Here is a 901,297-nt window from a genome sequence, read left to right as displayed (position 1 = left end):
GGGCCTGATCCGCGAGGGGCGGAGCGCCGACCTCGACGCGGCGCAGAAGGCCGTCCGGGCGGATCTCGCCCAGATCCTGGCGGTGTTCGAGGGCCTCGACAACCATTTCGACGCCGTCGACGCCGTGGTGGCGCGCCTGGAGCGCCGGATCGCCTCCGCGCTGCACGTGATGGACCGCCCGGACCCGAGCGGCGTCGAGCGCGTCGCCGCGATGCTGCGCGCCGTCGGGGAAGCGGAGATCGCCCCCGAGGTGCCGGGCGACGTCTCGCTGCTGCGGCCGCCGATCGGGCACGCGCATCTCCAGGCGCCGCGCGCCCGCAAGTCGGCCATCGACATGGAGCCCCTGCCCGACATCGAGGACGACCCCGTGGTCGACGCCTTCGCGGCCGCCAAGGCGGAGTTCCGCCGCCGCACCACCGTGACGCCCGAGAGCATGAGCGCCTTCGTGGAGGCCCGGCTCGGCAAGGCGGTGCGGCTGCGCGGGTCGCAGATCGTCATCGCGGGCGTCGACGACTTCATCGTGTTCCAGCGCCTGCGCGAGATCGACGTGCTGTTCGACGCCAAGCTCGGCGCGCGCTACGCCCTGACCCGGCTGCCCGAGCGGGTAGTCAACGGCTGGCTGGACTGCCCGGATTTCCTGCTGGAGCGCCGTCCCCGTGCTTGAGGGCTTCCGCGCGATCATCGACGGCGACGAGCCGCCGCCGCCCGGCGCCCGGGCGCCGGACGCCGAGGAGCTGTGCCGCGCCCTCCAGGTGCTGCTTAAGGGGCAGGTGATCTACGCCGAGACGCAGGGCATCGGCCGCTCCTACGAACTCGCCCGGCACTACGCGCCGTTCTTCACCGACTACTTCGCCTGCCTCGGCTACGCGCTGACGGTCTCGCACCGCGACCAGATGGTCTCGCTGAGCCCGGCCGCCGACGCCCCGCGCCACGACATCGTCTCGGAGCGCCTGCGCAAGGACGAGACCCTGGTGCTGCTGGCGCTCCGGCTCCTCTACGAGGAGGGCCTGCGCGACCACCGGGCCGGAACGGACGGGATCGTCGACTGCACCACCGACGAGATCGTCGAGAAGATCCGCGCCGTGGCGCGCAACGAGCCCCCCGAGGAGGGCCGGCTCGCCGACATCCTGCGCCTCTACGCCAAGCGCGGCGGGCTGCGGCTCGGCGAGCGCGACCGGGTCGAGCGGGTCACGCCGCTGTCGCTCCTGCCGGGGCTGACGGTGCTGGCCTCCGACGCCTGGATGGAGCGCCTGCGGGCGTGGTCCGAGGCCGGCGAGGCGTGATTCCGTCGTGCGGTCGACCAACTCGGCGCCGTCTTTGCGAGCGGAGCGACGCAATCCCGCCGGCGCCACGATTGCCGGCGTCGCGCTGCCCTGGGTCACTTCGCTGCGCTCGCGATGACGGGGTGAGATACGTCAACCGCGACGTGCGGCCGAAACCACGTGACCGCGCTCAGGCCGCCCGGACCGTCGCCAGGAAGTGCTCGACCTCGCTGCCGAGATGGGCCGCCTGGCGGGCCATCTCGGAGGCCGAGGCCAGGACCTGCGCCGCGGCCGCGCCGGTCTCCTCGGCGGCGCCGGCGACGCCGCTGACATTGACGGTCACCGACTCGGTCCCGGTCGCGGCCTCGGCGACGTTGCGGACGATCTCCTGCGTGGCCGCGCCCTGCTCCTCCACCGCCGCCGCGATGGAGTTGGCCATGCCGCTGATCTCGCGGATGCGGCCGGCAATGCCGTCGATGGCCTGGACGGCCTGGCCGGTCGAGCCCTGGATCTGCGCGATCTGGGCCGAGATCTCGGCCGTCGCCTTGGCGGTCTGGTCGGCCAGGGCCTTCACCTCGGTGGCCACCACCGCGAAGCCGCGGCCGGCGACGCCCGCGCGCGCGGCCTCGATCGTGGCGTTCAGCGCCAGCAGGTTGGTCTGGCTGGCGATCGCCGAGATCAGGTCGACCACCTCGCCGACCCGGCGCGCGCCGGTGCTCAGGGCCTGGACGAGGTCGGCCGTGGCGGCCGCCTCGCGGACGGCGGCCTGTGCCAGGTCCGCCGAGGAGCCGACCTGGCGTCCGATCTCGTTCACCGAGGAGCCGAGCTCCTCGGCCGCCGCCGCGACCGTGGTCACGTTGGAGGAGGCCTCCTCGGCGGCCGCCGCCGCGCTGGTGGACTGGCCGGCCGTCTGCGTCGCCGTCGCGGTGAGGCTCTGGGCCGTGGACTGGAGCTGCGTCGCCGCCGACGTCACCGAGCCGACGATGCCGCCGATGGCGGATTCGAACCGGTCGGCGAGTTCGCGCGTCGCCTGCCGGCGCTGCGCCTCGGCGCCGGCCCGGGCCTGCGCGGTCTCGGCCTCGAGGGCGCGGGCGTGCAGCAGGTTCTCCCGGAACACCGCGACGGTCGCCGACATGGCGCCGATCTCGTCCCGCCGCGCCGCGTAGGGGATCTCGGCCTGGGTGTCGCCGTCGGCGAGGCGCCGCATCGACAGCGTCATCCCGGCGAGCGGCCGCGACACGCCCGTGAAGGCGTACAGCATGGCGCCGAGCGCGATGACGAGGCTGACGAGCAGGCTCACGACGGTCGTCCGGACCGCGTCGGCTTGGCTGTCGCGGGCCGCGCGCCCGGCCGCCTCGCCGTTCCTGATGTTGAGGTCGGCCAGGGCGCGGGTCGCGGTGGAGGCCGCGAGATAGTTGGCGTTCATCGGCCCGCGGAAATAGGCGAGCGCCTGATCGTGCTGGTCGGCCGGGAAGGCGCGCAGACGGGTCCAGTCGGCCTGCTGCACCGCCAGCTTGGCGAGCAGGTCGTCGTAGATCCCCTGCTCTTCCTTCGACGCCACCAGGCTGCGGTACGCCTCGGCCTTCGCCTGGCGGTTCCGCATCATCTCGTCGGCGTTCTTCAGGCTGGTCTCGCGCTCGGCATCGGTATCTGCCGTCACGTAGCGGAACTGCCACAGTCGCGAGCGCATCACGAGCGCGTTGATCGCCTGGGCCTCGTTGATCGACGGCACGGCGTTGTCGATCAGCTCCGCGAGCCGCTGGTCGACCGCCTGCATCTTGTAGAGGGTCACGCCGCCCTGGACGATCGCCGCCAGGAGCAGGAGGGCGAAGAGGCCGCTGAGTTTTGCTTTGAGACTGAGACGCATCGGTCGGTTCCGGTCGTGCGGGCGAGACCCGCAGGACATGAACGGGTTGTGCTAACAGGGTTATAACCTGAGGTAGGATCAGGCTTCACGGGTTCGCCTGTGTCGGCTTGCATACGCGGCCGAGTCCGGCCAACTGGGCCGTTCATTCCTCGCCACCGGCCCGACCCACCGACACCGTGTACGTCCTCACCGACATCGCCATCTCGAACTGGTACCTGATCCGCCGCGAGCAGATCCGCCTGCGCGGCGCCGCGGCGCTGGTCGGGCCGACCGGGGCCGGGAAGTCGACGATCTTCGACGCGGTCGGCACGGTGCTGGCCGGCAACAACGCCAGCCGCCTCGCCCTCAACGCCTCGGCCTCCGGCCGCAGCGCCCGCACCGTGCGCGACTACTGCCTGGGCTGGATCAGCGACCCGGCGGAGGGCGGCCGCCCGACGCGGGAATCCTGCGAGACCGTGCTGGTGCTGGTCTTCGAGAACCCCGATTCCGGCCGCGTGGTCTCGGTCGGCCTCGCCCTGGCGGCCCGGGCCGCCGAGCCGAAGGAGACCGTGCTGTCGCGCTTCATCGCGGTCGGGCACCGGTTCGAGGTCTCCGACTATGCCCGCACCGCCCCCGGCGGCACCTACACGGCGCCCTGGAGCGAGATCGCCGCGGAGCTGCGCGCCCGCGCGTCGAGCTTCACCGAGTACCGCACCTCCGGCGAGCGCTTCACGGCCGACGTGCTGGCGACCCTGCGCGAGGGCGCGCCGGCGCCGGAGCCGCGCCATTTCCTGCGCAGCTTCGCCAACGCGGTGGCGTTCAAGCCGATCTTCGACACCAGCGCCTTCGTCCGCGCCTTCGTGCTCGAGCCGGAGCCCCTCGACGTCGAGCGCGTGCGCCACTCCATCGCCAACTGGCGGCGCCTCCGGGAAACCATCGCCGAGCTGGAGACCCGGCTCGGACGCCTGCGGCGCCTGCGCGACCGCTACGAGGCCTGGGGCGAGGCGGTCCTCGCGGCCGCGACGCACGAGCTGCGGGCGGCCAGCGCCGATCTGCGCCGCCGCAGCCTCGACCTCATCGCCGTCCGGGGCCGCCTCCGCGAGGGTGCCGACACCCTGCGCATCGCCCGCGAGCGCGTCGCGGCGAGCCGCGGCTACGTCCGCGAGATCGACGGCGAGATCGCCGAGAAGAAGGCGCTGGCCGCCGCGAGCGCCGCCGAAGGCCGGCTCGCGGCCTCGACGCTCGGCCTGTCCATGCTGGAGCGCGACCGCAAGGAACTGATCGGCCGGATCGGCGACCTCGTCGCCCTCGTCGGGCAGATGGCCAAGCTCCAGCCGGTCGCCCCGATCCTGCGCCAGAGCTGCCCGCCGGCGGCCCGCCTCGCCGAGGCCTGCGCCCGGGCGGGCCTGCGCCGGGAATCCTCCCCCGAGGAGATCCTGCGCCCCGACGTGCCGCTGGCCGAGCTGGCCGACGGGCTGGCGCGCCTGCCCGACTTCGACGAGGCCCTGGAGCGGGCCGCCGAGGACGCGGCGCTCAAGGCCCGCGCGCAGGAGAGCGAGGCCGAGCGGTCGGCGCCGCGCACCGGCGGCGGCCCGGCGGCGCGGCTGTCCTCCGACACGGTGGCGTTCCGCGGCGAGCTGGAGCGGCGCGGCATCGACGCGCTGCCGATCTGCGAATTGGCCGAGATCGTCGACCCGACCTGGGGGCCGGCCCTCGAAGGGCTGCTCGGGCGCGCCCGCGAGGCCCTCGTGGTCGCCCCCGACCGGCTGAGCGAGGCCCTCGGCGTGCTGCAATCCGGCCGCGACCGCTTCAGCCGCTGCATCCTGGTCAAGACCACCGACACCGCCAAGCAGCGGTCGCGCCGCTACGACGACGGGCCGCTGACCGTGATCGAGACCAGCGATCCCCACGCGGAGGCCTTCCTCGGCGTGCGGCTCGGCGGCTACGACCTCGCCCGGGACGATGCCGAACTGGCGCGCCTGTCCCGGGCCGTGGCGCCGAGCGGCCGGACCACGGCCGGCATGGCCTATACGGTGACCCGCAGCGTCGACCTGCTGATGACCCGCGGCCATCGCGGGCCGACCGCCGACAGCCGCCGCGCCCACGAGATCGCCGCCGCGGAGGCGCGGCGCCTGCGCGGCGAGGCCGCGGTCCTGCGCGAGGCCGCCCGGACGGCGGCCGCGATCCGGGCCCGCGTCGCCCGGGGCCTCGACGACGTGGAGGCCCTGCGGGCCGAGCTCGACGGGCTCGAGGGGCGACGGCGCACGCTCCAGACCGAGCGGGAGGGCATCGAGAAGCGCGACACGGCCGGACTCACCGCCGAGATCGCCGCGCTCACCACCGAGCGGGTCGGTTACCTGCGGGAATTGTCGGAGGAGCTGGAGCCGAAGCTCGACCGCCTGCTCGCCGACGAGGCGGCCCTGCGCGCCCGGATGGGGCCTATGCGCGAGGCCGTCCGCGCCGCCCTGTCGGCCCGCCGCGCGGCCCTGCGCCAGCTGAGCGCGGGCGACGCGGCGCGGGTTCGCCTCGCCCGCGCCGAGCCCTTCGACCTCGGCGCGGTCGCCGAGGCGCGGCGGGCGCTCGCCGGCCTCGACGCCAAGGCGGCCGGGGCGCGGGTGAGCGCCGAGCGCGGCCTCGCCCGGGATTCCGCCGAGGCCGCCCGCTCGCACGGGCGGATCGCCGAGCGCGAGCTGGCGGAGGCCTGCGCCGCCTGGCGGGTGGAGAACCCGCTCGCTTCCGGGGATGCGCCGGCGATCGACGGCTTCGCCTGGGTGCGCCGGGAGTACGAGGCGGTCGAGGGGCACGAGCTGCGCCGCTACCGGGCGCAGGCCGAGCGCGCCGAGTCCGAGATGCGCCGCCTGATGACCGAGGACCTGCTGACGCGCCTCGCCGACCGGTTCGAGCGGGTCCATGCCCGGCTCGCGGCCCTGAACGAGCGGCTCTCGGCGCGCAGCTTCACCGGCCAGACCTACGCGTTCGAGGCGGCGGTGGACCGCCGCTACGCCGCCGTCCACGCGCTGGCCACCGAGACCGCGCGCTCGCCCGAGGCCGCTCAGGCGCTGCTCGCCGGCGAGGCCGAGGGGCCGATGGCGGCCGCGCTCGAGGAGATCACCGCGCTGATCGGCGGCGCGGAGGACGCGGCGCGGCTCGCCGATTACCGCAACTACTTCGTCTACGAGATCGGCATGCGCGACCGGGCGGGCAACCGCACCACGATGTCGGCCCGGGCGCTGCGCGGCTCCGGCGGCGAGGCGCAGGCGCCGTTCTACGTGGCGATCGCCGCGTCGCTCGCCAGCGCTTACTATCCGGGCGACCGGCCGGGCGACGAGAATCCGGGGCTCGGCCTGTGCCTGCTCGACGAGGCGTTCTCGAAGCTCGACGTGCGCAACAGCCAGGCGCTGGTCGATCTCTACCGCGCCTGGGGGTTGCAGCTCCTGATCGCCGCCCCCGAGGACAAGCGCACGACGCTGACCGAGGTGATGGACACGATCGTGACGGTCTACAAGAGCCCGGATCTGACCTCGGTCCGGATCGAGGCCGAGCACCCCCTCGAGGCGGCGCGGCGGGCGCTGCACGCGATCAACCCCGACCAGGTCGGGATCGAGGGCTTCCGCCAGTCGGACGCCGCGGAGTGAGCCCGCGGGGTACCGGAGCGGGGCTTCGCGCCGCCGTCCCCGGTATCCCCGTTCTCCGGGTGATCGATCGTCAGTTCAGGTAGGTGCGGATCCAGTTCGGCGAGAGGATCTCGCCCTCTTCGGTGATGATCCAGGGCTGCTTGGCCGGGTCGGCCAGGGCGCCGGCCGCGGCGGCGATCGCCTCCCGCAGAGTCCGGTAGCGCTCGGGCTGCGCGAGCGGGGCGCTCGCCGGGGCCGTGCGCCAGATCGTCAGATCCGCGGGCCGTTCCAGAGCTTCGGTTTCCATGGGTACTCGTCCTTCCGAACCGTTTTGGACCGTTCAGACCGCCGCCGCCGGGCTCTGCCGAGGGGCTGCGGCGATCGGTGGTCTGGGCGTCAATGCAAGCATCTCTGCGGCAGCTTTGCGATCAATTCGGGCGGTTTCCGAAACCAGCATCCGGTGCCGAGGCACGAGCCCGGGCGCGGTTCGGTGTTCCATGTCCGTATTGAGCGCGACTGAGCTGACTTGGACTTGCGAGAATTGTGGCTCCTGAATGATGACCATTCCGTTAGCCAGTTTGCGCCGGTCGCCGCCGTGCGCCAGAACACGTCAGGAGCCCGTCGGCGGCGGTGCCCCTCTGTGTTGACGCCCCGATCCTGAACGCGCACTTAAGGCTCCGCCCGCCGCGGGCCTGCCCGCGCGCTTCTCTCTCGGAGCCACCCGTGCCGGATCGTACCGTGCGCCTCGTCCTCGCCGCGGTCCTGGTCCTGCTGGCGCTCTACGTCGCCCAGCCCTACCTGCAGCTTCTGCTCTACGCGGCCGACACGCCCCGGGCGGTCACGGCCCGCGGCGATCTGGCGCCGGCCGAGGCCTCGACGGTGGCGCTGTTCGAGCGCGCGAGCCCGTCCGTCGTTCACGTTTTCGCGCAGGGCGCTGCGCAGAACCGCGACCTCCTCGACCTCGACGACCAGGGCGGCGAGCAGGGCGGGACGCAGACCGGCACCGGCTTCGTCTGGGACGGCGCCGGCCACATCGTCACCAACACCCACGTCGTGCAGAACGCCGCGCAGAGCGGCGGCTCGGTCTCGGTCCGGATGAGCGACGGCGAGGTCGTGCCCGCGACCCTCGTCGGGATGGCGCCGTCCTACGACCTCGCGGTCCTGCAGCTCGGGCGGGTGCGCCGCATGCCGCCGCCGCTGGCGATCGGTACCTCGGCCGATCTCAAGGTCGGTCAGGCGGCCTTCGCCATCGGCAACCCGTTCGGCCTCGACCACACGCTGACGACCGGGGTCATCAGCGCGGTGCGGCGGCGCATGCCGACGAGCGAGGGCCGCGAAGTGTCCGGCGTCATCCAGACGGACGCGGCGATCAACCCCGGCAATTCCGGCGGCCCGCTCCTCGATTCCGCGGGCCGGCTGATCGGCGTCAACACCGCCATCGTGTCGCCGTCCGGCGCCAGCGCCGGTATCGGCTTCGCGATCCCCGTCGACGTGGTGAACCGGATCGTGCCGGAGCTGATCAAGGCCGGCCGGGTGCGCAATCCCGGCATCGGCATCATCGCCGCCCAGGAGGCCGCCACCGCGCGGCTCGGCATCGACGGCGTGGTGATCGTCCGGGTGCTGCCCGGCTCCCCGGCCGCGCAGGCCGGGCTGCGCGGCGTCGACCCGCAGACGGGCGACATCGGCGACGTGATCGTCGAGGCCAACGATCGCCCGGTCCACCGCCTCGCGGACCTGACCGCGGCCATCGAGGAAGCCGGCCTCGGCGCCGGCGTGACCCTCAAGGTCGAGCGCGACGGCCGGATCCGGCAGGTGCGCGTCACCACCGCCGAGGTCGCGGAGAACCGGCGATGACGCGCCCGACCCTCCTCCTGCCTCTGCTCCTGCCCCTGATCCTTCTCGCCGGCGCCGCGCGGGCCGGCGAGGCGCCCACGCGCGCGCGCCTCTGCCCGGAGAACCTCCCCGAGGGCGTGCGCCTGCCGCCGCAGCCCGGCTGCGACGCCGCGACCCGCCCGCCGAGGCCGCCTCGGCCGGGCCACATCGATCTCGGCGACGGGACGAGCATCCAGATCGGCGGGAGCGCGTCGGCCCTCTACGGCGCGCGGCGCTGAGCGATGGCGCTGTTCGCCGGCCTGCTCGCCTGCCTGACCCTGTGGTGGCTCTCGAAGAACTCGGGCGGCCTCGGCCGCCGGCTCCGGCGCGGTTTCCGGGCAGCCCTCGGCGCCGCCCTCGGGCGCGCGCGGCTGCCGACCTTCGGCGCCTTCGCGCTGCTCGCCGCGGGGTTCCTGCTCCTGCGCGGGAATTTCGTCCTCGCGGCCCTGCTCGGACTCAGCGGCGTCTGGATGATCGAGGGTCAGGCCGCCATGACCGCGCGGCTGCGCCGCCTGATCCGGCCGGGATCCGGCGAGCGCCCGCGCGACCCGCAGGATCACCGCTTCCGCACGGTCCTGATCGACGCCCTCCTGCGCCCGGACGGCAGCCTGCGCACCGGCCGCGTCATCGCGGGGCCGGGCGCCGGCGCGTGGCTCGACGCCATGCCCACCGGGGCCGTGGTCGAGCTGCTCCGGCTCTGCCGCATCCGCGACGCCGCGGGCGCCGCCCTGCTAGAGCCGTATCTCGACCGCCGGGCGCCCGGATGGCGTGTAGACGCTGAGGGCGATCGCGACCCGCGGCCGCGCCGTCCGCCGCACCCAGGGACGATGACGCAGGAGGAGGCGTACGAGGTCCTGGGGCTTCAGCGCGGGGCGACCGCTGAGGAGATCCGGTCGGCCCACCGGTCTCTCATGAAGCGCGCCCACCCCGACCAGGGGGGCAGCGCCGAGGGAGCGGCGCGCGTCAACGCGGCCCGGGACAGGCTTCTGAACCGACATCGCTGAACTCCACGCGCGTTGTCAGAGAGATACCGATCGTCGGCCGCGGGCGAACTCGGTCGCGGCCGTTCCGTATCCGGCGCGCGGGCGCGCCGGTGGGTCTCGAAACTCGGCGCGCGGGCGCGCCGGCGGGTCTCGCGGGCCTCAGCTCCGGGTGGCGAAGCAGCTGAAGCCGCTGCGCTTCAGGGCCGTGCAGGCCTCCTGGGCGGAATCCTGCTCGGCGAAGCCCGAGAAGCGGGCGCGGAACAGCGTGGTGCCGCCGTGCTCGACCTTGACCGTGTAGGGGGCGGCCTTCGACAGGCTGCCGCCGACCTTGGCGCGCGCCTCCGAGAGCATCGAGCGGGCCTTGGCCTCGTCGTCCATGGCGCCGAGCTGGATGACCCAGGCGGTCGGGACGACGCGGGCGCCCGAGACCGCCTTCGGCGGCTCGTCGCGCTCGAGGGAGGCCACCCGGGCCGTGGACTTGGACGCGCCCGGGAAGGGCGGCTGGGCGTTGCCGCCGCCGGCATAGGCCTGGGCCGCCTTCGGGATCCCCTGCGGGCCCGGCTTCCAGGTGCCGCCCGGCGTCGTCGTCTTGGACGGGGACAGGTCGAGGGGCTCGCCGGTGGTGCCGGTGGTCTCGACGTCCTCGTCGTCCGCGGAGGCGACCTGCGTGCGGGTCCGCGAGACCGCGTCGGCGACCACCGCCGGGCGGGCACGCTCGGCGACCTCGGTGACCGGCGCCGAGATCCGGGCGCCGGCATAGGCGCGCGGCAGGCTGGAGCGGACGAGGTCGGCCATGATGCGGTCGCGGCCCGCGCCGGACTTGCCGCCCAGCACGATCGCCACGATCTGGCGGCCCTCGGACTTCGCGGCGGTCATCAGGTTGAAGCCGGAATCGCGGGTGTAGCCGGTCTTGATCCCGTCCACGCCCTGCACGTTGCCCAGCAGGTGGTTGTGGTTGCCGATCACCCGGCCGCGGAACGCGAAGGACCGGGTCTGGAAATAGCGGTAATAGTGGGGGAAGCGGTCCTGCACCGCCCGGGCGAGCACGGTCAGGTCGCGGGCGGTGGTCAGCTGCTCAGGGTCGGGAAGGCCCGAGGCGTTGGCGTAGTGCGTCCGGCTCATGCCGAGGGCGTGGGCCTTCGCGGTCATCATCTGGGCGAAGCGCTCCTCGGAGCCGGCGATGTTCTCGCCGATGGCGCAGGCGACGTCGTTCGCCGACTTCGTCACGATCGCCTTGATGGCGTCCTCGACCGTGATGGTCTGGCCGGGGCGCAGGCCGAGCTTCGACGGCGCCTGGGCGGCGGCGTGGGCCGAGATGGTCAGGTCGGAATCGAGGGCGAACTTGCCCCGCTCCATCTGCTCGAACAGCAGGTAGAGCGTCATCACCTTGGTGATCGAGGCCGGATGCCGCAGGGCGTCCTCGTTCACCGCGTGCAGGGTCTTGCCGCTCTTCACGTCCACGACCATCGCCGCGTAGGGCGGGTTGTAGCCGCCGCCGGCGCGGGCGTGGTGGTGCCGGCCGCGCCGGGCCTCGGCCGGTGAGGCCAGGGCCGTCAGGACGGCGGCGGCCAGGATCGCGGCCGGGAGCGCTGGAATCGTCCGGGAGCGGCCTACTACGCTACGCATCACGCCTGATTGCCTCGCGAGACCGGTACTGGCCGGTCGTATCCCCTGCGGAGCCTCCCGCCGATCGCGTGGCCCCGCTGCATCAGTGGAGAGTTAGGCAAGTGCAGTTACAGGCCCGTTAATGCGATCGCGGCGGATGCCGGATCGTGTCGTCCCCGCCATCGTTTACCGGCCGCCCTCGCCCCGTTGTCGCCGGCCGGCCATCCCTTGCCGGCTACGGTCGGCGCTCTTACCGACCCGAGCTTGACGCTGGCTGTCGTGCCGCACACTCTCGCGGCGATCCGAAACGGCCGGTCGCGGACGGCCGGCCGGTTCGGCGGCGGTCCGGAGATCGGCAATGCAGAGACCCCCTGCCCTCCCCCTGAGCCCGGCCGTGTCCGGGTTCGGCACGCCCCTGCGGCGGTTCGGGATCGCGAGCCGGGCGGCCCAGACCCTCGGCATCGAGTATCTCGACACGTGCAAGAAGGCCCTCGACGATCTCGGTGCCACCTGGGGCGCGCTGGCGGCGGCCCGCAGTCCGACCGAGATCCTGGCGGTGCAGACCGCGTACCTGCACCGGGCCGGGGAGCGCGCCGCGGCCCGCTCCGCCGCCGCCGGCGACGCGATGCTGGGCCTGACCGGCGCGCTGCTGCGGCCGAAGGCGGAACCGCTGGCCGCCCCGGCCCCGGCCCCGGCCCGACCCGGCCCGGCGCGCTAGCGGGCCGGCGGTCATGCGCCGGGGACGCGTCGTGCAGGGCGGACAAGTGCGCACAGGCGTCTGGCGAAGTCGGCTCACCGTCTGTAGATTAACCGCCGCGGAGCTGAGCGCTGCTCCCGGCAGGCCAGGATCAGGATCGGCCGTCAGGGCCGGCGGCGCCCGCTCCGAGCAAGGGATCGGTTCGACGCACATGACACAGGTCCCCATGCAGGGCACCGCGAGTTCGACGAGGGAGCACCGGCCGGCGCGTGTCGCGGTCACGGCATCCGGTTCGCGCGCGCCGGGGGGCGACGACCGGTCCAACACCGCGATCATCACGCGCACGAAGCCGCGAACGAAACGGCCGAGCCTGTACCGGGTACTCCTTCTGAACGACGACTATACGCCGATGGAGTTCGTGGTCCTGGTGGTCGAGCGGTTCTTCAACAAGAGCCACGAGGACGCCTACCAGATCATGATGCACGTGCATCAGAACGGGGTCGGCGAGTGCGGGGTCTTCACCTACGAGGTGGCCGAGACCAAGGTGACGCAGGTCATGGACTTCGCACGCAAACACCAACATCCTCTCCAGTGCGTTATGGAAAAGAAATAGGCGCCGCTCGCGGTAGGCACGAAGGACAGAGGCCAGCTTTGCCAAGCTTCTCACGCAGCCTAGAACAAGCCCTCCACCGCGCCCTGGCGCTCGCCGGGGAGCGCCGGCACGAATACGCGACGCTGGAGCATCTCCTGCTCGCCCTGGTGGACGACCAAGATGCGGCCGCGGTCATGCGCGCCTGCAACGTCGAGATCGACACGCTCAAGCGCAGCCTCGTCGATTACGTCGACACCGAGCTCTCCAACCTCACCGGCGACGGCCGGCAGGACGCCAAGCCCACGGCCGGGTTCCAGCGCGTGATCCAGCGCGCCGTGATCCACGTCCAGTCGTCGGGCCGCGAGGAGGTGACCGGCGCCAACGTGCTGGTGGCGATCTTCGCCGAGCGCGAGAGCCACGCCGCCTACTTCCTGCAGGAGCAGGACATGACCCGCTACGACGCGGTCAACTACATCAGCCACGGCATCGCCAAGCGCCCCGGCGCGTCCGAGGCGAAGCCCGTGCGCGGCGCCGAGGAGGAAGGCGCCTCCGAGCGGCCGAGCGACGACGGCGATCCGCGCGGCGCCAAGAAGAAGGGCGACGCGCTCGACGCCTACTGCGTCAACCTCAATAAGAAGGCGCGCGACGGCAAGATCGACCCGCTGATCGGCCGCGAGAGCGAGGTCCAGCGGACGATCCAGGTCCTCTGCCGCCGGCAGAAGAACAACCCGCTGCTCGTGGGCGATCCCGGCGTCGGCAAGACCGCGATCGCGGAGGGGTTGGCGCGCAAGATCATCCAGCACGAGGTGCCGGAGGTCCTGGCCGACGCGACCGTCTTCTCCCTCGACATGGGCACGCTGCTCGCCGGCACCCGCTACCGGGGCGACTTCGAGGAGCGTCTCAAGCAGGTGATGAAGGAGATCGAGGCGCACCCGAACGCCATCATGTTCATCGACGAGATCCACACGGTGATCGGCGCCGGTGCGACCTCGGGCGGCGCCATGGACGCGTCGAACCTGCTGAAGCCCGCGCTGGCTTCCGGCACCCTGCGCTGCATCGGCTCGACCACCTACAAGGAGTACCGCCAGTACTTCGAGAAGGACCGCGCCCTGGTGCGCCGGTTCCAGAAGATCGACGTCAACGAGCCGTCGATCCCCGACACGATCGAGATCGTGAAGGGCCTGCGCCCGTACTTCGAGGAATTCCACAAGCTCAAGTACACGACCGAGGCCGTGAAGGCCGCGGTGGAGCTGTCGGCCCGCTACATCAACGACCGCAAGCTGCCCGACAAGGCGATCGACGTGATCGACGAGACCGGCGCCTCGCAGATGCTGGTGCCGGAGGCGCGCCGCAAGCGCACCATCGGCATCAAGGAGATCGAGGCGACCATCGCCACGATGGCCCGGATCCCGCCGAAGACCGTCTCCAAGGACGACGCGGTGGTGCTCCAGCACCTGACCGAGAACCTGAAGCGCGTGGTCTACGGTCAGCCGAACGCGATCGAGGCCCTGACCTCGGCGATCAAGCTGGCCCGGGCCGGCCTGCGAGACCCGGACAAGCCGATCGGCTCGTACCTGTTCGCGGGCCCGACCGGCGTCGGCAAGACCGAGGCCGCCAAGCAGCTCGCCTCGTCGCTCGGCGTCGAGATGCTGCGCTTCGACATGTCGGAGTACATGGAGCGCCACACGGTGAGCCGCCTGATCGGCGCGCCCCCCGGCTACGTGGGCTTCGACCAGGGCGGCCTGCTGACGGACGGGATCGACCAGCACCCGCACTGCGTGCTCCTCCTCGACGAGATCGAGAAGGCGCATCCGGACCTGTTCAACATCCTGCTGCAGGTGATGGACCACGGGAAGCTGACCGACCACAACGGCAAGCAGGTCGATTTCCGCAACGTCATCATCATCATGACCACCAACGCGGGCGCCTCGGACCTGGCGAAGTCGGCCTACGGCTTCACCCAGTCGAAGCGCACGGGCGACGACGTGGAGGCGATCAACAAGCTGTTCGCGCCGGAATTCCGGAACCGTCTCGACGCGATCATCTCGTTCGGCCACCTGCCGAAGGAGGTGGTGGCGAAGGTGGTGGACAAGTTCGTGCTCCAGCTCGAGGCGCAGCTCGCCGACCGCAACGTCACGATCGAGCTCTCGGACGAGGCCCGCGAGTGGCTGGTCGAGCACGGCTACGACGACGCGATGGGCGCCCGCCCGATGGCCCGGCTGATCCAGTCGACCATCAAGACGCCGCTCGCCGACGAGGTGCTGTTCGGCAAGCTCAAGGACGGCGGTGCGGTCCGCGTGGTCGTCCGCAAGCCGGAGGACGGCGAGGCCAAGACCGGCGCGAAGGACGGCCTGACCTTCGAGTTCCCGGCCGGCCCGGTCACGCCCAAGCCCGAGAAGGACGTGACCAACGCCGCCAAGCGCCACAAGCGCGCCAAGCCCCGCACCGCGTCCCGGAAGAAGACGCCGAAGGACAACAAGGGCGGCGGCGGCAGCTCGGGCGGCGGCGTCCGGACCGTGCCGAAGGTGCCACTCGTGCGCGCCTAATGGTGTGCATGGCGGCCGGCGGCCTTCCGCACGCGGGGGGCGCCGGTCTATGACCGCCGCGACGCGCATGCGCCGCGGCGAGGAGGCGCCCGATGACTGACAATCTGCACGAGGGACCCCTGTCCCCCGTCGGGCAGCCGGCGCCCCCCAAGAAGCTCACCCGGCGGGAGGAGCGGCGCCGGCGTCGCCAGCGGCGCCGCCGCGGCGAGGAGGTGCTCGCCTGGGTGCTCGTGCCGTTCATCTGCTTCGGCATCTACTGGGGCATCGCCGCCGGCTTCGACTTCTTCGGCACCTCGCCGGGCCAGGTCTGGGACCAGCTGATGCAGGTCAAGGCCATGATGGAGAAGCGTTCGGGCCCCCAGGGCGCGCGCGGCTAGCGCGCCGCCCCGGCCCGGGCGCGGGAGGCGACGCCTCCGGACGGTTCCGAGCGGGCGCGCCCATGACACCGACCCGTCGATCGCTTCTCGCCGCCCCCCTCCTGGCGATGCCGGCCGTCCGGACCCGGGCGGGCGGCGGACCCGTGGTCGTCGTCGGCGCCGGGGCCGCCGGCCTCGCGGCCGCCGCGCTGCTGCGGGCGGCCGGTCAGAGCGTCACTCTCGTCGAGTCCCGGGACCGGATCGGCGGCCGCGCCTTCACCGACCGGGCGCTCGGCGCCGCGTGCCGGTTCGACGCCGGCGCCGAGTACATCCACTGGGCCGAGCGCAATCCCTGGGCGCCCATCGCCCGGGCGGCCGAGGCGCACGTCGCCCGCGAGGACGGCTGGGCGCGCCGGCTCGTCGTCGACGGCCGTCCGGCCACCGCCGCGGAGGCGTCGCAGCGGCGCGCGGGCTTCTCCGGCCTCGACGCGCTGCTCGCCCCGAAGGACGGCGACCCGTCCCTGGCGGAGGCGGCCCGGGCCGGCGGCCCCGACGCCGCCCTGGCGGCGGCCGGCCTGAGCCGGCTCTCCCTCGGCGAGGATCCCGAGCGGGTCTCGGCCGTGGACTACGACCGGCTCTGGTCCGGCTCCGACCTGTGGATCGACGGCTACGGCGACCTCGTGGCGCGGCACTTCGCCGACCTGCCGGTCAGCCTCGGCTGCCCCGTGCGGGCGATCGACTGGTCGGGTCGCGGGGTCCGGGTCGAGACGGCGCGGGGCACGATCGCGGCCGCCGCCGCCATCGTCACGGTACCGGTCGGCGTGCTGAAGGCCGGGGCCGTGGGGTTCACGCCGGACCTGCCGGACGCCGCCCGGACGGCGCTCGACGGCCTGTCGATGGGCGCCTACACCAAGATCGGCCTGCGCCTCGACCCGGCGCGCCTCGACGGGGCCGACCTCGGCGACGCGGTCTCGGTGGCGACGGGCGGCCCGACGATCTACTTCGAGATGCAGCCCTTCGGCCGGTCCCTGGCGGTGGCCAATCTCGGCGGCGACCTCGCGCGGGACCTGTGCCGGGCCGGCGAGGCGGAGGCGGTGGCGCTGGCCACCGAGCGCCTCGTCGCGGTCCTCGGCGGGGGCGCCCGCAGCGCCGTCGAGGCGGGCCGCCTCGCCGGCTGGTGGACCGACCCGCACGCCCGGGGCTCCTACTCCATCGCCGCCCCCGGCCACGCCGCGGCCCGCGACCGCCTGCGCGAGCCGGTGGCCGGGCGCGTGTTCTTCGCCGGCGAGGCGCTGGCCGGCGGCGGCGCCATGACGGTCGGCGGGGCGACGCTCGACGGCGAGCGCGCCGCCCGGGCGGTGCTGAAGGCGCTGGGCGCCTGAGCGGCCCTCTGCCGAACTCGGGTCAGGCGGTCGCGGCGCGGCTCGGCAGCGGCCGCGCGGGCGCCGCGACGGCGGCCCGGTGCCGGATCGCCGCCACTGCCAGGGGCTCGGCGCGGCCGCGCAGGGCGTGGGCGCCGAGATCCTCCGCCACGAGGTCGTCCGGCAACGGGCCGAGCCGGGCGAGGAGGTCGGCCGAGATGAGGACGTCGACCCCCAGGGTCTTCGACAGGGCCTCCAGCCGGGCCGTGGTGTTCACGACGTCGCCGAAATACGCGATCTTGTGCCGTTCCAGCCCGATCTCGGCGGTCACGACCGGGCCGCAATGCAGCGCGGCGCGGAATTGCGGCACCTGCCCAAAGCGGTCGCGCCAACTCCCCGCCTCGGCGGCGAGCCGTTCCTGGAACGCGAAGACGCAGCGCAGGCAGGCGGCGTCGCGCAGGCCCCGCTCCATCGTCCAGGTCACCAGCGCCAGGTCGCCGACGTAGTCGTCGATCGAGCCGCGGGCGCGCGCCACCGGCAGCGCCAGCGCGTTGAAAACCTGCCCGAGATAGGCCTGCGCCGCCCGGTCGCCGTAGCGGTCGGCGAAGCGCGTCGACCCGGTCACGTCGAGGAAGAGGAAGATCCGCTCCTCGCTGATCGGCCGGTGGTAGCGCCCGATCAGCAGGTTGGCGAAGACGCCGGGGCCGATCAGGTCGCGGACCCGGAACACGAACACCACCAGGGCCGAGATGCCCAGCGCGTAGAGCAGGCCGGATTGCGACATCAGCATCGCGTTCCGCTCGCTGTACATGAAGCGGAACAGCTGGTTCAGCACCGTGCTGGCGACCGCGTTCCCGGCCACGATCAGCCCGATGTAGAGCGCCACCGTGGCGAGCAGGAACAGCGGCGTCGCGAGACCGCGGATGCGGTCGCGCAGGTGCGGCGCCAGCAGCCGGCGCTCGTAGAGCAGGATCGGCGTGCCGATGATCGCGCCGCGGACCGCCGTGCCGGTCAGCGGGGCGATCCCGAAGATCACCCCGTAGAGCAGCCCCGCCAGGGCGCCGAGGCACGGCGCCACCAGCAGGAACCAGCGCGGGCTGAAGCGCATGGCTCGCGTGCCCCGCCCGGCCCCCGCTCAGTCCAGCCGCAGCGCGTGGACCGAGAACAGCTTCTCCGGGTCCGTCCAGACCGTCAGCCACGTCCAGCCCGCCCGCTCGGTGAGCGCCCGGAACGTCGCCGGCGTGTACTTGTAGCTGCTCTCGGTGTGGATCGTCTCGCCCGCCGCGAACGCGAAGGTGTCGGCGCCGACCCGCACGGCCTGGGCGTCGCGGGCGACGAGATGCATCTCGATCCGCGAGGCGTCGGTGTTGAACACCGCCCGGTGGCTGAACGCGCCGGGCTCAAAGCGGCCGGCCAGCTCCCGGTTGATCCGGGTCAGGAGGTTGAGGTTGAAGGCCGCCGTCACGCCCTGCGCGTCGTCGTAGGCGGTCTCCAGCACCGCCGCGTCCTTCACGAGGTCGACGCCCACGATCATGTGGGCGCCCGGCCCCAGGATCCGCCCGAACCGGCGCAGCAGCGCCTCGGCCTCGTGCGGGTCGAAGTTGCCGATGGTCGAGCCCGGGAAGAACCCGGCGCGCGGCAGGCCGTTCAGGCTCTCCGGCAGGTCGAAGTCGCGGGTGAAGTCGGCCACGACCGGCTCGACCCGCAGGTCCGGGAAGTCGCCCCGCAGGACTTCCGCCTGCCCGCGCAGGAACTCGCCCGAGACGTCCACCGGCACGTAGGCCGCGAGGGTGTCGAGGTGGCGCAGGAGACGGCGCAGCTTCACGGTCGAGCCGCTGCCGAACTCCACCAGCGCCGCGTGCGCCGGCAGCAGCGCGGCGATCTCGGGCCCGCAGGCGTCGAGGATGCCGATCTCCGTCCGGGTCGGGTAGTATTCCGGCAGCCGCGTGATCGCCTCGAACAGCGCGGACCCGGCCTCGTCGTAGAAGTATTTCGGCGAGAGCGCCTTCTGGGGCTTGGACAGGCCCGCGCGGACGTCGTCGAGGAAGCTCAGCGGCGGCGCGTCCAGCGTGACCGGCGTCGCGTCGGCGAAGGTGGGCTTGATGGTCAAGGGCGGCTCCGGGGCACGTCAGGCGGCATCGGCGAGGCGCAGGCCCGTGAACTGCCAGCGCTGGTGCGGATAGAAGAAGTTGCGGTACGGCAGCCGGGCATGGCCCTCGGGGGTCGCCAGCGACGAGCCCCGCAGCACGAACTGGTTGGCCATGAACTTGCCGTTGTACTCGCCGAGCGCCCCCGGGAGCGGCCGGTAGCCCGGGTAGGGGACGTAGGCGCTGCGGGTCCATTGCCAGACGAGGCCGAAGGCGTCCGGCAGGCCGCCGTCGCGGGCCGCGACCTCCCACTCGAACTCGGTCGGAAGGAAGCGGCCGGCCCAGCGGGCGTAGGCGTCGGCCTCGTAGTAGCTGACGTGGGTGACCGGCGCGTCGAGGTCCACCGGGCGCTCGCCGCCCAGCGTCATGGTCGCCCACCCCTCCCCGTCACGGCGCCAGTAGCCGGGCGCCTCCCAACCCTCCGCCGGCCCGGCGTACCAGCCGTCGGAGAGCCACAGCTCGGGCTTGGCGTAGCCGCCATCCTCCATGAAGGCGAGCCACTGGCGGTTGGTCACCAGCGCCCGGTCGAGGCGGCCGGCCGGGATCAGCGTCTCGTGACGCGGCGACTCGTTGTCGAACGAGAACCCCTCCCCCGCGTGCCCGATCCACGCGACGGCGCGGTCGAGGGTGACCTGGCCGGCCTGCGCGGCCGCCGGCGGGAAGCGCCAGTCCGGGTCATAGGTCGGGTTGAGCGGGTTCTGCGCGAAGGCGTGCAGGATGTCGGTGAGGAGGAGCTCCTGATGCTGCTGCTCGTGGTAGAGGCCGATCTCCAGGATCGGCAGCACCGCCTCCAGCGCGCGCTCGGAGGCCTGGCCCAGCAGGGCCTCGACCGCCCGGTCGATATGGGCGCGGTAGGCCGCGACCTCCGCCATGGTCGGGCGGGTGATCATGCCGCGCTGGATGCGCGGCTGACGGGGACCCGCCGCCACGTAGTACGAGTTGAACAGGTAGTGCAGCCGCGCATCGTAGATCGCGTAGCCCGGCAGGTGCTCCCGGAGCAGGAACTGCTCGAAGAACCACGTGACGTGCGCCCGGTGCCACTTGGTCGGGCTGGCATCGGCCATGGACTGGACCTGCTGGTCCTCCGGGGAGAGCGGCGCGGCGCGGCGCTCGGTCTCGCCGCGGACCTGCCGGTAGGCGGCGATCCAGGCGGCCCGGTCGATTGGCCGGGCGGTGACGTGCGGCGGCGGGAAGGCCGGTGCCGCAGGGTCGCGTGTCTCGTCCGGGCGCAGTGCGGCTGTCGCTGCCATGACGATGGTCCCTTTTCTCGGGCCTGACCGAGAACTGTCTTCTCGACCCCGGCCGGCGCGCAGAAGATATGTTCCGGCCGTGCTCCGACAACCTCTGCAAGAGCAGTCTCGCGCGCGGTGCCCGGCGAGCGCGGTCGGCGCTCGCCTGACCGGGCCTCTTCGCCGCCGCGGCGCGGCGGTTAACGGAACGGGTTGGGGATCACGGATCTTTCTCTCGCCGCAGTGAGATCGCCTTAACCCTCGCTGCCGAGATTTTGGGACGCTCTTCGAGGAGTCCGGGGTTCTCATGCGGATCGATCTGATGGCCGGGGCCAGCCTGTCCGCCGCCGCTCTGCGCTGTGCCGCCGAGCCGACCATTCTGGTGTTCGATTCCGGCCTCGGCGGCCTGACCGTCCTCGACGCGGTGCGGCGCGCCCGTCCGGATGCCCGCTACGTCTACGTCGGCGACGACGCCGCCTTCCCGTACGGCCGGCTCTCGGAGGCGACCCTCGTCGCCCGCGTCCTCACCGTGATGGAGCGGCTGGTCGCGACCCACCGGCCCGACCTCGTGGTCATCGCCTGCAACACCGCCTCGACGCTGGTGCTCCCGGCGCTGCGCCAGCGCTTCACGACGCCCTTCGTGGGAGTGGTCCCGCCGATCAAGCCGGCCGCCGAGGCGACGCGCTCGCGGCTCGTGACGCTGCTGGCGACGCCCGGCACGGTGGCGCGCTCCTACACCCACGACCTGATCGCGACCTACGCCGGGTCCTGCGCGGTGACGCTGGTCGGCTCGCAGAACCTCGCCGGCTTCGCGGAGGCCGAACTCGCGGGCGCGCCGGTGGACGACGCCACCCTCGCCGCCGAGATCGCCCCCTGCTTCGTCACCGAGGCGGACGGGCGTCGCACCGACGTGGTCTGCCTCGCCTGCACCCATTATCCCCTGCTGCTGCCGCGCCTCCAGGCGGTCGCGCCCTGGCCGGTGGCCTGGATCGACCCGGCGCCCGCCATCGCCCGGCGCGTCGTGCAGCTGATCGGCCCCCTCCCCCGCGAGGCGGACCGGCACGGCTCGGCGCTGGGCGCTTTCACGGCCGGCACCTGCCTGACCGACGCCCTGCGCACGGCCCTCGCGGCCCGGGGGATCGGCGACGTCGCCGTGGAGGCGGTCCCGCTGCCGATGCAGTGACGCGACGCGGTGCCTCCCCCCATGTCAAGACGTGTTCGGGTGATGACCCGTCCAGGCTGACAGGGCTCTCATTCCGCCGATTCGACACGTCATGTTGAATGCGGGAGAGGCCGATGGCGTCCGGAGCTTCGAGACTGGCGATCCTCGCGCTGCTGGGACTGGGGCCGGTGGCGCCGGCCGGGGCCTGCGGTGACGGTGAGGCGCCCGTCGCCTGCGACGATCCGAGCCCCAGCGGATTCGCCTCCTGGATGCTCGGGCGCGTCGACCGGGCCCTGAAGGCCGACAGGGCCCGGGCGCTCCAGGACTTCACCGCCGGCACGCGCGGGTTCAGGACCGCCGACACCTACGTGTTCTGTATCGGTCCGGACGGCGTGATGACCGCCCATCCGAACCCGATCCTGAAGGGGCACGACGTCCGCGACCTGCACGACAGGACCGGCCACCGCTTCATCCGCACGATGCTGGACACAGCCAGGCCCGGCCAGATCTCGGTGATCCGCTACCTGTTCCCGAAGCCGGGCAGCACCGTCGAGGAGCCCAAGACCGCCTACTACACCCGGGCCGAGGATCAGACCTGCGCGGTCGGCGTCTACGATGTCGACGCCGCGGCCCCGGCGGCCGCGACGCAGGAGGGGCGCGTCGCGCTGCTGCGCCGGAAGCTCGACGGCCAGATCCCGAGCAGCGCCCGCGCGGACTGGACCGCCTTCCTGGAGGCCCTGAACGCGCAGGGGGACGAGGAGGCCGCCGCGATCGCCGCGGCCCGGCGCGAGCTGAGGGCGGCGGCGAGCGCCCTGGATCAGGCCGGGCTCGGCGCGGCGCGCGGCGATTAGGCGGCGCGCCGCCGGGGGCGGCTCAGGCGCCGCGTCCGACGTGCTTCGGGAGAGCGCTGCTCACCGCAGGGTGTGGCTGCCCGCGCTCTGGTCTGTCGCGATCGGGGGAGCGGCCGCGTCGGCCTCGGCGGGAACGACGAGATGGACGAACAGCATGCCGGCCGCGACGATCAGCGCGAGGGCGAAAATGCGCCACAGCTCCAGGATCGGCTCCTGCGCCGGGGCATCCTGAGTCACTCGGTTCGTCTCGCTCGGCATCGCTTCCGCTTTCCCGCCTCTGACCTCCCGGATCGGACACCCGGAGGATGAACGCTTCGTAAAACCCGTCCCGATCGGCCCGGCCCGCGACGGCGGGCGCGGCGGGGGTGCGGGGTCCGGCGTCGGGATCGGCGCCGCCACCGCGAGGCACCGGCAGCGGACGCTGGCGATCGCCACGCCGGCCCGGGCGGTGTCGCAGCGGAATGGGGCCGCAGCGGGACGAGCCCGGTTCCGCGGCGTGCGGTGCCGCACCGGCCGAGGCCCGGGCCACGGTTCCCGCCAGGAGGAAGGCGTGTCGGGCCGACCTGTCCCTGTCTCGAGGCCGATGGGCCGCCTCACCCCATCATCCCGGCGCCGCGATCCGCGGCCGCCCGTCAACGGGTGCCAGAGCCGCTCCCGATCGCATTCGGACGGGGGCGATTACCGGGCCCGTGCCGCGGGAGGCGCGGGTCCCCTCTCCCATCCGGGAGAGGGACAGGGTGAGGGGTGCGACCGCGCCGGAAGGACTTGATCCCTCACCCCAGCCCTCTCCCGCACGGGAGAGGGAGCGTCGCGCAATTGTCCGGGCCGGCGACGCGGTCCTTCCAGACCAATGCAACGCGACCGGGCGCGGCCCTAGTGACAGGGCCGACCGCCGTTCACGATCCCGACCCGGTACCGTTCGGGATTGAGCGCGCCGCCCGACGGGTCGGTGATCCGCACGGCCTCGTGCCCTGCCGCGATCCAGGATCGCGCCGGTACCGCGGCGCTGGCGGCCCGTTTCCAGGTCTGACGAAGGTCGCCGTGCTGGGCCGAGGCTGCGACGACGTATTGCGACGGTTGCGGGGTCACATCTGTCATCGCGTCATCTTGGGCCGATGGCGTCTCGGTGCGATGTGGCGCATCAGAGAACGGGAACGATGTGACGATCACAAGATGAGAGCCGGGCGGGCGAGGATCCGGCCCGATTCCGCCGCCCGCGCGGCCGGTCCGGCAGACCTACGCGGCGGCCGGCAGGGCCGCGACCTCGCAGCTGTCCGCGCGCAGGCGCCAGTCGACGACTTGGGCGCCCGCGCAGAGAAGCGCCTTGGCCTGCCAGACGGCCGACACCTCCGACGGCGCCCGGACCAGGATCGCGCGCTGCCGCACCCGGTGCTCGTGGCCGGTATCGTCCGCGACGGTCTTGTAGAAGGTGACGCGATAGAGGCGCATGGTTCGGGCTCCGGTTCGGCGCCAGATCGTCGGAGACCGGGGCGGGGCGCGCATTGATCCTGCGCAAGGACGGGGTGCCAGCGGCGGCCGGGGCGCGTCGAGGCGACGCAATCAGTTGTCGACAGTTGAATACCGGACGATACAGGCCGTTGATTACATTCGCGGGAATGGTCTAGCTTCCTCCGCAATCGACCGCAGTCCGGAACGGTCTGCGGCCGGGCTCCTGTCCGGGAGTGCCTGATGTTCGAGAACGTGTTCTGGGGCGCGGTACTCGTCGCGCTGATCGGGTCGGCCGCGCTGGTGGCGATCGGCGCCAGCGTCCAGCCGCGGCTGGGTCGCAGGATGGAGGTGGACGCGCGCCTCTCCGATCCGCGCCGGACCTTCGGGCGCAAGCGGCGCTGGGCGCGGCCGCCGCGGGCGATGCGGCGCCTCCGCCTGCTCGCCCTGCGGTGACGGTCTCTGCACGAAAGACGTACATCCGCCGCCGCCGGCGCGCGTGATAGCCTCCGATCGACTGCGGAAATGCAGTGTTCATGCCGGGCTGGAGGGATCGGTACTGATGAGCGTGCGTCAGATTTGTGATCAGGTTCGGATCGCCGAGCAGGCGTTCACCGCCGCGCTCGGCAACATGAAGGCCGCAGGCCTGCGCGAGGCGCTGACCCGCGAGCTCCAGGAGATGGAGAGCGCCGAGATCGACGCCGGGCAGGACGCGGCCTCGGCGCGGTCGGCCTCGTGGAAGCGGGTGAAGATGCTGCACGGGCTCGGCTACCCGGTGGATTTCGGCTGGCTCCACGCCGCCGCCAGCCCGGCCCGCTGAGCGGCGCCGGCCGGCGGCGGCCCGCCGGCAGATTGTTTGCCGGCTCCCGGATCGGGTCGGCGCTCTCGCCCGTTGTGCCTGCCGGGTGTCGTCGCACCCGGCCGCCGCGCCGACCTCTCGATCCGGACACGCCATGCTGGCTTGGTTTCGCGCCCTGATGCCGCGGGAGGACCGGTTCTTCGATCTCTTCGAGCGTCACGCGCGAACGCTCGAGGACGGCGCCGCCGCCCTTCGAGCCCTTCTCGACGGGACTCAGGCCGTCCCGGCGGCCTACGCGGCGCTCGCGGCCCACGAGGACGCGGCGGACGGGATCACCCGGGAGGCGCTGCTGGCGGTCCGCCGAACCTTCATCACGCCGTTCGACCGCGGCGACATCCAGGCCCTGGTCGGCTCCCTCGACGACGCCATCGACCAGATGCTCAAGACCGCCAAGGCGGTCCAGCTCTTCGAGGTGACCACCTTCGAGCCGGCGATGCGCGAGATGGGCGCGGTCATCCAGGAGGCCGCGCAGGTCACCGCCGAGGCGCTGCCGAAGCTGCGGGCCCTCGGCGAGAACGCCGCCGCGCTGAACAGCCTGACCGAGCGCGTCATCGAGCTGGAGGGGCGGGCCGACGACCTGCACAATGACGGGCTGAAGGCCCTGTTCAAGGCCTCGGGGCGGGACCCCATGGCCTTCCTCGTCGGGTCCGAACTGTACGGCCATCTGGAGAAGGTCATGGACCGATTTGAGGACGTGGCGAACCAGATCAGCAGCATCGTCGTCGAACACGTCTGAGCCGCAGGTCGCCGCGTGACGCTCCTCGTCGTCCTCATCGTCCTCGCCCTGGTGTTCGACTTCCTGAACGGGCTGCACGACGCCGCGAACTCCATCGCCACCATCGTGTCGACGCGGGTGCTGGCGCCCCGCTACGCCGTGTTCTGGGCGGCGTTCTTCAACTTCGTGGCCTTCCTGGTCTTCGGCCTGCACGTCGCCGGGACGGTGGGCTCCGGCATCATCGACGTCGCCACCGTGGACGACCGGGTGATCATGGGCGCGCTCGGCGGCGCCATCACGTGGAACCTGGTCACGTGGTACGCCGGCATCCCGTCCTCCAGCTCCCACGCGCTGATCGGCGGCCTGCTCGGCGCCGGCATCGCCAAGGCCGGGGTCGGCGTGATCGTCTGGCCCGGCGTCGTCGCCACCAGCGCCGCCATCGTCCTCTCGCCGGCCCTCGGCTTCGCCCTCGGGCTGCTCCTGATGCTGGCCGTCTCGTGGATATTCGTCCGCTCGACGCCGCACGCCGTGGACCGCCTGTTCCGCGGCCTGCAATTCGTCTCGGCCTCGCTCTACTCCCTCGGCCACGGCGGCAACGACGCCCAGAAGACCATGGGCATCATCGCGGCCCTGCTCTACGCCCACGGCGAGAGCGGGGCCTTCCACGTGCCGCTGTGGGTGGTGCTGTCCTGCCAGACCGCCATGGCCCTCGGCACCCTCCTGGGCGGCTGGCGCATCGTCCACACGATGGGGTCGAAGATCACGCGGCTGTCGCCCATGCAGGGATTCTGCGCCGAGACCGGCGGCGCCGCGACGCTGTTCGCCGCGACGGCCTTCGGCATCCCGGTCTCGACCACCCACACGATCACGGGCGCCATCGTCGGCGTCGGCGCCGCGCGCCGGGTCTCGGCGGTCCGCTGGAACGTCGCGCAGGGCATCGTGATCGCCTGGGTGATCACGATGCCGGCCGCCGCCCTGGTCGCGGCCCTGACCTACGCGGCCTCGGGCCTGGTCCTGCCGTAGCGGCCGGGCGCGGCCGTATCCGGCGCGGGCTCACCAGCGATGGTGCCAGCCGCCGTGGTGCCAGCCGCCGCGCCATCCCCCATGCCAGCCGGCATGGCGGAAGCCGCCCCAGCCATAGCCGCCCCACGCGAACCGCCGGTGCCAATGGTAGCGGTAGCCGGAGTGCCACCGATAGCCGACCCGCGGATAGATAGGGACGTAGACGAGCGGCCGATAGCCGAGATTCGGCCGGCACCAGCCGTAGACGTTGCGGTGAAAGCCGGGCCCGCAGCCGTCGCGCGCCTCGGCGCTCGAACCGGCCATCAGAACCCCCGCGGCGAGCGCCACGGGCATGACGAGGGTGCGGATCATGACTCAACTCCAGCGGAGTCTCCACGGGAGTCCGGCCGCGGGGCCGGACCGGGAAGGGGTGACGCGATCGGGTGCCGCGGCGTCTCAGTTCGGCCAGCAGCGGCGACCGTAGGGTCCGATGTGGAAGCCTGCCGGGCACGAGCGGCCGCGAACGTAGCCGCCCCACTGGCCGCCGGTGCGGCAGCCGCCGTACGGGCCGCGATGCCCGTAGGGACCGCAGCCGCCGTAGACCTGGATGATCCGCGCGCCGTCGGAGCCGTCGGAGACCGCGTCCTGCACCAGCGGCAGCGCCGTGGCGGGGACCGCGAGGCCGACGAGGAGTGCGGCCGGGGCGAGAACCTTCAACATCGATGATCTCCTTCTGCTCGGTCCGGCAGTCCGGCCTGGGGTCGTCCGCCGCCGCCGGGGCGGAGGATCCGCCGCGGCGTGTGAGCGAAGGTTCGTCCGTGCGCGCTTCCCCGATGTGACCGCGGAGCGCCGTCCTGTAACGATGTGTAACGGCCGGTTGCGTGCCCGTTGCCGCCCGCGTTCAGGACAGGCTCGGCAGGGTCACGACGAGCCGCGCGCCGCCGCCCGCGCCGGTCTCCGCCACCACCGTTCCGCCGTGGGCCTCGGCGATTTGCCGGCTGATGGCGAGGCCCAGGCCGGTCCCGCCGGTCTGCCGGCTGCGCGAGCGCTCGACGCGGTAGTACGGGCTGAACACCGCCGTCCGCTCCGCCTCGGGAATGCCCGGCCCGTCATCCTCGACGACGATCCGGCAGACCGTCCCGGCCCGGCTCACCGCCACCGCCACCGAGGAGCGTCCGAACTTGACGGCGTTCCCGATCAGGTTGGCCACGACGCGGCGCAGGGCGACCGCGTCGCCGGCCACCGTGGCGTCCCGCACCTCCTCGCCGGTGAGGCTGATCGTGGCACCCTGAGCGGCGTGCTCGGCCACCTCGACGGCGACGAGATCGGCGAGATCCACCGGTGCCTGGGTCGCCTCGACGGCGGTGCCGCGGGCGAATCCCAGGGACGCGTCGATCAGCGCGGTCATGGCGTCGAGATCCGCCACCAGCTTGTCCCGGAGCATCGGCTCCGCCACCACCTCCGCGCGCAGGCGCAGCCGGGTCAGGTAGGTCCTGAGGTCGTGCGAGATGGCGCCGATCAGGAGCGAGCGCTCGGCCATGAGGCCGGCGATCCGCTCCTGCATGCCCTGCACCGCCTGGGCGAGGCGCCGGATCTCGGGCGCCCCCCGGGGGGCGCTCACCCGCTCGGGGGCGCGGCCGTCGAACCGGGAGACCGCGTCGGTCAGGCGCCGCAGCGGCGCGAGTTCGTGGCGCGTGCCGACCAGGACGAGACCCGCCGCCGCGGCGCCGAGCACCGCCACCCAGAGGCTCAGCGGCTGGCCGAACAGCCACGGCATGAGCGAGCGGTGGTGCTGGGCCGCCGTGATCACCGCGTACCGGCCGTCGGGCAGCCGGTAGGTCGCCACGGCGAGGCGCCCGACCGGTCCGGTGCGCTCCGCCTGGTCGATGTTGGCCGGATCGACGCCGCGGCGCAGCAGGGCGGCGTCGGTGAAGGCTTGGACGCGGTCGGCCGGCTCGGCCGTCATCCGGCGCAGCCGGGTTTCGAGGCGGGGCTCGCGGATCAGGTCGGCCGTCTCCGGCGGCGCGTCGACGATCTCCGCCCGCAGCACCTCGCCGCTCACCGCCCTCAGGATGGCCGGCCTCTGGGCGGGATCCGCGTCGCGCAGCAGCGTCATGATGCTGGCGGCCTGGTCGACGCGCGGGAAGCGCGAGCCGGAGGGCCACCGCTCCTCCCGGCGCTGCCAGTGATCCAGGGCGACCGTGGCGAGGACGAGCAGGGAGAGGGCGCCCAGCAGGAGCAGCATGATGCGCCCGAGGAGCCCGACACGGCCCATCACGGCGTTCCGGGGCGGACCGGGGCGGCCAGGATGTAGCCGGCGTTGCGCACGGTCTTGAGCAGGGCCGCGGCCTGGCTGCCCGAGGCGTCGAGCTTGTGCCGCAGGCGGCTGACCTGAACGTCGATGGTGCGGTCGAAGGCGTCGGCGGTCCGGCCGCGGGTCCAGTCGAGGAGCTGGTCGCGCGAGAGCACCCGCTGCGGCCGGGTGACGAAGCAGTGGAGCAGGTCGTACTCGGCGCTCGTCAGCGGGATCTCGGCGGCGGGATCGCCGGTGAGCACCGTGCGGGCCGCGAGATCGACGACGAGGTCGGCGACGCTCAGCCGCTCGCTCGCGGCCTCGGCGGGCTGGCCGCCGGCGCCGTGGACCCGTCGCAGAACCGCGCGGATCCGGGCCAGCAGGACCCGCGGGTTGAACGGCTTCGAGACGTAGTCGTCGGCGCCCATCTCCAGCCCGAGGACCCGGTCGATGTCCTCGTCCTTGGCGGTCAGCATCACGATGGGCGGGCCGCCCGATTCGCGCAGGCGGCGGCAGATGGAGAGGCCGTCCTCGCCGGGCAGCATCCAGTCGAGGACGACGAGGTCCGGCGCGGGGCCCGCCGCGAGCAGGCGGTCGAGGGCCGCCCCCCCGTCGAGGGCGACGGCGCGGAACCCCTCGCCCTCCAGGTAGCCGGCGAGCAGGGCGCGGATGTCGGGATCGTCCTCGACGATGGCGATGGTGGTGCCCTCGTGCATGGGGCGAGCATAGGGGCGGCCGACGGCACGGCAACGCGAAACTGCACGGTGTCACAAAACGTTACACGACCGGAGCCGGACCCCGAGCCAGACACCGAGCCGGACCCCGAGCCGGATGGCTCGCCGGTTCTACAGGTGCTTGAGGCCGTAGCTGCTCAGGAGCGGCAGCAGCGCGTCCCGTGCCCGGATGCGATGCTGGCGGGCGGCGTCGAGGGCCCCGGCGGCGTCGCCCGCGCGGACGGCCTCGGCGATCCGCCGATGCTCGGCGATCGAGGCATCCAGCCCCCGGCGGAGGTTGAGCGTCAGCATCCGGGCCCGATGCGACTGGTCGTTGATGGCCTGCACGATCCGGCTCATGCGCCCGTTCCGGGCATGCTCGATCAGCGCGGCGTGGAACGCGCCGTCCGCCTGTCCCCAGGCCTGCAGGTCGCCGCCCGCGTGCGCCTCCGCCATCGCGTCGGTCTGGGTCTCCAGCGCCTGCGCGGCGGCCAGCCGCGCGCTGTCCGGCAGCGCGGCCACCAGTTCGGCCGCGCGTCCCTCCATGGCGATGATGACGTCGTAGATCTCCCGCATGTCGTCGGGCGCGAGCGCGAGGATCAGGATGCCCTTCCGCGGCAGGACGCGGACCAGCCCGTCCTCCTGCAGGCGGATCGCCGCCTCGTGGACGGGGGTCCGGCTCATGCCGAGGCGCAGCGCGATCTCCTGCTCGGAGGCCTGATAGCCCGGGGCGAAGCTGGCGTCGCGGATCGCGGCCCGCATCGCCGCGTAGGCGTCGTCGACGAGGGAGGTGCGCTTCTCGTCCCCGCCCGCCTGCCCGTCCCGGTCCTTGCTGGCCTGCGCCCGCGCCATCGCCGTCCTCCCCGACCTCCCAGCCCTACCACCGACGGTGGCCGGTGCGGAACGGGCGTTGACACGCCGCTCCGTCGGATTTAGCCGTATTCAAGCTTGCATGGAAGATGGCGCGCAAGATACGGGACGCGCCCGGCAGCGGGAGGATCCGATGGACGGCTCACTCGAGCAGGTCACCATGCGCCGCGTGGCGTGGCGGCTGGTTCCCTTCATCTGTCTCCTGTACTTCGTCGCCTTCATCGACCGCGTGAACATCGGCTTCGCGGCTCTGACGATGAACAAGGATCTCGGGTTCTCGTCGACAGTCTTCGGCTTCGGGGCCGGCGTCTTCTTCTTCGGATACTTCCTGTTCGAGGTCCCCTCGAACATCATCCTCGACAAGGTCGGCGCGCGTCTCTGGATCGCCCGGGTGATGATCACCTGGGGCTTCATCTCCGGGGCCTTCGCCTTCATCGCGGGCGAGACGAGCTTCTACGTCCTGCGCTTCCTGCTCGGGGCCGCCGAGGCGGGCTTCTTTCCCGGGATCATCCTCTACCTGAGCTACTGGTTCCCGGCCCGCTACCGCGCCGCGGTGGTGTCGCTGTTCATGGCGGCCGCCCCGATCTCGGTGCTGCTCGGCTCACCGCTGTCGAGCCTTCTGCTGGAACTGGAAGGCCTCCTCGGCCTGCACGGTTGGCAGTGGATGTTCCTCATCGAGGCCGTGCCCGCCGTGATCCTCGGGATCGCCGTCCTGTACTACCTGACCGACCGGCCCGAGAAGGCGGCTTGGCTCGCCGACGACCAGCGGGCCTGGCTCGTCGCCGAGATGGAGACGGAGCGCGCCCGCAAGCAGGCGACCGCCCGCCACAACCTGCTGAGCGGCCTCGCGGACGCGCGCGTCCTGGCGCTGGCGCTCATCTACTTCGGCACCTCGGCGGGCCTCTACACGCTGGGCATCTGGGCGCCGCAGATCATCAAGGGGCTCGGCCTCTCGACGATGACGGTCGGCCTGCTCAACGCGGTGCCGCCCACAGTCGCGGTCGTCGCGATGGTCCTGTGGGCGCGCCATTCCGACCGGACGGGCGAGCGCACGTGGCACGTCGTCATCGCCTGCCTCGCGGCGGCCCTGGGCCTGGTGCTGGCCGGGGGCGCGGCCTCGGTCCTCGCGGTCGTCGCCGCGCTCAGCCTCGTCAATGTCGGGATCAGCGCCGCCAAGCCGCCGCTCTGGGCGATGCCGACCCTGTTCCTGTCCGGGCCGGCCGCCGCGGTGGGCATCGCGACGATCAACGCGATCGGCAATCTCGGCGGCTTCGTCGGCCCCTGGGTGATCGGCTGGATCAAGGACCGCACCGGCAGCTTCGCGGGCGGCCTGATGTTCGTGGCCGGCCTGCTGGTCCTGTCGGCGATCCTGACGCTGGCGGTCGCCCGGGCCGGGCGGCGCGCCGAGCCCGCGACCGCCGTCACGCGCTAGACTTCCCGCAGACCCTCACGGTCCCTCGAAGACCCTCACGGAGACATCCCATGACGAAGACCTACACCATCGCGGCCATTCCGGCGGACGGCATCGGCGTCGAGGTCATCGCCGCCGGCATCGAGGTGCTCGACGCGCTGGCCGAGAAGACCGGCTCCTTCGCCTTCCGGTTCGACCATTTCGACTGGGGCTCGGACTACTACAAGACGCACGGCGTGATGATGCCGGCCGACGGCCGCGAGCAGATCCGGAACCACGACGCGATCTTCTTCGGCGCTGTGGGCGCGCCGGACGTGCCCGACCACATCACCCTCTGGGGCCTGCGCCTCGCGATCTGCCAGCCCTTCGACCAGTACGCCAATGTCCGCCCGACCCGGATCCTGCCGGGCATCACCAGCCCGCTGCGCGGCGTCTCGGGTCCGGAGCTCGACTGGGTGATCGTGCGCGAGAACTCGGAGGGCGAGTACGCGGGCGTCGGCGGCCGGGTCCACCAGGGCCATCCCAACGAGGTCGCCACCGACGTCTCGATGATGACTCGCTCGGGCGTCGACCGGATCATCCGCTACGCCTTCGAGCTCGCCCGATCCCGCCCGCGCAAGCTGCTCACCGTCGTCACCAAGTCGAACGCCCAGCGCCACGCCATGGTGATGTGGGACGAGATCGCCGCCGCGGTCGCGAAGGACTTCCCGGACGTGACCTGGGACAAGATGCTGGTCGACGCCATGACGATGCGCATGGTGACGAAGCCCGAGACCCTCGACACGATCGTGGCGACGAACCTGCACGCCGACATCCTGTCGGACCTCGCGGCGGCGCTCGCCGGGTCGCTCGGCATCGCGCCGACCGCCAACATCAACCCGGAGCGGACGTTCCCGTCGATGTTCGAGCCGATCCACGGCTCGGCGTTCGACATCACCGGAAAGGGCATCGCCAACCCGGTCGCGACCTTCTGGACCGCGTGCCAGATGCTGGAGCACCTCGGCGAGAAGCCGGCGGCCGACCGGCTGATGCGCGCGGTCGAGCGGGTCACCGCGGATCCGAACCTGCACACGCCGGACCTCGGCGGCAAGGCGACGACCCGTCAGGTCACCGACGCGGTCATCGCGGCGATCCGGGGCGACAACGCCTGAGGGGTCCCGGGCCGGAGCCGTCGGGCTCCGGCCCGGCCCGAAGGCCGGGGCGGCCTCAGGGCACCTCGCTCGCGAGATCCGGGCTCCGGGTGCCGCAGGCCCGGCAGAAGCGCTCGAAGGTGCTCTTGCGCTGCGCGCAGGACGGGCAGTGCGCGAAGATGCCGAGGCCGCAATGGGGGCAGAAGTTCGTGCTCGCGTCGTCGAGGGCGATCGGCCGCTCGCAGCCGGGGCACGCCTTCTTGGCGAGGCGCGCCAGCGCCTGGTCGGTGGCGATCTCGGTCCGCCGCTCGGCGTCCGGGCGCGCCTCCACCAGGGCCTGCCGGGCACGGTAGGCGTGCAGCGCGTTGATCGCCGCGCGGCCCGCGACCAGCGTGACGATCACGCCGACGCCGTACTGCACGTAGCCGCCGTAGCTCGGCATGTAGGGCACGAGCTCGACGAAGAACGCGAAGGCCGCCGCGAAGGCGAAGCCCCACACGAACGGCCAGTTGCGGGTGCGGCGGCGCTTGAGCAGGAGCCATCCGGCGAGGGCCAGCAGCGGCAGGGTCAGGGCGAGGCGGTAGCCGAAGACGCGCAGTTCCTGGCCGCGCTCGGCCGCGTCGAGGCGCGTCTGGGCCGCGGCCCGCAGATCGGTGTCCACGCGCAGCTGCGCGGCCTCGCGCTCCGACAGGTCGAGCCCCGTCCGCGCCAGGGCCGCGAGCCGCTCCTCGATGGCGCGCTCGGCGGCCTTGAGCGCGTCGAGCTGCTGGGTGCGCGCGATGAGCCCGGGATCCTGGTCGACCCGCTGGGTGGCGTCCCGGGTCTTCAGCCAGTTGGCGAAGGTCTCGCGCGCGCCCTCGGAGGCGGACTGCGCCGCCTCGAGGGCGAGCTGATCCTGCTCGACCTGCCGGCGATTGTCGTCCTGCTCGCGGCGGATCTGCTTCAGGGCCTCGGCCGACGCCGTGCCCTGGTCGGTGTCGAGGAACTGGTCGAGGGTGTAGCGGTGCTCCACCTGCGGCAGATCGCCGACGACCAGCGATCCCAACCCGATCAGGAACCACGCGAAGACCAGCGCGACGAGCCAGAGCGCCAGCGTGAACCAGCGTTCGGAGAGCCTTGAACCGGACCGCACGTGAATCGACCTCCCCGAGAACCGAAGCGGGTCCTTATACCCCGCGCCGCGTTCGGGGATATGCCGGCTGATCCGGCGGCAGGGTCACCGCGCCCGCGGGCGCGGGCAGCATCGCGTCGCGGCCGGGGTCGTTCGCATCTGCGCGGGTGCGGCGTTGCGCCCGGGAACGTCGCCGGCCGCACCGCCTTTCCCGGCGGAGTGCGCGGCGGCGTGCGCCGACCTCCAGGCCGACCTCCAACCGGGACTGACTCCACATGCTGACACTCGCGCGCGGATCGGCGACGCTCCTGGCTCTCCTGGCCGCAGGACCGGCTCTCGCTCAGGGCAAGCCCCTGCCGCCGCCTGCCACAGACGCGATGCCGCCCGTGGAACTGACGATCAGCCTCAAGGACGGCAAGCCGGTCTGCGCCCCGGCCGAGCTCAAGCTTCCGGCCGACACCAACGTCGCGCTGAACATCGTGAGCAGCGCCGACGCGCCGGTGACGATCACTGCGCCGGGGCAGTTCGAGAACGGCCTCGTGCTGCACGCCGACGGCGACCTCGTGCATGTCGCCAGCGAGAAGGGCTACACGGTCAAGCAGAACGGCAAGGGGACGCTGCGCCTGCGAACGATGAAGGCCGGGCAGGAGGAGTACGCCTGCACCAGCACGCGCAACGCCGACGCGCCCTTCAAGGGCAAGCTGGTCCTGAGCCCGCCCGCGAACTGAGGCCGTGCGCACCGGCGCGCCCATGGCCGACGATCGCTCCGACGGGCCGCTCAGCGTCTACTACGACGGCGGCTGCCCGCTGTGCCGCGCCGAGATCGACCATTATCGCCGGTGCGCCGGCGCGGACCGGCTCGCGTTTGTCGATGTCGGGCGCGGGGCGCCCGAGCCGGCGCTCGGCGCGGATCTCGACCGGGACCAAGCCCTGCGCCGCTTCCATGTCCGGACCGCGGACGGGCGGCTGATCTCCGGCGCGGCCGCGTTCGCCCGCCTCTGGCGGACCCTGCCCGGCTGGCACTGGCTCGGCCGCTTGGTCGACCTGCGCGTCCTGGGCGCGCGGCCGGTGCTCGCGCTCGCCGAGCTGGCCTATCGCCTGTCGCTGCCGCTGCGGCCGCGCCTGGCCCGGCTGATGGCACGCCAGCGGTGAGCCGATGGCGACCCGCTGCGTCCATTACGTCGGCTTCCGGGACGACCGGTACTGGAACGCGTACCGGATCTTCGGCGGCCCGCGCGTGATCCACCGGCGCTGGGACTTCTACGCGACCCGCGATGTCGGACCCGGCGACGTGGTGGTGTTCGCCGAGGGTGACGAGACCCAGCCCGTCGCGGACCGAAACGCCACCGACCTCGACGAGCGCTGGCTGTAGCGCTCACGCGCGGCTCGCCCGGGCGGGTGCTCGCTCCGATCGCGCCTCGAGGCGGCGGGCGGGGTGACGGCATGCCGGTGTCCGCGGGCAGGCGAGAGCTCTAGGGTCTGTCAGCCCATGAGCACGGATCGCACCTTCGCCAGCGCGGGAGCGGTGAGGAACCGGGAGTACGGAGAGGAATGACGAGCGAACCGACCGTTCAGGAAGGAGGGTGCCGGTGCGGTCGGGTTCGCTTCCGGATCAGCGCCAAGGCCCTGATCACGAGCGCCTGCCATTGCACCGGCTGCCAACGCATGACCGCCAGCGCCTTCTCGCTCAGCACGTTCTATCCCACGAACGGCTTCGAGGTGACGATGGGCGAGCCCGCCATCGGCGGCCTCCACGGGGCGCTGCGCCACTTCTTCTGCCCACACTGCATGAGTTGGATGTTCACCCGCCCGCCGGCAATGGACGAGATGGTCAACGTGCGCTCGACGCTGCTGGACGACGTACGCTCCTATCATCCCTTCATCGAGACCTACACGAGCGAGAGGCTGCCTTGGGCGCGGACGCCCGCCGTTCATAGCTTCGAGAGGTTTCCGGTCCCGGAGCAATTCCCGGCGTTGCTCGCGGAATTCGCGAGCCGAAGCGACTGATCTCTCTCAGCTGCGAGAGCCGTTCCCGATCGTGTTGCAACGGTCGGGAAGGACGGCGTCCTCGGTCTCGGCAGCCGCGCCGAGCCCCTCTCCCGTGCGGGAGAGGGCTGAGGTCAGGATCGGGAAGGATCCGGTGAAGGCGCGCCCTCGGGGTCCCGACAGGGCACGCCTCGTCCGGATGAACCCGATCCCTCACCCGGCCCTCTGCGAGAGCCAACCTCTCCCGCATGGGAGTGGGGACCCGTGCCCCGTTCGGTACGGGCTCGGCGATCACCCCCGTCCCGATCCGATCGGGAACGGCTCTACGGCCCGGATCGATGTGCCGGCGATGGTCTAGGATCGGACGATAGGCGCGAGCCTGAATTTCCCTGTGTCAGCTATCCGCGCACGAAACGGCCCGTGCCATCGGACGGAGTCGGCATGGAGCGCAGGCGCGAGCCGGCATGTGAAGCTCAGGGGCCAAGCCGAGGCCCGGGGAACAGTCGCGGCCTCGAACTCGGAAGGTCACGCGCCGCACCGCCGGGGGCGCACGCTCTCAGCAGCGTCTTTCGAGGCGCGACACCTGTCGCTTAGTCGTCGGAAGACATCGGCGCCTCTTCGCAGAGGCACGCAAACTCGACGAAGCCGGCAAGTAAGGCAGCAGCGAAGATGGCTTCGACGTGCATCGATCTCTCCGGTCTCCGACTCGAATATTGAGACGCTGCGGGGTCGAGCGACAAGCTCGTCGCGTCCTGCAGGTTCCAGCTAGGCCGAAGAAAAGCCCGCCAGTGCGCCGAACCGGGCGGGCGTCTTCGGATCCGGGCCGTGGGAGCCGAAAGGACTAGATCCGCCCGGATCGTATCGTGCCGGCAGGCAAAGAGAAGCCCGGCTCGCTGAGCCGGGCTGTCTGAGTCATCGCTGATGGCGACTGACTTCCAAATCGCCAGCGCCGTCTTTAGCGCAGTGCTGCCCCAATGAAACCTGCGAATGAGGTATACACAGCGTAAATCTGAGGGTCTGACTGCGTAGACACTGACTTCGGCCCGATCGGTCCGCCGCCATGCGCTCCGACCCCGTGCTCGCCGTGCCGCGCGTTTCGGATGGAAATGCGCCGTGCCGGCAGGACCACGGTATGGTCTGGCTGAGAGGCTGGACGTCGCGCGAGCAGCTGACCGTGACCCACACGGGCTCAGGCGAGCGCATGTGATGCGGCGAGGACGAGGCGGAGGCCGCGGGCTGGCGAGCTGCTCGCGGGTGATGGACGCGCCCATCGCAGAACTTGGCTCGGTCCCAGCCATTCCGGTGCGACAGCAATCGCAGGGACGACTTCATGACGCGCACGCTCGCGGCGCTCGCCGGTGCCTTATCGGTTGCCCTCGCCGGGCCAGTCTCGGCGCAGACGGTGACGGGCGGCGCAGGAAATACCGGGGTCGCACCGCCGGCGACGACCGGAGGCGCGGGCCCCGTGGGGATCGGGATCTCGGGCCGAGCCCGATCAACTCAGGGTATGAGGCCAATCCGAGTAACTCGCCGATCCCAGGCACAACGCCGGGCGTCAACATCGGCGGCACCCCAACCAGCGGGCCGCCCGGCACCGGCGGCTCGTCGGGCGGCCCGTCACTCGGCCGGTAGGCCCGCTCGGCCCCGCCCCGATCTGCTCACGGGGCGGGGGAGCGCCTGATCTCACCAGCGAGTGAGCCGAGCCGATACGCAACTTGGCTCGCGGACAGAATAGCCGGCGGCGGTTACCGCGCCGTGCCCATGCCGGTGACCGGCGGTCCCGCTCGGGGATTCCGGGCGAGAGGAGGCCCGCGCCGACGGACTGCGGCTATCCGCGGATGCCGCCACGCGCCTCCGCACCGGGGCCCCGAGCGCCAGCAACTTAAGAGGTATTGATCCCGCGCAAGAATTCGTCAGTCTCATCACGAGCTTCTACTCGCAATCGAGGAGGTCCGCGGTGGTCGAGATCCGGATGTCGGAGGACAACGACGGCCGCTGGACGGTCTACGCGCCGGGGCTGGTGGTCACCGATCTGACGCACGAGGAGGCCGAGGCATTCGCGGCGAGCTACCGTCGCGTCACCGCAGCCTGATCGAGAGAGCTCCGCGCGGGGCGAGGTCGGCGGAGCTGAGTGGATCCCTGGACGGACGTCGCGTCGTCGCGAGCACTGCGCCAGCGAGGCGCCGGGCACGAAAAAACCGCCGCGGCCGGGGCCGGGCGGTTCGAGGTGATCTCGCTGGGGGAATGTCGAGGCTCGGTCTACGCGCGGGATGGCGGCGCGGTTCCAGTCTCCGGGTCGGACGGCGGCCCGCCCGAGCCCGAGACGGCCTGTCGGATCGGCCGGGTCCCCTCGCCGCTCCGCCCGTCCGACCGTCGCCAGCACGATTCGCGCGCAGGCCGGCAGGCCACGCCCTCGAGCGTCTCGTTCGACGGACAACTGCTTCCCCGCGCCCGATCCTCGGCACGCGCGCGTCAGGTAAGCATCCAGCGCCCGCGCGCGCGCCGCCAACGGAACGGATGAGTTTTATGGCACGTCGAGTCGAAGTCCGGCACGAGCGGGGCAACTCCGTGTGGCCGATCGCGCCGAAGGGAACGGTCCGGGATTCTCGGCCCCTAGAAACAACAAAGCCCGCCAATGCGTTGGCGGGCTGCTGTCAGGCATTTGGTGCCCAGGAAAGGACTCGAACCTTCACCTCTCGCGAGACTGGTACCTGAAACCAGCGCGTCTACCAATTCCGCCACCTGGGCTCGCCGCCGGCCATCGGCCGGCGACGGCTCCGTTTAGGCAACGGAGCCGCCGGCGTCAATCGGGATTTCAGCCCTGCGGCCACTCCCGGATGTCGACGAAGTGTCCGGCCACCGCCGCGGCGGCCGCCATGGCCGGGGACACGAGGTGCGTGCGCCCGCGCGGACCCTGGCGGCCCTCGAAGTTGCGGTTCGACGTCGACGCGCAGCGCTCGCCCGGACGCAGCTTGTCCGGGTTCATGCCGAGGCACATCGAGCAGCCCGGCTCGCGCCAGTCGAAGCCCGCCGCCTTCAGGATCTTGTCGAGACCCTCGGCCTCCGCCTGCGCCTTCACGAGGCCGGAGCCCGGCACGATCATCGCCGAGACGCCGTCGTGGACCTTCCGGTCCCCGACGACCCGGGCGACCTCGCGCAGGTCCTCGATGCGGCCGTTGGTGCAGGAGCCGATGAAGATCCGGTCCAGGGTGATGTCGGTGATCCGGGTCCCCGGAGTCAGGCCCATATAGGCGAGCGCCTTCTCCTTCGACTGCCGCTTGTTCTCGTCGGCGATCTCGGACGGGTCCGGGATGCGGCCCTGGATCGAGATCACATCCTCGGGACTCGTACCCCAGCTGACGATCGGCGGCAGGTTGGCGGCGTCGAGGCGCACCTCGCGGTCGAAGTAGGCGCCTTCATCGGTGACGAGGCTCTCCCAGTAGCGGCGGGCCGCGTCGTAGGCCGCGCCCTTCGGCGCCTTCGGGCGGTCCTTCACGTAGGCGAAGGTCGTCGCGTCGGGGGCGACCATGCCGGCGCGGGCACCGCCCTCGATCGACATGTTGCAGATCGTCATCCGGCCCTCCATTGAGAGCGCGCGGATCGCCTCGCCGGCATACTCGATGACGTGGCCGGTGCCGCCGGCGGTCCCGATCTCGCCGATGATCGCCAGGATGATGTCCTTCGCGGTCACGCCGGGCGGCAGCGTGCCGTCGACGGAGACGCGCATGTTCCGGGCCTTGCGCTGCACCAGCGTCTGGGTGGCGAGCACGTGCTCCACCTCAGAGGTTCCGATGCCGTGGGCCAGCGCCCCGAAGGCGCCGTGCGTCGAGGTGTGCGAATCGCCGCACACGATCGTCTGGCCGGGCAGCGTGAAGCCCTGCTCGGGGCCGATGATGTGGACGATGCCCTGGCGCCGGTCGAGGGCGTCGTAGAACTCGATGCCGAAGTCGCGCACGTTCTCGGCGAGCGCCTCGAGCTGCGTGCGGCTCTCCGGATCCTCGATGCCCTGCGAGCGGTCCGAGGTCTGGACGTTGTGGTCGACGACGGCGAGCGTCTTCTCCGGGTGGCGCACCTTGCGGCCGGCCACGCGGAGACCCTCGAACGCCTGCGGGCTCGTCACTTCGTGGACGAGGTGCCGGTCGATGTAGAGGAGGCTGGAGCCGTCCGGCTGGACATCGACGACGTGGTCGTCCCAGATCTTGTCGTAGAGGGTGCGCGGGCTGGTCATCGGTCTTCGTCTTCGGCGAATGGGGTCGGTGCAGAACTCTCGCGATGATGCGTGGTCCTTAGTAGGCATCGCGCGCGGTTTTCGAAAGAGGCGAGCCCTGTGCCGGTCGATTGGCCGCCCGGCTGATCCGCGCGGTTGTCACCGCCGGCGGCTCCGGCGCGCTGGCGCGCCACCCCGCACAGGCTCTATGCCCAGATGGGGAAGGCGGCCGGCACCGACGGGCGGCCGAACGTGGGAGTGAACGATGGCTGAGGCCCCGGTCGAGATCCTGTTGCTCCGGAAGATGCACCCGCTGGTGGAGAAGGCCTTCGCGGGACGCTACGGGGTCCACCGGCTGGCGGAGGCCGCGGACCCGGAGGCGCTGCTCGCCGAGGTCGGCCCGCGGATCCGCGCGCTGTGCGTCGGCGGCGCGGTGGACGGGGCGCTGATGGACCGGCTGCCGAACCTCGAGCTGATCGCGAATTTCGGCGTGGGCTACGACGCCGTCGACGCCGCCGGGGCGCAGCGGCGCGGGATCGTCGTCACCAACACGCCGGACGTCCTCACCGACGAGGTCGCCGACCTCGCCCTCGGCCTCGTCCTCGCCACCCTTCGGCGGATCCCCCAGGCCGACCGATACCTGCGGGACGGCCACTGGCCCAAGGCGCCCTTCCCGCTCACGGCGTCCCTGCGCGGGCGGCGGGTCGGCATCCTCGGTCTCGGCCGGATCGGGCGGGCGATCGCCCACCGCCTGGAGAGCTTCGGCGTCGCGATCGACTATCACGGCCGCAGCCGGCAGGCGGACGTTCCCTACACGTATCACGACACGCTGATCGGCCTCGCCCGCGCGGTCCACATCCTGATCGTGGTGGCGCCCGGCGGTGCCGACACGCGCAACCTCGTGGACGCGGCCGTGCTGGAGGCGCTCGGCCCCGAGGGCATCCTGATCAACGTTGCCCGGGGCACCCTCGTCGACGAGGCGGCGCTGACCGCGGCGCTGAAGGCGGGCACGATCCTGGGCGCCGGTCTCGACGTGTTCGAGAACGAGCCGCACGTGCCCGCGGATCTCGCCGCCCTCGACAACACGGTGCTGCTGCCGCATGTCGGGTCGGCCTCCGAGCACACCCGCGCGGCGATGGCCCAGCTCGTCGTCGACAACGTCGTCTCGTGGTTCGAGGGACGGGGTCCGCTGACGCCCGTCGCCGAGACCCCCTGGAGACCGACCGCGTGAGACAGGCTCAGGCCGCCCTGCTGGCCGCATCGGCGCTGATCGCGACCGCCGCGATCGTCCGACCGGCCGCCGCCCAGGACGTGCCCGCCGCCACCGACGAGGCCGCACCCCCGCCGCCGGCCGCGGAGACGCTCGCGGCGCCTCCGGCCCCGACCGCGCCGCCGAGCCTGCCCGAGAAGCTCGGGCAGGTGCCGGGAACCTGGGACCTGTCCCGCGACGGCACCAACCGCCGCTGCGTCATGACCCTGGTGCTCGACAGCGGCGAGGCGGGGCAGCGGCTGCGCTTCCCGGCCGGATGCCGGCGGGCCCTGCCGGTGCTGAACGGGGTCGCCGGCTGGCTCTTCGTCGACGGCGCCGTCCGCCTCGTCGACCGCAACGTCCGCCCGGTCCTCGACTTCGCCAAGCGGCCGGACCAGCGCAGCCTCGTGGCGCAGGCCGAGGGCGGCGAGCACTACAGTCTCGTCCCCCTCGACATCGTCGCGATGCGGCCGGCCGACGCTGCGGCCGCGCCCGAGGCCGCTCCCGCGGATCCGGCGAGCCCGGCCCCCGCCCCGCTCCAGACCGCGGCCCGGGTCCCGGCCGAGCTGCAGCCGGCGGCGACCGCCTCGGCGGGGCCGGCGCCGGGACTCTACGCCCTCGACCGCTTCCAGCAGCGCGACACCTGCCGGATCAACCTCGACGGGACCGGCGGCGCCGTGCACATCGTCCCCGGCTGCCACGACAGCGGCCTGGAGGTGTTCGACCCGGTGCGCTGGCGCTACACGAACGGCCGGATGACGCTGACCGCGAAGCGCGGCCACAGCATCGACCTCGTGCCGAACGGCGACGGTCGCTGGCGGCGCGATCCCGAGGTCGGCACCACCTTCGTCCTGCGCCGCGTCGATTGAGCGCACCGCGCGGCCGCGGCCGCGCTTCCGACGACGGGCGGCGTCAGCGGGACGAGCCGCGCCCGTCCTGGACCGGCAGCATCCGCTCTAGCAGCCCGTCGCGCCGGATGATCAGGTGCCACGCCGTGCCGGCGATGTGCAGCAGGACCAGGGCGTAGACGAGCCACTGGCCGAAGACGTGGACCGACTCGAAGACCTTCTGGGTCGTCTCGTCCTTCGGCAGGCCCGGGATCGTGAACAGCCAGAAGTACGGCGTGTCGCGCCCCGACAGCGCGCTCAGCAGGTAGCCGCTGATCGGCATGATCAGGAAGATCGCGTAGAGCAGGTAGTGGTTGACGCGCCCGATCAGCGTCAGGAGCCGGGGCGCCTGCGGATCCGGCGGCGCCGGCCGGATCATCCGCCAGAGGATCCGCAGGACCACGATCGCCAGGATCGTCAGGCCGACCGACTTGTGCAGCACGAACATGCTGCCCTTGGCCGGTGTCGGCGGCAGGCTGATGGCGACCCAGGCGAGCGGCAGCACCGCCAGGACCAGGGCGGCGTTCAGCCAGTGCAGCGCCTGCGACACCGGATGGTAGCGCGGCAATCCGGATGCCGTGACGTAGGTGGCGGGCAGCGCGGTCGGCGCCTTGCCGGCCGTGAGCGGAGAGCCTGACATGATCCCTCGCGGATGAGCGTGGTCCCTGTCCGATCTAGGGCCCGCCCCAGGCCGGGGGAGGTCCCCCGTCAGCCGTTCGGGCCGCTCGCGGCCGTCCGCGACACGTCGAGCAGGGCGTCGAGCTCCGCGGCCGCGGCGCGCAGCCGGACCGCCACGGTCTCGTCGACGATGCGGCCGTCCACCAGATCGTCGGAGCCGGCATAGACCGAGGTCGGTGCGACGTGGGCCGCGAAGAAGCCGAACAGGGGCCGGAGCCCGTGCTCGACCACCAGGGCGTGGCGCAGGCCCCCGCCCGTCGCGGTCAGCGCCACCGGCATGCCGATCATTCGGGCCGGATCGACGAAGTCGAAGACGTGCTTGAACAGCCCGGCATAGCCGCCCTGATACACGGGCGTCCCGACGATCAGCGCGTCCGCCGCCTCGATCGCCTCGATGAGGCGGGCGGCGGGTGCCGACAGGTCGTCCCGCTGCGTCGCGCCGAGGCCCGGACCGGCATCCATCAGGTCGTATACGGCGAGGTCGATGCCGCGCAGGCGCCCGAGTTCGGCGCCGAGGGCCTCGACCAGGATGCGGGTGCGCGAGGGCCGCTTGGCGCTGCCCGAGAAGGCGACGACGCGGGCACGGCTGGGCTTCACACTCGACTCGACACTCACCACGAAACCTTCCGCCGCAGCACGCCCCGATCCGGGCCTTCAGACACTCTGGCGCATGCGCGGCACGCGACACGCGTCGATTCGACGGTAACGCATTCCCGCGTCGGATAAAGCCTCGGCGCGGCCGCGCGGGCGGCGGTCCGGCGCGACCGTCTCGACGGGGCCGTCACCCGCGGAGCCGCCAGACATGGCTGCGCTTGATCTCGGAATCCTCCAGCGCGCGCGAGACCGGCACCGCGTAGGTCGCGAGGCAGTCGAGGCGGTCCCGCGGCAGGTAGGTGCGGCCCGGGTCGCCGATCAGCACGGTGACGCCCCGCGCCTGCAACCGGACGAGCCATGCGGTCACGGCCTCGGCCAGGTCGCGCTCGTAGAACACATCGGCCGCCAGGACGAGATCGGCCCGGGGATCCGTGGCGAGGAGATCGTCGGAGGTTGCCGCGACGCGGTCGCCGACGCCGTTCGCCGCGGCGTTCAGCCGGATCGCCGCCATGGCGAAAGGGTCGAGGTCGCTGGCGACGACGTGGCGCGCCCCGGCGCGGGCCGCCGCGATCGCCACCAGGCCGGACCCCGAGGCGAAATCCACCACGCGTGCCCCGTCCGCGACGTCCGGATTGTCGAGGACGTAGCGGGCGAGCGCCTGGCCGCCCGCCCAGGCGAACGCCCAGAACGGCGGCGGCAGCCCGATCGCCTGCAACTCCTCCTCGGTCCGCTGCCAGAGATCCGTCGCCTCGTCGGCGACGTGCAGGCGGATTTCGGGCGCGTGGGGGACGGGCAGCAGGCGGGTGTTGGCGCGGATGAAGCCGGCGGGATCGTCCGGTGCGCGCACGGTCAGGCCTCCAGCAGGTCGCGCCAGACGGCGCGGACCTGGTCGGTCACCGCGTCCTCGGTGAAGCCCCCGGTCTCGATCCGGACACGCGCGGCCGCGCCCAGGCCGGCGACGAGACCGGCATCGCCGCTCAGGCGTACCAGGGCGGCGGCCAGGGCCGGCGCGTCGTCGGGGGGAACCAGCAGGCCCTCGACGCCGTCGCGCACGAGGCTGCGGCAGCCCGGGACGTCGGACGCGACCAGCGCCCGGCCGCAGGCGGCGGCCTCCAGCAGCGTCCGCGGCAGGCCCTCCCCGCCGCGGGAGGGCAGGCAGGCGACGTGGTGGCCGGCCCAGACCGCCGCCACGGCGGTCGTCGGCCCGTGCCAGACGATGCCGTCGCGGCTCCAGGCGCGCAGGGTGTCGGCGTCGATCGCCCGCCGGTTCGACGGGTCCGGCGCGCCGTACAGCGCCAGCTCCACGGTCGCGCCCTGGGTCCGGGCGAGGCGGACCGCCTCGACGGCGACGTCGATCCCCTTCGACCAGAGCATCCGGGCGACGACCGCCACCCGCAGCGGCGGCATCGGCGGCAGCGGCTGCGGGACGAAGATCGTCGGATCGACGCCCGCGCCGCCCACCACGGTCACCGATCGGTCGAGCGGGTCGAGGCCCAGGGCCAGGGCGTCGTCGGGGTTCTCGAACAGGAAGCGCGTCCAGGACGAGGCGAGCGGTCCCCGGATCAGCGCGCGCAGGGCGAGGCGCGCCGCCCGACCGAGCCGGTCGCTCCGGGCACCGACGAGGCCGAGGCCGGTCAGGGCGAAGACGCGGGACGGGATACCCGCCATGGCGGCGGCAGTGCCGCCGACCAGGATGCCGCGCAGGGCGATGCAGTGGACGATGTCGGCCTTCAGCGCCTTGAGGATCGCCGCGAGCTGCCCGGCCGCGTAGCCCGCAGCCATGGGGTTGAGGCTCGCCCGCTCGGCCTCCAGGGGAACGACCTGCGCGCCGGTCGCCTCGATGGCGGCCCGGTGCGCGCGGACCCGCGTCACCACCGCGACCGAGAGGCCCATGTCGACGGCGGCGCGGGCCATCGGCAGGAAATGGGAGGCGAAGAACCAGTCCTCGGTCACCACGAAGACCAGGCGGCGCATCGGAACGGGCAGATTCCCGGGGGCGGCATCGGACTGCATCCGCCCCCTCTAGCACGGCGGCGGGGCACGTCCTGCGGCGGATGTGCAGGCCCGGAACGGCGGTCCCGTACCGCCGGTTGTCCAAGGCCTTCTCGCCGGGCTGGGCAGCCGGGCGGCGTCGATGGGAGGGGCTGTTCATGGCATGTGTCGAGACGGCGGAGAGCGGCGGAGACCTCCGCGCCGCGGCCGAGGAGGCCGGGCTCGTCTACGTCGATGACGGCCGGCCCGGACTGACCCGCCGCCGCAGCGGCACCGGCTTCCGCTACCTCGACGCGAAGGGCGCGCCGGTGCGCGACCAGGCGGTGCTGGCCCGCATCCGCAGCCTCGCGATCCCGCCCGCCTACACGGATGTCTGGATCTGCCCCCGCCGCAACGGCCACATCCAGGCGACGGGCCGCGACGCCAAGGGGCGCAAGCAGTACCGCTATCACCCCGACTTCCGGCAGGCGCGGGAGGCCAACAAGTTCTCGCGGATCATGGCCTTCGCGGACGCGCTGCCGGGCATCCGCCGGCGCGTCGACGCCGACATGAAGCGGCCGGGCCTCTCGCGCGACAAGGTGCTGGCCACCGTGGTCCACCTGCTCGAGACCACGCTGATCCGGGTCGGCAACGACGACTACGCGCGGACCAACAAGAGCTACGGCCTGACGACTCTGCGCGATCCCCACGTCCGGATCGAGGGGTCGGCCCTGTCGTTCCGCTTCAAGGGCAAGAGCGGCAAGACCTGGGACGTGTCGCTGAAGGACCGGCGGGTCGCCCGGATCGTCAAGGCCTGCCAGGACCTGCCGGGCCAGGAGCTGTTCCAGTATCTGGACCCGGACGGCACCCAGCGCGACGTCACCTCCTCGGACGTGAACGCGTACCTGCGCGAGATCACCGGCGAGGACTTCACCGCGAAGGATTTCCGCACCTGGGCCGGCACGGTTCTGGCGGCGCTGGCGCTGCGGGAGTTCGAGACCTTCGACAGCGAGGCGGGGGCCAAGCGCAACATCCGCGCGGCCATCGAGAACGTCGCGGGCCGCCTCGGCAACACGCCGACGGTCTGCCGCAAGTGCTACATCCACCCGCAGATCCTCGACTGCTACCTGGAGGGCGGCCTGCTCCTGCAAGTGAAGGATGCGGTCGAGTCGGAGCTCAGCGAGGACCTCTCCAGCCTCCGGCCCGAGGAGGCGGCGGTGCTGGGCCTGCTGCAGGCGCGCCTCTCCGCCGTCGAGGACACCGCCAAGGCCGGCGGGCGGATCAAGCCGGCGGGCGCGCGGGGCCGGGGGACGAAGGCGCCCGAGCGGTCGAAGAGCGGAGCGGCAGCGGCCAAGCGGGCGTCCGGAGCCGGGAAGGCGGCCGCGGCCGCTTAGGGGGGCGGTCTCCGCGAGACCGCCCGATCCCTCCTCTCAGTGCCGGGACTGGTTGTCGTTGCCCGAGGAGCGGTTGTCGGTGGCGCGCCGGACCTGGTCGCCGGAGTCGACCACGGGGGCCAGGCCGAGCTGGCGGGCCAGCGAGACCAGGTCCTTCAGCCGGCCGGTCTGGGTCTTGCGCCGCAGGTTGAGCCGGTGGGTCTCCACCGTGCGCACGCTGAGCGCCAGCCGCCGCGCGACCTCCTTGTTGCTGAACCCGGAGCTGAGGAAGCGCAGGACCTCCGCCTCGCGGGGCGTCAGCCCGAGGCTCTCGCCCGCCTCCGGCGGCATCGCCACCGGCTGCTCCGGCGGGACAAGGACGTCGGAGCCCTCCGCCAGGGCGAGCAGCGCCGCGCCGAGTTCGCGCGGCGACTTGGAGCGCGCCACGAAGGCGTCGGCGCCCGCGGCCAGCAGGGCGCGCAGATCGTCCGCCGTGAGGGCGCCGAAGGCGACCAGCGTGCGGAGCGCCGGCTGGCGCTCCTTCAGGGCGACGATGCGGGCGATCCCGTCGGCCAGCCGGATCTCGTCGAGGAAGACCAGGGCGACGCTGCTGCCGGCGTCGGCGCGGTCGAGATCGGCTTCGCCGATGGTGTGGAATTCGGGCATGTGCTCGAGGGTGGCGCGAACCGTCGCGCTCAGGTCCTCCGGCTCATCCAGGATCAGGACGCCAACGGCCGTACTCATGACCTCGCACCTCTCTCTCCCGGCTTGATACAGGCGGCCGGGATCGAAGGCGAAGTTCCAAGATCCGTTCCAGCAACAACTCGCGAATATTAAGCTTTATATTGGCAGAATCGATGCCCGGAAACGGATACTCGGCGAATCAATGCGCCGATCCGGGACGACCGTGGGACACCGCTCGACGGACTGTGCCGATCTGGGACGGGCGGTCCGTGTCAGCGCGCGACAGCGCGGACGCCCTCGCCCTGATCCGCCACCACCCGGTTCCGGCCGCCGCCCTTGGCCGCGTAGAGCGCGACATCCGCCCGCTTGACCAGGGCCTCGACGCTGTCGCCGTCACGCCACGTGCTGACGCCGAAGCTGCAGCTCAGCGCGATCGGACCCTTGGCCCCGCGGATCTGCAGGGCCTGGACGTCGCCGCGCAGGCGCTCGGCATGCGCCACGGCCTCCCCGAGGCCGCGTCCCGGGAGGATGACGGCGAATTCCTCGCCGCCGAGGCGTCCCGCGATCCCGGAGCCGGAGATCGACTCGGCCACGGCCTTGATCGCCACGTCGCCGACATCGTGCCCGTGCGCGTCGTTGATGCGCTTGAAGTGGTCGATGTCGAGGAGGATCGCCGAGACGGCGCCCGGCCTCGGGTCCCGCGCCGCGGCGGCGCGCGCGCGGTTGAAGAAGGCGCGCCGGTTGTAGGAGCCGGTCAGCGGATCCGTCTCGGCGAGGCGGATCAGTTCCTCCTGCATGGTGGTCAGGCGCTCGGCCGCGCGCAGGCGCGCGTTCAGCTCCTCGGCGCTCGGCGGCTTCTCGATGAAGTCGTCGGCGCCGCTGTCGAGGGCCTCGGCGAGGCTGCGGACGTTGCGGGCCGACGACATGGTGATGACGTGCAGCGGCCCGCGGGATTCCGCCAGCAGCCGGGCCGACCAGCAGAGCTCGAGCCCGCAGAGCGGCCGCACCTCCAGGCTGGTGATCAGGACCCGGACCGTGGGCGTCGCCGCCAGGAATTCCAGCGCCCGCTCCGAATCCGTGAAGGGGTGCACCGCGTGGCCCCGCGGCTCGATCAGGGAGGCGATGATCTGCAGCACGACGCGGCTCGAGTCGACGATAACGATCTGCATGGCGTGACCCGCAACTGATATCCGCGGTGTAAGCTGGAAGGCTTAACCTCCCCCCAACGGAGCTGAACCCCGGTATGAGCGCGGCCATTACCACTCCGGATCAGCGCTATATCGTTGTCCGGGAACGTCTGTGGCGCCGCGCGAACCCCGACCTGTCGGAAGCCTGCCGGGCGGCGCTGGTGAAGCGCCTGATGGCGGCGCGTCGGGGCGTGAAGGAGGCCAAGCGGGCCGAGCGGGCGGGCGAGCCGGACGCCGCGGGCGCGCTGGCTTCCGCCAGGGCCGAGGTCGACGCGGCCAAGATCGCGCTCGGCGAGCGCGGGCCGGTCTGGTGGACGGACGGTGCCCCCGACCTGAACCGGCACCTCGTCCGCAACACGCCCTACGCGGCGTGGTTCGCGGCGCTCAGCGCCGGGGAACCTGAACCGCGATGACCCGGGCCCCCGCGACCGGTTCGGCGCCGGCGGCGCGCTCGCCGCGGCGCCCGCGGGGGGCGGCGTTGATCACCGTCAGCGTCGGCTGGGCCGCCGGAGCGGCCGGGATGCCGGTCACCGTCGGGACGCCGTAGGTGCCGTAGCTCCAGGGACTGGGCACGATCTGGGTCGGGCGCGGCACCCGCGTCAGCGGGGCGCCGATATAGGTCCCGCGCACGAACTCGCCGGCGAAACCCGGATCGGCGGCGTATCCGGGCGCGTAGGCGACCGGCGCGTAGGGATCGGCGTTCCGGAAGGTCTGCGCCGAGGCGGGTGCCGCCGCCGCGAGGGCGAGCAGGGTCAGGATCATCCGGTTCGCCATGAGGCCGGCTCCGATGGGTGTCGGCGCGCGCGGTCCGCGCCGGATGCGGGGCCAACAGACCGGATCACCGGCCGTTCCGCGCCTCCAGTCGCGCAGAGTGCGTAACGGCCCCGTCATGCCCAACCGATCGGCCCCGACGCGGACCGGTCAGCGGCAGGTCGTGATCCGCCGGACCACCCAGCCCTCGCCCTCGATCCACAGGCGGCGGCGGGCCCGGCTGCAGGTGACGTCGTCGTCTCGCTCCGCCGAGACGGGATGAACCTGCGGATTGGCCTCGGCGACCTTGGTCTCGGCCGGGCCGTTGGCGGCCTGGGCCGCGAGCGGCCAGGCGAGCATGACGGTGCCGGCTGCGGCGGCAGCGATTGTACGGAGTTTCATGAGGAAATGCGCCCTGCGGCCGTGCTTGGGGGTTTGGTCCAGGAATGCGCGGGCCGACGGTTCGGTTGCATCGCGTCAGCATCGACGGCGGCGGCCCGTGCGCTCGCTCACACCGCCGGTGACGGCACCCGGCCACGCGCCGGGTCGTGACGCCCGGCCGCGGCGCTTAGACTTCCCGGCTTTCACGGGTAAGGAAGAACAAAACCGGACGCGCCGGTGCCCAGCCGTCCTGCGAGACCGCCCATCGCGGGCCGCGGCACGGTCCACGAAGCAGGGTTCATGAGCAAGCCGAAGCCTCCGACCAACGCGCTCCTGACGCCGGAGAAGCGCACCGACGACGCGGACCAGACGATCCGTCCTCTGAGCCTGTCCGAGTTCATCGGTCAGCGTGCGGCGCGGGCGAACATGCAGGTGTTCATCGAGGCGGCGAAGAAGACCGGGCAGGCGCTCGACCACGTGCTGTTCGTCGGCCCGCCGGGCCTGGGCAAGACCACGCTCGCGCAGATCGTGGCGCGCGAGCTCGGCGTGAACTTCCGCTCGACCTCCGGGCCGGTCATCGCCAAGGCCGGGGATCTGGCCGCCCAGCTCACCAACCTGGAGGAGCGCGACGTCCTGTTCATCGACGAGATCCACCGGCTCAACCCGGCGGTCGAGGAGATCCTCTACCCGGCCATGGAGGATTACCAGCTCGACCTGATCATCGGCGAGGGCCCGGCGGCGCGCTCGGTCAAGATCGAGCTGCCGAAGTTCACCCTGGTCGGCGCCACGACGCGCGCCGGCCTGCTGACGACGCCGCTGCGCGACCGGTTCGGGATCCCGATCCGCCTGGAGTTCTACGAGATCGACGAGCTGGAGCAGATCGTGGCGCGCGGCGCGCGGGTGCTGGGCCTCGGCATGTCGGCGGAGGGCGCCAACGAGATCGCCCGGCGGGCGCGGGGCACGCCGCGGATCGCGGGGCGGCTTCTGCGGCGGGTGCGGGACTTCGCGATCGTGGCGGAGGCCGAGACGGTGACGCGGGCGATCGCCGACCGGGCGCTGCAGCTGCTCGACGTGGACGGGGCGGGTCTCGACGTGATGGACCGCAAGTACCTGAGCCTGATCGCGCGCTCGTTCGGGGGCGGGCCTGTGGGCATCGAGACGATCGGGGCGGCGCTGTCGGAGCCGCGGGACGCGATCGAGGACATCATCGAGCCCTACCTGATCCAGCGCGGCTTCGTGCAGCGCACCCCCCGCGGCCGCGTCCTCACCCGGCACGCCTACCGGCACATGCAGATGCCGGAACCGACGCGCGAGACGCCCGGGCAATTCGGCTTCTTCGGTGACGAGGAGCCGTGAGGACCGGCGCTCGCTCCTCCATGCATTGAGTTCGGATCAGCATTTCCCTCGGCACATGCGCGGCCCGCTCCGTGATCCGCGCCGCGCCCGGCGCGGTTTCGCGTCGCGATATCGGCAAGTCGCTGCGACGAATGCCTTTTTCCCTGACGATCTTGGATCAATATTGTCAAGCTTAGGCGCGGGCGTCGAAGGTCCTCGCAGTGTAGAAAAGTGTTGGAGCGCGTGGAACAGCGCTGAAACGCGACAGTTGTGGAGGCGACCGCGCCGGGTCCGCCCGGCGCCGGCAAGGCTGTCTCGATCGGGGTCCTGTCTCTCCGATCGCGGCAGATCTTCGCGACCTCAAGAACAACGTCAGGGATAAACTTCCGCCATGAAGAAGCTTACGCTCGCCGTGCTCGGCCTGTCCGTCGCCGCCATCTCGGCGCCCGCCTTCGCGCAGGACGCCCTGCCGATCCGCGTTCTGCCCTTCGCCAACCAGGACGGCGTCGGCGCCGCCGCGACCGAGACCCCCGCCTTCCGGGCCGAGGCGCTGCGTTCGGACGCCGCCAGCATCGAGGCGAGCCGCATCGCCCTTCAGCGGTCGCGCAACCCGCAGGTCCGCAACTACGCCAACCGCGTCCTCGTCGAGCGCAAGGCGACCACGGACGCGCTGCTGCCGCCGAACACCTCCCTGACCCGCAACGGCTCGGTGGTCTCCGACAACCAGGGCATCCGCACCGACCTGAGCAACCCGGTCGGCCTCGTGCTCGCGCCGGTCACGATCGCGGCCAACATCGGCACCGGGATCGTCGGCGGCGCCCTCGGCGCGGTCGGCATCGTCGACAACAGCCCGGCCGAGCCGGGCCGCCGGGTGGCCCTCGGCGAGCGCGGCCAGGCGCGGCTGGCGCAGCTCCAGGCGGCCCCGAACGGCCGGTCCTTCGACCGGACCTACATCGATCAGCAGGCCCGCTCGGATGCCCGCACCCTGGCGCTCTACGACGCCTACGCCAAGCAGGGCGACAACGCCCAGGGCCGCAAGTTCGCCACCGAGGCCCTGCCGTACATCGCCGACGAGCACGCCCACTCGGCGACCATCGCGGCCCGCATCGGCGGCTGAACCGCGCGCAACGCGTGATCCGCGCGAGGGCCGCCCCAGGGCGGCCCTCGCCGTGTTGCGCCCCCGCGCCACCCGTCGCTAAAGGGGCGCATGAGCGCGATCGAGCCCGGCACCGACGAGTCCGCGGAGGACGACACCCCGCCGCACCGGCTGGGCGTGCGCGTCTACTACGAGGACACCGATTTCTCGGGCTTCGTCTACCACGCCAGCTACCTGCGCTTCCTCGAGCGCGGCCGCACGGAACTGCTGCGGGACCTCGCCGGCGACCAGTCGGACCTGCACCGCGACGCGCGCGGCCTCGTCTTCGTGGTGCGGCGCATGAGCCTCGATTTCCTCCGACCGGCCCGGATGGACGACCTGCTGACCGTCGTCACCCGCACCCGCGCCCTGCTCGGCGCGTCGATGCAGCTCGCGCAGGACGTTCGGCGCGGCGACACGGTGCTGGTCTCCGCGGAGGTCACGGTCGCCTGCGTGCGCAACGGCCGCGCCGTCCGCCTGCCCGACGCGCTGCGGCGGCGGCTCGCACCGGGCGACCCCGCCTAGAGCTCGGCCCGGCGTCAGCCGGCCCGCGACGGGTCGGCCTCGCACAGGACCCGCGCGAAGGCGTTGACGATGGTCAGCGCGTCGTACTCGACCGAGACCAGCTGGTAGCCCATCCCGACCATCTCCCGGGCCCGCGCCGGCGACGGCGCGAACGCGCAGGGGATCTTGCCCGCTGCCCGGGTCTTGCGCGCGATCTCTCCGAGGGCCGCCGTGACCGCCGATCCCAGCGGGTCGATGGTCGCCCCCTTGGACAGGGCGATCGACAGGTCCGCGGGGCCGACCAGGACTCCGTCGATGCCCGGCACGGCGAGGATCGCCTCCAAGTCGGCGATCCCCGCCTCGGTCTCGCACATGGCGATCGTGAGCGCCCGGTCGTTGGCGCCCGCGAGGTAGTCCGCGCCGTTCCGGAGTCCCGACAGCCACATGGCCCGGTCCGGACCCCAGCTCCGCTGGCCGACCGGCGGGAATTTCGCGGCGGCGGCCAGGGCCTCGGCATCCGCGACGGTGTTGATCATCGGCGCCACGACGCCGGCGGCGCCCGCGTCGAGCATCCGCGAGACCATGGCGAAGTCGCCCACCGGCACGCGCACCAGGGTCGACTTGCCCGCGAGGGCGACCTCGGTGATCGCCGCGCAGGACGATTTGTAGTCGTAGGTGCCGTGCTGCTGATCCAGCAGGACGGCGTCGAACCCCGCGCGTGCCAGGAAGCCGGCCAGCATCGGGTCGGCGATCATGGACCAGCCCAGGAACCGGGCCGGGCCGGTGGGCAGCAGATCGGGCAGGCTGGGAACGGGGAGGGTCATGCGCGTCCTGCGAATCTCAGGGCTGTCGACTCGGCGCCGCGGGCCGCGACCATACGGGAGGCACTTTCGGCAGGTCCAGCCCGAACGGCCCGGCGGACGACGGCGCATGCCTCAGGATCGCCCGGATCGAAACCGATCCTTAACCCTGCCGCGCCCTTAACGGGGGCGATGCCACGGCGGGGCGCGGGGCCGCCGACGGCCCTTACTTTCGACAGATTCGCGGGCGACAGCGTTGATATCGCTCACGGATCCGGCGGACGCGGGCCTCGCCCGGCGCATCGCGATCCGGAGCAGGAGACCTCGACGGATGAACCCAGCCGACGCGATGCAGGCCGCGCCTGTCGCCGACATGACGCTGCTCGGCCTGTTCCTGCAGGCCCACTTCGTCGTGAAGATCGTGATGATCGGGCTGCTGAGCGCCTCGATCTGGTGCTGGTCGATCATCGTCGACAAGACGCTGCTGTTCCGCCGGACCAAGGCCGAGATGGACGCGTTCGAGGACGCGTTCTGGTCCGGCCGCTCCCTGGAGGAGCTGTTCCGCTCGTTCAACGACCGCCCGGCCACCGGCCTCGCGGCCGTCTTCGTGGCCGCCATGCGCGAGTGGAAGCGCAGCTTCGAGGGCTCGGGCCGGCAGATCCAGTCGCTGTCGCAGCGCATCGAGAAGCAGCTCGACGTCACCATCCACCGGGAGGTCGAGCGGCTGGAATCCCGCCTGCTGTTCCTGGCCTCGATCGGCTCGGCCGGCCCGTATATCGGCCTGTTCGGCACGGTGTGGGGCATCATGACCGCCTTCACGTCGATCGCGGCCTCGAAGAACACCTCGCTGGCGGTCGTCGCCCCCGGCATCGCCGAGGCGCTGTTCGCCACCGCGATCGGCCTGTTCGCCGCGATCCCGGCGGTGCTCGCCTACAACAAGCTCCAGGCCGAGGTCTCCAAGGCGCAGTCGCGGCTGGAGAGCTTCGCCGACGAGTTCTCCGCCATCCTCTCCCGCCAGATCGACGAGCGGCTGCCGCTCGCCGCCTGAACCGGCTGATCCAGAGGAGACTGATCCATGGGCATGGCAGCGGGCGCATCGCAGGTCGGCAAGCGCCGCCGGCGCCGGGGCCGCCGCGGCGGACCCATCAACGAGATCAACATGACGCCGTTCATCGACGTCGTGCTCGTGCTCCTGATCATCTTCATGGTCGCGGCGCCGATGATGACCGTCGGCGTGCCCCTGGACCTGCCGCAGTCCAAGGCCTCGCCGCTCAATTCCGACGTGAAGCCGATCACCCTGTCGATCCGCCAGACCGGCCAGGTCTTCCTCGGCGAGGACGAGCTCACCGACGACACGATCGTGCCGAAGCTCATGGAGACGGCCAAGACCGGCACCGAGGAGCGCGTCTTCGTGCGCGGCGACAAGCGGGTCGATTACGGCCGCGTGGCGCAGGTGATGGCGATCGTGACCGGCGGCGGCTTCAAGAAGGTCGCCCTCGTCACCGAGCCTGAGCATCAGTAGGGCTGTCCCGTGGAGTTCCGCTTCGACCGCAAGGAACCGGGTGTCTGGATCTCCGCCGGCACCCACGTCGCGCTGCTCGCGCTGGCGCTGGTCAGCGTCGCGGCCCCGGCCCTGCCGGAGGCCCAGGAGGGCGTGCCCGTCGAGGTGATCACCGAGAACCAGTTCTCCGAGATCACCAAGGGCGAGCGTCAGGCCGACAAGCCGATGCCGAACGCCACGTCGCGGGCTGACCGCCAGGCCGAGAAGTTCGAGGAGCGCGAGCCCGAGAATTCCAAGCAGGACGCGCCGACCGCGCCGACCCGCACGGCCGAGATGAAGCTCGCCAACGCGGACGAGATGCCGCTGCGCGGCGAGCCCGACCCGCAGGAGGCGGCCCAGGCCGCGAAGGCCGCGCAGGAGAAGCGCGACGCCGAGAAAGCCGCCGAGAAAGCCGCCGCCAAGGCGGCCGAGAAAGCGGCCGAGAAGGCGGCGGCCGAGAAGGCTGCCGCCGCCAAGGCCGAGGCGAAGGCCAAGGCGGAGGCGGTCGCGAAGGCCGACGCCGAGAAGCGCGAGCAGCTCGAGAAGCTGATCGAGAAGCAGGAGGCCGAGGCCGCGGCGGCCGCCCAGAAGGCCGCCGCCGCGAAGAAGGCCGAGGCCGCCAAGGAGGCGGCCAAGAAGGCCGCCGACGCGAAGGCCAAGGCCGAGGCGGAAGCCGAGCGCCAGAAGGAGATCGCGGAGGCCAAAGCCGAGGCCGAGCGCGAGAAGGCGGAGGCCGCCGCCAAGGCGAGAGCCGAGGCCGCCAAAGCCGAGGCGGCCGCGAAGGCGAAGGCCAAGGCCATGGCGGACGCGAAGGCCAAAGCCGACGCCGAGGCCAAGGCGCGCAAGCAGGCCGAGCTCGCCGACAAGTTCAACGCGGGCGACATCCGCTCGGTGCTCGCCTCGAAGGCGCCGTCGCAGTCGACCGGCGCCACCGGCCACGCGGTGCAGAAGGTGGCGGCGCTCGGCGCCGCGACCGGCAACGCGCAGCGCCTGTCGCCGTCGCTGCGCGACGCCCTGGTCGGCCTGCTCCAGCAGCAGATCGAGCGCTGCTACTCGGCGCCGCCCGGCGCGGCCCAGGGCGTGGTCCTGCCGGTGCTCGACATCCGTCTGAACCCGAACGGCTCGCTCAGCACCGAGCCGCGGATCATGCGCGGCGGGTCGAGTTCGGTGGACCAGTCGATCGCGCAGGCCGCGCTCCGGGCGGTCCGCCGCTGCGCGCCGTACAACATTCCGGCCACCTACGCGCCGTACTACAACGACTGGAAGGCCATCAACGCGGAGTTCGAGTTCACGGCGACTTGAGGGTTTCCAGCCCTTCTTCCGCCCTGATCCGGCCGCCCCGTCAGATCGTCACTCGGATCCGACCCACCATGCTGCACCTGCCCTCCGTCGGGCGCCTCCCGACGTCCTTCGCCGCGCGCCTGATCGCGGTCTTCACCCTGCTGACGGCCGTCCTGGCCGGGCCGGCCCAGGCGCAGCTGCAGCTGCGCATCGGCGGCGGCAACTTCCAGCCGATGCCCATCGCCATCGCGGATTTCGGCGGCGACCCGAGCCTCGCCGGCCTCGTCTCCGGCGTGGTCACCAACGACCTGCGCCGCTCCGGCTACTTCACGCCGCTCGATCACGCCCGCTTCCCCGAGCAGCCGAACTTCGACGCCGCGCCGAACTTCGAGAAGTGGCGCGCCACCGGCGTCCAGGGCCTCGTCACCGGCCGCGTCGTCCGCGACGGCGGCCGGGTCAAGGTCGAGTTCCGGCTCTGGGACGTGACCAACGGTCAGCAGATGACCGGCCAGCAATACAGCACCGACTCCGCCAACATCCGGCGCACCGGCCACCTGATCTCCGACGGGGTCTACACCAAGATCACCGGTCTCGGCCCCTGGTTCGACAGCCGCATCGCCTTCGTGGACGAGACCGGCCCCAAGGAGAACCGCCGCAAGCGCCTCATGGTCATGGACCAGGACGGCGCCAATGTCCGGGCGATCACCACCGGCGAGATGTCGATCGTGGCGCCGCGCTACTCGCCGGCCACGCAGGACATCGCCTTCATGGCCCAGGCCACCGGCCACCAGCCGCGGGTGCAGATGATCAACCTGGAGACCGGCTCCCGCCAGGCGCTCGGCAACGTCGATTCGATGAGCGCGAGCCCGCGCTTCTCGCCGGACGGCCGCAAGATCGTGATGAGCGTCCAGCAGGGCGGCAACGCCGACATCGTGACGATGGACCTCGCCTCGAAGGCCCAGCGCTCGATCACCAACGGCATGGCGATCGACACCTCGCCGACCTACTCGCCGGACGGCTCGCAGATCGCCTTCGAGTCCGACCGCGGAGGCTCCCAGCAGGTCTACGTCATGGGAGCGGACGGCTCGAACCCGCACCGGATCACCTTCGGCGCCGGCTCGGCCTCGCAGCCGGCCTTCTCGCCCCGCGGCGACCTGATCGCCTACACCCGCCAGCGCAACGGCGGCTTCGCCATCTGCGTCTCGAAGCCCGACGGCTCCGGCGAGCGCGTGCTCACCGAGGGCTTCCACAACGAGGGCCCGACCTTCGCGCCGAACGGCCAGTACGTGCTGTTCTTCCGCGATCCCGGCGGCCAGGGCGGCGGCAAGCTGTTCATGGTCGACATCACCGGCAAGGTGGAGCAGCCGGTCCCGACGCCCGCCTACGCGTCGGACCCGACCTGGTCGCCGCTGCTGTCGGGCCGCTGAGGCCGTCGAGCCCGGCTCACAAGCCGGGCTGCGGGGCCGTTCCCGATCGTGCTGCAACGGTCTGGAAGGACGTGCGGCTCCGGTTGAGACAGCCGCGCCGCGCCCCTCTCGCACGGGAGAGGCGACCCGCGCTGCGTGCGGCGCGGGCTCGGCGATCGCTCCCGCCCTGACGCATTCAGGAACGGCTCTGGGATCTCGTACGTGCCCGGCCGGGGTCCGGGACGCGCGGAATCGCCCCGTACCGTCATCCCGAGGCCGGCCCGCGGGGAACCCGGGCTGCCGGCGCGCCGAGCGTGTCCACCCGCGCCGCGGTTCCGGAGCCCGGGCCCGCCTCCGGCGGCCAGGACCGAGGCGGCGCGAGCCGGCGCAGCGATGCACACCGCCGATCGGCGCGCGTCGCATCCCGCTCCTGTTCGTCGTCTTAACACCCGCGGGCGTCGCGGCCGGGCTCGCGGAGCGGCGATCGACACCGCGGTCACCTGAGGCGCAACACGTCCGCAGCCGCGTGACGGCGCGCTATTCCTGCACCATCAGCCGGTCGCGGGCCTTCAGTGCCGGAAAGAGCTTGCCCCAGAGCAGCGCGACCCCGACCGTCGCGGCGCCGCCGACCACCACCGCCGGGACCGCCCCGATCGCGGCGGCCAGCAGCCCCGATTCGAACTCCCCGAGCTCGTTCGACGCGCCGATGAACACCGTGTTCACCGCCGAGACGCGGCCGCGCATCGCGTCCGGCGTCTCGCCCTGCACGAAGGTCTGGCGCACGTAGACCGAGATCATGTCGGCGGCGCCCGTGACGAACAGGCAGGCCATCGACAGCGGCAGCGACGTCGACAGCCCGAACGCGACGGTGGCGGCGCCGAACACCGCGGCGGCGCGGAGCATGCGCACGCCCGCGTGGCGCCGCAGGGGGTAGTTCGCCAGCAGCACCGCCATGGCGACCGCCCCGAAGGCCGGCATGCTCCGGAGCGCGCCGAGGCCGAGGGGGCCGACATGCAGCACCTCCCCGGCGTAGATCGGCAGGAGCGCCGTGGCGCCGCCGAGCAGCACCGTGAACAGGTCGAGGCTGATCGCCCCGAGCACCACAGGCTGCGAGCGGATGTAGTCGATGCCGGCCGACAGCGCGGCCCAGGTGATCGGCGGCCGCTCGCTCACCGCTGCCGGCCGGAAACGGATCAGCAGGGTCAGGAAGCTGGCCAGGGCGAAGCTGCCCCCCGCGAGGCCGAACACGACGGCGGGACCGAGGGCGTAGAGGAAGCCGCCGAGCGCCGGCCCCATCACGGACGCGCTCTGCCAGAGGGACGCGTTCCACGCGATCGCCGAGCTGAAGTGCGGGCCGGGCACCAGGGTCGGCAGCAGCGCCTGCAGGGCCGGATTGGCGAAGGCCCGGGCCGTGCCCACGACGATGACGAGGGCGTAGATCGGCCAGACGGAGTGCACGCCCGCGAGGGCGCAGGCCAGGAGGCCGAGGCTCGCCGCGCTCTGGAGGGCGAAGGCGGCGGCGCCGACGAGGCGCCGGTCGTAGGCGTCGGCGACGTGGCCGGTGATCAGCGCGCACAGCACCGCCGGCAGGAAGCCCGCGAGGCCCACGAGGCCCAGCGCCAGGGCGGAATGGGTCAGGTCGTAGACGAACCAGCCGATCGCCACCGCCTGCATCTGGTAGGCGAGGCCCGTGAGGAACCGGGCCGAGCCGAACAGGCGGAAGTCGCCGATGCCGAAGACGGCCCAGCCGGAACGATCATGCGCGGACATGCCCCCTGCTGCGCGGGACCGGCCGAAGAATCAAGCGCTACGGTGAGGTTCGCCGGTCCGATGTCGGCGGCTCGGGCCGGCTCGACTGCAGCGTCAGGGTGGGCTTGCGCGGCAGTGGTGGCGGTAGAGGCGGCAGGACGGGCGGCCTGAGTTCGGGCGATTCGCGCCGGGCCTCGCCCTCGGTCTCGGTCGGGAACGTGCAGGTGACGCGGGTGCCCGTGCCCGGCGCCGTCTCCAGCAGGACCCGGCCGCCGTGCAGCTCGACGAAGGAGCGCACGATCGACAGGCCCAGGCCGACGCCCCGGTGGCGCGTGCCGAGGGTGTGGCTCTCGAACCGGTTGAAGACGGAATCGGCGATCTCGGGCGGCATGCCGCGGCCGTGATCCCGCACGCTCAAGACAAGCTCCTGCGCGGTCCGGCGGGCATGGACCTCCACGCGCTGGCCGGCATCCGAGAAGCCGACGGCGTTCGAGAGCAGGTTGAACAGGATCTGGCGGACCCGCTTCCCGTCGGCGTGGACGCTGCCGATATCCTCCGGCACGTCGAGGGCGAGGGTGATGTGCGATTCCGCGAGCCGGTCCTCGATGCCGCGGACCGCGGCCTCGACCGTCGCCTGGACGTCGACCTCCTCCCGCTGCAGCTCGAGCGAGCCGGCGTCGATCGAGGCGAGGTCGAGGATGTCGTTGATGATCACCAGCAGCGCCGCCGAGGAGCGCATGATGTGGTCGGCATATTCCCGCTGCCGCTCGTTCAGCGCGCCGACGGTCTCGTCGCCGAGGAGCTGGGTGAAGCCGATGATGTTGGTGAGCGGGGAGCGCAGCTCGTAGGACACGTGGTGCACGAAGGTGTCGCGCAGCTGCGCGGCCTTCTCCAGGGCGTCGTTCTTCTCGGTGAGCGCCCGCTCGACGTTCACGCTCGCCGTGACGTCGATCAGGGTCAGGAGCGTCGCGCCCTCCGGGAGCGGCTGCGCGGCGCAGTCGAGGACCGTGCCGTCGACCACCTCCAGGCGGCACGTCCGGGCGGTGCGCGATTCGAGGCCGACCACCGCGTCGCGGATGTCGAGCCACGGCTCCTCGGCGGGGGCGAGCGCGCGGCAGGCGGCGATCACCGCGTCCACGTGCGGGCGCTCCTCGACCATCTCCGGATCGAGCCGCCACACGGTGAAGAAGGCGCGGTTGGCGACGGACAGGCGCCCGTCCGCGCCGAACACGGCCACCGGCTCGGCCAGCGTGTCCAGGGTCTCGGCCTGCAGGCGGCGCAGGGCGTTGTAGCGCGACTCGGCGTTCAGGCGGTCGGAGACGTCGTCGAACAGGTAGGTCAGGCCGCCCTGCGGGTTCGGATCAGCCACCACGCGCAGGGTCCGTCCGTCGGGCAGGTACCACCAGGTCTGGTTCGCCTCGGCGGCCCGGTAGGCGGACAGCACGCCCTGCTTCCAGCCGCGGAAATCCGCGTGCTCCTCGAGCTTCCGCTCCGCCCGCAGGTGGTCGAGGATCTCGCCGTCGGAGGGCCGGCCATCGAGGAAGGCCTGGTCGAGGTCCCAGAGCTGCCGGTAGGCGGCGTTGTGGAAGATCAGCCGCTGCGAGACGTCGAACATCGCGACCGCGGTCGGCAGCTGGTCGAGGGTCCGGACGTTGGCGTTCATCTGCCGCTGCAGGTCGGCGCGCACACTCTCGAGTTCCGAGACGTCGATGGCGATGCCGACGCGGCCGGTCTCGAGCCCGGTCTCGAACACGTCGAGCATCCGGCGGTTGCCGGCCACGATGGCCGAGAGGCGCGGGACGCTCCGGGTCAGGCCGGCGAACCGGGCCGCCTCCTCGCGGGCGATCGTCTCCCGGGCCGGCCGGTCGAACAGCTCCAGGCCGGCGTCGAGGGCGGCCTCGCGGCTCTCCGCCTCGACCGCCGTCACGTAGGCGGCGTTGACCCAGCTCAGCCCGCCCTCGCGGTTGCGTCGCCAGACCGGCTGGGGGATCGCGTCGAGGAGCCCCGACAGGGCCGAGAGCCCGCGGCGGGTCTCGTCCAGGGTCGCGCGCAAGTCGGCGATCTCGCAGCGCTCCTGGCTGGTCTCACGCAGGCGCAGGAGCGCCCGCCCCGCCACGGCCTGCCCGTGGGCCTCGATGTTGCGGCCGGTCTGGGTCCGCAGGCTCAGCGCGAAGCTGGTGCCGCGTGCCCGCAGGGTCTCCACGGCGGCCTCCACGGCGGTCGCGTCCGCGGCCACGAGCCACGTGCCGAAGGCCAGCACGCGGCGGGCGTAGCCGGAGGTCGGCCTCTCGCCGTGGATGGCGAGGCTGATGTCGCCCTCGACCACCGGCTCGCTGCGCTGATCCCAGGTGACGATGATCTGCCGCTCGGCGTTGAGCAGCATCTCGGCCCGGTCATGGGCCCCGCGCAGGACGTCGAGGGTCGCGGCGAGCTCGCGCTCGCGGCGGGTCCACCGGCCGCGCTCGTAGAGGTGGAGGAGCGACAGGATCACCGCGAAGGCCACGAGGCCGCCGAAGATCGCCAGGGCGGCCACGCTGTGGATCTCCCGCGCGGGATGCGCGGCGGCGGCCTCCGGCAGCTCGGCGAAGGCCGCGCTCGCCGTCGTCAGGGCGAGCGCGCCCACGCCGATCCGAACGTGTGTCGCACGACCGACACCCATGGTTTGCCCCGCCCCCGTACCCGATGGCTGTCCGACCGGCGCGCGTCGCCGCGCGGCGCAGAAGGCACCGTTCCCGCGGCGATTCTCCCGAACCGCCGCAGCCCCATCGATCTAAGATTCGCCCGCACTCTACAGTGCGGCGGAATCGCCCCGGAAGGGGAACGAAGCGTGGCTTTGGGCAAAGTCGGCATAATCAGTCGTTAACGACACACAGAAGACACAGTTCGATTCGGCGCTCGGTGCTTGACAAACGAGAGGGCCCGGCGCAGCGCGCCGGGCCCTCGGATCTTCCGATCGGACCACCTCGCCGGGTCGCGGCGGCGCGGTGCAGGCCCCGGGTCCGGGACCGTCCGCCCCGCCGGCGACGCGGGCTCAGTAGCGGTAGTGCTCTGGCTTGAACGGCCCGCTCTCGGAGACGCCGATATAGGCGGCCTGATCGGGGCGGAGCTTCGAGAGCTTCACGCCGATCTTCTCCAGGTGCAGGGCCGCGACCTTCTCGTCGAGGCTCTTCGGCAGGGTGTAGACCTGCTTCTGGTACTTGCCCGGGTTGGACCAGAGCTCGATCTGGGCCAGCGTCTGGTTGGTGAACGAGGCCGACATCACGAAGGACGGGTGACCGGTGGCGTTGCCGAGGTTCACCAGGCGGCCCTCCGACAGGAGGATGATGCGGTGGCCGTCCGCGAAGGTGATCTCGTCCACCTGCGGCTTGATGTTCGACCACTTGAGGTTCTTCAGGCCGGCCACCTGAATCTCGTTGTCGAAATGGCCGATGTTGCAGACGATCGCCCGGTCCTTCATCGCCCGCATGTGGTCGATGGTGATGATGTCCTTGTTGCCCGTGGCGGTGACGAAGATGTCGGCGCGCGGCGCCGCATCCTCCATGGTCACGACCTCGTAGCCCTCCATGGCGGCCTGGAGCGCACAGATCGGGTCGATCTCCGACACGAGCACGCGGCAGCCGGCGTTGCGCAGGGACGCGGCCGAGCCCTTGCCCACGTCGCCGAAGCCCGCGACCATCGCGACCTTGCCGGCCATCATCACGTCGGTGCCGCGGCGGATGCCGTCGACCAGCGACTCCTTGCAGCCGTACAGGTTGTCGAACTTCGACTTGGTGACCGAGTCGTTCACGTTGATCGCCGGGAAGAGCAGCTTGCCCTCCTTGGCCAGCACGTAGAGGCGGTGGACGCCCGTGGTGGTCTCCTCGGAGACGCCCTTGATGCTGTCGGCGAGGCCGGCGAACCAGCCCTTCGGCTTCTCGGCGAGCTTCTTCTTGAGCAGCGCGAAGAAGACCTCCTCCTCCTCGCTCTCGGGCTTGTCGAGGAAGGCGGTGTCGCCGTTCTCGGCGCGCAGGCCGAGATGGACGAACATCGTGGCGTCGCCGCCGTCGTCGAGGATCATGTTCGGCATGCCGCCGTCGTGCCAGTCGAACAGGCGCGAGGTGTAGTCCCAGTACTCCTCGAGGGTCTCGCCCTTCACGGCGAAGACCGGGATGCCGGCGGCCGCGATGGCGGCGGCGGCGTGGTCCTGGGTCGAGTAGATGTTGCAGGAGACCCAGCGGATGTCGGCGCCGAGCGCCTTCAGGGACTCGATCAGCACAGCGGTCTGGATCGTCATGTGCAGCGAGCCGGCAATCTTCGCGCCCTTCAGGGGCTGCGCCGCGCCGTACTCCTCACGGACCGCCATCAGGCCCGGCATCTCCGTCTCGGCGATCGAGATCTCCTTCCGGCCGTAATCGGCCAGCCCGATATCCTTGACGATGTAATCCTTGGCCATGAGTCGATGGCTCCGTGTTCGCGTTGCGGGTCGGTGCAACCCCCTACCACCGCGCGGCGTACGAAGCAATCAAGACATAAAGATGTCTTTATGCGTTCTAACCGGCGGGGCGGCCGCGCGAGCGCCCGCCCCACTCCGGATCGGGGCCCGCCCGCCGCTCAGCGGGTCGGCCGCGCCAGCCACCCGAGGCCGAACGCGACGGCGGCCACGAGGGCGAGGGTCGTGCCGCGGTTCTCGTCCGCGCGCGCCGCGAGGGTGCGACCGTGGCGCACCGCGCGCTCGCGGTAATGCTGGCCGCGCTCGAGCGCCTCGTCCGCCAGGGCGTGCCCGCGCTCGCTGACGTCGCGGAACCGGGCGCGGCCCTCCTCGACGAGGTGCTCGCCGCCGTGGCGCAGGTCGCGGACCGTGTCCCGGGCCTCGCCGTAGGCGTACTGGGCGGCTCCGGCTGCCTGATCGTAGGCGCCGTCGAGCTGGTCGCCCGCCCGGCCGCGGACCGCGCCCGCCGCCGTCTTGATCCGGCCGCGCAGGTGGCGGACGCCGCCCTCGAGATGATCCCTGTTCATGCTGTCTCTCCGATTCGGCGCGCGCCCCGGGGGCGCGACGCCTGCGTCGGGGCGGAACGATGGCGGAAGGCCACGGTTCCCCGCGGTGCCGCGGAGCGGCCTCAAGTTTCCGTGCGTCGACGCGTCCGTTCCGGAAACAGGTCCGGATCGGCGCGACGTCCACGGCCGCCGGGGAGCCAATCGCGGGGTACTGATCGAGGCGCATCGCGGCAGGGCCGGCGCCCCGATCTCTCGGCACGACTCGGCCTGTTCTGGAGCGCGTCCCGGCGGTGACTTGTCGGATGGCTGGAACGTCTCCGGCGGGGCCTAGATCTCGATCTCTGTGCCGACCTCCACGACCTGCCGGGTCGGCACGCCGAAGAAGGCGCCGGTGCGCTCGGCGTTGCGCTGCATGAAGGCGAACAGGTTCTCCCGCCAGGGCGCCATACCCCGCTTGTCCCGTCGCGGGATGATCGTCTCGTGCCCGACGAAGACGGTCATGTCGTCGAGGACGTGCGGCGGCAGGTGGCGCGATTCGACCGCGCAGGCCAGCCCCTCGGGGATCGAGGCCTCCTCCATGAAGCCGTAGCGCAGGATCACCCGGTAGAAATCCGGCGCCAGGATCGTCACGTGGGCGCGTCGGTCGCGCGGGACGGTGGGCGTCTCCTCGTAGAGCGCGGTGATGATCAGGATGCGCTCCATCAGGGCGTGGTTACGCTCCACGAAGCGCGAGAGATGCAGCGGGACGCCGTGCTCGGCCGCCGAGAGGAACGCGGCCGTACCCGGCAGCCGCAGCAGGTCGCGGTGCTGGAGACCGCCGAGGAAGACATCCTCCGGCAGCCGCAGCGCGGCCCGAGCCTCCTCGAGGAGTTCGTTGCCCTTCTTCCAGGTCAGCATCATCGCGGCGACGAGCCCGGCGAGCACCAGGGGAAACCAGCCGCCTTCCAGGATCTTCACGCTGTTGGCGGCGAAGAACACGAGGTCGATGCCGAGGAAGAAGCCGTTGACCGCGAGGACCAGGACCGGGTTGTAGCCCCAGCGGAGCGCGATCAGCGCGGCGAGCAAGGTGGTGATGCCCATCAGCATCGAGACCGCGATGCCGTAGGCGCCGGCCAGGGCGTCGGAGGAGCCGAACACGATGACGGCCGTCAGGGTCGCCACGGCGAGCAGCCAGTTCACCGCCGGCACGTAGATCTGGCCGCGCTCCTCGTGCGCCGTCTGGACGATGCGCATGGCCGGCAGGAAGCCGAGCTGGACCGATTGCTGGGTCAGCGAGAACACGCCCGAGATGATCGCCTGCGAGGCGATGATGGTCGCCATCGTGGCGAGCGCGACGAGGGGCAGATGGCCCCAGTCGGGGCTGAGGCGGAAGAACGGGTTCTCCAGGGCGTCGGGTGCGGCGATCAGCAGGGCGCCCTGGCCGAAATAGTTGAGCACCAGCGCCGGGAGGACCAGCGCGAACCACGCGATCCGGATCGGAAGGGCGCCGAAATGGCCGAGATCGGCGTACATCGCCTCGCCGCCGGTCACCGCCAGGAAGGCCGCGCCCAGCATCGCGAAGCTGACGTGCCAGCCGGCATGGAGCATGAAATCGACGGCCCGGAGCGGGTTGGCCGCCGCCAGGATCTCGGGCTTGGCGACGATCCCGGCGATCCCGAGAAGCCCCAGGACGACGAACCAGACCAGCATGACCGGTCCGAACACCCGCCCGATGGCGGCGACACCCTTGTGCTGGACCAGGAACAGCCCGACCAGGATCACCAGCGTGATCGGCACCACGTACGGGCCGAGCCCGGGCGCGTCGACCTTCAGGCCCTCGATCGCCGAGAGCACCGAGATGGCCGGCGTGATCGCGCCGTCGCCGTACAGCAGGGCTGCGCCGACCAGCCCGACCACCAGCAGCAGTGCCTTCCACGTCCCCGGCCGGGCCTGACGGGCGCCGAGCAGCGCCAGCATGGCGACGATGCCGCCCTCGCCGCGGTTGTCGGCGCGCAGGATCAGCACCGCGTACTTCAGCGACACGATCAGGATCAGCGACCACAGGATCAGCGAGACCGCGCCCGTGGCCGCCGCCGGCACTGACGCGCCGCCCGCGGTCGCGGCCTTCACCGCCTCCTTGAACGCGTAGAGCGGGCTCGTGCCGATGTCGCCGTAAACGACACCCAGCGCGCCGAAAACGAGGGCCGGTCGGAGCCTGCCGCGCGCAGCTTCCGCGTCGACCGTGCCGGTGTCGGATCGGGGACTCGCCGCGGGCGCAAGAGTCTGACTCACCGCAGGGCTCCCCAGGGCTCATCCGGCCCCGACGATTCGGGCGCCGGGCTCGACGCCGCAGCGGTAAAGCTAGGGGCAGCGGCCGCGCCGTCCAGCAACGGCGCGGCGGCGCTCATCCGATCAGGGCGGCCAGGGCATCCGGGCAGGCGTCGCCGCGACGCAGGCAGATAACGGGTGCCCCGGCGTGCCGGGCGATCGCGGCGGCCACGGTCGCGGCGGGCGCCGGTGCCCCCGGGCTCTCGCTGACCGCCACGGCGCGCAGCGCCACGCCGTGGAGGCGCAGGGTCTCGCAGGCGGTGAGCGCGTGGCTGATCGCCCCGAGATAGCTCCCGGATACGAGCAGCGCCGGGAGGCCGAGGGCCCGGAGCCAGTCGAGCCCGGTGGCGGCTTCGGTGACCGGGCTCATGAGGCCGCCGACGCCCTCGATCAGCAGCGTGCCCTCCGCGCGGGCGATCTCGTCCCGGCACCAGCCGACGAGGTCGGCCAGGTCCAGCGATCGCCCCTCCAGCACGGCGGCCTGATCGGGCGAGAGCGGTGCCGCGTATCGCCAGGGCGAGCAGGCCTCCACGGCCTCCTCGTCCAGGGGGAGGCCCTGCGCGTCCAGCAGCCGGGCGGTGTCGCTCTCGATGAAGCCGGGATCGCTGAGCGGCGGGACACCGCTGGCGAGGGGCTTCACCGTCCGGACCGCCCGGCCCTGCGCCCGCAGGCGGCGGGTCAGGGCGGCGGTGACGTAGGTCTTGCCGATCTCGGTCCCGGCCCCGGCGATGAACAGCGCCCGCGCGGGCATCCCCGCCTCAGGCCTGGAGGCTGCCGTGGCAGTGCTTGTACTTCTTGCCCGAGCCGCAGGGGCACGGCTCGTTGCGGCCGACGCGGCCCCAGGTGGCGGCGTCGGTCGGGTCGCGCTCCAGCACGGCGCCGTCCGCCGCGAGGCCCTGCGCCGCGAAGCCGTAGGCCGGGCCCCCGCCGCCGTCGCTGCCCGAGCCGAGGCCGGCATAATCCATCTCGTTCTCGCCGGTGACCGGGTCGAGATGCTGGGCGAACATCGGCGGCAGCGCCGGACCGCCGGGCGGGTACTCCTCCTGCGGCTCCTGCATCATGATCTCGACCCGCGAGAGCTGCGCGGTGACCTGCTCGCGCAGGGCGGTCACGAGCCCGTTGAACAGGTCGAAGGCCTCGGACTTGTACTCGTTCAGCGGGTCCCGCTGGGCGAAGCCGCGCCAGCCGATCACCTGCCGGAGGTGGTCCAGCGTCACGAGGTGCTCGCGCCAGAGATGGTCGAGCGTCTGCAGCAGGACCTGCTTCTCGATGTAGGCCGTGACCTCGGCGCCGTTCTTCTCGGTCCGCTCGGCGTAGGCCGTCTCGGCCGCCTTGAGCAGGCGCTCGCGCATCTCCTCGTCGGCGATGCCCTCCTCCTTGGCCCAGTCCTCGACCGGCACGTCGAGATTGAGGATCTCTTTCACCTGCTCGCGCAGGCCGGCGACGTCCCACTGCTCCGCGTAGGCGTTCTCCGGGATGTGCCGGGCGACCAAGTCGTCGATCACGCCCTCGCGCATCTCGTCCACGGTCTCGCGGACGCTGTCCTGGCCCATGAAGTCGCGGCGCTGCTCGAACACGACCTTGCGCTGGTCGTTCATGACGTTGTCGTACTTGAGCACGTTCTTGCGCATGTCGAAGTTGCGCGCCTCGACCTTCTGCTGCGCCTTCTCGATCGCCTTGTTGATCCAGGGGTGGATGATCGCCTCGCCCTGCTCCAGGCCGAGCTTCTGCAGCATCCCGTCCATCCGGTCGGAGCCGAAGATCCGCATCAGGTCGTCCTGAAGCGACAGGTAGAACTTCGAGCGGCCGGGATCGCCCTGACGGCCGGAGCGGCCGCGGAGCTGGTTGTCGATGCGCCGCGATTCGTGCCGCTCGGTGCCGATGATGTAGAGGCCGCCGGGCAAGGCCTTCTTGCGGCCCGCCTCCGGATCGGCCGGCTCGCCGGAGGCCAGCACCTTGGCGCGGTTCTCGGCGATCTCCGCCTTGATCGCCTCGATCGCGGCGTCGCGCTCCGGACCGTCGGCGAGGTGGCCGAGTTCCTTCTCGATCCGCATCTCGAGGTTGCCGCCGAGTTTGATGTCGGTGCCGCGGCCGGCCATGTTGGTGGCGATGGTGATCGCGCCGGGGACACCCGCCTCGGCCACGATGTAGGCCTCCTGCTCGTGGAAGCGGGCGTTCAGCACGGCGAAGCGCTTGGTCACCCGGCCCTCGCGGGCGGCGGCGTAGACGTCGGTCAGCGCGTTCGGATCGGAGTAGTCGAGCAGGGTGTAGCCGGCCTTCTTGAGCATCTCGGCGAGGTGCTCCGACTTCTCGATCGAGCCGGTGCCGACCAGGATCGGCTGGTGGCGCGCGTGCGCCTTGTCGATCTCGGCGATGATGCCCTCGTACTTCTCGCCGACGGTCCGGTAGACCTCGTCGTCCTCGTCGACGCGCTCGACCTCCTTGTTGGTCGGGATGTCGACCACGTCGAGCTTGTAGATCTCGGCGAACTCGTCGGCCTCGGTGGAGGCGGTGCCGGTCATGCCGGCGAGCTTCTTGTAGAGGCGGAAGTAGTTCTGGAAGGTGATCGAGGCGAGGGTCTGGTTCTCGGGCTGGATCGTGACCCGCTCCTTGGCCTCCAGCGCCTGGTGGAGCCCCTCCGAGTAGCGTCGGCCCTGCATCATGCGGCCGGTGAACTCGTCGATGATCACCACCTCGTCGTTCTTGACGATGTAGTCCTTGTCCCGGGTGAACAGCGTGTGGGCGCGCAGCGCCTGGTTCACGTGGTGGACGAGGCTGACGTTGTGCGCGTCGTAGAGGTCGCCGTCCTTGAGCAGGCCGACCTCGCGCAGGGTCTCCTCCACGAACTCGTTGCCGGCTTCCGTGAGCGAGACCGTGCGCTGCTTCTCGTCGAGGTCGTAGTGCTCGCGCACCAGCCGCGGCATGATCGCGTCGACCGACACGTAGAGCTCCGAGCGGTCGTCCACCGGGCCCGAGATGATCAGCGGCGTGCGCGCCTCGTCGATCAGGATCGAATCGACCTCGTCGACGATCGCGAAGTTGTGCCCGCGCTGCGCCAGCTGGGACAGCTCGTACTTCATGTTGTCGCGCAGGTAGTCGAACCCGTACTCGTTGTTGGTGCCGTAGGTGATGTCGCAGGCATAGGCGTCCTTGCGCTGCGCATCGTCGAGGCCGTGCACGATCGTGCCGACGGAGAGACCCAGGAACCGGTAGAGCTGGCCCATCCACTCGGCGTCGCGGGCGGCGAGGTAGTCGTTGACGGTGACGACGTGGACGCCCTTGCCCTCCAGCGCGTTGAGGTAGACCGGCAGCGTCGCCACCAGGGTCTTGCCCTCGCCGGTCTTCATCTCGGCGATGCCGCCCTCGTGGAGCACCATGCCGCCGATGAGCTGCACGTCGAAGTGGCGCTGGCCGAAAACGCGCTTGGCCGCCTCGCGCACCGTGGCGAAGGCCGGCACGAGGATGTCGTCGAGGCTCTTGCCGTTGGCGAGTTCGGCCTTCAGCATGTCGGTGCGGGCGCGCAGGGCCTCGTCCGAGAGGGCCTGGATCTCCGGTTCCAGCGCGTTGATCTGCGCGACGCGCGGGCGGTAGCCCTTGACGCGGCGGTCGTTTGAGGAGCCGAAAATCTTCTTGGCGATGGAGCCGAGCATCATAGACCTGCGGACGCGCGAGCCCGCCCACGGGTGAGCGTGGCGGGCCGGCCTGGACGGAGTTGGCCGGGCTTATAGAGGTAAACATCGCCCGGCGCACCTGGAAGGGGCAGCCCTCAACGCGAGCCGGTACGGTCACGGTTCCGGCATCCGCGAAATGGCCGCGCTTGCCTTCTCGCCCGACGCGGGCCACCTGTGCCGCGGCGCGACGCCCGGCCGATCCGGCGCGACGCCGAGACGTGAGCCGAGGACTTCGCCCGTATGCCGAACACCGCCCTTCTCCGGCGCGTCAGCGCGCTCGCCGTCATGATCGCGATGCCGGGACTGGCGCTGGCCCAGGCACCCCAGAAGGCCCCGACGCCGGCCGCCAACACGCCGGCGGCCCCCGCCGCGACGCCGGCCGCCGCGCCGAGCGCGGACGCGGTCGTGGCGAGCGTGAACGGCAAGCCGATCACGCAGGGCGACCTCGCCATCGCGGCCGATGACCCGGCCCTGTCGCTGCCCGGGGTCGACGAGGCCCAGAAGAAGAACCTGCTCGTCGACTACATGGTCGACCTCCGCGTCGGCGCGCAGGCCGCCGAGGCCGCCAAGATCGGCGACACGCCGGAGTTCAAGCGCAAGCTCGCCTATTTCCGCGACAAGCTCCTGCTCGACGACTACCTGGAGCAGGAGGCCAAGCGCGCGGTCACGCCCGAGGCGGAGCACGCGATCTACGACCAGACCGTCAAGCTGATGAAGCCCGAGGAGGAGGTGCACGCGCGCCACATCCTGGTGGACAACGAGGCCGAGGCCAAGAAGATCGCCGCGCGCATCAAGGGCGGCGAGGATTTCGCCAAGGTCGCCGCCGAGGCGTCGAAGGACCCGGGCTCGAAGGCCGAGGGCGGCGATCTCGGCTGGTTCACCAAGGAGCGGATGGTGCCCGACTTCGCCAACGCCGCCTTCGCGATGAAGCCCGGCCAGATCTCCGACCCGATCAAGACCCAGTTCGGCTGGCACGTGATCAAGGTCGAGGAGAAGCGGACCAAACCGCAGCCGACCTTCGACGAGCTCAAGGAGCAGATCGACCAGCACCTGATCCGCAAGGCGCAGCAGGACATGATCCTGAAGCTCCGCTCGGAGGCCAAGATCGAGCGCACCGACGCGCCGCCGGCCGCTCAGGCCGCGCCCGAGCCGAAGAAGTGACGGTTCGAGACTGACCGGCGCGGCCCCGTGGGGCCGCGCCCCGTCGTCAGTACGGCCGATCGGGGACGAGGTAGCTGGACTGCGCCGGCGCCGGCTGCGGCGTGATGCCGAGTGCCGCGAGTTCGGCGCCGCGGCGCCCCTCGGCGATCCTGTCGAGCACCGCGATCAGCAGCCACGGACACGCGATGCCGATGAAGAACGCCATGTGATCCTCCCGCGCCGAACCGACGGGCCCGTTCAGCTTAGGAAAATAATAGGCGGGCCGGGCCGCGCCGCAAGCGGCATCCGGCCCGGATCTCAGATCCAGCCCTGCAACTCGCGGCGCACGACGTGCTCGATCACCCGCATGCCGAGGTCGCTGTCGTTCAGGCAGGGGATGTAGGCGAAGCGCTCGCCGCCGTTCTCCTCGAAGTAGTGGCGGTTCTCGCCGTCGAGTTCCTCGAGGGTCTCCAGGCAATCCGCCGTGAAGCCCGGGGCGACGATCGCCATCCGCTTCACGCCCGACTTCGCGAGGTCCATCACCGTCTCGTCGGTGTAGGGCTTCAGCCATTCCTCGTTGCCGAAGCGCGACTGGAAGGTCACCCGCATCTTCTCCGGCGACAGGCCCAGCGCCTCGCGGATCAGCCGCCCGGTCTTGTGGCACTGGCAGTGGTACGGGTCGCCCTTGAGCAGGTAGCTCCGCGGCACGCCGTGGAACGAGGTGAGGATCACCTCCGGCTCGAAGTCGAGCTTGGCCAGGCCCTCGCGGATCGAATCGGCCATGGCGGCGATGTAGACCGGGTCGTCGTGATAGGGCGGCGAGACGCGCACCGAGGGCTGCCAGCGCATGTCCATCAGCGCCCGGAAGGCCTGGTCGCAGGCCGTGGCCGAGGTCGCGGCGGCGTATTGCGGGTAGAGCGGCACCAGCAGGATGCGGTCGCAGCCCTGGTCGAGCAGCGCCTGGATCCGGCCGGCAACCTCGGGCTTGCCGTAGCGCATCGCCCAGTCGACCACCACGGACTCGCCCATGGCCGCCTGAAGGCGCTCGCTCTGGCCGCGCGTGATGGTCTTCAGCGGCCCCTCGTTCAGCGCGTTGTTCCAGACGCTGGCGTAGTCGCGGCCCTTCGGGCCGGGGCGCTTCGTCAGGATGATCAGGTTGAGGAGCGGCCACCAGATCAGCCGCGGCACCTCGATCACCCGGCGGTCCGACAGGAACTCCTTGAGGTACCGGCGCATCGGCCAGTAGGACGTGCCCTCGGGCGTCCCGAGATTCATCAGGAGCACGCCGACGCGGCCCCAGGCCACCTTCGGGTGGTCGCCCGGCAGGGTGTCCGCCGCGGGCTTGAGCGGTGCGAGGGGCCGGCCATTCGCCAGCGCGGCGGGTTCGACGCGTTCGTTCATGGCAGCGTTCCGGCGCCGCGCGCCGAGATCCTTCCTCTGGTTTCCGATATCCGGCCGCCGGCGCGTACGCCTGAACCGGGCCGGAGGCTTAAAACCCCGTCGGGTGCGCTTCCATGTAGGGTGCGAAGCCGCCCGGCGAAGACCGGACGCGCCATGCCGCACCGCGATCGGCGGCACGCTCGACCCTAGTCCCTAAACACGGGCGGCTCGCAGCCGCAACCGCCGCGCCCGTGACGGCGCTCGCCAGCCCCCTATCTGCGCCGGGGATCCGAGCGCGAGAGACCATGACCGACACGCCCGTCGCCGACGCCCTCACCGCTTTCCGCGCCTCCGGCTCGTCGTGGCTGAGCCTGCCCTTCTTCGCCGCTGGGGTGGCCGACGCCGTGGCCCGGCGGGTCGACGCGCGAATCGCCGCGGGTGCCCGCGTGCTGCCGGCCCCCGACCGGATCTTCCGCGCCCTGACCGAGACCCCGCTGCAGGACGTGCGGGCCGTGATCCTCGGGCAGGACCCGTACCCGACCCCGGGCGACGCCAACGGCCTCGCCTTCTCGTTCGTGGGATCCGGTCGCCTGCCCGCCTCGCTGAAGGTGATCCTGGCGGAGGCGGGATCCGACCGCGCCGCCGGCGGCGACCTGACGCCCTGGGCGCGGCAGGGCGTGCTCCTGCTCAACAGCGCGCTCACCGTGGAGGCCGGCAAGGCCGGCGCGCACCTGCGCTACGGCTGGGCCGCGCTGACCGACGAGGCGGTGAGCGCCGTTTCGGCGCGTCCGGAGCCCGCGGTGTTCCTGCTCTGGGGCGCCCAGGCACGGGCCAGGGCCGCGCTGATCGACGCGGGCCGCCACGGCGTCTTCGAGAGCGGACACCCCTCGCCGCTCAACCGGGCCCGGGATTTTCCCGGGTCCGACCCGTTCGGCCGGGCCAACCGGTGGCTCGCCGCGCACGGCCGCCCGGCGATCGACTGGCGCCTCGGCTGAGGCCGGCGCCGATCCGGCGCGTGCCCTATTGCGGCTTGGCGGGCTCAGCGGGCTCAGCGGGCTTGGCGGGCTTCGCCGGCACGGCGGGCTCCTGGCCCGCGGGCAGGAGCACGTTCTTGGCCACCGTGCCCTCGGGTCCGTACTCGCCGGCCACCGCGAGGCAGGCCTGGTCGCGGTTCTGCGCCATCTGGTTCGACATCAGCGTGAACATGGTCTGCACCCGGTTGCCGAACGGCCCCCGCGGCTGGACGTCGCCGATCCGCACGTTCTGCTTCGCCAGCAATGCCTCGAACTGGTCGCTGCCGATCCGGTATCCGCAGACGTTCGAGGCCGCGAAGATGTAGGCGGCGAATTCCAGGGCCCGCGGGGCCGGGGCGTTCCGGATCTGCGCCTGCGCCGGCAGGGCCGCGAGCGTGGCGGCGGCGACGAGTGAGATCCGGGTCGTTGTGGAGCGCATGCGCGGCGGTTCCTCGATCGGGGGCGGCCTCTGGCGGGCAGCCTCTGGCGGCCGGGACATAGGCCGGACCCGCGCGCGCGCCAATGCGACCGAAGATGCGGCCCGGGATGCCGGCAATTCGCCCGTCTCGGTTCACGGCCCGTTGGCCATAGGCCCAATCTGCGGCCCGCGCGCCGACGAAAATGCGGTCGTTTTTCGACGGAACGCCGGCGCGTGAGAGAGTGTTAACCTGCTCGCGTCACGCCAGGACCTGCAGTGTGTCCAGATTCAGGCGGTCCGCATCGCATGTACGGCGTCCATTCCCCGGCGGCCTCCACTTCTCTCCCGACTCGAGACGCCGACCGGCGCGCCCGGCCGGGCGCGCAAGGCGCCGCCAACGCGGAGCGGCGTGCGGGGCCGGCCGTGCCGGCCGCCGCGATCTGTCCGCACCGCTTCTCGCGCTGGGCCTGGGGCGAGGGCCTTCGCGTCGGGCAGGCGGTGGCGCTCATGGTGCAGGATCTCGGGCAGGCGGAGGCCATGCGCCTCGGCCTCACCCGCCTCGGACTGCGCGTCGTCTGCCTCGACTGCGCCGGCCGCGACCAGGCGCTAGCCGACAGCCTCTCCGAGTCGGGCGCCGTGCTGGCGGTCGTCGATACCGCGCTCGCCGACGCCTACGCCGGCGTGCTGGGCCGGCTCGCCGCCTATCCCGCGCTGTGGTGGAACGGTCCCGGCGCCGACTACGCGAGCCTCGACCTCGCCCTGGCCGAGCAGGGCTGACAGCCGGCTCATCGCGAACGGCAAGCCGCGGCGTCGCGAACCTGAACCCCGCGTGCTACCGTCCGGCGACGCGACCGGCCCCGCGCCAGGGAGGCCGGCGCCGGGAGACGCCGCCATGACCGCAGCCCTTGCCACGGCCGCCGCCCCGGAGGCGCCGGTGCTGCTGCGCAGCGACGCCGACGGGGTCGCGACGCTGACGCTGAATCGGCCGCAGGCCCGCAACGCCCTGTCGATGGCCCTGATGGGCGCTCTCCAGGAGCAGCTCGACGCGATCCGAGCGGATCCGTCCGTGCGGGTGGTGATCCTGCAGGGGGCCGGCCCCGCCTTCTGCGCCGGGCACGACCTCAAGGAGATGCGCGCCGATCCGTCCCGGGAGGCGACGGAGGCGGTGTTCCGCACCTGCGCCCGGCTGATGCTGAGCCTCACGCGCCTGCCGCAGCCGGTGATCGCCCGGGTGCACGGGATCGCCACCGCCGCCGGGTGCCAGCTCGTCGCCACTTGCGACCTCGCCGTCTGCGCCGAGACAGCGCGCTTCGCCACGCCGGGGGTGCAGATCGGCCTGTTCTGCTCGACCCCGATGGTCGCCCTGTCGCGGGCCGTGTCGCGCAAGGCCGCCCTGGAGATGCTGCTGGTCGGCGAGCCGATCGACGCCGCGGAGGCTCTGCGGATCGGGCTCGTCAACCGCGCCGTGCCGGAGGCGGATCTGGACGCCGCGGTGGGCGCCCTCGCGGGCCGGATCGCCGGGAAGGCCCGCCGCGTCCTGGCGATCGGCAAGGAGGCGTTCGGCCGGCAGATCGAGATGGGCCTGGAGGACGCCTACGGCTACACGGCCGAGGTGATGACCCGGAACATGATGATGGCCGACGCGCAGGAGGGGATCGACGCCTTCCTGGGCAAGCGGCCGCCCCGCTGGGAGCCGTGAGCCGGTCTCCTGGCGCGATACGACGCAGGCCGTTCGGCGCGCGGCGCGTAGGTGATGGCGCCGCCCTGCCCTAGGATGAGGGCCTGTCCGATCCTGCCGGGCTCGGCGCCGCAACGCGGAACGGCTGATGAGCACCATCGACCTGCTCGGTCTGACGCTGTCCTTCTACGGCACGATGCCGCCGCCGCGGCCCCCGCGGCCGAACCGCAACGGCGCGACCTGGGCCGCCGCCGTGATCTTCGGAGCCGTCTGCATCGCGACGATCGGGCCGATGATCACCATCTGGAGCTTTCACCGGCCCTACGCCGAGGCCAAGGCGCGCTGCATCGCCTCCGGCGGCCGGGTCCTGTACGGGGCCCTCGACGGCAGCGGACCCTATCGCTGCGAGCGGCCTGCGGCCGCCGCGGCCGCCGCGGCCATTGCGCATCCGGCCAAGCCGGCGGATTGATCCGCCCGCCGCATGGGCTTTAGGTCGATCCGGCGCCTCCCGACGCGAACCCGGATAGCCTCACCTTGGAAAACGCGATCACCCGCTGGGTCCAGTCGACCGCCCTGATGCGGTCGGACGTCGAGGCCCTGATCGGCTTCGCGCTGGCGATCGGCGTCACCCTGCACGCCCTGCTGCGCAAGCGCCGGGTCAGCGTGGCGGTGGGCTGGATCGGGCTCGCGTGGCTGTCCCCGATCTTCGGCACGGCCCTGTACCTGACCTTCGGCATCAACCGGGTCTCGCGCCGCGCGCGGCGGCTGCGGACCAAGCCCTCCGACGCGACGCAGCTGCCCGACACCGACGACGCCGTGGTGCCGGAGGCGCTCTGGCCCCTCGACCGGGCCATCCGGCGGATCACGAGCCTGCCGGCCTTCGCGGGCAACACCGTGCAGATGTTCCGCAACGGCGACACCGGCTATCCGCAGATGCTGGCGGCGATCCGCGAGGCGCGGTCCAGCATCGGCCTGTCGAGCTACATCTTCCGGGACGACGCCACCGGCCGCGAGTTCTGCGAGGCCCTCGTGGAGGCGAAGGCCCGGGGCGTGCAGGTTCGCGTCATCATCGACGGGATCGGCGGCGGCTATTTCCGGGCGCCGGTCTACCGCCGCCTGACGGCCGCAGGGGTGCCGGCGGCCCTGTTCATGCACTCCGCCCTCCCCTGGCGGATGCCGTTCCTCAACCTGCGCTCGCACAAGAAGCTGCTGGTCATCGACGGGCGGACCGCCTTCACCGGCGGCCTCAACATCTCCCACCCGAACCGCGTCGCCCTGAAGCCCGAGCACCCGATCCGCGACACCCATTTCCGGATGACCGGTCCGGTGGTCGAGCAGCTCGCCGCCGCCTTCGCGGCCGACTGGGCCTTCGTGGACGGCGAGAACCTCGACGGCCCCCCGTGGTTCGTCGACCTCGAGCCGTGCGGACCGAGCGTCGCCCGGGCCGTCACCTCCGGCCCCGACGCGGACGTCGAGAAGATCGAGCAGGTCATCCTGCAGGCCCTCGCCTGCGCGCGCCGGTCGGTGCGGTTCGTGACGCCCTACTTCCTGCCCGACGAGCTGGTGACCGGCGCGCTCGCCCAGGCCGCGACCCGGGGCATCACCGTCGACGTGATCATCCCGCGGGTCAGCGACCACCCCTACATCGACTGGGCGACCCGGGCGCATCTCGATCCGCTGCTGCGGGCCGGCGTGAACGTCTGGCTCGACGAGCCGCCCTTCGACCATTCCAAGGCGATGGTGGTCGACGACGTCTGGTGCTTCGTCGGCAGCGCCAACTGGGACATGCGCAGCTTCCGGCTCAATTTCGAGCTGAACGTCGAGATCATCGACGCGGAGCTCGCGGCCGATCTCGACCGGTTCATGCGCGGCAAGATGCAGGCGCGGCTCAGCCGGGAGGATCTCGCCGCGCGCGGCCTGCCGATCCGTCTGCGCGACGCAGGCGTGCGACTGCTGCTGCCATACCTTTGAACCGGGCGGGGGCGTGCGCCTCCGGCGCCGGGCCGAGATGGACGACGATCGGCCGGTGATCGGAGCGCCCCCGCGGCAGCACCGCGTGCGCGTGGCAGACGAGCCCGCGGGCGAGGCAGCGGTCGAGCCGCAGCGGCAGGACCTCGACCATCGCGTGGGTCGGTTGCCGCGGTCCGACGTCGCGGAAGCCCGGGATCAGCGCCGGGCCGACGATGTTGTAGTCGCCGAGCACGGCCGCCCGCGGCGGCAGCTCGCTGACGATGCGCCGCAGCTGGCGCCGGTTCAGCATCTGCCCGTGCGACAGGTGGACGTTGGCCACGCCGAACTCGCCGAGATCGAGGATCTGGCAGACCCGGTGCACGAGGGCGCCGGACGGAAGCGCGATGACCCGGGGCGGGGCCGCCCAGGGCTTCGGGCTCCACATGGCGAGCCCGTGGATCCGGCCCGGCAGGGGCGCCCAGGCGTAGTGGCCGCCGATCCGGTCCAGCAGGAAGCCGATGGCCCGGGTCGCCTCCTGCATCAGCAGCAGGTCGGGCTTCTCCTGCGCCACGAGGGCGGCGACGTCGTCCACCGCCGCGCCGGTGCGCCGCAGCAGGTTCCAGCTCACGATCTTGAAGGGCTGGTGCGGCCGCTCGGCGGGGCGGATCGGCGTGACGGGCGACGGTGCGGGGTTGGAGCGGGCCGGGCGTGCAGCAGGATTCATCGGGCCGGTCTCGTACCTCAGCGCGCGGCGCTCCCGCCACCGCCACGCTCTAACGCGCCCGGAGCCGGGACGTTCGACCGCTTTCGCGCCGGGCACGGGCGTGCCGTCGGCGGCGGGGGGCCGCCCGGTCCGACCTGCCCGCCCCACAGCCCATCGCCGGGCGCCGCTTGAGGCGGACCCGGTCGGCGGCCTAAGAGCCGGCAGGGCGACGCCGGCCGCTCCGCGGACTGCCGCGCGCCGCCATCCCACCGATCCCGTCCGGAGGCCATGACGGCGTTCAGCTTCATCCATGCCGCCGACCTGCACCTCGGCAGCCCGCTGTCGGGCCTCGCCGCGCGCGACGCGGATCTGGCCCGGCGCCTCGCCTCGGCGAGTCGGCAGGCCTTCGAGGATCTGGTGAGCCAGGCGATCGAGCGGTCGGTCGCCTTCGTGGTGGTGGCGGGCGACGTCTACGACGGCGACTGGGCCGACACCACGATCGGCCTGTTCTTCGCCCGGCAGGTGGCGCGCCTCGACCGCGCCGGCATCCCGACGATCCTCGTGCGCGGCAACCACGACGCCGAGAGCGTCATCACGCGCTCGATCACGCTGCCGGGATCCGTGCACGTCTTCCCGACCGCGCGCGCCGGCACCCTGCGCCTCGACGCGCTCCGCGTCGCGGTCCACGGCCGCAGCTTCCAGGGCCGAGCCGTGGAGGAGAACCTCTCGCTGACCTACCCGGCCGCCGTTCCGGGCTGGTTCAACCTCGGGGTCCTGCACACCTCCTGCACCGGCCACGCCGCCCACGAGACCTACGCCCCCTGCTCGGTCGCCGACCTCGCGGCCCGGGGCTACGAGTACTGGGCGCTCGGTCACATCCACGAGTACGCGGAGCTGTCCCGGGATCCCTGGATCGTGTTCCCCGGCAATCTCCAGGGCCGGAGCGTGCGCGAGTGCGGCGAGAAGGGCGCCGTCGTGGTCGACGTCGCCGACGGGCGGGTGGCCGGCGTCAGCCGCCTGCCCCTGGACCGGGCGCGGTTCGAGCGGGTCACGGTCGACCTCGCGGCGGTGGCCGACGCGCGCGGCGCCGTCGAGGCCGTCGAGGCGGCGCTGAGGCCCCTGGCCGCCGTCGCGGCGCGCCGGCTGCTCCTGGTCCGCGTCCACCTCGCCGGGACGACCCAGGCCCACGACGCCCTCGCGGCCGATCGCGAGTCCCTGACGGCCGAGATCCAGGCGGCCGCGCACCGGCTGCACGAGGACATCTGGCTGGAGCGCCTGAAGATCGAGACCCGCCGGCCGCGCGCCGCGGCGGAGCCGACCGGTGCCGCCATCGACCCCGCGGCGCTGCTCGCCGACCTCGACCGCGACCCGGAGTTCCGCGCCCGGGCGAAGGCGGCGCTGGCCGAGATCGGCGGCCGGATGCCGGGGACCGCCGCCGCGGAGGCCGACCTCGACGCGGAGTTCGACGCCCTCTGCGCCGAGGCCGAGGCGCTCGTCCTCGGGCGCCTCGGCGGCCGGCACTGCTGAGGCGCGCGCCCATGGATCCCCGATGCGCCTGATCCGCCTCGCCCTCGAGCGCTACGGCGCCTTCACGGACCGCACCGTCGCGTTCCAGCCGGACGCGCGCCTGCACGTCGTGCTGGGCGCCAACGAGGCCGGCAAGAGCACCGCGCTGGCGGCGGTCACCGACCTGCTGTTCGGCTTCGGGAAGTCCACGCCCTACGCCTTCCTGCACGACATGCCGCAGCTGCGGCTCGGCGCGGAGATCGCCGCCGCCGACGGGCGCCGGCTGTCCTTCCGCCGCCGGAAGGGCAACAGCCGCACCCTCATCGACGCCGCCGACGCGCCGCTCGCCGACGACGCGCTCGCCCCGTTCCTCGGCGGCCTGTCCCGGACGGTGTTCTGCCGGGCCTTCGGACTCGACGCGGCGAGCCTCCGGGCCGGGGGCCGCGAGATGGTCGACGTCGAGGGCGAGGTCGGCGCGAGCCTGTTCGCGGCGGGCTCGGGCCTGCGCGGGCTCACGGAGCTGCAGACGACACTGGACGCGGAGGCCGAGGCCATCTTCGCCCCGCGCCAGGCCAAGCACCGGACCTTCTACCAGGCGCTGGAGCGCCACGAGACGGCCCGGCGGGCGATCCGCGAGCGGGGCCTGCGCGCCGGCGACTGGCGCGCCCTGAACGACGAGATCGCCGCGGCGGCCGCGCAGCTCGAGGCGCTCCGGTCCGAGCAGAAGGCCGGCGCGGTCGCGCGCGCCCGGCTGGAGCGGTTCAAGCGCGTCCGCCCGATCATCGCCGAGATCGACGCGCTGGAGCAGCGCATCGCCGCCGAGACCGACCTCGTCGACGCGGATCCGGCCTGGATCGCGCGTCTCGGGGCCGCGCTGGACGCGTGCCGCGCCGCGGATTCCGAGGCGGAGCGGGCCGAGGCCGGACGCGACCGGGCCCGCGGCGAGGCCGAATCCGTCCCGGTCGAGCCGGGGCTGACCCACCGGGCGGACGAGATCCTGGCGGCGTTCAGCGGCACCCGGGAGTTCGAGAAGGGCGGCACCGACCTGCCCCGCATCGAGGGCGACGCCCACAAGGTCGGGCTGGAGCTGGAGCGGCTGCGCGCCCGGATCGGCGTGCCCGACCTCGCCGCGCTGGAGGCCCGCCAGCCCCCGGACGCCGCGCGGGCGCGGACCGAGCGGCTGATCCGCGACGGCCGGACCCTGGCGGCCGCCGAGGAGCAGATCGCCCGCGACCTCGCCGCCGCCCGCGCCGAGCGGGAGCGCCTCGCCCGCGAGGTGGAGGCGGCCGACGCGGCCCGGGACCCGACCCCGCTCCGGGAGGCGCTGAAGCCCCTCGCCCGGCTCCACGAGCGGATCGCCGCCCGCGACACCCTCGACGGCGCGGTCCGCCGGGAGGCGGCGCTGCTGCGCAACCAGGCCGAGCGGCTGTCGCCCCCGGTCCCCGACCTCGCCGCCCTCGTCCGGACGCCCCTGCCCGCCCCCGACACGGTGGCGCGCTACCGTCAGCGCCTCGAGGCCAAGACCCGCGAGCACGAGCGGGCCGCCGACCGGTGCGACGCGGCCCGCCGGCAGGTCGCGGTCACCCGGGCGCGGCTGCGGGAGCGCGAGGCCGGCCGACCCGTCGCCACCCGGGAGCGGCTCGACGCCCTGCGGGCGACCCGCGACGCGGCGTTCGCGCCGCTGCGCGACGCCCTCGCGGCCGGCCGCGCGGCCGCCGTCGCCGAGATCGCGGCCTTCGAGCGCGCGCTCCTCGAGGCCGACCGCGTCGCGGACGAGCGGGCCTCGGACGCAGCCCGGGTCGCCGCCCACGCGGCCGACCTGGAGCGGCTCGCCGCCGAGGAGGCGGAGGCCGCGCGGGCCGACGACGTGCTCGCCGGTCTCGCCGCGGAGCTCGCGGCGGGCGAGGCGGCGTGGCGCGAGGCTTGGCGGCCCGCCGGCCTCGTGCCCGGACCGCCGGCCGAGATGGCGGCCTGGCTCGCCGAGGTGGAGAGCCTGATCGAGGCCGAGCAGCGCCTCGCCGCGCAGCGGATCGAGGCGGACCGCCTCCTGGCGCGGATCGAGTCCGCGCGCGCGCCGTTGTCCGACCTGCGCGCCCGCGCCGGGCTCGACGCCGCGCCGGACCTCGAGATCGCCGCCGCGCTGGACGGTCTCGAGGCGCGCATCGCCGCCCTGGCCGGCCGGTGGGAGGCCAATCTGCAGACCGGCGGCCTGCTGCGCGCGGCCGGACTGTCGGTCGAGCGGCTGGAGGCGAGCCTCGCCGAGACCGCCGCCCGCCGCGCCGCGTGGCGCGCCGACTGGGCGGCGGCGCTCCTGCCCCTCGGCCTCGACGGCTCGGCCGCTCCCGAGGAGGCGGAGGGCGCGCTGGAGGCGTGGCGGAGCGTGCCGGACCGGCTGGCGGAACGGGCCGCCCTGCAGCGCCGCTCCGCCGGGATCCGCCGGGACATGGAGGCGTTCCGGGCCACCGCGACCACGCTGGTCGAGGCCCTGGCGCCCGACCTCGCGGAGGTGTCGCCCGCCGGCGCGATCCGATCGCTGCACGGCCGCCTCGTGGCCGCGCAGGCCCGCGAGGCGCGGCGCGCCGAGCTGGACCGCCGCCGCGACGAGGCCGACGCGGCCCATCGCGCCGCCGCCGAAGCGCGCGACGCGGCGCGGGCGACGCTCGCCCGGCAGGTCGCCGAGGTGATGCCGGACCTCGCCGCGGCGCCGACGCCGGAGATCGACCGGCTGTTCGGCCGCCTCAGCGCGCGGGAGGCGCTGCGCGCCGAGCGCCTGCGGCTCCGCGGCACGCTCGCGGGCGCGGCCGACGGGCTCCCCGAGGCCGAGCTGCGCGCCGGCCTGGAGACCCTGTCCCCGGAGGCGATCGAGGCGGAGCTGGCCCGGCTCTCTCTCGAGGCCGAGGAGCAGGCCGAGCGCGGCCAGGTCATCTTCGCGGACCGCGACCGGGCGGAGCGGCGGCGGGCGGAGCTCGAGGGCGGCACCGGCGCCGAGCTGGCGCTCGCGGAGCGCAAGGCCGCGGAGGCGGATCTCCAGGCGGCTTCCCGGTCCTGGGCCGTGCTGCGGCTCGCCGGGCTGATGCTCGGGCAGGCCGTGGCCCGCCACCGCGCGGGGCAGCAGGACCCGCTCGTCACCCGTGCGGGCGCGCTGTTCGGCGCGCTGACCGGCGGCGCGTTCTCCGGTCTGGCGCAGATCTACGACGAGGCCGACACCCCGAAGCTCGCCGGGCAGCGCGCCGGCGGCGGGACGGTCGCGATCGAGGGCATGAGCGAGGGCACCCGCGACCAGCTCTATCTCGCCCTGCGGCTGGCCTATCTGGAGGATTACGCCGGCCGCGCCGAGCCGGCGCCCTTCATCGGCGACGACCTGTTCTCGACCTTCGACGAGACCCGGACCGGCCACGGCCTGGACGCGCTGGCGGCGATCGGCACCCGGGTCCAGCCGATCCTGTTCACGCACCACCGCCACGTCGCGGACATCGCCCGCGACCGGCTCGGCACGGATGTCGACGTGGTGACGCTCTAGGCGAGGCCGGCGGAGGGGGCCGTTCCGTACCCTCCCCGGCCACCGCGTCTCAGGCGCCCGCGCCCCCGAGGTAGCGCGCCTCCAGATGGGCCCGGAACGCCGCCGTGCCGAGCTTCGTCCCGGTGGCGCGGGTGAGCAGGTCGTCGGTGTCGAGCAGGCTCCCCACCGCGTGCACGTGCGTGCGGAGCCAGTCCCGCAGGGGACCGAAGTCGCCCTGCGCCAGGCAGCCCGGCAGCGCCGGCTCGGCCGCGCGGGCGGCCCGGAACAGCTGCGCGGCCGCCATGGCGCCGAGGGTGTAGGTCGGGAAATAGCCGAACGCACCGCTCGGCCAGTGGATGTCCTGGAGGCAGCCGACCCGGTCGTCCGGCACGGTCAGGCCGAGGAGGTCGCGCAGGCCGTCGTTGAACGCCCCCGGCAGGTCGCGCACCGCGAGGTCGCCCGCGATCATCGCGGTCTCCAGCCGGTAGCGCAGGAGGATGTGGGCCGGGTAGGTCGCCTCGTCGGCATCCACCCGGATGAAGCCCGGCGCGACCCGGGTGTTGAGCGCGTGCAGGTTCTCCGGCGACCATTCGGGCCCGGATCGCCCGAACGCCGCCTGCAGGAGCGGCGCCAGGAAGGTGAAGAACTCCCGGCTCCGGCAGGCCTGCATCTCGACGATGAGCGACTGGCTCTCGTGCAGGCTCATCCCCCGCGCCGCGCCGACCGGCTGGTTCCGCCACGCCGCCGGCCGGCCCTGCTCGTAGAGGGCGTGCCCGGTCTCGTGGAGAACGCCCATCAGGGCCCGGCCGAAATCGGCCGCGTCGTACCGGGTCGTGATCCGCACGTCGTCGGTGGCGCCGCCGCAGAACGGGTGCAGGCTGATGTCGAGCCGACCGCGGGTGAAATCGAAGCCGACCGCCTCCATCAGCTTCAGGCCGAGGCCGCGCTGCACCGTCACGTCGAACGGGCCGGCGAGCGGGAGCGGTGCCGGCCGGGACGCCTGGATCTCCCGGGCGCGGGCGATCAGGGCCGGCAGCCAGTCGGTCAGGTCCGCGAAGAGCGGGTCGATCGTCGCCCGGCGCATGCCGGGATCGTAGCTGTCGAGGAGCGCGTCGTAGGGGTCGAGGCCGAGGGCCGCGCCCTTCGCCTGGCCGATCTCCCGCTGGAGCCGCAGCACCTCGGCGAGGTGGGGTTCCAGGCGGCCGAAGTCTGCGTCGCGCCGCGCCTCGCGCCAGACCATCTCCGAGCGGGACACGGCGCGGGAGCTGGCCTCGACGAGGTCGCGCGGGACCGCGGTGGCGTGGGCCTGGGCGCGGCGCATCTCCCGCAGGTTGGCGGCGGGCCAGGGTTCGAGGCCCCCGCCCTGCTCCGCCGCCGCCAGCTCCTCGGCGGCCTCGGGGGCGGTGAGCATCCCGTGGGCGAGCCCGCGCAGGATCGCGAGCTGGTCTCCGCGGGCCTCGGCGGCGCCGTCGGGCATCAGGGTCTGCGCGTCCCAGCCGAGGATCCCGGCCGCGCCCTCGAGGGCGGCGAGCCGGGCGAAACGCTGTTCGAGGGTCTGATAGGCGGTCATGCGGTCTCCGGTCCGGTACGTCTCGCGGCGCGATGCGGCGGCGGTCACCCCGCCTGAAGCATCTCCAGTTCCAGCCAGCGGTCCTCGGCCAGCGACAGCTCGGTCTCGGCCTGGGCCAGCATGGTCGAGGCCTTGTCGAACCGGGCCGGGTCGCGGGCGTAGAGCTCGGGGTCGGCCAGGATCGTCCGGAGCTGGGCGATCGCCGCCTCCAGCTTCTCGATGCGGGCCGGCAGGGTCTTCAATTCGTGCTGGTCCTTGAAGCCGAGCTTGGGCTTGCCCGACGGCGGGGCGGCCGGCGCGGCGGCGCGCTCGCGCGGCTCCTTCGTCTTCTGAGCGACGGTCCGCGCCTCGACGCCCTGGCCGCGCTGGACCAGCATGTCGCTGTAGCCGCCGGCATACTCGACCCAGCGGCCGGCGCCCTCCGAGACCAGCACGCTGCCGGCCACGCGGTCGAGGAAGTCGCGGTCGTGGCTCACCAGGATCAGCGTGCCCTGGTAGTCGCCCAGCATCTCCTGGAGCAGGTCGAGCGTCTCGAGGTCGAGGTCGTTCGTGGGCTCGTCGAGGACGAGGAGGTTGGCCGGCTGGGCCAGGGCCCGGGCGATCAGCAGCCGGTTGCGCTCGCCGCCGGACAGCACCGAGACCGGCGTGCGCGCCTGCTCGGGCGTGAACAGGAAGTCCTTGAGGTAGCCGATCACGTGGCGGCTCTGGCCGTTCACCGTGACGCTGTCGCCGCGGCCGCCGGTCAGGACGTCGGTGACGGTCATCCCGGGCTCCAGCACGGCGCGGGCCTGATCGAGCACCACCGGCAGCAGGTTGGTGCCGAGCACGACCTGCCCGGCATCCGGCGCGAGCCGGCCCATCAGCAGGTTGATCAGGGTACTCTTGCCCGCGCCGTTCGCCCCGACGATGCCGAGCCGGTCCCCCCGCATGACCCGCAGGGACAGCCCGTCGACGATCTTGCGCTCACCGTAGCTCTTCGCGATGTCGCGGGCCTCGACGACGAGGCTCCCGGAGGATTCCGCGTCGGAGGCCTGCATGCTGACGCTGCCCACCGGGCGACGCACCTCGCGGCGGTTCTGGCGCAGCTCGTGCAGGTTGCCGAGCCGGCGGACGTTGCGCTTGCGCCGCGCCGTGACCCCGTAGCGCAGCCAGTGCTCCTCGGCGGCGATCTTGCGGTCGAGCTTGTGCTGGTCCCGCTCCTCCTCCTCGAAGAAGGCGTCGCGCCACGCCTCGAAGCTGGAGAAGCCCTGGTCGATCCGGCGGGTCTCGCCGCGGTCGAGCCAGATCGTGGCCCGCGACAGGGCCGAGAGGAAGCGGCGGTCGTGGCTGATGAGCACGAGGGCCGCGCGGGTACCCTTCAGCTCCGTCTCGAGCCACTCGATCGCCGGCAGGTCGAGATGGTTGGTCGGCTCGTCGAGGAGCAGCACGTCGGGCTCCGGCGCGAGCGCCTGCGCCAGCGCGGTGCGGCGTCCCTCGCCGCCGGAGAGCTTGCTCGGATCCTCCGCGCCGGTCAGGCCGAGGCTCTCCAGCAGGTAGTGGGCGCGGTGGGTCGATTCGCCCGGTGGCAGGCCGGCTTCGACGAAATCCAGGGTGGTGGCGAAGCCCGTGAAATCGGGCTCCTGCGCGAGATAGCGGATCGTCGTGCCGGGCTGGACGAAGCGCCGGCCCCGGTCGGGCTCCGCGAGGCCCGCGGCGATCTTCATGAGCGTCGACTTCCCCGACCCGTTCCGGCCGACGAGGCAGGTGCGCTCGCCCGGCGCGATGGCGAGGCTCGCGCTCGTGATCAGCGGCGTGCCGCCGAAGGTGAGAGCGACGTCCTGGAGGGTGAGGAGCGGGGGAGCGGCCATGGGCCGGCTTATGGCAGCGTGGGGCGGCCTGTTCAAACGGCGCCGCCCCTGTCGATCGACGCGCGGTCAGGCGATCGGATTGGCCGGTCCCGTCGGCGGGCTGATCTCCGGCGCGCCCGGATCGTTGACCGGGATCTCGGGCGGGTGGACGCCCGGCGCCTCGGCCGGGGTGTTGCCGGGGATCTCCGGTCCGGGCGGCTGCGTCGGCGCCTGCGGCGGATCGTAGGGCCGGTCCGGCACGGGAGTCGGCTGCGGCGGTACTTCGGGGACCTGCCCCGGGTCGGCGAGGGTGTTGTCGGGCACCGTTATCCTCCGCGAGACCGACGGTGCTCAGCGGCACCGGTCCGGCGGAAACAGAGTGCGGCCGATCCGGTTCCGGAGCGCTACTTCTTCGTCAGCAGGAGGTTGCCCTCCTTGCTCGCCACCTTCTGGATCTTCTCGGCGAACAGGGCGAGCAGGAACGGCAGCTTCACTTCGAGGCGGACGCTCTCCGCGCCCACGTCGATCGTGCCGGCGATCTTCTGTGCCACCGCGGACACGCCGAAATCGAGGCGGTCCCCCGTCCAGGCGAGCTGGTCCACCGAGATGCCGCTCTTGGCCAGGAAGGCCCGCGCCTGATCCGTGCCGTGCTCGAGGCGCCGCTTGGCCTCGTCGCGGCCGAGGTCGTGCGGGATGTCGACGATGAGGGGCTTGGGCATGGGCGGGTGATCCGAGCTGAACCCGGCAGCAGATGGTGCGTCCGGGTCCGGCAGACAACGCCCCGGGAGCCGCCCCGCCCGCGCGGGGTTGAGGCGGGCCAGGGCCTCTAATCCGCGTGAGGGCTCAGTGCACCACCTGCAGCGACACGTAGGACGTGCCGCCCATGCCGAGAGCGCGGGCGGAGCCGCGCGACAGATCGATGATGCGGCCGCGCACGAAGGGGCCGCGGTCGTTGATGCGAACCACGACCGTGCGGCCGGTCCGCTTGTTCTCGACGCGGACGCGGGTTCCGAACGGCAGGCTACGATGGGCGGCGGTCAGTCCGTTGGGGTTGAAACGCTCGCCGTTGGCGGTGCGATGACCGCTCCCGTACCAGGAGGCCGCTCCGCTCTGCGCGGCGGCCGGGAGGCTTGTTCCGACGACGGTGGACAGCATTCCGAGTGAGACAACGAGCTTACCGAAACCGAACGACATTCTCGACGCATTCCCTTTGTTGTTGTCGGGGCGGCGCCAGTCGTGTCCGAAATCGGCCGGAATATGGCAGGCTTTTTCGGGCTGTCGGGGTCACATTTTGGCCGATTTCGTGCTGGTCATGCTGATTACATAGGGGCTTATTTCAGTTTGTTTCCGCTCTTGTTGTGGGTGATGCATTGCCGTGTCGTTCCGCGTATTCGCCAAGAACTGTCCGTGCCGGGCAGCGGAGCCGGGAAATAGGATATCTTTCTCAAGCCCTGCGCCGGGTGTGACCCTGCGTCCCGCTGAGGTGGAAGCGGGCGCGCCGGACCGCCTGTTCGCGACGATGATTGTCGTGGCGGCTGTTCACCAAGGACAGGCCATCCCGGCCGCGCGCCAACCGCCGCGATAGAGTGTTGTCGCCGCGCCCTGGAGACGCGGTGCACCGAAGTAACGATCGCTTAATCTGTCGGAGCATTGTCCGGGCGGCCGGTCGGCAAAAACTGCAGCCCCAGAACGGGACGCACCGGACGCGAATTCGACAACGCGACCTTTACCGTACCCGGCGCATGGTCTGCCGGTCAGTCGCGTAACCGGTGTTTGCCATGGCTTCCCCGCGTACCGTGGCTGCCGACGCCGTCGCCCGGAAACAGGTCTCGCGTGCCGGGCGGCCCGCGTCGGCGCCACGGATGGGTCTCGTACCCGCCCAGCGTTCCCTTCCCCTCGACCAGGTTCTCGTCGGGGACTGCATCGCGGCCATGAACGCCCTGCCGGCGTCGAGCGTCGACTGCGTGTTCGCCGATCCGCCCTACAATCTTCAGCTCGGCGACGCCGGCCTCCTGCGCCCGGACCAGAGCCGCGTCGACGCGGTCGACGACGACTGGGACAAGTTCGCGACCTTCGAGGCCTACGACACCTTCACCCGGGACTGGCTCGCCGCCTGCCGCCGCGTGATGAAGCCGAACGCGACCCTCTGGGTGATCGGTTCGTACCACAACATCTTCCGGGTCGGGAGCGCGTTGCAGGATCTCGGTTACTGGATCCTCAACGACATCGTCTGGCGCAAGGCCAACCCGATGCCGAACTTCCGCGGCAAGCGCTTCACCAACGCCCACGAGACCCTGATCTGGGCCTCGCGCTCGGCCGACTCGAAGGGCTACACGTTCCATTACGAGGCGCTGAAAGGGGGCAACGAGGACCTCCAGATGCGCTCGGACTGGTTCATCCCCCTCTGCACCGGCGAGGAAAGGCTGAAGGATGCGGAGGGCCGCAAGGTCCACCCGACCCAGAAGCCCGAGGCCCTGCTCGCCCGGACGCTGCTCGCGGCGACCAATCCCGGCGACGTGGTGCTCGACCCGTTCTTCGGCACCGGCACCACCGGCGCCGTCGCCAAGCGCCTCGGCCGCCGCTTCATCGGCATCGAGCGCGAGGCCACCTACGCCGAGGCGGCCCGGGACCGGATCGCCGCCGTGGAGACCCTGTCGAAGGCCGCCCTCATGGTGGCGCCGACCAAGCGCGCCGAGCCGCGGGTGCCGTTCCTATCGGTGATCGAGGCGGGCCACATCCGCCCCGGCGAGACCGTCACCGACGAGCGCCGCCGGTTCCGCGCCACGGTGCGGCCGGACGGCCAGCTCGACAACGGCCTCGTCATCGGCTCGATCCACAAGATCGGCGCGCTGGTGCAGGGCCTTCCGGCCTGCAACGGCTGGACCTTCTGGCACGTGGAGCGCGGCGGCAAGCCGGTGGTGATCGACACCTACCGGGCCGGGCTTCGCCAGGCGATGGCCAACGGCTGACACACCGCCGTCTTCGCGAGCGCGGCGAAGCAATCCAGCAGCGCCACGCAAACAGTGTCGCGCTGCCCCGGGTCGCGTCGCTGCGCTCGCGGTGACGGTCGACTACCGCTTCCGGGCCGGCCCCGACCGCCGGGCCGATGATCGGGCACGCGCCGGCGCGGGCGGGGGCTCGACCTCCCCGTCGAACAGTTCGTCCGCCTCTGGCGGCGGCGTCGGCGGCGCCTTCGGCTGGGGCTTCGGAACGGCGCGCACCCGCGGGCGCGGCTCGGGATCCGGCATCGAGAGCGGTGCCTCCATCGCCGCGAGCAGCGGCATCGGCGGCGGCTCCTTCCTGGGGCGCCCGCGCGGCTTCTTCTCGGGCTCCGGCTTCGGGTCGAAGGCGTGGGCCAGGACCTTGCGCATGAGGCCGGGCAGCGGCTCGTCGTCGAGGGCGCTGCGCGGCGTGAAGCGCGTGCCGGCCGGCGCCGGGGTCGCCAGCGCGACGCGGGCCACGAAGACCGTCAGCTCCAGGGGGAAATGCGTGAACCCGTGGCGGACGAGCCCCGGGAGACGCTTCCAGCGCGCGTCGAGGGGCGCGTCCAGCAGGGCGGCGGCGACGTCGTAATCCGGCTCCCAGGCGCTCCCCGGCGGCTCGGCCATGTTGCCGAGCAGCCCCTCGGGCGCGCGCGTCCGCAGGAGCACCGCCTCGTCGCCGCTGCGGATCGCCACGAAGGCGGCGCCGCGGCGGAGCGCGCCCTTGGCGACCTTGATCTTGCGCGGGAAGGTCTCCTGCGTGCCGAGCGACCGGGCACGGCAGGGCCGCATCCACGGGCAGAGCGCGCAGGCGGGGCGCCTGGGCGTGCAGATCGTCGCGCCGAGATCCATGAGCGCCTGGGCGAAGTCGCCCGGCCGGTCCTGCGGCACGAGCGCCTGCGTCAGGCGGCGGATCTCCGGCCGGCTGCCCGGGAGCGGCGTCTCCACCGCGTAGGCCCGGCTCAGGACCCGCTCGACATTGCCGTCGACGGCGGCCTCCGGCCGTTCGAACGCGATCGCGGCGATGGCGCCGGCCGTGTAGGCGCCGATTCCCGGGAGCTTGCGGAGGCCCTCGGCGGTGTCGGGGAAGCGCCCGCCGGCCGCCGCCACCGCCTTGGCACAGGCGTGGAGATTGCGGGCGCGGGAGTAGTAGCCGAGGCCGGCCCAGGCCGACATCACCGCCTCCTCGGGGGCGTCGGCCAGGGCGAAGATGTCGGGGAAGCGCGTCAGGAAGCGCTCGAAATACGGCCGCACCGCCGCGATGGTGGTCTGCTGCAGCATCACCTCGGACAGCCAGACCCGGTAGGGATCGGGCACCGCGCCGGCGAGCGCGCGCCAGGGCAGCACCCGCCGATGCCGGTCGTACCAGGCGAGCAGGTCGTCGGCGCGCGGTCCGGGACCGGCTTCAGGATCCGTGGCTGTGCGAGGCGGCATGGGCAGGTCGTCAGGGGTCGCGCTGCATAGCCGGAGCCCCGCGGCGATCATAGGGCGGCGAAAGCGCCGGCGCGTGCTCCCTTCGTCAACCATCCTGCGCTAACCTTCGCGGATCCACAGGGTCGGAACCACCATGGCGCGCGTCAAACCGCTGGCCGAGCTGATCGAGAGTTGCATCGGGCCGGCCTTCGCGGCGCAGGGTTTCGCGTCGACCGACATCCTGGCCGCCTGGCCGGAGATCGTCGGCGAGCGGCTGGCCCGCTACTGCCGGCCGTCCAAGCTGGAATGGCCGAAGCGCCGCCGGAGCGAGGCCGGCCCGCCCGAATCCGGCACGCTGGTCGTGCGTGTCGAGGGCGTCTTCGCGCTCGAGTTGCAGCATCTCGCGCCGGTGGTGATCCAGCGGATCAACGCCCATTACGGCTGGGCCTGCGTCTCCCGGATCGTGCTGCAGCAGGACCGGGTCGGGCGCGGGGGTCGGGCGCCCGCGCGCCCCCGCGTCGATCCGGCCGCCGCCGTCGAGGTCCAGCGCGCCGTGGCGGGAATCGCCGATGACGGCCTGCGCGCGGCCCTCGACCGCCTCGGCACCGCCGCCGTGGCGACGCGTCCCGAGCGGTGAACGGTCGATTCGGTCACCTTGCCAGGACGGTCGCGCCCGAGTACCGGCATCCGGACGCCACGACTGATCAATCCGGCGGAGCCTGCCCGATGACGACGCGACGCGACGCTCTCAAGTTCTCCGGCCTCGCCCTCGGCGCCGGCCTCGCCCTGCCCTATCTCGGGCGGCCCGCCCGGGCGCAGAATTCCGAGATGGCGGCCCTCCTGCAGCCGGGCCCCCTCGGCGATGTCTGGCTCGGCCCGGCGGACGCCAAGTGCACGATCATCGAGTACGCCTCGATGACCTGCTCGCACTGCGCGGCTTTCCACCGGACCACGTGGCCGACCCTCAAGGAGCGCTACATCGACACCGGCAAGGTGCGGTTCACGCTCCGCGAATTCCCCCTCGACCCGCTGGCCACCGCGGCCTTCATGCTGGCGCGCTGCCAGGGCGATTCCAAGTATTACCCGATCACCGACCTGCTGTTCGACCAGCAGTCCGCCTGGGCCTTCACGCCGAAGCCCGTGGACGCGCTGGAGCAGATGCTGCGGCAGGCGGGCTACAACAAGCAGACCTTCGAGGCCTGCCTGAAGGACCAGAAAATCTACAGCGCGGTCAACGCCGTGAAGCAGCGCGGCCTCGACGTCTTCAAGGTGGATTCGACCCCGACCTTCTTCATCAACGGTGAGCGCTACACCGGCGAGATGACGGTCGAGGGCATGGAGAAGGTGATCAAGCCGATCATCGGCGCCTGATCGAGCGGCCGGGGCCTCGCACGCAGCGCGGTTCCGGCGCGTCGCTCCGAGTTGGAATACCAAACTAAAATCAATTACTTACGGCGTATGGGGTTCGCCTTGACACTCAAGATAGGCGAAACTATGGTGCGCCCCGCTTGCTGGGGGTGTCCAGCCGGTTCCACAGCCTCCCGCCCGATGAGTTTTGAGCCGTGAACGGCGACGATCCGAGGGACGGGAGAGGGGCCGAGCAGACGCCGACGGACAGCGAACTCTCCGCGAGGCTCAGACGTCTCGAGACGCAGATCGAACGGAAGCGGCCGCAGGCTGCTCCCGGTCATTCCACGCGCCCTCGGAACGGCGGGCCATCCTCGCTGGGCCAGGCCATGACGCTCTCCACGGAGTTCGTCGCGGGCGTGATCGCGGGGGGCATACTCGGCTGGATCGTCGATCATGTCTTCGGGACGAAGCCCTGGGGCCTGATCGTCCTCCTGATGCTGGGGTTCGTCGCGGGGGTCTACAACGTGATGCGGGTGTCGGGTTTCGCCGGCGCGCGTCCGGAACGGCGCGATCGGCAGGAGCCATAAGGCGCGCCGGTCACTGGGGAATGTGGGGCGGCCGACACCCGTCGGCGCGCCGGACAAGAAGGGCGGAAGCGGGAATGGCGGTCACGATCGACCCGATCCATCAGTTCGAGCTGAAGCCGCTCGTTTCGCTGGGCCATATCGGCCACCAGCAGCTCGCGTTCACGCAGTCGGCCCTCTACATGTTCGCCGCCGTCGGCGTGATCGCGCTCATCACCATCGTGGCGACCGCGTCCCGCTCGGTCGTTCCGGGCCGCATGCAGTCGCTGGCCGAGATCTTCTACGAATTCATCGCCGACACCGTGCACCAGGCGACGGGCGACGGCGGCAAGCGGTTCATGCCGCTCGTGTTCTCGCTGTTCATGTTCGTGCTCGTCCTGAACCTGTTCGGGATGATCCCCTACGCCTTCGCGGTGACCAGCCACCTGATCATCACGTTCGGCCTCGCCGCGCTGGTGATCTGCACCGTGGTGATCTTCGGCGTGATGAAGCACGGCACCCACTTCTTCGGCCTGTTCGTGCCGTCGGGCGTGCCGAAGCCGCTTCTCGCGATCCTGGTGCCGATCGAGGTGATCTCGTTCATCTCGCGCCCGATCAGCCTGTCGGTCCGTCTGTTCGCCAACATGCTGGCCGGCCACATCGCGATGAAGATCTTCGCGTTCTTCGTGGTTCAGCTGCTTCTCGCGGGCGCCTGGAGCGTGCTATCGCCGCTCCCGCTGTTCCTGACGATCGCGCTGACCGCTCTCGAGTTCCTCGTTGCGGCGCTTCAGGCCTACGTCTTCGCGACGCTGACGGCGATCTACCTCAACGACGCCCTTCACCCCGGCCACTGATCGGCCGGCTCCACCCGCCGCAAACGTCACTGCACGTTTCGATCTGAAGAGACCTCAGGAGTTACCATGGATCCCGTCGCTGCGAAGTACATCGGCGCCGGCCTCGCCTGCCTCGGCATGGCGGGTGCGGGCATCGGCCTCGGCAACCTGTTCGGTCAGTTCCTTGCCGGCGCCCTTCGCAACCCGTCCGCGGCCGACGGCCAGCGCGCCACCCTTCTCCTGGGCTTCGCCCTCACCGAGGCGCTCGGCATCTTCTCGCTGCTGATCGCGCTGCTGCTGCTCTTCGCCGTCTGATCGGCGCCGGAGCCCGCGGTCCCCGCGGTCTCCTCCCGGGCTCCCGCCCGATGAACGGGTGGACGCTCCCGCGACGGGGCGTCCGCCTTCGTCCGTCACCGCGTCGGCGGTGGCCTCTGCGAACGGTGTCAGTGTAGCGGTCTCATGGCGCAGCCCAATCCCCTCACCACGCCGCCCCCGGGCGCCGACACGCAGGTCGTGCCGGGCCATTTCGAGCATACGGAAGCGCATTCGGGCGCCTTCCCGCCCTTCGAGACCTCGGGCTTCCTGGCGCAGCTGATCTGGCTCGCCCTGGCCTTCGGCCTCCTCTACTACCTGATGGACAAGATCGCGCTGCCGCGGATCCAGTCGATCCTGCACGCCCGCGCCGAGCGCCTGCGTGCCGATCTGGACCAGGCGCAGGCGATGAAGGCCGAGGCGGATGCCGCCGGCGTGGCCTTCGAGACCGCCCTCCGGGATGCCCAGGGCAAGGCGCGCGACATCGCGCAGACCACCCGGAACGAGCTGGCCGCCGAGGCCGAGACGAAGCGCAAGGCGCTGGAGGACGAGCTGAACGTCAAGCTCTCCGCCTCCGAGGCGACGATCCGCACGCGGACCGAGGCAGCCATGGGCAACGTCCGCTCGATCGCCGGCGAGGCCGCGTCGGCCATCGTCGAGCGTCTGACCGGGCAGGCCCCGGACCGGACCAGCCTCGACCGCGCGCTCGACGCCACCGCACACTGACGGGATCCCACGATGCTGCTCGAAGCCGAATTCTGGGTCGCCGTCGCGTTCTTCATCTTCATGGGCATCGCCTGGAAGGCCGGCGCCTTCTCGACGATGCTCAAGGGCCTGGACGGGCGCGCCAACCGCGTCCGCCACGAGCTCGACGAGGCCAAGCGCCTGCGCGAGGAGGCGGCCGCCGTGCTGGCCGACTACAAGCGCCGCCGCGCCGAGGCCGAGAAGGAGGCCGAGTCGATCGTCGCCGGTGCCCGCGAGGAGGCCAAGCGCGCCGCCGAGGAAGGCCACCGCAAGCTGGACGACTTCCTGGCCCGCCGTACCAAGGCCGCCGAGACCAAGATCGCCCAGGCCGAGGCCCAGGCCGAGGCTCAGGTCCGCGCCGCCGCCGCGGAGGCCGCCGTGAAGGTCTCGGAGACGATCCTGCGCGAGCGGATGCAGGGCGACGCCGCCCAGAACCTGATCCGCGCGAGCCTCGGCGAGGTGCGGACCCGCATGCGCTCCTGATCCGGACGCAGCACCGCGACGTTCACGAAAGCCGCCTTCGGGCGGCTTTTTTCATGGTCGCGAGGTCCCGATGGCCGTCAGGCCCCTGTCGGCCCGCGCGCAGCGACGCGATCCCGGCCGGCGCGCGATCGGGGGACGGGCCGCGCGAGGCGGGCTTCCGACGACGGATCCGATCGGTGCTCGCCGCGGCGAACATCGAGGCCGCGACCGGCGTTCCCGACCGGTGAGGATGCGGAGACGTCATGGCGGAGAGACCACGGATCGTGATCGTCGGCGGCGGCGTCGCCGGGATCGAGGTGGCCACGAGCCTCGGACGCGGCGGACGGGCCGACGTGACCCTCGCCGATCGCAGCCTCTCGCACGTCTGGAAGCCGATGCTGCACACCTTCGCGGCCGGCACCGCCCGGGCCGACCGTCAGAAGGTGGACTTCTTCGCCCAGGCGCGCCGCAACGGCTTCCGCTTCCAGCCCGGCGCCCTCGTCGGCATCGACCGGCAGGCCAGGCGCGTCCGGCTCGCGGTCGAGGCCGCGGAGGGTCTCCCGGAGGTGGAGCGCGCCTACGACCTGCTGGTGCTCGCCGTCGGCAGCCGCGCCAACGATTTCGGCACGCCGGGCGTGGCCGATCATTGCCTGACGATCGACGACCTGACCGAGGCCGAGCTTTTCCACGAACAGCTGCGGTGCCATCTCCTGGCGCGGCTCGACGGCGGCGGTTTGCTGGAGATCGCCATCGTGGGCGGCGGTGCGACCGGCGTCGAGCTGGCCGCCGAGCTCAAGCACGCCATCAACCTCCTCGCGGCCTACGGCTCGCCCGACCTGCCGGGGCGCCTGCGCCTGACACTCATCGAGAGCGGGCCGCGCCTGCTGCCGGCATTTCCCGACAAGGTCTCCCGCGCCGCCGCCCGCACGCTGTCGGACCTCGACGTGGAGGTCCGGACCGGCGCCACGGTGACGGCGGCGGACGCGGACGGCTTCGTCCTGAGGGATGGCAGCCGCATCCCGGCCGGTCTGAAGGTCTGGGCCGCCGGCGTGAAGGCGCCGGACGTGCTCGCCGGCCTCGACGGCCTGGAGCGCTCGCGGACCGGGCAGCTCGTCGTCCGCCCGGACCTGCGCACCACCCGGGATCCGGCCATCGTCGCCCTCGGCGACTGTTCCAGCCTCACCGATCCCCGGACCGGCCGGCCCGTTCCGGCAACCGCGCAGGCCGCCCGCCAGGAGGCGCAGCATCTCGCACGGCATCTCGGCCGCGCGCTGGCCCGCGGGGACACGCCGGCCTCGGACCTGCCGCCGTTCCACTACGTCGAGAAGGGCGCGATCGTCTCGCTGGCGGACTTCAACGGCTGGGGCACCTTGGGCCGCTACACGTTCGGCGGCGGGCGCCTGAACGGGCTCTCGGCGCGGCTGACGCACGACCTCCTGTACCGTCAGCACCAGATCGGGCTCTACGGGCCGCTGCGCGGGACGCTGACGTGGGTCCTCGACGATCTCGACCACCTGATCAGCCCGCCGGTGCGGCTCGACTGAGACCGCCGGCGCGGATCCGTCCTCGGGACGCCGCTCGTTGCCGCCGGCGGCTCCGTGCCGGCGACCAGCGTCCGCGGCCTCAGTCCGGCCGTTCGCCCTCCACCGCCTTGGTCTCCTCGACCTCGGGGGCGACCTGCCCGTAGTTCAGCACCGCCACCAGCGTCACGCCGCCGAAGGTGTTGCCCAGGAGGGTCGGCAGGAAGAACTTCACCGCGTAATCGTGCAGCGACGCGGCGCCCGTGACCACGAGGTAGAAGGCCTCGACCGAGCCGGCCACGATGTGGGCGAGGCTGCAGAGCGCGACCAGCCACGTCATCAGGAGGATCACGAACGGCGCCGCGCTGGCGGTCGCCGGCAGGAACCAGACCATCAGGGCGATCATCCATCCGGCGAAGACGGCCTTGATGAAAGTCGCCCAGAAGCCGTGCGCGATGGCGTCGTGGCTGATCTCCGCGAAGGCCTTGAGGACCGGCGGCTCGAAGGCGCCCGAGTAGGCCAGCAGCGCCGCGATCGCGAGCGTGCCCAGGATGTTGCCCGACAGCACGATCATCCAGAGCCTGACGACGCGGAGCGCCGTCTTCACGGAGCGGTCGTGCAGGAGCGGCAGGATCGGCGTGATGGTGTTCTCGGTGAAGAGCTGCTGGCGCCCGAGGACGACGACCAGGAACCCGACCGCGTAGCCCATCGAGCTGACGATCTTGGCCCAGTCGGTTTCCGGCAGGTGGCTCCGCAGGACGCCCGGCACGATCAGCGACAGGGCGATGCTGAGCCCGGCCGCGAAGGCCGAGAGGAACAGCGCGAGGCCGTGGCGCCGCAGCTCCTCGTCGCCCTCGAGCCGGATGACCTCGTGCAGGACGTAGGCGTCGGGCCGGCCGATCTCGGAGACTTCCTTCAACAGCTCGTCCCGGCGCGCCTCGGGATCGGTCCGCTTGTCCTTCTCCCGCACCATCCGACAGCTCCGCTACGCAACACGATCGATCGGATTGAAGGAGTCAGGCCGAGAGCCGCGCCAGCAGGGCCTCGACGGCGCCGCGCGCCTCGGCGAGGGCCTCGGCGTCCCGGCTGCGCACGACGATCCGGTTGCGGAAGCCCTCCGGCGTGATCGCCGGGTACGAGCCGATCGAGACGGCGGGCCGCGCCTTCGCGATCTCCCCGAGTCCGCCCGCGTAGGTGCCCTCCGGGAGGCCGGCCGCCTCGATCGTCTCGGAGATCATCGCGGCGCCGCCCGTCAGCGTCGGGGCGATCGAGTCCAGCATGGCCTGCATGATGCTGGGCACGCCGGCCATCACGTGGACGTTGCCGATGCGGAAGCCCGGCGCCTTCGAGACGGGATTGGCGATCAGGTCGGCCCCGAACGGGATCCGCGCCATGCGCAGGCGGGCCGCGTTGAGGTCCTCGGGCTTGTGCCGCTCCAGCAGCATCGCCCGGGCGCGCTCGTCGACGTCGATGCCGACCCCGAAGGCCTCGGCCACGCAGTCGGCGGTGATGTCGTCGTGGGTCGGGCCGATCCCGCCGGTGGTGAACAGGTAGGTGTAGCGGGTGCGCAGGGCGTTGACCGCCTCGACGATCATGGCGGCCTCGTCGGGCACGACCCGCACCTCGCGCAGGTCGATCCCGGCGGCGGTGAGGAAGTCGGCGATGGTGCCGATGTTCTTGTCCTTGGTGCGACCCGAGAGGATCTCATCGCCGATCACGAGGATCGCGGCGGTGACGGATTCGGAAGGCTGGCTCATGGAACTCTGGCGTCGGGCGGGTCCTGCGGGCAGATAGCGCGACCGCGGCCCGCGACTACGTGAACCCCGAGGACCCCATGCAGTTCGCCGCGCCGCTGATGCCGGGACGGCTCGTGCAGCGCTACAAGCGCTTCCTCGCCGACATCGACACCGACGACGGCCGCGTCACCGTCCACTGCCCGAATCCCGGAGCCATGCTCGGGCTGAACGCGCCGGGCGCCCGCGTGCTGCTGTCGCGCTCGTCCAACCCGGCGCGCAAGCTGCCGCTCACCTGGGAGCTGGTGGAGGCCGACCTCCCCGGCGGGGCGCAGTGGGTCGGCATCAACACGATGCGGCCGAACGCGCTCGTCGCCGAGGCCTTCCGGTCGGGCGCGATCGTGGCGCTGGCCGGCCACGACGCGCTGAGGCCCGAGGTGCGCTACGCCGAGGCCAGCCGGGTCGACTTCCTGGCGAGCGGCGCGGAGGCCGGGCCCTGCCACGTCGAGGTCAAGAACTGCCACCTGATGCGGCGGGCGGGCCTGGCCGAGTTTCCGGACTGCAGGGCGGCTCGCAGCGCCCGGCACATGCGCGACCTGGCCCAGGTCGTGGCCGAGGGCGGCCGGGCGCTGGTGGTCATCGTCGTGCAGATGCGGGCCGAGGCCTTCGACGTCGCCCGGGACATCGATCCCGCCTTCGACCGGGCGTTCCGGGAGGCGCGCGCGGCGGGCGTGGCGGTCCGCGCCTACCGCTGCGCCGTCGGACCGGAGGGCGTTACCGTCGCCGCGGAGATCCCGGTGATCACGCCGCCCTGACGGCGTCGCGCTCGAACATCAGGTTGAGCCGCGAGCGCGCGATCTCGCGGTAGCCGTGGCCGGCCAGGTGCTGCAGCAGGTCGAGCTGCCACTGGCCGGTACCGTTCTCCACCAGCAGGATCCGCGGCAGCAGCGCGTCCGGCGCCTCGCGGAGGAACGGCTCCAGGATCAGGTCCTCGGCGCCCTCGACGTCGAGCTTGATGGCGTCGACCCGGGTCAGGCCCTCGCTGCGCAGCAGGTCGAGCAGCGTCACCGCCGGCACCGTGATCCGCGCCCCCTCGTTGGTGCCGACGATGCGCAGGCTCGACTCGCCGCGGTTGCGCGGATCGATGAACAGGGTCAGCTCGCCGGCCTTGTCGGCCACCGCGCAGGCGACCGCCTTGACGGTGTGGAACGGGTTCTGGGCGATGTTGTAGGTCAGGCGGTCGAACACGTCGGGCTGCGGCTCGACCGCGACGATCCGCGCGCCCGGGCCCGAGAAGGCGGCCACGCAGAGGGCGTAGGCGCCGACATTGGCGCCGATGTCGAGGAACACGCAGTCGTGCGGCAGGCGCTCCTGGAGCAGCGCCCGCTCCTCCGGATCGAAGAACTGCGGGGTGAAGAGCACCTTCTTCTCGCAGTTGTTGTTGTACGGGTGCAGCCGCATCCGCGCGCCGTAGCGCGTCACGTCGAGGGGCTTGCCCCCGAGCCGCGCGATGGCGATCCGGCGCAGGAACAGCGCGAGGCGCCGCCCGTACCAGGACTCGGCCGGGATCCGGTTCGTGCGGCGGGTGATCGCCGCTACGAGACCGGACGGTTCATAGGTGCCGTAGGGCTGCGTGTCCGTCATGACCGGGGCGGTTTGCCAGCCGGCGCCGCGACCCGCAAGCGGATCGATCCGCATTGCTCCGGCGCGCCCGGGTGGTCTAAGCCGTCGCCGAGCTTGATGAACACGGGTTGCGCGGCATGGAGTCCTTCAGTTCCGACGGCGTGCGGATCGCCTACATCGACGTCCCGCCGGCTGACGGGGGCGGCACGCCGATCCTGCTGATCCACGGTTTCGCGTCGAACCACGCGGTCAACTGGGTCAACACCCAGTGGGTGAAGGCCCTGACCCAGGCCGGGTACCGCGCGATCGCGCTGGACAATCGCGGCCACGGCGAGAGCGAGAAACTCTACGACCCGGCCGCCTACAGCTCCGAGGCGATGGCCGGCGACGCGATCCGGCTCCTCGACCATCTCGGCATCGCGCGCGCCCACGTCATGGGCTACTCGATGGGCGGGCGGATCACCGCCCACATCGCGCTGGACCACGCGGACCGGGTGCGCTCGGCCCTGATCGGCGGCCTCGGGATGCACCTGATCGAGGGCAAGGGCCTGCCGTCCGGCATCGCCGAGGCGCTGGAGGCGCCGGCCGGGACGCCCGCGCCGAATCCGACGGCCGCGGCCTTCCGCATGTTCGCCGAGCAGACCCGGAGCGACCTGCGGGCGCTCGCCGCCTGCATGCGCGGCTCGCGCCAGACGCTCAGCCGGGGCGAGCTCGCGCAGATCGAGGTGCCGGTCCTGGTCTCGGTCGGGACCCTCGACACGGTCGCGGGCTCGGGCCCCGGCCTCGCCGCCCTGATCCCGGACGCCCGGGCGCTCGAGATCGAGGGCAAGGACCACTCCACGGCAGTCGGCGCCAAGCCGCACCGGGACGGGGTGCTGGCCTTCCTGGCCGCGCAGCCCTGAGGCCTCAGCTCTTCAGCCGGTAGCCCGTGCGGAAGATGTAGGTCACGAGGCCGAGGCAGATCACCAGGAACAGCGCGGTCATGCCGAGGCTGATCGCGATGTTCACGTCCGCCTTGCCGAAGAACGCCCAGCGGAACCCGCTGATCAGGTACACGACCGGGTTCAGCAGGCTCACCGCGTGCCAGAACGGCGGCAGCATGCCGATCGCGTAGAAGCTGCCGCCCAGGAAGGTCAGCGGGGTCACCACGAGGAGCGGCACGAGCTGCAGCTTCTCGAACCCGTCCGCCCACAGGCCGATGACGAAGCCGAACAGGCTGAACGTCACCGCGGTGAGCAGCAGGAAGCCGATCATCCAGAGCGGATGGTCGATCCGCAGCGGCACGAACAGGGCCGAGGTCGCCAGGATGATCAGCCCGATCAGGATCGACTTCGAGGCCGCCGCCCCGACGAAGCCCAGCACCACCTCCAGCGGCGAGATCGGCGCCGACAGGATCTCGTAGATCGTGCCGGCGAAGCGCGGGAAGTAGATGCCGAACGAGGCGTTCGAGATGCTCTGCGTCAGCAGCGAGAGCATGATCAGGCCGGGCACGATGAACAGCCCGTAGGGCACGTCGTCGACCGCCGAGACCCGGGAGCCGATCGCCGCGCCGAAGACCACGAAGTACAGGGTGGTCGAGATGACGGGGGCCAGGATGCTCTGCCCGGCGGTGCGCCAGAAGCGGCCCATCTCGAACAGGTAGATGGCCCGGACCGCCGGCCAGTTCATGCTGAACGCCGCGCTCATGCCTGTGCCCTCTCCTCGCGCACGAGGCCCACGAAGATGTCCTCCAGCGAACTCTGTTCGGTGTGGAGGTCCTTGAAGCGGATGCCCGCCGCCGCCAGGCCGGTCAGGAGCCCGGTGATGCCGGTGCGCTCGGCGCGGGTGTCGTAGGTGTAGACCAGCTCGGTCCCCTCCCCGGCGAGCGCCAGGCCGTAATCGGCGAGTTCCGGCGGCACCGCGGCGATCGGCTGCTGGAGGTGGAGGGTCAGCTGCTTGCGCCCGAGCTTGCGCATCAGCGCGGCCTTCTCCTCCACCAGGATGATCGCGCCCCGGCGGATCACGCCGATGCGGTCGGCCATCTCCTCGGCCTCCTCGATGTAGTGGGTGGTGAGGATGACGGTGACGCCCTGCTGGCGCAGGTCGCGCACCAGGCGCCACATGTCCTGGCGCAGCTCGACGTCGACGCCCGCCGTGGGCTCGTCCAGGAACAGCACCCGGGGCTCGTGCGACAGCGCCTTGGCGATGAGCACCCGCCGCTTCATGCCGCCCGACAGGGTCATCAGCCGGCTGTCGCGCTTGTCCCAGAGGGACAGCGCCCGGAGGATCCGCTCGATATGCCCGGGATCCGGCCGCAGCCCGAACAGGCCGCGGGAGAAGCTCACGGTGTTCAGCACCGTCTCGAAGGCGTCGGTGGTGAGTTCCTGCGGCACGAGCCCGATCGCCCGGCGCGCGGCGCGGTAATCCGCCGCGATATCGTGGCCGTCGACCAGGACGGTCCCCGAGCTCGCGGTGACGATGCCGCAGACGATGTTGATGAGCGTCGACTTGCCCGCCCCGTTCGGACCGAGCAGCGCGAAGATCTCCCCGCGCTCGATGGACAGGTCGATGTCGCGCAGGGCGGTTAAGCCGGACGTGTAGGTCTTCGACAGCTTCGAGATGGAGATGATCGGCATCAGGGCCTGGCGCGAGCGGGGGCATGCACGGGGCCGGCAGCCATGATCCCGGCACCGGACACGCGGGGGGCCGACCGGGCGGGACGCCTCCGGCGGCGGGCGCCCCTATAGCACGCGGACTGACCGGCGCTGACCGAGCCCGTGTGTGCCACCGCACCGCGAGGACGCCCGCCGCTCACGTGCGGCTGAAGCGCTCCGCCAGCGCGAGGCATTCCTTTCGGAGATCCGGGTCACCGATGCGCGAGAAGGCGGTCAGCAGGGCGGCGCACTCCGCGGCGCTCGGGCCGCGGGTCGCCGAGGACCCCGACGGCCTCCGGAAGATCGTGACCGGGATGTTCAGCGCGTCGGCGATCTGGCGAAGCAGCACGTCCCGCTCGTGAGCAGATTTCGCCGCGCCGTCGAGATCGAATCCGCCCGCGTCCGTCATGATCTCTTCGAAACCAATCCTTCAGCCGAGCTCGGATGCACGGGATGCCCAACAGACGCCGATCGCGCGGCGCGCGGCACGACCATTCACACTTTCTCGGCGGGTGCAACCTACCGTTATGGGTTCGCCTTGGCAGAGCCGCTTCGAACAGAACACTCCGCCGGCCATCTGGAAGCGGAATGTTGTGCCGCTCATCTGCGATCGGCTCGGTCGATGCAGTTTCCGTGCTGAGTTTCTGTAAAGCAATACAATTGCCGGTAGCAGAGTTCCGGCGCTAGGCCGCTCGCCGAAGCGTGATCAGCGCGGCCAGACCGACAAGGGTCGCTGCACCGAGGATCCGGCGCCAGGGATTCACGCCGCGCACGAGCTCGTCGACCGCCCACCACGTCAGCGCGATGTCGGCCCCGAACGATAGCGAGGAGGTCGGCAGCCAGGAGGCCAGCGGTTCCCTGTCCTGGGCCAGCCAGGCCGCGAGGCTGAGGCCCGCGAACAGCCAGAGCGGCAGGTTCGGCCACTGCGCGACGGTGATCGCGCCGGTGGTCCGGTCCCGAAACATCCAGTCGACGGCCCGCCCGAAGGGTGTGCGCGGACGTGGGGACATGGCTCGAACCTTCGTGAGTTCCGGCCGGCCCGTGTCGTGCCGCGCCGCCGGATCAGAATGAGCCGACGGCTCCGGGGCGCGCCTTAACACATCGGTAACGTTAGCGAAGGGAAACCGTCGGTAAATCCCTAACGGATCCTGAAAGGACTCGCGAAAGATTCGTTAATCTGGTGATCATCGATCATCGGAACAGCGGCCAGTCAGCCGAACAACGAGGATCGATCATGAGCGCCCGCCTCGAAGACCTGAAGTTCATGCTGACGCTCAGCGCCGTGGTCCTGTTCGGCAGCGGCCTCGACGTCATCCTGCGCTGATCGCGCCGGTCAGCCCGGCCCGCGGCGCCGCGCCGCCGGACATGAAGGCGCGTCCGAGCGCCGCGCGGGCGGGCGACGGCCGGGCCGCCGAACCGTCGTCGCGGCCGGATGTGTACGGGACGGCTACCGCGCGCGCGGCGGTGTCCGCGGGACGGCGCGTCCCGGCGGTGTCGACGGTCGGGATCTGGCCGGAACGAAGGAAGCTCCGCAATTCCGCGGCCCGCGCCTGCCGCTCCGTCCGCATCTTGAGCACGGCGATCACGAGGCCGACCAGCCCGGCCGCCTCCAAGAACGCCGCGACCACGTAGCCCGCAGCCATCCGCTTCCACCAACCATATCGAGGGAGTGGCCGCACTCGCGGCGGCCGCCCTCCGATCTGCGGGGTCATGGTTAGCGGGACCTTAACGGCTGCGTAGATGGCCGCAGGCGCGCCGGGATCGATGTGCGACACCTGCACCGAACAGGCGGCGCAAGCGTCTCCCGTCAAACGACAATCGGGCGCCGTGCCGCGAGGTGCACCGGGCCCGGGAACGACCTCGGGACGCCGTTAGGCTCCGCCCGAGGCGCTACCACATGTCGAGGGCGACGCGGGCCTCGTCCGACATGCGGCTCTGGTCCCACGGCGGATCGAACACCATCGTCACCGCGCAGGACTGAACGCCCGGCACGGCGGATACCGCGTTCTCGACCCAGCCGGGCATCTCGCCGGCGACCGGGCAGCCGGGCGCGGTGAGGGTCATGTCGATCGCGACCTTCCGATCGTCTCCGATATCGACCTTGTAGATCAGGCCGAGCTCGTAGATGTCGGCCGGGATCTCCGGATCGTAGACGCTCTTCAGCGCCGCGACGATGTCGTCGGTCAGGCGATCCAGTTCCGCCGGCGGGATCGCGGAATCGCCGGCGACGGCGGGGGCGTTCATGCCGCCCGTGATGGTGGCGTCGGTGCTCATCGCTTCACTCTCCCCGGACCCGCGCGGGCGGGACCAGCCTCATCCCAGTATCAGGTGAACAGCATCTCTGCTCTGCCGAGCGCCTCGGCAAGGGCATCGATCTCGGCGGTGGTGTTGTAAAGCCCGAACGACGCGCGGCAGGTCGAGGTGACGCCGAACCGCTTGAGCAGCGGCATCGCGCAGTGGGTCCCGGCCCGCACCGCGACGCCCTGCCGGTCGATCACCGTGGCGATGTCGTGGGCGTGCGCTCCCTTCATCTCGAAGGCGATCACGCCGCCCTTGCCCGGGGCGGTGCCGATCAGTCGCAGGGAATTCATCGCGCCGAGCCGCTCCTGCGCGTAGGCGGTGAGCTTCGCCTCGTGGGCGGCGATCGCGTCGCGCCCGAGCGTCATCATGTACTCGAGCGCGGCGCCGAGACCGACCGCCTCGATGATGGCCGGGGTGCCGGCCTCGAACCGGTGGGGCGGATCGTTGTAGGTGATCGCGTCCTCGCTCACCGTCCGGATCATCTCGCCGCCGCCCTGGTAGGGCGGCAGGCGCTCCAGCCATTCCTTCTTGCCGTACAGCACGCCGATCCCGGTCGGGCCGTAGACCTTGTGGCCGGTGAAGACGAAGAAGTCGCAGTCGAGCGCCCGCACGTCGACGGGCTGGTGCACCGCGCTCTGCGCGCCGTCGAGCAGGACCGGCACGCCGTGGGCGTGGGCGATGCGCACGATCTCGGCGGCGGGCGTCACGGTGCCGAGCACGTTCGACATGTGGGTGATCGCCACCATCTTGGTCCGCGGCGAGAACAGCTTCTCGTACTCCTCGACCAGGAAATTGCCCTGGTCGTCCACCGGCGCCCACTTGATCACGGCGCCCCGGCGCTCGCGCAGGAAGTGCCAGGGCACGATGTTGGAGTGGTGCTCCATGATCGAGAGGATGATCTCGTCCCCCTCCCCGATCAGGCCGGCCCAGCCCATCGACGAGGCCACGAGGTTGTAGGCCTCGGTGGCGTTGCGGGTGAAGATGATCTCGTCGGTCGAGGCGGCGTTGAGGAACTGGCGCGTCGTCTCGCGCGCGCCCTCGAAGCCCTCCGTGGCGGCGTTCGCCATGTAGTGGAGGCCGCGGTGGACGTTGGCGTAGCCGGTCTCCATGCAGGAGACCATCGCGTCGATCACCTGCCGGGGCTTCTGCGCCGAGGCGGCGTTGTCGAGGTAGACGAGCGGCTTGCCGTAGACCTGCTGCGCCAGGATCGGGAAATCCTTCCGGATCGCCGCGACGTCGTAGGTGGGGGTGAGGACGGGTGCGTTCATGGTCGCGACCTTCCGAAGACTTCGCCGATCCCGGGAACAGCCCTCATCCTGAGGTGCCGGAGCGAAGCGGAGGCCTCGACGGAGGCCTCCAGCTGGCGTTGCGATCCCTGGATCCCTCGTTCGAGGTCCGCCGACGCGGTAGCCTCGGAACGGGATCAGGTTTCGAGAAGGGCCGGTCCGCGGAGCGGGACCGGCCGGGACGATCAAGCGCGCGCTGTCAGCCAGGCCTCGATCTCGCCGATCAGCGCCGCGCGGGCGCCCTCGTGCGTGACCGCCTCCACGGCCTCGCCCACGAAGGCCTGCACGAGCAGGCTCTCGGCGGTCGCGCGCGGCAGGCCGCGGGCCATCAGGTAGAACAGCAGGTCCTCGTCCGGCGCGCCGCAGGTGGCCCCGTGGCCGCAGGCCACGTCGTCGGCGAAGATCTCCAGCTCCGGCTTGTTCATCATCTGCCCCTCGTCGGTGAGGAGGAGGCAGTCGGACTTCATCTTGCCGTCGGTCTGCTGGGCAGCCTGACGGACGATGATCTTGCCCTGGAACACGCCGGTGGCGTCACCGTCGATGATCCACTTGAACTGCTCGCGGCCGACGCCGCCCACCGCGGCATGGTCGGCGAGCAGCGTCGAGTCGGCGAGCTGGCCCTTGCGCAGCATGGCGGCGCCGTTGACCACGACGTTCGTGTCGTCGCCCGCGACGTGGACGTAGATCTGGTGGCGCGACAGCACCGCCCCGGTCACGAGGTTCACGGTCTCGACCTGACCCTCGGCCTCGACCTTCAGCGACAGGGTCGAGAGCGCGACGGTGGCATCGCCCTCCGTGTTCAGGCGCGTGTGGCGGAAGGCCGCCTTCGGGCCGACCACCACGTCGAGGGCGTCGTTCGGCTGGCAGGTGAGCCCGTCCGGACCCTCGTGGCTCTCCAGCAGGCTGAACTCCGCGCCCTCGCCCAGCTGGACGAGCACGCGCGTCGCCGTCGAGAACGGCGTGTTCCCGGCGCCCACGAAGCGCAGGTGCAGCGGCCGCGCCGGCTTCGCGCCGGGCGCCACCGTGATCAGCGCGCCGTCCGCCAGGAAGGCGGTGTTGAGCTGGTAGACCGGGTTCTCCCGGGCCTGCGGCACCGGGGCGAGCTGCTTCAGGTCGACATGGGCCCGGGTCAGCGCCTCGGACATCGTGACGACCGTGACGCCCTCGGGGATCCGGTCGAGATCCGACAGCTCGCGGACGAGATGGCCGTTCACGAAGGTCAGGCGCGCGGCCTCGATGCCGGAGAAGCCCTTCGCCCCGGCGACGGCCGCCCGGGCGACGTCGAGGCTCGGCGCCTCCGCCGGGGGCGCGGCCTCCGAGATCGCGGCGCGCAGGTCCGTGTACTTGAACGCCTCGACCCGCCGGCTCGGCAAGCCGGTCGCCTCGAAGAAGCGGAAGGCCTCCTCGCGGGCGATCGCCTTCTCACTGGCGAAGCTCTGGCGGGCGGTCTCGAACAACTTCGACAGGCCGGCCTCGGCGGGGGAGCGGAGGTTGGTGACGTCGGCCATGGCTCAGGCGGCCTCCCCGGTGCGGTACTCGGCGTAGCCGGAGGCCTCGAGCTCGAGGGCCAGCTCCTTGCCGCCGGTCTTCACGATCTGACCCTTCGACATGACGTGCACGGTGTCGGGCACGATGTGGTTGAGCAGCCGCTGGTAGTGGGTGATCACCAGGAACGAGCGGCCCTGGTCGCGGAGCGCGTTCACGCCCTCGGAGACGATGCGCAGGGCGTCGATGTCGAGGCCGGAATCGGTCTCGTCGAGCACGCAGAACTTCGGCTGCAGCAGCGCCATCTGGAGGATCTCCATGCGCTTCTTCTCGCCGCCGGAGAAGCCGACGTTGAGGGCGCGCTTGAGCATCTCCTTGTTGATCTCGAGCTTGTCGGCCGCGCCGTTCACCGCGCGGATGAAGTCCGGGGTCGACAGCTCGGCCTCGCCGCGCGCCTTGCGCTGCGCGTTCAGGCAGGCCTTGAGGAAGGTCATGGTGCCGACGCCGGGGATCTCCAGCGGGTACTGGAAGGCCAGGAAGATGCCGGCCGCGGCGCGCTCGTCGGCGGCCATCTCCAGCACGTTCTGCCCGTCGAGCAGGATCTCGCCGTCGAGGACCTCGTAGTCCTCCTTGCCGGCGATCACGTAGGAGAGCGTCGACTTGCCCGAGCCGTTCGGGCCCATGATCGCCGCGACCTCGCCGTCGTTCACGGTCAGGTTCAGGCCGTTCAGGATGCGGTTGTCCTCGATCTGCACGACGAGGTTCTTGATTTCCAGCATGTCAGTCCAAGTCCTTCAAAACCATTCGTCCCGCATCGCCCGCAGGAACGCGGCGCTCCCGGCCGGGTAGCCGGAGAGGTCGCCGATCACCGCGTCGATGCCGCACCGGGGACAGAGGGCGGTGCCGTCATCGGCGATCCAGCCCGCGATCTCGTCCGGCGCGAAAACCTCGAGCCAGAAGAAGCATCCGCACAGGACGCTACTCCTGACCTCGTCGGCGTGCCGCGCGCTGTGCCGATGGGCCGCCCGCAGCACGCCGTCGTCGTAGCTGCCCAGGCGGTCAGCCCACCGAGCCTTCCAGGCTGATCGAGATCAGCTTCTGGGCCTCGACGGCGAACTCCATGGGCAGCTGCTGCAGCACGTCCCGGACGAAGCCGTTGACGATGAGCGCGGTCGCCTCCTCCTCGGAGAGGCCGCGCTGCTGGCAGTAGAACTTCTGCTCCTCGGAGATCTTCGAGGTGGTGGCCTCGTGCTCGAAGACGGCCGAGGCGTTCTTCGACTCGATGTACGGCACGGTGTGCGCGCCGCACTGATCGCCGATCAGCAGGGAGTCGCAGTTCGTGAAGTTGCGCGCGCCCTTGGCCTTCCGGTGCGCCGAGACGAGGCCCCGGTAGGTGTTCTGCGACCGGCCGGCCGAGATGCCCTTCGAGATGATCCGGCTCGTCGTGTTCTTGCCGAGGTGGATCATCTTGGTGCCGGAATCGACCTGCTGCATGCCGTTCGACACCGCGATCGAGTAGAACTCGCCGCGCGAATCGTCGCCGCGCAGGATGCAGGACGGGTACTTCCAGGTGATCGCCGAGCCGGTCTCGACCTGGGTCCACGAGATCTTCGAGCGGGCGCCGCGGCAATCGCCGCGCTTCGTCACGAAGTTGTAGATGCCACCCTTGCCCTCGTTGTCGCCCGGGTACCAATTCTGAACGGTCGAGTACTTGATCTCGGCATCATCCAGGGCGACCAACTCGACCACCGCGGCGTGGAGCTGATTGTCGTCGCGCTTCGGGGCGGTGCAACCCTCGAGATACGAGACGTAACTGCCCTTGTCGGCGATGATCAGCGTGCGCTCGAACTGGCCGGTGTCGCGCTCGTTGATGCGGAAATAGGTCGACAGCTCCATCGGGCAGCGGACGCCCGGCGGGATGTAGACGAACGACCCGTCGGAGAAGACGGCCGAGTTCAGCGTCGCGAAGAAGTTGTCGGTCACCGGCACCACCGAGCCCAGGTACTTCTGCACCAGCTCGGGATATTCCTGCACGGCCTCGGAGATCGGCATGAAGATCACGCCGGCCTTCGACAGCTCCTTCTTGAAGGTGGTGGCCACCGAGACCGAGTCGAACACGGCGTCGACCGCGACGCGGCGCTCGGGCGCGATGCCTTCCAGCACCTCGACCTCGCGCAGCGGGATGCCGAGCTTCTCGTAGGTCTTCAGGATCTCGGGATCGATCTCGTCGAGCGACATCGCCGCCGGGCGCTTGGGTGCCGCGTAGTAATAGATGTCGTTGTAGTCGACCTTGTCGTAGGAGACCCGGGCCCACTCCGGCTCCTTCATGGTCAGCCAGCGCCGATAGGCGTCGAGGCGCCACTCCAGCAGCCACGCGGGCTCGTTCTTCTTGGCCGAGATGAAGCGGACGACGTCCTCGGAGATGCCCTTCTCGGACTTCTCCATCTCGATCGTGGTCTCGAACCCGTACTTGTACTGGTCGAGGTCGATCGAGCGGACCCGGTCGATGGTTTCCTGCACAGCAGGCATCAGCGTCTCCTAGGCATCTCCGGCGTCAAGGACCGGGAAGCGTCTGTCGGAAAGCGGGGTGCGGCGCTCAGGCCGCCTGGCCTCGCCGTCTATATAGGGTCTCCAAGACCCGTTCGAAGGCGTCGAGGAAGCATGCCACCTCCTCGTCCACCGTGTTCCAGCCGAGGCTGACGCGCAGCGCCCCCCCGGCGAGGTCAGGACCGACACCCATCGCGGCGAGGGTCGCCGAGCGCGCGACCTTGCCGGAGGAGCAGGCCGAGCCCGACGACACCGCCACGCCGGCGAGGTCGAGGGCGATCAGGGCCGCGGGCGCGTCGAGGCCCGGGACCGAGAAACTCAGGGTGTTGGGCAGGCGCGGCGCCCCGGCGGCGAACACCGCCGCGTCGGGCGCCATGGCCCGCACGCCGGCCTCGATCCGGTCCCGAAGTGCCGAGAGGCGCGCGGCCTCCGGGTCGAGGGCTTCCCGGGCGATCCGGGCGGCCTCGCCCATCCCGACGAGGGCCGGCAGGCACTCGGTGCCGCAGCGCAGGCGCCGCTCCTGGCCGCCGCCGCGGAGGAAGGCGGTCTCCAGGGTGACGCCCTCGGCCAGCACGAACGCGCCGACGCCCTTGGGCGCCGCGAACTTGTGGCCCGACAGCGTCAGCGCGTCGAGGCCGAGCGCCGCCATGTCGAGGGGGATCTTGCCGGCTGCCTGCACCGCGTCGCTGTGGACCAGGGTCCGGCCGTGCGCCCGCGCCAAGCCGACGATCTCGGCCAGCGGCTGCACCGCGCCGGTCTCGTTGTTGGCGGCATGGACCGAGAGGAGCAGGGTCTCGTCCGTGAGAGCGGCGAGTCGCGCCTCCAGGGCGGCGAGATCGACCACGCCGTCGGCGGTGACCGGCACTTCCTGCACGGCCGCGTCCGGGAATCGGTGACCGGCCGCGACACAGGGATGCTCCGTGGCCGAGTGGAGCAACCGCGTCGGTGCCGCGTCGCCGCGGCGACGGAGGGCACCCGACAGGACCGCGTTCGCCGCCTCGGTCCCGCCGCTGGTGAAGACGACCTGCTCGGCTCGGGCATTCACGAGACCCGCGACCTCGGTCCGCGCCGCTTCTAGGGCTGCCCGGGCGGCCCTCCCCTCCGCGTGGATCGAGGACGGGTTGCCGGGGAGCGTGAGCGCGCGCGCGACCGACTCCGCGACGGCCGGCCGGACCGGGGCGGTGGCGTTGTAGTCGAGATAGGCGCGTGCCCGGCTCATCCGCGTTCCGTTAGGCCCCCTGCTGCGGCGCGTCACAATTCCTTGCCCGCGCACCGGCTCGCCGTGCTAAGGCGCGCCGAGAAAATGAGATCCCGCCGACCCAGCACGGTCGGCGTGGCAGCCTGCGCGGTGCTTCGGACGGCTTGTTTAGAACAGTTCTAATCGACTAGAACTGTTCTAAGACTGCTTTTATGGTGCGTGCGCGACGAGTCAAGGCTGCTGCGCCGCCGCGCCGATCGCCCGGCGGGCGATCTCCAGAGCGAGAGACGAGCGATGCCCGAAGTGATCTTCACCGGCCCGGCCGGCCGCCTGGAAGGCCGTTACCAAGCCCCCAAGAAGCGCGGCGCGCCGATCGCCATCATCCTGCACCCGCACCCCCAGTTCGGGGGTACGATGAACAATCAAATTGTGTACAACCTTTTCTACACTTTCGCCAACCGCGGTTTCGCTGCCCTGCGCTTCAATTTCCGCGGGGTCGGGCGCAGCCAGGGATCGTTCGACCACGGTTCGGGCGAGCTGTCGGACGCCGCGGCCGCCCTCGATTGGGTGCAGTCGGTCAACCCGGAGGCGAAGTCCTGCTGGATCGCGGGCGTGTCCTTCGGCTCGTGGATCGGCATGCAGCTCCTGATGCGCCGCCCCGAGATCGAGGGCTTCATCTCCATCGCCGCCATGGCAAACCGCTACGACTTCACCTTCCTGGCCCCCTGCCCCTCCTCCGGCCTGTTCGTGCACGGATCCGAGGACCGGGTGGCGCCCGCCCGCGAGGTCATGCCGGTGATCGAGAAGGTGAAGACCCAGAAGGGCGTCATCATCGAGCACCAGATGGTCGAGGGCGCCAACCATTTCTTCGACGGGAAGGTCGAGGAACTGACCCAGACGGTCGACACCTACCTCGACAAGCGCCTCGGCAAGCGCGAGGAGGCCGCCTGACGGATCCGGCCCCGCGCCTTGACGGGGGGAGCCCAGGAGGAATAGGGCGCGGGTTTCGGAATTAAGACTCACCTTCGCAGGTCTGATGTCAGATAGCCCGTCCGACCAACCCGTCGTTCTCCTGGTGGAAGATGACGGCCTCCTGCTGATGGAGGCCTCGGATACCCTCGCGGATGCGGGCTTCACCGTCGTCGAGGCGTCGCACGCCGACAAGGCGCTGAAGGTCCTGGAGAACCGCGACGACGTCGGCGTCCTGATGACCGACGTCGACATGCCGCAGGGGTCGATGGACGGCTTCGCCCTGGCGCGCCTCGTCGCGCATCGCTGGCCGTTGATTCCCGTGCTGGTCGTGTCGGGCATGGGTACGCCCGGCCCCAACGACATGCCGGAGGGCGCCCGGTTCATCCCGAAGCCCTACGAGCCGACCACCCTGGTCCGGACCCTGCAGGCCTTCATCCGCCGCGCGGCTTGACGCGGGGATCGGCTCGGGCTGACACCCGGTCCGGGCCCCGAACACCCGACCGAGAGCCATGACGGACCAGAACCGACCGCACCGCTTCGCGACCCGGGCGATCCACGCCGGCGCGGCGCCGGATCCCGCAACGGGCGCGCGGGTCCAGCCGATCTACTTCACCAACGGCTTCGTCTTCGACTCGACCGAGCAGGCCGCCGACATCTTCGCCGGCCGCCGGACCGGCTTCTCGTACTCGCGCGGTTCCAACCCGACGGTCGCCGCGCTGGAGCGCCGGATCGCCGACCTGGAGGGCGCGAAGGCCGGGGTGGCGGTGTCCTCCGGACAGTCGGCTATGCAGCTGGTCCTGATGACGCTGCTGAAGAGCGGCGACGCCTATGTCGCGTCCCCGCGCCTGTTCGGCGGGTCGCTCGGCCTGATGCGCCGCCTCGACGGGCGCTACGACCTGAAGCCCCGCTTCGCGCGCGGCATGGCCCCGGAGGATTTCGAGGCGGCCATCACGCCGGACTGCCGGGCCATCTTCTGCGAGTCGATCGTGAACCCCTGCGCGTCGGTGGTGGATCTCGACGGGATCGCCGCGGTGGCCCGCCGCCACAACCTGCCGCTCGTCGTGGACAACACCCTGGCCTCACCGGCCCTGATCCGGCCGATCGAGCACGGCGCCGACATCGTCTGGCACTCCACCTCGAAGTTCCTCAGCGGCTCCGGCCAGACCATCGGCGGCGTGATCTGCGACGCCGGCCGCTTCGACTGGGCGAAGGCGGGCGGCTACAATCTGATCACCGAGCCCTGGCCGGACTACGACGGGCTGGTGCTCACCGAGGCCTTCCCGGAGACGCCCTTCGCGGCGGCGTGCCGGTTCTTCGGCCTGCGCGACCTCGGGCCCGGCCTGTCGCCGATGAACGCGTTCCTGACGCTCATGGGGATCGAGACCCTGCCGCTTCGCATGGAGCGGCACTGCGCCAACGCGCGGACGGTGGCGGCCTTCCTGAAGGATCACCCGGCGGTGGCCTGGGTGAGCTACCCGATGCTGCCGGGCCAGCCCGGCGAGGACCTCGCCCGCCGCTACACCCCGGACGGGCCGGGCTCGATCTTCACCTTCGCGCTGAAGGGCGGCGAGCCGGCGGCCTTGGAATTCATCGCCGGTCTGGAGCTGATCTCGCACTTGGTGAACATCGGCGAGATCAAGTCGCTGGCGATCCACCCGTCCTCGACCACGCACCGGCAGCTGCCGGAGCACGAGAAGGCCGCCGCGCAGGTCGGGCCCGAGACCGTCCGGCTCTCGATCGGTCTGGAGAGCGAGGCCGACTTGATCGCCGATCTCCAGCAGGCGCTGGATCGGCTGGGCTGAGCGGGGCGACAGGCCCCCCTCTCCCGAGCGGGAGAGGGGACCTGCGCTCGCCCCCAGCCGATGTCACCGGACCCGAAGCTCGTTCGACAAGCCCGCAGGGGTTCGGGAAACGCGAGAGCCGACAGCGTTATCCCGCGACCGGCGAAGCGTGCCGCCGGAACGCGCCCGGAGTCGTCTCAGCGACGCCGCTCCAGGATCGACACGTAGTTGGCCACCGCCGCGCCGCCCATGTTGAAGATCCCGGCGAGCTCCGCCCTGGGCACCTGCATCTCGCCGGCCTCGCCCATGAGCTGGAGGCAGGCCATGACGTGCATGGACACGCCGGTGGCGCCGACGGGATGGCCCTTGGCCTTGAGCCCGCCGGACGGGTTGATCGGCAGCCGGCCGCCCTTCTCTGCGAGCCCCTCGCGCACCACGCGAAAACCCTCGCCCGGCGCGGCGAGGCCCATCGCCTCGTACTCGATCAGCTCGGCGATCGTGAAGCAGTCGTGGGTCTCCACGAAGGAGAGGTCCTCGTTGGCGATCCCGGCCTGGGCCCGCGCCCTCTCCCAAGCCATCCGCGCGCCCTTGAACTCCGCCGGGTCGCGGCGGGACAGGGGCAGGATGTCGTTGACGTGGGCCCGGGCGCGGAAGCCGATCGCCCGCTCCAGGCCCTCGGCCGTCTCGGCATCGGCCACCACCAGGGCCGCCGCGCCGTCCGAGATCAGCGAGCAGTCCGTGCGCCGCAGGGGGGCGGCCACGTAGGGGTTCTTCTCCGAGACCCGGTTGCAGAAGTCGAAGCCGAGATCCTTGCGCAGCTGCGCGTAGGGATTGCCGACGCCGTTGCGGTGGTTCTTGGCGGCGATGCGGGCCAGCTCCTCGCTGCGGTCGCCGTAGCGCTGGAAGTAGCCCGCCGCGATCCGCCCGAACACGCCCGCGAACCCGCCCTCGATGTCGGCCTCCTCCTTCCGGTAGGAGGCGCCCAGCAGGATGTCGCCGGTCTCGGCGACGCTCTTGGCCGTCATCTTCTCGGCGCCGATCACCAGGGCGACCCGGCCGCGGCCGCTGTCGACGAAGTCGAGGGCCGCGTAGAGGGCCGCCGACCCGGTGGCGCAGGCGTTCTCCAGGTGGGTCGCCGGGGCGTGGGCGAGGCCCGGCCGGTTCACCGCCACCAGCGAGCCCTCGAAGCCCTGCTTCGAGAAGCCGGTGTTCATCGAGCCCACGTAGATGCCGTCGACCTGCGCGTCCTCGACGCCGGCATGGGCCAGCGCCTCGCCCGAGACCCGGGCGATCAGCCCCTCGACATCGGGCTCCTCGAGCTTGCCGAAGGGGGTGTGGGCCCAGCCCACGATGCAGGCGCGCGTCATCCGGTGACCTCCCGTGTCCGACCCGGACGATGGGCCTGCGGCGGCTGGCGATCAAGACATGCGCGGATTGTTCGATGCGCCGGACACGCCGGACGAAACCCGCCCGGGCCCGGCTCAGCGCAGGTGGAAGGCCACCCACGCGACGCCGACGAGCACCAGCGCGGTCAGCAGCCCCCGGGCGAGCGCGCGTCGGCGGTGTCTCACGGGGCGAACAGCTCCGGGTGGCGTGCGCGGAGCGCCAGGACCAGGGTGAGCGTCTTGAGGTCGGTGATCTCGGCGCGGTCGGCGCGGGCGGCGAGCTCGGCCAGCGGCATCTCGACCACCCGGATGTTCTCGTGCTCGCCCTCGGCCCCGCCGCCCGCCTCCGCGCGATCCGCCCGGCCGTAGGGCGCGAGGTAGAGGTGGATCTTCTCGGTGGTCAGGCTGGCGCAGGAATAGGTGGCGCCGACGAATTCGAGCGCCCGCAGGCGCAGGCCCACCTCCTCCAGCGCCTCCCGGCGGGCATTCTCCTCGGGGCTGCCGGCGTCGATCAGTCCGGCCGGGGCCTCCAGCTGGACCTGCTCGCCGGCCGCGAACAGCGGCGGCACCCGCAATTCGCGCACGAGCGTCGCGACCTTCCGCTCCGGGTCGTAGGGCAGGATCCCGACCGAGTTGCCGTGGTCCTCGATCTCGCGCTCGACGACGGCGCCGTCGGCGAGGCGCACCCGCGCGATCCCGAAGCGGCTCCAGCCCTCGTGGACGAAGCGGATATTGAGGATCTCAGCTTTCATGAGCGCGCCCACCCTTCATCGCCCTACACGGAAGCGTGTCTCCGGGTTCCGGGAACGCCGACGCCCGCGGCCACGTTTGGTCGGACATGCGCATGGTCACGCTTCCGCGGGGCGCGCCGGTCAGGATCGATGCGGGCAGGATCGACGCAGGCAGGGCCGATCGGCGGGATCCGGACGCGTTCGCGGCGTGACGCCGCCGCGATCTGGGTCGTCCTGGCGCTCAGCTACATGGTCTTCGCCGGCTCGGTCAGCCTGAACGAGGGGATGGCCGCCGTCGGCTGCGCCAGTCTCGGCACGCTCTGGTGGTGGGGCGTCGGACGGCGCGGCGGGCTGCGCTTCCGCTTCGACCGGGCGTCGCTCCACCCGCTCGGTCCGGCCGTCCTCGCCGTGCCGCGCCAGACCGCCCGCGTCGGGCTGCACCTCATGCGCGCGATCCTCGGTCGCGCCGGCGGCGGCGCGACCCGCGAGCGGAGTGCCGCCGAGATCGCCTGGGCCAGGCCGGAGGGCGACGCGGCGCCGGCGGCGCGGGCGGTCGGACTGCTGGCCGCGTCGCTCGCCCCCGACAGCTACGTGCTCACCCTCGACCGCGCGCACGGAACCGTGGTGACGCACGGCCTGGAAGAGGCGCGATGAGCGTCTGGACGGTCGCCATCCTGGCGCTGCTGCCGCCGCTCGCGGTGGCCGCGGTGCTCGCGTGGCGGGGCCGGCCGGGCCAGCGTTTCGCCGCCTACCAGCTCGCCGGCAGCGTCACGGTCCTGATCCTGACGCTCATGGCCTTCGCCACCGACCAGGCGTCGATCACCGATCTCGCCCTCACCCTGGTCCTGCTCAACCTGCCCGGCACGATGCTGCTCGCGGTCTTCCTGGAGCGCTGGATATGAGCGTCGTGATCGGCTCGGTCCTGGCCCTCGCCGTCGCGGCCGCGTGGCTCGCGGCGCTCGCCCTCTGGCGTCTGCCCCGCGCGCTCGACCGGATGCACGCCCTCGCGTTCCTGAACGTCGCGGCCTCGATCCTTGTCACGGTGGCGGCCTTCCTGGCCGACGGAGTCTCCGGGCGGTCGCTCAAGATCCTGGTGATGATGGTCGTGTTCCTCGCCTGGGCGGCGGTGCTGTCGCACGTGTCCGGCCGGGCCGTGCTGATGCGCGAGGGCCGCTCGGCATGACGGTGATCCTGCCGCTGCTCTTCCTGCTCACCGCGATCTCCGGGACCGCCGTGGTCCTGGTGCGCGATCCCGCCCGGCAGGTCTTCGCCATCGCGGTCAACGGGCTCGTCCTGGCGATCCTGTTCGACGCCCTCCAGGCCCCCGACGTCGCGCTCTCGGAACTGGCGGTGGGCTCGGCGGCGGTGCCGCTCCTCTTCCTCGTGGCCCTGATGGCCGTCCGGGCGCAGCCGCCCGAGGAGGAATCGTGAGCCCGCGCGTCCGCGTCGCGCTCCTGGCCCTCGCGGGCCTCGTCCTCCTCCCCGGCGCGGCCGAGGTCATCGCCGGCCTGCCGCCCTTCGGATCGACGATCGCCCAGTACGGCGCGCGCATCAACGCGATCACGCCGGAGGCCCGGCACGTCGCCAACATGGTCAGCGCGATCAACTTCGACCTCCGGGGCCTCGACACCCTCGGCGAGGAGTTCATGCTGCTCGCCGCCATCACCGGGACGGTGGTGCTGCTGCGCGGGCGGCGCGGCGAGGGAACGACCGGGCGCGCCATGCGCAGGCCCGGCCGGGCCGTCATCCCGCGCTCCGAGGCCGTGGTGCTCGCCTGCCGCATCGCCGGCCCGCTCACCGCGCTGTTCGGCCTCTACGTCGTGCTGCACGCAACCGTCACGCCGGGCGGCGGCTTCCAGGGCGGCGTCATCCTCGCCTCGGGGACCCTGCTGATCTACCTCGGCGAGGGCTATGCGGGCTGGCGCGACGCCATCCGCAGCCACTGGCTCGACGCCCTGGAGGGCGGCGGCGCGCTGCTCTTCGCCCTGTGCGGGCTGGTGCCGATGCTCACCGGCGCCGCCTTCATGCAGAACATCCTGCCGCTCGGCACCTTCCGCGACCTGTTCTCGGGCGGCCTGATGCTCGTCGAGAACCTCGGGGTCGCCCTCGCGGTGACGGGCGGCTTCACGCAGCTCTTCCTGGAATTCATGGAGGAGACCCGCGAGGCCGACGCGCCCGAGGAGCCGGGGGAGGAATCTGCGTGAATGCGGTCACCAGTTTCCTGCCCTACGCGGTCGCCGCGTGGCTGTTCGGGATCGGCCTCTACGGCATCGCCACGAGCCGCAACTTCATCCACCTCGTGGGCTGCCTCGGCGTCTGCCAGTCGGCGACCTACGTGCTCCTGCTCGGCCTCGGCTATCGCTGGGGCAGCATCGCGCCGATCTTCTACGACCACCCGCCGGGAACGCCCGCCGTCGACCCGGTGATGCAGGCGCTGGTGCTCACCGACATCGTGGTCGGCGCGACGCTCACCGCCCTCCTCCTCGTCCTCACCATCCAGGCCTACAAGCGCGGCGGCAGTCTGGACCCGGAGAAACTCCGGCCGATGCGCGCGGGCGGCAAGTCGGGGCGCGATCCGGGATCGAGCCGGGTGCGCGACCCGGAGCGGAGCGCCCCGTGACCGCCTTCCCGGCCGCCCTCCTGCCCCTGCCGGTCGCCATCCCGCTCGTGGTCTGCGCGGCGATGCTGGCGACCGCGCACGTCCTGCCCGGCCGTCTGCCGGATATCCTGGCGACGCTGGCCGCCCTCACCGTCGCGGTGCTCTGCGGCGTCATCGCCACCCACGCCGCCGACGGGCCGCTGATCTACTGGTTCGGTGGCTGGGAGCCGCGCGACGGAGTCCATCTCGGCATCGGCTTCTCGGTGGACGAGGCCAGCGGCTGGGTCGCGGCCTTCATCGGGCTGCTCTACGCGCTGACCTTCGTGTTCGCCTGGGGCTTCTTCGACCGCACCCACGGCCACTTCCACATCCTGATGCTGCTGTTCCTGGCCGCCATGGTCGGGTTCTGCTTCACCCGCGACATGTTCAACCTGTTCGTGTGGTTCGAGGTGATGAGTGTCGCGGCCTTCGCGCTCACGGCCTACCATCTGGCGGAATCGGCGCTGGCGGGCGCCATCAACTTCACGGTGGTGAACAGCCTCGCGGGTTTCCTGATGCTCGGCGGCATCGGGCTGATCTACGCTCAGACCGGCACGCTCGACTTCGAGGGCATCGCGGCCGCGGTGGCGCGGGGTGGCCGGGATCCGGTGGTGGCCGGGGCGTTCTGCCTCGTGGCGGCGGCCCTGATGATCAAGGGCGCCATCGTGCCGTTCCAGTTCTGGCTCGCCGACGCCCACGCGGTGGCGCCGAGCCCGGTCTCGGTGATCTTCTCCGGATCGATGGTCTCGCTCGGGCTGTTCGGCCTCGCGAAGGTGAGCGCCGTCGTGTTCGGCGGCTCCGATCAGGTCCAGCACGCCCTGCCGGCGCTCCTCGTCGGCCTGGGCAGCTTCACCGCCCTCCTGGGCGGCTGGATGGCCCTGCTGCAGCGGCACCTCAAGCGGATGCTCGCCTTCTCGACGATCTCGCATGCCGGGATCATGCTCACCGGCCTCGGCGCCCTCTCGGTGGACGGGACCGGCGGGATGCTCGTCTACGTGGTGGGCCACGGGCTGGTGAAGGGCGCCCTGTTCATGATCGCCGGCATCCTGCTCGCCACCCAGGCCAGCATCGACGAGATCGCCCTGCGCGGCCTCGGGCGGGGAATCTGGCCCGCCGGGGTCGCCATGGCTCTGGCCGGGCTGCTGCTCTGCGGCCTGCCCCTCGGCGCGCTCGACCAGGGTACGCGCCTGGTCCAGGGCGCGCTGGCGCAGCAGGGGCACGGGCACGCGCTGGCGGCCGGCGCCATCGGCGCGGCGCTGACAGGAGCCGCGGTGCTGCGGGCCGCCGGTCGCATCTTCCTCGGGCTCGGGCCCGATCCCGGCGACGAGGCCGGCGCCCCGAGCGAGGACGAGCGCGAGAAGGCCAACCGGCCGCTATGGCTGATGCTGGCGCCGTGCTGCCTTCTCCTGGCCCTCGATATCGGTCTGCCGGCGGCCGTGATCGAGCACGCCCTTCCGCGGGCGGCGTCGGCCTTCATGCACCGGCCGGCCGTGCACGCGCTGGCGGAGGGACCGGGCTGGCTTCCCTGGGCCTCAGTCGCCGCCGCCCTGGCCGGCGCGGGCTACGGCCTGTTCCGGAGGCACCTGCCGGCGCTGGTGGTCCGCCCGGTCAGCGCCTCGCAATCGGCGCCGACCCGCGCGCTGGAAGTGCTCCACAGCGGCTTGATCGGCGATTACGCGGCGTGGCTCGCGGTCGGCGTGGCGGTGATCGCGGCCGTGCTGGCCATGGCATGAGCGAGCCCCCCGACGCACGACCCTGAGAACAAGCCTTCGAGGGGCCGGGCCGTCGCACGGAAACGCGGCCTGGACGAGGCTCTCCGGAGGAGGACAACGTCTTCGAGAAGAGTGGTGCCGCAAGAGGGATTCGAACCCCCGACCCCCTCATTACGAATGAGGTGCTCTACCAGCTGAGCTATTGCGGCCCTGGCCCCGACGGGACCGTCAGCGACGCGCGGTGTCCGGCGCCGGACGTGGCAGGCTCATAGCGGCCTGGCCTGCGTTAGGCAAGGCGGCAGCCGGCCTTCGCGGGCGTCAGACGGTCCGGTCCGATGCCAATTCATCCCGCAGGAACGCCGCCACCTCCGCCCGGTCCACGCCGGGGGCGATGAAGCTCTGGCCGATCCCCCGGGCGAGGATGAAGGTCAGCGCGCCGTCGCGGACCTTCTTGTCCTGGGTCATCGCGTCGAGAAGAGCTTCGACGTCGCCGCATCCGCCGGGGACGGCCTGCAGGCGGGTCGGCAGGCCGGCGAGCGCGAGGTGGTTCGCGACGCGGCCGGCATCCTGGCCGGCGCAGAGCCCGAGTCGGGCCGAGAAGCGGAAGGCCAGGGCCATCCCGATCGCCACGCCCTCGCCGTGGACCAACCGGGCGGAATCGTAGCCCGTCAGACGCTCCAGGGCGTGACCGAAGGTGTGGCCGAGGTTGAGCAGCGCCCGCTCGCCGTCCTCGCGCTCGTCGCGGGTGACCACCGCGGCCTTGGCCCCGCAGCAGGACGCGACGGCCCGCTCGCGCTCCGGACCGCCAAGGAAGATCCCGCGCCAGTTCGCCTCGCACCAGTCGAAGAAGCCCGGATCGGCGATCAACCCGTACTTTGCGACCTCGGCGTAACCGGCGCGCATCTCGCGCTCGGACAGGGTGTCGAGGGCGGCCGTGTCGGCCAGGACGAGGCGCGGCTGGTGGAAGGCGCCGATCAGGTTCTTGCCCAACGGCGCGTTGATGCCGGTCTTGCCGCCGACCGACGAGTCGACCTGCGCGAGCAGACTCGTCGGCACCTGCACGAAGCGCACGCCGCGCCGCAGGGTGGCGGCCGCGAAGCCCGCGAGGTCGCCGACCACGCCGCCGCCCAGCGCCACGACGAGGTCGCCGCGCTCGACCTTCAGGGCCAGCAGCCCGTCGCAGACCTCCGCGTAGCCCGCGTAGGATTTGGAGGCCTCGCCCGGCGCCACCGTCACCACGCCCGCCTGAAGGCCGGCGCGCTCCAGGCTGGTCCGCAGCCGCGCGGCGTAGAGCGCGCCCACCGTCGCGTCCGTCACGATCGCCGCCCGGCGGCCCCCGAGCGCGGCGACGGCGGCGCCGGCCGTGTCGATCAGCCCGCGCCCGATCTGGATGTCGTAGGCGCGGCCGGCGTCGAGGGGCACGTGGACGGTCAGGAGGGCCGGACGGGGCTCGGTCATGGGTCGGTTCGCTCGGGTCTCACTGGGCGGCCACGGGGATGGATCCTTCGCCGCTGAGATGGGCGTCCAGCGCCTCCAGCACGTCCTGGACGACCCGGTCGTGCGACACCTCGCGCGAGATGACCATCACGTCGGCGGCGGCGTAGACCGGGTGGCGCACGGCCATCAGGTCCCGCATCGTCGCCTCCGGATCCTCGGTCTGCAGCAGCGGGCGGTTGCCGCGCTTGCGCACGCGCCGCATCAGCACGTCCAGATCGGCCTTCAACCAGACGGAGACCGCCGATTCCGCGATGCGCGCGCGGGTCGCCTCGCGCAGGTAGGCGCCGCCGCCCGTCGCCAGGACGAGGGGGCCGGCCCGCAGCAGGCGCGAGATCACCCGCTCCTCGCCGTCGCGGAAGCTCGGCTCGCCGTAGATCGCGAAGATGTCGGGGATCGTCAGGCCGGCCGCGGCCTCGATCTCGATGTCGGCATCCTTGAAGATCAGGCCGAGGCGGCTCGCCAGACGCCGGCCGACGGTGCTCTTGCCCGCTCCCATGAGGCCGACGAGCACGATCGAGCGCAGGCCGAGCGCGCGGCGCAGACGCGCCTCGATCGGTTCCCCCGCCTCCTCCCCGCTCACGGCCTCCTGCATCGACTCCTGCATCGCATCCGTGCGGCGTCCCCGCCTCTCCACCGGCCCCCGCGCGCCGGTCGCGCGGGCAGCCTCACATCCTGCGGCAGGCTCTTAGCGCGATTCAAGCGGCCTGCGAAACGCATCGCTGTGTCGTCGTGGGCCTTGTCAGCGCCTTGTTCACGTGATCGAACCCGGGCAACGGCGGCGGCTCGGAGAAGGCCTTCGCCCGCCCCCTCCCCGCCGCCAGCGCCCGTCTGCCCGAGGTTCGACCGACGTGCCGACCCTGTTCCGTTTCTTTGCCACCCTCGCGATCCTGGCGGGTCTGGTCTACGCGGCCATGTTCGCGCTCGCGCATTTCGTCCAACCGACGCCGCGGGAGATGAGCGTGACCATCCCCGCCTCGAAGCTGCAGCCGGGCAGCCGTTGAGCGGGTCGGAGGGCGGCGGCGACGCCGCCCGGATGCCCCGTCCCGAGGTCGCCGAGTACCTCGACATGCTGGCCGCCGAGCGCGGTGCCGGCCTCAACACCCTGAGCGCCTACCGACGGGACCTGGACGACTACCTCGACTATCTCGCGCGCTCGGGCACGGCCCTCGGCGACGTCGGGGCCGGCACGCTGCGGGCCTTCCTGATCGATCTCGAGACGCGGGGCCTCAAGGCGTCCTCGGCGGCGCGGCGCCTGTCCTGCGTGCGCGGTTTCCACAAATTCCTGTACGCCGAGGGCGGTGCCGAGAGCGATCCGAGCGTCGCGGTGTCCGGGCCGCGCCGGGCGCGCGCGCTCCCCAAGGTGCTGTCCATCGCGGAGGTCGACCGGCTGCTCGCCACGGCGCAGGCCGCCGCCAGCGCCGCTCAACCGCCGGGACCGGCCCGACGGGCGCGCCGGATGGTGTGCCTGCTCGAGCTGCTCTACGCCACGGGCCTGCGCGTCTCGGAGCTGGTCGCCCTGCCCCGCACGGCCGGCGCGAGTCGCGAGCGCTACCTCATCGTCAAGGGCAAGGGCGGACGCGAGCGCCTGGTGCCCCTGACCGAGGCGGCCCGCGCCGCCATGGCGACACATCTTCCGGCCGTGCCGGAGGAGTCCCCGTGGCTGTTTCCGGCCGACAGCGACACCGGCTATCTCACCCGGCAGGCCTTCGCCCGCGATCTCAAGGTGCTGGCCGCGTCGGCGGGCCTTCACTCGGACCGCGTGAGCCCCCACGTGCTCCGCCACGCCTTCGCCAGTCACCTCCTGCAGAACGGCGCCGACCTGCGCATCGTCCAAGAGCTCCTCGGCCATGCCGACATCTCGACGACGCAGATCTACACGCACGTGCTGGACGAGCGCCTGAAGGCGATGGTCCGCGATCTGCATCCGCTGATGGATCGTTGAGCGGTACCGCGCGGAACGTGTGGCAACTCCTCGTGGGTCGCCCCAATTGTATAGGTTTAGCGAACTGCCTAAGAGTAGCCCCTCGCCATACCGGTACGCGAGCCCGCCTTTACCAGAGAGAGTTTTCCTATGTCAGGCCCCACGGCCTCGCAGGTCGGCATCGAGCCGGATCGGGCGGGGCACTCGCGTGCCGACCAGCTTTCCCAGCAGGAACGGCAGCGCCTCGACAACCAGCTGTGCTTCGCGGTCTACGCCGCCGCGCACGCCTTCGGTCGCGCCTACCGCAACCTCCTCGGGCGTCACGAGCTGACCTACCCGCAATACCTCGTCCTGCTGGTTTTGTGGGAGCAGGACGGCTTGTCGGTCAAGGAGATCGGGAACCGCCTGTTCCTAGATTCGGGGACGCTGACACCGCTCCTGAAGCGTCTCGAAGCGTCCGGGCGGGTGCGCCGCGCCCGCGACCGGGTCGACGAGCGTCAGGTCAGCATCTTCCTCACCGCCGCCGGCGAGGCCCTGCGCGACGAACTCGCCTGCTTGCCGGACGAGGCGGGCGGCATGACCGGTCTCGATATCCAGGGCCGCAAGGACCTGCTTCACGACCTCGTCACCCTCAGGCTGAGCCTGCAGGCCGGACTTATGCCCGAATAGGGTCGGCGCGCCCGGGCCGGGAGCGGCCGGGTGGCCGCTCCCGTCTGTTCGCGCAGGTGGGCGTCTCAGGACTGCGTCTTGAGGTAGGCGATGACGTCGTTGATCTTCTTGTCGTCGGGGTAACCCTGGAAGATCATCTTGGTGCCCGGCACCTTCGTCTTCGGGTTCTTCAGCCACTCGTGCAGGTTGGCCTCGTCCCAGGTGATGCCGGAGTTCTTCAGGGCGGCGGAGTAGTTGTAGCCCTCGTAGGTGCCCGCCTTGCGGCCGACGACGCCCTTCAGGTCGGGACCCACGCCGTTCTTCTGGAAGTTGTGGCACGCCTTGCAGGGGGCGAACGCCTTCTCGCCGGCGGCGGCGTCGCCGGCCTCCTGGGCCTGCGCGGCGAGAGGCATGACAACGGCAAGGACGGCGCCGAAAACGAGTGAACGCATGGATTTCCTCCTGTTGGCCGCCGCTGCGGCAGCGATGCGGGCAGAGCTCGCCTGCCTGGAACAGCTCTAAATGAATCCGCCCGGCGCGCGCAACGGCCTAGTCTGGGCTAGCCGCGCCGCGCGGGCGGATCTGCGCCCGTTCTAGGTCGCCGCCTCACTCAACACCGCGTGATCGGATTGGCTCCGTGGGACGGCCGCGGCGAAGTCCCCTCAGACGCCGTGATAGGTCCGATACCAGTCGACGAAGTGCCCGATCCCCGTCTTCAACGGTGTGGCGGGCCGGAAGCCGGCGTCCCGCACGAGGTCGTCGATGTCGGCGTAGGTCGCAGGGACGTCGCCGGGCTGCATCGGCAGGAGGATCTTCTCCGCCTTGCGGCCCAGCGCGTCCTCGAGGAGTGCGATCATCTCGAGGAGAGCCACCGGTTCGTTGTTGCCGATGTTGTAGATCCGGTAGGGCGCGGAACTCGTGCCGGGATCCGGCGCCGCGCCGCTCCACGCGGGGTCCGGCGCGGCCGGCCGCTCGGCCAGGGCCCGGATCCCCGCGACAATGTCGTCGATGTAGGTGAAGTCCCGGAGCATCCGCCCCTCGTTGAACACGCGGATCGGCTCGCCCGCCAGGATGGCGCGGGTGAACAGGTACAGCGCCATGTCGGGCCGGCCCCAGGGGCCGTAGACGGTGAAGAAGCGCAGGCCCGTGGTCGGCAGGCCGTAGAGGTGGCTGTAGCTGTGCGCCATCAGCTCGTTCGCCTTCTTGGTCGCGGCGTACAGGCTGAGCGGATGGTCGACGTTCTGATGCACCGAGAACGGCATTGCCGTGACGCCGCCGTAGACGGAACTGGATGAGGCGTAGAGCAAGTGCCCCACACCGCCGTGGCGGCAGGCCTCGAGGATGTTCAGGAAGCCGACGAGGTTGCTCGCCGCGTAGGCGTGCGGATCGGTGAGCGAGTAGCGCACGCCGGCCTGGGCGGCGAGGTGGATCACCGTGCGGAACGCGTGGCGGCGGAACAGCCCGTCGAGCCCGTCCCGGTCGGCGAGGTCGAGGCGCGCGAAGCTGTAGCCCGGAAAGCCCGCGAGGCGCCGCAGCCGGGCTTCCTTGAGCCGCACGTCGTAGTAGGCGTTGACGCTGTCCAGGCCGACGACCTGCTGGCCGGCCTCGAGGAGGCGCAGGGCGAGCTGGTTCCCGATGAAGCCGGCGACGCCGGTGATCAGAACAGGTGGCAGGGACATGCGCGCGGACCGACGGGCTGACTGGCCGCCCCGAGGTCGAGCTGTAGCATGGGGTCAGTGCGCGACAAATCGGTCCGCTGCCGCGAGCCCGCTCATGCCCCGCGCGGCTTGCCGCGCGGGCGCGCGACCCGCTAGGCTCGCGGCTGCCGTGCAGCCCGACCCGAGACCGCTCCCCGACAGCCTGACGCGCCTGCTCGCCGTGCCGGAGCAGCGCCCGGTCCGGGCGCGTCCGGCGTTCTCGCGGACGGCCGGCGCGCCACGGGCGCCGAAGCCGCGCTCCGCGCACGCCGCGCTCGAGACGGCGATCCTCCGCGGGTTCGTGTTCGGTCTCGCGGGGCTCGTCTGGCTCGTCGTGCTGGCACTGTCGGTCCGGCACATCGCGCACTGAGCGCATCCCGGGGCCTTCGCGAGGCTTGTGGATATCGGTGGTGCGCCGGAAACCCCGCGTCTTCAATCAGTACGCGAACGGCCAAGTTCGCTATTGAGGCGGCCAGACCGGGGGCGGCTGACGGCGAGGATGGGACGATGTCTCTGACAGGGCGTTTCTGGTTCCGGAAGACCTGGACGGGGCGGCTGGTGCTCCTGGTCGAGGAGGAGCGCCCCCGCTGGTTCGGCCGCGGCTCCGGCAAGCCGCGCTGGCGCAACGCCAAGCTCCTGGATTTCGCCGAGCCCGAGCTGCGGCCGCTCATGGCGATGGAGAAGCAGCATCGCGCCGGCGGTGTGACCGGCCAAGTCCGGACGCTCCGCCCGGTCCCGTCCGCGCCGGACGCACGGGCCGCGAACGGCTGAGGGGCGACGCCACGGGGCCGATCGCGCCGCGGTCTGGTCCGACGCGCGGCCGTCACCACCTGTAACGGGCTGCTCCGCCCCGGGTGGCGCCCCCCGCAACGGTGAAGGCCATGCCGCGCTACTTCTTCCACACGCAGATCGGCGAGGACGTCATCTCCGACCCGACCGGGATCGAGCTGCGGGATCCGGACGCGGCCTGGGAGGCGGCGCGGGAGACGATCCGCGCCGCCCTGCGCCAGCCCCAGGATCAGGCCCGTCTGATGACCGCGTGCCTCGTGGTCACGGATGACGCCGGCGAGATCGTGCTGGAATTCCCGTTCAGCGAGGCCGTGGCGCTGCCCGCGGACGAGAACTCGACGCGTCACTGAGATCGGCGACGGGCGCGTTCCGCGCCCTACATCGCGCCGCAGCCCACCGGAACGGAGCTGCGCCCGAATGGATACGCCACCGAACGACCTCGATGCCCGCGCCCTCGGCCGAGCCGCGCCCGCCAAGGGGCTGGCCCGGGAAGCCTGCCCCTACGCGGAGGGGACGGAAGCGCGCACGCTCTGGTTGTCCGGCTATGACGAGGCCCTGGCATCGGGCGAGACGCCCGTGACCGGCGGTCTCGCCAAGCACCCGGTCGACGGATCGGCCCGCTGATGGACGCCCGGACCGCACCGCATCCCGGCGCGCATCATCCCGCCCTCGACCGCAAGTCGGTCGGGGCCGTCGTTCTCGGCAACGCCCTCGAATTCTACGACTTCACCGTCTACGCCTTCTTCGCCAAGCCGATCGGCGAGGCCTTCTTCCCGGCGAACGACCCGACCCACAGCCTGCTGGCATCCCTGGCTTTGTTCGGCATCGGCTACGTCATGCGGCCCATCGGCGGCGTGTTGATCGGCGCCTTCGCGGACCGGGCCGGCCGAAAACCCGCGATGCTGATCACCATCGCGCTGATGGCCGTCGGCATGCTCATGCTGGCCGCCTGCCCCTCCTACGCGACGATCGGCGGCTGGGCGCAGGTCATCGTCATCGCCGGCCGCCTCGTGCAGGGCCTCGCCCTCGGCGGCGAGGTCGGTCCCTCGACGGCCTTCCTGCTGGAAGCCGCCCCCCCCGACCGGCGCGGCTTCGTGACGAGCTGGCAGATCGCCAGTCAAGGCTGCGCGGCCCTGTTCGCCGGGATCATCGCGACCGCTCTGGCGCTCGCGGTCGGCGAACAGGCGATGGCGCAGTGGGGCTGGCGGCTGATGTTCGCCCTCGGCCTGTGCGTGGTGCCGGTCGGCCTCGTCATCCGCAGTCACCTGCCCGAGACGGCCGGCGCCGAGGAGGATCCGCACGCGGCGGCCTCGACGATGGCGGTGGTCGGCCGGCTCCTGCGCGAGCACGGCCGCCTGCTGGGCCTGACCTTCCTGGTCATCGCGGCCTCCACCGTGTCGAACGCGGTCGGCACCAACATGCCCGTCTTCGCCGGCGCGACCCTCGGCCTGAGCGAGACCGCCGCCACGGCGGTGCCGATCGCCCTCGGGCTCGCCTCGGTGATCTTCCCGCTGCTCGGCGGCTGGCTGGCCGACCGGTACGGACGGCGACCCGTGATGATCTGGCCGCGGGCGCTGATCTTGATCCTGGCGGTCCCGGCCTTCGCCTGGGTGGTGCAAGCGCCGAGCGCCGCCAGCGTCTACGCGGTCACCTTCCTGCTCTCGGCGCTGTCCTCCATCAACGCGGCGGCCGTGATCGTCGGCATCCCCGAGGCCCTGCCCCGGGCGGTGCGCAGCGCCGGGTTGTCGATCGTCTACGCGGTCTCCGTCTCGGTGTTCGGCGGCAGCACCAACTACGTGGTGAACTGGCTGATCGCCGCCACCGGCGACCGGCTCGCGCCGGCCTACTACCTCGCCGCGTTCAGCCTCGTCGGGACGATCGCCGCGTTCCTGCTGCCCGAGACGCGCGGGCGCGACCTCGACGCCGATAGGGAGGCGTAGCGGCGGCCGAGACCCGTGGGTCTGCCGGTCGAGGCCGGCGCGTCGCTCCCGGGAGACGCGACGCTCTCGCAACAGATCGGTCATCCCGGGCTCCGCTCCGCGGCCCCGGTATGACGCGGCCAGAAGCTCGACGCCCGATCGGCCGCGCCGGGAGGGAGCTCATGGCGAGCGCCGATATCGACTGGCCGGTCATGTGCGTTCTCGCACGGCTCTCGCGCTCGCGGACGGATCGCGCGCGTTTCATCGCTAGGTTGAGACGTTCGCGGGGATTAAACCGCGTCCATGCCGATACCCGCTGAGACGCGCCGCCCGCTGGTCCTCGCCGCGGTGATGGCGGCGATGTTCATGATCGCCATAGAGGCGACCATCGTGTCGACGGCGATGCCGCAGATCGCCGGCCAACTCGGCGACCTCCACCTCTACGCCTGGGTGTTCGCCTCCTTCCTGCTGACTCAGACGGCCACCACGGTGGTGTTCGGAAAGCTCTCGGACCTCTACGGGCGCCGGCCGGTGCTGCTGTTCGGCATCGCGGTGTTCCTGGCGGGCTCCCTCCTGTGCGGGCTCGCGTGGTCGATGCCCTCGCTGATCCTGTTCCGCCTCATCCAAGGCGTCGGCGCCGGGGCGATCCAGCCGGTGAGCCTGACCGTCGTCGGCGACCTGTACGCCGCGCGGGAACGCGGCCGGGTCCAAGGCTACCTCGCCAGCGTCTGGGGCATCTCGTCGGTGGCCGGACCGCTGGTCGGCGGCCTGATCATCGGCCACCTGAGCTGGCCCTGGATCTTCTGGATCAACCTGCCGATCGGCGTGATCGCGGCCGGCCTGTTCCTGCGCTTCCTCCACGAGGGCGTCGAGCGCCGACCCCGCCAGATCGACGCGATCGGCGCGGCCCTGTTCACCGCCGCCATCGCGGCGCTGATGATCGCGCTGACCGAGGCGGGCGAGTCCGCCGAGGCCGCCCTGTGGCCGGCGCTGGCCTTCGTGGTGGCCGCGATCCTGTTCGTCGTCCAGGAGCGGCGCGCGCCGGACCCGATGCTCGACATCCGCCTGTGGATGCAGCGCCCGATCGCGACCGCCAACACCGCGACGCTGCTCTCCGGCATGACGGTGATCGGGCTCACGGCGTTCCTGCCGATGTACGTGCAGGGCGTGCTGCGGCAATCGCCCCTGATCGCCGGCCTGACCCTGACCCTGATGGTGCTCGGCTGGCCGATCGGCGCCACCACGGCGGCGCGCAGCTTCGTGCGGTTCGGCCTCCGCCCCATCCTGCTGGTCGGCGCGACGCTCCTGCCCCTCGGCGCGGTCGCTTTCGTGACGCTCGGATCGGACACCTCCCCGGTCGTGGCGGCCTGCGGCTCGGTCGTGATGGGGCTCGGCATGGGCTTCCTGTCCACCGCCGCCATCGTGATCATCCAGGACAGCGTCGCCTGGGCGCAGCGCGGGGCGGCGACGGCCTCGAACATCTTTTCGCGCAACCTCGGCTCGACCCTCGGCGCGACCGTCCTCGGGGCCGTGCTGAATTACCGGCTCGCGAACCCGTCGAGCGGCCCGGCTGTGAACTCCGATCAGCTCCGTCGCCTGCTCGACGATCCGGCGAGCCTCGGGACCGGCGAGGAGGCGATCCGCGGCGGCCTGCAGCACGCGCTGCACGGCACGTTCTGGACGGTGTTCGCCGTGGCGGTGCTGACCCTGCTCCTGTCGCTGCTGGTTCCGCCGGTGGCGATCTCCGACCGACCGCGCGAGCTCGCCGTGGAGTAGGCGGCGGACGCTGCCGATGGGACAGGCGGCGCCGCTGTCGCGGGCGGCTCGGCACGGGACGTGCCGCCGGAGCGGCGCCTGCCGAACGGGCCCGTCTCCACGGCGGCCCTTTGACTGTCTCGCCGGAGCCCCCTAGCGTCCGGCCATGCCCCTCGTGCCGCCCCCGCGCCCCGCAGCCCAGCCCGCGGTGGACATCCCGCCGACCAGCGTGCTCAACGCCAACCAGCCGGAATGGTCGGTGGGCGAGCTCGCGGGCGCCCTGAAGCGCACTCTCGAGGACGCCTTCGGACACGTCCGGCTGCGCGGCGAGATCTCGGGGTATCGCGGCCAGCACGGCTCGGGCCACGCCTATTTCTCCCTGAAGGACGGGCAGGCACGGATCGACGCGGTGGTCTGGAAGGGCGTGTTCGGACGCCTGCGCCAGCGGCCTCAGGAAGGTCTGGAGGTCGTCGCCACCGGCCGCATCACGACCTTCGCGGGCAAGTCCTCGTACCAGATCGTCATCGAGAGCCTGGAGCCCGCGGGGCTCGGCGCCTGGATGGCGCTCCTGGAGGAGCGCAAGAAGCAGCTCGCCGCCGAGGGCCTCTTCGCCCCGGACCACAAGCGGCCGATCCCCTACCTGCCGCGGGTGGTCGGCGTCGTCACCTCGCCGACCGGCGCGGTGATCCGCGACATCCTCCACCGGCTGGAGGACCGCTTTCCCCGGCCGGTTCTGGTCTGGCCGGTGCGGGTCCAGGGCGACGGCGCGGCCGAGGAGGTCGCGGCCGCGATCCGCGGCTTCAACGCCCTCCCGGCCGAAGGCCCGATCCCGCGCCCGGACGTGCTCATCGTGGCCCGCGGCGGCGGCTCGATCGAGGACCTCTGGGCCTTCAACGAGGAGTGCGTCGTCCGCGCCGCCTTCGCGAGCGCGATCCCGCTGATCTCGGCGGTCGGTCACGAGACCGACACCACGCTGATCGACTACGTCTCCGATCGCCGTGCGCCGACGCCGACGGGGGCCGCCGAGATGGCGGTGCCGGTCCGCGCCGACCTGATCGCCACGGTGGCGGACCTGTCGGCCCGCGGCAGGGGGGCGGTCGGGCGCCGGATCGACCGCGACCGCTCGGACCTGCGCGCCCTCGGACGCGCCCTTCCGAGCGCCGACGCCCTGCTGGCGGCCAAGCGCCAGCGGCTCGACCTCGCCGAGGCGCGCCTCGCCCCGGCGCTGGCGGCGGGCGCGAGCCGCCACCGGGCGCGGCTCCAGCTCCTGCTCGACCGGATGGCCCGTCGCTCGCCCGACGTGGCCCTCGCCAACGCCCGCGCGCGGCTGGCGCGGATCGACCACCGGCCCCTCCACGCCCTGCGCAACGACGTCCAGCGCAAGGGCGAGGCCCTGATCCAGCTCGGGCGCCGCCTCGTCGTCGCGCGCGAGGCCAGCCTGGAACGGGCCCGGGCGCTGCAGGCGCGTCGCACCGACCGGCTTCTCGCCCTGTCGGAGCGCCTCGGCCAGGCCGGCGCGCGCAGCATCGAGCGGCGGCGCGACCGGCTCGACGGTCTGGCGGGCCTGCTCGGCTCGCTCAGCTACCGCGCGGTGCTCGACCGCGGCTACGTGCTGGTGCGCGATGCGGCCGGTCTGCCCGTCCGTCGCGCCGCGGAGGCGGCGGCCGCGCAGCGGCTCAGCCTGCAATTCGCCGACGGGACCGTGACGGCCGTGCCCGACGGGACGGCCGACCCGTCCCTGCCCGCCGATCCGTCACCGACGGCGAGGTCCGGACGTCGCGGCGGCGCGGCCCCGTCGGCGACGCCGGGCAAGCGGGCCGGCACGCGCCCTGCCCCGACGCGGCAGGGCTCGCTGTTCGACGCCTGAGACGACGGCCGTCGGCCGGGACTGGGCGCAGTTGCGGGCCGCGACCCGCCCCGAGTCTCAGCCCGGCTCCGGACCGACCCGGTAGTGATAGCGGTACAGTTCGCGCTCGAAGCCGAGGGCGCGGTAGAGCCCTCGCGCCGGCATGTTCGCGGCGACGACCTGCAGGCAGGCGGCCCGGGCGCCCTCCGCCCGGCCCCAGCGCAGCAGCGCGCCGACCGCGCGCCGGGCATGGCCGCGGCCGCGCAGGGGTTCGGGCGTCGCCACCGCCTCGATGACCATCAGCTCCCGGTCGAGCACCCCGAAGGCGATGGCGCCGATGCCGCCCTCGGCCGCGGCCGCCGCGAAGGCCCGCGGCAGGGCCAGGGCGGCGACGGTGTCGCGGAACACCCGCGCGGCCGCTTCATCCGCGCGGTTCACCGCGTCGCGCAGGGCCAGCCAGTCCGGCCCCGGCGCCGCGGCGACCGCCACGGCCGGATCGGGCGCGCTCGTGAGGTCGTCGAGCGCGCGGATCAGCGTGCAGGTCTCGTCGACCACGGTGTAATCGCCGCCGGCGAGGAGCGGCTCCATCTGCGGGGCGATCGCCGGCACGCGGAAGATCGGGCGCTGGCCCAGGCGGCCGTAGATCGCGCGCGCGGCCGCGATGGCCGGTCCGGGCGCACCGCTCCCGCGCATGGGGTTCACGGAATTCTGTCGCTTCGAGCGGCCCCCGGCGGCGCGCAGCAGGTAGCCGTGCACCAGGAGCTCGCGCGGGCTCGGCCAGGCGTTGAGGCAGGCCTCCTCCACGCGCCAGGCCTGTTCCAGATCGGTCATCACCGCCTCCTCCGGTCTCCCTGATCGCACGCGGTCACGACTGGGCCAACGGCACCGGGCCAAGACTTCGGCCGTGCGGCGTCGCGTACGCTTGAAGCATTCTGGCGCCGCGCGATGTCTCGCCGATGTCCGAACCCGAAGTCCTGTTCTGCCTGCACTTTCTGGGCGGAAGTGCCCGAAGCTGGGAGCGACTCGCGCGCGCCCTCGACGGGACGCCGTTGACTTGCGTTCCGGTAGACTTGCCGGGCTTCGGCGATGCCGCCGGCACGCCGGGCTATTCCGTCGCCGCGATGGCCGATCACGTGGCCGAGGCCATCCGCGCGCGGGCTCCGGCGCGCTTCGGGATCGCCGGGCACAGCATGGGGGCCAAGGTGGCCCTGGCGCTGGCGCGCCGGGCCGAGGATGGCGAGATCGGGTTGACGGGCCTGACCGACCTCGTCCTGGTCTCCGGCTCGCCGCCGAGCCCGGAGCCGATCCCGGAGGATCGGCGCGCCAAGATGCTCGCCTGGATCGACGCGGATCCCGAGACACGGCGCCGCGAGGCCGCGGCCTTCGTGCGCGCCAACGTGGGCGACGGCCTGGATCCCGAGACCGAGGCGCGGGCGGTGGCCGACGTCCTGCGGGCCGCGCCGGCCGCCTGGAAGGCCTGGCTCAAGGAAGGTGCGAACGACGATTGGTGCCGCCGCGTCGGGATCCTGCGCACCCCGGCGCTGATCCTGGCCGGGTCCGAGGATGCCGACCTCGGGCCGGACGCGCAGCGGGCCCTCACGGCGCCCCACCTCGCGCACCACCGTCTCGTCACGTTCGACGGCGTCGGCCACCTCCTGCCGCTGGAGCGGCCCGCCGCCCTTGCTGACCACCTGCGCGACCATCTCGGCGAACGGCCCCGGCCGACCGTCGAGGCCGGCCCGGAGGTCCCGCCGGACTACGCGGCGCTGATCGCCTCCGAGCGGGTGAACAGCCGCCTGCGCGGCGCCCTCGCGGAGCGCGCCGCGCCGGACGATCCCGCCTATCGACCGGCGGCCCTCGACCCGGTGGAGCTCGCGATCCTGCGGGCCGCCCTCGCCCGCGTGATGCCCGTGCCGCATCTCGATCTGGCCGCCCGCCTCGACCGGCGGCTGGCCTCCGGAGACGGCGATGGCTGGCGCTTCGCCGCCCTGCCACCGGACGCGGAGGCCTACCGCGCCGCCCTGCGCACCCTCGACGCCGCCGCCCGCATCGCCCGCGACCGCCCGTTCGTGGCCCTCGACGCGGCCGGACAGGACGGGCTGCTCACCCTGTGCGCGCGCGCCGCGCTGAAGGTCCCGGAGAGCCTCGGCGGCCGCCTCGATTCTGACCGGATGCGGTTCTGGTTCGAGGATCTCCGCGCCGACGCGGTCCGCCTCTGGCTCGGCCACCCGGCGGCCCTGGCGCGGATCGGCTTCTCGGGCATCGGCGCCGGCGGCGACAGGCCGGGCGAGATCGCCGACGACCTGCCGGGTTTCCACGCCGTCGGGCTCGACGCGCCGGAATCCTGGGAGCCGCCGGCGCTGCGGACGGAGGCGGGACGATGAACCTCGCGGGGATGCGGACCTACCGCGCGGACGAGGTCGTCGACGCGGTCGTGGTGGGGACCGGCGCGGGCGGCGCGCCGCTCCTCGCGCGCCTCGCCGCCGCGGGGCTGAAGGTCGTGGCCCTGGAGGCCGGACCGAACTTCACGCCCGAGCGCTTCGCCTTCGACGAGACCCTCGCGGACGAGATCTACTGGACCGAGGAGCGGCTGAGCGGCGGCTCGACCCCGGAAGCCTTCGGGGCGAACAACAGCGGCACCGGCGTCGGCGGCTCGACACTGCACTGGGGCGCCTTCGTGCCGAGGGCCGACGCCCGCGACCTCCGACTCCACACGGAGAGCGGCGAAGGGGTCGACTGGCCGCTGTCCTACGAGGACCTGCTCCCGTTCTACGAGCGGGTCGAGCGCTTCCTCGGCGTCTCGGGCGCGCAGAGCTATCCGTGGGATGCGGACCGCCGCTATCCCCTGCCCCCGGTCCCGCGGAACGGGCCGGCGCAGATCATGGCGCGGGCCTGCGAGGCCCGCGGCATCCGGTGGGCGGACGCGCCCGCCGCCGTGGTCTCGCGGGACTTCCAGTCCGAGGACGGGCCCCGCCGCAACGCCTGCATCAATTGCGGCTTCTGCCACCAGGGCTGCCGCACGGGCGCCAAGGCCAGCATGGACGTGACCTACCTGCCCTACGCGGTCGCCCGCGGCGCCGAGATCCGGGCCGAAGCCTTCGTCCACGGTCTGGAGCGGGGCGCCGACGGTCGGATCACCGGCGTGGTCTACCGGCAGGACGGCGCCGAGCGGCGGCAGCGCTGCGGCGCCGTCTTCCTCTGCGCCGGGGCGGTCGAGACGCCGCGCCTGCTGCTCCATCTCGGGCTCGCCAATTCCAGCGGCCAGATCGGGCGCAACTACATGGGGCACGTGGCGACCCAGGTCTGGGGCACCTTCGACCACGAGGTGCGCATGAACCGGGGCTACCCGTCCTCGCTGATCACCGAGGACTTCATCCGCGCCGGCGCCGACTTCGCCGGCGGCTACCTGATCCAGAGCCTCGGCGTGGTGCCGTTGACCTTCGGCAACTCGGCGGCGCGGGGGCGCGGCCTGTGGGGGCAGCCGCTCCTCGACTACCTCGACCGCTACAACCACTTCGCCGGCATCGGCATCAACGGCGAGACGCTGCCCTGCGACGCCAACGTGCTGACCCTCGCCGACGAGACCGACGCGCACGGGATGCGCAAGGCCCATATCAGCTTCGGCTACAGCACCAACGAGAACCGCCTCAACACGCACGCCACGAAGGTCATGCGCGATCTCTGGGAGGAAGCGGGGGCCGACGACGTCTGGGTGCTGGAGCGCGTCGCCCACACGCTCGGGACCTGCCGGATGGGCCGCGACGGAACGAGCGCCGTCGTCGACCCGCACGGCCGAAGCTTCGACATCGACAACCTGTGGATCTGCGACGGCTCGACCTTTCCGAGCTCGCTCGCGGCGAACCCGGCCCTGACAATCATGGCGCTCAGCCTGCGCAGCGCGGAGGCTTTCCTGGCCGGCGGCCCCTGAGCCGGCTCAGCCCGCGGCGGCGCGCAGGTCCGCGAGCCCGCGCCGCTGGCGGCCCGCCCCGTCGAAGTTCGACGTGTCCAGCCACGCCGCGAAGCCGGCGCGGACCCGCGGCCACTCGGAATCGGTGACGGAGAACCACGCCGTGTCGCGGGAGCGGCCCTTCACCACCACGGCGTTGCGGAAGATGCCCTCAAAGGTGAAGCCGAGCCGCAGCGCCGCCGCCCGGGACGGGGCGTTGAGGCTGTCGCATTTCCACTCGTAGCGCCGGTAGCCGAGCTCGTCGAAGGCCCGGGCCATCATCAGCGCCATGGCCTCCGTGGCGGCGGGCGCCCGCTGCAGCCGCGGGCCGAAGTGGAGGTGGCCGACCTCGATCACGCCGTTGGCGGGATCGATCCGGAGATACGAGGCGATCCCGAGGGCGTCGCCGCTCGCGGGATCCAGGATCGCGTGGAACAGCGGGTCCTCGCTCGCCTGCTGCGTCGCCAGGCGCGCCCGGTAGGCCTCCGCGCTCTCCGGCATCTCGTCGCCGAGATAGGTCCAGCCGCGCGTGTCGGGAGCGGCGCTGTAGGTGGCGTAGAGCGCGTCCGCGTGCGCCGCCGCGTCGAGCGGTACGAGCCGGCAGAAGCGGCCCTCCAGGGGCGTGCGCGGCGGCCGCGGGCGCGGGCTCCAGTCCGGCAGCGCCGGGCCGACGGGCTGGCCGAAGCCGTTGAGGCGCGCGCTCACAGACCGCTCCGCTCGGCGACCAGCCCGGCGAGACCCGCCTCGCCCTCGGCGCGCAGCCCCGCGATGACCCCGTGCCGGTCGGCCTCGGGCCTGTTCTGGCTCATCTTCCACTTCCCCTCGATCCGCGTGATCGGAACCTCGATGCCGATGATCCCCCGGACCTGCGCGGCCACGAAGGGCGCCGGCGCGTCGGCGACCGCCCACGGCTCGGCCCGGGGCGCCTCGCGCAGGGCGGTGAGGTCGGCGATCTGGCGCCCGAGCCAGTCCGCATCCTCGATCACCCGGGGCCGGCCCCAGGCGTGGACCGTGGCGTAGTTCCAGGTCGGGACCACCCGGCCGTGCTCGCGCTTGCTCGCGTACCAGCTCGGCGTGACGTAGCCCTGCGGCCCCTGGAACACGATCAGGCACTCCTCCGCCGCGGTGAGATCCTCCCCCTGCGGGTTGGCGCGGGCGAGGTGCGCCCGCAGCACCCCGTGGGGGCCGTCGTCGTCCAGCAGGAACGGGATCGGGTTGGCGATCAGGCCACCCGCGCCGACGGTCACCAGCAGGCCGAGGGGATTGGCGCGGATCAGCGCGTGCTGCGCGGCGCGGGAATCGTCCCGGAAATGGGGCGGCTGGTACATGGGCCTGTCCTGCGGCGGTCTTGCGGATCCGTGCTTGACCGTTCGGCGGTCCAGGCGAAAGGTCCAATTCTCGAACTGCGACTGGACCAGTCTGCCTCATGGCCCGGGCTCCCCTGCCCCTGACGCTCACCCTCGACGCCGCGGGCGCGGCGCCGCTGCACGCGCAGCTCCGGGAGGGCCTGCGCGCGGCGATCCTCGATCGCCGGCTGCCGCGCGGGGCCCGGCTCCCGGCCTCGCGGATCCTGGCCGCCGACCTCGGCTGCGCGCGCGGGACCGTCGTCCTGGCGCTGGAGCAGCTCACCGCCGAGGGCTACCTCACGGCGCGGCCGGGCTCCGCGACGCGCGTCGCCGCGACCCTGCCGGACGACGCGCTGCCGGCGCCGGGCCCGCTCCGCCGCCCGGGCATTGTGCCCGCCCCGAACCTGTCCCGCCGGGGCGCCCGCCTCGTGGCCGCCCCGTCGCGGCGCTACATGGCGGGTCCGGGCGTGCCCGACGCCTTCGCCCTGGGCCGGCCGGCCCCGGACGCCTTCCCGTTCGAGGTCTGGGGTCGCCTGCTCCAAGCCGAGTGGCGCCACGGCCCGACCGAGCAGCCGGACCCGCGCGGCTCGCCGGCCCTGCGCGCCGCCGTCGCCGCCTATCTGGCGCAGGCGCGCGGCGTGGCCTGCGAGGCCGACGACGTCATCGTCACCGCGGGCATCCGCCAGAGCCTGCGCCTGCTCGCCGAGCTGCTCCTCGATCCCGGCGAGACCGCCCTGGTCGAGGAGCCCGGCTTCCCAGGAATCGCGCAGGCCCTCGCCAGCGCCGGACTGAACCCGGTCCCCGTCCCGGTGGGGCCCGGTGGCCTGTCGGTGGCCCCGGCAGCTGCGCGGACGCCCGGAGCGCGGCTCGCGGTGGTGACGCCGGCCCACCATTACCCCCTCGGGCACGCCATGAGCCTGGAGAACCGCCTCGACCTGCTGGCCTGGGCCGAGGCGGTCTCGGGCTGGATCGTGGAGGACGATTACGACGGCGCCTACCGCTACGCCGGGCGCCCGCTCGCGCCGCTGCGCGCCCTCGATCGCGGCGGCCGGGTGATCTACGTCGGCAGCTTCTCGAAGCTGCTGCTGCCGGCCCTCGGTTTGAGCTACCTCGTGCTGCCCCGCGGTCTCGTCGCGCCGGTCAATCAGGCGCTGGCCGAGACCGGCCCCGCCCCACCCGGGATCGGCCAGTGGGCGCTGGCGCGCTTCATCGAGGACGGCCATCTCGCCGGCCATCTTCGCCGGACCCGCCGCCTCTACGCCCTGCGCCAGGAGGCGCTGATCGAGGCCGCGCGCCGCCACGCCGGGGACGTCGCGGCGATCGCCGCCATGGAGGGCGGGATGCACCTCATCGCCCTGCCGGGGCCGGCCTGGGGCCCGGCCCTGACCGACGTGGCCGCCGCGGCGGCGCTCGGGCGCGCGGGGATCTCGGCGGTCGCGCTCTCGGCCTATCACGTCGGGCCGGCGCATCCGGGCCTGCTCCTCGGCTACGCCGCCGTGCCCGAGCGGGCGATCGAGCCGGCCGTGCGGCGCATGGCGGAGGTCCTGCGGGCCGCGCCGGATTCCCGCCCGGACGTTCACGGCCGCGACGCGGTCAGTGCACGATCGCGCCCGTCTCCATGAACCGGTTCAGCCGCTCGATCAGCGGCGCGACCATCACCCGGTCGAGCTGCGGCAGCAATCCGCGCCGCGCGTGGGCCACGTTGGCCTCGGCCTGCTCCCGGGCCAGGCGGTGCCAGCCCGCCCGATCGTCCCGGCACGCGGTCCAGGCCCGCTCGATCGACCGGAACACGAGCGGCAGCCGCTCGGCCGGGTCTGACACGAGGTCGTAATGGTGGTCGATCAAGCCGCCGAAGGTCTGGAAGCCCAGCTCGGACAGCCGCTCGACGGCGCGCGGCGCGCCCACCATCACGAAGGGCAGGCCCGTGGCCGCCGCCTTGATCGACTTCTCGGTGATCCGCTCGACGCCCGGCTCGAAGAAGTCGGTCTCCGAGATGACGGTCAGGTCGCACTCCGCGTAGGTGCGGGTATCCAGGGTCATGACCATGTCGGTGCCCTGATCGGCATCGATCCGCCGCGCCCGGCGCGGGATCCAGCTGCCGACATCGGCGAGCAGCGGCCCGAAGGCCGCCTCGATCTCCGGCGGCGCGTGGAAGACGTTGATGCCGCCCGCCTTCGGGTTGTCCTCGCCGATGCCGTGGAAGGAGATCAGCCCGTCGCGGTCCAGCCCGCCGAGCTGGAACCAGCGGTAGAGCAGCACCCGGTGCCAGCGCAGGGCCGCGTTCTGGCAGAGGAAGCGGGCCGGGCCGCTGGTGCGGGCGAAGGGCGCGTAGCCGGCGCGGTCGAGGGGATGCTGGGGGAAGAGCCGCGGGCCCTCGGCGTCGTCCAGCCAGAGGGCGACCTGGAGCGGGAAGAACTCGAAGGTCCAGAACCGCAGGCCCTCGCCGTAGAGGCGCTCGTAGTCGAGCCGCAGCAGCCGGTTCTGCGTGACCAGGATCACCCGCTCGCGCGGGATCCCAAGTTCCTCGAGGTTCCGGTGCAGCGCCTCGAAGGTCGGGGCGTGCAGGCCCGGCCCCTCGTTCGAGAGGTCGAGGAGCAGCGCGGCGCGCCCGGCGCGGAGGTTCTCGGCATCCCCCGGTTCGAGGAGGTCGAGGCGCCCGTTCGCCTCCGGGAAGCCGAGACGCACGAAATCGAGGACCGGCAGGCAGAGGATGTGGTTCGCCGGGCCGGGCCGGGCCGTGACGGTGACCCGCTTGCCCAGCCAGCCGAGGGCCGCCGGCAGGAAGTGCCCGGCCTCGCCCCGGGGGACGAGCAGGATCTCGGACGGGACTGGCCCGGATAGGACTGGTCCGGATTGGACTTGGCTCATCGTGACGCCCGCGCGGCCGGTTCGGACGCGGTCCGCCGCCGCGGGCCCGCGCCGAGCCGGATAAAGCCTCGGCGCGGGGGCGTCGAGGTCAGGCCGGGACCGGCTCGGCGGCGCGGACGGGTGTCGGGCCGGCCCGGTAGGCCGCCGAGGCCTCCTCGGTCCGCCAGCAGGCGACGCGGTGGCCGGGGGCGATCTCGGCGACCGGCGGCATCTCGCGGCGGCAGCGCTCCTCGGCCAGGAAGCAGCGCGGCGCGAACGGGCAGCCCGGCGGGCGGTTCGCGAGATCCGGCGGGCTGCCCGGGATGGTCTGGAGCCGGGAGCCCTTGGCGAGCGCCCCTTCCGCCCGGCTGCGCAGCAGGCCGATCGTGTAGGGATGGTGCGGGTTCAGGACCACCTGATGCGCCGTGCCGGTCTCGACGATCTTGCCCGCGTACATCACGGCGATCCGGTCGGCGACCTCCACGGCCGCGCCGAGATCGTGGGTGACGATCACGATCGACAGGCCGAGGTCGCGCTGCAGCTCGCGGAGCAGCAGCAGGACCTGGATCTGCACGGTGGCGTCGAGCGCCGTGGTCGGCTCGTCGGCGAGCAGGACCTGCGGCCGGCAGGCCAGCGCCAGCGCGATCATGGCCCGCTGGCGCATGCCGCCCGACATCTCGTGCGGGTAGTTGTCGAGCCGCCGCTCCGGGCTCGGGATCCGCACCCGCTCGAACAGGGCGAGCGCCCGCTTGCGGGCCTCGTCCTTGGAGATCCGCTCGTGGCGCAGGATCGCCTCGGTGATCTGCCGGCCGACCGTGTAGACCGGGTCGAAGGCGAGCAGCGGCTCCTGGAAGATCATCGAGACGTCGCCGCCGCGGAAATCCGCGAGCTGGCGCCGGGTCAGCGCCTGCACGTCCTTGCCGGCGGCCCGGATGCCGCCCTCGATCCGGCTGCGCCCCTCGGGGAACAGCCGCAGAATCGCCCGCAGGGTCACGCTCTTGCCCGACCCCGACTCGCCGATGAGCGCCAGCGCCTGACCGCGCTCCAGGCTCAGGTCGACGCCGTCGACGACCTGGACCTTGCCGAAGGCGACGCGCAGGTCCTTCAGGGCGACCGCGGGTTCTGAACCGGACATCGGGGTGCTCATGCTGCCAGCGCGCCCGCGGGGGCCGCGGAGTGGCCCGAGCCGGGCTGCCGGGCGAGGCAGGCGACGCGGTGCAGCGGCCGGACCGTGTCGAGGGGCGGCTCCGTCCGGCCGCAGACGTCCTCCGCCAGGGCGCAGCGCGGGTGGAAGCGGCAGCCCGTTGGCGGGTCGATCGGGTTCGGCGGGTCGCCCGCGAGCAGCGCCGCCTGAGTGCGGTTGTCCGGATCGAGAGACGGCATCGAGGCGAGCAGCGCCTCGGTGTAGGGGTGCGCCGGCGCGTCGAGCACCGTGTCGGACGGGCCGATCTCGGAGACCCGGCCGAGATACATCACCATCACCCGGTCGGAGATGAAGCGCACGACGTTCAGGTCGTGGCTGATGAAGATGTAGGTCAGGCCGAACTCGGCCTTGAGGTCGAGGAGCAGGTTCAGGACCTGCGCCTCCACCGACTTGTCGAGCGCCGAGACCGCCTCGTCGAGGAGCACCAGCCGCGGCTCCAGGGCGAGCGAGCGGGCGATGTTCACCCGCTGGCGCTGGCCGCCGGAGATCTCGTGCGGGTAGCGGCCGGCGAAGCGCTTCGGCTCCAGCCCGACCCGGGCGAGCAGCCCGCGGGCGCGCTCCACCGCCTCGCGGGCGGGCACGCCGTTCACCTTCGGGCCGAAGGCGATCGACTGCTCGACGGTCATGCGCGGGTTGAGCGACGCGTAGCTGTCCTGGAACACCATCTGGGCCTGGCGGCGGTAGGACCGCCAGGGCATGGCCCGCTCGCCGACCGGCTGGCCGTCGTACAGCATCGTGCCGGAATCGCGCTCAATCAGGCCCATCAGCAGCTTGGCGGTCGTCGACTTCCCGCAGCCGGACTCGCCGACGATGCCGAGGGTCTCGCCCTTCAGGACGTCGAAGTCGACGCCGTCGACCGCCCGGACCACCTGCTTCTTGCCGCCGGCCTTGCGGACCGGGAAGTGCTTGACGAGGCCCGAGACCGACAGCAGCGGCTGGGCCGGTCCGCCGCGGTCGCGGGCGAACGGGTCGGGGGCGTCCGGGATGACGCTCACTGGCGAATCTCCATGGCGGACCGGAGGCCGTCCGAGAACAGGTTGAAGGCGATCGAGACGACGAAGATGCAGACGCCCGGGAGGGCGGCCACGACCGGGTTGACGTAGATCGCGGTGCGCAGGGTGTTGAGCATCAGGCCCCATTCGGGCTCGGGCGGGCGCACGCCGAGGCCGAGGAACGACAGGCCGGAGGCCAGGATCATCGAGACCGAGATCAGGCTGGTCGCGTAGACGAAGATCGGCCCGACGACGTTGCCGAGCACCTGCACGCGCATGATCGTCAGGGCCGAGGCGCCCGACAGCTTGGCGGCGTCGATGTAGTCGCGCCTGCGGATGCCCGTCGTGACGCTCTCGGCCACGCGGGCGATCTGGGGCACGAACACGCAGGTCAGCGACACGATCGAGTTGAAGATGCCGGCGCCGAGCGCGCCGGACAGCGCGATCGCCAGCAGCACCGACGGGAAGGCGAAGAAGACGTCGATGGTGCGCATCAGGATCGTGTTGGTCCAGCCGCCGACGTAGCCGGCCAGGATCCCGATCGCGGAGCCGATCACGAAGGCGATCAGCACCGGGGTCACGCCGATGAACAGCGAGAGCCGCGAGCCCAGCATCAGCCGGCTGATCATGTCGCGGCCGAGCTCGTCCGAGCCCAGCCAGTAGGTGGCGTCGCCGACGTGCCTGAGGCGGCGCAGCATGGAGCCCTTGTAGGGGTCCATGGGAGTGATCCAGGGCGCGAGGATCGCGATCAGCACCACGATCAGGATCACGGCGCCCGCGCCCATGGCGACGGGGTCGCGCACGAGCCGGTGGCCGACATGGCCCCAGAAACCGCGCGACGGGGCGAAGGCGGCCTCGGGCCCGTGGGTCACGTCCTCGGCGGCGAGGACGCCGCCGTCGAGGGCCACGGAGGCCGCGGTGACGGGAACGGTCATCGTCGGGCTCCGGCTCAAGCGCGCTCGATGCGCGGGTCGAGGGCGGTCTGCATCACGTCCACCAGCAGGTTGAGGAGCACGAAGAACATCGCCAGCACGAGGATCGAGCCCTGCAGCAGGGGCAGGTCGCGCTGGAAGATCGCGGCGTTGAGCAGGAAGCCGGTGCCCGGCCACGCGAACACGGTCTCGACCAGGATCGAGCCGCCCAGCAGGTAGCCGAGCTGCAGGCCCATGATGGCGAGCGCCGTCGGGGCGGCGTTGCGCACGACGTGGCGGAACACGCCGCGCTCGTCCATGCCCTTGGCACGCAGGGCCTCGACGAAGTCCTGGGACAGGATGTCGGCCACCAGCGCCCGGACCGTGCGGGCGATGATGCCCATCGGGATCACCGACATCGTGATCGCCGGCAGGATCAGGTAGCGCAGGTGCTCGAAGTCGGGCCGCCAATTGCCGGAGCCGTCGGGCCCGGCCCCGGTCGGCGGCAGCCAGCCGAGATTGGCCGAGAACACGATCACCAAGACCATGCCGAGCCAGTAGTGCGGAACGCTCACGCCGAAGACCGACACGGCGGAGGCCGCCCGGTCGGCCAGGGAGTTGCGGTGATAGCCCGCCACGAAGCCGAACAGGGTGCCGAAGGTGAAGCCGATCACGGTCGCCACCGAGGCGAGGATCAGCGAGTTCACCACGGCGCGGCTGACCTCGCCGAGCACCGGGCGGCCGGTGGCGATGGAGGTGCCGAGATCGCCGTGCAGCACGTGCCACAGCCAGATCAGGTACTGGACCGGCAGGGGCTTATCGAAGCCGTAGGCGGCCCGCATCTCGTCGATGGTGGCCTGGGTGGCGTCCGCGGGCAGAACCGCGCTCAGGGGATCGCCCGGCGCGAGGTGGACGAGGAGGAAGCAGACGACGCTGACCCCGAACGCCACGGGCGTCACGTAGACCAGCCGTTTGAGGATGTAGAGCAGCATTACTCGCCTTCTGGCCCATCGGTATTTTGTCGCCGCCGACGCGGCGAGACTTCGAAGATCGCGCTTCGGTCCTCGCGAGACGCAACAAGCCCCCTCTCCCGTGCGGGAGAGGGTTGCGGTGAGGGATCAGGTCGTTCCGGCGCGGTCGCACCCCTCACCCTGTCCCTCTCCCGCACGGGAGAGGGGACCCGCGCCTCCTGCAGATCTGTCTTCGCGAACCCGATCCGTGCCTCCGATCGCTCGCGGGCGCGACGGCGGCGCTACCGCCCCGCCGTCGCCATCGTAATCTTCGAGAAGTCCTGGAACCAGTTCTGCGCCTGGACGAAGCCCTTCACCTTGGGGCTCATCGCGCGCGGGTTGACGTCGTGCGTGATCATGACGAACAGCGCGTCGTCGACGTACTTCTCGTGGACCTTCTCCAGGACCTTCGTCTGCTCGGCCTTGTCGAAGGTGTTGCGGACCTGGTCGAACAGCTTGTCCATCGCCGGGTCGCAGTAGTAGCCCCAATTCGTGCCGTTCGGCGGGGCGAAGTTGCACTGCAGGTGGCGGATGAACCCGGTGAAGGGGTCCTGGATGAAGTACGAGTAGTTGATCGCCGAGACGCCGCGGGAGATGTCGGCCTTGGCCCCGGCCCGCCAGATGTTGATCAGCGTGTTCCACTCCACGACCTCGTAGTCGACCTGGATGCCGACGTCGGCGAGGTTCTGCTGCACGAACTCGTTCATCGGCAGGGGCTGCATCTGGCCCGAGCCGGAGGCCGAGATCGCGACCTTCAGCTTCAGGGGCTTGGCCGGGCTGTAGCCCGCCTCGGCCAGCAGCTTCTTGGCGGCGTCCGGGTCGTACTTGATGTCGAAGGTCGGGTGGCCGAACCACTGGTGGCCGGGCGGCATGAAGCCCTTCGCGGGGATCGCGAGGCCGCCGAGCAGCTCCTTCAGGCCCTCGCGGTCGATGGCGAGGTTCGCCGCCTTGCGCACGCGGATGTCGTTCCAGGGCGAGCCCTCGACGCGCGACAGGTGCCACGTCCAGTTATGCGGGTAGGCGTTGGTGACGATGGTGAAGCCGGCGCTCTTCAGCGAGGCCACGGAATCCGGCGCGGGCGCCTCGATCCAGTCCACCTGTCCGGAGCGGAGGGCGGCGGTCCGGGCGTTGGCCTCCGGCAGCGGGATCAGCACGAGCTTGTCGAGCTTCGGCACGCGGTTCGCGTCCCAGTACTCCTTGAACGGGACCATCTCGGCGCGCTCGCGCGGGGCGAACAGGGTCAGCTTCCACGGGCCGGTGCCGGAGGGCTGCTTGGCGAAGGCGTCCCAGGACTTGCCGAGCTTCTCCCACTGGGCCGGCGACGACATCATGATCCAGGCGATCTGGTAGGGCAGCGTCGCGTCGGGGGCCTTGGTGGTGATCTCGACCGTCAGCGGGTCGACCACCCGGTAGCTCGCGACCGCCGGGATGCGGGTCTTGCCCTGCGCGGACTGGCGCGGGTCGTACTGCGGCGCGTCGGCCTTCAGGAGCTTGTCGAGGTTCCAGACCACCGCGTCGGCGGTGAAGTCGGAGCCGTCGTGGAATTTGACGCCGGGCCGGAGCTTGAAGGTCCACTTGGTCTTGTCGGCGGCGTCGACGCCCCAGCTGGTCGCGAGTCCCGGCACGAGGTCGGAGGCCAGCTCGGCGCTCGACAGGTCCCAATTGATGAGGCCGTCGTAGACCGTGTAGCCCATGAACCGCATGCCCTCGCCGCCGTTGTCGGTCTGGCCGGTGGTCAGCGGGATGTCGGAGGCGGTCATGCCGATCCGCAGCGTCCCCTGCGCGAGGGCCGCGGTGCTCGCGGAGAGCGCCAGGGCGCCGGCCAGCGCCGCGCGGGCGCCGAGTTTTCTCAGACGGGACAGCATCTCGGGTCGGGTACTCGCGTTGGTCCGCGCCAGACGGCGCGGAATACGCTCGACCGTATGCAAGCCCGCGGCCACACGCCCCGGGCGGAGCGCGGGCCGCTCCGCAGCTAGTCCGCGTCGATCAGGCTCACGTGGGCGGCCACCACCCGCCAGCCCTCTGGGAAGCGCGCCCAGGTCTGGCTCTGGCGGCCGATCTTGCCCGGCGCGCTGGCGCGGGTGAACAGCGTCATCGCGGTGGCGAAGTCTCGCCCGTAGGTGGTGATCTGCGTCCGCGCCAGGGTCCGCTCCAGGCCCACCGGGGAGCGGGCCCGGCGGAAGGCGCGGATCGCGTCCATGCCGTAGAGGTTCTCGCCGATCCCGTAGCGGATGGTCAGCGGATCGTCCCGGAACAGCGCCTCCAGGGTCGGGACGTCGTTGGTGGTGAGCGCCGTCTCGTAGGCCCGGAACGCGGCCTCGACCTCGGCCTTCACGGCGGGATCGTCGATGATCATCGGGCAAGCTCCGCGATGGGCGCCGCGCTGACGCCGGTCCGTTCGAGGTGGCGCGCCGCGCGCAGGACGAGATCCTCGCGCCAGGGCGCGGCGATGATCTGGACGCCGAGCGGCAGACCGGCGTCGAGCCGGACCGGCGCCGCCACGACCGGGAGGCCGATGAAGGAGATCGGCTGCGTGAACACCCCGATATTGGCGCGCACCGGCAGCGTCACGCCGTCGAGGACGAAGTGGGTCTGGCCGCCCCGCGGCGCGCGGCAGGGCGTAGCCGGGGCCAGGATGACGTCGACGGTCTCGAACAGCTCCAGCACCCGCGCCCGGTACCAGCGGCGGAACCGCTGCGCCCGCTCCACGTGGGGTGCCGGGATCATCGCCCCGGCGATCAGCCGGTCGCGCACCGCCGGGTCGAAATCCTGAGGCCGGGTCCGCAGACGGTCGAGGTGGAGCGTCGCCCCCTCGGCCGCGGTGATCAGGTAGGCGGCCGCGCGGGCGCGGTGGGCCTCCGGCAGCTCGACGGTGCGCCGCGCGCCGAGCGTCTCGGCGGCGCGTGCCACCGCCGCGAAGGCGTCCGGATCGCCGTTGCGGGCGAAATGGCCGCCGGCCACCGCGACGCGCAGGCCGTCGATCCCCGCCTCGAGCCGCGGCAGGACCGGCTCCGCCGGGCGGAGCGTCGCGACCGGATCGTCCGGATCGGGGCCCTGCATGGCGTCGTAGGCGAGCGCGAGGTCGGTGACGCTCCGGGCCATCGGGCCGAGATGGTCCAGGCTGCCCACGAAGGGGAAGCTCCCCGCGCGGGTCAGCCGGCCGTAGGTCGGCTTGAGGCCGAAGCAGCCGCAGAAGGCGGCGGGGACGCGGATCGAGCCGTTCGTGTCCGAGCCCAGCGTGAGCGGCACCATCCCGGCGGCGATGGCCGCGCCCGAGCCGCCCGACGAGCCGCCGGTCATGTGATCCAGGGCGTGGGGGTTGTGGGCGTCGCCGTCGTGGATGTTCTCGCCGGTGAAGTCGTAGGCGTACTCGCCCATGTTGAGGGCGCCCACGAGGATCGCCCCCGCCGCCTCAAGGCGCCGCACCAGGGCGCCGTCCCGCTCGGCCGGCGGCCGCTCCCGGTTGATCTTCGAGCCGGCGCGGGTGGGCAGGCCTTCGACGTCGATCAGGTTCTTCACCGCGAACGGCACGCCGGCCAGCGGGCCCGGCGACGCCCCGTCGCGGCGCGCCGCGTCCTGCGCGTCGGCCCGGGCCAGGGCGCGGGTGGACAGCACGTCGGTGAAGGCGCCGACCCGGTCGTCCAGTCGCCCGATCCGGTCGAGCGTCGCCGTGACGGCCTGGCGCGCGGTGGTTCGGCCCTCCGCGATCGCCGCCGCGATCGTGGCCGCCGTCGAGGGACTGCTCGCGCTCACGCCTCGAACCTCGGCGCCGAGTCGATCTCGTCCGCGAGCGGGAAGGCCTCCACCAGCTCGGCCGCCGCGGCCAGGACGCGCAGGTTCGCGGTGACCGGCGCGATCCAGGCGGGATCGAGGGTGAGGCCGAGGAGGGCCGCCGCGGCCGCGGCGTAGCTCTCGGGTTCGAACGGGGGGCATGTCTCGGGCATGGCGTTCCTCAGGCCGGCCGCGCGGGGCGCGATCGAGCACGGCTAGCAGACCCCGTGCCGCGAATACCCTCGCGGCTCCGCCGACCGTCGGCCCTCGCTGCCCATATACTAGGCATTTTCCGACCTGCTGGCGATCGGTTCGGAGCGCCGCGTGGGCGTGCATAGAAATTAGGCCGTAGAGGCTAGGCAGATCCTGAACACGGCCCCTGCTGGGAGCGGAAGCGGACCGCCGCCGAGCGTCGAGGGCTTCGCGCCGAATACTCTGCCAATTTTGCAGACCTGCTTTGTGAGAGCAGTATAGGTCTACCGGGAGGACATCTGCGCGGCGCTCGCCTGGCCACGGCCGGCTTCGCTGAGTCAGCATACACTGCTCGCCGACCCGCCCGCGAATCTTGTCCTCGCCCCGAGCGCGACCTATCTGTCATCGGCAGCGAGATCCGAGGGGCGGATGCATCTCGATCCCCGAGCGCCGGGCCCCGGCGGAGCGTCGGTCTGAGGTTTTTCCGCATCGCCGGTCGGAACTCTTACAGAGATGGCCGGGATTGTCGCTGCGCCGGCCACCTGCGCAGGTCTCGCCGATTGCATCTCGCGCGAAGCTCTGATTAAGGGCTCTGCGATCTTCGAACAGTGGTCCGACCCGAGCGCTCAGACGCAGGCGAACGCTCGGGTCGGACCATCGGTACAGCCGGTGGATCGGTGCGGTTCCGGGGCGCGGGGATGGCGTCGGGACCTGCAGACTCAGTACGTGCCCGGCCCCGCCGGATGTCCCCGCGACACGCGAGACGTACCCAACTGAGAAAGGTCAGATGAGCGCATTCGACTACAGGAATTTCGACGACCGTCGCCAGAACTCGCAGAACGCCAAGGCCGCCCTGCTGGCCAAGTTCAAGGCGCGCCCCGCGGCCGATGACCCCGAGGTGATCGCCAAGGCCAAGGCCCGCGCCGAAGTGGCCAAGGCCCGCGACGAGCGCTCTCGCGAGCGCGAGGCCGCCCGGATCGCCGCCGAGCGGAAGGCCGCCGAGGAGAAGCGTCAGCGGGAGGAGGCGGAACTCGCCGCCCAGATCGCCCGCGAGGCCGCCGAGTTGGCCGCCGCGCAGGAGCGCAAGTCGGCCGACCTGGTCGCCAAGAAGGCCCAGCGCGACGCGCGCTACGCGGCCCGCAAGGCGAAGGTCAAGACCAAGCGCTGAGCGCCGGTCCTCGGCTCATCCGAGCTTCGGACGCCCCCGACGCCCGCCCGCAAGGCGGGCGTCGTCGCGTTCGGGGCTGATGTCCGCCTCCGGCAACCAACGCGCGCGGCGGCGCGTTGAGGGCGGCCGAACCGCGACGCGCCCACGCGGCGCGGGCAGTTGAGGCCGCGATGCGATCCCGATCCCCACTGGCGCCCGTCGCGGCGCTCGTCCTCGTCACGCTCACCGTCGCGCCGCGGAACGCCCGCGCCCAGGGGGCGGACTCGGTGATCGCCTGCGAGACGCTGATCGCCGCCCGCCGGATCGACGCCGCCTCGGGCGGGGGTGGCTCCGCCCCCTCGGAGGCCGGCTGCCGGCGGATACCGCGCAGCGCGATCGGCACCGTGGAGCAGCGGGCCCTGATCGGCGGCGCGCCCTACGAATGCCTGTCCATCGCCGGCGGGGGGCGGTGCCTCTGGATCGTGCCCTGAGGCGCGGGCCCTCGATTTTTGCCGGAGCCAGCACTCTGACCAAGCTTCACGGGTGATCGCGACGCTCTATCTCGGTCCTGAGTGAGTGAGGTCCGAACGTCCGTATGCCGAGTACCCTGGCAAGCACACGAGTATCGATGATCGCAGCGACCTGGCTCGTCTCGGCCCTGGCCTGCGGGGCCGCGCGCGCCGAGCCGCCGATCCGGAGCCCGGAGGACGCGGCCTGCCGCAACGAGGCCCGCGCGAAGGTGTTCTCGGCGCCCAATCCGCAGGGTCTCGAACTGGAGGAGATCGGGCGCCGGATCTACTTCGCCTGCATGGACCGCGTCGCGAAGGCGGCCGCACCGGCGGCGAAGCGTGGTGGCCGGCGCCATCGGCACCGGCGGCACTGATCCGCGACGCCGCGGTCAGGCGTCGAGCGGCGCGCCGATCCGGGCGCGGAGCCGCAGCCGCAGGGACTCGTGCCCGCCTTCGGCGTCGAGGGCGGCCATCAGGCGGAGCAGCTGGCTGAGCGGGGTCGACCGGCTCTCGACGGCATCGGCGATCTGCTCCGGCAGCGTCTTGGCGGCCGGTACGAAGCGCGGTGCCGGGCCGGCCTGGTGAGTCTGGGGCATGCGAGGCGCTCGTCCTTCGAAAGAGTCCAGATTGGCGGGCGGGTCGCTACGCCTTTCGATCGACGGACACCAGTCCCTTTCGCGTGAATACGTAGCCGGCATCGCTCCGCGTCACCGCGCGGCAACAGCGTGGCGGGAAAGTGTGGACGACGTCGGGCCGATCGCGGAATCCGCTTGCCGGTCCGCCGCTCAGCTCTCCGCCAGCGGCGACTGCGCGAATCGGTCGAGCAGGTCCGCCGGGTCCCGGTAGATCGCCACGCAGCCGGCCGCCCTCAGGTCCGCTTCCGGGAAGCCGCCGCACAGGAGGCCGACGGTGCGCAGGCCCGCCTTCGCGGCGGCCTCGGCATCGTAGGGGGTGTCGCCGACGACGATGATCGCGTCGCGCGGCACACCGTCGAGCTTCTCTAGAGCGGCTTCGAAGATGTCGGGATGCGGCTTCGACCGGTCCGCGTCGTCCGAGCTGGTGGAGACATCGACGAGATCGCCGATCTCCAGGACATCGGTGTAGTGCTCGACCTCGGGGCGCTTGCCCGAGGAGGCGAGCGCGATCTCGAGGCCGGCGGAGCGGATGTGCTCGAACAGCGACCGGACGCCGGGGAAAGGCCGGACTTCGGACAGGTAGCGCCGCTTGAACAGGTCCGAGCGGTAGGCCTCGATCGTCTCGCCCTCCCGCGCGACCCGCTCCTCCGGCAGGAAGACCGGCATCAGCTCGTCGCCGCCCTTGCCGATCTGCCGGCGGACGTCGGCGAAGTCGGTCGTCACGCCGAAATGCGCGAAGGCCTCCACCCAGGCGCGGGCATGCAGGTCGACGCTGTCGAGCAGGGTCCCGTCGATGTCGAAGATCACCGCGCGCATCGCTGCCCCGTCGCGGAGCCCGGCGCCCGCATCAGGGCGGACAACCGATCGGCGCCCGGCCTGTTCCGTCCGGGCCCGATGAACGACAGAAGCCCGCCCCTGCGCGAGGGGCGGGCTTCGGAGAGGGCCCTGGTGGCGCCGGGGCGCCGGCCGTCAGTGCATCGAGGCCGGGGTCCGGGCGGGCTTCGCCTTGGCGGCGAGGCCGGCGGTCACCGCCGCCTTCGAGGCGCGGGCGGGCTTCGGGGCCGCCGGCTTCGCGGCGGCCTTCACGGTCGCGGGCTTGGCGGTCGCGACCTTGGCGGCCGCAGGCTTGGCGGCGGCCTTCGACGCGGCGGGCTTGGCGCTGGCGGGCTTGGCGCTGGCGGGCTTGGCGGCGGCCTGCTCGGCGGTCTTCGCCGGCGCGGCCTTCGCGGCGGCCTTGGCGGGCTTGGCGGCCTCGACCGTCGCGGTGGCGGCGGCAGCGAGCATCGCGTTGGCGCGCAGCTCGGACTCGGCGCGGATCCAGTGGGCGGCGGCCTGCCCGTGAATCCGGCCCTCGTTCTCCCAGATGTAATAGGCGCACTCGCGCACGTGGTGCTCGCTGATCAGCATGCGGTCGATCTCCTGTCCGTCCCGGGACGACGATGGGAGAGGTGGGTTAAGCGTCGGTTAACCCTGCCGCCGGCGGCCGGTCGCGGCGCGTCCGTGCCTTCGGGCGGCCTACTCGGCGATCCCCAGCACCCGCCGCGCCTCGGTCAGCAGCACCGCGTGCCGGGCCGCGCCCGGACCCTGATCCGGCGCCTCGCGGCCGGCGCGGGCGATCAGCTCCTGGAACCGGCGCCGGTCGAGGGCGCGGTGCCCGATGCTGGCGAGGACCGCGCCGAGGACGGTCCGGACCGCCTCGGTGCGCTCGTCGGCCATCGCTGCGGCCTCGGAGGAGGCCGCGCTCACCTGAGCCTCTGCCCGGGTGACGGTCGCCGCCTCCGCGCGGGCCTGCGCATCCGCGAGCGCCGCGGCGAGGCGCTGCCCCTCCTGCCAGGCCTGATCGTGCTGGTGCGTGCGCAGCGCGAGAAGCACCTTGAGCGAGGCCGCTTCCGCCCGCGCCGCGTCCAGCCTGCTCTGGGCCTCCCGCAGATCCTTCAGCAAGTCCTGCGCGAGGGTCTGGTCCGCGGTCACGTCCACTGCCGGCTCCTCTGGCATGCGATGGCGCTCGTCCTGTCGCGCCGCCGGCCGAATGTCCACTCTCGCGGGCCGGCGGGACCGGGCGACAGGTTGAGAAAATCCGCTTGCCGGTCCACATGGAAGGCGGCGCCTCGGGCGCCTGTCCCGGCCGGCCTTGAACCGGCGCAGCGGAGTGATGCCACCATGTTCATCCAGACCGAAGCCACGCCGAACCCGGCCACCCTGAAGTTCCTGCCCGGCCGCGTCGTGCTGGCGGAATTGACCTTCGAGGCGCGGGACGCCGAGGCCGCCGCCCGGTCGCCCCTGGCCGCGGCGCTGTTCACCGTCCCGGGCGTGGCGGGCGTCTATTTCGGGCACGATTTCATCTCGGTGACCAAGGCCGAGGACGGATCGGAATGGGCGCAGGTCAAGCCGGCGGTGCTCGGCGCGATCATGGAGCACTTCCAGTCCGGGGCGCCCGTGATGGCCGAGGGCGGCCACGGCGAGATCGAGCCGGGCGACGAGTTCTACGACGAGGCGGACCACGACACCGTCGTGACGATCAAGGACCTGCTCGAGACCCGTGTGCGCCCGGCGGTGGCCGGCGACGGCGGCGACATCACCTTCCGCGGCTACAAGGAGGGTGTGGTCTACCTGGAGATGAAGGGGGCCTGCTCGGGCTGCCCGTCCTCCACCGCGACCCTGCGGCACGGCGTGCAGAACCTGTTCCGGCACTTCCTGCCGGAGATCCGCGAGGTCCAGGCGATCTGAGGATCCACGTCCGCCGAGCGGCGTGAGGGGCCATGCCGACCGGCTTGGCGGCTCGCGCCGCGCAGGTCTCCGTCTGCGGGACGGAGATTCGTGGCCGCGACGGAGCTTCGGGCCCGCGCGTCGGGCCGGTCTGAGGCGGTATGAGGCGGCCGGTGGAGCCGGTGTGGCGCGCCGCCCGCGCGGGTGCCGGCTGCGGCCCCGCCTGTCGCGGCGACCCGACCGGCTGACCGAGGGCGGCCGCTGCCTCCTCGAGACAGCGCGCGCACCGGCGCAAGCCGGCAACACTCCACCGGTGATCGGCGCGGCGCGGCCGCCCCGACGCTGACGCGGCGGCGGCTTTGTTCTAACACTCGAGGCTCTTGGCGCCCGTCGCGGCGCAGCGAGGCAATGGCCGGTGCGGACCGGCTTGTGGGAGCGAGCGTGCGTATCCTGGCCATCGACACAGCGCTGGACACCTGCGCCGCCTGCGTCATGGCGGAGGAGGTCGACGCGCCCCTCGCCGCCGAGTCGCTGCCGATGGCGCGCGGCCACGCGGAATCCCTGCTGCCGCTGATCGAGCGGGTGATCGCCCGGGTCGAGGGTGGATTCGAGGCGATCGACCGGGTCGCCGTGACGGTCGGGCCGGGCAGCTACACCGGCCTGCGGGTCGGCCTGTCGGCGGCCCGCGCCATCGGCCTCTCGACCGGCAAGCCGGTCGTCGGCGTCGGCACCCTCTCGGCGCTCCTCGCGCCGCTCCTGGCCGAGACCGTCGAGGGGACGATCGCCGCGGTAGTCGACGCCCGCCACGGCGCCGTCTACGTGCAGGCCCTGGGACCGGGCGACGGCCTCGCGCCCGCGCACCTCGCCGTCGAGGCCGCGGCCGAGCGGCTGGGCGCCGGCCCGGTGGTGCTGACCGGCTCCGGCGCGCCGATGCTGGCCGCCGCGCTCGCCGCGCGCGGCGTCGCGGCGCGCGTCGCCCATGTCGGCGGTCCCGATATCGCGTCGGTGGCCTCCCTCGGTCTCGTGGCCGACCCGGCGCAGGCGCTGGCCCGCCCCCTCTACCTGCGGGGGCCGGATGCCCGGCCGCAGGACCACGCAAGGATCGCGCGGCGATGACGCGCCCCCTGCCCTTCTGGCCGTTCGACTGGTGGTTCGCGTGGTGGGACGCGCTGACCCCGGAGCCCTACGTCGCGCCGCTCCGCGACGCCGCGCAGGCCCCTGCCCTCGCCCGCCTCCACGCGACCGCCTTCGCGCGGCCCTGGGACGCGCACGAGTTCGAGCGGATGCTCTGCGAGCGCTCGACCCACGCGCACGCCCTCTGGCGCGCCGGCGTGCTCCAGGGCTTCGTGCTCTCGCGCCGGGCCGCCGACGTGGCCGAGATCCTGACGGTCGTGCTGTCGCCGGCTCTGCGCGGCGGCGGCCACAGCCGCAAGCTGCTCCGCGAGCACCTGGCGAGCCTCGCCCTGGACGGCGTCGCCCGGGTGCATCTGGAGGTCGACGAGGGCAACGCCCCCGCCCTGCGGCTCTACGCCCGGCACGGCTTCCGGCAGGTCGGTTCGCGCACCGGCTACTATCTCAAGGCCGACGGCAGCCGGGCGACCGCGCTGACGATGAGCGCCGACCTGTGACGCCGTGAGCCGCCTCGGCATCGCCTGGCGCGTCGCGGCCCTCGCCCTCGCCTTCGCGGTGCTGGGACCGCCCCACTGGATCGCCCTGCGGCTCCTGGGCCGCCGCGCCACCCTGGCGCCCATCCTGTTCCACCGCGTCTTCCTGCGCCTGTTCGGGGTGCGGGTCACGCAGAGCGGGACGCCGCCGGCCCCCGGCGAGGCGGCGCTGGTGCTCGCCAACCACGTCTCGTGGCTCGACATCGTCGCGGTCGGCTCGCTGCGGCCGCTCTCCTTCGTGGCGAAGTCGGAGATCGCCGGCTGGCCGCTGATCGGCACCCTCGCGGGGCTGCAGCGGACGATCTACATCGATCGGCAGCGGCGCGGCGCGACCGCCACCGTCAGCACCGCCGTTGGCCATCGCCTCGCCGAGGGCGAGCTGGTCGTCCTGTTCGCGGAGGGGACCACCGGCGACGGCACCCGGCTCCTGCCGTTCCGCTCCTCCCTCGTCGGCGCGGCCCGCGCGGCGCTGCAGGCCGAGGCCGGGCGCGGCCGGGTGCGCCTCCAGCCGCTCGCCATCGCCTATCCCCGGCGCAACGGCCTGCCGGTGACGCGCGCCGAGCGCGCGGAGATCGCGTGGTACGGCGACATGGAGCTGGTGCCGCACCTCGCGACCTTCGTGCAGGGCGGCCCCATCGACGTGCACGTGGTCTGGGGCGCGCCGATCGCCTTCGAGGCGACCACCGACCGGAAAGTCGCCACGGCGGCCGCCGAAGCCGAGGTGCGCGCGGCCCTGCGGGGTGCCGGCGCCGGCGTCGGGACCGTGCCGGCACCGGACGCCAGGCCGGCGGCCCCGGGGATCGGCCTTCAGGAGCCGGAGATCGCGACGGTCTGAACGTCCGGCACCGCGCTCAGGTCCCGTCCGGGACTCGGGGTGGGCGCATCCACAGACCTAAGGCGGCGGCAGGCGTGCCCCCTTGCTCTCCTCGAGGGCTAAGTTCCTGAGCCAGCGCGGAATCCGGTCTCAGGCCTTGAATGTATACCTGCGCTGGACGGGTCAGTTCCGCTCTCGCGCGGAGGGACGCTGTTGCGCCGGGTGAATCCGGCGATCCGCGCAAGAGTAATGTGTAGAGATCACCGCCAGAATACATGATGCAACGCATTGAGCGGTCGGAACGCCTCTGCTAGCTAGGCCGCAACCCGGAACAGACGGGACTTTTTGGAGGACGCCCGGTGCAAACCTGGAACCAGGTTTACGATCCGTTCGGGAGCCCGTGGCTCTCGACGCTCGCCGCTTCAGTGCCGGTCATCGCACTGCTCGCCATGATCGCCAGCGGGCGCGTGAAGGCCCATATCGCGGCCGTCATCGCCCTCGGCCTCGCCATGCTGGTGGCCATCGTCGGCTTCGGCATGCCGACCGATCTCGCCGCCCGCGCCGCCATCCTCGGGATGGTCACGGGCTTCTTCCCGATCGGCTGGATCATCCTCAACGTCATCTTCCTCTACCGGCTCACGGTGGAGAAGGGCTGGTTCGCCATCCTGCAGCAGTCGGTGGCCGGCATCACGGCCGACCGGCGGTTGCAGCTGCTCCTGGTCGCCTTCGCGTTCGGCGCCTTCTTCGAGGGCGCGGGCGGCTTCGGCACCCCGGTCGCCGTCACGGGCGCGATCCTGATCGGGCTGGGCTTCTCGCCGCTCGCCGCCTCCGGCCTGTCGCTGATCGCCAACACCGCGCCGGTGGCCTTCGGGGCGCTCGGCGCGCCGATCCAGGGCCTCGCCTCGGTCACCGGCTACCCGCCGGAGATCCTCGGCGCGATGATCGGCCGGCAGCTGCCGCTGTTCTCGCTGATCGTGCCGTTCTGGCTGATCTGGGTGTTCGCGGGTTTCCGCGGCATGATCCGGGTGTGGCCGCCGATCCTGGTCTGCGGCGCCTCCTTCGCGGTCGCGCAGTTCCTGATCTCGAACTACGTCAACCCGTGGATCGTCGATATCGGCGCCTCGCTGGCCTCGATGCTCGCCCTCGTGCTGTTCCTGAAGGTCTGGCAGCCCAAGGAGATCTGGTCGTCGCCGGCTCTGCGCGGCCACGATCCGTCGCTCGCCGTCGCCGGCCCGCGGCCCGTGGCGCTCGGCGCCGGCGTGCCCGGCACGCCGCCGGTCCATACCGGCGCCCGCACCGCCTCGCAGAGCGAGATCCTGATGGCCTGGGTGCCGTGGATCGTCCTCTCGATCATCGTCGCGGTCTGGGGAACCGGCTGGTTCAAGGGCATCGTCAACCCGCTCTTCACCTGGAAGTACGAGGTGCCGGGCCTGCACAACGTGATCATGAAGGTGCCGCCCGTGGTGGCCAAGCCGGTCCCCGAGGGCGCGGTCTTCCTGTTCACCTACATGTCGTACACCGGCACGGGCGTGCTGATCGCGGCGATCATCTCCGGCCTGATCATGCGGTTCTCGCCGCTGCGCCTCGTCACGGCCTACTTCGAGACGATCTGGGCCCTGCGCTACTCGCTGATCACCATCGCGGCGATGCTCGCGCTCGGCGTCCTCACCCGCTACGCGGGCGTCGACGCCACGCTCGGCCTCGCCTTCGCGGGCACCGGCATCCTCTACCCGTTCTTCGGGACGCTGCTCGGCTGGCTCGGCGTGGCGCTCACGGGATCGGACACGGCCTCGAACGTGCTGTTCGGCGGCCTGCAGCGGATCACCTCCGAGCAGCTCGGCCTCTCGGGCGTGCTGATGGCGGCGGCGAACTCGTCGGGCGGCGTGATGGGCAAGATGGTCGACGCCCAGTCGATCGTCGTCGCCTCCACGGCCACCGGCTATTTCGGTCAGGAAGGCAAGATCCTGCGCTTCGTGTTCTGGCACTCGATCGCGCTCGCCTGCCTCGTCGGCCTGTTCGTGATGCTGCAGGCCTACGTGCCGTTCTTCCAGCAGATGGTCATCGACCTGCCCGCGGCGGCGCCGGCGGCCCACTGAGGCGGCTCGGGGAGTCTCCTCCCCGGAAGCCGCCACGCGCCGAGCCATCCGCCGAGCCATGCACCGGCCGCCCACGGGCGGCCGGTCGCGTTTCGGGGGCGCCGCGACGGCCCGCGCGAAGCGTGCTACAGGCGACCCGCCGGCCCCGTCCCCGCGGGCCCGGCGCGGAGTTGGGCGGATTGGTTCGGGACGGCGCGCGTTGAAGAAGGCCTACGTCAAATCCTACGGTTGCCAGATGAACGCCTACGACGCGGCCCGCATGGCCGACGTCCTCGGCGCTGAGGGCTACGCGGCGACCGACACGGTCGAGGACGCGGACGTCGTGATCCTCAACACCTGCCACATCCGCGAGAAGGCCGCCGAGAAGGTCTATTCCGAGCTCGGCCGCCTGCGCGTGCTCAAGGGCGAGCGCAAGGCGCAGGGTCTCGACACGCGCATCGTGGTGGCCGGCTGCGTCGCCCAGGCCGAGGGCGCCGAGATCCAGGCGCGCCAGCCCGCCGTCGACGTGGTGGTCGGTCCGCAGAGCTATCACCGCCTGCCGGATCTGCTGGCCCGCTCCCGCGAGCGCCGCGTCGTCGACACCGAATTCCCGGTCGAGGACAAGTTCGACCACCTGCCCCGCCGCCGGACCCTCGGGGCGTCGGCCTTCCTGACCGTGCAGGAGGGCTGCGACAAGTTCTGCGCCTTCTGCGTGGTGCCCTACACGCGCGGCGCCGAGGTCTCGCGCTCCGTGGTGGCGGTGCTCGCCGAGGCCGAGAAGCTCGCCGACGGGGGCGTCCGCGAGATCACGCTCATCGGGCAGAACGTCAACGCCTATCACGGCGACGGCCCCGACGGCGCGCCCGCGGGTCTCGCCGAGCTGGTGCGCGCGGTGGCGGCGATCCCCGGCATCGCGCGGATCCGCTACACGACGAGCCACCCCAACGATTTCGACGACGCCCTGATCCGGGCGCACGCCGAGGTGCCGGCCCTGATGCCCTACCTGCACCTGCCGGTGCAGGCGGGCTCCGACCGGATCCTCGCCGCGATGAACCGCAAGCACACCGGCGACCAGTACCGCCGGCTGATCGACCGGGTCCGCGCCGCGCGGCCCGACATCGCCCTGTCGTCCGACTTCATCGTCGGCTTCCCGGGCGAGACCGACGCGGATTTCGCCGAGACCCTGCGGCTCGTGCGCGACGTCGGGTTCGAGAGCGCCTTCTCGTTCAAGTACAGCACGCGCCCCGGTACGCCGGCCGCCGACCGCACCGATCAGGTGCCGGAGGCCGTGATGGCGGCCCGGCTCGCCGAGCTGCAGGCGCTCCTCGACAGCCAGCGCTACGCCTATCAGCGCGCGGCCGCCGGCCGGGTCTTCGACGTGCTGGTCGAGAAGCCCGGGCGGCATCCCGGTCAGGTCGCGGGCAAGACGCCGCACCTGCTGGCCGTCCAGTTCGACGCCCCGCCACACCATATCGGGCAGGTCGTGCCGGTGCGGATCACCGCGGCGGGGTCCAACAGCCTGTTCGGGGAACTCGTCTCCGAGGCTGCGGCGGCGTGAGGAGCGGAGCGTTCCGGATGGTGGCGAGGATGGCGGCGAGGATGGCGGCTTGAGCGCGTCGGACGGTGCGGGCGCGCGCGGCGCGCTCCGGGGTCGCGGACCGGCGGCGCGGCCGACCGGATCGGACGAGGCGGTCGAGGTGCCGCTGACCTTCGACGACAACCGCCTCGCGAGCCTCGTCTTCGGCCAGTACGACCAGAACGTCGCCCATATCGAGCGCCGGCTGGAAGTCACCGCCACGGCGCTCGGGAACCACCTCGTCATCAAGGGGCCGGCCGACGCCGCCGAGACGGCGCGGCGGGTCTTCCAGAAGCTGTACGCCCGGGTCCGGACCGGCGGCAGCACGCTGACCCTCGGCGACGTGGACGGCGCCATCCGCGAGGCCACCGCGCAGGCGACCCTGTTCCCCGCCGAGGCGATCGCCGCCGAGGCCGACAGGCCGCATTTCGAGCAGATCGCCACCCGCAAGCGTGGGGCCGTGCGGGCGCGCAACCCGGCGCAGGACGAATACATCAAGCTCCTGCGCACCAACGAGCTGGTCTTCGCCGAGGGCCCGGCCGGGACCGGCAAGACCTGGCTCGCGGTCGGCCACGCCGTGTCGCTCCTGGAGCAGGGCCATGCCGAGCGGCTGATCCTGTCGCGTCCCGCCGTCGAGGCGGGGGAGCGCCTCGGCTTCCTGCCGGGCGACATGCGCGAGAAGGTCGATCCCTACCTGCGCCCGATCTACGACGCCCTCTACGATTTCATGGAGGCCCGCCACGTCGATCGCGGCCTCCAGACCGGCCAGATCGAGATCGCGCCGCTCGCCTTCATGCGCGGCCGGACCCTCACCAACGCGGTGGTGCTCCTCGACGAGGCGCAGAACACGACCTCCATGCAGATGAAGATGTTCCTCACCCGCCTGGGCGAGAACTCGCGCATGATCATCACCGGCGATCCCAGCCAGATCGACCTGCCGCCGGGTCAGAAATCCGGACTCGTGGAAGCGGTCCGCGTGCTGGAGGACGTCGAGGGAATCGGGCACGTGCGGTTCAAGGACGTCGACGTGGTCCGCCACGACCTCGTCCGCCGGATCGTCACCGCCTACGAGCGCGCCGCCCACGGCAACGAGGAGGCCGACCGCAACCCGAATCCCCGCCGCCGGCCGCTGGCGTGACCGTGCCGCACGAGATCGACCTCGCCGTCGAGGACGCGCGCTGGGAGACGGCGGTTCCGGACCTCGAAGCCCTCGTCACCCGCGCCGTCGAGGCCGGACTCGCCGTCGCCCTCGAGAGGCCGGACGGCCCCGTCGAGGTCAGCGTCCTGCTGACGGACGATGCCGCCGTCCAGGAACTCAACCGGACCTGGCGCGGAAAGGACAAGCCCACCAACGTCCTGTCCTTCCCAGCCGCCCCGCAGCCGCGGCATCCCGGGACCGCCGCGCCCCTCGGCGACGTGGTCCTTGCGTACGAGACCCTGGTGCGCGAGAGTGCGGAGCAGTCGAAGCCGCTCCAGAATCACCTCGCCCACCTCCTCGTCCATGGCACCTTGCATTGTCTCGGTCAGGACCACGAGATCGGCGAGACCGAGGCCGATGCCATGGAAGCCCTCGAGGTCGCGGCACTCGCGACCCTCGGCATCCCGGATCCCTATGCCTGAGCGCGCGACGTCCGAGCGACCCCAGACCCGAGAGACATGAGCAACGATCGAAGTCGCGGCGCGGCCCTGGCCGCGCCCAGTTCCAACGAGGGCGAATCCCAGCACCGGGATCCCTGGTACGACCGCCTGCTCCAGGCGCTCCATCTCAAGCCGCGCGATTCGCTGCGCGAGGGCCTTGAGGAGGCGCTGGCGGAGCCGGATGCCGGCGAGAGCGGCCTCACCCCGCTCGAGCGCGTCATGCTCAAGAACGTTCTCGGCCTGCACAAGGTGCGCGTCGACGACGTGATGGTCCCCCGGGCCGACATCGTCGCCGTCTCGAACGACACGAGCCTCGGCGACCTGCTCAAGCTGTTCCGCACGGCCGGCCATTCCCGGCTGCCGGTCTACGGCGAGACCCTCGACGATCCCCGCGGCATGGTCCACATCCGCGACCTCGTCGACCACATCGCCGCCAAGGCCGAGCCGGCCCGGCGCAGCGCGCCCGCCGTCGTGAAGCCCGTCGAGGTCGCGGTCGGCGGCGCCGCGGACGCGCCGGCCGCGGCGCGCCCGCGCCGGCCCGCGGCCCGCCTGCCGCGCGGGCTGGACCTCGGCAAGGTCGACCTGACGACGACGCTGGCGGCCGCGCGCATCCAGCGGCCGGTCCTGTTCGTGCCGCCGTCCATGCCGGCGATCGATCTGCTGGTGCGGATGCAGGCCACCCGCACCCACATGGCGCTGGTCATCGACGAGTATGGCGGCACCGACGGGCTGATCTCCATCGAGGATCTGATCGAGGTCGTGGTCGGCGACATCGAGGACGAGCACGACGTCGCCGAGGACAAGTACGTCCAGCGCGTCGACGGCGAGGGCGAAGTCTTCGTGGCCGACGCGCGCACGCCGTTGGCCGAGGTCTCGGAGGTGACGGGCGTCGACCTCGTCGCGGCCGTCGGCGAGATGGCCGAGGAGATCGACACGCTGGGCGGCATGATCGTGACCCTGGCGGGCCGCGTTCCCTCGCGCGGCGAGCTGATCGCCGGTCCGGGCGACCTCGAGTTCGAGGTTCTCGACGCCGATCCGCGGCGCCTGAAGCGCCTGCGGTTCCACAAGGGCGCGGCGCGGATCGGCACCGTCGTGCCGCTCGCTCTGCCGCCGCCCGCGAACGCTCCGGTCTCCGAGACGCCGCACCCGTGACGAGTCTGGCGGACGGTTTCGCCCGGTCGCCCGCGGCGGCCGGCGCACCGATGCGCGGGCCGATGCCGGGTCCCATGTCCGATCCGGAGCGGGCGCGCGTGCCCGGCACGGTGCTGGCGATCGCGCGCCTGACCGGCTGGCGCCGGCTCGGGCTGGCGTGGCTGGCGGGCGCCCTCGGCGCGGTGGCCATGCCGCCCTACGGCCTCCTGCCGGCCCTCGCGGTCTCCCTGACGGTCGCGGTCTGGCTGCAGGACGGGGCCGCCGCCGAACGGACCACCCTCCGGCGATTCGGGCCCTGCTTCCTGGTCGGCTGGGCCTGGGGCTTCGGCTATCTCACCGCCGGACTCTGGTGGCTGGGCCAGGCCTTCCTGGTGGAGGCCGACGAGTTCCTCTGGGCCCTGCCGCTGGGCGTGATCGGCCTACCGCTCGTCCTCGGCCTGTTCTACGGCGCCGGTTTCGGCGCCGCGGGCCTGCTGTGGAGCCGCGGCGCGGCGCGCCTCGCCGCCCTCGCCTTCGGGCTCGGCGCGGCCGACTGGCTGCGCGGCCACCTGTTCACGGGATTTCCCTGGAACACCCTCGGGATGGCGCTGGCCCAGAACCTCTGGCTGATGCAGTGGGCCGCGGTGATCGGGCTCTACGGCCTGTGCATCCTGGCCGCGCTGGTCTGCGCGGCGCCCGCGACGCTCGCCACCGGCGCGAGCCCGCGCGCCCGGTTCGGACCGAGCGCCGCCGCCGCGATCGTGCTCGCCGGCATGGCCCTCTACGGGGCCGAGCGTCTCGGGCCGCCCGACCCGGCGGTGGCCGGCGTGCGGCTGCGGCTCGTCCAGCCCAACCTGCCCCAGGACGCCAAGTTCAGGCCCGAGAACCGGGCCGACATCGTCGACCGCTACATCGAGCTGAGCCAGCGCCCGACGGAGGCCGGCGCGCCGGAGCCGACCCACATCGTCTGGCCGGAATCCGCCTTCCCGTTCCTGATCCAGCGCGATCCCGACGCGCTGGCCAAGGTGGCGGCCGGCCTGAAGCCCGGGCAGCACCTGATCACCGGGGCGGCCCGCGCCGAGGAGCCGCTGCCGGGCGAGCGCCTGCGCTTCTACAACGCCGTCATGGTGATCGGCCCGGACGGCCGGATCTCCGACAGCTACGACAAGGTTCACCTCGTCCCGTTCGGGGAATACCTGCCGGCCCCCCTCGACGCCGCCCTGCGGGCCGTGGGGTTGCGCCAGTTCGTGGCGATCCCCGGCGGGTTCTCGGCCGGGACGCTCGCCGGCCAGCGGATCCTGACGGTCCCGGGCCTGCCGCCGGTCGCGGCGACCATCTGCTACGAGGCGATCTTCCCGGGCGCGATCCTGCCCGCGGGCCACGCCGCCCCGGCGCCGCGGCCGCCGGGGATGATCCTGAACGTCACCAACGACGCGTGGTTCGGCGACACGCCGGGGCCGCGCCAGCACCTGGCCCAGGCGCGCCTGCGCGCCGTCGAGGAGGGGCTGCCCCTCGTGCGCGACGCCAATACCGGGATCTCCGCGGTGATCGACCCGCACGGCCGCATCGTCGCCCGCACCGCGCTCGACACCGAGACCTGGCTCGACGCGGACCTGCCCGCCCGCATCGTCGGCGGCACGCTCTACGGCCAGTTCGGCGACGCCGCCTTCGCGCTGATGCTCGCCGCCTGCCTCGGCGGGGCCGTGATCGCGCGGCGGCGGCCGTGAGCGCGGACCGGGCCACCGCGAACCGGTTCCTGCTCGGCCTCGCGCTGATGCTGGTCGCGTTCAACCTGCGGCCGGCGCTCAGCACCGTCGGGCCCCTGCTGGCGACGATCCGGGACGGCACCGGCCTCGGCGCCGGCGGCGCCGCCATCCTCACGACGCTGCCGGTCCTGTGCCTCGGCATCGCCTGCGCGCTGGCGGCGCCCTTGATCCGCCGGATCGGGCCCGACCTCGCCGTGCTCGCCGGCTCGACGATCCTCGTCGCCGGCCTGACGCTCCGCGGTCTCGGCGGGCTCGTGCCGCTCTTCGCCGGGTCGGCGCTGGCGGCCATCGGGATCGGGATCGACAATGTCCTGCTGCCGGCGCTGGTGAAGCGCGATTTCGCCGGCAACGGCGGCCTGATGACCGGCCTCTACACGATGACCCTGTGCCTCGGCGCGGCCGCGGGCGCCGGGGCCTCGGTACCGGTCGAGCACGCCCTCGGGGGCGGCTGGCCCTCCGCCCTGGCGATCTGGTCGCTGCCCGCGCTGGTGGCGGCCTTCGTGTGGATCCCGTTCGCCCGCCGGACCGCCTCGACCGCGGCGCCGTCCGCCGGGCGGCTGCTCCGCAACCCGCTGGCGTGGTGGGTGACGGGCTTCATGGGCCTGCAATCGTCGCTCGCCTACATCCTGTTCGGCTGGCTGCCGCTGCTGCTGCAGGGCCGCGGCCTGACACCGCTGAATGCCGGGCTCTACGCCTCGCTGGCGACGCTGGTGCAGGCGCCGGGCGCGCTGCTGGTCGCCATGCTGGCGGCCCGCGCCCGCGACCAGCGCGCCTGGATCGTCGTGATTCCCGGCCTCACCGCCGCGGCCTTCGTGGTCCTCGCCTTCGGTGCGGACTCCCTCCGGATCCCCGCCGCCTGCGCGCTGGGCTTCGGGATCGGCGGCTGCTTCGGGCTGGGCCTGACGTTGATCGTGCTGCGCGCGGCGGACGCGGCGAGCGCCGCCGGCCTCTCGGCCATGGCGCAGGGCATCGGCTACACCTGCGCCGCGCTCGGGCCGCTGATCTTCGGTCTCGCCCACGAGGCGACCGGCGGCTGGGGCGTGCCCGGGACCCTGTTCGTCGGCATCACCGTCGCGGCGATCCTGATCGGCCTGGCCGCCGGACGCGACCGGAAGGTCAGCGCGGCCGAGCCCGAGCCGCGGGATACGGCCGCTCAGCCGCTGCTCAGCCGCTGACCGCGCTCCAGCCGGCGAACCCGGCCAGCGGTTCCTGATCGTAGCGCGCCATCAGGTCGGCCATCGCGGCCGCGTCGCCGAGGCGTCCCTCCGCGGCCAGCCGCGCCAGACCCTCGAAGAAGCCCTCGCGGCCGAGAGCCGGCGCGAAGCTCAGCGTGAAGCGCACCGGCCGCTCGCCGCGGTTGGCGAAGGCGTGCGCGACGCCGGGCGGAATCAGCGCGAAGTCGCCCGGTCCGAGGTCGTGGTCCGCACCGTCGACGTGGAGGGCGAGCCGGCCCGCCTCGACCGAGAACGTCTCGGTCAACCGGGCGTGGCGGTGCAATCCGGCACCCGGCGTCCGCGGATCCATCGCGACCCGGTAGATGCCGAGGCCGTCGGCCGTCTCGTCGCTGCGCGCCAGGTAGGAGACCCGCATGCCGCCGATGACGGCGTTCGGGCCGGGCCCGCGCTGCACGACACTCGCCATCGCCGCCCCCGTCCGATCCCCAAACAAGAACCCCGCGCGGCCGGGTGACCGCGCGGGGCTGTGTCGATGAGCGCGCGCGAGGCTTACTCGGCGGCGACCCGGTGCGCCTGCGAGCCGTCGGTCAGGGTCTCGGACTGCAGGCGCTTGCCCGGCGCGGCGCGACCCGGCAGCGGCGGCAGGGCCTTGGCCTTCTCCAGATCGATCCCGGCGCCCTCGGCGACGCGGCGGCCGTAATCCTCGTCGGCGTGCCAGAAGTGCCAGACCATCCGCAGCTGGATCGGCTCCGGGCACTGCTTCATGTCGCCCACGAGGTTGGCGATCAGGTCGTCACGCTCCCAATCCTGGAACGAGCGGTACCGGACGCCGGCCTGGGTGTAGTCGTCCTCGGTGCGCGAGGTCTGGTAGCGGCCGAGACGGCCCTCCACCGGCTGGTGGTAGTCCTTGGCGGGCTTGGGCGCCTCGCGCAGGCCCTCGGCCAGGGTCGAGGGCTCGTAGTTGATGTGCTTGTTCGGGCCGGTGCCGTCGACACCGTAGGTCATCTGACCGTCGCGCTGGTTCGAGTAGACCTTCACGCCGGGCTGCGGCGCGTTGATCGGCAACTGGAGGTAGTTGGCGCCGACGCGGTAGCGCTGCGTGTCCGAGTAGGACAGCGTCCGCCCCTGCAGCATCTTGTCGTCCGAGAAGTCGATGCCGTCGACCAGCACGCCGGTGCCGAAGGCGGACTGCTCGACCTCGGCGAAGAAGTTGTCCGGCACGCGGTCCAGCACCATGCGGCCCACCGGCAGCAGCGGGAACTGGTCGACCGGCCACAGCTTCGTGTCGTCCAGCGGGTCGAACGACAGGTGGTCGTTCGGGCCGTCCGGCATGATCTGGACGCAGAATTCCCACTCGGGGAAATTGCCGGCCTTGATGTTGTCGTAGAGGTCGCGGGTCGCGTGGCCGACGTCCTTGGCCTGGATCTCGGAGGCCTGCTGGGAGGTCAGGTTGCGGACGCCCTGCTTCGGCTCCCAGTGGAACTTGCAGAGCACGGCCTCACCCTGGTCGTTGACCAGCTTGTAGGTGTTGACGCCCGAGCCTTCCATCTCGCGGTAATTGGCCGGGATGCCCCACGGCGACTTGAGGTGCGTCACCATGTGGATGGCTTCGGGGTGCTGGGCCACGAAGTCGAAGAAGCGCCACGCCTCCTGGCGGTTCGTCACCGGATCCGGCTTGAACGCGTGGATCATGTCGGGGAACTTGATCGCGTCGCGGATGAAGAAGACCTTGAGGTTGTTGCCCACGAGGTCCCAGTTGCCGTCGACGGTCTTGAACTTGACCGCGAAGCCGCGCGGGTCCCGCTCCGTCTCCGGGCTCTCCTTGGCGCCGGCGACCGTCGAGAAGCGCACGAACATCGGCGTCTTCACGCCGGTCTCGTTCAGCACGCGGGCGCGGGTGTACTTGGAGGCCGGCTCGTCGCCGATCTTGCCGTAGGCCTCGAACCAGCCGTGGGCGCCGGCGCCGCGGGCGTGGACGACGCGCTCCGGGATCCGCTCGCGGTCGAAGTGCGTGATCTTCTCGATGAACTGGTAGTTCTCGAGCGTGGCCGGGCCCCGCTCACCGACCGTGCGGGTGCTCTGGTTGTCGCGGACCGGATGGCCCTGGCGGGTGGTCAGGATCGGGCGTTGATCGCTCATGCGTACCGTCTCTCCGTTCTGCGAAGGCTCTCGGTCGACGAAGGAGTCAGCCTGGAACCGTTCTGGTGAAGGGTTATGACCGCGGCATGACCCCGAGGCAAATGCATCGTCACAAAGGTTCTGATAGACGCAGCCTATGAACCTGGCCGGTCTCTCGCTCCGCGATCTCGAATACGTCGTCGCCGTCGCCGACGAGGGGCATTTCGGCCGGGCCGCCGAGCGGTGCAACGTCAGCCAGCCGACGCTGAGCGTGCAGGTCCGCAAGCTGGAAACCGCGCTCGGCCTGACTTTGTTCGAGCGGTCGAACCGGCGGATCCTGCTCACCGAGGCGGGGCAGGCCATCGTCCGGCAGGCGCGGGTCGTCCTGGCGGAGGCGCAGCGGCTCCTGGCGCTCGCCAGCGAGGGCCGCGGCTCGCCGCTCACCGGACGGCTCGTGCTGGCGGCGATCCAGACGCTCGGCCCCTACTTCTTCCCGCTCGTGCTGCGGCCCCTGCGCGAACAGTACCCGCTGCTGATGCTCTCGCTGTCCGAATCGCGGACGGCCGATATCGTCGAGGGCCTGCGCGACGGCCGCATCGACGCGGCCCTGGTCTCGCTGCCGCTGCCGCTGCACGGGCTCGCGGTCTCGCCGCTGTTCGTCGAGCCGTTCTGGCTCGCCTGCCCGGCCGAGCACACCCTCGCCCGGGGCGGCGCGCTCTCCGCCAACGAGATCGCGGGGCCGGACCTGCTGCTCCTCGACGAGGGCAACTGCCTGCGCGACCAGACGATCGCCGCCTGCGGCGCCGGCTCCTCGGTCGGCCGCCACGCCACCAGCCTGGAGACGCTCCGCTCGATGGTGGCGGCGGGCGCCGGCTACACGCTGCTCCCGGCACTGGCGGTGCCGTCGAACCCCGATCCCAGCGGCCTGACGGTCACCCGCGCCTTCGACGTCGACGGCCCCGGGCGGACCATCGCGCTGGTCTGGCGGGCGAGCGATCCGCGGGCCGCCGGGCTCGCGAGCCTGGCCGCCTTCTTCCGGGCGCACGCGCCCGCGGGCACGGCCGCCTGCCGCGACGGCGAGGCCGTCGCCTGAGCCGCCGGGGACGCCCACCTTGAGCGGTTGTGAATAGAAAGGCGGACCGCAACAGGTCTATCAGGGCCGTGACGACAGGGAGCGGCTCGATGCGGCGCACGATGGTCTGGGTCGCACTGGCGCTGCTGGTGCCCGCGGGGGCACGCGCCGAGCCGAAGGACAGCTTCGCCCGGATCGACCAGATCGACCGTGCCTCCCTGGTGATGACGGTCGAGACCGGCATCGTGCCGCGGGCGCTCGGCGCGACCGTCGCCCGCGCCCTCGATCAGGTCGCCGCCGACGCCGCCAAGCCGGGCGCGGAGCGGCCGGACGACTACCTGCGGATCGAGCCGCTGATCACCGCCATCGCGGGCGCCGACGCCACCCGGATGCATTCCGGGCGCAGCCGCCAGGACATCATTCCGACCGTGCTGAAGCTCGAGCAGCGCGACCGTCTCCTGAACCTCGCCGAGGCCCTCGACGAGACCCGGGCGGCCCTGCTGGCGGTGGCCGAGCGCGAGGCCGACACGATCGTTCCGGCCTACACCAACGGGGTCCAGGCCCAGCCGACGACGCTCGGCCACGTCTACCTGGGCTACGCGGCCGTCCTCGCCCGCGACGCCGACCGCCTCCGGGAGAGCTGGGCGCGGCTGAACCTGTCGCCCCTGGGCGCGGCCGCCCTGGGCACGTCGAGCTTCCCGGTGGACCGCGAGAGGCTGGCGGCGCTGCTCGGCTTCGACGCGCCGGTGGAGAACAGCTACGACGCCGGTCAGCTCGCGCCGATGGACATGGGGCTCGAGCTGACCGGGCTCGCGGCGAACCTCGCCACCACGGCCGGCAGCTTCGCGCAGGACCTCTACGCGCAGTATCACCAGACCCGGCCCTGGATCCTGCTGCGGGAGGGCGCGCTCACCGGCCCGAGCAGCATCATGCCGCAGAAGCGCAACCCGGTCGCGCTCTACAGCCTGCGCATGAAGGCCAGCGACGTCGTGGGGGCCGCGCAGGCCTTCGTCATCATGGCGCACAACGTCGATTCCGGCATGCCGGACTACAAGCGCAACCAGGCCGAGCCGCCCGGGCGCACCCTGGCCGAGGCCGCCGAGATGTGCCGGCGCTGGACGCGCGTCCTCGACGGGCTGGTCGTGGACCGGGCGCGCGCCGCCGACGAGGTCGCGGCGGACTATTCCACCACCACCGAGCTCGCCGACACGCTCCAGCGCGAGGCCGACGTGCCGTTCCGGCTCGGCCACCACTTCGCGTCCGAGCTCGTGAGCTACGGCCGCAGCCACGACCTGCGCCCGGCCGACCTGCCCTTCCCGGAGGTGCGGCGCATCTACGCCGAGGCCGCGGCCGCGTCGGGGCTGAAGCCGGACCTGCCCCTCGACGAGGCCCGCTTCCGGGCGGCGCTGTCGGCCCGCGGCATGATCGACGCCGCGAAGGGGCTCGGCGGCCCGCAGCCCGCGGAGGTCCGGCGGATGCTGGGCGCCGCGCAGGCGCGGCTGCGGACCGACCGCGACTGGCTCGACGCCCGCCGCAAGGGCCTGGCCGAGGCCCGGGCGCGCCTCGACGCCGCCTTCGCGGCCCTGACGCGCGAGCCCTGACTTCGACGCGGGGGCGCCGTGCCGAAACGCTGCCGTGACAGGGCCAATATTGCGGTATAGCGCGCGCCTGACGCCTGCCGGCTGAAGCGGGCCTCTCCCGATCGGTCGCCTTGCCCCCTCTCCGCACCCTCGGCCTCTGGGCCGCCCTCGCCGCCGCGTCCGCGGCCGTGTCGTACGGCCTGATGCAGGCGCAGTTCCCGGCCGCGCTGCTGCTCGGGCCGATGATCGCGGCCATCGCCTTCGGCGTCGGCGGCTCGCGCCTGCGCGTCCCGCGGGCCGCCTTCCAGGCCTCGCAGGCGGCGATCGGCTGCCTGGTCGCGCACGCCGTCACCGGGCAGATCGCCCAGACCCTGCTGGAGGATGGGCCGCTCATCGTCGCGGTCGTGCTGGTCACCGTCGCGGTCAGCGGCCTCGTCGGCTGGATCCTGACCCGCCTGCGCGTGCTCCCCGGCACCACCGCGGCCTGGGGCTCGTCCCCCGGCGGCGCCTCCGCCATGGTCGCGATGGCCGAGGATTTCGGCGCCGACCCGCGCCTCGTCGCCTTCATGCAGTACGTGCGCGTCGCCGCCGTGGTGTTCTCGGCCTCGCTGGCCGCCCGCTTCCTGATGGAGACGCCGGTCCCGGGGGCGTCGGCCGGCGTCGGCGAGGTCACCGGCCCGCTCTCGCTGCTCGCGACGCTCGCGGTCGCTGTCGTGGGCGCGGGCGCGGCGCTCGCCCTGCGGGTCCCGGCCGGCGCGCAGATCGGGCCGATGGTGCTGGGCAGCCTGCTCCACGCCACCGGTCTCGTGCGCATGGCGCTGCCGGTGCCGCTCCTCGAACTCGCCTACGCCTGCATCGGCATCTACGTGGGCCTGCGCTTCACCCGGGAGACGCTGCGCCTGACCTTCACCGCCCTGCCGGGCATCCTGGCGGCGACCTTCTCGGTCATCGCCCTCTGCGCGGCCTGGGGCTGGGGACTGACCCTCCTGCTGCCCATCGACCTGCTGACCGCGGTGCTCGCCACCAGTCCCGGCGGCCTCGACTCGGTGGCAATCATCGCGGTCGGCTCGAAGGCGGACGTCTCCTTCGTGCTGGCCGTCCAGACCCTGCGCCTGTTCGTGGTGCTGCTCACCGGCCCGCTGCTCGCCAAGTGGATCAGCCGGTCCGTGCCGGAGGCCGCCATCCGATGAACGCCCTGGTCCTCGCCTTCCTCAATTCCTGGCGCGGCCTGCGCCACGGCGCCCGCACCGAGCGGGCCGTGCGCCAGGAACTGGTGCTCCTGGCGCTGGGAATCCCGGTCGCGCTGTTCCTCGGCGCGACGCTGTGGGTGCGCGTCGCCCTGATGGTCAGCCTCCTGCTGATGCTGGCCGCGGAGTTCCTGAACACCGCCGTCGAGAAGCTCTGCGACCACGTCCATCCGGGTCACCACCCGATGATCGGGACCGTGAAGGACCTCGCCTCCGCCGGCACCTTCATGGCGCAGATGGCGGCGCTGCTGGTCTGGGTGGCGGCGCTGGTGGAACGTCTCGGCTGACCTGCCGCGCGCGGGGTGCGCTCGCATCCGCGGACCGGAGGGTCTATCTGGCCGGCATCGCCCCCCGCGCATCGGCCGAGACCCCACACCGTGACGGACTACATCCGCAAGATCCTCACCGCCCGCGTCTACGACGTCGCGATCGAGAGCCCCCTCGACCCGATGCCGCGCCTGACGCAGCGGCTCGGCCGGCCGGTCCTGCTCAAGCGCGAGGATCTCCAGCCGGTCTTCTCGTTCAAGCTGCGCGGCGCCTACAACAAGATGTCGGGCCTGCACCCCGACCAGATCGCCCGCGGTGTCGTCTGCGCCTCGGCGGGCAACCACGCGCAGGGCGTCGCGCTGGCGGCCGCCAAGCTCGGCGCGCGGGCCGTGATCGTGATGCCGCGCACCACCCCCTCCATAAAGGTCGATGCCTGCCGGGCCCGCGGCGCCGAGGTCGTGCTGCACGGCGACGCCTTCGACGAGGCGCTGGCGCAGGCCAAGATCCTCGAGGCCGAGCAGGGCCTGACCTTCCTGCACCCCTTCGACGATCCGGACGTGATCGCCGGCCAAGGCACCATCGGCAAGGAGATCCTGGAGCAGCACACCGGCCCGATCGAGGCGATCTTCGTGCCGGTGGGCGGCGGCGGGCTGGCCGCCGGGATCGCCACCTTCGTGAAGTACCTGCGGCCCGGCACCAAGGTGATCGGTGTCGAGCCCGAGGACGCCGCCTGCATGGCCGCGGCGCTCGCGGCCGACACCCGGGTCAGCCTGCCCAGCGTCGGCCTGTTCGCCGACGGCGTCGCCGTGCGGCAGGCCGGCGAGGAGACCTTCCGGCTCTGCCGCGAGCACCTCGACGAGGTGATCACCGTGGACACCGACGCCATGTGCGCCGCGGTCAAGGACATCTTCGACGACACCCGCGCGGTGTCCGAGCCCTCCGGGGCGCTGAGCCTCGCCGGCGCCAAGCTCTACGCCGAGCGCGAGGGCGGCGACGGCACGCTGATCGCCATCTCGTCGGGGGCGAACCTGAACTTCGACCGCCTGCGCCACATCGCCGAGCGCGCCGAGATCGGTGAGCAGCGCGAGGTCCTGATCGGCGTGACCATCCCGGAACGTCCGGGCGCCTACCGGGCCTTCATCCAGGCGCTCGGCCCGCGCGCCGTCACCGAGTTCAACTACCGCCACGCCCCGGGCTCCGAGGCGCAGATCTTCGTGGGCATCAACGTCGGCGGCGGCAAGCGCGAGAAGCAGGAGTTGATCGGCTCTCTGCGCGAGGCCGGCTACCGCGTCCTCGACATGAGCGACAACGAGATGGCCAAGGTCCACGTCCGCTACATGGTCGGCGGCCGGGCCGTCGGGGTGGCGCACGAGCGCCTGTTCCGCTTCCAGTTCCCGGAGCGGCCGGGCGCGCTGATGAAGTTCCTGGAGGCGCTGGGCCCGGACTTCGACATCACGCTGTTCCACTACCGCAACCACGGTGCCGATTACGGCCGGGTGCTCGCCGGGATCGCGGTGCCGCCGGCCGAGCGCGCCCGGTTCGACGCCGTCATCGAGGCGCTCGGCTACCCGGCCACCGACGAGACCGAGAACCCGGCCTACCGCCTGTTCCTCGACGGCGAGGGCGCCGGAACGCTCTGAGCGCCGGCGGCGGCTCGCCCCGCGTCACATCCCGTCAGCTCTCCGCCACGTCGACGGAGGTGACGTCCGGCATCGCCCGCAGCTTCGCCGCGATCGTCTCGAAACTCGTCCGCGACAGGCGCACGAAGGTGACGGTGACCTCGTCGTGGTCGGGGTCGGGCCCCGGATGGACCGTGAAGGTCCGGACGCGCGAGGCGCGCTCGCCGGTCGCCGCCTGGAGGGTATCGATCGACATGGTGCCCCGACGGGCGGTCAGCCGCAGCGTCTGGGCGCGCATCCGGTCGCGCCAGCGCTCCTCGAAGGGCTTCACGCCGGCCAGGATGCCGACGATGAGCGCCGTCGCGGCCAGGGCCGGAACGTAGAGGCCGCTGCCGATCGCCAGCCCGATCGCCGCCACGCCCCACAGGCTCGCGGCCGTGGTGAGCCCCTTCACCACCTCGCCCCGCAGCAGGATCGTCCCCGCGCCGAGGAAGCCGATGCCGGAGACCACCTGCGCGGCGATCCGGGACGGGTCGAGGACGACGTGCTCGGCGCCCAGCACGTCCGCGAAGCCGAAGGCCGAGACCAGCATGATCAGGCAGGAGCCGACGCAGACCAGCATGTGGGTCCGCAGGCCGGCCGCCCAGAGCAGGCGCTCGCGTTCGAGGCCGACCACGCTGCCGAACAGGGCCGCCAGCGCCAGCCGGGCCACCATCTCGCCGTTGCCGATCAGAGCCGCCTCCGTGCCTCCGCCCCGTGCGGATGGCGCGGATCCTTGCGGCTTTACCGCGGGCGGATCAAGCGATCCCCAGCGCCGCCTTCTCGACCTCGTAGGCGGCCCGCACGGCGGCGGCCCCGTAGGCCCGCTCCAGGCGCCGCACGGTGAAATGCGCCCGCGCGGTCGTCTGGAAATGGTTCATGAAGGCGGTGTTGACCGCCGCGCCGCCGAAGGCGCCGAGGATCGGCACCGCCTGGGCGGCGACCTTCTGGGAGACCACCAGACCGAAGCGCGCCGCGATCTGGGCGGTGAAGCGGATCAGCGCCGGCGCCGACTGGTCGAGGAGCGTCTTGCTCCCGGCGTAGCGGGCCGCCTCGGAGAGCGTCTTGGCCAGGGCGGCCCGGACCGCGAAGTAGCCGCTCTCGGTGAGCGCCGAGCCCGCCTCGGTCTCGGCCATGGCCCGGCCGCCGAGGGCGAAGACCTGCACGCAGGCGAGCGCGCCTTCGGGAGTCTCCAGATCCTCCCCCTCCTCCCGGGCGATCTCGGCGATCGAGCGCAGCATCAGCGTGGTCGAGACCGGCAGCTCGACTGCCACCGTGGCGAGCCCGAACGCGCCGCCGACCGCGCCCGAGAGCGCCGCCATCGCCTTGTGCTTGGCGTCGCCCGAGCCGAGCAGCCGGGCGAGACGACCCTCGGCTTTCGCGGCGACGGCGCCGAGACCCTCACCCTCGGCCGGGACGAGATCCTTGCGCGGCAGCGTCGCCAGGGCGACGCGCAGCGCCCCCCGCATGGCCACCTCGGTGCTGCGGCTGACCGCCTCGGTGACCGGGGCCGGCAGCGACCGGCCGATCATGTCGAGGGGCGCGCCGGCCGCCGCGGAGAGCCGCGCCGCGAGGCTCGGTCGCTCCAGCACCTCCACGGCACGGCGCAGGGCGGCGAGGTCCGCGTCGCTCAGCACCGTCTCGGGCGTCTCCGCCGGCAGCGTCTCGCCGGCGAGGGTGAGGTCGCTCGTGCTCATCCGTCGATCCCTGGATCTGTCCCGCTTACGCGGCCCCGGGGGCGCGCGCCGTGGTAGGAAGTTCGGCCCCCGGGATGCGGTTCCCCGGCTCCTGGGCGTCGCGCGCCGGGGCCGCGGCCTCCGCCCGACCGCTCCGCCGGCCGACCGCGAGGCAGAGCACCAGGACGGGGATTCCCACGAGGGAGGTCATGACGAAGAAGGCCGGGTAGCCGATCGCCGCGACCACGAAGCCCGACGAGCCCGCGATCAGCTTGCCCGGCAGCGCGTAGAGCGAGGAGAACAGCGCGTACTGCGTCGCCGCGTAGGCCGGGCTGGTCAGGCTCGACATGTAGGCGATCAGCACGATCCCCGCGAAGGAGCCGCAGAAATTCTCGATCGAGATGGCCACCGTCAGGCGCCAGATCTCGGGCGCGCCGGCCGCCAGCCACGCGAAGGCGAGGTGCGAGGCGGCGGCCAGGAAGGCGCCCAGCAGCAGCGTCGGGAACAGGCCGAGCCGGGCCAGCGCCCAGCCGCCCGCGAAGCCGCCCGCGATGCCGACCCAGATGCCGTAGAGCTTGGTGACGGTGGCGATCTCCTTCAGGTCGAAGCCCAGCGTCCGGTAGAGCGGACTCGCCATCACGCCGGATAGAAAGTCGGGCAGCCGGAACAGCGCAACGAGCAGGAGGATGCCCCAGAGCGCGCCGCCGAACCGGCCGTGCAGCTCGGTCAGCGGCTCCAGGATAGCGCGGCGCATCGACCAGAACCGGGACCGGCCGGGCGTCTCGGCCCGGGCCGCGCGCGGCGTGTCGAAGGCCGGGGCCAAAAGGGCGGCGATCATCCCGACCAGCATGAGCGCGGCCATGATCAGGTAGGCGAGCGTCCAGCCCCCCGCCGAGGCGATGAACAGCGCGCCCGCGCCGGCGGTGATCAGGCCGAGGCGGTAGCCGAGGTTCGAGGTCGCCGCCAGGATGCCCTGGAAGTCGCTGCCGGCAGCGTCGATGCGCCAGCCGTCGATCACGACGTCCTGGCTGGCCGCGCAGAACGCCACCAGGAAGGCCCCGAGGCCCAGGAGCGCGAGGTTCGTCTTCGGGTCCGAGAAGGCCATCAGGATCAGGCAGAGGGCGACCGCGGCCTGCGTCGTCACCATCCAGGCGCGGCGGCGCCCGAGCCGGGCGCTCAGCACCGGCACGTTCAGCCGGTCGATCGCCGGGGCCCAGAGAAACTTCAGCGAGTAGGGCAGCGCGACGTAGCTGAACAGGCCGATCGCCCGCACGTCGATGTCCGAGAAGGCGAGGCGGAGCGTGAAGGTCCCCAGCACCAGGAGCAGCGGCAGGCCGGACGAGAATCCGAGCGCCAGCATGAGCACGATCCGCGGGTCCTCGACGATGTCGCGGAGCCGGAAGCGACGCATCGCCTGTGGCTGGTTCGCCATGGCATGGAACTCCTGAGCCTTCGTGGCCTTGATCCCGCGAAATCGTGGCAGCCTTACGCCGCACCTGTCTTCGCTGGATCGTGCTGTCTTGCGCCCCAATCTTGGTAGAAGCTTGCTTAACGCGGTGTCCACGTCCCGCGATCGGAGCGCGCTGGTGGCGCCGCCGGACGAACGGGGCCACCGCCTGACTGTGGAATGATGCGTTGAGTGCCCGATCTGAGACCGGTCCGCCCCTCGCGACGCTCGTCGACGCGTTCGCGTCCAGCCCCTCGCCGATGGTCATCACCGACGCCCGCGCCCCCGACAACCCGATCGCCTGGGCGAACGACGCGTTCCTGAGCGCCACCGGCTACGCCGCCGACGAGATCGTCGGGCGCAACTGCCGCATGCTGCAGGGGCCGGCCACGGACCAGTCGACGGTGCAGCGCATCCGCTCGGCCGTCGAGTCCGCCGAGCCGATCTCGGTTGAGCTGCTCAACTACCGCAAGGACGGGTCGTCGTTTTGGAACGCGATGACCATCACCCCGGTGCGCGACGCCGAGGGGCTCGCCTACTTCTACGCCGCCCAGGCCGACATGACCCACATCCACCAGATGGAAGTGGCGATGCGCGGCACCAACGACCAGCTGGAGCGCCTCGTCGCGGCGCGGACCCAGGACCTGACTTCGGCGCTGGAGCAGAAGACCGCCCTGCTGCACGAGGTCGATCACCGGGTGAAGAACAACCTTCAGGTGATCTCCTCGCTGATGCTCCTGAAGGCCCGGCGCACGCCCGAGGGCGAGGCGCGGGACGCGCTCCAGGGCATGGCGGAGCGGATCGGCGCCCTCTCGACGGCGCACCGGATGCTCTACTCCGAGGGCGACTGTACGCACTTCAACCTCGGCGACTTCGCGGCCGAGTTCCTGGCCGACATGAATGCCGGCCTGGACCCGGAGCGGCGCCGGGTGGAGGCCGATGTCGAGCCGATCGCGGTGGCCGCCGCGATGGCGGCACCCCTCGCGCTGATGATCCACGAACTGACGGCCAACGCCCTGCGCCACGCCTTCCCGGACGAGCGGGAGGGACGGGTTTCGATCGTCGCCCGCCGCACCGATGGCGGGATGCACATGACGATCCGCGACGACGGCGTCGGCGTCGCGGCGGCGGCGCCGAACCCGGCCGGGTTCGGGCGCAATCTCGTGGAGATGGTGGTCCGGCAGATGCGCGGGACCATCGCCTGGGCGGATGCCGGTCCGGGCACGACCGTCGAGATCGACATCCCGCTCCAGCAGCTGGCTTGAGAAATCGACGTGGAGGCATCAAGCTCGTCGGCCGCCGGGCCGGAGGACGAAGAGCGCATGGGGACCGGGAACGCCGCCGCGGACGCCGCGCTCCGCATCCTCGTGGTGGAGGACGAGGCCCTGATCGCCCTCGAGCTCGAATGCCTGCTGGACGATCTCGGGCACATCACGGTCGGCGTCGCCGGCAACGCCACGGAGGCCATCGCGATGGGCCGGTCCACGGCGCCCGACGTCGCCCTCGTGGACATCCACCTCGTCGACGGCCCGACCGGGATCGACGTGGCCCGGGCGCTGTCGGCCGACCGGCGCACCACGGTGGTGTTCATGACCGCCAACGCCAAGCGCATCCCGGCCGATTTCGCCGGCGCGATTGGCGTGATCGCCAAGCCCTATTCCGAGCGCGTCGTGGCCAGCACCCTCGACTACGTGGCCGATCGCCGGGCCGGCCGGGACGGGCCCGCCTGCCCGGACGGGTTCTCGCCCGCGCCGGGATGATTTCTCGGAGTCCGCAACTCGCCCGCCCCCGCAGAAGGGCTATGGATCACACAGGTTCGATGTCTCGGACGGCTCGTCTGCCCGCTCGGAGGGTCGCAGGTCCCCTCTCCCGCGCGGGAGAGGGACAGGGTGAGGGGGCGGATCTGTCCGGACGCGGCACGCCGTGAACGTGCGTCGATGGCGTGCCCTATTCAGAGCGTTCTCGTCCCTCACCCCAACCCTCTCCCGCACGGGAGAGGGAGCCTGTCGCGCTGCGCCATCACCTGCCTGCCTGAAACCGGTAGAGCCCGTCGCCTCCAGAGCGCGCGAGACGCGGCGGAGTCCGAGCCCCCGAAATCCGAGCCTCACCCCCGCCCCGCCCGCTCGCGCTTCAGCCGGTAGAGCGCGTCCAGCGCCTCCCGCGGGGTCAGCGCGTCCGGGTCGATGGCGTCGAGCAGCGCGCCCAGCGGATCCTCCGGCGGCGGCTCCGGCGGTGGCGGGGGAGCAAGGGCTGCGAAGAGCGGCAGGTCGTCGATCCTGGCACGGGCCGGGCGGCCGCGCTCGGCCTTCTCCAGGCTCTTGAGGATCGCCCCGGCCCGGGTCACGACCCCGGCGGGCAGGCCGGCGAGCCGTGCCACCTGCAGCCCGTAGCTGCGCTCGGCGACCCCCGGCACGACCTCGTGCAGGAACACGACGCCGTCCCGGTGCTCGGCCACCTTCAGGGTCGCGTTCTCGAGCCGTGCCAGCCGGTCGCCGAGGGCGGTCAGCTCGTGGAAGTGCGTGGCGAAGAGCGCCCGGCAGGCATTCACCTCGTGGAGGTGCTCCAGGCAGGCCCAGGCGATCGACAGGCCGTCGAAGGTCGCGGTGCCGCGGCCGATCTCGTCCAGGATCACCAGGGAGCGCCGGGTCGCCTGATTGAGGATCGCCGCCGTCTCGACCATCTCGACCATGAAGGTCGACTGTCCCCGGGCGAGGTCGTCGGCGGCGCCGACGCGGGAGAACAGCCGGTCGACCCGGCCGATCCGCGCCTCCGCGGCCGGGACGAACGCGCCCATCTGGGCGAGCACCGCGATCAGCGCGTTCTGGCGCAGGAAGGTCGATTTGCCGCCCATGTTGGGGCCGGTGATCAGGCGGATCCGGCCGCGCGTATCGCCGGACAGGTCGCAATCGTTGGCGATGAACGGCTCGCCGGCCCGGCGCAGGGCCGCCTCGACCACCGGGTGGCGGCCGCCGACCACGACGAAGCTGAGGGACTCGTCGACCACGGGACGCCGCCAGTCGAGTTCGACCGCGAGCTCCGCGTGGCTCGCCGCCACGTCGAGCCCGGCCAGCGCCTCGGCCACCTCGGCGATGGGCTCGGCCTGGGCGAGCACGCGGGCCGCGAGGTCGTCGAAGACGGCGGCTTCCAGGGCCAGTGCCCGGTCGGAGGCACCCGAGATCTTCGACTCCAGCTCGCCCAGCTCGACGCTGGTGAAGCGCATCGCGTCCACCATGGTCTGGCGGTGGACGAACTCGCTCTGGAGCCCCTTCAGGCAGGCCTCGCCGACGGATTGCGGGACCTCGATGAAATAGCCCAGCAGGTTGTTGTGCTTGATCCGCAGAGTCCGGCAGCCGGTCTGCTCGGCGTAGCGCGCCTGCAGGGCCGCGATCACCTTGCGGGAATCCTGGCCGAGGGTCCGCGCCTCGTCGATCTCCGGGTGGTAGCCCGCGCGCACGAAGCCGCCGTCGCGCCGGCTCAGGGGCAGCTCGTCGGCCAGCGCCACCGCCAGGGTCGCGATCAGCTCCGGGTCGGCCTCGGCCAGGTGCTCGGCCAGCCGGGCGAGATCCACCGGGAGGCCGGGAACGCCGGCGAGGCGGGCGCCGAGATCCGCCGCCACCGCGAGGCCTTCGCGGATGGCCGCGAGGTCGCGCGGACCCGCACGGCCGAGTCCGGTCCGCGAGAGCGCCCGCGCGAGGTCGGGGGCCCGGGCCAGGGCGTCGCGCAGGCCGCCGCGCAGGCGCGCGTCGTCCACCAGATACGCCACCGCCGCGTGCCGCCGGGCGATGGCGTCGAGGTGGGTGAGCGGGCCCGCGAGCTGCTCGGCGAGCAGCCGCGCCCCGTTCGCCGTCACGGTCCGGTCGATCGTGGCGAGGAGGCTCCCGGCGCGCTCCCCCGACAGGGTGCGAGTCAGTTCGAGGTTGGCCCGCGTCGCCGCGTCGATCGCCAGGGTCGCGCCGCCATCCTCGCGGGTCGGAACGGCCAGGGGCGGACGGGCCGCGAGCTGCGTGCGGGCGATGTAGAGCAGCGCCGCGCCGGCCGCCGCGATCTCGGCCCGGGTGAACTGGCCGAACCCGTCCAGGGTCGAGACACCGTACTGCTCGCGCAGGCGCCGCTCGGCGGCGGCGGGCTCGAGCTCGGCCTGCGCCAGCGGCACGACGGCGGCGCGGCTGTCCTGCCAGATCCGCGCGAGCGCCGGATCGGCGTGGATCGCCTCCGACAGGACGATCTCCCGCGGGTCGTGCCGGGCGATGGCGCCGGACAGGTCGCCGCCCGCGACCTCGCTCAGGGAGAAGCGGCCGGTGGAGATGTCCACCGCGGCGAGGCCGTAGGCGACCGCCCCCTCCCCGGTCTTCCGGCGTCCGATGGCGAGGAGGAGGTTGGCGCGGGCCGGGTCGAGGAGCCGGTCTTCGGTGATCGTGCCGGGGGTGACGAGCCGCACGACCTCGCGGCGGACCACGGATTTCGGCCCGCGCTTCTTGGCCTCGGCCGGATCCTCGGTCTGCTCGCACACGGCCACCCGATGGCCGAGGGCGATGAGGCGGTTGAGGTAGTCGTCGGACCGCTCGACCGGCACGCCGCACATCGGGATCTCGCTGCCCGCGTGCTTGCCGCGCTTCGTCAGCACGATGCCGAGCGCGCGGGACGCGATCTCCGCGTCCTCGAAGAACAGCTCGTAGAAGTCGCCCATCCGGTAGAACAGGAGGCAATCCGGATTGGCGGCCTTGATCTCGATGTACTGCGCCATCATCGGCGTCGCGCCGGCCGGGTCCAGGCCGGGCGGGAGCGTCGTGTCGGTGGCGGGGCGGACGGCGGTTCGGGCCATGCCGCCTCTTAGCAGAGCCATGCGGGCGAATCAGGCCGCGCGAACCGACGCGCCTGGGGAGAAGGCGCATCGGCGGTGGATACGGTGCCGGAGGGCGAGCCTCGACCCGGCGCGTCGCCGCGCGGGCCGGGGCGTGGCCGACCTCAGTAGCGCGGGCCGTTCGTGGTGCCACCTAGGTTCTGCTGGTAGCCGCGCAACGCGGGGTTCTTCGCGTTGGGGTTGCCGTGGCGCATCGTGTTCATGCGCCGCATGCGCCGCTCGTGACGGGTGGTGTGGTGGCGATGCATCCGGTGATGATGCATGCGGTGGTGGCGGTGCATCACCACGTTCTCGACCATGTCGGATCCGGTCAGGCCGGATTGCGGCATCGCCGGGGCGGCCTGCGACGCGGCGGTGCCGGCAAGCAGGCCGCCGAAGACCACGCCGGCGGTCAGAAGAGTACGAAAAGACATCGTGGAACAGCTCCGATCAGCATTTATGAGCCACCACGTAAGAAACTGACGCTCGTGATGTTCCGGATGTGAGAGTGAAAAATATTACCGAGCTCTCGGAAGACGCGTGGATTAGCGATGCGCCCCGCGCGTGCCGGGCAGACCCGACGTCGAGACTGTCGGAGCCGATCTGTGTCTTGAATTCCTTTCTGCAACTTGTCCGCGTAGAGCGGGCTCGGTGGCCGGCCTGAAACCGCGGGCGCTCGGCGGCTCAGCGCAGGAACTCGCGGAGCTCGGCGTTGACCGCCTCGGGTTCCTCGTGGGTGAGCCAGTGGCTGGCCTCCTCGTACCAGCGGATCCGGCCGGCGTCGCAGAACGCGAGGCTCGCCTCCGCCAAGCCGGGTTGCAGCGCGGTGTCCCGCCGCCCCCAGAGGATCAGCACCGGCACGCGCACCCGCGGCGGCCGCGCCCGGGGCAGCTGCACCAGGGCCCGGTACCAGTTCAGCATGCCGGTCATCGCGCCGGGCTGGAGCCACGCCGCGACGTAATGGTCGAGATCGGCCTCCGCGAAGGCGCCCGGGCGGCTGGAGGTCGTCAGCGCGCGCCGCAGGGCCCGGCCGCGATCCGCCGTGAGCAGCCGCTCGGGCAGGCGCGGTAGCTGGAAGAGGGCCACGTAGGTGCTGCGCAGCCACTGGCCCGGATGGTGCCGCATGTAGGCGCCGACGACGGCCGGATGCGGCGCGTTGAGGATCGCCAGCCGGTCGATCCGCTCGGGGTAGCGGCTCGCCACCCACCAGGCGACGAGACCGCCCCAGTCGTGGCCGACCAGCCGCACCGTCGGAGCGTCGTAGGCGTCGGCCAGCGCGAGGACGTCGCCGGCCAGCCGGTCCAGGTGGTAGGCGGCGATCCCCGCCGGCTTGTCGCTGAGGCCGTAACCGCGCTGGTCCGGCGCGATGATCCGCAGCCCCACCTCGGCGAGGGCCCAGATCTGGTGGCGCCAGCCGTACCAGGATTCCGGGAAGCCGTGCAGCAGGATGGTCGGCGGACCCGTCTCGGGGCCCGCCTCGGCCACGTGCAGACCGACCTCCGGCAGGGCGATCCGGCGAAACCTTACTCCCGCGACGGTCATCCTCGCGCGCTCCGTCATGCCCGGCTTCCCCCGCGGCGGGAACGCGCGCGCCCGCCGGTCCGATCCGCTCAGAAGCCGAGCGTGGCGCCGTCGCCGGCTTCCGGGGCGAGCTGGTCGCGCAGGCGTTCCGGCGCGGTCCGCGTCCAGAGGCACAGCAGCACGAAGGCGGCGCCCTGCAGGAGGGATTGCGGTGCGGAATGGTCCGCCGCGGTCCGTTGAGCCCGCGCGGAACCGCGCACGGTGCCGGTCAGGGGCGTGGCAAGGTGGGTCATGGCTCCGGTCTCCGAACGACGTCTTGCAGCGGAGATCGTTGCCGGACGCCCCGGGTTACAGGGCCACGGGCGCCGCGCGTGCGCCCCCGCACGCGGACATCTCAGCGCACCGGGTCCAGCCAGCGCGCGAGGGTGCCGGTCGCGATGCCCGCGCGGGTTTCCCGGTAGCCGAGCTCCGCCGATTCCCGGAAGCGCGACCACGCCCGCAGGTCGATGCCGGAGAGCTGCGGCTTGAGCACGGCGGTCGCGTGGGCCGCCGCCATCAGGCTCTGCGCGTCGCTCGACACGGTGGCGGCGCGCAGCAGCAGCGGTGCCAGTCCCGGCATCGCCAGCGGCGAGCCGATCAGCTTGCGCATGAGCCGGCCGCTCCAGCCGCGCCGCGGCATGTCCTGGAATGCCCGGTCGGTCCCGACATCGACGGCCAGGACCGGGCCGCGCTCCAGCCCGGCGGCGACGTCGGCTGGGAGGTTGTTCATCATGCCGCCGTCGACCAGCACGCCCTCGTCGCAGAGCACCGGCGGCAGGAGGCCGGGGATCGCGATGCTGGCGCGCAGGGCCTTCGGCAGGTCGCCCGAGCGGTGCACCATGGTGTCGCCCGTCGTCAGGTTGGACGAGACGCAGAAGAACGGCAGCCAGAGATCCTCGATGCGGACGCCGCCGTAGCGCGCGGCGAGGCCGGCATCGACCTTGGCGCCGCGGGTTAGCGCGTGCAACGGCAGCGTGTAGTCGTTGATCGGGTTGCTGGTGGCGAAGAACGCCTCGATCTGGGCCTGGATCTCCGCGACGCTCCAGCCCATGGCGAGGCTCGCCGCGATGATCGCCCCCATGCTGGTGCCGCCCACGAAGTCGGGCGCGCAGGAGACCTCGTCGAGGGCCTTGAGCACCCCGAGATGGGCGAGCCCCCGCGCGCCCCCGCCGCCGAGGACGAGGCCGCGCGCCGACCCGCTGGCGAGCCGCGCGAGGCGATGCAGGTCCCCCCGCTCGCCGTCCCGGACCTGGATGCGCAGCGCCGCGGGCAGCGCGGCGACCTCCGGATGGAGGGCCTTCGGGCGCCGGGCCGCGGGATCCTGGCGCACGACGAGATCCATGCGGATCCAGTCGGAGCGCACCCGGTCGAGATAGGCGGTCGCGCCCGGCCGCGGCGGCGCGCCGGGCTCGGCCAGGAGCAGGACGTGGTCGCCCCGCCGCTGGCTCTGCCGGCACCAGGGGCAGTCGATGTCGTGCGCCGCGAAGATCGTGCGCGCGTGGTCGCCCTCGAAGGCCTGGAACCACGCCTCGTCGGCGCCCTCCGGCCAGTCGGTGAGGCAGCCGGTCTTTCCGGGCAGCAGGGCGTCGAAGGCGGAGGCGAGCTGCCGCGCCACCCGCGCCGGATCGGGCCCCTCGGTCACGGCCAGGATCGTGAAGATCCGCGGCGCGTGGTGGACCGAGTGGCCGTCGTAGATCGCCCGCAGGCGGTCGGCGAGCATCCGGGCGAAGTAGAGGAGCGTGTGCGGGTGCTCGGCAATCACCGCCTCGAAGGCGTCGCGGGTGAGTTGCAGGAGGTGCGAATCGCGCAGCGCCATGACGGTCGCCGCCCGCGGGGCGTCCGACAGCAGGGCCATCTCGCCGAAGGTCTCGGGCGGCCGCAGGCGCGCGATCCGGGTCGGCCGCCCGGCATGGTCGCGGGCCGAGACGCCGACCGCGCCGGAGACCAGCGTGTACAGCGCGTCCCCGGTCTCGCCCTGCTCGAACAGGGTCCGGCCGCCCGGCACCGCCACCGGCACCATCCGGGCCCGCACGGCCGCGACCGCCGGCGCGTCGAGCCCGGCGAGGAACGGGATCTCGGGTGCGCTCACGCCGGAACCGCCGCGTCGATCGTCCCGCGCAGGCCTGCCGACGAACCCTGCCCCATCGTTCCGTTCCCGTCCCCGTGTCTTTGAACCACCATAGCGCATGGCGGCCGCCGGTACGCCCCGTGACCGCGGCCCGCATCTGAAACGCCGACGCCTTCGCGCGGCGGCGGCCATCCGCTACAGGCGGTGCAACACCGGAACCGGGAGGAACGCATGTCGGGGCTTGAGCGGATCGCGATCGTGACCGGGGCCGGGACGGGTGTCGGCAAGGCCGCCGCCCTGGCGCTCGCCGACGCCGGATGGCGCGTCGTCCTCTCGGGGCGGCGTCAGGCCCCCCTCGACGAGGTCGCGGCGCAGATCGGTCACGGGGCCCTGGCGGTCCCCACCGACGTGACCGATCCCGACTCGATCGCCGCCCTGTTCGCGCGCACGAAGGCGGAGTTCGGCCGGCTCGACCTGCTGTTCAACAATGCCGGGATCGGCGCTCCGGCGGTCCCCCTGGAGGACCTGCCCCTCGAGACCTGGCGGCAGGTGGTCGATACCAACCTGACGGCCCTGTTCCTGTGCACGCAGCACGCCTTCCGGATCATGCGCGACCAGGATCCCCGCGGCGGCCGGATCATCAACAACGGCTCGATCTCGGCCCACGCGCCCCGCCCGAACTCCATCGCCTACACGGCGACCAAGCACGCCGTGACCGGGCTGACCAGGGCGACCTCCCTCGACGGGCGGGCCTACGACATCGCCTGCGGCCAGATCGACATCGGCAACGCCGACACGCCCATGGGCGGGAAGATGAAGGCCGGCGTGCCGCAGGCCGACGGGTCCCTGCGGGCCGAGGCGGTGATGGATCCGGACCATGTCGGTCAGGCCGTGCTCTCCATGGCGAGCCTGCCGCTGGAGGCCAACGTGCAGTTCATGACCATCATGGCCACCAAGATGCCGTTCGTCGGCCGCGGCTGAACCGCCCCGGTCTCCGGGCCCGCGCGGCGACGCCGCGCTGAACGGGCCCGGCGGTGCGGACACGCGATCCGGCCTGCCCCGATGCGATCGAGCGGAAAGGTCATCGCCGCCGCGCCGATCGGACAGCCGCGCGCCGCGGCGGACGCGACTCCATCGCACCAACAGGCGATCGAACCCGGGCCTGAATCCGCGGCGCGCTCCACTCGCGCCCGAGGCCGCGCTTCGCGACAGCGCCCCGCGCCAGCCGATTGACGGCCCGGTATATAACTCATACAAATCAAGCGCCCGAGCTTAGCGGGGTGCGGACTCGGCCCTCGAAGCGGCTGCCGGCGGCGCCTGAATCGCGCCGCCGCCCGCCGACTCGGCCAAGTTTGTCGGATCGGTTCCCGCAGGAATCGACGGGCGGGCAGTGGATGGGGATCGGCCACAGATTCGGCCAGTCGAGGATCAGTTCTCAAATATAAAAACAATCATACGACAATCACAGACGCACGGACTCGCTCCAATTTAAGTCGAAGTCTGGCTGTGAATGGATAGGGGGGATTATGTTCGCCAAGCAGACGGTTCTCACATACATCCTGGGTCTGTCGCTCTTCGGCGCGTCCGCCACGACATCGGCGCAGGCGGCCGGTGGGGATCCGATCGGGGTCGCCATGCCGACCAAGTCGTCGCAGCGCTGGATCGACGACGGCAACAACATCGTCAGGCTTCTCAAGGCCAAGGGCTACAAGCCGGACCTGCAATACGCGGACGACGACATCCCGACCCAGCTCGCCCAGATCGAGAACATGCTCACCACCGGCGTGAAGATCCTGGTGATCGCCTCCATCGACGGCACGACCCTCAGCGATGTTCTCTCGAAGGCGAGCGAGCGCGGCGTCAGGGTCATCGCCTACGACCGGCTCATTCGGGGGACGCCGAACGTCGATTACTACGCCACCTTCGACAACTACAAGGTCGGTGTTCAGCAGGCGACATCCATCGTCGACGCCCTCGGCCTGAAGGACGGCAAGGGCCCCTTCAACATCGAGCTGTTCGGCGGTTCGCCCGACGACAATAACGCATACTTTTTCTACGACGGCGCCCTGTCGGTGCTGAAGCCCTACATCGACGCGAGGAAGCTCGTGGTGCGCTCGGGCCAGTTCGGCATGGACAAGGTCTCCACCCTGCGCTGGGACGCCGCGACCGCCCAGGCCCGGATGGATAACCTGCTCTCGGCCTATTACGGCAACGCCCACCTCGACGCCGTGCTCTCGCCGTACGACGGCATCTCGACGGCAATCCTCTCGTCGGTGAAGAGCGTGGGCTACGGCTCGGGCGGCGTGCGGCTGCCGGTGATCAGCGGCCAGGACGCCGAGCTGCAATCCGTCAAGTCGATCATCGCCGGAGAGCAGACGGCGACCGTCTTCAAGGACACCCGGGAGCTGGCCAAGGTGACGGTGGCGATGATCGACGCCATCGAGGCCGGCCGGCAGCCCGAGGTCAACGATGTGAAGACCTACGACAACGGCAAGAAGATCGTCCCCTCTTACCTGCTCACGCCGGTGATCGTCACCAAGGCCAACTGGAAGCCTGCCCTGGTCGACACTGGATACTACACGCTCGACCAGCTCAAGTGATCGAAGCCGGGACGGAGCCCGGCGGCTCCACCCGATCCCGTCCCCGCGCCGCGACGGCTATCGCGCGGGCCGAACGTGCAGTCCGAGCTGGTAGGCGCCGCATGAAGCCGGTTCTCGAAATGCGGGAAATCTCCAAGACCTTCCCCGGCGTGAAGGCCCTCGCCGACGTGAATCTCACCGTCGAGCCCGCCGAGATCCTCGCCCTGGTCGGCGAGAACGGCGCGGGGAAATCGACGCTGATGAAGGTGCTGAGCGGCGTTTATCCGCACGGGTCCTACACGGGCGACATCACCTACGAAGGGCGGCCGGGCCACTTCCGGGACATCACGGACAGCGAGCGCCTCGGCATCGTGATCATTCACCAGGAGCTCGCCCTGGTGCCATACCTGTCGATCGCCGAGAACATCTTCCTCGGCAACGAGCCGGCCCGGTTCGGGATCATCGACCGGGACCGTGTCCACGCCCGCGCCCGCGCGCTGATGGCGACGGTGGGGCTCGACGAGAACCCCGACACCCTCGTCACGCATCTCGGCGTCGGCCAGCAGCAGCTCGTGGAGATCGCCAAGGCGCTCTCCAAGGAGGTCAAGCTGCTGATCCTCGACGAGCCGACCGCGTCGTTGAGCGAGACGGACAGCGAGGCCCTGCTGCAGCTGCTGCTGCGCTTCAAGGCGCAGGGCATCGCGTCGATCCTGATCTCCCACAAGCTCAACGAGATCGCCAGGGTGGCCGACCGGATCACGGTCCTGCGCGACGGCACCACCGTCGAGACCCTCGACTGCCGCGGCGGCGCGATTGACGAGGACCGCATCATCCGCGCGATGGTCGGCCGCACGCTCGAGAACCGCTACCCGGTCCGCGCGCCGCGGATCGGCGCCGTGCTGATGGAGGTGCGGGACTGGACGGTCCATCACCCCATCCACGCCGACCGGGCGATGGTGCGCGACGTCGGCCTCAGCCTGCGCCGGGGCGAGATCGTCGGGATCGCGGGCCTGATGGGCTCTGGCCGGACCGAGCTCGCCATGAGCCTCTTCGGCCGGTCCTACGGCCAGGACATCCGGGGCACCGTCCGGATCGACGGTGTCGAGGTCGACGTCTCGACGATCGACCGGGCGATCGCGGCCGGCCTCGCCTACGTCACCGAGGACCGCAAGCAGCTCGGGCTCGTGCTCGGCGAGGACCTCGCCCGGAACACGACCCTGGCGAACCTGCCCGGAATCTCCACCGCCGCGGTGATCGACGAGGCGGCCGAGCACCGAGTCGCGACCGGCTACCGCACCAAGATGCGCATCCGCTCCTCCGGGGTGACGCAGCAGACCGTGAACCTGTCGGGCGGCAATCAGCAGAAGGTCGTGCTGAGCAAGTGGCTGTTCACCCGGCCCAGGGTGCTGATCCTCGACGAGCCGACCCGCGGCATCGATGTCGGCGCGAAGTACGAGATCTACAGCATCATCAACGAACTGGCCGAGGACGGCCGCGGCGTCCTCATGATCTCCTCGGAGATGCCGGAACTGCTCGGCCTCTGCGACCGCATCTACGTGATGAACGAGGGGCGCTTCGTGGCCGAGTTCGACCGCGCCGAGGCCAGCCAGGAAGCGATCATGCGCGCGATCATGCGCTCCAGGGGCCTGAACGGATGACCGACGTCACAGCGAGCAAGTCCATGAGCCCCGATCGCGACATCGTCCCGGCCGCCGCGAGCGCGGTTGGGGCCCGGCGCGGCCGCCTGCCGATGGCGCAGCTGCGCGCCTACGGGCTCGTCGTCGCGCTGGCGGTGATCACATTGTTCTTCGAGGTCGCGACGGGCGGCGTCCTGTTCCAGCCACTGAACCTGACCAACCTGATCCTCCAGAACAGCTACGTCGTCGTGATGGCGCTCGGGATGCTGCTGGTCATCGTGGCCGGTCATATCGACCTGTCGATCGGCTCGGTGGTCGGTTTCGTGGGGGCGCTCGCCGCCCTGCTGATGGTCCGCTTCCACGTCGACCCGTTCTCGGCCGCTCTCCTGTGCCTCGCGGTGGGAGCGGTCATCGGCGGTCTGCAGGGCTACTTCGTGGCCTACCTCGCCATACCGAGCTTCATCGTCACCCTGGCCGGCATGATGGTGTTCCGCGGCCTGACGCAGGTGCTGCTCCAGGGCGCCTCCATCGGACCCTTCCCGGAGGTGTTCCAGCTCCTCGCCAAGGGCTTCCTCGTCAACGGCGCCGGACCCTGGACCGCCGTCCTGATCGCCGTCGCGCTGGTCGCGACGCTGACCGGGCTGAGCTGGCGACGGCGGCAGGCGCGGCTGCGGAACGGCAGTGCGGCCGAATCTCCGGCGGCGTTCATCGGCCGCAACGGCGTGACCGCCATCCTGATCCTGGCCTTCGCCTGGCAGATGAGCGCCTACCGGGGGCTGCCCAACGTCCTGCTCGTGCTGCTGGTGCTGGTGACGCTCTACGACTTCGTGACAACGCGGACGACGATCGGGCGCCGGATCTACGCGCTGGGCGGGAACATCAAGGCCGCGCGCCTCTCGGGCATCAAGACCGAGCGGCTGACCTTCCTGACCTTCGCCAACATGGGCGCGCTGGCGGGCCTCGCCGGCATGATCTTCGTCGCCCGGCTCAACACCGCGAACTCCAAGGCCGGCGTCGGGATGGAGCTCGACGTGATCGCCGCTTGCTTCATCGGCGGCGCCTCGGCGGCCGGCGGCATCGGCAAGGTCTCGGGCGTCGTGATCGGCGCCTTCATCATCGGCATCATGAACAACGGCATGTCGATCCTGGGGATCGGCGTCGACTGGCAGCAGGTGATCAAGGGCGTCGTCCTGCTCGCCGCCGTTTGCCTCGACGTCCACAACAAGAACAACCGGCTCTGACGGGCGCCGCGCGCTCCGTGGCCCCGCGTCCGGTTCGGATCGCCTCGTTCGGGACGGCGCGGGTCCGCCTCGCGGAGCGTGTCGATCCGGTGGCGCCGCGATCGCCCGTGGCGCGCCGACCGCTTTCGGGTCGCGGCGCGCGCGCTGGTCGGGCCGCCGGGGCCGGCCCGGCCGCCCGAGGCGGCAGGCGGGTTTCCCCGCCCGGCGCGATCAGGTCTTGCGGGCGACCGTGAAGCGAGCGGCGTCGCGCAGGACGCGGGCGCCCTCCCCCCAGGACGACACCGCGTCCTCGCAGACGCCGACGAGGCGGTCGCACTCGGCGCGGGCGCCGTCGATGCCGAGACGGTCGACGAGCGTCGCCTTGCCGGCATCCTTGTCCTTGCCGGTGGCCTTGCCCATGGCCTCGGGCGAGGCCTCCCGGTCGAGGATGTCGTCGGCGATCTGGAAGGCCTGCCCCAGGGCGAGGCCGTAGCGCAGGAGCGCGGCCTGCTGGTCCTTGTCGGCACCGCCGACGATCGCGCCGGCCTCCACCGAGAAGGCCAGGATCGCCCCGGTCTTCATCGCCTGCATCCGAAGGGTGTCGTCCACGTCCATGTTGGCCGCGCCGAACCGGCCCTCGGCGGTGAGGTCGAGGAGCTGGCCGCCGACCATGCCGCCCAGGCCCGAGGCGCGGGCGAGGCCGAGCACGAGATCGGCGCGGATGCACGCGTCCGGCTGCCAGGTCGGGTCGGCGACGATCTCGAAGGCCAGCGTCTGCAGCGCGTCGCCGACCAGGATGGCGGTGGCCTCGTCGTAGGCCTTGTGGACCGTGGGCTTGCCGCGGCGCATGTCGTCGTCGTCCATCGCCGGCAGGTCGTCGTGGACGAGGCTGTAGCAGTGGACCAGCTCGACGCCGGCGCCGGCCGCCAGCGCGGCGGCCTCGGAGCCGCCGAGCATCCGGGCGGTCTCGATGGCCAGGAACGGCCGGAGGCGCTTGCCGCCGCCGAGCACGGCGTGGCGCATCGCCTCCATCAGGCGCGGCGGCCGGGCGATCTCGCCGGGGCCGACCGCGGGGCCGAGGCGCTCGACCAGGAAGGTCTCGACCGTGCCGGCGACCTCCGTCAACCTGTGGGTAAAATCGGCGGCCGGCGTGACTGCCTTGACCGAACCGGTCGGTGCCTGCGTTGAGGGGGTCGGGGTCATCGGGCTTACGTCCGGTCCTGGCCTTGCGGAAATCTATCGGGTGTCAGTTGGGCGGGGACGGACTCACGGTGGATGGGGCTCGACGCAGGCGGGAGACGGCAGGTCGCGACCTTCCGCTCGCGCGCCCGCGCCGTTCCGGCCGCGTCCGCCGGGTCGTGGGAGCGCTGCTGCTGCTCCCCGCCGTCGGGTTCGTCCTCGCGCTGACGTTGGCGCTCGTCTATAGCGCGGTGATGCCGCCGTCGACCCTGATGCTGGGACGGTGGTTGACGCTTCAGCCGGTGAGCCGCGATCCGGTCCCGCTCTCCGCCATCGCGCCGGCCCTGCCCCAGGCCGTGATCGCCTCGGAGGATCAGCGCTTCTGCCTGGATCACGGCGTCGATTTCGGCGCGATCCGCGACGTGGTCGAGGACGAGGATTCCCCGAGTCGCGGCGCCTCCACGATCGCCATGCAGACGGTCAAGAACGTCTTCCTGTGGCCCGGCCGCTCCTACGTCCGCAAGGCGATCGAGATCCCGCTGGCGCTGGCGCTCGACACGCTCTGGGGCAAGCGCCGCATGATGGAGATCTACCTCAACGTCGCCGAGTGGGGCGACGGGATCTACGGCGCGCAGGCCGCGAGCCGGCACTGGTTCGGCAAGGACGCGAGCCGGCTAACCCGCAACGAGGCCGCCCTCCTCGCCGCCGTCCTGCCGAACCCGATCACCCGCAGCGCCGGCCGGCCCTCGCCCGGCGTGCGCCGCCGGGCCGCGCGGATCCAGGCCATGATGGGGCAGATCGACGGGCTGACGGGCTGCCTGCGGCGGTAGCAGGGGGCGGTTCGCCTCTGTAAGACGGGCCTTCCAAGCGTGAGACCCGGGACCGACCCACGATGAGCGATGCCGTTTACGACCTGAGCCTGGAGCGCATCGCCCTGATCCGCCGGATGGTCGTCGCCTGGGGCGGCACCGCGCCGGGCGCGCCGACCGTCCACCCCACGGCGCCGTACGGCAGCCTGGATCGCGACGGCGACATCGCCAACGTCACCGGCGACGATGAGGGCGCCGAGGAGGAGCACCGGGCGCTGGAGGACGGCCTCGCGATCTTCGTCCAGAACGCGCAGCTGAAGCCGGGACGGTACCAGTACCACAACGGTCTGGCGAAGCTCGACCCGGACGCGGTCGGCGACGTCTTCCGGGACGCGGCGACCGGCGAGACGCCGGACGTCATCACCTTCGCGGTGACACCCGAGCACCTCGCGCTGATCCCGCGCCTCGCGATCGGTTGGAACGCCGAGCAGGGCGTGCCGCGCGTCGACCCGGAGCGGCCCTACGGCGGGGACGGCGCCTACACCGTGGCGATGAAGCGTCTTCTCGCCGCCGTGCCGGGCGCGGCCGCGAACGACGACGAGGACGCGGAGACGCGCCTCGTGCGTCTCCACCGCGAGCTGCAGCCCGCCCTGCAGATCTTCCTCCGCTACGCCGATCTCGGGCCCGGCGATTTCCGGCGGGGCGCCGAGCGCTGGCTTCCCGCCTGACGGGTGCGGCCGGTCGCTGCCGCGCGGCGGCGACCGGAAGCGGGCTCAGCCCTCGCGCTTCTTGCGCTGGGCCAGCGTGCGCAGCCGCAGGGCGTTGAGCTTGATGAAGCCCGCCGCGTCGCGGTGATCGTAGGCGACGGCGCCCTCCTCGAAGGTCACCAGATCCTGGTCGTAGAGCGAGTGCGGGCTCTCGCGGCCGATCACGTGGACGCCGCCCTTGTAGAGCTTCAGCCGCACCGTGCCGGTCACCTTCTCCTGGCTCTTGTCGATCAGGGCCTGGATCATCTCGCGCTCCGGCGAGAACCAGAAGCCGTTGTAGATCAGCTCGGCGTATTGCGGCATGAGCTGGTCCTTGAGGTGGGCGGCGCCCCGGTCCAGCGTGATCGACTCGATGGCCCGGTGCGCCGGCAGCAGGATCGTGCCGCCGGGCGTCTCGTACATGCCGCGGCTCTTCATGCCGACGAAGCGGTTCTCCACCAGGTCGAGCCGGCCGATGCCGTTGGCGCGGCCGAGCTCGTTGAGCTTGGCCAGCAGGCTCGCGGGCGACAGAGCCTCGCCGTCGATCGAGACCGCGTCGCCGCGCTCGAATCCGATCGTGATGATCGTCGGCTGGTCGGGCGCCTCCTCGGGGGACAGCGTGCGCGAGTAGACGTAGTCCGGCACCTCGACGGCCGGATCCTCCAGCACCTTTCCCTCCGAGGAGGCGTGCAGGAGGTTGGCGTCCACCGAGAACGGGCTCTCGCCGCGCTTGTCCTTGGCGATCGGGATCTGGTGCTGCTCGGCGAAGGCGATGAGCTGCTCGCGCGAGCGCAGGTCCCACTCGCGCCAGGGCGCGATCACCGTGACGTCGGGCTTGAGCGCGTAGTAGCCGAGCTCGAACCGGACCTGGTCGTTCCCCTTGCCGGTGGCGCCGTGGCAGACCGCGTCGGCGCCGACGCGTTCGGCGATCTCGATCTGCTTCTTGGCGATCAGCGGCCGGGCGATCGATGTGCCGAGCAGGTAGACGCCCTCGTAGACGGCGTTCGCCCGGAACATCGGGAAGACGTAGTCGCGGACGAATTCCTCGCGCAGGTCCTCGATGTAGATGTTCTCGGGCTTGATGCCGAGCAGCTCCGCCTTGCGGCGGGCGGGCTCCAGCTCCTCGCCCTGCCCGAGATCGGCCGTGAAGGTCACGACCTCGCAGCCGTAGGTGGTCTGCAGCCACTTCAGGATGATCGATGTGTCGAGGCCGCCGGAATAGGCCAGCACGACCTTCTTCACAGGGCTCTTCGCGGGGACGGACATGCGGCTTCCGGAACTGGGCGAGGGATCTGGCTCGGCGTCTGCGGCTTATCGCGGGTGTCACCGGCCTGCAACCGGCGCGCCGTCTCGCGCGTAGCCCAGATGCCGGAGGATCGGCCGCGTTTCGCCTCACGGCGGCCTTGCGGCTGTGTCAGAAACGGCGCGGGCGTTGCAAGCCGTCATCGCCGCGAGAGTGCATCGGAGAAGCGAAGTCTATGGCGCGCCAGCCAATTCTGGAGTTCTGGTACGAATTCGCCTCCACCTACTCCTACCTCGCGGCCATGCGCGTCGAGGCCGCCGCCGCCGAGGCGGACGTGGCGATCCGGTGGCGCCCCTTCCTGGTCGGGCCGCTCTTCGCCGCGCAGGGCTGGACCACCTCGCCGTTCAACCTCTACGCGGCCAAGGGCAAGAACATGTGGCGCGACGTCGAGCGCGAGGCCGCGCGCCTCGGCCTGCCGCCGGTGACGCGCCCGGCCCAGTTTCCGCAGAACAGTCTCAGCGCGGTGCGGGTCGCGATCCTCGGCCAGGACCAGCCGTGGCTGGTGCCGTTCTCGAAGGCGGTGTTCACCGCGAGCTTCGCCGAGGGCCGCTCGATCGCGGAGCCGGCGGCCGTGGCGGAGATCCTCGATTCGCTCGGGCTCGACGGCACGCAGACCGTGCGGGCCGCCGCCGCCGAGGCCAACAAGACGAAGCTGCGGGTCAGCGTCGAGGAGGCGCGCTCCCGCGGAATCTACGGGGCGCCGACCTTCCTGGCCGACGACGGCGAGCTGTTCTGGGGCAACGACCGGCTGGAGCAGGCCCTGGCCTGGGCGACCGGCGACCGGCCGAAGGGGCTGCGCTAGCCCTGCGGTAGGGCCACGTTCACGCCGCGCGGCCATCAAACCGACTCGACACCCTGGTTCTGGTCCGGCTCCGCTTCGGCGCGGCCGGAGCGGGACAGCGATGCCCCGGACGAGTCCCATGCCTGTTTCGAAGCCCGTTTCGCGCCGCCTCCTCCTCGCCGCAGCCGCCAGCCTCGGTGCCGGCCTGACCGCCGCCTCCGCGCAATCCTACGGCCAGCGGGTCGCTGTCACGGGCGACGACGGGCGCGCGGTGGCGAACTCGATCCTTCCGGGCGAGATCACCGGCCAGATCCCGGGCCTGCGCGGCGTGACCTATGTCGGGCCGCGGGACGCCGGCACCACGCTCTACGAGTTCTTCGATTTCAACTGCCCGTACTGCCGGAAGGCCGCCGCCGACGTGGTCGCGCTGCACGACAGCGACCCGGAGCTGCGGATCGGTCTTGTCCACAACCCGATCCTGTCGCCGCAATCCGCCCAGGCCGCCAAGGTGATGCTGGCGGTGCAGCGCAAGCTCGGCTCCGAGGCCGCGTGGCGCTTCTACCAGACGCTGCTGGGCAAGCCCGGCCGCATCGACGGACCCGGGGCGCTCACGGCAGCGGCCGCGCTGGGCATCCCGCAGGCGGAGGTGGAGGAGATCGCCGACAGCGAGGAGGTGCGCGCGGCGCTCAAGAGCCAGATGCGGATGGCCGCGGATCTCGGCCTCTACGCGACGCCGTCCTACGTGCTCGGCAACAGCGGGATCCTCGGTCATCCCGGCGCCGGCGCCATGGCCAAGATGATCGCGAGCGTCCGGCGCTGCGACCGGCTCGCCTGCTGAAGCGGGACCCGCGTCACACTTCCGCCGTCCTGACGCGCAGCGACGCGCGCCTGCCGTGTTGCGCGCGGCCATGCTGGCATGCTAGGCGGTCGCCGCGCCGCGAGGACAGTTCTCGACCTGTCCGCTGCCGGCGCGATCCCACGTCCCGAACGGTCACGCACCGCGCTCCAGCCGGAGCGCGCGGAGCGGGCGGGCAACCAGAGAAGAGAGCGACGGGTGGCGCAGAACGGTTCCGAGGCTGGTCCCCTGGTCGCAGGCGTGGCGGGCCGGTACGCTTCCGCCCTGTTCGAGCTCGCGCGCGACGAGCGCCAGGTCGACGCGGTCGCCGAGTCCCTCAATCAATTCGACACGCTGCTGAAGGAGAGCGCGGATCTCCGCCGCCTCGTCCGCAGCCCGGTCTTCAGCGCCGAGGAGCAGGCGGCCGCCATCGGCGCCGTGCTCGACAAGGCGGGCATCGGCGGCCTCGCCGGCAACTTCATCCGCCTCGCGGCCTCGAACCGCCGGCTCTTCGCGCTGCCCGACATGATCGACGCGTTCCGGACCCTGGTCCAGGACTCGAAGGGCATCGTGCGCGCCCAGGTCCGTGTGGCCGAGAAGCCCTCCGACGCGGTGATCGAGGAGATCAAGGCGTCGCTGCGCGACATCGCCAAGGCCGATGTCGCCGTCGACCTCGTGGTCGACCCCAGCCTGATCGGCGGCCTCGTCGTGAAGATGGGCTCGCGCATGGTCGACGCCTCCCTCAAGACCAAGCTCAACGGTATCCGCCTCGCGATGCGGGCCGCGCGGTAAGCGCCCCCATCCGACCCGAACACGCATAGACGCATCAGCGACAGAGGCCCGAGTATGGACATCCGCGCCGCCGAGATCTCCGCGATCCTGAAAGAGCAGATCAAGAACTTCGGCGAGGAGGCCGAGGTCTCCGAGGTCGGACAGGTCCTGTCCGTCGGCGACGGCATCGCCCGCGCCTACGGCCTCGACAACGTCCAGGCCGGCGAGATGGTCGAGTTCGAGTCGGGCGTGCGCGGCATGGCCCTGAACCTCGAGCAGGACAACGTCGGCATCGTGATCTTCGGCTCCGACCGCGAGATCAAGGAAGGCCAGACCGTCAAGCGGACCGGCGCCATCGTGGACGTGCCGGTCGGCAAGGGCCTGCTCGGCCGCGTCGTCGACGCCCTCGGCAACCCGATCGACGGCAAGGGCCCGATCCAGTCGACCGAGCGTCGCCGCGTCGACGTGAAGGCCCCGGGCATCATCCCGCGCAAGTCGGTGCACGAGCCGATGGCGACGGGCCTCAAGGCGATCGACGCCCTGATCCCGGTCGGCCGCGGCCAGCGCGAGCTGATCATCGGCGACCGCCAGACCGGCAAGACCGCCATCGCCCTCGACACCATCCTGAACCAGAAGCCGGGCCACGCCGCCGGCGGTGACGAGAAGGCCAAGCTCTACTGCATCTACGTCGCCATCGGCCAGAAGCGCTCGACGGTGGCCCAGTTCGTGAAGGTCCTGGAGGACCAGGGCGCGCTGGAATACTCCATCGTCATCGCCGCCACGGCGTCCGACGCGGCCCCGATGCAGTTCATCGCGCCGTTCGCCGGCTGCGCCATGGGCGAGTACTTCCGCGACAACGGCATGCACGCCGTGATCGTGTACGACGATCTCTCCAAGCAGGCGGTGGCCTACCGCCAGATGTCGCTGCTGCTGCGCCGCCCGCCGGGCCGCGAGGCGTATCCGGGCGACGTGTTCTACCTCCACAGCCGCCTGCTCGAGCGCGCCGCCAAGATGGGCGACGCCGCCGGCAACGGCTCGCTGACCGCGCTCCCGGTGATCGAGACCCAGGCCAACGACGTCTCGGCCTACATCCCGACCAACGTGATCTCGATCACCGACGGTCAGATCTTCCTCGAGACCGACCTGTTCTACCAGGGCATCCGCCCGGCGGTGAACGTCGGCCTCTCGGTGTCGCGGGTGGGCTCCTCGGCCCAGACCAAGGCGATGAAGAAGGTCGCCGGCAAGATCAAGGGCGAGCTCGCGCAGTACCGTGAGATGGCCGCCTTCGCGCAGTTCGGCTCGGATCTCGACGCCTCCACCCAGGCGCTCCTGAACCGCGGCTCGCGGCTCACCGAGCTCCTGAAGCAGCCGCAGTTCTCGCCGCTGAAGATGGAAGAGCAGGTCGCGGTGATCTACGCCGGCGTGAACGGCTACCTGGACAAGATGCCGGTCAGCAAGGTCCGTCCCTTCGAGGACGCGCTGCTCAGCACCCTGCGCACCAAGCACAAGGACCTGCTCGACTCGATCGCCGCCTCCAAGGACCTGTCGGACGAGAACGCCGGCAAGCTGAAGAGCGTCGTCGAGAGCGTCGCCAAGTCGATCGGCTGATGTGAGGCCCCTCCCCCCGGGGAGGGATCTTGGATGGTGCGGGGGGATCCCGGTCCCCGCCGCACTGCCCGAACTTCCGGCTCCTTCCCGCCGAGGGAAGGAGAGGCCCATAGAACGGACCTGGACCTCACCCGATGGCGAGTTTGAAGGACCTGCGCAACCGCATCACCTCGGTGAAGGCGACGCAGAAGATCACCAAGGCCATGCAGATGGTCGCCGCCGCCAAGCTGCGCCGGGCGCAGATGGCCGCCGAGGCGGGCCGTCCCTACGCCGAGAAGATGTCGGCTGTGCTCGGCAACCTCGCGGGCAACCTCGTCGGCGGCGTCGGCGCGCCGCGGCTCCTGTCCGGGACCGGCTCCGAGCAGACGCACCTTCTCGTGGTCTGCACGGGCGACCGCGGCCTCGCCGGCGCGTTCAACTCGTCGATCGTCCGCCTCGCGGTGCGGGAGCACGCCCAGAAGCTCGCCGCCGAGGGCAAGACCGTCAAGATCATGACGGTCGGCAAGAAGGGCCTCGACGCGCTTCGGCGGCAGTACCGCGACCAGATCGTCGAGAGCATGGATATCCGCGGCAACCGCCCGGTGGATTACGAGTTCGCGGCCTCGATCGCCGACAAGATCCTGACCCGCTTCGAGAACGGCGAGTTCGACGTCGCGACCCTGTTCTACTCCGAGTTCCGCTCGGTCATCTCGCAGATCCCGACCGCGCAGCGCCTGATCCCCGCGGAGCTGCCGGCGGTCGATACGACCGCGAAGGCGGCGGCCGGCAACGCCGCCCTGGAATTCGAGCCCTCCGAGGAGGCGATCCTCGAGACGCTGCTGCCGAAGAACCTGACGGTGCAGATCTACCGGGCGCTCCTGGAGAACGCCGCCTCCGAGCAGGGCGCGCGCATGAGCGCCATGGACTCGGCGACCCGCAACGCGGGCGAGATGATCAAGAAGCAGACGCTGATCTACAACCGGACGCGTCAGGCCATGATCACCAAGGAACTCATCGAGATCATCTCGGGTGCGGAAGCCCTCTGAGGCACCGCGACCCGACCGCACAGCTTGAAGGGTAGGTTTACGATGGCGAACACCGCAATCCCCGGCACCGGCTCGAACAAGTCCGGCAAGATCACCCAGGTCATCGGCCCCGTGGTCGACGTGCAGTTCGAGGGCCACCTGCCCGAGATCCTGAACGCGCTCGAGACCAAGAACAACGGCGCCCGCCTCGTCCTCGAGGTTGCCCAGCAGCTCGGCGAGAACACCGTCCGCTGCATCGCCATGGACACGTCCGAGGGCCTGACCCGCGGCCAGGAGTGCGTCGACACCGGGGAGCCGATCAAGGTTCCGGTGGGGATGAACACGCTCGGCCGCATCATGAACGTCATCGGCGAGCCGATCGACGAGGCCGGCCCGGTCCAGGCCACCACCTACCGCGCCATCCACCAGCCGGCCCCGTCCTACGCGGAGCAGTCGACCGAGGCGCAGATCCTCGTCACCGGCATCAAGGTGGTGGACCTGCTCGCCCCGTACGCCAAGGGTGGCAAGATCGGCCTGTTCGGCGGCGCCGGCGTCGGCAAGACCGTGCTGATCATGGAGCTGATCAACAACATCGCCAAGGTGCACTCTGGCTACTCGGTGTTCGCCGGCGTGGGTGAGCGCACCCGCGAGGGCAACGATCTCTACCACGAGATGATCGAGTCCAAGGTGAACGTCGACCCGAAGGAGCACGGCTCCGCCGAGGGCTCGAAGTGCGCCCTGGTCTACGGCCAGATGAACGAGTCGCCCGGTGCCCGCTCGCGCGTCGCCCTGACCGGCCTGACCATCGCCGAGCAGTTCCGCGACGACGGCCAGGACGTGCTGTTCTTCGTCGACAACATCTTCCGCTTCACCCAGGCGGGCTCCGAGGTGTCGGCGCTCCTCGGCCGCATCCCGTCGGCGGTGGGCTACCAGCCGACGCTGGCCACCGACATGGGCGCCCTCCAGGAGCGCATCACCACCACCAACAAGGGCTCGATCACCTCGGTGCAGGCGATCTACGTGCCGGCCGACGATCTGACCGACCCGGCGCCCGCCGCCTCGTTCGCCCACCTCGACGCCACGACCGTGCTGTCGCGCTCGATAGCCGAGAAGGGCATCTACCCGGCGGTGGACCCGCTGGACTCGACCTCGCGCATGCTGTCGCCGGCGATCCTCGGCGAGGAGCACTACGACGTCGCCCGCCGTGTCCAGCAGACCCTGCAGCGCTACAAGGCGCTCCAGGACATCATCGCGATCCTGGGCATGGACGAGCTGTCCGAGGAGGACAAGCTGACCGTGGCCCGCGCCCGCAAGATCGAGCGCTTCTTCTCGCAGCCCTTCTCGGTGGCCGAGGTGTTCACCGGCTCGCCGGGCAAGCAGGTCGCCCTCGAGGACACCATCAAGGGCTTCAAGGGCCTGGTGAACGGCGACTACGACGACCTCCCGGAGGCCGCCTTCTACATGGTCGGCACCATCGAGGAGGCCCAGGAGAAGGCCAAGAAGCTCAAGGCCGCGTAAGACGACACCCCCTTCCCCGCGCGGGGAGGGGACAGAGGCCGCGCGGACGACCCTGACCGGTGCCGTCCGCGCAGCCTTTTTCCGAGACGCTCCGCCCGCGAGGCGGGGCGCGCGCCGCCGATCCGGGAACACGTCAGGCCATGGCCACCTTCCACTTCGATTTCGTCGGCCCCGAGCGGACGCTGTATTCCGGCGAGGTGACCGCCGTTCAGCTGCCCGGCACCGAGGGCGAGATGACCGTGATGCCGGGCCACGCGCCCGTGCTGACCTCCCTGCGGGTCGGCGTCATCGTGATCACCGAGAGCCAGGGCAGCGGCAAGCGGATCTACGTCCGTGGCGGCTTCGCCGATATCGGTCCGACGGCCGTGACCGTGCTGGCCGAGCGCGCCGCCCCGATCGAGGAGCTGACGCACGAATCCCTCGACCGCGACATCGAGGCGATCGAGATGCAGCGCGACGCCACCGAGGACCTGCAGAAGCGCGAGGAGCTGAACGGCCAGATCGTCCAGCTCCAGGAGACCAAGGCGCTCCTGAAGCTCTGAGCCGCGCTCAGCGGGCGCTCTCCAGCGCCCGCGCCAGCAGGTCGGCCCGCGCCGCCGCGTCGGTCGGGCACCCACGCTTCAACCAGATCGCCCGCGCCGCGGCCAGGCCGCGCCCGATGCCGGGACCCGGCGTCACCCCGGCCGCCACCAGATCCGCCCCCGCCAGGGGAAAGGCCGGCGACGCCCCCTCCCCCTCCAGGGCCCGCAGGGCCGCCCGCGCCGCTTCCGTCACGACAGGCCGCGGCTCGCCGGCCAGGATCGCCAGCGCGTCGGCCAGGCACGGCAGGCCGTGCTCCGCCGCCAGGGCCCGCGCCGCGACCGCGTCCAGAACCGCGCATCCGTGGAGTTCGGCCAGCGCCCCGGCGTAGCCGAGCAGCTGCCCGTGCTCGGTCTTCGACAGGCGCAGCCGCTCGCGCAGCCGGTCGGCGTCGTGTCGGGCGCCGACCGCGAGGGCCGCGAGGCGCGTCACCGGGGGCAGGCCCGCGGCGGCGGCGCGCTCCAGCCGCCCGAGTTCCCCGACGCAGCCGGTGATCCGCGGCAGCAGCCCGGTCGCGCTCAGCGTCGTCACCATGGCAGGGCCACCGGGAGCCGCCAGCAGCTTCAGGAACTCCGCGCGCACGCGCTCGCGGGAGAGCCGGTCCAGGCTGTCCCGCGCGGCCACGCAGGCCGCCAGGGCCGCGGCGTCGGGCGCGCCTGTGCCGAACCGGGCGTGGAAGCGGAAGAAGCGCAGGATCCGCAGCGCGTCCTCGCGGATCCGGGTCGCCGGGTCGCCGATGAAGCGCACCCGCCCGGCCGCGAGGTCGGGCCGGCCGCCCACCGGGTCGTGCAGGCTCCCGTCGGCGCCGAGGGAGAGCGCGTTGACGGTGAAATCGCGGCGCTCGGCGTCGCGGAGGAAGTCGCTGCCGAAGCGGACGACGGCGTGACGCCCGTCGGTCTCGACGTCCTCGCGCAGGGTCGTGACCTCGATCGGCCCGTCCTCGGTCACCAGGGTGATCGTGCCGTGCTCGATGCCGGTCGGCACCGCCTTGAGGCCGGGCGCCCGCTGCGCCGCCCGCATCACCGCCTCGGGCCGGTGCGTGGTCGCCATGTCGATGTCCGCGGTCTGCGCGCCCAGGAGCGCGTCGCGGACGCAGCCGCCGATCAGGCGGGTCTCCGCGCCCGGCGAGTCCAGGGCCGCGAAGACGCGGCGCACGCCCGGCCGTTCGAGCAGGGCCGCCAACCCCGCCGGGTCGAGGGCGCGGCTCACCGGAAGCCCCCGGGCACGAGGCGGCCGTTCTCCATGTGGGTCGGCACGTAGCCCCCGGGGCGGCGCTCCGAGAACAGGCCCTCGTAGACGAGGGTGCCAATCACCACCGCGAGCCCGGCGACGACGAGGCGGAACAGGTGCGCGTCCCAGTGCACCCGGCGCAGAGGATTGCGGCCGGACAGCAGCAGGTAGACCACGAAGAGCGCGAAGGGGATGAGGAAGAGGCCGAACTCTTCGAGGACGCGACGGAGCATGGGACCAGCCTAACGCGCCGGGCGGCCGGCGTCGCCCGGCTCCGCCTCCGGGTAGAGCCGTTCCCGCAGATTGTTCAGGATCCCGGCGGTGACGCCCCAGATCAGCCGCTCGCCGAAGGTCAGGGCGTAGAACCAGCGCTCGCGGCCCTGCCACGCGCGGGAACGCAGGCGGTAGCGCTCCGAGTCCATGAGGAACGGGAGCGGCACCTCGAAGACGTCGGCGACCTCGTTCGGGTTCGGCGTCAGGACCGCCCCGGGATCGACCAGGCCGATGACCGGCGTCACGAGGAAGCCGGTGCCCGAGAGGTACGAGTCGAGATAGCCGAGCAGCCGCACCGCCTCGGGCGGCAGCCCGATCTCCTCGAAGGCCTCCCGCAGGGCCGCGTCCGCAGGCCCGGGATCGGAGGGGTCGATCTTGCCGCCCGGCAGCGCCACCTGCCCGGAATGGTCGCGCAGGTTGGCGGCCCGCATCGTCAGGATCAGGGTCGGACCGTCCGCGCGCGGCACGACCGGCACGAGGACGGCGGCCCGGCGGTGCGGCGGCGGCGGGATCACGGCCGTCCCGTCCGGATCGAGGCTGTGGTCGCCCCGGGGATTGGAGGTCGGATCGTCCGGTCCGGGTGGGTCCGGCGACAGGCCGGCGGCGGCGCGGGCGAGGAAGTCGGCGAGCGGGTCGCTCACGCGGCGGCGACCGGCGCGATCGTGTGGAAGGCGCCCCCGGCCCACAGGCCGAGCCACGGCTTCCCGTCGACGACGCGCTCCTCGGCGAGGTCCACGAGGTCGTAGGTGAGCGCCCGGGTCACGAGCGCCCACAGCCCGCGGCGGACATGGAGATAGGGCTTCAGCGCCCCGTCCGGCGCCTCCTCGAAGCGGAGGGCGTGCTCGGCGTCGACGCTCACCAGATCGTCGACGTTGGTCCGGAAGGAGACGCGCCGGTCCACGCCGCTCCCGTCCACTGCCATCTCGACGGCCACGAAGGCCGCGTCGTCCACGGTGATGCCGACGCTCTCCACCGGCGTGACCAGGACGGTCCGGCCGTCCGGCTCGCGCCGCAGGATGGTGGCGAAGAGCTTGACCAGCTTCTCCCGGCGGATCGGCGAGCCGTTGTGGAACCACGTCCCGTCCGCGGCGATGCGGATGTCGATGGCGCCGCAATAGGGCGGGTCCCACCGCTCCACCGGCGGCAGCCCGCGCTTCGGCAGGTCCCCCAGGGCCGCGCTGAGGCGGTTCAAGGTCGGGTCGGGGGCGGCATCCTCGCTCATGCCCGGACAGATAGCGTCGCGATGCCCGGTCAGCCATGGCCAACCGAGGGATCGCTCCGGTTCCGTCCCGGATCGCGGGATCCGCGACCCTAGGCCGGCCCGGCACCCTGGGTGTTCACCGTCAGGGCGTAGAGCGATTGGCTCGCCGCCATGAACAGGCGGTTGCGCTTGGGGCCGCCGAAGGTGAGATTCCCGCACACTTCCGGCAGGCGGATCCGCCCGATGAGCTTGCCCTGGGGCGTCCAGACGGTGACGCCGTTGTAGCCCACGGCCCGGCCGGCATTGCTCGACACCCAGAGATTGCCGTCGACGTCGGCCCGCAGGCCGTCGGGCCCGCATTTCACCCCGTCCACGACGCAGTCCGTGAAGAGCCGCTTGTTCGACAGCGCCGCCCCGGCCCCGACGTCGAAGGCGTAGATCTCGCCCTTGCCGCCGGGCCCGGTATCCCCCGGCCCTTTCCCGGTGGAGCAGACGTAGAGCGTCCGGTGATCGGGCGAGAAGCACAGGCCATTGGGGTCGGGCACCTCGTCGTCGGTGAGAACCCGGTCGACCCGGCCCGAAGGGTCGATGCGGTAGACCGCGTTCGGGAGCACGCGTCGCCGTACCACGGTCCCGGCCGGCTGGCCGAGCCGCGGATCGAGATGGCCCTGCGGGTTGCTCGGACCGCCCGCCGCGTCGGGCAGGCCCTCGTAGAGCAGCGCGCCGTAGGGCGGATCGGAGAACCAGTACGCGCCGTCCGGGTGCTGGACGACGTCGTTGGGCGAGTTGAGCGGCTTGCCCTCGAACGAATCCGCCAGGACCGTCGCCGAGCCGTCGAGCTCGTAGCGGACGACGCGCCCGGTGGCGTGCTCGCAGCTGAGCTGCCGCCCCTGGCGATCGAAGCTGTTGCCGTTCGAATTGTTGCTCGGCGTCCGGAAGGTGGAGACGTGCCCGTCCTCCTCCAGCCAACGCATCTGCCGGTTGTTCGGGATGTCGCTCCAGACGAGATAGCGGCCAACGGCGTTCCACGCCGGTCCCTCCGCCCAGAGGGCGCCGGTCCAGAGCCGGCGGATGGCGCTGTTCGGCACGATGTAGGGCTCGAAGGCCGGGTCGACCGTGACGATGTCCGGATCCGTGAAGTAGGTGGTCGGGACGGCGCCCGGCCGGAAGTCGCGTGGCGGGTTCGTCACCGTGCTGGGCGGCTCGGGCCGCGCCGCCGCGTCGCCGGCCGTGACAACGCAGGCTCCCAGGGCCGCGAGGATCGTGCGCCGGGACGGCAGGACATGCCCGCGCTCGGCCGCGATTCCGGATGCATCGATCTGCGACAGTCGCATACGATCCTCCCTCCGCGCATCCTGCGTCGAACCGCGAGGCGCGACGGCAGGCTAGGACATCTATCCTGATCGGGTCAACTCGGCCGTCGCCGCAGGATCTTCCAGACACCGTCTGCCGAGGCCAGGAGACGGCTGCCGTCGCGGACGTCGCCGCGCATGAAAACCAGGGAGCCCGTGCGCTTGACCACCTGCGGCCGGATCTCGATCCAGTCGCCGAGGCGGCCGACATCGATGAACTTCATCTCCAGCTGGATGGTCACGCAGTTGGCGCCATCGGCGGCGCGCATCGCGGTCTCGCCGAGGGCGCGGTCGGCGAAGCTCATCAGCATGCCGCCGTGGACCACGCCGATCAGGTTGGCGTGCTTTTGATCGGCCCGGAACGCGTAGGCGCCGTCCGCGTCCCGGACATGCAGCGGCCCGACATGGGCGATGAACCCCTTGTCCTCCACCAGCCTCCAGCCGTCGGCGGCGGGGTCGAAATCATCCGTGTCGGTGGTCATCGCGGCGGGTCCGTCTGTGTCGAGGTTTCGGAGGGCGGCTCAGGTTCCCCGGGGCTTGGCCCGGCGGGTCGGTGCCTCGCTGAGCGGGTCCTCCGGCCAGGGATGGCGCGGGTAGCGTCCGCGCATCTCGGACCGCACCGCCGCCCAGGATCCGCGCCAGAAACCCGGCAGGTCCCGCGTGATCTGGATCGGCCGCTGCGCCGGCGACAGCAGGTGCAGGACCAGCGGGCGGCCGCCGGCCCGCGGATGCCGGTCGAGGCCGAACAGCTCCTGGACCCGGACCGCCAGCGCCGGCTCCTCGGCCGTGTAATCGACCGGAATGCGGGAGCCTGTCGGCACCTCGACATGGGTCGGCGCCTCCGCGTCGAGCCGGGCGCGCAGGTCCCAGGGCAGCAGGGCCTGGAGGGCGTCCGCGAGGTCGCTCGCGGTGACCGAAGCCAGGGCGGCGCGACCCTCGAGAGACGGCGCCAGCCACGTCTCCGCCGTCCGGGCCAGCGCGGCGTCCGACAGGTCGGGCCACGCGGCGCCCTCGGCGGCGTGGAGGAAGGTCACCCGGGCCCGCCACTGCGCCAGGGCCGGCGTCCACGGCAGGCGGTCGATCCCGAGATCGGCGATGCCGCGCGCCAGGATCGCGGCGCTGTCCGGGTCGGACGGCACCGGCAGCGGCCGCGCCCCGAGACTGACCGCGCCGAGCCGCCGGACCGCGCGCGCCCGCAGCGCGGCCGCCTGCGGATCGAAGGCGATCTCGGTGCGCGACTCGATCCGGTCGGCGAAGAGGCGCTCGATCGCCTCGGCCCCGATCGCCGCCGCGGCCAGGATCCGGGCGTTCCCGGCCGATCCGGCGAGATCGGCGATCACCAGATGGGTCTCCCGGGCGAGCGGGCTCGCCGGGTCGAGGCGCCCGGCCCGACCGCTCGCCATCACGAACTCGCCCTCGCGGCCGCGCGCCCGGGCCACCCGGTCGGGGTAGGCGAGCGCCAGGAGCGGCCCTGCGGGGACGGGGCCGGCATCCGGGCTCGCGGAACCACCGGCCCCGGCGATCCGGGCCCAGCCGTCGGCGAGCCGGCGCATGTCGGCGGCGCGCCCGCCCCGGTCGCGGCGGTAGCGCTCGACCCGCTCGTCGAGGTCGGCCCCGTCGCCGCCGAGGCCTCGCTCCACCAGCACGGCGGCGAGGTCGGCCGCGGGCCGCGCCTGCCCGCTGCCGGCCGCGACCGTAACCATCCGGGCGAGCCGCGGCGGCAGCGGCAGCGCCCGCAGCCGCCCGCCGACCGGCGTCAGGCGGCCGTCGGCGTCGAGGGCACCCAGCTCGCTCAGCAGGGCGCGGGCCTCCGTGAGGGCCGGCGCGGGCGGCGGGTCGAGGAATGCGAGCGCGCCCGGGTCGGTCACGCCCCAGGCGGCGCAGTCGAGGAGCAGCCCGGCGAGGTCGGCCGACAGGATCTCGGGCCGCGTGAACGGTTCCAGGGCGTTGGTGCCGGCCTCGGACCAGAGCCGCCAGCACAGGCCGGGCTCGGTGCGGCCGGCGCGGCCTCGGCGCTGGTCCACCGAGGCCCGGGAGGCGCGGGCCGTGACCAGCCGGGTCAGGCCGAGGCCCGGCTCGTAGACCGGGACCCGCGCCAGCCCCGAATCGACCACGATCCGGACGCCCTCGATGGTGAGGGAGGTCTCGGCGATGCTGGTCGCGAGGACGACCTTCCGGGTGCCGGCGGAGGCCGGCGCGACGGCGCGGTCCTGCTCGGCGGGCGTCAGCGCGCCGTAGAGGGGCGCGAGCTGCACGTCGGCGCCGACCTTCTCGGCCAGCAGGTCGGCGGTCCGGCGGATCTCGGCCTGCCCGGGCAGGAACACCAGGATCGAGCCCGGATCCGCCCGGAGGGCGCGCAAAGTGACCTCGGCGACCGAGTCCTCGATCCGCCGGTTCGGATCGCGCTCCGCGTACCGGGTCTCCACCGGGAAGGCGCGACCCTCGGAGGCCACCACCGGGGCGTCGCCCATCAGCCGCGCGACCCGGGCGCCGTCGAGGGTGGCCGACATGACGAGGATCCGCAGGTCTTCCCGCAGGCCGCCCTGCGCGTCGAGCGCCAGCGCGAGGCCGAGATCGGCGTCGAGGGAGCGCTCGTGGAACTCGTCGAACAGGACGGCGCCGATCCCGGACAGCTCCGGATCGTCCAGGATCATCCGGGTGAAGACGCCCTCGGTGACCACCTCGATCCGCGTGCGGCCCGAGATCTTCGAGCCGAGACGGACGCGCAGGCCCACCGTCCCGCCGACCGGCTCGCCCAGTGTCTGGGCCATCCGCGCGGCCGCCGCCCGGGCCGCGAGGCGGCGGGGCTCCAGCAGGATGATCTTGCGCCCGTCGAGCCAGGGCGACTCGAGGAGATCGAGGGGTACCCGGGTCGTCTTGCCGGCGCCGGGGGGCGCCACCAGGACGGCGGCGTTCCGCGCGGCGAGCGCGCGGCGCAGATCGGGGAGCGCCGCCTCGATCGGCAGCGCGGGTGCGGGACCGGCCATCGCGGCCGCTGATGACGCGGCGCGGCGCCGAGCGCAACCGGTCCGAACCCGGGGCCGCGACGCGTCCGGCGTTCCCGTGACGCCGCGCGACATTCGACACGGGCTTCCCGATCCGGGCCCTGGCGGCCGCGCGGCGGCGCCGCGATCGTGCGGCGCGACTGCACAGATCCAACGGGAGCGAAACGATGACCCTCCGCCGCCGCGCGCTGACCCTTGCCGCCCTCTCCGTGGCCCTGCCGCTGGCGACCCCACTGGCGACCGTGGCGGCGCGGGCGCAGGACCGGCTGCCGACTATCCCGCCCCAGGACTACACGCCCGAGCAGAAGCAGGCGGCCGAGGCCTTCGCGCAGGCGCGCGGCAAGCCGCCCTTCGGGCCGTTCGAGCCGCTCATGTACTCGCCGGAGGTGATGACGCTCGCCCGGTCGATGGGCGACTACCTCCGCTTCAAGCCGAAGATCGGCACCACGCTCTCGGAGCTGGTGATCCTGATGACTGCCCGCCGCTGGACGCAGGACTACGAGTGGTACGTCCACGCGCCGATCGCCGAGAAGGCCGGCATCTCGGCCGAGATCATCGCGGCGATCCGCGACGGCCGCCGGCCGGCCAAGATGAGCGACGACGAGACCCTCGTGTACGATTTCACCGCCGAGCTTCAGGACACGAGGCGGGTCTCCGACGCGACCTTCGCGCGGGCCGAGGCCCGGTTCGGCAAGCCCGGCGTCGTCGATCTGGCGGCGATCTCGGGCTACTACACGTTCCTGGCGATGGAGCTGAACGCGGCCCGATACCCGATTCCTGCCGACGGCAAGCCGCTGCCGCGCATGCCCGAGTGAGCCGGCTTATCCACAGTCGCCCGGCACCGGAAACGGCGTTGTCCACAGGGTTTGGCCGGCCGCGCGCGGCCGGCCCGGCCGCCGTTGACGGAACGTTAACCCTTATGGCTTGTTCTCTTTTCGTTCCCGGACGCGACGAAGGAGAACCCGATGCTGACCCAGGTCCTGGCCCAGCGCGACGATCACGTATGCCCCGTCGAGGCGATCAGCACCGCGTATCTCGGCTTCGCGGGCGGCGATGCCGGGATCGCCCTGCGCTGCGCGATCGCCGACGCGCTGTCCGACCTAATGGAGGCCGAGCGGCGCACGCGCGAGCGGAGTCGCCTGATCTCCCGCGGCTACATCCGGACCGCCCCCGACACGGAGGCCGGACCGGCAAGCTGAACCGTGGCTGCAGGCCGGCTTCAGCATCGGTGCAGCGCGGGCGCGGCATTGTCCCTCGTGTGATCCGGGGCGCCGCAGGCGCTCCCCGCATCTACCGGAGACAGGTCATGACGCGCATCGCTCTGCTCTCGGCCGCCGCGCTGATCGGCGCGGGCACCCTGGCCTCCACCACCGCTGAGGCCCGCGGCGGCGGCGCAATCGCGGCCGGCATCATCGGCGGCCTCGCGGCCGGCGCCCTGATCGGCGCCGCGACCCAGGCTCACGCGGCGCCCGGCTACGGTTACGGCTACGAGGATTACGGCTACGCCCCGGCTCCCGTGGTCGTGCGGCCGGCCCCCGCCTACCGCGTCTACGAGGAGGACGCGCCGGTTTACGCCACCCGCCGGACCGTGACCTACGAGCGGGTGCCGGTCGGCTACGGCCCGGCCCGCCACTGGGGCGGGGATTACGAGGGTCGCTACGGCTATCGCGGCTGGTGAGCCCGGGGTTGCGCCGGGCGCCGTGACGGCGCCCGGGCGCGTGGCTTAAGACGGTGGCGGCGCCGGCCGAATCCGGCGTTCCGCGCCCACCGACGGGTCATCCACGGGTCCATGCTGGTCCACGAAGGCGAGACGCGCACCCCGGAGGCCGACAGGGCACTCGCCCTCTCCCTCGCCGGGGTGGCAGGCGCGTTGAATACCGCCGGCTTCTACGCGGTCGGCCTCTACGCCTCGAACATGACCGGGAACGTCTCGGCCATCTCCGACCGGACCGGCACGGGCGACCTGCTCCTGGCCCTGCAGGCCGGCCTGCTCGTCGTCCTGTTCGTGCTCGGCGCCGCCACCGCGACGCTGCTGATCCGCCGGCGCCGTCGTGGGCACCGTCCGGGCGCCTACGCCTACGGGGTCTGCGCGGAGGCGATCCTCCTCGTCGCCGTGGGCCTGCTCGTGCTGCTGCTCCGCGAGCCGGCGCGGAGCCACGCCCTCGTGCTCGGTCTGAGCTTCGTCCTCGGCCTCCAGAACGCGGCCGTGACCAAGATCTCCGAGTCGCGGGTCCGGACCACGCACGTCACCGGCATGATCACCGATATCGGGATCGAGCTCGCGCGCTGGCTCGATCGCGGCGCGCCGGGCGCCGACCCGCTGAGGGCCCACGATCCCGTGCGGCTGCGGCTGTACCTCTCGACCGTGGGCGCCTTCCTGGCGGGCGGGGTGGTGGGGGTCGTCGCCTACCGCCTCGTCGGCGTGGCGCTGCTCTTCGCGGCGGCCGCGATCCTGGCCGGCCTCGCGCTCCCCGCCCTCAGGCGGTGACGTCGAGCAGTTGACCCATCATGCGGTCGGCGGAGCGCGCCACAGCGGCGTTCAGCGCGAAGGCCGACCGCGACCCGATCAGGTCCAGCGCGGCCCCCGACAGGTCCACCTGCGCGGCCGGCGGCAGGGCGGTGTCGCCGACGGGCGCGCCGCTCGCCGCGACGGTCTCGGCGGCTTTCCCGAGCCGGTCGGTGGCCCTGGTCATGCCGGTCGCGGCGGTCTGAAGGGCGTCGATCATGCCGGAATCTCCCGGCGCCTTTCTGGCAGGGACACGACTAGGGCCGGTTTCAGCGATCGCTCAAATGTGATCCATCCCAAGCGACGGCGGCCGCGTCCGCCTCACCCCTTCGGCGCGCACACGGTCACCGGGGAGGCCCCGCCATAGGGCCGTTCCGCCTCGGCGATCTGCTTCGCGGCGGCTAGGCAGGCCTGTTGCGTGTTGAACTCGACCGATCCGATCGCGGAGCCCGAGCCGGCGAGCATGATGATCAGCACGTAGACCACGCCATATCCTCCGGCGCCCGGTTCGACGGGCGGTGCGCGCTCTGGATCCTGAGGGAGGGCGCGTCGCGATGCGTGCTGGTGCGGACGGCGGGACTCGAACCCGCACGGCCTTGCGGCCGCAAGATTTTAAGTCTCGTGCGTCTACCGGTTCCGCCACGTCCGCATGCGCCCTCGGTAGCGGGGGCGGCGGGTGCGATCAAGCGGGGGGCGTCCAGCCGTACAGCCACGCGTAGCGGTCGCGCATGCCGTCCGGGCCGAGGCGGGCCATCACGGCGTTGCGCACGAACGCCACCACGCCGCCGGCGTGGTAGGTCCGGCCGTTGCGCCGCGCCGCCGTCTGGACCTTTCGCACCCTCGCGATCCGCGCGCCAGAGAACGCAGCGAGCGCGGCCGGCACGTCCGCGTGGTCCGCGAGGGCGCGGGTCAGGACCGCGGCGTCCTCGATCGCCAGCGCGGCCCCCTGCGCGAGGTAGGGCAGCACCGGGTGGCCGGCATCGCCGATCAGCGCGAGCCGGTCGCGGGCGAGCGGGCGCGCCACGGCCCGGTCGGCGAGCGACCAGACCAGCCAGGAATCCGGCAGGCTCATGAGATCGCGCAGCGGCGCGGCGCAGCCGCGCAGATGCCCGCGCAGCACGGCCGGCTCGCCGAGCCGGCCCCAGCCCTCGTCGCCCACCGCCTCAGGCACGACCGCCACCACGTTGAGAAACTGGCCGTCCCGCACCGGGTAATGCACCACGTGCCGACCGCGGCCGAGCCACAGGCCGGTGGCGCCGCCGCGCAGGTCCTGCGGGACCGCCTCCACGGGGATGAGCGCACGCCACGCCGCGGCCTGACCCGGCCGGAGCGGGGCCGCATCGAGATGCGCGCGCAGCCGGGACCGCAGCCCGTCCGCGCCGATCGCGAGGTCGAAGGCGACGGGCTGGGCCCCGCTCGCGCCCTCGACGGTGAGGACGGCCTCGGACGCCGTCTGGGACACGGCTGTCACGGTGCGCCCCATCATCAGGCGGATCGTCGAGCGGCTCCGGAGCGCGTCGAGCAGCAGCGTCTGCAGGTCGGCGCGGTGGATCACGTAGTAGGGCGCGCCGAAGCGGCTCTGCGCCTGCGCGCCGAGCGCCACGCCGCCGATGCGGCGCCCGCTGTCGAGGGCGCGCACCTCCACGCCGGGCGGCTCGCTCGCCGCGCGGCGCAGGGCCACCGAGAGCCCGAGGCCGGCCAGGATCCGGCTGGCGTTGGGCGAGATCTGGATTCCGGCTCCGACCTCGCTGAAACCGGTCCGGCGCTCGATCACCGTGACGGCGTGGCCGGAATCCGACAGCGCCAGCGCCGCCGTCAGACCGCCGATCCCGGCTCCGACGATCCCGATCCGCAGAGATGGACTGCCAGAGGGCACGGTGGGCGGCGCCTACTCCGCCGCGACCTTGGCGTCGTCCCGCCACACGCAGGCCTGCGGCTCCGCCTGGTCGGCCTTCAGGCCGGCCCGGTAGCGGTAGAGCGTCGAGCAGTACTGGCAGATGATCTCGCTGTCGGCGCCCATGTCGAGGAACACGTGCGGGTGGTCGAACGGCGGCAGCGCGCCGATGCACATGAACTCCTTCACGCCCACGGTGATCACCGGCACGCCCGGCTCGTTGTGGAAGTGCGGTACCGCCTTGCCTGCCATCCGGCCCTCGCCTGCCCCGCGACCGAGCGCGCGGCGAATCTGCCTGCGCGCTCCCGGGCGTCTCGCGGCCGCTTATGCCGCCAGCCCCGCGACCGGCGCAAGCCTCGTCCGACCCGTGACCGATGCGGCTTGGACTCCCGCGCCCCGCGCCGTACATAGGGCGAAGCCCGATTGACGCCGCCGCGAAAAAAGTCCCGATCATGCAGCAGGAACAGGCCAGTGCGCAGGGTGCGCGCCGCGCCCCGGAACCGCCGATCCACGGTCCCGAGGGATTCGAGGGCATGCGCCGCGCGGGGCGCCTCACCGCCGAGGCCCTCGACCTGCTGATGGAGGCGACGCAGCCCGGCGTCACCACCGAGGAACTCGACAAGCTCGCCTACACCTTCGCGATGGATCACGGCGCCTATCCGGCCTCGCTGCTCTATCGCGGCTACCCGAAGTCGATCTGCACCTCGATCAACCACGTGGTCTGCCACGGCATCCCCAACGACAAGCCGCTGCGCGAGGGCGACATCGTCAACCTCGATATCTGCCTGATCCTCGACGGCTGGCACGGTGATTCGAGCCGGATGGCCTATGTCGGCGAGGTGCCGCGGAAGGCCCAGCGCCTGTGCGAGATCACCTACGAGGCGCTGATGCGCGGCGTCGCCGCCGTGAAGCCCGGCGGCTCGACCAACGACATCGGTCGGGCGATCCAGAGCTACGCCGAGGGCGAGCGCTGCTCGGTGGTGCGCGACTTCTGCGGCCACGGCCTCGGGCGCACCTATCACGACGCGCCCACGATCCTGCACTACGTCGAGGCCAGCTACGACGTGCCGTTCAAGCCCGGCCAGTTCTTCACGATCGAGCCGATGATCAATCTCGGCCGGCCCGCCGTGAAGGTCCTGGGCGACGGCTGGACCGCCGTGACCCGCGACCGCTCGCTCTCTGCCCAGTTCGAGCACACGGTCGGCGTCACCGAGACCGGCGTCGAGATCTTCACGATCTCGCCGAAGGGGCTGCACCAGCCCGTCAACCCGGCCACCTGACCGGCCGTGCCCGAACGGCAGGACGACGGTGAGGCGGGGCTGTTCGCCGACAGCGCCGCCGCCCCGTCCCCGGTCGAGAAGGAGACGCCGCACTACCACGGCCATCGCGACCGCCTGCGGGAGAAGTTCTCGGCCGCCGGGCCCGACGCGCTGCCCGATTACGAGCTCCTGGAACTCGTCCTGTTCCGGGCAATCCCCCGGCGGGACGTGAAGCCCCTCGCCAAGGCACTGGTCGCCCGGTTCGGCAGCTTCGCCGAGGTGGTCAGCGCCGAGCCGGCGCGGCTGATGGAGGTCGAGGGCGTGAGCGCCGGGGTCGCGTCCGACCTCAAGGTGATCGAGGCCGCGGCCCGGCGGCTGGCCCGGGGCGCGATCCGGGAGCGCGCGCTCCTGGGCTCGTGGAGCGCGCTGCCGAGTACCTGCGCGCCACCATGGCGTTCGCCCCGCGGGAGGAGTTCCGCGTCCTGTTCCTCGACAAGCGCAATCACCTCATCGCCGACGAGGTGCAGGGGCGCGGCACCGTCGACCACACGCCGGTCTACCCGCGCGAGGTCGCCCGCCGGGCGCTCGAACTGTCGGCGACGGCCATCATCCTGGCCCACAACCACCCGTCCGGTGACCCGGCCCCCTCCGCGGCCGACGTGGCGATGACCCGCGAGATCGTGGCGGTCCTGGCGCCGCTCAAGATCGTGGTCCACGACCACGTGATCCTCGGCCGAAACGGTCACGCCAGCCTGAAAGGCCTGAAGTTGATCTGATCCTCCGGCCGCCTTGAGCGTTATCGCCCGCGGATATAGCCATGAACGGGTGGCGCGCCTCTTGCCTCGAGAGCGGGAGCGTACGGGAGGAGCGAGATGGCGGTGACGGCCTTCGACGAGATGAACGGGATCGGCGCGGCCGATCCGGCGGCCGTCCGCGACGCCTACGGCCAGCTCAAGGCTTGGCTCGACTCCACGCCGCCCGAGCATTTCAACACCCGCCGCAGCCAGGCCGAGCTGCTGTTCCGCCGGATCGGCATCACCTTCGCGGTCTACGGCGACAACGAGTCGACCGAGCGGCTGATCCCGTTCGACATCATCCCCCGGGTGATCACCAAGCCGGAATGGGCCTTCTTGGAGCGCGGGCTGACGCAGCGGGTCACGGCGATCAACCTGTTCCTGAAGGACATCTACGGCGCCCAGGAATGCATCAAGGCCGGCATCATCCCGGCCGACCTCGTCTACCGCAACGCCCATTACCGCATGGAGATGCGGTCCTTCCGCGTGCCGCACGACCTCTACGTGCACATCGCCGGCATCGACATCGTCCGGACCGGCGAGAACGATTTCTTCGTGCTGGAGGACAATGCCCGCATCCCGTCGGGCGTCTCCTACATGCTGGAGAACCGGGAGGTGATGCTGCGCCTGTTCCCGGACCTGTTCTCCAAGCACCGCGTCGCGCCGGTGGAGAACTACCCGGACGCCCTGCTCGCGACCCTGCGCAGCCTCGCGCCGGGCTCGGCGACCCGCGACCCGACCGTCGTGCTGCTGACCCCCGGGCGCTACAATTCCGCGTTCTACGAGCACTCGTTCCTGGCCGACAAGCTCGGCGTCGAGCTGGTGGAGGCGTCCGACCTCTTCACCAAGGACGACGTCGTCTACATGCGCACCACCGAGGGGCCGCGGAAGGTCGACGTGATCTACCGCCGCCTCGACGACGACTTCCTCGACCCGCTGGTCTTCCGCCCGGACTCGGTCCTCGGCGTGCCGGGCTTGATGAACGCCTACGAGCGCGGCTCGGTGACCCTCGCCAACGCGGTCGGGACCGGCATCTCGGACGACAAGGCGGTCTACAGCTACATGCCGGAGATCGTGAAGTTCTTCACCGGCGAGGAGCCGATCCTGCACAACGTGCCGACCTATCGCTGCCGCGAGAAGGACGCGTTCGCGTACGTGATGGACAACCTCTCCGACCTGGTGGTGAAAGAGGTCAACGGCTCGGGCGGCTACGGGATGCTGGTCGGCCCGCACGCGAGCAAGCGCGAGCTCGACGACTTCGCCAAGAAGCTCAAGCACGCCCCGGACGGGTTCATCGCTCAGCCGACCCTGTCGCTCTCCACCTGCCCGACCTTCGTGGCCTCGGGCGTCGCGCCCCGCCACGTCGACCTGCGGCCCTTCGTGCTGTGCGGGGCCGACAAGATCCGCATCGTTCCGGGCGGTCTGACCCGGGTGGCGCTGAAGGAAGGCTCCCTGGTGGTCAATTCCAGCCAGGGCGGTGGCACGAAGGACACCTGGGTGCTCGACGCCTGAGGCCTAGGCCGTCCCGACGTTCCGAGGCGCGGACATTGTGGTCCGCACGACTTGGCTGAAGACCGATGCTTTCCAGGACTGCCGATAACCTCTTCTGGCTCTCGCGCTACGTCGAGCGCGCCGACTTCGTCGCCCGCATCCTCGACGCGGCGCACCGCTTCGCGTCGCTGCCGACGAGCTACGGCGGCGGCGGGAGCAACGAGTGGGAATCGGCCCTCGCCTCGGCCGGCGACCCCGACGCGTTCAAGACCCACTACAGCGCGGTCAACGCCGACACGGTCTGCGACTTCCTGGCCTTCAGCCCGCACAACCCGTCCTCGATCCGCTCCTGCATCGAGGCGGCCCGCGAGAATGCCCGCTCGGTGCGCACGGCGCTCACCACCGAGATGTGGGACGCGATCAACGGCGCGTGGCTGGAGCTGCGCAACTACGCCGGCAAGGATCTCAACCGCGACGAGTTCGGCCGCTTCCTCGACTGGGTGAAGACCGTCTCGCTGACTTTCGACGGCTCGGCCTTCCGGACGATGCTGCGCAACGACTCGTTCTGGTTCACCCGGCTCGGCACGGCGATCGAGCGGGCCGACAACACCGCCCGCATCCTCGACGTGAAGTACCAGATCCTGCTGCCGCACGACGAGACGGTGGGCGGCAGCCTCGACTACTTCCAGTGGACCACGATCCTGCGCGAAGTGTCGGCGTTCAACGCCTATCACTGGGTCTACCGGGAGAGCATCAAGCCGCTGCTGGTGGCCGACCTGCTGATGCTCAACAAGCAGATGCCGCGCTCCTTCGCGAACTGCTACGGCGTGATCGTCGAGTACCTCGACCTGATCGCCGACGCCTACGGCCGCCGCGGCCCGAGCCAGCGCCTCGCGGGAAACATGTTGGCGAAGCTGGAGGGCGAGGATATCGACCGGGTCTTCGCCACAGGGCTGCACGAGTTCGTCGAGGCGTTCATCGCCGAGAACAACAGGGTGGGCGAGGCGATCGCCAAGCAGTATCTGGTCGGCTGAACGGGACGGACAGGACGGCGCATGCGCATCCGCGTGGTTCACGAGACCATCTACACCTACGAGCAGCCGGCCCGCGGGCTCGTGCAGGTCCTCCGGCTGACACCGAGGGACCATGACGGGCAGTACGTCCGCGGGTGGCGGATCGACACCACCGTCGACGGGCGGCTGACCGCCCGCGAGGACGGGTTCGGCAACGTCGTCCACTGGTTCACCCCGGACGAGCCGGCCGACGCCCTGACCATCCGCGTCACCGGCGAGGTCGATACCGACGACACGCACGGCGTCGTCCGCGGCACGGTGGAGCGCCTGCCGGACGAGTTCTACCTGCGCGACACGGACCTGTGTGCCGCGAGCCCGGATCTGCACGCCTTCGCGGAGCGCGTCGCCGCCGAGGGCGACGGCGCGGTCCTGACCCGGCTCCACCGGCTGATGGGCGCTGTCCACGGCGCGGTGGCCCACGAGCCCGGTCCCGCGAGCAGCGCTGTGCCGGCCGCCAAGGCGTTCGCGGCCGGGAGCGGCGTCTGCCAGGATCTTGCCCACGTCCTGATCGCCGCCGCCCGCCACATCGGCGTCCCGGCCCGCTACGTCGCCGGCTACCGGGCCCGGGACGACGGCCAGGCGGATGTCGAGGCGCCCCACGGATGGGTCGAGGCCCTGGTGCCGAATCTCGGCTGGGTGGCGTTCGACCCGTGCCACGACGTCAGCCCGGCGGACAATTACATCCGCGTCGCGACCGGCCTGGACTACCTCGGCGCGGCGCCGATCCGCGGCAGCCGCACCGGCGGTGGCACTGAAACACTGGACGTGAAGCTGCGGGTCGAGCAAGGCAGGGCCGCCGCTCAATCCTGATCGTTCCGACACCGGTCCGCCGACCCGCACGAGAGCCCGAAGACGATGACCTACTGCGTCGGTGTCCTGGTGGAGGAGGGGCTGGTCATGGTCGCCGATACCCGCACCAATGCGGGGCTCGACGACATCTCGACCTACCGCAAGCTCCACCACTTCAACGTGCCGGGCGAGCGGGTGATGATGCTCGCCTCGGCGGGCAACCTCTCGATCACCCAGTCGGTCCTCAGCCTGCTCCAAGAGGGCGTGCCCGGCGAAGAGGAGGGCGAGCCGCCGCAGAAGCTCGTCGAGGCGCCGACCATGTTCCAGGCGGCGCAGCTGATCGGCCGGGCCATCCGGCGGGTGCGCTCGATCGAGAAGGACGGGTTCGAGGCGGCCAATATCCGGTTCTCGATCTCGCTGCTGTTCGGCGGCCAGATCGGCAACGGCGAGATGCGGCTGTACCTGATCTACTCGGCCGGCAACTTCATCGAGTGCAGCACCGACGCGCCGTTCCTCCAGATCGGCGAGCACAAATACGGCAAGCCGATCCTCGACCGGGCCGTGAAGTACACGACCGACCTCTACGACGCCCTGAAGGTGAGCCTCGTCTCGATGGACTCGACGATGCGGTCGAATCTCGGCGTCGGCCTGCCGATCGACATCGCGGTCGCCCGCCGGAACGCGCTGACGCTCGAGGTGAATCACAGGATCGAGGCCGGCGAGGGCTACTTCCACGATCTGCGCGAGCGCTGGTCGGCGGCGCTGCGCGCGGCGCACCGGGCGATCCCGCGACCGCCCTACGGGCCTTCCAACTCCTAGGGCGGGTGCACCGTCGGCTGTCTTCGCGGGCGGCACGAAGCAATCCAGGGCGGCGCGTCATCGCCGAACGCGGCGTGTCCCGAGATTGCTTCGCTGCGCTCGCAGAGACGGGGTCAGTTTTTCACGTGGCTGTGCGAGCCGCCGAAGACTCCGCTGCGCCCCAGGCCTTCAGGAGAGCCCGGGTCGCGTCGGCCGGATCCACGGCCCGCATCAGGCCACCCAGGACGGCGAAGCCCGCCGCCCCCGCCGCGCGACAGGCCCCGATCACCTCTGGACCGACACCGCCCAGGGCCACGGTCGGCAGGCCCGCCGCACGTGCGGCGGCGAGGCCCTTCAGCCCAAGCGCCGGTCCGTAGCCGGGCTTGCTCGCGGTCGGGTAGATCGGGCTGAGGGTCACGTAATCGGCGCCGGCCTTCGCGGCGGCCGCGGCCTCGCGCGGCGTGTGCGCCGAGACGCCGATCAGCGCAGCCTCGCCCAGGGCGGCCCGCGCCGCCGCTATCGCCTCCGGTTCCGAACCGCCAACGAGATGCACGCCGTCGGCACCGAGCGCGCGCGCCAGCGCCACATCGCCTCCGACCGTCAGGACGCCGTTCGCGGCCCGCACGCGCTCGGCCACGCCCGCGCCGAGGCGGAGGCGCGCCTCCGCCTCCAGGTCCCTGTCGCGGAACCAGATCCAGCGCCCGCCGCCGTCGAGGACCGCCCGCACGGTCTCGGCGAGCGGCCGCGGATGCCCGTGCCGGTCCGTCACCGCGAGCAGCGGCGACGGCAGCGCCCTCACGAGCCGACGAGGCCGAGCTGCGGGCTCGACGGCTCGGCCCGGCCGCGGCGGGGGATCCGCCCGGCGAGGTGCGCGTCGCGCCCGGCCTCCACGGCCCGGCCCATGGCGTGGGCCATCCGCACCGGATCGTCGGCCTTGGCGACGGCGGTGTTGATCAGGCAGGCGGAGGCGCCGAGCTCCATGGCGATCACCGCGTCCGAGGCCGTGCCGATGCCGGCATCGACGACGACCGGCACCTTCGCCCGGCGGCAGATCAGCTCCAGATTGGCCGGGTTGGCCACCCCCATCCCGGAGCCGATCAGGGAGCCCATGGGCATCACGGCGGCGCAGCCGAGATCCTCCAGGCGCTGGCACACGATCGGGTCGTCGTTGCAGTAGGGCAGCACCACGAAGCCGTCGTCCACGAGGTGGCGGCAGGCCTCGATCAACTCCATCACGTCCGGGTAGAGCGTCTCCCGGTCGCCGATGACCTCGACCTTGATCCAGTTGGTGTCGAGCGCCTCGCGGGCGAGCTCGGCGGTCATGATCGCGTCCCGGGCCGTCTCGCAGCCGGCGGTATTCGGCAGGAAGCGCTTGCCCTTCAGGATCTTGACCGTGTCCGAGCCGTGGCCCTGGAGGGAGACCCGGCGGATCGAGGCCGTGACCACGTCGGCGCCGCTCGCCTGAACGGCGTCGCGCATGATCGCCTGCGTCGGGTAGCCGGCGGTGCCGATGAACAGCCGAGACGATAGCGTGACCCCGGCGATGGTCAGGCTGTCATCCCCACGCTCGGAGCGCGGCGGCGTGTGATTCTGGTCCATGCTCAACCTCCCTGCATGGCGCGGACGATCTCGACGCGGTCGCCCTCCGCGACCGGGGTCTCGCCCCAGTCCCGGCGGCGCAGAACCCGGCCGTTCAGCGCGATGGCGACGCCCTGCGGGCTCTCGATGCCGCTCTCTTCCGCCTCGAGGCGGAAGAGAGCGTCCACCGTCTCGACCGCGCAGTCGCGGGGCTCACCGTTGACGAGGAGTTTCATGCCGAGGCCCTCAGCGCTTCCGGCTGGCCGAAGCGCGCGCGGGTGAAGGGACGCGCCACCTCCGGCAGCGCGCCGTGCAGCACCAGCGCGGCAATCGCGTCGGCGGTGACCGGGGCGAGCAGGTAGCCGTTGCGATGGTGCCCGGTGGCGGCGACCAGGCCCGGGGCGATCGCGTCGAGGATCGGGGCGTCGTCGTCCGAGGTCGGACGGTAGCCGCTCCACACCGCCTCGACCTCCATCTCCTCGATCCCGGGAAGCACCCGGCGGGCACCCTCCAGCAGGGCGTAGAGCCCGCCCGCGGTGACGCCGGGCCGGAAGCCGCAATCCTCGACGGTCGCGCCGACGACGAGATGGCCGTCGCTCTTCGGCGCCATGTGGACCTGCTCGGTCCAGACCATCCGCGCCAGGGTACCGGTGCGGGCGGTGGTGCGCAGGGCCAGAGACTGGCCCTTCAGCGGGCGGACCGGAAGGGCGAGCGCGTCGGGCAGCAGACCACCCTCCCCGCTCCAGGCGCCGGAGGCGAGGATGACGGTCTCCGCCGCCGCGACGCGGTCGCCGGCGCGGATCCCGGTCACGCGGCCGCCCGACCAGTCGAGGCCGGTGACGGGGGTCCGCTCCACCAGGATCACGCCGGCCCGGCGGCAGGCCTCGGTGAGCGCGTCCATGACCAGACGGGGATCGACCTGATGGTCGAGCGGGCAGTGGATCCCGGCGGTGACGGAGGGGCGCAGGCCCGGCTCCAGGCGCCGCACCTCGCTGCCCGGCAGCCAGGTGGCCTCGAGCCCCGAGCGGCGCTGCAGGTCGTAGCGGAATCTCAGGCGCTCGACCTCGTCGCGGCCGACCGCCAGCACCAGGGTGCCGTCGGCCCGGTAATCGATCGCGCGGCCTGACTCCGCTTCCAGGGCGTCGCGGAACTCGGGCCAGAGACGGAGCGAGTCCAGGGCGAGTGGGAGCAGCGGGTCGGAGCCCGGCTCGTGCTCGGCGGCCGGGGCCAGCATGCCGGTGGCCGCGAGGCTCGCGCCCGCCCCGATCGTGTCCCGCTCCAGCACCGTCACGGCACGGCCAGCTCGGGCGAGGCGCCACGCGATCGACAGCCCGATCAGCCCGCCGCCGACCACCGCGACGTCGGTCCGCGCCGGAAGGGGCGTCGGCGTAGCGCTGCCGTCCGGATCGCGGCGGCGGCCGATCGGTGAGGCGGGTCGGTCGAGGGGCACAATCATCTCCGCGGATTGCCGTCGCGGAGATCGGGCCGTGCGCTTCGGTGAGAAGCTGTGGCCTGCCTTTCGGGCGGCCGCGGTCCAATCCCTACGCCGGTATGAGCCGGATCAGGTTCGAAGGATTTCCGCGCCGCAGGTCCTGACGGACGTGCCAGCGGTTTCTCAGCCCCTTGCCGGGGATCTCCCTGGAACAGACGCAGATGTGGCCCCCCGTCCGGGGCCGGTCAACCCCGCGCCGCGGCCACGGCGGCTTTGCCGTGACAATCGGTGGATCGCGGTGACGGTCTGGACACCACGTGGAGCGGAATCGGCGCGCGGGTCCGGGCGGCGCTCGCCATCGCGCACCATCCCTTCACGGGTCTGGCATCTGATCGCCGGGATCCCGGAACACCTCCGGTCCCCGGCACTCCACGTCACGGGCGGATTCGCGTGCGCACAATCCTGTTGATCTGCCTGCTCGGCTTCCTCGGTGTCACGGCCGTCCTGAAACTGCGCGACGGCGTGCGACCGGCGCCGGTCGCGCGCGCCATCGCTCCGCCGCCGGAGCCGGATCTCGCGGGCAGTGCCGCCGCCGGTGTGGCTCTCCAGGCTGGCCGCAACGGCCACTTCTTCGTCAACGCCCTTCTGGACGGCCGTTCGCTGCCGATGATGGTCGATACGGGGGCGAGCGCCTGCGCGTTCTCCGAGGAGGACGCCGCGCGGATCGGGATCCAGGTCGGGCCGTCCGATTTCACGCGCGTCTGGAACACCGCGAACGGGACGGTCCGCGTCGCACCGATCCGGATCGCGATCGTGCAGATCGGATCGATCACGGTGCGGGACGTCGAGGCGGTCGTGATCCCGCGCGGGCTCCTATCGACCAGCCTGTTGGGCATGTCGTTCCTCAGGCGCCTGCGCGATTTCGGCGTCTCCGGCAGCACGATGACGCTCAGGGGCTGAAACGCCCGCATGCCCATGAAGATTCTGGAGATTGCGGCAGCGCGGATGGAAGACCGTGCGGCCTGCCCTTCGAGGTTGGTCGCGGGATCGGGTCGATCATGCTCCCGATCCAGGGCCGATGGGCTTCGATGCGCGGGCCTCATGCTCTTAAATTGAATATTTGAAATTTATCTATAGAGATATTGTGACGATCCTCAATTATTTATGTAAAGTCGACTTCAGACTTTAATTTAGTTCTTCGAAGTATAATTTTAGTGACGCTGTCGATCACTTTGTCATCGCGTCGTGGTGGTGTTAGGAGCCTTGATGACTGCGCACCCGAGATCTGAGCGCACGATGGGACGGCTCCGGAATGAAGAATCGCGGATCGACAATCTGTTTGTCCATGATCGTGAAGGACGAGGCCCACGTTATCCGTCGATGTATCGACTCTGTTCGTCCGATTATCGATCATTGGATCATTGTTGATACCGGATCAACGGACGGAACCCAGGATATCATCCGCGCCACGCTGGCAGACATACCGGGTGCCTTGGTCGAGCGGCCCTGGGTCGATTTTGCCTTCAACCGGAACGAGGCCTTGAAACTCGCCCGGCGTCACGCGCAGTACGTTCTGATCATCGACGCCGACGATGAGCTGATCATGCCGGCGGACTTCGCGATGCCGAAACTGCGTGCGCCCGGCTATCGGTTCGAGATCATCGACGAGCACACGCGGTACTGGCGCAACCAGTTGGTCAGCAGCCGGGAGAACTGGCGCTACCGGGGCGTCCTGCACGAATTTCTCAGCTGCCCCGGCGTGGCCGAGACACCGATCCTTCCCCTCGCGATGCGCCGCGGCGACGACGGGGCCCGGCACCGCGACACGACGGCGGACGCGCGGGATATCGCGGTCCTCGAGAAGGCGCTGGCGGTCGAGACAGATCCCTTCATGATCGCCCGGTACACGATGTACCTCGGGACCACCCACGATGCCGCCGGCGCGTATCGGAAAGCCTACGAATGCTTTCTGAAGCGGGCCGATCTAGGTGGATGGGACGAGGAAATCTATTTCAACCTGCTGATGGCGGCCGTGAACGCGGAGCGCCTCGATGAGCCGGAGGACAGGGTGCTGCAGCTCTACGAGCGCGCCACCTCCGTCCGTCCGGCGCGGGCGGAAGCGCGACACGGGGCCAGTCGGTTCTGCAGGCTCAGGAAGCGGTTCGCGGACGGATATCGATACGCGGAGGCGGGCCTGGCGCTCGAGCTTCCGAGCGAGGGGATTTCCTTGAACCCGTGGGTCTACGAGTACGGCTTGCTCGATGAGTTCGCCCTCAACGCGTACCATCTCGGACAGTACAGCGCCTGCGGACACGCCTGCCTGAAGATCCTCGAGCGGACGCAGGTCCCCAAGGAGGTCGCCATACGCGCCGGCGCCCTGGCCCGGGACGTGATGGCGAAGATGATCGATCCGGTCTGGGGGTGTCGGCACACCCCCTACGCAATGCCGTTCGTGCCGACGTGGTGAGACGGACGGCGCACGGATCGGCCGCTGGCCCGAGATCGCGGCGGGTGTCGGCGACGGCCGCGTGACGTCGGGATCGATCGGGGACGCTCTCCGTGACCCGGTCAGCTGGATCTGCGCGGGCGCAGGAATTTCGGCCGGAACACCGCCATGGGCTCGTCGAAGCCGCTGAGCCGGTGCTCGCCCAGCGGGATCGGGTCGCCCCAGAGGAAATCCACGAAGGGCTTCGACATCAGCAGCGGCTCGCCGAGGGCGCGGTTCAGCTGCGCGATGCGGCTCGCGAGGTTCACGTCGCGGCCGATCACCGTGAAGTCGAGGCGGGAGCCGGACCCGACATTGCCGTAGGCGGCCTCGCCGTGGTGGAGCGCGATGCCCGCGGCCACCGGCACCGGGAACTGGTGGAGGGCGTTCGCCTCGTCGAGGGCCGCCAGGGCGTGCTGGGCCGCCGTGAGCGCGCCCTTGGCCGCGCCGCCCAGGTCGTCGCCGGACTCGCGGAAGATCGCCAGCAGGCCGTCGCCGAGATACTTCAGGACCTCGCCGCCCTCCCGCTCGATCGGCGGCACGAGGCAGTCGAAGAACACGTTGAGCAGGCCCACGGCCTCCTCGGGCGTCATGTCGGCGGTGGTGCGGGTGTAGTCGCGCATGTCGGCGAACAGGATCGCCGAGCGGATCCGGGTCACCTGCCCGCGGCGGATATCGCCGGCCAGGATCGCCCGGTGCGGCTCGTCGCCGACGTAGAGCCGGAGCACGTGGTCGAGCTGCTTGTTGAGGACGCGCATCTCCATCACGGCCGCCAGCGCCGGCATGACGAAGCGCAGGATCGCGATGTCGTCGTCCCGGAACCCTCCGGGGGCGCGCGTGGCGAAGGTGATGCCGTTCTGCGTGCCGTTCGTGAAGAACAGGGGCGCCACCACGTAGTGGGTGTAGCCGCCGGCCTTCAGGTCCGGAACGATCGCGTAGGCGTCGTCCGGGGTCTCCGACAGGTCGAGGATCAGCCACTCGCCGGTCTCGTGGACCGTGTGAAACGGGCTGTTGAGATAGGCGTCCGTCGAGCGGGCGCCGTGCGGGAACAGCCGCACGGTGGTGCCGCCATCCCGGGTCCAGATGCGGCCGACCCCGGCGTATTCCGAGTGCAGGGTGTCGATCGCCGTGGAGGCCCGGTCCACCGGCACGCCGATCGCGATCAGGCGCTCGGCGAGTCCGGCCAGCATCTCCTCGGCGTTGGGCATCCGCGCGCCCTCGCCGAGCAGCCAGTCGCGGATGCCCACGGAGGGCTGCAGCGCGCCGAAGGGCACGTCGTCAGCCTCCGAGCCATCCGCGAAGGCCGTCGGGGATCCGGGCGTTGGCGGGCGGCGTTCGAGCATGGCGCCAGACTGGATGCCGCGCGGCACCGAGGCAACGCGGGCGACGGGGAAGCGCCGCGCGGTCCGCGGCGCGGGCTCAGTTGTCCAGGAAGCTCCTGAGCTTCCGGCTGCGCGACGGGTGCTTCAGCTTCCGCAGCGCCTTCGCCTCGATCTGGCGGATGCGCTCGCGGGTCACGGAGAACTGCTGGCCGACCTCCTCGAGGGTGTGGTCGGTGTTCATGCCGATGCCGAAGCGCATGCGCAGCACGCGCTCCTCGCGGGGCGTGAGCGAGGCGAGCACGCGCGTCGTGGTCTCGCGCAGGTTCGACTGGATCGCCGCGTCGATCGGCAGGACGACGTTCTTGTCCTCGATGAAGTCGCCGAGGTGGCTGTCCTCCTCGTCGCCGATCGGCGTCTCGAGGGAGATCGGCTCCTTGGCGATCTTCAGGACCTTGCGGACCTTCTCCAGAGGCATCGCCAGCTTCTCGGCCAGCTCCTCCGGGGTCGGCTCGCGGCCGATCTCGTGCAGCATCTGGCGCGAGGTCCGGACGATCTTGTTGATCGTCTCGATCATGTGCACCGGGATGCGGATCGTGCGGGCCTGGTCGGCGATCGAGCGGGTGATCGCCTGCCGGATCCACCACGTGGCGTAGGTCGAGAACTTGTAGCCGCGCCGGTACTCGAACTTGTCGACCGCCTTCATCAGGCCGATGTTGCCCTCCTGGATCAGGTCCAGGAACTGCAGGCCGCGGTTCGTGTACTTCTTGGCGATCGAGATCACGAGGCGCAGGTTCGCCTCGATCATCTCCTTCTTGGCCTGCCGGGCCTCGCGCTCGCCCTTCTGGACCATGTTGACGATGCGGCGGTACTCGCCGATCTCCAGGCCCGTCTCCGAGGCGAGGTCGAGGATCTGGGCGCGCAGCTCCGACACCTGCCTCGAGCCGCGCTCGACGAGGTTCTTCCAGCCCTTGCCGCCGAGCGTCCCGACGCGCTCCATCCAGTTCGGATCGAGCTCGTAGCCCTGATAGTGGCGCAGGAACTCGTCGCGGGCCACGCCGTGGCTCTCGGCGAAGCGCATCAGCCGGCCCTCGTGGCCGATCAGCTGCTTGTTGATCGAGTAGAGCTGGCCGACCAGCGCCTCGATGCGGTTGTTGTTCAGCGAGAGGGACTTCACGTCGGCGACGACGATGTCCTTCAACTCGACCTGCTTCTGGTTCTGGGCCGGGGTGTTCTGCTCGCCGGCGGCCTTGCGCTCGGTGCCCTCGATCTGGAACTTGCGCAGCTTCCGGTAGTTCGCGGCGATCGCGTCGAAGGTCTCTAGGACCCGCGGCTTGATCTCCGCCTCCATCGCGGCGAGCGAGACGTTGTTCTCGAGGTCGTCCTCGTCGTCGCCGCCCTCGGGCGGAGCCGGCGGCTCGCCGTCCTCGGATTCTTCGCCCTCGGCGAGCTGCGGCGCGTTCTTGCCGTCCGGACCGGCGTAGGTCGCCTCCAGGTCGATGATGTCGCGCAGGAGGACCTTGCCCTCCACGAGCTCGTCCCGCCAGATGATGATCGCCTGGAAGGTCAGCGGGCTCTCGCAGAGGCCCGCGATCATCGCCTCGCGGCCGGCCTCGATGCGCTTGGCGATCGCGATCTCGCCCTCGCGGGACAGCAGCTCCACGGAGCCCATCTCGCGCAGGTACATGCGCACCGGATCGTCGGTGCGGTCGGTCGGCTCCTTGGTGGTGGTGGCGACCGCGACGGCGCGCGCGGGCGCGACCTCGGCGACCTCGCCGCCCTCGGCCTCCTCTTCCTCGCTGTCCGCGGCCTTCTCGCCGGCGGCCTCGTCGGTCTCCTCGGCCTCGACGACGTTGATGCCCATCTCGGAGAGCTGGGAAAGCACGTCCTCGAGCTGGTCCGGATCGGACTGGCCCTCGGGCAGAACCTCGTTGACCTCCTCGTAGGTCACGTAGCCGCGCTTCTTGGCGAGCTTGACCATCCGCTTGACCGAAGCATCCGTCAGGTCGAGGAGCGGCCCGTCGGTCTGCTGCTCGGGGGCAGCGTCCGTCTCGTCCCGTTCCGTTGCCTTCGTCGCCATGATCAGCCTATTGTTTCGCACGCGGCGCGTTGCGGAGGCCCTGATGAGGCCGGTCCACGCCGTCGGCGCCGCTGTATGAGATCGGCGCCGGATCGCTCCAATCGCCGTGAGTCGTCGGTTTCCGTATGCAAGCCCGAGGCTTGACCGATTGTTAACTATGGCGGGACCGGGTCCCCCGCCACCGCCATGACACAGGCATCACACGGCCGTCGAGTCGCTCGACACCGGTGTATCGGCCTCCGCCTCGGCGGCGATGACGGTTTCCAGCCTCGCCTTCACTTCGCAGAGCCATGCCCACCCGGCATCGGTCGGATCGTCCTCAAACGCCTGCCGTGCTTCGCGAAGTTCGCTATGTAGCGCTCCTGCCTGCCGGTGCAAGATCATCGCCTGTCGGAGCGCGTCTGCGCGGTGGGCAGGATCGGCGTGCGGGGCCAGGGTCGTGCGGTCGCGCGAGCGGGCCAGGGCGAGGATTCGATCGGCCGCCCCTGTGAGTCCGGCACGATTGATGCGGTTCTGCAACACCTCGGACGCCGTGTGCTCGTCCTCGGCCGCGCAGGCCAGCAGGACCGACAGCAGCGCCCGCGCGTCCGGATCCTCGAAGTCGAGTTCGGCCGCCTCCTCGCCGAACTCCGCCATCATCTCGGGATGGGCCAGCAGGGTACCGACGATCACCGCCTCGCGCACCGAGGCGGCGCCCGTGAAGCCCGCCGAGGCCGTCATCGACGGGCTCGGGCTCCCGGTGATGCGCGGCGAGACGGGCTCGCCGGGGCGGGCGAAGCGCTGGCGTCCGCGCGGGGCCGCGCCGGCGGCGCGGTTGCCGCGGGGCGACAGGCCGCGCAGGCGCTCCTCGATATCGTCGCGGTAGTAGCGCCGCACGGTCTCGTCGCGGATCGTCGCCACCGTGGTGCGCAGGGTCTGCGTCAGGCCGGCGCGGCGCTCCGGCGTGTCGACCGGGCCGGCCTCGAGGGCGCGCCGCCACAGCAGTTCCGACAGGGGCAGCGCCGCCGTCAGCACCTGGTCGATCGCCGCCGGGCCGCCCGAGCGCAGCAGGTCGTCCGGATCCTGGCCGCCCGGCAGCAGCGCGATCCGGAGCGAGCGGCCGGGTTCGAGGAGCGGCAGCGCGATGTCGAGGGCCCGGAAGGCCGCCCGCTGCCCGGCCTTGTCGCCGTCGAAGCAGAGGATCGGCTCGTCGGCGTGGCGCCATAGCAGGCCGAGCTGGTCTTCCGTCAGGGCGGTGCCCAGGGGCGCCACGGTCTCGGGATGACCCGCGAGCGTCATGGCGATGACGTCGACATAGCCCTCGACCGCGATGATCGAGCCGCGCTCGTGGGCGGTCTTGCGGGCACCGTGCAAATTGTAGAGCGTGCGGCCCTTGTGGAAGAGCGGCGTCTCCGGCGAGTTGAGGTACTTGGCGCGCACCTCCTTGGCGAGCGCCCGACCGCCGAAGGCCACGACCCGGCCGCGGGTGTCGGTGATCGGGAACATCACCCGGTCGCGGAAATAGTCGTAGGGGACCGAGACGCCCTCCCCGGCCGCGAGCAGGCCGAGTTCGACCATCAGCGCCTTCTCGACGCCCTGTCCGGCGAGGTGGTCGCGCAGGGCGTAGCGGTCGTTGGGCGCGTAGCCGAGGCGGAAGGCCCGCTGGGTCTCGTCCCGCAATCCGCGGCGCTCGAGATAGGCGCGGGCCTCGCTGCCCTGGCCCGACCGCAGGCGCTCCTCGAACCAGCGCGCGGCCATCTCCATGACCTCGATCGCCCCGGCGCGCTTCTGCTCGCTGGCGCGGTTGTCCTCGGTGGGCGCCGGCAGGCTGACGCCGGCCTCGCCCGCCAGCCGCTCGACCGCCTCGGGGAAGCTGAGGCCTTCCGTCTCCATGAGGAACGTGAAGATGTCGCCGTGCTTGGAGGATGAGAAGCAGTGATAGAACTGCTTCTGATCGTTCACGTAGAAGGACGGCGTCTTCTCGGCGTTGAACGGCGACAGGCCGCGCCACTCGCGGCCGGCCTTCTTCAGCTGCACGCGGCGGCCGACCACCGACGAGGCCGGCAGCCGGGAGCGGATCTCTTCCAGGATGTGGGGCGGATAGCGCACGGGGCCTGGGACGGGTTGCGTGAACCCGCTCCTATAGCGCGAGAGGCGTGACCGAGTCCCTCACACGCCCGGAATCCGGTGGAGGATTGCGGGGAGAGGTTCAGCCCTTCGCCGCCAGCGCCGCCTTCACCAGCCCGCTCGCCTTGCCGAAATCCATCCGGCCCGCGAAGGTGCCCTTCAGGACCCCGATCACCTTGCCCATGTCCTTCGGGCCGGCGGCGCCGGTCTCGAGGATAGCCGCCTCGACCGCGGCCTTCATCTCGGTCTCGTCCATCTGCTTCGGCAGGAAGCTCTCGACGATGGCGATCTCGGCACGCTCGTTGGCGGCGAGTTCCGGGCGGCCGCCCTGCTCGTAGACCGCGGCCGATTCGGCGCGCTGCTTGACCATCTTCTGGAGCAGCGACAGGATCTCCTCGTCGGAGATCGGCTCCTTGCCGTTGCCGCGGGCCTCGATGTCCCGGTCCTTGAGGGCGGCCTGGATCATCCGGACGGTCGCCAACCGCTCCTTGTCGCCGGCCTTCATGGCCTCCTTCATCTCGGTGGTGAAGCGCGCGCGCAGCATCTCGATGAACCTTCCAACGGTCGAAGCGGGGGGCTGGCCTGCGATTTGCGGGTGTTGAGCCCTGCCGGCAGCGGAGCCACATTGACCCCATCGCGGGCCGCTCGCTAAGAGCGCCGCACACGATCATGCCGCAAGCCGAGAGCGCCGCAACACGGCGCCCGCCTTCGGCCGGACATAAGCGAGACTCAGCCCATGCTGCAAGACGCCGCCGCGCATGCCCCCGAGCCTCAGGCTCCCGAGCCCTGGGCCGAGCCCGTCGCGACGGCCCTGCTGGTGCTGGCCGACGGCACCATCCTGGAGGGATTCGGCATCGGCCAGACCGGCGTGGCCGACGGTGAGGTCTGCTTCAACACCGCGATGACCGGGTACCAGGAGATCCTGACGGACCCGTCCTATGCCGGCCAGATCGTCACCTTCACCTTCCCGCATATCGGCAATGTCGGTACCAACGACGAGGATCTGGAGAGCCTCGAGGCGGCGCCGGCCTCGGGCGTCCGCGGCACCGTCATCGCCTCCGCGGTCACGAACCCGTCGAACTGGCGGTCCTCGTCGCATCTCGACGGGTGGCTCAGGGCCCGCGGCATCGTCGGCATCACGGGCGTCGATACCCGGGCGCTCACGGCCCGCATCCGCGACCAGGGCATGCCGAACGCCGTGATCGCCAACGATCCCCATGGCGAATTCGACCGCGAGGCCCTCAAGGCCCGTGCGGCGGCCCTCGCGCCCATGGAGGGGCTCGACCTCGTGCCGCCGGTGACGAGCCGCGCGGCGTCGGAATGGTCCGAGACCGTCTGGGCGCTCGGCAACGGCTACGGCAAGCGGGCGCCCGGCGAGGGCCTCAAGGTCGTGGCCATCGACTACGGCGTGAAGCGCAACATCCTGCGCCTCCTCGCCCAGGCCGGCTGCGACGTCACCGTGGTGCCGGCCACCACGACGGCCGACGAGATCCTGGCGCTGAAGCCGGACGGCGTGTTCCTGTCGAACGGCCCCGGCGACCCGGCCGCCACCGGCGCCTACGCGGTCCCGGTGATTCGCAAGCTGCTGAACGAGAAGGTGCCGACCTTCGGCATCTGCCTCGGCCACCAGCTCATGGGTCTGGCCCTCGGCGGCCGGACCGTGAAGATGGGCCAGGGCCATCACGGCGCGAACCACCCGGTCAAGGACAAGACCACCGGGAAGGTCGAGATCGTGTCGATGAACCACGGCTTCGCGGTGGACCCGGACAGCCTGCCGGAGACGGCGGTGGAGACGCACGTGTCGCTGTTCGACGGCTCGAATTGTGGCCTGACTCTCACCGACCGCCCGGCCTTCTCGGTGCAGCACCACCCGGAGGCCTCCCCCGGCCCGCGCGACAGCCACTACCTGTTCGAGCGCTTCGTGACGCTGATGCGCTCCGGCGCGCCGGAGACCGCGAAGAGCGCCTGAGACCGGCGCGGGCACCGACCCGCCGTCATCGTCCCGCAGCGCGATGACGGCCGGGGGAAGATGGCCCCCCGCCGCGACCCCAATCGGGCCGCGGCGGGGCCATAAAATCCGCCAGATCGGACGGCTTAAGAGGGCTCACGACGGCCCCTGAACGGCGGCGCATCCGCGCCCGGCGACGGCGGCCCGTCGCAGGGGATTGCCGGATGACCATCGACGAGGCGCGCGACGATTTCTCCCGCCTGCACCGCAGCTTCACCTTCCATCTCGGCGTCGCCGTGGGCCTGTCCTGGCTAACCGCCCTCTACGCCGCCTTCTACGCCCCCTGGGTGCGCAACATCCGGGCGCTGATCGATCCGACCGGCGGCTTCGACCGCGTCGAGAGCACGGTGTCCTACCTGTTCGCCATGCCGGCGGTCCTCGCCCTCGCCTGGGTCTCGGTCTATTTCGGGCGCGAGGCCCTGCGCCGCGCCCAGACGCTCTCGAACGTCGCCGTCGAGTTCGCGGCCGCCGCATTGGTGGCCTTCGGGGTGTTCTACCTCTCGATCGACCGGGCGATCGCGGCGCTCCACGCCGGCTTCTGAGGCGGGAGACGGGGCTGCTCGCGCCGCCCCGGCGCCTACTGGATCTTCTCGAACAGCGGCTCGAACCGCTTGGCGGCCAGCTTGTTCTGCGGCACCGCCTTGGCCGCCTCCAGATTGTCGGGCTGGTCGCCGACCTGGACGAGGCCGACCATCCCCATGATGTAGTGCGGCGAGCACTTGATGCCGTAGAGGCCGGGCTTCTCGAAGGTCACGGTCTCCTCTTTGCCGACCACCGTCTTGAACGGCGCCGCGCCCTCGGGCGCCATGCCCTTGATCAGCTCGGCATTGTGACCCTTGTCGGCCGGCACGAACCGCACCGTGTCGCCGGGCTGAATTTTCACGAAGGCCGGGTCGAAGACCATCATCCCGCCCGGGCCGCTGTTCAAGGTTTTGACGGCGACTTCCGAGGCGTTCGCGCTCGCTATCGAGCCGATCAGGAGTATCGCGAGGAGTGAGGCTGGCCTGGGCATCTTCAGTCTCGAACGATTACGATGTCGATCGACGGATTGGCCGATCGATTGAGCCTTACGTGCCGACGCCGAGCTCCGGCAAGGCATCGATGAATCCTTGCCAGAATTTATAAATACTCCAAATCAACGGAGCTGCGCCGCATCCATGCGCCGGGCGCGCGGCCAGATTGCGCGGTTCTCCCGGCCTTCCAATGCGCCCGTGGCCCGTGTAAACGCGGGGCTCAACGACATTCCCGCCACGCGCGTCCGGGAGCAGGGCTTCGATTGAGCCGTGCCCGATCGGGCGCGCTTGGCCTGAGAAGGCCCACGATGCCCAAACGCACCGACATCTCCTCGATCCTGATCATCGGTGCGGGTCCGATCATCATCGGACAGGCCTGCGAGTTCGATTATTCCGGCACCCAGGCCTGCAAGGCGCTCCGCGAGGAGGGCTACCGCATCGTCCTGGTGAACTCGAATCCCGCGACGATCATGACCGACCCGGACATGGCGGACGCGACCTACGTCGAGCCGATCACCCCGGAGATCGTCGCCAAGATCATCGAGAAGGAGCGCCCCGACGCGATCCTGCCGACCATGGGCGGCCAGACGGCGCTGAACTGCGCCCTGTCGCTGCAGAAGATGGGCGTGCTCGCGAAGTACGGCGTCCAGATGATCGGCGCGACGGCCGAGGCCATCGACAAGGCCGAGGACCGGAGCCTGTTCCGCGACGCCATGACCAAGATCGGGCTCGACACCCCGAAATCGGCGCTCGCCAACGCCTCCGCGGCCAAGAAGGCCGACCGCCAGGCCTACCTGGCCGAGATCGCAAAAATCGAGTCGGCCAACACCGATCCGGCGGCCCGCCAGGCGGCGCTGGCGGCTTACGAGAAGAGCTGGGCCGCGGGCGAGACGGAGCGGCGCAAGCGCTACGGCGAGCACGCGATCGGCCAGGCCCTGATGGCGCTCGCCGAGGTCGGGCTGCCGGCGATCATCCGGCCGTCCTTCACGATGGGCGGCACCGGCGGCGGCATCGCCTACAACCGCGAGGAGTTCCTCGACATCGTCGAGCGCGGCATCGACGCGTCGCCGACCAACGAGGTGCTCATCGAGGAGAGCGTGCTCGGCTGGAAGGAGTACGAGATGGAGGTCGTCCGTGACCGGAACGACAACTGCATCATCGTCTGCTCCATCGAGAACATCGACCCGATGGGCGTGCACACGGGCGATTCGATCACCGTCGCCCCGGCGCTGACGCTGACCGACAAGGAGTACCAGGTGATGCGCGACGCATCGCTGGCGGTGCTCCGCGAGATCGGCGTCGAGACCGGCGGCTCGAACGTGCAGTTCGCGATCAACCCCGAGAACGGGCGCATGATCGTGATCGAGATGAACCCGCGCGTCTCGCGCTCCTCGGCCCTCGCCTCGAAGGCGACCGGCTTCCCGATCGCCAAGGTCGCGGCCAAGCTCGCGGTCGGCTACACGCTCGACGAGATCGCCAACGACATCACCGGCGGCGCGACGCCGGCCTCGTTCGAGCCGACGATCGACTACGTCGTCACCAAGATCCCGCGCTTCGCCTTCGAGAAATTCCCGGGCGCCGAGCCGACGCTGACCACCGCCATGAAGTCGGTTGGCGAGGCCATGGCGATCGGCCGCTGCTTCGCCGAATCGCTGCAGAAGGCCCTCCGCTCGCTCGAGACCGGCCTGACCGGCCTCGACGACATCGAGATCGAGGGGCTCGGCAAGGGCGACGACCACAACGCCATCAAGGCGGCGATCGGCACCCCGACCCCGGACCGGCTGCTCAAGGTCGCGCAGGCCCTGCGGCTCGGCGTCAGCCACGAGCAGGTCTACGCCTCCTGCAAGATCGACCCGTGGTTCCTGGAGCAGCTCCAGGCGATCATCGACCTCGAGAACCGCGTGAAGGCCCACGGCCTGCCGAGGACGGCCGGCGCCTTCCGCCAGCTCAAGGCCGCCGGCTTCTCGGACGCCCGCCTCGCGGTGCTGGCCAAGACCGACGAGGCCGCCGTCAGCGCGGCCCGGCGCGCCCTGGCGGTGCGCCCGGTCTACAAGCGGATCGACACCTGCGCGGCGGAGTTCAAGTCGCCCACCGCCTACATGTACTCGACCTACGTGGCGCCGTTCGCGGGCACGGTGGTGGACGAGGCAGAGCCCTCGGACCGCAAGAAGGTCGTGATCCTCGGCGGCGGCCCGAACCGGATCGGCCAGGGCATCGAGTTCGACTACTGCTGCTGCCACGCCTGCTTCGCGCTGTCGGACGCCGGCTACGAGACCATCATGGTCAACTGCAACCCGGAGACGGTCTCGACCGACTACGACACCTCGGACCGGCTCTATTTCGAGCCGCTGACCGCCGAGGACGTGCTCGAGATCATCGAGACCGAGCGGCAGGCCGGCACCCTGCACGGGGTGATCGTGCAGTTCGGCGGCCAGACCCCGCTGAAGCTCGCCCGCGCCCTCGAATCCGCCGGCGTGCCGATCCTCGGCACCTCGCCCGACGCCATCGACCTCGCCGAGGACCGCGACCAGTTCAAGCGGCTCCTCGACAAGCTCGCGATGAAGCAGCCGAAGAACGGCATCGCCTACTCGGTGGAGCAGAGCCGGCTGGTCGCGGCCGACCTCGGCCTGCCCTTCGTGGTGCGCCCGAGCTACGTGCTCGGCGGCCGCGCCATGGCGATCATCCGCGACGAGACGCAGTTCGCCGACTACCTCCTCGACACGCTGCCGAGCCTGATCCCCTCCGAGGTGAAGGCCCGCTACCCGAACGACAAGACCGGCCAGATCAACACGGTGCTGGGCAAGAACCCGCTCCTGTTCGACCGCTACCTGTCGGACGCGGTCGAGGTCGACGTCGACGCGGTCTGCGACGGCAAGGACGTGTTCATCGCCGGCATCATGGAGCACATCGAGGAGGCCGGCATCCATTCCGGCGACTCGGCCTGCTCGCTGCCGCCGCGCTCGCTCTCGGCCGAGATCATGGATGAGCTGGAGCGGCAGACGAAGGCCATGGCGCTGGCGCTCAACGTCGTCGGCCTGATGAACGTGCAGTACGCCATCAAGGACGGCACGATCTACGTGCTGGAGGTGAACCCCCGCGCCTCGCGCACGGTGCCGTTCGTCGCCAAGGTCATCGGCGAGCCGATCGCCAAGATCGCGGCCCGGATCATGGCGGGCGAGCCGCTCGAGACCTTCGGCCTGAAGCCGAAGACCCTGCCGCACATCGCCGTGAAGGAAGCGGTCTTCCCCTTCGCCCGCTTCCCCGGCGTCGACGTGCTGCTCGGACCGGAGATGCGCAGCACCGGCGAGGTGATCGGGCTCGACGCCAGCTTCGGCGTGGCCTTCGCCAAGAGCCAGCTCGGCTCGGGCACGCAGGTGCCGAAGGCCGGCGCCGTGTTCGTCTCGGTGCGGGATGCCGACAAGGCCCGCATCCTGCCGACCATGAAGCTCCTGTCCGATCTCGGCTTCACCATCCTGGCGACCGGCGGCACGCAGCGCTATCTGGTGGAGAACGGCGTTCCGGCCGAGCGGATCAACAAGGTTCTCGAGGGCCGGCCGCACGTGGTCGACGCGATCAAGAACGGCGGGATCCACCTCGTCCTGAACACCACCGAGGGGGCCGGCGCCCTGTCGGACTCGCGCTCGCTCCGGCGCGCGGCCCTCTTGCATAAGGTGCCGTATTACACCACTCTAGCCGGCGCGATGGCCGCGGCCGAGGGGATCAAGGCCTATCTAGAAGGCGATCTCAAGGTCCGCGCGTTGCAGGAATACTTCGCGGCCTGAACCTCAGGGTTCCGCTGACTTCATTTCATGGCCCGGGGAGAGTGCTGCACTCTCGGCCGGGCCTCTTCATTGTGGCGCGAGACGATGGCGATAGACAAGGTTCCGATCACGGTGCGCGGGCTGGCAGCCCTCGAAGAGGAGCTGAAGCACCGCCAGCAGGTGGAGCGCCAGCGCATCATCCAGGCGATCGCGGAAGCCCGCGCGCTCGGTGACCTGTCGGAGAACGCCGAGTACCACGCCGCCAAGGAGGCGCAGTCCCACAACGAGGGCCGCGTCCTCGAGCTCGAGAGCATGATCGCGCGGGCCGAAGTGATCGATGTCACGAAGCTCTCCGGCGACAGGATCAAGTTCGGCGCCACCGTGAAGCTCGTCGACGAGGACACGGAGGAGGAGAAGACCTACCAGATCGTGGGCGAGCCGGAGGCCGACGTGCGCTCGGGCCGGGTCTCGATCACCTCGCCGATCGCCCGCGCTCTGATCGGCAAGGGCGTCGGCGACACGGTCGAGGTCACGACCCCTGGTGGCGGCAAGTCCTACGAGGTCGTCGCCGTCCAGTACGGCGGCTGAACCGGTGCGCCCGCGTTCCTGGGGCCGGCTCGCCGGCCTGATCCTCGGTGCCGTCGCGGGATCCGCGGCGGCGAGCGATTTCCCGCCGACCCCGGTCTTCTCCGACGTCCGGGTCGACGTTCGGCCGCTCCTCGACAAGGGCGCGGGGCTGCAGGCCGAGGCGCTGGCCGGAGACCTGACCGAGGCCCTGCGGAAGAACTTCGCCGGCCGGATCGGCGGCCGCGGTCCGCGCCTCGTCGTCGTGGTCACGAGCCTGTCGCTGCGGCCCTATGCCGGCAGTGGCGCCCTGCGCGGTCTCGGCGGCAATTTCCAGACCGACTACATGGAGGGCGAGGCGCTGCTCGTCGGGCCCAAGGGGCAGGTGCTCGGACGCTACCCGCAGATGACCGCGACGCCGTCGAGCTACGGCGGCGCGTGGTACGATCCGCAATTCGAGCAGCGCCGGCTCGCCGCCATCGCCGACATCTACGCCCAGTGGCTCGCCCGCGACCTGCCGCGGGATTAGAAGACGGCCGCCGGCCCCGGTCGGCGGCGTGGGGCGTATCCGGTGAGGAGCATGGCAAGCATCGACGTGTCGGAGGCGCAGACCGCGCCGGTCAGCAGTCCGGACCCGCGGCGTGAGCGCCTGCCCGAACTCGCCCGCGCCCGCGCCTGGATCGTCACGGACGGCAAGGCCGGTGACGAGAACCAGTGCGTCGGCATCGCCGAGACCCTGGGCCTCGATTTCGAGATCCGGCAGGTGCCGGCTTCCGGGCCGTTCGGCTGGATGGCGCCCTGGGGACCGATCGACCCGCGCGAGGGGCCGCGCCGCCGTGCCGGCGCCCTGTCGGGCCCTTACCCCGACATCCTGATCGCCTCCGGCCGACGGTCGGTCCCGTACCTGCGGACGGTGCGGCGCGCGACCGGCGGCCGGACGTTCACGGCCTTCCTGAAGGATCCGCGAACCGGCGCGGACAGCGCCGACTTCATCTGGGTGCCGGATTACGACGATCTGCGCGGTCCCAACGTCTTCACGACGCTGACGGCGCCGCACCTCGTGACCGCGGCGCGCCTGGCCGCGGCCCGCGCCCGGCCGGATCCCCGGCTCGCGCGCCTCGACGGTCCGCGCGTGGCGGTGCTGGTCGGCGGCGACAGCCGTCACCTGAGCTATCGCAAGACCGACATGATCCGCCTCGTGGAGGATCTGCGCGGGCTGGCCGCGCAGGGCTGTCGGCTGATGGTGACGATCTCCCGCCGGACGCCGAACCCGCTCCGCGACGCCGTGAAGGTGCTCGCCGCCGAGACCGGAGGGTTCCTCTGGGACGGAAGCGGCGACAACCCCTACGTCGCCATGCTGGCGCTCGCCGAGGCGATCGTCGTGACCTCCGACTCGGCCAATATGGTCAGCGAGGCGGTATCCACCGGCGCGCCGGTCCTGCTGTTCGATCTGCCGCGTACCTATATCCGGCATCGGCGCATGTTCGCCGGATTGGCGATCGCAGGGGCGCTGCGGCCGTTCACCGGTCAGTTGGCAGATCTGACGTACAAGCCGATCGACGCGACGCCGGTGATCGCCCGGGCGCTCGCCGACGCCTATGCCGCGCGCCGCGCGGCCGGACCGGCCTGAGGAGACCGAGACAGATGGCCCACACCCACGCCAAGCTCGTGATCATCGGTTCGGGACCCGCCGGCTACACGGCGGCGATCTACGCGGCCCGTGCCATGGTCGAGCCGCTGCTGATCTCCGGCTTCCAGCCGGGCGGGCAGCTCATGATCACCACGGATGTCGAGAACTACCCGGGCTTCGCCGACGCCATCCAGGGCCCCTGGCTGATGGAGCAGATGCGCCTCCAGGCCGAGCATGTCGGCACCCGGATCGTCTCGGAATACATCACGAAGGTCGATCTCCAGCAGCGGCCTTTCCGACTCGAGGCCGATTCCGGCGAGACCTACTCGTGCGACGCCCTGGTCATCGCCACCGGCGCCCAGGCCAAGTGGCTCGGTATCCCGTCCGAGGCGGCGTTCCAGGGCGGCGGCGTCTCGGCCTGCGCGACCTGCGACGGGTTCTTCTTCCGCGGCAAGGAAGTCGTGGTGGTCGGCGGCGGCAACACCGCTGTCGAGGAGGCCCTGTACCTCGCCAACATCGCCAGCAAGGTGACGGTCGTCCATCGCCGCGACAGCTTCCGCGCCGAGCGGATCCTGCAGGAGCGCCTGTTCAAGCACCCGAACGTCGAGGTGCTCTGGCACCGGGAGATCGCCGAGATCTGCGGGGTGCAGAAGCCGGCGCCGAACGTGACCCACGTCCGCCTCAAGGATCCGCGCTCGGGCGAGATCAGCGAGGTGAAGGCCGACGGCGTGTTCGTGGCGATCGGTCACCAGCCGGCCACCGCGATCTTCGAGGGACAACTGCCCATGCGCCACGGCGGTTACCTCACCGTGAAGCCCGGCACCACCGAGACCGAGATCCCGGGCGTCTTTGCCGCGGGCGACGTGACGGACGACGTATACCGCCAGGCGATCACCGCCGCCGGGATGGGCTGCATGGCGGCGCTGGAGGCCGAGAAATTCCTGGCCAACCTCGAGATCGGCGAGAGCCCGGTCCAGGCCGCCGCGGCGGAATGAGAGCCGCACCGGCCTCCGCGCCTCCTGCACGGAGCGACCGCGCCGAGCATTTCAACAAGTTCGCGCCGCTCGCGCTTGCGCAGGACCATGCACCGTGTGCATAGGAGTGCTGACTGCGCCGGGATGCACCGATTGCATGCCCGCGCGGTGCCGCGAGCGGCCATCCGCGCTCGGTACCGCGCAGTTCGCCCGGTGATCTGCCCGCCGCTTCGCGCCCACTCTACACCTGGGGCGCGTCCCGCGGGCGCGCGCTGGTAGGGGTTCTCGCCTTGGACTGGGACAAGATCCGGATCTTCCTCAACGTCGCGGAGGCGGGGAGCTTCACCAAGGCGGGTGACGATATTGGGCTCAGCCAATCGGCGGTGAGCCGCCAGATCAGCGCCCTGGAGCGCGAACTGAAGGCGCCGCTCTTCCATCGCCACGCCCGCGGCCTGCTGCTGACCGAGCAGGGCGACCTGCTGTTCCGCGCGGCGCGGGACATGAAGCTGCGCCTGGAGAATACCCGAGCGCGTCTCGTCGAGACCTCCGAGCGGCCGACCGGCGATCTCAAGGTCACCACCACGGTCGGCCTCGGCACGTCCTGGCTGTCGCAGCGGGTGGGCGAGTTCCTCGACCTATACCCGGACGTGCGCATCGAGCTGATCCTCACCAACGAGGAGCTCGATCTGGCCATGCGCGAGGCCGACGTGGCGATCCGCATGCGGCGCCCGGCCCAGCCGGACCTGATCCAGCGGCGGCTGTTCACCGTGCACTACCACGCCTTCGCGAGCCCGGATTACGTCAAGCGCTTCGGCGAGCCCAAGACCATCGAGGAGCTCGACGATCACCGCCTCGTCTCCTTCGGTGGCAACGAGCCCTCGTACCTGCTGGCCGCCCACTGGCTGGCCGATGCCGGCCGCGAGGGCCGCGAGCGGCGCCAGGTCCACCTGACGGTGAACAATATCGGCGCCCTGCAACGCGCGATGGAGGCCGGCGCCGGCATCGGCATCCTGCCCGACTACGCGGTGGATGGGGGCCAGCAGCTCGTGCAGGTGCTGCGCGAGACCGAGATGCCGAGCCTGGAGAGTTACCTCGTCTACGCCGAGGAGATGCGCTCGGTCGCCCGCGTGCAGGCGTTCCGCGACTTCCTCGTCTCGAAGGCGCAGCGCTGGACCTACTGAGCATCCGATGGTTGACTCCGGCTTCTCACGGAGACGATTCGATGCGCGCTGCTCTCTACGCTCTGATCCTCGTCGCGGGATCGACCGGTGCGATGGCGGATGACTGCGCGGAAGCTTGGTACCAGCGCAACCTGATCTACAAGCAGGCGGGCTACTGCTTCAGCACGCCGCGGGCGATCCGGACCTTCGGCAACGCCGATTGCCGGTACGACGCCATGGATCGCGTGCCGCTCTCGCGCCAGGAGCAGGCGACCGTGGCGGACCTGCAGGCCTTCGAGCGGGCCCATGGCTGCCCGCGCTAGGGTGCGGGCGGCCGACGGGATGGCGGGGCGGCGCTGGGGCCGCGCCGTCGCGACGGGAGCCACGCCAGCGCCGGCGCGGCTCCCACAGGTCCGCGCTCAGACGAACAGGCGCTCGCCCTCGAGGCCCTTGTAGAGGCCGGCGACCTGCTCGCCGTAGCCGTTGTAGATCAGCGTCGGCACCCGCTGGTCGGTGCCGAGGACGCGCTCGGTCGCCTGGCTCCAGCGCGGGTGCGGCACGGCCGGGTTTACGTTGGCCCAGAAGCCGTACTCGGACGCCTGCAGCCCCTCCCAGAAGGTCTTCGGCCGATCGGCGGTGAACGAGATCTTCACCAGCGACTTGGCCGACTTGAACCCGTATTTCCACGGCACCGCGACGCGGATCGGCGCACCGAACTGGTTCGGCAGCGGCTTGCCGTAGATCCCCGTCACCATGAAGGCGAGGTCGTTGCCGGCCTCCGCGAGGGTCAGGCCCTCGGTGTACGGCCAGGGGTAGAAGAAGGCCCGCTGGCCGGGCGCCATCGCCTTGTCCATGAAGGTCTCGAAGCGGATGTACTTCGCGCCGGAGGTGGGCTTGGCGAGCGCCACCAGCTTCGCCAGCGGGAAGCCGGTCCATGGCACCGCCATCGACCACGCCTCGACGCAGCGGTGACGGTAGAGCCGCTCCTCAAGGCCGACCTTCCGGATCAGGTCGTCGACGCCGATCTCGAACGGCTTCTCCACGAGGCCGTCGATCTTCAGGGTCCAGGGCTGCGTCTTGAGGGCGTTGGCCGCCGGTAGCACCGTCTTCGACGTGCCGAACTCGTAGAAATTGTTGTAGTCGGCGCTGAAGCGCTCCGGAGTCAGCGGGCGATCGAGCGTGTAGGCGGGGTTCTGCGGCGCCGGGTAGAGCGGCTGGTCGCCCGCGGCCGCCCAGGCCGCGCGTCCGCCCAGGAGCGAGCCGGCCGCGAAACCGGCCGCGCCGCCGATCAGGGCGCGCCGGTTGAGGAAGACGGCCTCCGGCGTCGCCAGATGTTCCGGAATCTCCCACCCGCGCCTGCGCTTGATCAACATGGCCGTCTCCTCGGATCTCCTGCGCGCACAACCCACAGATCGGCCGGGGCCGACAGGGGCGCAAGCGCCGCAGCCTCACCTTTCGGCGAACGGCGCGCAGGGGTTACGCCGCCCGTGAGCGGCACCGGGACGCAGGCCGTCCTCCGCCGCGCGGGCCGCGCTCAGCCCGGCGGCGTCTCGTCGCGCAGCATCCGCCGCAGCACCTTGCCGACATTGGTCTTCGGCAGGGTCTCGTGGAGCACCACGCGGCGGGGCACCTTGTAGCCGGTGAGCTGGGTGCGCGCGTGCGCCCGCAGGGCATCGGTGGAGACCGACGTGTCCTTCAGGACCACGTGGGCCACGACCATCTCGCCGGTCTCCTCGCTCGGCGCGCCGACCACCGCGCATTCGAGCACGGCCGGGTGGGCCGCCAGCACGTCCTCGACCTCGTTCGGATAGACGTTGAATCCGGAGACGAGGATCATGTCCTTCATCCGATCCACGATCCGGACCTGGCCGTCCGCCTGCAGGATGGCGACGTCGCCCGTCCGGAAGAACCCGTCCGCGGTCATCGCCCGGGCGGTCTCCTCCGGCCGGTTCCAGTAACCGCGCATCACCTGCGGGCCGCGCACGCAGATCTCGCCCGGCTGCCCGTTCGGGAGGGGCTGGCCGGAGATGTCGCGGATCGAGACCTCCGTGGAGGGCAGCGGGTAGCCGATCGTGCCGGAGAAGTCGCGCATGCCCCGCGGGTTGACGCACACGACCGGCGAGGTCTCCGACAGGCCGTAGCCCTCGATGATCGTGTTGCCGGTCAGGGCCTTCCAGCGCTCGGCCACGGCGCGCTGGACGGCCGTGCCGCCGCCGACCACGAAATCGAGGTGGGCGAAATCCACCGTGCCGATCTTCGGATGGTTGATCAGCACGTTGAACAGGGTGTTCACGCCCATCAGGTGGGTGAAGCGCGTGCGGCTCAGCGTCTTGACCATGCCGTCGCAGTCGCGCGGATTGGGGATCAGCAGGCAGGAGCCGCCGCTGCGCATGAACTGGAAGAAGCACGCGGTGAGCGCGAAGATGTGGTAGAGCGGCAGCGCCGTGACCACGCAGCGCGCGACGCTCGGATCCTTCGAGTTGAACCAGAGCTGCGACTGCTCGACATTCGCCATGATGTTGCGGTGGCTCAGCATCGCCGCCTTGGCGATGCCCGTGGTGCCCCCGGTATATTGCAGGAAGGCGAGATCCTCCGGGTCGACCGCCGCGGACACGCGCGGCATCGTTCGGCCCTGCCGGAGCACGGTGGCGAAGGGGATCGCGAGGCCGTCCGGCAGGCGGAACGGCGGCACCGCCTTGCGGACGTGCCGGCTCGCGAGGTTGATCACCTGTCCCTTCAGCCCGAGCCCGTCGCCCGGACCCACGAGGACGACCCGCTCCAGCGCCACGTCCGGCAGTGCGGCGGCGATGGTGGCGCCGAAATTCTCCAGGACGATCAGGATCCGCGCGCCGGAATCGTTGATCTGCTGCACGCATTCCCGGGGCGTGTAGAGCGGGTTGGTGTTGACCACCGTCCCGCCCGCGAGGAGGACGCCGAAGATCGCCACCGCGTAGGCGGGGACGTTCGGCAGCATGATCGCGACGCGGTCACCCTTCGCCAGGCCCTGCCCGCGCAGCCAGGCGGCGAGGTCGCGCGCCTGCTGCCCGAGGGTCGCGTAGGTCATGGTCGAGCCGAAGCACAGCATCGCCGGCCGGCCCGCGAAGGCGGTCACGCTGGTCTCGAACAGGTCGACCAGGGTGCCGAGGCCCGCGACGTCGATCTCGGTCGGAACGCCGGCCGGATAATAGGGCAGCCAGGGCCGGTCGGAGGCCCCGTCGACCGGCGCGGCCGGCATCGCTCCGGCCGTGGCGGCTCGAGCGCCGTGCTCCATCACGTTCGCCTCACGCATCGCGATGCCTCCCGCGGGCCCGACTCTCGGAGGCCGAGTCCCGCAACGCCTGTCGCGCCGACTCTGCGGGAACGGAGGCCGGCCCGCAAGGCAGGGGGCTCAGAGGGCCGGACGATGCCGGCGCAATGTCGCCAGCGCGGTGTGGGGCAGCGCCGCGGCGATCAGCAGGCCGGCGGCGAGCGCCGCCTCCTCCGGCCGCATCGCCCGCCGGGGCCACGGGCCGACGCCCAGGTCGCCGGCGAGGCCGATCAGGACCGCGCCGAGCCACAGGGCCAGGAAGGCGAGCACCCCGTACCCGATCCGGCGCAGCCGCGGCCGCAGGGGGCGGTTGGCCGCGACCGCGAACAGGCCGAGGACGCCGCCGAACATCAGGGCGCCCACGGCGGCGCCGAGCCCGTAGGCCAGCCACAGGGGCTGGTGAGTGAGGAAGGCCATGCCGCCGGTCGCGAAGGCGCCGCGCAGGACGAGGCCGCCGAAGGTCGGGTAGAGACCGGCGGCGAGGAGCGCGGCCGCGCCCGCGAGGCCGAACACGATCCGGCGCGGCGCGGAGGCCGGGCCCGGGCCCGTCGCCACCCGCGCGAGGTGGCCGAGCCCGTAGACCAGCGCGAAGGCGAAGAGCGGGTAGCGGCCGATGAAGTAGCCGAAGATCCAGGGCTCGAGCGCTTCCGGCACGGCGTCGCGCTGGCTCAGGCCGGTCGCCGCGACGAGCGCCAGGGCGGCCAGCATGGCGAGGATCGGCCCCGCGGCCGCCAGGAGGCCGCCGACGCGGCCTCCGGACGTCCCGGCGCCCGGGCCGACCCGGTCGAGCGCGGCGTTGGCGTGTGCGGCCATGCTGAGATCACCCGGAAAGGCGCGCGGCGTCAGGAAAGCCGCGGCCGCCTCAGCGGGCCTCGTAATGGTCGCGGATCAGCCGGTCGAGGAGGCGCACGCCCCAGCCGGCGCCCCAGCTGCGGTTGATCTCGCTGGCGTTCGACGACATCGCGACGCCGGCGATGTCGAGATGCGCCCACGGCACGTCCTCGACGTAGCGCTTGATGAACGAGGCCGCGGTGGCGGCGCCGCCGTGGCGGCCGCCGGTGTTCTTCATGTCGGCGAACTTGGAATCGATCGCCTTGTCGTAGGCGGGGATCAGCGGCATCCGCCACACCTTCTCGCCGGTCGCCTCGCCGGCGGCGTGGATGTTGCCCGCCAGCGTGTCGTCGTTCGAGAACATGCCGGCGATGTCCTGGCCCAGCGCCACGATGATCGCGCCGGTCAGCGTCGCGAGGTCGACGATCGCCTTGGGCTTGGTGCTGCGGATGACGTGGGTGATCACGTCGGCCAGCACCAGCCGCCCCTCGGCGTCGGTGTTGATCACCTCGATGGTCTGGCCGGACATGGAGGTCAGGATGTCGGAGGGGCGGTACGAGTTGCCGTCCGGCATGTTCTCCACGATGCCGATGGCTCCGACCACGTTGCAGCGCGCCTTGCGGGCGGCCAGCGTGTGGAGCGCGCCGACCACGGCGGCGGCGCCGCCCATGTCGCCCTTCATGTCCTCCATGCCGCCGCCCGGCTTGATCGAGACGCCGCCGGAATCGAACACGACGCCCTTGCCGATGAGGGCCACGGGCGCCTCGGCGGCGGGGCCGCCGTTCCAGCGCATGATCACGATCCGCGGCTCCCGGGCCGAGCCCTGCGCCACCGCGAGCAGCGCGCCCATGCCGAGTTCGCGCATCCGGGCCGGCTCCAGGACCTCGATCTCGACGCCGAGCTTGGCGAGGTCCGAGGCGCGGCGGGCGAATTCGGCCGGGAAGAGCACGTTCGGCGGCTCGTTCACGAGGTCGCGGGCCAGGATCACGCCGTCGGACAGGCTCCGGGCGCCCTCGCCCTCGCGGCCGGCCGCGCCGTGATCGGCGAGCAGCAGGGTCAGCGCGGTGACGGACTTGTCGTCGGCGTCTGGCTTCTTCTTGGTCTTGTAGCGGTCGAACGCGTAGGTCCGCAGGCGCGCGCCGAGGGCGAACTCGCCGGCCTGGGCCGCCGTGACCGTCGCGCCGGGCCAGTCGAGCACCACCCGGGCGGTCCGCCCCGCAACCTTGCTGGCGGTGAAGCCGCCGAGCGCCGGCCAGTCGGTCTTGGCGCGGTCCTTCTCGGAGCCGAGGCCCACGACGACGAGGCGGTCGGCGCCGACGCCCGCAGGGGCCGGCAGGGACAGTGCGCTGAGCGAGCGGCCCTTGAACTTCTCGGAGGCCGCCGCACGGGCCACGAGATCCGCCCCGGAGGCGCCCAGCGCCTCGCGGGCCGCCGACCCGAGCGACAGGTCGTCGCCGACGAAGACCACGAGATCGCCGGATCCGCCGGGGCCCTGGCCGCTCTGCTCCAGGGGGCCGAAACCGATCTCGATACCGTCCGCCATACTCGTCGCCCTGCCCGTTATCCCGGAGCCGTACTACGCACCCGCGCGCCGACGCCCGGGCCATTCGCCCTGTGTAGCCGCTGAGACGGAGAACGCAACGCGGCGTGACAGCCCTGGAATCGCCCCTTTTGTCGGGTCCCTGCCGACCCGAGGGCGCGAGAGGACGAGCGGGACTGCCGGGCCGATGAGGCAGATCGAGCGCTACATCTTTCGGATCGCCCTGGGCGCCACCCTGGCCTGCCTGATCGGGCTGACGGGCACCATCTGGCTGACGCAGGCCCTGCGCGAGCTCGATCTGGTGACAGCCAAGGGCCAGACGCTGCTGGTCTTCCTCTTCGTCACGGGCCTGTCGCTGCCGACCCTCGTCGTGGTCATCGCGCCCGTCGCGCTGTTCATCGGCACGATCTACGCGCTCAACAAGTTGAACGGCGATTCCGAGCTGATCGTCATGTCGGCGGCCGGGATGCCGCCGCGCTCGCTGCTGCGGCCCTTCCTCACCCTGGCGCTGTTCGTCAGCTTCCTGGTGGGCTTCCTGGTCGTGGTGGTGATGCCGGCGAGCTTCCAGGAGCTGCGCGACGTGATCACCCGGGTGCGCGGCGACTTCATCGCGAACGTCGTCAAGGAAGGGCAGTTCACCCAGCTCGACAACGGCATCACCTTCCACTTCCGCGAGCGCGGACCGGGCGGCACCCTCAAGGGGCTGTTCATCCAGGACCGGCGCGAGGCCGGGAAGACCAAAGTCTACCTCGCCGAGCGCGGCAACGCGGTCGACGTGGACGGCCAGAGCTACCTGATCCTGGAGAACGGCAGCGTCCACCAGCAGCAGAAGGACTCGCGCGATTCCTCGATCCTGACCTTCGAGCGCTACACGATCGACCTCGCGGCCTTCGCACCGCCGGATTCCGACACGATCTACAAGCCGCGCGAGCGCTCGACGGCGCAGCTCCTGTTCCCTGACACGACAGAGGGCTATTACAAGCTGCAGAGGGGCCGGTTCCGAGCCGAGCTGCACGACCGGCTCTCAGCCTGCCTCTACCCGCTGGCCCTGGTCTTCATCGCCTTCGCGGCTCTGGGCGATCCCCGCACCACCCGGCAGGGGCGCGGCGTCGCCATCGCGGGCGCGATCGTGGCGGTCGTGGCCCTGCGGATCGGCGGCTTCGCGGCGGTCAGCGCCGCCGCGCGCAGCCCCGCGGCGGTCCTGGCGGTCTACGGCGTGCCGCTGCTCGCGATCCTCCTGTCGAGCTTTCTCATCTTCTACGGACCCCGGGTGCGCGCGTTCAACGCCGCCCTGGCCCGCGCCGTGCGCGGCCGGTTCCGCGGCCCGCGCCTCGCGCCGGCGGCCTGACTCCGATGATGCTGATCGGCCTCACCCTCGGGCGGTACTTCGCCGCCCGGTTCCTCCGCACGGTGCTCGGCGTCTTCGTCACCGTGTTCGCGCTGGTCTACACCCTGGACTTCGTCGAGCTGCTCCGCCGCGCCGGCGAGGCCCAGGGCGCGTCCGCGGGCCTGATGGCGCAGCTCTCGCTCTACCGCACCCCCGCGGTGGCGGAGGGCGTCCTGCCCTTCGCGGTCCTGTTCGGCTCCATGGCGGCCCTGCTCCAGCTGTCGCGCAAGCTGGAGCTGGTGGTCGCCCGCGCGGCCGGGATCTCGGCCTGGCAGTTCCTGCAGCCCGGCTTCTTCGTGGCCCTCGCCCTCGGCGCGCTGGCGGTCGGCGTCTACAACCCGGTCTCGGCGATCCTGAAGCAGCGCTCCACCGAGATCGAGGCGAAGATCTTCGCCAAATCCACCAAGGCGAGTTCGGGCAAGGACCTCTGGATCCGCCAGAAGGGCCTCGACGGCGAGGCGATCCTCCGCGCCGAGACCGCCATCGAGGGTACGACCACCCTGGCGGGAGTGTCGGTCTTCACCTTCGACGGGGCCGCCAAGTTCGCCGAGCAGCTCGTCGCGGCCCGCGCCACGCTCCACGACGGCTACTGGGAGCTCTCAGATGTGCGCGTTCTCACACCGGACGCACCGCCTGAGTCGTTCGACACCTACCTGATCGCTTCGAACCTCGACCCCGCGCAGGTGCGCCAGGGGTTCACCCCCCCGGAATCTGTGCCTTTCTGGCAACTTCCCACAACCATCGCGCGGACCGAGCGGGCCGGTTTGGACGCCACCCGGTACCGTCTCCAGTACGATGTCCTGTGGGCGCGACCGGTGCTGTTCGTGGCCATGGTCATCGTCGCCGCAACCGTTTCCTTACGGTTCTTCCGCTTTGGTGGTGTCGGTAAACTCGTCCTCGGTGGCGTCGCGGCCGGCTTCGCCCTCTACGTGGTCCGACAGGTCATGGAGGGGCTCGGAGCATCCGGACTCGTCGCCGCACCGGTGGCGGCCTGGTTCCCGGCCGTGGTAGGCAGTCTTCTCGGTACGCTCACGCTTCTGTACCAGGAAGACGGCTGACTTCCGCGATCCTTCGCGGGACGGGAGACGGGTGTTGAGGTTGGTGGCGTCAGACGTCACAGGGGTTGGGACGCGCGTTGCGTAAGGTCGCCGACATCCTGCGGAAGGCTGGTTTCCGGGCCGCGCTGGCGCTCGCCGCGCCGCTGGCCGGGGGCCTGTCCGCCCATGCACAGGGCCTGCCCGCCGTCGCGGCCGGCAAGCCCGGCGACAAGCTCCTCGTCGAGGCCGACGAGCTGATCTACGACAACGACCACGGCACCGTGACGGCCCGCGGCAACGCCGAGCTTCATTACGGCCCGCGGACCCTGCAGGCCGACCGCGTGCGCTACGACCGGAATTCCGGCCGGGTCTTCGCCGAGGGCAATGTCCGCCTGACCGAGGCCGATGGCGGCGTCGTGACCGGCGCGCGCATGGAACTCACCGACGACTTCAAGACCGGTTTCGTCGACGCCTTCCGCGGTCAGCAGACGGTCCAGCGCAAGTTCGAGACCGTGCGAACCCGGTTCTCCGCGCCGCGGGCCGAGCGCCTGAACGGCGAGCAGACGAGCTTCGAGTCCGGCAGCTACACGGCCTGCGAGCCGTGCAAGGACAACCCTGAGACGCCGCCGCTGTGGCAGATCAAGGCGAAGAAGATCATCCACGACAACGAGACCCACACGGTCTACTTCGACGAGTCGACGCTCGAGATCGCCGGCATCCCGGTGGCCTACCTGCCGTATTTCGAGGCGCCGGATCCGACGGTGAAGCGCAAGACCGGCTTCCTGACGCCGCGCTTCATCACGACGACGGCGCTCGGCAACGGCGTGTCGCTCCCGTACTTCATCAACCTCGCGCCGAACTACGACCTGACGCTGACGCCGACCCTGCTGAGCCGCCAGGGCCTGCTCGCGCAGGGCGAGTTCCGCCAGCGGATCGATAACGGCTTCTACAACATCCGCCTCTCGGGCATCTCGCAGACGACGCCCTCGGCCTTCCTGCCGAGCCCGCTCGGCGCCGGCGAGCGCGACTTCCGCGGCTCGGTCGAGTCGCAGGGCCGGTTCTACATCAACCCGCGCTGGCGCACGGGCTGGGACCTCGTCGGCGTCACCGACAAGTGGTTCCTCGACAATTACCGGATCCGCAACCAGAACATCACCACGGACTATTTCCGCGAGGCGACCTCGACCGCGTTCCTGATCGGCCAGGGCGACCGCTCGTGGTTCGAGGCGCGGGGCTACTACTTCAAGGGCCTGTCGAGCTTCGACTGGCAGAAGCAGCAGCCGATCGTCGCGCCGGTGATCGACTACGACAAGCGGGTCAACGGCCCCTCGGAGATCGGCGGCGAGGTGCGCTTCCAGGCGAACATCACGAGCCTGACCCGCGAGACCACGCAGTACCAGGGCCTGCCGCGGACCTCGAGCTACCTGTTCTCGCCGAGCGTCAACGGCGTCAGCTTCCCGCTCTATCAGACCTGCACGGTCTTCCAGCGCGGCCTGTGCGCCATCGACGGGCTGGCCGGCACCAACACCCGCGCCTCCGCGGAGCTGTCCTGGCGCCGCAGCTTCATCGACGATCTGGGCCAGAAATTCACGCCCTTCGCGTACCTGCGCACGGACGCGTTCTTCAACAGCACGAGCTTCTCGGGCTACCAGAACGACCTCGTCCCGCAGGTCGCCCACGTCGACCAGGGCTTCGCCGGGCGGGTCATGCCGGCGATCGGCCTCGACTACCGCTACCCGTTCGTCGCCAATTTCGGCGCGCTCGGCGTCCACACCCTCGAGCCGATCGGCCAGATCATCGCGCGCCCGTCCGAGACCCGGATCGGCCGCCTGCCGAACGAGGACGCGCAGAGCCTCGTCTTCGACGACACCTCGCTGTTCGAGTGGGACAAATTCTCGGGCTACGACCGGGTCGAGGGGGGCGTGCGCACCAACCTCGGCGGCCAGTACTCCGTCGTGACCCCGTCGGGCTGGTACGCGAACGTGCTGTTCGGCGAGTCCATCCAGCTCGCCGGCGTCAACTCGTTCCGCCGCGGCGACATCGCCAATGTCGGCCTCGATTCCGGGCTCGAGACGCAGCGGTCGGACTTCGTCGGCCGCTTCCAGGTCTCGCCGAACCAGAACATCACGTTCATCAGCCGGGCCCGGTTCAACCAGTCCGACTTCCACGTGGCGCGGTTCGAGACCGGCGCGACGGCGCGGTTCGCGCCGTTCCTGCCGCTCACCGTCTCGGCCTTCTACTCGTACTACGAGGCGCAGCCGCTGCTGGGCTACAGCCACTACCGCGAGGGCATCACCGCCACCGCGACCTACAACATCACGCCGAACTGGTTCGTGTCGGGCTCGCTGCTCGTCGACCTGACCCACTACCTCGACGTGCGCAACACCTACACGGACGCGCTGAGCTCGTACCTGGCGAACCCGATCGGGACGGTGCCGATCTACCAGAACCCGGGCCGCTTCTACCTGTCGGGCGCGAGCTTCGGCGGCGGCTACCAGGACGAGTGCACCACCGTCTCGCTGAACTACATCAACTCGCCGATCGCCACCGCGACGGGCGTGCGCGAGCGCAACCAGACGGTGCTGCTGCGGGTCGAGCTGAAGACCCTGGGCGAGGCCGACCTGCGCCAGAACGTCGGCACCGCCACCACCGCCGACGGCATCGCCTCGATCCGCTGAGGAACCGGGACCGGCGGCGCGCCGATCCGGCGCGTCGCCCGCCGCGATCCCGCCGCTCGGTCTTGGCCGCCGAGGGTGCGCCCGCGCCGCGCGGGCGCTATAGAGCGCCCATGCCGCCCCTCGCCCTCACCCTCGGAGATCCCGCCGGCATCGGTCCGGAGCTGGCGCTCAGCGCGTGGCTCGGGCGGGGCGGCGCGGACCCGCTGCCGCCGTTCTTCCTGGTGGCCGATCCGGACTTCGTCGAGCGCCTCGCCCATCGCCTCGACCGCCCCGTCCCGGTGGCGGAGGTCGATCCCGAGACCGCCGCCGAGGTGTTCCCGCGCGCCCTCCCCGTGGTGCCCCTGCCGAGCGGCGCCCGCGTCGCCGCCGAGCCGGGCGTGCCCGATTCCGTCAATGCCGGCGCGACCATCGAGTCGATCACCGCGGCGGTGGAGTTCGTGAAGACGGGGCGCGCGAGCGCGGTGGTGACCAACCCCATCGCCAAGTTCGTGCTGACCCGGACGGGCTTCGCCCATCCCGGGCACACCGAGTTCCTGGCCGCGCTCGCGGTGCCGCCCGGCCTGACGCCGCCCCGGCCGGTCATGATGATCTGGAGCGCCGGCCTCTCGGTGGTGCCGGTGACGATCCACGTGCCGCTGAAGGACGTGCCGGGCCTGCTCACCCAGGAGCTGGTCGAGGAGACCGCCGCGATCGTCGCCCGCGACCTGCGGGAGCGGTTCGGCCTCCCCGAGCCGCGCCTCGTCCTCGCCGGCCTCAACCCGCACGCGGGCGAGGCCGGGACGATCGGCCGTGAGGACCGCGACGTCCTCGCCCCCGCGGTGGCGCGCCTGCGGGCGCAGGGCATCGACATCCGCGGGCCACTCCCGGCCGACACCCTGTTCCACGCCCGCGCCCGGGAGACCTACGACGTCGCCCTCGCGCCCACGCACGATCAGGCCCTCATCCCGATCAAGACGATCGCGTTCGACGACGGCGTGAACGTCACCCTCGGGCTGCCCTTCGTGCGCACCTCGCCGGACCACGGCACGGCCTTCGACATCGCCGGCCAGGGCGTCGCCCGGCCCGACAGCCTCGTGGCGGCCCTGCGCCTCGCCGACCGGCTGGCCGCCAACGCGGCGGCGCGGGACGACGCCCCCGGCGGGGCCGAGATCATCCCGTTCAGCGTCTATGCCGGCCGGCCCCGCCCCGCGGGCGCCCGCCATTTCGATCCCGAGGACGAGCTGTGAGGGTGTCCGCATGAGCGCCGAGGCCGGTCTTCCGCCGCTGCGCGAGGTCGTCGCCCGCCACGGCCTGGAGCCGAAGAAGGCGCTCGGCCAGAACTTCCTCTACGACCTCAACCTGACCGGGCGGATCGCCCGGGCGGCCGGTCCCCTCGCGGGGGTGACCGTGGTGGAGGTCGGGCCGGGCCCGGGGGGGCTCACGCGCGCGCTCCTCGCCGAGGGCGCCGCCCGCGTCGTGGCGATCGAGCGCGACCCGCGCGCCCTGCCGGCGCTCGCCGAGATCGCCGCCCACTATCCCGGCCGCCTCGAGGTGGTCGACGCCGACGCCCTCGCCTTCGACCCGCGGCCGCTGGTGGGCGATGCCCCGGCGCGGATCGTCGCCAACCTCCCCTACAATGTCGGCACCGCCCTGCTCACCGGCTGGCTCGACGGGGAGGCCTGGCCGCCCTGGTGGGACCAGGCCGTGCTGATGTTCCAGCGGGAGGTCGCCGAGCGGATCGTCGCCGGCCCGGAGGAGCGGGCCGATTACGGCCGGCTCGGGGTCCTGTGCGGCTGGCGGACGGAGGCCGAGATCCTGTTCGACGTCAGCCCCTCGGCCTTCGTGCCGCCGCCGAAGGTCACGTCGAGCGTGGTCCGGCTGGTGCCGCGCGCCCGGCCCCTGCCCTGCCGCGCCGGCGCGCTCGAGGCCGTCACCCGGGCGGCCTTCGGCCAGCGCCGCAAGATGCTGCGCCAGAGCCTCAGGGCGCTGACGCCCGAGGCCGGCGCCCTGCTGGCCGCCGCCGGCCTGTCCGAGACCGCGCGGGCCGAGGAGATCCCGGTGTCCGGGTTCGTCGATCTCGCCAATCGGTGGGACGCGCACAGGAAGGCCGGCGCCCCGGTGGGGACGCCGGCCTGAGAGAGTGTCGAGGCTCCGGCCCGAGGGCCGGAGCGCGATCGGATCAGCGGGTCTGCTGGATCGCCGAGAGCACCCAGCCGCGGCCGGGCTGGCGCAGGAACGTCCAGAGCTCCGTCGCCTCGGACGAGTCCGTGGAGACGACGCGGCCGCTCGACCGCTCGATCATCACGTCCTTCAGGGCGTAGCGCATGGCCACGGTCGCGTAGTCGGTGCGGTCCTCGCCCCAGGCCTCCGCGAGGTCGCCCTGCAGCAGCTTCACGTCCGAGATCTTGTTCACCACGCCGCGCGCCGCGTTGCCGCGCAGCTCCTCGTCGAAGTAGCTGACCATCTCGGGCGTCGACAGGTTGCCCAAGGTCACCCGATCCTCGCGCGAGTAGGCGTCCTGGATGTCGCCGAGCAGGCGCTCGAAGGCCTGGTAATCGGCCGGGCCGATCTGCACCGGGCGCGTCTGCGGCGGGCGCTGCCCGCCGCCGAACATACCGGCGGGAGCGGGGCCGCCGGGAGCGGGGCCGCCGGGAGCGGGACCGCCGGGAGCGCCGCCCATCGGGCCGCGGGCGCCCGGCTGATCGTCGAGCGACGAGCGGGCGTAGGGCGCACCGGCACCGGCCGGCTCGTTCCGGCGGCGGAAGAACCGCAGGGCCAGCATCACCACCAGCACGACGAGCCCGACCTGGAACAGCAGGCCGATCATCGACGCGAGGCCGCCGAGGCCGCCGAAGAAGCCGCCGCCGAGCAGCGTGCCGATCAGGCCGGCGCCGAGCAGGCCCGCGAAGAAGCCGCCACCGAACCGGCGACCCGGCGCGGCCGGGGCCTGCATGCCGGGGCTGCCCATGCCAGGCGAGGGCGCGGTCTGCGAGCGCTGCATCGTCGACCCGCCGCCCGGGGCGGTCGGCGTGGCGGAGGGCGCCGTGTAGGTGCGCGAGCCGCGGGATCCGACGGACCCGCCGCCGCCCGGACGGGCTTCCACGACGGGCGCCGCGACGGTCAGCGCAGCGGCCAGCGCCAGGAGGGCGGCCACACGCCGGCGGCGCGAAATCTCAGTAAACATGTACACGCCTCAGAGGACGAGAACCGGGTGGCGCGGAGCGCCAGTGACGATATGGGAACGGGCTGGCTGGCGTTTTAGTCCTGCCCATCGTCGCCCGGATGACGTTTTCCACCGGTTCGTCGCATCGCTCGGCCAGCGCGCTCGCCGAGCCCGCACGCCCGATCGGCGCGCCGAGGCTGCGCTCCGCGGCGGCGCGGCTCTAGTGGAGCGTGCGCTCGGGCGCGGCCGGGAAGGAGAGGCGCACCTGCGTCCCCTCCCCGCTCCGGCTGTCGAGGGTGATGGTCCCGTTCTGCCGCTTCATCAGCCCGTGCACGATCGCGAGGCCCGCGCCGCGCCCCGCCTCGTGGCTGGTCTGGAACGGCGCGAGCGCCCGGGCGAGCATCTCGGGTGACATGCCCTGCCCGGTGTCGCCGACCGCGATCCCGACGCTGCCCTGGCCCGGCTGCTGCAGGGACCGGTCGCCGGGATCCACCCGGAAGGTCGACAGGGTCAGGGTCCCGCCCGACGGCATGGCCTCGCACGCGTTGGCGACGAGATGACGCAGGGCGAACTCGATCTGCGTCGGATTGCTGATCGCCTGCGGCAGGCCCGGCGTCTCCGCGACGGTGAGGCGGATCCCGGGCGGGAGATCGGGTTCGAGGCGCGCCGCGAGGTCCGCCACGATCGCGTCGAGGTCGACCGACCGGACGTCCGGCGCGATGCGGCGGGAATAGGCGAGCAGGTGCCGGGTCAGGATGGCCGCGCGCTCGGTGGCGTCGGCCGAGCGGGCGATCGCTCGCTGGACGAAGGGCTCCTGCCGGTCGCCGAGCCGCCGCTTGAGGCCGTCGATGTAGCCGATCAGGATCTGCAGGAAGTTGTTGAACTCGTGGGCGACGCTGTTGGTCAGGAGCCCCAGGGCCTCGCGCTGGCGGGAGAGCGCGAGCGCGCCCTCGGCCTCGCGCCGGGCCGTCTCGTCGCGGATCTGGCCGATGCGGAACGGGGTCCCGGGCAGGGACGCCGTCTCCAGGCGGGCCCAGAAGCTCGTCCCGTCCGCGCGGGCGGCCAGGAACTCCTGAGGCTCGGTCCCGGCGGGATCGAGCGGCGCGGTACGTTGCGCCAGGATCAGGTCGAGCCCCTGCGCGACGATCCGCTCCGCCGGGTAGCCGGCGAGCTGCTCCAGGGCCGGATTGGCGTGGCGGACACGGCCCTGCGGATCGAGCAGGAGGCTGGGCGTCGGCAGCGCGTCGAGGAGCGTGCGCGCCTCGTCCGCGAGCGGCGCGCCTTCGGCCGCGCTGTGATCCGTCCCGGGCTGCGCCATGCTGCGTTCGCGCTCAGCGGATGCGGAAGGTCCGCGACGGGCCAGCGATAGCGATGAACGGCCTCACGGCCAAGCGTCGAACCATCCTGACCTGTCCGGGCACCGCCTACTGGCGCACCCACATCACCCGGGCCATCCAGGCGACCTCGCCGAGGTTCAGGACCCGGTCCTCGTGCTCGGGGTTCAGGGAGGCCAGTTCCACGGTCCGGGCGGTGCGCCGCCGCAGCTCCTTGGCCAGGACCTCGCCGCCGTGCAGGCGGACCACGACGCGGTCGCCCTTGCGGACGCTGGCCGTGGGGGACACGATCAGGACATCGCCGTCCCGGAACAGCGGCAGCATGGAATCGCCCTGGATCTCCAGCGCGAAGGCCCGCTCCTCGCCGAGATCCGGAAACTCGATCTCCTCCCAGCCGGCGCCGCCGGTGGGCATGCCCTCGTCGGTGAACAGGCGGCCGGCCCCGGCCTGGGTCAGGCCGATCAGCGGGACCATCGTGCGGGCGGGGATCTCGCGGGCCTCGATGAGCCGCAGGAACTCGTCGAGGCTCGAGCCGGTGGCGGCCAGGACCTTCGACACGGACTCGGTGGACGGCCAGCGCTTGCGGCCGTCGGCGCCGACGCGCTTCGACCGGTTGAAGCTGGTCGCGTCGAGGCCGGCGCGGCGGGCGAGGCCCGAGGCCGAGTAGCCGTGGCGCTCGGCGAGCCGGTCGATGGCGTTCCAGATCTGCTCGTGCGACAGCATAGCGGGCTCGGAAGCTCACCGTGAGCGGGCCGGCACCCCCGTCTCACCAGCCGGGATCCGGCTGCCTCGGAGGCACGGAGACGGTTCGCCCGCCGGGTCCGTTCGACACCCGCCGGGTACGCGCGGAGATACTGGACAATTTACTTTCCGGATCCGCTCTGCCGGTCCGGACAGGGCTGTGTGACGTCCAGCCTAGTCGTAGGAAAGTAGAACTACGGGCGGCAGATTGCAATCGCTCCTCGAATCACACCCGACGCCCCGCGGTTGCGGCGGGCGCCCGGCGCCTCTATCGCAGCGTCGTTTCCGGGGAGCTTCGATGCCGCTCATCTACAAGATCTGTCCGCGCGCCCTGTGGCGCGAGGCCGAGGCCGCGGGCCGGTTCACGGGCGCGCCGATCGATCATCAGGACGGCTTCATCCACTTCTCGACGGCCGGCCAGGTCGCCGAGACGGCGGCCCGGCACTTCGCCGGTCAGGACGACCTGCTCCTCGTCGCGGTCGAGGCCGACGCCCTCGGCGGCGACCTGCGCTACGAGCCGTCCCGCGGCGGCGACCTGTTCCCGCACCTGTACGGCCCGCTGCCGCTCTCCGCTGTGGTCGCGGTGGACGAAATGCCGCTGGGCGCCGATGGCCGGCACGCCTTCCCGGCCGGGATCCTGCCGGCATGATCGCGGCCGCCTTCCCCCTCGTTCGGCCGCTGCTCCACCGCCTCGACGCGGAGCGCGCGCACGACCTGACCCTTCGCGCCCTGGCACTCCTGCCCCCGGGCGGCCGGCCGGCGGACGACCGGCGCCTCGCCGTCGACCTGCTCGGCCGCCGCTTCCCGAACCCTGTCGGCCTCGCGGCCGGCTTCGACAAGGGCGCGCGCGTTCCCGACGCGCTGCTCGGCCTCGGCTTCGGCTTCGTCGAGGTGGGCGGGGTCGTGCCGCGGCCCCAGCCCGGCAACCCGCGGCCGCGGGTGTTCCGGCTCGCCGCCGACGGCGCGGTGATCAACCGCTTCGGGCTCAACAGCGAGGGGCTGGAGGTCGTGGCCGATCGGCTGCGCGCCCGGAAGGGTCGGCCCGGGATCGTCGGCGTCAACATCGGTGCGAACAAGGAGTCCGCCGACCGCCTCGCCGACTACGCCGCCTGCACCGCCGCCCTGGCGCCGCTGGTCGACTTCGTCACGGTCAACGTGTCCTCGCCCAACACACCGGGCCTGCGCGACCTGCAGGGCGAGGCCTTCCTCGACGAGCTGCTCGCCCGGACGGTCGAGGCCCGGGACGCGTCCGGTGCCGGCGCGGCGATCCTCCTCAAGATCGCCCCCGACATGGCGCTGGACGCCCTCGACGCGGTCTGTGCCACGGCCCAGCGGCGCGGGGTCCAGGCCCTCGTCGTGTCCAACACGACGGTGGCCCGCCCGGCGAGCCTGCGCGAGCAGGGGCTCGCCCGGGAGACCGGCGGCCTCTCGGGGCGGCCGCTCTTCGGTCCCGCGACCCGGATGCTCGCCCAGACGCGCCTGCGCGTCGGGGACGCGCTGCCGCTCATCGGGGTCGGCGGCGTGGACTCGGCCGAGGCCGCCTGGACCAAGATCCGGGCCGGCGCGAGCCTCGTGCAGCTCTACTCGGCGCTGGTCTACGAGGGCCCGGGCCTCGTCGGGCGCATCAAGGACGGGCTCCTGCGGCGCATGAACGAGGCCGGCATCGCCTCGCTCCGGCAGGCCGTCGGGCGCGACGCCGCCGATCTCGCCCGCGGGGATTGAGCGGGCGCGAGAGCGACCGTAGCGCGGCGCAGCCGGCCCCGCACCGCCGCGGATCGCGTCGACGGCGCGGCGGCCCGTGAACGGGGCCGGGCCGGATAAATTTTTTGCGGTCGCAGTTTGGAAAGGCTTTGCACAGCGGGAGCTTAGCCTGTGTCCCGTGCATGAGGGGCCTGCGCCGGCACGCCATTGTGAGGGGACTGGAGAGGCGCTTATCTCGCGATTGCGAGACACATCGCGTCAGCCAATCCAGGACGGTTCATGGCCCAGTCTGAAGGGTCTTCCAAGCGCTCCTCCGCCGCCGGCGGCTGGGGTGCTCTGAAGAGCTGCGGCAAGCACCTGCTCGGCAGCCGCGCGCCCCTCACCGGCGCCCGCGCGCTGCTGAAGGCGAACCAGCCCGACGGGTTCGACTGCCCCGGCTGCGCCTGGGGCGACCCGGAGCACGGCTCGTCCTTCGAGTTCTGCGAGAACGGCGTGAAGGCGGTCTCGTGGGAGGCCACCGACAAGCGCACGAAGCCGTCCTTCTTCGCCAAGCACACGCTGACCGAGCTGCGTACCTGGAGCGACTACGCCCTGGAGGGCCAGGGCCGCCTGACGCACCCGATGCGGTACGACGCGGCGAGCGACCGCTACCTGCCGGTGAGCTGGGACGAGGCCTTCGCGGAGATCGGCGCCACCCTGCGGGGGCTCGACCATCCCGACCAGGCCGAGTTCTACACCTCGGGCCGCGCCTCCAACGAGGCGGCGTACCTGTACCAGCTCTTCGCCCGCGCCTACGGGACCAACAACTTCCCCGACTGCTCGAACATGTGCCACGAGGCGAGCGGCGTCGCGCTGATCGACGCGATCGGCATCGGCAAGGGCACGGTCCTGCTGGAGGATTTCGAGAAGGCGGACGCGATCTTCTGCGTCGGCCAGAATCCCGGCACCAACCACCCGCGCATGCTCGGCGACCTGCGCCGGGCGGCGGAGCGCGGCGCCAAGGTCGTGGTGCTGAACCCGGTCCGCGAGCGCGGCCTGGAGCGGTTCGCCGACCCGCAGAACACCGTCGAGATGCTGCGCGGCGCCAGCCGCCCCATCGCCAGCCACTATGTGCAGCCGCGCTCGGGCGGCGACATGGCGGCCTTCCGGGGCATCGCCAAGGTCGTGTTCGCCCGCGACGCCGAGGCGCTGGCGGCCGGCCGGCCCTCGCTCCTCGACCGCGCCTTCCTCGAGCACCACACCGCCGGGCTCGAGGCGTACCGCGCCGCCGTCGAGGCGACGTCCTGGGACGCGATCCTCGACCAGTCGGGCCTGACCATGGACGAGATCGCCGCGATGGCGGACGTCTATCTCGGCGCCCAGCGGGTCATCGCCACCTGGGCCATGGGCGTGACCCAGCACCGGCACTCGGTGGCGACGATCCGGGAGATCGCCAATCTGCTGTTCCTGCGCGGCCATATCGGCCGGGCCGGCGCGGGCCTCTGCCCGGTGCGCGGCCATTCCAACGTGCAGGGCGACCGCACGGTCGGCATCAACGAGCGCCCGTCCGCAGCCTTCCTGGATTCCCTGGAGCAGCATTTCGGCCTCGCCATGCCGCGCCGGCACGGCCATAACGTGTTGGCGGCGATCCGCGCCATGCGGGACGGGACGTCGAAGGCCTTCATCGGGCTCGGCGGCAACTTCCTGCGGGCGACGCCCGACACGCCGGTCGTGGCGCAGGCGCTGGCCTCGTGCCGGCTCACCGTGCACATCGCCACGAAGCTCAACCACGCCCACCTCGTGCCGGGCGCGGTCGGCTACCTGCTGCCCTGCCTCGGCCGCACCGAGATCGACCGGGGCGCCGAGGGCAAGATCCAGATCGTGACCGTCGAGGATTCGATGAGCATGGTCCACGGATCGGGCGGCATCAACAAGCCGGCCTCGAAGGAGCTGCGCTCCGAGATCGCCATCATCGCCGGCATGGCGCAGGCCACCGTCGGCGCCGCCGCCATCGACTGGGCCGGCTTCGCCGCCGATTACGACCGGATCCGCGAGGCGATCGCCGCCACGATCCCGGGCTTCACCGGCTACAACACCCGGGTGCGCAAGCCGCGCGGCTTCATGCTGCGCAACCTCGCCGCCGAGCGGGTGTTCGAGACGGCGACCGGCCGGGCCACCTTCTCGGCCGACGCCCTGCCGGCCGAGACCGAGCACCAGGCCGCCCGGAAGACCCGCGACACCTACGTGCTGCAGACCTTCCGCAGCCACGACCAGTACAACACGACGATCTACGGCCTGGATGACCGCTACCGCGGCGTCTACGGCGAGCGCCGCGTGATCTTCGCCCACCCGGACGACCTCGCGGAGATCCGCGACCGGCTCGGCGACCGGGTCGACGTCGTCGGCACGCACGACGACGGCATCACCCGCCGGGCGGAGGATTTCCGCCTCGTGCCCTTCGACATGCCGCGGGGGGCGCTGGCCGGATACTATCCGGAGCTGAACATGCTCGTGCCGCTCTCGACCTACGGCGAGAAGAGCGACACGCCGACCTCCAAGTCGGTGCTGGTCACCCTGCAGGCGCGCGCGGCCGCGTGAGCGCGGAGCCCGACGAGGCGGCGTTCGTCGCCGCACTCGACCGGGTGTCCGCGGCCCGGCCCGATCTCGACCCGCTGGCGGCGGGCCTCCTGGCGGCACTCGACCTCGGCCTGCCGGGCGACAGCCGCGCTTTCGCCCGCACCTTCGGGGTTGAGCACGCCCTCGTGCTGCGCGCCCTCTCGGGCCTGGACGAGGCGGGCCTCGTCGCCGTCACGGCGCGCGACGGGCGCACCCAGCGGACGCGCTACACGATCGCCGATTCAGGGCCGTCGGTGCCGTCATCACGAGCGTAGCGAAGTAACCCAGGGAGCGCGACAGACTTGGGCGTGGCGCTGCCCTGGATCGCTTCGCTCCGCTCGCGAGGACGGACGCGCCGACATCGGACGGAGCCGCGCTCAGAACCCCTTCGCCTTGATCGCCTCGGCCCAAGTGACCGCCCGCCGGTTCACGCCGAGATGCTGCCGCTCGTAGAGCCGGCCCTCCAGCTTGATCGCGCCGCGCTTCGCGTATTCCGGGCGCTCGAACGCCTCGATCACCAGCTTGGCCCGGCGCACCTCCTCCTCGGTGGGGGCGAAGGACGTGTTGGCCGGCTCCAGCTGCGTCGGATGGATCAGTGTCTTGCCGTCGAAGCCCAGGTCGCGGGCCTGCCGGCACTCGTCACGGCAGCCCTCGGTGTCGGCGATGTCGTTGTAGACGCCGTCGAGGATCGCGAGCCCCTCCGCCCGGGCGGCGGCGAGCGCCATCATCATCCAGGGCAGCATCGGCACGCGGCCCGGGACGATCTTGGCCCAGGTGTCCTTGGCGAGATCGTTGGTGCCGAGCACGAGGCAGGTCAGGCGGTTGCGCGGGTCGCGCTTCGCCCGGGCGATCTCCTGGATGTTGAGGATCGAGGCCGGGGTCTCGATCATCGCCCAGATCGCGATGCCGTCCGGCGCGTCGAGCGATTCGAGCCGGTCGGCGATGCTCTCCAGCACGGCCGGGGACGAGACCTTCGGCATCAGAATGGCGTCGGGCTTGGCCTCGATGGCGGCGTGGAGATCCGCCTCGCCCCACGGGGTCTGCGGGGCGTTGACCCGGATGATCAGCTCGCGGCTGCCGTAAGCGCCGCTCTTCACGGCGGCACAGACCTGGTCGCGGGCGATCTCCTTCTCCTCCGGGCCGACGGCGTCCTCGAGGTCGAGGATGATGCTGTCCACCGGCAGGGTCTTGGCCTTGTCGAGCGCCCGCTGGTTCGAGCCGGGCATGTACAGCACGCTGCGGCGCAGGCGCAGATCGGTGGTCGTGGCCATCGGCTTCTCCCTCCTGGGCCGTCGCGCGGCCTCCCGTCGTTGCGCTGCACCCTAAAGCACGGAGCCGACTCTGCCACACCCTAAAGGTCGGGGCGGGTGAGTCCCCGCGGGGTTTGATACCGCGCCGTCTCTCCGCAGATCGAAGCCGCGGTTTGGTCATGTTCCGCCGCTTAAAGGCCGGACGAAACCAATTCTCGGAGTCCGGGATCTCTACGATGCGCAAAGTCTTGGTCACCCTCGCCTTGCTCGGGACATTGGCTGCACCCGAGGTGGCCAGGGCCCAGAGCCGGACCACCCTCGGAGTCGGCTCCGGTGCGGTCGCGGGGGCGCTGGTCGGCGGGCCGATCGGCGCCGTGGCGGGGGCCGTGGTCGGCGGCTTCGTGGGGAACTCCACGGAGCGCGGGCGTCGCCACGTCCGCCGGGGCCGCCGCTACGGCTACGCGGCTCCGCGCCGGTCCTACCCGCGGCGGGCGGAAGCGGCCGTGCCGCGCACCACGGGATCCGTCGCCCGCGCGGCGCCGCCGGCTCAGCCCACCACTTGGAAGGATCCGCGCTGAGGCGCCTCCGGATGTGCTGAGGCCGCCTAGGCTGCCGGTTCGAGGGCGGCTGGGGCTGACGTCCGGAACGTGTCCCGGGCGAGGCGCGGGAAGGCGATCGCTTGCCCGACGCCCCGGGCGCCCAGGAAGCTCACGAAGGCGAGCCACAGCCCGGTGTTGCCGAAGCCCAGGCTCTCGACGAGCGCGAGGATCGCGCAGTAGGCGGCGAGCGCGCACACCATCAGGTTGCGCATCGCCCGCGTCCAGGTCGCGCCGATATAGATCCCGTCATACGCGAAGGGTGCCGCGGCGGCGAGCGGCGCCAGGGCGGCGAGGACGAGGTAGGACCGGGCCGCCTCGCGCACCGGTCCGTTCGTGGTCACGGCATCGATGAAGGCCGGGCCGCCCGCCAGCGACAGCAGGCTGACCGCGAGGCCGAAGCCGAGGCACCAGCGCAGGCTCAGGGCGGCGGCCGCGTCGAACGCCTCTCGGTCCCGGGCGCCCACCGCCTGGCCGCACAGGGTCTCGGCCGCCGTGGCGAAGCCGTCGAGGAAGAAGCCGCCGATCAGGAAGAGATTCCACAGGACCGAGTTCGCGGCCAGCACCACGTCGCCCTGCCGGGCGCCCAGCGCCGAGAACAGCACGATGCCGGTGATCAGCGCGAGCGTCCGCAGGATGACGTCGCCGTTGACGCTGAGCGTCCGGCGGAGGGCCGCGGCGTCGCGCAGGTCGCGCAGCGGCACCCGGAACGGCCGGGAGCCGAGGCGGGCCAGGAGGATCAGCCCCAGGCCGAGTCCGAGCGCCTCGGCGCCGAGGGTCGCCAGCGCCGCGCCGGCGAGGCCCAGGCCGAAGCCCAGGACCAGGGTGAGCGTCAGCGCGACGTTGGTCAGGTTGATGGCGATCTGCAGCAGCAGGCCGAGATCGGTGCGCCCCCGCCCCAGGATCGAGCCGAGCACGCCGTAGCTCGCCAGCACGAAGGGCGCGGACAGGATGCGGATGTGGAAGTAGGTCGCGAGACCGGCGATCACCGCCGCGCTCGCCCCGCTGATCGCGAAGGCGAGCTGCGCGAGCGGGCCCTGCAGGGCCACCAGGACGAGCCCGATCAGGGCGCCCGCCGCCAGCGCCCGCGCCAGGATGCGGTCGACCTCGGCGTCGTCCCGTCCGCCGACCGCCTGCGCGGTCAGGCCGGCGGTCGCCATGCGGAGCGCCCCGAACGACCAGAAGATCGCGTCGAAGATCACGGCGCCGAGGGCGATGGCACCGAGCAGCGCCGCGTCGCCGAGCCGCCCGATCACCGCCGCGCCGACGAAGCCAAGCATCGGCGTCGTGACGTTGGCGATCGTCATGGGCAGCGCCAGGGCCAGGACGCGGCGGTTCGTCGGTTGGCCCGTGCTGGCGACGGCGTGCATCATGCCTCACGCTAAGGAGCCGCGCCGCCCGCGCAAAGCGCGGTCATCGCATCGGCGGGTTGCTGTGACGGGGGGCCGTGCTATCGACGCGCGGATCGCGGCCGATAGGCCCGAACCTCAGGGTGCCCCGTCAGCGGGAGACGGCGAAGAGGCGCGCGATCAGCCAGAGCGGTACGACCACGATCGCCCCGGCGACGATCCAGCCGCCGAAATCGTGGAGCGAGGCGAGCCCGACCTCCACCAGTGCCCGCGCCGAGTCGTAGACGTGCCAGAACAGCCGCCCCGGCGTCAGGCCGAGCATCGACATGAAGGCGCCGACCAGCACCGACAGGAACAGGAGCCGCAGGAACACGCCGGCCGGCGAGCCGCCGAGGAACCGCCGCAGCGCGGAGGGGCGCGACCGGTAGCTGTCCGCGCCGTAGGGGGCGTTCGGCGGGGCACCCTGCTGATAACCTTGCCGGCGCCGGTCGTGATCGACGAGCATTGCGTCCTCGTGAAGCCTCAGGGCCCTCGGATCGGCGACGAAGCGGGCGGAACCGTGGCCGGCACACCACACCGCGTCGAAACCCGAGCGCGGATCAGGCGTTGGCGGGTTTCTCGCGCGCCGTGCAGATGGCAAGCGGCGTCGCGCGCGCCAAGATGCGGGACGGGGTGGATTGCGACGCGGGACTCTCGCGACGCGGCCTCGACCAAAGGGAGAACTCCCGGGAATCGGGATTGGTGTGAGAGGCTCTGAGTGCCGACGGGACCATACGCACGATGATCGACCACGCCCTGTTCGACCCGGCGACGATCGATCCCGAGACGCTCCGGCTCAATGCCGAGATCGTCGCGGCGCACGCCGCGCTGCCCGATCCCTGGTCGCTGCCGATCGCCGAGGTGCGCGAGCGGCGCCGCATGGGCACCAAGGCGGCGCCCGCCATGCCGCACAGCGCCCGGGCGGAGTGGCTGACGATCGACGGGCCCGGCGGCCCGCTCAAGCTCCGCGTGGTCCGGCCCAAGCCCGGCACGAAGCTGCGCGGCGCCTACCTGCACATCCACCGCGGCGGCTGGGTCTGGGGCTCCGCGGACGAGCAGGATCCCTGGCTGGAGCGCATCGCCGACACCTGCGGCTTCGTCGCCCTGTCGGTCGAGTACCGCCTCGCTCCCGAGCATCCCTATCCGGCGGCCCTCCTCGACTGCGAGGCCGCGGCCCTGTGGCTGGCCGGTCCGGGCAAGACTGAGTTCGGCATCCACGCGCTGACCATCGGCGGCGAGTCGGTGGGGGCGCACCTCGCCGTGATGGTGCTGCTGCGGCTGCGCGACAAGCACAACCTGCCGCGGGCCTTCCGGGGCGCCAACCTCAACGCCGGCTTCTTCGATCTCGGCCTCACCCCGTCGGTACGGAACTGGGGCGAGGAGCGGCTGGTCGTGAACACCCGCGACCTGACCAAGTTCGCCGACGGCTACGTCCGCGAGGGCATCGACCGGCGTCGGCCGGACGTGTCGCCGATCTACGCCGACCTGAAGGGCCTGCCGCCGGCCCTGTTCACCATCGGCACCGCCGATCCCCTCCTCGACGACACGCTCTACATGTCGGGGCGCTGGGCGGCGGCGGGCAATGGCGGCCACACGGCGATCTATCCCGGCGGCTGCCACGTCTTCGCCCGCTACCCGAGCCCGATGAGCGAGCGGGCGCTGGAGCTGATCGACCGCTTCCTGATGGCGCTCGCCTGACCGACCCGTCCGAGATCCTGCCGGAGCGGTTCCGGGCTTGGTTCGCGGGGCGCGGCTGGGCGCCCCGGTCGCACCAGCTCGATCTCCTGCGGATCGCCGGCGCCGGCCGCTCGGCGCTGCTGGTGGCGCCGACCGGCGCCGGCAAGACGCTGGCCGGCTTCCTGCCGAGCCTCGTCGCCCTCGCCGAGCGCGGGCCGCAGAGGAAGGCGGCGGGCCTTCACACCCTCTACGTGTCACCCCTGAAGGCGCTGGCGGTGGACATCGCCCGCAACCTCGACGCGCCGATCGCCGAGATGGCGCTGCCGGTGCGCGTCGAGACGCGCACCGGTGACACGCCGGCCCACAAGCGCACCCGCCAGATCAGCCGACCGCCGGACATCCTGCTGACCACGCCCGAGCAGCTGGCCCTGTTGATCGCCCATCGCGAGGCGGCGGAGTTCTTCTCCGGATTGCGCTGCGTGGTGCTCGACGAGCTCCACGCGCTGGTGACGTCGAAGCGCGGCGACCTGCTGTCCCTGGCGCTGGCGCGGTTGCACCGGCTGAGCCCCGGCCTCGCGGCGATCGGGCTTTCCGCGACCGTTCGCGAGCCTGATGAATTACGAAAATATCTTGTGCCGCAGGGCCGACTTCCCCCTCCTCCTTCTGCGGGCGCGCCTTTGAAGCTGCACGAAGGGAAGGCCGGCCCGGCTGCGGGAACAGGCACGGGTCCCCTCTCCCGTGCGGGAGAGGGGCAGGGTGAGGGTCGAGAACGTTCAGAACGTAGCTTGACCGCGACGGGCGGCGATGATGCGCCTGATCCTGAGGCTTCGCGTCCCTCACCCCAACCCTCTCCCGCACGGGAGAGGGGGCCGGTCGCGCCACCCATGGCCGATCTGGTCACCGTCGCCGGCGGCGCGAAGGCCGACCTGCGCATGCTCGATCTCGGCCGGGCGCTGCCGATCTCCGGCCACACGGCCTGGCACTCGATGCCGGCGATCTACGAGCTCATCCGGGAGCACCGGACCACGCTGGTCTTCGTGAACACCCGGCTCCAGGCCGAGTACACGTTCCAGGAGCTGTGGCGGCTCAACGACGATGCCCTGCCGATCGCGATCCACCACGGCTCGCTGGACGCCCAGCAGCGCCGCCGGGTCGAGGCCGCCATGGCGGCGGGTCAGCTCCGGGCGATCGTCTGCACCGCGACCCTCGACCTGGGCATCGACTGGGGCGACGTCGACCTCGTGGTCAATGTCGGCGCGCCGAAGGGGGCGAGCCGGATCATGCAGCGGATCGGCCGCGCCAACCACCGCATGGACGAGCCCTCGAAGGCCTACCTCGTCCCGGGCAACCGCTTCGAGATGCTGGAGTGCCAGGCGGCGCTGGACGCCGTCGAGGAGGCCGCGCAGGACACGCCCGACGCCCGCCGGGGCGCCCTCGACGTCCTCGCCCAGCACGTGCTCGGCATGGCCTGCGCCGACGCCTTCGATCCCGTCGACCTCTACGACGAGATCGTCTCGGCCGCGCCCTACGCCGACCTCGCGTGGGAATCGTTCGAGCAGGTGGTCGACTACGTCGCGACCGGCGGCTACGCGCTGCGCGCCTACGAGCGCTTCGCCAAGATCCTGCGCGGACCGGACGGGCTCTGGCGGGTGCGCGACGCCCGCACCGCCCAGGCCTACCGGATGAATGTCGGCACGATCGTGGAGGCGGCGCGGGTGAAGGTCCGGCTCGGCCGGACCCTGCGCGGCAAGCCCGGCACGGTGCTGCCGAAGACCGGGCGCGTGCTCGGCGAGATCGAGGACGAGTTCGCCGAGACGCTCACCGTCGGCGACACTTTCCTGTTCGCCGGCGAGACCCTGCGCTTCGAGGGGCTCGCCGAGGACGAGTGCCTCGTCACCCGCGCGCCGGCCGGCACCGACCCGGCGATCCCGTCCTACGCGGGCGCGAAGTTCCCGCTCTCGACCTTCCTGGCCGCCCGGGTTCGGGCGCTGATCGCCGACCCGTTCGAGTGGGACCGCCTGCCCGAGCAGATCGGCGCGTACCTGCTGCAGCAGCGCCGCCGCTCGGTCCTGCCGGGCGAGCGCGACCTGCTGGTGGAGACCTTCCCGCGCGGCAAGCGCTACTATCTCACCGCCTTCCCGTTCGAGGGCCGCCTCGCCCACCAGACGCTCGGCATGCTGCTGACCCGGCGCCTGGAGCGCGCCGGCCTGCGGCCGCTGGGGTTCGCGGCCAACGATTACGGCATCGCCATCTGGACGACCCGCGACGTCTCGGAGCGCGCCGCCCTCGACCCGGACTTCATCGGCGACCTGTTCGCGGTCGACATGCTGGGCGACGACCTGGAGGCGTGGCTGGACGAATCCGCCATGATGAAGCGCACGTTCCGCCAGTGCGCCGTCATCGCCGGCCTGATCGAGCGCCATCACCCGGGGCAGAAGAAGTCCGGCCGGCAGGTCACGATCTCGACCGACCTGATCTACGACGTGCTGCGCAAGCACCAGCCCGACCACCTGCTGCTGCGGGCCGCGCGGCAGGATGCGGCAACCGGACTCCTCGACGTGAGGCGCCTCGGCATGATGCTAGAGCGCATCCAGGGGCGAATCATCCACAGGTCTCTCGACCGGGTCTCGCCGCTCTCCGTGTCCGTGATGCTCGAGATCGGGCGCGAGCGGGTCTACGGCGAGGGCGCCGACGAGATCCTGGCCGAGGCCGAGGCGGAGCTTCTCCAAGAGGCTCTGTCCTGACCGTCGATCCGCCCTCCCCCGACGACACCGAGGATGCGATCTTGGCGGCCGGCCTGAGACTCGAGAAGACGCACAAGCACCCCACCCTGCAGCTCGCGGGCGAGACCCTGGTGCTCGACCTGTGCGGCGGCCTGTGGCTGCCGGAGCACCGGACGCTGATCGTGTCCGACCTCCACCTGGAGAAGGGCTCGTCCTACGCGGCCCGGTCCGGCCAGTTCCTGCCGCCCTACGACACCCGCGAGACGCTCGCCTGCCTGCACGAGGCGGTGGTCCGCCACGATCCCGCCCGCGTGGTCGCGCTGGGCGATTCCTTCCACGACGCCCGCGGACCCGAGCGCATGGAGCCCGGCGACCGCGCCCTCGTGGCGGCCCTCCAAGAGGGCCGGGACTGGGTCTGGATCGCCGGCAACCACGACGCCGCCGTGAACGAGGGTGTCGGCGGCCGCTACGCCGACGCACTGACGCTGGGCGGCCTCGTCCTGCGCCACGAGCCGAGCCCGGAACCGGTTCCCGGCGAGATCGCGGGCCATCTCCATCCCTGCGGGAAGGTGGCGATGCGCGGGCGGGCCGTCCGCCGACGCTGCTTCGTCACGGACGGCACCCGCCTCGTGATGCCGGCCTTCGGAGCCTACGCGGGCGGCCTGAACGTCCGCGACAGGGCGATCGAGAGCCTGTTCCCCAACGGGTTCACCGCCCATCTCCTCGGGGACGGGCGGGTCTTCGCCATCGGCCGGGCGCAGCTCGCCCGGGATTGAGGGCGCGCCTCGGCGTGCTCGAAGCGGCGTGACCGGGATCAGGCCGTCTTCATGAAGCGGATCACGCTCTCGGACAGGCTCGTCGAGTGGCCGGCGAGGCTCTCGGCGATGCCCTGGACCGCCTGGGCGAGCTGACCGGTGGCGTTGGCGGCCTCGGAGACGCCGCCGATATTGCCCGCCATCTCGTGGGTCGAGACCGCCTGCTCCTCGACGGCGCTCGCCATCGCCAGGGTGAGCTTGGACAGTTCGTCCACCGCCGCGGTGATCATCTCGATGGCGCCGACCGCGTCGCCGGTCGCGGTCTGGATCGCCGAGACCTGCTGGGTGATCTCACCGGTCGCCTTGGCGGTCTGCTCGGCGAGCGCCTTCACCTCCGAGGCCACGACAGCGAAGCCGCGACCGGCGGCGCCGGCCCGCGCGGCCTCGATCGTGGCGTTCAGCGCGAGCAGGTTGGTCTGGTCGGCAATCGACTTGATCATGCTCACCACCGCGTCGACCTTGCGGGCGTTCTCGGCGAGCTGGCGCATGGTCGCGTCGGTGGTCCCCGCCTGGGCGGCGATCTGCTGCGCGCGCTCCGAGACCCGCCCGACCTGGCCGGAGATCTCCTGGATCGCGCCGTTCATCTGCTCGGAGTTCGACGCGACCGACGAGGCCTTGTGGCGCGCGGATTCGGCCGACTGCATCAGGCCCTCGGCCGAGCTCTGCATCTCCTGGATGGCGGAGCCGACGGCCTCGACGACCCGCTTGACGTCGGTCTCCATGTTCACCTGCGCGGTGACCACCGCCCAGGTCAGCATCGGGCCGAGATACTGGCCCTTCTCGTCGGTCACGGCCGTGACCCGCAGGTTCAGGGTCTCAGGCCCGACCTTGATCTTGGTGCTGTGCGGCAGCCGGCTCGCATCCGCCAGCATGGTGCGCTGGTGGCTCGGGTTCTTGTGGAAGATGTCGAAGGAGCGGCCGAGCATGTCGTCGACCTTGACCGGCAGGTGCTGGTCGATCGTGCCGAGCGTCTTGCGCGACGTGGCGTTCATGTAGTCGATCTTGAAGTTGTCCTTGAAGTCGGCCGTCATGACCGCCACCGGCACGTTGTCGATCATCGTCAGGAGCCTGTTGATCTCCTTCTTCTTCGCCGAGATGTCCGCGGCGAACTTGACGACCTTGATCGGCTTGCCCCGCGCGTCGAGGACGGGATTGTACGTCGCCTCGAGCCAGACCGAGTCGCCCTCCTTGTCGAGGCGCTGGAACTCGCCCGTGACGTACTGGCCATCCTTCAGCTTGTTCCAGAAGGCGCCGTACTCCGCAGTCTCGGCATAGCTCTTGTCTACGAAGATACGGTGATGCCGGCTCTGGACGTCGCTGAGGCTGTACTTCATCAATCGAAGGAAGTTCTGGTTCGCGTGGAGGACAGTTCCGTCCATCGAGAACTCGATGATCGCGAGCGAACGGTCCAGGGCGTCGATCTTGGCCTGGGCTTCGTTGAAGACAGTTCGATTGAACATGGTGCTGCTCGCGTTCCCCCGAGCCGGGTCTAGCGTCGCAGCGTTAATGAATTCCTTATTTCGACTTACGTCCAGATTACGTGCGAGCGAGGACGGAACGAATGCTTCTGGCGCCGCTGTCTCTGCGTGTCGGTATCCGAGTCGGCGCTGCCATCGGAGAATGAGATGCGACGTAGCGATCTCAATGCTGTAATTTGTCCGTAAATACTAGAACCAGCCTCGCATGCGGAAGTAGACGATGGGCGCGACTGCGCTCAGGAGGATCAGGCCGAGCGCGTAGGGATATCCGAGTGCCCAATCCAGCTCGGGCATGTGCTTGAAGTTCATGCCGTAGATCGACGCGATCAGCGTCGGCGGGACCCCGACCACCGAGACGACGGTGAGGACCCGGAAGACGTTGTTCTGCTCGATGGTGATGAGGCCGAGGGCGGCGTCGAGCAGGAACTGCACGTTCTCGGCGAGCCGCGTCTCGAACTCGTCCAGGGACTCGATGTCCCGCTTGATCGTCTCGAAGCGCGAATCCTCCGGCAGGCCGAGGTTGTCGCAGGCCGCGGCGACGAACGGGATGATCCGTTCGAGCCCGAGCAGGCTCGACCGGATCTTCCCCAGAACCTTCCCGCGGTTGCTGATGCCGCGCAGGATCCGGCGCAGGGCGAGGTCGCGGCGCCGGGGCGGCGGGCTCTCCAGGCGCCGCCGCTCGGCACCGCGGACGTCGAAGTCGAAGATGCGGGTGGAGAGCGTGTCGAGCTCGGATCCCATGTCCTCCAGGGCGTCGGCGAGGCTGTCGACCAGCTCTTCCAGGACGACGAGGAAGATCTCGCTTGGCGTCGTGCTGCCGTCGCCGTCCGCGACGCGCTTCGCGGAGGTCTCGAAGGCGCGCAACTCATGGAAGCGGATCGTGACGAGGTGATCCTTGGTCAGCAGGAAGCCCAGCGGCTTCAACTGCGACGCGCTCTGCTCGAAGGTGATCATCGGCGTCGACAGCGAGAGCCCGCCCTTCACCCGCCGCAGGCGGCTCGACGTCTCGACCTCCGAGAGCGCCGCCCGGGACGGTACGCGCAGGCCGGTCGCGGCCTCGACCGACGCGGCCTCCTCCGGCGTGGGGTCGTTCAGGTCGAGCCACACGGTGTCGCGCGCGATCGGCCTGCCAGGTTGCAGCGCCACCGGGCCTTCGGGTCCGTGCAGGCTCAGCATGAGAGCGCGTTATCCATGAGGGGGAACGGAGCCGCCGGCACGTCATCGCACCGTCGCGCGGGGGTGCGACAGCCTTGACTCGGAACCCGCCCGCGCCTATCTCGCGGCCGTCTTTGGCACTCGCCGAGACAGAGTGCTAACAGTCGAGTTCGCGAGCGGTCCCGCCGGCCGCATCAACGCCAACTCCAGACCTGAAGCAAGAGGGCAGCTCATGAAGTTCCGTCCGCTGCACGACCGCGTGGTCGTCCGTCGCATCGAAGGCGAAGAGAAGACCAAGGGCGGCATCATCATCCCGGACACCGCCAAGGAGAAGCCGCAGGAGGGCGAGGTCGTCGCCGTCGGCCCCGGCGCCCGCGACGAGTCCGGCCGCGTCAACGCGCTCGACGTGAAGGCCGGCGACCGCGTCCTGTTCGGCAAGTGGTCCGGCACCGAGGTCAAGATCGACGGTCAGGACCTCCTGATCATGAAGGAATCCGACATCATGGGCGTCGTCGCCGCCTGATCGGGTCACCCGTCATCGCCCTTTGAGGCCGTCCCGGCCTTGGGGTTCAACAACTAGCTAAGAGGCACACAATGGCAGCGAAAGACGTTCGTTTCTCCGCCGACGCCCGCGATAAGATGCTGCGCGGCGTCGACATCCTCGCCGACGCGGTGAAGGTGACGCTGGGCCCGAAGGGCCGCAACGTCGTGATCGAGAAGAGCTTCGGCGCCCCGCGCATCACCAAGGACGGTGTGACGGTCGCCAAGGAGATCGAGCTCTCCGACCGCTTCGAGAACATGGGCGCCCAGATGGTGCGCGAAGTGGCCTCGAAGACCAACGACATCGCGGGTGACGGCACCACCACCGCGACCGTGCTGGCCCAGGCCATCGTCCGCGAGGGCGCCAAGTACGTCGCCGCCGGCATCAACCCGATGGACCTGAAGCGCGGCATCGACCTCGCCACGGCTGCCGCCGTGAAGGACATCACCGCCCGCGCCAAGAAGGTCTCGACCTCCGACGAGGTCGCCCAGGTCGGCACCATCTCGTCGAACGGCGACACCGAGATCGGCCAGATGATCGCCCACGCGATGCAGAAGGTCGGCAACGAGGGCGTGATCACGGTCGAGGAGGCCAAGACGGCCGAGACCGAGCTCGACGTCGTCGAGGGCATGCAGTTCGACCGCGGCTACCTCTCCCCGTACTTCATCACGAACGCGGAGAAGATGGTCGCCGAGCTCGAGGACCCCTACATCCTCATCCACGAGAAGAAGCTCTCCTCGCTCCAGGCCATGCTGCCGGTGCTCGAGGCCGTTGTTCAGACCGGCAAGCCGCTCCTGATCATCGCCGAGGACATCGAGGGTGAGGCGCTCGCCACGCTCGTCGTCAACAAGCTGCGCGGCGGCCTGAAGGTCGCGGCCGTCAAGGCGCCGGGCTTCGGCGATCGCCGCAAGGCCATGCTCGAGGACATCGCGATCCTGACCAAGGGTCAGATGATCGCCGAGGATCTCGGCATCAAGCTCGAGAACGTGACGCTCCCCATGCTCGGCCGCGCCAAGCGCGTGCGCATCGAGAAGGAGAACACCACGATCATCGACGGCGTCGGCGAGAAGTCCGACATCGAGGGCCGCATCTCGCAGATCAAGGCGCAGATCGAGGAGACCACCTCGGACTACGACCGTGAGAAGCTGCAGGAGCGTCTGGCCAAGCTCGCGGGCGGCGTCGCGGTGATCCGCGTCGGCGGCGCGACCGAGGTCGAGGTGAAGGAGAAGAAGGACCGGGTCGACGACGCCCTCAACGCCACCCGCGCGGCGGTCGAGGAAGGCATCGTCCCGGGCGGCGGCACCGCGCTGCTCCGCGCCAAGAAGGCGGTCGCCGAGCTGAAGTCCGAGATCCCGGACGTCCAGGCCGGCATCAAGATCGTGCTGAAGGCCCTTGAGGCCCCGATCCGCCAGATCGCCCAGAACGCGGGCGTGGAAGGCTCGATCGTGGTCGGCAAGATCACCGACAACACCTCCTCGGAGACCTTCGGCTTCAACGCTCAGACCGAAGAGTACGTCGACATGATCCAGGCCGGCATCGTCGACCCGGCCAAGGTGGTGCGCACCGCCCTGCAGGACGCGGCCTCCGTCGCCGGCCTGCTGGTGACCACCGAGGCGATGGTCGCCGACGCGCCGAAGAAGGACAGCCCCGCTCCGGCCATGCCGGGCGGCGGCATGGGCGGCATGGACTTCTAAGTCCGCGCCACCCGCGTCACGGAGGAAGGGGGTCGCCGCGAGGCGGCCCCTTTTCTTTTGGCGCCGGCCCGCCGCGGTGGCCCGCGGGGCGCGGGCCGGTCAGACGCCGCGACGCGACGCCAGGGCCGCGAGACGCGCCCTCACGGTGGCAATCAAGGATTGCCGGACGCGCTCGGTCGCCTGGAACGGGATATCGAAGTTCAGGCTGTGGTAGATCAGGGGTCGGATGCTGCCCTGATCGGGATCGTTCGCGCCTGTCTCGATGAAGTCGAGGATCCAGGCATGGATCGCCGCGTGATCGGACGTGTCGGGATCCGCGGCGAGGACCAAGTGGCCGCCGTGCGTCCAGTCATCGCGCAGGGTCGCGGACACTTCGTCGGATGCAGGCATGACCTCACCTCGCGGCTCTGCCCGGTGCGGCCGGAACGATAGTGTATCCGCGCGCGCCGATCCCGTTCATCACCGGCGGCCACCGAGCTTCGACGCCGCGTCACCTGTACGACTGCGCCTCCCCCCGCCGCCATGTCGCGCGGCAAGCGACAAAAAAACGGGACGGCTCGCGCCGTCCCGTTCAGGGGCCTAATTATCGGCCAAGGAAGATCGAAGCCAGTCGCTGGAGCAGGCCCCGCGGTGCGGGCGGAGGCTCGCTCTGCCCAGGACCGTCCCCGATCTAAGCGTTGGCGGCGAAGGGGTGCTGCGCTGAGTTGCGCTGCTCGGTGACCGTCGAAGCCTTCGGCTCGCCGTTCACGGCGCGCTGGATCGACAGCTTGGTGGCCTCGTAGTTGTACTTCTGGATCTTGGCGTCGTCGGCCGCCTCCCAGTGGATGAACACGCCGACCAGGATGTACAGGTCGTCGGCCTCGTCCGCCGGGATGATGCCCTCGGCCACCGCGTCCTGCACGGCCTTGGCAACGCCGTGCTGGGCCGGGCCGAACATCTGGACGGCCTGACGGGCGTCGTTGATGGTGACCTTGTTGAACATCAGGGTGTTCGGCTTGCACGGCAGGTTCGGCGCGATGACCGCGAGCAGGCTGGTGAAGCCGTGCTTGTTGTTCACGAGGCCGTTGCAGAAGGCCGTCTCGGCCGGCGAACCGCGCGGTCCGATGATGAGGTCGATGTGGGCGACCTCGTTGCCGTCGCCGACGAGGGCCTCGCCGACCTGAACCTTGGTGATCTTCGCCATTCGGTGTCTCTCCCTGGATTCCGAAATAGAGCCGCGCGCCGGGCGGTGCCGCGGCCGGGAAGCCATCCTTGTTATCGGCGCCCGACCATGCCGGCCGAGCCGGTTGGGCCGAGCCGGTTGGGCCGGACAGCGCGGCGGACCCTACAGCGGGCCCCTGCGGCTCACAACCCGCGCAAGGCCCTGACACGAAGGAATTTCCATCCGCCCGGCGCTATGGACACCGGATCGTGCACGCGGCTCAGGCCAGCCGGGCGCCGGCGCCCGCGAGCGCGTCCCAGAACAGCGTCGCGACGGTGAAATCCGCGCTCGTGCCGGGATTGATCGCCCGCGCCTTCAGCGACGCGTCGAGGGCCAGCAGCGCGTCGACCGGCCGCGCGGCGAGGTCGATCCGGGCCAGCGCGGCGTCGGCCTCCCGGCGGACGCCCTCGGCCGCGACCGCGCCGTGCTTCCGGGCGATATGGCTGTCGGGCACCGCGCGCAGGTAGGCCAGGTGAATCGCGGTCGTGCACCAGGTCGGGTCGAGTCCGGCGGCGCGGGCCTCGCGCAGGGCCGCGAGCCCGATCGCCGGCACGTCCGCGAAGCCCGTGACGTAGGCGTGGGCGATCCGGTCCCGGTCGGCGGCCTCCGCCATGGCGTCGCGCAGGGAGCCGGGCGCCGCGTCGGCGACGTCGTGCCGGGCGGCCTCGCCGAGGCCGCCGGGACTCGCGCGGCGGATGCCCGCGAAGACGGCTTCCGAATCCGCGCCGTTCAGCGTGTCGAGCACGGCCGCGACGGTCCGGTTCTCCTCGGCCGCGACCGCGAGCGGCGCGCAGAGCAGCAGGATGCCGAGATTGGTGTTCTGGCCCACCGCCGCCATGGTGGCGGCGACGCCGTCGCGCACCCGCGCCCCGACGCCCGCGCCCGGGCGCGCCAGGGGCGGGGCCGAGACGTCTGCGCTCGTGACGAAATCCCCCAGTACCATGCGGTGGCCGGGCGCGTAGGCGTGGACGTTGCCGGGCTTGAGGGCGTCGAGCTCCGCGAGGCAGGCCGCCCGGTAGAGCGTCCCGATCAGCGCCGCGTCGAGGCCGGCCCCGCTCATGCCACCACGAGCCGGGGGCGGCTGGCGCCGCGGGCCGCGGCGAGGAAGCCGCGCACCACCGCGGCGGCGATATCGGTCTCGCACACGGTCTGGAGCCCCGACCAGGCCGGCATGGAATTGACCTCGAGGACCGAGAACCCGCCCTCCCCGTCCTCGACGAGGTCGACGCCGGAATAGTCGACCCCGACCGCGGCGGCGGCGGCCTCGGCCAGCTCGGCGGCGGCGCGCGGCATCGCCCAGGGCAGCGGCCGGCCGCCCCGGTGGACGTTGGTGATCCAGCCGTCGCCCTCGCGGATCATGCCGGCGATCGCCCGTCCGTCGCAGACGAACACCCGGTAGTCGCGCCACAGGCCGTCCCGGCGCGGCACGTAGCGCTGGAGGTAGTAGACCCGCGCCACCGCCTCCTCGTCGGGCAGGTCTTCCGGGCGCTCGATCAGGGCGAGCCCCTCCCCTTGCGAGCCGAACAGCGGCTTCAGGACCAGCGGCGCGCCCGGACGCGCCTCTGCGGCGACCAGGGCCGCGGCCGCCTCGCGCTTCGAGAACACCCAGGTGGCCGGCGTGGGCAGCCCGGCCCGGTCGATGAGCAGCGAGGTCGCCGCCTTGTCGACCGAGCGCTCGATCGCGGTCGGCGCGTTCCAGACGGTGACCCCCGCCGCGACCAGGGTGTGCAGCACGCCGAGCCGCATCGTCGTCGCCTCGAAGGTGCCGCCCGCGATGGTCCGCATCAGGACGCCGTCCGGCAGGGCGTCGGGGAAGCCCGGCACGCGCAGGGGCTCGTGGCCGCCGGTCACGACGGCCACGTCGGCCAGCGAGAACAGCACCGGCTCGACGCCGCTCGCGCGGAGGGCCGCGAGCAGGCGGTTCTTGTGCCAGGTGCCGTTATCGGCCGCGAGCCCGATGCGCATGGGGGTCCTGATCGTCACGGGGCCGCCCGCATCCGGGTCGGCCCGAGGTTCTGTCGCTCGGTGGATCGGACTGGGGCCCCCGCCGCGCGGGCGGGGCGCCCCGCGTGCCCTCAGACGAAGGACGCGTCGACCAGCGTCGGCTCCAGGCGGCCGCCGCGATAGGTGGCGCCGGAGCGCACCGACGTGACGATCGCCTCGGCCGGCGAGAACAGGGCGCCGTCGATCTTGTAGAAGTCGCCGTTCACCCGCGCGAAGATCTCGGCGAAGGGCGCGCCGTGGTCGCTCGACGTGGTCGAGGGCAGCTGCTCGGCGAGCTGCTTGGCGTCCGCGTCGTCGGCATCCACGAACAGCTGGACCCGGCCGCCGTAGATGATCGCGTCGTTGGTGCGGCCCATCGCCTTGATGAAGTCCGGGTGGGGCGGCGACAGCGGCGCAGAGCCGATCCCGTCCACGATGGCGTGCAGGTCGAAGCCGACCGTGTGGGCCTTGTGGAGGGCGACCTCGAGGACGCGGGCCACGACCTGGGTGGAGCCGGCGAGGCTCTGGGTCGGCGCGAAGATGAAGGTCAGGTCCTCGGGCCTGAGGCCGGAGGCCTCGGCGACTTTCGCAACGACGCTCTCGGGCGGGCCGCCCGCCGCTTCCAGCACGAGGGCGGTCTTGGTGGCGGAATCGCGGAAGCCGAGCTCCTGGTACAGGTCCTCGACGGCCGCCACCGCGCGGCCGGGGCCCGAGCCGAGGGCGAAGAAGCCGGAATCGCCGGTCTCGTCCGCGAGGCTCCAGCCGGCGTACTGGCTGCCCAGGCACGCGAGCACCGGGTCGGCGGAATGGACGGTCACCGAGTAGGGCCAGGACGCGATCGGCCCGCTCGGCGCGATGGTAACGGTGCCGAGGCCGCCGAGGCAGATCTCGGCGATGCGCCGCCCGGCCTCGATCGAGCCCCGCGCCTGCGCGCCGGCATCGACCATGCGGGCGCCGCCGGCGGCCTGCGACACGGAGAGCCGCAGGGTCGCGGCGTCGGCCACGAGCCGCTCGACCAGGGGGCCTGAGAGCGCGTTGATGCTGGGATAGGACGGGCTGGCACTCATGACGGGGCTTCCTCGGGGTGTGTTTTCTTCGCCGCGCAGACGGCCCGCAGGTGTGCCGTCCGCGTTTCCAACAGGGCGAGCACCTCCGCCCGGTCCGCGCCTTCGGCCAGCACCGTGCAGAGCGGCGCGTCGCGGCGGACCACCGAGCCGGGGCACGGGCGGTCGCGCACGCAGTCCGGCCAGTCGAGGGCCGGCACAGGCGCAAGCTCACGGTCCGCGTAACAGATCTGCGCGGCCGCCGCACCCGCCGGATGCGGTCCGGGCTCCGGCATCGTGCCGAGGCAGGCGGCGATATGGGCCGCGAGCAGCGGCGTCCCGCGCCGGTCGAGGACGTCGAGGGTCGCTCCGGGCCTCGGGTTGATCTCGGTGAGCCACCAGTCGGGCCCGTCGACCAGCAGGTCGGCGCTGGCGAGGCCGCGCAGGCCCGTCGCGGCGACGATCCGCTCGGTCCCGGCGGCGGCCGCCTCTAGGACCGAAGCGGGGAGCGCCGGGGCTTCTCCGGCGCCGCGGGCGAGCGCCCCCGCGTAGCGGAACGGGCGGATCGGCGACGGCGCGCACCACTGCTCGGTGACCGCGAGGACGCGGATCGTGCGCCCGTCGGCGAGGACGTTCAGGGCGTGCGGCCGCCCCGGAACGCGCGCCTGGAAATAGTGGTCCGCCGGCGCGGGCGACCGGGTGGCCGGTCGGATGTGGCTGCCTCCGGAGCCCCCGACCCGCTTGAGCAGCCACGCCGCGGGATCCGGCGGCGGCTCGGTGGCGACGGCCGGATGCGGCACGCCGAGGCGCGCGCACAGGGCCGCGAAGGCCAGGGGATCCTTGAGGGCGGCGACGGTCCCGGCCGAGGCGCCGATCAGCCGGTGCCGCGCGGCGAGGCGCGCGATCAGGTCGGGTGCGTCCTCGAAGCCGCTGCCCAGGATCAGGCCGACCGGGCTTCCGGCCCGCGCGGCGAGGTCGTCGAGGGCCGCCAGGGTGGCGTCGGCGGCGGGGGCGGTGCCGAAGCGGCCCGGCAGCGGCCGGTAGGCCTCGGCCAGCACGCGGGTGTCGGAATCGCCGAACAGGTCGGCCACGTAGGGGCGGAGCCCGGCGCGCCGCGCCGCTTCGGCCAGGGCACGCCCGGCCTGCGCGGCGATCAGGACCGCATCCGCCATCGGTGGCCGGTGCCGGAGCGGCCTAGCCGGCGATCTCCACGGCGAGCGCGTAGGCGTCGCGGAAGTCGAGGCACAGCGGCGTGTCGGAGGCGAGCATCCGGTCGAACAGGCGCCGCTGCGTCTGGTACTTCACGTTTCCGACCGCCAGCGCGCCGATGCCGACGCCCTTGCCGCTCGGCAGCGCGACATCGACCGCGTTGACGTCGATCCCCGCGATGCCGGCGGGCGGCACGGCGTTGACGTCCGAGGCGACGAGCAGCTTCGGCGCGGATTTCAGATCCTCCGCGGTGAGGATCGGGATGCCCGCCGGACCGGCCGAGAGGATGACGTCGGCGTCGCGGATGGCGGCGCGGCGATCCTCGGGCGTCGTGCCGTCGACGGCGCCGACCTCGATGCCGAAGCGCCACTTCATCGTGAAGGCGATCTTCGAGACGCGCTCCTCGCCGTCGTGGCCGACCAGAACGGTGGTGGCGCCCTGCAGGGCGCCGATCACCGCGGCCACGTAGGCGACGACGCCCGCGCCGCCGAAGATCACGATGCGCTTGCCCGTGAGGTCGGTGTTGAATTTCTGCCGCAGGGCGCGGGAGACCTGCGCCACCATGGCGGCGCCGGTGGTGAACGAGCCCGCCGGGTCGGCGAAAACGTGGTTCACGAAGGGCGGCACGAAGGCCTTCTTGGCGCGGTCGACCATGTCGAGGGCGTCCTCGGCGTTCTTGCCGCCGATGAAGATGCCCGTCCGCGTCCCGTCGGCCGGCGACCGCGAGAAGATCGAATCCTGAGTCAGCGAGACCACGTCGGCGAGGCTGACCTCCGTGTAGGTCACCACCGTCTCGAAACCGGCATCCACGGCCATGTTCACGTCGAACGGGCTCATGTGCCGGAGCGGCGTCAGCATGTGGAGGATCGAGCGGGCCATGGAATCCTCGTGCGGCGCGCGAGAGAGGCGCCTTCCCTCCGTCCAAACCCGGAGCGGCGCCCCGGGTCAAGCCCGGGGCGGACGGCTCACGCCGGACCGGTTACCGAAGCGCCACCGTTGCGGCCCCGGGCGATGACGAACCGGAGGGGGCCGCCCCGGTCGAGGCCGGCCACCAGGGCGCGGGCCTCGGCCTCGGACGGGACCAGCGCGAAGCCGGTCGGCCCCCAGGAGGACTGGCCGTAGCCCGCGATACCCTGCGCGGCGACGCTGGCGAGCGCCTCCGCCACCGCGGCGCTGGCGTAGCGGCCGCCCTGATGGGGCGCGAAGTGGTCGCCGATCAGCGTCTGGATCCGGGTGATGCCGGCGCCGAAGCCCTTCGGCTCCGCCAGGACGGCGGCGGGCAGCACCTGCATCAGCGCGATCCGGCAGATCTCGGCGGCCTGCGCCTCCGGGAAGCGCGGCAGGTCGCGGAACGCCTCGACCTCGCGCGTCCCGTGCACGCCGGCCATGCTCGGATCGAGCATCAGGACGATCCGCCAGGCCTCGGGATAGGGCAGACGCGCGATGACCGGCGGCGGCCCGCCATCCGCGCCGCGGCCGCCGTCGACGATGAGCCCGCCCTCCGTGAAGGCGCAGAGGCCGACGCCGGACCGGTTGCCCCGGTCCAGGGTCGCCGCGAAGGCATCCGCCGCGAATGGCTCGCCGTTCAGGCGCGCCATCGCGGCCGCCACCGCGAGGGCGAGCTGCGTGCCCGAGCCGAACCCGGCATGGGCCGGGATCACCCGCTCGACATCGATGGCGACGTCCCCGCCGCGCCCGAGATGGGCGGCTGCGGCCTCGACGTAGCCGCGCACGCGGTCGGCCTCGGGACCCGTGACGTCGGGCCGGGCCGCCCGGCGGGCGGTCAGGGCCAGGGACGGCGCGTCGATGGCCAACCCGATGCTGCCGAAGCGGCGGCCGAGCCCACCGTGCAGATCCAGGAACCCGAAATGCAGCCGTGCCGGCGCCTCGACCCGCACGGCGCCGTCCGCCGCCACCTCGTCTCGATTGGCGACCTCGCCCAACGCACTTCCCTCGAATCCCGCAGGTCCGGCGCCCGCGCGGCGCGCTTTTCACACGCGTCCCTGGACCGGGCAACGTGGGTGCGCGCGGATCGTGCCCGCCGGCGGCGCAGGACAGACCGCCCGGAATAATCGCAACACGGTTTCCGCCGCGCCGGCGGCACGCCGTCCCTGAGCCGACCGCAGGTCGGCGCGCGGCGGCAAACCGATACCCGCGATTCACTTCCCGACGCGCAACGCTGCCGGACCCCCTTGCCGCCGTGCGCGGATGAATGCAAACCTAGGCCCGCGACGGCGCGCCGAGTTTGCCGCCTGCCCGGACATGCCGGGCGGATGAGCCATTCCGATTCGGTGGGGAACCCTCGGGCTCGAGGGGCACCCGCTTCGTCCGGTCTTACGGCCGTCGCCCGCTCCGAAACCAAGCAAGAACGTTGCGAGAGGGAGCATGGCAGCCTGGGTGAAGGGCGGCGCGACGGACGCGGGCACCGCCATCGAGGCGGCCGCATCCCTCCTCGCCAAAGCGCGCGCGCCGGTGATCGCCGGCCTCAGCGCCGACGTCGCCGCGATCCGCGCGGCCTACGATCTCGCGGGGCGCATCGGCGCCTCCGTCGACACCGCCGGCTCGGCCGGCACCTACGCGGACCTCGGAGCGCTGAGCCGGGTCGGGGCGCTGACCTCGACGCCGGCCGAGGCCGTCGGGCGCGCCGACGTGGTGCTGGTGGTGGGCGCCGCCCCCTGGCAGGCGCCGCTCCTGAAGCGCCTCGTCGACGACAAGCCGACCCGCGGTCGCGCAGCCGGATCGGAGCGCGCGCTGCTGGCCGTCGGCGCCAACGCCACCGCGTCGCTGTCCTGGCCGGCCGAGGGCGGGCTGACCGAGGCGGTCGGCGTGCTGCGCGCCCACGCCCGCGGCCACCTCGCCGGCGATGACCTCCCCGGCCAGATCGCCGCCCGGCTCGCCGCGGCCCAGTATGGCGTCCTCCTCTACGACGCCGCCGAGCTCGGCGAGGTCGGCATCGAGATGCTGCAGGGTCTCGCCATGGAGCTCAGCGAGACGACGCGCTGCTTCACCCTCGCGGTCGGCGGCACCGGTCAGGACCGCGCGGTGGTGCCGGTCTCGGCCTGGCTCACCGGGCAGGCGCCGCGCAGCGGCTTCGGCCGCCGCGTGCCCGAGCACGATCCCTGGCGCTTCGACGCCGCCCGGCAGGTCGCCGCCGGCGAGGTCGACGCCGTCCTGTGGCTCGGCGCCGTCCCGGTGTCGCGCCCGGACTGGCTGTCGAACGTCCCGTCCGTCGCGCTCGTCGCGGACGGCGAGGCGCGGGCCGCCGAGGTGGTGATCGCGGTCGGCCAGCCCGGCCGCGACCACGGCGGCGTGTTGTGGAACGAGCAGCGCGCCGCGCTGACCTTCTGGCCGGCCTCGGCGCCGTCGGATCTGCCGTCGGCCGCGTCGGTGCTGGGCGCCCTCAAGGAGCGCCTGGTCACGGGCCCGGCCGCGTCGAGGAGTGAACCCGCATGCTGAGCGTGATCCGGGGCGGGCGCGTCGTCGATCCGACCGCGTCCCGCGATTCCGTGGGCGACGTCTGGATCGAGGACGGCCAAGTCGTCGATCCGCCGGGCCGCGAGCCCGACGCGGTGATCGACGCGGCGGGCTGCGTGGTGATGGCGGGCGGCGTCGAGGTGCACTCGCACATCGCCGGCGGCAACGTGATCACCTCGCGGCTGCTGCTGCCCGACCTCTACGTCAGCGAGGCGGCGCCCGACGGCCATCCCTTCGCCCACGCGGGCGGGGCGGCGGCCTGGATCGGTTCGACCTACGCGCGGATGGGCTACACCACGGCCGTCGAGCCGGCGATGCCGCCGACCCACGCCCTCGGCACGCAGCTCGAGCTCGCCGACATCCCGCTGCTCGACCGCGGCGCGCTGACCGTGATGGGCAACGATGACCAGCTCCTGCAGCTCCTGCGCGAGCGCCAGGGCGGCAACGCCGTGCGCGACCTCGTCGCCCTGTCGGTCGCCCAGTCGCGCGGCCTCGGGGTCAAGTGCATCAACGCGGGCGGCGCCTCGGCCTTCAAGGACGGGGCCCTGCGCCTGTCGCTCGACGACGAGATCCCCTGCTACGGGCTCTCGACCCGGCAGATCATGGGCTCGCTCCTCGACGCGGTCGAGGAGATCGGCGTCCCGCACCCGCTGCACGTCCACTGCAACAACCTCGGCCTGCCCGGGGCCGACGACAGCTTCATGGCGACGCTGGACGCGGCGGAGGGGCGGCGCATCCACTTCGCCCACGCGCAGTTCTACGCCTACGGCGCGGTCGACCCGGCCAATCCCGGCACCGGCGGCTTCCGCTCGGCCGCCGAGCGGATCGCCCAGGCGATCACCGACAACCCGAACGCCACCCTCGACATCGGGCAGGTCGTGTTCGGCCAGACCGTGACCGTGTCCCTCGACATCCTCCGCCAGTTCGCCGGCCGTAAGGGCGCCAAGCCGAAGAAGTGGGTCCTGAACGCGGGCGACGCCGAGGGCGGCGGCGTGGTGCCGTTCCTGTACCGGCCCCGGGGCCCGACCAGCTCGCTGCAATGGGCGATCGGCCTGGAGATCATGCTGCTCTCCACCGACCCGGAGCGGACGATCCTGACCACCGACCACCCGAACGGCGGCCCGTTCACCCAGTACCCGCGCATCATCCACCTGCTGATGGACAAGTCGGAGCGCGACCGCGAGATCGCGACGCTGCCGAGCGTGGTCGGCGAGCGCTCGAGCCTCCCGGGTCTGGAGCGCGAGTACACGCTCTCCGAGATCGCGCAGCTGACCCGGTCCGGACCGGCGAAGCTCCTCGGCCTCGCCGACCGCGGCCACCTGCGGGCCGGCGCACGGGCCGACGTCGCCGTCTACCGCGACGACGCGAACCGCACCGCGATGTTCACCGCCGCCAAGCTCGTCCTCAAGGACGGTGTGCCGATCGTCGAGGACGGCGAGGTCGTGGAGTGGCGCGCCGGCCGCACGCTCTCGCTGACCGTCGAGTCCGACAAGGCCATGGCGAAGCGCGCCGACACCTACCTCACGGAGCGGTTCGGCGAGGGTCTCGACAGCTTCGCCGTGCCCGACGCGGCCTTCGGCGAGGGCCGGGAGAATTTCGAGGCCGTGCCATGCCGGGTGTGATCAGCGGGGCGAGCCGCGGGAAGTACGATGTCTGACCTCACCCTCAACGGCATCCCGGTCGTCGACACCTTCGCGGAGGCGTTCGACGTGGCCGGCACGGCCATCATCGTCACGAACGACACCGCCAAGTGGGCGATGATCGCCGCGACCACGATGACGGGTTTCGCCACCTCGGTCATCGGCTGCGGCGCCGAGGCCGGCATCGACGCCGAGCTGTCGCCGGAGGAGACTCCGGACGGGCGGCCGGGCGTGCGGATCCTGCTGTTCGGTTTCGAGCCGAACGGCCTCAAGGACCAGCTGATCAAGCGCGTCGGCCAGTGCATCCTCACCTGCCCGGGCACGGCCTGCTACGCGGGCGTGGACGGGCCGACCAAGATCAAGCTCGGCGGCGCGATCCGCTACTTCGGCGACGGCTTCGCGGTGGCCAAGCGCCTGCCCGACGCCACCGGCAAGGCCCGGCGCTACTGGCGCATCCCGGTGATGGACGGCGAGTTTCTCTGCGAGGATTCGGTCCGGGCCGTCGACGGCGCGGTCGGCGGCGGCAACCTGCTGTTCCTCGGGCGCAACCACGCCGAGACGCTGAAGGTCGCCGAGATCGCCGTCGAGGCCGCCAAGGCGGTGCCGGGCGCGATCCTGCCGTTCCCGGGCGGCATCGTCCGCTCCGGCTCCAAGGTCGGCGGCCGGACCAAGGGCATGATGGCCTCGACCAACGACGCCTACTGCCCGACCCTGAAGGGCCGCGCCGGCTCGGCGCTCCCGGCCGAGTGCGGCGTGGTGCTGGAGATCGTGATCGACGCCCTCACCTCGCAGGGCGTGTCCGACTCGATGCGCGCCGGCCTGCACGCCGCCACCGAGATCGGCGGCAAGCACGGCCTGATCGCCGTCACGGCGGGCAATTACGGCGGCAATCTCGGCCGCCACCATTATCACCTGCGCGACCTGATCGCGCCGCATGACGCCACGAAGGAGGGCTGAGCCTTGAGCACCCTCACCCTGCGCGCGGCCCCGCCCGAGCGGCTGGATTTCCTCGCCATCAATCCGCTGTCGCTGAGCGGCCTCTCGCAGAGCGAGGCCGAGCGTCTGGAGGTCGGGACCTCCCGGACTGGCGTTCGTCTCGGTGACTGCTTCGCCGTCTCGCTCGACGGATCGGACACGCTGACCATCGAGGGCGGCCACGAGCGCCTCGACCGGGTGGGCGCCGCCCTGTCGGGGGGAACCATCCGGGTGACCGGCGACGTCGGCCAGCGCCTCGGTGCCGGCATGGCGGGCGGCAGCCTGACCGTCACCGGCAATGCCGGGCCGTACGCGGCTTCCGGCGCCACGGGCGGCACGATCACCGTCGAGGGCGATGCCGGGGACCATGCCGGCGGCGCGGTCTACGCCGCCAAGGCGGGCCTCGACGGCGCGACCCTGATCATCCGCGGCACGGCCGGCGCGCATCTCGGCGACCGGATGCGGCGCGGGACGATCGTGGCCGGGCGCGCGGGCGCCTTCGCGGGCTCGCGCATGATCGCCGGCACCCTGGCGGCGCTCGCGGTCGGCGACCATCCCGGTTTCGGCATGCGCCGCGGCACACTCCTCGTCGGCAGCCACGGCCGGATGTCCCCCACCTTCGTCGAGACCGGGACGCACGACCTCGTGTTCCTGCGCCTGCTGGCCACGGCCCTGCGCGGCCTGAGCGCCGAGCACGCCGACCTCCTCGGCAAGCCGCTGCGCCGCTACTCGGGCGACCTAGCGACGATCGCCAAGGGCGAGATCTGGGTCGCGGCCTGACGCCGCCTGGGCAAGGGGCGTGGACGCGTCCTATGCTCCCCGCCAAGCCGGCCCGCACGAGGCCGGAAGCCCGGGGAGGCGCCCATGCTGCTTCTGCTGTCGATCTGTCTCGTCGCCCAGCCCTCGACCTGCCGCGAGGACCGCATCGAGATGTCCTTCGAGAAATCGAGCCCCTTCGTGTGCCTGCGCAATTCACAGAGCGCGCTCGCGACCTGGCAGGCCGCCCACCCGGAATGGCACGTGGAGAAGTGGCGCTGCGCCGCCAAGGGCAGCCTGCCGAAGGACCTGTGACGGGACCTTGGTTCGGCGCCCCGGCGGTGCCATGCTCGGGCCCGCCGGCACGCCGGTACTGAGAGCGGGACGGGGACGATGCGCTCGCTGAAGGTCCGCTTCGCGCTGCTGCTCGGCGGCACCGCCATCGTGGTGGTGCTGGCCGCCGCGGCCGCGCTGGCGGCGATCGGGGCGGCGGAGCGGACCGTCGACCGGACTCTCGAGGCCCAGCGGCGGCTGGAGCTGCTGGCCGAGCTGTCCGGCCGCCTCACGCAGTTCGGGCTCGCGGCGGTGGAGACCGTCGGCAATCCCGACGGCCAGCCCGAGGCGATGGCGATCGCCCGCGACAACGCCGACCGCGCCCTGACCACCGTGGACGAGGCGCTGGCCAGGAGCTTCCCGCCGAGCGACGACCCGGCCGACCGGATGCAGTACGCCGCGCGGACTCGCCCGATGGCGCAGCTGCGCGCGGCCCGGGCGGTGCTCGACCGGCAGGTGTCGCTGATCAGCCGCCAGACCGATCAGGAGCGGCGTCAGGACGCGATCAAGGGCGCGCTCAACGGCTTCGGCGCCATGACCGGCCAGCCGCTCTCCTTCCTGATCGAGGCCGAGCGGCGCAGCATGGCGCTCGGCTCCGAGCAGGCCCGGGCGCTGTCGGAGCGCCTGCGGGTGGCCGCCGCCGCCGCGGTGGCGGCGGCGCTGGTGCTGCTGGCGATCCTCTACCGCGGCGTCACCCGGCCGACCCTGGCCCGCATCGAGGAGGTCCGCCGCGCCGCGAGCGCCATCGGCCACGGCGCCCTCGATACGCGGCTCTCCGTCGCCACGCGGGACGAGCTCGGCCTGCTCATGACCAACGTCAACCGCATGGCCGCCCGGCTCGCGCGCCGGGAATCGCGGGTCGCGGCCGACCGGGCGGCGCTGGAGGACACCGTGGCGGCCCGCACCGCCGATCTGCGCGCCGCCAACGCCCGGCTGGAGGCCGTCGATCAGTCCCGCCGCCGCTTCTTCGCCGACGTCAGCCACGAGCTGCGCACGCCGCTGACGGTCATCCTGGGCGAGTGCGATCTCGCCCTGCGCGGCGCGTCCCGGGGCGCCGATCCGGGGCCGGTATTCGCGACGATCAAGAAGCGCGCGCAGCGCCTCAAGCTGCGCGTCGAGGACCTCTTGCGCGTCGCCCGCTCGGAATCCGGCGAGATCGCGTTCGACAAGCGCCGCCTGGGGCTCGCCCAGGTCCTCGCGGAGGCGGTGGACAACATGAGCTCCGAGGCGGCGCGCCGCCGGGTGGGCCTCACCCTCGATCCCGGCACCCGCGACGTCGAGAGCCTCGCCGACCGCGAGTGGATGCGCCAGACGGTCGAGAGCCTCATCGACAACGCGCTCCGCCACGCCGCCGGCCTCACCCGGGTCGAGGTCGCCCTGGCGGCAGGCCCCGGGCCGGTCGGGCGGATCACCGTCACGGATGACGGTCCCGGCTTCGGCGCGTCCGAGGACGCGCTGTTCGAGCGCTTCAAGCGCGGCGCCGGCGCCGGACCGGACGAGACCGGGTTCGGCATCGGGCTCGCCCTGGCGCGGTGGATCGTCGAGCAGCACGGCGGCACGATCCGGCTCGGCCCCGGGCCGGACGGGCGCGGGGCCCGGGTAACCCTGGACATCCCGGCCTGCGATCCGGCATGGGAAACCGCACCGGTCGACGGTGCTGCCGTCGGCGCCCAGATGGGCGCGCAGGTGAAGGAGTCGGCCGCATGACGCGGATCCTGATCGTCGAGGACGATATCGACATCCGCGGCCTCCTCGCCCGGGGGCTCGAGGCCGAGGGGTTCGAGGTCGGGACGGCGGCCTGCGTCGACGAGGCCCTGAAGGCCGCGCACGATCCGGCCCCCGGCGCCGTGCTCCTCGACATCAACCTCCCTGACGGTTCGGGCCACGACGTCTGCCGGTCCCTGCGGGAGGGCGGCTTTCCCGGAGCGATCCTGTTCCTCTCCGCCCGGGACGAGATCCGCGACCGGGCCGAGGGCCTGGCGCTCGGCGCCGACGACTACATCATCAAGCCGTTCGAGTTCGACGAGCTGGTCGCCCGCCTGCGGACCCACCTGATGCGGCGCGAGCAGGCGGAGGCGCCGCGCTCGCGCATCACCGCCGGCAAGCTGATGCTCGACCTCGAGACCCGGCAGGCGAGCTGCGGCGAGGCCAGCGCCCGCCTCACGCCCCGCGAGGCCGACCTGCTCGCCATGCTGATGGAGAGCACCGGCAAGCCGGTCTCCCGCGCCGACATCTTCGACCGGCTCTGGGCGAGCCAGGGCGGGCTCTCCCTCAACGTGGTCGACGTCTATATCGGCTACCTGCGCTCCAAGATGGCCGATTTCGTGCGCTACGGCGGGCCGGGCCTCGTCACCGTGCGCGGCAAAGGGTTCATGCTCGAACTGCGCGGTCCCGACTTCCGCCAGTGAGCCACTGTACTTAAGTCGCAGGGCCGCCTGTTTCGTGATGGTTTCCGGACGCTTAGGAAGTCTCTCACGAAAAATTTGGGAGGATCCGGCAACTTAGTGCTTGAAGCCCGCGCGTGAATCGTCGATACCTCTCCGGCGCCGGAAATGAGAGCGCCATCAGTGTCTTAGGGTCCTCTTAGGAACCGCGTGACACTCGGTGTAGATATCGCCTGAGGAGAAACACCATGAAGTGGGCTGCCCCGATCGTGTCCGAGATCTGCGTCGGCATGGAAGTGACGAGCTACGAGTCGGCCGAGATCGACACCTTCAACTGAGTTTTACGGGCCGGGGATCTCGGGAGCCGCACCATGCGCGTCGTGATCCTCGGTTCCGCGGCCGGCGGCGGCCTTCCCCAGTGGAATTGCCGCTGCCCCATCTGCACGCTGGCGCGGTCCGAACCGGACCGGGTGCGGCCCCGAACCCAGTCGAGCATCGCGGTCTCCGCGGACGGGTCGGATTGGCTGCTGATCAACGCCTCGCCGGATATCCGGCAACAGCTCTTCGACAATACGCAGATGCATCCGCGCGAGGGCCTGCGCCACTCGCCGATCCGCGCCGTTCTCCTGACCAACGGCGACGTCGATCACGTGGCGGGTCTCCTGACCCTGCGCGAGGGTCAGCCCTACACGCTCTACGGCACGCGGGGGATCCTCGATTCGGTCAACGCCAACCGCGTCTTCGACGTGATGGCCGAAGGTGTCGTCGCCCGGCAGCCGATCGGCATGGACCGGCGCTTCGAGCCCCTCCCCGGCCTGTCGATCACCCTCTTCCCGGTGCCCGGCAAGGTGCCGCTCTGGCTGGAAGACGAGACGATGGAGATCGGTGCCGAGACCGAGACCACGGTCGGCGCCTTGATCGAGGCCGGCGGCCGGCGCCTCGCCTATATTCCCGGATGTGCCCGCGTGACGGACGGTCTGCGCGCGCGGATCGCGGGCGTCGACGCGCTGCTGTTCGACGGGACCGTCCTGCACGACGACGACATGATCCGGGCCGGCGTCGGCACCAAGACCGGCTGGCGCATGGGCCACGTGCCGATGCGCGGCGCGAACGGCTCGATCGACGCCCTGGCGGCGACCGAGATCGGCCGCCGCGTCTTCGTGCACATCAACAACACCAACCCGGTTCTGGTCGAAGGGTCGCCGGAGCGGGCGGATGTCGAGGCGGCCGGCTGGACCGTGGCGCACGACGGGCTGAGTCTGTCGCTGTAGGAGGTGCGCGGTCGGGGATCAGCGGCCCAGATCCCCGCTCGGAGAGCCCCGCGTGGCGGGCCTCGAAGGAGGGTGAGGTCGAAGTCGGGTCGCACCCCGGGCTCGACAGCCGGCGCCCCGCGGTCAGGTCGGCACCACGACGATCAGGGCCCTGTGCCGCAGGCATCGGTGCCGCGAACGGGCAGCCCGGACGCGCCTGACGGTTGGGCCCGTTGGTTGCCGGCACTATATCGTCCCTGAGCCCGGACATTCGCCCCGCTGACGAGGGCGGGATCAGGATACAGGAAACGCAGGTCGAGAACGGACGCCGGACACGCCATGAACGCCATCTTCCCGACCCCGGACACCGCCGACAGCCAGCGTCTCCTGAGTCCCGAGGAGCTGGAGGCAGCCCTGCGCGACATCGGCGCGCGCCGCTACCACAACCTGCACCCGTTCCACCGGCTGCTGCACGACGGCAAGCTGTCGAAGGATCAGGTCCGGGCCTGGGCGCTGAACCGCTACTATTACCAGGCGATGATTCCGGTGAAGGACGCCGCCGTGCTGGCGCGCATGACCGACGCGTCGCTGCGGCGGATCTGGCGCCAGCGCATCGTCGACCACGACGGCGACCACGCGGGCGACGGCGGCATCGAGCGCTGGCTCAAGCTGGCCGAGGGCGTCGGCTTCGACCGCGACTACGTGCTGTCCACCCGCGGCATCCTCTCGGCCACGAAGTTCTCAGTCGAGGCCTACGTCCACTTCGTCTCCGAGCGGACGCTCCTGGAGGCGATCGCCTCGTCGCTGACCGAGATGTTCTCGCCGACCATCATCTCCGAGCGCGTCGCCGGGATGCTGAAGAACTACGACTTCATCACCAAGGACACGCTGGCCTACTTCGACAAGCGCCTGACCCAGGCACCGCGGGATGCGGACTTCGCCCTGGACTACGTCAAGCAGCACGCCACGACGCCGGAGCTGCAGCGGCAGGCGATGGCGGCACTGACGTTCAAGTGCACCGTGCTCTGGACACAGCTCGACGCCCTGTACTTCGCCTACGTCGCCCCCGGCATGGTCCCGCCGGACGCGTGGCAGCCCGGCGAGGGTCTCGTGGCCCAGGCGTCTCAGGCCAAGCCGGGAGCGGCCGGCGGGAAGATGGCGGCCGGCGACCGCCCGCGGCTGCCGCGCGGCGTTCGACTGCGCAACGATGAGACCCGCGGCAAGTGGGTCCTGCTCGCCCCCGAGCGCACCTTCGATCTCGACGACAACGCCGTCGCGGTCCTCAAGCTCGTGGACGGCGCGCGCAGCGTGGCCGACATCGCGGACGAGCTGGGCAAGACCTACGCGGCCGATCCTCGCGCCATCGAGGCCGACATCCTGGTGATGCTCGACGGCCTCGCGGAGAAACGGGTTCTCGAGCGATGAACGCGCTGAGGCCGAACCGCACCGATGCGCCGGCCCCGGTCGGTCTGCTCGCCGAGCTGACCCACCGCTGCCCGCTGCGCTGCCCGTACTGCTCGAATCCGCTCGAGCTCGACCGCCGGTCGGGCGAGCTCGACACGCAGACGTGGCAGCGCGTGCTCGGGGAGGCCGCGGCGCTCGGCGTCCTGCACGTGCACCTGTCCGGCGGCGAGCCGACGGCGCGCAACGACATCGTCGAGATCACCAAGACCTGTGCCGATCTCGGCCTGTACTCGAACCTGATCACCTCCGGCGTCGGCGGGGCCCTGGGCAAGCTGCAGGCGCTCTACGACGTCGGCCTGGACCACGTGCAGCTCTCGGTGCAGGGCGTCGACGCGCAGAACGCCGAGAAGATCGGCGGCCTGAAGAACGCCCAGCCGCAGAAATTCGAGTTCGCCGCCAAGGTGGTCGAGCTCGGCCTGCCCCTCACACTGAATTCGGTGATCCACCGCGGCAACATCCACGAGGTGGCGGGCTTCATCGATCTCGCGGTGAAGATGGGCGCCAAGCGGCTCGAGGTGGCGCACACGCAGTATTACGGCTGGGCCTACGTCAACCGAGCCGCCCTGATGCCCGACAAGGCGCAGGTCGACGAGTCGATCCGGATCGTCGAGGCCGCCCGCGAGCGGCTGAAGGGCCAGCTCGTCATCGACCTCGTCGTGCCCGACTACTACGCGAAGTACCCGAAGGCCTGCGCGGGCGGCTGGGGCCGCAAGCTGATGAACGTCACGCCGCAGGGCAAGGTCCTGCCGTGCCACGCGGCCGAGACGATCCCGGGGCTGGAGTTCTGGAACGTCAACGACCACTCGCTCGGCGAGATCTGGCGGGACTCGCCCGCCTTCACGGCGTATCGCGGCACCGACTGGATGAAGGAGCCCTGCCGCTCCTGCGACCGGCGCGAGAAGGACTGGGGCGGCTGCCGCTGCCAGGCGCTCGCGCTCGCCGGCGACGCGGCCGCGACGGATCCGGCCTGCTCGCTCTCGCCGATCCACGCCAAGGTGCGGGCGCTGGCCACCGAGGAGGCGGCCGACAACCCGCCCGACTACGTCTACCGGACGATCGGCAGCAACGTCCGGTCGCCGCTCAAGGAGGAAGTGAACTCGTGAGAAGTCTTGTCGTGAGGGGCCTCGCCGCGACGTCGGTCGCGCTGGCTCTGGCCGCGCTGCCGGCTCTCGCCGAGGACGCGCCGAAGCCCGCCACCGTCACCCCGGCGAACGCCGCCGCCCCGCCCTCCGCGGCGGACCTCCTGTTCGACCAGCCGCACATGAAGAACACGGCGTCGGGCTCGACGCTGACCTACGATTATCTGCGCCGCTCGGGGATCTCGAAGGGGCCGTTCGGGGCCCCGCTGGAGGACACGGTTCAGCTGAAGGTGACGCCCGGGAAGAGCGCCGAGGCCCGCGACATCAGCGTCGTGATGTTCTCCGGGATGAACCGGATGCCGGCCGGCCCGTTCGAGGACATGTCGGGCAACCCGGTGGTGTCGCTGTTCCTCGAGAACCATCTCCGCGCCGTCGCGAAGGTGCTGGAGGCGAACCCGCGCTACCTCAAGCTCGCCATCCGCAAGGGCCTGCGCGAGAAGGCGACCGTGACGCCCATCAAGGTGACGGTCGGCGGCCGCGAGGTCGACGGCTGGCGCGTGGTCACCAAGCCGTTCGCCGGCGACGCGCTGGCGCAGCGCATGCGCGGCATGGACGACATGACCTATACCTTCGTCACCGCCCCCTCGGTCCCGGGCGAGATCGTCTCGATCGAGGCGTCGTCGAAGAGCCCGGACGGCGGCGAGTTGCTTGAGGAGAAGCTGAGCTATGATCAGAAGGCTGGCTGAACGCGGCGCGCTGGCCGCCCTCGCCCTGACGTTGTCGGGCCTGGCCGGCTGGGCCGCCGAGGAGAACGACTACCCGACCGACGCGCGGGTCGATTACGTGTTCGGCTGCATGGCCGCCAACGGCCAGACCCGCGAGAGCCTGCAGAAATGCTCGTGCTCGCTGGATCAGCTCGCCGCGATCCTGCCGTACGACAAGTACGTGCAGGCGAGCACGGTGCTCTCGATGCGGCAGGGCATCGGCAACCGGGCGAACGAGTTCAAGTCGACCAAGATCTTCGACGACAAGGTCGCCGAACTGCGCCGCGCCCAGGCCGAGGCCGAGATCCGCTGCTATCACGGCTGAGTCGAACGGCGAGGCCGGCGTTGCGCCGGCCTCCCGATTCGCGCACACCGGCGCCCGAACCGCGCACGTGAACGGGACCCGCCTGTGACCGCCTCTTCCCGCCTGTCCGACCTGCTGCCCGCCCTCGGCGGCCGCACGCTGGTCATGGGCATCCTCAACGTCACGCCCGATTCCTTCTCGGATGGGGGCCTGTTCGCCGGGGAGGCCGAGGCGGTGGCCCAGGCGGAACGGCTGGTCGCCGAAGGCGCGGCGATCCTCGACGTCGGCGGGGAGTCGACGCGGCCGGGTCACGTTCCGGTCCCCGCCGAGGAGGAGCAGGCGCGGGTCGTGCCGGTCATCCGGGCCGTGGCGCCGCGGCTGCCGGTGCCGATCTCCATCGACACCTACAAGGCGTCGACGGCGCGCGTCGCGCTGGAGGCGGGCGCGCGGATCGTGAACGACGTCTGGGGACTCCAGCGCGAGCCCGACATCGCCTCCGTGGCGGCCGCGCACGGCGCGCCGGTCATCATCATGCACAACCGGGAGACGATCGAGCCGGATCTCGACATCGTCGCCGACATGCTGGCCTTCTTCGAGCGGTCCCTCGCGATCGCCCACCGGGCGGGCCTGGCGGATTCCGAGATCGTGCTCGATCCAGGGGTCGGCTTCGGCAAGACCTGGAACCAGCATCTCGAGGCGCTGCGGCGGCTGCCCGAGATCCGCGCTCTCGGGTTCCCGGTCCTGGTCGGCGTCTCCCGCAAGTCGCTCCTCGGACGCCTGCACGACCGCGAGACCCGTCCGGCGGATCGCCTGCACGGCTCCCTGGCCGCCCATGCCGTCGCGGCCACCCTCGGGGCCGATATCGTGCGCGTGCACGACGTCGCGGCGCATGTCGACGCGATGCGCGTCGTCGACGCCGTCATGCGGCCGGAGGCGCGCTGAGCATGGCGGGCGACCTGATCCGCGTTACCCGGATCGCCGTGTTCGGCCGGCACGGCGTGCTGGCCGAGGAGGCGGTGCTCGGCCAGCGATTCTACATCTCCCTGGAAGCCGAACTCGATCTCGGCCCGGCGGGCCGCTCCGACGACGTGGCCGGCACGGTGAGCTACGCGGATCTCACGGCGCTGGCCGTCGAGATCGCCACCGAGCGCCGGTTCAACCTGATCGAGGCCCTGGCCGAGACGGTCGCGGCGGAGATCCTCGCGCGCTTCGCGCACGTCGAGTCCATCACCGTGCAGGTCGACAAGCCGAGCGCGCCCGTTCCCGCCATCCTGGACAGCGTCGGCGTCGCGATCACGCGCCGCCGCGGGGCGGGCCGATGAGGGCGTATCTCGGCATCGGCAGCAATGTCGGCGACATGGCCGCGATGCTCGACCGCGCGGTCAACGGACTCGCGGCGACCCCGGGCATCACGGTCGTCGCGCGCTCGGCAGACTATCGCACGCCGCCCTGGGGCAAGACCGATCAGCCGTGGTTCCTCAACGGCGCCGCGGCGGTCGAGACGGACCTCGATCCGCACGGCCTGCTCGACGCCTGCCTGCGGGTGGAGCACGACCTCGGCCGGATCCGCGAAGAGCGCTGGGGGCCGCGGGTGATCGACATCGACGTCCTGGCCTACGAGGGCGCGAGCATCGACGACGCGCGCCTCGTCCTGCCGCACCGCTACGTGCGGGAGCGGGCCTTCGTGCTGGTTCCGCTGGCCGAGATCGCGCCCGACCTCGTGATCGGCGGCGAGCGCGTCGTGGATGCCCTGGCGAAGCTCGACCGGACCGGCATCGCGCGCGCCTGACGGCGGCCCGCGGGACGGGACGCGGCGCGTCAGCGCTCGCCCGGTGCGACGAGCTTGTTCTCTTCCTCGTCGAGGAGCGGCACGTCGTAGTCGCGCAGGACCTTGTCGATGTCGGCCTTGCGCTTGCGCAGGATGGTGTTCAGCGAGCGCTTCCAGTCGTTCTCGCCGATCCGGACACCCATGGCGATCCGGTACGCCATCGGCGGACGCTCCGGCTCCTTGAGCAGCGGCACGACGCTCATGGGCGTGCCGGACTGCTTGGCGAGCCAGCCCGCGGCCGGTCCCCAGAGCACGGCCGCGTCGATCTCCTTGGAGGCCAGCGCCGCCACGATCTCCGCGCTGACCGTCTGGTGCTTCCGCGACGGATCGAGCTGGTAGGGCGCGTAGGCCTTCATGGCCGAGACGAGGCCCACTTCGCCCATCCGGTTCACCGGCGGCGTCCCGGCGATCACGCCGATGCTCTTGCCCTTCAGGCGCGGGTCGTCGAGGGCCGCCACGCCGTCAAGCTCACCCGCGCGGGTGACCAGCGTGTAGGCGGATCGGTAGTACGGATTGGTGGTCTGGACGAGGTCGCTGCCGAAGGCCTGGCCCATGATGACGTCGCAGAGGCCGGTTCCGAGCGTGTTGCGCACGAAGCCGGGACCCTGGGTCAGCCAGTAATAGCGAACCTTGATCTTCAATTCGTCGGCGATGATCGCCGCGATCTTGTTCTCGAAGCCGTCCTCCTTGCGTTCGGAGAACGGCATGTTGCCCGGATCACCGCAGACGCGCAGCACGTCAGTGGTGACGGTATCCGGCAGATGCTGGGCGAGAGCCCCCCGCGCCCCGGTCAGTGTCAGGGCGCAGAGAACGGCGATCCGGGCAAGAGACGACATCAGCCGCCCATGCATTCCTTCTCCGCCTTCTTGGCGGCTTCGGGCTTGCCCTCGTGCTCGGAGGGACGGATACGCCCGATCGCACCGGAAGCGCGCGCCTTCAGGTAGACGTAGAGATCGTCCGAGTAGCACATGACGTTCTTGTTGTCGCCGAAGGCCGGCATGACCTTCTGCTCGGCGGCGTTCACTTCCTGCTTGCCGCCCGCCAGGATGCCGATGAACTCCTCGTACGAGAGGTGCTTCAGCGAGTCCTTGAGCGCCGGTGCGTAGGTCGAGCCCATGCCGTCCGGGCCGTGGCACACGTGGCACTCGGCGTGATAGCGGCGGTAGCCCGAGTACGTGTACCAGTCGAGCATCTTGCCGTCCTGGGTCACGTGGAACGTGGGGTGGCCGTCGGCGTCGAAGTACTTGCCGTCGTCGACCTTCACGGCAGCATCCTGCTTCAGCAGCTTGGGATCCTGCTCGGCGGTCTTGTCATTCGCGTTCAGCGAATTGGCGAGCTTGGGGTCGGCAGGCTTGGCATCCTCAGCATGTACGGCAACCGTCGAGACGGTCGCTAGGGCGAGGGCGGCGATAACCGGCCGCGTTACGATCTTGCTGAGGTTGAGCAACGCATGTGTCTCCCTGGATCGAGGCTCTTCGTCTCCCTCCGAGCCGCAGCCTCTTGCGAGAAAGTCTAATCACAAGGATGCCGGCGCGGGAACCCGCGCCGGCACCGTTTTTCACGTCAAACCCTGCGGCCGATTAGTTCGGCAGGGCGAAGACCGTCAGCTGGCCGCCGAGGTTGGTGTACTGCGACAGAGCCGCGTAGCCACCCACCGCGCCGAGACCGGCGTTCGGGTCGGTCAGGCCGGCCGCGAGGCCGATGCCGGCCCAGCCGCCGACGCCCGAGAGGACGCCCACGTACTGCTTGCCCTTGTGCTGGTAGGTCATCACGTTGCCGATGATGCCCGACGGGGTCTTGAACTTGAACAGCTCCTTGCCGGTCTTGTCGTCGACAGCCTTCAGGTAGCCCTCAAGCGTGCCGTAGAACACGACGTCGCCAGCGGTGGCCAGAGCACCGGACCACACCGAGAACTGCTCGGGGTTGGTCCACTTGATCTTGCCGTTGACGCCGTCCCACGCGATGAAGTTGCCCATGCCGCCGTGCGAGTTCGGGGCCGGGTACATCGAGAGGGTCGCACCGACGTAGGGCTGGCCCGGGGTGTAGGTCACCCGGAACGGCTCGTAGTCCATGCAGACGTGGTTGGTGGGCACGTAGAACAGGTTGGTCTTCGGCGAGAAGGCCGCAGGCTGCTGATCCTTGGTGCCCAGCGCCGCCGGGCAGATGCCCTTGGAGTTGGTGTCCTCACCGTTCTGCTCGGTCGAGTACTTCGACACGACCAGCGGACGGCCGTAGTTCTTCGAGCCCTTGTCCATGTCGACCTTGGTCGCCCAGTTGACGGCCGGGTCGAACTTCTCAGCGACGAGGAGGGTGCCGTCCGCGCGGTTCAGCGTGTAGCCGAAGCCGTTACGGTCGAAGTGCGTCAGGAGCGGCTGCTCCTTGCCGTCGATCTTCTGATCCGTGAGGATCATCTCGTTGATGCCGTCATAGTCCCACTCGTCGTGGGGGGTCATCTGGTAGACCCACTTGGCCATGCCGGTGTCCGGGTTACGCGCCCAGATGGTCATGGACCACTTGTTGTCGCCCGGACGCTGCTTGGGGTTCCAGGTCGAGGGGTTGCCCGAGCCGTAGTACATCAGGTCGAGCTTGGGGTCGTACGAGAACCAGCCCCAGGTGCAGCCGCCGCCGGTCTTCCACTGATCGCCTTCCCAGGTCTTCAGCGAGGAGTCCTTGCCGATCGGCTTGCCGAGCGAGGTGGTCTTCTCCGGGTCGACGATCAGCTGATCGTCCGGGCCCTCGGAGTAGCCGCGCCACACCTTCTTGCCGGTCTTCAGGTCGTAGGCGGTGACGTGGCACTGCACGCCGAACTCGCCGCCCGAGATGCCGACGATGACCTTGTCCTTGACCGGCAGAACCGTCGCGGTGTTGGTCTCGCCCTTCTTCGGGTCGCCGTTCACGACCGACCAGTTGACCTTGCCGGTCTTGGCGTCGAGCGACACGAGGGTGGTGTCGGCCTGGTGCAGGAGGATGGCGCCGTCGGCGTAGGCCAGACCACGGTTGACCGTGTCACAGCACATGACCGGGATCACCGACGGATCCTGCTTCGGCTCGTACTTCCAGATGATCTTCGCCTCGTGGTCGAGGTCGAGGGCGTACACGATGTTCGGGAACGGCGTGTGCACGTACATAATGTTGCCGACGACGAGCGGCGAGCCCTCGTGGCCGCGCAGCACGCCGGTCGAGAACGTCCAGGCGACCTGCAGGTCCTTGACGTTCTTGGCGTTGATCTGGTCGAGCTTCGAGTAACGCGTATTCGCGTAATCTACCGTCTGAAGAACCTGTTCCGCCGGGTTGGCGATGCCCTTCATGACGCTTTCATTGGCCAGCGCCGGCGCGGCGACGGCCGCGACACCTGCGCCGAGCGCAAGGAGATGTACCGCTCTCATGGGTTCCTCCGACAAGTCTTGAGAGTTCTCGCGGCGCGCGAATAGAGTGGCGTCGCTCGGACTCCGACCTGACTGTTTGCGACAGGGATGGACGCCTCGGTAGCGGGCATAGTGGACTTCGAGGAGATCTACAGATCCCCTAGCCAGGAACCGCCATCCCTGAGGCGGCTCCCTCGAAACCGAGGCTTGCCCGGACCTTAAGAGATTTTTGAGCGCCGTCAACTCGCTGTTCGACGCCTGTGGGCACACGGTGAAAGCTTCTTTTCGCGTGACACAGGCCCGGTCGATGTCATGCGTTTGCGAAAAGAAATGTTGCGACGCACAAGCGTCCTTGGGTGGTCTCGACCCGATCTCACGGGGATGTGTGCGTTTCCCATGCAGACCTTGCAAACGAGCGAGCTTTGCTGCGCGTGAGCATGCATCTTCCGCGCGGGCTGACAGTCAGCTGGCATCGGGCACGGACGGTGGGATCTGGCAGCCTGACTGCACTGCAAGACGCTTCGGTGGCTATATGTTGCCGAATTCTCCCAAATTCGGCCTGTGCGCCCAGTCGCCGCATCCGGTTTTTCGGAGGATCCGCACTCGCGCCGTGGGGTTTGCGCGCGACAAATTGCCGAATCGTCCCACACTTCAGAATCGGAGCCGGATTGCGCACGCCGAGCGGGGGCCGCTGCTCGGGATCCTGCGGAAGGCTGAAGGCGGCGTCAGATCGCGCCGACCGGCCCGGTGCTCTCGAACTCGGCGACGTCGCCGATCAGATCGGTCACGGAGATGTTGAGGCGACGGCCGCTCGACAGCCGGAGCTGGGCATCCGGCTCGAGCCAGACCGGTCGCAGGCCCGCGTAGCTGCCGTAGAGGGTTCCGTACGCGACGACGCCGCCCTCGCGCCTCTCGACGACAACTCTGTAGCGGACGCGCACGGGCTCGCACCCTTCAGCCGATACGAGACCGCGCCCGGTCAGCGTCTTAAGGATCTCGTTCGGTTCGAACATACGCGGGACGCAGGGACGGGATTAAGCGGCAATCCAATTGCCATTTAATCCCGTCCCTGCGGCGAGTCACGCCCGGTCGCGGAGTTTGTGCCGTCAGCGCTGCCGCGGCGTCACCCGGCCGTGTCGGAGCCGGCGGTCGCGGGCTCTGCCTCCAGAGGGCGAACCACGATGCGACCGGACTCGACCGAGAGGGCCAGCCGGCCCTGCTTCAGTGCCAGAGCCTTGTCACCGAACAGCGTCCGGCGCCACCCCTGCAGCGCCGGGACCTCGGCGGCGTCGTCGTCGGCGACCGCTTCCAGATCGTCGACCGTGGCGATGATCTTGGGCGCGACGCCCTCGGCCTCGCAGACCGCCTTCAGCAGGACCTTCAGCAGCTCGACGATCGCGCCGTTTCCGCCGCTCCGCCGCACGCGCTCGGGCATCCGGACGGCGCTCGTGTCGCGGGCGAGGCCGCGCTCGACGGCGGCGACGATGTCGGCTCCCGTCCGCGAGCGCTCGAAGCCCGCCGGAATGGTCCGGAGACGCCCGAGCGCCTCCGCGCTCCGCGGCGCCGCCGACGCGATATCGATGACCGCCTCATCCTTCAGGACGCGCCCGCGCGGGACGTTGCGCGTCTGCGCCTCGCTCTCGCGCCAGGCCGCCACCTCCATCAGCACGGCGATCTCGCGCGGCTTGCGCATCCGGCCGGAGAGGCGCCGCCACGCCTGGGCGGGATCGGCGCGGTAGGTCTCGGGTGATGTCAGCACCCCCATCTCCTCGTCGAGCCAGGCGCCGCGGTCGGTCCGCAGCAACTCGGCGACGAGGACCTCGTAGATCTTCACCAAGTGGGTGACGTCGGACAGCGCGTAGGTCAGCTGCGCCTCCGAGAGCGGGCGCCGCGACCAGTCGGTGAAGCGGGACGACTTGTCGATCTTGGCCTTGGCGACGTCGTTGACGAGCTGCTCGTACGAGACGGAATCGCCGTAGCCGCAGACCATGGCGGCGACCTGCGTGTCGAAGAACGGGTGCGGCAGGATCCCGCCGATCAGCCAGATGATCTCCAGGTCCTGGCGGGCGGAGTGGAACACCTTCACGGTGCGCTCGTCGGCCATGAGCGCGATGAACGGCTCGAGGTCGATCCCGGGCGCCAGCGGATCGACCAGGACGCCGGTGCCGTCCGGTGCCGCCATCTGGATCAGGCACAGTTTCGGATAATACGTCGTCTCGCGCATGAACTCCGTGTCGACGGTCACGAAGGGCTGCTCGGCGAGACGTGTGCAGATCTGGCGCAGCGCGTCAGTGGTGGTGATCAGGTCCATGCACCGGCTATACGCAACCGCGGCGGACATGGGGAGACGCGGCTTCGCAGGTCCCCATCTTTCACGCTTTCACGCGGGTCCCGCCCCGGCCCGGCGATCACGCCACGGCCGCGACCGCCGCCTTCCGGCGCGCCCGCGCCTGCCGGCGTATCCGCAGCGCGTCGGCCCGGCGCTGCGCCTCGGCGCGCCCGAGCAGGCGGTCGAGGATGCCGGTCTCGATACGCTCGCCGGTGGCCCCGTCGACCAGGCGGCGGATCCGGTCGACCCGGAACCCGCGATAGCCGCCGCGCCGGGCGTCGATGCCGCCGAGCAGCGTCCGCCCCGGCCCGAGCCTGAGCTCGCGCGCGTCGAGGGACCGGTTGCTCCAGGCCCCGGCCGCGTCCTCGTAGACGAGGTCGAAACGGCCTTCGAGGGGCAGCGTCCGCCACCCGGACGGGGCGCGTTCGGGTGCCGCCTTCACGGGCCGCTCCAGATCGAAAAAGACGTTGTCGTTCATGGAGATCATATGGGGATCGGGCGCCTCAAGCGGTAGGCCGGCGGGCGAGTCGCGAGCGGCTTTCGGCGCCGTTCTGCGCGCCCCGCGCTTGACTTGGGGGGCCTCGCGTGAATGGTGCCGGCCTTCCCACAGAAGAAGCCCGTCATGCACCGTTACCGTTCCCACACCTGCGGGGCGCTTCGCCCGTCCGACGTCGGGCAGAGTGTCCGCCTCTCCGGCTGGTGCCACCGCATCCGCGACCACGGGGGCGTGCTGTTCGTGGATCTGCGGGACCATTACGGCCTGACGCAGTGCGTGATCGATTCCGACTCACCGGCGTTCAAGGCCGCTGAGGCCGTGCGCTCGGAATGGGTCGTGCGGATCGACGGTCGCGTCCGCACGCGCCCGGCCGGCACCGAGAATGCAGAACTGCCGACCGGCGCGGTCGAGGTCTACATCGACGACCTCGAGGTGCTGGGCCCGGCGGGCGAGCTGCCGCTGCCGGTCTTCGGCGACCTCGAGTACCCGGAGGAGACGCGGCTCCGGTACCGCTTCCTCGACCTGCGCCGGGAGAAGCTCCACGCCAACATCATGAAGCGCGGCGCGATCATCGACTCGCTCCGCCGCCGGATGCGCGAGGGCGGCTTCTTCGAGTTCCAGACCCCGATCCTGACCGCGTCCAGCCCCGAGGGCGCGCGCGACTACCTCGTGCCGTCGCGGGTCCACCCCGGCAAGTTCTACGCCCTCCCGCAGGCGCCGCAGCAGTTCAAGCAGCTGACGATGATCGCGGGCTTCGACCGCTACTTCCAGATCGCGCCCTGCTTCCGCGACGAGGACGCCCGCGCCGACCGCTCGCCGGGCGAGTTCTACCAGCTCGACATCGAGATGAGCTTCGTCACCCAGGAGGACGTGTTCCAGGCAGTGGAGCCGGTGCTGCGCGGCGTGTTCGAGGAGTTCGCCGAGGGCAAGCGCGTCACCAAGGAATTCCCGCGGATCACCTACGCGGACTCGATGCTCAAGTACGGCGTCGACAAGCCGGACCTGCGCAACCCGCTGATCATCGCCGACGTCTCCGACCTGTTCGCCCGCGAGGACGTGGCCTTCAAGGCGTTCAAGGGCGTGATCGCCTCCGGCGGCGTGGTCCGGGCGATCCCGGCGACCGGCGCGGCGAGCCAGCCGCGCTCGTTCTTCGACAAGCTCAACGACTGGGCCCGCTCCGAGGGCGCGCCCGGCCTCGGCTACGTCGTGTTCGAGGAGGAGAACGGCCAGCTCTCCGGCAAGGGGCCGATCGCCAAGTTCATCCCCGCCGAGGTCCAGGCGCTGATCGCCGAGCGGGCCGGCGCGAGGGCCGGCGACGCGGTGTTCTTCTCCGCCGGTCCCGAGGCCAAGGCGGCCGGGCTCGCCGGCAAGGCCCGCGTCCGCGTCGGCGACGAGCTGGGTCTCTGCGACAAGGACCAGTACGCGTTCTGCTGGATCACCGACTTCCCGATGTACGAGTGGAGCGAGGAGGAGAAGCGGATCGACTTCTCCCACAACCCGTTCTCGATGCCGAACATCGACCGCGAGGAGTTCCTGGCGCTCGACCTCGACGCCCTCGCCGGCGAGGACGAGAGCGGCGCGAACACCAAGCGGATCCTGGACATCAAGGCGTTCCAGTACGACATCGTCTGCAACGGCGTGGAGCTGTCCTCGGGCGCGATCCGCAACCACCGTCCGGACGTGATGGAGAAGGCCTTCGCGATCGCGGGCTACGGCCACGAGGTGCTGGAGCAGAAGTTCGGCGGCATGCTGAACGCCCTGCGCATGGGCGCCCCGCCGCACGGCGGCATCGCGCCGGGCGTGGACCGCATCGTCATGCTCCTGTGCAACGAGCCGAACATCCGCGAGGTGGTGCTGTTCCCGATGAACCAGCGCGCCGAGGACCTGATGATGGGTGCGCCCTCCGAGGCGACCCCCAAGCAGCTGCGCGAGCTGCACATCCGCCTCAACCTGCCCGAGAAGAAGGCCTGAGGCGGCGCGATCCGCCGCCCGGTGCCGAGTCTCGTCGCGATCGTCGTCGCGCATGACAGCGCCGACGTGCTGCCCGGCTGCCTCGCGGCGCTGGCCGGGCAGCACGTCCCTGCGATCGTGGTCGACAATGCCAGTCGGGACGCCTCCGCGGCCGTCGCGGAGGCCGCGGGCGCCCAGGTGATCCGCAACGCCCGCAACGAGGGCTACGGCCGCGCCAACAACCGGGGCGTCCGCGCGGCCGAGACGGCGGAGCGCGTCCTCATCGTCAACCCCGACGTCGTGCTGCGGCCGGGTGCCGTGGACGCCCTGCTGGACGCGGCCCGCTCCTGGCCGGACGCGGGCCTGCTGGCCCCGCGCCTCGTCGAGCCCGACGGGCGCTTCTTCTTCCAGGCGCGCTCGCTGCTGGCGCCTTATCTCACGAACCCGACCGGACGGCTCGCGCTGCCGCAGGGCGATGCCTGCGCGCCGTTCCTGTCCGGGGCCTGCCTGATGATGCCGCGCGCCCTGTTCCTCGACCTCGGCGGGTTCGACGAGAACATCTTCCTGTTCTACGAGGACGACGACCTGTGCCGGCGCGTCGCCGATCGCGGCCGCGCCCTGATCCATGTCCACCGCGCGGAAGCGCTGCACGGTCGCGGCCGGTCGTCGGCGCCCGAGTCGGGACGGGTGTTTCGCGCGCGCTGGCATCAGGCGTGGTCGCGCGCCTATGTCAGCCGGAAGTACGGCCTCCCGGACCCGAGCCTCGCCGCACTGGCGGCCAACGTGCCGAAGACGCTGCTGTCGGGGCTGGTCCTGCGGCGGGCGGGCCTCGAGCGCTACGGCGGATCGGCCGCGGGCGCCCTCGCCTTCCTGCGGGGCCGGACCGCGCTGGCCCGCGAGGGTCTGACCGGATGAGCGCGCCGACGATCGCGACCGCGCTGGAGCGCGGCCGCAACGGCTTCACCGGCCTGCGGCTGATGCTGGCTCTGGCGGTCGTCGTGTCCCACGCGTTCAGCGTCGCGACCGGCGCGTCCGGCGACGAGCCCCTCGCCCGGCTCACCGGCTACACGCTCGGTGAGCACGCGGTGAACGGCTTCTTCGCCGTGTCGGGCTTCCTGGTCACGATGAGCTGCGATCGCCGCGGCCTCCGGGACTACGCCCTTGCCCGCACTCTGCGGATCCTGCCAGGGCTCGTGGCCGCGACACTTGTCGTCGCGCTCGGGCTCGGCGCGGCCCTGACCCGCCTGCCCGTCACCGATTACTGGCGCGATCCCGCCCTGTGGTCGTTCATCCGCGGGACGCTGACGACCTTCAAGAGCAACGCCGCCCTCCCCGGCGTCTTCGAATCCAACCCCTACCGGGCGCCCCTCGGCACGGTCTGGACGCTGAAATACGAGGTGCTGTGCTACCTCGGCGTCCTCGTCGCTGCCCTGTGCGGCCTGCTCCGGCGCCGGTGGTCGGCTCCCCTGATCGTGGCCGGGCTGGCACTCGCCCTGGTGATCGCCTGCGGCCTCCGCGGCCCCGACCTGCCCAAGGGCACCGAGACGGCGCTGCGTCTGCCGCTGATCTTCGCGGCCGGCGCGTGCCTCTACCTGTGGCGCGACCGCCTGCGGGTCTCGGCCGCGGCCCTTGCCTGTCTGGTCTTCGGCGCCTTCGTTCTCGCGCGGACTCCGGCCTACCCGGCCCTGCTGTTCCTCGCCGAGGCCTACGGCGTGGTCTGGCTCGCCCTCGGCCCCCTCGCGCGCGGTTTGTTCGACCCGTCGTCTGACCTCTCCTACGGGATCTACCTCTACGGCTGGCCGATCCAGCAGAGCCTGCACGCGCTGTGGCCGGCCGCCTCCGGGCCCGCGCTCCTGGCGCCGGCACTCGCCCTCACGCTGCTGGTCGCGGCCCTATCCTGGTACGGGGTCGAGCGGCCGGCCCTGTCGCTCAAGGCGCGGGCGCTCGGGCGACGCCGCCTCGGCACGATCGAGCCGGCAGGGCCGTGACCGCCGACCGTCCGCTTCCGCCGATCAAGGCGCTGGGTCTGGCGGCGCGGCTGCTGGAAGCGCACGGCTTCGCGGTCGTCGCCCGGAACGAGCGCGGCGACAGCCTGTACCTGCGGCGACCGGACTGCGCCTGGCACCTGCGCGTCTCGAACCACGCGCGCACCGCCAAGCAGCGCGCCCGCCGCTCCGACATCCTCGCGAGCCTCGTCATCGACGGGCCGCGCGCGTCGGATCAGGTCGAGAAGCTCGTTCGCGAGGCCGTCCGGAACTTCGAGGCCGCGCTGGCGCGGGTGGCGGATCAGGCGTCCGCGGCGGGGTCGCGGAAGTAGGGCTCCACGGTGCCCTTCAGCTTCACCGTCATCGGGTTGCCGGCCCGGTCAAGGGTCTTGCCGGCCGAGAGCCGGACCCAGCCCTCGCTCACGCAGTACTCCTCGACATTGGTCTTCTCGACGCCCTTGAACCGGACGCCGACCCCGCGCTCCAGCACCTTCTCGTCGTAGAACGGGCTGTTCGGGTTGGAGGCCAGGCGGTCGGGGGGGGTGTCGGTCATCGTCCGGATCTCGGATGGTCTTCGTGATGGGCCCCGCCGGTACGGGAAACCGCGCCCGCGCGCAACGCCGCGAGCAGGTCGGCGATCCGCCCGCTCTGGAGCAGCGGCACGAGCCGCGTCACCGCATCGTGCGGCAGGTCCCACCACGCCGACGCCACGAGCGCCTCGACGGTCGCCGCGTCGAAGCGGCGGCGCACCACCCGGGCCGGGTTGCCCGCAACAACGGCGTAGGCCGGCACGTCGCGGGTCACCACGGCGCGGGCCGCCACCACGGCGCCGTGGCCGACCGTCACGCCTGACAGGATCATGCAGCCGGATCCGAGCCAGACATCGTTGCCGATCACCACGTCGCCGCGGGAGGCGTGGTAATCCTCCGGCGCGTCGGCGTCAGGGAACAGCCCGCGCATCGCCGCGAACGGGTAGGTCGACGCCCAGTCGAGGCGGTGATCGCCGCCGAGCAGGATCTCGACCTTGTCGGCGATGGAACAATAGCGGCCGATCGTCAGGCACCGCCCGCTCTCCGGGAAGCGGACTTTTGGACGCCCGTACGAATAAGCGCCTATGGAGAAGCCGTGGGTCCTTGCCAGCTTGGCGAGGTGGATCCGGGTCTCGTTGTGCGGGTTGCGCCCCCTGCGCAGCCGGTGCAACAGACCGGTCATGACGCGGGCCCGCGCGATGCGCGACCGTGTCGTCCTCGGTGAAGAAGGTGAGCGGGAGCGTGGGCGATGGCCGATAACATGTCCGAGGACCTCAAGGCCGGGGCGCTCGTCTACCACCGCCTGCCCAAGCCCGGGAAGCTGGAGATCCAGGCGACCAAGCCGCTCGGCAACCAGCGCGACCTCGCGCTCGCCTACTCGCCCGGCGTCGCCGCCGCCTGCATGGCGATCCACGACGACCCGCAGCAGGCCGCCGAACTCACCATCCGCCAGAACCTCGTGGCGGTGCTCTCCAACGGCACGGCCGTGCTGGGCCTCGGCGATATCGGCCCGCTCGCCTCCAAGCCCGTGATGGAGGGCAAGGCCGTCCTCTTCAAGAAATTCGCCGGCATCGACGTCTTCGACATCGAGGTCGACCAGAAGGACGTGTCCAAGCTCGTCGACGTGGTCTGCGCCCTCGAGCCGACCTTCGGCGGCATCAACCTGGAGGACATCAAGGCCCCCGAGTGCTTCGAGGTCGAGGAGCAGTGCCGGGCCCGGATGAACATCCCGGTCTTCCACGACGACCAGCACGGCACCGCGATCATCGTGGCCGCCGCCGTCCTCAACGGCCTGGAACTCGCCGGCAAGAACCTGTCCGACGTCCGGATCGTCACGTCCGGCGCCGGCGCGGCGGCGCTCGCCTGCCTCAACCTGCTCGTGTCGCTCGGGGCGACCCGCGAGAACATCACGGTCACCGACATCAAGGGCGTGGTCTACAAGGGCCGCCCGGAGCTGATGGACCGGTGGAAGGACGTCTACGCGCAGGAGACCGACAAGCGGACGCTCGCCGAGGTGATCCCGGGGGCGGACGTGTTCATCGGCCTCTCGGCCGGCGGCGTGCTCAAGCCCGAGTACCTGAAGGAGATGGCCGAGAAGCCGCTGATCATGGCGCTCGCGAACCCTTATCCGGAGATCATGCCGGATCTGGCCGAGAAGGAGCGGCCGGACGCGATGATCTGCACCGGCCGGTCGGACTTCCCGAACCAGGTCAACAACGTCCTGTGCTTCCCGTACATCTTCCGCGGCGCGCTCGACGTCGGCGCCCACAAGATCAACGAGGAGATGAAGAAGGCCGCCGTGAAGGCGATCGCGGGCCTCGCCCACGAGACGACCTCCGACGTGGTCGCCCGCGCCTACGGCGGCGAGGCCCGGCCGTTCGGGCCGAGATCCCTGATCCCGAGCCCGTTCGACCCGCGCCTGATCCTGCGCATCGCCCCCGCGGTGGCCAAGGCCGCCATGGACTCGGGCGTCGCCGGCCGGCCGCTCCCGGATCTCGACGCCTATGTCGAGAGCCTCGACCGGTTCGTGCACCGGTCCGGCCTGATCATGAAGCCGCTGTTCTCGAAGGCGAAGGCCGAGCCCAAGCGCGTCATCTACGCCGAGGGCGAGGACGAGCGCGTGCTCCGCGCCGTCCAGGCGATCGTCGAGGACAAGGTCGCCTTTCCGATCCTGGTCGGCCGGCCGCGGGTCGTGGAGACCCGGCTGAAGCGCTTCGGCCTGTCGATCGAGCACGGCCGCGACTTCGAGCTGATCGATCCCGAGGACGATCCCCGCTACCGCGCCTACGTGCAGACCTATCTGGAGGTGGCGGGTCGTCGGGGCATCACGCCGGACGCGGCGCGCACCCTGGTGCGCACCAACAGCACGGTGATCGGCGCCATCGCGGTCCGCCGCGGCGAGGCCGACGCGCTGATCTGCGGCCTGGAAGGCCGGTTCGAGACGCGTCTGCGCATCATCCGCGACGTGATCGGGCTCGCGCCGGGCGTGGAGCAGTGCGCCGCGATGAGTCTCGTCGTGACGCATAACGGCGCCTACTTCCTGGCCGACACCCATGTCCGCCAGAACCCCACCGCCGAGGAGATCGCCGACGTGGCGCAGGCCTGCGCCAGCCACGTCAGCCGTTTCGGGATGACGCCGAAGATCGCGCTGCTCAGCCACTCGGATTTCGGCCAGTCGGATTCGCCCTCCGCGATGAAGATGCGCGACGCCCTCGCGCTGCTGCACGCGCGGGATCCCCAGCTTCAGGTCGACGGCGAGATGCAGGCCGATTCGGCCCTCAACGAGATGGTGCGCGAGCGCGTGCTGCCGGGCTCGCGGCTCAAGGGTGCGGCCAACGTCCTGATCTTCCCGAATCTCGACGCGGCCAACATCGCCTTCCAGTTCGCGAAGGTGCTGGCGGACGCCCTGCCGGTCGGCCCGCTGCTGATCGGCCCGGCCAAGCCCGCCCACATCCTGACGCCGTCGGTGACGGCGCGCGGCATCGTCAACGTCACGGCCGCGGCCGTGGTCGAGGCCCAGGCGGACGAGGCCGCGGCGACGGTCGAGGAGCGCGGCGTCGGCATGCTCTCGGAATGAGGAGCGCCCGTCGGCGGCCGCCAGCGTGGCCGTCGATTTGCTTGCCCGCCCCGGGACCACGAAACCACCGGGAGACGACGCGATGTGCGCGGGCGACGATCCAACCTGCCACGCCTTCGAGGAGCACCGCCGAAGATTTCGGCGGGATCTCGAGCCGGAGCGGCGCGCCTTCCTGAAGAGCGGCTTCGCGGCGACCGGGGCCGCCGCCGCGGCCTTCGCGGCCGGCGGCCCGTCGCTAGTGAGCCCGGCTCTGGCCCAGGCGAGCGGCGCCAAGATCGCCGCCACGGCGCATTATCACCTGCCGGCGAACGCCGAGACGGTGCACTGGGGCTTCTTCAGCCGCAGCCTCAAGCCCCAGGTGGAGATCGGCTCGGGCGATTTCGTCACGATCGAGACGCTCACACACCAGGCGAGCGACGACGCCGAGCGGATGATCCAGGGCGATCCGGGCGCCGAGAGCGTCTATCTCTGGACCAAGGACAAGATGGGTGTCTCGCCCCGCGGGGCCGGCGCCATGGACGCCAAGATCGGCCCCGGCGGCGGCCTTGGCGTGCACATCTGCACCGGCCCGGTGGCGATCCGCGGCGCCGAGCCCGGCGATGTCCTGGAGGTGCGCATCCTCGACGTCGCCCCCCGCCCCTGCGCCAATCCCAAGTACAAGGGACTCGCCTTCGGCAGCAACGCGGCGGCGTGGTGGGGCTACCACTACAACGACCTGATCACCGGCGATAAGCCCCGGGAGGTCGTGACCATCTACGAGGTCGACGCCACCGGCGAGCGCGACTGGGCCCGGGCGGTCTACAGCTTCCGCTGGCCGGGCGTGACCGACCCGTTCGGCGTCTCCCACCCGACCATCGACTATCCCGGTCTGCCGGTCGATCACTCCAGGACGCAGAAGACCTTCGAGGTTCTCAAGGGCATCCGGGTGCCGATCCGGCCGCATTTCGGCACGATGGGCGTCGCGCCCGCCGAGGCCGACCGGGTGAACACGATCCCGCCGAGCTACACCGGCGGCAACATCGACAACTGGCGGATCGGCAAGGGCGCGACCCTCTACTACCCGGTGGCGGTGCCGGGCGCCCTGTTCTCGGTGGGCGATCCCCATGCCAGCCAGGGCGATTCCGAATTGTGCGGCACCGCGATCGAGTGCTCGCTCACCGGGACCTTCCAGTTCATCCTGCACAAGAAGGCGGACCTGCCCGGCACGCCGCTGGAGGCCCTCGACTTCCCGATGATCGAGACTCGGGACGACTGGGTGCTGTCCGGCTTCAGCTACCCGAACTACCTGCGCGACCTCGGTCCGGACGCCCAGAGCGCGATCTTCCAGAAGTCCTCCATCGACCTCGCCATGCGCGACGCCTTCCGCAAGATGCGCCAGTTCCTGATGCACGCGAAGGGCCTCACCGAGGACGAGGCCATCTCGCTGATGTCGGTGGCGGTCGATTTCGGGATCACACAGGTCGTGGACGGCAACTGGGGCGTCCACGCCGTGGTCAAGAAGGCGATCTTCTCCGATCGCGTCACCTGACGTCGAACCGGATCACGCGGCCTTCGCGGTTCCGGCCATCGTCATGAGACCGGCGATGACCCGGTAGGTCTCGACCCAGGCCTCCCGGATCTCCGGCGTGAAGTCCGGGCCGAGCCCCTGTTCCAGGGTCCAGACCAGAGCGGCGCCGACCGGCTCGTAATGCGCCTGCAGCGCGCCGTAGCCGACGTGCCGGTCCCCGAGATCGCGCACGGTCGCGACCAGGGCCTCCGGCTTGTCGAGGTTGGACACCGCCAGCGCCAGCATAGCGACGAGTTTCCGCTTCTGCGCGGCCAAGTCGTCGGGGAAGAGCGCGCGGATCTGTGGCGCGATGTCGAACAGGCGTCCGTAGAACAGATCCGCCACGGCATCGCCCAGCGCCTGCACCGTCTCGAAACTGCCACGCACCAGCGCGACCTGCGCGGCGGAGACCGCGTAGGAGACACGGACGCTGGCCAGAAACCGTCCGACCTCCGCGGTCAGGTGGCCAGACTGGTCCGACAGGGCGGAGGCCGCGTCGAGGACCTGGCTGGCGGCCAGGCCGGTGCTCTCGGCCGCCTGCGCGACGCCGGTGATGGTGCTGGTAACCTCACCGGTGCCGACAGCCGCCTGCCCGACGTTGCGGACGATCTCCTGCGTCGCCGCACCCTGTTCCTCGACGGCCGCCGCGATCGAGGCCGCGACGCCGTTGATCTCGCGGATCCGCGCGGTGATCGCCGCGATGGCCTCGACCGCCTGATCGGTGGAGGCCTGCACCTGCGCGATCTGCCCGGAGATCTCGTCGGTGGCCTTGGCGGTCTGCTCGGCCAGCGCCTTAACCTCGGAAGCCACGACCGCGAAGCCGCGGCCGGCGGCGCCCGCGCGCGCTGCCTCGATGGTGGCGTTGAGCGCCAGCAGGTTGGTCTGCTCGGCGATCGATGAGATTAGCCCCACGACGGCGCCGATCTTGTTCACGGCGCTGCTCAGGTCCTGCACGCGCGCGGCGGTTCGGTCGGCCTCGGCCGCGGCCTGCCGTGCGATGTCCGCCGAGCCGTCGGCCTGCCGCCCGATCTCCTGCACGGAGGTGCCGAGCTCCTCGGCGGCCGCCGCCACGGTGTCGACGTTGCCGGAGGCCCGCTCGGCGGCGGCCGCGACCGTCGTCGACTGCCCGGCCGTCTGGGTGGCCGTCACCGTCATCGTCTGCGCCGTGACCTGCAAGGCGCTGGCCGATGCCGCAACCCGGCCGATCATGCCTCCGACCGCCTGCTCGAACCGTTGCGCCATCTGGCGCAGGCTGTCCCGCCGCTGGTCGTCGGCGTCCAGCCGCGCCCGCTCGGCCTCGACCTCGAGCTCGCGCGTGCGGATCAGGTTGTCCCGGAACGCCTGCACGGCCACCATGATCGGCGCGAACTCGTTCCGGTAGGCGTGTACCGGGAGGACGACGGCGGTTTCGCCCCCGGTCAGCGCGCGCATCGCCGTGGCGATGGTCCGGATCGGCCGCAACACGCCCCCGAACAGCGCGACGAGGCCGAGGCCGACGAGCAGCAGGGCGGCGAGCAGCGCCGCGGCGTTGTGCAGGAGAACGCGGTTCGCCGCCGCGGCGAGGGTTTCGGCCCGCCCGACCATCTCGTCGAGGGCGGTATCGGCGAGATTGACGATCGTCATCTGCTCGGCGGTGTTCCGTTTGCGGATGTCCTGGAACGTGTAGGGGGACGCCCGCCGCTCGCTCAGAGCGTCGAAGACCGCCCTCCCCGCCTCCGCCGCCTCGCCCTCGAAATTGCCGCGCTTGGCTCGCTCGAACGCCGCGCGCGCGGCGTCCGAGAGATGCGCCGCGGCCTCGCTGGTGCTCGACCAGGCCGACTGGAGCCGCGCCCGCTCCTCGGCCGCGGCCACGGTCTCGGGCAGCGACCACGACGTTCCGGCGGCCAGTGACGTCTGCACGCGCAGGGCGACGTTGCCGATCGCGACGCGGGTCGCCCAGGCTGACCGCTTGAGGACAAGGTAGCGCTGCAGCATCGCGTCGGAGCGCGGGATCGCCGAATCCACGGCATCCGTGGTCGCCGTCAGCGCGTCGAGGAGTTCCTGGAAGGCCGCCAGCACGGCGGGCAGCAGCGCCGGGTCCCGCTCCGGCTTCGCGACCCGCAGAGCGTCAGCGATGCGGGGGCGGAGCAGGTTCACGGCGTCCTGCGCCGCGTTCAGCCTCGCCACCGTCGCCGTCACAGCGGGCACACTCTGGTTCTGCAACAGGTCCTGGAAGCTCTTGAAGCCCGCGATCATCGCCTCCCGGTAAGTCGCGTAGGCTTTCAGGCTGTCCGGGTCAGCGGATGCATCCCCGCCCAAGGCGAGGGCTGCCCCCCGCTCGAGGCGCGTTGGGAGGATCGTCTTGAGGAGTTGGCGGCTCGCGCGCGTCAACGTGACCGCCGCCTGGGCCTGTTGCGCCTGGAGCCGCGCGTCGATCAGAGCATTTCCCGCATATCCCAGCAACATCAGTGCCATGGCAAACATCGTCGTGCACATGACGACTCGAAGTGAGAAATAGCCAAGCCATCTCATTGCGCGAACATTCCAGCGTGCGAGTTTGATCGGGGTGCCGTTCGCATCATAGAGCGAGCCGCGCGCGCAATCACCTTGCAAGATGAATATATTCAGCAGTACATCGAAATAAGTTGATCTACGAGTAGCGCGATTATTTTGGGTGAGTGAGAAAAAATCTACATATACAGATAAAAAAATTAGGTTTGTGAATTAAACTGGCGTTACCACGCCTTTATCGATCAGAACGCGGGTCCTGATTGTCTTGGGAATGTAAGGTGAGCACCTTCGCGACGGTCATAACGCCGTCGTTGGCTCGTGGAGGAACCCTGCGCGCGGGATATCGCGCGGCGCGCCGATTCTGGGGCGCAGTGTGAAGTGCCCCGTCGAGCGAGGCCATGCCTGAACCGGCGGCCACGGGCCGCCATGCGGCGCCCTCTCCGCGCGCGGCGCGGGATCCTCCGTTCATTGGTCTTGGGGCGGCAGGGCCGCGCGGCGCGTTTCAGGCGGCGGCGTCCGTGATCTCGACACGCCCGTCGAGGCCGATGACGCGCCCGAGGCCGCGAACGCGGTTCAGCAGGCGATCCCCGTTCAGAGCCTCCCACTCCCGCGGGAGACGCAGCACCAAGCGGCCATCCTCGACGGTGAGCGGCGCCCGTCCGAGCGCGCCGTCCATGCCCGCCGAGATCGGGAAGGCGATCCGGAGCAGCGCGCCGAGCAGGCGGGCGCGCTCGAACAGGCGCGGACCGGCCACGCTCCGGAGCATCGCGTTCGCCTTCTCGGGCGCCAGGCCGGTGTGCCTCAGGGACACCGCCAGGGCGAGATAAGCCCGCCCCGGATGATCCACGCCGACGAACGCGGCGTTCTGGATCACCGCGATGCTCTGCTCGCCGCGGTAATCCGGATGCGCCCGCCAGCCGACATCGGACAGCAGGCAGCCCGCGTGGCGCAGGCGGCGCTCGTCGGCGGTCTCGTGACCGTCCAAGGTCGCGACGAACCGGTCGGTCCAGGTGATCAACTCCTCCCCGTGGCGGGGCGAGCGCGCGCGCAGGACGTTGAACTCCGACGCCGAGGCCAGCAGCGGATCGATCAGCCGGGTGTCCCGGTCGAGCTGCTCGAACAGCAGGCCCTCGCGCACACCCGACGCCGAGATCGCCACCTCGCGCGGGCGCCCGACCCGGATGATCTCTTCCAGCACGACTGCCCCGTAGGCGAGCAGCGGGCGCCGCGCCTCCGAGATGGCGTCGACGTCCTGCAGGAGCGCCACGTCGGTCTGCTCGACGACTTGCAGGAAGCTGAGCTCGTCGGTCGGCTCCGCCGCGTAGCCGTGCATCACGTGGACGGGGTAGCCGCGGGCCGCCTGGTGGAGCCGCGCGATCGCCCGCCACGTGCCGCCGACCGCGTAGAAGGTCCGCCCGCGCAGGGTCTCGAGCTGCGGGGCGGCCTTGCGCATGTACTCGCGGACGATCTTGGCGGCCTTCTTGACCGAGCCGCCGGACAGGTCCTGGAGGGCCAGACCGCCGAGCGGCATGGTCACTCCCTGCCCGACCACCGACCCGCGGACGTCCACGAGTTCGAGGGAGCCGCCGCCCATGTCGCCGACGACGCCGTTCGGCGCGTGGAAGCCCGAGACCACGCCGAGCGCCGAGAGCTCCGCCTCGCGCCGTCCGGAGAGCAGCTGGATCTCCTGACCGCAGGCCGCCTCGGCGGCGCGGAGAAAGTCGGGACCGTTCTCAGCGTCCCGCGCCGCCGCCGTGGCGAGCACGAAGACCTGCCTGACGCGCATCGTCTGGCACAGCACCCGGAACCGTGCCAGGGCGGCGAGTGCGCGGGTCACCGCCTCCTCGTTCAGCCGGCCGGTCGTCAGGACGTTGCGGCCCAGGCCGCAGAGCACCTTCTCATTGTAGAGCGGCGTCGGCGCCCGGCTCAGACCGTCGTACGCGACGAGGCGGACCGAGTTCGAGCCGATATCGATGATCGCCACCGGATGGTGCGCGGCGCTGTCGATCGCCTCCGCGTCGTGCGCGAGGGTGAGGTTGGCAAGAGGGCTGCCCAAACGTCCGAGTCCTTCATCAGCCCGGCGCACCTGCCGGCGCGCCGTGCGGGAGGTTTAGCCCAGCGACGCCGCGCGGCGAAACTCAGCTGCGTTGCGCGCGGCGGCTCAGGGCCCGCGGGCTGGACTTCTTCGAGGCCTTGCCGCGTCCCGAGAGGCTGGGATTGGTCATGAAATACTTGTGGGCATTGAACGGCTCCTCGCCATCGGCCGGCTGGATCCGTTCGCAGCCGCCCGAGGCGAGGAGCCGCCAGCTCTGACGGTTGTCGAGCAGGTTGGCCAGCATGATCTGGTCGAGCACCTGCTGATGCACCGTCGGATTCGTGATCGGCAGGAGCGCCTCGACGCGGCGGTCGAGATTCCGGCTCATCAGGTCGGCGGACGAGATGTAGACCGTGGCCTTGGGGTGCGGCAGCCCGACGCCGTTGCCGAAGGCGTAGATGCGCCCGTGCTCCAGGAAGCGGCCGACGATCGACTTCACCCGGATCGTTTCCGACAGACCGGGGATGCCAGGGCGCAGGCAGCAGATGCCGCGGACCACGCAGTCGATCTGAACGCCGGCCTCCGAGGCGTCGTAGAGCGCGTCGATGATCTGGCCGTCGACCAGGGAGTTGCACTTGATCCAGATCGCCGCCGGGCGCCCGGCCCTGGCGTGGGCGACCTCCGCCTCGATGTGCTCGAGCAGCTTGTTCTTCGCCGTCAGCGGCGAGACCGCCATCCGCTCCAGCTCCGCAGGCTCCGCGTAGCCGGTGATGAAGTTGAAGATGCGCGACACGTCCCGCGCGATCGCGGGATCCGCCGTGAAGAACGACAGGTCCGTGTAGATGCGCGCGGTGATCGGGTGGTAGTTGCCGGTGCCGACGTGGCAGTAGGTGACGAGCTTGTCGCCCTCGCGCCGGACCACCAGCGACAGCTTGGCGTGCGTCTTCAGCTCGACGAAGCCGAACACGACCTGCGCGCCCGCCTTCTCGAGGTTGCGCGCCCAGCGGATATTGGCCTCCTCGTCGAACCGCGCCTTCAGCTCCACCAGGGCGGTGACGGACTTGCCCAGCTCGGCGGCCTCGGCGAGGGCCGCGACGATCGGCGAGTTCGACGAGGTCCGGTAGAGCGTCTGCTTGATCGCGACCACGTTCGGGTCGCGGGCGGCCTGGGCCAGGAACTGCACCACCGAGTCGAAGGACTCGTAGGGGTGGTGGACGATGAAGTCCTTCTGGCGGATCGCCGCGAACACGTCGCCGCCGCTCTCGCGGATGCGCTCCGGGAAGCGGGGGTTGTAGGGCTTGAACTTCAGGTCGGGCCTGTCGATGCCGACGACCTGGGACAACTCGTTCAGGGCGAGCATGCCCTCGACGAGGAAGATCGCGTCCGCGGCGATCTCGAGCTCGTCGGCGACGAAGCTGCGCAGATCCTCCGACATGCCCGCCTCGACCTCGAGGCGGATCACGACGCCGCGGCGGCGCTGCTTCAGGGCCGTCTCGAAATGCAGGACGAGGTCTTCCGCCTCCTCCTCGATCTCCAGATCGGAATCGCGGACCACGCGGAACGCGCCGCTACCCTTCACGAGGTAGCCCGGGAAGAGCCGCCCGGTGAACATCCCGATCACCTGCTCGATGGTGATCAGGCGCGCCGATGTCTCGCTGCCGCTCACCGGCAGGCGCACGAAGCGGTCGATGACGCCGGGCAGGCGGATGAGCGCGCGCAGCAGCCGGCCGTCCTTCGGCCGCACCAGCATCAGCGCGATGGTGGTGCCCAGGTTCGGGATAAACGGGAACGGGTGGGCTGGATCGATCGCCAGCGGCGTCAGGACCGGGAAGACGTGGTTGAGGAAGTACTCCTCCAGCCACGCCGCCTGCTCGGCCGTGAGTGCGGACGGCTCGACGATGTCGATGTCGGCCGCGTGCAGCTCCTCGCGCAGCTCGCGCCAGCGGGCCTGCTGGTCGGCGGCGAGGCGCGAGACCTCGGCGCCGATCCGGACCAGCTGCTCGGACGGCGACAGGCCGTCCTGCGACGGCACCGTGATCCCCGCCCGGACCTGATCGATCAGGCCGGCGACGCGCACCATGAAGAACTCGTCGAGGTTGTTGGCCGAGATCGACAGGAAGCGGAGGCGCTCCAGGAGCGGATGGTTGGGGTTCGACGCCTCCTCCAGCACGCGCCGGTTGAACTGCAGCCAGGACAGCTCGCGGTTCACGAACCGCTCCGGCGTGTGGCGCAGGGACCGCCCCGCTTCCAGCACCGGCTCGCGGGCCGCGCCGACCGCCGGCTCCGCCGGCGCCGCGGCGGCCGGCCACTCGTCGTTGGCGTCGGCTGCCGGCGCCGGAGCGGCCGCCGTGGCGGCCGGATCGGTCGGCACGCGCCGGGCCGCGGGCGCGCGCCGCGTCGCCGGGTTGGCCGCCGCGCGCCGACGGGGCTCGGCGGCCTCGTCGGCGGCTTCGCGGTCCACGGGCTTCTGCGTCGATTCCATCCCGGATCCCTGTCTCTGCTCCTCGCGGCGGCGGAGCGTGTATCACCCTAGACCGGCGGCCTTCACGACAGTTTCGTGACGGCCGCCGCATTCCGCGCTCAGCCGGCCGGGTCGGGCTCGTCCTCCAGCCCCATGCGCCGGAGGACGGCCAGCGCCAGCGGCCGGCTGATCCGGCGACCGCGGCCGAGGGCGTCGCGGTCCAGCTCGGCAACGACGTCCCGGGCGCGGCCCAGCGACCGGTCGATCCGCAGGGCCAAGGAGTCGATGACACCGAGATCGACGACCAGTTGGCGGTCCACGAACAGCTTGACCAGGACGGCGCGCAGAAGGGCGTCGTCCGGCGCCTCGATGGCGATGCGCGGGGCGAGGCGAAGCCGCGAGCGCAGATCCGGCGTGACGATACCGAGGGCGTCGATGCCCGTGGCGCTGGTCAGCAGGACCGGGCAGCTTCGCTCGCGGGCCCGGTTGAGCAAGTGGAACAGCGCCGCCTCGTCGAGCCGCTCCGCCCGGTCGATATCCTCCACGACCAGCGCCCCGTTGGAGACGAGGTGCTGGACCGCGTCGGCGCCCAGCTCGGCGGCCGGGAGGGTCCAGGCGTGGGCGCGCTCCGCCCAGATGGCCGCGAGGTGGCTCTTGCCGCTGCCCGAAGGCCCGGTGAGGACCAGGACGCTGTCCGGCCAGTCCGGCCACGCCTCGATCAGCGCGTAGGCAGATTCGTTGGCCGGTCCCACGAGGAAATCCTCGCGCCCGTAGCGGGGGTCGAGCGGCAGGTCGAAGGCCAGCTGCCGGGGTGGGGCGTTCTCGCGCATGTGCCGCTCAGGATCATCCCGCGCCCGCGGAGGTCAAGGCCGAAGCGTCCTTGCCGTCGTGCTCGATCAGGATCGGCTGCCCGGCGTGGTAGAGGCGGCTCTCCAGATAGCGGGCCAGGGCGAAGCGGACCAGCACGCCGATCGAGGCCGCGATCGGGACGGCGAGCAGCAGCCCGACGAAGCCGAACAGCGTCCCGAAGGCGAGCAGCGCGAACATCAGCCAGACCGGGTGCAGCCCGGTGGAATCGCCGACGAGCTTCGGCGAGATGACGTTCCCCTCCAGGAACTGGCCGACGAGGAACACGCCGACGGTCAGGCCGAGATGCAGCCAGTCTCCCGAGGGCCAGAACTGGACCAGCGCGACGCCCACGGAGAGCAGGAAGCCGGTGAGCGTGCCCACGTACGGGATGAAGGTCAGGAACCCCGCGATCAGGCCGATCAGCACGCCGAAGTTGAGGCCGACCAGCCAGAGGCCGATTGCGTAGAAGCTGCCCAGGATCAGGCAGACCAGCGTCTGGCCGCGGACGTAGCCGGTGACCGCCCCGTCGATCTGGCGCGCCAGCTCGCGCACCGTCGCCCGGTGGCGGGGCGGCACCCAGCCGTCGATGGCCGCGACCATCCGGTCCCAGTCGACGAGGATGTAGAAAGCGACGACCGGCGTCACGACCAGCAGCGAGGCGATCGAGATCAGCGCCTGGCTGCCCGACCAGAGCGACTTCAGGAAGGCCAGGAGCCAAGTCCCGGCCTGCGTGGCGAGCGTGCCCACGGAGGATTGCAGCTCGTTGAGGACGTTCGCGCCGCCGACGCGCTCGAGCAGGGTCCCGGACCGCTCGGCGATGATCGCCTGGAGCCGCGACACCATCCCGGGCAGCGCGTTGACGAGCGCCACGACCTGGTTGGCCGTGAGCGGGATCAGGATCAGCAGCGTCACGACGAGGGCGACGACGAACAGCGCCAGGATCAGCAGGCTCGCCGCCAGCCGTCCGAGGCCGAGCCGCTCCAGCCGGTCGGCCAGGGGGTCGAGGAGGTAGGCCAGCGTGATGCCGGCCACGAAGGGCAGCATGACCTCCCGGAGGAGGTAGACGATCAACCCAAGGGCGACGACAGCGGCCAGCCCGATCACAGCCCGTGCGCGCACGATGACGCTCCCCCTCGCAGCACACCACGCCAGCGGGCAGAGTGGGTATGCGGGGCGCGCCGATCAAGGCGCCGCCCGCCCGACTCGCGCGCCGCGCGCGAAGTCGCTAGAGCGGGGCCAGGATAGAACGAGGTGGCGCGGGCATGACGGCCAAGGACGGCAACGAGCCGAAGACGGGGCTGACCTACGCGGCGGCGGGCGTCGATATCGATGCCGGCAACGCCATGGTCGAGACGATCAAGCCGCTGGTGCGCTCGACCCGGCGGCCGGGCGCCGATGCCGAGATCGGCGGCTTCGGCGGCCTGTTCGACCTGAAGGCCGCGGGCTTCCGAGACCCGATCCTGGTCGCGGCCAACGACGGCGTCGGCACGAAGGTCAAGATCGCCATCGAGACCGGGCGCCACGACACGATCGGCATCGACCTCGTGGCGATGTGCGTGAACGACATCATCGTCCAGGGCGCCGAGCCGCTGTTCTTTCTCGACTACTACGCCACCGGCAAGCTGATCCCGGGCGTCGGCGCCGACATCGTGCGCGGCATCGCCGAGGGGTGCCGGCAGGCCGGCTGCGCGCTGATCGGCGGCGAGACCGCCGAGATGCCGGGCCTCTACGACGGGTCCGACTACGACCTCGCGGGCTTCTCGGTCGGCGCCGCCGAGCGCGGCGCGCTGCTGCCGCGGCCCGGCATCCGGCCGGGGGACGTCGTCCTCGGCCTGCCCTCCTCCGGGGTCCATTCCAACGGCTTCTCGCTGGTCCGCCGGATCGTCGCCAAGACCGGCCTCGGCTGGGACGCGCCGGCCCCGTTCGCCCCGGGCCGCAGCCTCGGCGAGGCGCTGCTCGAGCCGACCCGGATCTACGTGAAGCCGCTGCTCGCGGCGCTGGGCGCCACCGACGGGATCCGGGCGCTCGCCCACATCACGGGCGGCGGCTTCCCCGACAACCTCCCCCGGGTGCTGCCGGACGAGGTCGGCATCGCCGTCGACCTGGACGCCGTGACCCCGCCGCCGGTCTTCGGCTGGCTCGCCCGCGAGGGCGGCGTCGCCGAGGCCGAGATGCTGCGCACCTTCAACTGCGGGATCGGCATGGTGGTGATCGCCGCCGCCGACGCGGTCGACGACGTCGACGAGGCCCTGACCCGCGCCGGCGAGACCCCGGTCCGCCTCGGGCGGATCACGGAGCGCGGCCCTGAGCCGGTGACCTTCACCGGCCGCCTCGCCCTCTGATGGCTGCCGCCCGCAAGACCCGCGTCGCCGTTCTGATCTCGGGGCGCGGCTCCAACATGGTCGCGCTGCTGGAGGCGGCGAAGGATCCCGCCTTCCCGGCCGAGATCGTGCTGGTCCTGTCGAACCGCCCGGAGGCCGCCGGCCTCGCCCGGGCGGCCGAGGCGGGCATCCCGACGCAGGCGATCGATCACCGGGCCTTCACCGACCGGGCCGGCTTCGACGCCGCCCTCGACGCGGCGCTGCGGGCGGCCGAGATCGACCTCGTCTGCCTGGCAGGCTTCATGCGGATCCTGACGAAGAAGTTCGTGGCGTCCTGGGCCGGCCGGATGCTCAACATCCACCCGTCGCTCCTGCCGCTGTTCAAGGGCACCCACACCCACCGGCAGGCGCTGGACGCGGGCGTGCGCCTGCACGGCTGCACGGTCCACTTCGTGGTGCCGGAACTCGATGCCGGCCCGATCGTCGCCCAGGCCGCGGTCCCGGTCCGCCAGGACGACGATCCCGACAGCCTCGCCGACCGGGTGATCGTGCAGGAGCGCCGACTCTACCCGGCGGTGCTCGCCCTCGTGGCGGGCGGCCGCGCCCGCCTGGAGGGCGATCGCGTGGTGATCGCCGACGCGGCGCCGGACGGTGCGCTGTTCAGCCTCTAGCAGGCGGCAGCACGGGCGTTTCCGTTCCTGCGAGCGGCGCGATGCCAACGAGCCGCGCCACGCTCACCTATGTCACGCTCCCTGGGTCGCGCCGCTCGCGGGGACGAAGCGCAGACCAGGGAGCTCTCGAGACTTTGAGCGCTCAGACCGGGCGCTGCAGCTTGCAGCTGTCCAGGGCCGAGAGCGCCTTGGCGCGGGCCGTGTCGTTGAAGTAGCCGGTCGTCCGGTAGGCCTCGATCTCGGAGGCGTCGAGGCTGCGCAGGGTCTGACGGGCGTAGCAGCCGCAGGGGCGCTCCAGGGAGGCCTCGGGGGCGCTGGTCATGCGGGCCTGGACGACGGTGCAGGCGTGGCGCACGCGGCCTTCGAGATTGGTCTTGCTGGCGGTCTTGAGGGCCGGGTCCGGCTCGTACTGCTGGAACGGGGCCGAGGAGCCGCCCGCGAGGGCGGCGGTCGCGCCGAGGGCGACCAGGCCGGTCGCGATCAGCAGGGGCAGGCGGCGCATCGTCATGGTCGGGGTCGTCCGGGGGCTGAGGTTGGCTAAGCTCGGCCGTTGGACGCTCCCGGGCTCTGTCCCGTCAAGGACGACCCGGTCACACAGGGCGGCATTCCCGGCGCCGCCGGGTATGGGGCGCGCGAATGGCGGGTCGGTGTGCCCAACCCGCCACCGCCCATCGCCTCAGGCGGCGATGTCGGAATCCTTGAAGAACTGCGCGATCTCGAGCTTGGCGTTCTCGGCGCTGTCGGAGCCGTGGACGGTGTTCTCGCCGACGGACTCGGCGAACTTCTTGCGGATCGTGCCCTCGGCGGCCTGGGCCGGGTTCGTGGCGCCCATGACCTCACGGTACTTGGCGACCGCGTTCTCGCCCTCGAGGACCTGAACCACCACCGGGCCCGAGGTCATGAAGGTCACGAGCTCACCGAAGAACGGGCGCTCCTTGTGCACCTCGTAGAACTTCTCGGCCTGCTCCTTGGTCATGCGGATGCGGCGCTGGCCGACGATGCGCAGACCGGCCTCCTCGATGACCGCGTTGACCGCGCCGGTCAGGTTCCGCCGCGTCGCGTCGGGCTTCAGGATCGAGAAGGTGCGCTCGGTGGCCATGGTGCGTCCGGTCTGTCTGTGGAAAAGATCTGCAGCGCACCGGCGATCCGGACACGCCGCGGCAGCGAGAATTTCGCTTCGGCGCCGGGCTTATAGCGGGCGCCCCCCGGTGCCTCAAGCCGCGCCGCGAGACCGGGCGGGACAAGCGCGGCCGTGGCTCTGCCGCAACACCGCCGAAAAATCGCCCGATTGCGGCGGCTCAGTCGCGCACCAACCGACTTCGTCCACCCCCCCGGGCGTCCGCGGATGCCCCAATCCCGGAGACGAACCATGCGACTCGCTCTCGGCGCCAGCCTGCTTCTCGCCGGCCTCTCCGCCGCCGCCGCCGACACCGCCAAGGATCCGTCCGGCACGTGGCTCACCGGCGACGGCCGCGCCAAGATCCGGATCGACCGCTGCGGCGCCGGCCAGAAGCTGGTCTGCGGCAAGGTCGTCTGGCTCAAGACGCCGACCTTCGACAACGGCGCCCCGCGCACCGACCTCAAGAATCCCGACCCGAAGAAGCGCGCCCGCCCGGTGATCGGCCTTCAGCTGATCGAAGGTCTGAAGCCGGACGACGAGAAGTTCACCGGCGAGCTCTACAATATCGAGGAAGGCAAGATCTACACGGTCAGCCTGGAGCGCGAGAGCGAGGCCGAACTCAACGTCTCGGGCTGCATGCTCAAGATCCTGTGCGGATCGCAGACCTGGACGCGCGTGCCGGACGTGAACCAGCAGGCCGCCAACAAGAACTGACCGCCCGTCAGATCGCCGCGAGGCCGCGCTGCACCGCCGGCCTCGCCAGGATGCTCTCGAGCCATCGGGCCACGTTCGGCAGGGTGTCGATGTCGACACCCTGCTTGAAGTTGAGCTTGGCCCAGGTGAACGTCGCGATGTCGGCGATGGAGTAGTCGTCGGCCAGGAAGCCGCGGCCCTCGAGGCGCCGTTCCAGCACGCCGTAGAGGCGCTTGGCCTCCGCGGTGAACCGCTCGATCGCGTACGGCACCTTCTCGGGCGCGTAGATCTTGAAGTGGTGCGTCTGCCCGAGCATCGGCCCGAACCCCGCCACCTGCCAGAACAGCCACTCGTCGACCTGCACGCGGGCGCGCTCGTCGGTCGGGTAGAATTGCCCGGTCTTCCGACCGAGATATTGCAGGATCGCGCCTGATTCGAAGACCGAGATCGGCTGTCCGCCGGGCCCGTCCGGGTCGACGATGGCCGGGATCTTGTTGTTGGGTGAGATCGCCAGGAAATCGGGCGCGAACTGCTCGTTCTTGGCGATGTCCACAGGAACGATGCGGTAGGGGAGCCCGCACTCCTCCAGCATGATCGGGATCTTCCAGCCGTTCGGCGTACTCCATGTGTGGACGTCGATCGGCCGCCCGGACACCGCTGCCATGCTCTGCCTGCTCCTGGACCCGGTCGTCGGCGGCGCGGTGGTCCTCCGCCATTTCCAAACAACCCCGGCAGTGAAGACGATTTCCCGGCCGCGCTCAAGGGCAGCGGCCCGCGAGCCCGACGATTCGGCGAAGCTGCGCCGGAGCTGTCGTCGGCCGTCCGGGCGGGCTTGCCGGCGCCGTAAGCGAGCGGCGAGATTGCGGCTCGGGCGTCGGAACGATGCCCGAGGGGGAACATCCGATGATCGATCGTCTCGTTAGGATCGCGATCCTGTCCGTGCCGCTGCTCGCCGCCTGCCCGGCTCTCGCCAAGGACCCGCCCGCCAAGGAATCGCCTGCCCGGGAGACCCCCGCGAAGGCGCCGCCCGCCGCCGAGGCGCCGCCCGCCCGGACGCCGAGCCCGGGTCAGTCCGCCACCCGCGAGCGCCAGAAGACCTGCGGCGCCGAGTGGCGCGCCCTCAGCGACGCGCAGAAGGCCGCGCAGGGGCCGAAATGGCCGCAGTACTGGAGCAAGTGCAACAAGCGCCTGAAAGGCGGCGACAAGGCCTGAGCGGGTCGAACCGCGGGGCGTTCCGTTTGTTCAGACATCCGCGGCGGGTTGGCGGGAGGCACGAGGCGATGACGGACCCTTCTCCGTCCGGACGGACGGTGAACAGCGCGCCGCGCCGGGTCCGGCATGGCTGAGGCCCCCGCCGCCCCCGCCGCGGACCGCCGCACCGAACCGTTCGCCGACCGCGTCCTGACTTTCCTCGATGCCTGGGTGCCGAAGCCGGCCGCCTGGGCGTTCGCGCTGCGGATCTGGATCGCCATGATGCTGGCGCTGGCCGCCGCCTTCTGGCTCCAGCTCGACAGCGCCTCGTCCGCCGCCACCTGCGTGGCGATCCTCGCCCAGCCCAAGCGCGGGCAGGCGATCTCGAAGGCGGTCTACCGCCTCCTCGGCACGCTCATCGGTGCCGTGGTGGCGCTCGTCTTCATGGCACTGTTCGGCCAGGACCGGGTGCTGCTGCTCCTCAGCTTCACCGTCTGGCTCGGCCTCTGCGTCTTCGTCGCCCAGTTTCTGCAGGACACGCGGGCCTACGGCGCGATGCTGTCCGGCTACACGGTGGCGATCATCGCGCTGGGCCAGATCGACGAGCCGCAGGGCACCTTCGACGCCGCCGTGTCCCGCGTCGCCGCGATCGTACTCGGCATCGTCGTGATCACCTTCATCAACGACGCGCTCGCCTCGCCGAGCACGTGGCGGGCGCTGCTGCCGCAGCTGCGCGCGGCCTGGGACGAGACGCGCGGCTACGCCCGCGAGACGCTGGCAGCGGGGGATCTCGGCGCCCCGCGCACCGCCGCGCTGATCCGCACCATCGCGCCGATGCGGGCCGATGCCAGCGCCATCGCGGGCGAGCTGGACGACGGCCGGTACCGCGCCGCCGGCGCGCGCAGCTGCATCGCCGCGCTCTACGTGATGGCGGCGTCGATCCGCGGCCTCGGGGCCGCGGCCGCGTCCCTGCGCGAGCCGGGCCCGGCCGTCGCGGAGGCGATGGCGATCTGCCGGCGGGTGGCCGACGCGCCCGATCCCGACGCCCTCGACCGCGACGACGAGCGCCTGCGCGACCTGGTCGACGCGGCCATCCGCGACGGGACCCGTCCCCTCGACGAGGTCGTGGTCCTCCAGCGCGCCCTCGACTTCGTCTGCGCCGCGACCTTCGCGCAGGACGGCATCCGCGCCGTCGCGGACGGCCACCGGCCCCTGCGGGACGCCAAGCTGCCGACCCACCGCGACTTCCCGGTCGCCCTCCGCGGCGCCCTGCGGGTCGCCCTGAGCTTCGCGGTGACCGCCGCCACCTTCGTGGCGCTCGGCCTGCCGCCGGCCTCCTTCGCGCTGGTCCAGGTCGCCGCGACCGCGGCGCTGTCGTCGGTCACGCCGGATCCGAGGAAGTTCGCCAACGGCGTCGTCATCGGCATGACGCTGGCGGCCACCCTGGCGGGCATCGCCCGGTTCGCGCTCCTCAACGGCGTCCAAGGCTTCCCGATGCTGGCGATCGTGATGGCGCCGGTGATCTTCCTGGGCTGCTTCCTGTCGCTGAACCCGAAGACCTTCGGGATCGGCTTCATCCTGATCGTGTTCTTCCCCGTGCTGCTGGGGCCCTCGAACCCGCAGACCTACGACGCCCTGAGCTTCCTGCTGAACGCGTTCCTCGTGGTCGTGGCGGCCGTGATCCTGTCGATCGTCGTCCGCCTCATCCTGCCGATCACGCCGGCCCAGCAGCGGGTCTTCGCCCTCGATTCGGCGCGGCGGGCGCTCGCCGACGCTCTCGTCGGCCAGGGCGGCGACGCCACCACCCGCACGAGCCTGAACGCCGACCGGCTGTTCCAGTTCGCCGGCTACAGCTCCGGCAGCGGCGCGGTGCGGCGGGCGAACCTGCACCACGCTTTCGCCCTCGCCCGCCTGGAGGCCGCCGCCGCCCGCGCCCACGCCGAATTGCGCCGCCTCTGGTCGGTCGCGGCCCTGCGCGGCGCGATCCCGCGGGCCCGGGACGCCCTCGCGGCGGGCGACGATCGCGGGCTGGAGACGGCGGCGCGCGACCTGATCCACGCTGCCTCCAGCCAGGACCGGGCGGTGCGGCTCACCGCGGCCCGCGCCGCCAGCGACCTCGTCACCGCGTCGCGAACCATCGCCCGCCACCGGCGATTCCTGCATCGCCTCGACATCGCGCTATTCTGACGGCCGCTTCTTCCGGGGTGATTATGCACGAGGACATCCATGTCGGCGGGGTGCTGGTCACGGCCTTCGTCGCTTACGCGTTGGCCGCGTTCGTGATCCTGATCGTCCTGCGCCTCGTCTTCGCCCGCATCCGCTTCAGCCGCTACGTCGCCAACGCCCCGCTCGCCGAGGCCGGCCTCTACGTCTGTGTCCTCGCCCTCCTGATCGCGTTCATCTGATGCCCGACACGACCGCCGACGAGGACGATCCGAAGTCCGCCTCCCGCGACAGCGCGCCCGGGCGGAGCGACCCGCTGCCCGCGGTGCCGCGCCGGGGCCGCGCCGCCCGGGTGTTCCGCCTCGCGGCCACCGGCGTGATCCTGCTCGTCGCGATCCTGGCGGCGGCCTTCGTGTGGGAGTTCTACGTAGCCGCGCCCTGGACGCGCGACGGCACGGTCCGCGTCCAGGTCGCCAACATCGCCCCGCAGGTCGCGGGGCAGATCGTCGAGGTCCGGGTCCAGGACAACCAGAATGTCCGCAAGGGCGACGTCCTCTACGTGATCGACCCGGTCGACTTCGAGGTCGCGGTCACCTCGGCGGACGCCGAGGTGAAGAACCGGGAGGCCGACCTGCAGGTGAAGAACGCCGAGTCGGCCCGCCGCCAGGCGCTCTCGACCGTGTCGACCTCGATCGAAGAGAAGCAGCGATTCGCCGGCGCCGCGAAGATCGCCGAGGCGTCGCTGGAGAGCGCGCAGGCGCAGCTGCGGCAGGCCAAGGTGAATCTGGGGCGCACCCAGGTGAAGTCGACTGTCAACGGCCGGGTGACCAACCTGCTGATGCGGATCGGCGACTACGCCCGGACCGGCACCGCGAACATCAACGTGGTCGACACCGATTCCTTCTGGATCGACGGCTATTTCGAGGAGACCAAGATGCCCAACATCCACGTCGGCGATCCCGCCGACGTGAAGCTGATGGGCTTCGATCCGCACCTGACCGGCACGGTCCACAGCATCACGCTCGGCATCTCCACGGCGAACGCCGCCGCCAGCACGCAGGGGCTGCCCGACGTCAACCCGGTCTACACCTGGGTCCGCCTCGCCCAGCGGGTGCCCGTCCGCATCCGCATCGACCACGTCCCGGCCGGCGTCCCGCTCATCGCCGGCATGACCGCGACGGTGTTCGTCAACGGCGGCCGCGGCCCGGCGCCGAGCTGGTTCATGGACCTGCGCGACCGCGTCTCCGGTCGGACCACGCCGGCGGCGGGTCCCGCCCGGGAGGCAGACCGGCGCTGAATCGCCGCGCGGACGCGACCCGGCGGGCGGTCGCCCGGTTTCCCGAACACGTAACGGCGCGGGAGACCACGATGAACCGACTGCTCGCACTCGCCACGCTTCTGCTGGCCGCCAGTCCTGCCGCGGCCGCGCCCCCGAAGGCGGCAGTGTTCGATTTCCAGTTCTCGAACCTGTCACCGGTGCCCGGCGACGCGGCCGACACCGCGCGGCTGAAGCGGGTGAGCGCCGACCTGCGCGACCTCCTCCAGAAGAAGGGCCTGTTCGTCGTGGTCTCGACCGACCCGGTGCGGGACGACGTCGCCAGGAGCGCCGACCTGCGCCGCTGCAACGGCTGCGCGGACGACTTCGCCCGCAAGCTCGGCGCCGAAGTCGCCATCACCGGGGAGGTGCAGAAGGTGTCGAACTTGATCCTCAACCTGAATGTCTACGTGAAGCCCCTCACGGGCGACGCGCCCGAGACGGCCTACAGCGTCGACCTGCGCGGCGACACGGACGAGTCCTTTGACCGCGGCATCCGTTTCTTGGTCGAGAACAATATGGGCGCCGGCAAGTAGCTTGTGGGCCAATCAATATCTCGCAACGCGGCAGGATCGATCCAAGTCATTGAGCCCGCATGCGCTGCGACCCGGCGGTTGGAGCAAGTGGTTCGAAAAAACCTTTTGCCGAGAAAATAGCTGTTGACCGACCCGGAAGACGGGCGCAGTCTCACCCTGTGCTTAGCGAGAGCGGGCACGAACCGACACGAAACCTTGATGCAATCGGGTTTCTCAGCGTTGTCGGTCGTCGGAAGCTGGAGGAGACAGGGATGACTCCACCGCAGCGGAATGCCGCCTAGACGGTTCAGGGACAGGTTCGGCCCGAGGCCTAGCGGCACGACACGAACAGCCGGACGGACGCGGCTCCAGGGGCGCAGAAGCGGCCACGCATGGCACGCCTTCGAATGCGCGAAAGGCCCCACTTCGAGCCGTTCCGCCGCGGTTTCTCTTCAAGGAATCCGAATGCCCCACCTGCCCGGCAGCGCCGCGGCGGGATTTCGTCGTCGCCGAGGTGGAGACGGTCTGATTTAGGCCGGCCTATCCACCGACGTCGAAGCGACGGTCCTCCGATCCAAGCCCTCATCCTGAGCTGCGCGCGCGGCGCGCCTCGGAGGAGCCCTCCGGCTCGCGGCACGCCCTGAGGCGCTCCTGAATGGCCCGCGGATGCGGGCGCCTCAGGACACGGTCGCGCGCGGGATGGCCGTCCGCCGCGAAACCTTCACTCGATCCCGAGCTTCGCCTTGAGCAGCGCGTTCACCGCCGCGGGGTTCGCCTTGCCGCCGGTGGCCTTCATGGTCTGGCCGACGAACCAGCCGAGCAGGGTCGGCTTCTCCTTGGCCTGCGCGACTTTGTCCGGATTGGCCGCGATGATCTGGTCCACCGCCGCCTCGATGGCGCCCGTGTCGGTCACCTGCTTCATGCCGCGGCTCTCGACGACGGCGCGCGGGTCGCCGCCCTCGGTCCAGACGATCTCGAACAGGTCCTTGGCGATCTTGCCGGAGATCACGCCCTCGCCGATCAGGTCGATGATCGCGCCGAGCTGGTCCGCCGAGACCGGAGTCGCGTCGATGGACAGGCCCTCCTTGTTGAGGCGCCCGAACAGCTCGTTGATCACCCAGTTGGCCGCGGCCTTGCCGTCCCGGCCCTTGGCCACCGCCTCGTAGTAGTCGGCGGAGGCGCGCTCGGCGACCAGCACGCCGGCGTCGTAGGGCGAGAGACCGAACGCCGAGACGAACCGCGCCTTCTTGGCGTCCGGCAGCTCGGGCAGCCCCTCGGCCAGGGCGTCGACGTAGGCCTGGTCGAACTCCAGCGGCAGCAGGTCGGGATCGGGGAAGTAGCGGTAATCGTGCGCCTCTTCCTTCGAGCGCATCGAGCGCGTCTCGCCCTTGGTCGGATCGAACAGGCGCGTCTCCTGGTCGATCTTGCCGCCGTCCTCGAGGATGGCGATCTGGCGCCGCGCCTCGGTCTCGATCGCCTGCCCGATGAAGCGGATCGAGTTGACGTTCTTGATCTCGCAGCGCGTGCCCAGCGGCTCGCCGGGGCGGCGCACCGAGACGTTCACGTCGGCGCGGAGCGAGCCCTTCTCCATGTCGCCGTCGCAGGTGCCGAGATAGCGCAGGACCGTGCGCAGCTTGGTCACGTAGGCCTTCGCCTCCTCGGAGGAGCGCAGGTCGGGCCGGGAGACGATCTCCATCAGCGCCACGCCCGACCGGTTGAGGTCGACGAAGCTCCGGGTCGGATCCTGGTCGTGCAGCGACTTGCCGGCATCCTGCTCGAGGTGCAGGCGCTCGATGCCCACGGTGATCGACGCGCCGTCGGCCAGGTCCACCAGGACCTCGCCCTCACCGACGATCGGGTCCTTGTACTGCGAGATCTGGTAGCCCTGCGGCAGGTCCGGGTAGAAGTAGTTCTTCCGGTCGAACACCGAGCGCAGGTTGATCTTGGCCTTCAGGCCGAGGCCGGTGCGCACCGCCTGGGCGACGCACTCGGCGTTGATCACCGGCAGCATCCCGGGCATCGCGGCGTCGACCAGCGAGACGTGGTCGTTCGGCTCGGCCCCGAACTCCGTCGAGGCGCCGGAGAACAGCTTCGCCCGGCTGGACACCTGGGCGTGGATCTCCATGCCGACGATCACCTCCCAGTCGTGGAGGCCGCCCTTGATCAGCTTCTTGGGGTCGACGGGTGCGTTCATGGTCGTCCGGGCCGGGAAGGGAGCGTGGCGGGATCCGCCCACCCGCGCCCGCGTCCTGAGGTGCTGCGCGGCAGCCTCGAAGGCGGGCTCCAGGGATCGCGCGGCCGGCTGGAGGCCTCCTTCGCGGCCCGCTCACGCGGGCGCCTCAGGACGAGGGCGCGGGTCGGCGTCGATGTCGTGCGGTCACTTACGGGCCGCGTCGCGAAAAGATCAAGCGCGGCGTCCGACCGCCTGCCGGACACCGTAGCCGAGGACGGCCCAGAGCAGGGCCGCGACGGCGCGCACCGGGAAGAAGGTCGGCCCGTCCCGGGTGATCGGCGCCGGCCACGGGATGCCGGCCGCGCTGACCGCGTAGGAGAACAGCACCGAGAAGCCGAGCGCCGCGATTGCCGCGATGAAGACCTTGCCGAACTGGCTGGCGGTCCAGCCGAGATAGACCGCCACCACGATCAGGGCCGGATCGAACGCAGCCCAGATCCAGACCGTCCAGGGATAGTAGGGAACGGTCATGACCACCACGGCTCGGGCAGGACGGTGCGGCCCGCCGAGTCCTCGATGACCTGCGCGACCGCGAACAGCGTCTCCTCGTCGAAGGGCCGGCCGATGAGCTGCAGACCCAGGGGCAGGCCCTGGGCGTCGAGCCCCGCCGGCACGGCGATGCCCGGCAGCCCGGCCATGTTCACCGTCACGGTGAACACGTCGTTGAGGTACATCTCCACCGGGTCGGCCGAGGCCTTCTCGCCGATGCCGAAGGCGGCCGACGGCGTCGCCGGCGTCAGGATCGCGTCGACGCCGGCCGCGTAGGCGGCCTCGAAGTCGCGCTTGATCAGCGTGCGGATCTTCTGCGCGCGGACGTAGTAGGCGTCGTAGTAGCCGGCCGAGAGCACGTAGGTGCCGATCATGATCCGGCGCTTCACCTCGCGGCCGAAGCCGGCGGCGCGGGTGTTCTCGTACATCCCGGCGATGTCCTTGCCGGGCACGCGCAGGCCATAGCGGACGCCGTCGTAGCGGGCGAGGTTCGAGGACGCCTCGGCCGGGGCCACGATGTAGTAGGCCGGCAGCGCGTAGGCGGTGTGCGGCAGCGAGATCTCCCTGATCGTCGCGCCGGCCGCCTTCAGCCAGGCCGCCCCCTCGTCCCAGAGCTTCTGGATCTCGGCGGGCATGCCGTCGACCCGATACTCCTTGGGGATGCCGATGGTCAGGCCCTTCACGCCCCGCGATACGGCGGCCTCGAAATCGGGCACCGCGAGGTCGGCGCAGGTCGTGTCCCTGGGATCGGGGCCCGCCATGGAGCCGAGGAGGATGGAGCAGTCGCGCACAGTCCGGGCAATCGGACCGGCCTGGTCGAGGGACGAGGCGAAGGCCACCGTGCCCCAGCGCGAGCAGCGCCCGTAGGTCGGCTTGATCCCGACCGTGCCGGTGAAGGCGGCGGGTTGCCGGATGGAGCCGCCGGTATCGGTCGCGGTGGCACCGAGGCAGAGGCGCGCGGCGACCGCGGCGGCGGAGCCGCCCGAGGAGCCGCCGGGCACGATCGGCGTGTCCGTTCCGGCGCGCCGCCACGGTGAGACCACGTTGCCGTAGGCGCTGGTCTCGTTGGACGAGCCCATGGCGAACTCATCGAGGTTCAGCTTGCCGAGCATCACGGCGCCGTCGCGCCACAGATTGGCCGACACGGCCGATTCGTAGTGCGGCTCGAAGGTCTCGAGGATCTTGGACCCTGCCGTGGTCGTCACGCCGTGCGTGCAGAACAGGTCCTTGATGCCGAGGGGAATGCCCTCGAGCGGCCGCGCCTCGCCGGACGCGATCTTCTGGTCCGAGGCCTCGGCCATCGACAGGGCGCGGTCCGGGGTCTCCCGGATATACGCGTTCAGGACACGGGCCTTGGCCATGGCGTCCAGATGGGACTGGGTCAGCTCGCGGGCCGAGATCCGCTTCGCCTTCAGGGCGTCGCGCGCTTCGGCCAGGGTAAGTTCGTTCGGATCCACGCTGTTCACGTCCCCGCGCGCGCCGCCGCGCGCCTGCCCGCCAGAAATCCGGTCCGCAAGGTCCGGGCCGTTCTCGGCCTACTCGACCACCTTCGGGACCAGGAAGTAATTGTCCTCGGTCTCGGGCGCGTTGGCGACGACGTCGGCGGCGCGGCCGCCCTCCGTGACGACGTCCTCGCGCTTCTTCATCGCCATCGGCGTCACCGAGGTCATCGGCTCGACGCCCGCGACGTCGACCGTGCCGAGCTGCTCGACGAAGGCCAGGATAGCGTTCAGCTCGCCCTGGAGGGGCCCGACTTCGTCGTCGGTGACCGCGATCCGCGCCAGATGCGCGATGCGCCGAACCGTCTTCTCGTCGACCGACATGCCGTCCCGTTCGTCCCCGCCCGGGAGCACTTTCCCGAAGTCGGTCGGGCTATAGCATCGGCTCTCGACGCGCCGCAACGCGGGTGGACGCCGCCGCGCCGCCGGCACACCGGTCCGGCCGCGCGGGATCGGCGTGACGACGGGCGGCGCGGCCGGCTGACGGGGCGGATCAGGTCACGACGTGGTGGGGCGTCACCGACATCTCGATGGTGATTCCCGGTTGCCGGACCGGCTGGATCATGGCTTGGGTGAAGCCCGCGACCAGCACCTCGAAGGCGAGGAGCAGCATCCAGCGGTGCTTGCGCGGCATCGCCCGCCGGTGCCCGGACGGTGCGGAACAGGAGAGCTGGCCGTTCGTCGACAAGGCGGGCCCCTACAGCGTGGTTTAACGGAACATTAACCTACCTAGACGCGAACGGCTCCGCGCGCACCGGGGGCGATCTGCGGAGGAGCCGAAGCCTGTGGACGGTGGAGCGGGAGCGATGTGGGAGAAGGTCTTCGAGGAACTCGCGCCGGGCTACGTGCCGGACGCGGCGGCCCTCGACCGTGCGGCCGAGGCGCTGGGCTTCGCCCTGCCGGCCTCCTATCGCGACTTCTGCCTGACCTGCGGCGTCGGCCTCGCGGGCGGGCAGTTCCGCGTCGCCGTGCCGGCACCGTTCGAGGCCTGCGATCTGGTCAGTCAGGCGGGCCTCATCGCCCACAGCGTCGGCGCCGCGGTCGCCATGCTGGAGGACGGGGCGGAGCCGCACCGGTTCGACGTCGAGGGCGGCGACGCCGAGATCGTCGAGCGCGCCTGCTTCTTCGGCGCGGGCGAGGACGGCAGCTTCCTGTTCTGGGACGTCACCGGGACCGACGGTGAGTACGACGTCTGGCTGCTCGCGCCCGACCTGGAGACGGTGCGGTTCGGCGGCGAGAGCCTCGACGACTTCTTCACCCGAGTGACGGCGCCGTCCGCGGCCCTGGTCCTGGGACCGGGTTCGGAGCCCCTCCCCACCCGGTTCGAGGGCGTCACCGAGGCCACCCTGGCGCGCAGCGCTCGGGCCGATTGATGAACTTCGACGCGATCCGCGCCTTCGCGGCCGAATCCCGTGGCGGCGCCCGGCTGATCGGCATCGATCTCGGCACCAAGACGATCGGGCTCGCCCTGTCGGATCTCGGCCGCCAGATCGCGACGCCGCTCGAGACGATCCGCCGGGTGAAGTTCACACCCGACGCGCAGCGGCTCGCCGCCCTGTGCCGGCAGCACGCGGTCGGCGGCCTCGTGGTCGGGCTGCCGCTCAACATGGACGGTAGCGAGGGGCCGCGGGTACAGTCGACCCGCGCCTTCATGCGCAACCTCGCGCCGATCCTCCCCCTGCCCCACGTCTTCTTCGACGAGCGCCTCTCGACCGCCGTGGTCACTCGCGCGCTGATCGAGGCCGACGCCTCGCGGGCGCGGCGCGGCGAGCTCGTCGACAAGCTCGCCGCCGCCTACATCCTCCAGGGCTGCCTCGACGTCATGCGCAACCTCGCGGACGCCGACGCGGACGAGGATCCCGAGGACCACTTCCTCAGCGGCTGACCAGGGAGACGGTGCCGCTGCCGTGGCGCTCGATCCGTCCGTCCAGCTCCAGTTCCAACAGCACGCTCTGCACGGTCCGGGCGCCGACCCCGGCGCTCCGCGCCAACTCGTCGGTGCCGACCGGACTCGGTCCGAGCAGGACGACGATTCGCGCCCGGTCGTCCTGCGGCTCCGGGGGCTGGTCGTCACGGGCGGGGCCGTCGGCGGACGCGCCGGCGCACCGCTGCGGGAGCGGGTCGAGCGTCGCGTCGGCCGCGTCGAGCGCGATCTCGTCCCAGAAATCCGGCTGCTCGGCGAGGTCCGGCCGCCCGCGCGCCGGCGCCGCCTCGGCGTCCGGGCCGCGCTCGATGATCGGTCCCAGCACCTCCAGGACGTGGCCCACCTCGGAGACCAGGGTGGCGCCCTGGCGGATCAGGTCGTTGGTGCCCTCGGCGCGCGGATCGAGCGGCGAGCCGGGGACCGCGAAGACCTCCCGGTTCTGCTCCAGGGCGTAGCGCGCCGTGATCAGCGAGCCGGAGCGGCGGGCGGCTTCCACCACCACGGTCCCGTAGGACAGGCCGGAGATGATCCGGTTGCGTCGGGGAAAGTCGCGGCCGCGGGGCTCCCAGCCCATCGGCATCTCGGCGAGGACGGCGCCGCCCTCCGCCAGGATCGCCTCGACCAGGGCGGCGTGGCTCGCCGGGTAGATCCGGTCCTGGCCGCCGGCCATGACGGCGATCGTGCCGGTCCGCAGGCTGGCTCTGTGGGCCCGGGCGTCGATCCCGCGGGCGAGGCCGGAGACCACCGTCAGGCCGGCTTCGCCGAGCCCGCGGGCGAGCCGCTCCGTGAAGGCGAGACCCGCCGACGACGCGTTCCGCGAGCCGACGAGGGCGGCGGCGGGCCGGTTGAGGATCGGGGCGCCGCGCAGGGCCAGCAGCGGCGGCGCCGCGTCGACCTGTGTGAGGAGCCGCGGATACTCCGCCTCGCCGGTGGCGACCAGCCGCCCGCCGAGGCGCGCCAGGGCCGCGAGCTCGGCCTCGGCCTCACCGCGCGTGGGCGGCACGATGCGCCGTCCCTGGCGGCCGGTGAGATCCGGTAGGGCGTCGAGGGCGGCGGCCGCGCCGCCGAACCGGTTCACGAGCCTCCGGAAGGTGCGGGGGCCGACGCCCTCGGTCCGGATCAGCCGCAGCCAGTCGAGCCGCTGGGTCTCGGTGAGCTGCATCCACCACCCCCACACCTGCCCGAAGGTCGGCGCGGCGCGCCGGCACTCAGCCCTTCTGGCCGATGCGCCCCTCGGTGCCGGACGCGAGTCGGCGGATGTTGGGCGCGTGCTTCCACCATAGCAGCAGGCCGAGGAGCAGGAACAGCAACGCCTGCGCCGGGGCGCCGAGCGACCACAGGACCAGCGGCGTGGCCGCCGAGGCGGCGAGCGCCGCCAGCGACGAGTACTTGAGCGTGAAGGCGAGCCCGAGCCAGATCGCCGCGAACACCGCGAGGGTGGGCGGGCTGAAGGCGAGGAGCACCCCGATGAAGGTCGCGACCCCCTTGCCGCCCTTGAAGCCCAGCCAGACCGGGAAGAGGTGGCCGAGGAAGGCGCCGAGCCCCGCGGCGAGCGCCGGGCCCTCGCCCAGATGCCGGGCGATGAGGACGGCCGCGGTGCCCTTCAGGGCGTCGCCCAGCAGCGTCGCCGCGGCGAGGCCCTTGCGGCCGGTGCGCAGCACGTTGGTGGCGCCGATATTCCCGGAGCCGATGGCCCGGACGTCGCCGAGGCCGGCGAATTTCGTCAGGATCAGCCCGAACGGGATCGAGCCCAGGGCGTAGCCGAGGGCGAGGCCGCCGAGGGCGGCCGGGGTCGCGAGATCCGGCGGCATCATGCGGCGGCCGCGAGGTCGTCGACCGCGTGGACGATCCGGCCGCCGACCAGCGTCATCACCGCCGCGCCCTGGAGGCGCGCCTCGTCGAACGGGGAGTTCTTCGAGCGCGACTTCAGCCGGCGCTTGTCGAGGACGTAGGGGAGATCGGGGTCGATCAGCACGAGGTCGGCGGGCGCGCCGACGGCCAGCCGTCCGGCCTCGCGGCCGAGGATGCGCGCCGGGTTCACGGTGAGCGCGGCGATTAGCTTCGGCAGCGCGAGGTCGCCGGTGTGGACGAGGCGCATCGCGGCGCCGAGCAGCGTCTCGATTCCGAGCGCCCCGTCCGCCGCCTCGGCGAAGGGCAGGCGCTTGGTCTCCACGTCCTGCGGGTTGTGGTCGGACACGACCACGTCGATCACGCCCTCGTCGAGGGCGCGGACGACCGCCTGCCGGTCGGTCTCGTGGCGCAGGGGCGGCGAGAGCCGGCAGAACGTGCGGTAGTGGCCGATGTCGTTCTCGTTGAGGACGAGGTTGTTCACCGAGACGCCGCAGGTCACCGGGAGGCCGTCCTGCTTGGCCCGGCGGACGATGTCGACCGAATCGGCGCAGGAGATCATCGCTGCGTGGTAGCGGGCGCCGGTCAGCCGCACGAGGCGGATGTCGCGCTCCAGCATCACGGTCTCGGCCTCGCGGGGGATACCCATCAGCCCGAGGCGCGAGGCGAGCTCGCCCTCGTTCATCACGCCCTCGGCGACGAGGGCGGATTCCTCCACGTGCTGCACGATCAGGGCGTCGAAATCCCGGGCGTAGGTCAGGGCACGGCGCAGCACCTGGGCGTTCGCCACGGCCCGGAGCCCGTCCGTGAAGGCGACCGCGCCGGCCTCCTTGAGCAGGCCGAACTCGGTCATCTCCCGGCCGGCCAGCCCCTTGGTGATGGCGGCCGCCGGCAGGACGTTGACGCTCGCCGTGTCGCGGGCGCGGCGGAGCACGAAGTCGACGATGGCCGGCTCGTCGATCACCGGGTTGGTGTCGGGCATGCAGACGAGCGTCGTGACGCCGCCCGCGGCCGCAGCGGCGCTCGCCGAGGCCAGGGTCTCGCGGTGCTCGGCCCCCGGCTCGCCCACGAAGGCGCGCATGTCGATCAGCCCGGGGGTCAGCACGCGGCCAGCGCAGTCGACGCGCTTCGCGTCGGACGGGGCGCCCGGCGCCGCGCCGGCGGCGATGTCGGCGATGCGGCCGTCCCGCACCAGCACCGCGCCGGCGGTCTCGCGGCCTGTCGCGGGATCGAGGAGGCTGGCGTTCGCCAGAAGGTAGCTGCTCACTGGGGCGCCCTCGCGGAAGAGGCCGGGCCGTCGAGGCGCATGGCGAGCCCGGCCGCCGCCATATGGGCCTTCGCCTCGGCGACGCTCGCCTGCCCGAAATGGAAGATGGACGCCGCCAGCACGGCGCTCGCGCCGCCCTCGGCCACGCCGGCTACGAGGTCGTCGAGGCCGCCGACACCGCCCGAGGCGATCACCGGCACGGTGACGGCGTCGCTGATCGCCCGCGTCAGGGCGAGGTCGTAGCCGGAGCGTGTGCCGTCCTTGTCCATGGAGGTGACGAGCAGCTCGCCGGCGCCCTTCCCGGCCACCAGCCGCGCGAAGGCCACGGCGTCGATCCCGGTCGGGTCGCGGCCGCCATGGGTGAAGATCTCCCAGGCGGCCGGCGCGCCAGGGGGCGAGACGCGCTTGGCGTCGATCGCCACGACGATGCACTGCGCGCCGAACTTCTCGGCGGCCCGGGCCACGAGGTCGGGATCCTTCACGGCCGCGGTGTTGATCGCGACCTTGTCGGCGCCCGCGAGCAGCAGCGCGCGCACGTCCTCGACGGTGCGCACGCCGCCGCCGACGGTCAGCGGCATGAAGCAGGCCTCGGCGGTCCGGCTGACGATGTCGAGCAGGGTGCCGCGGGCCTCGCGGCTCGCCGTGATGTCGAGGAAGCACAGCTCGTCGGCGCCGGCCGCGTCGTAGACCTTCGCGGCCTCGACGGGGTCGCCGGCGTCGCGCAGGCCCTCGAAGCGCACGCCCTTCACGACGCGCCCGTCCTTCACGTCGAGGCAGGGGATGATGCGGGTCTTCAGCACGGGCGGCGTCTCATGTCGCGAGCCTCTGGATATCACGCCGCCGGGCCGCGCGCCGCAGCGATCGCGGCCAGGGCCGCCTCCGGATCGATGCGGCCGTCGTAGAGCGCCCGGCCGGTGATCGCGCCGGCGATCAGCGCGCAGTCCGGCTGCAGCAGGCGGTGGACGTCGTCGATCGACGCGAGGCCGCCCGACGCGATCACCGGGATGCGCACAGCCTGGGCGAGCGCCAGGGTCATCTCGACGTTGAGGCCCTTCAGGATCCCGTCGCGGGCGATGTCGGTGTAGATGATCGCCGCGACGCCCGCGTCCTCGAACCGCCGCCCCAGTTCCTCCGCGGTCATGCTGGAGGTCTGGGCCCAGCCCTCGACCGCGACGCGGCCGTCCTTCGCGTCGATCCCGACCGCGATCTTCCCGGGATACTTGCGGGCGGCCTCCCGGACGAAGCCGGGGTCGCGCACCGCCGCGGTGCCGATGATCGCCCGGGCGACGCCCTTGCTCAGCCAGCCCTCCAGGGTCTTCATCTCGCGGATGCCGCCGCCGAGCTGGACCGGGATCGACACCCGCGCGAGGATCGCGTCGACGGCCTCCGCGTTCCGCGGCGCGCCCGCGAAGGCGCCGTCGAGGTCGACCACGTGGAGCCAGGGGAAACCCTGCGCCTCGAAGATCGCGGCCTGGGCGGCCGGATCGTCGCCGAAGACCTTGGCCTGCGCCATGTCCCCCTGAATCAGGCGGACGCACCGCCCCTCTTTCAGGTCGATCGCCGGGTACAGGATCACGGGCGCTTCCGTCCTTCTTGCCTGGGCCGAACGGCGCTCACGGGCGCCAGTTCAGGAAGTTGGCGATGAGCGCGAGGCCCAGCCGCTGGCTCTTCTCGGGGTGGAACTGCGTGCCGGCGACGTTGTCGCGGGCGACGAGGGCGGTGACCGGGCCGCCGTACTCGGCGCGCGCCACCACGTCGTCCGGGCGCTCCGCCTCCAGCGCGTAGCTGTGCACGAAGTAGGCGTGCAGCCCGTCCTCGCCGGTGGGAATGCCGGCGAGCAGCGGGTGGTCGCGCTCGGTCCGCAGGGTGTTCCAGCCCATGTGGGGGACCTTGAGGGCCGGGTCCGACGGCCGGATCGGACCGACGTCGCCGGGGATCCAGCCGAGCCCCGGCGTGGTCGTGTACTCGAGCCCGCGGCTCGCCAGGAGCTGCATCCCCACGCAGATCCCGAGGAACGGGCGGCCGGCCCCGTGGGCGACCCGCGTCATCGCCTCGACCATGCCGGGCACGGCATCGAGCCCGCGGCGGCAATCCGCGAACGCGCCGACGCCGGGCAGCACGACGCGGTCGGCCGCGGCCACCACGTCGGGGTCCGAGGTCAGGCAGATCCGCGCGTCGCGCCCGCTCTCGCGGGCGGCGCGCTCGAAGGCCTTGGCGGCGGAGTGGAGGTTGCCCGACCCGTAATCGATGATCGCGACGGTCTCGGTGCTCATGCGCGTCTCGCCCGGGAGCTCACCGGGCGCCTTCCTGGGCGGGGAACAGCCCGATCACCGGCTCGGCCCGCCGGCTGGGACCGCTCGGGAACGGGGCGCGGGGCGCGCTCGGGCTCGCCTCGATCCAGCGGGTCAGCGCCCGGGCCTCGGCCTCCTCGGGCGTCGCGGCGACCACCGCGTCGCGCGCCGGCCAGCCGCGCCGCGCCAGGGTCCAGCGGCGCAGGCTCGAGGCTTCGAGGCCGACCAGCCAGGCGGCCAGCAGGGTCACGATCAGGCCGGCGCCGGCCGGCAGCCCGAGGGCGATGCCGGCCGCGGCCAGCGCCACGAGGCCGGCGAGCACGAACAGGGCGGCGAGCCAGAGGCGGTGGAACAGGAACCACAGCACCGTGAAGGCGAAGGCCGGCCAGGAGAAGCCGTCCCGCACCAGGAGAGCCCGGTCGAGCCCGACCGACTCGCCCGGCCGCGCGTCGTCCGGCAGGTGGAGCGTGTAGCTGCGCATCCGCATCGCGAAACTCCGACAGCGTGCGCCGCGACGGCCGCGTGGCCGATCGGGGCGCCCGACGACAACAGGTCTACAGGGAGCCCTTGGTGGAGGGAACGCGCCCCTCCTCCCGCGGATCGATCGCCACGGCCTTCCGCAAGGCGCGGGCCAGCCCCTTGTAGCAGCTCTCCGCGATGTGGTGGGCGTTGTCGCCGTAGAGAGTCTCCACGTGGAGGGTCAGGCCGGCATTCATCGCGAAGGCCTGGAACCACTCGCGCACCAGCTCGGTGTCGAATTGCCCGATCTTCTCCACGCGGAACGTCGTGCGGAACACCAGGAAGGGCCGTCCCGAGATGTCGACGCAGACCCGAGTGAGCGCCTCGTCCATCGGAAGGTGGATGTCGGCGTAGCGCGTGACCCCGCGCTTGTCGCCGAGCGCCTTGGCGAAGGCCTGCCCCAGGGCGATGCCGCAATCCTCGGCCGAGTGGTGCTGGTCGATGTGCAGGTCGCCGTCGACCTTCACGTCCAGGTCGAACAGGGCGTGACGCGCCAGCAGATCCAGCATGTGGTCGAGGAAGCCGATGCCGGTGGCGATCGTCGACTTCCCGGTCCCGTCGAGATTGACGGTGACCGCGATATCGGTCTCCGCGGTCTTCCGGCTGATAGAGGCGCTGCGCATTTCGGTCTGGACTTCGCGTCGGGGGCGGCCGCGGCCGCCCGCGCCTTCTAGAGGGACTCGTCGCGGAATGGAAAGGGCGGCCGATTACCCGTTGAGCACCCGGCCCGCTACGGCGTCGAGCTTGGCGAGCAGTGCCGGGTCGCGGACGGCGGGCGCCGTCATGATCGCGCCGTCGAGCGCCCGGTGCGAGCCCGCCGGGCACGGCTCGCGCTCGGCCGGGAAGTCGCGGGCGAGACGGGCCACGAGCCGCGCCGCCTTGTCGGCGTTGGCCCGGGCGACGGCGATGACCGAGGCGACGTCGACGGCGTCGTGGCCGGGGTGCCAGCAATCGTAGTCGGTCACCATCGCGATGGTCGCGTAGGTGATCTCCGCCTCGCGGGCGAGCTTGGCCTCGGGCATGTTGGTCATGCCGATCACGTCGAAGCCCTGAGCCTTGTAGGCGCGGGATTCGGCCAGCGACGAGAATTGCGGCCCCTCCATGCACACGTACGTGCCGCCGCGATGGACCGCGATGTCCTCGGCCTTCGCGGCCTGGGCGATCCGCGCCTGCAGGCCGGGGCCGACGGGATGGGCGAGCGAGACGTGGGCGACGCAGCCGTCGCCGAAGAACGACGAGGCGCGGCCGTGGGTGCGGTCGACGAACTGGTCGACGAGCACGAAGAGGCCCGGGGGCAGGTCCTCGCGGAAGGAGCCGCAGGCCGAGAGGGCGACGAGGTCGGTGACGCCGGCCCGCTTCAGGGCGTCGATATTGGCGCGGTAGTTGATGCCCGACGGCGAGAGCCGGTGCCCCCGCCCGTGGCGGGCCAGGAACACGACCTTGGTGTCGCCGATCCGCCCGATCCGCAGGGCGTCCGAGGGCTCGCCCCAGGGCGACGCCACGCGCTCCTCGCGCACGTCCTCGAGACCCGGCAGGTCGTAGACGCCGGAGCCACCCATGACACCCAGTACCGCTGCGCTCATGCCGGAATCCCTCAACGCGCGACGCCTCGGCAGCGCGGCCTATCCCACCCGGCACCTCATCCCGAGGTGCCGGAGCCATGCAGAGGGCTCGAAGGAACCCTCCAAGAGCCGCTCTGATCCCTGGAGCCCTGCTCCGAGGCCCGCTGACGCGGTCACCTCAGGATGAGGTGGTGCAGGGGACGGGCGCTGACGGACGGAGGACCGTCGCGGCGGGCGAGCGGTAGCATGGAGAGCCGGCCAGAAAAAAGATGGGCCTCCCGAGGGAGGCCCATCCGAACGGCGAACCGATCCGGCCCGCCTCAGTAGGTCTTGTGCAGCTCCGGCTGGAGGCCGTGGACCTCGCCGCCGACATCCGCCCAGATCTTCTTCTTCACGTAGTAGAGCAGGCCCGACAGGATGATCAGGAACAGGATCACCCGGAAGCCCAGGGCCTTGCGGTCCATCATGTGCGGCTCGGCCGCCCACATCAGGAAAGCCGAGACGTCCTTGCCGTACTGGTCGACCGTCTCGGGCACGACCGGCTGGCCCTGATCGTTCTTCGGGTAGGAGACCTGCCCGTCGGTGATCGGCGTCGGCATCGCGATGATGTGGCCGGGGTAGTACTTGTTGTAGTGGCCGCCCTCCGGCAGCGCGAAGTCCTTAGGCGGATCCTCGTAGCCGTTGATCAGGGCGTGGATGTAGTCCGGTCCCTGCTCCGAGTAGCCGACGAGCGGCAGCCAGTCGGTCAGGAAGTAGAGCGAGCCGCGGGAGAAGGTACGCGCCTTGGCGATCACCGAGAAGTCCGGCGGCGCCTTGCCGCCGTTGGCCGCGGCCGCCGCCTGGTCGTTCGGGAAGGGCGGCGGGAAGGTGTCGGCCGGCCGGCCCGGCCGTTCGAACATGTCGCCGGCGTCGTTCGGCCCGTCCTTGACCTGGTAGGTCGCGGCCAGCGCCTTGACCTGCCCGGCGGAGAAGTGCGGCCCGCCCTCCTGCGCGAGGTTGCGGAAGGAGACCAGCTTCATCGAGTGGCAGGCGGAGCAGACCTCCTTGTAGACCTGGAAGCCGCGCTGCAGCTGCGCGGTGTCGAAGCGGCCGAACACGCCGGCGAAGCTCCAGTTGACGCGGGCCGGGATCGGCCCGCCGTGCCCTTCCTGGGCGGAGACCGGCACGGCGCCGATCAGGAGGGCCGCCAGGGCGGCCGCGGCGGTCGTCGAGAGGACGCGGGTCATGATCATGGTCCTGTCGTCGGCCCGTCAGCCTTTGGTGGTCGGAGCGGCGGCGGCGCCGGCCGGCATGCCGGACCCGCTCACCTGCTTGCCCGGCCCGGTCACGCTCTCGAGGATCGAGCCCGGCAGCTTCTTCGGCGTCTCGAACAGGCCGCAGAGCGGCATGACGATCAGGAAGTGCGCGAAGTAGTAGGCGGTGCAGACCTGCGCGGCGAGCACGTAGCCGCCTTCCGGGGGCTGGGAGCCGAGCCAGCCGAGGAGCAGGGTGGCGCCGACGAAGACCCAGAAGAACTGCCGGTAGAGCGGCCGGTAGTTGCACGAGCGGATCCGCGACGTGTCGAGCCACGGCGCGAAGGCCAGGATGACCACCGCCGAGAACATCAGGATCACGCCGCCGAGCTTGCTCGGGACCGCGCGCAGGATCGCGTAGAACGGCAGGAAGTACCATTCCGGCACGATGTGGGCGGGCGTCACCGCCGGATTGGCCTGGATGTAGTTGTCGGCGTGGCCGAGATAGTTCGGCTGGTAGAACAGGAACCAGGAGAACAGGATCATGAATACGCAGACGGCGAACACGTCCTTGATCGTCGCGTAGGGCGTGAACGGCACCGCGTCCTTGCCCGACTTGATCGGGATGCCGACCGGGTTGTTCTGGCCGGTGACGTGCAGCGCCCAGACGTGCAGCACGACGACGCCGGCGATCATCCACGGCAGCAGGTAGTGCAGCGAGAAGAAGCGGTTCACGGTCGGGTTGCCCACCGAGTAGCCGCCCCAGAGCAGAGTCTGGATCGTGTCGCCGACCACCGGGATCGCCGCCAGGATGTTGGTGATGACGGTGGCGCCCCAGAAGCTCATCTGGCCCCAGGGCAGCGTGTAGCCGAGGAACGCGGTCGCCATCATCAGCAGGTAAATCACGACGCCGAGGATGTAGAGCACCTCGCGCGGCGCCTTGTACGACCCGTAATAGAGGTTGCGGAACATGTGCAGGTACACGGCGACGAAGAACATCGACGCGCCGTTGGCGTGCGCGTAGCGCAGCAGCCAGCCGTAGTTCACGTCGCGCATGATCTTCTCGACGGAGTTGAAGGCACCCGTCGCCGAGGGCTCGTAGTGCATCGCCAGCCAGACGCCGGTGACGATCTGGATGCCCAGGAAGGCGATCAGGATCGCCCCGAAGGTCCAGAAATAGTTGAGGTTCCGGGGGACCGGAAAGGCCACGAACGAGGAGTGCACCAGCCCGACGATGGGCAGGCGCGCCTCGAACCATTTGGCCACGCGGCTCTTGGGGACGTAGGTGCTGGCCGTTGCGCTCATGCTTCCGTCCTCCTCAGGCCGCTTCCTTGCCGCCCTCGCCGATCCGGATCTTGGAATCCGTCTCGAAGGCGTAGGGCGGGATCGGCAGGTTGATGGGCGCCGGTCCGTGGCGCACGCGACCCACCGCGTCGAATTGCGAGCCGTGGCACGGGCAGGCCCAGCCCTCGAAATTGCCCTGGTGGCCGATCGGCACGCAGCCCAGATGCGTGCAGTTGCCGTAGACGATCAGCCACTGATCGTGGCCGCTCTTGACCCGCGTCGGGAAGGCGGCCGGGTCGATCATCGCCGAGAGCGGGACCGCCTTCATGTCGGTCACTTCCTTGGCGGTCAGCTTGCGCACGAAGATCAGCTTGCCGCGCCAGAAGACATTGACGATCTGACCGTCCTGGATCGGCGTGAGGTCGACCTCGATCGGCGCGCCGGCGGCGATCGTGTCGGCGTCTGGCGCCATGGAAGAGATCAGCGGCCAGACGACGGCCCCTGCCCCGACCGCCAGCCCGGCGCCGGTCGCCAGGAACAGGAAGTCACGGCGGCTGCCCTCATGACCAGAGACCGCGGGAGCGGCGGCTGATGTGTTCGCCAAGGTTCGGAACTCCATGCGTCGGCGTCAGGGCCGCAGGTGCCCTCGTCCCAGCTCGGTCTGGGAACAAAGCATTATGGTTCTAATCTGAGCAATGAGACCGTCTGCCGCCCCTGAGTCAAGCCGCAGTGTGCGGCGCAGCGATAAGGTCGCCCCTCGATCGTAGTGCTATGTTGCCGGCAATCGCGCTGCGCCGCCGCTCAGGCGACCGCGCTGTCGTACCGCGCCGTCCCGTCGTCGAGGAAACCGCCCGACTGGCGCGCCCACAGGCCGGCGTAGACGCCGCCTGCGGCGACCAGCTCGGCATGCGTCCCCTCCTCGATGATCCGGCCGCGGTCGATCACGACCAGCCGGTCGAGGGCCGCGATGGTCGACAGGCGGTGCGCGATGGCCAGCACGGTCTTGCCGGCCATCAGCGTGTCGAGCGATTCCTGGATCGCCGCCTCGACCTGGCTGTCGAGGGCCGAGGTCGCCTCGTCGAGGATGAGGATCGGCGCGTCCTTCAGCATGACCCGGGCGATGGCGATGCGCTGGCGCTGCCCGCCGGACAACTTGACGCCGCGCTCACCCACTTGGGCGTCGTAGCCCCTCCGCCCCTTGTGGTCGACGAGATCGGCGATGAACGCGTCCGCGTGCGCGAGCCGCGCGGCCCGCTCGATCTCCGCCTGGGTGGCGCCGGGGCGACCGTAGGCGATGTTGTCGCGGATGGAGCGGTGCAGCAGGGACGTGTCCTGGCTGACCATCGCGATGGCCTCGCGCAGGGATTGCTGGGTCACCGTCGCGATGTCTTGGCCGTCCACCAGGATGCGCCCGCTCTCCACGTCGTAGAGCCGCAGGAGCAGGCCCGCCAGGGTCGACTTGCCCGCGCCGCTGACGCCGACCAGCCCGACCTTCTCGCCCGGGCGGATCGTCAGGGAGAAATCCTCAATGACGGTGGCGTCGCCGCGCCCGTAGTGGAAGCCGACCTCCTCGAACCGGATCTCGCCGCCGGTGACGGCGAGCGTCCGCGCGTCCGGCGCGTCAACCAGGGCGTGCGGCCGGGCCATCGTCTGCATGCTCTCCTGGACCACGCCGACGTTCTCGAAGACGCCACGCACGGTTTGCATGACCCAGCCCGACATGGCGATGAGGCGCAGGACCAGGGCGAGCCCCGCCGACGCCTCGCCGGTGGTCATGCCGCCGTCGCGCCACAGGACCAGGCAGGCGGCGCCGGTCGCGATCAGCAGCGCGCTGTTGAGCAGTCCGAGGAGGCTCGTGGTCAGGCTCACCAGCCGGAACTGGTGGAGATAGGCGGTGGTGTGGACCTCCACGGCGTCCTGCACCGCCGCCCGCTCCTCGCGGTCGCGGGCGAAGAGCTTCACCGTCAGGATGTTGGTGTAGCTGTCGACGATGCGGCCGATGAGCGTCGAACGGGTGTCGGCGGTCTTGTGCGAACGCACCCGGGCCCGGGGCACGAACCACGCGGTCAGGGCCGCGTAGGCGGCGATCCAGAGCAGCACCGGGACGGCGAGCCACGGCGAGATCGCGCTGAACAGCCCGACCGCGGTGATCGCGTAGATCGCCACGTACAGCAGCGTGTCGATGAAGACGACCGCGAGTTCCCGCACCGCCGGGCCCACCTGGACGACGCGGTTGGCCAGACGACCCGAGAAGTCGCCCTGGAAGTACGAGAGCGCGTGCCCGAGGGTGTAGAGATGCGCCCGCCAGCGGATCTGGCTGGTCGATTGCGGCACGACGAGCTGGTTCGACAGCACCTCGTGGGCCCAGATCGACAGCGGTCGCACCACGGCGATCAGCAGGACCACCAGCCCGAGCTCGACCGCGTGGTCCGACAGCACCGTCGCCCGGTCGGCCGAGCCGAGCAGGTCGATGAACCAGCGCATCACGAGGTAGAGGGAGGCCTCGACCGTGCCGGCGATCACCGCGATGCCGAACAGCGCCGCCAGGGCAGCGCGGATCGGACGCAGGTAGAACCAGGCGAAGCCGAGAACCGACCGCGGCGGCATCCGCGCCTCGTCGAAGGGCGCGAAGGGATCGACGCGGCGTTCAAGCCAATCGAGGAACATGTTTACGGGGGCGTGACGCGGCGGGAGCCCCTCATGTAAGCGCCTCCCGCCCGGTGCCAACCGCGCGGCGTGGTCGCGCCGCCCGGCCTCAGCGGTTCAGGGCGAGGGCCGCGCCGGACTTGGTCAGGGCGCCTTCCAGGCCGCCGCCGCCCTGGCGCAGCCGCGCCGCCACCGAGCCGCCCGGCTGGTAGAGGTAGACCTCGCCGTCGCGGAAGTCCCAGGCCGAGACCCGCGCGAGATCCTTGTTGGTGCAGCCCGCGGCCGTCGCCCGGTACAGGTCGAGGGCCGGGGTGCTCGAGAGCGTGACCTTGCAGTTCGCTCCCGTGGCGTCCCGGGCATCCCAGCTTCCGACCACCGAGGAGCGGCCGCCGGTGGCGACCGGCGGCGGCGGCGCAGGGGGGGCGACCGGCTCGGCGATCACGGTCGGACCGCCGGGCGGCGGCGCGGCCGCCTGGGCGCCGGGCGGGGGCGGCGCGTCGGGGCTCGCCGCGACGCCGGGCGGCGGCGCCAGCGGAGCCGCCGTCACGGTGCCCGACGGCATGGCCGGCACGGCGTCGAGGGATGCCTGAGGCGACGGACCCCGGGTGCGCGGCCCGTCGAGGCGGCTCGAGGCGCAGGCGCCGAGACTGGCACCCAGACAGAGAACGGCGAACGTCGTCAGGCTCGGGCGCAGCATCGGTCCACTTCGGGTCAGGATTGAGGGCGCGGAGGCGCTTCGACCCTGACTCCGTGCCAATTGCGCTGACCGCAAGGCAGCGCCCTCAGCCCGGGCCGACTCCGCTGCGGAGAGCCGGCCTTTTCGGACGAGTGTGGCCCTCAGGCCTCATGCTCGGCAGGACTTTGCAATCAGAGCGTGCGCTCGACCATCATCTTCTTGATCTCGGCGATGGCTTTCGCCGGGTTCAGGCTCTTCGGGCAGGTATTGGCGCAGTTCATGATCGTGTGGCAACGATACAGCCGGAACGGGTCGTGCAGCCCGTCGAGGCGGTGGCCGGTGTTCTCGTCGCGCGAGTCGATCAGCCAGCGATAGGCCTGGAGCAGGGCCGCCGGGCCAAGGAACTTGTCGCCGTTCCACCAGTAGCTCGGGCACGACGTGGTGCAGCACGCGCACAGGATGCACTCGTACAGGCCGTCGAGGCGGGTGCGGTCCTCCGGGGTCTGGCGCCACTCCTTCTCGGGGGCGGGCGTCTCGGTCTGGAGCCAGGGCTCGATCGCGGCGTGCTGGGCGTAGAAGTTCGTCAGGTCCGGCACGAGGTCCTTCAGGACCGGCATGTGCGGCAGCGGGTAGATCCGGATTGCCCCGTCCTTGTCCTTGCGGGTCATGACCGGCAGGGCGTTGTCGGGGCTCTTGCACTCGTCGATGCCCATCGTGCAGGCGAGCGCGTTCTGCCCCTCGATGTTCATCGCGCAGGAGCCGCAGATGCCCTCGCGGCAGGAGCGGCGGAAGACCAGCGTCGAATCGACCCTGTTCTTGATCCACAGCAGCGCGTCGAGGACCATCGGGCCGCAATCCTCGCGGTCGACCTGATAGGTGTCGATCCGCGGATTGGCCCCGTCATCCGGGTTCCAGCGGTAGATCTTGAAGGTCTGCAGGTTCCTGGCGCCGGGCGGGGCCGGCCAGGACTTGCCCTGCGTGATCTGAGAGTTCTTCGGAAGGTTGAACTGAGCCATGGTTCTCGACGGCTTCCGCTAGAGCAGGACGCGGCGGGCGGAGGAGCGAGGCCCCGCCGCCGCAGTCGTGGTGCAGAGTTGAGGATCAGTACACGCGCGCCTTCGGCTCGATGTACTGGATCTCGTTCGACATCGTGTAGGTGTGGACCGGCCGGTAATCGATGTTCACCTGATGCCGGCCCTCGTCGAGCCAGGACAGGGTGTGCTTCATCCAGTCCTTGTCGTCGCGGTCCGGGAAGTCCTCGCGCGCGTGGGCGCCGCGCGATTCCGTGCGGTTGGCGGCCGATTCCATCGTCACCACCGCCTGGCCGATCAGGTTGTCGAACTCCAGGGTCTCCAAGAGGTCGGTGTTCCAGACCAGCGACCGGTCGGTGACCTTCACGTCGGCGGCGGCGTTCCAGACCTTGTGGATTAGGCCCTTGCCCTCCTCCAGCACCTCGCCGGTGCGGAACACGGCGCAGTTGTTCTGCATCGTCTTCTGCATCTCGGCGCGGAGCTCCGCGGTGGGCGTCGAGCCGTTGGCGTAGCGGAACCGGTCGAGGCGCTCGAGGGCCTTGTCGGTCGCGCCCTTCGGCAACTCCATGGCCCGTCCGTTCGGCTCGACGATCTCGGCGCAGCGCTTGCCGGCGGCGCGGCCGAAGACCACGAGGTCGATCAGCGAGTTCGAGCCCAGGCGGTTGGCGCCGTGGACGGAGACGCAGGCCGCCTCGCCGATCGCCATCAGGCCCGGAACCACCGTGTCGGGGTTGCCGTCACGCAGGGTCAGCACCTCGCCGTGATAGTTCGTGGGAATGCCGCCCATGTTGTAGTGGACGGTCGGGATGACCGGGATCGGCTCCTTGGTCACGTCGACGCCCGCGAAGATCCGCGCCGATTCCGAGATGCCCGGCAGGCGCTCGTGCAGGATCTTCGGGTCCAGGTGGTCGAGGTGCAGGTAGATGTGGTCCTTGTTCTTGCCGACGCCGCGGCCGTCGCGGATCTCCATGGTCATGGAGCGCGAGACCACGTCGCGCGAGGCGAGGTCCTTCGCCGACGGCGCGTAGCGCTCCATGAAGCGCTCGCCCTCGGAGTTGGTGAGGTAGCCGCCCTCGCCGCGGGAGCCTTCCGTGATCAGGCAGCCCGCGCCGTAGATACCGGTCGGGTGGAACTGCACGAACTCCATGTCCTGCAGCGGCAGGCCGGCGCGCAGCACCATGGCGTTGCCGTCGCCCGTGCAGGTATGGGCGGAGGTCGCCGAGAAGTAGGCGCGGCCGTAGCCGCCGGTCGCCAGGATGGTCATCTGGGCGCGGAAGCGATGGATCTCGCCGGTGGCCTGATCGAGGGCGATGACGCCGCGGCAGCGGCCCTCGTCGTCCATGATCAGGTCGAGGGCGAAGTACTCGATGAAGAAGTCGGTCTGGTTCTTCACCGCCTGCCCGTAGAGGGTGTGCAGCATGGCGTGGCCGGTCCGGTCGGCCGCCGCGCAGGTGCGCTGGGCGGTGCCCTTGCCGTAATCGGTGGTCATGCCGCCGAACGGGCGCTGGTAGATCTTGCCCTCCTCCGTGCGGGAGAACGGCACGCCCCAGTGCTCCAGTTCGTAGACGGCGGCGGGCGCGTTGCGCACGAGGTACTCGATCGCGTCCTGGTCACCGAGCCAGTCCGACCCCTTCACGGTGTCGTACATGTGCCAGCGCCAGTCGTCCGGGCCCATGTTGCCGAGGGACGCCGAGATGCCGCCCTGCGCCGCGACCGTGTGCGAGCGGGTCGGGAACACCTTGGTGATGCAGGCGGTGCGCAGGCCCGCCTCGGAGCAGCCCACCGTGGCGCGCAGGCCCGCGCCACCCGCGCCGACGATCACGACGTCGAAGGCGTGATCGTGGATGGTGTAGGCAGGCCCGCTGCCGTTGGTGCCGTTGGCGGCCATGTTCGGCTCCTCGAGATCGATGTTGGCGGGGTCAGGCCGGCTGTCCGAAGCCGATGCGCAGGACCGCGTAGAGGCAGGCGACGGCCACGACGACCGCGTAGGCGTTGTTGGCGAACACCGCCGCGATCTTCGTCGCCGGCGCGTGCACGTAGTCCTCGATGATCACCTGCATGCCGAGGCGCATGTGGACCGTCACCGACAGCAGCGCCAGGATCAGGAGGATCGAGACCAGGGGGGTCGCGACGAGGAGCCGCGCCTCCGGGTAGCCGCGGCCCGCCATCTTGGCGATGATCACCACGAAACTCAGCATGAGCACGACGTTGCCGACGGCGGTGAGCCGCTGCAGCCACCAGTGGCCGGCACCGTGATGGGAGACGCCGAGGCCGCGCACCCGCGCCCGGGGGGTGCGGATCGAGACGCGCGTGTCCTGCCGGACCTCTTCCTTAGCCATGTCGGCCTCCTCAGCGGACCAGAAGGGCGACCGCCCAGATGACGAGGGTGAGGGCCACCGAGCCGATCAGCGTCAACCGGGCCATCGAGAGGCGCTTCTCGCGGTCGAACCCGACGCCGGTGTCCCAGATCAGGTGCCGGATGCCGCCGAGCATGTGGTGCATCAGGATCCACGTGTAGGCGAACAGGATCAGGCGCCCGAAGATCGAGCCGAAGAACCCGGCCACGTAAGAGTAGCCGACCGGGCCCGAAGCCAGAGCCACGAGCCAGATCGCGACGAGAGCAGTCCCGCCGTAGAGCGCGGTGCCGGTGATGCGGTGGAACACCGACATGGCCATCGTCCAGGTCCAGCGATAGATCTGGAGATGCGGCGACATCGGCTGTGCCACTGTCGGGCGGGCGGTGGGTGCCATCGGGTTGAAGCCTCGCAGCTGCGAACTGGACCGTCTCTAATCTGGTAGCGCTAGTGGCTGAGCGGGCAACCCGCAATCCGCCATGGTGCGGCGCAATGTGCCGTCCGAGGCGACACTTTGCCGATTCTGTCACTTCAGCTGCCCCAGGATCCGCCACCACGCGTAATCGAGCGGCGCCGCCACCAGCAGCGACAGGAATCCGAAGCTCAGCGTGAGCCGGGTCGCATCCCGGAGACGGACCCGCCCGAGCTCGCTGGCGAACACGATCGGGGGCGCCTGGTAGGGGAAGAACACGGTCGAGTAGCCGATCACCTGCAGTGAGACGACCGCCAGCGGTGACAGGCCGCTCGCCTCCGTCATCTCGCCCGCCAGGGCCGTGTAGAGGGCCGGGGCGCCGTTCGCGGTGACGAGGAGGGTCAGGACCGTGGCGATGCCGGTGAGCACCGCGAAGTTCTGCGTCGGGGCGTCGTGCGCCAGCGGCGCCACCGTCAGCAGGAGATGGCCGAGCCGCTCGCCCAGCCCGGTCTCGTTGACCAGGGCGACGAGGCCGAGGAGCGCTGCGATGTAGAAGCAGGTCCGCAGGTTCACCTGCTGGAACGATTCCGGCGGAAGCACGCCGATCCGCGGCAGCAGGCAGACCACCGCGGCGGCGAGGCCGACCCAGGCCGGGGCGAGACCGTGCAGGCTGTCGGTCATCCAGAGGACGAGCGTGCAGGCGAGGATCACCGCGAGGCGCCGCTCGGGCGCGGAGAGTGGCGGCAGCTCCGGCAGGGTCGGAGCGGCGGAGCCGAGGTCGTCCGGGAACAGCCGGACGATGAGGGCGACCAGCAGCACCCCCTTCACCATCGCCAGCACCGGGGCGTGCAGGAGGAAGTAGGAGAGGTACGAGAGGTGCAGGCCGAGCAGGTGCTCCGCCGAGCCGGCCATGACGAGGTTCGGCACGTTGGCGGGCAGGATCGCCGCCGACAGGATCGGCGTGGCGAGGCCGACGGCCAGGACCGCCCCGGTCCGCCCGGGGCGCCCGGCCGCGAGGCCGAAGGCGTCGCAGAGCGCCAGGGTCACCGGGATCATCAGGGCGATGCGGCCGAGATTCGACGGCATGACGAAGGCGATGAGGAAACTCAGCGTCACGAGCCCGGCGATGAAGCGTCCGTAGGAGCCCGAGAGCCGCAGGGCGAGCGTCCGGGCCATCCGGGCGCCGAGGCCTGTCCGGGTCATGCCCTGCCCGACCACCATGCCGGACAGGACCAGCCAGAAGGCTGAGGACGAGAAGCCCGAGAACACGGTGGCGGCGGAGCCGAGCCGCAGCAGCATCGCCAGCCCGAAGAAGGCGAGCGCCGTGACGATCTCGGGCAGAAGCGCGGTCGCCCAGAGGCCCATGCACAGCACGAGCAGCGCCGCCGTTGCCGCAATCAGTCCCTCGCCGCTCACCGCGATCGTCCCCGCCCCACGCCACGCCGGAGGCGGCATCCTCATCCAATTGGAACGGTTCGCAATTCGGGAGATGTTGAGCAAGCCTTCGTGAGCCGCGAAGGCTGTGGACGCTTCCCGCTTCGTCGACTGCGGAGAAAGCGGTCCGATCCGCGCGGGTCTTCCGGCGCGCGGCCGCGACTGCCCCCCTCACCTGGAGGCCGCGCGGCGGAGTCCGGGCGCCGGGAATGCCGACCCTGCCAAGTGCGGCATAGACCGGGGTTCCAGGTTTGCGTCTCGCCGCCGGTGCTCGCGAAGGCCGGCGCCGATCGACGTGCCGCCACGTCTTCCCGTGACACGAAAGGCGCGGGAGGGCCCGAACGGAAACGCCCGGCCTGGAGGGCCGGGCGCGGACGCGTCGCTGGGCCGGAGCGCGGGCACGGCGCCCGCGCCGCCGGACTCAGTAGCCGTAGCCGTAATAGCCGTTGCAGGCAGCCGGGTCGTAGGCGCCGTAGCCGTAGTTGTAGCTGCAGTTGTCGTAGCCGGAGTCGAGACCGCCCAGGCCGTAACCGACGCCAAGGCCGAGCCCGAGGCCGGCGAGCCCGTAGCCGACGCCGCGGCCGTAGCGGTGGCCGTAATAGCCGCGGTTGACGAAGCCACGACCGGCGATCCCGCGATTTCCGATCCCGCCGAACCGGCCAGCCTGGTTGTATCCGCCGGTGCGCAGGCCGCCGGTCCGGGCGCCGCCGACGCCGGCCGCCCCGAGCCCGGCGCCGCGGAAGCCGCCACTCAGTCCGCCGACCCGTGCCCCGCCGACGCCCCCGTTCTGGAAGGCGCCGCCTCCGAAGCCGCCGTTCCGGAATGCTCCGCCGCCGACACTGCCGCCGCGGAAGCCGCCGCCGAAACCGCCACCGTGGAATCCGCCGCCGCCGAAGCCGCCGCCGTGGAAGCCACCGCCGCCGAAGCCGCGGGCATCGGCGCCGGTCGGCGCGAGAGCGACGGCCGCCAGGAGGGCGGTCGAAACGAGTGCCATACGATTCATGGGAAAGCTCAGCTTGATGTGTGGTGTCTTAACCTCTCAACACCGCTCGCAACGGCTGTATCCAAGCTTGAGTATTGCTGACGGCGTGGCAGTCGGTCGCTGAGACGGGGCTCTGCCCGTCGCGGGCCTGAGCCTCTTCACAGGCTTCGCGGAACCTTACCGGAAAGGCGGTTCGTCGAAGCTTCGCAGCTTGCGGGAGTGGAGACCATGCCGGTCGGCTCGCAGCACGTCGAGGGCCGCCAGCCCAACCTGGAGATGCTCCGAGACCGCCCGGTCGTAGAAGGCGTTGGCGGCGCCCGGCAGCTTGATCTCGCCGTGGAGCGGCTTGTCGGAGACGCAGAGCAGCGCGCCGTAGGGCACGCGCAGGCGGAAGCCCTGGGCGGCGACGGTGCCGCTCTCCATGTCCACCGCCACCGCGCGGGACTGGTTGATCCGACGCCGCTCCTGGCTGAAACGCAGCTCCCAATTGCGGTCGTCGTAGGTCACCACCGTGCCGGTGCGCAGGCGCCGCTTGAGCGCGTCGGCCTGCTCGCCCGTGACCGCGGCGGCGGCATCCTGGAGGGCGACCTGCACCTCGGCGAGGGCCGGTACCGGCACGTCCGGCGGCACGAGCTCGTCCAGGATCCGGTCGCGGCGGAGATAGGCGTGCGCCAGCACGTAGTCGCCGATGGTCTGCGACTGCCGCAGGCCACCGCAATGGCCGACCATCAGCCAGCAATCCGGGCGCAGCACGGCGAGGTGGTCGGTGATCGTCTTCGCGTTCGACGGCCCGACGCCGATGTTGACCAAAGTCGTGCCCTGCTGCGTCCCGTCGGCGTCGCGCGCCACCAGATGGTAGGCCGGCATCTGGTGCCGGTGCCAGGGCGAGGCGGCGATCACCGCGGCGGGGTCGGCATCGGCCGCCTCGGCGCGGGTCACGGACACGCCGCCCGGCAGGACCAGCCGCTCGAACCCCTCCGCTCCCGAGGCCAGCCGCTCCAGCCCGTGGCGGACGAACTGGTCGACGTAGCGGTGATAGTTGGTGAGCAGGATCCAGGGCTGGACGTCGCGCCAGTCGCAGCCTGTATAATGGACGAGGCGCCGGAGCGAGTAGTCGACCCGCACCGCGTCGAACAGCGCCAGCGGCAGCGGCTCGCCGGCGATCTGGTCGAACGTCCCGTCGGCGATCTCGTCCCCCACGAGCGACAGGAGCGGGACCGGGAAGTAGGTGGCGAGGTCGGCGCCGTCGACGGTCCGCCCGCGCGCGTCCAGCCCGGCCTCCAGCACATAGGGGTAGGGAATCTCCTGCGCGCTCAGGCCGACCTCGATGGCGATGCCGTAATCGGCGATCAGCGGCTCCAGCTGGCGCGTCAGATAGGTCCGGAAGAAGCCCGGATGCGTGACCGTGGTGGCGTAGGTGCCGGCGGCCTGGAGCTTGGCGGTGGCGCGCCGGACCCGCGGCAGCGGCCCGTCCGGGCGGTAGCTGATCCGCAACTCCGGGTAGCGGAAGGCGAGCCGCTCCGTGGTGTCCGGCGGCGGCCCGCCGGCGAGGTAGCGCTCCAGGGCGGCCCGCAAGGCGCCGGCCGCGTCGTCGTAGAGTTCGACAAGCCGGTCGATGGCGGTCGCGGCATCCGCCACCGCCTGCATCGGCCGCAATTCCCGCTCGATCATGTCGCCTCCGTTGCTGCTGCCGGATCTACACCCCGCGCCATCCGGGGGCGAGATGCGGGGTTGCGGGCCGCGAACACATGGCCGACAAGCCGGCCGGCGCGGAGCGAGGCGGCAAGGACGCGGACATGGACGCGGGCAAGGACGCGGATGAGTTCGGGACCCGTCCCGGTGAAGAGAGGGCCGCGCTGCCCGCGACCTTCGACGCGGGCCTCCACTTCATCGGCCGGCTGCGCACGCCCTGGCAGGCGCGGTGCGACTGCCCCAAGAACGGCCTGCAGACCGACGCGGTCTGCACCGTGGAGGTCGATCCGGCCTACGCCCCCGGCCTGCGCAACGTCGCGGGCTGCACGCACCTGATCCTGCTCTACTGGATGGATCGGGCGACCCGCGGCCTCGTGGTCCAGCGGCCGCGCCACGCCGACGGCCCCCGCGGCACGTTCTCGTTGCGCTCCCCCGCCCGTCCCAACCCGATCGCCCTGTCGGTGGTGGAACTGCTCGGGCGCGACGGCGACACGCTCCGCGTGCGCGGGCTCGACTGCCTCGACGGCACGCCGCTCCTCGACATCAAGCCGTACTACGCCACGACGGATGCGCGGCCCGACGCCCGCGTCGACCGGGCTGGGGCCGAGCCGTGAAACGCGCCGTCCTGCTCAGTCTCGGCGCGCTCGCCCTGCTGGCGATCGGCGGGTTCGCCGGGTGGCGCCTGCACCGGCCGGGAGCCGACGCGCGGGCCTACGCGGAGATGCGCCTGATCGCCGTGCAGGTCAGCCTCGACGAGGCGCCGCCGGACTACGTGTTCTGGGCGGGCGATTCCCAGGTGGAGCTGCAGCCCGGGAGCCAGCGGCCCTGCGGCCTCGAGTTCCTCAACGGCGGGATCAGCGGCGCGACCGCGGCCAGCTACGCGGACTACCTCGCGCGCCTGACTTTCAAGGTGCATCCCCGGATCGCCGCTCTGACGATCGGGACCAACGACATCCTGGTGAAGAACAACCCGCAACTGCACAAGCCGACAGAGCAGTTCGAGGCCGCCGCCGAGACGATCGTCAAGCGGCTGCAGACCCTCAGCCCGCGCGTCGTGGTGACCGCCCTCCCCCCGGTCGGTCGCGAGATCGGCAAGCTGGTCGATGCCGGCGCGGTCGCGGATTACTCGCGCCGATTGCAGAACCTCTGCGGGCGGCTCGGCTGCGTCTTCACGGACCCGTTCGCGGCCCTGCGCGACGGCGATACGGGCTACGCCAAGCCCGGCGCCCTGCGCGACGGGCTGCATCTCGCGGCGTTCCGGCCGGCGCTGAGGGCAGTCGAGCCGGCGCTCTGCACCCCGTGAGGGCGGGCGCCGCGTCTTTGCGAGCGGAGCGAAGCAATCCAGAAGCGCGCCACGGATCGAAGCGTCACGCTGCCCTGGGTCGCTTCGCTCCTAACGCGATGACGGCGCGGTATCGGGCCGGACGCCGGCTCACTCCCACTCGATCGTGCCGGGCGGCTTCGAGGTGATGTCGTAGGTCACCCGGTTGATGCCCTTCACCTCGTTGATGATCCGGGTCGCGACCCGGCCCAGGAAGGCCATGTCGAACGGGTAGAAGTCGGCGGTCATGCCGTCGACCGAGGTGACGGCGCGCAGCGCGCAGACGTGGTCGTAGGTGCGCCCGTCGCCCATCACGCCGACGGTCTTCACCGGCAGGATCACCGCGAAGGCCTGCCAGATCGTGTCGTAGAGGCCGGCCTGCCGGATCTCATCGAGGTAGATCGCGTCGGCCTTGCGCAGGGCCTCCAGCTTCTCGCCCGTGATGGTGCCGGGGCAGCGGATCGCCAGGCCCGGGCCCGGGAACGGGTGGCGGCCGACGAAGCCCTCGGGCAGGCCGAGCTCCTTGCCGAGCACCCGGACCTCGTCCTTGAACAGCTCGCGGAGCGGCTCCACGAGCTTCATGTTCATGCGCTCGGGCAGGCCGCCGACATTGTGGTGGCTCTTGATGGTCACGGACGGGCCGCCGGTGAACGACACGCTCTCGATCACGTCGGGGTAGAGCGTGCCCTGAGCGAGGAACTTCGCCCCGCCGATCTTCTTCGATTCAGCCTCGAACACGTCGATGAACAGGCGGCCGATCGTCTTGCGCTTGATTTCCGGGTCGCTGACGCCCTCCAGAGCCGCGAGGAACATCCCCGACGCCTCCACGTGGACCAGCGGGATGTTGTAGTGGTCGCGGAACAGCGCCACGACCTGCTCGGCCTCGCCGAGGCGCAGGAGCCCGTGGTCGACGAACACGCAGGTCAGCTGATCGCCGATCGCCTCGTGGATCAGCACCGCCGCCACGGCCGAATCGACGCCGCCCGACAGGCCGCAGATCACCTTCTCGGAGCCGACCTGCTCGCGGATCTTGGCGATGGCCTCCTCGCGGTAGGCGCCCATGGTCCAGTCGCCCGAGCAGCCCGCGACGTCGCGCACGAAGTTGCGGATCAGAAGGGCGCCATGGGGCGTGTGCGCCACCTCCGGGTGGAACTGCACAGCGTAGTAGTTGCGAGCCTCGTCGGCCACCGCCGCGAAGGGCGCGTTCCGGGAGATCGCCACGGTGGTGAAGCCGTCCGGCAGCTTGGTGACGCGGTCACCGTGGCTCATCCAGACCGGGTACTTCTCGCCCTTGTGCCAGACGCCCTTGAACAGCGGGCAATCGGCCAGGATCTCGACCTCGGCACGGCCGAACTCCGCGTGGTGGCCGCCCTCGACGGCGCCGCCGAGCTGCGCCGCCATGGTCTGCTGGCCGTAGCAGATGCCGAAGACCGGGACGCCCGAATCGAACACGAGCTGGGGCGCGCGGGGCGAGGCCTCGACGGTCACGGATTCGGGGCCGCCGGACAGGATCACGCCCTTGGGCTTCTGCTCGCGGAAAGCGGCCTCGGCCTTCGTGAAGGGCACGATCTCGCAGTAGACGCCCTCCTCGCGTACCCGGCGGGCGATGAGCTGCGTCACCTGAGAGCCGAAATCGACGATCAGGATCTTGTCGTGGTCGGTGTTCATCGCGGGCGATTATCCGAAGGCCGCGGCGCGTGCAACGCACAAGTCCGGTTGTCCGGTCGTCTGACGTGCCGTCACCTACGGAATCCCGGATCTCGCCCGTCGGTTCTGAGCGCTGCGCTCTGTCCCGGCGCAGCGCGGCCCGTGACTCGGATCCGACGACGCGGCCAGCCGCACGCGGCGGTCTCGGCTGGCCCGACGCGTCGGTTCTCAGTCGAAGTTGCGGACCTTGGCCGAGCCGCCGAGGCTGATCGCGGGCTTCGCGGCGGCGCCGGCGAGGCTGACCTTCTTCTGGCCGGGCGGGGTCTTGGCGCGCAGCTGCGGGGCCGCCTCGGGCACCGGTCGCGACGGCTTCAGGTGCGCCTGCCCGTGGATCACCGAGCCGATCTCCCCAGCCACGCGGATCAGGTCGTCGCGCTCGCAGGAGCGGGCAACCTTAAGCCCGAGCTTGTGCATGTGGCTCTTGCCGTAGAGGTAGGCGGCGAGCTGCGCGCGCTTCACCGGCGGGATCTGCTCCAGGATCAGCGGCAGGTCGAAATCGTCGGCCCGGTACACGGAGCCCAGAACCTCGAGGGTCACCGGGCAATCGACTTCGGGCTCGGCGCCGCTGGTCGGATGCGCTTGCGTCATGGATGCCTCTCGGAGGTCGACGAATCGGGATGGGGCCCGGATGCCCCGGAGCCGGGGTCGAGTTCAACCCCTATCGGAACGGCGAGGTTCGCAATTCTGTCCTCCGCCGGCGCGGGGATCTGGGCCGGCGCCGGGACAGGCTCCGGCTTCCAGGCGCCGAGGCAGCCGGTGCAGACCGATTCGATCACCGCGCGGGCGTGGGCCTGCCGGCGGGCCCAGAGCATCTCCCGGGCGACGCGCGCCGCCTCGGCGTCAGACAGCGGGCGGATGCGGATGTAGAGCGGCTCCTGCGCGGCGGCCGGCGCCGGAACCAGGGCGAGGAGCCCCAGCACGGCCATCGCGGGAACGGCGGCGCGCCACCAGCGCCGCGGCGCAGACAATGCGGGTCCCGCCATGTCTCTCTCCCGCCCGGAACGAGCGCGATACCTCTCTCGACAGGGTAAACCGCGTCTTAACGGGGTTCCTCGGCCGCGTGGAACTTCAACCGGGGACGCCGGTAGAACCAGGGGGGACCGAGCGGGAGACGGCTTGATGCCTCAGATGTTCGACTGGATCTTCTTCGCGATCATGCTGCCGTTTCCGGCCTACTTGGTCTGGGACTTCATGCGGCACCGATAGGCTGAGGCCGGCGGCGCTCAACCGCCGGGCGAGGCCGCCGCGCGGCCGACCGGCGCGGTCCGTTCGGGCTCGCCGCCCGGCTCCGCCACCTGCTCGGCCCGGCGCCGCTCCTGCGCGCGCCCGAGCCAGACGCTGTTCACGAGCCATGCCATCGACAGCGGGATCGCGGCGCCGGCCACGCTGGCGCTGCCGAGCCCCATCCCCTGGATGCCGGTGAACGACCACGCGCCGACCTGATCGCCCAGCCGGTAGACCACCGTGTCGATGAAGCTTTTCGCTTTGTAGCGGTCCTCCCGCGGGACGACGGTGAACAGCACCTCCCGCACCGGCCGGGCGATGGCGAAGTTGCCGGCCCGGCGCAGCACCTGGAACGCGACGATCACGCCGATCGTCGGCCAGAGGGCGAGCGCCGCGAAGCCGAGGATGCTGAAGGCCGGGATGATCGCGAGCGTCAGGGCAACGCCGATGCGGTTGACGATCCGGCCGGTGAGGAACAGCTGGATCCCCAGCGTGAGGACATTCACCGCGAGATCGACGCTGGCGAAGAACGCCGTCTGCGCGCCGCGATCCGGGAAGCTCCGCTTCGCGATGCCGGCCTGCTCGAAGTACAGGAAGGTCGAGGTCACCGAGAACAGCAGCAGGAAAAGCGAGATGTTGAGCAGGTAGGGCGACGCGAGGGTCCGGGTGACGCCGGCAAGCACGCTGCCGCCGATCGTCCGGTCCTGTCCGTCCTCGGCGCCCCCGTCGCGGCCGGGCATCTCGTGCAGCTGCGTGGACAGCGCGGCGAGCCCGCGCATGCAGAACACCGCGACCTCGAGGAGCACCACCGCGCAGAGCATCAGGCCCCAGGTCGGGACGTTCCTGGCAAGGATCGCGGTGGTCGCCGAGCCCGCGATGGCGCCGAGCGTCGCGCCGGCCGCGATGAAGCCGAACAGCCGCTTGCCCTGGGCGTTCGAGAACACGTCGACGATCGTCGCCCAGAAGATCGAGACCACGAAGAGGTTGAAGATCGACAGCCAGACGAAGAACACCCGGCCGATCCACACGCCCCACTCGGCGGGCGCGAGATAGAGCGTCAGCGCGAAGGCCAGGATGTTGGCCGCGAAGAACCGGTAGGTGATCGGGACGAACCGCGCCCGCGGCATCCGCTTCACCAGGTAGGCGAAGGGCAGGTTGAGGGCGAGCATCCCGACCAGGGTGGCGGTGAACAGCCAGGGCAGGTTCTCGATGCCGCCGGCGACGCCCATCTGGTCACGGATCGGGCGCAGGACGTAGTAGGCGGCCAGAATCGAGAAGATGTAGGCCCAGGACCATGCCAGCGCCCGGCCCTCGCCGGGCTGAACGTCGATCAGGCGCGCGAGCGTGCCGCGGGCGGGGGCGGGTTCAGGCATGGGCCGATCTCACCGGAATGGGCTTCTTCCCTGGGCAGGCCTCCCTCGGGGAGACTCGGTCGCACACCTCGCCGCAGCGCGCGGCGAGGTGTCGGGCGACGCGCCTATCTCGCCAGTCCGAGTTTCTCGCGCATCTCCGGCGCGGTGACGTCGTGGCCGAAGCCCGGGCTTCCCATGGCGAACTTGTCGGCGTCCTTGAGCGGGCCGACCACCACCGGATCGAACCCGGCGTCGCGGACGAGGCCCTCGGCCACCTTCAGCGCCTCCGGATCGTCCCCGGCAATCGGGATCGCCATCCGCCCGCCGGCGCGACCCTTGCCGCCCTCCGCGCCCTCCTTGGCGAAGACCTTGTAGTTCGCCGCGTTGAAGGCGCGCACGAGCTTGGCGCCGGGGAAGTACTTGGCCGAGGTGGCGCCGATCCCGCTGGCCTGAACCTCGTCGTAGAGCGCGCCGTCGCGCTTCTGCGTGGCGTTGCCGGCGTCGAGGACGACCTTGCCCTTGAGGGACGGACCGATCTCCTTCGCGAGGTCCGGGTAGGCCTTGTAGGGGACGGCGATGAACACGGCGTCGCCGAACTTGACCGCCTCCTCGGGGGTGCCGGCCTTCGCCTTCGGCCCGAGCTCCGCGACCATCGCGGCCAGCTGCTCCGGGTGGCGGGAGGCGAACATCACCTCGTGTCCGTCCTTGACCCAGAGCGTCCCGATCGTGCCGCCGATATTCCCCGACCCGATGACGCCGATCCGGATCTTCTTCGGGCCGTCCTGGGCCAGGGCGGGCACGGCCGCGGGGAGAGCCGTGGCCACGGCCAGTCCGGCCGCGAGGGCGAGCGCCGCGCGGCGCGAGGTGAGATCAGACCGCATCGATGAACGTCTCCATCTGCTTGCGCTGCGCCGCGTCCGGGAGCTTGCCCCGCGCGGCGCCCAGGTTGTCCTCGACATAGGCGGCCTTCGCCATGCCGGGGATCGGGCAGGTCACGGCTCGGTTGCCGAGAACGTATTTGAGGAAGAACTGCGGCCAGCTCGCGCAGCCGAGGTCCTTGGCGACCGCCGGTAGCTCCTTGCCCTGGACCGCCTTGAACAGGCGGTCGCGGCCGAACGGCACGTTGGTCATCACCGCCACGCCGCGATCCGCGGCCAGTGGGAGCACGCGCTCGGCGGCGGCGCGGTTGTCGATGGCGTAGTTCACCTGGATGAAGTCGAGGCTCTCGCGCTTCATGACGGCTTCGAGGGCGTCGAGCTGGTTGTCGCGCCAGACCGTGACGCCGACATACCGGATGCGCTTGCGCGCCTTCAGATCGCGCAGGACCGCCAGGTTCTCGGTCACGTCGATCAGGTTGTGGACCGCCACGAGATCGAGGCTGTCGACCTTCATCCGCTTGAGCGACCGGTCGAATTCCGCGAGCGTCGCGTCGCGGCCGGTCGTGTCGACCTTGCTGGCGAGGAAGATCTTCTGGCGCAGGCCGGGCTCCGCCAGGATCAGGCCGAGGACGTCCTCGGCGCTGCCGTAGCTCGGGGCCGTGTCGATCACCGAGCCGCCCAGATCGACGAAAGTTCTGACCGCGTCCTTCAGGGGCGCCACCGACTCAGGTGTCGGCTCGACCTCGTAGCGCCGGGACGTGCCGATCCCGATGGCCGGGAGCGTCTCGCCGGTCGACGGGATCGGACGGCGGATCAGCGGTTCCGCCGCCGTGGCGAGGCGTCCTGCGAGCGGGGCGAGCGCGGCTGCGGCGATGACGGCGCGACGGGTTACGGGCATGGCCAGCCTCGGACGGAGTGAGGACCCGGCGGGAGATAGGGCGCGTCCAGCCGGTGTGTATTCTTAATTCTCACGCTTCCGTGAGCCCGGCGGAAAGTACCGACGGGTGCCCAGGCTAATCTTCCTCGGGCGGGTCCTCGAACTCCGCGCCCTCGGTGTCGGGGGCGATGCGGAACCGGTACTCGTCGATCGCCAGGAATGCCCGGTGGGCGACCTGGGGGTCGATCCCGTCGCGGACGACCAGGGTCTGGAAGTCGATGAAGAGGCGCGCGACGCGCGCCTCCTCCGACAGCGTGGCCAGGGCGGACGAGCTGGCGCCGGCGCGCATCATGTAGCGCTTGGCCTCTCCGGCCGTGTCGGGCGCGGGCAGGACGACGACCTGACCGGCGGTGTCCGGCTTCAGCTCCGCCCAGCGGACAGGCGTCCAGGCGATGATGGCGTCGGTGTGCTTCATCGAAGGCTCCGGCAGGTGGACGGGATCCGCCTACCGGGCACGGCCGGGATCGTCGAGGCTTCCGCGGTCCCGGATCAGGGTGCGCGCTCCAGCTGGCCGCGGATCTCGCCCTTCGGGTTCGCGGCGGTGTGGAGGTTGAAATAGACCTTCCCCGCCTCGAGATCGGCGGCCTTGGCGTCGTCGAGGGTCGCCTCGCCGGTGAAGGGGCTGCTCGCCGCCGTCACCGGCACGAGCACGCCGGCATTCTCGCCCGCCTTGGCCGGCCCGTGGAGATGGGCGGCCGTGACCGGTCCGGTGAGGCCGCTGTACTGGCCCGACCAGCGCAGGTGCTTGGTGGCGGGATCGAAGGTCGCTGTGATCTCGCCTTTCCCGGTGGATGCGGTCGCCGGGACCTCGCTGCTGCCGTTGAGCGCCGCGCGATAGGTGACGTCCTTGCCCGCCGCGACAGCCGGGCTCGCTGCGAGCGGCACCCCGACAATGAGAAGGGCGGCGAGGCTGGTGGTCCAGCGATGGCTCATGCGCGCTGTCATCGAACGCTCCGCGATCTGACGGGCCGTCGTGCGGCCCGTGCGGCAAGCTAGCGGGCGCGGACGAGTCGGACATGGCCGCCGCGTCGGCGACAGGCGATTCCCCGTGACAGCCAGGGCTTTCCCTTCCGAGATCGGCGGGACGCGGATCGTGCCGGCTCCGGGTGGGCGATTTGCGCACCGGGAACCGTTGACACCGAGCGCCCGCTATCCCTATACCGCCGCCACTGCACGCATCGTCCTCGCGGACGGTCGCGGCTCGTGGCGGGGTAGCTCAGCTGGTTAGAGCAGAGGAATCATAATCCTTGTGTCGGGGGTTCAAATCCCTCCCTCGCTACCAAATTTATGCAACCCCGCTAAGCACTTAGCGGGGTTTTCTATTGCCTTGCTCTCTGCAGGTTTCGGCTTTAAATCCTAGAACAGCGCTAGCGCAGCCGAAAAAATTGTCGTGCGGGCGTAACGGTTTGCTGGGGGCTCACGGAGCACCCTAGCGCACTTCTAGCGCAGTCCGCCGCACCGCAGTAACCAGACAGGGCCGCATCGTGAGCACCCCTGGCAACGTCCAAGCCGAGCGCTATCAGCTGTTCCGGCGTGCCGGCAGCACCAAGTGGCAGGTACGCTTCAGCATCAAGGGCCAGGGGCAGTTCAAGCGCTCGCTCGACACCGACGATCAGCGAGAGGCTGAGCGCCGCGCCGACGCCATCTGGTACGAGGCCACCTATAGAGCCAAGCAGGGGCTCACGGCAAAGGCGCACACCTTCGAGAGCGTGGCTGAGGCCTACATCGCGCAGATCCTGCGCGAGGTGGAGCGCGGTGAACGGCGCGCCGACCAGGGCAAGAGCGAGCCCGCCGTGATTCGCCGCTACTTCATCGGCTATTTCGGACAGAAGCCCATCGACGCAGTCACCGAGACGGATCTGGAGCGCTACGCGGAGTGGCGTCGCACTTATTGGACCGACGGCCCGGGCAAGCTCGTCACGCACATCGAATATGAGCGTGACGGACATCGCCTACGCCGGCCTGTTCGACGCGCAGCCCCGTCTCTGAGCCGCCAGCGCGGCGAGACCGTGGTGCTGCGAGCGCTTCTGCGCTGGGCCTCACGGCAGGGCTACCTAAAGACACCGCCAGAGATCAGCATCAAGGCCCGGCGTTCGCCCGACAATCGGCGACCGAGCTTCGAGCCGCACGAGTTCGCCCGGCTGGAGGCTGTGAGTCTCAGCCGGCTTGTGGATCCGATTATGGACGGCACTGGCGCTGAGGTGCGGGCCAGCGACCGACGCAACTGGCGCATCAAGCGGTTGGATGACCACACCCGGCGCGATCGCACCGTGCTGCACGCTTACGTGATGATCGGCGCGTTCTCAGGCTTGCGCCCAACTGAGATGTACAACCTCACCTGGGGGGACGTGCTGGGCTACCGCGCCGGTCGAGGCAAGAGCGTGGATGATCGCGACATCCGGCTGCAGGTGCGGGGCAAGGGCAAGAGCGGCAAGGCCATCCCGCAGAAGGCGGCGATCCCGTGGTTCGACACCCTGTGGATGCTATTTGAGCGGAGCATGGGCCGAGAGCCAGCTGATTCGGACCCGGTGTTTGCGAGTGAGACGGGCAAGCGCATCGCCTCGGTCGCCAACGGCTTCACCGAACTGGTGAAGGCGGCTGGGCTTGAGCGGGATCATCGCGGCATCAAGCGCACGCCGTACTCGCTGCGCCACTTCTATATCAGCGAGCAGCTGGCGAACGGAGCTGAGGTGCTCGATGTGGCGCGGAACTGCCGGACCTCGCTCGCCATGATCGACAAGCACTACGGCCAGGTGCGCCTCGAACGTGTGGTGGACCGGCTCCGGCCGGAGTGGACGCGAGCCTGACCGAAAACGGAGCGGTTTCTCTGAAGCTATACGTCAAGCTATCGAGTACGCCGGTTCAGCTGTGGGTTGGCACAGAATAGCGTGGTGCGCACAGGAACGCACTGCGACCGCTCCGTGTCGGAAGCTCTCTCGTACTGCGAGCGCATATGTTGTGGATGATACCGAACCAAGCTTCCCGCTCAAGTTAGGCAACGCAAACCCTTGGTTCATGATCGACGCCAATCCTATGCACTTTGAAAACGTTCCGAAGCGAACAAAAGCGGTGGACACGAGTTTACGCCACAGCTACGCTTGGGTCCTTGATCGCGTGTATGGACTTCATTTTATTGCGTGAAGTTTGGTTCCTGATTCAGATGGTGAAGGCTTCTATTGCTGCATAAATTGACTTGGCCTGGAAGCCTAGAGGAAACTTGTGAGATCGTGATAGAAATATTCACATTCGAAGAACTTGCCCAACTTGGAGAAGTTTTTGAGAGAAAGAAATGGTCTGGTGACATTAATGAGTTTGATGGAGACGTATTTAATAAAACAGTCGATTTGCTAAGCGAGCTAGATCAGAGGCAGCGAAAACTTGTTCTATCATTTATAGAAAACTATTATCGTCTAACTGACTATGCGGATCATTGTAGAGCCATTGCGCGTCAAATCACGTCTAAATTTGGTCGTCGCGACAAGATCCTATTCCTTCCAGTTTCGGACGCTGAGCCGAAAGTTAAAAGCGGCCATTCAGTTTGCTATGAGATCCAGAGATTCCTCGATGATCGTTTATTTTTAGAGGTTGATACCCTCGACCACTACGATAGGCTAAATCATCAAAAGGTCGGGTCGAAGTTGGTAATTGTTGATGATTTTGTGGGGTCCGGAAGCCAGATGAGGAAAATGCTCCGAACAATAATAAACTCATTTCCAGAAATGGTGCAAAATATAAGTATATATGTCATCTGTATGCAGAGAATAGCTTATAATAGGGTGCGAAAGCTGTGTCCAAACGTCTACGCTTGTGAAATCCGCGATCGCGCTATAACGGATGCTTTTGCAATCGGTTCCATGACGGCTCAAGAGGCATTGGAAGTATACCAGACTATTGAGTCCCGCTTGTCGATGCGCGTTTGGTACAAATTAGGATACGGACGCGCAGAGGCCTTAGTAAGTATGAAGCGCACACCGAATAACACGCTGCCAATTTTTTGGAATGATAGACAGAAAGGCGGAACAAAATGGCCAGCACCCTTTCTGAGGATACAAAGCTAAGCCCTTTACTGAGTACTATTGTCGCGCAGATTGTTCGCGGTGGAAACCCGCAAGATGTTGTACGGAAAGGTTACTCTAGTTGGCAGGTAATGAACGGTCTGAAAGAAGCATCTGCCAAGGGAATCATTTCGCATAATGGTGAAAGGATCGAGGTAACTTTTTGGGGACTTCGCTTGTTGCAAGCTGCTGAAGCTGTGTCAAAAAGGCCAAAGCTCGAACCTTTGCTGCATCGGCGCATTGATTCCAAGGAAAAGTTGCGCTCCTATGCGATCGGACGCCGGGCCTTTGACCAGCTGCGCAACCGAGTTAGAGCCTAGCGGCATGACCGCAGGAGTGGCGAGTCGCCACTCTGGAGTGAACCGACCTTAAGGCCCCTGGACGGTGGGTCACTTTTTCGCAGCAGCGAAAAAGAGCCCCACCATCCACGCTCCCTACGGTCGCACAACCGACCCGAAAGTGCCTTTCGGGTCGGTTGTGGGATAACTTTAGTAATTCGGTTTGGTTCGGCGTCCACCCATATGAATCAGCTTTTACTAGATTTGGACGGTGACTTAGAAAAGACTATTATAGCCTATAAAACACGGATCGCTAGTAAAAAAGCTCTTCCGGTATTCGATATTGAGCACTTATCGTATCTTGTCGGGTACGATCAGCAGCTTATTTATGATATTTGCAATGCGCAGTATAAATTTTACAGGTCCTATACTATAAAGAAAAAATTGGGCGGAGTTCGGGAAATAGATGAGCCTCTGCCTACGTTGAAGGAAATTCAAAGGTGGCTGCTTGATAATATATTTTCGGCATACCCTGTAAGTCGTGCGGCACGCGCCTACAAAAAGGGAAATTCAGTGCGCGGGAATGCCTCAGTTCATACTCGCCAGCCACAAGTGCTACGTGTCGATGTTAGGAACTTTTTCGGATCGATATTATTCACCCAGGTGCGAGATATTCTATACAGTATCGGGTATACTCAAGAGCTTTCTGTCGTCATTGCAAATCTTTGCTGCTTGAACGGTCGTCTACCACAAGGAGCCCCGACTAGTCCCGCATTATCCAACATTTTCATGGTCGATTTTGACGCAACTATGCTGTCATATGCCAAGGCAAACGGACTACGCTACACGCGGTACGCTGATGACATCGTAATATCAGGCAAAGTCAGATTCGAGGAAAACCTTCGATTCATAAAGAAAGAGCTGACGAAGAAAACTCTTCGCGTAAATCCTGATAAGACAGTGTTGAATCGCAACGGGTCGCGAAAGATGGTCACGGGACTAGTTGTTAACGATCAGGTCTCGGTTGAGAGATCATACAGACGAGAATTCCGGCAAGCCTCATATTACATTAGGCGCTGGGGCCTAGACGGCCATATGAAATTCAGGCACATACAAAAGCGTAACTACTTACTCCATCTTATCGGAGTTGGAAATCACATCGTTAGCATACACCCTGGCGATGATCGCGCACGATCTGATTTGCACTATCTCATGCAGCTATCGAAACAATACGTGTAATCTAGGCTAGACCAGTTGCTAAGGTCGCCTGACAGTCGACATACCATACGCCATGCTATTGCCACTTGACGGTCAGAGCATCTCCACCGCGACACGAATGATCTCATTATTGACGTCGATGTAGCGCTGTGTGATCGAAAGATGCCTAAAACCGACAAGCATCATGATCGCCTACGGCGTGATACAGTCATAAGCCAGGTGTGTGATGCGCCGATGGCTGTCAAGTTCGGGCAAAGACGTCTCGGAAGTCAACGACGGCGACACTCTCCGTTTCTATCTTTTTCGGATTCTCACCACACTGCATCGCTCGACCACATTCCACGTCGGCCCCTATGGGCTCGCGTACACCGTCATGGGTATGCCGAAGGTTTCCTGAAGGTACGCCTCGGTGACCGCGAGCAGCTCCAGCTGCGACGTGATCGCTCGGGCGCGCGAGAGGCCGGGCTGCACGACGAAGATGCGGAACTCGGGTACAAGGTGAGACAGCCTGCGGAGGATCGCCTGTACCGCATTAGCGTCTCCACGCTCGAACCGGGTGACGAATGGTGTTCCGCCCCTGGTAGCGGCCTTGCGGCGCAGCTCGTCCCGATGACGCAGATGCCGGAGCAGCGCCTCGACATCTCCCCGCCAATGAATGCTGCGCTGGGCTTGCCCACAAACCGCATAGAGGTCGTCGACTCGGGCGCCTGGCATAGCTTCCTTCGAGAACTTGCAATGGTAGAGGTGCACAAGAACGCGGTTGCCGATGACCCGCACGCAGACAATGTCCGCGGCCTCGCCAGCCCCATCATCATCGAACACGATTTCGAAATAAGGATCATGTGTCGGATCCAGAACCGTGTCGATGACGCGCCTCTGTATCGAATTGGCCTGTTTTGCTTCCGTCTGTGACTCCTTGCGGATGTTCACCCCCGACCAGTCGATCAGCTCGATCTTGTCGCTGTCGAACGGCCGGCGATCCAAGGTTCGTGGCAGTTCGTAGAGCTCGTTGTGTTCCAGGGACGCGCCGTTGGCAAAGCGGATCACCGGGGTCTCGCGCCGGAACCATTCGGTTAGGGTGCGACGCCGCCGATTAGTCAGCACAAATGCCTCGAAACCGCCCTCGGGCTCGAATTCGACGCTTTCGCCGCGGAACCGGACGCGGTAGTCGGCGAGCTTAGCTCCGGCAGTAACTCGGAACCGGATCGGGCCGGTCTCGGTGAAGTCTAGGATGTCGAGGCTGGCCTCATAGAGTGGCACCGCCTCCCCGTCGATCTCGATTTGAATCACGTCTTCGCTGCGCGAGAGGAACTCTTCCGGCCACTCGATTACCAGTGGGACAAGGTCCGGCCGCTCGGTTAACGGGCGCGGCAGGATGACCCCGCGGAAGACCAGTTCCGTCGAGATCGCGTCGTTGATGAGCTTGGCCCCAATCTGATGGCACCACTCAACCCACTCCGCCAAATCGTATGCGATACGGTAGGACCAGACCCGCCCCTTTTGGGAGCAGCCTGTAGTCACGCGGCCGCCGTTCTCGAACCCATTGCCGAAGAGATTTGATTTCTTCTTGTGAAGTAGCCCCCAAAATGACCGGACAGGGGCTCACGCTTATGGAAGTGTGTGCCTATGACCGACCGTATGGTGAGTTCTAACGACCCGCCCCGCGCCGAACGCATCGAGGTGATCACCTCCGTCCAGCGGCGTCGGCATTGGACCACGCAGGAGAAGGTGCGCCTCGTCGAGGAGACCTATCTGCCCGGTCAGTCCGTCTCGCTCGTCGCCCGCCGCCACGGGCTGAACGCCAACCAGCTGTTCACGTGGCGTCGGCTGATGGAGCGCGGCGCGTTCACGGCCGCCGGTGCCGGTGAAGAGGTGGTGCCAGCCTCCGAGCTGCGGGCTGCCCAGCAGCAGATCCGCGAACTGCAGCGGCTCCTCGGCAAGAAGACGCTCGAGACCGAGATCCTGCGCGAGGCGATGGAGCGGGTCGCCGCCCCCAAAAAGTTGCCCTCGCGCGTGACCTCGTGGCCGGGGGACGGCCGGTGAGCGCTGTGGCCGCAGCTTTGAGCGTGTCGCGCCCGCACCTCGCCTCGTCCAGGCAGGCCTCCCCCGCCTGGAAGCCCAGCGGCCGACGGGGCCGTCCGCCTGCACCCGACGCCGCGTTGCTCGGCGCGATCCAGGCGCTCATCGCCGATCTGCCGACCTACGGCTATCGGCGCGTCCATGCCCTTCTGCGCCGGCAGGCCGAGCGGGACGGTCGGCCTGCACCGAACGCCAAGCGGGTCTACCGGGTCATGAAGGTGCACGGCCTCCTGCTGCAGCGACATGCGGGCGGAGCCGAGACGCGCCGCCACGAGGGCAAGGTGGCGGTGGCCGTGCGCAACACGCGTTGGTGCTCGGACGGGCTGGAGATCGCGGCAGAGAACGGTGAGCGTGTGCGGGTCGCCTTCGCGCTCGATTGCTGCGATCGGGAAGCGATGAGCTACGTGGCGACCACGGCGGGCATCACGGGCGAGGACGTCCGCGACCTGATGGTGGCGGCCGTCGAGCATCGCTTCGGGGCGGTCAACCAGCTACCGAGCCTGATCGAGTGGCTGACTGACAACGGCAGTTGCTATGTAGCCCGCGACACGCGCCGCTTCGCCCGCGAACTCGGCTTGATACCGAAGACGACGCCGCTGGAGAGCCCGCAGAGCAACGGCATGGCCGAAGCGTTCGTGCGAACCTTGAAACGCGACTACGTGCGTGTCTCGGTGCTACCGGATGCCGAGAGCGTGCTGCGCCAGCTCCCCGTTTGGCTGGCGCACTACAACGACCTTCATCCTCATCGCGCGCTCGGCTACCGCTCGCCGCGCGAGTTCATCACCCGATCAACCCAGGAGACCCTGTCCGGTCTTTAGGGGGCAACAACATCTTGTTCTGTCGGATCGCGTCTGGCAGGGCGTCTGAGATGTCGGTCCCGACGTGCATACTGAAGCGCGTGTTCTGATTGATGACGTGGCTCAGGCCGAGGTTCGTCAGGATTAACCGGGTGACCCCGTGGAGGGAGCGGAAAATTCGTTCGCCCTTGATCAAGCTAGCGCTCTGGCCCGCAATCGCCTTAGCCAGCGCCTCATGATCAGAACCGTTGTTCGAGCTGTTGATGTAGAGGAGGTTGCGCTCCTGGTCCCAGTGAACGGCGTAGAGGTGCCATTCCCGATTGCGCAGGTGCCGGACGTCACCCCAAGGCACTTCTTCGTGTTCCTCGGTGATGAAGAGAAGGAGTTTCGCGCCCTCGTTGACCGCGGGTCCCCAGTGGATCGTCGCCCCGCCGCCGACGCCTTCCTCGAAGCGTCCCGGGCGCCACGTCGCGCAATCCGTGCGGTAGACCACAGCGCTCATCTTCGGGAAGATATTGCGCAGGGAGACCACCTCGGGCACCTCCCCGAAGCCTTCGAGCAACTCGGAGCGCCGGGCTTGCCGACCCGTGGCCCCCTCGCTGAGATCCCGCAGGATGACGTTCCAGTCGGCGTCCTCCGCGTAGAGCTCCCGGAGGGCATCCTCCACACGGGTGTCGGCAACGTTAGCGACCATCGTCGCGTCTCCGAGATTGGCTCGGAAGCGCGTGAAGCGCCCAGTGAATTGAAGAGTGATGGCGAGGCTCTTGTGCGGATCATGGATGGCCGCGATCTTCAGCTCGGGCAGGTCGAATCCTTCCCCCAGCATGTCCACGCATACGACGATGCGGCTCTCCCCCGCCCTCAGCCGCCTCAGAGATTCTCGCTGCTCGCCCCGCTTTAGACCGCTGTGAAGCAGCACGGGGCGGTGACCCGGGGCAAGCTCGGCGTAGATGCGCAGGACCGACTCGGCCCGCGCCTTGTCGTCGGTGCGGGCCATGACGAGATGCCCAAAGCCTCGTCCGATGTCGGCATCGAGCCGGTCGATGGCGGCACAGGCGATTGTGAGATCCCCCTCGTCCCGGTCGAACTCGTCGATCGCGAGGAACCCAATGGGCTTGAAGTAACCCTCCGCCTGCGCCTTCCGGAGCGGGTAGTTGAACAGAACACGCCCGTCGACGTGCTTACCGTCCCGGCGGAACGGAGTCGCGGTGAACTGCACGACCGGCTTGCCCGCGAAATGCGATCGAAAGCTGTCCCAGGAGCGGGCCGGTACATGGTGGGCTTCGTCGATGAAGAGGTGGCTGCAAACCTCCGACATGCGGCCCTTGACGGCTTCGCTACATCGACCGGCGATGCTCATCGTCGTGACGACCACGTTGCAGCGGAGGAAGACCTCGTCCACCTCGGCAGGCGTGCGCGGCATGTGTTCGAGCATGCCGACGACTGGGTGCCCCGCCTGCTCGTTGAGGACGCCGAGCTGGCGCAGCAGGCCCATCGTCAGGAACTTCTCACCGACCTGCTTACGCAGGGCGTCTCCGGGCACGACAACGAGCAGACGCGCGAGGCGCTCCCAGGCGAAAACCGCCAGCATCGTCTCGGTTTTGCCGGTTCCGGTCGGCATGACGACTGTGGCGGGTGCGTTCGAGACCTTCCAGTGCGCCAAGATGGCGTAAAGCGCACCCGTCTGTGGCGGGCGCAGTCCGACCTCGACGACTCGTTCCCCCTCGCGACGCTCCTCGCGAAAGGTAAAGGCGCCGCGGAAACTGTCGACGACCTGTAGGCATCGCACCTCAGCTGCTTCGACGTTGAGGATACTTGGATCGCCAGCAGACGGGCTGAGCCAGACGCCCTCCAGCTTGCCGGCAGAGAAGTGTGCTAGGTTCGCGATCCGGAGAACGGCCCTGCCGCCTTCGGCTACTACTCGCTTCGCCACTACCGTGCAGACTGATCCGTCCGAACGGGTCAGGCTGCGCGTCGATACAGATCCGATTCGATCCTCGGACACCTCGTAGGACTCGCGGACGAAGGTACGAGAGGCTTGTCGGATCGGATTGTTGAGTATCCTTCCGTCCAATGCCAGCTGCGTGGGCAGTTCGAGTTCGAGCGGTGTGGGCATCGCGATAGGAGATGAGCTCGCCGAGGTATCCAGTGAGCGACAGGATTACCCCTGTTTCCCAGCGCTTGATAACCTCAGGGCGAGTGGTGCACAGGTAAAGTTGTCTCTGGATAGGGATTAGCTTCGTTGCGTGCTGTATGTCCTTTCCTCGGCAGACGGTGCGCCGGGGGTACCGACGCATCGGTGTGGGTGCGAGCCGGCTACTTGGCAGCCTAAGAGCTCCTCTCCTCGTCATCATCCCAGTAGGAAGCACGTTTGCGTGCTACGCTTGCGAAGCCATTTCATCGGCTACGAAAGAGCGCACTCGTGGCCGCAGAATGTTGATGAAGCGGTTCAAACGTTCTCCGAGCCAGACGAATGCCTGCTGCCTGACGGCGGGATTGTCCAAAGCGCCAAACGAGGCGCTATCACCAATACGCGGCCGGCCGTAGGGGTCTGTGGAAAGGCGAGCAGAGCCGCCGAGCTCTTCGCGGACAACATCCCATTCTTCAACAATAGATTGGCTCGCGCGTTCACCCACTGTGCCGCGCGTCGACGATAAAAAGATACCAACTTCATTCTTTAGCATATCGCGATAGACGGTAAGCCACGAGCTGCCATTGGGAGCAGGCATTGAAATCGAGATGTAGCCTTGCCGGGCGGGGTTCGGCCTGGACTGCTCCGGGTCATCCAACTTGAGCTGATTTAGAAACGCACCCCAGAACTCAAGACGAGCATCGCCCAAAGCTGCACGTTCGGCATCAAGCTCAGCCTTGCCAGCAGTGGCATCTACATCGCCCTGCTCCTCTATAGCGAAGCCTTCGGGTACAGCGACGATGCTGCGGATGATATTAGTCGTCCGTACCAGCACCCTGGGTGTGACGAGCCGCCCCCTATCAGGCAACACGAAAATCGGCAGTTCAACAAGGCCCAACGAAAAATGCAGGCCGGCATGAGCCTGCAGGTACTCAGCGATTGCTTCAACACCTTCTCGGATTCCATCGCCAACGATTAGCAGTAGGAAGCGGCCACGGCGAAGATTGATCGTGAGATTGTCGTTGAACTCAATCTCATTTACCTCATGCCCGGCATCTCGCACCAAACTCAGGACCGGGTCATCCTGTAATTTCCACTTTAAACAACGAGATACTTCACGCTGTAGATCCGACGACGACCAACGGCTAAGCTCTTTGGCGTAATCGAGGATTTGGCCGACTACTTCACGACGGCCCTGAGGGTTTCGCCAGAGTTTGCACTCTACGAGAATCGGAAGACCAGTGGGAGTGATCAGCAGGTTGTCGATTGGACCTGCAGGCGTTTGCAGCTCTCTGCAGATAGCCACCGGCTTGGCAAAGATTGAATCGATTTCGCTGATAGGCAGGCAGGATGGATGCGCGTGGACCAGTGCCTGGATGTCCGCTTCGCTCACAGCCTCGGCGCCCGCTTGCTGGCCTAAGGCCGTGAGCGGAACGCCGGTCTTATTATCGGGCGAAATTAGAATTGGTGCGCTATGCTGCCGGCTCATAGTTATCGTTTCGACCCTTTAACTGGAGGTACGCGAAGCAATCACGACAAAGCTTTGTGGTGGCGCGTCTGCGTTCCGTTGAAGTAGTGGCCGAGAGAGCATCCAGAATGGCCGATGAGGTGCTCGAAATGCGGACGCATACCATCTTTGCCAGCGCTATGGGCGCGCACCGCCCCGTGACATTCCCGACAGCGCAGCTTGCGTCCCGTATATTTTGTAAGCACGCTTGCTACGTCGACCTGCGTCCATGTCTTGTTCGCCCATAGCTCACATGTGTCGGCTTCATTATTCATACTTAGCACCATGTTACTTTTGTCCTACCGCTCTACGGTCGAATGAGCTTCGCCGGCGTCGGAAACAGCTTCTCCCACGGAACAGCGGGAGAATCGGACAAAGCGATCGTGGCGCCGCTCAATTGAAAAGTCGTGAAGCCTTGACGCTTAAACGCTCGGTCAGAGCACCTCTACGGCGGCGCGCATCATCTCGTCGTTGACGTCGATGTAGCGCTGCGTGGTCGAGAGATGGCGGTGACCCGCGAGCATCATGATAGCCTTGGGCGAGATGCCGGCATGAGCCAGGCGCGTGATGAACCATCTCCGGCCGCTGTGGCTTGAGCCGCCATCCAGACCGGCCTGATCGTACCAGCTGCGCATGAGCTGGCAGAGGCTGTTCGCGCTGAACGCTGTGAGCTTCTGGGTAACCAGGACCGGCTGTAATGGGCTGGGTGACTTGGGCAAGCTGGACCGGAATTGCTCGATCTCACGGCGCAGACGAGCGTTCATGAACACCACCCGTGCGTGACCACCCTTGGTGACGGCGGCGCTCAACCGGAGCTGCTCACGAACCCTCCCGTCGCCGTCGAGGAGATCGCCCCAACGAAGCGATGCGATCTCTCCTACTCGTAGGCCCGCCAGGTAGCTGAGCATCAGCGCAGCTCGATTCCGAAGGCCATGCCTCCCCTGCCCTACCACCGCCACCAGCCGCTTGAACTCTCCCTCCGTGGGTACGCGCGCCTGCTTCATCGTAACCTCACACTTTGTGCGCCTTCGCAGCAAAGAATGATGTTGCCAGAGGCGCGTCAGGGCGAGTGCAAAGTAGATCGCAGGTAGATCAACGACTTAGCGCAGAACATCATAAAATATAGATTTTATGATGTTTTGCGCCTCCTGCAAAACAACGCCAAGACGAGCCGCCCTTGAGAGAGCTTGATGGCAACTCCCGCTGCTCACGACTCCTCAGCGGGCCTCGGAAGGGGCCGCTATCTGGCAATCCGGACGGCCTCGAATGGCCGAACCTGGCCGAAAGCGGTCCGGCCGTGTTCAGTTGCGCGATGCGCTGAACTGGACATCGCAGCGCTCTCGCCGCCAGCTGCCGCCGGACACGTGGTTTCGACGTTAAAATGTCTCACGCGGTTTTCTGACTGAATTCAGCGGCTCGGCGGCCGCAGCATGCATGGCGAGTGTTTGTCGGGAAAACGGTCGATTATTCGTGAATCCCAGCTCAGGCAGATCGTGCAGAGCCGCTGGAGGATTCTCAAAGGCGCCAAATTGAAGCTGTCCAGCTCAAACGAGGAATGTCCCATCTTTTGGCGCATTAATCGCAACAGATTTGCGTGAACGAGGCTCGATCGGGGTCCCTTCCTCGCACAGACGCAACAATCATACGCGGAATAAAAACACGGAGCGAAATGACCGCCAGTGGTCCCCGGCAACAGCGCGGTGCTGTGCCGGCCATCGCCGCACAGGAGGATCACACATGCGCCTGCTTCCCGCCCTGACCCTTGCCGTTCTCGTTCTGACGCCTTTCACGCCGGCAAGCGCCGATGGCCTGGCCGGCACTCTGAAGCAGATCAAGGACCGCAGGGCGATCACGATCGGCGTCGGCGATTCTTCGATCCCCTTCTCCTACATCGACCGTTCGAACCAGACGGTAGGCTACGCGGTAGATCTTTGCCTGTTCGTCGCCGAGGCCGTGAAGACGCGCCTGAATGATAGCATGATTGAGACCAAGCTGGTCCCCATCGCCTCGGCGGCGCGGATCGCGCTCCTATCCAACGGGACAATCGATCTTCACTGCAGCGCCAACACGAATAACGCGGAGCGGCAGAAGGTCTTGGGATTTAGCGACACAATTTTCCTGACCGCGTCTCGCTTCGTGTCGAAGAACACGAAGAACCTCCGCCGTATAGCGGACCTGCGCGGGCGCACCGTCGTTTCCACGGCCGGCTCATCGAATTTTAAGCAGCTCGTGGAGGTCAACGCCAAGCAGGGCCTCAACATGACGATCCTGACCGCCAAGGAGCACGCGGAAGCCTTCCTGATGGTCGAGAGCGGGCGCGCCGACGCGTTCGTGATGGACGACATCCTGCTTGCGAGCTTCGTGGCCGGGTCGAAGGAGCCCGGCGCCTACACGATCTCCTCTGAGGCCTTCGCTAAGCCTGAGCCCTACGCGATCATGATGCGCAAGGGCGATCCCGTCTTCAAGGCGCTCGTCGACGAGACGCTGGCCTCGATCTTTAAGGGGCCGCGGATCGCCGAGCTCTACGACAGATGGTTCACCAAGCCGATCCCGCCGCATGGCATCAACCTAGACTTCCCAATGGGCGCGGCGCTGAAGAGAGTCTTCGCGCAGCCCAGCGACAGCCCGGATCCGGACGCCTACTGAGTGGCGGCGCGGTCCTTACGTGAAAAGTGGAGAGCGCTCGCTTCCCCGAGGTGTAAACGTGACGAGGACAGTGCGACGCAAGTGGTCAACACGAACCTGGCGCACTCTGGTGCACGTTGCCGACGACCCCGGCCCCCGGAGGCAGGTCGGCCTCGGCCCTGACGCTCGATTTCTGCGGATCAACATCGAGGGGCGACCGATCTGGACCGGTATCGGGACCTAACGGGCCTCGACCCCGCCGAGGTTGCCCGGGCCGCCTGAACGACCCGGGATCGCAGCAAAAGTCGTGTTTCCTCTCGCTAGCATCGGATGAAAGGCTGGTCCATGGAGACCGAAACTACCCGCTTCGCCGCAGATATGACGGCCTGGCGCCGCGACCTGCACGCCCATCCCGAGTTCGGCTTCGAGGAGCACCGCACGGCCGCCTTCGTGGCGGACAAGCTGCGCGCGTTCGGCCTGGACGACGTGACCGAAGGCGTCGGCGGTACCGGCGTTGTCGGCACGCTCAGGTGCGGCGGCGGCAGCCGCACCATCGCCCTACGCGCCGACATGGACGCGCTGCGCATCGGCGAGCAGGGCACGCCGCTCTATCGCTCCCGTAACCCCGGGACGATGCATGCCTGCGGCCATGACGGCCACACCGTCATGCTCCTCGGGGCCGCCCAGCGTCTCGTCCAGGAGGGCGGCTTCGACGGCACAGTGCGCTTCGTCTTCCAGCCCGCGGAGGAATGGGGCAAGGGGGCGCTCGCGATGCTGGAGGACGGCCTAATGTCCCGCTTCCCGTTCGACGAAATATATGGCCTGCACAACCTGCCCGGTCTGCCGGTCGGCCGGTTCCAGACCCGAGCCGGGCCGACGATGTCGGCCGAGGACAACTTTGAGATCACCCTGCGGGGTGTGGGCGGCCATGCCGCGCGGCCGCAGTGGGGCAACGAGGTGATGGTCGCCGCCTGCGCTACAGTCCTAAACCTGCAGGCGATCGTCGCGCGCCGGCTCAATCCCACCGATGTGGCCGTCGTCTCGGTGACCGAGCTGACCACCGACGGCACGCGCAACGCCCTGCCGGGTCTCGCCCGCATCCTCGGCGACGCCCGCAGCTTCGAGCCTGAGGTCAGCGCCACAATCGAGCGGCAGATGCGTGTCATCGCGGAGGGAACTGCGCGGGCCCACAACGTCTCGGCCGAGGTGATCTACACCCGCGAGTTCATACCGCTAGTCAACGATGCGGGCCTGGTAGAGGAGGCGCTCGCGGCCGCGAGAACCGTCTTCGGCTCGAACGGCGTGATCGTGGCACAGGAACCGATCACGTCATCGGAGGATTTCGCGCAGTTCCTGAAGTTCGTGCCCGGCTGCTTCAGCTATATCGGCAACGGCGACTCGGCGCCGCTGCACAATCCGACCTACGATTTTAATGATGGGGCTCTGACCTACGGGGCCGATTTCCACGTTGCGATCGTGCGGCAGCGCCTGCGCGCAGCCTGAGATCTCCTGCCGGTCAACTTTTTAGGTCTCGACACCAATGGCTCACGCCGTCACCGCCTCTGGCACACCACTCGTGCGCAGCAACGAGCCCCTGAACGCCGACAGCGTGCGCCGCGCCCGCATCGACCTCGCCGCGTGCCTGCGCTGGGCCGCCCGCAACGGCCTGGAAGAAGGGATCTGCAACCACTTCTCGGCGGTGCTGCCGGAGCGGCCCGACCTGTTCCTGGTCAATCCCTACGGCCTCGCCTTCGCGGAGGTCACCGCGTCGAGCCTGCTGCTCTGCGACTTCCACGGCAACGTCGTCGAGGGCGACGGCCAGCCGGAGGCCACCGCCTTTCACATCCACGCCGAGCTGCACCGGCTGAAGCCCCGCGCGCGGGCCGTGTTCCACACCCACATGCCCTACTCGACGGCCCTCGCCATGCTGGAGGGCGAGCCCCTGACGTGGTCGGGCCAGACGGCGCTGCGCTTCTACGGCCGGATCGCCGTGGACGAGGACTACAACGGTCTCGCGCTCGACTCGTCCGAGGGCCGGCGGATCGCCGAGAGCGCCGGGGAGGCGGACGTCGTGTTCCTGAAGAACCACGGCGTGATGGTGCTGGGCGAGACCATCGCGGAGGCCTGGGACGACCTCTACTACCTGGAGCGCGCCGCGCAGGCGCAGGTCCTGGCCATGAGCACGGGGCGCGCGCTCAAGGCCGTGCCCGAGGCGATCGTCCGGCACGTGGCGGCCCAGGAGGCGGCCGGCCGCGCCGAGAGCGCGCGCCTGCACCTGGAGAGCGTCAAGCGGGTGCTAACCCAGGACGAACCCGCCTTCCTCGCCTGAACCGCTCTCCGGGCAGCGGCCTCTGAGGTGGCCCTGCCACCATACCCACCAATCGTCCCAATAGGTGCTAAGCCCGTGACCATCTCGCAGATCGACATGCCCCGGTTTCTGAGCCGGCTCCACGCGCTGTCCGAGATCGGGCGGGACGGGCAGGGTCGGCTGACCCGTCTCGCCGCCTCCGATGCCGACCGGGCCGGACGTGAGACCGTCGCGGCCTGGATGCACGAGGCCGGGCTCGAGGTCCTGATCGACCGCGTCGGCAACCTGATCGGCTTGTGGCAGCCCGACGGCGTCACCGGTGCCCCCATCATGATGGGCTCGCACATCGACACCGTCATTGATGCTGGCGCCTACGATGGCTGCGTTGGGGTCCTCGCGGGAATTGCTGTGGTCGAGGCTTTGAAGGCCGCTGGCTACAGGCCCGGACGTCCCCTCGCCGTTGCGGCGTTCACGAACGAGGAGGGGGTTCGCTACGCCCCGGACATGATGGGCTCCCTGGTCTATGCGGACGGCCTTGCGCCCGAGGCCGCCCTGGCGACCGTTGGCACAGACGGAACGGTTTTGGGCGAGGAACTCGCACGGATCGGCCAGGCCGGGCCGCACGAGCCGGGCTTCCTCAGGCCCCACGCCTATGTCGAACTCCATGTGGAGCAGGGACCGGTGCTGGAGCGGGAAGGTGTCGCTATCGGCGCGGTCGCCGACCTCCAGGGAATCTCCTGGCAGGAGGTCACAATCGATGGGACGGCCAACCATGCCGGAACTACGCCCATGGCGCTCCGCCGGGACGCCGGGGTCGCGGCGGCCCATCTTATCACGTGGCTGCGAGACCGCGCGCGCGCGGGGAACGGCAGGAGCGTGGCCACGGTCGGGCGGCTGCGGTTCGAGCCAGATGCCATCAACATCATTCCGGGGCGCGCCATCCTCACCGTCGACCTGCGCGACCCCGACGCCGAGCGATTGGTGGCGCTGGAGACGGATTTCGCGGTTCAGCTAGACGAGATCCGGCGGACCGAAGACGTGACGGTGACGATCAGGCGCCTCGCCCGCTTTGAACCCGTCCTCTTCGACGCCGCGATCGTCCGCACGATCGAGGCAGCCGCTGCGGCCAGGCACCTGACGGTGCGGCGTATGACATCGGGGGCGGGCCACGACGCCCAGATGATGGCGCGCATCTGCCCCTCCGCGATGATCTTCGTCCCGAGCATCGGCGGGATCAGCCACAACCCAAGAGAGCAGACCCATGCGCGAGATCTGGAAGCAGGTGTGAATATCCTGCTCGACGTGGCCTCGCATCTCTCGAACGTCTGATTTGGTAGGACATCCGAGCGGCAAAGGAATGCGCCTCCCTATGCGATAAAGAGAGGGGCAATGCACGAATGCCCGTATGCAGTACCATGCCATTGGCGATTGAGTGACCGGGCTGGGTGCACTAATGCTGTCGTAAAGGCAGAGCCCATGTCCGGTTTTTGTGTCTCGCGGTCGCGAACATACTGCCGAATTAAGTTGCGGCTGCGTGAAAACGGAAGCGATTTACGATCGGCCTGGATGTGAACTTCTAATTGACACCAGGAAGCGTAAGATTCATTGAATATTTTATCCGATCCATTACCACCAGTGTCTTGAAGTGTTTTACATTGTGATTTTCAAAGAAAAGTTTCTTTGTCAATTTCTCGTAATCTTGCATAGAGGCGACTGTTATTACAAGAACGAAATCAGTCTCTCCAGTGACATAGTAACATTGCTGAACTTCTGGGGTGGACGCGAAATTTTTCTTCGTAGTCTCTATTAGATCTGTGCGCTCGTTTTCAATTTGCACCTCCACGATCAGCATAATTGGTTGACCGACCGTGGCTGGATCCAAGATGGCGACGTTGCCCAGTATCACGCCGCCTTTTTCTAAGCGGGCTATTCGGCGCTGCACCGCCGCAGCGGAAAGGTTCACGATCTCACCGATCGTTCGCTGTGGCGTGGCGCTGTCCCGCTGCAAGACCGTCAAAATCGCCAAGTCGAACTCGTCGAGCTGGTGGAGGCGAAGTTTCTGTGATGGGGCCATCTGGCGCAACAAATCTGCGGAATTGGGCTCCGATTAGAGGCCATTCCTCACCCAAACGCAATACAGTTGCGTGGTCGGCGGCATCCAATCGCTTTCTCCAAAATCGTGGATGCGTGGCGCCTGGGCGTAACGGGAAGCCATTAATAAGGCCACGGTGGAGTATTGAACGAAGGTTAAGACATCATGAGCGGCATCACACGACACATCATTGCAGGGCTGCCTCCGTCGATGTCACCCAGCAGCCATGCGGTAGAGACAGATGGCTTTGTTTTTCTTACCGGCCAGTTCGGAAGAAATCTTAGCGATCCTGAGCAATCTCTGCCTGAAGGGATCATTGCACAAACAGAGCAGACTCTATCAAATATGAGTCATGTCTTAGGACAGTTAGGTTTGAGCTTTGAGGACGTTGTAAGCGTGCGTGTGTACCTTACGCACTTCAAACGCGACTACAACGACATGAACGAAACCTACGCGCAATTCTTTGCGGACGGCATGCGGCCAGTTCGGACGTGCGTGGGAGTTACTGAACTAGTTCGCGACGCTTTGATCGAGATCGACTGCATCGCAAAAAGATAAAAAAACGACCGCCATGGTGCGTATTCTGAGGAAATGTCGTCTCCAACCGAAGGGTAAAAGACATGACTACGCACCGAAGCTCTGTTGCCGCAAGGCTTGACAGATTGCCAATCTCTAAATTCCACAAACGTCTTATCGCCCTGGTCGGCGGCGGTATGTTCTGCGATAACTTCGACATATATATCGCTGGTGCCGTGCTTGGGGTCTTTGCATCAACCGGCTTCTCAACACTGGACCTGAATGCGTACTTTGTATCCGCAACTTTCTTCGGCATGTTTCTAGGGACCATAGGCGCGGGCATTGTTGCAGACCGTCTCGGACGGCGTGTCACCTTCCAGTACAATCTTGCGATCTTTGGTCTAGCCTCATTGGCAGGTGCTGCGGCTCCGTCGATGGAATGGGTCATCGCTTTCCGCTTCTTGTGCGGCATCGGCCTCGGAGCGGAGATCGTGCTCGGCTACGGCACTATCGCCGAGTTCGTGCCGCCGAAGCGCCGCGGACGCTGGGTCGCGATGCTCTCGATGATCTCCAGTTCCGGGCTCCTAGTGTCGACCGTCCTGAGTTGGGCGCTAATCCCACTTTTCGGTTGGCGCATCATGTTTGTGATCCCCGGCGTCGGCGCCTTGATCATCCTGTGGATGCGCAAGGCTTTGCCGGAGTCCCCGCGCTGGCTTGAGGTTCAGGGACGGCTGGAAGATGCCGACAAGGTCGTCACCACCATCGAGGAAGAGGTTAAGGCGCAGCACGGCGACCTGCGCGCTCCAGAGCCGCTGCTGCCAGTGGCTCAAGAGACCCTGTGGCAGAAGGCCTTCATCCGCCCACTCGTCCTCGGGACGGTGATGCAAGTGATCATGTTCGCCGCGCTCTACGGTCTCGTGTCTTGGATCCCGACGTTCCTGCTCAAACAGGGTATCCCGATCAATCAGACCCTCGGACAGTCGGCACTGATGTCGCTCGGTGCTCCAACTGGCGCCCTGATTGCGGTGCTGTCTGTTGATTGGCTCGGACGGCGACTTGCCATCATCGGCGGCTCGCTCGGCGCTGCCGCGATGGCGATCCTGTTCGGTCAAGTCACCTCTCAGGTTGCTGCCGTCTCCGTTGGGTTCGCAACCTTCGCGATGATCTACTTTCTCTTCGCGACTATTCAGGCTGTGTACCTACCCGAGCTGTTCCCGACCTCGGTAAGGATGCGCTGCAATGCCGTCTGCGTGGGTATTGCCCGCCTGACGACTGCAATCGTGCCCTTCGGCGTCGTCTTCCTCTTCAACACATGGGGCGTCACCGGGGTCGTGTCGGTTATTGGTGCGCTCTTAGTGGTCCAAGCAGGGACTATGGCTCTGCTCGGCCATGAGACCGCTGGCCGCTCCCTGGAGGCGACCGCCGAGAAGGCCATGACGGTCGAGGCATACTCTGCGGCTCCGACGACCTGAGTAACGGTATGGCCGCGTCGGTCATCCCGACGCGGCCTCGCTTGGGGAAACCCAGGGAGCTTACCCGCAGGCCTGAAGCCTGCTCATCCCTGACTGCGATCGAAGATAGCCTCATGTCTAATCCAGCCATTCAACCACAACATCACTTCGACACTACCAATGCCCATTTAGTCCGTCAGGCCATCCGGTTGGGTCTTTACGCCGGCTACACAGCGGGCTTTGCTCGCGACCGCGTCCAGGCGAACATCTGCATCCTGCCGCGCAGCCATGCCGAGGACTTCCTCCTCTACTGCCAGCGAAATCCCCAGCCTTGTCCCCTGATCGCCCGGTCCGACATCGGCGATCCGATGCTGCCTCTCTTGGGTGAGGACATCGACATCCGTTCCGACGTCCCGCGCTACCACGTATTCGAGAACGGGGCTTTCGTGGAGGAAGTAACCGACATCTCGCACCTGTGGCGTGAGGATCTTGTCACGTTCGCACTCGGGTGCTCGTTCTCGTTCGAGAATGCCCTTGTGGATGCCGGCCTACCGCTCAGGTTCCTCGATCGGGGTGATGTGGCTGGCGTCTACGAAACTAACGTCGACACTGTTCCTGTGGGCGACTTCCGCGCGAAGCTGGTGGTCACCATGCGCCCCTTCTCGGCTGGCGATGCGATCAGGGCAATCCAGATCACCTCGCGATTTCCGAACGTCCACGGTGCCCCTGTCCACCTTGGAGATCCCTCTCAAATCGGGATCGATTTGGGGAGGCGCTACCGCAACGTCGGTTCCAGCGAGATAGCGCCGCACGAGATCCCGGTGTTCTGGGCCTGTGGCCTGACCCCTCAACTCGCGGTGGCCAATGCGAAGCCCCCGCTGTGCATCACCCACGCGCCCTCTTCTATGCTCGTGACCGACCTCCGCAACGCAAGCCTCGCCTCTTTCTGACGCGAAGCGGCTCACAGGACAGACAATGATGCGGGATTTCGAGAAGCCAGGGCGATCGGAGGCATTCGGCGTCAGCGGCATGGCTGCTACGACCCATCCGCGTGCGACGCTGGCAGCCATTGAGGTGCTCCGGGCCGGCGGCAACGCCGTCGATGCCGCCGTCGCCGCCGGCGCCCTTCTCGCGGTGGTCGAGCCGACCCAGACCGGCATCGGCGGCGACTGCTTCGTCCTGCTCAAGCGCGAGGGACAGCCAATCGTCGCGATCAATGGGTCCGGGGCGGCTCCCGCCGCGGTGAGCGTTGAGCGTCTTTCTGCTGCAGGTGTAAGCCAGCTCGATCCGGAAAGCCCTCATGCCGTCACCGTGCCGGGCGCGGTGCGCACCTGGGAGCGGCTCGTCGCCGATCACGGAACGTTCGACTTCGCGCGGCTGCTTGCGCCTGCCATCGAGGCGGCCGGGCAAGGTTATCCTGTCACCGAGCGCCTTGCGCGCGACTGGGGCCGCCAAGTGACCAAGATGTCCCGGCATGCGGCGACGGCGGCCGCATTCCTGCCGGGCGGGGCGGCTCCGGAGCCCGGTGACCTTCATGTGCAGCCCGCCCTCGCCAAGACGCTGCAGGATATCGCGAGCAAAGGGGCGGAAGTTTTCTACGAAGGCTGGGTTGCCGAGGATATCATTGAGACCCTGAGATCACTCGGAGGCCTGCACACGGTCGAGGACATGGCGGCATTCCGGCCGCGCTACGAGACGCCGATCTCCACTGGCTATCGCGGTTACGATTTATGGGAATGCACACCGAACGGCTCGGGCGTGACCGTGCTGGCGATGGCGAGGCTGCTGGAGCTGCACGACCTCTCGCGCTTCGAGCCTCTCTCCGTTGAGCGGTATCATCTCCAGGCCGAGATCGCGCGCATCGCGTATGCCGAGCGGGATATCTTTGTCTGCGATCCGGATACCGGCCGTGTCCCGGTCGAGCACTTGATCTCGCCTGCTCGTGCCCTCGCGCTCTCGGAACGCATCTCGCTCCGCGGGCGGCTCTCCGACCTGACGCCGCTGCCGGCACCCGAGCACAAGGACACCGTGTTCCTCACGGTCGTCGATCGGGATCGGACCGCCGTCTCCTTCATCAACTCGGTCTTCGACGACTTCGGCAGCGGGATCGTGGCGGCCGGTTCCGGCGTCCTGCTGCACAACCGTGGCTTCGGCTTCGTCTTAGAGCCCGGTCACCCGAACGTGCTCGCCGGCCGCAAGCGGCCCATGCACACGATCCTGCCCGCCATGCTGACGCGCGACGGTGAAGCTGTGCTGTCGTTCGGCGTCACGGGCGGTCATTTCCAACCCATCGGTCAGATCCAGATCCTGTCGAACCTGATCGACTACGGAATGACCGTGCAGGAGGCGATCGACCAGCCGCGGATGTTCGCCCGCGGCGACGTGCTCGATGTCGAGGGCACCGTGCCCTCCGAACTGGTCGAGGGCCTGCGCGTCCTCGGTCACCGACCCACACCCGCGCCGAACCCGCTCGGGACCGCCCAAGCGATCTGGATCGACCGGAAGCGCGGGCTCCTGCGCGGCGGCGCCGATCCCCGCCGCGATGGCATCGCACTTGGCTACTGAGAGACCGAAATGACCAAGATCCTGCACAACGACCGCTTTCGGCTGCTTCCCAACCCGAAGCCGGTTCGCCCGGGTCCCTACGCCGAGAACGGGCGCGCGGAGATCCTCAGCCTCGCTGAGCTTGATCGGGCGCGCGAGGAGATCAGCTCCTGGCCGGGTTATCATAGGACAGAGCTGCGGAGCCTCGACGGCTTGGCCGCTGCGGCTGGCGTCCGCAAGACTCTCTATAAGGACGAAGGGCCGCGCTTTGGTCTTGGCAGCTTCAAGGCCCTCGGTGGCGCGTATGCGGTCGCATCGTTGCTCCAGTCGGCCGTGGAGGCGAAGACAGGCAAGCGTCCGACGACGGCCGCCCTTGCCGCCGGCGACCTTCGGTCAGTCACCTCGGCCATTACCGTGACGTGCGCGACGGATGGCAACCATGGGCGTTCCGTCGCATGGGGAGCCAAGACGTTCGGTTGCCGCTGTGTGATCTACGTGCACGCGACCGTGAGCCAGGGCCGCCGCGACGCAATCGCGGCCTACGGCGCCGAGGTCCGCGAGGTGCCTGGTAACTACGACGAAGCTGTCCGGCAGGCCGCGCACGAGGCCGAGGCCAACGGCTGGCAGGTCGTGTCAGACACCTCATACGAGGGGTACACGGACATCCCGCGCTACGTCATGCAGGGCTATGGCCTCATCATGGACGAGGTCTATGAGCAGCTGCCCGCGGGGACCCTGCCGACCCATGTCTTCGTGCAAGGAGGCGTCGGCGGCCTCGCTGCTGGCCTGTGCTCCTACCTCTGGGAACGCTTCGGGGCCGCATCTCCGGCCTACTACGTTGCCGAGCCGGAGAAGGCGCAGTGCCTTCTTATGAGTGCAGAGGCAGGCCAGCCAACAGCCGATCACGGCGCACTCGACACGATCATGGCTGGATTGGCCTGCGGTGAGGTTTCGCTGCTGGCTTGGTCGGTGCTCGATCAGGGCGCGGATGGCTTCTTCACCATCACGGATGAAGCCGCAGCCGAAACAATGCGCCTTCTCGCCAACGGTGAGATGGGCGATGCACCTGTCGTCGCCGGGGAATCGGCTGTGGCTGGCCTTACTGCCTTCCTGCTCGCGTCTACCGATACATCGGCGCGGGCGCTGACGGCCCTGAACGAAGACAGCGTCGTTCTAATCATCGGGACAGAGGGTGCGACGGACCCGACCGTCTACGCCGAAATCGTGGGCCGCCCGGCAGAGAGCGTGCTGCCCGGCTGGGCGAGCGGCAAGTTAGAGGCTGTCCAATGACGTATGACGCCTTGATCGACTCGATCGGCCGACAGATCGACGAGCAGCGCGAGGTGCTGGTTGATCTCTGCGCCGAGTTCGTGGCTGCCCCAAGCATGAACCCGCCAGGGCGGACGGCCGAGGTCGCGGAGGTGCTCCAGCGCTTCCTCGGGCGGCACGGAGTTTCCAGCGAGCGCATCGCGGTCGACGACGAGGCCGTCAACGTTGTCACCACCTTGGCAGGTTCCCGGCCAGGGCGCCACGTCGTCTTCAACGCCCACATGGACACGATGCAGGCAGGTGACGAGGCAGCCTGGACGGTCCCTATTCTTCAGCAGACGCGCGAGGACGGACGGCTGTACGGGCTCGGGATGGGCAACCTCAAGGGCGGCCTCGCAGCTATGGCGCTGGCGACGGTGACGCTGGCCAGCTGCCGCGACAGGCTTCCAGGATCTCTCAGCTTCACCGCGGTCTGCGACGAGGTGATGTTCGGTAACCGCGGAACAGAACACCTATTGGCGGTCCGTCCCGACTTCACCGGTGACTTTATGATTAGCGCCGAAGGTCCCGGCTACATGGACTTCGCCATTGCCGAAAAAGGTCTTCTCTGGGTTGATGTCGAAGCATCGGGTGAGGCTGGACACTCCTCGCGCGCACTTCGTGGCGAGACCGCAGTGAGCCGCCTCGCCCGCTTCATCACGGCCGCAGATGCCTTCAATGAAACCTACTCAGAGCCGCCGGCCGAACTGGCTGGAGTAACCGGAGGCGAAGGAAACCTAGGCCTGCGGCTCTCAGCCAGCGCCGGCGTCCTAGCAGCCGGAGAAGTTCGAAGCCTCGTTGCCCCCATGGCGTCCGCACATTTTGACTTCAGAATGCCGCCGGGAATTACGGCGCGCGACGTGAAGGATCGCCTGGAACGTATAGCTCAAGAAATCCCTGGCATCCGGCTCTCTTACCCGAAGGAGTGGGATGCCAGTTGGGAATCATCGGGAAGCAGCTTCACCAAGACATTTGCTGAGGTCGTCGAGGAGGTACGGAATGCCGCCCCCCGGCTTGTTGTGCGTCTGCCGGGGAGCGACGCCCGGCATTGGCGGGACCGTGGTGTACCTGCGATTTGCTATGGACCACAGCCCACGCTTTCCGCAGGCGCCGACGATTATGCCAACGAGCAGGATTTGATCGATTGCGCGAAAATTTACGCCATCGCGGCAATTAAACTTATGAGCGCAAGTCAATCTGGCAAAACTTAAGCAATACTACTGTCTGATTTTGCAATGTTTGAAGTTTGATACTGCAGAGCAAATCCGCTCAACAGCTGGAGCTTCGTTATGCGACCTCGCGCGATACTGGTCTCTGCGGCCCTGCTCGCATCAACACTCTTCCCAGCAAAATCAGACGAATTGAGCGGAACGCTCCGAAAAATCAAAGAAATTGGCGAGATCAAGCTAGGTTTTCGCGAAACTCTGATCCCATTTTCATACTTAGACGACAAGCAACAACCCGTAGGGTTTAGCATGGATCTTTGCTATGCCATCGCCGATGCAGTCAAAAAGAGATTGGGCGACAAAAATATCAGGACCGAGCTTGTCGCTGTGGCTCCCGCAGCGCGCATAGCATTGTTGGCCAACGGCACCATCGATCTGGATTGTGGGGCAAATACCAATACTGTGGAAAGGCAGAAGGTTGTGGCGTTCGGCGATACGATGTTCATTACATCGCCTCGCTACGTGTCCAAGAAAATCAAGAACCTGCACACGATTGATGATCTTAAAGGTAAAACGGTAGTTTCAACTTCAGGTGCCACTAACATGAAACAACTTGTCGAGGCGAATGCGCAGCGTAAGCTGGGTATGGCCGTTCTGACGGGTAAAGATCACGCAGAGGGATTTTTGCTAGTCGAAAGCGGCCGGGCGGATGCTTTCGCGATGGATGATATCCTGCTCGCCGGCTTCATAGCGGCATCCAAGGATCCCAACGCTTACGAAATTTCAAGCGAAGCATTTTCGACGCCGGAGCCCTACGGCATCATGCTGCGTAAAGATGATGCACCATTTAAGTCGCTCGTAGATCAAACAATGTCGGCTCTCTACAAAGGACCGGAGATTGTTGCGCTGTATGACAAGTGGTTTACAAAGCCAATTCCTCCCAAAGGCATCAATTTACAGTTTCCGATAGGTCAAAAACTCTCAAAAGCTTTCGCGCACCCCACAGATAGTCCGGACGCGAGTGCATATTGAACTCTCCATACTACGGCACCGTCTGCCGTCGGCGAGACAATGTTTGAAAGGGAAAGAGCTAACAATGCGGTCATGGATGTTCGCGGCGGCGGCAGCGGTGGCGGCGCTGGCGCAGCCGGCACGCGCAGAGTTCAAGCTGGGCTGGGCGGGCCCCGTGACCGGTGGAAGCGCTGCGGTCGGCGTCCAGAACCGCAACGGCGTCCAGCAGGCGGTGGACGACATCAACGCGGCGGGCGGCATCTTCGGCGAGAAGATCGCCGTGCACTTCGAGGATGACGCAGGCGATCCCAAGCAGGCTGTCTCGGTCGCCAACCGGCTGATGACGGACGGCATCAAGTTCGTGATCGGCCACCAAAATTCGGGAGCCTCTATTCCCGCATCCGAGGTCTACAACGATGCGGGCGCGCTCCAGATCACGCCAGCCTCGACAAATCCCAAGTTCACGGACCGCAGCCTCTGGAACACATTTCGCACCTGCGGGCGCGACGACCAACAGGGCACGGTCGCGGGCAACTACCTGCTGAAGCACTACACACGTAAGAAGGTCTTCATCGTCCACGACAAGACGCCGTATGGACGGGGGCTTGCTGACGAAGTGAAGAAGGCGATCAACAAGGATGGCCTGCGCGAAGTGGCGTTCGAGGGCATCAACGTCGGCGAGAAGGATTATTCGGCGCTTGCCTCGAAGATCAAGGGATACGGCGCGGACGTGGTTTACTTCGGCGGTGTCTTCACTGAGGGCGGCCTGATCCTGCGTCAGATGCGAGATCAGGGCATCCAGGTTCCGATGATTGGGGGGGATGCCATGTACGCGAGCGAGTTCGCCTCGATAGCCGGTCCGGTCGGCGAGGGTACACTGATCACCTTCAGCCCGGACGCACGCAAGAACGCGGCAGCCGCCCCGGTGGTCGCACGCTTCAAGGCCAAAGGCATCGATCCAGAGGGCTTCACCCTCTACGCCTATGCCGCGGTGCAGGTGGTTGCGGGGGCGATCAAGGCCGCCGGCAATGCCGATCCCAAGAGCGTTGCCGACAAGATCCATTCCGGCATGACTTTCGACACGGTGATCGGGCCGCTCGCCTACGATAAGAAAGGCGACATCACCCGCCTCGACTTCGTCTTTTACCGCGTCGAGAATGGCCGCTTCCAAGAGCTGCCCCTGCAGTAGAGCAGCATACGTGACAGAAGCACTACATGTTCAGCGACCGCAGAATTCCGCGTCCCTTCGTGAGCTGCCCTCATGCGAACGGTCGATCGCAGCCGGTAGCGTCCGCTTATGGGACGTCGTCAAAGCCATCTGAATGACCGGGATGGGCGCGAAGCGGAACGTCCGCGTTCATTTTAGACGCAATGCAGTCCTCCCCTGCCCTCTGACTGGCAGGCGTCAACCTCTCGAATTCCGGCTCGGTCGTTATGACCGCCTGCTCGCATAGTCTCATTCTTTGCGATGTCCGCAACAAAAAATGATGTTGTCGCGTCAACAGAAGGACGAGTGGCGAGCAGAATGCAGCAATTGCAACAACTTATCGCCAAACATAATAAAATGTAGCTTTTATGATATTTTCGGTTGAGACTCCATCGGTGGCGAGTTGCTCGCCCTCGGGCTCCCTTGGCTGCACGCTCCCCGCATCAACTGCGAGGACGCCGATGCTGCCCTTGATCGACGCTGCAACCCGTGAGCTGCTTCTGGCTAATGGGCGCGACTGCGAACGTGACCATCATCCAGTGCTCAAGCTGTTCAACCCCACCGGTCCGGCCACCTGGTTGATCTGTGCGATGGAACCAGATGGTGACACCCTGTTCGGGCTATGCGACCTCGGCGTCGGTGAACCCGAGCTCGGCTACGTCAGCCTGGATGAGCTGAAGGAGGTGAGCGCGGGGCTCGTCATTGGGCTGGAGCGCGATCTCTCCTTCCGTGCCACGCATCCCATCTCCATTTACGCAAGGGCGGCAAGGGCGGCGCGTAGGATCGTGGATCTGAGTTCCACTTTAGATATGTATCCGTGGGTCTGAAGAGCCGCAGGTTCTTCGAGCAGCTTCCCTGCTTTTCTCCTACATGTTCACGGCTTCGGCAAAGTCCATTTTTTCGGTCGAGCCTTCCAGCAGTTGTCATAGAAATCCCTTCGCTCTAGCGTTTTGCTCTCGGGATCATCTGGGTGCTTCATGCGCAGCCCATCACCCGCGTAGATCTCCGCGATGCGCCTGTGAGCCTCAGTCATCTTTCGGACGCGGTCCTTTGCGAAGTGACTATTACGATCGCTGATCAACTCCTTGAGATTGATGTTCCAACACTTCATCACGGTACAGCCCTGCTTGATGGCTTCTGTAGCGAACAGGGTGTCCTCGCCGTGAATCGTGTAGGAAGGATCGGGTAGCACCTCATGTCGCTTGGCTTTGCGGAAATTCCGCACGATGAACATGCTTCCTTTTAAGTCGGGATTGCGCTCGAAAACGTGATTTTTCGTATATAGCTGTGGGTCCTCTGCATATCTAGCGTTGAAGCCGCCCCCGGGCTTGCCCGGATTGTTTGGGAAGAAAATGTCCACCTCAGCGTATGCGGCTAAACCATTCTTCGCCATTTCGGGAAATAAGCTCCAAGCGCTGTTGTGTTGCGCCTTGTCATAGAGCACCGCGTCATCGTCCATCATGACGCCCCAGTCGCAATCACTCGCGTAGAACGCCTTGAGGCAAGCGATGCGGTTGTGAATGAGAAGCGCTCCTGGCGCTGCCTTGTAGGAGCCACCGAATTTCTTCACCTGTGCTAGTAAGCCATCGTAGTCGGCTTCAAAGGCGTCGATGTCTGTTTGACACCATCCGCTCAGCCGAAGGTGCAAGGGCACATCCGTGTTGTTCATCCAGGCAATGAGTTGACGAGCAAAAGCATCTCTACGCTTGCGCCATTTAGCTTGGTCCTGCGGGCGGAAAGACGTGATGAATGCGCCGAACTGCTGGGCGACTTGCCCAGCCATCTGCTGGCGAAAGGAAGAACCTGCCAGAATTTTGGACGTGCTAGGCGTGTCCGGCGTCTCAACGCTGGTGAAGGCCACCGTTTTAATAAGCTGATTATCAGGTATAACGCGCAAATCATCCTCTTCGCTTGTACCGGTGTGCGATGCTATCTTGTGGTCGTCAGGGACCTTCTTATCTTCACACACTGCATTACTCCTACTTTGGTGTCATGATTTTAGAAATATTGACGGACGAGCGTGTAGCGACGCTTGCGCAGCGTCGCTGTTATGACTGGGGCGGCTTTCCGTTTAACGGAAATCGTCAAAACCGCTTTCCAGCAAGCCTTTGTTGTAGTATTGAAGTAGCGCCTTACGACGATCGAAGTATACGGCGTCGCCCGTCTGGAACAGGTGATGGATGGTCCTGACGCCTTCCTGGATGTGCCAGGGCACTAGCGATCTCTGCTTTTGGTCCATGTCACAAAGTAGGTTGGCTTGTTCGATGGCGCCCAGTTCCATGTACGTTTCATGGTGACTGAGGAGGTTCGAACCTACGGCGTCAAAGGCGGGAACGGCAGGGCTCACAGCAGGCATGAAGTCGCCGATCGTGCATAGTCGACCGAGTGGGCTATCAAAGGGAAACTGCGCCGCCCGATTCACCTTTCCGCCCTGCTGCGGGAAGGTAAACGAACGGAAGTCGAAGGCATTGTCTGCGCCGCTGTTGCCGGCCATCCCCAGCTTCAATCCCAGGGTGACCTGACCATAGGCTTGCGTGATGCGGTAAGCCCGGCTGCTGTCGAAGGTGACCTCTAGGTCGTCGCGCTTGAGATAGGAGCGCAGCGCCCGCTTGAGGGCTGTCAGGAGCACGGCAACGCCGGGTTCTGTGGTGCCCAGCACGTGGATGTGGCGGATATGATCCAAAAAGCCATCGTCGACGAGGGTTTTGATCGCCTTGCACCAAAACCAAAAGTCCAGCCGCGTGTGGCCGCCCAAGGCAATGCCCCACATGCGTCGAGTCTTCATCTCAGCTATCCAGTCCCGGGCCTCCCGATGATTGCGCCCCTTATAAACGGCTAATAGGTGGGCCCCCGCACAAGCGTCGGCGACAGCGTAGTCGGTGTTGTGCAGGGTGGCATCCAAACACTTACGGAAGGTCCAGGCGTCAGGTTGTGCATCGATGGCGCGAGTTGGAACGTCAACGGGCAGACCCACATCACAGTTGGTCTCGATCCATCTGAGAGAACGTTCACGAAACGTATCAATAGATTCCTTAACGGAACCGCTGATGAGCGAGTAGCCGCCGCTATCGCCCAGGACGAACGAAGTGCGGCGGTCGCGATGGCTCACCATAGTTGGTTGAGTGTCGTTGACTCCCTCGGCGGCCGTGTAGAGAGCCCAGGGATAATAGAACAGCCCACCGGGATCGAGAAAGTCGAACTGCTGAGCCGTAAGACCAGCAGGTAGCGGCCTCTTGTGGGCGGATGCTGATTTCCGTGCAAACCGAGCAAAATTGCCGTTGATGGCGGGAAGAAAGCGCGCGTAGTCGTTCGCACGCTGATGGAGCGCGACCATTTCAATGTCCAATCTAGGGAATGAGTGATGAATGGGGAGCCTAAAAGGGCTCCCCTCGCATGCTCGCTAGAGCTTGGATGGTTCGTTGTTGGGGGTTAGCGAAGCCTCTTCTGGCCATTTCTCAACGACAATTTTGCGAACGCCACTGTTCATCCGAACGCCGTTGACAGACAATGGAATGAACACTCGATAAGTGGAGCTAGTTGTGCCGAGATCGAAGCAGACCCCGTGATCGCCTACTCGACAGATCACTCCGCCCTTGATCTCGGGGTGCACCTTCGCGAAAGCTCTAAGGAATGCCACGTAGTCGTCTAGGCGGACAGACACGGAGCTCGCCCCCTGAACATCGTTGACCGCCATGCCAACTGGACGGGCGTCAGCCATGGCTCCACTGGATGTAAATCCTACGGCACCAATCGTAATGGTAACATCCGGCGGCGGTTTAGCCGTTCTGGAAGCAGTCTTCACGGCCCTGGTGGCGTTGTCCGCGTAAGGGGCGGCGTAGCCGTGAAACACCTCTGGCACAGCCTCACAACTTGCGAGGAAGGTCAAGCTGGAGTTCAGCTCCATCGGCAAAGGGCCGGTAAGACCCTGGAGCAGAACTCCAACTCGATCCTTGCCCACGGTTGCATCGCTGGCTGCGCGGGTAAACACCATCAACTTGCCGACGCCCGTCATTGTCTCAGACGCCTCTACACCGACATCAAAGACACCTCGCCGCTCCATCGGGAGAATGTTCGCTTCCACGCGCTTGCGCCTCTGCGTATCGAGCCGGGTATGTCCAAGAACCGCGGAGCCCAGAATGATGTCGGGCACACGTGTCCGAACCTCGACAATCACGCTGCTCGGGCCCAACAGAAGGCTCCAAGTAATTTTCCCGTCTGGGTGAAATACCATCTGCGGCTCGTCATGCCGCCGTGGTGTACGAGGATTGTGCGGGTCCGTACCCGGTCGCGCGACATCTGAGGTGGCTTCTGCAATCACGCATCGCCCCATCTCCATCGCTTCCCCAAGCGCCTGAGTGCGAGGCAGTGGCTTCGCGAAATCCGCCACTGCCTTGGTGACCAGGTTCTCAGCTACCTCGCCCAGTTCTTCTGTGGTGCCGTCGGGGTGTACCGCCTGAAGCACCACTTTGGGCGTTGCCCCGCCCATTCCGCCCAGTACGGAAAGGCCGCGCTTATACAGGATTTCCCTCACCACTTCGGCACTGAGCCCGATCGGTTGGGGCGACTGATCGTCGTCGGCGGCCTCCTTGCGTTCCAGAGCGTTTGTGCCACCCGCCTTCTCAATGACGTTCAGCAATTGCAGAACACTGTCTCGACTGAGCGGCATATCTTCAAGACGTAAACCCTGCTCTCGAAGTGCGAGCAGCAAGCCGTCAAACTGCGCGCAAAGCGAGTTCAATCGCTTGCTATTGCTTGTCTTGTTGACGGCATCGCCAACGTTGAGGCCGAATAAAGCGGAGGCAGCTGGGGCAAACACATGGTTGCTGCCAGGCTTCTTGAACTTACCCTCTCCGAACGCATCGCGGAACTGGTTGTCCGGCGCATGCTGAAAATACAGCGTGGCCATGGCGAGCAAGGTCCAGTTGGCAAATCGTGACCTGTTGCCGGCGATCGCCACAACTGAACCCATCGCGGTGATGGAGGTCTGCCAGGTAGCGCGGTCCGCATCGGTGGGGTGGGCACCACCTTCAGGAACCTTATCGTCAATCAGGTCCTGGTTGGCTGCAATCAACGCAGACAGAGAGGTGGTGTTGGCGATGATGGTGAGGGCAGGCGCGAGAACGGCAGCGTCCTGAGTAAAAGCGGCGGTCATCGAAAACTCCAAACACAATCGATTGCCGCACTGCCAGGATTGGCAGCACGTCAAAACAGCCGCTTTCAGGGCGGAGGTTTTGGTGGTTGGATGGACCTTGCGGCTCCAGGTGCGCAGCAAGCTGCCACCGCCAACCAATCGATTGCGTAGGCAAGAGAATCGGCCCGCGCAGTCAGGTGTATAAATATCACATCTTACAGGATCGTCAAGCACTACTTTTACATATTATTGGACCAAAATCTGACTATCCGGGGTGGATTGGTTAACTCGCGCCTTTCCGTTCAACGGAAAAGCACCCTCTATCTTATTAAGGATCTGATCTTGCTCTCGCCGTCTCGCGTGCCGAGCCTCACCTGCTTCCGCTCGGTGCCGCAACTGACCCTGGTGCTCGGCCGGAAAGCGGATCTTCCGAAAAGCGCCCATCCCAGTCATTCAACGGCGGAGGACAACACTTCAGAAGCGGACATCAACGCCTCAATGACCTACCATAGCTTCCTCGCGAAAACGGGGCCAGGGAGTCCTTGAGCGCCGAGATAACTAGAGGTTGTTATGGGCCTTTGGCGATCTGAGCGGCCTGTCTGAGCATGAGGCAGACGAAAGCGACGAGGTGGAGGTCTACCGGTGTGCTGGCATAGCGCTCGTAATCTTTGACGAGCCTGCGGAAGCGGGTGGCCCAGGCAAAGGAGCGCTCCACCACCCACCGGCGCGATAGGAGCACGAAGCCGGGCTTGGCCTCGGGCAACTTCACCACCTCCGGTTCGATGCCGTGCTCGCCGATGGGCGGCAACGGTTCATCTCCCGGACGTGGCGTGTCGGACTGCATAGCATGCACTGTCAGTCCGCCCCGTGAGCGATAGGACACGTCAACGCGCGAATGGGCTGACCAATACCATCGGGTCACCGCAAGTGAGGTCACTTGCGGATTCGGACGCATTCGCGGAGGCGTCGGGCAGGTCTGAAACTTTCCCCCGCCGAGCCCCGTAGGACCCTGCGACGCCCCTGGAGGGGCGCAGTATCGGGGAGACACCATGTCCAAGACGCTTCTACGCCTCGCACTCGGCCTCAGCCTCGTCGCAGCCGCCGCGCCGGCGCTCGCCAAGAACCCGTTGGTCGGCGGCGCGCCTATGTACGCGAGCAAGACCATCGTCGAGAACGCGGTCAACTCCAAGGACCACACCACCCTGGTCGCCGCCGTGAAGGCCGCCGGCCTCGTCGACACCCTGTCGGGTCCGGGTCCCTTCACGGTGTTCGCGCCGACCAACGCCGCCTTCGCCAAGCTGCCGGCGGGTACGGTCGAGAACCTCGTGCAGCCCGCCAACAAGGCGACGCTGACGAAGATCCTGACCTACCACGTCGTCCCGGGCGTCTACACCGCAAAGGACCTGATGGCGCTCGCCAAGAAGCCCGAGGGACAGAACCAGCTCACCACCGTCGAGGGCGAGCCGCTCGCCGTCTCGGCCAGGGGCAAGAAGGTCTACGTCACCGACGTGAAGGGCAACACAGTTCCGGTGACCATCCCGAACGTCATGCAGTCGAACGGCGTCATCCACGTCGTCAGCGGCGTGCTGATGCCTTGACCAAGGCGGGCGGGCTCCGGCCTCCGCCGGCGCCCGCCTCATTCACGCAGGAGCTTCCCGGAATATACGACCGGGCCAGTCGGCGTACCGGTCGGCGAGCCGCCCTTCGGCTCCACCGACACCGCGAGGGTCGCACCTTCCGCACCGGCACGGAGGGCGGCCGGCACGGGCAAGCGTGCCGCCGGGTCGGTGACGAGGCCCAGCGAGCGCGGCGCAGCATTCGCCCCCACGAACCAGAGCTCCAGGCTGCGGTCCGGCGGCGTCTCCGCCGAGAGACTGCGGACCTGCACGGTGCCGCCGTCGAGATCGACGCGCACGATCAGCGCCGGTAGGGTGCCGCCGCGGTCAACCACGGCTAGGTACTGCCGATCGGTGTCGGAAGGCCGCGGCCCGACCGCGAGCCAGAGGGTGAGGCCGGCCGCGAGCGCGGTCGTAGCCCCCGCGGCGAGCCGCCAGATCCGCAGCCCGCGCTCCAGCCTGCGGACAGTCGCGCCACTGGCATCGACCTCAGGTGAGCGATCCGTCCCGATCCTGGCCTCGATTGCATCCCATACGTCGGGCGCGGGCTTGACCGATGGGGCCGTCGCCGTGAGCGGCGCGAGCCGCGCCTCCCAGTCGGCCACCGCCGCGCGAAGGGAAGCGTCCCGCTCCATCGCCGAGGCGAAGGCGACGCGCTCGTCGGCGGCCAAGGTCCCGAGGACGTACTCCCCGGCCGCGCCGCTGGGATCCTCCGCCCAGAAGGGCGCGGCGCCCGTGCCAGCATCGCCGCTCATGTCGCCTCCAGGCAGCCGCGCAGGCTCATGAGGCCGCGGCGCAGCCACGTCTTGACCGTGTTGACGGGGCGGTCGTGCCGTGCCGCCAACTCCTCGCGCGACCAGCCCTCGCAGTAGGCGAGGACGAGGCAATCGCGCTGGGCGGGCTCGACGGCTTCGAGGCAATGCGCGAGGGCGTCACGGCGGGCGAGGTCCGCCTCGCCGTCACGGGCATCGGCGAGGCGTTCGAACCAGTCCTCGTCGGCCTGGGTCAGGCGGGTGGCCTGGTCCTGCCGAAGGCGGTCGATGGCCTTGTGCCGAGCGATGGCACCGAGCCATGCGGCCGCGGGCCCGGTCCTCGGATCATAGGTGCCAGCACGCTGCCATATGCGCACGAACACCTCCTGCAACGCATCCTCGGCCGCACTCCTGTCCCTCAAGATACGAAGGATGATCCCGAGAAGTTTCGGGGCGGCGGCGTCATAGAGCGCGCGCAGGGCCATGCGGTCGCCCGTGGCCACGGCCGCGATCAGCTGCGCGAGGTCCGCGTTTGCAGGAGTCCCCACGTTCGGCACGGTTCCTCCCTTGCCGCGGGAAAGCGAATTCCGGCGGGCTCCGGCGCATCGGCCGATTCAGGACATACCTATGGCACGGCTCCGTCCGGAGGGACACGTGCGAGCCGTCAGAGGGGTTTGCGCGTCGCCCGCCATCGGCCGCGACACCCTCTCACCGCCGCTCGCCTTTTGCCGGCCCAAGCACGGCCTGACGAAGAGTGTCTACGGCGTGCCCGCCATCAAAGCCGGGTGGTCAAATTCTTGAGCCAAGCCGGCGAGGCGTTGACCAGGACGGTCTCCGCAGCCTTGTCGTAGCCCGTGGCGATCATCAGGCCGGTGGCGACGAGGATGGCGCCCAGGGCGACCTTCAGCCCCTTGCCGAGCCCCATCATCCGGTCGCGCCAGCGCATCAGCACCTCGCGGGAGAGGGTGCCGAGGAGCAGGAGCGGCAGGGCGGCGCCGAGGCCGAACAGAAGCATCGTCACCGCTACCGTACCCAGATCTCGCCCCTGCGATGCGAGGAGGGACGCCGCCCCCAGGGTCGGTCCGACACAAGGGCTCCAGACCGCTCCGAGCAACAGCCCGACCCCGAACTGCCCAAGGAGCCCGGCGGTCGAGAAGCCACCGAACCGGCTCTCGGTCCAGTTGCTCACCGGACTGGCGGCGACGGCGAGCCGTGTTTGGGCAGCCGGAACCATCAGGACGAGCCCGATCAGGACTAGCATAATGGCCGCGACGGTTCGGAAGACATCGCCGTCGAGGCCGATGGCGAAGCCCACGGTCGCCACGAACAGCCCGATGGCCACGAAGGACAGGGCGAGGCCGGCGGCGAGGGCTGCAGGGCCGAGCTGGTGCTCCGATGCCGCGGCACCAAGCACCAGCGGCAGCAAGGGCAGCACGCAGGGTGACAGCACCGAGAGGATGCCGGCGAGGAACGCGAGGCCGAACGTCGTGGCCACGATCGACCTACAACGCCTTCTCGACGGCGCCCTCGATCCACTCCGGCTGGGTAACGCCGACCGAACGACCCGTCTCCTTCTCACCCTTGAAGGTGATCAGGGTGCTCTGCCTCGTCACGCCAAACCGCTTCAACACGTCCTTGCGGCTGTCGAAGTCGACGTCGAACACCTGAAGGTCCTTGAACCGGGGCTGGGCTTCCAGCGTGGCCAGGATCGGCTTCTGCGCCGCGCAGACGGTGCACCACGGCGCGGTGACGTGGACGAGGATCGGCTTGCCCGCCTTCTGCGCCGCCTCGAAGGCCTTGGGGCTGAAGACCGCCTCGGCGGCATTCGCGGCGGTACCGAACAGCAAGGGAGCGGCGGCCAGGGCGCCGAGAATGAAGCGACGGGTGGTCATGGACTGTCTGTCTCCTTGTTGATGGGTCTAGGCAGACGGTCGGCTCAATTGGTCACCTTGGTGACGGCACGGTCGGCATTCACGCGCTCCGACCAGTCCTTGGCCTCGGCCTGCCCCTTGAGGTCGATGAGCCGGGTTCCGCTGACGTCGACGTTCTTGAAGTCCGCGCCCGTGACCGTAGCCCCGGTCAGGTTGGCGCCTGACAGGTCCGAGCCCATCAGCACCACGTCGGTGAGGTCGGCGTCCTTGAGGTTGGCATACTCAAGGCGCGACCGGCCGAGGTTGGCTCCCTTCAGGTTCGCGTCGGAGAGGTTCACCGAGGTGAACACCGTCCGCATCAGGCCCATGGACTGGTTCTTGATGTCGGCCCCGCCCTTGAGGTCGACCAACGTTGCGCCGCTCATGTTGGCGCCCTTGAAGTCGCCGATGGGCACAGAGCGACTCAGGTCGGCGCCGCTGAGATTGGCGTCCCGCGCCGTGATCCCGAACATCTTCGCGTCCGCGAGCTTGGCGCCGGACAGGTCGGCCTTCAGGAACCACGCCTGTTCGAGGTTCGCGCCGCTGAGGTCGGCGCCACGGAGGTTGGCCTTGTTCAGGCGCGCCGTCCGTAGGTTGACGCCCCGGAGGTTCAGCCCTGAGAGATCGAGCCCGGAGAGGGACTTGTCGTGCAGGTCGACCGGCTTGCCGTCCGCGGCCTTGATCATCGCCTCGACGTCGGCGCGGCTCATTCCGGCCTTGGTCATGGCGGGCGAAGACATGTCCGCCCCGAGCAGCAGGTCCTGTTCGGCCGAGGCGGAGCCGGCTGCGAGGACGGCGAGCATGAAGCTGAGGGCGAGGCGGCGCATCGGTTCACTCCCGGCGGCGCCACACAGGGCGGGCGCCTTATCGTGTTCGTTGTGGCGCGATGCTATGCCGGCCCGCTGCACCCGGTCGGTGACCCAAGTCACACAAGTCCGGCGCGGCGGGAGAAAAACGCAACGCGAGCCGGACGATCAGCCCGTCGTCATGGCCGGGGGGAATACGCCGCCATGACGGATGCCCAGAAGGTCGAACGTTGGATCGACCGGTTTCCGCTCCTTCAAGCGCTCAGCCCGGCGCACCTCCAGATCGCCCGGGGAACTGTCCACTTCCCGGTCCTGGACGCCGGCGCCATCGCCTATGAACTCGATGGCGAGTGCGCCAACTACCTGATGTGCCTAGAAGGCCGCACGCGCATCTTCCGCATGTCGGAGGGCGGGCGCGAGGTGCTGATCTACAAGGTCGGCCCCGGCGGCACCTGTGCCCTGACCACGCAGTGCCTGCTGTCCGGCGGCACGTTCCCGGCGCAGAGCGTGGCCGAGGAGAAGACCGAGTTGGCGGCGCTGCCGGTGGGCACGTTCAAGCACCTGATGGGCGAGAGCGCCGCGTTCCGCAGCTTTGTCATGGACGACTACACGCGGCTGATGTCCGGCCTGTTCACGCTGATTGATGAGGTCGCATTCGCGCCGCTGAAGCAGCGCCTCGCGCAACGGCTCTTGGCCGAGGCCGATCCGCGGGGTGTCGCCGCGGTGACCCATCAGAAGCTCGCGGACGACGTCGGCAGCGTTCGTGAGGTGGTCAGCCGCCTCCTGGGGCAATGGGCCGAGGCGGGCCTGATCGAACTTCGTCGGGGAGCAATCGAAATCGTTGACCGTGCCAGCTTGGCGGCCGCAGGTCGGCAGTGACTTGGGCGTGGGGTGTCTGCTTTCGCGGCAGACCCAGACGAAGCGTACGCTCTGGGATCAACTGGAGCAGGCGAACAGCGACTGGTCGGCCATGGCTCTCCGCGGCGGCTCCCGAGCACTCGTTCGGCATATGCGACCCCGACTTGGTAGTGGTGTATAAAAGACACCCCAGGAGTGCGGGCTCCCAGGGTGTAGCCGACCTCGCGGCCAGTTTGATCGGGCTGGGGATACGAAGGTCAGCTGGATAGCTGCTCTTCCGCGACGGAAGGCGACGAGGAGGACCAACTACCCCTCGCCCGCCGCCGCACTCCCGGCACAGCCGCCGGGAGCAGCTCGACGGATCTCAGTAGGAGCCGAACTTGAAGTTCAGGCCGGCGCGGGCGATGGCGCCCTCGGTCCGGAAGCGGGAGATGTAGCCGACACCCGGGCCGCCGACGGAGCCGACCAGCAGGTTGTGGCTGCCGAGGTCGTAGCGCAGGTACTCGGCCTTGATCGTCACGGCGTTCGACCGGAAGAAGTTCAGGAACGAGTCGGTGGGCAGCGCGTACTCGATGCCGCCGCCGTAGGCGTAGCCGGTATCGATCCGCGAGCGGCTGCCGAAGTAGGTCAGCGGCGCGGCGGTCTGGAAGCCGACGCGCTGGGTCACGTCGCCATAGGCGAAGCCGCCGGTGCCGTACACGAAGACGCGGTCGAAGGCATAGCCGACGCGGCCGCGGATGGTGCCGAGGAAGCTCAGGTCCGTCCGGTACGTGTTGGTCAGGACGTTCGGGTTGAAGGCCGGGCGGAAGATTGACTGCACGCCGGTGCGCTGCAGATCCATGTACTGAGCGTCAGCCTCGATACCGACGACGATGCCGGAGCCGGGGGTGAACTGGTAATTGTACCCGACCTGACCACCGGCAGAGAAACCGTCCTGAGGCAGGCGGACGGCCGGGCTGCGCAGCAGGTTGTTCACGTTGCTCTGAAGGGCGCCGATGCCGACGGTCCGGATCGTGTCCGCCTCGGTGTAGGCGTAGCCGGCGTTGATACCGAAGTAGGCGCCGGTCCAGGTGAAGACCGGGACGGGGCTGAACACCGGCGGCGGGGCGGCGCGGCGCGGCAGGTCGGCGGCCGAGGCGGCGGCGGTCAGAGCAGTGCTCGCAACCAGAATACCAAGCAGGTTTTTAATCACAGCAAGCTCTTGTTCGTGACACCAAATCGCGCCGCAAGTTAGACGATAACGCAGCGCGCCGATGTACCATCCAAGTCACATCCCGAACTAAAGCTGCCCAAAGGCATTTTCAGATGCCAGCTAGACTAAGTGGCCCCGACTAGAAGACGGCAAAGACATTGCCGCATCTATTATAGGGCAAGATAGACGTATCAGGCTGGCCTTTAATCCTCCCCCCCTTCTCTCTCGTACCAAAAATTTCACCATTTCCGGTCCTGCCGACCCAATCGCCGCGCATCTGGGCGATCTGCGAGCCGGTGTCGTTCTCCGGTGCGGCCAGGAAAACCGACGGGTTGACAGCATCGTTCACGCGTGAATGATTCAGGCCTGAACGGAGCGCCGGTCAATGGCGACATCGACTAAGCAGCCTGGGCTCAGGCTTGACGACCAACTCTGCTTCGCCCTTTACGCCGCGACGAACTCGGTCGTGCGCGCCTACCGGCCGCTGCTGGGCGAGCTCGGGCTGACCTACCCGCAATACCTCGTCATGCTGGCGCTCTGGCAGGACGGCGTTACGGCGGTGCACGACCTGGCGGCCCGGCTGCAACTCACGTCCAGCGCGATCACGCCCCTGGTCGACCGGTTGGAGGCGGCGGGTTTCGTCACTCGCGCCCGAGGGGAGGACCGGCGCGTCGTCCTCGTCGCCCTGACGGAGACAGGCCGGTCGTTGGAGGTCAGGGTCTCGGAGGCGCAGCAGGCCGTCGTCTGCCGCACCGGGCTAGGCGACCGCGACCTCGCCGACCTGCGCCAGGAGCTCAAGGAACTCGCCGACCGCGTCGCCGCGACGGGCATGGCCCGGGACGACGACCCGGGCTGAGGAAGCAACGCGCGCAGGCGGCGATGCTCCCTGCGGAGGCGAGCTTTTCCTGCATGGGTTCGACGGCGGGATGGCCAGCGACCTAGGCGGACCTATCGAGGGCCAAGCGTGATTGCCGGCGCCCTCCAACTTGTCGGCTCGCGATGGGCCGGACGATGCCCGCACGCCATGCGGGTCGAACATTGGAGGAGACATGGACGCGCAAGCGACCGGGGATCCGGGGGGCGGCCAGCCCTGGGGACCCCACAACACGGTGACGGTGGTCGACCCGTCGCCGGTGAACTGGCTTTCCATCACCTGGAACACGATGGAGGAGGCCAACCGCGTCGACCACGACGGCATCGGCCAGCCGAGCCTCGCCGAGAGCTGGCGCTGGCTCGACAAGGAGACCCTTGAACTGAAGATGCGGGACGCGGTCTACCAGGACGGCGAGCCCTTCAACGCGGCGATGTTCAAGCTCGGCTTCGACAAGGTTCAGGAATGGACCAACCCGCACCCGCCGGGCGCCTTCCTAAACTTCGCCCGGGACGTGACCTGTGAGGCGGTGGACGAGCGCACCATCCGCATGCGCTTCCCCGGCGGGGACTCCGCGGCGCTGATGAAGCTGCGCGGCATGCACCTGCCGTCGACGCGGTTCTGGAACGAGTGGGGCTTCGTCGACCCGAAGACGGGCTCGGCTGAAGGTCATTGGTGAGTCATCGACGCGCCTGGTCCGTGGGGGACTGGCCCGTTCGTGCTCACCGAGGGCGTCTCGCTCATCGATAGCCGCTCCGACCGCGTGGTCATGGAGCCCAACCCGACGTACTGGAACCCGGCCCGCAGGCCGACGGTCCGGATCGTCTACGACAACGTCATCGGCAAGGCCGAGGGCATCAAGTCGGTGGCGGCCGGTGACGGCCGGGTCGACGTGGTGTTCGACCTGACGCCGGATGAGGCGCACGCCTTCCCGGCGAGCGACAAGGGCAAGATCCAGACGAAGAAGGCGAAGACGATCCTGACGGGCGTCTTCAACGAAAACCGTCCGGACTCGCCCTGGCGCAACCCGGAGGCCCGCCGGGCGCTCAACCTCGCTATCGACCAGGCCTTCGTGCTCCAGCACGGGGCGCATGGCTACGGCACGGTGATCCCGGCCTTCATCCAGCCCGGACGCTACGGCGCGGATCCGGGCCTGAAGCCGATGCCGCACGACCCCGAGGGTGCCAAGCGCACGCTCGACGGCCTGGGGCTCGGGGGACGGGAGTTGGTCTTCGTGGCCTCGCCCGCCTGGAAGGGCGTGGTGGAGGCCATCGGCCAGTGCCTCGCCAAGGTCGGCCTCGGCTGCCGCTTCGTCAGCGACCGGGGCGATCTGCCAGAGGAGTTCGACGTCAAGCTCGAATGGTACTTCGACTGGACGCCGCAATATCCGGTGGCCTGCGTGCACCGCGAGTTCTTCGGGAAGGACGCGACCCTGCGCCAAGGTCCGGAGGATCCGAGGTTCGACGCCCTCTACGACAAGCTCCTGCATACGCCGGAGAGCGGGACGGAGGGTGTGGTGCGCGAGGTGGAGCGGTACCTGCAGGACGAGGCCAAGGCCCTGTTCCTGTACTCGCCGTTCACGCTGTTCGCGGTGTCGGACCGGGTGGAGTTCACGCCCTACGACACCTGCATGTCCGAACTCGCCGAGACCCGGATCAAGGGTTGAGGCGGAAGGCGGCGCGGGGGCTCCCGCGCCGCCACCTTCCGCGGACGAGAAGGCCGCATGATCGTCGCCACCGCCGGCCATATCGACCACGGCAAGACCGCGTTGGTGAAGGCGCTGACCGGCATCGACGCCGACCGGCTGCCCGAGGAGAAGGCCCGGGGCATCACCCTCGATCTCGGCTTCGCCTACGCGCCGAGGAACGGTCGCCTGCGGGTGCCGCTCGGCTTCGTCGACGTGCCGGGGCACGAACGCCTGGTGCGCACCATGGTCGCGGGCGCCACCGGCGTGGCCTGCGCGCTGCTGGTGGTCGCCGCCGACGATGGGGTGATGCCGCAGACGCGCGAGCACGTCGCCATCCTCGATCTTCTTGGCGTCGACCGGGGCGTCGTCGCGGTGACAAAGGCCGACCGTGCCGATCCGGACCGCATCGCGGCGGTGACCGCGGAGATCCACGCCCTCCTCGCCGACACCGGGCTCGCGGAGGCACCGGTCGTCGCCTGCTCGGCGCTGACGGGATCGGGCATCGACGACCTCGCCCGCCTACTGGAGGCCACGGTTGGTTCCCGCGTCCCGACCGGTGCTGACCGTGGCTTCCGGCTCGCCGTCGACCGGCACTTCACCGTGCCCGGTGCCGGCTTGGTCGTGACCGGCGCGGTGCATGCCGGCACGGTCCGCGTGGGCGACCGGCTGCTCGTCTCGCCCGGCGCGCGCGAGGTCCGGGTGCGCGGCGTGCGCGTACACGATGCGGTGGCCGAGACCGCGCGCGCCGGGGAGCGCTGCGCCCTGAACCTGGTCGGTCCCCGGCTGTCCCTCGACGACGTGGGCCGGGGCACATGGGTCCTGGCGCCGAACCTGCACGGCCCGGCGACCCGCCTCGACGTCTCCGTGCGCGTGCTGCCGCACGAGGGTCGGCCCCTGCGCCACCGTACCCCGGTGCATCTCCATCTCGGGGCGGCCGCGGTGACGGGACGGTTGTTGCTCCCCGGGGCTGGGTCAGTCGAACCGGGCGAGACCGCCCGGGCAGTGATCACGCTCGACCGCGAGATCGGCGCCCTGGCCGGGGACCGCTTCGTCCTGCGCGACGTCTCGGCCGTGCGTACGCTCGGGGGCGGTCGGGTGCTCGACGTGGACGGACCGCGCCGGGGCTCCTGGACGCCGGAACGCCGGGCGGTCGTCGCGGCGCTCGATACCATGGATGACGGCCGCGCCCTCCGAGGCCTCCTCGCCACCTCCGGACCCGGGGTCGACCTCGCCCGCCTCGCCCGACTGCGCAATTTGCCCGCGGCGACGCTGGACGCCCTCGTCACGGAGGAGGGTGCGGTCGTCGCGGAGGATGGCCCGCGGCTCGCGTTCCAGGGTTCGCGGATCGCCGCGCTGGCCGCCCGCGTGGTGTCCGAACTCGCCCGGACCCACATGGCGCAGCCCGACAACCCCGGGCTCGCTCACGACGAGATCGCATCGACGGTGGAGGCCGGGGAACGTCCGGCCCTCCCGGCCGCCCTCGACGGCCTCGTCCGGACGGAACGGGTCCTGCGACGCGGCGCGCTCCTGCACCTGCCCGGTCACGTGGCGCGCCTGCGTCCGGCCGACGCCGTCGTCTACGATACCGTTCGCGCCGTGCTGGAGGAGGCGGGCTCGAACCAGCCCCGCCTCACCGTCCTCGCCGAGCGCCTGGGCCGCCAGCCCGACGAACTCCGCCGCCTCCTCGACAAGGTCGGCCGCCTCGGCTGGCTCGTGCGTGTCTCGAAAAGCTACTACGCGCTCCCGGAGGCGGTCGCCGAACTGGCGCGCATCGCGGACGCGGTGGCGCGGGAGCATCCCGAAGGCCTGCTGACGGTCGGGCGATTTCGCGAGACGGCCGGCATCGGCCGCAACCTGACCATGCCGCTCCTGGAGTTCTTCGATGGACGGGGGTTCACGGTGCGGATCGAGGCGGGACGTCGCATCCGCGCCGATTGGCGCGTCCTGGCCCCCTCGAACTGGCATGACGCCGCGCATGGAAGGTCGGGGCCGGATCCCACCGTCATGCCACCGTCGGCATGACGGCGGGAGCGCCTTTCCCGGCCCAAACTGAAACCTTTCGCGACGGGCCTCCGTACAGGTCGGCATGCGCCCGGCCAGAGCGCGGCGCGGGGCCCTGCTCCGGCGCCCGAAAAACTGCGCTCGGTCGCCAGCACTCAAGGATATTTCTTTCACGAAATCAGGAACTTGCGACGCAATCTTCATCTTGCATCACTGTGCGAAGGGAATCCCTTCCCCGTACAGGAGACATCGAATGAAGATCACCACCCTAGCGCTCGCGGCCTCGGTCCTCGGTGGCCTCGCGCTCGGAACCAGTGCCGCCTCGGCCGCCCCGATGGGCCCGAACGGCCTTCAGGCCGCCCCGGCGGGCGTCACCCAGGTTCGGATGAGCAGCAGCGAGCGCATGATGATGAAGAAGCGCATGATGCATAAGAAGATGATGAAGCGCCGGATGATGAAGCGGAAGATGATGATGAACCGCATGTAAGCGGCCATCACGAACGCGGCGGCCTGACCTTCGGGTTGGCTGCCGCGCCCCGCGGTTCCTAGGATATGTCACCCTCGTGCCCCGCACCTACCTGACGCGCTCCGCCCCAGACACGGGCGAGGTGGAGCATCGACGCTGGATGTTCCGGCACCCCGCCGTCATCCGAATCACCCACTGGGTCAACGCGCTCTGCCTGTTCGTCCTGCTGACGAGCGGCCTGCAGATCTTTAACGCCCACCCGGCGCTGTACTGGGGCAAGGTCTCGACTTTCGACACGCCGCTCATGGCGATGTCCCAGACCGATGACGACCTGCCCAAGGGCGTCACGACGGTCCTGGGCCGCACGTTCGACACCACCGGCTATCTCGGCTCATCGACCGGTGCGGACGGCGAGGCGGCCGATCGCGGCTTCCCGTCCTGGCTGACGCTGCCGGGCGACCAGGACCTCACCGGCGGCCGCAGTTGGCACTTTTTCTTCGCCTGGGCCTTCGTCCTGAACGGCGCCCTGTACCTGCTCTACGGCCTGCTCAGCGGCCAGTTGCGCTTCCGCGTCGTCCCGCAGCGCGACCAGGTCCGGCATCTCGGCGCCTCGGTTTGGGAGCACCTGACGCTGCGCTTCCCGCAGGGCGACGAGGCCAAGCGTTACAACGTCATCCAGAAACTCACCTACGCCGTCGTCCTGTTCGTGCTGCTGCCGGTGCAGGTGCTGGCCGGCCTCGCGATGTCGCCGGCGATGGACGCGGCCTTCCCGTTCCTGCTGACGCTGTTCGACGGGCGGCAGTCGGCCCGCACGGTCCATTTCGTGGTGGCGGCCCTGCTGGTCCTGTTCGTCCTCGTCCACGTCGCCCTCGTCGTGCTCTCGGGGTTCTGGAACAACATGCGCGGCATGCTCACGGGCTGGTTCGTGATCGAGCGCAAGGTGGAGCCCGCAACGGCGGACCGCGCGGGAGACCGGGCATGACCCGTCAGCCCAGCCGACGTTCCCTCCTGCTCGGCGCAACTGCTGCGACCGGCACCGCGATGCTCGGTGGCTGCGACCGCCTCGGCGAGGCCGACTGGTTCCGTCGCACGCTCAAAGCCGGCGAGGATGCCAACCTGTTCGTGCAGCGGCTGCTCCTTACGGAGCGGACGCTCGCGCCCGAGTACGCCGAGGCGGACATCTCGCCCTGGTTCAAGCCGAACGGCACCGAGGACCCGCCTGACAAGGCCTACAAGGCGCTGGCGCGGCACAAGTTCGCGGACTACCGGTTGGAGGTGGGCGGCCTCGTCGAGAACCCACTGAAGCTATCCCTGGCCGAGCTGCGCAAGCTCCCTTCCCGCACGCAGATCACCCGGCATGACTGCGTCGAGGGGTGGAGCTGCATCGGCAAGTGGACTGGCGTGCCCCTGTCCGAGATCCTGGACCGGGCACGGCTGAAACCGCAAGCGCGCTACGTCGTGTTCCGTTGCGCCGACACGATGGACCTGGGCGCGGACGATGGCGCCGAAGGGGACGGGACGGAAGACGCCTCGTCCGGCGGCAACGCCAACCCCGCGATGACGAAGCAATCGGGCGGGGGTGAGAACAAGCGGGATTCCGGGGGCCAGCAAGCCGCCGAGGGAAGCTCCACCGGCGACGACGCGCCCGTTCGCTACTACGAGAGCATCGACCTCGTGGACGCCTTCCATCCCCAGACCGTCCTCGCCTACGAGTTGAACGGAAAATTCCTGCCCGTGGCGAACGGCGCACCCCTGCGGCTGCGCCTCGAACGCAACCTCGGCTACAAGCAGGCCAAGTACGTGATGCGCGTCGAGGTGGTGGAGAGCTTTGCCGACATCGGCGAGGGCAAGGGGGGATACTGGGAGGACCAGGGCTACGCCTGGTACGCCGGCATATGAAGGCTGATGCCGCGGACACGGCCTTGGTTTCGTTCATATCCGGACCGATATCGGCATCATTGCCGACCAATGGATTTGACCGGGATCCGTGTCCGATAACGTGCTTCCTTTCATGCGCGCGGAAGGCGCCGACCAGAAGATCCTGGTTGAGAATGCCCGCCTCCGGGAGCTGCTTCGGCAGGCCGGCATCCAGTTTGACGCGGCTGAGGCACCTGTCGACACCGGTTTCATGGCCGGTGGCGGTGAGATGGGCGCGCTCATGCGCTCGATGGACTGGTCGCAGACTTCGTTCGGCCCGGTCTCGGACTGGTCCCAGGCCCTGCGATCGGCGGTCAGCATCTGCCTGACCACCCGTTTCCCCGTCGTCCTCTACTACGGGCCCGAGCGGGCGCTGATCTACAACGATGCGTGGCGGCCGGTCGTCGGCGACAAGCATCCCTGGTCGTTCGGGCGCGCGGGCACGGAGGTCTGGGCCGAGATCTGGGACATCATCGGCCCGATGTTCGACACGGTCTTCGAGACGGGCGAGGCGACCTGGTCCGACGACCAGCTCCTGCCGCTGAACCGCTTCGGCTACGTCGAGGAGTGCTACTTCTACTACTCGTACAGCCCGATCCGCGGCGAGCAGGGCCGCGTGGAAGGAATCTTCACCGCGGTCGCCGAGACCACGCCCAGGGTGCTTTCGGACCGGCGCTCGCGGCTGCTGCGCGACCTCGCTGCCCGGTCCATCGAGGCGAAGTCGACCGAGGAGGCCTACGCCGCCGCCGCCGAGGTGCTCGCAGGCGACCCACACGACGTGCCCTTCGCGTTGCTCTACACCTTCGATGCTGACGGCGAGGGCCTGACCCTAACGGGCCAAGTTGGCGTACCGGACGCGATGACACACCTCGCCCCGGCGGGTGAGGCGGACGGCGACCCCTGGTCCCTGCGCAAGGTGGCCGCCGCCGGGACGCCTCTGCTGCTAGAAGGGCTCGACGCGCGGATGCCCGGTCTGCCGGGCGGGCCGTGGCCGGAGCCGGTCACCCAGGTGCGGGTCATGCCGGTCACGGCCGGAACGGGCGGCCGCACCAGCGGGATCGCGGTCATTGGCATCAGCTCGCGCCTGCGATTCGACGAGCGCTACCAGGTCTTCTGCGAGCAGGTCGCCTCCAACCTCAGCGCTGCCGTCACGAACGCGCTCGCCTACCAGGAGGAGCGGGCCCGCGCGGAGCGCTTGGCCGAGATCGATCGGGCCAAAACCGCCTTCTTCTCCAACGTCAGCCACGAATTCCGCACGCCGCTGACGCTAATGCTCAGCCCATTGGAGGAGATCCTCGCCAAGCCGCCGGGCGGCGTGTTGCCCGACAACCGGGCGCTGGCGACCGTCGCCCACCGTAACGGCCTCAGGCTGCTGCGCCTCGTCAATGGGCTGCTCGACTTCTCCCGTGTCGAGGCTGGTCGCGCTCGCGCCGCATACAGGCTCACCGACCTGCCCCGGTTTACCGCCGAGCTCGCCGGCAACTTCCGGTCGCTCTGCGAGCAGGCGGGACTGACGCTGACGGTCGATTGCCCGCCCCTCGACACCCTCGTGCCGCTTGACCCCGAGATGTGGGAGAAGGTGGCGCTCAACCTCCTCTCCAACGCCTTCAAATTCACGCTGGCGGGTGGGATCACCGTGCGGATGCGGCGGGACGGCGAGTGTGCCGTGCTCACCGTCTCGGACACCGGTACAGGCATTCCTGCCGAAGAGCTTCCGCGACTGTTCGACCGGTTCCACCGGGTGGAGGGGGCGCAGGGGCGAACCTTCGAGGGAACCGGCATCGGCCTCGCCCTGGTGCAGGAGATGGTCCGCCTCCACCGCGGATCCATCCACGTCGAGAGCGAGCCGGGCCAGGGCAGTACGTTCCGGGTCTCGCTACCCCTCGCGCAGGACGGGGTCGGCCCCGCGCTGGAAGGCTTCACGCCGAGCCTGACCGCAGCACGGGTCGAGGCATTCGTGGCCGAGGCAAAGCGCTGGATCGACGGTGGTGCCGGGGCGGAGGACCTGATCCTTGACACCGAGCCGGTCAGCCATGGCCCCTCTTCCACGGGCCGCGTCCTGCTGGCTGACGACAACGCCGACATGCGCGAGCACGTCTCCCGCCTGCTCATGGCACAGGGCTACGACGTCGAGGCCGTGCCGGATGGCCAGGCGGCGCTCACCGCCGTCGGTGACCGCCGGCCAGACCTCCTGCTCACCGACGTGATGATGCCCCGCCTCGACGGTTTCGGCCTGCTTGCCGCCGTGCGAGCCGACCCAGCCATGAGCGATCTGCCCGTCATCATGCTCTCGGCGAGGGCCGGCGACGAGGCCAAGGCCGAGGGCCTCGATGCCGGCGCCGACGACTACCTGACGAAGCCGTTCTCGGCCCGGGAGCTGATCGCGCGCGTCGGCGCGAACCTGCAGCTTGCCCGCGTGCGGCGCGAGGCGGCCGAAGCCCTGCGTCGGGTCAACGAGGACCTGGAGCGGGAGGTTGCCGCCCGCACGGCCGAGCGCGACCGGATCTGGCATGTCAGCCTCGACATGCTCGGCGTGGCCGATGCCGCCGGCGTCTGGCTTGCGGTCAATCCGGCCTGGACCCAGATCCTGGGCTGGCAGCCGCATGACATCGTCGGGCGTACCTCTGAGTGGTTGGAGCACCCCGAGGACCGCGAGAAGACCCGCGAGGAGGTGCGGCGGCTCGCCGAAGGCGCGACTACGCTGGCCTTCGAGAACCGCTTCCGCACCCGTGACGACAACTACCGGACGTTGTCGTGGACCGCGGTCCCCGCCGACGGGCGCCTGTACTGCGTCGCGCGCGACGTGACCGACAAGCGGGCCCACGCGGTCAGCCTCGCCGAGGCCGAGGAGGCGCTGCGGCAGTCGCAGAAGATGGAGGCGGTCGGGCAGCTCACCGGAGGCGTGGCCCACGACTTCAATAACCTGCTGACCATCATCCGCTCGTCGGTGGACTTCCTGCGTCGGCCGAACCTGCCGGAGGAGCGGCGCGCCCGCTACATGGACGCCGTCTCCGACACGGTGGACCGGGCCGCCAAGCTCACCGGCCAGCTCCTCGCCTTCGCCCGGCGGCAGGCACTGAAGCCCGAGACCTTCGATGTCGGCGCACGGCTCCAGGCCGTGGCCGAGATGGTCGACACCGTCACCGGCGCCCGTATCCGGGTCGTGGTCGATGTGCCGGAGCACCCTTGCTTCATCTGCGCCGACGCCAGCCAGTTCGAGACGGCGCTCGTCAACATGGCTATCAACGCCCGCGACGCGATGGAGGGCGAGGGCACGCTGACCCTGCGCCTCGCCTGTGACCAGGCGATGCCGGCCATCCGCGGACACAGCCCGTCCCGCAACCCGTTCGCGGCCGTCAGCGTCTCCGACACCGGCAGCGGCATTGCCCCCGACACGCTGGCCCGCATCTTCGAGCCGTTCTTCACCACGAAGGAGGTAGGCAAGGGTACGGGCCTCGGCCTTTCCCAGGTCATCGGTTTCGCCAAGCAGTCCGGCGGTGACGTCGATGTGGACAGCGCGGTCGGAAGGGGCACGACCTTCACCCTCTACCTTCCGCAGGTGGACCCGGTCGACGGGCCGGTGCCCGATGATGCTGGGGAGGTCTCCTGGGGGGAAGGGCGGCGCGTGCTCGTGGTCGAGGACAACATCGAGGTCGGCCGCTTCGCCACGCAGATCCTGGAAGACCTGGGTTACGTGACAGCGCTGGCCGCCAACGCGGAGGAGGCCCTGGATCAGCTCGGCGGCGACGGCGCCGGCTTCGATGCGGTCTTCTCGGACGTGGTCATGCCGGGCATGGGTGGCGTTGCGCTAGCCGAGGAACTACGCCGCCGCCTGCCCGAACTGCCCGTGGTGCTGGCTTCGGGGTACAGCCACGTCCTGGCGGAGAAGGGCGCCCACGGCTTCGAGCTCCTCCACAAGCCTTATTCCGCCAGACAGATTTCCCGTGTCCTGAACAAGGTCATGTCAAAAGGCGTTGGAACGGGACCCCGGATCGGCGTGCAATCGGGACCCCTTCGCAAGCTGGGTGCGGTGCGGCTGAGCTGATCCGACGTCCAGCTTTCGCGGCGTAGGCGCTGGCCTCAGACGCGGTTCTTGAAGCGCCAGCTCTCATTGCCGGTCTCGACAATCTCACAGTGATGGGTGAGCCGATCGAGCAGCGCCGTGGTCATCTTGGCGTCGCTGGCGAACACGCTCGGCCACTCGCCGAAGGCAAGATTGGTGGTCACCACGATCGAGGTGGTCTCGTAGAGCTTGCTGATCAGATGGAACAGCAACTGGCCGCCTGACTGCGCAAACGGCAGGTAGCCGAGTTCGTCCAGCACCACGAAGTCGAGCCGCATGAGATGGTCGGCGATGCGGCCCTGCCGACCGGCACGCGCCTCGGCTTCGAGCCGGTTGACGAGGTCGACCACGTTGTAGAACCGGCCTCGCTTCCCGTCCCGGATACACGCTCGCACGATGGCGATGGCCAGGTGCGTCTTGCCGGTGCCGGTGCCGCCGACCAGCACGACGTTGCGCTGATGGGCCAGGAACTCGCCGCCAGCGAGATCGCGCACCAGCCCCTCGTTGACCGGCGTGTCGGCGAAGGCGAACTCGGCGATGTCCTTGGCCAGGGGCAGCTTGGCGATCGTCATCTGGTAGCGGATCGAGCGCGCCTGCTTCTCGCTGATCTCGGCTTGGAGCAGGTCGCCGACGACCTGCTGCGGCTCGTGGGTGCGCTTGAGCGCGACCTTGATGATCTCGTCGTAGGCCGCCTTCATCCCGAACAGCTTCAGCTCGCCCATGGTGGCGAGGATGTCCTGACGTTCCATCATGGGGCTCTCCTCAGGCTGTCGTAGCGGGCACAGTCGGCGACCGGCTCATGGCGCAGCCGCAGGCTCTCGGGCGTCAGGATGGTGACCGGGGCGGTGGGCTCGCGCTGGCGTGCCAGGATGTTGAGGACGACGTCGGCCGAGTGCACGCCCTCACGCAGCGCCTCGGCGCAGGCCGCCTCGACTGCGCTCAGCCCGTCGCGCAGCACGGCGGTGAGGATCTCGACCATCTGCCGGTCGCCGTCGGCGGAGCCGGCGAGCTTGCGTCGGATCCGGTCGAGGGCCGCAGGCAACACCCAGTCCTTGAACGGCGCGCCGTTCCTGAGCGCACCGGGCTTGCGGGCGAGCACGGGGACGTAGTGCCAGGGGTCGAACATCGTCTGGTTGCGACCGAAGCCGCGGGCATGCTCGCCGACGATGCGCCCGTCCTGACGGATCTCTACGCGCTCGGCATAGGCGCGCACCTCGACCGGCCGCCCGAGGGCGGAGGCCGTGACCGAGTACCGGTTGTTGTCGAAGCGAACCAAGCAGGTCGAGGACACGGCCGCCGGCACGGCGTGGAAGCCGTCGAAGCGGCCAGCGTAGGGGACCAAGGCTGCCCGCTCGGCCTCGAAGGCCTGCCACACGGTCCGGTCGGGCTGCTCGGGATGCGGGTGAGCCTTGGCGTAGGCGATCACCCCGTCGAGCAGCAGGGCGTTCAACTCGTCGTAGCTCCTCACCCGGATGCGCGGCGTGAACAGACGCTCGCGCACCAGCCCGACCTGGTTCTCGACCTGCCCCTTCTCCCAGCCCGAGGCCGGTGTGCAGGCCACCGGCTCGACGAGGTAGTGCGAGCACATCTGCAGGAAGCGACGGTTGTAGGCGCGCTCACGTCCGACGAAGATCGCGTCCACGGCGGTCTTCATGTTGTCGTAGATCCCGCGCTGGCAGGTGCCGCGGTAGAAGGCGAACGCCCGGTCGTGGGCGTCGAACACCATCTCCTGGCTCTCGCGCGGATAGGCCCGCACGAACGGCATGCGAGAGTGGCACAGCCGGACGTGGGCGACCTTGATCTCTGTGGTTGTGCCGCCGATCAGCACCGTCTCGTGGCTCCAGTCGAACTGGTAAGCCTCGCCCGGCGCGAAGGAGAGCGGCACGAACGCCTGAGTCGAGACGGCGGTGCGCTCGCGCTTCCAGCCCTTGGCATAGCGGCGCACCGCGTCGTAGCCGCCCTCGTAGCCGAGCCCACGCAGAGCCTCGTAGACGCGCATCAGCGTCAGTCGCTCGCGCCGCGCCTTGCTGGCGTTCGCCAGGAGCATCCGATCGAGCTCGTCCCGCCACGATCCGAGCTTCGGGGCAGGTTGGATGGCGCGGGTGTATTGGAACGCCGTCGCCTCGGAGCGGATGACCTTGCGCACGACCTTACGCGAGACCCTCAGCTCCCGGCAGATCTGCTTGATCGGCTTCTGCTGCACGAAGTAAGCGCGGCGGATCTTTGCGACCGTCTCCACGACCAACATCCCGCGCAAGCCTCCCGTTCGAGCCGGAAGGCAGTGTGGATGACTTGTCCTGGGGGTCCCGTTTGGACGCCGATCACCCCGAAAACGGGGTCCTTATTCCACGCCTAATCACACAAGGTCAGTCACCGGAGACGTCGGAAGCCTGATCAGAGTCGGTAAGCGATAGCGGCCCCAGCGTCATGCTCGTCGTGGCCCGCTCGGCGGATCATCTTCGGGGAGCGCCGGCCTCGGGAATGGGCCGCGAAAGGGCTGTAACGGCTTCTCACCGACCGGGCTTGGCGGGGTGAAGGGTGTCCATGCCTGCCCGCCCCTCAAGCGGTAGGACGCGTCAACCCGTATCGCGGTGGACCGCTTCAGGTCGACGAGGCCTCCTCGCCCGGCGACGGTTCGGCGCCGGCGGCGCCGGGTTCGGGTCCGGTCGAGGACGCGGGCACGGCGGCGTCGTGTACCGCAACGAGCGAGCCGATCATGGCGAGGAGCGCGAGCCGCTCTGGACAGCCCACCGCGGAGGCCAGGAAATCGTGCAGCTCGACGCGGGATGGCTTCCCGCCCGAGGGACCATTCGGCTCATGCAAGACGAACACGTCCGTCGGTGCGTGCCCGAGGCAGAGGAACCAGCGGTCGTCGTTCGACGAGACATAGACCAGCTTGCGCTTGATGGTCATGCCCTCGATGCCCTCGGGTCGCATGGGGTTCAGGACGCGTTGATCGGGCCAGGCGGCTGCGGAGCCGGCGGCTCGGTCGGCGGGTCACCCTCGGGTGGCGCCGGGTCCGGCGGCGGGTCGCCGATGGGCGGCAGCGGGTCGTCCCCCGGGCGTGGCGTGTCCGATTGCATGGCGGAAATTCCTTCGCGCGCCCCGTGGACGTCGGACGACAACGCATGCGATGCCCCGCGGATGCGCCCTCGGCCGCAGCTTTCCGCCGCGTCGGTCACTGTCAGCCGAACGTCAGCGCCAATCGCTCCCGCAAGGCCTTGCGCAGCGCCCGGCTGAGGTCGGCGACCGAGTAGGGCTTGCCCAGGAGCGGGAAGCCGTCGGTTCCCTCCGAGGCTAGGATGTGGCTGTAACCGGAGGTCAGCACGACCGGCAGGTAGGGCCAGCGCCGCCGGATCTCCCTGGCCAGGTCGCCTCCGTTCATGCCCGGCATCACCACGTCGGAGAAGACGACCTCGAACCGCTGGCCGGACGCCTCGATCTCGGCCAGGGCGGCCTGCGCGTCCAGCACCCAGACGGCCTGGTAGCCGAGTTCCCCGAGCGCCTGCGTCGCGAAGGCGCCGACCTCCAGGTTGTCCTCCACCACCAGGACGGGCGTGCCGTGCCCCTCGGCGAGAGGTCCCGGATCGTCCCGCGCCGGGTTCCGCGCCACCGTGTCGGCGGAGCGGGGGAGGAACAGGGTGAAGGTGGTCCCGACGCCGACCTCGCTGTCGACCGCGACGTCGCCCCCCGACTGCTTGGCGAAGCCGAACACCTGGCTGAGGCCGAGCCCCGTTCCGTGGCCGACGCCCTTGGTCGTGAAGAACGGCTCGAAGATGCGGTCGAGCACGTCCGCCTCGATGCCGGCGCCGGTGTCCGAGACGGACACCGCCACGAAGTCGCCTGGCACGGCCGGGTGCGCGCGCAGGGCCGGGATGCGGTCGGCCCGCCTGACCGCGATGCGCAGCCGTCCCTCGCCCTGCATCGCGTCGCGGGCGTTCACGACGAGGTTGACGAGTGCCGTGTCGAACTGGCTGGGGTCGGCATCGACGTGGCAGCGCAGCCGTTGGCCGAGCCCGTCCATGCCGGGGTCGGTATCCGTCTCGATGCGGATGCGGGCGCCTGTCAGCGTGCCGACCATGTCGGCGATGGCCGCCACAGACTGGGCGACATCGAACACCGTGAGGCGCAGCGCCTGGCGGCGCGCGAAGGACAGCAACTGGCTGGTCAACTTGGCGGCGCGGTCGACCGTGTCGGAGATGGCGTCGACGTAGCGGACCCGACGCTCGTCCGCGAGGTTCGGTCGCTTCAGCAGGTCGGTCGACGACTTGATGACGGTCAGCAGGTTGTTGAAGTCGTGCGCCATCCGACTCGGCATGCGAACGTCGGTCACCACCAGCACGACCCCGTCGTCGAGCCGTTCAAGCGCCTGGGCGGCATTGCCGGCCTCGACCACGGCGTAGCCCTCCGCTTCGAGGAGGTCGCGGACCTCCAGCCGGAACAGCATCTCGTCCTCGACCACCATGGCCGTCTTCGCGTTCGGGGCATCGGTCATGGCGAGCGGCAACGGCCCGCCCGCCCCTTCGTTGCGTCGCCCCGTCAAGCGACCGCCTGGAAGTCGGCCAACGACGCCTCAACCACGCAGACCACTCCCTCCGGGCGGTAATCGAGCGAGAGGTTGGCGTTGACCTGCGCCGTCAGACCGCGCTCGATCAAACGCGACCCGAACCCCTTTCGCGATGGCGGCACGACCGGCGGGCCGCCGCGCTCGGTCCAGGCGATGCGCAGGCGCGGCGCGTCTTCAGGCCCGACCAGCGAGGCCGTCACGGCGACCTTGCCGCCGGGCACCGACAGCGCGCCGTACTTGACCGCGTTCGTGGTCAGCTCGTGCAGTGCCAGGGCAAGGGAAAGCGCGGCCTTGCCGCCGATCTCGACGTCCGGACCCTCGAACGCGACGCGCCGGCCGGCCGATTCCTGGACGCCGACGCCCTCCCGCACCACCGCCGCCAGGGAGGCGCTCTCGGCAGCGCCCCCGAGAAGCACGTCGTGCGCCTTGCCGAGCGCGACCAGCCGGCTGCCAAGGACCTCGCGCGCCGCGTCCATGTCGGTGGCGCCGCGGAGCGTCGAGGCGGCGATGGCCTGCACCATCGCCAGCAGGTTCTTCATGCGGTGCGAGAGCTCCTGATTGAGCAGGTCCTGCCGTTCCTCGGCCCGGCGGCGGGTGTCGATGTCGGCGACCGCCACGACAGCGCCAACCACCGCGCCGGCGTCGTCGCGCATCGGCGCACCCGCGATCTCGATCCAGAGCCGGGTGCCGTCACCGCGTTGGTACTCGCAGCGCATCTCCGCGTGCTCGACACCTTCCCGGATGAGGCGGCTGAGCGGGTACTCCTCCGGAGCGACCGGGCGGCCGTCCTCGTGGAAGGCGACCCATTCGCCGTAGCTGTCGGCGTCGGGCGACGGCAGTATCGGATGGCGGAAGATCTCCTCCAGCCGCCGGTTGCCGGCGACGATGCGACCGGAGGGTGCCTCCGCGAACAGGATGCCAACCGGTACCGTGTCGAGCACGGCGCGCAGCGTCGCCTCGCTGGCTTGCAGGGCCTGGCGCGCCCGCTTCTGTTCCGTGAGGTCGCGCGTGACGGTGCCGTAGCCGAGCTTGCGCCCGTCGGCGTCGCGCACGGGGAAGAGGTTGTACAGGACCGGGACCGCGGCCCCCGTGACCACGTGCCGGAAGTTCAGCTCGCCCTCCCAGAAGCCGTCCCGCTCGACCGCCGGCAGCACCTCGTCGAGGACGCGCGCGCGCTCCTCCGGCACGAAGTAGTCTACGATGGGCATGGCCCTGGCCGCGGCGAGGTCGGGCAGGCCGATGAGGCGTCGGCCGGCCTCGTTGACGAAGTCGACGCTCCCGTCGGGCGCCGCGAGGCCGATGAAGTCCTGGCTCTGCTCGACCAGGGCGGCGAGCCGGCGCGTCTCGGCATCGGCCCGGCGCTGGTCCCCGACGTCTACCAGCACGGTCACCGCGGCCTGGATCGCGCCCTCGTCGTCACGCACGGGTCCGCTCGACACCTCCAGGAGGCGCAGCTCGCCCGTCTCGGCGTTGCGGTAGCGCATCTCCTCGCCGCGCACCGTCTCACCCTTCCGCAGGGCGCGAAGGGTCGGGTACTCCACCGCCTCGTACCGACGCCCGTCCGGGTGCATGGCACCGTAGGAGACGTAGCGGGCGTCACCCTCCGACCCGATCCCGTGGCCGAGGATCTCCTCTGCCTTAGCGTTCAGTGACGACGGCATGCCGTCCTCTGCCCCGGCGATGGAGATGCCGACCGGGGCCTGGCGAAAGATCGCCTCCAGCAGGCCGCGCTCAAGCCCGAGGCGGCGCTCGCTCTCGCGCATGGCATCCTCGGCCCGCTTGCGCGCGCTCAGGTCGAGCATGGCGCCGATCATGCGGCAGGCCCGGCCCTCGGCGTCGCGCATGACGTGGCCGCGGTCGAGCACGTGCGCGTAGGACCCGTCCGCGCGGCGGAATCGGTACTCGTCCGTCCAGGTTGTGCCCTGGCCGTCGATGACCGCGTGGATCGATGCGTCAATGCGGGCACGGTCGTCGGGGTGAATATGGGCAATCCACCACTCGCCGGTCGGCTCGACCGTCTCGGGTGCATGGCCGTAGGCCTCCGTCAGGGCCTCGTTCCACAGGACGTGGTTGGTGGCGAGGTTCCAGTCCCAGATCGCGTCGTTCGTCGCCCGGGCCGCCAGCCGGTAACGATCCTGGCTTTCCTGGAGGCGTGCGGCGGCCTCCTTCTGCTCCGTCCGGTCGCGCAGCATCTTGACGAAGCCGATGGCCGCGCCGGCCTCGTCGCGCAGCACCATCATCTCGCCGTTGGCCCAGAACCGCTCGCCGTCGCGGCGCAGGTGCCAGCGTTCGTCGACGCCGGTGCCCGTCTCCAAGGCCGACTGCATCTCCATGGCCGGGATGCCGTCGCGCCGGTCCTCGGGGGTGAAGAAGGCGTCGGCGGTCTCGCCGCACATCTCCTCGGGACGCCAGCCGAGGATGCGGGTCGCGCCCGCGTTCCAGTCCGTGATCTGGCCGTCGAGGTCGAGCAGGATGATGGCGTAGTCCTGTGCGCTGTCGAACACCGCCCGGCGCCTGTACTCGGTCAGGGCGGCCGCTCGGTTAGCGGCGCGCTCGCCGGCCTCTGCAAGGCCGGAGGCGACGGAGCCAGCGAGGACGCCGAGCACCTGCAGATCCGCCTCCGCGAACGCTTCTGGGCGGCTCGATTGCAGCTTCAGGACGCCGACCACGACACCGCCGCGGCGGACGGGCACCAGCATGCACGAGCGCTGGTGAAGCCGCTCGGCCAGTTCGGGCTCGACCCGGTCATCGCTTAGGACGTCGGGGACGAGAAGCGGGACGCCTTCCCGGTAGCAAGCACCCGCGAGGCTTCCCCGAAGCGGGACGCGAAGGCCGAGATGCGTCGCGAGGCTCTCCGTGACGGCGCGATAGACCAGGGAATCCCCCTCGCGGATCTCGACCGTGCCGGCCTCGGCGGCGGGGACGGCGCGCATCGCACCCGCAAGCACCGCCCGGAAGCTCTCGTGGAGGTCGCCGCCCGCCGCCGCGACCCCGGCCAGGGTCACGGCGACAGCCTCCCCCTGGCGCCCGGCGCGGTCGCGGTCCGACAGCGAACGGCGCAGCAGGAGCTGGTCCATGACCTGGCGGGCGAGCGCCTCCAGGTCCGCAACCTGTTCCGGAGAAAGCCCCCCCGGGCGCGGGACATGGTCGATCACGCACAGGCTGCCGAGCACCTGCCCCTCGGGCGTGCGAAGGGGCGCGCCAGCGTAGAAGCGCAGACGCGGCTCGCCGGTCACCAGCGGGTTGGCGCGGGTGCGCGCGTCGCGCGTAAGGTCCGGGATCTGCAGGACGCCCGGTTCGGCCAGGACGAACTTGCACACCGAGCGGTCGAGGTCGGTCTCGCAGGATGGGAAGCCTGCGCGCGCCTTGAACCACTGACGGTCGCGGTCGACCAGGCTGACGAGGGCCACCGGCGCGGCGCAGATGCGGCGCGCGAGGTTGACGATGTCGTCGAAGCCGCGCTCGGGCGGCGTGTCGAGGATGTCGAAGGCGACGAGCGCGGCGAGCCGCCCATCCTCCTCGATCCGGGCGGGACGCGTGACCTGGTTCACGGGGTCGCGTCCTTCACGAGCGCGGACGGGGGCCGCAGCCGCTCCGGGTCGCCGACATCGACGGCGACGATGCGGCCGCCGGGCGCATATACGGCACCCATCACTTCCTCGAAGTGGCGCCGCACCGCGGCGTGGCACTCGCACGAGCCGGCTTCCGCGCGGGCCCTGTCCGGGAGGGTGATGCGTCCGTGGCCGATGGTGATCAGGCCTTCGCGCTGCATGCGCCCGAGAACCTCGGTCAGGTAGGCGCGGCGCACGCCGAGCATGTCGGCCAGGAGTTCGTGCGTGACCGGCAGTTCGGGCGTGCCGATCCGGTCCTGCAGGGTCAGGAGCCAGCGCAGGCAGCGCCGCTCGATGGTGTGGGCGGCATTGCAGGCGACCGACTGGAGCACCTGGGCGAGCAGGCAGTCGGCGTAGCGCACGAACAGGTCGCGGATGCCCTTCGACGCGTGCTTGGCTTCGGACAGGCGCGCGGCGTCGATCCGGATGACCGGCCCGCCGACCTGGACGACGGCCTGTCCGAAGGCCGGGAGGTAGCCCTGGCTGACGACGCCGCCCATGGCGCCCTCGCGACCGACCGTGGCGGTCTCGACCGACTTCCCGTCCATGAGGGGCACCACCAGGGTGACGACGCAGTGGTGCGCGGGGAAGGTGACGTGGCTGACGTCGTCACCGGCACGGAACAGCACGTCACCGCGACGGACCTCGCGGCGCTCGGCGTGCGGCGCCAGCAGTGCGCGATCGTCGGCATCGAGGGCTTCGAGCAGCAGGTTGCCGTCGATGGCGGACGAGGGTCGGATGTTCACGGGGATGGTCGCAGAGGCGGCGGTCGGGTTGTCCACTAGCGGACTTCCTGGCGCAAAGATGTCCGATACCTGACAACTCACGCCAAAGCGGGGGGGACTGGTCGCGACTTTTTTCTAAAGGGAGCCGACGGCACGGATGATGCCCGCGAGCGAGCAGGCTCACGTAATCCAAAGCGGTACCATGGAAGGGGCAAGGGGAACCGGCATGGCCCGAGCAAATTGGGTTTTCAGCCAATGCCGCGGCTGGCCGGGAGAAACGCGTTGTCGACCGACACCGAGAAGCACCGCGCGCTGCTGAGCGCCCTCAGGGACGCGCAGGGCAAGGGAGACGGCTCCTTCGAGCGGGCCGTGACCGATGCATTCCAGCATGTCTTCGAACACCTGGGCCGCCTCAACGATCACGTCTCGCTCGGTGGTCCCGACGGTGGCGATCCCCACCTAAAGCCGGGCGAATCCCCGACCCTTCGATAGGGCTGGGGTCGACGGGAGCCGCAAGGCGAAAGGGACCGCATGATCACGCTCTACACATGGTCGACCCCGAACGGCCGCAAGATCCCGATCATGCTGGAGGAGTGCGGGCTGCCGTACACGGTCGTGCCGGTGAACATCGGCAAGGACGAGCAGTTCGCCCCCGATTTCCTGAAGGTCTCGCCCAACAACAAGATACCCGCCATCGTCGACGACGAAGCCGAGGGCGGGCCGTTGTCCGTATCCGAGAGCGGGGCGATCCTCACCTACCTCGCCGAGAAGACCGGTCGATTCCTCGCCCCGGCCGGCCCCGCTCGATACGAGGCCCTGGAGTGGCTGCACTGGCAAATGGGAGGCTTCGGCCCGATGCTGGGGCAGCTGGGGTTCTTCGCGGTGCGATCCGACGAGAAGGCACCGCTGGCCGTCAAGCGCTTCACCGACGAGGCCGACCGCCTGCTGCACGTCATGGACAAGCGCCTCGGCGAAGGGCCGTACCTCGCGGGTGCGGACTACTCCATCGCCGACATCGCCGACATCGCCTGCTACGCCTGGACGCTGGCGGCCACGTCGTTCCTGAAGGAGCCGCTCAAGGACACGCTCGGCGGCATTCCGAACGTCCATGCGTGGCTCGCTCGGGTCGGCGAGCGGCCAGCCGTGAAGCGCGGCATGGAGGTCCCGAAGACCTGAGCCGCAGTACCGATCCGCCGCCCACGGATGCTGCCATCGTGTTCGTTCCGGCACTCAATTCGTAAGCGAGGCCGGGCACGGTTTGGTCGCGGAAATGCTTGTCAGCCGACGTGGGCTCCATCGACTGGGATGGCATCACGACCGACGACCGCGAAACTGAGGGACTATCGTCGGCGGACGAGTAACCGGCCTGCACACGCCGCCCAGTCCGGGGCGAATGCGACCACCCCACCTGTCGTCCCCAGACGAGCGCGGCCAGCCCTCCGAAGTCGAAGGGAAGGGCAAGGGAGATTAGTGGCGACTTGTGCCGGGGACTTGGAAAGTGGGCCGCGGCAGGTCCGGCGCGAAAACCCCTTTGACCGAGGGTCGCGCATCCACATCGCAGGTGGCCCTCGCCAAGGGCGCCGGCAGGGCCCGTCGGGAACCCCCGAGCTGTTCATGAACTGATCCTGGCCGCGCAACCAGGAGACCCGCATGCGCCTTGCCATCCTCGCCTTCGCCCTGTCGGCCGCATCCCTCGCCGCCCATGCCGAGGCGCCTGGGGAGGTGGTCGCCATCGGTCCTTGGAAGGTCGAGGCCGTCTCGAAGGGCCAGAAATTCGACCGGTGTACGATGACACGGACGACCGATGACGGGGTCGACGTCCGGTTCAGTCGTGACGCGGATGGGCTCGACCTGACGATGAGCTCGCCGAAGTGGAAGCTAGGACGCGGGAAGAGCTACCCGGTCGAGCTGGCCGCCGGGTCCTCGACGCTGCAAGCGGACGTGGCCGCCTCCGGCAACACGGTGTCGTTGCCGGTGAAGGACGAGAAGTTCCTGCGGTCGCTCAAGCTCGCCGACGGCCTGGAGGTGAAGGGTGAGGGTGCGACCATCAAGGTGGCGCTCGACAAGAGCGCGGCCGCTCTGGATCGGTTGGAGGCGTGTTACGCCAAGAACGGCTCGGCCACTGAGAGGAACCCGTTCGTGGCGCCGAGCGGGAAGCCGTAGGAAACGACGGCCTCTGCATTGACTTGGGCCGAACTTCGCCGTCATAGCCAAAATCGCTGGGAGACGAAGGCAAGGGGCCGCTGACGGAACAGCGGCCCCTTGTTTGCTCTAGGGTTATCCGATGCGGAACTTTGATGTCCCGAAGCTGATCATTTACTTGGCTATCAATCACTACCAACCACGACTATGGCGAACGGCAGTGAAGCGATGACGTTGGTGACCTTGATCATCGGGTTTACCGTGAGGTCAGCGTTGCTATGAACTAGGTAGCTTGACCGGTCGCAGAAGCGCCGTTTGCATAAGAGCGAATGCTCAGGGCTTCAGGGTCGAGGTCCGGTTACCTGCGGCTTAATCTCCAAAGCAGCAATTCCGCTTACGGCCAGACTACGCCATGCCGAAACTCGAATGAGCGTCAAACCAGCCGTTCGGCTTCGCGCCCTTCCCGGTCGTATATCGGCCACCCGTTCAATCCCGTAAGCGGACATAAAGCGGCCAATTAAGATGGCTGTCGCCGCCTGTTCCGTCGAAGGACGAGCATAGTCGAAAATGTATTAAATATCGCCTGGTGTCATGGGAAGCACTTGCCAAAGGCGACGAGGAGCTTCGGTGAACCTTTGACGCGCAGCTTGCGCGATAGCAGCAGGCCGGGAAGTCCGCGTTCCTTGCGTACGAACTGCAGCCAGGCTTCGCTGTCTGCCTGAACGACGAGGTTGGCGTTGCCTTTGAGGCCATCCTCTATGGTGAGGTCACGGCGGCGCAAGGTGATGGTCACGTCGCGCTTCTCCGCTCCCGTGAAGCGGAAGTGGTAGACCGCGTCCAATTCGCGGGCCTTGTTGCGTTGAAAGGTCAAGCGCATCCCGACCAGCAAGCTCGCGATGTTCTGCGGTCTGACGCCGTTTCCCACCCGCCTCACTGTCTTGGAAGGGTAACGCTTCCGGACATGCTCTTCGGCATCCGAGCCCGGCACAACGTAGACAGGCTCCACCTTGGCTTGCAAAGGCTTGACGACGTCGCGGGCGAAGCCGACTCGGTCATCGAGGTAGGGCCCGATGACGTCTTCCCCCGCCGGGCAGGCGGCGATGCAGTAGGCGGCCTTGTAGTTCGCCCCGAAGGACAGGCTCTGCCATAGGGAGGCTTGCTCCGACCCGGCGAATTTTTCGCGGACGGCCAGGCCGCTCTTGGCATCGGCGATGCCCTCGACCCAGTCGGTGAAGCCCCCCATGAACTCTCGGTAGTTGTGGGTCAGGCAGGCCGAGAAGTTGAAGTAGCCGTCCGGTTCGATGGCGCCGACCGGGCAGGCGGCGACGCACAGCTTGCACGAGAGGCACGGATTGTAGTCGATCGGTTTGGTCTCGGTCGTGACCTCCGCTGCCACGAGAACGGTCGCCAGGTTGATGAAGCTACCGAAGACCGGGTGAATGACGCTGCGGTGGATCCCCACCTGCCCAAGTCCCGCCGCGACCGCAACGGGCTTATGCGAGACGACCCAGATCCGGCCCGGGAAACGGTCCATCTCCATCGGGAAGCCGGCTGCCGGATGTAGGGCCGGGACGCCCTTGTTTTCCAATGCGGCGGCCACCCGGTGCGCGACCTCGTTGATTGCATGCGCGTTGCGGTGAAATTCCAGGTTCCCGATTGATCGCGCTGGCGAGCGGACGGCCTCGCGGTGTAGCCGTGTCACAAGGCTGATCAGCGTCCGCGCCTTGGGGAAAGCTTCAAGGATGTGAGGCTTCTCACCAGCGAGTTCCGGACGGTCGATGGAGACAAAGCCGACGTCGTCGGCGCCCGCCTCAAGGCAGAGTGTTCGTAGCCACTCCCGATCCAACGGGACCGGCACAGGAGGCGGTTCGTTTCGACGAACCCGAACGACGGTGGGGTGCTCTTCGAGTCGAGACATGCCGATCTCCTGAAGCCAATCCGCGCACATCGAGCCGAGGCCACGCGCATGGGTCCGTCATTCTTAATCGATCAGGCGGCGCATCGAATATCTGCCGCCAACCGTGCTGAATGTCCTGGGACTATTCGCGAAGTGCGTTGCCTCGGGATGCCTCGAAGCTTGGGTCACGCTTAAGGATGGCCGAGAGAACGCCCGCATGACCCTCGCGAATATTTCGAACGAGGTTGGCGGCCCTGCCTGGGAACTCGGATCCGAGGATGGTTGCCAGGGAAGGACCCTGAGTGGGCTGCGCCGCCGCCGCAGAGAACCATGACAAGGCCTTTGCCGTGTCGTCGTGCCAATGGAGAACCTCGAAGCCGGTTCGCTTTAAGGCATCCTGCGTGGCATCGGCACTGAACACGAAGCTCGTCGAGATATCCGATGCCCAAGGTACGGGGTAATGCAGTTCCCCTTCGCGCATCACCACGTCATAGATGGCCAGGCGGCCACCCGGCCGGAGTACGCGGTGCGCCTCCCCGTAGAGCCGGTCGCGATCCGATATGTTCATCGCGACGTGCTGCAAGAACACGACGTCGAAAGCCTCGTCCGAGACGGGGAGGTCGAGGGCGCTCCCGAGCTTGAACGTCACGCGATCAGCCAAGCCGCATCGTTGGGCCAGGTAGGCCGCGGCCTCGACGAATTCCGGACTGAGGTCGATACCGACGACTTGGCACCCAAACGTCGCCGCCAGGTAGCGGGCGGGACCGCCGAGGCCGGATCCCAGATCCAGGACCTCCGTCTGCCCGTCGATGCCCGCAAGCCCCGCCAAGTCGGACGTAGCTGCGAGGCCGCGCGTGTGGAACTGGTCGAGCGGAGCAAGCTGCTCGACGGTCAGACGCTGCTCGCCTGGGCCGAGATCGGCTAGCAATCCTATGATGCGCGCTGTCAGATTGGAGGGGCTGTAGTGCTCCCTGACCGAATCGATGAGCGCATCCATGACCTTCTCCATTGACCATCGAGCTAGCGAAGGTGCATATGCACCATCAAGCGCGCGAGCAGTTCGAACGATTCAGCGACGTATAGCTGCGGCCGGGTCGGCGACGGTCTTACCCGCCTACTAGCTCGTAAGTCGTGCCAAAATGGTGTATATGCACCTTGTGGTCAAGCGGTTCTTCCTCCTTTGCCGACGATGCCAAGTCGTCGGCCAACGGCAATGGGCACAAATGCGACGACGACCGTGCCCGCTGATGCAGCGGCGGACCGGTAGCGGCCTGTGCGGCCGGTCAGATTGTGGCCTATCCGACTTTCGCCACGGTGCCGTACAGGAACACTTGGACACAATGGCGAGCCCTCGCCGTGATCTCCTCATAGGACGGCAGCGCGCGCTGTTTCATCATCGCCGCCCTCTGCGGCTCCATCGCCATCATCCCCCGAAGCATGCCCGCCGCCATGTCGGGATCTTCGATACTGAGCACGCCTCGCTCGCATTGCTGCCCGAGATAGTCGGCCAGGAGCCGCTGGGTCGCCACGACCGCATCCGTGAAGAAGCTGGTCGCGAGGTCCGGGAAACGGTCGCTCTCGGCGATGACCAGCTTCTGGATCGCCACCGTGTCCGGCGACAGGGTGAGAAGGCCGTACTGCTCCATGATCCGGCCCAGCGCCGCGGCGACAGGCAGCGCGTCCAGGGTGGCGGGATCGACCGCCAGCATGAACCGGGAGATGCGGTCCGTCACCGAACTCTCGAACAGGCCGGCCTTGTTCGGCACGAGACGGTAGAGCGTCTTCTTCGACACGCCGGCCGACTGGGCGACGTCGTCCATGCTGGTGCCGGCAAAGCCGTTCGCCATGAAGGCCTGCCGCGCCGCTTCCGCGATGAGGCGGCAGGTCTCGTCGTCCGACCGGGTCGGCGGTCGGCCGCGGGAGCGGCGAGCGGGCTGGGTCTGCGGGTCCATCAGAAAAAAACTCGGCGGCTCGATTGACTCCGCAGATTATAGGAACCATTTTGGAAACTATCAAGTTTCCTAATTGCCGGATCGATCACGAGGCCGGCATCCTTTTCATCAGGAGCAGCGGTCATGTCGAAGCATCAGGACGCGTTCACCGTCGACCGCCAGGTCTCGCCGGACGAGGCGCTGGCCGATCCGAAGCTGGTCGCCCAGGCCAACCAGCTGCACGCCCCCGAGAAGGCCCGGGGCGGTTTCCGCCGGATGCTCGTGGTCGGCGCGAGCCTCGCGGCGCTCGCGGGCGGTTCGTACTACGGCTGGGATTACTGGACGGTCGGCCGCTTCAACGTCTCGACCGACGACGCTTACGTCCAGGCCGATAGCGTCACCGTGGCTCCCAAGGTCTCGGGTTACCTCGGCGAGGTGCTCGTCGGCGACAACCAAGCCGTGAAGGCCGGCCAGGTCCTGACCCGGATCGACGACCGTGACTACCGCGTGTCGCTTGACCAAGCGAAGGCCGATGTCCTGGCCGCGCTGGCGACCATCGAGAGCAAAAAGGCCGCCATCGAGACCCAGCAGGCGGTCATCGAAGCCGCCAAGGCGACCGTGACCGTCAGCCAGGCCACGCAGGTCTTCGCCGAACAGGAGAACAAGCGCTACGCCGACCTCGCCTCCACCGGCTACGGCTCAGTCCAGAATGCCCAGCAGGCGGCTTCCCGCATCGCCGCCTCCCGGGCGACGGTTCAGCGCGACGTCGCGGCGCTCGCCTCCGCGACCAAGCAGGTGGGCCAGCTCAAGGCCGAGCTCGCGCAGGCCCAGGCCGCCCTGGCGCGCGCCCGGGCCCTGGAGCACCAGGCGGAGCTCAACTTGTCCTACACGGAGGTCCGCGCCTCGGTGGACGGCGTCGTTGGCAACCGCACCCTGCGCGTCGGCCAGTACGTCAATGCCGGCACCCAGCTCATGTCGGTGGTCCCAACCGCGGCCGTCTACGTGGTGGCGAACTACAAGGAGACGCAGCTCACCGATGTCCGCCCCGGCCAGCGTGTCACTGTCGAGGTCGACATGTTCCCGGGCCGCACCTTCACCGGTCTCGTCGACAGCCTGGCGCCTGCCAGCGGCCAGACCTTCGCGCTCCTGCCCCCGGACAACGCCACCGGCAACTTCACCAAGGTGGTGCAGCGCATCCCCGTGAGGATCACGCTGGACCCGGCCAGCGTCCGCACGGGCGACCTGCGGCCCGGAATGTCCGTCGAGCCGGTGATCGACACCAAGGCGCAGGCCCAGGCCCGCTCAGCCCTCGCGCAGGCCGAGTGAGGCATCGTCCCAGGAGGGTCGTCCCATGTCGAGCGTCCAGCAACCCGCCGCTTCCCAGCCAGCCCGCGCCAGCACCCGCGAGTGGATCGCGGTCTCGGCCAGCATGATCGGCGCCTTCATGGCGATCCTGAACATCCAGATCACCAACGCCTCGCTCCTCGACATCGAGGGTGGCATTGGCACGGGTGTCGACAACGGCGCCTGGATCTCGACCTCGTACCTGATCGGCGAGATCATCGTGATCCCGCTCACCGACTACCTCAGCAAAGTCTTCTCCTTCCGCCGCTACATCCTCGTAAACAGCATCCTGTTCCCGCTCTTCTCCATCGCCTGCGCGTTCACCCACGACCTGGGCTCCATGATCGCGATGCGGGCCCTGCAGGGCTTCGCCGGCGGCATCCTGATCCCCATGGCCTTCACCATGGTGTTGACCAAGCTGCCGAAGCCCCAGCAGCCCATCGGCCTGGCGCTGTTCGCCATCGCGGTGACCTTCGCCCCGGCCATCGGCCCAACCATCGGCGGCTACCTGACCGAGAACTACGGCTGGCAGACCATCTTCTACGTCAACGCCGTTCCTAGCGCCGTGATGGTGGTGGCCCTGGCCCTCACGCTCGACCCCTCGCCGATGCGGCTCGACCTCCTGAAGGAAGGCGACTGGGCCGGCGTCGTCACCATGGCCATCGGCCTGGCCGCCTTCCAGACGGTGCTGGAGGAGGGCAACAAGGATGACTGGTTCGCCTCGCCCTTCATCCTGCGGCTGGCCATCGTCGCAGCCGTGTTCCTGACGGCCTTCGTGGCCATCGAACTGACGGTCGCGAAGCCCCTGATCAACCTGCGCCTCCTGAAGCAGCGCAACTTCGGCATCGGCGTCCTGGCGAACACGCTTGTCGGCTTCGCCCTGTTCGGCACCGTCTACATCCTGCCCCAGTACCTGGGACAGGTGCAGCGCTACAATGCCGAGCAGACCGGGAACGTGCTGGCCTGGACGGGCCTGCCGCAGCTCCTGCTCATTCCGCTTGTGCCCATCATGATGAAGCGCTGGGACGTTCGATATGTCGCGTTCGTCGGCATCGCCATCTTCGCCGTGAGCTGTTTCATGAACATCCAGCTGTCGCTCGACAACTCGGGGGACCAGTTCTTCATCCCGAACGTCGTGCGGGCCATCGGGCAGGCGCTCGTCCTGACCCCGATCAGCGCCATCACCACGGGCGCCATCGCCCCGAGCGAGGCTGGCGCGGCCTCCGGCCTGTCGAACATGATGCGCAACCTCGGCGGTGCCGTTGGTACGGCGACTTTGTCGACCGTCCTGACCAAGCGTGAGCAGTTCCACTCGAACATCATCGGGCAGTCGATCACGCTGACCCGAGACGAGGTCCGCGCCCGGATCGAACAGATGACCGACTACTTCATGGCCCACGGCATCGCGGATCGCGCTGTCGCCACGGCGAAGGCCGTGGGCCAAATCGGGGCCGTTGTGAAGCGCCAAGCCCTGATCATGGGGTTCAGCGACACCTTCGCGGTGATCGGGGTCGTCCTGTCGGTCGCGGCGGTCGCGGTCTTGCTCGCACGTAGATCCGCGGCGGGTGCGGGCGCGGCCGGTGCGCATTGAGGCCGGCTCACGACCACCCGTCTCTGAACCCGACGTAGCCATATCCCTCGGATGTAGGAACACGCGTTGGACGCATCCCCCCACGACGGACCCGTGAAGTCGCGCAGGAGTGAGCCCATTGGACACCCCCGGCTGACCCTGGCGACCTGCATCCTCGCGTCGAGTCTCGCCTTCGTGGACGGATCGGTGGTGAATGTCGGGTTGCCCGCGCTTGGTCGGGATCTCGGTGGCGGTGCGGCAGGCCTGCAATGGGTGATCAATGGCTACCTCCTGCCGCTCACCGCATTGCTCCTCCTGGGCGGGGCGCTCGGCGACCGGATCGGACGCCGCCGAACCCTGATCCTCGGGACCCTCCTGTTCGCGGCCGCCTCGCTGGCCTGCGGCCTGGCACCGAACCTCGGGGTCCTCGTCGCCGCCCGGCTCGGACAGGGCGTCGGAGCCGCGCTCCTCCTGCCGAACAGCCTGGCCATCCTCAGCGACACGTTCACCGGAGAGGCCCGGGGTCGCGCGGTGGGCACTTGGTCCGCCGCGGGTGCGGCGACAGCCGCCATCGGCCCGGTCTTCGGGGGCTGGCTGATCGACGGGATCGGCTGGCGGGCGATGTTCCTTGTCAACCTGCCACTCGCCTTCGGTGCCGCTTACCTGGCCTGGCATTACGTTTCGCCCGACCGCGCCGCCGACGACGGGCACCTCGACATCGGTGGGGCGATCCTCGCGACTTTCGGGCTCGGCACGATGACCTGGGGCTTGATCGTCGGCTCCGGACATCCGGGTTTCGACTGGCAGGCTCTGACGCTTCTTGGCGTCGGCGCGGCGCTCCTCGTCGGCTTCGTCTTGTGGGAGCGACGCCAGGGCGACCGAGCCATGATGCCGCTCGCCCTGTTCAGCACGCGATCCTTCGCCGGCCTCACGCTGCTGACGTTCCTCCTCTACGGAGCGCTCGGAGCCATGCTCATCCTGTTGCCCTACATCCTGATCGAGGCTTCGGGGTATTCGAGCACGGCAGCCGGGGCGGCGCTCCTGCCCTTGCCGCTCGTCATCGCGGTCGGCTCGCCGGTTCTCGGTGGTCTCGCCGGCCGCATCGGCTCCAGGCCCCTCCTGACAGCAGGTCCCCTGGTCGTGGCGGCCGGGTTCCTGCTGCTCCTGCGCATCGGCGAGCACACCGCGTACGTGTCGACGGTTCTGCCTGGCCTCGTGGTCGCGGCGCTCGGCATGGCCTGTGCCGTGGCGCCGCTCACGACTGCCGTGCTCGGGGCCGTGGACGGGCGGCACAGCGGCTCCGCCTCCGGGTTCAACAGCGCCGTCGCACGAGCGGGCGGTCTCGTGGCCACGAGCTTGATCGGCGGCATTCTTGCCGCTCGTGGCCCAGCGTTGGTCGATGCCTTCCACGTCGCCATACTCGCGAACGTCATGGCCTGCATCGCCGCCAGTGCCGCGGGGCTGATGCTGGAGCGGCAAAAGGGCTGAAGTCCGAGTGCGTGAGCGCATCAATCGCCGCTCGGGCATGCACGATGGATCTGTCCGGACCTGATAGTGCGGTACGGCAGTCCAGGATCGGCCTTGACATCAAGGTGTATATGCACCATTTGGGCGTCATGACATCCCAGCACTGCCAGGACACGGTGGAGGAGATCCTCGCGGAGATCGGGGGCACCTGCGTCCTCATGCGGACCCGCCTGATCGCCCGCGTCGTCACGGCCATCCACGACGAGGCGCTTCAGCCGTTCGGCGTCGGTGCCGCGCAGTTCGTCCTCCTCGTCGTCATCGGCAAGTTGGGACCGTCGAGCCGGGCGGAGATCGGGCGCTATCACCGCCAGGACCGGTCGACCCTGTCCCGCAACCTCAAGGTCATCATGACCGAGGGATGGGTGGAAGAGGATCCGACCCGCGTACACGGCCGCGTACGGCCACTCGTACTGACGGATGCGGGCAAGGAGCTCCTGATCAAGGCGACGCCCGCTTGGCGAGAGGCGCAAGCACAGGCGAAGAAGGTGCTAGGCCAAGCCGGCACGGTCGCAGTGATGGACATCGCCAACAACATCCTGAGCAAGCCGGAGGCTGTCTGAATTTTACCCGCAATGATGCATATGCACCAATAAAAAGGCAGAACCGTGACCCATCCTTCAGCCCATCCGGACGCGGGCGCACCAGCGTTCAAGGAACACCGGATTGAGAGCCCTTTGGGCGATGTCTACACCCGCGACTATCCGGGGAATGCGCCGGCCTTCGTGCTCATGCACGGCTTCCCCGACAACCTGCACATCTACGACGACCTCGTCCCCCATTTGGTGGCCGCCGGACGTCAGGTGGTAACCTTCGATTTCCTGGGGTTTGGGCAGTCGGAGAAGCCCGCAGGAGCGCCGTACAGCTTCCGGCAGCAACTCGGTGACCTCGAAGCCGTCGTCGATCAGCTCGGGTTGGAGCGGATCGTCCCAGTCGCGCACGACTCCTCCGGTGCCGCAGCGCTGAACTACGCCCTCGCGCACCCCGACCGGACCGCCGCCCTCGTTATCCTCAACGCCGCCTTCGCCGCATCGCCGGCCGCGCGATGGCCCGAGCTCATCACCCTGTTCGCGACCCCGAGTCTCGCGGCGCTATCGGGCGCCCTCATCCAGAGCCCAGAGCAGTTCGGATGGGTCGTGAACTTCCAGCGCGAGGCTTTCAAGCGGCACCTCGCGGACAAGCACAAGGCGCACTACGACGCCTTCCTCGGGCCGGTGATCGACCGAAACTTCCGCGTGGATGGCGCGGGACCGGCCTTCGTGCAGATGACCTCTCAGTTCTTCGAAGAGCTGGAACGCAACGCGGCGCGCGTCCAGGAGCTCGCCAAGCTCGACATCCCGGCGAAGGTCATCTGGGGCGAGAACGACCCTTACCTGAACGTCGACCACGCGCGTGAGTACGTCTCCTTCCTGAGGAACGCATCCCTCAGCCTGCTCCCGGCCGGGCACTGGCTGCAGCTCGACGAGCCTGCCCTCGTTGCCGCGGAGATGCTGTCATGAGCCGCCTATTCACTCGCCCGGTCCCTTGGCTACTCGGCGGCCTCGCTATGGCCACCCTGGCAGCCCTGCCCGACACTTCCTGCGCCCAGGGGGTGACCGCACCGGAAACGGCAGCGTCGCGGGCTCCGGCGCCCGTTCCGACGACGAAGGTCCTCGCCATCGGGAGCTTCACCGCGAAGGCCACCCCAGCGGACTGGCAGAAGGTGCTGCCCGACAAGGTGCGCGCGACCGTGCTCCTCTACCTCGATGGCAAGATCGACCAGTGGTTCGTGAAGCAGGACCAGAGCGGCGTCGTGTTCCTCATGAACGTCACCGACGCCGGTGAGGCCAGGGCGCTCCTGGAAAAACTCCCGTTCGGCCCGGCTGGATTGATGGAGTTCCAGCTCATCCCGCTCGGCCCGATCAGCCCCCTCCGGATGCTCCTAAACAATCCGGCCAAGTGAACGACCGCCGGGTCCCGCGCGCAAAAAGGAGAGCACCATGGACTTTGTCGAGACGCTTACGCAGCGCAACAAAGACTTCGCCGAGCGGACGTTCGCTTCGGGCCTCAAGATGTTGCCCTCCGAGAGGACCATCATCGTGGGCTGCGTCGATCCTCGGGTCGATCCCGTGGATGTCTTCGACCTCGCGCCCGGTGAGGCCGTCGTCATCCGCAACGTCGCCGGCCGCGTCGACATGACGACGCTCCAGACGATGGCGATCCTCAGAAGGGTCGCCCAGGGCGCGGGCAAGGACATCGGCGAGGGCTGGAACCTGATCGTCCTCCACCACACCGACTGCGGCATCAACATCGGGTACCGGCTCGTGCCCGACCTGATCGCGGAGTACCTGCGCGTGGACGAGGCCGCTCTCGAAGGCCTGTTCATCACGGATCCCTACAAGGCGGTGGCCGTGGACGTGGCCGCGGTAAAGGCCAACCCCCGGCTGCCCGCCGGCCTCGTCGTCACGGGTGTCGTCTACGACGTCGCGACCGGTCGTGTGGACACGGTCGTGCCGCCGAGTCGGCTGCGGCCAGAAGCCGACGCCTGAGCTTCACACTCTCCACGACGCTCTGGTCCCTGCAGGGCGCGGTCACCGCTGTCGCGAAGGCCTCTCGGCAATCGAGGGGCGGCGGATGGATTCGGTCATGGACGCAGAAGGATGCCGACGATGTCACGCAAGGTCTTGATCACGGGCGCGACCGGGGACACCGGCCGTGCCGCCGTGAGGTCATCCATCGACCTCGGTCTCGACGTCCGGGCGATGGTCCACAAGCAGGACGCCCGTTCCGAGGCGCTTGAGAAGCTAGGCGCCGAGGTCGTCGTCGGCGATCTGCAGGAGATCGATACCGTCCGCACCGCCATGGAGGGCGTCGAGGCGGCCTACTTCGTCTGGCCGGTCGCCCCAGGCCTCCTAAGTGCCGCCGTCAACTTCGCCCAGGCCGCCAAGGAGGCGGGCGTCGGAACCATCGTCAACCTCTCGCAACGCTCTGCTGACCGCCACTCGAAGAGCGAGTCCTGCCGGGACACCTTCATCGCCGAACAGGTCTTCGACTGGTCCGGCGTTCCGGTGATCCACCTGCGGCCGACCTACTTCCTCGAATGGCTGCTCTATCCGTGGCAGCTCCCGTACCTGAGGCAAGGCGTGCTGCGCATGCCGGTGGGGAAAGGGCGGCACTCGCCGATCGCCGCCGACGACCAGGGTCGCGCCATCGCGGCGCTCCTGAAGGATCCCTCGGCCCACATCGGCAAAACCATCCCGCTCTCGGGTCCCGTTGAGATGGACCACGAGCAGATGGCTGCCGAGCTGTCCGAGGCGCTCGGACGCAAGATCATCTTCCAGGATCTGCCAGTCGACGAATACTGCGCGTCGCTAGCCGCGATGGGCGTGCCGGCGTACATCGTCCAGCACTTCGGCGGTGCGATGGAAGAGTACCAGCACGGAGCGATGTCCGGGGCGGACAACAATGTCGAGCTGCTGACAGGCAAGCGTTCGATGACGGTCGGCGAGTTCGCTCGCGCCCACGCCGACGTCTTGAACGCGGCCTGAGAAGATCGAAATTTCTTCTTGTGTTGAGCCGCTTCGGGCGTCTCTCGAAGAATTCGATGCCGCAGGTTCCTGCAGCGCTCACCCAAATTCCGGCATGACACTGGCTTGCCTGGAACTTACCCCGCGATGGAGATCACCGGTGACCGTTTATCTTCTGGCGTTGCTCGTCGGTATCATCGCGGGCCTGCGCGCCTTCACGGCCCCGGCCGTCGTCAGTTGGGCCGCGGCCTTGGGTTGGCTCAACTTGGACGGGTCGTGGCTTGCCTTCCTTGGCTACCGGTTCACGCCATACGTGTTCACGGTGCTCGCCCTGGTCGAGTTCGTCACCGACCAATTGCCAAGCACCCCGAGCCGCAAGGTCCCGATGCAGTTCGCCCCGCGACTCCTCAGCGGCGCCCTGAGCGGAGCTGCCGTCGGTGTTTCGTCCGGTCAGCTCGCCGGTGGCCTCCTGGCAGGCGTCGTCGGCGCCGTGGTAGGCACTCTCGGGGGCGCCGAGGCACGCGGACGCCTCGCGGCTTCCTTCGGCAAGGACCGACCGGCGGCGCTCATCGAGGACGCCGTCGCGATCCTCGCCGGCGCGCTCGTGCTGGGGGCACTGTGATGGTCCAACGGTTCGATGCCATCGTGATAGGCGCGGGCCAGGCCGGGCCGGCCCTGGCCGGGCGCCTCACCGCCGCGGGCCAACGCGTGGCGGTGATCGAGCGCAAGCTCTTCGGTGGCACCTGCGTGAACACAGGCTGCATGCCCACCAAGACCCTCGTGGCCAGCGCCTACGCCGCCCACCTCGCGCGTCGAGCCGCGGATTACGGTGTCGTGCTACAGGGTGGCGTCGGCATCGACGCCAAGGCTGTCGCCGCGCGTCAGCAGGGAGTCTCAGCCCGGGCAAGGGCCAATGTCGAGACTTGGCTGCGCGGCATGACCGGCTGCACCGTCCTCACTGGACATGCCCGCTTCGTGTCGGCGCACGCGGTGGCGGTTGGGGACGATATCCTTAAGGCCGAGCGGATCTTCATCAACGTGGGCGGTCGCGCGCGAGTGCCCGAGATGCCCGGCATCGACGCGGTGCCGTTCCTGACCAACACCTCGCTGCTGCAGCTCGACACGATCCCGGAGCATCTCGTGGTGGTCGGCGGCAGCTACATTGGGCTGGAGTTCGCGCAAGCCTACCGCCGGTTTGGGAGCAAGGTCACCGTCGTGGAGATGGGGCCGCGGTTGATTGGTCGTGAGGATTCGGACATCTCCGAGTCGGTCGCCGGCATCCTGCGCGACGAGGGCATCGCTCTGAGGCTGAACGCCGAGTGCATCGGGTTTGAGCCTCATGCTGACGGTGTCGCTGTCGGGGTGAACTGCAACGAGGGCGAGCCGGAGATTGTGGGCTCTCACGTGCTGCTGGCGGTGGGCCGCCGGCCCAACACCGACGACCTTGGCTTAGAGGCGGCCGGCATCGCCGTGGACGCGCGCGGCTACATCACCATCGACGACGGCCTTCAGACGAACGTGCCGGGCGTCTACGCGCTCGGCGATTGCAACGGACGAGGTGCCTTCACCCACACCGCTTACAACGACTTCGAGATCGTAGCCGCCAACCTCCTCGACGGGGCGAGCCGCCGGGTCAGCGACCGGATCCCCGGTTACGCCCTCTACATCGACCCGCCGCTGGGACGCGTGGGCATGGGCGAGACGGAGGTGCGCGCGAGCGGCCGCCCGGCTTTGATGGGCACCCGGCCGATGACCCGGGTGGGTCGGGCCGTGGAGAAGGGCGAGACCAAGGGCTTCATGAAGGTGCTGGTGGATGCCGAGAGCCAGGCCATCCTGGGCGCGGCGATCCTGGGCACCGGCGGTGACGAGGCGGTCCACGGCATCCTCGACATGATGAACGCGGGCGCGACCGCCCCGACCCTGCAATGGGCGGTCCCGATCCATCCCACCGTGTCCGAACTGATCCCGACCGTGCTCGGAGATCTTAAGCCACTGCCGTCGAGCGGTAGCTGATTGAACGGATTGACCGAGAGCTCGTGATGGAAGGCTCGGTGGCAACGAAGCCGCCAACCCGACAGGTGAGCCTGCACTTGGCAGCGACCCGACATGCCTGACGCCCGTCCTCATGTCGAACAGCGGGATGCGCTGTTCTCCGAGATCATCCACCAGAACAATCGCGCTGATCCATACCCGCTCTATGCGCGGTTGAGGGAGAACCCGGTCTCCCGACAGCGCGATGGAAGCTACGTCGTGAGCTCGCACGCGGCGATCCGGAGCCTGATCTTCGACCCCCGTCTCAGCTCAGAGCCCGTCCGGTAAGGGTCTGAGGCGGGGTTGAGTGGCCGGGATGGCGATGATTCCAGGAGGGTGCTGAAGCCTGACCTGGAAGCGCCATGTGGACCCCGACCACCCGGCGGCAGCATAGCCGCGTGGGCCTTCGCTATGAAACCGACCTTACCGACGCCGAGTGGGCGGTGATCGAGCCACTGATGCCGAGGCCAGCGCCCTGTGGCCGGCCTCCGCTCTGGACGACACGGGAGGTCCTGAACGCCATCTTCTACGTTCTGAGGGGTGGGATCTCCTGGCGGTTGATACCCAAGGATCTACCGCCGCGCTCGACCACGTTCGGCTACTTCAGCCGCTGGCGCGACACAGGGCTGTTTGGCCGGATCAACCACCACCTGGTCATGGCCGATCGCGAGCGAGTCGGACGGGAAGCCTCACCGTCTGCCGCGGTCCTCGACAGCCAAAGCATCAAGACGACGGAGAGCGGCGGCCCGCGCGGCTACGATGCCGGCAAGAGGGTCAAGGGGCGCAAGCGCCAAGCGCTGGTCGACATGGACGGGCGCGCGCTCGTCCTCGATCCTCAGCCTGCCGACGTACAGGACCGCGACGGAGCCGTGCCGGTGCTGCGCCTGTCGCGTCGGACCTTCCCGTTCATCGCCAAAGCCTTCGCCGATGCAGGCTATGCCGGCAACAGACCGGCGACCGCCACGATCATCACGGTCGAGATCGTGCGCAAGCCGCCCCATCAAGTCGGCTTTGCCGTGCATCCACGCCGCTGGGTGGTCGAACGCTTCTTCGCCTGGATCAGCCGCAATCGCCGCCTCTGGAAGGACCCAGAGGCGACTATCGCCTCGGCCAGAGCATTCCTCTACGCGGCAGCCGTCATGATCCTCGTCAGGCGACTGGCCCGCTCAGCCTGACTTCTCGGACGGACTCTCAGAGGACCTGCCGCCGTCTCGACGCCCTCACACTGGGAACCCACTTCGAGATTGGTTCCTGAACCCGATCAAGAACCGGATCGTAAGCGCGCATCGCCCGCTGATCTTCCGCGACCCTCCGTACCACGACACCTTGAGACGCTTCGTGATGCGCCAGTTCATGGTGGGGCGGGTGAACGCGCTGCGTGAAGGCATTGTGCGCGAGGTTGATAGGCTCATCGACGCATGTCGTGGCCGCGACAGGATCTGCTTGGTGGATGACTTCTCTTACCCGCTCCCGGTCACGGTGATCTGCGAGCTTCTGGGCGTGCCGCAGGCGGACGAGCCGCGGTTCCAAGTCTGGGCGAGGCAACTCGCCACCGCCATAGAGCCGGACGCCCGCCACGACGAGGGGGGCCGCCACAGGACCGTGGCGGCCTTCGACGAGATCTCCGCCTACGTGCGCGACCTGATCCGCGAGAAGCGGCGACGCCCGGCCGACGACATGCTGAGCGGCCTTGCCGCCCCGGCCTCCGCCGGAGGCAAGCGGATGGGCGACTTCGACCTGATCGCCACCGCCGTCCTGCTGCTCGTGGCGGGCCACGAGACCACGGTGAACCTCATCACTAATGGGATGCTCCAGCTTCTGCGCCATCCGGACGAGTTGGAGCGGCTGCGCGCCGACCCCGAGCGGGCGCCGCGGTTGATCGAGGAATTGCTGCGCTTCGATCCGCCGGTGCACTTCCGGACCCGAAAGGCGCTTGGGGCTATCGAGATCGCCGGCGAGACCATCCCGAAAGGCGCGCCCGTAATCCTGGTCTTCGCCGCCGGCAACCGCGACCCCGCTCGCTTTCCCGAACCCAACCGCTTCGACCCCGACCGTGAGGATAACCAGCACTTCGGCTTCGGTGGCGGCCTGCATTACTGCATCGGTGCGCCGCTCGCGCGGATCGAGGCCGAGATCGCCGTCGTCGCACTGAGCCGCAGGCTCGTATCCCCACGCCTTCTCCAGAACCCGCCGCCCTACCGGCCAGGCGCCTCACTGCGGGGCCCTCAGCAACTCGGGATTGCCATCGACGGAATCCATTGAGTCTCGCCGCTACGCTGTCGTGAGCGGTCTGGATCAATGACAATTTGATCGTAGCTGTCGGCCACATACCTCAGGGCTGAGCGTCCGCTTCGCCGGCTCTGATATCCGTAAGCGGACGTGCGGCTTACGGCCAAATTCGGCCCGCGGCCTCGCAGCGATCGAGATCATTCGGGGCAGACGCCCTTGAACGAGCGAGATGACGCAATCTCGCATGCAGTCATCCCGGCGTGTCAGCTATGTGATAAGGAAACGCATGCACTACAGCAAACGAACTTCGTGATGTCCATACCGTTCAGCCGCCACCCCTACAGAATTCTCAAGGAGCGAGTAATCATAAATTTATAGTTCTAATACCCGCGGCAACGAAAGGAACAAGTAGTTTGTATGGCGATCGCGAGTCCTGCGACATTCCCAGCCGCACGGCCCTTCCACTCGATGAGTGCGCCTGCATGCGCGCACCGATCGCGAAGAGATAGGCCCAGACTGCATCCGAACGGGACATATTCGGGACGACCTTGCAGAAAGCCTCGATGAACTGCTCGGCCGAGGGATCGTAGAACCGACGCACAATTGCGATTGAACGGTCGCTGGTCGACAGGGTCACCTCAGCCAGCATCTGCAAGTAGTGCCGCAACCCGTCCCTCGGCTCGTTCAGCAGGTCGCCCAACGGCATGAATAGGATCTCGAGGATGCATTCGAGGGTGACCGACCCGGATGCCGCGAAGGCATCCTGCAGGCGGGCCGCTCGGCTTTCTCGGATCACGGTGGCTCGCCGCTCAAACGCTGCCTCATACAGCGTCAGCTTGTTCTGGAAGTGATAGTGCAGCAGCGACTGGGAGATCGCTGCGCCCTGCGCGATCTCGCGCATGCTGGCGCCGTCGAACCCGTGGAGCCCGAAGACACGTTCGGCTGAGTTGAGGATAGCGCAACGGGTGTCGCCGAAGGCCTCCGTTCCGGCCGAGTGCGGAAGCACGCCTCCTGGGCTTCGTGTGGCCATGATCGATGTACCCGTGAGCGTCTAACCAATCGACGCCGTACGAGGGCTCATAGGCCGTTTCGCCCAGACGGCAAACCTCACGCAGGGCTTCGGGTCCGGGCGCAATTGACGTGACAGAATCGCCCAGATCCTGCTTCCGGACGCTGCGCGACGGGAGCGCCATGGCTCGTTCGAAAGGAACGATTTCAGTGGCGAGACGCTATTGACTGATCGATCAGTCAGTGAGAGAAGCGACAACAACAACGGGAGCTCGGACTGGCTCGGCCAGCATCCGGACCGATCCTCGAAGATCGTCGAAGCTCACTAGGGAGGAGCCTGTCGTGGCAATATCGGCAGCGGATCTCAGTCAGCCCCACCAATCCTCCGCCGCGACGCCAGCCGCGGTCTACGCGAAGGTGACAAGGCGGCTCGTGCCGCTCCTATTCCTTTGCTACGTCATGGCGTATCTCGACCGGATTAACATCGGCTTCGCCCAATTGCAGATGAAGTCGGATCTCGGCTTCAGCGACGCTGTCTACGGCCTGGGTGCCGGAATCTTCTTCGTCGGATACTTCTTGTTCGAGATCCCGAGCAATCTACTCCTCGAGCGGATCGGCGCGCGCAAGACCATTACCCGGATCATGGTAGTCTGGGGCCTCATCTCCGCCGGCATGGCCTTCACCCATGCGCCGTGGTTGTTCTACGTCCTCCGGTTCCTGCTCGGGGTCTTCGAAGCCGGTTTCTTCCCGGGGATTATCCTGTACTTCACGTACTGGTATCCCGGCGCCTACCGCACCCGCGTCACCGCCATCTTCACGAGTGCGTTCGCTGTGGCCGGGGTCGTCGGGGGACCGCTCTCCGGGCTGATCATGACCGAGATGCCCGGCGTGCTCGGTCTCGCCGGCTGGCAGTGGATGTTCATCCTCGAAGGACTCCCGACCACGCTGCTAGGCCTATTCGTCTTCGCCTATCTCGACGACAGGCCGGAGACCGCGCGCTGGCTCGCGCCGGAGGAGAAGGCCCTTCTCGCTCGGAACCTCAACGCCGAGCGTTTAGACAGCACCTCCGCATCAGCCCACGGTCTCGCGTCGTTCGCCGCCGTCATCCGGGATCCCAAGATCTACCTGATGGCGTTCAGCTGGTTCTGCTTCATCTGCGGCGTCTACATGATCAACTTCTGGCTCCCAACGCTGATCCGGGACATGGGCTTCACCAATGCCCTCGACATCGGATTGCTCGCCGCCATTCCCTACGGCGTGGCGATGGTCGGCGTGATCGCCAACGGGTACCACTCGGATCATGCGCTGGAGCGCCGCTGGCACTGTGCCCTTCCGGCTTTCGTGGGAGCGCTGGCGCTCGTCGCCCTCATCCCGGCGCAAGGCCACGTCGTCCTCTCGTTTGCCCTCCTCTCGCTCGCGGCGCCGTGCATCTTCACGACCGTTCCGCTGTTCTGGTCGATGCCGAGCGCCTATCTGCGGGGATCGGCTGCCGCTGGGGGGATTGCCCTCATCAACAGCCTCGGGCTCGTCGGTGGCTTCGCGAGCCCGTTCGCCCTGGGGTGGATCAAGACGGCCACGGGAAGCCTCGCATTGGGCAACTGGCTCATCGCCGGCCTCTTGGTGGCGGGCGGCCTCGTCGTGCTCCTCGCGGTGCGGCCCGAGATGCTGCGGGAGGCGCGGATCTGACCATGCCACCATTCCCGAGCCCTACGCGTGAGAACCCAGCCATGAGGCCCATCATCGTCGCCGTCGCGATCACCGGCTCGGTTCCGCGCAAGTCCGACAACCCGGCCGTTCCCACGACGCCGCAGGAGCAGATCGAGAGCACTCACGCTGCCTTCGAGGAGGGGGCCAGTCTCGTCCACGTCCACGTCCGCGGGCCGGACGAAAGCCCTTCGAGCGATCCCGCGCTCTTCGCCCGCGTGCTCGATGGGGTGCGTCAACATTGCCCCGGGATGATCGTGCAGTTCTCAACCGGCGGCCGCGGTCGCGATCAGCGCCAGCGCGGCAATGCGCTCGATCTGAAGCCCGACATGGCGTCGCTCTCGACCGGCTCGGTGAACTTCCCCACCATCGTCTACGAGAACGGGGCGGGGTTGGTGGACGATCTCGCCTCCCGGATAAGGCGGCACGGGATCCGACCCGAAATCGAGATCTTCGACCTATCCCACCTTCACGGTGCCCGCCGCCTGGTGGAGGCTGGCCTCATCGACGAACGGCCCCACGTGCAGTTCGTGTTGGGCGTCAGGAACGCGATGCCCGCCGAGGAGCGATTGCTCGACATCCTGCTCGCCGAACTCCGCGTGTTGCTGCCCCAGGCGACTTGGACGGCGGCCGGCATCGGGCGCGAACAGGAACGGGTGATGGAGTGGGTTCTCGCCCGGGGCGGCGACGGAGTTCGCACCGGTCTTGAGGACAACATTCGCATCACGCGGACACGGCTTGCCTCGGGAAACGCGGAACTCGTCGCGCGCGCCGTAGAGGCGGCCGGGCGGCACGGGCGACGGGTAGCGAACCCGTCCGAAGCTCGCACTTTGCTCGGCCTGGATACTGACTGATCGATCAGTTAACTTCAGGAGTGAGACATGAACCGAGGGAGGGTCGAATGCAGCGGATAGTCGACATCTCGATGGCGATCGAGAATGGGGTCCCGTCGGATCCGCCGGGCTATGAGTTTGAGGTCAGCTATATCGGCCACGGCGACACCGTGCCGATGCTGCAAAAACGGTATGACGGCCTGCGCGGCGAGGACCTGATTGGCGGGGAGGCCTTCGCGCTGGAGAGCGTGCGCCTCTCGACCCACAACGGCACGCACGTCGATGCGCCCTGGCATTACGCCTCGACCATGGCCGACGGTACGCCGAGCCGCACGATCGACCAGATGCCCCTGGACTGGTTCTTCCAGCCCGGCGTCAAGCTCGACTTCCGCGCCTTCGACGACGGCTACATCGTCCAGCCCAACGACATCGACAGGGAACTCGAACGGATCGGCCATACCCTCAGACCCCTCGACATCGTGGTGGTGAACACCTCGGCCGGGGCCAGATTCGGGACGGCCGCCTATCCGCAGAGCGGATGCGGCATGGGACGGGCCGCCACGCTGCACCTCGCAAGCAAGGGCGTGCGTGTCGTCGGGACCGATGCGTGGAGCTGGGACGCGCCGTTCAAGTACGTCGCCGAGCGCTACCATCGGGATCGCGACCCTTCGATCATCTGGGAGGGGCACAAGGCCGGCCGCGACGTCGAATACTGCCAGATCGAGAAATTGCGGCACCTCGATCAACTGCCGCCCTCCGGTTTCCGCATCGCCTGCTTTCCCGTGAAGATCCATGCCGCATCCGCTGGCTGGACCCGCGCCGTCGCGATCTTCGACGAGCCTGCCAACCAGAAGGGACAATCCTGATGAGCATGACCTCGCTGGAGCGGGTTGAGACGACGTTCGAGACCTACAGGGATCGGTTCAAGACGATTCGGATGACACGCGAGGACGGCATCCTGGAGGTGCAGCTCCACTCGGAGGGCGGCCCGTTGCAATGGAGCCTCCTCGCGCACAACGAGCTGGAGTCCGCGTTCCTGGAGATCGGCCGCGATCGGGGCAACGACGTCGTGATCCTCACGGGCACCGGCGACGAGTTCTGCGGCCCGGCCATCGCGCCGGGCCAGCACCCGAACCGCAAGATCATGACCCCTGAGACCTACGACCCGATCTTCTGGGAGAGTAAGCAGCTGCTGCCGCATCTCCTCTCCATCGAAGCGCCGGTGATCGCCGCCATCAATGGGCCCGCCGTCCGGCATGCGGAGATCCCCCTGCTCGCCGACATCGTCCTGGCCAGCGAGGACACCTTCTTCCAGGACACGGCGCATTTCCCCGGAGGAATGGTCCCGGGCGACGGGATGCACATCGTCATGCCGCTTCTAATGGGGCTGAACCGGGGACGCTACTTCCTCCTCACGGGCCAGAAGGTGACGGCTGAAGAGGCGCGGGCCATGGGCCTCGTCGCCGAGGTCCTGCCGGCGGAGAAGCTCCTCGACCGGGCGCGCGAACTCGCGAGGCTCCTCCTGCAGCAACCCAAGCTCGTGCGCCGCTACACCCGCATCGCGCTGACCGAGGAGATCCGGCACCGGATGCAGGGGCTGCTCGCCTACGGCCTCGCCCTCGAGGGTATGGCTCGGATGAAATCCTGAGGGCCGCGGCGCACGCGCGGGATCGTGACGTCAGGGCATCGGCCGCGCTGGCCGCAGGGAACGGGAGGAACGGGATGGATGAGGCGCAATCCTCCTCGGATGCCGAGGTTACCGAAAGCTGGATCGGCCGGTCGGTGCCCCGGCTCGGCGGGCTGGCGTTCACGGCGGGACAAGTCCGCTACACCGCCGACCTGATCCCGAGGGACGCGCTCTTCGTCGCGCTCGTCCGCTCGCCTCATGCCTGCGCCCGGATCGTCGCGGTGCAGGCCGACGCGGCAAGCTCGGAGCCCGGCGTCGTCGCCGTGATCGACGGGAGCGAGGCCGCCACCCTGTGCGCGCCGATGCCGCCGGCCTTGCCGTTCCGGGGGCCGGACGCCAATCGGCCGATCATCGGCCGCTGCCTCGCGGTCGGAGCCACGGCCTACGCAGGACAACCCGTCGCCGCTGTCGTGGCGCGGACGCCGCACGATGCGGAGGCCGCCGCAGCTCGGGTCGAGGTCAGCTATGAGATCCGTCCGGCGGCTCTCACGACAGAGGCCGCGCTCGCCGATGGGGCGCCGATCGTCCATTCTTGTTGGGGCTCGAACGTCGTCGCCACGGACCACGTGCGGGCTGGCGACATCGACGCGGTTCTGCGCGCGGCGGACGTGACGGTCGAGGGCGAGGTCGTGGTACACCCCTCGACGGCGGCCCCGATGGAGCCCCTGTGCTACGTCGGGGATTGGGACGGCCGGCTCGGGCGCTTGACCTTGACGGGCACCCTGCAGAATCCGCACACGACCCGCTGGCAGGTGGCGACCGCCCTCGGCTTGAACGAGACGGACGTGCGCGTCGTCGCCCCACCGGCGGGTGGCACCTTCGGGTTTAAGATGGCGGGGCATCCGGAGGAGGTCCTCGTCGGCCTGCTCAGCCGGCGCCTCGGACGTCCGGTGGCCTATGTCGAGAACCGACGCGACACCATGCGGGGCCACTGCCGCGAGCAGACGCACCGCTTCGCCATCGCTGCCACCTTCGAGGGCCGCATCCTCGCCTTCCGCGACACGTTCGTGGCCGATGTCGGGACGATTGGCCCCGGCAACGGCTGGACGATGCCGCTGATCACCGCAACCGTCTTCCCGACGGTGTACGACGTGCCGACCATCGACGTCGCCGGAACGCTCGTCGCGACCAACAAGGCGCCCTGGCAGCCGATCCGCGGCTACGGCAAGGAGATCGCCAATCTCGTCATGGAGCGGGCGGTCGATCTCCTGGCCGGACACCTCGGGATCGACCCGGCGCAGCTCCGGGCGCGCAACCTCGTGCGTGCCGATGCCCTACCGCGACGCCTGCCCTCGGGCCTGAACGTCGACAGCGGCGACTATCCGAAGGCGCTCGCACAACTGATGAACCTGTTCGGCTACGACGACTGGCGCGCGCGGCAAGCCGCCCGTGCCGGCGGCGAATGGCGCATCGGGATCGGCCTCGCCTGCGAACTGACCCCGGAAGGCGGCGCCCGACCCGGCGCGTTCCCGAGCGGCTTCGAGACGGCGGCGATCCGCATGTCGCCGATGGGCCATGTCGAGGTGGCGCTGGGCGTCACATCCCCGGGCAGCGGCAACGAGACCGGCATCGCACAGCTCGTCGCGAGCGTTCTTGGGCTCGAACCCACTGCGATCCGCGTCGTACAGGGGGATACCGATCGTGTGCCCGTCGGCACTGGCAACGCCAGCAGCCGCGCGCTGCTGTACGGCGGAACCGCGGCGCACCTCGCCGCGACCGACCTGCGCGCCAAACTGGCCGTCTGTGCCAGCAACGTGCTCCAGGCGCCGGCCGACGCGATCCGTTTCGCCGGGGGAAGCGCCCATGCGCCGGGAGGCGCCAGCGTGACCCTCGCCGCCCTTGCCCTCGGCGCACACACCCATCCCTTCACCGTGGGCGCCGACGTCGAGCTACCTCTGGAGGCAACGCGGAGCTATCGCGCCCGCAACATCCGCGTTGAGCCGGACGAGGCCGGGCGCATCGCGACCTACTCGTCGTTTCCGTACTCGATCCACGCCGCCGCGATCGAACTCGACACGGGCACGGGTCGTATCGGCGTCCTTGACATAGCGGCGGTCCACGATTGCGGCGTGATGGTCAATCCCGCCCTCGTGACCGGGCAGTTGAAGGGCGCCATCGCCATGGGGGTAGGTGCCGCCCTCTGGGAGGAATTGACCTACGCGGCGGGCGGCCGGCAGATCAGCGACCGCTTCAAGCGCTATCTCCTGCCACGGTCGACCGATCTGCCCCCCATCCGCGTCGGCCACCTGTCGACGCCGAGCCCCTTCCATCCGCTCGGCATGAAGGGTGGAGGAGAGTCGGGCCTCGGCGGTGCCCTCGCCGCGATGACGAACGCCGTCGGCGACGCGCTCGGTTCGGCGGCGGGCCGGGTGACGACGGTGCCGGCGACGCCCCCGCGCCTGCTGCGTCTGCTCACCGAGGGGGCGCTCGTATGATCCGGCACCGGTTTCGTTACGAGCGGCCCGACACGCTGGCGGAGGCGGCTGCCATCCTCGCCACGGCCGGGAGCCAAGCGCGGGTGCTCGGCGGCGGCTCGGTGCTCATCCCGGCTCTGTTCGCGGGGGAAGACGAGGCGAGCCTTGTTCTCGATCCGGCCCGCCTCGGGCTCGATCGCATCGTGGACCGAGGCGACACCGTCGCGATCGGAGCCCGGGCGACCTACGCGGCGCTCACCGCAAGCGACGTGATCCGCCGCCGCCTGCCCCTCCTTGCGACGATGGTGCGGGAGATCACGGGTGGCCCTGGCCTGTGGAACCTCGCGACCCTCGGCGGCGCCGTGTGCTACGCCAACCCGGCCTCCGACGGCCCGGGATGCTTGACGGCGCTCCAGGCGCGAGTCCGCCTCGTCTCCTCCCGCAGCGAGCGGATCGTGCCGATCGCGGCCTTTCTCCGTGATGCCTTCCGCACGGATCGTCAAGCCGACGAACTCGTCTGCGAGTTCCTGGTGCCGGCGGCCAGGCGCGTCGGCGCGAGCGCTTACCTCAAGCTCAAGCACGGCACGAGTTCCTGGCCCATCGTCACCGCCTCCTGCTTGATCGCGGACACGGAGGACGGACCACGCCTGCGCCTCTGCATCGCGGGGGCGGCGCCCACCCCCATCGTGGCGGAGTCGGACGAGGGTGTGTCGCTCGGCCCGGATCACATAGCGGCGTTTGCTCGAGCGGCGACGACACGGATGCGGACGGAGTGGGCGGACGAATTGGCCGGTCCCGGCTATCGCCGGGCCGTCGCGAGCCGGATGGCCGCGCGTGCCGTCGAGATGGTCGTGGGAGCATGCCGATGAATGGCGACACGCGCCTGCGATGCGTGATCAATGGCGAGGCATTCGATCGGGAGATTGATCCACGCCTTCTCCTCGTCGAGATGATCCGCGACCTCCTCGACCTGAAGGGCACGCGGATCGGGTGCCACACCGGCGATTGTGGAGCCTGCACGCTTCGGCTCGGCGGCGCGGTGGTGAAATCCTGCATGATCCTCGCGCTATCGGCCGAGGGGCAATCGATCACCACGATCGAGGGGATCGACGACCTCACCGCGATCCAGGCGGCTTTCGTGGCCGAGAACGGGTTCCAGTGCGGCTTCTGCACGACCGGCATGGTGTTGACCGCCGCGGAACTGCTGCGATCGAACCCGGATCCGAGCGAGGCCGAGATCCGGCGCGGGCTCAACGGCAATCTCTGTCGATGCACCGGCTATGACGGGATCATCGCTGCCATCCGGCGCGCGGCTGAGGGCATGGCCGCGTTGACGGGGGTGTCGATTACGCCGGACGCCTGAGCTCGCGTACGATCTGCTCGCCGCAAAGGAGATGCTCTGGGTTACTTGCACGCAATCCCTGGGCTGCCGATGGTCGCAATCAGTCCCGTCAGAATGCGAATAAGGCGCTCACTGAGTGTACGTCTTTCATAATAGGCATGTGCCCACCGGAAACAGAGTCATAGATAGGGATGCATGGGTCGGTCGCGTACGACAAATTACTTTCGCTTCCGTGCCTTGCGCTTCTTCCGCCGAAGTGGATGCCGGTTCGGCGTTGAAAGACGCTCGAGCGATGATGCAGATCATTCTGGCGACGAGTTCGGACAAAACTTGCTGCGCAGTACGACCGTCGCATCCGTGAAGTTCTTCACGTCCGCCATTACGCGTTCCGTTTCAGGTGCAGCGAGCGCTGCATCGACATCACCGGGCTCACGGAACCGATAGACACCCACCGAGAGCCATCCGTCACCCTCGCCGGCAGGAAAGAACGCGTCAGCGGCTTCGAGCCCATACTGGCCCCAACACTCCAATGCCAATGCGAGGTGCTTGGTGGCGTAGTACTCGCGATCGAAGCGCGTGCCTGCGTTACCTTCACAGACTACAATCATCCTCGTCATTGATGCCTCTCATTCATCGTACCAGGCACGTGTCTGCAAGCCTGATGTCCGCGTCGTACCGGCGACCGAGCCAACAAACTGCTCAACTCTGACGGCCTCCGTTGATCGTGAACTCGGCCATCGCGGACCAATCCCGCTCCCCGAGCCCGGCCTGGACCGTCTCCGCCATGCGCCGATGAACCGCCTCAAGCATCGGCAGATGCCGGCCGACCTGCTCGGCCGCCGCCATGGCGAGGCGGAGGTCCTTGAAACCGAGAGTAGCCTTGAAGCCCGGCTCGTAGGTACCAGCGGCGATATTCGCCGAGTAGACCTGATAGGAGCGGCTTCCGAATAGGGTACCGAGGATCAACTCGAAGAAATGATCTCGGGCGAGGCCGTTCGCTTCGGTGAGTACGACAGCCTCCGCCATGGCCTCGATGGCCATGGTGATCATCATATTGCAGGCGATCTTGGCGGCGTTGGCGGTCGGCGCCTCCGGTCCCATGTCCCAGATTCGGCCGCCGATCACCTCCAGGATCGGACGGACCTTATCGACCACCCCAGGTGGGCCCCCAGCCAGCACGTTCAATTCGCCCCTTGCGGCAACGTCCGGGCGGCCGAGCACCGGCGCGGACACGAAGCCGAGCCCGGCGGCCGTGTGCGCCGCGACGAGTTCCCGAGCGAACGCCACGGATATGGTCGAGCAGACCACGTGCACCGGTCCGCGGCTGGCTGCGTGGAGGAGGCCTGGGTCCAGCACGACGCTGCGGATGGCGTCGTCGTCGGACAGCATCGTCATCACAGCATCCGCCTGGAATGCCTCAGCCGGGGAGGTAACCATGTCGACGCCTTCGACCGCACCGCCCGATCTATTCCAGGCCTTCACCGCGTGGCCGCCTGCCGCCAAGTTCCGCGCCATCGCGCGGCCCATCGCGCCGAGCCCTATGAAGCCAATGTCCATGTCCGTGCTCCTGTTATGAATTGGGCCCGTGAGCGACAGGGCCCGCCTATGTCGTGCCACGGCGCTGATGCCGAGCTCATTGATGCCGCGTCAGTCACACGCATCCCCGCGTTGCCGAGGCCTCAGAGGGATGGGCGCACGTCCCTGAATTCGCTCACGCTCTCAAGCTGTGCCGCGAGACGCAGAATTGTGGACTCCGCGAACCATCTGGAGACGAGCTGCACGCCGACCGGCAGTCCTTCGGCGCTCGTCCCGAACCGGAGTGTCATCGCCGGCAGGCCGGTTAGGTTGAAGGGTACCGTAGCGCTCACGATATGCCGAGCAGGGACGGTCCGGCCACCGATGACTAGCTCGGCGAGCCCATGCGGCGTCGCGGGCACGGGCGTCACTGGGCAGAGGAGAACGTCGTAGCGCTCGAAATACTCGACGAAGGCATCCCTCAACCGTTCGACGGCTTGATGGGCCTGCACATACTCGGCCGAGGTAACATCCGATCTGCAGAGAACGGCTTCGCTGGTCCTGAAGAGCGGTCCATGCCAGCTCTCCGTGACACGCCTGAACTCCGGCTTGACCTCGGCGCCGAACAGAGCTCCGGAGATCGCAACGCCGTCGCTCGCCTCCAGCGTTGGGATGCGCACCGGCTCGACAGCGCATCCCAGCTCTTGCAGGCGACGCGCGGCAGCTTCCACCGTCGTGGCGACCTCCGGTGCGACCGGCCCAAAGCCGTGTTCCGTGAGCCAGCCGATCCGGATTTGCCTTCCGACATCGGCGCTAATCCCCAGGTCGAAGCCCTGCGAGTGTGTTGCGTAGCCGTCCACGCCGTCAGGACCGGCCATGATCCCGTAGGCGAGCGCGACGTCGCGGACGCTCCGTGCCATCGGGCCGATATGCCAGAAGCGGCGAGGCACCTGCGGCCAATGTCCGGTGAGTGGGATGCGCCCGTGGGTTGGCTTGATGGCGACGATGCCGGTATGGGCGGAGGGGCCCCGCACCGATATCGCCACATCGCTACCGATGCCGACTGGCGACATTCCTGCGGCGATGGCGGCCGACTCGCCTCCGCTCGACCCGCCCGGTGTACGCCCGAGGTCCCACGGATTATTTGTGCGCCCGGTCAGCAGGTTGTCGGTCTCGGTCCAGAAGGCAAACTCCGGGGGATTCGTCTTCGCCAGAAGGATTGCCCCGGCCCTCTTGAAGCGTGCGACGCTGGTTGCGTCCGTTTGGGGGACCCGACCCGCGAAAAGGTGCGAGCCGCGCTGCGTCGGCACATCGGCGGTATCGAGGGAATCCTTGACGGTGAATGGGACGCCATGAAGCGGTCCGAGTTCGGCTCCAGCCATAACCGCGATCTCCGCGGCCCTTGCGGCGACGAGCGCCTGTTCAGCGGGCAAGGTGACGATGGCGTTCAGCCGAGGGTTGACCGCTGCGATGCGAGCAAGGTGCGCCTCGACGACCTCTACCGGAGAGACTTGGCGCGACCGCACTAGGGAAGCCAGCGTCGTTGCATCCGACATTGTGAGGTCATCAGCATCCATATCGACCTCCATAGGGAGCGGCTCGCCGAATGGCGATCCCTCTATCTGCCACTTGATAGGTAGAGAATCGTGTTCATTGGCATCGTCAAGCCCTATCTGTCACTTGGTCAGGTTTTTCGATGATGACGATGGATAGGCGAGAAGCGATCCTGGCGGCTGCGCGTGCGACCGCCCAAGCACACGGCTACGCTGGCTTGAACTTCCGAGACCTTGCGGCAGAGGTGGGGATAAAGAGCGCCAGCATCCATTATTACTTCCCCAGCAAGGCCGACCTCGGCTCGGCGGTAGCCAAGCGCTACTGGGAAGATTCCAGGGAGCGCCTTGAGCGGCTCTGGACGGAGACCCAGGATCCAGCAGCCTGCCTCGCGCAGTATCCAGCACTGTTTCGGAGAGCATTAGAGAACGACAACCGGATGTGTCTATGCGGCTTCATGGCCGCGGAGCATGACGACCTTCCCAAGCAGGTTCAGGCGGAGGTTCGCACCTTCGCGGACGTTCAAGTCACTTGGTTGGCGAAGGTCCTGAGGGCCGCTAATCCAAGGTTAGAGACCCCCGCAGTCGAACAGCGGGCGCGGGCGATCTTTGCGGCCGTCGGCGGCGCACAGGTCGTCGCTCGATCGCGTGCGGATATAGCCGTGTACGACGATATCATCGCCGGCTACCGTGCCAGCGGTCTTCTCCCGACCAGCAGTTAAAATTCGATTTTTTGGACCAGCTAGGTTCAGTTCTAACATGAATCGGCTGAGACATGGTGCTCTTCTCGCGCTCGGTGCCATGGTCTGCTCCTCAAACGTCCGGCCTGACCGGAACTAGTCGGCGCGTTTTGCTATTCGACGCGGCTTCCAGATCCGCGAGGAGCTGCCTTGGGCGAGGCGGCAGCCGGCTGTCCGCTTATCCGACGCATTTACTCCGAAGCAGCCATTCCGCTTCCGGCCAGCATCTGCCGCCGCCCAGTGCCCGGACGAACGTCTCAGATGGGTGGATTCGAGACTTTCCGCTTTCGACTGGCATAGACATAGAAGCGGACGTGCCGCGACGCTTTTCGATACGCTAGCCCTTCGGCTGATAAATCAGTAATCAGAGGCCAGAAGCCCATTCAATAAGTAACAATCGGACGTATTCTTGAAGTCATCTAATAAGCAGAAAACGTGTGGCCATCGGTGGCCAACTTCGAGAAAATCATCGCGAAACGGCAACCACCCTCTTCCGCTGCACAAATATTCACGCTTGCGGCGTGAAGCTTGGCGATGGCGGCGACCAGGCTGAGGCCAAGTCCGTTGCCGGGGGTCTGGCGGGACATCTCGGCGCGGTAGAAGCGGCGGAAGACTTTGTCGTGCTCGCTCGCCGGCAGGCCTGGGCCGGTATCCTCCACGGCCACCTCGACGAATTGGCCGGTACAGGCGACCGCGACGCGGACTGTCCCTCCGGGGGGCGTGAACTTCACGGCGTTGTCGATGAGGTTCGACAGGGCCTCGAAGCAGAGGTCCCGGTCGCCGTGGACGGTGCAAGGCCCCACCGCCGACAGGACGAGTTGGACGCCCCTCTCTTCAGCCACCGGCTCGAAGAAGTCGACCGCCGCAGCGGCGACCTCCCCGAGGTCGACCGGCGCGAAGGCGGTCCGGCGGCCCTCCTCCATCGCGCCGATCCGAAGCACGGCCGTCACCATCGCGAGTGTCTGGTCGATCCAGGCGAGGCCCTGATCAATCGCCTCGTGGAACTCCGCCACCGTTCGCGCCTGCGCCCGGCTGCGTTCCAGCCGGGCCCGCAGGCGGGTTAACGGCGTGCGCAGGTCGTGGGCGACGGCATCGCCGACGCTGCGGACTTCGCCCATGAGTTGCTCGATCTCGTCGAGCATGCGGTTCACGTTGGCGGCAAGGCGGTCGAACTCGTCGCCTCGGCCTCCGACCGGCAGGCGCTTGCCGAGGTTACCGCGCATCACCTCGGCGAGCGCCACCTCGGTGGCGGCGAACCGCCTGCGGCCCCGGCGGGCGAGGACGAGGCCGCCGATCCCAGAGAGCGCCAGCATCGGCAGCAGGCCGAGGCCGAGCGCCCGCAGGGTTGTGACCCGCACCCGGTCGATGTCGTCGGTGTCGTGGGCGATCACCACCGTGCCGCCGCCTGGCAGCGACAGGGCCGCCGCCCAGATCTCGTCGGCGAGGCTGCGGCCCCCGACCTCCACCGTGGCGTTCACCCGGTAGGCGTCCCCGTCCCGCGGCAGACCCTTCGGCATCGCATCGAGGTTGCCCGCGCGGCGGACGCCGTCCGGCGAGAAGACGCCGCCGTAGTGCCGCGCGTGGGGGTCCATCGCAGTCCACGTATCCACCCGCAGCGCCGTGGCGGCGGGGTCGGCCGCGGCCGCGCGGACTTCGAGCCGCAGGGTCTCGGCGAGTTCCTCCCGCAGGTAGGCTGCCGTCTGCCAGTAGATGAAGGCGAACATCGTCAGGGCGAGAAGCACCGACCACAAGGCGATCCCCAGAGCCCACCGTAGGGTGGTGGAGCGCAGGAGGTCATTCATCGGGCGTGAGGGTGAAACCGACGCCGCGGACGTTCTGAATCAGGGGCGCCTCCCCGGCCGCCTCCAGCTTGCGGCGCAGGCGGCCGAGATGGACGTCGATGAGGTTCGATTTCGGAGTAAAGCGGTAGTTCCAGACCTCCTCGAACAGCATCGCCCGTGTGACGATCCGACCGGGCGCGCGCATCAAATAGGCGAGGAGCTTGAGTTCCCGGGGCAGGAGGTCGAGGTCGCGCGCGCCGCGCCGGCCCGTTCCGGTGATCAGGTCGATCTCTAGGCTTCCGACCCGCAGCAGCGTCTCGCGGGTGTCGACCGGGCGGCGGAGCAGCGCCTCGATCCGTGCGGCGAGTTCGCCGAGCGCGAAGGGCTTTGCGAGGTAGTCGTCGCCACCGGCCCGGAGGCCGCGGATGCGCTCGTCGACGTCGCCGAGCGCGCTCAGGACGAGGGCCGGTGTCCGGTCGCCGTCCAGGCGCAAATCTTGAAGGACGCCGAGCCCGTCCTGGCCGGGCAGCATCCGGTCGAGGATGATCGCGTCCCAGCCACCCTCCCGTGCTGATCGGGCGCCGTCCGGCCCGGTTGCGGCCCAGGCGACCTCGTGGCCGCGCCCGCGCAGGTCGTCGAGCACATCCCCGGCCGTGTCCCCGTCGTCCTCGATCAGCAGCAGCCTCGCCACGTGAACCCGGTCCTCCCGCGCTGCCAGTGTGTCGCATGTCGGCCCTGCGGTCTGCGCGAGGAAGCGACTGTGAACCAGAATTTAGTGGCGCCCCATCGGCTTCGTCCAACTTATTAGAATGACTCTAGCGCGTACCTCGGCCCCTGCTCGGCTGGGCGCGATCTTCAGCGGGCTCTTCCGATGTTGTTCCTGCTCCGCGGTTTTCCCGCATACGACACGATCCCCCGCCGCTGAGGGAGCACAGACATGCCCCGGAAGCGGCGGCCCCGCCGCCTCATCAACCGTTACGCCCAGAGCCGGCTCTACGACGTCGAGACCCGGACCTATGTCTCCGTCGAGCGACTGCGGGAATGGCGCGGCGAGGGCTTCGAGGTTGTAATCCGCGAGGTCGAGACCGGGCGCTTCGTCAGCGACGAGGTGCTCCCCACCGGCTTCGACGCATGAACCTCATCCTCACCCGCTCGGCGTCCGGCCCGACCGGCCGGCAAGCCGCCTGTCCATGTCGCTGAACGCCGAAGCGTCCGCGCGCCCCGCGGAGGTCTCCGAGGCATCCGGGACCGATGGCTTCGGAAGCGGGGATGCCTCCGCGCCGGCTCCGATTTTGAGCCGGGGCCGCGCGCCGCGAGTGCTGCTCATCCTGGCGGTGCTGGCCGCCGTGGCCTTCGCGGGATGGACCTATCGCGGCCCACTCCTCGCCGGCCTTGGCCTCGCCCCGCCCACGGTCCGCGAGGCGAATGCGGACCGTTCCGACGACGCCCCGGCGAACCCCGATCTCGTCACCCTCGATGGGGCGGGGCAGACGCGTATCGGCTTGGCCTTCGGTACGGCGGAGACCCGCCGGATCGTGTTCCCGGTGCGGGCTCCGGGCACCGTCGCCTTCGACGAGCGGCGGGTGACGCATCTCAAGCCGCGCACGCAGGGACGTGTGCTGAGCCTCGCCGTTCAGCCCGGGGATCGGGTGACGGCGGGGCAGACGCTCGCGACCCTCGATGCCGCCGGTCTCCTCGACGCCCGCAACGGGCTCCAGGCGGCTGAAGCCGCCCTCGGCGAGGCGCGGGCCTCCGAGGCGGTGGCAGCGCTCCAGGTGAAGCGTGGGCTGGAGCAGCTGAAATTCGGGGGCGTGGCGCAAGCCGAGGTCGAGCGGCGGCAGGTCGATCTCGCCAAGGCACAGGCGGCGGTGAAGTCTGCGCAGGCGAACGCGGAGATGTACCGGGCGCAGTACCAGCGCCTCGCCCCGGCCGAGGGCGCCGCGCCGGGCACCAGCGCCGTGGTCACGCCGATTGCCGGCGTGGTGACGAGCGTCGGCATCACCCTGGGCGAGGTGGTCGATACCGGGCGCAACGCCTTCACGGTGGCCGATCCCACCCGCGTCGTCGTGCTGGCGAACCTCTACGGGGCCGACATCTCCCGGGTGAAGGCCGGGGATGCGGTCTCGGTGGAGAGCCCGGTGCCCGGCCATCCGCCCTTCGAGGGCCATGTCCGCTCGGTCAACGCCGCCCTCGATCCGACGACGAACACGGCTCCGGCGCGTATCGAGCTCGACAACCCGCAGGATCTCCTGCGCGCCAACCTTTTCGTCTCGGTGACGGTCGCAGCTGATCTCGGTCGCGACGGCGTGACCATCCCGGCGGCGGCCGTGCAGCAGACGGACACCGGCCCCATCGCCTTCGTGCGCACGGACCCGGACAGGTTCGAGCGGCGGGCCCTGACGCTGGGCATCCAGCGCACCGACTGGGTGGAGGTGCGCCGAGGCGTGGCGGCGGGTGAAAGTGTTGCGACCGCGGGCAGCTTCGGCCTGAAGGCCATCCTGCTGCGCAGCCTTCTCGGCTCGACGGATTGAGCGGCGGCGATGAAGAGCTGGTTTGCCCTCTTGGTCCGCCGCCGCTTCCTCGTGCTGATGATCGCGCTCGCCGCGGCGGCGGGCGGGATCGCCAACCTCGAAGGACTCTCGATCGACGCGGTGCCGGACATCTCGCCGAAGCAGGTGATGATCCTCACCCTCTCCCCGGGGCTCGGTCCCCTGGAGGTCGAGCGGCTCGTCACTTTTCCGGTCGAGAACGCGATGGCCGGCGCGCCGGGGCTCTCCAACGTCCGCTCGACGTCCCGGGCCGGCGTCTCGGCGGTCTACGTCACCTTCGACGAATCTGTGTCGGTTACGGCGGCGCGGGCGGAGGTGTTCCAGCGCCTGCCCCAGGCCAAGAGCCTGATGCCCGCCGGAGTCGGCGATCCGCAGATGGGTCCGATGGCGACCGGCCTCGGCGAGATCTACCAGTTCGAGCTGCGCGGGCCCGCCTACACGCCGATGCAGCTCAAGCGCATCCTGCAATGGACCATCGCGCCGAAGCTGAAGCTCACCTCCGGCATCGCCGACGTGAACATCTACGGCGGCCAGATGCCGACCGAGGAGGTCCGCGTCTCGGCGGACGCGCTGCGCCGCTACGGCGTGACGCTGGCCCAGGTCTACATGGCGCTCGCCGAGAACAACGCTGCCCGGGGCGGCGCCTACATCGAGCACAACGACCAACAGGAGACGATCCGCGGCCTCGGCCTCGCCAAGGGCCCGGAGGACATCGCCAACATCGTCGTCGCGGTGGGCCCCGGTGGTGTGCCGGTGACGCTCGGCACGCTGGGCACGGTGCAGGAGGCACCCAAGGTCCGGCTCGGCGCCGTCACCCACGACGCGGAAGGCGAGACCGTCGTCGGCATCGCGATGATGCGCTACGGCGAGAATGCCAGCGCCGTGGTCGCGGAGGTGAAGAAGACGATCGCCGCCCTGCGCCAGCAACTGCCGCCGGGGGTCGAGATCGTCCCGTTCTACGACCGCAGCACGCTGGTGGACCGCACCATCCGCACGGTGGAGCACAACCTCCTCGAGGGGGCGGTGCTGGTGATCGTGGTGCTGCTCCTGCTGCTCGGTAACCTGCGCGCAGGGATGATCGTCGCCGCCGCGATCCCGCTCTCGATGCTGATGGCGTTTGCCGGGATGCGGCTGCTCGGCCTGTCGGGCAACCTGATGAGCCTCGGGGCGATCGATTTCGGGCTGATCGTCGACGGCGCGGTGGTAATGATCGAGAACGTGCTCCGCGCCAGGGGCGAGCACCCGGACCGCCCGGCCCACGACCTGATCCGCGACGCCGCCGCCGAGGTGGCCCGCCCGGTGATCTTCGCGGTGGCGATCATCATGATCGTGTACGTCCCGATCCTCGCGCTGGAAGGCGTGGCCGGCAAGATGTTCGCCCCGATGGCGCTCACGGTGATCCTGGCGCTCGGCGCGTCGCTCATCGTCACCCTGAGCCTCATGCCGGCGCTCGCGGCGCTCTTTCTCGCGGGGCGCGGTGTCAATGAGCGCGAGACGCGCCTCGTCCACGCGGTGCGGGGTGTCTACACGCCGGTGCTGCGCTGGGCCGAGCGGCACGCGTTCGTCACCGTGCTCACGACGGTCGCCCTGTTCGTCGGCTCCTGCATGGTGGCCACGCGGCTCGGGGGCGAGTTCCTGCCGAAGCTGTCGGAAGGCTCGATCGTCATCACCTCCGAGAAGCTGCCCGGCATCGCGCTGAACGCCTCGCTCGCCACCGTCACCCGCATCGAGCGGGTGCTGAAATCCTTCCCCGAGGTGAAGCGGATCGTCTCCCTCACCGGCAGCGCCGAGATCCCGACCGACCCGATGGGCGTCGAATCGACCGACAGCTTCATCACCCTGACCGACCCCTCGACCTGGAGGACCGCCGACAGCCAGGAAGGGCTCGTCGCGGCCTTCGACAAGCGTCTCCGGGAGGAGGTGCCGGGCGTAGCCTACAGCTTCTCGCAGCCGATCCAGATGCGGATGGACGACCTTTTGGAGGGCGTGCGCGGCGACGTCGCTATCAACGTCTACGGCGACGACCTGAAGGTCCTGAAGGACACGGCCGATTCCATCGTGCGGGTGGTCTCAGGCATTCAGGGTGCGGCGGACGTGAAAGCCGAGGCGCAGGCCGGGATGCCGGCGCTCTCGATCCGGGTCGACCGGGCCAAGGCCGCCCGCTACGGGATCAACGTCTCGGACGTGCTCGACGTGGTCGAGAGCATAGGCGGGCGCACCGCCGGCATGGTCTACGGCAACGACAATTCCATCACCGACATCGTGGTCCGGCTCGACCCGGCCGACCGCAGCGACATCGAGCGCATCCGCGCCCTGCCGGTGGGGCGGCCGGGGAAGGAGACCGGTGCCGCCATGACGGTACCGCTCGCGATGGTGGCCTCGGTGGATGTAACCTCCGGCCCGGCCCAGATCAGCCGGGAGCGGCTGCAGCGGCGGATCTCGATCCAGGCCAACGTCCGCGGCCAGGACGTGCAGAGCTTCGTGGACGCCGCGCAGAAGGCCGTGTCCGATCAGGTGAAGCTGCCGCCCCGCTACGCGCTGCAATGGAGCGGCCAGTACCAGAACCTGCAGGAGGCCACCGCCCGCCTCTCCGTGGTGGTTCCGGCGGCGCTGGCGGGGATCCTCGTCCTCCTCGTCGTGATGTTCGGCGACATCCGCCTCGCCGGGCTGATTTTCCTCAACGTGCCGATGGCCGCCACGGGAGGCATCCTGGCCCTCTCCTTGCGCGACATGCCGTTCTCGATCTCGGCGGCGATCGGCTTCATCGCGACCTTCGGCATCGCGGTCCTTAATGGCGTGGTGCTGACGAGCACCATCCGCGACCTCGAAGCCTCCGGTTTCGACCCGCGGGAGGCGGCCACCCGGGCGGCCGAGAGGCGCCTGCGCCCGGTGATGATGACGGCCCTCGTCGCAGCGCTCGGCTTCCTGCCGATGGCCCTCTCGACCAGCGCGGGCGCGGAAGTGCAGCGCCCCCTCGCCACGGTGGTGATCGGCGGCCTTATCACCGCGACGCTGCTGACCCTCGTCGTTCTCCCCGCCGTCTATCCGGTGGTGGCGACGTTGCGCTCGCCCTTCAGCAGTGTGCGAACCGGCAGATTGCGGGATAGAGGGCATTCAAAGGTCCGCCAGCGGGTGCAGAAGGGGGCCGGTCGATGAGCACACTCACGGCGACGGCTGCGTTAGCTCGGGGCCGTGAGGTCCGACTTTGCACGTAACAGAACCTGCTCGAGCTACCGAGTACGCCGCGCTGAACGGCTTCGAGTAAGGGGTCTTAGAGCCGGTCCCGGGCTGATTGCGACGGATTAGCGGGTGGCGGGTTGACGGGTGAAGGAGCATGCTGATGCCTTCACCTCTGTCCGTCGACTTACGCGAGCGTGTCGTGGCTGCCGTGGCGGCAGGTGCCTCGTGCCACCGAGCCGCGGCTCGCTTTGGGGTCAGTGTCTCGAGCGCCAGCCGCTGGTCGCAGCGCTCACACCAAGAGGGCCATGTCGCGCCCAAGCCGATGGGCGGTGATCACACCTCGAAGCGCATCGAGGCGCATGCTGGGCTGATCCTGATGACTTCCGAGCAGGAGCCTCGCCTCTTCTTACGCGAGCTGCGCGACCGGTTGGCTGAGCAGGGCGTCCAGACCAGCACGAGCGGCCTGTCGCGCTTCTTTGCCCGCCACGGGATCAGCTGGAAAAAGGGGCGACGTACGCAGCTGAGCAGGAGCGTGCCGACGTAAGAGCGGCCCGCGAGGCGTGGTTCGAGGCACAGCCCGAGCTCGACCCGGACCGGCTGGTGTTCCTGGACGAGACGGCGGCGGCCACCAACATGGCGCGGCGCTATGGTTGGGCACCACGCGGCGAGCGCTGCCGGCTCGCAGCCCCGCAGGGTCACTACAAAACCACTACCGTCACCGCTGCCCTGCGCACCAGCGGGCTGTGCGCGACCGCGCTGCTGGACGGTCCTACGAACGGCAGGCGCTTCTGCAGCTACGTCACCGAGACCCTGATCCCGGTGCTGCACCCGGGCGACATCGTCGTCATGGACAACCTGCCAGCCCACAAGGTCGCTGGCGTGCGTGAGGCGATCGAGGCCGCAGGAGCGCGGCTGCTCTACCTCCCGTCATACAGCCCTGATTTCAACCCGATTGAGCAGGCCTTCGCAAAGCTGAAGGCGCTGTTGCGCAGCGCGGCCGCTCGCACGATCCCGGATCTCTGGCCGGCGATCCGCCAGGCCTTCACGCGCTTCACTCCGCAGGAGTGCCGCAACTACCTCGCCGCAGCTGGCTACGAGGACGACTTGGCTGTCGCTACCTGACCGGGAACGGCTCTAGGTTCCGTCTGCGCCGACTTCGATGGCTGTCGGCCGAACACGGCTGCTCGCAGATGACCGCTTTGGGCGAGAGCTTGGCCGGGATCTGGGCAGCCGACATGGGTCGGATGCGGAATGACCGCTCGGGGTCGATAGGAGCTCGTCCGCTTTTCCGGCGGACCCCCTCCAAAGCAGCCATTCCGCTTACGGCCACATCCAGTCGCGACAAAGACAGCGAGCGGTGCTTTTGCAGCTATCAGCCGAAGGCGCAGGGATTGTAAATCCCTGCGCTCGCTAGGAATCGCTGGCGATCAAGCTGGCTGCGCAACCAGTCGGGCACGAGCTTCGCTCTGCCGCTGCTTCGTCGCTCTGATAGCTGCAATACGCTTGGCCTTATGCTCCGCGCTCTGCGGCACCCCGATACGTGCTTCTCGGATGGCCTGTTTGTGATCCTCCGAGAGTGACTTCCCGCGTTTGGCATCGCCAATCTTGCGCTTGGCTGCATCCGTATGGGTGTCGCCGGCCTTCAGGTAAAAACGGTGTTTGCTCGAATTGCGCTGGAGGATGCGGGCGGTCGTGATATTCATTTCCCCAGCTTCTCGGGCTTCTTTGCTCGTCCAACTGAGAACCCATCCCCTATCGGGATGGCGCATCCGTTTGGTGAGCTTGCCGTCTTCAATCAATTTGGCGACCTGTTTGAGCTTCCTCAGGCCCCACAGATCCACATAGTCCGAAAAAGACAGGGCGAATATCTTTCCTCTACCAGTCTGGTAGGCCATACGGCCGCGGTAGTGTTTTTCAAGCCACTCCTGAGTAGCAGCCTGGGTCTTGAGCCACGTCATGATTTCCTGTTTCATCTTTTCTTCCTTTTTGTTGGCCTCATATGGGTATACGACGCCGGTATGGCGTACGTCGATATTTATGTCATATAGGTAAGAACATAATATATCATCCGACTGACACTACATCATTGGCTAACGACATAAGAAAGAACAATCTCTCTATAGAGAGATTATCCGTCCTTACGACGCTATACAACGAAGTACTATCAGGCGTTGTCCGCGCCCTCCCGCGACGTGTCTGGCTCGTCAAGCCATCCACGCGCGCCTCGGGCTGGACCGGCTCTTCGCGCCTGCTGCTATCGCACCCATCTGTCGATGGCTGCTCATGGCGCCACTTCGCTATCGCTTCGTGGAGAGCGCCATGAGCGGACTTCCAGTCTACCCATTTGGTTTTGTGGGCTATTGGCTTTGAGAGAGGGTGCCGCGGCGAGGTAGATGACCGCAGTCGCGCCAAAGAGTGCGAAATCCGGAATTTTCTGAGCGCATCTGCAAGGACTTAGGTATGCAGTTTTCGCAGTGTAGTACTACGACACTCTGATCCGCCAATTCGGCGAGGCCACGCTTCTATCGCTCGTTCACACTTCGCAGGTTCGGTTGATCCAGGCAAACACCTGCCCCAGTCTTTGGTTGAACGGCAGGATAGTGGCAGTATCGTTCCGGACATGGGAGCTGATCGAGCTCACATGTAGGAGATGCAGATGTCCGTGCTTAAGACCCTCAAGCTGAGCACCGCCGCTCCGGCCGCTTCGGCCAACGATCCCTTGAGTCGCGCTCGCGAGAAGCTGCTCGGCCAGCTCGCTGAGCAGAAGAGCATGGTGAACGCGACCCTCGAGGGTCGGCTTTACGATCCGCCCAAGGTGGCGGCCCTGCGCAAGGACGCGTCGGGTCAGCGTGTGCGGGTCGAGGTGAACCGCCGCGTGCGCAAGGGCTGGTTCCAGGACGAGGCCGGCACCGTGCATTTCATCATGCGGGTTGGTGGCAAGCCGCTGGAGCTGCAGCCGGGCAAGGCCGCCATCAGCATCGGCAGCCTGGACAAGCTGCCCGCCACGCTCGACGCGCTGATCACCGCACTTCGTGCAGGAGAGTTGGATCCGCAGATCAAGGAGGCTGCGGCTGCGCGCGGTTTGATGATGTCCGAGCGGCGGAAGAAGGCCGCGTGATCTCAATGGCCATGGCGCCGGTCGCACGCAGCTGCGCCATGGCCACACAAACTTTTTAGTCCGTACTGAAACTCTTCGGGATCCATGCGGCAGACGGCGCTGATGTGGTCGGGTCAAATACCAAGATTCCGCAGATTTTCTGAGTGTGGCAGCAAGAGCTTAGCGGTGCGATCCGCCGCCAAGCTATCAATGTGCTGGCCCGCGCGGTTTGGCTACCTGCACGTCGAAACGCAACACTCGATCGAACAGTGCGGCTTTCCGGTACTGGCGGCCGCGTTGCCAGGTCGGGGCGTTCGGGTCGCCGATTATCCGCATTTCCAGCAGGCCGAACCAGCTGAGCGGGCGCAGCACGCGGCTCTCGAAGGCGTAGGCCGGGAAGTCCGGGTGCTTCTCGTCCAGCGTTGGTTCCCGCACCGTGCACGTCCGCATCAGGTCCTCGGGCAGGAACCACCCCTCCCCTGCCACGGACAGGCACCACAGCACGATGCCGATGTGGTTCTGCGGCCACGCCTCAAACGGCACGCGATCGAAATAGCTGAGGCTGATCTGCCAGAAGATGGTCGCGAAGAGCCGAGCGAACAGCTCGGCGGCTGCCTCCGGCTCAGCGAGCCCACCGCCGGATTTGGTCGCCAGCAATCGCTTCTCGCGCTTCCGCAGCAATTTGGCAGTCTGCGCGGTCAGTCGGGTAAGCTCGACAGGCATGACGTCGGCCTCGTTGAGCACCTTGTTCATGGCGAGCGCGTTGCCTTTGTCGTAGCCGGGCCAGCTCATCGCGTCGAAGAGCGCGCGTACGTCGGCGCGGCTCAGTGCGCCGGTGGCGGTCAAGGTGAGGCCGCTAATTCCCTGAGCCCGCCGGATCATGAGCCGAGTGGTCGCGAGCAGCGGGGCGTCGGCAACGCTGCTGCCGTTGATGTCCGGCGCGAAGTTGATCGCTCGCGGCATGTTTTGGTCGCTACTCAACAACAGTGCGTCCAAGCTGGGCGGGGTCAGCATGGCCCAGATGGGCAGGTTGGCTGGCGTCGTCATAGCCTGCACCATCTCACCGGAAGCCAGCGTGCGGCCAGTGCCGCCGCGATGCATTTGGAGCGCCGTCCTGTGCCAGCGCAGCGCTCCGCGCAGCTCGGGTGCCCCTGGGGCTATCCCGGCGGTCCTGGAGCTTCCTACGCGATGGACGACATCCCTTACTCTCCCAGGTATCGCTGAAGATGCTGCGGCTCTGGCTCACCAGCATTGGCATCGGGATCGTCACCGCTTCGTACGAAGGGCTCGATCCGCTCTCACCCTACCTTTACGAGTGGATCATCCTCGGCGGCATCGCCTTCTTCGGTGGTGGCCTCCTACTGGCAGCAGCTATCCTCCAAAACGGATTGCTCGTGCTGGTGGTGTTGGGCGCCCTCCCCTTGGCAATGGGCTACGCCGAGCGCCTCTTGGCCGAGGACATCAAGCCGAGGGCTGCCTTTCACCGCTACACCGAAGATCCGCCCGTGGGGTTGGAGACCTGGGTCGAGGGCAGCTACCTGTACGGGCGAATCACGAACCAGCACCCGCGGGATTGGCTGCGTTTGGCTATGGTGTCCTGTCGGCCGGTCTATGCGAATGGCAATCCCAGCGAGCGTGTGCTGGAGGTCTCTATCGGCGCTGGAGGTTGGATGGCGCCGCGGGAAATGGAGCAGGCGCCGCTGGTCAGCGCGAATGGCCTGCTGTGGCAGCCCGGCTTGGTCATTGAGCGCACACAATGTTGGGTTGCTTCCGCGGACATGTATGAGGCGCCGGAATTCACGCCTGCGTTCACCTACGCCAAGAACGCCGACAGTCGGTACGTTTTTCAGGTCACGAACACCCGTAGCGACGCCAACCTGACCCGGGTGTCATTCAGCTGCTGGGTCACCTTCGATGGTCGGCGCAGCAAGACGGACCTGATCGTGCGACCATTGTACCAGGGCGGCTCGACATACTCAGTCCCACCCGATGCGGAGATCGCCCTCTACAATGACGAATTGTTCGCCGGTAGACGCCTGGATAACTGTATCGCGCGCGATGTTTCATGGTCCGCGATCAGATAGCGCTACAGTTTGTGCGATCAACTTGTAATGATTTTTGGTGCGCGCCGGAAACCAGCCGTTCCGTTTTCGACCCATAACGGTCACCTGGACCTCTATTGGTTCTTCCCGTGAGCGGACATTAATCGGCCACCGGCATTTCCATCTCCGGCGGTCTACGGCCGGTTTGCCGTGACCTGATCGGGATGGCGAGCAAGGGACAGAAACCGCGGGCTCACGGTCGCCAGTTGGATCGGGCGCAGTGGGCCGATCAGGAGGCCGCCATCAGCTTCTCGCGCAGTAGGCCCGGTAGTGAGGCGAGCCACTCTTCCTCCCCTCCCGGCTGAGGCAGGACATGGCCGAACTCCGCCACACCCTCGGCTGGGATGTCAGATACGTACACCCACACGTTCTCGGGCGAGGTGCCCAGGATCTCGCCGGTCTCCAGCATGATCGGTTGCAGGATCGCGGCCTTCTGTTCGCGCGTGCGCCCACTTCGGATATCAGCACGTACCCATACATGGTCGTCCGGCGCTGTTTCGCCGCCGATGTACATCGAGCCGGGCTCCATGGTGTAGAACACAACCTGCACGAAGTAGCGGGGTGCGGTCGCCTCCACCTGATGGATCGTCGTGACGCTCTCGACGAGCTTGCCACGCTGTTCGGCCGACAAGTGCCTCATCGTCGTAAAAGCGTAGGTTGGCATCAGGGGCTCCATCATCCAGGACCGGATCAACGCAGATTGCCAAGCGCATTGCTCGGCACCGAAGCTAACCCAGCCTGAGATCTTTGTTCGGGTCGTACCGATCCCGGCTGGTGTTACGCCACTCGGCAGATCGAAGGACCCCGTCGCGAGCACGATCCACGTCGGGCATCCGATAGGCCTTCTCCTCGATCTCCGCGAGGCGTGAGGGCACGACCTCGATGCTGGACACCCCGTAAAGCTTCTGGAAGTTCATGATCAACGGCTGCCACTTGGCAGGATCGATGCGGTTCTCGTGCCCATTCATGAGCAGGCTCGGATGCACGTGGACACGGGTGATCCGCACTTCGAAGGCCGAGAGCAGGCCAGCGACCTGGGGATCGTCATCCATGATCCCGTGTTGGGCCGCGACGACGGCTTCCAGTTGGATCGGGCACTCCAACGCGCGCGGCGCGGAGACGGTCTGCGATGCGATGGGTGTCAGGCCAGCCACGTCGAACTTGGAAGGCTCATAGGCATAGCCCAGCCGCTGCTTCAGTTCAGGTAGCTTCTCGGTGCCCGTCAGGCGCGCCAGCCTGTTCACCGCGCCAGCCTGTTTCGGTGACGGGAGATTGAGGACGCACTGCCCCGTGCGGATCATGTTCTGCGGCGTCTGCGACGCCGTTTGGAGACCGAGCATGCACCGCCAGCCGAGCCACCACGCGGACGACATCGGGGCGAGGTTCGCGGTGCCGTCCTCGTTCTGCGTACTGATGAGGACGACCGGGGTTCCGAGGTAGAGGATCGACGGCTCGATTGTGACGTGGGGATCGGTCAAGAGAGGCTCCGTGGCTTGGCAACGAACCACGTATGTGACCGCTCGGGCTGCGATGCTTCCCGGTTCTTGCGCCGCAATCCAACTTCCGCACGCCGCTTTGATGCGCACATCAGGCTTTATGGACGCTGATCGGCTCACTCTTCGAGGAGGACGGTACGCCACCATTGGCGGTCGTCTAAGCTGTCCGCCGCCTGTCCGATCCGATAGGGCGCACTCCACCGGCTGATCGTTGCCTGCGAACCTCCGCCACAGCTGCCCTGCCTGCGTCCGCTCCTCCTCGATCATCATCAGGCTCGCGCGCGTCTTCCTGAGCGCGGAGCCGACGCGGCCAGCCATGGATCGCCCACGCTGTCAGCGCCTTTTGCCCCCAAGGCGTGTCTAGAGGTGCCTCTACCGGGGCGCAAAGATCGTCACATTGTTATTGATCTGGTAGGCGGCTGTCGGCTTCGTGTTGACGAACCGTAGATATATCGGGCTCTCGCCGAGTATCGCACCGAACGCTGGTGTCACCTTGAGAGGAAAGCAGTGCGACAACACAGCGGATGCTGCTTCTTCATAGCGATGTTGTGCGTCATGGTCACCGACTAGCTGGCGTGCAGTAGTGAGCGGTTTGCCACGAATGGCACCTGTCTTGTCGAGGCCGAATCGGTAGGCAATCAAAGAGCCCTCCGTGCCGGCTGGAACTGTCCAGCACGCGGCTACCGCGCTGCGGAACTCAGCCCAGTTGTTGACGGGCGCGATTTGAGATCGCGCCGGCAGATCTGACAGAACAGCGGCCATTGCTGCGAAAAGCAGCGTGGCAGATCGTTTAGAGCCCGTCCGGTAAGGGTCTGAGGCGGGGTTGAGTGGCCGGGATGGCGATGATTCCAGGAGGGTGCTGAAGCCTGACCTGGAAGCGCCATGTGGACCCCGACCACCCGGCGGCAGCATAGCCGCGTGGGCCTTCGCTATGAAACCGACCTTACCGACGCCGAGTGGGCGGTGATCGAGCCACTGATGCCGAGGCCAGCGCCCTGTGGCCGGCCTCCGCTCTGGACGACACGGGAGGTCCTGAACGCCATCTTCTACGTTCTGAGGGGTGGGATCTCCTGGCGGTTGATACCCAAGGATCTACCGCCGCGCTCGACCACGTTCGGCTACTTCAGCCGCTGGCGCGACACAGGGCTGTTTGGCCGGATCAACCACCACCTGGTCATGGCCGATCGCGAGCGAGTCGGACGGGAAGCCTCACCGTCTGCCGCGGTCCTCGACAGCCAAAGCATCAAGACGACGGAGAGCGGCGGCCCGCGCGGCTACGATGCCGGCAAGAGGGTCAAGGGGCGCAAGCGCCAAGCGCTGGTCGACATGGACGGGCGCGCGCTCGTCCTCGATCCTCAGCCTGCCGACGTACAGGACCGCGACGGAGCCGTGCCGGTGCTGCGCCTGTCGCGTCGGACCTTCCCGTTCATCGCCAAAGCCTTCGCCGATGCAGGCTATGCCGGCAACAGACCGGCGACCGCCACGATCATCACGGTCGAGATCGTGCGCAAGCCGCCCCATCAAGTCGGCTTTGCCGTGCATCCACGCCGCTGGGTGGTCGAACGCTTCTTCGCCTGGATCAGCCGCAATCGCCGCCTCTGGAAGGACCCAGAGGCGACTATCGCCTCGGCCAGAGCATTCCTCTACGCGGCAGCCGTCATGATCCTCGTCAGGCGACTGGCCCGCTCAGCCTGACTTCTCGGACGGACTCTTAGCCAAGGGCACCTCCGCTACGATCGCTTTACCTTCGAGGCTTCCTCCGTAAATAAGCTGATGGTGTCAGTGCCGTAGCTCAGGCCCCCTGCGTGCATAAGAGTCTATGCCGTCAACCTCGACCACTCTGACAAAAGCCTCGAAGGCGTCCTGTTCGGTAGCAAACAACTCGTGCCAGCGAGTGCAGCCGCCGTTTTGATCCACAACCTCTAAGCGCCAGGGATCCTGCGTCCCAGCGGTCCGGTAGATCTCGACTTCGACCGTGATGCCGTTGCGGGTGAATTTGCCCGACATTGGTGAGTGGTCGAAATTGCCTTCGTCTTCCATCGACTGCTCCCAGATACCCCTTACTGACGCAGTGCTGGCGCAGGCTTCTGCGGCGACGACCCAGGCTGTGCGGGTCCCTGCGGTGTCGAATTTTGAGGCGGAGGCGGTGGCTGCTGACCAGAGCTCGGCGAGCTCTGATCGTTCTGCAGGGTCTGGTTCGTTTGAGCCTGGATCTTATCGGCCGTTTGCTGGCTCATCAGACCGTAGGAGACCGCGGCCGCGAGTGCGATGGCGATAACGGCTCCAATGATGGTCTTGGTCAGCTTTGGCGGCATCGTTGCGTCCTCCACTGGGCAAGGCAGCCCGACTGCGGCTCTTGGCCGGTGACATAGGCCCAAACTCCGCTTGAGGTAGTTCCTCGGGGCAGCGATCTCATCCGCCACTGCGCGGCATCCCGCTCGACTTCCTGCCCTTGCTCGGCTTCCGCCGTCGCGAGCGATTTTCGACACTCTTCACCGCACGTTGCAAGAGATCGCGTTCGCTTGCGGCTTCACCGAGTATACGACATTCACCCGAGCGTTCCGGCAGCGGTTTAGCATCCCGCCCAGATACGCCATGGAGCAGGCGCTTCTCGACGGCGCGGGGAACGCCTCGCTCCGATAAGCCACGAAGGGTGCAGGATACCACTCCGATCGATACGCCCTTGAGCCGGTTCATGTCCGTCGATAGTCGGGTCGTAGGCCGCCGTCCCGCCAATCGGCCCCGTTACGACCTCGTACGCGAGGCCATCCCCCAAAGCCGTAAAGGGCTTCGTCTCCGCTTTTTCGGCTTCAATCGATTGACCTGCCGAACGTATGCTTTGGGGAAACGCCCACCGCAGCCCGGGCGACCGGGCCGGATCAGGAGCGCGTGGGGCCGCGACGTCCGCTCTGATGCCTCTGCCGCTCGGAAGCGGTCGGGCAGACATCCATCCTAACCGGACGCTCGGATCGCTACTGAAGCTTCTCCGAAGCGGTCGTTCATCCGCCCTCCGGCAACTTCGGCTCGGGTAACCACCGAACCTTGGCCTTTCGTCCCGAAGTGAACGCTGAACTTCCGACCTGCGGCGGTCGCTGCCTGTGGTCCAAGCATGCGACGAAGCAGACGTCGTCTGCGCTTACCCGGTTCGACGGCCCGTATCTGTTCACAGCACTAGATTAGCTCAGCGGCCATTGGTATTATTCACCAAATAATTTTGCCAAATTTGGTCGTTCGCAATTCATGGAACGCTCCAAATGCGTGGTCGAGATTTAGCATATTCAAGGTGACATGTCGATGAAAGTGTCATCTCGCTCGCGTTTTTTGCAATCAGGGCACGAAACTTTTTGAGCCGAAGCTCTCTTCGGACAAGTAGATCAATGAGCGGGGATAAAAACTTCATACAAGTTAGGAGAATTCCCATGAGGGCGCTGGTTTGGCACGGCACTGAGGACATTCGCTGCGACACGGTCCCGGACCCCAAAATCGAGGATGATCGCGACGCCATCATCAAGGTCACCGCCTGCGCGATCTGCGGCTCAGACCTGCACCTCTACGACCACTTCATGCCCGGCATGGAGAAGGGCGACGTCATGGGCCACGAGTTCATGGGCGAAATCGTCGAGACTGGCAAAGGCATCAACGGCGTGCTCAAGAAAGGTGAGCGCATCGTCGTGCCGTTCACGATCATCTGTGGCGAGTGCGACCAATGCAAACGCGGCTTTTTCTCCGTCTGCGAACGCTCAAACCGCAACAAGGACATTGCGGACAAAGCCTTCGGGCACACCACCGCGGGACTGTTCGGCTACACCCATCTCACGGGCGGTTACCAAGGCGGGCAGGCCGAGTACGTCCGCGTGCCGTTTGCCGACAAGACGCACATCAAGGTGCCGGAGAACCTGACCGACGAGCAGGTGCTCTTTCTCGGCGACATCTTCCCCACCGGCTGGCAGGCGGCTGTACAGGCCGATATCCAGCCGACCGATACGGTCGCGATCTGGGGCGCCGGTCCCGTCGGTCAGATGACGCTGCGCTCCGCGCTGCTGCTCGGGGCCAAGCAGGTGGTCTGCATCGACAGCGTGCCCGAGCGCCTGGAGATGGCGCGCGCGGGTGGTGCCATCACCATCGACAACAGCCAGGAAAGCACGGTCGAGCGGCTGAACGAACTCACGGGCGGCAAGGGCCCGGAGAAGTGCATCGATGCCGTCGGCATGGAGGCGCATTCACCACGCGCGCTCGAACACGCCTATGACCGTGTCAAGCAGGCGGTGATGCTGGAGAGCGACCGCGCTTCAGTGTTGCGCGAGATGATCTATGTCTGCCGCCCCGCCGGCATCCTCTCGATCCCCGGCGTTTATGGCGGGCTCATCGACAAGGTGCCGATGGGAGCCCTCATGAACAAGGGTCTAACCGTCCGCACGGGGCAGACCCACGTGAACCGATGGACGGATGACCTCGTCAAGCGCATCGACGACGGGCAGATCGATCCGTCCTTCGTAATCACCCACCGGGCCAAGCTCGAACAAGGGCCCGAGATGTACAAGACGTTCCGCGACAAGAAGGACAACTGCATCAAGGTGGTGCTCAGACCCTGAGTGGTTCCGCGGCTCGTCGAGCTTCGACGGGCCTGCTCACTTCGCCCTCCCTGCTGCAGCGAGGAAGTCAGCATGTCCGAGGCTATGTCTCAACGCTACCGGAGCGGCTTTAATAATCGCTCTGAGTTGCCGAACTATCTCGTATCCGATCCGCGTCGCAGACCAGATCCCGTAACTCGGGAACTTGCCCAAGGCTTTGGCTGGTTCTCGATCGGCCTCGGGTTGACGGAATTGGCGTGCGGGGGAGCCATCGCTCGCTGGCTTGGAATGCCGCGCTCGGCTCCGGTCATCCGAGCCTACGGCGTGCGCGAGCTCCTACAGGGAGTCGGGATCTTGGGTGCAAGCGATCCGACCCCGTGGATCTCGGCCCGCGTGTTCGGAGACGCACTCGATATCGCCACGGTGCTGCCTGGGCTTGAGGGCCATAATCCCCACAAGGACAACGTGCTGATCGCCCTCGTGGCTCTGGCCGGCGTCACCGCAGTCGACGTCATTTGTGCCCGGAACCTCGCGGAAGCCCCCCTCGCTCCGTCTGAGAAGGTCCAACGCGACTACCGCCGCCGCAGCGGCTTCCGCCGTCGTGCCGAGGCGATGCGTGGCGCGGCACGCGGCTTCAAACCGCCGCCCGACATCATCGGCCCAGAAGCGATGCGTCCTTGGACCCTAACCAACGCCTGAGGTCGGACGGATGGCTGGCCTGATCCTGCCCGTCCTCGAACAGGCATTGGGCGTGCTCGTCATGAGCCTCGTCCTCGCCGACATCTTCCTGACGGTCCTCTACGCGCGCATCGGGACAGGCCTGATCGCGGATAGGGTCGCCCATCTCACCTGGGCGATCTTCCGCGCCGCCGCTGATGCTGCCCGGCAGAAGCGGGGTGCCGTGCTGTCCTTCTGTGGTCCGGTTATCCTCATCGTCTACGTCATGCTCTGGGCCGTAGGGCTGACCCTCGGAGCTGGCCTGATCATCCACCCCGCGCTCGGTGTGGCGGTTCGGGCGAGCAGTGGCGAGACGCCAGCCGACTTCATGACCGCCCTCTACGCGGGCGGCAGCAGCATGGCGATCGTAGGAGCCAGCGACTTCAAACCGGTCACCGACAGCTACCGCGTCCTTTATCTCGTGAACTCCCTCGTCGGCATGTCGGCGACGTCGCTGGTCCTGACCTACGTGATGCAGGTCTACAGCGCGCTCCGGCAACGCAATGCTCTTGGGCTGAAGCTGCATCTTCTAACGGGTGAGAGCGCCGATGCAGCCGAGTTCCTGGCGCGACTCGGGCCACAGGGACAATTTAGTTCAGGCTACACCCACCTAGCCGATCTGGCGGGGGCCCTGTCCGAGATGAAGGAGGCGCATCACTTCTATCCTGTGCTGTTCTACTTTCGCTTTCGTCAGCCCTTTTATTCGGTCTCGGCCCAGGTCTTCGTCGCCCTCGATACGGTTTCTCTCATCCGCAGCGGGATCGGAGGCCGTCAGGCAGCATGGTTGAAGGACGCCGCCGCCGTCGACGCAATCTGGCGCGTCGCCATGCTGCTCGTGGTTACGCTGGAAACGACATTCCTGCCCGGAGAAGTGCCGACGCCAGTTAACGTCAGCAGGGCCGAGAGCGAGGCATGGCGCACGCGCTTCGCAGAAGCTGTCAGGAAGCTCTCTTCGGCGGGGATCGAGGCGATGCCCAACGAGGCAGGCGCCGAGACTTATCTCGCGCAACGGGCACGGTGGCAGCCACACATCGCGCGACTGGCACCGTTGATGGCCTATCACATCGACGAATTGAGACCCGGCGGAGACAAGCGCCGGTGATATATCCTCTCCCTGCAAGAGCGCGCGGCCGATGCCCGCTTCCATGCATGCGACCCGGAAGCGGACGGGAAGAAAACCGCCCCGAGTAGTCATTTCGCATGCGACCCGAGGCAGCTAATCAGACAGCCATCGGCCCGTCTTGAAAGCGGACACAGATCCAACGTCTGGTGACCTTGGCGCCTGACACTGCGACGGTCTTTCATGGGCCGTCGCCGTGCCCGGCAGGTGACCTAAGCCTTACGTCGGCCTCTCGGCTTCGCTCGGACTTCTTCCGTTGGCTCTTCCTCCGGCAGTCGAGCGCCTTGGCGCCCGAGGCCGATCGCCCTGGCGAGGACGGAACGCTGCTCGGCATAACTCGGTGCGACCATCGGATAGTCGGCCGGAAGGCCGTAGCGCTTGCGGTAGCTGCGCGGATCCAGGCTGTGGCTGGTCAGATGGCGCTTCATCGTCTTGTAGGTCTTGCCGTCGATGAAGCTGATGATCCCGTCGTGCCGCACCGACTTGCGGATCTGGGCGGGTGTCGGCCTATCAACCTCCTCAGCGGCGGCAGCTGCATACGGAGCGTTGCCGGAGGCTAAAGCGGCTATCGCACCGTGTACGCTCTCAATCAGCTTCGAAAGCTCGGAGGCGGGAACTGGGGTGTTGGCGACATATGAGGCGACGAGTTCGGCTGCCAAGCCGGTGACACTTGCGGAGCGCTCAAAGCTTTTTTCGATCACTTGAATTCCTGTCTTTTCCTATCGCTCAGGCGAACGCGCCGAGAACGGCAGGCACAACAGGAATTTCAAAGCAAAATCAAGCTTCTGACCCGGGGAAATCGTCTCTATGTGCACAATCATTCGGAAATTTTTGAGTGAAGGCTGACGTACCCCACTCACTTAGTTCATACGTCTGAGGCGGTCCTTAAGTTCTTGCTGGGCAAGTCGCCGACCAACTGCCAGTAGAAGCGCGTCTGCTCGCTCTTTCAGTATCGGATCTTGTAGCCGAGTGATAACTCTCTGCGCAGCCAGGGCATGATCTGCGGCCTCCTCCAAGGGGGATACGGAGGATGCAAGATCACTGGCTGTGGGGGTAAGCTTTCCGGTCCGCGACCACGTGATATCGACGATGATGCCGCGCCCACGCGTGGGGCGCCCTGCTGGATCCCGCATGATGTGGCCGCGATCCAGCACCCACCGCGTTACGCCATCGGCTGACCGAACACGGTACTCGGCGACGAACGGGGTATCTTCATCGATGCACTGACGGATCAAGGCGTGGACGTGTTCCCGATCCTCGGGATGGATGCCTTCGATGTAGGCCGACAGGGGAAGCCCTATGGCGGCTTCCTCCGGATCGACGTTGAAAAGCAATGCCACGAATGTGTCGGCACGCACCAAGTCAGAAGGAATATCCCAGTCCCAAGAGCCGGCTATTTCAATGGTATCGAGCGCCTGTTGGAACGCTGCCAGGCAAGTTCGACCGGCGAGGGATATGAGTTTGCGCACCGCAACTCCTGTTATTGTCTCAAAACTCGGTCACGGTGATCGGAGGTGGCTACTTATCGCACAAATTGTGCCCGACGCAATCTCGGCAACCCAACAGTGCGCCCGCTGTCGATCAGAACGCAACCTATGCTAGGATCGAACGCGGGAGACGTTCTGTCCCTGTGTGGAGGTACCGATGGGACAGCGGCTGCGGCCCACGTTGAGTTCCGTGAGCGAGCAAGTGCACGACTACGTGGAGGATTGCGGATCTCCACGGTCGCGCCCTTATAGAGCGACGCGGCTCGTGCTGCACATTGCCGAAGCGCTGCACGTACCCCCAGCAGAGCTTTACAAGCCGCCCAATGCCGTCACGCCAGGGCGCGAAACTGACAGCGATGGCATCATGGAGCAGGATTGCGAGGCGCTACTGCACGCCTACAGGCGTATTCGTAACCCCCGATAAGCGTCAGCAGCTGCTGGCCCTCGTGTTAGAAGCGGCCGAGCAGTCCTGAACTGCGACGGCAGGCCGGATATTCGCAGCAGACCAAACAATGGGTGGTGAGCAAATGTAGCGGCGATGTCCGCTTCGAGGGATCTGCCGTTGATAAGCGGTCGGGCCGCAAATACCCAATTCAGCCGTGCGAATTGCTATCGACGTGAGCCGGAATCAGACGTTCGTCGACCGTCCGGCAACTGCAGCTAAGGGTGGATCACATCCTTCCACCTGCCGCAATCAGGCCCATGACGTTCCTCTGCTCGGAGCACGCCTCCTTCATCGCCCGGCGAGTTCCTCACGTCGATGGCAGCTCCGTCATGAACATAGGCGCCTGAGACACCCGCTGTGAAGCAGCGGCCGTTCGGTAGCGGCGAATATTCCGAACGGCCGCGTCCTTTACATCATGCCAGTGTGCGGACCTTCGGCTCACGGTCCCAGTAGCGCTTCTTCGCTGCATCGACGAAGCCGCTGAGGTCGGTCACGCCCTCGTCCGCCTCGACGCCCGCCTTGTCGAGCAGCGGCTTGGCGGCGGCGTTGGTGCCGATTGCCTTCAGGTGCCCGAACGCATCCATAACCCACTGCACCGCGGCCGCTTCCTTCACGAGCTTCCCCGCAGCCTTCTCGGACAGGATCACGGCGCAGCCATCGACCGTCACCGAAGGTTGACCGAACAGTTGTGCGTCCGCGGCGATGGCTGATCCGTCCGAGAGCGGCACCTTTCCGACCTTTGGGGCGATCGTCATCGCATGGCCGCCCGCCGCCTTGATCGCCTTCTTCAGCGATTGCAGCTCGCCCGCATTCGTGCCGTCGGCAATCAGGATGCCGATGGTGCGCCCTTCCAGCGTGTGCCGCTCCAATGGGCCGCGGATGATGCGAAGAGCCGGCGACGGCTCCATGTCCAGGACTGGTGCGGCGGTCGGCGAGGCAGGGGGCAGGTCCATCGCCAGCCCGTCGGCGACCCGTGTCGCCAGATCCTCATCGACGTTACGCAAGTTGGCAAGCATCTGCAGCCGGATATGCTCCAGGCTCACCTTGGACAGCTCGAACACCAACGCGGAGGCGATATGCGCCTGTTCCGCCGGGTCCATCGAGCGGAAGAACAGCCGCGCCTGGCTGTAGTGGTCGGCAAAGCTCTCCGGCCGGACGCGCAGCTTCTGCCCTTCCTCGTCCGAGGGGAAGGTCTTGTAGCCCTTCGTCGCGTCCTCACGGGCGCCGCCTGGCTCTCCGGCCTTTGCGAGGCTGTTAGGCTCGTAGTTGGCTCGGCCCTTCGGCACGGCCATCTGCATGTGGCCGTCCCGCTGCTGGTTCATGAAGGGGCAGCCGGCGGCCGAGGCCCGCCCCTTCGCGGCGTTGATTGGGAGCTGGTGGAAGTTGACCGAGCCCAGCCGCGACAGCTGTGTGTCCGTGTAGCTGAACAGCCGACCTTGGAGCAGCGGATCGTTGGTGAAGCCGATGCCTGGCACGACATGGCTCGGCACGAACGCCGCTTGCTCGGTCTCCGCGAAGTAATTGTCGGGATAGCGGTCGAGCACCATGCGCCCCACGATCCGCACCGGCAGCACCTCCTCGGGGATGATCTTGGTGGCGTCGAGGACGTCATAGGGCTGGCTGTTGGCAAAAGCCTCGTCGAACAGCTGCACACCGAGGTCCCAGGTCGGGTAGTCGCCGCGCTCGATCCGCTCAAACAAGTCGCGGCGCTGGAAGTCCGGGTCGGCTCCGGCGATCTTCACGGTCTCGTCCCAGATGGTCGAGGCGAGGCCGGCGTTCGGCTTCCAGTGGAACTTGACGAAGGTGCTCTTCCCTTCCTTGTTGATGAACCGAAAAGTGTGGACGCCGAAGCCCTCCATGTTGGCGAAGGTGCGCGGGAGCGTGCGGTCCGACATGGCCCACATGATCATGTGGGTTGATTCGGGCATGAGGCTGATGAAGTCCCAGAACGTGTCGTGGGCGGTTGCCGCCTGCGGGTAGCCGCGGTCGGCCTCCATCTTGGCGGCATGGATCAGATCCGGGAACTTGATCGCGTCTTGGATGAAGAACACCGGGATGTTGTTGCCCACGAGGTCCCAATTACCCTCGCGCGTGTAGAATTTGACTGCGAAGCCGCGCACGTCGCGAGGCGTGTCGATCGAGCCTGCGCCGCCCGCCACGGTAGAGAAGCGGGTGAACACCTCGGTGCGCTGCCCCTTCCGCTGGAACAGGTCGGCGACGGTGATGTCGGCAAGGCTCTCAGTGCACTCGAAATAGCCGTGCGCGGCCGACCCACGCGCGTGAACAATGCGCTCCGGTATCCGCTCGTGATCGAAGTGGTTGATCTTCTCGCGGTAAACCTCGTCCTCGAGCAGGACCGGTCCGCGCGGCCCTGCCTTGAGCTGGTTCTGATTGTCGGAGACCGGCGTACCGTGGTTGGTCGTCAGCACGGGATGGTCCGCATCGGCGGTCTGATGTGTCTCGCCGCCGTGTCCGGCGTTGAGTGCAGTCAGTTCGGTCATGGCATCCTTCCTTGGCAGGAGCTAACTGGAAGCGGAGCAGTAAGTTTCCTCTGCCATGCCATTCCCGCGAGGAACCGATCACAGTTTGAGGACGCGCACTTCGGAGTGTGGGCTCCGATGACAGCAGCATGCTCGATTTGCCTCTGTCGCCGCCGGGAAGCGGAACGGCGTCTTGCCGCCAGCTTCAGCCAATAGGGCGGTGTCCGCATTTCCCCGGTTCTTCGCCCCAAAAGGGGAACGTCGCGAGTCCACCTTGATCGGACGCCAAAGGGGGAGCGTCGCGTGCGCCTAAGCAGCCATTCTCGACGGTCGTCAGTCATCCAATTGCGAGCTTGATCGATGTAGCGCACCGCTAGCGCAGCACCCTAGCGTACCCTGCCCAATCAATGACTTAGCCGTGCTCGCGTGCAAATCATAATCCTTGTGTCGGGGGTTCAAATCCCTCCCTCGCTACCATCGAATTCAGCCCGCCCGGTCCCAGACTCGGCGGGTTTTTCATGCGCCGGATCAGCCCGTCGCGCGAGCTCTCCGGCAGTTCCGCCTCCCCGAGCCTCAGCCGACGGGGCCGGCATCGAGCGATACACGGAAGCGCATCCGCACAACCCCCGCGTCGTCGCGGACTGCCGCGATGTAATCCTGCCGGCCGGGCTGGTCGGAGAGCCCCTGTGCGATGCGCGTCATGATCTTCACGGCCTGCGACCGGGCGGCCTCGAGACTGGGCAGGTCGTAGCCGTCCTTGTCGCGGACGAGTTCGGTTCCGTCGTGCAGATCGATGAAGAAGCGGGGCATGGGCGGCTCGGCGGAGGGATCCGTCGGCCACGCTAAGCAGTTCCCGCACCGGCTCACGTACCCCTTTTCGGCATGTCGCGATCGCGGCGCTCCCGCGCTCACGTCAGGACCGTCGCTGTCTGCGGACATGCGGGATTGTCGGCCCTAGCGGTAGTCGCCCGGTGTCAGGCCGTGCCGGGCCATCTTGTCGTAGAGGGTCTTGCGCGGCAGGCCGAGGACCTCCGCGGCGGCGCGGACATCGCCGCTGGCCATGATCAGCTCGTCGCGGATCAGCTGCCGCTCGAAGCGATCGACCTGATCGGTGAGGCCGCCGGCGGCCAGCTCGGCGGCGGGCTGCGCCGCCGCAGCGAGACCCAGCGCGCATCGCTCGGCGAAATGGCCGAGCTCGCGGACGTTGCCCGGCCAAGCGTGCCGGCGCAGGTGATCGCGGATCGCCGGCGTGACCGGCGGCACCGGACGCCCGAATTTCTCGGCGGCGCGGCGCAGGAAATGCTGGAAGAGCAGCAGCACGTCGTCCCCGCGGTCGCGCAGGGGCGGGATCGTGATCGTGATGACGTTGAGCCGGTGATAGAGGTCGTCGCGGAAAGTGCCCTGGGCGGCCGCCTGCCCGAGATCGACCTTCGTGGCGGCCACCACTCGCATGTCGACCGGCCGCACCTCGTTGGTGCCGAGCGGTTCCACGGTCCGCTCCTGCAGCACCCGAAGGAGCTTGACCTGCAGCGGCAGGGGCATGCTCTCGATCTCGTCGAGGAAGAGCGTGCCGCCCTGCGCGTGCTCGATGCGGCCGACCCGGCGCTTGAGCGCCCCGGTGAAGGCGCCGGCCTCGTGCCCGAACAGCTCGCTCTCGACGACGCTGTCGGGCAGCGCCCCGCAATTCATCGCCACGAGGTTCCGCGCGGCGCGGCGGCTCCACCGGTGCAGGGCGCCCGCCACAACCTCCTTGCCGGACCCCGTCTCGCCGAAGACCAGCACGTCGACATCGGCCCGCGCGACCTCGCGTACCAGAGCGCGCAGGCCCACGATCTCCGGGGAGGTCCCGAGGAAGGCCGGATCCTCCTCGATCGCCGCGTCGAGCCGGGCCCGCAGCGCGCAGTTTTCCATCACCAGCCGCCGCCGCTCCAGCGCCCGGCGCACGGACCCGACGAGCGCCTCCGCGGGATAGGGCTTGGCCAGGAAGTCGTACGCACCCTCCTGCATGGCGGCCACCGCCATGCGGATATCGCCGTGGCCGGTGATGAGGATGACCGGCAGGTCTGGGTCGACCCGGCGCAGTCGCGCCAGGAGGGCGACGCCGTCGAGGCCCGGCAGCCGCACGTCGGTGACAACCACGCCGGGCGGCGCGGCCAGGATCGACGCGAGCGCCGGCTCGGCTGCCTCGAAGACCTCGACGAAGAAACCTTCGAGTTCCAGGCTCTGGCCGTTGGCCCGGCGCACATCCGCCTCGTCGTCGATGAACACGACGCGCTCGGTCCCCGCCTGCGCGCCCGCCGGTCCGCTCACGGTGTCGCTCCCACGGGCTTGCCCACACTCGGGACCGCGTCCGTCGCCCGGATCATCTCCATCCGGAAGACCGTCCCGGCGCCGTCGCCGCCGGCCAGGATCAGGTTCCCGCCGCAATCCTCCACGATCCCGCGGGATATGGCGAGGCCCAGGCCGAGGCCGTCCGCCTTGGTCGTGAAGAACGCGTCGAAAACCTGGCTGCGCACCTCGGCGGGGATCCCGGGCCCGGTATCGGCCACCTCGATCGCGACGCGCTCGCCGCTCTCGACGAGACGCAGGCTCACGCGGGCCTCCGCACGCCCCGCCACGGCGTCGACGGCGTTCTGGAGCAGGTTGACCAGCACCTGCTCCAGCCGCGGGCCGTCCCCGAGGACGCGGAGAACCGGGTCGGGCGGCTCCGCCTCCAGCGAGACCTGCAGCGCGGCGGCGCGCGCCGCCACGAGCTCCAGCGCGTTCGCCACCACGTCGCGCAGCAGCACGGGCTCCCGCCGCGGCGAGGCGCGCCGGGCGAAGCCCTTGAGCTGCCGCGTGAGGCCGGCGATGCGGTCGGTGAGCCGCCCGATCGCGGCGGCGTTCTCGGCCGCGTCCTCGCCCCGACCGCGGCGGATGAGGATCGCGGCGTTGTCGGCGTAGGAGCGGATCGCCGCGAGCGGCTGGTTGATCTCGTGGGCCATGCTGGCCGCGAACTGGCCGAGCGCCGCGAGCCGGCCGGCCTGCGCCAGTTCGCGGCCGAGGCGCTCGCGCTCGGCCTCGGCGCGCTGCCGCTCCGCGATCTCGGCGCGCAGCTGGGCGTTGGTCTCACGCAGAGCCCGCGTCCGCGCCTCGACGCTGGATTCCAACTCCGCCCGGCGCGCCGCGGCCTCGGCGAGCCGCGCCCGCGTCCGGCGGCCCCGATCGGCCAGGGTGAAGATCCCGTAACCGACGAGCGCCGTGACCAGGGCCGCGATGATCCAGGCCTGCAGCCGTTCCCGCTCGACGGCGTTCCCGACCGGCGTCAGCGTCCGCAGCTGCCAGTCCGTGCCGGGCACGGGCGCCTGCGACTGGATGGCGGTCCACGCCGGCACCGACCCGCGCCCCACCCGCACCATGTCCGGTTCGCCCGCGACCGGATGGAGCGGCAGCCGCTCGAGGCGCGCGGCGCCGAATTCCTGTCCCGCCTCGATCCGGGCGCGTTCGGCCGCGTCGACGGCGCTGAGGGTGTCGAAGCGCCAGGCCGGCTCGCTGGTGACGAGGACGATGCCCCGGGCATCGGTCACGAAGGTGACCTCTCGCGCGGCGCGCCACGCCGCCTCGACCGCGTCGAACTCGACTTTCACCACCACGACCCCGGCCCCGGCCCCGATCCGGCGCGCGAGGTACAGGCCCGGCCGACCGCTGACCGTGCCGAGGGCGAACTGGGAACCGGCCCCGCCGGCCAAAGCCTGCTTGAAATAGGGGCGGAAACCGTAGTCCCGGCCGACGAAGCTGCGATCCTCGCCCGCGTTGCTCGCCGCGACCGTGAGCCCATCGGCGCCGATGACGTAGATGACCGCCGACCCGGTGGCGGCCGCGACCTGGGCGAGCCGCCGGTCGACACGATCGAGGAGGTCGCGCCCGGGATCGGGACCGACCGCCGCGGCAACCTCGGGGTCGGCCGCGAGCGCCAGCGGCAGGGACGCTTGCTTCTGCATCTCCGCGAGCAGGACGCCGACTTGGAGGCCTATCGCCGAGCGGGCGCCGCGCCGCAGGTCCGACAGGGCCCAGCGCTCCGCGGCCCGGCCGGCGAGCCACGCCGCCACGAGGATCGCGCAGAGCCCGACCACCACGGCGAGGCCGCGCCGCGAGGGCGTGCCGTGGCCGGAGGGCGCGAGCGCGCTCAACGGAGGCCGGCCTGTGCGGGGATCCGGACCGTTACGGCCAGCCGCGTGCGAGAATCCGCATCCGGACGCGCTTCGCTCCCTGGGGTCTGCGAGAAAAACGCCATTCTGATCAGTTGGTTAAAGAAAAATAGCGATCGCAGCACAAGTGGCATGCCGGTTGCCATTCCCGTCACGTAACGCAGCCATGTCGTCAGAGAACGGCTGCGCGCCGGAAGGCCAACAGCAAGCGCGGACACCGTCGGGACACCTCGACGCCAGCCGCCCCATCCGAAGCTCGCGACAGGGAGAACGCCCCATGGCTGCCGTGCCATCACCACTCACCGCCCCGCATCCGCCCGCCAAACCGAAGCCGCTCTACCGGACGCTGTACTTCCAGGTTCTGGTCGCCGTCGCGATCGGCATCCTGCTCGGACACTTCTATCCGCAGCTCGGCGCCGAGTTGAAGCCGCTGGGCGACGCCTTCATCAAGCTGGTCAAGATGATCATCGCCCCGGTGATCTTCCTCACCGTCGTCTCCGGCATCGCCGGGATGACCAATCTCGAGAAGGTTGGCCGGGTCGGCGGCAAGGCGCTGATCTACTTCCTGACGTTCTCGACGCTGGCGCTGATCGTCGGCCTCGTCGTCGCCAACGTGCTCCAGCCGGGCAACGGCCTGCACATCGACCCGAAGTCCCTCGATCCGAAGGCGGTCGCCACCTACGCCGGCAAGGCGAAGGAGCAGAGCATCGTCGACTTCCTGATGAACATCATCCCGACGACGGCGGTCGGCGCCTTCGCGGGCGGTGAGATCCTGCAGGTGCTGTTCTTCTCGGTGCTGTTCGGCTTCGGCCTCGCCTTCCTGGGCGACCGCGGCAAGCCGGTGCTCGACATCATCAAGGTCCTGTCCGAGGCGATCTTCGGCGTCGTCAACATCATCATGAAGGTCGCCCCGATCGGTGCCTTCGGCGCGATGGCGTTCACGATCGGCAAGTACGGGATCAGCTCCCTCGCCAACCTCGCCTACCTCGTCGCCGCCTTCTATCTGACCTCGGCGATCTTCGTGCTGGTCGTGCTCGGCGCGGTCGCCCGCTACAACGGCTTCTCGATCATCAAGCTCATCCGCTACATCAAGGAGGAACTGCTCCTCGTGCTCGGCACGTCGTCCTCCGAGTCGGCGCTGCCCTCGCTGCTGGAGAAGATGGAGCGGGCCGGCTGCTCGAAGCCGGTCGTCGGCCTCGTCGTGCCCACGGGCTACTCGTTCAACCTCGACGGCACCAACATCTACATGACCATGGCGGCGCTGTTCATCGCCCAGGCAACCGACACGCCGCTGAGCCTCGGCGAGCAGGCGCTGCTGCTGCTCGTCGCCATGCTGTCGTCCAAGGGCGCCGCGGGCGTGACCGGCTCGGGCTTCATCACCCTGGCGGCGACGCTCGCCGTGGTGCCCTCCGTGCCGGTGGTCGGTATGGCGCTGATCCTCGGCGTCGATCGCTTCATGTCCGAGTGCCGCGCGCTGACCAACTTCATCGGCAACGCGGTCGCCTGCATCGTGGTGGCGCGCTGGGAGAACGAGGTCGACGAGGCCAAGCTGGCCGCGGCCCTGTCCGGCCAGACCATGGCGCCGCCCGCGCCCGCGCCGGCTCTCCAGCCGGCCGAGTGACCCGTCGGCGTCGCGGGCCGCGCCTCGGCGAGACCCGCGACGACTCGGTGGAGCGCGAATCGCGCCGCGGATCGGTCCGCGGCGCGGCGCCCGCGTGCGGGTAGACGCCGCCTGACGCCGTCAGGCAGCGTTGAGGGTGTGGGGCGCGAAGGCGGTGACGACCGGCCGGAAGGCGCCGACGATCGCCGGGTCGAGCCGCCCCGCCATGCCCTCTAGGATCGCGTAGGCCGCCTCGCTCGCCATGGGCGGCTTGTACGGCCGCTGCTCGATCAGGGCCGCGTGGATGTCGCAGACGGTGACCAGACGGACGAGATCGGGGATCTCATCGCCCTTGAGGCGGTCCGGATAGCCCGACCCGTCGAGCATCTCGTGGTGCGACCGGACCACGTGCAGCATCTGCTGCTCGAAGCCCTGATCGACGAGCATCCTGTAGCCCTTCTCCGGATGCAGCCGCATGACGGCCAGTTCGGCCTCGTCGAGCCGCCCCGGCTTGTTCAGGATCGCCGCCGGGATATGGATCTTGCCGACGTCGTGCAGCAGGGCCGCCTTGGTCACGCGATGGCGCTCCTGCTCGCCGAGGCCGAAGCTCGCCGCGAAGGCCGCCGCCAGTCCGGCGACGAGCAGGCAGTGCTGGTGCGTGGCATCGTCGAACTGGCGCACCGCCCGGACCCAGTCGCGGATCCCCGTGTCCCGGATCGCGAGGTCGATGGCCTGGGTGCCGTTGTCGATGACCTCGGGCGTGATCGGCTGGTCCGGCACGAAGACCGAGGCGTAGAAGCCGCGCACCGCTGCCGCCGTCCGCACGGCGCATGCGGGCAAGGGATCGTCTGCGAAGGCCGCGACAAGCGCGGGTATGCGCGGCGCACCGAGTGTCTCCCGCAGGCGATCCGTGTCGAAGGGCGCGCAGAGCGTGTGCGTCGCGCCCAGGGCGACGCCCAGGAGCCGGGTTCGCGGGCTGTCGGTCTGAAGCAGGATGATCAGCGGGACGCCGTGCCGAACTTCGGCCAGACGGCGGCGCAGACGCTCGACGGACGCCGATCCGAGATCGAGGACATCGGTGACGATCGCGGTCGCGCCGCCGAGAGGCGCCTCCGCGGCGCGCAGGTCATGGATCTCGCAGGACAGGCCGTCGGACAGATCCTGCGCCAAGCCCTGGCTGCGCGCGGGATCGTCCGTAATGAGAAGTATCCGGCCCATCGGCACGCCTTCCGGATCGTGCCTTACGGGAACATCGCGTCGACTGTGTCCTGCGAGACCGAGGCGTCGCCGGGCAGGACGGGACCGTTGAGTAGGGCCGCCTCACCGCTTCGCCTGTCGGGCGGCGGGCTCTTCGGTGCCGACGCCTCGCCCGGCCCGGACCAGACGCGCAGCATCTCGCCGATTCGCTCCTCGACGAGGACGATGGTGCGCACGACCTTCGAGATCCGCTGACCGGTGAGGTCCTGGAAATTGCAGGCCTCGAAGATGGTCTGCATCTCGATCTGGATCGCCGCGGCGTCGGCTCGGTTGGCGTCCTCGCCCGATCGCCTCACGATTCCGCGCGCGAGCGTGTCCACCTTCTCCGAGGCTGTCAGGATCGCGTTGGTGGCGTCTTCCGTGCCCTGCACGACGGCGTGAAGTTCGTCGCAGGCCCGGCTTGTCTCCTGTTCCTGCCGGAGGCCGGCAATCTCCTGACGCGTCCGCGCGATCGCATCGGAGATCGACAGGAGCTGGGTTCGCAGGAGCCCGACACCCTCTTCGATGGAGACAACGTCCGGCAGAGCACGGGCCATGTTCGGGGATCGCCAGGCGGTTTATATTGGCTGTCGAAACTATCGGCGATCTCTTAAGCCGCGCTTAATGCGATTTATTTCGATTTGGTTACCTGTCGGCCGGAGCGATCACGACTGTAAAACGAGCTATTTCCGAACGAGTTGGCGGTCAAAGCGCGCAGTGCGCGTGCGTCGTCTTGCGGAGGGGGGCGCGTGATGCTCACGCGTCCGTCAGTTGACCGCCGATCGGCGAGATTTCAGCGAAACACCGCCGCGTGGCCAGAAACACCAAGTTTTCAACTGATGGTTGACGATAAGAAACTATACCGCCATTTGCCGGATAGGTCTGCGGCGTGGAACGGTCGACTTTGAGCAGTGATGCGCGGAGAAAAGTAAGCTTTTGATGCTTTATCGAGCTCGGTGGTTCCAATTTCGAGCTGGGATGTGATCACGGCAATCCGAGCGGCGTGGCGCTGGCTCGTCATCCGGGAGCAGGCCGCGCGGTACGCGCAGGCGCGCGACGGAGCGACGGCTGTCGAGTTCGCTCTTGTGGCCTTGCCTTTCTTCGCACTGGTCGGGGCCTGCCTCGAGAACGGGATCGTCTTCTGGGAGCAGGAGATCCTCCAGCAGGCGGTGTCCGACGCCAGCCGGCAGATCTATACGGGCGCGTTCCAGACGACGAACGCGGGCACAACCGACACCGCGACGCTGATGAGCCGCTTCCGAACGGCGATCTGCACGCAACCGAACGGCGCGCTTCGGGTCACGATCTTCACCTGCGCCAACGTCCGGGTCAGCGTGACGAAGGTGGCCGATTACGGTTCCGCCAACCCTGTCTCGCCGGTCAAGACCAACGCCAGCGGGGCGAGTGACTGGAACCCGAACTTCGCCGGCTACGCGTGCGCCGGAAACTCGGCCATCGTGGTTGTGCAGGCTGCCGTGGACGTCCCGGTCTTCTTCCCGCTCCTCGGTGCCGCCGTGCCCAACCTGCCGAACAAGCGGCGGGTGCTCCAGGCCGCGACGGTGTTCAAGGTGGAACCGTACACCGCACCGTCGGGGTGCTCCTGATGGACGGTCTGCTGGTCCGCCTGAGCCGCTATCGCCGCGACGAGCGCGGGATCGCCGCCGTCGAGTTCGCGCTCGTCCTGCCCCTGCTGATCATCCTGTATTTCGGGACCGCCGAGCTGACGCGCGTCGTCGACGCGACCCGGAAGCTGACCCTGTTCGCGCGCACGCTGGGCGATCTGTCCGGACGCGTGGACAACGCTCTGGCGACGCAGAACGGAATGGCTCTGGCGACGCAGGACGGGATGACGAAGATCGCCAGTGCGGCGACTGCGATCCTGCGCCCGCTGGACGCGTCCGGCCTGCAGATCGTTGTCAACGCGATGGGCGTGGAATCGGTCAACGGGACCCTCAAGGGCTTCGTCTGTTCGAGCTGGCCGCAGAACGCGACGAAGCGCCCGGCCAACCAGGCCAACGGGAGCAACGGACTCCCCGCGACGCCGGCCGCCTATCAGTTCGACGGGGCCCGCTACATCCTGGCGGAAGTCACGATGCCCTACACCCCGATCATCGGAAGCGCCCTGTACCGCTGGATCTTCGGCGGTCGCGGTCTGTCGTTCACGCGGCAGGTCCCGTGGTCGGAGCGCACACCCAGCGAGATCGTCATGCCGGGCGGGGTCGCCTGCACGGCTTACAACTAGTGTTCGAGGGAAGGCCCGTGTCGGTGTTCGGTATCCGGTTGAACCGCACTCTCAAGCTGGCCGCGACGGCGTTTCCGCGGGCGCGCTCCGGTCAAGTCGCGCTCACGTTCGCACTGGTCACGCTGCCGGTCATGTTCGCCACGGCGGCGGCGGTCGATTACGGGCGCCGCAACGCCGCGAAGACCCAGCTCGACACCGCCCTCGACGGCGCCGTGCTCGCCGTGATGTCGCAGAAGACCAACACGATCCCGACCACGACCTTGCAGAACATGGAGACGCAGTTCCGTACGGAGGCCGCCAAGGTTCCGGGCGTCACGGTGACGTCGTTCACGCCCGGAGCGCCGGTCAACACCTCGAAGACACTGAGCCTGACCGCGAGCTACACGGCGACGGTCAAGACCAGCCTGGCATCGATGATGCAGATCCCGGCCATGCCCATCAGCGGCACGTCATCGGCGACCCGCAACACCTCGCAGTACATCAACTACTACCTGCTGCTCGACAACTCGCCGTCGATGGGGCTGGCGGCGACCGATGCCGACGTGAGCAACATGAAGCGCGCGACTAACGGGTGCGCGTTCGCCTGCCACCAGCACACCTTCGACAACAAGGGCAACATCACCGGTGACGATCAGAACGACTTCTACCATGTGGCGCTGAGGAACAACATCAAGCTTCGCATCCAGGTTCTGAGAGACGCGGTCTCGGCGCTCGTCGATCAGGCGAATGTCAGCATGCTGCTGCCGCAACAGTTCCAGATGGAGATGTGGACCTTCAACGATTCGGCGACGCAGACGAAGCTGCAGGCGATGACGCCGACGCTGAACAACGTCAAGAACGCAACGCCGAATATCGATATCGCTTACGCTTACTACAATCAGTCCGACAATCAGACCGATTTCGAGCGGGCCATCGCGAAGATGAACGCGACGATCCCGGCCAGCGGCGACGGGCTGACGCCGGACAAGCCGATCCGGTTCCTCTTCCTGGTCACGGACGGGGTCGAGGATACCGGCGGCAGCGTCACCAATCAGAGCGCGGGTTTCCAGTATCAGAGCAACCGATTCATCGGTCCGCTGAGCCCGTCGACCTGCACGAACCTGAAGAACAAGAACGTCAAGATCGGCGTCATCTACACGCAGTACCTGCCGATCTACGACAATGATTTCTACAACCGGTACGTGAGGCCCTACGAGTCCCAGATCGGGCCGGCCCTGCAGGCCTGCGCGTCCGACGGCATGTATTTTCCGGTGACCACGAACGGCGACATCACCGCCGCCATGCTGAAGCTTTTCAGCACCACGCTCGCGAGCGTCCGCCTGAGCAACTGACGCGCTGCGCCGCGCTCACGCCGTTGCCGGTGATCCGAGGACGTTGACCCACAGGACGATGGTCTGGCCGCGCGGGTCGGGATTGCTGAAGCGGTGCGGCCGCCGGCTCTCGAAGCGGAAGCTGTCGCCCTCCGCGAGCTGAAGCGTCCGCGCCTCGACGATCAGGCTGAGGCGCCCCGCGAGGACGAGGCCGGCTTCCTCGCCGTCGTGGCTGAACAGCTCGTCGCCGGTGCTCGCCCCGGGCTTCAGCACCATGTGGAACAGGCTCATCCCGTGCGCGCCCCCTGGAGGGGTCAGGAGCTGCTTCGTGATGCCGGCCCGCCAGAGCTGAAGTTCCGGCCGGTCCTTCCGGAACACGACGATGGGGTCCAGGTCGGGCGCGTCCGGCCCCGCTTCGAAGAGGCCGCCGATCCCGATCTGCAGCGTGTCGGCGAGCAGCGCCAGGACTCGCAGGGACGGCGACGACAGGCCCCGCTCGACCTGGCTGATGAAGCCGATCGAGAGGCCGGTGCTGGACGCCACCGCCTCCAGCGAGAGCCCGCGCGCGCGTCGCAGGCCGCGCAGACGCTGACCCACGGCCCGGTCGACCGGTTCCGGACCCGTTGCCTCGCTGCGGGGGATGCTCACCGTCACGCCAGCCTGCCTCTCGTGTGCTTCTTCATGCACGTGAAAGTCGCTTGCGTCGATACCGAAAACGTGCGGTATTCTTCACGAGAATGAAATCGGGCCCGGCTTCCGCCGCGTGACCCGGGCACTGCACGGGAGCGGCACCATGAGAAGACGGTTGGCCAAGCTGTGTCTGTCGTCGGCGCTGCTTCTCGGTGTCCTCGGCGCTCCTGTCGGCGCGCAGTCCCTGAAGGTGGGATCGACGCCCACCGGCCTGCCTTTCACCTTCCTCGATACCAAGACGAACAGCATTCAAGGCGTGATGGTCGACCTCGTCAACGCGGTCAGCAAGGAGGCGGGTTTCACTGTCGCGGTCGAGCCGCTGCAATTCTCGACGTTGATCCCGGCGCTCACCGCCTCGAAGATCGACATCATCGCGGCGGCGATGTTCATCACGCCGCAGCGCAAGGAGGTCGTGTCGTTCTCGGCGCCGGTCTACAGCTACGGCGAGGGGTTGATCGTCCCGAAGACCGACACGAAGGACTACACGTCCTTCGCCGACCTGAAGGGCGAGACGGTGGGCGCCCAGGTCGGCACCGCCTTCGTCGAGCCGCTGAAGAAGTCGGGCCTCTTCAACGAGGTGAAGATCTACGACGCGATCCCCGACATCATCCGCGACGTCAATTCCGGGCGGCTGAAGGCCGGCTTCGCCGACGCGCCGATCCTCGCCTACTACGTCAAGCAGGGCCTGTTTCCCGGCGTCCGCCTCGTCGAGACCTTCAAGCCGACCGTCGTCGCCTCGGTCGGCCTCAGCGTCCGCAAGACCGACACCGAGCTCCTCGCCAAGATCGACAAGGCGCTCGCCAAGCTGAAGGCCGACGGGACGCTCCAGGCGATCCTGACCAAGTGGGGTCTGCCGCCGTCGGCCGACCGGTCCTGACCTTCATGCGCGAGTTCCTCGCCGACGCCCAGGACTACCTGCCGATCCTGCTGCAGGGCGTGCAGCTCACGATCCTGATCACGATCGCGTCCCTGGTGGTCTCGACGCTCCTCGGGCTGGTCTGGGCGGTGATGCGGGTTTCCGGCATCGCGATCCTGTCGGGCTTCAGCGCGGTGATGATCAACATCCTGCGCGGCATCCCGATCATCGTGCAGCTGTTCTACATCTACTTCGTGATGCCCGATTTCGGCCTGTCGCTCACGGCGGTCCAAGCGGCGATCATCGGGCTCGGCATCGCCTACTCGGCCTATCAGGCCGAGAACTTCCGCGCCGGCATCGAGGCGGTGGATCGCGGGCAGGTCGAGGCGGCGCTGTCGATCGGCATGGGCTGGGGCATGACCATGCGGCGGGTGATCCTGCCGCAGGCGATCCGGATCGCGCTGCCGCCCTACGGCAACATCATGATCATGATGCTCAAGGACTCGTCGCAGGCCTCGACCATCACGGTCGCCGAGCTGGCGCTCCAGGGGAAGCTGATCGCCTCGTCGACCTTCAAGAACACCAGCGTCTACACCCTGGTGGCGCTGATGTACCTCGCGCTGAGCCTGCCGCTGATCCTGCTGGTCCGCCACTTCGAGGCGAAGGGGCGGCATCGATGATCGTGCTGGAGGACGTCCGCAAGCATTACGGCGCGCTGGAGGTGATCAAGGGCGTCTCGGCCGAGGTCACCAAGGGCGAGGTGGTCTGCATCATCGGGCCGTCGGGATCCGGCAAGTCGACCCTCCTGCGCTGCATCAACGGGCTCGAGGCCTACGACGGCGGCGAGATCCGCGTCGACGGGCAGCGGGTTGATCGGGACAAGCGCGGCATCAAGGCGATCCGCACCCGGGTCTCCATGGTCTTCCAGCGGTTCAACCTGTTCGCCAACCGGACCGCGCTCGAGAACGTCGTCGAGGGGCCGATCCACGTGAAGGGCGAGCCCCGGGCTGAAGCCGAGGAGCGGGCGCGGGCCCTGCTCGCGCGGGTCGGGCTCTCGGGCAAGGAGCACGCCCGGCCGAACGAGCTCTCCGGCGGGCAGCAGCAGCGCGTGGCGATCGCCCGGGCGCTCGCCATGCGGCCGGAGGCGATCCTGTTCGACGAGCCGACCTCGGCCCTCGATCCCGAACTCGTCGGCGACGTGCTGAAGGTCATGCGCGCCCTCGCCGACGAGGGTATGACGATGCTCGTGGTCACCCACGAGATCGGCTTCGCCCGCGAGGTCGCCGACCGGGTCCTGTTCCTCGACGGCGGCCGCCTCGTCGAGCAGGGGCCGGCCGCCGAGGTCCTCAACCGGCCGCAGAATCCGCGTACCCGGGACTTCCTGCAGCGCGTGCTGCACCCGCTCTAGGACACGCCGTGGCCGAACCGTTCCCGCTCGCACCCTCGCTCTGGGCCACGACGGCGGCGCCCGCGCCGGACACGCCGCCGCTGGCCCGATCCGGCCTCGCCGAGGTGGTGATCGTCGGCGGCGGGTTCTGCGGCCTGTCCACCGCCCTGCATCTCGCCGAGCGCGGCATCCGACCCGTCGTGCTCGAGGCGCAGGAGGTCGGCTACGGCGGGTCCGGTCGCAATGGCGGCCAAGTCATCCCGGGCCTGAAGTACGATCCCGCCGACCTCGTCGCGCGGTTCGGTCGGGAGCGCGGCGAGCGGCTCGCGCGCTTCGCGGGCGGGACTGCCGACGTCGTGTTCGATCTCATCGCCCGGCACGGGATGGACGTGCCGCATTCCCGCGCCGGCTGGATCCAGGGCGCCCACACCGAGGCCGGGCTCGCCGAGGTCGCCAAGCGGGCGGCCCAGTGGGCGGATCTCGGCGCGCCCACCCGCGTCATCGACAGGGCCGAGACCGAGCAGCTGCTGGGGACCGACCGCTATCTCGGCGGCTGGCTCGACGGCCGCGGCGGGGCGATCCAGCCCCTGAGCTACGCCCGCGGCCTCGCGCGGGCCGCCCAGAAGGCCGGCGCCACGATCCACGGCGGATCGCCGGTCACCGGCCTCGAACGGACCGGATCGGGCTGGACCGTCACCACGGCCCAGGGCGAGCGAGTGACGACCGGCCGGGTCGTGCTGTGCACCAACGGCTACACGGGCGGCCTGTGGCCGAACCTCGCGCGGACGGTGATCGCGGCGAACTCGTTCCAGGTCGCCACGGTGCCGCTGACCGACAACCTGCGGCGCTCGATCCTGCCCGAAGGCCACGTCTCCTCGGACACGCGCAAGCTCCTGCTCTACTTCCGCCTCGACCATACCGGGCGCCTGCTGATGGGCGGCCGCGGTCCGTTCCGGGAGCCGCGCGACCCCGCCGACTGGGCCCATCTCGAGCGGATCGTCGGCAAGCTCTTCCCTCAGCTCGACGGGATCGCCTTCGACCATCGCTGGTGCGGCCGCGTCGCGATCACCCGGGACTACCTGCCCCATCTCCACGAGCCGGCGCCCGGGCTCCTCATCGATATCGGCTGCCAGGGCCGGGGCGTCGGCCTCCAGTCCGCGATGGGCCGGGCGATGGCCAGCTACATCGCGACCGGAGATGCCGACAGCCTGCCCCTGCCGCTGACGCCGATCGAGCCGCTGCCGCTCCACGGGCTCAACCGGCTGTACGTCTCGGCGATCATCGCGTGGTACCGCCTGCGCGACGGCGGCATCCGCTGATCGGGCTGCGCGCCGTCACCGCGCGCGCCACAGCGCCCCGATCAGGCCCAGGGCGGCGAGCGCCAGGGCGAGGAGCAGCCACCACAGGGCGCCCGGTCCCGCATGCGTGAGCACCACGGCGCCCGCCGGCGGTGCCAGGGCCTGGGCGGCCAGCGCCGGCCGGGCGAGGCGGCCGACCACGAGCGGGTAGCGCACGGGGCCGAACAGGGCGAGCGGCACCGTCCCGCGGGCGATCGAGTAGATCCCGTTGCCGCCCGCGTAGAGCACCAGCCAGAGCGCCACGCCCGGCAGCCCGGCCGCGAGGAGCCACAGCCCGAGGGCGATCAGGCCGAAGGCGGCCGTCAGCGTCCAGAGCGGGTGGTGCCGGCCCTTCAGCGAGATCTCGGCGACGCGGGCGCTCACCTGCGCGGGCCCGATCAGTGCCCCGTACGAGACGGCGGCGGCGAGCGACACGCCGCGCGCCTGCAGCAGGGTGAGCAGATGGACCGAGACCTGGGACATGATCGCGCCGCCGAGGACCAGCACCCCCGCGAACAGCAGGAACGCGCGGCGCTCCCGGGTCGACAGCGACGCTGACCCCGCCTCCTGTGGCCCGTCGGAGACCGGAAGTGCCGGCGCGTGCGGGATCATCGCGAGGATCAGCGGCAGCGTCACCGCGAGGTGCAGGCCGGCATAGGTCAGGCAGGCGCCCCGCCAGCCGACATGGGCCACCAGGAAGGCCGACAGCGGCCAGCACACGGTGCTGGCGAACCCGCCCCAGAGGGTCAGCGTGGTGATGGCCGGCCGCGCGGCCGCGCCGTAGAGCCGACCCAGGGTCGCGAAGGCGGGATCGTACAGGCCGCAGCCCATGCCGGCGCCGAGGATCAGCCAGCCGGCGAGGTAGATCGGCAGGTTCGGCGCCACGGCCACAACGGTCAGCCCGGCGGCGAGAAGCAGCGCCGCGAGGGCCAGGACCGGCCGCCCGCCGCTCCGGTGGATCGCCGCCCCGACATGCGGCGAGGCGAGGGCCGCGACGAGGAGGCCGAAGGCCAGTCCGCCGACCACCCAGGCGAGCGGCCAGCCGGTACTCTCCGCGATGGGGGCCGCCATCACCGCCGGAAGGTAGAACGACGAGCCCCAGGCCAGGATCTCCACGACGCCGAGTGCGGCGATCACCGGCCAGCGGCTGGCTTCGCTCATGTCCGGACCGCCGCCGCCACGGCCCGCGGGCGCTCAGGCCGTGGCGACACGGCGGCCCTGCTCGTCGACCACCGGCTCGCCGTCCTCCTTCACGAACCCGCCCCGCTGCGGCGGCAGGAGATCCAGCACCGCCTCCGACGGGCGACACAGGCGTACGCCTTTCGGTGTGACCACGAGCGGCCGGTTGAGCAGGATCGGATGCGCCGCGACGGCGTCGAGCAACTGCCAGTCGGTCAGGTCCGGGTCGCCGAGGTTGAGCTCGGCGTAGGGCGTGCCCTTCTCCCGGAGCACGTCCCGCACCGACAACCCGGCGCGGTCGAGGAGCTGCAGCAGCAGCGCGCGGGCCGGCGGCGTCTTGAGATACTCGATCACGTGGGGCTCGATCCCGGCATTCCGGATCATCGCGAGGGTGTTGCGCGACGTGCCGCAGGCCGGGTTGTGGTAGATCACGACGTCGAACGGCTCAGGCATGTGCTGTGTCTCCCGAGGGGCTGAGGCAGGCGGCCAGGGTCTCCGCCGCCGGCATGCAGATCTCCACGCGGCCCTGGCAGCAATCGCGCATCAGGAACGCGATCAGATCGGCCAGCACCGGGTAGGCGGCACTGTAGAGGATGGAGCGACCGTCGCGTCGCGAACCGACCAGCCCGGCGCGGCTCAATTCCTTCAGGTGATGCGACACCGTCGCGGCCGACACGCCGACCGCCTCGGCCAGCGTGCCGGAGGCGAGGCCCTCCGGACCGGCTCTCACCAGGGCCTGCACCAGCCGCAGCCTGTGCTCCTGCGCCAGGGCCGCGAACGCCGCCAGGGCTTGCACGTCGTCCATTTTCCCGACAATCTTCAAATGATTGTTTGAACGTATGAGAAAGCGTCCCGGTGAGCAAGAGCCCTGCCCCCGCCCCCTCGGTCCGCGACGGCCTGCCGAATCTCAGCGCGGCGCATTTCGCGGCGCCGACCGACGGGGCCGGTCGGGGGATCCCGCTCTCGCACGCGCCGCGCTTCCTGATCCTGTACGGGTCGCTCCGCGAATGCTCCTTCAGCCGGTTCCTGGCCTACGAGGCCGCGCGGCTCCTGGAGGCGATGGGCGGCGAGGTCCGCATCTACCACGCCGATGGCCTGCCGCTGCCCGACGACGCGACCGCCGACCATCCGAAGGTGCGGGAGATCCGCGCCCTCTCGGCCTGGTCCGAGGGGCAGGTCTGGGTCTCGCCCGAGCGGCACGGCGCCCTGACCGGGGTGATGAAGAGCCAGATCGACTGGCTGCCCCTGTCGGAGGGGAGCCTGCGGCCGACGCAGGGCCGGACCCTGGCGGTGATGCAGGTCTCGGGCGGGTCCCAGAGCTTCAACGCCGTGAATGCCCTGCGCGTCCTCGGCCGCTGGATGCGGATGATCACGATCCCCAACCAGTCCTCGGTGCCAATGGCCTACAAGGAGTTCGACGAGGCCGGCCGCATGAGGCCGGGGCCGCTCTACGACCGGGTCGTCGACGTGTGCGAGGAGCTGATGAAGTTCACGCTGCTGACCCGCGAGTGCGCCGATTACCTCGTGGACCGCTACAGCGAGCGCAAGGACCGCGATCCCGGTCGGCTCGCCGGGGTGGCGGCCGATATCGGCTTCGCGAAGCGGTCGCGACCGGGCGCCTGAGCACGGTCGGCCGGAGCGCGGCGCCGCTCGGTCCGGTCCGGGCCGGCGCCTACTGGAATCGCCGCATTTCCGGCGCCAGCGAGCGCCCCGCTTCGAGCAGGGCGCGGACCTTGCGTGTCGCGTGCTGGAGAATGTCCGGCCGCGCGTCCTCGTAGGACGTCTCCTCGACGAAGCTCCGCAGCGCCTCGGTGATCCGGTCCTCGATCTCGTCCATGAGGGCGAGTCCCTCCGGCCCTTCTCGCCGGAGATGCGCGTCCGCGAGCGTCAGGTAGGCGGCGCTCGCCAGCAGGAAGGCGATCCCGTTCGCCTCCTGAGCCGCCGCGGAGCTCGCGTCGCCGCCGTCCATGCCGTCTGCGACGTCGTCGTCCATCGGCTCACATACTCCCCGTTCGTTGCCCACGCTGTGCCGCTCCCGCCGCGTCGCGCCAAGTAGAGAAAAAGGGTCGGTCCCCGTCCCCATTCGGGCGACGTCGGGGGCCGATCCGGCCTTCCGGTCCCGCGCCGCAACCGGTCGCCGGACTGAGCCTCCTGGCCCTGCTCCGGCCTCAGCGGCCCGGATCGACGCTGTCCTGGGCGGCGCGCCGCTCGCGCATCCGGTGGAGTGCACGCCGCCAGGCATCCACCACCGCCTCGCGTGCGCGGGCGTCGGTATCGCGGTTAGCTTCCGCCGGCCGGGCGTTGCCGTCGGCCTGCCGGCCCCGCGCTCTCGGATCTCGGTTCATGATCGCCTCCTGTCGTGTCGAGACTGACAGACACCGGTTCGGGCGACGTCGCGGTGAGCCGGCACACGCGGACCGTGAAAATCGCGTGCGGAGGAGCACAGGCGGCCGACGGGCACGGATACCGAGCAATTTTTCTGATCGTGGACCGAAGAGTTTTTCAGGAGCGCCGAACTGAATTTTCGGAGTACTGTCACGGCGCCGGCATGTGCCCTCGTGCAGTGCCGCAAATATTGATGCGGTGCAATAACGATCGTATTCAAAACTCAGCCGATCCCCGGGGCCGAGACGTTCCGGCACCACGGGGGCGGCGCATGGCACAGTCGGAGGCGACGGGCATCACGGCCGGCCGCTCCTCAAGGTGCCGGGGAGGATCACGGGCTCCATGAGGAAGAACAAGGTCATCTCGGCGGAAGAGGCGATCGCGCTGATCCGCGAGAACGACGTCGTGACCACCACGGGGTTCGTCCAGAGCTGCATCCCGGAGGCCCTGCACGCAGCTCTCGAGAAGCGGTTCGTCGACACGGGATCGCCGCGCGGCCTGACACTGATCATGACGGCGGGGGCCGGCGACAGCAAAGGGCTCGGAACCGGCCGCCTGCACCATGACGGCCTCCTCACGCGGGTCATCGCGGCCAATTTCGGCCGCATGCCCAAGGTCGCCAAGGCCGCCCAGGACAACCTGATCCGCGGCTACAACCTGCCCCAGGGCGTGATCTCTCAGCTCTACCGCGCCTGCGCGGCGGGCCAGCCGGGCCTGTTCTCGAAGGTCGGCCTGAAGACCTACGTCGATCCGCGTCACGGGGGCGCCAAGGTCAACGAGCTGACCACCGAGGACATCGTCAAGCTCGTGGAGGTCGATGGCGAGGAGTGGTTGTTCTACACGGCGACCAAGATCGACGTGGCCTTCATCCGGGCCACCTCGGCCGACCCGTCGGGCAACCTCTCCTACGAGAAGGAGGCGCTGACCCTGGACTGCCTCGCGCAGGCCATGGCGGCGCGCAACAACGGCGGCATCGTCATCGCCCAGGTCGAGCGCATCGTCGACGACGGCTACCTGCTGCCGAAGGACGTTCGCGTCCCCGGCATCCTCGTCGACTGCGTGGTGGTCGCCGAGCCCGAGATGCACCGGATGAACTACGGCGTGATGCACGACGCGGCGCTGGCCGGCGAGATCCGGGTCCCGGTAACCGGCATCAAGCGGATGGCGCTCAACGAGCGCAAGATCATCGCGCGCCGCGCCGCCTTCGAGCTGCCGCCGAACGGCGTCGTCAATCTCGGCGTCGGAGCGCCGGAGGGCATCTCGTCGGTCGCCAACGAGGAGAAGATCACTCCCTACATCACGCTCACCACCGAGGCGGGCGCGGTCGGCGGGGTGCTGGCCTCCGGGTCGAGCTTCGGTGCCGCCACCAACGCCGACTGCATCATCGACCAGAACCAGATGTTCGACTTCTACGACGGCGGCGGCCTCGACATGACCTGCCTGGGCATGGCCGAATGCGACGCGGCCGGCAACGTCAACACCTCGCGGTTCGGCGGCAAGCTGAACGGCTGCGGCGGCTTCATCAACATCTCGCAGAACGCCCGGACCGTCGTGTTCGCCGGGACGTTCACGGCCGGCGGCCTGGAGATCGCGGTGAGCGACGGTCAGGTGCGCATCGTGAACGAGGGCAAGGCCCGCAAGTTCGTCACCCAGGTCCAGCAGAACACCTTCTCGGGGCCCTACGCGGTGGAGCGGTCGCAGCCGGTCCTCTACGTGACCGAGCGCTGCGTCTTCCAGCTGACTTCGGAGGGCTTGGAGCTGATCGAGGTCGCGCCGGGGATCGACATCGAGCGCGACATCCTCGCCCACATGGATTTCGCGCCCGTGGTGCGCAATCCGGTGCCGATGGATCCGCGCATCTTCCGCGACGAGCCGATGGAGCTGATCTCGGACCTGCTCAACCTCGATCTGAAGTCTCGCGTCAGCTACGACGGCGAGCGCAACATCCTCTTCGTCAACCTGGAAGGCTGGTACTGCCGGGTGAAGGGCGACATGGACGAGCTGCGCATGACCATCGTCGAGGCCTGCCGGAAGGCGGGCCAGCGGGTCAACGCCGTGATCAACCACGACGGTTTCCGGCTCAACGAGAACCTGGTCGACGATTACGCCGGCATGGTCCAGTATCTGCAGGCGAACTACTACGCCACCACTACCCGCTACGCGACGAGTGCCTTCCTGCGCCTCAAGATGGAGGAGGCCCTGAACAGGCGCGGGGTCGCGCCGCACGTCTTCGAGCGCAAGGAGGAGGCGCAGGCGTTCGTGAGCAGCACCGAGGACAAGAAGGCCCGCAAGCGGATCTCCCCGGCGGTCGCCTCGGCGGCCTGAAGATCGGTCGGGCTCGCCGCGTGGTCGCCGCCGTGCTCGGTTTCAGGCGACCGGCAAGCCGAGGACCCGCCGCGATTCCTCGGACAGCACCGCGTGGCGGGCGGATTCGGGGCCGTCATTCGGCGTCCGCGCGGCCGCCTGCGTGACGAGGTGCCGGAACCGCTTCCTGTCGAGGGCGCGGCGGCGCAGGCTTCCGAGCACGGCGTCCAGCACCGTGCGGACGGCCCGGGCGCGCTGGCGCTCGCGCTCGAGTTCGGCGGCGAGCAGCGGATCCCCGAACTGGGCCGCGCCGAGCGGCGCGACCAGGACGGCGGTGTCGATGACGGCGGGGTCCCGGTCGTCCACCTCGGCGGCGGAATCCGTGATGCCGTCGAGGATCTTGGTCGCCTCGGTCAGGAGGATCTTGTGCTGGACCGCCGCCGAGAGATTCCCCGGGACCTTCTGGCTCGCCGCGCCGATGAGGCGCTTGAATTTGGCTCGATCCAGCCCGAAGCGGCCGATGCTGGCGCGCAGCGCCGCCAGCACCGTCCGAAGCGCGTCGGTCCTGTAAGTCGCCTTGAGGAGCTGGTCCCGCAGGGCTCCCGCCGAGGCCATATGGATGAAGGACGTCTCGGGCAGTTGCTGCACCTGTTCCGCCAGTTCGACGATGGCGCGCTGCATCAGCGCGGTGCGCCGCTCGCGGATCTCGTCCGGCGACAGATGCTCGCGTCCCCTGCGGAGCCACACGAAGAACTCCGTCGCGTCCATGTCGAGGGAATCCTCGACGCGCAGATCGATGTAGCCCAGCTGCGACAGTTCCAGGATCATCAGGTTGAAGCTCGCCGGCACGAACACCCAGGCATGGGCGTCGGCGTAGTGCGGCAGCTGCGCGGCGCCGAGCCATTGCGGCTCGTCGGTCAGCGGGTTGGCCGGGATGGCCGGCCGCGTGTCGCGGCCCGACCACGCGCCGACCGTGCCGTCGTCCTTGAGCGCCATGCTCAGGGCGTAGTCGATGTGGGTACGGACCGTATGGCGGTTCCGCTTCTCCAGGAATGCCGCGATCGCGTCCGCCGTCCCGGTGATGGAGCGGTAGAAATCGAAGCATTTGCGCTTGTCGGGCACGGCCAGGATCACCACGCCGTCTGGCCGGAGCAGCGTCTCGGCGGCGCGCAGGAAGGTCACCACGTCGGTGGTGTGCTCGATGACGTGGCTCGCGATGAACGCGTCGAATGTCCCATGCTGGTCGACTGGGACGGCGTCCGCGATCGAGCCCCCCGTCCAGACGAAATCGACCTCCTCGATCCGGTCGACTGTCTGGTCGTGATACTTCTCGATGAGCTCGGCGCGCGGCGCGTGATCGATGACGAACGTGTTCCAGCCGTCGCGCTTCGGCGCGAGGGGACTGAAGCTCGGGCCAACCTCGACGATGCGGGCATCCTTAGCTAGCGACCTGAGCAGTTGCTGCGCACGATCCATTGCATCTAAGCTCCGAACAAACGCTTCGCGAATGCGCTCTTGAAGCGCGGTGAATGCCGCGTCGGCGGGAAGGAAATCCGTTGCACAAGAGGCCGCTCGCAGCCGTTACCATGGTCTATAACGAAAGGACCATGCTTCCGCTCTGGGTGAGGCACTACGAGCGGCAAGTCGGGGCCGAAAACTGTTATATCCTCGACCACGGTTCCGACGACGGCTCGACAACCGGACTGCGCGCGAACGTCATCCGGCTGCCGAGGCTGCCCCTGAACGAGTGGGAGCGCGCCCACACCGTCAGGGATTTCTGCGCATCCCTGTTCATCGGCTTCAAATATGTTCTCTATGCGGATAGCGACGAGCTGGTCCTTCCCGATCCGGACGTATCGCCCAACCTCACAGACTACATCGCCGCGCGGTCGCTGCCACCGATCCTCGATCTGTTCGGGGCCGATGTCATGCACGTCCAGGGCGAGGCCCCGATCGACGTCGCGGCGCCCGTCTCCGGCCAGCGACGATTCATCCGTCCGATATCGACCCTGTGCAAGGCCACCATCGTGTCGGAGCGGGTCGACTGGCATGTCGGCTTCCACTGCCTGATCCAGGATCACCGCCCCGCTTTTCGCGACCTGTTCCTGTTCCACCTGGCGTATCTGGATCACGACATACTCTTCAGGCGCCAGCAGAAGCGGAACGCGGCCGCGCCGATCGGCATCCCGAACTCCCACCACGCCATCGACCCGACCGAGTTCCTGGCCTTCGTGAAGGCGGATGTTGCCCGGATCCCGCGCCGTCCCGTTCAGATGCGGCCGGGCGAGGCCCATTTCGAGACGACGAAGCGGATCTTCGCCGACGCGATCGAGCGCAAGAGTGCGATCCATTCGCCCGACCTGTGGCACCTGCCCGAGCGCTTCGTCGGTTCCTTCTAGGGCCGCGCGGGCGTTCCTGCGCGGAGTACCACGCGGATGCGCGGGTGCCCCCATGCGGTATACGTCGGGCCGCCCGACGCCGCTTCGGCCACGCCGGCGAACCCCTGAGGAGGCCCGACCCTGCGCGACGATCAGAGCCTCACGACGCCGGGTACCGACCGGGACTCCGCCGACCCGCCCTGGGCCGTGCGCGTCGCTGACCTCGCGCACGCGGCGCTCATCGGTGAACTGGAGACTTGGCCCAAGCCCGGCCTCGTGAGTCCGGTCGATTCCGGCAGCCACGACGACATGGATGCGGAGACGCTCCGCCGCAGCGCGGCGGCGATCCGGCCGTACTTCGCCGAGCTGGCCGCGGCGGGTGCCCGCGATGCGGAGTTGGCGGAGCTGCGGGCCATCGGTCTGACCGCCGAGACCGCGATGATGCGGGCGACGGACGGCGTCAACGCGCATCGGGGCGCCATCTTCTCGCTGGGCCTGATCTGCGCCGCGGCGGGATTGCGAGGCGCGCGGCGTGGTGCGGAGCGCGCGGGCGCCGAGGCGCTGGCCGAGACGGTCGGTCATTTCTGGGGGCCGGCCATCACCCGGGCGCCGGTCTCGGCCGTCAGCCACGGCGGCCGCGCGGCGCGGCGCTTCGGGGTCGGCGGCGCCAGCGCCGAGGCCGCGGCGGGGTTCCCGACCATCCGCGCCGTCGGCCTTCCCGCCCTCCGCTTCGGCCGATCCTGCGCCCCCGACGATCCCGAGGCGGCGCGCGTGCACTGCTTCTTCGCGCTGCTCGCGGTCGTCGACGACACGAATCTCCTGCACCGCGGCGGCGCCGACGGCCTCGTCGGCGCGCGGACGGCCGCCGCGTCCTTTCTCGACGCCGGCGGCATCGCGGCTCCCGCGTGGCGCACGCGCGCGGCGGCGATCCACCGCGCCTTCGTGGCCGCGCGCCTGAGCCCCGGCGGGTGCGCCGATCTCCTCGCCGCGACGCTGCTGCTGGACGCCCTCGCCTCCCCGCTCTGACGCGCGAGCAGCCCCGGGTCGCGTCGGTCGCAGTTTCGCGGGTGCGATCGATACCTACATCCGGATTCTATCCCCCTCCCCCGCCGGACCGCCCGTGACCCTGTTCAGGATCGCCCTCCTCGCGTTCGCCGCGCTCTTCCTCGTGCCGGTGGCGGTCTCAGCGCTGCTCTACGCGACGCGCGCGAGCGGTGACTGGCGTCTGGCGGATCGGTCCAGTGCCGGCCTGCTGCCGCGCGCGGACGCGCATCCCGGCGCCGTGCTGCGCATCTTCTCGGCGCGGACCGTGAGCTGGCGCGGCATCGTGGCGACGCACAGCTGGATCGTCGTCAAGGAGCGCGGCGCCCGCGCCTACAGCCGGTTCGACTACACGGCCTGGGGCCAGCCGATCTGGGTCGACCGATTCGTGCCGGACGGGCGCTGGTTCGGAAACCCGCCGACGATCGTGTTCGCGGCCGACGGGCCCGCGGCCGAGGCGATGCTCCCGCGGATCCGGCAGGCCGTGGCCGAGTACCGCTACAGCCGGCCCGGCGACTACGTCGTCTGGCCTGGTCCGAACTCCAACACCTTCGTGGCCGCGGTCATGGCGGCGGTTCCGGAGATCCACGAGAGCCTTCCGACCACCGCGATCGGCAAAGATTTCCCCTACGACGGGCGCTGGATCGGTCTGACTCCCTCCCGCACCGGCATCCGCCTCAACCTCGGCGGGTATGCCGGCCTGACGGTCGGCTGGGTCGAGGGCCTTGAGCTGAACCTGCTCGGCGGCGTCGCCGGGATCGACCTGCGGCGGCCCGGGATCAAGCTGCCGGCCCTGGGGCGGGTCGGGCTCTGAGCGCTCCTCGGCAATCGCGGTGCCCGGCTAAGATGGTTGCCGGCCACCGCGGTGCCGGGGGCGCACGAACGGCGACGCCCCGGGACGCAGCGCTCACGGTGCGAGGTCGTGAACCGGCTCCTTCACCGGCGTGGGCTGCTGTTGAGCACGGTGCTGCCGGTCGCGACCGGCTTCAGCACGGCCCGGTCGATCTGCGGCGGGGTCGGGAGCTGGAGCTGCGCGCTCGTGTCGGCCCACGCGCGGGCGACACGGTCGGGATCGTCGTTGAGCCTCGTGCCGTAGCTGGGGATGATCTCCCGGATCTTCGCCTGCCATTCCGGCGTGGCGACCTTCTGGGCAAACACCTTCTCCAAGACCTGGAGCATGATCGGCGCCGCCGTGGAGGCACCGGGCGAGGCCCCGAGGAGGGCCGCGACGCTGCCATCCTTGGCGTTGACGATCTCGGTGCCGAGCTTCAGCACGCCGCCCTTGTTCGGGTCGCGCTTGATGATCTGCACACGCTGCCCCGCCTGCCAGAGGCGCCACTCCTCCTTCTTGGCCTTCGGGAAGTACGCGCGCAGAGCCGCGATGCGGTCGTCGTCCGACAGCATCAGCTGCCCCGCGAGGTACTCGACCAGCGGGAACTCGTCGACGCCGACCTTCATCATCGGCCAGAGGTTGCTGGTGGTGGTCGAGCTGAGGAGGTCGAAGTACGAGCCCTCCTTGAGGAACTTGGTCGAGAAGGTCGCGAAGGGGCCGAACAGGATCACGCGCTTGCCGTCGAGCACGCGGGTGTCGAGATGCGGCACCGACATCGGCGGGGAGCCGACGGACGCCTTGCCGTACGCCTTGGCGAGGTGGAGCGTGGCGACGTCGGGATTGTCGTTGATCAGGAACGAGCCGCCCACCGGGAAGCCGGCGTAATCGTCGCCCTCGGGGATGCCGGATTTCTGCAGGAGGTGCAGGGCGCCACCCCCGGCGCCGATGAAGACGAACTTGGCGTCGACCGTCCGGCGCGTCCCGTCCTTCAGGTTCTTGGCGGTCACCCGCCACGAGCCGTTGCCGTTCTTGGTCATGCTCTCGACCTCGGTCGAGAGACGGAGGTTGAAGCTCGGCTGCTTCTGAAGGTGGGCGACGTACTGGCGGGTCACCTCGCCCCACTCGCAGTCGGTCCCGAGCGGCGACCAAGTCCCGGCGACCTTCTGCTTCGGGTCGCGGCCCTCCATCATCAGGGGGACCCACTTGCGGAGCTGCTCCGGATCCTCCGAATACTCCATGCCGGCGAAGAGCGGGCTCGCTTTGAGGGCCTCCCAGCGCTTCTTCAGGTAGGCGATGTTGTCGTCACCCCAGACGAAGCTCATGTGGGGCGTGTAGTTGATGAAGGCGCGCGGGTCCGTCATCACGCCGGTCTTGACCTGGTGAGCCAGGAACTGCCGGGTCACCTGGAACGCCTCGTTGATCTCCACCGCCTTGGCGATCTCGATCTGGCCATTCTTCTTCTCCGGCGTGTAGTTCAATTCCGCCAGGGCCGAGTGGCCGGTTCCGGCATTGTTCCAGCCGTTCGAGCTCTCCAGGGCGACCTGATCGAGCCGTTCGACCATCTGGATCGACCAGTTCGGCTCCAGCGCGTTCAGCCAGACGCCCAGCGTCGCGCTCATGATTCCGCCGCCGATCAGAAGCACATCGACCTTGCCGTCCGCGCCGTCGGCCAGGGCAAGCGCCCCCGGAACGGCCGCCAGCGCCAGGCCGGTCGCGGCCGTGCCGAGGAGCCGCCGCCGGCTCAGGGGCAGCACGTTCGCGGCCCGGCGGTCGCGCAGGTGTTGGTTCTCGTCGTCGCCACGCATGGGCAGATCCCGCTTTTGCGTACCGGACCGGCCGATTGGCCGCGCCGCGTACGGAAGACACTCGATGCGACAGGCGCGATTCTCGCCCGTCCGGCCTTCCGGATCGTTTCCCCATCCCCGTCGCGGCACGCTCGCGGTCTCGCACGACCCGACGCGACGGTCCTGCGCCGGTCTGCACCGCTCCCATCGTCCTCGGCACGCACGGATCGCGGGACAAAGGGACGCGCTCGCGCGACGCAGAGTTCTTCCCTCCACATGGGCGCGCGATCACGCCGGAGAACGGATCTCCGGTTCAAGACCTCGCTCGCGCGGTGGCGCGATTGCCGGTTGGGCGGGAAGATGCTGGCTGGCTTGGCTCAGCAGATTGATGGTGGCCTCATAGAGGACGAGGCCTGAAAGGACAATCACCACCGGGGTTGCAATTGCCGCCGTACTGTCAGCCCGCCGCGACGAACGGTGGCCATCGCGGCGACCCGCCGTTAGACTTGCATCGGGCCGCTCGACCGCCCGCAACCGTCGGCCGGCGCCGCGGAAACTCGAATCTACGGGATGTGCTTGAACCGGATGATGCTGCGCGACAGGCGGCCGTCATCCCAGTTGGGCATCACGCGCCACGGGGTCGTGACGTCGGCGTAGTCGCCGTCGACGTGGATGGTGCGCCGCTGCTCGGTGCCGACCCATTCGGGCGCCCAGGCTGTCTGCACGCTGGTAACCCACTGGTCCCCCTCGATCCGGTAGCGTCCGATATAGGCCACGAGGGTCTTCATCAGCGCCGCCCGCTCGGCGTCGGTGGTCGCGGGCTTGCGCGCGGTGCCCTCGAGGTTGAACGCGACCCAGCCGTCCTTGGTGAAGATGACGCGTCCGCGCGGCGTGCCGCCCATGGCGTCGATGAGCTTGCCGGTCTCCTTGTCCTCGATCTTGTAGGAGACGAGCTCCCAGGTGCCGACGATCCGGTCCGCCAAGTGGGCACCGACAACCGCCGCCCCGACGTGGTCCGGCGCGGACGCGCTCCAGGCCCGGTCCACGGCCAGGAGAAGCGGGAGCATCAGGAGGGCGAGGACGGCCGCGGCCGCCGATCGTTGTGCAGGCATAATCTGGACTGGGGAGTCGCGGGCCTCGGCACCGTTACGCGCCGCCGCCGCGTTCTGCGGGCCGGCGCGGCCGGTTCCAAGCGCCGAGGGAGCAGTGCTGGTAGACCCTCAGCGCGCTTGCGGCGGTTGTCGCGGACGACCCGGCCTCAGCCGCCGTTGCGGGCCATGCGGGTCGTGACCGTGCCGGCGGCGAGGCTCGGCAGCGGGTCCTGCGTGCCGCTGACGACCACCAGCCGCTGGACCTCGCCGCGCAGGTAGGCCTGGAGGAATCGGTCGTAATCGCGGAACGAGACGCAGCCGTTCGAATCCCCGCGCGGGCCCAGCATGTAGGTGTGCGCCAGCAGGCCGACGCGGCCGTAGACGGCCTCGTTGCCGCCGATCGCCGTGAGGCGGATCGCCCGCACACCGTGGAACGGCCGCTCGCGCTCGGTGAGGTCGTAGGTGCCGGGCGGCGTCGGCCCGCGCATCCGCACATTGACGAGGCGCGGATCGTCCAGACCCTCGCCGAGCCCGGAATGAGCCTCCAGGCGCTCGCCGTTCGGCAGGGTCACGGTCTTGGCGGCGATGTTGTAGACCGCGATGCCGGCCGTGGGGCCTGGATCCCGGGACGGGGCCAGCGGTGGCGAGACGCGCTGCGGCGGCGGCGCGACGTCGGCCGGCTTGCTCTCCAGCGCCGTGTAGGCCAGGGCCGGCCCGCGCTCGATGCCGAACAGCTTCTCGAGGAACGAGCGCTCCTCGGGCTGCGGCGCGGGCTGCGCTGCCGGCGGCAATTCGCGGCGCGCCATGCGCCGGTCGGAACGCCGGGCGAGTCCAGGACCCGCGGGCGCGCGGAATTCGGGTGGGCGCGGGATCGGCAGCGGGACGACCATCGCCCCTGGTGGCGTCTCCGCGGTCTGCATCCCTGGCTGGGCACTGGCCTCGGCGCCCCCTTCGGGCGCGGGTTCGGGCGTCAGCGACGGCGGGGCGATCCGATTCCAGGCCCAGCGCGAGTGGGGATCGTCGATCGTCTCGCGGTCGGCATCGGGCGACACGGTGGTCGCCGGTTCGGCGGCGGCGATCTCGGCCCTGTCCTCTGCGGCCGGTGCGGGCACCGGCGCTTTCGTCCGTGCGCTCTCGATGCCGGCTGCCGGGACCGGGGCGCGATGCAGGACGCTGCTCCCGAGTGCGGCCATCGTCACAACGCCGGTGAGCACCGTCAGGGGCGCGAGCCACGCGTTGCGCGCGTTCCGGGTCTTGGCGCCGTCCAGCGGCACGGATTCGACAGCCATCGCGGTTGCCCATGCTCCTCGTCGCGAGGCGGGGCGTCCCGGCTGCCGCTCTCCGGAGTGGGAGGAGTCGCGGCGGGCGGACCGGCCCCGCTCAGACTGAGACAGCGGGGTCGGGCCGGCTTTTGTGGGGCGACGCGATGGTCGATCTTGGCCCGATCGGGACCATTTTCGGGCGCCGCCGCAGTTTTCGCAGTTCGTATCGGTCTATCTACGACCGCAATACTGCTAATCGTTGTCGATCTGGCGCCCGAGCAGCGCGATCGCCTTCTCGTAGACGGGTGCCGCGTTCCAGCCCTGGATCGCCGCGAAATTCGGCTCGCCGGGCTGGTAGCCCGCGCCGGCCCGCCAGCCATGGGCCTTGAGGAAGTTGGCCGTGGACGACAAGGCCGCACCGACGTTGTTCAGGTCGCCGGTGCCGTAGGCCAGCACGTTCTTCGGCAGAAATTGGGTGTGGCCGACTTCGCCGTGGGCCGCGCCGCGGGTGTTCGGCGTCAGCAGTCCGCGATCGACCAGGGTCAGCGCGGCGTAGAGCTGGTCCGTGAAGTACTCGGAGCGGCGGCAATCGTAGGCGAGCGTCGCCACAGCGGAGAGCGTGTTGACGTTGCCGCGCACGGCGCCGAAGCCGGTCTCCATGCCCCAGATCGCCAGGAGCGGGCCCGGCGGCACGCCGTAGCGCTGCTCGATCGAGTCGAAGAGGGCCGCGTTCTGCTGCTTCAGGGCGCGGCCCCGCTTGACGATGGTCGGGCCGCCGCGCTTGGCGAGGAACTGGTCCAGCGACAGCTTGAAGCTGTGCTGGCCCCGGTCCGCCGAGATGGTGGCGGTCGAGTAGGTCGTGTTCTGCAGCGCCGCGAGGCTGGCCGCGCTGGCCCGGCCGCGCGCCTCCTCGGCGAATTGCCGCTTCCACGCATCGAAGCCGGCCGCGGTGTTGCCGCACTGCGCGGCCCGCACCTGCCCGGCGCTGAGAGCGATCCCGGCGATGGCCGCGACCGCGATTGTCTGACGCCGCAAAATCTCGATCACGCGAAACACTCCTTCGGCGCGTCGTCGCGCCCTGTCCTGCTGGGGATACCGCGTCACATCTCGTCGATATCAGGGCGAGAAGATGTCGAAGGCGCGACCTGCAGGCTTCCCGCTCTCAAATCATCGCGCATCTCGGGATCTGCGACGAGGCCGCAACGGCAGGGTGTTCGGAGCATCGTGAACACGGTGTGTGCGAAGTGCGGACGCGCGACCGACGCGCAATCGAGGCATTCCGCGCCGGGCAAGTTCAGGCAGCTGGCAGAATCGCATATTGCCGATCGCGCATAGATTTGGCGCGTCGCACATCAGTATTTTGCCAGCAAATCGAATATGCGTAGGTGTGTTTGACGGATATGTCACAAGCTTGTCAAACGAGCGACATAGCTTTGCCGGCGGAAAGACTTTTGCGGAGAGGCGGCGTGGGGTCGTTGATGATCCGGGCGGCGTGGCATGATCGAGATCCCGCCTCCCACGCCCATCCTGACCGCTCCCTGCCTTTTCGCGACGCCACTCGGCGTTCTCGGGGTGCCCCGGGCGGACAAGCGCGAGCCCTTGACCGGATCGCGGTTTGACCAAGCGGACGCGCGGCGACGTGAACTGAGCTGGTGAACGCCCGCCTCAGACCTGCAGCCGACGGTCGAAGCGAGTCGCCCCGCCGACCCAGCCGATTACCAGACAGGACGCCCATGGCCCTCGGAATGCACGACACCGGTTCCACGCGCGCGGGCACCCTCGGGCCCGATCTCGACCGCGACGGCGTCGCCAAGGCCTACGGCCGCTGGGCCCCGGTCTACGATCTCGTCTTCGGGCCCGTCTTCGCGCAGGGCCGCACCCTGGCGGCGGCCGCCGCCGAGCGGATCGGCGGCCGGATCCTCGAAGTCGGCGTCGGCACCGGCCTGTCGCTGCCCGCCTACCGGCGCGCCCGCAGCATCGTCGGCATCGACATCTCGGCGCCCATGCTGGAGAAGGCGCGCCAGCGCGTGGCCCGGCTGCGCCTGCGCAACGTCGAGCGCCTCGCCGTCATGGATGCCGAGCAGCTCGACTTCCCGGACGCCTCGTTCGACGTCGTGGTGGCGCAGTACGTCGTGACGGCGGTCCCCAATCCCGAGGCGGCGCTGGACGAGTTCGCCCGGGTGCTGCGCCCGGGCGGAGAGATCGTGATCACCACGCGGATCGGTGCCGAGGCCGGCCTGCGGCGCGCGGTGGAGCGCACCCTCGCCCCGATGACGAGCCGCCTCGGCTGGCGGACCGAGTTCGCCTGGGAGCGCTACGCGGCCTGGGCCGCCGGCGCGCCGGTGGAACTCGTCGAGCGCCGCGCGCTCCCGCCGCTCGGCCACTTCTCCCTCGTCCGCCTGCGCAAGCGCGCCGCCTGAGCGCGCGTCAGCTTCGACCAGCCCACCACAACCTTCGATCGGGGACGCACATCATGGCGAGCTTTCTGGAGGCGCTGCGCATCCAGCGCTGGGACGACCACCGCTACTACCACCACAACCGCGTCAATCAGAGCTTGCACGTGGTGAGCGCGATCAGCTTCCTGGTGGCCTACGCCCTGGCGTTCAGGGACCCGGCCACGGCGGCGCTGATCGGCTGGCTGGTGGCGATGACGTCCCGGCAGGCCGGCCACCTGTTCTTCGAGCCCAAGGGCTACGACCACGTCAACGACGCGACCCACGAGCACAAGGAGGAGATCAAGGTCGGCTACAACCTGCAGCGCAAGATCGTGCTGCTGGCGATCTGGGCGCTGGCCCCCCTCCCGCTCTACTTCGACCCGAGCCTGTTCGGCCTGATCGCGCCCCATCAGAGCACCGCCGACCTGATCCGCAATGTCGGCTGGATCTGGCTGTGGCTGGCGCTCGCCGGCCTGCTGTTCCGGATGGTCCAGCTCTTCGTGCAGCGCGACGTCCAGACCGGCCTCGTCTGGGTGACCAAGATCCTCACGGACCCGTTCCACGACATCAAGCTCTACCACAAGGCGCCCCTCGCCCTGATGCACGGTGAGTTCGTCGAGGAGCAGGAGCCGCACGAGCGCGGCGCCTGAGATCGGATCCCGGGTGCCGGCCCCGCGCGGCCGGCACCCCGTTCAGGCTCGATCCGGCGCGCGCAGACCCAGGCGGTCGCCGAGCTTGCCCAGGCGGATGGCCGCGACCTCGCGCAGGATCGACCGGCGGATCGCCCTGTCGCTCGGACCGCCGCCCTCCCACCAGCCATCCGCCCGCATGGCCCGCGCCGCCGCCACGAAGCGCGTCGCGACGGCCTCGAAGGCCGCGTCGTCGTAGGCGAGGCTGAAGATCATCCGGCCGGTCCCGACCCACGACAGGGCCAGCCCCTCGGCGCGCAGGTAGAATTGCAGCATCCAGTTGTAGCGCGACGGCTCGGTGTACAGGACCGTCCACACCGTCGACATGTTGGCGACCCGCACCGGCAGGCCGGCCTCCGCCAGCCGGGCGTTCAGGTGACGCGCGCGCGCGTCCCAGGTCGCGTCGAGGTCGGCGTAGAGAGCGGCCACCGCCGGGCTGTCCAGCCGGTCGAGGAACACGCCCATCGCTCCCATCACGTAGGGATGGGCGTTGAAGGTGCCCCGCGCGAAGCAGATGTCGACGGGACGGTCCTCCCTGTACCGGCGCATCAGGTCGGCGCGCCCGCAGAGGACGCCGACCGGCAGGCCGCCCCCCAGGGTCTTGCCGTAGGTGACCATGTCGGCGCGCAGGCCGAAATACGCCTGCGCGCCGCCGCGGGCCAGCCGGAATCCGAGGAAGACCTCGTCGAGGATCAGCACGATGCCGCGGGCGCTGCACACCGCCCGGAGTTCGTGAAGCCACTTGGTGTAGGCGGCGCGGTCGAAGGCCGCCCTGCGGCCGCTGTCGACCAGCGCGGAATCGGCCGGCGCGCCGGCATTCGGGTGCATGGCCTGGAGCGGGTTGACCAGGACGCAGGCGACGTCGCGGCGGGTGGCGAGCACCCGCAGCGTCCGCTCGGACATGTCGGCGAGCGTGAGCGTGTCGCGGGTCGGGACCGGGTTGCCGATGCCCGGCTGCACCTCGCCCCACCAGCCGTGATAGGCGCCGCACAGGCGGACGATCCGCCGGCGGCCGGTGTGGTAGCGGGCGAGCCGCACGGCCTGCATCACCGCCTCGGTGCCGGACATGTGGAACGACACCTCGTCGAGGCCCGAGATCGCCCTCAGCCGCGCGACGTTTCCGGTGACGACCGGGTGGAGCGGTCCGAGCACGGGGCCCAGCGCCGAGACCCGCGCGGCGCCCTCGTCCAGGCAGGCCCGGTAGAAGTCGACGCCGAACAGGTTCACGCCGTACGAGCCGGCGAGATCGTAGAAGACGTTGCCGTCGAGATCCGTGACGGTGACGCCTTCCGCCGCGGCCGCGAAGGCGCCGGTGCCGAGATGCGCGCGCACGTGCCGGGCGTACTGGAACGGCACCCGGTAGAGCCCGGTGAACTGGAGGTCCGAGAGCCCGTCGCGGACCGCCTCGGTCTCGGCCCGTGTCCTGGCGAAGCGAGCCCGGAACAGGTCGGAGAGCCGGGCGAAGCCGGCCTCGCGGCGGCGCGCCACCGCCTCGCCCGGATCGTCCGACCGGAAGAAGGCGCGCTCCGAATAGGAATAGTGCGGGATCAGCCCGGCGACGCGCCGGGCCATGCGGGCGTGGCCCGTGAGCGAGCGGTGCTTCGCCAGCGAGAGCTGCAGGCGCTCGGCCGCCCGGGGCAGCGCGAGAACCGCGGCGGCGGTGGTGGCGGACAGGGTGATGAGGAGCGCGGACATCGCCCCGCGCCCTACCGGAGACGGTTCACGGCATGATGACGGTTGCGGGATCTCGGCTGCGGACACTCTTGGCGCGCGTCGGCGCGCAGGAGGATCTCAACTTCCTGCTGACGAATCGTCTGCCGCGCCGCCTCGCGACCCGGTTCATGGGCTGGTTCAGCCGGATCGAGCAGCCGCTGATCCGGGACCTCTCGATCGCGACCTGGCGGCTGTTCTGCGACGTCGATCTCCGCGACGCGCGGGAGGCGCGCTTCCCCAGCCTTCACGCCGCCTTCGTGCGGGCCCTGCGCCCCGGCGCACGGCCGATCGCGGCCGATCCGGCTCTGCTGACGAGCCCCTGCGACGCGATCCTGGGGGCGCACGGCCGCATCGAGGCCGGCCGCCTGTTCCAAATCAAGGGCCTGTCCTACCCGCTCGCCGACCTGCTGGGCGGGGACGCCGCGCTGGCGCGCGCCCACGAGGGGGGCTGCTACGCCACCCTACGGCTGACGGCCGGGATGTACCATCGCTTCCACGCCCCGCACGACCTCCGCGTCGAGTCGGTACGGCACATCTGGGGCGACACTTGGAACGTGAACCCGATCGCCCTGAAGCGCGTCGAGGCGCTGTTTTGCCGGAACGAGCGCGCGGTCCTGCGCCTGCGCCTCGCTGAGGGCGGGCACGCGGTGACGCTGGTGCCGGTGGCGGCCATCCTCGTCGCCGGGCTGCGCCTCGGTTTCCTGCCCCAGGGGCTCGCCCTGCGGGAGACCGGTGGGCGGAACCTGCCCACCGCGACGCACCTCGCGAAGGGCGCCGAGATGGGCTGGTTCGAGCACGGCTCCACCATCGTGGTGCTGGCGCCCTCCGGCTTCACGCTCTGCCCGGAGCTCGCCGTCGGATCGATCCTGCGCGTCGGCGCGCCGCTGATGCGCCTGCCGCAGCACCCCGGATTGCCAGACGGCTGAGCGCGCCGTCTCAGGCAGCCTGCACCGCCGCCAGAAAATCCGCGACCGCGGCGTTCAGGGTCTCCGATTGCCGCGACAGGGCGGTGGCCGCGTCAAGCGCCACGGCCGCGGTCCGGCCGGTCTCCCCGGCGGCCTCCGTGATGGTCCCGATCGTGACCGTGACCGCCTGCGTGCCGTCGGCGGCCTGGCTGACGTTCCGCACGATTTCCTGCGTCACCGCCTCCTGCTCTTCCATCGAGGCCGCGACGCTCGTCGCGATGGTCCGAAGGTCCAGGACGGATGCGGTGATCGCCTGGATGACATCGACCGCGCGGTGCGTCTCCTTCTGGATGGTCGCGACCTGATCGGAGATGGTCTCGGTCGCCCGGACGGTCTGCGCCGCCAGCTCCTTCACCTCGGTCGCGACGACGGCGAAGCCGCGTCCCGCCTCCCCGGCGCGGGCCGCCTCGATGGTGGCATTGAGCGCGAGCAGGTTCGTCTGCGCGGCGATCCCGGCGATCAGGCTGATCACGGTGCCGATCCGCTCGGCGCCGTCGGCGAGGCTCATCACGAGCGTGTTGGTCTCCGTCGCCTCGGACGCGGCGCGCCGCGCCATGTCCGAGGAGCGCGTGATCTGACCGTTGATCGCCCCGATCGACGTCGCCAGTTCCTCGCTGGCGGCCGCCACGGTCTGCACGTGGACCGATGTCTGTTCGGCTGCCGAGGAAACCTGAAGCAACTGCGTCGCGGTCTGTCCGGCGTTCCGGTCGATGGTCGCGGCGGCAGCCTCCATGGCCGCGGCGCTGCTGGACAACGCCGCGGTCAGGCGCTCCATCCGGGCGCGGAACGTCTGCGTGGCGCGGTCCATGACCTCGGCGCGGTGTGCCTTCGTGGCGGCCTCGGCGGCGGCGGCGGCGTCCGCCGCGCGCTTCGCGACGAGCGCGTCTTTGAAGACCTGGATGGCCCTGAGCATCGCGCCGATCTCGTCGCCGCGGAGCGCCACGTCGATCCGCGCGTCGAGGTCGCCCGCGGCGAGACGGGTCATCGTCGCCGTCGTGCGGCCGATCGGGCGGGTGACTTGGATGAGGATCACGCGGATGCCGTACCCGACCGCGAGGGCGGCGGCGGCGAGTGTCGCGAAGAGCATGATGCGGAGGCGCTGCGCCATCGCCTCCGCGCGTTCGAACTCGGCGCGGGCCTCACGGACTTGCAGGTCGGACAGCTCGCCGATGGCCGCCGTCGTCGGGCCCATCGCGCGAAGTAGGTTGTTTCGGGCAACGGTCACGGCGTCGGGTTCCCCGTTCGTCAAGGCGCGAACGAGACCGAAGACGATCGCCACGTCCCGATCGAATTGCGGCGTCAGGTGCGCGACGAGCTGTGTCTCCTCGGGTGTGAGATAGGTGGTCAGGTAGGCGGCCCAGGCTTCCTTCGCCCGTGCCAGCTGGCGATCGAGGATCGTCGCGGCTTCCGGCGCCTGGATCGAGTGGAATTCGAAATCCCGCGCCGCGGTGAGGATGGCATCGAAGGCATCGCGCATGGCGCCGAACTGGCTGAGCGGCATGACCCTGTCGGCGTAGATCGACTCGAGGCCCCTGTAGTTATTGTAGAGCGCATAGTTACTGAGCGCTGCTGACCCCATGAGAAGTGTACCTAATGCCGCGATAAGCGCAAAAAGCCTGCCCTTGATCGTGATAATCATCGATGGCGACCGTATCGTTGTCGTGGCCTTGAACAACGAAGGCGGTCTAACACTCTGCATGAGCGTTTCAAGATCTTTAGTGGCGTTTAAAAGCGAAAATATCACGGAGGTCAGGCCGTGTAAGATCTCGTATATCGGGCTCGAACAAGATTTTCTGATAATAATCACCTATGAGCTTGGTACATTGGGCATGGCAATGCTAATCATGCCTTCTGAGCGGGCTCTAATGCGCGGGCGTTCAGGCGATGCGTCCGGTCCGGTGGCCGCGATCCGGTGAATGCCGAACCGACACCTACCGCGAACACGCGATCACGACATGGACCAGATCGGCAGCCCTGGATCGCACGATCGGAGCGTGCCGACCTCGCCCCACGCGTCGGACAGCCGGTGAAGTCAGAGCACGCGTGCCGCGCGGACGAGACTGACTGGGATCGAGGCGCCGACGGCCAGGGGCGGCGTTGCGGGCTCGCAGAACGGCCGAGGAGTCGCGCTGCGCCATCATGCTCGCTGGCGCCAAGCGTTTCCTTCCGGGCTTCGCTCTGACCCGACCGCAAGCCGGTCCTTCAGCCAGGCGCGCGTCCGCACTGGGAGGGATCGCGCCCCGCGCGTCGACATCGACGGAGCGGGCTGCCGCCGTAGACCGTCGAACGGACCTTCGGGCGGCGAGGCTGCCTTCGACGACGGAGGCAGCCGCTCAGCGCTGCACCGCCTCGATGTCATCCTCGTAGATCGAGTCCGGCTGGCAGGCATGCCATTCCTTCTTCTCGTCCGCCTGCCCCTTACGGCCCCAGCAATAGCCCGCCTGGGCCAGGCGCCCGCTCAGCCGAGCGCGCAGCCGACATTGCTCTCGCGTGATGGCGGGATCTCCGGTGCCTTCGCAGGCGCGCGCAGCGTTCGCCTCGGCCGTCAGCAACTCGGGGACAGTCGGAAGCTGCTGCTGCGCGCGCACCCGTGGCTGCGAAGACCAGAGCGAGGACGGCGAGATCGGCGCGCATGGACGCAGAATAGCCGCGCTTCGGCATTCGGCAACTGCAGGACGCGCGGTGCCCCGGCGCATCCGGGACGCTCGCTCACAAACGCCTAGCCCGGAGCCGCTGGACACGACCGCTCGACCGCAACCGGCGTCGATCGATCCTGCTGTCCCCGCGAACCGGTTATTACCCGTTGGCGGTCGCGCGGACATGCGCAAACAGACCGCTCCCGCCGCGCTCGATATCCTCGCGCACGGCATCCCGGGCCGCGTCCGCGTCGCCGCGGCGCAGGGCGTCGATGATGCGCCGATGGGGGTGCGGTTCCCAGTCGGGAACGCCGTCATCGTAGAGGTGCGACAGGATCGGGCCGCAGCGTACCCACAGCCGCTCCACGATCTCGTACAGGATCGGCATCTGTCCGAGCTTGCACAGCGTCAGGTGAAACTCGGTGTTGAGGTTCACCGCGCGCGCGAAGTCGCGGCTCGCGTGGCACTGCGAGATCTGCGCGTGGATCGCCTCCAGCGCGTCGACCTCGGCCGCGCGCTTGGCGGCCCCGGCGGCGGCGGCGCGCCCCTCGAGATCGGTGCGGATCGCCCGGATCTCCAGGAGCTGATCCAGGGTCAGCCGGGGCACGACGACGCTCCCGCGCGCGTCGAGGGCGAGCGCCTTCTCGGCGACGAGCCGGAGCAGGGCCTCGCGCATGGGCGTCGCGCTGATGCCGAACCGGGCCGACATCGGCCGAAGGCGCAGGCGCGTGTCGGGTCGCAACTGCCCGCGCATCAGCGCGACGCGCAGCTCGCGGTAGGCGCGCTCGCTCAGGCTCTCCTTGACGATCGGCCGGACCCAGTCCGGCAAAATTTCGCCGGTTTCCGTTTCGGCCGCCGGAGCGCTTGACATATTCCTCCCCTTCGACCGATGTTTGTTATAACAAATTACATGTCGCGTCGACGGCTCGCGCCGCGAGGCAGGCCGCCGGGCCGCGAGGCACGGCGGGGGACAGGGGACGGAAATGCTTGCGTTGCGCAAGGCGACGGCCGCCTTCGGAACGGACCTCGTCCACGTCGATGCACCCGCCGCTCCGGGGGCGGGCCGCGTGACCGTCGCGGTCGCCGCGGCCGGCATCTGCGGCAGCGACATCCACGCCTTCGAGTGGACGCCCGGCTACGCGTTCATGACCCCCTTCATGCCGGTCACCCTCGGCCACGAGTTCGCCGGGACGGTCCGGGCGGTGGGAGCCGGCGTGTCCGCGCTCGCCGTCGGCGACCGTGTCACCTGCTGGCCGACTGTGCCGTGCGGCGCCTGCGCGGCCTGCGCGGCCGAGCGGCCGCAGGATTGCCAGGGCCGGCGGATCGTCGGTCTCCACGCCGACGGGGCCTTCGCCGAGCAGGTCGTCGTCCCGGCCGACAATTGCCGCCGCCTGCCCGACGGGATGCCGCTGACCGTCGCGGCCCTGGCCGAGCCGCTGGCGGTCGCGGTCAACGCGGTGGACGTGGCGGAGGTCAGGCCGGGCGACCGCGTGGCGGTGCTCGGGCCGGGTCCGATCGGCCTCTGCATCGCCTTCGTGGCGCAGCACCGGGGCGCGGACGTGCTGCTCGCCGGTCTCGACGACACCGCGCGCCTCGACCTCGCCCGCCGGATCGGCATCCGCGCGACGGTCGATCTCGCCGGCGCCGGCCTGGATGACGCCGTTCGGCGCACCTTCGACGGAGAGGCCGACCGGGTGATCGAGGCGACGGGATCCGCCCGATCGGTGGTCGAGGGGATGGGCGTGCTGCGTTCGGGCGGTGTGATGGTGGTGGCCGGCATTCACTCGGGATCCCTCGATCTCGACCTGACAGACTTCGTGCGCAGCAAGAAGCAGCTGCGCGCGGCCCACGACACGACGGCGCGCGCCTTCGACGCCGCGCTCGCGCTCCTCGTGGCGCATGCGGGGACGCTGGAGGCTCTGATCACGCATCGACGCCCCCTCGCGGAAGCCCGGGCGGCGCTCGATCTGGCGCGCAGCCGGCAGGCCATGAAGGTGCTGCTTCTTCCCGAAGCGGTGGAGATCCAGGGGGCCGAGCGATGAGCACCACGATGCGAGCCGTGATCGCCGGCGGACAGGGCGGCCCCGAAGTCCTCCGGATCGTCGAGCGGCCCCGCCCGGAACCGGGCCCGGGACAGCTGCTCGTGCGCGTCGAGGCCGCGGGCATCAACCGTCCGGACGTGATGCAGCGCGAGGGCCGCTATCCGCCCCCACCCGGCGCCTCCGACGTCCTCGGGCTCGAACTCGCCGGTATCGTCGAGGCGCTCGGGCCCGGCGCGGGGCGCTTCAGGCCCGGCGACCGGGTGATGGCGCTGGTCCATAGCGGCGCCTATGCCGAGTGGGCCGTCGTCGACGAGGCGGTCGCGCTGCCCGTGCCGGACGGTGTCCCGGCGGTCGAGGCGGGGGCGATCCCGGAGACCTACTTCACCGTCTGGAGCAACGTGTTCGAGCGCGCCCGGCTGCAGGCGGGCGAGAGCCTGCTGATCCACGGTGGTTCCTCGGGGATCGGCACCACGGCGATCCTGCTGGCGAAGGCGCGCGGCGCCCGGGTGATCGTCACCGCGGGTTCCCCGGAGAAGTGCGCGGCCTGCCTCAAGCTCGGCGCGGACGCCGCCATCGATTACCGGCGGGAGGATTTCGTCGCCGCGGCCCGGGCCGCCACCGACGGGAGCGGGCCCGACGTGATCCTCGACATGGTCGGCGGCGCCTACATCGCCCGCAACCTCGACGCCGTGGCGGTCGACGGGCGCATCGCGCAGATCGCGTTCCAGCAGGGTTCGCGGGTGGCGGAGATCGATTTCCAGCCGCTCCTGATGAAGCGGGTGACGCTGACGGGCTCGACGCTGCGGGCCCGTCCGGTCGCCCTGAAGGCCCGCCTCGCCGATGCTCTCGCGGAGCATGTCCTGCCGCTGCTCGCGGCGGGGCGGGCACGGCCGCCGATCGATTCCGTGTTCCCCTTCGAGCGGGTCGCCGAGGCCCATGCCCGCATGGATGGGGGCCAGCACATCGGGAAGATCGTCCTGTCGATGGGCGACGCCGCGCGGGGGAGCCGCTGATGTCCGAGACGTCCGAGCGCGCCAACATGACCGGCGCCCACGCCCTCGCCGCGGCGCTCCACCGGCACGGTGTCCGCGACGTGTTCGGCCAGAGCATCCCGTCGGCGCTGTTCCTCGCCGCCCCGCATCACGGCATTCGCCAGATCGGCTACCGCACCGAGAACGCCGGCGCCGCGATGGCCGACGCCTACGCGCGGATCTCGGGCCGGGTCGCGGTGGTCGCGGCCCAGAACGGTCCCGCCGCGACCCTGCTGGTTCCGGGGCTCGCGGAAGCCCTGAAAGCGTCCATCCCGGTGGTGGCGATCGTTCAGGACGTCCACCGCCGCTTCACCGATCGGAACGCCTTCCAGGAGCTCGATCACCTCGCTCTTTTCGCGGGCGTCGCCAAGTGGGTGCGCCGAGTCGCGGTCGCCGAACGCCTCGACGACTACGTCGACATGGCCTTCGCGGCCGCGGCCTCCGGGCGCCCCGGACCGGCGGTGCTGCTGGTGCCGCTGGACCTGCTCGACGAGCGGCCGGACTTCGAGGCCGCCGCGCCGCGCCGGTCCGCCAGCCTCGGGACCTACCCCCTCGACCGCACGGTCGCCGATCCGGCCCGGGTCGCGGAGGCCGCGGATCTGATCGCCGCGGCCCGGCGCCCCCTCGTGATCGCGGGCGGCGGTGTCCACTCCTCCGGCGCCTATCCGGAGCTCGCCGCGCTTCAGACCCTCGGGCTGCCGGTCGCCACCACGGTGATGGGCAAGGGCGCCGTCGCCGAGACCGACCCGCTCTCCGTCGGCGTCGTCGGCTACTTCATGGCGCCGCGGTCGCGCTCGTCCCACCTGCGCGCGCTCGTCACCGAGGCCGACGTCGTCCTCCTCGTGGGCAACCGCACCAACCAGAACGGCACCGACAGCTGGTCGCTCTACCCGGCGGATGCCCGGTTCATTCATCTCGACGTCGACGGCGGCGAGGTCGGCCGCAACTACGAGGCGCTGCGCCTCGTCGGCGACGCCAAGCTGACCCTCGCTGCCCTCGCCGAGGCGCTTCGGCAGCGCGACCTGTCGGGGCTGGAAGGCCGCCGCGCGGCCCTCGACGACACCATCACCCGCGCCCGGGAGGCCCAGGCCGGCGACATGGCCCGCCTCGTCGACATGGGGGCCGTTCCGATCCGGCCCGAGCGGATCATGGCCGAGATCGACGCGGCGACGGATCCCGAGACGATCGTCGTGGCCGACGCGAGCTACGCCTCGATCTGGATCGCCAATTTCCTGACGGCGCGGAAGGCCGGCCAGCGCTTCCTGACCCCGCGCGGCATCGCCGGTCTCGGCTGGGGCCTGCCCTTCGCCCTCGGCGCCAAGGCCGCGCGACCGGACGCGCCCGTGATCTGCGTGACCGGCGATGGCGGCTTCGGCCACGTCTGGTCGGAGCTGGAGACGGCGCGGCGCATGCGGCTGCCCGTCATCGTCGTCGTCCTGAACAATCAGATCCTCGGCTACCAGAAGCACGCGGAGCTGAGCCTGTTCGGCGACTTCACCGACGTCTGCGATTTCGAGGCGGTGGACCATGCCGCCATCGCCCGGGCCTGCGGCTGCGCCGGAACGCGCGTCGAGCGCCCCGAGGATCTCGCGCCGGCGCTGCGGGACGCCCTCGCCGGAGGCGCCGTGACGGTGATCGACGTCATCACCGACCAGCGTGCGTACCCGCCGATCACCAGCTTCGAGGGCAAGGACGCTCTCGCCTACTGACGCCGCCGACCGGCCCGACGAGAAGGCGCACGAAGCGCCGGGCCGACGACTGACACGGGAGGAAACGATGAGAGTTCTGGCGCGTGCACTCGCCGCCGCCCTCGTGCTGGGCGCCGCGGCCCACTCGACGGCCGAGACGACGGCCCAGGCCGCCGACGTGAAGTTCGGCGCGCTCTACCCGTTCAGCGGCCAGCTCGCGCTCCTGGGCGAAGAGAGCGCGCGGGGCGTCGAGATCGCCGTCGACGAGATCAATGCCGCGGGCGGTGTCCAGGGCCAGAAGGTCGTCCTCGCCCGCGGCGACGCGGTCGACAACAACCAAGCAATCGGCGAGGCGCGCCGCCTCATCTCGCTGGAGAAGGTGGTGGCGATCTTCGGGTCCTACTCGTCCGCCCGCTCGATCGCCGCGAGCCAAGTGGCCGAGCTGTCGGGCATCCCGTATTTCGAGCTCGGCGCGGTGGCCGAGGAAGTCACCGGGCGCGGGCTGCAGTATCTCTACCGCACCAACCCGACGGCCGAGGACATGGCCAAGCTCGCGGTGGAGATGATCGTCAGCAAGGTCGCGGCCGGGCTGGGCAAGAAGCCCGAAGACCTGAAGATCGGCATCATCTACGAGGATTCGAGCTACGGAACGTCGGTGGCGGGCTTCCAGAAGAAGTTCGCCGCGCAGGCCAAGCTAAACGTCGTGACCGCGCAGGGCTACCCGGCCTCGACGGTCGACATGTCCTCCCTGGTCCTCGACCTGAAAGGACGCGGAATCGACGTCCTGCTCCAGACGTCCTACCAGAACGATTCCGTGCTGTTCCTCCAGCAGGCCAACGAGGCGGGGTTCAAGCCCGGCGCCATCATCGGCGGCGGCGGCGGATACTCGATGCAGCCCACCGCCGACGCGGTCGGCCACAAGGTCATCGAGGGCGTGCTCGACACCGACTTCACCCAGTATCTCGTCAACACGCGGTACACGCCCGGCATCGAGAACTTCGTCGCGGCCTACCAGAAGAAGTACGGCAGCGCGCCCCGCTCCGGGCACTCGCTCAACAACTACGTCGGCGCCAAGCTCATCCTCGAGGCCGTCGGCAAGGCGAAGGGCTTCGAGCCCGACACCGTCGTCAAGGCGGCCCAGGGCATCGACGTGAAGGACGGCGTCACCGCGGTCGGCTACGGGCTCAAGTTCGGCAAGAACAATCAGAACGAGCGCGCCGCGATGATGGGCATGCAGTGGCAGGGCGGCAAGCTCGTCACCGTCTATCCCGACAGCGCCGCCGTCGCGCCCCTGGAGATGCGCAAGTAACCGCGTCGCCGTCACGGAGATCGAGGATGGACGTCTTCCTCCAGGTGCTCGCCAACGGGGTGATGCTCGGCGGCCTGTTCGCGATTGTCAGCGTCGGGCTGACCTTGATCTTCGGCATCGTGAAGGTCGTCAACTTCGCTCACGGTGAGTTCCTGATGGTCGGGATGTACCTGACCTACCTCGCCGTCACCGGGCTCGGCCTGCACCCGTTCGCCGCCCTGATCATCGTCGTGCCGATCCTGTTCCTGCTGGGTGCGCTGACCCAGCGGTTTCTGATCCAGCCGCTGCTCGCCGCGGGCGACCACCACATCCAGATCTTCGCCACGGTCGGCCTCTCGACGGTCCTCATCAATCTCGCCCTTCTCGTCTTCGGAGCGGACATCGCCAACACGCCGCCGTCGGGCCTGCGCCAGCCGGTCCAGATCGGGCCGGTCCGGGTGCTCCTCGGGCAGGTGGTGATCCTCGGCGCGGCGATCGTGCTCGTGGCGGCGCTCCAGACGTTCCTGGCGCGCACCCGCACCGGGCGTGCGATCCGGGCGGTCGCCCAGAACCGCGCCGCGGCCGAGCTGATGGGCATCGACGTGAACCGGATCTACGCCCTGACCTTCGGCATCGGCGCGGCCTGCGTCGGGGTCGCGGCGGCGCTGATCGCGCCGCTCTACCCGACCTCCCCCAACAGCGGCACCTACTTCGTCCTGATCGCCTTCGTGGTCGTCGTGCTCGGCGGCCTCGGCTCGATTCGCGGCGCCTTCGTCGGGGCGATCCTGATCGGCCTGATCGACAGCGTCACGGGCTTCTACGTCGGCGCCGACATGCGCGAGGTCGCGGTCTTCGGCGTGTTCCTGGCGATCCTGATCCTGAAGCCGTCGGGCCTCTTCGGCCGGCAGTTGCGGCTGTCCCACGTCTCGCTGTGAGGGGACCGCGATGACCGATATCCCGATCCCCGCCGCACCGTCCGCCGGATTGTCCGTGTTCCCGCGCCGGGCTGCCGCGGCCCTGGCGCTCGTCCTCGCGTCCCTGGTGGCCGTGCCGGTCGCGGTCGGCAACCCGTTCATCTACCACGTCTTCATCACGATCTGCGTCTTCGCGGCGCTCTCGACCGCATGGAACATCGTCGGCGGCTACGCCGGCCAGCTCTCTCTCGGCCACGGCATCTTCTACGGGCTCGGCGCCTATTGCGGGATGCTGCTCGTCGGTGCCGGGACCAGCCCGTGGATCGGCATGGTGGCCGGCGCCGCCCTCGCCGTCCTGGTGGCGCTGGCGATCAGCTACCCGTGCTTCCGGCTGCACGGACCGTTCTTCTCGCTGGCGACCATCGCCTTCCTCGAAGTCTTCCGCGTGCTGGCCCTGCATTTCCGCGACCTGACCGGGGGTGCCACCGCACTGATGATCCCGCTGAAGTTCGGCTCGACGTGGATGGTGTTCCGGGACCGCTGGCCGCCGCTGGCCATCGCCTTCGGGCTCCTCCTGCTGACGCTGGCGGTCGCGTGGTGGATGCGGAGCCACCGGATCGGCTTCTACCTCGTCGCGACCCGCGAGCGGGAATCGGCCGCGCGCGCCGCGGGCGTGCGCACGGTGCGCGCGCGGCTCATCGCCGTGGCGGTGTCTGGGGCGCTGACCGCGATGGTCGGCACCTTCCACGCCATGTACCTGACCTTCATCGAGCCGGCGGCGATGTTCTCGCTGACCCTGTCGATCCAGATCGCGATGTTCGCGCTGATCGGCGGACTCGGCACGGTGTTCGGGCCGCTCCTCGGCGCGCTGCTCCTCGTGCCGATCACCGAGCTGGCCCGCGGCTGGCTCGGCGCCAAGGCCCTCGGGCTCCACGGCCTCGTCTACGGCGTCGTTCTGGTGCTCGTCGTTCTGTTCCTGCCCAACGGGCTGATGGGCCTCGTGTCCCGCTTCGCGCGGGCCGGGGCGGGCGGCCGCGGCGCGCAGGCGGCGTCGGTTCCGGCCGTTCTGCGGGCCCCGGAGCGGCCGGCGGTCGGCGCGGACCTGGTCCGGGTCGAGGGGCTGCAGAAGCGCTTCGGCGGCCTTCACGTTACCAACGATGTCGGATTCACGCTCCGGGAGGGCGAGATCCTCGGCCTGATCGGCCCGAACGGGGCGGGCAAGACCACCGTCTTCAACATGATCTCGGGCTTCCTCAAGCCCGATGCCGGCACGGTGAGCGTCCGCGCGCCGGACGGGACGTGGCACCGGCCGGCCCGGCCGTCGGATTTCGCGACGCTCGGCGTCGGCCGCACCTTCCAGATCGTGCAGCCCTTCGCGGCCATGACGGTCGAGGAGAACATCATGGTCGGCGCGTTCCACCGGCGCAGCGACGTCCGCGAAGCCCGGGCGGTCGCGCGCGAGACCGCCGAGCGGATGGGGCTCGCGCCCTGGCTCGGGAGCGAGGCGCGCGGCCTCACCATCGGGGGCCTCAAGCGGCTCGAGGTCGCCCGCGTGATGGCGATGCGCCCGCGCGTGCTGCTGCTCGACGAGGTCATGGCCGGCATCAACCAGACCGACGTGCGCCGCGCCATCGACCTGATGCTGTCGATCCGCGACACCGGCGTCAGCATCATCGCGATCGAGCACGTCATGCAGGCGGTGATGGCGCTTTCCGACCGGGTGATCGTCCTGAGTTCCGGGCAGATCATCGCCCAGGGCAGCCCGCAGGACGTGGTGCGCGACCCCGCCGTGATCGAGGCGTATCTCGGCAAGGAGTTCGCCCATGCTCACGCTTGAGCGCGTGGATGCCGGTTACGGCGCGACCAGCATCCTGCACGCCGTCTCGCTGGAGGTGCGCGCCGGCGAGGTGGTGACGATCGTCGGCGCGAACGGGGCCGGCAAGACGACGACGCTGCGGACCATCGCGGGCCTGGTGAAGCCCACCCGCGGCCGGATCCTGTTCGAGGACGAGGACGTAACCCGGCTCTCGGGCCACGAGATGGTGGCGCGCGGCGTCACCCTGATCCCGGAGGGGCGCCAGCTCTTCCCCGAGATGACGGTGCGGGAAAACCTGCTGATGGGCGCCTACCGCCGCGCGGCGCGCGAGCGCCAGTCGGAGACGCTCGCGGACGTGCTCGACCTGTTCCCGCGAGTGCGCGAGCGCCTCGACCAGAACGCCGGCTCCCTCTCGGGCGGCGAGCAGCAGATGGTGGCCATCGCCCGCGGGATGATGGCCCGTCCCAAGCTCCTGATGTTCGACGAGCCCTCGCTGGGCCTCGCGCCTATCGTGGTGGCGCAGGTCTTCGCGGTGGTCGACCGGATCGTGAAGACCGGCGCCACCGTCCTGATCGTCGAGCAGAACGTGTTCCACACGCTGCAGGTGGCCGACCGAGGCTACGTTCTGGAGAACGGCGAGATCGTCCTCGCCGACGCGTCCGCGGCCCTGCTCGACAACGACCACGTCCGACGCGCCTATCTGGGGATCTGAGATGACCGAGCGGCAGACGAACCCCGAGGCGATCGTCCGGCGCGCGAGCCACGCCGGACGGCGCGTCCTCGTCACGGGGGCCGGCCGCGGGATCGGCCGGGCGATCGCGGAGGGGTTCGGCGCGCGGGGCGCCCTGGTGGGCGTGGCCGACGTGAACGCGGACGACGTCGTGGCGACCGTCGCGGCGATCGAGGGCGGAGGCGGTCGCGCCCTGCCGCTGCGCCTCGACGTCGCCGACTACGCGGCGGTCGAGGCGGCCCTGTCGGAGGCCGCCGCCGCGATGGGCGGCGCGTTCGACACGGTGGTCAACAACGCCGGCATCTCGCCCAAGCACGACGGGGCGGCCCACCGGGTCTGGGAGATGGACCCGGCGGAGTGGAACCGCGTCGTCGCGGTCAACCTGACGGGGGCGTTCAACACCGTCCGCGCGCTGGCGCCCGCGATGTGCGCGGCCGGGCGCGGCTGGATCGTCAACATGTCGTCGGTGGCGGGCAAGACCCACTCGCCGATCGTCGCCTGCCACTACGCGGCCTCGAAGGCCGGGCTGATCGGGCTCACCAAGCACCTCGCGGCCGAGCTCGGTCCGTTCGGCATCCGCGTCAACGCGATCGCGCCGGGGCGGATCGAGACCCCGATGGTCCGGGCGGTGGGCCGCGCCGTCAACGACGAGCAGGTGCGCCTGACCCCGATGGGCCGCCTCGGCGCACCCGAGGAGGTCGCGGATCTCGCCCTCTACCTGACGTCGGCCGAGGCCAGCTTCGTCACCGGCCAGACCGTCGACGTCGCCGGCGGCCTCTACATGACGTGAGCCGGGACCGGTCGGGACGGGCGATGGACGGGAGGACGGCCATGAGCAGTGCGGTCACCGCGACCGGGATCACCGGGCGGACCCGGGTCTACGGGATCCTGGCGGACCCGATCTACCACGTGAAGGCGCCCGAGGTGATGGGGGCGCTCTTCGCCCGCCACGGCGTCGACGGCGTGCTCGTCCCGCTGCACGTGACGGCGGACGGGCTCGCCGCCGTGATGGACGGGCTGCGGCAGCTGCGCAATTTCGGCGGCTTCATCGCCACGGTCCCGCACAAGACCGCGATGACCGGCCTGTGCGACGCGCTGACCCGCGAAGCCGAGCAGATCGGGGCGGTCAACTGCGTCCGGCGGGAGGCGGACGGGCGCATGGTCGGCACGATGCTCGACGGGATCGGGTTCGTCGAGGCGCTGCGCGCGTCGAGATTGGAGCCGAGGGGCCGGAGCGCGGCCCTCGCGGGGGCCGGCGGCGCGGCGAGCGCCATCGCGTTCGCGCTCGCCGAGGCGGGCGTCGCGCGCCTGACGATCCTGAACCGCACCGCCGGCCGCGCCCGGGCGCTGGCGGATCGCCTGCGCGCCGCCTATCCCGCGCTGGCAGTCGCCGCGGAGGGCGCACAGGCGGAGCACGACCTCCTCGTCAACGGTACGTCGCTCGGGATGCGCCCTCAGGACGCCGCCCCGTTCGATCTGACCGCCCTCCACGCCGGCCAGTTCGTCGCCGAGGCGATCATGGATCCGGAGACCACGCCGCTGCTCGCCGCCGCGCTGGCGGCGGGCTGCCGCATCCAGAGGGGTCTGCCGATGCTGGAGCGCCAGATCGCCCTAATGGCCCGCCACATGGGTGCCCTCTGAGGCCGGATCCGGGGACTGAACTTGGGGCGCACCGTGGGATCGACCGACAACGACGCCGTCGCGGCGGGCGACTTCGACTACGTCATCGTGGGCGGCGGCACCGCGGGCTGCGTCCTGGCCAACAGGCTGACCGAGTCCGGGACGCGCCGGGTGCTGCTCCTCGAGGCGGGGGGACGGGCGCGCAGCCCCTGGGTCGCGATCCCAGCCGGGTTCAGCCGCCTGCTCCAGCACCCGTCCTACAACTGGCGCTTCCGGACCGAACCCGAGGAGGCGACGGGCGGCCGCGTGATCGCGGTTCCGCGGGGCCGAGGACTCGGCGGGTCGACGCTGATCAACGGCATGATCTACGTGCGCGGGCAGCCGCAGGATTACGACGCCTGGGCGCAGGCCGGGTGCCGCGGCTGGGGCTTCGCCGACGTGCTGCCCTACTTCCGCAGGCTCGAGGATTACGACGGGGCGGCCGATCCGCTACGCGCCCGTGGCGGCCCTCTGCCGCTCACGGAAGTCGCCGAGCGGCCGGCGATCGCCGAGGCCTTCATCGCCGCCGCGGAGGCGGCGGGACACCCGCGCAACCCCGACTACAACGCGGCGAGTCAGGACGGCTTCGGCTACTACCAAGTGAACCAGCGGCGCGGGCGGCGGGTCAGCGCCGCCGACGCCTATCTGCGGCCGGCCCTGGCCCGTCCGAACCTCGCCGTTGTGACCGACGCGCACGTCCTGCGGCTGACCTTCGACGTGGATCGGGCGAGCGGCGTCGCGGCACTGGTCGGCGGCCGCGAGCGGCTGTTCCGCTCCCGCGGGGAGGTGATCCTCGCCGCGGGCGCGGCGCAGACCCCGCAGATCCTGGAACTGTCGGGCCTCGGCGACCCGGCGATCCTTACCGGGCTCGGCGTGGCGGTGCGGTCCGCGCTGCCCGGCGTCGGTGCCAACTATATGGACCATTACTGCACGCGCATGAACTGGCGGGTCCGCCTGCCGGTGACGCTGAACGAGCAGACCCGCGGCCTGCGCCTCGGCGTCGCCGCAGCGCGCTACCTCGCGACGCGGCGGGGTATCCTGGCGCTGGGGACCGGTCTCGCCCACGGATTCGTGCGCACCCGACCGGGGCTCGACGGGCCCGACGTGCAGTACTTCTTCATGCACGCGAGCTACGCCAACGCCGCCGAGCGCAAGCTTGACCGCCTGCCCGGCATGACGATCGGCGTCACGCAGTTGCGGCCGGAATCGCGCGGGACGATCCACGCGGCGTCGCCCGATCCGCTCGAGCCTCCCGCCATCCGCCCGAATTTCCTCGCCACCGAGGAGGATCGCCGGGCGATGGTCGAGGGCATGAAGATCGCGCGTGCCATCGTCGGTCAGGCGCCGATGGCACGCTTCCGCGGGGCCGAGCTCAACCCCGGCCTGGACTGCCGGACCGACGCGGACTGGCTGGATTTCGCCCGCCGCGACGGCCAGACGATCTACCACATCTGCGGCACGTGCCGCATGGGCGGCGATCCGGGTTCCGTGACGGACCCGGGCCTGCGCGTGCGCGGCGTGGCCGGCCTGCGGGTGGCGGATGCTTCGATCATGCCACGCATCGTCTCCGGCAACACCCAGGCCGCCGTGTTCATGATCGCCGAGAAGGCCGCCGACCTGATCCGCGCCGATGCCTGATCCGGTCTGGCCATCGGACGCTTCGGCGCGTACGGCAGGACCGCGCCAACCTCGGCCGTACCGCGTCGGCCGCGGCCGGGTCTCGGCGTCGGCCCGCACTGTACGGCGCAGCAGATCTCACCTCGGGCGCGCTCGGCAAGACCGGCGGCAAAGGATCGACGTCATGCTCTACATGGTCCACATGCAGGTCAACATTCCGGCGTCGCTGCCGAAGTCGGAAGCGGATCGCCTCAAGGCTGAGGAGAAGGCCTACGCCGAGAAGCTCCAGCATGACGGCACATGGAGACACCTGTGGCGCATCGCCGGGCAGTACGCGAACTACAGTGTCTTCGACGTGGCCGGGAACGACGAGCTCCACCAGGTCCTGAGTTCGCTGCCGCTCTACCCGTACATGGCGATCAGCGTGACGCCGCTGGCGCAGCATCCCTCTGCCATCGCGGCCAACTGACGGGACGAGTGCCATGCCCTACATGATCGAGACCTTCGACAAGGCCGGAAGCCTGGACATCCGCAAGGCGAACCGGGCTGAGCACCTCGTCTACCTCGACCGGATCAAGGACCGGCTTCTGGCCTGCGGCGCGAAGCTGAACGACGACGGGAGCGACGCCGGCGGCGGCCTGTACGTCGTCGACGTCGAGACCCGCGCTGAGGCCGAGGCGCTCATCCACGCGGACCCGTTCTACAAGGTCGGGCTCTTCGAGCGCGTCGAGATCCGGCGCTGGCGCAAGGCCTACCTAGACGGCCGCAGCTATCTCTGAGACCGACGGGACGCGGCTTCGAAGGACCGCCGGCCTTCCGGCACGGAGCAGCCGCTCAAGAACAAGAGACTGGGGAGGAAACAATGATCCGTCGTCCTTGGATGGCGGCCGCCGCGTTCGGCGCCGCCGCCCTGACCGCCCTGCCAGCCTCCGCGCAGTACGCGGATGGCGGGATCAAGATCGGCATCCTGACCGACATGTCCGGCGGCTACTCGGATCTGGCCGGCCGCGGCTCCGTGACGGCCGCGCAGCTCGCGGTGGAGGATTTCGGCCGCCCGATCAACGGTCGAAAGGTCGAGCTGGTCTTCGCCGATCACCAGAACAAGGCGGACATCGCCTCGTCGATCGCGCGCCGGTGGTTCGATACCGAGGGCGTCGACGCGATCTTCGACACCAATTCCTCGGTTGCCGGGCTCGCGGTGCGCGAGGTCGCGCGCAGCAAGGGCAAGATCGACATCAACTCCGGCGCCGGCTCCATGGCGCTGACCAACGCCGCGTGCTCGCCGACGGGCGCCCACTGGTCGTGGGATACCCACTCGCTCGCGGCCGGAACCGCCGCGGCGCTGGCGGATGATCCGAAGAACACGTGGTTCTTCATCACGGCCGACTACACCTTCGGGCACGACCTGGAGGCGCAGGTCACCCGCGTCGTGAAGGCCAAGGGCGGCACGGTGCTCGGGTCGGTCAAGCACCCGTTCCCCAATCCGGATTTCTCATCCTACCTGCTGCAGGCGCAGGCGTCGGGCGCGAAGATCATCGGCATGGCCAACGCCGGCGCCGACACGATCAACACCATCAAGCAGGCGAGCGAGTTCGGCATCCTGCAGGGCGGGCAGAGGCTGGGCGGCCTCAACATCTTCCTGACCGACATCTACTCCGTCGGATTGCCGGCGGCGCAGGGCATGATCCTGACGACGGGCTTCTACTGGGACATGGACGAGCAGACCCGTGCCTTCGCGCGGCGCTTCGGCGAGCGGATGGGCGGCCGGATGCCGACCATGGTCCAGGCCGGCGACTATTCGGCGGTGCTCCACTTCCTGAAGGCGGCCGAGGCCGCCGGGACGGATGACGGCCTGAAGGTGATGGCCAAGATGCGCGAGCTGCCGATCCAGGACTTCTTCGCCCGCAACGCCACGCTCCGGCCGGACGGCCGCCTGGTGCACGACATGTACCTCGCCCAGGTGAAATCCCCGGCGGAGTCGACGGGGCCGTGGGACTTCTACAAGATCCTCAAGACGATCCCGGGCGACCAGGCGTTCCAGCCGCTCTCCGAGAGCACGTGCAAGCTCGTGAAGGGCTGACGCGCGTCTTCTGGACCGTCCCGGGCCGCGACGACGGACGACACCGGTGATCGCCGCGCGGTCGGTGGTGGACCCCTTGCTCGGGAGGCTGCGATGCGCGGCTGTCCGGACCGGGGTCGCCGCTCCTTCAGAGCGGCGCGACGCGGTCGGGACGGCCCTAGTGCGACGTGTTCTCGACCGCGGCGGCGAAGACGTAGCCGATCCCGCGCTCGGTCAGGATGAGCTTCGGGTCGCTGGGCCTGCGCTCGATCTTCCGGCGCAGACGCAGGATCTGCACGTCGATGCAGCGATCGAAGACGTCGTCGTGGACGCGCGTGACCTGCAGCAGGTACTCGCGGCTGAGCGGCCGCTGGGGCGCGTCGAGGAACGCCGCCAGGAGCGCGTATTCGCGCTTACCCAGGATGACCTCCTCACCTTCGGGATTGATCAGGCGCCGGCGCCGACGATTGAGGACCCAGCCGTCGAAGCGCCGGCACGGCGCCTCCGTCGGACGGGACGAGGTCTGCGCCGCGACGCGGCGGAGCACGACGCGGACGCGCGCCAGGAATTCGCGGAGGCCGTAGGGTTTGACGATGTAGTCGTCCGCACCGAGTTCGAGGCCGAGCACGCGATCGAATTCCTCGCAGCGGTGTGCCGTGGTCAGGATGACCGGAAGATCGCTCCTCGCGCGCAGATCCCGCAGCAGGTCGAGCCCGTTCTCCGCGCCCGGGCGGAGGTTGAGTACGACCAAGTCGAACTGCGACGGATCCGCGATCTGCGCGCGCGCTTCGGCCCGGGTCGTTACCGGCACCACGTCGACACCGTGCTCGCCGAGGTAGACGGAAACGTCGTGCTGCACGTCCGCGTCGTCATCGACGAGGAGGACGCGTAGGCCATGGTGCTGCACGGGCGATGCTCCTTCGGGGGCGTGGCCGTCGGGATCGGCGGAGAAGCCGCCCGAGGCTGTCCGGCCGCCCAGGAGCGGCCGGATGCGCGTGGTCTCGGTTCGCCGGCCGACCGGCCTGACCGGTCCTCCAACGAGGGGACGTCTCAGCGGCAGAGCCGCTCGTAGCGGCCCCGGACGGGGCTGAAGATCAGGCGGCAGTCGCCGAAGTAGCCGCCCGCCGGGCTCCACCAGCCATGGCCGCCGAAGCGGTGATGGTGGCCGTGGTGGACCCCCCCGTGGTGGAAGCCGTGGTGGAAGCCGCCATGGTGCCCGAAGCCTCCATGTCCGAACCCGCGCGCTTCGGCACGTCCGGGAACGGTCGCCAGAGCCGCGAGGGCGAGACCGGCCAGGATCGCGCTCTTCGTCGAGGTGGTCGTCATGAGATATCTCCCGTTGCGATGCAGGGACGATGCACCGGCCGGCCGGGGGCGACTGTGATCCGGGTCACAGAGTCGGCGCGAGCCTCGGCGCGGGCGACGCTCGCTCGGGGGTGGGGCTACGGCTCAGCCGCGCGCGGGTGGCTCAGCCAGACCTCGAGGGGCCGGCTGCGGCCGCGGATCGCCGCGGTTCGGCCCTCGAACGTTCCCTCCGACAGGTCGATCCCGGCCGCGTGCGCCAGCTCGGCGCTGAGCGCCAGGCGGGCATTGGCGTCCGCCGCGACCGCGAGCAGTCGGCTCGCGACGTTGACCGTGTCGCCCGTGGCGGTGACGTGCTGGTTGCTATCGCTCCCGAGGCGCGAGAGGATCACCGGCCCGTAATGCGCGCCGATGCGCAGGTCGAGGGCCGGGCCGGCCTCGGACAGGACCGGGCTGCGCGCGATCCAGGCACGCGTGCGGGCGATGAGCTCCTCCGCGGCCCGGACGGCGTGCGCGGCCTGATCCCGATCCGGATCGAGCGCGCCGAACAGGATCATGGCCCCGTCGCCCATGAAGTTCACGACGACGCCCCCGCGCAGTGTCACCGCCTCGTCCACGAGATCGTGGAATGTCTTGAGCATCGCCCGGGTCCGCACCGGGCCCAACTGCTCGCTCCGGCGCGTGAAACCGGTCAGATCGACGAACAGCACGGGGATGTCCCGCGCGACGGGCTCGGCGAGGTAGCCGGGATCGCGGGCGAGCCGCTCGGCCAGAGCGGCGGGCTGCAGCCGCCGGAGAACCTGCTCGGAGCGCGCCACCCGGGCGCTCTGGCGGCGCTCCAGCGTCTGGCGGCCCACCGCGCAGGCCAGCGCCGGCAATCCCACCGCCGCGAGCGGCAGCGCGGCGCTGAACCAGATGCCGTGCGCGAAGGCGACGGCGCCCGCGGCGAGCCATCCGGCCGTCGCGAGAAGCACCAGGATCAGGCCCGGGCCCGGCGGCAGGAGCGCGATGGCGAGCGTTGTCCCGACCGCCAGGAGGACGGAAGCCGCGGCGTCGCGCCGTCGGACGGCGGCGTCGCGCACGAGGCCGTCCCCCGTGGTGAGATGGGCGATGCCGGTCGCGAGGAGCTCGACGCCGGGCATGACAGGATCGAACGCGGTGGCGAAGGTGTCGCCGCCGCCGAGCGCGGTGACGCCGATCACCGCGATGCCGTCCGAGAGCGCCGCGGCCGGCGCCGTGCCGTCGAGGAGGGCGGCCGCGCTCACTGTCGCGATCGTGCGTCGCGGTCCGTAGGGCCGCAGCGGGAGGTGGTAGCCCAGGTCCAGGGGCAGCGCGCCTCCGCCAATCTGGACCCGGCCCTTGCTGAGCACGGGATCGCTGCGGGCCGCCAGGGCCGCAGCCCGCAGCACGAAGGATTCGGCGACGCCGTCGGCGGTCCGCACGACCAGCGGAAGATGGCGGGGTACGCCGGACGCGTCCTCGGCGACGTTGACGACGCCCGACGCGACGTCTTCGCCGAGCCTCGGTGTCGGCCGGTGGAGCGCGCTGGCGACCGGGATGCCGTCCTCGCTGGCGCTGCCGTCGAAGACGGCCGCCGAGGCCAGGATCGCGGTCGTCTTCCCGAGGGCGGCGGCGAGCGCGTTGTCCGCGTCCGGCTGCCGTCCCGCGTCGAGGAAGAGCACGTCGACGGCGATCACGCGCGGGCGCGCCGCCGCCACCCGCTCGATGATCCGCGCCATCGTGGCCCGGGAGACCGGGAAGCCGCCTTCCCGCCGCACCGTCGCGTCGTCGATCGCCACGACCGTGAGGTTGGCCGGCGGCGCTCGCGGGCCCGCGAGCCGCAGGCGCAGGTCCGTGAGGGCGGATTCGAGGCGGTCGAGAGGCGTCGCGCGACCGGCGAGGTGAAGCTGGCCGAGCCAGACGCCCCAGGCGAGCGCGCCGACCGAGGCGGCGAGCACGAGAACGAGGCGCGCCCGGCGGTAGGCACGGTCGGGCGGCGGAACCGCCGGTCGACCGGCCTCGCTCAACGCCCGAACCGCTCGAGAAGGCTCCTGACGCGCTCCTGGGGCCAGCGCCGGACTTCCAGAGGGTCGCGGCCGTCATCGACGTCGACCCCCTCGCCCGGCCCGAGCGTGACGGCGGTCTGCGGCGCATCGCGCCGGGCGACGTCGACCCGTCCCTGAGCCACGAAGACGGCGGTGCGCGCCCGGGTCACGTCGACCGCGTAGACCGTGCCCCGCACCGAGGCCACCGCGTGAGGCGTGAGGATCTGGAAGCCGTCCCGGCGGACGCGGCGGCTCGCCGGGATGGTGACGAAGACCGCGTTGCCGCCGATCTCGGCGCCCTTGAGATGCCCGTCGCCGTCCGGATCCAGGGGCCGCAGGCTGCCCGCGCGCTCGACTTCGAGGGTCAGGCCATCGGCGCAGTGCAGGATCCGCAAGGGCGGGTCGAAGCGCGTCGTCTCCGTGCAGCGCGTCTGCGCGGCGGCGCTCGACGCCGCGAGGGTGACGGCGGCGATGGCCGCCAGGCGCGCTGCGATTCTCATGCGATGATGCCCTGTCGACCCGGTCATGTCTGCGCCCGCGCGCCGAGCGCGACGAGGCGGTGTGAGGCCCGCACGGTGACGCGTGCGCGGCCGAGATCGATGAGGCCCGATCTCCGCCAGTCCTGCAGGACGCGGTTGACGCTCTCCCGGGCCGCGCCGACGAACGCCGCGAGTTCCTGCTGCGTCACCTGGATCTCGGCGCCGTAATCCTCCGACAGCATGATCAGGCGCCGGGCGAGGCGGATGTCGAGTGGCAGCAGCGTCGCCTCCTCCATGCGCGCGCTCATCCAGCGCAAGCGCTGGCACAGCAGACCGATGATCTGGACCGCCAGCGCGGGATCCCCGGCGAGGAGCTTGAGGAAGGCCCGCCCCTCCACGACGAAGAGGTCGGCCGGCTCGAGCGCCACGGCCTCGGCGGTCCGCGGATGGCCGTCGAGGAAGGCGATCTCGCCGAAGACGTCGCCCGGCCCGAGCAGGTTGAGGGTGACGGCGCGCCCGTCGTTGGAGCCGGCCCCGATGCGTATCTGCCCGCGCCGCACGGCGTAGAGGGCGTCGCCCGGGTCGCCCTTCTGGAAGAGGATCTCGTGGCGCGCGAGGCTGCGCGTCGTGCACAGGCCGGCGATGGTCTCGATCGCTTCCGGACCAAGCTCAGCGAAGAACGCGTTGGCCTTCAGGAACCGAATGAGCGTGTGCGGCGTGCTCACGACTGCATCTCTCCGGCCGTCGAGCCGGAGCTTATGCGCGTGTCGGGGCGCGATTAGCAAGGCTTACATCGCGGAAGCGGAGGATGATCATGGGCGCGGTCCGCGGGCGGGCTCGCCGCGGTGACGATTGTTACAGACCGTGCGCCCGCTTCAACATCTCTGCGGCCCGCTCGCCGATCACCGTGCACGGCGCCTGCGTGTTGCCGGTGGTCACGCGGGGTAGGATCGAGGCGTCGGCGACCCGGAGGCCGTCGATGCCGTAGACCCTGAGCGCGCCGTCGACGACCGCCATCGCGTCGCGACCCATCCTGGCTGTGCAGCTCTGGTGCCAGTAGGTGACGGCAGCGTCGCGGATGTAGTCCGCCATCGCCGCGCCCGACAGCGGGCCCGGCATTGACTCGCCGCGCACGAAGGGGCGGAACGGCCGCGCGTTGCCGAGAGCGCGGCAGAGGTCGACGCAGGCCGCGGCCGTGGTCACGTCGGCCGGGTGGGACAGGAAGTTCGCCTCGATGGCCGGAGGCGTCGCCATGTCGGCGCTCCGGAGCCGCAGGCGGCCGCGACTGGCGGGCCGCGCGAGGCCGGCGAACATCGTCCAGCCATGGGTCGGCACGCCGCGGCCTGCAGTCTGCTCGCTCGGAACCGGAAACTCGACCTGGCAGAACAGCAGGTCCGGTGCCGAGAGGTCTGGCCGGCTCGTCCAGTACAGGGTCGCCTCGCTGCCGCTGTTCCGCGGCGCGATCGGCTCGGCGTATTCCCAGGTGCACCCGAAGGACACGTGGTCCTGAAGGTTCTGCCCGACGCCGGGCAGATGCTGCACCGACGGGATGCCGAGCGCCCCGAGCTCGTCGCGGTCGCCGATCCCCGACAGCATCAGCACCTTGGGCGTGTGGATCGCCCCCATCGACAGCACGATCTCGGCACGCGCGCCGATCGTCCTGACCGCGCCCGCGTGGACGAACTCGACCCCCGTGGCGCGACGTCCGTCGAAGGTCACGCGGCGGACGAGCGCGTCCGTGAGGACGGTCAGGTTCGGGCGGTCGAGCCAGGGATGGACGTAGGCGCGGAAGAGCGAGACGCGGCGGCCGTCGCGGACCAGCATGTCGGTCAGCGCCGCGCCGCCGGGTCCCTCCATCATGCGGCCGTTGGGGTTGTCGAAGGTCGGGATGCCCAGCTCCCGCGCGGCGTCGAGCATGGCGTAAGCCACGGGGCTGGGATCGGGCGCGGGCTGCACCCAGACCGGACCGCCGCTTCCGCGGTGCGCCGGATCGGGCGCACCGTGCCAGTCCTCGATGCGCCGGTAGATGTCGCTGACGCTCTCGTAACCCCAGGCCGCGTCGCCGGCCTCGGCGGCGAAGGCATCCCAGTCAGACCGGTGACCGCGCGCCCACACCATCACGTTGACGCTGGAGCCGCCGCCCAGCCCCTTGCCCATCGCCATGGAGAGCGCGCGCCCGTTCAGGTGGGCATTCGGCTCCGCGCGGAATCCCCAATCCCGCGCGCCGCCCAGGTTGGTCGGCCAGAGGGCCGGATCGAGCACGGATTCGGCCTCGTCCGAGCCGCCCGCCTCGAGCAGCAGCACTTGAACCTCGGGGTTCTCCGCCAGCCGCCGCGCGACGACCGACCCGGAGGCTCCGGCGCCGCACACGACGAAGTCGTATGCCGGCTTCAAGTCGGCGGTCAGCCGGGCCTGATTCTCCTCCGCGCGCCGCGCGAGATCGTCCCGGTCGAGGGCGTCTGAAGAGCTCATGATCTGGATGATCCCTGTCGGATGCGGTCGGGGTCTTGCCCGGGATTCGGCCGGGAGCCACCGGCCCGAGCTTCGGGTGCTCCGGACCTTGCCGCGGGAAGCTCGCCCCGGGGGGCCGCGGTCGCGGCAGGATGAGCGACGTCGGCGGCGTCTGGTGACGCCTGGCGCGTGAGGATCGCAGCCTCGCGGACCATCACTTGTCCGGGCGGGTCTTTCTCGGATCGTCGGAAGGCTTGATGTAGTCGAGCCCGAAAGGCCCCGTCCCGGAAACCTGGATCATGGCCGGTTCCCGCGTCGTCCACAGCGCGTGGGGCATGCGGGCCGGCAGATACAGGAAGGCACCCTGCTGAAGACGCTGGCCGCGGGTCGCGTCGATGGTCTCCCCCATGTCGTGGACGAGATTGCCGGACAGCACGGTCACGCTCTCGTCGGTCGCGTGCGTGTGCGGCGCGATGACGTAATCCGGCGGGAACCGAAGTCTGAGCGTGAAGGGGCCGGGCTTGTCGGGATCGCCCGCGATGATGCTGATCTCGCTGCCCTTCGGCAGGGACGGCGGCGCGGCGCGCCACCGGACGGCGTCGTCACCGGTGACCATGACCATCTCGCCCGCACGTGCCGGCGGCGCGAGGCCCGCGAGAAGGAGGACGAGACAGCAGCTCTGACGCAAACGCATCGACGGTCTCCAGATCGGCGCGTTATGGGGGCCACCGCCGGGTGATCGGCGGAGGAGCGAGGCCTGGATTGAACCCGTTCGCTTTCGCCGAGCCGTTGTTGCCCTCGGGCCGTTCTCGCCAGGCTCGAACCTGTTAGACCGCGTGCCGGCGGGCCCGCTACGGCAGAACGCCCGCGCCGACCTGGGCAAATCCCACGACTGTGGCGCGGGCCCTTCCAAGACGATCGCGGGCTCGATTACCCTCGGCCTTTCGGGAGGGCACGGGTGACGACCTTCAGGCTCAAGCAGGTCCTGGCCGGCTGGGACGCGCGCGAGCTGAATCTCAAATGGGCTCTCGTCGGCCGCATCGCGCTGATCGCGATCCTCTGCGCCGCCGGAGCGGCCGCGTACGCGATGCACGACGTCGCGGCGAAGACCAGGCAGCGAAACGCCGAGACGGCCGGCGAGGTGCACAAGCAGCTCCGCCTGCAGCTCCTGCGCATCGAGCGGGCCGCGGACATTCCCGAACGCTTCCCGGACTGGGAGATCGTCACACGGTACGCCCTGCAACCCGGTCAGTGCGTGCAGCTGATCCCGGCGGACATCGGTCCGACACGGTCGAGCTGCGTCGGCGTCGAGCCGCACGCGCTCGCGGCTCCCGACTGGTTCGCGACGCTCTACCGGTCCCTCTTCTTCGCCGGATCCACCGTCAGTCTGCCGCTTGAGCATCAGGGTTCGCGCCGGGGGACCGTCGAGGCGGATATCGATCCGGGCGCCGTCGTGGGCTCCGCGTGGATCGTGCTGAAGCAGGTCTCCGGCGCCCTCGCGGCCATGACGGTCGTCCTGTGCGTGCTGGTCTACGGCGCGGTCGCGCACGCCCTGCGTCCCGCCAACGAGATCCTCGTCGGTATCGACCGCGTCGCGAAGGGCGACCTCGCGTGGCGACTGCCGAGCTTCCGCCTGCGCGAACTCCGGCGCATCGCGACGGTCTTCAACGCGCTTGCCGGCCATCTCCAGATTGCCACACGCGAGCGCGCCGAGCTCGCCCGCCGGCTGATCGATGCCCAGGAGCAGGAGCGCCGGTGGCTGTCGCTCGAACTGCACGACGACGTGGCGCAGAGGCTGACGGCCCTGAGCCTCCTCGCCCGGTCGATCCAGGACGGCGCGCGCTCAGGAGCGCCGTCGGTCCCGGCGGAGAGCGCCGAGCTCGCCATCATGGCATCGGACGCCGTGCGGGCGCTCCGGAACACTCTGGCCGCGCTCAGGCCACCGGAGATCGACGATCTCGGGCTGCGAATCGCGCTCCGCAGCTTGATCGGCGCCCAGGCGCAGCGGGCCGGCGATCGGATCCACGTCACGCTCCAGGCCGACGCGCGGGTCGACCGCCTGCCCTCCGAGGCGGCGGCCCATGTCTATCGGATCATCCAGGAAGGCCTCACCAACGCCGTCCGCCACGCGGCGGCGCGCACCGTGGCGATCGCGCTGGACATCGTGGAGACCGACAGCGGTGCCGAAGTCCGGCTGGTCTTCGCCGACGACGGGAGCGGCGCGCCCGCGGAGGTGCTGGATCGCCCGCATTCCGGTCTCGGCCTGCTCGGCATGCGCGACCGCGTCCACGCGCTCGGCGGGCAGATCGTGACGGAAACGGCCCCGGGCGGCGGGTTCCGACTGCGGGTCCGCTTTCGCACCGCGCTCGTCGCCAGGGAGGTGTCATGACCGGTAGGCGCATACGGGTGATGCTCGTCGACGATCATGCCGTCGTGCGGGAGGGATATCGGCGGCTCCTGGAACGGCAGCCCGACATGGAGGTCGCCGCCGAAGCTCAGGACGGCGCGGAGGCCTACCGCTCCTATCGCACGGCGGAGCCGGACGTCGTGATCATGGACATCAGCATGCCCGGTCGCGGCGGGATCGACGCCATCCGGCAGATCCGGCAGGTTGATCCGAGCGCCCGCATCCTCGTGTTCAGCGTCCATGCCGCGGTCAGCTACGCGCTCCAGGCCATCCGCGCCGGCGCCCGCGGCTACATCACGAAGAGCAGCGCTTCGGCGCTTCTGATCGACGCGGTGCGCAGCGTGTTCAACAACAAGCTGACCCTGTGCGCGGAGATCTCAAACCTGCTGGCCGCGAGCCGGCTGGAGGAGCAGGTTCCTCCGATCGACCTGTTGTCGCCCCGGGAGTTCGAGATCCTGCGGATGATCCTCGACGCGCGGCACACGGACGCGATCGCGTCCGATCTCAGCCTCTCGCCGAAGACCGTCGCGAACTACCACTACGCCATCAAGTCGAAGCTCGGCGTCAGCTCGGACGTGGAGCTCGTCTACTACTGCATCCGATGCGGCCTGATCGATCCGTTCTCGGTCGTCGGAGCGGACTAGGTCTCGCGGTCGCGTCGTTCCGGAACCTCACGCGTGCAGGGTGCGGAGTTCTCTGCAGTAGAGTGCGCCGCCCCGCGACGTCATCGTCTGAACAGCTTCTACTTCACGCGCCGTGACCGACCCGGGTCGCACCGGACCCGGGCCTCACCCTGCGCCCAAAAGGGGGGGCCTGTTCCCGGATCGAGCGGCAGCCCAGACGGCATGTGGAGACTGTCGCATCTTGTGCGACTCAGACGTCGAGGTTCGCGACGCTCAGCGCATTCTCCTGGATGAACTCGCGCCGCGGCTCCACGACGTCGCCCATCAGCTTGACGAACAGGTCGTCGGCGTCGGTGACGTCCTTGACCTTGACCTGCAGCAGCGAGCGCACGTCACGGTCCAGCGTGGTCTCCCAGAGCTGCTGGGCGGTCATCTCGCCGAGGCCCTTGTAGCGCTGGAGTTGCAGGCCCTTGCGGCCGAAGGCCATCACGGCCTCGAACAGGGCGACGGGTCCGTGCAGCACGGTCTCGTCGGACTTCCGCATGAGCGTGGCCGGCTCGCCGTAGATCTCCCGGAAAGCGTCTGCCCGCTCGGAGAGGCGCCGGGCCTCCTGCGAACTGATCAGGCCAGCGTCGAGGGTCGACACCTGCCGGACGCCGCGGAGCGTCCGGCTGAGGCGATAGCCGCCCTCGAACGACTCGCCCTGCCAGCCGCGCTCGATCTCGTCCGCGATGGCGTCGAGCCGGCGGGCGGTCATGTCGGCCAGCACCTCGGCCTCGCCCGCCCGCGACGCCGCCTCGGGGTCGATGGCCCCGGCGAGCACCGCCTGCTCGACCACGGAGCGGTCGTAGCGGGTGTGCAAGCCCTGCAGGATGCTTCGGAACGACCGGGCCTCCTCGACGAGGCTCTTGAGCTGCGCCCCGGCGAACTCCGCGCCGGTGGAGAGCCGCAGGATCGCGCCGTCGGTGCCCTGGTCGATCAGGTAATCCTCGAGGGCGCGCTCGTCCTTCAGGTAGATGGCCCGGCGGCCGCGCTCGGCTTTGTAGAGCGGCGGCTGCGCGATGTAGAGGTGGCCGCGATCGATCAGCTCCGGCATCTGCCGGAAGAAGAAGGTCAGCAGCAGCGTGCGGATGTGCGAGCCGTCCACGTCCGCGTCGGTCATGATGATGATGCGGTGGTAGCGCAGCTTCTCGGGGTTGAAGCCCTCCCGGTCCGTGGAGGAGCGCCCGATCCCGGCGCCGAGGGCCGTGATGAGGGTGCCGATCTCGGCGGAGGACAGCATCCGGTCGGCGCGTACGCGCTCGACGTTGAGGATCTTGCCGCGCAGGGGCAGCACGGCCTGGAAGGTCCGGTCGCGGCCCTGCTTGGCCGAGCCGCCGGCGGAGTCGCCCTCCACCAGCAGGATCTCGCACTTGGTCGGGTCGCGCTCCTGGCAGTCGGCGAGCTTGCCGGGCAGCGAGGCGATGTCGAGTGCGCCCTTCCGGGTCACCGTCTCGCGGGCCTTGCGGGCGGCCTCGCGGGCGGAGGCCGCCAGCACGACCTTGCCCATCACCGAACGCGCTTGGCTCGGATTCTCCTCGAGCCACGTGGACAGGCCCTCGTTGAGGACGTTCTCGACCGCGGGGCGCACCTCGGACGAGACGAGCTTGTCCTTGGTCTGCGACGAGAATTTCGGGTCCGGCACCTGCACGGAGATGACCGCGGTGAGGCCCTCGCGGCAATCCTCGCCGGTCAGCGAGACCTTCTCCCGCTTGGCGATGCCCGACGACTCGGCGTAGCCGGTGACCTGACGGGTCAGGGCCGCCCGGAAGCCGGCCATATGGGTGCCGCCGTCGCGCTGCGGGATGTTGTTGGTGAAGGGCAGGACGGTCTCGTTGAACGAGTCGTTCCACCACAACGCGACCTCGACGCGGATCCCGTCGCGCTCGGAGCTGACGACCACGGGGCTGGTCATCCCGTCGATCGGCTTGCGGGAGCGGTCGAGGTAGCGGACGAAGGCCTCGATCCCACCCTCGTAGTACAGCTCCTCGCGCTTCTTCTCGGCGTGGCGGGCGTCGGTCAGGACGATGCGGACGCCGGAATTGAGGAAGGCGAGCTCGCGCAGGCGCTTCTCCAGCGTCCCGTAGTCGAACTCGATCATCGTGAAGGTCTGGGTCGAAGGCAGGAAGGTGACTTCCGTGCCGCGCCGGCCGTTCCCGGGCCCGATGACCTCCAGGGGGGCCACGGCGTCGCCGTGGCGGAACTCCATCGCGTGCTCCTTGTCGTTGCGCCAGATGCGCAGGCGCAGCCACGACGACAGGGCGTTCACAACCGAGACGCCGACGCCGTGCAGGCCGCCGGAGACCTTGTAGGAGTTCTGGTCGAACTTACCGCCGGCGTGCAGCTGGGTCATGATGACCTCGGCCGCCGAGACGCCCTCCTCCTTGTGGATGTCCACCGGGATGCCGCGGCCGTTGTCGGAGACGGTGCAGGAGCCGTCGGCGTTGAGGGTCACGGTGACCAGGTCGGCGTGGCCCGCCAGAGCCTCGTCGATGGCGTTGTCCACGACCTCGTACACCATGTGGTGGAGGCCTGAGCCGTCGTCGGTGTCGCCGATATACATGCCGGGCCGCTTGCGGACGGCGTCGAGGCCCTTCAGCACGCGGATGGATTCCGCGCCGTAATCGGCGGGCTCGGTCTGGGGGGTGTCGGCCATGAACTTCCTCGGGCAGGCGGGCCTGATCGCGTCGGTGGCAGATGCGCCGTCGGGCGCCCGCGCCTGAACTCTCGCTTGGTCCGCCTGATATAGGGGTTCCGCGTTGAGATTGCACGATTTTACGGGTCCGCGGCGGGCCCGTCCCGTCGCTTTTGTGACGCCCCCCGCTTAACGCTGCGTTAGCCCTCGATGCCGCCCGCGCTCGCCGCATCCAGGCGGCCGATCGACTCGGGCGCGAGGGTCAGCCGCACGGCGCCGAGGAGCTCGTCGAGCTGCGCCACCGAGGTGGCGCTCGCGATGGGCGCGGTGATGCCTGGGCGGGCGATGATCCAGGCGAGCGCCACCTGGGCCGGGCTCGCGCCGTGGGCCTGCGCGACCGAATCGAGCACGTCGAGCAGCGCGAGGCCGCGCGGGTTGAGGTACTTGGCGACCCGGTTCTCCCGCGGACGTCCCGCCGCGTCCCGGGCGCTGCGGTACTTGCCGGTGAGGAAGCCGGCCGCCAGGGAGAAGTAGCCGATCACGCCGATCTGCTCGGCGCGGCAGAGCGGCTCCAGCTCGGCCTCGTAGCCGCGCTGGGCGAGACTGTAATCGGGCTGGAGGCACTCGTAGCGCGGCAGCCCCGCGGAGGCCGAGACCGTCAGCGCCTCCGCGAGCCGCGCCGCATCGTAGTTCGAGGCGCCGATCGCCCGGACCTTGCCGGCCGCGATCAGGCGCTCGTGGGCCCGCAGGGTCTCCTCGAGGGGCACCGTCGCGTCGTCGAGATGCGACTGGTAGAGGTCGATCCGGTCGACCCCGAGGCGCCGCAGCGAGGCCTCGCAGGCCCGCTCGATATGGGCCGCCGAGAGGCCCTTGCCGGCCTCACCCAGGTCCATGCCGACCTTGGTCGCCAGCACGATCCGGTCGCGCACACCCGGTCGGGCCGCGAGCCACTTGCCGATCACCGTCTCCGACTCTCCCCCGACGTGGCCGGGGGCCCAGCGCGAGTAGACGTCGGCGGTGTCGATGAAGTCGAAGCCGCTCTCCACGAACCGGTCGAGGATCGCGAAGGACGCGGCCTCGTCGGCCGTCCAGCCGAAGACGTTGCCGCCGAGGCAGAACGGCGCGACCGTCAGGTCGGAGCGGCCGATGCGCCGCCTGTCCATGCGCGTCAGTCCTGCAGGAAGGGGTTGGACACGCGCTCCTCGCCGAGGGTGCTGGTCGGTCCGTGGCCGGGGATGAAGGCGATGTCGTCGCCCAGCGGCAGGACCTTGTCCTTGATGGCGCGGATGAGCTGCTCGTGGTTGCCGCCGGGCAGGTCGGTGCGGCCGACGGAGCCCTTGAACACCACGTCGCCGACGAGGGCGAAGCGCGCGTCCCGGCTCACGAACACGACGCTGCCGGGCGAGTGGCCGGGGCAGTGGAGGATGTCGAAACCGAGCCCGCCGACCGTCACGGCATCGCCCTCGTCGAGCCAGCGGTCGGGTGTCACGGGCCGGGCGGCGCCGAGGCCGTAATTGGCCGCCGTCTCGGGCAGGGAATCAAGCAGGAACTTGTCGGCCTGGTGCGGGCCCTCGATCGGCACGCCGAGGCGCTCGCGCAATTCGTCGGCGCCGGCGGCGTGGTCGACATGGCCGTGGGTCAGCAGGATCTTCTCCACGGTGACGCCCTGCTCGCGGATCGCCGCCTCGATCCGGTCGAGATCGCCGCCGGGATCGACCACGGCGCCGACCTTGGTGGCGTCATCCCAGATCAGGGTGCAATTCTGCTGGAAGGGCGTGACCGGGATGATCCCGGCGCGTGGCGTACCTGGCATGTCGTCCCGCGTGTTGGTGGCGCTGCTCCGGACGCCCTCCGCCCGAGTTTAGCGCAGAACGCGGGTGGGCGGCACCCTGTGCGGCATGCTCAGGCCGCGTCGCCCTTCGGGCGGCGCAGGCTGTCGTGAAGCGCCAGCATGTCGGCCATGCCGAGCGCCCGCGAGCTCCAGCGCGTCTCCGCCGCGTTGACCTGCGTGAACCGGTCGTGGGACCGTCCGCCGTAGGCGCCGAACAGGGACCTGCCCGCCTCGACGGCACTGTCGCCGGGTGCCGTCTCGTCCGGCCGGTCGATCCGGTACGACGGCGTCGGCGACCGCCCGGTCACGCCGATCCGCACCCAGGCGTCGCCGTAATGCTTCTGGCACATCCGCATGGTGACCAGCACCTGGCGCAGGTAGTCTTCACCGTCTGCGAGATCCGGCAGGATGTCGGCGATCGTCGCGTCCGGGGGATGATGCTTCGTCCGGGCCATGTCCCACCTCGCTCCGGCGTGTCCTACCGTGTCGGCCGGCCGAGGGCGAGCCGGACCCCGGTCTGCCTCACGCCGGCCGCCGCTTCAGCAGCGCGTCGAGACCGCCGACGCGGAACCAGTGGTAGCCGTAACCTTCCAGGAACAGGCAGTGGCGGCCGTCGTCGCCGACCTCGCTGCGCGAGCCGGTGAGCACGTCGACGAGGATGTCGTGCTCCGGATCGTCGGATCCCGACGCCATCGCCACCTCGACGGGCTCCGGCGCGAGGTTGTGGACGCACAGGATGGCGTTGCCGCGCCACGCGTAGCGCAGCGCCAGGACCGACTCGCGCCCGGTCTCGATCGCGACGACGTCGCCCCAGCCGATCTCAGGCGCTTCCTTGCGCTGCCGGATGATGCTCTGCATCCAGTTGAGCAGCGAGCCCTCCTCGTGGCGCTGGTCGGCGACGTTGACGTGCGCGTAGCCGTAGGGCCCGTGGTCGATCAGCGGCAGCACGGTCCGCTCGGCCGTCGAGAAGCCGCCCTTGTGCTCGCTCGTCCACTGCATCGGCGTGCGGGCGCAGTCGCGCTCCGGCAGGGACAGCTCGTCGCCCATGCCGATCTCGTCGCCGTAGCGCAGCACCGGCGTTCCCGGCAAGGTGAACATCAGCGAGTAGGCGAGCCGGATCCTGCGGGGATCGCCCGCCAGCATCGGTGCGAAGCGGCGGCGGATGCCGCGGTCGTAGAGCTGCATCCCCTTCTCGGGCCCGAAGGCGTCGAACACGCTCTGGCGCTGCTTGCCGGTGAGGCGCCCCAGGTCGAGCTCGTCGTGGTTCCGCAGGAAGATGCCCCACTGGCAGGAGAGCGGGCGGGGCTTCGTCTGCTCGATCGCCTTGATCAGGGGCCGGGCATCGTGGGCCGCCAGGGCGTAGAACGTCGCCTGATTGACCTGGAAGTTGAACATCATGTGCATGCGGTCGGCGTCGTCGCCGAAATAGTCGAGGTCCTGCTTCGGCAGGATGTTGGCCTCGGCCAGGATGATGGCGTCGCCCTGGCGCCACTGGAGGAACTCGCGCAGGTCGCGCAGCATCTCGAACTGCTCGCGGGGCTTGCCGCCGACATGGGCGCCCTTCTCGGCGATGACGAACGGCACCGCGTCCATCCGGAAGCCGGAGACGCCGAGCTGGATCCAGAAGCCCATGATCTTCAGGATCTCGGCGAGCACCTCCGGATTGGCGGTGTTGAGATCCGGCTGGAAATTGAAGAAGCGGTGGAAGTACCAGGCCTTGGCCTTCGCGTCGTAGGTCCAGGTTGTCTCCTGCACGCCCGGGAAGACCATGCCCTCGTCGGCGGTCGCCGGCCGCTCCTTCGACCAGACGTACCAGTCGCGGTAGGGCGAGTTTGGGTCGGACCGGGCCGACTGGAACCAGGGGTGCTGGTCCGAGGTGTGGTTGACCACGAGGTCGATGAGGACGCGCAGGCCGCGCTGCTTGGCGGCGTGGGCGAAGGCGACGAAGTCCCCGAGCGAGCCGTAATCCGGATCGACGCCGTAATAGTCGGCGATGTCGTAGCCGCCGTCCTTCTTGGGCGAGGGCTGGAACGGCATCAGCCAGACCGCGGTGGCGCCGAGCCCCTGGATGTAGTCCAGGCGCCGCTCGAGGCCGGCGAAATCCCCGATGCCGTCGCCGTTGGCGTCCATGAAGGTGCCAACGGACAGGCAGTAGATGATCCCGTTCTTGTACCACAGGTCGTTGATCATGGGCCCCCCGGCATCGTCGCGCCACACGAACGTGGGAGCCGGCCAAAGCGTTGCCGTACGGCGTGTCCTTAAATCAGCCGCGTTGTGCACGCCCTGTTCAGGCGCGCTCCCGAAAGGTCCGCGCTCGCCCCGTCGCGTCCCCCGAACCCAGCCCGTATGAACGCCATCCTGATCAAGCTGTTCGCGACTGCCCTGACGCTCAGCCAGGTCACGACACGGCCGGACGCGGTCCGGACGCAGTTCGATCCCGCGACGGACGGCCCGGAGGTGGTGCGCCTGCTGCGCGACGGCTGCGCCCACATGCGCAAGGCCTTCGACATCGAGGACATCAATCTCGATGAGTTGATCACCACCGCGATGGAGGATCCGTCGACGGTCGCCGGGGCGGCCGCGCCGAAGATCCTGCACGGGCTCGATCTGAGCGAGCTGAACACGAGCTACAAGCAGTTCTGCAAGGGCGAGAACCCGGCGAACTCGCCGTTCGACGCGAAGGCGGTGATCGAGTTCTACGACAACGCCACCAAGGACCTGCCCAGCGCCGAGGCCCTGCGCGACAAGGCCCTGCCGGGGATGACCCGGATCCTCGACGGCGCCGGCAAACCCTTCGCGGAGGCGTCGGAGCCGAACGGCCGCCGCATCGTGGTGCCGATCACGGCGGTCCCGAACCTCGTGCAGAAGGCCTTCATCGCCGCCGAGGACAAGCGCTTCGAGACACATCACGGCATCGACGAGCGCGGGGTGATCCGCGCCTTCATCGCCAACCTCGCCTCGCCGGGGCGGCCGGCGGGCGGCTCGACCATCACCCAGCAGGTCGTCAAGAACCTCTCGGTCGGCGACGACGTCACCTACGAGCGCAAGATCCGCGAGATGATCGTCGCGTCGCGGCTGGAGCGCATCCTGACGAAGCCGCAGATCCTGGGGCTCTACCTCAACGGCATCTATCTCGGACGCGGCGCCTACGGCATCGAGATGGCCGCGCAGAGCTATTTCGGGAAGCCGGTGGGGCAGCTGACGCTACCGGAAGCGGCGCTTCTCGCCGGCATGCCCAAAGGGCCGAACTTCTATAGCCCGGACAAGTACCCCGACCGGGCGCGGGAGCGGCGCGCCTACGTGCTCGCCCGCCTCAAGGAAGAGGGCACGATCACCGAGGCCGAGATGGGCGCGGCGATCGAGTCCGATCTCGGTCTGAAGCCGATCGAGACCGCGCGGCGCGATTCCGGCTTCTACGTGGTGGATTTCCTCAATCGGGAGGCCCGCACCTTCGCGGGGGTTGATTCGCTGACCTCCGGCTCCCTGACCGTCCGCTCGACGATCAACGCGGGCCTTCAGCGCGCCGTCGAGGAGGCCCTGCAGGACGGCCTCGCCAATTACGAGCGCTCCACCGGCCGTCAGGTCTTCGCGGGGCCCGAACTCAACCTCGCCGACAGCGTCCGCCGGATCCAGGCCGCGACCCCGGCACCGGAGGGCTCCGCGTCGGCGGCGCCGGCCGTCACCGGCGCGCGGCCGGAGGCCGCGAGACTCGAGGCCAAGCCGGACGCGAAGCCGCGCCGCGGCGAGAAGGTCGCGGCCGTGCCGCAGAAGAAGCCGGCGTGGCTGCTGGCGCTGGAGAGCGCCCGCCCGGTGCTCTACGACGTCCACTGGCCCATGGCGGTGGTGCTGGAGACCGGCCGCGGCGGCACGAAGGTCGGCCTCGCCGACGGCCGCGCCGCCTTCCTCGACCCCGGCATCGCCCGCGGCAAGCTGCAACTCTACGACGTGATTCGCGTGAAGGTCAGCGCCGGCAAGGGCGGACCGCGCGCGCAGCTCCGCGTCCGGCCGACCGTCCAGGGCGCGGCCCTGGTGCTGGAGAACCAGACTGGCAAGATCCTCGCCATGGCCGGCGGCTTCTCCTACCCGCTGAGCCAGCTCAACCGAGTCACCCAGACGGTGCGCCAGCCCGGCTCGACCCTCAAGCCGCTGACCTACCTCGCCGCGCTCAACGCCGGCCTGCAGCCGAACACCCTGGTGATGGACTCGGCCGTGACCCTGCCGCCGATCGGCGGGGCCGGCGATTCCTGGTCGCCGAAGAACTACGAGGGCGGCGGCTCGGGGCCGACGACACTGCGGCGCGGTCTGGAGTTCTCCAAGAACCTCGTCACCGCCCGGCTCCTCCAGGGCGGGATCGCCCCGAAGGCGCCGGCGAGCCTGAAGCGGGTCTGCGACATCGCCCTCGAGGCGCAGATCTACGCCGAGTGCGAGCCCTACTACCCGTTCGTGCTCGGCGCGCAGCCGGTGCGGATGCTCGATCTCGCGGGCTTCTACGCGGCGGTGGCCAACGAGGGTGCCCGTCCGGCCCCCTACGCGCTCGAGTCGGTCGAGCGGGACGGCAAGCCGCTCTACGCGCACGCCGCCAAGGAGCCGGTGCGGATCGCCTCGGCGGACCGCGTGGCCTTCTACCAACTCAAGACCATGCTGCAGGGCGTGACCCAGCACGGCACCGCCGCGGCGCTCGCGAAACTCTCGGCCTACGTCGCGGGCAAGACCGGCACCTCCGAGAACGAGAACGACGCGTGGTTCGCCGGCCTGACCAACGAGATCAGCGTCGTGGTCTGGGTCGGCTACGACAATGCCGACGGCACCCGCAAGACGCTCGGCCGCGGACAGACCGGCGGCCACGTCTCGGTGCCGATCGCCTCGGCGATCCTGCAGGCGGCCTGGGCGAACGGCGTCGCCAAGACGCCGCTGCGGGGCCCCTCCCCCGAGGCGCGCCCGTTCATCGCCGACCTGCCGATCGACCCGCGCAGCGGCGTGCGGGTCGCCGGCGGCGGCGTCCTCGAGCATTTCCGCACCAGCGGCGACGGTCGCATGGCGGACACGCAGTACCGCCTCGTGCCCCGCGAGACGCTCTACGCCATGCGGCCCGACGCGCAGGACGGCGATCTCGCCGGCGCCGACGACGGCGCGAGCGTCGCGGGCGACTACTACGGCAACATGACCGGCGAGCGGCCGCGATCCGACTTCCTGGACCCCTTCGGCGAGCGTCCCGCGCCGCGCAGCCGCCGCGCGCAGGGCGACGTGGATCTCTACGGGCAGGATCCCTACAAGCCCTGGCCGGGCCAGACGAATCGCTCGCCCTTCGGCGGGGACGACGACGCGCGCCGTCCGCGCCGGCGCGATCCCGACTACCTGTTCGGCGAAGATCCCGGATACTGACTGCCCTCCCCGACAGATGAGAAACCCGTTGCGTCAGCAGCTCCCCGTGGCCCTGGCGGCCACCCTCACGGCCGCTCTCCCGGCCGCTCTCCCGGCACGCGCCCAGACGCCCGCGGCCAACACCGCCCCGGCGCCGGGGCCGGAGCGGATCAAGGAGGTGCCCTCGGTCACGGCCGTCGATCCGGCCGCGATCAGACCGGGCCAGATCCTGTTCACCGACCACCGCGACAACCCGTCGGCGCCCGAGAACGGCCTGATCCCGTATCTCGACTGGCTGAAGGCGCGGCCGGCCGAGGCGGCGGCGCTCGCGCCTTATCCCGGCTACAAGGAGCCGGACTACACCGTCACGGTGAACGGCGTGACGAAGCCGCGGCACGAGACCCTGAAGGTCTACGTCGCCGAGGGACGCTTCATCGTCCCGCGCCCGCCCGAGGCGATCGACCTCCAGGCCTTCGCCAACCTCGCCTTCGTCCAGAAGATGGATCCGGCGATCAAGCACCACACGCTGGCGGTCGCCGACGTGACGCCCAACAAGGATCCGGCCGCCGCCTTCGCCAAGCGGCCCGACCGCCCGTGGTGCGAAGGCGCGGGCGCCTGCATCGAGTCGCGCTACGACCTCGAGGGCAAGCTGCCGCTCGGCGTGAAGCTCGCCAACAAGCTGGAGGAAGGCTCGGCCAAGAAGATCGCCGAGTTCGTCTCGTTCCAGAGCGAGCTGCGGGTGCTCGGGCCGGACCAGGGCGACCGGCTCAAGGCGCTGACGAAGATCGACACCGCGGTCACCGGCGGCCTGGAGCAGACGATCTTCTGGGTCAACCAGATCCTGCGCTTCGGCAAGTTCCTGGCCGTGTTCCAGCCGATGCCGAACGACCCGACCAAGACGGTGGTCACCGCCTACATGGCGCTGGCGATCAAGGGCGACGTCCTCGACCGCAAGGCCGAGTACGCCCGCGTGCCGGTGCTCAAGAACCTGCTCCCCGCGCAGGTGCTGATGGGCAATTCCAGCTTCAACACCGGCAACTCGATCAGCGCCGGTCTGCCGGTCTACGCCCGCAACCGGATCGCCACCTTCGCGGACGCGCTCACCAAGCGGTGACGCGCCGCGCGCGTCACATCCCGCGGTTGCCGATCGTCGGCAGCGTCGGCTGGGTGTAGGCGCGGTTCACGTCCCGGCGGGTCTGCGTGCCGTTGGTGTTGCCGGAGGCCCGGTAGTTGTCGAGGTTGAAGCTCTCGGCGAGGCCGCTGCGCGAATTCGGGCCGTCGCTGGTGCTGCAGGCGCAGAGGCCGCCGAGGGTCAGCGCGGAGAGGGCGAGAAGGGTCAAGCGCATCGCGAATCCTGAAAGCGGGCCGTGGCCGGGCCGCGCCCGGCATCGACCGGGCCGGGCCCTCACGGGACGTCTCACGGCATGGTCAGCCCGGAGGCGCGTCCGTCAAGGTCGCGCGCAAGATGTAAATCGGTTCTGCCGTCTCCGATGCGCAGCGGCCACGGAAAATCCACCACACGCCGGGATTGGGGCGGAAAGGGCCCGCCAATCGTGTTGAGTTCGGCCCTCTCCCCCTGGCGAATCCCGGCCGTTTCGGGCGACAACCCTCGCGATGAGCAACGTCTTGCCCTTCCGTCCGCGCCCGACCGTCACGCGCCTCGCTCGCTGCGAAGTTGTGACCGTGGCCGGTGATCTCCTCGCCCTGCTGGAGCAGCTCGAGGACGTGAGCGCCCGCGCCGCCGCGATGGGGCGCCCGGCGATCGAGGTCGAGCGCACCGTGCAGCATCTCCTGGATGCGGTCAGCGCCGTCGAGCGCGCCCTCGACTGCATCGGCGAGGGCGAGCAGTCGGCGCCGGGCTAGGTCACGGTTTCGAGCGCCGGGCGTCGCCGAGATCTGGTCCTCGGCGACGCCGAAGCCCGGGCCGGCGGGTCGCTGCCCGGCAGTCCTAAGCAGACTCTAAATCATCCGGAACCCTCCAGTACGCCTTGCGGTTGAGGGTCGGATGCTCACGTCGGGCGTCGCTTCCGGAGGGTGCCATGAGGCTTCGCACGAGCAGCTTGCTGGCCGTCATGGCGGCCGGCGGTCTCCTCGCCGGGACGGCGGTGCGCGCGCAGGCCGCGGAAGTCGGCTTCCTCGAGATGCTGTTCGGCGCCCGGCCGGCACCGCAGCAGGCCCAGCCGACTCCGGCCCCCGCCTATGACGGCGCCGTTGTCGGCCGGCACGCGACCCCGCGGCTCGGGGCGGCGCGCCGCCGCTTCCAGACCCGCTACGCGGCACTTCCGCTCAAGATCCGTGTCAAGGAGCGCGAGATCAGCGAGCGGCAGACGCCGATCGACATGAAGGCCGGCGCGACGGCGGCGCTCCTCAAGGACGAGACGCTGCGGCCCGGCGACATCGTGGTCCTGAATTCCGGCGCCCGGGTCTTCACCGGCAATCCCGACAAGCGCCACGCGATCCGGGATTTCGAGCCGGTCCAGAACTCGCGCTTCGTGAGCCGGGGCACGCGGAAAGTCCTGGCCGGCCTGTTCACGCCGGTCGGCGCCGTGCCCGCGCATGAGGCCCGCCGGATGATGGCGCGCGCCGGCCAGCCGATGCCCGAGGTGGCGACGCCGATCCCCGCGCAGAAGACCGCCATGCGGGTGATCAATCCCTGGCGGAGCGGTCAGTGACCGGCGCGGCGCCGCTCAGAAGAACCGTTCCTTGATGACGATCGTGTCGCCCGGTCGGACCGCGTAGGTCATCGGCACGATCCCGGAGATCAGCGAGCCGCCGGCATCGCGCGTCAGGACAGCGTAATCCCGCGCGGCTCGGGGCCCGAAGCCGGCCGCGATCGCGACCGCCGTCTCGACGGTCATGCCGTTGACGAACGGGTACTGGCCGGACGTCGTCACCTCCCCGAGGATGTAGAACGGCCGGTAGGCGTCCACCTCCACGGTGACGTGCGGCTCGCGCACGAAGCCGCTCGCGAGCTTGGCCTCGATCGCCTTGGCCGCCTGGGCCGTCGTCTGGCCGCCGACCTGCACGGTCCCGATCAGCGGCATGGCGATGCGCCCGGCGCCGTCGACCGCGTAGATGTTGGACAGGTTGTCCTGGCCGAACACGATCACCCGGAGCTTGTCGCCGGCCGCCAGCGTGTACCGCGCCGCGATCGAGCCGGTGCCGGTGGCATCGAGCTGGTCAGTGCGGAAGCTCGGTCGCAGGCAACCGCCGAGCGCCAGAGTCGAGCCGAGTGCGAGGAGCAGAGCGCGCCGGTTCATCACCATCGCCGTCATGGATGCAGTTGCGGGATGATCTAGGCCGTTAAGGTTAATGAAACTTGATCACCGCCCGCCGGGTCGCGCCAGGTCACCGGCCCGCACGCGCCTTAACTCTTGAGCAACCTTAACATCCACTAATGGCGGCGGGACGGCAGTAATGCCCGCCCGGTCTGTCTCCGCGTTCAGAGCGTCCGCATGTCCACGATCCGTCAACGCTCGACCTACGCCGTGCCTGGATCCCAGCCGCGCGCCGAGGAGGGTCTCGGCCTCGCGCAGCTGCCGCGGATCCTGCGACGCTCCATCGGCTGGATCATCGGACCGACCCTGGTGGTCGCCCTGGGCGCGAGCGTCTTCGTCAACGTGGTCAGCCCCCGCTACACCGGCGAGGCGAAGGTCCTCCTCGAGAGCCGCGACCCGGCCTTCGCCCGCACCGCGCAGGAGCGCGGCGACCAGCTCGCGCCGATCGACGAGCAGGCGGTCGCGAGCCAGGTGCAGGTCGTGATGTCCCGCGATCTCGCCCGCGAGGCGATCCGCCGGCTCAAGCTCGTCGGCAACGCCGAGTTCGATCCCGGCGCGGGCAGCATCGGCGCCGTCCAGCGCGTGCTGATGATGCTCGGCATCGGCGCCAATCCCCTCGATCGCCCCGCCGAGGACCGGGTGCTCGACGCCTATTTCGATCACCTGCTCGTCTATCCCGCCGGCAAGTCGCGGATCCTCACGATCGAGTTCCGCGCGAAGGACCCGAAGCTCGCGGCCGAGGCCGCCAACACCATCGCGAAGCTCTACATCGGCTCGCTGGAGGCCGATAAGGTCGACACCGCCCGGTACGCCTCCACCTGGCTCGGCGGCAACATCGACGGGCTGCGCAAGCGCGTCGCCGAGGCGGAGGCCAAGGTCGAGGCGTTCCGCGCCAAGAACGGCCTCGTGGGCAGCACCGGCCTGGCCGGTCGGCCGCTCAACGCCCAGCAGCTCGGCGAGCTGTCGAGCCAGCTCTCCGCGGCGCGGAGCCTGAAGGCCGACCTCGACGGCAAGGTGAAGGCCATCAAGGACCTGATCAAGGACGGTCGCGCCTTCGAGATCCCCGACGTCGCCAACAACGAGGTGATCCGCCGGATCGTCGAGAACCGGATCTCGGTGCGCGCGCAGCTCGCCCTCGAGTCGCGGACGCTCCTGCCGGCCCACCCGCGGATCAAGGAGCTGAACGCCCAGCTCGAGGACCTCGACGCCCAGATCAAGGCGTCGGCCGAGCGCGTCGTGCGCATGATGGAGAACGACGCGAAGATCGCCGGCGCCCGGGTCGAGAGCCTCCAGGCCGCCGTGGACGGCCAGCAGGACGTCGTCGTGCGCGGCAACGCCAGCGAGATCCAGCTCCGGGCGCTGGAGCGCGAGGCGAAGGCGCAGCGCGAGCAGCTCGAATCCTATCTCGGCCGCTACCGCGAGGCGGCGGCGCGCGACGGCGAGGCCGCGACGCCCGCCGACGCCCGCATCGTGTCCCGCGCGGTGACGCCCGAGGTCCCGTCTTTCCCGAAGAAGCTGCCGATCGTCGCCTTCGCGACACTTCTGACTCTGATGCTCGCGGTCGGCGGAGTCATCGCCAGCGCGCTGCTCGCCGAATCCGGCCGCGCCGCCGGAGACCGCGACGGCGACCCGGTGGACGATCGCCGGCGCCGCGAGCCGGTGCTGGATCGGCCGTCCTTCACCTTCCCGGAGGCGACACCGGCCGCGCGCTGGTCCGAGCCGTCGCACGCGGCCGCCGTGGCGACGGCGCCCGCCGCGCCGGTCGCGATCCGCGGCGCCGACACGTTCGATCTCGCGCCGCTCGTCGCCCGCATCGCGTCTGCGCCCCGTGCCCCGGAGGCGCAGGCCGGTCGCCGGATCCTGATCGTCGAGACCGAGGACCGGCGCGGCGTCGCGACGCTGCCGGAGGCCCTGACCCGCGCCCTGGGTCGCGAGGGAAGCCTCGTCGCCGTCGACCTCAATCTGCCGAACGACGGCACGGCGCGGCTCGGATTCGCCGACCTCATCGCCGGCGAGGCCGCCTTCCTCGACGTGATCCAGGCCCGCCCGGACAGCGGTCAGCACCGCATCGAGGCGGGGCTTCAGGACTCAGCCGTCCTGTTCGACGAGCCGGATGCCCTGGCGCTGACCTTCGAGGCGATGGCCGAGGCCTACGATTGGGTGATCTGCCGGCTCCACGCCGCGCCGGGAGCCGTCGACCTCCTCGAACTCGTCGCCGGCTTCATGGACAGCGTCGTCATCGCGTCGAACGCCGATGCCGAGGATCCGGCGCTGGCCGACCTCTACGCCCTCGCCGAGGAGGCCGGCGCCGGCCAGATTCTGGTGGCGCAGGATCGTCCGGCCGCGTCGGAAGTCGAGGACGCCCGGGCGGAGCTGCGCCTCAACGCCGCCTAGGCCGGGCGCCGGTCACCACCGGCGCAGGGTGCGGAGCCGTTTCAGGGCGGCGTAGAGGCGCGGGTCGCGCTTGATCCGCCGCTTCGTGCGGGTCAAGGCGCGGCGAAGGGCGCCGTAGGTCCGGCCCCGGAGCGTGACCGGAATGATCGTCTCGACGAGGCCGATCGTCTCGTCGCAGATGCTGGCCTTGTAGCGGGCCTCGCCGACGCCGAGATCGAAGCCCTGCCGCCCGCGCGCGGTCTGGTCGCGCACCAGATGCTGCAGCAGCAGGTCGCCGGGGCTGTATCGGGCGATCTCCGGGTCGCCGTCGAACGCCGTCATCATGCCGCTGAAGCGCCGCTCACTGACGGCGCCGCCGAAGGTCGCGAGGACGCGGCCGCTCTCGGCGAGGCAGAGGGCGTACAGCTCCACCGCGGGCTCGGCGCCGGTCGCCGCTGCCGTCAGGAAAGCCCGGATCGCGGGATCGGCGTAGGGGTCTGAGACGCCCATGCCGGCGAAGCGGGCGGCTTTCTGCGCGAAGAACGCCGCCAGCAGGCGCGCCGCCTCGTCGGCGGTCTCGGCGCGGCGGTAGACGATCGGGCCGTGCGCCTCCACGAGGCGCTTCTCCTTGGAGCGCAGCTTCTTGCGCGAATCCGCGCTGAACACCCGGCGCACGGTCGCCTCCGGGTCCGGGCCGAGCATGAGGCCGTAGGCGTCGCTGGCCTCCGCCTCGCCGGTCGCGGCGAGCGGGTTCGCCGCCCCGTCCCACATCCGGGGCTGATGCTTCAGCACGAAGGCGTCGATCCCGTCGGCGCGGCCGGCGCGGATCAGGGCCGCCACGATGCTGCCGGGCGCGATGGCCGCCGCGTCGCGGGTAGCGAAGAGCGGCAAGTGATAGTTGGCGTGGGTGTCGCCGACCGTACGCGCGAGGCGCAGGCCGTGCTCCCGCTGAAGCGTGAACGGGATGAGGATGCGCGGCCGTCCGTCCGCGTCCCGCAGGACCGCGACGCGCGCGCCCTCGGCCTGACCGGTCGTTCGCAGGTAGGCGCTGATCCAGTCGAACCGCTGGTAGGGCGTGGCGAGGCTCGCCGGCTCGGCCTCGAGGCGCCGCCAGAGCGCCTCGGCCGCGGCGAGGTCCGGGATGATCTCCGCGACGAGGCCCCCGGCGATGCGCGCATCGACCATGTCCGTTCCCACCACCTGGACACCGACCGCCATGACCCGATCTCCCGGGGACCGCTCACGATCCCGCGCCGCCCGAACCTTGACGGGCGGCGACTGAACAGCCCGTGACTTCAATCGATGATGGTGCGATCCCGGCGCCGGATGGTCCGGCAAAGAACAGTCGTGGCTAATGACGGCTTGCGATGACCGCCGCGGCGCATGCTTTCGGATTTGTTTACCCCGGCGCGCCAAGGCTGTGCCGCGCTGGGCCGCTGGCCCGAACGGTTCAGGGCCATGCTGTCTTCGCGTGCCAAGCATCGGGTCTTCGCGTCCGGCTTCCGCGCGATTCAGGCCCTCGGGGCGGACCGCTGGCTCAGCCCCGCGGCCCGCGGCCTCGGCGTGATCCTCACCTTCCATCACGTCAGCCCCGACCCGGTGCCAGCCTTCGCGCCGAACCGACTGCTCGGCATCACCCCGGAGTTCCTCGACCTGACGTTGCGCGAACTCGACGCCCGCGGCTTCGAGATCATCGGCCTCGATGCGGTCCCGGAGCGGCTGGCCGAGCCGGATTACGGGCCGCCCTTCGCGGTCCTGACCTTCGATGACGGCTACCGCGACAACGTTCAGCACGCCCGTCCCGTACTGGCCCGCCACGGCGCGCCGTGGACGCTGTTCGTCACCAGCGGCTTCGCCGATCAGGCCGGGCGGCTCTGGTGGGTCGAGCTGGAGCGGGCCATCGCGCGCCTGGACCGGGTGCGCATCGACGTCGGCGCGCGCAGCCTCGACCTTCCGGCGCGCAGCCCGCAGGAGAAGGCGCTGGCCTTCGAGATCCTGTACCGCGACCTGCGCCGCGGCGGCGAGGCGGACCTTCTCGACCGGATCGCCGCCCTGTGCCGGCAGGCCGGCTTCCCGCCCGGGCGACTCGCCGCCGATCTGTGCCTGTCCTGGTCGGAGCTGCGCGACCTCGCCGCCGAGCCGGCCGTCACCATCGGCGCGCACACGGTCAGCCACCCGATGCTGGCCAAGCACGCCGCCGCGATCGCATCGCGCGAGATCGCCGAGGGTCGCGCGCGGATCGAGACGGAACTCGGGCGACCGGTGCGGCACCTCTCCTACCCGGTGGGGGACCCGACCTCCGCCGGTCCGCGGGAATTCGCCCTGGCGCGGGAGATGGGCTTCGCGACGGCCGTGACCACGCGACCCGGCCACCTCTTCGCCGAGCATGCCGGGCATCTCCAGGCCCTGCCCCGGGTGTCGGTGAACGGCTGCCACCAGACGCGCGCGGCCCTCGCCGGACTGCTCTCCGGCGTCCCGTTCCTGGCTTGGAATCGCGGGCGGCGCGTCAACGTCGCCTGAGGCGCAGACCCCATTCGCGCTGAGGGCGGCCGCCGGGACTCAGCCCGCGCGCCTGCGCTGCGCGCTCGTGAGCGGCGTCAGCGGAACAGCGCGTCGAACAGGTTCTGCGGCTGCTGCTGCGGCGGCGGGGCCGGCGCCGGGCCCTCGTTCGACGGGAAGAACTTGCGCGAGGGCTTCTGGCGGGGCTGCACCGGCACGCCGCGCGGCGCCTCCACGTCCACCTGCCCGTTGGCGTTGAGCTGCTGGGCGGTCTTGGTCGCGTCCTTGCCGGGGCGCTTCGCCCTCTCGGGCTTGGCCGCCACGGCCGGCACGTCCTCCTGCTCCTTGGCCTCGGCGATCACGTCGCTGCCGCCCTTACAGTCGACCAGCCAGACGTCGTAGATCGGGTGCTCGATCGCGTGCAGGCCGGGGCTCGACGCGAACATCCAGCCGGTGAAGATCCGGCGGTACTTGTTGTCGAGGGTGACCTCGTCGACCTCCAGGAACGCCGTGGTCTTGGCGCTCTCGGTCGGCGGCCGCGTGTAGCAGACCCGCGGGGTGAGCTGCAGGGCGCCGAACTGCACGGTCTCGTCGACCGCCACCTCGAAATTGACGATCCGGCCGGTGATCTTGTCGAGGCCGGAGAACACCGCGGTCGGGTTCTTGATCTTGTCGGCGGCGGCGGGGCCGGCGCAGACGAGGAGCGCGAGGCCCGGGGCGAGCGCGCGGCGTGCGAGGGCGAAGATGCGGCTCAAGGCTCGGACCCCTAGACGAGGGTGGCCGGCCGCGCCGAAGGCTGCGCGGCGGACGATCGGGATTGGCCCGTCATGAACACCGCAACGGTGGCGGCAAAAGGGCGCCGCGCCCGTGGCAGGTCGCGGATCTACTCGCCCGGCGTCCAGGACACGTAGTCGCCGGTCGCCGCCGGCCGCTGGCCCCAGGAGAGCTGCGAGCCAGCCGGCCGGTACGCGTTCGCGGTGCCGGTCTGGTTCTCGATATGCGGCTTCTGCCAGGCCTTCGCCTGGTAGTTCTCCTCGCTCGGCGCGACGTCGACGTTGTGGCAGAGCCAGCCGCGCCAGCCGGGCGGCACCTTCGAGGCGTCGGCGTAGCCGTTATAGACGACCCAGCGGCGCTCCGAGCCCACCGAGCGGTCGATCAGCGCGCCTTCCGCCTTATAGTACTTGTTCCCGAACTCGTCCTCGCCGACGAAGATGCCGGTGCGCGCGGTCTGGAGCGCGACGGAGACGGTCTGACCGTTCCACCACGTGAAGATGCGCAGCAAAGTGTCCTTCAGCGCCATCGCCGGTCCCGGAGTCGTTCCGCGCCGCGAGGGCGCTCGTCGGCGCCGTTATGGTGACCGCGCGCGTGCGAGTCCAGCCGCATGTCGGAAGTGTCGCCGCCGGGCAACGCCCGGGCCGCAGTTTCGGCCCCGGGTTCCGGCCGTCCGCCAGTTCCGCTCCCTAGGGTTGTGAATCTAAAATTTTCCCGATCCGATTCCCGAAAGCCGGAAGGACACTTATCCGGGCTCGGGACGATATCCACAGGCTTTTGCGAGCCGGCACAACATCTAGCGGGGAACAAGGCCGCGGAACACCACTTGTTGACGTGAGATTGAAGGCGGCGGTAATCTCCCTCCATCGGTCGCGCCCCGCGAAAGTGGTGCGTTGGGCAGGGGCGACCGTTCCTAATTTTCGTTCGCGGGACCGAGGCACGTCTCTCAGCCGGGCGTGGTCGGCCGCGAATCCCACTATCGGGCTAGACCCCGCGTCGCGCGGGGCCGGGACGCGCGCGTCCCGTCGGGAGAGGTGTGTTTCATGCGGTTCGAGCGTCGCTACACCACGGCCGGACAATCGCCCTACGCCGGGATCCCCTTCCGCAAGGCGCTGAGCGAGATCCGCAACCCGGACGGCTCGGTGGTGTTCCGCCTCGACGGCATCGACGTGCCGGAGAGCTGGAGCCAGGTCGCGAGCGACGTGCTCGCGCAGAAGTACTTCCGCAAGGCGGGCGTCCCGGCCCGGCTGCGCAAGGTCGAGGAGAATGCGGTCCCGTCGTTCCTCTGGCGCTCGATCCCGGACGACGCGGCCCTGGCCGAGATCCCCGAGGACGAGCGCTTCGTCTCCGAAGCCTCGGCCACGCAGGTCTTCGACCGGCTCGCCGGCTGCTGGACCTACTGGGGCTGGAAGGGCGGCTACTTCTCCTCGGAGGAGGACGCCTCGGCGTTCATGGACGAGCTGCGCTTCATGCTGGCCCGCCAGATGGTGGCGCCGAACTCGCCGCAATGGTTCAACACCGGCCTGCACTGGGCCTACGGCATCGATGGGCCGAGCCAGGGCCACTACTACTGCGACCCGCAGACCGGCGTGCTGACCAAGTCGGCCTCGGCCTACGAGCACCCGCAGCCCCATGCCTGCTTCATCCAGTCGGTCCAGGACGACCTCGTCAACGACGGCGGCATCATGGACCTGTGGGTGCGTGAGGCGCGCCTGTTCAAGTACGGCTCGGGCACCGGCTCCAACTTCTCGATGCTGCGCTCGGAGAATGAGAAGCTCGGCGGCGGCGGCAAGTCGTCGGGCCTGATGAGCTTCCTGAAGATCGGCGACCGGGCGGCCGGCGCGATCAAGTCGGGCGGCACCACGCGCCGCGCCGCCAAGATGGTGATCGTCGACATCGATCACCCGGATATCGAGGCCTTCATCGACTGGAAGGTGAAGGAGGAGCAGAAGGTCGCCGCTCTGGTGACCGGCTCGAAGGTCGTCTCCAAGCACCTGACCCTGGTGATGAAGGCCTGCACGCAGTGCGAGGCCGAGGGCGATGCCTGCTTCGATCCGGAGCGCAACCCGGCCCTCAAGCGCGAGATCAGGGCCGCCCGCCGCGCCTCCGTGCCGGATTCCTACATCAAGCGCGTGGTGCAGTTCGCCCGCCAGGGCTTCACCAAGATCGAGTTCCCCGTCTACGACACCGATTGGGATTCGGAGGCCTACCTCACGGTCGCCGGCCAGAACTCCAACAACTCGGTCTCGCTGACCGACGACTTCCTGCGCGCCGTCGAGGCGGATGCCGACTGGCAGCTGACCGCCCGCACCACCGGCAAGGTCACCAAGACCCTGAAGGCCCGCGACCTGTGGGAGCGGATCGGCGAGGCCGCCTGGGCCTCGGCGGACCCGGGCCTGCACTTCAACACCACGATGAACGACTGGCACACCTGCCCGGCGGGCGGGCGGATCCGGGCCTCGAACCCGTGCTCCGAGTACATGTTCCTCGACGACACCGCCTGCAATCTCGCCTCGGCGAACCTGCTGACGATGTATGACCGGGACACCAAGCGCTTCGACGTGGAGGCGTTCGAGCACCTCAACCGCCTCTGGACGGTCGTGCTCGAGATCTCGGTGATGATGGCGCAGTTCCCGTCCAAGGAGATCGCGGAGCTCTCCTACCGCTACCGGACGCTGGGTCTCGGCTACGCCAATATCGGCGGCCTGCTGATGACCATGGGCCTGCCCTACGATTCCGACGCGGGCCGGGCTCTGGCCGGCGCCCTCACGGCGATCATGACCGGCGTCGCCTACGCCACCTCGGCCGAGATGGCGGCTGAGCTCGGCACCTTCCCGTCCTACGACGAGAACGCCGACGCGATGCTGCGGGTCATCCGCAACCATCGCCGGGCCGCCCACGGCGAGGCCGGGGGCTACGAGTTCCTGAACGTCGCACCGGTCGCCCTCGACCACGACAACATCCCGCAGGCCGATCTGGGCGACCATGCCCGCGCAGCCTGGGACCGGGCGCTGAAGCTCGGCGAGGAGCACGGCTACCGCAACGCCCAGGCCACCGTGATCGCGCCCACCGGCACGATCGGCCTCGTGATGGATTGCGACACCACCGGCATCGAGCCCGACTTCGCCCTGGTGAAGTTCAAGAAGCTCGCCGGCGGCGGCTACTTCAAGATCATCAACCAGGCCGCCCCGGACGCCCTGCGAGCGCTCGGCTACCGCGAATCCGAGATCGCCGAGATCGAGGCCTACGCGGTCGGCCACGGCTCGATGGGCCAGGCGCCGGGCATCAACCCGACGACGCTCCGCGCAAAGGGCTTCACCGACGACAAGATCGCGGCGGTGGAGAAGGGCTTGAAGTCGGCCTTCGACATCAAGTTCGTGTTCAACCGCTGGACGCTGGGTGACGATTTCCTCACGCAATCCCTGAAGGTTCCCGCCGATAAACTGTCGGACCCGACCTTCGAGCTGCTGCCCTTCCTCGGCTTCACCAAGAAGGAGATCGAGGCTGCCAACACCCATATCTGCGGGGCGATGACGCTGGAGGGTGCGCCCGGCCTCAAGCTCGAGCATTACCCGGTCTTCGACTGCGCCAACCCGTGCGGCCGGATCGGCAAGCGCTACCTCTCGGTCGACAGCCACATCCGCATGATGGCGGCGGCGCAGCCCTTCATCTCGGGGGCGATCTCCAAGACCATCAACATGCCGAACGACGCCACGGTCGAGGATTGCAAGGCGGCCTACCTGCTGTCCTGGCGCCTCGCCCTCAAGGCGAACGCCCTCTACCGCGACGGCTCGAAGCTCTCGCAGCCGCTCAACGCCGCCCTCATCTCGGAGGAGGACGACGAGGCGGATGAGGGGATCGAGGCCCTGATCCAGGCGCCGGCCGCCGCCAAGGCCGCCGCCGCCGCGGAGAAGATCGTCGAGCGCGTCATCGAGCGCGTCGAGCGGATCCGCTCCCGCGAGAAGCTGCCGACCCGCCGCAAGGGCTACACCCAGAAGGCGGTTGTGGGCGGCCACAAGGTCTACCTGCGCACCGGCGAGTACGACGACGGCCGCCTCGGCGAGATCTTCATCGACATGCACAAGGAGGGTGCGACCTTCCGGAGCCTGATGAACAACTTCGCCATCGCGATCTCGCTCGGCCTCCAATACGGCGTGCCGCTGGAGGAGTACGTGGAGGCCTTCACCTTCACGCGGTTCGAGCCGGCGGGCTTCGTCCAGGGCAACGACGCGATCAAGAACGCGACCTCGCTCCTCGACTACGTGTTCCGCGAGCTGGCGGTCTCGTATCTCGGCCGCGCCGACCTCGCCCATGTGAGCCCGGCCGAGATCGGTGGCACGGTGATCGGCGGCGGCGAGAGCGGGGACACGACCCGCGAGGGTCCCAAGCCCGCGCCGGCCTCCTCGGTCGTCTCCCGCGGCCTGCTCCGCGGCTCGGCCGACCGTCTGACCCTGATCCAGGGCGGCCCGGCCGGCGCCAGCCTCGGCGTGGGTGCGGCGAGTGCCGGACAGTCGGCCCCGGCCGGCGGCACGGTCCACGCGATCCGCGGCAGCGCGGCGCTGAAGGCGGAGCCGGCGGTGGCCGGTCAGGCCGAGACGATCGCCGACACCCTCCCCTTCGCCAAAGCCGAGCGGAGCGTCGCCGACCGGCGGGCCGAGGCGAAGATGAAGGGCTATGTCGGGGAGGCCTGCCCGGAATGCGCGAACTTCACGCTGGTCCGCAACGGCACCTGCCTGAAGTGCGACACCTGCGGCTCGACGACCGGGTGCTCGTGAGCCTCTGACAGCGCGGGCCTGAAGCGGTCGGGCGAGCCATCGGTCGCGATGGCTCGCCCGACGCGACTAGATCTTCTGCAAGATCGCGAGCCTGGCGCCTGCGCCGGCAGCGGCTCTGAAATGTTCGGTTGTTGAATCGCGCGGAGCCCGTCGGTGCAGCCGTAGAGATGGGTGGACAGCGCTCCAGTCCGTAGCGGGCGGCGAACGGGGCGATCACGACGTCGGCGCGCGACCCTCTACGATCCGGCGACGCGGGATCGTCCCTGGTGACAAGGCGACGTTCCGCGCCGCAACGGTCTGCGGTGTGGTCACCGGCGCGATCTCGACCGCGGCATCTACCGGCTCGGCGGCGGTCCCGGCGTAGACCGCCGACGTTCAGCCAGTGGGACGGCATTCCTCGTAGAGAGCTCGCGCCACCCCGGGCAGCTCAGTCCGCGTCGTCCTTGACGTAGGACGCCAGGCCGTTGCCGAAGGACCACTCGTCGCGGGCGTTCGGCGACAGGACGATCAGCACGTCTTCCGGACGAAGGCCGGGACTGGCGACGAGGTTGTCGGTGATCGCCCTGTAGAGCTCCTTCTTCTGCGCCGTGTCCCGCCAGTTCCCCGCGATGATGTTGATGATCACCACATCGTCGGTGCGGTGTTGCCCGAGATAGTCGGAATCGTAGATCAGCTCGTCCGGCGCATGCTGGTGGATGAGATGGAAGCGGTCGTCGGCCGGCACACCGTAGGCGTCGCGCAGTCCGCGATGGACGCCGTCCGAGATGGCGCGGATATGACCCGATGACTTGCCCTTGATGAGCGAGATCCGAACGAGAGGCATGGATGGCGATCTCCAGCGAAGTCTTGCGGCGCGATCTGACCGGCTTGACGCCTCCTGACTACCTGCCCATGATTGTCCGGAAAATTTGAAATTCCGAATTTGAATCTTTCGCTAAACCGAACAATGGCGGCGCGCACGAACCTGGACATGGACGTGCTCCGAACCTTCGTGACAGGGTTCGAGCTCGGTAGCTTCGCCCGCGCGGCCGAGCGGCTGGGACGGTCGCAATCCGCCGTCAGCACGCAGCTCCGGAAGCTGGAGGAGCAGGTCGGCCAGCCGCTGGTGCAGAAGGCCGGACGCGGCCTCGCGCTGACGGCCGCCGGCGAGAGCATGTTCGGGTACGCGAAGCGGCTCTTGGAGCTCAACGACGAGGCGGTCGACCGTCTGCGCGGAACGGAACTGGAAGGCTGGGCGCGGCTGGGCCTCGCGCAGGACTTCGCCGAGAGCTGGCTCCCGGCCGTGCTCAAGCGGTTCTCGAGGACCTATCCGCGGGTGCGCATCGAGGTGCAGGTCGGGCTCGGTGCGCAGCTCATCGAGAAGGTCCTGAAGGGCGAACTCGACGTAGCGCTGGTCTGGGGAGACGGCGGCGGTGCCCCTCACGCGCGGCGGATTGCGGAAGTGCCGATCCACTGGATCGGCCAGCCGGACTGGCCGGGTCTCGCGGGCTTCGGCCGGGAGCCCGTTCCCTTCGCGGCCTTCGCGCCGCCGTGTACGTTCCGGTCTGCGGCCGTGTCTGCCCTGGACGCTCGCGGTCTGCCCTGGCGATTGGTCTTCACGAGCCCCAGCCTCTCGGGCCTCTGGGCCGCGGCCGAAGGTGGCCTCGGCATCACCGCGCGCACCGCGGTCAGCCTGCCGAAGACGCTGAGCGTCCTCGACCCGGCCGCGACCGGCCTGCCGCCTCTCCCGAACGCACCGCTGACGCTCCATCAGGCGGAAGCCGAGCTGTCGCCGGCCGTCGCGCGCCTGACCGATATCTTCGTCGAAACGATCCGCGAGCACGTGGCGTGAAGCGACGACTTCCCGTGCTTACTCCGCGACGCGCATCACGATAGCGCCCGAAAAGCCATGGGTCGCTTCCGCGATCGACTTCGACGGAGACAACGAACGTCGGCGGAGGTGAACCTGTCCGATACGGTCAGCGCCCCGGGTCGCGATCACGGATCGTGTGAAGGGTCGAACTCGTTCGCCGATGTCCAGTCTACCGGCCGTCGACGCGGCGGAGTGGATGGACCGAATATCATTCGATTTTCCGGAATGATAGGTGCGAAACTTTCAAATTTTCCGAACACGGCCGGACCTGTAACTCCTGCAACACCGGCCGCTGGCGCGGTCTCGAGAAGGGGAGCGGCATCCATGCCCTTCATCAATGTCAAGGTCGCGGGCCAGCCACTGGCGCCGGACCAGACCGCGGCGATCCAGGCGGGTATTACCCGTCTCATGGCCGACATCCTCCGCAAGGTCGGCCCTCTCGTCGGGGTGCTGGTCGATGAGGTGCCCCGCGCGGGATGGAGCGTCGGTGGCGAGCCGATTTCCTGTGCCGCGCAGGTGGATGCCATCGTCAGCGCGGGAGCGAACACGCCCGACGAGAAATCGCGCTTCATCGCCGAGGTGAGCAGGCTCCTGAAGAATGTCCTCGGCGCCGATCTCGCCGAAGTGTCCTACGTCGTCATCCACGAGGTGCCGAAAGACAGCTGGGGATACGATGGTCTGACCCAGGCGGAACGGGCGCGTCGCTGAGCGAGCGCCCGAGGCGTGAAGCGCCGCTGTAAGTAAACCACCGCACCCGGCGGGACCGATGCGTCGGACGCCGCGTCCGGGGCCGGCGGCGCTCGCGCCTCACGAACGTCCAACGCGCTTAATCCGGATGCCGCGACGACCTGCCTTGAATTTCCTCACCTGTAGCTTTTCTAGCGTCCGGAACGGAGAATCTGTATTAATCGTCTGGGATCGAACAAAATCGCAGCTTGACGGCTCGACCTGAGTCGGGAGATCTGCCTCTCAGAGTGCCACGCTGAAGGGCACACCGCGCGAGCGGAAGCTTGGAGAGGAAACGATGGTCTTCGCAGGTCGCGCTGCAGCCGCGGTGCTGTTACTGACGATGGTGTCGGCCCCGGCGCGGGCCGCGGACCCGATCAAGATCGGGCTGAGCGGTCCCTTCACGGGGGGCTCGTCTTCGATGGGTGTCTCGATGCGGGACGGCGCCAAGCTCGCCGCCGCCGAGATCAACAAGGCCGGCGGCGTCCTCGGCCGGCCGATCCAGCTCGTGGAGCGCGACGACGAGGCCAAGAACGAGGTCGGCGCGCAGGTCGCGCAGGAGCTGATCAACAAGGAGAAGGTGGTCGCCACCGTCGGGTTCATCAACACCGGCGTGGCGCTGGCCGCCCAGCGCTTCTATCAAGAGGCCGAGATCCCGGTGTTCAACAACGTCGCGACCGGGACGATCATCACCAACCAGTTCAAGGAGCCGGATTACGACGCGAACTACGTCTTCCGGAACTCCGCCTACGACGTGCTCCAGGCCGGCCTGATGGTCGACGAGGCGCTCGCCCAGGGCCACAAGAAGATCGCGGTTCTCGCCGACTCGACCAATTACGGCCAGCTCGGCCGCGAGGATATCGAGAAGTACCTCGCGACCAAGAACGTGAAGCCCGTCGCGGTCGAGAAGTTCAACATCAAGGACGTCGACATGACGGCCCAGCTGCTCAAGGCGCAGCAGGCCGGCGCCGAGGTCATCCTCGCCTACGGCATCGGGCCGGAACTCGCCCAGATCGCCAGCGGCATGGCGAAGCTCGGCTGGAAGGTCCCGATGATCACCAGCTGGCCGTCCTCGATGCAGAGCTTCATCGACATCGCCGGCCCGAACGGCAACGGCGTGATCATGCCGCAGACCTTCATCGAGGATCAGACCCTGCCGAAGCGCAAGGCGTTCCTGGAGAACTACTACAAGATCTACGGCGTGACGAAGATCCCGACCCCCGTGGCCGGCGCCCAGGCCTACGACTCGATCTATCTCCTCGCGGCGGCGATCAAGCAGGCCGGCAGCACCGACGGCCCGAAGATCCGCACCGCGCTCGAGAACCTGAACGAGAAGGTCGAGGGCGTGGTCACCACCTACGACAAGCCCTTCACCGCCAAGGACCACAACGCGATCTCGCGCAACATGGTCGTGTTCGGGAAGGTGCAGGACGGCAAGATCGTCTACGCCAAGGACGAGGACGCCAAGAACGCGGGCGTGGTCCGCGTCAAGGAGAAGACCTCGAACTGAGGTGCCGGACGCCGCGCCCGCGCAGGGCGCGGCGTCTCCTCCGGATCCGGCGGCTCCTCGACCGGCCGGCCCCGCGCAGAGCGGTCCCGCGGCGCCCGCCGCGCGACCGGACGTCCCTCCGGTGACAGCGATCCCATGGAAATCCTGCTCCAGCTCATCGCCTCCGGCGTCGCGGTCGGCATGATCTACGCCGCCATCGCGTTCGGCTATCAGCTCACCTTCGCGACCTCGAAGACGCTCAATTTCGGTCAGGGCGAGGCGCTGGCGCTCGGGGCCCTGTTCGGGCTGACCCTGGTGCCGTTCGTCGGCTACTGGCTGATGATCCCGCTGGTCCTGGTCTTCGGCTTCGCCCTCGGGGCGGTGGTCGAGCGCCTCGGCGTGCGCCCCGCCGTGAAGATCAAGTCCGAGTACGGGTGGATCATGGCGACCATCGCGCTCGGCATCATCTTCAAGAACGTCGCCGAGAACGTCTGGGGCCGTGACGACCTGAAATTCCCCTCCCCGCTCCCCGAGACGGCGCTGCAGGTCGGCGGCGTGCGCATCCTGCCGATGGAGCTGCTGATCGTCGCGGGCGCGCTGCTGATGATGCTCGCGGTGGAGATTTTCAATCGCAAGTCGATCTGGGGCAAGGCGGTCGTCGCCACCTCCAACGACATCGACGCGGCCGGGCTGATGGGCATCAACACCCAGAAGGTCATCACCCTGTCCTACTCGATCAGCGCCATGACGGCGGCCTTCGCGGGCGTGCTGGTGGCGCCCGTGACGCTGACCGGCGCCACGATGGGGTCGGTGCTGGCACTGAAGGCCTTCGCGGTGGCGATCATCGGCGGCCTCGAATCCGGCCTCGGCGTCATCGTCGGCGGCCTGATCCTCGGCGTCGCGGAGACGCTGACCGGCTTCTACATCTCGACCGGCTACAAGGATGTGCCGGGCCTGATCCTGCTCCTCGTCGTCCTCTCCATCCGCCCGGTCGGCCTGTTCGGCAAGGCCGTCATCAAGAAGGTCTGACCGTGACCGCCCGCGCAACCCTCACGGCAGCCTGAGCCATGGCGCAGACCCTCGCCCCCGCCGACGCGCCCGCCCCGGCGGTCGCCCCCAGCCTGTCGCGCCATATCGGTGTCCTCGGCGCCGTGCTGCTGGTCGTCGGCCTCGCCGTGTTCCCGCACGTGGTCACGAGCTCGTACTACATCCACCTGATGGTGGTGATCGCCATCTACGCGATCCTGATCCTCGGGCTCGACATCGTGGTCGGCTATACGGGCCAAGTGAGCCTCGGCCATGCCGGCCTGTTCGGCGTCGGCGCCTACTCGGCGGCGGTGCTGTTCCTGCACTTCAAGCTCGGGATCTGGTGGGGCATCCTGGCCGGGATCGGCGTGACCTCGGCCTTCGGCGTCCTGCTGGCCGTGCCGGCCCTGCGGGTCACCGGCCCCTACCTCGCCATGGTGACGCTCGCCTTCGGCACGATCATCCAGATCTTCATCAACGAGCTGACGCCGCTGACCAACGGGCCGCTGGGCATCACCCTGCCGCCGGCCCGGGTCCTCGACTTCTCGCTCCTCGGCCTGCAGGCCCCCTGGGGCGCCGCCGGGCGCAAGCTCGAATTCTACTACCTCGTCTGCCTCGCGCTGCTGGCCACGATCCTGGTGGTCAACCGGGTGGTGCGCTCGCCCTACGGCCGCGCCTTCGAGGCGCTGCGCGACTCGCCGATCGCCTGCGACTGCATGGGCGTCAGCGTCTATCGCTACAAGGTCTACGCCTTCGTGATCTCGGCCGCGCTGGCCGGCCTCGCCGGCGCGCTGTTCGCGTGGTCGGAGCGCTACGTGGCGCCGAACTCCTACGGGTTCGAGCTCACCGTGCTGTTCCTGCTCGCCGTCACGATGGGCGGCCGCAAGTCGCGGGCGGGGCCAATCATCGGCTCGGCGATCATCGTGATGATGCCGAACGTGCTCGCCGATATCGGGCTGGTGCGGATCATGGCGGGGATCATCGCCGGCGCGGCGCTGGTCGTCGGCGCCCTCGCCTTCCTGCGCCGTCGGGAGAACCGGTACGCCCTGCTGGTGCCGGTCGGGCTCTGCCTCGCCTTCTTCCCGGCGACGCTCGCGCTCGAATCCGTCACCGACTTCCGCCTGACCGTGTTCGGCCTCATGATCCTGTTCGTGGTCTACTACCTGCCGGACGGGATCGTGGGCTTCGTCCGCGAGAAGATCCCCGCCCTGCGCCCGGCCCACACCGCCGAGGGCAAGAGCCTCCACGCCGAGGGCGCCGCGCTCAGCGTGCAGAGCGGCGACCGGGGTGCCGACCCGCTCCTCTCCGTCGATCAGGCCCTGATGCAGTTCGGCGGCCTCAAGGCGCTGGCCGGCGTCGACCTCACGGTGCGGCCGGGCACGATCCATGGCCTGATCGGGCCGAACGGCTCCGGCAAGAGCACGATGATGAACGTGCTCACCGGCATCTACCGGCCGACCGGTGGCAGCGTGACCCTGGCGCGCGGCCAGGGCACGAAGCGCCTCGACGGCCGCACCCCGTCGGAGATCGCCGCCGCCGGCGTCGCCCGCACCTTCCAGAACGTGCAGCTCTTCCGCGAGATGACGGCGCTGGAGAACGTACTGGTCGGGCTTCACCACAGCTTCCGCGGCACCCTGTTCGACGCCATCCTCGGGACGCCGCGGCGACGCCGCGAGGAGCGCGAGCAGCGCGCCCGCGCGATGGCGATCCTCGACTTCGTGGGCCTGGGGCCGCTCGCGCAGGTGGAGGCTCGCAACCTGCCCTACGGCAAGCAGCGCCTCCTCGAGATCGGGCGGGCGCTCGCCCTCGACCCGGTCCTGCTCCTCCTCGACGAGCCGGCCGCGGGCCTGACCGCCCCCGACATCGCCGAGCTGACGGCGATCATCCGCAAGATCCGCGACGCCGGCATCACCGTCATCCTGATCGAGCACCACATGGACGTGGTCATGGGCCTGTGCGACCGCGTCAGCGTCCTCGATTTCGGCCACAAGATCGCCGAGGGCAGCGCCCGCGAAGTCCAGGCCGATCCGAAGGTGGTCGAGGCCTATCTCGGTAGCCCGGTCGCCGACGAGGAGATGACCCATGCTTGAGGTCACGGGTCTGTCGGCCGGCTACGGCCAGGTCGAGGTCCTGCACGGCCTCGACTTCCAGGTCCCGAAGGGTCAGGTTGTGGCGCTGATCGGCTCCAACGGCGCCGGCAAGACCACCACGATGCGCGCTCTGTCGGGCATGATCCGGCCGCGGGCCGGCTCCATCCGCCTGAACGGGCGCGAGATCGGCGGCCTCGACAGCCACGACGTCGCCCGGTTCGGCCTCGCGCACTCGCCGGAGGGCCGGCGCGTGTTCCCGACCCTCTCGGTCGAGGACAACCTGACCCTCGGCGCCTTCCCGCGGCTGACCGGATCGCGGCCGAAGGGCGACGTCGCGGCCGACCGCGAGCGGGCCTTCGAGATGTTCCCGCGGCTGAAGGAGCGGCGCGCCCAGCTCGCCGGCACGCTCTCGGGCGGCGAGCAGCAGATGCTCGCCATGGGCCGGGCGCTGATGCTGCGGCCCGAGATCCTCCTGCTGGACGAGCCCTCGATGGGCCTCGCTCCGAAGCTGGTGGAGGAGGTTTTCCGGATCATCCGGCTGCTCAAGGCCGAGCAGGTGACGATGCTGCTCGTCGAGCAGTTCGCCATGGCGGCGCTCGGCGTCGCCGACCACGCCTACGTGCTGGAGAACGGCCGCATACGCTTCCAGGGCCCGGCCCAGCAGATGCGCAACGATCCGGCCGTGCGGGCGGCGTATCTAGGCGGCAGCCACTGACGCCCGCGCACGCGGGATCGTGCAAGGGGCGGCATGGACGACGCTGAGGTCGTTGGCGCCCGGGTATGATCCGTTTCCGCAGACGGCCGCCGGGAGAGGCCCGGCGCCCGTCGTCCGCGAGGCTCGAGATCGCCTCGCGGCCGGCCACGTCACACCCGCCTGACAAGTCCTCGCGCGCGCGGTGGCGATCGCAGGAACGCCTAGGGACCGGCGGCGGCCCCCGCATCGTGCCAAGGAAATCGCGGGGGCTTCGCGCAGGCCGGTCGCGCTCTGAAGCCCGTAGGCCGCGCCGCCGCTCTCCTGTAGAGACCGTCGAGATGCGCGCGGCACGAAGGCCACACGGGAGGTTTCGATTTTGGACGACGGTTGGGCGACTGCCTTAGGGTTGTTTGCCGTCCTCGCCCTGGTTCTGGCGAACGGCTTCTTCGTAGCAGCGGAGTTCGCCCTGGTCGCCGTGCGCAGGAGCCGCGTCGCCGAACTCGTCTCCGAGCGGCGCGTGAACGCGAAGGCGCTGCTCTGGGCCACGGACCACCTCGACGCCCACCTCGCGGCGACGCAGCTCGGCATTACCATCTCGTCCCTGGCGCTCGGCTGGGTCGGCGAGCCGGCGCTGGCCCACCTGATCTTGCCCGCCCTGACGTGGCTGCCGGACATGCTCTCAACGGCGGCCGCCCACACGGTCGCGGTGGTGATCTCGTTCGTCATCATGACGGCGCTGCACATCGTGCTGGGCGAGCTGGCGCCGAAGAGCCTCGCGCTTCAGCGCAGCGAGCGCACGGCCCTGGCGGTGATCCGCCCGCTCAGCGTGTTCCTGTTCGTCTTCCGCCCGGCCATCCTGTTCCTCAACGGCCTCGGCAACGGAGTCCTCCGCGTGTGCGGATTGCAGCCCGGTCACGGCGAGGGCGGCCACCACTCGACGGCGGAGCTCAACCTCCTGGTCGAGGCGAGCCGCGAGGCAGGCCTCATCCGCGAGGCGCAGCAGGAAGCGGTCGAGCGCATCTTCCGGCTGGGTGATCGTCGGGTCCGCGAGATCATGACGCCGCGCCACGAGGTCGAGTGGGTCGATCTCGACGGATCGCCCGAGGAGATCACGCGGGCGGTCCGCGCCTGCAGCCACGCCCATGTCCTGGTGAGCCGCGGCGACATCGACGAGGTCGTCGGCGTGCTGCGCAAGCAGGATCTGCTCGATCAGATCCTCGACGGGCAGGTCCTCGATATCGCCACCGCCATGCGGCCGCCGAACGTCGTCCACGAGGGCATGACGGTCCTCACGGCGCTGGAGAGCTTCCAGCGCAACCCCGTGCAGCTGGCGGTGATCGTCGACGAGTACGGTAGCCTGGAGGGCATCGTCACGCAGACGGACCTCCTCGAGGCCATCGCGGGCGACATTCCCGAGATCGGGGAGGATCCGGCCGTGGTCGAGCGCGAGGACGGCTCGCTGCTCATCGACGGCATGATGCCGGCCGAGGACGCGTTCGAGCGCCTCGCCTTCGCCGACCCGCCGGGCACGGACGACTACACGACGCTGGCCGGCTACGTCATCTTCCAGCTCGGCCGTATCCCGGCGGCGGGCGACGCCCTCGTGGCGGAGGGTTGGCGCCTCGAGGTGGTCGACATGGATGGCCGTCGCATCGACAAGGTCCTGGCCACCCGCCTGCCGGGCCGGACGCCGGTCGGGGCGGCGTGAGCGCGCGTCGCCGGAGTAAGCGATCGTCAAAGGTCCCGGCCACCGTCTCGGCCGCTGCCTGACAATCAGCCGATCGTCAGCGCGAGGACGCGCATCCAGTTCCCGATCGCGAATTTCTGAAGCAGGTCGCTCCCGAATCCGCCCGCGGCGAGGGCCCGGAAGATCGCCTGCGCGCCGGCTACCGAGCCGACGCTGTTCGGAACGACGGCCCCGTCGAAGTCGGAACCGAGGCCGACGCGCGTCTCGCCGAGGTGCTCGATCAGCTGCGCGACGTGGCGCACGACGATGTCCAGATCGGTGTCGGCCCGCATCTGTCCGTCCGGCCGCAGGAAGCACGTGGCCAGGTTCAGCCCGACTAGGCCGTCGCTGTCCCGGATAGCGTCGAGCTGCCGCTCCGTCAGGTTGCGCGACGACGGGCAGAGCGCGTGGACGTTCGAGTGCGTCGCCACGAGCGGCGCGTCGGAGAGCCGGGCGACGTCCCAGAACCCCTGCTCGGTGATGTGGGACAGGTCGACGAGGATCCGCAGCCGGTTACAGGCCCTGACGAGTCCGGCGCCGGCGGCCGTCAGTCCGGGCCCCGTATCGGGTGAGCTCGGGAACCGCATCGGTACGCCGTGGCCGAAGATGTTGGTCCGGCTCCAGACCGGGCCCAGGGAGCGCAGGCCCGCGGCGTGGAGGACGTCGAGGGCGTGCAGGTCGGCGTCGATCGCCTCCGCGCCTTCCAGGTGGAGGACGATCGCGAAGCGGTCGGCCGCGATCGCGGACCGGATCTCGCCGACGCTCCGGCAAAGGACGACCTGGCCCTCCGACGCGGCGACGATCCGCGTGAGGATCGAGGTCTGCTTCAGGATGATCTGCTGGGCATCGGCCAGCGGCACCTCGGGCGGCAACGGGCAGTCGTAGGACGTCCCCCGGAACTGATCGAAGCGCAGGCCCGTCGCGGACGGCGCGTAGAGGGCGAAGAGACCGCCCAGCATCCCGCCTCGTCGCGCGCGCGGCAGGTCGATATGTCCGTCCGGTCGCCCCTCGAGGAAGCTCCGCTCCGGGTCGCGCCGCGCGTACAAAGCGAGGCGCAGCAGCGCGTCGTTGTGGCCGTCGAAGAAACCGACTGTTCCGTCCATCGAGCGTTCCTCTTCGATCGAGCGCGTCGGGGCAAGGTCCGCGTCAGCGGAACGACCACGCGAAGCGGTCGCCGTCGCGACGGATGGTCCCGACCGACGTGTCGGTGCAGTGCGCGCTGAACCAGGGGAGCCTGCGTCCGGCCGCGAGAGCGAGCATGCGCCGCCTGGACCGGATGGTGCAGCACGTCGCCCGCGAACCGAGCCTCCACGCCGCCGGCCCGGAGCAGGATCGACATGTGGTCGCGGCTGTGTCCCGGAGTCGGCACGAACGCGACCGGCCCCACTGCCACCACCGGCAGGAGCCTGTCGGCGGGCATGACGGCGCGCGTTTCGAAGATGCGCGTCACCGCCGCGTCGCCGATTCGATACGCTGCCGTTCCTGTCTCGGCCGCCACGGGCTCCCCCGCACCCTGTCCCTGCCTAGGCTCAGGCCCTGGGTGGGTCGCCGATGGCGGCCGACGCCGACCCCGAAGTGCCTCCGGCCAGGATCAGTGTGCCGAGCAGCATCAACATTGGCATGCGGATCATGGATGGCTCCCTCTTAGTGGGGGTTTGCTCCGCGTCGGCCCGGATCCGGCGCCCGGGACCGGACCGTTCCCTGCCGTAATTGAAGTGCGCGGCTGTTCGGCCCGTCGTTCTTACGAAGAACGCTGCATTATTCGGCGCCACGCGAGACCTTGCCCAGGCACGGACCGCGATCTGCCCGCACCGCGGATTGTGGAACGCACTGCAGAGCTCGATGGCGCGCAGTCACGACGTCGAAGGCAGCGCGATTTTCTGGAACGGTCTCGGCGAACCTGCCGTTGAGGGGCTCCGACACAGGAGATCCTCGCTGGCACAGTTGGCGACGATCGTCCTGGCCACCCTGGCTCTGGGGGGGCAGCGCAGTCCTTGTCGAACAGAGGGCAACAAACGAGACCCGGGCCACGAGATGACGTCCGGTGGCAGGGAGTCGACTGGCTCGACCACGCGGAGCGGTAGCAGCGGGGCTGGCATTTCCGGGACCGGCACCCGCCGCTGGCAGAGACGTCGTCCCATCCAGGGCTGCCGGCCGGACCGGACGTACTGGCCGAAGACCGGCCATTCGGGGTTTCGAACACGCGAGGTCGATATCAGGCCCAGACCTGAAGCATAAATGGAGATGAATTTCAGATGAACGGCTCACGTTGATAAATTTATCTCTCGATGGAACGCGATAAACGTCATCTGAATTTGTTTTCAGAAATCGCAGATTGAGGATCGATCGTGAAGATACTCGTTATGACCTTGACCGCCGGCGCCGCGCTGCTGGGCGCCGCCTCCGCCGCTCAGGCGCACGAGTGGGGCAGCGGCTACGGCTACGGACCGGGTTACGGTCATTCCCGCGTGATCGTGCGCGAGGGCTACCGCGACGGCTATCGCGGTGTCCGCTTCGGCCACCGTGACTGGGACCGTCCCGATGTTCGCGTGATCGAGCGTCGCGGGTACGGCTACGGCCACCACGACCACGACTGGGACGACTGATCCGACCCGGAGCGGTTCGGTTCAGAGGGACGCCCGGCCGGGCGTCCCTCTTTTTATGCTCGTGATCTGCTCACCGCATGCAACGGTTTCCTGCTCCTCCGGCTTTCTGAGCGGTTCATCGACGCGAGGAACAGCATCACCATGCCGGTACGTCTGATCACGACCGCCCTGCTTCTGTCCGCGGGAGCCACGGCGGCTCTCGCCGCGCCCATGTCGGCCGACGACAAGGCGACGCTCCAGCAGCAATGCATGGGCGATTTCACGACCTTCTGCGGTGACATGCCGCCCGACGATGGGCCCGAGACGCAGGCGTGTTTCGAGAAGAACATGGCGAAGCTCTCGCCTGGCTGCCAGGGCGCCATCCAGAGCTACAAGCAGGGCAAGAGGGGCTGATCGGATCGGACCGTCAGGCGCCGTAGACCGAAGGGGCCGCCTTCATCGGAGGTGGTGGTGCGTTCGCGCTTCGCGAGCCAGCCTGTCGTCGGCTCGTCTCGGCTCGCTGTTTCAGCCTCCCACCGGTCCGCCGCAGCTCCGGCCGCGCGCGGTACGCGCCGGATCGACCTTGACGCGTACGGGGGCGGCCCGAGCCGCCCCCGCTTCGTCTCAGTAGCTGTAGGACCGGCGCGGATAGGCCTGCGGCGCGCCGTACCCGGTGTCGCGCGGCTGGACCCGCGAGCCGTACTCGATCTCCTTGCGTCGCGCCTGCCGGTTGGCGAGGTACCGGCCGCCCAGGCAGCCGGCGACGGCGCCGACGACGCCGCGCTCGGCCAGGTAGTGGCCGGCCAGTCCGCCGATGATCGCGCCCTTGATGCAGCCCTTCGCTTCAGCCGCACCGACGCTCATGAGTGTCACGAGAGCGATGACGGATGCTTGTCCAACGATGCGCATGCTGATGCTCCTCTTCGATCCGGAAGAGAATGCACCTGCGACACGACCGTTCCGGCCGCCGATGACGGCCGCTGACGCCACCTCGCGCAGCCCTGCGGGCGTTCGAAGCGACCGACTGAAACGCGGGCGCCGAGTCGTCCGGACGCCGACGCGGATCGGCTCCCCGGAACGGCCGCGACGGGCGGCACCGCGCTGATCTCGGGGCGCCGTGCCGGCACTGTGTCGGACGTCGCCAGCGCCCTCGAAGCCCGCCCGCAGACCTGCGGGCGGCTATCTCGGACGACGGCGCGAGAGGACGCGGCCGCGCCCGCGCGGACACTTGACGATATTACTTAGGAGTCCTAATTATAGTCCATGGACCACGCGGCCGACCCAGATCCAGTCCTGATCCGCCTGCGCGAGGGCTTCGAGCGCGTCGCCCTGGTGCTGCGTGCCGATCTCTGGGCGGCCGCGGGCGATGCGGGTCTGAACCCGACTCAGGCGCAGGTGCTGGCCCTGCTCGCAGGCCGCCCCGCCGGCCTCCGGGCGAAGGAGATCGCCGCGCACCTCGCCGTCTCGGCGCCGAGCATGGCCGACACGCTCACCGCGCTCGCGCGCAAAGCCCTGCTGACACGCGTCCCCGATCCCGCCGATGCCCGCGCGGTGATCGTGCGCCTGACGGACGATGGGCGGACGCTCGGGCGCGCCCTCGCCGCGGCGACCTCGCAGGTGATGTCGGCTCTGGCGCGGCTCTCGCCGGCTGAGCAGGCCGATCTCCTTCTCACTCAGATTAAGCTCATCCGGACCCTGCAGCAGACGGGCGCCGTCCCGGTCCAGCGGATGTGCGTCAGCTGCCGCCACTTCAGGCCGAACGCCCATCCGGCGGAGGCCCAGCCCCACCATTGCGCCTTCGTGAACGCCGCGATCGGTACCCGGGATCTCCGGCTCGATTGCGGCGAGCATGAAGCGGCCGATCCCGACATCCAGGCTGCCACCTGGACGTCCTTCGCGAATGGATCGCCGCCCCTCCAAGCACCACGCGAGACCTGAGAAGGACACATCGTCATGACGAGGATCAAGGCACGGGGCGTCGGCCTCGTGGCGGCGGCCCTGTGCGCGCTCTGCACCGACGCCTCGGCCGACCCCATCCAGTCGCGGCCGGACCCGGCTGTCCTGGCGTCGTTCGACATCGTCGAGACGACGATCGCGACCAGGGGCGACACGGCCGTCTTCACCACCCGCGTCCGGGGCGAGGCGGGCAAGGACCGGCCGGATGCCACCGGCAAGTTCGAGGGCTCGGGCGTCTACGCCTATGTCTGGCCGACAACGCTCGACAGCGAGGCGATCGGCTTCGACAAGGCTCAGGGCATCGTAGCGCTCGCCGTCACCTTCCATCCCGATTTCGACGACGCGGCCTACGGCGCCAGGAATCGGCACGTCTGGCACCCGCACTGGGTGGTGCTCGCCAAGGACGCGGCCTGCGGCGGCGGACTGAAGGTCGTCGATATCCCGAACGGCGCGAAGCCGAAGGTCCCGCCGACCTGGCCGAAGGTGCCGCTCCTGATCGACAGCCCGGACTACCGGACGACCTTCCGGGGCGACACGGTCCAGGTCGAGATCCCGGTCTCGCTCATCACCGGCATCAAGGGCGCCTCGTTCGACGGCGTGACGTCCGGCCTCAAGGTCAACGGCAACCTGCACGCGCCGCTGCTCTGCGTCAGCGACGTCTTCAAGGTCGCCTCCGGGGACCTGTCGCTGCCGGGCAAGGTGACCCCGCGGAAGTAGGACGCGACGAGAAGCGGTTCGGCGACTGCCATCGCCGAACCGCCGGAAGACCCACTCCAAGCATCAGAGAAGGACGAGCCACCATGGCACATGCCCGCCTCGACGATCCACCCCCGACCGAGACCGCGGTGTTGCCGCGCTCCGACAAGAGCGGTCGCCGACCCGGGAAGGCGCCGGCCTTGCCGAGGGCAATCGCGATCGCGCTCCTCGGCGGGACGCTCGTCCCGCCCCTCGCACTGCCGACCGCGGCGATTGCCGCGGAGGCCCAGAGCCTCGTGGAGGCTCTGAGGACGGTCGCCGGAAGTCGGCCCGGCGTGCGGCCGACCTTCGCCAAAGGGCAGTGCGTGCGCGGCACCTACGCGCCCGCGGCCGATGTCGGACAGGTGACGCGGTCGATCAGCTTCACGCGGCCCTGGCCTGTCGTCGGGCGGTTCTCGGTCGGTGGCGGCAACCCGTCCGTGCCGGACACGACCAGGACCGTCCTACGCGGCTTCTCGATCAAGCTCCTGTCGGACGGCGGCGAGACCCATCTGCTGTTCGAGAACGCGCCTGTGCATTTCGCGCGGACCCTCGACCAGATGCTCGCCTTCCTGCAGGTCCGCGTTCCTGGCCCCGACGGGAAGCCGAATCCGGAGGCGATCGCGGCCTTCGCGAAGGCCAATCCGGAGACGGCGCGCCAGGCGGCGTTCGTCGCCGGTAGGCCCCTGCCGGGCAGCTATGCCGGCCTCGTCTACTGGGGCGTGCATACGTTCACGGGGATCAACTCGGACGGTCGTGCCGTGCCCTTCAAGTTCAAGATCGTCCCTCGAGCCGGCGAGATCGTCGTCAGCGACGAGGAGGCGAAGGGTAAGGCGGCACAGTTCCTGGCCGACGCGTTGCGCGAGCAGCTGTCGAAGGGTCCGGCGACGTTCGACGTCGTGGCCCTGCTCGCCGAGCCGGGGGACGATCTCGGCAGCGACATCACCCAGCGCTGGACCAACGAGGACGATCGAAAGGCCGTCACCCTCGGCTCGATCGCCGTGACCGGCATCGAGCCGAACGAGACTTGCGACCAGGGGATCTTCGACCCGGGCCAGCTGGCCGACGGCATCGACGCACCGAAGGACGAGATCTTCGCGGCGCGCCGCACCGCCTACGGCATCTCGTTCGGGCTTCGCACCCCCTGAGCCTCCGCGGCCCGGCGGCCGATGTCGCCCGGCCGCGACACCCGCGGGCTCCGCCTCGACAGAGAGCGGCGTGGCCCGCGCCCCGAATCCAGCGCGCCGCTCGTCATCGACGACCGGAACTGCGGAGGAGTTGCATGACCATCCTGGCCCCGGAACTCGCGACCGCTCGGTGGTTCAACACGACCGCGCCGCCCACGCTCGCGGCGCTGCGCGGCACGGTCGTCGTGCTGCACGCGTTCCAGATGCTGTGCCCGGGCTGCGTGGCCCACGGCACGCCGCAGGCCGAGAAGCTGCACCGGATGTTTGCAGGAAACGGCGCGGTCGCGGTGATCGGCCTGCACGCGGTCTTCGAGCACCACGCCGCCATGACGGAGGTAGCCCTCGAGGCCTTCATCCACGAGTACCGTATGACACTGCCGATCGCCGTCGACCGCCGCGGCGAGGACGGTCCGATCCCGCAGACGATGCGGCGCTACGGCATGCGCGGAACGCCGACCACGATCGTCATCGACCGCGATGGGCTGGTCCGCGAACACGCCTTCGGGCAGGTCGACGACCTCGCGCTCGGGATCTTGGTGGGTTCGCTGATCGCCGCACGGGGCAAGGCATCGCTGCGCGGGGAACCGGCTGCGGACAGATGCGACGAATCCGGCTGCCGGCTCCCGGAGGAACCGCGGCCATGACGGCGCAGGTTCTCCCCCTGGTCCTCGTCGGACCGGTTGCCCCGCTCGGGTCGGGCGGTCCGCCGAGCGGCATCGACAAGCGTCCCGTGCCCGGGCCCTGGCGGATCACGGCGACCGGTCTCGTGGGCGACGCCCAGGCCGACCTTCGCTACCATGGCGGCCCCGAGAAGGCGCTCCACCAGTATCCGCGGGACCATTACGCCGCCTGGGCCTCCGAGATCGGCGATCATCCGCTGCTCTCCGCACCGGGCGCCTTCGGCGAGAATCTCGCGACGACGGCCTGGACGGAGCGGGACGTCTGCATCGGCGACATCGCGCGTTTCGGCTCCGCGCTCCTGCAGGTCAGCCAGGGGCGCCAGCCCTGCTTCAAACTCGACCGGCGCTTCGAACGAACCGGGATGGCGCTGGCCGTGCAGAGAACGGGGCGGACGGGCTGGTACTGGCGGGTCCTCGAGGCGGGCATCGCCGAGCCTGGCGACAGGATCGAGCTCCGCGCGCGTCCGCGGCCGGACTGGTCGCTCGCGCGCCTGATCCATCTCCTCTACGTCGACACGCGCAACCGGTCGGAGCTGCAGGTCGCGAGCGCGCTTCCGGAACTGGCGGAGAGCTGGCGCCTGCTCCTGTGCCGGCGCTTGCGGACCGGTGCGGTCGAGGATTGGTCGAAGCGCGTCGCCGGCGGGGAGCGCGGGCCGGAAGCGTGAACGCGGGCGCGTCGATGAGGTTGTCTCATGGACGATCGGTGGTGCTGCCGGTCGGACGCCGGCAGCTGCACACCCTCATTGCGTGAAGGCCGACGGGAATTGCCGTCGGAGATGCGCGTGCAGGCCGGGCTCGCGCCACGTCCGGCCGCGCCAAGCGAGATGCCCGTCCGGCCGGATCAGGCAGGCCATGGTCCCCGCGCCGTAAGCCTGACCGAAGGTCCCCGTCGGATCCGAGAGCGTCGTCACGCCCGGGATAGCCGCCGCGGCCGCCTCGCCGCCGATGACGGCGACACGAAGGTGGGAACGGTGCTGCCGGGCCCAGAGCGGCAGATCGGGGTCGGCCGCAGCGTCCGCCGCCGGGGCGTGGATGAGGAGGACGTGCTCGGTGCCGCGGAAGACATCGAAGAGCCGCGTCGGGAAGCCGAGGCCGTCGCGGACCAGCCCGGTCACGTCGGGCGCCCGGTCTCCGGCCCTCGGGCCGGCCTCATTTGGCCCCGCCCCGTCGTCGGCGATCCAGGCCGTGTTCCGGTAGCTGACGAGAACCTGCGTGTCGGCGAGGCGGTCCGGCGCGCCGCCGCGCTCCCGACCGTATCGCTCGCTCGCCTTGTGGGTGCGTGCGAGCACGTCCGCGCCCACCGGGCGCCGCTCCCCCTCGTAGCTGTCGAGGAGAGCCTCGGGGCTCGCGTCCCGGAGGACCAGGGCCAGCTTCCAGGCCAGATTGTAGGCGTCCTGGATCCCGGTATTCATGCCCTGGCCGCCGGTCGGCGGGTGGATGTGGGCGGCATCGCCCGCCAGGAAGCCGCGGCCGCGCCGATAGGCGGCGGCGAGACGCATGCTGATGCGGTAGACCGACGACCAGCGCAGGTCCGACAGGCGCGAACCGCCCGGCAGTAGATCGTCGGCCACGGTCTGCAGGTCGGCCAGCGACGGGCCCTCGAGCTCGGCCTGGATGCCGTGGTCCGAGCCGCCCGCCGGCACCAAGCGGGGCGGCGCGAGCATCGAGACGCGGTAGCGGCCCGGCTCGGGGAGCGGGATGGCGATGAACATGTCGGGCGGGGCGTCCTCGTTCAGGCGCAGGGCCCGAACCGCCGTGCCGTAAGGGACGTCCCAAGCGATCTGCACGTCGCCGAGCATGAACGGCCAGGGATAGGCCTCGCCCTCGAACGCGACGCCGAGCTGGCGCCGGACCGTGCTGTGGGCGCCGTCGCAGCCGACGACGTAGCGGAAGCCCGCCTCCGCGACCCCTCCGTCGGCATCCTGCAATCGCACGCGGACACCGGCGTCGTCCTGTTCCAGGGCAGTCAGGCGCAGGGCGCGCTCGACCCGCACGCCGAAGCGCTCCAGGTGGCGGGTCAGGACGCGCTCAGTCTCGTACTGGGGCAGCCCGAGCGACGCGTAGGGCAAGGCCAGGGGCGGACCGATTGCGTCGACCGGCGGCTGGCCGTGAAGAATCGTGCGCAGGCCTGTCAGCCAGAGACCCGCGTCGATCATCTCGCGGGCGAGGCCCATGTCGTCCCAGACCTCGAGGGTGCGCGGGGTGACCCCGATCGCGCGGCAATAGGGCGAAGGCTGCGCCGCGCCGTCGACGATCCGGCAGCGCGCCCCGTGCCGAGCGAATTCGCAGGCGAGTGTCAGGCCGACCGGACCGGCCCCGACGATCAGAACATCCGCCATCGCATTCTCCCCGGGGTCGACCCTGGATCGGCGCAGCTCCCTGTCCGATCCCACGGTCGCACGATCGGAATCAGACTGTCGAGGCGTCGACGATACCGGCCGTGCTCGGAATCCACGGGCGGGAGGGCCCGGAACGGTCTGAGCGAACCGGTGGGCGATGCGCCGAGCCGGCGGCGATCGGCCTTGCGCGAGGTCTCGGGACCCGTCGTGAGAGCCTGCGTACGCCACGACATCTTACGGTTGATTGACTTCGTGGAGTCGACCTCGTGCAGACACTGCATTGATGCCACGGTTCGCGTCGCGGTCGGAAAGTCAACGCTTCTCGGCAGCGGATTGTCTGTATAGGGAAGGGCCCAAGCATAGGGGCCGTGTCCTGGTGCCTCGGGGTCGTGGGTGATGTCGAGTTTTGACGAGTCGGTCGCGCGCCAGCAACGGTTCATGGGGCCACTCCTCGTGGCGGCGATCCTGTTCGGCCTGGCCGGGCTGCCGGTCGCGGTATGGCTCGACCTGCGCGGCCTGTCCGAGCGCATGCTCGCCACGCAGGCGATCGAGACCGGCCGGATCATCGACCAGATGCGCAGCTTCTACGCCAGCGACGTCGTCCAGGCGGTCAACACCGCGACCGGCCGGGTCGAGACGCGCCACGATTACAAGGGCGTGCCGAACGCCATCCCGATCCCCGCGACGCTCTCCCTGGAGCTCGGCGAGCGGATCAGCGGCGGGGACGGCGCGGTGAAGTATCGTTTCGTCTCCGACCTCCCGTTCAAGGACCGCAAGCCGCACGATCTCGACGCGTTCGAGATCCAGGCCCTGGCGGACCTTCGGGCCCACCCCCAGACCGGCTTCGTGCGCGAGACGACGGGCTCGATCGTCGACCGGCAGGTCCTCATCGCGGCGCCGATCCGCATGGAATCCGCCTGCGTGCGCTGCCACAACACCCATCCCCTGAGCCCGAAGACGGACTGGAAGGTCGGCGACGTCCGCGGCATCCAGGAGATCGTCCTGCACCAGCCGATCGCCGCCAACGTCTTCGCCTTCAAGTACTTGCTCGGCTACTTCATCCTGGCGGCGCTCGCCGGCACCACCTTCCTGCTGCTGCAGGCCCGCCAGTCCCGTCTCATCGACCGGATGAACCGCGAGCTGACTGAGTCGAACGGGTTCCTGGCGTCGGTCTCAGTGCAGATCGCCAAGTACATCTCGCCCCAGGTCTACAAGAGCATCTTCAGCGGCGAGCGGGACGTGTCGGTGGCGACCGAGCGCAAGAAGCTCACGATCTTCTTCTCCGACATCAAGGACTTCACCGCTACCACGGAGCGCCTGCAGCCCGAGGAGCTGACCGCGCTCCTGAACGAGTACCTGACCGAGATGACCGCCATCGCGGTCAAGCACGGCGGCACGGTGGACAAGTATATCGGCGACGCGATGCTGGTCTTCTTCGGCGATCCGGAGAGCCGGGGCGTCCGGGAGGACGCGCAGGCCTGCGTCCGCATGGCGATCGAGATGCAGAAGCGCCTCGGCCAGCTCAATGCCCGCTGGCGGCGATCCGGCATCGAGCGCCCATTCCAGGCCCGGATCGGCATCAACACGGGCTACTGCAACGTCGGCAACTTCGGCAGCGACGAGCGGATGGACTACACGATCATCGGCGCGGAGGCGAACCTCGCCGCCCGCCTGCAGGCGGCCGCGGTCCCGGGCGGCATCACCCTGAGCTACGAGACCTACGCGCTGGTGAGCGACATCGTCCAGGCGAGCCCGCAGGAGCCGATCCGCATGAAGGGCATCAGCCGCGAGGTCGTCCCCTACGCGATCGAGGGCGACCTCACCGCCGAGGCGCCGGAGACCATCTTCTCCGAGCACGCCCGGGGGATCGACTTCTACGTCGACGTCGACGCTCTGGAGCTGGAGGGCGCGGCGCGGCTCCGGAAGCGCCTGCTCGACACTCTCGCCGCCGTTGACCGCCGGATGACCGGCTCCCCCGCGGAGGCCGGTACTCGGCCGACCGCGGCCGGCTGAGGATTGGTCCGAGCGCGGCAGCGGGCGCTCACAGGCTGCCGGGTCCGCGCGCGAGCCCCGCGAGGGTGAAGAGATCGACCGACAGCTTGACGCCGAATACAAGGGCGTCCGGAATGTTCCTCCGGTAGAACGGGAACCGCGTCCTGTCCGGATCGACGATGTACTGGAGGTTCGGCGTCAATCGGATCGCCGGATTGATCTGGATCCCGTAGTTCAGCTCCATCATCACCTGCTGGGTCGGAGTCTTGCGGACCAGGCCCATCGCGCTCTGCGCCATCGCGATGTTGGACACGGCGAGCCGGCTGAAGGCCTGCGTGTTGATGACGAAGCCGACCGTGTCGAAGGGCCGGTCCGTGAAGGTGCCGGTCTGCAGGGCCCCGAGCTCCAAGAAGTAGTCCTCGACGAGCCGGCCCGAGGTCCCGGCCATCGCGACGCCGAACAGCGTCAGGCCCTGGATCGCGGTGGGATCCGGACGCCACACCATCTGGTCGAACCGTGCGTAGACGCCCGACCGGCCGAACCGGGTCATCGCCGGCAGGCCGGTGAGCACCGCGGGGCGCCCGGTCACGTCCTGCGCCGGGTCGGCGTAATCCGAGGCGTCGTACCAGCCGCCGATCCCGTAATTGCGCGGCAGCGCGTCGTTGGCCGGTGCGGTCGAGTAGCCGAGCTCGAACGGCACGATCGCGCCGGTGGCGCCCTTCAGGAAGAAGTCGAGGCCGTTATCGCCCGGCTGCTGGTGCAGCGGGTTCACCTCGTAGGCGCCGACGTGGAAGAAGACCGTATCGGTGACCCACGCCTTGGCGTGCGCCCCCCAGCTGGAGACGGGCCAGAAGGTGAAGTTCGAGGTCTTAAAGACGAAGGTCGGGTTGCCGCAGGCCGAATTGGACTCGAAGTTGCAGTAGATCGGCGAGTTCAGGAAGGCGATGTTGGCGACCAGCCGGCCGACCTCGATGTCGAGGCGGTTGTCGAACAGCTTCTGCTGGTAGGAGAGGAGCGTCAGCCGCGTGGTCTGGCCGCCGCCGAAGATCTCCTGCACGCTGGTGTTGTTGCCGATGACGTCGTTCGACAGGCTGCGCCCGTGCCGGTTCGTCACCGCCACGTGGAACGAGGCGTCGTCGATTCCGGCGAGGCGCTGCAGGTCCCCGTCGATGCCGAAGAAGACCTGCCCGGCCCAGGCCGAGCCCTGCCGGATCCCGCCCACCGGGTTGATGGCCCCCTGTCCCGTATAGTTGGCGAGGACGCTCAGGCCGTTGCCGAGGTCGAGGGTGCCCGGCGGCAGGGTCGGCGGCGTGGCGGTCTGGCCGAGGGTGTCGGCGGCGCCGGCCGCGCTGTCGGCCCCGCCGAAGCCCTGTCCGTCCGACCGCAGCGCCGGGCCGACCGCCGTCGCCGCGAGGGCGGTGGCGGCCTCCTGCCCAAATCCGGGCTGCGGCAGCGCGAGCACCAACCCGAGCGCCAGCGCGCCGCGCGTCGCCAAACCTCTCATGTCGGATCCCCCGTGACGATCTCTGGTGTCCGGGCCCGATCGTCGCCGGCTCCGGGTCCGGGCCTCAGGCCGGGCGCTTTTTGAGGAGGCCGACCGCGAGGGCGGTGACCAGCGTGCCGGCGACGAGGGCCAGCACGGCGCCCGGCAGGTTCGTCACGGCGTTCGGGATCGGCAGGACGAACAGGCCGCCATGCGGCACCTTCAGGGTCACGCCGAGGGTGAGCGCCACGGCGCCCGCCACCGCGGAGCCCGCGACCAGCGACGGGATCACCCGGAGCGGGTCGGCCGCCGCGAACGGGATCGCGCCCTCGGTGATGAAGGCCGCGCCGAGGACGGCGGCCGCGCCTCCGGCCTCGCGCTCGGGCCCGGTGAAGCGGGCCGGAAACAGGCGGGTCGCCAGAGCGAGGCCCAGCGGCGGCGTCATCCCGCCGAGCATCACCGCGGCCATCGGCGCGTCGACGCCGGAAGACAGCAGGGCCGCCGCCGAGGCGTAGGCGGCCTTGTTGATCGGGCCGCCCATGTCGACCGCCATCATGCCGCCGAGGATCAGGCCTAGCACCAGGGCGCTCGCCCCCTGCATGCCTTTCAGCCAGATCGTGAGCGCCGCCAGCACCGCCGCGACCGGCACGCCGACCACGTAGATCATCAGGAGACCGGTGATCGCGGTGGCGAGGAGCGGCAGGATCAGGACCGGCTTCAGGCCCTCGAGGGTCTTGGGCAGCCGGATATGCGCGTTGAGGAAGCGGGCGCTGTAGCCGGCGATGAACCCGGCCGCGATGCCGCCGAGGAAGCCCGCCTGAAGGTTGGCCGCCAGCATGCCGCCGATCATGCCGGGCGCGATCCCGGGCCTGTCGGCGATCGAGTAGGCGATGTAGCCGGCGAGCGCCGGGACGATCAGCGCGAACGCCGCTTTGGCGCCGATCTCCCCCAGGGCGTAGCCGAGCGTCCCCGCGCGGCCCGGCGCCATGGCGTCGATCCCGCCGACCGCGAAGGCCAGGGCGATGAGCAGGCCGCCCGCCACCACGAACGGCAGCATGAACGAGACGCCGGTCATCAGGTGCTTGTAGGCGCCGGCCTTCCGTTCGGCCGCCTCCGGCCGCGCCGCGGCCTCGGCGTCGCCGACGGCCGCCTGCAGCTGCGCCTCGGCCAGAGCGGTGCCGATCAGGCTCTTGCCATCGCGGATCGCCGCCTTGGTGTTGGTCGCGTAGACCCGCTTGCCGGCGAACCGCGCCCGGTCGACCCCGGTATCAGCGGCGATCAGCACGATGTCGGCGGCGGCGATCTCGGCGTCCGTCAGGGTGTCGCGGGCACCGACCGACCCCTGCGTCTCCACGCGGATCGTGTGGCCCAGGGCCTCGGCCGCCGCCTGCAGGCCTTCGGCCGCCATGAAGGTGTGGGCGATTCCCGTGGGGCAGGAGGTGATCGCGACGATCCGCTTGGTGCCCGTCGCGGCTCCGGCCGAGGTTCCGAACGCCGGCGCCGCCTCGGTGCCCGAGAGCGCCCGGTCGAGCACGGCGTTGACGTCGGTGAGCACGTCCGCGATCGCGGCCCGCGCCCGGCGCAGCGCGCCGAAGCGGTCCTCGCCGAGGTCGCCCGACCCGACGAGCAGCACCGCGCCCGCGTGGTGGATGGCCTCCTCCGGCAGCGGGTTGGCGCCGGGCGCGCCGCGCAGCTCCAGCACGATCGGCTGGTTGCGGCGGCCGGCCGCCCTGCGGAGCGCTTCGAGGGCGAGGACGGCGTGGGTGGAGAGGTCGCCGCCTCCCACGACCGCCAGCAACTGTGCCATGGTTTCCCTCCCTGCTTACGGTCTCCGCCGCCCGGAGCGGCGCGCGGCCCGATGGTGCGCGCTTCAGCCGAGCGGTTCCGTCCGCACCGCACGCATCAGCGCCTCGACGTCGGCGCGCGGCGGCAGGCTGGCGCCCGCCTGCGTGAGCTTGCCGGCCGCGAAGGCGACGGCCATCCGGGCTGTCCTGTCGGGGTCGAGGCCGCCCGCGAGCGCCGCCATGAGGCCCGCCACGAGGGCGTCGCCCGCGCCGACCGTACTCGCCACGTCGATGCCGGGGGCCCGCGCCCGCACGGCGCCCGCCACGGTCAGGAACAGGGCGCCCTCGGCGCCGAGCGAGACCACCACGACCGGTATGCCGAGGTCGCGCAGCTGGACGGCCGCCGCCCGCACGGCGGCGTCGGTCGGGAGCGCCCGGCCGGCCCATTCCTCCAGCTCGTGGCGGTTGGGCTTCACCGCGTAGGGGCGCGCGTCCGGACCGGCCGCGAGGGCGGCGGCGAGGGGCGGGCCCGAGGCGTCGAGGACCACCCGGGCTCCCCGGGCCTTCAGGCGCGCCGCAAGCTCCGCGTAGGTGTCCACCGGCAGCGCTCCGGGCAGGCTGCCGGCCAGCACGACCCAGGCATCGCCGGCCGCGTGGTCGAGGAGCGCCGCCCGGGCCGCGCCGAGGGCGTCGGCGGCGACGGTGAGCCCCGGCAGGTTGATGTCGGTGGTGTCGCCGGTCCGCCGGTCGAGGAGCTTCAGGTTGGTCCGGGTCTCGCCGGGGACGCGCAGGAAGCGGTCGGCGACGCCCTTCTCGGCGAGCAGCTCGGTGAAGGGCGCGGCGTTGTCGGCGCCCAGGATCCCGGTAGCGGTGACCGGCAGGCCCCAGTCGGCCAGGCAGCAGGCGACGTTGACGCCCTTGCCGCCGGCATGGGACCGGACCGCCCGCGCGCGGTGGACCGTCCCGGGCACCAGGGCGTCGAGGACGACGGTCTGGTCGATGGCCGGGTTGAGCGTGAGGGTGACGAGCGGGCTCACGCGGCCACTCCCGTACCGAGCTCCGGGGCCCGCTCACGATCGAGGGCGCGGACCGCGGCCGCGTCCTCCTGCTCGCAGGCCTGGCTCGCGAGCGCCCGGAGCGCGCTCATGTCGGCGCCGCGCAGCCGCGCCTTGACGCCCGGCAGGTCGCGCGGCGTCATCGACAGCTCGTGGACGCCGAGCCCCGCCAGCAGGCAGGCGCCGAACGGGTCGCCCGCGATGCCGCCGCAGACGCCCACGAAGCGCTTGTGGCGCGCGGCGCCCTCGCAGGTCATGAGGATGAGCCGGAGCACAGCCGGGTGCAGCGAATCCGCCTCGGGGGCGAGTTCGGTGTTCTGACGGTCGATGGCCAGGGCGTACTGCGTCAGGTCGTTCGTGCCGATCGAGAAGAAGTCGCAGTGTCGGGCGAGGACGTCCGCCTGGATCGCGGCGGCCGGCACCTCGATCATGATGCCGAGCGGCACGTAGGGGGCACCGATCTCGGCGCGGATCCCCTCGGCGATCGCCCGGAGACGCAGGACTTCCGGCACCGAGGTGATCATCGGCATCATGATCGAGAGCGGCGCGTGCGCGCCGGTCGGAGCGCCCGGGCCGACATGGTCCCGGGCTGCGCGGTAGAGGGCGCGGAGCTGCGGCTCCATCAAGTCGGGCCGGCGCAGCAGCAGGCGGGCGCCGCGCACGCCGAGGAACGGGTTCTCCTCGCGGGGCAGCTGCAGGTGGGCGACCTGCTTGTCGCCGCCGATGTCGAGGGTGCGCACGATCAGCGGGCGGCCGTCGAGGGCCTTCAGCATGGCCACATAGGTGGCGTTATGGTCGTCCTCGGAGGGCGTGTCGCCGCGCTCCAGGAACAGGAACTCGGTGCGCATCAGGCCGACGCCCTCGGCGCCCTGATCGAGGGCGAAGGGGACCTGCTCGGGGTTGTTGATGTTGGCGCCGATCGCGACCGCGTGGCCGTCGCGGGTGCGGGCCGGACGGGTCCGCTCGCGCGCCTCCGCCTCGGCCTGCTGGCGCAGACGGTCACGCCACGCCTCGGCCGACGCGATGTCGGCGGCGCTCGGATCGAGGTAGAGGCGGCCAGTGCCGCCGTCGAGGATCGCGGGCGTGCCGTCGACCAGGTCCAGCAGGCCCGGGCCGCCCGCCACCAGGGCGGGGATGCCGAGGGTCCGCGCCAGGATGGCCGAGTGGGAGCTCGGGCCGCCCTGGGCGGTGGCGAGGCCGATCACGCGGGACGGCTCCAGACCCGCCGTGTCGGAGGGCGCGAGGTCCGGCGCGATCAGGATGCAGGGCCGGTCCGGCAGCGCGTGGCGTCCCTTCAGGGCCGGATCGATCTGCGCCAGAACGCGGCGGCCGACGTCGCGCAGGTCCGCGGCGCGCCCGGCGAGGACCGGGTTGCCGAGGGCGGCGAGCTGTCCGGCGAGGCGGTCCACGGCCTGGTGCCAGGCGTAGGCGACGCCGTGTCCCTCGACCATGAGCTGGCAGGCGAGCGTGATCAGGTCCGTGTCGGCGATCAGCTCGGCCTGGGCCCGGAAGATCCCCGCATCGGCCTTGCCGAGCCGCCGCTCGGTGTCGTCGGCCAACGCCTTGAGCTGACCCGCGGTCGCCGCGAGGGCGTGGTGGAGGCGGTCGGCGCCGGTGGTGAGAGGCTCGGGCTCGTCGAGGACCGTCACGGCGGCGTCGGCGAGGACGTGGATCGGCCCGATGCTGAGGCCGGGACTCGCGCCGATGCCGGCCAGGATCCGCGGCGCGTCGGAGGGGTTCCAGCCGGCGACGGGGCCCGCGGCCTCGGCGGCGGCCTCCGCGGCGCGCCGCGCCGCCGCCTTCTCGCCGGCACTGAGACGCGTGACCGCCGCGCGGATCTTCGCCAGGGCGCCCGCCTCGTCGTCGCCCTCGGCGGAGATCGTGACCGCGTCGCCGCAATGCAGCCCGAGCTGGAGCAGGCCGATGAGGCTCTTGGCGTCGGCGACCTGGGCGCCGTGCCGGACCTGAACGCGCGCCGAGCAGGATTTCGCCACCTCGACCCAGTGCGCCGCGGGGCGTGCGTGCAGGCCGGTGGGGTAGTCGACCGTCCAGTCGAAGCGCTGGCGCAGGTCCGCGGCGGGTCCCGCGGCCGCCGGCGCCGTGTCCTGCGACAGGGCCGCGACGATGTCGGCCTCGCGCCGGGTGACGCGGAGATGCTCCAGCCGCGCCTCGTCCTGGATCAGGCGCGTCAGGCGGCGCAGGACCATGATGTGGGTGTCGGACTGCGCCGCGATGGCGACCACGAGGTGGGCCATCTGCCCGTCGTGCCAGAGGACCCCGTCCGGCACCTGCAGGACCGCGAGGCCGCTGTGCCGCACGAGGTGGCGCTCGTCGACCATGCCGTGCGGGATCACGACGCCGTGGCCCAGATAGGTGTTCGCCACCGATTCCCGGCGCAGCATGCTCTCGCCGTAGGCCTCGTCGATGCAGCCGGCGGCGGTGAGAAGCTGGGCCGCCTCGCGGATCGCCGCGTCCTTATCCGAAGGCGCGGCCCCGGTACGCACCAGGATGCGTGGCGCAAAGGTCGGTATCGACGCGAGCATGGCGTGCTCTCCTCCCATCGCGAGCGGCGGGTGGTTCGCCGCCTCTTCGTTGGGATCAATGAAAACGTTTTCAGCATGAATGTCAACGCAACGTGCGCGAGACGGCGTGTCCGAGCCTCGACGCGGTCTTACCGAGCGGCCGCTAACGGTGTAACGCTGCTGGAAACGTTTCCGGGAGCCGACGAGATGAAGGTGGGTATCCGCGACGTGGCCCGTGCGGCGGGCGTCTCGACCGCCACGGTGTCGCGCGCGCTCGGCCAGGGTCCGGTGAGCGACGCGCTCCGCGAGCAGGTGCAGGCGGCGGTGCGCGCCACCGGCTACCGGCCGAACCTCTCGGCGCGGCGCCTGCGGTCCCAGTCGGCCCGGACAATCGGCCTGATCGTCGCCGACATCCGCAACCCGTTCTTCACGGCGGTGAGCCGGGCCGTGGAGGACGCGGCCTTCGGCGCCGACATGCGGGTCATCCTCTGCAACACCGACGAGGACCCCGCACGCGAGGCGATGTACCTGCGCTTGATGGAAGAGGAGCGGGTCACGGGCGTGATCTTCGCGCCGACTGTGACGACCTCGAAGGACTTGGGCGAGCGACCGCTCGACTTCCCGGTGGTGCTGATCGACCGGTCGGGACCGCCGGGGGCCTACGACAGCGTCGTCCTCGACAACGTGGCGGCCTGCGCGACCCTCGTCGATCACCTGGCGGGCCAGGGCTACGCGCGGATCGGCGGCCTGTTCGGCTCGACGAGTTCGACCGCGCGGGAGCGCCGTGCCGGCTATCAGGAGGCCATGGGCCGGCACGGTCTGGCGCCGCAGGTCCGCAGTGTCGCGCCGAACGCGGCGGCCGCGATGGCGGAGGCCGCGCGCTGGCTCCAGGAGCCCGACAGGCCGGAGGCGCTCGTCGTCTCGAACGGGCTCATCCTGATGGGCGCCGTGCGGGCGGCCCGGGCCCTGAACCTCGCGCTCCCGCGCGACCTCGCGCTGGCCGGCTTCGACAACGAGCCCTGGACCGAACTCGCCGAGCCGGGCCTCACCGTGATCGAGCAGCCCGTCGCCGAGATCGGCACCCAGGCGATGCGCCTGCTGTTCGAGCGGATCGAGCGGCCGGACCAGCCGGTCCGGAAGGTGGTCCTCAGCGGCAGCCTCGTTCCCCGCGGGTCGACAGCGGTGCGGTGACGGCGGCCGCAGGCCGGCCGGCCTCGGGGTGCCGAACCGCCGCAGCTCCGGACCCCGGACGGTTCAGAGCAGCGCGAGGATGTCGTCGAAGACGGCGTCCCACTGGTCCTGGTCCAACGCGACGAGGCCGAGACTGCGCAGGAAGAAGGCGCCCTCCGCGGCGAAGAACGCCGCGCGGGCCCTGCGCTCCGCCGCGGAGCCCGGTTCGAGGCGCGTCAGCCACGCCGCGTACCAGCCGCGCGCCTGCTCCCGGTGCTTCGGCGATTGCAGAAGGCTCACGAGCATGCCGGCGATCTTGGTCTGCGTGGCCTCGTCGATGCGCGCCGACGCCGTCACGTAGCCGCGCGCGTGGTCCACGCGGGTCCCGTCGGCCGGCGTGTGGCGGGCGACCTCCGCGTCGAAGCCCGCCAGCCAGCGGTCGGCCATGGCGGCGACCAGATCGTCTTTGCTGCCGAAGCAGTATTGCAGGCCGCCCTTGGTGATCCCGGCCGCCTTCGCCACGGCGTCGAAGGTCAGCGCCGTCGCCCCCTCCTCGCGCACGATCCGCTCGGCGATGTCGAGCACCTTGTCCCGGTCGATGCTCCGCGGACGCCCCATCCTGACCTTCCCTCTTTTCAATCCATACGGATGGATTTAAACAGCCGGCCGCGGCGGCGCAACCGGTGGGGCAGCGTCACACCGTCGTCGCGCCGACGCCGGACGGGTCCGGGATTCGGCCGACCGACGCGCCGGATCCCGCGCGGTAAGAGGAGCAGTTTCGTCCATGTCGATCTCGACCGCGCGCGGCTTCTGGCGCCCGACCCTCGTCGCGCTCGTGGTGAGCGCGTCGCTGGCCGGCTGCAAGCCGGCCGCCACCGACACGGCCGCGGCCGAAACGCCGCCCATAGACGTGGCCGTCGCGACCGTCGCACCCGCGACCGTGCCGCGCCTCTTCGACCTGCCGGGTCGCCTCGCCTCGACGCGCGTGGCGGAGGTCCGCGCCCAGGTCTCGGGGATCATCCGGGAGCGCGCGTTCGAGGAAGGCAGCCTCGTCAAGAAGGACGACGTCCTCTTCCGCATCGACCCGGCGGTCTACAAGGCCGAGGTCGACGCGAAGGCCGCGTCCCTCGCCCGCGCGGAGGCGTCGCGGGTGCAGGCGCTGAAGCAATCGGAGCGGACCGAGACGCTGCTGGAGCGGCAGGCGGCCAGCACCGCTCAGCACGACGTCGCCGTCGCGACCCTGCGGCAGGCCGAGGCCGACGTGGCGAGTGCCAGGGCCCAGCTCGACCGGGCCCGGATCGACCTGGACTTCGCCACCGTGCGGGCGCCCATCGGCGGACGGATCGGCCGCGCGCTCGTGACGGAGGGCGCCCTCGTCGGGCAGGGCGACGCGACGAAGCTCGCCGTCATTCAGCAGGTCGACCCGATCTTCGCCGACTTCAACGCTTCCGCGTCCGATTACGGGTTGCTGGCGGATCGCGGCGGGGCCGGAGGCGCCGAGGTGCGTCTCGTCCACGCGGACGGCACCCTGCACGCCGATTCCGGCAAGCTCCTGTTCTCGGACGTGAGCGTCGATCCGGGCACCGGTCAGGTCAGCTTGCGCGCCGCCTTCGCGAACCCACGTCTCTCGCTGCTGCCGGGCGCCTATGTCCGGATCCGCGTCGCCCGCGGACTGCAGCCGGGCGCCGTCATCGTGCCCGCGCAGGCGATTCAGCGCTCCAGCGCCGGCGAGGCCCAGGCTTTCGTGGTCGGCGCGGACCGGATCCTGGCCCTGCGGCCCCTGCGCACCGGGGCGCTGACCGACGCCGGCTGGATCGTCGAGGACGGATTGAAGTCCGGCGAGACCGTCGTCGTCGAGGGCTTCCAGAAGATCCAGCCCGGCATGGCCGTCAACCCGGTGCCGTGGGCGGGCGGTCGCACGGCCACCGCCGCCCCGCAGCCCTGACCCTGTCGCGCAGGCCCGACCCACCATGACCCGCTTCTTCATCGAGCGCCCGATCTTCGCCTGGGTGATCTCCATCTTCATCATGCTGGTGGGCGCGATCTCGATCGTCTTCCTGCCGGTCTCGCAGTACCCGGACGTGGCCCCGGTCACGATCCAGACGACGGCGACCTACCCGGGCGCGCCGCCAGAGCGGCTCTACGACGGCGTCACCCGCATCATCGAGGAGGAGCTGAACGGCATCCCGGGGCTGATGTACTTCGAGTCCACCAGCGATACGTCGGGGCAGGCCCAGATCCTCGCCTCCTTCGCGCCGGGCTCGGACCCGTCGAGGGCCACGGTGGCGGTCCAGAACCGGATCAAGCGCATCGAGGCGCGCTTGCCCCGGGCGGTGACCCAGCAGGGCATCATCGTCGAGGAAGCCAGCACGAGCTTCCTGCAGTTCGTCGTGGTCAGCTCCCGCGACGGGTCCCTGAGCGAGAGCGATCTCGGCGACCTCGCCGCGCGGCGCATCCTGGGCGAGCTGCGGCGCGTGCCGGGCGTCGGGCGCGCCACCCTGTTCTCGTCCGAGAAGGCGCTGCGGATCTGGATCGACCCGGTGAAGCTCGTCGGGCTCGGCATGGTGCCGGGCGACGTCACGGCCGCGGTCCAGGCGCAGAACGCCCAGGTCGCCTCGGGCATCGTCGGCGCCCAGCCGGCGACCGAGGGCCAGCGCATCGCCGCGAACGTGCTGGTCAAGGGCCAGCTGACCACGGTCGCCGAGTTCGCCGAGATCGTGCTGCGCGCCAACCCGGACGGCTCGCTCGTCCGCCTGCGCGACGTGGCCGAGGTCGAGCTCGGCGGCCAGTCCTACACGATGCAGACCCGTCAGGACGGCCGCCCCGCCGCCGGCATCGGCATCCAGCTCGCGCCCGGCGGCAACGCCCTCGCGGCCGCGACCGGCGTGAAGGCGCGGATCGCGAAGCTCCAGCGCACGCTGCCGGCCAACGTCAGCGTGACGGTGCCCTACGACACGACGCCCTTCGTCGAGGTGTCGATCCGCAAGGTGCTGATGACGCTCGCCGAGGCGATGGCGCTGGTCTTCGCGGTGATGTTCCTGTTCCTGCAGAACATCCGCTACACCCTGATCCCGACCATCGTGGTGCCGGTGGCGCTGCTCGGGACCTGCGGCGCGCTCCTCGTCGCCGGCTTCTCGATCAACGTGCTCACCATGTTCGGCATGGTGCTGGCCATCGGCATCCTCGTGGACGACGCCATCGTGGTCGTCGAGAACGTCGAGCGGATCATGGCCGAGGAGAGATTGCCCCCGAGGGCGGCGACCCGCAAGGCCATGGGCCAGATCACCGGCGCCATCGTGGGCATCACCGCGGTGCTGATCGCCGTCTTCGTGCCGCTGGCCTTCTTCCCGGGCTCGGTCGGGGTGATCTACCGCCAGTTCGCGGTCAGCATGGCGACCTCGATCGCCTTCTCGGCCTTCCTGGCCCTGTCGCTGACGCCCGCGCTCTGCGCGACGCTGCTGAAGCCCGTCGGGCCCGGCCACGGCCACGCGAAGGGCGGCTTCTTCGGCTGGTTCAACCGGCGTTTCCAGGCCGGCACGCGGGCCTACCGGTCCGGCGTCGCCGAGATGCTGCACCGGCCGGTGCGGGCGCTCCTCGTCTACGCGGCCCTCGTGGCGGCCCTCGGCTGGGGCTACCTCCGCATGCCCACGAGCTTCCTGCCCATCGAGGACCAGGGTTACGTCATCGTCGACGCGCAGACGCCGCCGGAATCGGCCGCGGGCCGCACCCTCGACGTGGTCCGGCGGATCGAGGACCATTTCGGAGCCGAGCCGGCGGTGGCGGCGCGGACGACGCTGCTCGGCTACGGCTTCTCGGGCCAGGGCCAGAACGCCGCCATCGCCTTCGTCACCCTGAAGGACTGGGCGGAGCGCGGCCCCGGCAACGGTGCCGAGGCGGTCAGCGCCCGGGCCAACGCGGTGCTCGGCGGCCTGCCGGACGCCATCGCGATGGCGCTGTCGCCGCCCGCCATCGAGGCACTGGGCAACTCGAGCGGCTTCGCCTTCCGCCTGCAGGACAAGGCGCAGCAGGGGCAGGCCGCCCTGGTCGCCGCGCGCGACCAATTGCTCAAGGCGGCCCAGCAGAGCCCGATCCTGCAGGGCGTCTACGTCGAGGGCCTGCCGACCGCACCGCAGATCGAGCTGACCCTGGACCGACAGAAGGCGAACGCGCTCGGCGTCACCTTCGCCGACATCAACGACGCGCTCTCGACCAGCCTCGGCTCGGCCTACGTGAACGACTTCCCGAACCAGGCGCGCATGCAGCGGGTGATCGTGCAGGCGGAGGCCGGGCGGCGGATGAGGGCCGAGGACCTGCTCGACCTGAACGTGCGCAACGCCAAGGGGCAGATGGTGCCGCTCCAGTCCTTCGCGCGGGTCGCCTGGACGATGGGTCCGTCGCAGGTCGTCGGCTTCAACGGCTACCCGAGCATCAAGATCTCCGGCAGCGCTGCGCCGGGCTACGCCAGCGGCGACGCCATGGCCGAGATGGAGCGCCTCGCGGCGCAATTGCCGCCGGGCTTCGACTTCGCCTGGACCGGTCAGTCGCTGCAGGAGAAGCTGTCGGGCAGCCAGGCGATCTACCTGCTCGTCCTGGCGCTGGTCTGCGTCTTCCTCTGCCTCGCGGCGCTCTACGAGAGCTGGGCCATCCCGCTGGCGGTGCTGCTCGTGGTGCCGACGGGCGTGGTCGGGGCGATCTTCGCCATGCTCGTCCGCGACATGCCGAACGACGTCTACTTCAAGGTCGGGCTGATCACCGTGATCGGCCTGACGGCGAAGAACGCGATCCTGATCATCGAGGTGGCCAAAGACCTCGTGGCGCGGGGCCGTCCCGTCCACGCAGCGGCGCTGGAGGCCTGCGAGCTGCGCTTCCGGCCGATCATCATGACCTCGTTCGCCTTCATCCTCGGCGTGGTGCCGCTCGCCGTCGCCACCGGCGCGAGCATGAACAGCCAGCGGGCCATCGGCACGGGCGTGCTCGGCGGCATGATCACCGCGACCGTGCTCGCCGTGTTCGTCACGCCGCTCTTCTACGTGCTGATCGCCCGGAGCATGGGCGTCCGGGCGGCTTCGAGCCCGGCGGATGGCGGCGCGCGGGCAGTCGTCCCGGGAGCGCCGGAGCCTTCGCTCTGAGGCGCGTTCGCGGCGACGGCCCATCCCGGTGACCGACCAAAGGTGGACCGACGCCTCCGGGCCGGCGCCCGGTGCCCTAGGTTGGCTGGGAAGGGAGCCGACCGGTCGACGCAGGCCATCGGCGCGCGAGGGGCGACGGAGCCGGCCCCGCGGGGCCCGTCAGTCGCCCGAGCCCTCGATCTGCTCACGCTCCTGCTGATCGACGTCAACGGGGCGATCAAGCCCTACCTGAACGTGTACCTCTACGTGCATCGCGGCTGGGACGACGGCGCGGTCGGGCTGGTCGGCACGGTGTCGGGGATCGTCGGCATCGCGGCGCAGACGCCGATCGGGACCGCCATCGACGTTGTGGGCGACAAGCGGCGGATCCTGCTCTGGGCGCTCGTGAACCTGTCGCTGGCCACCGTGCTCCTCGCCGTGGCGCCGCACTTCTGGTTCGTCCTCGCCGCCTCCTGCGTCCTCGCCGCGGTCGGCGGGATGCTCAACCCGGCGATCGCGACGCTGATCCTCGGGCTGTTCCCGTCCGGTAAGCTTCCCCGGCGGTTCGGCTGCAACGCCGCCCTCGAGCGGACCGGGAACGTGGCGATCGCCGGACTGATCGGCCTCGTGGGCTGGCTCTTCCCGGACCGCGCCGTCTTCCTCCTCGTCCCGGCTTGCGCGGCCGTCTCCGCCGCGTCGCTCTACGCCATCCCCCGCCGGGCGATCGACGGGCAGCGGGCCCGCGGCGAAGGCGAGGCGGACGCGGCGCCGAGGCGCTGGCGGACGCTGCTGACCTGCCGCCCGCCGATGGTCTTCGCGGCCTGCGTGATGCTGTTCCACTTCGCCAACGCGCCGCTGCTGACCCTGGTCGCGCAGGAGATCGGCCGGACCCGGCCGGACTGGTCGTCCGTCATCGTCTCCGTCTGCATCATCGGCGCGCAGGCGGTGATGGTGCCGATGGGCCTCCTCGTCGGTCGCCGGGCCGAGCGCTGGGGCCGCAAGCCGATGCTGGTGATCGGCATCGCCGCCCTGCCCGCGCGGGCCCTGCTCGATCTCGTCTGGCGCGACTCGTTCTGGCTGATCGCCGTCCAGTGCCTCGACGGCGTCGGCGCCGGTCAGCTCAGCGCGGTCAAACCCCTGGTGATGGCCGACATCACCCGCGGGACCGGCCGCTACAATGCCGCCCACGGCCTGATCGGGACCATCGAGGGTGCCGGCGCGGCCCTGTCGTTCGTGATCGCCGGGAGTCTGGTCCAGGCGGCCGGATTCGACGCGGCCTACCTCGCCTGCGCCCCCGAGGCGCCGCGCGGCGGTCCGAGCGCGTGGCTGCGAGGGCTGCTGCCCGGGGGTGTGTCGCGAGGCGCGTAGGGAGGGATGATGAGGCCTCGGATCACCGGCGCGGGGCGCCGCTCGCGGACTGCCTGCCTCGCCGCTCTCGTCGTGTTCGCGCTTCCGGCCGCCCTCCCGGCCGTCGCCGGCACGCTGCACAGCACCTACATCGATCCGGAGGCCCTGGCGCTGCATCGGGTCCTGCCGCCGCCGCCCGAGGCGGGCTCCGAGGCGGCACGGGCGGACCTTCTGGCCGTCGAGGCCGCCGTCGGTGCCCGCACGCCCGACGATGAGCGCCGCATCACCGCGAACCGGCCGTGCACGCTCGACCGCTTCACCGAGGTTCTGGGACCGGCCTTGACCGCGCGGGCGATGCCCGTCACCGCCGCGCTGATCGAGCGCGTGTTCCAGGACGGCGAGCTGTTCGTGCTCGCCGCCAAGACCGCCATCGCCCGGCCGCGCCCCTACACCCTCGAGCCCGATCTCGCGACGTTCGGACACCGTTCCGACAGCACCTCCTACCCGAGCGGCCACGCGACCTTCGGCTACCTCGCGGCGACGGTGCTGGCGCAGCTCGTTCCCGCCAATCGCGCGGCTCTGTTCGCGTTCGCGGCCGGCTACGGCGCCGACCGGATGATCGCCGGGACCCACTCCCCGTCCGACCTCGAGGCCGGGCGGATCGCCGCGGCCGTCATCGCGGAGGCGCTGCTGCGCGATCCCCGCTTCCAGCGGGAGCTCGATCGAGCCAGGGCCGAGGTCTCGGCGGCCGGCGGCGACTCGGCGCGATGACGGGGAAAGTTGTCCCGGCCGGATCACGAAGCCGGGAGGTGGTTTGCGGGGCCGCCCGACATCCCCATCTACCGCCAGAATCGCGCTTCACCGTCGCAAGTCACGGGCCGCGCTGGGGAATCCTGGAGACAGGCCGTTCGGTAACCGAACCTCGGACAGCGGGAGAGGCAGCCATGCACTGCGTCACCAAGGAGAAGGCCGCCGACGGTCACTTCATGGTCAAGGTCGCTGGCCGCGCCGTCACGGAGACGTGCGAGAAGCGGCAGGCCAAGCGCCTCGTCCGCGCGATCCGGGGCTTGCGGCGCCTGGAGAAGGCCAAGCGGCGGGCGCAGGACGCCTGACGAGCCTGGGCGACCGGCTCAGAGCGGCAGCGCGGACATCGCCAGGGTGCCGTGGTGGCGAAGCGCGTTCGTGGAAGCCATCTGCCGCTCGAAGGCCGTCATCAGCCTGGCCGACACGCCCTGGCTGTCGGGCAGGCGGATCGTCATCGGGTCCAGGAAGCGGCCGTTGACGCTCACCTCGTAGTGGACGTGGGGCCCCGTCGAGAGCCCGGTCGAGCCCATATAGGCGATCACCTGCCCCTGATGGACGGTGGCGCCGGCCTGAACGCCGTGCGCGAGCCGCTGCAGGTGATTGTAGGCCGACACGTAGCCGTTGGCGTGGTGGATCTCGACGCGGTTGCCGTAGCCGCCGCGCGGGCCCGCGTACGCCACCGTTCCGTCGCCGGTCGCCATGATCGGCGTGCCGGCCTTGTTGGCCCAGTCGACGCCGTTGTGGAAGCGGGCGTAGTGCAGGATCGGGTGAACGCGCGTGCCGAACGGCGAGGTGATCCGCCCCTCCGCGATCGGCATGCGCATCAGGAACTTGCGGAGCGATGTGCCCGTCTCGCTGAAGTAGCTCGCCGCGCCGGCCTCGGACGCCTCGAACCGGTAGGCGCGGTGTTTCATGCCGCCGAGCGTCAGGGCAACGTAGCGGACCTCCGGCGGCCCGCCCGCCTTCTCGCTCGGGCTGAACAGCACCTCCAGCCGGTCGGACGGGGTGATCCGCTGCTGCATGTCCAGGCCGAACGCGAAGATGCCGACGATGCGCTCGGCCAGGATGCCGGGCAGGCCGTTGCGCAGGACCGCCTCGTAGATGCTCCTGTAGAGGCTCGCGTCGGAGCCGTCGCCGTCGTCGCCCGAACGCGCCGCCGCGACCTGCGCCGACGGCGGCGCGACCGTGACGAAGCCGCCGGAATCCCGTTCCGCGACGATCTCCTCGACGCCGCCCGCGCCGTACAGCGTCACGCGGGCGATCTGCCGCGCGGCTTGGCCGGCGCGCGACCGGATGAGGAGAAGGTCCACGTGCTGCCCCTCGGGCAGCCCGGTGCGGGCGTGATCGCTGAAGGCGGCGAGGATGGCCTTCGCGCGCGCGGGCTCGGCGCCGTTCGCCGCCAGCGCGTCGGCCAGGGTCTCGCCGCGCTTGAGCACGACGTCGCGGGTCTCGGTGAGGCTCAGGCCCAATGCGGGCTCGGTCTCGGCGAGGTCCGTGATGTTCTCCGGAACGACACGCACCTCGATCGCGCGGAACGGGTCGCGGCCCGAATCGACGCCGGCGGCCTTCGCGGCCGCGTCGTCGTCCAGCGCGCCGACCAGGATCTGCGACAGCTGCCTCTGCGGCGCGAACGGCACGGCGATCCGCGAACCCGTCTCCCGCGCGACCCGCGCCTGCGTCTCCACGAGGGCGGTGACGTCCTCGTCGCTCAGGCCGGGTGCGTCGTCGGGGACCGGGGTGCCGGCGAGATCGGAGCGCGTGATCGTGACCATGGTCCCGGACGGGTCGTCCGTCGGCTCGTCGGAAGCCGGGGCGAACTGCCCGTCCTCGGCGAACTGGTGCGTCGGATCGAAGGGCGGGATCTGCCCGTCGACCTCGTCGCCGGAGGACAGGCTGGTCACGAGCCGCACGAAGGGCTGGGTTCGGATGATCTCGCGCGCGCCCGCCTGGTGGGCCACCGGCGCGGAGAACTCCTCCCGGTCCGAGGCGACGAGCTGGTGCCGCACGAGGCGGTCGCCGCGCCGTCCGACCACCCCCTGCCCCTCCGCCACCTGGGCGGGACCCTTGCGGAGCGTCGGCATGGCCGGCGCGAGATCGGTGTCCACGGACATGCGGAGCGCCGCCCCCATCAGGGCCGCGCCGCAGGTGGCGATCAGGGAGCTGGCGCAGAGCCAGCGCAGGTTCAGGCGTCGCCGGTCCAGCGGCGTCGCGCCGTCGGCCGGCGGCACGGTGACGTCGCGCGACAGGGAGCGGTGGAGAATGGGCAGCTCTCCGCGCGGTACTCGTCCGCCCTGGTTCATCCGGTCCCCTCACGCTCAAGCTTGCCGCTTCGGCGGTGAGTGCGGCCTGAATGAGGCTGCGGAACGCGCCCGACGCGATCGTCCGCCGACCACGCGCATGCCTGGGTTTCCCGGCGCTGGGGTCGACGGCGCCGCGACCGGAGGCGCAGATCTCGCGCGGGTTCGAGGCCCCGGGCTTCCGGGACGGCCGCCGCGCACGCGGCCGCGATCGCCGAGGACCACCGGCGGCTGCAAAACCAGCCGCGCCAGGTCCCGGAAGTCGAGATGCTGGACAGCCCGACCGGTCTGGCGACCGTTGTGCCGCGTCCTGAATGCTCCGACGCGACGACTGCCTCGCGCCGACGGCGTGGCGAAGCTCCGCGGGCGACCAGGACCGATGCATCACGGGGGCGTGAAACGGCGTGCCCGACCGCGGTAGATCGACCGTCCGTCGCGAGCGATCTCGGGAACGGGCGGAGGTGACCGCTGTTGCCCCAGTCGCATCAGAGGGACGGGTGTCGGGCCACCGCGGCTCCGACACCGGCCCGCGACGGAGTCGGAGAGCACGGCAATGGTCGACACGGACAGGATCACGGGCGCCGCACGCGAGTTCGGCGGCAAGGTGCAGGGCGCGGTCGGCGACGCGGTCGGCTCGGATCGGCACGCGGTCGAGGGGCGCCTGCGCGAGGCGCAGGGCACCGCCGAGAATCTCTACGGCCAAGCGAAGGACGCCGTGCGGCACGCGGCCGACGAGGTCTCGGACCACGCTGCCGAGGCCTACGACCGGAGCCGGCAGGTCGCCTGGGAAGGCCATCAGAAATCCGTCGCGTGGCCCCACGCCTCCCTGATTGTGGCCGGCCTCGTCGGCTTCGGACTCGGCTTCCTCGTCAGCCGTCTCTGACGCCGATCCCCGCGCCGCCGTCGGCACTGCGTCGATGGGGTCGCGGCTCGCGGCCAAGTCCGGGACGGTGGCGTCGCGGCGAAAGCGCGGATCACGGCAACACGGGGCCACCGCGCGCGGCCGCGAGCGCCGTTCGCGATCGAGTCGGGACGGTGGCCAGAGCCGAGCCCGTGCCGTCTGTGGCGCGGATCCCCTCTCCCGTGTGAGAGAGGGACAGGGCGAGGGATCAGGTCCGTCCGGATCAGGCGCTCCCTGCCCGAGCCGTCATGGCGCGCTCGACCTCGAAGCGTTCGGCCCCACAGCCCAAACCTCTCCCGGCTCAGAAGAGGGGCCACGGCGCGACCCTCTCGACCTGGGTCGCCGTCTATCCGGACCGTCCAACACGATCGGAAGCGGCTCGCGCGGGTGCGGGCACATCCCTCGCGCAGCCGCGATGCCCCGGCGTCTTATCGGCGCCACCCGGGCGATCCTGCCGTTGGGCCGTCCCCGCCGACCTTCATCGAAGGACAGTTCAGGTCGCGAGCCGACGGTCGCGTCAGCCCGCACGAGCCGCAGCCTGTGTCCAGGAATGAGCCTCCAGTAACTACCGCTGTAGGGACTTGTGTTCCAATCTGGAACAAAGTTCTTGGCTCTATTCTCGCTCTAGACACCGCTTAGAGGTGTCTTATGCATCAGTTTATCGGCCTATTTGCCATCTTCGTCACGCTGGTCGGAGTGCTCCACACCTGGGGTGCGCCGCGCTGGGCGATCGCCGGCCTGTGCCTGATCGCCCTCCTCGGTGTGTCCGCCACGCTGATCGGCATTCAGCCCAGGGTCGCCCCGTCGCCGATGTCCCGGGCGCAGTCGTTCAACGACGCGATGCAGCCGGTTTTCGAGGGCGTCTGGGACCCGCTGAGGCCCGGCCAACTCCTGACGACGTCCCGGTAAGGTGTCCGGTCAGCGCCGTCCCGGTGGCGACCCGCGGTTTCAGTCCCAGAGCCCGCGCATCACCCTAGAAGGTCGAGCGCGCCTCGACGCTGGAATAGTAGCCGGAGCCCTGCACCCGATCGCGCACGTAGCCGGCGGCCACCGACATCTGGACGGGCCCGAAGCGGACGCCGGTCAGATGGGCACCGATGCGGTACTGGCGGAAGAAGTCGTCACCCAGGAACAGCGCCTCAGGCCCGATATAGACGCCGTCCGCGAGCATGTAGCCGACGCGCAGGCGTGAGTAGTAGGCGTTGAACTTGGTCGAGTACGAGCCGTAGGCCGAGACCATGGTCCGGTCGGTCGGCGTCGCGTAGAAGTTGCCAGCGACTTTCAGCCCGACGCCCGTACCGACGACCGGGTTGCCCGGGTCGGGGATGGACAGCTGATTGCTGCGGACGTTGAAGCCGATGAATCCGGCGAGGGCGGCGTCCTTCCAGACCCACTCGTAACCCGCCTGGAGGGCGCCTTCCTGCTGGTAGCCGGTCACCCGCGTCGCGACGGACCGGCCGGGATACGAGTAGGTTCCGCCGATGGCGTCGACGCGGACCCGCAGGCCGTCCCGGGTGGGGGAGCCGTTGGGCGCGGCGGTCACCGTCACGGAGCCGAAGGCCGAGCTGTTCGACGTCACGCTGGTCGAGCCGTCGACGGCGACGGCCCAGCTGTCATCGACCGCCTGTTGCGAGGCGCCGGTGTACCAGTCGGCGCCCGCACCCCGGGCCGGCAGGTCCGCGGCGGCGGCAGGCGTGGCAGCCGCCGCGGCGCAGGCGCACGAGAAGGCGAGAGCAGTCGTGAACGGCGTGAGAGGACGTCGGGCAGTCGGTTCCGCAGTCCCGCCCATATTCGCCGGCTCCGTTAAGGTACGATTTACGCTTTAACCAACACTCGGCGACAATGGTTAACATCCAATTTTATAAGGACTGACTTTCAACATGGTCGGCGCCACCGAGATGGGGTGATCAGGCACGCGTGCCGCGCAGGGCGTGCCGTGGCGCGCGACGGTCAGGCCGCGCGGGCGCGCCTCGCCGCGGCGTCGAGGACGTCCTGGAGGTCCTCGTTGCGGAAGGGCTTGTCGATCCGCAGGAAGGCGTCGGCGGATCGCGGCAGCTGGCCGTGCGGACTGGCGAGGATGATCCGGATCTCTGGATACCGCTCGACCACGGCGGCGGCGAGCTGGAGGCCGGCCATCACCGGCATGGACTGATCGACGATCATCGCGTCGAAGGCGGCGTCGCGGGCGAGGATCTCGAGGGCGTGCGCACCCGAGGCGGCCTGCGCCACCGCGTGGCCGAGATCGGCGAGCACTTCGGCGACGCTGGCCCGCACGAGGCCGTCGCTCTCCACGAGCAGGATCTTCAGGCCCGCCGCGCGGGACGGCGGGAGCGTGGCGACGGCAGGGCGTGCGGCGGGTAGCCAGAACTCGGCCAGGAAGGGCTCGGCGCCGATCCCGTCGCGGATCAGGCGCCAGAGACCTCCGCTCTCGGTCACGAGCGCCGCGGCCGACGTCAGAGTCGCTCCCGTCCCGGCCGGCAGCGGCGCGGCCTCGGGGCGGCGACCGCTGCTGACGAGCACCCGCACGTAGGCCGCGGACGTTGCCGCGGCACCCGCGTCCTCGGGCGCGCCCTCGACGGCCGCGATAGCGAAGCCCGCGAGGCCGGCGTCGCGGATATGGAAGGCCAGGTTGAGGAGCAGCAGTTCGAGCACGCGCTCGCTGCACAGGACGGGCGGCAGCCCGGCGGGGATGCGGTTGAGCACCGGCAACTCGCCGAGGGCGTTCGCGGCCAGGAACGGCAGGTAGCCCTCGAAGGTGGTGGCGAGATCGGTCTCGGCGAGGGTGATGCCGGTCCCGTCGCCGCGCACGAGGTGCAGCATGCGGCGGGTGAGCGCCGCGCCCCGGCGCGCCCCGGCCGTGGCCCGACCGACCAGCCGTTCCTGCTCGTCCCCGAGGGCGTGCCGGCGCGTCAGCAAGGTGAGATTCGTCAGCACGACGGTCAGGACGTCGTTGAACTCGTGGACGATGCCGTCGGTCACCCGCCGCAGGACGAGGTTGCGGCGCGGCTCGACCGGCTGCGGCAAGGCCGTCGTCTCGCTCCCCGGCAGCTTCCGCATCAGTGCGAAGAGCCGACGGTCGCCCCTGGCGTCGGCGAGGCACAGCAGCCTGACCTGAACCTGCTGCTCCGGCCAGTCGTGCAGGTGCAGGACCACGTCGTGAGGGCCGTCACTCGCGAGGGCGGCGTCGCGCGCCCGGTCGAGAACGGGCCGGTCGTCGGCGGCGAAGCAGGCGGCGAACGGGGCGGCGAAAGGGGTTCCGTCGGTGCCGTCCGCGTTCCGCGACTCCAGAAGGGTCCGGCCGGTCTCGGGATCGATCTCGCAGCAGGCCCAGCCGGAGATCGCCTCGAAGGTCGTCAGCCGCGCCTTGAGCCGAGCGACCTCGGACCCGGCGCCGGCCATCATCAGCCCGGCGCTGCGGCGATGCCCCGCGAAGACGTCCGAGAGCGCCGCGAACTCGCCGATCCACGTGCGCGGCGCGTCGGATTCGTCGCCGGCGGTCTCGCCCTCCCCTTTCAGGAGGCGGCGCAGCGGTCGCGTCAGCCGCTCCCCCGCGACGAAGCCGAGGGCCGCCGCGCAGGCCACGAGGGCGAGGCCGACGCCGAGCATCCGCCAGTCCGGCGCCGCGGCCAGCGACGCGCCGGAGGGAACGGCCTGCGCCGTCACCAGCCAGCCCGGGGAGCCGATCTCGGCCGCGACGCGCATCGGCGTCGTGGCCGAGACGCCCGTCGTCCGGAAGGGGCTCGGGGTTCCGGACAGGACCCGGCTGTCCGGAGTGGCGACGAGGAACCCGAGCGTCTCGGGCAGCGCCCCGGCGCGCCGCACGTCCTCCTCGACCTTGGTGAAGTAGCTCGGGTCGGCGTCGAGGCGCAGCAGGCCGTCCTGCCCGCGCTCGCCGAGGGTCACGGCGGCCCCGAACGGCGCGTCGGCCTCCGCACCGTCGCTGATCACGAAGACGCCGGCCGCGCGGGCGCGCAGGAACCAGGTCCGCCGCGCGACGCTGCTGCCGATGCGGCGCTCGTCCTGGGCCGCCAGCACGGTGCCGTCGGGCGCGACGAGCACCGCGTCCCGGTAGACCGGATTCAGGTCGAGCCACGCGCGCAGGCGCGCGGCGCGCTGGTCGGCCGAGAGCAGGCCGTCGTCGTCGCGGAGTGTCAGAGCGGCGTTGCGCGCCTCCCCCACGGTCTGCCGCAGCCGCGCCGCGATGGCGGCGACGTAGGCGCGCGAGGCCGTGCCGACCTGCTCCTGCGGGGACGACGCGACCCCGGGCTGGGCGGCCGGAACGACGATCAGGACGGCGGCCGCGAACCCCGCCGCGGCGGCGATCGCCACCTGCAGCGCGTTGAGCAATCCGAGGGAGATCTGCAGCGGCTTCGCGGTCATCCGTACGCCCGGGGGTCGGTCCCGAGCGAGGCGCGATTTTCGTTAAGGGTCGATTAAGGCCCGCGGCGCACCGAGGCGGCGGCTCCGGCTCCCGGCGCGGCCGGCCGAGCGGACCGCTCGCACCGTCATGACTATCCATGGCGCTCTTCGTCGCATGCGCCGCGCCATTGACGATTATCGCGAAGCTTAAGAACGGATCGTTAATGTATTCAACGCTGCGGCGCGCCGCGACGTCGCCTCTGCAGGCCGATCGACTTCACCGCGCCGGCCCTCATCTGGGCTGCCGACATTCCTAAGTTAACCGTAATTTCCGATCAAGTGAATCCGACTGGATATTGCGAATGGGTTTGTTCATTGACCATCGTCGCTGTACAAACCCGGCCTTAGAGCCGTTGCACCTCGATCCGAGGGATTGTTGGCCCGGGAGGCTGTAGCGTGAGGCAGGCGTTGCGTTGGCTGGCCTGGGTAGGGGCGACAGTCGCCAGCCTCGCCTTGCTCAGCCATCCGGTCGGGACGCAGGCCCAGCTCGCCATGAGCCTCGCCGCCATGGCGGTGATGACCGTGCTGTGGGCGATGTTCGACGGGCCCCGGACGCGGTTCGTCTTCATGGCGCTCGGCAGCCTCGTGGTGCTGCGCTACATCCTGTGGCGGCTCACCAACACCCTGCCGTCGCCGGGCGATCCGGTCAGCTTCGGGTTCGGCCTGATCCTGCTGGTGGCCGAGCTCTACTGCGTCTTCATCCTGTTCGTCAGCCTGATCATCAACGCGGACCCGCTGCGGCGCGACCCGCCGCCGGCCGCCCCGGCCGCCGACCTGCCGACGGTCGACGTGTTCGTGCCGAGCTACAACGAGGACGCCGCGATCCTCGCCATGACCCTGGCGGCAGCGCGGCAGCTGAACTACCCGCCCGACAAGCTCACGGTGTGGTTGCTCGACGACGGCGGCACCGACCAGAAGTGCAACGATGCCGACCCCGCCAAGGCCGCGGCGGCGCGCGCCCGCCGGGGCGAGTTGCAGGCGCTCTGCGACGAACTCGGCGCCCGCTACCTCACCCGCGCCCGCAACGAGCACGCGAAGGCGGGCAACCTCAACAACGGCCTCGCCCACGCCCGGGGCGACCTGGTCGCAGTGCTCGACGCCGACCACGTCCCGTTCCGCTCGTTCCTGACCGAGACCGTCGGCTATTTCGCGCAGGACCCGCGGCTGTTCCTCGTGCAGACGCCGCACGCGTTCCTCAACCCCGACCCGGTCGAGCGCAACCTGCGAACCTTCGAGCGCATGCCCTCGGAGAACGAGATGTTCTACGCGGTCACGCAGCGCGGCCTCGACAAGTGGAACGGCTCGTTCTTCTGCGGCTCGGCGGCCCTGCTGCGCCGCACCGCCCTCGACGAGGCCGGCGGCTTCTCGGGCATCACCATCACGGAGGATTGCGAGACCGCCTTCGAACTGCACTCGCGCAACTGGACCAGCGCCTACGTCGACAAGCCGCTGATCGCCGGCCTGCAGCCGGACACGCTGACGGACTTCATCGGCCAGCGCTCCCGCTGGTGCCAGGGGATGTTCCAGATCCTGCTCCTGAAGAATCCGGTCTTCCAGAAGGGCCTCAAGCCGATCCAGAAGATCGCCTACCTCTCCAGCATGACCTTCTGGTTCTTCCCGATCCCGCGGCTGATCTTCATGTTCGCGCCGCTGCTGCACATCTTCTTCGATTTGAAGATCTTCGTCGCCAGCGTGGACGAGTCGATCGCCTACACGCTGACCTACATCATCATCAACCTGATGATCCAGAACTACGTCTACGGCAAGTTCCGCTGGCCGTTCGTGTCGGAGCTCTACGAGTACATCCAGGGCGTTTACCTCGCCAAGGCGATCGTCTCGGTCATCGCCTCGCCCCGCAAGCCGACCTTCAACGTCACCAACAAGGGCGCGACCCTCGACCACGACCACATCTCGTCGCTCGCCCTGCCGTTCTTCCTGATCTACCTGCTCCTGATGCTCGGCTGCGCCGTCGCGGCGTGGCGCTACTTGTACGAGCCCGGCGTGACCAACCTGATGCTGGTGGTCGGGCTGTGGAACTTCTTCAACCTGCTGACCGCGGGCGCCTCCCTCGGGGTCTGCGCCGAGCGGCGCCAGCTCGAACGCACGCCCTCGCTGGCGATCGATCGCCGCGGCGTCCTCTCCCTCTCCGGGCACAGCGTCGACGTGTCGATCGAGCGCGTCTCCGCCGAGGCCTGCACCCTGCGCCTCCTGAGCGGCGCCCTCGATCCGGGGCTCACCCGCCCGCCGCTGCGGGGGATGCTCAGCGTCGAGCCGACGGCCGGCGCGCGCCGGGCCGCGCCGCTGCCGGTCCACCTGGACCAGGCGACGCGCGACGGCCAGGAACTCGTCATGCGGGTGAATTTCGGCGCGCTGGCGGTCCGCGACTACCCGGCGCTCGCGGGCCTCATGTACGGCGACGCCGAGGCGATGCGGCGGTTCCAGCTGCGGCGGCGGCGGCACAAGGACATTCCCACCGGCACGCTGCAATTCGCGTGGTGGGGCTTGGTCGAGCCGTTCCGCGCCCTGCGCTATCTCCTGGCCAGCCGGCGCCCGCGGCCCGTCGAGATCGAGGAGGCGCCGGTCTACGACGCGCCGTCAGGGGCCGTCGCTCCGGCGCCGACCGTCCCGCCGCCGGCGACGGCCGGTGCGGCGCCAACGCTTCCCACGACCGCAAAACCCACCGACGTCGAGAGCGGGGACGACTGGGTCCGCCTGATGATGGATTACGAGAACGAGCGCACCCTGGCCGAGCTTCGCGGCCGGCGCACGAGCGCGGCGTGACGGCGATGGGCGCCAGGCTGCGCCTCCCCGTGCTGGGGCTGCTGCTCGGTCTCGCGAGCGTTCCGGCCCTGGCCCAGAGCTTCCTGGGCTCGGGCCCGGCGGAGCGGCTGACGGTCCCGCCCAGCGGCAACGCCCTGCGCGCGCCGACCGGCGACGGACCGGACTTGGCGCGCCGGCCCGACGCCGCCGCGGCGGAGCCGCGTTCGACCCCGCGCCTGCCCGAGCCGCCGCGGGCCGCCGCGCCGCAGACGGTCCCGCGCGGGGTGATCCAGTCGACCATCGCGCCGGCGCGCCGGCTTCCGTCCGGACCGCGCGGCTTCCGCCTCACCGGGGAAGAGGATTCCCTGCGCTACCCGGTCTACCTCACCGAGGCGCAGACGCGGGGACCGGCACGGCTGCGCCTCTCGTACCTGTCGGCGATCTCGGTAGCGCCGGAGACTTCCGAACTCGCCGCCTTCGTCAACGGCACGAAGGTCGGCTGGACCCGCATCCAGGCACCCGGCGCCGTGAAGGTCGTCGAGTTCGCGGTCGCCGACGGCGTGCTGAAGCCCGGCTACAATGCCGTGACCTTCACCGCCAGCCAGCGCCACCGCGTCGACTGCTCGATCGGCGCGACCTACGAGTTGTGGACGCAGATCGACCCGTCGCGGTCCGGCCTCGTCGTCGGAACGGCCACCGACATGGATGTCCGCTCCCTCGCCGCAGCGGAGCCCGACGAGAGCGGCGCCCTGCCGATCCAGGTCATCCTGAACGAGCGCCCGAACCTGGCGCGCCTGGAACGGATGATCGAGGCGGTCCAGGCTTTCGCGCTCGTGGGACGGGCCGCCCGTCCGACCGTGACCTTCGGCCCTCCCCTGCAGGGCCGCAACGGCATCAACCTCGTCGTCGGCACCGCCTCCGAGATCGCCGGCGTCGAAGGGGTCTCCGAACTCGGCCCGATCACCGGGCCCCGCCTCGCCATGCTGCCGACGCGGCCGAACGCGCCGCCGACCCTGGTGGTCACCGGCGCGCGCGACGAGGACGTCCGTCAGGCGATCACCAACCTCGGCGTCCCGGCCGACACCGGGACGCCGAGCGGGCTCAAGGCCGTTCAGCTCTTCCGCGGCTACATGGTGCATGGCGGCGAGAGCCTGACGCTCGACCGTCTCGGCGCGGCGTCCCGGGAGTTCTCGGGCCGCCTCCTCCATGTCGGCTTCGACCTGCGCTTCCCCGGGGATTTCGTCCCGGCCGACTACGGCAAGGTCATGCTGCACCTGGCCGGGGCCTACGTGGCCGGACTGTCCTCGGACGCCCGCATCGTCATCGACATCAACGGGCGCAACGCGGCCAGCGTCCCGCTCCCCGACGGGCGCGGCGAGGTGTTCGACGACAGCGCCATCCCCCTGCCCTTCAGCCTGTGGCGCCCGGGGGTGAACCACGTCGAGATCTCGGCGCAGCTGCCGAACGCCGCCGACCAAGTCTGCGACACGCTGAGTCCGGCGGCCAAGCAGGCGCGCTTCCTGTTCCTCGATCGCTCGCGGATCGAGATCCCGCACTTCGCCCGGGCGGCGCGCAGCCCCGACCTCGCGGCGATCAAGGGCGGCGCCGTTCCCTTCGTCGTCCCCGGGCAGCGCCCGCGCCTCGTGCTGCCGACGCCGGACCGCGACAGCGCCGACGCCGCCGCGACCCTGGCCGCCCGGCTGGCGATGGCATCCGAGCGGGTCATCGACTTCGAGGTGGTCACGCAGCAGCAGGTCGCGTCCGATACGAGCCAGCTCGTGGTCGCGCCCGCCCGCGCCCTCGACCCGGCGCTCCTCGAGTCGGTCGGCTTCGATCCGCAGCAGGTCCAGCGGGTCTGGGAAGGCCGCGCCGACATGGTCGCCACCCCGGGCCAGTTCGGCCCGGAAGGCGTGCTCACCCTCGATCGCCTGCGTCGTAACCTGCCGATGCGCTGCGCCCTGCCCACCCTGATCCCGCAGGTGCGCCCGGCGCAGCCCGCTAAGGCGCCGGCATCCCAGGGCGAGGCGAGCGCCGCGCCCGCGCCGACATCGGCCCCGGCCCCCGGCTCGGCCCCCGCCTCGGGCTCCTCCTCGGGCTCCTCCTCGGACCGTGAGCTCATCGACCGCTGGGAGGCGTCGACGCGCGGCTCGCGCCAGATCTGGGCGGCCGTCGATTCCGTCTGGAACGAGATCACCGGCACGGTGCGATCGCTGCGCCAGACGGTGACGGCGCAGGTGAAGCCGGACGAGACGGTCGAGGTCCCGGCCACGGCCTCGCTGCTCATCGCCGAGGGGCCGCCGGTCCAGTCGAGCAACACCGTGATCGTCACCGCGCCGAACGCGTCGCTGCTGAAGGCGTCCGTCTCCTGCCTCGTCGACCCCGTGGTCTGGGCGAGGCTCGGCGGCAGCGCCGCCTTCCTCGACGCGTCGAACGGCACGTTGGTGACGTCCCGGCCCGAGCGGATCGAACTCGTCGAGACGCAGCCGCGATCCCTGGCGAACCTGCGCCTCGTGTCCGCGGCGTGGCTGTCGATCAACACGGAATACTACGTCGGCATGACCCTCGCGATGGCGCTGTGCCTCGGCCTCGCGACCACGAGCCTCGTGCGCAACGTCGGCAGGAAGAACTCATGAGCCGCCGCGACCGCGCGCCCCTCGCCGCGGCCTTCCTCATCGCGGCGGTGCTGCCCGCGGCGGCGGCCCCGACGCCGGACGATCCCGCAGTGCCACCGAGTACCGCGCAACCGGGCACGCAGCCAGCCCAGGCCGCCAGGGCGGCGAGCCCGGGCCTCGCCGGCAAGCTCGGCAACGACGCCGCGTGGCGGGCGTACCGCTCCCGGTTCATCACCGATCAGGGCCGTGTGGTGGACACCGCCAACGGTCTGATCAGCCACAGCGAGGGCCAGGGCTACGGCATGCTGCTCGCCGTGGCGGCGGGCGACAGGGTCAGCTTCGAGCGGATCTGGGGCTGGACCCGCGCCAACCTGATGGTCCGCGGCGACGAGTTGCTGGCGTGGCGCTGGTCGCCCGACAAGCGGCCGGCGGTGAGCGACATGAACAATGCCACCGACGGGGACATCCTCGTCGCCTGGGCCCTCACCGAGGCCGCCGAGGCCTGGAACGAGCCGAGCTACCGGACCGCCGCCCGTCGGATCGCCATCGAGTTCGGGCGCAAGACCATCCTGTTCCGCGACCCGCACGGGGCGCTGCTGCTCCCGGCGGTCTCGGGCTTCTCGGCCCGCGAGCGACCGGACGGTCCGCTGGTCAATCTCTCCTACTGGATCTTCCCCGCCTTCCCGCGCCTCGCCCTCGTGGCGCCGGAATACGACTGGGCGGCCCTCACGCGCAGCGGCCTCGCCCTGCTGCGGCAGTCCCGCTTCGGTCCGAGCAGCCTGCCCACCGAGTGGATCTCCGCCAAGGACGCTCCGCGCCCCGCCACAGGCTTCCCGCCCCTGTTCTCCTACAACGCCATCCGCATCCCGCTCTACCTCGCCTGGGCGGGGCTGGTGCGGCCCGACGACCTCGCGCCGTTCCAGGCCCTGTGGTCAGGCTCCGAACGGGAGCGGCTGCCGATCGTCGACACCGGCGACGGGCGAAAGGTCGAGTGGCTCACCGAGGCCGGCTACATGGGGATCCCCGCCCTGGTGGCCTGCGCCCTCGACGGCACGCCCTTTCCGGAAGATGCCCGGGGCGATATCGGCAACCAGAACTACTATCCGGCAACCCTGAGCCTCCTCGCCCTGACCGCGGCCCGCATGCGCTACCCGTCATGCCTGAAGTCCTGACCGGTCGTCCGCCGGCCCGGGTCCGACCGGCCGCCCCCTGCCTCCTGGTGCTGGCGCTCGCCGCCTCGCCGGCCGCCGCGCAGGTTGACGGGCGATCCGGACCCTCGCCGCAGAATCTCGCCGCGCCGACGCGGTCCGAGCCGCGCATCGTCTACGGCGACGGCCCGCGCGCGCCGGCGATCCTGGCCGACCCGGCCACGTCCCGCACGAACGACATGGTCGACGAGAGCGCGCTCCGCTACTACGCGGCCCAGAAGCAGACGGCGCGGATGAAGGCCGAGATCGCCCGTCTCAAGCGGCTCTATCCGGGCTGGAACGAGCCGCCGGATCTCAACGCGCTGCAGCCGAGCCCGCCGGAGGAAGCGCCGCTCTGGGATCTCTTCACCGCGGGACGCTTCGACGACCTGCGCGCGGCGATCGCCGCGCGCAGGTCGATCGATCCCGCGTGGCAGCCCTCCGAGGAGCTGGCGCGCAAGCTCCGCCGGGCCGAGTTCCGGTCCCGGATCACGGCACTCACCGGCAAGGAGGCCGACGCGGTCATCGACCTCTACCGGGCCGATCCCGGCGCCCTCGACCCGCTCGACGTCCAGAGCATCTGGACGGTCGCCGACGCCCTGGGCGATTCCGGCTCGGGCGACGAGGCGTTCGAGCTCTACAAGTCGATCCTCGACGGCAACGCCGATTCCGGCGTGCGCCTCGCCACCATCCAGAAGGCGATGGCGCATCTGCGCATGGCGCAGGCGGAGCGCCTGATCGAGATGGGACACCGCGGCGCGAACGGGGCCTCGGAGTTCGACGCGATCCGCCTGGACATCACCCGGGCGCGGATCGCCGCCTTCCTGCACGAGGAGAGCGCCGAGACCCCGACGCCGGCCGATCTCGCGGCGTTCCAGACTGTCGCCCGCAAGAGCGGCGATCCCAGCCAGACCAGCCTGCTCGGCTGGTACGCGTACAAGCGCCGCCAGTTCCGCGAGGCGCTCGAATGGTTCAAGCAGGCGATCGCCCGCGGCGGCGACGCGATGGTGGCCCACGGGCTCGCCCTGACCCTGCGCCAGCTCGACATGCAGCGCGAGGCCGAGGAGGTCGCCTACGCGTGGCGCGACCGTTTCGTCGGCAACGAGCTGCTCTACATCGACATCCTGGAGCAGAAGCTGACACTGCCCCGCCCGCCCGCGATCGAGCCGGCGCGCATCGCCCGCTACGCCCAGGTCGTGACGGCCTCCACCTCGGGCGAAGGCGCCCAGGGGCTCGCGTGGTACGCCTACAATTCTTGCCAATTCGACACGGCGCTGGAGTGGTTCCAGCGGGCCGTCGCCTGGATGCCGAGCGAGGGGACCGTCTTCGGCTACGCGCTCACACTGCAACGGCTCAAGCGGCAGCGGCCCTTCCTGGAGGTCGTGAACCGCTACGACGGCCTCTTCCCGAAGGTGGTCGACCTGCTGTTCCGCGAGACCGCCGGCGGGGCGCCGCTGCCCTGCGACCCCGCGCCGGCCGCCGCCGCGCCCGCGCCCGGGCGCCACGGGGCGCCCGCCGCGCGGGCCGAGACGCCACCGGTGAACCGGGTGCCGCGGCCGGACCTTCCTGCGGCCGCCGCGGACGCCAAACCCCTCGCCGTGCAGCGCAACGAGTTTCCCCTGGCGGTCTCCATGGAGAACGCGCTCCGCTACCCGCCGCCGGGGCTCGTGCGCGCCCTGGCCGAGCCCGTGCCGGCGGGGACCTATGTCCGGGAACCCGCGACCCAGGCGCCGCCCCTGGTAGCCCGGCGCGTGCCCGGAGCGGGGCCGATGCCCTACGAGCGGTTCGGCTACGCCCTGCTGCCCGACTATCGCGGCGGCGATAAGCCGGAATCTCTGTCGCCGCCCGCCGCCGGGACCCTGTGGCAGGACCAGCAGGCCGAGCGCGGGCGGCCCGAGAGTTCCGAGGCGAAGCGGTTCCAGATGCCCGGCCGCTCGGCCTACGACACGTCCGCCACGACCGAGCGGACCGCCCCGTGAGGCGCGTGGCGATCCGCGCCGCCCGGCTCTGCGCCCTGGCGTGGCTCCTGCTGCCCGCCGTCGCGCGGGCGCAGACGGTCCCGGTCCTGTCGCTCCCCGGCGCCGGGGCGCTGACCGCGGTGGTCGAGACGCGGGAGCGCGACGGGTTCGATCAGCGGCTGCGCTACGCCGGCGGCGACGGTCGCAACCACGCCGAGATCGCCCTGCGCCGGGAGACGGCCGACCTGCTCCTTGCCTTCCCGCCGCGGCTGGCGAAGCCCAGCGAGTTCGGGATCGCGGGGGAGATCGCGGTCCGGTTTCCCGGGCAGGCGATGACCGTGCGGCCGCCGCTGCGCAACGCCTACGGCCCGGTGGGCATCGCGCTGGGCGCCGACTGCCTCTACGCGTGGCAGTGGATTGAGGGCGGTCGCGGCGCCGCTGCCGCCAGCGGGCAGCCGCCGGCGCTGTTCCAGGCAGAGCCGCTCGCGCGCCGCGCGATCTCCCTGCGGATCCGGCTGTGCCGCACCGCCGAGGCGAGCCTCGGCGACCTCGTGCGGGCTGTGGAGGGCCTCCGGATCGCCCTGCCGGGCATCCGCCCCCCGCCGGCCGTCGTGCGCGTTCCGCCGCGTCGGGTCGAGCCCCGGGCTGTCGCCCGACGCCCGAGCCGGCCGGCCGCGGCCGAGGCGCCGAAGGACGAGGCCCCGCCGCCCCGGACGCCCGCCGCGCCACCGCCCCAGACCCCCGTGGCGCCGCCCGTCGCACCTCCGCCGGGCGCCGCGGCCGCGTCACCGGATCAGCGGCGCTACATCGTCCCGCCGACGCCGCAGGCCCCCGCGCCCGTCCCGCCGGAGCCGGGCAGCCAGCGCTACATCACGGAAGGCAGCGGCAGCGGGATCGCGCCCAAGCCGGCCCCGGGGCAGGCACCCGGCGAGACCTTCTTCCGCGACCTGCCGCCGGAGGCCTACCGGCCGCCGAACTGAGGTCCGGCCGCGGCGGAATGCTGCCGGGCCGCGCCGTCAGAGCACGAAACGCCCGAGGTCGTTCGCCGGGAAGGTGCGGAAGTGGCGGTATCCGCCCTGTACGGCCCGGGCCAGGGACGCGATGCCCGCGAGATCGCCCGCCTCGGCGCTGCGGGAATCCTCGTCGGTCAGGACGAGACCCACCGTGATCGAGACCGCGCCGATCGCGACCGGCACCGCGAGGACGTGGCGGCCACTCGACCCGTCTGAGGCGACCACATCGACCGCGTAGAGGCTGAACTGGTAGGCGCGCTCCGCGATCAGCGTCCGCGTCGCCCCCAGGACGTAGCGCGGCTCCTCGCCCGGAGGCCGGGAATAACGGGACAGGTCCGGTGCCATCGCTCCAGCGCAAGGCCTGACAGTTCCGGGAGGAGCGCGGGGCTCGAAAGCCCCCGCGTTGTCGACGACCCGATGGTATCAGGCGGCGATCCGCTCCGGCTTGTCCTGGCCCGCCTCGGGCTCCGGCTCGGGCTCCGGCTCGGCGAGGGTCAGGCCGGCGCGGCCCTGGCTGGCGCGGAAATGATCGAGGAGGCTGTCGCCGAGGCCGTCGAGCACGAGGTCGGTCGCGGCCTGGACCTCCGGGTCCAGTTCCTCGGGCCGGTACCATGCCAGGATCTGCTCGGGCAGCGCGTCGAGGATCGCGCCGACCGGGTTGATCGGCTCGGCCTGGGCCGGACCGTCCGCGGTTTCGGCGAGCGCGACGACGTTCGGGGGCGCCGTGTCGGACGCCTCCGCGAAGGCGGTCCGGCGCTGGCTTTCCAGAGCGGCGCGCCACGCGGCGTCGGCGGCCTCGGCGTCCCGGCGGGCGGTTTCACGCGCGAGCGCCTGGGCGGCGATGGCGCGCGCCACCTCGCGGGCCTCGTCGCGGGCGGCCTCGGCCTCGTAGCGGTTGAGCAGCGTGATCACCGGATGCATGTCGGGATCCGACAGGTCGCCGCAGCCCGCGATGGCGGATTCGATCAGGCGCCGCGACAGGCCGTTGCCCCGAACGGGCGCCGCCCCGCGGGCGAGCTCCTGCCACGCGGCGAGCGCCGCCTGCATCGCCGGCAGCAGAGCGTCGGGCAGCCCGGCGCGGTCGTGCAGGTCGGCGAACAGGCGCGGGTCGCGCATGGCCCGGGCGACGCCGGCATGATCCTGCCCCGACAGGTCGGCCAGAGCCGCGAGCGCGAAGTCCGTGCGGCCGGACAGCACGGCGCGCAGGATCAGCCCCGCGGTCAGCTGCCGGGTCGCGCGCAGGTGCGTCACCAGCCGCGTCACGGCGGCCGCGCCGAAGCCCTCGCAGGCCTCGAGCGCCACGCGCTCGCCGGCCTCGCGGCTCATCCGGTCGCAGCGCTCGGCGCCGAGCCAGCCGCGGTCGGTGACGAAGTCGCTGAGCGCCCGCGCCACCGCGATCCCGAGGGCGTGGCGCACCTCCGGCGGCAGGTCGGCGCGGGCGAGGAGCGCCTCGCGCAGGGCGGCCTCGTCGCCGCGGCGCTCGATCATGCGCAGCATCCGGCCCGCGGTGATCTTCGCGGTCGGATTGGCCGCCAGCACGACCAGCGTCTCGGTCTCGCCGATCTCGGAGAGCGCGCCCGCGACCGCGTGCGAGAGATGGTGCCGGGCGGCGATCACCGTGCGGGTCGCCTCGTCGCCGAGGGCGGCCGCGTCCACGAGGTCGGCATCGGTGAGAACCGGGGAGCGCGCGAGCACCGGCCGCGCCACTTCCGGGACGTCGCAGGACAGGGCGACGACCAGCGGCCGCGGAGTCCGCGCCGAGGCGGCGCAGGTCTCGGCGAGCGCCCGGCGCACCAGGGGCGACGGGTCGTCGAGGAGCGCGAGCAGCGCGGTCTTGGCCTCCCAGGCCGCGTCGGCGCCGAGGTCGCCGTACAGGTAGGTCCGGGCCAGCGTCGCGGTCGCCTCGGCCCGGCGCTCGGCCGAGGCGTCCTGCGTCCAGGCCAGAAACTCGCGGATGATCATCGACCGCTCCGGGGGGCGAACAGGCTGGTCCTGCTGCCGGACGAGGACGCTGCGGCCGCGAGTTCCGCGGGGCGGCGGGGCGGCAGCGGCGGATTGAGGAGGGCGGCGCCGGCCGGCGTCGCCGCCGGCTCGGCGAGGGCGCCCGTGATGGCGGGCTCCGCGGCGGCGACGCGCGGCGCCGGTTCCGAGCTGGAGCGCGGGAAGTAGGTGGGCGCCGCGTGCGCGACCGGCGCGGCGCTGTTGCGCGCCTGCCAGAGCCGGGCCGCGGCGTCGGAGACCGCGCCGCGCTGGTCCGTCTGGAACAGGCTGCGGAGATCCGAGGAACCGCCGAACGCGGTCGCCGCGCTGGCGTAGGCCGAGACGGCCTGCGGCGCGGCGGCGCCGTCCTGGCGCAGGCCGGTGAGGTCGGTGGCCGCGGCGCCCTGCGCCGCCGCCGAGAGGCTGGCGTAGAGCTCGGCGGCACTCCGCGGCCGGCCGGCGCGGTCGTAGAACAGCGCCCGGTTGGCGCCGGCCGCCTCCGGCAGGTCGAGGGCGGCGGCGCGCTCCGGGAAGGCGCGGGCAGTCGAGATCAGGGCGGCCGCGCCCTTCGCGCCGAGCACGTGCGCCGCGTAGAGATCGCCCGCGGTCGGCTCGCGGCCGAGGGCGCTCGTGAGGGCGTCGGCGTTCTGCTGGGTCAGGGCTCCGGCCAGCGTCGCGGAGATTTTGGGATCGCGGCGCAGGTCGAGGATCGCCTGCCGCTGGCCGGCGTCGGGCACCGTGTAGGTTCCGTCCGATTGCCGGGTGATGGCGTCGGCCTGCGCCTGAAGCCCGAGCCGCGGTCCGGCATTCTTCATTACGCCGAGCCAGGTCTGCTCGATGAACTGGAACAGGCCGGTGGCCGAGGAGGTCCCGGCCTTGGCGGCGGGATCGAGGGCGGATTCGCGCCGCGCCGTGGCGAGGAGATAGTCGAAGCCGACGCCGCTCGCCGTCGCCCCGTCGCGGATGGCCTGGACCACCGGCCCGGAAGCGGGCGTGCCCGGCAGCGCACGCGCCTGGGGCGGCGGGCTCTCCGATGGGCTCGACGGCGTGGTGAACAGGAACATCCGGGCGGGCACGGTGCTGGAGACCGCCCGAACCTGCGCCCGCTATGGTAAACAAGTCCTCAATCGGCCGCGCACAACCGGATCCTGTTTCAGGACCCGGTGAACTCCCCCGCGCCCTTCGGCCGACGCATCTGGAAGCGCGTGTCGGCGGTGGCGTGGAAGTAATCGAAGTACCCGCCGCGCATGATCGGGTGCATCGCCGCCGTATCGACCATGCCGTCGGCGACGAAACGTTCGTCGACGTAGATCGAAACCACCTGTCCGATCACCAGGAAGTTCTCCGCCTCGACGCCCCCGAGGGGCACCAGCGGCACGGTCTGAAGCCAGCGGCATTCGAGCGCCGCCGGCGAGGCGGCCACGCGCGGCGGCCGCACCTTCTGCGAGGGGGCGGTCTCTAGGTTGGCGAAGGCGAACTCGCTCGTTCCGCGCGGCAGCGGCGCCGAGGAATCGTTCATCCCGTCGCGCAGGTCCCAGGTGGCGAGGCTGCAGACGAATTCGCGACCCTCCTCGGCGAAGGTCATCGCGTCCTTCCGGCCCGTGGAGGAGAACGCGACCATGTTGTCGGCCACGGCGTTGAAGAACGAGTACGGCGCGAGGTTGAGCTCGCCCGCGCGGCTCAAGGCGCTGATCCAGCCGATCGGCCGCGGCGCGACGATGGCCTTCAGCGGATTGTGCGGGAGGGCGCGCGACTCGCGCGGCAGGTCGAGATCGTAGTGCACGGCCGGTCCCTTCAGAGGTAGGTGACGATCTCGTCGAGCGCCGGCCGCGGCCGGTCCGAGGGCACCTCGCGCGGTCGGCCGATATGGACGAAGCCCGCGAGCTTCTCGGTCGGCGCGAGGCCGAGGGCGTCGAGGATGCGGCGGTCGTAGGCGAACCATTCGGTCAGCCAGGACGTGGCGAAGCCGGCGGCGTTGGCGGCGATCACGAGGTTCATGGTGGCGGCACCGGCGGAGAGCACCTGCTCCCATTCGGGGATCTTCACGTGCGGTCCCGCCCGCGAGACCACCGCGACGGCGACCGGCGCGTGCGTCAGGCGGCCGCGTTCCTGGGCGAGCCGCTCCGGCGCGGCGTCGGGATTGTCGGCCGCGAAGGTCGCCGCGATGACCTCGCCCAACCGCCCCCGGGCCTCCCCGGCGATGACGATGAAGCGCCAGGGCGCCAGCTTGCCGTGGTCGGGCACGCGCGCGGCGGCGGCCAGGATGGTGTCCAGCTGCGCCCGGTCCGGCCCGGGCTCGTCCAGCAGCGCCGGCGGTACCGAGCGGCGGGTCTTCAGGAGATCGAGGGTGGCGGTCATGCGCTCCGTCCCGGTATCGCGTCCCGACCGGGATGTGGCATGCGCGGGCCGCCGGTGGAAGAGCGGCCTTGCCGCCGCCACGGTCGGGGGTCAGAGGCAGACCCGGACGATCCGGTGTCGCGACCGGCGTGACGCGTAGAGAAGGGCCGAACGATGCGCATGAGGCTTGCAGCGACCGCGCTGGCGATGCTCGCCGCCGGCCCGCCGGCCGCGCTCGCGCAGCAGGACCCGTTCCAGAACCGGCTCGGCGGCGCCCTGCCGTCGCCGTCGATCACCAGCCCGAACCTGCCGCCGTCCCTGCCCCCCGCCGAGCCGGAGGCGCAGCTGTCCCTGTCGGCGCTCCTGTCGGGCCCGGGCACAGCCCTGCGCCAAGGGCTGGCGTGGCGGATCTACGAGGATCGCGGCGACGGCACGCGCCCGTCGATCGTCGCCCGCTCGATTGAGGCCGAGCCGCACTTCACCCTCGCGCCGGGCGCGTACGTGGCCACTGTGACCTACGGCTTCGCCAGCGCCTCGAAGCGGATCGTGATGGGCGGTCAGCCGACGACCGACACGCTCCGGGTGGCGGCCGGCGCCCTGAAGCTCTCGGGCGCCGTGGGCGACCAGAAGATCCCGCCCGGCCAAGTGACGTTCTCGGTCTTCGTCCCGGTCGGGACCAATTCCGAGGGCCGGCTCGTGCGCTCGGGCATCAAGACCGCCGAGCTGCTGCGCCTGCCGGAGGGCACGTATCACGTGGTCTCGACCTACGGGGAGTCGAACGCGATCCAGCGCGCGGACCTGCGCGTCGAGAACGGCAAGGTCACGGAGGCGACACTCAACCACCGCGCCGCGACGATGACCCTGAAGCTCGTCGCCGCTCCCGGCGCCGAGGCCTTCGCGGGCACCGCCTTCTCGGTCCTGACCCCGGGCGGCGACACGATCCGCGAGGCGATCGGCGCGTTCCCGCAGGTGACCCTCGCGGAGGGCGACTACGTGCTGATCGCCCGCCATGACGGGCAGGTCTACACCCGGGAGTTCAAGGTCGAGAGCGGGCTCGACCGCGACATCGAGGTGGTGGCCAAGTCGGGCTGACGATGGCGGTCTGATGGCGTCGGGACGGCGGTGCCCGGCCGGTCAGGCGTAGCGCCGCGCCAGCGCCACGCAGGCCGCCACGGCCAGGGCGGCGCCGATCATCGCGGGCTCGATCCGCTCGCCTAGGATCAGCGCGGCCACCCCGAGGCCGAGGAAGGGCTGCAGCAGCTGGAGCTGGCCGACCGACGCGATGCCGCCGCGCGCCAGGGCCCGGTACCAGAACACGAATCCGATCAGCATGCTGAACAGGGCGACGTAGCCGAGGCCCGCCCAGGCCGGCAGCGGGATCGCGGCCGGCTCGGCCGGCCGGAGCAGCAGGGCGAGGGGCAGGCTCACCGGCAGCGACAGGACGGTGGCCCAGGCGATCACCTGCCAGCCGCCCAACCTGCGTGCCAGAACGCCGCCCTCGGCGTAGCCGAGACCGCAGAGCAGGATCGCCGCCAGCATGAAGGCGTCGCCCGGGCCCGGCGGTCCGTCGAGCCCGCGCGCGGCGAATCCGACCGTGACCAGCGCGCCGGTGACCGAGAGCAGCCAGAAGATCGGCGACGGCCGTTCGCCCGAGCGCAGCGCGCCGAACAGGGCGGTGGAAAGGGGCAGGAGGCCGACGAAGACGGTCCCGTGCGCGGCGCCGACCGTGCGCAGGGCCAGGGCGGTGAGGAGCGGGAAGCCGACCACGACGCCCGCGGCCACGATCGCGAGCGCCGGGAGATCGGTCCGGCGCGGGCGCGCCTGTCGGAGCGCCAGCAGGGCGGCCGCGCCGGCGAGGCCCGCGAGCGCCGCCCGGGCCGCGCTGAGGAACAGCGCGTCCATGCCGGTCAGCGCGAGGCGCGTGGCGACCAGCGACGCGCTGAAGATCGTGACGCCGATGAGACCGTCCACCCAGGCGCCGGTCGCCGGTCCGCGCGTCGTCTCGATCACTCCCCCTGCCACGGATGTCTCCTCCCGAACCCTGCGGGGCCCGGAATGCCGCGCCGGGGCGCGGTGTGCCAGGAACGATCGGGACGTGGCCGGGCAATCTGTCCCGGTCGATCCTCGATACAGTTGCTGCTCCGAGGTGCCGCTGGCGCGGCGACGGCGCCGTGCCCACGCACTGGGCAATGGTTCCATGTTCCGCGCATTAACATTTCCGTGTCGGCGCGGAACGATGCGCTGGAGGCGGCCATTTCCGAGCACCCATACCGGGATACTGGAGCTCACTATGCGCCGCCTCGTCCTCGCCGCCCTCGCATCCGCCGCCCTCGCCGGCCCCGCCTTCGCCGCCAACGAGGCGCCCGCGACGGTGGCGCCCAAATTCGAGACCGTGCCGCAGGACGCTGTCCTCAGCTACAACCTGATCGGCCTCAACGTCACCGACGCGCAGAACAACACGGTCGGCGAGATCAAGGATCTTGTGATCGATCACGAGAAGCTGTCCGGATACATCGTCTCGGTGGGCGGCTTCCTCGGCATGGGCGAGCGCTACGTCGCGGTCTCGCCGAGCTCGATCGCGATCGGCTACGACGCCGACGCCAAGAAGTGGAAGGCCATCATCGGCGCCAGCAAGGATCAGCTGAAGTCGGCGCCCGAGTTCAAGTACGAGGGCAAGTTCAAGCGCTGAGGCACACCGCCTCGCCGCGGCCGGGCGCAGCGCCCGGCCGACCCAGCGGTCCCGCAACCCCAGCGTCGCGCGACCGCGCCTAGACGGCGGCGTCGAGGGCTTGACGCGCCAAGCGGGCGACGAGCGCCTCCCGCTTGGCCTGCCGCAGCACGATCCGCGCCGCGGCGCGCGCGTTGGACGCGCGCAGCTCGGCCCGCGGACCGCCGTCGCGCAGGGCCCGCCACGCCAGCGCGCGGAACCATCGGACGTTGGCCAGCGCCGCCGCCCGGCGGCTCAGCGGCCCCCCGACATCCAGCGGCTTCACGAGTGTCCCGGACGTCATTGTCTCGATCCTGAAGCGCGACCCGCCGCTTGTCCGATTATGGGACAAGAGATGGCGATTCCAAGGGAACTGGGCAATAGTGTTGCCAACGTGAACTTTTGAATCGAGGGCGAAGACTGCGCATCCACGAAATGAGGTAGTCTCGCGCCGGTACGGCGTCCGGCGACGTGGCGCCGCGCGGCGCCCGGTCGAGCGGGAACGCCGCGGCGGGCGCGCGACTTCCCGAAGCGGAAGGCCGGCGCGGCGCCGATCCGGGCCGGTCGATCTGGGGAGCCGGGTGCGTGCCGACGATCTTCGATGCCCATACCTTCGCCCTCACCGCGCATGCGGGTCAGCTCGACAAGGGCGGCGAGCCGTGCATGCGGCACTTGGAACGCGTCGCGAACGCCGCCCAGGCCCGGGCCGGTCACGCCCGACTCATCGACGGGCTCGACATCGACCCGATGCGAGTCATGCAGGCCGCGCTCCTGCACGATGTGCTGGAGGACACGCCGCGCACGGCGGCGGACCTCCGCGCCGCCGGCTTCGGGACGGATATCGTCGAGACGGTGGCGCTCCTGACGAAGCCGGCGAGCCGGATCGCCTACTCCGAGCGGATCACGGCGCTGATCGCGGCCGGCAACCTCGCGGCGCTGCTGATCAAGATGTCCGATACCGAGGACAACCTCTGTCCGACCCGGATCCCGCCCAACGCCGCGTTCCTGCGCGAGCGCTACGCCACGGCGTTCGGGCGCCTGAAGGAGGCGGCCGCGGCTTCGGGGTACACGGGCCGCTGAGGGCCGGCTTCGGGCGCGCCGACGCAATGCCGGACGAAGGCACTGGCAGTGTCGAGGGCGCGGCCCGCTTCCGGGATCGGCGCCCCGACGAAGACGTGGCACTGCTCGGGATACCGGTACAGCGCGGCCGCCCGCCCCACCCGCGCCAAGCCTTCGGAAAGGCGCAGGGCATCCGGGTGAAGGAGGTCCCGCGTGCCGGTGACAATCGCCACCGGTGGGAGCCCTGCGAGGGAACCGAACAGCGGGCTGATCCGCGGATCCGCCAGCGGCGTGCCGGCCGCCCAGAGGCGCGCCGCCTCGCGGCAGCCGGGCACCGCCAGCATCGGATCCCGCGGCGCGATGGCCCGCACGCCGGGATCCGAGAAGGTCAGATCGAGCGCGGGCGAGAACAGCAGCAGACCCGCGGGGAGCGGCTCACCCCGCGCTCGCAGCCGCTGGGCTATCCCGAGCGCGAGGCAGCCTCCCGCCGAGTCGCCCGCGACGATCAGCCGGTCGCGCGCTTCCGCGCCGACCGTATCCAGGAGGTGCTCGAGGAACGCGTAGGTCCGGCGCCAGGTGCTCTCGGGCGCCAGCGGGTAGCGCGGGACGATCACCCGGGCACCGGTGCGCGCGATCAGCCCGTCGACGATCCGCCAGTGCGCGCCGAGGACGTCGAACACCCAGGCGCCGCCGTGAAGGTAGAGAATCGTGATGCCCGAGCTTCCGCCGCGTGGGCTGACCGTGATGACCTCCACGCCGTCCAGCGTGTCGGTTCGGATGCGGTGCTTGCGGCGCAGCCAGAGGGACGGTCGTGCGGGCTCGATCCGCCGGTGCCGGGCAATCTCGCGCCGGAGCCCCTGCGCGTCGCGCGCCCTGCGCTTCATACCGCTCAGCGGCAGCGCCACGTCGGTCACCAGCTTGGCGCGGACGCTGACTCCGGAACGCCGTGCCCAGGCGACGAGGCCAACGGCTGCGAGCGCGACGGCGCCCGCGGTCACCGCGGCGGGACGCGACCAACCGTCCAAGAAAATTCTCCTCAACTCTCCTCCGTGCCGAGCCCGCCGATTCAATGAGCGGCGCGACTGGGCTGTTCCCGACCCCGATCGCGCCGCCGCGGCACCGCTCCCGCAGGAACACCGCCGGACCCGCAGGGTTGGCCAGACATCGTCCACCGGGTTCGTGCCGCGCGGATCTCCGGCGGAGGCGGCCGGCGTGGCAGGCGCATCAGCAGGAACGGTATGAGCACATCGAAGAAGACTCCCGCCGCCGACCGTCATCACGGCGGACCGGGCAGCAGCCATCAGGACGCCACGAAGCCGCAAGACGCCGCGGAGCGCGGGCCCGCGCCGGGCAGCCCGACGAACGATTCGAAGTCGCACGTCTCCGGTGGCGGCGGCGAGCGGGACAGCCACCACACCCACAGCACGAAAGGCCAAGCGCCGGATCGCGCGGATCGATCGCACTAGGTCCGGAGAGGCGGGCCCTCGGCCTCGCGGAAGGCCCCTCGCGCCGTCTGCCGCAGCCGCCTCGGACAGGATCCCGGCGCGGGCAGGCCGTCCCGGTCAGAAGCGGTGCCGCGAAGGTCAGCCGCTGAACGGCTATAAGGTGGTCTACATCCCCTTCGAGAACGGCCGGCCGAAGTGCGAGGCGCAGGACGTGGTGACCGGCTTCCTCACGGATGACGGACAGGCCCGCGGCCGCCCGGTCGGACCGGCCATGGATCGCCACGGCGCCCTTGACATCGCCGACGATGCCGCCGCCGCCGCGTGGCGGGTCACGGGCTCCGCCTCGCAGACGCGGGCCGGGCCTCCCCCTATCATCCGCTGACGCGGTTCCGGACCGGAGACGTCAGTGCCGGAGAAACGCCGATGACGCCGTCGACCCGCTCACCCGCCGCGATCAGCGACGAGGGCCGCCACGCCCGCGACCGCGGCGATCCGATCACCGCGAACCCCTATCCGCCGGATTCGGACGCCTGGGCCACCTGGGAGCGCGGCTACCGGATGCCCGACGAGCAGGCGCGCGCCGCGACCCCGACGGCGGTCCGGGAGGACGCGCCACCGGAGGCCTCCTGATCCGGCGCCCGCGCGGGCACGCGGGCGGCGTGGCCGGAACAGGCGCGACGGCGTGGGGTTGCCCGCAGGACCGGTAACGGCTCCGCGAGCCCGATTGCCGGACCGAGAGGGAGATCCGCCATGAAGCTCACGAGTCTCGCCATCGCCGCCCTCCTCGCGGCCGCGATCCCCGCAACGGCGGCCGAGAATGCCGGCGGTGCGACCAGCCGGTCGGGCACGGCCAACAGCACCGGTCCGAGCGACGCCGGGTCCGGCTCGACGCCGGGCGCCGCCGGGAGCGGCCCGTCGACCGGCTCGATGAGCCGCTCCGGCACGACGAACAGCACCGGCCCGAACGATGCCGGATCCGGCTCCAAGCCGGCGGCCGGGAGCCGCTGACCGAACAGCGCCACTTAGCGAGCGGCGCGGAGACCCGGCCCGGCCCAGGCGCCGGCCGGGTGCCGCACGCGCCCCGCGCCGCTCACACGCCACAGGGAGGGCACATGCCGGTAGGCAGCCGCATCGCACTCGCCGGTCTTCTGTTGCTCGGCCTCGCCGCCTGCGATGACAAGCAGGCGCAGAACAACGCGCCGACGAAACCCGACTCGACCAAGATGGAGCCGCAGACCGACCAGTCGGCGCCCAACACGCAGAAGCGCTAGGGCCGGTCCCGAGCAGGTCGGGGCGCGGGCACTTGCTGAGCGCGTGCCGTCCGCGGCGCGGGTCCCTTCTCCCGCGCGGGAGAGGGACAGGCCGAGGGATCAGGTCCGTCGGTCGCGGCGAAACCTGGCCGAGCCGTGATGGCGTGCCACCCGGGAGCGTCGGGTCCTTCACCCCGGCCCTCTCCCGCACGGGAGAGGGAGCACGGCGCGGCTGTCACGACCGTCACAGCACGACCGCGAGCGGCGCTGGCGGTCGCTCGACGAGCGCGGCGGTCACGGGCGGAGCGGCGGGGCGCCGGTCTCGAGTGTGCCGGCGGCCTGGCGCGCGGTCGGATCGCCGGACGGATCGGCGATCAGCGGCGCGGCGGCGCCGAAACCGAGGGCGGCCTCGACGAGGAGATCGTCGAGAGCGTCGGCGACCCACACGGCGCCGTCGAGGACGGAAGTCAGGATTCGATTCATCGGCCACCTCCCTCCCGCATCCCGGGGCGCCGTCGCCGCACGGCGGCGTCCCGGGACGCGGTCTTCATCCGGTTCGCACCCGCCCTCTCAGACGAAGTGCATCGGGAGGGCGCGGTCCAGGATCTCGACGTAGGTGCCGGCGAGAACCGCGACGGTGGCGGCGGCCACGGCGGTGGCGAGGGTGAGGCGGGCAGCGAGGGTCATCGAAGTCTCCATCAGGTTCGCGACTGTGTTCGCGGTGTGACCCTGATGTAAGCTCAAGCTTTCCCCGCCGAGGTGCTGCGGCACACCCCGGCGATGGACTGTCGCGCGCGGCTCCTATCGCACGGCGCGTCAGGCCGCGCGCACGGTGGCGAGGAACCGCCCGACCTCGGCCGACAGGTGCTCGGACTGACGCGACAGCTCCGAGGCGGCGCCCAGAACCTGGCTGGCCGCCGCTCCGGTCTCCTCGGCGGCGCCGGCCACGCCGGCGATGTTGCTCGTCACCTCGCCCGTGCCCTGCGCGGCCTGGGTGACGTTGCGGACGATCTCCTGCGTCGCCGCACCCTGCTCCTCCACGGCGGCCGCGATCGAGGTGGCGACGCCGTTGATCTCGCGGATGCGCCCGGTGATCGTCCCGATGGCGGAGACCGCCTGCCCGGTCACGCCCTGGATCCGGCCGATCTGGGTCGAGATCTCCCCGGTCGCCCGGGCGGTCTGCTCCGCCAGCGCCTTCACCTCGGAGGCCACCACCGCGAAGCCGCGGCCGGCCGCGCCCGCGCGGGCGGCCTCGATCGTGGCGTTCAGCGCCAGGAGGTTGGTCTGACCGGCGATCGAGGAGATCAGGCCCACCACGTCGCCGATCTTGGCGACGGCGCTGCTGAGTTCCTGCACGAGGGCGCCGGTCTCGTCCGCCTCGCCGGCGGCGGAGCGGGCCAGCTCGGCCGAGCCCTGGACCTGACGTCCGATCTCCTGGACCGAGGCGCCGAGCTCCTCGGCGGCCGCCGCGACGGTGCTGACGTTCGAGGCGGCCTCCTCGGCGGCGGCCGCGACCGCGCCGGACTGCGCCGAGGTCTGACCCGCCATGGCCGACATGGAGCCGGCGGTGGCCTGCAGCTCCGTCGCCGAGGCGGAGACCTGCCCGACGATGCCGCCGACCGCGGCCTCGAAGCTGTCGGCCATCTGGCGCATGCCGATCCGGCGCTGCTCCTCGGCGGCGAGGCGCGCCTGGGCGGTCTCGGCCTCCAGCGCCTTCATCTGGACGAGCCCCTGCTTGAACACCGCGACGGCCGACGCGATGGTGCCGATCTCGGTCTTCTCGCCCTGGTACGGGATCTCGGCCGACAGGTCGCCGGCGATCAGAGCCTGCATCGGCCGCACCACCGAGGCGATGCCGCGGGTGACGCCGAGGACGATGATCACGCCCGACAGCACCGAGGCGGCCACGGCGAGACCGATGGCGACGAGGCTCACCGTCCAGGTCTCGTTGAAGACGGCGGTGCTCTGGACCTGGGCGGCGTCGGCACCGGCATTGTTGATGGCGATCAGTTTCTCCAGGGCCTTGGAGGCGGCCCGGCGCGGGATCAGCCCCTTCGTCTCGTAGAGCTGATAGGCCTCGGCCTTCTTTCCTGCCCGCGATAGCTCGACGACGTCGTTGCGCACCGCCTTGAAGGTCTGAGATTCCTGGTTGAACGCGTCGAAGAGCGTCCGCTCCTCGGGCGAGCTGACCAGGCCCTTGTAGACGGCGACCCGGTCGGCCAGCTTCCGATCGAAGCTGTCCATGTCCTTCTCGATGCTGGCGAGCAGCGCCGGATCGGTCGCCTGGGTGTGCCGCAGGAGAAGGCCGCTGCTGCGGGCGGTCAGCGTGTCGATCTCGCCCAGCGCCCGGATGCTCGGCAGCCAGTTCGTATCGATCTCGACGGCCTGCTCGCGCAATTTGCGCGTACTCATGAGCCCGAGAGCGCCTAGTCCGACCACGAAGACGGTCAGAACCGTGAACGCGACGACGAGCTTTGTACGAATGGAGACACTTTGGAGCGACACAGCGGCCTCGCGGCAGCCGAATAGAACAATTCCGCGGCTGCGAGGTGCACGATTAGCGGAATGTATTTAATATCCGATAAACTGAGCTTGTCGGTCGGCGCGCGGGCGGCGCGGGTGGAACTCCGACGGACTCGCCCGCGCACCATGTCCCTGCCGCGGTGCCTATCGGGGTGCCTATCGGGGCGCCGGCTGGGGCATCTTCACGACTTTCCCGTCGGGCAGGATGATGTCGCCGGGGCCCTGGCCGGCCTCGCAGGGACCGATATAGGTGGCGTCGATCACCATCTGACGCCGCATGGGCTCCTTGGCGTTCGGCAGGCCGGTCAGCGTCGTATCCACCTCCATGTGGATCTTGCTGTTGAAGTCACCGGTGATCACGGTGTTGCCGGCGGCCGAGATCGGGCCGAGCTTGCACTCCGTCTCGCCCTTGTAGCCGGTGGCCGTCTTCACGATGGTGCGCTTCGAGCAGTTCTGCCCGCCGCCAAACGCGGCCTGCGCGATCTGATCGGTCTTCTCATCGATGCATTGGCGCGCCGTCGTGTTGCCGTCGGTCGATGTGGTCTTGCTCTCCCAAAGGCCCGTCTTGCGGGTCGGCAACGTTTCGGCGGATGCCGCACCGGTCATCACCGATAGAGCGGTCGCGATCCCGACACCGACGATACGTCCTCGCATGGATGATTCCTGGGTTACCCGCGGCTCAGGCGCCGCAACGGCGCCTGGCTAACCGATGCGATACAGGCGAACAAGTCGGCCCCGGGGCAGTGTGCGACGCCGAACACTGGACCGGAACGCCACTTCGGTGCAGCCGATACTCTGCACAGCCGGCCCGAATAGCCGGGACATCTGTGACGCGCGCCAGCGCGACTTCGCTCAGCGAGGATCCGGATCACACCGCCCGCTTCAGGCCGACCGCACCGGCATCGAGACGCGCCTGGATGACCTGCACGATGTACTCCGCGTCGCGGCCGACCGCGCCGAAGCGCCCCGAGCCCCAGGTGTTCAGCCAGGGCAGGCCGATGAAGGAGATGCCCGCCTCGCCCGTGACGCCGCGCCTGTGCTTCGGCTGGCCGGCGCCGTTGAACACGGACGCGTCGAGCCACCGGAAATCCGGCGCGAAGCCGATGCACCAGACGACGCTGGCGATGCCGGACCCGTCGAGGGGGAGCGCGAGGACCGGCTCGCCCGGCTCCCAGACCGGGGTGTAGGGCGCCTGGACCGGCGCCTCGATGCCGGCCTCGGCGATGTGCGCGTCGATGGCCGCGTTGATGCCGTTGTAGGTCCGGTCGGCCTGGTCGAGCGAGCGCCGGAGGTTGTCGCGGAAGCGGAGCGCGCCGCCGGCGTAGTCCTCGAGGACGCCGTGGAGCGCCATGCCCTCGAGGGCGAAGCAGCGCAGGTCGATGTCGCGGCCACCGTCGCGACCGGTCACGTAGTGGTTGGTGTTGTCCCGAACGCCGTCGCGCAGCGGGTGATCGTCGACGGTCTTCTCGTAGTAGCCCATGTCGGCGAGCCACGCGACGACGTCGCGGCCGCGGTAGAATCGGGCGCAGCGGGGCGCGTCGCCCACGGCGAGGTGCACCTGCCGGCCCGCGAGATGGAGGTCCTCGGCGATCTGCGCGCCGGACTGTCCCGAGCCGACGACCAGGACCGCGCCGTCGGGCAGCTGCGCCGGATTCCGGTACTGGTTCGAGTGGATCTGGGTGATCGCGGGCGGCAGCTTCTCGGCCATGCGCGGGATGATCGGCGTATGGTATCCGCCGGAGGCCACCACGATCTCGTCCGCCGTGTAGTCGCCCTCCGATGTCCGGACCGCGAACAGGCCGTCGTCGCGCCGCGCCACGCGCGTGACCGCCACGCCCTCGCGGATCGGCGGCGCCACCTTGGCGACGAAGGCCCTGAGGTAGGCGACGATCTCGTCCTTCCGCATGAACCCGTCCGGGTCCGGCCCGTCGTAGCGGTGGCCCGGCAGGTCGCACTGCCAGTTCGGCGTCACGAGGCAGAACGTGTCCCAGCGCTGCGTCGCCCAGGTATGCGCGGCCGTGTGCTTCTCGAACACGAGGTGCGCGATCCCCCGCTGCTTCAGGTGGTGGCTGACCGAGAGGCCGGCCTGCCCCCCGCCGACGATGGCGACGGGGACGTGACGGGTCGTGGACGTCATGGCTCGAACTCCGTGAGCGCTGCCGGACCGGCGGGAGACTGGCGGCGCCCGGGGGCCGCGCCGCGGGCGCAGGCGGCGTAGGCGTCGAGGTGGCGCGCGGCGCAGGCGCGCCAGGAATGGGCGGCCGCGCGCGTCAGTCCCGCGGCCCGCAGCCGGGCGCGGGTCCGCGGCTCCAGCGCCGCCGCCATGGCGTCCGCGATGCCGTCAGGGTCGGCGGGATCGACGAACAGCGCGTCGGTCGGCGTCAGGTACTCGGTGAAGGGCGGCCGGTCGGAGACGATCGCGGGCGTGCCGCAGGCCATGGCCTCCAGCACGCACAGGCCGAAGCCCTCCGTCCAGGACGGGAAGGCCAGCAGGTCCGCGGCCCGGTAGAGCGCCGGCATGTCCGCCTGCGGGACCGGGCCCGTCGCGACGACCGCCGCGCCGCGGCCGACGTCGAGACTCGCTTCGGCCAGCGCCGCGCGGCAGCGGTCGCGGTAGGCGGCGTGGTCGAGGAGCGAGGCGCCTCCGGCCACGACGAGTTGCGCGTCGGGGCGCTGCGCCCGCAGGCGCGCGAAGGCCGCCACGATGCCGAGCGCGTTCTTGCGCGCCTCGAACCCGCCGACGCTCAGGATGATCGGCCCCGGGCCGAGATCCCAGCGGTCCCGGACCGCCAGGCCCGCCCCGGGCGGCGCGGGCCGGTAGACCGACAGGTCGACCCCGTTCCCGACGATCCCGGCCTCGGCACCGAAGCCGTCGCGGATCCAGTCGGCCCAGAGGCGGCTGACGCAGAGCAGCCGGCCGGCCTCGCGGATCGCGCGGTCCTGCCACGACGCGAGCTGGGGGTCGGCGAAATCGTCGACGTGGTGCACGGTGCGGACGAAGCCCGGGATCAGGCGCCGGTTCCTCAGCGTCGCGAGGGCGTTGCCGCCGATCCCGTCATGGGCGTGGAAGGCGTCGAAATCGCGGGCCGCCGGGCTCGCGAAGTGGCGCAGGTAGTCGTGGATGCGGGCCCGCACGAGGTCGACGGTGCCGCCGGTTACCGGCTCGGCCGCTACCCCCACGGTGGGACAGGTCGCGTCCCGGTAGAAGCCGCGGCCCGCCGGGTCGGGCGCGTGCACCACCGCCGCGTGGCCGAGGGCGCACAGGGCCTCGGCGAGGGCGAGGCAGTGGGCGACGCCGCCGCGCGGGTTCGTGGAATGGGTCAGGATCGCGATCCGCAGGGCCGTCACGGCGCGGCCTCCGCGCCGGCCCGGCCGCAGCCGGTCAGCGGGTCGGCGGCGAAGTCCCAGACGACGGCCTCGGCGCCGCCCGAGGCCCGCACCCGGGCGACCCGGCCGGCGTCGAGGCTCCCGATCCGGGCCGCCGCGATGCCGCGCTCGGCGAAGCGCGCGACCACGGCCGCCGTGCGGTCGGGGCGCACGCTGACGAGGTAGCCGAAGCTGGGGAAGGCCGTCAGCCAGCGCGCGAGCGGGGCGTGGGCGGGTCTCGGGATCGCGTCGAGGTCGATGGCGCCGCCCACGCCCGAGCACTCGAGCAGCATCAGGGCCGTGCCGACGATCCCGGCCATGCTGATGTCCTTCGCGGCGCGGGCCAGGCCGTCCTCGGCGAGGCCCGGCAGCAGCGCGAGGTCGCCGCGCAGCCGCGCGCCCGGCGCCCCGGTCGAGGCGTCCCAGTACGGGTGCGGGTCGCGGAAGCGCCCGCGCAGGTCGATGGCGGCGACGAGGTCGTCGCCGGGCGCGGCGTCGAAGCTCGTCAGGAGGCGCGGTCCCGCCCGGCCGAGCACCGCGACCGCGAGGTTGCCGGCGGCGGCGCGCGTGTTGGTGTGGCCGCCCACCACCGGGACGCCGTAGAGCGCGGCGGCGTCGGACAGGCCGGCCAGGATCGGGTCGGCGGCCCCGGCCTCCCGGGCCCAGAGCGCGTCGACGACGGCGAGCGGGCGGCCGCCCATGGCGGCGACGTCGCTCAGGTTGACCATGACCCCGCAATAACCGGCGAAGTACGGATCGTCGGCCACGAAGCTGTCGAGGAAGCCCTCGATGGCCAGCAACAGGTGCCCGTCGCCGTCGGGGATCGCCGCGCAATCGTCGCCGACCGGCACGGCCGCGTGCCGGCTCCCGAGCCCGAGCCGCCGCACCACGGCGTCGATGTCGCGCTTGTGGCCGACCCCGCGGGCCTCGCGGATCTGGCGGGCCAGCGCCCGGATGTCGACCGCGGCGGTCACGCGGCCCTGCGGAAGGTGAGGAGGCCGTGCTCGGGATCGTGCATCGGCGGGTAGGCCGCGAGATCCGCCTCCATCAGGCGGTGGGGCCGCCCATGCAGGTCCAGGGCGTCGAGGCTGTCCCAGTGCAGGGCCTCGAACAGCGCGACGTTGCCCGCCTGCACGTGCGCGAGGAAGCGCGTGCAGCCCCGCGCGTGGGCCGAGGACACCGCGACCCGGATGAGCCCGGTGCCGAGGGCGGCGGCGCCGCGGAAGGGCTTGGCGACCGCCAGGCGCGAGCCCCACCACGTCCCGGGCCGCGCCCGGTCTTCGTGGATCCGCACGGTGCCGACGACGGCATCCGCGTCGCCGCCGAGCGTCGAGAGGGCGCAGATCGGGATGGCGTGCGCGTCGATCGCGTCGCGGTCGTCCTCGGCGAAGATCTCCTGTTCCGCGCAGAAGACCTGCCGGCGCAGGGCCGCGCAGGCGCGCCGCTCCCACGGCGCGACCGCGAACTTCACCCGGAAGTGGCTGGGCCGGTACGGCGGTACGGGGTCGAACATCACGCCGCCCCGACCGCGCGCTCGTAGGTGGAGAGCGCCGAGCAGGCGCCGCACCGCCCGCAGCCGGCCTTGATGTCGGCGGAGCGCAGGTTCGCCCGCCCCAGCATCTCCGCGAGCGGCCTCAGGACGGCGTGCATGAAGTCCGGTCCGGGCGCCGGATGGCTCTCCAGCGGCGTGCCGGAGATCGGCACGAAGGGCACCACGAACGGGTAGACGCCCATCGCGATCAACCGGTCGGCCATGGCCAGGATCGCCTCCGGCGCGTCGCCGAGTCCGGCGAGGATGTAGGTGGAGACCTGGCCGCGCCCGAAGACCGGAACGGCCGCCGCGAAGGCGTCGTAGTAGCGCTCCAGCGGCACGCTCGCCTTGCCGGGCATGATGCGCGCCCGCACCTCGGGCGTGACCGCCTCCAGGTGCATGCCGAGCGCGTCGACGCCCGAGGCCCGCATCCGCTCGAACCAGCGGTCGTCGTCGGGCGGCTCGCACTGCGCCTGGATCGGCAGGTCGACGGCGGCCTTCACCGCGAAGGCGCTCTCGCACAGGATCGCGGCCCCCCGGTCGGTGGCGTTCGGCGTGCCGGTGGTCATGACCATGTGCTTCACGCCGTCGAGCAGCACGGCGGCGCGGGCGACCTCGGCCAGCTGCTCGGGCGTCTTGCGCGCCACGGTGCGCCCGGCGGCCAGCGACTGGCCGATCGAGCAGAACTGGCAGGTCTTGGCGCGGCTCTGGTAGCGGATGCAGGTCTGCAGCACCGTGGTGGCGAGGACGTCGCGGCCGTGCAGCACCGCGATCTTCGCGTAAGGCACGCCGTCGAAGGTGGAGAGGGCGTAGAAGCGCGGGCGGCCCGGGAAGGTGACGCGGCCGACCACGACGCCCGCGTGCTCGATCACCGCGATCCCGTCCGCGTCCGGCGGGCGCACGAGGAAGGGCGAGTCGAAGGCGGCCTCGGTGTGGACCGGCACCATCACGGTGCGACCCGCGATGGTCATCGCCTTGTGGTCCGACGGGCCGGCGCCGCCGCGGCGGCTCGGCGCTCCGGCGCGGCTGTCGGCGAGCCTAACGCCGTAGGACTGCAACGCGTTGATCAGGCGCTCCGTCGGCATCCCGATCAGGCCCGTCGGGACCGGCGGAGACGCGGGAAGGCGCGTCGGAAGCGGGCTGCTGCTCATGGTCGAGGCTCCGGGGGGCGGTCTGCGAACGGGCCGGCCGCTGCACGGTGGCGGCCGGGCGGTCGTCGTGGAGCAGGCTGAGGAGTTCGGGCCGCGCGTAGTGGCCGACCGAATCCATCATCCGCTTGCGCTTGGTCACCAGCGCGAGGTCCATGTCGGCGATCAGGATGCCCTCGCCCGGCCCGAGAGGATCGGCGAGGTGCTTGCCCTCGGGCGACACGATGGCGGTGCAGTTGCCGCCCCGGCAGGCGCCGCGCAGGCGCTCGTCCGGGCAGACCTGCGCGACCTGCTCGTCGGTGAGCCATCCCGTGGCGTTGACCACGAAGCAGGCCGCCTCCAGGGCGTGGTGGCGGATCGTCACCTCCAACTGGTCGGCGAAGATCTGGCCGACGAGGGAGCCCGGGAACTGCGCGGCGTGGATCTCCTCGTGGCGCGCCATGAGGGCGTAGCGGGCGAGCGGGTTGTAGTGCTCCCAGCAGGCGAGCGCCCCCACGCGACCGACCGCCGTCTCGACGACGGCGAGGCCGGCGCCGTCGCCCTGCCCCCAGATCATGCGCTCGTGGTAGGTCGGGGTGATCTTCCGGCGCTTGAGCTTCAGGGCGCCGTCCGCGTCGAAGATCAGCTGCGCGTTGTAGAGCGAGCCGTGGTCGCGCTCGTTCACCCCCAGCACGATCACGGCGCCGTGGCGCCGCGCGGCCGCCGCGACCGCCTGCGTCACCGGTCCCGGCACGGCGACCGCGCGCTCGTAGAGGCGCAGGTGCTCGGCCCCCTGGAGCGCCGGCGGGAGGACGAACGAGAAGTAGGGGTAGTAGGGCACGAAGGTCTCGGGGAAGACCATGAAGCGCGCGCCCTTGGCGGCGGCCTCGCCGACCGCGTTGAGGACGCGTTCCAGGGTGCCGTCCGGGCGGTCGAGGTCCGGCGCGATCTGGATCGCGGCAGCCCGCACGATCCGGGTCTCTGACATGGGTTGTCCTCCGGCTGAGCCAGCGGCTGCGCGCGTCCCGCGCGGCCGCCGGGAGCGTTGGCGCGGTCGTCAGACGGTCCAGGTGTCGATGATCACCGCGTTGTCGCGCTTGTGCAGGAGGATGCAGTCGAGCACGTCGAGGGGGTTGATCATGCGAATACCCTCGATGAAGGCCGCCTCGCCGTGCCCGTACAGGGCCTGGGTCGAGAAGCGGCAGGCGTAGACCTTGCCGCCCTCGGCCATGAACTTCTCGAGCTGGTTGTTGAAGTTGAGATGGCCCGGGAAGGCCTCGTCGCCGAGCCGCGGGAAGCCGCGCTGGACGCCGAGGGTGATGCCCGGGCCGTAGAGCAGGATCGAGGTCTCGAAGCCCTTCCGCTGCAGGCGGGTGGCCTGGAGCAGGTTGACCAGGCCGATCGAGCCCTCGAACGCCACGGTGTGGAAGGTGACGAGGGCCTTCTGGCCCGGTTCGGCCTTCACGTCCTCGAAGACCTTCTCCTCGTAGTCGACCAGGACGTCGCCCTTCTTGTGCGGCTCGCGGTTCACGGCAGGCATTGCTCACGCTCCTCGATGGTCTGGACCGCGGCAGTCGGCGCCGCGCGCGATCAGCCAAGAGGATGGCAAGCGGTGTGCCAGATCGGCGCCATCAAGGATCCATTCAATCCCGCGCCCTACGATACGTACAATTATGCCATCAATGAATATCGCCCGATCGACGCGCCTCTATTCGAAGTCGCACAATTACTCACCACATTGTGCGCATAACATAACCAAACTACCGTTGCTTCGGCGTCGAATATTGTACGCATTGCATGTATCGTTGAGGCCGTGACAGGCGATGCGAAGCCCGGTACGGTGCTTGCAAGCCATACAATCGATCATTGATCGCATTTCTCGGCGCGGGTGCTGGACGGATGAAGGCGAGCGGGCGGGGAGGACAGTCCGTCGACCGGAGCGGCGCGCCCGATGTCTGGACCCCCGATCTCAGGCGCTGGGGCAAACCCCACTACCTCGCCATCGCGGACGCGCTGGCGGACGATATCCGGACCGGCCACCTGCTGCCGGGCACGCGCCTGCCGACCCAGCGCGCGCTCGCCGCGACGCTCGATCTCAACTTCACGACCGTGTCCCGCGGCTATGTCGAGGCCCACAGGCGGGGCCTGATCGAGGGGCGGGTCGGTCGGGGCACCTTCGTGGTCGACCCGGCGGACACGGCCCGCCCCGCCGAGGCCGCGCGGGCCCGGCGGCCGGGACCGGTCGACTTCACCATGAACCTGCCCCCGGAGCCCGACCTGCCGGGCCTGCAGGCCCGCATGCGGTCGTCCTTCGCGGAGCTGTCCGGCACTCTCGCCGACCTGCTGCGCTACCAGGGCTTCGGCGGGACGGAGGCGGACAAGGAGGCCGCCCTGCGCTGGCTCGCGGGTCGCGGTATCGCCGCGGCGCGCGAGCGCCTGCTGATCTGCCCGGGCGCGCACAGCGCCCTGTCCAGCATCCTGGGACAGGTCGCGGCGGCCGGCGACACCATCTGCGCCGAGCGCATCACCTATCCGGGGATCCGGACCCTCGCGGCGCATCGGGGTCTACGCCTCGTCGGCCTGCCGATGGATCGGCACGGGATCGACCCCGACGCCTTCGCGGCCGCCTGCACCCGAGGCGCCCCGAAGGCCCTCTACCTGAATCCGCTCCTGCAGAACCCGACCACGGCGACCCTGTCCCGCCCGCGGCGCGACGCCATCATCGCCACCGCGCGCCGCTACGCGGTCACCATCATCGAGGACGATGCCTACGCGCGGATCTGCCCGGCACCGCCGCCGAGCTTCGCGGAACTGGCGCCCGAGATCACCTACTACGTGGCGGGCGTCGCGAAGTGCCTGGGCGCCGGGCTCCGCTTGGCGTTCCTGGTCGCGCCGAGCGCGCGGGCCGCCCTGCCCCTCGGCGATGCCCTGCGCGCCGCGACCGTCATGGCGTCGCCGATCTCGACGGCGCTGACGACGCGCTGGATCATGGACGGGACGGCGGACGCCATCGTGGACTTCGTCCGCGCGGAATCGGCCGCGCGCCAGAGCCTCGCGGCCGCGCTGCTGCCAGCCGAGGCCTACGTCGCGGACCCGCACGCCTTCCATGTCTGGATCACCCTGCCGGCGGGGTGGACGCGCTCGGCCTTCGCCAGCCACGGCCGCGCGGCGGGTCTCGGGGTGGTCGGCAGCGATCCCTTCTGCGTCGCCGGAGCGCCCCCCGAGGCCGTCCGGCTCTGCCTCGGAGGCCCCTCGACCCGGCAGCAGATCGCCCACGGCCTGGAGAGGCTGGCCCACGCGCTGGAAGGTTCGCCGGCGCTCGCCTCGACCTACATCTGAGCCGACCGGGCCGGCATCTCGCGGGCGCGTCGCCTCCGGGTCGCGTCGGGCCGGCGGGCCTCGCTCCAGTCGTGAAGACCGAAAATCCAATTCTACGTAATATAGAGAACTCCGTCACAACCTGATCGCGGCAAACTGACGGATCTCGGTGCTGTGTTTAACACTTAAGGTTGCAAATATTTCAAGATATTAAGTCAAGAATTGCGTGCATTCTCACCTGTCCGGTGCGCGCGTACTGCGCCGCACCTTTTGAAAGCTGACGGATGAGACAGGTGAGACTTAATTCATCGTTCACGATTGTGCGCAATCATTATCGGACGGCGCTGCGGCACGACAATAGATCGGCGGCGGGTCCCAAGAAGAACCGAGTTTCCATACTCGGGATCATCGACGATGACAGTGAGGGATGGGATCATGTTCGGCGCCCTGCGCGGTCGTGAAGGTCTGGCCGCGAAATTCGACGCCCTCGACCGCTCCCAAGCGGTCATCGAGTTCGAGCCGGACGGCACCATCCTCACGGCCAACGCCAATTTCCTGACGATGATGGGCTACGCCCTGCCCGACATCCAGGGACAGCGCGACGCCCTGTTCGTCGAGGCGGCGCACCGCGACAGCCCCGAGTACCGCGCGTTCTGGGACGCCCTGCGGCAGGGCACCCATCAGGTCGCCGAGTTCAAGCGGATCGCCCAGGGCGGCCGTTACGTCTGGGTCCAGGCCAGCTACAACCCGGTGCTCGACCGCGCCGGCCGCGTCGTGAAGGTCGTCAAGTTCGCGTCCGACGTCACGGCGCAGAAGCTGCAGATGCTCGACTATGCCGGTCAGATCGCGGCGCTGCACCGCTCGCAGGCCGTGATCGCCTTCGATCCGACCGGCACGATCCTGGAGGCCAACGGCAACTTCCTCGAGACGATGGGGTATCGCCTGGAGGAGATCCGGGGCCAGCACCACGGCCTGTTCGTGGACCCGGCCGAGCGGGCCAGCGCCGGTTACCGCGAGCTCTGGGAGCGCCTGGGCCGGGGCGTGTTCGCGGGCGGCGAGTTCCGCCGCATCGCCAAGGGCGGCCGCGACGTCTGGATCCAGGCGACCTACAACCCGATCCTCGATGCCAGCGGCTGCGTCCTCAAGGTGGTCAAGTTCGCCGCCGACATCACCGCGCAGGTCCAGGAACGCCAACGGCGCGTCGCGGCGCAGCGCGCGATCGGCGCCGATCTCGACGCGATCGGCACCGCGGTCGAGGGCGCCAGCCGCCGGACCGCGGAGGCGGTCGACCTCGCCGGGCGGGTTTCCGGCGATATCCAGAGCGTGGCCTCGGGCGCCGAGGAACTGTCGGCCTCGGTGGGCGAGATCAGCCAGCAGGTCAGCCACGCCGCGCGGATGGCCGGGGAGGCCGTCGAGCAGGCCCGGCACACCAGCACGATCGTCGAGGGCCTGAGCGGGCAGGCCGCGCAGATCGGCGACGTCGTGACCATGATCCAGGGCATCGCGGCCCAGACCAACCTGCTCGCGCTCAACGCCACGATCGAGGCGGCCCGGGCGGGGACCGCCGGCAAGGGCTTCGCGGTCGTGGCCTCGGAGGTGAAGGCGCTGGCCGAGCAGACCGCCAAGGCCACGGATCAGATCCGCGACCAGATCACGACCACGCAGGCGACCACGCGCGAGGCCGTGTCGGCGATCGGCTCGATCCAGGGCACGATCCGGGCGCTCGACGAGATCTCGGCGGCGATCGCGGCCGCCGTGGAGGAGCAGTCGGCGGTGACCCAGGAGATCTCCGGCAGCATGCACACGGCCGCGCGCGGGGTCGGGACCATCGCGGGCGGCATGACGGCGATCGCGCGGGCCAACGAGCAGGTCGACGCGGCCACCCGCCAGGTTCGCGAGGCGTCGCGCGCCGTCGGCTGACGTCGCCCTGCCCTCTCGTCGCGGGGTGGAGCGGCCGTTACGGGTCGCCGCAGCCGGTCCCGGACGGGCGGATCCGCGAGCCGGCCGCTTTGGCCCGGACCGGCCGCCCGTGATAGCGAGGGCGCGGCTCCGATGCCGGCCCGGGTCGGCGGCGCGACGCGTTGGGAACGACCTTGGCGGCGATTTGGCTGACGGCCCTGATCCGGGCGCTGACCTCCGGGACCGTGGTGGTGCTCGCCTCCGTCCTGGCCGAGTGGCTGGGACCGGTCTGGGGCGCCCTCATCGTCAGCCTGCCGGTGTCTGCCGGGCCGGCCTACGTGTTCATGGCGATGGAGCACGACGCCGCGTTCGTCGCCGGGGCGGCCCTCAACGGCTTCGCGGCGAACGCCGCGACGGGCCTGTTCCTGATCGTCTACGCCCACCGAGCGGCCGGTCGCGACATGATCGCCACCCTCGGGCCGGCGGTCCTGGCGTGGCTCGCCGCGGCCCTGCCGGTCTCGGCGCTCGTGTGGACACCGACGACGGCGTTCCTGCTCAACGCCCTCGTCTACGGAGCCGGCGCCCTCTCGACCCGGCACGTGGTGCGCGCGACCCTCGTGCGGAGCGCCGTTGTCGCGAGGCCGCGCCCGCTGGATCTGCTCATCCGCGCGACCGCCGTCGCGCTGTTCGTCGCGGCCCTCCTGGCGCTGAGCACCGCCCTCGGCCCTGCCCGGACCGGGGTGATCGCCGCCTTCCCGGTCACGATGACGAGTGCCTTCGTCATTCTCCATCGCCGGATCGGCGGGGCGGCGATGGCGCGTCTGGCGAGCGTCGCGATCCGCGGGGTGTTCGGCTTCGGACTGACCCTGCTGACGCTCCACCTGTTGATCCAGCCCTTCGGCGCCGCGCTCGCGCTGACGGTCGCGCTCCTCGTCTCGCTGATCTACTCGGCCGGGCTCCTCGTGGTTCAGCCCCGTCCCGCTCGGCAGGAGCCGAGCATCGTCACGCGCTGACGCGGATCTACGCGCTCGCGACGATGCCGGCCCCGGGGCGGGGCGTCCGGGATCTACGCGGGTCGCCGCTGCCCCAGATTCTCGGCGAGGCGCACGAGGTAGCCGTCGGGATCCTGGACGAGAAACTCCCGCTGGCCGCCCTCGACCGGTCCCGTCCGGTACCAGGACTCCTGCGGCTCCTCGAAGAGCGGCCAGGGCGCGGCCGCGAGTGCCGCCAGGATCAGGTCCAGCCGATCGACCATGATCTGGAAGTTGACTCCACGGCCGCAGGGCGGATCCAGCGGTCCGGTGCTCCAGCGGCCGTTGCGCTGGCACAGCATGATCTGCGCGCCGCCCCGCGCGAGGTAAGCGAAGCGCGCGGCCGGTCGATCGTAGGCCACCGTGAAGCCGAGCAGATCGCACCAGAAGTGGAGGCTGACGTCGGGGTCCCGGACGCTCAGCTCGGGGGTGAGGGCCGCGAACCCGCCCTCCGGGGGCTGGCCCGCACCGGGGGAGAGCGCGCGTGCGATCGGATCGGCCAGCGGTTCCATCGCGCCGATCAGGCCACGCCCGGGAGACGATGGTCAAGGCTCGCGCGGGCGCGTCTGCCTGCCGCCGAGCGGGCGTCCGTCGAGGAGCGAGCGCGGCCGGCGCGGGGCGAACCGACGGATCTCGAGGACGGGGACGGGCTGCCCGTGTCGGCTCCGCGCCCGTTGGCCGGGCGCTATCGACGGTGCGCCGGCACCGCCGCCACGCCGGCCGAAGCGCCTCAGGACCGACCGGCCTCCGTCTGCAGCGCCCGCTTGCGCCAGGCCGTGAGGAGCGTGGCCAGCGTGTCCGGATCCAATCCATAGCCGTCCGGCAGCGCTGCGTTGCGCCCGATCAGGCGACGGTTCAATGCCGCGAGGCGGGTATCGTCGGCGCTCGCGTCGTCGAACGTGACCAGCCGTTGTCCCGCGCCGGCCGCGGTGACGGGCTCGAACTCGCTGACGTCACGCCACCGCACGCGCCGCGACCGGCCCAACTGCACGACGGTGAAGCCCGTCTCGTCGAGGCGCAGCGCCGAGCCGCGGATCGCCGTGAGGATGAGGAAGGGGACTCCTCCGAGGAAGAGCACGACACCCGGCCACAGCAGCAGGTGCATCGTCGTGGAACGAGACTCGTGAAGCAGCATCCAGAGCGTCACCCCGCCGAAGCCGGCGGCCATCAGGGCCAGGAACAGGAGTTTCCGCACCGAGGCGCGTAGGATCACGAGGCCGGGGAACTGCGACGCCAGGGACCCCGCCGACCTGCTCTCCGATTCGAGCAGGTCCGGCCGCAGCTGCCAGACGGCGACGGCTGCGCACACGCCGAAGAACACTGTCGTCGAGACGCCGCCATCCGCGCCGGTGACGATCATCCCGAGGCCGGCGGCGACGAAGAGGAGGCTGATGCCGAGCAGCACGAAGTTCCGGCCACGGTCGCCGCGCGCTTGTTTCAACACGAAGGCCATATCCTCCGGCGACGCGGATGTCCGAGCGTGGCCCGCTGATCCCGGGAAACGACCATATCGGGAAGCGACGGGCAATTCCCGGTCCCGAGGACTCTATCGCTCCCAGCGCCCAACGGCCTCGCGCCGGCCTCGCTTGCCGTGCCGCGAGGCGGCGTTCACGGGCGCTGTGCCGCGTCGCCGCGCTCTCCCATCATCGCCAGCACCTGCGCGGCCCCTTCCTCCGGCGCGATGCGGGACGTGTCGAGGAGCGGTACCCGCAGCTCCTCCGCCAGCGTCCGGTAGCCGGCGATCCGGGCCTCTGTCATGCGCTCGGACGGGTCGGGCACGCCGCGCGCGACCATGCGGGCGATGGTGGTGGGACGGTCTGCCCAGCACATGACGGTGAACGGGCGCGGATCCCAGCCCGGACGATAGGCCGGCGACAGGAGCTGCGAGGCCGTGAACCAGTGTCGATCGAAGACGACCGGTCCCGGCGGCGCGTTGGCGATCGCCGCCGCCACGGCCGCGTGCGCCACGTCGTCGGCCAGAGCGTGCTGCCCCGTCCGGGCGAGGTGGACCAGGATCGCGCCCACCTGACCGCTGAACGGATTGAGCACCGTCGCGCCGAGGGCCTCGGCGACGTGCCGCGCGATGCTCGACTTGCCGGAGCCGTCGAGCCCGTCGACCGCGAGGGCGATCCGCGATGCCTGGGCGGCCTTCTGCTGCGCCCGCGTCAGGTTCGAGGGGTAGATCCGGCCCTCCCGCCGGCCGTGCTCGAGGTAGTGCAGCTGCCCCTGCCACGCGTGCTCGAACAGCGCCGCGAGATCCGGATGCAGCTGGATATAGCCGAGCGCGTCGAAGTCCTCCGGCAGGGACCCGTCCCGGCTCGCGAGGTCGGCCAGACGCAGCACGGTCTCGCGGGGCGGCGTCTCGGACGGGCGCGCCGCCGTGGCCTGTCCCGCGCGCAGCGCGATCGCCTCTCCGACGGCCTCGAGCAGCCCGTCCGCGTAGGTGTCCCAGTCGAGCGCCCGGATCCGTGCCCGTCCCGCCTCGGCGCGGGACGCGGCGCCGGCCGGATCGGTGACGATCCGATCCGCGGCCTCCGCGATGGCCGCACCGAGCACCGCGTCCGGGCCGTCCGGCACCACGAGGGCGGTGACGGCGTCCTCGGCGAAGGCCAGCGTGCCGTGCACGGTCGTGACGAGCGGCGTGCCGCAGGCCATCGCCTCCGCGGCCGGATTGCACCAGCCGGCATGCGCCTCCGCGCTGCAGAACGCGTCGAGCCCGTGATACCACGCGGGCAGGTCGGACTCGGCCAGCGGGCCGTGCACGACGAGGCGGCCCGAGGCCACCAGATCGGCGCGCGCGCCCACGAGTCCCCAGTCCGGGCGTCCGAACCAGTGCAGGGACCAAGCGTCGCCCAGCCTGTCGAGCGCGGCGAGCTGCGCGGCGGGGCGCTTGTTGGCGATGCCGCCGAGCCGGTGCCGCGTGCCCCGTGCGGGCCTCAAGACGGGCGGCGCGAAAAGGCCGGTATCGACCGCACCGACGAGGCGGCGCCACGGCGTCCCCAGGGCGTCGAGGGTCGCATCGTCCCAGTGGTCGTTGTTCGCCACGACGAGGTCCGGCGCGAAGGTCCGCGTGACGCGCGCGTAGGCGTCGCGGCGCGCCGGGGCGTTGAGGAAGTGCTGGATCCGCGCGCCGAAACGCGGGGCCCGCAGGTCCGCGAAGCCCTCGATCGTGGCATCCGGAAATCCGCCGCCCGGCACCATGACGGCGTCCCAGCTCTCCCGCGCGGCTTCCTCGGGGTGCAGGACGCGGTGCCGCGTCTCGAACCCGTCCTCGCCCGTGCCGAGAGTCAGGATGGCGAACGCGTGTCCGCGACGCGCGAGCACGCGCCCGACCCGCTCGAAGCGCAGCAGGCCGCCCGTGAGCGCGAGGTGGTCACAGGCCACGAGCAGCCGCATCACGGGGTTCCTCTGAGCAGGCGCAGGAGGCGTAGCGGTAGACGGCCCCCGGACCTGAAAAACGCGCGGCGGGCATCGAGCGCGTCCTGAAGGTGGTCGCGCGCTCGATGCAGCTCGGCCGCGTAGGCGATCACGCGGTCGGTGCGGCGAACGCTCTCGCGCTCTGTGTCCGCGTGCGCGGCGGCGTCGACGGCGCGTGCGGCCCGCAGGGCCGCGTTCTCCTCGCGCAGGCGGGCGATCTCCGCGGATGCCTCCGCGAGCGCCGCGCGCGGGTCCGCGCCGCTCCGGTCCTCACCGCCGACCGGCAGGCGCGTCGCCGCCGCCCAGTCCAGACCGCGCGCCGTCACATGGTCGCTGACGATCGACTGGAACCGGCTCTCCCGGGCCAGCCGGTCGGCGAGCTGCGCATCGTCCAGGGCGAAACCGAGTCTCGGCAACAGGGCGCGCAGGGCGTCCAGCAGCGTCAGACCGGACGCTCCGCTGGGCCGCCAGTCCGGGGCGTCGGTCAGCGCGTTGACGAGGCCGCGCACGGCGAGATGGCCGGCGTCCAGAGGGACACCGAGGTCCCACTCCAGGTCTATGAACGTGCCGTCCGGGCCCGAGACGAGATTCTTCGGGATGGCATCGAGCGCCCGGGCCGGGAGGATCGTGTCCGGTCCCAGCGGCGCTCCGGCCGCGAAAGTGCGTGACACGGCCTCCAGCCACGTTTCGGCCCAGGCGGCTACCGCGTCCGCGCACCAGCCCTCGCGCGCCAGCAGCGTCTCGAGGCCCGCCGACCAGAGGGAACCCGTCACGTACGTCTCCGACGGCAACAGGTTCGTCACGCCGCCGACCACGGCCGGAAGATCGGGATTGACGCGCGCGCGGCGCACCGCGATCCGCGACCCGGCCTCCGCGAAGGTCACCAGACGCTCGAATTCCGGGCGGCGGCGCAGACCGACGTGGATCGCCAGCCGGTCATCCGGCGGCAGCGGCGCTTCCGACGCCGCAACCGCGAAGGCGGACGCCAGATCGCCGGCGAGCCCCAGATCCGCAACCGGCGCCCACGCGCGCCGCGGCGAGAACAGCGCGCCCGCGGAGGCCGCGGGATCCGGCCCGGCCGCCCCGACGGCGAGCATCCCGGGATCGAACCCACCCGGCCGTGCGAGGCCGCGCTCGGCGACGAAGCTCAGGGGCTGTCTCGGCCCCGGAAACGGAAACCACCAGTCTTGGTGGGACAGGCCGCGGGCAAGCAGGCACCGCTTCAGGCCTGCCCGCGTCGGCAGCCGGGATCCGTCAGACCGGGGACGCCCTTCGAGGCTCGGGAAGCCGCGCTGCCCCGCCGTCTCGGAACCTGCGGCGAGGCCGTGGAGCGACAGGGCGTTGTCGGTGACCAGGACCAGCCGGCCGCCGGGCCGCAGTCGCTCCTGGGCCCAGGCGATCGTCGCGTCGAGCGTGCACTCGGCCCCGTCGTCGCGACGTGCCAGCAGGCCCAGCAGGACGACGGCATCGAAGCGCGCCGAGGCGGGCAGGTCGGCGCCATCCGCCGTGGTGATCACAGTGGCGCCGGAAGCCCAGCGCGCCCGGCTCCCCGCGGCGGCCTTCCGTCCCAGTAGGAGCAGGCTGCCGGTCAACCACGGCAGGAAGGGGTGCAGCACCTCCGCGCACGGCTCGCCCGGTTGGATCGGCGCGCATATTGCCAATTTATCCCGTTCCATACTTCCTGATTGCCAACAGTAGATTGTCCGGATCTTCCCGCGCGACAGGAGATTGGGGGAAATTAAGGTCTGTAATGGACACGCGACAGTTACGTGTCTACTTACAATTGGCATTAACCTGCAAACAAAACTGGCCCGTCTCGCCGAGGTCAATAGGGATGAATTTCGTCAGCGCGATCTCGTTGGCCGGGCCGCACGTGCTGGTCACGAGCACCTTCCCCGATGCGCTCAACAGGAATCCCGGGATCCGGAGCGATCTCGCCGAGGGTTTCGCCGAACTTCTCGGCGCCGAGCGGGTCATGCAGGCGCCTCTGGAGCTCGCGGTCGCGGCAATCCGGGCTTCGCGCCCGGATGTCGTGGTCGCGGTCGGAAGCCTCGTGCCTGATCTCGCGGATCTGCGCGCGCTTCGCCGGGCCGTGGACGCCGTCGGCGCCGTGCTGATCTTCTGGCTGACCGATGACCCGTACGAGTTCGACTACGCCTTCAAGGCGGAACTCTACGCCGACATCGTCGTGAGCAACGATTCCTGGGCGGCGCAGCACTACCGTCACCCGGACGTCCATCACCTGCCGCTGGCGGCAGCGCCCAACCGGCACTTCCGGCCGATCGTCCCGGTCGCGGAGCGGGAGACCGTCCTGTTCTTCTGCGGCGTCGCCTACCCGAACCGCATCGCCCTGATGCGCCGGATCGACGATCTCCTGTGCCGCCACGTCGTGGAGATCCTGGGCGCCGGTTGGCCCGACATGCTCCGATGCGCGGTGAACCGCCGCCTGACGCCGGCGCAGATGGCCGACTACGCAGCGGCGGCCCGGCTCACGCTCAATATCGGCCGCGACCTCGACGTGGCCAATCGCCGGCTGTCGCTCCCGCAGGCGACGCCGGGGCCGCGCACCTTCGAAATCGCCCTCTCGGGCTCGGCGCAGGCGTTCTTCGTGACGGGCCTGGAAGTCTGCGACCTTTTCGAGCCGGATACGGAGATCCTGCTGGTGGACGGCGCGGCCGATATCGCGCGCGCCATCGAGCGGTCCCTCGACGAGCCCGCCGCCATCGAGGCGATCGCGCGCCGGGCGCAGGCGCGGGCGCTGCGCGAGCACACCTACCGGCATCGGGCGGCGCGCCTGCTCGACCTGAGCCGCCTGACGGTCGCGGCCTGATCACGTCACCGCTGACACAGGCACGACCGAGCATGTCCGACCTGTCGATCCTGTTGCTGGACACCGAGCCGCGGACGCACAACCGCTACCTCGTGCTCGCCATCGCGGACGCGCTGCGCCGCCATCCGGCGGTCGGCCGGGTCCATGTCGGCGGGCACGGCGACGCCGTGGCCACCTTCGTCGAGCAGGGCTTCGATACCCTGATCGCCTTCGGCGGCGCCCGGGCACAGGCGCCGCTAGTCGGGCGGCTCGCGGGGCTCGCCCGCACCAGCGTGCTCTGGACCACGGAGGATCCGTACGAGCGCGCGGCGAACGTGCGCGGGTCGGCGGCCTTCGATCTCGTCTTCACGAACGACCGGGCCACGGTCCCGGCCTACGGTGGTCGGGCGCACCACCTTCCGCTCGGCGCCTCGTCGCTCTTCCACGATCTCGCGGTGATCGAGGACGACGCGCGCTACCGCTACGATCTGCTCTTCATCGGAACGGCGTGGCCGAACCGGGTCGCGACCCTGAACGCGCTCTCCGCCAAGCTGCCGCGGGATGTGAAGTTCAAGCTGGCACTGCCGTGGAACGAGCATATCGGGCCGCCCGAACTCGCGGACGACGCGCTCGTCACGGATTGGCGCTGCGGGAACCGCGACTTCGCGCTCCTGGCGAACCGCAGTCGCGTGGTGCTGACCCTGCCCCGGATCTTCTCGTCGGCCCGGGCCGATCAGGCGACCGGTTCGACGCCGCCGCCGCGGCTGTTCGAGACCGCGCTCGCCGGCGGCTACCAAGTCGTGGTCTCGCCCGAGCCGGAGACGGCCGCGTACTACGCGCCCGGCGCCCAGATCGCCCTCTGCGGCGACGAGGCCGGTGCGGTCGAGGCGATCCTCACGGCCCTGACCGACCCGGAGGCCCGCATCGCGCGCGCCCGCGCCGCGCAGGCCCGGACCCGCGCCGAACACCTCTACGACCACCGCGTGGCGACCATCCTGGACGCGGTGAGCGACCACCGGCGGACGCCGGCGCGTCGGCCGCACCAAGCGCCGGCCGCGATCCGCACGGTCCTGATGCTCACCCACAACCGGATCGGGCATCGCCCCGGCGGCGGGGTCGAGGTCTATCAGGAACTGCTGACCGAACTCGGCGAGCCGTACCGCATCCTGTTCCTGTTCCCCGTCTTCGGCGACGGGCGCTGGTCGCTGCGGCTCGAGGGCCCCGGGATCGCGGAGAGCTTCGCCTGCGGCCCCGTCACGCCGCCGCTCTCAACGGACCCGTTCGTGGAGGCGCTCTTTCAGCGATTGCTGTTCGAACATCAGGTCGACCTCGTCCACATCCATCACCTGATGCACGTCCCGCTGTCCCTGCCGCTCATCGCGCGGGCCTGCGGCATCCCCACCGTCTATCACCTGCACGATCATTTCCTGATCTGCGAGCGCTGGCTGCTGCTCGATCACACCGGCCGGTTCTGCGACGTGGTCAATCGTGGCGCGGACCAGTGCGACGCCTGCCTGGTATCGGGCAACAACTATCCGCCCGGCTCGAAGGCGCGCCGCGACGGCATGATGACCCTGGTGACCGACGCGATCGACGCGTTCGTCACGAGCACACCGGAGACGGCACGATACCTCAGGCGCTACTTTCCCGGCATTCCCGCCGAGCGGATCGTCGAGATCCCGATGGTGGCGCCGAGCGCCGCGCCCGCCGAGGCGCGGTCGGTCGCCCGGCGCAAGCGCGACGCCGATCGGCTGACCGTGGCGATCCTCGGCAATCTCGCGGCCCACAAGGGCGGGCAGCAGGCGATCAACCTGATCCGCAGCTGCGAGGCCTATCCCATCCACTTCAAGGTGATCGGCCGGATCGACGACCAGTACCGCGACGCGGTCGCGGCCTTCGGATCGGATCAGGTCAGCGTCACCGGCGCCTACGAGCAGCACGCGATCGGCGGCCTGCTGGCCGGGTGCGATGTCTCGCTGCACCTCTCGACTTGGCCCGAGACGTTCGTGATCGCGCTGACCGAAGCGTGGCAGGCGGGCCTCGTCCCGATCGTCGCCGATATCGGTGCCCTGGCCGAGCGCGTCGAGGACGGAATCGACGGTTTCAAGGTCCCGACTGACGACGCCGGCGCCGTCCGGGCGCGTCTCATCGGCCTGCACTACGACCGCGCACGCCTGGATCGGATGCGGGCCCTCATTGGCCGAAAATCCTTCCCCGACGTCGATAGTCACCACGTGTCGGTGCGCGTCCTCTACGAGCGCCTCATCGAGGCGCGGCCCCTCCGCCACGGACGGGTGCCCAGCCACCTGCGGCACGGGTTCGACCTGCGGCTCGAGACCTTGGGTCTGCGGACGAACGCTGCCTCGTGGTCCAGCGCCGCGATCCAGTGGGACGAGGCCACCCATCCTCCGGCCGCGCCGACCGCCGCCGCGGGCGCACGGGCGCGCCCGGTGCCGGAACCGCCCGACGAACTCCGGCGCCTGACATCGAGGCCGATCCGGCGCAGCGAGTGCGGCTGGAGCCTCGACGTGCTGCGCACGGACGAGCGCCTCAACCGGAGCCTGGATCTCTCGTCGGTCGTCGCGCGGGCCTCCGTGTTCCTGCGCGGGTGGCTGCACGTATCGGGACCGGCGCCGAAAGCGATCTACCTGCGGCTGACAGGCCGCAGCGGGACATCGTGGGTCGCCCTTCAGAACGATCTGCGTCCGGACGTGGCCAAGTGGTATGGAGAACCCGCCGCCGCGACGTCCGGCTTCACCGGCCAGATCGACGTTTCGGGACTGGCTTTCGGACGCCACGCGCTCGCGATCGTCCAGGTCGCCGACGGCTGCCTTCGGATCCTGGACGACGTCGCGTCGATCTTCATCGCACCCGACGCCGAGCCGCCGGTACGCTTCGTTCCGGAGCCGCGCCAACTCGTCGGCGGGCCGCCGCACAGTCCGATCCTGCACCACAGTCTCCCCGACACCGACGACGCGCCGCAGGTCTCACCGGGGCAGCTCTGGGCCGCGGAAGTCGCGTTCGCGGGAACCGCGCCCAAGCTCGGCAAGGACACGCTGGCGGTGTTCCGGGGCACCAATGGTCAGGCGTGGCGGGCGCCCGTCCTCAAGATCGATGAGCGGACGGTGCGCATCACAGCCTCCGTCCCTCACATCGATCCGGGTGCCTACACGGTGTCGCTCGCCGAGCCGCACAACAGGACGTTGCGGACCCTCGCGACGCTGTTCCGCGCGCAGGTCGCGCGTTCGGAATGACGGGGAACACCCGGCGGCCCGCCGTCTATCGCCGATGCCCGCCTACCAAGCCGCGACCCGCTGACCGCCGAAGATGCGCGCGGTCGGCAGTTCGAAGATGAAGTAGGGGTTGAGTTTCGGCGGAGCGGCGGCCTCGTCCAAGCGGGCCTGCTGTTCGGCCGTCAGGACGACGTCGAGGGCGGCGATGTTCTGCTCCAGCTGCTCCGGGCGGCTCGCCCCGACCAGGACCGAGGCGACGCCGGGGCGTCGCGCGACCCAGGCCAGCGCCACCTGCGCCATCGGCCGGCCGACCTCCGCGGCGACCACCCGCAGCGCGTCCACGACGGCGAAATTCGCCTCGGTGAACAGCATGCCGCCGAAGGGATTGTCGCCGTTGAGCCGGCCGTCGCTGCCGCCCTCGGCCGCGTCGCCGCCCCGGTCCGGAAGCGAGCCGGCCGGCCCGGCCTGTGCGAGCTTCTCGCGCCCATACTTGCCGGTCAGAAGGCCGGCCGCCAGCGGACTCCAGGGCACCAGCCCGAGCCCGAGGGCGCGGCCTGCCGGCAGCACGTCCAGTTCAACGCCCCGATCGAGGAGCGAGTAGGCGTATTGCAGGCCGACGGGTTCCGGCAGGCCGTGGGCGCGGGCCAAGGTGGCGATCTGCGCCGCGTACCAAGCGGGCGCGTTCGAGAACCCGTAGTACAGGATGTCGCCGCGCGCGACGGCGTCGGTCAGCGCCCGGAGGACCTCCTCGGGCGGCGTGGTCCGGTCCCAGACATGGGTCCAGTACAGGTCGATCCAGTCGGTCTTCAGGCGACGCAGCGAGCTCTCGAGCCCGACCCGGATGTTCCGCGCGCTGTTGCCCCCGGCGAGCGGCGTGCCCTGCGCGCGCGGGAAACCGGACTTCGTCGCGATGACAACGCGGTCGCGCAGACCGCGCGCCGCGATCAGGTCGCCGAGCATCGTCTCGCTCGCGCCGCCCGAGTAGACGTCGGCCGTATCGAGGAAGTTGCCGCCCGCCGCGACGTAGCGGTCGAAGATCGCCGCCGAGACCGCCGCGTCGCTGCCCCAGCGGGCGGCGCCGAAGGTCATGGTGCCGAGCGCCAGCGGGCTCACGGCCAGGCCCGAGCGTCCGAGGGTTCGATAGTGCCGCAGATCCATGGTCGCACCTCACTGTTGAGGAGCGGGACATATTCCGGCGCGCAGCGCGGCATTAGCCGTATCGTTCCGCATGCGCTTGTGAGCATGGTTCAGGAATGCGGCGCGGCACCCTCGACGATCTGGCGGCCTTCGCGGCGGTGGCGCGCCATCGCAGCTTCACGCGGGCGGCGGCCGAGATGGGGCTGTCGGCCTCCGCTCTCAGTCACACGATGCGGGCGCTGGAGGCGCGTCACGGCGTGCGTCTGCTGGCCCGCACCACCCGCAGCGTCGCGCTCACGCCGGCCGGGGAGCGGCTGCTGCGTTCGGTTGCCCCCGCCCTCGATGACGTAGCCCGGGGGCTCGACGCGCTGGCCGACTGGCGCGGCGCGCCCTCGGGCCGGCTGCGCCTGACGACCTTCGCGTACGCCGCGCGGGCGATCCTCGAACCGCGGCTGCCCGCCTTCCTGATCGACCATCCGGCCGTCTCGGTGGAGGTTGTCGTGGACGACCGCCTCACCGACATCGTCGCGTCCGGCTTCGATGCCGGCATCCGCTTCGGCGAGACGGTCGAGCGCGACATGGTGGCGGTGCGGGTCGGGCCCGACCTGCGCACGGTGGTGGTCGCGACCCAAGACTACTTCGCCCGCCACCCGCGCCCGGAGAGTCCGGCCGACCTGGACGCGCATCGCTGCGTGAACTACCGGCTCGTCGGCGGCGGAGGTTTGCTGCCCTGGGAGTTCGCCCGCGACGGCCGCGAGATCCGGGTGCGCGCGGCCGGCCAGCTCGTCGTGAACGACGGCCAGCTCGCGGCCGCCGCGATCCGGGCCGGCGCGGGGCTCGGCTACATGCTGGAGGACGAAGCGGCCGACGATCTGGCCGCCGGCCGGCTCGTCCAGGTGCTGGACGCGTGGTGTCCGTCGTTTCCCGGATGTCACCTCTACTACCCCGACCGGCAGGTCACGCCCGCGCTGCGGAGCCTGATCGACGCCCTGCGATGGCGGGAGGCGCCGTCGCCGCGCCGCCCGTGAGACCGCGCCCGCGGAGCCTCGCCGCTCAGGCGCCCCGCCAGTCGCGAGCGACCTCGGCCGCGAAGGCGCGGTAGCTGCGGGGCCTGCGGCCGAGCAGCCCGGCGAAGCGCTCCACCGCGGCCTCGGTCGCGACGGCGCCGTCCTCCTGGTAGCGGCGCATCATCACCCGCAGGTCGTAGGCGAGCCAGGCGGGCGCGAAGCCGCGAAGCCGCTGCTCCAGCCCGTCGAGGTCGTCGCCGCCGTAGCGCACCGCGCGCTCGAGGGCCTGAGCCCAGATCTCCGCCAGCGCGTCGCCGGTCAGGGCCTCCGGCCCGACGACGTCGTAGGTCTCGGCAGCCAGCCTCTCCGGCGCCCGCTCTCGGCGCAGCAGCGCGATGGCCGCCGCCTCGGCGATGTCGCGCGCGTCGACCATCGAGACGCCGGCCTGCCCGAGGGGCACGCCGAAGGTGCCGGCCCCGAGGAGCGGTTCCTTCTGGGCGAGGTCGTTCTGCATGAAGTAGGCGGGCCGCAGCACCGTGGCGGGCAGGTCGAGGGCCGCGATCATCCGCTCGACGGCGTGCTTGCCGGTGAAGTGCGGAGCGTCGACGTAGGCCTCGCTCTTGAAGACCGAGAGGTAGACGATGCCGCGCACGCCCGCGTCGCGGGCGAGGCTGAGCGCCGTGATCGCCTGGGTCAGCTCGTCCGGCACGTTGGCGACGAGGAGGAACAGGGTATCGACCCCCGCCAGCGCCGCGCGCATCGCGTCGATGTCGGCGGGATCGCCGCGGACCGCCTCGACACCCGACGGGAAGCGCGCCGTCTCGGGCGCGCGCGTCAGAGCGCGCACGGCGGCGCCCTCCGCGACGAGGTGATCGATGACGGCGGAGCCGATACGGCCCGTGGCACCGGTGACGAGGATGGTCATGACGGATCTCCTGGATGCGGGGCGGTCCGGGGCGGGCCGCCGATGACCCGAAGATGCGCTGTTCCCTTTCTGAGCCATAGACGGCAAGATCGGGACTGGGTGTCCCGTATCTGGAACAGCGCATGGACCTCGCGGCGCTCGCCGACTTCAACCTCGTCGCCGGCCACGGCGGCTTCGGCCGCGCCGCCCGGGCGAGCGGGCGGCCGAAAGCGACGCTGTCGCGCCGCGTGGCCGAGCTCGAGGCGAGCCTCGGGACGCGGCTGATCGAGCGGGGCGAGCGCAGCCTGCGCCTGACCGAGGCGGGGGCGCTCCTCCACGCCCGCACGGGGCCGCTGCTCAGCGAGATCGCGGAGGCTGGCGCCGTCGTGGGCGGCGGCCTCGACCGGCCCCGCGGGCGCCTCCGGGTGAGTGCGCCGCTGCTCCTGTCCGACACGCAGCTCGGGCGCGTCGCGGCCGCCTTCGCCCGCGCCTGTCCCGAGGTCGAGCTGGAGATCTGCTCCGAGGACCGGTTCGTCGATCCGATCGAGGAGGGGTTCGACGTGATCATCCGGGTCAACCCGAAGCCGGACGAGCGCCTCGTCGGGCGCTGCGTCCTGCGGGACGAGCTCTGGCTGGTGGCGCCGCCCGATGTCCTACGTCCCGAACCGTCGGCCGGGACCGGCGCGACGCCCTTACCGGCGGCGGTGCGCTGGGCGCCGCGTCAGGACGAGCGGTGGCAGGTCCATGACGGCCGGGCGCGCCGGTCCTACGCGCCGGTGCCGGTCCTGCGCCTGTCCTCCCTGCCGATGCTGCGCGACGCGGTGGTGGCGGGCGCCGGCGCGGCCCTGCTCCCGCGCTCGCTGGTCGGGGGCGACGTGGCGGCCGGACGCCTGACCTGCTGGGGCTGGCTGGAGGGTCCGCCGACGGAGCTGTGGGCGCTCCACACGTCCCGACGGCTGGTCAGTCCCAAGGTGACCGCCTTCGTCGCTCACCTCGCGGCCGCGCTCTCGACGGATCTATCCGCCCACCGCTAGAGCCGTTCCCGCGCGGTCGGGACGATGGCGCTAGCCGAGCCCGTGCCGAACGAGGCGGGGGCCCCCTCTCCCGCGCGGGAAAGGGACAGGGTGGGGGATGCGACCTCTCCGGAAAGACCGGGTCCCTCACGCCAACGCTCTCCCGTACGGGAGAGGGGGCATGCGCGGCGGCGTCGACCGGGGACGCCTGTCGTCCTGACGGATGCAACGCGATCGGGTGCGCCCCTGATCCCTCCGCTCGGGATGAGGCGACGCCTTCCGCGGCGACCGTCCGCCTGCGGGGCAGTGCATCATCCGCCGTTCGGCGCATCGCCAGGCCGCGGCGGCTCGGACGAGCCCGGCGGGCCCGCCATGGTCCGGCCGAGCCAGTCCACGAACGCCGCTGCCGGCCCCGCGGGCGGCAGAGCGCGCACGAGAACGAAGTACCGGAGTCCGGTCATGACGGCCTCGCCGCAGGCGGGCACCAGACGCCCGTCGGCGCGGTAGGGCGCGACGATCAGCGATCGCCCGAGCGCGATGCCCGAGCCGCCGAGCGAGGCCCGCAGCGCCAGCTGCGCGAGGTTGAAGTAGAGGTTCTGGATGCGGCCGTCCCGGGGCGGCCCGTGGACGCGCATCCAGAGATCCCACTCCTCCGAGACGGTCGCGGCGGCCTCCCACGGCGTCGCGTCGTGGAGCAGGACGACGGCGCCGCCGGGCTTCGCTGCCGCGGCGTCGCGATAGGCCGGGGCGCAGACCGGGTAGACCGGTTCGGGATGGTCGAAGACCACCGTCGCACCGGGGGGCGGCGCCGGGCCGTAGCGGATCGCCACGTCGATGCCGGACTGCGCCATGCGGCCCGGATCCAGGTCGTGAGTCTCCCCGAAGACGGCGACATCGATGTCGGGATGCGTGTCGCTGAAGGCCTTCAGTCGGGGCGCCAGCCACTCCGAGGCCAGGGAGGGAATGCAGCTGATCCGCAGCGTCTCCCGGCCCTCACGGCGCTCCGCCCGGAGCAGGGCCTCGCCCATCCCGTCGAAGCCGCTCCGCGCCGCGGCGAACAGATGGTGGCCCTCCGCGGTCAGGCGGAACTCCCGGGCACCCCGCTCCAGCAGCGGGTAACCGAGGCGCTGCTCTAGCCGCTGGATCCGCTGCGTGACTGCGCTCTGCGTGACGGCAAGACGATCACCCGCCTTGGCGAAGCCGCCCGCCTCCACCAGGGCTCGGAAGAAGAACAGGTCGCCGGCGAGGCGCGCGTCGAGCCTCACGGGCATGCGCGATCATAAGCTGGCCTAATAGACCGCGCCAGAGAATATAATTGGCCGCCTCCGCGTCTTTCGCGCAGGTTCGGCGCGCACCTATCGTGCAGGATCGGAAGCGCCATGGCAGCGGCCAGCGAGATGCAGACCCGACCGTCGGGTGACCGGATTCCGGACGCGGTCAGGCGCGCCAGTCCCACGATCTGGGCGAACCCGGCGCTGGCCGGCACCGCGTCCGTGCTGCCCGGGCTGGCGATCGGCCGCGCAGACGTGGACGGGGCCGCGGCGCGCTGGCAGCGGTTCGCGCCGCTTCTGGCCCGGCTGTTCCCCGAAGAGGGCGCCGGCCGGATCGACTCGCCGCTCGTCCCGCTCGAAGGCCCGCTGTCCCGAGACATCCTGGACGGCGCCGACGGGCGCGTGCTCGTCAAGGCCGACCACGCCCTGCCGGTGACGGGCTGCATCAAGGCGCGCGGCGGCGTCTACGAAGTCTTGGCCTACGCCGAGGAATTGGCCATGCGGGCCGGGCTCCTCGCCGAGGGGCAATCCTACGCGGCCTTCGCCGATCCGGGATTCCGCGCGCTGTTCGCCCGCCACGTCATCGCGGTCGGCAGCACCGGCAACCTCGGCTTCAGCGTCGGCCTGATGGGGCGCGCGCTCGGCTTCGCAGTCGAGGTCCACATGTCCCACGACGCCAAGGCCTGGAAGAAGGAGCGCCTGCGCGAACTCGGCGCCCGCGTCGTCGAGCATCGCGGCGATTACGGCGCCGCGGTCGCGGCGGCGCGCGGCGCCTTTGCCGGCCGTGCAGACGCCCACTTCGTCGACGACGAGGATTCGGTGGATCTGTTCCTCGGCTACGCGGCCGCGGCCCTCGACCTGCAGCGGCAGCTCGCGGAGGCCGGGATCGCGGTGGCGCCGGCGCGTCCCCTGTTCGTCTACCTGCCCTGCGGGGTGGGCGGAGCGCCGGGCGGCGTCGCCTTCGGGCTGAAGCTGCTGTTCGGTGACGCCGTGCATCCGGTCTTCGTCGAGCCGGTGGCGTCCCCGTGCATGCTGGTCCAGCTCGCGGCCGGCCTCGACCGCTCGGTCAGCGTCTACGATGTCGGTCTCGACAACCGCACGGCGGCCGACGGGCTGGCCTGCGCCTCCGCGTCGATGCTCGTCGCCCGGACGCTCGAGAAGCTCGTCGCGTCCGTGGTCACGGTGCCGGACGACGCGCTCTTCCGCTGGCTCAAGGTGATGTGGATCGAGGCGGGCCTTCGCCTGGAGCCCTCGGCGGCGGCCGGCTTCGCGGCGGCCGGGCGCTTCGCCGCCACGCTGCCCGCGGAGGCGCGCGCCGGCGCCACCCACGTGATCTGGACGACCGGCGGCGCTCACCTCCCGGCCGAGGAGTTCGAGGCGGCCCTCGCCCGCGGCTGAGGCGCGAGCCGGCGCGTCGATATCGGCGCGGGATCGGAGAGCGCGCGGCCCTCGGCGCCGCGTGAACGCGCGGCCGAGTCCGACTTGGCAGACCTGCGCGGGGTTCCGGCTCCGCGCGCGCTTTATCGAACCGGAGCCAGACCATGGACCCCGCCCAGCCCGCGCGTCCGGGCCGACCCTATCTGGGGTTCGCGCTGCTCTACGCCGCCTACTGCATCTCCTACGTGGACCGCGCCGCGATCGCGCTGGCCCTGACCCAGATCGGGCGGGAATTCGGCCTCAGTCCGACCGAGTACGGCGTCGTCCTGAGCGTCTTCTTCTTCGGCTACTCGCTGATGCAACTGCCCGGGGGCTGGCTCGCGGACCGGTTCGGCTCGAAATACGTCGTTATCGGCACGGCGGTCGCGTGGTCGATCTTCACCGCGATGACCGGGCTCGCGTGGTCGTTCACGTCCCTGATCGTGATCCGGCTGATCTTCGGTCTGGCCGAGGGCGGTTTCCCGGCGGCCTGCATCAAGGCGGTCTCGGAGCAGTTCACCGGACCGGCACGGCCGAAGATGTCGTCGCTGATGATCTCGTCGAACTATGTCGGAAGCCTGCTCGCGCCCCTCGTGATGGCCCCGCTGCTGATCTACTTCGGCTGGCGCCACGCCTTCTTCTTGGTCGGCGCCGCGGGCCTGATCTTCGGGCTCGTCTATCACCGCCTGATCCCGCATCGGCCGCCCGCGAAGGTCCCCGGCGCCGCCCGCGCCGGACGCGGCCCGTCGGCCCCGGCGCGCGAGCTGCTGCGCAACCCGCTCCTGTGGCAGCTGATGCTCGTCTGGTTCGGCCTCGGCTGCATCAACAAGGGCCTCGACGCCTGGATGCCGACCTACCTGCTCCAGGCGCGCGGCCTCGACCTCAAGGCGGTCGGCCTGCTGACGCCCCTCCCCTTCGTCATGGCGAGCATCGCGACGGCGATCGGCGGCTGGGTCATGATCCGCTTCTTCGACGGCCGGGAGAAGTACATGATCGTGGTGAGCACGATGCTGACCGGGATCTTCCTCTACCTGATGTACAGGGCACCGACCATCGCGGGCGTGATCACCTTCCAGTCGATCACCTACTTCTTCAAATCGTTCGTCTTCGCCGCGGCCTTCGCCCTGCCGACCAAGCTCATGCGCGACGACCAGATCGGCACCAGCGTTGGCATGGTCAATCTGGGCGGCCAGTGCGCCGGCTTCATCGCGCCGCTGGTGATGGGCCTGCTGGTCGATCATTACGGCACCTACGACGCCGCGTTCGACTTCCTGCTGACCGCCGCCGCCGTCGCGACCCTGGTCGCCCTGACGATCCGCAGCCGCTCCACCGCCGCCCTGCCGCAGGCGGCTTGAAGCGGGGTTCTTGCGATCCGCACGTTGAATTCCGAGGGAGATCCCGCCGTGACCGACCTTTGCGACCTGTCCGCGGTTGACCTGCGCCGCCTCATCGGACGCGGGGAGATTTCCCCCGTCGAACTCCTGGACTCGTGTCTCGACCGGATCGCTCGGATCAATCCGGCAGTGAACGCGGTGGTGACCCTCGACACCGAGCGGGCGCGGGAAGCGGCGCGGCGAGCGGAGGCCGCGGTCCGCGGCGGCGAGCCCCCGGGCCCGCTCTACGGCCTCCCGGTCGGCATCAAGGACACCGAGGACACGGCCGGGCTGCGCACGACCTACGGCAGCCCGATCCACGCCGACAACGTCCCGGCCCGGGACCTCGGCGTCGTCGCGCGCCTGCGCGCGGCCGGGGCCATCGTTCTCGCCAAGACCAACACGCCCGAATTCGCGGCGGGCGCGAACACGCGCAACACCGTCCACGGTGCGACCGGCAACGCCTTCGATCCGACGCTCTCCGCGGCGGGCTCGTCCGGCGGCTCGGCGGTCGCCCTCGCCTGCGGCATGGTTCCGCTCGCGTCCGGCTCGGATACCGGGGGGTCGCTGCGCAACCCGGCCGCCTACGCGGGGATCGTCGGGATGCGCCCGTCCTCCGGCCTCGTCCCGAACGAGCGTCGCGGGCTCGGCTGGGCCAATCTCCCGGTGAACGGACCGATGGCCCGGACGGTCGGCGATGCCGCCCTGATGCTCGGTGTGATGGCCGACGACGATCCGCGCGATCCCCTCGCCTACACGCTGCCCGGCGAGCCCGTGCGCGGGCGCGCGGATCGCTACGACCCGCCGCGCGCGCTCGACCTCGGCACGCTCCGCGTGGCGTTCACGGAGGATTTCGGCTTCGCGCCGACCGAGCAGCACGTCCGGCGTGTCTTCCGCCACCGGGTCGCGTCGCTGTCGCCGCTCTTCGCCGCCGCCGAGGCGGCGACACCGGACTGCACGGGGGCGGATGAGGCCTTCGCGATCCTGCGGGCCGCGCAGTTCCTCGCGCTTCACCTCGACAATTACCGCACGCGGCCGCAGCTGCTCGGGCCGAACGTCCGCACGAATGTCGAGGAAGGCCTCGGCTACACGCTCGCCGACTACGCCCGGGCGGCGAGTCTCCAGACCACGATCTACCGGACCTTCGTCGACTTCTTCGAGCGGTACGACCTGCTGATCAGCCCGACCATCACCCTGTCGCCCCGGCCCTGGAGCGAGCTGTACCCGACCGAGATCGACGGTGCCGCCACCCGCTCTTACTTCCACTGGCTGGCCCTGGCCTACGGCGTGACCCTGGCCGGCCACCCGGCGATCAGCCTGCCGCTCGGTGTCGACGAGGCCGGCCTGCCCTTCGGCGTACAGGTCGTGGCCCGGCGCGGCGGCGATGCCGCCCTGCTCGCGGCGGCGGCGGCCATCGAGGCCCACTGCGCCGGCCGACCGGAGCTGACCCGTCCGAGACCCGACCTCGCGGCACTGGCCGACCGGGCGCCGATCGCGCAGAGCCCCGGCTTCCTCGATCTCGGCTGATCGACGACGCGACGCGGGGCACCCCCCCGAACCGGCCGGCGGTCACTCCATCAGGTCGGTCAGAGCCCCGATCTCGTCGGCATTCTTCCAGACCGTCTCGCAGCCGATCACCTTGTCGGTGGCGTCGATGGTCAGCGTGAACGCGGTGGGGACCCGATCGGTCCCGACGAGCCTGAGGCGGACGCCCCAGCGCGACATGTCGTGCACCACGCAGGGGATGGCGGGATGGCCCGCCACCGTGATGCGACCGTTCAGGTTGACGGATACGCGCCGGGCGTTGCGCTGGTTATCCATAAGTACTCCGCGCTCAAGCGCCGGAGACTAGGCCGCGACAGTTCAATAAGCGGTTCACAAACTGAGGTTAATTGCGCTGAGAACCCGCGTCAGGCCGACTTAGTCCGGGGCTCTCGGTTGCCGGCTGGGAAGCCACCGGGAGACGAAGGGCAGCGGCCGCGCCGCGCCGGGTCGAGCGCCGGCATCCCCGAGCGCTTCGGCGTCCGGCAGCAACGACGCGATCAGATCGAGGAGCTTCTCGCGCTCCTCCCCGGTGAACAGCACGAGGAACGACCCCAGATCCAGCTGCACTTCCGGCGCGTCATCCCCGGGGCGATGGGAGACGTAGGGCTGCCCGGTCTGGACATCGCGCGTCAGGGCCCAGCGGTCGCCACCGACACCGACGTGGAATTCGCGCGCGATCCGTGGGGCCTGTTCAATCATCGCTCATCCAGCGCGCGATCAGCGTGCAATCTTCGATGAAATAGAGTGCATAATCGCGACGAGATATAACCTGGTACAAGGATTCACAGTTTTCGGCGACCACTACTCGGCCGCGCGGGTCAGCGCGTTGGCTTCCAGGTGGCGCGAGCGACCAGTACGGGGATCCCGCAGCGACCCCGCCCGGTCCGGTCGCGACCCGGTCGCGACCTCCGGCCTCGCGCGGTCCGGCGCGGTTGAAGCGCCCCGCCTCGGCCGAGTACCCTGGCCGTCATCCGAGACCGGATTCGAGCGCGGGGCGGGTTCTGGACGATGCCGGACATGTCGGATGCCGAGGCGATGCCCGTGCTCGTCCTGCAGGGCGGCGGGGCCCTGGGATCCTATCAGGCCGGCGTCCACGAGGGTCTCTGCGCCTGCGGTCTCGCGCCGGACTGGGTGGCGGGCATCAGCATCGGCGCGATCAACGCCGCGCTCATCGCCGGCAACCCGGTCGAGCGGCGGGCCGAGCGGCTGCGTTCCTTCTGGAACCTGGTGTCGTCCGGCCTGCAGGGCGTCCCGCTTTTTCCCGGCGATCAGGCGCGGGCCTGGTTCAACGAGGCCAGCGCCACCCTGGTGGCGGGGTTCGGCGTGCCCGGCTTCTTCACGCCGCGGTGGCCGCCGGCCCCGTTCTATCCGCCGGGGGCGCCGGAAGCGCTCAGCCTGTACGACAGCGGCGCGCTCAGAGGCACGCTGGAGCGGCTCGTCGACTTCGACCGCATCAACGTCGGCGCCGTGCGCCTGAGCGTGGGTGCGGTCAACGTACGCACCGGCAATTTCGCGTATTTCGACAACACGCGGGACCGGATCGGCCCCGAGCACATCATGGCGTCGGGCGCGCTCCCGCCGGGCTTTCCACCCGTCGAGATCGACGGCGAGCATTACTGGGACGGCGGCCTCGTCTCGAACACGCCGCTGGAATACGTCCTGGACCAGGAGCGGACGCGCGACCTCCGGATCGTCCAGGTCGACCTGTTCCCGGCGCGGGGTCCGATGCCGCGGAGCCTGTCCGAGGCGGCCGAGCGGGAGAAGGACATCCGCTACTCCAGCCGCACCCGGCTGAACACGGACGCCGCCGTCCGGACCCGGAAGGCGAAGACGGCCTTCCGACGCCTGGTCGAGAGGCTGCCGCCCGAATTGCGGGATGATCCGGACGTCGCCTTCCTGTCCGACATCAGCCGCGACACCGCCGTGACGATCATGCAGGTGATCTATCGGCGCAAGAACTACGAGGGCAACGCGAAGGATTACGAGTTCTCCCGCCGGACCATGCTGGATCACTGGGCCGCCGGCCTCGGTGACATCCGCCGGGCGTTCCGGCATCGCGGCTGGCTCGACCAAGCCCGCGACGCCGACGGCATCACCGTCTTCGATCTGACGCGGGACGCCCGCGACTAAGCCCTCCGAATTGCAGGAGACCAGCGACCATGACACGCGACGAGATCCTCCGCGCGCCCTCGATGCCGGCTTTCAGTCCGAGCTACCCGCGCGGCCCCTACCGGTTCGTCCGGCGCGAGTACCTGATCATCACCTACGAGACCGATCCGGAGGCCCTGCGCGCGGCGCTGCCGGAACCGCTCGAACCCGCACCCGGCAACCTCGCCTTCTATGAGTGGATGAAGATGCCGGACTCCTCCGGCTTCGGCGATTACGAGGAGAGCGGCTCGGCCATCGTGGCGACCTACAAGGGGCAGCCGTGCAATTTCTCGGTGCAGATGTATCTCGACGACGAGCCGCCGATCACCGCCGGGCGCGAGATCTGGGGGTTTCCGAAGAAGTACGGGATCCCGCGGCTCTCCGTGAAGAAGGACACGCTGACCGGGACGCTGCACTACGACGACGAGCGCGTCGCCATGGGCACGATGACCTACAAGCACCGCAGCCTGGAGGACAGCCTCGACGCGGTGCGCGAGGGGATCGGTCACCTCAACGTCAACCTGAAGCTCATTCCCGACGTCGACGGCACACCGAAGGTGGCGCAGCTCGTCGGCTACCGCCTCCGCGACGTGGTCGTGCACGGTGCCTGGGAAGGCGATGCCCGGCTGCACCTCATCCCGCACGTCAACTGCCGCGTCGCGGACCTTCCGGTGCGCCGGATCGTGCGCGGCCGGCACCAGATCGTCGATTTCACGCTCCCCTACGGCGAGGTGCTGCACGACTATCTGGCCTGATCGCCGTCACTCCGGCGGGTCCGCCGCGCGTTCGGCACGGGCTCGTAGGCGTCGGCGCAGGCCGTGTCGAACAGCCTGCAGGAGGGCCGCGCGTCGCCCGGTTCGGCCACCCGGTTCGGGCAAGGTGCGGCGCCCTCGCCGGCCTTCAGGACGGCTGCCGCATCGTCCCCGGAGGTCGGGTCGCGCCCCGGATCCCGACAGCCAAGCTTTCCGAGCAGGCGAATGCGGAGTGAGGCACATGGTCCGGATCTCCCGCTTCCCGGCAAGCTTCACCGCCCCGATGATGCGGACCGGTAGCCGCGACTGGATCGCATCTCCGACGTGAGCCCGCGCCGGACATGAAAAAGCCGACCGGTTGCCCGGTCGGCGAAGTCTTATGGGTCTGAAGCTTTGGATCAGACCGGCCCGGCCCTGGTACCCGGACCAGCCACTCTGAAACCGTAGCATCCGCTCGCTCGGCGGCGAAGCATGCCGCCGAAGAGCTGGCTCTGTTGTAGATGATTCTACGATTGTCGCAAGCAAAATATCATCCAGCTGTAGAATAATTTCAAATATACGCCATTATTTGTTATAATCATCAAATATTATCTACCAGATTATATGCATCGCTCAAGATCAGATGATGCATCCGCGAAGCGGCTTCGGATCGGTTCAGAAATATCGCCACATGCGGAACCGGAATCGGGCGGCATCCTGCGAATTGCCGTAGCGCGGAGCGTTCGTGGAGGTGTCCGGCGAGACGCCGATGTTGAGCGCCGTGCGGATGTATTCGCCCTCGACGCCGATATCCAGGTCCTTCACCGGGATTCAGATCAGGCTGGCGCCGCTAACCATCTGGTTGTTGCCCCGCTGGATGGGGCCAGTGAAGGCTAGGGCGTCGGACGTGCCGGCACCCGCCGGGGCGACGCCCGGCAGACCCAGCGCGTCGCTGCCGAGGATGGCCGATCGCCAAGCGGGCGACCCGTAGTGGAGGGTGAAGTCCGGCAAGCGGCTCTTCTGCGTGACTCGACAAAGGCGACGGTGTCGGGACCGACGACGATCGGCGCCAGCCAGGTCGGCGGGATCAACGGGTCGAAGGCGTGGCTGTAGCCGGCGAGACGGTCGCGAGCCGTGAAGGCACCGACGGCCGAGCCCGTGCCGGAGATGGGGAAACGCCGGTGGCGCGGGTCCACCATCGGGGCGTTCAGCGTGATGGCGTCTCCGAGGATTCCCGAGCCGGGGAGCAGGGTCGTGCTGAACCTATCGGAGCCGGCCGTCCCGCCGATCAGCTCGAAGTCGTGCGGCCTTGAGCGAGGGAAGGCCACCGCGTGCGGGTCCGGTACCGCGCGGACACCGAGCTCCGATGGCCCGGTCCGCCGATGATCCGCGCGGGCCGACTCCTCCCGTGAGCGCTGCTGTGGTGCGGCACTGACGCAGACCCGCCTAAATGGCGCGGACGATCGCGGCCGTTAAGCACGTTCGTCAAGAGTTCAAGATTGCAAAGCTCGGCTATATCCGGGTGGCGGCATCATGATTTACAAAGTTCTAACGTAGCGCGTCCAATTTGCGGCGACGGTGCGGAGGATCGAATGTCGGAACCGCTGACCCTCTCGCCGCACCCGCCGGGCGGATCCGACGCGGCCTCCGGTCGGCGCAGCACGCCCGCAGTGCAAGTCGACCGGCATCCCCGCTCCGACGTGGGGACAATCGTCATCCACTGGATCGTCGCCATCGCCATGGTGGCGAGCCTGCTCACCGGCCTGCGCATCTCGGCCGACGCGCCCGTGGCGCGCACCGCGAAGTTCCTGGCGCCGATGCTCCCGCAGGGAGAGGTCTGGACCGTCCACTTCGTGGCCGGCCTGACCCTGTTCTTCGGCATCACGGCCTATCCCGTCTACCTCGTGCGCGGGCGTCTCACGGACCGCAACGGCCTGTCGCGGCTTCGCGCCGTTCGCGTCAGCGGCCGGTCGAAGGCGGCCCGGAAGGCCCGGTGGGGCGGCATCAACGTGGCGCTGCACTGGCTGATCTACGCGGTCACGCTCGTCCTGACGGGGACCGGAGTCGCGCTCTATCTCGGCTACGGCGGCTGGGTGGTCTGGCTGCACGCCACCTGTGCGCTGGTGGCCCTGGCCTACATCGCGGTCCATACCGTCGCGCACTTCATGTACGGCGGGCTGTGGCAGTTGCTGCGGCTGTTCCGCCCCGCGGCCCTGGCGGACGGCGCGGCGCGGCGGCGCCGGCCGCTCCTGGCGGCGGCCGTGATCGGCCTCCCCGTCGTCGGCGGCCTGGCCTTCGCGGACGTGAAGGGCCGCTCCACGCTGGTGGTCGACAAGGTGTCGGCCGGACCCGACCTGTCCAAGCTCCTCGACGACCCGGTCTGGCGGAATGCGCGGCCGGTCTCGGTGCGGACGATGCAGGGCGCCAATTTCGGCGGGACCGGTGAGACCACCGTCGAGATCCGCGCCGTCCGCGACGACGCCAACGTGTACTTCGCCTTCCGCTGGTGGGACCCGTCGCGCTCGCTGAAGCGCGTCCCGATGATCAAGAAGGCGGACGGCTGGCACCTCCTCGACGCGGACGCCGCGCGCGCGGACGTCACCGCCTACTACGAGGACAAGCTGGCGGTGATCTTCTCGCGATCCGACGCCTTCGGCAGCGGCGGGTCGACCCATCTGGGCGCCCGGCCTCTGCCCGATGCCCCCACCCCGCTCAACGGCCGCGGCTACCACTACACCACGGACGGCAGCTACATCGACATGTGGCAGTGGAAAGCGGCCCGGGGCGGCATGCTCGGCGTCGTCGAGGACATGCATATCGGCCCGCCCACCGAGCCGACCGCCGCCGAGCGGGCCGTGAAGGGCCGCTACCAGGCCGGCTACTGGGGCGATCCCGGCACCAGCGCGTACCGCTACAATTTCAAGTTCGAGGGTCCCGGCGGCTACGCGGGCGCGGTCGAGCCGCTGCGGCTTCCGAAGGACTGGCAGGCGACCGTGGCCAGGCTCGGCACCGTGGATCTGGCCTTCGATGCCAGCACCTCGCCGGGCTCGGCGTGGTGGATGGTCGAGAAGACCGAGACGGTGCCCTATTCGGCGGCCGCGGACGCGGAGATCCCGGTCGGGACCGTGATGCCGGGCGTGCTCATGACCGACGGTTATACGGGGGATCGCGCCGGGATCTCGGCGGCGGCCGACTGGGCCGACGACCACTGGACGCTGGTCGCCTCGCGCAAGATCGCGACCGGCAGCAAGTACGACTTCGATTTCCTGCCCGGGAACACCTTCTACCTGTACGTCTCGGCCTTCGACCACACGCAGACGCGCCACACGCGGCACATGCGGCCGGTCGAAGTCCTGCTGCGCTGAGGCGGGAGCGCGCCATGGCCGAACGCGTCACCCTCGTCATCAACGGACAGCGCGTCAGCGCCAGCGCCGGACAGACCCTGCTCGACGCGGGCCTGGCGGCCGGGCGGGCGATCCCGCACGACTGCGCCTCCGGTCAGTGCGACACCTGCCGCGTCCGGATCCATGCGGGCGCGGTGGACGACGCGGGGACGCGCATCGGCGAGACCGTGCAGGCCTGCCGGGCGCGGCTGACCACCGACGCGGTCATCGAGTTCGACGAGGTTCCGGAGACCGTCCGGCGGGCCGGCATCGTGGACAGCGTCGTCGATCTCACCGCCGAGATCGTCGAGGTGACAGTCGCGCTGCGCAAACGGCTGACCTACCTCCCGGGCCAGTATGTCCGGGTCTCCTTCGCCGGGCTGCCGGCGCGGGACTACAGCCCGACCCTGCGCGCGGACGGATCGGGTGAACTGAACGAGCTGATCTTCCAGATCCGCCGCCAGCCCGACGGCGCGGTCTCGCCGCTGCTCGGCGGCAAGATCGGACCGGGAACGGCGGTGAAGGTCGAAGGCCCGTTCGGGACCGCCTTCCACCGGCTCGGACGCGGTCGCCTCGTCGTCGTCTCGTCCGGCGTCGGCTGGGCGCCCGCCTGGGCGGTCGCCCGCGCGAGCCGGATGCGCGAGCCGGAGCGCGACCTGCTCGTCGTGGCCGGCGCACGGCACCCGCAGAACCTCTACATGCGTCCGGCGCTCGACTGGCTGCGCGCGCGGGGGGCGACGACGATCCTGACCTGCAGCGGCGGCAACCCGCCTCCGGATGCCCGGGTCGGGCGGCCGACCCTCCACATGCCGATGCTGACGCGGGACGACACCGTCCTCGCGGCCGGCGCCCCGGAGATGGTCGCGGCGGTCCAGTTCCTGGCCGCGGCCACCGGTGCGACCTGCCACGCCGATCCCTTCTACGCGGCCGCGCGCGGCGCGGACGGGAACCCGCCGTCCGACACGAATTTCTTCCAGCGCTTCCTGCAGCGCGTGGCGGGACATCGGACCGCTAAAACGGAGCCTGTCGCCTAGCAGATCGTCAACCAAACCTTCTATGTACGGTATCCGGTGACCTCGGGTTAAGCACTTGAGGCGCATTCTCCGGTCATGGCACCGTTATTCGCGAATCTTGGGCGCGTCGCTGCGGGCGGAATCATCCTCCTCGCCCAGTCGGCCGGCGTCCGCGCGGACGACCTGTCGATCGTCGGCACGGGTGACGGGATCGAGATGCTCCAGGCGGTGGCGGCCGCCTACAACGCCGAGGGCGCGGTAGCCCGCGTGTCGGTCCCGCCCAGTATCGGCTCCGGCGGCGCCGTCGCGGCCGTGGGCGGCGAGCGCCAGCGGCTCGGACGCGTGGCCCGCCCGCTCACCGAGGCCGAGAAGGGCCAGGGTCTCGTGGAGGTGCCGCTCGCCCGCATCCCCTCGGCGATCTTCGTCCACCAGGGCGTGGGCGTCACGAACCTGACGAGCGCGCAGGTGGCGGCCATCTTCGCGGGCACGACCGACAATTGGAGCGCCCTCGGAGGACCCGACCTCAAGATCCGCGTCGTCCGCCGCGAGGAGACGGACAGCACGCTGTCGGTGCTGCGGGCGACCATGCCGGGCTGGCGCGACCTCGTGCTGACCAGTCGCTCGAAAACCGCGACCACGACCCAGGACGCGATCGCCACGGTGCGGGAGACGCCCGGCGCGATCGGCTTCGGTCCGTACTCGCCGGCGCTCGCGGGCGATCTGGCGGTCCTGACGATCGACGGACGGGCGCCGCGCGATCCGGCCTATCCGAGCGCCGTGACCCTCGCGCTGATCTACAAGACCGCCACGCGCGACGCCGCGGCGTCGGCGTTCCTCGCCTTCGCGACGTCCGAGCGCGCCGGGCAGGTCATGGCGGAGCGGGGCGGTGCCCCGCTCAGGCCGTGACCGGCACCGTCTTCTCGCGTTCCCTGCGCGCGCGCCTCGTCGGCGCCACGCTCTCCACGGCCGCGGTCGCGCTGGCGGCACTGGTCTTCCTGGTGGTCCTGCGCTCCGGCCAGACGCTCCGCGAGCAGGCGCAGGAGGTCTCGACCTGGTCCGAGGCCCAGCTCTCCGACCGCCTGCTCAGTGACGCCAAGCTCGCCGCCGCCCGGCTCCAGATGCAGCGCGAGGACGTCGAGCGGCGCTTCGCCACCATGGCGAAGCGGTGGGACGTCGCCAAGGCGGTCTTCTCCGGCAACACGGTGGCGGCCTCGGAGCTGCTCCGGCCGGCTCTGGCGCTCGCCGATCTCGACGGCGCCATCGCGTTCGATCTCAATCTCCGCGCCCTGACCGCGGACCGCGTCGACGCGGACCTCCTCGCTGCCAACGCGGCGTTCGGGACGTCACCCGTCGCGGCGTCCCTGCGTGCCGTGCTCGCCCGCAACGACCGGGAGCACGCGGACGGATTCGTGATGTCGCTGCGCTGGGACGACGCGCTCGCGCGGGCGCTTGCCGCCAACGAGAGCGGCACGGTCGCCGACATCTTCGGCGAGCCGCTCTTCGACGATTTCGGCGAGGTAATCGGCGGCCTCGTCGGGTACCGGGTCCTCCGCCCGCACGAGCCGACCCTGACGGCCTTCGCGTCGCTCAGCGGACGCGACGTCCTCATCCTCTCCGGACAGAGCCTCCTCTCCTCGGCGGGCTCGGCAGTCTCGAACGCCCGGCTCGGTCCCGCGTCGGGTGCCGAGCTACACGCCGTCCTCGGGGCCGAGAAGGTGGCGCGCTGCATCCCGCAGCCGCCCGATATCCGCCTCTGCGTCGCGGCGCCGCTGCGGGAGCTGCAGCAGCTCACCGGCAAGGTCGTGGGTATTGGCGAGGAGAGTTCGCGCTCGCTCCTGCGGACGCTCAGTGTCGGCGCGGGTCTCACCCTGTGCCTGGTCGCCGTGGTCCTGCTCTTCCTGTCGAGCCGGATCACCCGACCGCTGGTGCGCATCACCCAGACGGTGTCCGAGGTCGCGCGCGGCAACTGGCACGTCAGCGTGCCCGATATCGACCGCGCCGACGAGGTCGGCGATATCGCGCGCGCCGTCGTGGTGCTCGAGCACTCTCTCTCGGAGCGCGACCAGCTGCGCGACGACGTGTTCCGGCAGAACACGATCCTGACGGAGCGCGAGCGGCAACTGCAGGAGCAGAACGAGCGGTTCGACGCGGCCCTGAACAACATGTCCCAGGGCCTGTGCATGTTCGGCGTCAACGGCCGGCTCAAGGTCTACAATGCCCAATTCTGCCGGATCTACGGGATCGCTCCGGGTGCTCTCGATACCGAACCGGCGCAGACCGAGGTGCGCCGGCTCGCCGGTCTCGCGGACTGGTCGGACGCGGAGAGCGGGCCGAGCCGCCGGACCCTGACCCGGACGCTCGCCGACGGCCGCTGCGTCGAGATCACCGTCGAGCCGATGGCCGATGGCGGCTGGGTGGAGACGCACGAGGACGTCACCGCGAGCGTCACCGCGCAGGCGCGGATCGCGCATCTCGCGACCCACGACGCGCTGACCGGCCTGTCGAACCGCGCGCTGCTGGCCGATCGCCTGGCGGCCGCCTTCGCGGACCATGCGGGCGGCGGCCGGGCGGTGACGGTGATCTGCCTCGACCTCGACGACTTCAAGGGCATCAACGACACGCTCGGGCATCCGGCCGGCGACGAGCTCCTCCGGCAGGTTGGCCGTCGCCTCACCGGGCTGTGCCCGCCCGGCGGCACGGTGGCGCGCCTCGGCGGCGACGAGTTCGCGATGGTCCTCCTCGAGGCGGATCTGCCGGACGGGGTCCTCGCCCTGGCCGAGCAGATCCTGGTCCAGCTCAGGCGGCCGTTCTTCCTCGCCGGTCAGTTCGTGTCCGTCGACGGTAGCCTCGGCATCGCCGTCTCCGGCGCGGAGGACGTCGACGGCGACGATCTGCTGCGTCGCGCCGACGTCGCCCTCTACGCCGCGAAGGCCGACGGCGGTCGGCGCGTCCGCGTCTTCGAGCAGGAGATGGAGGAGCGCCAGAACCAGCGGCGGTGGCTGGAACGCGAGCTGCGGCTGGCGATCGGCACCGCGCAGATCGAGCTGCACTATCAACCGCTGTTCGATCTGGCGACGAACGCGGTGACGAGCTTCGAGGCACTGGCCCGGTGGCATCACCCGGAGCGCGGGATGATCTCGCCCGGCGAGTTCATCCCAGTCGCCGAGGCGACCGGGCTGATCGACGCCCTCGGCGCCTACGTGCTCGACCGGGCCTGCGCCGATGCCATGACGTGGCCCGGCTCCCTGCGGGTCGCCGTCAACATCTCGCCGATCCAGTTCCGCGAAGGCAATCTCGACCGGTTCGTCGAGGAGGTCCTGCTCAAGACCCGGCTGCCGAGCCATCGGCTCGAGCTGGAGATCACCGAGTCGGTGATCCTGAGCCAGGATCAGGCGAGTTTCGAGATGCTGAGCCGCCTGCGCCGCCTCGGCGTGCGGTTCTCCATGGACGATTTCGGGACCGGCTACTCGTCCCTCAGCTCGCTGAACACGTTCCGCTTCGACAAGATCAAGCTGGACCAGTCCTTCGTCCGGAATCTCCTGGAGAAGGACGAGGCCGCGGCCATCGTCCACGTCGTCGCCGAACTCGGCCGGAGCCTCAAGATCACCACGACGGCCGAGGGTGTTGAGACAGCGGAGCAGCTGGCCCGGCTGCGGGCGAGCGGCTTCTCGGAGGTCCAGGGCTACCTGCTGAGCAGGCCGATCCCGGCCGCCGGCGTGGCGGCCTTCATCAACGCGCAGGAGTGTCTGCACGTCGCGGCCTGACGGGGCGCCGCGATGGCTCCCCCGGGCCGGCGCGGAGGATCATGCTCAGCCGGTCACGCGCTCCACGCGCGTGAGCAGGCACCCCGGCCGGGCCGTGTGGATGTTGACGAAGCGGCTGCGGGGATCGCCGAGGGCGCGGCGGAGCGGACCCTCGGCCTCGCTCCCGGAACAGACCTGTCCGAGATCGTAGAGACAGAGATGGTCCGCGTCGTACGCGCGGACCGAGACGAGCGCGTTCGCGCGGACGATCGGTGCGAGCACGTCGACCGTCTCGGCGCGCGGGCAGTCTCGCGCGTGCAGGAAGATCGGGCTCGGGGTCCAGTAGATCCCGCGCGGTTCAGGCAGGTCGTAGGATCCGAGCAGCATGGTCTCGCCGGGCCGGCCGAGCTGCAGGCAGTGGCGGCACGGATAGCCGCCCTCCGCCGTCGCGGCGACCCGCCGGACCGGGTTGCCCCGGTCGTCCAGGCCGGTGGCACGGAAGCGATCGGCGGTCTCCGTCGGGATCGGAACGCATCGATAACGGGTCATGGGGCACCTCCGGGACGGGCACTAAGCCCCGCCCCGGCGCGCCGCATCCCGCATCTTGCTGCGCTATCCGGAACGCTCCGCGCCCGCCGCGGTCGTCTCACGCCGTGGTCGCGTCGCCGGCCGCGAGGGCGTGGCAGTACACGTCGACCGCGCCCTTGCCCTTGAGCGTCACCGCGCCGATCGGCCGGACGTCGCGCGGGTCCGACAGGCGCGCGAAGGCCTCGCGCGACAGGTGCAGCGCGCATCCGTCACCGAGGCCGGCGAGCCTCGCGGCGACGTTCACGGTGTCGCCCCACAGGTCGAAGGTGAACTTCGTCCGCCCGACGATGCCGCCGACCACCGGCCCGATGTGAATGCCGCCCCGGATCCGCCAGCCCGGCTCGCCATCGGCCGCGATCGCCACCATATCGGCGGCGCAGCGGATGGCGGCGGAGACCGGGTCGTCGTGGGGGCGGAGCAGGTTGGCCGTGGCCATGAAGGCGTCGCCGATCGTCTTGATGTTCTCCAGGCCCCGCGCCTGCGCGACCACCTCGAAGGCTTCCGCCAGGCGCTGGATCTCCGCGACGACGACGTCCGGGCTCTGGTCGTGGCACCACGTCGTGAAGCCGACGAGGTCGATGAACAGAACCGCGACGTCGCCGAACAGTCGCGGCTTGACCTGTCCGGTCTCCATCAGCTCAGCCACCGCCGAGACCGGCAGGATGGCGTGGAGCAGTTCGTCGGCGCGCTTGCGCTCGCGCTCGATGGTCCGCAGGTGCGCGACCTCGCGGTCGTGGGCCCGCTTCCGCTCCAGGCAGGACCGGATGCGCGCCTCCAGGATCACCGGCTCGAAGGGCTTCGGCAGGTAGTCGAAGGCGCCGAGCTCGATGCACCGGACGATGCTGCCGATCTCCATCAGGGCGGAGATCATCACGACGGGCGTGTGGCGCCACGCCTCGTGGGCCTTCATCCGCTCCAGCACGGCGTAGCCGTCCAGGGCCGGCATCATCACGTCGAGGAGGACGAGGTCGAACGGCTCCTCGCCCAGCCGGTCGAGGGCCGCCCGCCCATTCGCCGCCCGCACGCTGGCGTGGCCGAGGAGCTCCAGCTCCTGCTCCAGCAGGTCGAGGTTGAAGGGCTCATCGTCGACGATGAGGATGCGGGCTGGCTCCACGGGGCTCCCTTCCTGGGGTGAGGCGGCGGCGCTCAACCGAGCCAGTGCTGCAGCTTGGCGAAGAGCAGGTCCTCGTCGACGGGCTTGGTCATGAAGTCGTCGCAACCGGCGGCCCGGGCCCGATCCTCGTCGCCGGTCATCGCGTTGGCGGTGATCGCCATCACCGGGATGGCGGCGGTGGTCGCGTTGGCCTTGATGCGGCGCGTCGCCTCCCAGCCGTCGACGAGCGGCAGCGACAGGTCCATGAGGATGAGGTCGGGCCGTTGGGCGATCGCCATGTCCACGCCGGCGGCCCCGTCGACGGCGATCAGGATCTCGTACTCGTCCTCCAGCAGCTGGGTCAGCAGATCGCGGTTGAGCGCGACGTCCTCGACGATGAGTATCCTCTTCATGGAGCGATCCCGGACGGTGCGGGCCGCCGCGAACGTGTCGTCTCGGACCTCATCGGCCACCGTCGGCCGTCTCCGGCTCCAGAACCGGCAGCACGCGGCGAACCTCGCGGACCAGGGCGGCGCGGTCGAGTCCGCTCTTGTCGATCAGTCCGAGCACCCGCTCGCGCAGCATGCCGCGCTCGGCCGAATCCAGCGACGCGGCGGTCAGGACCACGACGGGGATCGACCGGGCGGAGGGATCCGCCTGCATCGCGTCCAGGAAGGCGAGGCCGTCCATCCGCGGCATGAGCAGGTCGAGGAGGATCACGCTCGGGCGAGCCTGCGCGATGCGTTCCAGGCCCGCCGCCCCGTCGGCCACCCAGTCGACGGTGCAGCGCTCCGAGTCCAGCAGCTGGCGCACGAGGTCGGGCACGTTGGGATCGTCGTCGATCACGAGGACGCGCTCGTTGTCGGGGGCGATCCGCGCGAGGGCCCCGATCAGGGCCTCCCGCTCGAAAGGCTTCACGATGTAGTCGGTCGCGCCGAGCCGGAAGCCGAGCTCCTTCTGGTCGACGATGGAGATCAGCACGACCGGGATGTCCCGGGTCAGCGGATCGGTCTTCAGCGCGTGCAGCACCTGCCAGCCGTCGGTGCCGGGCATCATGATGTCGAGGGTGATCGCCCGCGGCTGCAGCTCCCGCGCCTTGATCAGCCCCTCCTGGCCGCTCGCCGCGCCGACGACCGTGTAACCGGCATCGGCGAGATTCTCCTTGAGCAGGTAGACGACGTTGGGATCGTCGTCGATCGCCAGCACGACCTTGGCGCCCGAGCGCGGCGCGGTGACGGCGGCGGGCACCGGCTTCGGGGGCGGCGACACCTCGGCGCCGCCGGCGATCCGCGGCGGGATGGTGAGGGTGAAGGTCGAGCCCTCGCCCTCGCGGCTCTCGACGTCGATCCGGCCGCCGAGCAGGCGGGCGAGGCGGTGGCTGATCGCCAGCCCGAGCCCGGTGCCGCTGTGGGACCGGGTCGCGCTGTTGTCGACCTGATGGAACTCCTCGAAGATCGCGCTCAGGGCGCCCGCCGGGATCCCGATACCGGTGTCCATCACGGCGAATTCGACGCCCTCGCCGACGGAGCGGACGCGGAGCGTGACCGATCCGACCTCGGTGAACTTGATGGCGTTGCTGAGCAGGTTGATCAGGATCTGGCGCAGCTTCTCCTCGTCGGTGCGGAGCATCGGGGGCGGGTCCCGAACGTCGCGGACGAGCCGCACGCCCTCGTTCTTGACGAGGGGCTCGACGGTGCGCAGGCACAGGTCGAGGACCGGCTCCAGGGTGAAGTCGGAGGACTTCACCTCCATGCGCCCGGCCTCGACCTTGGCGAGGTCGAGGATGCTGTTGATCAGCGAGAGCAGGTGCTCGGAACTCGCCAGGATCTTCTCGAGATTCTCGAACTGCTTGACCGGCAGGACATCCTTCGCCCGCCGCATCACGAGCCGGGTGAAGCCGATGATCGCGTTGAGCGGCGTCCGCAACTCGTGGCTCATGTTGGCGAGGAAGCTGCTCTTGGCGCGGCTCGCCTCCTCGGCGGCTTCCTTCGCCTGACGCAGGCTCTCCTCGGCCTGCTTGCGCTCGATCACGCGGCCGAGCTGCGCGCCGATGTTGCTCATCACCCGGAGCAGCGAGGCGTCCGGCGGCGCGGCCTCCCGGGCGAAGAACTCCAGCACCGCGACGACGTCGCGCCCGACCGTCACCGGGAAGCCGAATCCTGCCCGGATCCCATCCTCCGCCGCCGCCTGCGCCCGCGGGTCCGCGGCGAGGGAGGGGTCGCCGACGCTCCATTCCGGCGCGCCCGAGACGAGTACGCGGCCGGCGAGGCCCGACCCCGCGCCCACCCGCACGGCGGCTGTCGCCGCCCGGAACCGCGTGAAATCCGCGCCGGCGTCGCAGTGCCAGATGCCGGTCGGGAGCAGCGTCCGGGTGCCATCCCGGACCAGGATATGGGCGTGACCCAGGGGCCAGCCGGCGTGCTGCGCGACGCGCTCGAGGCAGAAGCGCAGGGCATCCTCCACCGTCGGCGCCTCGTTGGCGGCCGCGGCGGCGGCCTGAAGCAGCTCGACGAAGGCGGTCTGCTTCTGCAGCGCGAGCTCCGCCTCCTTGCGCTCGGTGATGTCGCTCCACGACTCGACCACCTCGACGGGCTGGCCGCTCGAATCCCGCAGGAGGCGCTGCTCGTCCCGGACCCAGCGATAGGTGCCGTTCGCGTGCAGGAACCGGTACTCGATGACGTTGTGCCCGTCGGCGAGCAGGTGCGGGAACTCAGCGAGCACGCGGTCCCGGTCGTCGGGATGAAGCCGCTCCAGCCAGAATTCCGGACCGGCCAGGTAATCGCCCGGCTCGTAGCCGAGGAGATCGCGCACGTTCTCGCTGATGAAGGTCGGCGCGTTGCGGCCGCCCACCTCGAAGCTGCAGATCATCGACGGGGAGGCGGTGAGCAGGTAGGTCAGCCGTCCCTGCGTCGCCTGGAGCGCCTGCTCGGCACGCTTGATCTCGGTCACGTCGGTGTAGACGGCGACGACGCCGCCGTCGTTGGTCTTGCGCTCGTTGACCTGGACCCAGCGGCCGTCGACGCGCTGCTGGAGAAGCGGCCCGCTCGGCGCGCGGTAGTGGGCGATGCGCTCCGCGAGCCAGGCCTCGACGGTCATGCCGTCCGGGCGAACGACGCAGGTCTCGGCGACGGCGCGGGCGATGGCCTCGAAGGCCACGCCCGGCACGATGATCGCCGACAGGCCGGGGTGAAAATCCTGGAAGTGGCCGTTGCACAGGACGAGGCGATCGTCCGGATCGAACAGCGCGAAGCCCTCGGAGCTGCTCTCGATGGCCTCGACGAGCTTCTGCTTGGCGACCCCAGCCTCATCCAGCGGACCGGCGCTCCGGACCGGGCCGGCAGCGGGAGCCTGACCTGTCTCGCTGGGTGATCCGGCCGGCGCGTGGGACATACCTCGGACCACTCCGACACCGATGCGCCATGGCGTGACGCCCTGCCCTGCGGGGCCTGAACTGCGCGACGCCCGCGGGTGCGCAATTCATTATTCGGCACCGTCGCATGGTCTATTTTGCGGATCAAGCTGTACGGGAATTGCTGTCCCGCCCCAGTCACGGGTTTGCCGCCCGTTGCCTATCTATCGGCTTCTCGCTGGCAATCCCGTCCGGAACGCATCGGTGCCATGTCTCGGCGCGACGTGGCGGCACGCCGAGAAGGTGTATCTTCCGTGAAAACGGAGGAAACGATGGCCTACAAGATCACTTTTCGCCGCGGGAAACGCGAGAGCTTTACCAAACTGTGGCCCTGCGATCTCGAGGCGGCGACGGCCTACGCGCTCGCGCAGCTCCCCGTGCAGCAGCGCGAGAACGGGGCGACCTCGGTCAGCGTGGTCTGCGAGCGCACCGGCGAGGTCGTGTTCAATTCGACCGAGCAACCCGAAGTCGCGACGGTCTAGAACCGCGCCCGGCCGCGTCGCGGCCGGGTCCGACATCCGGCGTCCCGTCCCCGGGCGGGACGCTCCCGGAGGGACTGCGTCATGCCGTCAGACCCGACCCGAGCGCCCGAGCCCGTCCCCGCGTCGCTGGGACCCGCCGATCCGGAGTTCGGCGCCTACAGCTCGCCGCCCTGCTTCCTGCACGAGCTCGATCCGAACTTCCTGGGGCTGCCGGACGCGCCGGCCCGCGATCCTGATGACATTCCTATGCCGGACGCCCCGCACGCGTCTTGGTCCCTCACGGCCGATGCGGACGTGGTCGCGCCATCGGGCACCAGCCCGGATGGAGCCTCCGCATGCCAATCGTCCGCCACATCCTCGCCGAGTGCAGGGCCGACCGCGTCTTCGCGCTGATGGTCGTCGCGCTCGGCGGGTGGTCCGCCGTGTCCCTGGCGCTGCTCGCGCTGAACGTCTTCGAACCCCTGCAGGTCCGGTGAGCGCCGGAGCCTCGCCCGCGGGTCGCCGCGCCGCTCCGTCGTCGGCCGGGAGCGCGCCGCCTCCGTACCTCATCGAGCCGCTGGAGGGCCGCTGCCGCGTCTGCGGCCTCGGCTACGGCGGGATCCTCGGCCGCGAGGCGGGCGTGATCCGGCTGGACCGCGCCCGATGGCGCGCCCTCTGCCCGGGCGCGGCGTGGCTGACCGTCCCGGCGGCCTGCGCGGGTCTGCGCGCCAGCTTCGGCGGTCGCACCCGATCCTAACGCGACCCTTATAAGTTCCGGCCCGGTCCTCGCTCGAACCCTAACGCGGTTCCCGGCGACACTGCCGGTCGGCCGAGCCCGGTCGCGGAGCCTCCGCGGCCGGTCCGCCGAACCGGACCTGACCATCATGCTCGACATCGTCTTCCTCGCGAGTGGGCTCGCCTTCTTCACCGCGGCGGCCGGCTACGCGACCGCCTGCGATCGGCTCTGAGAGAGGCCGCCGTGACCCTCGACCTCGCCCTCGGCGCCTGCGTGACCGCCGGCCTCCTCGTCTATCTCACCTACGCCCTCGTCCGCCCCGAGCGGTTCTGAGCGGCCCGCAGGATCGCCCCCATGACCCTCAACGGCTGGATCCAGATCGCGCTCTACTGCGCGATCGTTCTGGCGCTCGTGAAGCCCCTCGGGTCGTACATGACCCGCGTCTTCACCGGAGAGCGCACCCTCCTCTCGCCCGTGCTCGGACCGATCGAGCGCGGGCTCTACCGCGTGTCCGGCATCGATGACCGCCAGGAGCAGCACTGGCTGGCCTATACGGGCGCGGTCATCCTGTTCCACGTGCTGGGCTTCGCGGTGCTCTACGCGATTTTGCGGCTGCAGGCGGTGCTGCCGCTCAATCCGGCCGACCAGGCCGCGGTGGCGCCGGACCTCGCGTTCAACACGTCGACCAGTTTCATCACCAACACGAACTGGCAGTCCTACGGCGGCGAGACCACGCTCTCGTACCTCTCCCAGATGCTGGGCCTGACGCACCAGAACTTCCTGTCGGCGGCGACCGGCATCGCGGTGGCGGTGGCGCTGATCCGCGGGTTCGCCCGCGCGTCCTCCGGCACGATCGGCTCGTTCTGGGTCGATGTGACCCGGGCCACCCTCTACGTGCTCCTGCCGATCTGCGTGCCCTACACGCTGTTCCTCGTCTGGCAGGGCATGCCGCAGACGCTCGGCGCCTACGCCGATGCCACGACACTGGAGGGCGCCCACCAGACCATCGCGCTCGGACCGGTGGCGAGCCAGGTGGCGATCAAGATGCTCGGCACCAACGGCGGCGGCTTCTTCAACGCCAACGCCGCGCACCCGTTCGAGAATCCGACCGCCCTGTCGAATCTCGTCCAGATGGTCTCGATCTTCGCAATCGGTGCCGCCCTCACCAACGTCTTCGGCCGCATGGTCGGCGACGAGCGGCAGGGCTGGGCGATCCTCGGCGCCATGGGGATCCTGTTCCTCGCGGGCGTCCTCGTGACCTACTGGGCCGAGGCCCACGGCGGCTCGGTCCTGAGCAGCTTCGGGCTGACCGGCGGCAACATGGAGGGCAAGGAAACCCGCTTCGGCATCGCAGCCTCGGCGCTGTTCGCGGTGATCACCACCGCGGCCTCCTGCGGCGCCGTCAACGCCATGCACGACTCGTTCACGGCGCTCGGCGGCCTGATCCCCCTGCTCAACATGCAGCTCGGCGAGGTCATCATCGGCGGCGTCGGCGCCGGACTCTACGGCATGCTGATCTTCGTGATCGTGGCGATCTTCGTGGCTGGCCTGATGGTCGGCCGCACTCCCGAATACCTCGGCAAGAAGATCGAGGCGAAGGAGGTGAAGATGGCCATGCTCGGCATCCTCTGCCTGCCGCTGATGATGCTGGGCTTCACGGCGCTCGCGACCGTGCTGCCGGCGGGCCTCGCCGGCCCGGCCAATGCCGGCCCGCACGGCTTCACCGAGATCCTCTACGCCTACACGTCGGCGGCGGCCAACAACGGCTCGGCCTTCGGCGGGCTGACGGCCAACACGCTGTTCTACAACAGCACGCTCGCCGTCGGCATGCTGGTCGGCCGGTTCTTCGTGAAGATCCCGGTGCTCGCCATCGCGGGCTCGCTCGCCGCGAAGAAGACGGTCCCGGCCTCCGCGGGCACGTTCCCGACCCATGGCGGCCTGTTCGTCGGGCTCCTCGTCGGCGTGATCCTGATCATCGGCGGCCTGACCTTCTTCCCCTCGCTGGCGCTGGGCCCTGTGGTCGAGCACCTCGCGGGCGCGGCCGGCCAGACCTTCGCGACGGGGGGCTGAGATGCCGCGCGCCCTCCCCGCCCGGCGCGTCGCGCGCCACCACCTCGTGCTGCACCGGCAGCCGCATCGCCCCGGCCGCGCCGGAGCCCCGCCCCCGCGGACGTCGGACCTCGTGCTGGCGCTCCTCGGCGTCGTCCTGCTCGGCGGCTTCGCCCTGCTGGCCGCCTACGCGCTGACCCTCGGCGTCGGGGGCTGAGCCTCCGCGACCGTCGTCGCGAGCGCGGCGAGGCGACCCAAGGGCCGCTCGACGCCTCCGAACGATGCGCCGCCCTGGATCGCTTCGCTCGCAAAGACGGCAGCCTCTCTTCCATCTCTCCTCCGGACATCTCCCATGTCGCGTCAGACATCATCCCTGTTCAGCGCCGCCCTGATCGGGCTGGCCCTCGTCGGCTCCGTCAGGAAGCTCGATCCCCGCGCCATGATCCGCAACCCGGTCATGTTCGTGGTCGAGGTCGTGGCGGCGCTCACGACGATCCTGTTCGCCCGCGACCTGGTCACCGGCGGAAGCGACCTCGCCTTCTCCGGCCAGATCATCCTCTGGCTGTGGTTCACCCTGATCTTCGCCAACTTCGCCGAGGCCCTCGCGGAGGGGCGCGGCAAGGCCCAGGCCGACAGCCTGCGGCGCACCCGCACCGAGATGACGGCGAAGCGCCTCATGGGACCGGGCCGCGCCTACGAGACGGTGCCGGGCACCACCCTCAAGGTCGGCGACGTCGTCCTGGTCGAGGCCGGCGACCTCATCCCCTCCGACGGCGAGGTGATCGAGGGCGTGGCCTCGGTGAACGAGGCCGCCATCACGGGCGAGTCCGCCCCGGTGATCCGCGAATCCGGCGGCGACCGCTCGGCGGTGACCGGCGGCACGCAGGTCCTGTCGGACGCCATCAAGGTCCGCATCACGGCCGCGGCCGGCTCGACCTTCGTCGACCGGATGATCGCGCTGGTGGAGGGCGCCTCGCGGCAGAAGACGCCGAACGAGATCGCTCTGAACATCCTGCTCGCCGGCCTCACTATCGTGTTCGTCTTCGCGGTGGCGTCGATCCCGAGCTTCGCGAGCTACGCGGGCGGCGCGATTCCCGTGATCGTCCTCGTCGCCCTCTTCGTGACCCTGATCCCCACGACGATCGGCGCGCTGCTCTCGGCGATCGGCATCGCCGGCATGGACCGGCTGGTCCGCTTCAACGTGCTCGCCATGTCGGGCCGCGCCGTGGAGGCCGCGGGCGACGTCGACACCCTGCTCCTCGACAAGACCGGCACGATCACCCTCGGCAACCGGCAGGCCACCGAGTTCCGCCCGGTCTCAGGCGTGAGCGCGCAGGAGCTCGCCGACGCGGCGCAGCTCGCCTCGCTGGCGGACGAGACGCCGGAGGGTCGTTCCATCGTCGTCCTGGCCAAGGAGAAATACGGCATCCGTGCCCGCGACATGGCCGCGCTGAGCGCCACCTTCGTGCCGTTCACCGCGCAGTCGCGGATGTCGGGCGTCGACCTGGAGAGCGCCTCGATCCGCAAGGGCGCGGTCGACGCCGTCATCGCGTCCCTGTCCGGCCAGCCCGTGGCGAGCCGGGGCTCGAGCGCCGCGCTGGCCTTCCAGCCGGCTCCGGAGACGGGCGCCGTCAGGGAGACCCGCGCCATCGCGGAGGAGATCGCCAAGGCCGGCGGCACGCCGCTCGCCGTGGCCCGGGACGGCCGACTGCTCGGCGTCGTCTACCTCAAGGACATCGTGAAGGGCGGCATCCGCGAGCGCTTCGCCGAGCTTCGCCAGATGGGCATCCGCACGGTGATGATCACCGGCGACAACCCGATGACCGCGGCGGCGATCGCCGCTGAGGCCGGCGTCGACGACTTTCTCGCCCAGGCCACCCCGGAGGACAAGCTCGCGCTGATCCGCAAGGAGCAGGCGGACGGCAAGCTCGTCGCGATGTGCGGCGACGGCACGAACGACGCCCCCGCCCTCGCCCAGGCCGATGTCGGCGTCGCCATGAACACCGGCACGGTAGCGGCCCGCGAGGCCGGCAACATGGTCGATCTCGACAGCGACCCGACGAAGCTCATCGAGATCGTCGGCATCGGCAAGCAGCTGCTGATGACCCGCGGCGCGCTGACGACCTTCTCGATCGCCAACGACGTGGCGAAGTACTTCGCCATCATCCCGGCGATGTTCCTGGGCCTCTACCCGCAGCTCCAGGCGCTCAACATCATGGGCCTCACCTCGCCGCAGAGCGCGATCCTGTCGGCGATCATCTTCAACGCGCTGATCATCGTGGCGCTGATCCCGCTGGCCCTGCGCGGCGTCACTTACCGGGCCGTCGGCGCGGCCGCGCTCCTGCGCCGCAACCTCCTGATCTACGGGCTCGGCGGCGTCCTCGTGCCCTTCGTGGGCATCAAGGCCATCGACCTCGCCGTCAGCGCCCTCCACCTCGTCTGAACCGGTCCCTCGGAGACCCGCCATGCTTAAACAGCTTCGCCCCGCCCTGGTCCTGCTCACCGCCCTGACGGCGATCACCGGCCTCGCCTACCCCCTCGCGATGACCGGCCTCGCCGGCGCGATCTTCCCCGCCAAGGCCGCCGGCAGCCTGATCGCGCGCGACGGCACGGTCATCGGCTCCGGCCTGATCGGACAGAGCTTCACGGGTGCCGGCTACTTTCACGGCCGGCCCTCGGCGACGACGGCGCCGGACCCCGCGGACGCCGCGAAGACTGTGCCGGCGCCCTACAACGCGGCCAATTCCTCGGGCTCGAATCTCGGCCCGACCAGCGCGGCCTTGGCCGAGCGGGTGAAGGCCGACGTCGAGGCGCTGAAGGCCGAGAATCCGGGCGCGACGGTGCCCGTCGATCTCGTGACGACCAGCGGGTCCGGCCTCGATCCGGACATCTCGCCCGAGGCCGCCTACTTCCAGGTTCCCCGCGTCGCCAGGGCCCGCAACATCCCGCAGGACAAGCTGCGCGACTTGGTGACCGCCCGCATCGAGGGCCGCACCCTAGGCATCCTGGGTGAGCCGCGCGTCAACGTCCTGGCGCTGAACCTCGCGGTCGACGGGCTCGCAGGCCGCTGACGCGCGCCCGACAGCGACTCGGGATGAAACACCGTCGGGCCGGACCGATGTCGATCAGCCTGACGGACGCGGCGCGCTGCGGATCCCGCTTTGTCATCGCGAGCGGAGCGGAGCGATCCAGCCGCGCCACGCTCACCGGCGTCCCGCCGCCCTGGGTTGCTTCGCTCCGCTCGCGATGACGCGACGATCCCGCGATGTCCGCGGCGTTTTGCTAAGATGGCGATCATGCCCGAGACCGGCCGCGACCCGACCCGCCCCTCGCCCGACGCCCTGCTCGAAGCGGCGCGCCGGGAGGAGCGGACGCGCGGCCGGCTCAAGGTGTTCCTCGGGGCTGCCCCCGGCGTCGGCAAGACCTACGAGATGCTGACCATCGGGCGGGCCCGGCTGAAGGCGGGGACCGACGCCGTGGTCGGCGTGGTCGAGACCCACGGCCGGGCCGAGACCGAGGCCCTGCTCGACGGCTTCGAGACGATCCCCCGCCGGTCGGTGCCCTATCACGGCACCGTCCTCCAGGAGATGGACCTCGACGCGCTGCTCGACCGCCGGCCGGCCCTGGCGCTGGTCGACGAGCTCGCCCACACCAACGCCCCGGGCTCGCGCCACCCGAAGCGCTACCAGGACGTCGAGGAACTGCTCGACGCCGGCATCGACGTCCTGACGACGCTCAACATCCAGCACGTCGAGAGCCTCAACGACGTGGTCGCGTCGATCACCCGCATCCGGGTGCGCGAGACGGTGCCGGACGGCGTCCTCGACCGCGCCGACGATATCGAGGTGGTGGACCTCAACCCCGACGACCTGATCCAGCGCCTGAAGGACGGCAAGGTCTACGTCCCGACCCACGCCGAGCGCGCGCTCAAGCACTACTTCTCCCGCGGCAACCTGACGGCGCTCCGCGAGCTGGCGCTCCGGCGCACCGCCGACCGGGTCGACGACGAGCTGCTCGGGCACATGCGGGCCAACGCGATCGCCGGTCCCTGGGCGGCGGGCGAGCGTGTGCTGGTCTGCGTGAACGAGGATCCCCGCTCCGCCGGCCTCGTGCGCCACGCCAAACGGCTGGCCGACCGCCTGCACGCGCCCTGGACGGCGCTCTCCATTGAGGGCGCGCGGGCGGCGGCCCTGAGCGAGGTCGAGCGCGACCGCATCGCCGAGGCCCTGCGGCTCGCCGACCGCCTCGGCGGCGACGCCGTCACCCTGCCGGGCGGGCGCCGGATCGCCGACGACGTGCTCGACTACGCGCGCTCGGCCAATGTGAACCACATCGTCGTCGGCAAAGCGAACCGCTCGTGGCTGTTCGAGCTGATCAACGGCTCGGTGGTGTACGACCTCGTGCGGCGCAGCGGCGCCATCAGCGTGCACGTGGTCCCCGGCGAGGCCGTCCCCGACGAGACGCAGCCGCGCCGCGCCGTGGCGGTGACCGCCCCGCGCTCGGGGCTCGGTGCGCGGCCCTACGCGATCGCGCTGGCGGCGATCGCCGCGGGGCTCGGCGCGGCCATCGTCGCGGAGCCCTACGCGGGCGTCGAGAACGCCGACCTGTTCCTGTTAACCGCCGTCGTGGCGGTGGCGGTGCGCTGGGGGCTCGGGCCGGCGCTCGCCTCGGTCGTGGCGGCCTCGCTCGCCTACAACTTCTTCTTCCTGCCGCCGGTCTACACCCTCACCATCGCCGACCCGACCAACGTCGCGGCGTTCCTGCTCTTCACCCTGGTGGCCGTCCTGGTCTCGAACCTCGCCTCCCGGGCGCGCCGCGTGGCGGTGGTCAGCCAGGGCCGCGCGCGGGCGACCGAGCGGCTGTTCGGCTTCTCGCGGAAGCTCGCCGCCTGCGGCACCCTCGACGACGTGCTCTGGGCCACCTGCGCCCAGGTCGCCGCGATGCTGAAGGTGCGCGTCGTCCTGCTGCTGCCCGATGGCCAGGCCGTCACGGTCCGGGCCGGCTACCCGCCCGAGGACATGCTCGACGAGGCCGACCTCGCGGCCGCGCAGTGGGCCTTCGCCAACGACCGGCCCGCCGGCCGCGGGGCCGACACGCTGCCGGGCGCCAAGCGCCTGTTCCTGCCGATGCGGACCGGGCGCGGCACGATCGGGGTGATCGGCCTCGACGCGGACGGCACCGGGCCGATCCTGTCGCCGGAGGGCCGCCGCCTCCTCGACGCCCTGGCCGACATGGGGGCCCTCGCCATCGAGCGGGTCCGGCTCGTGGAGGATCTCGACCGGGCCGAGCGCGCGGCCGAGACCGACCGCTTGCGTCAGGCGCTGCTCACCTCGATCAGCCACGACCTGCGCACGCCGCTCGCCTCGGTCCTGGGCGCGGCCAGCACGCTGCGCGACCTCGAGGCGGCGCTGCCCGCCGACGCCAAGGCGGAATTGCTGGCCACGATCATCGAGGAATCGGAGAGGCTCAACCGCTTCATCGCCAACCTCCTCGACATGACCCGGCTGGAGGCCGGCGCGGTGGCGCCGAACCTGTCCGCGCAGGACGTGGCCGAGACGGTCGACACCGCGCTGCGCCGCACCCAGAAGATCCTCGCCGACCACCGCGTCGCCGTGGAGGTCGAGGCCGACCTGCCGGCCCTGGCGCTCGACCCGGTCCTGTTCGAGCAGGTTCTGGTCAACCTCCTCGACAACGCCGCCAAGTACGCGCCCGAGGGCTCGACCGTGACGGTCCGGGCGCGCCGCGCGGACGGCCGGGTCCGGATCGCCGTGCTGGACGAGGGCGACGGCCTGCCCGAGGCGGATGTCGAGCGGGTCTTCGACAAGTTCTACCGCGTCCGGAAGGGCGACCGGGTCCGGGCCGGCACCGGGCTGGGCCTCGCCATCTCCCGGGGCTTCGTCGAGGCGATGGGCGGCACCGTCACGGCCGAGAACCGCCGCGACCGCGGCGGGGCCTGCTTCACCGTCAGCCTGCCGGTTCCGGCCCGGAACGCGCCCAGGGACATCGCCGCATGAGCCCCACGGTCCTGGTCGTCGACGACGAGCCGCCGATCCGCAAGCTCCTGCGCATGGGCCTGGCCACCCAGGGCTACGCGATCCTGGAGGCATCCGATGCCCGGACCGCCCTGGCGCTGCTCGGCCGCGAGGGGGTCGATCTCGTGATCCTCGACCTCGGCCTGCCCGACATGCGCGGCCACGACCTGCTGCGGTCGGTTCGATCGAGCCATCCCGACCTCCCGGTCGTCGTCCTGTCGAGCCGCGACGACGAGGGCGGCAAGGTCGAGGCGCTCGATCTCGGCGCCAACGACTACGTGACCAAACCCTTCGGCATGGCGGAGCTGCTGGCGCGCCTGCGCGCCGCCATGCGCCACCAGCTCGCCGCGCGGGGCGAGCGGCCGATCTTCCGCGTCGACAACCTGTCCGTCGATCTGGTCCGTCGGATCGTCAAGATCGACGACGCCGAGGTGAAGCTGACGCCGCGCGAGTACGACTTCCTGCGCGTCCTGGTCCTGCATGTCGGCAAGGTGCTCACCCACGCGCAGCTGATGCGCTCGGTACCGTCCTCCTCCGATCCGCAATACCTGCGCGTCTACGTGCGCCAGCTCCGCCAGAAGCTGGAGGCGGATCCCGAGCGCCCGCGGATCTTGCTGACCGAGACCGGTGTCGGCTACCGCCTGCGCGCGCCCGACGACGAGCCGGCCCCGCCTCCCCGCGGCGCCGGCGGCGCGACCACCCACTGATCCCGAGGACGAGCCGATGTGTTCCAGCGCCCGCGATCCCGCGCGATGAGTGTGGATCGGATCCTCGGGCCCTCCGACGCGCTCATCGGCCTGCGCGCCGCCAGCAAGGGCGCGCTCCTCGATGAGCTGGCGCGCCGCGCCGCCGGTGCCGTCGGCCTCGCCGCGGAGACGATCCTCCCCGCGCTGATCCGGCGCGAGACCCTGGGCTCGACCGGGGTCGGCGACGGCATCGCCCTGCCGCACGCGCGGCTCGAGGCTGTCGCGCGCCCGTACGGCATCCTGGCCCGGCTCCGCGACCCGATCGATTTCGACGCGGTCGACGACCGGCCGGTGGACCTCGTCGTCCTGCTGCTGCTCCCGACCGCCGCCGAGGGCGAGACGCTGAACGCGCTGGCCTGCGTGGCGCGTCGCCTGCGCGACCCCGGGGCCGCCGCGGCGATGCGCGGCGCGCGGGACGCGGCGGCGCTCTACGCGGCCGCGACGGGCCGGTAAGGGCGCCGCGCGGCCGTCAGTGCGCGCCGCCGGTCTCGACGAACTTGAACAGGAAGACCGCGGCGATCACCCAGACGATCGGCTTCACCTCCCGGGCGCGGCCCGCGAGCAGCTTCAGCGCCGCGTAGGTGATGAACCCGCAGGAGACGCCGGTGGCGATCGAGTAGGTGAACGGCATGAGCAGGGCCGTGACGCAGGCCGGCACGGCCTCGGTGAGATCGTCCCAGTCGAGCTCGACCAGCTCGCGCAGCATCAGGCAGGCGACGTAGAACAGCGCCGGCGCCGTGGCGTAGGCGGGCACCGCACCCGCCAGGGGCGCGAAGAACAGGCAGGCGAGGAACAGCACCGCCACCGTGGCGGCCGTTAGCCCGGTCCGGCCACCCTGCTCGACGCCGGAGGCGCTCTCCAGATACGCTGTGGTGCTCGACGTGCCGAGGAGCGAGCCCGCGAAGACCGAGGCGGAATCGGCCATCAGCGCCCGGTCGAGGCGGCGCATCCGGCCGTCGGTCAGGAGCCCGGCCCGGCTCGCCACGCCCATCAGCGTGCCGGTGGCGTCGAACAGCTCCACCAGGAACAGGACCAGGATCACGTTGAGCAGACCCGCCGAGAGCGCGCCCGGGATGTCGAGGGCGAACAGGGTCGGGGCGATCGAGGGCGGCAGGGAGACGATGCCCTGGAAGGTGTTGCCGGCGAAGACGAAGCTCAGCGCCGTGACGGTGAGGATGCTGGACAGCAGCGCCGCGCGAACCTTCCGGGCGGACAGGACGGCCACCATCAGGAAGCCCAGCACCGCCAGGATCGCCTCGGGCTTGTGCAGGTCGCCGAGGGTGACGAAGGTCGCCGGGCTCGCCGCGACGAGGCCGGCGTTCTTGAGCGCGATGATGGCCAGGAACAGACCGATCCCCACCGTGATGGCGATCCGCATGGAGCGCGGGATCCCGTCGACGATGAGCGCGCGCAGCCCGGTCAGCGTGACGATCAGGAAGCACACGCCCGAGATGAACACCGCGCCGAGGGCGGCCTGCCAGGTGAAGCCGAGCTGCTGGACCACCACGTAGGTGAAGTAGGCGTTGAGCCCCATCCCGGGCGCGAGGGCGATCGGGTAGTTGGCGTACAGCGCCATGATCAGCGAGCCGAGCGCCGCCACGAGGCAGGTCGCCACGAACACCGCGCCCCGCGGCATGCCGGCATCCCCCAGGATGCTCGGGTTGATGAAGACGATGTAGGCCATCGTCAGGAAGGTGGTCAGCCCCGCCAGCAGCTCCGTGCGCACGCTGGTGCCGTGCTCGGCGAGGCGGAAGGTGCGTTCCAGGAAGCCCGGCCTCGCCGCCGGCACCGCGTCCCGCGGGCGGTCCATCACGCGAGCCCGGCCCGGTCGGCCGCGACGGCCCGGTAGATCCTGTCGGGCGCGAAGGGGGTCGCGGTCAGGCGAGCCCCGGTCGCGTCCCGGATGGCGTTGCCGAGTGCCGCCGCCACCGGGTTGAACGGCGACTCGCTCATCGACTTGGCGCCGAGGGGGCCGACGCTGTCGTGGGTGTCGGCGAACAGCACCTCGGTCTCGGGCACGTCGGCGCAGGCGGGGATGTGGTAATCGCGGAACGTCTGCGTGACGAGGCTCCCGTCCTCGGCGACCTGGACGTCCTCGTAGAGCGCCGCGCCGAGCGCCTGCGCGATGCCGCCCTCGACCTGACCGCGGCACTGCATGGGGTTGATCACCCGGCCGGCATCGGCGGCGTGAACGCTTCTCAGGATCCGCACCGCGCCGCTCACCGGGTCGACCGCCACCCGGAAGGCGTGGACGTTGAACGCCACGGAGCGCGGGCTGCCGTCGGCCCGGCCGGTCGCTTCCAGGGGCCCGACCGCCGCCAGCGTGACCGGGCCGGCCGGCGTCTCGACCTGCTCGCCGGCCAGACGGCAGGATTCCGGGGTCGCGCCCGCGATCTCCGCGGTCCGCGCGCGGATCCGGACCGCGAGCGCCTCGGCGGCGCGCAGCGTCGCCAGACCCGCCACCACGGTGCCGGTGCTCCCGTAGGCGCCCGTGTCGTGACCGACGATATCCGTGTCCGCGCCCGCGATGCGGACACGCTCCGGCGCGGCGCCGAGGGCCGAGGCCGCGATCTGCCGATGCACCGTGCTGGTGCCGTTGCCGAACTCGGCCGTCCCGACGCGCACGGTGAAGTGCCCGTCGGCGTCCAGGCTGACCCGCGCGTCGGCGTGGTGGCCGCGCGGCGGGATCGTGTCGATCATCGCCATCGCCATGCCGGTCCCGGCGCGCCAGCCGGGCTCGGGCTCGGGCCCCGGATCGGCCCGCAGCGCGTCCTCGACCAGGGTGAGGCACTGGTCGAGCCCGTAGCTGCCGAAGATCACGTCGTGCGGTTCCAGGCTGTTCGACACCATCTCGTCGCCCGGCTTGACGGCGTTGCGCCGCCGCAGGGCGAACGGGTCCAGGTCGAGTTCGCGGGCGACCTCGTCCAGGGCGGATTCCAGCGCGAAGATCGTCTGGCTCAGCCCGTAGCCGCGGAAGGCCCCCGCCGGCACCGTGTGGGTGTAGACGGCGCGGCCGCTCACCTGCTTGTTCGGGCAGACATAGGCGGCCAGCACCTCGTGGCAGGCGTGGTGGATCACGCCGCCCGCGTGGTTCCCGTAGGCGCCGGTATCTGACAAAACGTCGAGGCTCAGCGCCGTGAGGGTGCCGTCCCGGCGGGCGCCGACCTTCACGTCCACCCGCATCGGGTGCCGCGTCGTCGTCCCGACGAACTGCTCTCGGCGGGTCAGCTCCCAGCGCACCGGCCGCCCGGTGTGCAGGACCGCGAGGGCGACGAGGTCCTCGGTCAGCATCTCCTGCTTGCCGCCGAAGCCGCCCCCGACCCGCCCGCAGACGACGCGAACCGCGTCCTTCTCCAGGCCGAACAGGTCCGCCAGCGCGTCCCGGGTCAGGAACGGCACCTGGGTGCTGGTGCGCAGTGTCAGGCGGCCGTCCTCGGCGCGCCAGCCGACGCAGCCGTGCGTCTCCATGGCGGCGTGCTGGACGCGCTGCGACCGGAACGTCCCGGCATAGACGAAGTCGGCCTCGGCGAGGCCCGCCTCCACGTCGCCGACCGTGCCGTGCACCTCGCCGGCGAGATTGGGATGGCTCTCCAGGGGCGGTGCGTCCTCGCCCGGGCAGTCGCGGGGGTCGTGGACCCGGGGCGCGTCGGTCTCCAGGGCGCGCTCCGGATCGAGGAGCGCCGGTCGGACCTCGTAGGTCACCTGCAAGGCGCGGCATCCGGCCTCCGCGGCCGCCTCCGTCTCCGCCACCACCGCGGCGACTCGCTGGCCGACGAACCGCAGGATCGGGTCGAGCACCCGCGTGTCCGAGGCGTCGTCCCGCGGGTCCTCGTGGCGCGCGGTCGAGAATCGGCGCGTCGGCGCGTCGGCGTGGGTCAGCACGGCCACGACGCCCGGCACGGCGCGGGCCGCCGTCGCGTCGATCGCGACGATCCGGGCATGGGCGTGCGGCGAGCGCAGCACCTTGAGATGGAGCGTGTCGCCGAGCGGCGCGTCCATCGTGAAGCGGGCGCGCCCGGACACGACCAGCGGCGCGGCCGGTGCCGCGAGGTTGCGGCCCACGGGATCGCCGCAGTTGCCGCTCTCGACCGAGCGCGCGCTGCCCGCGATGGCCTCGCGCACGGCGCGGTAGCCGGTGCAGCGGCACAGATTGCCCTTGAGGGCGGTGCCGAGATCCTGCTTCTGAGCCTGATCGAGGCTCGCCGCGGTCATGATCATGCCGGGCGTGCAGAAGCCGCACTGGAACCCCTGGGCCGCCAGGAAGGCCTCCTGCATCGGGTGGAACGCCGTGGGCTCGGCCGCCTCGGCGCGGCAGGGACCGGCCAATCCCTCGATGGTGGTCACGCTCCGCCCCTCGGCGCGGAAGGCCGGCACCAGGCAGCTGTGCACGGGCTCGCCGTCGAGATGGACCGTGCAGGCTCCGCAATCGCCGGCGTCGCAGCCCTTCTTCACGCCGTACCAGCCGGCCTCGCGCAGGTAGGTCCGGAGGCACTGCCCCGCCCGCGGCGCGCCCTCGTGCGCGGTCCCGTTGATCGTGAGCTTCATGGCGCGGCTCCCGGCGACGGCGCCGCGTCGAGCGACCCGCGGATCTCCTCGGCGAAGTGCCGGGTCATGTGGCGGCGCCAGTCGGGCCGCCCGTGGACGTCGTCGTGGTAGAGGGCGTCCGGGATCGCCTTCTCCAGCGCCCGCGCCAGCTCGACCGGATCCGGCACGCCGTCGAAGGCGAGGCGGAGCGGGCGTTTGACGGAGGCCGTGACGGTGAGCGCGAAGGCGCCGTCCGCGCCGCGCGTCCCGATCAGCAGCGCGCCGGACCGGCCGTTCGGGCTGAGGCTGATGCGGCGGAAGGCCGTGCGACGCGCGAGCGCCGCGGCCGGCATCGACAGGCTCCGCAGGATCTCCCCGGGCGCCAGGGCGTTCCGCTGCGGCCCGAGGACGAAGTCGAGGATCGGGAGGTGCCGCTCGGCCCCGTCGGCGGACCAGATCGTGCAGGTCGCGTCCAGGGCCGTCGCGAGGGCGATCATCGGACCTGCCGGGAGGGCGAGGCAGACGTTGCCGCCGACCGTGGCCACGTTCCAGATCTTGAACGAGCCGAGCAGGGCGCGGCAGCACTGGCCGATGAGCGGCGCCGCGTTCCAGCCCGGCGGCAGTTCGAGCCGGTCGAGCTGCGCGATCGTGCAGGTCGCCGCGAGGGTGAGGCCGTCCGCGTCGATCGCGTGCGGGGGCCATCCGAGCGTCGCGAGGTCGACGAGGCGCCGCGCCCCGACCTGCGGCTCGGAGAACAGCCACGTCCCGCCTCCCAGGCAGGCATCGCCGTCCGTCCAGGCGGGGAGCTCGGTCCGAGTCCTGGGCCGGACGACGGTCTCGATCGTGTTGAGGTCCATGCCCGCTCGCCGGTCCGAAGCCGGTTCGGCCCGGCGCTACAGTATGCCGGTTCTAATCATGCTCCGGTCAAGCCGCACCGACACCTTCGAACCTTGGCGCCCCCACTCTCGTGGCCCTAGGATGAATCAGACTTGCGTGAGATGGCCGGCGACAATCCGGTCGGAGATCCCCATGGCCCTGATGGCATCGCGGTACGGCAAGGAGCGGGTTCGCGTGCTGCGCCTCGCCCGGGAGGGAGACCACCACACGCCGCGCGAGCTGACGCTGTCGGTCATGCTGACCGGGCGCTTCGAGGCGGCCTGGACCGGAGGCGACAACCGCGCCTCCATCGCCACCGACAGCATCAGGAACATCGTCAACGTGACGGCGGCGCGGAACCTCGCGCTCGACGCCGAGGGGTTCGTCGCCGCGGTCGCGCGGGTGCTGCTCGACACCTACCCCCAGGTCGAGGCCGTCACGATCGAGGCGGAGGAGGTCCGCTGGCTGCGGCACGCGATCGCGGACGCGCCGCACGGCCACACCTTCACGCGGGACGGGAACGGCGCCGGCTTCGCGGGGCTGACCGCCGACCGGAGCGGGTCGACCCTGCGCTCCGGTCTGCGCGGCTACACCTTCATGAAGACCACGCAGTCGGGCTGGACGGGCTTCGTGGCGGACCAGTACCGGACCCTGCCGGACACGACCGACCGCATCGCCGCCACCAGCATGGACGCGACCTGGACCTGGGCTTCGGCCCCGCGCGATCACGGCGCGGCCAACGCCCGCATCCTCGCGACGCTGCTGACCGTCTTCGGCACCACCTACAGCCGCGGGATCCAGGACAGCATGTACCGGATGGGCGAGGCCGCGCTCGCCGCCGTCCCGGAACTAGCCGAGATCGGCTTCGTCATGCCCAACAAGCACTACCTGCCGATCGACCTCACATCGTTCGGCCTCGACAACCTGGGCACCGTCTTCCTGCCGACCGACGAGCCCTACGGCCGCATCGAGGCGACGATCGGCCGGACAGGCTGATTTGCCGGCGCCGCGATCGGCCCTCCGGCTCCGCGCGTGTCGTCGCGCGGCCCGTCGATCGCTGGCGGTAGAACCGCGATCCAATCATACAACCGCAAACTGGCGGGCCGCGGGTGCTCGCGGGCCACGCACAACGTGCGATAGTCGCGCCACTGATCTATGCTGGTTTAATACTCTCTGCAGCTGCATCGCTGTCTCTGCGCATATTACTATATAATCGATCATACTGCGTAATTGTCTTGATAGAGCGCGCCATCTTAACGGCCGCGCAACGGTGTCACCCTATTTCGGGTCTCGCTATAGCCGGGCATCGACAGATCTCTGACGTCGCCCAGCCCGATAAAAAGTGACTTCGATCAAGAACAACTTGATCTGATCGCACAGGTGCGCGCTTCGGCCGCACGCTCGTCACGGGATGCGGAGGAAACGATGTTCGCGCGCGCGAAGGCTCGGAGAGATCAGGCTGCCAAGCTCGCGGCCCTGGGCCGGTCTCTCGCCACGATCGAGTTCGCGCTGGACGGCACCATCCTCGACGCGAACCCGAACTTCCTCGCGGCGGTGGGCTACGCGCTCGAGGAGATCCGCGGCCAGCATCACAGCCTGTTCGTCGCGCCGGCCGAGCGGGAGAGCGACGCCTATCGGCAGTTCTGGGACAGCCTGCGACGCGGCACATTCGCGAGCGCCGAGTACAAGCGGCTTGCCAAGGGGGGCCGGGAGGTCTGGATCCAGGCCTCCTACAACCCGGTGCTCGACGCCGGCGGCAGACCGGTCAAGATCGTCAAGTTCGCCACGGACATCACCGCCCAGAAGCTGCGCGCCCTCGATCTCGAGGGGCAGATCAGCGCGCTGCACCGCTCGCAGGCGGTGATCGCCTTCTCGCTGGACGGCACGATCCTCAGCGCCAACGCCAATTTCCTCGACGCGGTGGGCTACCGGCTCGACGAGATCGTCGGACGGAACCACAGCCTGTTCGTCGGCGAGGCGGAGCGCGTCGGCGAAGAGTACCGGACGTTCTGGGCCGCCCTCGGGCGTGGAGAATTCCAGTCCGGCGCGTTCAGGCGGACCGGCAAGGGTGGCCGCGAAATCTGGATCCAGGCGACCTACAACCCGATCACGGATTCGGACGGACGGCCCGTCCGGGTCGTCAAGTTCGCCACCGACATCACCGCCCAGGTCCGTGAACGGCAGCAGCGCGCCGCCGCGCAGCGCGCCATCGGCGCGGAGCTGGACGCCATCGGCGACGCCGTCGCGGATGTGACCCGCCAGGCCGACGCGGCGGTCGCGCGCGTGGGCCGCGTGTCCGGCGACATCCGGTCGGTGGCCACCGGCGCGGAGCAGCTGTCGGCCTCGGTGGACGAGATCAGCCAGCACGTGAGCCACGCCGCCGAGACGGCCGGGCAGGCCGTGGAGCAGGCGCAGCGCACCGGCCGGATCGTGACCGGCCTCAGCGACCAGGCCGCGCAGATCGGCGAGGTCCTGGGCCTCATCGCCGGCATCGCCGCGCAGACGAACCTGCTCGCGCTCAACGCCACCATCGAGGCGGCCCGCGCCGGTGAGGCCGGTCGCGGCTTCGCGGTGGTGGCGTCGGAGGTGAAAACCCTGGCCGCGCAGACCGGCCGCGCGACCGATCAGATCCGCCACCAGATTTCCTCGACGCAGGCGGCGACCCGCGAAGCCGTCGACGCCATCGACGCGATCCAGGGCACCATCCGGACCCTGGACGCCGCCTCGTCGACCATCGCGGCGGCGGTGGAGGAGCAATCCGCGGTGATGCGCGAGATGTCGGGCAGCATGCAGACCGCCGCGCAGGACGTCGCGGCGATCTCCGGCGGGATGACCACGATCGCGGAGGCGAGCGGCCGGGCGGACCGAGCGACTCGGCAGGTCCGGGAGACCGCGCGGGCCTTCGGCTGACGGCGATCCGAGCGGGGGCCGCCGGATCAGCCCGGTTCGCCGGCTTCGTCCGCGCGCTCGTCCTCGACCAAGCGCCCGATCCGCGGGATCAGCGGGCAGCTCACCGTGCAGCGCAACCCGTCGGGCTCGAAGGCGAGCGCGACGGCCGCGCGCAGCTCGTAGCTCAACATCTCGGTGAGCACCTGCATGCCGAAGCCGCGCCGGCCCGGCTGCGTGACGCCGGTGCCGCCCGACTCCTTCCAGACGAGCGTCAGGTCACCGGGCGCGCTCTTCCCGTCACCGGCGACGGCCCAGGTGACGTCGACACCGCCCTTCGAGAGACCGAAGGCGCCGTGCTCGACCGCGTTGCTGCAGAGTTCGTGGACTGCCAGGGCCATCAGCTGCGCGGCCTTCGGCCTGAGGCGCACAGTCGGGCCCTCCAGCGTCGCCTGCTCGCCTTCGCGGATCAGGTGGATCATCAACTCGTCGGAGATCAGCGTGTGCAGGCTGACCTCGCCGAAGGTGTCGGCCGCGACCCGCACCCGCGCGATGGCGTCGAGCCGACCTTCGAGGTGCGTCGCGTAGCCGTCGACGGTTTCGGCGGTCTCGGCCGAGAGCCGCAGGACAGCCCGCAGCATCGCCAACGTGTCGCGCAAGCCGTGACGCAGACCGTCCGGTGTCCCGGACTTGTCCAGGAGGCGGCGGAGACGGGCGTTGTCCGCTTCGAGCTGCGCGAGGCGCGCGTCCGTTGCTTCAGGCTCTGCCATGTTCGCTCTCTCAGCGCCGAAAGCCGGGAGGGTTCGTTTAGCTCAGATAGCGTGCGGCGGTCCTGCGCCAGCATCACAGAGGGGTGATTTTTGCTCAACCGCGCCGGGTAAGCCGGCGCGACACCGCCTGATCTGAACACGTACCGACGCGAAGGGGTCAGGGAGTCACGGCAACCCGTTAAGTCGTCAGGCCGGCCGATCGCCGCAGATGTTGATCGCGTGTCCCGAGCCCGAGCCGATCGGGACACGATGATCGTCCAGGCTTTTCCGAACCGATCTACGATTCTCGAACCCGTGTTCGATTCAGCCAGCAATTCAAAAAAAACGCGGCGCCCCGGAATGCTCGCGGTAGCAGGGCTGCCATCGCGCGCCGCTTGTCGCGGTGTCATCGGGTATTTCCGGAGTAGACGTGGCCTTCGCTCAAGCAGCGCCATCGGCGCGCCGGTGGCTCGACGCATCGGCCCTCTCGACGGTCCCGACCCTGCGGAGCTCGCCGGCGGCTGAGCGCCGCTTTCGTGAGGATCCGGGCGACATCATCCGGTGGTGTGCTTGCCGGCCGATCCGCCGAGAATCGCGAAAACGCCAGCGGTAGGGCGACGGGCGCGCCTGCCCAGGGGGGCTCGCATACGCCCGACGCCGGTCCCGTGTCCGACCCCTGTTCCGGCCCCGCTAACCTTCTCCGAGGCCCTCGCCTACCCGTGACCGCACTCGATGCGCGGGAGACAGATGCGTGGCGGAACGAAGCTTGCGGAAGGCGGGACGGCTGGGGCGGCTCTGGCCCGGGCGCGCGGCCGCCCTTCCGCCCGCACCGCGTTCGCCGGGACTCGCTGCCCTTCCCGAGCCGCCACCGCTCCGCGGCCTCACGGCCTCGGAGTTGATCGCCATGGCGCGGCAAGCCCGGGCCGTGTCCGATAAGCGGGATCCGGCAAAAACCCCGGGCATTTCCTGACGTCCGCTGCACTCGGCCGGGAGGTCCCCATGGGGTTGGTCGCCTTCATCGTCTTCGTGTGTCCCTGGATGGGGGTCGCCGGTCTGCTGTGGATGCGCGCCCAGCAGTCCAAGCCGCTCTGACGCGGCCCTCACCGCGGCGGCCCGCCGCGATGAACCCGGCCGCGATTCATGTGTCGACGCGTTCGCCTGGCAGCGCCTCATAGGGGGTACTTCCGCCGCCAGCGGACCACGGAGCGGATGTTCCGTGTCCCCTGCCAGGGCCGGACTCTCCGCGGGGGAAACGGGGCGTCCGGCCGGCCAACCCGCGCCTGCCGCCGCACGGCTGCTCGCCCCACAACATCGCGCGTCCTCTCAGTATTGCCCATCGATATAGATCTCCGATGTCTAAGAGTGCGATAAAAATGCTTTGAATGCGGACCTTGATGCAAAAATGCAGTCTATAATTCCAATTAATAGACTTTGAAAGCGTAGAAACGTTTCGAATGAACTGGCGATGACGATCATCGCGAGCGATTGATTTTCTGCAGATTGTAAAATAGATGCCTCATGGAGGTCTCGACTCGGGCAGAGTCTATGGTGTACCGTCCGATCTGGAGCAGAAATCATTGTAATCTGCGTCTCAGAACAATTGTGATCGGCTTCTCAGCCTCGATGTTCTGTGTCTCCATCGCGATCGGGTGCGTTACGGCGGTCCAGTTCGGCGCGATCGATTTTGCCAGTCGATCTCTGGCCCGAGAAATTACGGCTGTCAGGCTTCTCGGCACCATGAAGCAGCTGACACAGGAACTCCGTGCGCTCGACCATCTGGCGCACGCCGCATCCACCGTCGCGGTGCGCCGCGACGACATCGACCGAAATACGCGGGCGCACGAGGCATTTACGAAGGCCTGGAGCGCCTACGCGCCCACCGTCAGGACGGCGGACGAGCGGAAACTGGCGCAAGGTCTGTGGGAAGCCTGGCAGCATTTCCTGGCCGCGGAGGCCGAGGTGGCCGCGCACGACCGTGCCGGGGAACGCGATCTCGCCGACACGGTCCTGATGACAGCGCTGCAGGCCGACGCCGCGGCCGTCACGCGGGCGGCCGATGCGGTGCTGACCGACCGCGACGGCGTCACCGGGCTGGTCGAGGCCGTCGATGCCGCCGATACGACCTATCGCCTGGCGCTCGCGATCGGCCTGTTGAGCGCCGCCCTCGCTGCCCTGGGGCTGGTGCAACTCGCCCTGCGCCGCGTCGCGCACCCGATGACCGCGCTGGCCTCCGCCCTGCAGCGACTGGCCGACAAGGATCTCACGGTTGCGATCCCATCGACCGCGGGTGCCGTCGAACTCGGCGTCGTGGCGGCCGCCACGAGAGCCCTTCAAGAGATCCTGCGCCACGCTGAGCTGCGGGACGCGGAGGCTGCTCGGGTGCGCGCGCAGGGCGAGCGGCGGCGCATCGTGGTCGAAGAGGCGACCGGGCAGGTCGAGACCACGATCGCCGGCATCGTCGAGACCGTGTCTTCCACCGCTGCGGCGCTGCGCGGGACCGCCGACGGCGTTGGCCGGGCGATCCGCGAGACGGAACGTCGATCGGCCAGGATAGGTGCTCTGCTCGAGCGGACGCGATCCAGCGTCCGGCGGATCGCCGTCTCTGCCGATGAGTTCGGGGTGGGGGTCGAGGAGGTCGGGGCGCGGGCAGCGGCCGCCGCAACCCTGGCCGGGATCGCCGCGGCGGACGCGGTGCAGTCCACCGCCCGCGTGCAGGCGCTCAGCGGCGCCGTGGACCGGATCGGCGACGTCGTCCGCATGGTCGCCAAGATCGCCGCCCAGACCGATCTTCTGGCGCTCAACGCCACGATCGAGGCTGCCCGTGCCGGCGACGCGGGCCGCGGCTTCGCGGTGGTCGCTTCCGAAGTGAAGGTCCTGGCCGCTCAGACCAAGGCGGCCATTGACCTCATCGGCCAGCACGTGGCCGAGATCCGCGGCTCGACCGCGGAAGCGGTGTCGGCAATCGCGGGCATCACGGCGCGGGTCGAGGACATGAGCCGCGCGGCGCGTGCCATAGGCGATGCCGCGGAGCGGCAGGGCGCGGCCGCGCGGGCGGTCGCGCTGACCGTCGCGGAGGCGACAGACGATACCGAGCGGCTCGGCGCCGACAGCGCGGACGTCGCCAGCACGCCCGAGGCGGCCGATCCGGCTGCGACCGCCGTGCTCACCGCGGCGGAGCGCCTGACGCGGGACACCGCGCGTCTCGGCGACGAGATCGCCGGCATCTTGGAGAGCCTCCGTGCCGCCTGAAACGGGGCACGCGGCGAGCGGGACGGAACAGGCCTCATGAGCTCAACCGAGTGGGCGCGTGGCCGCTTCATCGGCGGGTCGCTCCGGACGGGAACCCTCGTCCTCGCCCTCGGGGCTTGGGCGTTTCCGGCCTCGGCTGCCACGATCGCGATCCTGACGCCGCCGGCGGCTGCCGCCCGGCGCCTGCACGACGGCCTCGACGAGCACGCGCGCGCGCGCGGCGTGGAGGCCCGCTTCGCCGAGGCACCTGAGGGTGCGGGCGAGGTGCAGATCGCTCAGGTGCGGAAGTTCATCGCCGCGAAGGTCGACGCCCTCGTGGTGATGCCGGTCGACCTGTCGGCCCGCGAGGAGATCACCCGGCTGGCCCTCGAGGCGGACGTCCCGCTGGTCCTCATCGGTCAGGGCCCGCGCGCGGACTGGTTCGCCGGACGGGTCACGCATGTCGTTCCGCACGACCTCGTTGCCGGGCGTCTGCAGATGCGCAAGCTCGCTCAGATGCTGGGCGGCACCGGGCGCGTCGCGCTCATCGCGGGCAGCGCCTCCGATCCCGCCTCGGTGCTCCGACAGAAGGGCGCCAGGGACGTGCTCTCCGTGAGCCCGGGACTCCGGCTCGTCGCGGAGACGACGGCCGATGGGGGCCGCGCGCCGGCGCGGGCCGCCGTCGCCGGGTGGCTCACCCGCGGCCTCGGCATCGATGTCATCGCCGCCGGCAGCGACGAGATGGCGCTCGGCGCCGCCGAGGCGGTCGAGGCTGCCGGGATCCCGGCGGGCCGGATCCTCATCGGCGGCGTGGATGCGACCGCCGACGGCATGCAGGCGATGCAGGACAAGCGCCTCGCCGTGACGATCTACCAGGACGCCGGCACCCTGAGCCGTCGCGCGGTCGACGACGCCCTCGCGCTCATCCGGCGCGAGCCGGTTCCGCACGTCGACGGGGTCCCGTGCGAACTCGTCACGGACCGCATGTCGACCACCCATTTCGCGCGCTAGAACCGCACCGGCCGGGCGCGCGTCGGTCGCCCCGTCGGCGATCGAGGCGGTCGCCGCGCCAATCCACGCCATCAATGCGCCATCAGGCAGCAGAGACTGCTCGCCTGCAGGACGTCGCGGGTAGCGCCGCCGAAGGCCCACTCCCGCAGGCGCGAGTGGCCGTAGGCTCCCATGACGATCAGGTCGGCCTCCTGCGCGCGGGCGAACCGCAGGATCTCCTCCCCATCGCTGACCGCCGTGGTCAGCAGGTGGGTCGTGACGGCCGCGCCGTGGAGCCTGAGATGGGCCGCGACCTCCTCGGCCCCCTCGAGGCGGGCGCCCTGACCGGTCGTCACGACGAAGACCTGGCCGGCGGAGCGCAGGAACGGAAGGGCGCCCGAAATCGCCCGCCGCGCCTCCGGCGTATCCTTCCAGGCCACGACGATCCGCTTGCCCGGTTCCCCAGCATAGTGCTGCGGGACGACGAGGACGGGGCGCCCCGCCTCCATCAGGACGGGGGCGACCGCCACGCCGAACGGGCTCGGATCGATCTCGGTGTCGCCGGCACCGCCCACCACGATCAGGTCAGCGGCGCGGCCCCGCTCCACGAGATGGGCGAACGACCGGTCCGCGCCGCCCCGCCAGGCGGTGCGGGGCGCCGTGCCCGCGCACCGGGCGAAGACGGCCTGCGCGCGCTCGACCTCCTGCAGGATCTTCGCCTTCGAGCGCTCGTACTGGGCCTGCGCGTCCCGGATGTCGTGGGCGAAGAGCGGCGCCGGCACCTCGGCCGCGGCGGCGCCGGTGAGCGTCGCGTCGAAGCGGCGCGCCAGCGCGGCCGCGAGCCGGACGCGGTCGGCCGTCGCCTCGGCGAAATCCACCGAGACCAGGATGTTGGCGTAGGACATGGCGCTCTCCTCGCGAGCCCTGACCGGGACCCTGCGCCACCGTCGCCGCACGCGCGGGCGACGGCCTTGATCCAGCGCAATCGCGCCGAAGCCCCCGGATTCGCGGCTGCGGCCTTGAGCTGAATCAACGCGTCCGCCTCCGGGCCGCGGCAGAGCTGCCGCGTTCGTCCCCTCTGGAGACCGCGATGTCCGCCCTCGAACTGCCGAGTGCAGTCAATCTCGCGCGAGCCCAGTTCGCGCTCACTGTCGTCTGGCACTTCCTGTTCCCGGCCTTCACCATCGGGCTCGCGAGCTACCTCGCCGTGCTCGAAGGCTTCTGGCTGCGGACCGGCAGGGCCGTCTATCTGGACACCTACCGCTACTGGCTCCGCATCTTCGCGGTCGCCTTCGCGATGGGCGTCGTGTCGGGCCTGGTCATGAGCTACCAGTTCGGCACCAACTGGTCGGTTTTCGCCGACCGGACGGCCCCCGTGCTCGGGCCGCTCCTCGGCTACGAGGTGCTCACGGCCTTCTTCCTGGAGGCCGGCTTCCTCGGCGTCATGCTGTTCGGCCTGGAGCGGGTCGGCAAGGGGCTGCACTTCCTGGCGACCTGCCTCGTCGCCGTCGGCACCCTCACCTCGGCGTTCTGGATCCTCTCGGCCAATTCCTGGATGCAGACGCCCACCGGCCACGTCGTCGGGCCGGACGGCCGCTTCAACCCGGCCGACTGGTGGGCGATCGTCTTCAACCCGTCCTTCCCCTACCGCTTCGCCCACACGGTCACCGGCGCCTACCTCACCACCGCGATGATCGTCGGCGCGGTGGGCGCGTGGCACCTGCTGCGCGACCGGGCCAACCCCCGGGCCCGTCTGATGTTCTCGATGGCCATGTGGATGGCCGCCGCGGTGGCCCCGGCCCAGCTGGTGATCGGCGACCTCCACGGCGGCAATTCCTACCAGCACCAGCCCGCCAAGGTCGCCGCCATGGAGGGGCATTTCCGGACGGAGCGCCGGGCCCCCGCGATCCTGTTCGGATGGCCGGACGCGGAGGCACGCGCGGTGCGGGACCGGATCGGGATCCCCGGCCTCGCCAGCCTCTACCTGACCCACGATCTCGACGGTGAGGTCCGCGGCCTCAACGACATGCCGCGCGACCTCTGGCCGACCAACCTCCCGCTGGTGTTCTGGTCGTTCCGGATCATGGTCGGCCTCGGCCTGCTGATGATCGCCCTGGGCCTCGCCGCTCTGTGGCTGCGCCATCGGGGACGGCTCTACGACACCGCCTGGCTGCACCGCTTCGCCGTCGGCATGGGGCCGTCCGGGCTGATCGCCGTCACGGCCGGCTGGACGGTGACGGAAGCCGGTCGTCAGCCCTTCACCGTCTACGGCGCCCTGCGCACCGTCGACAGCGTGTCCCCGGTGGCGGCCCCGGCCGTCGCCGCCTCGCTGGCGGCCTTCGCGGCGGTCTACCTCGCGGTGTTCGGCACGGGCATCTGGTACCTCCTGCACCTGTTCAACCAGGCGCCGCACGCCCACGAGCCCGGCCCGCCCCCCGGACAGCCGATCCGCACCGCCGGCATCACGCCCGCCCCCGCCCTCGTCGCCGGCGCGCAGGATGCCGCCCGCCCCCTCGCGCAGCCCGCGGAGTAGTCCCGATGTCCCTCGACCTCACGCTCATCTGGGCGCTCCTCATCGCCACCGCGGTCTTCCTCTACGTGGTGATGGACGGCTTCGACCTCGGAGTCGGCATCCTGTTCCCGGCGGTGCGCGGCAAGGCGGACCGCGACGTCATGGTCAACACCGTCGCGCCGGTCTGGGACGGCAACGAGACCTGGCTTATCCTCGGCGGCGGCGGGCTGTTCGCGGTGTTCCCGCTGGCCTACGCCACGATCCTGCCGGCCCTCTACATGCCGCTGATCCTGATGCTCCTGGCACTGGTCTTCCGCGGCGTCGCCTTCGAGATGCGGTTCCGCGCGGCCTCCCCCGCGAGCCAGCGGACCTGGGACCGGTCGTTCTCGTGGGGCAGCTACGTGGCGACCTTCTGCCAGGGCATCTGCCTCGGGGCCCTGGTCCAGGGCATCCGGGTCGAGGGTCGGGCCTACGCGGGCGGCTGGTGGGACTGGCTGACGCCGTTCTCGCTGCTGACCGGCGCCGCCCTGGTGGCTGGCTACGGCCTGCTCGGCGCCTGCTGGCTGATCTGGAAGACGGAGGGCGAGCTCCAGCTCCGGGCCTACAGGCTCGCGCGCCGGCTCGGCCTCGCCACGCTGGCGGCCATCGTGATCGTCTCGGCCGCGATGCCGATCCTGAGCGAGGCGTTCCGGGCGCGCTGGCTGTCCTGGCCGAACCTTGCCCTGGCCGCGCCGGTGCCGGCCCTGGTCGCGCTGCTGGCGTGGCGCTTCTTCGTCGCGCTCGATCGTCGGGCCGAGGTCGCGCCGTTCCTCTGCGCCCTGGGGCTGTTCCTGATGTCGTATGTCGGGCTCGGGATCAGCCTGTGGCCGATGATCGTCCCGCCGGCGATCTCGATCTGGGACGCGGCGACCCACCCGAGCAGCCAGGCGTTCCTGCTGGCCGGCGCGGTGGTCCTGGTGCCGATGATCCTCGCCTACACGGCCTACGTCTACTGGCTGTTCCGCGGCAAGGTCGCGGCGGGCGCGCCGGGCTATCACTGAAATCGCGGCCCGTCGGGGCGCGGGCGGCAGGGATCGGCGCGGGCCGCGTCGGTCCCTGCCCTCTCGCGCTCCGCCTCACGGGCCGGCACGGGCGCCCTTGACGAAGCGCGCGACGTCGTCCGCGACCGAGAACCGGAGACTGAACGGGAAGCTCATCGCGTGAACGATCTGCCCGTGGCCGAGACCGGGGTAGATCTTCATGGTCTCCTGGCCGTCGAAGCCCCGCAACTCGCGGTCGAGCGCCAGGGTTCCGGCGGGATTGACGTCGAGATCCGCCGCACCGGTGGCCAGCAGCATCGCGGGGTGGGAATCCGCGGCGTGGTTGATCGGCTGCATCGCCGGGTCGCTGCCCACGAACACCTGGCGATCCTGCGGATCGGTCAGCGCCGACGTCGCGTAGGGCCCGGCCAGGCCGACGATGCCGGCGAGCTTGGCGGGACTGGAGCCGGCCCGCTCGAGCCAGGTCCGGTCGAGCCCCAGCATCGCGGCGGCCCAGGCCCCCGAGGAGTGCCCCACGACGGTGACACGGGCGGGATCGCCGCCGTACTCGGCCGCGTGCGCGATCGTCCAGGCGACGGCGGCAGCGTTGTCCGCGAGGATGTCCTGGAGGGTCGCCGCCGGGACGTGGCGGTAATCGGGGATGACCGCGACGACACCCCGCCGCGCGAAGGCCGCACCGACATAGGCGACCTCATCCTTCGATCCGGTCCGCCATCCGCCGCCGTACAGGAACACGGCGACAGGGCGCGGCTTCCCCGCGGCCGGCCGGTAGATGTCCGCCCGGTGCTCGCTCCCGGCAGCGTAGGGGACGCCCTTGTCGACGTGGACTTCGAGCGGCGCGAGCGCGTTCAGGACCGCGAGGGTCAGGCCGACGATCTTGTCACCCAGGTAGCTCAGCATGGAGTCGGCCTCCGCGAGGGTCGGAGTTCAGGCGCGTCTGGGGACGGGCTTCGTCGGCGGTCGCGCTACGTCAGCTCGACGACGCCGAGTCGGTCCGTGACCGGGATCGGCACCCGCCTGTCCGCGGGAAGATCCACCACGCGCACGGCGCCGTCGTCGTCGAAGCGATGGAGGCGCACCCGCCGGGGCTGGCGCGACAGGCGGAGCTCGGCGGTCCGCACCGGCACGTCCGGCCGCGGTGCGCGGCTGCGCCGGTCCCACCCGTCGAGGCCGAGCCAGATCGGGACGAGCGTCGCCCCGTCTCGCCGCGCGAACCGCGCGGTCACGAGATCGGGAACGGGGCCGGCGAGCGTGACGTCGCGATCGGCCGGAACGGCGGCGCTCTCCGCGGTCGGGGCGCCGAACAGCCGGACGAGGTTGCGCACCGCGGCGAAGGCGGGGGTCGGGCGGCCATCGTGGGCGAGAAGGCCGAAACGGCTCTCGGGATCCGCGTCGCCGCGGTCGAAGCTGGAGATCAGCTCGTACAGGTAGGTCCGCCGCACGCCCTGGAGGTAGCTCCAGAGCAGCATCCGCGGGAGGTACCGGGCGCGCAGCCCCGGCGAGATCGGCAGGTGGGCGCTGCCGGTGGCGAGCGCCGTGTGGTAGCCGTTCTCGGTCGCGATCACCGGCGCCTCGCCGAAGACCGGCCGCGCGGCCGCGACGAAGCGCGCGAGGCTGCCGCCACCGTCGGTCTCCGGGTGCTCGGCTCCCGGATAGGCGTGGATGTTCGCGAGGTCGACCACCGCGGCGAGGTTCTGCGCCGCCGCGACGTTGCCCTGGATGTAGCTCGGCCCGGCAACCCGCACGGCCTCGGCCCGGGCATCCGCCCGGACCGCGCGGAAGAGTGCGGTCTGATGATCGGCCGACAGCCGCGCGAGGCCCGGCCGCGCCGCCACCGGCGGCTCGTTGCCGCCCTCCGCCACGAGGAGCCCGTCGCCGGCCCAGCCGGCGATCTCGGCGAAGCGCTCCGGGGGCACGCGCGGCCCCGGCGTGAGCCCGTCGTAGAAGATCAGGCTGAAACGGTAGCCCCGGTCGGCCAGATCGGCGATCCGCTCGAACTGCCCGGCCGGCTCGTCGCCGACGAGCACGATATCGTCGCGCAGGTGGCGGATCCCGAGTTCGTCGAGCGCCTGGGCGCAGGCGGCGAAGCGGTCGACGTAGGGGCTGCCGCGATGGCCGAGATGCACGTTGACGCCGATCGAGTCGATCAGCGCCTCGCAGCGGTGCAGCGGTTCGGCCGCGACGGCTCGACCGGCCGCCAGAGCGCCCGCCGCCAGGGCGAGGGCCGACCGGCGCGTGAGGCGAGTCACGTCCGGCCCGCCAGGGTGAGGCTGCCGCGCGGCGCGGCGGCCTCAGCCGCGGCGGTGCGCGTCGCGTGGGTGTGCCGGACGGCCCGCAGGAGGTCCTGCAGCGCCTCGGCGACCCGGGCCTGGGCCGCGCGGGACCCGAAATTGTGGTCCACGCCCGGCACCACCGTTACGGGCGCGCCGACGCGGCGGTCCGCTGTTCCGGGCGAGCGTCCGAGATGGCGGCGGACGGCCGCGAGCCCGGGATCGCCCGCGCTGTAGAGCAGGCGGATCTCGGCGCCCCGGCGCCGCAGGGCGGCGATCCGCCGGGCGGGCGAGCCCCCGAGCGGCCCGGCACGGAGAGTCCGGCGAATTCGGCGGATCGCGGCCTCGATCCCGCGCCGGGCGAGGACGGTGGCGATCGCGGCGATCCGGATCTCGCCGCGCATCAGCCGCCGCCACGTCGCACCCCGCTTGAGCAGGGCCGCGTAGGTGGACGCGCTCCCGAAGGTCTGCCGGATGACCTGGTCGAGGTCCTGATCCGGATCCCAGTCGAAGCAGTAGAGATTCAGCAGGAGCGCCCCGTCGACCCTGCGGTCCCGGCAGAGGGCGTGGAAGGCCGCGTAGGCGCCGCTGCATCCGCCCACCAGAATGATCGGGCCGCCCGTGGCAGCGATCTGATCGATCGCCGCCACGACGTCGGCGAACCCGTCCGCGGCGAAGAGGGGCTTGCGGCCGTCCGGCCGGTCGTCGCTGTCGCCGATGCCGCGCAGGTCGAACCGGAACGACGCGATCCCCTCCGCGGCGAGGCGCCGGGCGAGATCCGTGGTCTGGCGGCCCCAGCCCGAGTGCACGCTCATGCCGGTCGAGACGAACAGGATGGTCGGCACCGGTCCTTCCGCCCGATCCGGCCGGCACCGGATGCCGAGCAGGCCGCGCGCGAATCGAACCGGCACCTCGGTCCAGCCCGGCCCGGTCAGGCCGTTCGGAAGTTTGCTACCGGCGACGGTGCCGCCAGTTCGTGGCCCGGCGGCCGGCATGCCCTCGGTCGCGAAGTCGATCACGCGGGCGAAGTCCGCGGTCGGGATGTCGGAGAAGATCGGGTCGGCGACGAGCGCCGCGAGACCCGGGAACGCACCGGTCGTCACGTCGCAGCCGAGAGCGCCGAGGCGTGCGGCCAGCGCCTTGGTGTCGGATGCGAGGAGCAGCGCGCGGCCGGCCGGCGCCCGATCGAGCCGCGCGAGGTTCAGGTCGGCGAGATCGGCGAGGAAGGCCGCCTCCATCCGGAAGCCGCCGACGGTGAGGTTGTCCGGGTCCTGTGCCGGGGCCGACCCGTCCGGCAGGCGGCCGATCGTCTGCGCCCGCAGACGCATCTCGCGCAGATAGGCGCGCCCGGTCGTGACCGGCGCCAGCAGGACGAGGCGGTCCACGGCCTCGTCCTGACCGGCCAGGGCCGCGAAGGTCGCGCCCAGACGCAGGCCGACCACCACGATCTCCGTGACGCCGGCCGTCGCGCGCAGGAACCCGATGGCCTGGCGGACCGCCGCGACGCAGGCATCGACCCGCGCCTCTTCGGGATCGGACGAGTCGCCCTCGCCCGCATAGTCGAAGCGCAGAGTCGGGCAGCCCGCCGCGGCGAGGCTCTCGGCCAGGAAGCGCCAGGGCCGATGCGCGGCCATCTGCTCGAAACCGTAGGCCCCGCAGAGGATCACGCCCCGGGTCCCGGCCGCCGGATGAAGCCACCCGAACAGCCCCTCGAAGGTCACCGGCACCGCGGCCTCGAACCCGACCTCAACCGTCATGACCGAATTCCACGATCTCATCGCTGTTGATCGCCCGCACCCGCCCGCGCGGAGGCCGGGCGGCCTCCGCGAAGGTGACGATCCGGCTCGCTCCCGGCGCGAGATGGAAGCCGCTGTCATCCGGCCGCGCGCCGGGGGCCAGCACCTGGATGCCACGGGCGAAGCGGTCGGTGCTGATCCGCAGACCGGGCCCCTCCGCGGTCGCGACCGGCTCGGCCCGGAGACCGATGGCCGATCGATCGACCGGCCGCGCGCCGGGGACGTGGAAGCTCTCTGCGATCGCGCTCCCGTCGGCGTCGCTCAGTTGCGCGTGGGCGAGATCGTGGATCCGTGGCCCGAACCGGTAGCTGTCGGCGGCGTCGAAGAAGCGGCCGAGCAGGGCGGCGGAGGTGAGCGTCAGCGCCGACCGCGGGCCGGCCACGAGGTCGCGCTCGGCGCGCGCCGCGACGCGGCCACCGGCCTCGCAGAAGGTCAGAGTCAGGGTCAGCGCCCGGGCCTCGGCCGTCTCGTTGAGGATGTGGACGTGCAGGCCGTCGAGGCCCTCGTCGGTGAGGAGGACCTGGACCGGGCGGAAGGCGCGCTTCAGCGCGTACCAGGCGGATTTCGGGCGCTGAGTCCAGTCGATCACGCCCCAGCCGGCGCCGGGCGCGAGGTCGCGCAGCATCAGGACGAGGCCCCCGGCCGTCGGCGAGCGCGGCCGGCGCCACTCCGCGAAGGTCGCCTCCATGACCTCCGCCACCGCGGCGCGGCCGAGCTCCAGGTAGCGGTCCGGATCTTCGGCGCGCAGCGCGGCCGGATCGACGCCGTAGAGCGCGCCGACGTAGTGGTCGCGCACCGTCTCGAAGTCCCAGTCGGCGCCGCGGTCCTGAGGGATTCCGGACTGCCAGAGCGGGTCCGCCGGCCCGGTCGGGCCCGGCGTGCCGGGCTCCGGCGGGTTGGCGAAGGCGAGGCACTCGCTGGCGAAGCCGACCTCGGCCCGGCGGGCATCCTCGATCGGCCGTCGATAGGCACCGACCCCGAAATAGTGGGTGCAGCCCCCGCGCGGCGAGAACGGCAGGTCGCCGCCGGAGGGCGAGTTCGGCACGACGACGAGATCGGGGCGCAGCGCCGCCACGCGCCCGGGCAGGGTCCCGGCGCAGAACGCGTCGGCCCAGACGGCGCGCGGCGCCCCGAGCATCGCTGCCTGCTGCCAGACCTCGCTCCCGCCGCAGATCACGCAGAGCGACGGCGCGGTCTGCGTCCGGTCGAGGAAGCCCGACAGCTCGCGGTCGAGCTCGGCCGCGAAGGCCGGGTCGGCGTGCGGGTAGTCGAAGTTGGCGAGCATCAGGTCCTGCCAGACCAGGATGCCGAGCTCGTCGCAGAGATCGTAGAAGTCCGGGGGCGGATAGAGCGTCGTCCCCGGGACGCGCAGCATGTTCATGCCGGCCGCGCGCGCCAGCCCGAGCAGCGTGCGAGCGCCGTCCGAGCCCAGCCCGACGAGGTCCGGCGGCGTCCAGACGGCGCCGCGGCAGAAGACCGGCACGCCGTTCACGGCCAGCGCGAGACCCTCCTCGAACGGCCGCGTGAGCGCCAGGGTCCGGAAGCCGACGAGGCCCAGGTCGACCCCCGCATCGTCGACGCGGACCTCGACCGGGTGGAGGTTCGGCACCCCGTGGGTATGCGGCCACCAGGGCGCGATGCCGGGCAGCGCCAGGGCGCCCGCGAACACGCCCGGCTCGACCTCGGCGAGCGGGGCTTCGCCGCCGCCGCACCGGAGGCGGACGGTGCCGACCGGTCCGTCGACCCGCAGACTCACGGCCAGGCGGCCGATGTCGCCGTCGAGGGTCGGACGCACGTCCGCGGCGGATACCCGGAGGCGGACAGGCTCGACCGTCAGCGGGCGGTAGGGACCGACATGGTCGATCTCGGGACACCAGCCCGGCATGAATCCGAGGACGCTGGTGCGCAGGTGGCGCAGCGACCCGGGCGTGATCATCCGCGGCCGCCAGCGCCCGCGCTTGGCCGGACGGTCGAGCGCCGCCCGGAGCGCGCGGAAGCACAGCGCGAGCTCGGAGGTGCCGCCGAGATCCACGTCGACGACGTGCTCCTCGAACATCGAGCGGGTGCAGAGGACCGGGATGCCGTCGAGCCAGATCTCGGCGATGGTGGCGAGACCCGCGAAGCGCAGCCGGGCCGGGCCGGAGCCGGTGAGGTGGGTCCGATACCAGACGTCGCGGTCGTGGATCGGCTCCGGCGCCGCGGCGCTCCAGCGTCCGGCCGCCTGCAGGGCGGCGGCGGCCGTGCCGGGAACCTCGGCCGGGATCCAGTCGGTGACCGCGTCGAGGTCGCCGGGCCCTGCGCAGGCGCCCGGCGGCGTCGCGGCGAGCCGCCACGGCCCGAGCTCGACCTCCGGCGCCCGATCGTCGACGCTGCGGATGCGGGCCATCGCGGCTCTCAGCCGTCCAGCGCGCGGTCGAGGTCCGCGAAGACGCGATCGTAGGTCGCCGCGAGGCGGTCGAGGCGCGGCGCCATGCCCTCGGCCGAGCGGCGGTGGAAGGCGCGGGCGAGCTGGAACTGGAAGGCCTTGGCCTCGCGGCTGAGATCCGCGGCGGCCGCGGCGGCGGGCGCGAATCCGCCGGCCTCCCGGGCTTCGAGCCACGTGAGATGGCTGGCGAGCATCTCGAAATTGGCGCCGAGCTGGCGCGTCGTGTTGAAGGCATAGGCGTGGAACACGCCGAGCGGCCGGACGACCAGATTCCCGGCACTCGCCGCGAGGGCGTCGCGGAACGCCAGGACGGGGTTGCGCCGGGGCGCCCGGGCTCGATGCCGGACGAGCAGTTCGCGCGCGACCGTCGGCAGCTCCGCCGTGCCGAGCGGCGCGGCAACGGCCTTCACGAACTCGGCGTAGGGCGGCAACGTCGCCGGCCCGAAGATCCCGGCGTAATCCGCCCCCGAGAGCCGGAAGCGACCCGCGTTGTGCAGGTAGTCGAGTTCCTGAGAGGCCGGATCGAGGGCCAGGATCCCGATCGTAGTCTTGCCGTGCTCGCGGCCGTAGGTGGTCCCCTGCGTGTCGGGCAGGTGGATCGCGTCGACCTCGACCAGGACCGGCCGGCCGGCCGCGGCCTGGATCACGGCGTGGTTCTCGAGGCCGCCGTAGACCGCGAGCTCCAGCACCTCGAGACCGTAGAGCCGCTCGATGTCGCCGGTCGGCGGTTTGAAGAAGGTGAACTGGTCGCCTTCGAAGTCCTGCCGCAGGGTGAAGCCCAGCATCGCCTCCGGGACGAGGCCGCGGCCGTGCAGGAGCTCGATCCAGAGGTCGACGTAGCAGTTCGTCTCCGGCCAGTCGCGGCCGGAATCGTGGAGCGGATGCGGGACGTACGGTCCCGCGGCTCCGAGACCGTCCGGCAGGCGCAGAGCGGCGGTCACCGCCTCAGCCCCACAGCTCGGCGCGCACGGCCTCGGGCCAGGCGGCGAGATCGAGCCCGTGGTGGCGCAGGAGCGCCAGGGTGATCCGCTCCAGGCCGAAGCCGACGCAGGCCGTGTGGGCGACCTCGCCGTCCGCCTGACGCAGCTCCCAGGTGCTGCCGAAATGATCCTGGTGATAGTTGAAGCTGAGGCAGGCCGTCGGCTTGTCGACGCTGTTGACCGGGACGTTCAGCTCGAACTTCAGCCCCTGCGCCCGCTGGTTGTTGGCGAGCATCCGGCCGGCGCGGCCGAAGAACGGGTCGTTGGCCGCGTCGATCGCGAGGGGGAGGCCGAGGGCGCGGATCATGGCCGTGCCGCGCTCGAGCCAGGATTCGCGGAAGGCCAGAACCTGCTCGGGGCTGCCCATGCGCACGTACTCGCGCATCCGGAAGAGCTGCATCCGGGTCGGTTCGAGCGAGGGCTCGCGCCGGAAGCAGTAGGATTGCAGGTCGAACAGGCGGCCCTCGGCCGGCAGCGCGCCCCGCGCGGCGGCGACCGGGTAGACCGGGTAGCAGGCCGCGGGCGTCAGCACGATGTCGGTAGCCTCCTGCTGGCCGGTCCAGTCCGTGCCGGCCTCGAGGCACGCGAGGATCTCGGCGTGGCCGCGCGCGTCGCCGCAGAAGCTGTGGACGGTGCCGGCGAGGTTCGGGAAGCCCTTCAGGTAGCCGCTGCGCTCGAAGGCCGGGCGGCTCATGGCCGGCGGGAAGCGCAGCACCTCGGCCCCCTCGGCGTCCCCGAGGCGCGTGATCATCCGGTCGAGGGCGTCGACGACGCTCTCGAAGCCGCCGCTGCGGCCGTAGAGGCCGTCGACGCCGGTCCGGACGAGCAGGCCGTGGTCGAACAGGCGGTCGAGGAAGGTCGGGCCGCCGGCCGGCTCGTCCTCGAGCACGACGTCGCCGGGGGGAGAGGAGATCGATTCCATCACGCGCTCATGAGCTGGCCGCTGCCCTTCTGCACGAGCAGGAGCTTGGCGGTGTTGGCGAGGATGCGGTCGTTGCCGATCATCAGCGGCGCGGAGAGGACGTCGCGCAGCGGCCGTCCCAGGCTGAAGGGCGTGTCGTTGCGGTAGCCGGCGAGGCCGACGATGGCGAGCGCCCGCCGGACGATGTCGACCGCCATGTCGGAGACGGTGATCTTCAGGTTGTTGAGCATCACGCAGAAGCCGACAGACCCGATCGTGTCGGCGTCCCCGTGTGCGTCCTCGAAGCGGCGCAGGGCCGACACGATGGTGCCGCGCATGGCTTGGTGCGCGTTGGAGACCTCGGCCAGGCGCGTCGCGGTCGGCGGGACCTGCCCGGGCCGGCGCCGCGCCTCGGCCTGCACGAAGGCGCGGGCGCGATCGACCGCGTAGGTCGCGATCCCGTACCAGACACTGCTCCACAGCAGGTGCGAGGAGGCCAGCATCGACTGGGCGGCGATCTCCGCGAACGGCTTCGGAAGGATCTGCTCGACCGGGACATTCCGGGCCTCCAGCCGGAAGCCGTCGCTGCAGGTCCCGCGCATGCCGAGGGTGTCCCAGTCCCCGGTGCGCACGAGGGAGATCTGATCGGCCATCAGCGCGACGAGGACCTGATCGGACGTGGCCGCGTCCGGATGGCGCCGGGCCGTGGCGAGGATCAGGTCGGCGTGGGCGCCGTAGGAGATCACCGACGCGTCCTTGCCGAGGGCGAAGACCTCGCCGGCGGTCTCCACGGCGCAGAGGCTGTTGCGCAGGTCGCCGCCGATGCCCGCCTCGGTGGTCGAGGAGGCGACCAGCAGCTGCTCGCGCGCGATGCGCTCCATCAGGCGTCCGTGCCACGGGCTGTCGAGGCCGTGCGTCACGAGGCTGGACACCTTGATGTGGTGCATCGCGAAGACCATCGCGGCCGCGCTGCAGGCCTGCCCGAGCGTGCTGCACAGCTCGGCGATCTGCACCAGCCCGGCCCCCTCACCGCCGAACTGCCCCGGGATCTGAAGGCCGAGCAGCTGCTCGGCCTTCATCGCGGCCACGGCCTCCTCGGGAAAGCGGCCCTCGCGGTCGACAGCGTCGGCGTGGCGGGCCGCCACCGCCGCGGCCCGCTCGGCGCGCGCGGCGAGCGTGCTCATGCGGCTTCCTGCTGGATCAGGGTGGAGACGGCCTCGCGGATCGCGCGGATCGACGAGAACGACTTGCGGTTCAGGAGCTCGTCGGGGAACTCGATATTGAAGCGCTCCTCGAGGCCCAGCATCAGCTGGACCGAACCGAACGAGTCCAGGCCGAGATCGAAAAGGCTGTCGTCCTCGGAGAGCTGGTCGGCCTTCCCGGCGAAGGCTTCGTTCGAGCCCAGAATCTCACGGATATCTTGAGCGATGTTCAAGGCGGAACTCCTTATACCGGTTGTCGCGACGCTATTGAACGGATCGGCCCGCCGTCAAATTATCTATTGATTAATAGTAAATAGCGGTCCGCACTGGTCAGGACAGGGCTGCGGGCCGTGCAATCAGGAGCCCGATGCAGCCGGTGGCCCACATTTGGCGGCGCCACCTTTACGATCACTTTCCAGCTCTTGATTTCGTGATCGTCCGTCCAGCGATTTCGCGGATCTAGCGGCTCAAGCGCGTAAATGGCCAGCGTGGTCTTAATTCGGTACGCGGCGGCATTTAGGACGATTCCGGACTCGTCGTGACGCGGCGGGGCCATGTCGGCCATAAGGGTGCAGCGTCGCCCGTCCCGGGCGGGCCCAGCGATCTGCCGGCGCGCGATGATCTACAACCTGCAAATCCTGCGCGCCCTCGCGTCGTACCTCGTCTTCCTCACGCATTTCGGTCTCTACATCGGCCCCGTGCTGCCGCGACCGGACCTGCTCGCCTTCGGCGCGAGCGGAGTCGACGTGTTCTTCGTGCTCTCCGGGTTCATCATGTTCGTGAGCACGAGCGGGCGCCGCGAGAGACCGGGCGAGTTCCTGCTCCGCCGCGCGTCGCGCGTCGTCCCGGTCTACTGGTTCGTCACGATCGGCCTGGCGCTGATCGCGCTGACCGGCTTGAAGCCCATCGGGATCGTGGAGATGCGGCCGGACTACGTCGTCCAGTCCCTGCTGTTCCTGCCGTTCTCCCGGGGCGGCTACATCGAGCCGCTGAACTCCGTGGGCTGGACCCTCAATTACGAGATGTTCTTCTACGTGGTCTTCGCGGGACTGCTGCTGGTGCCGAGGCCCGCCTTCCGGGCGCTCGGCGCGGGCGCGATCTTCCTGGCGCTGATCCTCCTCGGATTGCTGCCCGCGTCGAGCCTCTACTGGGCGTACTACACGAAACCGATCCTCATCGAGTTCGCCGCCGGCATCGGGCTGGGCTACGCCTATCTGAGGCTGGGAGCGCCGCCCGCGGGCTTCCCGGTCCGACGGGTCGCCGGCGCGGCCGGCGCGGCGGCGCTGGTGCTCATCCTCGGCGGCCAGATCGTGACCGAAGCGCTCGGCGCCAGTCCCGAACTGTCGGGGTTCGCCCGCCCGCTCGTCTGGGGGGCCGCGGCCGTCCTGATCGTGGGTGCGATGCTGCTGCTGGAGCGGGCCGGCATCGCCCTGAAGTCGCGCTGGCTCCTGTCCCAGGGCAATGCCAGCTATTCCTTCTACCTGGTTCACAACCTGCTGCTGCACAGCGCCGCCAAGATCGCGTCCCTCGTCGCGGCGCCTGGACTCGCGCGCGCCGCCCTGATCTTCGCGATCGCGTTCCCGGCGGCGGTCGCCTCCGGGGAGCTGCTGTTCCGGTACGTCGAGACGCCGGTGATCGCGGCCCTGCGGCGTCGGCTCGACCGGCGGCAGTCTCCCGCCCTCCTGCCCGCTCCGGCCGCTTCGTAGGCCGCGTGGCTGAACCTCGGCCGGCCGTCTGCCGACATCGCGCAGCGAGCGCCCGCCGAAGGTCGAGCCAGAGACTGCACCTCTAACAAAACCCGTTGCTTAACCTTAATTATTCGCAAAAATTAAGTTTACACCTCGCATCTCGGGTCTAAATCGGCACTATTTTCGACTGTTGCCGGCTCGGTGACCGCTTTTTTAGAGATCACGTCGCTATTACCCTCTCGTGTGTGCCTTGGCCCGCTGTCGCAGGCGGGACCGGCAGGACGGAATGCATGGTCCAGCGTCCGGCGCACCGACGAGGAAGCTGTGATGCGTGTCGCGATTGTTCACGACTGGTTGTACATCGTCGGTGGCGCCGAGCGTGTCCTCGAGCAGCTGCTGCGGATCTATCCGGACGCCGATGTCTTCGCGCTCTTCGACTTCCTGCCGGAGGCGGACCGGGCGCGTCTGGGATACACCCGGGCGCGTACGAGCTTCATCCAGCGCATGCCGTTCGCGCGAACGCGGCACCGCAACTACCTGCCGCTGATGCCGCTCGCGATCGAGCAGTTCGACCTGTCGGCCTACGATCTCATCATCTCGAGCAGCTACGCGGTGGCGAAGGGCGTCCTGACCGGGCCCGATCAGCTCCACGTCTCCTACATCCACTCGCCCATGCGCTACGCCTGGGACATGCAGCACACCTACCTGCGAGAGAGCGGCTGCGACGCGGGCATGAAAAGCCTGCTCGCCCGGCTGATCCTGCACCGGATGCGCGTCTGGGATTTCCGCACGGCGGCCGGCCCCAACGCGATCGTGGCCAACTCGGCCTTCGTCGCCCGCCGCATCCACAAGGTCTACGGCCGCACCGCCGAGGTCATCCACCCACCGATCACGCTGCCGAGCCAGCGGTACGACGGGCCGCGCGGCAACCACTTCCTCGTGGCCAGCCGGCTCGTGCCGTACAAGAACGTCGAGGCGGTGATCCGCGCCTTCGCGCTGCTTCCCGACCTCGAACTCGTGGTGGCGGGCACCGGACCCGATGCCGCGCGGCTGCGCGAGATCGCCGGGCCCAACGTGTCGTTCTCCGGCTTCGTGCCCGACGCGGAGCTGCGCCACCTCATGGCGACGGCCCGCGCCTTCATCTTCGCGGCCGAGGAGGATTTCGGGATCATCGTGGTCGAGGCCACGTCGGAGGGCACGCCGGTCCTCGCGCTCGGCCGCGGCGGCGCCCGCGAGACGGTCCAGACCCGCGGCCCGCAGCGCACCGGGATGTTCTTCGACGTGCCCGAACCCGAGGCGGTCGCCGAGTGCGTCCACCGCTTCCTGCTTCAGGAGAGCCACTTCACCCGCGAGGCCTGTTGGGCGCAGGCCGAGATGTTCTCGGCCGAGCTGTTCCGCAGCCGGTTCTCGAACTTCGTCGACGAGCAGATGGCCCTGCACCTTGCCGCCTGCGAGACGCGCCCGCGGATCCTGCCGCGCCTCGAAGCCGTCGGCTGAGGGCGGGCCGCATGTCCTTCCTGACTGTCGATCTGGCCGACCGGACGCCGGTTCGCGCCCTCGCCCAGGAACCGGCGCGCGGCGGTCCACTGGCCGCCGCCGTTTCGCGGATCTGGCATCGCCGCTACCTGTTCGCGGCGGTGTTCGCCGCGATCTTCGGCCTCGCCGTCACCGCCCTGCTGATGATCCAGCCGCAATACGTGGCGAGCGGCTCGGTGATCGTCGCCGAGGCGGAGCCGGGCGCCAACAACGCCTCGATGGCCTGGATCCAGAAGATCGGCGACCCGGCCGACATCGAGAGCCAGATCCTGGTGATCCGCTCCCCGCGGCTCCTGCGCCTCGCGATCGACGACAACCTCGTCGCCGCGGTCCTGGCCGAGTGCCGCTACGCGGCCACCCGCGGGCAGCCGGACCGGATCAGCGACAAGAAGGAGGCCGCCTGCACGAAGCTCACGACCGACCGCAACGCCCTCGTCGAGTACCTGCAGAAGCGCTACACGGTGCTGAGTTCCGGCCGCTCGCGCATCATCACCATCGGCTACAAGTCGCCGCTGCCCGAGACGGCGCAGACGATGGCAAACGGCGTGATCAACGCCTTCCTGGACGACCAGCGGGAGGCGCAGGCCTCCAGCCGCAAGGCGGCGGCCGACTGGCTGCACACCGAGATCGGCCAGCTGGACGCCTCGATCCGGGCCGACGAGACGCGGATCCAGACCTTCCGGCGCCGCAAGGGCCTGCTCAAGGGCTCGCTGGCCCCGATCAGCGCGGAGCGGCTCACCAGCATCAGCCAGCAGCTCTCGGCCGCCGAGACCGCCAAGGCGGACGCCGCCGCGCGGCTCTCCGAGATCGAGGCCAAGGGCGCCCGCGGTGCCGACAGCGCCCCGGCCGTCCTGGCGAGCCCGACCATCGTCTCGCTGAAGCAGCAGCTCAGCGGCGTCAGCGCGCAGCTCGCCAACCAGAGCACCCTCCTGGGCGCGAACCACCCCGTCATCCGGGCGCTCGAGACCGAGCAGGCGAGCCTGCGCGCGCGGATCGAGCAGGAGGTCGGGAACGTCGCCCGGGGACTGCGCAAGTCCTACGAGGCCTCGAACGCCCTCGCCAAATCGCTGCGCGTCCAGCTCGAGACCGCGAAGACCGACGCCGCCGCCGCGATGGACGACGAGGCCTCGATCGAGGGCATGGTGCGGAACGCGGAGATCAAGCGCACCCGCTACGCCGATCTCGTGAAGCGGGCGGGCGAGCTGGAGACGGAGCGGCGCATCCTCACCGGCAGCACGCGGCTGGTCAGCCTCGCCGAGCTGCCGCAGGAGCCGTTCTCCCCCAAGGCCGTCCCGCTCCTGGCGGGCGGCATCGTGCTCGCGGGCGTGCTCGCCGCCGCCGCCGCGCTGCTGCGGGACTTCACCGACCGCCGCGTGCGCACCTCGGCGCAGCTGATCGCCGGCACCGGCGCGCCGGTCTTCGCGCAGCTGCCGAGCCTGGAGCCCGCCGGCCTGGTCGGCCGCTTCTCCGAGCGCCAGCGCGAACTCGACCTGGCAGAAGCCCTGGCGCGGGCGCGGGTCGAGCCGGTGATGCAGAACGTCCTGCGCAACCTGCACGCCCATCTCGTGCTGGCGGGCGGCGGCAAATCCCGCGTCATCCTGGTGACCTCGGCGAAGCCGCGGGAGGGCAAGTCCTTCACGGCCTTCGCGCTCGCCGGGATCGGCGCCGCGAGCGGCCGACGGGTGCTCGTGGTCGAGTGCGACCTGCGGCGGCCGAACTTCGAGGCCTCCCTCGGGCTCGGCCGCGGCCCCGGCCTCGGCGGCGTGCTCCGCGGCGAGATCGACCCGGCCGAGGCCGTGGTCCAGGCCGGACGCTTCGACGTCATCCCGGCCGGGACGCCCACCGCCGACTCGACCGAGCTCCTGATGGGCGACCGGATGGCGGAGTTCCTCAGGTGGAGCCGCCGCTACGACCTCGTCCTCCTCGACACCCCGCCCACCAGCCTCCTGATGGACGCGGCGATGCTCGCCCGCCACGTCGACGGCGTGCTCTGCTGCGCCCGCTACGGCCGCTCGCAGCTCTCCGACACCGTCGAGACCGTGGCGAACCTGCGCCGCGCCGGCGGGCACGTGCTCGGGATCGCCATGACGATGGTCCGGCCGGGCCACCAGTCGACCTACGACGTGATGCCGCTGCCCGATCCCCGCACGGCCGCGAGCGCGCGATGACCGAGGTTCTTCCCGTCCACGCGCTCGCGGAGCGCGGCCCCAGGGACCGGGCGCGGGCGGCGCGCTCAGGCGTCGCCGCGCGGCCGCGCGTCCTGTTCGTGAGCCATACCGGTACCATGTCGGGGGCCGAGCTGGTGCTCCGCGACGCGGTCCGGCCCTGGGCGGGCTCGAGCGCCTTCCTGTTCGAGGACGGCGCGCTGACCGAGGCCCTCCGCAATGAGGGTCTGGAGATCCGCCTCGCGCGCCGCCGGTCCGCCCTGGCGGGCCTCAAGCGCGATGTCTCCCCGTTGAGCGCCCTGCCGGTCCTGGGCCAGCTCGGCGCCCTGGCGCTGGAGATCGCCGGGGCGGCCCGGTCCTACGATGTGGTCTACGCCAACTCGCAGAAGGCGTTCCTGCTCTCGTCCCTGGCGGCCCGCGCCGTCGGGCGTCCCCTGATCTGGCACCTGCACGACATCCTCGACGGCGCGCATTTCGGCCGGGTGCAGCGCGTCCTGCAGGTCCGGCTCGCCAATCTCTGCGCTGCCCGGGTGATCGTGCCCTCCGAGGCCGCCGCGCGGGCCTTCGTCCAGGCCGGCGGCCGTCGGTCCCTCATCCGTATCGTGCCGAACGGCCTCGACGTCGATCCGGCGCCCTGCCCCGCCGCGACGCTGCGCGCGGAGCTCGGCCTGCCGGACGGCCCCCTCGTCGGCGTCTTCAGCCGCCTCGCCCCGTGGAAGGGCCAGGACATCCTGATCGAGGCGCTCGCGACCCTGCCCGGCCTCGGCTGCATCGTGGTGGGGGCGCCGCTCTTCGGCGAGGATGCCTACGCGGCGCACCTGCGGGATCTCGCGGCGCGCCAAGGGCTGTCGGACCGGGTGCTGTTCCTCGGTCAGCGCGACGACGTTCCCCGGCTGATGCGGGCAGTCGACGCGGTCGTGCACCCCTCGGTCGATCCCGAACCGTTCGGCCGCACCCTGGTCGAGGCGATGCTGGTCGGCGTGCCGGTAATCGCCACCGATGCCGGCGCGTCCGCCGAGATCCTCGACGGCGGCGCGGCCGGGACGCTGGTGCCACCGCGGCGACCGGACCGCCTCGCGGCAGCCCTGTCGGGGCTGTTCGCCGATCCCGATTCCTTCCGGGCGCGCACCGCGCTCGCCCAGGAGCGGGCGCTGTCCCGCTACGGCGCCGACCGCATGCAGCGCGATCTCGCCGACCTCATCCTCCAGGTCGCCGGCCAGGCCTGACGGGCCGGCGATCCCCCCTCATCCCGTTCGGAGCCGTCAGAGCCGCCATGCCGCGTGTCCTCGTCAACATGCCGAGCCAGCATGCCGGTCGGCCGTCGGGCGTGGCGCTCGTCGCCTTCCGGGTGATCGCCGGTCTGGTCGCGCGCGGCACCTTCGCGGTGGTGCTCCGCTCTCCCTGGCGTCGCGACCAGCTGCCGGCGGCGATCCGCGACCGCGTCGAGGTCGTGACGGTGCCGCGACCGCGGATCATGCTGCTCGACGTCCTGCGCCAGTGCCTCGCCGTCCCACGGCTGTGCCGCGCCCGCGCCATCGACGTGGTGCTGAACATCGATCCCTACGGTGCGGCCTTCGGTGGCCGCGCCCGCGTCAGCGTCGTGCACGACCTCTACTTCCGCACGCTGCCCGAGCGCATCCGGTCCCGCGAGGCCCTGACCACCGACCCGATCTTCCGCCTGGTCCTCGGCAACAGCGCCCGGGTGATCGCCGTCTCGGAGGCGACGCGGCGCGATCTGGAGCACCATTACCCGCGCCTCCGCGGCCGGACCCAGACCGTGCGGTCCGCGGCCATGCTCGACCCGAAGGCGGGCGGATCCGCCGCCGGGGTCCCCGCGGGGCCGTACGTGCTGGCGGTCGGCAACGCCCTCTACAACAAGAACTTCGCCACCCTCGCGTGCGCCGTGGTCGGCCTCGGCCGGGCGGGGATCGGGATCGTCCACGTCGGCGAGGATCCCGACGAGGCGATCGCCGCCGCGCTCGGCGACGCGCCGGTCCCGCTGACCCGCCTGTCGCGCATCGGCGACGACAGGCTGGCGGCCCTCTATCGCGGGGCGCTGTGCCTGTGCGTCCCGTCCTTCGCAGAGGGGTTCTGCCTGCCCGTGCTGGAGGCGCAGGCCCTCGACTGCCCGGTGATCTGCTCGGACCGCTCCGCGACGCCCGAGATCGCCGGAGCGGGCGCCCTCACCTTCGATCCAGCCGACGCGGCGGCGCTGACCGAGTGCCTGCGCCGCCTGCTCGACCAGCCCGAGCTCCGGGCCGCGCTGATCGCCCGCGGCCGCGACAATGTTCGGCGCTACGACTGGGCCGAGACCGCCCGCCGTTACGAAACTCTGCTGCTCGACGCGCTGCGGGACGGCGCGTCGGCACAACCCGCCCGGGAGGTGCCGCATGCGCATCCTGCACCTTAGCTCGCTGTACCCGCCCGAGCAGGTCGGCGGCGCCGAACTGATGGTCGAGACGCTCGCCCGGACCCAGGCGGATCTCGGCCACGGCGTCGCCGTCGCCTGCCCGGCGCGGACGGAGGGCGGACCGGCCCTGCAGGACGGCGTCACCGTCTACCGGACCGGGTACGGAACGCCGTTCCACATCCTCGACTGGCCGCAGCGCGGGCGGGCCGACCGCCTCCGCTACAAGCTCGCGGCGCAGTGGAACCGCCACGCCCTCGACCGGATGGCGGGGGCGGTCCGCGACTTCGGCCCCGACCTCGTGAACACGCACTCCATCTCCGAGCTGCCGCCGGCGCTCTGGCCGATGCTCCGGCGGATCGGAGTGCCGATCGTGCACACGCTACACGACTTCACCAGCCTCTGCACCAACGGCGCGATGGTGCGCCACGGGCGTCCCTGCGCCCGGCAGCACCTGAAGTGCCGCCTCTACGCCGCGCCGCACCGGCGCTGCCAGCGCGCCGTGACGGCCGTCACCGCCGTAGGCACGGACATCCTCGACCGCCACCTCGCCGCCGGCCTCTTCACCCAGGTCCCGCCGTCGCTGCGCCGGGTGATCTGGAACCCGATCCCGTCCGGTTCGCCGGTGGCGCGGGGGAAGCGGGCGCCCGGCGCGCCGATCCGGTTCGGCTACCTGGGCCGGATCGAGGGCGCGAAGGGCTTCGACGTCCTCCTCGACGCCTGCAGACGCCTGCCGGAATCGGGCTGGAGCCTCGCCGTCGCGGGCCGCGCCGTGGACGGGCTGGACCGCTACCGCGGCCTGGCCGAGGGCCTGCCCGTGTCCTTCCTGGGCTACGCGGAGCGCGACGCCTTCCTCGATGATCTGGACTGTCTCGTCGTCCCGCCGACCTGGCCCGAGCCCTTCGGCCGGACGGTGGCGGAGGCCTACGGGCGCGGCGTCCCGGTGATCGGCACCGCCACCGGCGGCATCGGCGAGCAGATCGGGCCCGGCCCCTGGCTGGTGCCGCCGGGCGACGCGCCGGCGCTCGCCGCCGCGATGGCGCGGATCGTCGCGGAGCCGGCCCGCCTCGCCGAAGGGCTCGCCCGCGCTGCCCGGATCCGCGCCGGCACCGATCCGGTCGCCGTCGCGACCGCCTACCTGGACCTCTACGCCGCGACCCGCGACGCAACCCGCACCGAACCGCTTCCCGAGCTTTCCGCCCGCGCGGAGCGCCCGCACCTCAGCGAGTGCCGTTCATGATGACCCCCACCCTGTCGTCGAACTATGCCCGGGTCCTCGCCGAGGAGCCGCGCGCCCATGACCAAGACCGGCCGAGGGAGCGGGCCGCCGCGCGCGCGGTGACCGGCCCCCTGCGGATCCTGCATCTCAGCGCCCTCTACCCGCCCTACATCGTGGGCGGCGCCGAGCGCTCGGTGGAGCACCTCGCCGAGGAGCTCGTCGCGGCCGGCCACACGGTGGCGGCGGCCTGCATCGCCCGGGAACCCGAGCCCAAGAGCGTGCGCGGCGGCGTCACCGTCTACCGCATGGCTCACCACAACGATTTCTGGCTGGAGGACTGGCCCAAGGCGAGCCGGTTCGGCCGGGCCTGGGCCAAGCTCAAGCAGCAGTGGAATTTCGCCGTCGCGGCCGAGTTCGGCCGCGTCCTCGACGATTTCCGCCCCGACATCGTCAACACGCACTCGCTGCTCGACGTCTCGACCCTCGTCTGGCGCGAGGCGGCCAAGCGCGGAATCCCGATCGTCCACACGGTCTGCGAGTACGACCTGATCTGCGGCAACGCCGCGATGTTCAAGGACGGCAAGCCGTGCGACCGCTGGCACCTGGGCTGCAAGGTGGTCAACGCCGGCAAGCAGATCACCAACCGGTCGGTGGACGCCGTCGTCAGCGTCGGGACCGAGATTCTCAAGACCCATGTCGATCACGGGTTGTTCGCGCATCTCGCGCCCGAGCGGCGGCGCGTGATCTTCTATTCCTGCACCGTTCCAGAGGGCGACCCGGAGGCTCGGCGCCGGATCGATCGGACCGGCCAGCCGATGTCCTTCGGCTATCTCGGCCGGATCAACACCGAGAAGGGGGTCGGCACGATGATCGACGCCTTCCGGCGGCTCGGTCCCGGCGACTGGCGCTGCCTCGTCGCCGGCCACGCGATGGACGACTCGATCGAGCGCTTCAAGGCCCAGGCCGAGGGCCTGCCGATCGACTTCGTCGGCTGGGCGAAGCCCGCCGAGTTCCTCAGCGCCATCGACGTGCTCATCGTCCCGTCGTTCTGGGCCGAGCCGTCGCCGCGGACGATCTACGAGGCCTACACGATGGGCGTTCCGGTGATCGGAGCGGCCTCGGGCGGGATCCCCGAGCTGATCGGCGAGGACAACGCCGACTGGCTGTTCACGCCGGGCGACGACGCCGACCTCGCCGCGCGGCTGCGGAGCGTGATCGACCGCGGCCGCGGCGACCTGCCGGACGAGCGCGCCTTCCAGCACGTCATCCGCGAGTCGACCTCGGAGCGCGTCGCCGAGAAGTATCTCGATCTCTACGCCGAACTCGTCGCCGAGCGTCGGGCATCTCGCCCGTGAGCGCCGCCGCGCCGGTCCTGTCGGAGGCCGCGGCCGCCGAGGAGGAGCCGGGGCTCGCCTCCGGCGCCGCGGTGACGCGCCGCTCGTTCGACGCGGCGCGCTGGGTGGCGGTCGCCTCCGTCGGCAACGTCGTCCTGAGCTTCGGGGTGTTCCTCGTGCTCGCGCGCCTCATCGGGCCCGCCGAGTTCGGGATGGTGGCGATCGCCGCGGTCTTCATCGACATCCTGCAGATCGTGGCCCGCTGCGGTCTGCCGGACGCGGTGGTCCAGCGCGCCGACCTCGACGAGGACTTCGCCGCCACCGCCTTCTGGGTGATGCTCGTTACGGGCATCCTGTGCGCCGTGGGCCTCGTGGCCCTGGCCGGCCCGATCGCCTGGATCTTCGACCTGCCGGCGCTGCAGCCGGTCCTGTGCGCGCTCTCCGCCTGCTTCGTGATCACGGCCGCGGGCGCGATCCACGAGGCGCGGCTCCAGCGGAGCTTCGGCTTCCGCAAGCTCGCCTTGCGGGCGCTCGGCGCCAACGTGCTCGGCGGGGCCGCGGCCCTCGTGCTGGCCCTCGACGGCTACGGCGTCTGGAGCCTGGTGGTCCAGCGGCTCGTCGCCGCGACCGCGACCACGCTCCTGACCTGGGCGGCGGCCCGCTGGATCCCGCCCCTGCGGCTGCACCTCGCCTCCGTGCGCGAGCAGGTCGCGTTCGGCTCGCGGCTGTTCTGCACCTACCTGCTGCTCGTCGCCTCGATCCGGAGCCAGGAGGTGATCGCGGCCTACTTCCTGTCCGCGACCGATGTCGGATACCTGCGCCTCGCGTGGCGCTGCATCGACCTCGTGAGCCAATTGGCTGTCATCCCGCTCACCACGGTCGGGCTGACCACCTACGCGCGCCTCCAGGACCGGCCCGGCGAGCTGGCCGCGGCCTTCCACGGCTTCACCGAGGCCTCCGCGTTCCTGGCCGTCCCCGCCTTCTTCGGCATGGCGGCCGTGGCCCCGACCCTCATCCCGTTCCTGTTCGGCGACCAGTGGCACGCCGCGGCGCCGGTGCTGCGGACGCTGGCGCTCCTCGCCCCGGAATTCGTCGCCACCTCGATGCTGTGGATGATCTTCACGGCCCTGGGCCGCAACGGCACGGCCCTGCGGCTCGCCGGCGCGCAGTTCGGCCTCGGCGCCGTGGCGGCAGTCGTGACCGCGCCCTTCGGCCTCGCCGCCCTGGTCGCCGGGCACGTGGTGCGGGCCTACCTGTTCACGCCCGCGGTCGTCGCCAGCGCGGGGCGCGTCGTCCCGGTCACGAACGGGCGGCTCGTGCGGCTCCTCGCGCCGATCACGCTCTGCGCCGGCGCGATGGCCGGGGTCGTGCTGCTCGTCCAGAGTCCGATCCACGCCGCGCTCGGGGACCGGTTCGGCCTGTTCGCCGCGGTCGGACTCGGGATCGCGGCCTATCTGGGCCTCGCCTGGATCTTCATGCGCGGTACGCTCCGCACGGCCGTCGGCGTGTTCCTGAGACGCCCCGCCTGATCTGCACCCTCCGCCAACCTTTGTGGGCGACACTGCCGGCCGAAGGCCGCGGCCGGCGGTGGGTTCATCGGCGGCCGGTGCGCGGGGACGGTGCAGGGTGATGGCGGGACAGGCGTTGCCGATCGGGACGAGTGCGCCGGCCGCGTCCCTCCTCGCGGACCGCGTCGCCGTGTTCCTGCTCGGCGCCGCCCTGAACTTCAACGTCCTGACCTCGACCTTCGGGCTGCCGTTCCAGCGCCTGTCCGACCTGCTGCCGTTCCTGCTCATCCCCTGGCTCGGGTTGCGCCGCGCCGTCGTCGCGGAGGCGGTGCGGCAGGCCGCACCGCTCGCCGGCATCCTGGCGCTGATCGCGGCCTCGCTGGTGCTGAAGGCGCACAAGCAGGCGGGCGACGTCTACCTGACCCTCGTCCTGCTGCTCTACGTGGTCCAGGCGTTCATCCTGCTGGTGATGTTCCGCGACCGGCGCGTCGAGGACGCGTTCTGCGTCGGTCTGCTCGCCGGCATGCTCGCCTCCCTGGCGGTGCTGCTGCTCGCCGCCTCCGGCACGCCGCTCGACCGGTTCGGGCTCGCGGTCCCCACGGACGGGCTCGACGAGGAGTTGAAGCTGTTCGTGCAGGACAAGCAGGGCGGCCTCTGGGCCTCCGGCAACGAGACCGGCCACGTCTTCGCGCTGGCCGGGGCCGCGGCCCTGCTGCTCAGCCTGCGCTACCGCCTCAAGATCATCTATCTCGCCTACTTCGCGGCCCTGCTGGCGAGCTTCCCGTTCACCAACAACCGCGCCGGCCTGTTCATGCCGGTCCTGTTCCTCGGCCTGCTGATGCGCCGGAACCTCAAGGCACCGGCGGTGCTGGCCGCGCTCGGCGTCCTGGGCGTCCTGCTCGTGGCCTGGGCGGTGACGGGGGAATTCCCGCTGCCGGGGACCCTGTCCCAGGCGATCGAGCGGCGCTTCGCCGAGGACCACAACGTCACGGGCAATTTCGACGAGCGATTCCTGTCCGGCGTGACCGCGCTCCAGCTCGTCGTCGAGTACCCGTTCGGCGTCGGCGAGGTCGCCCGCCGGGAGGAGCTGCAGGCGCTGACCGGACTCGTGACGCCCCATAACGGCTTCGTCTCGCTGGCGCTCCAGAGCGGCATCGCCACGGCGCTGCTGCTCGTCGCCGGCCTCGGGCGGGTCCTGCTGGCGCCCGCCGCGTTCGGGCCGTTCCTGACCTACAGCGCGGTGTTCCTGATCCCGTCGCTGATGTTCGAGGAGCTGTCGGTCAACCAGTACTTCCTCTTCTTCATGGGCTTCATCCTGGCGTCCCTCGCGCTGCCGCCGGACCGGGCGCAGTCCGGGACCCGATAGGGGTCGCGCCGCGACGATCCGCGGCGCGCCTTCACCGCATGACGAAGGGGTTCTCCGGGGCGTCGCGGCTCGTGGAGATCCAGACGCTCTTGGTCTCCAGGTACTCGCGGATCGACTCGATGCCGCTCTCGCGGCCGATGCCCGAGCGCTTCATGCCGCCGAACGGCATCATGTAGCTCACCGCCCGGTAGGTGTTCACCCAGACGGTGCCGGCCCGCAGCCCCTTCGACATGCGCATCGCGCGGCCGATATCCTGGGTCCAGACGCCCGCCGCGAGCCCGTAGATCACGTCGTTGCCGACCCTCAGGGCCTCGGCCTCGTCCTCGAAGCCGATGATCGACAGCACCGGGCCGAACACCTCCTCCTGGGCGATGCGCATGTCGTTGGTGACGCCGGTGAAGATGGTCGGCTCGACGAACTGGCCGCCGAGCACGCCGGGACCGGAGGCGGGGTTGCCGCCGAACACGCAGCGCGCGCCCTCGCTCTTGGCGAGCGCGATGTAGTCGAGCACCTTCGTGTACTGGGGCGGCGTCGTGATCGGCCCGATATTGGTGTCGGCCTGCATCGGGTCGCCGAGCTTGGCGGTGCGGGCGAGCTCGACCAGGCGCTCGGTGAATTCCTGGCGGATGCTGTTCTGGACCAGGAGGCGCGAGCCGGCGATGCAGGTCTGCCCGGTGGCCGCGAAGATGCCCGAGATCGCCCCCGCGGCGGCCGCCTTCAGGTCGGCATCGGCGAAGACGATGTTGGGCGACTTGCCGCCGAGCTCCAGGGAGACGCGCTTGATCTGCCGCGCGGCCGCCTCGTAGACCTTCGCGCCGGTGACGTCGGAGCCCGTGAAGGTGATCTTGGCGACGTCGGGATGCTCGACGATGGCGGTGCCGGCCTCGCCGCCGAAACCGGTGACGACGTTGAACATGCCGTCGGGCAGCCCCGCCTCCTTGGTCAGGCGGGCGAATTCCAGCGTGCTCGCGGAGGCGAATTCGGAGGGCTTCACCACGACCGCGCAACCGGCCGCGAGCGCGGGGGCGCATTTCCAGGCGACGAACAGGAGCGGCGAGTTCCACGCCGTCAGCGCCCCGACCACGCCGACCGGCTCGTGCCGCGTGAACGCGAAGGTCTCGGGCTTGTCGATCGGCACCTGGGCGCCCTCGACCTTGTCGGCGAGCCCCGCGTAGTACCACCACCATTCCGGCTGGTAGCGGGTCTGGCCGTACATCTCGGCGAACAGCTTGCCGTTATCGCGGACCTCGACCTCGGCCAGCGCCTTGGCCTCGCGCTCGACGAGGTCGCCGATCCGGCGCAGGATCTTGCCGCGGGCCGAGGCCGTCATGGTCGCCCAAGGACCGTCCCACATGGCGCGCTTGGCGGCGGCCACCGCCCGGTCGGCGTCGACGCGCCCCGCGCGCGGGATCCGCGCCCAGGGCTCGCCGCGATAGGGGTCGATGGACTCGAACCACGAGCCCTCGACCGGATCGACGGACTGCCCGTCGATGTAGAGCTGGTAGGTCTTCACGGCACGCCTCTCCGTCCGGGGATGCGCGCCATATGGATCCGAAGCCCGCCCGCGGCGAGCCCGACGGCTCAGGCGTTGGTGCTGAGGCGCTTGAGGTCGGCGTCGACCATCTCGGTGATCAGCGCCTCGAGGCTGGTCTCGGCCTCCCAGCCGAACGTTGCCTTGGCCTTGGCGGGGTTGCCCAGCAACACCTCGACCTCCGCCGGGCGGAACAGCGCCGGGTCGACGATCAGGTGGTCGTCCACCTTCAGGCCGACGTGCTTGAACGCGATCTCACACATGTCCCGGACCGTCGTGGTCCGGCCGGTGGCGATCACGTAGTCGTCCGGGCGGTCCTGCTGCAGCATCAGCCACATCGCCTGCACGTAATCCCGGGCATGGCCCCAGTCGCGCTTGGCGTCGATGTTGCCAAGCCGCAGCTCCTTCTGCTTGCCGAGCTTGATCCGCGCCACCGCGTCGGTGACCTTGCGGGTGACGAACTCGACGCCGCGCAGCGGGCTCTCGTGGTTGAACAGGATGCCGTTCGACGCGTGCAGCCCGAAGCTCTCGCGGTAGTTGATGGTCATCCAGTGCGCGTAGAGCTTGGCCACACCGTAGGGCGAGCGCGGGTAGAACGGCGTCGACTCGCTCTGCTTGGCCTCCTGGATCAGGCCGAACATCTCGGAGGTCGAGGCCTGGTAGTAGCGCGCTTGGGGCGCCGCCGAGCGCAGGCATTCCAGCATGTGCACCGCGCCGAGGCCGGTGACCTGCCCGGTGAGCAGCGGCTGCTGCCAGGACGAGGTCACGAAGGACTGGGCGGCGAGGTTGTAGATCTCGTCGGGCTTCGTGGCCTGGACGATGCGCAGCAGCGCGGACTGGTCGAGCAGGTTGCCGTCGACCAGCTCGACATCGTCGAGGATGCCGAGCCACTTCAACCGGTGATCGAAGACGCCGGCGTGGCTGGAGCGCCGCACGATGCCGGTGACGGCGTAGCCCTTCTGCAGGAGCAGCTGCGCCAGATACGCGCCGTCCTGGCCCGTCACACCCGTGATCAGCGCTCGCTTGGCCGTCATGAACCCGTCCCGTCCCGATGATGCCCGGCTGCTACGACCGCAACCGGCCGCGCGTCAAGGCGAGGTGTCGACATCAGTATTGTGCCAAGCAAGCTGTGCCGGACGGGCACATCACCAGACTAGCGTCGCAGGGGTACAACCATCCGCAACGGTTGTGCGGCATCTGCGCGGCGTGGCTAAGTTCGCGCGAGCCAGTCCGCCACGCCGCCGAGAGAGCGGAATTCCTCGACGGCGTGGACGCGCGCTGCCGGGAGCGCGGCCCGGGCCATCGTGGCGAGCGCGTGGCCAGGCCCGAGTTCGAGCACGCGGTCCGCGCCGTACTCGCGGCACGCCTCCAGGCAGGCGGCCCAGTCGATCGTGCGCGAGATCTGGAGCGCCAGCTTCTCCCGACCGTCCGCGTCGCGGAACACCGTGCTCCCGTCCAGCCCGCTGACCAGCCGCGGCGCGCGGGGCGGCGGGCGGAGCGGCGACACGGCGGCGAGGGCGTCCCGGAAGGCTGCCGTCGCGGCGTCGAGCAGCGGCGTGTGCGACGGCGTGTGGACCGGCAGGACCACGGCCCGCTGCGCGCCCGAGGCGGCCGCCTCCCGGCACAGTGCCTCGAGCGCCGCGCGCGAACCGCCGACGACGCCGCTGTCGGCCGCGTTGCGGATGGCGAGGTGGCAGCCGTGGCGCGCCGCGAGATCTCCGAGCGCGTCGAGGCTCAGGCCGCGGATCCCCGCCAGCCCGAACCCCGCGCCGGAGGCCGCGTCCATGACCTCCGCCCGCCGGGCCGCCAGGGCCAGCACGTCCGCGGGGTCGAGGCGCCCGGCGACGCCCCATGCCGCGAGATCGCCGATGCTGTAGCCGGCCACGATCGACCGGTCCGGCTCCGCTTCGGCCAGGGCTCGCCACGCCGCCAGGGCGGCGACGCAGCACAGGATCTGGCCGGTCCTATTCGCGTGCAGGTTGTCGCCGCCCGCGCGGACAAGCTCGCGCGGGTCGGCGCCGCCGAGGACCGGTCTGGCGGCCGCGAACACGTCCTGAGCCGCCGGATGATCGGCCGTGAGGTCGAACATAGCCGGGTGCTGACCGCCCTGGCCGGAGAGGAGGATCGCGACGGTCATGCCGCGCCCGGACCGCGGAGGCCCGCGACCGGCCGCAGAAGCAGCCGGTCCAGGCTCTTGGCGAGCACCGAACCGTCCTCCGGCGCGTCGCGCAGCTCGCGCCAATGCAGACCGGCGCCGTCCGGCAGCAGGATCTCGCCGTCGATGCCCATCGGCGCCGTCTCCGCCACGGCGGCGATGCCGTCGAGAAGGCCGACCGGCACCGGTGCCGTGCATCGCCAGAGCAAGTCGAGGTCGGAGGTGGCGCTCAGGTAGGTCAGGCCCGTCACAGCTTGCCAGAGGAGGCTGCCGAAGGGGCGCGGAACGAGGCCGTGCCGTCGGCCGAGTGCCGTCAGCGCGTCGAGCGCCGCGCCCCAGGCCGCCGGCGCGTGAATGGCGGCCTCGGCGAGTGTCACCACCGGAGCGGGCGACAGCGCGGATACCGGCAGCGCGAGCCTGATCCGCCGCTTGCCGTCCGCGGGCGGCAGCGGCAGGCCGAGCGGCACCGCGTCGCCGGTCTCTCCGGGGACGCGGCGGCGGACGATCAGCGGCAGGCCCAAATTCGCCCAGTCCTCGAGATGCGGGACGTCGCCGAGATCGGGCCGGTCCGCGCGCCACGCCGCCCAGGCCGCCGGGTCGACCCGGACGAGATCGTGGCGTCGGAGAGGCTCAGCCAAGGCGGGCTTGTTCGATGACGGCCGCCGCGACGGCGCGGGCGACCGGGCGACCGCCCCGCTCGGCGCCCAGCCGGTCGCGGACGTCCTCCGCCGGCAGGGTGTCGATCACCGCGCGGATCTGGCCCTCGAGGGGCCGGTCCGGGTCCAGAACCACGTGGACGGCGCCGGTCGCCACCATGTTGTCGAGGCCGGGCGCGAAGACGGGCGTCGACTTCGCCATGTCCTTCAGCGTGTCGAGGGGCAGCTTGGTCACCCGGGCGACCGACGGCAGGTCCATCACACTCGGATTCGCCCCGGGCAGGGCCGCGAGGACCCGCGTCGCGAGGGCCGTGGCGATGAAGGCGCCGGCGGCCGAGTGGCCGTAGATCAGCCCGATCGTCGGATGGCCCGACCGGTCGGCCAGGAGCAGCGCCTTGGCGAGGTGCGCGAGGCACTCGTTGAGGCCCAGCAGCTCGTCGCGGCGGCTCATGCGCTGGCTGTCGGAATCCACCGCCACGAGGATCGGCGCGCGGTCGCCGGCCCGCACGGCGTCGAGCACGGCGCGCGACAGGACGAGCGCCCCGTCGACGCCCAGCGGCGTGTCGCCGTCGACGCCGACCACGTGCATCCGGCCGCCCGCGAAGGGACCGGTGCCGGTCACGAGGCCGTCGCGCACCGCGACCGCGTGGCCCTGCGGGAACAGGGATGCGAGGATCTCAGCGAGCGTCATGGTCGGCCTCCGGGCTCCGGGCCACGGTCTCGTCGAAGGCGGCCGTGTCCATCGCGGGCACGGATTCGGGATCGTTCACGCCGAGGCGCGCCCAGACATCCGTGGCGTCGCGGCAGTCGCCGAACCGGTCGATCCGGGCCTCCAGGCGCGCCTGCTCGGCCTCCAGAGTGTCCAGGTCGAGGGCCGGCGCGCGGCCGACGAGGTCGCGGGCGGCCGCGCGGAAGGCCGCGACCGTGTCGGCGCAGAACGCGTCGGCGCCCCCGATCAGGCGGCGGTGCTTGCCGCCCATGGTCCGCCAGACCAGCGCCCGGTCGCGGGAATCGAACTCCTCGGCGCCCTTGTTGGTCTCGATCACCTCGGGGCCGGAGACCGAGATGCGCCCGCCCTCCGACACGGCGAGCCGCGAGCAGGTGCCGGCGATCAGGCCGCCGCCGCCGTAGCAGCCGGCCCGCCCGCCGATCAGCCCGACGACCGGGATGCCGGCCGCGCGGACGTCGACGATGGCCCGCATGGTCTCGGCGATGGCCGTCTCGCCGGCATTGGCCTCCTGCAGGCGGACGCCGCCGGTGTCGAACAGGATCAGGACCGCCCTCGGCTTCAGCTCCAGGGCCGCCCGGAGCAGGCCGACCAGCTTGCCCCCGTGCACCTCGCCGAAGGCGCCGCCCATGAAGCGGCCCTCCTGGGCGGCGACCAGGACCGGGTCGCCGTCGAGGCGCGCGCTTCCGACCACGATGCCGTCGTCGAAGGCGCGGGGCAGGTCGAAGAGCGGCAGGTGCGGGCTCATGCGCCGCTCGGTCGGCGGCAGGATTTCGCGGAAGCTGCCCGGATCGGTCAGCGCCAGCACGCGCTGGCGGGCGGTGGCCTCGTACCAGCTCAGGGCGTCCGGATCGAAGCTGGCGGCGCGGTCGGCAGCCATGGTCAGGCCTCCATCAGCCGCGCGCCCTGGAGCAGGCGCAGCGACACGGTGTCGGGGCGGGCGCCGCCGTCGTTGATGCTGATGCGGAGGCCGCCGGGCTGCGCCCGGGCGACGAAATCGGCCACCACCGCCTCCCAGACGTCGCCGTAGCCGGCGATCGGGGTCTCGATGGCCACCTCGCAGGCATCCGGCGGCAGGACCCGCTCCAGCAGGATCTCCAGGTTGCCGGACGCCACGACGCCGGTGATCGCGCTCGGCGCCGAGCCGGTGAGCGGCTTCTTCGTGGTGTGGCGGAAGGTCAGGGATTCCATCGCCGGCTCCTCGAGTGCGGATACGTCATCGCGCGACGCTCACCAGTTCCGGAACCGGGCCGGCGGCTCGTAGAGCCCGCCGGACCAGTGCACGAGATCCTTGATCGACTTCGCGGCGAGCAGCGCGCGGTCGGCGTCGAGGGGCTCGATGCCGAGATCCTCCGGGCGGCGGATGACGCCCCGGGCGCGCAGCTCCTCGACCTTCGCCCGGTCGCGGCCGCGACCGACCTCGGTGTAGCCGGCCACGCCGCGGATCGCCTGCTCGCGCTCGTCCGCGTCCCGGCAGAGCAGCAGGTTGGCGATGCCCTCCTCGGTGACGATGTGGGTCACGTCGTCGGCGTAGATCATCACCGGCGCCAGCTCGAGGCCGATCTTCCTCGCCAGTTCGAGGGCGTCGAGCTTCTCCACGAAGGTCGGGACCAGCTTGTCGCCGAAGGTCTCGACCAGCTGCACCACGAGCTTGCGCCCGCGCATCAGCGCCGGGTCGCCGACGATCTCGCCCTCGCGGCCGGCCTTCATCCAGGCGTCGGAGGGGTGGCGGCGGCCGTGCGGGTCCGAGCCCATGTTGGGCGCCCCGCCGAAGCCCGCCACCCGCGACTGGGTGATGGTCGAGGAATGGCCCATCAGGTCGATCTGGAGCGTCGCGCCGATGAACATGTCGCAGGCGTAGAGGCCGGCGGTCTGGCAGAACGCCCGGTTCGAGCGGAGGCTCCCGTCGGCGCCGGTGAAGAAGACGTCGGGCCGCTCCCGGATGTAGCGGTCCATCCCGACCTCGGAGCCGAAGCAGTGGACCTGCTTGACCCAGCCGGACTCGATCGCCGGGATGAGGGTCGGGTGCGGGTTGAGCGCCCAGTGGGTGGCGATCTTGCCCCTGAGGCCGAGCCTCTCGCCGTAGGTCGGCAGCAGCAGCTCGATCGCCGCCGTGCCGAACCCGATGCCGTGGTTGAGCCGCTTGATGCCGTACTCGGCGTAGATCCCCTTGATCGCCATCATGGCGATCAGGATCTGCGTCTCGGTCATCGCCGCCGGGTCGCGGGTGAAGAGCGGCTCCACGTAGAAGGGCTTGTCGGCCTCGACCACGAAGTCGATCCGGTCGCCCGGGATGTCGACCCGCGGGACCGTGTCGACGATCTCGTTGACCTGCGCGACCACGACACCGTTCTTGAAGGCGGTCGCCTCCACGACGGTCGGCGTGTCCTCGGTGTTCGGCCCCGTATACAGGTTGCCGTTCCGGTCGGCCGAGACGCCCGCGATCAGCGCCACGTTGGGCGTCAGGTCGACGAAGTAGCGGGCGAACAGCTCCAGGTAAGTGTGGACCGCCCCGAGCTCGATCTGGCCGCCGTAGAGCATCTTGGCGATGCGGGCGCCCTGCGGACCCGAGTACGAGTAGTCGAGCCGCTTGGCGATCCCGGTCTCGAACACGTCGAGGTGCTCGGGCAGCACGATCCCCGACTGGACCATGTGCAGGTCGTGGATCTTCCCGGGATCGCAGGCGCTCAGGCCGCGGGCGAGGCAGTCGGCCTGCTTCTGGTTGTCGCCCTCGAGGCAGACGCGGTCGCCGGGCCGGAGGATCGCCTCCAGCAGGTCGACCACGGAACCGGCCGGCACGACCTTGCCGTCCGCGTGGGCGCGCCCCGCCGCGATGCGCGCGTCGCGCGCCTGCCTCTCACCGCGCCACTCGCCCATCCGCGTGCTCCAACCGGTGTACCGAACGTCACATAGCCGCCGTTCCGGTATTTTCAAACCCGTCTCAATCACAGTTTCGTATACCGGATTGCGGTTCTGTCAATATCTTGCATACTTTCCGCAACAATTCAGAGACCGACCCGGGAAGGAAACGCTCCATGACGCACGCGTCCACAGGGCCGCAGGATGCGGTCGGAGGAACCGCTCCATCGAAGGGGCAACGCCGATGATCGTCCTCGGTGTCGCCCTGCTCGCCGCCTGCACGCTGATCGGCGTGTATCTCGGTGACCTCCTCGGCCTCGCCCTCGGCGTGAAGGCCAATGTCGGCGGTGTCGGCATCGCCATGATCCTGCTCATCGCCGCGCGCCTGTGGCTGTCCCGGCGGGGCCGCCTGACCAAGGGCGTCCAGTTCGGCGTCGAGTTCTGGGCGGGGATGTACATCCCGATCGTGGTCGCCATGGCGGCCCAGCAGAACGTCGTCGCGGCCGTGAGCGGCGGCCCGATCGTGCTGATCGCGGCGACCGGCTCCCTGGTCCTGTGCTTCGGCGCCGTCGCCCTGCTCAGCCGGATCGGCCGGCGCGATCCCGGCGGCGGCGCCGTCGCGCACGGCGGCTCCGTGATCGGCGGCGACGCCGAGCCCGACGCGGTCGCGCCGGCCGCCGTGCCCGTCGCCAGGAAGGTGTGAACGCCATGGGACACGACATCTGGCACGGCATCGAGCACGTCTTCGTCGAGCAGAGCCTCGTGGCCGCCTTCGCGGTGGTCGGCGCGCTGATCCTGGTCTCGAACCTCGCTGCCAAGCACCTCACCAACGGTCGCGTCCACGGCTCCGCGATCGCGATCGTGCTGGGGCTGGTGCTCGCCTACGCCGGCGGGCTCTACACGGGCGGGAGGAAGGGCCTCGCCGACATCCCGGCGCTCGCCGGGATCGGCCTCATGGGCGGGGCGATGCTGCGCGACTTCGCCATCGTCGCCACGGCCTTCGAGGTCGACGTGATCGAGGCGCGGCGCGCGGGCCTGCTGGGTGTCCTGGCGCTCGCGCTGGGCACGATCCTGCCGTTCATCGTCGGCACCCTGACCGCCGTGGCCTTCGGCTACCACGACGCGGTCTCGATCACGACGATCGGCGCTGGGGCGATCACCTACATCGTCGGGCCCGTCACCGGCGCGGCGATCGGCGCGGATTCCACCGTGATGGCGTTGTCCATCGCCACCGGTGTGACGAAGGCGGTCATGGTGATGGTCGGGACGCCCCTGGTGGCCCGGCTGATCGGCCTCGACAACCCGCGCTCGGCCATGGCGTATGGCGGCCTGATGGGCACGGTCAGCGGGGTCGCGGGCGGCCTCGCGGCGACCGATCCGAAGCTCGTCCCCTACGGCGCGCTGACGGCGACGTTCCACACCGGCATCGGCTGCCTCGTCGGACCCTCGATCCTGTTCCTGACGGTGCGGGCCCTGGTCGGCTGACGCGCCGGCTCACCGGCCTCCCGGCCGAAAAGCGGATCGGCACGCGCGGATTAGGGTATGGTCCCGCATCGTCTTCCCGAGGACTGGCAGGCGCCGCTCACGGGACGCTCGAGGAACGGCGCATGCACGGCGACTTCCAGAAGATCGACAGCGGGCTGCTCTCGGACCGGATCCGCGACGCACTCACCGACGCCATCGCGTCGGGGACGATCGCGGCCGGCACGGCCCTCGACGAGCAGAACCTGGCCGATCGCTACGGCGCGTCGCGCACGCCCGTCCGGGAAGCGCTGCGCCAGCTCGCGGCCTCGGGGCTCGTCGAGATCCGGCCCCGCCGGGGCGTGGTGGTGGCGCGCCTGACGCCGCAGCGGATCGCCGACATGTTCGAGACGACCGCCGAGATCGAGGCGATGTGCGCCCGGCTCGCCACCTATCGGATGACGCCCCTGGAGCGCGGGGAGCTGATGGAGCTCCACGAGGAGTCGGCCAAGGCGGTCGAGGCGGGCGACGTCGACGCCTACGACCGGTTCAACCGCGCCTTCCACGAGGCGCTCTACACGGCGACCCACAACGGCTTCATGGCCGAGCAGGCTCTGGCGATCCGCGAGCGGCTCGCCGCGTTCCGGCGCACGCAGCTCCGCCACGCCGACCGGATCCGCCGCTCGCGGGAGGAGCACGGCGAGATCCTGGCGGCGATCGCCGAGGGGGACGGCGAGACGGCCGCCCGGCGGATGCGCGCCCACATGCTCCGGGCCGCGGCGGCGCTGGGGCGCTACATCGCCGAGACGGAGTGACGGGCCGGCGCGGGCTCAGAGCCGCGCGACGGCGTCGCCCACCGTGGACCGGTAGGGCGTCGTCGGCCTGCCGATCAGCGCGCTCAGCTGACGCGTGTCGTCGTTGAGGGCGCCGCGGGCCGCGGCCGCGTCCGAGTCGGCGAGCAGCGCCGTGAAGTCCGCCGGCATCCCGGCGGCGACCAGCGCCGCCTCGTACTCGGCCTGCGGCAGATCGCGGTACGCGACCGGCTTGCGGGCGGCCGCAGCGATCGCCGCGGCGAACTCGGTCAGCGTGTAGGCCTCGTCGCCCGCCAGCTCGTAGACGCGGCCGCCCTGCCCCTCGCCGGTGAGAACCGCCGCCGCCGCCTCGGCGTAGTCGGCCCGCGCGGCCGAAGCGATCCGCCCGTCGCCCGCGCAGCCGAGGACGGCCCCGTGGGCGAGCGCCGGCGCGATGCCGGCGGCGTAGTTCTCCGTGTACCAGCCGTTGCGCAACACGGCGAACGGCACGCCGGAGGCTTCGAGCAGACGCTCGGTTCGACGATGCTCCTCGGCCAGGGCGAGGGCCGAAGTGTCGGCGTGCAGGACGCTCGTGTAGGCGATGAAGTCGACGCCGGCCCGCTTGGCGCTGTCGATGACGTTGCGATGCTGCGCAACCCGCCGGCCGATCTCGCTCGACGAGATCAGCAGGAGACGCTCGATGCCCTGGAACGCCGCGTCCAGGCTCGCCGGGTCCGCGTAGTCGGCCCGTCGGACGGCGACCCCCAGGCTTCGCAGGCCGCGCGCCGCGTCGCCCTCGGCGTCGCGCGCGCCGGCCACCACCGCGGCGGCCGGCACGCGCTCCAGCAGCGCCGTGATGACTTGGCGGCCGAGCTGGCCCGTGGCCCCTGTCACGAAGTAGGTCGGCTGACTGGTCGGGCTCATGCTCGCTCCTTGAGGTTCAATCCCGGAACAAGGTCACTAGATGAGACCGTAGGGGTGGTGAAGGAGGCAGGATTTTGGGACCAGGTTACTCGGAGGAGACCGCCGTGCCGCCCGCCCGCCTCGAGCTGGCGGCCAAGTACGCGGCGTGGCAGGCCGGCACCCTCGATCCGGCGGCGTGCCCGGTCCGGGACGTGCTGGACCGGGTCGGCGACAAGTGGTCGATGCTGCTCCTGATCGCCCTTGCCGACGGGCCGCACCGGTTCAGCGCCCTCCTCCGCACGCTGCCCGACATCTCGAAACGGATGCTGACGCAGACGCTGCGGGACCTGGAGCGGAACGGTTTCGTCGCGCGGACGGTGTTCCCGACGAAGCCGCCCAGCGTCGAGTACCGGCTCACGGATCTCGGGGTCGCGCTGCTCGAGCCGCTCGCGCGCCTCGTCCAATGGGCGGAGGAGAGCCACGGCGCCATCCAGGCGGCGCGCACCCGGTTCGACGCGACTCCCTCCTAGAGCCGGTCCCGATCAAGGTGAGGCGGAGGCGCGCTGAGCCCGTGCCGCACGGGGCGCGTCGATCTCGGGCTCGATCCTGAGACTTCTCGGCCCTCACCCCGGCCCTCTCCCGCACGGCGGAGGGGGCATGGCGCGGCTGTCTCGACCGGGATCGTCGTCCTTCCCGACCGTCGCAAGACGATCGGGAACCGCTCTCGAAGAGTCGCGCGCGGCCTGTCTCGGTTCCACTCGGACGTCGGCCCACGCGAAGCCCGTCCGCGCACCGAGGGTCAGGCCCGCGGCGCCGACCCGCCGAGGGCGTCGGCGAGCCTCCCGATATGCTCGGCCGCCCGACCGATCCCGAACGCGGCCCGCTCGGCATCCTCCGCCCGCCCCCGCTCCGCGGTCTCGGCGGCGGCGCGCAGCTCCGCGACGTCGCCTTCCAGCGCCGCGATCCGCGAACGCAGCTCCGCGAGCTCGTCGGCGATGGTCAGCGCCGCCATGACCTGCAGGCGCATGTCGCCGATCTCGCCGAAGCTCTTGCGCATCTCGGCGATGCGCCCGTCGAGGGTGGCGGCGAGACCCGTGAGATGCGCCTCCTCCCCCGCGCCGCAGGCCATGCGGTAGCTGCGGCCGTCGATGGTCACGTTGATCTGCGGCAAGGGTGGCTCCGCTGGTCGCTCCGACGGGCGTGGGCGGTGGGGTCAGGCGCGTCCGAGCACATCCTGAACGGTCTCGATGGCCCGGTCGAGCCGGTGCCCGACCTCCCCGGTCGTCGCCGAGACCGTGGCGAGGCGGGCGCTCGCCGCGTCGAGGGCGGCGGCGAGCCGGGCCCGATCCTCGTCCATCAGGGCGAGTTCCGCGTCCCGGTCGTCGGGCTGCGCGTCGGTCTCGAGGCGGTGCTGGACGACGGCGTCGAGGCGGTTGATCGCCGCTTCGAGCCGGCTGAGCGCATCGTCGATGGAACGGGTCTCGGTCTCGTCGGCCATGGTTCTTCGTCTACCCCGAGGCGAAGCTTTCCGTCGAATGCAGGCGAAATTCCAGCGCGAAAACGCGTTCGATCCCCGATCTGCCCGTTGGCCGAATGGATTGTCGCGACTCCTGTTTATTGGTCGGTGGATCGAAGGTCTTTGTCACAGCGACGCGTTTGACAGGTCGAGGCTCCATGCTAGACAGCCGCGCGATCCCGAGAGGGACCGCGCGAGACATGCCGGAGGGCCGGTCCGCGACAGTTCCGAGGCCTCAGCCGACACCGTCCGATCCGACGGTCACGGGCGTGGAAGCCCGGCCTCTCCCGGTCCGGTTCATCGCAGGTTCAAACCCGCCCGCCCAGATCCCGCCCGGCCCGGCCCGGACGGTACGGCGGGCCGCCGAGACCGCTCCGCGGACCGCCCCGAGGTCCGGCGGGCGGCGAGCCGCATCAGGAAGGAGTCACGCCGTGACGAAGGTTGCCATCAACGGGTTCGGACGCATCGGCCGCAACGTCCTGCGGGCGATCGCGGAAGCCGGCCGCAGCGACATCGAGGTCGTGGCGATCAACGATCTCGGCCCGGTGGAGACCAACGCCCACCTGCTCCGCTACGACTCGGTGCACGGCCGCTTCCCCGGCGAGGTGGCGGTGGACGGCGAGTTCCTGGTGGTGAACGGCAAGCGCATCAAGGTCACGGCCGTGCGCAACCCGGCCGAGCTGCCGCACCGCGACCTCGGCGTCGACATCGCGCTCGAGTGCACCGGCATCTTCACCTCGAAGGACAAGGCCAAGGCCCATCTCGACGCCGGCGCCAAGCGCGTCCTCGTCTCGGCCCCGGCCGACGGCGCCGACCTGACGGTGGTCTACGGCGTCAACCATGACAAGCTCACCAGCGAGCACCACGTCGTGTCGAACGCCTCCTGCACCACGAACTGCCTCGCCCCGGTCGCGCAGGTGCTGGACGCGGCGGTCGGCATCGAGCGCGGCTTCATGACCACGATCCACTCCTACACCAACGACCAGCCCTCGCTGGACCAGATGCACAAGGATCTCTACCGGGCCCGCGCCGCGGCGCTCTCGATGATCCCGACCTCGACCGGCGCCGCCAAGGCCGTCGGCCTCGTGCTCCCCGAGCTGAAGGGCAAGCTCGACGGCACCGCGATCCGCGTGCCGACCCCGAACGTCTCGGCGGTGGACCTCGTGTTCACGGCCAAGCGCGCGACCACGGTCCAGGAGATCAACGACGCGATCAAGGCCGCGGCCGCGGGCCCGCTGAAGGGCGTGCTCGGCGTCACCGACCGGCCGAACGTCTCGATCGACTTCAACCACGATCCGCACTCGTCGACCTTCCACCTCGACCAGACCAAGGTCATGGACGGCGTGCTGGTGCGCATTCTGACTTGGTACGACAACGAGTGGGGCTTCTCGAACCGCATGGCCGACACGGCCGTGGCGATGGCCAAGCTCATCTGAGCCGGACTGCAGCGGCCGCCGCCTCCCGAGGGGTCGGCGGCCGCACCTCTCTTCGGACGGCCTATCTTCGAACCAGGGACTCTCCAGGGATGACCGACGCTTCGCAGGGCACGTCGAGCGGGCCGGCTGCCGTGCCGCCCGCCCCCAGGCCGGCTCCGCCGCCGCCCACCGCACCCGCCGTGGCACCGACCGCGGCACCCGCATCCTCCGCGGTCCCGTCGCACGCGCTCCCGGCCAACCAGCTCTTCGATCAGCTCGCGCGCATCGAGGACAAGTGCTCGCGCATCGAGGACAAGTACGCCCGCTCCGAGGCGCTGCTGTCCCGGGTCGAGGACAAGGTCGAGAACGCCGCGAACCGGATGAACGAATCCGCGCGCCAGTCCGACCTCGCGGCGCTCCGGACGGAGATGCGCGGCCTCGCCGAGCGCACCCGGCGCCTGCCCGGGACCGGCGCCCTGGTCCTCACCGCCGTGATCACCGCCATCCTCACCGTCGTCCTGATGGTCGCCGTCCAGCGGCTCAATCTCGACCGCCTGCTGCCGCAGCGGGCCACCATCGGCACCACCGCGCAGTAATCGCCCTCGCCCCGCACAGGACCGCACCAGACCGCATGAGCGCCTTCCGCACCCTCGACGACGCCGGCTCCCTCAAGGGCAAGCGGGTCCTCATGCGCGTCGACCTGAACGTGCCCATGGAGAGCGGGCGGGTGACCGACGCGACCCGCATCGAGCGCGTCGCGCCGACGATCCGCGAGGTCGCCGAGCAGGGCGCCAGGGTGATCCTGCTCGCCCATTTCGGCCGGCCGAAGGGCAAGCGCGAGCCGAAGGATTCGCTGGAGCCGGTGGTTCCCGCCCTCGGCAACGCCCTCGGGCGCAGCGTCGCCTTCGCGGCGGACTGCGTCGGCGACGCGGCCGCGCAGGCGGTGGCGGCCCTGAAGGACGGTGACGTCCTCCTCCTCGAGAACACCCGCTACCACGCGGGTGAGGAGAAGAACGACGCGGCCTTCGCGGACGCCCTGGCGGCGAACGGTGACGTCTACGTCAACGAGGCGTTCTCGGCGGCCCACCGCGCCCACGCGTCGACCGAGGGTCTGGCGCACCGGCTGCCGGCCTACGCGGGCCGCGAGATGCAGGCCGAGCTCGACGCGTTGACCAAGGGCCTGGAATCGCCCCAGCGCCCGGTGATCGCGCTGGTCGGCGGCGCCAAGGTCTCGTCGAAGATCGATCTCCTGGAGAACCTCGTCGCCAAGGTCGACATGCTGGTGATCGGCGGCGGCATGGCCAACACCTTCCTGCACGCGCAGGGCAAGGCGGTGGGCAAGTCCCTCTGCGAGAAGGATCTCGCCGAGACAGCCACGCGCATCCTGGCGGCGGCCGAGAAGGCCGGGTGCCGGATCATCCTGCCGGTCGACGCGGTCGCCGCGAGCGAGTTCAAGGCGCAGGCCCCCCACGAGACCGTGCCGGTGGGCGCCGTGCCGGACGCGAGCATGATCCTCGATGCCGGCCCGCGCTCGGTCGCCGAGATCAACGCCGCCATCGACGGGGCCAAGACCCTGGTGTGGAACGGCCCGCTCGGCGCCTTCGAGCTCGCCCCGTTCGACGCCGCGACCGTGGCCGCCGCCAAGCACGCGGCCGCGCGGACGAAGGACGGGCAGCTCGTCTCGGTGGCGGGCGGCGGCGACACCGTGGCCGCGCTCAACCACGCCGGCGTGGCGCAGGACTTCACCTACGTGTCGACCGCCGGCGGCGCCTTCCTCGAGTGGCTGGAAGGCAAGGCCCTCCCGGGGGTCGAGGCGCTGCGGGCGAAGGGCTGAAAGGGCGCCTTGCTCTCCTCCCCCTGCTGCCCGACCCTGTCTATACTGCCGGCCTTCATCGGCCGGGGGGCCGAGTCGATGGGTGACGACGTGGAGAGCGCGACCTTCGAGATCCTGAAGGGCATCCGGGCGAGCTTGGCGGATCTGTGGCCCGAGACGGTCGTGATGATGCGCGCCACGGCGGGCGACCTCGACGCGCGGGTCGGCGAGGTCGAGGAGCGCGTCGCGGCCCCGGAGAGCCGGACCGGGCGAGGATCATCCGCCGAAAGAATGCCCTGCGCCGCGTCGGAGATTGACCGAGAGCAGGGCACTCGGCAGAGCGACACGATACAGCTCAGCTGAGGGCCACACGGCGCCTCCGGCGATCGGGCGGACGACGAAACGGGAAACGGGAAGACACGCACGATGGCACGCATCACCCTCCGGCAGCTCCTCGATCACGCCGCTGAGTACGAGTACGGCGTGCCCGCGTTCAACCTGAACAACATGGAGCAGGGGCTCGCCATCATGGCGGCCGCCGACGCCACCGACTCGCCGGTGATCCTCCAGGCGAGCCGCGGCGCCCGCGCCTACGCCAACGACGTCGTGCTGGCCAAGCTGATCGACGGCCTCGTCGAGATCTACCCGCACATCCCGGTCTGCATGCATCTCGACCACGGCAACAACGAAGCCACCTGCGCCACCGCCATCCAGTACAGCTTCACCTCGGTGATGATGGACGGCTCGCTGAAGGCCGACGGCAAGACCCCGGCCGACTACAACTACAACGTCGAGATCACCCGCAACGTGACCAAGATGGCCCACTGGGCCGGCGTCTCGGTCGAGGGCGAGCTGGGCGTGCTCGGCTCGCTGGAGAGCGGCCAGGGCGAGGCCGAGGACGGCCACGGCGCCGAGGGCACGCTGAGCCACGACCAGCTCCTGACCGACCCGGAAGAGGCGGTGAAGTTCGTCGAGGCCACCAAGGTGGACGCGCTGGCGGTGGCCATGGGCACAAGCCACGGCGCCTACAAGTTCACTCGCAAGCCCGACGGCGAGGTGCTGGCGATGAACGTGATCGAGGAGATCCACCGCCGGTTGCCGACGACCCACCTCGTCATGCACGGCTCCTCGTCGGTGCCGCAGGACCTGCAGGACATCATCAACCAGTACGGCGGCCAGATGAAGCCGACCTGGGGCGTCCCGGTCGAGGAGATCCAGCGCGGCATCAAGCACGGCGTGCGCAAGATCAACATCGACACCGACAACCGCATGGCGATGACCGGCCAGATCCGGAAGGTGCTCACCGAGAACCCGTCCGAGTTCGACCCGCGCAAGTACCTGAAGCCCGCCATGGAGGCGATGACGAAGCTCTGCAAGCAGCGCTTCGAGGAGTTCAACACCGCCGGCAAGGGCTCGAAGATCCGCCCGATCTCCGTCGCCGAGATGGCCAAGCGCTACGCCAGCGGCGCCCTCGACCCGAAGATCGGCCCGCAGTAGGCGCTGGTTGTCGGCCGCGATGAGCACCAGCGCCCGTCTCGCCCTACTCGGACCGCACGGTCTCGACGCGGAGGGCCTAGCGGATTTCGTGGCGGCCCTGAAGGCCGCCAGCGAAGCCGGCGATGTCGCCGCCGTGATCCTGAGGCTCGCGACCACCGACGAGCGCGGGCTGACGGCCCGCGTCAAGTCGGCCGCCCCGATCGTGCAGGAGCGCGGCGCGGCCCTGGTCGTCGCCTGCCCGGGCTTCGCCGGCGACCTCGCCACGGTGGCGATCCGCGGTGGGGCCGACGGCATCCACGTCGACAAGCCGCGCGACCTGAAGGACCTGCGCGGCCGGCTCCGAGAGGGGCGCATCCTCGGCGCCGGCGGCCTGGAGACCAAGCACGGCGCGATGGAGGCCGGCGAGGCCGGGATCGACTACCTGATGTTCGGCGGCCTGTACCCGGACGGCGTCGCGCCCGAGGCGGAGACCGTGCGGGCGCGCGCCGCGTGGTGGGCCGAGATCTTCGAGACGCCCTGCATCGCGGTGGCCGCCGCCGCCGACGAGATCGCGCCGCTCGCCGCGACGGGTGCGGAGTTCGTCGGCCTGGAGAGCGGCCTCTGGCTGCAGGACCCGGGCGCGGTCGAGCGGGCCCAGCGTGCCGTCCGGGAGACCGAGGCGTGAGGAGCCGCGACGTTCGTCTGGCGGCCTTCGCCGGCGCCGCGCTTCTGGCACTGCCGGCCTCGGCGGCCTCGGGGGCGGCCGACCCGGCTCGGACCGCGGCGCCCGGGTCGATCGGTCCCGCGGCGCAGACCGGCAAGACGCCGATGCCGGAACTGCCGAGCCCGTACACGCCGAACTACTCGCGCGGCGCCGTGCCGCCGGCGGGCGGCCAGCCGCCGGATTTCGCCTACGGCGCCTACCAGAAGGGCCAGTACGTCACCGCCTTCCGCGAGGCGACGAAGCGCATTGAGGCGAATCCCAAGGATGCCGCCGCCATGACGCTGCTCGGCGAGCTGTACAATCAGGGCCTCGGCGTGAAGCAGAATCCGGTCAAGGCAGCCGACTGGTACCGCCTGGCCGCCGCGCAGAACGACGCGTCCGCCATGGCCTCGCTGGGCTTGATGGCCCTCGACGGCCGCGGCATGCCGAAGGATCCGAAGGCCGGGCGACGCTGGCTCGAGCAGGCGACGGCCCACGGTTCGCCGACCGCGGCCTACAATCTCGGCCTGATCCTGATCGGCACCGGCGCGACCGCCGACGAGGCGGCGGCGGCCGCGCAGTTCCGCAAGGCGGCCGACGCCGAGATCGGCCCGGCCCAGCACGACCTGGGCGTGCTCTACCTGCAGGGCCGCGGCGTGGCGAAGGATCCCTCGAAGGCCGCGGAGCTGTTCCGGCGCGGCGCCGACAACGGCGATCTCGCCAGCGAGGTCGAGTACGCGATCCTGCTGTTCAACGGCAACGGCGTCACCAAGGACGAGCGGGCGGCCGCCCGATACTTCCTGCACGCGGCCTCGCGCGGCAACGCCATCGCGCAGAACCGCGTGGCGCGGCTCTACGCCGTGGGCCGCGGCGTGAACAAGAATCCCGTGGAGGCGGCGGCGTGGAACCTCGCTGCCGCCGGACAGGGCCTGTCCGACGCGTGGCTGGATCAGACCCTCTCCGGTCTGTCGGCCGACGAGCGCACCCGGGCGGAGCGCCTCGCCAACGAGCGGATCGAGCAGCGCTGAGCCGCTAGGCCTCGGCCTTGGACCAGTCGACGCCCGCCTCGAGGTGCGGCAGCAGGACGACGCTCTCCTGCTCGTTCGGGTCCGTCCGGGAGATCACGGCCGTGACGGGCTCCGTCTGGCTGCGGTTGTAGGGCAGGTGCGGCACGTCGGCGGCGATGTAGACGAACTCGCCGGCACCCGCGATCGCGTGATTCTCCAGCCGCTCGCCCCAGAAGCAGCCCGATACACCCGACAGCACGTAGATCGCGGTCTCGTGGGATTCGTGCTTGTGGGCGTGGGCCCGCTCGCCGGGCGGGATCTCGAGGAGCTGCATGTGCAGCGCCCGCGAGCCCACGGCCTCGGCCGAGATCGCCGGCCGGTAGATGTGTCCCTGCTTGCCGCGGAACGGCGCACTCTCGTGCACCACCCGGAACCCCTGGTTCTCCGTGTCGGACGCGGAACTCATGGACCTTCCTCCACTCTGAAGGCGGGATCGACCGGGACCTGCAGGCCGTTGACCAGCGCGTTCGTCTGGTTGGCCATCCCGACCACCGCCAGGAACTCGCCGTGCTGGGCGTCCGTCAAGCCCTTGGCCCGCGCCGCCGCGGTGTGCGAGTGGATGCAGTACGGGCAGCCATTGGCGATCGAGACCGCGATGTAGACCAGTTCCTTGGTGACGGGATCGAGTGTCCCCGGCCCCATGACGATCTTCAGGGTGGACCACGTGCGCTCGAGCAGCGCCGGATCGTTGGCGAGGCCGCGCCAGAAATTGTTGACGAAGTCGGATCCCCGGGTCGCCCGGATGTCGGCGAAGACCGCGCGGACGCGCGAGTCGGCCTCGGCCTCGGCCTCGGCGTCGGACCAGAGTTTCACGGTCGCCATGGCAGCCCCCTCCCCGCTGGTCCCGTCCTCACAGCTTGCACGCACCCTCGAGCGCGCGGTTCTCCGCCTCGGAGAACAGGCGCGAGCGGATATGGAAGCGCTTCTCCCGCCCGTTCTCCAGCGAGAACATGCCGCCGCGGCCCGGCACCACGTCGAGGATCAGGTGCGTGTGCTTCCAGACCTCGAACTGGGACCGGCTGATGAAGAAGTCCGCGCCCCCCACCGTGCCGAGATTCACGTCGCCATCGCTCACCAGGAAGTCGCCCACCGGGTAGCACATGGGCGAGGAGCCGTCGCAGCAGCCGCCCGACTGGTGGAACATGACCGGGCCGTACTCGCTCCGCAGCTCCTCGATCAGGGCGAGGGCCACCGGGGTGGCGGTGACCCGCAGGGGTGTCCCGTCGACGCCGGCCTGCTCGGCGACATTGGCGTCCGTGATCTGGTCCGAACTCATATGCTCCTCCCTGGCGATGCCTGAATATGCGGCGTTCCCGGCGGGTTTCCACTGCGCGGCGCGCCGGATGCCGGCCCCGAGCGGTCGCGTCGCGCATTGTGTCGGCGAAGGGTGGCGGTCACCGCCCGGCGGACGGGGAGCCCGCACGACGTCGGTTCGAACACGCGCCGCCTGCCTGGTCCTGGCCCCGATCGGTCTCGCCGGCCCAGCCGACGCCGGGCCGGTCGTCCTCCGCGTCCGGCCCCACTGGCATCCCCTGTTCGTGCAGCACGCGCGGCGCGTCGCGGGAAATCCCGACGTCGCGACCGACAACCCGATGGGCGTGGTCGGCCGGGACGGCCCGCCGGACGACGTGCCGAGCGTCGGCGGCGATTCCGGGCCGATGCCCCCCGGCTCGATCGTCAGCGCGCCGGTCGAAGGTCACGGCCTCGGCCTCCACTGAGCGGGGCGATCCGGGATCGAAAAAGCCCCAGCCTTGCGGCCGGGGCTGAAGTTGTCTCGGGGGGTTAACCCGGGAAGAAACTCAGAAGAACCCGAGCTTCTTGGCCGAGTAGCTGACCAGCATGTTCTTGGTCTGCTGGTAGTGATCGAGCATCATCTTGTGGGTCTCGCGGCCGATGCCGGACTGCTTGTAGCCGCCGAAAGCCGCGTGGGCCGGGTAGGCGTGGTAGCAGTTCGTCCAGACGCGGCCGGCCTGGATCGCCCGGCCGAAGCGGTAGGCGCGGGTCCCGTCGCGGGTCCAGACACCGGCGCCGAGGCCGTAGAGCGTGTCGTTGGCGATGGAGAGCGCCTCGGCGTCGTCCTTGAAGGTCGTGACCGACAGGACCGGCCCGAAGATCTCCTCCTGGAAGATGCGCATCTTGTTGTGGCCGCGGAACACCGTCGGCTTCACGTAGAAGCCCTCGGCGAACTCGCCGTCCTTGACGTTCCGCTCGCCGCCCGTGAGCAGCTGCGCGCCCTCCTGCCGGCCGATGTCGATGTAGGAGAGGATCTTCTCCATCTGCTCGCCCGACGCCTGGGCGCCGATCATCGTGGCCGGATCCAGCGGCGAGCCCTGGGTGATCGCCTCGACGCGCTTCACCGCGCGCTCCATGAACCGGTCGTAGATCGATTCGTGCACGAGCGCGCGGCTCGGGCAGGTGCAGACTTCGCCCTGGTTGAGGGCGAACATCGTGAAGCCCTCGAGGGCCTTGTCGAAGAAGTCGTCGTCCTCGTTCGCCACGTCGGCGAAGAAGATGTTCGGCGACTTGCCGCCGAGCTCCAGCGTCACCGGGATCAGGTTCTGCGACGCGTACTGCATGATGAGGCGGCCGGTGGTCGTCTCACCCGTGAAGGCGATCTTGGCGATCCGCGGCGACGAGGCGAGCGGCTTGCCCGCCTCGAGGCCGAAGCCGTTGACGATGTTGAGCACGCCCGGCGGCAGCAGATCGCCGATGATCTCCATCAGCACCAGCACGGAGGCCGGGGTCTGCTCGGCGGGCTTCAGGACCACGCAGTTGCCGGCAGCGAGCGCCGGAGCCAGCTTCCACACCGCCATCAGGATCGGGAAGTTCCACGGGATGATCTGGCCGACGACGCCCAGCGGCTCGTGGAAGTGGTAGGCCACCGTGTCGTGGTCGATCTCGGAGATCGAGCCTTCCTGTGCCCGCACGCAGCCGGCGAAGTAGCGGAAATGATCGATGGCGAGCGGAATGTCGGCGTGCGTCGTCTCGCGGATCGGCTTGCCGTTGTCCCAGGTCTCGGCGAGCGCGATCAGATCGAGGTTCTCCTCCATCCGGTCGGCCATCTTGAGGAGGATGCGGGCGCGCTCGGCCGGCGCCGTGCGGCCCCAGGCCTCCTTGGCGGTATGGGCGGCGTCGAGGGCCTTCTCGATGTCCTGGGCGTCGGAGCGGGCCACCTCGCACACCACCTTGCCGGTGATCGGCGAGGTGTTCTCGAAGTAGCGGCCGGCCGCGGGGGCGACCCACTGGCCGCCGATGAAGTTGTCGTAGCGGGCCGAGAAGGGCGACTTGACCTTCGAGTCGCCGAGGAATTCCGGCTTGTTCATGGCTATGTTCCCTCCGTGGGCCCCGGCCTCGCGAACCGCGGCTCTTGGGCTTAAGCTGGCGCTCGAGCGACCGATCGTGGGGGTCGCATCCGCTTCCGCTCTGTTCGCAGCCAATGGCTTTTGGCCTGCCGAATCAAGGTGGACTTTTGGCCAGTGCGCGAGTGGGGCGATCCTACGCGCTTCCCGGCGTCATCGCGAGCGGGCAAAATTCCCGGCTCGGACCCGTCCCGTTCCACCACGCGCGGCCGCCGAGCCGCTCGGACGATTGGCCGAATCACCGTGCGCGCCGGAGGCCCGCGCGGCGGCTCAGCCGAGCAGGGCGAGCGGAACGGCCGCCGCCGCGAGCGGGAGCGCCGCCAGGGCCGCGGTCCGCAGCCAGGTCGGCCGATAGGCGACGATCGCCACCACGGCCAGCGCGGAGCCGGTCAGCGACCCGACCCACTGCACCGGGCCGAAATTCCAGCCCGCCACCGCGACGGCCGCCGCGAACGAGAGCCCGAGCCCGCACCAGCCCGCCATCCGCAGGCTGCCGACGCGCGCCTTCGGCACGCCGACGCGGTAGGCGGCCCGGTGATGCCGGTCGAGGCTGAGGGCCAGGGCCGCGAAGCCCGAGAAGCTCAGGAGCAGGCTGAGGATCAGCGCGGCGGATGTCATGCTTCGACCGTCCGTGACAGGCTGGCCTCGGCGGGGCGCGCCGCCGCCAGCGTTCGCCGGGTCGCCAGCCAGGATCCGAGGCCGAGGGTGACGCCCACGGCCAGCAGGGCGGCGTCGAAGGCGAGGAAGCGCTGCTGACCGACGAGGAGCGCGTCCACCAGCGGGATCGCCAGGAAGGCGCAGGCCGGCACGGCCAGGGCGAGCGACCACGCCCGCGGCCGCGGATACAGGGCCGCGGCGAGGGCGGCGACGACCCAGGCGGCGAAGAACGCGCGCACCTCCCAGTCCGCCCGGGCCCCGAGCCCGTCGGGCAGCAACCGGTTCGCGAGGAGATAGGCGGCGAGGCCCACCGGCAGACCCGCGATGGTGCCGAGGTTGAGGAACCGCACGAGCCGCAGGCCGAAGCCCTCGGGATCCGCGCCCTTCGGCGCCCGCGCCACGGTCCAGAGCACGAGGCCGCTCGCGACCGTGGCGGCGCCCATCACGCCGCAGAGGAAGAACAGGAGGCGCAGGGGCGCGGCGGCGAAGTGCGCCTCGTGCAGTCCCGCCATCACGGCCCCGGTCCGGGTCGCGGCGCCGGCCTCGCCGACGCGGGCGATCTCCGCGCCGGTATCGGCCGCGTAGGCGATCTGCGGGTGCAGGTGCGCGAGCCCGTGCGGCTCCTCGAAATACGCCGTCACGGTGGCGCCGGCATCGCCCGGATGGGAGACGAGCATGACCTCGGGCACTTCCCCGCCGGCCGCCGTGGCGCGGGCGACGATCTCGCCGAGCGGCAGCGGCGTGCCGGGGCGCCCGGCCGGGGCCGCGCCCGGCGTCGCGAGGCCGGCCTCGGCGTAGTAGCGCAGCATGTCGTTGCCGTAGACGGCCTTCAGCCCCCAGGGCATCAGCATCGCCGAAAGGGTGACGAGGCCCGTGTAGACGATCATCAGGTGGAAGGGCAGCGCCAGCACGCCGACCACGTTGTGGGCGTCGAGCCAGCCGCGCTGCGCCGAGCGGTCGCGCCGGAAGGTGAAGAAGTCCGCGAAGATGCGCCGGTGCGTCACGATCCCGGAGATCAGCGCGATCAGCAGGACCATGGCGCAGGCCGACACGATCCAGCGGCCCCAGATCGGCGGCAGGCTCAACTCGAAGTGGAAGCGGTACAGGAATTCGCCGCCGCGCGTGTCGCGGACGCCCGCGGGCTCGCCCGTGGCGGGATCGAGCAGCGCGTGGTGGAACGGGCCGCCCGGATGCTGCCACCAGTACACCTCGACGGCCGAGGTCTCGGCGCTCGGCAGCTTGATCGACCAGCCGGCCGCGTCCGGCATGGTCTGGCGCAGGAACGCCCCGGCCCGCGTCGCCGCGGCCGCCGGATCAGGGGCCGTCGCGGACAGTTCCGGCCGCATCCACTGCGAGATGTCGGTGCGGTAATAGCTGGCGGTGCCGGTGACGAAGATGGCGAACAGCACCCAGCCGACCACGAGGCCCGACCACGTGTGCAGCCACGCCATCGCCTGGCGGAAGCTCCGTGCCGGGCTCAAGCGACCGCTCCGGGCGCGAAAGCGCCGGCGAGCCACAGGGCGCCGGTCAGCAGGAGCGTCGTCAGGCCGAGGACCAGGGCCGCCCGGCCGAGGGTGCGGGCCGCGAACACCCAGATCACCGCGCCCGCCATGATGGCGAAGCTCGCCAGCGTTCCGGCCGAGACCGCCTCGGCCCGCGGAAGGGGAAGAATCAGGGCCAGCAGCGCGCTCGCCAGGGCTGCGACCGTGTAGCCGCCGAGCGTCGCGAGCAGCACCCGCCCGGCGACCGCCGCGCGATCGGCCAGCGTCGGCATGGTACGGGCGCTCATGGCGCCACCTGTCGTTCCCGTGAGCCCATGGCGCGACCTAGCAGCGGCCGAGGCCGCGGCGCAACGCCTATATTCCGGAACGATTCCAGTGTGAAAAGAGGTGTTTAGGACGGGGCGTCGCCGCGCGCGGCGGTGCTCCAGCGCGCCCGGCGCCTGTTCTCAGAAGCCGGCGGCTCCCGGTGCTCCGTCGCGCGCGGACTTGCGGATCGCCACGGCCGCGCTCCGGGCACTCGGCGGGAGATCGGCCCCGGGATCCGGTCTGGTGGAGGCCGCGGCGGATCCGGGCGCCGGGCCCGTGGCGCGGCCGTCACGCGCGTGTCCCCAGCCGTAGCCGGCGTTGACCCCGGCGTAGAAGCCCGTGAAGTCCTCCGCCCGGGCACTCCCCGCGAGCAACATCAGAGCCGTGGACAGCAGCAGGCGGCGCATGGGTCGTCCCGAAACGAGGAAGGCGGCGGCCCCGCAGGGAGCCGCCGCCTCGCAGTCTTCGCGCGGATCGCGGCGGCAGAGAGACCGCCGCGTGATCCTCAATCCTCGACGTTGATGCTCTGGGCCTCGCGGCCCTTCTGGCCCTCGACCACGCCGAGCGTGACCTGCTGACCTTCGGCGAGCGAATCGAGACCGGCGCGGGACAGAGCGGAGCGGTGGACGAACACGTCCTTGCCGCCGTCGTTGACCGAGACGAAGCCGAAGCCCTTGGCGGGATCGTACCACTTCACGGTCCCGCTCATCTCGACCGACGGGCCGCCGGCGGAACGGCCACCGCCGCCACCACCGTAGCCGCCACCACCGCCGCCGCCGTAGCCGCCACCACCGCCGCCGTAGCCGCCGCGGTCGCGATCACCGTAGCCGCCGCCGGCACCAGCGCCGAAGCCGCCGGTGCGCGGACGGAACTCACGCCGGGGCGCGGGCGCCTCGGCCGTGGATGTGTCAACGCTGGTGACGCTCGTGACCTGCGGGCCCTTCTGGCCCTGGGCCGTCGTGACCGTCAGCCGGGTGCCCGGCATCAGATCGTCGTGGCCGGCCGCCTCGACAGCGCGGATGTGGAGGAAGGCATCGCCCGAACCGTCGCCGAGTTCGACGAAGCCGAAGCCCTTCTCCTTGTTGAACCACTTGACCGTCGCATCGCGCTCCGGCCCGGACGCGACCGGAGCCGCGCCACGCGACGGGCCGCGATCGAAACCGCCCCCGCCGAAACCACCGCCGCCACCGCCGAAACCACCGCCGCCGCCGTATCCGCCGCTGGGGGGAGCCTGATCAGGCCATCTCGGCTCGCCACTCTCGTCGAAGCCGCGCTTCTGCGGCCCTCTGAAATCACGACCACGTCCCATAGAAAGCTCGCAAAAACCGTCCGCCGCCCTTGTCTCGAATACCGCGTGCGCGCCATCCCAGACAGCCCACGCCCCGCACTATCATTACCCCAGGTCGCGGTAACCAAGAATAACGCCCCAGTCCTGACGCAATTGGGCCTTGACCGCAAGGACCTTCTTGGCCCAGAGGCGCCCGTTTCGTTACTTTCTTGCGGCAAACAACGGAGTCCGCCCCCGCCTCCCGGCCGACCCTTTCTCATTCGAGGGAGTACGTTAGCGAAACGCAAAGGCTGTCCGGCTAGACTCGGCCCCGCGCCCCGCAGAACCGGCCGGCCATGATCGCGACACCGACTTTCCCCGATCTCTCCGCTCTTGTGGTCGACGAGAGTCTCTACATCCGCCGAATCGTGCGCGACATGCTGATGCGAGTCGGCATCAAGCGGGTGCTCGAAGCGCCGGACGGGGCCGAGGCGCTCGGCGTGCTCGCCGAGAGCAAGCCCGACATCAGCATCATCGACTGGGACCTGTCGATCCTGTCGGGCGAGGAGTTCATCCGGCTGGCGCGGACGCCGACCACCTCCCCCTGCCCCACGATCCCGATCATCCTGATGCTGGCCCAGCCGCGCCGGAACGTGGTCGACCGGGCGGTGACGCTCGGCGTCAACGAGATCATCGCCAAGCCGTTCTCGCCGAAGACGCTGTGGTCGCGGCTGGACGAGGTGATCAACCGGCCCCGCCCCTACTCGCAGGTGAAGAGCCTTCTCCGGCCGATCCCGCGCCGGGCCAGCGCAATGAAGGCCGTCGCCTGACCGCGACCGCGATGGGACATTGCAGTTCGCCGCCGAGCCTGTAGGGTCGCAGATCAACAAAGGCCGAGCGCGCTGCTCAAGGCCGACCCGAAGGATCGACGGCCGCGCCGATGAGGGACGAGACCGCCGCGGCCGCGCCGTCCCGAATTCAGACCGGCGCGGTGCCGCTTCAGACGCAAGCGTCTGCTTCTATACCGGGCCGTGAGCGTCGGCGCGCTGCCTACGCGGCGCTCGACCTCGGCACCAACAACTGCCGCCTGCTGGTCGCCGAGCCGACCTTCAGCGGCTTCCGCGTGATCGACGCGTTCTCGCGGATCGTGCGCCTCGGCGAGGGTCTCGGCACGTCCGACCGCCTGAGCGAGGCGGCGATCGAGCGGACCGTCGAGGCCCTGCGGATCTGCCGGGCCAAGATGCAGGCCCGCGGGGTGCAGCGGGCCAAGATCATCGCCACCGAAGCCTGCCGCCTCGCGGTCAACGGCGGCGCCTTCGTGGAACGCGTCCGCCGCGGCGTCGGCCTCGACCTCGAGATTGTCGACCGGCAGACCGAGGCCTATCTCGCTGTCACCGGCTGCGCGGCGCTCGCGGATCCGATGGCCGAATCGGTCATCATCTTCGACATCGGCGGCGGCTCGACCGAGATCGCGTGGCTGGACGGCGCGGCCGCCAACCCGTCGACCGACCCGACGCTGCGGATCCGGGCCTGGGATTCGCTTCCGGTCGGCGTGGTGACGCTGGCCGAGCGCCACGGCGGCGCCGAGGTCACCCGACGGATGTTCGAGGGCATGGTCGAGGAGGTGGCCGAGAAGCTCTCGGCCTTCGCGCTCCGGGCCGCCCCCGCGGCGACGGCGCCGCATTTCCACCTGCTCGGCACTTCGGGTACCGTGACGACCATCGCCGCGATGCATCTGCGGCTCGCCCGCTACGAGCGTCGGCGCGTCGACGGGTTGTGGATGAGCGACGACGCGGTCTCGACCGCCATCGACGACCTGCTCGACACGCGGCTCGAGCAGCGCGCCGACAACCCCTGCATCGGCCGCGACCGTGCCGATCTGGTGCTCGCGGGCTGCGCGATCCTCGAGGCGATCCGCCGGGCGTTCCCCTCGGAGCGCCTGCGCATCGCCGATCGCGGCCTGCGCGAAGGATTGCTGATGAACATGATGCGGGAGGACGGGGTCTGGAACCGGAAGGCGGTCCGATGAGGGCGGCGCGATGAGCGACCGGCGCGGCGGCGCGAGCTCTGGCGGCGGCGTCCGGGGCGAACTGAAGCAGCGGGTGAAGACCGGCCGCGGACGGACCCTGTCCCAGAAGCGCTGGCTCGAGCGCCAGCTCAACGATCCCTACGTGGCGCGCGCCAAGCGCGAGGGCTACCGGTCGCGGGCCGCCTACAAGCTCCTGGAGATCGACGAGCGCTACAAGCTCCTGCGGCCCGGCCAGAAGATCGTCGATCTCGGCGCCGCGCCGGGGGGCTGGTCGCAGGTGGCCGCGCGGGTTGTCGGGCCGACGGGCCGGGTCGTGGGCATCGATCTCCTGGAGATCGAGCCGATGGCCGGGGTCGAGTTCATCACCCTGGACTTCCTCGATCCCGAGGCCCCTACCCGGCTGACCGGCATGCTGGGCGGCCCGGCCGACCTCGTCATGTCCGACATGGCCGCCAACGCCACCGGCCACAAGAAGACCGACCACCTGCGCATCATCGGCCTCGCCGAGACCGCGGCGGAATTCGCCCGCGAGATCCTGGGTCCCGGCGGCGCCTACCTCGCCAAGGTGCTCCAGGGCGGCACGGAGGGCGCGCTGCTCACCGACCTGAAGCGCGACTTCGCCACGGTGCGCCACGTCAAGCCCGCCGCGAGCCGGGCCGATTCGAGCGAGCTCTACGTCCTGGCGACCGGCTACCGCGGTACGGCGGCCCGGCCCGCGCCCACCGACGAGGACTGAGCCGCCCGGCGATGCTCCTCGCCTGGGTCCTGTCCGTCCTCAACCCGGCGCCGCTGCCCCTGCGCCGGCTCGGCTATGTCCGGCAGAGCGGCCTGCTCCACGCCCGCTCGCGCCGCTGCCGGACAGCCTGGGCGCCCCACCTCGCGCGGGCGCGGAGCGTGATCGCGGCGGCCGCCGAGCGGACCCGGGAGCGCCGGCACGCGGTCGTGCTCGGCTCGGGCCTGCTCGACGACGTCCCGCTCGACGCTCTCGCCCGCCTGTTCGGCCGGGTCAGCCTCGTGGACGCCGTCCATCCCTGGCCGGCGCGCCTCGCCGCCCGCCGGCACCCGAACGTCGCGCTGGTGACGGCCGAGATCAGCGCCGGTCTGGCCGGGGCCTGGGCCGATCTCTGCGCGGACGCCGACCTGATCGTCTCGGCGAACCTGCTGTCGCAGATCCCGCTCGTCCCGATCGACGCCCATGAGGCGCGGGGCCACGAGGCGCCGCCGCGACTCGGCGCGCACCTCGTCGAGGCCCATCTGGCGGCCCTGGACGCCCTCGCGGCGCGCGTCGAGTGCGTCTGCCTGATCACCGACACGGTGCAGCGCGAGGAGGATCGGGCGGGCCGGACCGTCGACAGCGCAGATCTGCTGTTCGGGATCACGGTCCCGCCTCCGCCGGAAACCTGGGACTGGGAGATCGCGCCGTTCGGCGAGATCGGCCGGCGCCGCCGCCTGATCCACCGCATGCACGCCTACCCGGACTGGAAGGCCGCGCGGCGGTCGGCGCGCTGAGCCGAACGTGAAGAAGGCCGCCCCGGTTGCCCGGGACGGCCTCTCGACGGTGTCATCCGTGATGGCGGCTCACTCGGTCGGCACGTCCGCCGCCGGCGTGGTCGCGCCCCCCTCCTCGGCAGCGCTCTCGAAGCGCGGGCGCCGACGGCGGCGGGGCTTGGCGGCCGGGGCCTCCTCGGCCGCCGTCTCCGGCTCGGGAGCGGTCGACGGCTCGGCCGCGGGCGCGGGACGCGCGGGCGCCATCAGGAAGGCCGGCAGGCCCGTGGGCTCCTCGGCCTCCACGGCGGGCGCGGCCTCGCGGCGGCGCTCGCGGCGCGGCGCCGCCTCACCCTGGCGAACGGCCTCGCCGCGCGGTGCCCGCTCGGGCCGGCCCTCGGGACGGGCCTCCTGCCGGTTCTCAGAGCGCGGGGCGTCGCCGCGCCCGTTCTCGTAGCGGCCCTGGTCGCCGCGGTTGTCCTGACGGGCGTCCTGGCGGCTGTCTTGCCGGCCGTCCTGCCGATTGTCCGGACGGTCCTGACGATCCTGCCGGCCCTCGTTCCGATCCTGGCGGTAGTCCGGACGGCCGTAATCCTGGCGGTCCTGACGATCCTGCCGGTTCTCCGGGCGATAGTCCTGCCGCTGGTAGTCCTGGCGCTGATAATCCTGACGCGGCTGGTCCTGGCGCCGGTAATCCTGCCGGCCGTTGTTGTCGAACCGGCGCTGGTCGCGGTTCTGGAACCGGTCACGGTTCTGGCGACCGTCCTGATTCCCGTCCGGACGGCTCTCGTAGGGCTGCGGCTGCTGGCCGGGGTCGTTGTCGTCGTAGCCGTTGTAGGCGTGACCGTTCTGCGATCCGCCATTGCCCTGGGCGTCGTCGTCGCCCTCATCCATGTCGTCGTCGTAGGGACGACTGGCGTAGCCGCCGGTATTGGCCGGGCGAGTCTGGTCCTGAGCGCCAGAGACAATACGGAAGTAGTGCTCGCCGTGCTGAAAGTAGTTTTCGGCCGCAACCGGATCGCCGGCCGCCAGAGCATCCCGCGCGAGCTGCGCGTATTTGTCGGCGATGTGCTGCGCGGTGCCGCGGATTTTGACGTCGGGACCGTTGGATTCGTAGGAGCGCGTCAGCGGATTCGGACCCTTCGGCCGGTTCCGGCCGCGCATCCGTCGATTCTGGTTTGGTCTCATCGGTCTGTAATGACCCTCGTTCACGCAAACGACTGTCTACGGAGGCGCCCGGGCGGATGTCGTGGCGCAGTCCGGCCAAGCGCATCCGGCGGCGCCGCGCGTGGGACCGCTCTTCGGTCCGCGCGTCTGCCTGACCATCCCTCGAACCGAGCGCCCGGTGACAGCCGCCGATCGTCAGTCGATTGTCAGGTTCGAATGTGTCGTCCCGCCGCGCTGGCACCGGCGCGTTCTGGTTCGACGGTTAAGGGGGATCAGCGAACCAATCGGCGACCCATGGTCACCACCGACCTTACAGCCGTCCGTCTTAACGGACGGTTCGCGATCTTCAAGCCGACTCTAGCGTTCCCCGGTTGATGCAACAAGCAATTTTTCGGTGCCGGGATGGTCGACCCAGACTTAGGCATCCCTGTGGCCGGAAAAAAGACCCTCCGGCCGGTCGAAACACAGCACACGGTCGTGACCGGCGAGGTCGCGGGTCAATCCGCGCTCGCGGTAGCCGGCGGCGCGCGCGAGATCCGTCACGGCCGCCGCCTGATCGTAGCCGATCTCGAGCACGAGCAGGCCGCCGGGGGCGAGACGCCCGCCCGCGCCTTCGAGGATCCGCCGGTAGGCGTCGAGGCCGTCGACGCCACCGTCGAGGGCGGCGGCCGGGTCGTGCCCGCGGACCTCGCGCTCCAGGGTCGCGATCACGGCGCGGGCGATGTAGGGCGGGTTCGAGACCACGAGGTCGAAGCGGCCCCGCAGGGCGTCGCACCAGTCGCCGGCGACGAATTGGGCCCGGTCGCCGACGCCGTTCGAGACGGCGTTGTCCCGGGCCACGCGCAGGGCGCCCTCCGAGCGGTCGAGCCCGATGCCGGTGGCCCTCGGTCGCTCGGACAGGAGGGCCGTCAGGATGCAGCCCGTTCCGGTTCCCAGGTCCAGGCAGCGGAGCGGCGCCGCGCGGTCGGGCCGCGCGGCCAGCGCGACCTCGACCAGGATCTCGGTGTCCGGGCGGGGCACGAGCGTGTCGGGGCCCAGCCGGAACGGCAGCCCCCAGAACTCCCAGGCGCCGAGGATGCGGGCGACCGGCTCGCCGGCGAGCCGCCGGGCCAGCGCCGCCGCGAGGGCCGCCGCGCCCGCCGCTCCGACCCGGCGATCCCCCTCGATCAGGAGGTCGCGAGTCTCCAGGCCGAGGATGCCGAGCAGGAGGAAGCGGGCGTCGCCCGCCGCTTCCGCGACGCCGCCGGCGTGCAGGCGCGCCGTCAGCGCGCGCAGCGCTTCGCGGCGGGTCAGGTCCTGCATCGAGTCCGGCGTCACGGCGCGGCTCAGGCCATGCCCTCGGCGGCCAGCAACTCCGCCTGGTGCTCGGTGATCAGGGCGTCGACCACCTCGTCGAGGGCGGTCCCGGCCATGACCTCCTCGAGCTTGTAGAGCGTTAGGTTGATCCGGTGGTCGGTCACCCGGCCCTGCGGGAAGTTGTAGGTCCGGATCCGCTCGCTGCGGTCGCCGGAGCCGACCTGCGCCTTGCGGTCGGCCGCCCGGGCCGAGTCCTTGGCGCTGCGCTCGGCGTCGTAGAGACGCGCCCGCAGGAGCGCCATGGCGCGGGCGCGATTCTTGTGCTGCGACCGCTCCTCCTGGACGAAGACCACGATGCCGGTCGGCAGGTGGGTGATGCGGATCGCCGATTCCGTCTTGTTGACGTGCTGGCCGCCGGCGCCCTGAGCCCGCATCGTGTCGATCTTCAGGTCCGCGTCGTTGACGTGGATGTCGACTTCCTCGGCCTCGGGCAGCACCGCGACGGTGGCGGCCGAGGTGTGGATCCGCCCCTGCGTCTCGGTGTCGGGCACCCGCTGCACCCGGTGGGCGCCGCTCTCGAACTTGAGGCGGGCGAAGACCCCCCGCCCCTTCACCTCGGCCACGACCTCGCGGAACCCGCCGACCGTGCCCTCGCTCTCGGAGATCACCTCGACCCGCCAGCCCTTCGACTCGGCGTACTTCGCGTACATCCGGAACAGGTCACCGGCGAACAGGGCGGCCTCGTCGCCGCCGGTTCCGGCGCGGACTTCGAGGATCGCGCTCTTCTCGTCGGCGGCGTCCTTGGGCAGGAGCAGCAGCTGGAGGTCCCGGTGGGCGGCCTCGAGCGCCTCCTGCGCCTCCGGCTTCTCCTCGGCGGCGAGCGCCCGCATCTCCGGATCCGTGCCCGGCTCGTCGATCAGGGCCTCGACGCCCGCGAGGTTCTCCAGCGCGGCGCGGTAGGCGCGGATCGCCGCCACGACCGGGTCGAGGTCGGAGAGCTCGCGGGAGAGCTGGACCACCGTCTCGGGATCGATCTCGCCCGAGGCGAGCTGCGCGGTGACGATGTCGTGCCGCGCCAGGATGGCGTCGAGGCGCTCGGTGGGAAAGGGGATCATCGCCCGTGTTTCTGCAGGTCTGCGCGTGCGGTTCCGGGCCGGGCGCGGGTCCCGTCCCGCGGGACGGGGACGCGTGGCTTCGAGGGTGTAGGACCCGGCAGGACGTCCCCCGAATCCACGCCTCGTCCGTCCGAGAGCGGAAGCCGCGGCGCGTCGACCGAAATCGTCGTGGCGTTGCCGTACAACCCCGGCCGAATGTTCGGCAAGGGTCGCGTTCGCGCTTAGATAGGGATGCCGCGCGCGTGCGCGAAGGCCGTGAGCGCCGGGCGAAGGGAGTCGCCGTCGTGCATCCGCGCCATCTCGGCGTCGATCAGCTCGGCGATCGCGGCCGCGTCGAGGCTCAGCACCATCGCCTTGACCGGGCCGATGGCGGCCGGCGACATCGAGAGCTGCCGGTAGCCGAGACCGATCAGCGCCATGGCGTCGAGGGGCCGGCCGCCGATCTCGCCGCAGACCGTCACCGGGCAGGAGGCCGCGTTGGCCCGCTCGGCGATCAGCCGGAACGCGCGGAGCGCCGCGACGCTCAGCGGATCGAACCGGTCGGCGACGCGCCGGTTTTCCCGGTCCACCGCGAACAGGAACTGCATCAGGTCGTTCGAGCCGACCGAGAGGAAATCGGCCTCCTTGGCGATCTCGTCGATCTGGAAGAGGAGCGAGGGCACCTCGATCATCGCGCCGAGGCGGCAATCGGTCGGGAGCCGGTAGCCGTGGCGCTTCAGGTAGGCCTTCTCGCGCTCGACGATCCCGCGGGCGCGCACGAACTCGTCCACCGTGGCGACCATCGGGAACATGATCTTGAGCGGGTCGCCGTCGGCCGCCTTCAGGAGGGCGCGCAGCTGCATGCGCAGCAGCGCCGGCCGGTCGAGGCCGATGCGGATCGCCCGCCAGCCCAGCGCCGGATTCTCCTCCTCGAGCTTGGCCATGTACGGCAGGATCTTGTCGCCGCCGATGTCGAGGGTGCGGACCGTGACGGACTTGCCGGCCGAGGCCGCGAAGACCTTGCGGTACAGCTCCTCCTGCTCGGCCGCCGACGGCATCCGCTGCGCCACCATGAATTGTAGCTCGGTGCGGAACAGGCCGACGCCCTCGGCGCCCGTCTCCTGCAGATGGCTGAAATCCACCAGCAGGCCGGCGTTGAGGTGCAGGCCGACGCGCACGCCGTCGCGGGTCTGGGCCGGGACGTCGCGCAGCGCCCGGTACTGCTCCTGCCGGCGGGCGCGCAGGCGCACCATCTCGGCGTAGGCGGCCTCGACCTCGGGACCGGGCCGGACATGGATCTCGCCGGCCACGCCGTCGACGATGATCGCGTCGCCGGCATCGCACAGGGCGGTCGCGTTCTCGACCTCGCCCACCGCCGGGATGCCGAGCGCCCGTGCGACGATGGCCACGTGACTGGTCGGACCGCCCTCCTCCAGGACGATGCCGCGAAGGGTCGAGGCTTCGTAATCGAGGAGCGCCGCCGGCCCCATGGTGCGCGCCACGAGGATGGCATTCTCGGGCAGCACCAGGGCGCCGGCCGCCTCGGGCCCGATCAGCGTGCGCAGGACGCGGTTGGCGAGGTCGTCGAGATCGTGCAGCCGCTCGCGCAGGTACGGATCCGATTGCCGCATCATCCGGGCGCGGTTGTCCGACTGGACCCGCTCGACCGCGGCCTCCGCGGTCAGGCCCGAGCCCACGGCCTCGCGCATCCGGCGGAGCCAGCCCTTGTCGTGGGCGAACATCCGGACGGTCTCGAGGACTTCGCGGGACTCCGCCGTGCCGATCCGGTCGCCGCGCTCCACCAGGGCGTCGATCGCCGAGCGGACCTCCTCGATCGCCGCGTCGAGGCGCGCGACCTCGCGCTCGACGTTCTCGGCGATCAGCGTCTTCACCACGACGCGGGGCTCGTGCAGCACCACGTAGCCGAGGCCGATCCCGTCCGCGAGGGCGATACCCCGGGCCAGGACCGGGCGCCGGGCTGCCGTGCCGGCGTCCGGCGCCAAGCCCTCCAGCTCGCCCGAGGCGATCATCTCCGAGAGCACCATGGCGGTGGTCTGGAGCGCCTCGATCTCCTCCTCGGAGTAGACGCGGTAGGTCTTGTTCTGGACCGTCAGGACGCCGAGCGTGTTGCCGGCGCGCAGCAGCGGCACGCCCAGGAAGGCGTGATAGGCCTCTTCGCCCGTCTCAGGCCGGTACGAGAAGGCCGGGTGGTTCTGGGCGTCGGACAGGGAGAGCGGTTCGGCCGTGCGCGCGATGAGGCCGACGAGGCCCTCGTCGGTGCGCATGCGGGTCTGGTGCACCGCCTCGCGGTTCAGGCCCTCGGTGGCGAACAGCTCGAGGGTGTTGTCGTCGCGCAGCACGTAGACCGAGCAGACCTCGGCCACGACGTTGGCGGCGATCAGGACGACGATGCGGTCGAGGCGCGCCTGGGGGCTGACCGGCTCCGCCATCGCTTCGCGGAGGCGGCGCAGCAGCAGGCGCGGGCCTCCGGGCGCAGCGGGCATCGGTTCGTCGTTCCAGCGTCGGTGAGTGGCCTTGGCGTCGACCACCCTGCAACCTTGGCGCCAAACCCGGGACGGCCGGCGCCGGATGGACCGGACCGCTGGTCCCAGAGGCGGTCTGGGATCGGCGGATCGGCCCGTGACTGTTCAGTTCACACCACGCGCCCCGCTCGAACCCGCGTCCCAGGCTCAGGCCTGATCCAGGCCGTATAGCGAGTGAAGCGTGCGCACGGCAAGCTCCGTATAGGCGGCGTCGATCAGCACGGAGAACTTGATCTCCGAAGTGGTGATCGCGCGGATGTTGATACCCTTCTCGGCGAGCGCCCGGAACGCCTTGGCGGCGACGCCCGCGTGGCTGCGCATCCCGACACCGATCGCCGACACCTTCACCACGTCGGTGGCACCCTCGATCTGCGCGTAGCCGATCTGCGCGCGGGCCTCGTCGAGGATCTTCCGGGCACGCTCGTACTCGGCGGACGGCACCGTGAAGGTCATGTCGGTGGTCGACTGGTCGCCCGACACGGTCTGGATGATCATGTCGACGTTGATGTTGGCGTCGGCCAGCGGCCCGAAGATGGCGGCGGCGACGCCCGGGCTGTCCTTGACCTTGCGCAGGGTGATCTGCGCCTCGTCCCGGGAGAAGGCGATCCCGGTGATGATCTGCTGTTCCACGATGTCGTCCTCGTCGCAGATGAGGGTGCCCGGGCGCGCGGCGTCCGGCGGATCGAAGGAGGACCGGACCGTGGTCGGCACCCGGTGGACCATGGCGAGCTCCACCGAGCGGACCTGCAGCACCTTGGCGCCCAGCGAGGCCATCTCCAGCATCTCCTCGAAGGTCACCCGCTCCATGCGGCGGGCCTTCGGGACGATGCGCGGGTCGGTGGTGTAGACGCCGTCCACGTCCGTGTAGATGTCGCAGCGCTCGGCCCCGATCGCGGCCGCCACGGCCACCGCCGAGGTGTCGGAGCCGCCGCGGCCCAGCGTCGTCACCCTGCCGGTCTCGCCGTGGACCCCCTGGAAGCCGGCGATGACCGCGACCTCGCCCTTGGCGAAGCCCGCCTCGAGGTTCTTGGGGTCGATCTCGGCGATGCGGGCCGAACCGTGCGCGTCCGAGGTCACGACCGGGATCTGCCAGCCCTGCCAGGAACGGGCCTTGACCCCGTCCTTCTGGAGAGCGATCGCCAGGAGGCCGGCGGTGACGAGCTCGCCCGAGGCGACGACGGCGTCGTACTCGCGCGGATCGTAGAGCGGGTTCGCGTCCTTGACCCAATCGACCAGCTCGTTTGTCTTGCCCGACATGGCCGAGACGATCACGGCGACGTCGTAGCCGGCCGCCACCTCGCGGGCGACGTGGCGCGCCACGTTGCGGATACGGTCGACGTTGGCGACGGAGGTGCCGCCGAATTTCATCACCAGACGGGGCATGGTCTCTCGGTCGCGGGTTCCCGGTGGCGATTGGACGGGCCGCTGCAGCCCCGTCCGGACGGTGCCCGGCGGGTACAAGCGGCCCGGGGGAGTGTCAACAACCGGCCAAGCATGGCGCCCGCGCGCCGCGGCGACTTCCGGGCGGCCGCCGTGTTAGAGCGCGGGCACGACGCAGCCACGACGCCGCGCGGCGGATTCCGCCCGCCGGCATGAGGACGGAACGCGCATGGACAGGGCAGCCACCGACCGGGTCACGGACGGGTTCGTCGACCGCGGCGAGGTTGCGCGCTTCGACGCGCTCGCCGCCACGTGGTGGGATGAGACCGGCCCGATGCGGGTCCTGCACCGGTTCAACCCGGTGCGGCTCGCCTACATCCGCGACGCCCTCTGCCGGCGGTTCGGTCGCGATCCGAAGGCCACCTTCCCCCTCGACGGGCTGATGATCTGCGACGTCGGCTGCGGAGGCGGCGTCCTCTCGGAGCCGCTGGCCCGGCTCGGCGCCCGGGTGACCGGGCTCGATCCGGCCGAGCAGAACATCGCGGTCGCCCGGGCCCATGCCGAGGCGGCGGGCGTGCCGGTGGACTACCGCGGGCAGACCATCGAGTCGGTGGTCGCCGGCGGAGAGAGCTTCGACGCGGTGCTGATCATGGAGGTCGTCGAGCACGTGTCCGACATGCCGGCCTTCGTGCGGACCGCCTGCGCGGCCGTGAAGCCCGGCGGGATGTTGTTCGGGGCCACCCTCAACCGGACGCTGCGCTCCTTCGCGCTCGCCATCGTCGGGGCCGAGTACGTGCTCGGCTGGCTGCCGCGCGGCACGCACGACTGGGAGAAGTTCGTGACGCCGGACGAGCTCGCGCGCGCCATCCGGTCCGGTGGGCTCGACGTCACCGACACGGTCGGGGTCGCCTACAACCCGCTCACCGACGGCTGGCGCACGAGCCGCGACAAGGCGGTGAACTATATGGTCGCGGCCGAGCGGTCGGCGTGAACGGGTCGCGTCCCCCGCCGTTGGCGTGCCGGCGGAGGACGCGGCGATGCTCGAGAAGATTCCCAGTGCGGTCGGCGAGGCCCTGTCGAGTCTGAAGGCGGGCCTGGACAAGACGGCCTCCCGCGCGGACTTCCCCGACGTGCCCGAGAGCGTGACCCTGTCGAGCCCGGCCTTCGCCGACGGGGCGGACCTGCCCGCGCGCTTCACGGCCGACGGCGCGGGCGTGTCGCCGCCCCTCGCCTGGAGCGGGCTGCCGGAGGGCACCGCCGCCCTCGTCCTCCTCGTGGAGGATGCGGGCAGCCCGACGCCCCGGCCGCTGGTCCATCTCATCGCCTGGTCGATCCCGCCGGAGCCCACCGAGCTGCCGGAAGGCGCGCTGCCGGGTCCCGGGCACGGGGGCACCGTCCAGGCCGTCGGCCGGAACAGCTTCCTGCGCGCGGAGTGGCTGCCGCCGGATCCGCCCAGCGGCCACGGTCCGCACCCGTACCTCTTCCAGGTCTACGCGCTGCGGCAGCCCCTCGCCCTGGCCGAGGCGCCGGGCCGCGGCGCACTGATCGAGGCCATGCGCGGTCAGGTCCTCGCGAAGGGGATATTGACCGGCGTTTACCATCGCCTCTGATCCGGCCGTTACCACCGCGATACAGCTCAGCCCTGCGGATCTCGCGCGTTGTGCCGCATTGGTGATCTCAGTATTGTGTCGACCAGTGGAGCGGTCTGGACAGACCGCCTGAAAATGGCTGGAGATCGGGCCTGTGGGCGTCGGCGTGCGCACGAAGCGGCGGGGCGGCAGCAGTGTGGCGCGCGCGCTCGCTGTGTCGGATGTCGGGACTTGGACTTGGCACATCGCTGACGACGTTCTCCGGTGCGACCCCGTCGCGGCGACGATGCTGGGCCTGCCCAGGACGAAGAGCGGCAGCGGGACGACCTTCGGAGCCTTCCTCGACCGCATCCACCCGGAGGATCGGCGGAGGATCGCGTCGATCATCGACGACCTGCGCCGGCAGGGCGGCCTGTACATTGCGCAGTACCGGACCGTTCCGGAACCCGGCGAGGTCCGCTGGGTCCTCGCGCGCGGCCGCTTCATCCTGGACCCGCAGGGCAGCGTCAGCGAGGCGCACGGGATCGTCATCGACGTGACCGAGTGCGGCCGCGACGGGTTCCTCGACGAGTCCGCCTTCTGCGCGACCGACGTGGCGGCCGGCGGCATCGACCGCGTCGCCGAGATGGCCCTGGCCCTCTACAACGCCGCCGAGGACGGCCTGCCCCAGCCGGGATTCGAGCGCCTGAAGCCGCTGCTCGACGTGCTGCTGCACGAGATCGGTCGGCAGCTCGTGCTCGCGCCGGCCGTCGCGGATCTCGACAGGGTCCACTGAGCCGCCGTGCCTCCGCGACGCCCGTCGCGCCTTGCCTTCCGGGGGCGAATCCTGATATGGCCGCGCCATCCCGCGATGCGTGAGCCGTGATCGCCGGACGCGACCCCGCGTCCCGCCTCGTGACCACGTTCCCGATACCTTACACAACGGACGGCCCTCCGGGCTCGAGAGACCCATGAAGATCCGCAACTCCCTCAAGTCCCTGCGTGGCCGCCACCGCGACAACCAGCTCGTGCGCCGCAAGGGCCGGGTCTACGTGATCAACAAGACCCAGAAGCGCTTCAAGGCCCGCCAGGGCTGAGGCCGCTCCGCCCGGCCCAGGCCGGGCTAGCGACGATCGACGTTGGGACGGCCGTGCCCGGAGGGGCGCGGCCGTTTCCGCGTGCGCGCGGCACCGCGGCACGTTGACGGATCCGGGGGCGGGGCACAGTCTGGCCGCATGACGCCGACCCGCCTCCTCGTCGCCCTGGTCTGCCTGTCGGCCCTCGCCGTGGACATCTCGGCGGCGCGGGCCGCTCCGGACTCCGCGCGTCCCGGCCGCGCCGCCCCCGAGGCGAAGCCGGCGCCCAAGCCGCCGAGCCTCGACGACCTGTTCGCGCGCCTGCGCGCCAGCGAGGATCCGGCGGAGGCCAAGGGTATCGCGCGGCTGATCGAGCGGCGCATGGCCGGGTCGGGCAGCCCGACCGCCGACCTCCTCACCGACCGCGCCCGTCAGGCGGTCACCGCACACGACTTCCCCCTGGCGGCCGAGCTGATGGACCGCGTCACCGCCCTCGAGCCGAACTGGTCGGAGGGCTGGAACCGGCGCGCGACGGTGTTCTGGCTGCTGTCCGACAAGGACGACGCCCTGGCGGACCTGCAGCGGGCCCTGGTGCTGGAGCCGCGCCACTTCGAGGCCTGGGCGGCGATGGGCCGGATCTACGAATCGCTCGACGACAAGGCACGCGCGCTCTCCGCCTTCCGGCGAGCGCGGGCGCTCTATCCGCAGATGGAGAAGGTCGGCGAGGCGATCAACCGCCTCACTCCGGAGGTCGACGGCCGCGACCTGTGAGCCGGGTGACCGCCGTCCTCCTCACCCTGCTGGCCCTGCCCCTCGCCCTCGCCGGGCTCATCCTCGCGGCCGGCGCGCTGGCGACGCTGGTCATCACCCTGCGGGTCTGCGCCGCCAACCCGCCGGCCGGCCCGTTCGTGGCGGTCACTGGCGGGCGGCTCGCGACCCTGCAGGACGGTCCGGCGGACGGGCCGCCCGTCGTGCTCCTGCACGGCGCCTCGGCCAACGCGTCGGATCCGATGGAGGGGATCGGCCGCCGCCTCGCCGCGCGGGGCTTCCGGGTCATCGCGTTCGACCGGCCCGGCTTCGGCTGGAGTGACCGGATCGGCGGCAGCGATGCCGCGCCCCCCGCCGCGCAGGCTGGCCTGATCGCGGAGGCGCTGGAGCGCTTAGGTGTCGGTCCGGCGCTCGTGTTCGGGCATTCCTGGGCCGGCGCCCTCGCCCTGGCCCTCACCCTGGACCATCCGGACAGGGTGTCGGCCCTCGCCCTCGCGGCGCCGGTGGCGATGCCCATGCCGGACCGGATGCCCGACCTGCCCTGGTACTGGCGGCTCGCCGTGACCCCGCCGGTGGCGTGGCTGCTCAGCCGGACGGTCGGGCCGCCCATCGCGCAACACTTCCTGCCCGAGGCGGCGCGCCGGGTCTTCCAGCCGCAACCGCCGTGGGCGGATTACCCGGACTTGGCGCGGTCGGACCTGGTCCTGCGGCCCGGAACGCTGCTCGCCAACGTCCAGGACCTGCTCGGCCTGCCGCGCGCCCTCGCGGCGCAGAGCCCGCGCTACGGCGCGATCCGTGTGCCCACCCTGGTGATCTCCGGCGAGGCGGACCCGATCGTCCGCGCCGACACGCAGGCGGTGCCGCTGGCCCGCGCGATCCCCGGCGCGCGGCTCGTGCTGCTGCCTGGCATCGGCCACATGCTCCAGTACGTCGCCGCCGATCGCGTCACCGAGGAGGTCGCCCGGCTGGCCGGCGCGACGGGCGCGGCCGGCCCGGAGCCGGCCGTCGCGCACTGACACGCCGGCCGGTCCCGCTCTCGTACTACGGTGCCGTCAGGCCTTCTCGGCGTGCTCGCGGGTGATGAACGTCAGCCGCACCAGGTTGGTGGCGCCCGGCGTGCCGAACGGCAGGCCCGCCACGACGATCACCCGGTCCCCCACGGCGGCGAACTTCTCGCGCACCGCGAACTTGGCGGCGCGGAACGACATGTCGTCCACGTCGCTCGCGTCCTTCGTGACGATCGGGTGCGTGCCCCAGGCCAGGGCGAGGCGCCGGGCGGTCTCGCGCCGCGGCGTCAGGGCGATCACGGTGGCGTTCGGGCGCTCGCGCGACAGCCGCAGCGCCGTCGAGCCGGAATTGGTCCAGGCCATGATCGCGTCGAGGCTCAGCGCGTCGACCATCTGGTGCGCCGCCGCCGCGATGGCGTCGGCCGCCGTCTCGTCGGGGGTCGCGCTCTGCGCCCGGATGATCGACCAGTAGATCGCGTCCCGCTCCACCTGCTCGGCGATGCGGTTCATGGTCTCCACGGCCCCGATCGGGTGGGCGCCCGAGGCGCTCTCCGCGGACAGCATCACGGCGTCGGCCCCCTCGTAGACCGCCGTGGCGACGTCGGAGACCTCGGCGCGGGTCGGCACCGGCGCGGTGATCATCGACTCGAGCATCTGGGTCGCCACGACCACCGGCTTGCCGTAGCGCCGGGCCCCGCGGGTGATGCGCTTCTGCACGCCCGGGACCTGCTCCAGGGGCATCTCCACGCCGAGGTCGCCGCGGGCGACCATCAGACCGTCGGAGATCTCGATGATCTCGTCGAGGCGCGCCAGGGCCTGCGGCTTCTCGATCTTGGCCATCACCAGGGCGCGACCCGCGCAGACCTTCTTCACCTCGGCCACGTCCTCGGGACGCTGGACGAAGGACACGGCGATCCAGTCGGCGCCGGCGTTCAGGCCGGCATCGAGGTCGGCCCGGTCCTTGTCGGTCATCGCCGGCACCGGGATCACGGTGTGCGGCAGGGACACGCCCTTCCGGTTCGAGATCCGGCCGCCCACCTCGACGCGGGTCACGGCCCGGTTGTGCGACGTCTCGAGCACGGTCAGCCGCAGCTTGCCGTCGTCGAGCAGGATGGCGTGGCCCGGCTCCAGGGCCTCGAGGATCTCGGGATGCGGCAGGTGGCAGCGGGCGGCGTCGCCGGGCGTCGGGTCGCCGTCGAGCACGAAGGTGCCGCCGGCCTCGATCATCGCGGCCCCCTCCGCGAAGGTGCCGAGCCGCAGCTTCGGCCCCTGCAGGTCGACCAGGATGCCGATCGGCCGCTTGGCCTCGCGCTCGATGGTGCGGATCGCCTCCACCTTCTCGGGGAGCTTCTCGCGTGGCAGGTGGCTCATGTTGAGCCGGAAGACGTCGACGCCCGCGCGGAACAGCCGCTCGATCATCTCCGGCGAATCGGAGGCCGGACCGAGGGTGGCGACGATCTTCGTGCGGCGGGACCGTTTCAAGCGTATTTCCTCCGTGTTCTCGTTGCCGCGCGGCGTCGAGCACCGGCGGTTGAAAGATCTGGCTCAGAGAGCGCAGACCGGCTGTGAGCATCCCGGGCCGGACAGCGTCAAGACCGCAGTCTCGGCCGCCGCCTTCACATCACGGTTTCGCCGGCGCGTCCGGCCGGTTCGGATCCGTGAGCTGGATGGTCCAGCTCTTCTGCTCGCCGGTGTCGACTTCGAAGAAGCCGTTGCGGTCGTAGCCGCGGGCGAGACAATCCTCGATGCCGCGAATCGTGAACTCCGAATCGCGGGTGCACATCAGCGAACGGCCGCTCCACTCGCCGCCGCGCGTGTAGTCGACCGCGAAGACATAGTAGAACCGCGCCGCCAGCGCGCCCTTGAGCAGCGTCTCGCAAGCCTTCGGCGCGAGGTCCCACCAGCCCTCCGTCACCCAGCCCTGGGGGTCGCGGTAGCCCAGCGAGATCCCGACCTTGCTGGCGGTCTGGTTGCACAGGCGCAGGTCCGCCCTGGCGGGGCTCGCGCCGAGGAGCGCGAGGCCGAGGACCGTGAGAGCCGGGAGGAGCTGAGCCGCCGAGACGCGAGACCTAGTTGACGAGGATGATGCGGCAGTCGTTGACATTGGTGCAGGTCGGACCGGGGTTCACGAGATCGCCGAGGGCCGCGAAGAAGGCGGTGGAGTCGTTCTGCTCCAGCATCGCGGCCGGGTCGAGGCCGGCGGTCCGCGCCCGCTCCAGGGTCGTGGGGTCGATGAGGCCGCCCGCCGGGTCGGTGGCGAGGCCCCGCCCGCCGTCGGTCCCGTCGGTGTCGGCGCTGACGCCGAAGATGCCGGGCTCGCCGTCGAGCGCCACCGCCAGCGCCAGGGCGTATTCCTGGTTCGGACCGCCGTGGCCCTCGCCGCGGATGGTGACGGTGAGCTCGCCGCCGGAGATCAGCGCGACGCGCCGGCCGGCCGCCTTGTGCCGCTTGGCCTCGGCCGCGTGCTCGGCCGCGACCTCGCGGGCCTCGCCCTCCAGGTCGGCGCCGAGCAGGATCGGCTCGTAGCCGGCCGCGCGGGCCGCCTCGGCGGCGGCGTTGAGGGCGTCGATCGGCCGGGCGATGATGCGGTACTCGGCCCGGGCGAAGGCGGGATCGCCGGCCTTCGGCGTCTCGTTGTTCGGGTCGTTGAGAAGGCGGACCGCCTCTTCGGGCAGCGGGATGCCGCGCTTCTCGCAGATGGCCCGGGCATCGGCCAGGGTCGACGGATCGGGCACGGTCGGCCCGGAGGCGATCACCGCGGGATCGTCGAAGGGCACGTCGGAGATCGCCAGGGTCAGGACGCGCCGGGCGTTGCGGGCCGCCAGGGCGAGCCGGCCGCCCTTGATCCGCGAGATGTGCTTGCGCACCGTGTTGATCTCGCCGATCGGCGCGCCGGAGCGGAGCATCGCCCGGGTGATCGCCTGCTTCTCGATGAGCGTCAGGTCGCCGGCGGGGGCGATCCAGTTGGCCGAGCCGCCGCCCGAGAGCAGCACCAGCACCTCGTCGTCCGGCCCGGCCTCGGTGGCGAGCCGCAGCGCCTCCCGCGTCGCCGAGATGCCGGCCTCGTCGGGGACCGGGTGGCCCGCCTCGACCATGTGGATGCCCGGCGCGTCCTGCCCGTAGCCGTGGCGCGCCACCGCGAGGCCGACGATCCGGTCGTCACCGAGGCCGTGCTTCTGCCGGTAGAAGCGGCTCGCCACGGCGCTCATGCTGCCGGCGGCCTTGCCGGCGGCCAGAATGATCAGGCGGCCCGGGCTCGGCTCCGGCAGGTGCGGCGGCAGGCAGAGATCCGGATGGGCGGCGCGGATCGCGGCCGTGAGGATCGAGTCGAGGAGCGCGCGCTGGTCCCGGGTGGCCGCGTCGGTGACGGGCGGAACGGTCTCGGTCATGGCGTCGAACGGGCTCCTCTCTTGTTCGCGTCGCGCACTCCCCGCCCGTTTCTTGTCTGGGCGGCGGGCCCGTTTCTTGCCGTGAGCGCACGATCCTTGATAGGTGATCTGCCCGAGCGGCCGCGCGACGGCAAGCGCCATCGGCGCCCTCGCACAGATCTGAAGACCTCTCTGAAGACCTCGGAGCCCCGTGACCCGTCCGGAGACAGAAACGGCCGTCCCGCCGGCGCATCCCTGCGAGATCATCCCCGGCGACCCCGCCTGCGGCCTCGTCATCGCCTGCGACCACGCCTCGAACTTCGTGCCGGCGGACATCGCGCTCGGCGTGCCCGCGTCGGAATACGCCCGGCACATCGCCTACGACATCGGCGCGGCGGCGGTGACGCGCAGCCTCGCGGCGCAGCTCGGCGCCCCGGCGATCCTCACGAACTTCTCCCGCCTCATCATCGACCCGAATCGCGGGCGCGCCGACCCGACCCTGGTGATGCGCCTGTCCGACGGCGCCGTCGTGCCGGGCAACGCCCGGATCGACGAGGCCGGGAAGCAGGCGCGGATCGCCCGCTTCTACGCGCCGTTCGACGCGGCCATCGACGACGCGATCGCCGCCGCGCAGGCAGCGGGCCGGCCGCCCGTGCTCCTGACCATGCACAGCTTCACGCCCTACTGGCGCGGGATCGCGCGGCCCTGGCAGGTCGGCATCCTGTACGACCGCGACGAGCGCTTCGCCCGCCCGCTCATCCGCGCGCTGGAGGCCGATCCGGCCGGGCTCACCGTCGGCGACAACCAGCCCTACGGCGGCGGCCTGCCGGGCGACACGATCGACCGCCACGCCACCGCGCGCGGCCTCGCGAACGCCCTCGTGGAGATCCGCCAGGACCTGATCGCCGGAGCGGACGGGCAGGCGGAGTGGGCCGCGCGCTTCGCCCGCGTCCTGCGCCCGCTGCTCGCGGCTTGATCTCCGTCCGGCCGGTCCCGAAATCGGGAGCGGCCCGCCCGACCCGAAGAGAGTTGCGACCGATGAGCGAGATCGATCCCCGGACCCAGACGGAACTCGAGGCCGCGGTGTTCCGCCGCCTCGTCGCGCATCTGCGCAACCGGACGGATGTGCAGAACATCGACCTGATGAACCTGGCGGGCTTCTGCCGGAACTGCCTGTCGAACTGGCTCAAGGACGCCGCCGACGAGGCGGGCGTGGCGCTGACCAAGGACGAGAGCCGCGAGACGGTCTACGGGATGCCCTACGCCGAGTGGAAGGCCTGCTTCCAGACCGAGGCGAGCCCAGAGCAGCGGGCGGGCTTCGCGGCCGCGCAGCCCAAGGATCATTGAGGCGGCGACCGGAGTGCGGCGAATCGGCTAAGCTTCCGGTAAGGCCGGACCGTTAACCACGGGTCCAGGGCGCAACCGCGCCGTGCATTCGGGAGAGCCCCATGAACGCCCATTCGATGCCCACCGCCGCGCAGCGGCCCGGCGGCGACGTCTCGTCGGCCGAAGGCGTGGCCGCGGACGAGCTGAAGCAGTTCATCGAGCGCCTGGAGCGTCTCGAGGAGGAGAAGGCCGGCATCATGGGCGACATCAAGGAGGTGTTCGCCGAGCTGAAGGGCCGGGGCTTCGACGCGAAGGCCGTCCGCACGATCCTGCGCATCCGCAAGCAGGACCACAGCGAGCGCCAGGAGCAGGAGGCGATCCTCGAGCTCTACTTGCAGGCCCTCGGCATGGCGTAGCCGGAACGGGCGGCGAGAAGGCCGCTCGGTTCGCGCCTGCCGCATCCGACGGAGCCGCACCGCGGCGGGAGCCGGACGGCGGTGTTCGACGAGGCGACGGTCGGTAACAGCGATCGGGCGTCGGTGAACCGCCCCCCGGCCAGCTTCGGGCCGTCGATGACCGGTACGGTCGCGGCGCTCGAGGAGGCTGCCGCGAAGCCCGTCGGCGATGAACAGCCGGACCGAGCACGAAGTGCGGACACGCCGCGGACGGAAGGTCCGCGCGACCGATCCGCGTCACGAACCCTAGCAGTGACAGACGCGTGACGGATCCTCGGGACCGTGTCCCGAGGATCCGTCGGACAGAGCCCCTCCCCAAGCGGGAGAGGAAACAGTCTCAGGCGGCGCGCTTGGCGCAATTCAGCAGCTTGCGGTTGACCAGCACCTCGGCGATCTGGATCGCGTTGAGGGCCGCGCCCTTGCGCAGGTTGTCCGAGACACACCAGAAGTTCAGGCCATTCTCCACCGTCGCGTCCTCGCGGATGCGCGAGATGTAGGTCGCGTCCTCGCCGGCCGCCTCGTGGGGGGTCATGTAGCCGCCGTTCTCGCGCTTATCGATCACCAGCACGCCGGGGGCGGCGCGCAGGATCTCGGTCGCCTTCTCGGCGGTGAGCGGCTGCTCGAACTCGACGTTCACCGATTCCGCGTGACCGATGAAGACCGGCACGCGGACGGCGGTCGCCGTCAGCTTGATCTTCGGGTCGAGCATCTTCTTGGTCTCGGCGACCATCTTCCACTCTTCCTTCGTGTAGCCATCCTCCATGAACACGTCGATGTGGGGGATGACGTTGAAGGCGATGCGCTTGGTGAACTTGCCGCCCTGCTTGATCTCGCCGGCGGTGAACACGGCGCGGGTCTGGTTGAACAGCTCGTCCATCGCCTCCTTGCCGGCGCCGGAGACCGACTGGTAGGTCGACACGACGACGCGCTTGATCGTGGCCGCCTCGTGGAGGGGCTTCAGCGCGACGACCAGCTGGGCGGTCGAGCAGTTCGGGTTGGCGATGATGTTGCGCTTGGTGAAGCCCACCACCGCGTCGGCGTTCACCTCGGGCACGATCAGCGGCACGTCGGCGTCGTAGCGGAACGCCGACGAGTTATCGATGACCACGCAGCCCTGCTGGCCGATGCGGGGCGACCACTCCTTCGACGCCTCGCCGCCCGCTGACATCAGGCAGATGTCGGTGTCGGAGAAGTCGTACGTGTCCAGCGTTTTGACCTTGAGCGTCTTGTCGCCGTAGGAGACTTCCTGACCCTGGCTGCGGCGCGAGGCCAGCGCCACGACCTCGTCGGCGGGGAAAGCCCGCTCGGCCAGGATATCGAGCATCTCGCGGCCCACGTTGCCCGTGGCGCCGACGACGGCGACCTTGTAACCCATCTCTCGTCTCCGCGCGGAAAACCCCGACCGATCCGGGTGCCGCGCCTGTGCCAGTACAATCGGCCGAAGGATCGTTCGTGCCGGACGCGCCCGCCAAACGGGCGCGGCCGCAGACCCCGTCCTCCGCGGAGGTGGGGGCGACGGCCGGGTCGAGCAAGGCGCGCATGGGCGCGCGCTGTCAAGGCCGCGGGGCGCGCAACACTCGATTCACCCTGCCTCCGGAAACCCGGTGACGGCCTCGGGTCCGGAAAGGGAATTCAATCCTTCGGCGCGACCCTGGCCGCCCATCCCGCGGCCTGCCGTCGCTACGGAGCACGCCACTGACCGGAACAGCGCCCCTCGTCGATCGGATCGGGCTCGGCGTGCCGGGCGGCCGGGCCGCGCGCGCGCCGGACACCCCGGGAACGCCAGGCTCTCTGGGCCTGCGCATCGCCCTGGCCTCGGCGGCGATCGCGCTGCTGTGGGTCATCCCCCGCTGGCCCGGCGAGATGCCGCCAGTCGCTCCGCCGGCCGCGGAAGCCCGCTTCGTCCCCTCCATGCAGGCTTCGCCGGCGCCGCCCGCGGCCGCGGTCGCCCAGTTCGGCCTCGCGGAGCCGGGGCTCGACCCGGTGCGCGTCACCGCACGCGTCGATCCGCGGACCGGGCTGCGCGAGGACACGCTCACCCGCGGCGACTTCGCGGCGATCGAGGCGCCGGCTCTGCGAGTCCAGCTCACCCGCGGGCCCCAGTCCGGCGCACCGCCGACGCTCTTCGTCCTGATGGCCCGGCGCGCCGCGAACGGTCCGGCCCTCGACCGGCCCGCCCTGGCGGTGGCCCGGACCGGCGCGCGCGGGCAGATCCGCACCAAGTTCGGCGCGGTCGAGACCCTGGACGTCACCTTCGCGGGCCCGTCGCAGAGAACCTGCACCGGCTTCGTCACCCGCGACGCGGCGTTCCAGCTCGACGGGTGGCTCTGCGCCCCCCTGGCGCGGCCGCCGGAGCCGCAGGCGCTCGCCTGCATGCTCGACGCGCTGAGCCTCGTCGACCTCGCCGATGCCGGCACGACGGCGGCCTTCGCGGCCGCGCCCGATCCGTCGGGCGCGTGCCCGGCGACGGCCGGGTCGGAGGCTCCGTCCAGGGCCGGATCGTTAATCCGGAAGCCGCAAAATAAAAAATGAGGCCGGAGTGTGGCAAAACGCACAAGCTCAGCCATAAGGGCGGAACAACAGCCTCGCCCAAGCGTCTTATCGTCAAAGGCGGCGAACTGTTAAGCTTCGGTCGCCATACTGATGGCACTCAAGGACAAGGTTGGCCATGCGCTCGCTCAAGATCGCCCTTCTCGGCGTCGTCGCCGCCACCGGCCTCGGCGCTCTGGCCTCCGCGCCCGCCCAGGCTCAGGATGGCTACGTCACCGGCCCGATCTACCGGGTCAGCCGGCCGCTGCCGATCCGCGTGCGTCCGCGCAGCTGGCTCGACGCCGGCAACGTGCCGCTGACCTCGAACGTTCCGGGCGCCGGCGGCTCGCGCAACCCGGCCCTGAACCCCTACCTGATCGCGGCGTCGAACCAGCTGACCCCGCCCTACGGCCCGACGGACCGCTTCGGCCGCGGCATCCTGCCGGACCCGATCACCAACGGACCGTTCATCGGAGCCCGCTCCTCGGCGATCCGCAACGTCGACCTCTCCTTCGTCGACCGGCTGGATCCGACCTCGCCGCTCTACGGCCGCCCCTACTGAGGCGGCCCCTACTGAGGCGGTCCTCCCAGGCCGCATGACGTTCGCGAAGCGCGGGTCCTCGGGCCCGCGTTTTTCGTTGGCGGCCCTGCCCGGCCGCGCCTTCACCAGCGCCGGATATCCTGTATGCCAAACGCTGCGGGAGCGCGTGGGCTGCCGAGGCCGGGAACTGTGCCATGAAGCCGTTCGACTGGGTGACCGGGTATCCGTCGCTGCGGATGCCGATGTTCGGGCGCAACTGCGTGGCGACCTCGCACGCGCTTGCGGCCCAGGCCGGCATTCAGATGCTCCAGGCCGGCGGCAACGCGGTCGACGCCGCGATCGCCACGGCGGCCGCCAAGACCGTCACCGAGCCGTGCAGCAACGGCCTCGGCTCCGACGCCTTCTGCATCCTGTGGGACGGGAAGGCGCTCCACGGCCTCAACGCCTCGGGCGGGGCGCCGGCGGCCTGGAGCCGGGACTACTTCCTGAAGAAGTACGGCGCGGCCGAGCGGCCGCCGATGCGCGGCTGGGATTCGGTCACCGTGCCGGGCGCGGTCGCCGCCTGGGCGGCGCTGAGCGAGCGTTTCGGCCGCCTTCCCTTCGCCGACCTGATGCAGCCCGCGATCCGCATCGCCGAGCGCGGCTACCTCGCGCCGGTCGTGGTCCAGCAGAAGTGGGCCGCCGCCGCGCGGATCGACGCGATCACCCGCCAGCCGGGCTTCTCGGAGTTCTTCCTGCCGCGGGGTCGGGCGCCGGGTGTCGGCGAGCTGGTGACCTTCCCGGGCGCCGAGAAGACCCTGCGCCTGATCGGTGAGACCAAGGGCGAGGCTTTCTACCGGGGCGAGATCGCCGAGGCGATCGCCGCGCACGCGCGGGCCAACGGCGGCGCGATGACGGCCGCCGACCTCGCGGCGTTCCGTCCCGAATGGGTGACGCCGACCGCGAAGGACTATCACGGCTACACGCTGCACGAGATCCCGCCGAACGGCCAGGGAATCGCGGCGCAGATCGCGCTAGGCATCCTCGAGCAGTTCGACCTCGACGGCCTGCCGGTGGACGGGCCGGACTCGCAGCACCTGCAGATCGAGGCGATGAAGCTCGCCTTCAGCGACACCTACCGGTACGTCGCCGACCCGCGCGGGATGGACGTGACCCCCGAGGCCATGCTCGACCCCGCCTACCTCGCGGAGCGCGCCAAGCTGATCGACCGGAACCGCGCCCAGGTCTTCGGACCGGGCAAGCCCCCCGCGGGCGGCACGATCTACCTCACCGCGGCCGACGAATCCGGCATGATGGTGAGCTTCATCCAGTCGAACTTCATGGGCTTCGGCTCGGGCGTCGTCGTCCCCGGCTGGGGCATCTCACTGCAGAATCGCGGCTACGGCTTCGTGCTGGATGCCGAGAGCCCGAACGTTGTGGCGCCCGGCAAGCGCCCGTTCCACACCATCATCCCGGGCTTCCTCACGCAGGACGGCGCGCCGGTGATGAGCTTCGGCGTGATGGGCGGCAACATGCAGCCGCAGGGGCACGTCCAGACCCTGGTGCGGATGATCGACCACGGACAGAACCCGCAGGCGGCCTGCGACGCGCCGCGGTGGCGGGTGAACGAGGGCCTGGACATCAACGTCGAGGCGGCGATGCCGGGAGCGACCCTGGAGCGCCTGAAGGCCCTCGGCCACAAGCTCGAGGTGATCGAGGACAGCTACCAGGATTTCGGCGCCGGCCAGTTCATCTGGCGGATGGGCGATCCGGCCGTCGAGGGCTACGTGGCGGCGAGCGACCCGCGCCGCGACGGGCAGGCCGCCGTGTGGTGAGCCGCTACTTCACCTGAAGGCTGTCCACCACCTGGCGGAACTTGGCGAGGATGCCGTCGCGCTGATCCTGCCGCACGACGCCGAGGGCGCGGATGTAGCCGTCCGGTGCGAACCGGATGGTCTGCATCACGACGACGGGCTGGTTGGTCGGCTGGTCCAGAGCGCGGGCGACGATCTCGTGCCAGTCGACGCCGTTCGAGCGGTAGCTCTGCGCCCGTTCGATGACGAAGTCCTTGAGGGTCTGGTTCGACGCCAGCGCGGCGCGGGCGAAGCCGTCGCGCTGGTCGGCACCGGGTGGCTGCTGCACCGCCTGCGCCAGGACGAGGATCGGTTGCTCCAGATTCTGCATCTGGTCCTTGGGTCCGCTGGTGAGGAGGACCGAGTTGCCGGCCATAACCCGCACCGGTCGGAAGCCCGCCATGTCGGTGATGCGGAAGGGCAGCGCGTCGACCTGCTGGGTGAGCGACAGGGCCGGTCGGAGGGTGACGCCGGTCACCATCTTGCGCATCGACGCCTCGGTCTCGGCGTCGGGCAGCGCCTGCGCGATGATCAGCCCGGTCACGGTCGGCGTTCCCACCACGAGGATCCACTTCCGGATCGCCGGCGCGGACGAGCCCGGATCGGCGGGCTGCTCACCGGTGTAGAGCATGCCCTCGTTCTCGCCGATCTTGACCTCCTCGCGCTTCTCGACCGCGAAGCCCTGGCTGAGCAGGTTGGCGTCGGTGAAGCCGCTGACGAGCTCCGCGAACGCGTTCGCGGGCAATTCGACGACCGACACGGTCGCGCCGCCCTCCTTCCGCTCGAAGCCCGAGAAGCGCCGCGACAGCGACATGTCGGCGGGCGGTTCGAAGCCGAAGCGTGAGCCCGCGGGATAGACGGGATCGCCGGCCCGGGCGGCCGAGCCGAGGCTGGCCGCCAGCGCGGCTGCGCACAGAACCCGTCCGAGACGCAGCGTCAGGTTGCGCATCCGCATCGAAAACCGGTTCTCCTGGTGGACCCAACTTGGGGTTAGTCCGCACGCGATGGGTCTGCCGGGCGACCTGTTCTGTCAAGCCGGCAACGCGGCGCGCCTGCGTTCACGATGAAGGGAAACCGCGAGCCCGGCGGCCGCGCCGATCCCGAGGGCGTAGGCCAAAAGATTCCACTGAGAGAAGATGGAGCCGAGGAGGAGCTGGCCCGGCAGGGTCGTCCGGAAGGCGTCCAGGGCCGGCGTGTGGACGAGCCGGCTGCCCTCGATGATCGCGGCGGCCGCGAAGGCGACGATCAGGCAGGTGCGCAGGCCCCAGCCATCGGGTCGCAGGGCGGCGACCAGCAGGAACAGCATCGCCCCCCACAGGATGCCGCCGCCGTAATGGTGGATCGCGAGCGGCAGGCCCCAGTGCGGCACGCGCAGCAGCAACCCCAGAGCGATCACCGCGGCCGCGAGGCCGAGATGGGTCGCGCGGGCCAGCGGCAGATCCCGCCGCGCCGGCGCCGCCGGCGAGGCCGGCCAGGTTGCGATGCCGTTCACCCGGGCGACCAGGGTGTAGGACACGATCATCAGCAGGAACCAGGACGAGAGCTTGGCCACCGGCACGATCGACCAGTGCTGCCGCTGGCTCGGATAGAGCCAGGTGCCGGAGAGCGTGCCCAGATTCTCCGCGAACCAGATGAACAGCGCGACGAGGAGCAGGCCGAGCAGCAGCGGCATCGTGCGGTGCTCCCGCCAGACCTTGAAGTACACGGTCGCGGGGGCGAAGGCCGCGACCGCGACCGCGATGAGGCCGACGCGCAGGTCGATGCCGCGATGATCGATGAGGAAGTTGACGTAGATCGCCATCGACAGGACGGCGAGCAGGCGCAGGCTCGGGTGCCGCGTGAAGCGGAAATCGAACAGGCGCCAGACGCGGGCGAGATAGCTGCCGACGGCCGCGTACATGAATCCCGTGAACAGCGGGACGCCGCCGAGTCGGAACAGGTTCGCCTCCGGGTAGACCCAGCTGCCGATCGCGGTCTTGTGGATCTCCATCGCCGTGCCGATGACGTGGAAGACCAGGATCACCCGGGCCTCCGACCACGTCTCCATCCGCAGCCGCAACATCGCGACCTGGAGCAAGAGCGCGGCGAGGAACAGCGCGTCGTACCGGGCGAGCGGCGCGTGGGCCGGCCAGACGAGGCGCGTGCCGAGCATGAGCGCCAGGAGCAGGCCGCCGAACAGGCAGGCCCAGCCCTGCTTGAGCCCGAACCGGACGAATTCGTAGAGTCCGGCCGTGACGCCGCCGCGCGCCAGCGCCGCCTCCTGAAGGCGGGCCTCGGCCGCGACGAAGCCGGCGAGGGCCGGCCACTGCGCCGCCGCGCTGACGCGCTCGCCCGGGATCACGGCCGGCATCACGGGCGGCTCGCGGTCCGGGTCCCGCTCGCGCGTCATGTCGGGCCCGGCACCGTGACGCGCCGCAGGGTGAGGTTGCAGCGGCCGCCCGGCGGCAGGAATGCGGGTGCGTCCGCCGCCGCCAGCAGGTCGTCGTCCGGGTAGAGCCGGTCGATGCCGTGGAAGACCAGTCGCGAGGCGCCGCCCATCACCAGCGCGTCGCCTGCCTGCAGGCGGATCGAGCGGGTCGGGCCCGACCGGCACAGGCCGCCGTACCGGAACAGGGCCGCCGCGCCGAGGGACAGCGACACGACCGGCGCGGCGAGATCTGCCTCGTCGCGATCCTGGTGGAGGCCCATGCGGGTGCCCGGCGCGTAGAGGTTGATGAGGCAGGCTTCCGGCGGTGCCGGATAGGCCGCGAGCGCCGCCCAAGCCGCGCGGGCGGTCGGCGGCAGGGCCGGCCAGGGCTGCCCGGTCCCGGGATGTTGCGGCTGGTAGCGGTAGCCCGCGACGTCCGAGACCCAGCCGAGGGGGCCGGCATTCGACATCCGCACCGAGAACGGCTTGCCGGTGCGGGGCATCCGCGGCGTGACGGGCGGCGCCTCGGCGAGGATCGCGGTGATCTCGGCGGCGAGGCGCACGCGGGCGGCCGCGTCGAGGAAGCCCGGATGGTGGATCAGGCCCGGAGCGAGTTCCGTCGCCACTCAGCGGCCCGCGTCGACGTCCTGATCCAGCACGGTCCTCGACGCGACCGTGGTATCGGCGTTCAGGCGGTAGACCAGCGGCACGCCGGTCCGGATCTGCAGATCCGGCACCTCCGCCTCGGTCAGGCCGTCGAGGACCATGACCAGCGCGCGCAGTGAGTTGCCGTGGGCCGCCACCAGCACCCGCTGGCCGGCCATCACGCGCGGCAGGATCGTCGCGACGTAGCAGGGCAGCACCCGCGCGGCCGTGTCCTTCAGGCTCTCGCCGCCGGGCGGCCGCACGTCGTAGCCCCGGCGCCAGGCGTGGACCTGCGCGTCGCCCCAGCGGGCGCGGGCCTCGTCCTTGTTGAGGCCGGAGAGGTCGCCGTAATCGCGCTCGTTCAGGGCGCGCTCGCGCAGGACCGGGATAGCGGACAGGCCCATCTCCTCCAGGATCAGCGCGCAGGTCCGCTGCGCCCGGATCAGCTCGGAGGTGAACGCCACGTCGAAGCCGTAGCCGTCCCGTCGCAGACCGCGGCCGGCGGCCCGGGCCTCGGCGACGCCGCGCTCGGTCAGGTCCGGGTCGCGCCAGCCGGTGAACAGGTTCTGGAGGTTCCACTCGCTCTGGCCGTGCCGGACGAGGACGAGGAGCCGCTCCATCGCCGCCGCGCCGCCGGTCACAGGCCGAGCACGTCGGTCATGGAGTAGAGCCCCGGCGGCTTGGGATGCGCCCAGAGCGCGGCCTTGACGGCGCCCGTGGCGAACAGGCCTCGGTCGGCGGCGTGGTGGCTGATCGTCAGGCTCTCACCGGTGCCGGCGAAGATCACGCTGTGGTCGCCCACGACGCTCCCGCCCCGCAGGGTGGCGAAGCCGATGTCGCCCGCCCGGCGGGCGCCGGTATGCCCGTCCCGGGTCGAGACCCGGACCGCCTTCAGGTCGACGCCGCGGCCCTCCGCGGCGGCCTCGCCCAGCATCAGGGCGGTGCCGGAGGGGGCGTCCACCTTCATGCGGTGGTGCATCTCGGCGATCTCGATGTCGAACTCGTCGCCGAGGGCCTTCGCGACCCGGCGGACCAGGGCGGCCATGAGGTTGATGCCGAGCGACATGTTGCCCGACTGGACGATGCGGGCGTGGTAGGAGGCCGCCTTCAACTTGGCGAAGTCCTCCTCCGACAGGCCGGTCGTGCCGACCACGTGGACGATGCGCGCCTGGGCGGCGAGTTCCGCGAACGCCACCGTGGCGGCCGGCGCGGTGAAGTCGAGGACGCCGTCCGCGGCCGCGAAGGCCGTGAGAGCGTCGTCGGTGACGGGCACGTCGAGGGGCGGCAGCCCGGCGAGCACGCCGGCGTCCTGGCCGAGCGCCGGCGAGCCGTCGCGCTCGATGGCCGCGGAGAGCGTGCAGCCCTCGGCCTGCGCCACCGCGCGGATCAGCATCCGCCCCATGCGCCCGTCGGCGCCGACCACCACGAGCCGCATTCCGTTCCCCAGCTTGCCGTCTCACGCGCGCAGGGACCGGGCCGCTTCGGCCCCGCCCCTGCCCGCCTCGCTGTCCGGACTCCCGCTCCGCCGCGCGGCCGGCGGGAGCCCGGTCGCTCTCACTCCTTCTCGGGGGCGATCTGCTCGAGCCCGCCGATATGCTTCTGCGCGTAGAGCGGCAGGCCGATCTGCTTGATCAGCTCCAGCTGGGTCTCGAGGAAGTCGATGTGACCCTCCTCGTCCTCGGCCAGATCCTCGAAGAGGCGCTTGGACACGCGGTCGTTGATCGAGTCGCAGTACTTCGCGGCCTCGAGGTAGAGGCTGCGGGCCTCGTTCTCGGCGGCGAGATCCGAATCCAGGATCTCTTGGACGTTCTGGCCGATCCGCAGCGGGTCGAGCTCCTGCAGGTTCGGGAACCCGTCGAGGAACAGGATCCGGTCGATGAACCGGTCGGCGTGGTTCATCTCCTCGATCGATTCTTTGCGCCAGAATTTCGCCAGCTCGACGTAGCCCCAGTCATTGAGCATGCGAAAATGCAGCCAGTACTGGCTGACGGCGGTCAGCTCGCTGCGCAGGCCGCGATTCAGATACTCGATGACCTTGGTGTCGCCCTTCATGCCCCCGTACTCCTTACCGTGCTCTCAGGCGGGGGGTAGAAGCATCAGGCCGCGACTCCCTCATCCGCAGTTTGGAATTTCACCAAACTACAGGCGCTCGCGCAAGCCGTCGTGCAAGCATGGCTGCTCTCCGCTGGCGCGGACTGGCCCAACGCGTTCTGCATGATCGCCCGGATCGTGCGGGCGCAACGCCCGCATTTCGGGCTGCAGCCGAGACAGGCGTAGACCTGTGCCGGCGTGCGCGGACAGCCGGGTCCGGGCGCGAGGCAGCCGCGGACCGCGCCGTCCGATATGACGTTACAAGAACAGACGATCATGCGCGCCGCAAATCCCGTCATCCCCGTGCCCGCCGCGGTCGTCGACGACCGTCCCGAGCACCCGCGCCAGTTTAGAAGAGTTGAAAAGTAGCAGACTTTTCAATGTCTTACTGGTTGCGGTCGACATGGCACCGCGGCTCGCGCAGGTCAAGGGCGCGCGATCTGACTGCGCCCCAACGGTCAGCTCGGGCTGTCAGCGGGCGAGTTCGCGCAGGCCGAGCCGGATGAGCACCTTGGCCTCCGCGCCCTCCCCCGCGCTCTTGAGCGCGGCCGCGATGGCGGCGGCGGCCTGGACCTGCGGGTAGCCGAGATTGACCAGGGCCGAGACGGCGTCCGCCACCGGCCGCGGGGCGGCGCCCTCCTCGACGGCGCCCGCGAGGGCGACCAGCGCCGGGTCGACGGGCGCGAAGGCCGGGGCCTTGTCCTTGAGCTCGGCGGCGAGCCGGGCGGCGAGGCGCGGCCCGACCCCCGGGGCGCGGCTGATCGAGCCCTTGTCGCCGGTGGCGATGGCGCTCGCCAGCGCCTCGGGTTCCAGCACCGAGAGCACGCCGAGCGCCACCCGCGCACCGACGCCTTGGACGGTCTGGAGCAGGCGGAACCATTCCCGCTCGGCGTCCGAGCGGAAGCCGTAGAGGCGGATCATGTCCTCGCGGACGTGGGTCTCGATCGACAGCTCCGCGGGCTCGCCGACCTTGGGCATGCGCTGCAGGGTCCGCGCCGAGCAGTGCGCGATGTAGCCGACTCCCGACACGTCGAGGATCACGAAATCCTCGCCGAACGAGTCCACGACGCCCTTGAGCTTGCCGATCATGCCACGCCTGCCGCTGCCTCGGCTTGCCTACAGAACCGCGGCGGCCTCCGCCAGACGTGCTTGAGCGCGCAGGGAGATCATGGAATCACGGGCCCGCGCCGGCCGAGCTTGGCCGGTCACGGGGGGATGACATGCGCGCGCTACTTCTTGTCCTGATCGGCCTACTCTGCGCCGGCCCGGCCCGGGCGGCGGACAACCCGGCCGCCCCGCCCGCACCGGTCGCGCCGAGCGCGGATCCGACGCAGGTCCGGCCCGGCAGCTACGTGCTCGATCCCGACCACGGCAAGATCACGTGGTCGGTCTCGCATCTCGGCTACTCGACCTATTACGGCCAGTTCGCCGGCCTCAGCGGCACGCTCCAGCTCGATCCGAAGGCGCCGGAGAAGAGCCGCCTCGAGGTCACCGTGCCGCTCGGCGGCGTCATCACCGGCAGCACCCGGCTGAACGAGCACCTCGCGGCCCCCGATTTCTTCGACGCGGCCAAGTTCCCGACGGCGACCTTCACCGCCACGAAGGTCGAACCCACCAGCCCGACGACCGCGCGGATCACCGGTGACCTCAACCTGCGGGGGACGGTCCGGCCGTTCGCGATCGACGCCACCTTCAACCAGGCCGGCATCCATCCGGTGGATCAGCGCTACACGGTGGGCTTCGACGGGCGCGCGGTCGTCAAGCGCTCGGATTTCGGCATCAACGCCTACCTGCCGCAGCTCGGCGACGAGGTCAGCCTGCGCATCGAGGGCGAGTTCAAGGCCGCGCCCTGACGGCCGGTCCGGCCGCCGGCGGCGATCACTTCCCTGCGGGGACTCCGCGGCGCCGGCGCTCCGCGCGCGCGGCCGCCGACCTCGATGATCGCCGGCCTTCCGAAAGAACGGTGCCGGGCCGCGAGGCGAGCCGACGCGGCGGGTGACGCCCCGTCGCCGGGGGTGTAGTCAGCCGCCGTCGCGGCGCCGCGGCGAGGGCTGGCCTCACAGGACCACGCGTCTCCCGGGCGGCGCCCGGCCTCGTCCCGAGCGGGCCGCGTCACCGCGCCGATCGATGCTTTCTGGAGGTCAGAGCCGTGCGGCGTGTCGGTGTCCCCACTCTTGCCCTGACGCTGAGTCTCGCGGGGACGGCCGCCGCCCAGGTGCCGGCCGCGCCGGCCTCGCCCCTCGACAACTACGCGTCGGCGGCGGCGACGACCATCATCGCCGAGCAGGCCTGCCCGGGCGTGCAGGTCCGGGCCGGGCAGCTGACGACGCTCCGCCTCGCGGCCCGGGTCAATGCCGGGCAGGAGGCGATGCTGGAGGAGAAGCTGCGGACCCGCGCCACGCAGGTGCGCCAGCAGCTCGCCGCCGACGGCCGCGAGACTTGGTGCGCGCAGGCGCTCGCCGCCTTCGGCCCGGAGGGCAGCGTCGCGAAGGGCATCCTGGCGACCGGCGCGCCGATCCGCTGAGACCGCCCGGCAGGCCGCCGCGGATTGACACGGCGGCGTCGCGCTCGTACTGACCCCGCATGGCGCGCGGCCTCAGCTGGGGTCCGCGCGTTTCGCGTTGTCCGGGCCGAACGCCCGCGCAATGACTTCAAACAAGAAGCCGGTCCAGGGGCAGCCGCCCCGGAGGCCGTTCGAGAACACGAGAGAACGATGTTCGCAGTCATCAAGACGGGCGGTAAGCAGTACCGCGTCGCCGCCAACGACACCATCACCATCGCCTCCCTGGCGGGCGAGGCCGGCGAGGCCGTGACCTTCGGCGAGGTCCTCCTGTTCGCCGACGGCGCGGGCGCGACCCAGGTCGGCGCCCCGACCCTGTCGGGCATCAGCGTCACGGGCGAGATCGTGCGCCACGGCCGCGACAAGAAGGTCATCGCCTTCAAGAAGCGCCGCCGGCAGAACTCCCGCCGCAAGCGCGGCCATCGCCAGGACCACACGGTCGTGCGCATCACCGGCATTTCGGCCTGACGCACGCCAGACGCTGGGCGCGTACGGTCCCCTGAGGGACCGATCCGCGACCGCATCCAAGCCACTCAGATTTCGGAGCTCATCCCATGGCACACAAGAAGGCTGGCGGTTCGTCCCGCAACGGTCGCGACTCGGAAGGCCGTCGCCTCGGCGTCAAGAAATTCGGCTCGGAGGCCGTGATTCCGGGCAACATCATCGTGCGTCAGCGCGGCACCAAATGGCATCCCGGCGCCAATGTCGGCATGGGCAAGGACCACACGATCTTCGCGCTGGTACCGGGCCATGTCCGCTTCGAGACGCGCCGCGGGCGCGCCTTCGTAGGTGTTACCCCGCTGGCCGAGGCCGCGGAATAAGAGGCGGGCGCCCTGAGTGGCGAAGCTGGCGTCCCGCCCGGTGTCCCACACCGGACCGGAGACGTCGTTGCCGAGCCCCTGACGGGCCAGGTCGGACGGAACACCGGGGAGGATGGGACGCCATCCTCCCCTTCGTCGTCTTGAGGCGGTGCCCCGGAGCCGGGAGCGCCGCCCTGCGAGGGCACGATGTTCCCCGATCTGACCCGTGATGACGTTTTCCGGATCGAGACGCGGCGGCTGTGGCTGCGCTGGCCGACCGCCAAGGATAGGGACGCGATCCTGAAGCTGGCCGGCGACCCGTCGGTCGCCGCGATGCTGGCGCGGGTGCCGCACCCGCTCCCGGCCCCGGCGGTGGACGCGTTCGTGCTGCAGGCACGCTCGCAGAACGCCGCCGGGTCGGCGCTCACGCTCGCCCTCGCGCCGCGGGCGGCGCCCGGCAGCCTCGTCGGTGTGATCAGCATCGAGGAGCGGGCCGACGGGCCGCCTGAACTCGGCTACTGGCTCGGGCAGCCCTACTGGGGCACCGGCCTGATGGCCGAGGCCGTGACGGCCCTGTGCCACGCCTTCTTCGCCTATACCGGCGGGACGGACCTCGCCGCGTCGGCCCGCACGGTCAACCCGGCGTCCCGGCGCGTGCTGGAGACCTGCGGCTTCGTGCAGGACGGCAGCGCGACCCGGCCGTTCCCGGCGCGCGGCGCGGATCTGCCGGTCGACCTCTTCAGCCTCGACCGGCGGCGCTGGGAGAATCCGCCGTCGGAGCCGGCGATGACGCAGGCCGCCTGAGGCGGCCCCGCGGCGCCGGGGCTGGCCGGCGGCCGTCGACAGGGTGATGGTGCGGGTCGCGAATCCGCGCCCGACAAAGGATTCAGGTCGTGAAGTTCCTCGACGAAGCCAAGGTCTATGTCCGCTCCGGTGACGGCGGTCCGGGCTGCGTCTCGTTCCGACGCGAGAAGTTCATCGAGTTCGGTGGACCGAACGGCGGCGACGGCGGCCGCGGCGGCGATGTCTGGGTGGAGTGCGTCGAGGGTCTCAACACCCTGATCGACTACCGCTACCAGCAGCACTTCAAGGCCAAGAAGGGCGAGCACGGCATGGGCTCGAACTGCCACGGCGCCAACGGCGCCGACACGGTCCTGAAGGTCCCGGCCGGCACGCAGATCTTCTCCGAGGACGGCGAGACGCTGCTCGCCGACCTCACCGAGGTCGGCCAGAGGATCCGCCTCGCGAAGGGCGGCAACGGCGGCTTCGGCAACGCCTACTTCACGACCTCCACGAACCGCGCCCCGAAGCACGCCAATCCCGGCCTGGAAGGCCAGGAGATGTGGATCTGGCTGCGGCTCAAGCTGATCGCCGATGCCGGCCTCGTCGGTCTCCCGAATGCCGGCAAGTCGACCTTCCTGGCCAGCGTCACCGCGGCGAAGCCGAAGATCGCCGACTACCCGTTCACGACCCTGCATCCCGGCCTCGGCGTGGTGCGCTCGGACGGGCGCGAGTTCGTGCTCGCCGACATCCCGGGCCTGATCGAGGGCGCCCACGAGGGCGTCGGCCTCGGCGACAAGTTCCTCGCCCACGTCGAGCGCTGCCGGGTGCTGCTGCACCTCGTGGACGGCACGAGCGAGCATGCCGGCAAGACCTACAAGCTGGTGCGCGGCGAGATCGAGGCCTACGGCAACGGCCTCGCGGAGAAGCCCGAGATCGTGGCGCTCTCGAAGGCCGACGCCCTCGACGCCGAAACGCTCAAGAGCCAGGTGGCCAAGCTGAAGCGCGCCGCCGGCCGCGCGCCGCTGGTCCTGTCCTCGGCGAGCCGGAAGGGCGTCCCCGAGGCGCTCCGGGCGATCCAGTCCGAGATCGACGCCAGCGCCGAGGCCAAACGGAAGCCCGTGGCCGCCTGGCAGCCGTAGCCCTAGCCCTAGCCCTAGCCCTCGAGCGGCTGTTCAAAGGGCGGGTCTCGGTCCACACCCGCCGCGAACGCGCGTCCCCGCGAGAATCATGATCCCTGCCCTCGAAGAATTCCGCCGCGTGGTCATCAAAGTCGGTTCGGCCCTGCTGGTCGACCGCAGCGCCGGCCGCCTGCGCCACGCCTGGCTCGCGGCGCTGGCCGAGGACATCGCGGAGCTGCACGGGCGGGGCGTCGACGTGCTGGTCGTGTCCTCCGGCAGCATCGCCCTCGGCCGGACGGTGCTGGGCCTGCCGCCCGGCGCCCTGCGCCTGGAGGAGAGCCAGGGCGCGGCCTCGGTGGGGCAGATCACGCTGGCCCGCCACTGGGCCGAGGCTCTGGGCCACCACGGGATCGTCGCCGGCCAGATCCTCGTGACGCCGCAGGACACCGAGGAGCGCCGCCGCTACCTCAACGCCCGCGCCACCGTGCTGAAGCTGCTGGAGATGCGCGCGGTCCCGGTCGTGAACGAGAACGACACGGTGGCGACCTCGGAGATCCGCTACGGCGACAACGACCGGCTCGCCGCCCGGGTCGCCACCATGATCGACGCCGACGTGCTGGTGCTGTTCTCGGACATCGACGGCCTCTACACCGCGCCGCCCAAGAGCGATCCGGACGCCCGCCACCTCGCGGTGGTCGAGCGCATCACCCCGGAGATCGAGGCGATGGCCGGCGGCCCGGCCTCCGAGCTGTCGCGGGGCGGCATGCGCACCAAGGTCGAGGCCGCCAAGATCGCGGCCTCGGGCGGCACGCACCTGGTCATCGCGGACGGGCGCGGGAAGAACCCGCTCAGGGCCGTGCGGGACGGCGCGCGCTGCACGTGGTTCCTCTCCGGCTCCACGCCCACGGCCGCCCGGAAGACCTGGATCGCCGGCTCCCTGGAGCCGCGCGGCACCCTGACGATCGACGCGGGCGCCGAGCAGGCGCTCCGGAGCGGGGCCAGCCTGCTCCCGGTGGGCGTGCGGGCGATCGAGGGCAGCTTCTCCCGCGGCGACGCCGTCATGATCCGCGATCCGGAAGGCCGGATCCTCGGCCGCGGCCTGGTGGCGTACGACAGCGCCGAGGCCGCGCTGATCATCGGTCATCCGAGCGCGCGCATTCCGGAACTGCTCAATTATCCCGGTCGTGCCTGGATGGTGCACCGCGATGACTTGGCACTGTTCTAGAAATCGCCGATACAAGCTAATCTATTTACAATTTTTCGTCTCGATTATCGCCACCCTTCCCGGTCCGGCACTCTTGTCGGGACGGCGCACGATGTGCAAATACGGCGCTTTCCCCCGCCCGGGCCGCGTGCGGCCGTCGACAATCGAGGACGCCAGCGTGCCCGTCCTGAATCTGAGATCGGACTTCGCCGACGCCGACGCCCTTCCGGAGCAGATGGCGGCGATCGGCCGCCGCGCCCGGGCGGCGGCGCGGCGCATGGCGCTGGCCTCGGCGCGGACCAAGGACGTGGCGCTCAAGCTGATCGCCGAGCGGATCCGCGCGAGCGCCGACGAGATCCTGGGCGAGAACGCCCGGGACGTGGCCGCCGCCCGGAGCGCGGGCCAGACCGCCGCGCTGATCGACCGGCTCACCCTCGACCCCGCGCGCCTCGCGGCGATCGCGGACGCCGTCGAGAAGGTCGGGTCGCTGGCCGACCCGGTCGGCCGCCAGCTCGCCGCGATCGAGCGGCCGAACGGCCTGCTGATCGAGCGCATCGCGGTGCCGCTCGGCGTCGTCGGCGTCATCTTCGAGGCGCGCCCCAACGTGACGGCGGATGCCGGCGCGCTCTGCCTCAAGGCCGGCAACGCGGCGATCCTCCGCGCCGGCTCGGACAGCCACCGCAGCGCCATGGCGATCGCGAAGGCGATGAGCCGCGGGCTCGCCGACGCGGGCCTGCCGGAGGACGCGATCCAGCTGGTGCCGACCCGCGACCGCGCCGCGGTCGGGCTGATGCTCGCCGGCCTCGACGGCTGCGTCGACGTGATCGTCCCGCGCGGCGGCCGCGGCCTCGTGGAGCGCGTCCAGGCCGAGGCGCGCGTGCCGGTCTTCGCCCATCTCGACGGCATCAACCACGTCTACGTCGCCGCCGCGGCCGACCTCGACATGGCCCGCGCCGTGCTGCTCAACAGCAAGATGCGCCGCACCAGCGTCTGCGGCGCCGCCGAGACCCTGCTGGTCGACCGCGCCTGCGCGGCGACGCACCTCGCGCCGCTGGTCCAGGCCCTGCTCGACGCCGGCTGCGCGGTCCGGGGCGATACCGCGACGCGCGCGGTCGATCCGCGCGTGACCGCCGCCTCCGAGGAGGACTGGCACACCGAGTACCTCGACGCGATCATCGCGGTGCGGGTGGTCGACGGGATCGAGGCCGCCATCGAGCACATCGAGACCTACGGATCGCACCACACCGACGCGATCGTCACCGAGAACGACGCCGAGGCGACCCGCTTCCTGGCCGAGGTCGACTCGGCGATCGTCACGCACAACGCCTCCACGCAGTTCGCCGACGGCGGCGAGTTCGGCTTCGGGGCCGAGATCGGCATCGCCACCGGGCGGATGCACGCGCGCGGACCGGTGGGCGTCGAGCAGCTGACCACCTTTAAGTACCGGGTCCACGGCACCGGCCAGATCCGCCCGTGATCCGAGTTGACGGTTCGGCGTGCGGCTGACCCTGCCGCCGAGCGCCCCCGGCATGCGGATCGGCCTCTACGGCGGATCCTTCAATCCCGCCCATCTGGGCCACCGGCACGTGACGCTCGCGGCCCTGCGTCGCCTCGGGCTCGATCGGGTCTGGTGGCTGGTGAGCCCGGGGAACCCGCTCAAGAGCCGGAGCGCCCTCCCCTCCGTCGCGGAGCGGTGCGCCCAGGCGCGCGAGATCGCCCGGCACCCGCGGATCGCCGTGACCGGGATCGAGGCGGCGCTCGGCGTCCGCTTCACGGTCCAGACGCTGCGGTTCCTCACGCGCCGGTGTCCGGGCGTTCACTTCGTCTGGATCATGGGGGCCGATTCTCTCGGCACCTTCCATCGCTGGAAGGGTTTCGCCGAGATCGCGCGCCTCGTGCCGATCGCCGTCATCGACCGGCCCGGCTTCACCATGACGCCGCTGAGCGCCCGGGCCGCCCGTCGCCTCGCCGACGCCCGGGTCCCCGAGGCGGCGGCACCGACGCTCGCGCTGCGGTCGCCGCCGGCCTGGATGTTCCTGCACGGCCCCCGCTCGACCCTGTCGTCCACGCAGATCCGCGCGCGCATGGGCGCGCGGATGCCCCGACCGCGGCCTGCGCGGTTGCAATCGGGGCGCGATACCGCCAATTTCACCTGATCCCGCAAGGCCCGACGTCGCCGTGCGGCAGAACGAGGAACCAGGACTCTGCCCGAGACCAGTCACACGGAGACGATCCGCACCCCCGTCCAGGCCCCGGTCGAAGCCGGTCAGGCGCGCTCGGACGACCTGAAGGCGCTCGCCCTCGAATGCCTCGACGACATGAAGGCCGAGGAGACGATCGCGATCGATCTGGCCGGCAAGACCTCGCTCGCCGACACGATGATCATCACGTCGGGTCGCTCGCAGCGGCATGTCGGTTCGATCGCCGACAAGATCATCCAAGAGATGAAGAACCGCGGCTACGGCAACGCCCGGGTCGAGGGCATGCCGGCCTGCGACTGGGTGCTGATCGACGCGGGCGACGTGCTGGTGCACATCTTCCGCCCCGAGGTCCGCGGCTTCTACAATCTCGAGAAGATGTGGGGCGCCGACCGCCCCGTCGGGATCGCGGCCGGCTAGGCCGGACAGGCATCCGTGCGCCTGATCCTGGCCGCGGTCGGACGGCTGAAGGCCGGGCCGGAGCGCGAACTCGCGTCACGATATCGCGACCGCGCCGCGCAGTTGGGACGCGGCCTCGGCTTCCCGTCCTGCGACACCGCCGAGATCCCGGAATCCCGGGCCCGTCGCGCGCCCGACCGGTGCGCCGAGGAGGCGGCGGCGCTCGCGACCCATCTGCCCGCCGGCGGTGTGCTCGTCGCCTACGACGAGCGCGGCCGGGCCGATCTCGGCAGCGAGGCCCTGGCCGAGCGCGTCGCCGGCTGGCGCGACGCGGCCCGGCCGGCCCTGGTCGTGGCGATCGGCGGGCCGGACGGGCTGGACGCCTCAATTCGGACGCGGGCCGAGTTGATCCTGTCGTTCGGGGCCGCCACCCTGCCCCACGGACTCGTTCGCGTGCTCGCCCTCGAACAACTCTATCGCAGCCTCACGATCCTCGCCGGACACCCGTACCATCGCGGTGAGGCGGGCTGAACGGCCGTGGGGATATCCGAGACCGAGGCGGAGTCGAAGCCTGTGCCGCGGCGCGCGCCCGCGGCACTCGCCCTGCTGGCCGCGCTGTCGGTCACCGTGGCCGCGCGCGCCGAGGCCCCGAAGCCCACGGATCCCGAGGCGATCCAGCGCGCCAACGAGGAGCGGGAGCGCCGGGCCGAGAACCTGAAGCGCGTGCAGGACGCCCTCGCCGCCAGCGCCGGACAGCGCGCGCAGTTCGAGTCCGAGATCGCCGCGATCGGGTCCGATCGCGCGAAATTCGACACCGCCCTCCTCGACGCGAACCGGCAGGCGCAGGCGACGGAAGATCGCCTGAGCCGCCTGGAGGAGCGCCTGAAGGCGATGAGCGAGAGCGAGGCCGCGATCCGGCACTCGCTGCAGGGCCGGCGCGGCATCGTCGCCGAGATCCTGGCGGCGCTCCAGCGCATGGGCCGTCGGCCGCCACCGGCCGTGCTGGTGAGTCCAGAGGACGTGCTGGCCGCGATCCGGACCTCGATGCTGCTCGGCGCGGTGGTGCCGGAGCTGCGCGGCGAGGTCGACACGCTCGCGGCCGATCTCGCGGAAATGATCAGGCTGCGCGGTTTGATCGCGCAGGACAAGGAAGGCCTCTCGAACGATCTCGCCGGCTGGGCGCGGGAGCAGCAGCGCCTGCAGGCGCTCGTCGCCGCCCGGCGCGCACGGCAGTCGGAGGTGGAGAGCGGCCTCACGGCCGAACGACGCCGCGCCACCGAGCTCGGTGCGCAGGCCAAGAACTTGAAGGACCTGCTCGACCGCACGGAGGCGGAGGTCGCGGCGGCGAGGCGCTCCGCCGAGGAGGCGAAGGCCGCCGCGGAGCGCGAGGTGCGCATCACCCAGGAGCGGTTCGCCGCGGCCGGCTTCCGCGATCCCGCGCGGCTGGCACCCAAGGTGCACTTCGCCGAGGCACGGGGCGAAGTGCCGCGGCCGGTGAGTGGTCGCGTCGCACGGGGCTTCAATCAGCCCGATGGCAATGGGGGAACGACGCGCGGCGTGTCGTTCACGACCCGCCCGAAGGCCTCGGTCTCCTCCCCGGCCGACGGATGGGTGCAGTTCGCCGGGCCGTTTCGGTCCTATGGCCAACTCTTGATCATCAACGCGGGCGACGGCTACTATCTTCTGCTCGCGGGAATGGACCAGATCAGCGTCGAGGTCGGTCAGTTCGTGCTCGCGGGCGAACCGGTCGGCAGCATGGGCGACAAGGGTGCGGGTCCCGGCGGGTCCGAGGGTGATCCCACGCTCTACGTCGAGTTCAAGAAGGACGGCGGCTCCATCGATCCGGAGCCGTGGTGGGCGAAGAGCCCGAGTAATACGGTACTTGGCGAGAAGGTTCGCGGCTGATGCGCAAGACTTCCCTGATCATGCTCGGCGCCTTCCTCGGTGCCGGAACGTCCATGGTGGCGACCCAGACCGACTTCCTGTCGGGTCCGCGGGCCGTGGCCGCCTCGGCCGAGACCTACCGCCAGCTCAGCCTGTTCGGCGACGTCTTCGAGAAGGTCCGCACCGACTACGTCGAGAAGCCGGACGAGTCGAAGATGATCGAGGCGGCCGTCAACGGCATGCTGACGTCGCTCGATCCGCACTCGAGCTACATGGACGCCAAGGCGTTCCGCGACATGCAGACCACCACCCGCGGCGAGTTCGGCGGGCTCGGCATCGAGGTCACGATGGAGGACGGCCTGATCAAGGTCGTCACGCCGATCGACGACACCCCCGCGGCGAAGGCGGGCCTGCTCGCGAACGACATTATCACGCAGATCGACGACGACCAGGTCCAGGGCCTCACCCTGAACCAGGCGGTCGACAAGATGCGCGGCCCGGTGAACTCGAGCGTCAAGCTCAAGATCAGCCGCAAGGAGTCGAAGGATCCGATCGACGTCACGCTCACCCGCGACGTGATCAAGATCAAGCCGGTGCGCTCGAAGATCGAGGGCGGCGACGTCGCCTACATCCGCCTGACCCAGTTCAACGAGCAGACCTTCGACGGGATGCGGGCCGCGATCGACAAGCTCACGGGCGAGATCGGTGCCGACAAGATCAAGGGCTACATCGTCGACCTGCGCAACAACCCGGGCGGCCTGCTCGACCAGGCCGTGATGGTCTCCGACGCGTTCCTCGATCGCGGCGAGATCGTCTCCACCCGCGGCCGCAACCCGGACGAGACCCAGCGCTTCTCCGCCAAATCCGGCGATCTGACCAAGGGCAAGCCCATCGTGGTGCTGGTCAACGGCGGCTCCGCCTCGGCCTCCGAGATCGTGGCCGGCGCCCTTCAGGATCACAAGCGCGCGACCATCATGGGCACGCGCTCGTTCGGCAAGGGCTCGGTCCAGTCGATCATCCCGCTCGGCGGCTCCGGCGCCCTCCGGCTCACCACGGCGCGCTACTACACGCCGTCGGGCCGCTCGATCCAGGCGAAGGGCATCGAGCCGGACGTCGAGGTCACGCAGGACGTGCCGGACGAGCTGAAGGGCAAGGACGAGACCAAGGGTGAGGCCGGGCTGAAGGGCCACCTGAAGCAGAAGGACACCGACGAGCGCGGCGGATCCTCCGCCTACGTCCCGCCGGATCCGGCCAAGGACAAGCAGCTGATCTCGGCCGTCGACTTCCTCCACGGCATCCAGAAGGGCGCCGCCAACGGAACGCCCGCGCCGCAGCAGCAGAAGCCGAGCCTGCCGAACTGATCGCGCGGTACCCCGCGGCGCTATGACCCGATCCCGTCCGGCCCCGCGCCGGGCGGGATTTCCCGTTCTGGGACCGGACGTTAGCGGAACGTTAACCATACCCGGCCGCAATGGATGCGAGGGTTGGGACCGCGCCGACCGGCGCAGGAACCGCGATCCCGTATCGAGAGCCGCTTGACCGAGTCCACCGACGATATCCTCACGCGCCCCCTCGGGGTGCCGGAGGCGGCGCCGGCGCAGCCCGCGGGCCGGATCGGACGCCTCATCGCGGCTGGTCGCCGGCCCCGGATCGCGGCCGCGGCGCTCGTGACCAGCTTCGTGGCGGCGGCCGGCCTGGTGCTCGCCCTGGGCGATCCCCGCGGCGGTGAGCCCCGCGTCCAAGTGGCGATCACGATGCGCGAACCCGCGGCCCGACCGGCCGCGCAGGCCCCGGCCGCCCAGCAGCCCCAGGTCATCACGTCGGCGCCGGGAACGACGCCGCTCCAGCGCAGCGCCGAGGAGGTCGAGACCGCCTCCGGCGTCACGGTCGTGCGCCCGCCCGGCAGCGGGCCGAGCGAGGCGGTGGTGATCCGTGTGCCGCCGCCGAGCGCTCCCCGACTCGCCCCGGCCCCGGATCCGCGGATCAGCGAATCCGGACGCCACGGCCTCATGCCGAAGCTGGGCGAGGGCCGCGTCCGCGCCCTCGACGTCTACGCCCGTTCCGAGGAGGCCGGCACCGGGCCGCGCATCGCGATCGTGGTGACCGGTCTCGGTGTCGGCCAGGCCGCCACCGCCGGCGCCACCGCGCGCCTGCCCGCCGCCGTGAGCCTCGCCTTCCTGCCTTACGGCGGCGAGGTCGAGCGCGCCGCCGCGCGCGCCAGGGACGCGGGCCACGAGGTCTTCCTGCAACTCCCGATGGAGCCCTTCGACTATCCCGACAGCGACCCGGGCCCGCAGACGCTGCTGACCGCGCTGAAGGGGCTGGAGAACGCCGACCGGCTCGCCTGGGCGATGGCGCGCTTCCCGGGCTACGTCGGCGTGGTGAACTTCATGGGCTCCAAGCTCATGGCCGACGCGGCCTTCGAGCCGATCCTGCGCGAGATCGGCGCCCGCGGCCTGGGGTTCGTCGACGACGGCACGGCTCCGAAGCCCGCGGTCGCGGCCGCCAACAAGGGCAAGACGCCGGTCGCCCGCGCCGAGATCGTCCTCGACGCCGCGCCGCGCGCCGACGCGATCGACGCCGCGCTCGCTCAGGCCGAGGCCCGGGCCCGCGCCAACGGCTTCGCCCTGGTCTCGGCGACCGGAACGCCGCTCAGCGTCGATCGCATCGCGCGCTGGGCGAAGGAGATCGAGTCCCGCGGGCTGCGCCTCGTGCCGGCGAGCGTGGCGCTGCGCGGCGCCCGCGACAAGCGGGTCTCCACGGCTGATTGAGCGCGAGCGTGTCTGAAGTCAGCGCAAGTAGATCCGGCACCGTCCGGGTCGGTGAAGACTTGGTCGACGTTGCCGCCTCGCCCACCCCTGACCTATGGTCGCCGCGATGGTAACGGATTCGGACCCGGGCACGGCCCTGCCCTACCGCCCCTGCGTGGGGATCGCCCTGATCGCGCCGTCCGGCGGCGTCTTCGTCGGGCGTCGCAGCAAGGAGGCCGGTCCCGAGCACGTCGCCGGTCCGCACATGTGGCAGATGCCGCAGGGCGGCATCGATCCCGGCGAGGACGCGGAGGCCGCCGCCCGCCGCGAGCTCTACGAGGAGACCAACGTTCCGCCCGAGGCCGTGAAGCTCCTCGCCGAGATCCCGGACTGGCTGCCCTACGACCTGCCGCCGGCGGTGATGAAGCAGGCCTGGAAGGGCCGCTACCGCGGCCAGACGCAGAAATGGTTCGCCTACGGCTTCGTCGGCAGCGAGGACCTGATCGACGTGCTCCGGCCCGGCGGCGGCGCCCACAAGGCGGAGTTCGACGCCTGGCGCTGGGCGCGGTTCTCCGAGCTTCCGGACCTGATCGTGCCCTTCAAGCGACCGGTCTACGAGCGCGTCGTCGCGGCCTTTTCCGGCCTCGACCGTTGGGCGGCGCGGTCATGACCGCGCGGACGGGGCGCTGAGGCCGTGCGCTGGCTCGCGGTCCCGGTCGCCCTCGCCCTCGCGTGGCTCGCCTTCACGATGAGCCCGCTCTGGTCGCTCTACGACCTCGCGCAGGCCGTGCGCCGGCACGACGCCGCCTACGTCGAGAGCCACGTGAACTTCCGGACGCTGCGCCTGTCGCTGGTCCGGCAGATCACCGCCGCGATGCGCGCGGCCTCCGAGACCGATCCCGACCTGGAGCCCCGCGACCGCCAGCGCCTCAACGACGCCGCCTACGGTCTCGCCCTGGCGCTCGCCGAGACGATGGTTACGCCGGAGACCGTGATGGATCTGCTGGCCAACGGCTGGCCCGACAAGCTCGACGTCGAGCGGCCGGCCGGTACCCGGCCGGAGGGTCTAGTCATCCGCAGCGTCGGGCGGCTGATGCCGTACTACGCGGCCCTCGAGATGCGCGGCTTCCGCGCGGTCGTGATCCCGATCCCGCCGGAGGGGTCCCGCGCCGAGCGGACGCGGATCCGGCTGCGGCTGCGCGGCCTGAGCTGGCGCCTCGTGGATATCGAGATGGCCGACACGCTGCGCGCGCAGATCGCCGCCAAGCTCAGCCGCGCCCTGGCGCGCGCCAAGATCGGGGCCAGCGCCGGCGAGGAGCGCTGACCGGCGCGGCGCCGGCCGCTACTTCGCTCTCGGGGCGCCCGCCGCGTCCTTGGGCTGGCGCGCCTCGATCAGGTCCTCGGCCTTCTCCTCGTCGGTGTCGCCGCTCTGCTCGATCGTCTTGCTCGGATTGGCGAGCAGGGAGCGCACGATCCCGAGAAGGACCTCGCACTCGCCGGGAAACTTGTAGCTCTCGAGGACGATCGCGGCGTCGCGCAGGGTCCGCAGGTCGCGCACCAGCTGGGCGTTGGCGTCCTCGCGGAGCTCGCTCTTCCTGGCGATCGCCTCCTCGATCTGCGCGCCCTTCACGTCGCAGGCGGCCCGGGCCGGCGATGCAGCGACCGCGGCGGCGAGCGCGAGGCCGATTGCGGGAAGAGAGCGCCACATGGCGGGTATCCTCGAAGGTCCGTTTCAGAGGGTGTGAACGAGCGCGGTGCGCAGGACGTCCTGCGTCAGCGCCACGAGTTGGCTCGGACGGTAGGGCTTCGGCACGAAGACCGAGCCCGGAACCGCCTCGCAGGCCGCCAGGGAAGCCCGGCCCCCGGAGGTGTAGACCACCGGGAGATCGGGCGAGAGCCGGCGGGCGCACCGGGCGAGCGAAAGGCCGTCCGTGTTGCGGGCCAGATCGATATCGGTGAAGAGCAGGTCGACGCTCTCCCGGGCCAGAATCGCCTCGGCCTCCCAGGCATCCGCGGCGGTGAGCACCCGGTACCCCTCGTCGAGGAGTGCCTCGGCGGCCAGTTCGCACACGGTCGGCTCATCCTCGACAACCAGGATCGTGGCGACGCCCCGGTCCGGGACGGGCAGGGTCGGGCAGACGAAAGCGGCGGCGAACGGAACCATGACGCAACTCCCACTCACCCGGCGGGGGCACGGTGTCCCCGAGCCGGATCGATGGGGCAACGACCCCTTCCGACGCGGCGTTCACCGTGTTTGCATCGAATTGCCCGGGTTTGGTGAGCGGCGCGTTAACCGCGGCCCGGCGTCCGTGAACGAAGGCGTCCGAATGGTTAACAGAGCGTTACCGGCCCGCGACCCGGAGGCCGAAGGGTGAACCGCCGCTGGCAGTTGGGCGTCGGCCTGCTCCTCACGGGAATGGCCGGCTACGTCGACGCCCTCGGCTTCGTGCGGCTGGGCGGCCTCTACACATCCTTCATGAGCGGCAACACCACGCAGCTCGCCGTTCTCGGCGCCCAGGTCGAGCTGCACCGCATGGTCCTTCCCGCGATCCTGATCGTCGCGTTCCTGACGGGATCGGTCCTCGGGAGCGGGCTGGCGATCCTCGTGCCGCCGCGGTGGGCGACGCCGGCGGTCCTCGCCTACGAATCTCTCCTGATCCTCGCCGGTCTGGGGCTCGGCCTCCAATCGCCCGAACTCGGCCTCGCGGCCTTCTTCGTCGCGGTGGCGATGGGATCGCAGAACGCGGTCCTGGCGCAGGTGACGGGCTTTCGGGCCGGCACGACCTTCGTCACCGGCGCGCTGTTCAGCCTCGGCCAGAAGATCGCGCAGGCCCTGACCCGTACCGGCGATCCGCTCGGCTGGCTCGGCGACGCCTCCGTCTGGCTCTCGCTGCTGTTCGGCGCCTACCTGGGCGCGCACGCCTATCAGCAATTCGGCCTCTACGCGCTGATCGCCCCCGCGGCGATCTCGGGCGGGCTGGCGTTGATTACCGCGTTCCTGGTCTTGCGCACCGCGCCGGCGGCCGCAAAGGTCCCCTCGACATGAGCAGCCCCGTCAGCAACCCGTCCCTCACCAGTCACGTCGCCGCGCTGGAGCCCGGCGAGCACGTGCTCGCCGCGCACTTCCTCAAAGATGTGCCGGCCCTGGCGCTCAGCGACGGCACGGTCGCGCTGGTGCGGGAGGACGGGATCTCCCGCGTCGCCGCGCATCCCGACAGCGGGATCCTCGTCGCGGCCGGCGGCGTCGACCGCCTGCTCACGGGGGGCGACGACGGCCGCGTGGTGGCGGTCCGCGCCGACGGGACGACCGAGGAGCTCGGCCTGGCCAAGGGCGGCGCCTGGATCGACGCGCTGGCCGCCCATCCCGACGGCGCCGTGGCGTGGTCGGCCGGCCGCACCGTCGTGGCCCGTGACGCCAAGGGCCGCGAGAACACCTTCGAGGCACCGTCCTCCGCCCGCGGCCTCGTCTTCGCGCCCAAGGGCTACCGGCTCGGCGTCGCCCACTACAACGGCGTGAGCCTCTGGTACCCCAATCTGGAGACGCCCGCCGAGGTGATCACCTGGAAGGGCTCGCATATCGACGTGACGTGGTCGCCGGACGGGCGCTTCGTGGTGTCGACCATGCAGGAGAACAGCCTGCACGGCTGGCGCCTGCAGCCGGACCGCGGCCACATGCGGATGTCGGGCTACCCCGGCAAGGTCCGCTCGATGTCGTGGTCGTTCGACGGGAACTGGCTCGGCACCAGCGGCGCCGAGGCGGCGATCGTGTGGCCCTTCGACTCGAAGGAGGGTCCGACCGGCAAGGCCCCGCGGGAATGCGGCGTCCGACCGGCCCGCGTCTCCCGCGTGGCGTTCCACCCGAAGGCGCCGGTGCTGGCCATGGGCTACGAGGACGGCTGCATCCTGCTCGTCCGCTTCACCGACGCGGCCGAGCTGTTGGTCCGCCCCGCCGTCCAGGGAAGCGGCGTGACGGCGCTTGGGTGGGACGCGCGCGGGAGCCGCCTGCTGTTCGGCTGCGCCGACGGCAAGGCCGGCCTCCTCACGCTGCCGGCCTGAGCCTCCAGAGCCGGTCGTCGTCCGCCGTCGGCTGGAACCGCGGCCGCGCGCGTGCTCTTTGTCGGGGGTCGATTCCCCGCCGGAGGCCAGACATGTTTCGCGTGTTCCGCACCTTCGGCCTCGCCCTCGGCCTGCTCGGAGGCGTGGTCGCCGCGCAGGCCCCGGAGTTCGCGCAGCAATACGCGCAGCGCCTCGGGGGCGCCGCCGACGAGCTCCGTCGGCAGGTGGCGGTCCTCGAATCCGACGCGCAGGCCTCCGGCACGACGCGCGAGGGCGCCGTCGACCGGCTGCGCGCCAACCCGGACCAGCTGGTTTCCCGCCGCGGTGAGGCCGCTCAGGCCGACATCGCCCGCCTCGCCCGCCTGAGCGCTCAGCAGCAGGCCCTCACCGCGGCGACGAGCCCCTTGGGGCGAGTGGTGGCGATGCTGCGCGATCCCGACCTGCCGGTCGCCGAGGCCGCCTATCGCGAGTTCCGCCCGGCCGTACCCACGAGCGCCGACGGCCTCGCCGCGGGTCTGATCGGGTTCTTCGTCGCGTGGGGCGGCTGGCGCGTCGCCTCGGATGTCGGCCGGCGGGCGGTCCGCCGGCGGCCGCGAGAGACCGCGACCGCGGCGTGAGCGCGGTTCGCGCGGGCGAGACTGTGGCGCAACGTCTACAGCGGCTTGCGCGAGCCTTGCGTATCGAGCAGGGATCCGGCCGTCCCGGTCCGGGAGAAGGCGCAAGATGCCGCGCGCGTCGAACTCCACCACCATCGATCCGGCGCTCGACGCCGCCGCGCTGCTGCGGCGTATCGGCTTCTTCGGCCTGTTCGTGGTTCTCCCCGTCCTCGCGCAGGTCGCCCGCCGCGCCTCGGTGATCCTCGCGCCGATCGCCGTGATCCTGCTGATCATCGCCAGCGTCATCGACCGGCGTCAGCGTCCGGTCCGTCCGGCGACCTATCGCCTCCTGACCGCACCCGCCTTCCTGGCCGGCATGCTGGTCGTGCTGTGGTCGGCCCTGTCGCTCACCTGGACGCCCTTCCTCGGGCCGGCGCTGGAGCGGCTCGCCAATCTCGGCGCGACGATCGGCCTCGCTCTGCTGGGCTACCTCGCCCTCCCCGACAGGATGCGCTCGGCGAATCTCTACCTCCTGCCGCTCGGCGTCGTGGCGGGCGCGATCGTGGCGATCATGCTCGGGCTGTTCGGCGCCCACCTCGCGCCGTCCGGCGTCGAGGATGACGGCGCCCTGGATCGCGGCCTCGTCCTGCTCATCCTGCTGCTCTGGCCGGCCCTCGCGTGGCTGCGGTCCCGCCGCCGCGACCGGGAGGCGCTGGGCCTCGCGCTGCTCGTCGCCCTCGCCCTCACGGTCCAGCCGGACGGGACCCAGATCGCCGCTCTGTCGGTGGGCGCCGTCGCCTTCGCGGTGACGAGCTACCGGCTGCGGCTCGGCGTGATGCTCACCGCCATCCTCTCGGCCGCCCTGCTGGCGGCAGCGCCGCTGCTGCCGTTCCTGGCGCGGCCGGTGGGCGCCGCGCTGTTCGGGCCGGTCGCGCCCACGGTTCTGTCGCTGAAGAGCTGGCAGAAGGTCGTGGCCTCCGATCCGGTGCGGCTGATCACCGGGCACGGTTTCGAGACGGCCCTGCGCGGACGTCTAGTCGGCCTCCTGCCGGCCAACGCACCGACCACGGCGCTCTTCGAGTTCTGGTACGAGCTCGGCATCGTCGGCGCCCTGGCCGCCGCCTTCGCCCTCTACGCCTCGATCCGGCGGGCGGGCCGGGACGGCCCGGCGCTGGTTCCCGGCGCGATGGGCTGCTTCGCGGCCGCATTCACGGTGGCCTGCCTGAGCGTCGGACTGACCGCGGTGTGGTGGCTGACGACGCTCGCCATCGCGATCGTGGTCTTCGTCGCGGTGGAGCGCGGCCAGTTCCGGACCAGCCGACCGAAGGTCGCCAAGCTGCACCGCCTGCAGACGCGGGCGGATTGAGCGGTCAGGCGCGCAGGAAGCCGTGCAGGCGGATCCAGGCCAGGAACAGGCCGGGCCACGCCGCCACCGGTGTCCCGGGCGCGCCGAGGCCGAAGCCGTGGCCGCCGCGCTCGAACAGGTGCAGCTCGGCCGGGACCCGCGCCTTCCGCAGCGCCGAGAACATCAGCAGCGGATGGTCGGCCACGGCGACCGGGTCGTCGATCGCCTGGACCAGGAAGGTCGGCGGCGTCTCCGGCCCGACCTGCAGGTCGACCGAGTAGGTCTTCATCTCGTCGGGGGTGACCTCGTCGCCGACCAGGATGCGGCGGGTCGCGGTCCGGTCGAACGGTTTGCGCATGGTGATGACGGGGTAGATCAGACCGGCAAGCGCCGGCCGGGTCGGCTGGGCGTCGGCGGTGTCGACGCCCGCGTACAGGTCCCGGGCGCTGCCGACCGCGGTCTCGCCCATCAGGTGGCCGCCCGCCGAGAACCCGAGCACCCCGACCCGCGCGGGATCGATGCCGAACTCCGCGCCGCGGGACCGGACCAGCCGGAGCGCGCGCTGTGCATCCTGCCGCGGCGCGTCCGGTCCCGAGCCCCAGCCCTCCGCGGGCAGGCGGTAGACGAGGAGGAAGACCGTGATGCCGGCGGCGTTCAGGACGCGGCCGACCGGAACGCCCTCGTTGCCGATGGCGATGAACTCGTACCCGCCGCCCGCCGCGACGATCATCGCGGCGCCGTTGGGATTGGCCGGCCGCATGACCAGCAGACAGGGTCGCGAGACCCGCGTGATGTCGCCGAACGTCCCCTCGACGTAGCGGTAGCCGTCCGCGTTCGGCCCGTCGCCGCCGCCCGGCGAGGCGCCGGGCCACAGCTCGATCACCTGCAGGTCCGCTCCGGGCAGCGAGCGCGGCAGCGCCCGCACCGACTCGTGCGGGGCGGGCTGCGGTGCCGTCTCCGCGGCCACCTCCGCCCGGGCGCCGCGCAGCCCGAGGACGCTCCCGAGACCGGCGAGCAGGAAACGGCGGTCGAGGCGCAAGGATATCTCCCGGATGAGGCCGCGAGCGGGATCGCCGCTCGACGAACCCGGCTCCCGCGGGAGCGCGGGTGCAACGCCCCGGGAAGCGACGCGGGTTCCGTCGCGGCGCGCCTCAGCCCTTTCGCGCGATGACCGCGACGTAGAAGCCGTCGGTCCCGGTCCGCAGCGGGCTCATCTGGATACCGTGGGCCGTCGTCCGCACGGCTGCCCGGAGCGAGTCCGGCCCTGTTGCCAGAACCTCGTCCGCGGGGACGACGTCGAAGCGGCCGCGCCAGCCCGACAGGAGCCCGGAGACGGCCGCGTCGTTCTCCGCCGAGAGCAGCGAGCAGGTGATGTAGACGATCCGACCGCCGGGCCTGACGAGTCGCGCCGCCCGATCGAGGACCTGGGCCTGCTCGGCGGTCCGCAGCGCGAGACTCCCGGGCCGCAGCCGCCACTTGGCATCGGGATTCCGGCGCCACGTGCCGGACCCGGTGCAGGGCGCGTCGACCACGACCCGGTCGACCTTGCCGTCGAGATCCTCGAGGACGTCGGCCCGCGCCTTGCCGCTGCGCGGGGTCCGCACCTCGGCCAGCGCACCGGACCGGCGCAGGCGCTCGTGGATCGGCGCGAGCCGGCGCGGATCACCGTCCGTGGCGATCAGGCGCGCGCCGTTCCCGGTCTCCGCCGCGAGCGCCAGTGTCTTGCCGCCACCGCCGGCGCAGAGGTCGACGATGGTCTCGCCGGCGCGGGGCGCGGCGAGGAGCGCGGCGAGCTGCGATCCCTCGTCCTGGATCTCGTACCAGCCCTCCAGGAACTCCGCCTCGACGTGGAGCGCCGGACCGCGCCCGTCGGCGCCGATCGGGACCCGCAGGCCCGACGGCGCGTGCGGTGTCGGCGCCGCGTCGAAGGCCGCGAGCGCCGGCAGGATCGCGTCGCGGTCGCCGCGCAGGGCGTTCACCCGGATATCGAGGGGCGCCCGCCGCGCCAGTGCCTTCAGCTCCGGAACAAGGTCGTCGCCGAGCGTGGCCGCGAGGTCCGGCAGCACGAAGGCCGGGGCGTCGCCCGCCACCTCCGGCGGCGCGTCCTGCAGCGTCCCGCCGTCGAGGCGCGCGCGCTCCTCGTCGCTGAGGGGGGCCGGCGCGAAGCGCTCGCCCGTGAACAGGGCCGCGACCGAAGCGGCGGCGAGCCCCTGCTGGAGGCGCAGTGTCCCGACCAGGACGGCGCGCGGCGTGTCGGCGCCCATGATCCAGGCCGCCGAGGCCCGCCGCCGCAGTGCGTCGTAGACGAGGCTGGCGATGCCCGCGCGGTCGCCCGAACCGGCGAAGCGGTGCGCGAGACCCCAGTCCTTGAGGGCATCCGCCGCCGGCCGGCGGCGCTCGGCGATATCGGTCAGGACTTCGATGGCGGCGGAGCAGCGAGCGGCGGGGGTCAGGGGTCGGATCCTCCGGAATGCGTCAACGACGCGGTGAACGACGACGTGAAACGGCCACGCTTGGCCCACGATGCCGCCACGTTACGGCCGAGCTTCCTGCACCTTCGCGGCGCAGACCGTGCTGCGGGCGGCCCACCGTGCGGGCCGCCGCGTGTCGTATGGCATCCGCCCGCGCCGGACCAGACCGGTCCCTCGCCGGGCGCATCCCGGGAGTGCCCCAACTTATGACGTCCACCGTTCGCGTCGCCCTCGCGGCCCTGGTCACCGCCTCACTCGCTGCCTGCGCGAGCGCGCCCGCCGCCCAGCCGGAACTGACGCCGGTGCCGCGTCCGCGCGTCGATGCCAAGACGCAGCTGGAATACGGCAACCCGCCCCCGCCGCCGCCCGGCCGCTACTGAGACGTCCGCGCGGGGTGCGGCTCAGGCCGCCTCCCGCGCCCGGCGGGCCTCGTAGGCCTTCAGGCCGGTATAGACCGCGGCCAGGAGCGGGAACGGCGCCTCCGGCGCCAGCCGCTGGCCGCGGGCGATCAGGTCGCCGATCACGTGGTCCGCCTCGATCCGGCCCCGGCTCTCGATGTCGCGCAGCATCGAGGCCGTGAAGGTCGACCCGGCCGCCGTCAGCTGCGCCCGCGCCCGCTCCGCCACGACGGCGCGCGGCTCGTAGCCGCTCGCCGCGGCCACGCTCGTGCACTCCGCGTGCAGCGCGGCGATCAGCGCGGTGCCCTCGGGCGCCGCCACGATGTCGCCGACCGCGGCGCGCATCAGCGTGGTCGCCCCGGCGAGGGTGGCCAGGAACACCCACTTCTCCCACATCTCCTGCAGGATCACGTCGCTCAGGCGCGGCTGGAACTTGAGGCCGCGCATCAGCGCGTCGACCGCCTCGATCCGCGCCGAGCGCGACCCGTCGCGCTCGCCGTAGGTGATGCTGCACAATTCGCTCATGTGGCGGATCGCGCCGTCCGGCGCGAGCGTCGCGGCGATCGCGCACGAACCGCCGAGAACGCGGTCGGCACCGAACCGGGCGTCGAGCACGTCGAGATGTGACATGCCGTTGAGCACGGGCAGGATCGCGGTGTCAGGACCCACGGCCGGCGACAGGTCCGCGACGGCGCTGTCGAGGTCGTAGGCCTTGCACGACAGCAGGATCAGGTCGAACCGCCCCGCCCCGGCCAGCTTGTCGGCCGTGACGGTGGGCGGATCGGGCAGGTGCAGGTCGCCGAGCGGCGAGCGGACGTTCAGGCCGTCCGCCGCCAGCTTCGCCGCCCGCGCCGGCCGGACCAGGAAGGTCACGTCGGCGCCCGCCTCGGCGAGGCGCGCCCCGTAATAGCCGCCGGTCGCGCCGGCCCCGACGATCAGCGTGCGCATCGGTCCCTCAGGTCCGCGACGGGTAGTTCGGGCTCTCGCGGGTGATCGTCACGTCGTGGACGTGGCTCTCGCGCAGGCCGGCATTGGTGATGCGGATGAACTGCGCCCGCTCCTGGAACTCGGGGATCGTGGCACCGCCGACGTAGCCCATGGCGGCGCGCAGGCCGCCGGCGAGCTGGTGCAGGACGTTGCCCACCGGGCCCTTGTAGGGCACCTGCCCCTCGATACCCTCGGGCACGAGCTTGTGGGTGTCGTTCACCTCGGCCTGGAAGTAGCGGTCGGCCGAGCCGCGCGCCATCGCGCCCACCGAGCCCATGCCGCGGTACGACTTGTAGGAGCGGCCCTGGTAGAGGAACACCTCGCCGGGGGCCTCGTCGGTGCCGGCGAGCAGCGAGCCCAGCATCGCCACCGAGGCGCCGGCCGCGATCGCCTTGGCGAGGTCGCCGGAATACTTGATGCCGCCGTCGGCGATGACCGGGATGTCGGCCTCGCCGGCCGCCTCGACGGCCTCGATCAGCGCGGTGAGCTGCGGCACGCCCACGCCCGCCACGATGCGGGTCGTGCAGATCGAGCCCGGACCGATGCCGACCTTGATGGCGTCGGCGCCGGCATCGATCAGCGCCCTGGCGCCGTCCCGCGTCGCGACGTTGCCGGCGATGACCTGAACGGCGTTCGAGAGCTGCTTCACCCGTGCGACGGCGTCGAGCACCTTGATGGAGTGGCCGTGGGCGGTGTCGACCACGATCACGTCGCAGCCGGCATCGATCAGGCGCTCGGCCCGCTCGAAGCCGCTGTCGCCCGTGGTCGTCGCGGCGGCGACGCGCAGGCGGCCCTGCTCGTCCTTGACGGCGTGCGGGTAGGCGACGCGCTTCTCGATGTCCTTGACGGTGATCAGGCCGATGCAGCGGTAATGGTCGTCGACGACCAGCAGCTTCTCGATCCGGAACTGGTGGAGGAGGCGCTTGGCCTCGTCCTGGGTCACGCCCTCGCGGACCGTGATCAGGCGGTCACGGGTCATCAGCTCGGCGACCGGCTGGTTGGAGTTCGTCGCGAAGCGGACGTCGCGGTTGGTCAGGATGCCGACGAGCTTGCCCCGCGAGCCGTTGGGGCCGCGCTCGACGACCGGGATCCCCGAGATCCGGTTGAGCTTCATCACCTCGAAGGCGTCGGCGAGGGTCTCGTCGGGATGGATGGTGATCGGGTTCATCACCATGCCGGACTCGTACTTCTTCACGAGGCGGACCTGCTCGGCCTGCTCCGGCGGCTCCAGGTTGCGGTGGATGACGCCCATGCCGCCGTTGGCCGCCATGGCGATGGCCATCGGCGCCTCGGTAACCGTGTCCATCGCCGAGGCGAGGATCGGCAGGTTCAGGGGAATCGTGCGGGTCAGCCGCGAGGCCACACTGACCTCGGTCGGCATCACCGAGGAGGCGGCGGGCCGCAGGAGCACGTCGTCGAAGGTCAGGCCCTCGATGATCGATGCGGTTTCTACTCGGGCCATGTGCCAACTTTCCTCGTACGGCGGCGCGCTGGGGGGCGCGCTACGGGATCGGGTTGGCAAGGGCCAGTATCACGGGCTCCGCGAAGGCGCCAATGCGCGGTTGATGCGTCGCAGCGCGAAAACGCGCATGGCTCGGGGCTTATCCACCCCCGCCCGACGGGCGCGGCAGTGCCGTGAACGGACGTCCGCGGTCAGACGCGGAGACGCCGCGGGCGCCTCAGCGCATCGCCGGCGTGGTCGGGCCCTTGTCGGTGTATTCGGGCGGCAGGCCGATATAGTCGCCCAGCATGCCGTCGATGCCCGGAGCGCGGCCGAAGGCCTCGCAATCCGGGTCCGAAGGCGCCTCGCCGAGGGTGGTGATGCGGATCCGGTCCCAGGTCGGGATCGTGTTGGGGGCCGTGAACGGGTCGTCGCCGGTCGCCAGCATGTAGCCGAAATCCTGGCCGAACTCGCCGGCGAGGTCGTAGGCGTCGCTGGCGCGGGAGAAGCGCGGCTGGCTGGTGAAGGAGTTGGCCGCTCCGCCCCAGACGATGGCGGCCCGCTGCTCCCGGCGCCGGTCCAGCGCCTCGGCCTCGACCGTCAGGCTCCCGAGCCCGATCGGCACGCGCGGGATCGGCACGCGCCCGACGCCCTCCGCGAAGCTCAGGCCGAGCTGCGACGCGACGGTCACGCCCGCCGAGCCCGCGATGGTCGCGCCGGCCCCGAGGAGATCGGTCGGATCGACGCGGGTCACCTGCGCCCGCACGGTCAGGTCGGCGTCGCGGCTCGTGACGATGTCGTACTTCAGCGACAGGTCGTAGCACAGCGCCCGGTCGGCGGCGTTGGCGATGAGCCGCCGCTCGGCCGCGGTCAGCGGGGCGGCGCCGGACACGTCGGCGTGGAACGCCGTCGGAATGATACGCACGGTGCGGGCCTTCGCCAGGGCCGGCCGGTCGACGTAGATCCGCGAGGCCGAGGCGACCTGATCGCTGGACTTCAGCCGGTCGTAGCGCGTCAGCGAGCCGCGATCGTTGAGCAGGACGGTGCCGCAGGCGGCGACCATCGAGAGAAGGGCGACGCCGGCGGCGATCCGCGCCACGGAGCGGACCTTGCTGGGGCTGGGCTGCATCGAAATCCTCGCGCGCCGGCCCCGGGCCGGCTGGAGCGGCCTCACGGACGCGTGATGGAAACTTAGCCATTGCAGCACCCGCGAAAAAGGTGGCTCCGCACCGCGGCTCAACCTCTGTTGCACGATGGATACATTCGCGAAACACGAGGGTGCGAGGTGGCCGCGCTGCCGTGCAACCGCGGCGGCGCGACATGCGTCTGCTGTGTGATGCCTGCGACCACTCAAAGACCGCTCTGGATCGTCCCCCTGACGGTCGCCACCGCGCTGTTCATGGAGAACACCGATTCCACGGTGATCGCCACGGCGCTCCCCAGCATCGCGGCGAGCCTCCACGAGGACCCGATCGCCCTCAAGCTCGCGCTGACCTCCTATCTGGTCAGCCTGGCGATCTTCATCCCGGTGAGCGGATGGATGGCGGATCGGTACGGGTCGCGGACCGTGTTCCGGGCGGCCCTCGTGGTCTTCATGGCGGGCTCGCTCGCCTGCGCGGCCGCGAACGGGCTCGCGTGGTTCGTCGCCGCGCGGTTCCTCCAGGGCATGGGCGGCGCCATGATGGTGCCGGTCGGGCGGCTCGTGGTGCTGCGCAGCGTGCCGAAATCGCAGCTCGTCACGGCGCTCGCCTACCTGACCTTCCCGGCCCTCGTCGGTCCGGTGATGGGTCCGCCGGTCGGCGGCCTGATCACCACGTGGTTCGACTGGCGCTGGATCTTCTTCATCAACCTGCCGATCGGCTGCGCGGGGATCGTCCTGGCGAGCCTGTACTTCGAGGATGTGCGCGAGCCGGAGCGCCCGCCCCTCGATCTCCTCGGCTTCGTGCTGCTCGGGACCGGCCTCGCCGCCCTGATGCTCGGCCTCGCCTCCCTCGGCCGACACCTGCTGCCGGCAGCCGTCTCGTGGGGCTGCCTCGCCGCGGGCGCGGTGCTCCTGCCCCTCTACTGGGCGCATGCCCGGCGGGTGCCCTACCCGATCGTCCGGCTCGACCTGATGCGGCGGCCGACCTTCCGGGTCGCGGTGCTCGGCGGCAGCCTGTTCCGGATCGGCACCGGGGCGATCCCGTTCTTGCTGCCGCTGATGCTCCAGGTCGGCTTCGGGCTCGACGCGCTGCAGTCCGGCCTGATCACCTTCGCGGCGGCGGCCGGCGCGATGGTCGTGAAGACCCTGGGTCCGCGGATCCTGCGCCGCACCGGCTTCCGGGCCCTGATGGTCTGGAACGCGGTCCTTGCCTCCGCCTTCCTGGCGGTCAACGGGTTCTACACCGCGCAGACACCGCACTGGATCATGGTGATCCTGCTGTTCGTCGGCGGCTGCTCGCGCTCGATCCAGTTCACCTGCGTCAACGCCATCGCGTACGCCGATCTCGAGTCGAAGGAGATGAGCGCGGCCACGAGCTTCGCCAGCGTCTGCCAGCAGCTGTCGCTGAGCCTCGGCGTCACGCTGGGTGCGCTGGCGCTGGAGGGGACCGCCGGGTTCCACGGTCGGACGGAGATCCAGGCCGCCGATTTCGGGCCGGCCTTCTTCGCCGTCGCGGTGATCTCGGCGGCCTCGGCGCTGGCCTTCCGGAATCTGTCGCCGGATGCCGGCGCTGAGATTTCCGGGCGGAAGATGGTCGCGGCAGCGCCGTCCTCGACTGCGGAGATGCGGCCGCGGCACGGCTGATCAGGCCGCGGCCCGGGCGGGTGCACGGCCGGCGGCGCGCTTGCCGGCGCTCCGCGGCGCGTTGCCCTTCCCGGAGGCCTTCGCGGCGGCGGGCTTCGCGCTCGGCGCCGGTGCGCGCGCGCCGGTGCGCCAGCCCTGCCAGCTGAGGGCGCCCGGACCGCTCAGGGCGTACATGAGGAATCCGCCCGCGAGGCCGAGATCGGCCAGCATCAGCGTGCGCTCGGCGACCGCGGCGGGCCCCACATAGTACCAGAACGGGTGGAGCACGAAGGCCATCCCGCCGGCGAAGAGCGCGAGTGCCAGCCCGGTGAGCCCCGGCAGCACGCCCAGGATCAGGGCGAGCGGTCCGAAGACCTGCACGACGACGGCGGCGGTGGCGACGCCGTTGGGAAACGGCATCCCGGCCCCCGCGAGCGTCAGCGCGAACCCCGACACGTTGAGCGCCCGGGCGATCCCGGTGGGCAGGAGCGCGGCGGCGAGCAGCAGGCGCGCGACGAGGAGGGTTCCGTCCTGGGCGCGGGCGAGCATCGGCGTGTCCGGTCGGGTGGATCAGGACAGCAGTGTTGCAACTTTCCGCTGAAGACCCCGTTAAGGACGCCGCCTCAACCGCCGACGCCGCCGCGGAAGAGCCGGCCGCGCTCGGTCCAGGCGACGACGAGGAGCGACAGGGCGCCGAGACTCGCGTAGCCGATCGCCACGGGGAGCACCGTGCCGTCGAAGGACTGGCCGATCAGGAAGCCGCAGAACGCGCCCAGGATCGTCGTGTAGAAGCCCAGGAACGACGAGGCCGTGCCGGCGATGGCGCCGAGGGGCTCCAGCGCGAGGGCGTTGAAGTTCGGCATCGCGAAGCTGATCAGGAACTGGTTCACCGCGAGGATCGACAGGAACAGGGCCAGCGGCGGGTGGCCGTGATAGGCTAGCCCGACGCCGACCTGCGCGAGGCCGACGAGCGTGAAGGCGATGACGCCGCTGTGCGACATCGCCCGCATCCCGAGCCGCCGGACCACGCGGGCGTTGATCAGCGTCGCCGCGCCCATGGCGCCCGCCACAAGTCCGAAGGCCAGCGGGAAGAGCGGTCCGAGGTGGTACAGGCCGGTATCGAAGACCTGCTGGGCCGAGCCGACGTAGCCCATGATGCAACCGGTCATCAGCCCGAGCGCGGTGGCGTAGCCGACGGCGACGCGGGTCTTCAGCGTCAAGCGGATCGCCTGCCAGGTCGCCGCCGGCGAGAGCGGTCGGCGATATTCCGGATGCAGGGTCTCGGGCATCCGCAGGGAGAACCAGAGCGTCAGCCAGAAGGCGAGGACCAGCATCGAGACGAAGACGTAGACCCAGGAGCCCAGCGCCAGCATCATGCCGCCGATCGCCGGCGCGATCATCGGGACGATCAGGAACACCATCATGGTGAGCGACATCACGCTCGCCATCTCGCGGCCAGCGAACCGGTCGCGCACGATCGCCACCGACAGCACCCGCCCGCCGGCGGCGCCGATGCCCTGGATGATCCGCGCGGCGAGCAGCCAGCCGAAGCTCGGCGCCACCATGGCGAGGCCGCAGCCGACCACGTAGATGGCGAGGCTCGCCAGCAGCACCGGGCGGCGGCCGATCGCGTCGGAGATCGGCCCGTAGACGATCTGCGCGAAGCCGAAGCCGATCATGTAGACGTAGACGAGGAGCTGCAGCCGGTTGGGATCGGCCACGGCGAACCGCGCCTCGATGGCCGGAAACGCCGGCAGCAGGTTGTCGATGGAGATCGCCGTCACCGCCATCATCAGGGCGATGATGGCGACGAACTCGGCGAAGCCCGGCCCCGACCAGGGTCGCGGGGCGCGGACGTCCTGGACCGGCGGGACGGGCCGAATCGCGATGGTCACGGCGGGTTCTCGGGATGCTCTGGGACGGGCCGATCAGGGCCCGTCCTTCGCGGCGCAGTTGTGACAACCCCGACCGTGACGCGCAGTTCAGGCCGGCAGCGGGCGCAGGGCCGGCTCCCCGGGCTTGCGGCCCACGAAGGCCGCCATCAGGGCTGCGACCAGGCAGAGCAGGCCGGCCGACACGAAGGCGCCGAGATAGGTGCCGCTCTCGGTCCGGACCATGCCGGCGAGCCACGCCGCGGACGCCGCGCCGATCTGGTGCGCGGCCGCGATCCACCCGAACATCAGCGCGGCGTTCTCCTCCCCGAAGGATTTGCCCGCGAGCTGGACCGTGGGTGGCACCGTGGCGATCCAGTCGAGGCCGTAGAACACCGCGAACAGCGACAGGCCGTAGAAGCTGTAGTCGAACGAGTAGGGCAGGAAGATCAGCGAGAGGCCGCGCAGGCCGTAGTACCAGGCGAGAAGCTTGCGCGAGTCGAACCGGTCGGTCAGCCAGCCCGACGCCGTGGTGCCGATCAGGTCGCAGATCCCCATCAGCGCCAGCAGGCCGGCGGCCGTGACCTCGGCGATGCCGTGATCGATGCAGGCGGGGATCAGGTGGGTGCCGATCAGCCCGTTGGTCGAGGCGCCGCAGATGAAGAACGTCCCGGCGAGCAGCCAGAAGTCCCGGGAGCGCAGGCCGATGCGCAGCCCACGGAGCGCCCGCACGGCCGGGTTCTCGGTCAGAACCGGCGTCGGCGTCACCGCGTCCTCGCCGTAGCGCGGCAGGCCGACATCCGCCGGCCGGTCGCGCAGGAACAGCGCGGCCAGCGGGATCAGCGCCAGGGTCGCGGCGGCGACCACGAGGGAGACGGAGCGCCAGCCCTGCCCGACCGCGAGCGAGGCCAGCATCGGCAGGAAGACGAGCTGACCCGTGGCGCTGCTCGCCGTCAGCAGGCCGAGCACAAGCCCCCGGCGCTTGGCGAACCAGCGTCCCGCCACGGTGGCGCCCAGCACGTTGGCCACCATCCCGGATCCGGATCCGACGACGAGGCCCCAGAGCAGGACCATCTGCCAGGGCGCGGTCATCAGGCTCGTGGCGGCGGTGCCGATCGCCAGGATCAGCAGCGCGCCGCAGACCGAGCGCCGCAGGCCGAACCGCTCGATGATCGCCACCGCGAACGGACCGATCATCCCGTACAGGAAGATGTTAAGCGCGATGCCGACGCTGATCGTGGCCGCGGTCCAGCCGAATTCCCGCTCCCAGGGGACGATCAGCACGCTCGGGGTCGCCCGGACCCCGGCCCCGACGAGCAGGACCAGGAAGGTCACCGCGACGACGATCCAGGCGTAGTGCAGGCGCGAGCCGGGGCGCGTCTCTGTCAGGGCGGTCATGGACGGGCTCCGGAAGCGGGGCGGATCGGTCAGGCGGCGGAGATCAGGGCCTCCGCGACCGCGGAGACGGTCGCGGGATCGACCCGGGCGTTGATGCGGCTCTGCGCCTCGCGCCAGTAGGGCGTCGCAGCCGCGAGGGCCTCGCGGCCCGAGGCGGTCAGGGACACGCGGCGCTCGCGCGGATCCACCGCGCCGGGTGTGACCGAGACGAGTCCGCGGCGCTTGAGCGGGTCGAGGTTGCGGCCCATCGTGGTCCGCTCCAGCGCCGCCTCAGCGGCCAGGCGCGAGACCGGGACCGGCCCGAGCCGGTCGAGATGGCGCAGGATCGCGAACTGCGTCACCCGGAGCCCGGTCGGCTTCAGGGCGGCGTCGTAGCTCGCCGTCAGCGCGCGCGTAGCGCGACGCAGGGCGGAGCAGGTGCACGGCTCGGGCGACGGGGCGCTCATGGCATAGGTGTATATGCACGTATCGCGGTCCCCGCAAGCCGAAGCTGACGGTTCGCGGCGATCGACACCCGTTGGCCCGGAAACGGGCGGGCGCCGTCATCGACACGGCCGGTCACGCTGCTATCGCTTGGGCGAGTGACCCGGTTCGGGAGAAGCGCGATGACACTCGAGACCGCGACGGCGTTGTCCTCCTCGGAGCAGAAGACGGCCCGCACCGGGCTGATAGAGGCGGCCGCCGACCTCGTCACCGAGCAGGGCGGACCGGGCGGCTTCGTCCGCGACCTGTTCGGCCGCGTGACACCGGAGGATCTCGCCCCCTACGACGCCTTGGTCCTGGCGGATCTCGCCGCCCGCGCCCGCGCCTTCCTGTCCGAGCCCCGCAGGCCCGGCGACCCGGCGCGGATGCGGCTGAGCGACAGCGAGCTGGTCCGCGACGGCCGTGCGCGCGAGACGACGGTCCTCGAGGTCATCAACGACAACCGGCCTTTCCTGCTGGACTCGACCCTGGCCGAGCTGACCGAGCAGGGCCTGTCGCCGCAGCTCGTCGCGCACCCGATCCTCGGGGTGGAGCGGGACGGCGCCGGCGGGCTCATCCGGGTGGTCGGGGAGACCACCGCGGACGCGCAGGGGAGTCTCGCGCGCGAGAGCTTCATCCACATCCATCTCGACCCCTTGGCGGCCGAGACCGGCGAGCGCCTCCTGAACGCCCTCGCGACCGTCTACCGGGACGTCGCCCTGGCGGGTGACGACCACGACGCCATGCTGGCGCGCCTCACCGACCTCGCTGCCGATCTCGGGCGCGGTCCGACGCCGATGCCGGAATCGGAGACCGAGGAGGCGCGCGCCTTCCTCGAATGGCTGACGGACGGCCAGTTCCTCATCCTCGGCATGCAGGAGCACGGCATCGCCGGCGACGCCCACCCGCTGGTCGAGGGGTCGAGCCTCGGCGTGCTCCGGGATCCCGGCGCGACGCCCCTGCGCCGGGGCCGGACGCCGGTGGACTACACGCCGGAGATCCTCGCCTTCCTGGAAGAGCCGCAGCCGCTGATCATCACCAAGGCCAGCGTGAAGTCCCGGGTCCACCGTTCGGCCTACCTGGACTATGTCGGCGTCAAGCTGTTCTCCGGCCTCGGCAAGCTGTCGGGCGAGGTGCGGATCGTCGGCCTGTTCACAGCCTCCGCCTACACGAGCCCGGCCCGCGAGGTGCCGGTCCTGCGCCGGAAGGTGGAGGCCGTCGTCCAGCGCGCCGGCCTGGATCCGACGAGCCATGCCGGCCGGAGCCTCCTCGCCGTGCTGGAGAGCTACCCGCGCGACGAGCTCTTCCAGATCGACAGCGAGCGGCTCTACCGATTCACCCTGGCGATCGCCGCCCTGGCCGACCGTCCGCGGGTCCGCGTGCTGTCCCGGCCCGACCGGTTCGGCCGCTTCGTCTCGCTGCTCGTCTACGTCCCGAAGGACCGCTACGACTCGGCGGTCCGCGGCCGGATCGGCAGCTACCTGGCCGAGACCTACGGCGGGCGGCTCAGCGCGGCCTACCCCGACTACCCGGAAGGCTCGCTCGCCCGCATCCACTACATCATCGGCCTGCCCGATCAGGGCAGCCCAGAGCACGATCCCGCCTCCCTGGAGGCCGGGATCGTCGCGCTGGTCCGGACGTGGGGCGACGCGCTGCGGGCGGCGTTGGCCGAATCCCAGGGCGGCGACCGCGCGCGCCAGTTGGCCGCCCGCTACGGCGACGCGTTTTCGGCAGCCTATCGGGACAATTTCCAGCCTGAGGTCGCCGTCGCGGACGTGACGATCCTCGACAGCCTCGGCGAGACGCAGCCGCGGGCCGTCCATCTCGATCGGCGGCCCAGCGACCCCGCCGCGCAGGTCCGCCTGAAGGCGTTTTCGCGCGGCACGGCGATCGCGCTCTCCGACCGGGTCCCGGCGCTCGAGAATCTCGGCTTCCGCGTCATCAACGAGCGCACGTACCAGATCGCGCCGGCCGGGACTGACGAGGCCGCGCGGGTCTGGCTGCACGACATGCTGATCGAGCGCGCCACCGGCGCCCCGATCGACCTCGCGGCACTGGAGCGGCCGCTGGAGGCCGCGATGCTCGCCATCGCGGACGGCATCGCCGAGTCCGACGGCTACAACCGGCTCGTCCTGGAGGCCGCCCTGCCCTGGCGGGAGGCGGCCCTGCTCCGGGCTCTCGGCCGCTACCTGCGCCAGCTGCGCATCCGCTACGGGCAGGACTACCTCGCGGGCACGCTGAGCCGCCACGCCGGGATCGCGCGCGCCGTCGTGGCCCTGTTCCACGCCCGGTTCGACCCGGCCCTCGCCGGCGACCGGACCGCCCAGGAGGCCGAGGTGCGCGCCGGCATCGAGACGGCGCTCGCAGAGGTCACGAGCCTCGACGACGACCGGATCCTGCGCCGGTTCGTCAACCTCGTCGAGGCGGCGGTGCGGACGAACTTCTACCAGACCGGCGCCGACGGGCAGCCGCGGGAGACGATCAGCTTCAAGTTCGCCTGCGCGAAGGTGACGGCGATGCCGCTGCCGCGGCCGTTCTTCGAGATCTTCGTCTACTCGCCCCGCGTCGAGGGCGTGCACCTCCGCTTCGGCTACGTGGCCCGCGGTGGCCTGCGCTGGTCCGACCGGCCGGAGGATTTCCGCACCGAGATCCTCGGCCTCGTGAAGGCCCAGCAGGTGAAGAACGCCGTGATCGTGCCGGTGGGCGCCAAGGGTGGCTTCTTCCCGAAGCGGCTGCCGCCGGCCTCCGACCGCGCCGCCTGGATGCAGGAGGGGACCGAGAGCTACCGGATCTTCATCCGCACGCTGCTCGAACTGACCGACAACATCGTCGACAACGCGATCGTGCCGCCGCCCGACACGGTGCGGCACGATCCCGACGACGCCTATCTGGTGGTCGCCGCCGACAAGGGCACCGCCACTTTCTCGGACATCGCCAACGCCCTCTCGCTGGAGAAGGGCCACTGGCTCGGCGACGCCTTCGCGTCCGGCGGCAGCCAGGGCTACGACCACAAGGGCATGGGCATCACCGCCCGCGGCGCCTGGGAGGCGGTGCGCCGGCATTTCCGCGAGATCGACGTGGACGTGCAGACCGACCCGATCACCGCGGTCGGCGTCGGCGACATGTCGGGCGACGTGTTCGGCAACGGCATGCTGCTCTCCGAGAGCATCCGCCTGATCGCGGCCTTCGACCACCGCGACATCTTCCTGGACCCGAACCCGGACGCCGCCCGCAGCTTCTCCGAGCGGCGGCGGCTGTTCGATCTGGGCCGGTCCTCCTGGGCGGATTACGACAGGAGCCTGATCTCGGAGGGCGGCGGCGTGTTCCCGCGCAGCCTGAAGACCGTGCCGCTCTCGGAGGCGATCCGGTCCGCGCTGGGCTTCGACCGGTCCGAGGCGACGCCCACGGAGCTGATGCAGGCGATCCTGAAGGCGCCCGCCGACCTGCTCTGGTTCGGCGGCATCGGCACCTATGTCCGGGCCACCACCGAGACCGACGAGGATGCCGGCGACCGCGCCAACGACGCCCTGCGCATCACAGGGCCGGAGCTGCGCGCGAAGGTCGTCGGCGAGGGCGCCAATCTCGGCCTGACGCAGCGCGGGCGCATCGAGGCGGCGCGCGCGGGCGTCCGCCTCAACACCGACGCCATCGACAACTCGGCCGGCGTGAACACGTCGGACGTCGAGGTGAACATCAAGATCGCGCTGATGACGCCGGAGCGGGACGGCAGGCTCAGCTACGGGGCGCGCAACACCCTGCTCGCCGATATGACCGACGAGGTCGGGCGCCTCGTGCTGCGCAACAATGAGTTGCAGACGCTCGCCCTGTCTCTCGCCCAGCGCGGCGGCCTGGGCGAGACCGGCTTCGCCATGCGGACGATGCAGGCGCTGGAGGCCGAGAGCCGGCTCGATCGGGCGGTCGAGTACCTGCCGGATGACGGCACGCTCGCCGAGCGGATGCGGCGGAACGAGGGGCTGACCCGCCCGGAATACGCCGTGCTGCTCGCCTACGCGAAGCTGTCGCTGCACGACGCGATCCTCGAGAGCGCCGTGCCGAACGACCCGTACTTCGACCGGGAGCTGCAGCGCTACTTCCCGAAGGCCCTGCGCGAACGCTTCCCCGACGCCGTCAAGGGACACCGCCTGCGCCGCGAGATCATCGCCACGGCGCTCGCCAACATCATCGTCAATCGCGGCGGCCCGTCGCTGGTCACCCGCCTCGTCGACGGCACCGGGGCCGACGCCGCGACCATCGCGAAGGCCTACGCGGTGACCCGCGACGCCTTCGGCCTGATGGAGCTGAACCTCGCCATCGACGGCCTCGCGGGCCGGGTCTCCGGCCAGGGACAGCTCGACCTCTACGCGGAGGTCCAGGATCTGCTGTCGAACCGGATCGTTTGGTTCATCCGCAACCTCGACCTGAGCGGCGGCCTCGCGCCGGTGGTCGCGCGCTATCGGGACGGCATCGCCGCCGTGGAGGCGGCCCTGCCCAAGGTGCTCGGCGACGAGGCGCTGGCGACCATCGGCGCCCGCGAGGCGGAGCTGACCGGGCACGGCATGGCCCCGGCCCAGGCGCGGCGCCTCGCCTCGCTCAGCGCACTGGTCTCCGCCCCCGACATCGTCCGGGTCGCGGAGGCCAGCGGCCGGCCGGTCGAGGACGTCGCGGCGACGCATTTCGCCCTGGAACACGCCTTCCGCCTGGATGACCTCGCCGCCGCGGCGCGGACCGTGCCGGTGGCCGACACGTTCGACCGCGTCGCCCTGGAGCGCGCGGGCGCCGGCATCGCCGCCGCCCACCGGAAGCTGACGGCCGAGGTGGTGGCGGATCTCGGCGCCGGGCCGGAAGCGGTGGAGGCCTGGATCCGGGCGCGCGGCGCCTCGCTGGCCCGGATCCGCGAGGCCGTGGACGCGATCAGCGCCTCCGGCCTGACGGTCTCCAAGGCGACGGTGGCGGCGAGCCTGCTCGGCGACCTCGTCCGGGCCGACTGAGCGATCAGGCCCCGGGCGCGGACGCCCCGGCGACGCCGTGGCGCCCGCGACTGACCGCGGTGAGCACCAGCCCGAGGCCGGCGAGCGACACCGCAGCGGCGATCAGCGGCAGCTGGCCGTAGCCGGCCCCGAGGGTCAGCGCCGTGCCGCCGATCCAGGCACCGGTGGCGTTGCCGAGGTTGAACGCGCCCTGGTTCAGCGTCGAGGCGAGATTCGGCGCGTCGCTGGCTGCCTCCACGACCCAGATCTGCAGGGGCGAGACCAGGGCGAAGACTAGGCCCGACCAGACGACCACCACGGCGACCGTGAGTGCCGGATGGTGCGCGACCGCGGCCAGCACCAGCAGGGCCGCCACGATGCCCAGGAAGCTGCCGACGATGGTCGCCATCGGGCCGCGGTCGGCCAGATGGCCGCCCAGGAGATTGCCGACGGTCAATCCCGTTCCGGCGGCGAACAGCACGCCGGTCACGCCCTGCGGCGTGAAACCGGTCACCCCGGTCAGGAACGGCGTGATGTAGGTGAAGACCGTGAAGAAGCTCACCGAGGACAGGGTCGAGATCAGCATCGGCCGCAGCACCGGCCAGCGCCCGAGCGCCCGGAACTCGCTGACGAGCCGGCCGCGCGTCCCGGGAAGTCCGTCCGGCACGCAGAGCTGGATCGCGAGCCCCGCCGCGAGCCCGATCACGACCACCGCCCAGAAGGTCGAGCGCCAGCCCGCCTCCTGCCCGAGGGCGGTGCCGAGCGGCACGCCGAGCACGTTGGCGAGGGTGAGGCCCGCGAACATCAGCGAGACCGCCTGCGTCCGCTTCTCCCGCGGCACGAGATCCCACGCCACCACGGCGCCGATGCCGAAGAACGCGCCGTGGGCGAAGGCCGTCAGGATCCGCGCGGCCATCAGCAGGCCGTAGCTGGGTGCCAGCGCGCACCCGAGATTGCCCGCGAGGAACACGGCCATCAGCGCGAGGAGCGCGGTCTTGCGCGGCAGGCCCGCGGTGGCGATCGCCACGATCGGCGCGCCGACGACCACGCCCATGGCGTAGCCCGAGACCAGGTAGCCGGCCTGCGGAATGGTGACGCCGAAGCTCTGCGCCACCTCCGGGAGCAGACCCATGATGACGAATTCGGTGGTGCCGATCCCGAACGAGGCGACGGCGAGGGCGAGGATCGGCAGGGGCGGCACGGGGACGTCCTACGGCGCGGGCGGGTCGATGGTGCAGAGCAGCATCGCAGCGCGGTCGCCGTTGGATAGCGTCAGCAGCGCGGCGCACAGTTGCGCGGCGCGCAGGGGCATGGGACGGTCGGTCAGGCGATCGTCGCCTCGGCCGCCGGGTCGGGAAGGACGTGCGTCTTGTCGACGCCCGCGGCAGCGAGGGCCGAGCGCGCGATGGCGGGCCGCCCTCATCGGCCACCGCGGCCTGATCTAGGTGCTGCCGAGATCCCGGTCGTCGCTCCGGGGCTCGAAGCCGCTGAGCCCTGGTCGGCTTCCTTACTCGGCCGGCGCCTTCTTGCGGCCCCGCGATTTGGCGGCCGGCGCGGGCGGCGCCTCGGGTGCGGCCGCGGGCCCGCCGCGGGACTTGCGGCGCTGCTGTCCGAGGCCGAGGGCGCGGGCCAGTTCCGATCGCTGCGCCGAATAGCTCGCCGCGGTCATCGGATAGTCCCGCGGCAAACCCCACTTCTCGCGGTAGGCCTCGGGCGTCAGGCCGCGCAGCGTCAGGTGCCGCCGGAGCGTCTTGTACGGCTTCCCGTCCTCGAAGCTGACAATATGATCAGTCGTGACCGACTTCCGGATCTGCGACGGACTTAGTTTCTCCACCGCCGAGTTCGCGGCACGACCTTGAGTTGTCAACCCGTTCAGCGCCGCGTGGATACCGCCGATCAATCCGGGAAGTTCCGATACGGGAACGGAATTGTTCGACACGTAAGCGGCGACGATATCGACCGCGAGCCCGATCGCCGGGCCGTGCTCGCTGCCTGCGTTCTCACTCACGTCAAACCTCAGGAGTTACAGTTGTTCGGGTCGACCAATCCCTCTCGGATGCGATCGAAGTCTGACCGTCTCTAGCATAGTATACGCAAAATCTCAAACGTATTCGCGATGGACAGGTGAGATTGAATCGTCGCGGCTGAATCCTGCCGCCGTACGGCCGTTGACGGGGCATTAACCACGTCGCCGCTAGGGTTCGTTAACCATGCCGACAACCAGTTCTGGGGCGGCGTGACCTGTGATCTCCGCGCTCTGGTGCCGGGGACTTTGGCGGAGACCGGGATCAGGTGCGGACGGCGGCTGACCGGCGGGAACGGCAGAGGATGCGGCTCGCCGCCGCGGCGCTCGGCGTCGCGCTGGCGGCGCCCGCGGCAGCCCAGCGGTTCGATGCGACCAGCCCCGTCACCGGCCAGCCCGACAATCCCGGCATCGGCCAGGACACGGCCCCGAACGGCCTGCCGACACTCAAGCGCAGCATCCCGGACGGCCTGAGCCGCGATCAGACCCGCGGCGCGCTCGGCGGCGACGCGACCGGCGGCGAGCAGACCGGCGGTGACAGCCTCCGGTCGCCGCTCTCGCCCCCCGCGCAGACGCAGATCCCCGGTCAGACCGGCGTGTCCCAGCTCAGCACCCGCGTCACCTCGGGGGGACGGCGCACCGGCGGATCCTCGACGGCGCCGGCCAACCTCGCGCCGTCGACTCTCCTGCGCACGCGGGCCGCGCCGCCGCGGCGGATCGGCTCCGCGACGCGGCGGGTGACCCAGGACGTGACGCAGACCCCGCCTCCGGCGCTGCGGTTGACACCGATCGTCCAGCAGGCGGTGGTCGGCGTCCCGAACCCGCAGGTCGTGTCGCCGATCCGGCCGATCCTCCCGTTCCAGTCCATCGCGCCGGCCCTCGGTCTCCTGACCCCGGGTTTCATCCTCGGCACCGACCTGGCGCGCGCGATCCCCACCGACCCGGCCTACGCGCCGATCGGCTATCAGGTCGGGACCTTCACGGTGCTCCCGACCTTCGCGCAGAGCGTCGGCTACGATTCGAATCCGGACCAGACCACCCGCCAGATCGCCAAGGGCTCGGTCGCGCTGCGCACCGACGCGACCGTCGACTTCCGGAGCAACTGGTCCTCCAGCTCGCTCCAGGGTTCGCTCCGAGGGTCGTACCTGGAGACGCCGCAGAACGAGGCCGCGAGCCGCCCCGCGGCCGACGGCGTGGTCCGTCTGCGCATCGATGCCAACCGGGACCTGCGCATCGACGCGGAGGGACGGTTCCTGGTGGACACGCAGCGCACCTCGAGCGCCAACCTCCAGGCTGCCACCGCCACGACCCGACCGCTTCTGGCCGTCTACGGCGGCTCGCTCGGGGCGACGGAGACGTTCAACCGCCTGTCGGTCACCCTGCGCGGGTCCGTCGATCGCTCCGAGTTCGACAACGCGCGCCTGGCGGACGGGACGATCGTCAACCAGTCCGACCGCAACCTGAACCAGTACAGTCTGCAGCTGCGCACGGCCTACGAGATCAATCCGGATTTCAGCCCGTTCATCGACCTGCTCGGCGACACGCGCGTCTACGACCAGCGCTTCGACGCGACAGGCGTCCGGCGCGATTCGGACGGCATCGCCGTCGCGTTCGGGACGAGCATCGGCCTCGCGCGCTCGTTGACCGGCGAGATCTCGGCCGGCATCCAGCATCGGACCTACGTCGATCCGAGCCTGCGCGACATCAACGCCCCGCTGCTCAACGCGGCGCTGGTCTGGGCGGCGAGCCCGCTCACCACTGTGCGGTTCACGGCGGCGACCGGCGTCACCGAGACGACGATCCCGGGCTCCAGCGGCGTCCTCACCGAGGTCGCGACGCTGGAAGTGCAGCACGACCTGCTGCGAAACCTCTCGATCGTCCTGGGCGGATCGTATCTCCGGAACGACTACCAGAGCAGCAGCATCCGCGAGAACGGCTTCTCGGCGACCGCGCGGCTCGACTACCATTTCACGCGCTGGCTGACCCTGCGCGGCACTTACATCTATCAGAAGTTCGACAGCACGGTCGCCGGGTCCAGCTTCCGGGAGAACACCTTCCTGCTCGGCCTGCGCGTGAACCCCTGAGGCGGCGTCAGAACCGCTCCGTCCAGGGACGCAGTTCCACCTCGGAAGTCCAGGCGCTCCGGTCCTGGCGCAACAGGTCGAGATAGGCCCGGGCGACGGCGTCGGGATCGAGGTGACTGTCGGGAGCCTCCGGCGGCTCGCCGCCGCGGGCCGGATTGCGGATCGCGCCGTCGACCACGATGTGGGCGACGTGAATGCCCTGGGGCTGCAATTCCCGGGCGAGGCTCTGGCCGAGTCCCCGGAGGGCGAACTTCCCCATCGCGAACGGGGCCGACCCGGCGAAGCCCTTCACGCTCGCCGAGGCGCCGGTGAGCAGGATCGCGCCGTGACGGTGCGGCAGCATGCGGCGCGCGGCGGCCTGTGCCACGAGGAAACCGCCATACGCCGACACCATCAGGGCCTGGGCGACCGCGTCCGGGTCGAGGTCGGTGACCGGGCCGCGCAGGCGACCGCTGGCGTTGTAGACGACGACATCCGGGGGACCGCCGAGCGCGGGTTCGAGGCGGGCGAACAGGGCCTCGACCTCCGCGGGCCGGCTGGCGTCGCAGGCATGCACCGCCGCGCCCGTCTCGGCCGCCAGCGCGGCGAGCTTGTCGACGTTCCGGGCGGCGAGTCCGATCGTCAGGCCGTCGGCCGCGAGCAGGCGCGCGAGCGACGCGCTGAGTCCGAAGCCCGCCCCGACGATCAGGGCTCTGGAATAGGTCGGGATCATCGTGCCCTCCTCTGCTGGCCCGCTGCGGGCCGATAGGAACCTGTCCGCCCGCCCGACGTCGCGTCAGTCCCGGCGCTGCGCGAAGAACGCCCGGAGCAGGGCCGCCGCTTCGCGCTCACGGAAGCCGCCGTAGACCTCCGGGGCGTGGTGACAGGTCGGCTGATCGAAGACGCGCGGCCCGTGCTCGACCCCGCCTCCCTTCGGATCGGCCGCCCCGTAGTAGAGCCGCCGGATCCGCGCGAAGGAGATCGCGCCGGCACACATCGGGCACGGCTCCAGGGTGACGTAGAGATCGCAGCCGACGAGGCGCTCGGTGCCGAGCGCGGCGCAGGCCGCGCGGATCGCCAGGATCTCCGCGTGCGCCGTCGGGTCGTGCAGTTCGCGCGGCCGATTGTGGGCGACCGCCAGGATGACCCCGTCCCGGACCACCGCGGCGCCGACCGGGACCTCCCCGGCAGCGGCGGCGGCGCGGGCGGCCGCGAAAGCGTGATCGAGCGCGGTCAGGCTTCCGGACGGTTCCGCCCGGGCCGGATGGATCGGATCGGCAGCCAAGCTGTTCTCATCCCACTGACGCGACGGGCGCGGGGCGGCGGGCTCGCTTGATCCAAGTCAATGTTAAGGCCTGGAACATTCCGCCGACCGTGACCGTTTCAGGAACCAGTGCGGCGCCGCCGCAGATCGAGCAAGAGGACAATGCCATGAGCAGCACCACCGACAAGATCAAGGGTGTCGCCAACGAGGCCGTCGGCAAGGCAAAGCAGGGCATCGGCGACGCGACCGGCAACGACAAGCTCAAGGCCGAGGGCGCCGCCCAGGAGCTCAAGGGCAAGGCCCAGGGCACCGTCGGCGACGCCAAGAGCGCGGTGAAGTCCGCCACCGACAAGCTCTGATCGTCGAGCGCGACCGGAACGGAACCCGCCGCGCGCGGGTTCCAGAACTGAACCGACCCGAATAACACGAGGATGCCATGATCGGTTGGGCTGTCACGTTTCTCGTCGTCGCTCTCGTGGCGGCGCTCCTCGGTTTCGGCGGCATCGCCGGCACGGCGATGGAGGCGGCCAAGATCGTCTTCTTCGTGGCGATCGCGCTGTTCCTGATCTCCGCCGTGTTCGGCGTGATGCGCGGGCGCTCGCCCAGGCTCTGACGTCGCCGGGTCTTCGACCCGCCATCCAGTCTTCGAGGCGGTCCCGTCGGGCCGCCTCTCTGCGTTGCGGCGACCCGCCCCAGTGCACAACCCGTCTCGCCTGTCGGAACCGGCTCTGATAAGCGGCAGGCATGAGCGACTTGCCGAACGACGATAAGCCGGAGGGGACCGCCCGTTCGGCCCCAGAGCCAGCGCGCACTGAGGGCTGGGCGCCGCCGACCGATGCCGGCCGCGCCGAGACCGAGGGCGACGGGCCCGCCAAGCCCGCCGCGAAGAAGGCTGCCCGAAAGGCCAAGCCGCAGCCCCCTCAGCAGTCGGACCCTGCGCCGGAGCCCGAACCCGCATCGTCATCTGACGCCGAAGGCCTGATCGAGACGCCGCCCGGCGAGCGCATCGCGAAGGCGATGGCGCGGGCCGGCATCGCCTCGCGGCGCGACGCCGAGACGATGATCCTGGCCGGGCGCGTGAGCGTCAACGGCGAGACGCTGACATCCCCCGCCCGCAACGTCACCGAGAACGACCGGATCCTGATCGACGGCGAGCCGATGCCGTCGCGGGAGCGCAGCCGCCTGTGGATCTTCCACAAGCCGCGGGGCGTGGTGACGACGGCCCGGGATCCGGAGGGCCGGCAGACGGTGTTCGACGTGCTCCCGGAGGATCTGCCCCGGGTGGTGGCGGTCGGACGGCTCGACATCAACACCGAGGGGCTGCTGCTCCTCACCAATGACGGCGGTCTCGCCAAGGTGATCGCCCATCCCGACACCGGCTGGCTCCGCCGCTACCGGGTCCGCGCGCACGGCGACACCGATCAGGCCCAGCTCGACAGGCTGGCCAAGGGCGTCACCATCGACGGGATGGAGTACGGTCCGGTCGAGGCGACCCTGGACCGCGTGCAGGGCGACAATGTCTGGCTGACGCTCGGCCTTCGCGAGGGCAAGAACCGCGAGGTCAAGCGCATCCTCGAGCATCTCGGGCTGTCGGTGAACCGGCTCATCCGGCTCTCCTTCGGGCCGTTCCAGCTCGGCGACTTGGAGGTCGGCCTGGTCGAGGAGGTGCGGACCCGCGTCCTCAAGGATCAGCTCGGCAAGAGCCTCGCCGAGCAGGCCGGCGTGGATTTCGACAGCCCGGTCCGCGACCCGATCGCGCCGTTCGGCGGCGGCCGCCCGGCGGATCGGGACGCCCAGTCCGCGCAGCCGGCGCCGTCCCGGCGCAATGCCGCGCGTCCCGCGCCGGCGCCGCGCGTCTCGACCGGAGGCACCGGTCCCGGACCGCGCAACTCCACGTGGCGCGATGAGGACTCGGCGAAGCCCCGGGGCACGCGCGTTCCCCGGCGCGGTGCGGATCCCCGGAGCGCGCAGGCGGCCGCGGCGGAACGCGGCCGCGAGCGCGTCGGCTCGATCCGCGCCGGCGAGCGACGGGTCGTCGTCGAGCGCCTGTCCGCCACGCCCGTGGAGGCCGCACCCGTCGCCGCCCCGAAGCGCCGCTTCGCCGACCGCGGAGCGCCGGACCGGCAGGAACGCCCCCCCGGTCCGCGCAACGAGCGCCGCGGCGACGAGCGCCCGCGCCGCGAGAGCGCGCGGAGCGACGCGCCGCGGGACGAGCGACGCTTCGACGAGCGCGGCGGCAGGCCCGGGGGGCGGCGCGAACGACCGCTCGACGCCGGGCCGGCCGATGGGGCCTCGCGGAAGCCGGGCGGATTCCGTGGCCCGAAGCCCGCCGCCGGTGGAGGCAAGCCCGCGTTCGGCGGCGCGAAGACGGGAGGGGCGCGTCCCGGCGGAAGTCGTCCCGGTGGCAAGCCCGGCGGTTTCGCCGGCAAGGGGGGCGGTCAGGGCGCGCGCGGCGGATCCGGCGGCGGCGGTTCGGGTCCGGGCGGCCGTCCGGGTGCGCCGCGTGGCGGCGCCCGACCCGGCGGCGGCAAGCCCGGCGGCGGCCGGCCGCCGCGCGGGACGCGATGAGGATCGTCGGCGGCGCGTGGCGGGGCCGCGGGCTCGCCACGCCCCGCACCGACGCCATACGGCCGACATCGGACCGGCTCCGCGAATCGTTGTTCAACGTGCTCGCCCACGCCTACGACGACGCCGTGGCCGGTGCCCGGGTCCTCGACCTGTTCGCCGGTACGGGTGCCCTCGGCTTCGAGGCGCTGTCGCGGGGCGCTGCCTACGCACTCCTCGTCGACGAGGGCGCCGAGGCGCGCGCGGTCATCCGCGAGAATATCGAGGCTCTCGGTGCGGAAGGCGTGACCCGCCTGTTCCGGCGGGACGCGACCCGCCTCGGCCCGGCTTCCACGGCGGGCACCTTCTCACTGGTCTTCTGCGATCCGCCCTACGGCCGTGATCTCGCGCCGCGCGCCTTGAGAAGCGCCGCCGAGGGCGCCTGGCTCGCGCCGGGGGCTCTCGTCGTCGTCGAGGAGGTCGAGGCCGCGCGGCTCGTCTGGCCGGCCGGCTTCGCGGAACTGGAGCGGCGCGTCTACGGGGACACGGCCGTGGCGATCGCCCGATTCGGCGCCTGAACCGCTCCTAGTCCCGAGGGCTCGGAGCCGGATCCGAAGCGCCGACCTGGGGCCCGAAGTGGATCGCCAGCCAGACGGTGGGTGAGTCGGTCCACTCGACGCGGTGCCGACGGTGGGGCGCGATCAGCACGGCGTCGCCCGCGACGAGGCGGCGGGCCTCAGCCTCGTCGGCGAACCGCAGGTCGGCCGCGCCCGTCAGGACGGCGACCCATTCGGCGTGCGGCTGGTCGTAGTAGAAGCCCGGCGGGCTCGCCTGACCGGTCGAGACGATGCGCTCCACCCGCAGGCCCGGATCGGAGGCCAGGACCGACACGATCTCGTCGTCCGCCTGGAGCGGCAGATCGGCGAGCAGATGGATCACGCGCGTCGGGAGTGAATCCATGATCCCGCCTGCTGGGCTCGCGCGGCGCCGCATCGGCGCCAAGCGAAGCCGGATGTCACGCGTTGCGCGACGCGCCGCTCGCCTGCGACGCCGCTTCGTCCGCCGACCGGGTATGGCCGATCCGCGCCGCGGACTTCACGAGCGAGAGCACGTCGCGGCGCATCTGATCGTCGGCGATCTGATTGTAGGCCCGGAGCAGTTCGACGGCACCGGCAACGCGCAGCAGCGCGGGCCCGCTATCGGCCGCCGCCTCGGGCTCGGGCTCGAAGAAGCTCGAGACCGGAACGCCGAGCCGCTCGGCGATCGCCTGCAGGCGGCCAGCCCCGACACGGTTCTTGCCGGTCTCGTATTTCTGGACCTGCTGGAAGCTGACGCCCAGCGCGCTGGCCAGCGCGGACTGGCTCAGTCCGTTAGCCGCCCGAAGGAACGCGATGCGGCTGCCGACCCCGTGATCGATGGCTGTGGTCTGCTTCGGCTTGGGGGTTGGGTTCGCCATAGTTGGTAGTCCGGATGTTCTTACTGTTGGCAGGCTTGCTCGCCCGGATCCGGGGCGCCAATCACAACCGACAGGTGCAACATTGCGCGGCCAAGATCCAGACCTGACATCTGTTAGTGCCACAGGTCAGCCGCGCGTGCAACGAATGGTTACGCTTTCGAAATCTTGGGTCCAGAAGACCGCAATCCGGGCCATCCAATGCCCGCCACGAGAACAACTCAGATACCGCGCTGGATCAAATATAAGTGAGCGGGATCAGCTAAAGATTCACTTTTGAAAACTGTCGGGCGCTATTGGGTTGCCTGCACCGCGTTGGCGCCGCGGCGCCGATCCCACCGAAGGCTGTATGGCGGGAAATGGTCAGCTCGTGGCGCGCCGCCGCACGACGACGGCGGAATCACGTCGCTGGGCCGAGCCAATCGGTGACGATTCGCAACTGGTCGTCGTCGAGCAGCGCCGGCGCGTGGCCGCAGTCGGGGATCTCGACGCGCCGCGTCGGCGGGCCCCGCTTGGTCATCTCGTCGGCCGTCGAGGCGAGCAGCAGTTCCGAGCGCTCACCGCGCAGGAGCAGGATTGGACAAGTTATCGCGTCCCAGTCGCGCCACATGCTCACGCTGTAGACCCGGCCCGGACGAAACGCGTCGCCGATGCCGGGATCGTAGTGGGGTCGCCAGCCGCCGTTCGGCTCCTGGAAGAAGCTGTGCTTGGCGATGTGGCGCCACTGCTCGTCGGTGAGCGGCCCGAACGCACCCAGGACCGTGCGCAGGCGCGACTCGCCCGAGGCGAGGTTGTGGTGGAGCCGGGGTGCGTCGCGCAGGCGCGATCCGATCTCGCGGATCGGCGCCCAGGGCAGGAACGGGCCGATATCGTTGATCACCATCCGGCGGATCGGGGAGCGGGCGGCGGCGGCCAGGACCATGCCGGTCAGGCCGCCGAGGGAGGTGCCGACCCAGTCGATCTTCCCGGGAACCCGGAGATGGGCGATGAGCGCGGCCATGTCGGCGGCGTATTGCGGCAGGCCGTAGAGTTCCGGGTCCTTCAACCAGCCGCTCAGGCCGCGCCCGGGCAGGTCCGGGCAGATCACCCGGTAGCCGGACTTCGCCAGCCGATAGCCGAGGGCGTCGAAGTCGCGGCCCTGGCGGCTGAGGCCGTGGACGCAGACGACGACGTGCGGGCTGGCCGGGTCGCCCCACTCCACGTAGGCGATGCGGTGGAAGTCGTGGGGTGCGTAGGCCTGGAAATGGCCGGTCCGGAACGGCACGTCGGCGCGGCTCAGGTCGTCGAGCCGCGGCGTCGTCTCGGGCCCGGGATCCGGTGCCGCAGTTCTGGCGGTCACGGGGTCTCCGTGCGCGCGGCGGCCTCGCGGGCGAGACGGCCGGTCGTCTGGTGGAGGTCGACCATCTGGTCGGTCAGCCTGCGGGCCTGCTCCTGCAGGAACGCGATGTTCAGCGCCGCGATCTCGCGGGCATCGGCCGCCTTGGCGACGCGGTCCGCGAAGTCCAGGCTCGCGCGGACATTGGTATCGGAGGCCACGAGCATCCGGTGGCCGATCTCGCGCATCGCCGCCATGGCGTGGACGGCGTTGTCCTCGAAGGCGTTGTAGAGCCGGGCGCCGGCGGCGTCCCACTGCTCGCGCATCCGGCGGGCACCGGCCACGTTGCTGTCGGTGAGCTGGTGCGCGGTCTCGCGGCTCGATCCCATCACCGTGCGCCAGCCCTCGAAGCTCTGGGCCATCGATGCCTCGAAGGCGTTCAGCGCCATCTCGCCCGCCTCGGCGAAGCGCTCGTACGCCTCGCGCGCCCGGGCGACGCCGCTCTCGGCCACGGCGCGGCCGGTCTCCCCGGAGATCGTCGGCAGGTTGTCGTTCCCCACAATGGTCTCCCCGGATGGGCCGGTCGCGCGCGGCCCCGACGGCGCGTGGCCGGTATACGGGCATCCGCCAGCGCCGTTCCCCCGTCAACCGGGCCCTGTAACAGAATTCGCGCGCGGCCCACATTGTCCCGGCGAGCGCGATTGACAGGCGGGGCGGCCGCGAAATCATCGGCGCGCGGAGCGCACGCCACGCCCGCCGCCCGTTCAGAAGGCTGCACGATGACGGAGACCCGTCCGACCCGAGCCGCGGTCCGCGAGGACGGCGCCCATCCGTTAGAGGTCGGCCTCGCCCGGCGGCCGGCCAACTACGTGCCCCTGACCCCCGTGAGCCTGCTGGCGCGGGCCGCCGCCGCCGCGGGCGCGCGGACCGCCGTGATCGACGGCGACCGGCGCGTCACCTACGCGGACCTCTACGCGCGCTGCCGGCGCCTAGCCGCGGGTCTGGCCGCCCGGGGGATCGGGCCGCTCGACACCGTGGCGATCCTGGCGCCGAACGTCCCGGAGATGATCGAGGCGCATTTCGCCGTGCCGATGCTCGGCGCGGTGCTGAACCCGCTCAACACCCGCCTCGACGCGGCGACGATCGCGTTCTCGCTGCGGCACGGGGGCGCCCGGGCGCTCCTGGTCGAGGCCGAGTACGCCGCTCTGGCCGCGCGGGCGCTCGCGGATCTCGCCGAGCCGATCCTCGTCGTGGCGATCGGCGATTCCGGGATCGACGGGGCCCTGCCGTACGAGGATCTGCTGGCCGGGGGCGATCCGGACTACGCCTGGGCCGGCCCTGAGGACGAGTGGCAGTCGCTCTGCCTGCTCTACACGTCGGGGACGACCGGCGATCCCAAGGGCGCCGTCTACAGCCACCGCGGCGGCTATCTCCAGGCGCTCGGCAACGCGGTCACGTTCGGCCTGACCGGCGAGAGCGTGTACCTCTGGACGCTGCCGATGTTCCACTGCAGCGGCTGGTCCTATCCCTGGGCGAGCGTCGCGGCCTGCGCCACGCAGGTCTGCCTTCGCAAGGTCGAGCCGGCGGCGATCTTCCGGCTGATCGCCGCGCACGGGGTGACGCATCTGTGCGGGGCGCCGATCGTCCTCTCGATGATCGCGCACGCCCCGGCCCGGGAGCGGGTGCCGTTCCCGCAGCGGGTGCGCTGCGCGGTCGGCGGCGCAGCGCCGTCCTCGACGATCATCCGCACCATGGAGGAGCTGGGCTTCCAGGTGACGCATCTCTACGGCGCCACCGAGAGCTACGGACCCGCGACGGTCTGCCTGGCGCAGCCGGACTGGACCGACCTCCCCGACGCGGAGCGCTACGCCCGCATGGCCCGTCAGGGCGTGCCCCTGGCGACGCTCGAGGCGGTGAGCGTCGCTGACACCGCGACCGACGCGCCGGTGCCGCGCGACGGCACGACGGTCGGCGAGATCCGCCTGCGCGGCAACACGGTGATGAAGGGCTACCTCGGCAACCCGGGGGCGACGGAGGAAGCCCTCGCGGGCGGCTGGTACCGGACCGGCGACCTCGCGGTCTGGCATCCCGACGGGTCGGTGGAGATCAAGGACCGGGCGAAGGACATCATCATCTCGGGCGGCGAGAACATCTCCAGCCTGGAGGTGGAGGAGGTGCTGATGCGCCATCCCGCGGTGATGCTGGCGGCCGTCGTGGCGCGTCCGGATCCGACCTGGGGCGAGAGCCCCTGCGCGTTCTTGGAGGTGAAGCCCGGCGCGACGGTGCCGAGTGATCTGGACATGATCGCGTTCTGTCGCGCGCACATGGCGCGATTCAAGGTTCCGAAGACGGTGGTGTTCGGGCCGCTGCCGAAGACCTCGACGGGCAAGATCCAGAAATTCGTTCTGCGCGAGCAGGCGCGGGACCTCTGACCCGCGCTCGCCCCGCGGACGGGCTCGTTCGGGGCGATCGCCGGGGCCGTTCCCGATCGCGTCGAGTCGGGGGTCATCGCCGAGCCCGCGCGGCACGAGGCGCGGGTCCCCTCTCCCGCACGGGAGAGGCGGCGAGGTAGCGCCTCTACAGGCCGGAGACGAGGTGGCCGCCGTCGACCGCCAGGACGCTGCCGGTCATGTAGGCGCCGGCCTCCGAGGCCAGCAGCAGGAGCGGGCCGTCGAGTTCGGCAGCCTCGCCCAGCCGGCGCTGCGGGATGCGCTTGATCAGCGCCCGGCCGGCATCGGACTCGAAGAAGGCGTCGTTCAGCTCCGTCTTGATGTAACCGGGCGCCAGGGCGTTCACCCGGATCCCGTAGCGGGCCCACTCGAGCGCGAGGCTCTTGGTGAGCTGGACGACCGCGGCCTTCGAGGTGGCGTAGGGCGCGAGCCCGCCGGTGACCCGCAGCCCGAGAATCGACGCGATGTTGACGATGCTGCCGCCGGTGCCGTGCCGGACCATCCGCCGGCCGGTGGCCTGGGCGACCTGCCACACGCCCTTGAGATTCGTGTCGAGCACCGCGTCCCAGTCGGCTGCCGCGAGGTCGAGGGCCGGCTTCGTCGCCGTCACGCCGGCATTGTTCACCAGCACCGCCACGGGTCCGAACCGCGCCTCGGCAGCGTCGAGCGCCCGCTCGACGCTCGCGGCATCGGTGACGTCCATGACGACGGCGTGGGCCTCCCCGCCCGCGGACGCGACGCGGGCGACGGTCTCGGCGAGGGCGTCGGCCCGGCGGGCGCCCAGCGACAGGCGCGCGCCGGCGCGGGCCAGGGTCCCGGCGAAGTAACGGCCGAGGCCGCTGGAGGCCCCGGTGACGAGGACGTGGCGGCCGGCGAGGTCGAACGGGTTCGCCATCTCAGCGGGCCGCGGCGACGGCGGCGGCGGCGCTCGGCAGGGCGACCCGGAACGCGCCGGTGATGACGGGATCGGTCATGGATCTGGGCCTCCCCTGCACGCGCCGCCGGTCTTCAGGCCGCGGCGCCAGACCCCGTTGTGGACCGGCTCCGCCGGGTCCGCCAGCGGGCACGTAGCCCCGGCCCGCTCATCGGCGGCCGAACAGCCGCTCGATGTCAGCGAGCTTCAGCTCGATCGAGGTCGGGCGACCGTGGTTGCACTGTCCGGAATTGGGCGTCGCCTCCATCTCGCGCAGCAGGGCGTTCATCTCCTCCGGCCGCAGGCGACGCCCGGCGCGGATCGAGCCGTGGCAGCTCATGCGCGACAGGACCGCGTCGAGACGCCGCCCGAGCGGGCCGCCCTCCGTCGCCGCGACGCCGCCCTCCTCGTCGCCGCTGGCCTCCAGGGCGTCGAGGATGTCGGTGACGAGGTTGCGCGTCGAGGCGCCGATCAGCGCCGCCGGCACCTCCCGCACGAGCACCGCCCCGGGCCCGAAAGCCTCGATGGACAGGCCCAGCCGGTCGAGGTCGGGAGCGGCCGCGACGAGCCGGTCGGCCTCCTCGGGGCTCATCTCGACCACGTCCGGGATCAGGAGGCCCTGCCGGGCGATGCCGCCGGCTTCCTGCTCGGCCTTCATCCGCTCGTAGACGAGGCGCTCGTGGGCGGCGTGCTGATCGACGATCACGAGGCCGTCGCGGGTCTGGGCGAGGATGTAGGTCTCGTGGATCTGGGCGCGGGCGGCCCCCAGGGGATGATCGAGCGCCTCCGCGGTCTCGGCGGCGACGCGGGTGTCGGCCTGGGGCGGGGCCGCCACCGCTTCGGGCTCGGGCTCGGCCCAGACGGCCTGAGCGGCCTCGCCGAAGCCGGCCTGCTCGCCGCGCGCCGGCTGCGGCGCCGGCCGCCACGCCGCCGATGAACGGTAGCCGGGGGGCGCCGCGACCGAGGGCGCCCCGCTGGGGAACAGGCCGGGACGCGTCGGCCGGAACAGGCTCGGGGCGGCGGCGCCGCTGTGGGTCGCGAGCGGCGGTCCCGCCGGGCGCAGGGCGTCGAGGGTCCGCGCGGCGCCGGTGGTGGCCGAGCGGGCGCCGCCGCGGCGCAGGGCGTCGTGGATCGCGCTCACGATCAGCGCCCGCACCAGGCCCGGCTCGCGGAAGCGCACCTCGGTCTTGGCCGGGTGAACGTTGACGTCGACGAGGCCGGGGTCGCACGCGACGGCGAGGCCGAGCACCGGGTGCCGGTCGGAGGCCAGCGTGTCGGCGTAGGCGCCGCGGATCGCCCCGAGCAGGAGCCGGTCGCGCACGGGGCGGCCGTTGACCGCGAGGTGGATATGGGTCGCCGCGCCGCGATGATAGGTCGGCAGGCCGACGTGACCGGCCACCGCGAAGCCCTCCCGGGCCAGGGAAACCGGCAGGGCGTTGGCGAGGAAGTCCTGTCCCAGCACCGCCGCGAGCCGGCGCAGCTCCGCTTCGGCCCCGGTCTCGGCCGGCAGGACCAGGGGCTGCCCGGCATCGGCCCTCAGGGTGAAGCGGATCCCGGGCTGCGTCGCGGCGAGACGGCGCAGCGTCTCGGCGATGGCGGCGTTCTCGGCCCGGTCCGACTTCAGGAACTTGAGCCGCGCCGGCGTCGCGGCGAAGAGCTCGGTCACCTCGATCCGGGTGCCGCGCTGGGCCGGGGCCGGACGAACCTGCCCCTTCAGCCCCGCGTCGACGGTGAGGCTCGCCCCCGCCTCGGCCTCCGGCGTCCGCGTGACGATGGTGAGCCGCGACACCGCGCCGATCGACGGAAGGGCCTCGCCGCGGAATCCGAGGGTGTCGATCGCCGTGAGGTCGCCGCCCGGGAGCTTGGAGGTGGCGTGCCGCTCGACCGCGAGGTCGAGATCGTCCGGCGTCATGCCGCGGCCGTCGTCGACGACCCGGATCAGCCGGCGCCCCCCGGCCTCGACGGTGACCTCGATCGCCCGGGCCCCGGCATCGATCGCGTTCTCGACCAGCTCCTTCACGGCCGAGGCCGGGCGCTCGACCACCTCGCCCGCGGCGATGCGATCGACGAGCACGGGTTCGAGGCGGCGGACAGACGGCGCGGACAGGGAGGACATCGGCGCGCAGGATAGTCCCTGCGCGGCGGCGATCCAATCGGGCCGGTCGTGCCGACCCGTCAGGCGCGGCGCTTCGACCCGCCCAGGGAGATGCGGCCGGCGCCGCCGCGCGTTCCGTGGCTCGCCGCCGCCACGGGACGGCGGGACAGGTCGTAGAGGACGTTCCCGACGAGACCGGCGGTCCGCCGCAGGGTCGCGCCCTCGCAGGTCGCCGCCACGCGGACGCCGATCGCGTGGGTGTGGCTGCGGCCGTACAGCCAGACGGCGAGCCGGGCGCGGGTCGATTCCGGGATCCCGTCGAGCAGGAACGCGGCCCCTTCCGGGTCGGCCTTGATCAGGCGGCCGACCACGTCCGGCGCGACCGGGCAGTCGACGGCGGGATCGTCGATGCTGAGCGTTCGATCCTCGGTCATTGCGGCCCCTGACGGTAAGGAGCCGTCACGGTGGGCAGTCTTGGTTAACGAAAGCTCACCACGGGTTGTGAGCTCTCGTTCCCGCCGCAGGTCGCGTCCGGGCGTTGCGGCGGCGCAACCGGTACCGCGCCCCGGATCCCGTTTCCTAGAGCGGCCGGCGGATCAGCCGGGCGATCAGGCCGACGATGCCCTCGCGGAACAGCAGCACGCAGAGCACGAAGACGCAGCCCTGGATGATCGTCACCCAGGCACCGAACTGCGCCAGGTACGTCTCCATCGTGACGATCACCAGCGCGCCGACGATCGGCCCGAACACCGTCCCCATGCCGCCGACGAGCGTCATCAGTACCACCTCGCCGGACATCGACCAGTGCACGTCGGTGAGCGAGGCGAGCTGGAAGACGATCGCCTTGGTGGAGCCCGCGAGGCCGGCGAGCGTCGCCGAGAGCACGAACACCGCGAGCTTGTACTGGCTGGCGCGGTAGCCGAGCGAGATCGCCCTCGGCTCGTTGTCGCGGATCGCCTTCAGCACCTGTCCGAACGGCGAGTGGATGATCCGGTAGATCAGCAGCATCCCGGCCATGAACACGACGGCCACGACCGCGTACATCACCCGGTCGTCCGCGAGGCTGATCGCGCCGAACAGGTTGCCGCGCGGCACCGCCTGGATGCCGTCCTCGCCGCCGGTGAACTTCGCCTGCAGGGAGAAGAAGAACACCATCTGGGCGAGTGCCAGGGTGATCATCGAGAAGTAGATGCCCTGCCGGCGGATCGCCAGGGCGCCGAAGACCAGCCCCAGCAGCGCGGCCGTGACCGTGCCGGCGAGGATCGCCAGCTCGGGCGTGAAGCCCAGGCTCTTGGCCGTGTAGGCGCAGAGGTAGCTCGCCATGCCGAAATAGGCGGCGTGGCCGAAGGAGAGCAGGCCGCCGTAGCCGAGCAGGAGGTTGAAGGCGAGCGCGAACAGCGCGAAGCACAGCACCTTCATCAGGTAGACGGGGTACAGGACGAGCGGTGCCACGACGAGCAGCACCGCGATGCCCACGAAGATGAGGCAGTGGAGTGCCTTGTCGTCCCGGCTCGTCGGCACGGCGGCGGCGATCGGGGCGGCGTCGAGGGCGGCGGTGTCGGCCATGGGGGTGCCTCAGATCGCGATCAGGCCGTGCGCCCGAACAGGCCGGCGGGTTTGACGAGCAGCACCAGCACCATGATCACGAAGATCACGGTGGCGGACGCCTCCGGATAGAACACCTTGGTCAGCCCCTCGACGAGGCCCAGGGCGAAGCCCGTGATCACCGAGCCGATGATCGAGCCCATGCCGCCGATCACCACCACGGCGAAGACCACGATGATGATGTCGGCGCCCATGTTGGGATTGACCGAGTAGATCGGCGCCGCCAGCACCCCGGCGAAGCCCGCGAGCGCCACGCCGAACCCGTAGGTCAGCGTCAGGAACAGCGGCACGTTCACCCCGAAGGCCTGGACCAGGGTCGGGTTCTCGGTGGCGGCGCGGAGATAGGCGCCGAGCTTGGTCTTCTCGATGACGAGCCAGGTGGCGATGCAGACGGTCAGCGAGGCGACCACCACCCAGGCGCGGTAGTTCGGCAGGAACATGAAGGGCAGGCGCTGGCCGCCCGACAGCTCGGCCGGGATCGCGTAGGGCAGGCCCGAGACGCCGTACTGGTTGCGGAACAGGCCCTGGATGATCAGCGCGAGACCGAAGGTCAGCAGCAGGCCGTAGAGGTGGTCGAGCTTGTAGAGCCGCGCGATCAGCACCCGCTCCAGCACGATGCCGAACGCGCCCACCACCAGCGGGGCGAGCCCCAGCGCCCACCAGTAGCCGAGGCCGACGTAGGTGAGCAGCATCCAGGCCACGAACGCGCCCATCATGTAGAGCGCGCCGTGGGCGAAGTTGATGATGTTCAGGAGCCCGAAGATGATCGCGAGCCCCAGCGACAGGATCGCGTAGAACGAGCCGTTGATCAGGCCGAGCAGCAATTGCCCGAACAGGGCCTGCGTCGGCACACCGAAGATCGTGGTCATGGCCGGTCTCCGCGCCCCGATCCCATTGTCAGCCCTTCACCAGGGGGCAGTTGCCCTCGTTGAGCGGCCGGAAGACCTGATCGCCCGGGATGGTCTCGAGCTTCTTGTAGAGGTCCCACTCGCCCTTCGACTCGGCGGGCTTCTTGACCTCGAACAGGTACATGTCGTGGATCTTGCGGCCGTCGGCGCGGATCACGCCCTTGCCGAACAGCGGGTCGTCGGTCGGCATCGCCTTCATCTTGGCGACCGTGGCGGCGCCGTCGGCGGTCGACTTCGTCTCCGCGACCGCCTTCAGATAGTGGAGCACGTCCGAGTAGACGCCCGCGTGGTTCGCGGTCGGCTTCGAGGCGTTCTTCATCTGCTTGGCGAACCGGTCCGAGAAGGCGCGGGTCTGATCGTTCAGGTCCCAGTAGAACGGCTCGGTCAGCACCAGCCCCTGCGCCACCTTGGTGCCCAGCGAGTGCACGTCCGACGAGAAGACCAGGAGGCCGGCGAGCGCCTGGCCGCCCTCGGTGATGCCGAACTCGCCCGCCTGCTTGATCGCGTTGATCGTGTCGGTGCCGGCATTGGCGAGCCCGATCACCTTGGCGCCCGACCCCTGCGCCTGCAGCAGGAAGGACGAGAAGTCGGAGGTCGGGAACGGGGTCTTCACCGAGCCGACGACCTTGCCGCCGTTCTTGTTGATGACCGCGCTGGTGTCGCGCTGGAGCGTCTGGCCGAAGACGTAGTCGGCGGTGAGGAAGAACCACGTGTTGCCGCCGCGCTTGACCATCGCGCCGCCGGTGCCGTTGGCGAGCGCCACCGTGTCGTAGACCCAGTGGATCGTGTTCGGCGTGCATTGCGGGCCGGTGAGGTCGGCCGTGCCGGCGCCGGTGTCGATGAAGACCTTGTTCTTCTCCTTGGTGACCTGGCTGATGGCCAGCGCCACCGAGGAGGTCACCCCGTCGGTGATCATGTCGACGGCGTCGCGGTCGTACCATTGGCGGGCGATGGCCGCGCCGACATCGGGCTTGTTCTGGTGGTCGGCCGAGACGATCTCGACCTTCAGGCCGTGCTGCTCCGGCTTGAAATCCTCGATCGCCAGCTTCGCGGCCACGACCGAGCCCTCGCCGCTGATGTCCGAGTAGGCGCCCGAGCGGTCGCCCAGGATGCCGATCTTCACGTTCGTCTGCGCGGCTGCGGTGCCCATCATCAGGGCGCCGGCGAGGGCAGCGAGGGTCACGGGCCGGGCGATGCGTCCGAACATTTTCGTTTCCATCCTCCAGCGGCGCGGCGGATCTCCGCCGGCCGAGTATCGGGTCGCCGTTTTCTGGCGCTTCTACGGTTTTCGCGTGCGAGGTTCAGACGCCGAGATAGGCGTGCAGCTTGTCGATATTGGCGTCAAGCTCGGCATTGGGGATCATGTCGACCACCCGCCCCTGCTCGATCACGAAATGCCGGTCCGCCAAAGTCTGGGCGAAGCGGAAATTCTGCTCCACCAGGACGATGGTGTAGCCCTGAGCCTTCAATTGCTGGATCGTTCGGCCGATCTGCTGGACGATGACCGGCGCGAGACCTTCCGTCGGCTCGTCGAGCAGGATCAGCTTGGCGCCGGTGCGCAGGATGCGTCCGATCGCCAGCATCTGCTGCTCGCCGCCCGAGAGCTTGGTGCCCTGGCTGCCGGCGCGCTCCTTGAGGTTCGGGAACAGCGTGTGGATGTCCGCCACCGACATGCCGCCGGGCTTCACCCGCGGCGGCAGCATCAGGTTCTCGTGGACCGTCAGGCTCGCGAAGATGCCCCGCTCCTCCGGCACGTAGCCGATCCCGAGCCGGGCGATGTTGCGCGAGGCCATTCGGACCGTCTCGACGCCGTCGTAGACGATCGAGCCCGAACGCTTGCCGAGGATCCCGATGATCGCCCGCAGGGTCGTGGTCTTGCCCGCGCCGTTGCGGCCGAGCAGCGTGATCACCTCGCCCGCGCGCACGTCGATGTCGATGCCGTGGAGGACGTGGCTCTCGCCGTACCAGCCCTCCAGGCCGCGGACAGTCAGCAGCGCGTCGGTCGCGGCCGCCGGAGGTGTCTTGAGAGCCGCCTCAGGCATGTCCCGCCCCGATATACGCTTCGACCACGCGCGGATCCTTCGAGACCGTGGCGTAGTCGCCCTCGGCCAGCACCTGGCCGCGGGCCAGCACGGTGATCCGATCCGACAGGGAGGCGACCACGGAGAGGTTGTGCTCCACCATCAGGATCGTCCGGTCCTTGGAGACGCGGCGGATGAGCTGCGCCGTGCGCTCGACGTCCTCGTGACCCATGCCGGCCATGGGCTCGTCGAGGAGCAGCATCTCGGGATCGAGGGCGAGCGTGGTGGCGATCTCCAGAGCGCGCTTGCGCCCGTAGGAGAGCTCGACCGCCAGGACGTCGGCGAAGTCCGAGAGGCCCACCGCGTCGACCAGGGCGAGCGCCTCGCCGTTCAGCGCGCGCAGGACCTTCTCGGCCCGCCAGAAGTCGAAGGAATCGCCGCGCCGCCGCCGCTGCAGGGCGATGCGGACGTTCTCCATCACCGTGAGGTGCGGGAACACCGCCGAGATCTGGAAGGACCGCACGAGACCGAGGCGGGCGACGTCCGCCGCCTTCAGCCCGGTGATGTCGCGATCCTTGTAGCGGATCGTCCCGGCGGTCGGGATCAGGAACTTCGTCAGCAGGTTGAAGCAGGTGGTCTTGCCGGCCCCGTTCGGCCCGATGAGCGCGTGGATGGTGCCGCGTTCCACTTGCAACGCCACGCCGTTGACGGCCCGGAATCCGCGGAATTCCATCGTCAGGCCATCGGTCGCCAGGATTACATCCCGTGCCAAGCGTGTCCCTCCCGGGTTTGATTTCTTGCCGCCATATCGCCGATCCGTGCCGGTACAGTCCATCGCAAACGCTCGTGGCGGCGCGACAATCCCCCGGGAGTGATATCAGTCGCCGCGCGTGTCACGGCGGCGACGGGACCGTGCTTGACCGCGCCGCGACGCCCGCTTAACTCAGACAATTCGACACGGGGCTCTCTCAAGGGATTTCGGCATGGGCGGTCGCGCGGCCTACATCGCCGTCGACTGGGGCACGACGAACCGGCGGGCCTACGCCGTGTCGGAAGCGGGAGCCGTCCTCGACAGCCTGCACGACGACCGCGGCATCCTGGCCCTGTCGCCCGGTGCGTATCCTGCGGAGATCGCGGGCCTGCGCGCGCGGCTCGGGGCGCATCCCATCATCGCGGTCGGCATGGTCGGCTCCAACCGGGGCTGGCAGGCGGCGCCCTACGTGGCCGCGCCGGCGACCCTCGCCGCCCTGGCCGCGGCCTGCCTGGAGCCCGCCCCCGACGTCCGGATCGTCCCCGGGGTGGCCCTGCGGGACGGCGCGCGTCCCGACGTGATGCGGGGCGAGGAGATCCAGGTCTTCGGGGCGATCGGAGCGGGCGCGGCGCCCGCGACGGCTCTGTTCTGCCAGCCCGGCACGCACAACAAGTGGATCGAGACGGTCGACGGGGCCATCACGGATTTCACCACTGTGATGACCGGGGAATTCTTCGCCCTCCTCCGGGCGCACGGGATCCTCGCCGGGATGCTCGACGGCGCGGTCGGGGACGGGGATGCCTTCCGGCAGGGCGTTCGGCGCGGTCTCGCGTCCCGGAATCTCGCCGCCACCCTGTTCGAGGTGCGCTCCGGCCTGCTGCTCGACCGGCTCCGGCCCGAGGACGCGGCCGCCCACGCCAGCGGCGTGCTGATCGGCGCCGATCTCGGCACCCGCGACGACCTGCCGCGGCGCCCGGTCCACCTGCTCGGCGGCGGCCATCTGGCGACGCTCTACGCGGCCGCCGTCACCGAAGCGGGCGGGGATCCGGTGATCGTCCCCGACGGTTCAACCACGGCCGGTATCCACGCCATCTGGAGTCTGCGGGCATGACGATCCTCGGCCGGTTCGAGACGGCCTTCGCCGCCTGCCCGCTCGTCGCCATCCTGCGAGGCCTCACGCCGGGCGAGGCACCGGACGTCGGCGAGGCCCTGGTCGGGGCCGGGTTCACCCTCGTCGAGGTGCCGCTCAACTCGCCCGACCCACTCCGGAGTATCGCGGTGCTCGCCGAGCGGCTGGCCGGGCGGGCGCTCGTCGGGGCCGGCACGGTCCTGAGCCCGTCGCAGGTCGGCGAGGTGGCCGCCGCCGGCGGGACCCTCGTGGTGTCGCCGAACGCCGATCCGGCCGTCATCGGCGCGACTGTCGCGGCGGGACTCGTCTCCCTACCGGGCTATCAGACACCCACGGAGGCCTTCGCGGCCCTGGCGGCGGGCGCCACCGCGCTGAAGCTGTTCCCGGCGGACGTCGCGACGCCGCTGGCACTCAAGGCGCATCGCGCGGTACTGCCGCCGGACACGCGGGTCCTGGCCGTCGGCGGGGTCCTGCCCGAGACCATCGCGGGCTGGCGGCAGGCGGGCGCCGACGGATTCGGGCTCGGGTCCAATCTGTACCGGCCCGGAAAGGCGGCGGCCGACGTCGCCCGCGACGCGGCGGCCTACGTGGCAGCGTTCAGGCACGCCGCCTGAGGAGACGATCGGCCGTCCGCCTGCTCGGGCAGTGCCGATACGGCAGTGCGCTCCGGCCGCGTCCCCGACCTCCGATGGCCGTGCAGCTCCGCATCCTGCCTCGTCACGCCTGCGCGACGTGCCTGCGCGACCGGTCCGCAGCACGATCGCTGCGCCGCCGTTGCAGACGTCCACCTCATCGGCACGGTTCCGGCCGCGGGTCGCCGGCTGACGGGTCGGCGCGCTATCGGCGATTCGCGATCTCGCGGGTCGGCCGGTCGGACCGGTCGACGACTGTCCGGCAGGCACCACTCAGCGACACCCGCTTCTCGCGGAGGCAGAGCGTGATCGCCCCCGCATTCGGGATCTGGGCGGCGCAGAGGCGCATCACGTCCGGCGTGCAGGCAGCCCGGTCGGCGCTCGTCTCCGCGAGCGCCGGTGACGCGCCGACGAGGGCGGCGAACAGGGCGAAAGTGGCGGACTTCATCGCGGTGGGTCTCCTGAACGGATCGGGGGCAGCGAGCGGCCAAGCCTCGGCGTCCGGCGAGAACGCCGATGCCCGGGAAGATATCCCGTCGCGCTTGTTTCAATCTGACGCAGGGCGCGGCCGGTGAGCCCGGGGCCGGCAACCTCAGGGGCGACCGGGCGATGCGATCGCGCCGGTCGTCGCGGGCTCGACGAGAGCTGCGCCGACGACCGGTTGTGTTTTCTGACGATCGAGCTTGTCCGCCGAGACGAGGGCGGCGGCGATCAGCGCCGACACCGCCAGCGTCGCCTTCACCACGTCCCAGACCCGCGTCAGCATGGTCGAACCCCAACGGCGTCGTCGAATGCGAGCGGCGGATCCGCCTCATCGATCCGCCCGACCTGCATCCTCGACCGCAGCCCTTCCCAAAACCTTTCCCGCGAAGCCGGAGACTGCATATCGACGGTCGCGTGATGCAATCGGGTCTCACCTGCAGATCTCGCGCTGAGTTCGAAGGCAGGGTCTCAGCCGAGCGTCGACCCCGCCGCTTCGGCGGCCAGAGCCTCGAAGACCAGGGCGTGGCGCCGCGCCAGGGCCTCGACATCGTGCGTGTAACCGCCGCCGATCACCGCGGCGAGCGCGATCCCGCGGGCACGGGCCTGCGCCACGACGAACCGATCGCGGGCGAGCAACCCGTCATCGGTGAGGCAGAGACGGCCGAGGCGGTCGTCGCGATGAGGATCGACACCCGCGTTGTAGAAGACGAGATCCGGCGCGAACGCGTCGAGGAGCGGCGGCAGGCGGGCGCGCAGGACATCGAGGTAGCCGGCATCGTCGAGCCGGTCGGGCAGACCGATGTCGAGGTCGCCGGCGATCTTCTGGGCGGGGTAGTTGTTCTCGCAATGGATCGAGAGGGTGAACAGGTCGGGACTGAGCGCGAGGCAATCCGCGGTCCCGTCACCCTGATGGACGTCGAGATCGACTACGAGAACGCGCCTGACCAGACCTTCGGCCTGGAGGGTGCGGGCCGCCACCGCGACATCGTTCAGCACGCAGAAGCCGGCGCCCTGCTGGCGCCGCGCGTGGTGGCTGCCGCCTGCGGCGCTGCCCGCCAGACCTTCCGCGAGCGCGAGGCGCCCGGCCAGAAGGGTGCCGCCCACGGACGCGCGGGAGCGGCGGACCAGGGCGGCGTCGACCGGAAGGCCGATCGCTCGCTCGATCTCCCGGCCGACGTCGCAGGCCAGCACCGCCTCCACGTAGGCGGGATCGTGGGCGCGCAGCAGGATGTCCGCGCCGGCGGGCTCTGGCGTGACGAAGCCCAGGGGTGCCAGCCCCTGCGCGACCAGCGTCTCGGCGAGCAGGCCGTACTTGCGCATCGGAAAGCGGTGGCCGGACGGGAGCGGTGCCTCGTAGGCCGGATGGAAGGCGATCGGTGGGATCACGCGGGGCGGCCCAGATCGGCCAAGAGGCCCCGGGCCAGTGCCTCGCCGCTGTCGTAGGCCGCCTCGATCCGGGCTCCGAGGCACCAGTCCCCGGCCGCGCCGAGCCGCAGGTCCGGATCGTACAGGCAGGGCTTCCGCAGGGCCGTCTCGACCTGGGCGTAGCGCCAGCGATGCGCCTCCGCGTGAGACGGACGAAGCCCCGTGCCGAGAATGTCCTCGGCCGCGCCGAGAAGCTCGGCGACGACCGCTTCGCGTGGGGTCTCGAGGTGTCTGCGGGACCATTCCGGCGTCGCGTGCACCGTCAGCCGGCGACCGGCGGGTCGCCCGGGCTTCGAGGAATCCTGCGCGATCAGGCCGATCGCGTCTGTCCGGGGCTCGATCAGGACATCCGGAGGCGACGCGTCCGTCGCCACCATGAGGGACCAGCACGGCGCGTAGGCGGCGCGGCCGACGCCGGGCAGGGCGACCCCCGACGCTTCGAGCAGCGTCGCGACCTGAGGGGCCGGGAAGGTGATGGCGACGCCGTCGAACGGGCCGTGGACGGTGCCGGACGCGTCCTCGACGTGCCAGCGTGCCCGCTCACGCCGGAGCCGCACGATTGTCGTTACGCTCGAGACCGGAATACCCGCGAGCAGGCCGCGGACGGGCTCGGTCATGCCGGGCACGCCGACATACCTGTCGGACCCGGCCCAGGGCGCGACGATGCCTCGCTGGGCCCAGCGGTCGAGCTCCGCCGCGAAGGCGGGACCGTGCGCCCGCATGAACTGCGCGCCGTGATCGAACTGCACGTCGTCGACCCGCCGGGTCGCCATGCGCCCCCCGACCCCGCGCCCCTTGTCGAAGACCCGGACGCGGACGCCTGCCTCGGACAGCCGGCGCGCGGCGGCCGCGCCGGCGATGCCGGCACCGAGGACCGCGACTCTTCCGTGCTCGCTCACGCCCCTGCCCCACCTCGACGAACGGCCCTGCCGACCGCGCGACGGCGAAGATAGGGGACGCGACGCGCGCCGTCAGAGCGACGGAATCGCGCTCATCCGGGATCGAAAGGGGCTCTCCGCGCGGATCCGGCGAGCGGTTCGACGGCGTCCCGCGCCCGCCGGTGGCGCCGTGGTGCGGGTAGAGGGAATCGAACCCCCACGCCTTGCGGCTGGCGATTTTGAGTCGCCCGCGTCTACCAATTCCGCCATACCCGCGTGCCAGGGGCTCTTCGCATAGGTCGGCGGCCGCGGCCAAGTGTTGTTTTTGCGCGGGTCGTCGATCTGGCCAAGGCGGAACGCCTATGCTCAAAGGGCCGCCGATCGCTCAAACCGGGACCTTGAATGCTCCGCCGGCTCTACGCGTGGATCCTGGCCCTCAGTGACAGGCGGTCCGCGCCCTACGCGCTCGGCGCCGTTGCCTTCGCCGAAAGCTCGTTCTTCCCGGTACCGCCGGACGTGATGCTGGTCCCGATGGCAGTCGCCCGGCCAGACCGGGTCTGGTTCTACGCCACGATCACGACGGTCGCCTCGGTTCTCGGCGGCCTCGTCGGCTACGCCATCGGAGCCCTTCTGTTCGACTCCGTCGGCGAGTGGCTCATCCGCCTCTACGGCCTGCAGAACTCGGCCGCGACGTTCCAGGACTCCTACGCGCGCTACGGCCACTGGGTGATCCTGCTGAAGGGACTCACGCCGATTCCCTACAAGCTCGTCACGATCACGTCGGGCTTCGCGCATTACAGCCTGTTCTGGTTCACGATCCTGTCGATCGTGACCCGCGGCGCGCGCTTCTTCATTCTCGCCGGATTGCTCGGCCGCTACGGTGTCCAGATCCGCGGCGTGCTCGACCGACATCTGAACGCGGTCGCGGCGATCTCCGTCGCCGTCATCGTCCTCGGCTTCCTGCTCTTCAAGGTGATCCTGTAGCGATGAACACGGCGGCTGCCCTGCGCCTCAAGACCGCCGGCCTCTGGCTGGCGATCGCCTCCGCCCTCACCGTCGGGGCCGCGCTCGTCCTCCAGTACGGATACGGCTACGCGCCGTGCAAGCTCTGCCTGACCGAGCGGCTGCCCTACTACGCCGCCGTTCCGCTGGGCCTGCTGGCCCTGTTCCTGCCGGAGCGCCTGGCGCGGATCGCCCTCGGCCTCGCCGCCCTCGGCCTGCTCTACGGGGCCGGCATCGGGATCTACCACGCCGGCGCGGAATGGGGGTTCTGGCCGGGACCCGCCGATTGCGGCGGCGGCACCGGCGCCAATCCGGGTCAGGTCGGCGACTTCCTCAACAGCCTGCAGACCACGAAGGTCGTCGACTGCTCGGTGGCCGCGCTCCGGGTGCTGGGCGTGTCGCTCGCCGGCTGGAGCGCCGCGATCTCGGCCGTGCTGGCCTCGTTCGCGGGGACCGCCGCGCTGCGCCCCTGACGCGCCCGGACCGGCCAGAGCCGCTCAGTTCCGGTCGTCGGGCAGGACCGGGATCGCCGCCACCTCGATGCCCTCGTCGATCAGGGCGCGCGCCTCCGCGGGGCTCGCCTCGCCGTAGATCGAACGCCCCTCCGCCTCGCCGTAGTGGATCTTGCGCGCCTCCTCGGGGAAGCGGGCCCCGACGTGCTCGGCATTCGCCACGACGTGCTCCCGGAGTGCGCGCAGCATCGCCCGCATCTGACGCTCCGGCTCGGCGACCATGGTCACCGGCGCCTCTGCCTTGGGAGCCGGCGCGGGCGCGCGCTCCCGGTCCGTGCGGGCGACGCTCGGCACCATCAGGGCCTTGCTGACCTTGGCGCTGTCGCAGACCGGGCACGTCACGAGGCCGCGCGCGACCTGCGTGTCGTAGGAGTCGGAGGACGGGAACCAGCTCTCGAAGCCGTGCCCGGCGTCGCAGACGAGACTGTACCGGATCATTCTGTTGCTTGCTGTGGTGCCTACTGCGCGGCCTGGACCCGCGAGCCGACGCGCTCGACGGTGAAGGGCCGGCCGTGCTGCAGCGCTGGGATGCGGGCCCGGGCCTCGGCGACCTGCGCGAGGTCGATCTCCGCCAGGATGATCCCGGGCTCGGCCCCGCCGGCATCGGCGAGAACGCGGCCCCAGGGATCGACGATCAGCGAGTGCCCGTAGGTCTCGCGCCCGTCCTCGTGCCGACCGCCCTGCGCCGCCGAGATCACGAAGGCGCCGGTCTCGATGGCCCGAGCCCGCTGCAGGACGTGCCAGTGGGCCTCACCGGTCTGCCGGGTGAAGCAGGCGGGGGCCGTCAGGACGTCGGCGCCCGCCTCGGCGAGGGCGCGGTACAGGGCGGGGAAGCGGATGTCGTAGCAGATCGTCAGGCCGAGCTTGGCCCACGGCGTCTCGGCGAGCACCGCGCAGGCGCCCCCGGAATAGGTCGCGGATTCCCGCCAGCGCTCGCCGCTCGGCAGGTCGACGTCGAAGAGATGCAGCTTGTCGTAGGAGGCCAGGATCTCACCGTCGGCGCCGATCAGGTAGGCGCGGTTGGCGATCTTGTCGCCGGACTTGACCGCGATCGAGCCGATCTGGACGACCGCTCCGGTCTGGCGCGCCGCCTCGCGGAGCGCCGCCAGGGTCAGGTCCTGCTCCTCGGTGGTGACGTGCGCGAACAGGCGCTCGCGGCTCCGCTCCACCAGGGAGGTCATCTCGGGAGTCTGCACGTAGGCCGCGCCCCGCGCCGCCGCCTCGCGCACGCCCGCCACGGCCGCGTCGCGGTTGGCGGCCGGGTCGCGCCCCGAACGCATCTGCACGCAGGCGGCCGTGAAGCGGGACTCAGGCATCGGCCGTGTCCTTGAGCAGCGGGTCGAGCTTGCCGGCCCGGTCGAGGGCGTAGAGGTCGTCGCAGCCGCCGACATGCGTGGCGCCGACGAAGATCTGCGGCACGCTGGTGCGGCCGCGGGCGCGCTCGACCATCGCGGTCCGGGCACCCTGGACGCGCTCGACGTCGATCTCCTGGAAGGCGGCGCCCTTCTCCTTCAGCAGGCTCTTGGCCGCCGAGCAGTAGGGACACCAAGCCGTGGTGTAGATTGTGACCGGCTGCATCGCGATCGTCGTCCCGCCCGTGAACTCCGGACATATAGGAGCGCGGGGCGCGACTTGCCTATGCCCCTGTGGCCACAGGGCAACGCGCGCCGTCGGCGACGCGCCGGCAGGATCAGGCGGCCAGGAGCTTCTCGACCTCGTTCACGAGATCGCGGAGATGGAAGGGCTTCGACAGGACCTTGGCGTCCTTCGGGGCCTTCGAATCCGGGTTGAGGGCGACCGCCGCGAAGCCGGTGATGAACATCACCTTGATGTCGGGATCGAGCTCGGTGGCGCGGCGGGCCAGCTCGATGCCGTCCATCTCGGGCATCACGATATCGGTCAGCAGCAGCTCGAACGGTTCCTCGCGCAGCCGGTTGTAGGCGGAGAGGCCGTTGTCGAAGGACAAGACATCGTAGCCCGCGTTCTGCAGCGCCTTGGCCAGAAACCGGCGCATGTCGTTGTCGTCTTCCGCCAGCAGGATTTTCATCGGCCGGATCCGAGCCTTCGAGTCGAGAAGTTGATCCCATAAAGGGAGGCGATGGTAAACAAGGTGTTATCATGGAGCGCGCAGCGGGCGCCGCGTGTCTCCCGGGCGAATGCGTCGGCTGCCGGTGCGGAGTGGACAGGCGACCGATCGCGCAGCACAGTGAGCGCCTGCCGTCCTCGTTCAACCGCCGGGGTGTCCACCAGCCGATGACTGCAACCGAACCGGTACAGCCAGACGCCTTCGGATTTGCCCCGGCCTTCGCGGTCGACGAGCCCGCGGCGCACACCCTGCCTTTCGTCTTCAATACCGGTCATTCCGGGGCCGTCTACCCCCCCGACTTCATCGCGGCCTCGCGGCTCGACGCTCTCACCCTGCGCCGCTCCGAGGACGCCCACGTCGAGCGCCTGTTCGCGTCAGTCGTCGAACTGGGCGCGCCGCTCCTGCGCGCCAACTTCCCCCGCGCCTTCCTCGACGTGAACCGCGAGCCCTACGAGCTCGACCCACGCATGTTCGAGGGGCGCCTGCCGCCCTTCGCCAACACCCGGTCGATGCGGGTCGCCGGCGGGCTCGGGACGGTGCCGCGCGTCGTCGCCGACGGCCAGGAGATCTACGCCCGGCGCCTCCCGGTCGCCGAGGCGACCGCCCGGATCGAGAGCCTATACAAGCCCTATCACCGCGCGCTGCGCGGGCTGGTCCAGCGCACGGCGCGGACCCACGGCCACTGCATGCTCGTCGACTGCCACTCGATGCCGTCCTCGAGCCTCGGTCGCGATCCGGACATGAAAGCGGACGTGGTGCTGGGCGACCGGTACGGAACGGCGTGCGCGCCCGTCCTGATCGACGGGTTCGAGGCGGCGTTCCGGGCAAGGGGTTTCCGCGTGGTGCGCAACAAGCCCTACGCGGGCGGCTTCATCACGGAGCATTACGGCGAGCCGAACCTCGACCGCCACGCGCTCCAGATCGAGGTGAACCGGGGCCTCTACATGAACGAGGCCAGCCTCGCGATGACGGCCGGCTTCCCGGCACTGGTCGAGGCCCTGCGCGCCGTCATCCTCGACGTCGCCAAGGACCTCGACGATCTCGTCCCCCGCCGGATGGCCGCGGAATAGCGGCCCTACCCCGCTCGTTCACGAAGAAGAGCACCGGTGTACCGGACAGAAAAAAGGCCACTCCCGAAGGAGCGGCCCGAAGTCTAGGGAGGAAACGCCCAAGAAGGGCAGCGAGACCGCGACGCCATCGCGATCTCGCAACGCACAAATTAAAGTGCGCCGCACAAGAAGCAAGCGCAAAACGTTCGGCGCGGCCGCTCTGCGCGCATACCTGAACCGCGTTCGCCGTCCGCGACGCGCTCGGCATCGCGGGCCGACGGCTCCACCGCCCTTTCGACAACGAGAAACCCCGACCGCCCTGGCCGGCGATCGAGGTTCTGAACTTCGGACCGATGTCGCTCGGACGTGCCGGCTACCGGACCGCGGTCATGTGACCCGCGACGGAAGCGCCGCTCAGCCCTGACTCTTGAGCAGCTTCTCGATCTCGGCCCGCAAGGGGCCCGCGAGATCGTTCCGCTCCAGGGCATACGCGAGGTTCGCGGTCAGGAAACCGAGCTTCGAGCCGGTGTCGTAGGTCCGGCCCTCGTAGCGCATGCCGTAGAATGCCTGCTTCTCCATCAGGTCGATCATGGCGTCGGTGAGCTGGATCTCGCCGCCCGCGCCCTTCTTGCCGTGCTCCAGGATCCCGAAGATCTCCGGCTGGAGAATGTAGCGCCCCGAGATGATGAAGTTGGACGGTGCCGTGCCCTGCTTGGGCTTCTCGACCATCCCGGTGATCTGGAACGACTGGCCGTAGGTCTCGCCGACGCTGACGATGCCGTACTGGTGCGTCTCCTCGGGGGCCACCTCCTCGACGGCGATGATGTTGCCGCCGTGACGATCGTAGGCGGCCAGCATCTGCTGCATGCACCCGCGGCTCAGCATGTCGGGGAGCAGCACCGCGAACGGCTCGTCGCCGACGATCTCGCGGGCGCACCACACCGCGTGGCCGAGGCCGAGCGGCGCCTGCTGGCGGGTGAAGCTGGTCTGGCCGGCCTTCGGCAGATCCTTCTTCAACTCCTCGTAGGCGGCCGTCTTTCCCCGCTCCTGGAGGGTGTGGTCGAGTTCGAACGCGATGTCGAAATGGTCCTCGATCACCGCCTTGCCGCGACCGGTGACGAAGATGAAGTGCTCGATCCCCGCCGCGCGGGCCTCGTCGACGACGTGCTGCACCACCGGCCGGTCGACGACCGTGAGCATCTCCTTCGGGACCGCCTTCGTGGCGGGCAGGAAGCGCGTGCCGAGGCCCGCGACGGGGAGGACGGCCTTGCGGATCGGTTTCATCGAGCGGTAACCCCGGAACTGGATGGAACGACGTGGTCAGCTGTGCGGTCAGTGAGATAGCTTAACGCGAGCCGTCGCAAGCATGTACGTCGTTAGTATGAGGTGGCGGGGCGTAAATTTCCCGTCTGCAAAAGCGTAAGCAGTTGCCGGGGTGGCGGCAGTGGGGGCGAGATGGCGGTTCTGGTGACGGGCGGTGCCGGCTACATCGGCAGCCACATGGTGCTGGCGCTCCTCGACGCCGGCCATGAGGAGGTCGTCGTCCTGGACGATCTCTCCACCGGCTTCGACTGGGCGGTCCCGGAGGGCGTGAAGCTCGTCGTCGGCGACGTGGCGGACCAGGCCCTCGTGACGCAGACGATCCTCCAGCACCGCATCGACGCCCTGGCCCACTTCGCCGCCAAGATCGTCGTGCCCGATTCCGTGGCCGATCCCCTCGGCTACTACCTGGCCAACACGGTGAAGACCCGCTCGCTGATCGAGGCCTCGGTGCGCGCCGGGGTCAAGCACGTGATCTTCTCCTCGACCGCTGCCGTCTACGGCGAGCCCGACACCACGCCGGTGCCCGAGGATCTGCCGCTGAAGCCGATCAACCCCTACGGCCGCTCGAAGCTGATGAGCGAGTGGATGATCGCCGACGCCGCCGCGGCGCACGGCTTCTCCTACGTCGTCCTGCGCTACTTCAACGTCGCCGGCGCGGACCCGGGGGGGCGGTCCGGCCAGTCTACGCCCAACGCCACGCACCTGATCAAGGTGGCCACGCAGGCGGCGCGCGGACAGCGCGAACGGCTCGACGTGTTCGGGACCGACTACCCGACCCCGGACGGGTCGTGCCTGCGCGACTACATACAGGTCTCGGACCTCGCGGAGGCGCATCGCCTCGCCCTCGACCACCTGCGCTCCGGCGGCGAGAGCCTGACGATGAACTGCGGCTACGGGCGCGGCTACTCGGTGCTCGAGGTCGTCGAGGTGGTGAAGCGGATCTCCGGTCGCGACTTCGAGGTGCGGCTGTGCCCGCGCCGGGCCGGCGATCCGGCCCAGATCGTCGCCGAGGCGGCGCGCATCCGCGAGCGCCTGGGCTGGCAGCCCCGGCACGACGATCTCGACGCCATCGTCGGCCAGGCCCTCGCCTGGGAAGAGCGCCTGGAGAAGCGCAATCGGATCTGACCGGATGCTCTCCCGCCGATGGTTCCTGGCCGCCGCGGCGTGCCTCGCCTCCGGGCAGGCCGGTGCCGAGGACGCCTTCCGGACGTTCGTCGAGGCCCTGCGCCCGGACGCGTCGGCGCGGGGCGTCTCCGCGGCGACCTTCGACGCGGCGTTTCGCGGGATCGCGGGACCCGATCCCGCAATCCTGGCGCGCACCCGCCGCCAGAGCGAGTTCGTCCGACCGGTCTGGGAGTACCTCGTCGGCGCGGTCTCGGCCGGCCGCGTCGCGCGCGGACGCGCCCGCGCCGCCGCCCTCGCGTCGACCATGACGGCGATCGAGGGCCGCTACGGCGTTCCGGGGCCGGTGGTGACGGCGTTCTGGGGCGTCGAATCGGACTTCGGAGCGAGCGCGGGCAGCGTCCCGACCGTACGGGCGCTGGCGACGCTCGCCCAGGCGCGGCACCGCGGCAGCCTGTTCCGCGACGAGCTGCTCGCCGCCCTCACGATCCTGCAGCGCGGCGACATCGCGCCGGACCGGATGAGCGGCAGCTGGGCCGGGGCGATGGGCCAGGTGCAGTTCCTGCCCTCCACCTACCTGGCCCACGCGGTCGACTTCGACGGCGACGGCCGACGCGACATCTGGACCAGCGAAGCGGATTCGCTGGCCTCGATCGCGGCCTACATCAAGGATCTCGGCTGGGATCCGGCCCTCTCCTGGGGCTACGAGGTGCTCCTGCCGAAGGACTTCGACCTGAACCGCTACGCGGGCGATCTCGGCAGCTTCGCCGAGCGCGGCGTTCGCCGCGCCGACGGGAAGCCGCTGCCGGGGGCCGGGCGCGCCAGCCTGTTCCTGCCCGGAGGTCTCGGCGCCCCGATCTTCCTGATCACCGACAATTTCGAGGTGATCCGAGGCTACAACACCTCGGACTCCTACGCGCTGGCGGTGGGGCACCTCGCCGACCGCCTCGCCGGCGGTCCGCCGCTGGCCGCGCCGTGGCCGGCCGGAGCCCGCCTCGACGGCCCGGGTCTCCGCGCCCTGCAAACCGGCCTCGCGGCTTCCGGCTTCTACGACGGGCCGGCGGATGGGCGCGCCGGCCCGAAGCTGCGCGAGGCGGTGCGGCGCTACCAGATCAGCGTCGGATTGCCGGCCGACGGGTACGCGACGCCGGCCCTGCTGGACCGCGTGGCCGGGAAGGCAGCGCCGCGACGCTGAGCCCGGCGGGAGGTTTAGACCCGCGCGCGCCTTCCACCTATAGTGCCCGCGGTCCGAACGGGCCCGGTTCGGCGTAAAGCGTACGGGATGCGCATGGTCCTCGCTCGTCGGCGTCCTTCGGAACGCCCCCTCCTCCTCGGGCTCGCAGCCCTGCTGGGGCTCGCGGAGCTGTCGACCTTCGGGAGCGGTCCGGCCCGCGCGCAGTGGGGCGACAGCTACCAGCAGCAGCAGCAGGGCGGCACCTACTACCAGGCGCCGCCGCGCCGTCGGCCGCGGGACGCCTATTACCGCGACGACGGGACATCCGGGCGCCAGCCCCGCTACGCGCCGCAGCAGGAGGCGCCGCGCCAGTTCTACTGGCCCTGGGAGGACCGGCCGCAGCCGGTGGCGCCGCAGCCCGAGCGCACCTACCGGGCGCCGCGCCAGCGCAATCCCTACGCGACCGGCGAGGCGCAGCGGCCGCCCCCCGCGGTGAAGCGCCGGGTTCGTCCGGCCCGGGCGCCGACGCCGCCGAAGCCCGCGGTCGCCAAGACCGAGCCGAACGTCCAGATCGCCGTCTTCGGCGACTCACTGGCCGACCACCTCGCCAAGGGCCTCGACGACGTGTTCGAGGACAACGCCGACGTCGCCGTGATCGACCGCGCGAAGGGCGACAGCGGTCTGGTGCGCAAGGACGTGGTCGACTGGCCGAAGGTCGCGCAGGATTACCTCCAGGGCAACGCGAAGGTGCGCTACGCCCTGGTGATGATGGGCGCCAACGACCGGCAGCCGATCCGCGAGGGCGACGAGACAGCCGATCCCCTCACGGACCGCTGGCGCGCGCTGTACCGCGCGCGGGTGGAGGCGCTGGCGAAGGTCTTCACCGACCGCAAGATCCCGCTGATCTGGGTCGGGCTGCCGCCCGTCCAGAGCGAGTCCCTGAGCCGGGACCTCGCGTCGCTGAACGACATCGTCCGCGACACCGTCACCAAGGCCGGCGGGACCTACGTCGACATCTGGCCGGGCTTCGTCGACGACCGGGACCGGTACGCCGCGTCGGGGCCGGATCCGGAGGGGCAGATCGCCAAGCTCCGCACCGCGGACGGCGTCCATTTCACCAAAGCGGGGGACCGGAAGCTCGCCCACTTCGCCGATGTCGAGCTGAAGCGGCTGATGGGCGCGGTGCCGGGCACGGCCGAGCCGTCGCCGACCGCGACCGTGGCGCCGACCGCGCCGCCCTCGACCTCGGGGCCCAGCCTGGACGGCACCGCGCCGGCCACCGATACCGCGGCGATCGATCGTCAGATCACCGCGATGCTGCCGAGCCTGCCGGAGCCGCCCGGCGTCCCGGCGCTTCCGGTGAAGCCCGCCGCCGGCCCCGTGGTGCCGCTGAGCCGGAGCGAGGTGTCGCCCGGCGGCGCGCTGCTCAACGGGCGGCCGCGCGACCCGGACAATTCCGGGAGCGTGGAGCGGACGCTGCTGCGCGGCAACGCGCCGATGCCGCAGCCCGGCCGCGCCGACGATTTCCGCTGGCCGCCCGGCTAGGTCGGGGAGCCCCGTAGCGCGCGCTCAGCGCGGCAGGACGCTGGCGCCCATCAGCGTCTCGTCGATGGCGCGCGCCGCCTGACGTCCCTCACGGATCGCCCAGACCACGAGGGACTGGCCGCGCCGCATGTCGCCCGCGGCCCAGATCTTCGCGTCCGACGTGCGGTAGTCGTCCTCGTTCGCCTCGACGTTGCCGCGCCTGTCGACGCCGATACCGGACTGCTCCAGCAGCCCCTTCTGGATCGAGCCGGCGAAGCCGATCGCCATGAAGACGAGGTCGGCGGGCAGGACGAACTCGGTGCCGGCGATCGGCTGGCGCTTGGCATCGACCCGGGCGCAGACCACGCCGGTGAGCTGGCCCTTCCTGTTGCCCTCCAGCCGCAGGGTCGCGGCCTGGAACTCGCGCTCCGCGCCCTCGGCCTGGCTGGACGAGGTCCGCATCTTGGTCGGCCAGTAGGGCCACACGGTGAGCTTGTCCTCCCGCTCGGGCGGGCGCGGGCGGATGTCGAGCTGCGTCACCGACAGGGCCCCCTGGCGGAACGCGGTGCCGACGCAGTCGGAGGCGGTGTCGCCGCCGCCGATGACCACCACGTTCTTGCCCGAAGCCAGGATCGGCTGCTCGCCGTTGCCGCGCATCGGCTCGGCGCTCACGCGCCGGTTCGACTGGACGAGGTAGGGCATCGCGTAGTGGACGCCCTCGAGGTCCTGACCGGGGAGCTGCGGGTTGCGGGGATCCTCGGCGCCGCCGCAGAACATCACGGCGTCGAACTCGGCCTTGAGGTCGTCCACCGACTTCGTGACGCCGATATTCTGGTTGTAGTGGAAGACGACACCCTCGGCCTCCATCTGGCGCACGCGCCGGTCGATGTGGCGCTTCTCCATCTTGAAGTCCGGGATGCCGTAGCGGAGCAGGCCGCCGGCCTTGGGCTCGCGCTCATACACGTGGACGTCGTGCCCGACCCGGGCGAGCTGCTGGGCCGCCGCCATGCCGGCGGGGCCGGAGCCCACGACCGCGACGCGCTTGCCGGTGCGGGTCTGCGCCGGCTCGGGCTTCACCCAGCCCATGTTCCAGGCCCGGTCGGCGATCGCCTGCTCGATCGTCTTGATGGCGACCGGCTGGTTCTCGAGGTTCAGCGTGCAGGCCTCCTCGCAGGGCGCGGGGCAGACGCGGCCGGTGAACTCCGGGAAATTGTTCGTCGAGTGGAGGTTGCGGGACGCCTCCTCCCAATCCGACTGGAAGACGAGGTCGTTCCAGTCCGGGATCTGGTTGTGGACCGGGCAGCCCGTCGGCCCGTGGCAGAACGGGATGCCGCAATCCATGCAGCGGGCCGCCTGCTTGGTGAGGTCGTGCTCGTCGAGCGGGAGCGTGAACTCGCGGAAGTGCCGAACCCGGTCGGCGGCGAGCTGGTACTTCTGCTCCTGCCGGTCGAACTCGAGGAAGCCTGTGATCTTGCCCATTGGTCAGCCCCTGGGCCGGCCAGTCTTTGACTGCGCTGCCCGCGTCGTCGTCTCGTGTGGGTGCGTGACCGGGCGGCAGACCGCCCGGTCTCAGGGAGCCGCCTACTCGGCGGCCACCGGCATCCGCGCCATCTCCATCTCGCGCAGCGCCCGGCGGTACTCCACCGGCATCACCTTCACGAACTTGGTGCGGTAACCGCTCCAATCGTCGAGGATCGCCTTGGCGCGAGGGCTGCCCGTGTACTTGAGATGGTTGGTGATGAGTTGCGTCAGCCGCTCCTCGTCGTGCCCGGACATGTCGGCCAGGATGTCGACCCGCCCCTTGGTCTCGAGGTCGCCGTCCTGGTGGAAGCGACGCATCAGGTCGTCCTCCTCCTCGACCGGCTCCAGGTCGACCATGGACAGGTTGCAGCGCGCCGAGAACGAGCCGTCCTCGTCGAGCACGTAGGCGATGCCGCCCGACATGCCGGCCGCGAAGTTGCGCCCGGTCTCGCCGATCGACACGACCACGCCGCCGGTCATGTACTCGCAGCCGTGGTCGCCCATGCCCTCGACCACCGTGATCGCGCCGGAATTCCGCACGGCGAAGCGCTCGCCCGCGGAGCCGCGGATGTAGCACTCGCCCGCGATCGCCCCGTACAGCACGGTGTTGCCGACCATGATGGTCCGGTCCTGCGGCGACTTCAGCGCGTCGCTCGGCCGGATGATCAGCTTGCCGCCCGACAGGCCCTTGCCGACGTAGTCGTTGCCGTGGCCGGTCAGCTCGACGGTCACGCCGGCCGCCACCCACGCGCCGAAGCTCTGGCCCGCCGTGCCGGCGAGCTTCACCACGATCGTGTCGTCGGGCAGGCCCTCGTGGCCGTGCGCCTTCGCCACCGCGCCGGAGAGCATCGCGCCCGCGGCCCGGTCCGAGTTCCGGATCGTGTCGGTGATGACCACCGGCTCGCCGGTCTCGATGGCGTGCTGCGCCTTCTCGATCAGGCGACGGTCGAGGACCGTGTCGATCGGGTGGTGCTGCACGTCGACGTGGCGGATCGCCGTGCCCTCGTCCACCTTCGGCCGGTGGAACAGCTTGGTGAAGTCGAGCCCGCGCGCCTTCCAGTGGGCGATGGCCTCGACCTTGTCGAGCACGTCGGAGCGGCCGACCGCCTCCTCCAGCTTGGTGAAGCCCAGGGAGGCCAGGATCTCCCGCACCTCCTCGGCCACGAAGAAGAAGTAGTTCACCACGTGCTCGGGCGTGCCCTTGAAGCGCTTGCGCAGCACCGGATCCTGGGTGGCGACGCCCACCGGGCAGGTGTTCAGGTGGCACTTGCGCATCATGATGCAGCCGGCGGCGATCAGCGGCGCCGTCGAGAAGCCCATCTGGTCGGCGCCGAGCAGTGCCGCGATGATCACGTCGCGCCCGGTCCGGATGCCGCCGTCGGCCTGGAGGGCGACGCGCCCGCGCAGGTTGTTGAGCACCAGCGTCTGCTGGGTCTCGGCCAGGCCGGTCTCCCAGGGCCCGCCCGCGTGCTTGAGCGAGGTCAGCGGCGCCGCGCCGGTGCCGCCGTCGAAACCCGAGATCGTGATGTGGTCGGCCCGCGCCTTGGCGACGCCGGCCGCGACCGTGCCGACGCCGACCTCGGAGACGAGCTTCACCGACACGTCGGCCGACGGATTCACGTTCTTCAGGTCGAAGATCAGCTGGGCCAGATCCTCGATCGAGTAGATGTCGTGGTGCGGCGGCGGCGAGATCAGGCCGACGCCCGGGGTGGCGTAGCGGACCTTGGCGATCTTGGCGTCGACCTTGTGGCCGGGCAGCTGGCCGCCCTCGCCGGGCTTGGCACCCTGCGCGACCTTGATCTGCATCATGTCGGAATTGACGAGGTACTCCGTCGTGACGCCGAAGCGGCCTGAGGCGACCTGCTTGATCGCGGACCGGCGCGAGCGCCCGTCCGGCAGCGGCTTGAATCGCTCGACCTCCTCGCCGCCCTCGCCCGAGTTCGACCGGCCGCCGAACGAGTTCAGCGCGATGGCGAGCGTCTCGTGCGCCTCCTTGGAGATGGAGCCGTACGACATGGCGCCCGTGGCGAAGCGCTTGACGATCTCGGAGGCCGGCTCGACCGAGTCCAGCGGGACCGGCGCGCGGCCGATCTCGGTGGCGGACTTGAGGCGGAACAGGCCGCGCAGCGTCTTCAGCTGGTGCTCCTGCCGGTTCACCAGCTCGGCGTATTCCCGGTAGCGCTCCGGCACGTTGAGGCGCACCGCGTGCTGCAGCGTCGCCACCGTGTCGGGCGTCCAGGTGTGGGTCTCGCCGCGCAGGCGGTAGGCGTACTCGCCGCCGACATCGAGGGCGTTCCGGTAGACCGGCGCGTCGCCGAAGGCGTCGCGGTGACGGCGCGCGGTCTCCTCGGCGATCTCCGCCATGCCGACGCCCTCGATGGTCGTCGCCGTGCCGAAGAAGTCACGGCCCACGAAGGTCGAGTTCAGGCCGACCGCGTCGAAGATCTGCGCGCCGCAGTAGGACTGGTAGGTGGAGATGCCCATCTTGGACATCACCTTCAGCAGACCCTTATCGATCGCCTTGATGTAGCGGTAGATGATCTCGTCGTCGGTGAGGTCCGGCGGGAACTCGTCCTTCATCTCGAGAAGCGTCTCGAAGGCGAGGTACGGGTTCACCGCCTCGGCGCCGTAGCCGGCGAGGCAGGCGAAGTGGTGCACCTCGCGCGGCTCGCCCGACTCGACCACGAGGCCGACCGAGGTCCGCAGGCCCTTGCGGATCAGGTAGTTGTGCACGGACGCCGTGGCGAGCAGCGCCGGGATCGGGATCCGGTCCGGCCCGACCGCCCGGTCGGTGAGCACGATGATGTTGTAGCCGCCGCGCACCGCCGCCTCGGCGCGGTCGCAGAGCCGGTCGAGCGCCCCGTCCATGGCCGCCGCACCGGTCTCGGCCGGGTAGGTCATGTCCAGGGTCTTGGTGTCGAACCGGTCCTCGAAATGGCCGATCGAGCGGATCTTCTCCAGGTCCGCGTTGGTGAGGATCGGCTGGCGGACCTCCAGGCGCTTGCGCCGGGACGCCCCCTCCATGTCGAGCAGGTTCGGCCGCGGCCCGATGAACGAGACGAGGCTCATCACGGCCTCCTCGCGGATCGGGTCGATCGGCGGGTTCGTCACCTGGGCGAAGTTCTGCTTGAAGTAGGTGTAGAGCAGCTTCGACTTCTCGGAGAGCGCCGAGAGCGGCGTGTCCGTCCCCATCGAGCCGACCGCTTCCTGGCCGGTGACCGCCATCGGCTGCATCAGCAGCTTGAGGTCCTCCTGCGTGTAGCCGAAGGCCTGCTGGCGATCGAGCAGGCTGACGTCGCCCCGCGACTCGCGCGGCTGCACCGGTCGAAGATCCTCGAGCACGATCTGGGTGTTCTTCACCCAGTCGGCGTAGGGGTGCGCGGCGGCGAGCTCGCCCTTGATCTCCTCGTCGGAGACGATGCGGCCCTTCTGCAGGTCGATCAGCAGCATGCGGCCCGGCTGGAGGCGCCAGGACTGCACGATCTTCTCGTCCGGGATCGGCAGGGTGCCCATCTCGGAGGCGAGCACCACGAGGCCGTCGTCGGTGACGATGTAGCGCGCCGGGCGCAGGCCGTTGCGGTCCAGGGTCGCGCCGATCTGGCGACCGTCCGTGAAGGCCACGGCGGCCGGGCCGTCCCACGGCTCCATCAGGGCGGCGTGGTACTCGTAGAAGGCGCGCCGCTCCTCGCTCATCAGCGGGTTGCCGGCCCAGGCCTCCGGGATGAGCATCATCATCGCGTGGGCGAGCGGGTAGCCGCCCTGCACGAGGAACTCGAGGGCGTTGTCGAAGCAGGCGGTGTCAGACTGGCCCTCGTAGGAGATCGGCCACAGCTTCGAGATGTCGTTGCCGAACAGGTCGGAATCGACGCTCGCCTGCCGGGCCGCCATCCAGTTGACGTTGCCGCGCAGCGTGTTGATCTCGCCGTTATGCGCGACCATCCGGTACGGGTGCGACAGCCGCCAGGTCGGGAAGGTGTTGGTGGCGAAGCGCTGGTGGACGAGGGCGATCGCCGAGACGAAGCGGTCGTCCTTCAGGTCGAGGAAGTAGCCGCCGAGCTGCGTGACCAGCACCATGCCCTTGTAGACGATGGTCCGGGTCGACACGGAGACCGGGTAGAACTCCTTCACCCGCGGGTCGTCGAGGCCGTAGACCTTGTTGGAGATCACCTTGCGGGCGACGTAGACCCGGCGCTCGAACGCGTCCTGGTCGGTGACCGAGGCGGGCCGGCCGATGAACACCTGACGGTGATGCGGCTCGGTGGCCTTCACGGCGTCGCCGAGATCCTCCGGGTCCACCGGGACGTCGCGCCAGCCGAGGAGCGGGAGGCCCTCGGCGGCCAGGGACGCTTCGACGATCTCCTGGATGATCGCCCGGGGCTCCTCCGCCTTCGGCATGAAGAACTGTCCGATCGCGTACGCGCCCGCCGGCGGCAGCTCGAATCCGAGACGCGAGCACTCCTCGGCGAAGAAGCCGTGCGGGATCTGCGTGAGGATGCCGCAGCCGTCGCCCATCTTGGGATCGGCGCCCACCGCGCCGCGGTGATCGAGGTTCTCGAGGATCTTCAGACCCTGCTCGACGATCGCGTGGGTGCGGCGGTCGTGCATGTCGGCGATGAAGCCGACGCCGCAGGCGTCGCGCTCGTTGGCAGGGTCGTAGGCGCCCTGGGCTTTCGGGAGGGCGGGGTCGCGCACGATGAGCGGCATGGCGCCGCCGCGGGGGGCGGCAGCCTGGGCCGTGGACGCAGCAAACTCGTCGGCGGGTCTGCGTTGTGACATGCTTCGTCTCGTCCTTCCCTCGAACCCGTCCGCAGCCAAGAACCCGCGAGCATGTTTCATGCCCGCAAGCCGTCGGCGCCCCGCGCTCGGCCTCTTGCCGCAGGCCATCCGGCCGGTCCCGGGGGACACGTCCGTCGGCTCGCGTTCATCGAGGACCCGGACCGCTCGAGGAGCGGTGCGCTGGCGCGCCCGTGTCCGTCTGCCGTTCTCTCTCGCCCGCGCGCGAGACGGCGACGGCCGGGATGCACGGCCGATGGGACAGTTGTGCTGTCCTAAGTCGCGAAACTGCCAGATTGAAATGTTTTCAGCAAGAGACAGCCGGAGGGCACGGTGTCGCCGCTCTGGATGACGGGTCCGGACACGCTCCGGGCCTCCGCAATCTCGCCCGAATCGCGGGGTCTACCGGGCGGGCCGAGCACAAGCGGCATGCGGGGCAACGACCTCGCCGGCATGGTCGAGGTCCGGGTCTACCGGCCCGGACCATGCCGGAACCGGACACGAACCGGACACTCTGCCGGGTCTCCAAACCCAGAACGCACAAGAGTGACGATGACGAGCAGAGCCGCTGCGCGCCCCCTACGCCCGATGAGCCGGACGCTTCGCGCCGCTCTGCTATCGGCGCTGGCTCTCTTGGGGATGTCGAGCGGCGCGCGAGCGCAATTCGCGTTCGAGGAAGAGGTCCTGCCGCCCCGGGTCGTGGCTTGGCGCCTCGCCGACCGCGGGTTCAGCGGCCTGAGCCGCCCGCGCTTCGAGGGGCGCGTCTACGTGGTCGACGCCGTCGGTCCCTCCGGCGCCCCCGTCCGACTGTTCGTCGATCCCATGACAGGCGCGATCGTGGGCCGCCGCCCGATCGGCGCCCCCGAGACTGTCGCGCGGCTGGAGCGCCCCGGACCGGGCTTCGGATGGACCGAGGACGAGGTCGTGCCTCGCCGCGCGATGCGTCCCGTCCCGTCCGAGGACGGCCCGGTGGCGCGGCCGCAGCGCCGGCCGGCCAGCGAGGCGCTGCGGCCGGAGGCCAATCCGGACGGCGTGAATCCCGACAACGTCGCCCGGACCGCTCCGGCGAAGAGAGTCGCGCGCGGGGCGCTCGCCCGGACTCCGGAGTCGAAGCCGACGCCCCACACCTCTCCCGACGCACCGGCCCCCAAGCTCCCGCCGGCCGACACGGCCAAGGCGGATCCGAGTGCCGGACCGGCGCCCGAGACCAGGGCGGCGTCGATCGAGAAGACCCCCTCCGCGGCTCCCGCGCCGCCGTCCGCCGCGTCGACGAAGCCGGCCGCCCCCGCCGTGGCCGAGACGGCGAAGCCGGCCGCGAAGGATTGGAAGGATCCGCCCACCGACAGGAAGCCGGTCCGGGTGATCGGCGGCGCGACCGTCGTCCCGGGCCAGGCCGAGTAGTCCCGGAGGCCCGGGCGGGCACGTCACGCGCCGTCGGTCAGCCGCTCGGCACCCGTGAACACCGTGACCGTGTCGGCCCGCGCGATGGCGCAGAGCGTCATGCCGTAGGCGCGGGCGCGGTCGAGGGCCAGGGACGTCGGCGCCGAGATGGCGACGATGACGGCCGCCCCGAGGCGCGCGGCCTTCTCGACCATCTCGAACGAGCAGCGGCTGGTGATGACGAGGAAGCCCGCTTCCGCGGGCGTGCCCGACCGCAACAGAGCGCCGATCAGCTTGTCCAGGGCGTTGTGGCGGCCGACATCCTCGCGCACAGCCGCGAGACCGCCGTCGAGGCGAGCCCAGGCGGCGGCGTGGACCGCGCGGGTCTCCGCGCCGAGGCGCTGGGCGCTGTCGAGATCCGCCAGGGCGCGCGCGATGGCCGGCAGCGCGACCCGGACATCGGGGTCCGCCCGCCCCCCGGCCCGCGGCAGCTGCGCCAGGTCCTCGATCCCGCAGACCCCGCAGCCGGTCCGGCCGCTGATGGCGCGCTTGCGCGCCAGATGCTCGCGGAGCCGTCCCGGCGCGAGATCGACGTGGAGGCGGAGGCCGTCCGACCCCGCCTCCACCCGGGTCGCGCGGATCTCCTCCGCGCTGTCCACGATTCCCTCCGTCAGGCTGAAGCCGTAGGCGAAATCCTCGAGGTCGGCCGGCGTCGCCATCATCACGGCGTGCGGCACGCTGCCGTAGACGAGGTTGACCGGCGCTTCGACGGCCAGCGCCCGGGTGTCCGGCCTCGGCGCCGAACCCGTGTAGGCCATCACCTGCATCGGCGCCGGCACCGCGCAGGGCAGCGGACCTGAGGTGGAGCAGCCGGTTTCCGTGGACATCGTGAACTCCGCAGGCGTGACACGAACGCGTCGCGACGCGTCATCCCCACCGCGACGCGACAGGGAACGATTTCGCCGCCCCCTAGTGCGCCGACGCCACGAGGCGCCGTCAACTGGCTGGAAAGCGCGCGATGCGACGCTTGTGCGGTTGCACCGGGCCGGCCCTTGTGGTCTGAAGCGCCGGTCGGATAATGCCGGGTGACACAACCGGTACTCCGTCACGTCGGTACAATCCCGCACGCGTTCAAGACGGGAAGGTCCGGCGGCAGCCAGACAGTTCAGGGGAGCCACGAGAGGCAGATGCGGACGGTGCGGACGATCAACCGGTCACTCTGGAGCCTCGCCGCTCTCGGCGCCTCGCTCTTCCCGATATCCGGCGCGCAGGCCGCGGGCTTCGGTCAGCCCGTGCCGTGGGAGATGGACCGGCAGATCCCGGTCACCGAGAACGCGCGCGACATCCTGAACTTCGAGATCGGCCTGCACTGGCTGTCCCTCGCCATCTCGGTGTTCGTCCTCGGGCTCATCCTCTGGTGCGTCTACCGCTTCGGCGAGAAGCGGAACCCGACGCCCTCGCGCACTACGCACAACACCGCCATCGAGATCGCCTGGACGATCGTGCCGGTGCTGATCCTGGTCGCCGTGGCGATCCCCTCCTTCCGCCTGCTGCGCACGCAGCTCTCGGATCCGAAGGCCGACATGATCGTCAAGGTCATCGGCCATGCCTGGTACTGGTCGTACGAGTACCCGCAGACCGAGGCCGGCGGCGGCTTCACGTTCGATGCCAACATCGACGAGGACAAGCAGCCGCGCCTGCTCCAGACCGACAACGAGATGGTCGTCCCGGTCAACAAGATCGTGAAGATCCAGGTCACCGCCGCCGACGTGCTGCATTCCTGGGCAATGCCGGCCTTCGGCTTCAAGATCGACGCCGTCCCCGGTCGCCTGAACCAGATGTGGTTCAAGGCCGACAAGGAGGGCACGTTCCACGGCCAGTGCTCCGAGCTGTGCGGCCAGCGCCACGCCTACATGCCCATCGTGGTCCGCGTGGTCAGCGAGCAGGCCTACGCCGACTGGCTGAAGGAGGCGAAGACCAAGTACGCCCGCATCGACAACGGCACGAGCGTCGCCGAGGCGCGCTGAGCCCCGGCTGACCCATCCGAACCCATCAGATCCACAAGGCACCCGAATCCATGGCTACAGCCGCAGCCCATGCCGAGGCCCACGAGGTCCACGACCACAAGCCGTCGTTCTTCGCCCGCTGGTTCCTGTCGACGAACCACAAGGACATCGGCACCCTCTACCTGCTGTTCGCCTTCTGCGCCGGAATCATCGGCGCGTTCCTCTCCTTCGGCATCCGGATGGAGATGGAGGCGCCCGGCCTGCAGTACTTCTCGAACCCCGCGACCTACAACGTGTTCGTCACGGGCCACGGGCTCATCATGGTGTTCTTCATGGTGATGCCGGCGCTGATCGGCGGCTTCGGCAACTGGTTCGTGCCCCTCATGATCGGAGCGCCCGACATGGCGTTCCCGCGCATGAACAACATCTCGTTCTGGCTGACGGTGGCGGGCTTCTGCTCCCTGCTCTGCTCGCTGTTCGTCGAGGGCGCGCCCGGCGCGTCCGGCGCCGGCACCGGCTGGACCGTCTACCCGCCGCTCTCGACCGCCGGCCATCCCGGCCCGGCCGTCGACTTCGCGATCTTCGCCCTGCACCTCTCGGGCGCGGGCTCGATCCTCGGCGCGATCAACTTCATCACCACGATCCTGAACATGCGCGCCCCGGGCATGACGCTGCACAAGATGCCGCTCTTCGCCTGGGCCGAGCTGGTGACCGCGTTCCTGCTGCTGCTCTCGCTGCCGGTGCTCGCGGGCGCCATCACGATGCTGCTGACCGACCGCAACTTCGGTACGACCTTCTTCGACCCGGCCGGCGGCGGTGACCCGATCCTGTACCAGCACCTGTTCTGGTTCTTCGGTCACCCCGAAGTGTACATCATGATCCTGCCGGCCTTCGGCATCGTGTCGCACATCATCGCCACCTTCTCGCGCAAGCCGGTCTTCGGCTACCTCGCGATGGCCTACGCCATGGTGGCGATCGGCGTCGTCGGCTTCGTCGTGTGGGCGCACCACATGTACACGGTCGGCCTGTCGCTGCAGACGCAGTCCTACTTCGTGTTCGCCACGATGGTGATCGCGGTCCCGACCGGCGTGAAGATCTTCTCGTGGATCGCCACCATGTGGGGCGGCTCCATCCGCTTCACCGCCGCGATGCACTGGGCTGTGGGCTTCATCTTCCTCTTCACCGTCGGCGGCGTCACCGGCGTCGTGCTCGCCAACTCGGCGGTCGATAAGTACCTGCACGACACCTACTACGTGGTCGCGCACTTCCACTACGTGCTGTCCCTCGGGGCCGTGTTCATCATCTTCGCCGGTGTCTACTACTGGTTCCCGAAGATGACCGGCCACATCATCCCCGAGTGGGCCGGCAAGCTGCACTTCTGGCTGGCCTTCATCGGCGCGAACGTCCTGTTCTTCCCGATGCACTTCCTGGGCCTCGCCGGCATGCCGCGCCGCTACGCCGATTACCCGGACGCGTTCGCCCAGTGGCACAAGGTGTCGACCTACGGCGGCCACATCTTCGCGCTCGGCATGTTCGTGTTCGTGATCGGCGTGATCCTCGCCTTCCGCTCGAAGGAGCGGGCCGCGGACAACCCGTGGGGCGAAGGCGCCACCACCCTCGAGTGGACGCTCTCCTCCCCGCCCCCGTTCCACCAGTTCGAGACGCTGCCCCGCATCGTCGACGAGCCGGGCGCGCACTGATAGACATCCCGCGAGGGCCGCGACCGCGGCCCTCGCCCTTCCCCGGAGGCCGGTCGGCCGACCTCCCGGCAAGGGCGAGCGATGAGGGCGATCCGCACGGGCCGAGGGAGACTTCCTGGGCCCCGCTCACGCCGATCCTTGGAACACGTCGAATTCGAGACACGACTCGGCCGTGACGCGCGCGGCCGGGCGCCGATACAGCAGCGGCAGACGCGATGACGAGCCTGACGAACACGATCGGACCGGACGTTCCGGCCCCCGCCCTCACGACCGCTGGCGGCGACGTTCCGGACTACTTCGCCCTGCTCAAGCCGCGGGTGATGGTCCTCGTGATCTTCACGGCGCTGGTCGGGATGGTGGTCTCGCAGGGCCACGTGCAGCCGGCCATCGGCGTGATCTCGCTCCTCGCCATCGCGGTCGGCGCCGGAGCCTCCGGCTGCCTCAACATGTGGTGGGACGCGGACATCGACGCGGTCATGAGCCGGACCGCCACCCGGCCGATCCCGTCGGGCCGGATCACCTCCGAGGAGGCGCTGGGCTTCGGGCTGTTCCTCTCGGTCGCCTCGGTGGTCGTGCTCGGGCTCGCCGCCAATCTCCTGGCCGCCGCGCTCCTCGCCTTCACCATCGTGTTCTACGCGGTGGTCTACTCGATGTGGCTGAAGCGGGCGACCGCGCAGAACATCGTCATCGGCGGCGCCGCGGGCGCCCTGCCGCCGGTGATCGGCCAGGCGGTGGTGACCGGGTCGATCGGCATCGAGTCGCTGATCCTGTTCGCCATCATCTTCATCTGGACGCCGCCGCACTTCTGGGCGCTCGCCCTGATCAAGGCCGACGAGTACGCCCGCGCCGGCATCCCGATGATGCCGAACGTCGCCGGCCCGGCCTCCACCCGCCGCCAGATCGTGTGGTACTCGCTGCTCCTCGCGCCCCTCGGTCTCGTGCCGGTGGCCCTCGGCTTCGGCGGCCTCGTCTACGCGGCGGTCGGCCTCGTGGGCGGTCTCGGCATGGTGGCCTTCAGCATCCGCGTGCTGCGGAACCCCGAGGGCGATGCCGAGCGGCGCGCCGCCATGGGCATGTTCGGCTTCTCGATCCTCTACCTGTTCGCGCTGTTCTCGGCGCTCCTGGCCGAGCAGAGCTTCGGCCTGTTCCGTCCGGTCCTGGGTTGAGCGCCATGGCGGATCCCGAGATCCAGTACCGGCCGCTCACGCCCGAGCAGGAGGCGCGACGCCGCAAGCGATCCATCGCGATCGCGCTGGCCCTCGGTGCCTGGGTCCTGCTGTTCTTCGTGCTGACGATCGTCAAGCTCGGACCGCAGATCCTGAGCCGGCCGCTCTGAGGCGTTACCGATGACAGTCCCTCCTTCAGGATCGAACCGGGCCGCGACGCGCACGGCCCTCGCCTGTGCGGGTCTCGCCGTCGGCATGGTCGGTCTCGCCTTCGCGTCGGTGCCGCTCTACGACGCCTTCTGCAAGGCGACGGGCTACGACGGCACGCCCCGGCAGGGGCCGGCGCTCTCGGCCTCCGCGGCGCGGACGGACGACAGCATGGTCGTCCACTTCGACACGAACGTCGCGCCGGGCCTGCCCTGGAAGTTCATCCCGGAGGTGAGCAGCGTCGAGGCGAAGCTCGGCGAGACCAAGACGGTCTTCTTCCGGGTGCAGAACACCGGCAGCGCGCCCTCGGCGGGGGTCGCCACCTTCAACGTTCAGCCGGGGCTGATGGGCGGCTACTTCGTCAAGATCGCCTGCTTCTGCTTCAACGAGCAGACGCTCCAGCCGGGTGAGATACTGGACGTGCCGGTGGTGTTCTACGTCGATCCCGCCGTGCGGGACGACTCGAACACCGCGCATCTCTCGGAGATGACGCTGTCCTACACCTACTTCGCCTCCAAGAACGGGCAGCCGGTCAAGGCGACGGTGGCGAAATCGTCTTCTTCGGGCACGAAGGGCGATTTCTGATCGCGGACCCGTGACAACACGGGGCCGCACCGACTAAAGCTGCGAGCAAGCTTGGGCGTGGTGCGTGCCGCGCCCGGCCAAGAGCAAGCAACGAACAGCGTAAGGCCGGGAACGGCGCAGGGCGCGAGGGTGAGGAGCGACGGGACGATGGCCGAGGCGCACGCCAAGAATCACGACTTTCACATCCTGAATCCGAGCCCGTGGCCGTTGATCGGGGCCTTTTCGGGCTTCCTCATGGCATTCGGCGCCGTGTTCTGGATGAAGAGCCTCCAGATCGGCACCCTGACCCCGGGACCCTACATTTTCGGGGCCGGCACGATCGGCGTCCTCTACACGATGTACTCGTGGTGGAAGGACGTCGCGCACGAGGCGAATTCCGGCGACCATACCCGCGTCGTGCAGCTGCACCACCGCTACGGCATGATGATGTTCATCGCCTCCGAGGTGATGTTCTTCGTCGCATGGTTCTGGGCCTACTTCGAGGCCGCCCTCTACACCGCCGACCCGATCCAGGTCTCGCGCGTGGAGTTCACCGGCGGTGTCTGGCCGCCCAAGGGCATCGAGGCGTTCGATCCCTGGCACCTGCCGCTCCTGAACACGCTGATCCTGCTGACCTCGGGCACCACCGTGACCTGGGCGCACCACGCGCTGATCGAGGGCGACCGCAAGGGCCTCCGGTACGGCCTGTGGCTGACCATCATCCTCGGCGTGCTGTTCACCGCCTGCCAGGCCTACGAATACAGCCACGCCGAGTTCGGGTTCTCGGGCAGCATCTACTCGTCGACCTTCTTCATGGCGACGGGCTTCCACGGCGCCCACGTGATCATCGGCACGATCTTCCTGGCGGTGTGCCTGTTCCGCGTCTACGCGGGCCAGTTCACCCCTCGCCAGCACCTCGGCTTCGAGTTCGCCGCCTGGTACTGGCACTTCGTCGATGTCGTGTGGCTCTTCCTGTTCGCCGCCATCTACGTGTGGGGCTCGGGCGTCTTCCACGGCGGCGGCGCTCACTGAGCGGGACCATCTTGCCGCTGCATGGCGGACCTGCGAAGGGCGGCTCAGGCCGCCCTTTTGCATTTCCGACGCCGCGCGATCCCCATATCGAAGCGGACGGCCCGGGCGCGGGGCGATGGGGGCCCGCGCGGAACAGGTCTGGAGTGTGCCCGTGGACGACCGAACCTACTCGCCGCCGCCCCCGATCCCCACCGGCTTGCGCGGCCGGTGCCCGCGCTGCGGCGAGGGGCACCTATTCAAGGGCTTCCTGAGCCTGCGCCCGTCCTGCGAGGCGTGCGGCCTGGACTACACGCATTTCGACTCGGCGGACGGGCCGGCCTTCTTCGTGATGTCGATCGTCGGCCTGGTCGTCGTCGGCCTCGCGCTGTGGCTGGAGATCACCTTCGAGCCGCCGATCTGGGTCCACGCCCTGGTGGCCCTGACGCTCTCGGTCGGGCTCAGCCTGATCCTGGTCCGGCCCCTCAAGGGCCTTCTGATCGCCCTGCAGTTCCGCAACCGGGCCGAGGAAGGGCGCTTCGAGTCGTGACCGCGACCGGACCGCACCGGGCGGCCTGGCGCGACCTCGTCGCGCCGGGACTCGCCTCGCTGATCGCTCTGGCCATCCTGCTGGGTCTCGGGACCTGGCAGCTCGAGCGCAAGGCCTGGAAGGAGGATCTCATCGCCCGGATCGTGCGTCAGAGCCGCGCCGAGCCGGTGGCGCCGCCGGCCGCGGCGGCCTGGGATCCGGCACGCGACGAGTTCCGGCATGTCCGGGTCACCGGTCAGTTCCTCAACGACCGGGAGACCCTCGTCCACGGACTGGCGCCCGGCGAGACCCCGGGCCGGGCCCTGCAGGGCTACTACGTGCTCACGCCGTTCCGCCGGGAAGACGGCAGCGTCGTGCTGGTCAACCGGGGCTTCGTTCCCACGGAGCTGAAGGCGCAGGGCGATCGCCGGGATGGCGTGATCGACGGGCCGACGACGGTGACCGGCATTCTCCGCGCGAGCGAGCCCCGCGGGATGTTCGTTCCGGAGCCGGATCCCGCCCGCGGGGAGTGGTTCAACCGGGATATCGCCGGCATCGCGGCGGCGCGCGGTCTCGGGACGGTCGAGCCCTACCTGATCGAGGCCGACGCCGTGCCCGGACAGACGAGCTGGCCGCGCGGCGGTCAGCTGCGGGTCGACCTGCCGAACAACCACCTGCAATACGCATTCACGTGGTTCGGCCTGGCCGCCTGCCTGATCGGCGTGTTCTCGGTCTTCGCGTGGCGGCGCCTGCACGATTCGCCCGCGACCCGTGCCGCCTAGGATAAAGCCGCGCGCTGACGATCTCGGCGAAGAAAAGTCTCGCCGAGATCGGCCGAAAAACGGCAACCCGTTCCTTTGACCGACGGTCGTCGCCCCGGAATACTTTCTGTGTTCTTGAGCGATCGGCCGCGTTCTGCATAGTGTATTCAGTTCGCGGCGATCTTCCGAAGACGACACGGCGCCGGACCGCCGTGCAACTGAGGTAACGCCGGATGACCAGCCATTTCGACGACGCGGCGGCGCGCGAGCCGATCCGCTTCGCCTACTGGGTGCCCAACGTCTCCGGGGGGCTTGTCATCAGCAAGATCCCCCAGCGCACGAGCTGGGACGCCGAGTACAATCGGAAGCTGGCCCAGATCGCCGAGGAGGCGGGGTTCGATTACGGGCTGACCCAGATCCGGTTCACCGCGGGCTACGGCGCCGAGTACCAGCACGAATCGGTCGCCTTCAGCCACGCCCTGCTGGCAGCGACCACCAAGCTCAAGGTGATCGCCGCCCTCCTGCCCGGGCCGTGGCATCCCACGCTCGCCGCCAAGCAGATCGCCACGATCTCCCAGCTCACCGAAGGTCGCATCGCGGTGAACATCGTGTCGGGCTGGTTCTCGGGCGAGTTCCGGGCGATCGGCGAGCCCTGGCTCGACCACGACGAGCGTTACCGCCGATCGGAGGAGTTCATCCGCAGCCTGCGCGGGATCTGGACGCAGGACAATTTCACCTTCCGCGGCGACTTCTACCGCTACAGCGACTACACGCTGAAGCCGAAGCCCGCCCAGCCGCTGCCGGAGATCTTCCAGGGCGGCTCGTCGCGCGCCGCGCGTGACATGGCCGCCCGCGTCTCGGACTGGTACTTCACCAACGGCGGCACCCCGGAGACGATCCGCGCCCAGGTCGACGACATCCGCGCCAAGGCGGCCCAGACCGGCAACCATCCCCGGATCGGCGTCAACGCCTTCGTGATCGCCCGCGACACCGAGGAGGAGGCCCGCGCCGTCCTTCAGGAGATCATCGACCACGCCGATCCGGACGCCGTGAAGGCCTTCGGCCACGAGGTGAAGAACGCCGGCAAGGCGTCTCCGGAAGGGGAAGGCAACTGGGCGAAGTCGAGCTTCGAGGACCTGGTCCAGTACAACGACGGGTTCAAGACCAACCTGATCGGCACGCCCGACCAGATCGCCGAGCGCATCCTCGCGCTGAAGGATGCCGGTGCCGACCTCGCCCTGCTGGCCTTCCTGCATTTCCACGAGGACGTCGCGTATTTCGGCGCGCACGTGATCCCGCGGGTCCGCGCCCTCGAGGCCGCCCGCGGCCGGCGTGCCGAGGCCGCCTGAGCGCCGCCCCCTCGATCAAACCATGCCTGACCGGAGTGAGCCATGAACATCGCCGTCGATGCGCGCACGCTCGAGCCGGAGCGCCGCCCGGGCGCCCCCGGCCCCGCGCGGCCGCCCTCCCCCGCCCACGTGATCCGTGACGATGCCGAGGCGCTGGCCGTGGCTCACCGGCTGGCGGCCGAGTTCCGGGCCGGCGCGTCGGAACGGGACCGCCACGCCGTGCGGCCGCTGGCGGAGCTCGACGCCTTCTCGCAGAGCGGCCTCTGGTCGATCAACGTGCCGCGGGCCTATGGCGGCCCCGAGGTCTCGTACCGGACCCTCGCGCAGGTCATCGCCATCGTGGCGGCCGCCGATCCCGCCATCGCGCAGATCGCCCAGAACCATCTCGGCATCCTGGCGGCCATCCGGACGGTGTCGGACGAGGCGCAGAAGCACCTGCTGTTCGGCGAGGTTCTGCGCGGAACGCGGTTCGGCAACGCCTTCTCGGAGCGCGGCACCAAGCGGGCGGCCGATTTCGAAACCCGCTTCACCGATCACGGCGACCACGTCGTGGTGCGGGGCCGGAAATTCTACGCGACCGGCGCCCTCCTCGCGCATCTCGTGCCGATCGTCGCCCTCGATGAGGAAGGGCGGGCGTGGTACGCCATCGCCGAGCGGGACGCGCCCGGCCTCACGGTGATCGACGACTGGTCGAGCTTCGGCCAGCGGGGCACGGCGAGCGGGACGGTGCTGATCGACGACGTGCGCGTGCCCAAGTCCCATCTGGTGCCCGCCTGGAAGGGCTACGCTGCGCCCACCGCCGACGGCGCCGTATTCCAGATCATCCAGGCGGCGGTCGATGCCGGGATCGGCCGCGAGGCCCTGGACGACACCATCGGCTTCGTCCGCGAGAAGGCCCGCCCCTGGATCGACAGCGGGCTGGAGCGGGCCGCCGACGATCCCTACACGATCCAGGCGATCGGCGACCTGACCATCCGGCAGCACGCCGCCGAGGCGCTCCTCGACCGCGCCGGTCACATCCTCGACACCGCCGTCGCGCGGCCCGACGCCGAGACGGTCGCGGCGGCGCAGATCGCCGTCGCCGAGGCGAAGGTGCTGACGACCGAGGTCGCCCTGGCGGCGTCGAACAAGCTGTTCGAGCTGTCGGGCACCCGCTCGACCCTGGCAGCCGAGAATCTCGACCGTCACTGGCGGAACGCGCGCACGCACACGCTGCACGACCCGGTCCGCTGGAAGTACGCGATCGTCGGCAACCACGCCCTCAACGGCGTGAATCCGCCGCTCCACGCCTGGAGCTGACCGGCGGCGCTACAGCACCGGCAATCCCCGCGCCTTGGCCTCCTCGCCGGGCTCGACATGGATGGTCACCACCGCCCCGGGGATCGTCGTCTCTAGGGCCGTCTCGAGCCGGTCGCAGATCGCGTGGGAATCCTCGACGGTCATCGCGCCGGGGACGACGAGGTGGAAATCGATGAAGGTCGCCTGACCGGCGGAGCGGGTCCGCACGTCGTGCGCCTCCAGCGCGCCCTCGCCGTGCTGGGAGATGAGCGACCGGATCTGGCTGACCATCTCGGCCGGGGCGGCCCGGTCCATGAGGCCGTCCACCGATTCCCGCACCATGCGGAAGCCGGACCACAGGATGTTCATGGCGACCAGACCGGCCACCACGGGGTCGAGGACGGGGTAGCCCGTCAGCACCACGGCGCCGACGCCGGCGAGGACGCCGCAGGATGTAACGACGTCGGCGAAGACGTGGCGCGCGTCGGCGATCAGGGCCGGCGACCGCCACCGCCGGCCCCAGCGCATCAGCGCCGCCGCCCAGACCGCGTTGACGATCCCGGCCGCGAAGTTGATCGCGAGGCCGACCGCGGGCGCGTCGAGGGCCTTCGGCGCGAGCAGACCGAAATAGGATTCCCGCAGGATCAGCAGCGCCGCCACGACGATCAGCGCGCCCTCGATCACCGCCGAGAAGAACTCGGCCTTGTGGTGACCGTAGGGATGGTCCTCGTCCGCCGGGCGCGCGGCGACCCGCAGGGCCACGAAGGCGCCCACCGCGGCGACCACGTTGATGATGCTCTCCAGCGCGTCGGAGTACAGGGCGAGGCTGCCGGTGAGCCACGCCGCGTAGAACTTCATCGCCGTGACGGCGAGGCCAATGCCCGCGCTGAAGAGGGCAGCTTTCTGGGTGCGGTCCATGGTGCGCGCCGTTGGGGTGACGCCGCGCCCATACGGCACCGGCCACGGCCAAGGCCACGGCAAAGGTTCGACGCCGTCGAAAATGTGTTAGCCGCGGCTAAGTCTCCGAGGCGTCGCCCTGGCCCCGGGCGGCCTCGCGGAGCCGGCTCGGCTCCGCCTTGGCGCGCGCGGCCTCCGCCTTGCGCAGGTAGCGACGGCGCTGCCAGGCGAAGCGTGCCGCGGCGGCGAGGGTTTCCAGCCGGGCGGCCTCGCGCTCCCAGTACCCGAGGAGCTGCCCGTCGAGGGTGACCCGCCGGGCGCGCGCGCGGGGCGTCACGCCTCGCGCTCCCGCGACGCGGGCGGCTCGCCCGTCTCGGCCACGACGAGCGCGTCGGGATCGCCGCGGAAGCTGCCGGCACCGGTATCCGGAACCGGGACGCCGGGGCTGCCGAAGGGCTGGCTCGGGTAGGCCGATTCGAACTTCGCGCGGGCGGTGTCGGGATCCTCGGCCTTCAGCACGATCTCGGGCGTGCCAGGCAGCGGCCAGCGGGGATCGGCGGCGTCACGGGGGCGAACGGCGTACCAGGGCATGGATCGGGGGCCTCGCGTCTCGGTGACGCGGAAAACGGACGCGCTCCCCGGCGGTTCCGCGGTTGAATCCGCGTGGCGTTCGGTGCAGGCAGCCGGCGATGCGCGTGGACCTCTTCGATTTCGAGCTGCCGGAGACCAGCATCGCCCTGCGCCCGGCCGAGCCGCGCGACGCCGGGCGGATGCTCGTGGTCCGCCCGGGCGCGCCGTTGGCCGACCGGACCGTGCGCGACCTGCCCGACGCGCTCCGAGCCGGCGACGCCCTGGTTTTCAACGACACGCGGGTGATCCCCGCCCGGCTGAACGGCGTGCGCACCCGCCCTGGCGCGCCCGGTCAGCGCACGGAGGTGATGCTCCATCTGCGCGAGGCCCCCGACCGCTGGCGCGCCTTCGCGCGTCCGGCCAAGCGGCTCGCCGCGGGCGACGCGCTGCGCTTCGGCGCCCTGTCGGCGGCAGTTCTGGAGAAGGCCGAGGCCGGCGAGATCGTCCTGGCCTTCGACCGGGCCGGGCCCGAGCTCGATGCGGCCATCGCCGCGGAGGGCGCCCTGCCGTTGCCCCCCTACATCGCCGGCAAGCGCGCCACGGATGCCCGCGACGCCACGGATTACCAGACGGTCTACGCCCGCCATCCGGGGGCGGTGGCGGCCCCGACGGCCGGCCTGCACTTCTCCGACGCGCTGCTGGCCGATCTCGACGCCGCCGGTCTGCGGCGCCACCACGTCACGCTGCATGTCGGCGCCGGGACCTTCCTGCCGGTCAAGGCCGAGGACACCGAGGCGCACCGCATGCACGCGGAGATCGGCATCCTCGACGCCGCCACGGCCGAGGCCCTGAACGCCGCGCGGGCCGCGGGCGGCCGCGTCGTCGCGGTCGGGACCACGGCGCTGCGCCTGCTGGAGAGCGCGGCCCGGCCGGACGGGACGCTCGCGCCCTTCTCGGGACCGACCGAGATCTTCATCACGCCGGGCTACCGGTTCCGCGCGGTCGACGCCCTCGTGACCAACTTCCACCTGCCGCGCTCGACGCTGTTCATGCTGGTCTCGGCCTTCTCCGGCCTCGAGACGATGCGCGCGGCGTACGCGCACGCGATCGGCGCCGGGTATCGATTCTACTCCTACGGCGACGCCAGCCTGCTGTTCCCGGGCCCGCGCGCGGACACTCCATGACCGACAGCGCTTCCTTCCGCTTCGACCTGCTGGCCCGGGACGGCACCGCCCGCACCGGCGTGATCGCGACGCCGCGCGGCGAGATCCGGACTCCGGCCTTCATGCCGGTGGGCACCGCCGCGACCGTCAAGGCCATGTATCCCGGCCAGGTCCGCGACCTCGGCGCCGACGTGGTTCTGGGCAACACCTACCACCTGATGCTGCGCCCCGGCCCTGAGCGCATGGCCAGGCTCGGCGGCCTGCACCGCTTCATGAACTGGGACCGGCCGATCCTGACGGATTCCGGCGGCTTCCAGGTGATGTCGCTCTCCGCCCTGCGGAAGATCGACGAGCAGGGCGTGACCTTCCGCTCGCACATCGACGGCACTGCCCACCACATGAGCCCGGAGCGCTCCATCGAGATCCAGGGGCTGCTCGGCTCCGACATCCAGATGCAGCTCGACGAGTGCGTCCGCCTGCCGGCGGACCACGCGGCCATCGAGAAGGCCATGCACCTGTCCCTGCGCTGGGCCGAGCGCTGCCGCGTCGCGTTCGGCGAGCAGCCCGGGCGGGCCCTGTTCGGCATCGTCCAGGGCGGCGACGTGCCGTCCCTGCGCGTCGAGAGCGCCCGCGCGCTGACGGATCTCGATCTCAAGGGCTACGCGGTGGGCGGCCTCGCCGTGGGCGAGCCCCAGGCGGTCATGTTCGCCATGATCGAGACTGTGGAGCCGCACCTGCCGGCGGCGAAGCCCCGCTACCTGATGGGCGTCGGGACGCCGGACGACATCCTGGGCGCCGTCGCCCGGGGCATCGACATGTTCGACTGCGTGATGCCGACCCGCGCCGGCCGCCACGGCCTCGCCTACACGCGCCACGGACGGGTCAACCTGCGCAATGCGCGCCACGCCGAGGTCACCGCGCCGCTCGACGAGGCCTCGACCTGTCCGGCCGCGCGGGACTATTCACGGGCCTACCTGCATCACCTCGTGCGCTCGAACGAGATCCTCGGGATGATGCTGCTGACCTGGAACAACCTCGCCTACTACCAGGACCTGATGGCCGGCGCCCGCGCGGCGGTCCGGGACGGTCGCTACGCGGATTACTGCGCCGAGACCCGCGCGGGCTGGGCGAGCGCCGAGCGCGCCGCCGCCTGACCGGGCGTCACGGGTGCGCGAGCACCCGGTAGACGCCGTCCAGATCGTCGCGGCCGGTGGCGACGGCGCGCGCGAGGTCCGAGACGATGCGGGCCGCCACGGGCAGGCGGTAGTGCAGCGCGTCCCAGTAGTTCGCGTCCCGGGTCGTCAGCGGCGAGAACCGGCGGAAATCCACCACGACCGCGCCGCGCCGCTTCCCAATCATCGCGGCGCGCGCCTTGCAGGCTTCCTCGCGCCGGGCCGCCGCCGATCCCGGTGATCCCTGCGCCGCCGCGTGGACCGGCATGAAGGCTACGATCTTCAGGGCCTCGACGGGCACGCGGCCGAGGAGATTGTCCAGGCGGTCGAGGGCCGGCATCGGCGCATCGGGCGGTTCCGCGGACGTCGAATCGACGCGGCCGGCGCGGATGTGGGCCTGGGCGCGATCGAGATCGTAGCGCGCCTCCGGCGGTGTGAACACCGCGTAGCCGTCGCCGCGAATTCGCGCCTGCACCAGCCCGAGTTCGGCAAGCCCCGTACGGACGGCCGTCGTGACCGAGCGCAGGCTGACCTGCCGCAGGACGTCGCCGGGCGCCCGGTCCGCGTAGAGCCAGTCGGGGAAGGCGTTGGCGGTTCTGGCCGGCGGATCGGCGGCGCACCACGGGGCGTCGAGGCCGAACAGGACCGCGCGGACCGGCCGGCGGGCCAGGAACAGCGCGGCGAGGCGAGCCTGCTCGTCGGATGTCGCGGCATTCACCGCCAGATTGGCGAACCGGACATCGAAGGCCGCGTCCAGGGCCTGCGGGTCGAGCAGCCGCGCGGTCGAGGTGCCGAAGACCGCCGCGTCGAACGGTCCGCCGCGCGCGATCTGCGGATAAGAGAGTCGCTGATTGGCGTCCATGATCGGTCCCGGTGGATGCCCGGGTGCGGCCCGCAGACCGTAGGGGTCGACCGCGGCCACGAAGCCGACGAGCGCGACGCCCATGCCGGCGGTGCTGACGAGGAAGCTGCGCGCGAAGCCGACCCATCCCGCGGGTCGCCGACCGGCTCGGCTGTGTGAAGGCGGGTCCATCGGGCGGCTTCATACGCCCTTCCGTGACCTACGTCGCAAGCTACGTTCACCCGGCCACACTTCATCGAGACGGGGGGCGCACCGCCTGATCCATCCGCCGGGAGGCCGGCCGTTCGACTTGGGCGGATCGACAAACCGCGTGAACCGATCGACCGCGGCCCGTATAGACTCGCCGCGGCACCGTTCGGCAGGAGTGTGCGGTGTGGGGAGGCGGCATGACGTTCACGGCACACAACATCCGCCTCGCGGACGGGTCCGAGACCTTGCCCGAGGCGGGCTGGCTGATCGCCGACAGCCCTTGGACTCAGGCGGCGCTGCGCTCGCTCCGGCTGTTCTACGGGCACAGGCTGGCCGGCCGCTCGATCGTCGATCTGGGCTGCCTCGAGGGCGGGTACACGCTCGAATTCGCCCGCGCCGGGATGCGCGCCACCGGTGTCGAGGTGCGCCGCTCCAATTTCGAGAACTGCCTGCGGGTCAAGGATGGGGCGGGCGTCCCGGACCTCGCCTTCGTCAACGACGACGTGTGGAACCTCGGTGCCCACGGGCCCTTCGATGCCGCCTTCTGCTGCGGGCTGCTCTATCACCTCGACAGGCCGGCCGCCTTCATCCGCCTCATGGCCGAATGCGTGCGTGACGTGATCATCCTGCACACGCATTTCGCGACCGACGAGAACCAGACCCTGTTCCAGCTGTCGCCGCCGGCGGAGAACGAAGGCCTGCCCGGCCGCTGGATGCACGAGCACGATCTCGACGACACCAGCCAGCTCGAAGCGCACAAATGGACCTCTTGGAGCAACAAACGCTCCTTCTGGCCCACCAAGCCGGCCCTGATCCAGCTCCTGAAGGAGTGCGGCTTCGACATGGTCTACGAGCAGTACGACATGCTCGGGCGCGACATCCGCGGCTCGATGGAGAGCGGCTACTACCACCAGCAGGGTCGGAGCATGTTCGTGGCCATGCGGACCTGAGTGGCACCCGGGCGCACATAAAGTCAGAATTCACCATCCTCGAAGACTTAGGTTGATCGATTGAAGGCGGGTCTGGTCGGCAATGTGCGCTTAATACCTGTGGCAGATTAATCGCGACATCGGCCTTATTTCGCAAAGTTCCGCCGCCATGTCCGCGACGAGCCTCGCCCTCTGGGTGACCGCCATCCTGTTTCTGCTCGCCTGGCTGCATCTCCAGGCGCGCGTCGTGGAGCGGTGTCGCCGTTCGATCCGGCCGCAGATCGAGCGGCTGATCATCGAGAATCGGTGGATGGAACGCCATGCTCGGGATGCGGCCGCGTTCGAGGCGCTCTGGAATCGGGAACTGATCCGTCTGCACCGCGCCCATCTCTCGCGTCCACTCCGCACCGTCGTGCGGATCGGCAGCTTCCGACGATTGGTCCGGGCGGAGTTCGCGTCGATCCTGCCGGCCGAGATCGCGTCGTGGACCTTCGTCGACCGCGCCAGCTCCGCGCAAGCGAGCTACGAGGCGCTGATGCTGCGGTGCCTGAAGGCGGCGGGCTGGCGTCTGGACTACCAGGATCAGGAGCATTTCGTCCTCCTCCGGGCCCGGACTCGCGTCGTCGTGTGCCTGCGCTGGGCGGATCGCGACATCGCGTGCCTCCCGATCTCGGACGTCGCGGCGGCGGCGGAGCGCGCCGGATCGGCCACGGCGTGCGTGATGACCAACGGCCGGTTCAGCGGCGCGGCGCGCGCCTTGGCGGAGGAGCAGAACGTCCTGGCGCTGCACTGCTCGCAGATCGAGCTGCTGCTTCCCCGGGACAAGTCGACGGTCACGCCTCGCAGCGTCCGCGGGACCGGCCTCCGTCTCGCCGCCTGACCGCGCTCAGGATGCCCGTCGGGCGACGTGAGGGTGTGCCCCGCGAGAACGATGACATGCCCGAAAGCCGCGACCGTGGGAGACTCGCCTTCACACGCCCCGATCTGTCACACCGACGGGCTTACCGGCGCGCCTGTGGCTGTTAGGGAGAGTCGCGGTGCTCGCCAACGCATCGAGCGCCCCTGACCTTGCCCGCCCGGTCCGCCGTGGCGGGCACATTTTTTTTCCGCGATCGGGGCAACGCTCGCTTCACCATCCCGGGCAGACGCTGAGGCCGAATCGTGATCCGCGCCGTTGAGGCGCATGGACCAGTCCGCAGTGCCCAGAACGGACCACCCCGCGACCGATCAGGACGCCCTCGCCGAATTGCCGGCAGGCGATTTCATCAGGCGATGGCGGCAGATCACCGGCGAGCCGCCGGCCATTCTCCTGAACTCACGGTCCGAGATGATCGCGCTTCTCGTGGAGAGCGTGCCCATCGCGCCGCTGACGCCGCCAGACGGGGCACCCAGGACGGCGGAGGCCGAGGGCGTTCCGCCGCAGAACCGCGGCTCAGGTGGTCCCGACAGGCCGGGCTCTAAATAAGCCGCGTGCGAGGATCGCCGGGGGCGCCGCCGCGGATCGGGATGAATCGGTTGCGGCGCGCCTCGACGCCTTCGGACGTTCACCGATGGGCGCGTTCGCGCGGGTGCAGGATCTGGGGCACCGTTGCGCGGAATCGTCCGGACAGCCATGCCTCACCAGCGTGCGAGCGCGATGCGTCTCGCCGTGGGCGGCTTTCTGTTCTCACTGAGCTTGAGATCGCGGGAATTTTGGTCGGAGTGGCAGGATTTGAACCTGCGACCCCCACGTCCCGAACGTGGTGCGCTACCAGACTGCGCTACACTCCGAAGGCCGTCCCGCGTGTCCGCCAGGGCCGGCGAGCGGGTGTATAGCCGCGCCTTTCCCCCACCGCAAGCGCGGTGTTGCGCCTTTTCAGCCGAGATGATCGGGCCAGTCGTCCGAGAGATGGTGGCAGGTGATCTCCGCCTCCGCGGATCGGACCGCCACCGTGGCGACGTGGTCGCTCCCGCAATCGACTTCCGTCAGGCTCCACGGACCGTCCAGGTTCCAGGACTCGTCGGCAGAAGCCCGGAGAAGGCGCGGCGGTTCGGGGGGAACGCTGACGCTGAAGCGGTCGAGGGGTAGCGACAGGCCGCTCCCCAGCGCCTTCACCACCGCCTCCTTGCGGGTCCACAGACCGAAGAAGCGCCGCTCGACCGCGCTCCGCGGGGCCGCGGCCAGGGCCGAGACTTCGTCGGCGGCGAAATGCGCCGCCGCGATCCGCAGCGCGTCCGCGATCGGCCGCACGGCCTCGACATCGACGCCGATCGCCGCGTCGCGGGCGAGCCCGATCAGCGCGCGCGCGCCGGAATGGGAGAGGTTGAAGTCCGCGGCGGCGCGCGCCGCACCCGCGAGTTCCGGCTTGCCGCCGGCTCCGGCCGCGAGTTCCACGTCGGCCGGCGCGAGACCGAGCGCGTCGCCGAGGACCAGCCGCAGCGCGGCGTGGCTGGCGCGAAACCGGGCTCGATCCGCCGGGCGCAGGAACCGGTCCGCCCGCGCGCGCTCCGCGGCGTCGAGGACGGTATCGCACCGGTCGATCTGGTCCGGGGAAAGGGCGAGGTCGACGATCCAGACCTGCGCCGCGCTCACGCGACACCTCGCGGGGCGGGGGCGGGGGCGCTAGCGTCAGGGGAGCGAAGCGGCACGGGCGGCGATCCGATGGGGCGGGAATGAGCAGCATCGGATCGCCGCCCGTCTCCTGCAAGAAGCGCCGCGCGCGGTGACGCGGTCCCGCATCGATCGCCGTGTCATCCTCATGGGCAGACCGAGCCTCGGCCGGCGGTCCGTCCGCTACGGCGTGTTCTTCGCCACCTACCTCTACCAGGGCCTGATCGCGGGCTTCTCGCTGACCGCGCTCGCCAATCACCTCGCGGCGCAGGGCGTCCCGGCGACGGAGGTCGGGATGCACTTCGCCCTGGCGGGCCTGCCCTGGACGTTGCAGCCCGTGCTCTGGGGGCCCTGGGTGGACCGCGCCGGGGACACGCGGATGGGGCGGCGCAGGCCCTTCGCGGTCGCCGCGCTGGTCGGATGCCAGGCGACGCTGGCGCTCCTCCTCGTCGCCGGGGGCGATGCAGTCGGCGCGCTCGGCCTGGTCTTCCTCGTCCACAGCCTGTTCGCGTCGCTCCTCGACACCGCCTGCGACCGGATGATCATGGACCACGTCCCGGCCCGGGAGCTCGGCCGGGTCAGCGCCTGCACCCGCGCGGGCTTCGTGGCCGGAACGAGCCTCAGCGCCGCACTCTTCGGCTGGACGCTCGCGAGCTGGGGTTTCGCCGCGAGCGCCCGCTGGCTGCTCGCCCTCGCGATCGTCGCGAGCCTGCCGATGCTGCTGGTCCGCGAGGCGCCGACCGATCCGATCTGGTCGCTCGAGCGCCGCGGACCGGCGCCGCGGCGCGTCCCGTTCCGCCGCTTCCTGCGCCGGACGGCCGTCGCCCTGCGCCGTCCGCGCGCCCTGCGGCTGCTCGCCCTGTGCTTCGCCCTCGACGCGGCGCTCGGCCTGTTCGAGCTGCCGTTCTCGATCGACCTTCTCCAGCGGCAGGGCTGGGACGCCGCGAGCCTGTCGCGCCTCCAGGCGGTCCTGACCCTGGTGAGCGGCACGGCCGGTGCGGTCGCGGTCGGCCTCTGGTCGGACCGCGCGGGCGCGGCGTCGCCGCTGCGCGCCCTGCTCCTGGGCAGTGCCGTCACCTTCGTGCTGGCCGGGATCCTGATCGGCGCCGGCCTCCTCGGGTCCGCGGCGCCGGCGATCCTGGCGCTCACCAGCGTGCTGCCCGGCCTCCTGATCGTCTCCCTGATGCCGGCCCTCCTGGCGGCGAGCCGAGGCCGGCCGGGCGCGGCCACGCAGTTCGAGGTGTACATGGCGGCCATGAATCTCGGCTCGGTCGCTGGAACGGCGGTCGCGGGCTGGCTGGCCCCGATCCTGCCGCTGCAGGCGGTCGCCGCCCTCGTCGCCGCGACGTTCTTGGCGGCCTTCCGGATGGCGGGGCGCGGCGATCTGCTCGGCACCCGCCGGTGAGGGAATCGGGGACGGCGCGCCGCGACCGGCTCCCCGCCGGCCGCCGATGCGTTAGAACCCCGGCATGGCCGTCACGAAATCCGAACCGCTCGATCTCGACCTCACCGCCGAGGAAGCGCGCACCGAGTACGCGCGGCTGTCGGACGCGATCCTGGAGGCCGACCGCCTCTACTACCAGGAGGACGCGCCCGAGATATCGGATGCCGAGTACGACCGGCTGCGCCGCCGCCTGGAGGACATCGAGGCGCGCTTCCCGGATCTCGCCGGCACCGGCGCCGCCAGCACGTCGGTCGGCGCCAAGGCCTCGGAGAAGTTCGCCAAGGTGCGGCACGCCGTGCCCATGCTCTCGCTGGGCAACGCCTTCGACGACGCGGAGGTGGCCGAGTTCGTCGCGCGCGTGCGCCGCTTCCTCGGCTGGCCGGACGACGCCCCCCTCGCCTTCACGGCCGAGCCGAAGATCGACGGCCTGTCCCTGTCGCTGCGCTACGTGAACGGCCGGCTCGACACCGCCGCCACCCGCGGTGACGGCGAGGTCGGCGAGAACGTCACGGCCAATGCCCGCACGGTGCAGGACATCCCGGCGGTGCTCGCGGGGACCGGCTGGCCGGAGATCTGCGAGGTGCGCGGGGAGGTCTACCTGTCCCACGCCGACTTCGCCGCCATCAACGCCCGGCAGGAAGCGGCCGGCAAGCCGCTCTTCGCCAACCCGCGCAACGCCGCGGCCGGCAGCCTGCGCCAGCTCGATCCCGCGATCACCGCGTCCCGGCCGCTGCGCTTCTTCGCCTACGCCTGGGGCGAGCTGTCGGCGCCCATCGCCGACACGCAGTCCGGCGTGCTGGAACGCTTCGCGTCCTGGGGCCTGCCGGTCAATCCGCGCACCGAGACCTTCACCGACACGGAGGCGATGCTCGCCCATTACCGCGGCATCGAGGCGGACCGGGCCGGGCTCGGCTACGACATCGACGGCGTCGTCTACAAGGTCGACGACCTCGCGCTCCAGAAGCGGCTGGGCTTCGTCTCGCGCTCGCCCCGCTGGGCGCTCGCCCACAAATTCGCCGCCCAGGAAGCCACGACGGTCGTCGAGGACATCGTCATCAATGTCGGCCGCACCGGCTCGCTGAACCCGCTCGCCAAGCTCCGTCCGGTGACCGTCGGCGGCGTCGTGGTCTCGAACGCCACTCTCCACAACGAGGGCTACGTGAAGGGCGTCGGCGCCGACGGGGAGCCGATCCGCGACGGCCGCGACATCCGGGTCGGCGACACCGTGACGGTGGTCCGGGCCGGGGACGTCATCCCCAAGGTCATGGATGTCGACCTCACGAAGCGCCCGGCCGACTCGCGGCCCTACGCCTTCCCGGAGACCTGCCCGGCCTGCGGCAGCCGCGCCGTCCGCGCGATCAACCCGCGCACCGGCCGGCCCGACGCGGTGCGCCGCTGCACCGGCGGGCTGATCTGCCCGGCGCAGGGCGTCGAGCGGATGAAGCACTTCGTGTCGCGCAATGGCTTCGACATCGAGGGCTTCGGCGAGACCTATATCGAGGTCCTGTTCGAGGCCGGGCTCGTGCGCCAGCCCGCCGACCTGTTCCGCCTCGACTTCGCGGAACTCAAGGCCGCCGTGGTGGCGCGGCGCGAGGCGCTGTCGGCCGAGCGGCGCGCGGAGTCGGGGACGGCCGAGCCGCCCAAGAAGGCCGCCAAGAAGAAGGGCGACGAGGACGACAAGGCGATCCGGAACCTGCTCGCCGCCGTCGAGGCGCGGCGCGCCGTGCCGATGAACCGCCTGCTCTTCGCCCTCGGCATCCCGCAGATCGGAGAGGCGACCGCCAAGGCGCTGGCGAAGCGCTTCGCCGACATGCCGACGCTGATCGCGGCGATCCGCGAGGCCGCGGCGGCGCAGCCCGGCCCCGACTGGGTCGAGCTCACCGCCGTGCCGCGCGTCGGGGGCACCACCCGCGACCGGCTCCTCGACCTCGGCTTCCCGGAGGGCGACGCGGCACCGGCCAAGGAGCGGGCGCGCCTGAGCGCGGTCCAGCGCGACAACCTCCTCGCCCATTACGGCGACGTCGACGCGGTGCGCGCGGCGATCGCGCGGGCTGCGGCGCAGCGTCCCGGGGACGCCTACCGTGTCTTCGCCGACGACGGCGAGATCGGCCCGGTGGCGACCGACGCCCTGCTCCTGTTCTTCTCCGAGCCGCACAATGCCGACGCCGTCACGGCCCTCCTCGACGCGGTCGCGGTGCAGCCGATGGAGCGGGCCGCCGCGGCCTCCACCTTCGCAAGCAAGACCGTGGTCTTCACCGGCACCCTGGAGAAGATGACCCGCAACGAGGCCAAGGCGGTGGCCGAGCGCCTCGGTGCCAAGGTCTCGGGCTCGGTCTCGGCCAAGACCGACCTGGTCGTGGCCGGCCCCGGGGCGGGCTCGAAGCTGAAGGACGCGCAGAAGCACGGCGTCCGGGTCGTCTCGGAGGACGATTGGCTGGCGATGGTGGCGCAGGGTTGAAGCCCGAGTCCGGGCGGCCTAGACCTCTCGGGGAACACCCCGAGAACTTCCACCCGGCATGGCTGACCCTCGATGACGGTCCTGGCCCTCGACTTCGAGACGGCCAACGAGCGGCGTGACAGCGCCTGCGCGGTGGGTCTCGCCTGGATCGCGCAGGGCCGCGTCGTGCGCCGCGAGAGCCACCTGATCCGGCCGCCCGAGATGCGTTTCGCGCCGGGCAACATCCGGGTGCACGGCATCCTGCCGGCCGACGTCGCCGACAAGCCCGACTTCGCCGCCGTCATGGCGCCCTATCTCGGCGATCTCGGGCGCGGGCTGATCCTGGCGCACAACGCGAGCTTCGATATCGGCGTCCTGCGCGCCGGGCTGACGCGGGCGGGCCTGCCGGTCCCCGATCTCGCCTATCTCTGCACGGTCCAGGTGGCGCGCCGGGTCTTCCCGGCGCCGGAGGGCTGCGGGCTCGGCAAGGTCGCGCGGCGCCTCGGCATCCGCTTCGAGCACCACGACGCCGGCGAGGACGCCTTCGCCTGCGCGGAGATCGCGCTGGCCGCGATGCGCGAGCGGGCGGTCGCGGACGTGCACGCCCTCGCGGCCGCGCTCGGCCTCCCGGTCACGCGGGCGGTCGGCGGACCCGCCGTGCCGCGCCGCGCGCCGGGGGCGATCAGCGGCCGGGCCCTGGCGGCCTTCCCCGACGAGCCGGCGGCCCTGCGCTTCGCCATGCGCGGCTCGACCGGCAACCGCTACCACGTCAGCCTGGAGGAGCGGCCGGGCGGCCCGGAGCTGCGCTGCACCTGCACGGCCGGCCGCTACGGCATGCGCTGCCGCCACGTGAAGGCACTGGAGGTCGGCGACATCACCGACCTGCTCTCGGACAATGCCGGCGACGTCGTCCTCCTCGCCCGCATGCTCGGCGCGAAGACCCGCGTCGCGGGCGCGGCCTGACCGGTCTCAGGCCGCGTCGAGGCAGGCGCGGAAGGCCGAGACGGCGCGGTCGATGTCGGCCGGCGCGATGTGCCGGTGCGTGACGAGCCGCAGCCGCCGCGCGCCGAGCGGGCGCGTGCGGATGCCGGCCGCGTCGAGATCGGCCACCCAGCGCGCGCTGTCCCGCCCGGTCCGAGAGAGGTCGACCTGCACGATGTTGGTCTGCGGCGCGTTCGCCGCGAGGCCCGGCAGGGCGTTCAGCCCGTCGCTCAGCTGCCGAGCCCGGTCGTGGTCCTCGGCGAGACGCGCGCCCATGGCGTTGATCGCCTCGAGGCCGGCGGCCGCCACGATGCCTACCTGCCGCTGCGTCCCGCCGATCATCTTCCGCAGGCGCCGTGCCGCCGCGATCACCGGTTCGTCGCCGGCGAGCACGGCGCCGACCGGGGCGCTGAGGCCCTTCGAGAGGCACAGAGACACGGTGTCGACATGGGCCGCGAGGTCCGCCGGCGCGACCCCGAGATGGGTCGCGGCATTGAACAGGCGGGCCCCGTCCAGATGGACCTTCATGCCGCGCGCGCGACCGATCTCCGCGACCGCCGCCATATGGTCCGGCGGCAGCACGGTGCCGCCGGCGGCGTTGTGCGAGGTCTCCAGCGCGATCATGGCCGTCCGTAGCGGGCTCGCACCCGGCCGGAGGGCGTCCTCCAGCCGGTCGAGGTCCATGGCGCCGTCGGTCCCGGCGATCCCGTGCAGGAACGCCCCGGTCAGGGTGGCGGCCCCGCGCTCGGTGTGGAGCATGTGGGCCTGGGCCTCGAGCAGGACCTGCTCGCTGCGCTGAACCTGGGCCAGGATCGCCAGCAGGTTGCCCATCGTGCAGCTCGGCACGAACAGGGCAGCCGCCTTTCCGAGCATCGCGGCGGCGGTCTCCTCCAGCGCGCGGGCGGTCGGGTCGGCGTCGAGCCCGTCGTCGCCCAGAGGGGCGGACCGCATCCGGGCGTACATCGCCTCGGTCGGCCGCGTGACGGTGTCGCTCCGCAGGTCGACGACGGACAGTGCGTCCGTGGCTTCGCCGTGATCGTCTCGCATGTCGGTCTCGCCGCCCTATCGGTACGCGGCCTCGTCACCGGAATCGGTCGGGTTGGCCAGGGCCCGCTTGAGCACGTCGCTCATCGGCAACTCCAGGTTGATACCCTTCGGCGGGATCGGCTGCTCGAAATACTTGCCGTAGAGCCGCGCCACGGTCCCGTCCCGGATCAGCTCGACCACCGCCTTGTCGACCGCAGCCTTGAAGGCCGCGTCGTCCTTCGGCTCCAGGATCCCGTAGGGGGCGAATTCCAGGCCCTTGGTGCCGATCTTGTAATCGGCCGGCCGCTTGGCGCCCGCCACCGTGGCGTGGGCCAGGGCGTCGTCGTTGATGGCGCCCGCCGCGCGGCCGGTCTCCACGAGCAGGAACACCTCGGCGGTGTCCTTGGCCGGCATCACCTGGATGTCGAGCTTGTCGCGGACGTTGATCCGGGTGGCGACGCGCTGAGTCTCGCCGCCGGCCTGGGCCGAGATGGCCTTGCCGCGGAACGACGCGATGTCGTCGACATCCACCGGCGTGTCCTTCTTGGCCACCAGCACCACCTGCGCCACGAAGGTGGTCGGCGCGAACGAGACCAGCTTGTGCCGCTCGGGCAGGTTGCTGGCGGTGCCGCATTCCAGGTCGATCGTGCCGTTGTTGATCAACGGGATCCGGGTCGCCGACATCACCGGCACGTGGCGCACCTCGAGCTTGGGCAGGCCGAGCGCGGCCTTGAGCCTCTGCGCGACGTGCTCACATATCTCCAGCGAATAGCCCACCGGCTTGGCGTTCTGGTCGAGGAAGCCGAAGGGCGGCGACGCGTCCGGGAAGCCGAGGCTGATCTGTCCGGTCGCGCGGATCTTGTCGAGACGCCCCTCGGCGACCGATGGCGCGGCGAGCCCGGCCCAGCACAGAGTGGCCAACAGAAGCGGCAGCGTCCTCGACACGATCCGAACCCCCTCGCTATGTCTGAACCGGCGAAGCGCCCGGCCGCCCCGACAGGGACTCGGCCCGAAGCTTTGCCGACTGATCCTAGGAGCGGCCGCGCGCGGGCGTCCAATGCCGATTCACCTGCCGAGCATACGGATCTGATATGGCCGAGCGGCGCATGACCTTCCGGCACATCGAGGCCTTCCGGGCCGTGGTGGCCACCGGCTCCATGACCGAGGCGAGCCGCCGGCTCCACACCTCGCAGCCGCAGGTCAGCCGGCTGATCGCCCAGCTGGAGGCGATCACCGGCCTGCCCCTGTTCGACCGGAGCGGGAGCCGGGTCGTTCCCTCCCTCGACGGGACGCGGTTCCACGCGGAGGTCGAGCGCGCCTTCGTGGGCCTCACGAGCCTGGAATCGGCGGCCGCGCGGATCCGCGCCTTCGGGGCGGAGCGGCTGCGGGTGGCGGCGATGCCGCGGCTCGCGGGCGGGCTCCTCGCGCGGGCGGTCGTGCGCTTCCGCGCCGCGCATCCGGACGTGATCGTGGCGATCCATTCCGGCGACGACGAGACCGTGAACCACTGGCTCGCCACCGGCTCCTGCGACGCCGCGCTGACGATGCTGTACGGCGACGCCCCGGAGGCGCGCGCCGAGCATGTCGAGACGCGCGCCTGCGTCGCCGTCCTGCCGCGGGACCATGCCCTCGCCGCGCGGGCCGCGCTCGCGCCCGCGGACTTTCACGGCGTGCCCTTCGTCGCCGCGTCGCTCGGGAGCGCCCTGCGCGGCCGGACCGAGGCCATCTTCGAGGCGGCCGGCATCGGCCTGGCCATCACCGCCGAGGCCGGCCTCGGCGCCTCGATCTGCACCCTCGTCTCGGCCGGGCTCGGGGTCAGCGTGATGAACCCGCTGGCCGCCCACGAGGAGGCGAAGGTCTCGCCGATCGCGATCCGGCCCTTCGCCCCCGCCCTCCCGGTGCATTTCGCGCTGCTGTTTCCCCCGGACCACGCCCGGGGGCGGCTGATGCGGGCCTTCGGTGCCTGCGCGCGGACGGTCCTGCTGGAGGAGCTCGCCCAGCTGCCGGACGCCGCGATCGGGCGCCCGGCCGCCTCTGCTCAGGCGGCGCGCTTCTCGGCGCCGGCGTAGAAGGTGCCCCCGCGCTCGGCCATCGCGGCCAGGTTGTCGGGCACGCGGAACCGGGGCCCGTGCTTGGCCTCGAGGGCCCGCGCGAGGTCGACGAAGGCCGCCGCGCCCATGAAGTCGATGTACGACAGGGTCCCCCCGGTGAACGGCGCGAAGCCGAAGCCGAGGATCGAGCCGACATCGGCCTCGCGCGGATCGGTGACCACGCCCTCGCCGACCGTGCGGGCGGCCTCCAGCGCCTGGACCACCAGGAGCCGCTGCTTCAGCTCGGTGAAGTCGACGGCGTCGGGGTCGAGGCGGTTCGGCTGCAGGTCCTTCAGGCCGGGCCAGAGGCGCTTCGGCGCGCCCTCGGGGTAGTCGTAGAAGCCCTTGCGGTTCTTGCGGCCGAGCCGGCCCTGGTTCTCGACCATCTCGGCGAGGATCGCCTTCTGCGCCGGGTCGACGGCGCCCTGCCCGACCTGCGCCTCGGTGGCCTTGGCGATCTTGAGCACGAGGTCGAGGGCGACCTCGTCGTTGAGCGACAGCGGCCCGACCGGCATGCCCGCCTGGCGGCCGGCACTCTCGATCATCGCCGGCGGCACGCCCTCGAAGAGCATCTTGTGGCCTTCGAGGATGTAGGCGCCGACGCAGCGGTTGGCGAAGAAGCCGCGGGCGTCGTTGACGACGATCGGGGTCTTCTTGATCAGCCGCACGTAGTCGAGGGCGGTGGCGAGCGCCGCGTCCCCGGTCGCCTCGCCCTTGATGATCTCGACGAGCATCATCTTCTCCACGGGCGAGAAGAAGTGGATGCCGACGAACTGCGCGGGCCGCTGCGAGGCTTTGGCGAGGCCGGTGATCGGCAGGGTCGAGGTGTTGGACGCGAAGATCGCGTCGGGGCGGATCACGGCCTCGACCTTCTGGATCACCTCGGCCTTCACCCGCGGATCCTCGAAGACGGCCTCGATCACGAGGTCGCATTCGGCGAGCGCGCCGTAATCCGCCGTGGCCTGGATCCGGCCGAGCAGCGCCTCCCGGTCGGCGGTCTTGGCCCGGCCCTTGTTGATCTGGCCGGTGATGAGCGTGTGGGCGTAGGCCTTGCCCTTCTCGGCCGCCTCGACCGACTGGTCGACCAGAACCACCTCGATCCCGGCCTGGGCGGTGACGTAGGCGACGCCCGCGCCCATGAAGCCGGCGCCGATCACGCCGACCTTGCGCAGGTTCGTGGCCGGCACGTCCTTGGGACGGCGCGCGCCCTTGTTCAGCTCGCCCATGGAGATGAACAGCGTGCGGATCATCGCCGCCGCCTCGGTCGAGCGCAGGATATGCGCGAAGTACCGGCTCTCGACCCGCAGGGCGAGGTCCATCGGCAGCTGCAGGCCCTCGTACACGGAGGCCAGGATCGCCTTGGCGGCCGGGTAATTGTCGTGCGTCTCGCGGCGGTAGATGGCGTTGGCCGGCGGCCAGATCATCATGCCGGCCGGCGAGTAGACCTTGCCGGACGGCGCCTTGAACTTCGGCACGTCCCAGGGTGCCACCGCCGAGCCGCCGTCGCGGATCCAGGCCTTGGCGCGCTCGACGATCTCGGCCTGCGGCGCCACCGCGTGGATCAGCCCCATGCCCTTGGCCATGGGCGCGCGGATCTGCTCGCCCTTGAACAGCATCTGGAGGGCGTCGCCGGTCTGCATCAGGCGGGCGACGCGCTGCGTGCCGCCGCCGCCCGGGAACAGGCCGACCTTGATCTCCGGCAGGCCGACCCGGGTCTTCCCGTCGTCCGAGGCGACCCGGTGGTGGCACGACAGCGCCAGCTCGAAGGCGCCGCCCAGGCACAGGCCCTGGATCGCCGCCGCGAAGGGCTTGCCGCAGGTCTCGAGCCGCCGGAACAGCAGCGACAGGCGCCGGGACGCCTCGAAGAAGTGGCGCATCGCCACCTCCTCGCCCTGCTCGGCCTTCAGCTGCTCGTAGGCCCGGCCGAGGCCCTGGAGCATGGTGAGGTCGGCGCCGCCGGAGAAATTGTCCTTGCCGGTGGCGATGACGCAGCCCTTGATCGCCGGATCGGACGCGACCTGCTCGATGATCTGCTCGAGCTGGTCCATCACGCCCTCGGTGATCACGTTCATCGAGCGGCCGGGCATGTCCCAGGTCGCCAGAGCGATGCCGTCGGGATCGGTCTCGAAGCGGAAATCGGTCAGCGTCACGGTGCCGTCCTCCCAGGAAGCGTTAGCGAAGTACCAAGGTTGTGACGTTAAGGTTGCGTAGAGCGGCGGCATCCACGGTCGGCCGGTCGGGGGGCACCGACGGAAGCCATACATGACGAAGGATATCGGCTGCCGCGCCTGCCGCGCCGGCACCAAACTCGACTTCGACTTCACGATGGCCTTCCAGCCGATCCTCGACCTCGCGGATGACACCGTCTGGGCCTACGAGGCGCTGGTGCGCGGCCCGAAGGGCGAGCCGGCCTACTCGATCCTCGACCGGGTGACCGACGAGACCCGCTACCAGTTCGACCAGGCCGCCCGCGTCAAGGCGATCGAGCTCGCCGGCACGCTGTTTCCCCGCGACAGCACCACCCGGCTGTCGATCAACTTCATGCCCAACGCGGTCTACGAGCCGAACGCCTGCATCCGCGCCTCGCTCGAGGCCGCGCGGCGCATCGACTTCGCCCACCGGCGCATCATGTTCGAGTTCACCGAGCAGGAGCGCTTCCGGGACATCGAGCACGTCAAGGGCATCGTGGCCGCCTACCGGAAGCAGGGATTCCTGACGGCGCTCGACGATTTCGGCGCCGGATTCGCGGGCCTGAGCCTGCTCGCCAATTTCCGCCCCGACCTGATCAAGATCGACATGGACGTGCTGCGCGGCCTCGACAGCGACGCCGGGCGCTACGCCATCGTCTCGGGCGTGGTCGCCATCGCCCGTGCCCTCGACGTGACGGTGCTCGCCGAAGGCGTGGAGACCGCGGCGGAACTCGACGCCCTGCGGAGTATCGGGATCACCCTCGTGCAGGGCTACCACTTCGCCAAGCCCCTTCTGGAGGGGCTGCCCGCGGTCGCGGGCTTCGCCCCCACGGCTGCCGCGCGCGCAGCCTGACGCCGGACCGACGCGCGCGGCCTTCATCGGCTACTTCGGTGCCGGGGTCGGAGCCGCGGCCGGCGGAACCGGCGGCATCGGCGGGGTGCCGGGCTTCGGGCCGTTGTCGGTCGCCGCGGCCACCGCCAGCATGTTGAGCAGCTTGGTGACGGAGTTCTGCGAGATGGCCGTCACCGACGAGTTCGGGTCGGCGTTCATCGTCTGGAACTTGAGGTAGGTCGGGTCCGAGTAGATCTCGTCGAGGTGCTTCAGCTCGGCGAGGCTGAACTTCTCGGCGTAGTCCTTCGACAGCCCCTGGACCATGAGGGTCCGCTGCTTCTCGAACTCGTCCAGCAGCTCCTTGCGCACGGCCTCGGCGCGGGCCTCCGGCATCGGCGCCACGGTCTTCTCCAGGGCGACGTTGAACCCGGTCTGGAGGTTCTTGATCAAGGTCTTGTTGACGAGGTTCGTAGCCGCGGCGACGCGGTCCGCGGCCTCATCGGCGCGGGCGGCCACCGGCAGGCTCAGGGTGACGCCCAGACAGAGCGTCGCAATCAGGCGGTTCAAGGGCTTGTCTCCCGTTGTTTTATCGTCCGGACCGCGAAAGGGCCGAGCGTCGCCCGGGCCTCTAGCAGCGTTCCCGGACTTTGGGGAGCGGCGCCGCGCCGCTCCCGGGCACGCGGCGGTTCAAACCCGCTCGATGATGGTGGCGGTGCCCATGCCGGCACCGATGCACAGCGTGATCAGCGCGCGCTCCTTGCCGGTCCGCTCCAGCTCGTCGAGCGCGGTGCCGAGGATCATCGCACCGGTGGCGCCGAGCGGGTGGCCGAGCGCGATGGCCCCGCCGTTCACGTTGACCGCCTCCGGGTCGAGGTCGAAGGCCTGGCAGAAGCGCAGGACCACCGCGGCGAAAGCCTCGTTGACCTCGAACAGGTCGATGTCCGACAGCCTCAGGCCCGACTTCGCCAGAACCTTGCGGGTGACATCCACCGGCCCGGTGAGCATGAGGGCGGGGTCCGACCCGATATTGGCGAAGGCGCGGATCCGGCCGCGCGGGCGCAGGCCCGCGGCCTCGCCGGCCGCCCGGGAACCGATCAGCACGGCGGCCGCGCCGTCGACGATGCCGGAGGAGTTGCCGGCGTGGTGGACGTGCTCGACCGTCTCGACGTCCGGATGCGCGTCCGTCGCCACGGCGTCGAAGCCGCCCATCTGGCCCATCTGCACGAAGGACGCCTTGAGCGCGGCGAGCGACTGCATGTCGGTGCCCGGGCGCATGTGCTCGTCGCGATCGAGGAGCGTGATGCCGTTCACGTCGCGGACCGGGACCACGGAGCGGTCGAACAGGCCCTCGCTCCACGACTTCGCGGCGCGCTCCTGCGAGCGCACCGCGTAGGCGTCGCACGCGTCCCGGTTGAAGCCGTACTTGGTGGCGATCAGGTCGGCGGAGACGCCCTGCGGCATGAAGTAGGACTTGATGGCGATCGCCGGGTCGACCGGCCAGGCGCCGCCGGAGGCGCCGATGCCGATGCGGCTCATCGATTCGACCCCGCCGCCCACCGCCATCTCGTGCTGGCCGCTCATGACCTGCGCGGCCGCGAAGTTCACCGCGTCGAGGCCGGAGGCGCAGAAGCGGTTGATCTGCACGCCCGGAACGTGGGCGCCGTAATCCGCCACCAGGGCGGCGGCGCGGGCGATGTCGCCCCCCGCCTCCCCCACCGGATCGACACAGCCCAGCACCACGTCGTCGACGAGGCCCGTGTCGAGCCCGTTGCGGTCCTTGAGGGCGCGGAGCGCGGTCTCGGCGAGCCGCAGGGCGGTGACTTCGTGGAGGGAGCCGTCCGCCTTGCCGCGCCCGCGCGGCGTGCGAACGTGGTCGTAGATGAAGGCGTCCGTCATCAGCACTCCCCCGGGGCGTCGATCTTCGCCGGTCGGCGACGCGGCCTTACAGGGCCGTCTCGGTTCGCGCCAGTCTGCCACGCCGCGCGCGCCCTCGGCCAGCCCCGAAAGCGGGGAGCCGGCGAAGGGCGCGTGACAGCGGCGGTGATTTGGACGTGCAGGTCCGGGGTCGGTGAGATCAGCCGGGCGCAGGGCCCCTCCCCGCGCCCGCCCCGGACCGAACCTGCTCCGGCAAGAGCAGGCTCATCCCGGGCGCGATGCGGGGAAGCTCGCGCGTTCGACTAGTCCTGAAGCATCCGCTTCAGCAGCTCGACTTCATCGCCGAGCACCGAATCTTCGCCGATCTGCTTCTCGATCTTGCGCACGGCGTGCAGCACCGTGGTGTGATCGCGCCCTCCGAACCGGCGGCCGATCTCCGGCAGCGAGCGCAGCGTCAGGACCTTCGACAGGTACATGGCGATCTGGCGCGGCTTCACCACCGCGGCGGTGCGCCGTTCCGACAGGATGTCGGACCGCGAGACGTTGTAGCGCGAGGCGACCAGCTTCTGGATGTCCTCGATCTTGATCCGCTTCGGCTCGCGGTTCTTCACGAGGTCGCGGATCGCGCTCTCGGCCGTCTCCATCGTCACGGCGGTGCCGGTGAGCGTGGCGTGGGCCAGCAGGCGGTTGACCGCGCCCTCGAGGTCGCGGCCGTTGGCGGTGATCGCGCGGGCCACGTAGGCCGCCACCTGCGGCGAGACGTCGAAGCCCGGATGCGCGGCCCGCACGGCGGCGAGTCGCGCCGACAGGATCGAGACGCGCAGGGCCTCGTCGAGGGCCGTGATCTCGACCACGAGGCCGCCGCCGAGCCGCGAGCGCACCCGCTCGTCCAGGGCCTCCAGCTCGGTCGGGGGCCGGTCGGAGGCGACGACGACCTGACGGCCGGCATCGATGAGCGCGTTGATCGTGTGGCCGAACTCGGCCTGGATCGACTTGCCCTGGATGAACTGGACGTCGTCGAGGATCAGCAGGTCGATGCCCCGCAGCCGCTCCTTGTAGGCGAGCGCCGACTGGGTCTTCAGGGCGTTGACGAAGCCGTACATGAACCGGTCGGCGGTCAGGTAGATCACCCGGCGGCCGGCCTCGCGGGCGGCGTGGCCGATCCCGTGCAGCAGGTGGGTCTTGCCCAGCCCGACGCCCGCGTGGAGGTAGAGCGGGTTGTAGAGCGCGCCCTCGCCTTGATGATTGGCGACCCGCTCGGCGGCCGCGTGCGCCAGGGCGTTGGAGCGCCCGATCACGAAGCTCGCGAAGGTCAGCCGCGCGTCGAGCGGCGTGCCGCTGAGGTCGCCCCCGGCCTCGGCGCCGCGCGCCTCGGGCGTCGGCGCGACCGCGGCGACCGGCATCGGCGCGCTGGTCGCGTGGAGGCGGGCGAGCGGGCCGCTGGCCGGGCCGGGCTTGGAAACCCCGGCGGCGACCGGACGGACAGGAGCCCCGGTCCCGCGCACGCCGACCTCGATCCGCGCGATCTCCTCGACCTCGGCCTTGAAGGTGTTGAGCACCCGGTCGAGGTAGTGCGACTCGATCCAGCTCTTGAGGAAGCGGGTCGGAACCGTCAGGCGGGCCGTCCCGCCGGCGACGGCCTCCAGCTCTAGGCGGGCGAACCAGCTCGCGAACACGTCCTCGCCGAGCTCGGCCCGCAGCCGGCGCTTCACCCGGGCCCAGGCAGACCCGTAATCCGTGTTGCCGCCGCCGTTGCGGCCCCCGTCGTCGTCGCTCGCCACCGTTCCGTCGACACGCAT

General features: G+C 70.6%; 838 protein-coding genes, 6 tRNA genes, 8 pseudogenes and 1 riboswitch (1 of these 853 cut by a window edge). Of the genes and pseudogenes, 444 read left to right on the top strand and 408 right to left on the bottom strand.

What is annotated here, in order from left to right; translation table 11 throughout:
* Both LOK46_RS04260 and LOK46_RS04255 read left to right on the top strand, forming a co-directional pair.
* Nucleotides 1-664: the 3' portion of a Wadjet anti-phage system protein JetA family protein gene (locus tag LOK46_RS04260; RefSeq protein ID WP_273562638.1), read on the top strand. 707 nt of this gene lie to the left of the window's left edge; 664 of the gene's 1,371 nt are visible here — the last part of the coding sequence; its start codon lies beyond the left edge, outside the window; its stop codon occupies nt 662-664.
* Nucleotides 657-1,283: a DUF4194 domain-containing protein gene (locus tag LOK46_RS04255; protein WP_020095807.1), complete on the top strand. Its 627-nt coding sequence runs from the start codon at nt 657-659 to the stop codon at nt 1,281-1,283. Before LOK46_RS04260 ends, LOK46_RS04255 begins: the two co-directional genes overlap by 8 nt.
* Before the next feature lie 169 nt (nt 1,284-1,452).
* Here LOK46_RS04255 and LOK46_RS04250 read toward each other — a convergent pair whose 3' ends face one another.
* The gene (locus tag LOK46_RS04250; protein ID WP_273562637.1) at nt 1,453-3,129 is read right to left on the bottom strand and encodes a methyl-accepting chemotaxis protein; all 1,677 of its coding nucleotides are present in this window, start codon (nt 3,127-3,129) and stop codon (nt 1,453-1,455) included.
* Nucleotides 3,130-3,305: 176 nt separating this feature from the next.
* On the opposite strand from LOK46_RS04250, the gene LOK46_RS04245 reads away from it, so the two are divergent.
* Entirely contained in the window at nt 3,306-6,743 is a 3,438-nt protein-coding gene (locus tag LOK46_RS04245) for an SbcC/MukB-like Walker B domain-containing protein (protein WP_273562636.1), read from the top strand.
* 70 nt (nt 6,744-6,813) lie between these two features.
* Here the strand turns inward: LOK46_RS04245 and LOK46_RS04240 are convergent, their stop codons facing one another.
* Entirely contained in the window at nt 6,814-7,029 is a 216-nt protein-coding gene (locus LOK46_RS04240; RefSeq protein ID WP_042674010.1) for a hypothetical protein, read from the bottom strand.
* Between the two features lie 416 nt (nt 7,030-7,445).
* On the opposite strand from LOK46_RS04240, the gene LOK46_RS04235 reads away from it, so the two are divergent.
* Genes LOK46_RS04235 through LOK46_RS04225 form a run of 3 tightly spaced genes read left to right on the top strand, consistent with a single transcriptional unit; the run spans nt 7,446 to nt 9,598 of the window.
* Nucleotides 7,446-8,576, top strand: a complete 1,131-nt coding sequence (locus LOK46_RS04235) for a S1C family serine protease (RefSeq protein WP_273562635.1) — start codon at nt 7,446-7,448, stop codon at nt 8,574-8,576.
* The gene (locus LOK46_RS04230) at nt 8,573-8,833 is read left to right on the top strand and encodes a hypothetical protein (RefSeq protein ID WP_273562634.1); all 261 of its coding nucleotides are present in this window, start codon (nt 8,573-8,575) and stop codon (nt 8,831-8,833) included. The genes LOK46_RS04235 and LOK46_RS04230 overlap by 4 nt, the downstream gene beginning before the upstream one ends.
* Nucleotides 8,834-8,836: 3 nt before the next feature.
* Complete coding sequence (locus LOK46_RS04225; RefSeq protein WP_273562633.1) at nt 8,837-9,598, top strand: J domain-containing protein; 762 nt, start codon at nt 8,837-8,839, stop codon at nt 9,596-9,598.
* Between the two features lie 138 nt (nt 9,599-9,736).
* Here the strand turns inward: LOK46_RS04225 and LOK46_RS04220 are convergent, their stop codons facing one another.
* On the bottom strand, nt 9,737-11,203 hold the full coding sequence (locus tag LOK46_RS04220; protein ID WP_273562632.1) for a D-alanyl-D-alanine carboxypeptidase: 1,467 nt from the start codon (nt 11,201-11,203) through the stop codon (nt 9,737-9,739).
* A 337-nt stretch (nt 11,204-11,540) separates the two neighbouring features.
* On the opposite strand from LOK46_RS04220, the gene LOK46_RS04215 reads away from it, so the two are divergent.
* From LOK46_RS04215 to LOK46_RS04195, 5 genes are all read left to right on the top strand, one after another.
* On the top strand, nt 11,541-11,900 hold the full coding sequence (locus LOK46_RS04215) for a phasin family protein (protein WP_273562631.1): 360 nt from the start codon (nt 11,541-11,543) through the stop codon (nt 11,898-11,900).
* A 205-nt stretch (nt 11,901-12,105) separates the two neighbouring features.
* Complete coding sequence (gene clpS / locus LOK46_RS04210; RefSeq protein WP_273562630.1) at nt 12,106-12,492, top strand: ATP-dependent Clp protease adapter ClpS; 387 nt, start codon at nt 12,106-12,108, stop codon at nt 12,490-12,492.
* 38 nt (nt 12,493-12,530) lie between these two features.
* Nucleotides 12,531-15,017, top strand: a complete 2,487-nt coding sequence (clpA, locus tag LOK46_RS04205) for an ATP-dependent Clp protease ATP-binding subunit ClpA (RefSeq protein ID WP_273562629.1) — start codon at nt 12,531-12,533, stop codon at nt 15,015-15,017.
* 92 nt (nt 15,018-15,109) lie between these two features.
* Nucleotides 15,110-15,394, top strand: a complete 285-nt coding sequence (locus LOK46_RS04200) for a hypothetical protein (protein WP_273562628.1) — start codon at nt 15,110-15,112, stop codon at nt 15,392-15,394.
* A 62-nt stretch (nt 15,395-15,456) separates the two neighbouring features.
* Nucleotides 15,457-16,755, top strand: a complete 1,299-nt coding sequence (locus tag LOK46_RS04195) for a flavin monoamine oxidase family protein (RefSeq protein ID WP_273562627.1) — start codon at nt 15,457-15,459, stop codon at nt 16,753-16,755.
* Between the two features lie 22 nt (nt 16,756-16,777).
* On the opposite strand, the gene LOK46_RS04190 is transcribed toward LOK46_RS04195, so the two are convergent.
* The 3 genes from LOK46_RS04190 to egtB are packed head-to-tail and all read right to left on the bottom strand — an operon-like array spanning nt 16,778 to nt 20,131.
* Complete coding sequence (locus LOK46_RS04190; RefSeq protein ID WP_273562626.1) at nt 16,778-17,842, bottom strand: adenylate/guanylate cyclase domain-containing protein; 1,065 nt, start codon at nt 17,840-17,842, stop codon at nt 16,778-16,780.
* 27 nt (nt 17,843-17,869) lie between these two features.
* Nucleotides 17,870-18,844, bottom strand: a complete 975-nt coding sequence (gene egtD, locus LOK46_RS04185; protein ID WP_273562625.1) for an L-histidine N(alpha)-methyltransferase — start codon at nt 18,842-18,844, stop codon at nt 17,870-17,872.
* An 18-nt stretch (nt 18,845-18,862) separates the two neighbouring features.
* Nucleotides 18,863-20,131 carry an ergothioneine biosynthesis protein EgtB gene (egtB, locus tag LOK46_RS04180; protein ID WP_273562624.1) on the bottom strand — a complete coding sequence of 423 codons (1,269 nt, stop codon included), beginning with the start codon at nt 20,129-20,131 and terminating at the stop codon, nt 18,863-18,865.
* A gap of 286 nt (nt 20,132-20,417) precedes the next feature.
* On the opposite strand from egtB, the gene murI reads away from it, so the two are divergent.
* Together murI and LOK46_RS04170 are read left to right on the top strand one after the other, a co-directional pair.
* Nucleotides 20,418-21,293: a glutamate racemase gene (gene murI / locus LOK46_RS04175; RefSeq protein ID WP_273562623.1), complete on the top strand. Its 876-nt coding sequence runs from the start codon at nt 20,418-20,420 to the stop codon at nt 21,291-21,293.
* A gap of 113 nt (nt 21,294-21,406) precedes the next feature.
* Entirely contained in the window at nt 21,407-22,123 is a 717-nt protein-coding gene (locus LOK46_RS04170) for a cache domain-containing protein (RefSeq protein ID WP_273562622.1), read from the top strand.
* A gap of 60 nt (nt 22,124-22,183) precedes the next feature.
* Here LOK46_RS04170 and LOK46_RS04165 read toward each other — a convergent pair whose 3' ends face one another.
* From LOK46_RS04165 to LOK46_RS04155, 3 genes are all read right to left on the bottom strand, one after another.
* Nucleotides 22,184-22,360 (bottom strand): hypothetical protein, encoded by a 177-nt coding sequence (locus LOK46_RS04165; RefSeq protein WP_273562621.1) that lies wholly within the window; start codon nt 22,358-22,360, stop codon nt 22,184-22,186.
* A 636-nt stretch (nt 22,361-22,996) separates the two neighbouring features.
* Complete coding sequence (locus LOK46_RS04160; protein ID WP_273562620.1) at nt 22,997-23,221, bottom strand: hypothetical protein; 225 nt, start codon at nt 23,219-23,221, stop codon at nt 22,997-22,999.
* A gap of 138 nt (nt 23,222-23,359) precedes the next feature.
* On the bottom strand, nt 23,360-23,572 hold the full coding sequence (locus tag LOK46_RS04155; protein ID WP_273562619.1) for a hypothetical protein: 213 nt from the start codon (nt 23,570-23,572) through the stop codon (nt 23,360-23,362).
* Nucleotides 23,573-23,812: 240 nt separating this feature from the next.
* On the opposite strand from LOK46_RS04155, the gene LOK46_RS04150 reads away from it, so the two are divergent.
* The 4 genes from LOK46_RS04150 (at nt 23,813) to LOK46_RS04135 (ending at nt 26,166) form a co-directional block, all read left to right on the top strand.
* A complete protein-coding gene (locus LOK46_RS04150) occupies nt 23,813-24,025 on the top strand; it encodes a hypothetical protein (RefSeq protein ID WP_273562618.1) in 213 nt (70 codons plus the stop codon).
* A gap of 106 nt (nt 24,026-24,131) precedes the next feature.
* Nucleotides 24,132-24,389: a hypothetical protein gene (locus LOK46_RS04145; protein ID WP_273562617.1), complete on the top strand. Its 258-nt coding sequence runs from the start codon at nt 24,132-24,134 to the stop codon at nt 24,387-24,389.
* A gap of 133 nt (nt 24,390-24,522) precedes the next feature.
* Nucleotides 24,523-25,164, top strand: coding sequence for a DUF47 domain-containing protein (locus tag LOK46_RS04140; protein ID WP_273562616.1), 642 nt, complete (start codon nt 24,523-24,525; stop codon nt 25,162-25,164).
* 15 nt (nt 25,165-25,179) lie between these two features.
* Nucleotides 25,180-26,166, top strand: a complete 987-nt coding sequence (locus tag LOK46_RS04135) for an inorganic phosphate transporter (RefSeq protein WP_273562615.1) — start codon at nt 25,180-25,182, stop codon at nt 26,164-26,166.
* A 30-nt stretch (nt 26,167-26,196) separates the two neighbouring features.
* Here LOK46_RS04135 and LOK46_RS04130 read toward each other — a convergent pair whose 3' ends face one another.
* The 5 genes from LOK46_RS04130 to LOK46_RS04110 all read right to left on the bottom strand — a co-directional run bounded on the left by LOK46_RS04130 (nt 26,197) and on the right by LOK46_RS04110 (nt 30,003).
* A complete protein-coding gene (locus LOK46_RS04130) occupies nt 26,197-26,517 on the bottom strand; it encodes a GCG_CRPN prefix-to-repeats domain-containing protein (RefSeq protein ID WP_273562614.1) in 321 nt (106 codons plus the stop codon).
* Between the two features lie 84 nt (nt 26,518-26,601).
* The gene (locus tag LOK46_RS04125; protein WP_273562613.1) at nt 26,602-26,865 is read right to left on the bottom strand and encodes a GCG_CRPN prefix-to-repeats domain-containing protein; all 264 of its coding nucleotides are present in this window, start codon (nt 26,863-26,865) and stop codon (nt 26,602-26,604) included.
* 181 nt (nt 26,866-27,046) lie between these two features.
* A complete protein-coding gene (locus LOK46_RS04120) occupies nt 27,047-28,420 on the bottom strand; it encodes a sensor histidine kinase (protein ID WP_273562612.1) in 1,374 nt (457 codons plus the stop codon).
* On the bottom strand, nt 28,420-29,154 hold the full coding sequence (locus tag LOK46_RS04115) for a response regulator (RefSeq protein WP_273562611.1): 735 nt from the start codon (nt 29,152-29,154) through the stop codon (nt 28,420-28,422). Before LOK46_RS04115 ends, LOK46_RS04120 begins: the two co-directional genes overlap by 1 nt.
* A 129-nt stretch (nt 29,155-29,283) precedes the next feature.
* A complete protein-coding gene (locus LOK46_RS04110; protein WP_273562610.1) occupies nt 29,284-30,003 on the bottom strand; it encodes a GntR family transcriptional regulator in 720 nt (239 codons plus the stop codon).
* 151 nt (nt 30,004-30,154) lie between these two features.
* On the opposite strand from LOK46_RS04110, the gene LOK46_RS04105 reads away from it, so the two are divergent.
* On the top strand, nt 30,155-31,453 hold the full coding sequence (locus tag LOK46_RS04105; protein ID WP_273562609.1) for an MFS transporter: 1,299 nt from the start codon (nt 30,155-30,157) through the stop codon (nt 31,451-31,453).
* Between the two features lie 50 nt (nt 31,454-31,503).
* Nucleotides 31,504-32,583, top strand: a complete 1,080-nt coding sequence (locus LOK46_RS04100; protein ID WP_273562608.1) for a tartrate dehydrogenase — start codon at nt 31,504-31,506, stop codon at nt 32,581-32,583.
* A gap of 55 nt (nt 32,584-32,638) precedes the next feature.
* Here LOK46_RS04100 and LOK46_RS04095 read toward each other — a convergent pair whose 3' ends face one another.
* Nucleotides 32,639-33,694, bottom strand: a complete 1,056-nt coding sequence (locus tag LOK46_RS04095; protein WP_273562607.1) for a zinc ribbon domain-containing protein — start codon at nt 33,692-33,694, stop codon at nt 32,639-32,641.
* A gap of 254 nt (nt 33,695-33,948) precedes the next feature.
* Here LOK46_RS04095 and LOK46_RS04090 point away from each other — a divergent pair, with 254 nt between their 5' ends.
* The 5 genes from LOK46_RS04090 (at nt 33,949) to LOK46_RS04070 (ending at nt 37,751) form a co-directional block, all read left to right on the top strand.
* Nucleotides 33,949-34,401, top strand: coding sequence for an anaerobic typically selenocysteine-containing protein (locus tag LOK46_RS04090; protein ID WP_273562606.1), 453 nt, complete (start codon nt 33,949-33,951; stop codon nt 34,399-34,401).
* Between the two features lie 22 nt (nt 34,402-34,423).
* Complete coding sequence (locus LOK46_RS04085) at nt 34,424-34,825, top strand: thiol-disulfide oxidoreductase DCC family protein (protein ID WP_273562605.1); 402 nt, start codon at nt 34,424-34,426, stop codon at nt 34,823-34,825.
* A gap of 4 nt (nt 34,826-34,829) precedes the next feature.
* Nucleotides 34,830-35,045, top strand: coding sequence for a hypothetical protein (locus LOK46_RS04080; RefSeq protein WP_273562604.1), 216 nt, complete (start codon nt 34,830-34,832; stop codon nt 35,043-35,045).
* 179 nt (nt 35,046-35,224) lie between these two features.
* The gene (locus LOK46_RS04075) at nt 35,225-35,680 is read left to right on the top strand and encodes a GFA family protein (RefSeq protein ID WP_273562603.1); all 456 of its coding nucleotides are present in this window, start codon (nt 35,225-35,227) and stop codon (nt 35,678-35,680) included.
* Between the two features lie 1,936 nt (nt 35,681-37,616).
* On the top strand, nt 37,617-37,751 hold the full coding sequence (locus LOK46_RS04070; protein WP_012317769.1) for a hypothetical protein: 135 nt from the start codon (nt 37,617-37,619) through the stop codon (nt 37,749-37,751).
* Nucleotides 37,752-38,322: 571 nt separating this feature from the next.
* Here LOK46_RS04070 and LOK46_RS04065 read toward each other — a convergent pair.
* Nucleotides 38,323-38,407, bottom strand: a tRNA-Leu gene (locus LOK46_RS04065).
* 67 nt (nt 38,408-38,474) lie between these two features.
* A complete protein-coding gene (gene leuC / locus LOK46_RS04060) occupies nt 38,475-39,887 on the bottom strand; it encodes a 3-isopropylmalate dehydratase large subunit (RefSeq protein ID WP_273562602.1) in 1,413 nt (470 codons plus the stop codon).
* A gap of 244 nt (nt 39,888-40,131) precedes the next feature.
* On the opposite strand from leuC, the gene LOK46_RS04055 reads away from it, so the two are divergent.
* Both LOK46_RS04055 and LOK46_RS04050 read left to right on the top strand, forming a co-directional pair.
* Nucleotides 40,132-41,097 carry a 2-hydroxyacid dehydrogenase gene (locus LOK46_RS04055; RefSeq protein ID WP_273562601.1) on the top strand — a complete coding sequence of 322 codons (966 nt, stop codon included), beginning with the start codon at nt 40,132-40,134 and terminating at the stop codon, nt 41,095-41,097.
* Nucleotides 41,094-41,984 carry an AprI/Inh family metalloprotease inhibitor gene (locus tag LOK46_RS04050; protein ID WP_273562600.1) on the top strand — a complete coding sequence of 297 codons (891 nt, stop codon included), beginning with the start codon at nt 41,094-41,096 and terminating at the stop codon, nt 41,982-41,984. Before LOK46_RS04055 ends, LOK46_RS04050 begins: the two co-directional genes overlap by 4 nt.
* Before the next feature lie 43 nt (nt 41,985-42,027).
* Here LOK46_RS04050 and LOK46_RS04045 read toward each other — a convergent pair whose 3' ends face one another.
* From LOK46_RS04045 to LOK46_RS04030, 4 genes are all read right to left on the bottom strand, one after another.
* Complete coding sequence (locus LOK46_RS04045) at nt 42,028-42,642, bottom strand: cytochrome b (protein ID WP_273562599.1); 615 nt, start codon at nt 42,640-42,642, stop codon at nt 42,028-42,030.
* A 68-nt stretch (nt 42,643-42,710) separates the two neighbouring features.
* A complete protein-coding gene (locus LOK46_RS04040) occupies nt 42,711-43,277 on the bottom strand; it encodes an NAD(P)H-dependent oxidoreductase (protein WP_273562598.1) in 567 nt (188 codons plus the stop codon).
* A gap of 184 nt (nt 43,278-43,461) precedes the next feature.
* On the bottom strand, nt 43,462-44,121 hold the full coding sequence (locus LOK46_RS04035; protein ID WP_273562597.1) for a class I SAM-dependent methyltransferase: 660 nt from the start codon (nt 44,119-44,121) through the stop codon (nt 43,462-43,464).
* Nucleotides 44,122-44,123: 2 nt separating this feature from the next.
* Nucleotides 44,124-45,287 (bottom strand): glycosyltransferase, encoded by a 1,164-nt coding sequence (locus LOK46_RS04030; protein ID WP_273562596.1) that lies wholly within the window; start codon nt 45,285-45,287, stop codon nt 44,124-44,126.
* 137 nt (nt 45,288-45,424) lie between these two features.
* On the opposite strand from LOK46_RS04030, the gene LOK46_RS04025 reads away from it, so the two are divergent.
* On the top strand, nt 45,425-46,639 hold the full coding sequence (locus tag LOK46_RS04025) for a DNA topoisomerase IB (RefSeq protein ID WP_273562595.1): 1,215 nt from the start codon (nt 45,425-45,427) through the stop codon (nt 46,637-46,639).
* 36 nt (nt 46,640-46,675) lie between these two features.
* Here LOK46_RS04025 and LOK46_RS04020 read toward each other — a convergent pair whose 3' ends face one another.
* Together LOK46_RS04020 and LOK46_RS04015 are read right to left on the bottom strand one after the other, a co-directional pair.
* Nucleotides 46,676-47,362 (bottom strand): LuxR C-terminal-related transcriptional regulator, encoded by a 687-nt coding sequence (locus tag LOK46_RS04020; protein ID WP_273562594.1) that lies wholly within the window; start codon nt 47,360-47,362, stop codon nt 46,676-46,678.
* A 212-nt stretch (nt 47,363-47,574) separates the two neighbouring features.
* Nucleotides 47,575-48,471 (bottom strand): GGDEF domain-containing protein, encoded by an 897-nt coding sequence (locus tag LOK46_RS04015; protein WP_273562593.1) that lies wholly within the window; start codon nt 48,469-48,471, stop codon nt 47,575-47,577.
* 74 nt (nt 48,472-48,545) lie between these two features.
* Here LOK46_RS04015 and LOK46_RS04010 point away from each other — a divergent pair, with 74 nt between their 5' ends.
* A complete protein-coding gene (locus LOK46_RS04010; protein WP_273562592.1) occupies nt 48,546-48,902 on the top strand; it encodes a hypothetical protein in 357 nt (118 codons plus the stop codon).
* On the opposite strand, the gene LOK46_RS04005 is transcribed toward LOK46_RS04010, so the two are convergent.
* Nucleotides 48,874-49,263 carry a hypothetical protein gene (locus tag LOK46_RS04005; protein ID WP_273562591.1) on the bottom strand — a complete coding sequence of 130 codons (390 nt, stop codon included), beginning with the start codon at nt 49,261-49,263 and terminating at the stop codon, nt 48,874-48,876. The two genes, LOK46_RS04010 and LOK46_RS04005, sit on opposite strands and share 29 nt — an antisense overlap.
* A 147-nt stretch (nt 49,264-49,410) precedes the next feature.
* The gene (locus tag LOK46_RS04000; protein WP_273562590.1) at nt 49,411-49,641 is read right to left on the bottom strand and encodes a hypothetical protein; all 231 of its coding nucleotides are present in this window, start codon (nt 49,639-49,641) and stop codon (nt 49,411-49,413) included.
* A gap of 279 nt (nt 49,642-49,920) precedes the next feature.
* Here LOK46_RS04000 and ruvB point away from each other — a divergent pair, with 279 nt between their 5' ends.
* The 3 genes from ruvB (at nt 49,921) to ybgC (ending at nt 52,615) form a co-directional block, all read left to right on the top strand.
* On the top strand, nt 49,921-50,976 hold the full coding sequence (gene ruvB, locus LOK46_RS03995; protein ID WP_273562589.1) for a Holliday junction branch migration DNA helicase RuvB: 1,056 nt from the start codon (nt 49,921-49,923) through the stop codon (nt 50,974-50,976).
* 370 nt (nt 50,977-51,346) lie between these two features.
* Nucleotides 51,347-52,072 carry a DUF4142 domain-containing protein gene (locus tag LOK46_RS03990; RefSeq protein WP_273562588.1) on the top strand — a complete coding sequence of 242 codons (726 nt, stop codon included), beginning with the start codon at nt 51,347-51,349 and terminating at the stop codon, nt 52,070-52,072.
* Nucleotides 52,073-52,162: 90 nt separating this feature from the next.
* Nucleotides 52,163-52,615 carry a tol-pal system-associated acyl-CoA thioesterase gene (gene ybgC, locus LOK46_RS03985; RefSeq protein WP_273562587.1) on the top strand — a complete coding sequence of 151 codons (453 nt, stop codon included), beginning with the start codon at nt 52,163-52,165 and terminating at the stop codon, nt 52,613-52,615.
* A 14-nt stretch (nt 52,616-52,629) separates the two neighbouring features.
* Here ybgC and LOK46_RS03980 read toward each other — a convergent pair whose 3' ends face one another.
* The gene (locus tag LOK46_RS03980) at nt 52,630-53,418 is read right to left on the bottom strand and encodes an HpcH/HpaI aldolase family protein (protein ID WP_273562586.1); all 789 of its coding nucleotides are present in this window, start codon (nt 53,416-53,418) and stop codon (nt 52,630-52,632) included.
* Between the two features lie 307 nt (nt 53,419-53,725).
* Between LOK46_RS03980 and tolQ the strand changes: the two genes are divergently transcribed.
* The 4 genes from tolQ (at nt 53,726) to tolB (ending at nt 57,642) form a co-directional block, all read left to right on the top strand.
* The gene (gene tolQ / locus LOK46_RS03975) at nt 53,726-54,442 is read left to right on the top strand and encodes a protein TolQ (RefSeq protein ID WP_012317751.1); all 717 of its coding nucleotides are present in this window, start codon (nt 53,726-53,728) and stop codon (nt 54,440-54,442) included.
* 27 nt (nt 54,443-54,469) lie between these two features.
* Nucleotides 54,470-54,916, top strand: a complete 447-nt coding sequence (locus tag LOK46_RS03970; RefSeq protein ID WP_273562585.1) for an ExbD/TolR family protein — start codon at nt 54,470-54,472, stop codon at nt 54,914-54,916.
* A 9-nt stretch (nt 54,917-54,925) separates the two neighbouring features.
* A complete protein-coding gene (tolA, locus tag LOK46_RS03965) occupies nt 54,926-56,236 on the top strand; it encodes a cell envelope integrity protein TolA (protein ID WP_273562584.1) in 1,311 nt (436 codons plus the stop codon).
* A 68-nt stretch (nt 56,237-56,304) separates the two neighbouring features.
* On the top strand, nt 56,305-57,642 hold the full coding sequence (gene tolB / locus LOK46_RS03960) for a Tol-Pal system beta propeller repeat protein TolB (RefSeq protein WP_273562583.1): 1,338 nt from the start codon (nt 56,305-56,307) through the stop codon (nt 57,640-57,642).
* 516 nt (nt 57,643-58,158) lie between these two features.
* Here the strand turns inward: tolB and LOK46_RS03955 are convergent.
* From LOK46_RS03955 to secA, 7 genes are all read right to left on the bottom strand, one after another.
* Entirely contained in the window at nt 58,159-59,391 is a 1,233-nt protein-coding gene (locus LOK46_RS03955) for an MFS transporter (RefSeq protein ID WP_273562582.1), read from the bottom strand.
* Between the two features lie 37 nt (nt 59,392-59,428).
* Nucleotides 59,429-62,029 (bottom strand): sensor histidine kinase, encoded by a 2,601-nt coding sequence (locus tag LOK46_RS03950; RefSeq protein ID WP_273562581.1) that lies wholly within the window; start codon nt 62,027-62,029, stop codon nt 59,429-59,431.
* A gap of 372 nt (nt 62,030-62,401) precedes the next feature.
* The gene (ahcY, locus tag LOK46_RS03945; RefSeq protein ID WP_273562580.1) at nt 62,402-63,802 is read right to left on the bottom strand and encodes an adenosylhomocysteinase; all 1,401 of its coding nucleotides are present in this window, start codon (nt 63,800-63,802) and stop codon (nt 62,402-62,404) included.
* Between the two features lie 158 nt (nt 63,803-63,960).
* Complete coding sequence (locus LOK46_RS03940; RefSeq protein WP_273562579.1) at nt 63,961-64,365, bottom strand: CsbD family protein; 405 nt, start codon at nt 64,363-64,365, stop codon at nt 63,961-63,963.
* 306 nt (nt 64,366-64,671) lie between these two features.
* Nucleotides 64,672-66,615, bottom strand: a complete 1,944-nt coding sequence (locus LOK46_RS03935) for a potassium transporter Kup (RefSeq protein WP_273562578.1) — start codon at nt 66,613-66,615, stop codon at nt 64,672-64,674.
* Nucleotides 66,616-66,727: 112 nt separating this feature from the next.
* Nucleotides 66,728-67,402 (bottom strand): dethiobiotin synthase, encoded by a 675-nt coding sequence (gene bioD / locus LOK46_RS03930; RefSeq protein ID WP_273562577.1) that lies wholly within the window; start codon nt 67,400-67,402, stop codon nt 66,728-66,730.
* 7 nt (nt 67,403-67,409) lie between these two features.
* Nucleotides 67,410-70,301 carry a preprotein translocase subunit SecA gene (gene secA, locus LOK46_RS03925; RefSeq protein WP_273564532.1) on the bottom strand — a complete coding sequence of 964 codons (2,892 nt, stop codon included), beginning with the start codon at nt 70,299-70,301 and terminating at the stop codon, nt 67,410-67,412.
* A gap of 261 nt (nt 70,302-70,562) precedes the next feature.
* Here secA and LOK46_RS03920 point away from each other — a divergent pair, with 261 nt between their 5' ends.
* Complete coding sequence (locus tag LOK46_RS03920; protein WP_273562576.1) at nt 70,563-71,483, top strand: peptidylprolyl isomerase; 921 nt, start codon at nt 70,563-70,565, stop codon at nt 71,481-71,483.
* 46 nt (nt 71,484-71,529) lie between these two features.
* On the opposite strand, the gene LOK46_RS03915 is transcribed toward LOK46_RS03920, so the two are convergent.
* Entirely contained in the window at nt 71,530-71,688 is a 159-nt protein-coding gene (locus LOK46_RS03915) for a hypothetical protein (RefSeq protein ID WP_273562575.1), read from the bottom strand.
* Nucleotides 71,689-71,780: 92 nt separating this feature from the next.
* Nucleotides 71,781-72,863, bottom strand: coding sequence for a ferrochelatase (gene hemH / locus LOK46_RS03910; RefSeq protein WP_273562574.1), 1,083 nt, complete (start codon nt 72,861-72,863; stop codon nt 71,781-71,783).
* A 284-nt stretch (nt 72,864-73,147) separates the two neighbouring features.
* Here hemH and LOK46_RS03905 point away from each other — a divergent pair, with 284 nt between their 5' ends.
* On the top strand, nt 73,148-73,837 hold the full coding sequence (locus LOK46_RS03905; RefSeq protein WP_273562573.1) for a uracil-DNA glycosylase: 690 nt from the start codon (nt 73,148-73,150) through the stop codon (nt 73,835-73,837).
* Between the two features lie 25 nt (nt 73,838-73,862).
* Here the strand turns inward: LOK46_RS03905 and LOK46_RS03900 are convergent, their stop codons facing one another.
* A complete protein-coding gene (locus LOK46_RS03900) occupies nt 73,863-74,294 on the bottom strand; it encodes a hypothetical protein (RefSeq protein WP_273562572.1) in 432 nt (143 codons plus the stop codon).
* Between the two features lie 402 nt (nt 74,295-74,696).
* On the opposite strand from LOK46_RS03900, the gene LOK46_RS03895 reads away from it, so the two are divergent.
* From LOK46_RS03895 to LOK46_RS03880, 4 genes are all read left to right on the top strand, one after another.
* Nucleotides 74,697-75,050, top strand: coding sequence for an AMP-dependent synthetase (locus LOK46_RS03895; protein ID WP_273562571.1), 354 nt, complete (start codon nt 74,697-74,699; stop codon nt 75,048-75,050).
* Between the two features lie 115 nt (nt 75,051-75,165).
* A complete protein-coding gene (locus tag LOK46_RS03890; RefSeq protein WP_273562570.1) occupies nt 75,166-75,972 on the top strand; it encodes an enoyl-CoA hydratase in 807 nt (268 codons plus the stop codon).
* Between the two features lie 127 nt (nt 75,973-76,099).
* Nucleotides 76,100-76,420, top strand: a complete 321-nt coding sequence (locus LOK46_RS03885; RefSeq protein ID WP_273562569.1) for a hypothetical protein — start codon at nt 76,100-76,102, stop codon at nt 76,418-76,420.
* Between the two features lie 65 nt (nt 76,421-76,485).
* Entirely contained in the window at nt 76,486-77,922 is a 1,437-nt protein-coding gene (locus LOK46_RS03880) for a phospholipase D-like domain-containing protein (RefSeq protein ID WP_273562568.1), read from the top strand.
* Here LOK46_RS03880 and LOK46_RS03875 read toward each other — a convergent pair.
* Nucleotides 77,840-78,625, bottom strand: coding sequence for an endonuclease/exonuclease/phosphatase family protein (locus LOK46_RS03875; RefSeq protein WP_273562567.1), 786 nt, complete (start codon nt 78,623-78,625; stop codon nt 77,840-77,842). The two genes, LOK46_RS03880 and LOK46_RS03875, sit on opposite strands and share 83 nt — an antisense overlap.
* A 267-nt stretch (nt 78,626-78,892) precedes the next feature.
* Here LOK46_RS03875 and LOK46_RS03870 point away from each other — a divergent pair, with 267 nt between their 5' ends.
* Both LOK46_RS03870 and LOK46_RS03865 read left to right on the top strand, forming a co-directional pair.
* Nucleotides 78,893-80,131: a metallophosphoesterase family protein gene (locus tag LOK46_RS03870; RefSeq protein WP_273562566.1), complete on the top strand. Its 1,239-nt coding sequence runs from the start codon at nt 78,893-78,895 to the stop codon at nt 80,129-80,131.
* Nucleotides 80,132-80,153: 22 nt separating this feature from the next.
* Nucleotides 80,154-83,630, top strand: a complete 3,477-nt coding sequence (locus LOK46_RS03865) for an ATP-binding protein (RefSeq protein ID WP_273562565.1) — start codon at nt 80,154-80,156, stop codon at nt 83,628-83,630.
* A 49-nt stretch (nt 83,631-83,679) separates the two neighbouring features.
* Here LOK46_RS03865 and LOK46_RS03860 read toward each other — a convergent pair whose 3' ends face one another.
* The 5 genes from LOK46_RS03860 to LOK46_RS03840 form a co-directional block, all read right to left on the bottom strand.
* Nucleotides 83,680-85,179: a carboxypeptidase M32 gene (locus tag LOK46_RS03860; RefSeq protein WP_273562564.1), complete on the bottom strand. Its 1,500-nt coding sequence runs from the start codon at nt 85,177-85,179 to the stop codon at nt 83,680-83,682.
* 44 nt (nt 85,180-85,223) lie between these two features.
* Nucleotides 85,224-87,026, bottom strand: a complete 1,803-nt coding sequence (locus LOK46_RS03855) for an ATP-binding cassette domain-containing protein (RefSeq protein ID WP_273562563.1) — start codon at nt 87,024-87,026, stop codon at nt 85,224-85,226.
* A gap of 66 nt (nt 87,027-87,092) precedes the next feature.
* Nucleotides 87,093-87,329, bottom strand: coding sequence for a hypothetical protein (locus LOK46_RS03850; RefSeq protein WP_273562562.1), 237 nt, complete (start codon nt 87,327-87,329; stop codon nt 87,093-87,095).
* A gap of 80 nt (nt 87,330-87,409) precedes the next feature.
* Nucleotides 87,410-87,724: a polyhydroxyalkanoic acid system family protein gene (locus tag LOK46_RS03845; protein ID WP_273562561.1), complete on the bottom strand. Its 315-nt coding sequence runs from the start codon at nt 87,722-87,724 to the stop codon at nt 87,410-87,412.
* Between the two features lie 124 nt (nt 87,725-87,848).
* The gene (locus LOK46_RS03840; RefSeq protein WP_273562560.1) at nt 87,849-88,199 is read right to left on the bottom strand and encodes a septal ring lytic transglycosylase RlpA family protein; all 351 of its coding nucleotides are present in this window, start codon (nt 88,197-88,199) and stop codon (nt 87,849-87,851) included.
* Nucleotides 88,200-88,783: 584 nt separating this feature from the next.
* Between LOK46_RS03840 and LOK46_RS03835 the strand changes: the two genes are divergently transcribed.
* Nucleotides 88,784-89,974 (top strand): site-specific DNA-methyltransferase, encoded by a 1,191-nt coding sequence (locus tag LOK46_RS03835; protein ID WP_273562559.1) that lies wholly within the window; start codon nt 88,784-88,786, stop codon nt 89,972-89,974.
* Between the two features lie 102 nt (nt 89,975-90,076).
* Here the strand turns inward: LOK46_RS03835 and mutY are convergent, their stop codons facing one another.
* Nucleotides 90,077-91,420 (bottom strand): A/G-specific adenine glycosylase, encoded by a 1,344-nt coding sequence (gene mutY / locus LOK46_RS03830; RefSeq protein ID WP_273562558.1) that lies wholly within the window; start codon nt 91,418-91,420, stop codon nt 90,077-90,079.
* Between the two features lie 133 nt (nt 91,421-91,553).
* Here mutY and LOK46_RS03825 point away from each other — a divergent pair, with 133 nt between their 5' ends.
* The 8 genes from LOK46_RS03825 to LOK46_RS03790 all read left to right on the top strand — a co-directional run bounded on the left by LOK46_RS03825 (nt 91,554) and on the right by LOK46_RS03790 (nt 97,207).
* Nucleotides 91,554-92,036 (top strand): DUF721 domain-containing protein, encoded by a 483-nt coding sequence (locus LOK46_RS03825; RefSeq protein ID WP_273562557.1) that lies wholly within the window; start codon nt 91,554-91,556, stop codon nt 92,034-92,036.
* Nucleotides 92,037-92,125: 89 nt separating this feature from the next.
* Nucleotides 92,126-92,770 carry a DsbA family protein gene (locus tag LOK46_RS03820; protein ID WP_273562556.1) on the top strand — a complete coding sequence of 215 codons (645 nt, stop codon included), beginning with the start codon at nt 92,126-92,128 and terminating at the stop codon, nt 92,768-92,770.
* Nucleotides 92,771-92,961: 191 nt separating this feature from the next.
* The gene (locus LOK46_RS03815; protein ID WP_273562555.1) at nt 92,962-93,336 is read left to right on the top strand and encodes an AtpZ/AtpI family protein; all 375 of its coding nucleotides are present in this window, start codon (nt 92,962-92,964) and stop codon (nt 93,334-93,336) included.
* 74 nt (nt 93,337-93,410) lie between these two features.
* A complete protein-coding gene (locus tag LOK46_RS03810) occupies nt 93,411-94,166 on the top strand; it encodes a F0F1 ATP synthase subunit A (RefSeq protein ID WP_273562554.1) in 756 nt (251 codons plus the stop codon).
* 66 nt (nt 94,167-94,232) lie between these two features.
* Nucleotides 94,233-94,460 (top strand): F0F1 ATP synthase subunit C, encoded by a 228-nt coding sequence (locus LOK46_RS03805; RefSeq protein ID WP_007566773.1) that lies wholly within the window; start codon nt 94,233-94,235, stop codon nt 94,458-94,460.
* A 144-nt stretch (nt 94,461-94,604) separates the two neighbouring features.
* A complete protein-coding gene (locus LOK46_RS03800) occupies nt 94,605-95,183 on the top strand; it encodes a F0F1 ATP synthase subunit B family protein (RefSeq protein WP_273562553.1) in 579 nt (192 codons plus the stop codon).
* 15 nt (nt 95,184-95,198) lie between these two features.
* Nucleotides 95,199-95,684, top strand: a complete 486-nt coding sequence (locus tag LOK46_RS03795; RefSeq protein ID WP_273564531.1) for a F0F1 ATP synthase subunit B family protein — start codon at nt 95,199-95,201, stop codon at nt 95,682-95,684.
* 242 nt (nt 95,685-95,926) lie between these two features.
* Entirely contained in the window at nt 95,927-97,207 is a 1,281-nt protein-coding gene (locus tag LOK46_RS03790; RefSeq protein WP_273562552.1) for an NAD(P)/FAD-dependent oxidoreductase, read from the top strand.
* A gap of 79 nt (nt 97,208-97,286) precedes the next feature.
* Here the strand turns inward: LOK46_RS03790 and LOK46_RS03785 are convergent, their stop codons facing one another.
* On the bottom strand, nt 97,287-98,156 hold the full coding sequence (locus LOK46_RS03785; protein WP_273562551.1) for a formate/nitrite transporter family protein: 870 nt from the start codon (nt 98,154-98,156) through the stop codon (nt 97,287-97,289).
* A gap of 43 nt (nt 98,157-98,199) precedes the next feature.
* A complete protein-coding gene (locus LOK46_RS03780; protein WP_273562550.1) occupies nt 98,200-98,940 on the bottom strand; it encodes a competence/damage-inducible protein A in 741 nt (246 codons plus the stop codon).
* Nucleotides 98,941-99,017: 77 nt separating this feature from the next.
* Here LOK46_RS03780 and sfsA point away from each other — a divergent pair, with 77 nt between their 5' ends.
* On the top strand, nt 99,018-99,731 hold the full coding sequence (gene sfsA / locus LOK46_RS03775; RefSeq protein ID WP_273562549.1) for a DNA/RNA nuclease SfsA: 714 nt from the start codon (nt 99,018-99,020) through the stop codon (nt 99,729-99,731).
* Here the strand turns inward: sfsA and LOK46_RS03770 are convergent.
* Entirely contained in the window at nt 99,718-100,560 is an 843-nt protein-coding gene (locus tag LOK46_RS03770; RefSeq protein ID WP_273562548.1) for an FkbM family methyltransferase, read from the bottom strand. The genes sfsA and LOK46_RS03770 overlap by 14 nt on opposite strands.
* Before the next feature lie 116 nt (nt 100,561-100,676).
* Here LOK46_RS03770 and LOK46_RS03765 point away from each other — a divergent pair, with 116 nt between their 5' ends.
* Nucleotides 100,677-101,441, top strand: coding sequence for an alpha/beta fold hydrolase (locus tag LOK46_RS03765; protein ID WP_273562547.1), 765 nt, complete (start codon nt 100,677-100,679; stop codon nt 101,439-101,441).
* Between the two features lie 4 nt (nt 101,442-101,445).
* On the opposite strand, the gene LOK46_RS03760 is transcribed toward LOK46_RS03765, so the two are convergent.
* From LOK46_RS03760 to LOK46_RS03705, 12 genes are all read right to left on the bottom strand, one after another.
* Nucleotides 101,446-102,207, bottom strand: coding sequence for an ABC transporter permease (locus tag LOK46_RS03760; RefSeq protein WP_041372495.1), 762 nt, complete (start codon nt 102,205-102,207; stop codon nt 101,446-101,448).
* Between the two features lie 14 nt (nt 102,208-102,221).
* A complete protein-coding gene (locus LOK46_RS03755; protein ID WP_273564530.1) occupies nt 102,222-103,157 on the bottom strand; it encodes an ABC transporter ATP-binding protein in 936 nt (311 codons plus the stop codon).
* A gap of 172 nt (nt 103,158-103,329) precedes the next feature.
* Nucleotides 103,330-103,581 carry a hypothetical protein gene (locus LOK46_RS03750; protein WP_273562546.1) on the bottom strand — a complete coding sequence of 84 codons (252 nt, stop codon included), beginning with the start codon at nt 103,579-103,581 and terminating at the stop codon, nt 103,330-103,332.
* Nucleotides 103,582-103,855: 274 nt separating this feature from the next.
* On the bottom strand, nt 103,856-104,182 hold the full coding sequence (locus LOK46_RS03745; protein WP_273562545.1) for a hypothetical protein: 327 nt from the start codon (nt 104,180-104,182) through the stop codon (nt 103,856-103,858).
* Between the two features lie 300 nt (nt 104,183-104,482).
* Nucleotides 104,483-104,815, bottom strand: coding sequence for a hypothetical protein (locus LOK46_RS03740; RefSeq protein WP_273562544.1), 333 nt, complete (start codon nt 104,813-104,815; stop codon nt 104,483-104,485).
* 247 nt (nt 104,816-105,062) lie between these two features.
* The gene (locus LOK46_RS03735) at nt 105,063-105,446 is read right to left on the bottom strand and encodes an SUF system Fe-S cluster assembly protein (RefSeq protein ID WP_273562543.1); all 384 of its coding nucleotides are present in this window, start codon (nt 105,444-105,446) and stop codon (nt 105,063-105,065) included.
* Between the two features lie 50 nt (nt 105,447-105,496).
* Nucleotides 105,497-106,741, bottom strand: a complete 1,245-nt coding sequence (locus tag LOK46_RS03730; RefSeq protein WP_273562542.1) for a cysteine desulfurase — start codon at nt 106,739-106,741, stop codon at nt 105,497-105,499.
* A 203-nt stretch (nt 106,742-106,944) separates the two neighbouring features.
* Nucleotides 106,945-108,267 carry a SufB/SufD family protein gene (locus LOK46_RS03725; protein WP_273562541.1) on the bottom strand — a complete coding sequence of 441 codons (1,323 nt, stop codon included), beginning with the start codon at nt 108,265-108,267 and terminating at the stop codon, nt 106,945-106,947.
* A gap of 3 nt (nt 108,268-108,270) precedes the next feature.
* A complete protein-coding gene (gene sufC, locus LOK46_RS03720; RefSeq protein ID WP_020093412.1) occupies nt 108,271-109,023 on the bottom strand; it encodes a Fe-S cluster assembly ATPase SufC in 753 nt (250 codons plus the stop codon).
* Nucleotides 109,024-109,038: 15 nt separating this feature from the next.
* Nucleotides 109,039-109,278 (bottom strand): cytoplasmic protein, encoded by a 240-nt coding sequence (locus LOK46_RS03715; RefSeq protein WP_273562540.1) that lies wholly within the window; start codon nt 109,276-109,278, stop codon nt 109,039-109,041.
* Nucleotides 109,279-109,303: 25 nt separating this feature from the next.
* On the bottom strand, nt 109,304-110,773 hold the full coding sequence (gene sufB, locus LOK46_RS03710) for a Fe-S cluster assembly protein SufB (RefSeq protein WP_273562539.1): 1,470 nt from the start codon (nt 110,771-110,773) through the stop codon (nt 109,304-109,306).
* A 67-nt stretch (nt 110,774-110,840) separates the two neighbouring features.
* Nucleotides 110,841-112,010 carry a cysteine desulfurase family protein gene (locus LOK46_RS03705; protein ID WP_273562538.1) on the bottom strand — a complete coding sequence of 390 codons (1,170 nt, stop codon included), beginning with the start codon at nt 112,008-112,010 and terminating at the stop codon, nt 110,841-110,843.
* 273 nt (nt 112,011-112,283) lie between these two features.
* Here LOK46_RS03705 and LOK46_RS03700 point away from each other — a divergent pair, with 273 nt between their 5' ends.
* The 3 genes from LOK46_RS03700 to LOK46_RS03690 all read left to right on the top strand — a co-directional run bounded on the left by LOK46_RS03700 (nt 112,284) and on the right by LOK46_RS03690 (nt 114,763).
* On the top strand, nt 112,284-112,940 hold the full coding sequence (locus LOK46_RS03700) for an alpha/beta hydrolase (protein ID WP_010686946.1): 657 nt from the start codon (nt 112,284-112,286) through the stop codon (nt 112,938-112,940).
* A gap of 85 nt (nt 112,941-113,025) precedes the next feature.
* Nucleotides 113,026-113,412, top strand: a complete 387-nt coding sequence (locus tag LOK46_RS03695) for a response regulator (protein ID WP_273562537.1) — start codon at nt 113,026-113,028, stop codon at nt 113,410-113,412.
* A 58-nt stretch (nt 113,413-113,470) separates the two neighbouring features.
* On the top strand, nt 113,471-114,763 hold the full coding sequence (locus tag LOK46_RS03690; protein WP_273562536.1) for an O-acetylhomoserine aminocarboxypropyltransferase/cysteine synthase family protein: 1,293 nt from the start codon (nt 113,471-113,473) through the stop codon (nt 114,761-114,763).
* A 176-nt stretch (nt 114,764-114,939) separates the two neighbouring features.
* Here the strand turns inward: LOK46_RS03690 and LOK46_RS03685 are convergent, their stop codons facing one another.
* Both LOK46_RS03685 and LOK46_RS03680 read right to left on the bottom strand, forming a co-directional pair.
* The gene (locus LOK46_RS03685; protein WP_273562535.1) at nt 114,940-116,109 is read right to left on the bottom strand and encodes an acetyl-CoA acetyltransferase; all 1,170 of its coding nucleotides are present in this window, start codon (nt 116,107-116,109) and stop codon (nt 114,940-114,942) included.
* A gap of 200 nt (nt 116,110-116,309) precedes the next feature.
* Nucleotides 116,310-116,879, bottom strand: a complete 570-nt coding sequence (locus LOK46_RS03680) for an NUDIX domain-containing protein (protein ID WP_273562534.1) — start codon at nt 116,877-116,879, stop codon at nt 116,310-116,312.
* A 129-nt stretch (nt 116,880-117,008) separates the two neighbouring features.
* Between LOK46_RS03680 and LOK46_RS03675 the strand changes: the two genes are divergently transcribed.
* Genes LOK46_RS03675 through LOK46_RS03645 form a run of 7 tightly spaced genes read left to right on the top strand, consistent with a single transcriptional unit; the run spans nt 117,009 to nt 121,229 of the window.
* Nucleotides 117,009-117,512, top strand: coding sequence for a hypothetical protein (locus LOK46_RS03675; RefSeq protein ID WP_273562533.1), 504 nt, complete (start codon nt 117,009-117,011; stop codon nt 117,510-117,512).
* Nucleotides 117,509-117,760, top strand: a complete 252-nt coding sequence (locus LOK46_RS03670) for a monovalent cation/H+ antiporter complex subunit F (RefSeq protein ID WP_020093421.1) — start codon at nt 117,509-117,511, stop codon at nt 117,758-117,760. The genes LOK46_RS03675 and LOK46_RS03670 overlap by 4 nt, the downstream gene beginning before the upstream one ends.
* Nucleotides 117,757-118,041: a monovalent cation/H(+) antiporter subunit G gene (locus tag LOK46_RS03665; RefSeq protein WP_012317692.1), complete on the top strand. Its 285-nt coding sequence runs from the start codon at nt 117,757-117,759 to the stop codon at nt 118,039-118,041. Before LOK46_RS03670 ends, LOK46_RS03665 begins: the two co-directional genes overlap by 4 nt.
* Nucleotides 118,038-118,289, top strand: a complete 252-nt coding sequence (locus tag LOK46_RS03660) for a Na(+)/H(+) antiporter subunit B (protein ID WP_273562532.1) — start codon at nt 118,038-118,040, stop codon at nt 118,287-118,289. The genes LOK46_RS03665 and LOK46_RS03660 overlap by 4 nt, the downstream gene beginning before the upstream one ends.
* Nucleotides 118,286-119,062, top strand: a complete 777-nt coding sequence (locus LOK46_RS03655) for an MnhB domain-containing protein (RefSeq protein ID WP_273562531.1) — start codon at nt 118,286-118,288, stop codon at nt 119,060-119,062. The genes LOK46_RS03660 and LOK46_RS03655 overlap by 4 nt, the downstream gene beginning before the upstream one ends.
* On the top strand, nt 119,059-119,478 hold the full coding sequence (locus LOK46_RS03650) for a sodium:proton antiporter (RefSeq protein WP_273562530.1): 420 nt from the start codon (nt 119,059-119,061) through the stop codon (nt 119,476-119,478). The genes LOK46_RS03655 and LOK46_RS03650 overlap by 4 nt, the downstream gene beginning before the upstream one ends.
* A complete protein-coding gene (locus LOK46_RS03645) occupies nt 119,475-121,229 on the top strand; it encodes a complex I subunit 5 family protein (RefSeq protein WP_273562529.1) in 1,755 nt (584 codons plus the stop codon). Before LOK46_RS03650 ends, LOK46_RS03645 begins: the two co-directional genes overlap by 4 nt.
* Before the next feature lie 112 nt (nt 121,230-121,341).
* On the opposite strand, the gene LOK46_RS03640 is transcribed toward LOK46_RS03645, so the two are convergent.
* The 3 genes from LOK46_RS03640 to LOK46_RS03630 all read right to left on the bottom strand — a co-directional run bounded on the left by LOK46_RS03640 (nt 121,342) and on the right by LOK46_RS03630 (nt 123,309).
* A tRNA-Thr gene (locus LOK46_RS03640) sits at nt 121,342-121,417 on the bottom strand.
* Nucleotides 121,418-121,526: 109 nt separating this feature from the next.
* Nucleotides 121,527-122,666 carry a 3-dehydroquinate synthase gene (aroB, locus tag LOK46_RS03635; RefSeq protein WP_273562528.1) on the bottom strand — a complete coding sequence of 380 codons (1,140 nt, stop codon included), beginning with the start codon at nt 122,664-122,666 and terminating at the stop codon, nt 121,527-121,529.
* A 19-nt stretch (nt 122,667-122,685) separates the two neighbouring features.
* Nucleotides 122,686-123,309, bottom strand: coding sequence for a shikimate kinase (locus LOK46_RS03630; RefSeq protein WP_273562527.1), 624 nt, complete (start codon nt 123,307-123,309; stop codon nt 122,686-122,688).
* A 244-nt stretch (nt 123,310-123,553) separates the two neighbouring features.
* Between LOK46_RS03630 and LOK46_RS03625 the strand changes: the two genes are divergently transcribed.
* From LOK46_RS03625 to LOK46_RS03615, 3 genes are all read left to right on the top strand, one after another.
* Entirely contained in the window at nt 123,554-123,706 is a 153-nt protein-coding gene (locus LOK46_RS03625; protein ID WP_273562526.1) for a histidine kinase, read from the top strand.
* A gap of 32 nt (nt 123,707-123,738) precedes the next feature.
* A complete protein-coding gene (locus tag LOK46_RS03620; protein ID WP_273562525.1) occupies nt 123,739-124,647 on the top strand; it encodes a site-specific tyrosine recombinase XerD in 909 nt (302 codons plus the stop codon).
* A gap of 129 nt (nt 124,648-124,776) precedes the next feature.
* Nucleotides 124,777-125,295 carry a MarR family winged helix-turn-helix transcriptional regulator gene (locus LOK46_RS03615; RefSeq protein ID WP_273562524.1) on the top strand — a complete coding sequence of 173 codons (519 nt, stop codon included), beginning with the start codon at nt 124,777-124,779 and terminating at the stop codon, nt 125,293-125,295.
* A gap of 65 nt (nt 125,296-125,360) precedes the next feature.
* Here LOK46_RS03615 and LOK46_RS03610 read toward each other — a convergent pair whose 3' ends face one another.
* Complete coding sequence (locus LOK46_RS03610) at nt 125,361-125,726, bottom strand: c-type cytochrome (RefSeq protein ID WP_273562523.1); 366 nt, start codon at nt 125,724-125,726, stop codon at nt 125,361-125,363.
* A 210-nt stretch (nt 125,727-125,936) separates the two neighbouring features.
* Nucleotides 125,937-126,953, bottom strand: coding sequence for an NAD-dependent epimerase (locus LOK46_RS03605; protein ID WP_273562522.1), 1,017 nt, complete (start codon nt 126,951-126,953; stop codon nt 125,937-125,939).
* 94 nt (nt 126,954-127,047) lie between these two features.
* Between LOK46_RS03605 and LOK46_RS03600 the strand changes: the two genes are divergently transcribed.
* From LOK46_RS03600 to xseA, 7 genes are all read left to right on the top strand, one after another.
* The gene (locus LOK46_RS03600) at nt 127,048-127,341 is read left to right on the top strand and encodes a hypothetical protein (protein ID WP_273562521.1); all 294 of its coding nucleotides are present in this window, start codon (nt 127,048-127,050) and stop codon (nt 127,339-127,341) included.
* Nucleotides 127,342-127,478: 137 nt separating this feature from the next.
* Entirely contained in the window at nt 127,479-127,742 is a 264-nt protein-coding gene (locus tag LOK46_RS03595) for a hypothetical protein (RefSeq protein WP_273562520.1), read from the top strand.
* Nucleotides 127,743-127,852: 110 nt separating this feature from the next.
* A complete protein-coding gene (locus LOK46_RS03590; protein WP_273562519.1) occupies nt 127,853-128,110 on the top strand; it encodes a DUF6894 family protein in 258 nt (85 codons plus the stop codon).
* 67 nt (nt 128,111-128,177) lie between these two features.
* A complete protein-coding gene (locus LOK46_RS03585; RefSeq protein ID WP_273562518.1) occupies nt 128,178-128,384 on the top strand; it encodes a ribosome modulation factor in 207 nt (68 codons plus the stop codon).
* Entirely contained in the window at nt 128,384-129,700 is a 1,317-nt protein-coding gene (locus LOK46_RS03580; RefSeq protein ID WP_273562517.1) for an MFS transporter, read from the top strand. The genes LOK46_RS03585 and LOK46_RS03580 overlap by 1 nt, the downstream gene beginning before the upstream one ends.
* 282 nt (nt 129,701-129,982) lie before the next feature.
* On the top strand, nt 129,983-131,455 hold the full coding sequence (locus LOK46_RS03575) for an MDR family MFS transporter (RefSeq protein ID WP_273562516.1): 1,473 nt from the start codon (nt 129,983-129,985) through the stop codon (nt 131,453-131,455).
* Between the two features lie 145 nt (nt 131,456-131,600).
* Complete coding sequence (gene xseA, locus LOK46_RS03570; protein WP_273562515.1) at nt 131,601-133,301, top strand: exodeoxyribonuclease VII large subunit; 1,701 nt, start codon at nt 131,601-131,603, stop codon at nt 133,299-133,301.
* Nucleotides 133,302-133,358: 57 nt separating this feature from the next.
* Here xseA and LOK46_RS03565 read toward each other — a convergent pair whose 3' ends face one another.
* Nucleotides 133,359-134,111 (bottom strand): GNAT family N-acetyltransferase, encoded by a 753-nt coding sequence (locus LOK46_RS03565; RefSeq protein WP_273562514.1) that lies wholly within the window; start codon nt 134,109-134,111, stop codon nt 133,359-133,361.
* A gap of 125 nt (nt 134,112-134,236) precedes the next feature.
* On the opposite strand from LOK46_RS03565, the gene LOK46_RS03560 reads away from it, so the two are divergent.
* Together LOK46_RS03560 and LOK46_RS03555 are read left to right on the top strand one after the other, a co-directional pair.
* Nucleotides 134,237-135,664 (top strand): alpha/beta hydrolase, encoded by a 1,428-nt coding sequence (locus tag LOK46_RS03560; RefSeq protein WP_273562513.1) that lies wholly within the window; start codon nt 134,237-134,239, stop codon nt 135,662-135,664.
* Nucleotides 135,661-137,208: a GMC family oxidoreductase gene (locus tag LOK46_RS03555; protein WP_273562512.1), complete on the top strand. Its 1,548-nt coding sequence runs from the start codon at nt 135,661-135,663 to the stop codon at nt 137,206-137,208. Before LOK46_RS03560 ends, LOK46_RS03555 begins: the two co-directional genes overlap by 4 nt.
* 6 nt (nt 137,209-137,214) lie before the next feature.
* Here the strand turns inward: LOK46_RS03555 and LOK46_RS03550 are convergent, their stop codons facing one another.
* Together LOK46_RS03550 and LOK46_RS03545 are read right to left on the bottom strand one after the other, a co-directional pair.
* Nucleotides 137,215-137,931: a GNAT family N-acetyltransferase gene (locus LOK46_RS03550; RefSeq protein WP_273562511.1), complete on the bottom strand. Its 717-nt coding sequence runs from the start codon at nt 137,929-137,931 to the stop codon at nt 137,215-137,217.
* Nucleotides 137,928-138,554, bottom strand: coding sequence for an FMN-binding negative transcriptional regulator (locus LOK46_RS03545; RefSeq protein ID WP_273562510.1), 627 nt, complete (start codon nt 138,552-138,554; stop codon nt 137,928-137,930). Before LOK46_RS03545 ends, LOK46_RS03550 begins: the two co-directional genes overlap by 4 nt.
* Nucleotides 138,555-138,652: 98 nt before the next feature.
* On the opposite strand from LOK46_RS03545, the gene pdxR reads away from it, so the two are divergent.
* Nucleotides 138,653-140,194, top strand: a complete 1,542-nt coding sequence (gene pdxR, locus LOK46_RS03540; RefSeq protein WP_273562509.1) for a MocR-like pyridoxine biosynthesis transcription factor PdxR — start codon at nt 138,653-138,655, stop codon at nt 140,192-140,194.
* On the opposite strand, the gene LOK46_RS03535 is transcribed toward pdxR, so the two are convergent.
* The 9 genes from LOK46_RS03535 to LOK46_RS03495 all read right to left on the bottom strand — a co-directional run bounded on the left by LOK46_RS03535 (nt 140,166) and on the right by LOK46_RS03495 (nt 149,480).
* The gene (locus tag LOK46_RS03535; RefSeq protein ID WP_273562508.1) at nt 140,166-141,440 is read right to left on the bottom strand and encodes a hypothetical protein; all 1,275 of its coding nucleotides are present in this window, start codon (nt 141,438-141,440) and stop codon (nt 140,166-140,168) included. The two genes, pdxR and LOK46_RS03535, sit on opposite strands and share 29 nt — an antisense overlap.
* An 88-nt stretch (nt 141,441-141,528) precedes the next feature.
* Nucleotides 141,529-142,554 carry an ABC transporter ATP-binding protein gene (locus LOK46_RS03530; protein ID WP_273562507.1) on the bottom strand — a complete coding sequence of 342 codons (1,026 nt, stop codon included), beginning with the start codon at nt 142,552-142,554 and terminating at the stop codon, nt 141,529-141,531.
* An 8-nt stretch (nt 142,555-142,562) separates the two neighbouring features.
* Nucleotides 142,563-143,618, bottom strand: a complete 1,056-nt coding sequence (locus LOK46_RS03525) for an ABC transporter ATP-binding protein (protein ID WP_273562506.1) — start codon at nt 143,616-143,618, stop codon at nt 142,563-142,565.
* Complete coding sequence (locus tag LOK46_RS03520) at nt 143,615-144,550, bottom strand: ABC transporter permease (RefSeq protein WP_273562505.1); 936 nt, start codon at nt 144,548-144,550, stop codon at nt 143,615-143,617. Before LOK46_RS03520 ends, LOK46_RS03525 begins: the two co-directional genes overlap by 4 nt.
* Nucleotides 144,551-144,564: 14 nt before the next feature.
* Nucleotides 144,565-145,518: an ABC transporter permease gene (locus tag LOK46_RS03515; RefSeq protein ID WP_056522601.1), complete on the bottom strand. Its 954-nt coding sequence runs from the start codon at nt 145,516-145,518 to the stop codon at nt 144,565-144,567.
* Nucleotides 145,519-145,778: 260 nt separating this feature from the next.
* The gene (locus LOK46_RS03510; RefSeq protein WP_273562504.1) at nt 145,779-147,401 is read right to left on the bottom strand and encodes an ABC transporter substrate-binding protein; all 1,623 of its coding nucleotides are present in this window, start codon (nt 147,399-147,401) and stop codon (nt 145,779-145,781) included.
* A gap of 107 nt (nt 147,402-147,508) precedes the next feature.
* Nucleotides 147,509-147,892: an oxalurate catabolism protein HpxZ gene (hpxZ, locus tag LOK46_RS03505; protein ID WP_091680011.1), complete on the bottom strand. Its 384-nt coding sequence runs from the start codon at nt 147,890-147,892 to the stop codon at nt 147,509-147,511.
* The gene (locus LOK46_RS03500) at nt 147,889-149,289 is read right to left on the bottom strand and encodes an AtzE family amidohydrolase (protein WP_273562503.1); all 1,401 of its coding nucleotides are present in this window, start codon (nt 149,287-149,289) and stop codon (nt 147,889-147,891) included. The genes hpxZ and LOK46_RS03500 overlap by 4 nt, the downstream gene beginning before the upstream one ends.
* Nucleotides 149,286-149,480 carry a DUF4089 domain-containing protein gene (locus tag LOK46_RS03495; protein ID WP_273562502.1) on the bottom strand — a complete coding sequence of 65 codons (195 nt, stop codon included), beginning with the start codon at nt 149,478-149,480 and terminating at the stop codon, nt 149,286-149,288. The genes LOK46_RS03500 and LOK46_RS03495 overlap by 4 nt, the downstream gene beginning before the upstream one ends.
* Nucleotides 149,481-150,286: 806 nt before the next feature.
* On the opposite strand from LOK46_RS03495, the gene LOK46_RS03490 reads away from it, so the two are divergent.
* The 3 genes from LOK46_RS03490 to LOK46_RS03480 all read left to right on the top strand — a co-directional run bounded on the left by LOK46_RS03490 (nt 150,287) and on the right by LOK46_RS03480 (nt 151,529).
* Complete coding sequence (locus LOK46_RS03490) at nt 150,287-150,667, top strand: DUF6481 family protein (RefSeq protein WP_273562501.1); 381 nt, start codon at nt 150,287-150,289, stop codon at nt 150,665-150,667.
* Between the two features lie 170 nt (nt 150,668-150,837).
* Nucleotides 150,838-151,137: a hypothetical protein gene (locus tag LOK46_RS03485; protein WP_273562500.1), complete on the top strand. Its 300-nt coding sequence runs from the start codon at nt 150,838-150,840 to the stop codon at nt 151,135-151,137.
* A 137-nt stretch (nt 151,138-151,274) separates the two neighbouring features.
* Complete coding sequence (locus LOK46_RS03480; RefSeq protein ID WP_337251965.1) at nt 151,275-151,529, top strand: hypothetical protein; 255 nt, start codon at nt 151,275-151,277, stop codon at nt 151,527-151,529.
* Between the two features lie 15 nt (nt 151,530-151,544).
* Here LOK46_RS03480 and LOK46_RS03475 read toward each other — a convergent pair whose 3' ends face one another.
* The 4 genes from LOK46_RS03475 to LOK46_RS03460 form a co-directional block, all read right to left on the bottom strand.
* On the bottom strand, nt 151,545-151,751 hold the full coding sequence (locus LOK46_RS03475) for a hypothetical protein (RefSeq protein ID WP_273562498.1): 207 nt from the start codon (nt 151,749-151,751) through the stop codon (nt 151,545-151,547).
* Nucleotides 151,752-151,940: 189 nt separating this feature from the next.
* Nucleotides 151,941-152,606, bottom strand: a complete 666-nt coding sequence (locus LOK46_RS03470; RefSeq protein WP_273562497.1) for an HAD family hydrolase — start codon at nt 152,604-152,606, stop codon at nt 151,941-151,943.
* A 153-nt stretch (nt 152,607-152,759) separates the two neighbouring features.
* Complete coding sequence (locus tag LOK46_RS03465; RefSeq protein WP_273562496.1) at nt 152,760-153,197, bottom strand: DUF2934 domain-containing protein; 438 nt, start codon at nt 153,195-153,197, stop codon at nt 152,760-152,762.
* Nucleotides 153,198-153,305: 108 nt separating this feature from the next.
* The gene (locus LOK46_RS03460) at nt 153,306-153,767 is read right to left on the bottom strand and encodes an atp-dependent helicase (protein WP_443192860.1); all 462 of its coding nucleotides are present in this window, start codon (nt 153,765-153,767) and stop codon (nt 153,306-153,308) included.
* Nucleotides 153,768-153,950: 183 nt separating this feature from the next.
* Between LOK46_RS03460 and LOK46_RS03455 the strand changes: the two genes are divergently transcribed.
* From LOK46_RS03455 to LOK46_RS03405, 11 genes are all read left to right on the top strand, one after another.
* A complete protein-coding gene (locus tag LOK46_RS03455; RefSeq protein WP_273562494.1) occupies nt 153,951-154,517 on the top strand; it encodes a NifU family protein in 567 nt (188 codons plus the stop codon).
* Between the two features lie 420 nt (nt 154,518-154,937).
* Complete coding sequence (gene tsaB / locus LOK46_RS03450; RefSeq protein ID WP_273562493.1) at nt 154,938-155,612, top strand: tRNA (adenosine(37)-N6)-threonylcarbamoyltransferase complex dimerization subunit type 1 TsaB; 675 nt, start codon at nt 154,938-154,940, stop codon at nt 155,610-155,612.
* Entirely contained in the window at nt 155,609-156,124 is a 516-nt protein-coding gene (locus tag LOK46_RS03445; protein ID WP_273562492.1) for a GNAT family N-acetyltransferase, read from the top strand. Before tsaB ends, LOK46_RS03445 begins: the two co-directional genes overlap by 4 nt.
* A gap of 4 nt (nt 156,125-156,128) precedes the next feature.
* Entirely contained in the window at nt 156,129-156,995 is an 867-nt protein-coding gene (locus tag LOK46_RS03440; protein ID WP_273562491.1) for a lysophospholipid acyltransferase family protein, read from the top strand.
* A 338-nt stretch (nt 156,996-157,333) separates the two neighbouring features.
* Entirely contained in the window at nt 157,334-159,070 is a 1,737-nt protein-coding gene (locus tag LOK46_RS03435; RefSeq protein WP_273562490.1) for an L-lactate permease, read from the top strand.
* 199 nt (nt 159,071-159,269) lie between these two features.
* Nucleotides 159,270-160,607 carry a tRNA (N6-isopentenyl adenosine(37)-C2)-methylthiotransferase MiaB gene (gene miaB / locus LOK46_RS03430; protein ID WP_273562489.1) on the top strand — a complete coding sequence of 446 codons (1,338 nt, stop codon included), beginning with the start codon at nt 159,270-159,272 and terminating at the stop codon, nt 160,605-160,607.
* A 49-nt stretch (nt 160,608-160,656) separates the two neighbouring features.
* A complete protein-coding gene (locus LOK46_RS03425; RefSeq protein WP_443192859.1) occupies nt 160,657-161,763 on the top strand; it encodes a PhoH family protein in 1,107 nt (368 codons plus the stop codon).
* A 2-nt stretch (nt 161,764-161,765) separates the two neighbouring features.
* Complete coding sequence (gene ybeY, locus LOK46_RS03420) at nt 161,766-162,245, top strand: rRNA maturation RNase YbeY (RefSeq protein ID WP_273564528.1); 480 nt, start codon at nt 161,766-161,768, stop codon at nt 162,243-162,245.
* 36 nt (nt 162,246-162,281) lie between these two features.
* Nucleotides 162,282-163,415: a hemolysin family protein gene (locus tag LOK46_RS03415; protein ID WP_273562488.1), complete on the top strand. Its 1,134-nt coding sequence runs from the start codon at nt 162,282-162,284 to the stop codon at nt 163,413-163,415.
* Nucleotides 163,416-163,489: 74 nt separating this feature from the next.
* Nucleotides 163,490-165,121 carry an apolipoprotein N-acyltransferase gene (gene lnt / locus LOK46_RS03410; protein ID WP_273562487.1) on the top strand — a complete coding sequence of 544 codons (1,632 nt, stop codon included), beginning with the start codon at nt 163,490-163,492 and terminating at the stop codon, nt 165,119-165,121.
* Nucleotides 165,118-166,335 carry an MFS transporter gene (locus LOK46_RS03405; protein WP_273562486.1) on the top strand — a complete coding sequence of 406 codons (1,218 nt, stop codon included), beginning with the start codon at nt 165,118-165,120 and terminating at the stop codon, nt 166,333-166,335. The genes lnt and LOK46_RS03405 overlap by 4 nt, the downstream gene beginning before the upstream one ends.
* On the opposite strand, the gene LOK46_RS03400 is transcribed toward LOK46_RS03405, so the two are convergent.
* The gene (locus tag LOK46_RS03400; RefSeq protein WP_273562485.1) at nt 166,325-166,801 is read right to left on the bottom strand and encodes a cupin domain-containing protein; all 477 of its coding nucleotides are present in this window, start codon (nt 166,799-166,801) and stop codon (nt 166,325-166,327) included. The two genes, LOK46_RS03405 and LOK46_RS03400, sit on opposite strands and share 11 nt — an antisense overlap.
* A gap of 83 nt (nt 166,802-166,884) precedes the next feature.
* Nucleotides 166,885-168,474 (bottom strand): catalase, encoded by a 1,590-nt coding sequence (locus tag LOK46_RS03395; RefSeq protein ID WP_273562484.1) that lies wholly within the window; start codon nt 168,472-168,474, stop codon nt 166,885-166,887.
* A gap of 136 nt (nt 168,475-168,610) precedes the next feature.
* On the opposite strand from LOK46_RS03395, the gene LOK46_RS03390 reads away from it, so the two are divergent.
* The 5 genes from LOK46_RS03390 to ilvA all read left to right on the top strand — a co-directional run bounded on the left by LOK46_RS03390 (nt 168,611) and on the right by ilvA (nt 174,259).
* Nucleotides 168,611-169,546, top strand: a complete 936-nt coding sequence (locus LOK46_RS03390; RefSeq protein WP_273562483.1) for a LysR substrate-binding domain-containing protein — start codon at nt 168,611-168,613, stop codon at nt 169,544-169,546.
* An 89-nt stretch (nt 169,547-169,635) separates the two neighbouring features.
* Nucleotides 169,636-171,126 carry an argininosuccinate lyase gene (locus LOK46_RS03385; protein WP_273562482.1) on the top strand — a complete coding sequence of 497 codons (1,491 nt, stop codon included), beginning with the start codon at nt 169,636-169,638 and terminating at the stop codon, nt 171,124-171,126.
* A 110-nt stretch (nt 171,127-171,236) separates the two neighbouring features.
* Nucleotides 171,237-172,295, top strand: a complete 1,059-nt coding sequence (locus LOK46_RS03380; protein WP_273562481.1) for an AbrB family transcriptional regulator — start codon at nt 171,237-171,239, stop codon at nt 172,293-172,295.
* On the top strand, nt 172,292-172,639 hold the full coding sequence (locus LOK46_RS03375; protein WP_012317635.1) for a diacylglycerol kinase: 348 nt from the start codon (nt 172,292-172,294) through the stop codon (nt 172,637-172,639). Before LOK46_RS03380 ends, LOK46_RS03375 begins: the two co-directional genes overlap by 4 nt.
* Before the next feature lie 90 nt (nt 172,640-172,729).
* The gene (ilvA, locus tag LOK46_RS03370; protein ID WP_273562480.1) at nt 172,730-174,259 is read left to right on the top strand and encodes a threonine ammonia-lyase, biosynthetic; all 1,530 of its coding nucleotides are present in this window, start codon (nt 172,730-172,732) and stop codon (nt 174,257-174,259) included.
* 34 nt (nt 174,260-174,293) lie between these two features.
* Here the strand turns inward: ilvA and LOK46_RS03365 are convergent, their stop codons facing one another.
* The 3 genes from LOK46_RS03365 to LOK46_RS03355 form a co-directional block, all read right to left on the bottom strand.
* Nucleotides 174,294-174,953, bottom strand: coding sequence for an MgtC/SapB family protein (locus LOK46_RS03365; protein ID WP_273562479.1), 660 nt, complete (start codon nt 174,951-174,953; stop codon nt 174,294-174,296).
* An 82-nt stretch (nt 174,954-175,035) separates the two neighbouring features.
* A complete protein-coding gene (locus LOK46_RS03360; RefSeq protein ID WP_273562478.1) occupies nt 175,036-175,974 on the bottom strand; it encodes an EcsC family protein in 939 nt (312 codons plus the stop codon).
* 25 nt (nt 175,975-175,999) lie between these two features.
* Nucleotides 176,000-177,385 carry an AmpG family muropeptide MFS transporter gene (locus LOK46_RS03355; protein ID WP_273562477.1) on the bottom strand — a complete coding sequence of 462 codons (1,386 nt, stop codon included), beginning with the start codon at nt 177,383-177,385 and terminating at the stop codon, nt 176,000-176,002.
* 275 nt (nt 177,386-177,660) lie between these two features.
* Between LOK46_RS03355 and LOK46_RS03350 the strand changes: the two genes are divergently transcribed.
* Both LOK46_RS03350 and LOK46_RS03345 read left to right on the top strand, forming a co-directional pair.
* Nucleotides 177,661-178,665 carry a histidine kinase dimerization/phosphoacceptor domain -containing protein gene (locus LOK46_RS03350; protein WP_273564527.1) on the top strand — a complete coding sequence of 335 codons (1,005 nt, stop codon included), beginning with the start codon at nt 177,661-177,663 and terminating at the stop codon, nt 178,663-178,665.
* A 57-nt stretch (nt 178,666-178,722) separates the two neighbouring features.
* Nucleotides 178,723-179,160 carry a response regulator gene (locus LOK46_RS03345; protein WP_273562476.1) on the top strand — a complete coding sequence of 146 codons (438 nt, stop codon included), beginning with the start codon at nt 178,723-178,725 and terminating at the stop codon, nt 179,158-179,160.
* 344 nt (nt 179,161-179,504) lie between these two features.
* Here LOK46_RS03345 and mutS read toward each other — a convergent pair whose 3' ends face one another.
* The 5 genes from mutS to LOK46_RS03320 all read right to left on the bottom strand — a co-directional run bounded on the left by mutS (nt 179,505) and on the right by LOK46_RS03320 (nt 185,889).
* Nucleotides 179,505-182,222: a DNA mismatch repair protein MutS gene (gene mutS, locus LOK46_RS03340; RefSeq protein ID WP_273562475.1), complete on the bottom strand. Its 2,718-nt coding sequence runs from the start codon at nt 182,220-182,222 to the stop codon at nt 179,505-179,507.
* A 143-nt stretch (nt 182,223-182,365) separates the two neighbouring features.
* Nucleotides 182,366-182,674, bottom strand: a complete 309-nt coding sequence (locus tag LOK46_RS03335) for a hypothetical protein (RefSeq protein WP_273562474.1) — start codon at nt 182,672-182,674, stop codon at nt 182,366-182,368.
* A 250-nt stretch (nt 182,675-182,924) separates the two neighbouring features.
* On the bottom strand, nt 182,925-183,782 hold the full coding sequence (locus LOK46_RS03330) for an alpha/beta fold hydrolase (RefSeq protein WP_273562473.1): 858 nt from the start codon (nt 183,780-183,782) through the stop codon (nt 182,925-182,927).
* Nucleotides 183,783-183,850: 68 nt separating this feature from the next.
* A complete protein-coding gene (locus LOK46_RS03325; RefSeq protein WP_273562472.1) occupies nt 183,851-184,054 on the bottom strand; it encodes a hypothetical protein in 204 nt (67 codons plus the stop codon).
* A gap of 101 nt (nt 184,055-184,155) precedes the next feature.
* Nucleotides 184,156-185,889: a patatin-like phospholipase family protein gene (locus tag LOK46_RS03320; RefSeq protein WP_273562471.1), complete on the bottom strand. Its 1,734-nt coding sequence runs from the start codon at nt 185,887-185,889 to the stop codon at nt 184,156-184,158.
* A 210-nt stretch (nt 185,890-186,099) separates the two neighbouring features.
* Between LOK46_RS03320 and LOK46_RS03315 the strand changes: the two genes are divergently transcribed.
* The 4 genes from LOK46_RS03315 (at nt 186,100) to mmsB (ending at nt 191,325) form a co-directional block, all read left to right on the top strand.
* Complete coding sequence (locus tag LOK46_RS03315; RefSeq protein WP_273562470.1) at nt 186,100-186,849, top strand: SDR family oxidoreductase; 750 nt, start codon at nt 186,100-186,102, stop codon at nt 186,847-186,849.
* Between the two features lie 545 nt (nt 186,850-187,394).
* Nucleotides 187,395-188,468 (top strand): multiple monosaccharide ABC transporter substrate-binding protein, encoded by a 1,074-nt coding sequence (gene chvE, locus LOK46_RS03310; protein ID WP_273562469.1) that lies wholly within the window; start codon nt 187,395-187,397, stop codon nt 188,466-188,468.
* A gap of 101 nt (nt 188,469-188,569) precedes the next feature.
* Entirely contained in the window at nt 188,570-190,105 is a 1,536-nt protein-coding gene (gene mmsA, locus LOK46_RS03305; protein ID WP_273562468.1) for a multiple monosaccharide ABC transporter ATP-binding protein, read from the top strand.
* 92 nt (nt 190,106-190,197) lie between these two features.
* Nucleotides 190,198-191,325 (top strand): multiple monosaccharide ABC transporter permease, encoded by a 1,128-nt coding sequence (gene mmsB, locus LOK46_RS03300; protein WP_273564526.1) that lies wholly within the window; start codon nt 190,198-190,200, stop codon nt 191,323-191,325.
* Between the two features lie 210 nt (nt 191,326-191,535).
* Here mmsB and LOK46_RS03295 read toward each other — a convergent pair whose 3' ends face one another.
* A complete protein-coding gene (locus tag LOK46_RS03295) occupies nt 191,536-192,507 on the bottom strand; it encodes a polyprenyl synthetase family protein (protein ID WP_273562467.1) in 972 nt (323 codons plus the stop codon).
* A 35-nt stretch (nt 192,508-192,542) separates the two neighbouring features.
* Here LOK46_RS03295 and mtgA point away from each other — a divergent pair, with 35 nt between their 5' ends.
* The gene (mtgA, locus tag LOK46_RS03290; protein WP_443192890.1) at nt 192,543-193,313 is read left to right on the top strand and encodes a monofunctional biosynthetic peptidoglycan transglycosylase; all 771 of its coding nucleotides are present in this window, start codon (nt 192,543-192,545) and stop codon (nt 193,311-193,313) included.
* A gap of 62 nt (nt 193,314-193,375) precedes the next feature.
* A complete protein-coding gene (locus LOK46_RS03285) occupies nt 193,376-194,020 on the top strand; it encodes a hypothetical protein (protein WP_273562465.1) in 645 nt (214 codons plus the stop codon).
* Nucleotides 194,021-194,065: 45 nt separating this feature from the next.
* Here LOK46_RS03285 and LOK46_RS03280 read toward each other — a convergent pair whose 3' ends face one another.
* Nucleotides 194,066-195,304 carry an argininosuccinate synthase gene (locus LOK46_RS03280; protein WP_273562464.1) on the bottom strand — a complete coding sequence of 413 codons (1,239 nt, stop codon included), beginning with the start codon at nt 195,302-195,304 and terminating at the stop codon, nt 194,066-194,068.
* 212 nt (nt 195,305-195,516) lie between these two features.
* On the opposite strand from LOK46_RS03280, the gene LOK46_RS03275 reads away from it, so the two are divergent.
* The 7 genes from LOK46_RS03275 (at nt 195,517) to LOK46_RS03245 (ending at nt 202,400) form a co-directional block, all read left to right on the top strand.
* Complete coding sequence (locus tag LOK46_RS03275) at nt 195,517-196,143, top strand: 2-hydroxychromene-2-carboxylate isomerase (protein WP_020093497.1); 627 nt, start codon at nt 195,517-195,519, stop codon at nt 196,141-196,143.
* Between the two features lie 118 nt (nt 196,144-196,261).
* Nucleotides 196,262-196,960, top strand: a complete 699-nt coding sequence (locus LOK46_RS03270) for a DsbA family protein (RefSeq protein WP_273562463.1) — start codon at nt 196,262-196,264, stop codon at nt 196,958-196,960.
* 216 nt (nt 196,961-197,176) lie between these two features.
* Nucleotides 197,177-197,749 (top strand): F0F1 ATP synthase subunit delta, encoded by a 573-nt coding sequence (locus tag LOK46_RS03265; protein ID WP_273562462.1) that lies wholly within the window; start codon nt 197,177-197,179, stop codon nt 197,747-197,749.
* Between the two features lie 54 nt (nt 197,750-197,803).
* Nucleotides 197,804-199,336, top strand: a complete 1,533-nt coding sequence (gene atpA, locus LOK46_RS03260; RefSeq protein WP_273562461.1) for a F0F1 ATP synthase subunit alpha — start codon at nt 197,804-197,806, stop codon at nt 199,334-199,336.
* Nucleotides 199,337-199,470: 134 nt separating this feature from the next.
* Nucleotides 199,471-200,361: a F0F1 ATP synthase subunit gamma gene (locus LOK46_RS03255; RefSeq protein WP_103985306.1), complete on the top strand. Its 891-nt coding sequence runs from the start codon at nt 199,471-199,473 to the stop codon at nt 200,359-200,361.
* Nucleotides 200,362-200,403: 42 nt separating this feature from the next.
* Nucleotides 200,404-201,858, top strand: coding sequence for a F0F1 ATP synthase subunit beta (gene atpD, locus LOK46_RS03250; protein ID WP_273562460.1), 1,455 nt, complete (start codon nt 200,404-200,406; stop codon nt 201,856-201,858).
* 140 nt (nt 201,859-201,998) lie between these two features.
* Nucleotides 201,999-202,400, top strand: a complete 402-nt coding sequence (locus tag LOK46_RS03245) for a F0F1 ATP synthase subunit epsilon (protein WP_020093503.1) — start codon at nt 201,999-202,001, stop codon at nt 202,398-202,400.
* A 7-nt stretch (nt 202,401-202,407) separates the two neighbouring features.
* Here LOK46_RS03245 and LOK46_RS03240 read toward each other — a convergent pair whose 3' ends face one another.
* The 7 genes from LOK46_RS03240 to hrpB all read right to left on the bottom strand — a co-directional run bounded on the left by LOK46_RS03240 (nt 202,408) and on the right by hrpB (nt 209,480).
* Nucleotides 202,408-203,646, bottom strand: a complete 1,239-nt coding sequence (locus LOK46_RS03240; RefSeq protein WP_273562459.1) for a CCA tRNA nucleotidyltransferase — start codon at nt 203,644-203,646, stop codon at nt 202,408-202,410.
* Nucleotides 203,643-203,900 (bottom strand): DUF6111 family protein, encoded by a 258-nt coding sequence (locus LOK46_RS03235; RefSeq protein WP_273562458.1) that lies wholly within the window; start codon nt 203,898-203,900, stop codon nt 203,643-203,645. The genes LOK46_RS03240 and LOK46_RS03235 overlap by 4 nt, the downstream gene beginning before the upstream one ends.
* Nucleotides 203,901-203,909: 9 nt before the next feature.
* Nucleotides 203,910-204,581 carry a CoA pyrophosphatase gene (locus tag LOK46_RS03230; RefSeq protein ID WP_273562457.1) on the bottom strand — a complete coding sequence of 224 codons (672 nt, stop codon included), beginning with the start codon at nt 204,579-204,581 and terminating at the stop codon, nt 203,910-203,912.
* Nucleotides 204,578-205,162: a DUF1285 domain-containing protein gene (locus LOK46_RS03225; RefSeq protein ID WP_273562456.1), complete on the bottom strand. Its 585-nt coding sequence runs from the start codon at nt 205,160-205,162 to the stop codon at nt 204,578-204,580. The genes LOK46_RS03230 and LOK46_RS03225 overlap by 4 nt, the downstream gene beginning before the upstream one ends.
* Nucleotides 205,163-205,251: 89 nt before the next feature.
* The gene (locus LOK46_RS03220; RefSeq protein WP_273562455.1) at nt 205,252-206,475 is read right to left on the bottom strand and encodes an SMP-30/gluconolactonase/LRE family protein; all 1,224 of its coding nucleotides are present in this window, start codon (nt 206,473-206,475) and stop codon (nt 205,252-205,254) included.
* Between the two features lie 74 nt (nt 206,476-206,549).
* Nucleotides 206,550-206,975 (bottom strand): PaaI family thioesterase, encoded by a 426-nt coding sequence (locus tag LOK46_RS03215; protein ID WP_273562454.1) that lies wholly within the window; start codon nt 206,973-206,975, stop codon nt 206,550-206,552.
* 39 nt (nt 206,976-207,014) lie between these two features.
* On the bottom strand, nt 207,015-209,480 hold the full coding sequence (gene hrpB, locus LOK46_RS03210) for an ATP-dependent helicase HrpB (protein ID WP_273562453.1): 2,466 nt from the start codon (nt 209,478-209,480) through the stop codon (nt 207,015-207,017).
* A 185-nt stretch (nt 209,481-209,665) separates the two neighbouring features.
* Here hrpB and LOK46_RS03205 point away from each other — a divergent pair, with 185 nt between their 5' ends.
* The 4 genes from LOK46_RS03205 (at nt 209,666) to LOK46_RS03190 (ending at nt 211,986) form a co-directional block, all read left to right on the top strand.
* Nucleotides 209,666-210,313, top strand: coding sequence for a carboxymuconolactone decarboxylase family protein (locus LOK46_RS03205; protein ID WP_273562452.1), 648 nt, complete (start codon nt 209,666-209,668; stop codon nt 210,311-210,313).
* A gap of 150 nt (nt 210,314-210,463) precedes the next feature.
* Nucleotides 210,464-210,697: a hypothetical protein gene (locus tag LOK46_RS03200; protein WP_020093512.1), complete on the top strand. Its 234-nt coding sequence runs from the start codon at nt 210,464-210,466 to the stop codon at nt 210,695-210,697.
* A gap of 107 nt (nt 210,698-210,804) precedes the next feature.
* The gene (locus LOK46_RS03195) at nt 210,805-211,176 is read left to right on the top strand and encodes a hypothetical protein (protein WP_273562451.1); all 372 of its coding nucleotides are present in this window, start codon (nt 210,805-210,807) and stop codon (nt 211,174-211,176) included.
* A gap of 111 nt (nt 211,177-211,287) precedes the next feature.
* Nucleotides 211,288-211,986, top strand: a complete 699-nt coding sequence (locus tag LOK46_RS03190) for a YoaK family protein (RefSeq protein WP_273562450.1) — start codon at nt 211,288-211,290, stop codon at nt 211,984-211,986.
* Here LOK46_RS03190 and LOK46_RS03185 read toward each other — a convergent pair.
* The 5 genes from LOK46_RS03185 to LOK46_RS03165 form a co-directional block, all read right to left on the bottom strand.
* Complete coding sequence (locus LOK46_RS03185; RefSeq protein ID WP_273562449.1) at nt 211,976-212,224, bottom strand: flagellar protein; 249 nt, start codon at nt 212,222-212,224, stop codon at nt 211,976-211,978. The genes LOK46_RS03190 and LOK46_RS03185 overlap by 11 nt on opposite strands.
* A 101-nt stretch (nt 212,225-212,325) precedes the next feature.
* Nucleotides 212,326-212,490 carry a hypothetical protein gene (locus LOK46_RS03180; RefSeq protein ID WP_273562448.1) on the bottom strand — a complete coding sequence of 55 codons (165 nt, stop codon included), beginning with the start codon at nt 212,488-212,490 and terminating at the stop codon, nt 212,326-212,328.
* Nucleotides 212,491-212,566: 76 nt separating this feature from the next.
* Nucleotides 212,567-212,653, bottom strand: a tRNA-Leu gene (locus tag LOK46_RS03175).
* A 33-nt stretch (nt 212,654-212,686) separates the two neighbouring features.
* Nucleotides 212,687-213,880 (bottom strand): FAD-dependent monooxygenase, encoded by a 1,194-nt coding sequence (locus LOK46_RS03170; protein WP_273562447.1) that lies wholly within the window; start codon nt 213,878-213,880, stop codon nt 212,687-212,689.
* 12 nt (nt 213,881-213,892) lie between these two features.
* Nucleotides 213,893-214,150 (bottom strand): zinc-finger domain-containing protein, encoded by a 258-nt coding sequence (locus LOK46_RS03165; RefSeq protein ID WP_024831057.1) that lies wholly within the window; start codon nt 214,148-214,150, stop codon nt 213,893-213,895.
* A 200-nt stretch (nt 214,151-214,350) separates the two neighbouring features.
* Between LOK46_RS03165 and map the strand changes: the two genes are divergently transcribed.
* From map to LOK46_RS03135, 6 genes and pseudogenes are all read left to right on the top strand, one after another.
* Complete coding sequence (map, locus tag LOK46_RS03160; protein ID WP_443192858.1) at nt 214,351-215,178, top strand: type I methionyl aminopeptidase; 828 nt, start codon at nt 214,351-214,353, stop codon at nt 215,176-215,178.
* Nucleotides 215,179-215,217: 39 nt separating this feature from the next.
* A pseudogene (gene radC / locus LOK46_RS03155) lies at nt 215,218-215,933 on the top strand (RadC family protein).
* 96 nt (nt 215,934-216,029) lie between these two features.
* Nucleotides 216,030-217,463 carry a circularly permuted type 2 ATP-grasp protein gene (locus LOK46_RS03150; protein ID WP_020093520.1) on the top strand — a complete coding sequence of 478 codons (1,434 nt, stop codon included), beginning with the start codon at nt 216,030-216,032 and terminating at the stop codon, nt 217,461-217,463.
* A 65-nt stretch (nt 217,464-217,528) separates the two neighbouring features.
* Nucleotides 217,529-218,476, top strand: a complete 948-nt coding sequence (locus LOK46_RS03145; protein ID WP_273562446.1) for an alpha-E domain-containing protein — start codon at nt 217,529-217,531, stop codon at nt 218,474-218,476.
* Between the two features lie 21 nt (nt 218,477-218,497).
* Nucleotides 218,498-219,325: a transglutaminase family protein gene (locus LOK46_RS03140; protein WP_273562445.1), complete on the top strand. Its 828-nt coding sequence runs from the start codon at nt 218,498-218,500 to the stop codon at nt 219,323-219,325.
* 45 nt (nt 219,326-219,370) lie between these two features.
* Nucleotides 219,371-220,123 carry a peptidase gene (locus LOK46_RS03135; RefSeq protein ID WP_273562444.1) on the top strand — a complete coding sequence of 251 codons (753 nt, stop codon included), beginning with the start codon at nt 219,371-219,373 and terminating at the stop codon, nt 220,121-220,123.
* Between the two features lie 121 nt (nt 220,124-220,244).
* Here the strand turns inward: LOK46_RS03135 and LOK46_RS03130 are convergent, their stop codons facing one another.
* The 4 genes from LOK46_RS03130 to thiO are packed head-to-tail and all read right to left on the bottom strand — an operon-like array spanning nt 220,245 to nt 223,136.
* A complete protein-coding gene (locus tag LOK46_RS03130; RefSeq protein ID WP_273562443.1) occupies nt 220,245-220,901 on the bottom strand; it encodes a thiamine phosphate synthase in 657 nt (218 codons plus the stop codon).
* Nucleotides 220,898-221,701: a thiazole synthase gene (locus LOK46_RS03125; protein WP_273562442.1), complete on the bottom strand. Its 804-nt coding sequence runs from the start codon at nt 221,699-221,701 to the stop codon at nt 220,898-220,900. The genes LOK46_RS03130 and LOK46_RS03125 overlap by 4 nt, the downstream gene beginning before the upstream one ends.
* Before the next feature lie 2 nt (nt 221,702-221,703).
* Entirely contained in the window at nt 221,704-221,916 is a 213-nt protein-coding gene (gene thiS / locus LOK46_RS03120) for a sulfur carrier protein ThiS (protein WP_103985296.1), read from the bottom strand.
* A complete protein-coding gene (gene thiO, locus LOK46_RS03115; RefSeq protein WP_273562441.1) occupies nt 221,913-223,136 on the bottom strand; it encodes a glycine oxidase ThiO in 1,224 nt (407 codons plus the stop codon). Before thiO ends, thiS begins: the two co-directional genes overlap by 4 nt.
* A 64-nt stretch (nt 223,137-223,200) precedes the next feature.
* Nucleotides 223,201-223,329, bottom strand: a riboswitch (TPP riboswitch).
* Nucleotides 223,330-223,562: 233 nt separating this feature from the next.
* On the opposite strand from thiO, the gene LOK46_RS03110 reads away from it, so the two are divergent.
* Both LOK46_RS03110 and LOK46_RS03105 read left to right on the top strand, forming a co-directional pair.
* Nucleotides 223,563-224,072, top strand: coding sequence for a TIGR02281 family clan AA aspartic protease (locus tag LOK46_RS03110; RefSeq protein ID WP_273562440.1), 510 nt, complete (start codon nt 223,563-223,565; stop codon nt 224,070-224,072).
* A 385-nt stretch (nt 224,073-224,457) separates the two neighbouring features.
* On the top strand, nt 224,458-225,579 hold the full coding sequence (locus LOK46_RS03105) for a glycosyltransferase (RefSeq protein WP_273562439.1): 1,122 nt from the start codon (nt 224,458-224,460) through the stop codon (nt 225,577-225,579).
* Between the two features lie 101 nt (nt 225,580-225,680).
* Here LOK46_RS03105 and LOK46_RS03100 read toward each other — a convergent pair whose 3' ends face one another.
* From LOK46_RS03100 to LOK46_RS03085, 4 genes are all read right to left on the bottom strand, one after another.
* Nucleotides 225,681-226,940, bottom strand: a complete 1,260-nt coding sequence (locus LOK46_RS03100; RefSeq protein WP_273562438.1) for an adenylate/guanylate cyclase domain-containing protein — start codon at nt 226,938-226,940, stop codon at nt 225,681-225,683.
* Between the two features lie 76 nt (nt 226,941-227,016).
* The gene (gene rpoD, locus LOK46_RS03095; RefSeq protein WP_273562437.1) at nt 227,017-228,996 is read right to left on the bottom strand and encodes an RNA polymerase sigma factor RpoD; all 1,980 of its coding nucleotides are present in this window, start codon (nt 228,994-228,996) and stop codon (nt 227,017-227,019) included.
* A gap of 198 nt (nt 228,997-229,194) precedes the next feature.
* A complete protein-coding gene (gene dnaG / locus LOK46_RS03090) occupies nt 229,195-231,084 on the bottom strand; it encodes a DNA primase (protein WP_273562436.1) in 1,890 nt (629 codons plus the stop codon).
* A 100-nt stretch (nt 231,085-231,184) separates the two neighbouring features.
* Nucleotides 231,185-231,646, bottom strand: a complete 462-nt coding sequence (locus tag LOK46_RS03085; protein ID WP_273562435.1) for a GatB/YqeY domain-containing protein — start codon at nt 231,644-231,646, stop codon at nt 231,185-231,187.
* A 192-nt stretch (nt 231,647-231,838) separates the two neighbouring features.
* Between LOK46_RS03085 and carA the strand changes: the two genes are divergently transcribed.
* Nucleotides 231,839-233,071 carry a glutamine-hydrolyzing carbamoyl-phosphate synthase small subunit gene (carA, locus tag LOK46_RS03080; protein WP_273562434.1) on the top strand — a complete coding sequence of 411 codons (1,233 nt, stop codon included), beginning with the start codon at nt 231,839-231,841 and terminating at the stop codon, nt 233,069-233,071.
* A 203-nt stretch (nt 233,072-233,274) separates the two neighbouring features.
* Nucleotides 233,275-233,652 (top strand): hypothetical protein, encoded by a 378-nt coding sequence (locus tag LOK46_RS03075; RefSeq protein ID WP_273562433.1) that lies wholly within the window; start codon nt 233,275-233,277, stop codon nt 233,650-233,652.
* Between the two features lie 35 nt (nt 233,653-233,687).
* Here LOK46_RS03075 and LOK46_RS03070 read toward each other — a convergent pair whose 3' ends face one another.
* The gene (locus tag LOK46_RS03070) at nt 233,688-234,122 is read right to left on the bottom strand and encodes a pseudoazurin (protein WP_273562432.1); all 435 of its coding nucleotides are present in this window, start codon (nt 234,120-234,122) and stop codon (nt 233,688-233,690) included.
* A 309-nt stretch (nt 234,123-234,431) separates the two neighbouring features.
* Between LOK46_RS03070 and carB the strand changes: the two genes are divergently transcribed.
* The 7 genes from carB to LOK46_RS03035 all read left to right on the top strand — a co-directional run bounded on the left by carB (nt 234,432) and on the right by LOK46_RS03035 (nt 242,535).
* The gene (gene carB / locus LOK46_RS03065) at nt 234,432-237,905 is read left to right on the top strand and encodes a carbamoyl-phosphate synthase large subunit (protein ID WP_273562431.1); all 3,474 of its coding nucleotides are present in this window, start codon (nt 234,432-234,434) and stop codon (nt 237,903-237,905) included.
* A gap of 90 nt (nt 237,906-237,995) precedes the next feature.
* Entirely contained in the window at nt 237,996-238,472 is a 477-nt protein-coding gene (gene greA, locus LOK46_RS03060; protein ID WP_170855149.1) for a transcription elongation factor GreA, read from the top strand.
* Nucleotides 238,473-238,476: 4 nt separating this feature from the next.
* Nucleotides 238,477-238,977, top strand: a complete 501-nt coding sequence (locus tag LOK46_RS03055; RefSeq protein ID WP_273562430.1) for a hypothetical protein — start codon at nt 238,477-238,479, stop codon at nt 238,975-238,977.
* A gap of 51 nt (nt 238,978-239,028) precedes the next feature.
* A complete protein-coding gene (locus tag LOK46_RS03050) occupies nt 239,029-240,078 on the top strand; it encodes a mitochondrial fission ELM1 family protein (RefSeq protein WP_273562429.1) in 1,050 nt (349 codons plus the stop codon).
* 14 nt (nt 240,079-240,092) lie between these two features.
* Complete coding sequence (gene trxB, locus LOK46_RS03045) at nt 240,093-241,073, top strand: thioredoxin-disulfide reductase (RefSeq protein WP_273562428.1); 981 nt, start codon at nt 240,093-240,095, stop codon at nt 241,071-241,073.
* Nucleotides 241,074-241,342: 269 nt separating this feature from the next.
* Complete coding sequence (locus tag LOK46_RS03040) at nt 241,343-242,233, top strand: LysR family transcriptional regulator (RefSeq protein ID WP_012317569.1); 891 nt, start codon at nt 241,343-241,345, stop codon at nt 242,231-242,233.
* A gap of 41 nt (nt 242,234-242,274) precedes the next feature.
* Nucleotides 242,275-242,535 carry a YARHG domain-containing protein gene (locus LOK46_RS03035; RefSeq protein ID WP_273562427.1) on the top strand — a complete coding sequence of 87 codons (261 nt, stop codon included), beginning with the start codon at nt 242,275-242,277 and terminating at the stop codon, nt 242,533-242,535.
* A 96-nt stretch (nt 242,536-242,631) separates the two neighbouring features.
* On the opposite strand, the gene msrP is transcribed toward LOK46_RS03035, so the two are convergent.
* The 4 genes from msrP to LOK46_RS03015 all read right to left on the bottom strand — a co-directional run bounded on the left by msrP (nt 242,632) and on the right by LOK46_RS03015 (nt 247,893).
* Nucleotides 242,632-243,585 carry a protein-methionine-sulfoxide reductase catalytic subunit MsrP gene (gene msrP / locus LOK46_RS03030; protein WP_273562426.1) on the bottom strand — a complete coding sequence of 318 codons (954 nt, stop codon included), beginning with the start codon at nt 243,583-243,585 and terminating at the stop codon, nt 242,632-242,634.
* 161 nt (nt 243,586-243,746) lie between these two features.
* Entirely contained in the window at nt 243,747-245,501 is a 1,755-nt protein-coding gene (locus tag LOK46_RS03025; protein WP_273562425.1) for an AMP-binding protein, read from the bottom strand.
* A 99-nt stretch (nt 245,502-245,600) separates the two neighbouring features.
* Nucleotides 245,601-246,332 carry a hypothetical protein gene (locus LOK46_RS03020; protein WP_273562424.1) on the bottom strand — a complete coding sequence of 244 codons (732 nt, stop codon included), beginning with the start codon at nt 246,330-246,332 and terminating at the stop codon, nt 245,601-245,603.
* A 49-nt stretch (nt 246,333-246,381) separates the two neighbouring features.
* Nucleotides 246,382-247,893, bottom strand: coding sequence for a leucyl aminopeptidase (locus LOK46_RS03015; RefSeq protein WP_273562423.1), 1,512 nt, complete (start codon nt 247,891-247,893; stop codon nt 246,382-246,384).
* Nucleotides 247,894-248,077: 184 nt separating this feature from the next.
* Here LOK46_RS03015 and lptF point away from each other — a divergent pair, with 184 nt between their 5' ends.
* From lptF to rsmA, 5 genes are all read left to right on the top strand, one after another.
* Complete coding sequence (gene lptF, locus LOK46_RS03010; protein ID WP_273562422.1) at nt 248,078-249,238, top strand: LPS export ABC transporter permease LptF; 1,161 nt, start codon at nt 248,078-248,080, stop codon at nt 249,236-249,238.
* An 8-nt stretch (nt 249,239-249,246) separates the two neighbouring features.
* Complete coding sequence (lptG, locus tag LOK46_RS03005) at nt 249,247-250,335, top strand: LPS export ABC transporter permease LptG (RefSeq protein ID WP_273564743.1); 1,089 nt, start codon at nt 249,247-249,249, stop codon at nt 250,333-250,335.
* Nucleotides 250,336-250,412: 77 nt separating this feature from the next.
* Nucleotides 250,413-252,992 carry an LPS-assembly protein LptD gene (locus tag LOK46_RS03000; RefSeq protein ID WP_273562421.1) on the top strand — a complete coding sequence of 860 codons (2,580 nt, stop codon included), beginning with the start codon at nt 250,413-250,415 and terminating at the stop codon, nt 252,990-252,992.
* Between the two features lie 110 nt (nt 252,993-253,102).
* Entirely contained in the window at nt 253,103-254,218 is a 1,116-nt protein-coding gene (gene pdxA / locus LOK46_RS02995) for a 4-hydroxythreonine-4-phosphate dehydrogenase PdxA (protein ID WP_273562420.1), read from the top strand.
* A gap of 10 nt (nt 254,219-254,228) precedes the next feature.
* A complete protein-coding gene (gene rsmA / locus LOK46_RS02990; protein ID WP_273562419.1) occupies nt 254,229-255,107 on the top strand; it encodes a 16S rRNA (adenine(1518)-N(6)/adenine(1519)-N(6))-dimethyltransferase RsmA in 879 nt (292 codons plus the stop codon).
* 43 nt (nt 255,108-255,150) lie between these two features.
* On the opposite strand, the gene LOK46_RS02985 is transcribed toward rsmA, so the two are convergent.
* The 3 genes from LOK46_RS02985 to LOK46_RS02975 all read right to left on the bottom strand — a co-directional run bounded on the left by LOK46_RS02985 (nt 255,151) and on the right by LOK46_RS02975 (nt 258,191).
* Entirely contained in the window at nt 255,151-256,155 is a 1,005-nt protein-coding gene (locus LOK46_RS02985) for a TIM44-like domain-containing protein (protein WP_273562418.1), read from the bottom strand.
* A gap of 199 nt (nt 256,156-256,354) precedes the next feature.
* Entirely contained in the window at nt 256,355-257,452 is a 1,098-nt protein-coding gene (locus tag LOK46_RS02980) for a two-component system sensor histidine kinase NtrB (protein ID WP_273562417.1), read from the bottom strand.
* Nucleotides 257,453-257,558: 106 nt separating this feature from the next.
* The gene (locus tag LOK46_RS02975; RefSeq protein ID WP_012317556.1) at nt 257,559-258,191 is read right to left on the bottom strand and encodes a S24 family peptidase; all 633 of its coding nucleotides are present in this window, start codon (nt 258,189-258,191) and stop codon (nt 257,559-257,561) included.
* A 316-nt stretch (nt 258,192-258,507) separates the two neighbouring features.
* On the opposite strand from LOK46_RS02975, the gene LOK46_RS02970 reads away from it, so the two are divergent.
* From LOK46_RS02970 to LOK46_RS02955, 4 genes are all read left to right on the top strand, one after another.
* Nucleotides 258,508-258,858 carry a DUF952 domain-containing protein gene (locus tag LOK46_RS02970; RefSeq protein WP_273562416.1) on the top strand — a complete coding sequence of 117 codons (351 nt, stop codon included), beginning with the start codon at nt 258,508-258,510 and terminating at the stop codon, nt 258,856-258,858.
* Nucleotides 258,855-259,931: a quinone-dependent dihydroorotate dehydrogenase gene (locus LOK46_RS02965; protein WP_273562415.1), complete on the top strand. Its 1,077-nt coding sequence runs from the start codon at nt 258,855-258,857 to the stop codon at nt 259,929-259,931. Before LOK46_RS02970 ends, LOK46_RS02965 begins: the two co-directional genes overlap by 4 nt.
* A 258-nt stretch (nt 259,932-260,189) precedes the next feature.
* On the top strand, nt 260,190-262,487 hold the full coding sequence (locus LOK46_RS02960) for an FdhF/YdeP family oxidoreductase (protein ID WP_273562414.1): 2,298 nt from the start codon (nt 260,190-260,192) through the stop codon (nt 262,485-262,487).
* Entirely contained in the window at nt 262,484-262,780 is a 297-nt protein-coding gene (locus tag LOK46_RS02955) for a hypothetical protein (RefSeq protein WP_273562413.1), read from the top strand. Before LOK46_RS02960 ends, LOK46_RS02955 begins: the two co-directional genes overlap by 4 nt.
* Before the next feature lie 102 nt (nt 262,781-262,882).
* Here LOK46_RS02955 and LOK46_RS02950 read toward each other — a convergent pair whose 3' ends face one another.
* Complete coding sequence (locus LOK46_RS02950) at nt 262,883-263,776, bottom strand: HpcH/HpaI aldolase/citrate lyase family protein (protein ID WP_273562412.1); 894 nt, start codon at nt 263,774-263,776, stop codon at nt 262,883-262,885.
* A 215-nt stretch (nt 263,777-263,991) separates the two neighbouring features.
* Here LOK46_RS02950 and LOK46_RS02945 point away from each other — a divergent pair, with 215 nt between their 5' ends.
* Nucleotides 263,992-264,333 carry a hypothetical protein gene (locus LOK46_RS02945; protein WP_273562411.1) on the top strand — a complete coding sequence of 114 codons (342 nt, stop codon included), beginning with the start codon at nt 263,992-263,994 and terminating at the stop codon, nt 264,331-264,333.
* A gap of 26 nt (nt 264,334-264,359) precedes the next feature.
* Here LOK46_RS02945 and LOK46_RS02940 read toward each other — a convergent pair whose 3' ends face one another.
* Both LOK46_RS02940 and LOK46_RS02935 read right to left on the bottom strand, forming a co-directional pair.
* On the bottom strand, nt 264,360-265,724 hold the full coding sequence (locus LOK46_RS02940) for an MATE family efflux transporter (protein WP_273562410.1): 1,365 nt from the start codon (nt 265,722-265,724) through the stop codon (nt 264,360-264,362).
* 127 nt (nt 265,725-265,851) lie between these two features.
* Nucleotides 265,852-266,205: a DUF6460 domain-containing protein gene (locus LOK46_RS02935; RefSeq protein ID WP_020093561.1), complete on the bottom strand. Its 354-nt coding sequence runs from the start codon at nt 266,203-266,205 to the stop codon at nt 265,852-265,854.
* Between the two features lie 275 nt (nt 266,206-266,480).
* On the opposite strand from LOK46_RS02935, the gene LOK46_RS02930 reads away from it, so the two are divergent.
* The 3 genes from LOK46_RS02930 to pdeM all read left to right on the top strand — a co-directional run bounded on the left by LOK46_RS02930 (nt 266,481) and on the right by pdeM (nt 270,915).
* Nucleotides 266,481-267,437: an alpha/beta hydrolase gene (locus LOK46_RS02930; protein ID WP_273562409.1), complete on the top strand. Its 957-nt coding sequence runs from the start codon at nt 266,481-266,483 to the stop codon at nt 267,435-267,437.
* A gap of 122 nt (nt 267,438-267,559) precedes the next feature.
* Complete coding sequence (locus LOK46_RS02925; protein WP_273562408.1) at nt 267,560-270,160, top strand: DEAD/DEAH box helicase; 2,601 nt, start codon at nt 267,560-267,562, stop codon at nt 270,158-270,160.
* Nucleotides 270,161-270,201: 41 nt separating this feature from the next.
* Nucleotides 270,202-270,915, top strand: a complete 714-nt coding sequence (gene pdeM / locus LOK46_RS02920) for a ligase-associated DNA damage response endonuclease PdeM (RefSeq protein ID WP_273562407.1) — start codon at nt 270,202-270,204, stop codon at nt 270,913-270,915.
* 38 nt (nt 270,916-270,953) lie between these two features.
* Here the strand turns inward: pdeM and LOK46_RS02915 are convergent, their stop codons facing one another.
* Together LOK46_RS02915 and LOK46_RS02910 are read right to left on the bottom strand one after the other, a co-directional pair.
* A complete protein-coding gene (locus LOK46_RS02915) occupies nt 270,954-272,414 on the bottom strand; it encodes a methyl-accepting chemotaxis protein (RefSeq protein ID WP_273562406.1) in 1,461 nt (486 codons plus the stop codon).
* A gap of 207 nt (nt 272,415-272,621) precedes the next feature.
* Nucleotides 272,622-273,608: a CorA family divalent cation transporter gene (locus tag LOK46_RS02910; RefSeq protein ID WP_273562405.1), complete on the bottom strand. Its 987-nt coding sequence runs from the start codon at nt 273,606-273,608 to the stop codon at nt 272,622-272,624.
* Between the two features lie 211 nt (nt 273,609-273,819).
* On the opposite strand from LOK46_RS02910, the gene groES reads away from it, so the two are divergent.
* Together groES and groL are read left to right on the top strand one after the other, a co-directional pair.
* On the top strand, nt 273,820-274,110 hold the full coding sequence (gene groES / locus LOK46_RS02905; RefSeq protein WP_091779337.1) for a co-chaperone GroES: 291 nt from the start codon (nt 273,820-273,822) through the stop codon (nt 274,108-274,110).
* A 71-nt stretch (nt 274,111-274,181) separates the two neighbouring features.
* A complete protein-coding gene (gene groL, locus LOK46_RS02900) occupies nt 274,182-275,822 on the top strand; it encodes a chaperonin GroEL (RefSeq protein WP_273562404.1) in 1,641 nt (546 codons plus the stop codon).
* A gap of 99 nt (nt 275,823-275,921) precedes the next feature.
* On the opposite strand, the gene LOK46_RS02895 is transcribed toward groL, so the two are convergent.
* The 8 genes from LOK46_RS02895 to LOK46_RS02860 all read right to left on the bottom strand — a co-directional run bounded on the left by LOK46_RS02895 (nt 275,922) and on the right by LOK46_RS02860 (nt 283,201).
* Nucleotides 275,922-276,212, bottom strand: a complete 291-nt coding sequence (locus LOK46_RS02895; RefSeq protein ID WP_273562403.1) for a hypothetical protein — start codon at nt 276,210-276,212, stop codon at nt 275,922-275,924.
* Between the two features lie 280 nt (nt 276,213-276,492).
* A complete protein-coding gene (gene fae, locus LOK46_RS02890) occupies nt 276,493-277,005 on the bottom strand; it encodes a 5,6,7,8-tetrahydromethanopterin hydro-lyase (protein ID WP_012317540.1) in 513 nt (170 codons plus the stop codon).
* Between the two features lie 238 nt (nt 277,006-277,243).
* On the bottom strand, nt 277,244-278,083 hold the full coding sequence (locus LOK46_RS02885; RefSeq protein WP_273562402.1) for a triphosphoribosyl-dephospho-CoA synthase: 840 nt from the start codon (nt 278,081-278,083) through the stop codon (nt 277,244-277,246).
* Entirely contained in the window at nt 278,080-278,988 is a 909-nt protein-coding gene (locus LOK46_RS02880; protein ID WP_273564742.1) for an ATP-grasp domain-containing protein, read from the bottom strand. Before LOK46_RS02880 ends, LOK46_RS02885 begins: the two co-directional genes overlap by 4 nt.
* Nucleotides 278,989-279,098: 110 nt before the next feature.
* Complete coding sequence (gene mch / locus LOK46_RS02875) at nt 279,099-280,073, bottom strand: methenyltetrahydromethanopterin cyclohydrolase (protein WP_273562401.1); 975 nt, start codon at nt 280,071-280,073, stop codon at nt 279,099-279,101.
* Nucleotides 280,070-281,221: an ATP-grasp domain-containing protein gene (locus LOK46_RS02870; RefSeq protein WP_273562400.1), complete on the bottom strand. Its 1,152-nt coding sequence runs from the start codon at nt 281,219-281,221 to the stop codon at nt 280,070-280,072. Before LOK46_RS02870 ends, mch begins: the two co-directional genes overlap by 4 nt.
* Before the next feature lie 22 nt (nt 281,222-281,243).
* A complete protein-coding gene (locus tag LOK46_RS02865) occupies nt 281,244-282,137 on the bottom strand; it encodes an NAD(P)-dependent methylenetetrahydromethanopterin dehydrogenase (RefSeq protein WP_273562399.1) in 894 nt (297 codons plus the stop codon).
* Nucleotides 282,138-282,223: 86 nt separating this feature from the next.
* Nucleotides 282,224-283,201 (bottom strand): beta-ribofuranosylaminobenzene 5'-phosphate synthase family protein, encoded by a 978-nt coding sequence (locus LOK46_RS02860; RefSeq protein ID WP_273562398.1) that lies wholly within the window; start codon nt 283,199-283,201, stop codon nt 282,224-282,226.
* 442 nt (nt 283,202-283,643) lie between these two features.
* Here LOK46_RS02860 and LOK46_RS02855 point away from each other — a divergent pair, with 442 nt between their 5' ends.
* The 16 genes from LOK46_RS02855 to folK all read left to right on the top strand — a co-directional run bounded on the left by LOK46_RS02855 (nt 283,644) and on the right by folK (nt 297,470).
* A complete protein-coding gene (locus LOK46_RS02855; protein WP_273562397.1) occupies nt 283,644-284,714 on the top strand; it encodes a formyltransferase in 1,071 nt (356 codons plus the stop codon).
* Entirely contained in the window at nt 284,708-286,354 is a 1,647-nt protein-coding gene (locus tag LOK46_RS02850) for a formylmethanofuran dehydrogenase subunit A (protein ID WP_273562396.1), read from the top strand. Before LOK46_RS02855 ends, LOK46_RS02850 begins: the two co-directional genes overlap by 7 nt.
* Nucleotides 286,355-286,381: 27 nt before the next feature.
* Nucleotides 286,382-287,329 carry a formylmethanofuran--tetrahydromethanopterin N-formyltransferase gene (fhcD, locus tag LOK46_RS02845; RefSeq protein WP_273562395.1) on the top strand — a complete coding sequence of 316 codons (948 nt, stop codon included), beginning with the start codon at nt 286,382-286,384 and terminating at the stop codon, nt 287,327-287,329.
* 3 nt (nt 287,330-287,332) lie between these two features.
* A complete protein-coding gene (locus LOK46_RS02840) occupies nt 287,333-288,127 on the top strand; it encodes a formylmethanofuran dehydrogenase subunit C (protein WP_273562394.1) in 795 nt (264 codons plus the stop codon).
* Between the two features lie 84 nt (nt 288,128-288,211).
* Nucleotides 288,212-288,418 carry a hypothetical protein gene (locus tag LOK46_RS02835; RefSeq protein WP_273562393.1) on the top strand — a complete coding sequence of 69 codons (207 nt, stop codon included), beginning with the start codon at nt 288,212-288,214 and terminating at the stop codon, nt 288,416-288,418.
* A gap of 78 nt (nt 288,419-288,496) precedes the next feature.
* Nucleotides 288,497-290,143 carry a sensor histidine kinase gene (locus tag LOK46_RS02830; RefSeq protein ID WP_273562392.1) on the top strand — a complete coding sequence of 549 codons (1,647 nt, stop codon included), beginning with the start codon at nt 288,497-288,499 and terminating at the stop codon, nt 290,141-290,143.
* Nucleotides 290,140-290,844, top strand: a complete 705-nt coding sequence (locus LOK46_RS02825) for a response regulator transcription factor (protein ID WP_273562391.1) — start codon at nt 290,140-290,142, stop codon at nt 290,842-290,844. The genes LOK46_RS02830 and LOK46_RS02825 overlap by 4 nt, the downstream gene beginning before the upstream one ends.
* Nucleotides 290,845-291,068: 224 nt before the next feature.
* Complete coding sequence (gene pqqA, locus LOK46_RS02820) at nt 291,069-291,158, top strand: pyrroloquinoline quinone precursor peptide PqqA (protein ID WP_012317526.1); 90 nt, start codon at nt 291,069-291,071, stop codon at nt 291,156-291,158.
* A gap of 33 nt (nt 291,159-291,191) precedes the next feature.
* Nucleotides 291,192-292,091, top strand: a complete 900-nt coding sequence (gene pqqB, locus LOK46_RS02815; protein WP_273562390.1) for a pyrroloquinoline quinone biosynthesis protein PqqB — start codon at nt 291,192-291,194, stop codon at nt 292,089-292,091.
* 318 nt (nt 292,092-292,409) lie between these two features.
* Nucleotides 292,410-293,495, top strand: coding sequence for a pyrroloquinoline-quinone synthase PqqC (gene pqqC / locus LOK46_RS02810; protein ID WP_273562389.1), 1,086 nt, complete (start codon nt 292,410-292,412; stop codon nt 293,493-293,495).
* The gene (gene pqqE / locus LOK46_RS02805) at nt 293,492-294,637 is read left to right on the top strand and encodes a pyrroloquinoline quinone biosynthesis protein PqqE (protein ID WP_273562388.1); all 1,146 of its coding nucleotides are present in this window, start codon (nt 293,492-293,494) and stop codon (nt 294,635-294,637) included. Before pqqC ends, pqqE begins: the two co-directional genes overlap by 4 nt.
* Entirely contained in the window at nt 294,634-295,359 is a 726-nt protein-coding gene (locus LOK46_RS02800) for a hypothetical protein (protein ID WP_273562387.1), read from the top strand. The genes pqqE and LOK46_RS02800 overlap by 4 nt, the downstream gene beginning before the upstream one ends.
* Complete coding sequence (locus LOK46_RS02795) at nt 295,340-295,702, top strand: hypothetical protein (RefSeq protein ID WP_091678351.1); 363 nt, start codon at nt 295,340-295,342, stop codon at nt 295,700-295,702. The genes LOK46_RS02800 and LOK46_RS02795 overlap by 20 nt, the downstream gene beginning before the upstream one ends.
* Before the next feature lie 84 nt (nt 295,703-295,786).
* Nucleotides 295,787-296,623, top strand: a complete 837-nt coding sequence (gene folP / locus LOK46_RS02790) for a dihydropteroate synthase (protein ID WP_273562386.1) — start codon at nt 295,787-295,789, stop codon at nt 296,621-296,623.
* Nucleotides 296,624-296,625: 2 nt separating this feature from the next.
* Nucleotides 296,626-297,003, top strand: a complete 378-nt coding sequence (gene folB, locus LOK46_RS02785) for a dihydroneopterin aldolase (protein WP_273562385.1) — start codon at nt 296,626-296,628, stop codon at nt 297,001-297,003.
* Complete coding sequence (gene folK, locus LOK46_RS02780) at nt 297,000-297,470, top strand: 2-amino-4-hydroxy-6-hydroxymethyldihydropteridine diphosphokinase (RefSeq protein ID WP_273562384.1); 471 nt, start codon at nt 297,000-297,002, stop codon at nt 297,468-297,470. The genes folB and folK overlap by 4 nt, the downstream gene beginning before the upstream one ends.
* Before the next feature lie 29 nt (nt 297,471-297,499).
* Here folK and xoxJ read toward each other — a convergent pair whose 3' ends face one another.
* From xoxJ to LOK46_RS02750, 6 genes are all read right to left on the bottom strand, one after another.
* Nucleotides 297,500-298,360: a rare earth element methanol dehydrogenase accessory protein XoxJ gene (gene xoxJ, locus LOK46_RS02775; protein WP_443192857.1), complete on the bottom strand. Its 861-nt coding sequence runs from the start codon at nt 298,358-298,360 to the stop codon at nt 297,500-297,502.
* Nucleotides 298,345-298,956 (bottom strand): c-type cytochrome, methanol metabolism-related, encoded by a 612-nt coding sequence (locus tag LOK46_RS02770; protein ID WP_273562382.1) that lies wholly within the window; start codon nt 298,954-298,956, stop codon nt 298,345-298,347. The genes xoxJ and LOK46_RS02770 overlap by 16 nt, the downstream gene beginning before the upstream one ends.
* Nucleotides 298,957-299,089: 133 nt before the next feature.
* Nucleotides 299,090-300,895 (bottom strand): lanthanide-dependent methanol dehydrogenase XoxF1, encoded by a 1,806-nt coding sequence (gene xoxF1 / locus LOK46_RS02765; RefSeq protein WP_273562381.1) that lies wholly within the window; start codon nt 300,893-300,895, stop codon nt 299,090-299,092.
* 704 nt (nt 300,896-301,599) lie between these two features.
* Nucleotides 301,600-301,815, bottom strand: coding sequence for a hypothetical protein (locus LOK46_RS02760; protein WP_273562380.1), 216 nt, complete (start codon nt 301,813-301,815; stop codon nt 301,600-301,602).
* A 182-nt stretch (nt 301,816-301,997) separates the two neighbouring features.
* The gene (rnd, locus tag LOK46_RS02755; protein ID WP_273562379.1) at nt 301,998-303,185 is read right to left on the bottom strand and encodes a ribonuclease D; all 1,188 of its coding nucleotides are present in this window, start codon (nt 303,183-303,185) and stop codon (nt 301,998-302,000) included.
* 97 nt (nt 303,186-303,282) lie between these two features.
* Entirely contained in the window at nt 303,283-303,681 is a 399-nt protein-coding gene (locus tag LOK46_RS02750) for a hypothetical protein (protein WP_273562378.1), read from the bottom strand.
* A gap of 144 nt (nt 303,682-303,825) precedes the next feature.
* On the opposite strand from LOK46_RS02750, the gene aspS reads away from it, so the two are divergent.
* The 4 genes from aspS to LOK46_RS02730 are packed head-to-tail and all read left to right on the top strand — an operon-like array spanning nt 303,826 to nt 307,966.
* Entirely contained in the window at nt 303,826-305,670 is a 1,845-nt protein-coding gene (gene aspS, locus LOK46_RS02745; RefSeq protein ID WP_273562377.1) for an aspartate--tRNA ligase, read from the top strand.
* Nucleotides 305,671-305,691: 21 nt separating this feature from the next.
* Entirely contained in the window at nt 305,692-306,564 is an 873-nt protein-coding gene (locus LOK46_RS02740; RefSeq protein WP_273562376.1) for a glycosyltransferase family 2 protein, read from the top strand.
* Nucleotides 306,561-307,637, top strand: a complete 1,077-nt coding sequence (locus LOK46_RS02735; protein WP_273562375.1) for an acyltransferase family protein — start codon at nt 306,561-306,563, stop codon at nt 307,635-307,637. The genes LOK46_RS02740 and LOK46_RS02735 overlap by 4 nt, the downstream gene beginning before the upstream one ends.
* On the top strand, nt 307,634-307,966 hold the full coding sequence (locus LOK46_RS02730; protein WP_273562374.1) for a hypothetical protein: 333 nt from the start codon (nt 307,634-307,636) through the stop codon (nt 307,964-307,966). Before LOK46_RS02735 ends, LOK46_RS02730 begins: the two co-directional genes overlap by 4 nt.
* Here LOK46_RS02730 and LOK46_RS02725 read toward each other — a convergent pair.
* Together LOK46_RS02725 and LOK46_RS02720 are read right to left on the bottom strand one after the other, a co-directional pair.
* Nucleotides 307,936-308,187 (bottom strand): DUF3297 family protein, encoded by a 252-nt coding sequence (locus tag LOK46_RS02725; RefSeq protein ID WP_091978078.1) that lies wholly within the window; start codon nt 308,185-308,187, stop codon nt 307,936-307,938. The two genes, LOK46_RS02730 and LOK46_RS02725, sit on opposite strands and share 31 nt — an antisense overlap.
* On the bottom strand, nt 308,184-308,846 hold the full coding sequence (locus LOK46_RS02720; protein WP_273562373.1) for a CatB-related O-acetyltransferase: 663 nt from the start codon (nt 308,844-308,846) through the stop codon (nt 308,184-308,186). The genes LOK46_RS02725 and LOK46_RS02720 overlap by 4 nt, the downstream gene beginning before the upstream one ends.
* Nucleotides 308,847-308,912: 66 nt before the next feature.
* Between LOK46_RS02720 and LOK46_RS02715 the strand changes: the two genes are divergently transcribed.
* A complete protein-coding gene (locus LOK46_RS02715; protein WP_273562372.1) occupies nt 308,913-311,240 on the top strand; it encodes an NADP-dependent malic enzyme in 2,328 nt (775 codons plus the stop codon).
* 82 nt (nt 311,241-311,322) lie between these two features.
* Nucleotides 311,323-312,768 (top strand): acetamidase/formamidase family protein, encoded by a 1,446-nt coding sequence (locus LOK46_RS02710; protein ID WP_273562371.1) that lies wholly within the window; start codon nt 311,323-311,325, stop codon nt 312,766-312,768.
* Between the two features lie 12 nt (nt 312,769-312,780).
* Here LOK46_RS02710 and LOK46_RS02705 read toward each other — a convergent pair whose 3' ends face one another.
* The 5 genes from LOK46_RS02705 to LOK46_RS02685 form a co-directional block, all read right to left on the bottom strand.
* Entirely contained in the window at nt 312,781-315,240 is a 2,460-nt protein-coding gene (locus tag LOK46_RS02705) for a methyl-accepting chemotaxis protein (RefSeq protein ID WP_273562370.1), read from the bottom strand.
* Between the two features lie 538 nt (nt 315,241-315,778).
* Nucleotides 315,779-317,332, bottom strand: a complete 1,554-nt coding sequence (gene ppx, locus LOK46_RS02700) for an exopolyphosphatase (protein ID WP_273562369.1) — start codon at nt 317,330-317,332, stop codon at nt 315,779-315,781.
* A gap of 82 nt (nt 317,333-317,414) precedes the next feature.
* A complete protein-coding gene (locus LOK46_RS02695) occupies nt 317,415-319,793 on the bottom strand; it encodes an RNA degradosome polyphosphate kinase (RefSeq protein WP_273562368.1) in 2,379 nt (792 codons plus the stop codon).
* Between the two features lie 98 nt (nt 319,794-319,891).
* Nucleotides 319,892-320,602, bottom strand: a complete 711-nt coding sequence (locus LOK46_RS02690; protein WP_273562367.1) for a hypothetical protein — start codon at nt 320,600-320,602, stop codon at nt 319,892-319,894.
* A 13-nt stretch (nt 320,603-320,615) separates the two neighbouring features.
* The gene (locus LOK46_RS02685; protein ID WP_273562366.1) at nt 320,616-321,740 is read right to left on the bottom strand and encodes an AI-2E family transporter; all 1,125 of its coding nucleotides are present in this window, start codon (nt 321,738-321,740) and stop codon (nt 320,616-320,618) included.
* 143 nt (nt 321,741-321,883) lie between these two features.
* Between LOK46_RS02685 and purM the strand changes: the two genes are divergently transcribed.
* Complete coding sequence (gene purM / locus LOK46_RS02680) at nt 321,884-322,963, top strand: phosphoribosylformylglycinamidine cyclo-ligase (protein ID WP_273562365.1); 1,080 nt, start codon at nt 321,884-321,886, stop codon at nt 322,961-322,963.
* Nucleotides 322,963-323,613: a phosphoribosylglycinamide formyltransferase gene (gene purN, locus LOK46_RS02675; RefSeq protein WP_273562364.1), complete on the top strand. Its 651-nt coding sequence runs from the start codon at nt 322,963-322,965 to the stop codon at nt 323,611-323,613. Before purM ends, purN begins: the two co-directional genes overlap by 1 nt.
* Before the next feature lie 142 nt (nt 323,614-323,755).
* Here purN and LOK46_RS02670 read toward each other — a convergent pair whose 3' ends face one another.
* The gene (locus LOK46_RS02670; protein WP_273562363.1) at nt 323,756-324,121 is read right to left on the bottom strand and encodes a hypothetical protein; all 366 of its coding nucleotides are present in this window, start codon (nt 324,119-324,121) and stop codon (nt 323,756-323,758) included.
* Nucleotides 324,122-324,289: 168 nt separating this feature from the next.
* Complete coding sequence (gene ndk / locus LOK46_RS02665; protein ID WP_012317495.1) at nt 324,290-324,712, bottom strand: nucleoside-diphosphate kinase; 423 nt, start codon at nt 324,710-324,712, stop codon at nt 324,290-324,292.
* Nucleotides 324,713-324,982: 270 nt separating this feature from the next.
* Here ndk and LOK46_RS02660 point away from each other — a divergent pair, with 270 nt between their 5' ends.
* Nucleotides 324,983-325,447 carry a DUF2147 domain-containing protein gene (locus LOK46_RS02660; protein WP_273562362.1) on the top strand — a complete coding sequence of 155 codons (465 nt, stop codon included), beginning with the start codon at nt 324,983-324,985 and terminating at the stop codon, nt 325,445-325,447.
* A gap of 7 nt (nt 325,448-325,454) precedes the next feature.
* On the opposite strand, the gene LOK46_RS02655 is transcribed toward LOK46_RS02660, so the two are convergent.
* On the bottom strand, nt 325,455-326,090 hold the full coding sequence (locus tag LOK46_RS02655; protein ID WP_273562361.1) for a glutathione S-transferase N-terminal domain-containing protein: 636 nt from the start codon (nt 326,088-326,090) through the stop codon (nt 325,455-325,457).
* A gap of 239 nt (nt 326,091-326,329) precedes the next feature.
* On the opposite strand from LOK46_RS02655, the gene LOK46_RS02650 reads away from it, so the two are divergent.
* The 5 genes from LOK46_RS02650 (at nt 326,330) to LOK46_RS02630 (ending at nt 330,631) form a co-directional block, all read left to right on the top strand.
* On the top strand, nt 326,330-326,638 hold the full coding sequence (locus LOK46_RS02650) for a hypothetical protein (protein ID WP_273562360.1): 309 nt from the start codon (nt 326,330-326,332) through the stop codon (nt 326,636-326,638).
* Nucleotides 326,639-326,764: 126 nt separating this feature from the next.
* Nucleotides 326,765-328,804 carry an FUSC family protein gene (locus LOK46_RS02645; RefSeq protein WP_273562359.1) on the top strand — a complete coding sequence of 680 codons (2,040 nt, stop codon included), beginning with the start codon at nt 326,765-326,767 and terminating at the stop codon, nt 328,802-328,804.
* A 23-nt stretch (nt 328,805-328,827) separates the two neighbouring features.
* Nucleotides 328,828-329,022 carry a DUF1656 domain-containing protein gene (locus tag LOK46_RS02640; RefSeq protein WP_273562358.1) on the top strand — a complete coding sequence of 65 codons (195 nt, stop codon included), beginning with the start codon at nt 328,828-328,830 and terminating at the stop codon, nt 329,020-329,022.
* Nucleotides 329,022-330,077, top strand: coding sequence for a biotin/lipoyl-binding protein (locus tag LOK46_RS02635; RefSeq protein WP_273562357.1), 1,056 nt, complete (start codon nt 329,022-329,024; stop codon nt 330,075-330,077). Before LOK46_RS02640 ends, LOK46_RS02635 begins: the two co-directional genes overlap by 1 nt.
* 71 nt (nt 330,078-330,148) lie before the next feature.
* Nucleotides 330,149-330,631, top strand: a complete 483-nt coding sequence (locus LOK46_RS02630; protein ID WP_273562356.1) for a DUF3280 domain-containing protein — start codon at nt 330,149-330,151, stop codon at nt 330,629-330,631.
* Between the two features lie 700 nt (nt 330,632-331,331).
* Here the strand turns inward: LOK46_RS02630 and gatB are convergent.
* The 5 genes from gatB to LOK46_RS02605 all read right to left on the bottom strand — a co-directional run bounded on the left by gatB (nt 331,332) and on the right by LOK46_RS02605 (nt 335,465).
* Complete coding sequence (gene gatB, locus LOK46_RS02625; protein ID WP_273562355.1) at nt 331,332-332,804, bottom strand: Asp-tRNA(Asn)/Glu-tRNA(Gln) amidotransferase subunit GatB; 1,473 nt, start codon at nt 332,802-332,804, stop codon at nt 331,332-331,334.
* A gap of 210 nt (nt 332,805-333,014) precedes the next feature.
* Complete coding sequence (locus LOK46_RS02620; RefSeq protein WP_273562354.1) at nt 333,015-333,314, bottom strand: hypothetical protein; 300 nt, start codon at nt 333,312-333,314, stop codon at nt 333,015-333,017.
* The gene (gene gatA, locus LOK46_RS02615) at nt 333,311-334,789 is read right to left on the bottom strand and encodes an Asp-tRNA(Asn)/Glu-tRNA(Gln) amidotransferase subunit GatA (protein WP_273562353.1); all 1,479 of its coding nucleotides are present in this window, start codon (nt 334,787-334,789) and stop codon (nt 333,311-333,313) included. The genes LOK46_RS02620 and gatA overlap by 4 nt, the downstream gene beginning before the upstream one ends.
* 78 nt (nt 334,790-334,867) lie before the next feature.
* Entirely contained in the window at nt 334,868-335,155 is a 288-nt protein-coding gene (gene gatC, locus LOK46_RS02610) for an Asp-tRNA(Asn)/Glu-tRNA(Gln) amidotransferase subunit GatC (RefSeq protein ID WP_012317485.1), read from the bottom strand.
* Nucleotides 335,156-335,324: 169 nt separating this feature from the next.
* Entirely contained in the window at nt 335,325-335,465 is a 141-nt protein-coding gene (locus tag LOK46_RS02605) for a hypothetical protein (RefSeq protein WP_012317484.1), read from the bottom strand.
* 172 nt (nt 335,466-335,637) lie between these two features.
* Between LOK46_RS02605 and LOK46_RS02600 the strand changes: the two genes are divergently transcribed.
* Complete coding sequence (locus LOK46_RS02600; protein WP_273562352.1) at nt 335,638-336,204, top strand: SMI1/KNR4 family protein; 567 nt, start codon at nt 335,638-335,640, stop codon at nt 336,202-336,204.
* Nucleotides 336,204-336,716 carry a Holliday junction resolvase RuvX gene (gene ruvX / locus LOK46_RS02595; RefSeq protein WP_273562351.1) on the top strand — a complete coding sequence of 171 codons (513 nt, stop codon included), beginning with the start codon at nt 336,204-336,206 and terminating at the stop codon, nt 336,714-336,716. Before LOK46_RS02600 ends, ruvX begins: the two co-directional genes overlap by 1 nt.
* Here ruvX and dprA read toward each other — a convergent pair.
* The 21 genes from dprA to LOK46_RS02490 all read right to left on the bottom strand — a co-directional run bounded on the left by dprA (nt 336,706) and on the right by LOK46_RS02490 (nt 357,964).
* Nucleotides 336,706-337,917, bottom strand: a complete 1,212-nt coding sequence (gene dprA, locus LOK46_RS02590) for a DNA-processing protein DprA (RefSeq protein ID WP_273562350.1) — start codon at nt 337,915-337,917, stop codon at nt 336,706-336,708. The genes ruvX and dprA overlap by 11 nt on opposite strands.
* A 46-nt stretch (nt 337,918-337,963) precedes the next feature.
* Nucleotides 337,964-338,566: a glycerol-3-phosphate 1-O-acyltransferase PlsY gene (gene plsY / locus LOK46_RS02585; RefSeq protein ID WP_273564741.1), complete on the bottom strand. Its 603-nt coding sequence runs from the start codon at nt 338,564-338,566 to the stop codon at nt 337,964-337,966.
* The gene (locus LOK46_RS02580; protein WP_273562349.1) at nt 338,566-339,870 is read right to left on the bottom strand and encodes a dihydroorotase; all 1,305 of its coding nucleotides are present in this window, start codon (nt 339,868-339,870) and stop codon (nt 338,566-338,568) included. The genes plsY and LOK46_RS02580 overlap by 1 nt, the downstream gene beginning before the upstream one ends.
* On the bottom strand, nt 339,867-340,670 hold the full coding sequence (gene hisF / locus LOK46_RS02575) for an imidazole glycerol phosphate synthase subunit HisF (RefSeq protein WP_273562348.1): 804 nt from the start codon (nt 340,668-340,670) through the stop codon (nt 339,867-339,869). Before hisF ends, LOK46_RS02580 begins: the two co-directional genes overlap by 4 nt.
* A gap of 32 nt (nt 340,671-340,702) precedes the next feature.
* Nucleotides 340,703-341,446 carry a 1-(5-phosphoribosyl)-5-[(5-phosphoribosylamino)methylideneamino]imidazole-4-carboxamide isomerase gene (gene hisA, locus LOK46_RS02570; protein ID WP_273562347.1) on the bottom strand — a complete coding sequence of 248 codons (744 nt, stop codon included), beginning with the start codon at nt 341,444-341,446 and terminating at the stop codon, nt 340,703-340,705.
* A gap of 37 nt (nt 341,447-341,483) precedes the next feature.
* On the bottom strand, nt 341,484-342,143 hold the full coding sequence (gene hisH, locus LOK46_RS02565) for an imidazole glycerol phosphate synthase subunit HisH (RefSeq protein WP_273562346.1): 660 nt from the start codon (nt 342,141-342,143) through the stop codon (nt 341,484-341,486).
* Nucleotides 342,144-342,162: 19 nt separating this feature from the next.
* Nucleotides 342,163-342,642 carry a DUF2628 domain-containing protein gene (locus LOK46_RS02560; RefSeq protein WP_443192918.1) on the bottom strand — a complete coding sequence of 160 codons (480 nt, stop codon included), beginning with the start codon at nt 342,640-342,642 and terminating at the stop codon, nt 342,163-342,165.
* A 73-nt stretch (nt 342,643-342,715) separates the two neighbouring features.
* Complete coding sequence (hisB, locus tag LOK46_RS02555) at nt 342,716-343,303, bottom strand: imidazoleglycerol-phosphate dehydratase HisB (RefSeq protein WP_273562344.1); 588 nt, start codon at nt 343,301-343,303, stop codon at nt 342,716-342,718.
* Between the two features lie 84 nt (nt 343,304-343,387).
* Complete coding sequence (locus tag LOK46_RS02550) at nt 343,388-344,263, bottom strand: S-methyl-5'-thioadenosine phosphorylase (protein WP_063110785.1); 876 nt, start codon at nt 344,261-344,263, stop codon at nt 343,388-343,390.
* Nucleotides 344,264-344,562: 299 nt separating this feature from the next.
* Nucleotides 344,563-345,474 (bottom strand): cytochrome c1, encoded by a 912-nt coding sequence (locus LOK46_RS02545; RefSeq protein ID WP_273562343.1) that lies wholly within the window; start codon nt 345,472-345,474, stop codon nt 344,563-344,565.
* A gap of 18 nt (nt 345,475-345,492) precedes the next feature.
* Nucleotides 345,493-346,779 carry a cytochrome b gene (locus LOK46_RS02540; RefSeq protein WP_273562342.1) on the bottom strand — a complete coding sequence of 429 codons (1,287 nt, stop codon included), beginning with the start codon at nt 346,777-346,779 and terminating at the stop codon, nt 345,493-345,495.
* Nucleotides 346,780-346,792: 13 nt separating this feature from the next.
* Nucleotides 346,793-347,377 (bottom strand): ubiquinol-cytochrome c reductase iron-sulfur subunit, encoded by a 585-nt coding sequence (gene petA, locus LOK46_RS02535; protein ID WP_273562341.1) that lies wholly within the window; start codon nt 347,375-347,377, stop codon nt 346,793-346,795.
* 182 nt (nt 347,378-347,559) lie between these two features.
* A complete protein-coding gene (locus LOK46_RS02530) occupies nt 347,560-349,425 on the bottom strand; it encodes an ABC transporter ATP-binding protein (RefSeq protein WP_273562340.1) in 1,866 nt (621 codons plus the stop codon).
* Nucleotides 349,426-349,513: 88 nt separating this feature from the next.
* On the bottom strand, nt 349,514-350,101 hold the full coding sequence (locus LOK46_RS02525) for an AprI/Inh family metalloprotease inhibitor (protein WP_273562339.1): 588 nt from the start codon (nt 350,099-350,101) through the stop codon (nt 349,514-349,516).
* Between the two features lie 170 nt (nt 350,102-350,271).
* On the bottom strand, nt 350,272-351,096 hold the full coding sequence (locus LOK46_RS02520; RefSeq protein ID WP_273562338.1) for a succinate dehydrogenase iron-sulfur subunit: 825 nt from the start codon (nt 351,094-351,096) through the stop codon (nt 350,272-350,274).
* Nucleotides 351,097-351,181: 85 nt separating this feature from the next.
* A complete protein-coding gene (gene sdhA, locus LOK46_RS02515) occupies nt 351,182-352,999 on the bottom strand; it encodes a succinate dehydrogenase flavoprotein subunit (protein WP_076727961.1) in 1,818 nt (605 codons plus the stop codon).
* Between the two features lie 31 nt (nt 353,000-353,030).
* Nucleotides 353,031-353,450, bottom strand: a complete 420-nt coding sequence (gene sdhD, locus LOK46_RS02510; protein ID WP_273562337.1) for a succinate dehydrogenase, hydrophobic membrane anchor protein — start codon at nt 353,448-353,450, stop codon at nt 353,031-353,033.
* A 10-nt stretch (nt 353,451-353,460) separates the two neighbouring features.
* Nucleotides 353,461-353,862, bottom strand: a complete 402-nt coding sequence (gene sdhC / locus LOK46_RS02505) for a succinate dehydrogenase, cytochrome b556 subunit (RefSeq protein WP_273562336.1) — start codon at nt 353,860-353,862, stop codon at nt 353,461-353,463.
* Between the two features lie 129 nt (nt 353,863-353,991).
* The gene (locus LOK46_RS02500; RefSeq protein ID WP_273562335.1) at nt 353,992-355,293 is read right to left on the bottom strand and encodes an SLC13 family permease; all 1,302 of its coding nucleotides are present in this window, start codon (nt 355,291-355,293) and stop codon (nt 353,992-353,994) included.
* Nucleotides 355,294-355,732: 439 nt separating this feature from the next.
* Entirely contained in the window at nt 355,733-356,314 is a 582-nt protein-coding gene (locus tag LOK46_RS02495; RefSeq protein WP_443192856.1) for a hypothetical protein, read from the bottom strand.
* Between the two features lie 156 nt (nt 356,315-356,470).
* A complete protein-coding gene (locus LOK46_RS02490) occupies nt 356,471-357,964 on the bottom strand; it encodes an AMP nucleosidase (RefSeq protein WP_273562333.1) in 1,494 nt (497 codons plus the stop codon).
* Between the two features lie 125 nt (nt 357,965-358,089).
* On the opposite strand from LOK46_RS02490, the gene tsaA reads away from it, so the two are divergent.
* Entirely contained in the window at nt 358,090-358,599 is a 510-nt protein-coding gene (tsaA, locus tag LOK46_RS02485) for a tRNA (N6-threonylcarbamoyladenosine(37)-N6)-methyltransferase TrmO (protein ID WP_273564740.1), read from the top strand.
* Nucleotides 358,596-359,288 (top strand): SGNH/GDSL hydrolase family protein, encoded by a 693-nt coding sequence (locus tag LOK46_RS02480; protein WP_273562332.1) that lies wholly within the window; start codon nt 358,596-358,598, stop codon nt 359,286-359,288. The genes tsaA and LOK46_RS02480 overlap by 4 nt, the downstream gene beginning before the upstream one ends.
* 129 nt (nt 359,289-359,417) lie before the next feature.
* On the opposite strand, the gene guaA is transcribed toward LOK46_RS02480, so the two are convergent.
* From guaA to LOK46_RS02440, 8 genes are all read right to left on the bottom strand, one after another.
* The gene (gene guaA / locus LOK46_RS02475; protein ID WP_012317458.1) at nt 359,418-360,974 is read right to left on the bottom strand and encodes a glutamine-hydrolyzing GMP synthase; all 1,557 of its coding nucleotides are present in this window, start codon (nt 360,972-360,974) and stop codon (nt 359,418-359,420) included.
* A 207-nt stretch (nt 360,975-361,181) separates the two neighbouring features.
* On the bottom strand, nt 361,182-361,601 hold the full coding sequence (locus LOK46_RS02470; RefSeq protein WP_273562331.1) for a hypothetical protein: 420 nt from the start codon (nt 361,599-361,601) through the stop codon (nt 361,182-361,184).
* Complete coding sequence (locus tag LOK46_RS02465; RefSeq protein ID WP_273562330.1) at nt 361,598-361,996, bottom strand: hypothetical protein; 399 nt, start codon at nt 361,994-361,996, stop codon at nt 361,598-361,600. Before LOK46_RS02465 ends, LOK46_RS02470 begins: the two co-directional genes overlap by 4 nt.
* Before the next feature lie 240 nt (nt 361,997-362,236).
* Nucleotides 362,237-363,610, bottom strand: coding sequence for an NTP/NDP exchange transporter (locus LOK46_RS02460; protein ID WP_273562329.1), 1,374 nt, complete (start codon nt 363,608-363,610; stop codon nt 362,237-362,239).
* Nucleotides 363,611-363,714: 104 nt separating this feature from the next.
* On the bottom strand, nt 363,715-364,470 hold the full coding sequence (locus LOK46_RS02455) for an NADPH-dependent F420 reductase (RefSeq protein ID WP_273562328.1): 756 nt from the start codon (nt 364,468-364,470) through the stop codon (nt 363,715-363,717).
* The gene (locus LOK46_RS02450) at nt 364,460-365,365 is read right to left on the bottom strand and encodes an aldo/keto reductase (RefSeq protein WP_273562327.1); all 906 of its coding nucleotides are present in this window, start codon (nt 365,363-365,365) and stop codon (nt 364,460-364,462) included. Before LOK46_RS02450 ends, LOK46_RS02455 begins: the two co-directional genes overlap by 11 nt.
* A gap of 115 nt (nt 365,366-365,480) precedes the next feature.
* Nucleotides 365,481-365,819, bottom strand: a complete 339-nt coding sequence (locus tag LOK46_RS02445) for a hypothetical protein (protein ID WP_273562326.1) — start codon at nt 365,817-365,819, stop codon at nt 365,481-365,483.
* Between the two features lie 74 nt (nt 365,820-365,893).
* Nucleotides 365,894-366,349 (bottom strand): CHRD domain-containing protein, encoded by a 456-nt coding sequence (locus LOK46_RS02440; RefSeq protein WP_273562325.1) that lies wholly within the window; start codon nt 366,347-366,349, stop codon nt 365,894-365,896.
* 260 nt (nt 366,350-366,609) lie between these two features.
* Here LOK46_RS02440 and LOK46_RS02435 point away from each other — a divergent pair.
* From LOK46_RS02435 to LOK46_RS32895, 5 genes are all read left to right on the top strand, one after another.
* Nucleotides 366,610-366,686: transfer RNA gene (locus LOK46_RS02435), tRNA-Met, on the top strand.
* Between the two features lie 202 nt (nt 366,687-366,888).
* On the top strand, nt 366,889-368,211 hold the full coding sequence (locus LOK46_RS02430; RefSeq protein WP_273562324.1) for a tyrosine-type recombinase/integrase: 1,323 nt from the start codon (nt 366,889-366,891) through the stop codon (nt 368,209-368,211).
* Nucleotides 368,212-368,631: 420 nt separating this feature from the next.
* Nucleotides 368,632-369,462, top strand: a complete 831-nt coding sequence (locus LOK46_RS02425; RefSeq protein ID WP_273562323.1) for a phosphoribosyltransferase-like protein — start codon at nt 368,632-368,634, stop codon at nt 369,460-369,462.
* Nucleotides 369,429-369,779, top strand: a complete 351-nt coding sequence (locus LOK46_RS02420) for a hypothetical protein (protein WP_273562322.1) — start codon at nt 369,429-369,431, stop codon at nt 369,777-369,779. The genes LOK46_RS02425 and LOK46_RS02420 overlap by 34 nt, the downstream gene beginning before the upstream one ends.
* A 201-nt stretch (nt 369,780-369,980) precedes the next feature.
* A complete protein-coding gene (locus LOK46_RS32895; RefSeq protein WP_443192855.1) occupies nt 369,981-370,976 on the top strand; it encodes a reverse transcriptase domain-containing protein in 996 nt (331 codons plus the stop codon).
* A 330-nt stretch (nt 370,977-371,306) separates the two neighbouring features.
* Here the strand turns inward: LOK46_RS32895 and LOK46_RS02415 are convergent, their stop codons facing one another.
* Nucleotides 371,307-372,419 (bottom strand): hypothetical protein, encoded by a 1,113-nt coding sequence (locus LOK46_RS02415; RefSeq protein ID WP_273562321.1) that lies wholly within the window; start codon nt 372,417-372,419, stop codon nt 371,307-371,309.
* Between the two features lie 174 nt (nt 372,420-372,593).
* Here LOK46_RS02415 and LOK46_RS02410 point away from each other — a divergent pair.
* Nucleotides 372,594-373,852, top strand: a protein-coding gene (locus LOK46_RS02410; protein ID WP_443192917.1) for an IS3 family transposase whose coding sequence is annotated in 2 segments (ribosomal slippage) — nt 372,594-372,941 and nt 372,944-373,852 — 1,257 coding nt in all. Because the reading frame shifts where the segments join, the coding sequence is not laid out codon by codon here.
* On the opposite strand, the gene LOK46_RS02405 is transcribed toward LOK46_RS02410, so the two are convergent.
* The 3 genes from LOK46_RS02405 to LOK46_RS02395 all read right to left on the bottom strand — a co-directional run bounded on the left by LOK46_RS02405 (nt 373,815) and on the right by LOK46_RS02395 (nt 378,473).
* Entirely contained in the window at nt 373,815-375,947 is a 2,133-nt protein-coding gene (locus LOK46_RS02405) for a DEAD/DEAH box helicase (protein ID WP_273562320.1), read from the bottom strand. The genes LOK46_RS02410 and LOK46_RS02405 overlap by 38 nt on opposite strands.
* 262 nt (nt 375,948-376,209) lie before the next feature.
* Nucleotides 376,210-377,355: a hypothetical protein gene (locus LOK46_RS02400; RefSeq protein WP_273562319.1), complete on the bottom strand. Its 1,146-nt coding sequence runs from the start codon at nt 377,353-377,355 to the stop codon at nt 376,210-376,212.
* A gap of 548 nt (nt 377,356-377,903) precedes the next feature.
* The gene (locus LOK46_RS02395) at nt 377,904-378,473 is read right to left on the bottom strand and encodes a tyrosine-type recombinase/integrase (protein ID WP_273562318.1); all 570 of its coding nucleotides are present in this window, start codon (nt 378,471-378,473) and stop codon (nt 377,904-377,906) included.
* A 733-nt stretch (nt 378,474-379,206) separates the two neighbouring features.
* Between LOK46_RS02395 and LOK46_RS02390 the strand changes: the two genes are divergently transcribed.
* The 4 genes from LOK46_RS02390 to LOK46_RS02375 all read left to right on the top strand — a co-directional run bounded on the left by LOK46_RS02390 (nt 379,207) and on the right by LOK46_RS02375 (nt 383,731).
* Complete coding sequence (locus LOK46_RS02390; protein WP_273562317.1) at nt 379,207-380,115, top strand: amino acid ABC transporter substrate-binding protein; 909 nt, start codon at nt 379,207-379,209, stop codon at nt 380,113-380,115.
* Between the two features lie 324 nt (nt 380,116-380,439).
* Nucleotides 380,440-381,597, top strand: coding sequence for an amidohydrolase (locus tag LOK46_RS02385; RefSeq protein WP_273562316.1), 1,158 nt, complete (start codon nt 380,440-380,442; stop codon nt 381,595-381,597).
* A gap of 37 nt (nt 381,598-381,634) precedes the next feature.
* On the top strand, nt 381,635-382,423 hold the full coding sequence (locus LOK46_RS02380) for an aldolase (RefSeq protein WP_273562315.1): 789 nt from the start codon (nt 381,635-381,637) through the stop codon (nt 382,421-382,423).
* Nucleotides 382,424-382,498: 75 nt separating this feature from the next.
* Nucleotides 382,499-383,731: a Zn-dependent hydrolase gene (locus LOK46_RS02375; RefSeq protein ID WP_273562314.1), complete on the top strand. Its 1,233-nt coding sequence runs from the start codon at nt 382,499-382,501 to the stop codon at nt 383,729-383,731.
* Nucleotides 383,732-383,978: 247 nt separating this feature from the next.
* On the opposite strand, the gene LOK46_RS02370 is transcribed toward LOK46_RS02375, so the two are convergent.
* The gene (locus LOK46_RS02370) at nt 383,979-384,476 is read right to left on the bottom strand and encodes an Lrp/AsnC family transcriptional regulator (protein WP_273562313.1); all 498 of its coding nucleotides are present in this window, start codon (nt 384,474-384,476) and stop codon (nt 383,979-383,981) included.
* Nucleotides 384,477-384,668: 192 nt separating this feature from the next.
* Here LOK46_RS02370 and LOK46_RS02365 point away from each other — a divergent pair, with 192 nt between their 5' ends.
* The 9 genes from LOK46_RS02365 (at nt 384,669) to LOK46_RS02325 (ending at nt 394,524) form a co-directional block, all read left to right on the top strand.
* A complete protein-coding gene (locus tag LOK46_RS02365; RefSeq protein WP_273564738.1) occupies nt 384,669-385,052 on the top strand; it encodes a RidA family protein in 384 nt (127 codons plus the stop codon).
* Between the two features lie 62 nt (nt 385,053-385,114).
* On the top strand, nt 385,115-386,482 hold the full coding sequence (locus LOK46_RS02360; RefSeq protein WP_273562312.1) for an MFS transporter: 1,368 nt from the start codon (nt 385,115-385,117) through the stop codon (nt 386,480-386,482).
* A gap of 113 nt (nt 386,483-386,595) precedes the next feature.
* On the top strand, nt 386,596-387,411 hold the full coding sequence (locus LOK46_RS02355) for a putative hydro-lyase (protein WP_273562311.1): 816 nt from the start codon (nt 386,596-386,598) through the stop codon (nt 387,409-387,411).
* Nucleotides 387,412-387,439: 28 nt separating this feature from the next.
* Nucleotides 387,440-389,026 (top strand): gamma-glutamyltransferase, encoded by a 1,587-nt coding sequence (ggt, locus tag LOK46_RS02350; RefSeq protein WP_273564737.1) that lies wholly within the window; start codon nt 387,440-387,442, stop codon nt 389,024-389,026.
* Between the two features lie 9 nt (nt 389,027-389,035).
* Entirely contained in the window at nt 389,036-390,295 is a 1,260-nt protein-coding gene (locus LOK46_RS02345) for a diaminopropionate ammonia-lyase (protein ID WP_273562310.1), read from the top strand.
* The gene (locus LOK46_RS02340) at nt 390,292-391,524 is read left to right on the top strand and encodes a M20/M25/M40 family metallo-hydrolase (RefSeq protein ID WP_273562309.1); all 1,233 of its coding nucleotides are present in this window, start codon (nt 390,292-390,294) and stop codon (nt 391,522-391,524) included. The genes LOK46_RS02345 and LOK46_RS02340 overlap by 4 nt, the downstream gene beginning before the upstream one ends.
* A 78-nt stretch (nt 391,525-391,602) precedes the next feature.
* Nucleotides 391,603-392,511, top strand: a complete 909-nt coding sequence (locus LOK46_RS02335; RefSeq protein ID WP_273562308.1) for an amino acid ABC transporter substrate-binding protein — start codon at nt 391,603-391,605, stop codon at nt 392,509-392,511.
* Nucleotides 392,512-392,575: 64 nt separating this feature from the next.
* Nucleotides 392,576-393,679: a branched-chain amino acid ABC transporter substrate-binding protein gene (locus LOK46_RS02330; RefSeq protein WP_273562307.1), complete on the top strand. Its 1,104-nt coding sequence runs from the start codon at nt 392,576-392,578 to the stop codon at nt 393,677-393,679.
* A gap of 479 nt (nt 393,680-394,158) precedes the next feature.
* A complete protein-coding gene (locus LOK46_RS02325) occupies nt 394,159-394,524 on the top strand; it encodes a DUF2958 domain-containing protein (protein WP_273562306.1) in 366 nt (121 codons plus the stop codon).
* Between the two features lie 47 nt (nt 394,525-394,571).
* Here LOK46_RS02325 and LOK46_RS02320 read toward each other — a convergent pair whose 3' ends face one another.
* The 4 genes and pseudogenes from LOK46_RS02320 to LOK46_RS02305 all read right to left on the bottom strand — a co-directional run.
* The gene (locus tag LOK46_RS02320; RefSeq protein WP_273562305.1) at nt 394,572-395,666 is read right to left on the bottom strand and encodes a hypothetical protein; all 1,095 of its coding nucleotides are present in this window, start codon (nt 395,664-395,666) and stop codon (nt 394,572-394,574) included.
* A gap of 102 nt (nt 395,667-395,768) precedes the next feature.
* A complete protein-coding gene (locus tag LOK46_RS02315; RefSeq protein ID WP_273562304.1) occupies nt 395,769-397,031 on the bottom strand; it encodes a hypothetical protein in 1,263 nt (420 codons plus the stop codon).
* A gap of 66 nt (nt 397,032-397,097) precedes the next feature.
* Entirely contained in the window at nt 397,098-398,969 is a 1,872-nt protein-coding gene (locus LOK46_RS02310) for a hypothetical protein (RefSeq protein WP_273562303.1), read from the bottom strand.
* A gap of 427 nt (nt 398,970-399,396) precedes the next feature.
* Nucleotides 399,397-399,615 (bottom strand): annotated as a pseudogene (locus tag LOK46_RS02305) (transposase); the annotation flags it as partial.
* Nucleotides 399,616-399,877: 262 nt separating this feature from the next.
* On the opposite strand from LOK46_RS02305, the gene LOK46_RS02300 reads away from it, so the two are divergent.
* A complete protein-coding gene (locus LOK46_RS02300; protein WP_273562302.1) occupies nt 399,878-400,426 on the top strand; it encodes a fasciclin domain-containing protein in 549 nt (182 codons plus the stop codon).
* A 38-nt stretch (nt 400,427-400,464) separates the two neighbouring features.
* Here the strand turns inward: LOK46_RS02300 and LOK46_RS02295 are convergent, their stop codons facing one another.
* The 5 genes from LOK46_RS02295 to LOK46_RS02275 all read right to left on the bottom strand — a co-directional run bounded on the left by LOK46_RS02295 (nt 400,465) and on the right by LOK46_RS02275 (nt 403,933).
* Entirely contained in the window at nt 400,465-401,199 is a 735-nt protein-coding gene (locus tag LOK46_RS02295; RefSeq protein ID WP_273562301.1) for an anti-sigma factor, read from the bottom strand.
* Nucleotides 401,196-401,681, bottom strand: a complete 486-nt coding sequence (locus LOK46_RS02290; RefSeq protein ID WP_273564736.1) for a sigma-70 family RNA polymerase sigma factor — start codon at nt 401,679-401,681, stop codon at nt 401,196-401,198. The genes LOK46_RS02295 and LOK46_RS02290 overlap by 4 nt, the downstream gene beginning before the upstream one ends.
* A gap of 290 nt (nt 401,682-401,971) precedes the next feature.
* Nucleotides 401,972-402,691, bottom strand: coding sequence for a cytochrome c biogenesis CcdA family protein (locus tag LOK46_RS02285; protein ID WP_273562300.1), 720 nt, complete (start codon nt 402,689-402,691; stop codon nt 401,972-401,974).
* Nucleotides 402,692-402,698: 7 nt separating this feature from the next.
* Nucleotides 402,699-403,088 (bottom strand): thioredoxin family protein, encoded by a 390-nt coding sequence (locus LOK46_RS02280; RefSeq protein WP_273562299.1) that lies wholly within the window; start codon nt 403,086-403,088, stop codon nt 402,699-402,701.
* Between the two features lie 44 nt (nt 403,089-403,132).
* A complete protein-coding gene (locus tag LOK46_RS02275; protein WP_273562298.1) occupies nt 403,133-403,933 on the bottom strand; it encodes a pentapeptide repeat-containing protein in 801 nt (266 codons plus the stop codon).
* Nucleotides 403,934-404,116: 183 nt separating this feature from the next.
* Here LOK46_RS02275 and LOK46_RS02270 point away from each other — a divergent pair, with 183 nt between their 5' ends.
* Nucleotides 404,117-404,791: a Crp/Fnr family transcriptional regulator gene (locus LOK46_RS02270; protein WP_273562297.1), complete on the top strand. Its 675-nt coding sequence runs from the start codon at nt 404,117-404,119 to the stop codon at nt 404,789-404,791.
* 343 nt (nt 404,792-405,134) lie between these two features.
* On the opposite strand, the gene LOK46_RS02265 is transcribed toward LOK46_RS02270, so the two are convergent.
* The gene (locus tag LOK46_RS02265; protein WP_273562296.1) at nt 405,135-405,962 is read right to left on the bottom strand and encodes an outer membrane protein; all 828 of its coding nucleotides are present in this window, start codon (nt 405,960-405,962) and stop codon (nt 405,135-405,137) included.
* Between the two features lie 139 nt (nt 405,963-406,101).
* On the bottom strand, nt 406,102-406,311 hold the full coding sequence (locus tag LOK46_RS02260) for a hypothetical protein (protein WP_273562295.1): 210 nt from the start codon (nt 406,309-406,311) through the stop codon (nt 406,102-406,104).
* A gap of 36 nt (nt 406,312-406,347) precedes the next feature.
* On the opposite strand from LOK46_RS02260, the gene LOK46_RS02255 reads away from it, so the two are divergent.
* From LOK46_RS02255 to LOK46_RS02225, 7 genes and pseudogenes are all read left to right on the top strand, one after another.
* The gene (locus LOK46_RS02255; protein ID WP_273562294.1) at nt 406,348-406,818 is read left to right on the top strand and encodes a MarR family winged helix-turn-helix transcriptional regulator; all 471 of its coding nucleotides are present in this window, start codon (nt 406,348-406,350) and stop codon (nt 406,816-406,818) included.
* 193 nt (nt 406,819-407,011) lie between these two features.
* A pseudogene (locus tag LOK46_RS02250) lies at nt 407,012-408,499 on the top strand (ABC transporter substrate-binding protein).
* Nucleotides 408,500-408,556: 57 nt separating this feature from the next.
* On the top strand, nt 408,557-410,542 hold the full coding sequence (gene selB / locus LOK46_RS02245; RefSeq protein WP_273562293.1) for a selenocysteine-specific translation elongation factor: 1,986 nt from the start codon (nt 408,557-408,559) through the stop codon (nt 410,540-410,542).
* Nucleotides 410,543-410,774: 232 nt separating this feature from the next.
* Nucleotides 410,775-411,008 (top strand): hypothetical protein, encoded by a 234-nt coding sequence (locus LOK46_RS02240; RefSeq protein WP_273562292.1) that lies wholly within the window; start codon nt 410,775-410,777, stop codon nt 411,006-411,008.
* Between the two features lie 76 nt (nt 411,009-411,084).
* On the top strand, nt 411,085-411,969 hold the full coding sequence (locus LOK46_RS02235; RefSeq protein WP_273562291.1) for a cytochrome b/b6 domain-containing protein: 885 nt from the start codon (nt 411,085-411,087) through the stop codon (nt 411,967-411,969).
* A complete protein-coding gene (locus LOK46_RS02230; RefSeq protein ID WP_273562290.1) occupies nt 411,966-412,886 on the top strand; it encodes a molybdopterin-binding protein in 921 nt (306 codons plus the stop codon). The genes LOK46_RS02235 and LOK46_RS02230 overlap by 4 nt, the downstream gene beginning before the upstream one ends.
* A gap of 88 nt (nt 412,887-412,974) precedes the next feature.
* Nucleotides 412,975-416,949, top strand: coding sequence for an ATP-binding response regulator (locus tag LOK46_RS02225; protein WP_273562289.1), 3,975 nt, complete (start codon nt 412,975-412,977; stop codon nt 416,947-416,949).
* Nucleotides 416,950-416,984: 35 nt separating this feature from the next.
* On the opposite strand, the gene istB is transcribed toward LOK46_RS02225, so the two are convergent.
* The 6 genes and pseudogenes from istB to LOK46_RS02195 form a co-directional block, all read right to left on the bottom strand.
* Nucleotides 416,985-417,716 (bottom strand): IS21-like element helper ATPase IstB, encoded by a 732-nt coding sequence (gene istB, locus LOK46_RS02220; protein ID WP_092047643.1) that lies wholly within the window; start codon nt 417,714-417,716, stop codon nt 416,985-416,987.
* A gap of 5 nt (nt 417,717-417,721) precedes the next feature.
* Nucleotides 417,722-419,215 (bottom strand): annotated as a pseudogene (gene istA / locus LOK46_RS02215) (IS21 family transposase); the annotation flags it as partial.
* Between the two features lie 353 nt (nt 419,216-419,568).
* Nucleotides 419,569-419,880: a hypothetical protein gene (locus tag LOK46_RS02210; protein WP_273562286.1), complete on the bottom strand. Its 312-nt coding sequence runs from the start codon at nt 419,878-419,880 to the stop codon at nt 419,569-419,571.
* Nucleotides 419,881-420,151: 271 nt separating this feature from the next.
* Nucleotides 420,152-421,273 (bottom strand): annotated as a pseudogene (locus tag LOK46_RS02205) (ATP-binding protein); the annotation flags it as partial.
* A gap of 233 nt (nt 421,274-421,506) precedes the next feature.
* A complete protein-coding gene (locus LOK46_RS02200) occupies nt 421,507-425,085 on the bottom strand; it encodes a PAS domain S-box protein (RefSeq protein ID WP_273562285.1) in 3,579 nt (1,192 codons plus the stop codon).
* Nucleotides 425,082-425,891 carry a Crp/Fnr family transcriptional regulator gene (locus LOK46_RS02195; RefSeq protein ID WP_273564735.1) on the bottom strand — a complete coding sequence of 270 codons (810 nt, stop codon included), beginning with the start codon at nt 425,889-425,891 and terminating at the stop codon, nt 425,082-425,084. The genes LOK46_RS02200 and LOK46_RS02195 overlap by 4 nt, the downstream gene beginning before the upstream one ends.
* A 261-nt stretch (nt 425,892-426,152) precedes the next feature.
* Between LOK46_RS02195 and LOK46_RS02190 the strand changes: the two genes are divergently transcribed.
* From LOK46_RS02190 to LOK46_RS02180, 3 genes are all read left to right on the top strand, one after another.
* Nucleotides 426,153-426,362 carry a hypothetical protein gene (locus tag LOK46_RS02190; RefSeq protein ID WP_273562284.1) on the top strand — a complete coding sequence of 70 codons (210 nt, stop codon included), beginning with the start codon at nt 426,153-426,155 and terminating at the stop codon, nt 426,360-426,362.
* Nucleotides 426,363-426,401: 39 nt separating this feature from the next.
* Nucleotides 426,402-427,046, top strand: a complete 645-nt coding sequence (locus tag LOK46_RS02185) for a glutathione S-transferase family protein (protein WP_273562283.1) — start codon at nt 426,402-426,404, stop codon at nt 427,044-427,046.
* 474 nt (nt 427,047-427,520) lie between these two features.
* Nucleotides 427,521-428,033 carry a hypothetical protein gene (locus LOK46_RS02180; protein ID WP_273562282.1) on the top strand — a complete coding sequence of 171 codons (513 nt, stop codon included), beginning with the start codon at nt 427,521-427,523 and terminating at the stop codon, nt 428,031-428,033.
* Between the two features lie 568 nt (nt 428,034-428,601).
* Here LOK46_RS02180 and LOK46_RS02175 read toward each other — a convergent pair.
* The 3 genes from LOK46_RS02175 to LOK46_RS02165 all read right to left on the bottom strand — a co-directional run bounded on the left by LOK46_RS02175 (nt 428,602) and on the right by LOK46_RS02165 (nt 431,861).
* Nucleotides 428,602-429,930, bottom strand: a complete 1,329-nt coding sequence (locus LOK46_RS02175) for an SCP2 sterol-binding domain-containing protein (RefSeq protein WP_273562281.1) — start codon at nt 429,928-429,930, stop codon at nt 428,602-428,604.
* A gap of 121 nt (nt 429,931-430,051) precedes the next feature.
* Nucleotides 430,052-430,906, bottom strand: coding sequence for a class I SAM-dependent methyltransferase (locus tag LOK46_RS02170; protein WP_273562280.1), 855 nt, complete (start codon nt 430,904-430,906; stop codon nt 430,052-430,054).
* 298 nt (nt 430,907-431,204) lie between these two features.
* Nucleotides 431,205-431,861: a TetR/AcrR family transcriptional regulator gene (locus LOK46_RS02165; protein ID WP_273562279.1), complete on the bottom strand. Its 657-nt coding sequence runs from the start codon at nt 431,859-431,861 to the stop codon at nt 431,205-431,207.
* A gap of 123 nt (nt 431,862-431,984) precedes the next feature.
* Between LOK46_RS02165 and LOK46_RS02160 the strand changes: the two genes are divergently transcribed.
* From LOK46_RS02160 to LOK46_RS02100, 13 genes and pseudogenes are all read left to right on the top strand, one after another.
* Complete coding sequence (locus LOK46_RS02160) at nt 431,985-433,166, top strand: HlyD family secretion protein (RefSeq protein ID WP_273562278.1); 1,182 nt, start codon at nt 431,985-431,987, stop codon at nt 433,164-433,166.
* Nucleotides 433,167-433,191: 25 nt separating this feature from the next.
* The gene (locus LOK46_RS02155; protein WP_273562277.1) at nt 433,192-434,775 is read left to right on the top strand and encodes a DHA2 family efflux MFS transporter permease subunit; all 1,584 of its coding nucleotides are present in this window, start codon (nt 433,192-433,194) and stop codon (nt 434,773-434,775) included.
* Nucleotides 434,776-434,868: 93 nt separating this feature from the next.
* Nucleotides 434,869-436,242 carry a DHA2 family efflux MFS transporter permease subunit gene (locus LOK46_RS02150; protein WP_273562276.1) on the top strand — a complete coding sequence of 458 codons (1,374 nt, stop codon included), beginning with the start codon at nt 434,869-434,871 and terminating at the stop codon, nt 436,240-436,242.
* A 128-nt stretch (nt 436,243-436,370) separates the two neighbouring features.
* Nucleotides 436,371-436,841, top strand: a complete 471-nt coding sequence (locus tag LOK46_RS02145) for a MarR family winged helix-turn-helix transcriptional regulator (RefSeq protein ID WP_273562275.1) — start codon at nt 436,371-436,373, stop codon at nt 436,839-436,841.
* A gap of 45 nt (nt 436,842-436,886) precedes the next feature.
* On the top strand, nt 436,887-437,777 hold the full coding sequence (locus tag LOK46_RS02140; protein ID WP_273562274.1) for an alpha/beta fold hydrolase: 891 nt from the start codon (nt 436,887-436,889) through the stop codon (nt 437,775-437,777).
* Nucleotides 437,774-438,220, top strand: coding sequence for a hypothetical protein (locus LOK46_RS02135; protein WP_273562273.1), 447 nt, complete (start codon nt 437,774-437,776; stop codon nt 438,218-438,220). Before LOK46_RS02140 ends, LOK46_RS02135 begins: the two co-directional genes overlap by 4 nt.
* 37 nt (nt 438,221-438,257) lie before the next feature.
* A complete protein-coding gene (locus LOK46_RS02130; RefSeq protein ID WP_273562272.1) occupies nt 438,258-438,806 on the top strand; it encodes a carbonic anhydrase in 549 nt (182 codons plus the stop codon).
* Nucleotides 438,807-438,926: 120 nt separating this feature from the next.
* Nucleotides 438,927-439,805: an NmrA family NAD(P)-binding protein gene (locus tag LOK46_RS02125; RefSeq protein WP_273562271.1), complete on the top strand. Its 879-nt coding sequence runs from the start codon at nt 438,927-438,929 to the stop codon at nt 439,803-439,805.
* 94 nt (nt 439,806-439,899) lie between these two features.
* On the top strand, nt 439,900-440,406 hold the full coding sequence (locus LOK46_RS02120) for a DUF4126 domain-containing protein (protein WP_273562270.1): 507 nt from the start codon (nt 439,900-439,902) through the stop codon (nt 440,404-440,406).
* Nucleotides 440,406-441,797 carry an FAD-containing oxidoreductase gene (locus LOK46_RS02115; protein WP_273562269.1) on the top strand — a complete coding sequence of 464 codons (1,392 nt, stop codon included), beginning with the start codon at nt 440,406-440,408 and terminating at the stop codon, nt 441,795-441,797. The genes LOK46_RS02120 and LOK46_RS02115 overlap by 1 nt, the downstream gene beginning before the upstream one ends.
* Before the next feature lie 93 nt (nt 441,798-441,890).
* Nucleotides 441,891-442,091 (top strand): annotated as a pseudogene (locus tag LOK46_RS02110) (hypothetical protein); the annotation flags it as partial.
* Nucleotides 442,092-442,177: 86 nt separating this feature from the next.
* A complete protein-coding gene (locus tag LOK46_RS02105; protein ID WP_043075003.1) occupies nt 442,178-442,990 on the top strand; it encodes an IS5 family transposase in 813 nt (270 codons plus the stop codon).
* 16 nt (nt 442,991-443,006) lie between these two features.
* A pseudogene (locus tag LOK46_RS02100) lies at nt 443,007-444,077 on the top strand (cytochrome P450); the annotation flags it as partial.
* 331 nt (nt 444,078-444,408) lie between these two features.
* Here the strand turns inward: LOK46_RS02100 and LOK46_RS02095 are convergent.
* Nucleotides 444,409-444,945, bottom strand: coding sequence for a TetR family transcriptional regulator (locus LOK46_RS02095; protein WP_273562268.1), 537 nt, complete (start codon nt 444,943-444,945; stop codon nt 444,409-444,411).
* Between the two features lie 566 nt (nt 444,946-445,511).
* On the opposite strand from LOK46_RS02095, the gene LOK46_RS02090 reads away from it, so the two are divergent.
* The 7 genes from LOK46_RS02090 to LOK46_RS02060 all read left to right on the top strand — a co-directional run bounded on the left by LOK46_RS02090 (nt 445,512) and on the right by LOK46_RS02060 (nt 453,053).
* A complete protein-coding gene (locus LOK46_RS02090; RefSeq protein WP_207904187.1) occupies nt 445,512-446,738 on the top strand; it encodes an MFS transporter in 1,227 nt (408 codons plus the stop codon).
* A 41-nt stretch (nt 446,739-446,779) separates the two neighbouring features.
* A complete protein-coding gene (locus LOK46_RS02085) occupies nt 446,780-447,610 on the top strand; it encodes a 3-keto-5-aminohexanoate cleavage protein (RefSeq protein ID WP_273562267.1) in 831 nt (276 codons plus the stop codon).
* A 47-nt stretch (nt 447,611-447,657) separates the two neighbouring features.
* Complete coding sequence (locus LOK46_RS02080) at nt 447,658-448,455, top strand: cyclase family protein (RefSeq protein ID WP_273562266.1); 798 nt, start codon at nt 447,658-447,660, stop codon at nt 448,453-448,455.
* Entirely contained in the window at nt 448,455-449,237 is a 783-nt protein-coding gene (locus tag LOK46_RS02075; RefSeq protein ID WP_273562265.1) for an enoyl-CoA hydratase/isomerase family protein, read from the top strand. The genes LOK46_RS02080 and LOK46_RS02075 overlap by 1 nt, the downstream gene beginning before the upstream one ends.
* A gap of 74 nt (nt 449,238-449,311) precedes the next feature.
* Nucleotides 449,312-451,711 (top strand): xanthine dehydrogenase family protein molybdopterin-binding subunit, encoded by a 2,400-nt coding sequence (locus tag LOK46_RS02070; protein ID WP_273562264.1) that lies wholly within the window; start codon nt 449,312-449,314, stop codon nt 451,709-451,711.
* Nucleotides 451,708-452,559, top strand: coding sequence for an FAD binding domain-containing protein (locus LOK46_RS02065; RefSeq protein WP_273562263.1), 852 nt, complete (start codon nt 451,708-451,710; stop codon nt 452,557-452,559). The genes LOK46_RS02070 and LOK46_RS02065 overlap by 4 nt, the downstream gene beginning before the upstream one ends.
* Nucleotides 452,556-453,053, top strand: coding sequence for a (2Fe-2S)-binding protein (locus tag LOK46_RS02060; RefSeq protein WP_273562262.1), 498 nt, complete (start codon nt 452,556-452,558; stop codon nt 453,051-453,053). The genes LOK46_RS02065 and LOK46_RS02060 overlap by 4 nt, the downstream gene beginning before the upstream one ends.
* Nucleotides 453,054-453,334: 281 nt before the next feature.
* Here LOK46_RS02060 and LOK46_RS02055 read toward each other — a convergent pair whose 3' ends face one another.
* The 3 genes from LOK46_RS02055 to LOK46_RS02045 form a co-directional block, all read right to left on the bottom strand.
* Nucleotides 453,335-453,649, bottom strand: coding sequence for an EthD family reductase (locus LOK46_RS02055; RefSeq protein WP_273562261.1), 315 nt, complete (start codon nt 453,647-453,649; stop codon nt 453,335-453,337).
* A gap of 82 nt (nt 453,650-453,731) precedes the next feature.
* Complete coding sequence (locus tag LOK46_RS02050; protein ID WP_273562260.1) at nt 453,732-454,589, bottom strand: NAD(P)-dependent oxidoreductase; 858 nt, start codon at nt 454,587-454,589, stop codon at nt 453,732-453,734.
* A 122-nt stretch (nt 454,590-454,711) separates the two neighbouring features.
* On the bottom strand, nt 454,712-456,136 hold the full coding sequence (locus tag LOK46_RS02045; protein WP_273562259.1) for an amidase: 1,425 nt from the start codon (nt 456,134-456,136) through the stop codon (nt 454,712-454,714).
* Between the two features lie 110 nt (nt 456,137-456,246).
* On the opposite strand from LOK46_RS02045, the gene LOK46_RS02040 reads away from it, so the two are divergent.
* Complete coding sequence (locus LOK46_RS02040; RefSeq protein WP_273564734.1) at nt 456,247-456,819, top strand: TetR/AcrR family transcriptional regulator; 573 nt, start codon at nt 456,247-456,249, stop codon at nt 456,817-456,819.
* A gap of 437 nt (nt 456,820-457,256) precedes the next feature.
* Here LOK46_RS02040 and LOK46_RS02035 read toward each other — a convergent pair whose 3' ends face one another.
* Nucleotides 457,257-458,639 (bottom strand): HAMP domain-containing sensor histidine kinase, encoded by a 1,383-nt coding sequence (locus LOK46_RS02035; RefSeq protein ID WP_273562258.1) that lies wholly within the window; start codon nt 458,637-458,639, stop codon nt 457,257-457,259.
* The gene (locus LOK46_RS02030; protein ID WP_273562257.1) at nt 458,632-459,309 is read right to left on the bottom strand and encodes a response regulator transcription factor; all 678 of its coding nucleotides are present in this window, start codon (nt 459,307-459,309) and stop codon (nt 458,632-458,634) included. The genes LOK46_RS02035 and LOK46_RS02030 overlap by 8 nt, the downstream gene beginning before the upstream one ends.
* Nucleotides 459,310-459,555: 246 nt before the next feature.
* Between LOK46_RS02030 and LOK46_RS02025 the strand changes: the two genes are divergently transcribed.
* From LOK46_RS02025 to LOK46_RS02010, 4 genes are all read left to right on the top strand, one after another.
* Nucleotides 459,556-459,753, top strand: a complete 198-nt coding sequence (locus tag LOK46_RS02025) for a polyhydroxyalkanoate synthesis regulator DNA-binding domain-containing protein (RefSeq protein ID WP_091675875.1) — start codon at nt 459,556-459,558, stop codon at nt 459,751-459,753.
* A 181-nt stretch (nt 459,754-459,934) separates the two neighbouring features.
* Entirely contained in the window at nt 459,935-461,149 is a 1,215-nt protein-coding gene (locus LOK46_RS02020; protein ID WP_273562256.1) for an efflux RND transporter periplasmic adaptor subunit, read from the top strand.
* Nucleotides 461,150-461,158: 9 nt separating this feature from the next.
* Nucleotides 461,159-464,323 carry an efflux RND transporter permease subunit gene (locus LOK46_RS02015; protein WP_273562255.1) on the top strand — a complete coding sequence of 1,055 codons (3,165 nt, stop codon included), beginning with the start codon at nt 461,159-461,161 and terminating at the stop codon, nt 464,321-464,323.
* A 184-nt stretch (nt 464,324-464,507) separates the two neighbouring features.
* Nucleotides 464,508-465,469 (top strand): IS630 family transposase gene (locus LOK46_RS02010; protein ID WP_234742272.1). Its coding sequence is split into 2 segments (ribosomal slippage): nt 464,508-464,856 and nt 464,856-465,469, totalling 963 coding nucleotides; the frame shifts between segments, so codons are not numbered across the junction.
* A gap of 305 nt (nt 465,470-465,774) precedes the next feature.
* On the opposite strand, the gene LOK46_RS02005 is transcribed toward LOK46_RS02010, so the two are convergent.
* Nucleotides 465,775-466,320, bottom strand: a complete 546-nt coding sequence (locus tag LOK46_RS02005; protein WP_273562254.1) for a hypothetical protein — start codon at nt 466,318-466,320, stop codon at nt 465,775-465,777.
* Nucleotides 466,321-467,003: 683 nt separating this feature from the next.
* Here LOK46_RS02005 and LOK46_RS02000 point away from each other — a divergent pair.
* Nucleotides 467,004-467,465 (top strand): DUF6641 family protein, encoded by a 462-nt coding sequence (locus LOK46_RS02000; RefSeq protein WP_273562253.1) that lies wholly within the window; start codon nt 467,004-467,006, stop codon nt 467,463-467,465.
* 186 nt (nt 467,466-467,651) lie between these two features.
* Here LOK46_RS02000 and LOK46_RS01995 read toward each other — a convergent pair whose 3' ends face one another.
* Nucleotides 467,652-468,545 (bottom strand): hypothetical protein, encoded by an 894-nt coding sequence (locus tag LOK46_RS01995; protein WP_273562252.1) that lies wholly within the window; start codon nt 468,543-468,545, stop codon nt 467,652-467,654.
* Between the two features lie 125 nt (nt 468,546-468,670).
* Between LOK46_RS01995 and LOK46_RS01990 the strand changes: the two genes are divergently transcribed.
* Nucleotides 468,671-469,528: a hypothetical protein gene (locus tag LOK46_RS01990; RefSeq protein ID WP_273562251.1), complete on the top strand. Its 858-nt coding sequence runs from the start codon at nt 468,671-468,673 to the stop codon at nt 469,526-469,528.
* 247 nt (nt 469,529-469,775) lie between these two features.
* Here the strand turns inward: LOK46_RS01990 and LOK46_RS01985 are convergent, their stop codons facing one another.
* From LOK46_RS01985 to LOK46_RS01975, 3 genes are all read right to left on the bottom strand, one after another.
* On the bottom strand, nt 469,776-470,210 hold the full coding sequence (locus tag LOK46_RS01985) for a tautomerase family protein (RefSeq protein ID WP_273562250.1): 435 nt from the start codon (nt 470,208-470,210) through the stop codon (nt 469,776-469,778).
* 64 nt (nt 470,211-470,274) lie between these two features.
* Nucleotides 470,275-471,024: a flavin reductase family protein gene (locus LOK46_RS01980; RefSeq protein WP_273562249.1), complete on the bottom strand. Its 750-nt coding sequence runs from the start codon at nt 471,022-471,024 to the stop codon at nt 470,275-470,277.
* 390 nt (nt 471,025-471,414) lie between these two features.
* On the bottom strand, nt 471,415-471,684 hold the full coding sequence (locus LOK46_RS01975; protein ID WP_273562248.1) for a hypothetical protein: 270 nt from the start codon (nt 471,682-471,684) through the stop codon (nt 471,415-471,417).
* A gap of 240 nt (nt 471,685-471,924) precedes the next feature.
* Here LOK46_RS01975 and LOK46_RS01970 point away from each other — a divergent pair, with 240 nt between their 5' ends.
* Complete coding sequence (locus LOK46_RS01970) at nt 471,925-472,737, top strand: IS5 family transposase (protein WP_043075003.1); 813 nt, start codon at nt 471,925-471,927, stop codon at nt 472,735-472,737.
* 84 nt (nt 472,738-472,821) lie between these two features.
* Here the strand turns inward: LOK46_RS01970 and LOK46_RS01965 are convergent, their stop codons facing one another.
* Nucleotides 472,822-473,082, bottom strand: coding sequence for a hypothetical protein (locus LOK46_RS01965; protein ID WP_273562247.1), 261 nt, complete (start codon nt 473,080-473,082; stop codon nt 472,822-472,824).
* A gap of 1,379 nt (nt 473,083-474,461) precedes the next feature.
* Between LOK46_RS01965 and LOK46_RS01960 the strand changes: the two genes are divergently transcribed.
* The 3 genes from LOK46_RS01960 (at nt 474,462) to LOK46_RS01950 (ending at nt 477,432) form a co-directional block, all read left to right on the top strand.
* Nucleotides 474,462-475,634 (top strand): zinc-dependent alcohol dehydrogenase, encoded by a 1,173-nt coding sequence (locus LOK46_RS01960; RefSeq protein WP_273562246.1) that lies wholly within the window; start codon nt 474,462-474,464, stop codon nt 475,632-475,634.
* 72 nt (nt 475,635-475,706) lie between these two features.
* On the top strand, nt 475,707-476,312 hold the full coding sequence (locus LOK46_RS01955) for a cyclase dehydrase (RefSeq protein ID WP_273562245.1): 606 nt from the start codon (nt 475,707-475,709) through the stop codon (nt 476,310-476,312).
* A 22-nt stretch (nt 476,313-476,334) separates the two neighbouring features.
* Entirely contained in the window at nt 476,335-477,432 is a 1,098-nt protein-coding gene (locus LOK46_RS01950; RefSeq protein ID WP_337251978.1) for a two pore domain potassium channel family protein, read from the top strand.
* A 230-nt stretch (nt 477,433-477,662) separates the two neighbouring features.
* Here the strand turns inward: LOK46_RS01950 and LOK46_RS01945 are convergent, their stop codons facing one another.
* From LOK46_RS01945 to LOK46_RS01920, 6 genes are all read right to left on the bottom strand, one after another.
* Complete coding sequence (locus LOK46_RS01945) at nt 477,663-478,151, bottom strand: MucR family transcriptional regulator (RefSeq protein ID WP_273562243.1); 489 nt, start codon at nt 478,149-478,151, stop codon at nt 477,663-477,665.
* Between the two features lie 159 nt (nt 478,152-478,310).
* On the bottom strand, nt 478,311-478,919 hold the full coding sequence (locus LOK46_RS01940) for a PAS domain-containing protein (protein ID WP_273562242.1): 609 nt from the start codon (nt 478,917-478,919) through the stop codon (nt 478,311-478,313).
* A gap of 876 nt (nt 478,920-479,795) precedes the next feature.
* Complete coding sequence (locus tag LOK46_RS01935) at nt 479,796-481,883, bottom strand: catalase (RefSeq protein ID WP_273562241.1); 2,088 nt, start codon at nt 481,881-481,883, stop codon at nt 479,796-479,798.
* Nucleotides 481,884-482,435: 552 nt separating this feature from the next.
* Nucleotides 482,436-482,672, bottom strand: a complete 237-nt coding sequence (locus LOK46_RS01930) for a DUF6894 family protein (RefSeq protein ID WP_273562240.1) — start codon at nt 482,670-482,672, stop codon at nt 482,436-482,438.
* Nucleotides 482,673-482,816: 144 nt separating this feature from the next.
* Nucleotides 482,817-484,172: a sigma-54-dependent transcriptional regulator gene (locus tag LOK46_RS01925; protein WP_273562239.1), complete on the bottom strand. Its 1,356-nt coding sequence runs from the start codon at nt 484,170-484,172 to the stop codon at nt 482,817-482,819.
* Nucleotides 484,169-486,031: an ATP-binding protein gene (locus tag LOK46_RS01920; RefSeq protein WP_273562238.1), complete on the bottom strand. Its 1,863-nt coding sequence runs from the start codon at nt 486,029-486,031 to the stop codon at nt 484,169-484,171. Before LOK46_RS01920 ends, LOK46_RS01925 begins: the two co-directional genes overlap by 4 nt.
* A gap of 295 nt (nt 486,032-486,326) precedes the next feature.
* On the opposite strand from LOK46_RS01920, the gene LOK46_RS01915 reads away from it, so the two are divergent.
* Nucleotides 486,327-487,670 carry a dicarboxylate/amino acid:cation symporter gene (locus LOK46_RS01915; RefSeq protein WP_273562237.1) on the top strand — a complete coding sequence of 448 codons (1,344 nt, stop codon included), beginning with the start codon at nt 486,327-486,329 and terminating at the stop codon, nt 487,668-487,670.
* Between the two features lie 120 nt (nt 487,671-487,790).
* Here the strand turns inward: LOK46_RS01915 and LOK46_RS01910 are convergent, their stop codons facing one another.
* Complete coding sequence (locus LOK46_RS01910) at nt 487,791-488,867, bottom strand: HD-GYP domain-containing protein (RefSeq protein ID WP_273562236.1); 1,077 nt, start codon at nt 488,865-488,867, stop codon at nt 487,791-487,793.
* A gap of 23 nt (nt 488,868-488,890) precedes the next feature.
* Nucleotides 488,891-489,442, bottom strand: coding sequence for a protein phosphatase CheZ (locus tag LOK46_RS01905; RefSeq protein ID WP_273562235.1), 552 nt, complete (start codon nt 489,440-489,442; stop codon nt 488,891-488,893).
* 423 nt (nt 489,443-489,865) lie between these two features.
* Between LOK46_RS01905 and LOK46_RS01900 the strand changes: the two genes are divergently transcribed.
* Genes LOK46_RS01900 through LOK46_RS01890 form a run of 3 tightly spaced genes read left to right on the top strand, consistent with a single transcriptional unit; the run spans nt 489,866 to nt 492,458 of the window.
* Entirely contained in the window at nt 489,866-490,489 is a 624-nt protein-coding gene (locus tag LOK46_RS01900) for a TadE/TadG family type IV pilus assembly protein (RefSeq protein ID WP_273562234.1), read from the top strand.
* Nucleotides 490,489-491,127 (top strand): TadE/TadG family type IV pilus assembly protein, encoded by a 639-nt coding sequence (locus tag LOK46_RS01895; RefSeq protein WP_273562233.1) that lies wholly within the window; start codon nt 490,489-490,491, stop codon nt 491,125-491,127. The genes LOK46_RS01900 and LOK46_RS01895 overlap by 1 nt, the downstream gene beginning before the upstream one ends.
* Nucleotides 491,061-492,458, top strand: a complete 1,398-nt coding sequence (locus LOK46_RS01890; RefSeq protein ID WP_273562232.1) for a TadE/TadG family type IV pilus assembly protein — start codon at nt 491,061-491,063, stop codon at nt 492,456-492,458. Before LOK46_RS01895 ends, LOK46_RS01890 begins: the two co-directional genes overlap by 67 nt.
* Before the next feature lie 15 nt (nt 492,459-492,473).
* Here the strand turns inward: LOK46_RS01890 and LOK46_RS01885 are convergent, their stop codons facing one another.
* Complete coding sequence (locus tag LOK46_RS01885) at nt 492,474-493,091, bottom strand: helix-turn-helix domain-containing protein (protein WP_273562231.1); 618 nt, start codon at nt 493,089-493,091, stop codon at nt 492,474-492,476.
* A 139-nt stretch (nt 493,092-493,230) separates the two neighbouring features.
* On the opposite strand from LOK46_RS01885, the gene LOK46_RS01880 reads away from it, so the two are divergent.
* Genes LOK46_RS01880 through LOK46_RS01865 form a run of 4 tightly spaced genes read left to right on the top strand, consistent with a single transcriptional unit; the run spans nt 493,231 to nt 496,689 of the window.
* The gene (locus tag LOK46_RS01880; RefSeq protein WP_273562230.1) at nt 493,231-494,004 is read left to right on the top strand and encodes an ABC transporter substrate-binding protein; all 774 of its coding nucleotides are present in this window, start codon (nt 493,231-493,233) and stop codon (nt 494,002-494,004) included.
* 5 nt (nt 494,005-494,009) lie between these two features.
* Nucleotides 494,010-494,663: an amino acid ABC transporter permease gene (locus LOK46_RS01875; RefSeq protein ID WP_012317380.1), complete on the top strand. Its 654-nt coding sequence runs from the start codon at nt 494,010-494,012 to the stop codon at nt 494,661-494,663.
* Nucleotides 494,660-495,391, top strand: a complete 732-nt coding sequence (locus LOK46_RS01870) for an amino acid ABC transporter ATP-binding protein (RefSeq protein ID WP_273562229.1) — start codon at nt 494,660-494,662, stop codon at nt 495,389-495,391. Before LOK46_RS01875 ends, LOK46_RS01870 begins: the two co-directional genes overlap by 4 nt.
* Before the next feature lie 8 nt (nt 495,392-495,399).
* Entirely contained in the window at nt 495,400-496,689 is a 1,290-nt protein-coding gene (locus LOK46_RS01865) for an NAD(P)/FAD-dependent oxidoreductase (protein WP_273562228.1), read from the top strand.
* A gap of 15 nt (nt 496,690-496,704) precedes the next feature.
* Here the strand turns inward: LOK46_RS01865 and LOK46_RS01860 are convergent, their stop codons facing one another.
* Genes LOK46_RS01860 through LOK46_RS01850 form a run of 3 tightly spaced genes read right to left on the bottom strand, consistent with a single transcriptional unit; the run spans nt 496,705 to nt 498,691 of the window.
* Nucleotides 496,705-497,868: an MFS transporter gene (locus LOK46_RS01860; RefSeq protein ID WP_273562227.1), complete on the bottom strand. Its 1,164-nt coding sequence runs from the start codon at nt 497,866-497,868 to the stop codon at nt 496,705-496,707.
* Between the two features lie 33 nt (nt 497,869-497,901).
* Nucleotides 497,902-498,339, bottom strand: coding sequence for an arsenate reductase (glutaredoxin) (arsC, locus tag LOK46_RS01855; RefSeq protein WP_273562226.1), 438 nt, complete (start codon nt 498,337-498,339; stop codon nt 497,902-497,904).
* A complete protein-coding gene (locus LOK46_RS01850) occupies nt 498,332-498,691 on the bottom strand; it encodes an ArsR/SmtB family transcription factor (protein ID WP_273562225.1) in 360 nt (119 codons plus the stop codon). The genes arsC and LOK46_RS01850 overlap by 8 nt, the downstream gene beginning before the upstream one ends.
* A 50-nt stretch (nt 498,692-498,741) precedes the next feature.
* Between LOK46_RS01850 and arsH the strand changes: the two genes are divergently transcribed.
* Entirely contained in the window at nt 498,742-499,509 is a 768-nt protein-coding gene (gene arsH / locus LOK46_RS01845) for an arsenical resistance protein ArsH (protein WP_273562224.1), read from the top strand.
* A 49-nt stretch (nt 499,510-499,558) separates the two neighbouring features.
* On the opposite strand, the gene LOK46_RS01840 is transcribed toward arsH, so the two are convergent.
* Together LOK46_RS01840 and LOK46_RS01835 are read right to left on the bottom strand one after the other, a co-directional pair.
* Nucleotides 499,559-499,879, bottom strand: coding sequence for a hypothetical protein (locus tag LOK46_RS01840; protein WP_020091721.1), 321 nt, complete (start codon nt 499,877-499,879; stop codon nt 499,559-499,561).
* A gap of 175 nt (nt 499,880-500,054) precedes the next feature.
* Nucleotides 500,055-500,231, bottom strand: coding sequence for a hypothetical protein (locus LOK46_RS01835; protein ID WP_273562223.1), 177 nt, complete (start codon nt 500,229-500,231; stop codon nt 500,055-500,057).
* A 382-nt stretch (nt 500,232-500,613) separates the two neighbouring features.
* Between LOK46_RS01835 and LOK46_RS01830 the strand changes: the two genes are divergently transcribed.
* Nucleotides 500,614-502,596, top strand: coding sequence for an acyl CoA:acetate/3-ketoacid CoA transferase (locus LOK46_RS01830; protein WP_273562222.1), 1,983 nt, complete (start codon nt 500,614-500,616; stop codon nt 502,594-502,596).
* Nucleotides 502,597-502,638: 42 nt separating this feature from the next.
* On the opposite strand, the gene LOK46_RS01825 is transcribed toward LOK46_RS01830, so the two are convergent.
* Nucleotides 502,639-504,051: a methyltransferase domain-containing protein gene (locus LOK46_RS01825; protein ID WP_273562221.1), complete on the bottom strand. Its 1,413-nt coding sequence runs from the start codon at nt 504,049-504,051 to the stop codon at nt 502,639-502,641.
* Between the two features lie 131 nt (nt 504,052-504,182).
* Here LOK46_RS01825 and LOK46_RS01820 point away from each other — a divergent pair, with 131 nt between their 5' ends.
* The 3 genes from LOK46_RS01820 to LOK46_RS01810 all read left to right on the top strand — a co-directional run bounded on the left by LOK46_RS01820 (nt 504,183) and on the right by LOK46_RS01810 (nt 506,808).
* Nucleotides 504,183-504,974 (top strand): glycosyltransferase family 2 protein, encoded by a 792-nt coding sequence (locus tag LOK46_RS01820; protein ID WP_273562220.1) that lies wholly within the window; start codon nt 504,183-504,185, stop codon nt 504,972-504,974.
* Nucleotides 504,975-505,160: 186 nt separating this feature from the next.
* Complete coding sequence (gene mdcB, locus LOK46_RS01815) at nt 505,161-505,979, top strand: triphosphoribosyl-dephospho-CoA synthase MdcB (protein WP_273562219.1); 819 nt, start codon at nt 505,161-505,163, stop codon at nt 505,977-505,979.
* A gap of 94 nt (nt 505,980-506,073) precedes the next feature.
* Entirely contained in the window at nt 506,074-506,808 is a 735-nt protein-coding gene (locus LOK46_RS01810) for a DUF3750 domain-containing protein (protein ID WP_273562218.1), read from the top strand.
* 122 nt (nt 506,809-506,930) lie between these two features.
* On the opposite strand, the gene mqo is transcribed toward LOK46_RS01810, so the two are convergent.
* The 4 genes from mqo to LOK46_RS01790 form a co-directional block, all read right to left on the bottom strand.
* A complete protein-coding gene (gene mqo / locus LOK46_RS01805; protein WP_273562217.1) occupies nt 506,931-508,631 on the bottom strand; it encodes a malate dehydrogenase (quinone) in 1,701 nt (566 codons plus the stop codon).
* A 542-nt stretch (nt 508,632-509,173) separates the two neighbouring features.
* Complete coding sequence (locus LOK46_RS01800) at nt 509,174-509,722, bottom strand: lipocalin-like domain-containing protein (protein ID WP_273562216.1); 549 nt, start codon at nt 509,720-509,722, stop codon at nt 509,174-509,176.
* 146 nt (nt 509,723-509,868) lie between these two features.
* Nucleotides 509,869-510,990 (bottom strand): tlde1 domain-containing protein, encoded by a 1,122-nt coding sequence (locus LOK46_RS01795; protein WP_273562215.1) that lies wholly within the window; start codon nt 510,988-510,990, stop codon nt 509,869-509,871.
* 225 nt (nt 510,991-511,215) lie between these two features.
* A complete protein-coding gene (locus LOK46_RS01790; protein ID WP_273562214.1) occupies nt 511,216-512,010 on the bottom strand; it encodes a lytic murein transglycosylase in 795 nt (264 codons plus the stop codon).
* Between the two features lie 686 nt (nt 512,011-512,696).
* Between LOK46_RS01790 and LOK46_RS01785 the strand changes: the two genes are divergently transcribed.
* Together LOK46_RS01785 and LOK46_RS01780 are read left to right on the top strand one after the other, a co-directional pair.
* Nucleotides 512,697-513,383 carry a class I SAM-dependent methyltransferase gene (locus tag LOK46_RS01785; RefSeq protein ID WP_273562213.1) on the top strand — a complete coding sequence of 229 codons (687 nt, stop codon included), beginning with the start codon at nt 512,697-512,699 and terminating at the stop codon, nt 513,381-513,383.
* Nucleotides 513,384-513,436: 53 nt separating this feature from the next.
* Entirely contained in the window at nt 513,437-514,048 is a 612-nt protein-coding gene (locus tag LOK46_RS01780; protein ID WP_273562212.1) for a hypothetical protein, read from the top strand.
* 42 nt (nt 514,049-514,090) lie between these two features.
* Here the strand turns inward: LOK46_RS01780 and LOK46_RS01775 are convergent, their stop codons facing one another.
* Entirely contained in the window at nt 514,091-515,782 is a 1,692-nt protein-coding gene (locus tag LOK46_RS01775) for an aminotransferase class III-fold pyridoxal phosphate-dependent enzyme (protein WP_273562211.1), read from the bottom strand.
* A 32-nt stretch (nt 515,783-515,814) separates the two neighbouring features.
* On the opposite strand from LOK46_RS01775, the gene asd reads away from it, so the two are divergent.
* Nucleotides 515,815-516,726 (top strand): archaetidylserine decarboxylase, encoded by a 912-nt coding sequence (gene asd / locus LOK46_RS01770; RefSeq protein WP_273562210.1) that lies wholly within the window; start codon nt 515,815-515,817, stop codon nt 516,724-516,726.
* A 10-nt stretch (nt 516,727-516,736) separates the two neighbouring features.
* Here the strand turns inward: asd and LOK46_RS01765 are convergent, their stop codons facing one another.
* The 3 genes from LOK46_RS01765 to LOK46_RS01755 form a co-directional block, all read right to left on the bottom strand.
* Nucleotides 516,737-518,404 carry a methyl-accepting chemotaxis protein gene (locus LOK46_RS01765; RefSeq protein WP_273562209.1) on the bottom strand — a complete coding sequence of 556 codons (1,668 nt, stop codon included), beginning with the start codon at nt 518,402-518,404 and terminating at the stop codon, nt 516,737-516,739.
* Between the two features lie 694 nt (nt 518,405-519,098).
* A complete protein-coding gene (locus tag LOK46_RS01760; RefSeq protein WP_273562208.1) occupies nt 519,099-519,353 on the bottom strand; it encodes a hypothetical protein in 255 nt (84 codons plus the stop codon).
* 208 nt (nt 519,354-519,561) lie between these two features.
* Nucleotides 519,562-520,272, bottom strand: a complete 711-nt coding sequence (locus tag LOK46_RS01755) for a GntR family transcriptional regulator (RefSeq protein WP_273562207.1) — start codon at nt 520,270-520,272, stop codon at nt 519,562-519,564.
* Nucleotides 520,273-520,384: 112 nt separating this feature from the next.
* Here LOK46_RS01755 and LOK46_RS01750 point away from each other — a divergent pair, with 112 nt between their 5' ends.
* The 13 genes from LOK46_RS01750 (at nt 520,385) to LOK46_RS01690 (ending at nt 534,266) form a co-directional block, all read left to right on the top strand.
* The gene (locus tag LOK46_RS01750) at nt 520,385-521,443 is read left to right on the top strand and encodes a zinc-dependent alcohol dehydrogenase (RefSeq protein WP_273562206.1); all 1,059 of its coding nucleotides are present in this window, start codon (nt 520,385-520,387) and stop codon (nt 521,441-521,443) included.
* Nucleotides 521,440-522,456, top strand: a complete 1,017-nt coding sequence (locus LOK46_RS01745; RefSeq protein ID WP_273562205.1) for an NAD(P)H-quinone oxidoreductase — start codon at nt 521,440-521,442, stop codon at nt 522,454-522,456. Before LOK46_RS01750 ends, LOK46_RS01745 begins: the two co-directional genes overlap by 4 nt.
* Complete coding sequence (locus LOK46_RS01740) at nt 522,456-524,183, top strand: acetolactate synthase catalytic subunit (RefSeq protein WP_273562204.1); 1,728 nt, start codon at nt 522,456-522,458, stop codon at nt 524,181-524,183. Before LOK46_RS01745 ends, LOK46_RS01740 begins: the two co-directional genes overlap by 1 nt.
* 67 nt (nt 524,184-524,250) lie before the next feature.
* The gene (locus LOK46_RS01735; RefSeq protein WP_273562203.1) at nt 524,251-525,471 is read left to right on the top strand and encodes an ABC transporter substrate-binding protein; all 1,221 of its coding nucleotides are present in this window, start codon (nt 524,251-524,253) and stop codon (nt 525,469-525,471) included.
* 26 nt (nt 525,472-525,497) lie between these two features.
* On the top strand, nt 525,498-526,385 hold the full coding sequence (locus LOK46_RS01730; protein ID WP_273562202.1) for a branched-chain amino acid ABC transporter permease: 888 nt from the start codon (nt 525,498-525,500) through the stop codon (nt 526,383-526,385).
* Between the two features lie 10 nt (nt 526,386-526,395).
* Complete coding sequence (locus tag LOK46_RS01725) at nt 526,396-528,201, top strand: branched-chain amino acid ABC transporter ATP-binding protein/permease (RefSeq protein ID WP_273562201.1); 1,806 nt, start codon at nt 526,396-526,398, stop codon at nt 528,199-528,201.
* Nucleotides 528,188-528,892: an ABC transporter ATP-binding protein gene (locus tag LOK46_RS01720; protein ID WP_020091696.1), complete on the top strand. Its 705-nt coding sequence runs from the start codon at nt 528,188-528,190 to the stop codon at nt 528,890-528,892. The genes LOK46_RS01725 and LOK46_RS01720 overlap by 14 nt, the downstream gene beginning before the upstream one ends.
* A 1-nt stretch (nt 528,893) precedes the next feature.
* A complete protein-coding gene (fabG, locus tag LOK46_RS01715) occupies nt 528,894-529,700 on the top strand; it encodes a 3-oxoacyl-ACP reductase FabG (protein ID WP_273562200.1) in 807 nt (268 codons plus the stop codon).
* A gap of 41 nt (nt 529,701-529,741) precedes the next feature.
* Nucleotides 529,742-530,551, top strand: a complete 810-nt coding sequence (locus LOK46_RS01710; protein WP_273562199.1) for a shikimate dehydrogenase family protein — start codon at nt 529,742-529,744, stop codon at nt 530,549-530,551.
* 33 nt (nt 530,552-530,584) lie between these two features.
* Nucleotides 530,585-532,207, top strand: a complete 1,623-nt coding sequence (locus LOK46_RS01705; RefSeq protein ID WP_273562198.1) for a GMC family oxidoreductase — start codon at nt 530,585-530,587, stop codon at nt 532,205-532,207.
* A 163-nt stretch (nt 532,208-532,370) separates the two neighbouring features.
* Complete coding sequence (gene catC, locus LOK46_RS01700; protein ID WP_273562197.1) at nt 532,371-532,655, top strand: muconolactone Delta-isomerase; 285 nt, start codon at nt 532,371-532,373, stop codon at nt 532,653-532,655.
* Nucleotides 532,656-532,668: 13 nt separating this feature from the next.
* Nucleotides 532,669-532,965, top strand: coding sequence for a YciI family protein (locus tag LOK46_RS01695; RefSeq protein WP_273562196.1), 297 nt, complete (start codon nt 532,669-532,671; stop codon nt 532,963-532,965).
* Between the two features lie 83 nt (nt 532,966-533,048).
* Complete coding sequence (locus LOK46_RS01690; RefSeq protein ID WP_273562195.1) at nt 533,049-534,266, top strand: ABC transporter substrate-binding protein; 1,218 nt, start codon at nt 533,049-533,051, stop codon at nt 534,264-534,266.
* Between the two features lie 157 nt (nt 534,267-534,423).
* Here the strand turns inward: LOK46_RS01690 and LOK46_RS01685 are convergent, their stop codons facing one another.
* The 7 genes from LOK46_RS01685 to LOK46_RS01655 all read right to left on the bottom strand — a co-directional run bounded on the left by LOK46_RS01685 (nt 534,424) and on the right by LOK46_RS01655 (nt 541,216).
* The gene (locus LOK46_RS01685; protein ID WP_273562194.1) at nt 534,424-535,152 is read right to left on the bottom strand and encodes a winged helix-turn-helix domain-containing protein; all 729 of its coding nucleotides are present in this window, start codon (nt 535,150-535,152) and stop codon (nt 534,424-534,426) included.
* Nucleotides 535,153-535,295: 143 nt separating this feature from the next.
* Entirely contained in the window at nt 535,296-535,571 is a 276-nt protein-coding gene (locus LOK46_RS01680; protein WP_273562193.1) for a hypothetical protein, read from the bottom strand.
* Nucleotides 535,572-535,687: 116 nt separating this feature from the next.
* Nucleotides 535,688-537,574: a CHASE2 domain-containing protein gene (locus tag LOK46_RS01675; RefSeq protein WP_273562192.1), complete on the bottom strand. Its 1,887-nt coding sequence runs from the start codon at nt 537,572-537,574 to the stop codon at nt 535,688-535,690.
* Nucleotides 537,571-538,092: a FecR domain-containing protein gene (locus LOK46_RS01670; RefSeq protein ID WP_273562191.1), complete on the bottom strand. Its 522-nt coding sequence runs from the start codon at nt 538,090-538,092 to the stop codon at nt 537,571-537,573. The genes LOK46_RS01675 and LOK46_RS01670 overlap by 4 nt, the downstream gene beginning before the upstream one ends.
* 23 nt (nt 538,093-538,115) lie before the next feature.
* Nucleotides 538,116-538,796, bottom strand: coding sequence for a Crp/Fnr family transcriptional regulator (locus tag LOK46_RS01665; RefSeq protein WP_273562190.1), 681 nt, complete (start codon nt 538,794-538,796; stop codon nt 538,116-538,118).
* 130 nt (nt 538,797-538,926) lie between these two features.
* Nucleotides 538,927-540,543 (bottom strand): GMC family oxidoreductase, encoded by a 1,617-nt coding sequence (locus tag LOK46_RS01660; protein ID WP_273562189.1) that lies wholly within the window; start codon nt 540,541-540,543, stop codon nt 538,927-538,929.
* A 193-nt stretch (nt 540,544-540,736) separates the two neighbouring features.
* Nucleotides 540,737-541,216, bottom strand: a complete 480-nt coding sequence (locus LOK46_RS01655) for a cupin domain-containing protein (protein ID WP_273562188.1) — start codon at nt 541,214-541,216, stop codon at nt 540,737-540,739.
* Between the two features lie 264 nt (nt 541,217-541,480).
* On the opposite strand from LOK46_RS01655, the gene LOK46_RS01650 reads away from it, so the two are divergent.
* Together LOK46_RS01650 and LOK46_RS01645 are read left to right on the top strand one after the other, a co-directional pair.
* Nucleotides 541,481-542,911, top strand: a complete 1,431-nt coding sequence (locus LOK46_RS01650; RefSeq protein ID WP_273562187.1) for a sensor histidine kinase — start codon at nt 541,481-541,483, stop codon at nt 542,909-542,911.
* Complete coding sequence (locus LOK46_RS01645; RefSeq protein ID WP_273562186.1) at nt 542,908-543,573, top strand: response regulator; 666 nt, start codon at nt 542,908-542,910, stop codon at nt 543,571-543,573. The genes LOK46_RS01650 and LOK46_RS01645 overlap by 4 nt, the downstream gene beginning before the upstream one ends.
* Nucleotides 543,574-543,802: 229 nt before the next feature.
* On the opposite strand, the gene gyrB is transcribed toward LOK46_RS01645, so the two are convergent.
* The 5 genes from gyrB to LOK46_RS01620 all read right to left on the bottom strand — a co-directional run bounded on the left by gyrB (nt 543,803) and on the right by LOK46_RS01620 (nt 550,247).
* Nucleotides 543,803-546,247, bottom strand: a complete 2,445-nt coding sequence (gyrB, locus tag LOK46_RS01640) for a DNA topoisomerase (ATP-hydrolyzing) subunit B (protein WP_273562185.1) — start codon at nt 546,245-546,247, stop codon at nt 543,803-543,805.
* A 179-nt stretch (nt 546,248-546,426) separates the two neighbouring features.
* Complete coding sequence (locus LOK46_RS01635; protein ID WP_273562184.1) at nt 546,427-547,389, bottom strand: aldo/keto reductase; 963 nt, start codon at nt 547,387-547,389, stop codon at nt 546,427-546,429.
* A 5-nt stretch (nt 547,390-547,394) separates the two neighbouring features.
* Nucleotides 547,395-548,039: an MBL fold metallo-hydrolase gene (locus LOK46_RS01630; RefSeq protein ID WP_075381632.1), complete on the bottom strand. Its 645-nt coding sequence runs from the start codon at nt 548,037-548,039 to the stop codon at nt 547,395-547,397.
* 89 nt (nt 548,040-548,128) lie between these two features.
* Complete coding sequence (locus tag LOK46_RS01625) at nt 548,129-548,512, bottom strand: hypothetical protein (protein WP_273562183.1); 384 nt, start codon at nt 548,510-548,512, stop codon at nt 548,129-548,131.
* 67 nt (nt 548,513-548,579) lie between these two features.
* The gene (locus LOK46_RS01620; protein ID WP_273562182.1) at nt 548,580-550,247 is read right to left on the bottom strand and encodes an alpha-amylase family protein; all 1,668 of its coding nucleotides are present in this window, start codon (nt 550,245-550,247) and stop codon (nt 548,580-548,582) included.
* A gap of 156 nt (nt 550,248-550,403) precedes the next feature.
* On the opposite strand from LOK46_RS01620, the gene LOK46_RS01615 reads away from it, so the two are divergent.
* Nucleotides 550,404-553,439: a penicillin-binding protein 1A gene (locus LOK46_RS01615; RefSeq protein ID WP_273562181.1), complete on the top strand. Its 3,036-nt coding sequence runs from the start codon at nt 550,404-550,406 to the stop codon at nt 553,437-553,439.
* 28 nt (nt 553,440-553,467) lie between these two features.
* The gene (locus LOK46_RS01610; protein WP_441008903.1) at nt 553,468-554,532 is read left to right on the top strand and encodes a hypothetical protein; all 1,065 of its coding nucleotides are present in this window, start codon (nt 553,468-553,470) and stop codon (nt 554,530-554,532) included.
* Between the two features lie 13 nt (nt 554,533-554,545).
* On the opposite strand, the gene LOK46_RS01605 is transcribed toward LOK46_RS01610, so the two are convergent.
* On the bottom strand, nt 554,546-554,764 hold the full coding sequence (locus tag LOK46_RS01605; protein ID WP_273562179.1) for a hypothetical protein: 219 nt from the start codon (nt 554,762-554,764) through the stop codon (nt 554,546-554,548).
* A gap of 268 nt (nt 554,765-555,032) precedes the next feature.
* Between LOK46_RS01605 and LOK46_RS01600 the strand changes: the two genes are divergently transcribed.
* Nucleotides 555,033-555,281 carry a hypothetical protein gene (locus tag LOK46_RS01600; protein WP_012317333.1) on the top strand — a complete coding sequence of 83 codons (249 nt, stop codon included), beginning with the start codon at nt 555,033-555,035 and terminating at the stop codon, nt 555,279-555,281.
* Between the two features lie 176 nt (nt 555,282-555,457).
* On the top strand, nt 555,458-556,090 hold the full coding sequence (locus tag LOK46_RS01595; protein WP_273562178.1) for a hypothetical protein: 633 nt from the start codon (nt 555,458-555,460) through the stop codon (nt 556,088-556,090).
* A 15-nt stretch (nt 556,091-556,105) separates the two neighbouring features.
* Here the strand turns inward: LOK46_RS01595 and LOK46_RS01590 are convergent, their stop codons facing one another.
* Complete coding sequence (locus LOK46_RS01590) at nt 556,106-556,684, bottom strand: polysaccharide biosynthesis/export family protein (RefSeq protein ID WP_273564733.1); 579 nt, start codon at nt 556,682-556,684, stop codon at nt 556,106-556,108.
* A gap of 189 nt (nt 556,685-556,873) precedes the next feature.
* Here LOK46_RS01590 and LOK46_RS01585 point away from each other — a divergent pair, with 189 nt between their 5' ends.
* A complete protein-coding gene (locus LOK46_RS01585) occupies nt 556,874-559,090 on the top strand; it encodes a GumC family protein (protein WP_273562177.1) in 2,217 nt (738 codons plus the stop codon).
* A 12-nt stretch (nt 559,091-559,102) separates the two neighbouring features.
* On the opposite strand, the gene LOK46_RS01580 is transcribed toward LOK46_RS01585, so the two are convergent.
* A complete protein-coding gene (locus tag LOK46_RS01580; protein WP_273562176.1) occupies nt 559,103-560,287 on the bottom strand; it encodes a GNAT family N-acetyltransferase in 1,185 nt (394 codons plus the stop codon).
* A gap of 240 nt (nt 560,288-560,527) precedes the next feature.
* Between LOK46_RS01580 and LOK46_RS01575 the strand changes: the two genes are divergently transcribed.
* Nucleotides 560,528-561,589 (top strand): polysaccharide deacetylase family protein, encoded by a 1,062-nt coding sequence (locus LOK46_RS01575; RefSeq protein WP_273562175.1) that lies wholly within the window; start codon nt 560,528-560,530, stop codon nt 561,587-561,589.
* Nucleotides 561,590-561,666: 77 nt separating this feature from the next.
* Here the strand turns inward: LOK46_RS01575 and LOK46_RS01570 are convergent, their stop codons facing one another.
* Both LOK46_RS01570 and LOK46_RS01565 read right to left on the bottom strand, forming a co-directional pair.
* On the bottom strand, nt 561,667-562,323 hold the full coding sequence (locus LOK46_RS01570; RefSeq protein WP_273562174.1) for a DUF2155 domain-containing protein: 657 nt from the start codon (nt 562,321-562,323) through the stop codon (nt 561,667-561,669).
* 128 nt (nt 562,324-562,451) lie between these two features.
* Nucleotides 562,452-562,868 (bottom strand): NADH:ubiquinone oxidoreductase subunit NDUFA12, encoded by a 417-nt coding sequence (locus LOK46_RS01565; protein ID WP_273562173.1) that lies wholly within the window; start codon nt 562,866-562,868, stop codon nt 562,452-562,454.
* 514 nt (nt 562,869-563,382) lie between these two features.
* Here LOK46_RS01565 and LOK46_RS01560 point away from each other — a divergent pair.
* A complete protein-coding gene (locus LOK46_RS01560) occupies nt 563,383-567,114 on the top strand; it encodes a vitamin B12-dependent ribonucleotide reductase (RefSeq protein WP_273562172.1) in 3,732 nt (1,243 codons plus the stop codon).
* 427 nt (nt 567,115-567,541) lie between these two features.
* Here the strand turns inward: LOK46_RS01560 and LOK46_RS01555 are convergent, their stop codons facing one another.
* Nucleotides 567,542-567,937: a tautomerase family protein gene (locus tag LOK46_RS01555; RefSeq protein ID WP_273562171.1), complete on the bottom strand. Its 396-nt coding sequence runs from the start codon at nt 567,935-567,937 to the stop codon at nt 567,542-567,544.
* A gap of 123 nt (nt 567,938-568,060) precedes the next feature.
* On the opposite strand from LOK46_RS01555, the gene LOK46_RS01550 reads away from it, so the two are divergent.
* The 7 genes from LOK46_RS01550 to LOK46_RS01520 all read left to right on the top strand — a co-directional run bounded on the left by LOK46_RS01550 (nt 568,061) and on the right by LOK46_RS01520 (nt 576,699).
* On the top strand, nt 568,061-568,945 hold the full coding sequence (locus tag LOK46_RS01550; RefSeq protein ID WP_273562170.1) for a LysR substrate-binding domain-containing protein: 885 nt from the start codon (nt 568,061-568,063) through the stop codon (nt 568,943-568,945).
* Nucleotides 568,946-569,290: 345 nt separating this feature from the next.
* Nucleotides 569,291-569,674: a tautomerase family protein gene (locus LOK46_RS01545; RefSeq protein WP_273562169.1), complete on the top strand. Its 384-nt coding sequence runs from the start codon at nt 569,291-569,293 to the stop codon at nt 569,672-569,674.
* A gap of 316 nt (nt 569,675-569,990) precedes the next feature.
* Nucleotides 569,991-571,202 carry an ABC transporter substrate-binding protein gene (locus LOK46_RS01540; protein ID WP_273562168.1) on the top strand — a complete coding sequence of 404 codons (1,212 nt, stop codon included), beginning with the start codon at nt 569,991-569,993 and terminating at the stop codon, nt 571,200-571,202.
* 135 nt (nt 571,203-571,337) lie between these two features.
* On the top strand, nt 571,338-572,210 hold the full coding sequence (locus tag LOK46_RS01535; protein ID WP_012317320.1) for a branched-chain amino acid ABC transporter permease: 873 nt from the start codon (nt 571,338-571,340) through the stop codon (nt 572,208-572,210).
* Nucleotides 572,211-572,248: 38 nt separating this feature from the next.
* Complete coding sequence (locus LOK46_RS01530; RefSeq protein ID WP_273562167.1) at nt 572,249-574,297, top strand: branched-chain amino acid ABC transporter ATP-binding protein/permease; 2,049 nt, start codon at nt 572,249-572,251, stop codon at nt 574,295-574,297.
* Nucleotides 574,290-575,012 (top strand): ABC transporter ATP-binding protein, encoded by a 723-nt coding sequence (locus LOK46_RS01525; RefSeq protein ID WP_238199672.1) that lies wholly within the window; start codon nt 574,290-574,292, stop codon nt 575,010-575,012. Before LOK46_RS01530 ends, LOK46_RS01525 begins: the two co-directional genes overlap by 8 nt.
* 385 nt (nt 575,013-575,397) lie before the next feature.
* Entirely contained in the window at nt 575,398-576,699 is a 1,302-nt protein-coding gene (locus tag LOK46_RS01520) for a hemolysin family protein (protein WP_273562166.1), read from the top strand.
* A 65-nt stretch (nt 576,700-576,764) separates the two neighbouring features.
* Here the strand turns inward: LOK46_RS01520 and LOK46_RS01515 are convergent, their stop codons facing one another.
* Nucleotides 576,765-577,820, bottom strand: a complete 1,056-nt coding sequence (locus LOK46_RS01515) for a dipeptidase (protein ID WP_273562165.1) — start codon at nt 577,818-577,820, stop codon at nt 576,765-576,767.
* Between the two features lie 1,260 nt (nt 577,821-579,080).
* On the opposite strand from LOK46_RS01515, the gene LOK46_RS01510 reads away from it, so the two are divergent.
* Together LOK46_RS01510 and LOK46_RS01505 are read left to right on the top strand one after the other, a co-directional pair.
* Nucleotides 579,081-579,323, top strand: coding sequence for a hypothetical protein (locus LOK46_RS01510; protein WP_273562164.1), 243 nt, complete (start codon nt 579,081-579,083; stop codon nt 579,321-579,323).
* A 141-nt stretch (nt 579,324-579,464) separates the two neighbouring features.
* Nucleotides 579,465-579,716 (top strand): hypothetical protein, encoded by a 252-nt coding sequence (locus LOK46_RS01505; protein ID WP_273562163.1) that lies wholly within the window; start codon nt 579,465-579,467, stop codon nt 579,714-579,716.
* A 210-nt stretch (nt 579,717-579,926) separates the two neighbouring features.
* Here LOK46_RS01505 and LOK46_RS01500 read toward each other — a convergent pair whose 3' ends face one another.
* The gene (locus tag LOK46_RS01500; RefSeq protein WP_273562162.1) at nt 579,927-580,211 is read right to left on the bottom strand and encodes a hypothetical protein; all 285 of its coding nucleotides are present in this window, start codon (nt 580,209-580,211) and stop codon (nt 579,927-579,929) included.
* 354 nt (nt 580,212-580,565) lie between these two features.
* On the opposite strand from LOK46_RS01500, the gene LOK46_RS01495 reads away from it, so the two are divergent.
* From LOK46_RS01495 to LOK46_RS01475, 5 genes are all read left to right on the top strand, one after another.
* The gene (locus LOK46_RS01495) at nt 580,566-581,240 is read left to right on the top strand and encodes a MarR family winged helix-turn-helix transcriptional regulator (RefSeq protein ID WP_273562161.1); all 675 of its coding nucleotides are present in this window, start codon (nt 580,566-580,568) and stop codon (nt 581,238-581,240) included.
* Nucleotides 581,241-581,255: 15 nt separating this feature from the next.
* Nucleotides 581,256-581,975, top strand: coding sequence for a hypothetical protein (locus tag LOK46_RS01490; RefSeq protein ID WP_273562160.1), 720 nt, complete (start codon nt 581,256-581,258; stop codon nt 581,973-581,975).
* Nucleotides 581,976-582,154: 179 nt separating this feature from the next.
* Complete coding sequence (locus LOK46_RS01485) at nt 582,155-583,141, top strand: catalase (RefSeq protein WP_337251962.1); 987 nt, start codon at nt 582,155-582,157, stop codon at nt 583,139-583,141.
* Between the two features lie 134 nt (nt 583,142-583,275).
* Nucleotides 583,276-583,824, top strand: coding sequence for a peroxiredoxin family protein (locus LOK46_RS01480; RefSeq protein WP_273562158.1), 549 nt, complete (start codon nt 583,276-583,278; stop codon nt 583,822-583,824).
* Nucleotides 583,821-584,525: an MOSC domain-containing protein gene (locus tag LOK46_RS01475; RefSeq protein ID WP_273562157.1), complete on the top strand. Its 705-nt coding sequence runs from the start codon at nt 583,821-583,823 to the stop codon at nt 584,523-584,525. The genes LOK46_RS01480 and LOK46_RS01475 overlap by 4 nt, the downstream gene beginning before the upstream one ends.
* 75 nt (nt 584,526-584,600) lie before the next feature.
* Here LOK46_RS01475 and LOK46_RS01470 read toward each other — a convergent pair whose 3' ends face one another.
* A complete protein-coding gene (locus tag LOK46_RS01470) occupies nt 584,601-586,199 on the bottom strand; it encodes an FAD-dependent monooxygenase (protein WP_273562156.1) in 1,599 nt (532 codons plus the stop codon).
* A 396-nt stretch (nt 586,200-586,595) separates the two neighbouring features.
* On the opposite strand from LOK46_RS01470, the gene LOK46_RS01465 reads away from it, so the two are divergent.
* Complete coding sequence (locus LOK46_RS01465; protein WP_273562155.1) at nt 586,596-588,212, top strand: adenylate/guanylate cyclase domain-containing protein; 1,617 nt, start codon at nt 586,596-586,598, stop codon at nt 588,210-588,212.
* A gap of 28 nt (nt 588,213-588,240) precedes the next feature.
* On the opposite strand, the gene LOK46_RS01460 is transcribed toward LOK46_RS01465, so the two are convergent.
* From LOK46_RS01460 to ptsP (LOK46_RS01445), 4 genes are all read right to left on the bottom strand, one after another.
* Nucleotides 588,241-589,695: a carbohydrate porin gene (locus tag LOK46_RS01460; protein ID WP_273562154.1), complete on the bottom strand. Its 1,455-nt coding sequence runs from the start codon at nt 589,693-589,695 to the stop codon at nt 588,241-588,243.
* A gap of 64 nt (nt 589,696-589,759) precedes the next feature.
* Nucleotides 589,760-591,481: a fructose-specific PTS transporter subunit EIIC gene (locus tag LOK46_RS01455; protein ID WP_273562153.1), complete on the bottom strand. Its 1,722-nt coding sequence runs from the start codon at nt 591,479-591,481 to the stop codon at nt 589,760-589,762.
* 63 nt (nt 591,482-591,544) lie between these two features.
* A complete protein-coding gene (pfkB, locus tag LOK46_RS01450; RefSeq protein ID WP_273562152.1) occupies nt 591,545-592,495 on the bottom strand; it encodes a 1-phosphofructokinase in 951 nt (316 codons plus the stop codon).
* Entirely contained in the window at nt 592,492-595,056 is a 2,565-nt protein-coding gene (ptsP, locus tag LOK46_RS01445; RefSeq protein WP_273562151.1) for a phosphoenolpyruvate--protein phosphotransferase, read from the bottom strand. The genes pfkB and ptsP (LOK46_RS01445) overlap by 4 nt, the downstream gene beginning before the upstream one ends.
* Nucleotides 595,057-595,242: 186 nt before the next feature.
* On the opposite strand from ptsP (LOK46_RS01445), the gene LOK46_RS01440 reads away from it, so the two are divergent.
* The gene (locus LOK46_RS01440) at nt 595,243-596,226 is read left to right on the top strand and encodes a LacI family DNA-binding transcriptional regulator (RefSeq protein ID WP_273562150.1); all 984 of its coding nucleotides are present in this window, start codon (nt 595,243-595,245) and stop codon (nt 596,224-596,226) included.
* Between the two features lie 63 nt (nt 596,227-596,289).
* On the opposite strand, the gene LOK46_RS01435 is transcribed toward LOK46_RS01440, so the two are convergent.
* Nucleotides 596,290-596,823 carry a TetR/AcrR family transcriptional regulator gene (locus LOK46_RS01435; RefSeq protein ID WP_273562149.1) on the bottom strand — a complete coding sequence of 178 codons (534 nt, stop codon included), beginning with the start codon at nt 596,821-596,823 and terminating at the stop codon, nt 596,290-596,292.
* 166 nt (nt 596,824-596,989) lie between these two features.
* Here LOK46_RS01435 and LOK46_RS01430 point away from each other — a divergent pair, with 166 nt between their 5' ends.
* From LOK46_RS01430 to LOK46_RS01410, 5 genes are all read left to right on the top strand, one after another.
* Nucleotides 596,990-598,150 (top strand): efflux RND transporter periplasmic adaptor subunit, encoded by a 1,161-nt coding sequence (locus tag LOK46_RS01430; protein ID WP_273562148.1) that lies wholly within the window; start codon nt 596,990-596,992, stop codon nt 598,148-598,150.
* 25 nt (nt 598,151-598,175) lie between these two features.
* Nucleotides 598,176-601,334 carry an efflux RND transporter permease subunit gene (locus LOK46_RS01425; RefSeq protein WP_273562147.1) on the top strand — a complete coding sequence of 1,053 codons (3,159 nt, stop codon included), beginning with the start codon at nt 598,176-598,178 and terminating at the stop codon, nt 601,332-601,334.
* Nucleotides 601,335-601,415: 81 nt separating this feature from the next.
* Nucleotides 601,416-602,681, top strand: coding sequence for an MFS transporter (locus LOK46_RS01420; protein ID WP_273562146.1), 1,266 nt, complete (start codon nt 601,416-601,418; stop codon nt 602,679-602,681).
* A 9-nt stretch (nt 602,682-602,690) separates the two neighbouring features.
* Complete coding sequence (locus LOK46_RS01415; protein ID WP_273562145.1) at nt 602,691-603,431, top strand: phosphatase PAP2 family protein; 741 nt, start codon at nt 602,691-602,693, stop codon at nt 603,429-603,431.
* Between the two features lie 173 nt (nt 603,432-603,604).
* Nucleotides 603,605-603,772, top strand: coding sequence for a hypothetical protein (locus tag LOK46_RS01410; protein WP_273562144.1), 168 nt, complete (start codon nt 603,605-603,607; stop codon nt 603,770-603,772).
* Nucleotides 603,773-603,790: 18 nt separating this feature from the next.
* Here LOK46_RS01410 and LOK46_RS01405 read toward each other — a convergent pair whose 3' ends face one another.
* Nucleotides 603,791-605,764 carry a M23 family metallopeptidase gene (locus LOK46_RS01405; protein ID WP_273562143.1) on the bottom strand — a complete coding sequence of 658 codons (1,974 nt, stop codon included), beginning with the start codon at nt 605,762-605,764 and terminating at the stop codon, nt 603,791-603,793.
* Between the two features lie 550 nt (nt 605,765-606,314).
* Between LOK46_RS01405 and LOK46_RS01400 the strand changes: the two genes are divergently transcribed.
* Nucleotides 606,315-606,644, top strand: a complete 330-nt coding sequence (locus LOK46_RS01400; RefSeq protein WP_273562142.1) for a CsbD family protein — start codon at nt 606,315-606,317, stop codon at nt 606,642-606,644.
* 666 nt (nt 606,645-607,310) lie between these two features.
* Entirely contained in the window at nt 607,311-607,571 is a 261-nt protein-coding gene (locus LOK46_RS01395; RefSeq protein WP_273562141.1) for a hypothetical protein, read from the top strand.
* 64 nt (nt 607,572-607,635) lie between these two features.
* Here the strand turns inward: LOK46_RS01395 and bcsS are convergent, their stop codons facing one another.
* Both bcsS and LOK46_RS01385 read right to left on the bottom strand, forming a co-directional pair.
* Nucleotides 607,636-608,451 (bottom strand): cellulose biosynthesis protein BcsS, encoded by an 816-nt coding sequence (bcsS, locus tag LOK46_RS01390; RefSeq protein WP_273562140.1) that lies wholly within the window; start codon nt 608,449-608,451, stop codon nt 607,636-607,638.
* Between the two features lie 161 nt (nt 608,452-608,612).
* Nucleotides 608,613-611,042 (bottom strand): response regulator, encoded by a 2,430-nt coding sequence (locus tag LOK46_RS01385; RefSeq protein WP_273562139.1) that lies wholly within the window; start codon nt 611,040-611,042, stop codon nt 608,613-608,615.
* A gap of 435 nt (nt 611,043-611,477) precedes the next feature.
* On the opposite strand from LOK46_RS01385, the gene bcsA reads away from it, so the two are divergent.
* Genes bcsA through bcsN form a run of 5 tightly spaced genes read left to right on the top strand, consistent with a single transcriptional unit; the run spans nt 611,478 to nt 620,578 of the window.
* The gene (gene bcsA / locus LOK46_RS01380) at nt 611,478-613,862 is read left to right on the top strand and encodes a UDP-forming cellulose synthase catalytic subunit (protein ID WP_273562138.1); all 2,385 of its coding nucleotides are present in this window, start codon (nt 611,478-611,480) and stop codon (nt 613,860-613,862) included.
* 5 nt (nt 613,863-613,867) lie between these two features.
* On the top strand, nt 613,868-616,474 hold the full coding sequence (locus LOK46_RS01375; RefSeq protein WP_273564732.1) for a cellulose biosynthesis cyclic di-GMP-binding regulatory protein BcsB: 2,607 nt from the start codon (nt 613,868-613,870) through the stop codon (nt 616,472-616,474).
* Nucleotides 616,471-617,625, top strand: a complete 1,155-nt coding sequence (locus tag LOK46_RS01370) for a glycosyl hydrolase family 8 (protein WP_273562137.1) — start codon at nt 616,471-616,473, stop codon at nt 617,623-617,625. Before LOK46_RS01375 ends, LOK46_RS01370 begins: the two co-directional genes overlap by 4 nt.
* Complete coding sequence (locus tag LOK46_RS01365) at nt 617,610-619,619, top strand: hypothetical protein (protein ID WP_273562136.1); 2,010 nt, start codon at nt 617,610-617,612, stop codon at nt 619,617-619,619. Before LOK46_RS01370 ends, LOK46_RS01365 begins: the two co-directional genes overlap by 16 nt.
* Entirely contained in the window at nt 619,616-620,578 is a 963-nt protein-coding gene (gene bcsN, locus LOK46_RS01360; protein ID WP_273562135.1) for a cellulose biosynthesis protein BcsN, read from the top strand. Before LOK46_RS01365 ends, bcsN begins: the two co-directional genes overlap by 4 nt.
* Before the next feature lie 36 nt (nt 620,579-620,614).
* On the opposite strand, the gene LOK46_RS01355 is transcribed toward bcsN, so the two are convergent.
* From LOK46_RS01355 to LOK46_RS01335, 5 genes are all read right to left on the bottom strand, one after another.
* On the bottom strand, nt 620,615-620,956 hold the full coding sequence (locus LOK46_RS01355) for a hypothetical protein (RefSeq protein WP_273562134.1): 342 nt from the start codon (nt 620,954-620,956) through the stop codon (nt 620,615-620,617).
* A gap of 78 nt (nt 620,957-621,034) precedes the next feature.
* Nucleotides 621,035-622,573, bottom strand: a complete 1,539-nt coding sequence (locus tag LOK46_RS01350; RefSeq protein WP_273562133.1) for a DUF2336 domain-containing protein — start codon at nt 622,571-622,573, stop codon at nt 621,035-621,037.
* A complete protein-coding gene (locus tag LOK46_RS01345) occupies nt 622,570-623,655 on the bottom strand; it encodes a lytic transglycosylase domain-containing protein (protein ID WP_273564731.1) in 1,086 nt (361 codons plus the stop codon). The genes LOK46_RS01350 and LOK46_RS01345 overlap by 4 nt, the downstream gene beginning before the upstream one ends.
* A gap of 89 nt (nt 623,656-623,744) precedes the next feature.
* Nucleotides 623,745-624,374, bottom strand: coding sequence for a flavin reductase family protein (locus tag LOK46_RS01340; RefSeq protein ID WP_273562132.1), 630 nt, complete (start codon nt 624,372-624,374; stop codon nt 623,745-623,747).
* Between the two features lie 11 nt (nt 624,375-624,385).
* Nucleotides 624,386-624,949 carry a nitroreductase family protein gene (locus LOK46_RS01335; RefSeq protein WP_273562131.1) on the bottom strand — a complete coding sequence of 188 codons (564 nt, stop codon included), beginning with the start codon at nt 624,947-624,949 and terminating at the stop codon, nt 624,386-624,388.
* A 153-nt stretch (nt 624,950-625,102) separates the two neighbouring features.
* Between LOK46_RS01335 and LOK46_RS01330 the strand changes: the two genes are divergently transcribed.
* Complete coding sequence (locus LOK46_RS01330; protein WP_273562130.1) at nt 625,103-626,020, top strand: hypothetical protein; 918 nt, start codon at nt 625,103-625,105, stop codon at nt 626,018-626,020.
* Between the two features lie 42 nt (nt 626,021-626,062).
* Here the strand turns inward: LOK46_RS01330 and LOK46_RS01325 are convergent, their stop codons facing one another.
* A complete protein-coding gene (locus LOK46_RS01325; RefSeq protein ID WP_273562129.1) occupies nt 626,063-626,950 on the bottom strand; it encodes a DMT family transporter in 888 nt (295 codons plus the stop codon).
* A 268-nt stretch (nt 626,951-627,218) separates the two neighbouring features.
* Between LOK46_RS01325 and LOK46_RS01320 the strand changes: the two genes are divergently transcribed.
* Nucleotides 627,219-627,617, top strand: a complete 399-nt coding sequence (locus LOK46_RS01320; RefSeq protein WP_273562128.1) for a PRC-barrel domain-containing protein — start codon at nt 627,219-627,221, stop codon at nt 627,615-627,617.
* A 79-nt stretch (nt 627,618-627,696) separates the two neighbouring features.
* Here the strand turns inward: LOK46_RS01320 and LOK46_RS01315 are convergent, their stop codons facing one another.
* Nucleotides 627,697-627,939: a hypothetical protein gene (locus LOK46_RS01315; RefSeq protein WP_273562127.1), complete on the bottom strand. Its 243-nt coding sequence runs from the start codon at nt 627,937-627,939 to the stop codon at nt 627,697-627,699.
* A gap of 281 nt (nt 627,940-628,220) precedes the next feature.
* Here LOK46_RS01315 and LOK46_RS01310 point away from each other — a divergent pair, with 281 nt between their 5' ends.
* Nucleotides 628,221-628,715 (top strand): HD domain-containing protein, encoded by a 495-nt coding sequence (locus LOK46_RS01310; protein WP_273562126.1) that lies wholly within the window; start codon nt 628,221-628,223, stop codon nt 628,713-628,715.
* On the opposite strand, the gene LOK46_RS01305 is transcribed toward LOK46_RS01310, so the two are convergent.
* On the bottom strand, nt 628,652-629,719 hold the full coding sequence (locus LOK46_RS01305) for an alpha/beta hydrolase (protein WP_273562125.1): 1,068 nt from the start codon (nt 629,717-629,719) through the stop codon (nt 628,652-628,654). The two genes, LOK46_RS01310 and LOK46_RS01305, sit on opposite strands and share 64 nt — an antisense overlap.
* A gap of 213 nt (nt 629,720-629,932) precedes the next feature.
* Between LOK46_RS01305 and LOK46_RS01300 the strand changes: the two genes are divergently transcribed.
* The 5 genes and pseudogenes from LOK46_RS01300 (at nt 629,933) to LOK46_RS01280 (ending at nt 631,410) form a co-directional block, all read left to right on the top strand.
* Nucleotides 629,933-630,160, top strand: a complete 228-nt coding sequence (locus LOK46_RS01300; RefSeq protein WP_273562124.1) for a hypothetical protein — start codon at nt 629,933-629,935, stop codon at nt 630,158-630,160.
* A gap of 121 nt (nt 630,161-630,281) precedes the next feature.
* Nucleotides 630,282-630,521: pseudogene (locus LOK46_RS01295) on the top strand (PQQ-dependent sugar dehydrogenase); the annotation flags it as partial.
* A gap of 41 nt (nt 630,522-630,562) precedes the next feature.
* On the top strand, nt 630,563-630,769 hold the full coding sequence (locus LOK46_RS01290; protein ID WP_273562123.1) for a ribosome modulation factor: 207 nt from the start codon (nt 630,563-630,565) through the stop codon (nt 630,767-630,769).
* A 120-nt stretch (nt 630,770-630,889) separates the two neighbouring features.
* The gene (locus LOK46_RS01285; protein WP_273562122.1) at nt 630,890-631,147 is read left to right on the top strand and encodes a hypothetical protein; all 258 of its coding nucleotides are present in this window, start codon (nt 630,890-630,892) and stop codon (nt 631,145-631,147) included.
* Between the two features lie 104 nt (nt 631,148-631,251).
* Complete coding sequence (locus LOK46_RS01280) at nt 631,252-631,410, top strand: hypothetical protein (RefSeq protein ID WP_273562121.1); 159 nt, start codon at nt 631,252-631,254, stop codon at nt 631,408-631,410.
* A gap of 273 nt (nt 631,411-631,683) precedes the next feature.
* Here LOK46_RS01280 and LOK46_RS01275 read toward each other — a convergent pair whose 3' ends face one another.
* The 10 genes from LOK46_RS01275 to LOK46_RS01230 form a co-directional block, all read right to left on the bottom strand.
* The gene (locus LOK46_RS01275) at nt 631,684-631,872 is read right to left on the bottom strand and encodes a hypothetical protein (RefSeq protein ID WP_273562120.1); all 189 of its coding nucleotides are present in this window, start codon (nt 631,870-631,872) and stop codon (nt 631,684-631,686) included.
* Nucleotides 631,873-632,205: 333 nt separating this feature from the next.
* Complete coding sequence (locus tag LOK46_RS01270; protein WP_273562119.1) at nt 632,206-633,894, bottom strand: methyl-accepting chemotaxis protein; 1,689 nt, start codon at nt 633,892-633,894, stop codon at nt 632,206-632,208.
* Between the two features lie 174 nt (nt 633,895-634,068).
* Nucleotides 634,069-634,566 carry a DUF3617 domain-containing protein gene (locus tag LOK46_RS01265; protein ID WP_273562118.1) on the bottom strand — a complete coding sequence of 166 codons (498 nt, stop codon included), beginning with the start codon at nt 634,564-634,566 and terminating at the stop codon, nt 634,069-634,071.
* A 214-nt stretch (nt 634,567-634,780) separates the two neighbouring features.
* On the bottom strand, nt 634,781-636,049 hold the full coding sequence (locus LOK46_RS01260; RefSeq protein ID WP_273562117.1) for an MSMEG_0569 family flavin-dependent oxidoreductase: 1,269 nt from the start codon (nt 636,047-636,049) through the stop codon (nt 634,781-634,783).
* Nucleotides 636,046-637,260, bottom strand: a complete 1,215-nt coding sequence (locus tag LOK46_RS01255) for an MSMEG_0565 family glycosyltransferase (protein ID WP_273562116.1) — start codon at nt 637,258-637,260, stop codon at nt 636,046-636,048. The genes LOK46_RS01260 and LOK46_RS01255 overlap by 4 nt, the downstream gene beginning before the upstream one ends.
* Complete coding sequence (locus LOK46_RS01250) at nt 637,257-638,252, bottom strand: sll0787 family AIR synthase-like protein (RefSeq protein ID WP_273562115.1); 996 nt, start codon at nt 638,250-638,252, stop codon at nt 637,257-637,259. Before LOK46_RS01250 ends, LOK46_RS01255 begins: the two co-directional genes overlap by 4 nt.
* Entirely contained in the window at nt 638,249-638,791 is a 543-nt protein-coding gene (locus LOK46_RS01245; RefSeq protein ID WP_443192854.1) for an MSMEG_0567/Sll0786 family nitrogen starvation N-acetyltransferase, read from the bottom strand. The genes LOK46_RS01250 and LOK46_RS01245 overlap by 4 nt, the downstream gene beginning before the upstream one ends.
* Nucleotides 638,791-639,894, bottom strand: coding sequence for an MSMEG_0568 family radical SAM protein (locus tag LOK46_RS01240; protein ID WP_273562113.1), 1,104 nt, complete (start codon nt 639,892-639,894; stop codon nt 638,791-638,793). The genes LOK46_RS01245 and LOK46_RS01240 overlap by 1 nt, the downstream gene beginning before the upstream one ends.
* Nucleotides 639,848-640,924 (bottom strand): Nit6803 family nitrilase, encoded by a 1,077-nt coding sequence (locus LOK46_RS01235; protein WP_273562112.1) that lies wholly within the window; start codon nt 640,922-640,924, stop codon nt 639,848-639,850. Before LOK46_RS01235 ends, LOK46_RS01240 begins: the two co-directional genes overlap by 47 nt.
* Before the next feature lie 69 nt (nt 640,925-640,993).
* Nucleotides 640,994-641,476, bottom strand: a complete 483-nt coding sequence (locus LOK46_RS01230; protein WP_012317268.1) for an MSMEG_0572/Sll0783 family nitrogen starvation response protein — start codon at nt 641,474-641,476, stop codon at nt 640,994-640,996.
* A gap of 359 nt (nt 641,477-641,835) precedes the next feature.
* On the opposite strand from LOK46_RS01230, the gene LOK46_RS01225 reads away from it, so the two are divergent.
* The 3 genes from LOK46_RS01225 to LOK46_RS01215 all read left to right on the top strand — a co-directional run bounded on the left by LOK46_RS01225 (nt 641,836) and on the right by LOK46_RS01215 (nt 646,166).
* Nucleotides 641,836-643,275 (top strand): aminotransferase-like domain-containing protein, encoded by a 1,440-nt coding sequence (locus tag LOK46_RS01225; protein WP_273562111.1) that lies wholly within the window; start codon nt 641,836-641,838, stop codon nt 643,273-643,275.
* Between the two features lie 414 nt (nt 643,276-643,689).
* The gene (locus tag LOK46_RS01220) at nt 643,690-645,174 is read left to right on the top strand and encodes a methyl-accepting chemotaxis protein (RefSeq protein ID WP_273564730.1); all 1,485 of its coding nucleotides are present in this window, start codon (nt 643,690-643,692) and stop codon (nt 645,172-645,174) included.
* Nucleotides 645,175-645,347: 173 nt separating this feature from the next.
* Nucleotides 645,348-646,166, top strand: a complete 819-nt coding sequence (locus tag LOK46_RS01215) for a hypothetical protein (RefSeq protein ID WP_273562110.1) — start codon at nt 645,348-645,350, stop codon at nt 646,164-646,166.
* 53 nt (nt 646,167-646,219) lie between these two features.
* On the opposite strand, the gene LOK46_RS01210 is transcribed toward LOK46_RS01215, so the two are convergent.
* The 4 genes from LOK46_RS01210 to LOK46_RS01195 form a co-directional block, all read right to left on the bottom strand.
* Nucleotides 646,220-646,696, bottom strand: a complete 477-nt coding sequence (locus tag LOK46_RS01210; RefSeq protein ID WP_273562109.1) for a bleomycin resistance protein — start codon at nt 646,694-646,696, stop codon at nt 646,220-646,222.
* A gap of 218 nt (nt 646,697-646,914) precedes the next feature.
* The gene (locus LOK46_RS01205; protein WP_273562108.1) at nt 646,915-647,637 is read right to left on the bottom strand and encodes a hypothetical protein; all 723 of its coding nucleotides are present in this window, start codon (nt 647,635-647,637) and stop codon (nt 646,915-646,917) included.
* A 155-nt stretch (nt 647,638-647,792) separates the two neighbouring features.
* Nucleotides 647,793-649,580, bottom strand: coding sequence for a glycosyltransferase family 4 protein (locus LOK46_RS01200; protein WP_273562107.1), 1,788 nt, complete (start codon nt 649,578-649,580; stop codon nt 647,793-647,795).
* Entirely contained in the window at nt 649,580-651,277 is a 1,698-nt protein-coding gene (locus tag LOK46_RS01195) for a hypothetical protein (protein ID WP_273562106.1), read from the bottom strand. The genes LOK46_RS01200 and LOK46_RS01195 overlap by 1 nt, the downstream gene beginning before the upstream one ends.
* A 74-nt stretch (nt 651,278-651,351) precedes the next feature.
* Between LOK46_RS01195 and LOK46_RS01190 the strand changes: the two genes are divergently transcribed.
* Complete coding sequence (locus tag LOK46_RS01190; RefSeq protein ID WP_273562105.1) at nt 651,352-652,431, top strand: glycosyltransferase family protein; 1,080 nt, start codon at nt 651,352-651,354, stop codon at nt 652,429-652,431.
* 32 nt (nt 652,432-652,463) lie between these two features.
* On the top strand, nt 652,464-655,664 hold the full coding sequence (locus LOK46_RS01185; RefSeq protein WP_273562104.1) for a glycosyltransferase family protein: 3,201 nt from the start codon (nt 652,464-652,466) through the stop codon (nt 655,662-655,664).
* Nucleotides 655,665-655,706: 42 nt separating this feature from the next.
* On the opposite strand, the gene LOK46_RS01180 is transcribed toward LOK46_RS01185, so the two are convergent.
* Entirely contained in the window at nt 655,707-656,801 is a 1,095-nt protein-coding gene (locus LOK46_RS01180) for an aldo/keto reductase (protein WP_273562103.1), read from the bottom strand.
* A 95-nt stretch (nt 656,802-656,896) separates the two neighbouring features.
* On the opposite strand from LOK46_RS01180, the gene LOK46_RS01175 reads away from it, so the two are divergent.
* Nucleotides 656,897-657,808 carry a LysR family transcriptional regulator gene (locus LOK46_RS01175; RefSeq protein WP_273562102.1) on the top strand — a complete coding sequence of 304 codons (912 nt, stop codon included), beginning with the start codon at nt 656,897-656,899 and terminating at the stop codon, nt 657,806-657,808.
* 25 nt (nt 657,809-657,833) lie between these two features.
* On the opposite strand, the gene LOK46_RS01170 is transcribed toward LOK46_RS01175, so the two are convergent.
* Nucleotides 657,834-658,712, bottom strand: a complete 879-nt coding sequence (locus LOK46_RS01170) for an SDR family oxidoreductase (protein WP_273562101.1) — start codon at nt 658,710-658,712, stop codon at nt 657,834-657,836.
* 122 nt (nt 658,713-658,834) lie between these two features.
* On the opposite strand from LOK46_RS01170, the gene LOK46_RS01165 reads away from it, so the two are divergent.
* Nucleotides 658,835-659,725 (top strand): LysR family transcriptional regulator, encoded by an 891-nt coding sequence (locus LOK46_RS01165; protein ID WP_273562100.1) that lies wholly within the window; start codon nt 658,835-658,837, stop codon nt 659,723-659,725.
* A gap of 290 nt (nt 659,726-660,015) precedes the next feature.
* On the opposite strand, the gene LOK46_RS01160 is transcribed toward LOK46_RS01165, so the two are convergent.
* Nucleotides 660,016-660,975 (bottom strand): LysR substrate-binding domain-containing protein, encoded by a 960-nt coding sequence (locus LOK46_RS01160; protein WP_273562099.1) that lies wholly within the window; start codon nt 660,973-660,975, stop codon nt 660,016-660,018.
* 108 nt (nt 660,976-661,083) lie between these two features.
* Here LOK46_RS01160 and LOK46_RS01155 point away from each other — a divergent pair, with 108 nt between their 5' ends.
* From LOK46_RS01155 to LOK46_RS01145, 3 genes are all read left to right on the top strand, one after another.
* Nucleotides 661,084-662,373, top strand: coding sequence for a D-serine ammonia-lyase (locus tag LOK46_RS01155; protein ID WP_273562098.1), 1,290 nt, complete (start codon nt 661,084-661,086; stop codon nt 662,371-662,373).
* A gap of 143 nt (nt 662,374-662,516) precedes the next feature.
* A complete protein-coding gene (locus tag LOK46_RS01150; protein ID WP_273562097.1) occupies nt 662,517-663,746 on the top strand; it encodes an MFS transporter in 1,230 nt (409 codons plus the stop codon).
* A 48-nt stretch (nt 663,747-663,794) separates the two neighbouring features.
* Nucleotides 663,795-665,291 carry an amidase gene (locus tag LOK46_RS01145; protein ID WP_273562096.1) on the top strand — a complete coding sequence of 499 codons (1,497 nt, stop codon included), beginning with the start codon at nt 663,795-663,797 and terminating at the stop codon, nt 665,289-665,291.
* A gap of 42 nt (nt 665,292-665,333) precedes the next feature.
* Here LOK46_RS01145 and LOK46_RS01140 read toward each other — a convergent pair whose 3' ends face one another.
* The gene (locus LOK46_RS01140) at nt 665,334-665,585 is read right to left on the bottom strand and encodes a PilZ domain-containing protein (protein WP_273562095.1); all 252 of its coding nucleotides are present in this window, start codon (nt 665,583-665,585) and stop codon (nt 665,334-665,336) included.
* A gap of 99 nt (nt 665,586-665,684) precedes the next feature.
* Nucleotides 665,685-666,008: a hypothetical protein gene (locus LOK46_RS01135; protein ID WP_273562094.1), complete on the bottom strand. Its 324-nt coding sequence runs from the start codon at nt 666,006-666,008 to the stop codon at nt 665,685-665,687.
* Nucleotides 666,009-666,326: 318 nt separating this feature from the next.
* On the opposite strand from LOK46_RS01135, the gene LOK46_RS01130 reads away from it, so the two are divergent.
* Both LOK46_RS01130 and LOK46_RS01125 read left to right on the top strand, forming a co-directional pair.
* Nucleotides 666,327-667,439 carry a patatin-like phospholipase family protein gene (locus LOK46_RS01130; RefSeq protein WP_273562093.1) on the top strand — a complete coding sequence of 371 codons (1,113 nt, stop codon included), beginning with the start codon at nt 666,327-666,329 and terminating at the stop codon, nt 667,437-667,439.
* 29 nt (nt 667,440-667,468) lie between these two features.
* A complete protein-coding gene (locus LOK46_RS01125) occupies nt 667,469-668,212 on the top strand; it encodes an acetoacetate decarboxylase (protein ID WP_273562092.1) in 744 nt (247 codons plus the stop codon).
* Between the two features lie 651 nt (nt 668,213-668,863).
* On the opposite strand, the gene LOK46_RS01120 is transcribed toward LOK46_RS01125, so the two are convergent.
* Nucleotides 668,864-669,013: a hypothetical protein gene (locus tag LOK46_RS01120; RefSeq protein WP_273562091.1), complete on the bottom strand. Its 150-nt coding sequence runs from the start codon at nt 669,011-669,013 to the stop codon at nt 668,864-668,866.
* A 6-nt stretch (nt 669,014-669,019) separates the two neighbouring features.
* Nucleotides 669,020-669,199 (bottom strand): hypothetical protein, encoded by a 180-nt coding sequence (locus tag LOK46_RS01115; RefSeq protein ID WP_273562090.1) that lies wholly within the window; start codon nt 669,197-669,199, stop codon nt 669,020-669,022.
* 581 nt (nt 669,200-669,780) lie between these two features.
* Between LOK46_RS01115 and LOK46_RS01110 the strand changes: the two genes are divergently transcribed.
* From LOK46_RS01110 to LOK46_RS01095, 4 genes are all read left to right on the top strand, one after another.
* On the top strand, nt 669,781-671,553 hold the full coding sequence (locus tag LOK46_RS01110; RefSeq protein ID WP_273562089.1) for an ethylbenzene dehydrogenase-related protein: 1,773 nt from the start codon (nt 669,781-669,783) through the stop codon (nt 671,551-671,553).
* A gap of 14 nt (nt 671,554-671,567) precedes the next feature.
* Complete coding sequence (locus LOK46_RS01105; RefSeq protein WP_273562088.1) at nt 671,568-672,605, top strand: 2Fe-2S iron-sulfur cluster-binding protein; 1,038 nt, start codon at nt 671,568-671,570, stop codon at nt 672,603-672,605.
* Nucleotides 672,606-672,680: 75 nt separating this feature from the next.
* Nucleotides 672,681-673,490 (top strand): PstS family phosphate ABC transporter substrate-binding protein, encoded by an 810-nt coding sequence (locus LOK46_RS01100; RefSeq protein ID WP_273562087.1) that lies wholly within the window; start codon nt 672,681-672,683, stop codon nt 673,488-673,490.
* Nucleotides 673,487-676,348, top strand: a complete 2,862-nt coding sequence (locus LOK46_RS01095; RefSeq protein WP_273562086.1) for a putative bifunctional diguanylate cyclase/phosphodiesterase — start codon at nt 673,487-673,489, stop codon at nt 676,346-676,348. The genes LOK46_RS01100 and LOK46_RS01095 overlap by 4 nt, the downstream gene beginning before the upstream one ends.
* Before the next feature lie 45 nt (nt 676,349-676,393).
* Here the strand turns inward: LOK46_RS01095 and LOK46_RS01090 are convergent, their stop codons facing one another.
* The 4 genes from LOK46_RS01090 to LOK46_RS01075 form a co-directional block, all read right to left on the bottom strand.
* The gene (locus tag LOK46_RS01090; protein WP_273562085.1) at nt 676,394-676,876 is read right to left on the bottom strand and encodes a DUF1203 domain-containing protein; all 483 of its coding nucleotides are present in this window, start codon (nt 676,874-676,876) and stop codon (nt 676,394-676,396) included.
* A 97-nt stretch (nt 676,877-676,973) separates the two neighbouring features.
* A complete protein-coding gene (locus tag LOK46_RS01085; RefSeq protein WP_273562084.1) occupies nt 676,974-678,029 on the bottom strand; it encodes an adenylate/guanylate cyclase domain-containing protein in 1,056 nt (351 codons plus the stop codon).
* 32 nt (nt 678,030-678,061) lie between these two features.
* The gene (locus LOK46_RS01080) at nt 678,062-678,421 is read right to left on the bottom strand and encodes a response regulator (RefSeq protein ID WP_273562083.1); all 360 of its coding nucleotides are present in this window, start codon (nt 678,419-678,421) and stop codon (nt 678,062-678,064) included.
* A gap of 49 nt (nt 678,422-678,470) precedes the next feature.
* Nucleotides 678,471-681,398, bottom strand: a complete 2,928-nt coding sequence (locus LOK46_RS01075; protein ID WP_273562082.1) for a response regulator — start codon at nt 681,396-681,398, stop codon at nt 678,471-678,473.
* 291 nt (nt 681,399-681,689) lie between these two features.
* Here LOK46_RS01075 and LOK46_RS01070 point away from each other — a divergent pair, with 291 nt between their 5' ends.
* From LOK46_RS01070 to LOK46_RS01020, 11 genes are all read left to right on the top strand, one after another.
* A complete protein-coding gene (locus LOK46_RS01070) occupies nt 681,690-681,899 on the top strand; it encodes a hypothetical protein (RefSeq protein WP_273562081.1) in 210 nt (69 codons plus the stop codon).
* Between the two features lie 335 nt (nt 681,900-682,234).
* Nucleotides 682,235-682,375, top strand: coding sequence for a hypothetical protein (locus LOK46_RS01065; protein ID WP_273562080.1), 141 nt, complete (start codon nt 682,235-682,237; stop codon nt 682,373-682,375).
* Nucleotides 682,372-682,635, top strand: coding sequence for a hypothetical protein (locus LOK46_RS01060; RefSeq protein ID WP_273562079.1), 264 nt, complete (start codon nt 682,372-682,374; stop codon nt 682,633-682,635). The genes LOK46_RS01065 and LOK46_RS01060 overlap by 4 nt, the downstream gene beginning before the upstream one ends.
* 222 nt (nt 682,636-682,857) lie before the next feature.
* Nucleotides 682,858-682,947: a K(+)-transporting ATPase subunit F gene (locus tag LOK46_RS01055; protein ID WP_020091582.1), complete on the top strand. Its 90-nt coding sequence runs from the start codon at nt 682,858-682,860 to the stop codon at nt 682,945-682,947.
* Between the two features lie 21 nt (nt 682,948-682,968).
* Nucleotides 682,969-684,684, top strand: coding sequence for a potassium-transporting ATPase subunit KdpA (gene kdpA / locus LOK46_RS01050; protein WP_273562078.1), 1,716 nt, complete (start codon nt 682,969-682,971; stop codon nt 684,682-684,684).
* Nucleotide 684,685: 1 nt separating this feature from the next.
* Nucleotides 684,686-684,880 (top strand): hypothetical protein, encoded by a 195-nt coding sequence (locus LOK46_RS01045; protein ID WP_273562077.1) that lies wholly within the window; start codon nt 684,686-684,688, stop codon nt 684,878-684,880.
* 135 nt (nt 684,881-685,015) lie between these two features.
* Nucleotides 685,016-687,106: a potassium-transporting ATPase subunit KdpB gene (gene kdpB, locus LOK46_RS01040; RefSeq protein WP_273562076.1), complete on the top strand. Its 2,091-nt coding sequence runs from the start codon at nt 685,016-685,018 to the stop codon at nt 687,104-687,106.
* A 22-nt stretch (nt 687,107-687,128) separates the two neighbouring features.
* Nucleotides 687,129-687,734, top strand: a complete 606-nt coding sequence (locus LOK46_RS01035; protein WP_273562075.1) for a K(+)-transporting ATPase subunit C — start codon at nt 687,129-687,131, stop codon at nt 687,732-687,734.
* Between the two features lie 225 nt (nt 687,735-687,959).
* Nucleotides 687,960-690,677, top strand: coding sequence for a sensor histidine kinase (locus LOK46_RS01030; protein ID WP_273562074.1), 2,718 nt, complete (start codon nt 687,960-687,962; stop codon nt 690,675-690,677).
* Entirely contained in the window at nt 690,674-691,402 is a 729-nt protein-coding gene (locus LOK46_RS01025) for a response regulator (RefSeq protein WP_273562073.1), read from the top strand. Before LOK46_RS01030 ends, LOK46_RS01025 begins: the two co-directional genes overlap by 4 nt.
* Before the next feature lie 45 nt (nt 691,403-691,447).
* Nucleotides 691,448-691,894, top strand: coding sequence for a PTS sugar transporter subunit IIA (locus LOK46_RS01020; RefSeq protein WP_273562072.1), 447 nt, complete (start codon nt 691,448-691,450; stop codon nt 691,892-691,894).
* A gap of 16 nt (nt 691,895-691,910) precedes the next feature.
* Here the strand turns inward: LOK46_RS01020 and LOK46_RS01015 are convergent, their stop codons facing one another.
* From LOK46_RS01015 to LOK46_RS01005, 3 genes are read right to left on the bottom strand one after another with little or no spacing between them, the layout of a single operon-like run.
* Entirely contained in the window at nt 691,911-693,251 is a 1,341-nt protein-coding gene (locus LOK46_RS01015) for an NCS2 family permease (protein ID WP_273562071.1), read from the bottom strand.
* Nucleotides 693,251-695,986: a molybdopterin-dependent oxidoreductase gene (locus tag LOK46_RS01010; protein ID WP_273562070.1), complete on the bottom strand. Its 2,736-nt coding sequence runs from the start codon at nt 695,984-695,986 to the stop codon at nt 693,251-693,253. Before LOK46_RS01010 ends, LOK46_RS01015 begins: the two co-directional genes overlap by 1 nt.
* Nucleotides 695,983-696,822 carry an FAD binding domain-containing protein gene (locus LOK46_RS01005; RefSeq protein ID WP_273562069.1) on the bottom strand — a complete coding sequence of 280 codons (840 nt, stop codon included), beginning with the start codon at nt 696,820-696,822 and terminating at the stop codon, nt 695,983-695,985. Before LOK46_RS01005 ends, LOK46_RS01010 begins: the two co-directional genes overlap by 4 nt.
* A 172-nt stretch (nt 696,823-696,994) precedes the next feature.
* Between LOK46_RS01005 and pucL the strand changes: the two genes are divergently transcribed.
* On the top strand, nt 696,995-697,837 hold the full coding sequence (gene pucL / locus LOK46_RS01000) for a factor-independent urate hydroxylase (protein WP_273562068.1): 843 nt from the start codon (nt 696,995-696,997) through the stop codon (nt 697,835-697,837).
* Between the two features lie 429 nt (nt 697,838-698,266).
* Nucleotides 698,267-699,751, top strand: coding sequence for a methyl-accepting chemotaxis protein (locus LOK46_RS00995; RefSeq protein ID WP_273562067.1), 1,485 nt, complete (start codon nt 698,267-698,269; stop codon nt 699,749-699,751).
* 26 nt (nt 699,752-699,777) lie between these two features.
* Here the strand turns inward: LOK46_RS00995 and LOK46_RS00990 are convergent, their stop codons facing one another.
* Nucleotides 699,778-700,497, bottom strand: coding sequence for an HWE histidine kinase domain-containing protein (locus LOK46_RS00990; RefSeq protein WP_273562066.1), 720 nt, complete (start codon nt 700,495-700,497; stop codon nt 699,778-699,780).
* 1,524 nt (nt 700,498-702,021) lie between these two features.
* Here LOK46_RS00990 and LOK46_RS00985 point away from each other — a divergent pair.
* Together LOK46_RS00985 and LOK46_RS00980 are read left to right on the top strand one after the other, a co-directional pair.
* Entirely contained in the window at nt 702,022-703,725 is a 1,704-nt protein-coding gene (locus LOK46_RS00985; protein WP_273562065.1) for a methyl-accepting chemotaxis protein, read from the top strand.
* Between the two features lie 36 nt (nt 703,726-703,761).
* Nucleotides 703,762-704,715 (top strand): substrate-binding domain-containing protein, encoded by a 954-nt coding sequence (locus LOK46_RS00980; RefSeq protein WP_273562064.1) that lies wholly within the window; start codon nt 703,762-703,764, stop codon nt 704,713-704,715.
* A 71-nt stretch (nt 704,716-704,786) separates the two neighbouring features.
* Here the strand turns inward: LOK46_RS00980 and LOK46_RS00975 are convergent, their stop codons facing one another.
* Nucleotides 704,787-705,599, bottom strand: a complete 813-nt coding sequence (locus tag LOK46_RS00975; protein ID WP_273562063.1) for a universal stress protein — start codon at nt 705,597-705,599, stop codon at nt 704,787-704,789.
* Between the two features lie 185 nt (nt 705,600-705,784).
* Here LOK46_RS00975 and LOK46_RS00970 point away from each other — a divergent pair, with 185 nt between their 5' ends.
* Together LOK46_RS00970 and cydB are read left to right on the top strand one after the other, a co-directional pair.
* Nucleotides 705,785-707,227, top strand: coding sequence for a cytochrome ubiquinol oxidase subunit I (locus LOK46_RS00970; protein WP_273562062.1), 1,443 nt, complete (start codon nt 705,785-705,787; stop codon nt 707,225-707,227).
* Between the two features lie 5 nt (nt 707,228-707,232).
* Nucleotides 707,233-708,246 carry a cytochrome d ubiquinol oxidase subunit II gene (cydB, locus tag LOK46_RS00965; protein WP_273562061.1) on the top strand — a complete coding sequence of 338 codons (1,014 nt, stop codon included), beginning with the start codon at nt 707,233-707,235 and terminating at the stop codon, nt 708,244-708,246.
* Between the two features lie 75 nt (nt 708,247-708,321).
* Here the strand turns inward: cydB and LOK46_RS00960 are convergent, their stop codons facing one another.
* The 8 genes from LOK46_RS00960 to LOK46_RS00925 all read right to left on the bottom strand — a co-directional run bounded on the left by LOK46_RS00960 (nt 708,322) and on the right by LOK46_RS00925 (nt 718,047).
* Nucleotides 708,322-709,146: an alpha/beta hydrolase gene (locus tag LOK46_RS00960; protein WP_273562060.1), complete on the bottom strand. Its 825-nt coding sequence runs from the start codon at nt 709,144-709,146 to the stop codon at nt 708,322-708,324.
* Between the two features lie 65 nt (nt 709,147-709,211).
* Entirely contained in the window at nt 709,212-710,495 is a 1,284-nt protein-coding gene (locus LOK46_RS00955; protein WP_273562059.1) for a hypothetical protein, read from the bottom strand.
* Nucleotides 710,492-712,273 (bottom strand): alpha/beta fold hydrolase, encoded by a 1,782-nt coding sequence (locus LOK46_RS00950; protein ID WP_273562058.1) that lies wholly within the window; start codon nt 712,271-712,273, stop codon nt 710,492-710,494. Before LOK46_RS00950 ends, LOK46_RS00955 begins: the two co-directional genes overlap by 4 nt.
* Nucleotides 712,263-714,698 carry a glycosyl hydrolase 2 galactose-binding domain-containing protein gene (locus tag LOK46_RS00945; protein ID WP_273562057.1) on the bottom strand — a complete coding sequence of 812 codons (2,436 nt, stop codon included), beginning with the start codon at nt 714,696-714,698 and terminating at the stop codon, nt 712,263-712,265. The genes LOK46_RS00950 and LOK46_RS00945 overlap by 11 nt, the downstream gene beginning before the upstream one ends.
* 8 nt (nt 714,699-714,706) lie before the next feature.
* Nucleotides 714,707-715,678, bottom strand: a complete 972-nt coding sequence (locus LOK46_RS00940; RefSeq protein ID WP_273562056.1) for a DUF1839 family protein — start codon at nt 715,676-715,678, stop codon at nt 714,707-714,709.
* A 4-nt stretch (nt 715,679-715,682) separates the two neighbouring features.
* Nucleotides 715,683-716,639 carry an amino acid--[acyl-carrier-protein] ligase gene (locus LOK46_RS00935; protein WP_273562055.1) on the bottom strand — a complete coding sequence of 319 codons (957 nt, stop codon included), beginning with the start codon at nt 716,637-716,639 and terminating at the stop codon, nt 715,683-715,685.
* Nucleotides 716,639-717,802: an acyl-CoA dehydrogenase family protein gene (locus tag LOK46_RS00930; RefSeq protein ID WP_273562054.1), complete on the bottom strand. Its 1,164-nt coding sequence runs from the start codon at nt 717,800-717,802 to the stop codon at nt 716,639-716,641. The genes LOK46_RS00935 and LOK46_RS00930 overlap by 1 nt, the downstream gene beginning before the upstream one ends.
* Entirely contained in the window at nt 717,799-718,047 is a 249-nt protein-coding gene (locus tag LOK46_RS00925; protein ID WP_273564729.1) for an acyl carrier protein, read from the bottom strand. The genes LOK46_RS00930 and LOK46_RS00925 overlap by 4 nt, the downstream gene beginning before the upstream one ends.
* Nucleotides 718,048-718,437: 390 nt before the next feature.
* On the opposite strand from LOK46_RS00925, the gene LOK46_RS00920 reads away from it, so the two are divergent.
* From LOK46_RS00920 to LOK46_RS00880, 9 genes are all read left to right on the top strand, one after another.
* Nucleotides 718,438-719,526: an acyltransferase family protein gene (locus LOK46_RS00920; RefSeq protein WP_273562053.1), complete on the top strand. Its 1,089-nt coding sequence runs from the start codon at nt 718,438-718,440 to the stop codon at nt 719,524-719,526.
* 309 nt (nt 719,527-719,835) lie between these two features.
* Nucleotides 719,836-721,005 (top strand): glycosyltransferase, encoded by a 1,170-nt coding sequence (locus tag LOK46_RS00915; protein ID WP_273562052.1) that lies wholly within the window; start codon nt 719,836-719,838, stop codon nt 721,003-721,005.
* A gap of 11 nt (nt 721,006-721,016) precedes the next feature.
* On the top strand, nt 721,017-723,212 hold the full coding sequence (locus LOK46_RS00910) for a GumC family protein (protein ID WP_273562051.1): 2,196 nt from the start codon (nt 721,017-721,019) through the stop codon (nt 723,210-723,212).
* On the top strand, nt 723,209-724,435 hold the full coding sequence (locus LOK46_RS00905) for a glycosyltransferase (protein WP_273562050.1): 1,227 nt from the start codon (nt 723,209-723,211) through the stop codon (nt 724,433-724,435). The genes LOK46_RS00910 and LOK46_RS00905 overlap by 4 nt, the downstream gene beginning before the upstream one ends.
* Before the next feature lie 47 nt (nt 724,436-724,482).
* Nucleotides 724,483-725,619 carry a glycosyltransferase family 4 protein gene (locus LOK46_RS00900; RefSeq protein WP_273562049.1) on the top strand — a complete coding sequence of 379 codons (1,137 nt, stop codon included), beginning with the start codon at nt 724,483-724,485 and terminating at the stop codon, nt 725,617-725,619.
* Complete coding sequence (locus tag LOK46_RS00895) at nt 725,600-726,856, top strand: glycosyltransferase family 4 protein (protein WP_273562048.1); 1,257 nt, start codon at nt 725,600-725,602, stop codon at nt 726,854-726,856. Before LOK46_RS00900 ends, LOK46_RS00895 begins: the two co-directional genes overlap by 20 nt.
* A gap of 110 nt (nt 726,857-726,966) precedes the next feature.
* Nucleotides 726,967-728,190 carry a glycosyltransferase family 4 protein gene (locus LOK46_RS00890; protein ID WP_337251977.1) on the top strand — a complete coding sequence of 408 codons (1,224 nt, stop codon included), beginning with the start codon at nt 726,967-726,969 and terminating at the stop codon, nt 728,188-728,190.
* Nucleotides 728,187-729,698 carry a lipopolysaccharide biosynthesis protein gene (locus LOK46_RS00885; RefSeq protein ID WP_273562046.1) on the top strand — a complete coding sequence of 504 codons (1,512 nt, stop codon included), beginning with the start codon at nt 728,187-728,189 and terminating at the stop codon, nt 729,696-729,698. Before LOK46_RS00890 ends, LOK46_RS00885 begins: the two co-directional genes overlap by 4 nt.
* Before the next feature lie 100 nt (nt 729,699-729,798).
* Nucleotides 729,799-731,043 (top strand): hypothetical protein, encoded by a 1,245-nt coding sequence (locus tag LOK46_RS00880; RefSeq protein ID WP_273562045.1) that lies wholly within the window; start codon nt 729,799-729,801, stop codon nt 731,041-731,043.
* Nucleotides 731,044-731,074: 31 nt separating this feature from the next.
* On the opposite strand, the gene LOK46_RS00875 is transcribed toward LOK46_RS00880, so the two are convergent.
* The 8 genes from LOK46_RS00875 to mdcA form a co-directional block, all read right to left on the bottom strand.
* Nucleotides 731,075-732,556 carry an aldehyde dehydrogenase gene (locus LOK46_RS00875; protein WP_273562044.1) on the bottom strand — a complete coding sequence of 494 codons (1,482 nt, stop codon included), beginning with the start codon at nt 732,554-732,556 and terminating at the stop codon, nt 731,075-731,077.
* 68 nt (nt 732,557-732,624) lie between these two features.
* Entirely contained in the window at nt 732,625-733,608 is a 984-nt protein-coding gene (gene gmd / locus LOK46_RS00870; protein WP_273562043.1) for a GDP-mannose 4,6-dehydratase, read from the bottom strand.
* A 176-nt stretch (nt 733,609-733,784) separates the two neighbouring features.
* Nucleotides 733,785-734,711 (bottom strand): acyltransferase domain-containing protein, encoded by a 927-nt coding sequence (locus tag LOK46_RS00865; protein WP_273562042.1) that lies wholly within the window; start codon nt 734,709-734,711, stop codon nt 733,785-733,787.
* On the bottom strand, nt 734,708-735,367 hold the full coding sequence (mdcG, locus tag LOK46_RS00860; protein WP_273562041.1) for a malonate decarboxylase holo-[acyl-carrier-protein] synthase: 660 nt from the start codon (nt 735,365-735,367) through the stop codon (nt 734,708-734,710). The genes LOK46_RS00865 and mdcG overlap by 4 nt, the downstream gene beginning before the upstream one ends.
* Nucleotides 735,360-736,076, bottom strand: coding sequence for a biotin-independent malonate decarboxylase subunit gamma (mdcE, locus tag LOK46_RS00855; RefSeq protein WP_273562040.1), 717 nt, complete (start codon nt 736,074-736,076; stop codon nt 735,360-735,362). Before mdcE ends, mdcG begins: the two co-directional genes overlap by 8 nt.
* Entirely contained in the window at nt 736,063-736,992 is a 930-nt protein-coding gene (locus LOK46_RS00850; RefSeq protein ID WP_273562039.1) for a biotin-independent malonate decarboxylase subunit beta, read from the bottom strand. Before LOK46_RS00850 ends, mdcE begins: the two co-directional genes overlap by 14 nt.
* Nucleotides 736,993-736,994: 2 nt before the next feature.
* Entirely contained in the window at nt 736,995-737,303 is a 309-nt protein-coding gene (gene mdcC / locus LOK46_RS00845; RefSeq protein ID WP_273562038.1) for a malonate decarboxylase acyl carrier protein, read from the bottom strand.
* A 39-nt stretch (nt 737,304-737,342) separates the two neighbouring features.
* The gene (mdcA, locus tag LOK46_RS00840) at nt 737,343-738,989 is read right to left on the bottom strand and encodes a malonate decarboxylase subunit alpha (protein ID WP_273562037.1); all 1,647 of its coding nucleotides are present in this window, start codon (nt 738,987-738,989) and stop codon (nt 737,343-737,345) included.
* A 226-nt stretch (nt 738,990-739,215) separates the two neighbouring features.
* Between mdcA and madL the strand changes: the two genes are divergently transcribed.
* From madL to LOK46_RS00825, 3 genes are all read left to right on the top strand, one after another.
* Nucleotides 739,216-739,674, top strand: a complete 459-nt coding sequence (gene madL / locus LOK46_RS00835) for a malonate transporter subunit MadL (RefSeq protein WP_273562036.1) — start codon at nt 739,216-739,218, stop codon at nt 739,672-739,674.
* Between the two features lie 17 nt (nt 739,675-739,691).
* Nucleotides 739,692-740,456, top strand: coding sequence for a malonate transporter subunit MadM (gene madM / locus LOK46_RS00830; RefSeq protein ID WP_273564728.1), 765 nt, complete (start codon nt 739,692-739,694; stop codon nt 740,454-740,456).
* A 122-nt stretch (nt 740,457-740,578) separates the two neighbouring features.
* Nucleotides 740,579-741,247: a GntR family transcriptional regulator gene (locus tag LOK46_RS00825; protein ID WP_273562035.1), complete on the top strand. Its 669-nt coding sequence runs from the start codon at nt 740,579-740,581 to the stop codon at nt 741,245-741,247.
* A 15-nt stretch (nt 741,248-741,262) separates the two neighbouring features.
* Here the strand turns inward: LOK46_RS00825 and LOK46_RS00820 are convergent, their stop codons facing one another.
* Nucleotides 741,263-742,147: an NmrA family NAD(P)-binding protein gene (locus tag LOK46_RS00820; protein ID WP_273562034.1), complete on the bottom strand. Its 885-nt coding sequence runs from the start codon at nt 742,145-742,147 to the stop codon at nt 741,263-741,265.
* 74 nt (nt 742,148-742,221) lie between these two features.
* Here LOK46_RS00820 and LOK46_RS00815 point away from each other — a divergent pair, with 74 nt between their 5' ends.
* Nucleotides 742,222-742,656 carry a winged helix-turn-helix transcriptional regulator gene (locus LOK46_RS00815; protein WP_273562033.1) on the top strand — a complete coding sequence of 145 codons (435 nt, stop codon included), beginning with the start codon at nt 742,222-742,224 and terminating at the stop codon, nt 742,654-742,656.
* 269 nt (nt 742,657-742,925) lie between these two features.
* On the opposite strand, the gene LOK46_RS00810 is transcribed toward LOK46_RS00815, so the two are convergent.
* Complete coding sequence (locus tag LOK46_RS00810; RefSeq protein WP_273562032.1) at nt 742,926-743,297, bottom strand: cell division protein ZapA; 372 nt, start codon at nt 743,295-743,297, stop codon at nt 742,926-742,928.
* Nucleotides 743,298-743,339: 42 nt separating this feature from the next.
* Nucleotides 743,340-743,624 (bottom strand): DUF4164 family protein, encoded by a 285-nt coding sequence (locus tag LOK46_RS00805; protein WP_273562031.1) that lies wholly within the window; start codon nt 743,622-743,624, stop codon nt 743,340-743,342.
* A gap of 449 nt (nt 743,625-744,073) precedes the next feature.
* Between LOK46_RS00805 and gap the strand changes: the two genes are divergently transcribed.
* The 7 genes from gap to LOK46_RS00770 all read left to right on the top strand — a co-directional run bounded on the left by gap (nt 744,074) and on the right by LOK46_RS00770 (nt 750,077).
* Nucleotides 744,074-745,078: a type I glyceraldehyde-3-phosphate dehydrogenase gene (gene gap / locus LOK46_RS00800; RefSeq protein ID WP_273562030.1), complete on the top strand. Its 1,005-nt coding sequence runs from the start codon at nt 744,074-744,076 to the stop codon at nt 745,076-745,078.
* Nucleotides 745,079-745,167: 89 nt separating this feature from the next.
* Nucleotides 745,168-745,653, top strand: a complete 486-nt coding sequence (locus LOK46_RS00795; RefSeq protein WP_273562029.1) for a hypothetical protein — start codon at nt 745,168-745,170, stop codon at nt 745,651-745,653.
* Nucleotides 745,654-745,688: 35 nt separating this feature from the next.
* Nucleotides 745,689-746,891, top strand: a complete 1,203-nt coding sequence (locus LOK46_RS00790; protein WP_273562028.1) for a phosphoglycerate kinase — start codon at nt 745,689-745,691, stop codon at nt 746,889-746,891.
* Nucleotides 746,892-746,900: 9 nt separating this feature from the next.
* Nucleotides 746,901-747,233, top strand: a complete 333-nt coding sequence (locus tag LOK46_RS00785; protein ID WP_273562027.1) for a hypothetical protein — start codon at nt 746,901-746,903, stop codon at nt 747,231-747,233.
* A gap of 63 nt (nt 747,234-747,296) precedes the next feature.
* Nucleotides 747,297-748,367, top strand: coding sequence for a class II fructose-bisphosphate aldolase (gene fba, locus LOK46_RS00780; protein ID WP_273562026.1), 1,071 nt, complete (start codon nt 747,297-747,299; stop codon nt 748,365-748,367).
* Between the two features lie 19 nt (nt 748,368-748,386).
* A complete protein-coding gene (locus LOK46_RS00775) occupies nt 748,387-749,031 on the top strand; it encodes a thiamine phosphate synthase (protein ID WP_273562025.1) in 645 nt (214 codons plus the stop codon).
* On the top strand, nt 749,028-750,077 hold the full coding sequence (locus LOK46_RS00770) for a tetratricopeptide repeat protein (RefSeq protein ID WP_273562024.1): 1,050 nt from the start codon (nt 749,028-749,030) through the stop codon (nt 750,075-750,077). Before LOK46_RS00775 ends, LOK46_RS00770 begins: the two co-directional genes overlap by 4 nt.
* A 4-nt stretch (nt 750,078-750,081) precedes the next feature.
* Here the strand turns inward: LOK46_RS00770 and LOK46_RS00765 are convergent, their stop codons facing one another.
* From LOK46_RS00765 to LOK46_RS00755, 3 genes are read right to left on the bottom strand one after another with little or no spacing between them, the layout of a single operon-like run.
* Complete coding sequence (locus tag LOK46_RS00765) at nt 750,082-750,522, bottom strand: cupin domain-containing protein (RefSeq protein ID WP_273562023.1); 441 nt, start codon at nt 750,520-750,522, stop codon at nt 750,082-750,084.
* Complete coding sequence (locus LOK46_RS00760; RefSeq protein ID WP_273562022.1) at nt 750,519-750,938, bottom strand: carboxymuconolactone decarboxylase family protein; 420 nt, start codon at nt 750,936-750,938, stop codon at nt 750,519-750,521. Before LOK46_RS00760 ends, LOK46_RS00765 begins: the two co-directional genes overlap by 4 nt.
* 28 nt (nt 750,939-750,966) lie before the next feature.
* A complete protein-coding gene (locus LOK46_RS00755) occupies nt 750,967-751,392 on the bottom strand; it encodes a DUF779 domain-containing protein (protein ID WP_273562021.1) in 426 nt (141 codons plus the stop codon).
* Nucleotides 751,393-751,654: 262 nt separating this feature from the next.
* On the opposite strand from LOK46_RS00755, the gene LOK46_RS00750 reads away from it, so the two are divergent.
* Nucleotides 751,655-751,834 (top strand): hypothetical protein, encoded by a 180-nt coding sequence (locus tag LOK46_RS00750; RefSeq protein ID WP_273562020.1) that lies wholly within the window; start codon nt 751,655-751,657, stop codon nt 751,832-751,834.
* A gap of 81 nt (nt 751,835-751,915) precedes the next feature.
* Here LOK46_RS00750 and adh read toward each other — a convergent pair whose 3' ends face one another.
* The 6 genes from adh to LOK46_RS00720 form a co-directional block, all read right to left on the bottom strand.
* Nucleotides 751,916-753,439, bottom strand: coding sequence for an aldehyde dehydrogenase (gene adh / locus LOK46_RS00745; protein WP_273562019.1), 1,524 nt, complete (start codon nt 753,437-753,439; stop codon nt 751,916-751,918).
* 306 nt (nt 753,440-753,745) lie between these two features.
* Complete coding sequence (locus tag LOK46_RS00740) at nt 753,746-754,093, bottom strand: DUF3325 domain-containing protein (RefSeq protein WP_273562018.1); 348 nt, start codon at nt 754,091-754,093, stop codon at nt 753,746-753,748.
* Complete coding sequence (locus LOK46_RS00735) at nt 754,090-755,583, bottom strand: PepSY-associated TM helix domain-containing protein (RefSeq protein WP_273564727.1); 1,494 nt, start codon at nt 755,581-755,583, stop codon at nt 754,090-754,092. Before LOK46_RS00735 ends, LOK46_RS00740 begins: the two co-directional genes overlap by 4 nt.
* A 26-nt stretch (nt 755,584-755,609) precedes the next feature.
* Nucleotides 755,610-755,921 carry an iron transporter gene (locus tag LOK46_RS00730; protein WP_273562017.1) on the bottom strand — a complete coding sequence of 104 codons (312 nt, stop codon included), beginning with the start codon at nt 755,919-755,921 and terminating at the stop codon, nt 755,610-755,612.
* A 159-nt stretch (nt 755,922-756,080) separates the two neighbouring features.
* On the bottom strand, nt 756,081-756,347 hold the full coding sequence (locus LOK46_RS00725) for a hypothetical protein (protein ID WP_273562016.1): 267 nt from the start codon (nt 756,345-756,347) through the stop codon (nt 756,081-756,083).
* A 98-nt stretch (nt 756,348-756,445) separates the two neighbouring features.
* Nucleotides 756,446-757,249, bottom strand: a complete 804-nt coding sequence (locus tag LOK46_RS00720) for a cold-shock protein (RefSeq protein WP_273562015.1) — start codon at nt 757,247-757,249, stop codon at nt 756,446-756,448.
* A gap of 314 nt (nt 757,250-757,563) precedes the next feature.
* On the opposite strand from LOK46_RS00720, the gene LOK46_RS00715 reads away from it, so the two are divergent.
* From LOK46_RS00715 to LOK46_RS00700, 4 genes are all read left to right on the top strand, one after another.
* The gene (locus LOK46_RS00715) at nt 757,564-758,037 is read left to right on the top strand and encodes a response regulator (protein WP_273562014.1); all 474 of its coding nucleotides are present in this window, start codon (nt 757,564-757,566) and stop codon (nt 758,035-758,037) included.
* Nucleotides 758,038-758,147: 110 nt separating this feature from the next.
* Nucleotides 758,148-759,236 (top strand): Ppx/GppA phosphatase family protein, encoded by a 1,089-nt coding sequence (locus LOK46_RS00710; RefSeq protein WP_273562013.1) that lies wholly within the window; start codon nt 758,148-758,150, stop codon nt 759,234-759,236.
* A gap of 10 nt (nt 759,237-759,246) precedes the next feature.
* Entirely contained in the window at nt 759,247-759,972 is a 726-nt protein-coding gene (locus LOK46_RS00705) for an RlmE family RNA methyltransferase (RefSeq protein WP_273562012.1), read from the top strand.
* Nucleotides 759,973-759,983: 11 nt separating this feature from the next.
* Complete coding sequence (locus LOK46_RS00700) at nt 759,984-760,745, top strand: hypothetical protein (RefSeq protein WP_273562011.1); 762 nt, start codon at nt 759,984-759,986, stop codon at nt 760,743-760,745.
* Nucleotides 760,746-760,814: 69 nt separating this feature from the next.
* On the opposite strand, the gene LOK46_RS00695 is transcribed toward LOK46_RS00700, so the two are convergent.
* The 5 genes from LOK46_RS00695 to LOK46_RS00675 all read right to left on the bottom strand — a co-directional run bounded on the left by LOK46_RS00695 (nt 760,815) and on the right by LOK46_RS00675 (nt 768,204).
* Nucleotides 760,815-761,885, bottom strand: coding sequence for a DUF4167 domain-containing protein (locus tag LOK46_RS00695; protein WP_273562010.1), 1,071 nt, complete (start codon nt 761,883-761,885; stop codon nt 760,815-760,817).
* Nucleotides 761,886-762,305: 420 nt separating this feature from the next.
* Complete coding sequence (gene prmC / locus LOK46_RS00690) at nt 762,306-763,205, bottom strand: peptide chain release factor N(5)-glutamine methyltransferase (protein WP_273562009.1); 900 nt, start codon at nt 763,203-763,205, stop codon at nt 762,306-762,308.
* Between the two features lie 8 nt (nt 763,206-763,213).
* Nucleotides 763,214-764,299, bottom strand: coding sequence for a peptide chain release factor 1 (gene prfA / locus LOK46_RS00685; protein WP_056521837.1), 1,086 nt, complete (start codon nt 764,297-764,299; stop codon nt 763,214-763,216).
* A 221-nt stretch (nt 764,300-764,520) separates the two neighbouring features.
* Entirely contained in the window at nt 764,521-766,782 is a 2,262-nt protein-coding gene (gene ptsP, locus LOK46_RS00680; RefSeq protein WP_273562008.1) for a phosphoenolpyruvate--protein phosphotransferase, read from the bottom strand.
* A gap of 186 nt (nt 766,783-766,968) precedes the next feature.
* Nucleotides 766,969-768,204 carry an aspartate kinase gene (locus LOK46_RS00675; protein WP_273562007.1) on the bottom strand — a complete coding sequence of 412 codons (1,236 nt, stop codon included), beginning with the start codon at nt 768,202-768,204 and terminating at the stop codon, nt 766,969-766,971.
* A 226-nt stretch (nt 768,205-768,430) separates the two neighbouring features.
* On the opposite strand from LOK46_RS00675, the gene ubiG reads away from it, so the two are divergent.
* The 6 genes from ubiG to LOK46_RS00645 all read left to right on the top strand — a co-directional run bounded on the left by ubiG (nt 768,431) and on the right by LOK46_RS00645 (nt 772,629).
* Complete coding sequence (ubiG, locus tag LOK46_RS00670) at nt 768,431-769,192, top strand: bifunctional 2-polyprenyl-6-hydroxyphenol methylase/3-demethylubiquinol 3-O-methyltransferase UbiG (protein WP_273562006.1); 762 nt, start codon at nt 768,431-768,433, stop codon at nt 769,190-769,192.
* 46 nt (nt 769,193-769,238) lie between these two features.
* Nucleotides 769,239-769,811, top strand: a complete 573-nt coding sequence (locus LOK46_RS00665) for a YbhB/YbcL family Raf kinase inhibitor-like protein (RefSeq protein WP_273562005.1) — start codon at nt 769,239-769,241, stop codon at nt 769,809-769,811.
* A gap of 265 nt (nt 769,812-770,076) precedes the next feature.
* On the top strand, nt 770,077-770,565 hold the full coding sequence (locus tag LOK46_RS00660) for a PAS domain-containing protein (RefSeq protein WP_273562004.1): 489 nt from the start codon (nt 770,077-770,079) through the stop codon (nt 770,563-770,565).
* 175 nt (nt 770,566-770,740) lie between these two features.
* Complete coding sequence (ykgO, locus tag LOK46_RS00655) at nt 770,741-770,866, top strand: type B 50S ribosomal protein L36 (protein ID WP_003601867.1); 126 nt, start codon at nt 770,741-770,743, stop codon at nt 770,864-770,866.
* Between the two features lie 138 nt (nt 770,867-771,004).
* Nucleotides 771,005-771,616, top strand: a complete 612-nt coding sequence (locus LOK46_RS00650; RefSeq protein WP_273562003.1) for a tetratricopeptide repeat protein — start codon at nt 771,005-771,007, stop codon at nt 771,614-771,616.
* Nucleotides 771,613-772,629 (top strand): alpha/beta fold hydrolase, encoded by a 1,017-nt coding sequence (locus tag LOK46_RS00645; RefSeq protein WP_273562002.1) that lies wholly within the window; start codon nt 771,613-771,615, stop codon nt 772,627-772,629. Before LOK46_RS00650 ends, LOK46_RS00645 begins: the two co-directional genes overlap by 4 nt.
* A 36-nt stretch (nt 772,630-772,665) precedes the next feature.
* Here LOK46_RS00645 and pyk read toward each other — a convergent pair whose 3' ends face one another.
* The 3 genes from pyk to LOK46_RS00630 form a co-directional block, all read right to left on the bottom strand.
* Nucleotides 772,666-774,102 carry a pyruvate kinase gene (gene pyk, locus LOK46_RS00640; protein ID WP_273562001.1) on the bottom strand — a complete coding sequence of 479 codons (1,437 nt, stop codon included), beginning with the start codon at nt 774,100-774,102 and terminating at the stop codon, nt 772,666-772,668.
* A gap of 139 nt (nt 774,103-774,241) precedes the next feature.
* Nucleotides 774,242-774,724: a DUF1036 domain-containing protein gene (locus tag LOK46_RS00635; RefSeq protein ID WP_273562000.1), complete on the bottom strand. Its 483-nt coding sequence runs from the start codon at nt 774,722-774,724 to the stop codon at nt 774,242-774,244.
* Nucleotides 774,690-776,009, bottom strand: a complete 1,320-nt coding sequence (locus LOK46_RS00630) for a glycerate kinase type-2 family protein (RefSeq protein WP_273561999.1) — start codon at nt 776,007-776,009, stop codon at nt 774,690-774,692. The genes LOK46_RS00635 and LOK46_RS00630 overlap by 35 nt, the downstream gene beginning before the upstream one ends.
* Before the next feature lie 190 nt (nt 776,010-776,199).
* On the opposite strand from LOK46_RS00630, the gene LOK46_RS00625 reads away from it, so the two are divergent.
* From LOK46_RS00625 to LOK46_RS00615, 3 genes are all read left to right on the top strand, one after another.
* Nucleotides 776,200-776,964, top strand: coding sequence for an N-formylglutamate amidohydrolase (locus LOK46_RS00625; protein ID WP_273561998.1), 765 nt, complete (start codon nt 776,200-776,202; stop codon nt 776,962-776,964).
* A 62-nt stretch (nt 776,965-777,026) separates the two neighbouring features.
* Nucleotides 777,027-777,335 (top strand): DUF1244 domain-containing protein, encoded by a 309-nt coding sequence (locus LOK46_RS00620; protein WP_273561997.1) that lies wholly within the window; start codon nt 777,027-777,029, stop codon nt 777,333-777,335.
* Nucleotides 777,336-777,451: 116 nt separating this feature from the next.
* Complete coding sequence (locus LOK46_RS00615) at nt 777,452-777,730, top strand: DUF2312 domain-containing protein (RefSeq protein ID WP_191991933.1); 279 nt, start codon at nt 777,452-777,454, stop codon at nt 777,728-777,730.
* Between the two features lie 376 nt (nt 777,731-778,106).
* Here LOK46_RS00615 and LOK46_RS00610 read toward each other — a convergent pair whose 3' ends face one another.
* The gene (locus LOK46_RS00610) at nt 778,107-779,144 is read right to left on the bottom strand and encodes an aspartate-semialdehyde dehydrogenase (RefSeq protein WP_273561996.1); all 1,038 of its coding nucleotides are present in this window, start codon (nt 779,142-779,144) and stop codon (nt 778,107-778,109) included.
* Nucleotides 779,145-779,506: 362 nt separating this feature from the next.
* On the opposite strand from LOK46_RS00610, the gene LOK46_RS00605 reads away from it, so the two are divergent.
* The 3 genes from LOK46_RS00605 to LOK46_RS00595 all read left to right on the top strand — a co-directional run bounded on the left by LOK46_RS00605 (nt 779,507) and on the right by LOK46_RS00595 (nt 782,653).
* Entirely contained in the window at nt 779,507-780,301 is a 795-nt protein-coding gene (locus tag LOK46_RS00605) for a hypothetical protein (protein ID WP_273561995.1), read from the top strand.
* Nucleotides 780,302-780,437: 136 nt separating this feature from the next.
* A complete protein-coding gene (locus LOK46_RS00600; protein ID WP_273561994.1) occupies nt 780,438-780,860 on the top strand; it encodes a hypothetical protein in 423 nt (140 codons plus the stop codon).
* Between the two features lie 173 nt (nt 780,861-781,033).
* Nucleotides 781,034-782,653: a gamma-glutamyltransferase family protein gene (locus LOK46_RS00595; RefSeq protein ID WP_273561993.1), complete on the top strand. Its 1,620-nt coding sequence runs from the start codon at nt 781,034-781,036 to the stop codon at nt 782,651-782,653.
* Nucleotides 782,654-782,657: 4 nt separating this feature from the next.
* On the opposite strand, the gene LOK46_RS00590 is transcribed toward LOK46_RS00595, so the two are convergent.
* The 8 genes from LOK46_RS00590 to ruvA all read right to left on the bottom strand — a co-directional run bounded on the left by LOK46_RS00590 (nt 782,658) and on the right by ruvA (nt 788,903).
* Nucleotides 782,658-783,626 carry a hypothetical protein gene (locus LOK46_RS00590; RefSeq protein ID WP_273561992.1) on the bottom strand — a complete coding sequence of 323 codons (969 nt, stop codon included), beginning with the start codon at nt 783,624-783,626 and terminating at the stop codon, nt 782,658-782,660.
* Between the two features lie 75 nt (nt 783,627-783,701).
* The gene (locus LOK46_RS32830; RefSeq protein ID WP_337251960.1) at nt 783,702-785,060 is read right to left on the bottom strand and encodes a DUF817 family protein; all 1,359 of its coding nucleotides are present in this window, start codon (nt 785,058-785,060) and stop codon (nt 783,702-783,704) included.
* The gene (locus tag LOK46_RS00575) at nt 785,057-785,704 is read right to left on the bottom strand and encodes an alpha-ketoglutarate-dependent dioxygenase AlkB family protein (RefSeq protein ID WP_273561991.1); all 648 of its coding nucleotides are present in this window, start codon (nt 785,702-785,704) and stop codon (nt 785,057-785,059) included. Before LOK46_RS00575 ends, LOK46_RS32830 begins: the two co-directional genes overlap by 4 nt.
* Entirely contained in the window at nt 785,705-786,343 is a 639-nt protein-coding gene (locus LOK46_RS00570; protein WP_273564725.1) for a 2,3-bisphosphoglycerate-dependent phosphoglycerate mutase, read from the bottom strand.
* A gap of 17 nt (nt 786,344-786,360) precedes the next feature.
* Nucleotides 786,361-787,158, bottom strand: coding sequence for a 4-hydroxy-tetrahydrodipicolinate reductase (dapB, locus tag LOK46_RS00565; protein ID WP_273561990.1), 798 nt, complete (start codon nt 787,156-787,158; stop codon nt 786,361-786,363).
* A gap of 119 nt (nt 787,159-787,277) precedes the next feature.
* Nucleotides 787,278-787,775, bottom strand: a complete 498-nt coding sequence (gene bfr, locus LOK46_RS00560) for a bacterioferritin (RefSeq protein WP_043380322.1) — start codon at nt 787,773-787,775, stop codon at nt 787,278-787,280.
* Nucleotides 787,776-787,819: 44 nt separating this feature from the next.
* Entirely contained in the window at nt 787,820-788,092 is a 273-nt protein-coding gene (locus tag LOK46_RS00555) for a (2Fe-2S)-binding protein (protein WP_273564724.1), read from the bottom strand.
* 193 nt (nt 788,093-788,285) lie between these two features.
* Nucleotides 788,286-788,903, bottom strand: a complete 618-nt coding sequence (ruvA, locus tag LOK46_RS00550) for a Holliday junction branch migration protein RuvA (RefSeq protein WP_273561989.1) — start codon at nt 788,901-788,903, stop codon at nt 788,286-788,288.
* A 131-nt stretch (nt 788,904-789,034) separates the two neighbouring features.
* Between ruvA and LOK46_RS00545 the strand changes: the two genes are divergently transcribed.
* The 16 genes from LOK46_RS00545 to LOK46_RS00470 all read left to right on the top strand — a co-directional run bounded on the left by LOK46_RS00545 (nt 789,035) and on the right by LOK46_RS00470 (nt 802,834).
* Nucleotides 789,035-789,667: a YceI family protein gene (locus tag LOK46_RS00545; RefSeq protein ID WP_273561988.1), complete on the top strand. Its 633-nt coding sequence runs from the start codon at nt 789,035-789,037 to the stop codon at nt 789,665-789,667.
* 296 nt (nt 789,668-789,963) lie between these two features.
* On the top strand, nt 789,964-790,338 hold the full coding sequence (locus LOK46_RS00540) for a hypothetical protein (RefSeq protein WP_273561987.1): 375 nt from the start codon (nt 789,964-789,966) through the stop codon (nt 790,336-790,338).
* A 189-nt stretch (nt 790,339-790,527) separates the two neighbouring features.
* Nucleotides 790,528-790,842 carry a 50S ribosomal protein L21 gene (gene rplU / locus LOK46_RS00535; protein ID WP_010683509.1) on the top strand — a complete coding sequence of 105 codons (315 nt, stop codon included), beginning with the start codon at nt 790,528-790,530 and terminating at the stop codon, nt 790,840-790,842.
* An 86-nt stretch (nt 790,843-790,928) separates the two neighbouring features.
* Entirely contained in the window at nt 790,929-791,195 is a 267-nt protein-coding gene (rpmA, locus tag LOK46_RS00530; protein WP_012317134.1) for a 50S ribosomal protein L27, read from the top strand.
* 186 nt (nt 791,196-791,381) lie between these two features.
* Complete coding sequence (locus tag LOK46_RS00525; RefSeq protein WP_273561986.1) at nt 791,382-791,978, top strand: GNAT family N-acetyltransferase; 597 nt, start codon at nt 791,382-791,384, stop codon at nt 791,976-791,978.
* 89 nt (nt 791,979-792,067) lie between these two features.
* Nucleotides 792,068-793,096, top strand: a complete 1,029-nt coding sequence (gene obgE, locus LOK46_RS00520; protein ID WP_273561985.1) for a GTPase ObgE — start codon at nt 792,068-792,070, stop codon at nt 793,094-793,096.
* A gap of 88 nt (nt 793,097-793,184) precedes the next feature.
* The gene (gene proB, locus LOK46_RS00515; protein ID WP_273561984.1) at nt 793,185-794,300 is read left to right on the top strand and encodes a glutamate 5-kinase; all 1,116 of its coding nucleotides are present in this window, start codon (nt 793,185-793,187) and stop codon (nt 794,298-794,300) included.
* 157 nt (nt 794,301-794,457) lie between these two features.
* On the top strand, nt 794,458-795,756 hold the full coding sequence (locus LOK46_RS00510) for a glutamate-5-semialdehyde dehydrogenase (RefSeq protein WP_273561983.1): 1,299 nt from the start codon (nt 794,458-794,460) through the stop codon (nt 795,754-795,756).
* 52 nt (nt 795,757-795,808) lie between these two features.
* Nucleotides 795,809-796,435 (top strand): nicotinate-nucleotide adenylyltransferase, encoded by a 627-nt coding sequence (locus LOK46_RS00505; RefSeq protein WP_273564723.1) that lies wholly within the window; start codon nt 795,809-795,811, stop codon nt 796,433-796,435.
* Nucleotides 796,436-796,597: 162 nt separating this feature from the next.
* On the top strand, nt 796,598-796,897 hold the full coding sequence (gene rsfS, locus LOK46_RS00500; protein WP_020091478.1) for a ribosome silencing factor: 300 nt from the start codon (nt 796,598-796,600) through the stop codon (nt 796,895-796,897).
* A gap of 15 nt (nt 796,898-796,912) precedes the next feature.
* Nucleotides 796,913-797,407 (top strand): 23S rRNA (pseudouridine(1915)-N(3))-methyltransferase RlmH, encoded by a 495-nt coding sequence (rlmH, locus tag LOK46_RS00495; RefSeq protein ID WP_273561982.1) that lies wholly within the window; start codon nt 796,913-796,915, stop codon nt 797,405-797,407.
* Nucleotides 797,408-797,419: 12 nt separating this feature from the next.
* A complete protein-coding gene (locus LOK46_RS00490) occupies nt 797,420-798,781 on the top strand; it encodes a murein hydrolase activator EnvC family protein (protein WP_443192916.1) in 1,362 nt (453 codons plus the stop codon).
* Nucleotides 798,781-800,121, top strand: a complete 1,341-nt coding sequence (locus tag LOK46_RS00485; protein WP_273561981.1) for a S41 family peptidase — start codon at nt 798,781-798,783, stop codon at nt 800,119-800,121. Before LOK46_RS00490 ends, LOK46_RS00485 begins: the two co-directional genes overlap by 1 nt.
* Before the next feature lie 174 nt (nt 800,122-800,295).
* Nucleotides 800,296-801,531 carry a divergent polysaccharide deacetylase family protein gene (locus LOK46_RS00480; RefSeq protein WP_273561980.1) on the top strand — a complete coding sequence of 412 codons (1,236 nt, stop codon included), beginning with the start codon at nt 800,296-800,298 and terminating at the stop codon, nt 801,529-801,531.
* A 94-nt stretch (nt 801,532-801,625) separates the two neighbouring features.
* Nucleotides 801,626-802,180, top strand: coding sequence for an RNA pyrophosphohydrolase (locus LOK46_RS00475; RefSeq protein ID WP_273561979.1), 555 nt, complete (start codon nt 801,626-801,628; stop codon nt 802,178-802,180).
* Nucleotides 802,181-802,204: 24 nt separating this feature from the next.
* Nucleotides 802,205-802,834, top strand: a complete 630-nt coding sequence (locus LOK46_RS00470; protein WP_273561978.1) for a DUF2939 domain-containing protein — start codon at nt 802,205-802,207, stop codon at nt 802,832-802,834.
* Nucleotides 802,835-802,852: 18 nt separating this feature from the next.
* Here LOK46_RS00470 and LOK46_RS00465 read toward each other — a convergent pair whose 3' ends face one another.
* A complete protein-coding gene (locus LOK46_RS00465; RefSeq protein WP_273561977.1) occupies nt 802,853-803,218 on the bottom strand; it encodes a photosystem reaction center subunit H in 366 nt (121 codons plus the stop codon).
* A 24-nt stretch (nt 803,219-803,242) separates the two neighbouring features.
* Nucleotides 803,243-803,674, bottom strand: a complete 432-nt coding sequence (locus tag LOK46_RS00460) for a response regulator (protein ID WP_273561976.1) — start codon at nt 803,672-803,674, stop codon at nt 803,243-803,245.
* A 207-nt stretch (nt 803,675-803,881) separates the two neighbouring features.
* On the opposite strand from LOK46_RS00460, the gene LOK46_RS00455 reads away from it, so the two are divergent.
* The 4 genes from LOK46_RS00455 (at nt 803,882) to LOK46_RS00440 (ending at nt 807,528) form a co-directional block, all read left to right on the top strand.
* Complete coding sequence (locus LOK46_RS00455; protein ID WP_273561975.1) at nt 803,882-804,556, top strand: YoaK family protein; 675 nt, start codon at nt 803,882-803,884, stop codon at nt 804,554-804,556.
* The gene (locus LOK46_RS00450; protein ID WP_273561974.1) at nt 804,553-805,566 is read left to right on the top strand and encodes a WD40 repeat domain-containing protein; all 1,014 of its coding nucleotides are present in this window, start codon (nt 804,553-804,555) and stop codon (nt 805,564-805,566) included. The genes LOK46_RS00455 and LOK46_RS00450 overlap by 4 nt, the downstream gene beginning before the upstream one ends.
* A 92-nt stretch (nt 805,567-805,658) precedes the next feature.
* Nucleotides 805,659-806,183, top strand: a complete 525-nt coding sequence (locus tag LOK46_RS00445; protein WP_273561973.1) for a DUF2937 family protein — start codon at nt 805,659-805,661, stop codon at nt 806,181-806,183.
* A 106-nt stretch (nt 806,184-806,289) separates the two neighbouring features.
* The gene (locus LOK46_RS00440) at nt 806,290-807,528 is read left to right on the top strand and encodes a peptide ABC transporter permease (RefSeq protein WP_273561972.1); all 1,239 of its coding nucleotides are present in this window, start codon (nt 806,290-806,292) and stop codon (nt 807,526-807,528) included.
* A gap of 4 nt (nt 807,529-807,532) precedes the next feature.
* On the opposite strand, the gene LOK46_RS00435 is transcribed toward LOK46_RS00440, so the two are convergent.
* Entirely contained in the window at nt 807,533-808,546 is a 1,014-nt protein-coding gene (locus LOK46_RS00435) for an alpha/beta hydrolase (RefSeq protein WP_273561971.1), read from the bottom strand.
* 112 nt (nt 808,547-808,658) lie between these two features.
* Nucleotides 808,659-810,029 (bottom strand): RsmB/NOP family class I SAM-dependent RNA methyltransferase, encoded by a 1,371-nt coding sequence (locus LOK46_RS00430; protein WP_273561970.1) that lies wholly within the window; start codon nt 810,027-810,029, stop codon nt 808,659-808,661.
* A 155-nt stretch (nt 810,030-810,184) separates the two neighbouring features.
* Between LOK46_RS00430 and LOK46_RS00425 the strand changes: the two genes are divergently transcribed.
* Nucleotides 810,185-810,358: a hypothetical protein gene (locus tag LOK46_RS00425; RefSeq protein WP_165923052.1), complete on the top strand. Its 174-nt coding sequence runs from the start codon at nt 810,185-810,187 to the stop codon at nt 810,356-810,358.
* Between the two features lie 21 nt (nt 810,359-810,379).
* Here LOK46_RS00425 and panE read toward each other — a convergent pair whose 3' ends face one another.
* The 3 genes from panE to LOK46_RS00410 form a co-directional block, all read right to left on the bottom strand.
* A complete protein-coding gene (gene panE / locus LOK46_RS00420; protein ID WP_273561969.1) occupies nt 810,380-811,324 on the bottom strand; it encodes a 2-dehydropantoate 2-reductase in 945 nt (314 codons plus the stop codon).
* Nucleotides 811,325-811,331: 7 nt separating this feature from the next.
* Nucleotides 811,332-812,825 carry an IMP dehydrogenase gene (guaB, locus tag LOK46_RS00415; RefSeq protein WP_273561968.1) on the bottom strand — a complete coding sequence of 498 codons (1,494 nt, stop codon included), beginning with the start codon at nt 812,823-812,825 and terminating at the stop codon, nt 811,332-811,334.
* A gap of 217 nt (nt 812,826-813,042) precedes the next feature.
* A complete protein-coding gene (locus LOK46_RS00410; RefSeq protein WP_273561967.1) occupies nt 813,043-813,933 on the bottom strand; it encodes a DUF3313 domain-containing protein in 891 nt (296 codons plus the stop codon).
* A gap of 207 nt (nt 813,934-814,140) precedes the next feature.
* Between LOK46_RS00410 and LOK46_RS00405 the strand changes: the two genes are divergently transcribed.
* A complete protein-coding gene (locus tag LOK46_RS00405; RefSeq protein ID WP_273561966.1) occupies nt 814,141-815,589 on the top strand; it encodes an MFS transporter in 1,449 nt (482 codons plus the stop codon).
* Here LOK46_RS00405 and LOK46_RS00400 read toward each other — a convergent pair whose 3' ends face one another.
* The 4 genes from LOK46_RS00400 to LOK46_RS00385 form a co-directional block, all read right to left on the bottom strand.
* Nucleotides 815,590-816,117, bottom strand: coding sequence for a DoxX family protein (locus LOK46_RS00400; protein WP_273561965.1), 528 nt, complete (start codon nt 816,115-816,117; stop codon nt 815,590-815,592).
* Between the two features lie 74 nt (nt 816,118-816,191).
* The gene (locus tag LOK46_RS00395; RefSeq protein WP_273564721.1) at nt 816,192-817,358 is read right to left on the bottom strand and encodes a multidrug effflux MFS transporter; all 1,167 of its coding nucleotides are present in this window, start codon (nt 817,356-817,358) and stop codon (nt 816,192-816,194) included.
* 192 nt (nt 817,359-817,550) lie between these two features.
* Nucleotides 817,551-818,837, bottom strand: a complete 1,287-nt coding sequence (locus LOK46_RS00390; protein ID WP_273561964.1) for an MFS transporter — start codon at nt 818,835-818,837, stop codon at nt 817,551-817,553.
* A gap of 29 nt (nt 818,838-818,866) precedes the next feature.
* Entirely contained in the window at nt 818,867-819,283 is a 417-nt protein-coding gene (locus tag LOK46_RS00385; RefSeq protein WP_056521942.1) for a MarR family winged helix-turn-helix transcriptional regulator, read from the bottom strand.
* Nucleotides 819,284-819,442: 159 nt separating this feature from the next.
* Here LOK46_RS00385 and LOK46_RS00380 point away from each other — a divergent pair, with 159 nt between their 5' ends.
* On the top strand, nt 819,443-824,287 hold the full coding sequence (locus LOK46_RS00380; RefSeq protein ID WP_273561963.1) for an NAD-glutamate dehydrogenase: 4,845 nt from the start codon (nt 819,443-819,445) through the stop codon (nt 824,285-824,287).
* A 4-nt stretch (nt 824,288-824,291) separates the two neighbouring features.
* On the opposite strand, the gene LOK46_RS00375 is transcribed toward LOK46_RS00380, so the two are convergent.
* Both LOK46_RS00375 and LOK46_RS00370 read right to left on the bottom strand, forming a co-directional pair.
* Nucleotides 824,292-825,467, bottom strand: a complete 1,176-nt coding sequence (locus LOK46_RS00375; protein ID WP_273561962.1) for an MFS transporter — start codon at nt 825,465-825,467, stop codon at nt 824,292-824,294.
* A gap of 306 nt (nt 825,468-825,773) precedes the next feature.
* Entirely contained in the window at nt 825,774-826,274 is a 501-nt protein-coding gene (locus LOK46_RS00370) for a MucR family transcriptional regulator (protein ID WP_273561961.1), read from the bottom strand.
* A 320-nt stretch (nt 826,275-826,594) separates the two neighbouring features.
* Between LOK46_RS00370 and LOK46_RS00365 the strand changes: the two genes are divergently transcribed.
* On the top strand, nt 826,595-828,373 hold the full coding sequence (locus LOK46_RS00365; protein WP_273561960.1) for an outer membrane beta-barrel protein: 1,779 nt from the start codon (nt 826,595-826,597) through the stop codon (nt 828,371-828,373).
* Between the two features lie 7 nt (nt 828,374-828,380).
* Here the strand turns inward: LOK46_RS00365 and LOK46_RS00360 are convergent, their stop codons facing one another.
* Entirely contained in the window at nt 828,381-829,085 is a 705-nt protein-coding gene (locus LOK46_RS00360; RefSeq protein ID WP_273561959.1) for an SDR family oxidoreductase, read from the bottom strand.
* Nucleotides 829,086-829,148: 63 nt separating this feature from the next.
* On the bottom strand, nt 829,149-829,637 hold the full coding sequence (locus tag LOK46_RS00355) for a nucleoside deaminase (RefSeq protein ID WP_273561958.1): 489 nt from the start codon (nt 829,635-829,637) through the stop codon (nt 829,149-829,151).
* 146 nt (nt 829,638-829,783) lie between these two features.
* Here LOK46_RS00355 and LOK46_RS00350 point away from each other — a divergent pair, with 146 nt between their 5' ends.
* From LOK46_RS00350 to rsmD, 4 genes are all read left to right on the top strand, one after another.
* Nucleotides 829,784-829,975, top strand: coding sequence for a CsbD family protein (locus LOK46_RS00350; RefSeq protein ID WP_273561957.1), 192 nt, complete (start codon nt 829,784-829,786; stop codon nt 829,973-829,975).
* 77 nt (nt 829,976-830,052) lie between these two features.
* A complete protein-coding gene (locus tag LOK46_RS00345) occupies nt 830,053-830,229 on the top strand; it encodes a DUF1328 domain-containing protein (RefSeq protein ID WP_012317097.1) in 177 nt (58 codons plus the stop codon).
* A gap of 131 nt (nt 830,230-830,360) precedes the next feature.
* Nucleotides 830,361-832,184 (top strand): pseudouridine synthase, encoded by a 1,824-nt coding sequence (locus LOK46_RS00340; protein ID WP_273561956.1) that lies wholly within the window; start codon nt 830,361-830,363, stop codon nt 832,182-832,184.
* On the top strand, nt 832,181-832,738 hold the full coding sequence (gene rsmD / locus LOK46_RS00335; protein WP_273561955.1) for a 16S rRNA (guanine(966)-N(2))-methyltransferase RsmD: 558 nt from the start codon (nt 832,181-832,183) through the stop codon (nt 832,736-832,738). The genes LOK46_RS00340 and rsmD overlap by 4 nt, the downstream gene beginning before the upstream one ends.
* Nucleotides 832,739-832,745: 7 nt before the next feature.
* Here the strand turns inward: rsmD and LOK46_RS00330 are convergent, their stop codons facing one another.
* The 4 genes from LOK46_RS00330 to LOK46_RS00315 form a co-directional block, all read right to left on the bottom strand.
* Nucleotides 832,746-833,120, bottom strand: coding sequence for a cupin domain-containing protein (locus tag LOK46_RS00330; protein WP_273561954.1), 375 nt, complete (start codon nt 833,118-833,120; stop codon nt 832,746-832,748).
* A gap of 55 nt (nt 833,121-833,175) precedes the next feature.
* The gene (locus LOK46_RS00325; RefSeq protein ID WP_273561953.1) at nt 833,176-833,616 is read right to left on the bottom strand and encodes a helix-turn-helix domain-containing protein; all 441 of its coding nucleotides are present in this window, start codon (nt 833,614-833,616) and stop codon (nt 833,176-833,178) included.
* 397 nt (nt 833,617-834,013) lie between these two features.
* The gene (locus tag LOK46_RS00320; protein WP_273561952.1) at nt 834,014-834,952 is read right to left on the bottom strand and encodes an alpha/beta fold hydrolase; all 939 of its coding nucleotides are present in this window, start codon (nt 834,950-834,952) and stop codon (nt 834,014-834,016) included.
* Nucleotides 834,949-835,488 (bottom strand): phasin family protein, encoded by a 540-nt coding sequence (locus LOK46_RS00315; protein WP_273561951.1) that lies wholly within the window; start codon nt 835,486-835,488, stop codon nt 834,949-834,951. The genes LOK46_RS00320 and LOK46_RS00315 overlap by 4 nt, the downstream gene beginning before the upstream one ends.
* Nucleotides 835,489-835,707: 219 nt before the next feature.
* Between LOK46_RS00315 and LOK46_RS00310 the strand changes: the two genes are divergently transcribed.
* Nucleotides 835,708-837,360 (top strand): AMP-binding protein, encoded by a 1,653-nt coding sequence (locus tag LOK46_RS00310; RefSeq protein WP_273561950.1) that lies wholly within the window; start codon nt 835,708-835,710, stop codon nt 837,358-837,360.
* A gap of 145 nt (nt 837,361-837,505) precedes the next feature.
* Here LOK46_RS00310 and LOK46_RS00305 read toward each other — a convergent pair whose 3' ends face one another.
* The 8 genes from LOK46_RS00305 to LOK46_RS00270 all read right to left on the bottom strand — a co-directional run bounded on the left by LOK46_RS00305 (nt 837,506) and on the right by LOK46_RS00270 (nt 845,692).
* The gene (locus LOK46_RS00305; RefSeq protein ID WP_273561949.1) at nt 837,506-838,273 is read right to left on the bottom strand and encodes an SDR family NAD(P)-dependent oxidoreductase; all 768 of its coding nucleotides are present in this window, start codon (nt 838,271-838,273) and stop codon (nt 837,506-837,508) included.
* Between the two features lie 187 nt (nt 838,274-838,460).
* Complete coding sequence (mutL, locus tag LOK46_RS00300) at nt 838,461-840,407, bottom strand: DNA mismatch repair endonuclease MutL (RefSeq protein ID WP_273561948.1); 1,947 nt, start codon at nt 840,405-840,407, stop codon at nt 838,461-838,463.
* Between the two features lie 59 nt (nt 840,408-840,466).
* Nucleotides 840,467-840,820, bottom strand: coding sequence for a hypothetical protein (locus LOK46_RS00295; RefSeq protein WP_273561947.1), 354 nt, complete (start codon nt 840,818-840,820; stop codon nt 840,467-840,469).
* A 145-nt stretch (nt 840,821-840,965) separates the two neighbouring features.
* Nucleotides 840,966-841,952 (bottom strand): branched-chain amino acid ABC transporter permease, encoded by a 987-nt coding sequence (locus LOK46_RS00290; RefSeq protein WP_273561946.1) that lies wholly within the window; start codon nt 841,950-841,952, stop codon nt 840,966-840,968.
* Between the two features lie 20 nt (nt 841,953-841,972).
* On the bottom strand, nt 841,973-842,860 hold the full coding sequence (locus LOK46_RS00285; protein ID WP_043380394.1) for a branched-chain amino acid ABC transporter permease: 888 nt from the start codon (nt 842,858-842,860) through the stop codon (nt 841,973-841,975).
* Between the two features lie 28 nt (nt 842,861-842,888).
* On the bottom strand, nt 842,889-844,106 hold the full coding sequence (locus LOK46_RS00280; protein WP_273561945.1) for an ABC transporter substrate-binding protein: 1,218 nt from the start codon (nt 844,104-844,106) through the stop codon (nt 842,889-842,891).
* 94 nt (nt 844,107-844,200) lie between these two features.
* The gene (locus tag LOK46_RS00275) at nt 844,201-844,941 is read right to left on the bottom strand and encodes an ABC transporter ATP-binding protein (protein ID WP_273561944.1); all 741 of its coding nucleotides are present in this window, start codon (nt 844,939-844,941) and stop codon (nt 844,201-844,203) included.
* The gene (locus LOK46_RS00270; RefSeq protein ID WP_273561943.1) at nt 844,934-845,692 is read right to left on the bottom strand and encodes an ABC transporter ATP-binding protein; all 759 of its coding nucleotides are present in this window, start codon (nt 845,690-845,692) and stop codon (nt 844,934-844,936) included. Before LOK46_RS00270 ends, LOK46_RS00275 begins: the two co-directional genes overlap by 8 nt.
* 211 nt (nt 845,693-845,903) lie before the next feature.
* Here LOK46_RS00270 and LOK46_RS00265 point away from each other — a divergent pair, with 211 nt between their 5' ends.
* Both LOK46_RS00265 and LOK46_RS00260 read left to right on the top strand, forming a co-directional pair.
* A complete protein-coding gene (locus LOK46_RS00265) occupies nt 845,904-846,782 on the top strand; it encodes a 2-dehydro-3-deoxygalactonokinase (protein ID WP_273561942.1) in 879 nt (292 codons plus the stop codon).
* A complete protein-coding gene (locus LOK46_RS00260; protein ID WP_273561941.1) occupies nt 846,779-847,414 on the top strand; it encodes a 2-dehydro-3-deoxy-6-phosphogalactonate aldolase in 636 nt (211 codons plus the stop codon). The genes LOK46_RS00265 and LOK46_RS00260 overlap by 4 nt, the downstream gene beginning before the upstream one ends.
* 223 nt (nt 847,415-847,637) lie before the next feature.
* Here LOK46_RS00260 and LOK46_RS00255 read toward each other — a convergent pair whose 3' ends face one another.
* The 5 genes from LOK46_RS00255 to LOK46_RS00235 all read right to left on the bottom strand — a co-directional run bounded on the left by LOK46_RS00255 (nt 847,638) and on the right by LOK46_RS00235 (nt 850,494).
* On the bottom strand, nt 847,638-847,880 hold the full coding sequence (locus LOK46_RS00255) for a hypothetical protein (protein ID WP_273561940.1): 243 nt from the start codon (nt 847,878-847,880) through the stop codon (nt 847,638-847,640).
* Nucleotides 847,881-848,024: 144 nt separating this feature from the next.
* Nucleotides 848,025-848,198: a hypothetical protein gene (locus LOK46_RS00250; RefSeq protein WP_273561939.1), complete on the bottom strand. Its 174-nt coding sequence runs from the start codon at nt 848,196-848,198 to the stop codon at nt 848,025-848,027.
* Between the two features lie 185 nt (nt 848,199-848,383).
* On the bottom strand, nt 848,384-849,301 hold the full coding sequence (locus LOK46_RS00245) for a histone deacetylase family protein (protein WP_273561938.1): 918 nt from the start codon (nt 849,299-849,301) through the stop codon (nt 848,384-848,386).
* A complete protein-coding gene (locus tag LOK46_RS00240; RefSeq protein ID WP_273561937.1) occupies nt 849,298-850,239 on the bottom strand; it encodes an NAD(P)/FAD-dependent oxidoreductase in 942 nt (313 codons plus the stop codon). The genes LOK46_RS00245 and LOK46_RS00240 overlap by 4 nt, the downstream gene beginning before the upstream one ends.
* 170 nt (nt 850,240-850,409) lie before the next feature.
* A tRNA-Leu gene (locus LOK46_RS00235) sits at nt 850,410-850,494 on the bottom strand.
* A 126-nt stretch (nt 850,495-850,620) separates the two neighbouring features.
* On the opposite strand from LOK46_RS00235, the gene LOK46_RS00230 reads away from it, so the two are divergent.
* Both LOK46_RS00230 and LOK46_RS00225 read left to right on the top strand, forming a co-directional pair.
* Nucleotides 850,621-851,202: a YqaA family protein gene (locus tag LOK46_RS00230; RefSeq protein ID WP_273561936.1), complete on the top strand. Its 582-nt coding sequence runs from the start codon at nt 850,621-850,623 to the stop codon at nt 851,200-851,202.
* 2 nt (nt 851,203-851,204) lie between these two features.
* Nucleotides 851,205-851,693 carry a disulfide bond formation protein B gene (locus tag LOK46_RS00225; RefSeq protein WP_273561935.1) on the top strand — a complete coding sequence of 163 codons (489 nt, stop codon included), beginning with the start codon at nt 851,205-851,207 and terminating at the stop codon, nt 851,691-851,693.
* A gap of 24 nt (nt 851,694-851,717) precedes the next feature.
* Here the strand turns inward: LOK46_RS00225 and LOK46_RS00220 are convergent, their stop codons facing one another.
* The 4 genes from LOK46_RS00220 to cpdR form a co-directional block, all read right to left on the bottom strand.
* A complete protein-coding gene (locus tag LOK46_RS00220; RefSeq protein WP_273561934.1) occupies nt 851,718-852,170 on the bottom strand; it encodes a DUF1178 family protein in 453 nt (150 codons plus the stop codon).
* 20 nt (nt 852,171-852,190) lie between these two features.
* Nucleotides 852,191-853,048, bottom strand: a complete 858-nt coding sequence (locus LOK46_RS00215) for a carbon-nitrogen hydrolase family protein (RefSeq protein ID WP_273561933.1) — start codon at nt 853,046-853,048, stop codon at nt 852,191-852,193.
* Complete coding sequence (grxC, locus tag LOK46_RS00210) at nt 853,041-853,310, bottom strand: glutaredoxin 3 (RefSeq protein ID WP_273561932.1); 270 nt, start codon at nt 853,308-853,310, stop codon at nt 853,041-853,043. The genes LOK46_RS00215 and grxC overlap by 8 nt, the downstream gene beginning before the upstream one ends.
* 112 nt (nt 853,311-853,422) lie before the next feature.
* Nucleotides 853,423-853,779 carry a cell cycle two-component system response regulator CpdR gene (gene cpdR, locus LOK46_RS00205; RefSeq protein ID WP_003603128.1) on the bottom strand — a complete coding sequence of 119 codons (357 nt, stop codon included), beginning with the start codon at nt 853,777-853,779 and terminating at the stop codon, nt 853,423-853,425.
* 206 nt (nt 853,780-853,985) lie between these two features.
* Between cpdR and LOK46_RS00200 the strand changes: the two genes are divergently transcribed.
* The gene (locus LOK46_RS00200) at nt 853,986-854,888 is read left to right on the top strand and encodes an N-formylglutamate amidohydrolase (protein ID WP_273561931.1); all 903 of its coding nucleotides are present in this window, start codon (nt 853,986-853,988) and stop codon (nt 854,886-854,888) included.
* Nucleotides 854,889-855,281: 393 nt separating this feature from the next.
* On the opposite strand, the gene galU is transcribed toward LOK46_RS00200, so the two are convergent.
* Nucleotides 855,282-856,151, bottom strand: a complete 870-nt coding sequence (galU, locus tag LOK46_RS00195) for a UTP--glucose-1-phosphate uridylyltransferase GalU (RefSeq protein WP_020091420.1) — start codon at nt 856,149-856,151, stop codon at nt 855,282-855,284.
* A 171-nt stretch (nt 856,152-856,322) separates the two neighbouring features.
* On the opposite strand from galU, the gene galE reads away from it, so the two are divergent.
* The 3 genes from galE (at nt 856,323) to LOK46_RS00180 (ending at nt 860,031) form a co-directional block, all read left to right on the top strand.
* Entirely contained in the window at nt 856,323-857,315 is a 993-nt protein-coding gene (gene galE, locus LOK46_RS00190) for a UDP-glucose 4-epimerase GalE (RefSeq protein ID WP_273561930.1), read from the top strand.
* A 4-nt stretch (nt 857,316-857,319) separates the two neighbouring features.
* Entirely contained in the window at nt 857,320-858,507 is a 1,188-nt protein-coding gene (locus LOK46_RS00185; RefSeq protein WP_273561929.1) for a lytic murein transglycosylase, read from the top strand.
* Nucleotides 858,508-858,600: 93 nt separating this feature from the next.
* Nucleotides 858,601-860,031 (top strand): SGNH/GDSL hydrolase family protein, encoded by a 1,431-nt coding sequence (locus tag LOK46_RS00180; protein ID WP_273561928.1) that lies wholly within the window; start codon nt 858,601-858,603, stop codon nt 860,029-860,031.
* A 24-nt stretch (nt 860,032-860,055) separates the two neighbouring features.
* Here the strand turns inward: LOK46_RS00180 and LOK46_RS00175 are convergent, their stop codons facing one another.
* Nucleotides 860,056-861,489: a glutamate synthase subunit beta gene (locus LOK46_RS00175; RefSeq protein WP_273561927.1), complete on the bottom strand. Its 1,434-nt coding sequence runs from the start codon at nt 861,487-861,489 to the stop codon at nt 860,056-860,058.
* Between the two features lie 102 nt (nt 861,490-861,591).
* A complete protein-coding gene (gene gltB, locus LOK46_RS00170) occupies nt 861,592-866,307 on the bottom strand; it encodes a glutamate synthase large subunit (protein ID WP_273561926.1) in 4,716 nt (1,571 codons plus the stop codon).
* Between the two features lie 636 nt (nt 866,308-866,943).
* Here gltB and LOK46_RS00165 point away from each other — a divergent pair.
* Nucleotides 866,944-867,705: a hypothetical protein gene (locus LOK46_RS00165; RefSeq protein ID WP_273561925.1), complete on the top strand. Its 762-nt coding sequence runs from the start codon at nt 866,944-866,946 to the stop codon at nt 867,703-867,705.
* A gap of 23 nt (nt 867,706-867,728) precedes the next feature.
* Here the strand turns inward: LOK46_RS00165 and fdhD are convergent, their stop codons facing one another.
* The gene (gene fdhD, locus LOK46_RS00160) at nt 867,729-868,571 is read right to left on the bottom strand and encodes a formate dehydrogenase accessory sulfurtransferase FdhD (protein ID WP_443192853.1); all 843 of its coding nucleotides are present in this window, start codon (nt 868,569-868,571) and stop codon (nt 867,729-867,731) included.
* Between the two features lie 300 nt (nt 868,572-868,871).
* Between fdhD and coxB the strand changes: the two genes are divergently transcribed.
* From coxB to LOK46_RS00110, 10 genes are all read left to right on the top strand, one after another.
* Entirely contained in the window at nt 868,872-869,711 is an 840-nt protein-coding gene (gene coxB, locus LOK46_RS00155; RefSeq protein WP_273561924.1) for a cytochrome c oxidase subunit II, read from the top strand.
* A gap of 50 nt (nt 869,712-869,761) precedes the next feature.
* Nucleotides 869,762-871,390 (top strand): cytochrome c oxidase subunit I, encoded by a 1,629-nt coding sequence (gene ctaD, locus LOK46_RS00150; RefSeq protein ID WP_273561923.1) that lies wholly within the window; start codon nt 869,762-869,764, stop codon nt 871,388-871,390.
* A 215-nt stretch (nt 871,391-871,605) separates the two neighbouring features.
* A complete protein-coding gene (locus tag LOK46_RS00145) occupies nt 871,606-872,556 on the top strand; it encodes a heme o synthase (protein WP_273561922.1) in 951 nt (316 codons plus the stop codon).
* 5 nt (nt 872,557-872,561) lie between these two features.
* Nucleotides 872,562-872,726 (top strand): hypothetical protein, encoded by a 165-nt coding sequence (locus LOK46_RS00140; protein WP_273561921.1) that lies wholly within the window; start codon nt 872,562-872,564, stop codon nt 872,724-872,726.
* 10 nt (nt 872,727-872,736) lie between these two features.
* On the top strand, nt 872,737-873,348 hold the full coding sequence (locus LOK46_RS00135) for a cytochrome c oxidase assembly protein (RefSeq protein ID WP_273561920.1): 612 nt from the start codon (nt 872,737-872,739) through the stop codon (nt 873,346-873,348).
* 147 nt (nt 873,349-873,495) lie between these two features.
* Nucleotides 873,496-874,359: a cytochrome c oxidase subunit 3 gene (locus tag LOK46_RS00130; protein WP_273561919.1), complete on the top strand. Its 864-nt coding sequence runs from the start codon at nt 873,496-873,498 to the stop codon at nt 874,357-874,359.
* A gap of 115 nt (nt 874,360-874,474) precedes the next feature.
* Nucleotides 874,475-874,885 carry a DUF983 domain-containing protein gene (locus tag LOK46_RS00125; protein WP_273561918.1) on the top strand — a complete coding sequence of 137 codons (411 nt, stop codon included), beginning with the start codon at nt 874,475-874,477 and terminating at the stop codon, nt 874,883-874,885.
* A complete protein-coding gene (locus tag LOK46_RS00120; protein ID WP_273561917.1) occupies nt 874,882-875,646 on the top strand; it encodes an SURF1 family protein in 765 nt (254 codons plus the stop codon). The genes LOK46_RS00125 and LOK46_RS00120 overlap by 4 nt, the downstream gene beginning before the upstream one ends.
* 212 nt (nt 875,647-875,858) lie before the next feature.
* The gene (gene sfnG / locus LOK46_RS00115; protein WP_273561916.1) at nt 875,859-876,974 is read left to right on the top strand and encodes a dimethylsulfone monooxygenase SfnG; all 1,116 of its coding nucleotides are present in this window, start codon (nt 875,859-875,861) and stop codon (nt 876,972-876,974) included.
* Between the two features lie 42 nt (nt 876,975-877,016).
* Nucleotides 877,017-878,273 (top strand): SfnB family sulfur acquisition oxidoreductase, encoded by a 1,257-nt coding sequence (locus LOK46_RS00110; protein WP_273561915.1) that lies wholly within the window; start codon nt 877,017-877,019, stop codon nt 878,271-878,273.
* 9 nt (nt 878,274-878,282) lie between these two features.
* Here the strand turns inward: LOK46_RS00110 and LOK46_RS00105 are convergent, their stop codons facing one another.
* From LOK46_RS00105 to LOK46_RS00095, 3 genes are all read right to left on the bottom strand, one after another.
* Nucleotides 878,283-879,170 carry a cation diffusion facilitator family transporter gene (locus tag LOK46_RS00105; protein WP_273561914.1) on the bottom strand — a complete coding sequence of 296 codons (888 nt, stop codon included), beginning with the start codon at nt 879,168-879,170 and terminating at the stop codon, nt 878,283-878,285.
* 97 nt (nt 879,171-879,267) lie between these two features.
* Nucleotides 879,268-879,486 (bottom strand): hypothetical protein, encoded by a 219-nt coding sequence (locus LOK46_RS00100; protein WP_273561913.1) that lies wholly within the window; start codon nt 879,484-879,486, stop codon nt 879,268-879,270.
* Nucleotides 879,483-879,740, bottom strand: a complete 258-nt coding sequence (locus LOK46_RS00095) for a hypothetical protein (protein WP_273561912.1) — start codon at nt 879,738-879,740, stop codon at nt 879,483-879,485. Before LOK46_RS00095 ends, LOK46_RS00100 begins: the two co-directional genes overlap by 4 nt.
* A 98-nt stretch (nt 879,741-879,838) precedes the next feature.
* Here LOK46_RS00095 and queA point away from each other — a divergent pair, with 98 nt between their 5' ends.
* Together queA and tgt are read left to right on the top strand one after the other, a co-directional pair.
* Nucleotides 879,839-880,903 carry a tRNA preQ1(34) S-adenosylmethionine ribosyltransferase-isomerase QueA gene (gene queA, locus LOK46_RS00090; RefSeq protein WP_273561911.1) on the top strand — a complete coding sequence of 355 codons (1,065 nt, stop codon included), beginning with the start codon at nt 879,839-879,841 and terminating at the stop codon, nt 880,901-880,903.
* Nucleotides 880,900-882,036, top strand: a complete 1,137-nt coding sequence (gene tgt / locus LOK46_RS00085; protein ID WP_273561910.1) for a tRNA guanosine(34) transglycosylase Tgt — start codon at nt 880,900-880,902, stop codon at nt 882,034-882,036. The genes queA and tgt overlap by 4 nt, the downstream gene beginning before the upstream one ends.
* 7 nt (nt 882,037-882,043) lie before the next feature.
* Here tgt and LOK46_RS00080 read toward each other — a convergent pair whose 3' ends face one another.
* The gene (locus LOK46_RS00080) at nt 882,044-883,087 is read right to left on the bottom strand and encodes a hypothetical protein (protein WP_273561909.1); all 1,044 of its coding nucleotides are present in this window, start codon (nt 883,085-883,087) and stop codon (nt 882,044-882,046) included.
* Nucleotides 883,088-883,302: 215 nt separating this feature from the next.
* Between LOK46_RS00080 and LOK46_RS00075 the strand changes: the two genes are divergently transcribed.
* Together LOK46_RS00075 and LOK46_RS00070 are read left to right on the top strand one after the other, a co-directional pair.
* Entirely contained in the window at nt 883,303-884,055 is a 753-nt protein-coding gene (locus tag LOK46_RS00075; protein WP_273561908.1) for a class I SAM-dependent methyltransferase, read from the top strand.
* A gap of 175 nt (nt 884,056-884,230) precedes the next feature.
* The gene (locus tag LOK46_RS00070) at nt 884,231-884,914 is read left to right on the top strand and encodes a restriction endonuclease (RefSeq protein ID WP_273561907.1); all 684 of its coding nucleotides are present in this window, start codon (nt 884,231-884,233) and stop codon (nt 884,912-884,914) included.
* A gap of 813 nt (nt 884,915-885,727) precedes the next feature.
* On the opposite strand, the gene LOK46_RS00065 is transcribed toward LOK46_RS00070, so the two are convergent.
* Nucleotides 885,728-885,804 (bottom strand) — tRNA-Pro (locus LOK46_RS00065).
* Between the two features lie 85 nt (nt 885,805-885,889).
* Nucleotides 885,890-886,606, bottom strand: a complete 717-nt coding sequence (locus LOK46_RS00060; RefSeq protein ID WP_273561906.1) for a 4'-phosphopantetheinyl transferase family protein — start codon at nt 886,604-886,606, stop codon at nt 885,890-885,892.
* A gap of 166 nt (nt 886,607-886,772) precedes the next feature.
* On the opposite strand from LOK46_RS00060, the gene LOK46_RS00055 reads away from it, so the two are divergent.
* The 3 genes from LOK46_RS00055 (at nt 886,773) to LOK46_RS00045 (ending at nt 891,468) form a co-directional block, all read left to right on the top strand.
* A complete protein-coding gene (locus LOK46_RS00055; protein ID WP_273561905.1) occupies nt 886,773-888,029 on the top strand; it encodes an MFS transporter in 1,257 nt (418 codons plus the stop codon).
* Nucleotides 888,030-888,093: 64 nt separating this feature from the next.
* Nucleotides 888,094-890,526, top strand: a complete 2,433-nt coding sequence (gene ligA / locus LOK46_RS00050) for an NAD-dependent DNA ligase LigA (RefSeq protein WP_273561904.1) — start codon at nt 888,094-888,096, stop codon at nt 890,524-890,526.
* 72 nt (nt 890,527-890,598) lie between these two features.
* Nucleotides 890,599-891,468, top strand: a complete 870-nt coding sequence (locus tag LOK46_RS00045) for a 3'-5' exonuclease (protein WP_273561903.1) — start codon at nt 890,599-890,601, stop codon at nt 891,466-891,468.
* A gap of 6 nt (nt 891,469-891,474) precedes the next feature.
* On the opposite strand, the gene LOK46_RS00040 is transcribed toward LOK46_RS00045, so the two are convergent.
* Nucleotides 891,475-892,533, bottom strand: a complete 1,059-nt coding sequence (locus tag LOK46_RS00040) for a threonine aldolase family protein (RefSeq protein ID WP_273561902.1) — start codon at nt 892,531-892,533, stop codon at nt 891,475-891,477.
* A gap of 15 nt (nt 892,534-892,548) precedes the next feature.
* Complete coding sequence (locus tag LOK46_RS00035) at nt 892,549-893,457, bottom strand: amino acid ABC transporter substrate-binding protein (protein WP_273561901.1); 909 nt, start codon at nt 893,455-893,457, stop codon at nt 892,549-892,551.
* A 161-nt stretch (nt 893,458-893,618) separates the two neighbouring features.
* Here LOK46_RS00035 and LOK46_RS00030 point away from each other — a divergent pair, with 161 nt between their 5' ends.
* Nucleotides 893,619-894,581: a LysR substrate-binding domain-containing protein gene (locus LOK46_RS00030; protein ID WP_273561900.1), complete on the top strand. Its 963-nt coding sequence runs from the start codon at nt 893,619-893,621 to the stop codon at nt 894,579-894,581.
* Here the strand turns inward: LOK46_RS00030 and LOK46_RS00025 are convergent.
* Nucleotides 894,551-896,752, bottom strand: coding sequence for a 3-hydroxyacyl-CoA dehydrogenase NAD-binding domain-containing protein (locus LOK46_RS00025; protein WP_273561899.1), 2,202 nt, complete (start codon nt 896,750-896,752; stop codon nt 894,551-894,553). The genes LOK46_RS00030 and LOK46_RS00025 overlap by 31 nt on opposite strands.
* A 112-nt stretch (nt 896,753-896,864) precedes the next feature.
* Between LOK46_RS00025 and LOK46_RS00020 the strand changes: the two genes are divergently transcribed.
* Nucleotides 896,865-897,644 (top strand): EAL domain-containing protein, encoded by a 780-nt coding sequence (locus LOK46_RS00020; RefSeq protein WP_273561898.1) that lies wholly within the window; start codon nt 896,865-896,867, stop codon nt 897,642-897,644.
* A 30-nt stretch (nt 897,645-897,674) separates the two neighbouring features.
* Here LOK46_RS00020 and LOK46_RS00015 read toward each other — a convergent pair whose 3' ends face one another.
* The 3 genes from LOK46_RS00015 to dnaA form a co-directional block, all read right to left on the bottom strand.
* Nucleotides 897,675-898,190, bottom strand: coding sequence for a hypothetical protein (locus LOK46_RS00015; protein WP_273561897.1), 516 nt, complete (start codon nt 898,188-898,190; stop codon nt 897,675-897,677).
* Between the two features lie 120 nt (nt 898,191-898,310).
* On the bottom strand, nt 898,311-899,519 hold the full coding sequence (locus tag LOK46_RS00010) for an acetyl-CoA C-acetyltransferase (RefSeq protein WP_273561896.1): 1,209 nt from the start codon (nt 899,517-899,519) through the stop codon (nt 898,311-898,313).
* Between the two features lie 281 nt (nt 899,520-899,800).
* Nucleotides 899,801-901,297 (bottom strand): chromosomal replication initiator protein DnaA, encoded by a 1,497-nt coding sequence (dnaA, locus tag LOK46_RS00005; protein WP_273561895.1) that lies wholly within the window; start codon nt 901,295-901,297, stop codon nt 899,801-899,803.

This window comes from Methylobacterium sp. NMS14P (assembly GCF_028583545.1).
In the GTDB taxonomy this organism is placed as follows: domain Bacteria; phylum Pseudomonadota; class Alphaproteobacteria; order Rhizobiales; family Beijerinckiaceae; genus Methylobacterium.
The sequence above is the reverse complement of the archived record's forward strand: the minus strand, read 5'-3'. Positions and strand labels throughout refer to the sequence as shown.

Bases quoted from the DNA above. Each gene is read 5' to 3' on its own strand.
- LOK46_RS04250 (WP_273562637.1), bottom strand. From the start codon at position 3,129: ATGCGTCTCAGTCTCAAAGCAAAACTCAGCGGCCTCTTCGCCCTCCTG.
- LOK46_RS04240 (WP_042674010.1), bottom strand. From the start codon at position 7,029: ATGGAAACCGAAGCTCTGGAACGGCCCGCGGATCTGACGATCTGGCGC.
- LOK46_RS04230 (WP_273562634.1), top strand. From the start codon at position 8,573: ATGACGCGCCCGACCCTCCTCCTGCCTCTGCTCCTGCCCCTGATCCTT.
- LOK46_RS04225 (WP_273562633.1), top strand. From the start codon at position 8,837: ATGGCGCTGTTCGCCGGCCTGCTCGCCTGCCTGACCCTGTGGTGGCTC.
- LOK46_RS04220 (WP_273562632.1), bottom strand. From the start codon at position 11,203: ATGCGTAGCGTAGTAGGCCGCTCCCGGACGATTCCAGCGCTCCCGGCC.
- LOK46_RS04215 (WP_273562631.1), top strand. From the start codon at position 11,541: ATGCAGAGACCCCCTGCCCTCCCCCTGAGCCCGGCCGTGTCCGGGTTC.
- clpS (WP_273562630.1), top strand. From the start codon at position 12,106: ATGCAGGGCACCGCGAGTTCGACGAGGGAGCACCGGCCGGCGCGTGTC.
- LOK46_RS04200 (WP_273562628.1), top strand. From the start codon at position 15,110: ATGACTGACAATCTGCACGAGGGACCCCTGTCCCCCGTCGGGCAGCCG.
- LOK46_RS04195 (WP_273562627.1), top strand. From the start codon at position 15,457: ATGACACCGACCCGTCGATCGCTTCTCGCCGCCCCCCTCCTGGCGATG.
- LOK46_RS04190 (WP_273562626.1), bottom strand. From the start codon at position 17,842: ATGCGCTTCAGCCCGCGCTGGTTCCTGCTGGTGGCGCCGTGCCTCGGC.
- egtB (WP_273562624.1), bottom strand. From the start codon at position 20,131: ATGGCAGCGACAGCCGCACTGCGCCCGGACGAGACACGCGACCCTGCG.
- murI (WP_273562623.1), top strand. From the start codon at position 20,418: ATGCGGATCGATCTGATGGCCGGGGCCAGCCTGTCCGCCGCCGCTCTG.
- LOK46_RS04170 (WP_273562622.1), top strand. From the start codon at position 21,407: ATGGCGTCCGGAGCTTCGAGACTGGCGATCCTCGCGCTGCTGGGACTG.
- LOK46_RS04160 (WP_273562620.1), bottom strand. From the start codon at position 23,221: ATGACAGATGTGACCCCGCAACCGTCGCAATACGTCGTCGCAGCCTCG.
- LOK46_RS04155 (WP_273562619.1), bottom strand. From the start codon at position 23,572: ATGCGCCTCTATCGCGTCACCTTCTACAAGACCGTCGCGGACGATACC.
- LOK46_RS04150 (WP_273562618.1), top strand. From the start codon at position 23,813: ATGTTCGAGAACGTGTTCTGGGGCGCGGTACTCGTCGCGCTGATCGGG.
- LOK46_RS04145 (WP_273562617.1), top strand. From the start codon at position 24,132: ATGAGCGTGCGTCAGATTTGTGATCAGGTTCGGATCGCCGAGCAGGCG.
- LOK46_RS04140 (WP_273562616.1), top strand. From the start codon at position 24,523: ATGCTGGCTTGGTTTCGCGCCCTGATGCCGCGGGAGGACCGGTTCTTC.
- LOK46_RS04130 (WP_273562614.1), bottom strand. From the start codon at position 26,517: ATGATCCGCACCCTCGTCATGCCCGTGGCGCTCGCCGCGGGGGTTCTG.
- LOK46_RS04125 (WP_273562613.1), bottom strand. From the start codon at position 26,865: ATGTTGAAGGTTCTCGCCCCGGCCGCACTCCTCGTCGGCCTCGCGGTC.
- LOK46_RS04120 (WP_273562612.1), bottom strand. From the start codon at position 28,420: ATGGGCCGTGTCGGGCTCCTCGGGCGCATCATGCTGCTCCTGCTGGGC.
- LOK46_RS04115 (WP_273562611.1), bottom strand. From the start codon at position 29,154: ATGCACGAGGGCACCACCATCGCCATCGTCGAGGACGATCCCGACATC.
- LOK46_RS04110 (WP_273562610.1), bottom strand. From the start codon at position 30,003: ATGGCGCGGGCGCAGGCCAGCAAGGACCGGGACGGGCAGGCGGGCGGG.
- LOK46_RS04105 (WP_273562609.1), top strand. From the start codon at position 30,155: ATGGACGGCTCACTCGAGCAGGTCACCATGCGCCGCGTGGCGTGGCGG.
- LOK46_RS04100 (WP_273562608.1), top strand. From the start codon at position 31,504: ATGACGAAGACCTACACCATCGCGGCCATTCCGGCGGACGGCATCGGC.
- LOK46_RS04090 (WP_273562606.1), top strand. From the start codon at position 33,949: ATGCTGACACTCGCGCGCGGATCGGCGACGCTCCTGGCTCTCCTGGCC.
- LOK46_RS04085 (WP_273562605.1), top strand. From the start codon at position 34,424: ATGGCCGACGATCGCTCCGACGGGCCGCTCAGCGTCTACTACGACGGC.
- LOK46_RS04080 (WP_273562604.1), top strand. From the start codon at position 34,830: ATGGCGACCCGCTGCGTCCATTACGTCGGCTTCCGGGACGACCGGTAC.
- LOK46_RS04075 (WP_273562603.1), top strand. From the start codon at position 35,225: ATGACGAGCGAACCGACCGTTCAGGAAGGAGGGTGCCGGTGCGGTCGG.
- leuC (WP_273562602.1), bottom strand. From the start codon at position 39,887: ATGACCAGCCCGCGCACCCTCTACGACAAGATCTGGGACGACCACGTC.
- LOK46_RS04055 (WP_273562601.1), top strand. From the start codon at position 40,132: ATGGCTGAGGCCCCGGTCGAGATCCTGTTGCTCCGGAAGATGCACCCG.
- LOK46_RS04045 (WP_273562599.1), bottom strand. From the start codon at position 42,642: ATGTCAGGCTCTCCGCTCACGGCCGGCAAGGCGCCGACCGCGCTGCCC.
- LOK46_RS04030 (WP_273562596.1), bottom strand. From the start codon at position 45,287: ATGCAGTCCGATGCCGCCCCCGGGAATCTGCCCGTTCCGATGCGCCGC.
- LOK46_RS04025 (WP_273562595.1), top strand. From the start codon at position 45,425: ATGGCATGTGTCGAGACGGCGGAGAGCGGCGGAGACCTCCGCGCCGCG.
- LOK46_RS04020 (WP_273562594.1), bottom strand. From the start codon at position 47,362: ATGAGTACGGCCGTTGGCGTCCTGATCCTGGATGAGCCGGAGGACCTG.
- LOK46_RS04015 (WP_273562593.1), bottom strand. From the start codon at position 48,471: ATGCAGATCGTTATCGTCGACTCGAGCCGCGTCGTGCTGCAGATCATC.
- LOK46_RS04010 (WP_273562592.1), top strand. From the start codon at position 48,546: ATGAGCGCGGCCATTACCACTCCGGATCAGCGCTATATCGTTGTCCGG.
- LOK46_RS04005 (WP_273562591.1), bottom strand. From the start codon at position 49,263: ATGGCGAACCGGATGATCCTGACCCTGCTCGCCCTCGCGGCGGCGGCA.
- LOK46_RS04000 (WP_273562590.1), bottom strand. From the start codon at position 49,641: ATGAAACTCCGTACAATCGCTGCCGCCGCAGCCGGCACCGTCATGCTC.
- ruvB (WP_273562589.1), top strand. From the start codon at position 49,921: ATGAGCAAGCCGAAGCCTCCGACCAACGCGCTCCTGACGCCGGAGAAG.
- LOK46_RS03990 (WP_273562588.1), top strand. From the start codon at position 51,347: ATGAAGAAGCTTACGCTCGCCGTGCTCGGCCTGTCCGTCGCCGCCATC.
- ybgC (WP_273562587.1), top strand. From the start codon at position 52,163: ATGAGCGCGATCGAGCCCGGCACCGACGAGTCCGCGGAGGACGACACC.
- LOK46_RS03980 (WP_273562586.1), bottom strand. From the start codon at position 53,418: ATGACCCTCCCCGTTCCCAGCCTGCCCGATCTGCTGCCCACCGGCCCG.
- tolQ (WP_012317751.1), top strand. From the start codon at position 53,726: ATGAACCCAGCCGACGCGATGCAGGCCGCGCCTGTCGCCGACATGACG.
- LOK46_RS03970 (WP_273562585.1), top strand. From the start codon at position 54,470: ATGGGCATGGCAGCGGGCGCATCGCAGGTCGGCAAGCGCCGCCGGCGC.
- tolB (WP_273562583.1), top strand. From the start codon at position 56,305: ATGCTGCACCTGCCCTCCGTCGGGCGCCTCCCGACGTCCTTCGCCGCG.
- LOK46_RS03955 (WP_273562582.1), bottom strand. From the start codon at position 59,391: ATGTCCGCGCATGATCGTTCCGGCTGGGCCGTCTTCGGCATCGGCGAC.
- LOK46_RS03950 (WP_273562581.1), bottom strand. From the start codon at position 62,029: ATGGGTGTCGGTCGTGCGACACACGTTCGGATCGGCGTGGGCGCGCTC.
- ahcY (WP_273562580.1), bottom strand. From the start codon at position 63,802: ATGGCCAAGGATTACATCGTCAAGGATATCGGGCTGGCCGATTACGGC.
- LOK46_RS03940 (WP_273562579.1), bottom strand. From the start codon at position 64,365: ATGAACAGGGATCATCTCGAGGGCGGCGTCCGCCACCTGCGCGGCCGG.
- bioD (WP_273562577.1), bottom strand. From the start codon at position 67,402: ATGCCCGCGCGGGCGCTGTTCATCGCCGGGGCCGGGACCGAGATCGGC.
- secA (WP_273564532.1), bottom strand. From the start codon at position 70,301: ATGCTCGGCTCCATCGCCAAGAAGATTTTCGGCTCCTCAAACGACCGC.
- LOK46_RS03920 (WP_273562576.1), top strand. From the start codon at position 70,563: ATGCCGAACACCGCCCTTCTCCGGCGCGTCAGCGCGCTCGCCGTCATG.
- LOK46_RS03915 (WP_273562575.1), bottom strand. From the start codon at position 71,688: ATGGCGTTCTTCATCGGCATCGCGTGTCCGTGGCTGCTGATCGCGGTG.
- hemH (WP_273562574.1), bottom strand. From the start codon at position 72,863: ATGAACGAACGCGTCGAACCCGCCGCGCTGGCGAATGGCCGGCCCCTC.
- LOK46_RS03905 (WP_273562573.1), top strand. From the start codon at position 73,148: ATGACCGACACGCCCGTCGCCGACGCCCTCACCGCTTTCCGCGCCTCC.
- LOK46_RS03900 (WP_273562572.1), bottom strand. From the start codon at position 74,294: ATGCGCTCCACAACGACCCGGATCTCACTCGTCGCCGCCGCCACGCTC.
- LOK46_RS03890 (WP_273562570.1), top strand. From the start codon at position 75,166: ATGACCGCAGCCCTTGCCACGGCCGCCGCCCCGGAGGCGCCGGTGCTG.
- LOK46_RS03885 (WP_273562569.1), top strand. From the start codon at position 76,100: ATGAGCACCATCGACCTGCTCGGTCTGACGCTGTCCTTCTACGGCACG.
- LOK46_RS03875 (WP_273562567.1), bottom strand. From the start codon at position 78,625: ATGAATCCTGCTGCACGCCCGGCCCGCTCCAACCCCGCACCGTCGCCC.
- LOK46_RS03870 (WP_273562566.1), top strand. From the start codon at position 78,893: ATGACGGCGTTCAGCTTCATCCATGCCGCCGACCTGCACCTCGGCAGC.
- LOK46_RS03865 (WP_273562565.1), top strand. From the start codon at position 80,154: ATGCGCCTGATCCGCCTCGCCCTCGAGCGCTACGGCGCCTTCACGGAC.
- LOK46_RS03860 (WP_273562564.1), bottom strand. From the start codon at position 85,179: ATGACCGCCTATCAGACCCTCGAACAGCGTTTCGCCCGGCTCGCCGCC.
- LOK46_RS03855 (WP_273562563.1), bottom strand. From the start codon at position 87,026: ATGGCCGCTCCCCCGCTCCTCACCCTCCAGGACGTCGCTCTCACCTTC.
- LOK46_RS03845 (WP_273562561.1), bottom strand. From the start codon at position 87,724: ATGCCCAAGCCCCTCATCGTCGACATCCCGCACGACCTCGGCCGCGAC.
- LOK46_RS03840 (WP_273562560.1), bottom strand. From the start codon at position 88,199: ATGTCGTTCGGTTTCGGTAAGCTCGTTGTCTCACTCGGAATGCTGTCC.
- LOK46_RS03835 (WP_273562559.1), top strand. From the start codon at position 88,784: ATGGCTTCCCCGCGTACCGTGGCTGCCGACGCCGTCGCCCGGAAACAG.
- mutY (WP_273562558.1), bottom strand. From the start codon at position 91,420: ATGCCGCCTCGCACAGCCACGGATCCTGAAGCCGGTCCCGGACCGCGC.
- LOK46_RS03825 (WP_273562557.1), top strand. From the start codon at position 91,554: ATGGCGCGCGTCAAACCGCTGGCCGAGCTGATCGAGAGTTGCATCGGG.
- LOK46_RS03820 (WP_273562556.1), top strand. From the start codon at position 92,126: ATGACGACGCGACGCGACGCTCTCAAGTTCTCCGGCCTCGCCCTCGGC.
- LOK46_RS03810 (WP_273562554.1), top strand. From the start codon at position 93,411: ATGGCGGTCACGATCGACCCGATCCATCAGTTCGAGCTGAAGCCGCTC.
- LOK46_RS03805 (WP_007566773.1), top strand. From the start codon at position 94,233: ATGGATCCCGTCGCTGCGAAGTACATCGGCGCCGGCCTCGCCTGCCTC.
- LOK46_RS03800 (WP_273562553.1), top strand. From the start codon at position 94,605: ATGGCGCAGCCCAATCCCCTCACCACGCCGCCCCCGGGCGCCGACACG.
- LOK46_RS03790 (WP_273562552.1), top strand. From the start codon at position 95,927: ATGGCGGAGAGACCACGGATCGTGATCGTCGGCGGCGGCGTCGCCGGG.
- LOK46_RS03785 (WP_273562551.1), bottom strand. From the start codon at position 98,156: ATGGTGCGGGAGAAGGACAAGCGGACCGATCCCGAGGCGCGCCGGGAC.
- LOK46_RS03780 (WP_273562550.1), bottom strand. From the start codon at position 98,940: ATGAGCCAGCCTTCCGAATCCGTCACCGCCGCGATCCTCGTGATCGGC.
- sfsA (WP_273562549.1), top strand. From the start codon at position 99,018: ATGCAGTTCGCCGCGCCGCTGATGCCGGGACGGCTCGTGCAGCGCTAC.
- LOK46_RS03770 (WP_273562548.1), bottom strand. From the start codon at position 100,560: ATGACGGACACGCAGCCCTACGGCACCTATGAACCGTCCGGTCTCGTA.
- LOK46_RS03765 (WP_273562547.1), top strand. From the start codon at position 100,677: ATGGAGTCCTTCAGTTCCGACGGCGTGCGGATCGCCTACATCGACGTC.
- LOK46_RS03760 (WP_041372495.1), bottom strand. From the start codon at position 102,207: ATGAACTGGCCGGCGGTCCGGGCCATCTACCTGTTCGAGATGGGCCGC.
- LOK46_RS03750 (WP_273562546.1), bottom strand. From the start codon at position 103,581: ATGACGGACGCGGGCGGATTCGATCTCGACGGCGCGGCGAAATCTGCT.
- LOK46_RS03745 (WP_273562545.1), bottom strand. From the start codon at position 104,182: ATGTCCCCACGTCCGCGCACACCCTTCGGGCGGGCCGTCGACTGGATG.
- LOK46_RS03740 (WP_273562544.1), bottom strand. From the start codon at position 104,815: ATGGCTGCGGGCTACGTGGTCGCGGCGTTCTTGGAGGCGGCCGGGCTG.
- LOK46_RS03735 (WP_273562543.1), bottom strand. From the start codon at position 105,446: ATGAGCACCGACGCCACCATCACGGGCGGCATGAACGCCCCCGCCGTC.
- LOK46_RS03730 (WP_273562542.1), bottom strand. From the start codon at position 106,741: ATGAACGCACCCGTCCTCACCCCCACCTACGACGTCGCGGCGATCCGG.
- LOK46_RS03725 (WP_273562541.1), bottom strand. From the start codon at position 108,267: ATGGCCGACGTCACCAACCTCCGCTCCCCCGCCGAGGCCGGCCTGTCG.
- sufC (WP_020093412.1), bottom strand. From the start codon at position 109,023: ATGCTGGAAATCAAGAACCTCGTCGTGCAGATCGAGGACAACCGCATC.
- sufB (WP_273562539.1), bottom strand. From the start codon at position 110,773: ATGCCTGCTGTGCAGGAAACCATCGACCGGGTCCGCTCGATCGACCTC.
- LOK46_RS03705 (WP_273562538.1), bottom strand. From the start codon at position 112,010: ATGAGCCGGGCACGCGCCTATCTCGACTACAACGCCACCGCCCCGGTC.
- LOK46_RS03700 (WP_010686946.1), top strand. From the start codon at position 112,284: ATGCCCGAAGTGATCTTCACCGGCCCGGCCGGCCGCCTGGAAGGCCGT.
- LOK46_RS03695 (WP_273562537.1), top strand. From the start codon at position 113,026: ATGTCAGATAGCCCGTCCGACCAACCCGTCGTTCTCCTGGTGGAAGAT.
- LOK46_RS03690 (WP_273562536.1), top strand. From the start codon at position 113,471: ATGACGGACCAGAACCGACCGCACCGCTTCGCGACCCGGGCGATCCAC.
- LOK46_RS03685 (WP_273562535.1), bottom strand. From the start codon at position 116,109: ATGACGCGCGCCTGCATCGTGGGCTGGGCCCACACCCCCTTCGGCAAG.
- LOK46_RS03680 (WP_273562534.1), bottom strand. From the start codon at position 116,879: ATGAAAGCTGAGATCCTCAATATCCGCTTCGTCCACGAGGGCTGGAGC.
- LOK46_RS03675 (WP_273562533.1), top strand. From the start codon at position 117,009: ATGCGGGCAGGATCGACGCAGGCAGGGCCGATCGGCGGGATCCGGACG.
- LOK46_RS03670 (WP_020093421.1), top strand. From the start codon at position 117,509: ATGAGCGTCTGGACGGTCGCCATCCTGGCGCTGCTGCCGCCGCTCGCG.
- LOK46_RS03665 (WP_012317692.1), top strand. From the start codon at position 117,757: ATGAGCGTCGTGATCGGCTCGGTCCTGGCCCTCGCCGTCGCGGCCGCG.
- LOK46_RS03660 (WP_273562532.1), top strand. From the start codon at position 118,038: ATGACGGTGATCCTGCCGCTGCTCTTCCTGCTCACCGCGATCTCCGGG.
- aroB (WP_273562528.1), bottom strand. From the start codon at position 122,666: ATGACCGAGCCCCGTCCGGCCCTCCTGACCGTCCACGTGCCCCTCGAC.
- LOK46_RS03630 (WP_273562527.1), bottom strand. From the start codon at position 123,309: ATGCAGGAGTCGATGCAGGAGGCCGTGAGCGGGGAGGAGGCGGGGGAA.
- LOK46_RS03620 (WP_273562525.1), top strand. From the start codon at position 123,739: ATGCCCCGTCCCGAGGTCGCCGAGTACCTCGACATGCTGGCCGCCGAG.
- LOK46_RS03615 (WP_273562524.1), top strand. From the start codon at position 124,777: ATGTCAGGCCCCACGGCCTCGCAGGTCGGCATCGAGCCGGATCGGGCG.
- LOK46_RS03610 (WP_273562523.1), bottom strand. From the start codon at position 125,726: ATGCGTTCACTCGTTTTCGGCGCCGTCCTTGCCGTTGTCATGCCTCTC.
- LOK46_RS03605 (WP_273562522.1), bottom strand. From the start codon at position 126,953: ATGTCCCTGCCACCTGTTCTGATCACCGGCGTCGCCGGCTTCATCGGG.
- LOK46_RS03600 (WP_273562521.1), top strand. From the start codon at position 127,048: ATGCCCCGCGCGGCTTGCCGCGCGGGCGCGCGACCCGCTAGGCTCGCG.
- LOK46_RS03595 (WP_273562520.1), top strand. From the start codon at position 127,479: ATGTCTCTGACAGGGCGTTTCTGGTTCCGGAAGACCTGGACGGGGCGG.
- LOK46_RS03590 (WP_273562519.1), top strand. From the start codon at position 127,853: ATGCCGCGCTACTTCTTCCACACGCAGATCGGCGAGGACGTCATCTCC.
- LOK46_RS03585 (WP_273562518.1), top strand. From the start codon at position 128,178: ATGGATACGCCACCGAACGACCTCGATGCCCGCGCCCTCGGCCGAGCC.
- LOK46_RS03580 (WP_273562517.1), top strand. From the start codon at position 128,384: ATGGACGCCCGGACCGCACCGCATCCCGGCGCGCATCATCCCGCCCTC.
- LOK46_RS03575 (WP_273562516.1), top strand. From the start codon at position 129,983: ATGCCGATACCCGCTGAGACGCGCCGCCCGCTGGTCCTCGCCGCGGTG.
- xseA (WP_273562515.1), top strand. From the start codon at position 131,601: ATGCCCCTCGTGCCGCCCCCGCGCCCCGCAGCCCAGCCCGCGGTGGAC.
- LOK46_RS03565 (WP_273562514.1), bottom strand. From the start codon at position 134,111: ATGACCGATCTGGAACAGGCCTGGCGCGTGGAGGAGGCCTGCCTCAAC.
- LOK46_RS03560 (WP_273562513.1), top strand. From the start codon at position 134,237: ATGTCCGAACCCGAAGTCCTGTTCTGCCTGCACTTTCTGGGCGGAAGT.
- LOK46_RS03555 (WP_273562512.1), top strand. From the start codon at position 135,661: ATGAACCTCGCGGGGATGCGGACCTACCGCGCGGACGAGGTCGTCGAC.
- LOK46_RS03545 (WP_273562510.1), bottom strand. From the start codon at position 138,554: ATGTACCAGCCGCCCCATTTCCGGGACGATTCCCGCGCCGCGCAGCAC.
- pdxR (WP_273562509.1), top strand. From the start codon at position 138,653: ATGGCCCGGGCTCCCCTGCCCCTGACGCTCACCCTCGACGCCGCGGGC.
- LOK46_RS03535 (WP_273562508.1), bottom strand. From the start codon at position 141,440: ATGAGCCAAGTCCAATCCGGACCAGTCCTATCCGGGCCAGTCCCGTCC.
- LOK46_RS03530 (WP_273562507.1), bottom strand. From the start codon at position 142,554: ATGTCCGGTTCAGAACCCGCGGTCGCCCTGAAGGACCTGCGCGTCGCC.
- LOK46_RS03520 (WP_273562505.1), bottom strand. From the start codon at position 144,550: ATGACCGTTCCCGTCACCGCGGCCTCCGTGGCCCTCGACGGCGGCGTC.
- LOK46_RS03515 (WP_056522601.1), bottom strand. From the start codon at position 145,518: ATGCTGCTCTACATCCTCAAACGGCTGGTCTACGTGACGCCCGTGGCG.
- LOK46_RS03510 (WP_273562504.1), bottom strand. From the start codon at position 147,401: ATGCTGTCCCGTCTGAGAAAACTCGGCGCCCGCGCGGCGCTGGCCGGC.
- hpxZ (WP_091680011.1), bottom strand. From the start codon at position 147,892: ATGATCATCGACGATCCCGCCGTGAAGGCCGAGGTCGAGGCCGCGTTC.
- LOK46_RS03495 (WP_273562502.1), bottom strand. From the start codon at position 149,480: ATGCCCGAGACATGCCCCCCGTTCGAACCCGAGAGCTACGCCGCGGCC.
- LOK46_RS03490 (WP_273562501.1), top strand. From the start codon at position 150,287: ATGAGCGCATTCGACTACAGGAATTTCGACGACCGTCGCCAGAACTCG.
- LOK46_RS03485 (WP_273562500.1), top strand. From the start codon at position 150,838: ATGCGATCCCGATCCCCACTGGCGCCCGTCGCGGCGCTCGTCCTCGTC.
- LOK46_RS03480 (WP_337251965.1), top strand. From the start codon at position 151,275: ATGATCGCAGCGACCTGGCTCGTCTCGGCCCTGGCCTGCGGGGCCGCG.
- LOK46_RS03475 (WP_273562498.1), bottom strand. From the start codon at position 151,751: ATGCCCCAGACTCACCAGGCCGGCCCGGCACCGCGCTTCGTACCGGCC.
- LOK46_RS03470 (WP_273562497.1), bottom strand. From the start codon at position 152,606: ATGCGCGCGGTGATCTTCGACATCGACGGGACCCTGCTCGACAGCGTC.
- LOK46_RS03465 (WP_273562496.1), bottom strand. From the start codon at position 153,197: ATGCTGATCAGCGAGCACCACGTGCGCGAGTGCGCCTATTACATCTGG.
- LOK46_RS03455 (WP_273562494.1), top strand. From the start codon at position 153,951: ATGTTCATCCAGACCGAAGCCACGCCGAACCCGGCCACCCTGAAGTTC.
- LOK46_RS03445 (WP_273562492.1), top strand. From the start codon at position 155,609: ATGACGCGCCCCCTGCCCTTCTGGCCGTTCGACTGGTGGTTCGCGTGG.
- LOK46_RS03415 (WP_273562488.1), top strand. From the start codon at position 162,282: ATGAGCAACGATCGAAGTCGCGGCGCGGCCCTGGCCGCGCCCAGTTCC.
- lnt (WP_273562487.1), top strand. From the start codon at position 163,490: ATGTCCGATCCGGAGCGGGCGCGCGTGCCCGGCACGGTGCTGGCGATC.
- LOK46_RS03400 (WP_273562485.1), bottom strand. From the start codon at position 166,801: ATGGCGAGTGTCGTGCAGCGCGGGCCCGGCCCGAACGCCGTCATCGGC.
- LOK46_RS03395 (WP_273562484.1), bottom strand. From the start codon at position 168,474: ATGAGCGATCAACGCCCGATCCTGACCACCCGCCAGGGCCATCCGGTC.
- LOK46_RS03390 (WP_273562483.1), top strand. From the start codon at position 168,611: ATGAACCTGGCCGGTCTCTCGCTCCGCGATCTCGAATACGTCGTCGCC.
- LOK46_RS03385 (WP_273562482.1), top strand. From the start codon at position 169,636: ATGCGGCGCACGATGGTCTGGGTCGCACTGGCGCTGCTGGTGCCCGCG.
- LOK46_RS03375 (WP_012317635.1), top strand. From the start codon at position 172,292: ATGAACGCCCTGGTCCTCGCCTTCCTCAATTCCTGGCGCGGCCTGCGC.
- LOK46_RS03365 (WP_273562479.1), bottom strand. From the start codon at position 174,953: ATGGTGGCCCGGCTGGCGCTGGCGGCCCTGTTCGGCAGCGTGGTCGGC.
- LOK46_RS03360 (WP_273562478.1), bottom strand. From the start codon at position 175,974: ATGAGCACGAGCGACCTCACCCTCGCCGGCGAGACGCTGCCGGCGGAG.
- LOK46_RS03355 (WP_273562477.1), bottom strand. From the start codon at position 177,385: ATGGCGAACCAGCCACAGGCGATGCGTCGCTTCCGGCTCCGCGACATC.
- LOK46_RS03350 (WP_273564527.1), top strand. From the start codon at position 177,661: ATGGTCATCACCGACGCCCGCGCCCCCGACAACCCGATCGCCTGGGCG.
- LOK46_RS03345 (WP_273562476.1), top strand. From the start codon at position 178,723: ATGGGGACCGGGAACGCCGCCGCGGACGCCGCGCTCCGCATCCTCGTG.
- mutS (WP_273562475.1), bottom strand. From the start codon at position 182,222: ATGGCCCGAACCGCCGTCCGCCCCGCCACCGACACGACGCTCCCGCCC.
- LOK46_RS03335 (WP_273562474.1), bottom strand. From the start codon at position 182,674: ATGTCTTTTCGTACTCTTCTGACCGCCGGCGTGGTCTTCGGCGGCCTG.
- LOK46_RS03330 (WP_273562473.1), bottom strand. From the start codon at position 183,782: ATGACCGTCGCGGGAGTAAGGTTTCGCCGGATCGCCCTGCCGGAGGTC.
- LOK46_RS03325 (WP_273562472.1), bottom strand. From the start codon at position 184,054: ATGACCCACCTTGCCACGCCCCTGACCGGCACCGTGCGCGGTTCCGCG.
- LOK46_RS03315 (WP_273562470.1), top strand. From the start codon at position 186,100: ATGTCGGGGCTTGAGCGGATCGCGATCGTGACCGGGGCCGGGACGGGT.
- chvE (WP_273562469.1), top strand. From the start codon at position 187,395: ATGTTCGCCAAGCAGACGGTTCTCACATACATCCTGGGTCTGTCGCTC.
- mmsA (WP_273562468.1), top strand. From the start codon at position 188,570: ATGAAGCCGGTTCTCGAAATGCGGGAAATCTCCAAGACCTTCCCCGGC.
- mmsB (WP_273564526.1), top strand. From the start codon at position 190,198: ATGGCGCAGCTGCGCGCCTACGGGCTCGTCGTCGCGCTGGCGGTGATC.
- LOK46_RS03295 (WP_273562467.1), bottom strand. From the start codon at position 192,507: ATGACCCCGACCCCCTCAACGCAGGCACCGACCGGTTCGGTCAAGGCA.
- LOK46_RS03285 (WP_273562465.1), top strand. From the start codon at position 193,376: ATGAGCGATGCCGTTTACGACCTGAGCCTGGAGCGCATCGCCCTGATC.
- LOK46_RS03280 (WP_273562464.1), bottom strand. From the start codon at position 195,304: ATGTCCGTCCCCGCGAAGAGCCCTGTGAAGAAGGTCGTGCTGGCCTAT.
- LOK46_RS03275 (WP_020093497.1), top strand. From the start codon at position 195,517: ATGGCGCGCCAGCCAATTCTGGAGTTCTGGTACGAATTCGCCTCCACC.
- LOK46_RS03270 (WP_273562463.1), top strand. From the start codon at position 196,262: ATGCCTGTTTCGAAGCCCGTTTCGCGCCGCCTCCTCCTCGCCGCAGCC.
- atpA (WP_273562461.1), top strand. From the start codon at position 197,804: ATGGACATCCGCGCCGCCGAGATCTCCGCGATCCTGAAAGAGCAGATC.
- LOK46_RS03255 (WP_103985306.1), top strand. From the start codon at position 199,471: ATGGCGAGTTTGAAGGACCTGCGCAACCGCATCACCTCGGTGAAGGCG.
- atpD (WP_273562460.1), top strand. From the start codon at position 200,404: ATGGCGAACACCGCAATCCCCGGCACCGGCTCGAACAAGTCCGGCAAG.
- LOK46_RS03245 (WP_020093503.1), top strand. From the start codon at position 201,999: ATGGCCACCTTCCACTTCGATTTCGTCGGCCCCGAGCGGACGCTGTAT.
- LOK46_RS03235 (WP_273562458.1), bottom strand. From the start codon at position 203,900: ATGCTCCGTCGCGTCCTCGAAGAGTTCGGCCTCTTCCTCATCCCCTTC.
- LOK46_RS03225 (WP_273562456.1), bottom strand. From the start codon at position 205,162: ATGAGCGAGGATGCCGCCCCCGACCCGACCTTGAACCGCCTCAGCGCG.
- LOK46_RS03220 (WP_273562455.1), bottom strand. From the start codon at position 206,475: ATGCGACTGTCGCAGATCGATGCATCCGGAATCGCGGCCGAGCGCGGG.
- LOK46_RS03215 (WP_273562454.1), bottom strand. From the start codon at position 206,975: ATGACCACCGACACGGATGATTTCGACCCCGCCGCCGACGGCTGGAGG.
- hrpB (WP_273562453.1), bottom strand. From the start codon at position 209,480: ATGGCCGGTCCCGCACCCGCGCTGCCGATCGAGGCGGCGCTCCCCGAT.
- LOK46_RS03205 (WP_273562452.1), top strand. From the start codon at position 209,666: ATGACCCTCCGCCGCCGCGCGCTGACCCTTGCCGCCCTCTCCGTGGCC.
- LOK46_RS03200 (WP_020093512.1), top strand. From the start codon at position 210,464: ATGCTGACCCAGGTCCTGGCCCAGCGCGACGATCACGTATGCCCCGTC.
- LOK46_RS03195 (WP_273562451.1), top strand. From the start codon at position 210,805: ATGACGCGCATCGCTCTGCTCTCGGCCGCCGCGCTGATCGGCGCGGGC.
- LOK46_RS03190 (WP_273562450.1), top strand. From the start codon at position 211,288: ATGCTGGTCCACGAAGGCGAGACGCGCACCCCGGAGGCCGACAGGGCA.
- LOK46_RS03185 (WP_273562449.1), bottom strand. From the start codon at position 212,224: ATGATCGACGCCCTTCAGACCGCCGCGACCGGCATGACCAGGGCCACC.
- LOK46_RS03165 (WP_024831057.1), bottom strand. From the start codon at position 214,150: ATGGCAGGCAAGGCGGTACCGCACTTCCACAACGAGCCGGGCGTGCCG.
- map (WP_443192858.1), top strand. From the start codon at position 214,351: ATGCAGCAGGAACAGGCCAGTGCGCAGGGTGCGCGCCGCGCCCCGGAA.
- LOK46_RS03150 (WP_020093520.1), top strand. From the start codon at position 216,030: ATGGCGGTGACGGCCTTCGACGAGATGAACGGGATCGGCGCGGCCGAT.
- LOK46_RS03145 (WP_273562446.1), top strand. From the start codon at position 217,529: ATGCTTTCCAGGACTGCCGATAACCTCTTCTGGCTCTCGCGCTACGTC.
- LOK46_RS03140 (WP_273562445.1), top strand. From the start codon at position 218,498: ATGCGCATCCGCGTGGTTCACGAGACCATCTACACCTACGAGCAGCCG.
- LOK46_RS03135 (WP_273562444.1), top strand. From the start codon at position 219,371: ATGACCTACTGCGTCGGTGTCCTGGTGGAGGAGGGGCTGGTCATGGTC.
- LOK46_RS03125 (WP_273562442.1), bottom strand. From the start codon at position 221,701: ATGGACCAGAATCACACGCCGCCGCGCTCCGAGCGTGGGGATGACAGC.
- thiS (WP_103985296.1), bottom strand. From the start codon at position 221,916: ATGAAACTCCTCGTCAACGGTGAGCCCCGCGACTGCGCGGTCGAGACG.
- thiO (WP_273562441.1), bottom strand. From the start codon at position 223,136: ATGATTGTGCCCCTCGACCGACCCGCCTCACCGATCGGCCGCCGCCGC.
- LOK46_RS03105 (WP_273562439.1), top strand. From the start codon at position 224,458: ATGATCGTGAAGGACGAGGCCCACGTTATCCGTCGATGTATCGACTCT.
- LOK46_RS03100 (WP_273562438.1), bottom strand. From the start codon at position 226,940: ATGCTCGAACGCCGCCCGCCAACGCCCGGATCCCCGACGGCCTTCGCG.
- rpoD (WP_273562437.1), bottom strand. From the start codon at position 228,996: ATGGCGACGAAGGCAACGGAACGGGACGAGACGGACGCTGCCCCCGAG.
- LOK46_RS03085 (WP_273562435.1), bottom strand. From the start codon at position 231,646: ATGCTGCGCGCGCGCTTCACCACCGAGATGAAGGAGGCCATGAAGGCC.
- carA (WP_273562434.1), top strand. From the start codon at position 231,839: ATGCTGCAAGACGCCGCCGCGCATGCCCCCGAGCCTCAGGCTCCCGAG.
- LOK46_RS03075 (WP_273562433.1), top strand. From the start codon at position 233,275: ATGACCATCGACGAGGCGCGCGACGATTTCTCCCGCCTGCACCGCAGC.
- LOK46_RS03070 (WP_273562432.1), bottom strand. From the start codon at position 234,122: ATGCCCAGGCCAGCCTCACTCCTCGCGATACTCCTGATCGGCTCGATA.
- carB (WP_273562431.1), top strand. From the start codon at position 234,432: ATGCCCAAACGCACCGACATCTCCTCGATCCTGATCATCGGTGCGGGT.
- LOK46_RS03050 (WP_273562429.1), top strand. From the start codon at position 239,029: ATGGCAAGCATCGACGTGTCGGAGGCGCAGACCGCGCCGGTCAGCAGT.
- trxB (WP_273562428.1), top strand. From the start codon at position 240,093: ATGGCCCACACCCACGCCAAGCTCGTGATCATCGGTTCGGGACCCGCC.
- LOK46_RS03035 (WP_273562427.1), top strand. From the start codon at position 242,275: ATGCGCGCTGCTCTCTACGCTCTGATCCTCGTCGCGGGATCGACCGGT.
- msrP (WP_273562426.1), bottom strand. From the start codon at position 243,585: ATGTTGATCAAGCGCAGGCGCGGGTGGGAGATTCCGGAACATCTGGCG.
- LOK46_RS03025 (WP_273562425.1), bottom strand. From the start codon at position 245,501: ATGCGTGAGGCGAACGTGATGGAGCACGGCGCTCGAGCCGCCACGGCC.
- LOK46_RS03020 (WP_273562424.1), bottom strand. From the start codon at position 246,332: ATGGCCGCACACGCCAACGCCGCGCTCGACCGGGTCGGCCCGGGCGCC.
- LOK46_RS03015 (WP_273562423.1), bottom strand. From the start codon at position 247,893: ATGGCGGACGGTATCGAGATCGGTTTCGGCCCCCTGGAGCAGAGCGGC.
- lptF (WP_273562422.1), top strand. From the start codon at position 248,078: ATGAGGCAGATCGAGCGCTACATCTTTCGGATCGCCCTGGGCGCCACC.
- lptG (WP_273564743.1), top strand. From the start codon at position 249,247: ATGCTGATCGGCCTCACCCTCGGGCGGTACTTCGCCGCCCGGTTCCTC.
- pdxA (WP_273562420.1), top strand. From the start codon at position 253,103: ATGCCGCCCCTCGCCCTCACCCTCGGAGATCCCGCCGGCATCGGTCCG.
- rsmA (WP_273562419.1), top strand. From the start codon at position 254,229: ATGAGCGCCGAGGCCGGTCTTCCGCCGCTGCGCGAGGTCGTCGCCCGC.
- LOK46_RS02985 (WP_273562418.1), bottom strand. From the start codon at position 256,155: ATGTTTACTGAGATTTCGCGCCGCCGGCGTGTGGCCGCCCTCCTGGCG.
- LOK46_RS02980 (WP_273562417.1), bottom strand. From the start codon at position 257,452: ATGGCGCAGCCCGGGACGGATCACAGCGCGGCCGAAGGCGCGCCGCTC.
- LOK46_RS02975 (WP_012317556.1), bottom strand. From the start codon at position 258,191: ATGCTGTCGCACGAGCAGATCTGGAACGCCATCGACCGGCTCGCCGAG.
- LOK46_RS02970 (WP_273562416.1), top strand. From the start codon at position 258,508: ATGCCGCTCATCTACAAGATCTGTCCGCGCGCCCTGTGGCGCGAGGCC.
- LOK46_RS02965 (WP_273562415.1), top strand. From the start codon at position 258,855: ATGATCGCGGCCGCCTTCCCCCTCGTTCGGCCGCTGCTCCACCGCCTC.
- LOK46_RS02960 (WP_273562414.1), top strand. From the start codon at position 260,190: ATGGCCCAGTCTGAAGGGTCTTCCAAGCGCTCCTCCGCCGCCGGCGGC.
- LOK46_RS02950 (WP_273562412.1), bottom strand. From the start codon at position 263,776: ATGGCCACGACCACCGATCTGCGCCTGCGCCGCAGCGTGCTGTACATG.
- LOK46_RS02945 (WP_273562411.1), top strand. From the start codon at position 263,992: ATGCGCAAAGTCTTGGTCACCCTCGCCTTGCTCGGGACATTGGCTGCA.
- LOK46_RS02940 (WP_273562410.1), bottom strand. From the start codon at position 265,724: ATGATGCACGCCGTCGCCAGCACGGGCCAACCGACGAACCGCCGCGTC.
- LOK46_RS02935 (WP_020093561.1), bottom strand. From the start codon at position 266,205: ATGCTCGTCGATCACGACCGGCGCCGGCAAGGTTATCAGCAGGGTGCC.
- LOK46_RS02930 (WP_273562409.1), top strand. From the start codon at position 266,481: ATGATCGACCACGCCCTGTTCGACCCGGCGACGATCGATCCCGAGACG.
- LOK46_RS02915 (WP_273562406.1), bottom strand. From the start codon at position 272,414: ATGTTCAATCGAACTGTCTTCAACGAAGCCCAGGCCAAGATCGACGCC.
- LOK46_RS02910 (WP_273562405.1), bottom strand. From the start codon at position 273,608: ATGCTGAGCCTGCACGGACCCGAAGGCCCGGTGGCGCTGCAACCTGGC.
- groES (WP_091779337.1), top strand. From the start codon at position 273,820: ATGAAGTTCCGTCCGCTGCACGACCGCGTGGTCGTCCGTCGCATCGAA.
- groL (WP_273562404.1), top strand. From the start codon at position 274,182: ATGGCAGCGAAAGACGTTCGTTTCTCCGCCGACGCCCGCGATAAGATG.
- LOK46_RS02895 (WP_273562403.1), bottom strand. From the start codon at position 276,212: ATGCCTGCATCCGACGAAGTGTCCGCGACCCTGCGCGATGACTGGACG.
- fae (WP_012317540.1), bottom strand. From the start codon at position 277,005: ATGGCGAAGATCACCAAGGTTCAGGTCGGCGAGGCCCTCGTCGGCGAC.
- LOK46_RS02885 (WP_273562402.1), bottom strand. From the start codon at position 278,083: ATGAGCGGGGCCGGCCTCGACGCGGCGCTGATCGGGACGCTCTACCGG.
- LOK46_RS02880 (WP_273564742.1), bottom strand. From the start codon at position 278,988: ATGCGCATCGGGCTCGCGGCCGATAACGGCACCTGGCACAAGAACCGC.
- mch (WP_273562401.1), bottom strand. From the start codon at position 280,073: ATGAGTGCCAGCCCGTCCTATCCCAGCATCAACGCGCTCTCAGGCCCC.
- LOK46_RS02870 (WP_273562400.1), bottom strand. From the start codon at position 281,221: ATGGCGGATGCGGTCCTGATCGCCGCGCAGGCCGGGCGTGCCCTGGCC.
- LOK46_RS02865 (WP_273562399.1), bottom strand. From the start codon at position 282,137: ATGGCCCGCTCGATCCTCCACATGCTGACGCCGCTCCGGCACATGAGC.
- LOK46_RS02855 (WP_273562397.1), top strand. From the start codon at position 283,644: ATGGCAGCCTGGGTGAAGGGCGGCGCGACGGACGCGGGCACCGCCATC.
- LOK46_RS02850 (WP_273562396.1), top strand. From the start codon at position 284,708: ATGCTGAGCGTGATCCGGGGCGGGCGCGTCGTCGATCCGACCGCGTCC.
- fhcD (WP_273562395.1), top strand. From the start codon at position 286,382: ATGTCTGACCTCACCCTCAACGGCATCCCGGTCGTCGACACCTTCGCG.
- LOK46_RS02835 (WP_273562393.1), top strand. From the start codon at position 288,212: ATGCTGCTTCTGCTGTCGATCTGTCTCGTCGCCCAGCCCTCGACCTGC.
- LOK46_RS02830 (WP_273562392.1), top strand. From the start codon at position 288,497: ATGCGCTCGCTGAAGGTCCGCTTCGCGCTGCTGCTCGGCGGCACCGCC.
- LOK46_RS02825 (WP_273562391.1), top strand. From the start codon at position 290,140: ATGACGCGGATCCTGATCGTCGAGGACGATATCGACATCCGCGGCCTC.
- pqqA (WP_012317526.1), top strand. From the start codon at position 291,069: ATGAAGTGGGCTGCCCCGATCGTGTCCGAGATCTGCGTCGGCATGGAA.
- pqqB (WP_273562390.1), top strand. From the start codon at position 291,192: ATGCGCGTCGTGATCCTCGGTTCCGCGGCCGGCGGCGGCCTTCCCCAG.
- pqqC (WP_273562389.1), top strand. From the start codon at position 292,410: ATGAACGCCATCTTCCCGACCCCGGACACCGCCGACAGCCAGCGTCTC.
- pqqE (WP_273562388.1), top strand. From the start codon at position 293,492: ATGAACGCGCTGAGGCCGAACCGCACCGATGCGCCGGCCCCGGTCGGT.
- LOK46_RS02795 (WP_091678351.1), top strand. From the start codon at position 295,340: ATGATCAGAAGGCTGGCTGAACGCGGCGCGCTGGCCGCCCTCGCCCTG.
- folB (WP_273562385.1), top strand. From the start codon at position 296,626: ATGGCGGGCGACCTGATCCGCGTTACCCGGATCGCCGTGTTCGGCCGG.
- folK (WP_273562384.1), top strand. From the start codon at position 297,000: ATGAGGGCGTATCTCGGCATCGGCAGCAATGTCGGCGACATGGCCGCG.
- xoxJ (WP_443192857.1), bottom strand. From the start codon at position 298,360: ATGCATGGGCGGCTGATGTCGTCTCTTGCCCGGATCGCCGTTCTCTGC.
- xoxF1 (WP_273562381.1), bottom strand. From the start codon at position 300,895: ATGAGAGCGGTACATCTCCTTGCGCTCGGCGCAGGTGTCGCGGCCGTC.
- rnd (WP_273562379.1), bottom strand. From the start codon at position 303,185: ATGGACCTGATCACCACCACTGACGCGCTGCGCCAGATCTGCACACGT.
- LOK46_RS02750 (WP_273562378.1), bottom strand. From the start codon at position 303,681: ATGAACGACAACGTCTTTTTCGATCTGGAGCGGCCCGTGAAGGCGGCA.
- aspS (WP_273562377.1), top strand. From the start codon at position 303,826: ATGCACCGTTACCGTTCCCACACCTGCGGGGCGCTTCGCCCGTCCGAC.
- LOK46_RS02735 (WP_273562375.1), top strand. From the start codon at position 306,561: ATGAGCGCGCCGACGATCGCGACCGCGCTGGAGCGCGGCCGCAACGGC.
- LOK46_RS02725 (WP_091978078.1), bottom strand. From the start codon at position 308,187: ATGACCGACACCCCCCCCGACCGCCTGGCCTCCAACCCGAACAGCCCG.
- LOK46_RS02720 (WP_273562373.1), bottom strand. From the start codon at position 308,846: ATGACCGGTCTGTTGCACCGGCTGCGCAGGGGGCGCAACCCGCACAAC.
- LOK46_RS02715 (WP_273562372.1), top strand. From the start codon at position 308,913: ATGGCCGATAACATGTCCGAGGACCTCAAGGCCGGGGCGCTCGTCTAC.
- LOK46_RS02710 (WP_273562371.1), top strand. From the start codon at position 311,323: ATGTGCGCGGGCGACGATCCAACCTGCCACGCCTTCGAGGAGCACCGC.
- LOK46_RS02705 (WP_273562370.1), bottom strand. From the start codon at position 315,240: ATGGCACTGATGTTGCTGGGATATGCGGGAAATGCTCTGATCGACGCG.
- LOK46_RS02695 (WP_273562368.1), bottom strand. From the start codon at position 319,793: ATGGAATCGACGCAGAAGCCCGTGGACCGCGAAGCCGCCGACGAGGCC.
- LOK46_RS02690 (WP_273562367.1), bottom strand. From the start codon at position 320,602: ATGCGCGAGAACGCCCCACCCCGGCAGCTGGCCTTCGACCTGCCGCTC.
- purM (WP_273562365.1), top strand. From the start codon at position 321,884: ATGACGGCCAAGGACGGCAACGAGCCGAAGACGGGGCTGACCTACGCG.
- purN (WP_273562364.1), top strand. From the start codon at position 322,963: ATGGCTGCCGCCCGCAAGACCCGCGTCGCCGTTCTGATCTCGGGGCGC.
- LOK46_RS02670 (WP_273562363.1), bottom strand. From the start codon at position 324,121: ATGACGATGCGCCGCCTGCCCCTGCTGATCGCGACCGGCCTGGTCGCC.
- ndk (WP_012317495.1), bottom strand. From the start codon at position 324,712: ATGGCCACCGAGCGCACCTTCTCGATCCTGAAGCCCGACGCGACGCGG.
- LOK46_RS02660 (WP_273562362.1), top strand. From the start codon at position 324,983: ATGCGACTCGCTCTCGGCGCCAGCCTGCTTCTCGCCGGCCTCTCCGCC.
- LOK46_RS02655 (WP_273562361.1), bottom strand. From the start codon at position 326,090: ATGGCAGCGGTGTCCGGGCGGCCGATCGACGTCCACACATGGAGTACG.
- LOK46_RS02650 (WP_273562360.1), top strand. From the start codon at position 326,330: ATGATCGATCGTCTCGTTAGGATCGCGATCCTGTCCGTGCCGCTGCTC.
- LOK46_RS02645 (WP_273562359.1), top strand. From the start codon at position 326,765: ATGGCTGAGGCCCCCGCCGCCCCCGCCGCGGACCGCCGCACCGAACCG.
- LOK46_RS02640 (WP_273562358.1), top strand. From the start codon at position 328,828: ATGCACGAGGACATCCATGTCGGCGGGGTGCTGGTCACGGCCTTCGTC.
- LOK46_RS02635 (WP_273562357.1), top strand. From the start codon at position 329,022: ATGCCCGACACGACCGCCGACGAGGACGATCCGAAGTCCGCCTCCCGC.
- LOK46_RS02630 (WP_273562356.1), top strand. From the start codon at position 330,149: ATGAACCGACTGCTCGCACTCGCCACGCTTCTGCTGGCCGCCAGTCCT.
- gatB (WP_273562355.1), bottom strand. From the start codon at position 332,804: ATGAACGCACCCGTCGACCCCAAGAAGCTGATCAAGGGCGGCCTCCAC.
- LOK46_RS02620 (WP_273562354.1), bottom strand. From the start codon at position 333,314: ATGACCGTTCCCTACTATCCCTGGACGGTCTGGATCTGGGCTGCGTTC.
- gatC (WP_012317485.1), bottom strand. From the start codon at position 335,155: ATGTCGGTCGACGAGAAGACGGTTCGGCGCATCGCGCATCTGGCGCGG.
- LOK46_RS02605 (WP_012317484.1), bottom strand. From the start codon at position 335,465: ATGCCGCGCAAGCACCGCTGGATGCTGCTCCTCGCCTTCGAGGTGCTG.
- LOK46_RS02600 (WP_273562352.1), top strand. From the start codon at position 335,638: ATGTGGGAGAAGGTCTTCGAGGAACTCGCGCCGGGCTACGTGCCGGAC.
- ruvX (WP_273562351.1), top strand. From the start codon at position 336,204: ATGAACTTCGACGCGATCCGCGCCTTCGCGGCCGAATCCCGTGGCGGC.
- dprA (WP_273562350.1), bottom strand. From the start codon at position 337,917: ATGCAGCTCACCGAGACCCAGCGGCTCGACTGGCTGCGGCTGATCCGG.
- plsY (WP_273564741.1), bottom strand. From the start codon at position 338,566: ATGCCGCCGGATCTCGCGACCCCGGCCGCCCTCGGCGGCCTCGCCCTC.
- hisH (WP_273562346.1), bottom strand. From the start codon at position 342,143: ATGAGCACCGAGACCGTCGCGATCATCGATTACGGGTCGGGCAACCTC.
- LOK46_RS02560 (WP_443192918.1), bottom strand. From the start codon at position 342,642: ATGCGCAGCTACACGCTCCACCTGCCGGACGACGCGCGGCCGGGCGAG.
- hisB (WP_273562344.1), bottom strand. From the start codon at position 343,303: ATGCGCAGCGCCTCTATCAGCCGGAAGACCGCGGAGACCGATATCGCG.
- LOK46_RS02550 (WP_063110785.1), bottom strand. From the start codon at position 344,263: ATGAGCGCAGCGGTACTGGGTGTCATGGGTGGCTCCGGCGTCTACGAC.
- LOK46_RS02545 (WP_273562343.1), bottom strand. From the start codon at position 345,474: ATGATCATGACCCGCGTCCTCTCGACGACCGCCGCGGCCGCCCTGGCG.
- LOK46_RS02540 (WP_273562342.1), bottom strand. From the start codon at position 346,779: ATGAGCGCAACGGCCAGCACCTACGTCCCCAAGAGCCGCGTGGCCAAA.
- petA (WP_273562341.1), bottom strand. From the start codon at position 347,377: ATGGAGTTCCGAACCTTGGCGAACACATCAGCCGCCGCTCCCGCGGTC.
- LOK46_RS02530 (WP_273562340.1), bottom strand. From the start codon at position 349,425: ATGTTCCTCGATTGGCTTGAACGCCGCGTCGATCCCTTCGCGCCCTTC.
- LOK46_RS02525 (WP_273562339.1), bottom strand. From the start codon at position 350,101: ATGCTGCGCCCGAGCCTGACGACGTTCGCCGTTCTCTGTCTGGGTGCC.
- LOK46_RS02520 (WP_273562338.1), bottom strand. From the start codon at position 351,096: ATGGCTCAGTTCAACCTTCCGAAGAACTCTCAGATCACGCAGGGCAAG.
- sdhA (WP_076727961.1), bottom strand. From the start codon at position 352,999: ATGGCCGCCAACGGCACCAACGGCAGCGGGCCTGCCTACACCATCCAC.
- sdhD (WP_273562337.1), bottom strand. From the start codon at position 353,450: ATGGCTAAGGAAGAGGTCCGGCAGGACACGCGCGTCTCGATCCGCACC.
- sdhC (WP_273562336.1), bottom strand. From the start codon at position 353,862: ATGGCACCCACCGCCCGCCCGACAGTGGCACAGCCGATGTCGCCGCAT.
- LOK46_RS02495 (WP_443192856.1), bottom strand. From the start codon at position 356,314: ATGAATCGTATGGCACTCGTTTCGACCGCCCTCCTGGCGGCCGTCGCT.
- LOK46_RS02490 (WP_273562333.1), bottom strand. From the start codon at position 357,964: ATGATCGAGCGGGAATTGCGGCCGATGCAGGCGGTGGCGGATGCCGCG.
- tsaA (WP_273564740.1), top strand. From the start codon at position 358,090: ATGGACGCGGGCAAGGACGCGGATGAGTTCGGGACCCGTCCCGGTGAA.
- guaA (WP_012317458.1), bottom strand. From the start codon at position 360,974: ATGAACACCGACCACGACAAGATCCTGATCGTCGATTTCGGCTCTCAG.
- LOK46_RS02470 (WP_273562331.1), bottom strand. From the start codon at position 361,601: ATGACGCAAGCGCATCCGACCAGCGGCGCCGAGCCCGAAGTCGATTGC.
- LOK46_RS02465 (WP_273562330.1), bottom strand. From the start codon at position 361,996: ATGGCGGGACCCGCATTGTCTGCGCCGCGGCGCTGGTGGCGCGCCGCC.
- LOK46_RS02460 (WP_273562329.1), bottom strand. From the start codon at position 363,610: ATGCCTGAACCCGCCCCCGCCCGCGGCACGCTCGCGCGCCTGATCGAC.
- LOK46_RS02455 (WP_273562328.1), bottom strand. From the start codon at position 364,470: ATGCGGTCTGATCTCACCTCGCGCCGCGCGGCGCTCGCCCTCGCGGCC.
- LOK46_RS02450 (WP_273562327.1), bottom strand. From the start codon at position 365,365: ATGCCCGTAACCCGTCGCGCCGTCATCGCCGCAGCCGCGCTCGCCCCG.
- LOK46_RS02445 (WP_273562326.1), bottom strand. From the start codon at position 365,819: ATGAAGCACACCGACGCCATCATCGCCTGGACGCCTGTCCGCTGGGCG.
- LOK46_RS02440 (WP_273562325.1), bottom strand. From the start codon at position 366,349: ATGACAGCGCGCATGAGCCATCGCTGGACCACCAGCCTCGCCGCCCTT.
- LOK46_RS02420 (WP_273562322.1), top strand. From the start codon at position 369,429: ATGGCCAGCACCCTTTCTGAGGATACAAAGCTAAGCCCTTTACTGAGT.
- LOK46_RS32895 (WP_443192855.1), top strand. From the start codon at position 369,981: ATGAATCAGCTTTTACTAGATTTGGACGGTGACTTAGAAAAGACTATT.
- LOK46_RS02405 (WP_273562320.1), bottom strand. From the start codon at position 375,947: ATGCCCACACCGCTCGAACTCGAACTGCCCACGCAGCTGGCATTGGAC.
- LOK46_RS02395 (WP_273562318.1), bottom strand. From the start codon at position 378,473: ATGAAGCAGGCGCGCGTACCCACGGAGGGAGAGTTCAAGCGGCTGGTG.
- LOK46_RS02390 (WP_273562317.1), top strand. From the start codon at position 379,207: ATGCGCCTGCTTCCCGCCCTGACCCTTGCCGTTCTCGTTCTGACGCCT.
- LOK46_RS02385 (WP_273562316.1), top strand. From the start codon at position 380,440: ATGGAGACCGAAACTACCCGCTTCGCCGCAGATATGACGGCCTGGCGC.
- LOK46_RS02380 (WP_273562315.1), top strand. From the start codon at position 381,635: ATGGCTCACGCCGTCACCGCCTCTGGCACACCACTCGTGCGCAGCAAC.
- LOK46_RS02370 (WP_273562313.1), bottom strand. From the start codon at position 384,476: ATGGCCCCATCACAGAAACTTCGCCTCCACCAGCTCGACGAGTTCGAC.
- LOK46_RS02360 (WP_273562312.1), top strand. From the start codon at position 385,115: ATGACTACGCACCGAAGCTCTGTTGCCGCAAGGCTTGACAGATTGCCA.
- LOK46_RS02355 (WP_273562311.1), top strand. From the start codon at position 386,596: ATGTCTAATCCAGCCATTCAACCACAACATCACTTCGACACTACCAAT.
- ggt (WP_273564737.1), top strand. From the start codon at position 387,440: ATGCGGGATTTCGAGAAGCCAGGGCGATCGGAGGCATTCGGCGTCAGC.
- LOK46_RS02345 (WP_273562310.1), top strand. From the start codon at position 389,036: ATGACCAAGATCCTGCACAACGACCGCTTTCGGCTGCTTCCCAACCCG.
- LOK46_RS02340 (WP_273562309.1), top strand. From the start codon at position 390,292: ATGACGTATGACGCCTTGATCGACTCGATCGGCCGACAGATCGACGAG.
- LOK46_RS02335 (WP_273562308.1), top strand. From the start codon at position 391,603: ATGCGACCTCGCGCGATACTGGTCTCTGCGGCCCTGCTCGCATCAACA.
- LOK46_RS02330 (WP_273562307.1), top strand. From the start codon at position 392,576: ATGCGGTCATGGATGTTCGCGGCGGCGGCAGCGGTGGCGGCGCTGGCG.
- LOK46_RS02325 (WP_273562306.1), top strand. From the start codon at position 394,159: ATGCTGCCCTTGATCGACGCTGCAACCCGTGAGCTGCTTCTGGCTAAT.
- LOK46_RS02315 (WP_273562304.1), bottom strand. From the start codon at position 397,031: ATGGTCGCGCTCCATCAGCGTGCGAACGACTACGCGCGCTTTCTTCCC.
- LOK46_RS02300 (WP_273562302.1), top strand. From the start codon at position 399,878: ATGTCCAAGACGCTTCTACGCCTCGCACTCGGCCTCAGCCTCGTCGCA.
- LOK46_RS02295 (WP_273562301.1), bottom strand. From the start codon at position 401,199: ATGAGCGGCGATGCTGGCACGGGCGCCGCGCCCTTCTGGGCGGAGGAT.
- LOK46_RS02290 (WP_273564736.1), bottom strand. From the start codon at position 401,681: ATGGCCCTGCGCGCGCTCTATGACGCCGCCGCCCCGAAACTTCTCGGG.
- LOK46_RS02280 (WP_273562299.1), bottom strand. From the start codon at position 403,088: ATGACCACCCGTCGCTTCATTCTCGGCGCCCTGGCCGCCGCTCCCTTG.
- LOK46_RS02275 (WP_273562298.1), bottom strand. From the start codon at position 403,933: ATGCGCCGCCTCGCCCTCAGCTTCATGCTCGCCGTCCTCGCAGCCGGC.
- LOK46_RS02270 (WP_273562297.1), top strand. From the start codon at position 404,117: ATGACGGATGCCCAGAAGGTCGAACGTTGGATCGACCGGTTTCCGCTC.
- LOK46_RS02255 (WP_273562294.1), top strand. From the start codon at position 406,348: ATGGCGACATCGACTAAGCAGCCTGGGCTCAGGCTTGACGACCAACTC.
- selB (WP_273562293.1), top strand. From the start codon at position 408,557: ATGATCGTCGCCACCGCCGGCCATATCGACCACGGCAAGACCGCGTTG.
- LOK46_RS02240 (WP_273562292.1), top strand. From the start codon at position 410,775: ATGAAGATCACCACCCTAGCGCTCGCGGCCTCGGTCCTCGGTGGCCTC.
- LOK46_RS02230 (WP_273562290.1), top strand. From the start codon at position 411,966: ATGACCCGTCAGCCCAGCCGACGTTCCCTCCTGCTCGGCGCAACTGCT.
- istB (WP_092047643.1), bottom strand. From the start codon at position 417,716: ATGGAACGTCAGGACATCCTCGCCACCATGGGCGAGCTGAAGCTGTTC.
- LOK46_RS02210 (WP_273562286.1), bottom strand. From the start codon at position 419,880: ATGACCATCAAGCGCAAGCTGGTCTATGTCTCGTCGAACGACGACCGC.
- LOK46_RS02185 (WP_273562283.1), top strand. From the start codon at position 426,402: ATGATCACGCTCTACACATGGTCGACCCCGAACGGCCGCAAGATCCCG.
- LOK46_RS02180 (WP_273562282.1), top strand. From the start codon at position 427,521: ATGCGCCTTGCCATCCTCGCCTTCGCCCTGTCGGCCGCATCCCTCGCC.
- LOK46_RS02175 (WP_273562281.1), bottom strand. From the start codon at position 429,930: ATGTCTCGACTCGAAGAGCACCCCACCGTCGTTCGGGTTCGTCGAAAC.
- LOK46_RS02170 (WP_273562280.1), bottom strand. From the start codon at position 430,906: ATGGATGCGCTCATCGATTCGGTCAGGGAGCACTACAGCCCCTCCAAT.
- LOK46_RS02165 (WP_273562279.1), bottom strand. From the start codon at position 431,861: ATGGACCCGCAGACCCAGCCCGCTCGCCGCTCCCGCGGCCGACCGCCG.
- LOK46_RS02160 (WP_273562278.1), top strand. From the start codon at position 431,985: ATGTCGAAGCATCAGGACGCGTTCACCGTCGACCGCCAGGTCTCGCCG.
- LOK46_RS02155 (WP_273562277.1), top strand. From the start codon at position 433,192: ATGTCGAGCGTCCAGCAACCCGCCGCTTCCCAGCCAGCCCGCGCCAGC.
- LOK46_RS02145 (WP_273562275.1), top strand. From the start codon at position 436,371: ATGACATCCCAGCACTGCCAGGACACGGTGGAGGAGATCCTCGCGGAG.
- LOK46_RS02135 (WP_273562273.1), top strand. From the start codon at position 437,774: ATGAGCCGCCTATTCACTCGCCCGGTCCCTTGGCTACTCGGCGGCCTC.
- LOK46_RS02130 (WP_273562272.1), top strand. From the start codon at position 438,258: ATGGACTTTGTCGAGACGCTTACGCAGCGCAACAAAGACTTCGCCGAG.
- LOK46_RS02125 (WP_273562271.1), top strand. From the start codon at position 438,927: ATGTCACGCAAGGTCTTGATCACGGGCGCGACCGGGGACACCGGCCGT.
- LOK46_RS02120 (WP_273562270.1), top strand. From the start codon at position 439,900: ATGACACTGGCTTGCCTGGAACTTACCCCGCGATGGAGATCACCGGTG.
- LOK46_RS02115 (WP_273562269.1), top strand. From the start codon at position 440,406: ATGGTCCAACGGTTCGATGCCATCGTGATAGGCGCGGGCCAGGCCGGG.
- LOK46_RS02105 (WP_043075003.1), top strand. From the start codon at position 442,178: ATGTGGACCCCGACCACCCGGCGGCAGCATAGCCGCGTGGGCCTTCGC.
- LOK46_RS02095 (WP_273562268.1), bottom strand. From the start codon at position 444,945: ATGCGCGAGATCGCGCAGGGCGCAGCGATCTCCCAGTCGCTGCTGCAC.
- LOK46_RS02090 (WP_207904187.1), top strand. From the start codon at position 445,512: ATGGCGTATCTCGACCGGATTAACATCGGCTTCGCCCAATTGCAGATG.
- LOK46_RS02085 (WP_273562267.1), top strand. From the start codon at position 446,780: ATGAGGCCCATCATCGTCGCCGTCGCGATCACCGGCTCGGTTCCGCGC.
- LOK46_RS02080 (WP_273562266.1), top strand. From the start codon at position 447,658: ATGCAGCGGATAGTCGACATCTCGATGGCGATCGAGAATGGGGTCCCG.
- LOK46_RS02075 (WP_273562265.1), top strand. From the start codon at position 448,455: ATGAGCATGACCTCGCTGGAGCGGGTTGAGACGACGTTCGAGACCTAC.
- LOK46_RS02070 (WP_273562264.1), top strand. From the start codon at position 449,312: ATGGATGAGGCGCAATCCTCCTCGGATGCCGAGGTTACCGAAAGCTGG.
- LOK46_RS02065 (WP_273562263.1), top strand. From the start codon at position 451,708: ATGATCCGGCACCGGTTTCGTTACGAGCGGCCCGACACGCTGGCGGAG.
- LOK46_RS02060 (WP_273562262.1), top strand. From the start codon at position 452,556: ATGAATGGCGACACGCGCCTGCGATGCGTGATCAATGGCGAGGCATTC.
- LOK46_RS02055 (WP_273562261.1), bottom strand. From the start codon at position 453,649: ATGACGAGGATGATTGTAGTCTGTGAAGGTAACGCAGGCACGCGCTTC.
- LOK46_RS02050 (WP_273562260.1), bottom strand. From the start codon at position 454,589: ATGGACATTGGCTTCATAGGGCTCGGCGCGATGGGCCGCGCGATGGCG.
- LOK46_RS02045 (WP_273562259.1), bottom strand. From the start codon at position 456,136: ATGGAGGTCGATATGGATGCTGATGACCTCACAATGTCGGATGCAACG.
- LOK46_RS02040 (WP_273564734.1), top strand. From the start codon at position 456,247: ATGACGATGGATAGGCGAGAAGCGATCCTGGCGGCTGCGCGTGCGACC.
- LOK46_RS02035 (WP_273562258.1), bottom strand. From the start codon at position 458,639: ATGAATGACCTCCTGCGCTCCACCACCCTACGGTGGGCTCTGGGGATC.
- LOK46_RS02025 (WP_091675875.1), top strand. From the start codon at position 459,556: ATGCCCCGGAAGCGGCGGCCCCGCCGCCTCATCAACCGTTACGCCCAG.
- LOK46_RS02015 (WP_273562255.1), top strand. From the start codon at position 461,159: ATGAAGAGCTGGTTTGCCCTCTTGGTCCGCCGCCGCTTCCTCGTGCTG.
- LOK46_RS02005 (WP_273562254.1), bottom strand. From the start codon at position 466,320: ATGAAACAGGAAATCATGACGTGGCTCAAGACCCAGGCTGCTACTCAG.
- LOK46_RS02000 (WP_273562253.1), top strand. From the start codon at position 467,004: ATGTCCGTGCTTAAGACCCTCAAGCTGAGCACCGCCGCTCCGGCCGCT.
- LOK46_RS01995 (WP_273562252.1), bottom strand. From the start codon at position 468,545: ATGCATCGCGGCGGCACTGGCCGCACGCTGGCTTCCGGTGAGATGGTG.
- LOK46_RS01990 (WP_273562251.1), top strand. From the start codon at position 468,671: ATGCTGCGGCTCTGGCTCACCAGCATTGGCATCGGGATCGTCACCGCT.
- LOK46_RS01985 (WP_273562250.1), bottom strand. From the start codon at position 470,210: ATGCCAACCTACGCTTTTACGACGATGAGGCACTTGTCGGCCGAACAG.
- LOK46_RS01970 (WP_043075003.1), top strand. From the start codon at position 471,925: ATGTGGACCCCGACCACCCGGCGGCAGCATAGCCGCGTGGGCCTTCGC.
- LOK46_RS01965 (WP_273562247.1), bottom strand. From the start codon at position 473,082: ATGGAAGACGAAGGCAATTTCGACCACTCACCAATGTCGGGCAAATTC.
- LOK46_RS01960 (WP_273562246.1), top strand. From the start codon at position 474,462: ATGAGGGCGCTGGTTTGGCACGGCACTGAGGACATTCGCTGCGACACG.
- LOK46_RS01955 (WP_273562245.1), top strand. From the start codon at position 475,707: ATGTCCGAGGCTATGTCTCAACGCTACCGGAGCGGCTTTAATAATCGC.
- LOK46_RS01935 (WP_273562241.1), bottom strand. From the start codon at position 481,883: ATGACCGAACTGACTGCACTCAACGCCGGACACGGCGGCGAGACACAT.
- LOK46_RS01930 (WP_273562240.1), bottom strand. From the start codon at position 482,672: ATGCCCCGCTTCTTCATCGATCTGCACGACGGAACCGAACTCGTCCGC.
- LOK46_RS01915 (WP_273562237.1), top strand. From the start codon at position 486,327: ATGGCTGCCGTGCCATCACCACTCACCGCCCCGCATCCGCCCGCCAAA.
- LOK46_RS01910 (WP_273562236.1), bottom strand. From the start codon at position 488,867: ATGGGCCGGATACTTCTCATTACGGACGATCCCGCGCGCAGCCAGGGC.
- LOK46_RS01905 (WP_273562235.1), bottom strand. From the start codon at position 489,442: ATGGCCCGTGCTCTGCCGGACGTTGTCTCCATCGAAGAGGGTGTCGGG.
- LOK46_RS01895 (WP_273562233.1), top strand. From the start codon at position 490,489: ATGGACGGTCTGCTGGTCCGCCTGAGCCGCTATCGCCGCGACGAGCGC.
- LOK46_RS01880 (WP_273562230.1), top strand. From the start codon at position 493,231: ATGAGAAGACGGTTGGCCAAGCTGTGTCTGTCGTCGGCGCTGCTTCTC.
- LOK46_RS01875 (WP_012317380.1), top strand. From the start codon at position 494,010: ATGCGCGAGTTCCTCGCCGACGCCCAGGACTACCTGCCGATCCTGCTG.
- LOK46_RS01870 (WP_273562229.1), top strand. From the start codon at position 494,660: ATGATCGTGCTGGAGGACGTCCGCAAGCATTACGGCGCGCTGGAGGTG.
- LOK46_RS01860 (WP_273562227.1), bottom strand. From the start codon at position 497,868: ATGAGCGAAGCCAGCCGCTGGCCGGTGATCGCCGCACTCGGCGTCGTG.
- arsC (WP_273562226.1), bottom strand. From the start codon at position 498,339: ATGCCTGAGCCGTTCGACGTCGTGATCTACCACAACCCGGCCTGCGGC.
- LOK46_RS01850 (WP_273562225.1), bottom strand. From the start codon at position 498,691: ATGGACGACGTGCAAGCCCTGGCGGCGTTCGCGGCCCTGGCGCAGGAG.
- LOK46_RS01840 (WP_020091721.1), bottom strand. From the start codon at position 499,879: ATGGACGACGACGTCGCAGACGGCATGGACGGCGGCGACGCGAGCTCC.
- LOK46_RS01835 (WP_273562223.1), bottom strand. From the start codon at position 500,231: ATGAACCGAGATCCGAGAGCGCGGGGCCGGCAGGCCGACGGCAACGCC.
- LOK46_RS01830 (WP_273562222.1), top strand. From the start codon at position 500,614: ATGAGGAAGAACAAGGTCATCTCGGCGGAAGAGGCGATCGCGCTGATC.
- LOK46_RS01825 (WP_273562221.1), bottom strand. From the start codon at position 504,051: ATGGATCGTGCGCAGCAACTGCTCAGGTCGCTAGCTAAGGATGCCCGC.
- LOK46_RS01820 (WP_273562220.1), top strand. From the start codon at position 504,183: ATGCTTCCGCTCTGGGTGAGGCACTACGAGCGGCAAGTCGGGGCCGAA.
- mqo (WP_273562217.1), bottom strand. From the start codon at position 508,631: ATGCGTGGCGACGACGAGAACCAACACCTGCGCGACCGCCGGGCCGCG.
- LOK46_RS01800 (WP_273562216.1), bottom strand. From the start codon at position 509,722: ATGCCTGCACAACGATCGGCGGCCGCGGCCGTCCTCGCCCTCCTGATG.
- LOK46_RS01795 (WP_273562215.1), bottom strand. From the start codon at position 510,990: ATGGCTGTCGAATCCGTGCCGCTGGACGGCGCCAAGACCCGGAACGCG.
- LOK46_RS01785 (WP_273562213.1), top strand. From the start codon at position 512,697: ATGGCCCTCGGAATGCACGACACCGGTTCCACGCGCGCGGGCACCCTC.
- LOK46_RS01780 (WP_273562212.1), top strand. From the start codon at position 513,437: ATGGCGAGCTTTCTGGAGGCGCTGCGCATCCAGCGCTGGGACGACCAC.
- LOK46_RS01775 (WP_273562211.1), bottom strand. From the start codon at position 515,782: ATGTCCGCGCTCCTCATCACCCTGTCCGCCACCACCGCCGCCGCGGTT.
- asd (WP_273562210.1), top strand. From the start codon at position 515,815: ATGATGACGGTTGCGGGATCTCGGCTGCGGACACTCTTGGCGCGCGTC.
- LOK46_RS01765 (WP_273562209.1), bottom strand. From the start codon at position 518,404: ATGATTATCACGATCAAGGGCAGGCTTTTTGCGCTTATCGCGGCATTA.
- LOK46_RS01755 (WP_273562207.1), bottom strand. From the start codon at position 520,272: ATGTCAAGCGCTCCGGCGGCCGAAACGGAAACCGGCGAAATTTTGCCG.
- LOK46_RS01750 (WP_273562206.1), top strand. From the start codon at position 520,385: ATGCTTGCGTTGCGCAAGGCGACGGCCGCCTTCGGAACGGACCTCGTC.
- LOK46_RS01745 (WP_273562205.1), top strand. From the start codon at position 521,440: ATGAGCACCACGATGCGAGCCGTGATCGCCGGCGGACAGGGCGGCCCC.
- LOK46_RS01740 (WP_273562204.1), top strand. From the start codon at position 522,456: ATGTCCGAGACGTCCGAGCGCGCCAACATGACCGGCGCCCACGCCCTC.
- LOK46_RS01735 (WP_273562203.1), top strand. From the start codon at position 524,251: ATGAGAGTTCTGGCGCGTGCACTCGCCGCCGCCCTCGTGCTGGGCGCC.
- LOK46_RS01730 (WP_273562202.1), top strand. From the start codon at position 525,498: ATGGACGTCTTCCTCCAGGTGCTCGCCAACGGGGTGATGCTCGGCGGC.
- LOK46_RS01725 (WP_273562201.1), top strand. From the start codon at position 526,396: ATGACCGATATCCCGATCCCCGCCGCACCGTCCGCCGGATTGTCCGTG.
- LOK46_RS01720 (WP_020091696.1), top strand. From the start codon at position 528,188: ATGCTCACGCTTGAGCGCGTGGATGCCGGTTACGGCGCGACCAGCATC.
- fabG (WP_273562200.1), top strand. From the start codon at position 528,894: ATGACCGAGCGGCAGACGAACCCCGAGGCGATCGTCCGGCGCGCGAGC.
- LOK46_RS01710 (WP_273562199.1), top strand. From the start codon at position 529,742: ATGAGCAGTGCGGTCACCGCGACCGGGATCACCGGGCGGACCCGGGTC.
- catC (WP_273562197.1), top strand. From the start codon at position 532,371: ATGCTCTACATGGTCCACATGCAGGTCAACATTCCGGCGTCGCTGCCG.
- LOK46_RS01695 (WP_273562196.1), top strand. From the start codon at position 532,669: ATGCCCTACATGATCGAGACCTTCGACAAGGCCGGAAGCCTGGACATC.
- LOK46_RS01690 (WP_273562195.1), top strand. From the start codon at position 533,049: ATGATCCGTCGTCCTTGGATGGCGGCCGCCGCGTTCGGCGCCGCCGCC.
- LOK46_RS01680 (WP_273562193.1), bottom strand. From the start codon at position 535,571: ATGACGACCACCTCGACGAAGAGCGCGATCCTGGCCGGTCTCGCCCTC.
- LOK46_RS01670 (WP_273562191.1), bottom strand. From the start codon at position 538,092: ATGAGAATCGCAGCGCGCCTGGCGGCCATCGCCGCCGTCACCCTCGCG.
- LOK46_RS01660 (WP_273562189.1), bottom strand. From the start codon at position 540,543: ATGAGCTCTTCAGACGCCCTCGACCGGGACGATCTCGCGCGGCGCGCG.
- LOK46_RS01655 (WP_273562188.1), bottom strand. From the start codon at position 541,216: ATGCGTTTGCGTCAGAGCTGCTGTCTCGTCCTCCTTCTCGCGGGCCTC.
- LOK46_RS01645 (WP_273562186.1), top strand. From the start codon at position 542,908: ATGACCGGTAGGCGCATACGGGTGATGCTCGTCGACGATCATGCCGTC.
- gyrB (WP_273562185.1), bottom strand. From the start codon at position 546,247: ATGGCCGACACCCCCCAGACCGAGCCCGCCGATTACGGCGCGGAATCC.
- LOK46_RS01635 (WP_273562184.1), bottom strand. From the start codon at position 547,389: ATGGACAGGCGGCGCATCGGCCGCTCCGACCTGACGGTCGCGCCGTTC.
- LOK46_RS01630 (WP_075381632.1), bottom strand. From the start codon at position 548,039: ATGCCAGGTACGCCACGCGCCGGGATCATCCCGGTCACGCCCTTCCAG.
- LOK46_RS01625 (WP_273562183.1), bottom strand. From the start codon at position 548,512: ATGGCCCGGACGAAGCATCATCCCCCGGACGCGACGATCGCCGACATC.
- LOK46_RS01620 (WP_273562182.1), bottom strand. From the start codon at position 550,247: ATGATCAACGACCTGTGGTACAAGAACGGGATCATCTACTGCCTGTCC.
- LOK46_RS01615 (WP_273562181.1), top strand. From the start codon at position 550,404: ATGAACGCCATCCTGATCAAGCTGTTCGCGACTGCCCTGACGCTCAGC.
- LOK46_RS01605 (WP_273562179.1), bottom strand. From the start codon at position 554,764: ATGCGCTTGACCCTTCTCGCCCTCTCCGCGCTGACCCTCGGCGGCCTC.
- LOK46_RS01600 (WP_012317333.1), top strand. From the start codon at position 555,033: ATGAGCAACGTCTTGCCCTTCCGTCCGCGCCCGACCGTCACGCGCCTC.
- LOK46_RS01595 (WP_273562178.1), top strand. From the start codon at position 555,458: ATGAGGCTTCGCACGAGCAGCTTGCTGGCCGTCATGGCGGCCGGCGGT.
- LOK46_RS01590 (WP_273564733.1), bottom strand. From the start codon at position 556,684: ATGGTGATGAACCGGCGCGCTCTGCTCCTCGCACTCGGCTCGACTCTG.
- LOK46_RS01585 (WP_273562177.1), top strand. From the start codon at position 556,874: ATGTCCACGATCCGTCAACGCTCGACCTACGCCGTGCCTGGATCCCAG.
- LOK46_RS01580 (WP_273562176.1), bottom strand. From the start codon at position 560,287: ATGGCGGTCGGTGTCCAGGTGGTGGGAACGGACATGGTCGATGCGCGC.
- LOK46_RS01575 (WP_273562175.1), top strand. From the start codon at position 560,528: ATGCTGTCTTCGCGTGCCAAGCATCGGGTCTTCGCGTCCGGCTTCCGC.
- LOK46_RS01565 (WP_273562173.1), bottom strand. From the start codon at position 562,868: ATGGCGCTGAAGGACACTTTGCTGCGCATCTTCACGTGGTGGAACGGT.
- LOK46_RS01560 (WP_273562172.1), top strand. From the start codon at position 563,383: ATGCGGTTCGAGCGTCGCTACACCACGGCCGGACAATCGCCCTACGCC.
- LOK46_RS01555 (WP_273562171.1), bottom strand. From the start codon at position 567,937: ATGCCTCTCGTTCGGATCTCGCTCATCAAGGGCAAGTCATCGGGTCAT.
- LOK46_RS01550 (WP_273562170.1), top strand. From the start codon at position 568,061: ATGGCGGCGCGCACGAACCTGGACATGGACGTGCTCCGAACCTTCGTG.
- LOK46_RS01545 (WP_273562169.1), top strand. From the start codon at position 569,291: ATGCCCTTCATCAATGTCAAGGTCGCGGGCCAGCCACTGGCGCCGGAC.
- LOK46_RS01540 (WP_273562168.1), top strand. From the start codon at position 569,991: ATGGTCTTCGCAGGTCGCGCTGCAGCCGCGGTGCTGTTACTGACGATG.
- LOK46_RS01535 (WP_012317320.1), top strand. From the start codon at position 571,338: ATGGAAATCCTGCTCCAGCTCATCGCCTCCGGCGTCGCGGTCGGCATG.
- LOK46_RS01530 (WP_273562167.1), top strand. From the start codon at position 572,249: ATGGCGCAGACCCTCGCCCCCGCCGACGCGCCCGCCCCGGCGGTCGCC.
- LOK46_RS01525 (WP_238199672.1), top strand. From the start codon at position 574,290: ATGCTTGAGGTCACGGGTCTGTCGGCCGGCTACGGCCAGGTCGAGGTC.
- LOK46_RS01515 (WP_273562165.1), bottom strand. From the start codon at position 577,820: ATGGACGGAACAGTCGGTTTCTTCGACGGCCACAACGACGCGCTGCTG.
- LOK46_RS01510 (WP_273562164.1), top strand. From the start codon at position 579,081: ATGACCTTGACCGCCGGCGCCGCGCTGCTGGGCGCCGCCTCCGCCGCT.
- LOK46_RS01505 (WP_273562163.1), top strand. From the start codon at position 579,465: ATGCCGGTACGTCTGATCACGACCGCCCTGCTTCTGTCCGCGGGAGCC.
- LOK46_RS01500 (WP_273562162.1), bottom strand. From the start codon at position 580,211: ATGCGCATCGTTGGACAAGCATCCGTCATCGCTCTCGTGACACTCATG.
- LOK46_RS01495 (WP_273562161.1), top strand. From the start codon at position 580,566: ATGGACCACGCGGCCGACCCAGATCCAGTCCTGATCCGCCTGCGCGAG.
- LOK46_RS01490 (WP_273562160.1), top strand. From the start codon at position 581,256: ATGACGAGGATCAAGGCACGGGGCGTCGGCCTCGTGGCGGCGGCCCTG.
- LOK46_RS01480 (WP_273562158.1), top strand. From the start codon at position 583,276: ATGACCATCCTGGCCCCGGAACTCGCGACCGCTCGGTGGTTCAACACG.
- LOK46_RS01475 (WP_273562157.1), top strand. From the start codon at position 583,821: ATGACGGCGCAGGTTCTCCCCCTGGTCCTCGTCGGACCGGTTGCCCCG.
- LOK46_RS01470 (WP_273562156.1), bottom strand. From the start codon at position 586,199: ATGGCGGATGTTCTGATCGTCGGGGCCGGTCCGGTCGGCCTGACACTC.
- LOK46_RS01465 (WP_273562155.1), top strand. From the start codon at position 586,596: ATGTCGAGTTTTGACGAGTCGGTCGCGCGCCAGCAACGGTTCATGGGG.
- LOK46_RS01460 (WP_273562154.1), bottom strand. From the start codon at position 589,695: ATGAGAGGTTTGGCGACGCGCGGCGCGCTGGCGCTCGGGTTGGTGCTC.
- LOK46_RS01455 (WP_273562153.1), bottom strand. From the start codon at position 591,481: ATGGCACAGTTGCTGGCGGTCGTGGGAGGCGGCGACCTCTCCACCCAC.
- ptsP (WP_273562151.1), bottom strand. From the start codon at position 595,056: ATGCTCGCGTCGATACCGACCTTTGCGCCACGCATCCTGGTGCGTACC.
- LOK46_RS01440 (WP_273562150.1), top strand. From the start codon at position 595,243: ATGAAGGTGGGTATCCGCGACGTGGCCCGTGCGGCGGGCGTCTCGACC.
- LOK46_RS01435 (WP_273562149.1), bottom strand. From the start codon at position 596,823: ATGGGGCGTCCGCGGAGCATCGACCGGGACAAGGTGCTCGACATCGCC.
- LOK46_RS01430 (WP_273562148.1), top strand. From the start codon at position 596,990: ATGTCGATCTCGACCGCGCGCGGCTTCTGGCGCCCGACCCTCGTCGCG.
- LOK46_RS01425 (WP_273562147.1), top strand. From the start codon at position 598,176: ATGACCCGCTTCTTCATCGAGCGCCCGATCTTCGCCTGGGTGATCTCC.
- LOK46_RS01415 (WP_273562145.1), top strand. From the start codon at position 602,691: ATGAGGCCTCGGATCACCGGCGCGGGGCGCCGCTCGCGGACTGCCTGC.
- LOK46_RS01410 (WP_273562144.1), top strand. From the start codon at position 603,605: ATGCACTGCGTCACCAAGGAGAAGGCCGCCGACGGTCACTTCATGGTC.
- LOK46_RS01405 (WP_273562143.1), bottom strand. From the start codon at position 605,764: ATGAACCAGGGCGGACGAGTACCGCGCGGAGAGCTGCCCATTCTCCAC.
- LOK46_RS01400 (WP_273562142.1), top strand. From the start codon at position 606,315: ATGGTCGACACGGACAGGATCACGGGCGCCGCACGCGAGTTCGGCGGC.
- LOK46_RS01395 (WP_273562141.1), top strand. From the start codon at position 607,311: ATGCATCAGTTTATCGGCCTATTTGCCATCTTCGTCACGCTGGTCGGA.
- bcsS (WP_273562140.1), bottom strand. From the start codon at position 608,451: ATGGGCGGGACTGCGGAACCGACTGCCCGACGTCCTCTCACGCCGTTC.
- LOK46_RS01385 (WP_273562139.1), bottom strand. From the start codon at position 611,042: ATGACCGCGAAGCCGCTGCAGATCTCCCTCGGATTGCTCAACGCGCTG.
- LOK46_RS01375 (WP_273564732.1), top strand. From the start codon at position 613,868: ATGGGCGCCAGGCTGCGCCTCCCCGTGCTGGGGCTGCTGCTCGGTCTC.
- LOK46_RS01370 (WP_273562137.1), top strand. From the start codon at position 616,471: ATGAGCCGCCGCGACCGCGCGCCCCTCGCCGCGGCCTTCCTCATCGCG.
- LOK46_RS01365 (WP_273562136.1), top strand. From the start codon at position 617,610: ATGCCTGAAGTCCTGACCGGTCGTCCGCCGGCCCGGGTCCGACCGGCC.
- LOK46_RS01355 (WP_273562134.1), bottom strand. From the start codon at position 620,956: ATGGCACCGGACCTGTCCCGTTATTCCCGGCCTCCGGGCGAGGAGCCG.
- LOK46_RS01350 (WP_273562133.1), bottom strand. From the start codon at position 622,573: ATGATCATCCGCGAGTTTCTGGCCTGGACGCAGGACGCCTCGGCCGAG.
- LOK46_RS01345 (WP_273564731.1), bottom strand. From the start codon at position 623,655: ATGTTCCTGTTCACCACGCCGTCGAGCCCATCGGAGAGCCCGCCGCCC.
- LOK46_RS01335 (WP_273562131.1), bottom strand. From the start codon at position 624,949: ATGACCGCCACCCTCGATCTCCTGAAGACCCGCCGCTCGGTACCGCCG.
- LOK46_RS01330 (WP_273562130.1), top strand. From the start codon at position 625,103: ATGCGCATGAGGCTTGCAGCGACCGCGCTGGCGATGCTCGCCGCCGGC.
- LOK46_RS01320 (WP_273562128.1), top strand. From the start codon at position 627,219: ATGCGCCGCCTCGTCCTCGCCGCCCTCGCATCCGCCGCCCTCGCCGGC.
- LOK46_RS01315 (WP_273562127.1), bottom strand. From the start codon at position 627,939: ATGACGTCCGGGACACTCGTGAAGCCGCTGGATGTCGGGGGGCCGCTG.
- LOK46_RS01300 (WP_273562124.1), top strand. From the start codon at position 629,933: ATGAGCACATCGAAGAAGACTCCCGCCGCCGACCGTCATCACGGCGGA.
- LOK46_RS01290 (WP_273562123.1), top strand. From the start codon at position 630,563: ATGACGCCGTCGACCCGCTCACCCGCCGCGATCAGCGACGAGGGCCGC.
- LOK46_RS01285 (WP_273562122.1), top strand. From the start codon at position 630,890: ATGAAGCTCACGAGTCTCGCCATCGCCGCCCTCCTCGCGGCCGCGATC.
- LOK46_RS01280 (WP_273562121.1), top strand. From the start codon at position 631,252: ATGCCGGTAGGCAGCCGCATCGCACTCGCCGGTCTTCTGTTGCTCGGC.
- LOK46_RS01275 (WP_273562120.1), bottom strand. From the start codon at position 631,872: ATGAATCGAATCCTGACTTCCGTCCTCGACGGCGCCGTGTGGGTCGCC.
- LOK46_RS01265 (WP_273562118.1), bottom strand. From the start codon at position 634,566: ATGCGAGGACGTATCGTCGGTGTCGGGATCGCGACCGCTCTATCGGTG.
- LOK46_RS01260 (WP_273562117.1), bottom strand. From the start codon at position 636,049: ATGACGTCCACGACCCGTCACGTCCCCGTCGCCATCGTCGGCGGGGGG.
- LOK46_RS01245 (WP_443192854.1), bottom strand. From the start codon at position 638,791: ATGTTCGACCCCGTACCGCCGTACCGGCCCAGCCACTTCCGGGTGAAG.
- LOK46_RS01240 (WP_273562113.1), bottom strand. From the start codon at position 639,894: ATGCCGACGGAGCGCCTGATCAACGCGTTGCAGTCCTACGGCGTTAGG.
- LOK46_RS01235 (WP_273562112.1), bottom strand. From the start codon at position 640,924: ATGTCAGAGACCCGGATCGTGCGGGCTGCCGCGATCCAGATCGCGCCG.
- LOK46_RS01230 (WP_012317268.1), bottom strand. From the start codon at position 641,476: ATGCCTGCCGTGAACCGCGAGCCGCACAAGAAGGGCGACGTCCTGGTC.
- LOK46_RS01225 (WP_273562111.1), top strand. From the start codon at position 641,836: ATGAAGGCGAGCGGGCGGGGAGGACAGTCCGTCGACCGGAGCGGCGCG.
- LOK46_RS01220 (WP_273564730.1), top strand. From the start codon at position 643,690: ATGTTCGGCGCCCTGCGCGGTCGTGAAGGTCTGGCCGCGAAATTCGAC.
- LOK46_RS01210 (WP_273562109.1), bottom strand. From the start codon at position 646,696: ATGGAACCGCTGGCCGATCCGATCGCACGCGCGCTCTCCCCCGGTGCG.
- LOK46_RS01205 (WP_273562108.1), bottom strand. From the start codon at position 647,637: ATGGCCTTCGTGTTGAAACAAGCGCGCGGCGACCGTGGCCGGAACTTC.
- LOK46_RS01200 (WP_273562107.1), bottom strand. From the start codon at position 649,580: ATGCGGCTGCTCGTGGCCTGTGACCACCTCGCGCTCACGGGCGGCCTG.
- LOK46_RS01195 (WP_273562106.1), bottom strand. From the start codon at position 651,277: ATGGAACGGGATAAATTGGCAATATGCGCGCCGATCCAACCGGGCGAG.
- LOK46_RS01190 (WP_273562105.1), top strand. From the start codon at position 651,352: ATGGACACGCGACAGTTACGTGTCTACTTACAATTGGCATTAACCTGC.
- LOK46_RS01185 (WP_273562104.1), top strand. From the start codon at position 652,464: ATGTCCGACCTGTCGATCCTGTTGCTGGACACCGAGCCGCGGACGCAC.
- LOK46_RS01180 (WP_273562103.1), bottom strand. From the start codon at position 656,801: ATGGATCTGCGGCACTATCGAACCCTCGGACGCTCGGGCCTGGCCGTG.
- LOK46_RS01175 (WP_273562102.1), top strand. From the start codon at position 656,897: ATGCGGCGCGGCACCCTCGACGATCTGGCGGCCTTCGCGGCGGTGGCG.
- LOK46_RS01170 (WP_273562101.1), bottom strand. From the start codon at position 658,712: ATGACCATCCTCGTCACCGGTGCCACGGGCCGTATCGGCTCCGCCGTC.
- LOK46_RS01165 (WP_273562100.1), top strand. From the start codon at position 658,835: ATGGACCTCGCGGCGCTCGCCGACTTCAACCTCGTCGCCGGCCACGGC.
- LOK46_RS01160 (WP_273562099.1), bottom strand. From the start codon at position 660,975: ATGCCCGTGAGGCTCGACGCGCGCCTCGCCGGCGACCTGTTCTTCTTC.
- LOK46_RS01155 (WP_273562098.1), top strand. From the start codon at position 661,084: ATGGCAGCGGCCAGCGAGATGCAGACCCGACCGTCGGGTGACCGGATT.
- LOK46_RS01150 (WP_273562097.1), top strand. From the start codon at position 662,517: ATGGACCCCGCCCAGCCCGCGCGTCCGGGCCGACCCTATCTGGGGTTC.
- LOK46_RS01140 (WP_273562095.1), bottom strand. From the start codon at position 665,585: ATGGATAACCAGCGCAACGCCCGGCGCGTATCCGTCAACCTGAACGGT.
- LOK46_RS01135 (WP_273562094.1), bottom strand. From the start codon at position 666,008: ATGATTGAACAGGCCCCACGGATCGCGCGCGAATTCCACGTCGGTGTC.
- LOK46_RS01130 (WP_273562093.1), top strand. From the start codon at position 666,327: ATGTCGGATGCCGAGGCGATGCCCGTGCTCGTCCTGCAGGGCGGCGGG.
- LOK46_RS01125 (WP_273562092.1), top strand. From the start codon at position 667,469: ATGACACGCGACGAGATCCTCCGCGCGCCCTCGATGCCGGCTTTCAGT.
- LOK46_RS01110 (WP_273562089.1), top strand. From the start codon at position 669,781: ATGTCGGAACCGCTGACCCTCTCGCCGCACCCGCCGGGCGGATCCGAC.
- LOK46_RS01105 (WP_273562088.1), top strand. From the start codon at position 671,568: ATGGCCGAACGCGTCACCCTCGTCATCAACGGACAGCGCGTCAGCGCC.
- LOK46_RS01100 (WP_273562087.1), top strand. From the start codon at position 672,681: ATGGCACCGTTATTCGCGAATCTTGGGCGCGTCGCTGCGGGCGGAATC.
- LOK46_RS01090 (WP_273562085.1), bottom strand. From the start codon at position 676,876: ATGACCCGTTATCGATGCGTTCCGATCCCGACGGAGACCGCCGATCGC.
- LOK46_RS01080 (WP_273562083.1), bottom strand. From the start codon at position 678,421: ATGAAGAGGATACTCATCGTCGAGGACGTCGCGCTCAACCGCGATCTG.
- LOK46_RS01075 (WP_273562082.1), bottom strand. From the start codon at position 681,398: ATGTCCCACGCGCCGGCCGGATCACCCAGCGAGACAGGTCAGGCTCCC.
- LOK46_RS01070 (WP_273562081.1), top strand. From the start codon at position 681,690: ATGGCCTACAAGATCACTTTTCGCCGCGGGAAACGCGAGAGCTTTACC.
- LOK46_RS01065 (WP_273562080.1), top strand. From the start codon at position 682,235: ATGCCAATCGTCCGCCACATCCTCGCCGAGTGCAGGGCCGACCGCGTC.
- kdpA (WP_273562078.1), top strand. From the start codon at position 682,969: ATGACCCTCAACGGCTGGATCCAGATCGCGCTCTACTGCGCGATCGTT.
- LOK46_RS01045 (WP_273562077.1), top strand. From the start codon at position 684,686: ATGCCGCGCGCCCTCCCCGCCCGGCGCGTCGCGCGCCACCACCTCGTG.
- kdpB (WP_273562076.1), top strand. From the start codon at position 685,016: ATGTCGCGTCAGACATCATCCCTGTTCAGCGCCGCCCTGATCGGGCTG.
- LOK46_RS01035 (WP_273562075.1), top strand. From the start codon at position 687,129: ATGCTTAAACAGCTTCGCCCCGCCCTGGTCCTGCTCACCGCCCTGACG.
- LOK46_RS01030 (WP_273562074.1), top strand. From the start codon at position 687,960: ATGCCCGAGACCGGCCGCGACCCGACCCGCCCCTCGCCCGACGCCCTG.
- LOK46_RS01025 (WP_273562073.1), top strand. From the start codon at position 690,674: ATGAGCCCCACGGTCCTGGTCGTCGACGACGAGCCGCCGATCCGCAAG.
- LOK46_RS01020 (WP_273562072.1), top strand. From the start codon at position 691,448: ATGAGTGTGGATCGGATCCTCGGGCCCTCCGACGCGCTCATCGGCCTG.
- LOK46_RS01015 (WP_273562071.1), bottom strand. From the start codon at position 693,251: ATGGACCGCCCGCGGGACGCGGTGCCGGCGGCGAGGCCGGGCTTCCTG.
- LOK46_RS01010 (WP_273562070.1), bottom strand. From the start codon at position 695,986: ATGAAGCTCACGATCAACGGGACCGCGCACGAGGGCGCGCCGCGGGCG.
- LOK46_RS01005 (WP_273562069.1), bottom strand. From the start codon at position 696,822: ATGGACCTCAACACGATCGAGACCGTCGTCCGGCCCAGGACTCGGACC.
- pucL (WP_273562068.1), top strand. From the start codon at position 696,995: ATGGCCCTGATGGCATCGCGGTACGGCAAGGAGCGGGTTCGCGTGCTG.
- LOK46_RS00995 (WP_273562067.1), top strand. From the start codon at position 698,267: ATGTTCGCGCGCGCGAAGGCTCGGAGAGATCAGGCTGCCAAGCTCGCG.
- LOK46_RS00990 (WP_273562066.1), bottom strand. From the start codon at position 700,497: ATGGCAGAGCCTGAAGCAACGGACGCGCGCCTCGCGCAGCTCGAAGCG.
- LOK46_RS00985 (WP_273562065.1), top strand. From the start codon at position 702,022: ATGGTGTACCGTCCGATCTGGAGCAGAAATCATTGTAATCTGCGTCTC.
- LOK46_RS00980 (WP_273562064.1), top strand. From the start codon at position 703,762: ATGAGCTCAACCGAGTGGGCGCGTGGCCGCTTCATCGGCGGGTCGCTC.
- LOK46_RS00975 (WP_273562063.1), bottom strand. From the start codon at position 705,599: ATGTCCTACGCCAACATCCTGGTCTCGGTGGATTTCGCCGAGGCGACG.
- LOK46_RS00970 (WP_273562062.1), top strand. From the start codon at position 705,785: ATGTCCGCCCTCGAACTGCCGAGTGCAGTCAATCTCGCGCGAGCCCAG.
- cydB (WP_273562061.1), top strand. From the start codon at position 707,233: ATGTCCCTCGACCTCACGCTCATCTGGGCGCTCCTCATCGCCACCGCG.
- LOK46_RS00960 (WP_273562060.1), bottom strand. From the start codon at position 709,146: ATGCTGAGCTACCTGGGTGACAAGATCGTCGGCCTGACCCTCGCGGTC.
- LOK46_RS00950 (WP_273562058.1), bottom strand. From the start codon at position 712,273: ATGACGGTTGAGGTCGGGTTCGAGGCCGCGGTGCCGGTGACCTTCGAG.
- LOK46_RS00945 (WP_273562057.1), bottom strand. From the start codon at position 714,698: ATGGCCCGCATCCGCAGCGTCGACGATCGGGCGCCGGAGGTCGAGCTC.
- LOK46_RS00935 (WP_273562055.1), bottom strand. From the start codon at position 716,639: ATGGAATCGATCTCCTCTCCCCCCGGCGACGTCGTGCTCGAGGACGAG.
- LOK46_RS00930 (WP_273562054.1), bottom strand. From the start codon at position 717,802: ATGAGCACGCTCGCCGCGCGCGCCGAGCGGGCCGCGGCGGTGGCGGCC.
- LOK46_RS00920 (WP_273562053.1), top strand. From the start codon at position 718,438: ATGATCTACAACCTGCAAATCCTGCGCGCCCTCGCGTCGTACCTCGTC.
- LOK46_RS00915 (WP_273562052.1), top strand. From the start codon at position 719,836: ATGCGTGTCGCGATTGTTCACGACTGGTTGTACATCGTCGGTGGCGCC.
- LOK46_RS00910 (WP_273562051.1), top strand. From the start codon at position 721,017: ATGTCCTTCCTGACTGTCGATCTGGCCGACCGGACGCCGGTTCGCGCC.
- LOK46_RS00905 (WP_273562050.1), top strand. From the start codon at position 723,209: ATGACCGAGGTTCTTCCCGTCCACGCGCTCGCGGAGCGCGGCCCCAGG.
- LOK46_RS00900 (WP_273562049.1), top strand. From the start codon at position 724,483: ATGCCGCGTGTCCTCGTCAACATGCCGAGCCAGCATGCCGGTCGGCCG.
- LOK46_RS00895 (WP_273562048.1), top strand. From the start codon at position 725,600: ATGCGCATCCTGCACCTTAGCTCGCTGTACCCGCCCGAGCAGGTCGGC.
- LOK46_RS00880 (WP_273562045.1), top strand. From the start codon at position 729,799: ATGGCGGGACAGGCGTTGCCGATCGGGACGAGTGCGCCGGCCGCGTCC.
- gmd (WP_273562043.1), bottom strand. From the start codon at position 733,608: ATGACGGCCAAGCGAGCGCTGATCACGGGTGTGACGGGCCAGGACGGC.
- LOK46_RS00865 (WP_273562042.1), bottom strand. From the start codon at position 734,711: ATGACCGTCGCGATCCTCCTCTCCGGCCAGGGCGGTCAGCACCCGGCT.
- mdcE (WP_273562040.1), bottom strand. From the start codon at position 736,076: ATGACGCTCGCTGAGATCCTCGCATCCCTGTTCCCGCAGGGCCACGCG.
- LOK46_RS00850 (WP_273562039.1), bottom strand. From the start codon at position 736,992: ATGGCTGCCGACCGCGCCGCCAGCTTCGATCCGGACGCCCTGAGCTGG.
- mdcC (WP_273562038.1), bottom strand. From the start codon at position 737,303: ATGGAATCCCTGACCTTCCGCCACACCACGAAGAAGCCGCTCACCGGC.
- mdcA (WP_273562037.1), bottom strand. From the start codon at position 738,989: ATGGGCGAGTGGCGCGGTGAGAGGCAGGCGCGCGACGCGCGCATCGCG.
- madL (WP_273562036.1), top strand. From the start codon at position 739,216: ATGATCGTCCTCGGTGTCGCCCTGCTCGCCGCCTGCACGCTGATCGGC.
- LOK46_RS00825 (WP_273562035.1), top strand. From the start codon at position 740,579: ATGCACGGCGACTTCCAGAAGATCGACAGCGGGCTGCTCTCGGACCGG.
- LOK46_RS00820 (WP_273562034.1), bottom strand. From the start codon at position 742,147: ATGAGCCCGACCAGTCAGCCGACCTACTTCGTGACAGGGGCCACGGGC.
- LOK46_RS00805 (WP_273562031.1), bottom strand. From the start codon at position 743,624: ATGGCCGACGAGACCGAGACCCGTTCCATCGACGATGCGCTCAGCCGG.
- LOK46_RS00795 (WP_273562029.1), top strand. From the start codon at position 745,168: ATGACCGACGCTTCGCAGGGCACGTCGAGCGGGCCGGCTGCCGTGCCG.
- LOK46_RS00790 (WP_273562028.1), top strand. From the start codon at position 745,689: ATGAGCGCCTTCCGCACCCTCGACGACGCCGGCTCCCTCAAGGGCAAG.
- fba (WP_273562026.1), top strand. From the start codon at position 747,297: ATGGCACGCATCACCCTCCGGCAGCTCCTCGATCACGCCGCTGAGTAC.
- LOK46_RS00775 (WP_273562025.1), top strand. From the start codon at position 748,387: ATGAGCACCAGCGCCCGTCTCGCCCTACTCGGACCGCACGGTCTCGAC.
- LOK46_RS00765 (WP_273562023.1), bottom strand. From the start codon at position 750,522: ATGAGTTCCGCGTCCGACACGGAGAACCAGGGGTTCCGGGTGGTGCAC.
- LOK46_RS00760 (WP_273562022.1), bottom strand. From the start codon at position 750,938: ATGGCGACCGTGAAACTCTGGTCCGACGCCGAGGCCGAGGCCGAGGCC.
- LOK46_RS00755 (WP_273562021.1), bottom strand. From the start codon at position 751,392: ATGAGTTCGGACCAGATCACGGACGCCAATGTCGCCGAGCAGGCCGGC.
- adh (WP_273562019.1), bottom strand. From the start codon at position 753,439: ATGAACAAGCCGGAATTCCTCGGCGACTCGAAGGTCAAGTCGCCCTTC.
- LOK46_RS00740 (WP_273562018.1), bottom strand. From the start codon at position 754,093: ATGACATCCGCCGCGCTGATCCTCAGCCTGCTCCTGAGCTTCTCGGGC.
- LOK46_RS00735 (WP_273564727.1), bottom strand. From the start codon at position 755,583: ATGGCGTGGCTGCACACGTGGTCGGGCCTCGTGGTCGGCTGGGTGCTG.
- LOK46_RS00730 (WP_273562017.1), bottom strand. From the start codon at position 755,921: ATGAGCGCCCGTACCATGCCGACGCTGGCCGATCGCGCGGCGGTCGCC.
- LOK46_RS00725 (WP_273562016.1), bottom strand. From the start codon at position 756,347: ATGCGCCGCCTGCTGCTGTCCACGGCTCTGATGTTGCTCGCGGGGAGT.
- LOK46_RS00720 (WP_273562015.1), bottom strand. From the start codon at position 757,249: ATGGGACGTGGTCGTGATTTCAGAGGGCCGCAGAAGCGCGGCTTCGAC.
- LOK46_RS00715 (WP_273562014.1), top strand. From the start codon at position 757,564: ATGATCGCGACACCGACTTTCCCCGATCTCTCCGCTCTTGTGGTCGAC.
- LOK46_RS00710 (WP_273562013.1), top strand. From the start codon at position 758,148: ATGAGGGACGAGACCGCCGCGGCCGCGCCGTCCCGAATTCAGACCGGC.
- LOK46_RS00705 (WP_273562012.1), top strand. From the start codon at position 759,247: ATGAGCGACCGGCGCGGCGGCGCGAGCTCTGGCGGCGGCGTCCGGGGC.
- LOK46_RS00700 (WP_273562011.1), top strand. From the start codon at position 759,984: ATGCTCCTCGCCTGGGTCCTGTCCGTCCTCAACCCGGCGCCGCTGCCC.
- LOK46_RS00695 (WP_273562010.1), bottom strand. From the start codon at position 761,885: ATGCGCGGCCGGAACCGGCCGAAGGGTCCGAATCCGCTGACGCGCTCC.
- prfA (WP_056521837.1), bottom strand. From the start codon at position 764,299: ATGATCCCCTTTCCCACCGAGCGCCTCGACGCCATCCTGGCGCGGCAC.
- ptsP (WP_273562008.1), bottom strand. From the start codon at position 766,782: ATGCCCGCTGCGCCCGGAGGCCCGCGCCTGCTGCTGCGCCGCCTCCGC.
- LOK46_RS00675 (WP_273562007.1), bottom strand. From the start codon at position 768,204: ATGCCCCGTCTGGTGATGAAATTCGGCGGCACCTCCGTCGCCAACGTC.
- ubiG (WP_273562006.1), top strand. From the start codon at position 768,431: ATGGACAGGGCAGCCACCGACCGGGTCACGGACGGGTTCGTCGACCGC.
- LOK46_RS00665 (WP_273562005.1), top strand. From the start codon at position 769,239: ATGCTCGAGAAGATTCCCAGTGCGGTCGGCGAGGCCCTGTCGAGTCTG.
- LOK46_RS00660 (WP_273562004.1), top strand. From the start codon at position 770,077: ATGCTGGGCCTGCCCAGGACGAAGAGCGGCAGCGGGACGACCTTCGGA.
- ykgO (WP_003601867.1), top strand. From the start codon at position 770,741: ATGAAGATCCGCAACTCCCTCAAGTCCCTGCGTGGCCGCCACCGCGAC.
- LOK46_RS00650 (WP_273562003.1), top strand. From the start codon at position 771,005: ATGACGCCGACCCGCCTCCTCGTCGCCCTGGTCTGCCTGTCGGCCCTC.
- LOK46_RS00635 (WP_273562000.1), bottom strand. From the start codon at position 774,724: ATGTCAACGACTGCCGCATCATCCTCGTCAACTAGGTCTCGCGTCTCG.
- LOK46_RS00630 (WP_273561999.1), bottom strand. From the start codon at position 776,009: ATGACCGAGACCGTTCCGCCCGTCACCGACGCGGCCACCCGGGACCAG.
- LOK46_RS00620 (WP_273561997.1), top strand. From the start codon at position 777,027: ATGAGCGAGATCGATCCCCGGACCCAGACGGAACTCGAGGCCGCGGTG.
- LOK46_RS00615 (WP_191991933.1), top strand. From the start codon at position 777,452: ATGCCCACCGCCGCGCAGCGGCCCGGCGGCGACGTCTCGTCGGCCGAA.
- LOK46_RS00610 (WP_273561996.1), bottom strand. From the start codon at position 779,144: ATGGGTTACAAGGTCGCCGTCGTCGGCGCCACGGGCAACGTGGGCCGC.
- LOK46_RS00600 (WP_273561994.1), top strand. From the start codon at position 780,438: ATGCGCTCGCTCAAGATCGCCCTTCTCGGCGTCGTCGCCGCCACCGGC.
- LOK46_RS00595 (WP_273561993.1), top strand. From the start codon at position 781,034: ATGAAGCCGTTCGACTGGGTGACCGGGTATCCGTCGCTGCGGATGCCG.
- LOK46_RS00590 (WP_273561992.1), bottom strand. From the start codon at position 783,626: ATGCGGATGCGCAACCTGACGCTGCGTCTCGGACGGGTTCTGTGCGCA.
- LOK46_RS32830 (WP_337251960.1), bottom strand. From the start codon at position 785,060: ATGACGCGCGAGCGGGACCCGGACCGCGAGCCGCCCGTGATGCCGGCC.
- LOK46_RS00570 (WP_273564725.1), bottom strand. From the start codon at position 786,343: ATGGAGCGGCTCCTCGTCCTCGTCCGGCACGGCCAGAGCGAGTGGAAC.
- dapB (WP_273561990.1), bottom strand. From the start codon at position 787,158: ATGCGGCTCGTGGTGGTCGGCGCCGACGGGCGCATGGGGCGGATGCTG.
- bfr (WP_043380322.1), bottom strand. From the start codon at position 787,775: ATGAAGGGCGACACCAAGGTCATCGAGTATCTGAATCGCGGCCTGCGC.
- LOK46_RS00555 (WP_273564724.1), bottom strand. From the start codon at position 788,092: ATGATCGTCTGTTCTTGTAACGTCATATCGGACGGCGCGGTCCGCGGC.
- ruvA (WP_273561989.1), bottom strand. From the start codon at position 788,903: ATGATCGGCAAGCTCAAGGGCGTCGTGGACTCGTTCGGCGAGGATTTC.
- LOK46_RS00545 (WP_273561988.1), top strand. From the start codon at position 789,035: ATGCGCGCGCTACTTCTTGTCCTGATCGGCCTACTCTGCGCCGGCCCG.
- rplU (WP_010683509.1), top strand. From the start codon at position 790,528: ATGTTCGCAGTCATCAAGACGGGCGGTAAGCAGTACCGCGTCGCCGCC.
- rpmA (WP_012317134.1), top strand. From the start codon at position 790,929: ATGGCACACAAGAAGGCTGGCGGTTCGTCCCGCAACGGTCGCGACTCG.
- LOK46_RS00525 (WP_273561986.1), top strand. From the start codon at position 791,382: ATGTTCCCCGATCTGACCCGTGATGACGTTTTCCGGATCGAGACGCGG.
- proB (WP_273561984.1), top strand. From the start codon at position 793,185: ATGATCCCTGCCCTCGAAGAATTCCGCCGCGTGGTCATCAAAGTCGGT.
- LOK46_RS00505 (WP_273564723.1), top strand. From the start codon at position 795,809: ATGCGGATCGGCCTCTACGGCGGATCCTTCAATCCCGCCCATCTGGGC.
- rsfS (WP_020091478.1), top strand. From the start codon at position 796,598: ATGAAGGCCGAGGAGACGATCGCGATCGATCTGGCCGGCAAGACCTCG.
- LOK46_RS00485 (WP_273561981.1), top strand. From the start codon at position 798,781: ATGCGCAAGACTTCCCTGATCATGCTCGGCGCCTTCCTCGGTGCCGGA.
- LOK46_RS00475 (WP_273561979.1), top strand. From the start codon at position 801,626: ATGGTCGCCGCGATGGTAACGGATTCGGACCCGGGCACGGCCCTGCCC.
- LOK46_RS00465 (WP_273561977.1), bottom strand. From the start codon at position 803,218: ATGTGGCGCTCTCTTCCCGCAATCGGCCTCGCGCTCGCCGCCGCGGTC.
- LOK46_RS00460 (WP_273561976.1), bottom strand. From the start codon at position 803,674: ATGGTTCCGTTCGCCGCCGCTTTCGTCTGCCCGACCCTGCCCGTCCCG.
- LOK46_RS00450 (WP_273561974.1), top strand. From the start codon at position 804,553: ATGAGCAGCCCCGTCAGCAACCCGTCCCTCACCAGTCACGTCGCCGCG.
- LOK46_RS00445 (WP_273561973.1), top strand. From the start codon at position 805,659: ATGTTTCGCGTGTTCCGCACCTTCGGCCTCGCCCTCGGCCTGCTCGGA.
- LOK46_RS00440 (WP_273561972.1), top strand. From the start codon at position 806,290: ATGCCGCGCGCGTCGAACTCCACCACCATCGATCCGGCGCTCGACGCC.
- LOK46_RS00425 (WP_165923052.1), top strand. From the start codon at position 810,185: ATGACGTCCACCGTTCGCGTCGCCCTCGCGGCCCTGGTCACCGCCTCA.
- panE (WP_273561969.1), bottom strand. From the start codon at position 811,324: ATGCGCACGCTGATCGTCGGGGCCGGCGCGACCGGCGGCTATTACGGG.
- guaB (WP_273561968.1), bottom strand. From the start codon at position 812,825: ATGGCCCGAGTAGAAACCGCATCGATCATCGAGGGCCTGACCTTCGAC.
- LOK46_RS00410 (WP_273561967.1), bottom strand. From the start codon at position 813,933: ATGCAGCCCAGCCCCAGCAAGGTCCGCTCCGTGGCGCGGATCGCCGCC.
- LOK46_RS00405 (WP_273561966.1), top strand. From the start codon at position 814,141: ATGCCTGCGACCACTCAAAGACCGCTCTGGATCGTCCCCCTGACGGTC.
- LOK46_RS00400 (WP_273561965.1), bottom strand. From the start codon at position 816,117: ATGCTCGCCCGCGCCCAGGACGGAACCCTCCTCGTCGCGCGCCTGCTG.
- LOK46_RS00395 (WP_273564721.1), bottom strand. From the start codon at position 817,358: ATGGCGGTGACGGCGATCTCCATCGACAACCTGCTGCCGGCGTTTCCG.
- LOK46_RS00390 (WP_273561964.1), bottom strand. From the start codon at position 818,837: ATGACCGCCCTGACAGAGACGCGCCCCGGCTCGCGCCTGCACTACGCC.
- LOK46_RS00385 (WP_056521942.1), bottom strand. From the start codon at position 819,283: ATGAGCGCCCCGTCGCCCGAGCCGTGCACCTGCTCCGCCCTGCGTCGC.
- LOK46_RS00380 (WP_273561963.1), top strand. From the start codon at position 819,443: ATGACACTCGAGACCGCGACGGCGTTGTCCTCCTCGGAGCAGAAGACG.
- LOK46_RS00365 (WP_273561960.1), top strand. From the start codon at position 826,595: ATGCGGCTCGCCGCCGCGGCGCTCGGCGTCGCGCTGGCGGCGCCCGCG.
- LOK46_RS00360 (WP_273561959.1), bottom strand. From the start codon at position 829,085: ATGATCCCGACCTATTCCAGAGCCCTGATCGTCGGGGCGGGCTTCGGA.
- LOK46_RS00350 (WP_273561957.1), top strand. From the start codon at position 829,784: ATGAGCAGCACCACCGACAAGATCAAGGGTGTCGCCAACGAGGCCGTC.
- LOK46_RS00345 (WP_012317097.1), top strand. From the start codon at position 830,053: ATGATCGGTTGGGCTGTCACGTTTCTCGTCGTCGCTCTCGTGGCGGCG.
- LOK46_RS00340 (WP_273561956.1), top strand. From the start codon at position 830,361: ATGAGCGACTTGCCGAACGACGATAAGCCGGAGGGGACCGCCCGTTCG.
- rsmD (WP_273561955.1), top strand. From the start codon at position 832,181: ATGAGGATCGTCGGCGGCGCGTGGCGGGGCCGCGGGCTCGCCACGCCC.
- LOK46_RS00330 (WP_273561954.1), bottom strand. From the start codon at position 833,120: ATGGATTCACTCCCGACGCGCGTGATCCATCTGCTCGCCGATCTGCCG.
- LOK46_RS00325 (WP_273561953.1), bottom strand. From the start codon at position 833,616: ATGGCGAACCCAACCCCCAAGCCGAAGCAGACCACAGCCATCGATCAC.
- LOK46_RS00310 (WP_273561950.1), top strand. From the start codon at position 835,708: ATGACGGAGACCCGTCCGACCCGAGCCGCGGTCCGCGAGGACGGCGCC.
- LOK46_RS00305 (WP_273561949.1), bottom strand. From the start codon at position 838,273: ATGGCGAACCCGTTCGACCTCGCCGGCCGCCACGTCCTCGTCACCGGG.
- mutL (WP_273561948.1), bottom strand. From the start codon at position 840,407: ATGTCCTCCCTGTCCGCGCCGTCTGTCCGCCGCCTCGAACCCGTGCTC.
- LOK46_RS00295 (WP_273561947.1), bottom strand. From the start codon at position 840,820: ATGACCGAGGATCGAACGCTCAGCATCGACGATCCCGCCGTCGACTGC.
- LOK46_RS00290 (WP_273561946.1), bottom strand. From the start codon at position 841,952: ATGGCCGACACCGCCGCCCTCGACGCCGCCCCGATCGCCGCCGCCGTG.
- LOK46_RS00285 (WP_043380394.1), bottom strand. From the start codon at position 842,860: ATGACCACGATCTTCGGTGTGCCGACGCAGGCCCTGTTCGGGCAATTG.
- LOK46_RS00280 (WP_273561945.1), bottom strand. From the start codon at position 844,106: ATGTTCGGACGCATCGCCCGGCCCGTGACCCTCGCTGCCCTCGCCGGC.
- LOK46_RS00275 (WP_273561944.1), bottom strand. From the start codon at position 844,941: ATGCCTGAGGCGGCTCTCAAGACACCTCCGGCGGCCGCGACCGACGCG.
- LOK46_RS00265 (WP_273561942.1), top strand. From the start codon at position 845,904: ATGGGCGGTCGCGCGGCCTACATCGCCGTCGACTGGGGCACGACGAAC.
- LOK46_RS00260 (WP_273561941.1), top strand. From the start codon at position 846,779: ATGACGATCCTCGGCCGGTTCGAGACGGCCTTCGCCGCCTGCCCGCTC.
- LOK46_RS00255 (WP_273561940.1), bottom strand. From the start codon at position 847,880: ATGAAGTCCGCCACTTTCGCCCTGTTCGCCGCCCTCGTCGGCGCGTCA.
- LOK46_RS00250 (WP_273561939.1), bottom strand. From the start codon at position 848,198: ATGCTGACGCGGGTCTGGGACGTGGTGAAGGCGACGCTGGCGGTGTCG.
- LOK46_RS00230 (WP_273561936.1), top strand. From the start codon at position 850,621: ATGCTCCGCCGGCTCTACGCGTGGATCCTGGCCCTCAGTGACAGGCGG.
- LOK46_RS00225 (WP_273561935.1), top strand. From the start codon at position 851,205: ATGAACACGGCGGCTGCCCTGCGCCTCAAGACCGCCGGCCTCTGGCTG.
- LOK46_RS00220 (WP_273561934.1), bottom strand. From the start codon at position 852,170: ATGATCCGGTACAGTCTCGTCTGCGACGCCGGGCACGGCTTCGAGAGC.
- LOK46_RS00215 (WP_273561933.1), bottom strand. From the start codon at position 853,048: ATGCCTGAGTCCCGCTTCACGGCCGCCTGCGTGCAGATGCGTTCGGGG.
- grxC (WP_273561932.1), bottom strand. From the start codon at position 853,310: ATGCAGCCGGTCACAATCTACACCACGGCTTGGTGTCCCTACTGCTCG.
- cpdR (WP_003603128.1), bottom strand. From the start codon at position 853,779: ATGAAAATCCTGCTGGCGGAAGACGACAACGACATGCGCCGGTTTCTG.
- LOK46_RS00200 (WP_273561931.1), top strand. From the start codon at position 853,986: ATGACTGCAACCGAACCGGTACAGCCAGACGCCTTCGGATTTGCCCCG.
- galU (WP_020091420.1), bottom strand. From the start codon at position 856,151: ATGAAACCGATCCGCAAGGCCGTCCTCCCCGTCGCGGGCCTCGGCACG.
- galE (WP_273561930.1), top strand. From the start codon at position 856,323: ATGGCGGTTCTGGTGACGGGCGGTGCCGGCTACATCGGCAGCCACATG.
- LOK46_RS00185 (WP_273561929.1), top strand. From the start codon at position 857,320: ATGCTCTCCCGCCGATGGTTCCTGGCCGCCGCGGCGTGCCTCGCCTCC.
- LOK46_RS00180 (WP_273561928.1), top strand. From the start codon at position 858,601: ATGGTCCTCGCTCGTCGGCGTCCTTCGGAACGCCCCCTCCTCCTCGGG.
- LOK46_RS00175 (WP_273561927.1), bottom strand. From the start codon at position 861,489: ATGGGCAAGATCACAGGCTTCCTCGAGTTCGACCGGCAGGAGCAGAAG.
- gltB (WP_273561926.1), bottom strand. From the start codon at position 866,307: ATGTCACAACGCAGACCCGCCGACGAGTTTGCTGCGTCCACGGCCCAG.
- LOK46_RS00165 (WP_273561925.1), top strand. From the start codon at position 866,944: ATGTCGAGCGGCGCGCGAGCGCAATTCGCGTTCGAGGAAGAGGTCCTG.
- fdhD (WP_443192853.1), bottom strand. From the start codon at position 868,571: ATGTCCACGGAAACCGGCTGCTCCACCTCAGGTCCGCTGCCCTGCGCG.
- coxB (WP_273561924.1), top strand. From the start codon at position 868,872: ATGCGGACGGTGCGGACGATCAACCGGTCACTCTGGAGCCTCGCCGCT.
- ctaD (WP_273561923.1), top strand. From the start codon at position 869,762: ATGGCTACAGCCGCAGCCCATGCCGAGGCCCACGAGGTCCACGACCAC.
- LOK46_RS00145 (WP_273561922.1), top strand. From the start codon at position 871,606: ATGACGAGCCTGACGAACACGATCGGACCGGACGTTCCGGCCCCCGCC.
- LOK46_RS00140 (WP_273561921.1), top strand. From the start codon at position 872,562: ATGGCGGATCCCGAGATCCAGTACCGGCCGCTCACGCCCGAGCAGGAG.
- LOK46_RS00135 (WP_273561920.1), top strand. From the start codon at position 872,737: ATGACAGTCCCTCCTTCAGGATCGAACCGGGCCGCGACGCGCACGGCC.
- LOK46_RS00130 (WP_273561919.1), top strand. From the start codon at position 873,496: ATGGCCGAGGCGCACGCCAAGAATCACGACTTTCACATCCTGAATCCG.
- LOK46_RS00125 (WP_273561918.1), top strand. From the start codon at position 874,475: ATGGGGGCCCGCGCGGAACAGGTCTGGAGTGTGCCCGTGGACGACCGA.
- sfnG (WP_273561916.1), top strand. From the start codon at position 875,859: ATGACCAGCCATTTCGACGACGCGGCGGCGCGCGAGCCGATCCGCTTC.
- LOK46_RS00110 (WP_273561915.1), top strand. From the start codon at position 877,017: ATGAACATCGCCGTCGATGCGCGCACGCTCGAGCCGGAGCGCCGCCCG.
- LOK46_RS00105 (WP_273561914.1), bottom strand. From the start codon at position 879,170: ATGGACCGCACCCAGAAAGCTGCCCTCTTCAGCGCGGGCATTGGCCTC.
- LOK46_RS00095 (WP_273561912.1), bottom strand. From the start codon at position 879,740: ATGCCCTGGTACGCCGTTCGCCCCCGTGACGCCGCCGATCCCCGCTGG.
- queA (WP_273561911.1), top strand. From the start codon at position 879,839: ATGCGCGTGGACCTCTTCGATTTCGAGCTGCCGGAGACCAGCATCGCC.
- tgt (WP_273561910.1), top strand. From the start codon at position 880,900: ATGACCGACAGCGCTTCCTTCCGCTTCGACCTGCTGGCCCGGGACGGC.
- LOK46_RS00080 (WP_273561909.1), bottom strand. From the start codon at position 883,087: ATGGACCCGCCTTCACACAGCCGAGCCGGTCGGCGACCCGCGGGATGG.
- LOK46_RS00075 (WP_273561908.1), top strand. From the start codon at position 883,303: ATGACGTTCACGGCACACAACATCCGCCTCGCGGACGGGTCCGAGACC.
- LOK46_RS00055 (WP_273561905.1), top strand. From the start codon at position 886,773: ATGGGCAGACCGAGCCTCGGCCGGCGGTCCGTCCGCTACGGCGTGTTC.
- ligA (WP_273561904.1), top strand. From the start codon at position 888,094: ATGGCCGTCACGAAATCCGAACCGCTCGATCTCGACCTCACCGCCGAG.
- LOK46_RS00045 (WP_273561903.1), top strand. From the start codon at position 890,599: ATGACGGTCCTGGCCCTCGACTTCGAGACGGCCAACGAGCGGCGTGAC.
- LOK46_RS00040 (WP_273561902.1), bottom strand. From the start codon at position 892,533: ATGCGAGACGATCACGGCGAAGCCACGGACGCACTGTCCGTCGTCGAC.
- LOK46_RS00030 (WP_273561900.1), top strand. From the start codon at position 893,619: ATGACCTTCCGGCACATCGAGGCCTTCCGGGCCGTGGTGGCCACCGGC.
- LOK46_RS00020 (WP_273561898.1), top strand. From the start codon at position 896,865: ATGACGAAGGATATCGGCTGCCGCGCCTGCCGCGCCGGCACCAAACTC.
- LOK46_RS00010 (WP_273561896.1), bottom strand. From the start codon at position 899,519: ATGACGGACGCCTTCATCTACGACCACGTTCGCACGCCGCGCGGGCGC.
- dnaA (WP_273561895.1), bottom strand. From the start codon at position 901,297: ATGCGTGTCGACGGAACGGTGGCGAGCGACGACGACGGGGGCCGCAAC.